Here is a 922746-nt window from a genome sequence, read left to right as displayed (position 1 = left end):
GCGCCGCTCCGTGATCCGTACCGCCGCCGTCGCGACCGGTGTCGCGGCCGCACTGCTCCTCCCGGTGAGCGGCGCGTTCGCCGCCACCGACGCCACTGCCGCCACCACGCAGCAGCACGCGACGGGCCGCCTGTCCGCCCTCCTGCCCGAGAACGGCCTCGCCGGGGTCGCCGAGCGGATCGGCGAGCTGCCCGCGGGCGGGCTCGCGGGCGCGGCCGGTGTACTCGGCGCGGCGGGTGTGGGTGTCGCGATGCACCGGCGCCGCCAGGCACAGCAGGTCTGAGCCGAGGCCGCCCGCCCGCAGCCTCGCCCCGCCCCTTTCGGCCCGTCACTCCGCCAGCCGCTGCACCTCCCCGTAACCGGGCACACCGGCGAGGCCCCCTGGCCCGCCCCCACCGTCCACCCCGTCCGCCCGTACGGACTCCGCGAGCGTCACCGCCGCGTGCAGCGCCGAACGGAACAGCAGCGAACCGGTACTGACGCGCCGTACGCCCAGCTCGGCAAGGCGGGCGAGGCGGCCCCGGCCGCCGTCCGGGCCTGGTGTGTACAGGACGTTCAGCGGCGCCGGGATGCCCGCGACGAGCGTGCGGATGACCCGTTCGTCCGCGACGCCGGGCACGAAGATGCCGTCCGCCCCGGCCGCCAGATACGTTTCGGCGCGGGCCAGCGTCTCGTCCAGCGGCCGCGTCGCGGCGTCGTCCACGAGCCAGTGCGTGTCGATCCGGGCGTTGACGTAGAGGCCCGGCGCACTCTCCTTGACCGCGCGGATCAGCTCCGCCTGCCGCGCGGCCGCGACCAGCGGGCCGTCCCCCGTACGGCCCGGCAGCCCGTCCTCCAAGTTGACGCCGGACGCACCCGCCTCCGCCAACTCCGCCGCCAGCGCGCCCACTTCCTCCGGCCCGCCACCGAAGCCGCCTTCGATGTCGACCGTGTACGGGCAGGTCAGACGGCTGCCGAGCCGTCGCGCGAGGGCGACCGTGGCGTCCCGTACGCGGGCCGAGCCCTGCCCGTCGGGTTCGCCCAGCGCTGCCGCGACGCCCAGGCTCGTGGTGCCGATCGCGGCGAAGCCGACGGCGGCGAGGGCGGTGGCGGAGGCGGCGTCCCAGGCGTTGGGGAGCAGCAGTGGCTCGTCGGCGGCGTGGTGCAGGGCGTGGAAGGTGCTGGTCAGGTGCGTGCGGTCGGGTTGGGGCACTTGCGTCTCCGAGTCCGTGGTCGTGTCCGCAGTCGTGTCCGTGCCGGTGTTCACCGCGCTCATCCGCACACCACCTCCAGTGCCGCCGGCACCCGCAGGTTCACGGACGGCTCGTACGCGAGGTCCGGGCGGACGAGGCGGCAGCCGCGCGCGAGCAACGCGTCCAGCACTCCGGCCGCGACGGCTCGGGCATGGGCCTGGCCAGGACAGGCGTGCGCCCCGGCGCCGAAGGCCAGCGATCCGTCGGAGGTGACCAGGCCGACGCGTACCGGGTCGCCTCCGTCGACGGGGGCTCGGAGGGTGCCCCGTACGGGCGGGTCGGTGCGCAGGGTCTGATCGAGCCGGTCCGTGACGAGGTCGGCGGAGGGTTCGGGTGGGGGCTCCGGCGCGTGGCCCGTTCCCGTCCCCGCTCCTGCTTCCGCTCCTGTCAGCGCCAGGTACGCCGCGTTCCCGATCAGCCCCGCCGTGGCGTCGTACGCCTGCACCAGCAGGCCGATGCGGGCCGCCGTGGCCTCGTCCCACGTACCGCCGCAGTCCGCCACGAGCCGAGTGAGGGCGCGGTCCGCAGCCGGGATGGTCTCGCCGTGCGCGTGGTACGCGCTGGCCACGTCTCCCACCAGCCCGGCCGTGTCGGCCGTGACCGGCAGACCGAGCGACGCGGCGAGTACCTCGGCGGGCACGACGCGGGCCACTCGCGCCATCACCTCGACCGTGCCGGGGGCGCTCAGCAGCTCCTGCGTCCGAACGCGGGCCGCATCGCGCAGCGCCTCGGCATTCACGTCCGGCCCGTCAGACACACCGAGCGCACCGAGTGCACCGATCGCCAGCGCCCGCCGCCGCGCATGCGCCTCCCCGCTGCTGAAGCGGGCCACCCGCGCCCGCAGCCAGGCCATCGTGCCCTCGGGTACGTCCTCCGGCACCGGCGGCACCCTCCAGCCCGGGTCCGTGAGCAGGTCAGGCCCGGCCCCCTCGCGTACGCCGTCTTCCATGTCGTCCACGTCGTCCAGATCCAAGGTCCGCATGCCAGGACCGTAGAACCGCATCGTTTCGGGCCCGGCCGAAACGTGCCCGCGCACAATGGACCCATGACCACACAGGTACCGCCGCCGGACGCGGCACCGGCGCAGAGCATCGGGCTCGCGCGGCTCGCGGGCCTGCTCGCCGACCGGACCCGGGCCGCGTTCTGCCTGGCCCTGCTGGACGGGCGGGCGTGGACGGCGGGTGAGCTGGCCGCGTACGCGCGGGTCGCGCCGTCCAGTGCGAGCGAGCATCTGACGCGGCTGACCGAGGGCGGGCTGCTGGTGGAGCACCGCCAGGGCCGGCACCGGTACGTGCAGCTCGCGAGCCCCCGCGTCGCCGAGCTGATCGAGGGGCTGACCGCGCACCTCGATCCGCCCGCCGAGCGGCCGCGCGGACTGCGCGCCGCCAACGCGTCGGCCGCGCTGGCCCGCGGGCGTACCTGCTACGACCACCTGGCCGGGCGGCTGGGCGTGGCCGTCACGGACGCGATGACCGGGCGCGGCCTGATCGACCAGGACGGCGGCTTCGCGCTCACCGCTGCGGGCCGTACCTGGTTCGCCGAGGCCCTCGCCACCGACACCGCCACGCTCCGCGCGGGCCGCCGCCCGACGGCCCGCGGCTGCCTGGACTGGACCGAGCGGCGGCAGCACCTGGCAGGTGTGGCGGGCGCCCGGCTCTGCGCGGGGCTGCTGGAACGGGCGTGGGTACGGCGCGTCGGCAGCGGCCGGGCCGTACGGCTGACGCCTGCAGGGGCGGAGGCCCTGCGTGACCTGCTGGGACTGGACGCGGAGGCGGCGGGGCTGCTCTAGCCGGAGCGCGGACCTCGCCTCTCAGCAGTAGCCCGGACGGGCGTACAGCGTGATGCTCGCGCCCTTCACGTCCCTCGTCGCGCAGACCTGGAACGCGGCCTTCAAGGTGGTCCGCTTGGCGATCTCCTGGTCGGTCCGGTCGAGCGGCTGTCCCTTCGCGTCGCCGACCGCGACGATACGGCGGGCCCGCGTCATGTGCGCGTGGATGCGGTCGCCGGACAGTTCGGTGCCGTACAGCGTGTGGGAGGCCACCGGGCTCTCGTCGAGCGCGAGGTCCCGCAGGCGGTGGAACTCGTGCGGCGCGGCCGCCGCCCACACCCGGCGCCGGGCGGGCAGGAACAGCAGGCCGTCGCCGGGCGATGACAGCTCCCGTACGGCCTGGGTGACCGCGATCGCGTCGTCGGTGCGGCTCTGCGGGCTGCGCAGGAAGACGTTGACGGGGACGAGCAGCGCCAGGACCACCACGAGCGCCGCCGACCGGTACAGCACCCTGCGCCGGGTCTGGCCGCGGCGGCCGGGCGGGCGCAGTACCCAGTCGAGCGCCGCTCCCGCCAGGAGGGCGAACCCGGCCACGTAGTACAGGACGTAACGGTCCACGTACATCGGCTTGAGCTGGGAGAGCAGCACCAGCAGCGCCGTGGGCAGGACCAGCAGGGGAAACGCGACCGGCCGCAGCCGCAGTTGCTGCCGGCCCGCGCGGGCGACCGGCGCGCGCGAGCAGAGCAGGCCGCCCAGCACCAGGGCGATGAAGGTGCCCAACTGGACGGGGTTGGGCCACTGGAGCCAACTGAGCTGTTCCGACTGCCCCATGCTGAACAGGGCCAGCGGCACCAGGCCGACGACCACCGCGGCCGCCGCCACACACCAGGCCCTGCGCACCGCGCGCGGCAGCCCGGACAGGGCGACGGCGGCGCCGTGCGCGGGCAGGACCAGTACGGCGAACTCATGCATCAGGCAGGCCGCCAGCGACAGTGCCGCGTACCCCGCCCACAGGCGCTTGCCGGGCCGGGCGGTGACCCGCGCCAGCAGGTAGGTGGACCACACGACCAGCGCGCACACCAACGCGTAGGAGCGGCCCTCCTGCGCGTACTGCTGCACCATCGGCAGCAGTACGAAGACAAGGCCCGCGAAGAGCCCCGCCCGCCGGCCCGCCAGTTGCCTGCCCAGCAGCGTGACCCCGGCGGCGGCTGCCGCCATCGCCACCACCGACGGCAGTCGCAGGGCCACCACACCCCCGTCGAAGACGAGGAACCATCCGCGCATGAGCACGTAGTAGAGACCGTGCACCGCGTCCACGGTCTGGAGGGTCGGCCACAGCTCCGCCAGGGTGCGGTGCGCCATGTCGTACGTGACCGCCTCGTCCCGCCACATGCTGTCCTGGCGGCGGATGCCCCACAGCCCCAGGACGAGCATCAGCGCGGCCGGGAACAGCGCGACGGCCCCCCGCGACGCCCAGATGCTCCGGGCGCGCGCGGGGACGCGTAGGCGGTCTGCGCTATGTCGATGGCGGGCTCCGAGGGCGGGAAAGGGACTGGGCCAGGGGGCGGGGACTGGGGCTGTGACGCTTAGACCGTACGACAGCCGCCGCCCAGCAGCAGGCCGGGGCCCGCCGGTGAGCGGCGACTGCGCGCCGGGCATGACCGAGGCCCCGGCAAGCGTCTGCTTGCCGGGGCCTCGACGGAACGGGTCAAGTGATCAGGCGATGCGCTTCAGCTTGGCGCCGAAGGACGGCTCGGCGAGGTCCTTCTGCAGGGCCACCGGCACCTTCGCCGCAGTGGAGCCGGTGCCGACGGTCAGCTCGCCGACCACCGTGCCGGCCTTCGCCTCGTGCGGGACGGACTTGCCGGCGGCGGCGCCGATCTTGAAGTCGATCTTCTGGCCGGGGACGCCGATCGCCTGCAGGTCCTTCGTCGCGACGACGGGCGTCTCGCCGCCCACACCGTCGTCCACATAGCCGACGACCTGGCCCTTCTTCACCGTGGTGGCGGAGGTCAGGGCGTTGCGGACGGCTTCGATCATGGGCCTGCTGCGCTCCAGGACCAGCGCGAGGCTGCTGGTTCCGTTGGGGTCCGGGCCCTTGGCGTGCTGTCCCATCGTCACGCCGAGGATGAGCTGGTCCTTGCCGCCCACGCCCTTGTAGGACGCCCACACCAGCGCACCGCCGGCCGCCGTGCTGGAGCCGGTCTTGATGCCCTTGACGCTCAGCTCGGGGTACCGCGCGATCAGGTCGTTGGCGTTGAAGATCCGCGTGGGCAGCCCGTCCTTGGCGTCGGGCATCGCGACGATCGGCCGGAACGCGTCCAGCTTCATGACCTCCTCGGCCAGCTTGAGCTGGTCGACGGCGGTGCTGACGGTGGTCTTGGTCAGGCCGCTGGGGTCGGTGTACGTGGTGTTCTTCATGCCGAGGTCCTGGGCCGCGGCGTTCATCTTCTTGGCGAACTCCTGCTCCGAACCGGCGTCCCAGCGGGCCAGCGCGCGGGCGATGTTGTTGGCCGAGTGGATCATCAGCATCTGAAGCATCTTCGCCTCGCTGTACTGCTGTCCCTCCTTGAGCCCCGGGATCGTCGACTCGCCCGGGGCGTTGCCCTCCCGGACCGCCTTCGCGTCGATCGTGATCTTCGGGCCCTCTTCCTTGACCTTGAGAGGGTGGTTCTTCAGGATCACGTACGCGGTCATGATCTTGGCGACGCTCGCCGTCGGCACCGGCTTCTCCTCGCCGTACGTGCCCAGGCTGCCCGCGCCCACGACCTTCGCCGCGGCCTGGCCCTCCTTCGGCCACGGCATCTGGAACGAGCCGCCCTCGAACGTGAACGAGGTCTTCCCGTTCAGCGCCAGCGACGGGCTCGGCAGCGGCCGCACCTGCTGCACGACCACGAAGACCACCAGCAGCAGAAGGACCAGCGGCGTCCAGATCTTGAACCGCCGGGCGATCGTCCGCATCGGAGTCTCGGGCGGCGGCGGGGTGTTGGTCAGTTGCGCCAGCAGGTCCAGCGGGGGCAGCGGCTGCTGCCTGGTCTGCTCGGAGTCGGGCAGCGCGGTGGCACCGGACTTCGCCGCCGTACCGGCCGGGGCCGCGGTGGCGGATGCCTCGGCGGCGCCGGACTTGGCCTCCGGCTGCGTACCGGTGGCGGCGCCGGAAGTGGCGGCAGCCTTCGCGCCCCACTTCGTGCCCGGGGCGACGTCCGGCTCGGCAGCCGGCTTCGCGCCCGGCTTGTCGTCGGCCTTCGCGGCGTCCTTGGCCGCCTGCTTCCCGCCCTTGCCCGCCTTGCCGGACTTGTCGCCCCCGACCGGGCGCGGCGACTTGATCGGCTGCGGGTCGGTGGACTTCAGCGCCACGAACTGGCTGGTCCGCTCGCCGTCCGACTCCGCGGCGCCGGGGGGCCGGACGGCCTTGATCGCGGTGGTCGGCTGGTCGACCGGGGAGGCGGAACCGGTGTCGGGCTTGCCCTCGGGCTTGCCCTCGGACTTGGTGCCGGCCTTGGCGTCGGATGCGGGATCCGTCTTGGCGCCGGACTTTCCGGTGGCCTTTTCGGCAGGCTTCCCGGTGGGCTTTTCGGCGGCCTTTCGGTCGCCCTTTTCGACGGACTTCTCAGCGGCCCCTTCGGCGGACTTCTCCGACTTCGGGGCGGCGGCCTCGGCGTCGGGCTTTCCGCCCTTCGCGCCGTTCTTCGCACCGCCCTTCGCGCTGTCCCCGGCGCCGCTCCCGGTGTCGGCCTTCGCCGGATCGGCGTCGCCCGAACCCTTCTGCTTTGCGATCGAGAACACTCGCGTGGCCTCGTCGGCGGACGCTTCACCGTCCTCCGCGAGGCTCGGCGCCTTGAAGATCGCCGTCGGCTGGTCCACGGACGCCGACGCGCCTTCGGAGGCGGCACCCGAAGCGCCCTTCTCCTTGACGGCGGAACCCTTCGCGCCCGAGCCCTTGCCCGCCGAGCCCTTCGCGGCGCTCCCGGCCGCGGAACCCTCGGCGGCGGCCTTCGCCCCGGCCTCCTTGGCGTCGCCCGCGGGAGCAGCCTTCCCGGCGTCCTTGGAGGCGCCCTTAGGGGCGTCCTTGGAGGCGTCCGCAGCGGTGCCCTCGGCCGGCTCCCCGGCCGTTCCCTTCCCCTTCGCCGGCTCCTTCGCCGGCGCCTTCACCGACTTGTCCGCCGATTCCTTCGCCGCGCCCTCGGCCGCAGCACCGGAACCAGCGGCCTCACCGTCACCAGCACCGGCACCGACTCCGGCATCAGCCGACGCCTTCGTCACCGGAGCATCCCCCGCCTCAGCCTTCGCACGTGTTTCCTTCTCGGCGTCCGTGCCGGTCCCGGTTTCCTCGCCGGACCCGCCCTCGGCACCGTCGTCGTCCTTGGTCGCCACCCACGCGGCAACCGCTTCCCGCAGCCGTTCGTCCCGGCCCTCGCCCTGGGCACCGGCCGCCTTGTCGCCGTTGTCGGCCTTACCGGCCGTACCGGACTTGTCAGCCTTACCCGCCTCGTCGGCTTTCGCCTCACCGGCCGGTGTTTCACGGAAGACTGCGAGTCGCGGATCGCGTTCGCTCCCCGCCGTCTCCCCCGACGACTGCTTCTGCTCCGGCTTGCCGGGGGACTCGCCCGCCACCTATGTCTCCTTCACACGTCCGCGACACGTCGCGCTCTGTCTGGCCCAGTGTTCCCAAGTGTCCTGTGTCCGCGAGGCACGTCCGCACCGCCACGCGAAACGCTGGGCGCCCCGCCCCACAGAAGGCGTCGCCAAGGAGCTAGACGAGAACGACATACCTACAGGTTCCCTGCCTAACCCCCCAGGCACTCTCGACAGATGAATGTGAGAGGGGTCACCCTGTCATTCATCCACGCGGGGAGGCATGGATGGGCAGGAGCCGCAGAACAATTCCGGAGGAGCTTCTGCTGCTCGCTTTGGACCCGGCAACGGGAACCACAGCGCAGCCGCAGTCGCTCGACCTCGGTCTGGCCGGGGCCCAGCTAGTAGAGCTGGCTCTGGCCGGACGGATAGCCCCTGACGGGGATCGTATCGCCGTGGTGCTGCCACGGCCGACCGGAGATCCGACTCTGGACTCCGCGCTCGAACTGCTGCGCCGACGCGGCAGCCCGGTGCGCGCCGTCCACTGGATCGGCGGGCCCCGGCTGGGGCTGCGCCAGACGTATCTCACGCATCTGGAGCGGTGCGGCATGGTGCATGCCGTGGCGGGCCAGATGTGCGGGGTGCTGCCGACGACTCGCTACCAGGCGACGGACACGGCCATCAGCCGGGAGATCAAGAACCGGCTGGACAACGCGATCCGCACCGGCGTACCGCCGGACCCGCGGACCGCGGCGCTCGCCGCACTGGCCCACGCGGTCGGTCTCGGCAAGCACCTGTATCCCGGGAACGAGGGGCGCTCCTCGCGCTCCCGCCTCCGGGACCTGATCCGGCACGACCCGATGGGCGGGCTGGTCGCACATGCCGTCATGGATGTGCAGAACGGCGTCGCGGCACAGCCGAGGCGCGCACCGGTGACGGTGTCGGGAGCGGCGTCCGGGCCGGGTGCGGGCAGGCAGCCCGCGACCCGCGTGGCGGCCGAGCCGGCGGGCGTACCGGTACAGCCGCGGCACGGGTCCATGGCCCGCGTCGGCGCACGCTGACGTCCCGCGTCGGCGAGCACGGACGACGAGCCCGGTACCGCGGCGGTGACGGCACGTCGCGCGGAGCGCGGACACACCACGCGGCACCCACGCTCGGTGCGTGTCAGGCGCACCAAGCACCAGCACCAAGCACCACCCACACCTCAGCAGAAACAGCAGGACCGGCAGAAACAGCAGGACCCGTACAACGAGCAGGACCCGTGCGACGAGTACGACCAGCGGAACGAGCACGAGCGCGATCAGCAGAACCAGCACCACCGTCCCCACAGTCCCGTTCGGGAGCCGCAGCAAGCGCGGGGTGGCGGACCGGCCGTTCCGGACGACGGCCGGGCCGCCACCCCGCGCGCACGTCCGCTCGCCTTGTGTGTCCATTCCACTGCGCCGCGCGGACCTGGGATGGCAATCTGCTGAGCAGGAGAAATCAGCAGTACGGAGCCGGAGGTGCACGTCCCGTGGCGTCCAACATCAATCCCACCGTCCGGCGGCGCCGGCTGGGCCAGGAGCTGCGCAGGCTCCGCGAGCTGAAGGGCATGACGGCCGAAGAGGTCGCCGAGCGCCTGCTCGTGTCCCAGTCGAAGATCAGCCGACTGGAGAACGGCCGCCGCAGCATCAGCCAGCGGGACGTCCGGGACCTGTGCGGGGTCTACGAGGTCGACGACCACCGGGTCGTGGATTCGCTGATGCAGATGGCCAAGGACTCCCGCCAGCAGGGCTGGTGGCACGCGTTCGGCGACATCCCGTACAGCGTCTACATCGGGCTGGAGACCGAGGCGGCCTCGCTGCGGGTGTACGAGTCGCTGCTCGTACCGGGCCTGCTGCAGACGTCCGGCTATGCCGAGGCCGTCATTCCCGGCACGGTCCCCGAGCTGACGCAGGAGCAGCTTGAGAAACGCATTCAAGTGCGGATGCGCCGCCAGGACCGGGTCAATCACCCCGACAGTCCGCTGCGGTTGTGGGTCGTCCTGGACGAGAGCGCGCTGCGGCGGGTGGTGGGCAGTCACCTGATCATGCGCGAGCAGCTCGAACACCTCGTGGAGGTCAGCAATCTGCCGCATGTGACGGTGCAGGTGCTGCCGTACGACGCGGGCGCGCACGCCGGCATGTCGGGCACCTTCTCGATCCTGGAGTTCGACGACGCGGCCGATTCGAGCGTGGTCTACATCGAGGGCGTCACCAGCGATCTGTACCTGGAGAAGACCAACGATGTGCACAAGTACACGATCATGTACGAACATCTGCGGGCCCAGGCGCTGAGTGCGGACCAGAGCAGGGAGTTCATCGCCGCGGCGGCGAAGAAGCACGCGGACAGCATGGCCTGATCACGATGCCAGGTTGGCTGAATCCGGGATTCCGGAAGAAGTCCGGCACCGTACACCGAGATGCGGCCGCTTCAAAAGAGATCAAGGAATATGCCATACGGATGGGTGAACTACTCCTGCCGTCGGTGATGTTGGCGCGTAGCGTCGGGACTACCGAATCCGCGGCAACGCGGTGCAACTCAGATCGAGTCGGAGTGAACATGGCCATTCAGCCCAATTCCGCATTCTCCTGGACGAAGTCCTCGTACTCCGGTGGCAATGGCGCTTGCGTCGAGGTCGCCGTGCCGGCGCCCGCCGCCATCGCGGTCCGTGACTCCAAGAACCCCGACGGCCCGCGCCTGACCTTCGACACCTCCGCGTGGAGCTCCTTCGTGGGGGACGTGAGCAAAGGCGCGTACGACCTGACCTGATCCGGACCCTCCTGATCTGTTCCGGGTCTGATCCCGGTCCGATCCGGCCGGTCACGGCCTGATGCCGTACACCGCATGTCGCGTACCACCCCAGAGCCCTCTCGACTGGATCGCCGTCCCGGCCGAGGGGGCTCGGCCCTGCCCGACCCCTCCCCAGCCCCTCCCCCCTCAGCGCAGCTCGTCCACGTACCGGTCCGTCCCCGGCACCGTGGGGACGAACGGCGCGACCAGCTCCACCCGCCCCAGCCCCGAGGCCGTGACCTCCCCGTCCAGCCCCGTGCACCACGGCTCCCAGCACGCGCGCGGGTCCTCCTGGAGGAACCACAGCAGCGTCAGCCGGGTGTCCGCGCCCTCCACCTGCCGCACGTACGCCATCCGGTCGGCCGACAGCGGCCTGGGCCGGAAGACCGTCACCATGGCCGCGGGCGAGCCCGCCAGCCGGCGCGGCAGCCGCTCCTCCGTCAGCCACCGCAGCAGCGCGGTACGGCCCGGGGTGCCCGCCGTGTCGATGACCTCCAGGACGAGTCCGGCGTACGGGTGGTCCAGGGCGTGGAAGTCGCGCGGGCCGCGGGTGCCGTCCCGGTAGACGGTGGCCTCGTGGTCGTGGAAGGCCGTGAAGACGTGCGTGCGGTCGTGGTGGATGCGGCCGTCGGCGTTCAGCCGCCGGTTGATGGCGACGGTCCACCGCAGATGGTCGTCGTAGCGGCCCTCGGTGATCCAGTACGTGGACAGGTAGCAACCGGCGGTGACGGGCCGGGCGACGGCCGACCGCGCGGGGTAGCGCAGGAGCTGGAGGTCACGGGTGGCGACCCAGCGGCGGCCCGCGAAGATCCAGGGCATCGCCATCGCGCCGGCCAGGTAGTGGTCGTCCTCGTACCAGCGGTTGTAGGTGTACTCGTGGCCGGGGTGCGGCTCGACCATGGTGATCAGCGCGTGCCCGGGGCGCACGCCGTAGGGGCCGACGGCGGCCAGTTCGGCGTAGGTCCCGCTGCGGGTGTCCGCGGCCGTTGCCGCAGCCGCGGCCGATTCCGTTTCCGCGTGCTCGTCGTCCGTGCCGGGGTTCTGGGTCATGTCCAGTGGTGTAGCTGACGCGGCATCAGGTAGCGAGATGCCCGCCCCTCCCACCACCCCCCGGCCCACCATGCGGGCACCCCTGCACACCCCGTACGCCCCCGCCTAAGCTCCCTGCATCCTGCACCTATCGAGGGGCGGGCCGCCTCGCGCGCCCGCGGCGCAGGCCGTACGACGACGGGAGAACGCCATGCCGGAAGACGTCCGATCCACCCCGCAGCTCGCCGCGCGTGCGGCGCGGACGGGCGGCTCCCCGGTACGCGAGATCCTCGCCCTGACCGCCCGGCCCGAGGTCATATCCTTCGCCGGCGGGCTGCCCGCGGGCGAGCTGTTCGACACCGGCGGCATCTCCGCCGCCTTCCGGCACGTACTGGACGAGGCGCCGCGGCAGGCCCTTCAGTACTCGACGACCGAGGGCGACCCGGCCCTGCGCGCGGCCGTGGCGGCCCGGGTGAGTGCCCGCGGCCTCGCCACCGCGCCGGACGACCTGTTGATCACCACCGGTTCGCAGCAGGGACTGTCGCTGCTGGCCACGGCCCTGCTGGAGCCCGGCGACACGGTGCTGGTCGAGGACCCGTGCTACCTGGCGGCGCTCCAGGTCTTCTCGCTCGCGGGCGCGCGGGTGGTACCGGTGCCGACCGACGACGAGGGGCTGGACCCGCAGGCGCTGGACGAGATCGCGGCGCGCGGGCGGCCGAAGCTGCTCTACCTCGTGCCGACGTTCCAGAATCCGACGGGCCGGACGCTGCCGGCGGGGCGGCGGGCCGCGGTGGCCCGGGTGGCGGCCCGTCGCGGGCTGTGGATCGTGGAGGACGACCCGTACGGAGAGCTGCGGTTCGAGGGCGATCCGGTGCCGTACCTCGGTTCGTTCCCCGGCGCCGAGGACCGTACGGCGCTGCTCGGCTCCTTCTCGAAGATCGTGGCGCCGGGGCTGCGGCTGGGCTGGCTGCGGGCGCCGGCCGTACTGCGCCGGGCCTGCGTCGTCGCGAAGCAGGCGGCCGACCTGCACACCTCGACGCTCGACCAGGCGGCCGCCGCCCGCTATCTGGCGGGCCCGGACCTGGACGCCCACCTGGAACGGGTGCGCGGCGCCTACCGCGCCCGGCGCGACGCGCTGGTGGACGGTCTGGGCGAGGCCCTGCCCGAGGGCTCGCGCTGGAACCGGCCGGACGGCGGGATGTTCGTCTGGGCGTCGATGCCCGCCGGGTACGACGCGGCGGCGCTGCTGCCCGAGGTGGTCCGGTACGACGTGGCGTACGTGCCGGGCGCGCCCTTCTACGCCGGGCCGGCCGACGCGGGGACGATGCGGCTGTCCTTCGTGACGCATCCGCCGGAGGAGATTCGGGAGGGGCTGCTGCGGCTGGCGAAGACGCTGCGGGCGCCACGACCATAGTCATCCGTCACCCGCGCCACTATCCTGACGCCCCATCAGATGCCACCCGGCTGGAGGCGCGCATGCTGCTGCGGGACAAGACCGTCGTCGTCTCGGGCGTCGGCGCCGGGCTCGGCCACCAGGTGGCGACGGCGTGTGTACGGGACGGCGCTTCGGTGGTGCTCGGCGCCCGTACGGAGTCCCGCCTCGCCGAGACAGCGGCACAGGCCGATCCGTCGGGCGAGCGCGTCGCCTGGCGGGTGACGGACATCGCGGACGAGGAGCAGTGCGCTGCGCTGGCCGCGCTCGCGGCCGAACGTTTCGGCGGCATCGACGCGCTCGTTCAGGTGGCCGCGCTGGACTCGCACTTCGGCGGGCTGGCGGACGCCGACTTCGACACCTGGCAGCGCGTCGTGGACATCAACCTCTTCGGCACGCTGCGCATGGCGCGCGCCTGCCTGTCGTCCATGACGGAGCGCGGTGGCGGGTCGGTCGTACTGATCGGCACGCAGTCGTCGGTCGCCGCGCCGTCCGAGGTGCGGCAGGCGGCGTACGCGGCGTCCAAGGGCGCGCTGGTCTCGGCGATGTACTCGCTCGCGCGCGAGCTGGGGCCGCGCCGGATACGCGTCAACACCGTGCAGCCGGGCTGGATGTGGGGCCCGCAGGTCGAGGCGTACGTCCGCTATGCGGCGCACACCGAGGACGTACCGGAGCGTGAGGTGCTGGACCGGCTCACCACCCGGATGGCGCTGCCGGAGATGGCGACGGACGCCGATGTCGCGGAGAGCGCGGTGTTCCTGGCGTCCGACCGGGCGCGGGCGATCACCGGGCAGTCGCTGCTGGTGAACGCCGGTGAGGTCATGCGCTAGCGGACCGGCCCTGGCGACGCCCTCCGGGTTCGTTCGCCGCGCTGACAGCAGTTCACATCCTTGACCGCCCGTGCTCTTGACCGCCCCTCCTCACGAGCGGTTCAATCCCCGAAGTCCCCGCTCCGGCAGGGGAACCCGCCTCGCGGACCGTACGCCGACGTGTCTCCCCGTTCACAAGGCGGACCCCTGGAGGGGGCATGAACAGTCTCGACTGGGCCGTGCTCGTCGGCTACTTCGGCGTGATGGTCGCGATCGGCGTCTGGTCCCACCGGCGCGTGGACGACGTCGGCGACTTCTTCACCGCGGGCGGCCGGATGCCCTGGTGGCTGTCCGGCATCTCGCACCACATGTCGGGCTACAGCGCCGTGATGTTCACCGGGTACGCGGGCATCGCCTATCAGTACGGCGTCACGTCCTACGTCACCTGGTCCTTCCCCATCGCGGTGGGGATCGCCATCGGGGCGCGTCTGTTCGCCGGGCGGCTGAACCGGCTGCGGTCGCGGCTGCACGTCGCCTCGCCGCTGGAGTACCTCAAGAGCCGCTACAACCTGCCCACCCAGCAGGCGCTCGCCTGGTCCGGCGTGGTGCTGAAGATCGTGGACGTGGGGGCCAAGTGGGCGGCGATAGCGACCCTCCTGTCCGTCTTCACCGGGCTCTCCCTCAACCAGGGCATCCTGATCACAGGTGTCGTCACCGGCGTGTACTGCACCGTCGGCGGCCTGTGGGCGGACGCGCTCACCGAGCTGGGGCAGTTCGTCATCCAGTTGCTGGCGGGTGTGGCGATGCTGGTGACCGTCCTGGCGGAGCTGGGCGGTGTCAGCGCGCTGTGGACGGTGTGGGACCGGCTGCCGGACAGCCACGCCCGTCCGACGGTCGGCCCGTACACGCTGACGTTCCTGCTCGCGTACCTCTTCATCAAGACGTTCGAGTACAGCGGCGGCATGTGGAACCAGGCGCAGCGCTACATGGCCACCCGCAGCGCGCGCGAGGCGCGGCGTTCGGCGCGGCTGTCAGCCGTCCTGTGGTTCGTGTGGCCGGCGGTGCTCTTCTTCCCGATGTGGGTCGCGCCGCTGCTGGTGAAGGCCGAGAAACCGGACGCCTCCGACTCGTACGCGCTGCTCACCGAACATCTGCTGCCGCACGGCCTGCTGGGTCTGGTCATCGTCGGGTTCTTCTCGCACACGATGGCCATGTGCTCGTCCGACGCCAACGCCATCTCCGCCGTCTTCACCCGGGACATCGCACCCGCGCTGCCGAAGCTGGGCGCGCGGGCCCGTACCTGGTCGCACCGGGCGGGGCTGCTGGCCGCGCGGCTGTCCACCGTCGCCTTCCTGGCGCTGTCGATGGCCATCGCCACCCAGGTGAACTCGCCGACGTTCAAGGACATCATCACCGTCGTGATCAAGTGGGTGGCCGGTCTGGTCGGGCCGATCTCCATTCCGTTCCTGCTCGGCATGGTGCCGCGTTTTCGCAGGTCCGGGCCGACGGCGGCGCTGGTGTCCTGGGCGGCGGGCCTGTTCGCGTTCTGGTTCACCAACTACGGGCTGACCGGTGTCCAGCTCCAGATCCAGATCGTCGCGCCGGTGGCCACCTCGCTGGTCCTGTACGTCGTGCTCGGCTTCCTCAAACCGGAGGACACGCCGGAGCGGGACGCGGTGCTCGCCCGGATCAACTCCGGCGACGACGACCAGGAAGACCTGGGTGACGACGGGAGCGGAAGCGGCGGGGACGGCATCGGCACGGCGTCCGGGCGGGGCGACGGGCCCGGACACCGTGCCGCGCCGCGGTGAGGCGGCCGTACGCCCCGCCGCGGCGGACCACACGGGCTACTGCTTCGTGTAGCCGATCCGCTCGTACGCGATGTCGGCCATGCCCTGGGCGCCCAGGTTGGCCAGATTCTTCTTGGCCGCGGTGATCTCGGGGAGCTGGTAGGTCGGCAGGACGCCGGCCACCTGCCACGCCTCCGCGTCGGCCGCGTTGACGGTCTCCAGGGCGGTGGCCTGGTCCGCGCTGCGGCCCGCCTTGTCCAGCAGGTCGTCCAGCTTGGCGCTGCCGGTCTTGGAGTCGTTGCCGCCGCCGTCGCGGGCGTAGGTGCCGCTGGAGCCGGTCGCGGCGAACGGCGTACGGGAGAAGCTGTAGGGCGCCACGTCGTAGTCGCCCGGGGTCACGTACTTGTCGAAGAACTCGTTGACGGGCACCGTCCGGATGTCCAGTGCGACCCCGGCCTGGGCCCACATCTGGGTGAGTATGGTGGCCTCGTTCTTCGCGGCGGGCTGGCCGGTGGGGATCACGAAGCGCAGCTTCAGCTCCTCGCCGCCCTTCTTGCGGACCGTGCCGCCGTCCAGCTTCCACCCGGCCTCGTCCAGCATCCGGGCGGCGGCCTTCGGGTCGTACGTGCCGAGGTCGCCGGCGTTGTTCCGGTAGCCCTTCTGGTTGGGCATGAGGAAGTGGTTGCCCAGCGGCTTGCCCTCCCAGTTGAGGCCCTTCAAGCCGGACTTCACGAGCGTCTCGCGGTCGGTGGCCTTGAACAGCGCCTTGCGCACCTTGGGGTCGCTGAGCTTCGGGCTCTTGCCGTTGAAGGTCAGGTGCCGGTAGTTGGGGCCGCCGGCCTCGCGTATCTCACCCGACTTCACGCCCGAGACCTGCTTGAAGGCGGCCACACTCGCGTTCAGGTCGAAGTAGTCGATCTCCCCGTTGGCGTAGGCGGCGGGCATCGACTCGGTCGTCATCGCATGGAAGACGATCTTGTCGAGCTTCGGCTTGTCGCCCCACCACGCGGGGTCCGGCACCAGGGTGACGGTCTGCGCGGTCTTGTCGATGCCGCCGAGCTTGTACGCGTTGGCGGTGACCGGGATGGTGTTGAGGTAGCCGGTGGTGAAGCTCTTCGCGTCGGCCATGTACTTCGCCGGGTAGAGCGGGGTGTTGTTGGGCGCCCCGAACAGGGCGCGCCAGTCCGCGTACGGCTTGTCGAAGGTCAGGACGGCCTCGTGGTCGTCCTTGCCCCTGCGTACGGACGACACGTCCTCGTACCCGGCCGGCGAAACGACCTTGTACGCCGGGTCCTTGCTGCTCAGCGCCCGGACGTTGGCCTCCAGGTCGCGGTAGGTGATCGGTGTGCCGTCGGACCACTTCGCCTTGGGGTTCAGGTGGTACGTGACGATCTGCTTGCCGCCCTCCGTACGGCTCGCGGCGTCCAGCAGGAACGCCTTGTCGGGCACCTGCTCGCCGTTGGGCCGCGAGTGCCACAGCGACGGCAGCACGGCCTCGACGACGGCGTTGGTGGCGGCCTGGTTGCCGTCCGTCTCCATCTCGTTGAACTGGACGGGGAACTGGTCTATCGCCCAGTTCAGCGTGCCGCCCCGGGTCAGTCGCGCCGGGTCGGTCTGGTTGATGTCCAGCGCGGTGGTCTTCGGCGGCTGCTTCGCCGTGCCGCCACCGCCCTCGTCGTCCGACGTGCCACAAGCGGTCAGCGCCGAGGACGCCACCATGACGGTGACGACGAGGGCGAGCGGAACTCTGGAGTGCTTCATTGCGGAGACGTTCCCTTTCTCGACTGCACTGACGGAAACACAGGGAGGGCGTGGTGCGGGAGGTGTTCTTCAGCCTCCTGTGGGCGGTGTGACCGGCCCGTGCCCCGCGGTCCCGGGCCCCGCGTAGTGGCAGGCCGACTCGTGGCCGGGCCCGACGGGCTCCGGGGGCGGGTCCTGCTGCTCGCAGCGCCGCTGCTCCGGCGCGCCGAGCGTCGCGTACAGCGGGCAGCGGCCGCGGAACCGGCAGCCGGACGGCACGTCCGCCGGGCTCGGCGGGTCGCCGCGCAGCAGAATCCGGGTCCTGGCCCGCTCCTTGCGCGGATCGGGCAGCGGTACGGCGGACAGCAAAGCCCGGGTGTACGGGTGCGCCGGCGCCGCGAACACGTCCGAGGTGGCCCCCGTTTCCACGATGCGGCCCAGGTACATGACCGCGATCCGGTCGGCGCTGTGCCGGACGACGGACAGGTCGTGGGCGACGAGCAGGTAGCTCAGGCCGAGCCGCGCCTTCAGCTCGTCCAGCAGGTTCAGCACACCGGCCTGCACGGACACGTCGAGCGCGGAGACCGGCTCGTCCAGCACCAGCAGCCGTGGCTCCAGCGCCAGGGCGCGCGCGACGGCGATGCGCTGGCGCTGGCCGCCGCTGAACTCGCGCGGGTAGCGGCCCGCGTCCGTGGCCGCCAGGCCGACCGTCTCCAGCAGCTCGGGGACCCGGGCGGCGATCCGGTCCCTGGGCCAGCGGTGGGTGCGCAGCGGCTCGGCGAGGATGTCGCCGGCGGGCATCCGGGGGTCCAGTGCGGCCGTCGGGTCCTGGAAGACGATCTGGAGGTCACGGCGCAGGGCGCGGCGCGCGGCGCGGTCCAGGTCGCGTACGTCCCGTCCGAAGAGGCGGACGGTGCCCGCCTGCCCGGCCGCCAGGTCCATGATCTCCATCAGGGTGGTGGTCTTGCCGCACCCCGACTCACCGACCAGGGCGAGCGTCTCCCCCTCCCGCACGACGAGGCTGATGCCGTCCACGGCCCGCACGGCGCCGATCGTGCGCTTGACGAAGGTGCCGCGGGTGAGGGGGTAGTGCTTGACGAGGTCTTCGACTTCGAGGATGGCGGGGTGGGGGGTGGGTGGGACGGGGGGCTTGGGCGAGGGGGTGATCGGGGCGAGAGGGTGGACAGGGGCGAGGGGGCGGGTTGCGGGGCGGGTGGCGTGGTTCCGGGCCGTGGCCCCTGGGTAACCCCCTGCTGGGGGGTCCGGGGCGTTCGATTTGCCCTCGTAGGCGCGCGGTCTGCATGGGTTTGGGGTGCGGGCGTGCCGTCCCCGCCAAAGGGCGTCCCCCCGACCCCCGCGAAGATCCCCGCCCGAGGCAGCGCCCCCGAGGCGATCTCCTCGCTGCGGTGGCAGGCGGCGGTATGGCCGGGAGCCGCCGTGGCCGGGGCGACCGCAGCGGATGGGGTGACGGCCGTCGATACCGCCGGGGCCGGGTCGGGCTCCGTCTCGTGGCACTGGGGGACGGCGACGGGGCAGCGCGGGGCGAACGGGCAGCCGGGCGGCAGGGCCGTCAGGGACGGCGGGGTGCCGTGTACGGGGGTCAGCGGTACGCCCGTGGGCCCGTCCAGGCGGGGCGTCGCGCCCAACAGGCCGATGGTGTACGGCATCCGGGGCCGGTAGTAGATCGCGTCGACCGTACCGGCCTCCACGGGCCGGCCCGCGTACATGACCTGCACCCGGTCCGCGAACCCCGCGACCACCCCCAGGTCGTGGGTGATCAGGACGATCGCGGCGCCGGTCACCTCCCTGGCGGTCCGCAGGACGTCCAGGATCTGCGCCTGGACGGTGACGTCGAGCGCGGTGGTCGGCTCGTCCGCGACGATCACCCTCGGTTCGTTGGCGATGGCCATGGCGATCACCGCGCGCTGCCGCATCCCGCCGGAGAACTCGTGCGGGAAGGCGTCGGCGCGGCGCCGAGGGTCGGGGATGCCGACGAGGGCGAGGAGTTCGACGGCGCGGTCCCGTGCGGCCTTGCGGCTCAGGTCCTGGTGGACCCGGAGCGCCTCGACGAGCTGGCTGCCGATGCTGTAGACGGGCGTGAGGGCGGACAGCGGGTCCTGGAAGACCATGCTGATGCCGTTGCCGCGGATCCTGGACAGCGCGGCGTCGCCGAGTCCGAGCAGTTCCCGGCCGTCCAGTTCGACGGAGCCGCGTACGGCGGTGCCGTCCGGCAGCAGTCCGAGGACGGCCTGGGCGGCGGCGGACTTGCCCGAGCCGGACTCCCCGACGATGCCGAGCACCTCGCCTGGCCGTACGGCGTAGCTCAGACCGCGTACGGCGTGTACGGGGCCGTGTTCGCCGGGGAAGGTGACGTGCAGGTCCGTCACCTGGAGGGCGGGGCGGGCGGCCGCCGGCTCCGGGGCGGTGGCGCGCTGTCCGGTCACCGGCGGCGGCCTTCCATGGCGGCGCGCTTCCCACGCTTCTTGGCGCGCGCCTGCGCCGCCGCCGAGTCGGGGTCCAACGCGTCCCGCAGTCCGTCGCCGATGAAGGCGAGGGAGACGCCGATGAGCACCAGGCACCCGGCGGGGAAGAAGAACAGCCACGGGTAACTCGCGGCCATGTTGGTGTTGTCGGCGATGACCGTGCCGAGCGACACGTCCGGCGGCTGCACCCCGAACCCGAAGTACGACAGGCCGCTCTCCCCGATGACCGCGGCCCCGGCCTGGATGACCGCGTCGATGATCAGCAGGGAGGCCATGTTGGGCAGGATGTGCCGGAAGACGATCACCGGCCCCGGTACGCCCATGTAGCGGGCCGCCTTGACGTACTCGCGGTCCTTGAGCGTGAGCGTCACACTGCGCACCACCCGCCCGGTGATCATCCAACTGAAGGCGGCCAGCAGCACGACGAAGACCGGCCAGCCGGAGCCGCGGACCAGCGGCGACAGGACGGCGACGACCAGGAACGCGGGCATCACCAGCAGCAGGTCGACGGCGCCCGTCAGGACGCGGTCGGTCCAGCCGCCGAAGTACCCGGCGAAAGCGCCCACCACGGCCGACAGGAGAGTCGAGACCACTCCCACGAGGATGCCGATGACCAGGGACTTCTGGAGTCCGCGCAGGGTGAGCGCGTACAGGTCCAGGCCGCTCTGGGTGGTGCCCCACCAGTGTTCGGCGGACGGTCCGGAGAGGAAGTTGAGGAAGTCGTGGGTGCGGTGGTCCCAGGGGGTCAGCAGCGGGCCGGCGTACGCGGCGAGGAAGAGGAGGACGAGCAGCGCCAGCCCGGCCACGGCGAGCCGGTTGCGCGCGAAGCGGCGCGCGGTGAGGCGGGCGCGGGACGGGTGCTGGTCACGGGGCGGGCGGGCGGACCGTGGGGTACGGGTACGGCCGGACCACGGTGTACGGCGGGGCGATGCCGTACGGCGGGGCGATGGCGCGCGGCCGGGCGACGGTGTACGGCGGGACCACGGCGCGCGGCGGGACGACGGCGTACGGCCGCCGGGTGCGGTACGCATCACCGCACCCTTACGCGGGGGTCCAGGGCCGCGTACAGGAGGTCCGAGAGCAGTCCCGCGGCCAGCACCAGTACGGCGGTGAACAGTCCCACCGCAGCGACTGCGTTGACGTCCTGGCCGGCGACCGAGTCGACGAGCAGTTCGCCCATGCCGTGCCAGCCGAAGGTCTTCTCGACGAAGGTGGCACCGGCGAAGAGCAGCACGATGTTGTAGACCAGCAGCGGGACCACCGGCAGGACGGCCGTGCGCAGCCCGTGCCGTAACAAGGCGGTGCGGCGGCGCAGTCCCTTGGCGCGCGCGGTACGCAGGAAGTCGGCGCCGAGCACGTCGAGCATGGTGTTGCGCTGGTAGCGGCTGTAGAGGGCGACCTGCACGATGATCAGGGTCAGGGCGGGCAGCAGCATGTGCTGGGCCCGGTTGAACAGGGCGGCGGGGTCCCACCGGCCGGCGTACTGCGCGTCGTACTCGCCGAGGACTTTGATCGTCTGCGTTCCGTCGTTGAGGGCGGTGGCGCCGATCTTCAGGGCGACGCCGACCACGAACACCGGCATGGCCAGGACGAAGAACGAGGCGAGGGTGGAGAACCGGTCGAAGAACCGGTACTGGCGGATCGCGCCGTACGCGCCGACGGCGACGCCGAGCGCCGAGCCGGCGAAGGTGGCCAGGAGCAGCAGCCGGGTGCTGACACCGACCCGGCGGCCGAAGTCGTCGTTGAGCGAGTCGCCGGAGAGGGTCCGGCCGAGGTCGCCGTGGACGACGTCACCGGCCCAGCGCGCGAAGCGGACCGCCACCGGGGTGTCCGGGTTCATGTTGACGTCGTCGAGGGTGCGGGTGACGGCGGCCTCGGGCAGCGGCGGGTTGTGGTTCTCGAACCGGGCCCGCGGGTTCAGGCTCAGCCCGGCGAGGAAGTACGTCAGGGACGCCGCCACGGCCACCAGGACGAGGTAACCGGCCAGCCTGCGCAGCAGGTAGCGGCCCATGATCTCTCTCCCCCTCGTACGGCTGCGGCACGCACCGCCTGCGGCCCCCTGGGCTGTTCTCGCATGCCCGGGGCGGGTTTGTCGACCAAGGCCACCCCAAAGCGGGACATTGCGAACGGGGGTGGTGGGGGCGTGAGTTCGTGGCGGTGCGGTTGGGGTGGGAGGGGCGGGAGGGATGGGGGCAGGGCGGGGTGGGACGGGGCGGGGCCTAATGGTGCGGACGGGATCCGGTGGGGCGGGCGGCACGGTTCCGGCGCGCCGCCCCTGGGTAACCCCCTGCTGGGGGGATGTGGGCGTTCGATTCGCCCCGGTAGAAGCGCGGTTCGCGCCCACGGTGCCGCCGCAGCCCGACGTACGTCCGCCCCGCGACCAAGCATCACGCCCCCGCCCCGCAGCCGCGCCGCCCCCCCTCAAGCCCGCGGATACCGCTCCAGCCACCCCGGCGCGGAGTTGCCCGGTCCGTGCAGGGCCGGGCCCTGGGTCATCTCCATGGCGAAGTCGTCGGCGAGTTGCAGGATCGTCGCGCGGCCCTCCACCTCGGCCAGCCACACGGGCGGCAGTGCCGTCTCGCCGTGCAGGGTGCCCAGGAGATTGCCGCAGATGGCGCCGGTGGAGTCGCTGTCGCCGCCGTGGTTGACCGCCAGCAGCAGCCCGTGCCGGACATCCTCGGCGACCAGTGCGCAGTACACGCCGATCGCCAGGGCCTCCTCGGCCGTCCAGCCCGCGCCGAGCGACTCCACGCGGGCGGCCGTGGGCATGCCCTGCCGTACGGCGCCCAGCGCCTGCTTGAGCGCCTCGGTGGTCTCCTCGTGGTCCGGCCGGGTGGCCAGGTGGGCCAGGGACTTCTGTACGGCGCTGTCCAGGTCCTCACCCCGGGCCAGCGAGTGGTTGATCACCGCCATGGCGCCGGCCGCGAGGTAGCCGGTCGGGTGGCCGTGCGTCTGGGCGGCGCACTCGACGGCGAGCTGGAAGACCAGTTGCGGTTCCCAGCCGACCAGCAGCCCGAAGGGCGCCGACCGCATGACCGCGCCGCAGCCCTTGGATTCCGGGTTCTTGGGCTGTTCCAGCGTTCCCATCACGTCGTCGCCGAGGCCGGACAGGCAGGCCCGGCCGGGCGCCCGCTGCGCGTACAGCCACTCCTCGCGCGCCAGCCAGCCGTCGTCCTTCTTGCGTTCGTCGGGGCCCCAGTCGCGCTGGGTGGCGGCCCAGCGCAGGTACGCGCGGTGCACGTCGGTGGGCGGGTGCCAGGCGCCGGTGTCGCGCCGTACCTGGGCGCGGATCAGTCCGTCGACGGTGAACAGCGTCATCTGGGTGTCGTCGGTGACCGTGCCGCGCCGCCCGAAGGCCGGTACGTAGTCCGTCACGCCGTCCTGGCCGTGGGCCTCGCGGATCGCGTCCAGCGAGCTGAACTCGATGCCGGCGCCGAGTGCGTCACCGATCGCCCCGCCCAGCAGGCAGCCGCGTACCCGGCTGCGGAAGTCCTGCTGTTCGGCGCGGCCCCAGATGGCCGTACCGCCTGCCGCTGTACTCACGCTCGTCCCTCCCCGTGGCCCACCACTTCCCTTACGGGGTCCTTACGCCCCCCTGTCGCAGCACTGTAATCGACCAAGAACGGCCAACTCCGGGCAAGGAACGCTATGCGAACAGTCACCCCACCGGAGGCTTTTGATCACTACGGTCCCGATCAGCACAGTCGTGCCCCCTGCGTACCGAGGCCATACGTCCGGCGTGCGGGGGGAATGCTTCCTTCATGCCCGACTTCGAGTGGGACCGCACCGCCATGGCCACCGTGGCCTGCGCCCTGGCCGGTGACAGCGACGGCGCCGTGGAACTCCTCCGGCCGCTCTCCCAGCGTGACGTGTGCCAGATCACCGTCCGGCTGGCCGCGATGGCCGCCGACGCCCTCATCTCCGCCGCCGAGGACACCGGCGGCGACCGCGCGGAAGCACTGGCGCAGTGGCAGCAGTGCATCCTCCAGCACGAGGCGGAGGCGGAGACGGGGGACGGGTGAGGGGCTGACGGCGGACGGGTGAGGGCCTGACCGGGAGACGGATGAGGGCCTGACGGCGGACGGGCGAGGGTCTACGGGCCGGTCATGAAGGGTCGGGGCCCACTTCGGCCATCCGCTCCAGGAGTACGCGACGGAGCGCGGCCAAGCGGTCCGTACCCGCCGCGTCCAGGCCCGGCCGCAGCCCGACCGGCTCCCACAGCCCGGCCGACTCCCGCAGCCCAGCCAGCTCCCGCAGCCCGAACTCCGCTTCGGCCAGCCGCTCCCAGGGCGTGCCGTCGCGCAGCAGGCCGGTGAGCACGGCCTGGGCACCGGCCCAGTCGGCCAGGGCGCAGCGGCTGACGACGGCGGCCACGGCGGGGTCGGTGAAGGCGTCGTCGTCCGGCGGCCGGGACTCCGCGTCCCGTAGTGCCTCCCAGGCGGGCACGGCGGCCCGTGGCCCGCGTACGGCGCAGGTGAGGAGCGCGGCCTCGTACCGCACCGACAGTTCGTCCGGCGCGAGGGCCGTGGCGGCCTCGACCGCTTCGCGTGCCGCGTCCAGTCGTCCCGCCCGGCGCAGGCATCCGGCGCGTGCCGCCAGGAAGACGGCCCGGGGGCCGTCCGGCACGTCCGGCTCGGCGGCCCGGCCGTAGTCGGCGAGCGCTTCGGTCTCCGCGCCCCGCAGCTCGTTCGCCCTGGCGCGGCGGGCGAAGAGCCAGGGGTCGACCGTTCCGAGGGCGGCCGCCCGGTCGAAGTCCGCCACCGCTTCCGCGAGCCGCCCCGAGAGGAGCGCGACCCGCCCCCGGGCTCCGGAGGCCCAGCCGTACGCCGGGTTGACGGCCAGCGCACGGTCGAACTCCGCCAGCGCCTCCGTGAAACGGCCCATGGCCCGATAGGTCATGCCCCGCTCGGCCATCGCCCAGGCGTAGTCGGGACGCATCTCGACGGCGCGCTCCAGCCCCGTCAGCGCCGCTTCGTAACGCCCCAGGTGCCGCAGGCAGACGGCGCGGCTGCCGTGGGCGGACACGTGCCGCGGGTCCAGTTCCAGCGTACGGTCGAGCACCGTCAGCGCCTGCTCGTGGCGTCCCATGAGCCGGTTGGTCTCGCCCAGGTGGAACGCCGCGGCCACGCTGCCCGGGTCCAGGTCCAGGGCGCGGGTGAAATCCTCGGCGGCGCGCTCGAAGTCGCGCCGGTAGCGGTGCGTCAGGCCGCGGCCGGTCCATGCCCGTACGTCGTCCGGTGCCAGCTCCAGGCACCGGTCGAAGTCGGCGAGCGCTTCCCGCCAGCGCTGCGCCATCCGGCGTTCGCGGCCGCGTACGTGGTGGATCGCCAACTGTTCCGGCGTGCCGAGGCCGGGCCGGGCGAGCAGCGCCGTCAGGGCCCGCTCCAGGCCGTCCGGTCCGTCGAGGGCGTCCGTCAGCCGCTCGCCCCAGCGGCGTACCCCGGCCGCGTCCCCGTCCTCCCCCGCCTGCCGGACGGTCTGCGCGACCAGCCGTACGCCGGCGGGGGCGTGCTCGGCCGTGGTCACGACCTCGGACAGTGCCTCGGGCAGCGCCGTCCGCGGATCGGCGCACAGCGCGTGGTAGACCTCCCGCGCGCGCAGCTCCCGCCACCGTGCGTCCCACCGGCACTCGGCCGGGCTCCGGTCGCCCGCGCACTCCGCCTGCCACCGCCGTGCCGCCTCCGCCAGCCGCCCGTGCCGTGCGGCCCAGGCGCGCGGCGAGCGGCGGCGCTGGAGGCGCAGCATCGCCGTACGGACCACCTCGTGGTACTGCCACCGGTCCCCGCGACCGGAGACGAACGGCAGCGTGCACAGCCACCCGAAGTGGCCGGCGGCCGCCGCGTCCACCGTTTCCCGGTACACGTCCTCGTCCAGGTGGCGCGGCAGGGCGGCGGCCAGCGCGGCTTCCCTGCGTACCGGGTCGGTCTCCCACTTCAGGAAGCGTTCGACGGCGGTGTCGCTGGGGTCGTCGACGGCCTCCGCCGCGTGCGGCCGGTTCTCGGCGAGGGTGGACACCAGGACCGGCAGGCGGCCGGTCAGCCGCAGGATCACGTCGACGGTCTCCGCGTCGGTGACGTTCCGGGCCGACAGCAACCGGCGGGCCTCGGCCTCCGTGAAGGCGTCGAGCGGTACGTCGGTGACGTGTTCGAGGTGGTCGGCCCAGCAGCCCCGGTCCAGTGCGTCCCGGCCGGAGAGGGTGACCATGACGTTCTGCGCGAGCGGGCCGTAGCGGTCGCTGAAGAGGAGGTCGCGCAGCCAGGTGTCCAGGAGCGGGCCGGTCGCCTCGTACGTGTCGAAGAAGAGCGCCAGGACGGGCACGGCGTCGGCGGCGTCGTTCAGCTCCCGTACGAAGACCGGGGTCAGCACCTCGACCGGGGACAGGACCAGCTCGACGTCGTCGTGGTTGCGCAGCCGGGCGCCGAGCCGGCTGCGCAGCCGGTCGGTGCCGCGGGCGACCTGGGTGGCGTCGACCGCGCCGGCGAAGGGGCCGACGCCCGGGAGCAGGCCGATGCCCGCCACCCCCGCCCTGGCGACGATCAGGCTGCCGGCCGAGGGCGGCGCCTCGGCGGCCGGTTCGTCCGGCCCGGCCAGCGCCGCCTCCGCCTCCTGCCGTCGCTGCCGGTAGGTGGCCAGCAGCTTGTCGAAAGCTTTCAGCGGGCTGCCCTGGCGGGCCAGCCGGGCGCTGATCTCGGCCATCGCCTCCGGGACACCGTGCACCGACTCGTCCACGTACACGGTGAGCGCCCCGTACTCACGCGCCTCTTCTTCGAAACGCTGGACGAGGGACGTCTTGCCGACACCCGCCTGACCGCGTACGTGGTGCAGGAACCGGAAATCCGGGTCGGCCGGGTCCCGGGCGAGATTGGCCCGGAAGGCCGACAGTTCGCCCTCGCGGCCGACGAACCCGGTCCCGCTCCGGGCGCGGATCAGTTCCTGGCGCGAGAGCCGCCTGCGGTCCACCGCTCACCTCCCGGGCCCGCACTCCCCCGGCGGGCTGTGGGAGGTAACCGTAGCGGGAGGCGGCCGCGCCCGGCCTCCCCCTTACTCCACCACCGGCAGCAACTCCGGCAGATGCCCGTCCGACGCCAGCGCCGCCGCCTCCCGCTCCGCGGCCACCGGCCCGTACAGCGTCGTGCGGGCGCGCGACGGGCGGCCCGCGGCGTCCGCAATGGCGATCAGGTCCTGGATGGACCGGTACGAGCCGTAACTGGAGCCCGCCATCCGGGAGATGGTCTCCTCCATCAGGGTGCCGCCGAGGTCGTTGGCCCCGGAGCGGAGCATCTCGGCGGCGCCTTCGGTGCCCAGTTTGACCCAACTGGTCTGGATGTTGGGGATGTGCGGGTGGAGCAGGACGCGGGCCATGGCCGTCACGGCGCGGTTGTCGCGGGTGGTGGGGCCCGGGCGGGCGATGCCGGCCAGGTAGACGGGCGCGTTGGTGTGGATGAACGGCAGCGTCACGAACTCCGTGAACCCGCCGGTCTCCTGCTGGATCTCGGCGAGCAGCCGCAGATGGCCGAGCCAGTGCCGGGGCTGGTCGACATGGCCGTACATCATCGTGGAGGACGAGCGGATGCCCAGCTCGTGGGCGGTCTTGATGACCTCGACCCAGGTGGCGGTGGGCAGCTTGCCCTTGGTCAGCACCCAGCGGACCTCGTCGTCGAGGATCTCGGCGGCGGTGCCGGGGATGCTGTCCAGGCCGGCGGCCTTGGCCTCGCTCAGCCACTCGCGGATGGACAGGCCGGTGCGGGTCGCGCCGTTGACGACCTCCATCGGCGAGAAGGCGTGGACATGCATCCCGGGGACGCGTTCCTTGACGGCGCGCGCGATGTCGAAGTACGCGGTGCCGGGCAGGTCGGGGTGGATGCCCCCCTGCATGCACACCTCGACCGCGCCGACGTCCCACGCCTGCTGGGCACGGTCGGCGACCTGGGAGAGGGAGAGGGTGTAGGCGTCGGCGTCCGTACGGCGCTGGGCGAAGGCGCAGAAGCGGCAGCCGGTGTAGCAGACGTTGGTGAAGTTGATGTTGCGGGTGACGATGTACGTGACGTCGTCGCCGACCGTCGCGCGGCGCAGGTCGTCCGCGATGCCGCACAGCGCGTCCAGCGCGGGGCCGTCGGCGTGCAGCAGGGCCAGCGCCTCGGCGTCGGTGAGCTTGGTGGGGTCGTCGGCGGCCTGCGCCAGGGCGGCGCGGACGTCCGTGTCGATGCGCTCGGGCGCCATACCGGGCGCGGCGGCCTCGCGCAGCGCTTCCCAGTCGCCGTACACCTCGTCGAAGTCGTTGCGGCGGTCGCTGGTGCGGCCGTCCGTGTCGATGGTGCGGTGCAGGTCCGTACGGCCCGAGGAGGCCATCGAGAAGCCCTCGTCGGGCTCCTGCCAGGGGCGGCCCTCGACCTTGGCGTCCGGGCGGGCCAGCCCGGTCTCCGGGTCGGCCAGGGCCCGGACGTGCGGCAGCAGGCGCGGGTCGAGCCAGGGTTCGCCGCGCTCGACGTACTCCGGGTAGACGGCGAGCCGCTCGCGCAGCTCGAAGCCCGCGGCGGCGGACTTCTCGGCCAGCTCCTCGATCCGGGGCCACGGCCGCTCGGGGTTGACGTGGTCGGGCGTCACCGGGGAGACGCCGCCCCAGTCGTCGATGCCCGCCTCGATGAGCAGCGCGTACTCGGAGTCGACGAGGTTGGGCGGCGCCTGGATACAGCCGGACGGGCCGAGGATGTGCCGGGCGACGGCGACGGTGGCGGCCAGGTCCTCCAGCTCGGCGTCGGGCATGCCGCGCATCGCCGTGTCCGGCTTGGCGCGGAAGTTCTGCACGATGACTTCCTGGATGCCGTGGTAGGCGCGCTGCACCTTGCGCAGCGCGAACAGCGACTCGGCGCGCTCCTCGTACGTCTCGCCGATGCCGATGAGCAGGCCGGACGTGAACGGCACGTTGGAGCGCCCGGCGTCCTCCAGGACGCGCAGCCGTACGGCCGGCTCCTTGTCCGGCGAGCCGTGGTGCGGGCCGCCGGGCTCGCTCCACAGGCGCTCGGCGGTGGTCTCCAGCATCATGCCCATCGAGGGGGCGACGGGCTTCAGCGTCTGGAAGTCCGTCCAGGACAGCACGCCCGGATTCAGGTGGGGCAGCAGCCCGGTCTCCTCCAGGATGCGGATCGCGATGGAGCGTACGTACGCGATCGTGGAGTCGTACCCCTCGGCCTCCAGCCACTCGCGCGCCTCGGGCCAGCGGTCCTCCGGCTTGTCGCCGAGCGTGATCAGCGCTTCCTTGCAGCCCAGTTCGGCGCCGCGGCGGGCGATGTCCAGCACCTCGTCGGGGGACATGAACATGCCGTGGCCGGCGCGGCGCAGCTTGCCGGGCACGGTGACGAACGTGCAGTAGTGGCACTTGTCGCGGCACAGGCGGGTGAGCGGGATGAACACGCTTTTGGAGTACGTGATGACACCGGGCCGCCCGGCGGCCGCCAGGCCGGCGTCGCGCACCCGGGCCGCGGACGCGCACAGGTCGCGCAGGTCGTCGCCGCGCGCCTGGAGCAGCACCGCGGCCTCCCCGACGTCGAGCGCGACGCCGTCACGGGCGCGCTTGAGGGCGCGGCGCATGGCGTTGGCGGTGGGGGCGGTGGCGGGAGAGGGCGTGCCGGTGGGGACCGCCCGGTCCGTCCCCTGTCCGGGTACCTGCGCGCTGCTAGTCATCCAACGAGCATACGAGCGACCACCGACAGTGCCGCCGACCGGACGGCCTGCGACGGTGTGCCACTGATCACTTCATGCGGAGGTTCCCTCCGGGCCGCGGGCGGGCAGCCTGGGCGGGGGCGGTACGACCGTGTGCGGGGGCCGTAGGCCCTGTACGGAGGCGTACCCGCCCGGCCGTGCCGCCCTCGCCGAGTGACCGGCCGCCCCTGCCGCCCCTCACAAATACTGCGCGTACTCGTCCAGCGTCCGTAGTACCTCCGCCTCCCCCGCCGACGGCAGCCCCACGACGACCTCCTCCACCCCCAAGTCCCGCAGCCGCGCCAGCTTCCCGGCCGACGGCTGCACCGCGTACGGCACCACCACCGGCGCGCCGTCCCGGCCCGCGTCCGCCCACGCCTGCCGCAGCGCCGGCAGCGCCTCCGCCAGGCCCGCGCCGCCGATCGGCAGCCAGCCGTCCGCGTACTCCGCGATGCCCGCGAAGAGCCGCGGCCCCGGCGCGCCGCCGAGCAGCGTGCGCGGCGCGCCCTTGACCGGCTTCGGATGCGCCAGACTGGCCCGTACGGAAGCGAACCGGCCCTCGTACGCCGTCGGCTCCTCCGCCCACAGGGCACGCATCAGCAGCATCCGCTCCCGCACCAGCGCGCGCCGCGAGGACCACTCGACCCCGTGGTCCGCCGCCTCCTCCACGTTCCAGCCGTAGCCCACCCCGAACGTGAACCGCCCGCCCGAGAGGAAGTCCAGCGTGGCGACCTGCTTGGCCAGGACGATCGGGTCGTGCTGGGCGACAAGGGTGACGCCGGTGGCGACCGTCAGCCGTTCGGTGACGGCGGCGGCCTGCCCCAGGGCCACGAACGGGTCGAGGGTGCGCCCGTACTCGCGGGGCAGCGGCTCGCCCATCGGGGCGGGTGTGTCGCGGGCGGCCGGAATGTGTGTGTGCTCCGGGAGGTAGAGCCCGGCGAAACCCCGCTGCTCCAGTTCCCGGGCCAGCCGGTCGGGCCGGACCGTCTCGTCGGTCAGGAAGATGGTGGTCGAGATCCGCATACTGGGCGTACCTCCGCGTCGGCAGTGCTCCCTTCCTACCGCCGGGAAGGGGCAGCGTCCATGAGGCGCCGGTGCGGTGGCCGCGGAACACGCCACGCGGTGCGCCACACGAGAGCGTTTCTGTCCGGCCCCCTTCCCTTGTCCGCCCGTTCACGACTCAATACGAGAGTTTCCGTACGCCGGTTTCGCCACGCCTGTCCGGGAGTGATGCCCCATGTGCGACGACGACAGAACCAGCGGCCCCGTCGGTCGCCGCACGCTCCTGGTGACGGGAGCCGCCGCGGCGCTTACGTTGAACGGTGTGAGCTTCGCTGCGGCCGACGAGAACGGTGGCGGGCCGGACCGCGACGGCGGCCGGACCGGCGAGGCCCGCCGTACGGAGACGCGCAAGGTCACCGGACACCTCCCCACCGGCGCCCCCGACTACGTCTACCTCCCCGTCGAAATCCCCGACGGCGTACGCGAGATCGCCGTCTCCTACACCTACGACCGCCCCGCCACCCCGCCCGGCACCCCGGGCAACGCCTGCGACATCGGCATCTTCGACGAACGCGGCACGGACCTCGGCGGACGCGGCTTCCGCGGCTGGTCGGGCGGCGCCCGTACGGAGTTCTTCCTGCGCGCCGACGACGCCACGCCCGGCTATCTGCCCGGCCCTCTCAACCCCGGCACCTGGCACATCGCCCTCGGCCCGTACACCGTCGCCCCGCAGGGCCTCACCTACGAAGTGACCATCACCCTCCGATACGGCCCCCCTTCCGCCCCGCCCGTCCCCTCCTACCCTCCCCAACGCGCCAAGGGCCGCGGCCGTTCCTGGTACCGGGGCGACAGCCACCTCCACTCCGTCCACTCCGACGGCAAGCGCACCCCTGCCCAGATCGCCGCCCTCGCCCGCGCCGCCGGCCTGGACTTCATCACCACCACCGAGCACAACACCACCTCCTCGCACCGGGCGTGGGAAGGGCTCTGGGGCGACGACCTGCTCATCCTCACCGGCGAGGAGGTCACCACCCGCAACGGCCACGTGGTGGCGATGGGCACCGACCCCGGCGTCTTCATCGACTGGCGCTACCGGGCCCGCGACGCCGTCTTCGGCCGCTTCGCCCGCCGCGTCCACCGCGCGGGCGGCCTCGTCATCCCGGCCCACCCGCACGCCACCTGCATCGGCTGCAATTGGAAGTTCGGCTACGAGGAGGCGGACGCGGTCGAGGTCTGGAACGGCCCCTTCACCCTGGACGACGAGGTGGCCGTCGCCGAATGGGACAACGCCCTCGTGGCGCACACCCACGGCCGGGGCCGCTTCCTCCCCGCCGTCGGCCACAGCGACGCCCACCGCGACCCGGACGTCATCGGCCTCCCCCAGACCGTCGTCCTCGCCGACGACCTGACCCGCGACGCGATCCTCACCGGCGTCCGCAAGGGCCACACCTACCTCGCCGAATCCGCCGCCCTCACCCTCACCTTCACCGCCACCGGCCCCAAGGGCGAACACGCCGCCATCGGCGACCGCCTCCCCGTATCCCCCTCAACCCCCGTCACCATCCGCCTCGCCGTAACCGGCGCCCCACCCGACAGCACCATCCGCCTCCTCACCGACCAGGGCCAACGCTTCACCACCCCCGCCACGGAAGCCACCACGTGGCACACCACCCCGGCCAACGCCGCCTACGTACGCGCCGAGGTACGGCATCCGGCGACGACAGCGGGGGTGCCGGGGCCGATGGCGGCCATGACGAACCCGATTTTCCTGGGCCGGGACTGACACGGCCGACGGCCCGCCCCAGGTACCGGGGGACGGGCCGCCGCTCCTACCTGACTCCCTACCCGAGACCGCCGAACCGGCCCCCGGCCACGGCGGAAACGAACGCGGCCAACTGTCCGCGGCCGAGCAGCAGCGCCGGCCCGCCCGGGTTCTTGCTGTCCCGTACGGCCACCGTCCCGGTGTCGACGATGGCGCACTCGATGCACTGGGCACCGCTGTCGCTGTACGTGGACTTCCACCACGTCACAGGGAGGGCAGAGGCGTCACCAACGTGACTCATGTGTTCTTCCTTATCTCTGTGATCAGGTCCGCCGAAGCTCCGACCGGGAGGGCAGCAGAGGTAAGCCGTTGCCACGCGTCCCGGTGGGCCGCGACCTTGTCGTGCTCCTCGATGTACAGAGCCGAGGTCAGCCCCTCGACATGGACGACGTCCAGGTCGACATGCGAGCCGAATCCCAGTACCGAGAAGCTGCCCAATTGCCCGACGTGCAAGGCCGCGTCAGCGGGTAGCACCTGGATGTTCACATTCGGCCGCTTCCCCATGGCCAGCAGTCGGCCCAACTGCTCATGCATCAGGCCTTCGGCCTCGGAGGTCGAACGCAGGGCCTGCTCGGAGATGATCGCCCAGAGGGCGGGCGGCTCTTCGCGGGTGAGCACTGCCTGACGCGCGAGACGCACCTCGACCAGCGCATCGACGCGTGCCTCGACCGCCCCGGACATCGCCGTCGCGCGGATGATCTCGCGGGCGTACTCGCCGGTCTGGAGCAAGCCGGGGACTACGCCCAACTGCCACGCCGACACCGATTCCGCCTCGGCTTCCAGGCTGATCAGATCCTCGTACACCGGCGTCAGCACGCCCCGGTACGAGTGCCACCAGCCCCGCTGACCGCCCTCTTTCGTGAGTGTCAGCAGCGCGGCCCGGAGCTCCTCGCTCACTTCGCGGCCGGCCTCGGCGTACAGGTCGAGCAGGGCCTCCACGTCCTTGGCCTTGGCCGCTGTCTTGGCCGTCTCGATCCGGGAGACCTTCGAGGCGACGAACCGGCCGCCGGACTTCTCGGCGAGTTGGTCGAGTGTGAGGTCACCCCGCAAGGTGCGCAGTTTCGCACCGAGGCGCCGACGGCGCACGGTGGGTGCGCTCACATTTTCCCCCTCCGGTCGATGTCTGCCCGACAGTCTGCCGTGCCCCGTCATCGCCTGTCATCAATGCACTGCGTTCGCGATCGCCACCTTCCCCGTACGAGTGCAATTTTGCATTCACCCATGCCAGCTATTGCTGCGCGTAGCCAACCAGGAGCACTCTGTGCGACGAACCGCGATCGAGCCATCGACGTGCTCTCGACTGGCTCGTGCTCCATGGCACGCTCCCGTTAGGGGACTTGCATGATCGAACTACGGCGGGACCACCAACCCACCTACAGCACTGCCGTTATCGCCCCTTCAGCCGTTTTGACCCTGGCCGGCGACTGCCAATCAGCGCGCCTAGCACGGCAGTTCGTACGCGAGTACATCGCCTGCCACGTACCGGGGGCCTCCACAGATCACGTTGACCGGGTCACCCTTGTGGTCTCGGAACTGGTCACCAACTCCATCCGCTACGGCACCGAACCGGGCGACTCGCTGCGCCTCGTACTCGACGCTGACGGCGGCCGTACGCGCGTCGAGGTGCACGACCCCGTACGCCGCCGCCCCCGCACCAGGCCCGAATCCGGAGTGCGCACCCGTGGGCGCGGCCTGCTGGTCCTTGACGCCCTGTGCCCCGGCACCTGGGGCGTCGACAACATCCCCCTCGGCAAATCCGTGTGGGCGGAGGTGCCGGCGTGACCACGCCCGGCGTCACAGCGCCTCCCGGCCCCGGGTTCGTCGCCGGCCTCCGGCTCGCGACCGGCCTCCACCACACCCCGACACACAGCGTCGCCCAGCTCCTCGTCTCCCACCTGCCGCCACGGCTGCCGCACGAGAGCGACGAGCACATCCGAACCGGCATGAAATCGCTCGCCGCGTCCCTCCGCCTCGGGCCGGTCACCGAAAACCCACCCATGATCGGCCATCGCGTCCGGATATGGCGCGGTCTGCCGTGGCTCGACTACGGCGACGACTCGTACCGCCTCTGTCTGCCCGCAGCGCCCTCATGGGCCCGCATGGTGGGTACCGGCACCCCCGTACGCGTCCTGGCCCTGTTCGACCCTCTGCCGGCCGGGGCCGACCAGCACGAAACCGACGCACACGTACGCCGCGGCTACCTGCGCAGATCCATGCGCTGGGGCACGGCGTACCACGCCTGACCTGCTCACACGCAGCCAAGCGGCCTGTCCGGAAGCGAGCTGGCCCCAAGGGTCGGCTCGGCACGTCGCCTGCGCGCGTACCGTGGACAGCCGACGGGATGCAGAAGCCCCGAAGACCGCCGGGAGTTGATGATGGCGGACCTGACCCGCGACGACATGGACCCGTCCCGCAGAGGCGTCCTCCAAGCCGGTCTCTACTCGGCCGCTCTGGCGGTGCCGCTCTTCTCCGACCTCGCCGGGCGGGCCGAGGCGGTGGCGCGTCCGGGGCGGACCGGGCGGGTCGGGGCGGCGCAGGTCGAGACGGTCCGGGCGGTGACGGACCGGGTGGCGGACATCCTCGACGAGTTCGGGGGCGGTCATGCGCGGCCGATGGCGGCGGCGTTCCTGGTGAACTCGGTGGGGCCGTGGCTGACGGCCCCCGCGTCGGAGCAGGTGCACGACGACCTGCTCGCGGCGGCCTCCGACCTGACGTACCTCACCGGCTGGATGGCGATGTACGAGCGGGCGCACGGCCTCGGGCAGCGCTACTACGTCAAGGCCCTGCACCTGGCCGGTGAGGCGAAGGACCACCTCACGTACTGCCGCACGCTGCGCGGCATGTCGCTCCAGGCGTCCAGCCTCGGTTACGGCGCGAAGGCCCTGGAGCTGGCAGACTCAGCCGCGGCCGCCGCCCCCTCGGCCGGGCCGCGCCTGGTGGCCTTTCTGCGCGGGCAGCAGGCCCACGCCGCTTCGATGACCGGGGACCGGCACACGGCGATCACCCGGCTCCGGGAGGCGGAGACCGCGCTCTCCAAGGCGGACTCCCGGCGCGAGTCGATCGGCGGGTACGACGCGTCGGCGTACCTCTTCCACGTCTCGCACGTGCTCTACGAGTTCAAGGATCTGCCCGGCTCAATCAAAGCCCTGAACAGCTCCCTGAAAACCCAGCCCCGCCAGGAACGGCAGGGCCGCGTCCACTCGCACGCCCTCCTCGCCCAGCGCCAGTTCGAACTGGGCCACCTCGACGCGGCCTGCGCGACCTGGCACCGCTTCCTCGACGACTACACGGAAATCTCCTCCGCCCGCGGCGACGCCCACTTCGCAACGCTGCGCACCCGCATCCGCCCGCACCACCGCGCGCGAGCCGTGCGCGCCCTGGGGGAACGGGTTCGGGAGGTCGCGGCGATGAAGGTTTGAGGTCCTTGGCTTGCCGTTTCGGCAATGATGCTTGCCGTATTGCCCAGGCCGGACGCACTGTCGTCCTCATACGGAGGAGGTGGTGCAGATGACCACGGAAGAGAAGCAGAGCGCCGAGAACGCACCGCACTACGACATCATCGTGATCGGCGGCGGTGCCGCCGGGCTGGCCGGGGCGTTGACATTGGGGCGGGCGCGGCGGTCTGTGCTGGTGGTGGATGCGGGGCAGCCCCGGAACGCTTCGGCGGAGGCTTCGCACAACTATCTGACGCGGGACGGCGTGCCGCCCGCCGAGCTGCTGGCCGCAGGGCGGGCCGAGGTGGCCGGGTACGGCGGGGAGTTCGTGGCGGGTGAGGTGGTCGCTGCCGAGTCCGTGGCGGGCGGCGGCTTCCGGGTGGTGCTGGGGAGTGGGGCGACAGCCAGGGCCCGGCGGCTGCTGGTGACCAGTGGGCTCGTCGACGAACTGCCCGATGTGCCGGGGCTCGCCGGGCGGTGGGGACGGGATGTGCTGCACTGCCCGTACTGCCACGGGTACGAAGTGCGCGACCGGGCGATCGGGGTGCTGTCCACCGGGCCGATGGGCGTGCGGCAGGCGTTGTTGTGGCGGCAGTGGAGTGCGGAGGTGCGGCTCTTCCTGCACACGGGGCCCGAGCCCACGGACGAGCAGTACGAGCAGCTCGCCGCGCGCGGCATCGCCGTGGTGGACGGCGAGGTGAGCGAGGTGGAGATCACCGGGTGGTCGGGGGCCGGGGACGACCGGATTTCGGGGGTGAAGCTGGCCGGTGGGACGGTCGTGCCGTGTGAGGCCCTGGTGGTCGCGCCGCGCTTCGATGTATGCGGGAAGGTGATCGACAGTCTCGGGCTGGAGGTGGCCGGCAAGGCCGCGGGGGACGGATCCGTACTGGGAAGACACGTGGTCGCCGAGCCCGGTGGTGCGACACGGATTCCCGGCGTGTGGGTGGCCGGTAACGTCGCGGACCCGATGGCCAAGGTCAGCGGCGCCACCGCGATGGGCGTGCACGCGGCGACGGAGATCAACTTCGATCTGGTCGAGGAGGACACCCGGCGGGCGGTGGAGGTGCGGAGGCGGGGACAGGAGGCCGCTTGAGCATGCGGATTGGCCCCGCCCCGGCGCTCAGGGCCGCTCCGCGCCCGGCTCACGCGCCGGCAGGCCCCTCAGCAGGGTGTCGAGGAACAGGTCGAAGCGTGGGGCGCCGTGGTTGAAAGGTAGGTCGGACGGTGTTTCCTGGACGGCGAGCCAGCCGACGACCGTGGTGATGAAGATGTACCAGCTCTGCTCGGCCAGTTCGGGGGCGACGCCGGCGTTCGTGAAGGCGGTGACGACTTCCTGCCGGAGGCGGCCGAGGGCGTCGGAGTTGTGGCGGTGCGGGCGGGACAGGCGGGTGGCGTAGCCGGGTACGGCGAGGAACTGGTCGTGCATGGACCAGGCGACTCGGGCGAGCCAGGGGCGCCAGTCGGCGTCGCGCGCGCCGTCGGGTGAGCCGTCGGGTGAGCCGCCCGGCGGGCCCCCGGTGGGCAGGATGCGTTCGACCATCACGTCGCTGACGAGGTCGAAGAGCTGGTCGCGATTGCTGACCCAGCGGTAGAGCGCGCCGTGGCTGACGTCCAGGCGGGCGGCGAGGGCGCGCATGGTCAGGGTGTCGAGATTTCCGGCCGCGACGGCCGCGTCCACGATCCGCTCGCGGTTGAGCCGCGCGGGGCGGCCCGGGCGCGGTCGGGGGGTCGCGGGATCGGGCATGGCCACGACTATACGGAACCGGGCTGTTGGCGGAACCTTGGCGGGGCCATTAGTGACCAGTGGTTACTAATGGCTTAGGGTCGGGCTTCGTGAGGTGCGGCCGGACGGCATCGCGGCCGGTCGCAGGTCGATGCTCGATGCCGGGAGGCAAGAAATGGGGAACGGCAGCACACCTCAGGGCTCCGTCGCCGACGGATTTCAGGCGGTACGGGACCAGTTCGCGGCGGTCGCGGCCGAGGAGGGCGGCGACTTCGCCGCGCAGCTCGTGGCGTACCGGCACGGCGAGCGGGTCGTGGACCTGTGGACCGGACCGGAGATCACCGGCGATTCGCTGCTCGGCGCGTACTCCGCGAGCAAGGGCGCCGCACATCTGGTGGTCGCCCTGCTCGTGCAGGAGGGCGTGCTGGACCTTGATCGGGAGGTCGGCCACTACTGGCCGGAGTTCGGTGTGGCGGGCAAGCGGGACGTCACCTTGCGGGACCTGCTGTCGCACCGCGCCGGCCTGGTCGGCGCCGACGCCGGGTTCACGCTCGACGAGCTGACCGACGACCGGGTCGTCGCCGAACGCCTCGCCGGGCAGCGCCCGTACTGGCGGCCGGGCAGCGCGTTCGGCTACCACGCGCTCGTCATCGCAGCGCTGACCGGCGAGGTGGTACGGCGCACCACCGGACGGACCGTTCAGGAGCACTTCGCCGAGCGCGTACGCGATCCGTACGGGGTGGATGTCCACCTCGGGCTCCCGGACGACCAGGAGCACCGCTACTTGAGCGCGCAGCCGATGATGCCGACTCCCGAGCGGCTGGCCGAACTGGCGGTGCGCGCGACCGGGCCGAACTCGCTGTCCGGTATCGCCTTCAACCGCCACCACCCGCAAAACCCGGAGCTGTGGCGGCTGCCGAACTTCCGGTCGGTCCGGGCCGCCGGGCCGGCGTCGTTCGGCGGTGTGGCCTCGGCCCGCGGCATGGCCCGGATGTACGCGGCGGCGATCACCCCGCCGGACGGCCTGGCGCCGCTGCTCAAGCCGGACACCGCGGCCGAGTTCGCGCAGGTCCACTCCGTGGGGCATGACCTGGTCACCCGCGAGCACAAGGCGTTCGGGCTCGGCTTCCACGCCACGTCCGAGGTGTATCCGGTGCTGGGGCAGGGCGCGTTCGGGCACAGCGGCGCGGGCGGCCAGCAGGCGTTCGCCGACCCGCGCAACGGACTGGCTTACGGCTACACCCGCCGCCGGTTCCCGTTCCCCAACGGTCCCGCGCCGGAGAACGGCCGTCTGATCCGGGCGCTGTACGCCGCGGCCGGATCGAGTACGTCAATCTCGCACGGGCACGGACACGGGCACCGGTCCTGACCAGGCCGGACATGGCCCGTCCTGTCCCGGACACGGTCCGGCCTGTCCCGGACAGCCGATCCCGTTGACCCACCGGCCGGCGGGCCCGCAGTCTCGTTCCGCCGCGGCGACCAGGTGGTTGATCCGAGATCCGCCCGCCGCGGCCGGAGGACCCGGAAGGTGTGCGTGGTCCTGCCGTACGTGCGTCACCGGGACCGGGCGTGTGCAAGGCCGTGCCGCGTCTTCCGGGTGATCGCGCGCCGTCGAATCCGACCGAGACCTAGGAGTGCACGTGGTCGAGCACATGAGACAGAGCTGGAAGAGCGTGGTGCGGGCGTCCGGCGTCGTCGCCGCGGGGGCGGCGTTGCTGGTGGGTGTCACGGGCGGTACGGCCCATGCGGCGGTCGGGTGGAACGCCCAGTACACGGCCGGGGACATCGGTGGCGCCCACGCCTGGGGTTCGGTCGACGCCCAGTCCCGGGTGTTCGTCAAGGTCAACATCAAGGACTCCAAGCCCGGCGACGCCTACGGCGCCCGCGTGTACCTCAAGGCGCGCTACAACGACGGCGGGACGCGTTCGGAGAACCTGAGCGTCTCCGGCGGCACGAAGAGCACCACGTGGAACTTCGCCGCCAACGTGGTCAAGATCGAGGTGCAGGAGTGCACCACCAAGGGCGGGTCCGCGTACAAGTGCGCTTCCGGGTGGCACACCCTGCCCAGGGGCTGAGCGACAACAGGCCCGGCCGTCCCGCTGTCTTCGTATGAAGGCAGCGGGACGGCTTCGTCCTACTCGTCCACCACCATCGCCGGCGTCGACCGCGTCAGCACCTCGCCCCGGAAGAACGCCGGGCTGCGCCGCCGCATCACCAGCATGAGGACGAAGCCGAGCAGGAGCAGTCCGACGCCGATGACGAAGACCGAGCCGACGCCGAGGACGGAGCTGCCGGAGCCGTAGGCCGGGTTCCACATGTCGATGAGGGTCTTGGTGAAGACGGCGGTGAGGAGCACGCCGCCGAGGACCGGGAAGACGCCCTTGAAGAGCAGGTCGCGGGCCGAGCGGCGCAGTGCGCGGCGGAAGTACCAGGCGCAGGCGAAGGCCGTGATCGCGTAGTAGAAGCAGATCATGAGGCCGAGGGCGTAGATGGTGTCGACCAGGACGTTCTGCGACAGGAACGTCATGCCCGCGTAGAAGACGCCGGTGGCGACGCCCGCCGCGACGGTGGCGCGGCCCGGGGAGCGGAAGCGCGGGTGGATGCGGGCGAAGGACGGCGGCAGGGCCTCGTACGCGCTCATCGCCAGGACCGTGCGGGCCACCGGGATGAAGGTGGTCTGGAGGCTGGCGGCGGCGGAGGCGAGGACCGCGACGAACAGGAGGATGCCGAGGACCGGGCCCATGACGGGGGTGGCGAGGGCCGCGAAGACGTTGTCGGCGGTGTCCGGGTTGCCCAGGCCGGGGCCTTCGGTGCCGACGCCGGAGTACATCTGGGCGGCGACGGCGGTCAGCAGGTACGAGCCGATGAGGACGACCATGGCGAGGAGCGCGGCGCGGCCGGGGGTCCTGTCGCTGCCCGCGGTCTCCTCGTTGACGGTCAGGCAGGCGTCCCAGCCCCAGAACATGAAGATCGAGAGGGACAGGCCGGCGGTGAAGGCGGAGAAGGACTGGACGGAGAACGGGTTCAGCCAGGCGAGGGAGAAGTGGAGGGAGCCGGGGAAGTCGCCGGAGCCCGCTTTGCTGAAGGCCATGGCGACGAAGACGGCGAGGACGGCCAGTTGGAGGCCGACGAGGGCGTACTGGACGCCTTTTGTGGCGGTCATGCCGCGGTAGCTGACGGCGGTGGCGAGGGCGATGAAGGCCAGGCACGTCAGGACGTGGGCGGCCTTGTTGCCGTCCAGGGCGGCGATGGCGTCGCTGCCGGTGAGTTCGCCGAGCAGCAGCCAGAAGAACGAGGTGGCGACGCCGGCCAGGTTGGAGAGGACGATGATCGTGGCGATCACCAGTCCCCAGCCGCACATCCAGCCGATGCGCGGGCCGAACGCCTTCACCGACCAGGTGAAGGACGTACCGCAGTCGGGCACGGCCTTGTTCAGCTCGCGGTAGGCGAAGGCGACCAGCAGCATCGGCAGGAAGCCCGCGAGGAAGACGGCCGGCATCTGGAGGCCGACCTCGCCGACGGTGGGGCCGAGGGTCGAGGTCAGGCAGTAGACGGGGGCGACGGTGGAGACGCCGATGACGGCGCTGCCGAGCAGGCCGACGGAGTTGCCGCTCAGGCCCTTGCCGCGGGTTCCGTCGGCGCGGCCACGGGCCTTGTCACCAGCCGTGCCGGCGGCCCTCGTTACCGTGTCTCCGGCCGGGAGCCGGGGGTCTACCTGAACCATGAACAGGACGTTAAGGGCTGCTGTTTCCGCATCGTGGGGCTGGAGATCCACCATGAGAAGACGGCGAGGGCTTCACTTCGCGGGGCGTTGCGGGCCGTTTGGCCGTGGTTTGCAAGGTGCGGCGCGCGTTACGGCCGGTAACTTGAAGGCCGTACCGTCGAGTTCCGGACTGCGGGAACCGCAGCGCTGTCCGCTTCGTCCTGATTCAAAATTTTCCCGCCGGTCTTCCGCCCGTCTCAGCCCGGCCACACCACCGCCTGCGTCTCGCTGTAGGCGTGCAGCGCGTACGAGCCGACATCGCGCCCGACCCCGCTCCGCTTGAAGCCGCCGAACGGAGCCTCCATGTTGCGGCCGACCGTGTTGACGCCGACCCCGCCCGCGCGCAGCCGCCCCGCCACCCGGAACGCGCGCGCCACGTCGCCGGACCAGACGTAGTCCAGCAGGCCGTAGTCGCTGTCGTTGGCGAGCGCGACGGCCTCCTCCTCGTCGGTGAAGGGGAGGACGACGATCACCGGGCCGAAGATCTCCTCGCGGACCACCCGCATGGCGGGGGCGCAGTCGGTGAAGAGGGTGGGGGCCACGTAGAAGCCGCGTGGGAGGGGTGGGCGGTCGCCGCCCGTGATCAGGCGAGCGCCTTCCTTCCGGCCCAGTTCGATGTACGACTCGACGCGGTCGCGGTGCGCGGCGGAGATCACCGGGCCGACGGCCGTGTCCGCCGCAGCCGGGTCGCCGACCTTCAGGCGCGTCGCGTACGCGGCCAGCCGCTCCACCAGCCGGTCGTGGATGCCGCGCTGGGCCAGCACCCGCGTCGGAGCCGTACAGATCTGTCCGCTGTAGAAGGAGTACGTGGTGCCGATGCCGGCCACCGCCGCGTCCAGGTCGGCGTCGTCGAAGACCAGCGCGGCGCCCTTGCCGCCCAGCTCCATGAGCCGGCGTTTCATGCCGCGTCCGCACACCTCGGCGATGCGCTGCCCGACGGCCGTGGAGCCGGTGAAGCTGACCATGTCCACGTCCGGGGAGTCCACCGCGGCCTCGCCGACCGCCGGGTCCCCGCCGGTCACGAGGTTGACGACGCCGGGCGGTGCCCCGGCCTCGGCCAGCGCCTCCTGGAGCGCCGCGGCCAGGCGGTGGACGGAGAGCGGGTCCTGCGGGGCGGGCTTGATCACGACGGTGTTGCCCATGGCCAGGGCGGGCGCGATCTTGCCTGCCGGGTTGGCCCAGGGGTTGTTGTAGGAGGTGATGCAGGTGACGACGCCGACGGGGCGGCGCACCGCCAGCGCGCCGAGGACGGCGGCCTTGCCGAAGGGGCCCGCCTCGTTGATCTGCGGAGGCAGGGGGGTTTCCGTCGGCTCCAGCGCTCCGCGCGCGTACCGCTTGAGGCGGGCGATGGCGACGCCCACCTGCATCGCGCGGGCGGTGCCGGTCGTCGCGCCGGTCTCCGCCTGCGCGAGCCGGGCGTACGCGCCGATGTCGCGCGCCAGGAGCTCGGCGGCGCGGTCGAGCACCCGCGCGCGGGTCTCGGGCGCCGTGCGCGACCAGGGCCCGAACGCCTCGCGCGCCGCGCGGGCCGCCTCGTACGCCTGGTCCCGGCTCGCCTCCGCCGCCAGCCCGACGGTCTCCTCGGCCGCCGGGTCGGTGACCTCGTAGTGGCCGTGGTCGGGTGCGGTCCATTCGCCGCCGATCAGCAGCCGCTCGGCGGACACACCAGAGGATGTACTCACCGCGTCCGCACCGTCTCGGTGTCCCGCCCCGACCGCAGCACCTTTCCCGGTACCGCCCCGGTCACCGCACCGTCCCGTACCGTCTCGACGCCGTTGACCCGTACGCTCACGATCCCGGCGGCCTCCGAGTCCAGCCGCGGGCTGTCCCCCGGCAGATCGTGCACCAGCCGCGCCGGACCGGCGTCGATCCGTTCCGGATCGAAGAGGACCAGGTCGGCGTGGTGGCCGACGGCGATCCGGCCGCGGTCGCGCAGGCCGAAGAGCCGGGCCGGGTCGTCGGTCAGCATCCGTACGGCCTGCTCCAGCCCGACCAGTTGCCGGCCGCGCAGGCAGTCGCCGAGGAACCGCGTCGTGTACGGGGCCCCGCACATCCGGTCCAGGTGGGCGCCCGCGTCGGAGCCGCCCAGCATGACGTCCTCGTGCTGCCAGGTGCGCTGCCGCAGGGCCCAACTGTCCGGGTCGTTGTCGGTCGGCATGGGCCACAGGACGGTGCGCAGCCCGTCCTCGGCGCAGATCTCGACCAGGGTGCGGAAGGGGTCCTGGCCGCGTTCGGCGGCGATGTCGCCGACCACCCGGCCGGAGAGTCCCTGGTTGGCGGCGGAGTACGTGTCGCCGATGACGTACCGGGCGAAGTCGGTCAGCCGCCGGAAGACGCCCGCCTCCTTGCTCGCCGCGCGCCGCAGCATCTCCTCCCGTACGGCCGGGTCGCGCAGCCGGGCGATGCGCTCCGGTACGGGCAGGGCGAGGATGTCGCCCCAGCCGGGGATGAGGTTGAGGGCGCAGAAGGTGCCCAGCGACATGTTCATGGGGGTGAGGATCGGCATGGTGAGGGCGACGATGCGGCCGCCCGCCTTACGGGCGCGTTCGCTCGCCTCCAGTTGGCGGGGCACCCGTTCCGGTACGGCGCTGTCGATGGTCAGCACGTTCCAGTTGAGGGGGCGCCCGGCGGCGGCCGACATCTCGACGAGCAGGTCGATCTCCTCGTCCGCGAACTGGTCGAGGCAGCCCGCGACGATCGCCTCCAACTGGGTGCCCTCGTGGTCGGCGACCGCGCGGGAGAGGGCGAGCAGTTCGGCGGGGCGGGCGTGCCGGGACGCGACCGGCTGTCCGTCGCCGTCGGCGTGGGTCGAGGACTGGGTGGTGGACAGGCCCCAGGCGCCCGCGTCCATCGCGTCGTGGAACAGCCGCAGCATCGCGTGGAGCTGGGCCTCGGTGGGCTGTCCGCCGATCGCGTCCGGGCCCATGACGTGGCGGCGGAGCGCGCAGTGGCCGACCATGAAGCCCGCGTTGACGGCGGTCCGGCCGTCCAGCGCGTCCAGGTACTCGCCGAAGGTGGACCAGTTCCACGGCGCGCCCTGCTCCAGCGCCGCCAGCGACATGCCTTCGACGCGGCTCATCATGCGGCGGGTGTAGTCGGCGTCGCCGGGGCGGTCCGGGTTGAGCGGGGCGAGGGTGAAGCCGCAGTTGCCGCCCGCGACGGTGGTGACGCCGTGGTGCATGGAGGGGGTGGCGTAGGGGTCCCAGAAGAGCTGGGCGTCGTAGTGGGTGTGCGGGTCGACGAAGCCGGGTGTGAGCACGAGGCCGTGGGCGTCCTCGGTGGTGCTGGCGGGGTCGCTGATGCTTCCGATGGCGGTGATGCGGCCGTGCTGTACGGCGAGGTCGGCCTGGTACGCGGGGGCGCCGGTGCCGTCGACGATCGTGGCGCCCTTGATCAGGTGGTCGAGCATCCCCGGGGGTCCCTTTCGCTCAGGCGGCCGGTCCGGTGCCCGGTCCGGCGTCCGGCTCGGTGTCCGGCCCGGCGGCGCTCTGCCGGAAGCGGGCGGTCCGGTGCACCGGGTCTGTGTCGATCTTCGGGATCACGTGCTCGCCGATGAGGCGGATGGTGGTGAGGGTGTCCTCGGGCGAGACGCCGATGGGCAGGCCGAAGGAGAGCTGGTCGGCGCCGGCCTGTTCCCAGCGCTTGCACTGGCGGAACACCTCGTCGGGGTCGCCGCAGATCATCAGCTCCTCGGCGATCAGCAGCTCGATGATCTCCTCGGTGTACTCCGGCAGCAGCTCCGGCCACTCCGGGATGCCCTCGGGGCGCGGGAACGTGTCGTGGTAGCGGAACAGCAGCGACTGGAGGTAGTTGAGCCCGCCGCCGACGGCGATCTCGACGGCCTTCTGGTGGGTCTCGGCGCAGATCGCGGTGGAGGTCACCATGACGTTGTCGTTGACGTACGCGCCGACCGGCTCGGCCTCCTTCACGGCCGTCTTGTACGACTCGACGACCCACTCCATGTCCGCGACCTTCTGCACGCTGAAGCCCAGCACGCCGAGGCCCTTCTTCCCCGCCATCGCGTACGAGGCGGGCGACCCGGCCGCGTACCACATCGGCGGGTGCGCGGTCCCGTACGGCTTGGGCAGCACCTTGCGGGGCGGCAGTTGCCAGTGCTTCCCCTGGAACCCCTGGTACTCGTCCTGGAGCCACATCTTCGGGAACTCGGCGATGGTCTCTTCCCACAGCTCCTTGGTGTGGTTCATGTCCGTCACGCCCGGCATGAACCCCAGGATCTCGTGGCTGCCCGCCCCACGCCCGGTGCCGAACTCGAAGCGGCCGCCGGAGAGGTGGTCGAGCATGGCGGCCTTCTCGGCGACCTTGACGGGGTGGTTGACCGGGGCGAGCGGGTTGAAGATGCCGGAGCCGAGGTGGATGCGCTCGGTGGCGTGGGCGAGGTAGCCCAGGTAGACGTCGTTGGCGGAGAGGTGGGAGTACTCCTCCAGGAAGTGGTGCTCGGAGGCCCACGCGTACTTGAACCCGGACCGGTCGGCCTGGATGACGTACTCCGTCTCCTCCATCAGTGCGTGGTGCTCAGCCTCGGGGTCGACCTTCGCCCGCGCGGCGGGCACATATCCCTGTACGAACAGCCCGAATTCCAAGGGGGTTCACCGTCCCTCGTCCGCCCTGGCGCCTTTACCTGACGCCTCGTCAGGTCGGGTCCGACTCTCGCACCGGGCCTCCGGACCGTCAATACCTGACGACCCATCAGGTAGCGGCGGGACGGAGGGGCGGCGTACGCGTCTCAGTACAGGCTGATGCCGGACAGCCGGCCGCCGTCGATGACGAACGGCTGCCCCGTGATGTACGAGGAGTCCGCGCACGACAGGAACAGCGCCAGCCGGGCCACCTCCTCCGGCCGGCCGATCCGCCCGAGGGGGACGGTCTTCGCGTAGAACGCGTCCAGGTCCGGGGCGGAGGCTGTGGAGGCATCGGGGACACCGGCAGCTTCCGCCGGACCCCGCTCCGGCCGGGTCATCGGGGTGTCGACGGCCCCCGGGCACATCGCGTTCACCCGGATGCCCCGGCCCGCCAGCTCCATCGCCGCCACCCGCGTCATGCCGACCACCGCGGCCTTGGACGCCGCGTACGCGGTCAGGTACGCCATGCCGGACAGCGCGGCGTACGAGGCGGTGTTCACGACGGTGCCGCCGCCGGCCGCCGTCAGCTCCGGGATCACCGCCCGCATCCCGAGGAACGTGCCGACCTGGTTGACCTGCACCACCTCCTGGAACTCGGCGAGCGGGGTGGCGGCCAGCTCGTTGAAGCGCAGGATGCCGGCGTTGTTGACCAGCCCGTCGACCGTGCCGAACGTTTCCCCGGCGGCCCGGACCGCGGCTTCCCAGTCCACTTCCCGGCGCACGTCCAGGTGGACGTACCGGGCGCGGCCGTCCCCCAGTTCCGCCGCCAGCGCCTCCCCCGGGCCGTCCAGTACGTCGCCCAGCACGACACGGGCGCCCTCCGCGACGAAGAGCCGCGCCTCCTGCTCGCCCTGGCCGCGTGCGGCGCCGGTGATGATGACGACCCGGCCGTCCAGCTTCCCCATGTGCACCGGTCCCTCCGGGGTTCGCCGTGCGTCTCAGCGGTCGAGGTGCGGGGCCACGCCGGTGGCGAACGCCGCCATCTGGTCCGTCAGTTCGGCGCGGCTCCGGCTGCGGAACCGGACCTGGATCTGCCGCACCCCCATCGCCTGGTACTCGCGCAGCGACTCCGCCAGCCGCTCGGGCGGCCCGGTGAGGGTGCTCCGGCCGGTGTCCCACGCGGGCTCGCCGACGTACAGCGGCTCGGTGATGGCGCCGGCCTCGGCGGGCGTGCTGATCCCGGCTTCTTCCCGCAGCCGCCGCAGCTTCGCGAGCTGCGCCGGGAGCTGATCGCGGCGGTCGCCCTGCGGCAGCCAGCCGTCACCGCGTACGGCCGCCCTGCGAAGGGCGGCGGGCGACGAGCCGCCCACCCAGACCGGCGGGCGCGGCGTCTGTACGGGGCGCGGGCGCTGCCCCAGCCCGTCGAAGGCGAATCGTTTCCCTTGATACGAGGGGAACTCCTCCGGGCCCAGCGCCGCCTTCAGCGCGTCGACGGCCTCGTCCAGCAGGGCGCCGCGCCGGGCGAAGTCCACACCGAGGGCGTCGAACTCCTCCGGTACGTGCCCGGCGCCGACCCCGAGGATCAGCCGCCCGCCCGAGAGGTGGTCCAGGGTCGCGTACTGCTTGGCGCTGATCAGCGGGTGCTTGAGGGCGGCCAAGGCGATGTGGCTGAGCAGCCGTACGCGGGTGGTGGCCGCCGCCAGGTAGGAGAGGGTGGCGACCGGGTCGTACCAGACCGTGCTCATGGCGGCGGCCAGCCGGCGCGGGATGCCGATGTGCTCGCAGCAGGCGATGTAGGCGAAGCCGTGGCGGTCGGCGGTGCGGGCGATCTCCACGAGGTCGGCGGGGCCCGCCCCGGCCTCCCACGGCTCCGTGTAGAGGGTGCTCTGGGACTGCACGGGGAGCTGGATGCCGTAGGCCAGCTTCCCTTCGGGCAGCACCCGCACCCCGTCGTCGCTGTGTGTGCCGCTTCCCGTAGCGCTGTCCACGTCCGCGTCCACCCCCGGGCGCTCGGCCGACGGCCCGTCGTCGGCGGCTGGGGTCATGGTGTGGGCTGACGGCCCGTCAGGCAAGGGTGCGGACGGTGGCGGCCGGGCGGTGGCGCGGGCGGTCAGGGCCTGAGGTGCGCGGGGAGCGAGCAGGCCGCGGTGCCGCCGGGCATGCGGTGGCGGTTGTCGGCGACCAGGCGGTACACGGCGTGGGCGGCCTGGCGGAACGGCGGCAGGGTCAGCAGCGCGCCGGGGACGGACCATGGCCCGCGCGCGCTCATCAGCAGCTTGGCGACCGCCTGCGCGCCGCCGTACACGGTCCCCGCCGGGGTGATCCACAACACCTCGTGCTCGGCCCGCTCCTGGGTGACGCCGAGCGCCTTCAGGTCGGTGAACTGCCAGGGCGAGACGGTGCAGCGGGGGCGGATGCGGCGTTCGACGAAGCGTACGCAGGTGGCGCAGAAGCCGCAGTCCCCGTCGTAGACGAGTACGGGTCGGTTGCTCATGGCCCCATCATGCCGGGGTGCGGGGAAGGGGCCGGTGGGGCCCGGCGGGCGTACCGCGGGCAGACGCGTCTCAGGCGGGCGCCCCGAGCCGCTCCCCCTCGTCCGCCGCCGCCCGCAGCAGCAGGTCGGTCAGCTCGCCGGGGCAGGACAGCATGGGCCAGTGCCCGGTGTCGAGGTCGAAGAAGCCGATCTGGGGGTCGGCGAGGCCCGCGACGGCGGGGTCGCCGGAGGCCACCAGGGCGCGGACGGCCGCCGTACTGGTGACGTTGCGCGTGCAGAGGATGCCGGTGGCGGGCAGGCCGGCCGTGGCGCCGGTCAGCCGGACCGGCTGGGTGAGGGTGGCCAGCGGCTGCGGTGCGGCGAGGCGGGCCAGCCGGTCCAGGCCGTCCTTGGAGATGCCGTCCAGGCTGCCCCAGATGTCCGTCTCCTCGAACGCGGGCGGCGGCAGCCGCCAGCCGTCGCCGTGCTCCTGGGCGCGGCGCCGCAGCCGTTCCCGTACGGCCGGGTCGGGCAGCGCGTCGAGGACGGCGCGGCCGTCGCGGGGCAGGCCCGCGTCCACGAACACCAGGCGGGCGATGCGGTCCGGGTCGCGGTCGGCGGCGGCCATGACCGGGTAGCTGCCGTAGCAGTGCGCGACCAGTACGGTCTCGCCCGCCTCGTGCGGCTCCCCGGCGCCCTCGTGGTCCAGGACCTGCGCCACGTCCTCGATGTGGGTGTTCAGGTCGGTGCCCGGACCTGACAGGTGGCGGCGGTCCCCCATCCCGGTAAGGGTGACCGGTCGCGCCCGGTGTCCCGCCGCGCGCAGGTGGTCCGCCACCTCCCGCCAGATCCATCCTCCGGTGTACCCGCCCGACACCAGCACGAACGTCGTCATGTGTGTCACCTCCCAGACCTCCCATCGTGACCGCTCGGCCGCCGTGCGGGGAGGTCTCGGGACGTTCCGGGTGCACGAAAGGCGTCACTCCGCGCGGGCGCGCACCGGCGCTACACCCCCGCACCCGCCCCTGCCCACAGCCCCTCCGGCGTCAGCCCCAGCAGCTCGATGGCGTTGCCGCGGACGATCCGTTCGACCGTCTCGGGCGGGAGGTGCCCCATCTGGGCCTCGCCGACCTCCCTGGAGCGCGGCCAGGTGGAGTCCGAGTGCGGGTAGTCGGTCTCGTAGAGGACGTTGCCGACGCCGATCGCGTCCAGGTTGCGCAGGCCGAAGGCGTCGTCGAAGAAGCAGCCGTACACGTGCCCGGCGAAGAGTTCGGAGGGCGGCCGCAGGACCTTGTCGGCGACGCCGCCCCAGCCGCGGTTCTCCTCCCAGACCACGTCGGCGCGTTCCAGGATGTACGGGATCCACCCGATCTGCCCCTCCGCGTACATGATCTTCAGGCCGGGGAAGCGGTCGAACGCTCCGCTCATCAGCCAGTCGACCATCGAGAAGCAGCAGTTGGCGAAGGTGATCGTGGAGCCGACGGCGGGCGGCGCGTCGGCGGAGGTGGACGGCATCCTGCTGGAGGAGCCGATGTGCATGGCGATGACGGTCCCGGTCTCCTCGCAGGCGCGCAGGAAGGGGTCCCAGTCGCCGGTGTGAATACTGGGCAGGCCCAGATGTGGCGGGATTTCGCTGAAGCAGACCGCCCGTACGCCCCGCTCCGCGTTCCGGCGCACCTCCTGCGCGGCCAGTTCCGCGTCCCACAACGGGACGAGGCCGAGCGGTATGAGGCGTCCGCGCGCGGCCGGGCCGCACCACTCCTCCACCATCCAGTCGTTGTACGCGCGCACCCCCAGCAGCCCCAGTTCGCGGTCCTTGGCCTCGGTGAAGGTCTGACCGCAAAAACGCGGGAACGTGGGGAAACACAGGGCCGACTGCACGTGATTGACGTCCATGTCGGCCAGCCGCTCCGGGACGCTGAAGGAGCCGGGGCGCATCTGCTCGTAGGTGATGCCTTCGAGCCTGATGTCGTCGCGGGCGCAGCCGACGGCGGTGTCCAGGCGGGTCAGCGGGCGGTGCAGGTCCTCGTAGACCCACCAGTCGGCGAGCGGCCCGTCGTCCCCCGGCCGGCCCATCTTCGGCGCGAACCTGCCGCCCACGAAGGTCATTTCCTTCAGGGGCGCCCGGACGATTCGGGGGCCTATGTCGTGATATTTCGAGGGGAGGCGGTCCCGCCAGACGTGCGGCGGCTCCACCGTGTGGTCGTCCACCGAGATTATCTTCGGAAAACTCTCCATGTTTTTTACCGTAGCGCTGAACTGACGGGTCGTCAGTAACGCAGTGACGGGAGGGAATGCATGCAGATGACACCGTTCCGGGCGCCGGCCGGGCGCCGCGCGGCCCCGCAGGCGGCTGAGCAGCGACGCTCGGGCCCACGCCCGCGCACGGACCGCGCACGGGCAACTGCACGCGCATCCGCACGGGCGCCGGCGCCGGTGACCGTCCCGGACCGCCGCCCGCCGCGCACCCGAACACCAGCCCGAACGCCGGGCGTGGAGAGAGCGTGCTGAGACCGGACCCCTACTGACGTAAGGGGCTACGACAAGGCAGACTGGCCGATGCGAACGAAGTGCACAGGGCAGGGGGACACCATGGACGACGGTCCGGGGCAGGGCCAGGAGCGGCTCCGCTTCACCGTGCTCGGTCCCGTACGGGCCTGGCGCGGCGCGACGCCACTGGCGGCCGGCTCCCCGCAGCAGCGTGCGCTGCTGGCCGCCCTTCTCCTGCGGGGCGGACGCACCGCCACCGCGTCCGAACTCGTCGACGCCCTCTGGGGCGAGGAACCGCCGCACGCCGCCCTCGCGGCGCTGCGCACGTACGCCTCCCGCATCCGCAAAGCCCTCGGGCCGGACGCGGACACGCTGGTCAGCGAGTCCGGCGGCTATGCGCTGCGACCGGTCGGCAACCAGCCGCTCGACCTCGACATGGACCACGCCGAGCAGTACGCGGCCGACGCCGAGAAGGCCCGCGCCACCGGCGACCGCTGCCGCGCCCGGGACCTCCTGGACTCCGCGCTGGCCCTGTGGGACGGCGAGCCGCTGGCCAACCTCGCCGGGCCCTACGCGGAGAACCAGCGCACCCGCCTGGAGGAGTGGCGCCTGTCCCTCATGGAGACGCGCCTGGAGCTCGACCTGGAGCTGGGATGCCACGGCGACGCCGTCTCGGAGCTGACCGCGCTGACCGCGGCGCACCCCTTGCGCGAGCGGCTGCGAGAACTCCTCATGCTGGCGCTGTACCGCAGCGGCCGGCAGGCCGAGGCACTCGCCGTATACGCCGACACCCGGCGTCTGCTCGCCGATGAGCTGGGGGTGGACCCCTGCGCGTCGCTCTCCGAACTCCAGCAGCGCATCCTGCGCGCGGACACCGAGCTGGACGCGCCCGCCGTGCCGCACGACGGCCAGGTGCCCGGCGAGCCGGCCTTCGTCCGACCGCAGCAACTTCCGGCCACGGTCGCCGACTTCACCGGCCGGGCCGCCTTCGTCACGGAGCTGAGCGAGCAGCTCGCCACCGCCGAGGGCCGGGTGATGGCCGTCTCGGCGCTCACCGGCATCGGCGGCGTCGGCAAGACCACCCTCGCCGTACATGTCGCGCACGCCGCCCATGTGCACTTCCCGGACGGCCAGCTCTACGTGGACCTCCAGGGCGTCGGGCACTCCCCGTCCGACCCGGAAGCGGTGCTCGGCGCGTTCCTGCGCGCGCTGGGGACGCCGGGCGCGGCCATCCCCGACGGCATCGAGGAACGGGCCGCCCTCTACCGCTCGGCCCTCGCCGGGCGCCGGCTGCTGGTCCTGCTCGACAACGCCCGCGACGCCGCCCAGGTCCGCCCGCTGCTGCCCGGTACGGACGGCTGCGCGGCGCTGATCACCAGCCGCGTCCGGATGATAGACCTGGCCGGCGCGCACCTGGTCGACCTGGACGTGATGAGCCCTGAGGAAGCGTTCACCCTCTTCGCGCTCATCGTCGGCGAGGAGCGCGTGAACGCCGAGCGCGAGGCGTCCATGGACGTGGTCGGCGCCTGCGGTTTCCTGCCGCTGGCCATCCGTATCGCCGCGTCCCGGCTGGCCGCCCGCCGCACCTGGACCGTCTCGATCCTCGCCCGCAAGCTGGCCGACGAGCGCCGCAGGCTGGACGAGCTGCGCGCCGGCGACCTCGCCGTGAACTCCACCTTCGAACTGGGCTACAAACAACTGGAGCCCCGCCAGGCGCGGGCCTTCCGCCTCCTGGGCCTCGCCGACGGCCCCGACATCTCGCTGGCCGCCGCGGCCGCCCTCCTCGACATGGACACCGACGACGCCGAGGACCTCCTCGAATCGCTCGTCGACACCTCCCTCCTGGAGTCCGCCGCCCCCGGCCGCTACCGCTTCCACGACCTGGTGCACCTCTACGCCCGCTCCTGCGCGGAGCGCGACGAGCAGCCGGCCGAGGAGCGCGACGCGGCCCTGGCCCGGCTGCTGGACTTCTACCTGGCCACCGCCGCCCACATGTACGCGCTGGAGCGCCCCGGTGACCGCCTGGCCGACTACACGGAGACGCCGCACTACCCGGGCTTGACCTTCGCCGACCGCACCGAGGCACTGAGCTGGCTCTTCAACGAAACGCGCTGCCTGATCGCCTGCGCGCTGCAGAACACCGGCGAGAAGGTGCTGCGGCGCGCCGTCGACCTGTTGCTGCTGACCCGGGACATGGCCGAGTCCGGCGCCAACAACCGCCAGTACGAGCAGGCCAATCTCGCCCTGCTGGCCGCTGCGCGCCGAGCCGGCGACCAGCATGCGGAAGGCCGAGCCCACTGGTCGCTGGCACCCATCTACATCCAGTCCGGACGGCTCACCGAGGCGGACGAGCATGCCAAGCTGGCCACCTTGCTGGGACTCGCCGCCGAGGACCCCTTCTCCGCCTCCAACGGCCCCAACGACCGCGGCATCATCGCCAGCATCCAACGCCGCTTCGACGCGGCGGAGGGCTATCTGAATCAGGCCCTGCTCGCCTTCCGCGAGAACAACAACAAGCAGTCCGAGGCCAGCGCGCTGTGCAACCTCTCGCGCCTGCACCTGGACACCGGGCGCACCGAGAGCGCCATCCAGCTCGCCGAGCAGGGCATCACCGCCCTCCGCGAGGTCGGTGCCACCCGCCGCCTCGGCAACGGCATGTACGCGCTGGGCATCGCGCTGACGCTGGCCGGCAGACTGGACGAGGCCGCCCAGCAACTGACCGAGGCGCTCGTCATCTTCCGCGACAGCCGGCAGCGGTTCTGGGAGGGCATGACGTACCTCCGGCTCGCCGAGGTCGACCTGGCGGCCCACCGCCCGGCCAACGCGGCCAACTACGCCGAGCAGGCGCTGTCCGCCCTGCGGGGGCTCGGCGGCGGCCGCTGGCGGGCGGACGCGCTGACGACGCTGGGGCACGCCCTGAACCAGATCGGGCACACCGGCCGCGCGAAGGTCTGCTGGCAGGAAGTCGTGACCATTCACGAGCAGATGGGCCTCCCCGTGGACGGGGAGATACACCATCTCGCAGCCCCCGTCGCGCTGGTGTAAAAGCCGCCCGGACCACGGGCTTCAGGCGTTTATCGATCGTTCATCGCGAGGGGCCACTCTCTAATTACCGATCCGCCGCCTCGGGGGGCAAGCGGCTCGGTGACCAGGCCCCACCGCAAGGTGTAAGGCCATGGTCCACCCGTCCGGCGACCCACGGGGGAGTTGCCGGCCGGGTGGGCCACAGCGCCCACACAACGGAGTTGATCACCGTGAGCTCTCAGAATCAGGCTCGGAAGGACGACGACAGGAACATCGTCAAACCGCTGGACAGTCACCGGCCCATTCAGCCGCAGGACAGCCACCGGCCCATTCAGCCGCAGACCGTCGACAGCCACCGGCCGATCAAGCCGGAGGACAGTCACCGGCCCATCGTGCCCATGGACAGCCACCGGCCGATCCAGCCGGAGACCGTCGACAGCCACCGGCCCATCCAGCCGGAGGACAGTCACCGGCCCATCCAGCCCATGGACAGCCACCGGCCCATCCAGCCCATGGACAGCCACCGGCCCATCCAGCCGGAGGACAGTCACCGGCCGATCATCGACGGTCCGCTGACCGCGGAGGACGGCAGTGTCGTCGTGCTGGACGAGGGCACCGTGCCCGTGGCCGAGCCGAAGTAGCGCGACGCCGTACGGGCGGGTGACGGGGGAAACGACACCCCGCCCGTACGGCGGGCAATTCCACACCAGACCCACTGCGGTTTCGGCAGTCCGGGGGATCGGGGGATCCGGGGGGACGGCCGAATCCGGGGATCGGGGGATCCGGGGGGATCCGGGGGATCGCGGGGGCCGGTTTCGATGGCACTCAGGGGGGAGCCATCGAAGCCGGTCCCCGCGGCATACCCGCAGTCACACGCTTTCTCCCCCGCCGCACGGCCGTTTCCGGCCAGGGGGATCGAACACACGCCTCACCACAAGCTAGCGTCACTCATATGGGATTCCCCCACGGAGGAGCTGTCATGAGTTGTATCAAGCGCACCCTTGTCACTCTTGCTTTCGCCACTGCCGTAACGGGCGCGGCGGCGGTCCCCGCCCTGGCCGACAACCACCGGCCGACGCCTGTCAGCTCTTCCATCGCGGGCGACAACCACCGGCCGATATCCGCCGACCGTTCCGTCGCGCCCGACAACCACCGCCCGGACGCGGACACCGTGGCCCCGCTGGACAACCACCGCCCGTAACCCGTCGGCCCGTCACGGGCCGGAGGACGTACGACCGACGGGGGCCGGACCGGGTGAGGCCGGCCCCTACGGTCTAGACGAGCGCCCCCATGTCCGCCGACAGCCACCGCCGCGGCCGCAGCCGGACGGTCACCGACGGGCCGAACGTGGGCAGCACCTTCTCGAAGTACGCCGCCGCGGCCTCCGGAGCGAGGTAGCGCTCGGCGATCGCGTGCAGCTCCTCGTCCGTCGACGGCTCGGCCGAGACGACCTCGCCCTCGACCGACACATAGCGGACCGTCGGCTCGACCCGGTCCACCATCAGGGAGAACCGGCCCGCCGCCGCGATCAGCCGGTACTTGCGCGAGTCCCGCTCGGTGGTGATCCACAGATCGCCGCCCGGCTCGTAGCCGTACCAGATCGGCACGGTCAGCGGGGCGCGGTCCGCCGCGCCCGACGCCACCGACAGGGCGCCGATGTGCGGCTCGGCCAGGAAAGCCTCGCGCTCTTCCGTACTCAACGGCATGGCCGTCTCCTCATGTACGCGGGTGGACCAGGTCACCAGCCCCCAACGCCGTCGCCCGTGCGGATGTTCCGCACCTCCCCCGAACTGACGTCTCGTCATATCTGCTGACTTCTGCTACCGTCGCGCCCCCGCTCCCCTAGGAGGCGACGTGTTCGAGCCCGATCGTGTGCGGTCGCTGTGGGAACTGATGGAGTACCGGGCGGAGCTGTCCCCGCGGCAGCCGATGTTCTTCGACGAGACCACCGGCGGCTCCGGGCAGGCCGTCACCTTCGGGGAGGTACGGGACCGGGCGCTGCGGCTGGCGGCCGGGTTCCACGGGCTGGGGATCGGGGCCGGTACGCGCGTCCTGTGGCAGTTGCCCACCTGGCCCCTGACCGTCGCGGTGTCCCTCGCGCTGGCCCGGCTCGGCGCCGTACAGATACCCGTCCTGCACCTGCACCGGGAGCGTGAAGTCGGCTTCGCGCTGCGGCAGTCGGGCGCAGCGTACGCGATCGTGCCGGGCGAGTGGCGCGGCCACGACTACGCGGGCACGGCGCGGAAGGCGGCGCCCGCCGGTGTGCGGGTGCTCTCCGTCGCCGACGGGCTGCCGGAAGCCGCGCCCGGCTCCGGGGACGCGCTGCCGGACTTCGTACGGCCGGACAGCACCCCGACGTGGATCTACTACACCTCCGGCACGACCGCCGCCCCCAAGGGGGTCGAGCACACCGACGGCTCGCTCCTCGCGGGCGGCATCGGGCTGGCCACCGCGCTGGGCACGACCGACGCGGACACCGGCTCGATCGCCTTCCCGTACGCGCACATCGCCGGGCCCGACTACGTGATCGCGATGCTGCTCGGCGGCTTCCCGGCCGTCGTGCTGGACACGTTCGAACCGGCGGCGGCGGTCGAGGCGTACCGGCGGCACGGAGTCACCATGGCGGGCGGCAGCACGGCCTTCTACCAGGCGTTCCTCGGCGAGGCCCGCCGGCGCCGGGCGCATGCCGGGCCGGGTCCCGCGGTCCCGCTCGTCCCCACGCTGCGGCTGCTGTCCGGCGGCGGGGCGCCGCTGCCGCCGGAGCTGTACCACGCGGCGGGCCGGGAGCTGGAGTGCGCGGTGGTGCACGGGTACGGGATGACGGAGTGCTCCATGATCGCGATGGGCACGCCGTACGACAGCGACGAGCAGTTGGCGCACACCGTGGGCAAGCCGGTGACCGGGGCCCGCGTCCGGATCGCCCGGCCGGACGGCGGTGAGGCGCGGCCCGGCGAGGCGGGCGAGATCACGGTACGCGGGCCGATGGTCTGCCGCGGCTACACCGATCCGGCGCTGACGGCCGGGGCGTTCGACGCGGACGGCTGGTTCCGCACCGGAGACCTGGGATTGCTGCGTACGGACGGGCACCTCGTGATCACCGGGCGGCTCAAGGACATCGTCATCAGGAAGGGCGAGAACATCTCCGCCCAGGAGGTCGAGGAGCTGATCCGTACGCACCCGGCGGTGGGCGAGGTGGCGGTGATCGGCCTGCCGGACCGGGAGCGGGGGGAGCGGGTGTGCGCGGTGGTGACTCTCGCGCAGCCTGAGGTGGCGGGTTTGACGCTCGGGGCGCTCACCGCTCATCTGCGGCGGGCGGGGCTGATGCCGCAGAAGCTGCCGGAGCAGTTGGAGATCCTGGACGCGCTGCCGCGGGGCGGCCCCTTGAACAAGGTGCTCAAGGGGGCCCTGCGGGAGCGGTTCGGGGCACGGTGAGGGCCGGGAACGGTCAGGCGAGGGGGCCGGGCTGCGGCGTGGGCTCGGGGGCCGTGTCCGGGTCGGACGGCCGCGGGATCGGGTCCGGGCCCATGGGGTCGCTCGGTCCGGGCGGGGGCGGGCTCGGGTCGCGCCCCGGCTGAGGCTCGTGGCCCGGGTGTGGGCCGGGCGGGTCGGGCGGGTCGGTTACGGGGCCGCCGGGTTCGGGGCCGTCGGGATACGGAGTGCTCATACTGCACGCCTTCCACGCGAGCGCCGCTTCACAACACCGGATCGGGACAACGCCGAGCCGGGGCCCGTGACGGATGCGCGCAGCCCCCGGTCGGGGGCCGGGGGCTGCGCCGGGGGCGGGAAAGTGGTTTACGGGTGGTAGCGCTCCTCCACCTTGGTGGCGATGCCCCGGTGGATCGTGGCGCGGACCTTGACCGTGTTCTTCTTGGCGGCCTCGTCGAGCTGGTCCGTGGTGCAGGGGGTGGTGCCGTAGCTGTCCTTCGTGATGGTGACCTGCCCGCCGGGGCCGCCGCAGAGGGTCGCGGCCCCGAGGACCTTGGTGTCCTCGGCGACGAAGAACGCCTGCTCCGTACCGGACTCCGGGGTCACGGTGAGCTTGCCCGGGGCGAGGTACTTGAGGGTGCCGACCAGGGTGGCGTCGACGCCCTTGCGGCCGGTGCCGGTGCCTGTACCGGCTCCCGTGCCCGTACCGGTGCCCGTGCCCTTGCCCGTGCCGGACCCGGTGGAGCCCGATCCGCCGGTCGAGCCGCCGGAGGACTGCGATCCCGAGCCGCCGGTGTCCGCGGAGCCCGCGTCGCCGCCCGAGGAGCCCGCGTCGCCGCCCGAGGAGCCCGCGTCGCCGCCCGAGCCGCCGGTCGAGCCGCCGGACGAGCCGCCGGTCGACCCGCCCTCGGGAGCATCCACCGCCGCGCTCTTGGCCGGTCCCGGGCCGCCGGCGGAGCTGTTGCACGCGGTGAGCGAGAACGCCGCGACGGCGACGATCGAGGCGGCGGCGAGCCGGCGGGCGCGGCGGAAGGCGGTGGTGGTCAGGCTGGGCATGCGGGTCCCCCAGGAACGGGTGCGTCGGGTGCGTCGGTACGTACCCAACGGTGCCGGGGGCGGCTAACAGCCTGCTAACACGCCGGTAATCGACGGGTGGCGTCCGCCCCGCCCACGCTGCCGCCTCACCTGCGGTTGTCCGCTACGGACGCGCCGGAAGGACGGCCGCCCCGCGCAGCTCCCCCTTGACCACCTTCCCGCTCGCATTGCGCGGCAGCGCCGTCACGAAGGCGACCTCCCGGGGCACCTTGTAGTTGGCCATCTCCCGGCGCGCCCAGGCGATCAGTTCCGCCGCGGTGAGCGTGGAGCGCGGGCGGCGGACCGTGTACGCCTTGCCGACCTCGCCGAGCCGGGGGTCGGGGATGCCGACGACGGCGACCTCGGCGACGTCCGGGTGGCGGGCTAGCAGCCGCTCGATCTCGGCGGGGTAGGCGTTGAAGCCGCCGACGATGAACATGTCCTTGAGGCGGTCGGTGATGCGCAGGTTGCCGTCGGCGTCCAGGACTCCGATGTCGCCGGTGCGCAGCCAGCCGTCCGGGGTCAGCGCGTCGGCGGTGGCCGGCGGGTCCTCGTAGTAGCCGGTCATCACGTGGTAGCCGCGGACCTGCACCTCGCCCGGTGTCCCCGGCTCCGCCGCCGTGCGGCCGTCGGCGGCGGCGATCCGTATCTCCGTGCCGGGTACGGCGCGCCCGGACGTGGCGGCGACGGTGGCGGGCGGGTCGTCGCGGCGGCACATCGTGGCGATGCCGGAGCATTCGGAGAGGCCGTAGGCGGTCAGTACGGTGCGGACGCCCAGCTCGCCGCGGAGCCGTTCGACCAGTTCCAGCGGTACGACGGCGGCGCCGGTGACGACCAGGCGCAGCGAGCCGAGGTCGTACCGGGCGCGGTCGGGGTGGTCCAGGAGCTGCTGGTGGAGGCTGGGCGGGCCGGGCAGGACCGTGACGCGTTCGGCGGCGATGTGGGCCAGTGCGGTGGGGACGCCGAAGACCGGCTGGGGGATCATCGTCGCGCCGCGCAGCAGGCAGGCGATGATGCCGGCCTTGTAGCCGAAGGTGTGGAAGAACGGGTTGACGATCAGGTAGCGGTCGCCGGGTGCGAGGCCGGCGAGTTCGCTCCAGACGCCGTACGCGCGCAGGGTCTGGGCGTGGGTGATGACGGCGCCCTTGGGGAGGCCGGTGGTGCCGGAGGTGAAGATGATGTCCGAGGGGTCCTCGGGGCGGACGGCGTCGGCCCGTACGCGCACCGCGGCGGCCGGTACCGCCTCGCCCGCCGCCAGGAAGTCCCGCCAGGTGCGGAAGGAGTCCGGGGCGTCCCCCGAGAGGACGACGGCCCGCTCCAGGTCCGGCAGGCCGGGGAGCGGGCCGCGGCCGGTGCCTTCCCGGGCGGCGCGGCGCAGCGAGGCCACGTAGGACGTGCCGAGGAACGTGCCGGTGACGAAGAGCAGGCGGGCGCGGGTGCGGCGCAGGACGTGGGCCGCCTCGGCGCCCTTGAAACGGGTGTTGACCGGCACCAGGACGGCGCCCGCCGTCACCGCGCCGAGCGCCGCGGTGATCCATTCGGTGGTGTTGGGGGCCCACACGGCCACCCGGTCGCCGGGCTCGACACCTGCGGCGATGCAGGCCGCGGCGGCCCGTTCGACCCGCTCCCCCAGTTGCGCCCAGCTCAGGCGGTGGCGGCCTTCGGCGACCGCCTCGGCCGGGCCGTACCGCTCGGCCGCGGCCCGTACCAGCCGGGGGACGGTGCCGTGCTCCAGGTCGGCGCGGGGGTCGGTGGTGCCGGGCTCGTCCAGGTCACCGCGCATCGCACAACCTCCCGCGAAAGAGCTGACTACCCGTCAGGTTAGCGGTAGCCTCCTCGGCTGTCAGCACGGACGGCCGACCACGGAGGTGGCGATGGGGGCGACCCTCAAGGACGCTGCGGTGATAGCCGGGACCGGCCGGACGGCGTTCGCCAAGCGGCTGCCGGAGTCCGAACGCGCGCTGGCGTGCCGGGCGATCGTCGCGGCGCTGGACGACGCGGGGATCGCGCCGTCCGAGGTGGACGCGTTCGCCTCGTACACCATGGAGGAGACCGACGAGGTGGAGGTCGCCAAGGCGATCGGCGCCGGTGACGTGACCTTCTTCGCCAAGGCCGGTTACGGCGGCGGCGGTTCGTGCGCGACCGTCGCGCACCTGGCGGCGGCCATCGCCACCGGCCAGGCGAGCGTGGGTGTCGCCTGGCGCTCGCGCAAGCGCGGTTCGGGGCCCCGCCCGTGGCGGAACACCGCTGTCCAACTGCCCACTCCGGCCCAATGGACCCGCCCCTTCGGTCTGCTGCGGCCCGCCGACGAGATCGGCATCCTCGCCCGGCGCTACATGCACGAGTACGGCGCGACCCGGGACCACTTCTTCAACGTCGCGCTCGCCTGCCGCAACCGCGCCAACCAGAACCCGGCCGCGATCATGTACGACCGGCCGCTGACCCGCGAGATGTACATGACCTCCCGCTGGATCAGCGAGCCGCTCTGCCTCTTCGACAACTGCCTGGAGACCGACGGCGCGCTGGCGTGTGTGGTCGTCGCCGCCGAACGTGCCCGCGACCTGCGCCACCGCCCGGTGTATGTGCACTCCGTAGCGCAGGGCCTGCCCGCCCAGCACCACGGCATGGTCAACTACTGGACCGACGACCCGCTCACCGGGCCGGCCTGGACCGCGGCCCGGCAACTGTGGAAACAGGCCGACTTCGGCCCCGAGGACGTCGATGTGGCGCAGATCTACGACGCGTTCACCCCGCTGATCCCCCTCTCCCTGGAGGGCTACGGCTTCTGCGGACGCGGCGAGGGCGCGGCCTTCACCGAGGGCGGTGCCCTGGAGACCGGCGGCCGGCTGCCGCTGAACACCTCGGGCGGCGGGCTGAGCGAGGCGTACGTGCACGGTTTCAACCTCATCACCGAAGGCGTCCGGCAACTGCGCGGCACCAGCACCGCCCAGGTCCCGGACGCCGCCACCTGCCTGGTCACGGCCGGTGAGGGGGTCCCCACATCGGCTCTGCTGCTGAGGAGTTGAGTGCTCATGTCCACCAGCATGATGCCGGCCACTGACAACGGGCCGGACGAGCGGCTGCTCCTGCCCGTCCCCGACGACGACGGCGCCCCCTTCTGGGCGTACGCCGCCCGCCACGAACTCCGCGTCCAGTCCTGCGCCGCCTGCGGCGAGCTGCGCTTCCCGCCCCGCCCGTGCTGCCCGCACTGCCAGTCCTTCGACCACCGCTGGCGGCGGATGTCCGGCCGGGGCCGCGTCTGGTCGTACGTCGTGCCGCACCCGCCGCTGCTGCCCGCCTACGCCGCACAGGCCCCGTACACCGTCGTCGTGGTGGAGCTGGCCGACGCCCCGCGCATCCGCCTGGCCGGCAACCTGGTCGCGGCCCCCGACGCCGCGCTGAACTCCGTCGATCCGGGCCGGGTCCGGATCGGCGCCGCGGTGAAGGTGGCGTTCCACGAGCAGGCGCCGGGCGTCACCGTGCCGCGCTGGCTGCTGGAGCGGCCGTGACGGCGCCGGACGGGCAGCCGTCCGTACGGGTGGAGACGGGACCCGACGGCGTCGCCCTGGTCACGCTGGACCGGCCCGAGCGCCACAACGCCGTGGATCTGGCGACGGCGGGCGCGCTCGCGGCCGTCTGGCGCCGGTTCCGTTCCGACGACGCCGTACGGGCCGTCGTCCTGACCGGCGCCGGGCGGGCGGCGTTCTGCACCGGCATCGACCGTTCGGCGGACGTCCCGCAGCCGTCGTCCCCGTTCTCGGCCGACGACCCGCTGCTCGGCATCGGCCCGAAGGCGAACGACCTGTGGAAGCCGGTCGTCGCGGCCGTCGAGGGGATGGCCTGCGGCGGGGCGTTCTACCTGCTGGGCGAGTGCGAGTTCCTGGTCGCCTCCGAGGAGGCCACGTTCTTCGACCCGCACACGACGTACGGGATGGTCAGCGCGTACGAGTCGGTCTTCATGGCGCAGCGGATGCCGTACGGCGAGATCGCGCGGCTGTCCCTGATGGGCACGGCGGAGCGGCTCGGCGCCCGTCGCGCCTATGCGACGGGCCTGGTGTCGGAGCTGACGCCGCCGGGCGGCGCGGTGGCCGCGGCCCGGCGTGCCGCCGCCGTGCTCGCCGCCCAGCCGACCAGGGCGGTGCAGGGCACCGTACGGGCCCTGTGGGCGTCGCGGGAGGCCGCGCGGGCGCAGGCCGTGGCGCACGCCCCGCAGCTCATCGCGCTGGGCAGTCTGCCGCCGGAGGAGCAGGCGGAGCTGTTCGCGGCCCGTTCCCGGGACTTCCGGGTCCGCTGACGCCCGGGGCGCACCGGACCCGCCCCGGCTGCCTCACAGCTCCGACTTGCGCGCCCTGCGGATCTCGCACTGGAACCACAGTTGCTGTGTCGAGGTGTTGGTGTAGCTGTAGGTGGCCGTGTACGTCTCGGTCTGCCCCGGCCGGACGATGATGCTGCGCTGGTGCAGCCCGAACGCCGTGCCGTCGGCGGGCCGCGCCTTCATCCAGTTGACGGCCATCTCGTACTTGAAGGTCTTGGTCAGCGACGGGTTGGTCACCGAGACCGAGTATTCGAGGCGGCGGGCCGACAGGTCGTAGCGGCAGTTGTTGCCGCGCGCGTCCGAGCGGCCGTCCGGGTCGTACGTCTCCTCCGGCGTCGGTGACGGCGAGTAGGAGTACGTCGGCTCGTACGAGGGCGAGCCGTAGCCGGGCGACGGCGAGTAGCTGTAGCCGGGCGGTGGCGGCGGCGGTGTCACCTGGCGGGCGTGGCCGCCGGGCAGCAGGGCACCGCAGCCGACCAGCCCGAGCGCTCCGGCGGCCGCCGTCACGGCCGCGATGGCGGCCCGGACGGGCCGCCGTTCCGTGGTGGCCATCAGGACAGCGGGGTGCGCTGGACGTCGGTCACCGAGCAGCGGTACGTACCGGCGGTGGCGGCGTCGGACGGCACGTACTGGATCACGTCGGTGGAGTCGGTGCGCCCCGGCATCACGTAGGGGATGCTCGGGTGGCGGGTGCCGAGGTCCTTGCCGCCGGGCGCGGTGAACTTCACCGTCAGCAGGTACGTGTACTTGGTGGTGGACGAGCTGTTGGTGGCGCTGACCGTGGTCTTCACGCTGCCCGCGCCGTTGTACTGACATCCGTTGATCTTGATGTCGCCCATGGCGCTGCGGCTGCTGCCGGAGCCGCCGCTGGTGTAGCCGGAGGTGCTGCCGCTGGTGGTGCTGCCACTGGTCGTGCCGCCACTCGTGGAGCTGCCGCTGCTGGTACCGCCGTCGTAGCCACCGGTGCCGGCCTCGTAGCCGCCGCTGGTGCTGCTGCCACTGGTGCTGCTGCCGCCCGTGCTGCTGGAACCGCCGTCGCTGCCGCTGCTGTGACTGCTGCCGCAGCCGCCGCCGTGCGAGTGACGTGCGCCGGTCAGCGCGACCAGGACCACCGCGGCCGCAGCGACCGCGCGGACATGACGGAATTTCATGTTGTTGTGCCCCCGTTGACCCCGTTGAAAGAGCCGCGACTTACTCGCGCGGCCCCGCTCGTCCTTATGTTTTCTTGACGAGTGCACGGCAGACTAGCAACCTCTCCGCTTTACCCAAAATCTCTTCCTGACCAGGTAAAACGCACAGGTCTGGCGCGCGCGTGCAGTCGGGCGTAGCGTCGTTTACAGAGGGAAACGGGACGAATCAGCGACCTGAGAGGCGACGCCTGTGGTGCGCAACGTACTCGGATCCGTACTGGCCCTCGCCGGAGCGGCGGCCGCCGTCTGGAGCCCCTTCCGTGCCTGGTACGACGGCCGTCACGGCAGCGAGATCCGTATCGAGGACCTCTTCCGGGGCATCACCGGGGAGAAGGCGGAGCTGTTCGCGTCGGTGTTCCTGCCGATGGCCTTCGCCGCACTGGTGACCCTGATCGGTATCGCCCTCCGCTCCCGCCTGCTCGTCGCGGTGGCGGGGCTCGTCGTGCTCGGCTTCACCACCCTGTGGATGGTCCGTCAGGGGCAGCAGGCGGGCAGCCTGACCGTGGGCGAGAACGCGGACCAGGGCCTGGGGCTGGGGGTGGCGTACGCCCTCGGAGGGGGCGCGCTGCTGTGGCTGGGCGCCCTGGTGATGAGCGGGCGCCGCGGCGTGCGCTCCCGGCGCCGGGAAGCCGGTTACGAGGAGCGGGACAACCGGTACGGCCAGCCGACGCCCTACGGGGCACCCGGGCCCGAGTGGGAGCCCGGACCGATCCGGGGCGGTGACACCCCGCCGCAGGGCACGCCCGCGTACGGCGCGACGCCGCCTCCGAACCCCGGGCAGCAGCCGCCCGTACGGTGGCCGGGCGCCGGGCACCCGCCGCCCGGGTCGAACCCGCCGGACCCGGACGACCAGCCCACCCGGGCGGTCCGGATGCCGCCGGCCTCGGACGATCCGGGACGGCCGCCGCCCCGGCCCGACGACGAGACGCGGCCCATGCGGACGACGCCGCCCCCGGAGCGGCCGCAGCAGCCGGAGCGGCCCCCCGAGGGGGAGCCTCCGCACCTGGACAAGGACCGGTGAACGGCCCCCGTCACGACCGCCGTGCCAGCCCCGTCCCCTTCGCCGCGTCCAGCGCGTACACGCACCGGTCCTTGCTGCACGCGTAGACGACGCCCCCGGCGGCCACCGGCGTGCCGGTGATCTCGCCGCCGGTGGCCAGCTTCCAGCGCAGTTGTCCGCCCGTCGCGTCGAGGGTGTACAGGCAGTGGTCGGCGGAGCCGAAGTGCACCCGGCCGTCCGCCACGACGGGCGCGCCGATCACCTCGCCGCCCGCCTGGAACCGCCAGCGGGGGGTGCCCGTGACGGCGTCGAGCGTGTAGAGCGCCTGGCCGCTGCCGAGGTGCACGGCGCCGTCCGCGACCAGTACCGGTTCGGTGGACTGCCGGGCCTCGGTCGCGATGCGCCAGCGGTCCCGGCCGTCGGCCGCGTCCAGGGCGTAGACCGTGCCGAGGTAGTCGGCCAGGTACAGGCCGCCGCCGGTGACCGCGGGCCCCGGCGCGAACGCGGGGCGGCTGAGGAACGCGGCGGGCGCCTCGAAGTGCCAGCGCACCTCGCCGCGCGCGAGGTCGATCGCCAGCACCCGCGACCCGGCGGTGACGTACACGGCGCCGTCCGGCGCGGGCAGCAGCCGCACCGGGACGCCGCCGCAGGAGGCCGCGTCGCCGACCGGGTACGACCAGCGCTCGGCGCCCGTACGGGCCTCCAGGGCCTTCAGCCGCCCGTCGGCCCAGAGGAGGACCGTGCCCTCGTGCAGGACCGGCCCCAGGTCGGCGGTCTCGAAGTCGGTCTGGACGCCGCCGGTCTCCCACAGCCGTTCGCCGGTGGCGGCTTCCCACGCCTGGACGCCGCCGCCCCGGGTGGCGGTGACGACGGTGCCCCGGTCGGCCTTGAGCGCGTAGATCCAGCCGTCGCTGCCCAGGCGCCAGCGCTCGGTGCCGTCGGCGGCGTCGAGCGCGTACAGGCTCGGCCCGTCGGAGGCGTGGATACGGCCGTCCGCGACGGACATGCTCCAGGCCACGTCGCGGGTCTTGAACTGGCGGCGGCCACTGGCCACGTCGAGGGCGTGCACCTCGAAGGAGGTGACGTACAGCAGGTCGCCGGCGACCGTGGGCGTGCCCCACACGTCGTTGGACATGCGGAACCGCCAGGGGCGCCAGCGGGCGGGCGCGGCCCCTCCGGAGGCGCCGCCCGCGCCGGTGGCGGGCGCGCCGGAGCCGGGTCCCGGCGTGGCGCCCTGCTGCGGCAGGTGCGCGCCCGGGTCGCCTTCGTGGGTGCCGTGGCCGGGGGCGCCCGGCGTGCCCGCGGGCGGCCGGACCCAGTCCGTGGCGGGTGCCTGGGCGCGTTGCTGCGGCGGTCCGCCGTCCCCGGCGCGGGGGCCGGGGCCTATCGGGGCCGAGGTGCCGGCGAGGCGTACGGAGCCGTCCGGAACGTCGGCGTCCGGCAGCCGGGACGCCGCGGGCGGCGCGGCCGAGTACGGCGGCGCGGCGACCGGCGGCGCGGCGGCCACCGGACCGGCGGGCGCGGACTGCGGCGGCTGCGCGGCGCCGCGCGGGTCGGCGGCCCGGCGTGCGCCGGGGCCCACCCCGGCGGCTCCGGCCCAGCCGGGCTCCGCCGCGGGCGCCCCCATCGCGCCCCCGGCCTGCGCGGCGGCGACTGCCGGGGCGTTGCGCGGGCGCGGTGGCGACGGCTGGGCGGGCGGCGGCGAGTGCGGTACGGGCTGCCGCGCGGCGCGGGGCTGTCCGGTGCCCCCGCGCCCGGCGGCCGCCGGTGTGGTCTGGCGCCCGCCGCGCCGCCCCTCGATGAGGGCGACGGCGCCGTCCGGCAGCCAGGCGGAGGCGGTGCCGCTGTCGTCGCTGCCGGAGCCGAACAGGTGCGGTGCGAGCTGGGACTGGAGGTCGGCGGGGGTGGGGCGGCCGGGCGCCTCCATCTGCATGCAGGACTCGATCAGCGGCCGCAGTTCGTCCGGCAGCCCGGCCAGGTCCGGGCCCTCGCGCAGCAGCATGAAGACCGTCTCGACCGGGTTGGCGCCGTGGAAGGGGGCGTGTCCGGTGGCGGCGAAGACCAGGGTGGAGCCGAGCGAGAAGACATCGCTGGCGCCGGTGACGCTACGGGAGTCACGGGCCTGCTCGGGCGACATGTACGCGGGCGTGCCGACGGCCACGTTCGTCATGGTCAGGCGGGTGTTGGAGACACCGCTGGCGATGCCGAAGTCGATGACGCGCGGGCCGTCCTCGACGACCAGCACGTTGGACGGCTTCAGGTCCCGGTGGACCAGGCCCGCGCCGTGGATGGACTGCAGCGCCTCGGCGATGCCGGCCGCGAGCCAGCGCACCGCCTGGGCCGGGAGCGGCCCGCACTCATTGACTATTTCCTCCAGGGAGGGCGCGGGCACGTAGGCGGTGGCCAGCCACGGCACCGCGGCCCGGGGGTCGGCGTCCACCACCGCGGCGGTGTAGAAGCCGCTGACCGCGCGGGCCGCCTCCACCTCACGGGTGAAGCGGACCCGGAAAAGCTGGTCCTCGGCGAGCTCCGTACGCACCGTCTTGATCGCCACCCGCCGCCCGGACGCCGAGCGTGCGAGGTAGACCAGCCCCATGCCGCCGGCCCCGAGACGGCCGAGCACCTCGAACGGGCCGATCCGCCGGGGATCGTGCTGCGTGAGCTGTGTGAGCTGCTCCACCACTTGCCTGCCACCTCCCCGTGGGGCGTAAAAGAGACTCTCAAAAGCCAGTGGCCGCCGAGAGCCACTGCCCCGTGCAGCGTCTCACCGCCTGGCCTGTTCGGCCGTACGCGTACTGATTCTTCCTGGCCGGGCCCCCGGTTGCGAACCCGGGGCCGCTCCCGTCGTGTCCCGGCGGGCTCCTGCGGTGCGCACCGGTACCGTCACATGCCGTGACGGGCCCGCGCGGACGGAGGTCCGTACGGACGGGCCCGGTCGCCGCCGCGGGCCACCGGGGACCGCCGACGAGCTGTCGAACACCGTACGACCGGATCGCGCCGGAGCATGCCGTCGCCGCGCCGTCACTCCGTCCGAAACCGGCGCCGGGCCTGCCATCGGTCCGGGAATGCCCGGGTACCTCCGCCGGACACCGATATGTCCAGCAGTCCTCCGTGCCCCGCCCCGCGCCGGGGCGCCCCCGCACCCCGCCCCGCAAGGACCGGAAGCCGTCCGTCCGGTCCGCTGTCCGTACTGGTCATGCCGTCCCGTCCCCGTTCTCTCCCCGCGCGCGGCCGTACCCACTGTGCCGTACCCAAGGTCGCCGCGCCGCCCCCACAGGCTCCCCGCACGGGCCTGCGCGCATACCCCCGCACGCACCCCCGCACAGACCCGCTGCCGGGCCGCGCCGTCCGCGGCCCGACAGCGGGAGCTGTCACCGGCCCCAATTGTGGTCCGCGGGGCCTACTTCGCCGCCATGACGCCGAACCCCGCGCCCTGGTCGTCGGTGAGCACCGCGAACGGACCGCCCGGCGTGCCGACCGGCTCGACCGTGACCCGGCCGCCGAGCCGGGTGGTGGTCCGTACGGCGTCGTCCATCTCGGGGACGAGGAAGCAGACGGTGAAGTGCGGCGGCATCGCGGCGGGCGCGTGCTCGTCCATGAGGATGCGGCCGCCGACCTCGCGGTCCTGGCCGGCCGGCCGCCAGGGCCGGAAGCGCTCGTCGGCCGCCGGGCTGTCGGCCACGCTCTCGAAGCCGAAGACCTCCTCGTAGAAGGCGTCGGCCCGCTCCGGGTCGCGGGTGCTCAGACTCGTCCAGACGTACGCGCCGGACTCGCGCTGCACGCCGAAGCCCTGGTGGGTGCCGGCCTGCCAGATGCTGAAGACCGCGCCGGTCGGGTCGGCCGCGACCAGCATGGTGCCCAAGTCACCGACGGGCACGGCCTCCGTGATGATGTGGCCGCCCGCCCGCAGGATCTGCGCGCTGGTACGGGCGGCGTCCGGGGTCGCGAAGTACACGTTCCACGCGGTGGGCATCCGGCCGTCCTGCTTGGGCATCAGGCCGGCGGCGGCCCTGCCATCCTTGTACGCCTCGGTGTAACCGCCGAACTCGGGAGCGCCGCCGGAGAACGTCCAGCCGAACAGCTCTCCGTAGAATCTCTTGCCCGCTTCCAGGTCGGGCAGCATGACGTCGGCCCAGCACGGGACGCCCGCCGCGAATGCAGTCATGGGGCCAAAGTAGCCCTGGATCTTGCGTCCCGCCCGGAGAGTAATCGAACATTCTGCCAATTCTCCGCGATCACGCTGCTTACCGGACATTCCCCTTCGGCCGGTAAGGGGCCGTGCCGTGTTCCGGTAATGATCCGTTCCGCGGCCACAATGCCGTACGGCGTGACCGCACACCCCGCCGGAACCCTGTCCGCCCGTCCGGAAAAGTTGTCCACAGCCTGTTGACAATACGATTCACTTGTTCGGGTCAAGCCGCCCTCCGGGCCCGCTCCGGACCGCCCCGGCCGCCCGGCGCACGGGACCGGCCGGGACCGATACGGCCGAACTCCCGCATCCCCATTTGCAGGCAGCCAAATCGCGCTCCGATCACCCCTCGGTAAGCTGACGGCATGACAGGACAAGTTCGGACCGTCGACGGCAGAGTCGCCGGGCGCCGTGGACAGGCGACCCGGCAGAAGCTGCTCGACTGCCTCAGCGACATGCTCAGTTCGTCCCCGTACCGAGACGTCAAGGTCATCGATGTGGCCCGCAAAGCGGGCACTTCGCCCGCGACGTTCTACCAGTACTTCCCCGATGTCGAGGGCGCGGTACTGGAAATCGCCGAGGAGATGGCCAAAGAGGGCGCGAGCCTTACCGACCTGGTGGCCGGGCGCTCCTGGGTGGGCCGGTCCGGCCGGCAGGCGGCCGAGGAACTCGTCGAGGGATTCCTCTCCTTCTGGCGCCGGAACGACGCGATCCTGCGCGTCGTCGACCTCGGTGCCGCCGAGGGCGACAAACGGTTCTACAAGATCCGCATGAAGATCCTGAATGCGGTCACCAACTCCCTTACGGACTCCATCAAGGAGCTCCAGTCCAAGGGCAAGGTGGACAAGGACGTCAGCGCGGCCGCGATGGCCGGTTCGCTCGTCGCCATGCTGGCGGCGGTCGCCGCCCATCAGAAGGGTTTCACGAGCTGGGGTGTCAAACAGCAGGAACTGAAGCCGAACCTGGCGCTCCTGGTGCACCTGGGCGTCACCGGGAAAAAGCCCACCAAATAACCCGGGACGCATTTCACGGGGCACGGCCTACGCCGCATTTCGCCCCGTGTATCACCCCCTGCACCCGTTCACGTTCCGCACCACGACACCGCTCGGGAATACCTCACGAAACAGCCCACGGAACGGTCCTCGTTCACCCTCGTCCTGCCATAGCTGTACGTCACAGCGGGTGTTGTCCGCCCCTCGGGGCCGGCCGGCACCCGCTGTGCGCGTCTCCGGGCAGCATCCGGCCGGACGCCCCTGCGCCCGTACGGTCAGCGCGGCTCCAGCCGGAAGAGCCGGATCTCCCGGCCGGCCCGCTCCTGGTACGCGGCGTACGGCGGCCAGAACCGGACCGCCGCCGCCCACGCCCGCGCCCGCTCCGTACCGGTCAGCAGCCGGGCCCGTACGGGGATGTCCCGGCCGCGCCAACTGATCTCGGCCTCCGGGTGCTTCAGCAGGTTGGCCGACCAGGCCGGGTGCCCAGGGCGGCCGAAGTTGCTGCCGATCAGCAGCCACGTCCCGTCCCCCTCCGGCAGGCACGCCAGCGGCGTCCGCCGCGGCAGGCCGGTCCGGGCGCCCGTCGCCGTCAGGACCGCCCCGGACAGCATCCGCGCGCTCAGCAGCAGCTTGCCCCCGGTGAGGCGGTGCACCGTACGGTCCAGGGCCGGGACGACATACGGCGCCACCCGCGCGAAGCCGGGCGTCGCGGACACCTTCTGCACCAGCCGCCTGCCGTACGCCTTCACACCGACACCTCTGCCCGTATTCCGTCGCCCCCGAACACTCCCGCCGTCTCGGCGGCGTGCGCCCGCAGCCGGTGTACGGGCCCGAACAGCAGCTCGTCGCAGGCCGCGCGCTTGAAGAAGAGGTGGGCCTCGTGCTCCCAGGTGAAGCCGATGCCGCCGTGCAACTGGATGGCCTCCCCGGCCACCGCGCGCAGCGTCTCCAAGGCGTGTGCGAGCGCGAGGCCGGGGCGCCGGGCTCGGCGCCCTCCGCCGCTCCGCCCACCGCCCAGGCCGCGTAGCAGGCCGCGGACCGGGCGGCCTGCACCTGTACGTAGAGGTCGGCGAGCCGGTGCTGGACGGCCTGGAAGGAGCCGATGGGCCGGCCGAACTGTTCCCGCACCTTGACGTACGCGACGGTCCACTCCAGCGCCGCGCCCGCCGCCCCGACCGCCTCGGCGGCCAGCGCCGCCGCGGCCCCGGCCCCGGCCCGTGCGAGCGCGCGCTCCACGCTGCCCACGCCCCCCACACCCTCAGCGCCCTCCGCCCCCAACAACGAAGCGCGTACATTGCGCAGTTGGACGGCCCCCAGCGCCCGGGTCTCATCCATCGCCGTCTGCCGCACCCGCACCACACCGGGCGCGTCCCCCGTACGACGAACAGCAGCGTCCGGCTGCGCGCATAACCGCCCGCGTGCGCGGCCACCAGGAGCAGCCCCGCACTGTGCCCGCCCAGCACCTGCGCGGCCTCCCCGTACAGCCGCCACTCCCCCGCCGCCCCGTGCTCCCCTCCCCCTCCGCACTCCCGCGCCTGGATGCCACCGGCCCGGCCGCCCCCGCCCAGTCCCCGGCGTTACGGGCGGTGAGCGCGAGGGCCGTGCTCAACTGCCCGCCCGGTACGGCCAGCGCCCCCGTCAGCTCGCCCGACGCGAGGGCGGGCAGCAGCTCCGCCCGCTGCGCCTCCGTCCCCAGCACCAGCACCAGCGGCGCGACGAGGGCGGTGGTGGGCAGCAGCGGTGAGGGCAGCAGCACCCGACCGGTCTCCTCGCAGGCCAGCGCCAGCTCGGTGGGCCCGCAGCCGACACCCCCGTACGCGGCGGGCAGCGCCAGCCCCGGCAGCCCCAGCTTCTGCGCGAGCTGTCGCCACAGGCCGGGGTCGTACCCCTCGGGAGTGCGTACGGCGGCCCGGAGGTCGTCGGGGCCGCAGCGCTTGTGGAGCAGTTCGCGCAGCGTACGGCGGATCTCGTCCTGCTCCTCGGTGAACGCGGCATCCATCGGCGGGCTCCTCCCGGCCGTACAGCGACCTGACGGCCCGTCATGTTAGGTACTCCGCCGCACTTTTCCCACCCTCGCGCAGCACCCCACCCGGCCGCCGCCCTCTCCCGCCCCACCCGCAACCTGATGTACCGTCAGATTTATGCCGCTGCCGTCAGGGAGCACCACGTCCCCCGCAAGGTGGTCATCGCCGGTGTCGCCCTCTCCGACTGCGGGCGCGTGGCCGAAGCCACCCCGTACGCCCTCCACGCCCAGGCCGCCCGCCGCGCGCTGGCCGACTCCGGCCTCGACCGCTCCCTGGTCGACGGCTTCGCCTCGGCCGGGCTCGGCACTCTGGCGCCGGTGGAGGTCGCCGAGTACCTGGGACTGCGCCCCACCTGGGCCGACTCCACCTCGGTGGGCGGCGCCACCTGGGAGGTGATGGCCGCGCATGCCGTGGACGCCATCGCGGCCGGGCAGGCGCGCGCGGTGCTGCTGGTGTACGGGTCCACAGCGCGCGCCGACCTCAAGGCCGGCCGCCGCACAGCCAACCTCTCCTTCGGCGCCCGCGGCCCGCTCCAGTACGAGGTGCCGTACGGCCACACCCTCGTCGCCAAGTACGCCATGGCCGCGCGCCGCCACATGCACCAGTACGGCACCACACTCGCCCAGCTCGCCGAGGTCGCCGTCCAGGCGCGGGCCAACGCGGCCACCAACCCGGACGCGATGTACCGGGACCCCATCACCGTCGACGACGTACTGTCCGGACCGCTGATCGCCGACCCCTTCACCAAGCTGCACTGCTGCATCCGCTCCGACGGCGGCTGCGCGGTCCTCCTGGCCGCCGAGGAGTACGTACGCGACCTGGCCAAGCCGCCCGTCCACGTCCTGGGCGCGGGCACCGCCCTGTCCCACTCCGCGATGTCCGAGTGGGACGACTTCACCGTCTCCCCCGCCGCCGTCTCCGGCCGCCTCGCCTTCGAACGGGCCGGGGTGCGCCCCTCGGAGATCGACGTGGCCGAGATCTACGACGCCTTCACCTACATGACGCTGGTGACCCTGGAAGACCTCGGCTTCTGTGCCAAGGGCGAGGGCGGCGCCTTCGTGGAGAAGGGCCGCCTGCTGCGCGACGGCGCCCTCCCCGTCAACACCGACGGCGGCGGCCTGGCCGCCTGCCACCCCGGCATGCGCGGCCTGTTCCTGCTGGTCGAGGCAGTACGCCAGCTACGCGGCGAAGCAGGCGAGGACCGCCAGGTACACCGCCCGGACGGCACCCTCCCGCAACTGGCCGTGGCGTCGGGGACGGGCGGCTGGTTCTGCTCTTCGGGGACGTTGGTGCTGGGGCGGGGGTAGCGAGTGGGGGAACCGGAGGCCGACGTGACCCGTTCCAGTGGTCATGAAGAAGCGGAGGGTCCGAAGACACACCCTGGTACCGGCCGGAGCAGTCGTCATGGCTCTTGCCGCTGTCTCGGCATGCGGGGCGCCACCGCCCCCAGCGGGCGGGAGCGGGCGCGGCACTCCGGCCTCCGCCTCACCTTCGGAGAAGGGGCCGGGCGGGGTGGGTGGCTCGTTGTCCCATGGGATCTGGGAGTTCTACGACGTCACGGCGGAGGGGGCGACGGATCGCCAAGACGGGCACGGCATACGTCCGTGGGTCGAGTTCCATGACGACGGGACGGCGACGGGCTCCTACGGGTGCGCCACGTTCCGGGTGAATGCGGAACTGCGTTCAACAAGACTGGCGTTGGGCGAGGAGGTGGGCACGCCCCCGCCGACACCGAGCCCCAGGGACTCCTCCACCTTGTGCACGTCCTCCGCGGACAAGCCGTACGTGGATCAGAACGAGCGCAGCCTCAAGCGATTCCTCCGAGGGCCGCTGACGATCACCAGGAAACCTCCGGAGAAACCCACCGTCCCCGGGCGCCCGGCACGGCACGACGAGATCGTGCTGAAGAACGAGCGCGGCGAGTCGGCGACGGCCTCACCGGTCATGTTCGAGGGGTTCTTCACGACGCGGTACCGGCCCAAGGAATTCCGTCCCGAGAACACCGTACTGGGTTTTGCTTCCGCCGACGAAGACCTCTACTGGGACTTCCACCCCGGTGGCGTCGTCACCGGCAAGCTCGGCTGCAATGCCTTCAGCGCAGCGGCCGAATTCTCCGGCACGAGTGTCTACTTCCACGGCCCGAAGCTCATCACGCACCGCACCTGCCCCGGACCGAACTCGGCGGACGAGCATCGGCTGCTCGGAATCCTGGATGCGAAGAGGTACGAGTACAAGGCAAGCGAGAGCGGCATGTGGGTGGAGCGGGGTTACCATCCCGACAACTCCCTGCTCTCGTTCGAAGCCGTGCCGCGTCCATGAACCGGCGGCACGGCCCGCCCTGCCCCCGCTCTATGCCAGCGACAGGGTGTACTCCACGGCACGCGAATGCGTCGCCGCGAACCCCAACCGGCGTAGCGCCGCGTGGAGTTCCTCGTCGTCGGGTGCCGCGTTGACCTCCGCGGCGCGCAGCCCGGGGTGGTCGGTGTCGAGTGCGTGGAGGGCCGCCGAGGTGAGGGCGGTGAGGGCGGTGAGGGCGTCGGCGGTGCTCTCGTCCGCGCGGTCGTGGACCAGGCGAGCGCGGTCGTCGTCCAGCTCGACGTCGTACCAGGCGTCGTCCGTGCCGATACGGAACGCGACGCCCTCCTCCTCGGAGGGGAGCTGCCGTACCGCCGCGTCCCGCACGGGGACACCGGCCGGCAGGTCGCGCCGCCACCAGCGGTAGACCTCGCCGCTTTCGAGGGCGCCCAGCTCCACCGCGGCCTTGCCGGGGCTCACGTCCTCCTCCGTGATCCAGCGCAGCGTCGTACCGCCCGCCTTACGGGCCTCGTCCGCCGCTCCCCGCAACAGGGGCACCAGGATTTCGCCCTCCGGGCAGTCGAGGACGGCGACGAAGCGCAGGGCCGGGTCGTCGGCACCCAGATCCAGCAGCGCGACCGACCCTTCGACCCGACCGGCGCCCTCGGCGGCGCCCTCCGGGCGGGCGGCGAACACGGCGACCGTCCGGTCTCCGCACCACAGCGGTCCGGCGGCGTCCGGGTCGGTTATACATTCAACGAAGTTTGCCATTTCTTTACCTTATGGAGATTATCTCCCCTCTGTCCACTATGGCCCCGCCCGCAGCGCCCCCGCACCCGTCCCGGCGCCTGCTTTCGCTCACCCGAGCGTGCCCAGGAACTCCCGTACGGCCCTGACCAGCCCCTCCGGGTCCTCGGTCGGGATGAAGTGCCCGGCGTCCAGCTCGACCCGGCGGGTGTGCGGGCGGCGTTCGGCCATCTCCCGGGCCAGCCCCGGCGTCACCAGGAAGCTCGTACGGCCGTGCACGAGCAGGGCCGGGCAGTCGCTGGCCAGCCAGACCGGCCAGTGATCACCGCGCACACCCAGGTCGGACGCGACGACGTCCTCCGGTACGAACGGCAGCCGCCAGCCGCCGTCGTCCTGCCGCCGCAGCCATGGGGCGACCATCGGCGCCGCCGCGCCGAGCCCGTCGAGCAGGGCCTCTCGGGTCGGCGCCTGCCGCGGCCAGTCCAGGCAGAAGGAGATGCCGCTGGGACCGGTGTCGGTGATCACGACCGGGTCGTCCACATTGATCAGCGCGCGGACCCGCTCCGGGTGCCGGGCGGCGAGGTGGTACGCGTTCTTGCCGCCCATGGAGTGCCCGAGCACCACGGCGGACGCCAGGCCGAGGTGGTCGAGGAGGGCGAGCGCGTCGGCGACGTACGCCTCGCGGGAATGGTCCGGGGTACGGTCCGACTCGCCGTGGCCGCCCTGGTCGGGGGCGATCACCCGCCATTCCGGGGCGAGTTCGGCGGCGAGCCCGGCGAAACTCAGGCCCTCGGAGAAATGCCCGTGCAGGGCGAGGAGCGGTTTTCCGTCGGCGGGGCCGAAGTCGATGTACGAGAGGCTACGGCCGTCCAGGAGCAGCCGATTGCGGTGTTCTTGCGGAGTCTCCATGCCCGGCACGCTAATCCCGGGCACCCCTTAACCTGTAAAGGTTATTTTTTGCTCATTGCTGTTCATTGCTGGAAATGTTGGTGCATGACATGAAGAAGCAGGCCCGTCTCACGGCCTTCCTGGCGGCTGCCGCGGTCGCGCCGGCCGTACTGTTCGCCTCCCCGGCGGTCGCCGCCGAGGCACCGGACGCCGCCAACTCGGTGCCGGACCAGGGCGCGCAGGCGCAGCCGGACGAGTCCGGGAAGACGCCGGCGGACACGGCGCGCATGAAGGAGGATCTGCTCGCGGTCGCGCGGATGCTGGACGGGAACCCCGGCCGCGCGCTGGCCCGGGAGGCCAAGAAGGCGCTCACGGGCCCGCGCGAGGGTCTGCGTCGGTTCCTGGAGACGGGGCAGTACGAGGCCCGCGACGAGGACAACAAGGTGGCGATCCTGCGGATCTTGGCGGGCAAGAACGTCGGCTCCAGTGTCCGCGAAGCGGCGAACAAGGCTCTCGACGGCGCCCCGCAGGACCGGGTGCGCTTCCTGGAGGAGGGCCTGAGCCTCGCCATTGAAGGGGACAACAGGGTGCGCGTGGTGCAGATTGCCAGCGTCGGCGGCCCCGCCGTCCAGGCCGCCGCTGATGAGGCGCTGTGGGGCGGGCCCGAGGACCTTCAGCACTTCCTCGACGTAGGCCAGTACGAGGCCCGCGCCAAGGACGAGGCCGCCGCGAAGAAGGCGGAAGAGGAGAGGGCGGCGAAGGAGAAGGCCGCCAAGGACAAGGCGGCCAAGGACAAGGCCGCGAAGGAGAAGGGGGCCGGGGGCAAGGCCGCGGAGGGTGGCGGCAAGAACGTCACGCCCGCCGTCGACACCAAGCCCGCGGGCGACCACGGCACCACCGGCTCCGGCACGCCCTCCGGTACCGCCGTCACGTCCACCGGCAGCGACACCACCAGCAACACCAGCACCGGCAGCAGCCTGGCCGCGACCGGCGTCAGCCCGGTCACCCCGTGGGCCGCCGGCGGCGCCGCCGTCGCCGTCGCCGCGGGCGCGGGCCTGGTGGTCGCGGGCCGCCGCCGCACCACCGCCGAGCGCGGCTGACGCCCGGCAGCGGTAAAGGCCGAGGCAGCGGTAGAGGCAGACAACTGACGCGCCCGGCGGCCGGTCCCCCGTGGCCGGCCGCCGGGCGCGCTGTTACGCGGGCTGCTCGGGCCGCGCCGCGCCCTTACGCCTTCGGACGCGCGCCGATCATGAACTCCGTACCGAACGGGTCCGTCACCCGCGCCTGCCGTACGTACACCGTGTCCTCCGGCTCGGTAGCCGTCCCGCCGGCCGCGACCGCCCGCGCCACCGCCGCGTCCGTGTCCGCCACCTCGAAGCACGTCCCCCAGCTCGCGGCCCCGAGGGACGGGACGCCCAGGATCCCGCCGATCTCGTGCCCGTCCGGGCGGCGCAAGAACGTGAAGTCGGCGTCCGCCATGTCCGGGTTGCCGTCCAGCGTGTAGGAGAAGACCGCCGTGTAGAACTCGCGGGCCCGCGCGGCATCCGCGGCCGGCGCCAACAGGTCGTTGCGTACGAGGGTGTTGGGCTCGTTGACGATCTCGCAGCCGACGTGGGCGCGCGCCTGCCAGAGCCCGAACTGCGCCCCCACGTTGTCCTCGGCGAGCACGGCCCGCCCGAAGTCCCGGATGTCCACCGGGCCCCACAGCACCCGGCCGCCCGCGTCGGTGATCCGCTTGGCCGTGCCGTCGCAGTCGTCGGCCGCCATGAACATGGTCCACGGGTCGCCCTGCGCGTCGGACCGCTCCATCAGGCCCGCGGCGCGCTGCCCGTCCACCAGCCCGATGGCGTACGGCCCCTCCGCCATCGTCTCCCGCTCGTACGTCCAGCCGAACAGCTTCCCGTAGAAGTCCATGGCGCGTTCGAGATCGGGCACCACCAGCTCGACCCAGGTAGGCGTTCCGTCGGGCTGGTTGCCGGTGACACGGCTCATGGCGTGCTCCTCACGGTACGGGGCGGCCGGGTGACCGCACTGGCCGATGACGAAGACGTTAGGCGGCATGGCGGACAGTACGTGTCCTACATGCGGGGACGGTTTCCGGCCGGATTCCCGGGCCCGTAACACCACTGCACCTTCCTCTACGGCGGGCCGTTACGCCTCCGCCGAATTGCCGCAACAAAGGGCAGACAACATCATGTGCGGTGTGGCCCCTGCCCGCCGCCGCCCTTCAGGCCCGACCGGAAATGACGTACCGATGCCCCGTTCCCTGCCGGCCGTGGCGCTCGCCCTGGCCGCCACGTGCGCGCTGGTCAGCGGGTGCGACGGGACGGGTGAGCCGAAGAGTGCGGGGCGTACGGCCGGGGCGTCGGCGCCCGCGCTGCTGTGGCCCGGCCGGACGCCCGCGCCGGAGCAGACGTACGAGCCCAACTCCGCCGAGCGCCCGACGCCGCTGAAGTCGGCGCCGCGCGTCCCCTCCGGTGACCTGCACCGGGTGTCGGCGCTGGCCGTCGCGCAGGCCAAGGTCGCGTCCATGACGGGCGAGCTGGACGAGGACGGCACCAACAGGAAGATCGGGGAGTGCCGGGCCGCCGGGCAGAAGGGCTGCCCCGTACTGGCGCCGCAGTACCGGGACCTGAACGGTGACGGCAAGGACGAGCTGCTGCTCGGCATCGAGTCCGGGAAAACGTTTCTGTTCCTGTGGGGGTTCACGGCGAAGGACGGGGTGGTCACCCAGATCATGGACGCCGGAGTGACACCCCTGTCCGTCGAACTGTCCGGCCACGACGTGATCATCCGCGAACCGGCCGGCCGGGGCGGCTACAGCCTCCGGCGCGTCTACTCCTGGGACGACCACCTGCAAGCCATGAACGAACGCGTCATCGAGTACGACGCGACCCGCACTACGAGATGAGGCGCAGGAAGTCGGCCCAGGCGGCGGGGGGTACGGAGAGGGCGGGGCCGGTGACGTTCTTGGAGTCGCGTATGTGGATGGTGGTGGGGGTGGTGGCCACTTCGACGCAGTTGGTGTCGGCGTCTTGTTCGCCGCTGTAGCTGGACTTACGCCAGGCGTAGGCCACTTCCACACACGTTTGGCCATCGGGGTTGCTGTGGCTGCTCTTGAACCAGGTCAGTTCGGCGTTCACACTCACCTTGCCAGTTTCTCGACGAATTCCAGCGACCTCTGCGGGTCCATGGCCTGCGACCGGAGAGCACCGACCCTCTGGACGTACTGGTGTGCCTCAGCCGGCCTCGACAGCAACCTACCCTTGGCCTGCCCCTCCATGAAGATGCTGTACCGCCCGTCCGGCGAGAACACCACGTCCAACGGCCCGTTGAGCCCCGCGTGCTCGGTCACGTTCGTGGGCATCACCTGCAGCATGACGTGATCGAGTTCGCGGACCGTCTGCACGACGTGGAGCAAGCACTTCTTGAACGCCGCAACACCGCCGATCGGCCGCTCGAACACCGACTGCTCGACCACGAAGCTCACCGTCGGGGCCGGGTCCCGGATGAGCGTGACCTTTCGTTCCAGCCGTTCCTCCACCAGCCGGTCGACTTCGCCCTTGCTGTACGCCGGTAGCCGAGTCCGGAACAGGGCATAGACGTAGTCAGGCGCCTGCAGCAGCCCAGGCAGCACCATGCTCTGGTACCCCTCCATGCTCAGCGCCTCACTCTCCAGCGCCTTCCACTCCAGGAACTGGTCCCGCCCCGGCTCCTGTTCCATCAGGCCGATGCACGATTCCAGCTCGCCCTCCGCGACGGTGAGTCGGTCAGCCTCGATGAGAAAGCCCGCGCTCGGGATACGTTCCGCACGCTCGTAAGCGCCCTCCAGCGACACCGACACATGCGTCTGGAGCGCCAGTTCCTTCTGCGTCATCCCCGCGCGCTGGCGCCAGGAGCTGATGAGCCCCCCGACATGCACGCGCGCGGGCGACGGCTCCAACCACTTCGCGGCCATGATCAACCACCCCACACTCGCCCTGTGGACCTCTTACTCCTGGTGACGCTACGCACACGTGCCGACCATTGAAGCCATGACGACCGAAAACCACCCCCAAGAGCCGCGCCTCCTCCCCTGGGCCGCTCAGGACGGCAAGCCCTGCTACCTGATCGGCGACGGGCGCGGCCTCGTGTCGGACCTGGCCGACGGGCTGGAAGAGTTGCAACTGTGCACCGCAGTCGAGGTGTTGGATCACTCGCGTACCGCCCTGAACCAGATCGAACCCCCCGCCCCCACCGAACTCCTCTTCATCACCAACCGCCTCACCGAGTCGCTCAGCGACGCCGTACGCGTGGCGGACAGCCGGGGCCGCAGGCTGGACCAGGCCCTGCACGCACCGTGATCATCGCCGATCTATACGGTTGTCATAGACGACCGTCTGATACAGTCGTATAGTCACGGCATGACCTCCACACTCCGTCCCCACGCCCTCATCTCCGGCGCCGGCATCGGCGGCCCCGCCCTCGCGTACTGGCTGCACCGTTACGGCTACGCCGTCACCGTGGTCGAGCGCGCGCCCGTACTCCGGACCGGCGGTTACAAGGTCGACCTGCGCGGCGTCGCGATCGAGGTCGCGGACCGGATGGGCGTACTGCCGGAGATCCGGCGCGCCAGTACGGACATGCGGACCGGCGCGTACGTGAACGACGACGGGCGGCGGGTGGCCACGCTGCCCGCCGACATCTTCGGCGCCCGGGTGGACGGCGACGACGAGATCATGCGCGGCGACCTGACCCGCATCCTCCACGACCGCACGCGCGGCGACGTGGAGTACGTCTTCGGCGACTCGATCAGCTCGCTCGCGGACGACGGCACGGGGGTGGACGTCACCTTCGAACGCGGGACGCCGCGCCGTTTCGACCTGGTCGTCGGCGCGGACGGCCTGCACTCCACCGTCCGCCGCCTGGCCTTCGGCGACGAGTCGCGCTATCTGCGGCACATCGGCGCGTACATAGCGGCCTTCAGCATCCCGGGCGAGCTGGCGGCGCCCGGCGAGGAGTTGTACCACCTCACGCCCGGCCGCCTCGTCTGCACGTACAGCGCGTCCGGTGAACGCGGCGCCAACGGCGCCAAGGCGTGGCTCTGCTTCCGTTCGCCCCGGCTGGACTACGACCACCGGGACGCGGACGGCCAACGCGCGCTGCTGGCGACCGCGTTCGAGGGCGCCGGCTGGCAGGTGCCGCGCCTCCTCGACGCGTCCCGCACCGCCGCCGACTTCTACTTCGACGGGCTCGACCTGATCGAAATGGACCGCTGGTCGCGCGGGCGCGTGGTGCTGCTGGGCGACGCCGCGCACTGCGCGTCACCCGCGTCGGGACAGGGGACGGGGATGGCGCTGGTGGGCGCGTACGTACTGGCCGGGGAACTCGCGGCGGCGGGCGGCGACCCCCGTACCGCCTTCGCGCGCTACGAGGCGGAGATGCAGCCGTACGTCACGGCGAACCAGCGGATGGCGGAGAAGTTCGTACCGCAGATGACGCCCGCCTCCCGGGCCGCCATCCGGTTCCGGCACGTGATGCTGCGGATGCTGCCCCACCTGCCGTGGAAGAACTACGTGGCGAAGAAGCTCGCCGAGGACGTGCAGCGCTGCGCCCACGCGATCACGCTGAAGCCGTACGGCACCCGCCGCCCGGCCCCGGCTCTTACATCGGCGCAAGCCGGAACCTTTTGCCCCGGCGGGGCATCTCTCCACGCGTAAGGGCCCGGTCAGGTGGAGGAGTTGTTCGGATGGTGCGTCGAGTTCGTGTGCTGCTGTTGACGGCCGCACTGCTGCTGACAGGTTCGGTGATCTGGTCCGCGCCGGCCTCCGCCGTCATCGGCGGGGCGAAGAGCACCTACGGCCCGTGGGCGGTACGCATGCTCATCGACGGCCAGCCCACGTGTACGGGGACGGCGGTCGCCCCGCAGTGGATACTCACGGCCTCGCACTGCTTCTACGAGCAGGCGCAGCCGGTCGCCGACAAGCGGATCTCCTTCCGGGTCGGCAACCTCGACATGCGCAAGGGCACCACGGTCCGGCCGCTGCCCGGCAAGCGGGTGGGCAGCACCGCCGACATGATGCTCGTCAAGGTCCCGAAGATGAACATCCCCACGGCGCGCCTGGCCACGGCCGGCGTCCGCGTCGGCCAGACCGTGCGGCAGTACGGGTGGGGCGCCACCTGCACCGACGACGAGAACGCCTGCCAGTCCCCCGTGCTCAAGCAGTCGGACCTGCGGGTCGTACGGCCGGACGACCGCCGCTGCAAGGGCTACACGGCACCGGGCGGCCCGGACTTCTGCATGGAGAAGGTGACCGGGATTCCGGCCGGCGGCGACTCCGGCGGTCCGGTGATGAGCATCGGAGCGCAGGGCACCGAAACGCTCCTCGGCGTCTTCAACGGCTCGGACCGGGAGACGGTCGCCCAGGCCGGAGAGGTCTCCCAGCAACTCGCCTGGATCCGCTCGGTCATCCGCCACTAGGCGCGGCCTGGGCCGGAGCACAGCAGGCGCGGCCTCGTCCGCTGCCTCGCCGGACCAGCAGGGCGGCGGGGCGGCCTGCACCACCCCGGCCGCCCGGACCGCCCGAGCGGCCTACCGGCCCAGCTCGTAGTCGAACCAGATCCGGTGGGTGCCGTCCGCGTCGACGGCCACGCCACCGGTTCCGGATATCCCGGCCAGGGCCCCCTTCCCGCTGCCCGGGACGATGACGAAGAACTCGCTCTCCCGTCCTTCACCCAGGGTCGTCGCGGAGTGCGCGAAGTTGAAGGCGCCCGCCTGCCCGTCGAGCGTCCCTTCGAAGGACTCCATCGCGACGTACGTCCCCGTCCCGGTGGCCTGGTCGAACGCGGCGGTGAACAGGGTCGCGGAGCCCCCGGTCACCTGGCCTTCGTACTGCTTCCGCATCGTGGCGACACCGACGGGCAGCGCCGTCTCGATCGCGGGGCTCGCCACCGGCGCCGGCGTGAAATCGGCGACGTCGAACGTTCCTGAAGCTCTCATGTCCCGAGCGTACGGCGCACCACTGACAACGCCATCGGCGCTGACCCCACCCCTGCCCCGCAGGCCCACGGACTAGGCTGCCGGCCATGGTCGAACACCCGGCAGGAAACACGCCCCCGCACACGGGTACGGGCACGAGCGCGGGAGCAGGCACCGGCGCGGGCACAGGAACGGGCACCGGCGCGGACTCCGACGAGCGCTTCCACGCGCTCCTGCGCTCCCTGCGCGTCTGGGACTGCGAGCTGCCCGGCATCGACCCCGACCCGGCGCACGCCCCGGCCGACCCGCTGCCGCTCTTCCGGCAGTGGCTGCGGGAGGCCGCGGAGGCGGGCGTGCCCGAGCCGCACACCATGACGCTCGCGACCGCCGACGCGTCCGGCGACCCGAACGTCCGCACCCTGATGCTGCACGACGCCGACGAGCGCGGCTGGCACTTCGCCACCCACCGCGACAGCCGCAAGGGCCGCGAACTCGCCGCCCGGCCGCGCGCCGCCCTCGGCTTCTACTGGGCGGGCCTCGGCCGCCAGGTGCGCGTACGGGGCCGGGTCACCGAGGCGGGTCCGGAGGAGAGCGCGGCCGACCTCCACCGTCGCTCGACGGGCGCCCTGGCCGCCGCCCTCGTCGGCCACCAGAGTGAAGTCCTCGCCTCGTACGCGGACCTGGAACGCGCCTCGGAGGCCGCATGGGCCCGCGCCCAGGCGGAGCCGACCGCTCCGGTCCCTGGCTGGACCCTGTACGTCCTGCGCCCCGACGAGGTGGAGTTCTTCCAGGGCGACGCCCGCCGACGGCACGTACGGATCAACTACCGCCGGGAGGGCGGGGGCTGGGCCCGCGAACTCCTCTGGCCCTAGGCTGCGGGACCTGCGGGCTGCTGTGCCGATGCCGTCGCGGCCTTCCAGCGGCGGATCATCTCCCCCTTTGCGGCCTCCATGGCCGAGTCGAACTCCTCCTTGACCGGAGCGGGCAGGAAAATCCTTTCACCACTCGCCAGGTCCACCCGTATGCGGTGGTGCGGCGTGCCCGTACGGCCGTAGAGGGAGACGCCCTCGCTCCGGTCGACGCCGATCCCCGTGATGTCGTGCCAGGCCATGCGTCGCCGCCGCAGCGGAGTCCGCACCCGTATGCCTCCGTCACTGACGTACGTACGGCTGGCCATGCAGTGGTACAGGACGACGGCGAGGGGCACGCACACCCCGAGCGCGACGGTCAGCTCACGCAGATCGCTGCCGCGCGGCTCCGCCCGGAAGCGCCGCCCGAACTCCTCCCACCCCATGCCGAAGGTGACGAGGCACAGCGGAACGACCCCGCCGACGAAGACGAAAGCCAGGGCACTCCACTGCCACCAGCGGGACGCGGGACGGTACACGATCGTTTCCACTCTTTTACCCTACATCCCACCCATAACACGCTGTTCCTACCGCATTCGGGCCAACCTGGGCGGCGCCGCGTGCGGCACGCCGTTACGGTGCCGGAGAGGGGCGCGGGCTGTCCGGAACGGGCCGGACCCGCCGGAGTGGAGGCCGCCGATGCGTCGTACGACGACCGGGGACCCGGCGCGGCGCGGGCTGTCAGCCCTGGTCGCACTCGCCGCCGTGGCCTTGTCGGCGGCTCCGGCAGCCCCAGTGGCCCCACCGGCATCAGCGACACCGGAGGGGGAGGCGGCGGAGCCGGGCCAAGTGATCGTGCTGCCGGGGGCCAGCTCGGCCGAAGGCATCGCCGCCGGACGCGGCTCCACCTTCTACGCGGGTGACTACTTCCGTGGCGACATCTACCGCGGCGACGCCGAGGCGGGCACCGCCGCCCGCCTCATCGACGTGCCGCGTGGCCGCCATGCCCTCGGGATGGCGGCGCACCCCCGTCATGACCTGCTGTTCGTCGGCGGCGGCCGGACCGGGCAGGCGTACGTCTACGACATCGGGACCGGGCGGACGGTGGCGAGCTACCGGTTCGGGCCCGCAGGCACGACGTTCGTCAACGACGTGACCCTGACCCGCTCCGGCGCGTGGTTCACCGACTCCCGCCGGGCCCGGCTCTACTTCGTACCCGTCGACCGGGACGGGAAGCCTGGCCGCTCCACCGCCCTCCGTGTCAGCGGCCCAGCCGCCGGGATCAAGGGCCCGTGGAACCTCAACGGCATCCAGGCCACGCCCGACGGGCGGACGCTGATCGTCGCGCACTCCGCCAAGGGCGCCCTCTACACCGTCGATCCGGTGAGCGGACGCAGTGCGGCGATCGCCGGGGTGTCCGTACCGAGGGTGGACGGCATCGTGCTGCACGGGCGCACCCTGTGGGCCGTCCAGGGCTTCCGGGGCCAGGTGCGGCGCATCGCCCTCAACAGCTCGCTGACCAGCGGGAAGGCGAAGAAGACGATCAAATCCGAACTGTTCCGGACGCCGTCGACGGCCGCTCGGTTCGGGAACACGCTCGCCGTGGTCAACGCCAAGCTGCACACGGGCACGCCGCCCACCGCCAAGGGGTATGAAGTGGTCATGGTGGACGGCTGACGGGTGACGCGGGGGGGGCTGGGTACGGCTCGGGCCGTCCGGGTCCTCCGGAGTGTCCGAGGCCGCTCAGAACCGCTGGTACATGATGTGCAGGCCGACGTAGCCCTTGGTGGGGTGGCGGAAGCCCTCGGGCAGGGTCGTCATGACGGCGAAGCCGAGGGACTTCCAGAGGGCGACGGCACGGGTGTTGGTCTCGACCACCGCGTTGAACTGCATGGCCCGGAAGCCCGTCGCGCGGGCCCACTCGACGGCGTACGCACCGAGCGCGCGGCCCACACCACGGCCGCCGTGGGCCGGGTCGACCATGAAGGAGGCGGTGGCGATGTGTGCGGCGCCGCCCATGTGGTTGGCGTGCATCTTGGCCGTGCCCAGGACCGTACCGTCGTCGTCCACGGCGACGACCGTGCGGGCCGGCGGGGCCGGCATCCACATCGTACGGCTGGTCGCCTCGTCCATGTCGCGGGCGTAGGTGTACGTTTCACCGGCCGCGACGATGGCGCGGAAGAACGGCCAGATGGCGGGCCAGTCGGCCGCGGTCGCTTCTCGGATCAGCACGCGCGCCAGCATGGCGGGCGGCGGGTGCGGGCAGCCAGCGAATATCCGCCGCCCAGGATGCGGAGGCGAGGCCCCTTCTTCCTCGTCCGGTCCCGTCCAGCCCCGTCCAGCCTTACGTGTGGCCGAATCCCACCGCTAGCATGCGGTCGGCGGGGCCAAGTGCCGGCCCGCCCACTCCACGGTTCACGACTGACCGGCCTCCTTTCGCTTCCTTCCCTTCCTTCTTCGGGCACGCGCGGAGGTGCGCATGACCGTTTCGGCTGCTCCCGTGGTCCCCTTCGGGGGGCACGACCTGTTCCTCTTCCTGCTCCAGGTGGGGCTGTTGCTCTCGCTCGCCTTCCTGCTCGGGAGGCTGGCGCTGCGCCTGGGGATGCCGGCCATCGTCGGCGAGCTGTGTGCGGGGCTGCTGCTGGGGCCGTCCGTACTGGCGCACGTGGCACCGGACTTGAGCGGCTGGCTGCTCCCGCAGTCGGCCGACCGGTTCCACCTGCTGGACGCGGTCGGGCAGATAGGCGTCATCCTGCTCGTGGGCCTGACCGGGCTGAGCATGGATCTGAAGCTGGTGCGCCGCCGGGGCGGCACCTCCGCCCGGATCAGCGTCGCGGGGCTGGTCGTCCCGCTGGGCCTCGGTGTGTGCACGGGCCTGCTGGTGCCCGCGGCGCTGGTGCCGGGAGGGACCGAGCGCAGCACGTTCGGGCTGTTCATGGGGGTGGCCATGGGGGTCAGCGCGATCCCGGTCATCGCCAAGACCCTGATCGAACTCAAGCTCATCCACCGCGATGTCGGCCAGTTGACGCTCAGCGCGGCGATGATCGACGACATCGTCGGCTGGATGCTGCTCTCCGTGGTCTCGGCCATGGCCACCACCGGCGTACGGGCCGGGGACGTCGCGTTCTCCCTCGCCGGCCTGGTCGTCGTGATCGTCGCCGCGGTCCTGCTGCGCCCCCTGGTACGGCGTTCTCTGCGCTCGGCCGTACAGTCCCGTGAGCGCGGGGCGGCGATCGCCCTCGTGACCATGTTCGTCCTGCTGAGCGCGGCGGGTACGCAGGCGATGAGGCTGGAGGCGGTGTTCGGCGCGTTCGTCTGCGGGCTCCTGATCAACAGTTGCGGGGTGCTGGACGCCACCCGGCTCGCCCCGTTGCGTACGGTCGTCATGTCAGTGCTCGCTCCGCTGTTCTTCGCGATGGCCGGGCTGCGGATGGACCTGACCTCGCTGGCGGACGGAACGGTCGCCCTGACCGGCCTGGTCGTCCTGACCGTGGCGATCGCGGGCAAGTTCGCGGGCGCCTACATGGGGGCCCGGCTGAGCCGCGTGAACCACTGGGAGTCACTGGCCATCGGTGCCGGAATGAACGCCCGGGGGGTCATCGAGGTCATCGTCGCCATGGTCGGCCTGCGGCTCGGGGTGCTCAGCCTGGAGATGTACACGATCATCGTCCTGGTCGCCGTCGTCACCTCGCTGATGGCCCCGCCGCTGCTCCGGATGACGATGGCGCACGTCGCGTACACCGACGAGGAGAGGGAACGGGAACGCCGGAACGCGGTGGACGAACCGGCCGCAGCAGCGGAGACGGCCTCGCCCGGGAACTGAGCGAGCCGTGCGCGGAGGCTTTGTGGGCCATGCGCGGAGGATGATTGGGCCAAGCGCGGACGCTCAGTGGGCCGTGCGCGGGCGCTGAGTAGGATCTGGCGGATGGGCAAGAACCGGCGGCCGACGCTCGATCCGGACAGCGGAGTGGAAGACCTGGTGCCGCTCATCCTGGAGTGGCTGGGCGAGCAGGGCATCAGCGCCCTGATCAGGGTGGACGCGGAGCGGGTGCGCGAGCGCAGGCCGGCCTGGACGTTCTTCGCCTCGGGTGGCCCGCTGTCGCCGGACCACAGCGTTCAGGTGGCCGGGCGAACCGCCGGTGAGTGCGTGGGGCTGGCCCTCGCCTACCTGCGGCGCGCCGGGGTGGCCGTGCCGGTCTGACGCCGTGCGGGGGCGGTGGCCATCGTGGTTGTCCTCGTCCCCGGGCCCCGGGGGGGCGGGTCCTGGTTCGGACCGGAGTCTTCACGCGGGGCCGAAGACGGGGACGGCCAGGGTCGGGGCGGCCGGGTCCGTACCCGTGCCCCTACCCGTGCCCGCTCCCGTGTCCGCCCCCGTACGGAACCGCACCCGTAGCGGCATGCCGATCCGCAGGTCCGCCTCCGGGCAGTCGACGACCTCCGTCATCATCCGCGGGCCCTCGGCCAGGTCCACCACCGCGGCCACGTACGGCACGCGCTCACCGAACGGCGGGAGATCGTTGCGGTGCACCACCGACCACGTGTAGAGCGTGGCCCGGCCGCTCGCCTCCTCCCACTCCATGTCTTCGCTCCAGCAACGCGGGCAGAACTCGCGCGGATAGTGGTGCGCCGCCCCGCAGCCGTCGGCGCGGCAGCGGCGCAGCAGCAAACGGCCCTGAGCAGCCGCGTCCCAGTAGACGCGGCTGAACGCGTCGGTGCCGGGCAGGTCGTACCTGGGCGCCGCGGACGGCACCGCCGCTCCCCCGGGCTCGGACGGGGATGTCGCCTTCGGTCTCACTCCGGACCACCCGCTTCCCATCGGCACGCGGCGCACAGCGCCCTTCCATCCGCCACCTGACGGTACGTCAGTTCAGTTGACGTTGGCCGGGATGCGCAAGGGGGCGGGCACGGGCAGTGCCTCGTACGGCGACATGCGCGCCATCCGCGGTTACCCTCACCGGCATGCCGGACGACGCAGCGCACGCCAGCTCCTCCGCATCCCGCTCCCCCACGGACAGCGCCGCCGTGCCCGCGGCGGCGGCCGCCTCCGGCGGGCCGCCCGTGTACGTCGTCGGAGGCGGGCCGGGCGGGCTCGCCGTGGCCGCCGCGCTCGGCGCCTACGGCATCCGCGCCGTGGTCCTCGAAAAGGCCGACTCGGTGGGCGCCTCCTGGCGGGGCCACTACGACCGTCTGCGACTGCACACCACGCGCCGCCTCTCCGGCCTGCCGGGCCTGCCCATCCCGCGCGCCTACGGGCGGTGGGTCGCGCGCGACGACGTGGTGCGCTACCTGGAGCAGTACGCCGAGCACCATCGCCTCGAAGTCGCCACGGGCGTCGAGGTGCGGCGCGTGGACCGCGCGGCCGACGGCGGGTGGGTGCTGCACGCGAACGGCGGGCGCGCGCCGGCCGCCCGTACGGTCGTGATCGCCACCGGCTACAACCACACCCCGCACCTCCCCGACTGGCCCGGCCGCGACAGCTACCCGGGCGCCCTCCTGCACGCCGGCGACTACCGCAACGCCACCCCGTACGCGGGCAAGGACGTCCTGGTCGTCGGCACCGGCAACACCGGGGCCGAGATCGCCGTCGACCTGGCGGAAGGCGGTGCGGCCCGGGTCCGGCTGGCGGTCCGCACCGCCCCGCACATCGTGCGCCGCTCGACGGCGGGCTGGCCCGCCCAGGCGACGGGCATCCTCGTACGCCGCCTGCCGCCGCGCGCGGTGGACCGGGCGGCCCGGGTGATGCGCCGCCTCTCCGTACCGGACCTGTCGGAGCATGGCCTGCCGATGCCGGACACCGGGCTGTACAGCCGGGTCCTGGAAGGGGCGATCCCCGTCCAGGACGTGGGGCTGATCGACGCCGTACTGCGCGGAGCGGTACGGCCGGTGGCGGCCGTGGCGTCCTTCGACGGCGGCGTCGTACGACTCGCGGACGGCGACGCGATCGAGCCGGAGGCCGTCATCGCCGCCACCGGCTACCGGCGCGGCCTGGACGGCCTCGTCGGCCATCTCGGCCTCCTCGACACCCGCGGCCGTCCGCACGTCCACGGCCCCCGCACCCTCCCGTCCTGTCCGGGCCTCCACTTCACCGGCTACACCAACCCGATCAGCGGCATGTTCCGCGAACTGTCCCTCGACGCCCGCCGCATCGCCCACGCCATTGCCGAGGCCCACGCCCACGCCCATGCCCACCAGGGCTCGGCTTCCGCCCCCGCCCGCACACGATCCCGTACGACCCATTCCTGACTGAACGTCAGTTGCCCTAACCTGACGGTGCGTCAGTTGAATCGGCACTCGTCACACGGGAGCGGGCGTCAGCGATGCTTGGATCGACCTACGGCAGCCTCACCACTCACTCCAGCCCGGCCCGCGTAGTGGCGTGCGGGGCGACCCCACCGCACACCGTGCACGGTACGGCCGCGCCACCCGCGGGCGGCCCGCACGCCGACGGCACACCCGCCGGTGCCACAGGGCCCGACCTGGACGTCAGCGGGCGCCCGCTGTACGCCCCCGTCCCCGACCTGGACCGGTTCTTCCGGCCCGGGGCGGTGGCGGTGGTCGGCGCCTCGGACAGCGAGGGCCGTCCGAACACCGGCATCACCCGGCAGCTCATCGCGTGGGCCGAACGCGTCGGCGCCCGTCTGTACCCGGTCAACCCGGGCCGCGATCGTGTCTTCGGCCTGCCCTGTCTCACCTCCGTCTCCGACCTGCCCGAGCAGGCCGACCTCGCCGTACTGCTGGTCGCCGACCCCGTACCGGTCATCGGGGAACTGGCCGATGCCAAGATCAAGTTCGCGGTCGCCTTCGCCTCCGGCTTCGCCGAGACCGGGGCGGCCGGCGCCGCCGCCCAAGAACGGCTCGCCGAGGCCGTGGCCCGTACCGGCATCCGGCTGCTCGGCCCGAACACCAACCTCAACGCCTTCGCGTCGTTCCGCGAGGACCTGGACGGCCCCGCCATCGCCCTGATCACCCAGTCAGGCCACCAGGGCCGCCCCGTCTTCTCCCTCCAGGAACTGGGCATCCGCCTCTCGCACTGGGCCCCGACCGGCAACGAGGCCGATCTGGAGACCGCCGACTTCCTCTCCTACTTCGCCTCCCGTCCCGAGGTCGGGGCCGTCGCCGCGTACATCGAAGGGTTCAAGGACGGCCGCAGCTTCCTGCTCGCCGCCGACCGGGCGGCCCGCAACAAGGTCCCGGTCGTCGCCGTCAAGGTCGGCCGCACCGAGGCCGGGGCCCGTACGGCCGCCTCGCACACCGGCAAACTGACCGGTGCCGACGCGGTGGTGGACGCGGCCATGCGGCAGTTCGGGGTGATCCGGGTGGACGGGCTGGACGAGTTGCAGGACACCGCGGCGCTGCTCGCCCGGGCCCGCACCCCGACGGCCGACGGCGTCGCCGTCTATTCGATATCCGGGGGCACCGGCGCCCACTTCGCGGACCTGGCGACGGCCGCCGGGCTCACGCTGCCCGCCCTGTCCCGCGCGAAACAGGACGAGCTGCACCAGTGGATCCCGGACTGTCTGAACGTGGCCAACCCGGTGGACAGCGGCGGCCACCCGGTCGGCGACTGGCGCGGCCGCAAGATCATCGACGCGCTTCTCGCCGACCCGTCCATCGGCGTACTGATCTGCCCGATCACCGGCCCGTTCCCACCGATGAGCGACAAGCTGGCGCAGGATCTCGTGGACGCGGCGGAACAGACGGACAAGCTGGTGTGTGTCATCTGGGGCTCGCCGGTCGGGACCGAGGACGCCTACCGGCGCACCCTCCTCGGCTCCCGGCGCGTGGCGACCTTCCGCACCTTCGCCAACTGCGTCACGGCCGTCCGCGCCCACCTCGCCCACCACCGCTTCACCGCCGGCTACCGCTCCCCCTTCGACGACGCCCCGCGCACCCCGTCGCCCTCCGCGCGCAAGGCGCAGGACCTGATGCGCCCAGGTCAGCAGCTCAGCGAACACGCGGCGAAACAGCTCCTGCGCGCCTACGGGATCAGGGTGCCGCGCGAACAGCTCGTCACCAGCGCGGCGGCGGCCGTGCGCGCCGCGAGCCTGGTCGGCTACCCCGTCGTCATGAAGGCGTCCGCGCCGCAGCTCGCGCACAAGACGGAACTCGGGCTCGTCAAGACCGGGCTGACCTCCGCCAGCCAGGTCAGGGACGCCTACCGGGAGCTGGCCGACATCGCCCGTCACGAAGGCATCGAGCTGGACGGGGTGCTCGTCTGCCAGATGGTCGAACGGGGCGTGGAGATGGTCGTGGGCGTCACCGCGGACCGCCTCTTCGGGCCGACCGTGACGGTCGGGCTGGGCGGGGTGCTCGTCGAAGTGCTGCGGGACACCGCCGTCGGCGTGCCGCCCTTCGGCGAGGACCGGGCCCGCGCGATGCTCCGCGAACTGCGCGGACACGCCCTGCTGGACGGCGTACGGGGAGGGCCGCCGGCCGACGTGGACGCGCTCGTCGAAGTCGTCCTGCGCGTCCAGCGGATGGCGCTGGACCTGAGCGGCGAACTCTCCGAACTGGACATCAACCCGCTGATGGTGCTGCCGCGCGGCCAGGGCGCCGTCGCGCTCGACGCGCTCGCCGTCTGCCACTGACCGCGCGGACGGCCGGATGCCCGTACGCAGGGTCTTCCGGATGACCGGTCGCGCGATCGGCTGGATGTCCGGGCCCCCGGACTTCCGGATGGCTGGCCACGCGACCTGCCGTTTGACCGGCCACACAACCTGCCGGACGACCGGCCACGCAACCGGCCGGAGCGCCCGTCCGACCGCCGGCCGTGCCACCGACCACACTGCTTGGAGCCGCCTCACCATGGCCCCCACCCCCGATTCCCCCGGAACCGCACCCGGTCCTTCTCCCGAATCCGGTCCTTCTTCCGCTTCCGGCCCTACGCCTGATCCCGCTGCTTCCGCACCCGCTCCGCAACCCGCCCGTCCCGCTGATTCATTGATACTCCACACCACTGACAACGCCGTGCTGTGGATCACCCTCAACCGCCCCGCCGCCCTCAACGCCCTCACCTGGGACCAGCGCGAACGCGTCATCGCGCTGCTTTCCGACGCCTCCGCCGACCCGGCCGTGCGCGCCGTCGTCGTCACCGGCACGGGCAAAGGTTTCTGCGCGGGAGCCGACCTGCGCGGCGGGCCGGGCAACGGCGGATCGGACGGCGGATCGCCCCCGTCCGAGCGCGTCGCGGGCGACGTGGCCCGCATGATCCGGCGCGGCGCTCAGCGCCTCGTCACCGCCGTCCTGGACTGCGAGAAACCGGTCCTCGCCGCCGTCAACGGCACCGCCGCCGGGCTCGGCGCGCACCTCGCCCTCGCCTGCGACCTGGTGGTGGCGGCCGAGTCCGCCACGTTCATCGAGGTGTTCGCGCGGCGCGGCCTCGTACCGGACGGCGGCGGCGCGTACCTGCTGCCCCGGCTCGTCGGGCCGCGGCGCGCGAAGGAGCTGCTGTTCTTCGGCGACGCCGTGACGGCCTCGGACGCCGAACGGATGGGCCTGGTCAACCGTGTCGTCCCGGACGCCGGGCTGGAGAAGGCCGCACGCGACTGGGCGGAACGGCTGGCCACCGGCCCGACCCGGGCGTTCGCCCTCACCAAGCAGTTGGTCAACGCCTCGCTGGACGGCGACCGCGGCGCGGCGCTCGCCGCCGAGGCGGCGGCCCAGGAGATCAACATGACGACGGCGGACGCGCGGGAGGGCGTCGCGTCGTTCGTGGAGCGCCGCCGGCCCACGTACCGGGGGCGGTAGGGGATGGGTACGGGCCGCGGCCAGGAAGCCCCGCCGCCCACCGGCTTCCTAACTGACGACCCGTCAGGTTCAATGGAGCCATGATGGGACACGCCGGTATGGCAGCCACCGCGGTGCGCTATCTGCGGTCGGTCGGCGCGCCGACCTCGGCCGGGGCCCCGGCGACGGCCCCAGCCACGGGCCCGGCCCTGGACCCGGCCACGGACCGTGCCGCCCCCGCCCCACGCCCCGCCCTCAGAGCCGTACGGGAGGACGAGCGCGCGCCCCTGGACCCGGCGGCATTCCGCGACGTCCTCGGCCACTTCGCCAGCGGCGTCACGGTCGTCACCGCCCCGGCCTCCGGCCCGGACACCGCCCCCGCGGGCTTCGCCTGCCAGTCCTTCGCGTCGCTCTCCCTCGACCCGCCGCTGGTCACGTTCATGGTGGCCCGTACGTCCACCACCTGGCCCCGGATCGCCCGCGCGGGCGTCTTCTGCGTCAACATCCTGGGCGCGCACCAGGAGGGCCTGTGCCGCGCCTTCGCGGTCAGCGGCGCCGACAAGTTCGCCGGCGTCTCCCACGCGCCCGCCCCCGTCACCGGCTCACCGCGCCTGGCGGGCGTCCCGGCCTGGATCGACTGCACGGTCCAGGCCGTGCACACCGGCGGCGACCACCTCATCGTCGTCGGCCGGGTCGCCGCCCTCGGCCCGGACCCGGAAGCCACCGGCCCCGGGCCGCTCCTCTTCCACCGGGGCGCCTTCGGCCGTTTGGCAAGCTGCGCCGGGCTCCGTGACGAGTGACGCTCGTACGGCAGTGAGGTTCACCGGCCTCGACCTCGCGGTCGAGGCTGGTCAGGGACGAGCCGGCACGCCACGTGCCGGAGGACGGCGTCCACGACGAGGAGCGGACCGGCCGGAAGAACCCCTCACCGCCCTGCACCGCCAGGTGTTCCCGATGGCATCGGCGGGCGGCCGGGTGACCGACCTGGGCGGTGAGTGCGTACCGACGGGCGACATGGCGGGGTGGGTAGCGCGGCGGTGAGTGCGGACGCCACTCCCGGAGGGCGGTACGTCAGAACGTCAGCACCCCCCGCGCCACCCGCCCCCGCCGCAGGTCCTCCACCGCCCCGTCGAAGTCCTTGACCTCGTACGTCCTGGTCACCAGCTCGTCCAGGAGGAGGCGGCCCTCCTCGTAGAACCTCGCGTACCGCGCGATGTCGCGCTGCGGGCGGGACGAGCCGTAGCGGCAGCCCAGGATGGACTTGTCCAGGTACATCGACGCGACCAGGAACGACGCCTCGGCGGTGGCCGGGGGCACGCCCAGCAGCACCGCCTGGCCGTGCCGGCCCAGGAGGTCCACGGCCTGCCGGATCAGCTCCGTACGGCCGACGCACTCGAAGGCGTGGTCGGCGCCGTGCGGCAGGACGCCGCGTACGGCCTCGGCGGTGTTTGGCACCGCCGACGCGTCCACGAAGTGCGTCGCGCCGAAGAGCCGCGCCACCGCCTCCTTGGCCGGGTTGACGTCCACGGCGACGATCGGCGAGGCACCGGCCAGCCGGGCGCCCTGGAGCACGTTCAGCCCGACGCCGCCCGTGCCGATCACCACCACCGTGTCGCCCTGCTCCACCCGCGCGCGGTTCAGGACGGCGCCGACCCCGGTCAGCACACCGCACCCGATCAGCGCCGCCGACGTCAGCGGTATGCCGCGGGGAATCCGCACCGCCTGCACGGCCCGGACGACCGTACGCTCGGCGAAGGCCGAGCTGGACGCGAAGCTGTACATCTCCCGGCCGCCGTGCCGGAACGGCTTCCCGGGCATCCCGATCGAGGCGCGGCACATCGTCGGCCGGCCGCGGTCGCACTCCGCGCACGTCCCGCAGTTGGCCAGCGTGGACAGCGCGACATGATCTCCTGCCGCTACATGCGTGACCCCGTCCCCCACCTCCTCGACCACACCCGCACCCTCGTGCCCCAGCACCACCGGCACCGGGTAAGGAATCGTCCCATCGACCACTGACACATCGCTGTGGCACAGCCCCGCCGCCCGGATGCCGACCAGCACCTCGCCCGGCCCCGGGGCCCGTACCTCCAGGTCGTCCACGACCCGCGGCCGTCCACCGTCGAACATGACGCCTCGCATCACCGCTCCCGCCCTCCACCGAGGCCGAGCACCCGCCCGGCAATGATCGTGCGCTGGATCTCGTCCGAACCGCCGTAGACCGTGTCGGCCCGGCTGAAGAGGAACCGCCGCTGCGCCGCGTCGAGTTCGTAGGCGGAGTCCGCCGTCCACGGCTCCGGACCGCACGCCGCGCCCGCCCCCCGTACCCGCATCGCCAGCTCCCCCATCCGCTGGTGCCAGCCGGACCACAGCAGCTTCGCCACACTGGGCGCGCCCGCGTCCCCGGCCGCCGGGCCGAGCGTGCGCAGCGCGTTCCACCGCATCACCCGCAGCTCGGCCCACTGCCGTACGAGCCGGTCGCGCAGTACGGGGTCGTCCACCGCCCCCGTACGCACCGCCTCATGGACGACCTCGCGCAACTCGTCGGCAAACCCGATCTGTTGGGCGAGCGTGGAGACGCCGCGCTCCAGCGCCAGCAGCCCCATGGCCACCCGCCACCCGGCACCGGGCCCGCCCACCACGTGCGCGGCGCGCGCCACCGCCCCGTCGAAGAACACCTCGTTGAACTCGGACGTCCCCGTCAACTGCCGGATGGGCCGCACCTCGATGCGCCCCGGCTGGTCCATCGGCACCAGCAGGAAGGACAGCCCCCGGTGCCGCCGCTCCCCCGGGTCGGTCCTGGCCAGTACGAAGCACCAGTCGGCCTCCCGCGCGAGCGAGGTCCAGATCTTCTGACCGCTGATCCGATACGTGCCCCCGTCCCGCACGGCCGCCGTACGGACCGCCGCGAGGTCCGAGCCCGCGCCGGGCTCGCTGTACCCCTGGCACCACAGCTCCTCACCCCGTGCGACAGCGGGCAGGAAACGTTTCCGCTGCGCATCGTCCCCGTAAGCGATCAGCGTCGGCGCCAGCAACTGCTCCCCGATGTGCCCCACCCGCTCCGGCGCACGCGCCGCGGCGTACTCCTCGGCCCACACGACCTGCTGTGTCAGCGTGGCACCCCGGTTCCCGAAGGAACCGTACGCACGATCCCAGCCGATCCCGATCCATCCGCCGCCCCCCAACTCCCGCTCCCAGCACCGACGTACGTCGAATCCCTCACGCCCGGCCAGCCACTCCCCACCCAGATGCTCCGCCAGCCAACGACGCACCTCATCCCGAAACACCCCGTCTTCGACACCAGCCGAGAAATCCACCATCCGCCTCCCACCGAGATCGGCCCCCACCCACCTCTCCTCCCACCCCCCAACGGAAGGGGGCGGGCCGGAGCGGCCTGCCGCGCAGGCCCGCCCCCGAACCTTGACAGCCCCGCGCAGCGGCCACCGCCCGCCGCAGGCGCGAACAAGGCCGCACCCGAAGGCGAACCGGCACCGTCGAACCGGAAAGCCCCCCGGGTGGACCTACGCGTTGGGTCGGCGCCCCCCGGCCGCATCCGCGGCCATCTCCTCCACCCGGGCCAGCAACGGCATCGGATCGACCCCCACCGCCCCCGGCAGAAATTCCGCGATCTTCTCCGGCGTCCACCCACCCTCCGCGTACGCGGAGCGCAGCTCCCTCGGCTGGGCCCATACCGCGATCTTCGGCCCGGCGACCGTGTAGACCTGCCCGGTGATGCGTTCCCGCTGGGCGCGGTCGCTGAGCAGGTAGACGACGAGGGCCGCGACGTCCTCGGGCTCGCCGATCTCCGTCAGCTCCGTCGGCACGCCGGCGGACATCCGGGTACGGGCGACGGGGGCGACCGCGTTGGCGGTGACGCCGTACCGGCTGAGGCCAAGGGCGGCGCTGCGCACCAACGAGATGACGCCGCCCTTGGCCGAGGCGTAGTTGGCCTGCGAGACGCTGCCCTGGTGGTTGCCGCTGGTGAAGCCGATGAGGGTGCCGGACCGCTGCCGGCGCATGACCGCCGAGGCCGCCCGGAACACGGTGAAGGTGCCCTTCAGGTGGGTGGCGACGACCGGGTCCCACTCCTCCTCGGTCATGTTGAAGAGCATCCGTTCGCGCAGGATGCCGGCCACGCACACCACGCCGTCCACCCGCCCGTAGCGGGTGAGCGCCGTGTCGACGATCCGCTGCCCGCCCGCCATCGTGGACACGTCGTCCGCGACGGCGACCGCCTCACCGCCCGCCTGCTCGATCTCCTTGACCACCGCCTCGGCGACCTCGCTGCTCGGCCCGGCGCCGTCGACCGCCACCCCGTAGTCGTTGACGACCACCCGGGCGCCCTGGGCGGCGCAGGCCAGGGCCACCGCGCGCCCGATGCCGCGGCCCGCGCCGGTGACGGCGACCACCTTGTCCGCCAAGAAGTTCCCCATGCCGCGCCCCTTCCCGCAGTTTCTGACGGCCCGTTAGATTTTTGAGCAGACCCGCACCGAGCACAAGACCCGGCGCAGCCTGGAGCGGCGTCCGCGGCGCAGCCGCCCGCAGCGCAACCGCCGAAACGCACCCGCCGCCCGCACCGACGCACACCCGACACCCACACCGACGCGCCCCCTCGACCGCCCCCAGGAGCCCCCATGTCACTCCCCGCCGAGTTCCACGCCCTCGCCAAGCGCGTGAACAACTGGGGCCGCTGGGGCGCGGACGACGAGATCGGCACGCTCAACCTGCTCACGCCCGGCGTCGTACGGGAGGCCGCCGCCACCGTCCGCTCCGGCCGCCGTATCGCCCTCGCGCTGCCGCTGCGGCAGGACGGTGTGCAGACCGGCCTGATCCCCGGCCGCGTCAACCCCCTGCACACCATGACCGCGATCAACCAGGAGATCTTCGGCCCGGGGACCGTGGCCGTCTCCGACGACGCCGTCACCATGGGCCTCCAGGCGGCCACCCACTGGGACGGCCTGTCCCATGTCTCGCACTCCGGCCGGCTCTACAACAACCGCCCCGCCGACTCCGTCACCGCACACGGCGGCGCCACCGTCCACGGCATCGAGAAGGCGCCCCCGATCGTCTCGCGCGGCGTCCTGCTCGACGTGGCCCGCGCGCGCTGCGGGGACTCCGACAGGCCCGGGAGGCTGCCCGCCGGTCACGCGGTGACGCCGGAGGATCTGGACGCGGCGGAGGAGCTGGCCGGGACGCGGGTAAGGCCCGGCGACATCGTGCTGGTCCGTACCGGGCAGATCCAGCACTACCTGGCGGGCGACCGGGACGCGTACGCCTTCCCGTCACCCGGGCTGTCGGTCCGTACGCCCGAGTGGTTCCACGCCCGTGACGTCGCGGCCGTCGCCGCCGACACGCTCACCTTCGAGATCTTCCCGCCGGAGATCGACGGCCTCTGGATGCCGGTGCACGCGCTGCACCTGGTGGAGATGGGCATGATCCAGGGCCAGAACTGGAATCTGGAGGAGCTGGCCGGGGCCTGCGCGGAGGAGAACCGTTACGCCTTCTTCCTCACCGCGATGGCCGAGCCGTTCGTGGGCGGCGCCGGCACGCCGGTGGCGCCGGTCGCGGTCCTCTGAGGCGGTCGCCCCAGCCGGGTGGCGGTACGCCCGTGCGCACCCCGAGCGTGGCACCACGGACCACCACCCGGCTACGGGACACGACCCGCGCTCGCCGAGGCCCCGGCCCCGTACCCTCGGCGTCCCCTCGCGGCGAATCGCTCCGCCCCAGCGTGATCACCTGGCCACGCCACGTCAACACCTGGTCCGGACTTTCCTTCGGCCGGACGGCCGGACGGTCAGGCGCGGTGCGGTACGGAGCAGTGCGGGTCGTACGCCCCCAGGTCCGACCCGGCCGCCATCAGCATCGACTGGGCGCGGTCCACCTCGCACCAGATGCTCTTGCCGGTCCCCTCGGGCCGCCAGCCCCAGCGGTCCGCCAGGCCGTCGACCAGCTCCAGTCCGCGGCCGTTCGTGTCGTCGCCGTCGGCCCGCCGGGGGCGTGGCGCGCGGGTGCTGCGGTCCGCGACCTCGACCCGTACGGTGCCCACCACGGCACCCGAACCCGAGAAGCACATCCGCAGCTCGGCGGGGTTCCCGGTATGCACGACGGCATTGGTGACCAACTCGGAGATCAGCAGGATCAGCGTCTCCGCCAACGGCTCGTCGGCCTCTATACCCGAGCCGGCCAGCCGCGACCTGGCCCACCTCCGGGCCCGCCCCACCTCCGCGGGGTCAGGCCGGACTTCCAACTGCACCTGAAGCACCTGCACCGCTCACACCATCCGAACCGGCGGACACATCGCCTCGCGCCTCCTCGGGGTCACACTCCGTGACCCCGGTGATGCACAGCATGGTTGACGTTCAGTCACCCCAACAAGCGCTTCGGGCATATTCCAGCGCAAGGGAGTATGCGTGGTGCATACTGTGCGACGCGCATTGCCGGGAGTCGAACAAGAGGGCTTCACACCCCTCCTTCGAGGGCGGGTGGAGCGCGTTCGGCATCCCGGGTCGGTCGCCACGACCTCACGGGAACTGTTGCGCCTCAGAACCACTCGCACCCAAGGGAGCGTACCCGAGCGGGGCGCCGACTCCCCCCTGTGACGAGTTACGCCCAGGACACCACCCGATTTCGACCCTCCGTGACCGCTTGTGTGTACGGAGTCCGACATTCCGCACACAATGCACTACTCACCGTCATGGCCGGTCAGCAGCGCCTCGGCGAGCGCTTCCTCCGCTTTTCCGCCGCTTTGCCACTGTTCGACTCGGAGCCATGCCCGTTTGAGATGCAAATGGACGTCGGCCTCCCAGGTGAAGCCCATTCCGCCGTGGACCTGGAGGCAGTCCCGGGCGTTGCGCACGGCGGCCTCGTCGGCGAGCACCTTGGCGACGACTACAGGGAGTGACTTTGCGGTGAGCGAAGCCGCATATACGGCACTTCGCGCCATTTCCACTCGTATCAGCATCTCGGCGCACAGATGTTTCACCGCCTGGAACGATCCGATGCGTACGCCGAACTGCTCTCGGCGCCGGGCGTGTTCCACGGCCATCTCGACCGTACGGGCAGCGCTGCCCAACTGGAGCGCCGCCGTCAGCAGGGCGGCCTCGCGGCGCAGCCGGGGCACGTCCAGAGAGCGCGGCGCGCGGCGCGGGTAGGACGTCACGCGCGCGAGCGGCGTCAGCGGGTCGATCGAGCGGACGGGCTCCAGGACAGGCCAGTCCGGGGCGTTCCAGAACGCTCTGCCGTGGGCGTCCGTCCCGTCCTCCAGCAAGATCAACTCGTCGCAGTCCCCAGGGTGTTCCCACAGCACCTCCCCGCCCCTCCCCGCATCGCACAGCCCCGCCACCCGCTCCCCCGTGGCCACCCCCGGCACCACCCCCGCCAGCAGCTCTCCCGCCACCAGCGGCCCCGGCAGCAGCGCCCGTCCGGCCTCCTCGAAGACCAGCACCGCGTCCGGCAGGCCGAGCCCCACCCCGCCGTCCGCCTCCGGCAGCCGCAGCGCGAAGAGCCCGGCCGCGCCCAGCTCGCGCCAGAGCGCGCGGTCGAGCGCGGGGGCCTCCACCGCCTCCCGCAGCCGGTCCCGCCCGAAGCACCGCGTCAGCAGTTCGCGGGTTCCCGCCTGCAAGGCCCGTTGATCAGCGGTGGGTCGGAGGTCCACGGCGCCCCTCACCGTCCCTTCGGCAGGCCGAGGATGCGCTCGGCGATGATGTCGCGCTGGATCTGCGACGTACCGGCGGCGATCGTGTACGAGAGGGACGACAGCCGGTCCGCCGTCCACCGCTGGTCCGCGTCGAGCGCGCCGGACGGCCCCAGCACCTCGGCGGCCGCGTCGTACAGCTCCTGGCGGACCTGCGAGTAGCGCAGCTTGAAGACCGAGCCGCCCGCGTCCGGCACCCCGCCCGCGTCCCGGGCCGCGCCGACGTTGCGCTGGATGAGCCGCCACAGGGCCGTGAACTCGGCGTTCAGCCGGCCCAGCCGACGGCGCAGCACCGGGTCGTCCCAGCGCCCGTTCGCCCGTGCCGCGCGGGCCAGCTCGCCGAGCGTACGGCGGCAGGCCACCACCTCGCCGACGAAGGCGGTGCCCCGCTCGAAGGAGAGCGTGACCATGGTGACCCGCCAGCCGTCGTGCTCGGCGCCGACCCGGTTGGCCACCGGCACCCGCACCCCGTCGAGGAAGACCTCCGCGAACTCGGCCGGGCCGGCGAGCGTACGCAGCGGCCGTACGGTGATCCCGGGGGCGTCCATCGGCATCGCCAGCCAGGAGATCCCCCGGTGCCGGGGCGCCTCCGGATCCGTACGCACCAGCAACTCGCACCAGTCCGCGATCTCCGCGTGCGAGGTCCAGATCTTCTGTCCGGTGACCACGTACTCGTCGCCGTCCCGTACGGCGCGGGTACGCAGGGCGGCGAGGTCGGAGCCCGCCTCCGGCTCGCTGAAGCCCTGGCACCACACCTCGTCACCGCGCACGACGGGCGGCAGCCAGCGGGCGCGCTGCTCGTCCGTGCCCTCGGCGGCGATGGTCGGTCCGGCGTGCAGCAGCCCGACGAAGTTGGCGCCCACATAGGGCGCGCCGGCACGCTCCGTCTCCTCCAGGAAGATCAGCCGCACGGTGGGCGAGGCGTCCCAGTGCACCGCGCCGTACCCGGCGTCGTACAGCCGCCGCTGCCAGCCGAGGTCGTAGGCGCGGCGGCCCGGCCAGTCCAGCGGGTCGGGCCGGGCGGGCAGGTCCGGGAGCGTCTTGGCCAGCCACTCCCGGAGCCGGGCCCGGAACTCCTCCTCCTCGGGCGCGTACGCCAGGTCCATCAGGCGAGGTCGAGGTCGAGCATGCGGATCGCGTTGCCGCGCATCAGCTTGTACACGGTCTCTTCGTCCAGGCCCTTCACGTGGTCGAGGGCGACCTCCTTGGTGTGCGGGAAGGTCGAGTCCACGTGCGGGTAGTCGGTCTCGAAGGTCGCGTTGTCCCGGCCGACCACGTCCAGCGAGGCGATACCGTGCTTGTCGCGGAAGAAGCAGCAGAAGATCTGCCGGTAGTAGTACGTGGAGGGCGGCTCGGGAATGAGGTCGCGTACCCCGCCCCAGGCGCGGTGCTCCTCCCACACGTCGTCCGCGCGCTCCAGGGCGTACGGAATCCAGCCCATCTGCCCCTCGCTGTAGGCGAGTTTCAGGGTCGGGAACTTCACCAGCACCCCGCTGAAGAGGAAGTCCATCATCGACGCCATGGCGTTGTTGAAGCTCAGCGACGCCTGGACGGCGGGCGGCGCGTCCGGGGAGGCGGCCGGCATCTGCGAACTGGACCCGATGTGCATGTTGACCACCGTCCCGGTCTCCTCGCAGACCGCGAAGAACGGATCCCAGTAACCCGAGTGGATCGACGGCAGCCCGAGGTGGGTCGGAATCTCGCTGAACGTCACGGCCCGCACCCCGCGCGCCGCGTTCCGCCGTATCTCGGTCACCGCCAGGCCGATGTCCCACAGCGGGACGATACACAGCGGGATCAGCCGCCCGCCGCTGTCCCCGCACCACTCCTCCACCATCCAGTCGTTGTACGCGCGGACGCACGCCAGGGCGACCTCCTTGTCCCGCGCCTCGGCGAACGTCTGGCCGCAGAACCGGGGGAAGGTCGGGAAGCACAGCGACGCCTCGACGTGGTTGAGGTCCATGTCCGCGAGGCGCGCCTTCGGGTCCCAGCAGCCGCGCCGCATCTCGGCGCGGGTGATGCCCTCCAGCGTCATGTCGTCGCGGTCGAAGCCGACGGCGGCGATGTTGCGCTTGTACGGGAACTGCAGGTCCTCGTAGATCCACCAGTCGGTGGGCGGCCCGTCCGGGTCCATCGTGATCACGTACTTGCCGCCGGTGTACGCCAGCTCGCCGATGCCCGCGGTCAGCGGCTGCGGGCCCCGCGCCCGGTACTTCGCCGGCAGCCAGGTGTCGAAGAGGTGCGCGGGCTCGATGACGTGGTCGTCGACGCTGACGATGCGCGGTAGCTCCATCTGGTTCCCCTCACGCGGTTCATCCGAGCGGTGCCGACGGGTGTACGCGGGTCGCTTTCTGACGGGCCGTCAGTTACGAGGCTAGCCGTGCGGCCCGGAGCCGACAAGGCGCGCGGCGAGGGCCGGCAGGGGATGACGAGGGGGTGCGAAGGTGGTGTGGCCGGTTGCCAGGCCGTCGCCCAGGAAGTGGCGCGGCGGGGCTAGTTGGGGCGGTAGGAGCCCGTCGCCTGGTCGTAGAGGCGGTCGACCTCGCGGCGTTCGTTGTCCGGGCCGATGACCTGGACGACGTGGTAGCGGCCGTTGTGGATCATCGCGAGGTTGCGTACGTAGACCTGGCGACCGCTGCTGTCCTGCCAGGTGAAGGTGCCCTCGGCCATCGCGGCCTGACCGACGTCGATACGGCGCAGGCCGGAGGAGCCGGACCAACTGGACTCCCGGTACGGGGCCAGTTCCGCCTCCTTGTCCTGCTGGTAGGCCATCGGGTCGGTGCCGTAGCGGGACGTGGTGTCGCGGCCGGGCACGATCAGCAGCTCGAAGTCGTTCCCCAGATAACGGACCTGGCCGCGCTCGTTCTCCCCGCGGCGCTGCCAGCCCTGGTGGACGGCGACCTGGAAGCCTTCCGGGTCCTTGCGTACCGCGAAGCCCTCGGCGAGGTCGGCGGGTTCGGTCGTCTGCGGCTGCTGCTTGCGCTCGCCCTGGTCGCCGGACCGCCCGCCGGCGCCGCCGTCAGGTGTCGAGGTCTGCATGCCCACGGCGCCCTTGCGCTCGCGGACGCCGGCCGCGCCGCCCTCCCCCGAGCCGGCCTTCGGCATGAACAGCACCGCGACCAGGATCGTGCCCACCACCAGCAGGATCACCAACCCGACGAGAAGCAGCCCGAGGCGGCGCGGGCTGCGGCCACCCGGGGACGAGGCGCCCTCGGTCCGCCGGAGCTGCTTGGCCGGGCGGGGCTGCTTGGCGGGGCGGGCGGTTCGGGCCGGTGCGGGGGCGGGGCGGAGGGGTGCTGAGGCTGAGAGGACTGGTGGGGCTGCTGGGACTGGTCGTTCTCGTGGGGGTACCGGCCGTCTTGGGGGCGGGCGCGAACGGGTGGGCGGGAGGCTGGTACTGAGGAGGTGACGGGAACTGGGACGGGTGCTGGGCCTGGGCCTGGGCCTGGGGCGGCGGCGGTATGAGGGGCTGCGGCTGCTGCTCGGCGGGCGCTTCGGTGAGGCCGGGCTGGGCGTGCTGGGTGGTCTCCCGGTACGCCACGGCCGGGCGCTTGCCCTTCGGCTGCCGCGGCGGCTTGGCCGGGCGCGGCGGCCGGGACTGGCGCGCCTTCTTGTGCCGCCCCTTGCGGACGAGCTCGCCCCGGCGCCGGAGGATCGGGAGCCGCCGCGAGTCGCCCGGCCCGTCCAGCGACGGTACGGTCACGACACGGCTTCCCACCTCGGGCTCCGGCGCGGTACGGATCAGCGACCGCAGCCAGCCGCGCAGTTCCTCGAAGTCCGGGCGGTCGGCCGGGTCCTGGCGCATCAGCGACTCGACGACCGGGCGCAGCGCGCCGCACTCCTCGGCGTACGACGGCGGTTCCGAACACACCAGTTGCACCAGCTCGGCAGCGCTGTCCTCGGGGTAGGCGGAGTGCCCCTGCACGATCCGGAACAGCAGCGCGCCGACCGCCCACAGGTCGGTGGCGGGGCCGATCGGCGGCGCGAGCTGCCAGTTGGCGTGCACCGGGCCGGCCTGCTCCGGCGCCCAGCGCTCGGTGACTGGGCCGACGACGTTGATCCGTGTCTGCCGTGCCCGCTCGGCGGCCAGGGCCGCGCCGGGGCGCCCGTACGGAACGGCCGGGTCCGGATGCTCCGGGCGCTCCAAAGGCTGCGGCTGCCGCGAAGACTGCGGAGGCTTCGGAAGATTCGATTCCGCCGGCTCCTTGGCCAAGGAAGGACCCGCCTCCGGCGCCGGGCGCTGCACCGGCAGCGGGTGCGGCACCTGGATGCCTCCGGGCCGCGCTCCCGCGACCGTCCCCGGCCCTGGAAGGCTGCCGCCGTACGTGACGCTGCCCGGCCGCGACGGGGCGGCGGGTGATGCCGGTGGCGTCTGCGATACCGGTGGCGTCGGTGCGGTGATGTGGTCCCGGTACGGGCTGAAGTGCGGGTCGGCGGGGTGCGCGGGGTCGGTGGCCGCCGTCGCGTTCTCCCCGGTGGCCGTACGGGCGGCCGCCGCCCGGGTGCCCGCCCGGTAGGCGGCTATGGCCCCGGCCCGGGCCCGGCGTGCGTCCGCTTCGGGCGTGACACCGCCCGGCTCCCCGGCTGCGGCACCGCCCCCGGCCACCGCTCCGGGAACGGCCGGCTCCGCCACCGTCCCGCCCGGCGCGGAAGCCCGCCCCGACACGGAAGCCTGCTCCGGCACAGGAGCATGCCCCGCCCCGGAGCCCTCCCCCGGGCCCGCCGCACGCTCCCCCGCGCCCCCGCCCGGCTCCTCCCCAGGGACCGGGTCGTACCCGCACAGCGCTTCCTCCGCCGCGCCCGCGGCCAGGCCGGTCAGGATCGCCCGCCCGTCGTCGCAGACCAGGACCGTGCGGACGGTGATGTTGCGGTGGGTCCAGCCGTGCGCGTGCAGGGCGCGCAGGGCGGTGAGGATGTCGGCGGCGACCTCCGCCGCACGGTGCGGGGTGAGGGTGCGTTCGGCGAGGAGCGCGGCGAGCGGGCGGGCGGCGATGCGTTCGCTGACGATCCACAGGCTGCCGTCCTGGGCGAAGACGTCGAAGACCTGGTCGAGCTGCGGGTGGTCGGGCAGCCGGGCCGCGGCGGTCGCGGCCTCCAGGGCGCGCCGTACGGCGGGGTCCCGCGGCGTACGGTCGGCGCCGGACACCCGGTGCCCGTGGCCGTGTCCATGGCCCTGCCCGTACCCGTGTCCGTACCCGGTTCCGGGCCCGTCCGGGCGCCCGGTGTCCAGGAGTTCCGCGTCCACGACTTCGGGCAGCGGCACCTGGCGTACGAGGACCTCCTGCCCGCTGTACGTGTCGAAGGCGCGGGTCTCGGCGAACTCGTACTCGTCCGCCGGCGGCACCGGCAGGCGGTAGCGCTCGGCGAGCACTCTTCCCGCGTACTCGTCCACGACGCCTCCCCAGCGCGCGATTCACGCCGCCTGCCCGGCTTTGCCCGGGAGCTCCCGGTTCCACTGGTTACCCCCAGTGGTCAAAACCGGTCGCATTCCCTCCGATTGCGGCTGCGTACGGTCTTCGGGGTCTCACGATACGTGCCGGGGGCGTGGGTTGAGGAGCGCTCCGGCCAACAGTTCCCCCAGGACTTCGCTCGCGCCCTGCGGATGGCGCCGCGCACACCTCGTCGGCCTGCGCACCTCTGCGGTACGCGGGCCGCGGCAGGTCAGTCCTTCACCTGGAAGGTCGCGAACGCGGTGTCCCGCAGGTTCCGGCACTCCGCCGCGTCCCAGGCGTCCGCCTTGCAGGTGACCATGATGGCGTAGCCGTGCTGGTCGTCCGCCCGGAAACCGCGGTTGAGCACCCGGACGTCCTGACCGCTCTGCTTGCGCGTGAACGACCAGTCGGCGACCGTCGGGTACCCCCGCCACGCGATCGGCTTGATGTCGATGCGCCGGTAGTCCTGGACGCTGCCGCGGACGGCCGGCTCCAGGCTGCGCCAGGCGGCCGCGGCGTCGCTGCCGGGCTTGGCGTTGTAGTCGATCTGGACGCGCGGGAAGCCGCCCGAGGCGCTGAAGATCGCGCCGGAGTTCTGGCCGGCCGTGTCCGTCTGCTTCCAGCCGGACGGCAGCGCCACGGCGAAGTGGAACCCGGGGTGGGACACCGTCCCGTAGCCCTGCGGCAGTGCCTTGTCCTTGCCGTCACCGCCCGGCTTGCCGTTCTGACCGTTCCGGCCGTTCTGTCCGCCGCCCGGCTTGCCGTCCGTCGGCTCGCCTGCGGTGTCACCGGCTGAGGCCGGTGCAGAGCCGGCCGCGCCGGTGGCCGCCGTGTCGGTGCCCGCCGCCCGGCCGCTGTCCTTCTCGTCGCTCCCGCTGAGCGCGAAGGCCAGCACCGTGCCGAGCACGGCGAGCACCACGACCACCGCGGCGATGACGAGCGTACGGCGGGGTACGACATCGGTGACGGACGCCCGCGGCGGGCCGGCCGGGCGCGCGCCGTCGTCCTGCTTCGGCTCCGGCCTGGCGGCGGCGGCAGCGGCGGCCGCCGCCTTGCGCACCGCCTGGAGCGCGGTCCGTACCTTCTCCTTCGCGCCCTCCGACTCGAAGCCCGTCCGGCCGGCCGAGCCGACCGCCGTCGGCCAGTTCTTCGGCCCGTTCGTGGAGCCGGTCTGCGCCGACTGGCCGGTGGTGCTCCGTGTCGTCGAGGCGGTCGCCGCCCTGGCTCCGGAGCCCGTCGCACCCGTCGTACCTGCGCCCGATCCGGTACGGGGCCCCGGCGCCGTACGCGCCCCGGAGTCCGTGAGCGGACCGGCGGCCGACGCCGCACGCGCACCCGCAGCCGACGTGTCCGGCCGCGGCGAACCGCCGCCCGCTCCCGGCGCGCGTCTCTCGGCGTCCTTGCCGCGCTGCTTGGGCTTCCACTGCGGGCGCGGCACCGACGGCTTCGACCGCGCCGTCTCCCGGTCCTTGTCCCGGCCGCGGTCCTTGGGCCGCACCGCGGCCTCCTCCGGGATGACCGGCAGGGCCATCGCCCGCGTCGCATCCGGAGCGGGCGGTTCCGGTCCGGTGTCCTCCGGCGCGCTGGCCGCGTCCAGGAGCAGCGCCCGCGCGGCCGGGGTGTCGAGCCGCTCCGCCGGGTCCTTCACCAGCAGCCCGTAGATGACCTCTTCCAGCACACCGGCGCTCTTCGGCGGCTCCAGCGGCTCGGTCATCACCGCGGTCAGGGTGGCGATCGCCGACCCCTTGTCGTACGGGGGCACGCCCTCGACACAGGCGTACAGCAGGCCGCCCAGCGACCACAGGTCCGCCGGCGGGCCGGGCTTCTGGCCGCGGGCCCGCTCGGGCGATATGTACGAGGGCGCGCCGACGAGCATGCCGGTGGAGGTCACCGAGGGGTCGCCCTCGACCTGGGCGATGCCGAAGTCGGTGAGCACGACCCGGCCGTCGTCGGACATCAGGACGTTGGAGGGCTTCACGTCGCGGTGCAGGATGCCCTCGCGGTGGGCGGCGTTCAGCACGTCGAGGACGGCGAGGCCGACCTCGGCCGCCCGGCGCGGCGTCAGCGGGCCGTCGTCGCGCACCACCTCGGCGAGCGAGCGGCCCTCGACCAGCTCCATGACGATCCACGGGCGGTCGTCCTCGTCGACCACGTCGAAGACCGTGACCGCGCCGTTGTTGCGGATCCGGGCGATCGCCTTGGCCTCCCGCAGCGTACGGGTGATCAGGCGGCGCTTCTCGTCCTCCTCGACCCCGCCAGGGAAGCGCAGCTCCTTGACCGCGACCGTACGGCCGAGCACCTCGTCCCGGGCGCGCCAGACCGTACCCATTCCGCCCCGGCCGAGGACTTCGGCGAGCCGGTACCGGCCGGCGAGCAGCCTGCCCTCCTTGCCGTCCATCTCGACCTCGTCGCCCACTGAATCCCCTCTGCAATCCAGCCGAGTTGGCATCTCGAACACTTGTCGATCACCAAACTGGCCCAACTCGGACAACCCACCCTGGCGGAGCCTTCATTCTCTCTCATCCGCGCCCGTGGGGAAGGCCAGGGTCCACGACTCGGCGCCTGTTGTGCACCCGCCATGATGGCCCGGAAGGGTGGCGTCCCCGCTGACGAGGGCATCATCGGCCTCATCTCCTCCGGCGTCTCCCGCGTCTCCCGAGCCCCTTCCGTCACCCGGTCCGGCTCCGGCCTCCCTTTCCTTCACGCCGGTACCGCCCCCTCCGGTTCTCCCCGCGCCGCACCCGCCCCACCCGCCGCACCTTCCTTCGCCTGGTCACCCTCGCCGCGACCGTCGCCGGGTCGCTTCGGGTCGCTTCAGGTCGCCTTCAGGTCGCCTTCAGGTCGCTTTCGGTGCCCGGAACAGCGTTCTGCCGGGCAGGCCCGGTCGCGTCGGGCCCGCCCGGCAGCACCGGCCGGCTGAGGTCCGTACCTTTACAGCGGCACGATGTCCGGCGCCCCCAGCCGCGCCGCGTCGGCGGTCAGGTCGTCCGGCTGCCGCTGCGACTCGCGCTCCGCCTCCACCCGCTTCTCGTAGTGCTGCACCTCGCGGTCGACCTGGTCCGCGTCCCAGCCCAGGACCGGAGCCATCAGCTCCGCGCACTCGCGGGCGCTGCGGGTGCCCCGGTCGAAGGTCTCGATGGAGATGCGCGTACGGCGGGTGAGGACGTCGTCGAGGTGGCGGGCGCCCTCGTGGGTGCAGGCGTAGACGACCTCGGCGCGCAGGTAGTCGTCGGCGGCGGCGAGCGGCTCGCCGAGGCCCGGGTCGGCGAGGATGAGCTCGAAGACCTCGTCGGCCAGGGAGCCGTAACGGTTCAGCAGGTGCTCGACGCGCACCACGTGCAGGCCGGTACGCGCCGCCGTGTGGGCCCGCGCGTTCCACCGCGCCTTGTAGCCCTCGGCGCCGACGAGCGGCGTGTCCTCGGTGACGCACTCGGCGACCCGCTGGTCGAGCCCGTGCACCGCCTCGTCCACCGCGTCCTTGGCCATCACCCGGTACGTCGTGTACTTGCCGCCCGCGACCACGACGACGCCCGGCACCGGGTGCGCGACGGTGTGCTCGCGCGACAGCTTGCTGGTCGCGTCCGACTCGCCGGCCAGCAGGGGGCGCAGACCCGCGTAGACGCCCTCGACGTCGTCGCGGGTGAGCGGGGTGGCGAGCACCGAGTTCACGTGCTCCAGCAGGTAGTCGATGTCGGCGCTGGACGCCGCCGGGTGCGCCTTGTCCAGGTCCCAGTCGGTGTCGGTCGTGCCGACGATCCAGTGCCGTCCCCACGGGATGACGAAGAGCACGCTCTTCTCCGTGCGCAGGATCAGCCCGGTCGTCGAGTGGATGCGGTCCTTGGGCACGACCAGGTGGATGCCCTTGGACGCCCGTACGTGGAACTGGCCGCGCTCGCCGATCAGGGCCTGGGTGTCGTCGGTCCACACGCCGGTCGCGTTCACGATCTGGCGCGCCCGTACCTCGTACTCACCGCCCGCCTCCACGTCCTGCACCCGGGCGCCGACGACGCGTTCGCCCTCGCGCAGGAAGCCGACCACCCTGGCCCGGTTGGCGGCGTCCGCCCCGTAAGCGGCCGCGGTGCGGACGAGGTTCATCACGAAGCGGGCGTCGTCCATCTGGGCGTCGTAGTACTGCAACGCGCCGACCAGGGCGTCCTTCTTCAGGCAGGGCGCGACCCGCAGCGCGCGCTTGTGCGAGAGGTGCCGGTGGACGGGCAGTCCGCGGCCGTGCCCGGAGGAGATCGACATGCCGTCGTACAGGGCGACGCCGGAGCCCGCGTACCAGCGTTCCCAGCCCTTGTGGGTGAGCGGGTAGAGGAACGGAACCGGCTTGACCAGGTGCGGCGCGAGCCGCTCCAGCAGCAGCCCGCGCTCCTTCAGCGCTTCCCTTACGAGCGCGAAGTCCAGCATCTCCAGGTACCGCAGTCCGCCGTGGATGAGCTTGCTCGACCGGCTCGACGTGCCCGATGCCCAGTCGCGGGCCTCGACCAGTCCGGTGTCCAGGCCGCGGGTCGCCGCGTCCAGTGCCGTGCCGGCGCCGACGACTCCGCCGCCGACCACCAAAATGTCCAGCTCCCGTTCCGCCATCCGTGCGAGCGCTTCGGCACGCTGGGCCGGTCCGAGTGTCGCTGTCCTCACCGCTGCCTCCCGCTGTGGTCGGGGCCACACTCCCCGTCCGTCGATTTTGGCCGCGCCACCGGCCCGTATCCACCCTCCGGCGGGCCGGGCAACACCCCGCCGCCCCCGATCCGCCAATCCCCATTCTGGGCCAAATGTCCGCTTAGTCTATTTATGCTCTTATGCTTCACCGCCTCATCCGGAACCGCTCGGGAAGGACGGCAGCCAGCCATGCCCGCAGACCTCGCCGTCATCGGACTAGGCCATATCGGTCTCCCCCTCGCCCAGGCCGCCGCCCTCGCCGGCGTCCGCACCATCGGCTACGAACCCGGACCGCCGCCGGCCGCGGCCGCGCCGGACACCGCCGCGCCCCCGGACGGCCGCCCGGCCACCACCGCGCACAGCCCGCTCAGCGCGTCCGAGACCCGCCGGCTGCTCGCGGCCGGCTTCCGCGTCACCGACGACCCCACCGCGCTCGGCCGGGTCCGTACGGCTGTCATCTGCGCCCCCACCCCACTCGGCGCGGACGGCGCCCTCGACCTGACCGCGGTCGCCGACGCCGCCCGCGTACTGGCGGCGCAGTTGCGCCCGCACACCACGGTCGTCCTGGAGTCCACCGTCTACCCGGGCACCACCGAGGAATTCCTGCGCCCCCTCCTGGAAGAGGGCTCCGGTCTGACCGCGGGACGCGACTTCCATCTCGCCTGCTCCCCCGCCCGCCACGACCCCGGCAACCGCGCGCACCGCTACAGCACCGTCCCCAAGGTCATCGGCGGTCTGACCCCGGCCTGCACGGAGGCCGCGGCCGCGTTCTATGCCCGGCTCACCGACAAGGTCGTCCGCGCGCGCGGGCCGCGCGAGGCGGAGACGGCCAAGCTGCTGGAGACCAACTACCGGCACCTGAACATCGCGCTCATGAACGAGATGGCGGTGCTCTGCCACGACATCGGCGTCGACCTGTGGGACGTCATCCGCTGCGCCGAGACCAAACCGTTCGGGTTCCAGGCGTTCCGCCCCGGCCCCGGGGTCGGCGGCCATACCGCCCCCATCGACCCCAACTACTACTCCTACAAGGGCCGTTCGCTCGGCTACCCCCTGCGTCTGGTCGAGCTGGCGCAGGAGGTCAACAGCCGGATGCCGCGCTATGTCGTACAGCGCTGCGCGACCCTGCTCAACGAGCACGGCAAGTCCGCGCGCGGCGCCCGCGTGCTGCTGCTGGGCGTCACGTACAAGCCGGACACCGGCGACGAGGAAGGCTCCCCGGCCCGCGAAGTCGCCTCCCGGCTTATGGAGTTGGGCGCGCACATCACGTATCACGACCCGTACGTCCACCAGTGGCAGGTCCAGGACCGGCCCGTCCCGCGCGCCGACGCCCTCTACGAAGCGGCCGCCGGGGCCGACCTCACCGTGCTGCTCCAGCACCACCGCACGTACGACCTCCAGGGCCTGGCGGTGAAGGCCCAGTTGCTGCTGGACACCCGGGGGGCGACACCGACGGGCGCCGCGTACCGGCTCTGACGCCGCGTACCGGCTCTGCGCCCGGGCGGAATTTCGTAGCGGACATGTCAGACCTGTCTGTTAATTTGTGTCCGCGCATCGAACGTGTGCGCGTCCATGCCGACCGGTCCCGTGCCCAGCGCCGCGACGGTCTCCACCTCGGGGGAATCTTCATGAGCCAGTCCGTGCCGCCCGCGCCTCAGCAGCCCCACCAGCCGCCGCAGGGCCCGTACGGCGCTCCCGCACCGGGCGGCTTCCCCGCTCCGGGCGGCTTCCCGGCCCCGACGGCTCCGCCGCCCGCCCGCCAGGGCAACGCCGGACTGGCCGTCGCGCTCGGTGTCGTCACCACGCTGGTCGCGGCCGGTGTCTACGGCGCGGTCCTCAAGGCCGTCGACGGCGCCTCGATCGGCTACGCGGCGCTCGCCGTCGGCGCGCTGATCGGCGCCGTCGTGGGCAAGGTGGGCGGCCGCAACGCCGCGCTGCCGGTCGTCGGCGCGGTGCTCGGCCTGCTCGGGCTCTACCTCGGCCAGGTCTTCGGCATGGCCCTCATCACCTCCGACCTCGCGCACGCCTCGCTCACCGAGACCGTCTTCAGCCACTTCGACGTGGTCCACGCGGTGTGGAAGGAGTACCTCGGCCTGATCGACGTGGCCTTCTACCTGCTGGCGGGCGCCGGCGGCTTCCAGGTCGCCAAGAAGCTGGGGGCCTGACGCCCCGCCCGCACGGCGAAGGGCCCGGACCGCACGAGGTGTGCGGTCCGGGCCCTTCGGCGTCCGTGGCCGTGCCTCAGCGCTTGTCGTGCTGCGACGGCGCGACCGTCACCTCGACCCGCTGGAACTCCTTCAGCTCGGAGTAGCCGGTGGTCGCCATCGCCCGGCGCAGCGCGCCGAAGAAGTTCATCGAACCGTCCGGCGTGTTCGAGGGACCGCACAGGATCTCCTCGGTGGTGCCGACCGCGCCCAGGTCCATCCGCTTGCCACGCGGCACGTCCGGGTGCACGGCCTCCATGCCCCAGTGGTGGCCGCGGCCCGGCGCGTCGGTGGCGCGCGCCAGCGGCGAGCCCATCATCACCGCGTCCGCGCCGCAGGCGATGGCCTTGGGCAGGTCGCCGGACCAGCCCACGCCGCCGTCGGCGATGACGTGCACGTACCGGCCGCCGGACTCGTCCATGTAGTCCCGGCGGGCAGCGGCCACGTCGGCCACCGCGGTCGCCATCGGCACCTGGATGCCGAGCACGTTACGGGTGGTGTGCGCGGCGCCGCCGCCGAAGCCGACCAGCACGCCCGCCGCGCCGGTGCGCATCAGGTGCAGGGCCGCGGTGTACGTGGCGCAGCCGCCGACGATCACCGGGACGTCCAGCTCGTAGATGAACTGCTTCAGGTTCAGCGGCTCGGCGGCCGACGAGACGTGCTCGGCCGAGACGGTGGTGCCGCGGATCACGAAGATGTCCACGCCCGCGTCCACCACGGCCTTGGAGAACTCGGCCGTACGCTGCGGCGAGAGCGCGGCGGCGGTGACCACACCGGAGTCGCGCACCTCCTTGATGCGCTGCCCGATCAGCTCTTCCTTGATCGGCGCGGCGTAGATCTCCTGGAGGCGCTTGGTGGCGGCCTCGCCGTCCAGCTCCGCGATCTCCGCGAGCAGCGGCTCCGGGTCCTCGTAGCGCGTCCAGAGCCCTTCCAGGTTCAGGACGCCCAGGCCGCCCAGCTCACCGATGCGGATGGCGGTCTGCGGCGAGACGACCGAGTCCATCGGGGCCGCCAGGAACGGCAGCTCGAAACGGTAGGCATCGATCTGCCAGGCGATCGAGACCTCCTTCGGGTCGCGGGTGCGCCGACTCGGTACGACGGCGATGTCGTCGAAGGCGTACGCCCGGCGGCCGCGCTTGCCGCGCCCGATCTCGATCTCAGTCACGTGTGTGGCCCTTCCATACGATTACGTCCCCAGTATCCCCGACCGGGGACGCTGGGGACGTATCAGGGCTTGATCAGTCTGCGTTTTCGAGGAGCACGTGGGAGGTGTCCACGACACCTACCGGCTCACCGCCGCGCGTAGTTCGGCGCCTCGGTCACCATCTGCACGTCGTGCGGGTGGCTCTCCTTCAGGCCCGCCGCCGTGATGCGGACGAAGCGGCCCTTCTCCTTCAGCTCCTCGATGTTCGCGGAGCCGACGTAGCCCATGGAGGCGCGCAGGCCGCCGACGAGCTGGTGGGCCACCGAGCCGAGCGGGCCGCGGTAGGGGACCTGGCCCTCGATGCCCTCGGGGACCAGCTTGTCCTCGGAGAGGACGTTGTCCTGGAAGTAGCGGTCCTTGGAGAAGGAACGCGCCTGGCCGCGGGACTGCATGGCGCCCAGCGAACCCATGCCGCGGTACGACTTGAACTGCTTGCCGTTGATGAAGACCATCTCGCCCGGCGACTCCTCGCAGCCGGCCAGCAGCGAGCCCAGCATGACCGTGTCGGCACCGGCCGCGATGGCCTTGGCGATGTCGCCGGAGAACTGCAGGCCGCCGTCGCCGATCAGCGGCACGCCCGCCGCGTTCGCGGCCTGCGCGGCCTCGTAGATCGCGGTGACCTGCGGCACGCCGACGCCGGCGACGACGCGGGTGGTGCAGATGGAGCCGGGGCCGACGCCGACCTTGATGCCGTCCGCGCCGGCGTCGATCAGCGCCTGGGCGCCGTCACGGGTGGCGACGTTGCCGCCGACCACGTCGACGCGGACGTTGGACTTCACCTTGGCGATCATGTCGAGGATGCCGCGGCTGTGGCCGTGCGCGCTGTCCACGACCAGGAAGTCCGCGCCGGCCTCGACCAGCGCCTGGGCGCGGTCGAACGCCTCGTCGCCGACGCCCACCGCGGCACCGACGACCAGCCGGCCCTCGGCGTCCTTGGCCGCGTTCGGGTACTTCTCGGCCTTCACGAAGTCCTTGACCGTGATCAGGCCCTTGAGGACGCCGGAGTCGTCGACCAGCGGCAGCTTCTCGATCTTGTGGCGGCGCAGCAACTCGATGGCGTCCTCGCCGGAGATGCCGACCTTGCCGGTGACCAGCGGCATCGGCGTCATGACCTCGCGCACCTGGCGGCTGCGGTCCAGCTCGAAGGCCATGTCGCGGTTGGTGACGATGCCCAGCAGCTTGCCCGCGGCGTCGGTCACCGGCACACCGCTGATGCGGAACTTCGCACAGAGCGCGTCCGCCTCGACGAGGGTGGCGTCCGGGCGGACCGTGATCGGGTCGGTGACCATGCCGGACTCGGAGCGCTTGACCAGGTCGACCTGGTTGGCCTGGTCCTCGATGGAGAGGTTGCGGTGCAGCACGCCCGCGCCGCCCTGCCGCGCCATGGCGATCGCCATCCGCGCCTCGGTGACCTTGTCCATCGCGGCGGACAGCAGCGGGATGTTGACCTTCACGTTGCGCGAGACCCGGGACGCCGTGTCGACCGCGTTCGGCAGCACCTCGGAGGCGCCGGGCAGCAACAGCACGTCGTCATATGTCAGACCGAGCATCGCGAATTTGGCGGGCATTCCGTCGACGTTGTCAGTCATGACACCTTCCCAAATGGTCTTGCCTCAGCGCGGACACCCATGCTAACGGCCACCACAGGCGTCTCATTCCACAGCCGGTGAGGAGCGCATCACTTGTACGTTCCTATGAATTGACCGCAGCACCGACGTACGTTCCTACGGCTGCATGTTTCTTCGACTGTACGTTCCCCCGCGGCGTCCGGCCGCCCCGACCTCCGCCGGGGCCCGGAACGCCGCTCCGGGCCGGGCGCCGGACAGCTCTCCACCGCGCACCGGACCGTCGCCGGAACGCGCCGCGCCCCGCCGGTCCGGCTACTGCTCGGCCAGCGCCCGCAGCCGGCTCAGCGCCCGGTGCTGCGCCACCCGTACCGCGCCCGGCGACATCCCCAGCATCTGCCCGGTCTCCTCGGCCGTCAGCCCGACCGCGACCCGCAGCAGCACCAGCTCACGCTGGTTCTCCGGCAGGTTGGCCAGCAGCTTCTTGGCCCACTCGGCGTCGCTGCTGAGCAGCGCCCGCTCCTCGGGGCCCAGCGAGTCGTCCGGCTGCTCGGGCATCTCGTTGGACGGCACGGCCGTGCTGCCGGGGCCGCGCATCGCGGCCCGCTGCAGGTCGGCGACCTTGTGGGCGGCGATGGCGAAGACGAACGCCTCGAAGGGCTTTCCGGTGTCCCGGTAGCGCGGCAGCGCGCAGAGCACCGCGACGCAGACCTCCTGCGCCAGGTCCTCCACGAAGTGCCGCGCGTCCCCCGGCAGCCGGGACAGCCGGGTACGGCAGTAGCGCAGGGCGAGGGGGTGCACATGGGCCAGCAGGTCGTGGGTGGCCCGGCGATCCCCTTCCACGGCGCGTGCGACGAGATCGCCGATCTCCTGAATCCCGTCATCGCGCATCGGTCCATGGTGCCTTGGCGCGGCGCGATCCGCGGCATCAGGTCCGTACTTGTGCACCGAAGCGTTATGCGCGGCAGGTGCGCCGGCTGTCATCTCCCGCGCCCTCCCCTCGCACCGGATCGGCCCGTCCCCGAGGAACTCCATACCTCAAGGATGCGGCACCGCGCGCCGAACCGGGACGGCGCTCCCGGAGCGGCGCCTGCGGGACCTGCTGCCACCCCGCCCGCCACGCGGCGGGCGGGGACCCTCATTCCCCCGCATCGCTGCACGTCACGGCCGTCCTAGCGGACCAGACCCCAGCGGAATCCGAGCGCGACCGCGTGGGCCCGGTCGGAGGCGCCGAGCTTTTTGAACAGCCGCCGGGCATGGGTTTTGACGGTGTCCTCGGAGAGGAACAGCTCACGTCCGATCTCCGCGTTGGAGCGGCCGTGGCTCATGCCCTCCAGCACCTGGATCTCCCGCGCGGTGAGCGTCGGCGCGGCCCCCATCTCGGCCGACCGCAGCCTGCGCGGCGCGAGCCGCCAGGTGGGGTCGGCGAGCGCCTGGGTGACCGTCGCGCGCAGCTCGGCGCGGGAGGCGTCCTTGTGCAGATAGCCGCGGGCGCCGGCGGCGACCGCCAAGGCGACCCCGTCCAGATCCTCGGCGACCGTGAGCATGATGATGCGGGCCCCGGGGTCGGCGGAGAGCAGCCGGCGAACCGTCTCGACCCCGCCCAGTCCGGGCATCCGCACGTCCATCAGAATCAGGTCCGAGCGATCGGCGCCCCAGCGGCGGAGGACTTCCTCGCCGTTGGCCGCCGTCGTCACACGCTCTACACCGGGCACGGTCGCGACCGCGCGGCGGAGCGCCTCTCGGGCAAGCGGGGAGTCGTCACAGACGAGGACGGATGTCATGACCGCCCTCCGCAGCTGATGCGCGTCACCTTGAGCCTCCAGGCTGGTACGTATCGTCACCTGAGCGATCGACCGCCTCGGACATCTGCCCGAGACCTACCTCCGCCAACCGCTTCCGCCCTTCCAACGACGGTCACTCGAAAGAGTTACGGGTTGGACAGCCGCCTTCGGCACTCTACGTGAGGGCCCGGACACGCAGAAGATGCGCGGTCGAGTATCGCCCCTCTTCATGGCTACATGCCCTATTTGGTGGCTTTTCTTCCATTTTCACGGTGTCTGTGGCTAGATTCGCAATGAGTCATATTTACATCTACTTAGACAGTAGATGTACGGTCGTGAGCACCGAGGCCGAACCGGTATCGCTTCGAGGGGACTAGCAATGGCAGATTTCTCGCGCCTTCCGGGCCCGAACGCAGATCTCTGGGACTGGCAGCTTCTCGCCGCGTGCCGTGGCGTGGACAGTTCCCTCTTCTTCCATCCCGAGGGCGAACGCGGTGCCGCGCGCAGCGCGCGGGAGACCTCCGCGAAAGAGGTGTGCATGCGCTGCCCGGTACGTGCCCAGTGCGCGGCGCACGCCCTCGCGGTCCGCGAGCCGTACGGGGTGTGGGGCGGGCTGACGGAGGACGAGCGCGAAGAGCTGATGGGCCGGGCGCGGCACCGGCTGGTGCCGGCGACGGCGGCGGTGGGGCACCCCGGCGCCCGGAACGGCTGAGAGCCCGGACCGAAGAAACGTTTCCTCGGAAACTTCACCCGATCGGCGCAGTCAGGCCAGGTCCCCGCCGCGCGCCGACCGACGCCTACGGGCCGGTGTCCGGGCCCGCGTCCGATCCAGGCCGGACGCCTCGGCGCCCGCCCCGCCCCGCCGCCTCAGCGGCCGACCGCCCCCGCGAGCCGCCCGAGCATCGCCTCGACCGCCGGGACCTGTGCGAGGTCCGGCAGGGTGAGCGCCACCACCTCGCGCTGCACGCACGGCTCCATCGTGACCGTACGGACCCCCTTGTGCCGTACCGACTCCAGCGCCAGCTCCGGCAGTACGGCGACGCCCAGACCCGCGCCCACCAGGCCGATCACCGCCGGGTAGTCGTCCGTCGCGAAGTCGATGCGCGGGGTGAACCCCGCCCCCTCGCAGACCTCGACCAGGTGCCGCCGGCAGCGCGGGCAGCCCGCGATCCACGGCTCGCCGGCCAGGTCGGCGTAGCCCGCCGTCCCGGCGCCGGCCAGCCGGTGCGTCTCCGGGACCAGGCCCACCAGCCGGTCGACCAGGACCGGCCGGACGACCAGGTCGTCCCACTCCGCCTCGGCGGCGGGGTCCGCGCCGCGCACCTCCGGGTACCGGAAGGCCAGCGTGATCTCGCAGTCGCCGTTGCGCAGCATCTCGACCGAGCGCGGCGGCTCGGCCTCGACCAGGGAGACCCGGGTGCCGGGGTGGTCGGCGCGCATGGCGGCCAGGGCGGTGGGCACCAGCGTCGAGCTGCCGGAGGGGAAGGAGACCAGCCGTACCCGCCCGGCCCGCAGCCCGGCGATGGCGGCGACCTCCTCCTCGGCGGCGGTCAGCCCGGCCAGGATGCCGGTGGCGTGGCGTACCAGCGCCTCGCCCGCCTGCGTCAGCCGCATCTCGCGGCCCGTACGGATCAGCAGCGGGGTGCCGGCGGACTGTTCGAGGGCCTTCATCTGCTGGCTGACGGCGGGCTGGGTGCAGCCCAGCTCGCGGGCGGCGGCGGAGAAGGAACCGGTCCGGGCGACAGCGCGCAGCACACGGAGATGACGGGCCTCGATCATGCTTCGAGCATAAGCGGACCTTGGGGCGAGCGGGAAATAATGACTCGCGGCTTTGGCCCGGCGCCCGTAGCGTGCCGCCATGAAGCTTCTGTCTGTGAACGTGGGGCGGCCGGGGCCCATGGAGTACCCCGGTGCCACGGGCAGTACGGGCATCGGGAAGCGGCCCGTCGACGGACCGGTGGCGGTCTCCGCGCCCGGCCCCAAGGGCGTCGCCGGGAGCGGTCTGGCCGGGGACGCGGTGGTCAATCTTCAGCACCACGGCGGCAACGATCAGGCGGTGTACGCGTATGCCCGCGAGGATCTGGACGTCTGGGAGAGGGAACTGGGCCGCCCGCTGCCCTCCGGGACGTTCGGGGAGAACCTCACCACCAGCGGCCTGGACGTGACGCACGCGCGGATCGGCGAGCGCTGGCGCGTCGGCCCTCGGCTGCTGCTGGAGGTGACCTCCGCGCGCATCCCCTGCATGACCTTCCAGGGCCGGCTGGGCGAGCCGGGCTGGATCAAGCGCTTCACGCGGGCCGAGGTGCCCGGCGCGTATCTGCGGGTCCTGGAGCCGGGCGAGATCCGGGCCGGGGACCCGATCACCGTCGAGCACCGCCCGGACCACGACGTGACGATCGCCCTCGCCTTCCGCGGCATGACCACCGGGCGCGAGGTGCTGCCGCGGCTCCTGGAGGCGGGCGCGGCACTCCACCCCGAGCTGCGCGAATCGGCGCTCAAGTACATCCGTACGCAAGAGGCTTGAACCCGGCCGAACAGGGCGCCCGTACCCCGGCCGACGGACACCGGCCGGGGCGAGTGGCGTGCGCGGATGCGGATAGCGTGCCCGTATGACGACTGCATTGATTACGGGAGCGACGGCGGGCATCGGCGCCGCTTTCGCCCGCCGGCTGGCGGGCGACGGCCACAACCTGGTGCTCGTGGCGCGCAACGAGAAGCGGCTGCGCGAGCAGGCCACCGAGCTGCACGACCGGCACGGCGTCGAGGTGTCCGTGCTGGTCGCGGACCTGGCGACGGAGGACGGCATCGCCGCGGTCGAGAAGCGGCTGGGCGACCGCACCCATCCGGTGGACCTGCTGGTCAACAACGCGGGCTTCGGCAACAAGGGCGAATTCCTGGACGTGCCGATGGCCGACGAGCTGAAGATGCTCAAGGTGCACTGCGAGGCGGTGCTGCGGCTGACGTCGGAGGCGCTGAAGGGGATGCGCGACCGGCGCCGGGGCGGGGTCGTCAACGTGGCCTCGGTGGCCGCGTTCGTGCCGCGCGGCACGTACGGGGCGAGCAAGGCGTGGGTCGTGCAGTTCACCCAGGGCGCCGCCCGTGACCTGGCGGGCAGCAACGTACGGCTGATGGCGCTGTGCCCGGGGTTCGTACGGACCGAGTTCCACGAGCGGGCCGGAATGGGTACGGACAACATCCCCGACTGGATGTGGCTGGACCCCGACAAACTGGTGGACGCCGCGATGAAGGACCTGGCGCGCGGCAAGTCGCTGTCGATCCCGGACCCGCGCTACAAGGCGCTGATGGGCGTGGCGAAGCTGGCGCCGCGCAACATGCTCGGCGGGATCACGTCGAAGACGGGACGCAAGTACGGGCCCAAGTGACGCGGTGCGGTACGGGCCGTGTCGCGAAGCGGTAAGGGCCGTGGGTGGTGCGCGCCTTAGGTGAGACGCGCACCGCCCGTACCGTCCCGGAGTCGTCAGTGGACGCCGGGGCCCTCGTAAGCGCCGATGGTGGGGGCTCCGGCGGGCAGCGGTGTGCCGAAGTAGTCGCGGCCGCCGTTGTCCGCCACGTGCTGCCCGGCGGCGTGGGCAGGTGACCCGGCGGTGAGGCGGAAGTCGTCGCGCAGTCCGGGGTCGGCCGTGGTGCCGCCGGGGTTGGCGGGTAGGTGCGCCGGTGGCAGGCCGTGGAAGACGTTGTGGTCGAAGCGCAGGCCGGGTGTGGGGTTCTTGAGGGCGTAGCCGCCCTGTCCACGGCTGACGAAGATGTTGTTGCGGACGGTCAGCTCGTGGTCGGTGGTGGTGGGGGACGGGGTGTCGTCCTGGACCAGGTAGGCAGGGATGCGGTCCGTGTTAAGGAAGCTGTTGTTGTAGATGCGGGTGTCGAGGACGGGACCCGCACAGTTCTGGATCAGCCGCGCGCCGTCGTAGCGGCTGACGTTGTAGCGGACGGTGGTGCCGACGGTCTTGGCGCCGCTGTACGGGCACAGCAACAGGAAGCCGCCCTTGTTGTCGTGGCTGTTGTTGTACTGGAACACCGTGTTCCGGGAGGCGCCGTCCGCGTCGAAGGACATGCCGTCGTGTGTGTTGCCGCCGCCGGAGACCTCGTTGAACTGGACGAGGGTGTCGTCGGTGTTGAACGTCCAGACTCCCGCGTTGGCCGAAGGCGAGCGGAGCTGGAAACCGTCCACCCTGTTGTGCTCGACGACGGCACCCGCCGTGGTGTCCAGCTTGATGCCGTCGCCCGCCAGTGACCTGAGGGTGTTGTGGTGGACGCGGACCCGGGTGCTCGGGGTCCAGGCGCCGGGGTAGGTGTGCGGGTCCTGCTGGTTGCCGACGAGGGGACGCCGGGACCAGGTGGACTTGAAGTACACGCCCTCCCGGTCGACGTCCTCGATGCGGTTACCGGCGATCTCCAGCCCGTCGTAGCGGCTGGGCCGCGCCGTGCCCTCAACGGTGACGTGGATGCCGCTGGACCCGGTGAGGGTCTTGGCGTCGCCGCCGCGTACGTCGTGCACGTACAGCCCGGTGACCGCGATATCGCGGGCGGTGCCGTAGTCGGTCAGGCGCAGCCGTACGCCGTTGCGTTCGCTGCCGGGGCGGGCCGCGTTGACGATTTCCAGCGCGCTGAGACGTAGGTGCTGCGTGTTGCTCAGCAGCACCGTGTCGTGGGCGCCGGCGCCGTCCAGTCGGGCACGGGCGGCGGCGCTCCCGTAGTCGGCGATGGTGAAGGGCGCGGTGGCGGAGCCCTCTCCCCTGGGGGCGAGGGTGCCGGTGCAGGTGCTGCCTCGGCGGAACAGCAGGCGGTCGCCGGGGCCGTACGGCTGGGCGTTGGCCTGGGCCAGCGTGGACCAGGGGCGGTCACGCGAGCCGTCGCCCCCGGCGGGCGCGGCGCAGTCGACGTGGAAGACGTGGCCTGCCGAAGCGGAGGTGCGGTCGGCGGCGCGCGCGCCGGGGGCTGTGACGAGCGTGAGCGCGGCGGACAGGGCGAGAGCGGCGGGGAGCGCGCGTGCGGTGACGCGCGGTCCCCGGCCCGGCTCGGGTCTCATGGTCCGTGGGCCTCCGTTACGGGGCGGTGACGGTGTCCGCGGTCAGGGTCAGAGCGCTGGTGGTGCCGTCCTTCCAGGTCACGTGGAGGTCGTGGGAGCCGCTGAGCCGTACCTCGGCCAGGGTGCGGGCCGGGGCCGGGCCGGACTCGGCGGTGAGCGAGGCGATCGAGACGAACAGGGCGCCTTCGGGGGCGTCCGGCACCGTGCCGTCGAGGCAGGCGGTGCGGGTGCGCTCCCCGAAGGGCGTGCTGCCGGTCGGTACGGTGCGCGGCTGCCCGTCGTCCCCTGAGAAGCCGTGTACGGCGTGGAGCTGGGCGGCCGGCCCGTCGTCCGGGACGGCGTAGCCGGTCTGCCGTACGGGCGTGCCGGGCGCGGCCCCGGTGACCAGGTGGGCGCGGACCTCGGCGCGGCCGTGCGCCAGGGTCGCGGACACGACCCGTACACCGGCGAGTTCGGAGCCGTCCGCGCGGCGCGGGGTGTGCGCCGAGGCGGCCCAGCCGGGGCCGCCGCCCAGCGGTTCGACCGGGCCGCGGCCGGTGGGCGTGCCGTCCACGAGCAGCGCGAAGTGGTTGTCCGGGGTCGCGGCGGGGGTGGTGTCGGAGCCGGGGTTCGCCGCCGTGTCCACGACCGCCGCGGTCTCCTCCGCGGCCGACGGTCCCGTACGCGTCGAGTAGGCGAACCGCGCGTAGTTCGGGTCGGCCGGGCCGAAGACCGAGGAGCTGCCGTGGTTGTGCAGCCTGACCAGCCCGTCGGCCGCCGTGGACTGCACGAGCAGGCCGGGCGCGCGGAGCGTGGTGACGGCGTCCTCGGTCTCGGCGGGCAGCGGCTCCTCGCGCTCGGTCCAGGCGGGGTGGCCGTCCGGCAGCAGCAGACCGAGCAGCCCCTTGGACGCCCAGTACGGGGAGGCGGGTCCGGAGTAGCCCTGGAGCATGGGGGCGTACGGGCCGTACCAGCCGAGCGGCAGGAGGCCCTGGTCCGTCACGGCGCCGTGGTCGACGAAGTGCCGCAGGGTGCCGGAGGCGAGGCGGCGGGTGGCGCCGGGGCTGAGCGGGGTGTGGCCGGTGAGCGCGCCGAGCCAGGGCGCGGCGAGGGTGGCGAAGCGGTAGGTGAGCGAGCGGCCGAACGGCATCGGGGCGCCGTTGGCGTCGAACATCCGGCGGTAGCCGTCCAGGTGGGCGCGCAGCCGCTCGCCGTACGTGTCGAGCAGCGCGCGGTCGCCGGAGAGATGGGCGTGCAGGACGGGATAGAAATGCAGCGCCCAGCCGTTGTAGTGGTCGAACGCCTGGTTGTCGCCGTCGCTGTACCACCCCTCGCCCCGGTACCAGCCGTCAATCCGCTCCAGCGCGCGGTCGACGGACGCCTGCGCGCGTTCCGTCTCGACGCCCGCGTCGAGGAGGAAACCGCCGACGGTCAGGCCGAACAGCCACCAGTTGTTGTCGATGGGCGGCGGGTCGAGGGCGGGCAGCAGCCAGTCCACGGCCCGGGTGCGGACCTTGTCGTCCAGGGTGTCCCACAGCCAGGGGCGGGTCAGCCGCAGGCCGAGGGCGACGGAGGCGGATTCGACGATGGCCTGCCGGGTGTCCGGGATGACCGGCCAGGCGTCGGGGTCCTTGCCGTCCAGCCCCGGCTCGGTCACCGGGTGCTCGGTGCCGGCGGCGAGCCCTTCGCCGTACCGGGCCAGGTAACCGTGCGGATCCTGGCCGCCGCTGCCGGCCACCCGGAAGGCGGCCGCGAGGAAGGTACGGGCGTACCCTTCGAGACCGTCCGAACGCGGCCCGGCCCAACTGGGACGGGCGCCCGGGAGGTTGATGAGAGCGTTGCGGGGCGACGCGAACGGGACGACCGCTTGCAGGAGGCTGTCGGCCGTGGCTTCCCAGTGCGCACGGGTCCAGCCGGTGTACGGACTGCGCTCGCGGTCCTCCGGCGGCAGGGCGCCGGCGATCCGGCCGGCGGGCTGAGCGGACTGCGGGGGCTGGGGCACGGTCATGGGCGCTTCCCTTACGGTCGTCGACCCCAGAAATCCTCAACTCGCCACGATCGAACGTCAAGACCACCCGATCGGTTGACCGTTTACTGGGCCGTTCGATCACGCTGGACTAGGGTGCGTCCTCACTCCTGGAGGCCGGCCCGGGACCGGCCGCGGTCCCGGCCCGCCCCCGTCCACCACACCGCGAGGGGGCTGCCGCCGTGCGCGAGCGTGCTGTGCAACGTCATGACCGTCTGCTGTCCTTGGTACGGCAGCGCGGCTCGGCCCGCGTCACCGAACTGGCCGACCAGCTCGGCGTCTCGCCCGTCACCGTACGGCGCGACGTCGAGGCGCTGACCGGCAAGGGCCTGCTCGACCGGGTGCACGGCGCGGTGTCCTGGCCCCGGCAGCGCGACCGGGCCGCCGGCGGCCGCGCGCCCGCCGCCGAGGGGCCGGTGCTGGGTCTACTGGCGCCCTCGGCCACGTACTACTTCGCCGACGTGATCCGCGGCGCCCACGAGGCCGCGGCGCGCGCCGGGGCCCGGCTCGTCCTGCGGATATCCGACTACCGGCCCGAGGAGGACCCGGCACGCGCCGAGGGACTGCTGTCCGCCGGGGCCGAAGGGCTGCTCGTCGCGCCGGGCTGGCGCGGACCGGACGACCCGGCCGAGTACGGCGGCTGGGTCGCCGAACTGCCCGCCCCCGTCGTGCTGTTGGAACGCAGCGTGCCGCCGGACAGCCCGCTGGCCGGGCTGGACCAGGTGTGCTCGGACCACGGCCACGGGGTGCTGCTCGCGCTGCGCCACCTGATCGCGCAGGGGCACGCGGCGCCCCTGCTGGTGGCCCGCGCCGACAGCCCGACGGCCCTCGCCGTGCGCGAAGGGTACGACGCGGCGCTGCGGGCCCTCGGCGTGCCACGGCCGCGGCCGGTGATCGGGTCGGTGCCCGCCGACCTGGACCCGGCGGGCTTCGAGCGGGCCGTACGGGAGCTGCGGGCGGCGGTGGCCTCGGGGGAGGCGACGGCGGCGCTGGTGCACAACGACGTGGACGCGATCCAGATGGTGCAGCGGCTCGCCGAACTGGGCGTACGGGTGCCGCGCGACCTGGCGCTGGTCGCGTACGACGACGAGGTGGCGGCGCTGGCGGACACGCCGCTCACGGCCGTGGCGCCGCCCAAGCGGGAGGTGGGGCGGCAGGCGGCGGGGCTCCTGGTGCACCGGCTGCGCGAGCCGGCCGATCCCGTCGGCGCGCCGTCGCCGCGCCGCCACGTCACGCTGCTGCCGACGCTGCGGGTGCGGGCTTCTTGCGGGGCGGGGGGCGGGGTGTGGGTGGGGGCTGGTGGGGTGGGGGCCGGCGGGTCGGGCGCCGGTGGTTCAGGTTCGGGCGCTGGCGGCTCGGGCGGCGGCGGGCGAGGCGCTGGCGGTTCGGGTCCTGGCGGTTCGGGCGACGGCGGTTCGGGCCCTGGCATCTCGGACGCCGACGGTTCGGGTCCTGGAGTTTTGGACGTCGGCGGTTCGGGCCTTGGAGGTTCGCACCGTGGCGGTTCGGGTCCTGGCAGTTCCGCCCCCGGACCCGCCTCCGCGGGTCCCACCTCCGCCGCCCCCGAGGGCGGCCCCATGGGAGGCCCCGGGATCTCGGCCGACCCGGGGCGCGGCCCCGGCACCGACTCCGCCTGACCACCCCCTGCCCCCGGCCTCCCGTCCCTGCCCTGCCCCCGGACGCCGCACCCGCCTCCCCCATCCTGTTCTTTTTTCGATCAATCAATCTTTCGCTCTTGACTTCGCTCAAGGCCGGCCCAAGGATCGCGGATCGCGGCCATCACCTTCGCGCCGCGCCCCTCCCCCATGCTCAGGAGCCGCGCCATGAGCCTCAGTTGGAGCAGAACGACGCTCGCGCTAGCCGGCGGCCTCACCGCCCTGACCCTGCTGACGGCCTGCGGCGGCGGCAGCGGCGCCGCCGGGAGCGAGGGCCTCGTGACCCTCACGTACTGGGGCTGGACCAAGGGCACGAAACAGGCCGTGGACGCGTTCAACGCCACCCACCGCGACACGAAGGTACGGTTCGAGGAGATCCCCTCGGGCACTGCGGGCGGCTACGCCAAGATTTCCAACGCGGTCAAGGCGGGCAACGCGCCCGACCTGGTCAGCGTCGAGTACCCGACCCTCCCCGAGTTCGTCAGCCAGGGCGCCGTCCGGGACATCACCCCGTACGTGACGCCCGGGCTGAAGCGGAAGCTGCTGCCGCAGGCCGTCCAGCTCACCACCCTCGGCGGCCGCAACTGGGCCGTCCCCTTCGACGCCGCGCCGCAGGTCTACTACTACCGCAAGGACTTCTTCACCCGGCACAAGATCGAGGTGCCCCGGACCTGGGACGCCTTCCGCGCCGCTGCCGCCGCCGTGAAGAAGGCCGACCCGAAGGCGCGCATCGGCACCTTCTTCCCCGACGACCCGACCACCTTCGAGGCGATGGCCTGGCAGGCCGGCGCCCACTGGTTCGCCACTGAGGGCGACTCCTGGAAGCTGACCACCACCGACCCGGCGACCAGGAAGGTCACCGACTACTGGCAGGGCCTCCTCAAGGACGACCTCGTCCACACCCATGTCTCCTTCAGCCCCGGATGGACCAACTCCCTCAAGGGCGGCGGCACCGTCGGCTACCTGGGCGCCTCCTGGGGCGCGGGCGTCCTCAAGGGCACCCTGCCCGACCAGAGCGGCAAGTGGGCCGCGGCACCCGTGCCGAGCTGGGACGGCAGGCCCGCGAGCGGCATGCTCGGCGGGTCCACGACCGCCGTGACCAAGAGCAGCCGCCACACCGAGGCCGCGGTACGGTTCGCGACCTGGATGTCCACCTCCGCCGAGGCGGTCAAGGCCCGGGTCGCCTCCGGCGAGTCCAGCGCCTACCCGGCCGCGACGGCGCTGCGCCCGGTCGCCCGGCGCGCGTTCGACACCCGCTACTACGGCGGCCAGGACGTCTACGCCCTCTTCGACGCCGCGGCCGCCTCGGTCGACGCGAGGTGGGGCTGGGGCCCGGCCACCAGCACCACCAACACCACGCTCAAGGACGAGTTCGGCAAGGCCGCGGGCGCGGGGGGCGGCGGCACGGGCTCGCTCGCCGCCGCCGTACGCGCCGGAAGCGACGCGACGGTACGCGAACTGAGGAAGCGCGGCCTGAAGGTCATGGGCCGGTGAACGCCAAGGCGCGGGCCGTCACCGTCCTGCTCACCCCCTTCTTCGCCCTGTTCACCGTGGTCATGGTCGTCCCGGTCGGGTACGCGGTCTGGCTCAGCCTCTTCACCGAGCAGCAGTCCGGCCTCGGCTTCGGCGGTACGCACACGGTCTTCAGCGGGCTCGGCAACTACGCTGCGGCCCTCGGCGACCACGCCTTCCGCGACGGCTTCCTCGTCCTCCTCGGCTACTGCGCCCTCTACCTCCCCCTCCTGCTGGCCGGCGCGCTGACGCTCGCCCTGCTGCTGGACTCCGCCCTCGCCCGCGCCCGCCGCTTCTTCCAGCTCGCCCTGTTCCTGCCGCACGCCGTGCCCGGCATCATCGCCGCCCTGATCTGGGTCTACCTCTACACGCCCAAGCTCAGCCCGGTCGTGGCCGCGATGGAGTCCGGCGGCCTCGGCTTCGACTTCCTGTCCCCCTCCGGAGCGCTGCCCTCGGTCGTCAACATCGCCCTGTGGGAGTGGCTCGGCTACAACATGGTCATCTTCTACGCCGCCCTCCAGGCCGTCGACCGCTCGGTGATCGAGGCCGCGACGGTGGACGGCGCGGGCGCCTGGCGTATCGCGACCGGCGTCAAGATCCCCCTCATCCGCTCCTCCCTCGTCATGGTGGCCCTCTTCACCGTGATCGGCTCGCTCCAGCTCTTCACCGAGCCGCTGATCCTCAACCAGGGCGCCGGCTCCGCCGTCACCTCCTCCTGGACGCCGAACATGTACGCCTACACCGCCGCCTTCGCCCGCAACGACTACGGCCTCGCGGCCGCCTCGTCCGTCCTGCTCGCCCTCGCCGCCGCGCTGCTGTCCTTCGCCGTCACCCGCCTCTCCGGCCGCCTCGTCCGAACCGGCCGCCCCTCCCGAACCGGCCGCTCCTCCCTAGCCGGCCGCTCCTCCCGGCCCGGCCGCCGCCTGCCGAACGCGTCCCGTCCCCCGCTCGCCCACCCGAAGGGCAGGCCCTGATGACGCTGTCACCCCGCACCACCGTCGCCGGCCCGGCGGCCCCCGCGCCCGTACGCCCCTCCCGCGCCCCGTCCGTACGCGCCGCCGACCGCCGCCCGCGCGGCCGCTGGCTCTCCCCCGCCGCCGTCAACGCGGCCCTCGCCCTCGCCGTCCTCTACACGCTCTTCCCCCTCGTCTGGCTGGTCACCGCCGCCACCAAGGACGCGGGCGGCCTGCTGGCCGGGAACGCCCTGTCCTTCGAGGGCTTCGACCTGGCCGGCAACCTCTCCCGCCTCGCCTCGGAGGGCGACGGCGTCTACTTCCGGTGGTACGCCAACAGCCTGCTCTACGCGGGCGTCGGCGCCGCGCTCTGCGCCCTGATCTCCGTGGCCGCCGGTTACGCCTTCGACAAGTACCGGTTCCCGGGCAAGGAGAAGCTGTTCGGCCTCGTCCTGCTCGGCGTGCTGGTCCCCACCACGGCGCTGGCCCTCCCCCTCTACTTGCTGGCCAGCCGCACCGGCGTGGTCAACACCTACTGGTCGGTGCTGGTGCCCGTACTCGTCAACCCGCTCGGCGTATATCTGGCGCGGGTCTTCAGCGCGGGCTACGTCCCGGACGAGGCCCTCGAAGCGGCCCGTATCGACGGCGCGGGCGAGCTGCGCGTCTTCTGGTCCATCGGCCTGCGTATGGTCGCGCCGGGCCTGGTGACCGTCTTCCTCTTCCAGTTCACCGCGATCTGGAACAACTTCTTCCTCCCCCTCGTGATGCTCTCCGACCAGCGGCTCTTCCCCGTGAGCCTCGGCCTGTACGCCTGGAGCGGCAACGCGCACGGCGAGCCGTCCTTCTATCCCCTCGTCGTCACCGGCTCCCTCCTCGCCGTCCTCCCCCTGATCATCGCCTTCGTGACCCTCCAGCGGCACTGGAAGGCCGGACTCGCCGCCGGAAGCGTCAAGTGACGCCCCGAACCAGGAGCACGCTTCCACCATGCACCACACCACTGACAATTCCTCTGACCAGGCACTTTCCCGCCCCACGCTGCTGCTCGCCATGCAACCCGGCCTCGCCGGCCGCCTCCTCGCCGACCACCACCGCAGCCGTCTGACAGCGCTCGCCCGCACCGATCCCGGCCTGGTGGCCCACGACTTGGCCGACCCGCCCCCGGCCGTGGCCACCGCGCTGGCGGGCGCCGAAGTCCTCCTGACCTCGTGGGGAGCGACCCCGCTGACCGCCGCCGTCCTCGACCGGGCCCCAAGCCTGCGTGCCGTCATCCACGCCGGCGGATCGGTCAAACCCCATGTGACCGCCGCCTGTTGGGGCCGTGGCATCACCGTCACCTCGGCGGCCGCCGCCAACGCGCAGCCCGTCGCCGAGTACACGCTCGCCGCGATCCTCTTCGCCAACAAACGCGTCCTGCACTCCGCACACCGCTACCGCGCGCTGCGCGCCCCCCACGACTGGCTCCGCGAACTGGACGGCGCCGGCAACCACCGCCGCACCGTGGGCGTCATCGGCGCCTCCCGTATCGGCCGCCGCGTCATCGAACTCCTGCGCCCGTTCGACCTGACGGTCCTCCTCCACGACCCGTACGTGGACGAGGCCGAAGCCGACCGCCTGGGTGTCACCCTCGCCTCCCTCGACGACCTGTGCGCCGCCTCCGACGTGGTCACCGTCCACGCTCCCCAACTGCCCGCCACCCACCATCTGCTCGACGCCCGGCGACTGGCCCTCCTGCCCGACGGCGCCACCCTGATCAATACCGCCCGCGGCACCCTCGTCGACGAAACGGCCCTGCTCCCCGAGCTGGTCACCGGCCGCATCAGCGCCGTACTCGACGTCACGGACCCCGAGCTGCCGCCCCCCGACTCCCCCCTCTACGACCTGCCCAACGTCCTGCTCACCCCGCATCTCGCCGGCTCCCTCGGGGGCGAACTCCACCGCATGGCCGATCAGGCTCTGGACGAACTGGAGCGCTACGCGAAGGGGCTGCCGTTCGCCGATCCGGTACGACCGGAAGGACTGGGGCGGTCGGCGTGAGGGACGAGAGGGTCACAGCGACGCCAAGTAGCGGACCAGCAAGGCCAGTTCGGCATTGACTTGTAGCAAGCCTTGTCGCACCGTGTTGGGGCAAGAGTTGGTACAAAAAGGCGTCATGCCGAAGGGAACGACTCCGGACACCGACCGGCCGGTACGGCAGGCCGACCGGCGGGCCGCGGCGACATTGCCGCGACGGGCGGCCCATCCGGTCCGGCTCGGCCGGCGCACCGTGATCGGTGGGCCGCGAGTCCTGTTCGCGGTCGCCACGTTCGCGGGCGCGACCTCGCCGGCTGTCGGCTTCCTGACCAAGCAGGACCCCACCGCGCGGTACGCGGCACTCGTCCTGCTCATCGGGCTGTGCGGGGTCGCGGCCGGGACGGTCGTCCAGTTGCGCCACGTCCTGGTGCGCCCGGTCGTGGCCGACGACGAGGGCTCGCTCACCGCCGACGTCGTCCTGCGGGTCGAGGACGCCCGGGACGTCGCCACTCCCGGTGTGGTGTGGTGCCTGCCGACCGTGTCGGTGTTCGGTGCCGGGCTCGGCTGGTGGACCGCCGCCTGGCTTGGCTTCGTCCTCCTGAGCGTCATCGTGCTCGCCCTGATCACCGCGCGGACCGCACGGAGCTCCACGGTGGCGCGGAACGTCATGAGCGTCCGGTGAGACCCGTGATCGTCATCGACCCGGCCTCCCCCGTCCCGCCGTTCGAGCAGCTCCGCGCCCAGCTTGCCCGGCAGATCCAGGACCGCACACTGGCCGTGGGCACCCGGCTGCCGGCCATCCGCCGCCTGGCCGCGGACCTCGGCCTGGCCGCCAACACCGTCGGCCGGGCCTACCGGGAGCTGGAGGAGGCCGGGCTGATCGAGACCCGGGGAGCGGCCGGCTCGTACGTGTCCGCGGCCGGCGAGAAGGGACGCGAACGGGCACGCCGCGCCGCCGCCGAGTACGCCGCCGTCATCGCCCGCGCCGGCATCGGCACCGACGAGGCCCTCCGCATCGTCCGAGCGGCGCTGGCCGACGGCACCGCCGGATGACGGCGGGGACTCCCGTCAACGGGACGAGGCCCGGACCCCTCGAAAGGGGACCGGGCCTCGAACGGCGATGAGCTGCCTCAGTGGGCGTGGCCGTGGCCGTGACCGGCCTCGGGCTCCTCCTCGGCCGGCTTCTCGACGACCAGGGTCTCGGTCGTGAGCAGCAGCGAGGCGATCGACGCGGCGTTCTCCAGCGCCGAGCGGGTGACCTTGACCGGGTCGATGACGCCGGCCTTCACCAGGTCGCCGTACTCGCCGGTCGCGGCGTTGAAGCCCTGGTTCTTGTCCAGCTCCGCCACCTTCGAGGTGATGACGTAGCCCTCCAGGCCGGCGTTCTCGGCGATCCAGCGCAGCGGCTCGACGGCGGCGCGGCGGACCACGGCGACACCGGTGGCCTCGTCGCCCTCCTTGCCGAGGGAGCCCTCCAGCACCTTGGCGGCGTGCACCAGGGCGGAGCCACCACCGGAGACGATGCCCTCCTCGACCGCGGCGCGGGTCGCGGAGATGGCGTCCTCCAGACGGTGCTTCTTCTCCTTGAGCTCGACCTCGGTGGCCGCACCCACGCGGATCACGCAGACGCCGCCGGCCAGCTTCGCCAGACGCTCCTGGAGCTTCTCGCGGTCCCAGTCCGAGTCGGTCGACTCGATCTCGGCCTTGATCTGGTTGACGCGGCCCTCGACGTCGGCGGAGTTGCCGCCACCGTCCACGATGGTCGTGTCGTCCTTGGTGACGGTCACGCGGCGGGCGGTGCCCAGCACGTCCAGGCCGGCCTGGTCGAGCTTGAGGCCGACCTCCTCGGCGATGACGGTCGCGCCGGTCAGGGCGGCCATGTCGCCGAGCATCGCCTTGCGGCGGTCGCCGAAGCCGGGCGCCTTGACGGCGACGGCGTTGAAGGTGCCGCGGATCTTGTTGACGACCAGGGTCGACAGGGCCTCGCCCTCGACGTCCTCGGCGATGATCAGCAGCGGCTTGGAGGAGCCGGCCTGGATGACCTTCTCCAGCAGCGGCAGCAGGTCCTGGATCGAGGCGATCTTGCCCTGGTGGATCAGGATGTACGGGTCCTCCAGGACCGCTTCCATCCGCTCCTGGTCGGTGACCATGTACGGCGAGAGGTAGCCCTTGTCGAAGGCCATGCCCTCGGTGAAGTCCAGCTCCAGGCCGAAGGTGTTGGACTCCTCGACGGTGATGACACCGTCCTTGCCGACCTTGTCCATCGCCTCGGCGATCAGCTCGCCGACCTGCTTGTCCTGCGCGGACAGACCGGCGACGGCCGCGATGTCGGACTTCTCGTCGATCGGGCGGGCGGTCGCGAGGAGGTCCTCGGACACGGCCTTGACCGCGGCGTCGATGCCCTTCTTCAGGGCGGCCGGGGAAGCGCCCGCGGCGACGTTGCGCAGACCCTCACGGACCAGCGCCTGCGCCAGCACGGTGGCGGTGGTGGTGCCGTCACCCGCGATGTCGTTGGTCTTGGTCGCCACCTCCTTCACGAGCTGCGCGCCGAGGTTCTCGTACGGGTCGTCGACCTCGACCTCACGGGCGATGGTCACGCCGTCGTTGGTGATGGTCGGGGCGCCGAACTTCTTGTCGATGACGACGTTGCGGCCCTTGGGGCCGATCGTCACCTTCACGGTGTCGGCAAGCTTGTTGACGCCGCGCTCAAGGGCGCGACGGGCGTCCTCGTCGAACTTCAGGATCTTCGCCATGAGTTACGTGTCCTTAGTCGTTCTCTGCAACGAACTGCGCCCCGGGAAACCGGTTGTTTAGACGCGGGAACCAGGGGCGCAGATCAAGGCAATCTTCGGTGAATTACTTCTCGATGATCGCGAGCACGTCGCGCGCCGAGAGGACGAGGTACTCGTCGCCGTTGTACTTCACCTCGGTGCCGCCGTACTTGCTGTAGAGAACGACGTCACCCACCTGGACGTCGAGCGGCAGGCGCTCGCCGTTCTCGAAGCGGCCCGGACCCACGGCGAGGACGGCGCCCTCCTGGGGCTTCTCCTTCGCGGTGTCGGGAATGACCAGGCCCGAAGCCGTGGTCTGCTCGGCGTCGAGCGGCTGGACCACGATGCGGTCCTCGAGCGGCTTGATGGCAACCTTGGAGCTGGCGGTCGTCACGATCCGACCTCCCCCTTCGGAGATCTCACGGGGTTAACTGTCTGAGGTGGCGACCAGGAGGATCCGTCGTCGCGGGTGCCGGACCTGCCCGTCGCTGTGTTTGGCACTCCCCGGTGGAGAGTGCCAGAGCCGAGACTATGACGCGGTTAGCACTCGGTCAAGCGGAGTGCCAATGCGCCTGCGGCGCGTCTTTCCGGGGGTGGGTGGTTCTGGGGCTCCTTGCCCAGGTGGGGGGCTTGGCAATCCTGGTCTGCACTGCGTGCTGCTTTGCGCTTCGCGCGGGGGTGTGTGGGGTTGACGTTCGGCTCGCATGGGGTGCGTTGTGGGGCGGGGGCGCGCAGGGGGCCAACTCCTCGGCACCGTGCACCGCGACGTGACTTTTTTTCGGTGACGCAGACACCCGGCTGCCTGCGGGGATGGCCCCCTACACGCCCCCTCCGGCCGGTTTGGCGAGCCGAGGTCGGTGGGGGGAAGTTTTCGATGACACAGGAGGGCGCCTTACGTGGGGGTGAGGCTCACGGGGAGGTGGCGGGACGGCAGGCCACTCCCCGGCGATGCAACGCGCACACCAGGCCGGCTCACGCCGACGCGGCTTCGCCGCGCCACCGGGCGCTGACGCGCCAGGGTGCCTCGGCTTGTGAGAAGCCCAGCCCAATCGCACCGATAGCCGCTCGACGGCCAGGGCTCGGGTCCCGCAGGGGTCTCCCCGCAGGCAGCCGGGCCTCTGCGTTGCCTAATCAAGGTACGTTGCGGTCCACGGTGCCGAGGAGTGACCCCGGAGGGACCCCGAGCCCCCCACCACCGGACCCATCGCGCAAGACGCGCACCCCCACCGGGGCTCATCGCGCCCGACGCGCACCCACCAGCTCCTCCCCCAGGAATACACCTGAACCATGACAATGAGTCCATGCACATACTGGTCGTGGAGGACGAAGAGGGGCTCGCCGACTCCTTGCGGCGGGGGCTGGCTGCTGAGGGGCACTGGGTGGATGTGGCCCGGGACGGGCATCGGGGGCTGGAGCTGGCGTTGGCGGGGGCCTATGACGCGATCGTGCTGGATGTGATGCTGCCGGGGCCCAGTGGGTACGAGATCTGTGGGCGGCTGCGGCGCCGCGACGACTGGACGCCGGTGCTGATGCTGACCGCCAAGGACGGCGAGTACGACGTGGCCGAGGGGCTGGACGCGGGCGCCGACGATTACCTGACGAAACCGTTCTCGTTCGTCGTGCTGCTCGCCCGGTTGCGTGCGCTCACCCGGCGTGGGCGGGCTGCCGAGCGTCCGCGCACCTTGCAGAGTGGTGATCTCACGCTGGATGCCGAGGCCCGGCGTTGTCGTCGAGGTGACACCGAGATCGAGCTGACCGCGCGGGAACTGGGCGTGCTGCGCTGTCTCATGGCGGGCGAGGGGCAGGCGGTCGCCAAGCGGGACATCCTCGACGAGGTGTGGGACTCGCCGGCCGACGTGGATCCCAACATCGTCGAGGTGTACGTCTCGTCGTTGCGCAAGAAGGTGGACGTGCCGTTCGGACGCCATTCCATCCGTACCGTGCACGGGACGGGGTACCGGATGGCGCCCGATGACGGCTGAAAACCGCCGTCGGGTCCGGTTCCGGACCAGGCCCGCGTCCATGCGCGGCCGCACCGCCGCGGCCGCGGCGCTCGCGATGGGTCTCGTGCTGGCCGTGGGGGGTGGTTGGCTGTACGCGTTGTTGCGGGCGAACCTTCTGGACAACACCACCAGTCGTACGGAAGTGGCCGCCCGTAAGGTCGCCGCGCAGGCGGACACGGGTGCCCTGCCGGACGTGCTGCCTTCGCCCGCCGACGGTGTGGATCTGGTGCTGGTTCTGGACGCGACGGGCCGGGTCGTCGCCACCAGTCTCCGTACCGCTGATCCGCTCGCCGCCGAACTGCGGGGCTTGCGTCCCTCCCCGGGGCAGGACTCCGCCGACCGCGTGCTGACCGGCTCCCCCGCCGCGGCGGCCGGCGGTGCGCGCGCGGACGTGGTGGTCGTCCGGGCGTCGCCGCCCGGCGGCAGCGGGCAGGAGCGGTACGTGTACGCCGTGACCGTGCTCTCGGACGTGGACGACGCGACCCACGCCATCGGCGTGGCCCTGCTGGCCAGCGCCCCGCCGCTGATCGCGCTGGCCGCCGCCATCGCGTGGGCGGTGACGGGGCTGGCGCTGCGTCCGGTCACGGCCATCAGGACCGAGCTGGCCGCCGTCAGCGAGAGCGAGCTGGACCGGCGGGTGCCGGATCCGGCGGGCGGTGACGAGATCGCGCTGATGGCCCGTACGGTCAATGCCACCCTGGACCGGCTGGAGCAGGCCGTCACCCGGCAGCGCCAGTTCGTCGCGGACGCGTCGCACGAGTTGCGCAATCCGATCGCGGCGGTGCGGTCCCGGCTGGAGGTGGCGCTCGCGGGCAGGGGTGGCGGCTGTGGCGGCGAGCATGAGGAGTCCGTACGCGCGGCGCTGCGGGACACCGAGCGGCTGCAGCGGATCGCCGCTGACCTGCTGCTTCTCGCCCGGCTCGACGCGCATGCCCCGCGTGGCGCGGAGCCGGTGGATCTGGCGCTGCTGGCGGCGGAGGAGGCCGCGCGCCGTCCGGGCGGCGGTGGGCCGCGGCTGGTCGTCGAGGCCGGTGAGCCCGTTCCGGTGCGGGGTGATCCGGCGCAACTGGAGCGTCTGCTGACCAATCTGGTCGACAACGCGCTGCGGTATGCGGCGTCCGAGGTGCGGCTTGTGGCGTGGGGGGATCCGGGGGCGGGGCAGGCCGTGCTGGAAGTGGTGGATGACGGGCCTGGGGTTCCGGAGGCGGACCGGGGGAAGGTTTTCGAGCGGTTCGCCCGGCTCGACGCGGCGCGTGGCCGGGAGACCGGCGGTACGGGGCTGGGGCTGGCCATCGCCCGGGGGATCGCCCGCGCGCACGGCGGGGAGCTGACCGTGCGGGGGCGGGAGGACGGGCGGGCCGGTGCGCGGTTTGTGGTGGTACTGCCCGTACCGGCCGTCGAAGGCGCCGCCGGCGTCGGGCGCCACTCCTGAGGGGTTCTTCAGGACCTTCAGGCTTCCTTCAGCGGCGGGCCGTCAGCCTGTTCGGATGAAGCACCGTCGCAGGCCCACCGCTCCGGAGTCCGCCCGCCCGCGAGGGCGCCGGCGCCGGTCCCGGCGTCGTGTCGTGTTGCGCAGGCTGGCCCTGTGCGTGGCCGTGCTCCTGCTGGGCACGGCGGGCGCGGGCTGGTACCTCTACCGCGATCTCGCCGCGCGGATCGGCTCGTCGCGGGCGCTCGGCGACGGGGCGCCCAGATCGTCCGGCGGGGCGGTCAACATCCTGCTGATGGGGCTGGACAGCCGTAAGGACCAGGACGGGAACGACCTGCCGAAGGACGTGCTGGAGAAGCTGCACGCGGGCGCCTCGTCCGACATCGGCGGTTACAACACCAATACGCTGATGCTGCTGCATGTGCCTGCCGGTGGGGGGCGGGCCACCGCGTTCTCCGTACCGCGCGATGATCTCGTGGACATCCCGGGGCACGGCAAGGACAAGATCAAGAAGGCGTACGGGCTGGCCAAGGCCGAGGCCGAGGAGCGGCTGGCGCGGCGGGGCGTCACCGATCACGAACGGCTGGAGCACGAGGGGCGGGAGGCCGGCCGCCGGGCGCAGATCGCGACGGTGCGGGCCTTCCTCGGTGTGCCGGTCGATCACTTCGCCGAGGTGAACCTGGTGGGATTCCTGCACATCGCGGACGCCCTCGACGGCGTACCGGTGTGTCTGAAGCACGCCGTCAAGGACCGGTACTCGGGTGCCGACTTCCCGGCCGGACGGCAGACGCTCGACGGGCCGCAGTCGCTGGCGTTCGTACGGCAGCGGCACGGTCTGCCCGCGGGCGATCTGGACCGTACGCGCCGCCAGCAGGCGTTCCTCGCCTCCGCCACGCACAAGCTGAACTCGGCCGGCACCTTCGCCGATCCGCTGCGGCTGCTGAAGCTGACGGAGGTCGCGAAGCAGGACCTGGTGATCGACGAGGGCTGGGACCTGTTGGCGTTCCTGCGGCAGGCGAAGAACCTTTCGGGTGGGAATGTACGCTTCACCACGCTGCCCGTGGAGGGCTTCGCCAAGCATCACGGTGAGGACGTGAACCGGGTGGATCCGGACAAGATACGGCGGCTCGTCGCCCGCGAAACCAGGCCGGAGGACGCCGGTTCGGCCGCTCCGACCAGCGGCGACGCGCCCGAAGGCGGGTCCGCCGCACCCCGTTCACCTGGGGGAACCCTGCAACCGTCGCCCTCGTCTTCCTCATCGACGGTGGAGTCCGGCTCCGGAGCGGAACGTTCCGGGCAGTCGGCTCCCATGATGGACGGCGGAGGCATCCCGTGCGTGGACTGACGAGCTCGCCCCGGCCCCTCGGGGCGCCGGAGAGCGACGCCGAGCGCACCATGACGTTCGCCGCGCTCGCCCAGGCCCCGAACCGGCGGCGTACGGAGATGTGGCTGCTCGCCTTCGCCGTACTGATCACGGTCTTCGGCTACACGTACACCGGCCTGTCGATGAACGGCCGGCTGCCCGCCGGGCTGCCCGGCTTCAGCGCCGCCGTCTTCTTCATGGCGCTCGTCCCGCACCTGGTCGTGCGCCGCTTCGCGCCGCGCGCCGACCCGCTGATCCTGCCGCTCGCCACGCTGCTGTCCGGCATCGGCCTGGTGCTGCTGAACCGCCTCGACATCACGTACGCGGCCAAACCCAGCCTGCACATGACCCCGGCGGCGGGCGGGCAGCTCGTGTGGACGGTGATCGGGGTGGCGGTCTGTACGGCCGTGCTGATGCTGCTGCGCGACCACCGCTTCCTCCAGCGGTACATCTATCTGACGATGGCCGTCGCGCTGGTGCTGCTGATGGCTCCGGCTTTCTTCCCCGGCGACACGTTCGGCGCCAAGCGGTGGATCTTCGTGGGGCCGCTGTCGCTGCAGCCCGGCGAGTTCGTGAAGATCATGATCGCGGTGTTCTTCGCGGGCTACCTGACGCTCAACCGCGACGCGCTCGCGCTCTCCGGCCGCCGCGTCATGGGCGTCCAGCTCCCGCCGGGACGCCAGCTCGGGCCGATCTTCACCATCTGGGTCATCAGCCTCCTGGTGCTGGTCTTCGAACGCGACCTCGGTACGTCGCTGATCTTCTTCGGCCTCTTCGTGATCACCCTCTACATGGCCACCGAACGCACCAGTTGGGTGCTGTGCGGCCTGGCCATGGCGGTGATCGGCGCCGCCGTCGTCGGTTCCGTCGAACCGCACGTCAAGGGCCGGGTCATGGCCTGGCTGCATCCCATGGACATCTTCCTGCCCGCCAAGGAGCGGCCGCCGGGCCTGCAGTCCGAGCAGGCCGCACAGGCGCTGTTCAGCTTCGGCAGCGGCGGCATCAGCGGTACGGGCCTGGGGCAGGGGCATCCCGAACTGATCGGCTTCGCGGGCAACAGCGACTTCATCCTCACCACCGTCGGCGAGGAACTGGGCCTCGCCGGGGTGATGGTCGTCCTGCTCCTGTACGTCCTGCTCGCCCAGCGCGGCCTGCGCGTCGGCCTCCTCGCCCGCGACCCCTTCGGCAAGCTGCTGGCGGTCGGCCTGGCCAGCTCGCTGCTGCTCCAGGTCTTCGTCGTCGCGGGCGGCGTCACCGGGCTGATACCCCTCACCGGCAAGGCACTGCCCTTCCTGGCCAAGGGCGGGTCCTCGCTCGTCGCGAACTGGGTCATGGTCGCGCTGCTCATACGCATCAGCGACAGCGCGCAGCGCCGCCGCGAGCCGATAGGAGAGCCGGGCGGACGGCGCGGGCGGCGTGGACGGCGCGCCGCCCGCGCCGCGGTGGACCTGGACGCCACCCAGGCCACCCCCCGCGTGGTCCAGGCCGCCCTGCCCGCCCCGGTCACGCCCCGGGACAGCGGACGCCCGCCGGGCCACGGCCGTCGCGCCCGCCGCGCACACGGCTGACTCCGGCCCTCCACGACCTCGCCCCGCCGCTCCGCGCCGCGCGCGCTGGCCCACAATGGACCGGGTGAACCAGGCGAACGACCTCGACTCCTTCTCCGCGCTGCACACGCCCGAAGGCCAGGCCCTGCTGGCCGAACTGCGCGACCACGACCCCGCCGACGAACTGGCGACCGCGACCCGGCTGCGGCGCGACCACCCGGCGCCGCTGGTCTCCGCCGCGCTGGGCCAGGCGCGGCTGCGGCAGCGGGCCGCGGCCAAGTTCGGGGCGGACGCCGCGCGCATGTACTTCACGCCCAACGGCGTCGAACAGTCCACCCGCAGCACGGTCGCCGCCCACCGCGCCACCCGCCTCGCCGCCCTCGGCGTCCGCTCGCTCGCCGACCTGTGCTCCGGCATCGGCGGCGACGCCATCGCCCTGGCGCGCGCCGGCATCCACGTCCTGGCCGTCGACCGCGACCCGCTGACCTGCGCGGCGGCCCGTGCCAACGCGGAGGCGCTGGGGCTGGCCGACCGGATCGAGGTGCGCTGCGCCGATGTCACCGAGGTGGACACCTCGGCGTACGACGCGGTCTTCGTCGACCCGGCGCGGCGCGGCGGCCGGGGCGGACGCGGCGGGCGGATCTTCGACCCGGAGGCGTACTCACCGCCGCTGTCCTGGGCCGTCCAGGCCGCCCGTACGGCGCCGCACGCGGCCCTCAAGATCGCGCCGGGCATTCCACACGAGATCATCCCCGACGAGGCGGAGGCGGAGTGGATCTCCGACGGCGGCGACGTGAAGGAAGCCGTCCTGTGGTTCGGCACCGCGCCCGGCGCGCGCCGCGCCACGCTCCTGCCCGCCGGTGACTTCCTGCTGGGCACCGGCCTGCCCGACCCCGAGCCGGGCCCGGTCGGCCGCTGGCTGTACGAACCGGACGGCGCGGTCATCCGCGCGCACCTGGTCGCGGAGGTCGCCCAGCAGGTGGACGGCCGCCTGCTCGACCCGACCATCGCCTACATCACGGCCGACGAGCACCGCCCGACCCCGTACGCCACGGCCTACGAGATCACCGACACGCTGCCCTTCAACGTCAAGAAGCTGAAGGCGCTGCTGCGCGAGCGCGGCGTCGGGATCGCCGTGATCAAGAAGCGGGGTTCGGCCGTAGAGCCCGACGAACTGCGCAAAAAGCTCAAGCTGTCGGGGCCGAACTCCTGCGTGGTGTTCCTGACACGGGTGGCCGGGGCGCCCACGATGCTGCTGGGCCGCACGGCGCCGTCCTCCTGAGGCGAGGCCGCCTACGCCCGGTCCGTCAGCTCCTCCGCGAACACCTGCGAGAGGGGCTGCGGGCCGACGTACTGCTGGCAGGTGCACTGCCCCGGCTCGTACGCGACCGGCTTCTTCTCCGCGTCCCAGGCCGTCGGCACCTGGACCGCCTCATGACACCTGCCCTGCTTGTCGTGCTTGGCGAGATGGTGCGTACACCCGCACACCGCCTCCGGCGGCCGCTGCGCCGCCTCCAGCTCCAGCCGCTCCTGCCGCGCACCCTCCAGCCGCTCCATCTTGCGCGCGTGCCGCGTACTCATCGCCTTCCGCCCGACGTCCGCGACCTTGGCGAAACCCCCGCCATGAAGAACGCGAACACCCACCAGATCCAGTTCACGGCCTGCCGCCCCCCTGTATACCTGCACTTTTTCCAGTCCAGGGTATGACGTGGTGTCACGCGTGGGCAGGGCAGGATTGCGCGGCGGCGCCTTTCGGGGTCTTGGGCGCCGGGATCAGGGCACTTCGCCGTGCGCCACGGCAGCATGCGCGGCGTCCAGGATGCGGCCGAGTTCGGCCACCGCGCCGCGGGCCTCGTCGGGGTCGCCGGAGGCCACCGCCCGGTCCTCCAGTTCCCGGTACCGGGCGGCCGTCTCGCGATCACGCTGGATGTGTACGTGGACGGTCCACTGCACCGCGAAGCACCGCAACGAGAGGAAGTCCCCTCCCTGAAGAGCGCTGTCGGCGGCCCAGGACAGCTCACGGGTGAAGGCGGGCAGAGCGGCGGGCGTGACCTCCGCCACGGCGTCGTGCGACAGCGTGATCGAGGCCATCCGCCCTCTCCCCTACGAGTACAGGTTGTCCTTGCTCAGCTCATGGAAGTGGTCGTGGTCGTGACCATGGCCGTGCGGGTGGCCGTGGCTCTCGTGGTCATGGTCCGGCGCCGGTACATGCGGCTCCGTCACCGGGAGGGACGAGTCGGCCGGGAGGTCCCAGGCGGAGGCGGGGCGGTTGCGGGCGACCATTTCGGCGCCGAGGGCGGCGACCATGGCGCCGTTGTCGGTGCAGAGTTTGGGGCGGGGGACGCGCAGGGTGATGCCCGCCTTCTCGCAGCGGTGCTGGGCCAGTGCGCGGAGACGGGAGTTGGCGGCGACGCCGCCGCCGATCATCAGGTGGTCGACGCCGTTGTCCTTGCAGGCGCGGACCGCCTTGCGGGTCAGGACGTCGACGACCGCTTCCTGGAAGGACGCCGCGACGTCCGCGACCGGGACCTCCTCGCCCGCGGCGCGCTTCGCCTCGATCCAGCGGGCGACGGCCGTCTTGAGGCCGGAGAAGGAGAAGTCGTAGATCGGGTCGCGGGAGCCGGTCAGGCCGCGCGGGAAGCGGATCGCCTCCGGGTCGCCCTCGCGGGCGTAGCGGTCGATGACCGGGCCGCCGGGGAAACCGAGGTTCAGTACGCGGGCGACCTTGTCGAACGCCTCGCCCGCCGCGTCGTCGATGGTCGAGCCGAGGGGGCGTACGTCGGAGGTGATGTCGGGGGCCAGCAGGAGCGAGGAGTGGCCGCCGGAGACCAGCAGGGCCATCGTCGGCTCGGGCAGGGCGCCGTGTTCGAGCTGGTCGACGCAGATGTGCGAGGCGAGGTGGTTGACGCCGTACAGCGGCTTGCCGAGGGCGTACGCGTACGCCTTGGCGGCCGAGACGCCGACGAGGAGGGCGCCGGCCAGGCCGGGCCCGGCGGTGACCGCGATGCCGTCGAGGTCGGACGCGGCGACGCCGGCCTCCTTCAGGGCGCGCTGGATGGTGGGGACCATCGCCTCCAGGTGCGCGCGCGAGGCCACCTCCGGGACGACGCCGCCGAAGCGGGCGTGCTCGTCGACGCTGGAGGCGACGGCGTCCGCGAGGAGCGTGTGGCCGCGCACGATGCCGACGCCGGTCTCGTCGCAGGAGGTCTCGATGCCGAGGACGAGCGGTTCGTCAGCCATGGGCCTGGGTTCCTTGTGCGGGGGAAGGTGGGGTGGAGGTTTCGCCGGACGGTCCGGGGGCGGAATCGGCCGGGGATTCGGAGGGGGACTCGGTGGTACGGCGCATGACGAGGGCGTCCACGTTGCCCGGCTGGTAGTAGCCGCGCCGGAATCCGATCGGCTCGAAGCCGAACCGTTCGTACAGGCGCTGCGCCCGCGTGTTGTCGACGCGGACTTCGAGCAGCACCTCGGCGCATTCGAAGGCGGTGGCGGCGGACAGCAGCTCGGTCAGCAGCCGGGAGCCGAGGCCGGAGCCCCACTGGTCGCGGGCGGTGGCGATGGTCTGGATGTCGCCGGTGCCGTCGACGGCGGCCAGGCCGCCGTAGCCGACCAGGCGGCCGTCCTGTTCGGCGACGAGGTAGCGGCGGTTGGCGGCCGGGCCGCGCGCGTGCGCCAGCTCCGACCAGAACATGCCCGCCGACCAGGCGTCCTCGGGGAACAGCTCGCGCTCCAGGTCCAGGGCCGGCGCGATGTCCCACCAGCGCATCTCGCGGAGTACGGCGCCGTCGCGCGCGCCGTCCCCGGAGGCGGTCCGCGCGGTCACTTCGGGGTGACCACCTTGTAGTTGGCGGGCACCTGCGCGTCGGGGCGGCGCAGGTACAGCGGCTGCGGGGGCAGCAGTTCCTCGCCGCGCGCGAGCTTCTCGGCGGCCAGCGCCGCGAGCGCGCCCGCGGACTGGTGCTCCGGGCCGCCGTCCCGTACGCCGGTGAAGGTGTCCGCGTACAGCAGCGCGCCCGCGCCCACCGACGGCAGCGCGCCGGCCTCGTCGGCGATGTCCGCGGGGCGGTCCACGGCGGGCTCGGTGAGCCGCGTGCGGGCGTCGGCGTAGCGCGCCCAGTAGACCTCCTTGCGGCGGGCGTCGGTCGCCACCAGGAACGGCTCGTCGAGCCCGGCGGCGTACGCGATGCCGTCCAGGGTGCACAGGCCGTGGACCGGCACGTCGAGGGCGGCCGCGAAGGTCGCCGCGGTGACGAGCCCGACCCGCAGTCCGGTGTACGGGCCGGGGCCGACGCCGACGACGATGTCGCTGACCGCGCCGAGTTTCACGCCGGCCTCGGCGAGCACCCGGTCGACGGCGGGCAGCAGCAGTTCGCCGTGCCGGCGGGCGTCGACCTGGCGTTCCTCGGCGAGGACGCGGGAGCCGTCGTGGACGGCGACGGTGACGGCGGGGGTTGCGGTGTCCAGAGCAAGCAGCAGCACGCCTCCAAGACTACGGCGCGGTCGCGGGTGCCTCGCCGGGTGCTACCGTCACCCGTAGTCACGCGCGTACGAAAGGTGGCACGGCGGTGTCCGCAAAGAGCAGCTCGATCGTCACCGCTCTGACCACGGTTGCGCTCGCCGCCGTCGGTTTCCTGGCCTATCAGGCGTCCGCCTCGGCCCCCGACCACACCACCCCGGACAAGAAGCCGTCGTCGACCGCGAGCCCGGCCCCGGGCAAGGGCAAGGACGGCGCGGACCGGCAGAAGGCCGAGGTGCCGGTGCCGGCCGACTCGGGCGAGGGCGAGCGGGTCGTCTACGCGCTGGGCGCGCGGCGGGTGTGGCTGGTCACGGCGGACGGCAAGGTGAAGCGGACGTACGAGGTCACGCCGAGCACCGTCAGCCCGGCCCCGGGCACGTACAAGGTCAGCGGCCGGACGCTGAAGCTCACCGGCTCCGACGGGGTGCCGGTCGAGCACGTGGTGCGTTTCGCCATGGCCGACGGTGTGGTGGTCGGGTTCAGCGCGGCGGTCGACGGCTCGATGCCGGATCCGGGGGCGACGAAGAAGACCGGCGGTATCCGGGAGTCGCGTGCGGACGGCACGGCGATGTGGGACTTCGCGCTGCACAAGACGAAGGTCGTCGTGGTGAAGTGAGCGCCGGCGTACGCCGGGGCGGGGGGTGAGCCGGGCCCGGGCGTGAGCCGACGCGGGGCTTGAGCCTCCCTATGCGGCGTCGCGGGCTGCCGCCCCGTGCGTCCCGGTGCCGCGCGGACCCGTACCGGTGTCCTCACACGCGTTGTCCTCGGTGTTCCCGGCGTTCTCGGTGTCTTCCGCGGCCTCGCCCCGGGACGGCGGCTGCGGGGGCGTGGACACCGCGCTCGCCGCGGCGCACGCGGCCAGCAGCTCGTTCATGGTCGGCGTCGGTTCGGCCGCGCCGTTGCGGACCGCTGCGGTGACGGGCTGGTGGGCCGACATGGATGCCTCCCGTGGCTCCTGGGCAAGCGGGCGTAGTTAGGCAGACCTAACCGGCTCTCTCTGCACCCATGTGACCACGTCCGGCGCCGCGCGCGCAACATCTTCCCGACGGCTTGTCGGAAACTACCGTACGGGTACCCCCTACGACCCGGCCAGCACCGTCAGATCCACGTCCGCCCAGCGCGCTCCGACGCCGCGCACCGTGACCTCGCGCACGTCGTCCTCGTCCGGCGCCTCACCCTCGGCGGGGGCGGCGGGCGCGTCCGCGCCGACGGCGCGCTCGATGACCACGTGCAGCCGGTCCTCGGACAGCTCCTCGACCTTGCCGTCGCCCCACTCCACGACCACCACCGACTCGGGCAGCGACACGTCGAGGTCCAGGTCCTCCATCTCGTCCAGGCCGCCGCCGAGCCGGTACGCGTCCACGTGCACCAGGGCCGGCCCGCCGGCCAGCGGCGGGTGCACCCGGGCGATCACGAAGGTCGGCGAGGTGACCGCGCCGCGCACGCCCAGGCCCTCGCCCAGCCCGCGGGTCAGCGTCGTCTTGCCCGCTCCCAGCTCCCCGGTCAGCAGCACCAGGTCCCCGGGGCGCAGCAGCCCGGCCAGTGCGCGGCCCAACTCCTGCATCCGCCGGGGTGACTTGACGGTTACGTGCTCGATCGTCTCGGTGGCGCTCATGCGCCGATGGTACGGCGCGCACAACCGGCATTTCGAACCCGTCCGCGGCGGACGGGCGCCGCCGGACCCACCGGGCCCGCAGGCCGCGCGGCTACGCCCGCGCCGACCGGGCGCCCGCCGCCGTCGCCGCCGCCCGCTCGATCAGGGTCTCCAGATGACCGGTGACCGCCTCGGGCCGCTCCAGCATCACCAGGTGGCCCGCCCCCGGCTCGCACACCGACTCCGCGCCCGGCAGCAGCCCGGCGATGGCCTCGCTGTGGTCGGACGGGGTGATCAGGTCCCGGTCACCGGCCAGCACCAGCGCCGGTACGGGGTCGAACGCGGCCAGCGCCTCGGTCTTGTCGTGCACGGCGAAGGCCGGGAAGAACTCGGCGACGACGTCGATCGGGGTCGCCTCGATCATCCGCTCGGCGAACCGCGCCACCCCCGGGTCCACCTCCTTCGGCGTACCGAAGGAGTACCGCTTGACCAGCCCGGCGAAGAGGTCGGCGGTCGCCCGGCGGCCCTTCTCGACCAGCTCGCTCTGCGCGCCGAGCGCCTTGAGCACGCCCGGCGCGAAGCGGTGGAACGCCTTGACGCCCAGCGACGGCAGCCCGAAGGCGACCTCGCTGAGCCGGCCCGCCGAGGTGCCGATCAGGGCCACCCCGACCACCCGCTCCGCGACGTACTCCGGGTACTGGTCGGCCAGCGCCATCACCGTCATGCCGCCCATGGAGTGCCCGACCAGCACGATCGGCCCCTCGGGCACGGCGGCGTCCAGCACCGCCTTCAGGTCCCGGCCCAGCAGGTCGATGGTGACCGGCTCGGTGCCGTCGCGCTGGGCCCGGCCGCGCTCCGAGCGGCCGTGGCTGCGCTGGTCCCAGTGGACGCTGCGCACCGCGCCGCGCAGGGCCGCGCGCTGGAAGTGCCAGGAGTCCTGGTTCAGGCAGTAGCCGTGGCTGAAGACGACCGTGGGGGCTTCGGAGCGGCGTCCCAGCAGCCCCAGCAGCCGCTTGCGGCGCGCGCCGCCCTTGGCGCCCTTGCCGTCGCCCGGCTCGTCGGTCTCGTAGTGCAGCTCCGTGCCGTCCTCGGCCACCGCCGTGCCCGGTGTGCCGCGCAGCGTGCCGTACGGGCCCGCCGCGTCCAGCGCGAGCCGTGCCTTGCGCCGTACGCCCCGGCCGACCGTCAGCCGCTCGATGGCCACGCCCGCCGCGGCGCCCGCGGCGACCACGCCGAGCGCGGCGCCCGCGAGGCCCGCGTGGCGTCCCGCCCGGCTCCAGTTTCCGGCCGTCGTGACCGCTTCGGCCGCCGCGTCGATCGCGGCGTCGGCGGCCGCCCCCGTCCTGTCGCTCATGTCCCGCTCCCCGTGTCCGCGCGCTCGCCGACATAGACGCGGGGCACCCGGGTACCGATCCGCGTGACGATCTCGTACCCGATCGTGCCCGTCGCACGCGCCCAGTCCTCGACGGTCGGCTCGCCCCGGTCCCCCGGTCCGAACAGTACGGCCACGTCCCCCACCTGGGCCGGGTCCCCGCCGAGATCGACCACGAACTGGTCCATCGCGACGGTGCCGGCGGCCGTCCGCCATTTGCCCGCGACCAGCACCGGTCCGCAGTTCGACGCATGGCGGGGGATGCCGTCGGCGTAGCCGAGCGGGACCAGGGCGAGGGTGGTCTCGCCGGACGTGGTGTAGCGGTGCCCGTACGAGACACCGTGGCCGCCGGGCACGTGCTTCACCGACGCCAGGGACGCCTCCAGCGTCATCGCGGGCCGCAGCCCGAAGTCCTCCGGCACGCCCATCTCGGGGCTGGGCGAGACACCGTAGATGCCGATACCGGCACGTACCAGGTCGAAGTGCGCGTGCGGGAGGCTGAGCAGCGCCGGGGTGTTGGCGTGGTGACGCACCTCCGGGTCCAGGCCCGCCCGGCGGACCACCGCGTCGGCGTCGGCGAAGACCGCGAGCTGGGCGTCGATGGAGGGGTGTCCGGGCTCGTCGGCGCAGGCGAAGTGCGACCAGACGCCGGTGACCCGTATCGCGCCCTCGGCCTCGGCGGCGCGGGCGGCGGCGACCAGTTCGGGCCAGTCGGCGGGCTGGCAGCCGCTGCGCCCCAGTCCCGTGTCGATCTTCAACTGGACGCGGGCGGTACGGCCGCACGCCCGCGCCGCCGCGGTCACCTCGTGCAGCGCCCACATCCCGCTGACCGACACGTCGATGTCCTGCTCGACGGCCTGCCGCCAGGGCCCGCCGGGCGTCCACAGCCAGCACATCAGCCGCCCGGTGTCCCCCGCGGCGCGCAGCACGAACGCCTCCTCGGGGAGCGCGGTGCCCAGCCACGCCGCCCCGGCCTCCCGGGCCGCACGGGCGCACGGAACGGCGCCGTGGCCGTACCCGTCGGACTTCACCACGGCCATCAGCTCGGCCCGGGGCGCGCGGGCCCGCAGCGCCCGCACGTTGGAGCGCACCGCGTCGAGGTCCACGGCCGCACGGGCCCGCATGGCTGCATGGTTCATCCACCCAGTGTCGCAGAACGGGGTGTTGGGGCCGGGAGAGGCGGGTGCGCGGGGGTGCGCGCGGTCGCTCGCGGTACGGGTCCGCGCCCCGGTGTCCTCAGTGGCGGCTGACGTCCCGCCACGCCGCCCCCAGCGCCCCGGCCACGTCCGTCGCCTGGATCGGCGCGCCGTCCGGGGTGGCCGCCAGCCGGGCGGCCAGACCGTGCAGGTACGCGCCGACGGCGGCCGCCTCACGCGCGGGCAGGCCGGTGGCCAGCAGGGAGCCGGTCAGTCCGGACAGCACGTCGCCGCTGCCCGCGGTGGCGAGCCAGCCCGTGCCGGTGGGGTTGGCGCGCACCGGGCCGCCCGCCGGGTCGGCGACGAGGGTCGTGGAGCCCTTCAGGAGGGCCGTGGCGCCGTACCGCTCGGCCAGGTCCCGTACGGAGCGCAGGCGGGACGCCTCCACGTCCGCCCGGTCGGTGCCGAGCAGGGCCGCGGCCTCCCCGGCGTGCGGGGTGAGCAGGGTCGGCGCGTCGCGGCCCCGTACCCGCGCGGGATCCAGGAAGCGCAGCCCGTCGGCGTCCACCAGGACGGGGACGTCCGAGTCGAGGACGTCCGCCATGGCGTCGCCCTCGTCGCCGATGCCGGGGCCGATGACCCAGGACTGCACACGGCCCGCCTTCGAGGGCGGCCCCGCGTGCACCAGGGTCTCCGGGAACTGCGCGAGGACGGCGTCGGCCGCCGGGCCCACGTACCGTACGGCTCCGGCGCCGCCCCGCAGCGCCCCGGAGACGGCCAGGACGGCGGCGCCCGGATAGCGCGCCGAGCCCGCGACGACGCCGACCACGCCGCGCCGGTACTTGTCGCTCTCCGCCGAAGGGCGCGGCAGCAGCTCCGCCACGTCCGCGTACTGGAGCGCCTCGGCCGTCGCCTCCCCGGGCAGCTCCAGGCCGATGTCCACCAGCCGCAGCGCGCCCGCGTACTCGCGCGCCGGGTCGATGAGCAGCCCCGGCTTGTACGCGCCGAACGTCACCGTCGCGTCGGCCCGTACGGCCTCGCCCGCCACCTCCCCGGTGTCCGCGTCCACACCGCTCGGCAGGTCGACGGAGACGACCAGGGACTGCCGCGCCGCGCCGGCCAGCCGGGCCGCCTCCGGCCGCAGCCCGCCCTTGCCGCCGATGCCGACGATCCCGTCCACGACGAGGTCGGCCCGCTCGATGTCGGCGAGGGCGTCGCCGGACACCTGGCCGCCCGCCGCGCGCAGCGCCGCCAGGCCGCCCGCGTGGGCCCGGTCCGGGGACAGCAGGACGGCGCGTACGCCCGCGCCGCGCCGGGCCAGCCGGGCGCCCGCGTACAGGGCGTCGCCGCCGTTGTCTCCGCTGCCCACGAGCAGCACGACCCGCGATCCGTACACCCGCCCCAGCAGCTCCGCGCACGCCACCGCGAGACCGGCGGCGGCCCGCTGCATCAGGGCCCCTTCGGGCAGCCGCGCCATCAGGTCCCGCTCGGCCGCCCGTACGACATCCACGCTGTACGCAGTCCTCATGCCCTCAGTCTCACCCCGGACGGCGCGGGCATTCCTCCCGGCTCGCCCGGCCGGCGGCGGCGCGTACGGATACGGCAAGGCATACGGACACGGCGTCACGTACGGATACGCGTACGGCCTCATCACCCCCCGCCCCCGCTCACCCCTCCGCGATCACCACCGCCGAGGCCACCCCCGCGTCATGACTGAGCGACACGTGCCAGGACCGCACGCCGAGTTCCGCGGCCCGCTGGGCGACCGTGCCGCGGATCTTGAGTATCGGCTGCCCGGTCTCCAGCACCGCCACCTCCGCGTCCGTCCAGCGCAGCCCGGCCGGCGCCCCCAGCGCCTTGGCCACCGCCTCCTTGGCCGCGAACCGCGCGGCGAGCGAGGCGATGCCCCGGCGCTCGCCGCTGGGCAGCGTCAGCTCGCGTTCGACGAACAGCCGGGTCGCCATGTCCGGGGTGCGCTCCAGCGCCGCCGCGAACCGGTCGATCTCGGCGACGTCGATCCCCACTCCGACGATCATTCGACGGTCACCGACTTGGCGAGGTTGCGCGGCTGGTCGACCTCGTTGCCGCGGGCCGTGGCCAGTTCGCAGGCGAAGACCTGGAGCGGCACGGTGGAGACCATCGGCTGGAGCAGGGTCGGGGTGCGCGGGATACGGACGAGGTGGTCCGCGTACGGGACGACCGTCTCGTCCCCGTCCTCCGCGATGACGATGGTCAGCGCGCCCCGGGCCCGGATCTCCTGGATGTTGGAGACGATCTTGTCGTGCAGGACGGACCGGCCGCGCGGCGACGGTACGACCACGACGACCGGCACGCCCTCCTCGATCAGCGCGATCGGCCCGTGCTTCAGCTCGCCCGCCGCGAAGCCCTCCGCGTGCATGTACGCGAGTTCCTTCAGCTTCAGCGCGCCCTCCAGGGCGACGGGGTAGCCCACGTGCCTCCCCAGGAACAGCACCGTGTTCTTCTCCGCCAGACTGCGCGCCAGCTCCCGTACCGGCTCCATCGTCCCCAGCACCTGCTCGACCTGGGTGCCGATCGCGGCCAGTTCGCGCACCACCGCACGGATCTCGTCGCCCCACTGGGTGCCGCGCACCTGGCCCAGGTACAGCGCGAGCAGGTAGCAGGCCACCAGTTGCGTCAGGAACGCCTTGGTCGAGGCGACCGCGACCTCGGGCCCGGCGTGCGTGTAGAGCACCGCGTCCGACTCGCGGGGAATCGTCGAGCCGTTGGTGTTGCACACCGCGAGCACCTTCGCGCCCTGCTCACGGGCGTGCCGTACCGCCATCAGGGTGTCCATCGTCTCGCCGGACTGCGAGATGGCGACGACCAGGGTGCGCGGGTCCAGGATCGGGTCGCGGTAGCGGAACTCGCTGGCCAGCTCCACCTCGCAGGGGATACGGGTCCAGTGCTCGATCGCGTACTTGGCGATCATCCCGGCGTGGAAGGCCGTGCCGCAGGCCACTATCACCACCTTGGTGGCCTCGCGCAGCACCGTGTCCTCGATGCGGACCTCGTCCAGCGAGAGCACCCCGGACTCGTCCACCCGGCCCAGCAGCGTGTCGGCGACCGCCTTCGGCTGCTCGGCGATCTCCTTGAGCATGAAGTAGTCGTAGCCGCCCTTCTCGGCGGCCGACGCGTCCCAGTCCACGTGGTACTTGCGCACCTCGCCCGGCGTGCCGTCGAAGCCGGTGACCGTCACCCCGTCCCGGCGCAGCTCCACGACCTGGTCCTGGCCCAGTTCGACGGCCTCGCGGGTGTACGAGATGAACGCCGCCACGTCCGACGCCAGGAACGCCTCGTCCTCGCCGATGCCCACCACCAGCGGAGAGTTGCGGCGCGCGCCCACCACCACGTCCGGCGCGTCGGCGTGCACCGCGACCAGCGTGAACGCACCCTCCAGACGGCGGCACACCTGGCGCATCGCCTCGGCCAGGTCCCCGCAGGAGGAGAAGTTCTCCGCCAGCAGGTGCCCGACGACCTCGGTGTCCGTCTCGGAGGCCAGCGTGTGGCCGCGCTTGGCCAGTTCGGCGCGCAGGGCCGCGAAGTTCTCGATGATGCCGTTGTGGACGACGGCGACCCGTCCGGCGTTGTCCAGATGCGGATGGGCGTTGGTGTCGGTCGGCGCGCCGTGCGTGGCCCACCGGGTGTGCCCGATCCCGGTCGTCCCGGCCGGCAGCGGACGGTCGGCCAGTTCCTTGTCCAGGTTGGCGAGTTTGCCGGCCTTCTTGGCCGCCGCCAGCCCGCCGTCCGCGAGCACGGCCACCCCGGCCGAGTCGTAGCCGCGGTACTCCAGCCGCTTCAGCCCGGTGAGCACGACGTCCAGGGCGGACCGGCCGCCCGCATACCCCACGATTCCGCACATGAGGGCAGCCTACGGGGCCGTACGTGCCCGCCCCGCGCTCCATCCGGCCAACGGCGCCGCGCACCGGACCCGCACCCTCCGCCTCCCGCGCGCCGCCCGGCACCGCCGTACCCGTACGCGCGACACCCGGACCGGGCGGCCACAACCCCACCCCGGGGTGAACCGGCCCCCGCGCCTGCGGACAATGGGCGCGTGCCCCTCACCACAGAGCCGACCGAGTCGCAGCACCGCCGCCGCGCCGAGCGCACGCCGTACGTCGACCTGACGCGCGCCGAGTGGAGCGCCCTGCGGGAGAAGACACCGCTGCCGCTGACCGCCGAGGAGGTCGAGCGGCTGCGCGGTCTGGGCGACGTGATCGACCTGGACGAGGTGCGCGACGTCTACCTGCCGCTGTCCCGGCTCCTCAACCTGTACGTGGGCGCGTCCAGCAACCTGCGCGGTGCCCTGAACACCTTCCTCGGCGACGCGGGCGGCGGCCACGGCGCGCAGCCCGGCACACCGTTCGTCATAGGGGTCGCGGGCAGCGTGGCGGTCGGCAAGTCCACCACCGCCCGGCTCCTCCAGGCCCTGCTGGCCCGCTGGCCGGAGCACCCGCGCGTCGAACTGGTCACCACCGACGGCTTCCTGTTCCCCAACGCCGAGCTGCACCGCCGCGGCCTGATGTCCCGCAAGGGCTTCCCCGAGTCGTACGACCGCCGCGCCCTGACCCGCTTCGTCGCCGATGTGAAGTCCGGGAAGGCCGAGGTCAGCGCCCCGGTGTACTCCCACCTGATCTACGACATCGTGCCCGGCGAGCGGCTGACCGTGCACCGCCCCGACATCCTGGTCGTCGAGGGCCTGAACGTCCTGCAGCCCGCCCTCCCCGGCAAGGACGGACGCACCCGCCTCGGCCTCGCCGACTTCTTCGACTTCTCGGTGTACGTGGACGCCCGCACGGAGGACATCGAGCGCTGGTACCTGGGCCGGTTCCGCAAGCTGCGCGAGACCGCCTTCCAGAACCCGTTCTCGTACTTCCGCAAGTACACCCAGGTCTCCGAGGAAGAAGCCCTCGACTACGCCCGGATGATCTGGCGCACCGTCAACAAGCCCAACCTGGAACAGAACGTCGCCCCGACCCGCGGCCGCGCCAACCTCGTGCTGCGCAAGGGGCCCGATCACAAGGTGCAGCGGCTGTCCTTGCGCAAGCTCTGACGACGGCGATCCGCCGCCTTCCACGAGAGGTACACCGTGCTGCACCTGCGCCTGATCGTTCCCGCCGACCGTACGCAGGCCGTGCTGCACCTGGTGGAGAACACCGTCGGCACCGCCCACCTCGCCGTCCTGACCGGCGCCGCGCGCGAACCGCGGGGGGACGTGATCCTGTGCGACGTGGCCCGTGAGGCCGGTGACGGCCTGCTGCACGAGCTGCGGGCGCTCGGCATCGACCGGGACGGCTCGATCGCCGTGGAGAACGTCGACCTGTCCCTGTCCACCCGCGCGGACCAGGCGGAGAAGGACGCGCCCGGCGAGGGCGTGGACGCCGTGCTGTGGGAGTCGCTGACCGACGCCACCCACGAGGAGTCCACGCTCTCCGTCACCTATCTGGCGTTCCTGGCGCTCGCCACGATGATCGCGGCCTGCGGCGTGGTGCTGGACAACGCGATCCTGATCGTCGGCGCGATGGCCGTCGGCCCGGAGTTCGGCCCGCTGGCCGGCATCTGCACCGCCTTGGTGCGCCGCGCGCCCCGGCTGGCCTGGCGCTCCCTGCTGGCGCTGGTCGTGGGCTTCGCGGTGGCGATGGCGGCGACGGTGGGCTTCAGCCTGTTCATGGACGCGGTGGGGCTCTTCGACGCCGGGGCGCTGACGGCGGACCGCCCGAACACGAACTTCATCTACCGGCCGGACTGGTTCTCGTTCGTGGTCGCCGTCCTCGCCGGAATCGCCGGCGTCCTCTCACTGACCTCGGCGAAGTCCGGCGCCCTGGTCGGCGTGGCGATCTCGGTCACCACCGTCCCGGCCGCCGCGAACGCCGCCGTCGCGTTCAGCTACCGCTCGTACGCGCAGGCTTGGGGGTCCACCGAGCAGCTCCTGCTGAACCTCGCCGGGATCGTCATCGCGGGCACGCTGACGCTGCTGGCCCAGAAGCTCTTCTGGGCCGGCAGCCGACAGCGCGTACGCAAGGAGGGCGCGGGCTAGCCCAGCGCCGACTTCACCACATCCGCCAGACGGCCGGCCACGGCCCCCGCCTGCTCGATGTCGGCGGCCTCGACCATGACCCGTACCAGCGGCTCCGTGCCCGAGGGGCGCAGCAGGACCCGGCCGGTGGCGCCCAGCTCGCGCTCCGCCTCCGCGACGGCCGAGGTGACCTCCGGGGACGTGCTGACGCGGGACTTGTCCACGTCCGGCACGTTGACCAGGACCTGCGGCAGGCGCTTCATGACGCCGGCCAGCTCGCCCAGCGGGCGGCCCGTGGCCGCGACGCGGGCGGCCAGCATCAGGCCGGTGAGGGTGCCGTCGCCGGTCGTCGCGTGGTCCAGCGCGATGACGTGCCCGGACTGCTCACCGCCGAGCGCGAAGCCGCCGGACTTCATCTCCTCCAGGACGTACCGGTCGCCGACCGCCGTCTGGACGAAGGTCAGGCCCTCGCGCTCCATGGCCAGCTTGAAGCCCAGGTTGGACATCACGGTCGCCACGACGGTGTCCTTGCGCAGCGTGCCCGCCTCGCGCATCCCGAGGGCGAGGACGGCCAGGATCTGGTCACCGTCGATCTCGTTGCCGTCGCGGTCCACCGCCAGGCAGCGGTCCGCGTCGCCGTCGTGCGCCACGCCGAGGTCGGCGCCGTGCTCGACGACCGCGGCGCACAGGCCGGCGAGGTGCGTGGAGCCGCAGTCGTCGTTGATGTTCAGGCCGTCGGGGTCGGCACCGATGGTGACGACCTCGGCACCGGCCCGGGCGAACGCCTCCGGGGAGACCCGGGAGGCCGCGCCGTGCGCGCCGTCGATGACGACCTTCAGGCCGTCCAGGCGGTTCGGCAGCACGCCCACCAGGTGCGCGACGTAGTTGTCAAAGCCCTGGTCGTAGTCCTTGACCCGGCCCACACCGGCGCCGGTCGGCCGGTCCCACGGCTCGCCGGAGCTGTGCGAGCGGTACGTACGCTCGATGCGGTCCTCCAGCTCGTCGGCGAGCTTGTGGCCGCCGCGGGCGAAGAACTTGATGCCGTTGTCGGGCATCGGGTTGTGGCTGGCGGAGAGCATCACGCCCAGGTCGGCGCCGAGCGACCCGGTCAGGTACGCCACGGCCGGGGTCGGCAGCACGCCCACCCGCAGCACGTCCACGCCCGCACTGGCCAGTCCCGCCACGACGGCGGCCTCCAGGAACTCTCCGGACGCCCTCGGATCGCGCCCGACCACGGCCACCGGCCGGTGGCCCTGGAAAGTGCCGGCCTCCGCGAGCACATGCGCCGCCGCGACCGACAGACCGAGCGCCAGCTCCGCCGTGAGATCCGCGTTGGCGACACCGCGCACACCGTCCGTGCCGAAGAGTCGTCCCACTGGTGTCCTCCGAGTTGATGTACGTGGACCAGAGCGTTGCGTCCAGGTATACGCCGCTGGTCCCGGATAGCCGAACGCCCCGGCAGCACGGATGGTGCCACCGGGGCGTTCGCCAAGAGCCGCGCGAGCAGCCGAGCGGCAATTAGCGCTTGCTGTACTGCGGGGCCTTGCGGGCCTTCTTCAGACCGGCCTTCTTGCGCTCGACCGCACGGTCGTCGCGCTTGAGGAAGCCGGCCTTCTTCAGCGGGCCGCGGTTGTTGTCCTCGTCCGCCTCGTTCAGCGCACGGGCCACGCCCAGGCGCAGCGCACCGGCCTGGCCGGAGATGCCGCCGCCGGAGATGCGGGCGACCACGTCGTAGCGGTTGTCCAGTTCGAGCACCTTGAAGGGCTCGTTGACTTCCTGCTGGTGCACCTTGTTCGGGAAGTAACCCTCAAGGGTGCGGCCGTTGATCTTCCACTGGCCGGAGCCGGGGATGATCCGCACGCGGGCGATGGCGTTCTTGCGACGGCCCAGGCCGGCGGCCGGCTGCGGGTCGCCGAAGCGCGACGCGAGCGACTCGGAGGTGTACTCACCCTCCAGCGGAACCTCGGTCTCGGTGGTGTACTCCTCGACCTCGTCCAGCGGGGTCTCGGGGGTGGTCTCAGCCACGATTCTCCTCAGATTCTCTTCGTCTTAGGGGGTGGCCGGACTTACTGCGCGACCTGGGTGATCTCGAACGGGACCGGCTGCTGCGCAGCGTGCGGGTGCTCGGCGCCCGCGTAGACCTTCAGCTTCGAGAGCATCTGACGGCCCAGGGTGTTCTTGGGGAGCATGCCCTTGACGGCCTTCTCGACAGCCTTCTCGGGGTTCTTGTCGAGGAGCTCGTCGTAGCGCACCGAGCGCAGACCGCCCGGGAAGCCGGAGTGGCGGTAGGCCATCTTCTGGCTGCGCTTGTTGCCGGACAGGTGCACCTTGTCGGCGTTGACGATGATGACGAAGTCACCGGTGTCGACGTGCGGCGCGTACACCGGCTTGTGCTTGCCCCTCAGGAGGGACGCGGCCTGCGAGGCCAGACGGCCCAGGACAACGTCCTGCGCGTCAATGATGTGCCACTGGCGCTGGACATCGCCGGGCTTGGGGCTGAACGTACGCACGGTTAGCCTTCGCTTCTTCAGTGAATAGGGTCCTGTACTGGTCACCTCGGTCGATCTCCAGCACTGGCGGCCCCGCGGGTGACGCAACCCGGGTTCCTGCCGCTGGTCATCGGCCCGGTGGACCGGCGTAAGGGCCCCTCACGTGAGATAGAGCAAGCCAATACGCATAACGAACTGGCAGAATACCGGGCCGCCCCCAGCCGGGTCAAAACACGTCCCGAACCGGCGTACGATCCGCGCTCTCGGGCCCCACGGACATGATAGTCACCGCCCGCAGCATCCGGGGACGGACACAGGTCCACGCCACCGCCGCCGCCACGGTGCACAGCATCACGGTGTCCTTGAAGGCCCGCCGGTGCAGTCCCTCCAGGTGCGGCCAGGGCAGCCCGCTGATCTGCGGCACCAGGGCGACCCAGAACCAGACCGTACGGGCCGCCGAGCCCGGCAGGACCACGGAGGCCACCAGCGGCGGCAGCACCACCAGCAGATAGTGGTCGAAGGACGGCCTGGACACCAGGAAGGCCGCCAGCATCAGCATCGCGGCGGTCTCCACGAGCCGCTGGGCCCCCGGGTCGCCGCGCCGCCATCGCAGCCACGCGCAGCCCGTCCCCGCGACCGCCGCCACCGCCGCCACGCCGTACGCCGCGGTCTCGGGCACCCCCAATCGGGTGAGGATCATGCCGGGCGAGGCGTCGAACGGGCGGGCGAAACTGTCCTGGCCGTGCAGCAGGAACGGCAGCGTACGGGTGAAGAACATGCCCGGCCGCGGCATCACCAGCGCCGCCAGCACGGACGCCGCCACCGGCACCGCCACCGCCACGGCGAAAGCCCGCCACCGCCGCGCGAGGACCAGGAGCAGCAGCAGCGGCGCCAGCATCGGCTTGACCGCCAGCGCGAGCCCCAGGACCGCGCCCGCGGCGATCCACCGGGAGCGCAGTGCCAGGAGCAGCATCAGGGGCAGTGCGACCACGGAGGCCAGCGTCCAGTTCCCGATGTTCACGACGTTGCGGAACGGCTCGAAGAACGCCAGGGCCACCACGCCGAGCGCCGCCAGCCGGCTCCGTACGGGAATCCGGAAGATCCGCAGCGAGGCGAGCCACCCCAGCAGCACCAGCCCCACCCCCGCCACCGGCACCAGCAGCCGCAGCTTCCCGGCGGACAGCAGCGCCTCGGGCACCGCCGCCGGCACCGCACTCGGCAGATACAGGAACCGCTTGTCGGCGTACGGAGCGTCCCCGGCCAGCAGCGCCCGCGCCGCCTTCACGACGAAGTCGTTGTCCATGCCGACGGTGGGACTGTGCCGCTGGACATGGAAGATCACCGCGCCCATCAGGACGGCGGCCACTCCCCACAGGGGCCACGGGGCCCGCCCGAGCAGCCACCCGACGACCGGCGGGTCCGCGGGCCGCACCGCGTCCCGGACCTCGCCGGCACCCGCCAGGCCCGTCTTCTCCGCGCTCATGCGTCCATCTAAGAGCCGCCCCCACGGCCCCACCACCGCACGCGTCCAAGCGGTGACCCCGGGCTACCGCTTCCGCTCCACCCTGCGCTCGTCCCACACCGGCTCCGCCGTCTCCCGCACCCGCCCGTCCGCGCCGAAGACCAGGTACCGGTCGAAGGACCGCGCGAACCAGCGGTCGTGCGTCACCGCCAGCACCGTCCCCTCGTACGCCTCCAGCCCCTCCTGAAGGGCCTCCGCGCTCTCCAGGTCGAGGTTGTCGGTCGGCTCGTCCAGCAGCAGGGCGGTCGTCCCCGCCAGCTCCAGCAGCAGGATCTGGAAGCGCGCCTGCTGGCCGCCCGACAGCCGGTCGAAGCGCTGCTCGGCCTGGCGCTCCAGCTCGTACCGGCGCAGCGCGCTCATCGCCTTGCCGCGGTCCTTGGCGTGTTCCGTCCACAGAATGTCCAGAAGCGTGCGCCCCTCCAGCTCCGGGTGCGCGTGTGTCTGCGCGAAGTGACCGGGGACGACGCGGGCACCCAGCTTCCAGGCGCCCGTGTGCGCGACGTCCTCCCCCGCGAGCAGCCGTAGGAAGTGCGACTTCCCGGAGCCGTTCGACCCCAGCACCGCGACCCGCTCCCCGTAGAAGACCTCCAGGTCGAACGGCTTCATCAGCCCGGTCAGCTCAAGGTTCTCGCAGGTCACCGCCCGCACACCGGTACGGCCGCCCTTGAGCCGCATGGTGATCTCCTGCTCGCGCGGCGGCTCCGGCGGCGGCCCGGCCTCCTCGAACTTGCGCAGCCGGGTCTGCGCGGCGTGGTACCGGGTGGCCAGCTCGTGGCTGATCTCCGCGGCCTGCCGCAGGTTGCGCACCAGCTTCTTCAGTTGCTCGTGCTTCTCGTCCCAGCGCCGCCGCAGCTCCTCGAAGCGGGCGAAGCGCTCCTTGCGCGCCTGGTGGTACGTGCCGAAGCCGCCGCCGTGCACCCACACGTCCGACCCGGCGGGCCCCGGCTCGACGCTGACGATCTTCTCGGCGGAGCGGGCCAGCAGCTCCCGGTCGTGGCTGACGAACAGCACCGTCTTCTTCGTCTCGCGCAGCCGCTCCTCCAGCCAGCGCTTGCCCGGCACGTCCAGGTAGTTGTCCGGCTCGTCCAGCAGCAGCACCTCGTCGGTGCCGCGCAGCAGCGACTCCAGCACCAGCCGCTTCTGCTCACCGCCGCTGAGCGTGCGCACCTGCCGCCACTGCGCCTTCTCGTACGGGACGCCCAGCGCGGCCATGGTGCACATGTCCCACACCGTCTCGGCCTCGTACCCGCGCGCCTCGGCCCAGTCGCTGAGCGCCTGCGCGTACCGCATCTGCGCGGCCTCGTCGTCGACCGTCATGACGGCTTCCTCGGCGGCGTCCACGGCCGCGGCGGCCTCCCTGATCCGCGGCTGCGCCACCGACACCAGCAGGTCCCGTACGGTCCGCTCATCCCTCACGGAACCCACGAACTGCGGCATCACCCCCAGCCCGCCGCTCACGGTCACCGCGCCGCCGTGCGGCTGCAGCTCCCCCGCGATCAGCCGCAGCAGCGTCGTCTTGCCCGCCCCGTTCGCGCCGACCAGCGCCACCGAGGCGCCCTCGCCGACCCTGAAGGACACGTCGCCCAACAGCACCCGCCCGTCCGGCAGGTAGTACTCCAGATGCCCGGCCTCCACGTGTCCCATAGCCCCGGATTGTCGCCGCCCGCCGCGCGTTCCACCAACCGGTTTAGGATGCGCGGCATGAGCTTTGGGAATGGCGGGCCGTTCGGCCCTGGGGGACCGGACTCCTCGACTCCTGACTGGGACGCGCTCGCCGACGAGAGCGAGGCGCGCGGCCGCCGCAGACGCTGGCTCCTCATCGGCGGCGGCGCGCTGGCCACCGCGGCCGTGGCCGGCATCGTCGCCACCGCCGTGATCACCAGCAACAAGGGCGGCGACCTGCCGCGCCCGGTGACCCTGCCGACCGAGTCCGCGGCCCCCAAGCCGTCCTTCTCCGAGGTCTCCGTCCCGCCGCCGCCGAACCCGCGGGACTACATCACCGACCCCAAGAAGGACACCGCCGCCCTCACCCCCGCCGGCCTCTTCCCCGACCAGAACATGGTCCTCGGCAAGAACAGCTACCCCCGCCGGAGCACCGCCGTCACCGACGACTGCACGGCCGGCACCTACGGCGCCCTCGGCTCGGTCCTCAAGCACAACGGCTGCAAGAAGCTGCTGCGCGCCACCTACGCCAAGGACGGCGTGGCGGTCACCGTCGGCGTCGCCGTCTTCGACTCCAAGGCCGCCGCGTTCAAGGTCAAGGCAGCCGGCAAGCCCGGCCTCGCACCGCTGCCGGGCGACGGCGTCGGCTCCTTCTGCCAGGGCTCGCCCTGCACCACGTACGCCAACGCCACCGGCCGCTACGCCTACTTCACCATCGCCGGGAACCTCGACGGCTCGGCCGTCACCAACGCGTCCACCAAGGCCCTGCAGATAGGGCGGGACGGCGGCCAGTACGCCTTCCACCGCATCTGGCAGCGCGGCACGGACCAGGCGGCCAAGGCCGCCCGCGCCCAGTCCTGACGCCCGCGCGCCCGGCCCCGGGGCGGCTCAGCAGCAGCCGCCCCCCGGCAGGGTCCGCTTGTTGCGCGCCTCCTTGTTACGGGCCATGAGCTGGTCGTCCGCCGGATAGCCGACCTCTTCCAGCGTCAGCCCGTGCGGCCGTACGACGTGCACCGCCGAGTCCCGCACCCCGGCCGCCAGCACCTTGCCCGGCCACTCCACCGGCCGGTGCCCGTCCCCCACGAACAGCAGCGCGCCCACCAGGGACCGCACCATGTTGTGGCAGAAGGCGTCCGCCTTGACCGTCGCCGTGACGATCCCGTCCGCGTCCCGCACCCAGCTCAGCGTCTGGAGCGTACGGATCGTCGTGGCCCCCTCGCGCCGCTTGCAGTAGGCCGCGAAGTCGTGCTCCCCCAGCAGCGCCTGCGACGCCTCGTTCATCGCGTCGACGTCCAGGTCCCAGTCGTGCCACAGCACGTGACCGCGCAGCAGCGGGTCCACGCCGCCCGGGTGGTCGGTCACCCGATAGGCGTACCGCCGCCAGATCGCCGAGAACCGCGCGTTGAACCCGTACGGCGCCTCGGCCGCCCGCCACACCCGTACGTCCTTCGGCAGCCGCCCGGCCAGCCGCCGCAGCAGCTTGTCCGCGTGCTCGGCCCACAGCTCCGCGGGCAGATCCACGTGCGCCACCTGCCCACGCGCGTGCACCCCGGCGTCCGTCCGCCCCGCCACCGTCAGCTCGTACGTCTCCGCCGACCGCGTCACCGTCCGCAGCGCCGTCTCCAGCTCCTCCTGGACCGTGCGCCGCGCCCGCTGCTTCGCCCAGCCCGAGAAGTCCTTCCCGTCGTAGGAAAGGTCCAGCCGCACCCGTACGAACCCGGGCTCCACTTCATCGCTCACGCGTGCATCCTCTCAAGCGGAACGGGCCCGCCCCCCTGAGGGGAGCGGGCCCGTCCGGTGGCCTGTGTCAGGCTCAGGCGTCCTTGGACTCCTCGGCCGGGGCCTCGGCGGCCTCGCCCTTGGTGTCCTCGGCCTTGGCGGCCTCGTCGGACTCCTTCACCGCGCGCTTGGTCGCGGCCTCGGCCTCGGCAACGGTGGCCTTCTTGGCGATCTCGCCCTCGACCAGCTCGATGACGGCCATCGGGGCGTTGTCGCCACGACGGTTGCCGATCTTGGTGATACGGGTGTAACCACCCGGACGCTCCGAGAAGCGCGGCGCGATCTCCGTGAAGAGCGTGTGCACGACGCTCTTGTCCGAGATCAGCTGCATGACCTGACGGCGGTTGTGAAGGTCACCCTTCTTCGCCTTGGTCACCAGACGCTCGGCGTACGGACGCAGACGACGGGCCTTGGCCTCAGTCGTCGTGATCCGGCCGTGCTCGAACAGGCTGGTGGCCAGGTTGCGCAGCATAAGACGCTCGTGCGCGGCGCTGCCGCCCAGACGGGCACCCTTGGCGGGCTTCGGCATGGTATTTCTCCTTCATTGCTGCACCGGCCGTATCAGGTACCGGTGTCAGTTCCCGGGGGCGGGTGCCCCGCGGAAGATTGCACGCGGGCCGGAGGCCCGCTGGGCTGTCGTGGCTGAGCGCAGCTCATCCCTATCCAGCCCGTCCGGCGTTTGAGGACGATGCCTCAAGGCCGATACAAGCCGCACTCGACACGGCGGGCCAGCCGAGACCGGCCAACCCGCCGTACGGCGGCTCAGTACTGCTCGGTCTCCACGAAGCCCGCATCCGCGTCATCGTCGGCACCAAAGGCGTCAGCCGCGGCGGTCGGGTCGAACCCGGGAGGCGAGTCCTTCAGCGCCAGACCCATGCCGGCCAGCTTCGCCTTGACCTCGTCGATCGACTTCGCACCGAAGTTGCGGATGTCGAGCAGGTCGGCCTCGGAGCGGGCCACGAGCTCACCCACGGAGTGGATGCCCTCGCGCTTGAGGCAGTTGTACGACCGAACGGTGAGCTCCAGCTCCTCGATCGGCAGCGCCAGGTCGGCGGCCAGGGCGGCGTCCGTGGGGGACGGGCCCATGTCGATGCCCTCGGCGTCGATGTTGAGCTCGCGGGCCAGACCGAACAGCTCGACCAGGGTCTTGCCGGCCGACGCCATGGCGTCACGCGGGCGCATGGCCTGCTTGGTCTCGACGTCGACGATCAGCTTGTCGAAGTCGGTGCGCTGCTCGACACGGGTCGCCTCGACCTTGTAGGTGACCTTGAGAACCGGCGAGTAGATGGAGTCGACCGGGATCCGGCCGATCTCCTGGCCCACCTGCTTGTTCTGCACGGCGGAGACATAGCCGCGACCGCGCTCGACGGTCAGCTCCATCTCCAGCTTGCCCTTGCCGTTGAGGGTGGCGAGGACCAGGTCGGGGTTGTGCACCTCGACACCGGCCGGCGGGGCGATGTCCGCGGCGGTGACCAGGCCGGGGCCCTGCTTGCGCAGGTACATCACGACCGGCTCGTCGTGCTCCGAGGAGACGACGAGCTGCTTGATGTTCAGGATGAGGTCGGTGACGTCCTCCTTGACGCCCGGCACGGTGGTGAACTCGTGCAGGACACCGTCGATGCGGATGGACGTGACCGCCGCACCCGGGATCGAGGAGAGGAGCGTACGACGCAGGGAGTTGCCGAGGGTGTAGCCGAAGCCCGGCTCCAGCGGCTCGATCACGAACCGCGAGCGGTATTCGTCGACGACCTCTTCGGTCAGCGAGGGACGCTGAGCGATCAGCATGAGGTGTTTCGCCTTCCAGTCGTGGCACCCGCTATTTGATGCCAGCTCCGCCGGACGGTGGCCCGGCGGTTTCTACAAGGGTACGGGCGGCACGGCGCGGCTCCCAGGAGTCGCGGCGTACCGCCCGAAAGTGCCCGGTGCCGGGCCGCGCCGGAGCGCGGACCGACAGGCTGCGGCCCTATGAGGACCGCGCGACGTCAGACGCGACGGCGCTTGGGGGACGGCAGCCGTTGTGCGGCGTGGGGGTGACGTCCTGGATCGAGCCGACCTCCAGGCCGGTGGCCTGGAGCGAGCGGATCGCGGTCTCACGGCCGGAGCCGGGACCCTTGACGAAGACGTCGACCTTGCGCATGCCGTGCTCCTGCGCGCGGCGGGCGGCCGACTCGGCAGCCATCTGCGCGGCGAACGGCGTGGACTTGCGCGAGCCCTTGAAGCCCACGTGGCCCGCCGAGGCCCAGGAGATCACGTTGCCCGTGGGGTCGGTGATCGAAACGATGGTGTTGTTGAACGTGCTCTTGATGTGAGCGTGCCCGTGGGCGACGTTCTTCTTCTCCTTGCGGCGCACCTTCTTGGCGCCGGCCGTACGGCCCTTCGGAGGCATGTATTACTCCCGGTGGAGGTGGTCGGTCCTACAGCGAAGACCGCTGATGAGCGTCCGCTGAGGACTACTTCTTGCCCGGCTTCTTCTTGCCGGCGATCGCGCGACGCGGGCCCTTGCGGGTACGGGCGTTCGTGCTGGTGCGCTGACCGTGCACCGGCAGGCCGCGGCGGTGACGCAGACCCTGGTAGCAGCCGATCTCGACCTTGCGGCGGATGTCGGCCTGGATCTCGCGACGGAGGTCACCCTCGGTCTTGAGGTTGTTGTCCACGTACTCGCGGATCTTGACCAGGTCTTCCTCGGCCAGGTCGCGAACGCGGGTGTCCGGGTTCACGCCGGTGGCGGCGAGGGTCTGCTGCGACAGGGTGCGCCCGATGCCGAAGACGTAGGTGAGGGCGACCTCGACGCGCTTGTCGCGCGGGAGATCAACGCCTGCGAGGCGTGCCATTGATTGGCTCCTGAGGTATTCGGAGGTCTTCCGCAGCACCGTTCCCGTAAGACTCTTCAGCATTACGAGCCGGGTCCCCGGCCTCCGAGCCGGGGGTGTCGTCCCCTGCGTCCGCTACGTGAGCGGGCACGGGGGTCGGGTGTCTGCGTATGTACGTATTACTGTGCGTTTGCGTCGCGCGAAGATACTGCGAAATGCAGAGAGGTCGGCGTGCGTCAGCCCTGGCGCTGCTTGTGGCGCAGGTTGTCGCAGATCACCATGACCCGGCCGTGGCGGCGGATCACCTTGCACTTGTCGCAGATCTTCTTGACGCTCGGCTTGACCTTCATGGGTGTGAGGTTCTCCGGGTCAGTGCCGCCACCCCACGGGAGGGGGCGTCGACAAGATCTACTTGTAGCGGTAGACGATCCGGCCACGCGTCAGGTCGTAGGGAGACAGCTCCACGACGACCCGGTCATCCGGAAGGATGCGGATGTAGTGCATCCGCATCTTGCCGCTGATGTGCGCGAGGACCTTGTGACCGTTCTGAAGCTCCACCTTGAACATCGCGTTCGGGAGGGACTCGATCACGGTGCCCTCGATTTCGATGGCACCTTGCTTCTTGGCCACGCTTCGCCCTTCGAATCGGCTACCTTGATCAACTGCGTACGGACGCATACCCGGCAAACAGGCACACGGATGCACGACAGCCGACGCGTCAGTCTACGTCAGCGACCCCGAAAAGACGAATCCACGATTATTGCCCACGGACAGTGATCGTTACGCCTCGGGTCCGGCCCGTACCGCCGGCCGGGTGCGGGCCTCAGGCCAGCGGGTCGGGCGCGGCCTCGATGCCCAGCTCGGCCAGTTTCGCCTTGCCGCCGTCCGGGGCGGTCAGCACCAGCGGGCCCTGCTCGGTCAGCGCGACCGAGTGCTCCCAGTGCGAGGACCAGCTCCCGTCGTTCGACTTGACCGTCCAGTCGTCCGCCAGCACGTGGGTCTTGGCCGTACCCAGGTTGACCATGGGCTCGATGGCGATGCAGAAGCCCGGGACCAGCTTCGGACCGCGCCCGCGCTTGCGGTCGACGTAGTTCAGCAGGTGCGGGTCCATGTGCATCTCGGAGCCGATGCCGTGGCCGCCGTAGTCCTCGACGATGCCGTACTTGCCGTTGGCCGGGCGCGGCTGGCGGCGGATGTAGCCCTCGATCGCCTTGGAGATGTCGACCAGGCGGTTGCCCTTGCGGACGGCGGCGATGCCGGCCCACATGGACTCCTCGGTGACCCGGCTCAGCTCCACCAGCTCCGGAGAGTGACCGGAGCCCACGAAGGCGGTGTAGGCCGCGTCGCCGTGCCAGCCGTCGATGATCGCGCCGCAGTCGATGGAGATGATGTCGCCGTCGGCGAGCACGGTCTCGGTGTCGGGGATGCCGTGGACGACGACGTCGTTGACCGACGTGCAGATCGTCGCGGGGAAGCCGCCGTACCCGAGGAAGTTCGACTTGGCGCCGTGCTCGGCCAGCACCTTGCGCGCGGCGTCGTCCAGGTCCTTGGTGGTGGCGCCGGGCACCGCCACCTCCCGGGTGGCCGCGTGGATGGCGGCGACCACCAGCCCCGCCTCGCGCATCTTCGCGATCTGCTCGGGGTTCTTGATCTCCACCATGGGGGCCGACGCCTTCCTCAAACCGACTACTACGACGCTGCTGCGGCCGCAGAGGCCGCCACATACACGATACGGCCGCGGCGCCCGTGCCCGGGCACCGCGGCCGTGTGCGTGGTTCTCGTGCCTGTCAGGCCTTGTCCAGCGCGGCCATCGCGCGCTGGGTGACCTCGTCCACCTTGCCGAGGGCCGGGATCGTGACGACCAGGTCCTGCGCCTTGTAGTGGTCGATGATCGGCTCGGTCTCCGTGTGGTAGACCTCCAGCCGCTTGCGGACGGTGTCCTCGCGGTCGTCCTCACGCTGGTACAGGTCGCCGCCGCAGAGGTCGCAGACGCCCTCGGTCTTCGGCTTGTGGTAGTCCACATGGAAGACGTGGCTGCTGTCGTTGCGGCAGATCCGCCGGCCCGCGATCCGCTTGACGACCTCGTCCTCCGGGACCTCCAGGTCCAGGACGGCGTCCAGCTTCACGCCCTTGCCCTTGAGGTACGCGTCCAGCGCCTCGGCCTGGCCGATGTTGCGCGGGAAGCCGTCCAGCAGGAAACCGCCCTCGGCGTCCGGCTGGTCCATCCGGTCCTCGGCCATCGCGATCGTCACCGAGTCGGGGACCAGGTTGCCCGCGTCCATGTAGGACTTGGCCTCTTTGCCCAGGTCGGTGCCCTGGCTGATGTTGGCGCGGAACAGGTCGCCCGTAGAGATGTGCGGGATCGAGAGGTTCTTGGCGAGGTACGCGGCCTGCGTACCCTTCCCTGCCCCAGGAGGCCCGACGAGGACGATTCGCATCAGCGGAGGAACCCTTCGTAGTTGCGCTGCTGGAGCTGGCTCTCGATCTGCTTCACGGTCTCCAGACCCACACCCACGATGATCAGGATGCTCGTCCCGCCGAACGGGAAGTTCTGGTTGGCCTTGAACAGCACCAACGCCACGGTGGGCACCAGCGCGATCAGACCCAGATACAGCGAGCCCGGCCACGTGATCCGGTTGAGCACGTAGCTGAGGTACTCGGCCGTGGGGCGACCGGCCCGGATCCCCGGGATGAAGCCACCATACTTCTTCATGTTGTCGGCAACTTCTTCGGGGTTGAAGGAGATGGCGACGTAGAAGAACGCGAAGAAGACGATCAGCAGGAAGTACGTGACGATGTAGACCGGGTGGTTGCCCTTGGTGAAGTTCGTTTCGATCCAGGTCGCCCAGCCGGCCTTCGACCCGCTGAACTGTGCCACCAGGGCCGGGATGTAGAGCAGCGACGAAGCGAAGATGACGGGGATCACACCCGCCTGGTTCACCTTGAGCGGGATGTAGGTGGACGTACCGCCGTAGGAGCGACGTCCGATCATCCGCTTGGCGTACTGCACGGGGATCCGCCGCTGGGCCTGCTCGACGAAGACGACCAGGGCGACCATCGCCAGACCCACCACGATGACGGCGAAGAACTCGATCCAGCCGTCGGCGAGCTTGCCGGACATCTTGATCTGCCACAGCGAGCCGGGGAAGCCGGCCGCGATACCGACGAACATCAGGATCGACATGCCGTTGCCGATGCCGCGGTCGGTCACCAGCTCACCGAGCCACATGACCATGGCGGTGCCGGCGGTCATCGTGATGACCATGGTGATGGTCGTGAAGATCGTGTCGCTCGGCACGATCTCGCTGGCGACGGGGCAGCCCTGGAACAACGCGCCGCTCTTGGCGGTGGCGACCAGGCCGGTGCCCTGGAGGACCGCCAGCGCGACGGTCAGGTACCGGGTGTACTGAGTGATCTTTGCCTGTCCGGACTGGCCCTCTTTCTTGAGGGCCTCCAGACGGGGGATGACCACGGTCAGGAGCTGGAGGATGATGCTTGCCGTGATGTACGGCATGATCCCCAGCGCGAAGATCGTGATCTGGAGCAGCGCACCACCGCTGAACATGTTCACCAGGCCGAAGAGGCCGCCGTTGGCGCCGGCCTGCTTCATGCAGGTGTCGACATTGGAGTAGTTCACCCCGGGCACCGGAACATGCGCCCCGAGCCGGTAGACGAGCACAATGCCCAACGTGAACAGCAGCTTCTTGCGCAGGTCGGGCGTCTTGAACGCTCGGGCGAACGCGGTGAGCACGGTGCCTCCTGCGCCTCCCGCCTCTGGAGCGAGAGGTGACGGTCTTGAGGATCGACGAATACAAAGCGGCCAAAACCGCGCAGACATTAGCCCACGCGGTGGGGGTCCAGGGGAAGAACCCCCGGAAAATACAGCAACAGTGCACGCCACCTTACCGGCGACCATGCCCCCCTTGGAACGACCAACCGGGGATGCCCCAATACGTGGGCATCCCCGGTCAGTTGATTCACTGAGCTCAGATGAGCTCGGTGACGCTGCCACCGGCAGCGGTGATCTTCTCCTTGGCGGAGCCGGAGACGGAGTCCACCGTCACCGTCAGCGCCACGGAGATCTCGCCCTGGCCCAGGACCTTGACGAGCTCGTTCTTGCGCACCGCGCCCTTGGCGACCAGGTCGGTCACCGTGACCTCGCCACCCTGCGGGTAGAGCGCGGCCAGCTTGTCCAGGTTCACGACCTGGAACTGCTTGTGGGCGGGGTTCTTGAAGCCCTTCAGCTTCGGGAGGCGCATGTGGAGGGGCATCTGCCCACCCTCGAAGCGCTCCGGAACCTGGTAACGGGCCTTCGTGCCCTTGGTACCACGACCTGCGGTCTTACCCTTGGACGCCTCACCACGACCCACACGGGTCTTGGCGGTCTTGGCGCCCGGGGCAGGACGGAGGTTGTGGACCTTCAGCGGGTTGTTCTCCGCCATGTCAGTCGACCTCCTCGACCGTCACGAGGTGGCGGACGGTGTGCACCATGCCGCGGTACTCGGGACGGTCTTCCTTGACAACCACGTCGTTGATCTTCTTGAGACCGAGCGAACGCAGGGTGTCGCGGTGGTTCTGCTTGCTGCCGATGATGGACTTGGTCTGCGTGATCTTGAGCGAAGCCATTACGCGTTCACCCCGGCACGCGCCCGCAGCAGAGCGGCGGGAGCAACGTCCTCCAGCGGCAGACCACGGCGGGCGGCGATCTCCTCGGGGCGCTGCAGGCCCCGCAGAGCGGCCACCGTGGCGTGCACGATGTTGATCGGGTTCGACGAACCGAGCGACTTGCTCAGCACGTCGTGGATGCCCGCGCACTCCAGCACGGCACGCACCGGGCCACCGGCGATCACACCGGTACCGGGGGAAGCCGGCTTGAGCAGGACGACGCCCGCGGCCTCTTCGCCCTGGATGGGGTGCGGGATGGTGCCACCGATACGGGGGACCTTGAAGAAGTGCTTCTTGGCCTCCTCCACACCCTTGGCGATGGCGGCCGGCACCTCCTTGGCCTTGCCGTAACCGACACCCACGGTGCCGTCACCGTCGCCCACCACGACCAGCGCGGTGAAGCTGAAGCGACGACCACCCTTCACAACCTTGGCGACGCGGTTGATTGCGACAACACGCTCGACGTAGGCGGTCTTCTCGGCAGCAGCGCCGCCGTCCCGCCGGTCCTTACGGTCCCGCCGCTCGCCGCCACCGGCACCGCTCCCGCGGCGCTGGGGTCCAGCCATTGGATTTACCTCTCTCTGTTACGTCCGCTAGCTCGGAACCGGGGCTTAGAACTTCAGCCCGGCTTCGCGGGCGGCGTCGGCCAGAGCGGCAATCCGCCCGGCGTACTGCTTGCCACCACGGTCGAACACGACGGCCTCGACACCGGCGGCCTTGGCGCGCTCGGCGACCAGGGAGCCGACCTGCTTGGCCAGGTCCGTCTTGTTGCCCTCGCCACCGCGGATCGACGCGTCCAGGGTCGACGCCGACGCCAGGGTGTGACCCTTGATGTCGTCGATGACCTGGGCGGTGATACCGCGGTTGGACCGCGTCACGACCAGACGCGGACGCTCCGGCGTACCCGAAATCCGCTTGCGGATGCGGATGTGGCGACGCTTGGCGGCGGCGCGCTTGTAGGCGTCACCCTTCGCGACCTTCACACCGTATGCCATGGCTTACTTACCAGCCTTTCCGACCTTGCGGCGGATGACCTCGCCGGCGTACTTGACGCCCTTGGCCTTGTACGGGTCGGGCTTGCGCAGCTTGCGGATGTTCGCGGCGACCTCGCCGACCTTCTGCTTGTCGATGCCCTCGACGCTCAGCTTGGTCGGGGACTCGACCTTGAACGAGATGCCCTCGGGCGCCTCGACCAGGATCGGGTGGCTGTAACCGAGCGAGAACTCCAGGTTGGAGCCCTTCGCCTGGACGCGGTAACCGACACCACTGATTTCGAGCGCCTTGCTGAATCCCTGGGTCACGCCGGTGATCATGTTCGCCACCAGCGTGCGGGACAGGCCGTGCAGGGCCTTGTTCTGACGCTCGTCGTTCGGGCGGGTGACGGCGATGAAGCCGTCCTCACCCTTGGCGACCTCGATGGGCGCGGCGACGGTGTGCTGCAGGGAGCCCTTGGGACCCTTCACCGAAACCGTGCGGCCGTCGATGGTGACGTCCACACCAGCGGGAACCTGGATGGGCAGCTTGCCAATACGCGACATTAGCTATTCCTCCGTTCCCGAATTACCAGACGTAGGCGAGAACTTCTCCGCCTACGCCCTTCTTGCTGGCCTGCTGACCGGTGAGGAGACCGTGCGACGTGGAGATGATCGCCACGCCCAGGCCGCCGAGCACCTTCGGCAGGTTGGTGGACTTTGCGTAGACCCGCAGGCCCGGCTTCGAGATGCGCTTGATGCCGGCGATCGACCGCTCGCGGTTCGGACCGAACTTCAGCTCGAGGATGAGGTTCTTGCCGACCTCGGCGTCCTCGACCTTCCAGCCGGTGATGTAACCCTCCTGCTGGAGGATCTCCGCGATGTGCGACTTGATCTTGCTGTGCGGCATCACGACGGTGTCGTGGTACGCCGAGTTCGCGTTACGCAGACGCGTGAGCATGTCTGCGATGGGGTCAGTCATGGTCATGAATTGGCCTTCGGCCTCTCTCGCCGGGGTTTCCTGTATGCGCCATCCCTCTCCCCGAGCAGGGTCGGGACGGGTGCGGCGCGGGGACCTTCGGCGTAGTAAGTCGTTCCTGGGCGGCGGGGCGCCCAACCCTTCTACCCTACGGGATCAAAGGGCGGGGCCCCGCCGAACAGATGCTTACCGAGAGACTCCGGAACCACCCACATGATTCCTGCCGTCCGCCGGTGCGCCCGTGAGGGCGCTGGTCGGACGTGCGGGAGGGGGTGTTACCAGGAGCTCTTGGTCACGCCCGGCAGCTCGCCACGGTGAGCCATCTCACGGAGGCACACGCGGCACAGGCCGAACTTGCGGTAGACGGAGTGCGGCCGGCCGCAGCGCTGGCAACGCGTGTACGCGCGCACAGCGAACTTCGGCTTGCGGGCCGCCTTAGCGATCAGAGCCTTCTTCGCCACGGTCAGTTCTCCTTGAACGGGAAGCCGAGGTGACGAAGCAGGGCGCGGCCCTCATCGTCGTTGGACGCCGTGGTGACCACGGTGATGTCCATGCCCCGCTGCCGGTCGATCTTGTCCTGGTCGATCTCGTGGAACATGACCTGCTCCGTGAGACCGAAGGTGTAGTTGCCCCGACCGTCGAACTGCTTCGGGGACAGACCACGGAAGTCGCGGATGCGCGGCAGCGCGAGCGACAGCAGGCGGTCCAGGAACTCCCACATGCGGTCACCGCGGAGGGTGACGTGGGCACCGATCGGCTGGCCCTCGCGCAGCTTGAACTGCGCGATGGACTTACGGGCCTTGGTGACGGCCGGCTTCTGGCCGGTGATCGTGGTGAGGTCCTTGATGGCACCCTCGATCAGCTTGGAGTCGCGGGCGGCGTCGCCCACACCCATGTTGACCACGATCTTGGTCAGACCGGGGATCTGCATGACGTTCTCGTAGGAGAACTCGTCCTTCAGCTTCCCGGCGATCTCTTCGCGGTAGCGCTGCTTGAGGCGCGGCGCGTTGGTGGTGGCAGTCATCAGATGTCCTCACCGGTCCGCTTGGCAACGCGGATCTTGTTGCCCTCTTCGTCGAAGCGGTACCCGACGCGGGTGACGACCTTGTTGCCGTCCTTCTCCACAACGAGCTGCACGTTGCTCACGTGGATGGGGGCCTCGGTCGTCACGATGCCGCCGGTCTTGGAGCCGCGAGCGGTCTGACCGGCCTTGGTGTGCTTCTTGACCCGGTTGACACCCTCGACCAGGACACGGTCCTCGCGGGGGAAGGCCGCGATGACCTTGCCCTGCTTGCCCTTGTCCTTGCCGGTGATGATCTGGACCAGGTCGCCCTTCTTGATCTTCATCGGTTACAGCACCTCCGGCGCGAGCGAGATGATCTTCATGAACTTCTTCTCGCGCAGCTCCCGGCCCACCGGGCCGAAGATGCGGGTGCCGCGGGGGTCGCCATCGTTCTTGAGGATGACGGCCGCGTTCTCGTCGAAGCGGATGTACGAGCCGTCCGGACGGCGGCGCTCCTTGACGGTGCGAACGATGACCGCCTTGACGACGTCACCCTTCTTCACGTTGCCACCGGGGATCGCATCCTTGACGGTGGCGACGATGACGTCACCGATGCCCGCGTAGCGGCGGCCCGAACCACCGAGAACACGGATGGTGAGAATTTCCTTCGCACCCGTGTTGTCGGCGACCCGAAGCCGCGACTCCTGCTGGATCACGTCTATCTCCTGATCGTCTGCCGGTTCCCGGCGGGGGCCTCATTGCTGAGGCCCACCGCCGAGCCTGGCGGAACTGACCTGGGGGAAACCCCCCAGGCGGTATCTATAGGAATTCCCGAACGGGAATGTCCTTACTTGGCCTTCTCGAGGATCTCGACGATGCGCCAGCGCTTGCTCGCCGACAGCGGACGCGTCTCCATCAGGAGGACGCGGTCGCCGACACCGGCAGCGTTCTGCTCGTCGTGCGCCTTGAGCTTGTTCGTACGGCGGATGACCTTGCCGTACAGCGCGTGCTTGACACGGTCCTCGACAGCGACGACGACGGTCTTGTCCATCTTGTCGCTGACGACGAGACCCTCGCGGGTCTTGCGGAAGCCGCGCTGCTCGTTCGTCTCAGTCACATTCTTCTCGCTCATCAGGCGCTCTCCACCGTCTCGATGCCGAGCTCGCGCTCACGCATCAGGGTGTAGATCCGGGCGATGTCCTTGCGGACGGCCTTCAGCCGGCCGTGGTTTTCGAGCTGTCCGGTCGCCGCCTGGAAGCGGAGGTTGAACAGCTCCTCCTTGGCCTCGCGGAGCTTCGCAACGAGGTCCTCGTTGTTCAGCTCGCGCAGCTCGGTCGCCTTGGTACCGGCCGCCATCACGACTCACCTGCCTCGCGCCGCACGATGCGGCACTTCATCGGAAGCTTGTGGGCGGCGCGGGTCAGCGCCTCCTTCGCAACCTTTTCGTTCGGGAAGGACAGCTCGAACATCACCCGACCGGGCTTGACGTTCGCGACCCACCACTCCGGAGAACCCTTACCGGAACCCATGCGGGTCTCGGCCGGCTTCTTCGTCAGCGGGCGGTCCGGGTAAATGTTGATCCAGACCTTGCCGCCACGCTTGATGTGACGGGTCATGGCGATACGAGCGGACTCGATCTGCCGGTTCGTCACGTAGGCGGGGGTCACGGCCTGAATGCCGTACTCACCGAAGGCAAGCTCGGTGCCACCCTTGGCCATACCGTTGCGCTTCGGGTGGTGCTGCTTGCGGTGCTTGACCCTGCGAGGGATCAGCATGTCGGTCAGCCCTCCGTTCCGGTGCTCTCAGCAGCCGGAGCAGCGGCAGCGGCCTCGGCCTTGGGGGCCTCGGCAGCGGCGTTCTGCTGCGGCTTGCGGCCGCCACGGCCGCCGCGCTCGCCACCGCGGCGCGGGCGGTCGTTGCCGCCACCGCGGGCCGGGCGGTTACCCGCACGGGCGGCAGCGTTCTCGGCGCGGACCTCGGCGATGTTCTTGACGTCGCCCTTGTAGATCCAGACCTTCACACCGATACGGCCGAAGGTCGTCTTGGCCTCGAAGAAGCCGTAGTCGACGTTGGCGCGGAGCGTGTGCAGGGGCACGCGGCCCTCGCGGTAGAACTCCGAGCGCGACATCTCGGCGCCGCCGAGACGGCCACCGCACTGGATCTTGATGCCCTTGGCGCCGGCCTTCATCGTCGACTGCATGCTCTTGCGCATGGCGCGACGGAAGGAGACGCGGGAGGAAAGCTGCTCGGCGACGGCCTGGGCCACGAGCTGAGCATCGGTCTCGGGGTTCTTGACCTCGAGGATGTTCAGCTGGACCTGCTTGCCGGTCAGCTTCTCCAGTTCGCCGCGGATGCGGTCGGCCTCGGCGCCGCGGCGGCCGATGACGATGCCCGGACGAGCGGTGTGGATGTCGACGCGGACGCGCTCACGGGTGCGCTCGATCTCCACCTTGGAGATACCGGCGCGCTCCATGCCCTTCGTCATCATGCGACGAATGGCGACGTCTTCCTTGACGTAGTCCTTGTACAGCTTGTCGGCGTACCAACGCGACTTGAAGTCGGTGGTGATGCCGAGCCGGAACCCGTGCGGGTTTACCTTCTGGCCCATTACCGGGTTCCTTCCTTGCTGCTGACGACCACGGTGATGTGGCTGGTCCGCTTGCGGATCCGGTAGGCACGGCCCTGGGCACGCGGCCGGAACCGCTTCAGGGTCGGACCCTCGTCGACGTACGCCTCGGAAATGAAGAGGCTGCCGGCGTCGGTGTGGTCGTAGTTGTGCGCCGCGTTGGCAATGGCGCTGTCCAGCACCTTGCCGACGGGCACGCTCGCGGCCTGCGGGGCGAAACGCAGGACCGCCTGAGCCTCCGTGGCATCCATGCCACGGATAAGGTCCACCACGCGGCGGGCCTTCATGGGCGTGACGCGGATGTACCGCGCCTGGGCCCTGGCTTCCATGGTTGTCCCTTCGGTGTCAGTCATAAGTCTTCGCACTCCGCCGATCAGCGACGACGCGACTTGCGGTCGTCCTTCTCGTGGCCGCGGAAGGTGCGGGTCGGCGCAAACTCGCCGAGCTTGTGGCCGACCATCGACTCGGTGACGAACACCGGGACGTGCTTGCGGCCGTCGTGCACCGCGATCGTGTGGCCGAGCATGGCCGGGACGATCATGGAGCGGCGGGACCAGGTCTTGATGACGTTCTTGGTGCCGGCTTCGTTCTGCGTGTCCACCTTCTTGCTCAGGTGGTCGTCGACGAAGGGCCCCTTCTTGAGACTACGCGGCATCTAAACCCGCTCCTAGCGCTTCTTGTTCGTCTTGCGGCGGCGGACGATGTACTTGTTCGAAGCCTTCTTAGGCGAACGCGTACGACCCTCCTTCTGGCCCCAGGGCGAGACCGGGTGGCGACCACCGGAGGTCTTGCCCTCACCACCACCGTGCGGGTGGTCGACCGGGTTCATCACGACACCACGCACGGTCGGGCGGACGCCCTTCCAGCGCATACGGCCGGCCTTGCCCCAGTTGATGTTCGACTGCTCGGCGTTGCCGACCTCGCCGACGGTGGCGCGGCAGCGCACGTCGACCAGGCGGATCTCACCGGACGGCATACGAAGGTGGGCCATGGAGCCCTCCTTCGCCAGCAGCTGCACGGAGGCACCCGCGGAGCGGGCGAACTTCGCGCCGCCGCCGGGCCGCAGCTCGATGGCGTGGATCGTCGTACCGACCGGGATGTGGCGCAGCGGCAGGTTGTTGCCCGGCTTGATGTCGGCGCCCTGGCCGTTCTCAATCCGAGCACCCTGCACCAGGCCACGCGGCGCGATGATGTAGCGCTTCTCGCCGTCTGCGTAGTGCAGCAGCGCGATGCGCGCGGTGCGGTTGGGGTCGTACTCGATGTGCGCGACCTTGGCCGGCACGCCGTCCTTGTCGTGACGACGGAAGTCGATCACGCGGTAGGCGCGCTTGTGGCCACCGCCCTGGTGGCGAACGGTCACACGACCGGCGTTGTTACGGCCGCCCTTGCTGTGCAGCGGGCGGACCAGCGACTTCTCCGGCGTGGACCGCGTGATCTCGACAAAGTCGGCGACGCTGGAGCCACGACGGCCCGGGGTCGTCGGCTTGTACTTGCGGATACCCATTTCTCAGTCCTCGTCCGATTCCGGACGACTCGGACTCCGTTAGGAGACCGGGCCGCCGAAGATGTCGATACGGTCGCCCTCGGCGAGGGTCACGATGGCGCGCTTGGTGTTGGCGCGCTTACCGAAACCGGTGCGGGTGCGCTTGCGCTTGCCCTGGCGGTTGATCGTGTTGACCCCGGTGACCTTGACCGAGAAGACCGCCTCGACGGCCTGCTTGATCTGGGTCTTGTTCGCACGCGGGTCGACGATGAACGTGTACTTGTTCTCGTCCAGCAGCGCGTAGCTCTTCTCGGAGACGACCGGCTTGACCAGAAGGTCGCGCGGGTCCGAGAAGGACTTGCTGGTAACGGTCGCCTCAGTCATCAGGCGGCGCTCCCTTCGAGCTCAGCGGCCTTGGGACCAGCCACGAAGGACTCGAAGGCGGCCTTGGTGAAGACCACGTCGTCGGAGACGAGCACGTCGTACGTGTTCAGCTGGCCCGGCTCCAGGATGTGGACCTGGGGCAGGTTGCGGGCGGAGAGCCACGCGGCCTGGTCGGCGCGCTCGGCGACCAGCAGCACGTGCTTGCGCTCGCTGATCTTGCCGAGGAGAGCCTTGGCGGCCTTCGTGGAGACCTCGCCCTCGACCACGCCGGAGACGACGTGGATGCGGCTGTTGCGGGCCCGGTCGGTGAGGGCACCGCGCAGGGCGGCGGCCTTCATCTTCTTCGGGGTCCGCTGCGAGTAGTCACGCGGCACGGGACCGTGCACGACGCCACCGCCGGCGAACTGCGGCGCACGGGTCGAACCCTGGCGCGCGCGGCCGGTGCCCTTCTGGCGGTACGGCTTCTTGCCACCGCCGCGGACCTCGCCACGGGTCTTGGTCTTGTGCGTGCCCTGACGGGCCGCGGCCAGCTGCGCGACAACGACCTGGTGGATCAGCGGAACGCTGACCTTCGCGTCGAAGATCTCCGTGGGGAGCTCGACGGTCCCGGCCTTGTCGCCTGCCGGCGAAAGGATGTCAATGGTGCTCATCGGTTACCTCAGGCCCCCTTGGCCGCGGTACGGACCAGGACGAGGCCGCCGTTCGGACCAGGAACTGCGCCCTTGATGAGCAGCAGACCCTTCTCCGCGTCAACGGCATGGACGGTCAGGTTCTGGGTGGTGACCCGCTCGTTGCCCATACGGCCGGCCATCCGCATGCCCTTGAACACGCGGCCCGGGGTGGCGCAGCCACCGATGGAGCCCGGCTTGCGGTGCACGCGGTGGGCACCGTGCGAAGCCTTGCCGCCGTGGAAGCCGTGACGCTTCATGACACCGGCGAAGCCCTTGCCCTTGCTCTTGCCGGTCACGTCCACCTTGACGCCGGACTCGAAGGTCTCGGCGGTCAGCTCCTGGCCGAGGGTGTACTCACTGGCGTCAGTGGTACGGACCTCGACGAGGTGCCGGCGGGGGGTGACGTCGGCCTTCGCGAAGTGGCCCTTGAGGGGCTTGTTCACCTTGCGCGGGTCGATCTCGCCGAAGGCGATCTGGACGGAGTCGTAGCCGTCCTGGTCATTGGTGCGCACCTGGGTAACGACGCAGGGGCCGGCCTTGACCACAGTGACCGGGACGACACGGTTGTTCTCGTCCCAGACCTGGGTCATGCCGAGCTTCTCGCCCAGGATGCCCTTGATCTGCTTAGCCATCTCTACTGCGCCTCTCAGAGCTTGATCTCGATGTCAACGCCGGCCGGAAGGTCCAGGCGCATCAGCGAGTCAACGGTCTTGGGCGTCGGGTCGAGAATGTCGATCAGGCGCTTGTGCGTGCGCATCTCGAAGTGCTCGCGCGAGTCCTTGTACTTGTGCGGCGACTTGATGACGCAGTACACGTTCTTCTCGGTGGGGAGCGGCACCGGGCCCGCGACCGACGCACCAGTACGGGTCACCGTCTCGACGATCTTCTTCGCCGACGTGTCGATGACCTCGTGGTCGTAGGCCTTGAGCCGGATGCGGATCTTCTGTCCCGCCATGGCTACTTCGTAGTCCTGTCTCTCGTAACGCTCTGGGACCCGGTACGTTGCCGTCCATCCACCGACCTCCGACCCACGCGGTCGGGCGTGTCGCCCTCCTTCCCGCAGATCCCCGCAAGGGCGATCCTTCGAGAAGGAAAACGTGGGGGATGAACACCCACCGGGCGCCTGGCTGAGGCACCCCGCTGCACTTCCCGGAAGATTCCCGTACTTCCGCCCCTGATAAGGAGCGACGAATACCTAGGACTCGCTTCCAGTCCCCCCGGCGGGAGGCGCGCAGCATCGGCACTCAACCGAGCAACCTGGACAGTGTGCCACATCAGCGGCGGGCGCTGCCAATCGAGCGGGAGATCGTACACCGCGTCGTACCGTCCGGATGCACGGACCCGCCTCCGGCGTGCCGGGACCGACCGCCACCAGGGCGCTCACCGGCCCGCCCTCACGCGGCGATCGCGAGCTGCCACTGGATGCGGGCGGACTCCTCCGCGTGACGGTCGTCACCCTCCACGGCGAAGGTCGCGTGCGGGAAGTCGCGGATCTGGCGGAGCCACTCGCCGACCGTCGCCGTGCCGGGTACGGGCACGACGCGGCCCGAGCGGTCCGGGCCCTGGCTGGCGAGGACGGTGACCGTGAACTGGTCGGTCTCGGTCACCAGCACCACGTCGTGCGGGAACTGCGCCACCCGCTCCATGACCCCGCGGGCCGGTTCGCGCCCGTCGGCCACCACCAGGACGTGGTCGCCGTGCTCGTCGGTGGTCCCCTCGAAGCCCGCCAGTATGCCCAGGAACCGGTTTATGTGGCGGTTGCGCAGCTCGTCGATGACGCGCTGCCGCCCCTCCTGGAAGCCCGTGGTCGCGGCGAACCGGAACGTCAGCGAGACCCGGCCGGCCAGCGCCACGTCGATCTCCGCCATCTCCTCGCGCGTGGGGTGGACCGCCCCGTCGTCGAGGCCGTACGCCGCGAGCCAGCGGTTGACCTCCGACCACAGCCACGCCTGGGAACGCCCGACGGTCCCCTCGGCGGCCGGGAACGGGGCGCCCTGGGCCTTGCGCGCCCCGGCGGCCCACTGGGCGACGTTCTGCCGGGAGCGGCCCGTGCGCTCGGCGATCTCGTGTATGCCGACCAGGTCGCGGTCGAGGCGGCGCACCCTCAGGCGCGGCACCGCGGCGCGCGCCGCGGAGGCCGCTTCGAGCGCGGCCCGTACCGCGCAGTCGCCGGGCCAGGTGACGCTGAGCAGGTCGGTGCCGCCGGCCCGCGCCAGGAGGGCGTCACAGGTGTCGCGCAGCGCGTCGACGGCGTCCTGGTCGTCGACGGTCGCGCCCGTGACGACGAAGGTGAAGTCGAAGTCCATGGCGGCGTCCCCCTAGTCCTTGGGCAGGGTTGCAGGTCCGTTGTCGTTCGTCAACAGACAAAGCATGACAAAACCTGTCGCACCTCGCATGGGCAGCCGTCGTAAGACGCACGGTCACCACCGGCCCACCTCAGTTGACGCGGTGGTCACGCTTCGCCGCGCGGCATCCCCGTCAGACTGCGGTTCGCCGCGTCCTCCGGCAGCGGACACCGCGCCGCCAGCCGGTCGATCACGCGCGCGTGCGCGGTGGCGCTGCGCGGCGTGCCCGCCACCGGGATGACCGTGCAGCGCCCCGCGCACGGGCAGTAGAGCCGCCCCCAGTGTCCGTCCTTGCGCAGCGTCCAGCCACGGGCCGCCCACTTCTCCAGCACCCGCCGTACGTCCTTCTTGGGGTGATCGCAGGGCCTGATCTCGCTGCCGACCATCCGCTCACCGCCCGTCGGCGCGTACGGAGGACACCGGCGACCCGCGGCGCACGCGCGGCTTCGGGGCCGGCGCGGAGCCCGTGCCCCGCGGCGCGGCACGGGTGACGGGGTGAGCAAGTACCACGAGAGGCTGACTCCTCTGGTGCCGACTGGACTTCCTGGCGACGCCCGCCCTCCTCGGCGCGAGCCGCCCCTCCCCGGACGGTGACGCTCCGACACCAGCACGTTACTCCAAATGACGGAAGGCCCCTCGCCTTTTCGTGCGCGCCGCACCCGCGAACAGAACTCGCGCGCCGCGCGGCGCCGGGGCGCGGCGCACTCCCCTCCCCCGGCTCCGGCTCACGACCGCGCACCGCCGTTCGCTCCCCGGGCGCCGAGCGCAGCAGGATATCCGGCACGGACAGAAACACGCCGTCTCGCAATAGCCCCAAAATCCTACAGCTCACAAGAAATGGAAGCCTTCCGGCTGAAGCTGCGCCCCCGGCGACTACGCCGCACCCCCGGGGAATCCTGAACCATATCGGCGGGGCGAGCAGGAAGGAGGATTTCATGCAGCGTCCCTTTTCCGGACGTCCTTTCCGGCGCGGCGGCCGCGCCCGCTCCAGACATCGTCCTTTCCACGGCCGCCGGCCGTGCCGCGGCGGGAGAGATCCCGCCCCCGCGTACGGGAGACACCCGGGCCCCGTACGAGGGCGGCGGGCGTGACCGGGGCACCGGGCCCCGCCGCCGCCTCCCTCCCGCCCCGCCCCGAGGACGGCCCGGCGCGCCGCGCCACCACGACGTTCGGCTCGCTGCGCATCCGCAACTACCGGCTGTTCGCCTCCGGACAGGCCGTCTCCCACACCGGCACCTGGATGCAGCGCATCGCCCAGGACTGGCTGGTCGTCGAGCTGACCGGCTCCCCCGCCGCCGTCGGCTTGACCATCGGGCTCCAGTACGCGCCCATGCTGTTCCTCGGGCTGCACGGCGGTCTGATCGCCGACCGGCTGCCCATGCGCCGCCTGCTGCTCCACACCCAGGCCGCGCTCGGCACGACGGGGCTGGTCCTGGCCGTACTGGTCCTGTCCGGCCAGGTACGGCCCTGGCACGTGTACGTCATGGCGGCCGTGCTCGGTCTGGTCTCCGTCGCGGACGCCCCCGCCCGGCAGGCGTTCGTCTCCGAGCTGGTCGGGCCGGAGCAGTTGCGCAACGCGGTCAGCCTGAACTCCGCCGTCTTCCAGACCGCGCGCCTGGTCGGCCCGGCCGTCGCGGGCTTGGTGATCACGGCGGTGGGCATCGGCTGGGCCTTCCTCCTCAACGCCGTCTCCTACCTCGCGCCCCTCGTCGCCCTGCTGCTCATGCGCCCCGCCGAGATGTACCCGGCCGAGCGCGCCCCGCAGGGCAGCGGCCAGGTCAGGGCGACGCTGCGGCAGGTCCGACGTGATCCCGGGCTGCTGTGGCCGATCGTGCTGGTCGCCTTCGTCGGTACGTTCGGGTTCAACTTCCCGGTCTGGCTGACCACGTTCACCGTGCAGGTCTTCCGTACCGGCTCCGGCGTGTACGGCCTGCTCAACTCGCTGCTGGCGGCGGGTGCGGTGGCGGGGGCGCTGTGGGCGGCGCGCAGCCTCGCGCCGCCCCGGCGGGTGCTGACCACGGCGGCGCTGCTGTTCGGCGCGCTGGAGACGGCCGCCGCCCTGGCGCCCGCCCTGTGGCTGTTCGCGGCCCTGCTGGTCCCGGTCGGCATGGCCGGCCTGGTCGTCACCGCCACCGCCAACGCGCACGTCCAGCTCACCGCGGACGCCGCGACGCGGGGCCGGGTGATGAGCCTGTTCAAGATCGCGTTCGTGGGCGGCACGCCGGTGGCCGCGCCGGCCGTCGGCTGGATCACCGAGACCTGCGGGCCCCGCGCCGGCTTCCTCACCGGCGGCCTGACCTCGCTCGCGGCGGCCGGCGTCGTCGGCTGCGCGCTCTCCCGTCCGGCGGCCGAGCCGGAGACGGACCCACCGACGGACGCGGCGCCCGGCACCGGGCCGGAGCGCGGGACGGGGACGAAGCGGGACGGGGACGCGGACCCGGCCCCGCAGACCTGAATCCCGGCCGCGGGGCGCGGCCTTTTCCGCACAGCCGGTATTCACCTCCGTATGCACAACGCCCCGGAGACCGGGACGCCGGGAATTCCCGGGTCCCGCCAGGCGATCAGCTCCCATTCGTCCACCTGTCCCGCCCCACGAAAACACCCGTACGGAAAAGAAACGCACCGCACCGTCTTATGCCGAAAGCCCGGACCCCGTCCGACCGTGCACCTCCGGAGGAAAACACCATGCCCCTGAACCCACCCGCCGAAGACCGCCCACCGGCAGCACACCGGGTCATCGCCGTGAGCGGACCGGCGTACGTGGGCAAGGACACCCAGCTCCGCCTGCTCGCCCGCCGCATCCCGCAGATCGACACCCCCGCCCCCGCGGAGACCTACGCCTCCCGATGGCCCGCTCTGAGTGGCACCGAGGCCACCGGGTGGTGGCTCGACGGCGCTTCCTACCAGGAGCTGGCGGACGTCCTCGCCGCCGCCTACCTGGCCCGCGCCCGGCGCCCCCGGGCCAGTGGGGAAGTGCGCTGCGTACGGCAGGGCCTGCCCATGCTGGAAGCGACGCTCGCCGCCGTTGCCGCCGTACGCGAGCGGTGCGGTACGGCGCGGGCGGCCCGCGAAGCGCGCGCGGTACTGGCCCCGTACCGCACCGCCCTGCGCGCCTCCGAGGACACCGAGTACGGCGTCGTCCTGCTGCACGACGAGGACCCCGCCCAGAGCGCCGCGCGCGGCCTGGCCCGGTCCCTGGCCCCCGACAGCCTCCTGGAGTACTACCAGCGGCGGCTGAACGAGCAGATCAACCGCCTCCTCGACGAGGGACGGTTCGACACGGCCGTCGTCGTCGGCGACCGGCCCGCAGTCGACGTGCAGCACGAACTGCGGCAGCGTCTGCACCGGCTGTACCCCGCGATCCCGGAGTGCGCGCTCTCCCGGGTGCGGGTGGCGGCCCTGGGCGGCGACTGCGAGCACGCGCGCGACGCCGCCGGGGAGTACCTGCGCACCCGCCGCGGCTACGCCCGTCTCAACGCCGCCCACCTCGCCGCCGCGTCGCACGACCCGGCCCTACCGGACACCGCCGACGCCACCGCCCTGGCCGAGCGCATCGCCGACGGCCTCGACCGCTACTGCGCCGCGCACCCGTTCCTCGACCGCGTGAGCATCGAGCCCGTACGCGACCGGGCCACCGTCGAAGAGCTGCGCACGCTCTTCGGCGACCGGCTGCGCGCCGTACACCCCGAGCCCGGGACCGGCCCCGCAGCCGCCCCGCACGCGCCCGCCCCGCGCGCCCTCGACCTCACCGACTCCGTGCCGGGCGCCGCACCCGAGTACGCCACGTCCGGATCCGCCGCTCAGCACGCCGCCCCTTGGCCCCGCCTGCGCCTCCAGCGGCACCTGGACCGCCTCGCCTTCGACGCCGCCTGGACGTTCCGGCCGCTCAAGCCCGTCTCCGTACACAGCCTGAACCTCCCGAGCCACCTCGGGACGTACCTGCGTGACCTGCGCGAACGGCTCACCCGGCCCGGTACGGCCGTGGACCTGGTCGCCGTGACCGGCAGCGCGGCCCGGGGCACGTACCGGGAGGGCTGGAGCGACCTGGACGTCCTGGTCCTGGCGCCGCAGGACGCCCTCCCCCGGCTCCGGAGCGTCCGTACGGAGCTGGCACCGGTGCTGAACGGAGTCCGGATGACCATGACGGTCCTCACCGAGGACGAGTTCCGCGCGGGCGCCCTGCCGCCCCGGCTGCTGCACGTCCTCACCCTCAGCGGCGCGGGCGCCCTCGCCCCCCTGTGGTGCGCCCCCGGCCTCGCCCTGCCCGTACCGGACGCCGTCACGTACGCCGACGTCAGTGTGCGCGACGGCGTCCAGGCCGCCGTCACCCTCCGCAAACAGCTTCTGCTCGCCGAACCGGACCTGCGGGTGCTCTACAAGGCCACCGCCCTGCTCGCGAAGATCATGCTCCGGATGGAGAGCGGAGCCGAGTACCCGGCCGACGACCAGGCCGTCACCGCCTTCCACCACCGCCGTCCCGACGGTTTCGGGGCCGCGCCCGGCGACGTACGGTACGACCGCGCCGGCACCGAACGGATGGCCGCCGCCGTCCTGCGCGGCTGGCTCGCCACGCTCACCCCGGCTCCGCGACCGGAGGCCACCGGCCATGGCGCCACCTGACCTGCGCCGCCCGTTCGGCTCCGGACTGTCCGTGGCCGCGCAGATCGTCCGGGTGCCCTCGATGTGCTGCATGTCGGCCGCGCAGGAACGCGAGCTGCTGGCCGCGTTCAACCGGTACGGCTTCGCGATCCTGCGCTGCGCCGAGCGGGCCAGGAGCCGCCAGGACCTGCTCAGCCTGCGCCGTCGCTTCGGCGCCCCGGTGCCGCACCCGCGCGCGGACGGCGACGGGATCGTGCCGATCAGCCCGGCCCGCCCGGTCGCCGGCTTCCTCGGCTCCAGCCGCGTGGAGCACCTGCTGCACACCGACGGCGCGTTCCGTGACCGCCCGGAGGCCCTGATGACGCTCCAGTGCGTCCGGCCCGCCGTGCGCGGCGGCCTGTCCGTCCTGGCCAGCGCCCAGGCCGCCTACGAGTATCTGGCGCGGCACTTCCCCGGCCGACGGGACGCGCTGGCCGAGCCCGACGCGCTGACGATCACCCGTACCGACCAGACCAGTACCCAGCCGCTGTTCCACCGCCGGGACGGCGTCTGCACGCTGAGGTTCCGGATGGCGGACGGCGTGTCGCGGGTCGTCCCGCGCGCGGACGTCCGTGACCAGTACGCCGAGCTGTGCCGGTTCTTCGCCGCCCCCGCCAACCGGCTGAGCTTCAAGCTCGCCGTCGGCGACGTACTGATCGCCGACAACACGGCCCTGGTGCACGGCAGGACACCCATCCCCGCCGGGATGCCCCGCGTGATGCGCCGCCTCAACTTCGACGCCACGGGGCCGGTCTGCGACCGGATGGCCTTCGGCTTCCCCGCACGGCCGGTACGGCCGTGAGCCCGGGCCCTAAACCCGTACGACCGCCTGCGGGCTGCGCTCCGCCGAACCGCCGGGCACCGGCTCCGACGCGTCCGCGCCGACGGCGACGATGCGGTTGTCCGCGTCCACGTGCACGACACGCGGGCGCAGCGCACGGGCCTCGGCGTCGTCCACCTGGGCGTAGCTGATGAGGATCACCAGGTCGCCGGGGTGGACGAGGTGCGCGGCCGCGCCGTTGATGCCGAGGACGCCGGAGCCGCGCTCGCCCTCGATGATGTACGTCTCCAGGCGCGCGCCGTTGGTGATGTCGACGATGTGGACCAGCTCGCCGGGCAGCAGGTCGGCGGCGTCCAGCAGGTCGGCGTCGACCGTCACCGAGCCGACGTAGTGCAGGTCCGCCTGGGTGACGGTGGCACGGTGGATCTTGGACTTGAACATGGTGCGCAGCATGGCGTCACTTCCGGGAAGAGGGTCGCGTCCCGATGGGGTACGCGCCGACCCGCACATGCTAAGCAGCCGGCGGGCCCAGCAGAAGAGCCCGGCCCCCGAACAGCGAGGAGCCCCGCTCACCCGAAGGTGAGCGGGGCTCCTCAGAGCGCTCGGAAGAGCTGCCGGGTCTCCCCGACCGTCAAGAATTACTTGACGATCTTGGTGACCTGGCCGGCGCCGACGGTCCGGCCACCCTCACGGATGGCGAACTTCAGGCCCTCCTCCATGGCGACCGGCTGGATCAGCTGGACCGACATCTCGGTGTTGTCGCCCGGCATGACCATCTCGGTGCCCTCGGGGAGGGTCACAACACCGGTCACGTCAGTCGTACGGAAGTAGAACTGCGGACGGTAGTTGTTGAAGAACGGCGTGTGGCGGCCACCCTCGTCCTTGGACAGGATGTAGGCCTGCGCCTCGAACTCGGTGTGCGGGGTGACCGAGCCCGGCTTGATGATGACCTGGCCGCGCTCGACGTCCTCGCGCTTGATGCCGCGGAGCAGCAGACCGACGTTCTCACCGGCCTGGCCCTCGTCGAGCAGCTTCCGGAACATCTCGATGCCGGTGACCGTGGTGGTGGTCTTCTCGGTCTTGATGCCGATGATGTCGACGGTCTCGTTGACCTTGAGGACACCACGCTCGATACGACCGGTGACAACGGTGCCACGGCCGGTGATCGTGAAGACGTCCTCGATCGGCATCAGGAACGGCTTGTCGACGTCACGCTCGGGCTGCGGGATCGACTCGTCGACCGCGGCCATGAGCTTGAGGACCGACTCGCCCCACTCCTTGTCGCCCTCCAGCGCCTTGAGCGCGGAGACCTTGACGACCGGAACGTCGTCGCCCGGGAACTCGTACTCCGAGAGGAGCTCACGGACCTCGAGCTCGACGAGCTCCAGGATCTCCTCGTCGTCCACCATGTCGGCCTTGTTCAGGGCCACCACGATGTAGGGCACGCCGACCTGGCGGGCCAGGAGCACGTGCTCCTTGGTCTGCGGCATCGGACCGTCGGTCGCCGCGACCACGAGGATCGCGCCGTCCATCTGGGCGGCACCGGTGATCATGTTCTTGATGTAGTCCGCGTGACCGGGGCAGTCAACGTGGGCGTAGTGACGGTTCTCCGTCTGGTACTCGACGTGCGCGATGGAGATGGTGATACCGCGCTGGCGCTCCTCGGGCGCCTTGTCGATCATGTCGAAGGCCGAGGCCTCGTTCAGGTCCGGGAACGCGTCGTGCAGCACCTTGGTAATGGCGGCCGTGAGGGTCGTCTTACCGTGGTCGATGTGACCGATGGTGCCGATGTTGACGTGCGGCTTAGTCCGCTCGAACTTCGCCTTCGCCACTGGGTCCTCCTGAAGTGGTTCTGTACGCCTTACTCATCGGCGCCAGGTGATCTTTGCTGGGATGCCGGCCGCCGGGGCCCCCTCGCGGGTGGCGGGGACGGGCCCCGGCAGACGGTGTCAAGCCTAAAGCGTCTTGCGACTCGTGCGAGCCGGTACTACTCGCCCTTGGCCTTCGCGATGATCTCCTCGGCGACGTTCCGCGGAACCTCGGCGTAGGAGTCGAACTGCATCGAGTAGCTTGCGCGACCCGAGGTCTTGCTGCGGAGGTCTCCGACGTAGCCGAACATCTCCGAGAGCGGAACCAGGCCCGTGACGAGCTTGGCGCCGTGGCGGTCCTCCATGGACTGGATCTGACCGCGACGCGAGTTGATGTCGCCGATGACGTCACCCATGTAGTCCTCGGGCGTCGTCACCTCGACCTTCATCATCGGCTCCAGCAGGGCCGGGCTGGCCTTGCGGGCGGCCTCCTTGAAGGCCATCGAACCGGCGATCTTGAAGGCCATCTCGGACGAGTCGACCTCGTGGAACGCACCGTCGAGAAGCACGACCTTGACGCCGGTCAGCGGGTAGCCGGCGAGCACGCCGAACTCCATGGCCTCCTGGCAGCCCGCGTCCACGGACGGGATGTACTCCCGCGGGATACGGCCACCGGTGACCTTGTTCTCGAACTCGTACCCGTCACCCTCGAGCGGCTCAAGGGCGATCTGCACCTTCGCGAACTGGCCGGAACCACCAGTCTGCTTCTTGTGCGTGTAGTCCAGGCGCTCGACGGCCTTGCGCAGGGTCTCGCGGTACGCGACCTGCGGCTTGCCGACGTTCGCCTCGACCCGGAACTCGCGCTTCATACGGTCGACCAGCACGTCGAGGTGCAGCTCGCCCATACCCGCGATGATGGTCTGACCGGTCTCCTCGTCCGTGTGGACCTGGAAGGACGGGTCCTCCTCGGCGAGACGCTGGATGGCGACACCCAGCTTCTCCTGGTCGCCCTTGGACTTGGGCTCGATGGCGACCTGGATGACCGGGGCCGGGAACTCCATCGACTCCAGGATGACCTGGTTCGACGGGTCGCAGAGGGTCTCACCGGTGGTGGTCTGCTTCAGACCCATGACGGCGACGATGTCACCGGCACCCACCGACTCGATCTCCTCACGCTTGTTCGCGTGCATCCGGTAGATCTTGCCGATGCGCTCCTTCTTGCCCTTCACCGAGTTGGTGACCTGCGAGCCGGCCTCGAGGCGGCCCGAGTACACCCGGATGAAGGTGAGCTTGCCCAGGTGGGGGTCGCTCGCAATCTTGAACGCGAGGGCGGCCAGCGGCTCCTCCTCGGAGGGGCGGCGCTTGATGACCTCGTCCGCGTCGTTGACGGCGTGGCCCTCGATGGCCTCGACGTCCAGCGGCGACGGGAGGTAGCGCACGACCGCGTCGAGCAGGGGCTGCACGCCCTTGTTCTTGAACGCGGTACCGCAGAAGACGGGGGTGACGGTGGTGTCGCCGCCCTTGCCCGAGTTGATGGTGATACGGCGGATCGCCGCGTGAAGCTGGTCCACGGTGGGCTCCTGGCCCTCCAGGTACAGCTCCATCATCTCTTCGTCGTTCTCGGCGACGGCCTCGAGGAGCTTGCCGCGCCACTCGTCGGCGGCCTCGGCGTGCGTGGCCGGGATGTCGACGGTGTCGTACATCTCGCCCTTGGCCGCCTCGGCGGACCAGACCAGCGCCTTCATGGAGACGAGGTCGATGACGCCCTTGAAGTCCGCCTCGGTGCCGATCGGGAGCTGCATCACGATCGGGGTCGCGCCCAGGCGGTCCACGATCATGTCGACGCAGCGGTGGAACTCCGCACCGGTGCGGTCGAGCTTGTTGACGAAGCAGATGCGCGGCACGCCGTAACGGTCGGCCTGACGCCAGACGGTCTCGGACTGCGGCTCAACACCGGCAACGCCGTCGAACACCGTCACCGCACCGTCGAGCACGCGCAGCGAACGCTCCACCTCGACGGTGAAGTCGACGTGGCCCGGGGTGTCGATGATGTTGATGGTGTGGTCGACGTCGTTCAGCGGCCAGTGGCAGGTCGTCGCGGCAGACGTGATCGTGATGCCGCGCTCCTGCTCCTGCTCCATCCAGTCCATCGTGGCAGCGCCGTCGTGGACCTCACCGATCTTGTAGGAGACACCGGTGTAGAACAGGATCCGCTCGGTGGTGGTCGTCTTGCCCGCGTCGATGTGGGCCATGATCCCAATGTTGCGGACCTTGGCCAGGTCAAGCGAAGTGGTAGCCATATCGGCTCAATCTTCTCTCGGTCTCGATGGGGGTAGCGACTACCAGCGGTAGTGCGCGAAGGCCTTGTTGGACTCGGCCATCTTGTGCGTGTCCTCACGCTTCTTGACCGAAGCGCCGAGGCCGTTCGAGGCGTCCAGCAGCTCGTTCATGAGGCGCTCGGTCATGGTCTTCTCACGGCGGGCGCGCGAGTAGCCCACGAGCCAGCGCAGCGAGAGCGTGGCGGCGCGGCCGGGCTTGACCTCGACCGGGACCTGGTAGGTCGCGCCACCGACACGGCGGGACTTGACCTCAAGGGTCGGCTTGATGTTCTCCAGCGCGCGCTTCAGCGTGATGACCGGGTCGTTGCCGGTCTTCTCACGCAGACCCTCCATGGCGCCGTAAACGATGCGCTCGGCGGTGGAGCGCTTGCCGTTCAGCAGGACCTTGTTGATGAGGGAGGTCACCAGAGGAGAGCTGTAGACCGGGTCAATGATGACCGGGCGCTTCGGGGCGGGGCCCTTACGAGGCATTCTTACTTCTCCTTCTTGGCGCCGTAGCGGCTGCGAGCCTGCTTGCGGTTCTTGACGCCCTGCGTGTCGAGGGAGCCGCGGATGATCTTGTACCGAACACCCGGCAGGTCCTTCACACGGCCGCCACGCACGAGCACGATCGAGTGCTCCTGCAGGTTGTGGCCCTCACCCGGAATGTAAGCGGTGACCTCGATGCCGCTGGTCAGACGCACACGCGCGACCTTACGCAGGGCCGAGTTCGGCTTCTTCGGGGTGGTCGTGAAAACACGCGTGCAGACGCCGCGGCGCTGGGGCGAACCCTCCAGTGCGGGCGTCTTGTTCTTCTCGACCTTGTCCTGCCGGCCCTTGCGGACCAGCTGCTGGATCGTAGGCACCGTTTCTCCGGTTTCTGTGTGCCAGTCTCGGTAAAGCTAACCTGGAACAGTCCCCGACCCACGCGGTCGGGTGTGTCGAATACTGCAGACCCCTCGCTGGAACGAGGACGGCGGCAGATTGCGGTGTCGAGACCCGGCTTCCGTACGGACGAGTGCACGCACGGCAGCCTGAGGACACCCCAGGCACAAGGTCAGAGCGTACCTACCGCATGGGCTGCGGTCAAAACAAATGCACACGCGAAGGACACGCCGGACTCCTCCGGCGCTGCGGCCACCGTAGTGGGATCGGGGGCCGTACGGAAGAAGGCTCCACCATCGCCGCGCGCGCCGTGACGGCCGTCGTACGGCGCCCGGAGCCGCTCCCGGCTCCCGGTGGCCCCCGCGCCTCCGGCGCCTCACCGCCGCGGCCTCAGAGGTTCGCCGCCCCCACGAAGACCATCAGGATGAAGAACAGCAGCCAGCCGCTGATCCCCAGCCAGCCCAGGACCAGCCCGGCGACCGCCTGACCGTCCCCGCGCTCCCCCGTGCGGCGGATCTCGGCGCGCGCCTTGTGCCCCAGGATCACCGCGGGTATCGAGGTCAGGCCCCACGTCACCGGGGCGAGGATGCCGCACACCAGCGCGCCGGTCGCCGAGCCGTTGGTCGGCGCGAGCACCGGCTGCACCGGCATGAACGCCGGCGGTACCGCGGGCGGGGGCCCGAACTGCTGCTGCGGCATCGGACCCTGCGGCAGGTCCGCCACCAGCATCTGCAGCTCGGCCTGGGTCTGTGCCTGGTACGCGCGGCCGATGCGCTGCTCGTACTCCTGCTGCGGAAGCCGCCCCTCGGCGAAACCGGCCTTCAGCACGTCCACCGCACGCTCGCGGTCGGCGTGCGAGGCACGCATGGCCGGGACCTGGCCCGGGCCCTGGACCGGCTGCCCGCCTTGCCACGGCGCCGGCTGTCCACCCTGCCACGGCTGGAACGCCACTCTCAGCACCTCCCCCACATTAGGCAGTACCACCCATCATTCAGTACGCGCCAGAAGAGCGCACGGTTCCCCGCGCATGATTCCGCGCACGCACCACACCGCCCCGCCCGCCGCAAGCCGGGCCGGCGGGCCGCCGACGGGGTGAATCGCCCCACAACGCCGCAGGGCGGCCACCCCGTAGGGTGACCGCCCTGCCGCTCACAGCGCGTGTCCGGTCCGGCCGCTCAGGCCGGCCGGGCCCTTACTGGTTGTACGGACCGTAGTCGTAGTCCTCCAGCGGGACCGCCTGGCCGGAGCCGGTGCCGAAGGGCGAGTAGTCGATGTCGTCGTAACCGACGGCCGAGTACATCGCGGCCTTGGCCTCCTCGGTGGGCTCCACCCGGATGTTGCGGTAGCGGGACAGGCCCGTACCGGCCGGGATGAGCTTACCGATGATGACGTTCTCCTTGAGGCCGATCAGGGAGTCCGACTTGGCGTTGATCGCCGCGTCGGTGAGCACCCGGGTCGTCTCCTGGAAGGACGCCGCCGACAGCCAGGACTCGGTGGCCAGCGAAGCCTTGGTGATACCCATCAGCTGCGGACGGCCGGAGGCCGGGTGGCCGCCTTCCTGGACCACACGACGGTTCTCGCTCTCGAACTTCGTCCGCTCCACCAGCTCGCCCGGCAGCAGCTCCGCGTCGCCGGACTCGATGATCGTCACGCGGCGCAGCATCTGCCGGATGATGATCTCGATGTGCTTGTCGTGGATCGCCACGCCCTGGTTGTTGTAGACCTTCTGGACCTCGCCGACCAGGTGGACCTGGACGGCGCGCTGGCCCAGGATGCGCAGCACGTCGTGCGGGTTGACGGCACCCACGGTCAGCGCCTGGCCGACCTCGACGTGGTCACCCTCGCTCACCAGCAGACGGGCACGCTTGGAGACGCCGTACGCCGTCTCGTCGCTGCCGTCGTCCGGCGTGACGACGACCTTCTTCGTCTTCTCGGTCTCCTCGATCCGCACGCGGCCGGCGGCCTCGGAGATCGGGGCGACGCCCTTGGGCGTACGCGCCTCGAAGAGCTCGACGACACGCGGCAGACCCAGGGTGATGTCGTCACCCGCCACACCACCGGTGTGGAAGGTACGCATCGTGAGCTGGGTGCCGGGCTCACCGATGGACTGGGCGGCGATGATGCCGACCGCCTCACCGATGTCGACCAGCTTGCCGGTGGCCAGCGAGCGGCCGTAGCAGAAGGCACAGGTGCCGACGGCGGACTCGCAGGTCAGGACCGAGCGGGTCTTGACCTCCTCGACGCCGTGCGCGACGAGCTGGTCGATGAGGACATCGCCCAGGTCGACGTTGGCGGGGCCGATGACCTTGCCGTCCACCACGACGTCCTCGGCCAGCATGCGTGCGTACACGCTGGACTCGACGTCGTCCGCCTTGCGCAGGACACCGTCGGCGCCCTTGCTGGCGATCCGCAGCTTCAGACCGCGCTCGGTGCCGCAGTCCTCCTCGCGGATGATGACGTCCTGCGAGACGTCCACGAGACGACGGGTCAGGTAACCCGAGTCGGCGGTACGCAGGGCGGTGTCCGCGAGACCCTTACGGGCACCGTGGGTGGAGATGAAGTACTCCAGCACGGACAGACCCTCACGGAACGACGCCTTGATGGGCCGCGGGATGGTCTCGTTCTTCGCGTTCGACACCAGACCACGCATACCGGCGATCTGCCGCATCTGCATCATGTTTCCTCGGGCACCCGAGTCAACCATCATGAAGATGGGGTTCGTCTTGGGGAAGTTGTCGTTCATCGCCTCGGCGACCTCGTTGGTCGCCTTGGTCCAGATGTTGATCAGTTCCTGAGTGCGCTCGTCCTTGGTGATCAGACCGCGCTCGTACTGCTTCTGGACCTTCTCGTCCTGGGCCTCGTAGCCCGCGACGATGGCCTTCTTGGCCTCCGGCACGACGATGTCCGAGACCGCGACGGTGACACCGGAACGGGTCGCCCAGTGGAAACCGGCCGCCTTCAGGTTGTCCAGCGTCGCCGCCACGATGACCTTGGGGTAGCGCTCGGCCAGGTCGTTGACGATCGCGGAGAGCTGCTTCTTGCCCACCGAGTAGTCGACGAACGGGTAGTCCTCGGGCAGCAGCTCGTTGAAGAGCGCGCGGCCCAGGGTCGTCCGCAGCCGGAAGCTGTCACCCTGCTGCCACTCGGGCTCGCCCTCCTCCTGGACCGGCGGGGTCCAGCCGCGGGGCGGGACGGTGCCGATCGGGAAGCGGATGTCGACCTTCGCCTGGAGCGACAGCTCCCGGTTGTCGAAGGCCATGATCGCCTCGGCGACCGAGCCGAAGGACCGGCCCTCACCGATGACCTCGCGCTCCGCCTCGTCGGTGGTGAGGAAGAACAGGCCCAGCACCATGTCCTGGGTCGGCATGGTGACCGGACGGCCGTCGGCCGGCTTGAGGATGTTGTTCGAGGACAGCATCAGGATGCGGGCCTCGGCCTGCGCCTCCGCGGACAGCGGCAGGTGCACGGCCATCTGGTCACCGTCGAAGTCCGCGTTGAACGCGGTGCACACGAGCGGGTGAATCTGAATGGCCTTGCCCTCGACGAGCTGCGGCTCGAAGGCCTGGATGCCGAGGCGGTGCAGGGTGGGCGCACGGTTCAGCAGGACCGGGTGCTCCGCGATGACCTCTTCGAGGACGTCGTAGACGACCGTGCGGCCGCGCTCGACCATCCGCTTGGCGCTCTTGATGTTCTGCGCGTGGTTCAGGTCGACCAGGCGCTTCATCACGAACGGCTTGAAGAGCTCCAGCGCCATGGCCTTCGGCAGACCGCACTGGTGCAGCTTGAGCTGCGGACCGACGACGATCACGGAACGCGCGGAGTAGTCCACACGCTTGCCGAGCAGGTTCTGACGGAAGCGGCCCTGCTTGCCCTTCAGCATGTCGCTGAGGGACTTCAGCGGGCGGTTGCCCGGGCCGGTGACCGGCCGGCCACGACGGCCGTTGTCGAACAGCGCGTCCACGGCCTCCTGGAGCATGCGCTTCTCGTTGTTCACGATGATCTCGGGCGCGCCGAGGTCGAGAAGCCGCTTCAGGCGGTTGTTGCGGTTGATCACACGGCGGTACAGGTCGTTCAGGTCGGAGGTCGCGAAGCGGCCACCGTCCAACTGCACCATCGGACGCAGGTCCGGCGGGATGACCGGGATGCAGTCCAGCACCATGCCGTTGGGGCTGTTGCGGGTCTGCAGGAACGCGGAGACGACCTTCAGGCGCTTGAGCGCACGGGTCTTCTTCTGGCCCTTGCCGGTACGGATGATCTCGCGGAGCTTCTCGGCCTCTTCGTCGAGGTCGAAGGACTCCAGGCGCTTCTGGAGCGCCGCCGCGCCCATGCCGCCCATGAAGTACGTGCCGAAGCGGTCACGCAGCTCGCGGTAGAGCAGCTCGTCGCCCTCCAGGTCCTGGACCTTGAGGTTCTTGAAGCGGCTCCACACCTCGTCGAGGCGGTCGATCTCGCGCTGCGCGCGGTCGCGAAGCTGCTTCATCTCCCGCTCGGCGCCCTCGCGCACCTTGCGGCGCACGTCCGCCTTGGCGCCCTCGGCCTCCAGCTCGGCCAGGTCGGTCTCGAGCTTCTTGGCGCGGGCCTCGAGGTCCGCGTCGCGGCGCTGCTCGATCTGCTGGCGCTCGACGGAGACGTGCGCCTCCAGCGAGGGCAGGTCGCGCGTACGGCGCTCCTCGTCCACCCACGTGATCATGTAGGCGGCGAAGTAGATGACCTTCTCCAGGTCCTTCGGGGCGAGGTCGAGCAGGTAGCCCAGCCGCGACGGAACGCCCTTGAAGTACCAGATGTGCGTGACGGGGGCGGCCAGCTCGATGTGGCCCATCCGCTCACGGCGCACCTTGGCGCGAGTGACCTCGACGCCACAGCGCTCGCAGATGATGCCCTTGAACCGGACACGCTTGTACTTGCCGCAGTAGCACTCCCAGTCCCGGGTCGGACCGAAGATCTTCTCGCAGAAGAGCCCGTCCTTTTCCGGCTTGAGGGTGCGGTAGTTGATGGTCTCCGGCTTCTTGACCTCACCGTGGGACCACTGTCGGATGTCGTCCGCGGTCGCCAGGCCGATCCGCAGCTCGTCGAAGAAGTTGACGTCGAGCACTGTCGTCAATCCCTCTTTCAGGGTCGTGCCCTTCGCGTAAGCGAAAAAATGGGCTCTACATCATGGTCTGTACGGGTCCGGGGCGACCGGGGCTCCTTGGGGGGAAGGAGCCCCGGCCAGGCCCGTCAGACCTCTTCGACGCTGCTCGGCTCGCGCCGGGACAGGTCGATACCGAGCTCCTCCGCGGCGCGGAAGACATCCTCGTCCGTGTCGCGCATCTCGATGGACATGCCGTCCGAGGACAGCACCTCCACGTTCAGGCAGAGCGACTGCATTTCCTTGATGAGCACCTTGAAGGACTCGGGAATGCCGGGCTCGGGGATGTTCTCGCCCTTGACGATCGCCTCGTAGACCTTCACGCGGCCGGTCACGTCGTCGGACTTGATGGTCAGCAGCTCCTGGAGGGCGTACGCGGCGCCGTAAGCCTCCAGCGCCCACACCTCCATCTCACCGAAGCGCTGGCCACCGAACTGGGCCTTACCACCCAGCGGCTGCTGGGTGATCATCGAGTACGGACCGGTCGACCGCGCGTGCAGCTTGTCGTCGACCAGGTGGTGGAGCTTCAGGATGTACATGTACCCGACCGAGATCGGGTCCGGGAACGGCTCACCGGAACGGCCGTCGAACATCCGGGCCTTGCCGGTGTCCTTGACCATCCGCTCGCCGTCGCGGTTCGGCAGCGTGGAGTCGAACAGACCAGCGAGCTCGTCCTCGCGCGCACCGTCGAAGACCGGGGTCGCGACGTTGGTGCGGGGCGCGACCTCGTCGGCGCCGATCGCCTGGAGACGCTTCTGCCAGTCGGCGTCGCCCTCGACCTTCCAGCCCTGGCTGGCGAGCCAGCCGAGGTGGATCTCCAGGACCTGACCCGGGTTCATTCGGGACGGGACACCCAGCGGGTTGAGGATGATGTCGACCGGGGTGCCGTCCTCCAGGAACGGCATGTCCTCGACCGGCAGGATCTTGGAGATGACACCCTTGTTGCCGTGGCGGCCGGCGAGCTTGTCACCGTCGGTGATCTTGCGCTTCTGCGCCACGTAGACGCGGACGAGCTGGTTCACGCCCGGGGGCAGCTCGTCGCCCTCTTCACGGTCGAAGACGCGGACGCCGATGACCTTGCCGATCTCGCCGTGCGGGACCTTCAGCGAGGTGTCACGGACCTCACGGGCCTTCTCACCGAAGATGGCGCGCAGCAGGCGCTCCTCGGGGGTCAGCTCGGTCTCACCCTTGGGCGTGACCTTGCCGACGAGGATGTCGCCGGCGACGACCTCGGCACCGATCCGGATGATGCCGCGCTCGTCGAGGTCCGAGAGGACCTCCTCGGAGACGTTCGGGATGTCCCGGGTGATCTCCTCCGGGCCCAGCTTGGTGTCCCGGGCGTCGACCTCGTGCTCCTCGATGTGGATCGAGGACAGGACGTCGTCCTGCACGAGGCGCTGCGACAGGATGATCGCGTCCTCGTAGTTGTGGCCCTCCCACGGCATGAACGCCACGAGGAGGTTCTTGCCGAGCGCCATCTCGCCCTGGTCCGTGGAGGGACCGTCGGCGAGCACCTGGCCCACGACGACGCGCGCGCCCTCGTCCACGACGACCTTCTGGTTGAAGGAGGTGCCCTGGTTGGAGCGGGTGAACTTGGCGACGCGGTACGTGGTGTACGTGCCGTCGTCGTTGGCGACGGTGATGTAGTCCGCGGAGACCTCCTGGACCACACCGTCCTTCTCGGCCTTGATGACGTCACCGGCGTCGACCGCGCAGCGGTACTCCATGCCGGTGCCGACCAGCGGGGCCTCCGCCTTGATCAGCGGCACGGCCTGGCGCATCATGTTCGATCCCATGAGCGCGCGGTTGGCGTCGTCGTGCTCCAGGAAGGGGATCATGGCGGTCGCGGCCGACACCATCTGGCGCGGCGAGACGTCCATGTAGTCCACGTCCTCGCGGGCGGCGAGGTCGACCTCACCACCGCGGCGGCGGCACATGACGCGGCCTTCGGCGAACTGCATGTCCTCGGTGAGGGGGGCGTTCGCCTGCGCGATGAGGAAGCGGTCTTCCTCGTCGGCGGTCAGGTAGTCGACCTGCTCGGTGACCCGGCCGTCGACGACCTTGCGGTACGGCGTCTCGATGAAGCCGAAGACGTTGACCCGGCCGTAGGAGGCGAGCGAGCCGATCAGACCGATGTTCGGGCCTTCGGGCGTCTCGATCGGGCACATGCGGCCGTAGTGCGAGGGGTGCACGTCACGGACGTCCAGGCCGGCCCGCTCACGGGACAGACCGCCGGGGCCCAGCGCGGACAGACGGCGCTTGTGGGTCAGGCCCGACAGCGGGTTCGTCTGGTCCATGAACTGGGAAAGCTGGCTGGTGCCGAAGAACTCCTTGATGGAGGCGACGACCGGCCGGATGTTGATCAGGGTCTGCGGCGTGATCGCCTCGACGTCCTGGGTGGTCATGCGCTCACGCACGACACGCTCCATACGGGCGAGACCCGTACGGACCTGGTTCTGGATCAGCTCGCCGACGTTGCGCAGGCGGCGGTTGCCGAAGTGGTCGATGTCGTCGGTCTCGACGACGATCTCCGTGCCGTTCTCGCCGATCGTCTCGGTCTCGCCGGCGTGCAGCTTGACCAGGTACTTGATCGTGGCGATGACGTCGTCGGTGGTCAGCACACCGGCGTCCAGCGGCTCGTCGCCGCCGAGCTTCTTGTTGACCTTGTAGCGGCCGACCTTCGCGAGGTCGTAGCGCTTCGGGTTGAAGTAGAGGTTCTCCAGCAGCGTCTGCGCGGCCTCGCGCGTCGGCGGCTCGCCCGGACGCAGCTTGCGGTAGATGTCGAGCAGCGCGTCGTCCTGGCCCTGGGTGTGGTCCTTCTCCAGGGTGGCGCGCATCGACTCGTACTCGCCGAACTCTTCGAGGATCTGCTCGGTCGTCCAGCCGAGAGCCTTGAGGAGGACGGTCACGGACTGCTTGCGCTTGCGGTCGATGCGCACGCCGACCATGTCGCGCTTGTCGATCTCCATCTCCAGCCAGGCACCCCGGGACGGGATGATCTTGGCGGTGAAGATGTCCTTGTCGGACGTCTTGTCGATCTGGCTGTCGAAGTAGACGCCCGGCGAGCGGACCAACTGCGAGACGACGACACGCTCGGTGCCGTTGATGCAGAAGGTGCCCTTGTTGGTCATGAGCGGGAAGTCGCCCATGAAGACCGTCTGAGACTTGATCTCACCGGTCTCGTTGTTGGTGAACTCAGCCGTGACGAAGAGCGGAGCCGCGTACGTGAAGTCGCGCTCCTTGCACTCGTCGATGGAGTTCTTCGGGGGCTCGAATCGGTGGTCGCGGAACGTCAGCGACATCGACCCGGAGAAGTCCTCGATCGGGGAGATCTCTTCGAAGATCTCCTCCAGACCGGACTTGGTGGGGACGTCCTGACCACTTTCCAGCGCAGCCTCGACGCGACCCTTCCATGCGGCATTGCCGAGCAGCCAGTCGAAGCTTTCGGTCTGCAGCGCAAGGAGGTTCGGAACCCCGAGGGGCTCCTTGATCTTCGCAAAAGAGATGCGCAGCGGGGCGGTGCTGTCGCCGTTGTTCGTATTGGCAGTCGAGGCGTTGCGCGAGGCGGCCAAGAGGGGGTCCTTCCGAGGGCTCGGACTCACTACGCGCGTACCGGTCCCGGACCGAACACAGCCGGAGGAAAGGCCCAGGTCAGGGCGGATCAGTCGGCATTGCTCGAGCTCGGGTATGCCCCTGGTGACGGGCAGGGAGCAGCTAACAGGCAGCGCAAAGGGTCAGTGTAGCCACTCGGCACACTGATGTCCAGAGTGAGTTTCCGGAGACCGGTTCAGCACCGTGATACCGATCTTCTCCCTCCGGGAGGCGGCACCCTCCGTGACGGAGGTACCCCTCTTTGTTCGTCTCAACGCCCAACGTCTTATGCCTGCCACGAGCCGTGCGCCAACAGGCGCACCCCGATGCTTCCCTCTTCGCCGGCGATCCATGCCTCGAACCCGGATCGCTTCTGACGTCGCGTCCTGAGAATTGCGCGCTGCGTGCGGTTCGTCAAGGCCCCCCACCCACTGGAAGATCGTCACGGGGTGCACGGCCGGGCAACGAAGATCACCATACTCGCACGGAAGGGCGGGAGGGCGCAGCCGCGGCCTGAACGCCCGAAGGCGACCACCCGCATGGGTGATCGCCTTCAGGTTTGCGAAGAGTCAGCAGACTCGTCGGGTCACTTGACCTCGACGGAGGCGCCGGCGCCCTTGAGGGCCTCGGCGGCCTTGTCCGCGGCGTCCTTGGCGACCTTCTCGAGGACCGGCTTCGGGGTGCCGTCCACGAGGTCCTTGGCCTCCTTCAGACCCAGCGAGGTCAGCTCACGCACGACCTTGATGACCTGGATCTTCTTGTCGCCGGCACCGGTGAGGATGACGTCGAACTCGTCCTGCTCCTCGGCGGCGGCGGCGTCGCCACCACCCTGGGCCGGGGCGGCAACGACGGCGGCCGGGGCGGCAGCCTCGACGTCGAACTTCTCCTCGAACTTCTTCACGAAGTCGGAGAGCTCGATGAGGGTCATCTCCTCGAACTGGGCCAGCAGTTCGTCCTGGGTGAGCTTCGCCATGGTGGCGGTCCTTCCACTAATTCGGCTGGTGCCGGATGTACATTGCGGCGGGCGTGCTGAGCAGACGTGCCCGCTGGACTGCGGAGTGGTTACTCCGCCGCCTCGGCGGGAGCCGGCTCACCGGCACCGCCCTGCTCGACCTTGCTGCGAAGAGCTTCCGCGGTGCGGACCATCTTCGTGAGCGGGGCCTGGAAGGTCGCCGCGGCCTTGGCCATGGACGCCTTCATGCCACCCGCCAGCTTGGCGAGCAGAACCTCGCGGGACTCGAGGTCCGCAAGCTTCTTGATCTCGTCGGCGGACAGCGCCTTGCCTTCAAGGACACCGCCCTTGATGACGAGAGAGGGGTTCTCCTTGGCGAAGTCACGAAGACCCTTCGCCGCCTCGACCGGGTCACCGGTCACAAAAGCGACAGCCGTCGAGCCCTTGAGGTGCTCGTCCAGCGTGATCCCGGCCTCAGTGGCCGCAATCTTGGTCAGCGTGTTCTTCACCACACGGTACTGAGCGTTGTCACCGAGCGAACGGCGCAGCTGCTTGAGCTGAGCGACGGACAGTCCGGTGTACGCGGTCACAACAGCGGCGTTGGAGTTACGGAGCTTGTCCGTGATCTCCTCGACGGCTGCGACCTTGTCGGGCCTCGCCATGAGCCTCGGCCTCCTTCCGGGTGATGAGGACCGCGCAGAAGGGGCTGGGCAAAACAAACGCCCCGGCGCAAGCGCACGGGGCATGGCTCTACCGGTCGAAACGGAGTTCTTCCGGGAGTTCTTCCTCGTCCACCTGCGCAGGCCGTCCGCAGCTAGCGGATCCTTCGGTTCCGTACGCCACGAGGGCGCACAGAGACAACCAGCGGTCTTTGGCTTCTTCGCTACGGTACGCGAACGGCCACCGCGCAGGCAAATCCGCTCCCGGACCCGGCGGCGCGCGGCGCGCCGGGCCCGGAGACGGCGGGGCGGGCGGGCGCCGGTCAGCCCTTCAGGCCGCCGCCCACGGCGCCGGCGCCGATCTTGCTGCCGTCGGTGACCTGCGAGGCCGGCGGCTCCTGGACGCTCACCTTGGTGCCGTAGTCGGAGTAGTAGGTCGTGCTCTCCACCAGACCCACATTGCTCCGGGTCTTCTCGGCCTTCTTGACCAGCAGGTCACCGGGGCCGATCCACAGGTCGAGGGTCTGGTTCTTGATGCCGCTCTGCTTGTACGACTCCTCCAGCGCCTTCATGTCCTTGGCGCTGAAGTTCTCGGACGTCTGCATACGGGTCAGCTCGGCCGCGTCGAAGGTGGCGGTGTAGTGGGTCGCCTGGACGCCGCGTACGTCCTCCGTACCGGTCTTCTTGGCCTTGCCCGACGCGATGACCAGGCCGACGGACCGCGACGGGTTGCTGTTCTGCATCTGGTCCTTGAGCAGCGCGTAGAGCGTGCTCTTCTCGGCCATGACGTTGTAGTCGTACTTCAGCCAGGACTTGCCGCCGCCGAGGTTCAGGAACGCCGCCTCCGGGGTGTAGACGGCCTTCATGGGCTTGCCGCCGCCCAGCCCGCCCTTACCGGCCATCTCGACGTTCATCCGCATGCCCTCGGACCAGTCCATCTCGCTCTTCATGGTCTGGGTCGCCTGGCCCGACCTGGTCGTCGTCTCGGCCTTGGCCGACTTCTCCGCGCCGGTCTTCTCGGAGGCCGTCCGCAGCGCCGCGACGGCGGCCTGGACGGGCGAGCCGTTGCCGCCCGCGTCGCCGCCCGCCTTGTTGCCGCCGTCCTTGTCGCCGCAGGCGGTCAGGCCGGCCAGCATGACGACGCCGGCCACGGCCGCCGTGATCCGCGCAGTACGCACGTGTGTCTCCCCGTTGTAGATCAGCTTTACGACTGCGGCCGAGCGTAGTGCAGAGGGGTGACAGCGCCCGGTGCCGGGCCCCGCGGCGTCCCGAACGCCCCGTGCCGTCCCGTACGGGCCCGATGGGCGCAAAAAGCGCCGGGCCCCGCACCTCGGGTGAGGTGCGGGGCCCGGCGTACGCGTACGCGCGCGCCTGCCGTCAGACTCAGACGGCGAGCGCGTCCTCCTCGACGAGGAGGTTGCGGGTGCGGTTGCTGTCGACCGGGACGCCGGGGCCCATCGTGGTGGCGATGGTGGCCTTCTTGATGTAGCGGCCCTTGGCGGCGGACGGCTTGAGACGGTTGATCTCCTCCAGCGCCGCGGCGTAGTTCTCCACCAGCTTGGCGTCGTCGAAGGACACCTTGCCGATGATGAAGTGGAGGTTCGCGTGCTTGTCCACGCGGAACTCGATCTTGCCGCCCTTGATGTCGGTGACAGCCTTGGCGACATCCGGGGTGACGGTGCCGGTCTTCGGGTTCGGCATCAGACCACGGGGACCGAGCACGCGGCCGAGGCGGCCGACCTTGCCCATGAGGTCCGGCGTGGCGACGACGGCGTCGAAGTCCAGGCGGCCCTTGGAGACCTCGTCGATCAGTTCGTCGGAGCCGACGATGTCGGCGCCGGCGGCTTCCGCGGCCGCAGCACGGTCGCCGGTCGCGAAGACCAGGACCCGGGCGGTCTTACCGGTGCCGTGCGGAAGGTTCACGGTGCCACGGACCATCTGGTCGGCCTTGCGCGGGTCGACACCCAGACGCATGGCGACCTCGACGGTCGCGTCGAACTTGGCCGCGGAGGTCTCCTTGGCCAGACGGACGGCCTCGAGCGGGGCGTACAGACGCTCCCGGTCGATCTTCGCGTCCGCGTTGCGAAGAGTCTTGCTGCGCTTCACTGCTGCTCCTGAATGGTGGCGATGGAGTCGTGGTACGGGCCAGCGCCTGGCCCTGCCACGTGCCCCGTGATGCGGCGGGTGCCGCGGGGCGGATGCGGGGTGGCTGTCAGCCCTCGACCGTGATGCCCATGGAACGGGCGGTGCCGGCGATGATCTTCGACGCGGCGTCCAGGTCGTTGGCGTTCAGGTCGGGCATCTTGGTGGTGGCGATCTCGCGGACCTGGTCGGCCGTGATCTTGGCGACCTTGGTCTTGTGCGGCTCGCCGGAGCCCTTCTCCACGCCCGCGGCCTTCAGGATCATCTTCGAGGCCGGCGGCGTCTTGGTCACGAAGGTGAAGGAACGGTCCTCGTAGACCGTGATCTCCACCGGGATGACCCAGCCACGCTGCGACTCGGTCGCGGCGTTGTAGGCCTTGCAGAACTCCATGATGTTGACGCCGTGCTGACCCAGCGCGGGGCCGACCGGCGGAGCCGGGTTCGCGGCACCGGCCTGGATCTGGAGCTTGATGAGCCCCGTGACCTTCTTCTTCTTGGGAGGCATGCTCTCTCCGGGTCCTAGTGAGAGGTTTTTCGCCAGACCATCCGGTCATCCGGATGGAGGCATACCGCACAACGATAACGGGTATAGAGGTGCGGCCAAAAACCGAGCAGGTCAGACGGTCCCCGAGGGGCTCGCCTGACCTGTTCGGAAGCGTGGTTCCAGAAGGTGTCAGTTCTTCTGGATCTGGTCGAAGCTCAGCTCGACCGGGGTCTCCCGGCCGAAGATCTCGACCAGGCCCTTGACCTTCTTCGAGTCGGCGTTGATCTCGTTGATCGTGGCCTGCAGCGTGGCGAACGGGCCGTCGGTGACGGTGACCGAGTCGCCCACCTCGAAGTCCAGCACCTGGACCTCGACCTTGCGGGACGGCGCCGGCTTGCCCTCGGCCTCGGCGGCCTCCTTGGCGGCCTTCGCCTCGGCCTCCGGGGCGAGCATCTTGACGATCTCGTCCAGGGTCAGCGGGTACGGGTCGTAGGCGTTGCCCACGAAGCCGGTCACGCCGGGCGTGTTGCGCACGACGCCCCAGGACTCGTTCGTCAGGTCCATGCGCACGAGCACGTAGCCCGGGAGCTTGTTCTGGCGGACGTTCTTGCGCTCGCCGTTCTTGATCTGGACGATCTCTTCCTCGGGGACCTCGGCCTGGTAGATGAAGTCCTCGACGTTGAGCGAGACGGCGCGCTGCTCCAGGTTGGCCTTCACGCGCTTCTCGTAGCCCGCGTAGGTGTGGATGACGTACCACTCGCCCGGAAGGGTGCGCAGCTCCTCGCGGAGCGCGGCGATCGGGTCGACCGGCTCGGCCTCGTCCTCGGCCTCGTCCTGCGCCGCGGCCTCGTCGGTCTCCGCCTCGCCGGCGGCCTCATCGGCCTCGTCGGCCTCGGCAGCCTCGTCTTCGGCCTCGACGTTCACCGCGGCCTCTTCGGCGGGCTCGCCCGCCTCGGCGTCCTCGGTGTCGAGCTCGTCGGCCGCGTCGGCGCCCTCGACGATCTCGCGAGCGCCCTCTTCGTCGGCAATCGCCGCAGCGTCGCCCTCGACCTCGGCCGAGGCAGCCGCGTCAACGTCGGCCGCTGCCGTCTCGACGGAGTCGGCGGCGTCGTTCAGGTTCGGGTCAGACACGGTGGCTGCTTCTTCCTGGCTTCAAGGGGTTGAACATGCAAAGGGGCGCCCGGAAGGCGCCCTTCGCGGGATCAGCCGAAGACGTACTTGACGGCCTCGTTGAATCCCAAGTCAATCACGGTTACAAGACCGATGACGATGACGACGAAGACGATCACCACGGTGGTGTACGTGGAGAGCTGTCCCCGCGTGGGCCAGACGACCTTGCGGAGTTCGGCGATGATCTGCCGGTAGAAGAGCGCGAGGCGGGCGAACGGGCCCTTCTTGCCGCGCTTGCCGCCGCGGCGGGGCTTCTTCGCGTCCGAGCCCTCGTCTTCGGAACGACCGCGCTCAGGCATGTCGATGGAGCCCAGGGCGTCCGTCACTCGTCCTCACCTGAATCCGGGTCGTTGGCCGTGCCGCGCCCGGTAGAGCCGCACGGCGGTGCATTTCAGTACGTACGCGTGCACGCGACTCGGCGACGAGTGCGTGTAGCAGGGCCGGAGGGACTTGAACCCCCAACCGCTGGTTTTGGAGACCAGTGCTCTACCAATTGAGCTACGACCCTTTGTGGTTCCCCCAACCTACCGCATCCCGACCACTGCACCAGGTGCGTGGCCGCTTGCGCCCTGTCGGGAGCCAACGGTCTGCGAGTGTACGTGGTTCGCGGCCGGGCGTCGAACAGAAAGCCCCGAGGTGGTGCCCGCAAACCCGTGTGCCCGCCCTGTCGGCGGTCTGGGAACATGCAGTACATGAGCGCTACTCCTCCCGCACAGTCCCCCACCGACCGTCGGGTGTCGGCCCGCGTCGGGTCGATCTCCGAGTCCGCGACCCTCGCCGTCGACGCCAAGGCGAAGGCCCTCAAGGCCGCCGGGCGTCCGGTGATCGGCTTCGGCGCCGGTGAGCCCGACTTCCCCACGCCGGACTACATCGTCGAGGCCGCCGTCGAGGCGTGCCGCGACCCGAAGTTCCACCGCTACACGCCGGCCGGCGGTCTGCCCGAGCTGAAGGCGGCCATCGCCGCGAAGACGCAGCGCGACTCCGGGTACGCGGTCGAGGCGGCGAACGTGCTGGTCACCAACGGTGGCAAGCAGGCGATCTACGAGGCGTTCGCGGCGATCCTGGACCCGGGCGACGAGGTCATCGTGCCGGCCCCGTACTGGACCACCTACCCGGAGTCGATCCGGCTGGCGGGCGGCGTGCCGGTGGACGTGGTGGCCGACGAGACCACCGGTTACCGGGTGTCCGTGGAGCAACTGGAGGCGGCCCGTACGGACCGTACGAAGGTGCTGCTGTTCGTCTCGCCGTCCAACCCGACCGGCGCGGTCTACACCCGCGAGCAGGTCGAGGCGGTGGGCCGCTGGGCCGCCGAGCACGGCCTGTGGGTCCTGACGGACGAGATCTACGAGCACCTGGTCTACGGCGACGCGGAGTTCTCCTCGCTGCCGGTGGTGGTCCCGGAGCTGCGCGACAAGTGCATCATCGTCAACGGTGTGGCCAAGACGTACGCGATGACCGGCTGGCGGGTGGGCTGGGCCATCGGCCCGCAGGATGTGATCAAGGCCGCGGCGAACCTCCAGTCGCACGCCACCTCCAACGTCTCCAACGTCGCGCAGGCGGCCGCCATCGCCGCGGTCTCCGGTGACCTGGACGCCGTCGAGGAGATGAAGGTCGCCTTCGACCGGCGCCGCAAGACGATGGTGCGGATGCTCAACGAGATCGAGGGCGTGCTGTGCCCCGAGCCGGAGGGCGCGTTCTACGCCTACCCGTCGGTCAAGGGCCTGCTCGGCAAGGAGATCCGGGGCAAGCGCCCGCAGACCAGCGTGGAGCTGGCCGGGCTGATCCTGGAGGAGGCCGAGGTGGCGGTCGTCCCGGGTGAGGCGTTCGGCACGCCGGGCTACCTGCGTCTGTCGTACGCGCTGGGTGACGAGGACCTGGTCGAGGGCATCTCGCGGGTCCAGAAGCTGCTGGCCGAGGCCAAGTAGCGCACAGCGGCATCCGTGCGGGCCCCGGGGCTTTCCCGGGGCCCGCATCTGCTTTCGGGCGGGCGCTCGTTCGGGCAGGGGCCTACCGGCGCGTCGGCCCCGTACGGCAAGATCCTGGGATGGAACGTGTACGCGATGTCCGAGGGCTGCCGAAGGCCCACCTGCACCTGCACTTCACGGGGTCGATGCGGCCGTCGACCCTGCTGGAGCTCGCCGACAAGTACGGCGTGCACCTGCCGGAGGCCCTGAAGGGCGGCGAGCCGCCGAAGCTGCGGGCCACGGACGAGCGCGGCTGGTTCCGCTTCCAGCGGCTGTACGACATCGCGCGCTCCTGTCTGCGCTCCCCGGAGGACATCCAGCGGCTGGTCAGGGAGGCCGCCGAGGAGGACGTACGGGACGGCTCGGGCTGGCTGGAGATCCAGGTCGACCCGACCTCGTACGCGCCCCGGCTGGGCGGGCTGATCCCGGCTCTGGAGATCATCCTGGACGCGGTGCGGGCCGCCTCCCGGGACACCGGGCTCGGGATACGGGTGCTGGTGGCCGCGAACCGGATGAAGCACCCCCTGGACGCCCGTACGCTGGCCCGTCTCGCGGTCCGCTACGCCGACCACGGCGTGATCGGTTTCGGTCTCTCCAACGACGAGCGGCGGGGTTTCGCACGCGATTTCGACCGGGCCTTCGCCATCGCGCGCGACGGCGGGCTGCTGGCGGCTCCGCACGGCGGCGAGCTGTCCGGGCCGTCGAGCGTCCGGGACTGCCTGGACGACCTGCACGCGTCCCGTGTGGGGCACGGGGTGCGGGCGGCGGAGGACCCGGCGCTGCTGCGGCGGCTGGCCGAGCGCGGGGTGACCTGCGAGGTCTGCCCGGCGTCGAACGTGGCCCTGGGCGTCTACGAGAAGCCCGAGGACGTACCGCTGCGGACGCTGTACGACGCGGGCGTCCCGATGGCGCTGGGCGCCGATGACCCGCTGCTGTTCGGCTCCCGGCTGGCGGAGCAGTACGAGATCGCCCGTACGGCGCACGGCTTCTCGGACGCGGAGCTGGCCGAGCTGGCCCGCCAGTCGATCGAGGGCTCGCGGGCGCCGGAGGACGTACGGCGGAAACTGCTGGCCGGGGTGGACGCGTGGCTGGCGGACGGCTGAGCGCTGGGCGGGCCCCGCGCCCTAAAGGGTGACGCCGACCGTCACCGGCTCGTTGACCAGCGTGACGCCGAAGGCCGCGCGGACGCCCTCGCGGACCTCGCGGGCCAGCGCGAGCAGGTCCTCGGTGGTGGCCTCGCCGCGGTTGGTGAGGGCGAGGGTGTGCTTGGTGGAGATGCGGGCCGGGCCGTCGCCGTAGCCCTTGGTGAAGCCGGCGCGGTCGATGAGCCAGGCTGCCGAGGTCTTCACGCGCCCCTCCCCGCCGGGAAGGCGGGCGGGGTGACGTCCGCGCCGAGGCGCTCGTGGACGCGGGCGAGGAAGTCCGCGTACTGGGCCTCGGTGAGGACCGGATTGGTGAAGAAGGAGCCCGCCGACCAGGTGTCGTGGTCCTCCGGGTCGAGCACCATGCCCTTGCCGGCCCGCAGCTTGAGCACGGTCTCGCGGGCGTCGGCGGCCGGCACCCGGTCGCCCGCCTCGACACCGAGGGTGCGGGCGGTCTCCGCGTACTTGATCGGCGCGGACAACCCGCCCGCGTCCTCCAGGGCGAAGCGCACGCGCAGCACGACGAACCGGCCGGGGTGCTCCTTGAAGCGGCTGTGGCGGTACGAGAACGCGCACTCGGCGTTCGAAAGGGTCACGGTCTCGCCCGCTGTGCGGTCGTACGCGACCACTTCGGTGATGGTGGAGGACACTTCCTGTCCGTACGCGCCCACGTTCTGAATGGGCGTGGCACCCGCCGAGCCGGGGATGCCGGCCAGGCACTCGATGCCCGCGAGCCCGGCCTCGACCGTACGGGCCACCGCGTCGGACCAGTTCTCGCCCGCGGCCAGCGTCAGGTCGGTGCCGTCCAGGGCGAAGCCGCGGGTGGCGATGCGCAGCGCGGTGCCCTCGAAGCCCTTGTCGCCGATGACCAGGTTGCTGCCGCCGCCGATGACGAGCAGCGGCGTACCGGAGGCGTCGGCCTCGCGGACGGCCGCGATCACCTCGTCGTCCGTGGTGGCGGTGAGCAGCCGGGTGGCCGGTCCGCCGAGGCGGAAGGTGGTCAGCGGGGCGAGGGGAGCGTCGGTGAGTTCCTGCACGGGCTCAAGAGTACGGGGGCGGTCCGCCGCGCCGGCCGGGCCGCCCCCGTGCAGTGACGATCACTCGCCTCAGGCGAGCCGCACCACCGCGCGCGACATCCCGAGCACCTTCTTGCCGTCGCTGGTCGCGGTGAGGTCGACGCGGACCGTACGGGCCTGGTCGTCCAGTTTGGCCGCGACCTTGGCGCTGACCTCGATGACCGCGCCCTCGTCGTCGTTGGGCACCACGACCGGCTTGGTGAAGCGCACGCCGTACTCGACGACGGCGCCCGGGTCACCGGTCCAGTCGGTGATCACACGGATCGCCTCGGCCATGGTGAACATGCCGTGCGCGATCACGTCGGGCAGGCCGACCTCCTTGGCGAACTTCTCGTTCCAGTGGATCGGGTTGAAGTCGCCGGAGGCGCCCGCGTAGCGCACGAGTGTGGCGCGGGTCACGGGAAAGGTCTGCGCCGGGAGTTCGGTGCCGGCCTCGACGTCGTCGTAAGAGATCTTCGCCGTCATCGCGTCAGCCCTCCTGCCCGGCGGCGCGCGCCACCAGCTTGGTGAAAGCGGTCACCACGTGTTCGCCCGCCGCGTCGTGCACCTCACCGCGGATATCGAGAATGTCGTTTCCCGCCATGGATTTGATCGCCTCGATGGTCGAGGTGACCGTCAGCCGGTCACCGGCGCGCACCGGGCGGGTGTAGACGAATTTCTGGTCGCCGTGCACCACCCGGCTGTAATCGAGACCGAGCTGCGGGTCTTCGACCACCTGTCCGGCGGCACGGAAAGTGATGGAGAACACAAAGGTCGGCGGGGCGATCACATCGGGGTGACCGAGCGCCCTGGCGGCTTCGGCGTCGGTGTACGCCGGTGCGGGGTCCCCGATCGCCTCGGCGAATTCGCGGATCTTCTCCCGGCCGACCTCGTAAGGAGCGGTGGCCGGGTAGCTCCGCCCGACAAAGGACTGGTCGAGCGCCATGGGCTCGCAACCTCCCTGAAGTGGTCCCTGCAAAGAACCTGACCTTGCCATACCGGCACGCCGGCCCGGCGGGGCGGCACCGCGCCGCGCGCCGCCGCCGTCGCACCACAACGCCGCGAGGCCGCCCCCAAGGACTGGGGACGGCCTCGCGGACGAGCCTGGTGTTATCGCGTCTCGCGGTGCGCGGTGTGCGAGTTGCAGCGCGGGCAGTGCTTCTTCATCTCAAGACGGTCCGGGTCGTTACGCCGGTTCTTCTTGGTGATGTAGTTCCGCTCCTTGCACTCCACGCAGGCCAGCGTGATCTTCGGGCGGACGTCGGTGGCAGCCACGTGAGTGCTCCTTGACGGACGGATGGACGGATGAACGCATAGAAGAGTAGCCGATCGGAGGACCGACCCCACAATCGGCTACTGTCAGTAGCGGTGACCGGACTTGAACCGGTGACACAGCGATTATGAGCCGCTTGCTCTACCGACTGAGCTACACCGCTGTGATGCGAGTGGACCCCGCCCGAAGGCGGGATACCTCACACATCAGAGCCCCAATACGGAATCGAACCGTAGACCTTCTCCTTACCATGGAGACGCTCTGCCGACTGAGCTATTGGGGCGAGCGATGAAGACATTACACGGCCTGCCGCCAAAGGTGAAATCCGTATCCGGAGCCCCGCCCCGGCCGCCCCCCGCACCACACCGGTACGACTATTTCGCGCCTCCGTGAAGCTCCCCGGAGCGCCCCCTAGGCTCGGACCACGCTGCGTGATCTTGCACGCCCGGTCCTTCGAGGAGCGCGATGTCCGACAGCAGTCAGCCGCAGCCGGGGCCCGAGAAGGCCACGGGCAGCGACGGCACGGGCGCCGCGGCAGGCACCCTGGTGCTCTGCGACGCCCGGCTCGCCGACGGCCGCGTGGTGGACGTACGGCTCAGCGGCGGGCGCATCGAGGCGGTCGGTACGGCGGGCAGCCTCGCCCCGCACGGCTCCCGCGTCGACCTCGGCGGCTACCTGCTGCTCCCGGCCCCCGCCGAGCCGCACGCGCACTGCGACACCGCGCTGACCGCCGACGCCCCCGGCCCCGTCGCCGGCACGCTCGAAGACGTGCAGCGCCGCACCACCGAGGCGGCCCTCCTGCAACTCGGCCACGGCGCGACGGCCCTGCGCACCCACGTACGGATCGGCGACGTCCAGGGGCTGCGATCGCTGGAGGCCGTCCTCCAGGCGGGCCGGTCGCTGCGCGGGCTCGCCGAGCTGACCGCGGTCGCGGTGCCGCGGATACTCACCGGGGTGGCCGGCGCGGACGGCCTGGCCATGCTGCGGGACGCCCTCAAGATGGGCGCCGCGGTCGTCGGCGGCTGCCCGGACCTCGACCCCGACCCCGCCGGATACGCCGAGACCGTCCTGGAGCTGGCGAACGAGCACGGCTGCGCGGTGGACCTGCACACCGACGGCGACGACCCCGCGCGCCTCGCCCGGTTCGCCGCGATGGCGGGCGGGCTGCGGCCCGGGGTGACCCTCGGGCCGTGCGCGGGCCTGTCGGCGCTGCCGCCGGAGGTGGCGGCGCGCACCGCCGAGCAGCTCGCGGCGGCCGGCGTGACGGTCGTCTGCCTGCCGCAGGGCGGCTGTGCGGCCCTGGAACGGCAGGGCGGCGGGCTGCCGGGGCACGGCGGGGCCGCGGGCGGCCGAGGGCCCCGTTCCGCGCCCGTACGGCTGCTGCGCGCGGCCGGCGTACGGGTGGCGGCGGGCAGCGGCGCTCTGCGCGACGCGGCGAACCCGGTGGGCCGCGGCGACCCCCTGGAGGCGGCGTACCTGCTGGCCTCCCTGGGCGAGGCCGGCCCCGAGGCCGCCTACGGGGCGGTCAGCACCGCCGCCCGCGCCACTCTGGGCCTCCCGGAGGTCCGCGTCGAAGCGGGCTTCCCCGCCGAGCTGCTGGCCGTACGGGGCGAGAGCCTCGCCGGGGTGCTGTCGCTCGCGTACAGCCGGATCGTCGTGCACCGGGGACGCGTGGTGGCCCGGACGAGCGCGGTGCGCGAGTACTGCGACTCGGCGGCGGTGGTGGCGCTGGAGCTGCCGCGGCAGTCACAGCGCTGAGCTGCTGAGCTGAGGGGCAGGGGCACCCGATCCGGCTCCGGCCGCCCGGGCTGCCGCGCCGGACCGGGTGACAGGCGTACGGTCGGGATCATGCGCATTGTCATCGCAGGTGGACATGGTCAGATCGCGCTGCGGCTGGAGCGGCTGCTCGCCGGGCGCGGGGACGAGGTGGCGGGCATCGTCCGGCGGCCCGAACAGGCCGGGGACTTGCTGTCCGCCGGGGCCGAACCGGTCGTCTGCGACCTGGAGACGGCCACCGTCGCAGACGTCGCCCGGCACCTCGAGGGCGCGGACGCGGCGGTCTTCGCGGCGGGCGCCGGGCCGGGCAGCGGCATCGAACGCAAGGAGACGGTGGACCGCGGCGCCGCGTCCCTCTTCGCGGACGCTGCGGAGGCGGCCGGCGTACGGCGCTTCGTCGTCGTGTCGTCGATGGGCGCCGACAAGGAGCCCCCGGCTGGCACCGACGAGGTGTTCGCCGCGTATCTGCGCGCCAAGGGCGCCGCGGACGCCGACGTACGCGCCCGGCCCGGCCTGGACTGGACGATCCTGCGGCCGGGCCGCCTCACGGACGACCCGGGCACCGGCCTGGTCCGGCTGGCCGAGTCGACCGGCCGCGCCGAGATTCCCCGGGACGACGTGGCGGCCGTACTGGCCGCCCTCCTGGACGAGCCGCGCACGATCGGCCGCACGCTGGAGCTGATCGGCGGCGACACTCCCGTCGAGGAGGCCGTCCGGGCGGTCGTGGGCTGACCGTGCCGGCCGGGGTCCCGTCTACGCGCGGCGCGCGGCGGGGCCTCGGCCGGTCCCGCGTACGGCGGGTGTCCGGCAAGCGGGTCCGGCAAGCGAAAAGGCCCTGATCCGTTCACACGGATCAGGGCCTTTTCGGACCTGTGGCGGCGCCAGGATTCGAACCTGGGAAGGCTGAGCCGGCAGATTTACAGTCTGCTCCCTTTGGCCGCTCGGGCACACCGCCATGGGTTTCGCTGCCGGGAGATCCGCCGGTGTGGCGTCGCTCCGTGGCAACGACGTAAACCATACCCGATGGCCGGGGGTGGTCCGCCACTCGGTTCGTCCCGGACCGATCATGCTCGGGGTGACTAGGCTTGCGTAGCGGTCCCAGGCGGGCCGTACCCCTGACGGATCTATGCATGAGGAGCCAACTCAAGATGGCCGACTCCAGTTTCGACATCGTCTCGAAGGTCGAGCGGCAGGAGGTCGACAACGCCCTCAACCAGGCCGCCAAGGAGATCTCGCAGCGCTACGACTTCAAGGGCGTGGGCGCGTCGATCGAGTGGTCGGGCGAGAAGATCGAGATGCGGGCCAACGCCGAGGAGCGGGTGAAGGCTGTCCTCGACATCTTCCAGTCCAAGCTGATCAAGCGCGGGATCTCGCTGAAGGCGCTGGACGCGGGCGAGCCGCAGGCGTCCGGCAAGGAGTACAAGATCTTCGCCTCCCTCCAGGAGGGCATCTCTCAGGAGAACGCGAAGAAGGTCGCCAAGATCATCCGCGACGAGGGCCCGAAGGGCGTCAAGGCGCAGGTGCAGGGCGACGAGCTGCGCGTCAGCTCGAAGAGCCGGGACGACCTCCAGGCCGTGCAGCAGCTCCTGAAGGGCAAGGACCTGGACTTCGCGCTGCAGTTCGTGAACTACCGGTAGTCGTCGGCGTTCTGCCGGTGCGTCCGGCGGCGGACACGACCGGGGGCGCGGCACCGAGAAACGTCTCGGCGCCGCGCCCCCGTCGCGTCGCCTACGCCGGGCCGTCGGTACGCGTACCGGTGTCCGGCCACCGGGTGCGCCGGCGGCGCGTGACGAGGACCGTGACCCACGCGAGAACGGCGGCCGTGGCGGCTACGGCGAGCGCGTTCGCGGGGCCGGGGCCGGGGGCCGGCCCCGCCGGGCGGATCGATCTCACCGGGCGGGGCGGTACCCGTGACCTCCACCTTGATCGGCGCGGCGTTGTTCGCGGGGCCGGGATCTCCCTGCGCGGGCTCGCCCACCGAGAGCCGCCCTTCCGCGCCTTCGACCCGCCGGTCGATCCGGACGCGCAGCGTGATGAAGTGGTGCCACATGTCGCGGCAGAGGTGCCCGTCCCGGTCGTCACGTCCGCAGAAGAACTCCTCGGACGCGGTTCCCTCCCGTTCGTCCCGCGACAGCGAGGCCGAGGCGAGGCGCGGTTCACCACATCGAAGCGGACACCCTCGCACGTCGTTCGATTTTCGCGATCAGGCGCTTGACCTCAAGTTTGCTTGAGGTCAGAGGCTGTTCGCATGACTTCGAAAACGGAAACCCCGCAGACCTCGCACGCCCACCCCACCGCACCGGGCGGCGTCCCGGCCCCGGACGGCTTCCGGGCGGACACCCTCCCCGACATCCGGCGGGCCGGCGTCGGCACCGTACTGATCAGCGAATGGGACGCGGGAACCCCCGAGCGGCAGCAGGCCATGGCCGAGGGTGCCGCGCTGGCGCTGCGGGCGGCACCGCTGCCGGACGGGCTGGTCTCGCAGGTCTACCTCACCGGTACGGACGGCCGGACCGTACTCGGCTTCGGGCAGTGGGCGGACGGGGAGGACGGTCGCGCCGGGGCCTCCCGGGCGGTCGTCGAGGCGGGCGGGGCGCGGCGCTACCGCTACTACCGCAGCCTGCTGCCGGAGGGCGAACAGCCGGAGCCGGGGTGCGTGGTGGCCGTCTCGTTCGGGACGACGGGGCATGAGGCCGCGCGGCAGCTCGTCGACGGCCTGCTGGACCTGCTGGGCGAGATGCAGCCGGGCTCGGCCGAGACCTCGCGGACCGGGTCCGGCGGGATCTCCTCGAACTTCCACATCAGCGAGGACGGCACCCGGGTCTTCAACTACAGCGAGTGGACGGACGAGGCCGCGCACCAGCGGACGGTCGAGACGTCGCTCCAGCAGGGCGGCGCGGTGATGAACCTCATCGCGAGCATCCCGGGCGTCACCCCGCTCGGATTCAAGCGGTACGTGACGCCTCGGGGGCTCGTACGTACGTGACGCCTCAAGGGCTCGGGCGGCGGCCGGCAGGACGGTCCGGGGCCGCTCCAAGGCCCCCGAAGGCGCCCGGCAGGCGCTCCCGGCTCAGTAGCGCCCGGCGAAGGGCTGGTCCGTCGGGACGATCTCGCGGCCGAGCGGCAGCAGGGAGATCGGGATCATCTTGAAGTTGGCGATGCCGAACGGGATGCCGATGATCGTCACGCACTGCAGGGCGCCCGTGACGATGTGGCCCAGCGCGAGCCACCAGCCCGCGAAGACGACCCAGACGACGTTGCCGACGACCGAGCCGGCGCCCGCGTCGCGCCGCTCCACCGTCGTCCGGCCGAAGGGCCACAGCGCATAGCCCGCGATGCGGAACGAGGCGATGCCGAAGGGGATCGTGACGATCAGGATGCAGCAGATGACGCCTGCGACGACGTAGCCGATGGCCATCCACAAGCCGCTCAGGATCAGCCAGATGACGTTGAGGATGAGCTTCATGGTCGGCAACCTTCCGTGCACCCGTGTGGTGCGGTGGTGGTGTTTTCCTCCAGGGAGACGCGGCGGCGGTCGGAAACAGTTGCGGCCGGGGGCCGATGTCAGGACTGACGGCCCGCCATCTGTTCGAGGCGGGTGATGCGCTCGCGCATCGGCGGGTGGGTCGAGAAGAGCTTGGTCAGGCCGTCACCGGGCCGGAACGGGTTGGCGATCATCATGTGGCTGGCCGTCTCCAGCCGTGGTTCGGCCGGCAGCGGGAGCTGCTGGGTGCCCGCCTCCAGCTTGCGGAGCGCGGAGGCCAGGGCGAGCGGGTCGCCGGTGAGCTGGGCGCCGGAAGCGTCGGCCTGGTACTCGCGGGAGCGGCTGACGGCCAACTGGATGAGGGAGGCCGCCACCGGCCCGAGGATCATGATCAGGAGCATCCCCAGGATGCCGGGGCCCTCGTCGTCGTCGGAGCGGCCTATGGGAATCAGCCAGGCGAAGTTGACCAGGAACATCACCACCGAGGCCAGGGCTCCGGCCACGGACGAGATGAGGATGTCGCGGTTGTAGACGTGGCTGAGTTCGTGGCCGATGACGCCGCGCAGTTCGCGTTCGTCCAGGAGGTGCAGGATGCCTTCCGTGCAGCAGACGGCGGCGTTGCGCGGGTTGCGGCCGGTGGCGAAGGCGTTGGGGGCCTGGGTCGGGGAGATGTAGAGGCGGGGCATGGGCTGGCGCGCGGCCGTGGAGAGCTCGCGGACCATGCGGTAGAGCTGTGGGGCCTGGAACTCGCTGACCGGGCGGGCGCGCATCGCCCGCAGAGCGAGTTTGTCGCTGTTCCAGTACGCGTAGGCGTTGGTGCCGAGGGCCACGAGGACCGCGATGATCAGGCCCGTACGGCCGAAGAATCCGCCGATGACGATGATGAGTGCGGACAGTCCCCCGAGGAGTACGGCGGTCTTGAGCCCGTTGTGCCTGCGGTGCACGGTACGCCCTCCAGGTGGTGCGGCAGGGGAACCCTTTGCTGACGTTTCCTCCACTTTTCAGTGGACCCTTTCTGTCTGGTCAACGCCAGATGGAGGGCGCTAGTTCCCTTGTGCATGCGCGGACGGCGTACGGCCGTGCGAGTGAGCCCGCGCACGGGTGCGTTTCGCGCGCCCGTTCGGGGGTGATCGCAGGCGGGCGCATTCCGGCCAGCAGGCGGCCGGGGAGCCGTGCGCGAGTGGCCGAAGATCGCGGGCGGCGGGCAGGAGAACGGCCGGCCGACGGCTGGGCCGGCCTCGGACCGCGATCAGAAGTGGCGCCGGGTATCCCCGCGCGGCGCGCTCAGAGGAGCGCGCCGGAGGCGAACCGGAGGACGAGCTGCGGCGCGCCGGACAGGACGATGCCCAGGACGGCGGCGAGGGCGATCGCGGCGGCCAGCGGGGCCGGGACCTTGGCCTTGGGAAGCCCGGCCGGTCCGGCCGCCCCGGGAGGCCGCGTACGGGCCCCCTCGGGCCCTTCGCCGTCCGCTCCGGCTCCGCGGCCCGGCTCGGACCCGGCCTCGGCGCCAGAACCGGCACCGGCACCAGCCCGGGCACCCGCCTTCACCCGCGCCCCAGCCGCAACCTCCGCCTCGACCGCCTCCTCCGCGTCAGCCGTCTCCCCCGCCGTACGGAAGAGCACCGCCGTCCACTGGAGGTAGTAGTAGAGCGCGATCACCACATTGACGGCCATGACCACCGCGAGCCAGGCCAGCCCCGCGTCGACGGCGGCCGAGAAGACCGTGACCTTGGCGAACAGGCCGATGATGCCGGGCGGCAGACCCGCGAGGCAGAGCAGGAAGAAGCCGAGGGCCAGCGCGGCCAGCGGGCGGCGCGCGACGAGGCCGCGGTAGTCGCTGATGCGGTTGGCGGGGCTCGTACGGGCCACCAGGGCGGCGACCCCGAAGGCGCCGAGGTTCACGGCCGCGTACATCAGGGCGTACGCGACGGTCGCGCCGATGGCGTGCGCCGCGTCGTCGGCGTACCCGGCGGCGGCGATCGGCACCAGGAGGTAGCCCGCCTGGCCCACCGAGGACCAGGCGAGCAGGCGTACCGCGCTGTGCGCCCGCTCCGGGGCCTGGCGCTGCGCGGCGACATTGCCGACGGTCATGGTGAGGGCGGCCAGGACGGCGACGGCCGGGCCCCAGACGTCCGCGTACGAGGGGAAGCCCTCGACCGTGACCAGGATGAGGCCCGAGAAGCCGACGGCCTTGCCGATGACGGACAGGTAGGCGGCGATCGGCAGCGGCGCGCCCACATAGGTGTCGGGCACCCAGAAGTGGAACGGCACCGCGGCGGTCTTGAAGGCGAAGCCGACGAGGGTCAGGGCGACGCCCGCCGTGGCCAGGGTGGCCAGTTGCGGGTCGGGCAGGTCCGTGAGGGCGGTGGCGACGCGGGACAGGTGCAGGCTGCCGGTCGCCGCGTAGACGAAGCTGACGCCCAGGAGCATGACCGCGGTGGCCGCCACCGAGGACAGGAAGAACTTCAGGGCCGCCTCCGAGGAGAGGCGGTTCCCGCGCTTGAGCCCCACGAGGGCGAAGGCGGGCAGCGAGGCAACTTCGAGGGCGATGACGAGGGTCGCCAGGTCCCGGGAGGCGGGCAGCAGGGCCGCGCCCGCCGCGGAGGACAGCAGCAGGAACCAGAACTCACCCGCGGGCAGGCGGTGGTCCTCGACGGCGCTGACCGACAGCAGGGCGGTGAGCAGCGCGCCGGCCAGCACCAGGAACTGGATGACGACGGCGAAGTGGTCGGCGGCGTAGCTGCACACGCCCGGGTCCGTGGTCAGGCAGAAGGTACGGCGGTCCCCCGCCACCAGGGGGAGGAGCGAGAGCGCGGCCAGCGCGAGGCCGCCGATCGCGCACCATCCGAGGAGCGGCTTGCGGTGCCGCGGGACGAAGAGGTCGGCGACCAGGACGGCCAGGGCGACGACGGCGGTGACGGTGGGCGGTGCGACGGCGACCCAGTCGACGGACTGGACCAGGGAGGTCACGGAACTCATCACTTACCGCCTCCGAGGAGCTGCTGGACGGCCGGGTCGGTGAGGCCGAGGAGGGCCGCGGGCCACAGGCCGGCGAGGACGGTGAGCACGGCGAGGGGGGACCAGGCCGCGTATTCGTAGCGGGCCAGGTCGGGGACGACGGGGGCGGCACGGGTGGCGCCGGACTCCTCGGAGCCCGCGGTCCCGAGGGCTTCGGCCCCGCCGTCTTCCGCCGGCTCCTTGGCCCCCATGCACACCCGCCGTACGACGATCAGCAGGTACGCGGCGGTGAGGAGCGTGCCGAGGCCGGCCAGCGCCATGAAGGTGAGGAACGCGGGGCGGCTGAGGCCGGCGGCGGGCCGGAAGGCGCCGAACATGGCCAGCATCTCGCCCCAGAACCCGGCGAGCCCGGGCAGGCCGAGGGAGGCGATGGCGCCGAACGCCAGCAGGCCGCCGAAGCGCGGTGCGCGCCCGTACAGGGCCGCGCCGGTGCGGCCCGCGAGCTGGTCCAGGTCGGTGGTGCCGTACCGGTCCTTGAGGGCGCCGACCAGGAAGAAGAGGAGGCCGGTGATCAGGCCGTGCGCGATGTTGGCGAACAGCGCGCCGTTGACGCCGGTCGGTGTCATGGTCGCGATGCCGAGCAGGACGAAGCCCATGTGGCCGACGGAGCTGTACGCGATCAGGCGCTTGAGGTCGCCCTTGGCGCCGCGCCGGGCGAGCGCCAGGCAGGCGAGCGAGCCGTAGACGATGCCGACGGCGGCGAAGGCGGCGAGGTACGGGGCGAAGGTGTGCATGCCGTCCGGCGCGATGGGCAGCGCGATGCGGACGAAGCCGTACGTGCCCATCTTCAGCAGGACGCCGGCCAGGAGCACCGAGCCGACGGTGGGGGCGGCGGTGTGCGCGTCGGGCAGCCAACTGTGCAGGGGCCACATCGGTGCCTTGACGGCCAGTCCGATGCCGATCGCGAGCACCGCGAGGAGCTGGACGGTGTGGCTGAGCTGGGAGTTCGGGCCGTTGTCAGTGGCGAGTGCCACCATGTCGAACGTGCCGGACTTCAGGCCGACGAGGAGCAGGCCCAGCAGCATCACGACCGAGCCGAGGAGGGTGTAGAGGATGAACTTCCACGCCGCGTACGTCCGTTGCGCACCGCCCCACCGGGCGATGAGGAAGTACATCGGGATGAGGACCGTCTCGAAGGCGAGGAAGAACAGCACGAGGTCCAGGACGGCGAAGGTGGCGAGGGTGCCGGCCTCCAGGACCAGGAGCAGGGCCACGAACGCCTTCGGGGACGGGCCCGCGGGCAGGTGGAAGTAGCTGTAGAGCGCGCAGAGGAAGGTCAGCAGCGCGGTCAGGACGAGGAGGGGGAGCGAGATGCCGTCGATGCCGAGATGGATCCGGATGCCGAGTGCCTGGATCCAACTGATGTCGGTGGTGGCCTGCATCCGGGCCGGGTGGTCGTGGTCGAAGCCGACGGCCAGCGCGACGGCCGCGGCCAGGACGACACCGGTCACGGTCACGCCGTGGCGCAGTACGGCCTGGTCGGGGTCGCGGCCCTTGAGACCGGGCGGGGCGGGGAGCAGGGCGGCGACCGCGCCCAGCAGGGGGAGGACGACGACGGCCGCGAGGAGAAGCTGCATAGCGGTGTGATTCACGGTCAGGCTCCCGTGCCCGTAGCGACGAGGACGACGGCGACGGCCAGGACGAGCGAGCCCGCGAGCAGCGCGCCCAGGTAGGTCTGCACATTGCCGGTCTGGGCGCGGCGGACGGCGGCTCCCAGCCAGCGGGAGGCGGTGCCCGCGCCGTGGACGTACGTGTCGACGACCTCGCGGTCGAGGAAGCGCACGAGCCGGGCGGCGGCCCGCACCGGCCGCACGAACAGGGCGGTGTAGAGGGCGTCGAGGTGGAAGCCGACGGCGGCGGGACGGTGCAGCGGTCCCAGCAGGAGCCGGCCGGGGTCGGCGGGGTCCGGGGCGCCGGCGTTGTCGCCGTAGGCCGCGGCGTGGGTGGCGATGGCGCGCTCCTCGGAGTCCGCGGGGGCGGCGTCCGGGTCCACGGCGACCGCGCCGAGCGGGACGCGCGCCGCGAGAGCGGTGGTGTGCCGCCAGGCACCGTAGGTGACCAGGGCGCCGACGAGGGCGACGCCGGTGCCCAGGACGGAGGTGGTCAGGGTCGGGGTCAGCGAGCGGCCGTCGAACCAGTCGGGCAGGACGGGGGTGGCGAGGCCCAGCGCGAGGGTGGGGACGAACAGCACCCACAGCACGGCGTTCATGACGACCGGCTGCCTGCCGTGGTCGGGGGCGGGTTCCGGGCCCTTGCCGTGGAAGGCCAGCAGCCACAGCCGGGTCGCGTATCCGGCGGTGAGGAGGGCGGTGAGCAGGCCGGCGATCAGGACGGTCCAGCCGGCCGCCGTGGGGACGGCGGCGAGCGTGCCGGAGGCCGTCGCGTGGCCGGTGGCGGCGTGTTCGGCGGCGCCCAGGACGGCTTCCTTGGAGAAGAAGCCGGCGAACGGGGGGATGGCGGCCAGGGCGAGCAGCGCGACCGTCATCGTCCAGTAGGCGTCGGGGATGCGCCGGGCCAGGCCGCGCATCCGTGACATGGCGGCCAGCGAGTTGGTGCCGGCGGCGTGGATGACCACACCGGCGGCGAGGAAGAGCAGGGCCTTGAACGCGCCGTGCGACAGGAGGTGGAAGACGGCGGCGCCGCGGTCACCGACGGCCAGGGCGCCGGTCATGTAGCCGAGCTGGCCGACCGTCGAATAGGCCAGGACGCGTTTGATGTCGTCCTGCGCCAGGGCCGCGAGACCGGAGCCGACCATGGTCACCGCGGCCATGACGGCGAGCACGACCATCGCGGCGGCGGACGCCGCGAAGACGGGGAGGAGACGGGCGACGAAGTAGACACCGGCGGCGACCATGGTGGCCGCGTGGATGAGGGCCGAGACCGGGGTCGGGCCGGCCATCGCGTCGGGCAGCCAGGTGTGCAGCGGGAACTGCGCGGACTTGCCCGCGACACCGGCCAGGAGCAGCAGCGCGATGAGCGTCGGGTGGTCCAGTCCGCCGACGGCCACGGTCTTGAGGATGCCGGTGATGCGGAACGTACCGGCGTCGGCGGCGAGCGCGAAGATGCCGAAGAGGAAGGGGACGTCGCCCAGCTTGGTGACGAGGAACGCCTTGAGGGAGGCGGAGCGGGCGGCTTCGGTCTCCCAGTAGTGGCCGACCAGGAAGTACGAGCAGATGCCCATGATCTCCCAGCCGACCAGCAGCACCATCAGGTCGCCGGAGTAGACGACCAGCAGCATCGCGGCGGTGAAGAGGGAGACCAGGGCGGCGTAGGAGGGGTAGCGCGGGTCGTCGCGCAGGTAGCCGGTCGAGTAGATCTGCACGCAGCAGGCGACGACGGCCACGAGGACGGCGACGAGGGCGGCGAAGCCGTCGATGTGCAGGGCGAGGTCGACGGGGACCGAGCCGGTCGGGGTGAGCCGGGTCGCGGCGTCCACCGGGGCCTTCCCGGCACCGGCGCCACCGCCCTGGGAGACGGCCACCACGACGGCCAGGGCGGCCGCGGCGACGGTCGGCAGGATGGCCAGCGGGCGCACGAAGCCGGGCGCCCGGCGGCCGAGGAGGAGGCCCGCGAGGGCGCCGAGGAAGGGAAGGAGGGGTACGAGTACGGCGGTGGTCGTGGTCGTCACGCGGCGGCCTCCGCCCGGTGGTCCGGCCGCGGCCGGCCGGCGGCACCGTCCGCGCCGCCGGTGGTGTCGTCGTTCGGGTCGCTGCCGTCCGGGCGCTCGGCGAGGTCGCGGAGGCGGTCCACGTCGGAGCTGCCGCGGTTGCGGTACACGAGCAGGACGATCGCCAGGCCGATGCCGATCTCGGCGGCGGCCACGGCGATGGTGAAGAGGGTGAGGGCCTGGCCGGCGTGCAGCTTGTCGCGCAGCCAGACGTCGAAGGCCACCAGGTTCAGGTTGACGGCGTTGAGCATCAGCTCGACCGACATCAGGACGAGGATCGCGTTGCGGCGGGCGAGGACGCCGTACAGGCCGACGCAGAACAGGAGGACGGCGAGGACGGCGGGATAGGCGAGATGCATCAGCCTCGGTCCTCTCGGGTGCGTGCGGGGTCGCGGGGTCGCGCGCGGTCGGCGGTCCGCGTCCGGTCTCCGGCCTGCCCCCGGTCGTCGTTCTTGCGGGAGAGCACGATCGCGCCGACGAGGGCGGCGAGAAGGAGGACGGAGAGCGCTTCGAACGGCAGCACCCAGTACTGGAACAGGCTGCGCCCGGAGGCTTCGGTGGAGCCCTGGACCGTGCCGTCCAGGTCGATCCAGGTCGTACGGAACGCGTCCACGACGACCCAGACCAGCGCGGCGGCGGAGGCGGCGGCCACGGCGATCGCGGCCCAGCGGTTGCCCGAGTCGGCGTTCTCGGAGCGGCCGATGGGCGCCTTGGTGAGCATCAGTCCGAACAGGAGGAGCACGACGACGGACCCGACGTAGATCAGGACCTGCACCCAGGCGATGAACTCCGCGGTCAGCAGCAGGTACTCCACGGCGATACCGCCGAGGGCGACCACCAGCCACAGGGCGGCGTGCACCAACTGTTTGGTGGTGACGGTGACCACGGCCGCGCCGAGGGTGACGAGGCCGACCAGGAGGAAGGCGATCTCGACCCCGGTCGGGGAGAGGAAACCGTGGCTTGCGGCGGCGAGCGTCACGCTTCCCCCTCCTGTTCCTGGGCGGTGTTCGGGGCTGCTTCCCCGGCCGCCTGCTGCGCGGCCTGCCGTTCGGCCGCTTCCTGCGCGGCGAGCTTGTCGGCGGCCTTGCGGGCCGCGGCGATCTCCTTGGGCTCCTCGGCCGCGGGGTCGAGGGCGGGCGGCTCCGGGACCGTCCACATCCATTCGCGGAGTTTGTCCCGCTCGTGGGTGAGGTTGTGGATGTCGGTCTCGGCGTACTCGAACTCCGGCGACCAGAACAGCGCGTCGAACGGACACACCTCGATGCAGATACCGCAGTACATGCAGAGGGAGAAGTCGATGGCGAAGCGGTCCAGGACGTTACGGCTGCGCTCGCGGCCGCCGGGCGCGGCGGGCGGCACCGTCTCCTTGTGGGAGTCGATGTAGATGCACCAGTCCGGGCATTCGCGCGCACACAGCATGCAGACCGTGCAGTTCTCCTCGAACAGCCCGATCACACCTCGGGTGCGCGGGGCCAGTTCGGGCTGGACGTCCGGGTACTGCTCGGTGACCGAACGCTTCGTCATCGTACGGAGGGTCACGGCCAGCCCCTTGGCGAGGCCGCTGCCGGGCCGGCCGGACTTCTTCGCCGGATTCTCCGGTGCCATTACGAGATCACCACCTTGACGACGCCGGTGAGGGCGATCTGGGCGAGGGCCAGTGGGATCAGCACCGTCCAGGCCAGCTTCTGCAACTGGTCCTCACGCAGCCGCGGGTAGCTGACCCGCAGCCAGATCACGCCGAAGGCGAGGACCGCGGTCTTCAGCAGCGTCCACAGCCAGCCGAGCCCGTCGGCGCCGAACGGTCCGTGCCAGCCGCCGAGGAAGAGGACGGAGGTCAGGGCGCACAGGACGAGGATGCCCGCGTACTCGGCGAGCAGGAACAGCGCGAAGCGCAGCCCGGTGTACTCGGTGTACGCACCGAAGATGATCTCGGAGTCGGCGACCGGCATGTCGAACGGCGGCCGCTGCAGTTCGGCCAGCCCCGCCGTGAAGAAGACCAGGCCGCCGACGATCTGCCAGGGCACCCACCACCAGTGGAAGGCGTCCAGGATGCCGGGCAGCGAGAGCGTTCCGGCGGCCATCGCGACGGACGCCGCGGCGAGCAGCATCGGCAGCTCGTACGCGAGCAACTGGGCGGCCGTACGCAACCCGCCGAGCAGCGAGAACTTGTTGGCCGACGCCCAGCCCGCCATCAGCGAGCCCAGGACGCCGACGCCCATCACGGCGAGGACGAAGAAGATGCCCGCGTCCAGCGACTGCCCGACCGCGTTGTCCGGGCCGAGCGGGATGGCGACCAGCACGAGCAGGTACGGCAGGAGCGCGACGGCGGGCGCGAGCTGGAAGATCCGCCGGTCGGCACCGGCCGGGACGACGTCCTCCTTCTGCGCGAACTTCACCCCGTCGGCGACCAACTGCGCCCAGCCGTGGAAGCCACCCGCGTACATGGGGCCGAGGCGGCCCTGCATATGGGCCATGACCTTGTGCTCGGTCTGGCCGATGACCAGCGGGAAGACCAGGAAGGCGACGAAGACGGCGATCAGGCGCAGGGCGATGTCGAGGGCGTCGCTCATGGTCTGGTCCCGCCTTCTTCCGCTGCGTCGATGGGGCCGGTGCCGGTGCCGTCACCAGTGGTGGTGGCGGGGGGCTCGGGGGTGTCTTCGGAGGCGGGTTTCTCCGGGGAGGCGGGTTTCTGTTCGGGGGCGGGGTGTTCTTCGGAGGCGGGGGCGGGCTCGGCCTCGGTTTCGGGCGCGGCCTCAGGGGCGGGTGCGGGCGCGGCTTCGGGCGCACGCTTCTCACCGGTCTTCGGCTCGTCCTCGAACGCGGGGCGGGCGTGGTGCCACGGGGCGTCGGAGGAGCCGGTGGCGGCGGGCGCCGGGCCGGATGCCTTGCCGGTCGCCGGGCCGGATGCCTCGTCGGACGCCTTGTCGGACGGCTGTCCGGCCTGCTGGGCGGCCGTCTGCTGGCTGGCCGAGCCCTGGCTGGCGCTGCGCGTCCGGCGGGCAGGGCGTTCCGGCCGGGCGGCCGGGGCCGAATCCGGGGCCGAGGTCGAAGCCGGAGCGGCCGCCGGGGACGCGGCGGAGGCCCCCGCGTCCGTGGCCGGTGTCCGCGCGCTGTCCGCGGCGCTCTGCTGGCTCGCCGAGCCCGCACCCGCCGTACGCGTACGGCGGGCAGGCCGCTCCCCCGCGGCTCCGGCAGCCGCACGGGCCCCACCGGCCGCACGCGCACCACGCGCGGGCCGGGCCGGAGCAGGCGGAAGCTGGCCCTTCAGCGGCCCCCACTCGTTCGGGTCGGGCACGCCGGGCGGCAGCATCTGGCGGCGCTTGGGCCCGCCGTGCTCGGACTCGCCCGGCTCCTTCGCGCCCGGCCACGCCTTGGCGACCCGCGCGGCGAGCACGAAGTCCTTGCGCAGCGGGTGGCCCTCGAAGTTCTCGGGGAGCAGCAGGGGTTTCAGGTACGGGTGGCCGGTGAAGTCCACGCCGAACATCTCGTGCGTCTCGCGCTCGTGCCAGCCCGCACCCGCGTACACCTCGGTGGCGGTGGGCAGGACGGCCGCCTCGTGCGGGACGGTGGTGCGCAGCACCAGGCGTCGTACCCGGCCGGGCCGGGCGATGTCGGCGAGGTGGGCGCAGACGCGGAAGCCGGTGCCGGGCTCGTCGACGGCGCTCAGCCAGTCGAAGTAGCTGCACCCGAGGTCGTCGCGGGCGACGGTGAGCGCCGGGATCCAGGCGTCGGCGGGTACGTCGACGGTCAGCAGGTCGTACGCCTCGTCGGCGGTCGCGCCGGGGCCGAAGAGGTCGGCGGCGGAACCGGGCAGCCACCCGACGGGCGGCTCGGGCGGCGCCTCGGCCGGCTCGGCGGTCCCGGTCGGCCCGGCCGGCGACTCGGCGGTCCCGGCCGACGGCCCGTCGGCTTCGGCGGGCGTCTCCTCGGCCGGCGGGACCGGAGGCTGTTCGTCGCTCACTGGTCCCCCGCTCCCTGCGGCTTACCGCCGCCGGTGTCGGTTTCGTCTCCGGACGTCTTGGCCCCGGGCCCCGCCTCGGCCTCCGCCCCCGGCGCAGGCGGCGTCACCAGCCCGCTGCGCAGCGCGGCAGCCGACGGCGCGGCGCCGTTGCCCGCCGCCCCGTACCGCTCGCCCAGCGACTCGCGGGCGATCTTCTCCTGGAGCTTGAGAATGCCCTGGAGCAGCGCCTCGGGCCGGGGCGGGCAGCCCGGTACGTACACGTCGACGGGGATGATCTGGTCGACGCCCTTGGTGACCGCGTACGAGTCCCAGTAGGGCCCGCCGCAGTTCGAGCAGGCGCCGAAGGAGATGACGTACTTCGGCTCCGGCATCTGCTCGTACAGCCGCTTGACCGCGGGCGCCATCTTGTCCGTCACCGTGCCGGAGACGATCATGAGATCCGCCTGCCGGGGGCCCGGCGCGAACGGGATCACGCCCAGCCGGATGAAGTCGTGCCGCGCCATGGACGCGGCGATGAACTCGATCGCGCAGCAGGCGAGCCCGAAGTTGAAGACCCACAGGCTGTAACGGCGGCCCCAGTTCAGGACCACCTTCATGGGTTCGGGAGCCAGCCGGGCGAGCGGGCCCAGCCGGCGTCGTTCGACGGTGCCGCCGGCGGACACGACGGGCAGTTCGGTGCCCGTCGCGGTGGCCGGCCTCGCGTTCGTCACGTCCATTCCAGGACGCCCTTCTTCCATGCGTAGAGCAGGCCGACGGCGAGGAAGCCGAGGAAGATGAACATCTCCACCAGCGTGACGCCGCCGAAACCGGGGGCGGCGAAGACCGTCGCCCAGGGGAACAGGAAGATCGAGTCGACGGCGAAGATCACGTAGAGGAAGGCGTAGACGTAGTAGCGGACCTGGGTGTGTGCCCAGCCCTCGCCCACCGGGTCCACGCCGCATTCGTAGGTGAGCAGTTTCTCCGGGGTGGGCACCACGGGCCGCAGCAGCCGCCCGGCACCGAAGGCCACGGCCACGAAGAGCACGCCGATCACGGCGATGAGCCCGACGACCGAGTACCCCTGGAAATAGTCCGCGGCAAGGCTGGTGCGTACGGTCGCGTCCGGCACGTCCGCCCTCGCTCCCTGACTGCTCTTGTTCAACGACTTCGACGATCTGTACGCACGGGAGTCTAGGCCCTGGCCCGCCCCAGGTGAGCAGTCGCGTCACCTGGCGGACAGCTATGGCCCGTCTTCGCCCCACCTGGCCCCTGCGCCTAGGACCCCTCGCAGGTCCCGGCAGCCCCGCGCGCGGCGGCTCAGCCTTCGCGTGCGCCCTCGCGCTGCCTGCCGCCCGGCCCGCGCGAGACCGCACGGTCCATCACCTCGGCGGCCAGCCGCGCCGCCGCCTCCCGCGTCCGCTCGCCCAGCAGCTCCGTACGGACGGCACCGCCGCCCGCCAGATGCCGGTCGTACGGCAGCGGAAGCACCGCCGCGCCGCCCGCCCCCAGGTGCTCGACGGCCTTGCGTACGTCGATGCCCCCGTCGGGCGACGTGTGGTTGAGCACGACGACGGCGGTCGGCAGCAGCCCGCGGTGCACCCCGCCCATCCACTCCAGCACGGACTTGGTCGCCCGTACGCCCTCCACGGTCGCCGGCGTCACCAGGACGCGCGCCTGAGTGGTGACCAGCGCGGTACGCGCCACCTCGGCCGGCAGCGTCTCGCAGTCCACGACCGTGGTCGCGAAGTGGCGGCGCAGGGAGGTCATGACGATGCGGTACGTGTCGAGGTCCAGCCGCGCGCCGATCGAGCCCTGACTGCCGGGCAGCAGCCAGCCGCCGCCCGTGAACGGCAAGAGATAACCGGTCAGGTCGGTGATCAGCATGGACGGGTCGACGATCTGCGCCAGATCGGTACCGGACCAGCGCACCTCCCGCACGCCCAGCCGGTGCGGCAGCGTGCCCAGCGCCGGGTCGGCCTCCACCGCGAGCACCGGGTCCGAGCGGTAGTGCGCGTACGTGAGGGCCAGCAGCGCGGCGACCGTGGACTTGCCCGCACCGCCGCGGATGCTGGAGACAGCCAACTGGCGGCCGGTGGTCACGGGCTGCTGGATGGCGTGCGCGGCGCGCGTGACGGCCTCGGTCTCGGCCGCCGCCGAGGAGGCGAACACCCGCCGCAGCGCCCGCCCGGCCCTACGGGCGACGGTCTCGCCGTGCCGGGGCTTGGCCTGCACACCGTCGAGCTCGGGCGGGAGGACGGGGACGGAGACGGGGGTGGGCGTGAGGGCGGAGGACGAGTGGTGCGGCTGATGTATTTGCGGGTGCACACCTGATGCGGGGATGACCGGGCCCGCCGGTATGACGGGCGCGGGTACGGGTGCGGGTACGGCTCCACCCCCGGGCAACGGCGCGACCACCGGCGCGGGCGCCGCAGGCGCGCCACCGTGCGCCCCGGCGGGAGCCGTCGGCGCCGCCCCGCTGTTGACGGCGCCGCCTCCCGGCACGCCCCCACCACTCGCCCCCGGCGCATACCCAGGCATCGGCGGCACCACCGGCCCCGGCTGCCCCGACGGCCCTCCCTGCCCCGTCCGGCCTGCCTGTCCCGCCTGCCCCGTCTCCCCCGCACCCCATTGCCCCGGCTGCCCTGACTGCCCCGTCTGTCCCGACATGAACCCTCCGCCGCCCCTTCTGGTCGGACTGATCGCTCCGGCCGACCGTCGCGGCCGATCATTTTCGTCGACCGGCCGGTCCTTGGCGGCCGGCCGGCTGGTCAGAACATGTCCGGCAGACCGCCGTACACCCCGAGCGCCCCGAGGACGACCGGAATCAGCGCCACCACGCTCACCGATTCGACGACGTTCATCAGGTGCCGCACCCGCAGCCGTACGTGCTCCGGCGGCCGTACCGCGAGGGCGGCCAGCGGCAGCACTGCCAACAGGCACAGCACGGTCAGCGCGGCAGCCGGGTTCCCGCCGTCGGACCCCCACAGCAGGACGAGCCGTACGCAGACCGCCGCACCGGCCAGCAGCAGCGCCATGACCTCCAGGACCAGCGGGTAGGCCCGCGCCCGTGAGAACAGCACGACGCTCAGCAGCAGCGCGACCGCCACCGTCCAGCCGTCCGCCGTTCCGGACGCGTCCCCGGTGCCGCTGACGGCCAGCACCCCGGCCGCCCCGGCCGATCCGGCCGTCGTGACGGCGGCCAGGGTGAGTCCGCGGTGCGTGGCACCCAAGGCCGCCGCGGCCCGGTACCTGCTGACCGGCGCGCCTCCGGAGTGGCGGTCGTCCAGGCGCGTCAGCCCGGCCGACGCCAGCGCGAGCCGCGGCAGATATCCCAGTACGAGGACCGAGACCACGCCCAGCACGGCACCGGTACGGGCCGGGTCGGCGACCGCCAGCCCGACGGCCCACGCGCCGGCCGCGACCGCGACGGCCGCCGCTCCGACGAGTCCGCCCCGCCCCAGGCCCGTACAGAGCCCGAGCAGCGCCAGTACGGCCGCCACCGTCAGCCCGGCAGCGGCCAGGCGCGGGGCGCCGTCCGGCGTCGCGCCCCAGGAGGCGAACACGCCGAGCGTTCCGCCTACCAGGAGCAGCGCGGTAGCCGTCGCCTTCCGGGGGAGCAGGAGGCCGGCCGCCGCACCGGCTCCGGCCGCGGCCACCGCGGCCAGGCCGAGCCACAGAGCGGCCCGGTCCAGCCCGTACCGGTCGCCTGCGAACACGCCGACGACGACCGTGAGCAGCACGGCGGCCACGACCGCCGCCCCTGTCCGGCTCTCCTCGTCCCACTGCCGGACGTACCCGCCACGGTCGTCGCGGCCCTCGTGGCCGCCACCGCTGCCATCCCTGCCGTGGCCACCGTGTTCGTCACGCCCGTCCCGGCCACCCGCCGTCTCGCCGACCACGCCCCGCCCGGCCGGGACTTCGGCCGCACCGTGCTCCCGTACCAGTCGCACGACGGACCCGTCCGCCACGTTCGCAGAAGCAAGCGTCTCGCTCCGCGCGAGCACGGCTCCGCCCGCCGTCACCAGACGGCACGTCGGCGGTTCGTGTGCCGCCCGGTCACCGGCCGCCCGCAGGATCTCGGGCAGCAGCGCGCCGATCGGCTCGTGCGCGGGCAGCACAAGGTCGACCCGTCGCCGTTCGCCCGCCAGCACCAGCCGTCGCAGCGTCACCCGCTGTCCGGCCTCAGCGTTCACCATGCCGACCACGCCCCCGTACTAGAACCGGAACCCACCCCACCGCACCGCGACACGATACGACTCGCCTCCCCCGCCCCGGAACCGCCTGCCCCCGACCGTCTGTCCCGGCCGCACCCCGGGTGTCCGCCCTCGGGCCGACAGCCTCCGGGCCGCCCGGCCGCTACCGGTCCAGCAGCTCCTGACCTGCGACTATCCGCGCTTGACCACCACGGTGCCGGCCACCTTGTCGTGCAAGCACTGCCGGAACGGCTCGTCCCAGCAGCACCACAGCACGTTGATCAGACCCAGGAACGGCACGAATCCCATCGGGATCACCACGGCCCAACGCCCCAGCGCCTGCCCGAAGGTCAGTGCCGACCCGTCGCTCAGCCGGGCGATCCGCAGGCCGCAGATCTGCTTGCCGAACGTGCCGCCGTACTTCCAGTTCATGAACGGCTCGTAGAGCAGCACCGCGACGACGCCGACGATCCCGGCCAGGGCCGTCGGTATGCCCACTCCGGCACCGCGCGGCAGCAGGGCCTGGACGATGCCGACCACCACGAAGATGACGACGATCGCGACGGCCTGGAAGACCCCGTCCAGCGCGCGTGCCCCGAGCCGCGCCCCCTGGCCCGCCAGCATGCCTATGGGCGGTCCGCCCGCCTGCGGGGTTCCGTACGGGTACCCCTGCTGTCCTGGCGCGCCGTATCCAGGTGCTCCGTAACCAGGTGCCTGGCCCTGTCCCTGGCCCTGTCCGTACGCCTCGTAGGGCGGCTGCTGCCCGTAGGGCGGTTGTTGTCCGTTCGGTGCCTGCTGTCCGTAGGGCGGCTGCTGCCCGTACGGTCCCTGCTGGTGCTCACTCATGTCGGAGATCCAAGCTGCCGTGTCCGCCTTCGCACAAGCCGCGCCCGTCGTGACCGCCGCGGTCCGGGGCGTCGGGGTGAGGAAAACCCCACCTTCGGTCACCGACGTCCCCCATGGTCGGCACGGGTGGTGACCGGCAAGCTAGGGCGTATGACCGCACCTTCCGCTCACGACCGACGCCACGATCACCTCTCCGGAGGGACCGCACCGGCGCCGGGCGCCTTCGGTCACGGCCACCGTCCCGACGGTGGCGATCCCCTGCCGCCGCCCCGGGCCGCGCTGTCCGCCACGACCTGGCGGGAAGTCGTCCACCTCCTGACCGACCTCCCGTTGGGCGTCCTGGCCTTCGCCGTACTGACCGTCTGGCTGGTGGCGGGCATCGGGCTGTCCGTCACCGTCGTGGGGCTGCCGCTGCTCGCGGTGGGGCTCCTGGTGTGCCGTCAGTACGGGAAGCTGGAGCGCGCCCGCGCACGGCGCCTGCTGGGCGTACGGGTGGACGAGCCCAGCCCGCTGCACACCGCGGGGAACGGTTTCTTCGCCTGGCTGTGGATGCGCCTGAAGGACCCGGTCGGGTGGCGGCACGCGCTGTACGCGTTCATCCGGCTGCCCTGGTCGATCCTGACCTTCCCGCTGACGATCGCCTCGTTCTTCCTGCTCTGGCCCGCGCTGCCCTGGATCGCGCGCGGACTGTCCAACGTGGACCGGATGATGGTGCGCGGCCTGCTGTCGCCCTCCGACGAACTGGAGCGGCGGATCGCCGAGCTGAAGTCGGACCGCGCGACGGTCTCCGACACCGCCGCCGCCGACCTGCGCCGGATCGAACGTGACCTGCACGACGGGGCGCAGGCCCGGCTCGTGGCCCTGGCCATGGGCCTCGGTCTGGCCAAGGAGAAGCTGCTGGAGGACCCGGACGCGGCGGCCCAGATGGTCGACGAGGCGCACGGCGAGGTGAAGCTCGCCCTTCAGGAGCTGCGCGACCTCGCGCGCGGCATCCACCCGGCGATCCTCACCGACCGCGGGCTGGGCCCGGCCCTCACCTCGCTGGCGGGTCGCTGCACGGTTCCGGTCACGGTGGAGGTGGACGTGGCGCAGCGGCCCGCGCCGGCGATCGAGGGCATCGCCTACTTCACCGTCTCGGAGCTGCTGCAGAACGTCGCGAAGCACAGTGGCGCGCGGGCGGCGCGGGTGGAGCTCTGGCGCGCCCAGGACCGGCTGCTGATCCAGGTTCAGGACGACGGTCGGGGCGGTGCGCGGCTGGACGGCGGCAGCGGGATGGCCGGGCTCGCGGAACGGCTGGGTTCGGTGGACGGCGTGTTCGTCCTCGATTCGCCGGTCGGCGGGCCGACGCGGGTGACGGCCGAGCTGCCGTGGCGGGGCCGGGCGGGGGACGAGGACGGTCGCCAGGGCGCGGGCAAGGGCGCGCGGGCCGGAGCGGGAGCGGCGGCGCGCGGTGGCGGGAAGGCGCGCGGGCGGGACAAGGGGCAGCGGGGCGAGCGGAAACGGGGCGAGGGAGAGCGGGCAGGCCGGCGGAACGGCGTGGGCGCCGGCGGCTGACTACGCGGCCCGTGCGGGCTCCGTACGGCCTCCGTACGGGCTGCGGGGGCGGGGCGGGGGTGGGGAAAACCCCAGGGTGAAGACTGCGCTTTCCCTCATGGTGCGGACGGCGGCGAGCGCGGAGGCTTGAGGTAGTCGGAAGAGCCGGATGCAGCGGGTCTGACGGCGCGGCAGCGGCTGGACGCTGCCGGAGGCGTACAACGGCGCCGGCAGCAGGCCGACCCGGACCTGGCAGAACGGACGACGAGACCATGGACACCGCCTACCGCCCCCCCTCCCCCGCACCGGCGACCTCGCGTGTGCCCGTCGCCCTGCGCGCCCCGTTCGCGGGCCGTACCTGGCGGGAGTTCCTCTACCTCCTCCTGAGCCTCCCGGTCGCCTGCGTGATGTTCAGCTACGCCGTCGCCATGGTCTCGGTCGGCGCGGGCCTGCTGATCACGTTCCTGGGGATACCGGTGCTCGCGGGCGCGCTGATCGGCTGCCGAGGGCTCGGAAATCTGGAGCGGGTCCGGGCGCGTGCGCTGCTGGATCTGGACGTGGAGCACCCGGAGCCGGTGCGCCCCGCCAAGCCGGGGATGATGAGCTGGGTCTGCGCGGTGCTCAAGAGCGGTGTCTCCTGGCGCCATCTCCTGTACTCGATACTCCACTTCCCGTGGGCGGTCTTCGCCTTCGTCTTCGCGGTGACGTTCTGGTCGGTGGCCTGGTCCCTGCTCCTCTACCCGCTGTGGCAGTGGACGTTCCCCGCCTACCTCGACCAGCCGGGCATCCAGCTCTGGGGCAACGGCCGGGGAGACGGCATCTACCTGGACTCCCCGCCCGGCATGGCGATAGCCAGCGGCCTCGGCCTGCTGCTGGTCCTGGCCGGACCGTGGCTGATACGCGGCCTGACGCACGTGGACCGCGTCCTGGTCCACGGGCTGCTCGGCCCCTCCCTGCTCGCCACGCGCGTCTCGGAGCTGGAGACGGACCGCGGGGTGGTCGTGGACACCGCCGCCGCCGACCTGCGGCGCATCGAGCGGGACCTGCACGACGGCGCGCAGGCCCGGCTGGTGTCGCTGGCGATGGACCTGGGCCTGGCGAAGGAGAAGCTGGCGCAGGACCCGGAGGCCGCCGCGAAGATGGTGGACGAGGCACACGGCGAGGTGAAGATCGCCCTCCAGGAGCTGCGCGACCTCGCGCGCGGCATCCACCCGGCGATCCTGACCGACCGCGGGCTGGGCCCGGCCCTGTCGGCCCTCTCCGCCCGCTGCACGGTGCCGGTCAAGGTCTCCGTGGACCTGGACCACCGCCCCGCCGCGGCCATCGAGGGCATCGCCTACTTCACCGTCTCCGAACTGCTCCAGAACGTCTCCAAGCACGCCCGGGCGGCCGGCGCCTCCGTGGACGTGTGGCGGGTGGCGGACCGGCTCATGGTGCTCGTCTCGGACGACGGGCAGGGCGGCGCGAGCACGGAGACCGGCAGCGGGCTGGCGGGCCTGGCCGAGCGGCTCAGCGCGGTCGACGGCCTCCTGGTCGTCGACTCTCCTCCGGGCGGCCCGACCAACATCACGGCAGACCTCCCCTGGCGCGCCTGACCCGGCCGCCCGGACCAGACCGGGCCGGGCCGACCGTTCCACCCGCCCGCGCCCGGTCCACCTGAGTGGTCCGGGCGGTTCGGTCGGGCACGGACGGTGCGGGCGGTTCGGGCGGCCCAGCAGCCCGGGCGGTCCGGGCGGCCCAGTCGGCCCAGCAACCCGGTCGGCACGAGCGGCCCAGCAACCCGGTCGGCACGAGCGGCCCAGCAGCTCGAGCGGCACGAGCGGCCCAGCAGCCCGGACCGCAACTCGCCCCAACCTCCAACCGCTCCCTCTCCCCCTCCCGTCCCCTCCCCCTCCCACCCCGCCCGGATTAGCCCCCGTCACCGCCCGCCCCACCCGTCACAGCCCCTGGCCGGTCCCGAATGACGCCCCGGCCCCGTCCGGAGTCGTGTCCGTCGTTTAGGGGCGGGTGGGGGCGGGCGGGATCGGATGCTGGGATGCTGGGGGCGCAGGGTGGGGAAATATCAAGACTGTGGGGGCGGGAAGAGCCGTGGAGGACAGGGTGCGGGTGGTCATCGCCGAGGACTCGGTGCTGCTTCGGGAGGGCCTGACCCGGTTGCTCACCGACCGTGGGCACGACGTCGTGGCGGGGGTGGGTGACGCCGACGCGTTGATCAAGGTCATCGGGGAGCTGGCGGCCGAGGACGAGCTGCCGGACGTGGTGGTGGCGGACGTACGGATGCCGCCGACGCACACGGACGAGGGGGTGCGGGCCGCGGTCCGGCTGCGGCGTGATCACCCGGGGCTGGGGGTGCTGGTGCTGTCGCAGTACGTGGAGGAGCAGTACGCGACCGAATTGCTCGCGGGATCCAGTCACGGCGTCGGCTATCTCCTCAAGGACCGGGTAGCCGAAGTGCGGGAGTTCGTCGACGCGGTGGTCCGGGTCGCCGAGGGGGGCACCGCGCTGGACCCCGAAGTGGTCGCGCAACTGCTCGGCCGCAGCCGTAAGCAGGACGTGCTGGCGAACCTCACGCCACGCGAGCGGGAGGTCCTGGGGCTGATGGCCGAGGGGCGGACGAACTCCGCGATCGCGCGGCAGCTGGTGGTGAGCGACGGTGCGGTGGAGAAGCACGTCAGCAACATCTTCCTCAAGCTGGGACTGTCGCCGAGTGACGGGGATCACCGCCGGGTGCTGGCCGTCCTCAGGTATCTCGGCTCCTGAGAAACCGACACGCTGTCAGTCACGCAGGTTGCGGGCGGCTCCGTGGGCCGTCCGGGACCTGAGGAGTAGAACCAAAGGCCGAGACGCGAGCGTCTTGGAGAAGGGGGCCGGGGGGCGGTTGTTTCATGACAATTGTTGACAGAACGCTGTCTCACGTCCGCGTCCATCATGTGATCGGCCCAGGGAAGGCGACCCTTACCCACGTACGATGTTCGTGGGACGACCGGTCGGCACGACGAGTCCCGAGCCACCGCCCCGAGGGAGGTCCGAAGCAGTGACCAGCCAGGTCAGCAGCCAAGCCGAGCAGGCCGACGGAGCGCTCACCCGGGAGCCGCAGGCTCCCGGGACCGGCGCCGACGGCGGGAAGAACGGCGGTACACACGGCGGTACAGACGGCGGTAAGAACGGCGGCAAAGAGGTACGTCGCCTGGACCGGGTGATCATCCGGTTCGCGGGCGACTCCGGTGACGGTATGCAGCTCACGGGCGACCGGTTCACCTCCGAGACGGCGACCTTCGGCAACGACCTGTCGACGCTGCCGAACTTCCCCGCCGAGATCCGGGCCCCCGCCGGCACCCTGCCGGGCGTCTCCAGCTTCCAGCTCCACTTCGCGGACCACGACATCCTCACCCCCGGCGACGCGCCCAACGTCCTGGTGGCGATGAACCCGGCCGCGCTGAAGGCGAACCTGGCGGACGTGCCGCGCGGCGCGGAGATCATCGTCAACACGGACGAGTTCACCAAGCGGCCGATGGCGAAGGTGGGCTACGACGTCAGCCCGCTGGAGGACGGGTCGCTGCAGGGATACAACGTCCACCCGGTGCCGCTGACGACGTTGACGATCGAGGCGCTCAAGGAGTTCGGGCTCTCCCGCAAGGAGGCCGAGCGTTCCAAGAACATGTTCGCGCTGGGCCTGCTGTCGTGGATGTACCACCGGCCGACCGAGGGCACCGAAGCGTTCCTGCGGCAGAAGTTCGCCAAGAAGCCGGACATCGCCGAGGCGAACGTCGCCGCGTTCCGCGCGGGCTGGAACTTCGGCGAGACCACCGAGGACTTCGCGGTCTCCTACGAGGTCGCGCCGGCCACCCAGGCGTTCCCGACGGGGACGTACCGCAACATCTCCGGCAACCTGGCGCTGTCGTACGGCCTGATCGCCGCCGGGCAGCAGGCCGACCTGCCGCTCTACCTCGGCTCGTACCCGATCACGCCGGCCTCGGACATCCTGCACGAGCTGAGCAAGCACAAGAACTTCGGCGTGCGGACCTTCCAGGCCGAGGACGAGATCGCCGGCATCGGCGCGGCACTGGGCGCCGCCTTCGGCGGCGCGCTCGCGGTGACCACCACGTCGGGCCCCGGTGTGGCGCTGAAGTCGGAGACCATCGGACTCGCGGTCTCCCTCGAACTCCCGCTGGTCATCGTGGACATCCAGCGCGGCGGCCCGTCCACCGGTCTGCCCACCAAGACCGAGCAGGCCGACCTGCTCCAGGCGATGTACGGGCGCAACGGCGAGGCGCCGGTGCCGATCGTGGCGCCGAAGACGCCCGCCGACTGCTTCGACGCGGCGCTGGACGCGGCGCGCATCGCGCTGACGTACCGTACGCCGGTCTTCCTGCTGTCCGACGGCTACCTGGCCAACGGCTCCGAGCCGTGGCGCATTCCGGAGGTCGACGAACTGCCCGACCTGCGCGTGCAGTTCGCGTCCGGCACGAACCACACGCTGGCCGACGGCACCGAGGTGTTCTGGCCGTACAAGCGCGACGAGCAGACCCTCGCCCGGCCGTGGGCGGTGCCCGGCACGCCGGGTCTGGAGCACCGGATCGGCGGCATCGAGAAGCAGGACGGCACGGGCAACATCTCCTACGACCCGGCCAACCACGACTTCATGGTGCGGACGCGCCAGGCGAAGGTCGACGGCGTCGAGGTGCCGGACCTGGAGGTCGACGACCCGACGGTGGAGGCGGCCGTCCAGGACGGCCAGGGTGCCGCCGCCGCGCAGGGCGCCGACACCCTCGTGCTGGGCTGGGGCTCGACGTACGGGCCGATCACCGCGGCCGTCCGGCGCGTACGGCGGGACGGCGGGCGGATCGCGCAGGCCCATCTGCGCCATCTCAACCCCTTCCCGCGGAATCTCGGCGCGGTGCTGGCGCGTTACGACAAGGTGGTCGTACCGGAGATGAACCTCGGCCAGCTCGCGACGCTGCTGCGGGCGAAGTACCTCGTCGACGCCCGCTCGTACACCCAGGTCAGCGGAATGCCGTTCAAGGCCGAGCAGCTTGCGGAGGTCTTTAAGGAGGCCATCAATGACTGAGACGATCGCGGAGGGGACCTCGACGATCGAGGCGCTTTCGCTGGTGCCCAAGGCCGAGGCCAAGCAGTCCATGAAGGACTTCAAGTCCGATCAGGAAGTGCGCTGGTGCCCCGGCTGCGGTGATTACGCGGTTCTCGCCGCCGTGCAGGGCTTCATGCCCGAACTCGGTCTGGCGAAGGAGAACATCGTCTTCGTCTCGGGCATCGGCTGCTCCTCCCGGTTCCCGTACTACATGAACACGTACGGGATGCACTCCATCCACGGCCGCGCCCCGGCCATCGCCTCCGGCCTGGCCTCCTCGCGCCGTGACCTGTCGGTGTGGGTCGTCACCGGCGACGGCGACGCGCTGTCCATCGGCGGCAACCACCTCATCCACGCGCTGCGCCGCAACGTCAACCTCAAGATCCTGCTGTTCAACAACCGGATCTACGGTCTGACCAAGGGCCAGTACAGCCCCACCTCCGAGGTCGGCAAGATCACCAAGTCGACGCCGATGGGCTCGCTGGACGCGCCCTTCAACCCGGTGTCGCTGGCCATCGGCGCGGAGGCGTCCTTCGTGGCCCGTACGGTCGACTCCGACCGCAAGCACCTGACCAGCGTGCTGCGCGCGGCCGCCGCCCACCCGGGCACGGCGCTGGTGGAGATCTACCAGAACTGCAACATCTTCAACGACGGCGCCTTCGAGGTCCTCAAGGACAAGCAGCAGGCCGAGGAGGCCGTGATCCGTCTGGAGCACGGGCAGCCGATCCGCTTCGGCGCGCTCGCCGAGGACGGCCTCGGCTCCAAGGGCGTGGTACGCGATCCGGCCACCGGCGACCTGAAGGTCGTCGACGTGGCGACGGTGGGCGCGGACGCGGTGCTCGTCCACGACGCGCACAACGCCTCGCCGACCACCGCGTTCGCCCTGTCCCGGCTCGCCGACCCGGACACGCTGCACCACACCCCCATCGGCGTGCTGCGCAACGTGGACCGCCCGGTGTACGACACGCTCATGGGTGAGCAGTTGGACACCGCCATCGAGCAGAAGGGCAAGGGCGACCTGGCCTCCCTGCTGGCGGGCAACGACACCTGGACGGTGGTCGGCTGAGCAGCCGGCCACGGGCCTTCCGGTGCCCGTACGGAGCGTCTTCGGACGTCCCGTACGGGCACCGTCGTTTTCGGCCACGCGATGGCCGGTCCGCACCGCTACCCCGCCCCGTCAGGACCGTATCCCGGGACGGACATGACAGTCGGGCCGTCCGGCGTTACCTTCGGAGCGCGACCCGTGCCACCGCCGGCGCAGATGGAGCAGCATTCCTCCGGAGGGCCCCTTGCAACCCCAGAACGAACAGCGCACCGGACTCGTCTACGGCACCGCCGCGTACGTGGTGTGGGGCCTCCTCCCGCTGTACTGGCATCTGCTGGGCGACCTGGCCCCCACCGAGATCCTGGCCCACCGGATGGTGTGGTCGCTGCCGGTGGCCGTCCTCATCCTGGCCGCGATACGCCGCTGGTCCTGGGTACGGGAGCTGGTGCGGCAGCCCAAGCGGCTCGGCATGGTGCTGGTCTGCGCCGCGGTCATCTCCGTCAACTGGTTCCTGTACATCTGGGCGGTCAACGCCGGGCATGTGCTCGAAGCGAGCCTCGGCTACTTCATCAACCCGCTGGTCAGCATCGCCTTCGGCGTCCTGGTGCTGCGCGAGCGGCTGCGGCCGCTGCAGTGGACCGCGGTGGGCGTCGGCGTCGCGGCGGTGGTCGTGATGGCCGTGGCGTACGGCAAGGTGCCCTGGATCTCCCTCGCGCTGGCGTTCACGTTCGCCACGTACGGCCTGGTCAAGAAGGGCGTGAAGCTGGGCGGCATCGAAGGCTTCAGCGCCGAGACGGCGATGCAGTTCCTTCCCGCCCTCGGCATCCTGGTCTTCCTCGGCGCACGCGGCGAGGCCGGGTTCCTGACCGGCGGGGTGGGCCAGATGCTGCTGCTCATGGGCTGCGGCGTGGCCACCGCGCTGCCGCTGATCGCCTTCGGGGCGGCGGCGGTACGGCTGCCGCTGACCGTGCTCGGGATGCTCCAGTACCTCGCGCCCACCTTCCAGTTCGCGCTCGGCCTGCTGGTCTTCCACGAGGAGATGCCGGTGGAGCGCTGGGCGGGCTTCGGTCTCGTCTGGCTGGCGCTGGTGGTGCTGACGTACGACGCGGTGCGCACCGCCCGTTCCGCGCGTACGGCGCTGGCCACGGCCCGCAAGACGGCCCGGGAAGTGGTCGGGGAGACGGCCGCGGCCCTGACCCCGGCCGCCGCGGAGCAGACCGCGCCCGAAGCCCCGGAAACCGCCCGCGAGGTGGGTGCCGCCAAGCGCTGACCCGCCCGAACGATATGCGGGTCGGGGTGTCCGGATTCCGCCTTGCCAGCGGCGCGTGGCGCGCCCACCATCAGCTTCGCGCCATGCACGGTCCGTTCACTCCACGTTCGGAATCCGGAGACCCCTCATGTCATGGAATGCCGCAAGACCCCGCACGACCAGGCGTTTTCGAAGATCTGGCAGCAGCGGCGGCAGCGGTCCCGGTGGCCTCGGGCTGACTGCCGCCGGTGCCGTACTCGGCCTGATCGTTGCGATACCCGGGGCGGCCGGCGCGGCCACCGCCGCGCCCGCCGCCCGCTCCGCCACCCCCACCGTCAGCACCGCCGCCGCCCCCGACCTGCCGCTGGCCAACCTCAAAGCGCACCTGAGCCAGCTCCAGTCGATCGCCACCGCCAACGGCGGCAACCGGGCCCACGGCCGGCCCGGCTACCGGGCCTCGATCGACTACCTCAAGGGCAAGCTGGACGCCGCGGGCTTCACCACCAGCGTGCAGCAGTTCAGCACCGGCGGCACCACCGGCTACAACCTGATCGCCGACTGGCCCGGCGGCGACCCGAACCAGGTCCTGATGACCGGCGCGCACCTGGACTCCGTCAGCGCGGGCCCCGGCATCAACGACAACGGCTCCGGCTCGGCCGCGGTCCTCGAAACCGCGCTGGCCGTCGCCCGCACGGGCGCCAAACCCGCCAAGCACCTGCGGTTCGGCTGGTGGGGCGCCGAGGAGCTGGGGATGCGCGGCTCGCAGTACTACGTGAGCCGGCTGGCCGCGACGGAGCGGTCGAAGTTCAGCGGCTATCTGAACTTCGACATGGTGGGCTCCCCCAACCCCGGCTACTTCGTCTACGACGACGACCGCGCCATCGAGGCCGTGTTCAAGGCGTACTACGCCTCGCTGAACATCCCCACGGAGATCGAGACCGAGGGCGACGGCCGCAGCGACCACGCGCCGTTCAAGAACGTCGGCATCCCCGTGGGCGGCCTGTTCTCCGGCGCCGACTACACCAAGACGGCCGCCCAGGCGCAGAAGTGGGGCGGTACGGCGGGCCAGCCCTTCGACCGCTGCTACCACCGCTCCTGCGACACCTCGTCGAACATCAACGACACCGCCCTGGACCGCAACAGCGACGCCGTCGCCCACGCGGTGTGGACGCTGGGCGTCGGTACGACGACCCCGCCCGGCGGCACCGTCTTCGAGAACACCGACGACGTGCAGATCCCGGACGCGGGCGCCGCGGTGACCTCGTCGGTGACGGTCTCCGGCCGTACCGGCAACGCCCCGGCCACCCTCCAAGTCGGGGTGGACATCAAGCACAGCTACCGCGGTGACCTGGTCATCGACCTCGTGGGGCCGAGTGGGCAGGCGTACCGGCTGAAGAACTCCAGCGGCTCGGACTCGGCGCCGAACGTGATCACCACATACACCGTCGACGCGTCCGCCGAGACGGCCGACGGCACCTGGCAGCTACGGGTGCAGGACCTCGGCCCGCAGGACACCGGCTACCTCGACAGTTGGAAGCTCACCTTCTGACGGCCGGCCGCACCGGCGGCCCGTGACCGTACGGCGCGGGGCGGCGCGGCTCAGGCCGTGACGTCCCGCGCCGTGAAGCGCGCCCAGGCGGCGGAGCCGAAAACCGCCGCGTACACCGCCTGGAGACCGAAGTTCTTCTGGAGCTGGTCCCAGTAGACGGGGTCGCGCAGCACGTCGGCGAAGGACAGCCAGTGGTGCGAGAAGAGGTACGGCTGGATCGCGTGGAGCTGCGGGATGGTGTCGAGGATCTGCACCACGATCAGCAGGCCGACGGTGGTGGCCATCGCCGCGATGCCGCTGTTGGTGAGCGTCGAGACGAACAGGCCGATCGCCGCCACCCCCACCAGGGACAGCGCCACGACGACCGCGATCGCCAGCGCCCGCAGCAGTCCCTCGGCGAACGGCACGGTCGTCCCGGACAGCAGCGTCACCTCGCCGACCGGGAACAGCAGCGCGCCGGTCACCAGCGCCGACACCGCCACCACCAACGTCGCCACCAGGCAGAACGTCAGCGTCGTCGCGTACTTGACCAGCAGCAGCCGGGTCCGCCCGGCCGGTGCGACGAGCAGATAGCGCAGCGTCCCGGCGTGCGCCTCACCGGCGACCGAGTCCCCGGCGACCACGCCGACCGCCAGCGGCAGGAAGACCGGCAGGGTCACGGCGAGCGCGGTGAAGACCAGGAAGAGCCCGTTGTTGGTGATCTGGGAGACGAACGCCGCGCCGCCGGATCCGCCCTGGCCACCGCCCTCACCACTCGTCTCGATCTTGACGGCGACACCGATCAGGACCGGTACGGCGGCGAGGACGGCGAGCAGCGCGAGGGTGCGCCAGCGCCGGAAGGTCGTCCCGATCTCGTTGCGCAGCAGACCGAGCGACCACAGCGGCCGCGGCGCGCGACGTACGGCCGCGCTCCCGACCCGCGCGCTCCCGGCCGCTTCCGCGCTCCCGGCCGTCTCAACCCGCGACATCGAAGCCCTCCCCCGTCAGCTCCACGAAGACGTCCTCCAGGGACGCCCGTTCCACGCCGAAGGCCCGTACGCGCACCCCGGCCCGTACGAGCGCGGCGTTGACCTCCGCCAGGTCGGGCGGCCCGCCGGCCGGTGCCGGCAGATCCCCGGTCACCCGTTCCTCCGCCACCACGAGGTCGGTCACCCCGTACTCCTTGAGCACCCGCGCCGCGTCGGCGGTGTCGGGCGTGCCGACCACCAGCCGCCCCCGGGTGCCCGCGGACAGCGCGGCGACCGTGCCCTGGGTGACGAGCCGGCCGCGGGCCATCACGGCGGCGTGCGTACAGACCTGCTCGATCTCGTCGAGGAGGTGGGAGGAGAGGAAGACGGTGGTGCCGTCACCCGCCAGTTCCCTGACGAGCGTACGGATCTCGCGCATGCCCTGCGGGTCCAGGCCGTTGGTCGGCTCGTCCAGCACGAGGAGCTCACGGGGCTGCAGGAGCGCCGCGGCCAGCCCCAGGCGCTGCTTCATGCCCAGCGAGTAGGCGCGTGCCTTCTTGCGGGCGGCGGCGGCCAGCCCGACCCGTTCCAGCACGTGGTCCACGCGCTGCGCGCGGGTGCGGGGGTCGGTGGCCGGGTCGGCCGCGTCGTACCGTACGAGGTTGTCCCGCCCGCTGAGGAAGCCGTACAGCGCCGGTCCCTCGATGAGGGCGCCGACCCTGGGCAGCACCCGGCGGGCGGCCCGCGGCATCGGCTCGCCGAGCAGCCGGGCGCCGCCCGCGGACGGCTCGATCAGGCCGAGCAGCATTCTGATGGTGGTGGTCTTGCCCGAGCCGTTGGGTCCGAGGAAGCCGAAGACGCTGCCGCGCGGTACGGCGAGGTCGAGGCGGTCGACGGCGAGCTGTCCGCCGCGGTAGGTCTTCGTCAGCCCCCGGGTCTCGATCACCCGGTCCCCGGCGGACGGCTGCGTCATCGGCTCCCCCATGTGGTCACGCCCGTGGTCACGCCTCAGGTCGCACCGGTGGTCCTGTCCCGGGCGTGGGGTGCGGCCGCCGGCCGCACCCCACGCCGTTTCCGTCACGTGGCGGACTCGGCCGCCTTGATCAGGGACTCCTTGTCCACGGCACCGGCGTAGACCGAGCCGTCGTCCGTCACCAGGGCGTTGACCAGGCGGGTGCTGTAGAGCCGGCCGGAGCCGAACTTCCCGTCCACCTTCTCGCCCAGGCTGTCCAGCAGCTTGGCCGCCTCACCGGACGCGCCCTTGCCGCCGGCCGCGGAGAGACCGGAGCCGACGCCCTTGACGTGGGCGATCGAGGTCCAGCCGGAGCCGATGACGTCGACGCCGCCCTTGCCCTTCGCGGCGTTCTTGCCGCCCAGGCCGTACTGCCCCAGGATGCCCTTGAGGTCCTCGGCGGTCCGCTCGCCCTTGGCGCGCTGCTGCGCGCGGGCCTTGTCGCCGTCCACGACCTCGGCGCCCTTCGGCGGCTTGAAGTCGAAGGTGCCGGCCGCGGGCTTGGCGAAGTCGACGGAGGTGAAGCCGACGTCGATCGCGGCGGCGCCGCCGCCCTTGGGCGTGAGCGTGAACTTCAGCGGTACGCCGGTCTCGGCGTCCACCGAGATCCGGATCGAGTCGACCGTGGAACCGGCCTGCTTGGGCTTGATGGAGAGCTGGTACGCGTCCCGTCCGGCCACCTTGGCCGTGCCGTCGACGGTCACCGAGGTGCTGTCGCCGACCGCGTCGAGCGCCTTCTTGGCCAGCTCCTGCGGGGTGGCGTTCTTCAGGTCGCCGCTCTCGCCGGATGTGCCGGACTTGCCGGACCCGTGCTTCCCGTCCTTGCCCGCTTCGGCCGGGACCGTGCTGTGGTACGCGGTGTTGCTCTTGCTGTCGTAGCCCCAGATGTCACGGCCGTTGTGCACGAGGTTGTACTCGGCGGCCTTGCCGACGACCGAGACCCGCTGCTTGTCCGGCCCGTCGGCGGCGACCTGCAGTGTGTGCGAGCCGGACGCCAGGTCCATAAGCTGGTTCTGCGGGCTCGCGGAGGCTCCCTTGCCGTCCTTGTCGCCCGAGCCGCTGCCGCCCTGGCCCGCCGAGCCGCTGCCGAAGGTACCGGCACTGGCACCCGACAGGGACGGCAGTCCCAGGTCGGTGTTGGTACGGACCGTGCCGGACAACTGCTGCACGTCCGACGCGGCGACCTTGGCTATCAGGTCCTGCGCGGAGATCTTCGGCAGGTCCGGGGAGCCGGCGCCGGCGAACGCCGGGACCAGCCCGATGGTGGCCGCGGTGATGCCCACGACGGCGGCCGGGACGGCGTACCGCATCATTCTGCGGCGCTTCGCGGAGCGCCCCCCGTCCCCGTCCCATTCGTCGGTGACCTGTGCCGGTTGGTTCCGTGGCATGTGCCTTACCTCCGTCGTAAGCGGCGGCCTGCTGCGCGACGCACTCGTCCCACTCCCGGGCTCATTGTGACCCGTTCCGCCGCGGCGTGGTGCTCCTCATCCCACCAAACCGGCCAGCCTGGCGCGTCAGCCCCGGGGGCCAACTCCGCGTACTCCGGTGGGATGAGCCCCGCGCGACCGCAGGGTGGAACCGGTATGACCAAAGACAGAGACGGGTCCCCGAGGCCCCTAAGGGTTACCGGAGGTCACCCCGCCCGGTGCACCACCGAGTCGCAGAGCCCTTCCAGCGCGGCCTTCGCCATGCACTCGGGCAGCGGCGCGAGGGTGGCCCGCGCCTCCTCCGCGTAGCGCACGGTGTCGCGGCGGGCCTGCTCCAGCGCCGGGTGGGCGCGCAGTCCGGCCAGCGCCTCGGCGTGCCGGGCGTCGTCGGTCAGGTCGCCGGCCAGCAGGTCGCGCAGCTCGCGGTCCTTGTCGGTGCCGTGCTCGCCGTCGGCCAGGGCGCGCAGGTGCAGGACCGGCAGGGTCGGGATGCCCTCGCGCAGGTCCGTGCCGGGGGTCTTGCCGGACTCGTGGGAGTCGCTGGCGATGTCCAGGACGTCGTCGGCGAGCTGGAAGGCGGTGCCGAGGCGTTCGCCGTACTGGGTCAGGATGTTGACGGTCGTCTCGTCGGCGCCGGACATCATCGCGCCGAAGCGGCCCGCGACGGCGATCAGCGAGCCGGTCTTGCCCGCGATGACGTCCAGGTAGTGGTCGATCGGGTCGCGGCCGTCCCGCGGGCCCGCCGTCTCCAGGATCTGACCGGTCACGAGGCGTTCGAACGCCTCGGCCTGGATACGGACGGCCTCCGGCCCGAGGTCGGCCAGTATGTGCGAGGCGCGCGCGAAGAGGAAGTCGCCGGTGAGCACCGCCACGGAGTTGCCCCAGCGGGCGTTGGCGCTGGCCACCCCGCGGCGCACGTCCGCCTCGTCCATGACGTCGTCGTGGTACAGCGTCGCCAGGTGCGTCAGCTCCACGACGACGGCCGAGGGGACGACGCCCGGCGTGTGCGGGTCGCCGAACTGCGCGGCCAGCATCACCAGCAGCGGCCGGAACCGCTTGCCACCTGCGCGGACGAGATGCTGGGCGGCCTCGGTGATGAACGGCACGTCGCTCTTGGTGGCCTCCAGCAGGCCCTCCTCGACAGCCGCCAACCCGGCCTGGACATCGGCCTCAAGAGCCTGGTCCCGCACGCTCAGCCCGAAGGGCCCGACGACGGTCACGAGGGGTACTCCTGTCTGCTGACGATCAAACGGATTGTCGATCTGTCGCTGTCTCCACCATTGGCCAGCGTATCCGGTCGCTGTTGGATCACCGTGAGCGCCCGCCCCCTCCGAGGCTCTCGAACGGTGTGCGGGCCCGTTCGACCGCCGTACGCGGGCGGCACGGGCGGCGGCAGGACCGGCGGACGGCCGGTGTCGGGCCCGTGGACGTCCGCGCCACGTCCGTATGGCGAACACGCTTCTCGCACCTCGGACACCGCTGGATTCCGGACAGAACGGAGCACCCCGGCCGCTCAGCGACGGGGTGCTCGTCAGACCTTCCGGTCAGCCATCCGCTCAGGGGCCCGCTCAGGCCCTACCGCGCCACCGCCTCCGCCACCCGCCGGGACGCGAACTCCGTACCGCAGACGAAGCGCATCACGGGCCCGAAGGACGCCGCCGCCGGAAGGCCCGTGAAGTGCAGGCCCGGGACGGACGAGCCGAAGCCCGCGTCCAGGCGGGGTCCTCCGCCGCTGACCGTGACGCCGGTGCGCAGGCCCTGGCCGAGGAAGTCCATCGCCGCCAGATCGACCTGGTAGCCGGTGGCGGCCAGCACATGATCGGCGGCCAGTTCGCCGGTGCGGCCGTCGGGGGCGCGCAGCGTCAGGACCGGGCGCCCGTCCTCGACGCGGGCCCGGACGATCCGCTGCCCGGCCGTGACCTGGACGCGGCCCACGAAGCGGTCACGCAGCCACCAGGCGCCGAGCGGGCCCAGCACCCGGCGGACCAGGTAGCGCCGGGCCGGTGCGGGCAGGTGGCGGAATCCGCCCGCGTAGTAGGTGAACGCGTACAGCGACCAGGCGTTGCCGAACGGTGTCTCCGGCCGCAGCCTGGGCTGCTGGTCCGGCGGGGCGCCGAAACCCACCGCCGTACGCCCGCGCGCGACGACCCGTACGGACCGGGCGCCGGACTCGGCGAGCAGCACCGCGCTCTCCAGCGCCGACTGCCCGGCGCCGACCACCACCACGTCCCGGCCCGCGAAGACCGACAGGTCGCGGTGCTGGGAGCTGTGCGAGACCGGACCGGTGGGGGACGGTCCGTCCGGCACCGCCGCGGCCAGCTCACGCGGCAGCCGGGCGAAACCGGTCAGTCCGGTGGCCACCACGACCGCACGGGCCCGGAACTGTTCGCCGCTGTCCAGTTTCAGCTCGAATCCGTCGGAGCGCCGGTCGTATCCGCCGGACCGCCGGTCGACCGAGACGACCCGTACCTGCTCCAGGTCGGGCACCAGCCGTTCCTGGAACCATTCGCCGTACCGCACGAAGGTCTCGACGGGGAGGATGTCCCAGTCGGACTCGTAGCGCCGCCCGCCCGTCGCGTCGCAGAAGTCCTGGAGCGTGTGCCCGGCCTGCGGGGCGTCGATGGTGGACGCCGCCGGGGTCGACTTGAGCAGCATGCCCGCGGGCATGTTCTCGCGCCAGCTCACCATCGGCCGGCCGAAGACGCGTACGGGCACGCCCCGCGCGCGCAGGTGCGCCGCCGTCGACAGGCCGTACGGACCGGCTCCGACGACTGCTACCGGAGTGTTCACGTGCGTTCCCCTCCCCAGGGTGTTGCTGCTGGTCCGGCAGTGCCCCCCACTGCCCTTGCGGGGAACGGTCGTACTGATCCCCCGTTCATCGCCCGCGCGCGTCTGCTCGCCCGGCGCAGCTCGACCAGGTGCCGGGCTCCCGGACCGACGAAGCGGGCCAGCATCGTGAAGAACGGCTTGAGGTCGTCGGCGGCCAGCCACGCCAGCTCGGTGCCGGTGGTGCGGCTCGGCGCGTGCGGCGTGGTGTAGCCGCTCCGGCGGTACGCGAGCAGCGCCGGCAGGTCGATGTTCTCCACGACGAACCGCTGCCCGGCCCGCTGTTCCGCCTCCGGGACCTTCCGGCCGGTCAGGTCCAGGTGCTGGGCCCGTACGACGTCGATGCCCGCCTCGTTCTCGAACAGCCGGAACTGGGCGCCCATCCGCGGGTTGAAGTCCAGCAGCTTGTACGCGCCGTCCCGGCGGTCGTAGCGCCAGTCCAGGTCCACGATGCCGCTGAAGCCGACGCGCTTGACGAACTGGGCGGTCAGCTCGGCCAGTTCGGGGTTGTCGACGACGTACGCGCAGGCCGTCATGCCCGCGTGCGGCGGCCAGGAGCGCACCTTGACGCCGGTGAACAGGCTCAGCGCGGTGCTGTCCGCGTCGAAGTACGCGTGCACGATCCAGTCCTCGGCCTCCTCCCGCGGCAGGTACTCCTGGAGGATCACGTCCGGCCGCGGCCCCCAGTCGTGCGCCAGGCCGACGAGCTGGTCGGGGCCCGCGATCAGGGTGGTGCCGGCGACCGCGGGGTGCCGGCGCCGCTGGAACGCCTCGCGGTTCTTGGCCACGACCGGAAAGCGCGCCCGTGCGGCGAACTGCTCGATGTCCGAGAGCGACTCCGGGAAGGCGGACGCCGGTGACGGAATTCCGTGCTCCACGCAGAGTTCGTACAGCCCCTGTTTGCTCGCCAGGCGGCGCGGCAGGCCCGCTACGGTGCGGGGGAACAGGAAATGGCCGCTGAGGACGTCGGCGTACTCAGCGGTCAGGACGGCGGCCTCCTCGTCGGTCGGAATCAGGACCGCGGGCCGGCCGATGCGCTTGCCGATGCGCAGCAGCACCTCGACGAGCCGCTGGGGGTCCTCGCGTCCGGTGGTCGGCCAGACACAGCGTCCGTGCAGGTAGCGGGAGGTGGCGGCGGGGGTGAACCGGTCCTCGGTGATCGCGTACATGGGTACGCCGAGGCGCCCCAGACTGCGGATCGCCCCCACCCCGCCGTGGTGCAGCGGATAGTCCCCGATCTTCACGATGAGCCCCGGAACGGTCCGGTCCACCGCGAACGCTGTACTGCTCCGAGCCACCTGACCCCCCAATGGCGCGCGTCCCGCCCCGGCCACGCCCCGCAAGGAAGCTAGAACTGAACTGTCCGTTCGGGTACCGTCTTTCCGGACATTACGAACTCTTTTATGGCGCTTTGCCAACGCCTTTCGTTCGGTTCTGATTGTCTTGTGCCGCTGTCCCCTTCGGTCCGCCGCTGTCCCGGCCACCTCCGCAGCAGCACCCGCTCCCCGATCGGGCATCCCCTCGCGGCCCGTTGGGCCGTAATCTGATCGCAGAGCCCGCCGGCCCGCCGGCCGGGGCCGCGGCCACAGGTGACGACGCACGCGAGAGACCACGCGAGGAGCCGTACATGTCCGAGCACCACCCGCTCGACCTGCCCGAGGACCACCCCTTCGGGCCGCACACCCTCCCCTACGGTGTCTTCAGTACGGCGGACGATCCGACACGGCGCCGCATCGGCGTGCGCTACGGCGACCACGTACTCGACCTCGACGCGCTGGCCACCACCTCCGGATCGCCGCACGCCGACCTGCTCGCCGCACCGACCCTGAACCCGCTGCTCGCCGCGGGCCGCGAGATCTGGCAGGCCGTGCGGGAGGCCGTCCGCACGGCCGTCACCGACCCCGCGCAGCGCGCCACCACCGAGTCGCTGCTGCTCCCGCTCAACGCGGTGACGCTGCACCTGCCGTTCGAGGTCGCGGACTACGTCGACTTCTACGCCAGCGAGCACCACGCCACCAACGTCGGCCGGATCTTCCGGCCGAACGCCGACGCGCTCACCCCCAACTGGAAGCACCTGCCCATCGGCTACCACGGCCGGGCCGGCACCGTCGTCGTCTCCGGCACCCCGGTCGTCCGGCCCAGCGGCCAGCGCAAGGCGCCCGCCGACGCGGCGCCCACCTTCGGGCCCTCCCGGCGTCTGGACATCGAGGCGGAGGTCGGCTTCGTCGTCGGCACGCCGTCCGCGCTCGGCGAGCCGGTCGGCCTGGCCGGCTTCCGCGACCACGTCTTCGGCGTCTGCCTGGTCAACGACTGGTCGGCGCGCGACATCCAGGCCTGGGAGTACGTACCGCTCGGCCCCTTCCTCGGCAAGTCCTTCGCGACCTCCGTGTCCGCGTGGATCACGCCCCTGGACGCGCTGGACCACGCCCGTACGGCACCGCCCGCCCGCGACGTCCCCGTCCTCCCCTACCTGGACGACTCGGACTCCGAGCCGGGCGGCATCGACCTGCGCATCCAGGTCGACATCAACGGGGAGACGGTCGCCCGCCCGCCCTTCTCCGCCATGTACTGGACCGCCGCCCAGCAGCTCACCCACATGACGGTCAACGGCGCCTCGCTGCGCACCGGCGACCTCTACGCCTCCGGCACGGTCTCCGGGCCGGAGCCGGACCAGCTCGGCTGCCTCCTCGAACTCACCCAGGGCAAGGGCCCGTTCCTGGAGGACGGCGACGAGGTCACGCTGACCGCCTGGGCGCCGGGCCCCGAGGGCTCCCGGATCGGCCTGGGCGAGGTCACCGGACGTATCCGGCCCGCGCGTACGTCATGACCGGGCACGGGGCGGGGAGCAAGTGGGGCGGCGCGGACCGCGGCCCCACGCTGCCCGAGGAGTTGCTGCTCCTCGCCCTGGACCCGGTGCGGGGCAAGCCGCTGAACGATCCGTCCCACCTGCGGTACGGCCTGGCCGGCGCCGCCCTCGCGGAGCTGGAGCGGGCCGGGCGGGTCACCGAGGGCCGCGGCGGCCGGATTCTGGCGGGCAGCCCGCTGCCCCTCGGTGACCTGGTGCTGGACACGGCGCTGGGCACGCTGCCCGACGCCGGCAAGGGCGGCGAGATCAAGGTCAAGCGCTGGGTGCGGAGCACGGCGCGCGGTATCGACGAGGTGTGCCGGCAGCGGCTGGAACAGCGCGGTGCGGTCCGCCGGGAGTCGCGGCGCGCGCTGGGCCTGTTCCGTTATGAGCGGCTGGCGGCCGGGCCGCTGGACCTGGCCGGACCGGCCCGCGCGCGCTTCAAGGGCGCGCTGGCCACCGGCTTCGCGGACCCGCGCGACCGGGCTCTGGCCGCTCTGGTGGCGGCCACCCACCTGGACCGCAAGCTGGACCTGGGCCGGGACCGGCGGGCCGTACGCCGCGACCTGAAAGCGCTGGTCCGCGACGACTGGATCGCCCGCGCGGTGGCGGCCGTGATCCTCCAGGACCAGGCCGCCGCCGGTAGCGGCGGCGGTGCCGGATGAGGCGACGGTGCCGGACGAGGTGCCGGTGTCGTATGAGGTGTCCGAAGGTCACGGCGGCGCGCCGAATGTGTAGCGACGCCGCCGCAATCCCTCGGGTCCCACCCGTTACGGAGCCGGGCCGCGCACCGCGTTGCTAGCCTCACCTGTCCTGCCCCCCCAACGGAGGAGACGTACGTGCGCAAGGCAGCGCAGATCGCCGGTACGGCCGCCATGGCCGCGCTCCTGCTCAGCGGCTGCGGAGGCGGCAGCAGCAGCGGCGGGGACGGCAAGCGCGACGCGGCGGGCGGGACGGGCACGGCGCCGGCCGCCACCCCGTCGCAGAGCCCCGACGGCCCAGCCGGTGACGGCTCCAGTGACGGCGGAACCGGCCGCCTCGACGGTGCCTGGACCGCCACCACCGGCGACTCGCACCTCACCCTCGTGATCTACCGGGGCATCGCCTCCCTGGGGCTCGGCGCGGACACCGGGTCGGCCTGTCAGGGCAAGGTGGAGACGGTGGGCACCACGGTGATCGCCCTGAAGTGCATGGGCGGCCACACCACCCGCACGCTGGGCACCGTCACGCCGGGCGCCGACGGCAGGACGCTGAAGGTGAGCTGGAAGGGCGGGCCCACCGACGACTTCACCAAGGCCGAGGGCAAGCTCAAGCTGCCGGGAATGCCGAGCCTGCCCGCGGGCACGCCCGCCTCCTGACGGGCGGTCAGGCCCCGCCGCGCCCCAGGGACCTGACCGGCGCGAACGGCCGAGAGCCGCCGCGAACGGCGGAGGCCCGCTACGCCACCAGGGGTGTTTCCGGGGCGGCGCCGGGAAAGACGCCATACGCTGAGCCATATTCACTCCGAGTAGTTGCTCGACACCGACAACCACGAGGAGTCACGGAATGCGCCTGCGTACCTCCGTCGCCGCCGCCTTCGGAGCGGCCGTACTCGCCCTGACCACCCCCACCTCCGCCTACGCCGCCGACGGCGTCTTCTCCTACGGCTTCAACACCGGCAACCAGCTCGACCAGCGTGCGGCCCTCTTCAACCCGCCCGGCAAGCAGTGCATCACCCTCAAGCTCCCGAACGGCGCCGACTTCGCCTACGCCGCGCTCAACCGGACGAACGCCACCGTGACCCTCTTCGCCGACGACGACTGCAGCAGCGACGTCTTCTACGTCGTCCCGCCCGGCAAGGCCGCGCCGAAGAAGGTTCTGGTCCGGTCGGTGCTGTTCTCCCGCTGAGCCCGGTCCCCCTGCGCTGAGCTGCGCCTTTCGCACTCCGGCCGGCCCTCCTCGTACGTGCTTCTGGCCGCGCCGGTCCCCTTCGCCCGAGTGGCGCAACGGCCGCCGCCCGGCACCCCCTCGGGGCACCGGGCGGCGGCCGTGGGCCGTACGCCGTGCATCCGGCCGGGTGGACCCGGCCTGGGCCACTCAGCGCACGAACACTCCCGCCTGGCCCGCCAGGTCGAGGAAGTACTGCGGCGCCAGACCGAGGACCAGCGTGACCACGACACCGACCGCGATGGCCGTCATGGTCAGCGGGCTGGGTACCGCCACGGTCGGCCCGTCCGCCTTCGGCTCGTTGAAGAACATCAGCACGATGACCCGGATGTAGAAGAACGCGGCGATGGCGGACGAGACGACACCGACCACGACCAGCCAGCCCGCGCCGCTCTCCGCCGCCGCCTTGAACACCGCGAACTTCCCGGTGAAGCCCGAGGTCAGCGGGATGCCGGCGAAGGCCAGCAGGAAGACCGCGAAGACCGCCGCCGTCAGGGGCGAGCGCCGGCCCAGCCCCGCCCACTTCGCGAGCTGCGTCGCCTCGCCGCCCGCGTCCCGGACGAGGGTGACCACCGCGAACGCGCCGAGCGTCACGAAGGAGTACGCCGCCAGGTAGAACAGGACGGACGAGATGCCGTCCTTGCTGGTGGCGATCACACCGGCCAGGATGAACCCGGCGTGTGCGATGGAGCTGTACGCCAGCAGCCGCTTGATGTCGGTCTGGGTGATCGCGACGATCGCGCCGCCCAGCATCGTGACGATCGCGACGCCCCACATCACCGGCCGCCAGTCCCAGCGCAGTCCCGGCAGGACCACGTACAACAGCCGCAGCAGCGCCCCGAACGCGGCGACCTTGGTGGCCGCCGCCATGAAGCCGGTGACCGGGGTCGGCGCGCCCTGGTAGACGTCCGGCGTCCACATGTGGAACGGCACCGCGCCGACCTTGAAGAGCAGCCCCATGAGCACCAGCGCCGCGCCGATCAGCAGCAGCGCGTCGTTGCCCATGGTGTCGGCCAGCGCCGGGTCGATCTGCTTGGCGCCGTCGCTGACGACCTGCGCGATACCGGAGTACGTGACGGTGCCCGCGTACCCGTACAGCAGGGCGATGCCGAACAGCAGGAACGCCGAGGAGAACGCGCCGAGCAGGAAGTACTTCACCGCGGCCTCCTGCGACAGCAGCCGCTGGCGGCGGGCCAGCGCGCACAGGATGTACAGCGGGAGGGAGAAGACCTCCAGCGCGATGAAGAGGGTCAGCAGGTCGTTGGCGGCGGGGAAGACCAGCATCCCGCCGACCGCGAACAGTGCGATCGGGAACACCTCGGTGGTGGTGAACCCGGCCTTGACCGCGGCCTGTTCGGCTTCCCCGCCGGGCACCGCGGCGGCCTGCGCCACGAAGGAGTCCACCTTCTTGCCGTGCGCGGCCGGATCGAGCCGCCGCTCGGCGAAGGTGAACGTGGCGACCAGCGCCACCAGCAGGATCGTGCCCTGGAGGAAGAGCGCCGGACCGTCCACGGCGATGGCGCCCATCGCCGCGATCTTGGCCTTGGTGGTGCCGAAGCCGCCCGCCGCCAGCCCCACGACGGCCGCGAACCCGGCGGCCAGCGCGAGCACGGACAGCAGGAGCTGGGCGTAGTACCGGCTGCGGCGCGGCAGGAACGCCTCCAGGACGATGCCGACGACCGCGGCACCCAGCACGATCAGCGCCGGGGCCAACTGGGCATACTCGATCTTCGGCGCCGGGATCCTGGCCGGTGCCTCGGCCGCAAGGGTCCACAGGCTGTGGACAGTTGCCACGGAACTCACTTCGCGGCCTCCGCATCTGCCTTCACGGCTACGTCGGGGCGGGGATCGTGCTGATCGACGACGGACAGGGTGTGGTCCACCGCCGGGTTGACGACGTCCGTCAGCGGCTTGGGGTAGACGCCGAGGAACAGCAGCAGCGCGATCAGCGGGGCGACTACCGCCAGCTCCCGCGCCTTGAGGTCGGGCATCGTCCGCACCTCGGCCTTCACCGGGCCGGTCATCGTCCGCTGGTAGAGGACGAGGACGTACAGCGCGGCGAGCACGATGCCGACGGTGGCCACGATCCCCACCGCCGGGTAGCGGCTGAACGTGCCGACCAGCACCAGGAATTCGCTGACGAACGGCGCCAGGCCCGGCAGCGACAGCGTCGCCAGACCGCCGACCAGGAAGGTGCCGGCCAGCACCGGCGCGACCTTCTGCACCCCGCCGTAGTCGGCGATCAGCCGGGAGCCGCGCCGCGAGATCAGGAACCCGGCGACCAGCATCAGCGCCGCCGTCGAGATGCCGTGGTTGACCATGTACAGCGTCGCGCCGCCCTGGCCCTGGGTCGTCATCGCGAAGATGCCCATGACGATGAAGCCGAAGTGGGAGATGGACGCGTACGCCACCAGGCGCTTGATGTCCCGCTGGCCGACCGCGAGCAGCGCGCCGTACAGGATGCTGATCAGCGCGAGGACCAGGATGACCGGGGTGGCCCAGTTGCTGGCCTCCGGGAAGAGCTGGAGGCAGAAGCGCAGCATCGCGAAGGTGCCGACCTTGTCGACCACCGCGGTGATCAGTACGGCCACGGGCGCCGTGGACTCGCCCATCGCGCCGGGCAGCCAGGTGTGCAGCGGCCACAGCGGCGCCTTCACCGCGAAGGCGAAGAAGAAGCCGAGGAACAGCAGCCGTTCGGTGCCGGTGCCCAGCGCCAGCTTCCCGTCCGCCCGCGCCTGGACGATCTCCGTCAGGGAGAACGTGCCGCTGCCGAGCTGGTCGGCGGTGGCCGCGTACAGCCCGATCACCGCGGCCAGCATGATCAGCCCGCCGGCCAGGTTGTACAGCAGGAACTTCACGGCGGCCTGCGAGCGCAGCTTCGCGCTGTGCTCCTCGCCGTCCGCCCCGGCCCGGTCCCCGAAGCCGCCGATGAGGAAGTACATCGGGATGAGCATGGCTTCGAAGAAGATGTAGAAGAGGAAGACGTCGGTGGCCTCGAAGGAGATGACCACCATCGCCTCGACGGCGAGGACCAGCGCGAAGAAGCCCTGGGTGGGCCTCCAGCGCCGGTTGGGCGTGGCGTCTTCCAGAGGGTCGGCGTCGTGCCAGCCCGCCAGGATCACGAACGGGACCAGCAGCGCGGTCAGCGCGATCAGCGCCACCGCGATGCCGTCCACGCCCAGTTCGTAGCGGACGCCGAAGTCCTTGATCCAGGCGTGCGACTCGGTGAGCTGGAACGGGCCCTTCGCGCCCGGGGTGAAGCGGACCGCGACCACCGCCGCGAGCACCAGGGTGGCCAGCGAGAAGAGCAGGGCCAGCCATTTGGCGGCGGTGCGCTTGGCGGCGGGCACCGCGGCGGTGGCGATCGCGCCGATCGCCGGGACCGCCGCGGTGGCCGTCAGAAGGGGAAACGACATGGCTCAGACACCCCTCATCAGCAGGGTCGCGGCGATCAGCACGGCCGCACCGCCCAACATCTGTACCGCGTACGAGCGGGCGAAGCCGTTCTGCACCCGGCGCAGCCGGCCGGAGAGGCCGCCCATCGACGCCGCCGTGCCGTTGACCGCGCCGTCCACGACGGATTGGTCCAACTGGACCAGGGCGCGGGTCAGCTCGCCGCCGCCGCGCACCAGCACGACGTGGTTGAAGTCGTCCTGGAGCAGGTCGCGGCGGGCCGCCCGGGTGAGCAGCGAGCCGCGCGGGGCGACGGCGGGGACCGGCTTGCGCCCGTACTGGAGGTAGGCGAGCCCGACGCCGAGGACCATCACCACGATCGTGGCGGTGGTGATCGCCGAGGCGCTCAGCGGCGGGTGCCCGTGGTCGAAGGAGGTGACCGGCTCCAGCCAGGTCACGAACGCCTCGTTGAGGCTGAACAGGCCGCCCGCGAAGACCGATCCGACGGCCAGCAGGATCATCGGGATCGTCATGGACTTGGGCGACTCGTGCGGGTGCGGCGGGGTGTACTCGCCCCGGGTCTCGGCCGCGGGCTCCACGGACGGCTCGGCGGGGGACGGCGTCGGCGCCTTGCGCCAGCGCTCCTCGCCGAAGAACGTCATCAGCATCACCCGCGTCATGTAGAACGCGGTGATCGCGGCGCCCAGCAGCGCCGCGCCGCCGAGGATCCAGCCTTCCGTGCCGCCCTTGGCGAACGCCGCCTCGATGATCTTGTCCTTGGAGAAGAAGCCGGACAGACCGGGGAAGCCGATGATCGCCAGATAGCCGAGGCCGAAGGTGATGAACGTGACGGGCATGTACTTGCGCAGGCCGCCGTAGCGGCGCATGTCCACCTCGTCGTTCATCCCGTGCATCACCGAGCCGGCGCCCAGGAAGAGGCCCGCCTTGAAGAAGCCGTGGGTGACCAGGTGCATGATCGCGAAGGCGTAGCCGATCGGGCCCAGCCCGGCGGCCAGGATCATGTAGCCGATCTGCGACATCGTCGAGCCCGCCAGGGCCTTCTTGATGTCGTCCTTCGCGCAACCGACGATCGCACCGAACAGCAGCGTCACCGCGCCGACCACCACGACGGCGGTCTGCGCGTCCGGCGCCCCGTTGAAGATCGCGCCGGAGCGGGTGATCAGGTAGACGCCAGCGGTCACCATGGTCGCCGCGTGGATCAGGGCCGAGACCGGGGTCGGGCCCTCCATCGCGTCGCCCAGCCAGGACTGGAGCGGGACCTGCGCCGACTTGCCGCAGGCGGCGAGCAGCAGCATCAGGCCGATGGCGGTGAGCTTGCCCTCGGAGGTGTCGCCGACCGCGCCCAGCACCGGCCCGAACGCGAACGTTCCGAACGTGGTGAACATCAGCATGATCGCGATGGACAGGCCCATGTCACCAACGCGGTTGACCAGGAACGCCTTCTTCGCCGCCGTCGCCGCGCTGGGCTTGTGCTGCCAGAAGCCGATGAGCAGGTACGAGGCCAGGCCGACACCCTCCCAGCCGACGTACAGCAGGAGGTAGTTGTCGGCGAGGACGAGCAGCAGCATGGCCGCGAGGAAGAGGTTGAGGTAGCCGAAGAAGCGGCGGCGCCGCTCGTCGTGCTCCATGTAGCCGACCGAGTAGATGTGGATCAGCGATCCGACACCGGTGATCAGCAGGACGAACGTCATGGACAGTTGGTCGAGCTGGAAGGCCACGTCCGCCTGGAAGCCGCCCACCGGCACCCAACTGAACAGGTGCTGGTGCAGGGTCCGCTGCTCGGCGTCCCGGCCCAGCAGCTCCATGAACAAGGGGACGGCCAGGGCGAAGGACGCCAGTGCGAACAGCGTGCCGAGCCAGTGGCCGGCCCGGTCCAGTCTCCTGCCGCCGCACAGCAGCAGGGCCGCGCCGGCCAGGGGGGCCGCGACGAGCAGGGCGATCAAGTTCTCCACGTTTACGACCCCTTACAGCTTCATCAGGCTGGCGTCGTCGACCGAGGCCGTGTGGCGGGTACGGAAGATGGACACGATGATCGCCAGGCCCACCACGACCTCGGCCGCGGCGACGACCATCGTGAAGAACGCGATGATCTGTCCGTCCAGGTTTCCGTGCATCCGCGAGAAGGCCACGAAGGCGAGGTTGCAGGCGTTGAGCATCAGCTCGATGCACATGAACACCACGATGGCGTTCCGCCTGATCAGCACCCCGGCCGCGCCGATGGTGAACAACAGGGCGGCGAGATAGAGGTAGTTGACCGGGTTCACCGCTTCGCCTCCTCGCTGCGGCCCAGCCGCTCTTCGGAGCGCTGCTCCAGCGCCTTCAGCTCGTCCAGCGCCGCACCGGAGACGTCGCGGATCTGGCCGCGCTCGCGCAGCGTCGGGTTGACGGTCAGCTCGGACGGCGTGCCGTCGGGGAGCAGACCGGGGACGTCGACCGCGTTGTGCCGGGCGTAGACGCCCGGGGCGGGCAGCGGCGGAATGTGCTTGCCCTCGCGGATACGGGCCTCGGACTGCTCGCGCTGCGTCTTGGCGCGCTCCGTACGCTCCCGGTGCGTCAGCACCATCGCGCCGACCGCCGCCGTGATCAGCAGGGCGCCGGTGACCTCGAAGGCGAAGACGTACTTGGTGAAGATCAGCGCCGCCAGGCCCTGGACGTTGCCCCCGGCGTTGGCCTCGCCGAGGCCCTTGAAGTGCCGGAGCGAGGCGTTGCCGATCCCGGCGATCAGCAGGATGCCGAAGCCGAGGCCGCAGGCGGCGGCCAGCCAGCGCTGGCCCTTGAGGGTCTCCTTGAGGGAGTCGGCCGCCGTGACGCCGACGAGCATGACGACGAAGAGGAACAGCATCATGATCGCGCCGGTGTAGACGACGATCTGCACGATGCCGAGGAAGTACGCGCCGTTGGCGAGGTAGAACACCGCCAGGACGATCATGGTGCCGGCGAGCGACAGGGCGCTGTGCACGGCGCGCCGCATCAGGATCGTGCACAGCGCGCCGATCACCGCGACCGTACCGAGGATCCAGAACTGCACCGCCTCGCCGGTGGAGGCCGCGGCGGCCAGGGAAGTCGTGGTCACCGGGTCACCTCCCGGGCGGCGGGCTCGTCGGGCCCGAAGGTGGAGACGGCCTCCTGGGGCGCCGCGGTGTCCGCGCCGCCCTCCCCTTCGGCCGTCTCGCCCTTGGAGACGGCGACCTGCCGCACCGTCCCCGGCGCGGCCTCGGTCACCAGGCCGCGGTAGTAGTCCTTCTCCGTCATGCCGGGGAAGATGGCGTGCGGGGTGTCGACCATGGTCTCCTCCAGCCCCGCGAGCAGCTCCTCCTTGGTGTAGATGAGCGACTCACGGGACCGGTCGGCGAGTTCGTACTCGTTGGTCATGGTCAGCGCGCGGGTGGGGCACGCCTCGACGCACAGCCCGCACAGGATGCAGCGCAGGTAGTTGATCTGGTAGACGCGGCCGTAGCGCTCGCCGGGGCTGTAGCGCTCCTCGTCGGTGTTGTCGGCACCTTCGACGTAGATCGCGTCGGCCGGGCAGGCCCAGGCGCACAGCTCGCAGCCGACGCACTTCTCCAGCCCGTCGGGATGCCGGTTGAGCTGGTGGCGGCCGTGGAAGCGCGGCGCCGTCGGTTTCTTCTCCTCCGGATACTGCTCGGTCAGCCGCTTCTTGAACATGGCCTTGAAGGTCACGCCGAAGCCGGCCACGGGGTTCTGGAAGTCAGGCACCGTCGCCCCCCTTTCCGTCCTTGTCGATTCCGTCACTGACAGTGTCCACCCCACCACTGACAATCAGCTCCCGCTCCCGTCGCGGCCTGCGGCGCGGCACGGGAGGCAGGGTCTGTCCGGGCAGCGGCGGCACGGGGAAGCCGCCCGCCATGGGGTCGAAGGCCGGCTCCTCGGCCGGCTCCTCCTTCTCGCCGCGCCGGAAGAAGTCGGCGACGAGGGAGATCAGCAGGACGGCGATGGCCGCGCCGCCCACGAACATCACGATCCGCTGGAAGTCGTACCCCTCGTTCTTCAGGGCCCGTACGGTCGCGACGAGCATCAGCCAGACCATGGAGACCGGGATGAGGACCTTCCACCCCAGCTTCATGAACTGGTCGTAGCGCACGCGGGGCAGCGTGCCGCGCAGCCAGATGAAGAAGAACAGCAGCAGTTGCACCTTGATGACGAACCAGAGCAGCGGCCACCAGCCGTGGTTGGCGCCTTCCCAGAAGCTGCTGACCGGGTACGGGGCCTTCCAGCCGCCCAGGAAGAGGGTCACCGCGACCGCCGAGACGGTCACCATGTTGATGTACTCGGCGAGCATGAACATCGCGAACTTGATGGACGAGTACTCGGTGTTGAAGCCGCCGACCAGGTCGCCCTCGGACTCCGGCATGTCGAACGGCGCCCGGTTGGTCTCGCCCACCATGGCGACGATGTAGATGATGAAGGAGACCGGCAGCAGCAGCACGTACCACCGGTCCTGCTGCGACTCCACGATCGTCGAGGTCGACATCGACCCCGAGTAGAGGAAGACCGCCGCGAAGGACATGCCCATCGCGATCTCGTACGAGATCATCTGCGCGCACGAGCGCAGACCGCCGAGCAGCGGGTACGTCGAGCCGGAGGACCAGCCCGCCAGCACGATGCCGTAGATGCCGACGGAGGCGGTGGCCAGGATGTAGAGCACGCCGATCGGCAGGTCGGTCAACTGCATCGTGGTGCGCTGGCCGAAGATCGAGATCTCGTTGCCGGCCGGGCCGAAGGGGATCACCGCGACGGCCATGAAGGCCGGTACGGCCGCCACGATCGGCGCGAGCACGTACACCGCCTTGTCGGCCCGCTTGACGACCAGGTCCTCCTTGAGCATCAGCTTGATGCCGTCCGCGAGGGACTGGAGCATGCCCCAGGGGCCGTGCCGGTTGGGGCCGATGCGCAACTGCATCCACGCGACGACCTTGCGTTCCCAGACGATCGAGAAGAGCACGGTCAGCATGAGGAACGCGAAGCAGAAGACCGCCTTGACGGCGATCAGCCACCACGGGTCGCGGCCGAACATCGACAGGTCTTCCTGGGCCAGCGCGCTGCCGGACAGCGCCAGGTGCTGCATCACGCGTCCACCTCCTCGACGGGGCCGGACACCGAACCGGAAGTGCCGGAGGCACCCGGCGCGGGGCCCGGCTCACCGGCCCCGGACACCGCCGCGACCTTGACCAACTCCCCGGGCCGCGCGCCCGTGTCGGCGGCGACCCCGCCGCCCACCGAGTTCATCGGCAGCCACACCACCCGGTCGGGCATCGGGGTGACCGCCAGCGGCAGCCGTACGGACCCGGCGGGCCCGGTGACCGCCAGCAGGTCGCCGTCCTTGACGCCGGTCTCCTCGGCGGTGGCCGGCGACATCCGGGCGACGGCCGCGTGCCGCGTACCGGCCAGCGCCTCGTCGCCCTCCTGCATCCGCCCCTGGTCGAGCAGCAGCCGGTGACCCGCCAGTACGGCCTCGCCGGGCTCCGGCCGCGGCAGCGCGCGCCCGGTCTCCAGCGGGTCGGCGGCGTACGTGCCGTCCCACGTCCCCAGCGCGGTCAGCTCCCGCCGCACCGCCCGTACGTCGGGCAGCGCCAGGTGGACGTCCATCGCGTCGGCGAGCATGTGCAGCACCCGGGCGTCCGGCAGCAGGTGCCGCCGGATCATCTGGTCCGGTTTGAGCGCGGCCTCGAACAGCCGGGCCCGGCCCTCCCAGTTGAGGAAGGTGCCGGGCTTCTCGGCGACCGCCGCGACCGGCAGGACGACGTCCGCCCGCTCCGTCACGGCCGACGGGCGCTGCTCCAGGCTCACCAGGAAGCCCACCGCGTCCAGTGCCTCCAGGGCCCGCGCCGGGTCCGGCAGGTCCGCCGGGTCGACGCCCGCCACCAGCAGGGCGCTCAGCTCCCCGGCGGCCGCGGCGGCGACGATCTGACCGGTGTCCCGGCCGTGCCGCTGCGGCAGGCCGGCGACGCCCCAGGCGGCGGCGACCTCCTCACGGGCGCGCGGATCGGTCGCCGGACGGCCGCCCGGCAGCAGTCCGGGCAGCGCGCCCGCCTCGACGGCGCCGCGCTCCCCGGCCCGCCGGGGAATCCACACCAGCCGGGCGCCGGTCGCGGTGGCCGCCCGTACGGCCGCTGTCAGCGCGCCCGGGACCGCGGCCAGCCGCTCGCCAACGACGATCACCGAACCGGCGCCGCGCAGCGCCTCGGCCGCAGTCCGCCCCGCACCTTCCAGTCCGACGCCGCCGGCCAGCGCGTCCAGCCACTCCGTCTCCGTGCCGGGCGCGGCGGGCAGCAGCGTGCCGCCCGCCTTGACCAGGCCGCGCGTCGCGTACGGCGCGAGCCCGAAGGTGCGCTGGCCGCGCTTGCGGTGGGCCTTGCGCAGCCGCAGGAAGACGCCGGGCGCCTCTTCCTCCGCCTCGATACCGGCGAGGAGGACGGCGGATGCCTTTTCCAGGACCTCGTACGTGACCCCGGACCCGTCGTCGTCCAGGTCGCGGCCCCGTCCGGCGACCCGAGCCGCCAGGAAGTCGGCCTCCTCGGCGCTGTGCGCGCGGGCCCGGAAGTCGATGTCGTTGGTGTCCAGGGCGATCCGCGCGAACTTGGCGTAGGCGTACGCGTCCTCGACGGTCAGCCGGCCGCCGGTCAGCACGCCGGTACGGCCCTTGGCGGCGCCCAGCCCGCGCGCCGCCGCCTCCAGGGCCTCCGGCCAGCTCGCCGTGACCAGTTCGCCGGTCTCCGCGTCCCGCACCATCGGGTGCTCCAGCCGGTCGCGCTGCTGCGCGTACCGGAAGGCGAAGCGCCCCTTGTCGCAGATCCACTCCTCGTTGACCTCGGGGTCCTCGGCGGCCAGCCGCCGCATGACCTTGCCGCGCCGGTGGTCCGTACGGGTCGCGCAGCCGCCCGCGCAGTGCTCGCAGACGCTCGGCGAGGACACCAGGTCGAAGGGGCGCGACCGGAAGCGGTACGCGGCCGAGGTCAGCGCGCCGACCGGGCAGATCTGGATGGTGTTGCCGGAGAAGTACGACTGGAACGGGTCGCCTTCGCCCGTACCGACCTGCTGGAGCGCGCCCCGCTCGATCAGTTCGATCATCGGGTCGCCCGCGACCTGGTTGGAGAAGCGGGTGCAACGCGCACACAGCACGCACCGCTCGCGGTCCAGCAGCACCTGCTTGGAGATCGGCACCGGCTTCTCGAAGGTGCGCTTCTTGCCCTCGAAGCGGGTGTCGGCCTGCCCGGCGGACATCGCCTGGTTCTGCAGCGGGCACTCGCCGCCCTTGTCGCAGACCGGGCAGTCCAGCGGGTGGTTGATCAGCAGCAGTTCCATCACGCCGCGCTGCGCCTTCTCGGCGACGGGCGAGGTGAGTTGCGACTTGACCACCATGCCGTCGGTGCAGGTGATGGTGCAGGAGGCCATCGGCTTGCGCTGGCCCTCCACCTCCACGATGCACTGGCGGCAGGCGCCGGCCGGGTCCAGCAGCGGGTGGTCGCAGAAGCGCGGGATCTCGATGCCGAGGAGTTCGGCGGCCCGGATGACCAGCGTCCCCTTGGGTACGGAGATCTCGATGCCGTCGATCGTCAGCGTGACGAGGTCTTCGGGCGGTACGGCCGCCCCGCCGGCCCCGGCGGGGGCGTCGCTGGTGACGGTCATGCGTTCACCCCCAGGTGAGCGTCGGTGTCGGCCCAGGCGGTCGACCTGGCGGGGTCGAAGGGGCAGCCCTTGCCGGTGATGTGCTGCTCGTACTCCGGGCGGAAGTACTGCAGCGAGGAGAAGATCGGTGAAGCGGCACCGTCACCCAGCGCGCAGAAGGACTTGCCGTTGATGTTGTCGGCGATGTCGTGGAGCTTGTCGAGGTCGCTCATGCGGCCCTTGCCCGCCTCGATGTCGCGCAGCAACTGGACGAGCCAGTAGGTGCCTTCGCGGCAGGGGGTGCACTTGCCGCAGGACTCGTGCGCGTAGAACTCCGTCCAGCGGGTGACGGCCCGTACGACGCAGGTGGTCTCGTCGAAGCACTGGAGCGCCTTGGTGCCGAGCATCGAACCGGCGGCGCCGACGCCTTCGTAGTCCAGCGGCACGTCGAGGTGCTCGTCGGTGAACATCGGGGTGGAGGAGCCGCCGGGCGTCCAGAACTTGAGGCGGTGGCCCGGCCGGATGCCGCCGCTCATGTCGAGCAGTTGGCGCAGGGTGATGCCCAGCGGGGCTTCGTACTGGCCGGGGTTGGTGACGTGGCCGCTGAGCGAGTACAGCGTGAAGCCCGGGGACTTCTCGCTGCCCATGGTCCTGAACCAGTCCTTGCCCTTGTTCATGATGGCGGGAACCGACGCGATGGACTCGACGTTGTTGACGACAGTGGGGCAGGCGTACAGGCCCGCCACCGCCGGGAAGGGAGGACGCAGCCGGGGCTGTCCGCGACGGCCCTCCAGGGAGTCCAGCAGCGCGGTCTCCTCGCCGCAGATGTACGCGCCGGCGCCCGCGTGCACGACGACGTCCAGGTCCAGGCCCGAGCCGAGGATGTCGCGGCCGAGGTAGCCCGCGTCGTACGCCTCCCGGACGGCCTCGTGCAACCGCCGCAGTACGGGCACGACTTCACCGCGCAGGTAGATGAAGGCGTGGTTCGACCGGATCGCGTGACACGCGATGACGATGCCCTCGATCAAGGAGTGCGGATTGGCGAAGAGCAGCGGGATGTCCTTGCAGGTGCCCGGCTCGGACTCGTCGGCGTTGACGACGAGGTAGTGCGGCTTGCCGTCGCCCTGCGGGATGAACTGCCACTTCATCCCGGTGGGGAAGCCGGCGCCGCCGCGGCCGCGCAGTCCGGCGTCCTTGACGTATGCGATCACGTCGTCCGGCGGCATCGCGAGGGCCTTGCGCATGCCCGCGTAGCCCTCGTGCCGGAGGTAGGTTTCCAGCGTCCAGGAGTCCGGCTGGTCCCAGAAGGCGGACAGTACGGGTGCGAGCAGCTTCTCCGGGTTGGCCTTGCTGACCTCGGCAGCCACGGTCATCACTCCCCCTCCTCGGCGGTCGGCCCGGCCGGGTGCGAAGGGTCGGAGGCCGAGGTGTCGCGCGGTGCGTCGTGCGAGCTGGGGTGGGTGGCCGGGGCCTCGCCCGGGGCCCGGCCGGCGTGCTCGCCCTCGGCTTCGGTGGGGTCCGCGCCCCGCTGCGGTACGACATGGTCGGCGGCCTGGCCCGCGCCCGGCACGGCCTCGCCCTTGGCCAGCCGCAGCCCCACCAGCGAGGCGGGCCCGGCACCGCCGGTGGCCTCGACCGCGCCCGGCCGCTGATCCGGGAACCCGGCGAGGATGCGGGCCGTTTCCTTGTACGTGCACAGCGGCGCGCCCCGGGTCGGCGCGACGGCCCGGCCCGCTCGCAGGTCGTCCACGAGCCGCTTGGCGCTGTCCGGCGTCTGGTTGTCGAAGAACTCCCAGTTGACCATCACGACGGGCGCGAAGTCGCAGGCCGCGTTGCACTCGATGTGCTCCAGCGTGACCTTGCCGTCCTCGGTCGTCCCGCCGTTGCCGACGCCCAGGTGTTTCTGCAGCGTCTCGAAGATCGCGTCGCCGCCCATCACCGCGCACAGGGTGTTGGTGCACACCCCCACCTGGTAGTCGCCGCCGGGCCCGCGCCGGTACATGGAGTAGAAGGTGGCGACCGCCGTGACCTCCGCCGTCGTCAGGTCCAGCATCTCGGCGCAGAAGCGGACGCCGGTACGGGTGACGTGCCCCTCCTCCGCCTGGACGAGGTGCAGCAGCGGCAGCAGCGCGGAGCGCGAGCCCGGGTAGCGGGCGATCACCTCCTTCGCGTCCGCTTCGAGCCGGGCCCTGACCTCGGCGGGATAGTCGGGGGCGGGGAGCTGCGGCATCCCCAAACTGACGTCTGTCACCGGTCGACGCCTCCCATCACGGGGTCGATGGACGCGACGGCGACGATGACGTCGGCCACCTGGCCGCCCTCGCACATCGCCGCCATGGCCTGGAGGTTGGTGAAGGACGGGTCGCGGAAGTGCACCCGGTAGGGGCGGGTCCCGCCGTCGCTGACGGCGTGCACGCCCAGCTCGCCCTTGGGCGACTCGACGGCCGCGTACGCCTGGCCGGGCGGCACCCGGAAGCCCTCCGTCACCAGCTTGAAGTGGTGGATCAGGGCCTCCATCGAGGTCCCCATGATCTTCTTGATGTGGTCCAGCGAGTTGCCGAGCCCGTCCGGGCCCATGGCCAACTGGGCGGGCCAGGCGATCTTCTTGTCGGCGACCATCACCGGGCCGGGCGCCAGCCGGTCCAGGCACTGTTCGACGATGCGCAGCGACTGGCGCATCTCCTCCAGGCGGATCAGGAAGCGCCCGTAGGAGTCGCAGGTGTCGGCGGTCGGCACCTCGAAGTCGTAGTGCTCGTAGCCGCAGTACGGCTGGGTCTTGCGCAGGTCGTGCGGGAGTCCGGCGGAGCGCAGCACCGGTCCGGTGGCGCCGGTGGCCAGACAGCCGGCCAGGTCGAGGTAGCCGATGTCCTGCATCCGGCCCTTGAAGACCGGGTTGCCGGTGGCGAGCTTGTCGTACTCGCCCAGGTTCTTGCGCATCTTCTTCACGAACTCGCGCACCTGGTCCACCGCGCCCGGCGGCAGGTCCTGGGCGAGCCCGCCGGGCCGGATGTACGCGTGGTTCATCCGCAGGCCGGTGATCAGCTCGTAGATGTCCAGGATCAGTTCCCGGTCCCGGAACCCGTAGATCATGATGGTGGTGGCGCCCAGCTCCATGCCGCCGGTGGCGATGGCCACCAGGTGGGAGGAGAGCCGGTTGAGCTCCATCAGCATCACGCGGATGACGGAGGCCCGGTCCGGGATGTCGTCGGTGATGCCGAGCAGCTTCTCCACGGCCAGGCAGTACGCCGTCTCGTTGAAGAACGGCGTGAGGTAGTCCATCCGGGTCACGAAGGTGGTGCCCTGCGTCCACGTACGGAATTCGAGGTTCTTCTCGATGCCGGTGTGCAGATAGCCGATGCCGCAGCGGGCCTCGGTGACGGTCTCGCCGTCGATCTCCAGGATCAGCCGCAGCACGCCGTGCGTGGAGGGGTGCTGGGGGCCCATGTTGACGACGATCCGCTCGTCGTCGGCGCGGGCCGCGGCGGCCGCGATCTCGTCCCAGTCGCCGCCGGTGACCGTGTAGACGGTGCCCTCGGTCGTCTCCCGAGGGGTCGCATGGCTGGTGGACATCAGGTGTACGACCTCCGCTGGTCGGGAGCCGGGATCTGGGCGCCCTTGTACTCGACGGGGATGCCGCCGAGCGGGTAGTCCTTGCGCTGCGGGAAGCCCTGCCAGTCGTCCGGCATCATGATCCGGGTGAGCGCCGGGTGGCCGTCGAAGATCAGTCCGAAGAAGTCGTACGCCTCGCGCTCGTGCCAGTCGTTGGTCGGGTAGACGCCCACGAGGGACGGCACGTGCGGGTCGGCGTCCGGCGCGGACACCTCCAGCCGGATCAGCCGGTTGTGGGTGATCGAGCGCAGGTGGTAGACGGCGTGCAGCTCGCGGCCCTTGTCCTCGGGGAAGTGCACCCCGCTGACGCCGGTGCACAGCTCGAAGCGGAGCGCGGGGTCGTCGCGGAGGGTCTTGGCGACGGCCGGCAGATACTCCCGCTCGATGTGGAAGGTCAGCTCGCCGCGGTCGACGACGGTCTTCTCGATGACGTTCTCGGGGATCAGCCCCTGTTCGTCCAGCGCGCCTTCGAGCTCGTCCGCCACCTCGTCGAACCAGCCGCCGTACGGCCGCCGCGTGGCGCCCGGCATCCGTACGGACCGGACGAGGCCGCCGTACCCGGAGGTGTCGCCGCCGCCGCTCGCGCCGAACATGCCGCGGCGGGTGCCGATGACCTCGCCGTGGTCGCCGCGCTGGCCGGGGAGGTTCTGCGCGTTCAGGTCCTGGTCGGGGTTGACTCCGTCGGGCCCCTTGGCCGCTCCGGTCCCGCCGTTCCCGTTGACACCGCCAGTGCCGTTGGTGTCACCGTTCCCGGGGGTCCCGTTGGTGCCGCCGGTCCCCTTGGTGCCGTCGCTCACCGCAGCAGCCCCTTCATCTCGATCGTCGGGAGCGCCTTGAGCGCCGCTTCCTCCGCCTCGCGGGCCGCCTGCTGCTGGTTGACCCCGAGCTTGGTGCCCTGGATCTTCTGGTGCAGCTTGAGAATGGCGTCCATCAGCATTTCCGGACGCGGCGGGCAGCCGGGCAGATAGATGTCCACCGGGACGATGTGGTCGACGCCCTGGACGATCGCGTAGTTGTTGAACATCCCGCCCGACGAGGCGCAGACGCCCATCGAGATGACCCATTTCGGGTTCGGCATCTGGTCGTACACCTGCCGCAGCACGGGCGCCATCTTCTGGCTCACCCGGCCCGCCACGATCATCAGATCGGCCTGGCGCGGCGACCCGCGGAAGACCTCCATGCCGAAGCGGGCGAGGTCGTAGCGCCCGGCGCCGGTCGTCATCATCTCGATGGCGCAGCAGGCGAGGCCGAAGGTGGCGGGGAAGACCGATGACTTGCGCACCCAGCCCGCGGCCTGTTCGACGGTGGAAAGCAGAAAGCCGCTCGGCAGCTTCTCTTCAAGTCCCATTGGTGGCCCCTAGTCCCATTCCAGGCCGCCACGACGCCATACGTAGGCGTAGGCGACGAAGACGGTGAGCGCGAAGAGGAGCATCTCCACGAGCCCGAAAAGCCCGAGCGCGTCGAAGGTGACGGCCCAGGGGTAGAGGAAGACGATCTCGATGTCGAAAATGATGAAGAGCATCGCCGTGAGGTAGTACTTGATCGGAAATCGACCGCCGCCGGCCGGCTGTGGCGTCGGCTCGATTCCGCATTCGTACGCCTCTAGCTTCGCCCGGTTGTAGCGCTTGGGTCCGACGAGCGTGGCCATCACGACAGAGAAGATCGCAAAGCCTGCCCCGAGGGCTCCCAGTACGAGGATGGGCGCGTAAGCGTTCACCGTCCCCGCTCCCTTCAGTCGACGATGACTGGATGGCGGTCCGCCCGGCCCTGCTCACCGGCCCCACGAAGATCGCGCCTATGTGAGGCAGTTCACAAGCCCGAGCCGCCTGCATCTTATGCCCGGTGGTCTGTGATCTGCGACACGGGGTGCGACAACACCTTTGTGATCTCCACCACCTGACGCCCGGTCATCTCGTCCGATGAGCGTCGATCTTCGTACGGCAAGCGCGCGGATGATCACCGGTGGTGACTTTTTCCGGCGTTGCCGCTGGTCAGCGTGGGGTTGCCACTATCAAGAGGTGGGGGATTCAAGCAAATTGGCGCTGGACGCAGCCAACTGCTAGCGCGCGGCGGGCCACCGGGGCGGAGGGCGGGGCACCCTCCACCGTGACCGTCCCGAGACCGTCGTGACCGTCCCGTGATCATCGGTACGTGCTCGCGTTCACGAGCGCTCCCGCCACACCCGCATCACGGGAACATAACGGGCACTCACGAGTGAGCTACCCCACGCGGCTTGCTGTCTTGAACGCTTGACCCTCGGGAAGCCTTGGCGTGGCGGATCAGTAGGTGATAAGTGGCCCCGGAGCGCGCATCGGCCCGTAAACGCCATGCACAGGAACATGATCACGAAATCCGGACAGGCCGCCGCCCGCTCGCCGACCGGCGAAAAGTCCCTTTTATTCATCGCGTACGCGTCAAGTGTGGCGCACGCCACCTTTGTTGGCAGCAACCTGTGGCTCCTGATAGCCGTGGTGCCATGTCCCCGAACGCAGTCATACCCAGCCACCGGAAGCCCCGCCGTTCCGCGTCCTCGCGGGCACTGCGCGCAGGGGTCACCGGTGGCATCATCACCCTGGCGGTGACCGGCGCGAGCATGCCGGCCGGTGCCGCGGAGAAGCCCGTCTCCGAGACCCAGGAGATGCCGACCATCACGTCGGCACTGGCCACCAGCCTGGCCAAGAGCGCGGACACCGCCCAGCAGATGGCGCTGGACTACGAGCGCCAGGCCGCGCAGGACACCGCCGCCGCCGAGGCCACCGAGGCCGCCACCAAGGCGAAGGAAGAGGCCGACAAGAAGGCCGCGGCCGAGAAGAAGGCCGAAGAGGCCCGCAAGGCCGAGGAGAAGAAGAAGGCCGAACAGCAGCAGCAGCGCGCCTCCCGCTCCTCCGAGCGCACCTCGCTGCGCTCCCTGGCCGCCACGTCCGACGACGCCCCCGTCACCGGCGCGACCGGCAGCACCAGCTCCCTGGTCGGCTTCCTCCGCGCCCAGCTCGGCAAGTCCTACGTGCTCGGCGCCTCCGGCCCGTCCGCGTACGACTGCTCCAGCCTGGTGCAGGCCGCCTACCGCACCATCGGCATCGACCTGCCGCGCACCTCGCAGCCGCAGTCCACCGCCGGCACCCAGGTGGGCCTGGACAACCTCCAGGTCGGCGACATCCTGTACTGGGGCAGCGCGGGCAGTGCGTACCACGTCGGCGTCTACGTCGGTAACGGCAACTTCATCGGTGCCCAGAACTCCAGCACCGGCATCGTCGAGCGGCCGCTGAGCTACAGCCAGCCGACCGGCGCGGTCCGCGTCCTGTAGGACACCCCCACGCACGGCCGAGGGCCGCCGTTCCCACCGCTCGGGAACGGCGGCCCTCGTGCGTTGCGCGAGCAAAGTGACGCCGCGCCCCATTTGATGGCCGATCATCGGATCAGTCGCCATCGTCCATTCGATGAAGAGACGCCCGTTCGGCACAACTACCGTAACGACTCTGTCTCAGTTGTACCTCTCGCCGTACTCATCCCTTCCGCTCCGTAATGCCCGCACCTCATTTCCGTGGCATCGGACAGCGGCTGACGAGAGGAAGCACTTACTTAGATGAGAATCCACCGTGCCCATACTTTTCGGGCCGTCGCCTGGACGGTGACGGCCGCCGCACTTGCCTCCACTCTCAGCCTGGGACCGGCCGCCGCCGCCGAGCCGGACTGCCCGCCGGCCGAGCCCCGACAGACGCCCGCCAATACCTGTCCCGTGCCACCCGCGAAGAAGCAGCCCGCGAAGAAGCAAGCGGCCAAGAAGCAGGCTCCCAAAAAAACCGCTGCCAAGAAGCAGGCCAGTGACAAGCAGGCCGCCGCGCGGAAACAGGCCGCACGGAAACAGGCGGCGGACAAGCAGGCGGCACGGAAGCAAGCCGCGAAGAAGCAGGCAGCGCGGAAGCAGGCGGCCGAGAAACAGGCCGCACGGAAGCAGTCCCCCCAGGCGCCGACGGCGGCCTGCCGCCCGCCGAGGCCCAAGCCGAAGCCCGCCGACTCCTGCCAGACCACCCCCCGGAAGCCCGCAGCGAAGAAGCCGGCCAGGGAACAGCCCGCCGCGAAGAAGCCTTCCGCGCAGAAGCCGACCACCCAGCGGCCCCCGAGGAAGCGCCCACCGGCCAAGCGGCCCCCGGCCAAGAAGCCCCCGGCCCAGCGGAAGCAATTGAAGCAGGACCACGGCTGGCGTTCCGAGGGGCTCTACATCGACGCCGCCGACCTGCGTAAGGTCAATGTCTTCCTGGCCCGTGCCAGAAAGGCCGAACGGACCATCAGCCCCCAGGTCCGCAGCATCGCCCGCCGGACCAACGCCACCGTGGTCAGCTTCGACGAACGGCTGAGAAAACCCGAATCGGTCAAGCGCGCGGTGGCCCGCACCATGCAGGGCGATCCCACCATGACCGCGGAAGACGCCCTCGCCAGAATCAACAATTCCGTCCGCTACATCCTCCAGTGGCCGGACCGCTCCTACGTCAAGGGCGTCCAGGACACCACCAAGCTGCTGGCCGGGTGGAAGAACGCGAACCTCCGCTGGTCCAACACCTGGGCCCGCCCCCGCGGCTACAAGGCCATCAACTCCGCCTGGCGCGCCAACAATTCAGGCCACCCGTACGAACTCCAGTTCCACACCCCGAAAAGCCGCGCCGCCCAGCGCCGGATCCGCCCCCTGTACGAAGAGTCCCACCGCTCCCGAACCACCTCCCAGCGCCGTGCCCAGATCCAGGGCGAGATGAACCGCATCTACGCCACAGTCCCCTGCCCCGCCGGCTCCCAACTCCTCAACGGCCCCCGCCGCCGCTCCGCAGAACGCAGGGTCGTGAACGGCCGCCAATACGTACGGTCCGTACCGGTAATGGCCCGCAACACCTTCATGGGGCACGAACCCCTGAAGCCATAACCGCTGCCCTCATTCGCTCGCGGTCCGGTCCCCCGGCCTCCATCGCCCGGGGAGTTGGCCGCACTGGTGGCGGGCTCACCGGGTCGCGGGTTTCCACGACCCGGTGAGCCAGGACGCGGCGCGCCCCGAGGTCTTGAAAAGAACCGGGGAAGAACTGAACCAACCTCCCCTCCCTGTCCCCTTTTTCCGTTTGTCACCTGATCAGGTGACGCGCTCGCTTACGGGGGCCCGGAGGATGTACGTTCGCGCCACAAACCCAAAAAAACGGCCCCCGGCGGGACTGCCATCCCATGTGCCGAGGGCCTGATCAAGAGGAAAAGAGAGTTCCCCATGATCCACAAGAGGAAGTCGGAACCTTCCCCATGACTCGACTTGAGTCTAACGCGCTCGTCCACACCGCCACAGTGATTCCGCCGTTCTCCGGCGTGATCCACGTGCGGCACAACCACACGACCCGCTTCACGGTGGTCGGCAACCACTTGGCGCTCAACACCTCGATCTCCTCAAGCGCCGTGGGCTACGCCGTACGCATCCAGGCCGTCGCCGACGGCGCCCCCGTCAGCATCCGGGCGCTCGCCGACAAGTACGGGGAGTCGGAGTACAAGATCGCGCAAGCCCTCCGGGAGCTGGAGGCCGCGGGCTATCTGGTCCGGGAGCGGCTGCGCATCGAGGGCCAGCGCATCGTCACCCGAACCACGTACTACGAGCACCCGGATGACCGGCGGCTGCCGACCACGCCGCCGCCTCCGCCGCGGCGGCAGCGTCCGCCGTCACCACCACCGCCCCCGCCGTCGCCGCCCCCACTCGCGCCCGCGCCGACGCCCCGCCCACAGCCTGTGGGCACCCCCGAGCCCGCGCAGACAGCGGCGGCAGAGGCATCAGGGCCAGCGGAGGCAGCCGCTGCTCCCGAGGTGTCTGAGAGGTCTGGGGCCCCCGTGGCGCCCGAGGCGTTCGAGGTGCCGGTCGTGACCGAGAGGGCTCGGACACCGCGAGTACGCGTACGTTCCGCACCCCCGGACCTCGTCCCCTCCCCGGCCGCCGACCTCCTCAGCGGCCTGCGGCTCGCCGACGCGCGGCTGACGCTCTCCGTACGGGATGTGCACCGCCTGGTCCCGGCCGTCTCGGCCTGGCTCGACCGTGGCGTACCGGCGGCGCACGTCGCCCGTACGCTCGTCTCGGACCTCCCCGACGGCGTCATCTTCCGGGCGGCCTCGTTACTGGAGCACCGGCTGACCGAGTGGCTGCCGCCGCCCCTGCCCCTCCGGCCCGCCGAGGAGCCGAGGAGCGTGCGCGGCACCGTCCAGGAGTGCCAGCTCTGCGGGCGCCCCTTCGCGCCCCCGCCCGAGGCTTCGGCCCCGGCCCCATCCACGTCCTTGGTCCGCTGCCCCCGTTGCCGTACGGCCGACACCTGGACGGCGGCGGCGCCCCGGCCGTCCGCACTGCGCAATGTCCAGGCGCCCACCCGTCTCAGGACCGGAGCAGCCGCTTCTGGACGGACTCCAGCGGCCCGTGCTCGAAACGGCGCAACCAGAGCCCTGCCCCGCTGACCAGTACGGCGCACACCGTCGCCCACAGGCCCAGCACCCACCATGGACCGTGGTCCGCCCACCGTGCGGCCAGGCCGAGGCCGAGGCCGTAACAGGCCAGGACGCACAGCACGTTCTGGAGGACGTAGCAGGACAGCGCCGTACGGCCGACCGCGGTGAGTCCGGCGGTCAGCGGGCCCGGCCGGCGGACGCGGTCGACGATCAGGCCGATGAGGCCGATGTAACCGACGGCGACGACGGGGGCGGCGCCGTACCGGGCCACCATGGCCAGGCCGGGGCCGGCCGCCACCGCGGCCACGTTGAGCGGGATGCCGAGGCCCAGGCCCCAGCCGCACATACGGCGCCGGATGCGCCGCCCGTGCGCGTCCGGACGGAAGGCGCCCGCCCGGTACAGCCGTACACCGAGGTGGAAGAGGAGGACGAGCAGGGCGAAGGAGATGACGGGTTCCAAGCGCAGCGCGATCGCGTTCTGGAGACGGAAGGCGATCTGGTCCAGGTAACTTCCGTTCGCGTACAGGTCGACAACTCGCGGGTTGATGCCACTGATTGGCGCGCTCCCGGCGTCCGCGTTGCTTCCGCGTCCGGCCACGGCGGCCAGCGTCAGCAACCCCAGCATCAGCCCGTGCACCCCGCCCGCCACCCACATCAGCACCCGCTGCGTGCGCGCCGTTCGCGTCAGTTGCCAGGCCACCAGGAGGGCCACGACCGCGTACCCCATCAGTACGTCCCACGCGAAGACGAGCACGAAGTGCACGGTGCCCTCGACGAAGAGGAACAGGGCGCGCCCCTTGTACCGGCCGGGCCACGGGCGGCCGCGCTTCGCGGCGGAGCCGAACTGGATGGCCAGGCCGACGCCGAAGAGGATCGTCAGCATCGAGAGGAACTTGCCGTCCGCGAGAAACCGGAAGACGCCTTCCACGGTCCCTGCCCATGACCCGCCGAACGACGCCGAGGTGACGTTCCCGTTCAGCACGCCCCACTCCGCGCCCGGCGCCGCGAAGATCCAGACGTTGGTCATCAGCGTCCCGAGGATCGCCACCCCGCGCAGCACGTCCAGCAACGGCAAGCGCCCGGCCTGCCCCACCCCGCCCGAAACCGACGTGGCCGTAACCGCCGTACCCGGTGGATTCCCCCGCGTCCGCGTCTGTGTCTCCGTCACGTCGCCGCCCTCCCCCGGTGCTCTCTTTCACACCATGATCAGGTCGGGGAGATCCCGATTCTTCGTCCGCGACGACGAGAAACGACTACACCGTTCGATGCAGCGGGAACGTCCGCACAGCGGCCCACGCCCCCGCGCGGCTCACCCAGCCGCCTCGCGAGCCTCTCGCAACACAGCCACCAGCTCGTCCCGCGCCGCGCTCCACCCCGGATCGTCGTGATCGAGTGTCTGGAGGGAGTGTTCGGCGGCGCGGCGTCGGGACAGCAGGTCGGGGCGCCGCTCGATCTCGATCTCGCCGGCCCATACGGTCAGCCACCCTCGGATCGGGCCGAGGCTCTCCGACTTGGCGGCGAGTTCGAAGGCTTCGTTCTTCTGCTGCTCCATCTCGGGCAGCCGGTGCGGCGCGAGGCGGGCCAGTGCCAGCCGCAACGCGTCGGGGCTCCGGTCGGGTCTCGGGGCGCGCGCAGCCCCCTCCGCACCGTAACCTGCGGGCTCGGACACTCCGCACCTCCTTCATCGCGCGCTACCCGGGGCACCACGCTCCCCGGAGCATCCACGCTACGCCCACCCGCCCTAGGCGAGAGCAGGTATGCGCTCCTGCCCTCACATCGAGCGATCGACGGACGGACGACGGATGACCGTCGAGCACCTCCTAGGCCTTCGGGGCCACCTTGCTCAACCCATTGATGATGCGGTCCATCGCATCGCCACCCGTGGGGTCGGTGAGGTTGGCGAGCATCTTGAGGGTGAAGCGCATCAGCATGGGGTGGGTGAGGCCGCGCTGGGTGGCGAGCTTCATGACCTTCGGGTTGCCGATGAGCTTCACGAAGGCGCGGCCGAGGGAGTAGTAGCCGCCGTAGGTGTCCTTGAGGATCTTCGGGTAGCGCTGCAGGGCCAGCTCGCGCTGGGCGTACGTGGCGCGGGCGTGGGCCTGGACGATGACCTCGGCGGCGATGGCGCCGGACTCCATGGCGTACGCGATGCCCTCACCGTTGAACGGGTTGACCAGGCCACCCGCGTCACCGACGAGCAGCAGGCCCTTGGTGTAGTGCGGCTGGCGGTTGAAGGCCATGGGGAGGGCGGCGCCGCGGATCGGGCCGGTCATGTTCTCCGGCGTGTAGCCCCAGTCGGCGGGCATGGAGGCGCACCACGCCTTGAGGATCTCGCGCCAGTCCAGCTCCTTGAAGGAGGAGGACGTGTTGAGGACGCCGAGACCGACGTTGCTCGTACCGTCGCCCATGCCGAAGATCCAGCCGTAGCCGGGCAGCAGACGGTCCTCGGCGCCGCGGCGGTCCCACAGCTCCAGCCAGGATTCGAGGTAGTCGTCGTCGTGGCGGGGCGAGGTGAAGTACGTACGGACCGCGACGCCCATCGGGCGGTCCTCGCGGCGGTGCAGGCCCATCGCCAGGGAGAGGCGGGTGGAGTTGCCGTCCGCGGCGACCACGAGGGGGGCGTGGAAGGTGACCGGCGTCTTCTCCTCGCCGAGCTTGGCCTCGACGCCCTCGATGCGGCCGGTCAGGTCGTTGATGATCGGCGCGCCGACGTTGCAGCGCTCGTACAGGCGGGCGCCGGCCTTCTGCGCCTGGTGCGCGAGCTGCTCGTCGAAGTCGTCGCGCTTGCGGACCAGGCCGTAGTCCGGGTACGAGGCCAGGTCCGGCCAGTCGAGCTGGAGGCGGTTGCCGCCGCCGATGATGCGCAGGCCCTTGTTGCGCAGCCAGCCCGCCTCTTCGGAGATGTCGATCCCCATGGAGATCAACTGCTTGGTGGCGCGGGGCGTCAGGCCGTCGCCGCAGACCTTTTCGCGCGGGAAGGCGGTCTTCTCCAGGAGGAGGACGTCCAGGCCGGACTTGGCGAGGTGGTACGCGGTCGCCGAGCCGGCGGGACCGGCCCCGACGACGATGACGTCCGCGCAGTACTCGGAGCGGGGGGTGGACACGGACGCGCTCACGGCTTCGCTCACGGACTCAGTCGCGGACTCGGTCACGGCGGGATCTCCCGGAAGTCGATATCTGGGTGCCGACCGGCACTGGGCCCCTGCAGTCTATGGGGGCCAGGTGATCAGGATCTGAAGGGTTGGTCGGTCCATGCACGAGCCACAGCCACAGCCGTTTCCGGCCGCACGGCCGCTGCCGCGACCGCCTTCCGCGGCGGGTTTCACGCTCCGGGTGCCGTCCGAGGAGGACGCGCTGCACTGGCACCGGGTGTTCGCGCACCCCGACGTGATGGAGTTCCACGGCGGCGCCCCGGCCGAACTGTCCGAGTACCAGGAGCTGACCGCCCGGCAGCGTCGCCACCACGCGGAGCACGGGTTCTGCATGTACTCGATGATCGGTACGGCCGGGGAGGAGACCGGCGCCGTCCTGGGCTTCACGGGCGCGCAGCCGTGGCCGTACGACTGGGGGCCGGTGGGCGAGATCGAGATCGGGTGGCGGATGGGGCGGGCGTACTGGGGCAAGGGGTACGCGACGCGGGCGGCCCGGGCCGCGCTGGAGGTGGTGCGGGACGCGGGGGTACGGGACGTGGTCGCGATGGTGGCGGCCGGGAACGAGCGGTCGGTGGCGGTGACGCGACGGCTCGGGATGCGGCACGCGGAGACGTTCCGTACGCCGTCCGGGCGGGAGGGGTACTGCTTCCGGCTGGATCTGTGAGGTGGGCGTACGGGTGATGAGGGGCCACCGGCCGGGCCGAGGCCCCTCCATGGCCCCTTCCCCGTCACGCGTCCGGCTTCGTCCCCCGGTGCAGCGCCACGATCCCGCCCGTCAGGTTGCGCCAGGCCACCTTCGACCAGCCCGCTCCCTGGAGGCGCGCCGCCAGGGCCGGCTGGTTGGGCCAGGAGCGGATGGACTCGGCGAGGTACACGTACGCGTCCGGGTTGCTGCTCACCGCACGCGCGACGGGCGGCAGCGCCCGCATCAGGTACTCGGTGTAGACCGTACGGAACGGCCCCCACGTCGGCTCGCTGAACTCGCAGATCACGACCCGGCCGCCGGGCTTGGTGACCCGGTACAGCTCGCGCAGGGCGGCGTCCGTGTCCTGCACGTTGCGCAGCCCGAAGGAGATGGTCACGGCGTCGAACACGTCGTCGGCGAAGGGCAGTCGCATCCCGTCACCGGCCACGAACGGCATCCACGGGCGGCGCTTCTTGCCCTCGCCCAGCATGCCGACGGAGAAGTCGCACGGGACGACGTACGCGCCGGTGCGGGTGAAGGGCAGCGAGGAGGTGCCCGTACCGGCGGCGAGGTCGAGCACGCGCTCGGCGGGGCGCGCCGCGACGGCCCGCTCCACCTCCTTGCGCCACAGCCGGGCCTGCCCGAGGGACAGCACGTCGTTGGTGAGGTCGTAGCGCGCCGCCACGTCGTCGAACATCGCGGCGACGTCCTGCGGCTGCTTGTCCAGAGAGGCTCGGGTCACCCGGCCATTGTTCCTTACGGCTCCGGAAGGCGTTGGTCGGGGACGGCCCGATGCCCCCCTCAGAACATCCGGGCGGTCCAGCGGTGCTGCGTCTGCTGCGAAGCATCGTGAGCGGCCGAATGGGCCGTCCCCGCGGGAAAGATCCTGCCGGGTGGAGGGGCGGGTTCCGGTTCTGTTGACGGGGTACTGACGCGGGGTCGGGGGGCCTTGACGGACCTCTGACGCGCTCAGCGCCGGACGACCCCCGTCAGATCAAAGCTCACCGGGAACGGGTGCTCCGTCTCCAGTTTCTCGCGATGCAGGGGATGCTCAGGTGCCGGGATGTAGACGCCCAGCTCACGATGGAGCCAGAACTCATGCACCTCGGGGACGTTGTCCGGACCGTGCTCGACCCGCCAGAAGTACGGAACCCCCGCGGCCGCGAACATCGCCGGTTTGCGCACCCGGTCGTCCTGCTGCGATCCCGTGGACACCACTTCGACCACGAGAACGACCCACTGGACCGGCACGCTTTCCAGTTCCCATAGGTCCTGCCCCTGGCCGTCGAAGACGATGACGTCCGGCTTGGGGGTGTTGCGACCGTCGATCCGGACGCTCTGCTCGGCCAAGACCTCGTACGGATCGCGCTGCGCGTCTTCGAGGGACCGCAGGAGACGGTCCCGCACCCGGTTGTGCCACGGTACGGTCTGCCCCCGAGCCACGATCACTCCGTCCACAAGTTCCCAGTCGAAGGGAAGGTCCAGATCTTTGACCTGTTCCTGCGTCCAACCGTCGGCGGGCGGGAACATCCAGGTCTCAGGAGTGGCTTTCTCCGGCCGGTCAGTGCTCATCACTGCTCCCATGGACACGAGTGTGGACGCGAGTGCGGATCACGGTCCTGAATACGACACTACCGTCACACGAAGTGACGGTCGCGCTTCTCGACGTTGACGCCTCAGCGTCCCTGTCCCTGTACCCGTCCCCGGTACACCAGTCGGCCGCCCAGCACCGTCACCAGACACCCGCCGCCCTCCGCGAACACGGCGAAGTCGGCCGGGGCACCGGGGGTCAGGGGGTGCGGGGCCGGGTGGGCGCGGAGGCCGGAGCGGGCTACTGCGGTGCGGACGGCGGGGTGGGTGAAGGGGCCCGCGATCGATGTCGTGCCGGTGGAGAGCAGGCGCTGGATGCCGCGGCGGGCGCTCGCGCCCCAGCGGGTGTCGGTCATGCCGAGTGCGGTGAGCGCGTCGCCCGTGAGTGGGGCGGTGCCCAGGTCGTCGGCCTCGCGTGGGTCGGGGTGGTAGGCGGTTTCGAGCAGTGCGGCGCCGTCGGGTTCGTGGCGGCCCGGGGTCAGGACGCCGTCCCAGTCGCGTACGCGGGCGCGGTCGCCGTAGCGCTCGTACAGCTCCTCGTACGGGCCGACGGCCTCGATGCGGTCGCCGGAGACGACGACCGCGTGCCCGGGGTCCGGGGCGCCGTCGTGGGCGCGGCGGACGCCGTGCACGCGGTGGATCGTCAGCACGTGTGTCTCGGCAGTCTCGGGCGACTCAATTGTCTCGGTCGACTCGGCTGTCTCAGTTGGCCTCGACGAGCTTCAGCTCGGGGTGGGCCGTGCCGCCCTCGATGGCCGTGGAGGAGATGTGCGAGGTGACGCGGTCGTCGACCGGGTCGTTCGCCGGGTCGTCGTGCACGACCAGGTGCTCGTACGTGGTCGTGCGCTGCGCCGGTACGCGGCCCGCCTTGCGGATCAGGTCGATGATCTCCTGGCGGTTGGAGCGGTGCCTGGCGCCGGCGGAGGAGACCACGTTCTCCTCCAGCATGATCGAGCCGAGGTCGTCGGCGCCGTAGTGCAGGGAGAGCTGGCCGATCTCCTTGCCGGTGGTCAGCCAGGAGCCCTGGATGTGGGCGACGTTGTCGAGGAAGATCCGGGCGATGGCGATCATGCGCAGGTACTCGAAGATCGTCGCCTGGGTGCGGCCCTTGAGGTGGTTGTTCTCGGGCTGGTAGGTGTACGGGATGAAGGCGCGGAAGCCGCCCGTACGGTCCTGCACGTCGCGGATCATGCGCAGGTGCTCGATGCGCTCGGCGTTGGTCTCGCCGGTGCCCATCAGCATGGTGGAGGTGGATTCGACGCCCAGGTTGTGGGCGGTCTCCATGATCTCCAGCCAGCGCTCGCCGGACTCCTTCAGCGGGGCGATGGCCTTGCGCGGGCGCTCGGGGAGGAGTTCCGCGCCGGCGCCGGCGAAGGAGTCCAGGCCGGCCGCGTGGATACGGCGGATGGCGTCCTCGACGGAGGTCTTGGAGATCCGGGCCATGTGCTCGACCTCGGAGGCGCCGAGGGAGTGGATGACCAGTTGCGGGAACGCCTTCTTGATGGCGGAGAAGTGCTCTTCGTAGTACTCGACGCCGTAGTCGGGGTGGTGGCCGCCCTGGAACATGATCTGGGTGCCGCCCAGCTCGACCGTCTCGGCGCAGCGGCGCAGGATGTCGTCGAGGTCGCGGGACCAGCCCTTGGCGGTGTCCTTGGGCGCGGCGTAGAAGGCGCAGAACTTGCAGGCCGTCACGCACACGTTGGTGTAGTTGATGTTGCGCTCGATGATGTACGTCGCGATGTGCTCCGTACCGGCGTAACGGCGGCGGCGCACGGCGTCGGCCGCGACGCCCAGCGCGTGCAGCGGCGCGGAACGGTACAGGTCCAGCGCTTCCTCGGGCGTGATCCGCCCGCCCCCCGCGGCGCGGTCGAGTACGGACTGAAGGTCGGCGTTCTCGGTCACCGGGCGTCCCTTCGGAGGCGGGCATAACGACCGAACCAGCGTACGCCAGCGGTACGACAGACCTGGCGGCGGCCGTTACGTGCGGGTGCAAGCGGCCGGGCGGCGGGTCAGCCGCCGGTCTTCTTCATGGTGGCGCGGGGCCGGCCGCCCGCCTCGTCGTCGGAGGCGAAGGAGAGGGTGCCGTCCTTGCCGAGCGTGTACGTGACGGCCGCCTCTGCGCCCGTGCAGCCGGGTCCGGCCTTGCCGTCCGTGCGCTCCCGGAGGGTCAGCGTGGTGGCGGTGGCGGACACCAGTTTCGCCTTGGCCGCGCACCGGGCGATCAGGAAGTCGTACGAGGTGTGGACGACGTAGTCGCCCTTGGTGCCGGGGGCGATGGTGCTGGTGATGGTGCCGTTGGGGATGTTGTGGCGGGTGACGACCGTGCCGGTCCAGGTGCCGAGGAAGGACTTCGGGACGGCCGGCTCCCCGGGCCGGGACGCGCCGGGCGACGGGGTCTGCCCGCTGCCGGGCGGCTTCGCGGCCGCGTCCCTGCCGTTGTCCTCGCCCTGGCCGGGCAGCAACTGGAAGACGAACGCGGCGGTCGTCGCGGCGGCGAGCGCACCGGCCACGGACAGGACCAGTGTGCAGCTCATCCGGCGGCGTCCGGATGTTCCGCCGCCGAGGGCGCCCCTGAGGGTGAGGCGGCGCTCTTTGGGCGGGGCGGCCGGTTCCGGCGGGTTGGGCGGCTGCGTGGGGACGGAACCGGCGGCCGGCCAGGAGGGAGGGGAGGGGTACGCGGGGTGGGGGTGAGGCTGGGGCGGGATGTAGGTCGGTTGCTGTCCGGAGGCAGTGGGGGCGGATGCGTCGGGACCGGCCGGAGCGTCGAACGGGACGAGGCCGGACGGTGCCCCGTACGGAGCGGCGGCCTCCCTTCCGTACGCAGGGTCGGCAGGCCCTCCGAAGCCCTCCGCCTCCTCCCCCGCCCGCGCGTCCAGATTCAGCAGCTCCACCGCCTGCCTGCTGACGCGTTCGACCAGCGGCGCCGGCAGCCAACCGGCGCGCTCCGGACCACCGTCCGCACCCGGCGCGCCACCCGTCGCCGCTGTCCCGTCCAGCCGCCGCACGATCTCCTCCGGAGCAGGCCGGTTCTCGGGGCGCTTCGCCAGACAGGCCGTGGTGATCTCGCGGAGTTCGCCCGTGAGGGCGGTGCCGAGGTCGGGGTAGCCGTGCACGACTTTGTAGAGGAGGGCGGCCGAGCTGTCCCCGGTGAACGGGCCGGCGCCGGTGGCCGCGTAGAAAAGGACCGCGCCGAGGGAGAAGACGTCGCAGGCGCCGGTGACCTCCTGGCCGAGGATCTGCTCGGGCGCCATGTAGCCGGGTGAGCCGACGGAGACGCCGGTGGCGGTGAGCGCGGCGCCGCCGTCGGTGGCGCGGGCGATGCCGAAGTCGATGAGCAGCGGGCCGTCGAGGGTGAGCAGGACGTTGGACGGTTTGACGTCCCGGTGGACCAGGCCGTGGGTGTGCACGGCGGCCAGCGCCCGGGCGAGCCCGGCGCCCAGTGTCCGTACGGCGGGGCCGTCCAGCGGGCCGAAGTCCTCGACCGCGCGGGTGAGCGAGGGGCCCGCCACGTAACCGGTGGCCACCCAGGGGACGGGGGCGTCGGGGTCGGCGTCCAGTACGGGCGCGGTCCAGGCACCGCCGACCCGGCGCGCGGACTCCACCTCGCGCCGGAAGCGGGCCCGGAATTGATCGTCGGCCGCGAACTGCGCGTGGACGGACTTGACCGCGACGGTACGGCCGCCGGCGCTGCGCCCGAGGTAGACACGGCCCATGCCGCCCGCGCCGAGCCGGCCCAGCAGCCGGTACGTACCGATGACGCGCGGATCGTCCGCCCCCAGCGGCTCCATGGCTTCGCCTCCCCCTGCCGGCCCGGATCACGGCACAGCCTATGACCCAGGTCATGCCCGGTCCGGTGAACCCGCACAAGGGCTTTCGCCATCAAAGAGATGGAACGCCAGCAACCGTCCGACTTGTCCTGCGGGGCAGTGCACCCACCCGGAGAGCTTCGTGCAGCACCAGTACGGGGAGCACCCCCGAACGGCCCCGAGGGCCGGCCCGCGTACGGGTACGAGGCCGACGGCGGGCCCGCGTACGGCCCCGCCCGGGAGCACCGCGCGCCGCGCCGCCGGCTGGGCAGACGGACGGGCCGGCGCAAGCGGCTCTGGATCGCGGGGGCGGTCGTGGCCGTACTGGGCCTGGCCGCCGTGCCCGTACTGAACGCCTTCGACGTCTTCTCCGACAACGGCGAGCCGATGTCCTTCGACCGGCCCCGCACGGACGGCGGCGGAACGGGCGGTTCCGGCGGCGCGGGCGGGTCGTCCGACGGGTCAGCGCCGGGGGTGCGGATGCCCACGGGGCCGCAGGCGCAGTTCACGACGGCGAACACGCTGGACGACGGCACCAAGATCGGCGTGACCACGCTGCACGGCAAGAAGTCCGGCTTCACGGGCCGGGTCTGGGTGTGGGCGCCCAAGGAGTACTACGAGGACAAGTACGCGAAGAGCGCGTTCCCGGTGCTCATCGCGCTGCCCGGCGGCCCCGGCTATCCGGTCAACTACTGGATGGGAACCGACCTGAAGTTGCAGAGCAGCATCAGCGAGTGGTCGAAGTCGGGCAAGAGCAAGCCGTTCATCGTCGTCATGCCGGTCCTGAACGCGGACGACAAGAACTACTACGACGGCAGTGACATCCCGGGGCAGCCGAAGATGGGCACCTGGATGTCCGACGACGTCCCCGACCTGGTCAAGGCCAACTTCCGTACCTTCACGTCGCGGGACGGCTGGGCCTTCATGGGCTCCTCCTCGGGCGCCTACGTGGGCCTCAAGCAGGTGCTCCAGCATCCCGACCGGTTCAAGGCCGTGATCGCCTCCGGCCCGGACACCCGGCCGGACTCGCCGCTGTGGCGCGGCCACGAGAAGGAGCGGCTGGCCAACGACCCGGAGCAACTGGCCAAGCACCTGATCGCCCGGCCCGGGGCCCCGGACGTGCACATCGCCTTCCAGATCGGCACCAAGGAGGGGGGCCGGGCCAAGCTGGAAGCCTTCATGAAGAAAATCGGCAAGGGACCGATCAAGACCCGTCTTCAGGTGATCGAAGGCGGCGGCCACAACGCCAGGGGGTACGTCCGCGGCATGAATGACGGAACCATGGAATGGATCAGCAAGGTCATGCCGGGCCCGACGCCCGCGCCCTGACACGCCGGCCGGGCATTTCGTACGTCTTTCTCACTTTTTCCGGACGGCTTCCCGGGCGACTTCACGGACGGCTTCCCGGCTGACTTCCGGCCGGGGTTCCGTTCGGGCTTCCTTGGGAACTTCCGTGCGGGTTCCGTACGCCCCCCGTACGACTTCCGCACTTCTCCGTACGCGTTACCCGTGCCTTTCGTGCACTTTTCGCATACCTTTCGCACTACTTCCCGCACAGCTCACGTACCACTCGCGCATGCCTTCCGCGCGTTCCCTACGCGTTCTGTTCAGGTTCCGTACGCGATCCGTATGCGTTCCGTACGCGCGGAATTCGCCGCCGGAATCGGGGGTCAGGCCGGCGGGTTCTCCAGCAGGTCGACCCGTACGTCCGCCGGATAGCCGGTCGATTCTCCCGTCCGGCGGGCGAATTCCGTCACACCGCGCAACTGGTCCGGGCCGAACCGGAAGTCCAGTGTCGTGAAGTAGCGTTCCAGCACCTTCTCGTCGAAGGTCTCCCAGCGCGCGGCCTGCTCGGCCACCTTGCCGACCTCTTCGAGCGACAGGTCGCGGGAGGCCAGGAACGCCTCGTGCACCTTGCGCACGACGAGGGGTTCGCGCTCCAGGTAGTCCCGGCGGGTCGCCCAGACGGCGAAGACGAACGGCAGGCCGGTCCAGTCCTTCCACATCTGGCCGAGGTCGTGCACCTGGAGGCCGAGCCGCGGCGCGTCGTGCAGGTTCGCGCGCAGCGCCGCGTCCCCGATGAGCACGGCGGCCTCCGCCTCCTGCATCATCACGCCGAGGTCGGGCGGGCAGGTGTAGTAGTCAGGAGTGACGCCGATCTTCTCGGCCAGCAGCAGTTGGGCCAGGCGTACGGATGTACGGGAGGTCGAGCCGAGTGCGACCCGTGCCCCGTCCAGTTCCTCCAGGGGCTTCTGCGACACGATCACGCACGACATGACCGGGCCGTCGCAGCCGACCGCCAGGTCGGGAAAGGCGACCAGGTCGTCGGCGGCCCGCAGGAACTCCACGAGGGTCACCGGGGCGATGTCGAGATCGCCGCGCACCAGCTGTTCGCTGAGCTTTTCCGGGGTGTCCTTCGTGAGCTCCAGGTCGAGCAGCGTGCCCGTCCGCGCGAGGCCCCAGTACAGGGGCATACAGTTCAGGAACTGGATGTGGCCCACCCGCGGCCGGCTCCGACGGTGGTCGGCTGCGGCTCCTGCGGATGCGTCTCCAACGGTTGAATTGTCCACATGCGGAGGCTAGACCCGGGGGCTGCCGGACGGTGCGGCGGGGCCGCCCATGGCCACTGCACCGCTCGGGTAAACGTGATCTTTGGCTCTTCCGCCCTCCAAGCGCCCCGTGCTAGGCTCAGCGCAAGTTGCAGTTTGGTTTCCCTTGCAGTACAGAGCCTGCGGAGCATGTGACGCCGCAGGCTTTTGTAGTTTTCAGACTTCTCGCAGGTTCTGGAGCAGGGCAACCCTTTGGCCCAAGGAGGGCTTATGGCTACCGGAACCGTGAAGTGGTTCAACGCTGAAAAGGGCTTCGGCTTCATCGCCCAGGACGGCGGCGGCCCGGATGTCTTCGTCCACTACTCTGCGATCAACGCCACTGGCTTCCGTTCCCTGGAAGAGAACCAGCAGGTGAACTTCGACGTCACGCAGGGCCCGAAGGGTCCGCAGGCGGAGAACGTCACGCCGGTCTGAGTTGCCCGGTCCGACCGATCGCGGTCGACTTAGCAGTACCCAAGGAGCCCCGCTCCTTCCTTTCGGGGAAGGGGACGGGGCTCCTGCCTTTCCCGTCCTGCCTTTCCCGCACCGCCGGCCGCTGCCCTTTCCCCCACCGCCGCCGGAATACGTCGCTGCCGCCCCTCCTGACCTCTTCGGCCCCCGCGGCTACCGTGCAGGGTCATGACCGGGCCGACCATCGCCGTGCACCATGTGCGGGCCGTACTCAGCGGTGTGCGGCGGGCGGGTGTGGACACCGTGCCGCTGTTGCAGGCGGCGCGGATCTCTCCGCTGCTGCTGGGGGACGAACGGGCCCGGATCGGCGCCGACCGGTTCGCACGGCTGGTCAAGGAGGTGCAGCGGGCGACGGGCGACGAGTTCCTGGGGCTCGGGCCGCTGCCCAGCCGCCGGGGCACGTTCGCCATGATGGGCCTCGCCTGCCTGGGCTGCCCCGATCTCGGTACGGCGCTGGAGCGGGCCGTGCGGTTCTACGGGCTGTTCCCGGGCGGGCCGGAGATGGCGGTGACGGTGGGGGGTGAGGGCGGGACGGGGGCCTGTTCCGACGGGCCCGGGAGCGCCTCAGGGGCCGGGACCGCCTCCGAGTACGGGTACGGGGCCGCGTCCGGCCTCGGCGCCGCGTCCGCCACCGCCGAGTTCTCGATCCGTACCGATCTGCGCCCGTACCCCGAGGCCACCTTCCTCGCCGAGTCCGTGATGATCATCTGGCACCGGCTCTCCAGTTGGCTGATCGGCCGCCGCATCCCGCTGCGCCACGCCCGCTTCGCCCACCCCGCCCCCGCCCACGCGCACGAGTACGAGCTGCTCTTCGGCTGTGCGGTGCGCTTCGGGGCCCCGCGCACCGCGGCGGCCTTCGACGCCCGCTGGCTGGCGGCGCCGGTCGTCCGGGACGAGGCGGCGCTGACGGCGATGCTGCGGCGGGCGCCCGCCGATCTGCTGAGCCGCCGGGAGTACGGCACGACCGTCACCGAGCGGGTGCGGCGCACGCTCGTCCTCGCCCTGGGCGCCACGGGCCCGGCCCGGCTGCCGGAGGTGGCCGAGGTCGCGGCGCGACTGGCGGTGAGCCCGGCGACGCTGCGCCGCCGGCTCCAGGAGGAGGGCACCTCGTACCGGCGGCTGAAGGACGCGGTGCGCCGGGACGCGGCGATCAGCTCGCTGGCGGCGGGCCGGGAGCCGATCGCCGAGCTGGCGGCGCGGCTCGGTTTCTCCGAGGACACCGCCTTCCACCGGGCGTTCCGGCGGTGGACGGGGACCACGCCGGGTGCGTACCGGCTGCGTCCGCGGGCGGCGGGCGCTCCGCCGGGTCAGCAAAGCTGAGCGTCCCGGTCAGCGCCGTCCGTAGCGCCGAGTCCCTACGGTCACCCCAGTCGAACCGTCCTGAACCTCCCCCCGGACCGTTGGGAGAGCCGCATGGTGCACCCCCGCGCCACCCGTGCCACCCGCGCGCTGCGCGGTACCGCCCTCACCGCCGCCACGGCACTCGCCCTCTCGCTCGGTCTCCCGAGCGCCACGGCCACCGCGCGTTCCGCCCCCTCGACCCCCGAGGCTGCTACAGCCCCGTCCGCCCCGCACGCCACGTCCGCCCAGGCGGACAGCGCCCGTCCGGGCGACATCGTGGCGTCCTCCCCCACCTCCTTCCACCCGCTGCCAGGCCAGCCGACCCGCACCCGCGCCTGGCACATGGAGTACCGCTCGACCACCGCCAAGGGCACCCCGAACGTCGTCTCCGGCACGGTCATCGTCCCGGACGACGGCCGTACCGGGCCGCGCCCGCTGGTCACGTACGCCGTCGGTACGGTCGGCCTCGCCGACACGTGCGCGCCCTCGGCCGGCTTCCCCAAGGGCACCACCGTCGAGGCCAACCTCATCCAGCAGCTCACGGCCCGCGGCTGGGCGGTCGCCGTGACCGACTACGAGGGCCTGGGCACACCCGGCGACCACACCTACACCGTCGGCCGCGCCGAGGGGCAGGCCGTCCTCGACGCCGCGCGCGCCGCGCAGCGGCTGCCCGGTGCCGTGCGCGCGGGCGTCACCGAGGACTCCCCGGTCGGGATCATGGGCTATTCACAGGGCGGGCAAGCCTCTAGCTGGGCGGCCGAGCTGCACAGTACGTACGCGCCCGAACTCAAGGTCAAAGGCACCGCGACGGGCGGTGTCCCGGCCGACCTGCTCAAGGTCGCCGACTTCAACAACGGCAATGTCGGCGCGGGTCTGATCCTGATGGCGGCCGTCGGCCAGGACGCCGCGTTCCCGGAGCTGGACCTGGCGAAGTACCTGAACGACAAGGGCCGGCACTACGTCGACTTCATGAAGAAGAACTGCGTGGCCATCGACGCCATCGCCGGTGCCTTCAAGAAGATCTCCGACGTCACGGTCAAGAACCCGCTGTACGAGGCCGACTGGCAGCAGCGGCTGCGGGAGTCGGACCTCGGTACGCGCAGGCCGGACGCGCCGGTGTTCCTCTACCACGGCACGCTCGACGAGCTGATTCCGTACGGCGTCGGCAAGCAACTGCGTACGGACTGGTGCGCCAAGGGCGCCGAGGTGCGGTGGGCCCCGATCCCGCTGGGTGAGCACGTCGTCGGCGCGGTCGCGGGTGCCGTACCGGCCGCCGACTGGCTCGCGGGCCGCTTCGCCGGGAAGCCGGCGCACGGCAACTGCGGCTGAGCGGACGGCGGCAGGGCCCCGGCGGCCGATAGCCGGTGCCCGGGGCCCGATGTCCGGTGCCCCAAGAGGAACCCCGTGCCACTTCCCCCACAGAGGTGACACGGGGTTCCGGTCTGCCGGGCCGGTCTCGGCGGCGCCGCATACGAGGTTACCCGCCGGTCAGTTAACGGAGCATCAGTACCCCGGCCCGTTTCCGTACCCGTTCCCGTACAACTCCTTTATCTCCGCGCCGAAGTCACGCGCGATGGCGGCCCGCCGCAGCTTCATGGACGGGGTGAGGTGACCGGCCTCCTCCGTGAAGTCGACCGGCAGCACGGTGAACCGGCGTATCGATTCGGCGCGCGAGACGAGCTGGTTGGCGTCGTCCACCGCGTCCTGGAGGTCGGCCAGCAGCGCCTCGTCGCGGACCAGTTCCGCCAACGGCACCTGCTGCTTCTTCCGCATCTGCCGCCAGTGCGCCAGCCCGTCCGGCTCCAGCGTGACCAGCGCGGTGACGTACGGGCGGCCGTCGCCGACGACCATGCACTGGCCGACCAGCGGATGTGCCCGCAGCCGGTCCTCCAGCGGGGCCGGGGCGACGTTCTTGCCGCCGGAGGTGACGATCATCTCCTTCTTGCGGCCGGTGATGGTCAGATAGCCGTCCGCGTCCAGGGCGCCGATGTCACCGGTCGCCAGCCAGCCGCCGCCCTCCGCACCGGCTCCGGCGCCCGCGCCCACACCCTCGCCCGCCCCGCTCTCGTCCACGTCCCCGGCCGGCAGCGGCCCGCCGGTCGCCGCGTCCCAGTACCCGCTGAAGACCTGTCCGCCGCGCAGCAGCACCTCCCCGTCGTCCGCTATCCGTACGGCGGTGCCGGGCAGCGGCCGGCCGACCGTGCCGATCCGGGGCTTCAGCGGCGGGGTGAGGGTGGCGGCCGCGGTGGTCTCGGTGAGCCCGTACCCCTCGAAGATCTCGATGCCGGCGCCCGCGTAGAAGGCCGCGAGCCGCCGTCCGAGCGGGGAGCCGCCGCAGATCGCGTAGCGGACCTTGCCGCCGAGCGCGGCGCGGATACGGCGGTAGACCAGCGGGTCGTACATCCGCCGGGCCGCCTTCAGCGCCACGCCGGGGCCGCTGCCCGTGCCGTGCTCCTGCGCCTCGACGGCTTCCCCGTAGCGCCGCGCGACCGCGGCGGCGCGGTCGAAGGACGCGGCCCGGCCCATCTTCTCGGCCGTGGCGCGGCCGGTGTTGTAGACCTTCTCCAGGACGTAGGGGATCGCGAGCAGGAACGTCGGCCGGAAGGCGGCCAGGTCGGCCAGGAGGTCCTCGGTACGGATGCTGGGCGCGTGGCCGAGCCGTACCCGGGCGCGCAGACAGCCGACCGCGACCATCCGGCCGAAGACGTGCGACAGGGGCAGGAAGAGCAGCGTCGAGGCGGGTTCGCTGCTGACCGACCGGAAGACCGGGTGCAGCAGTTCGATCGCGTTGTCCACCTCGGTGAAGAAGTTGCCGTGGGTCAGGACGCAGCCCTTGGGGCGGCCGGTGGTGCCGGAGGTGTAGACGAGGGTGGCGATGTCCGACGGGCCGGTGGCCGCCCGCCGTTCGGTCACCAGGGCGTCCGGGACCGGCCGCCCGGCCGCCACGATCTGCGGCACGGCGCCGGTGTCCAGTTGCCACAGGTGGCGCAGTCCGGGCAGCCCGGACCGGACGCCGCTCACCAGCCGGGCCTCCGCGACGCTCTCCACGACGCAGGCCGCCGCCCCCGAGTCCTGGAGGATCCAGTGCGCCTGGTGGGCCGAGGAGGTCGGGTAGACGGGCACGGTGACCAGCCCGGCCGCCCACGCGGCGAAGTCGATCAGCGTCCACTCGTACGTCGTACGGGCCATGATGGCCAGCCGGTCGCCCGCCCGCAGCCCGTGCGCGATCAGGCCCTTGGCCACGGCGAGCACCTCGGCGGCGAACTCGGCGGCGCTCACGTCCCGCCACGCGCCCCCGGCGTCACCGCCCGCCTTCTTGCGCGCCAGTACGGCCTCGCCGGGCGCTTGCGCGGCGTTGTCGAAGGGGATGTCTCCCAGGGAACCGGTGCGCACCGGCGCCACCAGCGGCGGTACGGACACCTCCCGCACGGCCCCGTCCCGCACCTGGATGCGCGGCTCCGCCGGAGCGGGCGCCGGTGGCCCGCCTTGCCGTTGCTGACTGGACACGAGCGGCTCCTCGTCTCACGGTGGTCGCAGGGTGTGCGCGGCGCGGCGGCCGGCGCGGCACAGCGGCCGGCGGCTGTCAACGGGCCGGAGGAGCAGGCCCGTTGGGCGGCCGGGGCGGCGCGCGGCCCGCAGGTTCGCGCTCTCGACCAACACCTGACCCGACAGTAACCTTACTTCGAAGTAAATTTACGCGAGGACCAGGAGTTGGCCAATGCCCGAACACCGTCTTCCTCCCACCGCTGCCGCCCCGGGCCTCCTCCGCTCCCCTCGCACGGGCCGCCCGCCGACCGCACCGCTCCTCCGGCCGGGTGCCTGATGGCGGCCGACGTACCGGGCGGCGCGTCCACCGGCCTGACCCGCGCGCCGCGGCTGATGCCCGTACTGGCCAAGGGCGTGCTGACCGGCTTCGGCAAGCATCCGCGGCCGGACGCCGCCCTGCCGCGCACCCGCCTCGTCCTGCCCGCCGTCCGCATCGGGCTGGGCCGGGCCGCCACGTACGCCCGGGTCTGCGGGTACGACGCCACCGAGCCGCTGCCCGTCACCTATCCGCACATCCTCGGATTTCCGCTGGCCGCCCGGCTGATGAGCGCGCGGGACTTCCCGCTGCCGATGCTCGGCCTGGTGCACACCGGCATCGAGATCACCCAGTACGCGCCGCTGCACCCGACCGACACGCTCGAACTGACGGTGTTCGCGGGCGCGTTGCGGCCGCACCGCCGGGGCACCGAGGTGGTGATGACCACCGAGGCGCGCCGCGGTGGCGCGCTGGTGTGGCACGACCGGAGCACGTATCTGGCGCGGCACCGGACGGCCGGGAGCAGCGGTCCGCGCGGGGACGGCGCCCCCGACTCCCCCAGGGCGCCCGGCCCTTCGAGCAGCGGCCGCGACCTGCCCGTACGGGCCCGATGGCGCCTGCCCGCCGACCTCGGCCGCCGCCACGCCGCCGTCTCCGGCGACTACAACCCGATCCACCTGCACGCCCTGACGGCCCGCCCGCTCGGCTTCCCGCGCGCCATCGCGCACGGCATGTGGACCTTCGCGCGCTGCGCCGCCGAGGCGGTGCTGCCGGGTACGGCGACGCTGCGCATCTCGGCGGAATTCCGCTCCCCGGTCCTGCTGCCCGCCACCGTCGCGTACGCCTACGAGACCACGCGCAACGGCGGCACGTTCCAGTTGCGCGGCGCGCCCGAGGGGCGGGCGCGCGTCCACCTGGAGGGGAGGGTGGAGACGGACATGTGACGCCTGCCGGCCCGCCGGCCCGACGTGGCCCGCCCCTGGAGGGCCCGCCCCCGGACCCGCATCACATCACCCGGCCACCCCTCACCCGCCCGGCGACCACCGCTCTCCGTCCATCAACCGCCCCAACCCGGCCCAGGCGAAGTTCATCAGCGTCGCCGCCGTCTCCTTGGCCGACGGGCGCTCCCCCGGCACCGCCCCGCCGCCCCGGCCGTTGGCCCAGTCGGCCAGTGATTCGGCGGCCCCCACCAGCGCGTGCGCCAGGCCGGAGACTTCGCGCGCGGCCGGTTCCCGGCCGCAGCCCGCCTCCTGGGCCGCCGCGCCGATCATCGCCGTGACGAACTCGACGATCTCCGCCCGCATCGCGGCGACTTCGACCGCGAACGGTTCCCCCTGCGTACGGGCCTGCTGGTGCAGTACCGCCCAGCCGTCCGGATGCTCGGCCGTATGTGCGAAGAATCCTTTCAGCCCGCTCCAGAGCTGCCGGTCGGCGGGCGCGTCCGGCTCCACCGCGGCGCGTACCGCCTCCGCGAGCGCCGCCGACTCCCGCCGGATCACGGCGCTGAACAGCTCCTCCTTGGAGTTCAGGTACAGATAGACCAGCGGCTTGGACACCCCCGCCACCTCGGCGATCTCGTCCATCGAGGCCGCCCGGTAACCGCGCCGCGCGAAGGTCAGCACGGCCGCGTCGAGCATCTGCTGCTCCCGTACGGCCCGCGGCATCCGCTTGCTCTTCACAGCTCCCACGCCCATTGCCCTCCCGTCCCACCCCTTTACCGCCAAGTAAGTTTACGTTTTCCCGCCTTGTCCGCCGCCTCTTGACGCGATCGCTCCGTTAGCGAGACGATACGACTCGTCTCGCTTATTCGGCCGGAAGGAACTCCCCCATGCACCAGGCACACCAGCGGTTCGTCGAGGCGGCTCCCGGCGTACGCCTGTGGACCGACCGGCGCGGACCGGCCGACGCGCCCCCGCTGCTGCTGGTCATGGGCGCACAGGCGTCCGGCCTGGGCTGGCCGGAGCCGTTCGTCGACGCGCTCGCCGTCCAGCACCGGGTCATCCGTTACGACCACCGCGACACGGGCCGCTCCACCTGGCCCTTCGACGAGCGGCCGTACCGCATCACGGACCTGGCGGAGGACATCGTCCGCGTCCTCGACGGCCTCGGCGTCGAGCGGGCGCACCTGGTGGGAATGTCGCTCGGCGGGATGCTGACGCAGATCGCCCTCGCCGACCACCCCGACCGGATCCTGAGCGCCACCCTGATCGGCACCAACGCGATGAGCACCACCCCGTACACCCGCCCGGACGGCGTCCAGGTGCCCGTCGAGGACCTGCCCGGCATCGCCCCGGAGGTACTGGAGATGTGGGCCCGGCCCGTCGAGGACCACGGCCTGGAGGCCGAACTCGACCGGCGCGTGGAGCACTGGCGGGTCCTCGGCGGCGGCCGGCTCCCCTTCGACCCCGCCTACTACCGCGCCCTGGAACGCCGGATCATCGAACACACCGGCCGCTACGACGTCTCCGACGCGCCTGCCCGCGCGGACCACTCGGGAATGCTCCGCACCGAAGCCCTGGCCGCCAACCAGGTGCCCGCCCTGGTCATCAGCGCCCCGGCCGAACCGGTCTTCCCGCCCCCGCACCCGCACCACCTCGCCCAGGCCGTCGGACACGCCCACCTGGTGGAGATCCCCGGCATGGGCCACGCCCTGCCACCGGAGGTCCAGGGCCCGCTGGCGGAGGCGATCCTGGCGCATACGGCGAAGGCCGGCTGAGCGGGAGGGCCAGGCGTCCGCGTCATCGTCGGCGCTCTCCCACGGAAGAGAGCCGGAGACGACACGGCGGCCTGACCGACGACTGCCGTAACCGTATTGTCCGTATGCATGTTGGTCATGGCGCGGGTACGTCGTCTGCGACCAGGGGGGGCCATGACCAAGCCGAAGCGTGCGGGGATCTACGTCCGGATCAGCAAGGACCGCAAAGGCCGGGAGCTCGGCGTCCGACGCCAGGAAAAGGCCTGCCGGGAGCTGTGCGAGCGCATGGGCTGGGGCGTCCTCAAGGTCTACGCGGAGAACGACGTGTCCGCGTCGACCACCAGCAAACGGCACCGCCCCGCTTACACGGAGATGCTCCGCGACGTGCGCGACGGCTTCATCGACGGCATCGTCGTCCACTCCATCGACCGGCTGACGCGCCGGATCGGCGAGCTGGCCGGCTTTCTGGAGGAGCAGAAGGAGAACGGATTCGCCTTCGCCACGACAGAGGGCGAGGACACGTCGACCGCCGGCGGACGCATGATTCTGACGATCAAGGGCGCCGTGGCCCAGCAGGAGACCGAGCGCATGTCGGAGAGGATCAACATCTCTCTCTTGCAGCGCAGAGAGCAGGGCAGACCGCACGCCGGCGGGAAGCGGCAGTTCGGGTTCAAGGCGGGGTCGTGCTTCCAGGAGCTGGACGAGGCCGAGACCGAACTCATCCGCGACGGCCACCGGATGCTCCTGGACCGGGCCTCGAAGACTCCCGGCGATGTCGCCCGGTACTGGAACGCCTTGGGCTGCACGACTCCACAGGGTGGCGCCTGGACGATCCAGTCGGTGAAACGCGTGTACCGGTCCGAGCGCACCGGCGGCATCGTCACCTACAAGGGCCAGGACATCGGGGACAGCGTCTACGGTGCTCCGCTGACTCGGGAGCAGTGGCAGAACGTACAGACTCTGCTGGACGACCGGGCCACGCCCGCGCCGCAGGGGCAGGCAAGCGGAAGCACGTGTACTCCGGGTTCCTGCGGTGCGGCAACTGCGGCTCGTCCCTGCGCGTCCAGTGGGCAACCGTCCAGGGGCGGACGTTCCGCCGGACGTTCTGCCACTCCGGCCAGCGAGGCAGGGACGGCCGCCTCGGCTGCGGGAAGGTCAACCGCACCTACGTATGGATCGAGGAACAGCTCGACGAGGTCGTCGAAGCTGCCCTCAGGGAACGGGCAGCTCGGCAGGAGGAGGTGCCGGCCGAGGACCTCACGGGACCGATCGGTCTGCTGGAAGTCCGCATCAACGCACTCCGGGACCGCTGGAAGGGCGAGCAGTTGGAGGACGACGACTACTTCGACGCCTTGGCGCACCTCCGGGATGAGCTGCGGACACTGCGCAAGCGTGCTGCGGTGGCGGTCGTCCGCAGGTCCCGCGCCGAGGCGGACGCATTGACGGTCTGGAAGGACGATGCCCCCGAGAATCTGGAGCGCCGTCGTGCCCTCGTGGCGACGGTGATCGACCACGTCGACGTCTTCAGCGTCGGTCGCGGACGACGCAAGCCTCCGGAGCCCACGTCGATCAGCATCACGCCGGCACCGTGCTGACCAGCGGCGGCCTCGGGACGCAAAGCTCCCGTGCACACGGCCGACGCCCCCGGTCCCTGAACGGACCTGGGGCGTCGGGCGAAGCCGGGGACGTCAGGCGGCGGCAGCTACCGGCTGAGTCTCGTCCACGGGGGTCGACGTCGCGCTGTCGTACTTGTCGCGGTCGAGGATCTTTTCCTGCGCAGCCACGATCAACGGCGTTACAACTTGGCCGGCCACATTCGTAGCCGTCCGCATCATGTCCAGGATCGGGTCGATGGCCATCAGCAGGCCGACGCCCTCCAGGGGGAGGCCGAGGGTGGACAGGGTCAGGGTCAGCATGACGGTGGCGCCCGTCAGGCCGGCGGTGGCCGCCGAGCCGATGACCGAGACGAAGGCGATCAGGATGTAGTCGCCGACGCCCAGGTCGACGTCGAAGATCTGCGCGATGAAGATCGCGGCGAGCGCCGGGTAGATCGAGGCGCAGCCGTCCATCTTGGTCGTCGAGCCGAAGGGCACCGCGAAGGACGCGTACTCCTTCGGGACGCCCAGGCGCTCGGTGACCTTCTGGGTCAGCGGCATGGTGCCGACCGAGGAGCGGGAGACGAACGCCAACTGGATGGCGGGCCAGGCGCCCTTGAAGAACTGCAGCGGGCTCACCTTGGCGAAGGCCGACAGCAGCAGCGGGTAGACGCCGAACAGGACGATCGCGCAGCCGACGTAGATGTCGACGGTGAAGGTCGCGTACTTGCTGATCAGGTCCCAGCCGTAGTCCGCGATGGCGTAGCCGATCAGGCCGAGCGAGCCGATCGGGGCGAGGCGGATGACCCACCACAGGGCCTTCTGCAGCAGCTCCAGCACGGAGCGGCTCAGGCGCAGCACCGGCTCGGCGCGGTCGCCCAGCTTCAGGGCCGCGATGCCGGCCACCGTCGCCATGAAGACGATCTGCATGACCTTCAGGTCGGTGAACGGCGTGACGACGTTCTTGGGGATGATCCCGGTCAGGAAGTCGATCCAGGAGCCGGCGTGCTCGGGGAGCTTGCCGTCCTTGGGGGTCAGGCCGGTGCCCGCGCCGGGGTTGCTGATCAGGCCGATCGCCATGCCGATGGCGACCGCGATCAGCGAGGTGACCATGAACCACAGCAGGGTGCGGGTGGCCAGCCGGGCCGCGTTGTTGACCTGCCGCAGGTTGGTGATCGAGACCAGGATGGCGAAGAAGACCAGCGGTGCCACGGCCAGCTTGAGCAACTGGACGAAGAGGCTGCCGATGGTGTCGAGGGTGGTCTTCAGCCAGGAGACGTCACCGCTCTTGGCGATCCAGCCGAGCAGTACGCCCAGGACGAGGCCGAGCAGGATCTGGGCCCAGAACGGGACCTTGGGTATGCGGCGGGATCTGGCGGTCTCGGACCGCGGGGTCTCGGAAGACGTGGTGGACAACGGACACACTCCGGGGACAGACAGGCGTCGAAAGGGTGAGGAGACGGCGCACAGCGCCAGGAGACAGGAGGTCCGTAACCGATCCGTACGGGATCTCCGGCCGCTGCGAGCTGGGATCAGCGGCGGCAACAGGCCGCGGACATGCAGCGGCAAAGATCGACGTGCAGGCGCGCCACGAGCGGGACGCCCGTGGTGTGGTGGTGCGCTGCTGCTGTCTTCATGTCGAACACGTTAACACTTGAACTTTGGGGAACCCAAAGAGTTTCTTTGGGCCTACGGGGCGGGGGAGGGCCGGAGCGGCTGGGGGAACGCGTGATGCCCCGCCGTGGAGGGGTTCTCCTCGGCGGGGCATCCGTCGACTGTGAGGCGCCTTACAGCGCCTGCGGAGGGCTACAGGAGGCCGTCCTCCTGGCGGGCGCTGGCCGCGATGCGGGCCTTCTGCCGGTCGACCTTCGCCACGATCTGCTCGGACATCGCGTCCCGCTGCTTGCGCAGCAGCACGAAGCTCAGCGGCGCGGAGATCACGATCGCGAGCAGCAGCAGCCACACGGCGTTGGAACTGCCCACGCCGAGCGGGATGATGTGGAAGTACGCCAGCGCCCAGACCAGCGCGAAGCACACGACGAAGATCCCCAGGCGCAGGGCGGTGTAGCGGAGCGTGGCGAACTTCTGGCTACTCACGGGCGGACCTTCTTCACGACGACAACCGAAAGGGTCTGACTCCAGTCAAGCACAGCCCGATTCGTGATCTTTTCGGACCCCTGCCGTGGGCCGGGACGCGGCGCGCCGTCACGCCAGTTCGCGCCACATCGTGATGTCGTCCCGGTAGTCGTCGTCGGCCAGTTTGATGGCCGACGGGACCCGGCCGACCTCCTTGTAGCCGCAGGAGGTGTAGAAGCCGTCGACGCCGGTGCCGCCGCGGCAGGTGAGCCGGATGCCCTCGATGCCGTCGGTCGCGCGGGCGGCCTCGTCGACGGCCGCCATCAGGGCGCGGCCGGCGCCCTGCCCCTGGAGGGAGGGGTGCACCATCACGGTGTAGACCCACAGCCAGTGCTTCATCAGGCGGTGCTGGTTGAGGTGGAGGAAGGCGGTGGCGAGCACCCGGCCGTCGTGCGCGTCGCGGCCCGCGACCAGCCGGGCGCGCCCCTCGGACATCGCCACCAGGTGGGAGAGCAGGTCGGGGCGGACGTCCTCGGCCGTCACCGGCGGGACGAACCCGACGGCACCGCCCGCGTTGGACACCTCGGCCCACAGTGTGCGGATGCCGTCGGTCAGTTCGGGGGTGACGGCGGGGTCCAGGTCGAAGCGGAGATCCATGGTGCGGACCCTAATCGCCCCGGGTGACACCCGCCCCTGCCGTCCTGTCCGGCCCTGGCGTATCGGCTGTCCTTGCCGTATCGCCAGGCACCGGCGTTCCGTCCGGCCCTGGTGTCACACCCGCATCGGCTGCGGTGCCTCGCGGCGCTCCGCGTCCGGGCCCGGGTACTCCCGGATGATCTCGTAGCGGGTGTTGCGCTCGACCGGCCGGAAGCCCGCGTCGCGGATCAGTTCCAGCAGGTCGTCGCGGGTGAGCTTGTTCGGCGTGCCGTAGTTGTCCGCGTCGTGCGTGATCTTGTACTCGACGACCGAGCCGTCCATGTCGTCGGCGCCGTGCTGCAGCGCGAGCTGCGCGGTCTGCACGCCGTGCATGACCCAGAAGACCTTCACGTGCGGCACGTTGTCGAACAGCAGCCGGGAGACCGCGAAGGTCTTCAGGGCCTCGGCGCCGGTCGCCATCGTGGTGCGCGCCTGGAGCTTGTTGCGGACCTTGCCGTCCTTCATGTCCACGAAGTCGTGCTGGTAGCGCAGCGGGATGAAGACCTGGAAGCCGTTGGTCTCGTCCTGCAGCTCACGCAGCCGCAGTACGTGGTCGACGCGGTGCCGGGGCTCCTCGATGTGCCCGTACAGCATCGTCGCCGGGGTCTTCAGACCCTTCTCGTGCGCCAGGCGGTGGATGCGCGACCAGTCCTCCCAGTGGGTGTCGTGGTCGACGATGTGCTGGCGCACCTCCCAGTCGAAGATCTCCGCGCCGCCGCCGGTCAGCGACTCCAGACCGGAGGCGATCAGCTCGTCGAGGATCTCGGAGGCGGGCAGCCCGGAGATCTTCTCGAAGTGGTGGATCTCGGTGGCGGTGAACGCCTTGAGGGAGACCGTGTCGGGCAGCGCCTCCTTGAGGGCGCTGAGCGAGCGCGGGTAGTAGCGCCACGGCAGGGTGGGGTGGAGGCCGTTGACGATGTGCAGCTCGGTGAGCTTGTCGCCCTCCATCGCCTTGGCGAGGCGGACGGCCTCCTCGATGCGCATCGTGTACGCGTCCTTCTCGCCCGGCTTGCGCTGGAAGGAGCAGTACGCGCACGAGGCGGTGCACACGTTCGTCATGTTGAGGTGACGGTTGACGTTGAAGTGCACGACGTCGCCGTTCTTGCGCGTGCGCACCTCGTGGGCGAGGCCGCCGAGCCACGCCAGGTCGTCGCTCTCGTAGAGGGCGATGCCGTCCTCGCGGGTCAGCCGCTCCCCGGACCGGACCTTGTCCTCCAGCTCGCGCTTGAGACCCACATCCATGGATGCAGTCATCCGGCCGCCTCCCATATCTCTGCCAAAATCGGGCTTCACCGAGCGTACTCCCCCGTTTTCCGGCCCCGCCGGGCCCCCATGCCTGTACGGCCGGGAGCCCGCCGTACAGGCCAGGGAGCGGGGTTCCGCGTGTCGTGCGGCGGGCCGCCTACGCGTCCTCGGGCAGCTCGCCCACGCGGTTCTCCCACTTGGTGGAGAGCACGATGGTGGTGCGCGTCCGGGAGACGCCCTTGGTGCCCGAGAGCCTGCGGATGGTGCGCTCCAGCCCGTCCACGTCGCCGACCCGGACCTTGAGCATGTACGAGTCGTCGCCCGCGATGAACCAGGCGTCCTCGATCTCCGCGAGGTCGCGCAGCCGCATCGCCACGTCCTCGTGGTCGGCCGCGTCCGACAGCGAGATGCCGACCAGGGCGGTGACGCCCAGGCCGAGCGAGGCCGCGTCGACGGTCGCGCGGTAACCGGTGATCACGCCGGCCGCCTCCAGGCGGTTGATCCGGTCGGTGACGCTGGGCCCGGACAGGCCCACGAGCTGGCCCAGCTCCGCGTACGAGGCCCTGCCGTTCTCCCGCAGTGCCTGGATGAGCTGCCTATCTACGGCATCCATACGCCCCTGACCTTCCATTCACTCTGCAATCCCGGCTTTTACATGTAGAATCTAAGGCATACAGGGGCTGCGACCCTGTAGAACCGTCAATCCCAGTTGATCAAAGACGATCTTTCCCAGGAGATGTCACCGTGTACTCGATCGAGATGGCCTACGCCCGCATGCGCGAGCTGCAGGAGCTGGCCAATCGTTCTCGTGCTCACCGTCCCGCCGCCACCGCCCAGGGCAAGCGCCGCTTCGGCCGCAACGGCTCCACCGCCGGGAAGCGCTAAGCCTCCTTGGAGCCCGATCCGAGCTCCCCTTCCCACCGCCGGTAGAGCCGGTGCGGCACCTCCGCCGTATCCAGCACCCGGCCCGCGACGAAGTCCACCAGATCCTGGATGTGCGTCGCTCCCGCGTAGAACGCCGGCGAGGCGGGCACCACGACGGCGCCCGCCTCGTCCAGCGTCACCAGATGCCTGAGGGTCTGCCCGTTCAGCGGGGTCTCCCGCACCGCGACCACCAGCCTCCTGCGTTCCTTGAGCGTCACGCTCGCCACCCGCTGGAGCAGGTCCTTCGACAGCCCCAGCGCCACGCCCGCCACACACGCCGTGCTGGCCGGCACGATCAGCATCCCCTTCACCGGGTACGAGCCCGACGACGGCCCCGCGGCCAGATCACCGGCCGGCCAGTACCGCACCAGGTCCAGGTCGGCGTCCGTGACGCCGAACGTCCCCGGCTTGCCGTCCGCGCCCCGCGCCAGCCACTCCCGCAGGTCCGCGCGCCAGTGCGCGTCCCGGAAGGAGATGCCCGTCTCGTCCAGCAGCGTCAGCCTCGAGGCCCGGCTGACGATCAGGTCCACCGCCTCGCCGGCCGTCAGCAGGCCGCGCACCACGGACGCCGCGTACGGCGTGCCGGACGCGCCGGAGACACCCACCACCCAAGGGCGGCGGGGCACGTCGGCGGACCCGGCGGCCGGACGGGCGGGGGCCCGCCGGGCCTTGCGACGCCGGGCTGACTGGGGTTGTCGTCCTGCGGTTCCACGGTTCGAGCCTATCCGGCGGAACCATCGGACCCCGCACGGCCGTTTGTTCCAGTGAACGGGGAAGGGGAGGTGCCGCGGATGATGACGCGAGCGCTGGAGCGGGCCAGGCCCGCCGCCGTACTGATGCTCGGCTGGGTCGCCCTGCTGTGGGTGCTCGAGATCGCCGACGCCGCGTCCGGCAACGCGCTGGACACCTTCGGCGTACGGCCGCGCGAGCTGAGCGAGCTGGCCGACGTGCTGCCCGCCGCCTTCATCCACTTCGGCTTCGACCACCTGACGGCCAACACCCTGCCGCTGCTGCTCCTCGGCTTCCTGGCCGCGTTCCGCGTCGGCCTGCGCCGCTTCGTCGGGGTGGCGCTGCTGATAGCCCTGACCAGCGGCCTGGGCGTCTGGCTGACCGCCCCCGCCGGGAGCAACACGGCCGGTGCCTCCGGTGTCGTCTTCGGCCTCTTCGGCTATCTCCTGATACGCGGCTTCATCGACCGCAAGCCGCTGGACATCGGCCTCGGGGTGCTGGTCGCCGCGGTGTACGGCTCGATCCTGTGGGGCGCGCTGCCCACCGACAGCGGCATCAGTTGGCAGGGCCACCTGTTCGGGCTGGTGGGCGGCGTGCTGGCGGCGTTCGCCTTCCGGCAGCGACCGGCCGAGCGGATATCCGGGGTGGAGACCCGGGCGGTTCCGTAACGGGTGCGGTTCCGTGGGGGGGCTCGACCCGGACTGTGCGGTGGCGGTGGCGAGGGCCGCCACAACGTACGACGCTCCGGAGGCAGCCGCCCCCGGAGCGCCACGGCCCGGACCATCAGACCGTCAGACCGACCCATTCCGTCAGGCCGGCCGGTTCCGTCAGACCGTCAGACCGTCAGACCGCGAACGAACAGATCGAGCAGCGCGCAGACGAACAGCGCTATCCCGATGAACCCGTTGACCTGGAAGAAGGCCCGGTTGAGCCGGGAGAGGTCGTGCGGCCGCACGATCGTGTGCTCGTAGAGGAAGGCCGCTACGACGATCACCAGACCGATCCAGAAGAAGACCCCGGCGTGGGTGGCGAGCGCGTACCAGACCAGCAGCGCCGTGGTGACGGCGTGGCAGGCGCGGGCGCCGTGCAGCGCCGCCGGGATGCCGAAGCGGGCCGGTACGGACTTCACGCCGTGCGCCCGGTCGGCCTGCACGTCCTGGCAGGCGAAGATCAGGTCGAAGCCGCCGATCCAGACACCGACGGCGACCCCGAGGATCACCGCGTCCCAGGACCAGGACCCCGTGACGGCTATCCACGCGCCGATCGGGCCGATCGCCTGGGCGAGGCCCAGGATCGCGTGCGGGAAGTTCGTGAACCGCTTCCCGTACGGATAGACCACCATCGGGATCACGGCGACCGGCGCCAGCGCCAGGCACAGCGGGTTCAGCAGCGCCGCGGCGCCCAGGAAGAACACCACGGCGATTAGCGCGCCGGTCCACGCGGAGCGCACGCTCACCGCGCCGGTGACCAGCTCGCGGCCCGCGGTGCGCGGGTTACGGGCGTCGATCTCCCGGTCGATGATGCGGTTGGCGGCCATCGCGAACGTCCGCAGGCCCACCATCGCGACCGTGACCAGCAGCAGCTCGACCCAGTGGACGCTCTTGTCGGAGCCGTGCATCGCGGTCAGCGAGGCGATGTAGGCGAAGGGCAGCGCGAAGACCGAGTGCTCGATCATCACCAGCCGCAGGAAGGCTTTGATCTTGCCGGGCGGTGCGGGTTCGGGGGCGAAGAGATCCGGTGTCGCTGAATCGGCGCTCATGTCTAGAACCCGTACTCCTTCCAGCGGCGGTCGACCTTCGCCGCCGTCTCGCGGTCCGACTCGACCATCTCCGGCCAGCCGCCGTCCCTCGTGTAGCCCTCCTCGGGCAGCTTGCGCGTCGCGTCGATGCCTGCCTTGCCGCCCCAGAACTGCTGGTACGAGGCGTGGTCCAGGTGGTCGACCGGGCCCTCGACGACGGTCAGGTCGCGCGCGTAGTCCGTATTGCCGAGGGCCCGCCAGGACACCTCGTGCAGGTTGTGCACGTCGCAGTCGGCGTCGACCACGATGATCAGCTTGGTCAGCGACATCATGTGCGCGCCCCAGATGGCGTGCATCACCTTCTGGGCGTGCTTGGGGTACTTCTTGTCGATCGAGACGATCGCGCAGTTGTGGAAGCCGCCCGACTCGGGCAGGTGGTAGTCCACGATGTCCGGCACGATGATCTTCAGCAGCGGCAGGAAGAACCGTTCCGTTGCCCGGCCCAGCGGCCCGTCCTCCGTCGGCGGCCGGCCGACGACGATCGACTGGAGCAGCGGCCGCCGGCGCATCGTGACGCAGTCGATGGTCAGCGCGGGGAACGGCTCCTGCGGCGTGTAGAAGCCGGTGTGGTCGCCGAAGGGGCCCTCCGGCAGCATCTCGCCGGGCTCCAGCCAGCCCTCCAGCACGACCTCGGCGTTGGCCGGGACCTGGAGCGGCACGGTCTTGCAGTCCACCATCTCGATCCGCTTGCCCTGGACGAACCCGGCGAACAGGTACTCGTCGATGTCGCCGGGCAGCGGCGCGGTGGAGGCGTACGTCACGGCCGGCGGACAGCCGAAGGCGATGGCGACCGGCAGCTTCTCACCGCGCTTGGCGGCCACCTGGTAGTGGTTGCGGCTGTCCTTGTGGATCTGCCAGTGCATGCCGATGGTGCGCTTGTCGTGGCGCTGGAGGCGGTAGAGGCCCAGGTTGCGTACGCCGCTCTCCGGGTCCTTGGTGTGGGTCAGGCCCAGGTTGAAGAACGACCCGCCGTCCTGCGGCCAGGTGAACAGCGCGGGGAGCCGGTCCAGGTCGACGTCGTCGCCCTGGAGCACGACCTCCTGGACCGGGGCGCTGTCGCCCTTGACCTTCTTCGGCGGTACGTGCGTCATGTTCGCGAGCTTGCCGAACGCCTCCCGCACCCCGACGAAGCCCTGCGGCAGCTCGGGCCGGAGCAGCCCGCCGATCTTGTCGCTGATGTCGTTGTACGAGGTCAGGCCGAGCGCCTTGAGCAGCCGGCGGTCGGTGCCGTACACGTTCATCGCCAGCGGCATCGACGAGCCCTTGACGTTCTCGAAGAGCAGCGCGGGACCGCCGGACTTCTGCACCCGGTCGACGATCTCGCCGACTTCCAGGTACGGGTCGACCTCGGCCTTGATCCGCTTGAGGTCGCCCTCCCGGTCGAGCGCGCGCAGGAACGAGCGAAGGTCGTCATAAGCCATGCGTTCCAGTATCCGGTACGCACTACCCTGGACGGGTCACCGGGCCCCGCCGAGGCCCGCCCGTCAGCTCTGGGGGGCTGCTTCCGCAATGCTCAGGTATCTGCCGTTCCTCGTGATCCTGGCGCTGTGGATCTATGCGTTCATCGACTGCCTGAACACGCCGGAGAACCAGGTCCGCGGCCTGCCGAAGATTGCCTGGGTCTTCATCATCCTGCTCTTCGGCGAGGTGCTGATCGGGCCGGTCGCGTGGCTGGTGGCGGGCCGGCCCCGCCGTGAGCACGCCGGGGGCGGCGCCGCGTCGCCGTGGCCCCGCGGCGGGCGCGGCGCGGCCCCGAAGTGGGTCGCGCCGGACGACAACCCCGAGTTCCTGCGCTCGCTCAAGGACGACGGCGAGAAGAAGGACGGCCCGAAGGACGAGGGCAAGCGGGACGAGGCGCTCCTGAAGGACTGGGAGGCCGACCTGCGGCGCCGCGAGGAGGAACTGCGGCGCAAGGAAAACGGTTCGGCGGACGGCGAGGGCGGCACCCCGCCGCCGAAGGGCTGACGCTCCCGCCGCGTACCGGCACGCCCTTGCGCGCCCGACCGGCGCGCCCTTCCCCGCCGTACCGACACGCCCCGCCCGCCCTACCGACACGCCCCGCCTGCCGCAGCAGCGCGCCACTTCCCCGGGCCCGGCCCCGGCTCCCCGGACCCGGCCACACCTCCCCGAGCCCGGCCCCGGCTCCCCGGCCCCGGCCCGGCGCGTGCCCCCGTACCCGCACGCCCTCCCCGCACTCCCCGCCATCGGACACTCCGGCCTGATCACGTCCCACGCGTTGCCCGGCCGTCCCGAGGCGAGGAGAGTGGCCGTCGTGAGGGACCGGGAGCGGATGATGCTGGCGACGGCGGTCGCCGAGGCACGGGCCGGACTGGCGGAGGGCGGCATCCCCATCGGCGCCGCGCTGTACGACTTCGACGGCACCGTCCTCGGACGCGGCCACAACCGGCGCGTCCAGGACGGCGACCCGTCCGCGCACGCGGAGACCACCGCCTTCCGCGCCGCGGGCCGCCGCCGCGACTACCGCGGCACGACGATGGTCACCACCCTCTCCCCCTGCTGGTTCTGCTGCGGCCTGATCCGCCAGTTCGGCATCCCGCGCGTCCTGATCGGCGAGACCCGCACCTTCCACGGCGGCCACGACTGGCTGGCGCAGAGCGGCATACGGATCGTGCTGCTGGACGACGCGGAATGCAGGACGCTGCTCCGCGAGTTCATCGCCGCCCGGCCCGCGCTGTGGAACGAGGACATCGGCCATGAGTGACCTCCCGTCCCCCGTCCCCACCGTCGACCTCACCCGCTGGCGGGACGGCGGTACGGACACCCGCCGCCGTATCGCCGAGGCCGTCGACGCCGGGCTGCGCGCCGCCGGCTTCCTCCTCGTCACCGGCCACGGCATCGACCAGGAGCTGCGCGACCGCGTCCGCGCCACCGCCCGTACCTTCTTCGCGCTGCCCGCCGCGGCCAAGCAGCCGTACGCCACCGAGGTCGGCGGCCGCGGCTGGCTCGGCCCCGGCGCCGAGGCCAACGGCGCCGCCGAAGGCACCACCACCCCACCGGACCTGAAGGAGTCGCTGTCCTTCGCCTCCGAGGAGCCGACCGGCGTCCCGGCCGTCGACGCCGAGTGGTTCCTGCCCAACATCTGGCCCCACCAGGTCCCGGCGCTCCGCACCGACGTCCAGGACCTCCTCGCCGCCCTGCGCGCCCTCTCCGACCAGCTCCTGGAACTCCTCGCCACCGCGCTCGGCGCCGCGCCCGACCGCTTCACCCGGCACACCGCCCACCCCACCTGGGGCTTCAACATCAACTGGTATCCGGGGACGGAGACGGTGGGCGAGGCCCTGCCCGGCCAGTTCCGCATCGGCCCGCACACCGACTTCGGCACGGTCACGGTCCTGGACCGGCAGTACGGCAAGGGCGGCCTGCAGATCTGGACCGACCCCGCGCACGGCGGCACCGGCTGGCAGGACGCCCCGTACGTACCCGGCTCCCTCACCGTCAACATCGGCGACCTGATGGCCCACTGGACCGACGGCCGCTGGCGCTCCGGCCGCCACCGCGTCCTGCCGCCCCCGCCGGACGACCCCACCGAAGAGCTGATGTCCCTGGTCTACTTCTACGAGTGCGACCCCGGCACCCGCGTCGGCGCCCTGCCGGACTCCCACACGTACCTGCGCGGCCAACTGAACGCCATCAACGCGCAGGGCACCTCCTGACGTACGGTCCGCCGCCGAATTCAGTGGCCCCCGGAGGGGCTGCCCGCCCAGACTGACGGCCCATGAACGTCGAACCCGACCAGCTCGACCGCACCACCGGACACACCGCCCACCCCGAACCCCTCCGCCGCATCCGCGCCCTCCACACCGCCACGACCATCACCGTCTACCAGGCGTACAGCCCGGCCCTCGGCCTCCCCGCCGCCCGCGACGGCCGCTTCCCGCCCGCGTGGAAACGGGAGCGGATGACGTGGATCAAGCCGTCGTTCCTGTGGATGATGTACCGCTGCGGCTGGGCCACCAAGCCCGACCAGGAGCGCGTCCTCGCCATCGAGCTCGACCGCGCCGGCTTCGACTGGGCGCTGCGCCACGCCTGCCTGTCCCACTACGACCCCGCCGTCCACACCGACCGGGACGCCTGGAGACAGCAACTGCGCGACTCCCCGGCCCGCATCCAGTGGGACCCCGAACGCGACCTCCGCCTCTCTCCCCTGCCCCACCGCTCGCTCCAGCTCGGCCTGTCCGACGAGGCGTCCCGCCGCTACGCCGACGAGTGGACCGTCGCCATCCGGGACGTCACCCCGCTCGCCCACGAGATCCACGCGCTCGTCACCCGCGGCGACCTGACCACCGCCGCCGGACTGCTCCCCGAGGAAAGCCCCTATCCGGCCCCGACAGGTACCCCGGGCCTTCACTCCCCCGCCGCCGCGTAGTCCGCGCGCAGCTCCCGCCACCGGTCGAGGTTCCAGGTGGACCAGTCCTTGGGCCGGCCCGCCAGTGCCTCGGCCAGGAACTCGAAGTGGTGGTGCCAGCCCGCGAGGCAGTCCAGCCGGCAGGCGGGCGAGCCGGTGAACTCGTTGGTGAAGCGCAGGCGGGTGCCGTCCGCGCCGTCGCGCGGCTGGAGATCGAAGCGGATCCGGCCGTGGACGTCGACGGTGTACTCGGCCAGCCGGGTCGGCCCCCAGCCCGTGACCTGGCCCGGAGCCACCGTCGCGGTGCCGTTCTCATCGGTGTTCTGCCACCGCAGGGTGATCGCGCCGCCCTCGTGCCGTACGAACGGATCGGCGACCGCGAGCCAGCCCGGCAGCCCCTCCTGGGTGGCCACCGCGTCCCACACCCGCTCCACAGGCTGGGGAAAGCTCAGCTCGTACCGGAGGGTGTGGGTGTCGTCGGCGGAAACGGCGGTGCCGTACGGGACGGGGCTCTCAAGACGATCCATGAGGCCACCGTCGCGTACGGCACGGGTTTCCGCCGGGGTACTGCTCCGACCGGGTCAGACCCCCGAGTAGGAGTGCAGACCCGAGAAGAAGTAGTTCACGACGTAGTAGTTGAAGATGTACGTCAGGAAGGCGAACAGGCCCAGGTAGGCGGCCTTGCGGCCCTTCCAGCCGGCGGTGGCGCGGGCGTGGAGGTAGGCGGCGTAGGCGACCCAGGTGACGAACGACCAGATCTCCTTGGAGTCCCAGCCCCAGTAGCGGCCCCAGGCCTCGCCGGCCCAGATGGCGCCCGCGATGATCGTGAAGGTCCACAGGGGGAAGATCGTGGCGTTCACGCGGTAGGAGAACTTGTCCAGGCTGGCGGCCGCGGGGAGGCGCTCCATCACGGAGGTGGCGAAGGCGCCGGGCTGCTTGCCGGAGGGGTCGGCCAGCTTGCTCTCGTAGCGGTCGCGGAAGAGGTAGAGCAGCGTGGAGACGGCGCCGAGGTAGAGGAAGGCGCCGGAGATGATCGCGCAGCTCACGTGGATCCACAGCCAGTACGAGTGCAGGGCCGGGACGAGCTGGGAGCTGTCGGTGTAGAGCCAGGTGACGGCCACGCCGAGGTCCAGCAGGACGGTGGCGGTCAGCAGCAGGCCGATCCAGCGGACGTTCTTCTTCAGGGCGAGCAGGACGAGGTACGCGGCGACCGCGACCATGCCGAAGGTCGTGGAGAACTCGTACATGTTGCCCCAGGGGGCGCGCTGTACGGACAGGCCGCGGGTGAGGACGCCGCCGAGGTGGATCAGGAAGGCGAGGGTGGTCAGCGAGATGGCGATCCGGCCGTACAGGTCGCCCTTCTCGGTGCCGCCCGCGGCGCCCGGGCCGTCCGGGACGTCCCGGCTGCCGTTGGCCGCGCGGGTGACGACCTTGGGGCGCTCCAGTACGGCGGTGCCGCCGCCCTGTTCCGCCGTGCGGGCCGCCGTCGCCTTGGCGGGGGCGGGCACCGTGGCGGTCAGGGCCGCGGCCGTACGGCCGACCTTGCTGCGGCTGCCGAAGGCCCACTCGGCGAGGTGCGCGAGGAAGGCGAGGGTGTACACGGCCATGGCCGAGTAGATCAGCACGTTGCTGATACTGGCCAGGTTCTCGTTGGTGGCTGCGGCAGCGAGGTTCACGCGCGCGCTCCTTCGGAGGGATCGGCAGGATCATCGGCGGAGTCGGTGGGCTTCGCCGCGTTCTCGGGGCCGGTGGGGGTGGGATTCTTCGAGGCGGCGGACGGGGCCGAGTCGGGGTCCGCCGCTGTCTGGGCGGTCTGCGGCGCGTCCGGATCGGGGGCCGCCGCCGCCTCCGCGGCCTGCGGCGCGTCCGGCCCGAGGGCTTCCGCCAGATCCGCCAGTTCCTCCGGCAGGCGGGCGGACTCGCTGCGGCCCAGGCCCGCCAGTTCGACGACGGTCACGCCGTCGGCGCCCCGGACGGCCCGTACCCACACCCGGCGGCGCTGGATGAACAGCGAGCCGGCCAGGCCGAGCAGCACGGCGATCGCGCCGATCAGCGCGAGGCCGTTGCCGGGCTGGTGGGAGACCTGGAAGGTGGCCCACTGCTTGACGCCGACGAACTTGATGCTGCCGTCGCCGCCGGGCAGCTTCATCGTCTCACCGGGCTGCATCATCTGGGCGACGGCGCGGCCGTCCTGCTTGTACTGCTTGAGGTTCTTCTTCTCCAGTTGGTACACGCTCTGCGGCAGTCCGGAGTCCACGCCGAGGTCGCCGTGGTACGCGGTCAGCGTCAGCCGCGGATTGTCCAGCGCGGGGAAGGTGGAGAACATCGAGCCGGAGCCCTTGCCGCCGTACGTCGGCACGAAGAAGCCGGAGAAGCCGAGCTGGTTGCGCTTGCCGTCCGGGGTCAGCGCGTTGGGCACCTTGACCACACCGGTGGAGGTGTAGTTCTGCATGTCCTGCGGCAGGAACGGCACCGCGCCGCTGTAGACCTTCTTGCCGCGGCCGTCGGTGACCTCGACGACCGGCGCGTAGCCGTGCGAGAGCAGGAAGATCTTGGAGTCGGCGATCTCCAGCGGGTGGTTGACCTCGATCTTGCCCTGGTGCTCCTGGCCGTCCGCGCCCCGGAAGTACGAGATGTTGGCGCGGAACTCGCGCGGGGTGCCCTTCTGGGGCCGGTGCGCTCGTAGGACGCGTCGAAGCTCTTGAGGGAGAAGCCGAAGGGCTCCAGGTCGTCGGTGTCGTAGAAGGCACCGGACTTGAAGTTGTCGTACTGGGTGAGGCTGTTGGCGAAGCCGTCGCCCTCGACGACGAGCTTGCCGCCCTCGGACTTCCACAGGCTGCCGACGGCGACCGCCACCAGGATCACGATCAGGGAGATGTGGAAGACGAGGTTGCCGGCCTCGCGGAGGTAGCCCTTCTCGGCGGCGACCGCGTCACCGACCGTGTGGGCGCGGAAACGGCGCTTCTTCAGCATCCGCTGCGCGGCGCCGAGCACCTCCTCGGGCGCCCGGTCCGTACGCCACGTGGTGTACGCGGGCAGCCGGGTCAGCCGGCGCGGGGCGCCCGGCGGGCGGCTGCGCAGTTGCCCGACGAACTGCCACGTGCGCGGCACGATGCAGCCGATCAGCGAGATGAACAGCAGCAGGTAGATCGCGGAGAACCAGACCGAGCTGTAGACGTGGAAGAGGCCCAGCTTGTCGTAGATCGGCGCCAGCGTGGTGTGGTCGGCCCGGAACTGCTCGACCTTGGTCGGGTCGATGCTGGTCTGCGGGACCAGCGAGCCGGGGATGGCCCCCAGGGAGAGCAGGAACAGCAGGATCAGCGCGACCCGCATCGAGGTGAGCTGCCGCCAGAACCACCGGGCCCAGCCGATCGGCCCCAGGGACGGGAAGGAGACCTCCTCCTGGGGCGCGGTGGAAAGCTGCGAGCCCGCGGCGCCGACATCGGCGTCGTCGGCGTCGCGGGCGGCGTCGGTCTTGGTGGTCATCGATCAGATCCCTGGGGTGAAGCTGCTGGACCAGCTCCGCATGGTGGACATCAGGTCGGCCCACGCGCCGGTGAGGAGCAGGACGCCGAGCACGACCATCATGCCGCCGCCCAGCCGCATCACCCACACGTAGTGGCGCTTGACCCAGCCGAAGGCGCCGAGCACCTTGCGGAAGGCCAGCGCGACGGCGATGAAGGGCAGGCCCAGTCCCAGACAGTAGGCCACGGTCAGCAGGGCGCCGCGTCCGGCACTGGCCTGGTCGATGGCGAGCGAGCTGACGGCGGTCAGGGTCGGGCCCAGGCACGGCGTCCAGCCGACGCCGAAGAGCACGCCGAGCACCGGCGCGCCGGCCAGGCCCATGGCGGGCTTCTTGTGGAAGCGCAGCTCACGCTGGCCGAAGTTCTTCAGGATGCCGGCGAAGGCCAGGCCGAGCAGGATCAGCAGGACGCCGAGGATCTTGTTGAGGATGTCCTGGTGTTCCTGGAGGACGCTGCCGAAGAAGCCGAAGAGCGCGCCGGTGGAGACGAAGACGGCGGTGAAGCCGAGGATGAAGAGGGAGGCGCCGGCGAGCATCCGACCGCGCTTGGCGTCGGCGAGGTCCGTACCGGTCACGCCGGTGACGTAGGACATGTAGCCGGGTACGAGCGGCAGCACGCAGGGCGAGAAGAAGGAGACCAGCCCGCCGAGGAGGGCGACGGGCACGGCGAGGAGCAGGGTGCCCGAGGTGATGGTGGAGGCGGGCCCCGAGGTGGCGGCGGCGAGCGCGATCACGTGATCACTTCTCGTCGATCAGCGGCTGCAGCATCTTGCGCAGCTCGTCCTCGCCGAGCGGGCCGATGGACCGCGCGGCGATCCTGCCCTCCCGGTCGACGGCGATGGTGGAGGGGATCGCCTGCGGGTTGAGGCTGCCCTTGGGGAAGCGCAGCATCAGCTTGCCGGTGGGGTCGAACAGGCTCGGGTACGGCACCTTGTGCTGTTCCTCGAAGCTGACCGCCTGGGACTTCTGCGAGTCGCGGGTGTTGATGCCGACGAACTGGACACCCTTGGCCTTGGTCTCGTTGGCGACCTTGGCGAAGTTGGGGGCCTCGGCGATGCAGGGGGCGCACCACGATCCCCAGACGTTCAGGACGACGACCTTGCCCTTGTAGTCCTTGATGTCCAGCTTCGCGCTCTGGGTGGTTTCGCCGGAGATGTCGGGGACGGGCTTACGGTCCGCCTTGGCGACCCGCTCGACGCCGTCCTTGCCCTCGACGAACTGGGTCTGTTCGGAACCGCCGGACGTGCCCTCGCCGCAGGCGCTCAGCGTCAGCGCGGCGAGCGCGGCTCCCGCGGCGAACAGCGCGGTGCGGCGATGACTGGCGAGTCGTCGGGGGACGCGGCAGGCACTCATGTGAAAAGTTTCGCATGGGGCCGTAGCGGATCTTCCGCACCCCCCTCGCCGGGGCGGTACCGGTCATGTCGGGGCACGTCAGGCGGCTTACGGGGCCCGGTTCCGCCGATGCGTACGGGCCGGGGCGCGCGGCCCCGGCCCGTACCCCGCGTCTCAGGCGCCCGAGAGGAACGTCTTCCAGCCGCCCGTGGGCTTCTGGCCGACCCGCAGGCCCTGGAGCTTGGCCACGACCTTCGGGTCCTGCGCGTCGAGCCAGTCGGTGAACTGCCGGAAGGAGACCAGGCGCACGTCCTTGCGCTTCTCGTCGGCGATGTGCTTGAGCGCTTCCTCGACGGCGTCCATGTAGAGGCCGCCGTTCCACTGCTCGAAGTGGTTGCCGACGAACAGGGGGGCGCGGTTGGTCTCGTAGGCCCGCTCGAAGCCCTTGATGTAGGCGCCGGTGGCCTCCTTGCGCCAGTGCGGGTAGTTGGCGGGCGGGCCCTTGGTGGAGTTCTTGGACTGGTTCGCGAGGATGTTGTAGTCCATGGAGAGGACCTCGAACCGGTGTCCGGGGAAAGGTATCTGCTGGAGCGGGAAGTCCCAGATGCCCATCTTCTTCTTGGGCCACATCTGCAGGCCGCCCGGCGAGCTGGCGTCGTAGCGCCAGCCCAGCTTCTTGGCGGTGGGCAGCAGGTTCTCCTGGCCGAGCAGGCAGGGCGTACGGCCGCCGATCAGTTCCTTCTTGTAGTCGAAGGGCAGCGGTTCGAGATCGGTGAAACCGGTGTTCGTCCGCCATTTGGTGACGAAGTCCATGGCCTGGTCGATCTCGGACTGCCACTGGGCGGGGGTCCAGTGCTTGACCGAGGTACGGGCCTCGCCGCAGAAGTGCCCGTTGAAGTGGGTGCCGATCTCGTGGCCCTCCAGCCACGCCTCCCGCACGTTCTTCAGGGTCGCCTTGATGTGCTCGTCGGAGAGGTAGCCGATGTCCGAGGCGCCGACCTTGTTGTTCGGCGGGCGGTAGAGGTGCTTCTTCGACTCCGGGAGGCAGTAGAGCCCGGAGAGGAAGAAGGTCATGGCCGCGTTGTGGTCCTTGGCCAGCTTGCGGAAGCGCGGGAAGAGGCCGTTGCCGACCTCGCCCGCGCCGTCCCACGAGAAGATCACGAATTGCGGCGGGGTCTCGCCGGGCTCCAGCCGGCGCGGCTTCTCCGGCTGGTGCGGCTGCGGGCCCGAGTCGGCCGTCGAGCCGTCGCCGATCGGCTTGGCCTTGGCCTGCACCGCGTTCTTGTCCTGGCCGGAGCCGGACCCGGAACCGGAGCCGGTGGAGCAGCCCGCGACGCCGAGCGCCGCGGCCGCCCCCACTCCCATGCCCAGCACGTTCCGCCGACTGATCGCGCGCATACCGTCGTCCCCATCCGTACTCGTCACACTCAATATCCGTATAAACGGACATCGGGTAAGAGGCATTGTCGAACACGGAGGTTCCGGGCTATTGGCGCGATTTTATTATTTTGCTTGTAGATGACCTCACGTCACACCGGCCTCTCGCATCCCTCACATCACACGATGCGAAAAACCGGCCGGAGGTTACGCCCCGAAGGCTTTGGATTTACCGGCCTGCGGCTTGGCGCCCGCCCGCAGGTGCGCCGGCACCAGATCGAGCGCCGGCTCGCTGTAACCCACCGAAATGATCTTGTCGCCGCGGAAGGTGAACGAGGTCAGCGAGGCGAGCGTGCACTGCCGCTTGCGCGGGTCGTGCCACAGCCGCCGCCGCTCGGCGAAGCTGCGCACGATCCAGATCGGAAGCTGGTGGCTGACCGCCACCGCCTCGTGCCCGCGGGCCGCGTCGCGCGCCGCGCCGAGCGCCCCCATCATCCGTACGACCTGCTCCAGGTACGGCTCGCCCCACGACGGGCGGAACGGGTTGGTCAGGTACTTCCAGTTGCCCGGCTTCTTCAGCGCGCCGTCGCCGACCCCGAAGGTCTTGCCCTCGAAGACGTTGGCCGCCTCTATCAGCCGCTCGTCGGTGGCCAGGTCCAGGCCGTGCGCCTTGGCGACCGGCGCCGCGGTCTCCTGCGCCCGCTCCAGCGGGGACGCCACGACATGGGTGATGTCCCGCCCCGCCAGGTGCTCGGCCACCCGGTCGGCCATGGTCCGTCCCAGCTCGGAGAGGTGGTAGCCGGGCCGCCGCCCGTACAGCACGCCCTCCGGGTTGTGCACCTCGCCGTGCCGCATCAGATGTACGACGGTGATGTCTTCGCTGTTCATGTCACCCATCTTCCGGTCCGCTCCGCCGTCCGCCGCGCTCACGCGCTCGCTTCGGCGGCGGCCCGCGCGGCCGACGGCAGGGCGGCGGCGATCCGCTCGACCGCCCGCTCGTCGTGGGCGGTCGAGACGAACCAGGACTCGAACGCGGACGGCGGCAGGTACACGCCCTGGGACAGCATCGAGTGGAAGAAGGCGGTGAAGCGGAACGCCTCCTGCGCCTTGGCCGAGGCGTAGTCGGTCACGTCCTGGTCGGTGAAGGCGAACGAGAACATGTTGCCCGCGACCTGGAGGCGGTGCGCGACGCCCGCCTTCGTCAGGGCGTCGGCGACCAGCGAGCGCACCTGCTCGGAGACCGCGTCGACCTTCTCGTACGCCGCCTCGTCCAGCAGCTTCAACTGGGCGATCCCCGCGGCCGTGGCGACCGGGTTACCGGACAGGGTGCCCGCCTGGTAGACCGGGCCGACCGGGGCGAGGTGCGCCATCACGTCGGCGCGCCCGCCGAAGGCCGCGGCCGGGAAGCCGCCGCCCATGACCTTGCCGAAGGTCATCAGGTCGGGGCGGACGCCGTCGATGCCGTACCAGCCGGTGCGGCTGACCCGGAAGCCGGTCATGACCTCGTCGGAGATGTAGAGCGCGCCGCTCTCGGCGCAGAGGTCCTTCAGGCCCTGGTTGAAGCCGGGCAGCGGCGGGACGACGCCCATGTTGCCGGCCGCCGCCTCGGTGATCACGCAGGCGATCTCGCCGGGGTGCGCGGCGAAGGCGGCCCGTACGGCCTCGATGTCGTTGTACGGCAGCACGATCGTGTCACCGGCCTGGGCGCCCGTGACGCCGGGCGTGTCCGGCAGCCCGAAGGTGGCGACGCCGGAGCCGGCCGCGGCCAGCAGCGCGTCCACGTGCCCGTGGTAGCAGCCGGCGAACTTCACGACCTTGGTGCGGCCGGTGAAACCGCGCGCCAGCCGGATGGCGGACATGGTCGCCTCGGTGCCGGAGGAGACCAGCCGGACCTGCTCGACCGGGGCGATCCGGTCCACGATCCGCTCGGCCAGCTCCACCTCGCCCTCGCCGGGCGTGCCGAAGGAGGTGCCGCGGGCGACGGCCTCCTGGACGGCGGCGAGCACCTCGGGGTGGGAGTGCCCGAGGATCATCGGGCCCCACGAGCACACGAGGTCGACGTACTCGCGTCCGTCGGCGTCGGTGAGGTACGGACCGGTACCGGACACCATGAACCGGGGCGAACCACCCACGGCGCCGAACGCGCGCACGGGAGAGTTCACCCCGCCCGGCGTCACAACGGCCGCACGGTCGAAGAGCGTCTGCGAAACTGGGGCTTCATAGGGAAAAGGCACTGTGATCCTGACCTGCGCAAATGTAGGAAGGGGCGGCGGCCGGCGGCGGCACCCGGGCGGAGCGCGGAGCGGAAATCCCCTCGCTACCGACCAGGTGTCAGACCCCGCGGGTCTGCAAAACTGGGGCAACGTACGAGTAAGTCACGCAAGCAATGGTCTCAGAGGCGCACGGGGGCGCGCGGCCGGGCGTTTCGCGCGCCGGTGACGGGGGAGGTCTCTGAGACGATGATCGGGTTGCGCGGCTGGGGCTGCGAGTGGTCGGGTGGAGATATGCATCGCGGTGGCGGACTGGGCGAGGGCACCGATGACCGGGGGCCTGAGCGCGACCAGCGGGGCCGCCACCGGCGCGAGGAGATCAAGGGCGGGGGAAACAGAGGCGGCCGCATGGGGGTGACGTACAAATACTTCGGCGCGCCGAACGGTGCCACGGCGGCGCGCGTGCCGATCTCGATGCGGCCCGAAGAGCTCGGCGGCGACGAGCTCGGCATGGGCGGCATGTTCACGAAGATCAAGCCGGAGACGATGGCCGCGATGGTCCTCACCGGCATAGAAGGCATACCGCTGCACAAGGTCCCGCCGCTCGAACTGGTCGTCCTCCATCCCGACTACGCCGTCGTCAAGCTCCCCATGACGGTCGTCGACCCGCTGCGCGGCGTCGGCGAGGAGTCGGTGGGCGCCGCGGCCTTCATCTGGTCCACGGTCCCCGACCGCGGCGGCCCCCGGGACGCCTTCACCGTCTACCAGCTCCTCCACGAGTGGCAGGACTTCTCCCACCGGCTGCACGACGCCGGACACCAGGCGTACTGCCTGGTGTGGCCGTGACCTGCTGAAAGCTGTCAGGCGCCGGGCCCCGGCGGGGGCTCGGCCGCGGGTGGCCGGAACCTCTGCCGGGGTGGCCGGGACTCCCGCGGCGGTCACGGACGGCGGCTCCGTACGGCGCGCGCCGTACGGATGATGCGCCGTCAGGGCGCCCCCGCCCCCGACCGGTCGGCCACGCACGCTGTTCCCGCCACCCGCCCCGCACTACCCTGGACGGTGCAGCCCGAGTCCCCGGCAGCGCGGAAGCCCGTCCGCCCCGAGGAGGCGCGTGCTGATGGCAGACCCCGGAACGTCCCTCGACTTCCCGCGCGCCGGCGCGGTCGGCACGCGGGTGCCGCCCCGCCACCACACCCGGCACGCACCGGCGCGGACCGCCACGCCGGCCGTGCCGCCGGAGCCCGCGACGGGCGAGGTGCCGTCGGTCCCCGTGACCGACACCGACTTCGCGGTCCTCATCGTGCGCGGCCGGGTGGACCTGGCGACCCTGCCCACCCTGCGCGAACGCCTGCGGCGCCTGCCCCGCGCTCCCGGAAGCCTGCTGATCGTCGACCTGTCCGAGGTCACCGACTGCTGCGCGCTCGCCCTCGGCCCGCTCGTCGCGGCGGCCAGGCGGGCCCGTGCGCAGGGCGGTGACCTGCGGCTCGTCCAGCCGAGCCCGGCCGTCCTCGCGGCGTTGCAGGCCAGCGGCCTGAACCGGCTGCTGCCGGTCTTCTCCGGCCTGGACACCGCGACCGGCACCCCGGCCGCCGAACCGCCCGGCCCACCGGCCGGGGCCGTGGCCTAGCGGCGCTCCGGCGGGGCGCCTCCGATCACCGCACACTGTGGGAGGTGCGCAGTGTTCCCACTTCTGCTCGTCTCGTTCCTGCTGACGGTCGCCGCCGGGTTCGCCAATCCGGTGTGGTGGCTGGCCTCCGCCGTCCTGCTCTATCTGGCCGTGCGCTTCCGCCAGGGCTATCTGAGCTACGACGCGGAGTACCGCGCCTACCGGGAGCGCCGCATCCGCCAGGACCGCTACGACAAGCGGTACCGCGCGGAGCGTGGTGGCGCGGCGAAGGGCAAGTAGGGCGCCGGGGCCGGGCGGGCGGTGCGGGACGGGCGGGCGTCGGGTGAGCGGTCACCATGTGGGTCTGGCCGACACCCCGCCGTCCACCACCAGGTCGTGCCCGGTCACCCATGCGGCCATCGGTGAGGCGAGGAAGACACAGGCGTCTCCGATGTCCTCGGGGCGCCCGAGCCGGCCGGCCGGTGCCGCCTGCCGGTAGCGGTGCACGCCGTCCGGCCAGGACTCCGCCAGGCCCTCGCGGTCGATCAGGCCCGGCGAGACGCTGTTGACGCGGATGCCGTCGGGCCCGTACTCCAGCGCGGCCGTGCGCGCGTGCATCACGACGGCCGCCTTGGACGCGCAGTAGTGGGCGTGGGCCGCGGTGGGCTGGTGCGCCTCGATGGAGGCGATGTGGGTGATAGAGCCGCCTCCGCCGTCCCGCATCACCGCGGCGGCGGCCTGGGTGCAGGCGAAGACGCTCAGGACGTTGGTGTCGTTGACCGCGCGCCAGTCGGCGACGCTCATGGAGGCCAGGTCCTGGACGGGCTGCACGCCCGCGTTGTTCACCAGGGCGGTGAGCCGGCCGCGCCACTCCGCCGCCGTACGCACCAACTGGTGGCACTCCTCCTCGACGGACAGGTCGGCCCGTACGGCAAGCGCGCTGCCGCCCTGCTCCTCAATGTGCGAGACGAGTGCTTCGGCGGCGGTGGCGTTCGTCCGGTAGTGGGCGACGACCGCGGCGCCCGCCTCGGCGAGGCGCAGCGCGATGCCGGTGCCGAGGCCGCCGCCCGCACCGGTGACCAGGGCCACCTGGCCCGCGAGGGAGGGCAGCCGCGGGCTGCCGGCGGGCGCGCTCACGGGCGGGACAGCGCGGTGATGCGCGCCGCCTCCTGGGGATAGCGCGCGGCCAGTTCGGCGGCGTCCCCGTGCTCGTACACGTCGAAGGTGAAGCCGGGCGCCATGGTGCAGCCGAACAGCGACCAGGCGCCGCCGTCGGCGACCTCGGCCGCCATCCAGGTGCCGGCCGGCACCGTGAACTGGACGTGCTGGCCGCCCAGCACGTCCGGCCCGAGGACGACCGTCCGGGTGCCGCCGGACGGGTCCAGCAGGAGCATCGCGAGCGGGTCGCCGAGGTAGAAGTGCCAGACCTCGTCGGTGGGCAGGCGGTGGAGCGCGCTGTGGCCGTCGGGTTCCGCGGTGAGCAGGACGACGATCGCGGAGCCCTCCGGGCGCCCGTCGGGGCGTGCGGGCCCCGCCCAGGTCTGCCGGTAGCGGCCCCCCTCCCTGGGCAGCGGCTCCAGTCCGTAGAGTTCGACGATTTCCTGGGGCGACGGTGACACGGACGGTTGCCGGGCCATGCGTCTCCTTCCCGGTCCTCTGCGGGTACGGCGGCACGTACGGCTGGTGCGGCCACCACCGTAGAACGGCGGTGCCGCCTCGTCCGGGGATCACGGAAGCCTGGCGCGTCATGGGCAGGTCGGGGCAGGTCTCCGGCCGGATCACGCCACCGGCTCTACGGGTGCTCGGCGGTCAGATAGTGCTGGATGGTGGGCCCCAGCCAGCTCACGACCTCCTCGCGGCCGAGGGCGGCGGCGGGCGGCAGCACCAGGACGTACCGCAGCATGCCCATGCCCACGAGCTGGGAGCCGACCAGCGCCGCGCGGGACTCGGCCTTCTCCGGGACCGCGCAGACCGCCGCGAGCGCCGGTCTGATCTGTTCGGCGAAGACGCCGCGCAGCCGTTCGGCGCCCGCTTCGTTGGTGACGGCGACGCGCACCATCGCGGTCAGCGTCTCGTCGCGCTCCCAGCGGTCGAGGAAGTGCCGTACGAGCATGGCGCCGAGCTGGTCGCGCGGTACCGACGTCAGGTCGGGCAGCTTCAGGTCGATCTCGGAGGCCGCCGCGAACAGGCCCGCCTTGTTGCCGTAGTAGCGCATGACCATCGACGGGTCGATGCCCGCGTCCCGGGCGACGGCCCGGATGGTGGCGCGTTCGTAGCCGTCGGCGGCGAAGCGCTCGCGGGCGGCTTCGAGGATCGCGGCACGGGTGGCGTCGGAGCGACGGGGGCGGTCCGGCGCGGCGTCCGGTGCGGACGGGGAGGATTCGGTCTCAGCCATGCCAACGACTGTAGGCCAACAACTGTTGACCGGCCAGCGACCCGGCCCTATCGTTGCCAACAAGCGTTGACCAACAACCGTTGGCAAACAAGTGTTGGCATTGGAGGCGGCCATGTCCCGCGATCCCGGCACCACCGACGACCCGAACCCCACACACCCCACGACCACCGTCCGCACCGGCGCGCCCGCCGACGTCCTCGTGGTCGGCGCCGGCCCCACCGGGCTGCTGCTCGCCGGGGACCTCGCCGTCGCCGGCCTGCGCGTCACCCTGCTGGAGCGGCGCGCCCCCGGCCTCAGCAACCTGACCCGCGCGATGGCGGTGCACGCCCGCAGCCTCGAACAGCTCGACGCGCGCGGCCTCGCCGACGAACTGGTGGCGGGCGGCCACGCGCTGCGGACCATGCGGCTCTTCGGCGGCGTCGTCCTGAAGCCGGACCGGCTGCCCTCCCGTTTCCCGTTCGTACTGATCACTCCGCAGTACGAGGTCGAACGGCTGCTGGAGCGGCGCGCGCAGAAGGCCGGCGTCACCTTTCGGTACGGGGCCCGGGTGACCGGCCTGGACCAGGACGCCCACGGCATCCAGGCCCGCGTGACGGAGGAGGACGGGACGGCCACGGCGTACCGCGCGTCCTACCTGGTCGGCACGGACGGCGTGCGCAGCACCGTCCGGGAGGCACTCGGCCTGCCCTTCCCCGGCCGCGCCGTGGTCAGCTCCGTCGTCCTCGCCGACGTACGGCTCGACGAGCAGCCCGACCTTCCGTTGGTCGGCAACGCCAACGGCGACGCCATCGCGGTCGTGGCCAACTTCGGCGACGGCTGGTACCGCGTCGTCGGCTGGGACCGCCGCCGCCAGATCCCCGAGGACGTCCCCGTCGGCGCCGAAGAGGTCCGCGGCTACCTGCGCCTCGCCCTCGGCACCGACTACGGGATGAGCGAGGTGCGCTGGACCTCGCGCTTCCACAGCGACGAGCGCCAGGTGCCCCGCTACCGCGTCGGCCGCGCCTTCCTCGCGGGCGACGCCGCGCACGTCCACTCCCCGGCCGGCGGCCAGGGCATGAACACCGGGCTCCAGGACGCGGCCAACCTCAGTTGGAAGCTGGCCGCCGTACTGCACGGCGACGCACCCGACAGCCTGCTGGACAGTTACGACGCCGAGCGCCACCCGGTGGGGAAGACGGTGCTGCGCAGCAGCGGCACGCTCATCCGGGCGGCGCAACTGCGCAGCGCGCCGGCGCGGGCGCTGCGCGCGTCGGTCGCCGGGCTGCTGAACGTGACGCCACTGCTGGCGGACCGGGCACTGGCACAGGTCAGCGGGGTCGGCATCTCCTACCCGGCCGAGCGCGGCGCCCATCCGCTCACCGGCAAGCGGGTCCCCGACCTGCGGCTGGCGGGCGGCACCCGGCTGTACGAGGCGCTGCGCGGCGGCGCGTTCGTCCTCGTCGTACCGCGGGACGAGGAACTGCCGGGGACCGAAGGGCTGCCGAGGGCCGAAGCGCTGCCGGACACCGGGGCGCCGCAGGACGGGGCCGCGGCGGAGGGCGGTTCCGCCGCCGCCCGTCTCGTACGGGCGTCCTGGGCCGGTGACCGGCACACCGCGCTCCTCGTACGCCCCGACGGCTACATCGCCTGGGCCACCGACGCCGCCGACCCGGACGTACGCGCCGCGTCGCTGCGCGGCGCCCTCGACCGCTGGACCGGCCCGGTGCGGGCCGCGACCCGCACCGCGGTCCCGGCCTGACCGGCACACCGTGCCGCATCCGGTGCGGCCCCGCGCGGACCCGTCCCCCGGCCATGAACGGGGAACGGGCCCGCGCCGCCCGGACGCCCGGCCGTCCCCGGGCCGGGCGGACGGACGCTCGCCGGGCCTGACGGCCGGACCGGATCCCGCAACTGCCCGGTACCCGCCGCCCGCCACCGAAGTCCGTGCGGTCGCGCGCGATGGAAGGTGAGACCGGTCCCCGAAGACGCGGGGCGGGCCGGGCGCGTCGGCGCGCACCCGGACACACCGCACGGAATGCGAGGCGGTCATCCGTTGTCGTCAGCGTCGTACCCCCCGGTAGAAGGGGAATCTAGGGACGCCTCTGCCGCCTGACAAGGGGCCCGGCCAGGGCATGTGACGCCCCGTACGGTTTTTGGCCAGTGGTTCGCCGTTCACGCAGCGGCGCCCGCCGGACCGGCCCCCTTCCCCGTCAATCCCCGCTTCCGGACAACGCTCCGGACACCGTTCCAGGGCACCGCTCCCCGGCACCGCTCCCGGCTCAGTCGATGATGTGCCGCAGATACGCCCGAGGGTCGGTGAGATAGCGCCGCCAGTGGTCGACGAGGGCCAGCTCGTCCCACTCCACCGACCGCATGCCGTGCTCACCGACCTCGACTATCTCCGCGCCGGGCAGGGCCGTGAGCAGCGGAGAATGGGTGGCGCAGACGACCTGGGCGCCGCCGCGGCCCAACGCGTGCAGTACCGCGAGCAGTTCCAGGCAGGAGGAGAACGACAGCGCGGCCTCCGGCTCGTCCAGCACGTAGAGCCCCGGCCGCCGGAACTTCTCCCGGATCGCCATCAGGAACCCCTCGCCGTGACTCATCTCGTCCGGCACCCCCGACAGCCGCGCCCGGCCGAGCATGTCGAAGGCCGTCTCGGCCCGCAGGAAGAAGCCGCGCCGGCGCGTGCGCGGCCCGCGGACCATCCGGCGGCCCGCCGGCGTCGCGTCGAAGCGGATGGCCTGGCCCAGCACGGACGGCTCGCGCGAACTGGCGTACTTGTAACCGGCCGAGCCGCCGTACGAGTCGAGCCCGAAGCCCTCCGCCAGGGCCTCGGCCAGCGTGGACTTGCCCGAGCCGTTCTCCCCCACGAGAAAGGTGACCGGCGCGCGGAACTTCAGCCCGTCCGCGGCCAACCGGCGCACGCACGGAACCGTCCAGGGCCAGTCGTCCCCGGCCGCCGCCCTCGCTTCCTCGGAGCGATCCACGTACGCGCGTTCGATGAGCATGTCTCGAAGCTCTCACACACCACTGACAATCACCCCCGTCCTTACGCTGGCCCCATGCTCATCGCCCGCTCCATCGCTCTCTTCGCCCTCGCCGCCCTCTTCGAGATCGGCGGCGCCTGGCTCGTCTGGCAGGGCGTGCGCGAACATCGGGGCTGGGTCTGGATCGGCGCGGGCGTGCTCGCCCTCGGCGTGTACGGCTTCGTCGCCACGCTCCAGCCGGACGCCGACTTCGGCCGCATCCTCGCCGCGTACGGCGGTGTCTTCGTCGCGGGCTCGCTGGCCTGGGGCATGGTCGCCGACGGCTACCGCCCGGACCGCTGGGACGTGGCCGGCGCCCTGATCTGCCTGGCCGGCATGGCTGTGATCATGTACGCGCCCAGGGGCCGCTGACCCGCGCCTATCCTGCGTAGGCACCACGACCGACGCCCGCAGCGCCCGAGGAGCCCGCCGCATGACCGCCGTACCCGACGCGCCCGCCGACCGCCCCCGTACCCGTACCGCCGTCGTCACCGGAGCCAGCAGCGGCATCGGCGCCGCGACCGCCCGCCGGCTGGCCGCCGAGGGCTACCGCGTCGTCCTCGCCGCCCGCCGCACCGACCGCATCGAGGCGCTGGCCGCCGAGCTGCCGGACGCCGAGGCGCACCGGCTCGACGTCACCGACCGCGCCGCGGTGGACGCCTTCGCCGCGCACCTCCGGGAGCACCACGACTCGGTGGACGTGCTGGTCAACAACGCCGGCGGGGCGCTGGGCGCCGACCCCGTGGCCACCGGCGACCCGGCCGACTGGCGCACCATGTACGAGGTCAACGTCCTCGGCGTCCTCCACGTCACCCAGGCCCTGCTGCCCGCCCTGACCGCCTCCGGGGACGGCACGGTCGTGGTCGTCTCCTCCACCGCAGGACACGGCACCTACGAGGGCGGCGGCGGCTATGTCGCCGCCAAGCACGGCGCGCACGTCATCGCCGAGACGCTCCGGCTGGAGCTGTGCGGCGAGCCCGTCCGCGTCATCGAGATCGCCCCCGGCATGGTCAAGACCGACGAGTTCGCCACCACCCGCTTCCGCGGCGACACCGCCAAGGCCGCCAAGGTGTACGCGGGCGTGGCCGAGCCCCTGACCGCCGACGACGTCGCCGACACCATCGGCTGGGCCGTCACCCGCCCGGCCCACGTCAACATCGACCTCCTGGTCGTCCGCCCGCGTGCCCAGGCGTCCAACACCAAGGTGCACCGCACGGCGTGAGGCCGGCGCGCGCCCTGGGCCCGGGAGCCGGGGCCCAGGGCGCCGCCCCCGGAAAACCGTTGGCGCCGCTGCCGCCCCCGCCCGTACCGTTTCCTGAGCCGGCGCACCTGCGCGTCGGCGCGCGTGCGCCTACCCGCACGCGTCCCCTCTCTCGGGCCTCGCCCTGGAAAGCAGTGTCTATGCCCCGGCCGGCGCTGAGCGCGCCTCATCACCGCGCGGACGCACCCCGCCGCTGACGTTCACCGTCCGACGGCCGCCGTCCGCCGCACCGGCCCGGCCGCACCCGCCTGCGCGCGGTGCCGCCCCTGCCCGTACGACCGAGGCCGCTCGGCCTGCTCCCGCTGCCCTTTCACGCTTTCCGGCAAGGAGTACCCGAGTGCTGTCCAACAGCCCCAAGAGCTCGAACCGTCCGAACCCGCTGCCGCGCACCGACACCTTCACCTGCGTCCGGTGCGGGCTGACCGTCACCACCCTCGACCCCGGCGGCAGCCGCCGCAACCACTGCCCGAGCTGCCTGCACTCCCAGCACGTCCGGGACGCGGCCGAGGGCGGCCCGTCCGCCTGCCGGGGCCGGATGTCGCCCATCGCCATCGCGGTGCTGCGCACCGACGACTGGATGGTGATCCACCGGTGCACCCGCTGCGACGAGCTGACGTCCAATCCGGTCTCCCCGGACGACAACCAGCTCATCCTGATGCGGATGGCGGTCCGGCCGCTGGCCCATCCGCCGTTCCCGCTCGAAGCGTTCGGCGACCTGTGAGCGGGGAGTGACGAAACCGTGCCACGACGCCGTACACCCAAGCAGCAGCGCCGCGCCCAGCGGCCCAAGGACGTCCTCCACGGGCCGGGCGGCGCGTCCGGCGACACCTTCCGCTGTGTCGGCTGCCGCCTGGAGGTCCCGCTGGCCGCACCGGGCACCGCCCACCGCAACCACTGCCCGCACTGCCTGGCCAGCCGCCACGTGGACCGCAAGATTCCGGGCGACCGGGCCGCGGACTGCGGCGGCCGGATGCGGGCGCTGTGCCTGGCCGCCCGGCAGGACGGGGAGTGGCTGCTGGTCCACCAGTGCCTGGCCTGCGGTGAGCTGAGCACCAACCGCACCGCGGGGGACGACAACGCCCTGGCCCTGGTACGGCTGGCCGTCCGGCCGCTGGCCGACACCAGGATGCCCGTACGGGCGCTGATCTCGCTGTAAGCGGCCAGGACACCCGCACAGGCAATGGCGAGGGCCCCGGACCGGCGGAAAAGCCGGCCCGGGGCCCTCACCCACGGGGCCCTCACCCCTTCACACACACCACCTGCTTGAGCTTGGCCACGACCTCCACCAGGTCCCGCTGCTGGTCGATGACCTTCTCGATCGGCTTGTACGCGCCCGGGATCTCGTCCACGACGCCGGAGTCCTTGCGGCACTCCACGCCCCGCGTCTGCTCCTCCAGGTCCTGCGTCGAGAAACGCTTCTTCGCGGCGTTGCGGCTCATCTTCCGGCCCGCGCCGTGCGAGGCGGAGTTGAAGGACGCCGGGTTACCGAGGCCCTTGACGATGTACGAGCCGGTGCCCATCGAGCCGGGGATGATGCCGTAGTCACCGCTCCCGGCGCGGATCGCGCCCTTGCGCGTCACCAGCAGGTCCATCCCGTCGTACCGCTCCTCCGCCACGTAGTTGTGGTGACAGGAGATCACCGGCTCGAACGTTGGCTTCGCCTTCTTGAACTCCTTGCGGACCACGTCCTGGAAGAGCGCCATCATGATCGCGCGGTTGTGCCGGGCGTACTCCTGCGCCCAGAAGAGGTCGTTGCGGTACGCCGCCATCTGCGGGGTGTCCGCGACGAAGACGGCGAGGTCGCGGTCGACCAGCCCCTGGTTGTGCGGCAGCTTCTGCGCCTGGCCGATGTGGAAGTCGGCCAGCTCCTTGCCGATGTTGCGGGAGCCGGAGTGCAGCATCAGCCACACCGCGCCGGTCTCGTCGAGGCAGAACTCGATGAAGTGGTTGCCGCCGCCGAGCGACCCCATCTGCTTGACGGCCCGCTCCTCACGGAACCTGACCGCTTCCGCCACCCCGCCGAAGCGGCTCCAGAAGTCGTCCCAGCCGCTGGTCGCCAGGCCGTGCAGCCGGCCCGGGTGCACCGGCTCGTCGTGCATGGCCCGCCCGACCGGGATGGCCTCCTCGATCTTGGAGCGGAGGCGGGAGAGGTCGCCGGGGAGGTCGTCGGCGGTGAGCGAGGTCTTCACGGCGCTCATGCCGCAGCCGATGTCGACACCGACGGCCGCCGGGCAGACCGCCCCGTGCATGGCGATCACCGAGCCGACCGTCGCACCCTTGCCGTAATGCACGTCCGGCATCACGGCCAGGCCCTTGATCCATGGCAGGGTGGCCACGTTGCGCAGTTGCTGCATGGCCGCGCCCTCGACCGTGGACGGGTCCGTCCACATCCGGATCGGAACCTTCGCGCCGGGCACTTCGGTGTACGTCATAACGTCCCCATTCCCCCGAAAATCAATAAATAGCAAAAGCCGGACAAGAAGCCTGATCAAGGACAGGGAACCGGCGTATGCGGCAGAACGTGCGGTAGACATTGTGTCCATCCGCCGTCTGGCCGCGGCAACCAGATTTCCTACGGAAGGAGCCGGGAACGGTGCAGCGAAGGTCGTTCGTACCGGGGACCGCGCTGGCGACCGTGGCGGCGCTGGCCGCCACGCTCACCGCCTGCACCGGCGGCTCCGGATCCGCCGGCGGCTCCGCCGACACCAAGGGCGGCGGCGCGGCCGCCACGTCGGCGTCCGCCGAGCCCGGCAAGTACAAGACCCTTCCCGAACCCTGCGGCCTGCCCTCCAAGGGCATCCTGCGCCGGCTGCTGCCGCCCGGCGGTACGGAGAGCCCGCAGGACGCCGACAAGGTCTACGCGGGCACGGCCGACATCACGTACGACACGGACCGCCGGGTCGGCTGCCGCTGGAAGCGTGAGGCGCCCGACGGCACCCGCCACCTCACCCTGGACTTCGAGCGGGTCGTCTCCTACGACCCCGCCGTCAGCGACGACGACAAGGCACAGAACGTCTACGGGAAGAAGGAGCTCGCCGCCCAGCTCCCGGCAGGCGGCAGCAGCACCTCCCCCACACCCTCCTCCTCTTCCGGCAAGGACGACAAGGGCGGCAAGCCCGGCCAGAACACCCCGGACGGCCAGGGCACCCAGAACGACGGTCCCGACGACGACCAGGCGGCCGGCAAGGTCGCCGCGGGCGGCAAGGCGTCCCCCGCCTCCTCCTCACCGCCCGCCTCCCCGAGCGGGAGCCCGAGCGACACACCCGGCTCCGACATCGCCCCACGTGTCCTGGACGGCCTCGCCGACGCCGCCTTCCTCAACGACAAGCTGGTCACCGCGGACAGCGGTGTGCACCGGGACGTCACGATCGTCTTCCGCTCCTCGAACGTCATCGTGACCCTCTCCTACGACCAGTGGTCGGCCGACAAGACGACGCTGCCCGACAGCAGGGATCTTCAGGAGAAGGCCCAGGCGCTGGCCCAGGAGCTGGCCGACCGCTTCAACGAATAGTCCGGTTTGTCCGGCGAGTAACGTCACGAATCGCCCTCCGGCCGCCTTCCGCCGCGTACCGTGTGCCCCCGAGCCCCGCGCGCGGCAGCGTCGCCGCGCGCTCCGAAGGACGTACCGCGGACGGACCGCACCCGGCCCGCCGCGGCACCCGACGGCGTCCAGTGCGACGCGCCGAACGACGACGAACAGCGAAGGAACCATGCACCGTTCAGCCAAGCGACTCGCCAGCCTCCTCGCCTGCGCAGCCGTACCGGTGATGCTCGTCGCCGGCTGCTCCTCCGACGACGACTCCGGCAAGAAGGAGTCGGGCGGCGGCGCATCGAAGTCCGCCGCCCCCAGCAAGAGCGGCAGCTCCTCCCCCAGCGTCGCGCCCGCGAAGCTGAAGAAGCTGCCCAACCCCTGCCAGGCCGTGTCCCAGGACACCGTCAAGAAGCTGGTCCCCAAGACCAAGAACGCCGACGGCGAACAGGGCAAGTCCTCCGACGCCATGGCCCGCGGCTACTGCGCCTGGAACAGCTCCGACTCCCAGGGCGTGGACGGCACCCAGTACCGCTGGCTGGACGTCGGCTTCCAGCGCTACGACTCGGACCCGACCCTGGGCACCGGCGAGAAGCGCGCCACCGACTTCTACAAGAAGCAGGTCGACGCCGCCAAGGCCACCCAGGGCGCCAAGAACGTCAAGACCGGCGCGGTCGAGGGCAACGGTGACGAGTCGTCCTGGATCACCTACGACCTGAAGAAGGACGACTCCGACTTCAAGAACCAGACGGTGGTCGCCCGCACCGCGAACGTCGTGGTCACCGTCAACTACAACGGCGCGGGCCTGGCCGGCGCCGACGCCCCCGACCCGAGCGACCTCCTCAAGTCCGCCGAGACCGCCGCCAAGGAGGCCGTCGCGGCGGTCGGCAAGGCGAATCAGTAACGCGTTTCGTGGGCCCTCCCCGGCCCCGGCCCGACAGCGGGCCGAGGGGCGGGGAGGGACCTCGACGGCTCGGCTCATGTCCGAGCCGTACCGCCCCGCGTGCTCAGTGCCTCCGCAACGGCCGCCTCCCCGGCGGCTGGGCCGGCTCCGGGCGGGCGGGGAGTTCCGGGATCTCCCGTTCCTGGGGGGCCTTGTCGGAGACGGTGAGCGGTTCGCCGTAGTGCTGTATTTCCAGCGGCGATCCCTCGACCATGCTGTACGTCACCGTCTTGGCGGTGATTTCGACGCGGAGCCGACGCCCCAGCACCTGGACCGAGAACGCCAGGCGGCTGAGTTTCTCGGGGAGGCGCGGTGCGAACGTCAGGCCCTTCCCCGAGTGGCGCATGCCGCCGAAGCCGGCGACCAGGGCGATCCAGGTGCCGGCAAGTGAGGCGGTGTGCAGGCCGTCGCGGGTGTTGTTCTCCAGGTCCTGGAGGTCCATCAGGGCCGCTTCGCCCAAGTAGTCGTAGGCCAGGCGCAGATGGCCGACCTCGGCGGCGACGACCGCCTGGACGCAGGCGGACAGGGAGGAGTCGCGTACGGTCAGCGGCTCGTAGTAGGCGAAGTTGCGCGCCTTGTGCTCGTCGTCGAAGCAGTCGCCGCGCTTGTACAGGGCGAGGACCAGGTCGGCCTGTTTGACGACCTGTTTGCGGTAGAGGTCGAAGTACGGGAAGTGCAGCATCAGCGGGTACTGGTCCGTGCGGGTGCCGGAGAAGTCCCAGGTCTGGTGGGTGGTGAAGCCCGCCGACTGTTCGTGCACCCGCAGGCTGCGGTTGTACGGCACGGCCACCGCCTCGGCGGCGTCCCGCCAGGACGCGCTCTCCTCGTCGTCGACGCCGAGCGCCTCGGCCTCGCGCGGGTGGCGTTCGACCACGTCGGCGGCGGCCCGCAGGTTCGCCTGGGCCATGAGGTTGGTGTAGACGTTGTCGTCGGCGACGGCGCTGTACTCGTCGGGGCCGGTGACGCCGTCGATGTGGAACGTGCCGTGGTGGTCGTGCTGGCCCAGCGAGTGCCACAGCCGGGCGGTCTCCACCAGGATCGGTACGGCCGTCTCCCGCTCGAACTCCTCGTCGCCGGTGGCGCAGACGTAGCGGACGACCGCGTCGGCGATGTCGGCGTTGACGTGGAAGGCCGCGGTGCCGGCCGGCCAGTACGCCGAGCACTCCGAGCCCTCGATGGTCCGCCACGGGAACGCGACGCCGCGGAAGCCGAGTTGTTCCGCACGCGCGCGGGCGGCGCCCATCGTGTTCTGCCGCCAGCGCAGCGCTTCGGCGACGGCGCCGGGCGAGGTGTACGTCAGCATCGGCAGGACGAACGTCTCGCTGTCCCAGAACGTGTGGCCGTCGTACCCGGAGCCGGTCAGGCCCTTGGCGGGAATGGCGCGCTGCTCGGCCCGCGCGCCCGCCTGGAGGACGTGGAAGAGGGCGAAGCGGACGGCCTGCTGGATCTCCGCGTCGCCGTCGACCTCGACGTCCGCGCGGTCCCAGAAGTCGTCCAGGTAGGCGCGCTGCTGGTCGGCCAGGCCCTGCCAGCCGGTGCTGCGGGCCCCGGCGAGCGCCGCGTCCACCTGGTCGCGCAGGGCGGGCAGCGAACGCGCGCTGGACCAGCCGTACGCCACCGTCTTCTCCAGCCGCAGCCGCTGCCCCTGTTCGAGGAGCGCGGTGACGGTGTAGCGGGCGACGTCGTCGCCGCTCTCGCCGTCGGTACGGGTGGTGCCCTCGGGGGCGTCGACGATGTGGTCGGCGGCGGCCGCCACCCGCAGTCCGCTGCGCCGCGTGCGGTGGATCAGCCGCAGGCGCGCGTCGGAGGCGAAGTGCTCCTCCGCCTCCAGCGGGTTGTGCAGCGCCGAGGAGACCCGGGGGTCGCCGCCGGACTCGGGCAGTTGCTCGTTGGTGACGAGTTCGGACTGCAGGACGACCCGCACCTCGGAGTCCAGCGGCTCGACCTCGTAGGCGACGGCGGCGACGGCCCGCTGGGTGAAGGAGACCAGCCGGGTGGAGGTCACCCGCACGGTGCAGCCGGCCGGCGAGGTCCATTCGCAGGTACGGCGCAGTACGCCGGCGCGCAGGTCCAGTACGCGTTCGTGGCTGCGCAGCCGGCCGTAGCGCAGGTCGAACGGTTCGTCGTTGACGAGCAGCCGGATCAGCTTGCCGTTGGTGACGTTGATGACGGTCTGCCCGGACTCGGGATAGCCGTAGCCGGCCTCGGCGTACGGGAGCGGGCGCAGTTCGTGGACGCCGTTGAGGTAGCTGCCGGGCAGTCCGTGCGGTTCGCCCTCGTCCAGGTTGCCGCGCCAGCCGATGTGCCCGTTGGAGAGCGCGAAGACCGACTCGCTCTGCGGCAGCACGTCCAGGTTGAGGTCGGTCTCGCGCAGGATCCAGGGGTCGCAGGCGTAGGAGGAGTGGGTGATCATGCCTGGCCGCCCTCCTCCGTGGTCGAGGACGTCGGCTGCCCGGGTTTCAGCAGTTCGGCGAGGTCCTTGACCACGACATCGGCGCCGTGCCGCCGCAGCGCGTCGGCCTGGCCGACCCGGTCGACGCCGACGACATACCCGAAGTGGCCGGCCCGCCCGGCGTCCATCCCGGCCAGGGCGTCCTCGTAGACCGCCGCCTGCGAGGCGGGGACGCCCAGCTCCTTGGCGGCCTCCAGGAAGGTGTCGGGGTGCGGTTTGCCCGGCAGTTTCCGCTCGGCGGCCACGTTCCCGTCGATCCGTACGTCGAAGAGGCCCGTCATGTCCACGGACTCCAGCACCTCGCGGCAGTTGGCGCTGGAGGAGACGACGGCGGTGGCCAGCCCCCGCTCCCGTACGGCGTTCACATAGCGGCGGGAGCCTTCGTACGCCTCGGCACCCTGCTCGCGGAGTTTCTTCAGCAGCAGATCGTTCTTGCGGTTGCCCAGCCCGTGCACGGTCTCGCGGTCCGGCGGGTCGTCGGGGCCGCCCTCCGGCAGCTCGATGCCGCGCGAGGCGAGGAAGGTACGGACGCCGTCGGCGCGCGGGCGGCCGTCCACGTACTCGTCGTAGTCGGAGACCGGATCGAAAGGGGTGAATCCGGGGCCGTCCCGGTGGCGCAGGAAGTCGTCGAACGTCTCCTTCCAGGCGGCCGTGTGCACGACGGCCGTCTTGGTCAGGACGCCGTCGAGATCGAAAAGGCAGGCCCGGACACGGTCCGGCAGTCCGAGTGGGGTCAGCGAATCCGTCATGGGACACGAGTCCCCGCCCGGTGTTCGACGTATGTCTGTTCCGGGCATTTCCCGCCCGGAACGCTGCGGGACGGGCGGCTACGCGCCCGGCCGCACACCCTTCCTGCGCTTCTTCTCCGCCTCCGCCCACACGGTGAGGGCCAGGCCGGCCGCGGCCATCCCGGCGTACGCGAGCGCCGGCAGGTCGAACCAGTGCGGCAGGATGCCCCAGCCCGTACCGTCCGTGAAGATCCGGCCGAGGGCGCCCATGGCTCCCTGGACCAGAACGACGATGCCGATGACTCCGATGATTTCTCGCATGGTTCCACCTTCATGCGAACGGCCCCGGGAAACGTCGTCCCCGGGGCCGAACCAGCGGTACTTCCAAAGTCGCAGCGGCGCGGTCAGGGCCTCATACCCGTACCCGCGTCCGTACGCGCCGGCCGTACGGACGGTCCGCCGCGCCCGGCCTCACGCCCCCAGCAGCTTGCGCACCCGGTCCGCGCCGACCGCGAGCAGCAGCGTGGGCAGCCGCGGGCCGGTGTCGCGGCCGACGAGCAGGTTGTAGAGGAGCGCGAAGAACGAGCGCTGCGCGACCTTCAGCTCGGGCGTCGGCTTGGCCTCCGGCGTCAGCCCGGCCTGGATCTTCGGGACGCCGTAGACGAGCGTGGTCAGCCCGTCCAGCGACCAGTGCTCGTCCAGCCCGTCCAGCAGCAGCCGCAGCGACTCGCGGGCCTGGTCGTCGAGCGAGCCGAGCAGCTCGGTGTCCGGCTCGTCCCGCACGATGGTGCGCTGCTCGGCCGGGACCTGGGTGTTGATCCAGTACTCGGCCTTGTCCAGCCGGGGCCGGGTCTCGTCCAGGGACGTGACCGGGTCGGCCGGGTCCAGCTCGCCGAGGATGCGCAGCGTCTGCTCGTCGTGCCCGCCGGTGATGTCGGCGACCGAGGCCAGCGTGCGGTACGGCAGCGGGCGCGGGGTACGGGGCAGCTCACCGGCGGCGGTGCGGACCGCGCGGGAGTGCGCGGCGGCGTCGGCGGGCAGCGCCGAGCCGTCGGCGACCTTGGCCTCCAGCTTGTCCCACTCGTCGTAGAGCCGCTGGATCTCCTGGTCGAAGGCGATCTTGAAGGACTGGTTGGGCTTGCGGCGCGCGTACAGCCAGCGCAGCAGCGGCGCCTCCATGATCTTCAGCGCGTCGCCCGGGGTCGGCACGCCGCCCTTGGAGGACGACATCTTGGCCATGCCGCTGATGCCGACGAAGGCGTACATCGGGCCGATGGGCTGCGCGCCGTCGAAGACCTCGCGCACGATCTGCCCGCCGACGACGAACGACGAGCCCGGCGAGGAGTGGTCCACACCCGACGGCTCGAAGATCACGCCCTCGTAGGCCCAGCGCATCGGCCAGTCGACCTTCCAGACCAGCTTGCCGCGGTTGAACTCGCTGAGCCGGACCGTCTCGCCGAACCCGCAGGCCGTGCAGGTGTACGTCAGCTCGGTCGTCTCCTCCACGTAGGAGGTGACCGTGGTCAGGTCCTTGTCGCACTGGCCGCAGTACGGCTTGTACGGGAAATAGCCCGCCGAGCCGCTGCTGCCGTCGTCCTCGGCGGCCGCGCCGGAGCCCTCGGCGGCCTCCAGCTCGGCCTCGTCGACCGGCTTCTGCGACTTCTTCGCCGGGGCCTTCTTGGTGCGGTACTGGGCGAGGATCGCGTCGATGTCGGCGCGGTGCTTCATCGCGTGCAGGATCTGCTCGCGGTAGGCACCGGAGGTGTACTGCTCGGTCTGGCTGATGCCGTCGTACTCCACGCCCAGCTCGGCGAGCGCCTCGACCATGGCGGCCTTGAAGTGCTCGGCCCAGTTCGGGTAGGCGGAACCGGCCGGGGCCGGCACCGAGGTCAGCGGCTTGCCGATGTGCTCGGCCCAGGACTCGTCGACGCCCGCGACGCCGGCCGGGACCTTGCGGTAGCGGTCGTAGTCGTCCCAGGAGATCAGGTGGCGGACCTCGAAGCCCCTGCGGCGGATCTCGTCCGCGACCAGGTGCGGCGTCATGACCTCACGCAGATTGCCCAGGTGGATCGGGCCGGAAGGGCTCAGGCCCGAGGCGCAGACGATCGGTTTGCCGGGGGCGCGGCGCTCCGCCTCGGCAATGACCTCGTCCGCGAACCTGGAGACCCAGTCGGTCTCGGTGCTCTGCTGAGCCACGATCGGCCCTTCCTCTTCTCACCACTCGACAAGCCTGACGGCGACCATTCTCCCAGACGGCGCCGCCGCCGGTTTTTCCCTGTGGAAAACCGAGGGAACCGCCGTGGGATACTCGGTGGCAAACCCTTTCCACACCAACGGAACGGCCTTCATTCCATGACATCGGTCCCTTCCCTCGCAGCCACGGTCAACCAGCGCGTCGCGGACGCCCTCTCGGCAGCCCTGCCGGAGGCCGGCGCCGCGGACCCGCTGCTGCGACGAAGCGACCGGGCCGACTTCCAGGCCAACGGCATGCTGGCGCTGGCCAAGAAGCTCAAGGGCAACCCCCGGGAGCTGGCCTCCCAGGTCGTCGGGCAGCTCGCCGCCGGTGACGTGATCAAGGAGATCGAGGTCTCCGGACCCGGCTTCCTGAACATCACCGTCTCCGACGAGGCGATCGTCCGGACGCTGGCCGCGCGCGCCGCCGACGACCGCCTCGGCGTCCCGTACGCCGACAACCCGGGCACCACGGTCATCGACTACGCGCAGCCGAACGTCGCCAAGGAGATGCACGTCGGCCATCTGCGCTCCGCCGTGATCGGCGCCGCGATGGTCGAGATCCTGGAGTTCACCGGCGAGAAGGTGGTCCGCCGCCACCACATCGGCGACTGGGGCACCCAGTTCGGCATGCTCATCCAGTACCTGATCGAGCACCCGCACGAGCTCGACCACAAGAGCGACGAGACCTCCGGCGAAGAGGCCATGTCGAACCTCAACCGCCTCTACAAGGCGTCCCGCGCGCTCTTCGACTCCGACGAGGAGTTCAAGGACCGCGCCCGCCGCCGCGTCGTCGACCTCCAGGCCGGCGACGAGGAGACGCTCGCCCTGTGGCAGCGCTTCGTCGACGAGTCGAAGGTCTACTTCTACTCCGTCTTCAACAAGCTCGACATGGAGATCCGGGACGCGGACGTGGTCGGCGAGTCCGGCTACAACGCGATGCTGGAGGAGACCTGCCGCCTCCTGGAGGAGTCCGGCGTCGCGGTCCGCTCCGACGGCGCGCTCTGTGTCTTCTTCGACGACGTCAAGGGCCCGGACGGCAACCCGACCCCGCTGATCGTCAAGAAGTCCAACGGCGGCTACGGCTACGCGGCCACCGACCTGTCGGCCATCCGCGACCGCGTGCAGAACCTCGGCGCCACGACCCTGCTGTACGTGGTCGACGCCCGTCAGTCGCTGCACTTCAAGATGGTCTTCGAGACCGCCCGCCGGGCCGGCTGGCTGGGCGACGACGTCGAGCCCGTACAACTCGCCTTCGGCACCGTCCTCGGCAAGGACGGCAAGCCGTTCAAGACCCGTGAGGGCGAGACGGTGCGGCTGGTGGACCTGCTCGACGAGGCGGTGGACCGGGCGACCGCCGTCGTCCGGGAGAAGGGCGAGAACATCGGCCTGACCGAGCAGGAGATCACCGAGAACGGCTTCCAGGTCGGCATCGGCGCCGTGAAGTACGCGGACCTGTCCACCTCGGCCTCCCGCGACTACAAGTTCGACCTGGACCAGATGGTCTCGCTCAACGGCGACACCAGCGTCTACATCCAGTACGCGTACGCCCGCGTCCAGTCCATCTTCCGCCGCGCCGGGGACGCCGCGCCCAAGGCCCACCCGGAACTGGAGCTGGCCCCGGCGGAGCGCGCGCTGGGTCTGCACCTGGACCAGTTCGGTGAGGTCGTGGCGGAGGCGGCGGCCGGTTACGAGCCCCACAAGCTGGCCGCGTACCTCTACCAGCTCGCCTCTCTCTACACAACCTTCTACGACCAGTGCCCGGTCCTGAAGGCCGAAGGCGGCAACGAGCAGGTGGAGAACCGCCTGTTCCTGTGCGAGCTGACGGCCCGCACGCTGCACCGCGGCATGGCGCTGCTGGGCATCCGGACGCCCGAGCGGCTCTGACACCCGAGAGGCGTATGCGAAGAAGGCCCCGCCGGAACATCCCGTTCCGGCGGGGCCTTCCGTCTCCCATGGGGGGAGACAGTTCCACGGTCAGCTCCCGTAGGGGGCCCAGGCGTTCTGGTCCCACCGGTAGATGTACTGCGGACGTCCCTTGATCGCGCTCGTACGGAACGGCTTGCCGTGGTCGTCCAGGCGCAGCGTGCCGCGCCGCCCGCCGCTGCTCCACTCCAGCTCCAGGTACCAGCTCACGTCGTTCGCCTCCGCGTGCGCGTCCACGTACAGCATCTGCGGGTCGGACGCCGAGACCTTGAACGGGAAGTCGGTCGCCGGGATCTTCCGGTCCCCCTGCTCGCCGCCCACCGGCCGTGTCACCGGCTGCGCCGCGTCCAACCCGACGTCGAACGAGGCCGGGGTGAGCCCGCCGCCGCAGCCGTCGCCCATGGAGTACGCCGACCCCGCCGCCGACGCCGTACGCGTGGTGGTCCGTACGGTCAGCGAGTGCAGGACGACGGCCTGGTCACTGGTGCCCTGCACGGCCAGCGCCACCCTGAGGTGGCCACCGGACACCCCGCCGAGCGCGTTCGCCCAGCCGCGCGCGCTCACCCCGGTGGGCGGCGGCGGGACCTCGGTGGGCGGCTTGTCGAGCAGGTACCAGCGGTCGCAGGGGTCGTCCCAGTTGTTCGTACGGACATCCACGGTGAGCGGTGTCCCGCTGCTTTCGCCACTGCTGCCGCCCGCCTCGCCCTTGCCTTCACCCTCCTCGGGCGGGCCGTCGGACTCGCCCCCGGACGGGCTCGCGGTGTCCGCCGCCCGGCCCCGCACCGGCGCGTCGGCCGCCCCGGAAGCGGACGCCGACGCGGACGGGGACGGCGTGCCGGAGGCCCCGCCGTCCGGCACCGGCCCGCGCCCATCGCGGGCCGACCGGCCGGCCACCTCCGTCCCGGCCGGGGCCGACCGGTCCGAATCCGAGGAGGAGGTGCTGACGAGGATGACGGGCACGGCCAGCGCGACGACGGCGGCGGCTGCCAGGGCCAGGCGGAGTTTGGGGCGGGTGGTGGGGGTAGTGGGGGTGGGGGTGGGGGGTTCTGCGGAGGCGGGAGTGGGAGCCTGCTCGGGGGCGGGCTCGGGAGCCGGTACGGACTCGGGGCCCGGCACGGACTCGGGGCCCGGCACGGACTCGGGCTCCGGTACCGACTCGGGTACAGCAGCCTCCGTCCCGGTCTTCCCCGGCCCGCCCTCCTCCGGCTCGGCGTCCCCCGCCTTCCCGTCCCCCGCCTTCCCGTCCCCCGCCGCCGTCCGTCGCCCCCGCGCCGCGTCGGCCAGGATCCACCGGCGGTGCAGCTCGACCAGTTCCTCCGGCCGCGCGCCGCACACCCGGGCCAGCCGCTCCACGGGCGCGTAATCCGTCGGCACCGCGTCGCCGTTGCAGTAGCGGTGCAGCGTGGACGTACTCATGTGCAGGCGTTTGGCCAGGGCGCCGTAACTCAGCCCTGACCTCGTCTTCAACGTGCGCAGCAGTGCCGCGAAACCGTCCGTGCCGGAAGCCGTGCTCACCGATTCCCCTCCTGCCCGTCCCGGAACCCCGTTCCAGGGAGCCCCCATTCCCCCAGGTCAGAGTACGCGCAATCGTTCCAGCGTCCCGGATCCGCGGACAGCCGTTGCGGCCGGGACGGACCGTCGCCCAGGCTGTGATCACCGACGACGCCCTGACCAGGGCCTTACCGGGGAGCAGCCGTGCGGATCCGTTTCCGCTGTCCTCTCGAACCGGCCGACTTCGCGGCACTGGGCGTACTGACCGCCTGTGTCGTCGTCATCGCGGCCGTCCTCCACAGCTTCTGATCGCGCCCGATCAAACGTTCCGTCCCATTCCAGTCCCATGACCTCACGGGGAGCACCACTCATGCGTTCGCGTCTCTTCTCCACCCGCACCGCCCGGGTCGCCGCCTCCGCCGCGGCCGTCGCCGCCGCCCTCTCCCTGACCGCCTGCGGCGGCGCCGAGGACGGCAAGAAGGCCGCCGGGGCCGCACAGCCCGCGGCCTCGGCCGGCTCGGCCCCCGCCCCGGGCCAGGACTCCTCGGCCGGTTCCGCGAACGGATCGGGCGGTACGGGCCCGTCGGCGAAGTCCCCCTCGGGCGCGGGCTCGCAGGGCGGTCACGGCGCGCAGGCGACTCCCACCAGGACCGGTTCCGGCGGCAAGCACGGCGCCTCTACGGGCGCGAAGTCCACCCCCTGCACCGCGGCCAACACCAAGGTGACCGTCTCCAAGCTCAGCCGCCCCATCAACCACATCCTCCTCACCCTCACCAACACCGGCTCGACCCGCTGCGACGCGTACCACTACCCGGCCCTCCGCTTCGACGACGCCCAGGCGCCCACCGACGTCCTGCAGAGCAGCAAGCCGCAGTCCGTGGTGTCCGTCGAGCCGGGCCGGTCCGCGTACGCGGCGGTGCGCACGTCGGACGCCACTGGGGAGGCCCAGGGCGGCAGGACGGTGCACAGCCTGGACGTGTTCTTCGCGAACCGGGACGGCAGCTACGCGGAGCGTCCGGCCCACCCCACGCTGCCGAAGGGCACGTACATCGACGACTCCGCCCAGGTCACGTACTGGCAGAGCGAACTGGACAACGCCCTCTGACAACCCTGCCGTGGGGCCGACGGACTACCGGGCCGCTGGGCTACCGGGGTGCCGGACTACCGGGGTGCCGGGCTGTCGGACCACCGGGCTTGCGCAACCAACCCCTCCACCCCCAACGTCCCCACCAGCAACAGCCACCCGGGGGACTGGGGAAAGGACACACCATGCGCAAGCCCACGCCGTCTCTCACCCGGCGTTCCGTACTCGGCACCGGCCTCGGCCTCGGTCTGGGTGGCGCGCTCGCCCTCGGCACCACCACGGCGAGCGCCACCCAGCCCGGCCCCACCGCCCCCGCCTCCACTCCCGCCACCCACCGCCTCCGCGAACTGGAACGGGAACACCAGGCCAGAATCGGCGTCTTCGCCCTGAACCTGGCCACCGGCGCCACCCTGCTCCACCGCGCCCACGAACGTTTCCCCATGTGCTCCGTCTTCAAGGGGCTCGCCGCCGCGGCCGTACTGCGCGACCTCGACCACGACGGCACCCAGTTGTCCCGCGTCATCCACTACACCGAGGCCGACGTACGCAAGGCCGGCCATGTACCCATCACGTCCCAGCACGTCGCCGACGGCATGTCCGTACGGGACCTGTGCGACGCGGCGGTCCGGTACAGCGACAACTGCGCCGCCAACCTCCTCCTGCGCGAGCTGGGCGGCCCGACCGCCGTCACCCGCTTCTGCCGGTCCCTCGGCGACCCGGTGACCCGCCTCGACCGCTGGGAGCCCGAGCTGAACTCCGGCGAGCCGGACCGCCGTACGGACACCACCTCCCCGTACGCCATCGCGCACACCTACCGCCGGCTCGTCCTCGGCGATGCCCTGAACCGCCCCGACCGCGCCCTCCTGACCGACTGGCTGCTGCGCAGCACCACCAGCGTGGAACGTTTCCGCGCGGGGCTGCCGAAGGACTGGAAGGTGGCGGACAAGTCCGGCGGCGGCAGCACGTACGGGACGAGCAACGACGCGGGCGTGGCCTGGACGCCCGACGGCACCCCGATCGTCCTCGCGGTCTTCACCCACAAGCCGACGCTCCCCACCGCCTCGGGCGACACCCCGCTCGTCATCAAGACCGCCACCGTGATGGCCGAGGCGGTCGCCCCGGCCTGACCCCGTTCCACCGCCCCCTCTGCCTCACCTGCCCCGGCCGTCACTTCCGGCCGGGGCAGCCCCGTCGCAAACCCATTTGCCGTGCCACCCACCATCCCGTAAATTCCCTCTCCTCCCGCCCCAGGGCGGGCATTTTCATGTTCAGGGGAGTTACTCAGCCATGTCTCACATACCCGTCGGCCCGCCGCCCCCCGGCTTCCCGCCCACCGGCGGGCCGGCACTCCGGCCGACCTGGGGTCTCGCCATCGCGCTGACCGTGCTGTTCAGCCTGGTCATCGCCACCGACGTCCTCGCGCTGGTCGCCGACCTCAACATGCGCGCGGTACTGGACAGCCTGGCCACCACCACCGAAAAGCAGGCCGACCGCGCCGACATGCTGTACGGAGTGGCCGCCCTCCTCCAGGGCACCCTCCTGATCCCCACCGCCGTCGCCTTCATCATCTGGTTCCACCGGTCCCGGGTGAACGCCGAGCACTACACACGGGACGTGTGCACGCTGGGCAGCGGCTGGGCCATCGGCTCCTGGTTCATCCCGATCGGCAACCTGTGGCTGCCGTTCCGCGTCGCCAGGGAGACCTGGGAGTCCAGCGCCCAGCCGGCGCCCGACGGCTCCGGTCGCAAGGTCCCCACCCTGCTGGTGCGGGTCTGGTGGCTGCTGTGGGTCCTCACGCTGATCATCGGCCGGATCGGCAGCACCCTCTACGACAAGGCGGATCTTCCGCACACCCTCCGCCGGGCCGTGTCCGTGGTGGCGCTCTCCGACCTCCTGGACCTCGCCGCGGCCGTCCTCGCCATCCTCTTCGTCCGCAAGCTGTCCCGTATGCAGCAGATCCCCGCCGCACCGTACGGCGCGCCGCCCCACCCCGCCCCGTAACCCAGCGACCGTACGACTCCGGCCCGCAAACCCAGGCCAAGGCGCCCCCGCCCAAGGCGCCTTGACCTTCACACCGGTGTCAGGACCTACGGTCCCGCGCATGCCTCCCACCCACCCTCCAACCACACACCCCCTCCCCCGCCTCCTCCCCCTCTCTCTCCTCGTCTTCATCATCGGCACCATCGAGTTCCTGCCGGTCGGCCTGCTGCCGGACATCAGCCGTGACTTGGAGGTGGCCCCCTCCCGCACGGGGCTGCTCGTCACGGTCTACGCCTTCGCCGTCGGCCTGACCGCCGCCCCGCTCACCGCGCGCACCTCCGCCTGGCCCCGCAAGCGCCTCTTCCTGACCACCTGCGCCGTCTTCATGGCCGCCACCGCGCTCTCGGGTCTCTCCCCCAACTACGCCACTCTCGCGACGACCCGCCTCCTCTGCGGCCTGGCGCACGGCGTCTTCTACGCCATCGTCGCCGGGTACGCGGCGGCCATCGCCGGACCGGGACGTTCGGGCCGCGCCACAGCCATCGTCTTCGCGGGCGTCTCCCTGGCCTTCGTCGTGGGCGTGCCACTCGGGACGACGGCCGGTACGGCCTTCGGCTGGCGCACCGCGTTCCTCGCCACCGCCGCACTCGGCACGGTCACCCTGCTCACGGCGGCGCGCCTCCTGCCCCACGTCCCGCCCGGCCCCGCCCTCCGCGTCTCCGACCTCCCCCGCGTGGCCCGCACCCCGGGCCTGCGCCCGGTCGTCCTGACCACCGGCCTCGTCATCCTCGGCCACTTCACGCTCTACACCTACGTGACGGAATTCCTCCGCGACGCCGCCGGCTTCGCCCCCGCCTCCGTCAGCGCCGTACTCCTCCTCTTCGGCCTGACCGGCATCGCGGGCACCTGGCTCAGCGGCGCCCTCGTCGACACCCGCCCCCGCACCACGCTCCTCGGCACCCTCGCCCTGATGGCCGTCTCCCTCACCGCCTTGGGCGCGGCCCCGACCTACCGCCCCCTCCTCTTCCTCTCCATCGCCACCTGGGGCATGGCCTGCACCGCGCTCCCCGTCTGCTTCCAGACCGCCGTCCTGCGCACGGCCCTCGACGCCCCCGACGCGGCGTCCTCCCTCTACGTCGCCGCGTTCAACACCGGCATCGGCGGCGGCGCACTGACCGGCGCCCTCCTCCTGACCGTCTCCCCACCCACAGCCCTCCCCTGGGCCGCTCTGTCCCTTCTCCTGACCGGTACGGCAACCACCCTCCTCACCCGCCCCCACCACCCCGCAACGGACACTCCTCCCCCAACTCGAACCACATCACCTTGCCCCCACCCGACCCCAACGCCCCCGACCCGTAAGCGAACCCGCCAAAACTCTCGGCACACGCCCTGACCAGCCCCAGCCCCCTCCCGGCCTCGGCCCCCGGCCCGGCCACCGCGCCCACCCCGAAGCTGGGCAGCTCCGGATTCCCGTCCCACACACTGACGCGCAGGCGCGCCCCGATCCGCTTCACCCGCACATTGGCAGGCCCCTTCGCGTACCGGTACGAGTTGGCGATCAACTCCGCCGCCAACAGCTCCGCCCCGTCGACCAGCCCCGTCTCCCCATGCTCTTCCAGCACCAGCCGCACCACCCGCCGCGCGACACGCGGAGCGCGCGGGTTGTCGGACATCTCGAACGCGTACTCCCAGTCACCGGACATGCGAAGCCTCCGTTACGGATGCGCAGTTGACTCACGCGGAGCGTGAGTGACGTGGGACACACCGTAGTGGCATCGGCGCCACTATGCACCGTCATTCGGAACATAGATGCTCCGCTGGACCGCGACTGGCTGCCCCGGCAGACTGTGCGCGACACGAGAGTGAGGGTCGATGCCGCCCAGGACCACACCGACAGTTCGCCAACAGCGTCTAGGCGCCGAGCTGCGCAAACTTCGCGAGAGTGCCGGGATGACCGCTTCGGCCGCAGGCTCCCTGCTCGGCGTCGATCAAGCTCGCATCAGCAACATCGAACGCGGGCGAGCGGGCATCAGCGCCACCCGCGTGCGCACGCTGGCTTGCAATTACGCCTGCGGGAACCAGGCCCTCATCGACGCCCTCGCGGCCATGGCCGACGATCGTGTCCGTCACTGGTGGGAGGAGTACCGCGGCACCCTGCCGGCCGGACAACTCGACATCGCCGAGATGGAATTCCATGCCACCGAACTCCGAACGGCGCAGACCTCCACCTTGCCCGGCCTGCTCCAGACCATCGACCACGCGCGTGTCGTCTTCAACCAGGGTGTGCCGCCCCTGCCGCCGCACGAGGTCGAGCACCGCACCTCATTCCGCGTCAAACGCCAGGCAGCCATTTACCAGGAGGACGCCGCCCCCTACACCGCGATCATCCACGAAGCGGCCCTGCGGATGCAGTTCGGCGGACGTGCGATCGCCCGCAAACAACTTGAACACATCACCACGACGAGTGAACGCGACAACGTCACCGTGCTCGTGATCCCGTTCTCACGCGGCGAGTTCCCCGGCTCCGGGCAGACGATCACGTACGCATCCGGCCCGGCGCCAGAGCTCGACACCGTGCAGCTCGACCAAATGGGCGGCCCCGCGTTCCACGATGCCACCGCACAACTGTCGCGCCATCACGCCGTCATGGACCTGCTGACACAAAAGTCGCTCACCGCAGCCGAATCCCGCGATTTCATCCACAGCATCGCCCGCGAACTCTGAAAGGCGTGACCGTGCCGTCCACCCAGTGGCAGAAGTCCTCCTACTGCGCAGACTCCAGCAACTGCCTGAACGTCGCCGCATTCCCCGACCACACCGTCCGCATCCGAGAAAGCGCAGCTCCCCACGCGGAGGTCACCACCACTCGCCCCCAGCTCGGCTTGCTCATAGCTGCCGTCAAGGGCGACACCCTCGCCCCAGACGCCTGAGCCCTACCGCGCCCGTCGCTCAACCGGCCACGCGGTCAGGTCCCGTACGAACTCGCTGTAGGAGCGATTCGAACCGTCGGGCCTGTCCAGCAGCCCCTGGCGCAACGCCTCGTTCACGATCTCTGGCCCGTCGCTCTCTCTGAAGTGGGGCCGGGCCAGTACGGCCTCGATGTCTTCCTTCGGGGTTCTTCGGCGGCCGGTGTCCTTCCCCTTCCACTGAGCCGGAAGCTTCCATGAGGGCCGGAAGAGAGGGAACGCGTCGGGGAACAGCAGGAGCCATGCCTCGGACTCCGCCGCGGCCAGCGCATAGACGGACGACGAGGCGCCGGCCGCCTTGGCGAGCGCGGCGGAGACCGCTCGTCGTGCCGTGTCGTAGGCGGGCCCGGGGCAGGCGTCCATGTCCTCGTGCACCGCGATACCGACGAAATCTCCGGCCTTCAGCTTGGCTTTTCCTCGCGCCTTGCCCACCAGCACGTTCGCCGCTGTCGCCAGGTCGGTACCTGATTTCTTCCGCAGCCGGACCGGGTCGGTGATTTCGGTGAGGCAGACGGAATCCGCTAAGTCCGGGTGAGCGGCCTTGATGAACGTGGCCAACATGCGCCGGTCGTTGGAACTCTCCCCTGCCAGGACGACAATGCCTCTGCCCGCCGCCCGGCTCGCTCCGCGCCTCACAGCTCGTCCTCCGTCAGGTCACCGCCGAGTACGCCGGAGAACCACAGTTCACCGAGCGGCCGGTCGCCGGCTTCGGCGGCGATCTCCTTGACCTCGTCCTCCGTCAGCGCCGGGATGATCGACGCGCCGCTTTCGTCGCGGTCACACACGATGAACTCGTGCGGTTGCAGCCGGTCGACCAGCGCCGGCGAGTGAGTCGCCACGATGAACTGGGTGCGTGCAGATGCCTCTCGCAATCGCTCCACGATCAGTTCCAGTGCTTGCGGGTGCAGACCGTGGTCGATCTCTTCGACGCAGGTGAGCGCGGGAGGATGCGGGTCGTACAGCATGGCCAGCAGGCCCAGGAGGCGCACCGTTCCGAAGGAGGCGTCGGCCAAGGGGGTGGTGCGGCGCAGACCTCGCTCGTGGAGCACGACGGCGAGACGGTCGGCGTAGCCACCGACCTGCTCGAACTCGATCGCCTCCAATTGCGGCAGTATGCGGCGCGCGTCCGTCGTCAGGTGCTCCCAGCGTTCCTCGTCCGCGCTCAACTGGACGAGGAACGCCGCCAGATTCTCGGCATGCGACTGCAGGCGGTCTGCAAGGGTGGAACGAGCGCGGGTCGGCTGCCGGGCAGCGGTGACATCCACGTCGAACACCCGGAAGGAGGAGAGACGTTCGGCGACGCGCGTCACCTCTTCCCCGCCGTCCGATCGCCCGAGGCGCGGAAGCGTCGACAAGCCGCTGCTGAGCCGCTGCATTCCGAACCGGGTGTTGTCGTCCTCCCGCCCGGCTCTCTCGTCGACGACATGTGCCTCATCACCTGAAATGGTGATGCGACGGCCTCTGCCGCGCGTCCGCTTGAACCGAAAGGTTTCGTGACGTGACAACGTGTGGGGATGGCGGCTGGTCGGTGTGGCACGCCTGCGAATGGTCAGTGCGTACTCGTCCGGTGCCTTGGGGCTCGCATGCGTCGTCCAGGTGGCTTTCAACTCGATCTTCATCGAGGTCGGAGGTCTCTCGCCGCCCCAGAACCCCACCTCGTCGAAGCCTCCGCGATCGTCGAGCGCGGGTTGCAGGTCCGTTCGGATGATCGAGGCAAGGAAGTCGAAGACCTTCAGCACATTCGACTTCCCCACCCCGTTCGGGCCCACGAGCACATTGAGCGGGCCAAGGGGGATGGTCACGTCACGCAGACTGCGGAAGTTCTCTACGTGAAGCTCCAAGAGGCGGCCAGGCATAGGGCGAACCTATCGGGTTCGGATGTCGCAGGGCAGCACCTTGTCCAGGCACCACCCAGCCCTCATCCCACCTCCTTGTAAAAGAACGTGCAGTCCCGCAGCTCGCCTCCCGGGTCCGCCGCGTAGGACGGGACCGTGCCGTACGGGGTCCAGCCGGTGCGGCGGTACAGGTGATCCGCCGGGCTGGCGGTTTCCGTGTCGAGGAGCAGGAGGCGGAAGCCGGAGCGGACGGCGGACTGTTCGGCGGTGGTGAGGAGGGTGCGGCCGAGGCCCTGGCCGCGGGCGGTTCGGTGGACGAGGAGTTTGACGATCTCGGCGCGGTGGCGGCCGTTCGCCTTTTGCGGGTGGGCGAGGCTGATCGTGCCGGTGATTCCGGCGGGGCCCTCGGCCACCCAGATGTCGAGGGTGCCGTCGGCCACGGCGGGGCGTTGGGTGCGCCACCAGGCCGCCGCTTCCTCCCGGCCGAAGGGGGCGACGAAGCCCAGGGAGGAGCCGCCGGCGACGGTGTCGGTGAGGAGGTCTGCCAGGCCGCGGACGCTGGCGTCGAAAGTCTCCGGGGAGAGCCGGGTGATGGTGATGGGGCAGTGGTGGGGTGGGTCATGGGAGGACCACCACCAGTGCGTAGCGCGCGGGGCGGAGCCTGTGTTGCGGAAGCGGGTGGGGCCCCAGAGGCGGAAGCGGAGACAGTCGCCCGGGGTGAGGGAGTGGGCCGTACCGGAGGTGGTGATCTCCAACTGGCCGTCCAGCAGCCAGATGTGTTGTTCCAGGCCGGGTACGGGCGGCGGGCTGTCGTAGGCGATGTCGGCGCCGGGGGCCAGGGTGGCTTCCACGACTTCGCCCCGTAGGTTGGGGTGGGGCGGTGAGACGGAGCGGCGGGTGAAGCCGGAGGGGGCGTCGTGCCATACGGGCTGCGCGTCGGCCCGTACGAGTTGGGGCGGCTCCGACTCGACCTCGGCCAGCAGCCGGGACATCGGCCGTTCGTACGCCGCGCACAGCCGGGACAGCAGGGCGGCCGTGGGGCTGATCTCGGCCCGTTCCAGGCGCGAGAGGGTGGACCGGCTCACCTCCGTACGCCGGGCCAGGTCGTCGAGCGACCAGCCGCGCTCCGTACGCAACTCGGCCAGGCGGGCGGCGAGTCGGGACTCCATGGGGGTGGTGTGAGCGTTGTCCACAACACCACGGGTCGGCCCTTCGGTTCTCATATGCGGGAAGGTATCCCGGATATGGGAGGGGAGGGAAGGGAGACCCGTGATGTCGGGTGGCGGAGGCATCCCGGGCCTGTGTGCGGCCCGGGACGCGTCCGGTCAGCTCGCCAGCTTGGTGGCGGCCTTCTCGATCTGGGCGGAGAAGGCGCTCACCTTCGTGTAGACGCCGGGCTTGCCGGGCCGCGCGCAGCCCTCGCCCCAACTGGTGATGCCGACCTGTACCCAGTCGCCGTCCCCGTCGCGGCGGAACATCGGGCCGCCGGAGTCGCCCTGGCAGGTGTCGACGCCACCCTCGGCCAGGAAGCCGGCGCAGAGCTCCTCACCGGGGGTGAGCAGGTCGCCGTACGCCTGCTTGCAGGCGGTCATGTTCACGAACGGGACCTTCGCCTTGCGCAGGTAGCGCTGCTGGGGGCCGCTCTCCCGACTGGCGCCCCAGCCGGCGATGGTGAACGTGCCGCGGTCGAAGTTGTCGTCCTCGGCGAGGTGCAGCGTCTCCTGGTTCTTGATCGGCGTGGCGAGCTTGATCAGCGCCCAGTCCTTGCCCTTGCCGTCGTACCCGGGTGCCTGCGCGACCTCGGTGGACTTCACCTTGATCGCCTTGGGGTTCTGGAGGTCCACGACGCCCGCGGTGACGGTGATGCCGGTGTTGGGGCCGCTGCCGTCCACGCAGTGCGCGGCGGTCAGCACGACGTCCTCCCGGATGAGGGAGCCGCCGCAGCCCATCGAGAGCCGGACCATGAACGGGAACTCGCCCTGCTTGGCGGGCGGTCCGCCGATGATCTGCTGGCCGGGGCTCGGCGCCGGGGCCGGTGCGGCGGTGGCCCCGCCTGCCGACTGGAGGGCGACCGCCGCCGCCACGGCGGCACCAACGGCTATGGATCTCTTGATACATCTCGCGGAGCGCTTCAAGGACTTTCCTCTCGCGTCGGGGAGGCACACCGATGTCCAGCTCGTGCTGCGCAGCACGGGGCAGCACCACCGGCGCCAACTGCTGCGCCGGAAGTGCCGTGGCGTGACTGGAGCGTTGTGATTATGTGGACGCGCCTCAAAGACGCACAAGGTTCTGAAACCAGCCACTTGTCGGGCCACGTGTCGGGATCGGCGACGTATGCGGATCTGGACGGTTCGGTACCGGTTCCGTTCGGTACCGGTTCCCGCAGGGGCAGACAGAAGGGCGGGGCGGCGATGTCGCCGCCCCGCCCGTACGGGTCCTAAGGGCCCTTAGCGCCCCGAGAGGCTCAGCGTCGTAGCTGGTCCGCCGCCTTCGCGATGGCCTGCGAGAAGGCGCTCACCCGCGTGTAGACACCGGGCTTACCGGGCCGCGCGCAGCCGTCGCCCCAACTGGTGATGCCGACCTGGATCCAGGCACCGTTGTTGTCCTTGCGGAACATCGGGCCACCGGAGTCGCCCTGGCAGGTGTCGACGCCGCCGGTCGACATGATGCCGGCGCAGATCTCCTCACCGGGGATGTACGCGCTCCCGTACGCCCGCTGGCAGGTCGGGGTGTCGACGAACGGCACCGTCGCCTTGCGCAGATAGCGCTGCTGGCCGCCGCCCTCGCGCGTGGCGCCCCAGCCCGCGACGGTGAAGTCGCCCGAGTCGTAGCGGCCGTCGGTGGTGACGGGGAGGGTGGGCAGGTTGGTGATCGGTCGGGCGAGCTTGATCAGGGCCCAGTCCTTGCCGGAGCCGTTGTAACCGGGGGCCTGGAGGACTTTGGTGGACTTGACCTTGATCGCGCTGGAGCTCTGGAGGTCCACGACACCGGCCGTGGCGGTGATGGAGGTGTTGTTGCCGCTGCCGTCCACGCAGTGCGCGGCGGTGAGCACGATGTCCTGGCGGTAGAGCGCACCGCCGCAGCCCATGGACAGCCGCACCATGAACGGGAATTCGCCTTGCGCGGCGGGCACTCCGCCGACGACCTTCGTGCCGGGTGTGCTGCTCGACGGGGTCGGTTCACCGGCGGCGCTCGCCGCCGTGGGCTGCAGCGACAGGGCCGCCAGGGCGACCGCTCCGGCGGCGACGGATCTCTTCAGGAATCTCGCGTGACGGGTCAACGGACGTCCTCTCCAAGGGGGTGGTGCCGCTTCGGCCAGCGCCGGTCGACGTTGTCCGGGTCATGCCAATTACCAAGCGACGGGCGCCCTCGGAGCAGGACGTACGTGGGGGACGGGCGCCGCGCCGCGGCAGAGCGTTGTGATTATGTGGACGCTACGAACGGGGCACAAGTCACAGAACTGGCCAATCGCCATGTGTGGGACGCGGGGGCCCGCAGCGCGAGCCGCGCCCCGGGAGGACGCGACTCGCACCGACCCGTCAGGCCGCGTAATGCACAGTGCCCGACATCCCGGCCGTCCCGCCGTCGCACACCTGCCGGTAGCGGGCCGACAGGCCGGTCACCTTGCCCTCGTCGGTGAAGTACAGCCGGTCCACGGTGAATTCACCGGTCGCGTTCCCGCAGCCGCGCCCGTTCCCGTAGACCTCCAGGGTCGCGCCGCCTTCCGCGCCGGTGACCTGGTACGTACGCCCGGCGGTCAGCCGCTCCCCCGTCGGCGGCCGGAACTCCGCCGTCCAATACTCCCGCTTGCCCTCGACCCCGAACGAGACGCCGCCGCCGTAGCTGTCCGACAGCCGGAAGGTGCTGGTGGCGCCGGTGTGCGTCACCGACTTGCCCTGCCCGACCCAGTCGCCGACGTCGCTCTTGTACGCGTACGACAGCGGCAGCGCGCGGTACTTGACCGTCCCCTTCAGCGGCTGGGCCGTCGCCGACTCGCACTTCTGCGTGTACGAGGCGTCGAGCAGCGTGACCGCGCCCGACGCGTCCGTGGCGATCTGGTCCACGCTGAACTGCCCGTACACCTCGTTGCAGCCGCGGCCGTTGCCGCCGACGTCGAGGCCGGGCGAGCGGCCGGTGCGGAACGCGGCCCGCTCGGCGTCGCGGTAGATCCCGGGACGCAGTTGGTCGCCCTTGGGGGCGGCGAGTTCGACGTCCCACGAGTCGTCGGTGCCCTGGACCCGGACGCGGACCGCCCCGGCGTCCCCGGTCAGAGTGATCTTCGCGGTCGGCTCCCGGTACGTACCGGCCTTCCCCTGCCCGATGTAGTCCCCCGCCACGCTCGTGTACGTGTACGAGGTCACCGGTGTCGGCCCAGCGGCCGCCGCGGCCGGCGTGGCCAGCGCCCCGCCGAGGCCGGCCGCCGCACACAGCGCGACGGCGGCGCTCCCGACGGAGCGCCGCCATCTCTTCAGTCGTGTCCTCATGTCTGTACCCCTCCCTGTCGATACGTCGCTTCTTCCCTCCCCCTTACGAGAGTTGGGTACACGGGTGCGACGCCGCAACAGCAGAGGCACGGATGGGGAACTAGAGCTTGCGCGCGACCTCCGTGGCCCAGTAGGTCAGGATCATGTCCGCGCCCGCGCGCTTGAAGCCGGTCAGGGCCTCCAGGATCGCCGCGTCACGGTCGATCCAGCCCTTCTCGGCGGCGGCCTCGACCATCGCGTACTCACCGGAGATCTGGTACGCGGCGACCGGCACGTCCACCGCCTCCGCGATCTTCGCCAGCACGTCCAGGTACGGCATGCCCGGCTTGACCATCACCATGTCGGCGCCCTCCTGGAGGTCGAGCGCCAGCTCGCGCAGCGACTCGCGGGAGTTGCCGTAGTCCTGCTGGTAGGTCTTGCGGTCGCCCTTGAGCGACGAGCCGACCGCCTCGCGGAACGGGCCGAAGAACGCCGAGGCGTACTTCGCGGTGTAGGCCAGGATCGAGACGTCCTCGTGGCCGGTCTGGTCCAGCGCGTCACGGATGACTCCGACCTGGCCGTCCATCATGCCGCTCGGACCCACCACATGGGCGCCCGCGTCCGCCTGGACCTGCGCCATCTCGGCGTAGCGCTCCAGCGTCGCGTCGTTGTCCACCCGGCCCTCGGCGTCCAGGACGCCGCAGTGGCCGTGGTCGGTGTACTCGTCCAGGCACAGGTCCGACATGATCACCAGGTCGTCGCCGACCTCGGCGCGCACATCGCGGAGGCCCTGCTGGAGGATGCCGTCCGGGTCCGTGCCCGCCGTACCGGCCGCGTCCTTCTTCGCCTCCTCCGGCACACCGAACAGCATGATCCCGGCGACGCCCGCCTCGACCGCCTCTACGGCGGCCTTCCGCAGCGTGTCACGGGTGTGCTGCAGCACGCCCGGCATCGCGCCGATCGGCACCGGCTCCGAGATCCCCTCCCGCACGAACGCGGGCAGGATCAGGTCCGCCGGGTGCAGGCGGTGTTCGGCGACCATCCGGCGCATGGCCGGCGTGGTGCGCAGCCGGCGCGGCCGGGCGCCGGGGAAGCTGCCGTACGTACTGCTGCTCAACTGCGAGCCCTCCTACGCGATCCGGGCCGGCGCTCGCTGGGACGCGTGACCGGGTCACCGGCCTCCAGCGCGGCATCGCGCCGCGCCGCGCCGAACTCCGCGAGCGCTTCGGCCAACTTGTGCACCGACGGCTCGGGCGACATGACGTCCACGCGCAGCCCGTGCTCCTCGGCGGTCTTTGCGGTGGCCGGGCCGATACAGGCGATCACGGTCACGTTGTGCGGCTTGCCGGCGATGCCGACCAGGTTGCGCACCGTGGAGGACGAGGTGAACAGCACGGCGTCGAAACCGCCGCCCTTGATCGCCTCGCGGGTCTCCTGCGGCGGCGGCGAGGCCCGTACGGTCCGGTAGGCCGTGACGTCGTCGACCTCCCAGCCCAGCTCGATCAGGCCCGCCACCAGCGTCTCGGTGGCGATGTCGGCACGCGGCAGGAAGACACGGTCGATCGGGTCGAAGACCGGGTCGTACGGCGGCCAGTCCTCCAGCAGCCCGGCCGCGGACTGCTCACCGGACGGTACGAGGTCGGGCTTCACACCGAAGGCGATCAGCGCCTTGGCGGTCTGCTCACCCACCGCCGCGACCTTGATCCCGGCGAACGCGCGGGCGTCCAGCCCGTACTCCTCGAACTTCTCCCGGACCGCCTTGACGGCGTTGACCGAGGTGAAGGCGATCCACTCGTAACGGCCGGTGACCAGGCCCTTGACCGCGCGCTCCATCTGCTGCGGGGTACGCGGCGGCTCCACGGCGATGGTCGGCACCTCGTGCGGCACCGCGCCGTACTCGACGAGCTGGTCGGAGAGCGACGCGGCCTGCTCCTTGGTCCGCGGCACGAGGACACGCCAGCCGAACAGCGGCTTGTTCTCGAACCACGAGAGCTGGTCGCGCCGGGCCGCGGCCCCGCGCTCACCGACCACGGCTATGACCGGCTGCCCGCCGTCCGCCGACGGCAGCACCTTCGCGGCCTTCAGCACCTGGGCGACCGACCCGAGGGTGGCGTTCCAGGTCCGCTGGCGTGTCGTCGTACCGGCGACGGTGACCGTCATCGGCGTGTCGGGCTTGCGGCCCGCGGAGACCAGCTCGCCGGCCGCCGCGGCCACCGAGTCCAGCGAGGTGGACACGACGGCGGTCGCGTCGCTCGCGCCCACCTCCGTCCAGCAGCGCTCGCCGGCCGTCCGCGCGTCGATGAACCGCACGTCCGTGCCGTCCGCGTCGCGCAGCGGCACACCGGCGTACGCGGGCACGCCGACCGCGGCGGCGATGCCCGGCACGACCTCGAAGACGACGCCCTCGGCGGCGCACGCCAGCATCTCCTCGGCGACGTGCGCGTCCAGTCCGGGGTCGCCGGACACCGCACGCACCACCCGCTTGCCGGTGCGCACAGCCGACATGACAAGATTGGTGGTGTCCCTAAGCGCGGGTACTCCAGCGGTGGTTGACGCTTCGTCAGCCGTGGGCTGCTGCGGCGTGTCCACCTGCGGGCGCGCATGCCCGCGGACGACGTCGAGCACCTGCGGGTCGGCGATCAGCACGTCGGCGCGGGCCAGTGCCTCGACGGCACGCAACGTCAGCAGACCCGGGTCTCCGGGTCCGGCGCCGATGAAGGTGACCTGGCCGGCGGCAGGATGGTTCGGGGCGGTGGGGCTCAAAGTGCTCGCTCCCCCATAAGACCGGCCGCACCCTTCGCGAGCATCTCGGCGGCGAGTTCGCGCCCCATGTTCACGGGGGTCGCCGCGTCGCCGAGAGAGGCGGGTACGTGTCCGGTGGTGGACAGCTGCACCAGCGTCGAGCCGTCGGTCGTGCCGACGACGCCACGCAGGCGCATTTCGGTGACAGCCTGCCCGTCCCCCTGCAGGTCGGCCAGCGCACCCACAGGTGCGGAGCAGCCGGCCTCCAGGGCGGCGAGCAGGGAACGCTCGGCGGTCACGGCGGCCCGGGTGAACGGGTCGTCGAGCTCCGCGAGCTGGGCGGCGAGCTGCGCGTTGTGCGCGGCGCACTCCACCGCCAGGGCCCCCTGGCCGGGGGCGGGCAAAATCATGTCGGGCGACAGGTGTTCCGTCGCCTCCTCGATCCGGCCGAGCCGGGACAGTCCGGCCGCGGCCAGCACGACCGCGTCCAGCTCACCCTTCTCGACGTAGCCGATACGGGTGTCGATGTTCCCGCGGATCGGCACGGTCTCCACCTGCCGGCCCAGCGAACGCGCCCAGGCGTTCAACTGCGCCATGCGGCGCGGCGAACCGGTCCCCACCCGGGCACCGTCCGGCAGCTCCTCGAAGGTCAGGCCGTCGCGCGCCACCAGCACGTCACGCGGGTCCTCGCGCAGCGGTACGGCGGCCAGCGCCAGCTCGGCGGGCTGCGCGGTCGGCAGGTCCTTCAGCGAGTGCACGGCGAAGTCGATCGTCCCGTCGAGCAGCGCGTCGCGCAGCGCGGAGACGAACACACCGGTGCCGCCTATCTGCGCCAGGTGCTCCCGCGAGGTGTCGCCGTAGGTGGTGATCTCCACCAGCTCTACCGGACGGCCGGTGACCTCGCGCACCGCGTCCGCCACCATCCCGGACTGGGCCATGGCGAGCTTGCTGCGCCGCGTCCCCAGCCTCAGGGCCCGTGGATTGCTGTCAGTCATGCCCGCTCCCGTGCTGTGTGCGGGCCGTCGGCCCGCGTGTCGGCCCGGCTGACGGCGGCAACCGTCTGCGGGTCGAGGTCGAAGAGTTCGCGCAGCGCGTCCGCGTACCCGGCGCCGCCGGGTTCGCTGGCAAGCTGCTTGACCCGCACGGTGGGCGCGTGCAGGAGTTTGTCGACGACCCGGCGCACGGTCTGGGTGATCTCCGCGCGCTCCTTGTCGTCGAGGTCGGGGAGGCGGCCGTCCAGCCGGGCGATCTCGCTCGCCACGACGTCCGCCGCCATGGTGCGCAGCGCGACCACCGTCGGGGTGATGTGCGCCGCCCGCTGCGCCGCGCCGAACGCGGCCACCTCGTCGGAGACGATGCCGCGCACCCGGTCCACGTCGGCCGCCATCGGAGCGTCCGCGGACGCGTCGGCGAGCGACTCGATGTCGACGAGGCGCACGCCGTCGGCCCGGTGGGCGGCAGCGTCGATGTCACGCGGCATGGCCAGGTCGAGCAGCGCCAGCTCCGGCGCCGGCGCGACCGCGCTGCCGGAACCGCCCGCGGTCCCGGCGTACCCGTCACCGGCCGCGATCCGGGCGGCGCGGGTCTCCGCGGCCGTCTCGATCGACTCGCCGGTCAGCACCAGGCCGGTGGCGCCCGTACAGGACACCACGACGTCGGCCAGGGCCAGCTCGGACTGTACGGCGGTCATCGCCACGGCGCGGGCGGTCAGCCCGTTCAGCGCGCCCGCCGAGCCCGGCTCGGTCAGGATCCGCGTCAGCCGCTCGGCGCGCTCCACCGTCCGGTTGGCCACCGCCAGCTCGCTCACCCCGGCCCGTACGAGGGTGGTGGCGGCCAGCGACGACATCGACCCGGCACCGATGACCAGGGCACGCTTGCCCCGGGCCCACTCGGCGACATCGGTGTCGCCCGCAAGCTGCTCCAGACCGAAGGTGACCAGCGACTGGCCCGCCTTGTCGATCCCGGTCTCGCTGTGGGCGCGCTTGCCGACCCGCAGCGCCTGCTGGAACAGGTCGTTCAGCAGCCGGCCCGCGGTGTGCTGCTCCTGCGCGACCGCGAGCGCGTCCTTGATCTGACCGAGGATCTGGCCCTCGCCCACGACCATCGAGTCCAGGCCGCAGGCCACCGAGAAGAGGTGGTGGACGGCCCGGTCCTCGTAGTGCACGTACAGGTACGGGGTCAGCTCGTCCAGGCCCGCGCCGCTGTGCCGCGCCAGCAGGGTGGACAGCTCGGCGACACCGGCGTGGAACTTGTCCACGTCGGCGTACAGCTCGATGCGGTTGCAGGTGGAGAGCACCGCGGCCTCGGCGGCCGGCTCGGCCGACACCGTGTCCTGGAGCAGCTTGCCGCGCGCCTCGGGGGCGATGGCCGCGTGCTCCAGCACGCTCACGGGGGCACTGCGGTGACTGAGCCCTACGACAAGAAGGCTCATGCTTTCACCTCGCTACGCGAGGCACAGCCTTCGCCTGTGACGCACCTTTTGTTGATTCTCCCCCAGTCTCCGACCGGGGGTACCCCCACGCTGCGCTCGCTCATGCCGGCATCACGGCGGGTACGTCCCCGTCGGGTCCCTTGCGGTCGGACGCACCGGCGGGCGCGGGCGCGTCCGGGCCGGTCTTGCCCGCGGCCTCGCGCACCTCGCGCACGGCCCGCCGGGCCTCGCGCGCGGCGACGGCGCGGGCGTCGTCGGACCCGTCGTCCTGGCCCGCGTCCTCGCCCGCCTTGCGCTGCTCGTGGAAGGCCAGGATCTGCAGTTCTATCGACAGGTCGACCTTGCGCACGTCCACGCCGTCCGGGACGGTCAGCACGGTCGGCGCGAAGTTCAGGATGGAGGTGACACCGGCCGCGACGAGCCGGTCGCAGACCTGCTGGGCGGCGCCCGCCGGGGTCGCGATCACACCGATCGAGACGCCGTTGTCCTTGATGATCTTTTCCAGCTCGTCGGTGTGCTGGACGGCGATGCCCGCCACCGGCTTGCCCGCCATCGCCGGGTCGGCGTCTATCAGCGCGGCGACGCGGAACCCGCGGGAGGCGAAGCCGCCGTAGTTGGCCAGGGCTGCGCCGAGGTTACCGATACCGACGATCACGACCGGCCAGTCCTGCGTCAGGCCCAGCTCGCGGGAGATCTGGTAGACGAGGTACTCCACGTCGTAGCCGACCCCGCGGGTGCCGTACGAACCGAGGTAGGAGAAGTCCTTGCGCAGCTTGGCGGAGTTGACCCCCGCGGCGGCGGCGAGTTCCTCGGAGGAGACCGTGGGGACCGAGCGCTCGGAGAGCGCGGTCAACGCGCGCAGATACAGCGGAAGCCGGGCGACGGTGGCCTCGGGAATCCCTCGGCTTCGGGTCGCCGGTCGGTGAGTTCGGCCAGTTGCCACGGTGCTCCTGCGGGTAGAGCGGGGCTGTGGACGGCCGTAGGTTTCCCGACCGCCCCGTCGACAGCAGGCTATGTCTTTGTGAACGCGTGCACAAAGATGGTGTCCGCTTTGTCCGGCCAAAGTGACGGGGGTCACGCGGCTTTTACGCCGCTTCGCGGAACCAACTCCCCCGGCGCACCGTTCACACGTTTCGCGCCGGTAACACGGGAGCGCCGACGGCCACACGCGCCCTCACTCCTCACCGCTATCACCCCGGAAACCTACAAATCGCCCACCGATGGTAGTCGACTCAGGCGACTATCCGCCCCGTCCGGCAGCGCGGTGACGGGGACACGTCAGCGACGCGGCGACGCCCCGGACGGAGGCACAATGACGGTCATGGCCTCCCTCTTCAGCCGCAGCGCCCGCAAGAACCCCGCCGACAGCACGGTCACGCTCATCGGCAAGCCCGGCTGCCACCTGTGTGATGTCGCACAGGAAGTCATCGAGCGCGTCTGCGCCGAGACCGGCGCCTCCTGGGAGAAGAAGGACATCACCCAGGACCAGGAGCTGTACCGCAAGTACTGGGAACAGATTCCGGTCGTCCTCGTGGACGGCGCGCAGCACGATTTCTGGCGGGTCGACCCCCAGCGGCTGCGCAAGGCACTCGGCGCCTGACGGTACGAGCCACCGCCCCCACAGCGGTACGAGCTCGGCTACGCCCGGCAGGCCAGGCCGCGTACGGCACCGGAACCGCCCGGCGTACGCCCCCACGGCAGCGCACGCCCCCGCGGCCCGGCACCGTCCCCGGGATGGCCGTAACGCAACGGTCGGCCACAGCGCGGCCGCCGGACATCCGGCCGTAACCGGCCGCACCGAACAACCTGGCTACGCTAGCTACATGGCCCACCCGTCGTCCGCCCGCCGTCCCCGTAGGAACGCCTACGGCGCGCTCCTCCCCACGGGGTGGTTCAGCCGCCGTAGGCGCCCCGCCACCGCGCGCAGCGTGCTCGCAGGCGAGGCCGCCGCCGAGGCCGCGCGCAAGTCCTCACTGGAGGCCGAGGCCGCCGAGGCCCAGGAAGCGGCCGCCCAGGGCGAGGACCCCGAAGAGCCGGAGTTCCCGGTCGTCGGCGACACCCACGCCGCCGCCTTCTTCGACCTCGACAACACCGTCATGCAGGGCGCGTCCCTCTTCCACTTCGGACGCGGCCTGTACAAGCGGCGCTTCTTCCACAAGCGCGACCTGGCCCGCTTCGTCTGGCAGCAGATCTACTTCCGTTTCATCGGCTCGGAGAACCCCGAGCACATGGCGGACGCCCGCAACAGCGCGCTCTCCATCGTCCAGGGCCACCGCGTCTCCGAGCTGATGACCATCGGCGAGGAGATCTACGACGAGTACATGGCCGAACGGATCTGGCCCGGCACCCGCGCCCTCGCCCAGGCCCACCTGGACGCGGGCCAGAAGGTCTGGCTGGTCACCGCCGCCCCCGTCGAGACCGCGACGATCATCGCCCGGCGGCTCGGCCTGACCGGCGCGCTCGGCACCGTCGCCGAGTCCGTCGGCGGCGTCTACACCGGCAAACTGGTCGGCGAACCCCTGCACGGCCCCGCCAAGGCCGAAGCCGTACGGGCCCTGGCCGCCGCCGAGGGCCTGGACCTGGGGCGCTGCGCCGCCTACAGCGACTCCGCCAACGACATCCCGATGTTGTCGCTGGTCGGCCACCCGTACGCGGTCAACCCCGACGGCCGCCTGCGCAAGCACGCCCGCGAACAGGGCTGGCGCCTGCGCGACTACCGGACCGGCCGCAAGGCCGTGAAGATCGGCATCCCGGCGGCGGCCGGCGTGGGGGCGCTCGCCGGCGGGGCGGCCGCGGCGGTGGCGCTTCAGCGGCGGAGGCGCTGAACCGGTTCTTCTGCCTTCGGCTGGGCGCGCGTTGCGCGCGGTTGGTCCGGTGGTAGGTGCTCGGGTGGCTTTCGGTGCGGCCGGGCTGGGGCTTTCACAAGCCCAAGCGCACCGGGTCTGGGGCGCGCGTCTCGCGCGATAGGTCCGGTGGTGGGGGGCTCGGGGTCCCTCCGGGGTCACTCTCCCCCAGCCTTCGGCCGGGGGTGCCCCCACGGCACCGTGTACCTCAACGTGCTTTCATTCGGCGACGCAGAGGCCCGGCTGCCTGCGGGGAGACCCCTGCGGGACCCCGAGCCCTGGCCGTCGAGCGGCTATCGGAGCGATGGGGCTGGGGCTTTTGCAAGCCCAAACGCTCCCGGCCCGGGGCTCGCGTCGTGCGTGATGGGTCCGGTGGTGGGGGCTCGGGCTGCTTCCCGAGCGATCGGGCCGGGGTCTCTGACAAGCCGAGCGCCCCGGGGTGGGTGCCTCAGCACCCCGTCCTCCGGCGCGTCAGCGCCCGGGGGCGCGGCGGAGCCGCGTCGGCGTGAGCCGGCCTGGTGTGCGCGTTGCATCGCCGGGGAGGGGCCTGCCGTCCCGCCCCCACCCCGTGAGCCTCACCCCCAGGAGAGGCGCCCTCCTGCGTCATCGAAAACTTCCCCCACCGACCTCGGCTCGCCGAACCGGCCGGAGGGGGCGTGTAGGGGGCCATCCCCGCAGGCAGCCGGGCCTCTGCGTTACCGAAAAAAAGTCACGTTGCGGTCCACGGTGCCGAGGAGTTGGCCCCCTGCGCGCCCCCGCCCCCCAACGAAACCAATGCGAACCGCGCGTCAGCGCACCCCTCCGCGCGAAGCGCGCCCCCCACACCCGGGCCAATCCCCGCTACCTACCCCCACCCCACCCCCCACAGTCCCGCCACCCCCGCTCCGCCACAAGGCGCCCCGCAACCAGGCAGATCACGTTCCTTTCTGATCAATATCTGCTCAGGAATCGATACTTGATCGGGCATGAATTCGTAACGGACCAGAAGTAATCGATGATTTGAGCAACTGGGTGTAGCGCTGCCTGTACGAAGCGTTATTCTCCTCAGACGCAAACCGGTACCCACGCGTCCCTACGACGGGTGAACGGTCCCGCACTGCACGTGATGGAAGCTCTGCCTCTGGGAGTCCCGTGTACCCACACGTCGGGGTTGACGCCTCGGGCCTGGCTACGCTGCGTACGACACTCGTCGACCACCTGCGCAGTTTTGTCCCCACCGCGATCGCCGTCCCCGCATTCGCCACAGCCACCCCCGCCGGTCCCTGCTACGCCCTGGCCGACGGAAGCGCCACCACCGTCACCAAGACCGGCGGCAGAACCCGCCGCGGCGCGGGCACGCCCGCCGCCCGGCGCCCCGCCGACAGCGACAGCCGCCGCATGATGGACCTCGTCGAGCGCGCGCAGGCCGGCGAGGCAGAGGCGTTCGGCCGGCTCTACGACCAGTACGCCGACACGGTCTACCGCTACATCTACTACCGGGTGGGCGGCCGGGCCACGGCCGAGGACCTGACCAGCGAGACGTTCCTGCGCGCTCTGCGCCGCATCGGCACGTTCACCTGGCAGGGCCGCGACTTCGGGGCCTGGCTGGTCACGATCGCCCGCAACCTGGTCGCCGACCACTTCAAGTCGTCGCGCTTCCGCCTGGAGGTCACCACCGGTGAGATGCTCGACGCCAACGAGGTCGAACGCAGCCCCGAGGACTCGGTGCTGGAGTCGCTGTCCAACGCGGCGCTGCTGGAGGCGGTCCGCAAGCTCAATCCGCAGCAGCAGGAGTGCGTGACGCTGCGCTTCCTCCAGGGCCTGTCGGTCGCGGAGACCGCCCGCGTCATGGGGAAGAACGAGGGCGCCATCAAGACGCTGCAGTACCGCGCCGTACGGACCCTGGCGCGGCTGCTCCCGGACGACGCCCGCTGACCGCCGCCACGGCGCACGGGCCCCGGTCCGTGCCGCCTGCCGTGCCCCGGTTGCCACCCGCGTCCCCGTGCCCACTGCGCTTCCGCCTGCCTCACCGCCCCGGACCGTCCGCTCCGGCCCGCCGCCAGGACTAACGCTTGGACCACCGCCCCGATCGCCTGAATCTCCCGGACCGATGTTGACGGCCACGCCTTTCGTACGCCTCCGGGTGCGCCGACCGTGCCCGCTGACACGCCCGGCGCCGGCCACCGCGGTGATCGACCGTGGGTGTCCGTTCGTGACCGTTCCGTCAGATCATCGTGAGTGCGTAACCCAAGTGCCGCGGCGCTCGTTGTGCAGAACGCAGGCTCCCCGCGGTCACGCCATGCCCGCACCCTCTCACTCGATCGAGTGGATGCGAACAGGGCGTGCAACCTTCCGGCCCGTCTGGATAGTCAAGCCAGTCCGGGGAGTCGAGCGGGATGACGAGAGGAGGTGCCGCCCGTGATCGCGAACGTATCGGTGCACCGGCGGGCTAACGCCTTCGCCCAGGCCCTGGAGGATCAGGTCCTTCCGGGCGCGGCGGCCGAGGACGAGGTCGGCACACCGGCGGAAGCGTGCGGAGAAACAAGGCTGTTGGCGGTCGCCGGCACCCTCGGAGAACTCCCCAAGCCGGAGTTGGACCCCGAGGTCAAGACCGTCCACCGGGCCCAGCTCATCGCGGCGATGGAGGCGGCCTTCGCCGAGGGCGCCGCGTCCGACGGCTCCCGGGTGCCGCAGCAGCGCGGGACGCGCGGCGCGCACCGCGCGGCGAAGTCCCTGGGACGGCTGCGCCCCCGGTCGCGGCTGTCGAAGGGGCTCGCGGCGGGCGGCCTGACGGTGGGCGTCGCGGCCGGCGCCTTCAGCGGCGTCGCCGCCGCCAGCTCCGACGCGCTCCCCGGCGACTCGCTGTACCCGCTCAAGCGGGGCATGGAGGACCTGAAGCTGAACCTGACGGGCGACGTGGCCGACCGTGGCCGCCTCTTCCTCGACCAGGCGTCCACCCGCATGTCCGAGGCCCACCGCCTCATGGAGCGCCTCCGCTCCGGCCCCCTCGACCACGAGTCGCTCGGCGAGATCCGCAAGGCGCTGTCCGGCGTCAAGCAGGACGCCGGCGAGGGCCACCGCCTCCTCCACGAGGAGTACGAGCGCGACGGCTCCCTCGGCCCGATCCAGACCCTCAACTCCTTCACCAAGTCGCACCGCGAAAGCTGGACCCGGCTGCGCGACCGCCTGCCGGTCCAGTTGACGGACGTGCGTGACGAGGTCAGCTCGGTCTTCGACGCCATAGACGAAGAGGTCGGCCCGCTGCGCTCCCTGCTGCCCAAGCACCTGGGCGGCGAGAGCCACCGCGAGAAGGCCCCCGCGGCACCCGCCCCGGGCAGCACCCAGGGCCGTACGGATCACCCGTCACCGTCCGGGAAGAGCGCCTCCACGTCCAGCGAGGCGGACGGCTCGCACACGCCGCAGCACCCGTCGGCCTCGTCCCCGTCCCATGAGGACGAGGGCCTGCTCGGCGGCAGCACGGGCGGCCTGCTCGATCCGCCCGCCGACTCCGGCACCCCGGAGCCGGACGGCAAGGGCACCGGCAAGAGCAAGGAGACGCCGCACGAGCCCGACGTCACGATCCCGCCGCTGCTCCCCGGGCTGCTGCCGGACATCGGCCTCGACGGCAAGAACCCGCTGGGCTGACCCGCTCGCGTCGGGCCGCCACCCGACGCCTCGACGCCCCGGTGCCACCACACGGCGCCGGGGCGTCGCGAGCGTTCACGGAGCAGCCCCGTACCGTATGGTCCCGCGGCCCCGGCCTGCCGGGCGGCAGCGTCAGAAGAAGACCGACCGCCGCTGCACCAGCAGCTTGTACAGGGTGTGCTGGATCGTCTCCCGTACCTGGTCCGTCAGGTTGAACATCAGCATCGGGTCGTCCGCCGCCTCCGCCGGATACCCGTCCGTCGGGATCGGCTCCCCGAACTGGATCGTCCACTTCGTCGGCAGCGGCACCAGCCCCAGCGGCCCGAACCACGGGAAGGTCGGCGTCAGCGGGAAGTACGGGAAGCCCAGCACCCGCGCCAGCGTCTTGGCGTCCCCGATCTTCGGGTAGATCTCCTCGGCGCCCACGATCGAGCAGGGCACGATCGGCACCCCGGCCCGCAGCGCGGTGGAGACGAACCCGCCACGCCCGAACCGCTGGAGCTTGTAGCGGTCCGCGAAGGGCTTGCCGATGCCCTTGAAGCCCTCCGGCATCACCCCGACGACCTCACCGCGCTCCAGCAGCCGCTGGGCGTCCTCGGCGCAGGCGAGGGTGTGCCCGGCCTTGCGCGCCAGCTCGTTGATCACCGGCAGAACGAAGACCAGGTCGGCCGCGAGCAGCCGCAGGTGCCGGTCGGCGGGGTGGTGGTCGTGCACCGCGACCTGGAGCATCAGCCCGTCCAGGGGCAGCGTCCCGGAGTGGTTGGCGACGATCAGCGCGCCGCCGTCCGCCGGGATGTTCTCGATGCCTTTGACCTCGACCCGGAAGTACTTCTCGTACAAAGGCCGCAGCACCGACATCAGGACCTGGTCGGTCAGCTCCTCGTCGTACCCGAAGTCGTCGACCTCGTACTCGCCGGTGAGCCGCCGGCGCAGGAAGCGCAGGCCGCCCGCGATCCGCTGCTCCAGGGACGCCCCCGGCGCCCCCTGCGGCCCTCCCGGCACCTGTTCCCGCCCGTCCTGCCGCCGCGGCTCCGGTACGGGCGACAGCGGCGTACGGCGGCCTCCGCGGCCCGGCCGCTTGATCTTTCTGCGCGACCGGGGCTCCTCGCCGAAAGGAATGACCTTGGCGTCCGCCATCGTGGGTGAACTCCTCACTGGGTCGGGCCGCTGCGTGCGCACAGCACGGCGGCGAGCCGGTCGACGGTACGGGCGAGGACCTCGGGCGGCAGCAGCCCGGGCCCACGGCTGCGGGCGAACTCCGCGAAGGACTCCGCCGTCGTGTATTTCGGGTGAAACCCCAGTGTCTCGCGCATCTGGGTCGTCTGGACGACCCGGCCGTGCGTGAGCATCCGGATCTGCTCCGGCGAGAAGTCGGTCACGCCGACCGAACGCAGCGCGGTGCCGGCCCAGGTGACGGTCGGCAGGAACAGCGGCAGCGTGGGCCGGCCGAGCCGCCGGGAGCACTGGGAGAGCAGCAGGGCGCCGTCCCCCGCGATGTTGAACGTGCCGCTGTTGAGCGTGCCGCGGCGCGGCTTGCCGGAGGCCAGGCACAGCGCCTCGATCGCGTCGTCCTCGTGGACGAACTGCAGCCGCGGGTCGTAGCCCAGGACCGTGGGCAGGACGGGCAGCGAGAAGTACTCGGCGAGCGGTGAGTCGGCGCAGGGCCCGAGGATGTTGGCGAAGCGCAGGACGCACACCGCCACGTCGGGCCGGCGCCTGGCGAAGCCGCGTACGTACCCCTCGACCTCGACCGCGTCCTTCGCGAAGCCGCCACTGGGCAGCGACTTCGGGGGCGTGGTCTCGGTGAAGACCGCGGGGTCGCGGGGCGCGGAGCCGTACACGCTGGCGCTGGACTTCACCACCAGCCGTTTGACGTTGGGCGCTTTCTGGCAGGCACCGAGCAGTTGCATGGTGCCGATGACATTGGTCTCCTTGACCGTCGCCCGGCTGCCGCGGCCGCCCAGCGGCGTGCCGTTGATGTCCATGTGGACCACGGTGTCCACATTGGTCTCGGCCAGCACTCTGGCTATGGCCGGATGCCGGATGTCGGCCTTGAGGAAATCGGCGCCGCCCAAGGAGTGCTCGGGCTCCACGGCATCGACTCCGATCACCCGGCCGACGTCGGGGTCGCGCTGAATGCGTCGTACGAACCGGCCCCCCAGTTGCCGTGCGACTCCAGTGACGAGCACGACCTTTCCCAAGATCAGCCCTTCCTTCCCGCCCTTTGTCCCTCGCGTGAGCCGAGCTGTGCGGCCACGCTATCGGGTCGTTGTTGCGCTGTGATGACCGCGGGATGCGCTGAGCTACATTTCAAGCCTTGGCCCGAGCTTTGCCCGACCCGTCGGCCGACTTTTCCGCAGGGCCGGAGCCGTGCTCTCCCGCGGGCCGTGCTTTCGGGAAACTCCGCCGGGCTCGGAACACCTCGCCCGGCCGGTGACGCCGTCCGGGTATCGGCCGCCCGGTCCGCGCCTCACCGGGTGCACCGCGAAAGGGCCCCCGAAACGCACCGCAGCCCCCCACCGCGTACTGCGGTGAGAGGCTGCGGAATCGCGATCAGCGTTGCTTACTTCTTGTTGCGACGCTGAACACGGGTGCGCTTGAGCAGCTTGCGGTGCTTCTTCTTGGCCATCCGCTTGCGCCGCTTCTTGATAACAGAGCCCACGACTACCCTCGCTCACTTCGTATCACTCGGTGCGGGGCGTCCGAGCCCACACTACCTACATCGGGCCAGCCTACCCGCCGTCGAGCCTACGGCGTAATCCGAGGGTCACCTTGAGCCCCTCAGGCCGATTCCACCCCCACATAGGACTCACGGAGGTAGTCGTGAACCGCTTGCTCCGGGACCCGGAACGACCTCCCCACTCGGATCGCGGGCAGATGACCGCTGTGCACCAAGCGGTACACGGTCATCTTCGACACTCGCATCACCGTGGCGACTTCCGCCACGGTCAGGAACACGACCTCGTTGAGAGGCCTTTGCTCTGCAGCCATGACACACCTGAACCTTCCGCACATGACGGGCACCGGCTTCCCCTCCGGTGACTCCCCGTCGCTGTGCGCTCACTCCCCAGGTTAGGGGCGGGTGATGCGAGTGGGGAAGAGGAGCAGCGATCGGCCGCCTACTGTGACAGACACGCTCGATTGAGTACATAGCGAGTAAGCGGTCGGTAGTAATCAGACCGCACAGCGTCATCAAGCGGAACTACGGCGGACACCCGCCCCTCGGCCTGTCCGACGAACAGCGCGGGATCGTCCGTATCCGCCAGTCCGATGGCCTCAAAGCCCAGCTGACCTGCTCCGCAGACCCATCCGTGGTCACCGATCACCAGCTCGGGAAGGGGTCCGCCGGCGTCTGCCGCGGCGTCGAGGGCGGTACGAACCGGGAGGGGGGAGTGCGTGTGCACACCCGGCTCACCGGCGGTGCGCCGCACGCCCGGTTCGCGCATCAGCGCGACTCCCCGTACGTAGTCAAGGTTGTACGTGCGTACCCCGAATCGGGTCGCTATGTCGACACAGCGGCCATACGCCGGGGTGAGAAGGGGGCATCCCGCCGCCGACAGGGCGTCTGCCAGGCCGCCGTAGAAGCCCAGCAGCCGGTGCGGATGGCCGGTCCCGATCAGTACCGGAGCGTGCCGGGCGGCCGCCGCGCCGAGCCGGTCGGCGAAGGCGTCGAGCCCCACCAGCGTACGGTGCGGATCGATCACATCTGGGCCGGAAGTATGTCCAGGGTCGGCCGAAACTCCACACTGCTCAGCCATCACCTGAAGAACTTCTGCCACAGACCAGTCGTTCTCGGGCTCCAGACCGATCAGTACCCGCGGGTCGCCGGCCGCGAAGAGACGGTAGCGGGTGAGGCTCTTCTCCCTGGAGGTCGCGATCGTCCCCGCGAGCCGCGCCCTGACCACATGCGACTTCAGCGCTTCGGCCGCCGCCGACCCGTCCGTGCCCGCACCGGTGCCCCACACGGGTCCCATGCTGACGCCCCGAACTCCGGTCCATGCCCGAACCGCCCAGTAGTCACACATCCGGGCGTATGGGCCCCGAAGTACGACTTGGCTCCGGAGCCGTCCGTGCGCCTTACGGCAGCAGCCTGAGCGCTTTACGGCAGCAGCCCGTGCGCGGGGAAAACCGCCCGGCGCGTCGCCAGGATCGCCTGGTCCAGGCGGTCGGCCGGGTCGTAACCGTCGCCGACGAAGTCGCTCCAGCCCGTCCCGCGTCCGTCCGTCATCCGGTGCGGCCCGCCCTGGCGCGTGCGCCGGTAGACCTCGTGCCGCCACTCCTCCGGCACCGCCGACGTGGGCTCGATCGGGCGCCCCGCCGCGATCGCCACCAGGTGGGTCCAGGTACGGGGGACGACGTCCACCACCGCGTAGCCGCCGCCTCCCAGCGCGATCCACCGGCCGTCGGCCGTCTCGTGCGCCAGGTCGTGGCAGGCCGCCGCCACCGCCCGCTGCGCGTCCAGGCTCACCGCCAGGTGCGCGAGCGGGTCCTCGAAGTGGGTGTCGGCCCCGTGCTGCGTGACGAGGACATCGGGCCGGAACGCGTCCAGCAGGTCCGGCACCACCGCGTGGAAGGCCCGCAGCCACCCCTCGTCGCCGGTACCGGCCGGCAGCGCCACGTTCACCGCGCTGCCTACGGCCTCGCGCCCGCCGGTCTCCTCAGGCCAGCCGGTCTGCGGAAAGAGCGTCCGGGGGTGTTCGTGCAGGGAGATCGTCAGGACCCGAGGGTCGTCCCAGAAGGCGGCCTGCACGCCGTCCCCGTGGTGCACGTCCACATCCACGTACGCGACGCGCTCGGCACCCAGCTCCAGCAGACGTGCGACGGCCAGCGCCGCGTCGTTGTAGATGCAGAACCCCGCCGCGCCGCCCGGCATCGCGTGGTGGAGACCGCCCGCGAAGTTCACCGCGTGCAGGGCCTCGCCGCGCCACACCGCCTCCGCGGCCCCCACCGACTGCCCCGCGATCAGTGCCGACGCCTCGTGCATCCCGGCGAACGCCGGGTCGTCCTCGGTGCCGAGCCCGTACACGGGGTCGGCGGTCTTCGGGTCGGCCGATGCCTTCCGTACGGCGTCGATGTAGTCCTCGCGGTGCACGAGCCGCAGCGTGGAGATCCCGGCGGCCTTCGCGGCCACGACCTCCACCGCGTCCGGTCCCCGGTCGAGTCCGTACGCCTCCACCAACCGCATGGTCAGCGCGAGCCGGACCGGGTCCATCGGATGGCCGGGCCCGAAGTCGTAGCCCGTTACTGCCTCGTCCCACATCAGTTGTGCACGGCCGCTCATGCCCGTCACCGTATCGGTCCGGGCTCAGGGCGGAAGGCGGGGTAGGGGGCGGAGGGAGGGCAGGGCGGTACGGGCCGATGCGGGGGCGGCCGGGGCTACGCGAGCAGCGCCGGCAGCTCTTCCATGCGCGCGAAGAGGCCGGTGACCGGACCGGCCGCGGTCAGCTTCTCCGCGGGGGTCATGGCGGTGAAGCCGTACACGTCCATACCGGCGGCGACGGCGGCCTGGACGCCGAGCGGGCTGTCCTCGATCACCGCGCAGCGCTCGGGCGCCACACCCATCTCACGGGCCGCGTGAAGGAAGAGGTCGGGGGCCGGCTTGCCCTTGCCGACGTCCTGCGAGCTGAAGATCCACTCCTCTTCGAACCACTCGTCGAGGCCGGTCTTGCGGTGGCCGACGCGGATCCGCTCGTGGCTGCCGGAGGAGGCCACGCAGTACGGCGTCCCGTCGGCCGTCAGCTTGCCCAGCACCTCGTCCACGCCGGCGACCGGCTCCAGCTCCCGCTCGAAAGCTTCGAAGACGCGCGCGTGCAGCGTGGTCTCGAAGTCCTCGGGGAGGAGCTGCCCGGTCCGCTCCTTGACGAGGTCGTGCACCCGGTGCACCGCGGCGCCCATGTAGTCGCGCAGCGATTCCTCGTACGAGGTGGGATGGCCGAGTTCGGTGAGGTAACCGGCAAGGATGGTGTTGGAAAGCGGCTCGCTGTCGACGAGCACACCGTCATTGTCGAAGATGATGAGGTCATAACGCATCCTTCGAGCGTAAACGCCATGCCCGGAGGGGCCGAAAAATTACCCGGGGACCGTGCCGCGCCTTCTCCGGGAACGCAAAAAAGCTCTGGTCCCTGAACCAGAGGTTCAGGGACCAGAGCTGAAAAATTGTTCGGCGGCGTCCTACTCTCCCACAGGGTCCCCCCTGCAGTACCATCGGCGCTGAAAGGCTTAGCTTCCGGGTTCGAAATGTAACCGGGCGTTTCCCTAACGCTATGACCACCGAAACACTATGAAGATGAACTCCAGCCGGCAAGGCGAGTTCGTTACTTCAGAACTAACACAGTGGACGCGAGCAACTGAGGACAAGCCCTCGGCCTATTAGTACCAGTCAACTCCACCCGTTACCAGGCTTCCATATCTGGCCTATCAACCCAGTCGTCTACTGGGAGCCTTACCCTCTCAAGGAGGAGGGAGCCCTCATCTCGAAGCAGGCTTCCCGCTTAGATGCTTTCAGCGGTTATCCTTTCCGAACGTAGCCAACCAGCCATGCCCTTGGCAGGACAACTGGCACACCAGAGGTTCGTCCGTCCCGGTCCTCTCGTACTAGGGACAGCCCTTCTCAAGACTCCTACGCGCACAGCGGATAGGGACCGAACTGTCTCACGACGTTCTAAACCCAGCTCGCGTACCGCTTTAATGGGCGAACAGCCCAACCCTTGGGACCGACTCCAGCCCCAGGATGCGACGAGCCGACATCGAGGTGCCAAACCATCCCGTCGATATGGACTCTTGGGGAAGATCAGCCTGTTATCCCCGGGGTACCTTTTATCCGTTGAGCGACGGCGCTTCCACAAGCCACCGCCGGATCACTAGTCCCTACTTTCGTACCTGCTCGACCCGTCAGTCTCACAGTCAAGCTCCCTTGTGCACTTACACTCAACACCTGATTGCCAACCAGGCTGAGGGAACCTTTGGGCGCCTCCGTTACTCTTTAGGAGGCAACCGCCCCAGTTAAACTACCCACCAGACACTGTCCCTGATCCGGATCACGGACCCAGGTTAGACATCCAGCACGACCAGAGTGGTATTTCAACAACGACTCCCCCGCCACTGGCGTGACGAGTTCACAGTCTCCCACCTATCCTACACAAGCCGAACCGAACACCAATATCAAGCTATAGTAAAGGTCCCGGGGTCTTTCCGTCCTGCTGTGCGAAACGAGCATCTTTACTCGTAGTGCAATTTCACCGGGCCTATGGTTGAGACAGTCGAGAAGTCGTTACGCCATTCGTGCAGGTCGGAACTTACCCGACAAGGAATTTCGCTACCTTAGGATGGTTATAGTTACCACCGCCGTTTACTGGCGCTTAAGTTCTCAGCTTCGCCCTGTCGAAACAGAGCTAACCGGTCCCCTTAACGTTCCAGCACCGGGCAGGCGTCAGTCCGTATACATCGCCTTACGGCTTCGCACGGACCTGTGTTTTTAGTAAACAGTCGCTTCTCGCTGGTCTCTGCGGCCACCACCAGCTCAGAGTGCAAGACTCATCACCAGCAATGGCCCCCCTTCTCCCGAAGTTACGGGGGCATTTTGCCGAGTTCCTTAACCATAGTTCACCCGAACGCCTCGGTATTCTCTACCTGACCACCTGAGTCGGTTTAGGGTACGGGCCGCCATGAAACTCGCTAGAGGCTTTTCTCGACAGCATAGGATCATCCACTTCACCACAATCGGCTCGGCATCAGGTCTCACCCTCCATGTCATCCGGATTTGCCTAGATGACGGGCTACACCCTTACCCCGGGACAACCACCGCCCGGGCTGGACTACCTTCCTGCGTCACCCCATCACTCACCTACTACAAGTCTGGATCATCGGCTCCACCACTCCCCTACGCTCCGAAGAGCTCAGGGCGGCTTCACGGACTTAGCATCGCCTGATTCGATGTTTGGCGCTTCAAAGCGGGTACCGGAATATCAACCGGTTGTCCATCGACTACGCCTGTCGGCCTCGCCTTAGGTCCCGACTTACCCTGGGCAGATCAGCTTGACCCAGGAACCCTTAGTCAATCGGCGCACACGTTTCCCACGTGTGTATCGCTACTCATGCCTGCATTCTCACTCGTGAACCGTCCACAACTACCTTCCGGTGCTGCTTCACCCGGCACACGACGCTCCCCTACCCATCACAGTCCCCGTTAGAGGTATGTACTGCAATGACACGACTTCGGCGGTGTGCTTGAGCCCCGCTACATTGTCGGCGCGGAATCACTTGACCAGTGAGCTATTACGCACTCTTTCAAGGATGGCTGCTTCTAAGCCAACCTCCTGGTTGTCTCTGCGACTCCACATCCTTTCCCACTTAGCACACGCTTAGGGGCCTTAGTCGATGCTCTGGGCTGTTTCCCTCTCGACCATGGAGCTTATCCCCCACAGTCTCACTGCCGCGCTCTCACTTACCGGCATTCGGAGTTTGGCTAAGGTCAGTAACCCGGTAGGGCCCATCGCCTATCCAGTGCTCTACCTCCGGCAAGAAACACACGACGCTGCACCTAAATGCATTTCGGGGAGAACCAGCTATCACGGAGTTTGATTGGCCTTTCACCCCTAACCACAGGTCATCCCCCAGGTTTTCAACCCTGGTGGGTTCGGTCCTCCACGAAGTCTTACCTCCGCTTCAACCTGCCCATGGCTAGATCACTCCGCTTCGGGTCTTGGGCACGCTACTCAACGCCCTCTTCGGACTCGCTTTCGCTACGGCTTCCCCACACGGGTTAACCTCGCAACATACCGCAAACTCGCAGGCTCATTCTTCAAAAGGCACGCAGTCACGACTATGCAGCAAGCTGCATAGCGACGCTCCCACGGCTTGTAGGCACACGGTTTCAGGTACTATTTCACTCCGCTCCCGCGGTACTTTTCACCATTCCCTCACGGTACTATCCGCTATCGGTCACCAGGGAATATTTAGGCTTAGCGGGTGGTCCCGCCAGATTCACACGGGATTTCACGGGCCCCGTGCTACTTGGGTGTCTCTTAAACGAGCCGCTGATGTTTCAGCTACGGGGGTCTTACCCTCTACGCCGGACCTTTCGCATGTCCTTCGCCTACATCAACGGTTTCTGACTCGTCCCACAGCCGGCAGACTGCAGAAAAGAGATCCCACAACCCCGCACTGGCAACCCCTGCCGGGTATCACACCAATACGGTTTGGCCTCATCCAGTTTCGCTCGCCACTACTCCCGGAATCACGGTTGTTTTCTCTTCCTGCGGGTACTGAGATGTTTCACTTCCCCGCGTTCCCTCCACATACCCTATGTGTTCAGGTATGGGTGACAGCCCATGACGACTGCCGGGTTTCCCCATTCGGACACCCCCGGATCAAAGCTCGGTTGACAGCTCCCCGGGGCCTATCGTGGCCTCCCACGTCCTTCATCGGTTCCTGGTGCCAAGGCATCCACCGTGCGCCCTTAAAAACTTGGCCACAGATGCTCGCGTCCACTGTGCAGTTCTCAAGCAACGACCAGCCACCCACCACCCAGCCCTGACGGACCGGTTCACTGGGGCCGGCGTTTGAAGGTACAGACTCTCAGTCCGTGCCCTCAGACACCCAACAGCGTGCCCGACACCCTCGCCCCCCTGACACGTTCCACGCCGAAGCAGTACTAGTAACCAGTGAGTCAAGTGTGCCGAGTAGTCAACGTTCCACCCATGAGCAAACCACCGCAGAACATTCGCCTGCGTAGTGGCTCTGGACAACCTTGCGGCTGCCTAGAAGCTCCTTAGAAAGGAGGTGATCCAGCCGCACCTTCCGGTACGGCTACCTTGTTACGACTTCGTCCCAATCGCCAGTCCCACCTTCGACGATTCCCTCCCACAAGGGGTTGGGCCACCGGCTTCGGGTGTTACCGACTTTCGTGACGTGACGGGCGGTGTGTACAAGGCCCGGGAACGTATTCACCGCAGCAATGCTGATCTGCGATTACTAGCGACTCCGACTTCATGGGGTCGAGTTGCAGACCCCAATCCGAACTGAGACCGGCTTTTTGAGATTCGCTCCACCTCGCGGTATCGCAGCTCATTGTACCGGCCATTGTAGCACGTGTGCAGCCCAAGACATAAGGGGCATGATGACTTGACGTCGTCCCCACCTTCCTCCGAGTTGACCCCGGCAGTCTCCTGTGAGTCCCCATCACCCCGAAGGGCATGCTGGCAACACAGAACAAGGGTTGCGCTCGTTGCGGGACTTAACCCAACATCTCACGACACGAGCTGACGACAGCCATGCACCACCTGTACACCGACCACAAGGGGGACCCTGTCTCCAGGGTTTTCCGGTGTATGTCAAGCCTTGGTAAGGTTCTTCGCGTTGCGTCGAATTAAGCCACATGCTCCGCCGCTTGTGCGGGCCCCCGTCAATTCCTTTGAGTTTTAGCCTTGCGGCCGTACTCCCCAGGCGGGGAACTTAATGCGTTAGCTGCGGCACGGACGACGTGGAATGTCGCCCACACCTAGTTCCCAACGTTTACGGCGTGGACTACCAGGGTATCTAATCCTGTTCGCTCCCCACGCTTTCGCTCCTCAGCGTCAGTATCGGCCCAGAGATCCGCCTTCGCCACCGGTGTTCCTCCTGATATCTGCGCATTTCACCGCTACACCAGGAATTCCGATCTCCCCTACCGAACTCTAGCCTGCCCGTATCGAATGCAGACCCGGGGTTAAGCCCCGGGCTTTCACATCCGACGTGACAAGCCGCCTACGAGCTCTTTACGCCCAATAATTCCGGACAACGCTTGCGCCCTACGTATTACCGCGGCTGCTGGCACGTAGTTAGCCGGCGCTTCTTCTGCAGGTACCGTCACTTGCGCTTCTTCCCTGCTGAAAGAGGTTTACAACCCGAAGGCCGTCATCCCTCACGCGGCGTCGCTGCATCAGGCTTTCGCCCATTGTGCAATATTCCCCACTGCTGCCTCCCGTAGGAGTCTGGGCCGTGTCTCAGTCCCAGTGTGGCCGGTCGCCCTCTCAGGCCGGCTACCCGTCGTCGCCTTGGTAGGCCATTACCCCACCAACAAGCTGATAGGCCGCGGGCTCATCCTGCACCGCCGGAGCTTTCCACACGGAGATCATGCGATCCCGTGTCGTATCCGGTATTAGACCCCGTTTCCAGGGCTTGTCCCAGAGTGCAGGGCAGATTGCCCACGTGTTACTCACCCGTTCGCCACTAATCCCCTCCCGAAGGAGGTTCATCGTTCGACTTGCATGTGTTAAGCACGCCGCCAGCGTTCGTCCTGAGCCAGGATCAAACTCTCCGTGAATGTTTCCGGGTTATCCCGGTAACACACACGAGAGCGGAACAGGAAGCGGAATAGGCTTCCCGTTCACAGCGTCCTCGCTGTGTGTGCCACCCGCACCGCGTGGATGCTGGTGGGCTTTTCAAAGGAACCTCATCCTCCGGCTGCTGCCGGTGGACGGGGTATCAACATATCTGGCGTTGACTTTTGGCACGCTGTTGAGTTCTCAAGGAACGGACGCTTCCTTTGTGCCTGTTTCACCAGGCTCTCCGGGCGCTTCCCTTCGGTCTTGCGTTTCCGACTCTATCAGATCCTCGCGGTCCTGATTTCCGCCGGTGCGTTTCGGCCTTTCGGCTTCTTCGCGGTTCCAACCTTACCAGATCCGTTCGGCGTTTCCGCTTTCCGTTTCCGGCCCCTGTTGGAGCGGGGTGACCGTCCGGCTTTCGCTTTTCGGTCTTTCCGACTCTATCAGATCTGCTTTTCGTTCCGGGCTTCCGGTGAAGGAAGCTGGTCGGTTCGAATGTGAATCCGATTCCCCGTCGGAGGGGGTTGTTCGCGCCTTCCGGCGTGATCACTACGTTAGTGCCTTTTCCCGGTGACGCATAATCGAGTCACTGGTCGGAATTTCGGCATGCGAAATTCGTCCCGTTCGGGAGTCGTGCAGTAGTGGTTGTGCCGCCGGTGCGGCGCGAGGGGCTACCGCAGAACCGTTACAGCTCCATGGCAACTCGAAGAACCTTACGTACGGCGGCGGGCCATGTCAACCACCTCTGGTCAACCGGTTTTGCGCCCGCGTCAGCCGTGGCCGGTCGGCCGCAGCCGGCCAGTCGGCCAGCCGCTCAGTCCAGATCGTTCAGCCGACCGTCGGCGTCCGGCTGGGCGTCCTCGACGCGGCACAGCAGGCGCGTCAGCATCTCGCCGAGCTGTCCGCGCTCCTCGTTGGAGAGGTCCTGGAGCAGGTCCTCCTCGAAGACCGAGGCCATCCGCATCGCCTCGACCCACTTCTCGCGGCCTTCCTGGGTGAGCTCGACGATCACCCGTACGCGGTTGGCCTCGTCCCGCTCCCGCGTCACCAGACCCTCGCTCGCCATCCGGTCGATGCGATGGGTCATGGCGGCCGGCGTGAGACCGAGGCGTTTGGCCAGCTCGCCGGGGCCCATTTGGTAGGGCGCCCCCGCGACGACGAGGGCCTTCAGCACCTCCCACTCCGCGTTGCTCATGTTGAGGGTCGCGGTCTGCCGTCCGTAGGCGACGTTCATCCGGCGGTTGAGGCGCTGCAGTGCGGAGACGACCTGCTCCACCTGGGGATCGAGACCTTGGAACTCGCGCTGGTAAGCGGCGATCTGTTCCTCGAGGCTCGGCTCCGCAGGACTGTGGGCCGCATCTGAGGGCTCTGACATGCCGGGAAGTATGACACGGACCTCATTGGCATTGAAGTCCTTCGCCATGTACTCTTTAGCTTCGAACTTTAGTGTTGAAGTCTTCAGGGTGTGACTGTCCAGTCCCCCTCGATCTGACCTAGGTAGGTGAGTGTGACCACCGCGATGGGCGCCGCGCTGCGCCGGATCCAGCTGGGCAACGCGCTGAGCGCGTTCGGTAACGGCTTCACGGTTCCGTATCTCTACGTCTATGTGGCGAAGGTGCGGGATCTAGGCGCGGGCACGGCCGGTCTCGTACTGATGACACTGGCCTTCGCCGCGCTCCTCGTGCTGCCGTTCACCGGCTGGGCGATCGACCGGCGGGGTCCGCTGCCGGTCGCCGTCGTGGGTGCCGTCACCTCCGCCGTCGGGTCGCTCGGGCTCGGGCTGTCCACCACCGAACCGCTGGTCATCCTGTCCGCCGTGGCGCTCGGCGCCGGTATCGCGGTGATCCAGCCGGCCCTGGCCACGATGATCGTGTGGTGCTCGACGGCGGTCACCCGTTCGCGCGCGTTCGCCACCCAGTTCTTCCTGAACAACCTCGGTCTGGGCATCGGCGGCCTGATCGGCGGCCTGCTGGTCGACGAGACGGCGGCCGACAGCTTCGTCCGGCTCTTCGCGATCGAGGCCGTGATGTTCCTGGTGCTGGGCGCGGCCATCGCGACCGTACGGCTGCCGCGTACGGCGCGGGTCGAGGACCCGGTGCCGGGCGAGGCCCGCGGCAAGGGTGCCCTGCGCTCGCTGTTCACCGACCGCCGCATGATGTGGCTGTGCCTGCTGGGCTTCGTGCTGTTCTTTGCCTGCTACGGCCAGTTCGAGTCGGGGCTCGCGGCGTACGCCACCGAGGTCACGCACATCGCGCCGTCCACGCTCGGTATCGCGCTGGCCGCCAACACGGCCGCGATCGTGGCGGCCCAGTTCGTGGTCCTCAAGCTGGTCGAGCGGCGGCGGCGCAGCCGGGTGATGGCCGTGGTCGGGCTGATATGGACCGTGGCGTGGCTGGCCGCCGGCCTGTCGGGCCTGGTGCACGGTGCGCACGCGGTGGCCACCACTCTGCTGATCTCGACGTACGCCCTGTTCGGTATAGGGGAGTCGCTGCTCTCGCCGACGGTGGCCCCGCTGGTGGCCGACCTCGCGCCGACGTCCCTGGTCGGTCTCTACAACTCGGTCTTCGCCCTGGTGAAGCAGCTCGCCCTGGCGATCGGCCCGGGGATGGGCGCCCTCATGGTGGGCCACGGGCTGGCGGCCCCGTACATCGGGACGCTGGTGCTCTGCACCGTCGGCATCAGCCTGCTGGCGCTGCGGCTGGGGCGGATGCTGACCCCGGCGCAGGACAACCCGCACATCCGGGCCTTCACTCCGGACGCGCCGGCCGGCACGGTCACCGACACGGGCGCCGAGACGGCGGCCGGCGCCGGTGCGCCGCGACGGGAGTCCGTCACGGCGGTGGCGTAAGCCGCACGGCCCAACCGGCTGCCTACGGGCCGGACCCTGCACCGAGCGGGGTCCGGCCCGTTGCGCTACCCGTACGCGTACCCGCCCCGCCGCTACTCCCTGGGCAGGGCGAACTCGCACCACACGGCCTTGCCGCCACCGGGTGTCCGGCGCGACCCCCACGCCGAGGCGATCGTCGCGACGATCGAGATCCCGCGGCCCGCCTCGTCGGCCGGCTCGGCCCGGCGCCGCCGCGGCAGGTGGTCGTCCCCGTCGGTCACCTCGATGATCAGGCGGCGGTCCGTACGGCGCAGCCGCAGCCGCATCGGCGGGGTGCCGTGCTGGAACGAGTTGGCGACCAGTTCGCTGGCGGCCAGGACGCCGAGGTCGTGCAGCTCCGGGGAGAAGCGCCAGGAGGCGAGCACCCCGGAGGCGAAGGCGCGGGCGCGGGGTGCCGCTTCCGTACCGCCGTGGAGTTCGAGGGCGGCGTTGTGGAACAGCTCGGCGTCGTGCCCCGTACGGGCGGGGTGCTGGAGGACCAGGACGGCGACGTCGTCGTCGTGGTCGGTGGTGATCCCGAGGGCGCGCAGCAGCCGGTCGCAGACGATGTCCGGCGCTCCGGTCGCCCCCGCGAAGGCGCGCTCCAGGGCCTCGACCCCGTGGTCGATGTCCTTGTCACGGCGCTCGACCAGACCGTCCGTATAGAGGACAGCGCTCGAACCGGGGCCCAGCGGGACGCTGCCGGAGGTGTGCAGCCAGCCGCCGGTGCCCAGGGGCGGGCCGGTCGGCTCGGCGGCGCGCAGGACCGTGCCGTCGGCGTCGCGCACCAGGATGGGCAGGTGACCGGCGGAGGCGTAGACCAGGCGGCCCTCGTTCGGGTCGTGGACCGCGTAGACGCAGGTCGCGATCTGGCTGGCGTCGATCTCGGCGGCCAGTCCGTCCAGCAACTGGAGGACTTCGTGGGGCGGCAGGTCGAGCCGGGCGTAGGCGCGGACCGCCGTACGCAACTGTCCCATGACGGCCGCGGCGCGCACGCCCCGGCCCATGACGTCCCCGATGACCAGGGCCGTACGGCCGGCGCCGAGGGTGATGACGTCGTACCAGTCGCCGCCGACCGCGGCGTCCGTGCCGCCCGGCTGGTACGTCGCGGCGACCCGCAGGTCGTCGGGCTGCTCCAGCTCCTGCGGCAGCAGGGAGCGCTGGAGCGTCACGGCCGCGGCGCGCTGGCGTGCCTCACTGGCGCGCAGCCGTTCGGTGGACTCCACCTGGTCGGTGACGTCGGCGCCGAAGACGAGCACGCCCTTGTGCGGCGCCACGCAGGCGACCTCGGGGTCGGGCGCCGGGCCACTGGCGGCGACCTCGATGGGGGTGCAGGTGAACGTGTAGTAGCCGTCGCGGGACTGGTCGGCACCGGCGCCGCCGGGCACCCGGCGGGCCTTGACCGTACGGGGGCGGCCGCTGCGCAGCACCTGGTCCATCAGGGGGAGCAGGCCGAGCGCGTCCAGCTCGGGCAGTGCCTCGCGTGCGGTGGCGCCGGGCGGGCGGGGGCCGAAGACGGTGGCGTACGCGCCGTTGACGTACGCGATGCGGTGCTCGGGGCCGTACACGACCGCCACCAGGGCGGGGACCTTGCCCAGGATGTCGTGGACGGACAGCGCGTCGACGCTGGGCGCGCGGCAGGGGCCGGCGGGCAGGCCGTCACCGGCCGCTTCGGAGTCGGGGTGTTCGGCGCGGGCCGCGGGGACCGCGCCGGGGACCGCGGCCGGCGGGCCGCTCGGGGCCGGGGCGGCGGGCCCGGACGGCACGGCGGCGGAGGCCGCCGCGGCGCGGTCGGGCCGGGCGGCGCTCCGCCGCTGTGTGCCGGGGAGCCGGGCGCTCCAGCGCGTGAAGTTCACGGAGGGGTACCTCTTACTTCGCGTCGTCGCGCGGGATCGGGCCGTCGGCTCGGTGGAACTCCCCGCGCGCACGCCGGAGGGACGCCCGCCCGGCGGAAGCGGGGAGCAGTGTCGGCTGGGGGCACCCTCGGTGCCCTCTGGCGGATTGCAGCAATCGTCCAGAATCCTCGTGATTGTCACTCTTCGCAGATACGAGCCCACCCATGGTCACACGTCCAGTGTGGCCGACCGGACTGACATCCGTCAGACGCCGGAGGCACGAGGTGGAGTTCCTGGCTCCGGCTACGGGGGTTGCGGAGGGGCGGGGGTGCGGGTGGTACGGCGGGGCGGGCGGGTGATGCGCGGGTCGGGGCGGGCGGACGGTACGGCGGTCCGGGTGTGCGGGCGAGGGGCGTGCCGTCAGGGCGGGGCCGTACGACCCGGGGGATTCGGCACCGGGGGATTCGGTCGCGGTCGCGGGGGATTCGGTCCCGGCGGCCCGTACGGCTGACGGGGTACGACGGGCCGTCAGTTCGGGGCGGCGGCCTGTCAGCTCGGCCCGCCGGTCCGGCATGGCGGCGCATCAGCTCGACCCGTCAGTTCGGCGCGGTGGCGCGTCAGCTCGGCCCGTCAGCTCGCCATGGCGGCAGCCCGCCGCCGGCCCGTCCCGTCAGCTCGGCTCGTTGTGACGCCCGGTGCCCGCCGCCAGTTCGAACTCGGCGCGCGGGTGTTCCAGCGAGCCGAGAGAAACGATTTCCCGCTTGAACAGCCCGGCGAGCGTCCACTCGGCCAGCACCCGCGCCTTCCGGTTGAACGTGGGCACCCGGCTCAAGTGGTACACGCGGTGCATGAGCCACGCCGGATAGCCCTTCAGGCGGCGCCCGTAGACATGCGCGACCCCCTTGTGCAGCCCGAGCGAGGCGACCGAACCGGCGTACTTGTGCGCGTAGTCCACGACGGTCCCGCCGCGCACCACCGCGGCGATGTTCTCCGCCAGCACCCGCGCCTGCCGGACGGCGTGCTGGGCGTTGGGCGCGCACTCCCGGCGCGGCTCGTCCGGCTTGGCCGGGCGCTCCGCCGTCAGGTCCGGTACGGCCGCGGCGTCCCCGCCGACCAGGCGTGCTCGACGCCCTCGACCCGGAGGGCGGCGGTGCATTTGAGACGGCCGCGCCCGGTGCGCGGCAGGCCGGAAGCGGCGATGAGCGGGTGCGGTTTGACGCCCGCGGTCCACACGAGAGTGCGAGCCGGGAAGCGTGCGCCGTCACTCAGGACGGCGACCCGCCCCTCGTACGACTCCAGGCGGGTGTCCAGCCGTACGTCGATGTTGCGCGCCCGCAGCTCCCGTACGGCGTACTGCCCCATCGCCGTACCCACCTCCGGCAGGATGCGGCCGGTCGCCTCGACCAGGATCCACTTCATGTCAGCGGGCTCGACGTTGTGGTAGTAGCGCGCCGCGTAGCGCGCCATGTCCTCCAGTTCCGCGAGCGCCTCCACCCCCGCGTACCCGCCGCCGACGAAGACGAAGGTCAGCGCGGCGTCGCGGATCGCCGGGTCGCGGGTCGAGGAAGCGATGTCCAACTGCTCCAGGACGTGGTTGCGCAGGCCGATGGCCTCCTCGACGGACTTGAAACCGATGCCGCCCTCGGCGAGGCCCGGGACCGGCAGGGCGCGGGAGACCGAGCCGGGCGCCAGCACCAGCTCGTCGTAGGCCAGTTGCAGGCCGCCGGTGCCGTCCTCCTCGGAGGCCGGCGTCGTGACCGTGGCGGTCCGCGCCGCGTGGTCGAGCGCGGTGACTTCCCCGACGACGACCTTGCAGAGCGGCAGCACCCGGCGCAGCGGTACGACGACGTGCCGCGGCGAGATGGAGCCGGCCGCGGCCTCGGGGAGAAATGGCTGATACGTCATGTACGGATCGGGGTCCACCACGACCACCTCGACGGCGGCCCGCCGCAGTTCCTGTTTCAGTTTCCGCTGCAGGCGCAGCGCGGTGTACATCCCGACGTAGCCGCCGCCGACAACGAGAATGCGCGCCGGTTCCTTCACAGAGGTTCTCCTCGCGACATCGAAAGGCCGGCCCGCGCCGGTTGCCACCGTCGTCCGGCCGGCCTGCCACCACCAGGCACTGTGCCCCCGGAAGGGCACAGCACTGTTCCATGACGCACCGGCGACACGCCTTTGTCCACAGGCCTGACGAAATGTATGACCGGTCCGGTACTTCGTCCCGGAGGGCCGGATTCCGCGCCGCCGAGCACAGGAGTGCAGGTCAGGTGGTGGGTCTACGGCGAGCGGAGGGTACGGAATAGGGGCGGAAGGGATCCGTACTCCGATCGGTGCACGGACTGTGCGGAACTGCCCCCTTCATTCTTGACCTGGGCTCAACTATGTTCGTACCTCGTTGGGGTGCAGCCTCTCGTCGTCACGTCGTTACACCCCAGCAGTCAGGGCGGGGAGTCTCCGGGGGGAGACGTCATTACCGGGGGATCATCTATGCACATTCAGGGCTCTCAATGGCCGACTGCCGTAACTGCCGCCGCGCACGCTTCGGAGGGCAGGGGAAACGGCACCACGCACACGCACCCGCACACCGCGCACTCCGGTGCCGGCGGCCGCAGCACACCGCTGCGGGTGGACGCGCAGCGCAATCTTGAGCACGTCCTGCGGGCGGCTCGCGAGGTCTTCGGCGAGCTGGGGTACGGCGCGCCCATGGAAGACGTGGCGCGGCGTGCCCGCGTCGGGGTGGGGACGGTGTACCGCCGCTTCCCGAGCAAGGACGTGCTGGTCAGGCGAATAGCCGAGGAGGAGACCGCCCGGCTCACCGACCAGGCGCGTACGGCGCTCGGCCAGGAGGACGACCCGTGGTCGGCGCTCTCGCGCTTCCTGCGGACGTCGGTCGCCTCCGGCGCAGGGCGGCTGCTGCCGCCGAGCATATTGCGGGTGAGCGCCAGCGCTCCGGTGCCGGAGGGCACGCCTGGTGCCGGTTCCGGTGCCGGTGTCGGTGCTGCTTCCGGTGCTGCCGAAGCCCGGGTTCCGCAGCAGCGTCAGGCGTACGGGCCGGAGCCGGCGGACGGGTCCACCGGGGCGGCACACCGCCCCTCGGACGGGTCCGGCGCGCTGACGTCCGACGTGCCCGCGGAGTTCCGCGTGGTCGCACAGCGCGGCGTCCCCGGGGCCGAGGTCTCGGACGTACCGGCCATGGTCCCGAACGGGATGTCCGCCGACGTTCCGAACGGCGTGTCCGCACGCGGCACGGCCGTCACCGGCACGCTGGAGGCACCGTCCGGGCCGGGCGACGCCACGGCGGACGGCGGCGCCCAGGCGCTGCTGGAGGTCGTCGGGCAGCTCGTCGAGCGGGCACGCGAGGCGGGCGAACTGCGCGCGGACGTGACGGTGGCCGACGTGCTGCTGGTCATCGCCACAGGCGCGCCGTCCCTGCCGGACCCGGCCCAGCAGCAGGCCGCCTCGGCCCGGCTGCTGGAGATCCTGCTGGAGGGGCTGCGGTCGCGGCCTGCCGAGTAAGGCTGGGCGAGGCTGCGTGACATCAGCCCGAGAGATCGGGCGGGGCGGGGCGTGGGGTCGGCTGTGGGCCGGCGCCGCGTCCCGTTCTGCGTCGTGGGAATGGGGGGTTTCGGGGGGGCGGCTGGGGGCCGTCTGCGTGTCCTGGGCGCGGGCGGTCGAGTATTCCCCGTACGAGTGACGTCTAGTGCTGCCGTTCATGAACTCACCCCGGACGAGTGGTTGGTGTGCTTGCCGGACCGGCCGACGGGGCCGCCTGTGACACGCTTGCGCGGTGTTACCGCAGCGACGGCGTGTTCGGGGGCCTCGGCGATGGGTGTGGACGGGCGGAACGAGCGGCGGGACGAGCGGCTTGGCGGGGAGCGTGGCGGTCAGCCTGGCGGGGAGCGTGGCCCTCAAGTCCCGGGACAGAAGCGTCCGTACGGGGTGGGCGGCCCGGACACATCGGGCGCGGCTTCCGCGGGACGTTCCGCGGAACGGCACGACCGGGCCGAGGACGACTACCGGCCCGGACCGGCCGAACGAAACGTTCCTCAGCAGCGGGAGCGGCGGAAGAGCCCGGATCCGGCGGACGCGCGGGAACGGAGTGAAGCCCGGGAGCTGAGGGGCGCGCGAGAGCTGAGGGGTGCCCGAGGCTCGAAGGGCCGGGGCGCTCACCGGAAGCCGAGCGGTCCGGAGGCGGCCGAAACCGGCGGCTCCGCGAGGCGGGACGGTTCTGCGGAAGCGGACGGCTCGGCGGCGTCGGAAACGTCAGGGGCTCCGGTGGCGCAACCGCAGCCCGGTCCCCCGCCCGGGGACCGTGAGTTGATCGACCGGATGCGGAGCGGTGACGACAGCGCGTACGAGGAGCTGTACCGCCGCCACGCCGACGCCGTACGGCGCTACGCGCGCGGTTGCTGCCGGGACGCGCACACCGCCGACGACCTCACCGGCGAAGTCTTCGCCCGTACCCTCCAGGCCGTACGCGGCGGCGCCGGCCCCGACTCGTCCGTACGCGCCTATCTGCTCACCACCGTCCGCCGGGTGGCCGCGGCCTGGGGAAAGACCGCGAAGCGCGAGCAACTGGTCGAGGACTTCGCCGTGTTCGCGGTGTCGGCGGCCGGCACCACGCTGGACGACGACACGCTCGACCTCGGCGCGGACGTCCGCGCCATGCACGAAGCCGAGCAGTCCATGGCCGTACGGGCGTTCCGCAGCCTGCCGGAGCGCTACCAGACCGTGCTGTGGCACACCACGATCGAGGAGGAGTCGCCGAGCGAGGTCGCGCCGCTGCTCGGGCTGTCGGCCAACGCCACCGCCGTACTGGCCCACCGTGCACGCGAGGGCCTCAAGCAGGCGTACTTGCAGGCGCACGTGAACCGTTCGCTCACCGCCGGGGGCGACTGCGCCCGGTACGCGGACCGGCTCGGCGCGTACGCCCGGGGCGGCCTGCGGATGCGGGCGGAGCGCGGGCTGCGAAAGCACCTGGAGGACTGCGCCCGGTGCCGTACGGCGGCCTCGGAGGTCGCGGACGTCAACGAGCACATCCGCGTCATCCTTCCGGTGGCGGTGATCGGCTGGTTCGCGGCCGGATACGCGGTCAAGGGGCCGCGGCCGTGGTGGGGCTCGGCAGCGCGGGCGCCGCGGCGGGAGCGGGCGCGGCTGCGGCGGCCGGGGGTACGGGAGCGGGGGCCGGGGCCGGGGCGTCCGCGGGGGCGGGGGCTGCTGCGGGGGCTGGCGGGGCTGCGGGGGCGAGTGGGGCCGCAGGAGCGGGTGCCGCTGGTGGGTCCGGTGGTGCGGGCGGGGCGGGTGCCGCGGTGGGCGAGGGGCTCGGCGCGCCCGCGAAGGTGGCGATCGGCGCGGGCCTGGTGATCGTGGTGGGTGCCGCGATCGCCCTGGCGCTGATCGGAGATCCGCAGCCGGCGCCGCAAACGCAGGCCAAGCGGCCCGGAGCGGCCTCGGTCGCGCCGCCACCGCCCGAGTCGGAACCGCTGGAGCGCGCTCCGGGGCAGCCGCCCCCGACGCCCGCCCCCGCGTCCCCGAAGCCGACGCCCGGCCCCACCGCCTCCTCCCGGCCGGAACCGACGCCGACGCCGTCCCCGACTCCCACGCCGACGAAGACCTCGCCCACCCCCGCACCCGAGCCGCCGCACTCCCCCGCACCGGCCGACCCGCCCACACATTCCCCGAGGCCGACGCCGACGCCGACTCCGCCGGCGCCCGCTCCGTCCCCGTACCAGATCAACAAGTTGACGTGGGACTTCATGGGGGACGGCACGAAGCCCGAAGTGCGCATGGCGGACAGCAGTTGGCTGTGGCAGCGGCAGGGGCTGCGCATCGGCGGCAGGACGTTCCGGCACGGGGTGACCGTGCACGCGCCGTCCTCCGTGACCATCGACCTGAACCGGCAGTGCACGGCGTACGACGCGTTCGCCGGCGTGGACGACATGGGGCTCGGCCTCGGGGTGCTGCGCTTCTCCGTGTACGCGGACGGGCAGCGGCTCTGGCGCTCGGGAGTCGTACGCGGCGGACAGCCCGCCGTCCCGGTGCATGTGCCGTTGCAGGGGCACAAGACGCTGCGGCTGGTGGTCGAGCCCGGTGCGTCCAACACCGTGATGTTCCTGGGCGACTGGGCCCAGTCACAGATCACCTGCCGCTGAGGGCACCGAGGGGTGCGGCCGCGACGCGACGTGCCCGTATCGGCGAACCGTCCCCGTCACGACGCACCGCGCCCGTATCGGCGAACCGCCACCGTAACGACGCGACGCACACGTCTCGACGAGCCGCTGCCGTAGCGTCGCGACGGCCCCGTAGCAGCGAGCCGCCGGCGTAACGACGCACCACTCCCGTATCAACGAAACGCCACCGTCACGACGCACCGCACCCGTACCAACGAAACGCCACCGTCACGACGCGACGCCCCCGCCCCACCGTCCCGACGTACCAACCAGCCCGCCCCGCTCCCTCAAAGACTCGGCCGCGGCGACACCCCGCCCGCCACGGCCCGCTGGCGGGGCGCGGCCGTACCGGTCCAGCAGGTGCCGCGGCGGGCGAGCAGGCGACGCAGCCAGAGTTCGGTGGAGACGAGTTCGGCGAGCCCGTCGAGGGGGAGCGGGGCGCCCTCGGCCGCCGCTCGCAGGGCCTTCCGTACGACCCGCGCCTCGACCAGCCCCGCGTCGGCGAGCAGCGGCGCGTCGAAGAGGCCGACCACGTCCCCGATCGAGGTGCGCAGCCCGGCCCGTACGGCCGCCGCGTGGGTGATGTGGGACGTGGCGCCCCAGCCGGGCGGCAGGTCGCGGACGCCCGCGCCGGACAGGACAGCACGCAGCACGGCCGCCCGCGCCCCCGGTTGGACGCGCAGGGTGTCCGGCAGGGCCCGGCAGGCCAGCACCACCTGGTTGTCGAGGAAGGGGGCGTGCAGGCGCTGGTTGCGTACCTCCACGGCCTGTTCGAAGATCCGGTGGTCGGCCGCGTGCCGGGCCAGCGCGGCGCGGGCCCGGCGTTCTCCCGGCCGTCCCACGGTGGGGGTCCGGACGGCCGCGGCATTGAGACGAACCGATACTTCAGCCAGCGCCTCCCCCGTGAGCCACCGCGCCGCCGGCCCGGGCCGGCACCAGGAGAGCGCCGCCAAGGACGCGTCCACCGCCCCGCCGCCCGCCACCGGCTCGTCGGTGAACCGCCGCTCCTTCAGACGGGTGGCCGTGTCGGCGATGCCCGCCCCGTATGTCGTACGGGCCAGCTTGCGCGCGGCCCGGTAGACGGTGAACGGCACCAGCGCCGACTGCGACAGCGGCCCGTCGGCCTTGGCCAGTGCCGTGACGGGCCGCAGCAGGTGGCGTCTGCGGCGGTCCAGGAGCAGGTCGGCGAGGCGGGCCGGGTGCGCGTCCAGGACCTGCCGCGCCCCGGCACCCACGAGGTGGTCCGCGCTGCCCGCCAGCAGCCGCCGGCGGTGGCGTCCGGCCATGACGAGCGACGGCCCCGGTTCGTCCGTGAGCGGCCCGCCCTCCAGGTCCGCATACGGGAGGGCTTCCTCGCCCGCCGCGACGACGACGTGGTGCAGGCGCGGGTTGGCGGCGATGCTGCGGGCCCGCTCCAGTTCGGCCTCGCGGTACGGGCGGCCCCCATGGGTGGCACGGTCGTTGAAGGTGACGGCCAGAAGGCGCTCGCCCCGCCCGTTGACCGTGCCGGGCACTCCGGGCAGTCCGGCCGCGAGCAGGGCCAGGGTGGCGGAGGCGCTGCCTCCCGAGAGGTCGGCGCCGACGCCGGGGACCGGCGCACCCCGCGCGGCCCGCCGCTCGGCCGGGCCCATGCCCGGTACGGGCCCCGGGTCCAGGCCGTGCAGGCCGTCCGGGTCCGGTGCGTGCCGGGGGCCGGACAGCCGTGCCCGTACGGCTTCGACCAGCGCGTCGCGCACGCCGTCGACGGCCTGCTCCGGCGGCAGTTGGGGCGCGGAGACGGCGAGCGACGCCGTCGGCTCGTAGGAGGTGATGTCGCAACTGCCGCCCCGGAGGACGAGCGCGTGGCCGGGCGGTACCCGCCGCACTCCCTCGTACGGGGTACCGGCGCCGAGCGCCTCGGGCGCGTCCGGGCAGGCCAGCAGCGCGGCCAGATGCCCGACGTCCAGGTTCGCCTCGATCAGGTCGGCGAGCGGGAGGGCGGCGGTCGCGTACGCCGTACCGCCCGCCCACGGGGTGTGGAAGACCGGCCGCGCGCCCGCCAGGTCACCGGTGACCGTCACACGCCTGCCGACCTGGACGACGGCCGTGTAACTGCCGGGCCAGGCGGTGAGGTGGCGCAGCGCGCCCCCGCGGGCCGCGAAGAGGCCGACCCGCAGTTGGTCGTCGGTGGCGCCGCAGACGCCGAAGACGGCGAGCCGGGTCTCGGCGTCGGCCTGGACGACGCGCACCTCGTCGGCACGCCAGTCGCCGACCGCCCACAGCGGGTCGGGGTCGCCCCACAGGAGCTGGGCGCCTACGGGGAGGACCGTACGGGCCTCCTCGGTGGGGGCCGGTCCCGTACCGGTACTGCTCCACCCCACCAACCAGCGCATCGCCGCCTCCACCCTGTTCGCCGCCGCCGGGCGGCCCCCGTCCGTCCGCCCGGGCGGACGCCCGCCCACCTCAGGATCGCCCTGCCTCAGGATCGCCCTGACGGTCGGCAGGGTGGACCGGACCGCCGCCCCGTACAGCGGATTGCCAAGCCGTTGCCAAGCTGTTGTGCGGACCATGCTGCCACGACAGCGGCCTTCTGGAGGCGCCGAGGAGGGCCCGGGTGCGGGGGTGTTCGGAAGACGTTATCGAGCGCGGCCGGGCCGGGCGGGTCGGAGCCGGCGGGTTCGAGAGGGAGTTCGGGTCCGGAGGACAAGTGCGGGGCCGGGGGACGAGTTCGGGCCTGGAGGTGCGCGGCGGGGGCGACGGCGGGAGTGGCGGCGGTGTATGAAGGGCCGTTCCTCGCCCGGGAGATCGCGAAGAGACGGCGCGATGTCGCGAGGACGAGGAGGGAAGCTCAGCAGGGCCGGTCCGCGAAGCCGGCCCACGATGTCCCGCGAAAGGGCGACAGGTCCGTACGCCCCCCTGCGCCCCGCTCCCGAAAGCAAACCCGCCTACGTCGATTTTCAGCCAAAATCTGTGCGGCGGCGCCTGGTTGGACCGATACCGGCCAGGGCGCCCGGAGCGCGGCCGATCACCCGACGGGCGACCGCCGGACCACCCTGCCGGGCACCCGGACGCGCCCTCGGGACGCCGCGCCGAACGGCCGGGCTCCTTCCCGGACGCCACTGCGGCCGAGGAGGCACCTCCCGGGCCGTCCCGGCGGGCCCTTCCCGCGACATGCGACAGTCCGGGAGGCGGGACTCGCCCCCCGGACCGGACCGCCACCCGCGGGGAATGAGGCGGCGGTGTCCCCCAGCCCACTGGATCCAGTGCAGCGGGCCGACCCACGCAGGTCTCATGGAAGCGCTCCCGCACCAACCCGGCCAGCGCGCACGCACGGGCGCACGGCAACACGTACCCGGAGCACATGCCAAACCCCCTGCGGCCGCTTGGACTTGAAACCCGCCATCCGGGACATCGGGCCTTAACGGTAGGGATTCGGCGAACTACTCTGGGTGGACGCGTGCCCCGGGGTACCGGGGCTGCCGTCGCTGTGTCGAGGGGTGCGCATGTCAAGGGATATACGCGGGCCGAACGAGAAGCTCGGCACCGTTCTCGCCCTCGCGGGGATCAGCAATGCCGGGCTCGCCCGCCGGGTCAACGACCTGGGGGCGCAGCGCGGGTTGACGCTTCGCTACGACAAGACGTCGGTGGCCCGGTGGGTCTCCAAGGGCATGGTCCCGCAGGGCGCCGCGCCCCACCTGATCGCGGCCGCGATAGCGGGCAAGCTCGGCCGCCCGGTGCCGCTCCACGAGATCGGCCTGGCGGACGCCGACCCGGCCCCCGAGGTGGGCCTGGCCTTCCCGCGCGACGTGGGCGCCGCGGTCCGGTCCGCGACCGAGCTGTACCGCCTCGACCTGGCCGGACGCCGCGGTGGCGGGGGCATCTGGCAGAGCCTGGCCGGATCCTTCTCGGTGAGCGCGTACGCGACGCCCGCCTCGCGGTGGCTGATATCCCCGGCCGACAGTTCCGTCGCGCGCGAAGCGCCTGACCTGCGGGAAGTACGGGACGGCAACGGCGCGGCGGGCAAGGACGGCGTCCCGGGCGCCGACACCGTGCCCCAGCACGTCGGCCACAGCGACGTCACCAAGCTGCGGGAGGCCGCCGAGGACGCCCGCCGCTGGGACTCCAAGTACGGGGGCGGCGACTGGCGCTCCTCGATGGTGCCCGAATGCCTCCGGGTGGACGCGGCGCCGCTGCTCCTCGCCTCGTACAGCGACGAGGTGGGCCGCGCGCTGTTCGGGGCGACCTCCGAACTCACCAGACTCGCGGGCTGGATGGCCTTCGACACCGGGCAGCAGGAGGCGGCCCAGCGCTACTACATCCAGGCGCTGCGCCTGGCCCGGGCCGCCGCCGACGTCCCGCTGGGGGGCTATGTCCTGGCCTCGATGTCGCTCCAGGCGACCTACCGCGGTTTCGCCGACGAGGGCGTCGACCTGGCGCAGGCCGCCCTCGAACGCAACCGCGGCCTGGCCACCGCCCGCACGATGAGCTTCTTCCGCCTGGTGGAGGCACGCGCGCAGGCCAAGGCCAACGAGGCGCGCGCCTGCGAGGTGGCCCTGAAGGCCGCCGAGGGCTGGCTGGAGCGCTCCCGGGAGGGCGACCCCGACCCGTCCTGGCTGGACTTCTACTCGTACGAGCGGTTCGCCGCCGACGCCGCCGAGTGCTACCGCGACCTGCGGCTGCCCCGCCAGGTGCGCCGCTTCACGGAGCAGGCGCTGTCCCGCCCCACGGAGGAGTACGTCCGCTCGCACGGGCTGCGGCTCGTGGTCTCCGCGGTGGCCGAGCTGGAGTCCGGCAACCTGGACGCGGCCTGCGCGGCCGGCACCCGGGCGGTCGAGGTGGCGGGCCGCATCTCGTCGGCCCGTACGACCGAGTACGTACGTGATCTCCTGCACCGCCTCGAACCGTACGGCGACGAGCCCCGCGTCGTGGAGCTGCGCGAACGGGCCCGGCCGCTGCTCGTGGCCCCGGCGTAGAGCGGGCGCGGAGGCGGGACGAAGGCGGGCACGACGGGCGCGGAGGCGGGACGGAGACGGGCGCGGCGGCAGACGCCGGGGCAGTGACGAAAACGTACGAGTGTGAGTACGGGTACGGGCGTGATCCTGGGTATGCATGCGGGCCAGAGCCAGGAGGCGGAGGCAGGCATGGAACCGGACCCGGCGGCGAACGCGTCGCCGCCGCTCTCCCGGCCCGTTGTCAGACCCCCGCGTCATGATGGGATACGTCTGATTCCAGGGGTTCCAGGGGAGGTGCTGTGACGGCGTACGACTGCGACGTGCTGGTGATCGGTGCCGGCATCGTCGGACTCTCGACGGCCTACGCGATCACGCGCGCCGCTCCCGGCACCCGTGTGGTGGTCCTGGAGAAGGAGCCGGGCCCCGCCCGCCACCAGACCGGCCGGAACAGCGGCGTGATCCACAGCGGCATCTACTACCCGCCCGGTTCCCTGAAGGCCCGCTTCGCGCTCCAGGGCTCGGCGGAGATGATCAAGTTCTGCCTGGACCACGACATCCCGCACGAGGTCACCGGCAAGCTGATCGTCGCCACCGACCGCAGCGAGCTGCCCCGCCTGCACAGCCTCATCCAGCGCGGCCGGGAGCACGGCATCCCGGTCCGCGAGCTGGGCCCGGCACAGCTCGCGACGTACGAGCCGGAGGTCAGCGGCCTGGCCGCCATCCATGTCGGTACGACCGGCATCGCCGACTTCGGCGCGGTCGCCCGGCGCTTCGCCGCCCTGGCCACGGACGCGGGCGCCCGCATCGCGTACGGCAGCGAGGTCACCACCATCGGCCGCCGCCCCGGCCGCGTAGCGGTGCGCACCTCCGCCGGCACCGTCTTCCGCGCCCGCACCCTGGTCAACTGCGCCGGCCTGCACTGCGACCGCATCGCGCGCCTGGCGGGCGACGCGCCGGCCATGCGCATCGTCCCCTTCCGAGGCGAGTACTACACCCTCGCCCCTGCCCGCGCCTCCCTGGTGCGCGGCCTGGTCTACCCGGTCCCCGACCCCGCCTTCCCGTTCCTCGGCGTCCACCTCACCCGAGGGATCGACGGCTCCGTCCACATCGGCCCCAACGCCGTCCCCGCACTCGCCCGCGAGGGGTACGACTGGCGCACCGTCCGCCCTGCGGAGCTGGCCGGCACCCTGACGTACCGCGGCTCCTGGCACATAGCCCGCCGCCACTGGCGCTACGGCACCGGCGAACTGCACCGCTCCCTCTCCCGCCGGGCCTTCACCGAAGCGGTCCGCCGCCTGCTCCCGGCGGTCCGCGAAGAGGACCTGCGCCCCGCCCCCGCCGGCGTCCGCGCCCAAGCCGTCCTGCCCGACGGCACCCTCGCCGACGACTTCCTCATCACCGAGTCCCCGTCCGCCGTCCACGTCCTCAACGCCCCGTCCCCTGCGGCCACGGCTTCCCTGCCGATCGGGAGAGAGATAGCCGGGCGGGCGCTGGCCATGCTGGAGACGACGGAATGAGGCCGACGGAGGGCGGCTGACACCGGGGCGCCCGACGCCGCAGGACGGCGCAGCCCCCTACATGTCATCCCCGCCATGCCATCGCCCCTCGCCCCCCGCTCCTCCCCCTCCCGCTATCCCCCGCCCGTAGAATCGACCCACTGTGTCCGAGAACTCCGCCACCCCCGAACCCGGCCCGGCCGCTCAGCACGTCCCCGCTGCCGAGCCCGGCCCAGCCGCTGAGCCCCTCCCTGCCTCCGCCCCCGGCGCCGACACCTCCGCGCACCCGGGCGAGCGCCCCGGACACGCGGACGACGCGCCGGCCGCCTCGGCCCCCAGGGGGCATCCCGCCCCGCCCCCAAGTCGATGTTCCCCGACGGCACCGGCCCGGCGGCCGACCCGGCCGGTTCGCACCACGAACGGCGGATCCGTTCCTTCCAGCCGCGCCGCAGCCGGGTCTCCCCCGGCCAGGCGGACGCCCTGCGCCGCCTGTGGCCCCAGTGGGGCCTGGACATCGACGGCCTCTCCCGGATCGACCTGGACCAGCTCTTCGAGGGCCGCCCGGTCGTCCTGGAAATCGGCTTCGGCATGGGCGAGGCCACGGCCCAGATGGCCGCCGCCGACCCGGACACCGGCATCCTCGCCTGCGACGTCCACACCCCGGGCCAGGGCAATCTACTCGGCCTCGCGGAACGCAACGGCCTGTCCAACATCCGGGTGGCCAACGGCGACGCGATCATCCTGCTCCGCGAGATGCTGGCCCCCGCCTCCCTCGCCGGCCTGCGCGTCTACTTCCCCGACCCGTGGCCCAAGAAGCGGCACCACAAGCGCCGCCTGATCCAGCCCGAGTTCCTCTCCCTGGTCACGACGCGTCTCGCGCCGGGCGCGCTGGTCCACTGCGCGACCGACTGGGAGCCGTACGCCGAGCAGATGCTGGACGTCCTCTCCGCCGAGCCCACCCTCGCGAACGAGTATTCCGGCTACGCCCCGCGCCCGGACTTCCGTCCCTTCACCAAGTTCGAGGGACAGGGCCTGGACAAGGGTCACGTCGTCCACGACCTCCTCTTCCGGCGGCTCCCGGCATAGTCCGTCCCGCGGTGGTTAGGGTCGATGGGTGAATCCGCCGCAGCCGCCTCCGCTTCCGCCGAAACCGGCGTACGCGCCCGACCCGCGCCACGCCGGCCCCGCCGCGTCGCCCGCGGCGGCGCAGTGGCACTACACACCGCGCCGCCGCCCGGCGCCCTGGCACAGCAGGACGGCCCGCGCCGTCGCCCTCTTCTCGCTCCTCGCCCTCTCCGGCGTGATCATCCTGGCGATGGTCCGCCAGCAGACCGGTACGCAGGGATTCCTCGTCGGCCTCGGCCTGGCCGTCTTCCCCGTACCCGTCCTCATCGCCGGCTTCTGCTGGCTGGACCGCATAGACCCCGAACCACGCCGCAACCTGCTCTTCGCCTTCGCCTGGGGCGCCTGCGCGGCGACTCTCGTAGCCCTCCTGGCCAACGGTTTCGCCACGAACTGGCTGGAGAACAACCTCTCCACCCTCTCCCCCGACGACGCCCAGACCTGGGGCGCGACCGTCTTCGCCCCGATCATCGAGGAGACGGTCAAGGCGGCCGCCGTCGTGCTCCTCTTCCTCTTCCGCCGCCAGAACTTCGACGGCATCACGGACGGCCTCGTCCTGGCCGGCATCACGGCCACCGGTTTCGCCTTCACCGAGAACGTTCTCTACCTGGGCAACGCCTTCGGCCAGGACCAGTCCCTCGGCCACACCGGCCTCGACTCCCTGACCGCCGCGACCTTCTTCGTACGGATCATCCTCTCGCCGTTCGCCCACCCCCTCTTCACCATGCTCACCGGCCTGGCCTTCGGCATAGCCGCGACCAGCTACCCCCACCGCCGGCCACTGCGCCTGGCCCTGCCCTTCGTCGGCCTGGCCACCGCCGTCCTCCTGCACTCCATCTGGAACGCCGCCACCACCCTCGGCGACCTCGGCTTCATCACCGTCTACGGCCTCTTCATGCTGCCCGTCTTCGCCGCCCTGACCTGGCTCGCCGTCTGGGCCCGCCACCGCGAGCTCCTCGCCCTGCGCACCTACCTCCCCCCGTACGTCACCACCGGCTGGCTCTCCCCCACCGAGCCCATCTCCCTCTCCTCCCTCAAGACCCGCTCGGTGGCCCGCGACATAGCCCGCCGCACCCACGGCCCCGCCGCCGCCCGCGCCGTAACGGAATACGCCGCCCTAGCCACCTCCCTCGCCTTCCTCCGCCGCCGAGCCCACCGCACCGGCCCCTCCCCGGACTTCCCCACCCAGGAACAAGCCCTCCTCCACCACCTGTGGCACCACAAGCCGGTGGCCCATCCGGCGCTCCTACAGGCGTTGCATACGACGCACCGGCCGTCCCCCTCTCCTCCCCACCCCCGCTAGCCCCGTTGCAGTCCGGCCGCTAACCGATCAGTCCAGCTGCTAGGGCAGAGGGCGACCCGGCCCACCCGGTTGGGGTCCGCCACACGGAAGCGATGCCACGCTGTTCCAGGTATTCGACGTACGCCCCAATCTCTTCCGTAAAGAGCGCAAGCAGGCTCGGCTGCGTACCGTCTACCTGTTCATGGAGGAAATAGCTGTACTCATAGAGTTGCCCGACTGCCTCACGTACTGCTTTCGTGGGGTTTCCTAGCGCGACCGTCTTCGCCTCAACCAGCCACGCTATCCCGTCCTTTCGGAGCACCAGGTCCCTGGGATGCACACCTTCGTTGGCTGGGACAAACCCATGCCTCTGAACTTCGCCTCCGAAAGCTTCAATCAGCTGCTCATGGCGCCGAGTCTTCCGTAGGGTCCGCGCCGGGAGGTGCGCTACGTAATCGCTGGCGTCTCTCGGGCGAAATCGCTCCAGCCCCTGGGGCTGCGTCCTCTTCTTCGGGACGAACTCGACATGGCCACCATCGGGGCTCCGCTGCTCGCTGAGCCCCCGCTCCACCAACGCTGCGTCCTGGAGAACGTCCGCCAGATGCCAGAGGTCCTCGCGCAATGCGTCCTCGTGTGGCATGGCCTCGATGTCGTAGACACGCGCGGCGACGCTGCCAGCCTCGTATGCCAACGCTCTGTCCACGGAGCTCTTGAACGATGGCCGCACATCCCACCCCGCGATGGATTCCTGCGGGAGCAGACTCTGGAGTTTCCGCGCTCGATCAGCGAGATACTCTCGACGCCTCTTGCCTCGCCCCAGTTGATAAGCCAAGGCTGTCACGCCCTGCTGGAGGGTGAGGGTCACCGTCTTCAGGTCTGCCGCAAAGATGTATGCAAGGTAGAGGCCAACCTTGGGATCGCGAGTGATCGATGGATCGAAGAACCCAATCCACGGCGTACTACTAGGCCCGCCACTGCCGCCGTACCCCTCCGCCTCAAGTTCGCCTGGCAAGAGGGGGCCTAGGTGATCGCGAACCGCACGCAGCAGGTCTTGAGCAGGTACCCCGATCGATGTTTTGTCCGGGTGGTTGGCGTCGTAGGTGCTGGCTACCTCAACCAGCAAGCTTCGTATCTCCATGCGCAGACACTAGACACGTTCGATCACAAACAGCCAGAACTCGACTACTTCAAGCCACCCACATGACAGAGGCGGCACCACTCTTGATCGTCCCGGCGTCTCGTGTCAGTCGGCGCTGGTACAACCAAGGTGTCGGCAGGCGAGAAGGGGATGTCACTGTGAGCAGTCAGCCCGTGCACGAGGCAGTACCGGTACCCGGCTTGTATGAGCGGCTGATCACCACACGACTTGAGCAGCGCATTCAGGAACTGCAAGAGATCGGGTGGCACGCGGCTGAGCAGCAGGTGGGTGACCAGTCCTCCCCCACGTGCTCGCTCGCCATATCGCTGAAACCGTGCGGGCCGTCTTGGCATCCCTACCGCCCGAGCAGCGCGTCGAGGAGGCCAACCTCATCTTGGCGTCGCTCCGCTCGCGCGACAGCGCAAAGGACTGGATCGAACTCATCGCCGAGGGGCCCCGCCAGCTCACTGCCATCGCTGAACTGGACGAGGCAGGAGCCTATGCGGTGCGCCCCGCTACCCCTCTTTCCGAGAGCGCGTTGATCACCAACTCTCCAGAGGACCCGAACCTGGGGTACGAACTGCGCGCTGAACTGGCTACAGCGGACCGCATCGATCTTCTGTGTGCGTTCGTGAAGTGGCACGGCTTGCGTGTCCTGAAAGAGTCACTCAAAGCAGCGAGTAGGCGCGGAGTGCCCATACGCGTCATCACCACGACCTATATCGGCGCCACCGAACGGCGAGCGCTCGACCGACTGGTTAACGATTTCCATGCCGAAGTCAAGGTCAACTACGAGATCCGGTCAACGCGCTTGCATGCCAAGGCATGGCTCTTTCGCCGCAATAGCAGCTACGACACCGCGTACGTCGGAAGCTCAAACTTGTCCCGGGCCGCCTTGCTGGATGGACTGGAGTGGAACGTCAGGTTGTCGTCCGTAGCCACGCCTGCGGTCTTGAAAAAGTTCGAAGCTACGTTTGATTCATACTGGGTCGAGCCGGCATTCGAGTCATACGACCCAACAACTGACGGTGAACGCCTCCAGGAGGCTTTGGCGCTAGCTAGCGGTAAGCAGCGTGCGGGTAACCTACCCATCAGCCTCTCCGGTTTGGAACTTCGCCCCTACCCACATCAGCAGGATATGCTCGAACGTCTCCGCATCGAGCGAGAGATTCACGGCCGGCATCGCAACTTGCTGGTAGCAGCGACCGGCACCGGAAAGACCGTTATGGCGGCAATCGACTACCGCAACCTCAAGCGTCAACACGGAAACCACGACCTCAAGCTCCTCTTCGTTGCCCACCGCCAGGAGATTCTGAAGCAATCGCTTCGCACCTACCAAGAGGCGCTCGACGACGCTAACTTCGGGGAGCTACACGTAGGCGGTGCGGTGCCTCAGGAATGGACACACGTTTTTGCTAGCGTGCAGTCACTTAATGGCGCAGCACTTGATCGTCTCAGCCAGAACCATTTTGATATCATCGTGATCGATGAATTCCATCATGCGGTATCCAAAACTTATCGACGCATCATAGAACATTTCCAGCCCAGTGAACTTCTTGGCCTCACCGCAACACCTGAACGACTGGACGGCCGGAATGTCCAAGACGAGTATTTCGACGGTCGCATCGCAGCCGAGATGCGACTGTGGGAGGCGCTGGAAAATGACCTGCTCAGCCCGTTCCACTACTTCGGTGTCGCAGACAATACCGATTTGGAAGCGATCACGTGGAAACGTGGCACCTACGACAGCACCGAATTGAACAAACTGTTCACGGGAAACGACGCGCGTGCACGCCTCATCATTAAAGCCGTTCGAGACAAAGTGGCTGATCCCAGCTCCATGAAGGCGCTAGGGTTCTGTGTATCAGTGGACCACGCCCACTTCATGGCCAACTACTTCCACCAGGCAGGTTTCGCTGCTGTAGCACTCGATGGCCAGACTCCGCCCACCGAGAGAGCGAACGCACTCACTTCTCTACGCAACGGAACCCTCCAGGTAATTTTTTCTGTAGACCTTTTTAACGAGGGATTGGACGTCCCGGACGTCGACACACTCCTCCTTCTGCGACCGACAGCCAGCGCCACCATTTTCTTGCAGCAGCTAGGCCGCGGACTACGTCGTGCACCCGATAAGGCCGTACTCACGGTGCTCGACTTCATCGGGCAACACCGGAAAGAGTTCCGCTACGAGGAACAGTTTCGCGCACTCACCAACCTCACTCGGAACCGACTGGTACAGCACATTGAGCGCGACTTCCCCCAACTCCCGTCCGGCTGTCAGATTATTCTGGACCGCAAGTCCAAGGAAAGAATTCTCAACAACGTAAAAAGTCAGGTTGGCGTCAACGTGTCCCAACTGACGAAGGAAGTTGCGGCATACAGCGAGCGAGAGTTGGTCGCCTACCTGCACGAAAGTCAGCGCGAGCTCAAAGAAATCTATAAGGCCGGCAATTCTTGGACTCGGCTCCTGCGGCGAGCTCGCCTACTGGCCGATGACGCGCCGGAAGGTGAGGAAAACCTCCTCAAGCGGATGTCCGCATTTCTGCATGTCGATGACCCGCAGCGCGTAATGGCCTACACGCGCATGCTGGAAGATGACGCCCCACATTACGATGCGCTCGATTCTACAGGGCAGGCCTATGCTCGCATGTTGTTCTTTTGCTTGTGGCCGCTGGGCGGAGGTTTTTCCAGCTACGCTCAGGGATTCGAGACGCTCCGCCGCCAGGCGGCCTTCCGGGATGAACTCCGACAGATACTGGCATACAGTCTAGAGCGGACCGAGCACTACCCGATCCCTCTGATCGGTGCCCACAGCACCATTCCGCTAACCGTGCACGCTTATTACAGTCGAGAAGAAATCTTGCCTGCGCTAGGACAAGCAGCGGTGGACGGGTTCAAACCTGGACACTTCCGTGAAGGCGTGAAATGGTGTGCCGGTATCAGTACTGACGCTCTCTTGATCACGCTAGAAAAAGATGATAGAGACTTTTCACCGCAGACGCGCTACAAGGACTATGCGTTGAGTCCCGAGCAGTTCCACTGGGAGTCCCAGAATCAGACTTCAGAGTCTTCCCCAACGGGCCAGCGATATCAGAATCACAAGAAGCTGGGCTCTCACGTCCTGTTGTTCGTCCGCAGGTATAAATCCACCGACATCGGCGGTCCGCAGCCTTGGATGCTGCTCGGCCCCGCCGAGTATGTCTCACACGAGGGCAGTAACCCTATGGGCATCGTCTGGAAGCTACAGCATCCATTGCCCGCGGACGTTTGGACCTACTCGGCCATCACGGGCGGCTAAGGGCCCTAGGTAGCTACCAACCCTTCGACGCCTGATGGCGAAACGCCCGCACTTACATCTGCGAGCGATGTCGGCATCAGGCGGAAAGGGGTTGAGTATCTCCTCACCCCGAGGGAAGTTGCAGCTCACGTCTTTGGGTACGACCACTCCACCGAGCATGTTCCACCACTACCTGATCTGCGATCCGCCCGACCCTCCCAAGGGTGTACCGAATAGCGCTTGGGACGCGTATACGGTGGGGCGGGGTCACCTCTCTCACGTGCGCTGGAAACGACACGGCCGCCACACTCGGGCTCACGCATACCGCGACTACAAAGCTGTCGTCCCGAGCGTCGGCCGGCACCAGCCGGTGCACCACGACGCCTGCCAACAGCCCAGTTGCTCGCCCCGCCATGACGAGGAGCTCAACGTCAAGAGCGTCACAACTCTCTTCGGTGTCCAACCCGTACTCCGCGGCGACCTTCGCGACCACCGCATCCGTCAGTTCCACTGAGCAACGCCTCCCAACTGAGCTTCGAAGTGCATCTGCGCCCGATCCAGGACGTTCTCTGGATCACTGCCTTGGGCACGGAGCCACCAGAGGAGATCGGCAATCAGTGCGGTCGCTGCTTCTTCACGTGTCGTGACGCGAAGACGATCACTCAACTCGGTACCACTTGTCGGCACGCAGTCGTAGAGAGTCAGTAGCGCCTCGGCCTTGTGGAGCTGCGGTCGGCACGCGCAGCGCCGTGGCATAGCAGTGAGTACGGACAGCTCACACCACGTGCTCTTGCCTGTGGACGTGGGTACGACCCCCCATCGATCAGCCATGGCATCGACGAGGCTGAGCCCGCGCCCCGTTTTAGAGAAGGCCGTGAAGGGGCGGAGAGCGGGGAGTTCGACGCTCAGGGAGTCTCGGACCTCAATGCGCAGTTGTGCAGCACTCAGCGAGACGGTAAGGGTGATCGGGGTTTCTGAACCGACGTGATCGATCACGTTGGTGATCAGCTCACTGACACAGAGTTCAGCTCGGTCTTCGAGATCAGCGAGCCCCCATGCTGCCAGGCGAGCACGGGTGAGCCGTCTCAGATGAGGGACCACTTCAGGCTTCGCGATGAAGTCGCTCGACCAGTCAGGCTGTGGCAGGCAGTGACAGGAGTGCATGAGATCCAGCTCCCTCGCGTTAGCGCACAACTCAGTGATCACCATCAGCAACCACCGTGCGAGGTTGGTCGCTCTGCGTGTGAGAGTGGCAGGTGCCCATCCCGGCATGCAATGTGCACAGAGGGATTCGCTCCAACGAGTGATTGGCTCCGTCGGCCCCGCCCGCAAGACTCGAACCCACTGTCACTACAGGGGAGTTGCCGTGTCCGGATCACCGACAGCGCGCCGCCGCCGACTGGCCGTCGAGTTGAAGAACCTTCGCGCGTCGCATCAGCTCACCTGCCAGCAGGTAGGCCAACAACTGGACTGGAGTGGTTCAAAGGTAAACCGCCTGGAGACTGGCAGTGGCCGTGTTCAACCATCGGACGTGGATGCGCTCTGTCGCTTCTACGAGACCACCGACGAACTGCGCGAATTCCTCAAGCGTTTGGCCAAGGAATCGAAGGTGCGCGGTTGGTGGCACGCCCACGGCTCAGCCGTGCCACCTTGGTTTTCCGTATATATCGGCCTTGAGCAAGATGCTTGCAGTCTTCGGCAGTACCAGAATGAGTTCGTGCCCGGACTGATGCAGACCGCCGCGTATGCCGCTGAGCTACACCGGGCATCCGGCCAGTACACCGCCGAGGCGCTTGATCGCGCAGTGAACGTACGGATGGCACGGCAGCAGATCCTGACTGGTGCGAAGCCCCCTGAGCTGCGGGCCATCGTGCACGAGAGCGTACTTCGGCACGTGGTCGGTGACTACGCTCTCATGCGGGAACAGCTTGGTCATATGCTCGACGTAGGGGCGCTGAAGAACGTGACTTTGCAAGTTTTGCCGTTCACCGCGGGTACGTACCCGGCGACTGGAGCATTCACCGTGCTCGGTTTCTCTGAGCAGGAAGACCCCGATGTGGTGTATCGAGATGGCCTGACGGATGGCGTCTACCTGGAATCGCCGGACGAGGTAGCCCAGTACACGAGGGCCTTCGACAACCTTCAAGCCATCGCTTCCAGCCCTGCTCGATCAACCGCCGTGATCAAAGAAGTACTGGAGGAGTGCTCTCCATGAGCAGCGATCCTTACCCGATAGCCACCGCTCACGGGTGGCGCAAGAGCAGTTACAGCAACGGTACGGGCGGGGAATGCTTGGAGGCCTCCAAGCATTCTGATGCCACCATACTGGTACGAGATTCAAAAAATTGCGAAGGGCCGATCCTTAGCTTCCCCCAGCCGGCCTGGCAGGAGTTCGTCCGAGCCGTTCAGCGATGTGACCTGCACCGGCCGCCACAGCCCATTTCGCATGATTGAGCGAGCCTGGGCGTAAGGTCGAAGAGCTGATCGAGTTTTCTCTGACGTGGAGGTAATGCTCATGGCTCGGGTGCCGAGTGCGTTGGTTGCTGCTACTGGGCTCGTAGGCGGCTACGGCGTAGCCCGTTGGACCAAGAAGCGGCCGCTTGGTGGGGTGGCGTTGGCGGCTGCGGGGGCTTTCGCGGCTCGGGAGTGGGAGCGGAAGGCTGGGGGAAGGTTGCTGTGGTGTTGAGTGGGGCTTATGTGGCGGCGTTTGCCGGGTCGCATCCGTTGGCCAAGAAGGTGGGGGCCTGGCCGTCGGTGTTTGCGGTGGCGGGGGTTGTGGGGGCGGCTTCTTGGGTGGTTGCTGATCGGCGCGGTAAGTAGGTCTGTGCCGGTAGTCGGTGCGGAGGGCGGTGGTGTGCAGGGCTACGCCGCCGCCCTTCGCGTTGCCGGGTGGGGTCAGGCCGAGGCCTCGTTGAGGAGGGTCAGGTCGTCCTGGGTGAGGTGGAGGTCGGCGGCGGCCATGAGGGCGGGGAGTTGGTCGACTGTGCGGGCGCTGGCGATGGGGGCCACGACCGTGGGCTGGGCGGCGAGCCAGGCGAGGGCCACCGTCGCGTGTTCGGCCTGGTGGGTGGCGGCGACCGTGTCCAGGGCGGCGAGGACCTTGCGGCCGCGGTCGGTGGACAGGTACTGGGCGGCCTTCTGGGAGCGGGCGCTGTTCACGTCGCTGTCCGGGCGGTACTTGCCGGTGAGGAAGCCTGAGGCCAGGGCGTAGTACGGGACGGCGGCGACGCCGTGGCGGGCGGCGGTGTCGGCGAGGTCGCCCTCGTAGGTGTCGCGGGAGACCAGGTTGTAGTGGGGCTGGATGGCGACGTAGCGGGCCAGGTTCTCCTCGGCGGAGAAGGTCAGGGCCGCTTCGAGGCGCGGGGCCGAGATGTTGGAGGCGGCGATCTCGCGGACCTTGCCGGCCTTGACCAGTTCGTCGAGGGCCGGGAGGAAGTCGGAGACGGCTAGGGACTCGTCGTCGTAGTGGGTGTAGTAGAGGTCGATGTAGTCGGTGCGCAGGCGGGTGAGGGACGCGTCGACGGCGGCCTTGATGGTGGTGGGGGCGAGACCCTTGAGGTCGGGGTGGGCACCGACCTTGGTGGCGATGACGACCTGGTCGCGGTTGCCGCGGGAGGCGAGCCAGTTGCCGAGGACGGTTTCGGATTCGCCGCCCTTGTTGCCCGGCACCCAGGCCGAGTAGGCGTCGGCGGTGTCGATGAAGTTGCCGCCGCCGGCGACGTACGCGTCCAGGACGGCGAAGGACTGGGGCTCGTCCGCGGTCCAGCCGAAGACGTTGCCGCCGAGGGAGAGCGGCGAGACGGACAGGGAGCCGAGGGGTTTCTGATGCGCGGTCATGGAGCTCCAATTTAGGGAATCCGGGAATCCAGTGGGAGGGCAGCGCGGCCGGGTTGTGGCCCGGGGAGGAGGGGGGAAAGAGGTGCGGTCAGGTGGTGGGGGTGGTGGAGAGGGGGGCGGCGATGCTTTCCAGGGAGCGGCGTTCGGCGCGTACGGCCAGGAAGGCGGCGGTCAGGCCGGCCAGGCACATGAGGGCGGCGCCGATGCAGAAGGCGAGTGCGGTGTCGGCGGCCACGCCGGATTCCGTCAGTTCGGCGAAGACCAGGGGGCCGCTGATGCCGCCCGCGGCCGTACCGACCGCGTAGAAGAAGGCGATGGCCATGGCCCGGGTCTCCATCGGGAAGATCTCCGAGACGGTCAGGTACGCGCTGCTGGCCCCGGCCGAGGCGAAGAAGAGGACCACGCACCAGCAGGCGGTGAGCGTGGTGGCCGTCAGATGGCCGGCGGAGAAGAGCCAGGCGGTGGCGAAGAGGAGTACGCCGGAGAGCAGATAGGTGCCGGAGATCATGATGCGGCGGCCGACGGTGTCGAAGAGCTTGCCGAGGAGGAGGGGGCCGAGGAAGTTGCCGGCCGCCATCACGGCGAAGTAGTAGCCGGTGCGCGAGGTCGACACGTCGAAGAACGAGGTGAGGATGGCGCCGAAGCCGAAGGTGATCGCGTTGTAGAGGAACGCCTGGCCGATGAAGAGGGCGAGGCCGAGGACGGCACGCCGGCGGTAGCGCGAGAAGACGGTGCGGCCGATTTCGAGGAAGCCGATGCTCTTGCGGGGGTGGATGGTGATCTCACCGGCGGGCTCAGGGAGAGGGGTGTGCTTTTTGCCCTTGCCGCCCTGTTTGGTCTTCTCTTCGGTGATCTGCTTTTCGATGGAGGTGACGAGCCGGTCCGCCTCGTCACCCCGTCCGTGGATGAACAGCCAGCGTGGGCTCTCGGGCACGTGGCGGCGTACGAGGAGGATGACCAGGCCGAGGACGACGCCGAGCGCGAAGGTCAGCCGCCAGCCCACATTGACGGGGAAGACGCTGGTGTCCAGCATCACGATGGACAGCAGGGAGCCGCCGATCGCGCCGAGCCAGAAGCTGCCGTTGATGACGAGGTCGACGCGGCCCCGGTAGGCGGAGGGGATCAGTTCGTCGATGGCGGAGTTGATCGCCGCGTACTCGCCGCCGATCCCGAAACCGGTCAGGAAGCGGAAGAGGAAGAACCACCAGGAGGAGAAGGAGACCGCGGTCAGGGCGGTGGCGGCCAGGTAGACGGCCAGGGTGATCAGGAAGAGCTTCTTACGGCCGAAGAGGTCGGTGAGCCGCCCGAAGAACAGCGCGCCGAGGCAGGCACCGGCCACATACAGGGCCGCGGCCACTCCGGTGACCTGGGCGGACGAGATGGGCAGCCCGCTGCCCTCTTCGGAGAGGCGGCCGGCGATGTTGCCGACGACGGTGACTTCCAGGCCGTCGAGGATCCACACCGTGCCGAGGCCGATGACGACCATCCAGTGCCAGCGCGACCAAGGGAGACGGTCGAGGCGGGCGGGGACGTCGGTGGTGACGGCGGGGGCATCGGGGGTGTCTGGGGCGCCTGGGGCGGTGGCATCGCGGTGGGGCGTGGGCGGATGAGGTGCGGGCGGGTGGGTGCCGGTGGGGGTACGGGGGCCGCTGTCCCCGGGCGTCGCGGCTCCCCCGCCGTACTCCGTGCCCGACGTGTCCCCTGCCTTGTCGTTCGGACTCATCGCACCCTCCTGAACCGGGCCGGGGCCGGTCACCCCGGCGGCGCATCCATCCGAGTGCCCGGCGGACAGCGCGCGAAGCAGGGGAAATGCCCAGGTTGGGAGGGATTCTCTATGAGGTGGGGAGCGTCGGGGGAGATCCGGCCTGCGGCGCGGCACGCGTGTCGCGCAGGAGGCAGGAGGTAAGCAGGCAAGGAGGTAAGGGCTAGGAGCAGGAGGACAGGGAGGCGGCGCGGAAGTCCTGAGGGTCAGACGGCGATCCCGTGACCGCTCAGCCAGGGCTTCGGGTCCACCGGGGTGCCGCCCGGGCGTACTTCCAGGTGGAGGTGGGGGCCGGCGACGTTGCCGGTGGCGCCGACCCGGCCGATGATGTCCCCGGCGGCGACCCGGCCGGAGATCCGCACCAGGGAGGACAGGTGGCAGAACCACAGTTCCGTACCGTCGTCCAGGGTCAGGACGGCCCGGTAGCCGTACGCGCCGGCCCAGCCCGCCTGGGTGATCGTGCCGCCGTGGATCGCCTTGACCGGAGTGCCGGCGGGGGCGGCGAAGTCGAGGCCCGTGTGGTTGGCCGCCCAGCGGTCGCCGGCCTGGCCGAACCCGGCGGTGAGGGTGTAGGTGGAGAGCGGGATGACATAGCTGCGGGCGAGTTCGGCGCGGCGCTCGGCCTCCGCCTTCTGGCGCGCTGCCTCCGCCGCCGCTCGACGGGTCTCGCGCTCCGCCACCTCCCGGGCGTCCGCGGCCTTCGCCGCCTGCTGCTGTTGCGCGGTCGCGTGTCGTGCGGCGTGCTGGGCGGCGGTGCGCTCCGCGGCGAGACGTTCCTCTTCCTCGGCGGCGCTCTGCTGCCGGTCGGCTTGCAGGCGGACGCGGTCGCTCAGCGACTGGCCCGCGCCCGCGCCGCCGCCCATGCCCTGTCCGGCTCCTGCTGAAGCCGCGTGGGAAGCGGAAGCCTCCGATCCGGGTACGAGGTCACCGGTCCCCGGCAGGGGCTCGGCGGCCGGCAGCTTCGCCGCGAGGTCGTCCGCCAGTTCGTCCGCCGGCCCGCCGACGTCCGGCAGGGATATCGCGAGCTGCGGCTTCTCCTCGGCGGTGGCCATGCCGCCGGCGCCGACCGCCGCGATCACGCCGACGCCGAGGACCGTACCGCCGCGGGCGAGGCCGCCGCGCTGCTTGGCGGTCACCCGGTGCTTGCCGCGTACGGGCCGTACGGAGTCCTCGGTGGGGTTCCACTCCTCCCAGGTGCCGGTGTCGAACGCGGCGGGCTCGGCGGCGAACGGCCCGGAACCGACGGCCGGAACGGTGGCGGCGGGAGTGGAAGCAGCGGTGGGATCACCGGCCGCGACGGCAGCATCGGCCGCAGCCGCGGCGACGGCAGCGCCGCCCGTACCCGCGCCGAACGCCTGGAACGGGCCGGAGGCGCCGGAGGGGGCGCCGAAAGGAACCTCGGAGCCGGAGCCGGCAGGGCTGTTGGACGCCACGGGGGCGTACTCCTTTCCTTCCTCTCGCCTACCGGGTCAGCGGTGGAGCCGCCTCCCAGGCCGGTCCGGCGCCGGAGGGGGACGGGCCTCCGGGGCCGTGCAGGCGCTGGGACGTGGCTCCTAGGACGTGCGGGGCTGGGACGTGCGGAGCAGGAAGGTCTGCCACGGACGGTGTACGGCGGGCGGCTTCCGACGTGTCGGCGGCCGCCCGGCCCGGCGCACCCCAGCGTGGTGGTTCCCCGGTTCCCAGGACACGCGCCGGTACGGCACCGGCCCGAAGGCCGGTCCGGCCAGTGGTGCCCCAACGGTGATTCAGTTGTGAACCTGCTGACGGGATTAGGCGTCGGCGCACGGTGCCGCCTCTTGCGACGGCTGGGACGACCGCGCTGCGTTATCGGACTGTAATAGAAAGCATGGGCCGATACCAAGCGTTCCGCCGAATCCATGGGCGCTTTGGGATAGCTTTGGCCTTAGCTTAAACGCCCATCGAGTGGCAAAACAGGGCGAGTTGCCGACAGCGCTTCAAACCTGTGATGCGCGATCGTGCGGGAGTCGTTATGCGCAGGGGTGCCCGGCGCTCACCCCCGGTGAGCGCAGTAACGTCTGATCATGGTCGTCAACAGCGCGCAGGCACTGGCGGATCGGTACGTGGACTTCGCCTGGTACCAGGCACGGGGGCAGTCCGACGCCCATGAGGAGCTGGCCGCGCGGATCGGCCACGACCCCGAGTTCTGCGACCATCTCGCGCGCTCCCTGCCCGCCGGCAACAAGCAGCAGCCCAAGCTCCTGTTCGCCGCGGTCCGCTACCTCGACGGCCCGTACGCCGAGCACGGACCGCGCGGCGACGCGGCGTACCGCGGCTGGCGGGAATGGACCCTGCGCCACTGGGAGCAGGTCAGGGCCGTCGTCATGCGGCGCCTGACGCAGACCAACGAGCCGGCCCGCTGCGCGACCCTGCTCCCCCTGCTCGCCCGGCTCCCGCAGCCGCTGGCCCTCCTGGAGGTCGGCGCGTCGGCGGGGCTGTGCCTGTACCCGGACCGCTACCGCTACCGCTACGACGACCGGCCGGAGTTCGGGGCCCCGGACAGCGCGGCCGTCTTCCCCTGCCGTACGGGACTGGGCACCCCCGTACCCGATCGCGTCCCCGACATCGCCTGGCGGGCGGGCATCGACCTCAACCCCCTCGACCCGGCCGACCCCGACGACATGCGCTGGCTGGAGGCCCTCGTCTGGCCGGGCGCCACCGACGAGCGCGTACGGCGGCAGCGGGCCGCCATTGAGGCCGTACGGTCCGCGCCGCGCCCCCGGATCGTCCGCGGCGACCTGATCGACGCACTGCCCGCGCTGGCCGCCGAGGCGCCTCCCGGGGCGACGCTCGTCGTCTTCCACACCTCCGTACTGACGTACCTTCCCCCGGCACGCCGGGAGGAGTTCGCCCGGCTCGCACGAACCGTCCTCCGGGAGCGCGACCGCCCCGGGCACTGGGTCTCCAACGAGCACCGCTCCGTACTCCCGTGGATCACCACGCCCCGCCCGGCGCAGCCCCTGAAGGTGACGGAGCTGCTGCTGACCCTGGCCCTGGACGAGCGGGCGGTCGCCCTGACCGGCCAGCACGGGCAGAGCGTGCAGTGGCTGTGAGCCCCCCGTGCGCGCTGTGCGCCCCGTGCGCGCTGTGAGCGCTGTGAGCGCTCTGGGACCCACCACTGTTTGACGCCTGCGGGCCGGCGCCCACTCCCCCACAGCCCCTCACCCCTTCAGCAGCCGCTGCACCGCCAACAACGCCATGTCGTCCGCCGTCTCCCCACCCGTGTGCGCCGCCACGTCCGCCACCAGCGCGTCCAGCAGCGCCTCCGGCCCCTCGCAGGCCCAGACCCGACCGCGCAGCCGCCGCGCCGGCTCGTAGAAGACGTTGTCGGCGTCCCGGGCCTCGGTCACGCCGTCGGTGAAGAGCAGCAGGATCGAGCCCGCGGGGCAGACCGTCTCGTCCGCCCGGTCCGGCCAGCCGGCCACCTCGCTCATGCCGAGCGGCAGCGCGGGCGTCCTGGGTGTCAGCTCGCGCAGTTCGCCGTCGGGGGTGAGGAGCAGCGGTGCCGGATGGCCGCGGTTGAGGACGCGGATCGCCGCGTGTTCGTCCGGGGGCAGCTCCGCCAGTACGGCCGTCGTGAACCCTTCGAACTGGTCGAGGCCCTCCCGCCGGCTGCCCTCGCGCTGCAGCGCGCGCTCCAGCCGCCCCGCCACCGCCTCCAGGCTGGCCTCCTGCTCGGCCGCCTCCCGGAAGGCCCCGATGACGATCACCGCGGCCTCCACCGCCTCCAGGCCCTTGCCCCGTACGTCGCCGACGATCAGCCGTACGCCGTACGGAGTGTCCTGGACGGCGTACAGGTCGCCGCCGATCCGGGCGTCCGCCTGCGCCGCCACGTAGCGCGCCGCGACCGCCAGCCCGCCGATGCGTTCGGCGGGCGTCGGCAGCACGGCCCGCTGGGCGGCCTCCGCGACGTCCCGTACGGAGGCGAGCCGGGCGTCGCTCATCCGTACGACCCGGTTGATGCCCAGCGCCAGGACGGCGACGACCAGGACGGTCAGGCCCTCGGTGAAGGACTGGTTGGCGTCGCGGCCCCCGTGGTACGTCACGACCCAGGTCTCGGCGATGACGGCGGCCGCCGCGACGACGGCCGTACTGCTCAGCGAGTACAGCGGCGCCGCCACCAGCGGGGCGGCGGAGAAGAAGGGCGCGGCCGTGTACCGGTCGGGGGTGCCGCTGTCGAAGATCAGCCCCGCCACCAGCAGGATCAGCGGCAGCCAGCAGACCAGCCGCCGGCCGAACGGCGACATGCCGGAGCGGCGGCGCCGCCGCTCCCGCTCGCCCGTACGGCCCCTGCCGCCTCGACGCACCCGCACCGGCCTGCCTCCCACTCCCGTCGCAGCCGGGCCGCGACCCGCGCCCGTCCGTACGACCACCGCCGCCGTCCCAAGGTTTTCCGCTGCCGGGCCGGGGGGCGAATCAGATGGGGCCGTACGGGTCATACGGGGGCATTGGTGTGTCCGGTGGAATACGCGGGCCGGCGCCGGGCGACGGAACGGTGGCGCCCCTCCAGCCGGCCGTTGCCGTGGTACGACGCGGTAATGACCTCGATGAACCGACGCACGGCGCTGACCGGGCTGATGACGGCACCCTTGGCGGGTGGTGCGTCCAAGGCGTCCGGTGGCCCCTCCTTCCGGCCGTCCGAACGGGACGTGCGGGACGTGCGGGACGTGCTGATCCGCGGTGCGGCGACAGTACTGACAATGGACCCGAAGATCGGGTATGGGCTGCTCGGCGAGGTGCACGGCGCCGATGTGCTGGTGCGGGACCGCCGCGTGCATGCCGTCGGGCAGGGCCTGGACGCGCCCGCTGGTGCCCGGCTCGTCGACGCGTCAGGGAAGCTGGTCATGCCCGGCTTCATCGATGTGCACAACCATCTGTGGCAGTCGAGCTTCCGCGGTGGCTGTTCGGGCCAGGAGCTCGACGGCTGGCTCGACGATTGCCATGTTCCTGTCCTCGACGCTCTGACACCCGAACAGATCTTCTGGTTCGTGCTGCTGTCGTGCGTGGATGTCCTGGGGTCAGGAGTCACCACGGTGGTGGACTGGCTGGCCCCCATGCCGTACCCGATGTACGTGAAGTACTTTGCCGCCCTGGACCGCTCGGGACTCCGGTTCGTCGTCGCGGCGTCGAACGACGCCCGTGACACCCGACTGGTCCCGCGGCTGAACCGGGAGCTTGTGTCCTCGTGCCCGAGGGCGTCGCTTCAGGTGGCCGGAAGCGCCTTCATGGCCGCGCTGGGCCAGTTGCGGGCCGACTACGGGGCGGCCCGTGACCTGGGGGTGATGTACCACTGCCACCTCCTGGAAACGGGGGACCAGCGTCGGGGCGATCCGGTCCGCGCCTTGCGGGAGGCAGGTGCCCTGGGGCCCGGGACCCTGGCCGCCCACGCCGTCCACCTGACCGTCGAGGAGATGGCCCTCCTGGCCGGACACGATGTGCGCGTGGCGCACTGCCCGCTCAGCAACATGCGTCTGGGCTCGGGCATCATGCGCCTTCCCGAGCTGCACCGTCACGGTGTGAAGATCGGCCTGGGACAGGACGGCGCCGCCAACGACTCCTCCGACTACTTCGCGCTGATGAAGACCGCGGTGGGGCTTCAACGCGCGGTGCACCAGCGGGCCGACGTCCATCCGCGGATCCCTGAGGTGCTCTACATGGCGACTCTGGGAGGCGCCGAAGCCATCGGCATGGACGACCGGGTCGGAAGCCTGACACCGGGCAAGGCGGCTGATCTGATCATTGTCGATCCGCACACGGCGAACTTCGCTCCGCGGCGCGACTGGACCAGTCAGCTCGTGCTCAACGGGCAGCCGCACAACGTTTCCCACGTCTTCGTCGACGGTGTCGAGGTCAAGAAGGACGGCCAGGTCATGAGTGTGGACGCCGCGGAGACCGTCGCACGGGCCGAGCGGGCTTCCCGGGCGCTGCACGGATGACCGTACCGCTCGCACCTGCCGCACACGGACCGGCGGACGATCGCGCTCGACAGCTTCGTTCGTCGCACCCCTGTCCGGTCGGGCCAGCAAGGGGCCAGCAGGGGGCCGGCTGATGCTCCCGGAAGCCCTGCGAACGCGTTGACGCCCAGGTGAGATGCCGTCTCACCTGGGCGTTACCGGTGGGCCATCAGGGGCTCGAACCCTGAACCAATGGATTAAAAGTCCACTGCTCTGCCAATTGAGCTAATGGCCCGCACCGAGCAGCATAGCCCGCGTTCCCGCCGCAGCCCGAAGGCATGGGGCATCGGAACGGCGGAGGCGCCGCGTCCGCTTTCGGGCGGGTGTGGCGCACGAGGCTGCCGTACGGCGGGGAGCGCGGTCAAGGGGCCGCGCGGGGAACGGAGTTGAGACGCGGGGCCCGCGCCCACCCCGTACCGGAGTACGGAAGTGGGCGCGGGCCCCGCGGTCGCAGAGGGCGATGTCGTCGGACGTCGCGGACTCTGTCAGGTGTCTCGGACGAGGTCAGGAACCACAGGTCCCGTCAGGCGTCACGGACTCCGTCAGCCGTTGCGCTTCCAGCGCGGCTTGTCGTCACGGCGGCCGACGGAGCCGGTGCCGTGGCCGCGGTGGTCGTCCCGGCGGCCATACGGACGGTCGCCGCCGCCCGAGCGGTAGCCGCCGCCCGAGGAGGGGCGGTCGTCGCGGCGGTCGCGGTTGTACGGGCGGTCGCCGCCACCGGAGCGGTAGCCGCCGCCCGGGCGGCCGCCGGAGCGGTCGTCACGGTTGAAGGAACGGTTCGGACGGTCGCCGCGGTCGCGGTTGAAGCCGCCGCCCGAGCGGTCGTCGCGACGGTCGCGGCTGAAGCCACCGCCGGAGCGGTCGTCACGGCGGTCACGGTTGAAACCGCCACCGGAACGGTCGTCACGACGGAAGCCGCCACGGTCACCGCGGTCACCGCGCTCGCCACGGTCGTCGCGGCGGTCGCGGTTGAAGCCGCCACCGGAACGGTCGTCACGGCGGAAGCCGCCGCCCGAGCGGTCGTCGCGACGGTCACGGTTGAAACCACCGCCGGAGCGGTCGTCACGGCGGTCACGGTTGAAACCGCCACCGGAACGGTCGTCACGACGGAAGCCGCCACGGTCACCGCGGTCGTTGTCCCGGCGGTCCCGGCGCTCGTAGTTGCCCCGCTCGTCGCGGTACGAGGAACGGCGCGGCGCCTCGTCGGCCTCGGGAGCGGCCTGGGCCGGTACGACGGCCTCGGCGGCCTCCTCCACGGCGGCCTCGGCGGCGGCGATCGCCTCCTCCGGGTCCTCGCCCCGCTCGCGCGCGGCGCGGGCGGTCAGGCGGTTGGCCTCCTCGCGCAGCTCGGTCGCCCGGCGCTGCGCGCGCTCCAGCTCGCGGGAGAGCTCCTGGGCCTCGCGCTCGGCCTGCTTGGCGGAGTTGGTCGCCGAGTCGGCCTGCACCTCGGTGAGCGAGCGGGCGCCGGTGATCCGGGCCACGTCCTCGTCGAAGGCGCCGGCGCCGCCGACGATGTGACGCGAGGCGTCCACGCCCGCGTCCTCCATCAGGCGGAAGATCTGGCGGCGCTGGTGCGGCAGAGCCAGCGAGACGACCGTGCCGGACTGGCCCGCGCGGGCGGTACGGCCGGAACGGTGCAGGTAGTCCTTGTGGTCGCCGGCCGGGTCCACGTTCAGGACCAGGTCGATGCCGTCGACGTGGATACCGCGGGCGGCGACGTCGGTGGCGACGAGGACGTTGACGTAACCGTCCTTGAAGTCGGCCAGCGTGCGGGTCCGCGCGCCCTGCGTCATGCCGCCGTGCAGCGCGTCGGCGCGCACACCGGAGTCGCAGAGCTGCTCGGCGACGCGGTCGGCGCCGAGCTGGGTGCGGACGAAGATGATGGTGCGGCCCTTGCGGGCGGCGATGGCGGCGGTGACCGGCGCCTTGTCCTTCGGCTTCACGACCAGCACGTGGTGGGTCATGGTGGTGACCGCGCCCTGGGCCGCGTCGACCTCGTGGGTCGCCGGGTCGGTCAGGTAGCGCTTGACCAGGGTGCCGATCTCGTTCTCCATCGTGGCGGAGAACAGCATCCGCTGGCCGCCGGACGGAATCAGGTCGAGCAGCTCGGTGACCTCGGGCAGGAAGCCCAGGTCGGCCATCTGGTCGGCCTCGTCCAGGACGGCGGTCTCGACGTCGTCCAGCGAGCAGGCGCCGCGGTTGATGATGTCGCGCAGCCGGCCGGGGGTGGCGACGAGCACGTCGACGCCGCGCTCCAGCGCGTAGATCTGGTTGCCCATGGACGTACCGCCGCAGACGACCTTGAGCTTGAGGCCCAGGACGTCGCCGTACGGCTGCAGCGCGTCGCTGACCTGCATGGCCAGCTCACGGGTCGGGGTGAGGATGACGCCGCGCGGGCGCTTCTTCGCGGTGTGGCCGCCGGCCAGGCGGCTGAGCAGCGGCAGACCGAAGGAGAGGGTCTTGCCGGAGCCGGTACGGCCGCGGCCGAGGATGTCGCGGCCGGCGAGCGCGTCGGGGATGGTCGCGGCCTGGATGGGGAACGGGGTGGTGACACCGTTCGCGGCCAGCTTGCGGACGATCTTCTCGTCGAGGCCGAGGTCACCGAAGGTGATCTGCGGGGCAGCGTCCTCGGCTTCCTCGGCGACGGCGTCGGTGTCGACGTCGGCGGCCGGCTCGGCCGCTTCGGTCACCTCGGCGGGCGCCTCGGTGACGGCCTGGTCCTGCGGCTGGTCCTGGGGGGCCACCTGCTCGTCGGCAGCGGGCAGGACGGACTGATCAGTGGAAACAGACATGCGAAATGCGAAACCTTCCGGAGTCTCGGCACAGGCACGCGCCCAAACTCCGTGAGACTTCACAAACGACCGCCTCAATGCGGTCAGCCACGGCAAGGGAGAGAACGCGCCACACGGCGCTGCATCATGCGCCGGGCAAATGGGATCAAACGATCTACCACCATACTCACTCGGACCCCCGGAAGGCAAATGCCCTCCCGAACCCCCGTTCCCCACCGCGCCCACCTGGCCTTTTGCCGCACCCCGCGCACTCCGCACACCCCGGCCCCCACCCGCACCACACCCGCTCCGCCGCCCCCGCCCTCCCGTACGCCACTCCCCGCATCCCGCCCCCGCCGCTATCCCCCGCTGTCCGGGTTCGAGGGTGCGGGCGGCGCGGACGACGGGGTCGGCGCGGGGGAACTCGGCTGCGGGTCCGGGCTGGCACTCGGCGTCGGCTTCACGGTCGGGGTCGTACGGGGCGGCTGGGCGGTCGACGAGGGGCGGCCGCTGCCGGGCCGCGGCGGGCCGGGCGCGGCGGGGCCGGTGCCGGGCGGGCCGGGCTGCTCGGGGCCGGGCGCGGCGCCCGAGGCGGGTTCCGGTTCCGGTTCCGGCCGCGTCTCGCGCGCCGAGGGCGTGTGATCGCTGGCGCGCGCCCCGGCGTGCCCCTCCACACCGTGACCACCGCCCGTACGCCCCCTGCGGTCCGGGCTGCCGCCCCGGGTGTCCACCGTGCCGCCGTCCGGCGCGGGCCCGCCGTCGGGCCGCGCGGAGGAGCCCGACGGCTTGGGGGGCTCCGCGTCGCTCACGCTCATGCAGCCGCTCAGCGACGCGGCCAGGGCGGAGGCGGCGGCCACGGCGGCGGCGAGCCGGTTCAGGGCCGGGCCGGGAAGGGGGGAAGCGATCGGGCGCACGGGCGGGACCTCCGGATCCGGAGCGCGGAGACTGCGGAGATGAACGCCCTGCCCAACTCCCGCCGGGCACCGGAGGACACGCGCCGCGGGCACCGGATCGCGTCCGTACGGGCCCGATCTCCGCCCCGGCCACCAGCGGCATCGCCCCGAACGCCACGAATGCCGCGAACCGCCGCGCCACCCCCGTGCACCCCGGCCCCCCGTCAGCCGTACCCCAGCGCGTGCAGCCGCTCGTCGTCGATGCCGAAGTGGTGCGCGATCTCGTGCACGACGGTCACCTCGGTCTCCGCCACCACGTCCTCCCGGGTTTCGCACATCCGCAGGGTCGGGTTGCGGTAGATCGTGATCCGGTCGGGCAGCACGCCCGCGTACCACTCGCCGCGGTCGGTCAGCGGCGTTCCCTCGTACAGCCCCAGGAGATCGGGGTCCTCGGCCGGTGGTTCGTCCTCGACGAACACCGCCACGTTGTCCATCAGCCGCGTCAGCTCCGGCGGGATCCGGTCCAGCGCCTCGGCCACCAGTTCCTCGAACTCCTCGCGCGTCATCTCCAGCACACCACCCATTGTCCGCCACGCCACCGCGCGGCGGCGGTACCGCGCGGCGCCGTCGGGGGCCCGGCGCGCGGGGGCCGTTTTCCGGGCATGACGGGCGCGGCGCACGGGAATACGCGCCCAATGGCCCGTGTCGCGCCGCCCGGGGACTCCTCCCCCGGCTCCTCCGACTCCTCCGGCTCCACCGACTCCGCCGGTCCCGCCGCGTTCCGGCTGCTCCGCGCCGCGCTCGCCCGGGTACGGGGCGTCCCCGCCGCCGTGCTCCGCGACTACCGCTCCCACCACACCGCCCCCACCAGCACCCTCACCCACACACCGCACCCGTACGCCCGTGCCCTCGGCCTGCTGGCCGTCACCCTGCTCGGCGCCTGGCTGGGGCTGCTGATCGTCGGCAGCATCCACGCGCCCGTGGGGCCGGTGGACACGAACATGACACTGCGCCCGTCGCTCTCCGGCGGCACGAAGATCAACGTCTCGCCGCTGGGCGCCCTGGAGCTGCGCAGCCACCACGCGCCGATACGGCTGGACGTCGACGTCGACCGGCTGGATCCCGTACGGGCCCAGGCCCTGGTCGACCACCCGGAACGGTTCGCCGGCCTCCAGGAGCAGGTCACCCGCGACGTCGTCCGCGGCACCGGCACCCTCGCCTTCCGCTCCTGCGTCGCGGTCGTCTCCGGCGCCACCGCGCTGGGGCTGGCCGTCTACCGGCGGCCGCGCCGCGCGCTGGCCGCGGGCGGGCTGGCGCTCGTCCTGCTGGCCTCGTCGGGCGCCGCCGCGTACGCCACCTGGAACCCGAAGTCGGTCCTGGAGCCGAAGTTCTCCGGGCTGCTGTCCTCGGCGCCCTCGGTGGTCGGCAACGCCCGCAACATCGTCAGCGAGTTCGACGTGTACCAGCGGGAGTTGGCGCGTCTGGTGACGAACGTGACCAAGCTGTACGAAGCCACCTCGACGCTGCCCGCGTACGCGCCCGACCCCACCACGATCCGGGTGCTGCACGTCTCCGACATCCACCTGAACCCGGCGGCCTGGCAGATCGTCAAGTCGCTGGTGAAGCAGTACAAGATCGACGTGATCATCGACACCGGCGACACCATGGACCACGGCTCGGCCGCCGAGAACGCCTTCCTGGACCCGGTCGCCACGCTCGGCGCGCCGTACGTCTGGGTGCGCGGCAACCACGACTCCGCGACCACGCAGAAGTACCTGGCGACCCGCAAGCACGCCACCGTCCTGGACGGCGGGCGGGCGGTGAGCGTCGGCGGGCTGCGGATCGCGGGCGTCGGCGACCCGCAGTTCACCCCGGACCGCTCGGTCGTCGAGGAAGGGGACTTCTCGGAGCGCACGGCCGGCGGCAAGCTGGCCGACTCGCTCCGTACGCAGCGGCTCGCGGGCACGCCGGTGGACATCGCGCTGGCGCACAACCCGGTCGCGCTGTCCGAGGCGGACGGCCTGGTCCCGCTGGCGCTGGCCGGGCACATCCACCACCGCGAGAACAGCGTGCTCCCCCGGGGCACCCGGCTGATGATCGAGGGCTCCACGGGTGGCGGCGGGCTGCGCGCGGTGCAGGGCAAGAAGCCCGCTCCGGTGCAGGCGTCCGTCCTCTACCTGGACCGGGAGACCCGGCGCCTCCAGGCGTGGGACGAGATCACGCTCGGCGGGCTGGGGCTGTCGAAGGCGGAGGTCAGCCGCCATCTGCCGAAGGAGAACCGGCCGGGGGCCACGCCGTCCCCCGGGTCCACTCCGTCCCCCAAGGCCACTCTGTCCCCAGGAGGCACACAGCCCACAGGAGCCACGCCGTCCCCGCGCACGTCGTCCCCGGGCACACCGTCCCCCTGAGCACCCGCAGGCCGCCCGCCGCCCCTCCCCGAACACCCCCTCGGAGGGGCTCGAACAATCCGTTTTGGCGAACGGTCCCCGCATCCCATATGCTTCTCACGTCCCCGACGGCGCCCCACAAGGCGCGGAGGCGGGCCATCAGCCCTCATCGTCTAGTGGCCCAGGACGCCGCCCTTTCAAGGCGGTAGCACGGGTTCGAATCCCGTTGGGGGCACGCATTACCGTGTGCGAGACCAGGTACGCTTGATCTCGCACAGTGCAAGGTCCTGTGGAGCAGTTTGGAGTGCTCGCCACCCTGTCAAGGTGGAGGCCGCGGGTTCAAATCCCGTCAGGACCGCTGTGGCTGGGTAGCTCAGTTGGTACGAGCGATCGCCTGAAAAGCGATAGGTCGCCGGTTCGACCCCGGCCCCAGCCACCAGCAGTGGGAAAAGGCCCCGATCTTCGGATCGGGGCCTTTTTCTTTTCCGCCCGCCGGGGCTACCCCGTCCCCCGTACGGCCGAAGCCGGGACCGCGAAGCCGGGGCCGGCCCGAAGGCCCGGCCCCGCGTACCTCAGGCGCCCGACGCGTCCGGTGCGCCCTGCGCGCCCGCCCGGTGCGCCCCCGAGGTGAGCGCCCCCACCTCGCGCCCGCCCGGGTGCCGGTGCCGCCAGATCCAGAAGACCGCACACGAGACCAGCGCCCAGCCGGCCAGCACCAGGAACGGGAAGACGTGCTGCGAACCGCCGAAGTAGACGGCGGTGTGCTGCGCGTTGACCGAGGCGCCCGGCGGCAGCCAGCGGCCGATGTGCCCGAGGACGGACGGCAGCAGCGGCCAGGAGACCGCGCCGCCCGAGGACGGATTGCCCAGCAGCACCATCAGGCCCCACGTCGGGATCATCGCCCAGCGCCCGATCAGGGTGTTGAACATCGTGAAGACCATGCCGGACGTGAACATCGTCAGCGCCAGGATCAGCCAGGACTCCACGAACGGCAGGTCCAGCGCCCCCAGCAGCCAGTCCACGACCGCGGCGATCGCGAAGGCGCCCAGCAGCGCGTACAGCACGGTGAAGGCGATCCGTTCCAGCGGATTGAGGCCGCGCGCGTGCACGCTCAACTGGATCGCGCCGACGAACCCGATGATCACCGCGGCGAGCGAGATGTAGAAGAGGGCGAGCCCGCGCGGGTCGCCCTCCTGGAGCGGCTTGAGGTCCTTGACCTCGACCGGCACGCCGACCGCCTGGCCCACCTTGGGCCCCGCCTGTTCCAGCACCTGCGCCACCTGGGCGCCGGCCGCCCCGGCCACGTCCAGCTCCATGCTCTTGTCCCGCACCCGCAGGATCGCGAAGACCTCCTGCTCCTCGATGCCCTTCTCGGCGGCGGCGTAGGTGTCGTACGCGTGCAGTTGCAGGGAGGCGTTCAGGGCCTTCTCCATGCCGTCGACGAAGGCCCTGCCGTGCGGGGAGTCCGGCGGGCCGACCACGGCGGTCGGGATGTGCCTCGGGGTCGGGTTGGCCATCGTGTACGTGTACGAGCCCGCGAAGAGGCCGGCGGCGACGGCGAGGATGAAGACCAGCACGGTGGCGGGCAGGAACGGCGACTTCTTGAACGCGCTCCATCTCTCGGCCGCGGTGGGAGGCCGTCCATGGGCGCCGTGCGGCTGGGGGAGGTCACCGTGCTGATCAGACATAAGGCCACGCTAAAGCACCTATCCCGGACATTCCCCTGGTGGTCGGCCCACCGTGCGCGGGGCCCGCCGGGTACGGCCGGGAGAGTCCGCCGGAAGCGGCCGGAAGCGGCCGCCCGGTACGGCCGCGCGCGGTCGCCGCAGCGGCCCGGGAACCCTCCCGGCCCCGTACCGGCGGCAATTCGTTCGCCACCGTATTCACGGAGGTGAGATCCTGGGGGACGTATGTCCAGTCAGCCTGCCTCCGCCCGGCCCGACGGTGCCGCCCCCTCCCTGCCCGCTCTCCTGGAGCGGCTGCCCGAGCTGATGCTGCGCGACCAGCAGCGGCTGGGGCGCCGGCTCGACGGCGCGCGCCGGATCCGTAAGCCCGAGGCCCGCGCGGCCGTGCTCGCCGAGATCGCCGACGGGATCGAGGAGGCGGAGCTGCGGGTCGAGCAGCGCCGCGCCGCGGTGCCCGCGATCACGTATCCGGAGCAGTTGCCGGTCAGCCAGAAGAAGGACGAGATCCTCGAAGCGATCCGCGACCACCAGGTCGTGATCGTCGCGGGTGAGACCGGGTCCGGCAAGACGACCCAGATCCCCAAGATCTGCCTGGAGCTGGGCCGCGGCGTGCGCGGTCTGATCGGGCACACCCAACCGCGCCGGATCGCCGCCCGTACGGTCGCCGAGCGGGTCGCCGAGGAGCTGAACACCCCGCTGGGCGAGGCGGTCGGCTGGAAGGTCCGGTTCACCGACCAGGTCGGCCCGGAGACCCTGGTCAAGCTGATGACGGACGGCATCCTCCTCGCGGAGATCCAGACCGACCGGGAGCTGCGCCAGTACGACACGATCATCATCGACGAGGCCCACGAGCGCAGCCTCAACATCGACTTCATCCTCGGGTACCTGGCCCAGTTGCTGCCCCGGCGCCCGGACCTGAAGGTCGTGATCACCTCCGCGACCATCGACCCGGAGCGGTTCGCCCGGCACTTCGGCTCCTTCGCCTCCGTACCGGCGGCAGGGGACGGGGACGAGGCCCCGAGCGCGCCGATCGTCGAGGTCTCGGGCCGTACGTTCCCGGTGGAGGTCCGCTACCGCCCGCTCCTGGAGGAGGGCGGCACCGACAGCGACCGCGACCAGATCACCGCGATCTGCGACGCCGTGGACGAGCTGCGGGGCGAGGGCCCCGGCGACATCCTGGTCTTCCTCTCCGGCGAGCGCGAGATCCGCGACACGGCGGACGCGCTCAACAAGAAGAACCTGCCGCAGACCGAGGTGCTGCCGCTGTACGCGCGTCTGTCGCACGCCGAGCAGCACCGGGTCTTCCAGCGCCACACCGGCCGCCGGATCGTGCTCGCGACCAACGTCGCGGAGACCTCGCTGACCGTGCCGGGCATCCGGTACGTGATCGACCCCGGCATGGCCCGGATCTCGCGCTACAGCTACCGCACCAAGGTCCAGCGGCTGCCGATCGAGCCGATTTCGCAGGCCAGCGCCAACCAGCGCAAGGGCCGCTGCGGCCGGACCAGCGACGGCATCTGCATCCGGCTGTACTCGGAGGACGACTTCCTCACCCGGCCGGAGTTCACCGACGCCGAGATCCTGCGGACGAACCTGGCCTCCGTCATCCTGCAGATGACCGCGGCCGGCCTCGGCGACATCGAGAAGTTCCCGTTCATCGACCCGCCGGACCGCCGCAACATCAAGGACGGCGTGGACCTGCTGCACGAGCTGGGCGCCATCGACCCGAAGCAGAAGGACCCGAAGAAACGGCTCACCCAGATGGGGCGCAAGCTGTCCCAGCTACCGGTGGACCCGCGGCTGGCCCGGATGGTGCTGGAGGCCGACCGCAACGGGTGCGTACGCGAAGTCATGGTGATCGCGGCGGCGCTGTCCATCCAGGACCCGCGTGAGCGGCCGGCCGAGAAGCAGCAGCAGGCCGACCAGCAGCACGCCCGCTTCAAGGACGAGACCAGCGACTTCCTGGCGTACCTGAACCTGTGGCGGTACGTCCGCGAGCAGCAGAAGGCGCTGTCGTCCTCGGCGTTCCGCCGGATGTGCCGCAACGAGTTCCTGAACTATCTGCGGATACGCGAGTGGCAGGACATCTACTCGCAACTGCGGACGGTCGCCAAGACGATGGGGGTCCATCTCAGCGAGCAGGACGCGGCGCCCGACCCCATTCACACCTCCCTCCTCTCCGGTTTGCTTTCGCACATCGGATTGAAGGACACGGAGGCCAAGAACGAATACCTCGGCGCCCGCAGCGCGAAATTCGCGGTCTTCCCCGGCTCGGCGCTCTTCAAGAAGCCGCCGCGCTGGATCATGTCGGCGGAGCTGGTCGAAACGTCCCGCCTGTGGGCGCGGGTGAACGCCAGGATCGAGCCCGAGTGGATCGAGCCGCTGGCCCAGCACCTGGTGAAGCGGACGTACAGCGAGCCGCACTGGGAACAGAAGATGGCCGCGGTGATGGCGTACGAGCGGGTGACGCTGTACGGCGTGCCGATCGTGGCCCAGCGGAAGGTGAACTACGGGCGGATCGACCCGGAGACCTCCCGGGACCTGTTCATCCGCAACGCCCTGGTCGAGGGCGACTGGCGCACCCACCACCAGTTCTTCCACGACAACCGCAAACTGCTCGGCGAGGTCGAGGAGCTGGAGCACCGCGCCCGGCGGCGCGACATCCTCGTGGACGACGAGACGCTCTTCGACTTCTACGACCAGCGGCTGCCCGAGCACGTCGTATCGGGCGCCCACTTCGACTCGTGGTGGAAGAAGAAGCGCCATGACGAGCCGGAGCTGCTCAACTTCGAGCACTCCATGCTCATCAACGAGTCCGCCGAGGCCGTCACCAAGGACGACTACCCGGACTCCTGGCGGCAGGGGAAGCTGAAGTTCCGCGTCACGTACCAGTTCGAGCCGGGCGCGGACGCGGACGGTGTGACCGTCCACATCCCCCTCCAGGTGCTCAACCAGGTCACTTCCGAAGGCTTCGACTGGCAGATCCCGGGCCTGCGCGAACAACTCGTGACCGAACTGATCCGTTCGCTGCCCAAACCGATCCGCCGCAACTACGTACCGGCACCCAACTTCGCCGCCCGCTTCCTGGACTCGACGGTGCCCCTCCAGGGCCCGCTGACCACCGCGCTGGCGGCCGGGCTCCAGCGGATGGTCGGCGTCCCGGTCGACCCGGCCGACTTCGACCTGGCCAAGGTCCCGGACCATCTGAAGATCACGTTCCGGGTGGTCGACGAACGCCGGCGCAAGCTGGCCGAGGCCAAGGACCTCGAAGCGCTGCGCCTGAAGCTCAAGCCGAAGACGCAGGCGGCGCTCACCAAGGCGTTCGCGCAGGCCGCCGAGCGGCCCGCCAAGGGCGGCGGGGACGGTGCCGCCGCGGGCGCCGGGGCGCCGGCCGGCCTGGAACAGCGCACCGGCCTGACGTCCTGGACGCTCGGCACGCTGCCCCGCACCTTCGAGACCCGGCGCGGCGGCCAGCCGCTGAAGGCGTACCCGGCGCTGGTCGACGAGGGCACGAGCGTGGCCGTACGTCTCTTCGACACCGAGGCGGAACAGCGGACCGCGATGTGGACCGGCACCCGCCGTTTGATCTTGTTGAATATTCCGAGCAACCCAGCCAAGTTCGCGCAGGGCAAGCTCACCAATCAACAGAAGCTGGCACTGTCCGCCAACCCCCACGGCTCCATACAGGCCCTCTTCGAGGACTGCGTGACCGCCGCCGCCGACCGGCTGATCGCCGCGCACGGCGGCCCGGCCTGGGACGAGGAGTCCTTCCGCAAACTCTTCGACGCGGTCCGCGCCGACCTGGTGGACGCCACGATGAAGACCGTCCAGCAGGTACGGGAGGTACTGGCGGCCTGGCAGGCGTGCGAGCGCCGTCTGAAGGCCACCACTTTCGCCTCGCTGCTCCCGTCCCTCACGGACGTCAAGGAACAGCTCGCCGCGCTGATCAAGCCCGGCTTCGTGACCGCGCACGGCGCCAAGCGCCTGCCGGACCTCATGCGCTACCTGGTCGCCGTGGACCGCCGCCTCCAGCAGCTCCCCAACAACGCCGAGCGGGACCGCTCCCGGATGGCGAAGGTCAAGGAGATGCAGGACGAGTACGCCTGGCTGCTGGAGCAGTACCCCCCGGGGCGGCCGGTGCCGGCCGAGGCGCGGGAGATCCGCTGGATGATCGAGGAGCTGCGGGTGAGCTACTTCGCGCACGCGCTCGGCACCGCGTACCCGGTCTCCGACAAGCGGATCGTGAAGGCCGTGGACGCGGCGGTGCCCAAGGTGTGACCGGCCGCGGGGCCGCTCCGGGCGGCCCCGCGGGACCGGGTTCGACCGCACCCCCTGACCTGCTGTAGAGTCTTGCTTCGCAGCACCGCGCAAGCGGAAGCCGCACCAAGGTCCTGTGGAGCAGTTTGGAGTGCTCGCCACCCTGTCAAGGTGGAGGCCGCGGGTTCAAATCCCGTCAGGACCGCAGCAGATCGGCCCGCATCCTTCCGAGGATGCGGGCCGATCGCGTTGTGTCAGGCGTACGCCGGAGAGCGCGCGCCGGCGCCGCGACCGGTCGCCGTCCGGCCCGCGCCCTCTCCCGGGTGCGGGCCGTTTGCGTCGCCCCGCGGCTGGGGAGTGTGGACGGGAGCGGCGCTCCGCCCCGTGGCCGGATGGTCCGGGCCGTACGGGCCCCAGCCGATGCGCGTATTGACCGGGGCACGTACCACCGGTAGGCACGAGGGAAGGCGCCGGGCCGGGAGGAGGGTGCGATGTCGACAGCCGCCAGGCACGAGACCAGGGCGCTGCTGCGGGCCCACCTGTCGGCCGCCACGGGCTATCGCCACCTGACCCGCCACTGCCCCGTCTGCGCCCGTCTCCTGCGGCTCGCCATGGAGCCCCGCAGCCGCGCCGCCGGCGCACCGGCCGCCGACTCCGGCGCCCGGACGTCCGCGCGGCCCTCCAGGGGGCCGTCCACGGCTTCTGACGCCGCACCGGACACGGACCCGGCCTCCCGCGAGACGCCGTCGGCGGCGGCCGCCGCGCCCGGGGAAGGGGGCGGGGACCAAAGTCCCCCGGCCCGGTGACCAACGGCGCGTTCCCCACCGGCCGTGCGGTGGGAGGCTGTTGAGGGAGGGAAGGGGTTCCGGCCCTCTATCGCAGCGGCGTCGGCACCACAACCTTCCCGGGCTGTGACGGGTGTCACCGTCCGGGTTTCCGGAACCGGGAATCTTACGGCCGCCCTACACCCGGTCAATTTAATATGTGCAATTGCACCGCCCGCCCGGCAGTCCTTGGACTGGACCGGAGAACAGCGGGGGTCTGCCACGGCGGCCCCCGCGGGCGGTGTCCAGCCGGCCGGACCGGCCGCCCGCACGGGTTCTCGCGCGCACAAAAAAGATCGCGCTGGACCCGGCGGAGTCCAGCGCGATCGATGACGTACCCAGATGGTGCGGGTGTGGGGCCTGTTGGGGCAGGCTCCGCGTCGTATGAAGCTGAGTGGTGCTAGGTGGTGCGGTGCGGAGCCGGGTGGGGCTCCACGGGCCGGAATCGGGTTGGGGGGCCCGAAAACAGCCCGGTCATGCGGTTGTTCAGCTTTCGCTGCGCTGCTGCGGAATGCCCGCGAGCAGAGCGCGAACCTCGGCTTCGCGGTAGCGCCGGTGTCCTCCGAGCGTGCGGATGGACGTGAGCTTGCCTGCCTTGGCCCAGCGGGTCACCGTCTTCGGGTCCACGCGGAACATCGTGGCGACCTCGGCGGGGGTAAGCAGCGGCTCGGCGTCAGGGGTGCGAGCGGTCATGAGCGGCCTCCTCGGGAGAACCGAACCATCACGGTTCTTTCCTCTAAATTCTGCACCTTGACCCGCGTTGCCCGAAATGGCGGACGCGGGCCGAGTCGGTTATAGGACGAACGGCTTGTCCTCGGCACTACAACTACACCATCTGTCCAGCCACGTCGGCCAAACCGATGGAATTGCCCTCTCAGGTGTTCAACCTCGGCGGAAGCCGATGGACCATGCCATAGCGGACAGTCACACCACCGTGACGATCAGTCACACGGTGATCAGCCGCCATCAGACCCACCAAGGAGCGCAATACCGAACTATCCGCCCTTAACGGGACGGAAGGGGCCCTTGTCAGGCTCCTTGTCCTATTTTGGCACGAGGGTATGGCTTGGCCGCAAGGCCCGAAGTCAGTGCTTTAGGTCACCCTTGAGGCAATCGCCCGGATCGGGACCTACGTCCCACGCCCCCCGTGTCAGTAGTGTGCACGAGCCTCGGCAGCCGCAGATCATTTTGTCGTTCCGCGGGACGGCCGACGACCGGGGAAGCGCTCGTCTCAACTGGCGAACTGACGCTCGCGCACCTCGCGCCAGCGGTCCGACAGCTTCTCGTACGCCTCGCCGGCCCGGTCGCTGTCCCCCTCGCGCAGCGCCGCCAGCCCCTCCGCCACCTCGGCGGCCGACCGGTCCTCGGCGAGCTGCCCCTCGGGCACCGCGTGCACCAGTCCGCCGTAGTCCAGCTCCACCAGCGCCCTCGGATGGAACTCCTCCAGCCACCGGCCCACGTCCACCAGGCCGTCGATCAACGGCCCCTCCTCCAGGGAGTCGCGCAGCGTGCGCAGGCCCCGCGCCACCCGGCGCCGCGCCTGCACCATGGGCGTCCGGTACCGCAGCACCGGCCCGTGCTCGCTCTTGGTGTACTCCCGCTCGCCGTCCCCGAAGAGCGCGAACCAGCGCACCGGTACGTGCCAGGTGGCGGTACGGATCCAGGGCCGGGCGTCCGGATTGCGCTCCAGCCACTCCTCGTAGTCCGCGGCCGCCTGGCGCCGCACCACCGGGGGCAGCGCCGCGTCCAGCACCGGCGCCGGGAGGAGTTCGGACAGCTCTTCCAGGGCCTGCCAACCCCGCAGCCGCGTCCGCCAGGGGCAGACGCACGTCACCCCGTCCACGACCGTGACGAAGGCGTCGCTGCTCTCGTGGACCGGGACCGGGACCGGCGGGGTCGGCAGCAAATCGGCCAGAGACCGCCGAAGTTCGTCCTGAACCGTGGGGGTCTCCGCGCGCCGGGCATAGCGCGCCCAGTAGGAGCGCTCCGGTTCGGGGAACGCTGCCAGCGGCTCGTAGACCCGTAGATATGCCGCGTACGGGACCATCACCGACGACGCCAAGGCCACGCCCGCTCCTTTGTCTCCTGCGACGTGCGTCCGCAGAACTACCGCAAAGATTGGCAAAGTGGTGCAAAGTGCCGGGAGTTGACTCACGCCACCCGGCTCGGGATACGGCAAATCGTCCCACGCCCGTCCCTCAGGAGAGGGTGATCCTCCGCACTGCACCGATCAGCGCGCCCCCAGGTCTTACTCTCTTCCCGACCGGCCCTCCGGCCCTCCTCCTGCCACAAGCCCTAAGGAGCCGCCGGAGAGCGTCCTCCGCGACTTATGGGAGTCACCACCGTGACCGACGTACGTCCTTCCTCCGTCAGCGCCGACGGCGGAGTCCTGCACACCCTGTTCCGTTCCGAGCAGGGTGGCCACGAGCAAGTCGTCCTCTGCCAGGACCGCGCCAGCGGTCTGCGGGCCGTCATCGCCATCCACGACACCGCCCTCGGCCCGGCCCTCGGCGGCACCCGCTTCCACGCGTACGCCTCCGAGGAGGAGGCGGTGCTGGACGCCCTGAACCTCTCCCGTGGCATGTCGTACAAGAACGCCCTCGCCGGTCTCGACCACGGTGGCGGTAAGGCCGTGATCATCGGTGACCCCGAATTGATCAAGACCGAAGAACTCCTGCTCGCATACGGCCGGTTCGTGGCTTCCCTCGGCGGCCGCTACGTGACCGCGTGCGACGTCGGCACGTACGTCGCGGACATGGACGTCGTCGCCCGCACCAACAAGTGGACCACCGGCCGCTCCCCCGAGAACGGCGGCGCCGGCGACTCCTCCGTCCTCACCGCCTTCGGTGTCTTCCAGGGGATGCGCGCCTCGGCGCAGCACCTGTGGGGCGACCCGACGCTGCGCGGCCGCAAGGTCGGCGTCGCGGGCGTCGGCAAGGTGGGCCACCACCTCGTCGAACACCTCCTCCAGGACGGCGCGGAGGTCGTGATCACGGATGTGCGTGCCGAATCGATCGAGCGTGTCCGCAGCCGGCACCCGCAGGTGCAGGTGGCGCCGGACACCGGGTCGCTGATCCGTACGCCGGGCCTGGACGTGTACGCGCCGTGCGCCCTCGGCGGCGCCCTGAACGACGAGTCCGTACCGGCGCTGACCGCGAAGGTGGTCTGCGGCGCGGCCAACAACCAGTTGGCCCACCCCGGCGTCGAGAAGGACCTGTCCGACCGCGACGTCCTCTACGCGCCGGACTACGTGGTGAACGCCGGCGGCGTCATCCAGGTGGCCGACGAGCTGCACGGCTTCGACTTCGACCGCTGCAAGACCAAGGCGGCGAAGATCTTCGACACCACGCTGGCGATATTCGCTCGTGCGAAGGAGGACGGCATTCCGCCCGCCGCGGCGGCGGACCGGCTGGCCGAACAGCGGATGGCGGACGCCCGGCGGGGCTGAGGCACCCGGCGGCGGGCCGACCGGGCCGGTACCGATCGGTTCAGGCCATTTTTCTAGCCGGTCGCAAAGCAAAAATGCGACCGATCCTGCTCCTCAATGTCCAAGAATGCTCGGGTCCGACCGAAGCCGATCGCGATCCGATCATGCGCACGGAAGGCCCCGGGCGGGCCCGCACACCCTCGCGGACGCCGATCCGGTCACGGACCGTACCGGACGTCGTCACGGTGAGTATGGAAATGGCCTGCGGAGCGCTCGCGTAACGATCTCTGAGCGCTGCGTAAGGGATCACGGGTGGTGAAGGAGACATCCCTCACCACCCGTCGGCGGGTCGCCGGACGGGACAGGTTAAAATCGCAGCTGACCAGCGGGGACGGGGCGTCCTGCCGGTCGTGCCGAGCGGTCGGTGATGCGGGCGACGTACCGTATGGCCGCGGAAGCAGGTACCGTTAAAGCCCTACGGGCCGGTCTCTCCGTCGAGAGTCCGCTCTGAATCATGAACGCGTGTCAAGACTCTGGGGCCGTCGAGCCCCGTCGTTGAGGGGGTCGAGCCATGGGGCGCGGCCGGGCCAAGGCCAAGCAGACGAAGGTCGCCCGCCAGCTGAAGTACAACAGCGGTGGGACTGATCTCTCACGCCTGGCCGAAGAGCTGGGTGCATCGCCGCAACAGCCGGCACAGCAGCAGCCGCCGAACGGCGAGCCGTTCGAGGATGACGAGGACGACGACCCGTACGCGCGGTACGCCGACCTTTACAACCGAGACGACGATGACGAGGACGAGGGCAACTCGTCCCAGCAGCGTCGTCGCGCCTGACGTACGACGTCTCTTCTGTCGTGCGTGCACGGTGTGCACAGCATTTCCACGGACCCGGTCCGGGGTAGTCACCTCGGACCGGGTTCTGTGCTGCCCTGCGGGCGGCCGGGTCAGGCAGCGTAGTCACCGGTCAGGGTCACTGCCTCGGTGTGGTCACCACGCTCGACGATCTCGCCGCTGACCCAGGCGTCCACGCCGCGGTCCGCGAGGGTGGCCAGCGCCACGTCCACCGACTCCTGCGGTACGACGGCCATCATGCCGACGCCCATGTTCAGGGTCTTCTCCAGTTCCAGCCGTTCCACGTCACCGGCCGTGCCGACCAGGTCGAAGATCGGGTCCGGGGTCCAGGTGGACCGGTCGACCGTGGCGTGCAGGCCGTCCGGGATCACCCGGGCCAGGTTGTTGGCCAGGCCGCCGCCAGTGATGTGCGAGAACGCGTGCACCTCGGCCGTGCGGGTCAGCGCCAGGCAGTCCAGCGAGTAGATCTTCGTGGGCTCCAGCAGTTCCTCGCCGAGCGTCCGGCCGAGCTCCTCGACCCGCTGGTCCAGCGACATCCCCGCGCGGTCGAACAGCACGTGGCGAACGAGTGAGTACCCGTTCGAGTGAAGACCGGAGGACTCCATCGCGATGACGATGTCACCCGTACGGATACGATCCGCGCCCAGCACCCGGTCCGCCTCGACGACACCCGTACCGGCGCCCGCGACGTCGAAGTCGTCGGCCCCCAGCAGCCCCGGGTGCTCCGCGGTCTCGCCGCCGACCAGCGCGCAGCCGGCCAGCACACAGCCCTCGGCGATGCCCTTGACGATCGCCGCGACCCGCTCCGGGTAGACCTTGCCGACGCAGATGTAGTCGGTCATGAACAGCGGCTCGGCGCCGCAGACGACCAGGTCGTCCACGACCATGCCGACCAGGTCGTGGCCGATCGTGTCGTAGACGCCCATCCGGCGGGCGATGTCGACCTTGGTGCCGACTCCGTCGGTGGCCGAGGCGAGCAGCGGCCGCTCGTACCGCTTGAGGGCCGAGGCGTCGAAGAGGCCGGCGAACCCGCCGAGGCCGCCGACGACCTCGGGGCGGGTGGCCTTCTTGACCCACTGCTTCATCAGGTCGACGGCGCGGTCGCCCGCTTCGATGTCCACGCCCGCTGCTGCGTAGCTGGCGCTGGTGCCCGCGTGCTGGGCACGCTCAAAAGACTCGGCAGACATGGCGTTGAAATCTTTCCTGTCAGTTGTACGAGCTCTACGGGCGGCGCAGCGCGTCGGCGCCGCCGACCCCGGCCGTCAGCGTCCCGACGCCGTCCAGGTCCGGCTTGGCCTGGCCCGCGGCCTCCGCCTCCAGGAGGTGCTTGCCCAGCAGCTCCGGGTCGGGGAGGTCGACCGGGTACTCGCCGTCGAAGCACGCGCGGCACAGGTCCGGCTTGGCGATCGTCGTCGACTCGATCATGCCGTCGATCGAGATGTACGCCAGCGAGTCGGCGCCCAGCGACGTACCGATCTCGTCCACGGTCAGGCCGTTGGCGATCAGCTCGGCGCGGGTGGCGAAGTCGATGCCGTAGAAACACGGCCACTTGATCGGCGGCGAGGAGATCCGGATGTGGACCTCGGCGGCGCCGGCCTCCCGGAGCATCCGGACCAGGGCGCGCTGGGTGTTGCCGCGGACGATCGAGTCGTCGACGACCACCAGCCGCTTGCCGCGGATGACTTCCTTGAGCGGGTTGAGCTTGAGCCGGATGCCGAGCTGCCGGATGGTCTGCGAGGGCTGGATGAAGGTCCGGCCGACGTAGGAGTTCTTGACCAGGCCGACGCCGTACGGGATGCCGCTGGCCTCGGCGTAGCCGACCGCGGCCGGCGTGCCGGACTCCGGGGTCGCTATGACGAGGTCGGCCTCGGCGGGCGCCTCGGCGGCCAGCCTGCGGCCCATCTCCACCCGGGAGAGGTACACGTTGCGGCCGGCGATGTCGGTGTCCGGGCGGGCCAGGTAGACGTACTCGAAGACGCAGCCCTTGGGCTTGGTCTCGGCGAAGCGGGAGCTGCGCAGGCCGTTCTCGTCGACGGCGATCAGTTCGCCCGGCTCGATCTCGCGAATGAAGCTGGCGCCGCAGATGTCCAGGGCGGCCGTCTCGGAGGCCACCACCCAGCCGCGCTCCAGGCGGCCGAGGACCAGCGGGCGGATGCCCTGCGGGTCACGGGCCGCGTACAGGGTGTGCTCGTCCATGAAGCACAGCGAGAAGGCACCGGAGACCTTGGGCAGGACGCGCGGCGCGGCCTCCTCGACGGTCAGCGGCTTGCCGTCCTCGTCCACCTGGCCGGCCAGCAGGGCCGTCACGAGGTCGGTGTCGTTGGTCGCCGCGACCTGGGTCGCGCGGCCGCCCTCACGGGGCAGTGCGGCGACCATCTCGGCGAGTTCGGCGGTGTTGACCAGGTTGCCGTTGTGACCCAGGGCGATCGAGCCGTGCGCGGTGGCACGGAACGTCGGCTGGGCGTTCTCCCACACCGAGGCACCGGTGGTGGAGTAGCGGGCGTGGCCCACGGCGATGTGGCCCTGGAGGGAACCGAGGGAGGTCTCGTCGAAGACCTGGGAAACCAGGCCCATGTCCTTGAATACGAGGATTTGGGAGCCGTTGCTCACTGCGATGCCCGCGGACTCCTGACCGCGGTGCTGCAGGGCATACAGCCCGAAATAGGTGAGTTTGGCGACCTCTTCACCCGGAGCCCAGACACCGAAGACGCCACATGCGTCCTGGGGGCCCTTCTCGCCGGGGAGCAGGTCGTGGCTGAGTCGTCCGTCACCACGTGGCACAGCACTGAGTCTAGGGCAGGTCCGCGATTCATCCGAACCGGGGATCGAACCGGGGCCGGGCCCGGGGGGCCTGCCCCAGGTGGTCGAGTGCTTGACGTGAGCACGCACTCACGGACAGGATCACGCTCCATGCAGAGCCCGCAGCCCTTGGTGCAGCGCCGCCACGTCGACCTCGGTCGCGTCGCCAGCGCCATCTGTCGCTGCGTGCGGCGCGGCTGAACGCCGCTTTCCCCCGCGTTCGCCTTCACCTTCTCTTCACGCGAGATCCGGCCGGTTGCGGCGCGGGTCCGGCGTGCGCCGTTCCGCTTCTCCCGCGCCCCCCGTCCGGGGCGTGGGGTGAGATGCGCCACTCCTCCGTTCCGAGGGTGCGGCGCGGCGAACGTTCCGGCGAATTCCGGGCTTTTCAGCCCCGACCGGCCCTGACTCCTCGCGTCTCCGTCCCGCGCCCGTCCGGGGCGCACCTCGCCTGCACACCCTTCCGGAAGGTCCCGTTCCGTGACGCGTTCCGCCTCTGCCCCCACGTCTCCCTCCCACCCTGATTCCTCCACGAACGACCGGATTTCTCCTACCGGTGGCATCTCCCGCCGTGCCTTCGGCGGCCTGGTCGGCGCGACCGCCGCGGCCGGCACCCTGGCCGTGGGAGCCGCGGGCCCGGCCACCGCCGCCGGGACCGCCCACCAGGAGCGGCCGTTCCGCGCGGCGACCGGCCGCCGGGCCGCCCGCCGTCCGAACATCCTGCTCATCCTCGGTGACGACCTCGGCTGGGCCGACCTGTCCTCGTACGGATCACCGCACATCCGCACGCCGCACCTGGACCGCCTGGCCCGCCAGGGCGTGCGCTTCACCCAGGCGTACGCCGGCTCGTCGACCTGCTCCCCCACCCGGTTCTCCCTGTACACCGGGCGGTTTCCCGGCCGTACCGAGGGCGGGCTGGCGGAGCCCATCGCGGACCGGTCCGTCGGCCTCGAACCCGACCACCCCACGCTCGCCTCCCTGCTGCGCGACGCGGGGTACGCGACCGGCCTGATCGGCAAATGGCACTGCGGCTATCTGCCCGACTTCAGCCCCACCAAGTCCGGCTGGGAGACCTTCTTCGGGAACTTCGGCGGCGCGCTGGAGTACTACTCCAAACTCGGGCTGGCCGGGGAGTACGACCTTTACGAAGGCAACGTCACCGAGGGTGACGCCGAATACCGCGACCTGCGCTACTACACGCGGATCATCACCGAGCGTGCCGTCGACTTCGTGGGCGCGCGGCAGGCCCGGCCGTGGCTGCTCAACCTGAACTTCACCACCCCGCACTGGCCCTGGATCGCGGACGGCGACGAGGCCGCGAGCGCCGACATCGTCCGCCGTATCAAGGCGGGCGACAGAGGCGCGTTGCAGCACCGGGACGGCGGCTCGCTGGCGAAGTACAAGGAGATGGTCGAGGACCTGGACCGGTCGGTGGGCACCGTGCTGGCCGCCCTGAAGCGCTCCGGGCAGGAACAGGACACCCTGGTCTTCTTCGGCAGCGACAACGGCGGTGAGCGCTGGTCCTACAACTGGCCGCTGAGCGGCAACAAGTTCACCCTCCAGGAGGGCGGCATCCGCGTCCCCGCGATCGTGCGCTGGCCGGCCCGTATCGACGGCGGCCAGGTCAGCCACGAGCCGCACTTCAGCCCCGACTGGACGGCGACCCTCCTGGAGCTCGCCGGCGCCCGGCCGCACCGCGCCTACCCGCTGGACGGTACGAGCCTGGCGGGCTATCTGCTGCGCGGCGAACGGCTCCCGGAACGGGACCTGTTCTGGCGCACCCGGGGTGAGCGGGCGCTGCGGCGCGGCGACTGGAAGTACTACCGGGGCACGAAGAAGAAGGACCAGCTCTTCCACCTGACCGAGGACCCCCGCGAACAGGCGGACCGGGCCGGGGCCGAGGGGCGGCGGCTGGCGGAGCTGCGGGCGGCGTGGGAGGCGGTGGACGCCACGTTGTTGCCGTATCCGGAGGGGTGAGGAGGCGCCGCTCAGGGTTCGGAGGCCGGCTCTCAGCCCATGAGGGGCAGGTAGGGGGCGAGATCGGCCCGTTCGCCGCTGGCGCTCACGGCGGCCGCGTCGAGCGCGGCGGGCCAGTCCGTGCGCCCGGTGGCCAGGCGGAGCCAGGTCAGCGGGTCGGTCTCGACGACGTTCGGCGGCGTGCCCCGGGTGTGCCGGGGACCCTCGACGCACTGGACGACGGCGAACGGCGGCACCCGGACTTCGACCGAGCCGCCGGGCGCCTTCACGGCCAGCGCGTCGGCGAGCACCCGGGTGGCGGTGGCCAGGGCCTGGCGGTCGAACGGGATGTCCAGGCCGGTGGCGGCGGCCAGGTCGTCGGTGTGCACGACCAGTTCGACGCAGCGCACCACCAGGAAGTCGGCCAGGCGCATCGCGCCGATACGGACCGCCAGCAGCCGGTCGTCGGGGGCCATCGGGACCGCCTCGGCATACCGGGCGGCGGCGTGGTCCAGGAGGGCGGCGGGCTCGCCGCCGGCCGCCGTGTCGCGGGCGTTCTCGTCCACCTTCGCGGCCAGGGCGCGGGTCACGGACGGCCAGGTGGCCAGGGTGACTTCCTGGGCGGCCGGCGCGGGCTGCGCGAGCGCCGCCGGGACCTGCTCCACCGCCATGGCCAGGTGGGCGACCAGTTCGCGGACCGTCCAGTCCCCAGCCGGGTGGGCAACGCGAACTGCTCGGGCGTCAGGCGCTCCACGGCGGCCCGTACGTGGCCGAACTGCGCGATGACGGCGGCACGGGTCTTGGCGGAGTCGTAACTGCGGGCGCGGGCTCGGCCGGACGGCTTGCGGGCACTGGGCATGGCGTCGAGGCTACTCGGCGGGGCGCGTCGCGTAGTCCCCCAGCCCTTGCTCCACCAGGCCGAAGGCCCGGTGGGCGGCGGCCACCGCGTCGGGATACACCGCGTCGGCGGACTCACCGGCCAGCAGCCTGCGGTGGTTCTCGTTGATGAGCGCGTTCCGGGCGGCCATCAACTGGCCCGCGGCGACCTGGGCCTCCATCCGGTCGCCGCCGGTCTCCGCCGCCAGCACGTCGGCGAGTTGCTGGAGGCCGTGCATCCGGTTGGCGTACGCGCGGAGCAGCAGGCCCGGGGTCTCCACGATCAGGCGGCGGATGCTGAGTACCTCCTGCTGGTCGCACAGGCCGACGGAGGGGTCCCGCAGCTCCAGCAGCTCGACGAACTGGCGGCAGACGGCCGCGACCGCGGACTCCCCGGCGCGCGGGTGTGGACGGCGTGGGCCGCGTCGCCGGCGTGGTGCTCCATCGGCTTGAGGACCAGGTCCTCCTTGGAGCCGTAGTAGTTGAAGACGGTCATCTTCGAGACCTCGGCGGCGGCGGCGATCTCCTGGACGGAGACCTTTTCGAAGCCCCGCTCCAGGAACAGTTCGACGGCGGTCCGCCAGACCCGCCGCTCCGTCTGCAGTTTCTTGCGCTCGCGCAGTCCCAGCTCCTCGGCCATGCCACCACTGTACCAGGACAAAAAATAATACCGGGCAAAACATTGACTCGGTCTACGCTTCGCGGGCATGGTGCTGCCATGAACGCTTCCACCACTCCTTCGCACCCCCCACGGACCCCGCCGGGCAGCGTCGCCACAGGTGGCGCCGGTCCCGGTGCCGCATCCGGCGCCGATCCCGGTCCCGGGACCGACGGACCCGGCGGCACGACCTCGCTCCGACTCAAGATCGGCTTCACCGTCTGCCTCGCCACGATGCTCCTCGCCGTACTCGACCAGAACATCGTCTCGGCCGCGACCGTCCCGATCGCCCGCGAGCTGGACCCGCTGCACGGCATCGACCGCATCCCCTGGCTCGTCAGCGCGTTCTCGCTCGCTGCCACCGCCGCGCTGCCCCTGTACGGCAAACTCTGCGACTCCCTCGGCGCGAAGCGGGTCTTCCTCGGCGCCGTGGCCACCTTCCTGCTCGGCTCGGCGCTGTGCGGGGCCGCACAGGACATGGACCAGTTGGTCGCCTTCCGTGCGGTGCAGGGCCTGGGCGGCGGCGGTCTGATGAGCGTCACCATGGTCGTCATCGCGCAGCTCAGAGGGCCGGGGAAGCGCGGCCCGGGCAAGGGGGCCGGACTGGGCGGGCTGGTCGCGGGGGCCGGCATGGCCCTGGGACCGGTCGTCGGCGGGCTGCTCGCCGAACACGCGGACTGGCGTTGGATCTTCTACGTCAACCTGCCGATCGGCCTGGTCGTGCTCGTCGTGTCGGCCTTCGTCCTCGACCTCCCCCGCCACGGCGAACGGCGGCGCATCGACTTCCTCGGGGCGGCGCTGGCCGCCGCGTTCTCCACGGCGCTGCTGCTGGTGACGGAGTGGGGCGGCCGGGAGCACCCCTGGGGCTCACCGGTGATCCTGGGGCTGGCCGGCGGGGCGGTGGCGCTGCTCGCACTGTTCCTGTGGCGGCAGGCCACCGCCGCCGAACCGCTGCTCCCGCTGTCGATGTTCCGAATCCGTACGCTGCGTGCCGCCTTCGCCGTCCAGGGCCTGGTCGGCGTGGCCCTGACGGGCTCGCTGGTCTACGTGATGATCTATCTCCAGTTGGCGCGCGGCATCGATCCCACCTCGGCGAGCCTGTTCATGATCCCGGTGGCGCTCGGCATAGCCGGCTCGGGCCTGCTGACGAGCCGGCTCAGCGCCCGCGGCTGGTCGGAGAAGAACTCCGTGATCAGTGGTGCGGCCTGCGCCGCCGTGGCCACGCTCCTGCTCTCGACGAACGGCGCCGACACCGGCCTGTGGACCGTACGGGCCGAACTCCTGCTGCTCGGCGCCGGTTTCGGCCAGACTCTCGGGCAGCTGATCGTGCTGGTCCAGCAGGCCGCACCCCACCACCAGCTCGGAGTGGCGACGACCGGCATCCGCTTCTTCCAGACCCTCGGCAGCTCACTGGGCGTGGCCTTCTTCGGAACGGTACTGGCCCGCGTCTACGCCGACCACGGCCCCGGCGGCTCCACCAGCGCCATACCGGCCCTGAAGGGCGAGGCCCACGCCCGGGCGCTGGACGCCTTCGGCTCCTCCATAGCCGCCGTCTTCCTCTGCTCGACAGCCGTGCTGGCGCTGGCGGTGCTCCTGGCGCTCTGCATACGGGGAGGAGGCGCGGCCGGGCAGCCGGCTGAGCCGGCCGCCGGGAGCGAGTGGAGCGAATAGGCCGAAGGCGGGGCCCCGGGGCGCGAGCAGGGTCGGAGGCGGGGAGCCTCGGGGCGCGGGCAGGACGGGGAGGGGAACCCCAGGGCGCGAGGAGGACGGGGAGGGGGCCTCAGGGCGAGGAAGGGGGAGAGGGGTGGGGCGGGGGGGGGAGGGGGAAGGGGCAGAGGTTCTGCCCCCGGACGGGCCGGCACCGGCAGGGCTTACGGCGGTGGCCCGCCCCCGAAGGGACGGGCCACCGTGCGGGCGGACTGCACCAGGTGCGGCGCCGTCGGCCAGGTCGAGCCGAGCCGGACCGACCCTGGCCAGACCGAGCCGGACCGGACCAGGCCAGACCGAGCCGGACCGGACCAGGCCAGACCGAGCCGGACCGGACCAGGCCGGACCGGACCGCCCCGTTTCAGCCGAACAGCGACGGAATCGTCGCCTCGTGCGCCGCGCGGAGTTCGCTCAGCGGCAGGGTGAACTGGTCCTGTACGTCGATCGCGTCACCGTCGACCACGCCGATGCGGGTGGCCGGGAGGCCGCGCGCGCCGCACATGTCGGTGAAGCGCAGTTCCTCGCTGCGCGGGACGGCGACGATCGCGCGGCCCGCCGACTCCGAGAAGAGGAGGACGAAGGGGTCCATCCCGTCGGGGACGACGATCCGGGCGCCCTTGCCGCCGCGCAGGCACGACTCGACGAGCGCCTGGACCAGGCCGCCGTCGGAGAGGTCGTGCGCCGCGTCGACCATGCCGTCGCGGGAGGCCGAGATCAGGATCTCGGCCAGCAGCTTCTCGCGGGCGAGGTCCACCTTCGGCGGCAGGCCGCCGAGGTGGTCGTGGACGACCTGGGACCAGGCCGAGCCGCTCAGTTCGTCCTCGGTGTCGCCGAGGAGGTAGACGAGGTGGCCCTCGTCGGCGAAGGCGACCGGCGTGCGACGGCTGACGTCGTCGATGACGCCGAGCACCGCGACCACGGGGGTCGGGTGGATGGCGGCCTCGCCGGTCTGGTTGTAGAGCGAGACGTTGCCGCCGGTGACGGGCGTGCCGAGCTCCAGGCAGCCGTCGGCGAGACCGCGGACGGCCTCGGAGAACTGCCACATGACGGCCGGGTCCTCGGGCGAGCCGAAGTTCAGGCAGTCGGAGATCGCGAGCGGCTTGGCGCCGGTCGCCGCGACGTTGCGGTACGACTCGGCCAGCGCCAGTTGCGCGCCGTGGTACGGGTCGAGCTTGGCGTAGCGGCCGTTGCCGTCGGTGGCGATGGCCACGCCCAGCCCGGTCTTCTCGTCGATCCGGATCATGCCGGCGTCCTCCGGCTGGGCCAGCACGGTGCCGCCCTGCACGAAGTGGTCGTACTGGCTGGTGATCCAGGACTTGGACGCCTGGTTGGGCGAGGCGACCAGCTTCAGGACCTGCTCACGCAGTTCCTCGCCGGTCCGCGGCCGTGCCAGCTTGCCCGCGTCGTCGGCCTGCAGTTCGTCCTGCCAGGCGGGGCGCGCGTACGGACGCTCGTAGACCGGGCCTTCGTGGGCGACGGTCTTCGGGTCGACGTCGACGATCTTCTCGCCGTGCCAGAAGATCTCCAGCCGGTCGCCGTCGGTGACCTCACCGATGACGGTGGCGGTGACGTCCCACTTCTCGCAGATCGCCAGGAACCGTTCGACCTTCGCGGGCTCCACGACGGCGCACATGCGTTCCTGCGACTCGCTCATGAGGATTTCCTCGGGCGAGAGCGTGGAGTCGCGCAGTGGTACGTCGTCCAGCTCCACGCGCATGCCGCCGGAGCCGTTGGAGGCCAGCTCGCTGGTGGCGCAGGACAGCCCGGCCGCGCCGAGGTCCTGGATGCCGACGACGAGCTTTTCGGCGAACGCCTCCAGGGTGCACTCGATGAGCAGCTTCTCCTGGAAGGGGTCGCCGACCTGGACGGCGGGTCGCTTGGACGGCTTCGCACCCGCGGCGTCAGCCGCTGATGCATCCGTGAAGGTCTCGGAGGCCAGGATGGAGGCGCCGCCGATGCCGTCGCCGCCGGTCCGGGCGCCGTAGAGGATGACCTTGTTGCCGGCGCCGGACGCCTTGGCGAGGTGGATGTCCTCGTGCCGCATCACGCCGATGGCACCGGCGTTGACCAGCGGGTTGCCCTGGTAGCAGGAGTCGAAGACGACCTCGCCGCCGATGTTGGGCAGGCCCAGGCAGTTGCCGTAGCCGCCGATGCCCGCGACGACGCCCGGCAGGACGCGCTTGGTGTCGGGGTGGTCGGCGGCGCCGAAGCGCAGCGGGTCCACGACGGCGACCGGGCGGGCGCCCATGGCGATGATGTCGCGGACGATGCCGCCGACGCCGGTGGCCGCGCCCTGGTAGGGCTCCACGTAGGACGGGTGGTTGTGCGACTCGACCTTGAAGGTGACGGCGTAACCCTGGCCGACGTCGACGACGCCCGCGTTCTCGCCGATGCCGACGAGCATCGCGTCGTTCTCGGGGACCTTCTGGCCGAACTGCTTCAGGTGGACCTTGCTGCTCTTGTACGAGCAGTGCTCGGACCACATGACGGAGTACATGGCGAGTTCGGCGCCGGTGGGACGGCGGCCGAGGATCTCGCGGACGCGCTCGTACTCGTCCTGCTTCAGGCCCAGTTCGGCCCACGGCTGGTCGGTGTCCGGCGTCTCGGCTGCGTGCTTGACCGTGTCGAGCGTCATGCGGTGACCAATTTCTTCAGGATCGAGGTGAAGAATCCGAGGCCGTCCGTACGGCCGGTGCCGATCAGCGGCTCGACGGCGTGCTCGGGATGCGGCATGAGGCCGACGACGTTGCCCGCCTCGTTGGTGACGCCGGCGATGTCGCGCAGCGAGCCGTTGGGGTTGCCGTAGCCGTCGGCGGGGTCGCCCTCGGTCAGGTAGCGGAAGGCGACCCGGCCCTCGGCCTCCAGCATGTCGAGCGTGCGCTCGTCGGCGACGTACCGGCCGTCGATGTTCTTCAGCGGTACGGAGATCTCCTGGCCGGCGGTGTAGTCGGCGGTCCAGGCGGTGTCCGCGTTCTCCACCCGCAGCCGCTGGTCGCGGCAGATGAAGTGCAGGCTGTCGTTGCGCAGCATCGCGCCGGGCAGCAGGTGGGTCTCGGTCAGGACCTGGAAGCCGTTGCAGATGCCGAGGACCGGCAGGCCGCCCTTGGCCTGTTCGATCACGGTCTCCATGACCGGCGAGAAACGGGAGATGGCGCCGGCCCGCAGGTAGTCGCCGTAGGAGAAGCCGCCGGGGAGCACCACGGCGTCGACCTGCTTGAGGTCCTTGTCGCGGTGCCACAGCGGCACCGCCTCGGCCCCCGCGAGCCGGACGGCGCGCTGGGTGTCACGGTCGTCGAGCGTGCCGGGAAAGGTGATGACCCCGATGCGAGTGTTGCTGCGGCCCGCAGGGCCTCCGCTCGGGGCGGTGGCGGGCGACGGGCGGGTCATGACCCGGCCCGGTCTTCGACGTGGACGGTGAAGTCCTCGATGACGGTGTTGGCCAGGAAGGTCTCGGCCATCTCGTGGATACGGGCAAGGGCGGCGTCGTCGACCGGGCCCTCCACCTCAAGTTCGAATCGCTTGCCCTGACGGACGTCGCCGATCCCCTCGAATCCCAGGCGTGGCAGTGCGCGCTGCACCGCCTGCCCCTGCGGGTCGAGGATCTCCGGCTTGAGCATGACGTCGACTACGACGCGTGCCACTGGCACTCCCGATGGTGTGGTGCGTAAGGCGGTGCCATCACAGTACCGTGTTCGAAAATCTACGCGCATAGATATCGTGACGGCGCGGTCACGGTACGGCGTCGGCCGCGGTAAGCGGTGGGGAAAATCTCAGAAAAGACCTAGGGTCCGCATTGCGGAAGGACACGCTGAGGAAATTAACTGGGCTTCACCATGCAATGCCCGCCGCTGTACAAATGAAAATGCATTGATCCCAATCAGCCGGATCTGCAGCATCCCCCCATGTCAAGGTGGGGTTGCTGCTCGAAAGGACCGATATCCGTGGCGCAGCGCGTAGTAGTCACGCTCTCCGATGACATCGAAGGCGGAGAAGCCGCAGAGACGGTCACCTTCGGTTTGGACGGGAAGTGGTACGAGATCGACCTCAATCCCGCCAATGCGAAGAAACTGCGCGGCGCCCTCGCCCCGTTCGTGGAGGCCGGCCGCAAGCGGTCGAAGTCCGGCAAGGCGTACCACCACACCTCGGTGACCCCGGACCCCGCCGCCGTGCGCGCCTGGGCCCGTTCCCACCACATGGACGTGCCCCGCGCGGCCGGATTCCGAAGAAGGTCTACGAGGCTTTCGACGCGGCCAACAACTGATCCGGAGGGGCGGCCGGCCGCGGAGGGGGAGGGTCCGCCTCCTCCCCTCGCGCCCACCCGCCCCCTCACACGCCTCCCTCGCCCCCGTCAGGCCGCCGGTCCCCAGCCGGACGGAGCGGGGACGGGCCGGGGAGGGGCGCGGAGGCGCCTCGGCCGAGGCCGGTCATCGGCGGGAAGACGGGGCGGCCGCGCCCGGTTCCGGCCGTCCCCCAGCGGAGTTGCGCAGCACCCCCGTTGATCAGCTAGAGTCTGGAGCACGCCGAGGGGCGAGGCCGAAAGGCCGGATCCCGAGGAGTCACGCGGGTGTAGCTCAGTAGTAGAGCGCCCTCTTTCCAAGAGGGAGGCGCAGTGTGCGATCCCTGTCACCCGCTCTGACAGCATCAAGAAGTCCGTACGGACCGATTGATGGTGGTCATGCGGGTGTAGCTCAGTAGTAGAGCGCCCCCTTTCCAAGGGGGAGGCGCAGTGTGCAATCCCTGTCACCCGCTCCGACAGTACCGACCACTCCGGTGGATCAGGTAGAGTAGCTGTCGCGCCGCCCGGTGAAAGCCGGTCGGATGCCTGCGGACGTAGCTCAGTTGGTAGAGCGCAACCTTGCCAAGGTTGAGGTCGCGAGTTCGAGCCTCGTCGTCCGCTCAGGCAAAAGACCCCGGTCATCGCGACCGGGGTCTTTTGCCTTTCCTCGTCCCGGACCCCACGCCGGGCCGCACCCCGGCTCCCGCCCCGGATTCCGCTCCGGAACCGGCCCCTCCCCTCCTCCGGTTCCCCCGCCCCGCCCCTCCTGACATTTGTCATCTGCGGTGATGACAAGCCGCACTGCCCGGAGCCCGGTTCCGGCGGGAGCCTTGAAGCATGAACATCGGGGACACGAGCGGGCGCGTGATAGACGTCACGGGCCTGCGCAGGCGGTACGGGCCGTCCGGGGGCGGCCGGAGGAACAAGAAGGACACCACGGCCTTCGAAGCGGTACGGGGCATCGACTTCTCCGTCGAGCGCGGCGAGCTGTTCGCCCTGCTGGGGACGAACGGGGCGGGCAAGACCTCCACCCTCGAAGTCCTGGAGGGACTGGCCGCGCCGACCGGCGGCACGGTACGGGTGCTGGGCCACAACCCGTACACGGAGCGCGCGAAGGTCCGGCCGCGGGTCGGCGCGATGCTCCAGGAGGGCGGCTTCCCCGCGGAGTTGACCGTGGAGGAGACCGTACGGATGTGGGCCGGGGCCACCACCGGCGCCCGGCCGGTCGGCGAGGCGCTGGCCACGGTCGGCATGACCAAGCGCAAGGACGTACGGGTCAAACAGCTCTCCGGCGGTGAACGGCGGCGGCTGGACCTGGCCACGGCGACGCTGGGACGGCCCGAGGTGCTCTTCCTGGACGAGCCGACCACCGGCCTGGACACCGAAGCCCGCCACACGACCTGGGAGTTGATCCGCGAGCTGCGGGCGGGCGGCACGACGGTCGTGCTGACCACGCACTACCTGGAAGAGGCCCAGGAGCTGGCCGACCGCCTCGCGATCATGCACCGGGGCCGGATCGCGACGGCCGGCACCGTCGCGGACGTGGTGGCCACCCACCCCGCGCAGATCTCCTTCGAACTGCCCCCGGGCTACACGCCGGACCACCTGCCGCCACTGGCGGCGCTGGGCGTGGAAGGGCAGGAGACGGCGGGCCGGACCCTGCGGCTGCAGACGTCCGACCTGCAGCGGGCCGCGACCGGTCTGCTGCTCTGGGCGCGCGACGAGGGCGTCGAGCTGCGGGGGCTGGACGCCCGCTCGGCATCGCTGGAAGAGGCGTTCCTGCGGATCGCCAAGGGTTTGGAGGACAAGTGAGCGTCGCCGACGTCAAGGCCGTCGAGCAGGAGCCCGGTACGAGTGCCGCAGCGGGCGCCCGTACGGGAGCGCGGGAGCGGCTGGCCGCCCTGTTCCGCGCCGAACTGATCCTCCTGGGCCGTAACAAGACCGCGCTGTTCATGACGCTGCTGATGCCGCTGATCATGGCCTTCGCCATGCGGCAGGCGGTTTCCGAGATGCCGCTCCAGGCCAACGGCCTGTCGGTCGGCACGGTGCTGCTGCCGGGCACCATCGGCTTCGTCCTGCTCTTCGCGGTGTACTCGTCCGTCACCGGGTCGCTGGTGACCCGGCGCGAGGAGCTGGTGCTCAAGCGGCTGCGCTGCGGTGAGCTGTCGGACCGGGAGATCCTGGCCGGGTCGGCGCTGCCGGCGGTGCTCCTCGGGCTGGCGCAGATCGTCCTGCTGGCCGTCCTCGGCGGACTCGTCATGGACGCGGGCGCCCCCCGGGCCCCGCACCTGGTCGTGCTGGGCGTCCTCCTGGGCATGCTGATCGCGGTGGCGATGGCCGCCGCCTCCACCGGCATCACCAAGAGCGCCGAGGCGGCGCAGTTGACGACGATGCCGTTCGTCTTCGTCTCGATGGCCGGCTCCGGCATGATCGTGCCGCTGGACGTCCTGCCCGACAAGATCGCCAACATCCTGGAGTTGCTGCCGCTCTCCCCGGTGATGGGCCTGGTCCGGGACGGCTGGATCGGCCAGGGCGACCTCACCGACACACTGAAGCGGCTGGTCATCGCGTTGGTCTGGGCCGGTCTGGCGGTGTTTGCTGTACGTCGGTGGTTCCGTTGGGAGCCACGGAACTGACCATGTACGGCGATGGGGACGACGGGGGTGCGGGGCCGGTGTTCCACGGGCAGCTACGCAAGTTGCGGGGGCGTGGCAGGGTCGCGCAGGTGTACATGTGGGCGCGGTGGACGCTGTACATCACGCCGTGGCTGATGCTCATCGGCTGGCTCGCGGCGCCGCTCCTCAGCGCGACGGCCGAGATCCACCGCTCTCCGGCTCTGATCCTGCCCACGGTGGTGCTGGGGCTGGTGCAGTGCGCCGTCTACGTACCCGGCGTACGGCGCGGGCTGTCGCACTACGTGTACGGCACCCCCGCGCCATGGCGGCTGATCGCCGTGTCGGGCGTGCTGTCAGCCGTGTCGGTCGTCCTGGTCACGATGCTCGCCACCAGCCTGCCGATGCGTGCGTCGCTCTACTGCACGGCGATGCTGTTCCCCGTCCTGCCCGCCGGATCGCTTCTCGCCCTGGTGCTCAAGAAGCGCTGGCAGGCGGTGGTCTCCGTCGCGGCTTCGGTGGTCGCCGTGGCAGGACTGGCCCTTACGGGCGTCCCGATCAAGTACGCCTTGGGTCTGCCGCCTACTTTCCTCTTCTCCTCAGCCTTCGCCGCGCTCACATGCCGTAGCTGGGCCTGGATCCTCGCCGCGATGCGCGAGCTGGACGAGGCCAAGGGCGACCAGGCCCGGCTGGCCGTCGCCGAGGAGCGGCTGCGGTTCGCGCGCGACATGCACGACGTCGTCGGCCGCAACCTGTCCGTCATCGCCCTCAAGAGCGAGCTGGGGGTACGGCTGGCGCGCAAGGGCCGGCCGGAGGCCGCCGACCAGATGGCGGAGGTGCAGCAGTTGGCCCAGGACTCCCAGCGGGAGGTACGGGACGTGGTCCGCGCCTACCGGGAGGCCGATCTCCAGGTGGAGCTGGCGGGCGCCCGGGCGGTGCTCCTGGCGGCCGGGGTGGAGTGCCTGATGGACCAGGAGGGCAGCGCCGGGGTTCCGCAGCAGGTGCAGTCGGTGCTGGCCTGGGTCGTACGGGAAGGCACCACCAACGTGCTGCGGCACGCGAACGCGGCCTCCTGCTGGCTGACCCTGCGGGTGACGCCCGACGGCGCGCCCGGGGCCGGGCGGACGGCCGCCGCGGCGCGGCCCGGACCGGCGGTGGTGTTCTCGATGGAGAACGACGGCGTGCTGGAGGACGCCGCGCGGCGCGGTGACGGAAGCGGCATCGCCGGGCTGCGGGAACGGCTCGCCGCGTTCGGCGGCACCCTGACCGTCGGCCCCCGGCCAGGCGGGCGTTTCTGGCTGCGGGCCCACGTACCGCTGGAGAAGGACGAGCTGCTGGGGTACGGGCCGGAGACGGCCGCGGACGGGCTGCCGGCCGGGGCGCAGGGCAACGGGAAAGCCATCGGGTAAGGCATCGGGTAAGGCATCGGGTAAGGACAAGGCGTGCGGCGGGCGGCCGCGGCACGTGGCGGGCGCGGAGCGCCGGGAGAGAAGCGGAAATCATGGCGGAGGAGCCGGGGCGGATGTCCGAGGGAGTGCCGGGAGCGCCGGGAGGCGAGGACGGTCGGGGGCCGGGCACGGGCGCGGCCGGGGCCCCCGCGCCGCTGCGGGTGCTGCTCGCCGACGACGAGCATCTGATCCGGGGCGCGCTGGCGGCGCTGCTCGCGCTGGAGGACGATCTCCAGGTGGTGGCGGAGGCCGCTTCCGGACCGGAGGCCCTGGCGATGGCGCTGGCCCAGCGTCCCGACATCGCCGTACTGGATCTTCAGATGCCGGGGCTGGACGGTGTGGCGGTGGCCACATCCCTGCGCACCCGGCTGCCCGGCTGCCGGACCATGATCGTGACCAGTCACGGGCGCCCCGGCCATCTGAAGCGGGCCCTGGAGGCGGGGGTCAAGGGGTTCGTCCCCAAGACCGTCTCGGCCCAGCGGCTGGCCGAGATCATCCGCTCGGTGCACGCCGGAAACCGTTATGTCGACCCGGAGTTGGCGGCCGACGCGATCAGTGCCGGGGACTCGCCGCTGACCGTACGGGAGGCGGAGGTGCTGGAGTACGCGGAGAACGGCGCGCCCATCGCGGAGATCGCGGAGCGGGCCGCGCTGTCGCCGGGAACGGTGCGCAACTACCTCTCCTCGGCCGCCGCGAAACTGTGCGCGGAGAACCGGCACGCGGCAGCGCGCATCGCCCGCGCCCGAGGTTGGCTATAGTGGAGCCCGCACCGCGCCGCTGAGCGCGGGGCAGGCGGACGTAGCTCAGTTGGTAGAGCGCAACCTTGCCAAGGTTGAGGTCGCGAGTTCGAGCCTCGTCGTCCGCTCAGGGAAAAGGCCCCGGTCATCGCGACCGGGGCCTTTCGCGTGCGGGACCCTTCGCGTACGGGACGGAGTGACGCCGGTCCCCGGCCCGCGTCACTCCGTCCCCGGCGTCACGACCAGGGCAGCCCGGTGAGCCGCTCGTACGCCTCGATGTACTTGGCGCGGGTGTGCTCGACCGTCTCCTGCGGCAGCGGCGGGGGCGGCTGCTCGCTCCGGCGGTCCCAGCCGGAGGCGGGCGAGGTGAGCCAGTCGCGGACGAACTGCTTGTCGAAGGAGGGCTGGGCCCGGCCCGGCTGCCACGCGTCCGCGGGCCAGAAGCGCGAGGAGTCCGGGGTGAGGACCTCGTCCGCCAGCGTCAGCCGCTGTTCCGTGTCGAAGCCGAACTCGAACTTGGTGTCCGCCAGCACGATGCCGCGCTCGCGGGCGATGTCGCGGGCGCGCCCGTACACGGCGAGGGTGGTCTGCCGGAGCTGGGCGGCGACCTCGGCGCCGACCTGGCGGGCGACCTCCTCGTACGGGACGTTCTCGTCGTGCTCGCCGACGGCGGCCTTGGTGGCAGGGGTGAAGATCGGTCCGGGCAGTTCCGAGCCGTCGCTCAGCCCCTCCGGCAGCGCCAGCCCGCAGACCGTACGGGTCTGCTGGTACTCGGCGAGGCCGGAGCCGGTGAGGTAGCCGCGGGCGACGCACTCCACCGGGACCATGGCCAGCGACGTGCAGACCGTCGTCCGGCCCTCCCAGTCCGCGGGGGCGCCCGGGGCAGGTCCGTGGAGAGCACGTGGTTGGGCACGAGGTCGGCGAGCTGGTCGAACCACCACAGCGAGAGCTGGGTCAGCACCCGGCCCTTGTCGGGGATCTCGGTGGGCAGCACCCAGTCGAAGGCGGAGATGCGGTCACTGGCGACCATGATCAGCTCGCCGTCGGCGTTCTGGTAGAGGTCGCGCACCTTGCCCGTGTGGAGGTGGGTGAGCCCCGGTACCTCCACTGCCTCGGGCTTTTCTACAAAACCGGACACGCTGCCTCCGCGTAGGTTGATCCAGTCCCCTCCGCCCGATTCTCCCGTATGCGGGGTGGAAGCGGCGGCGCAGGGTCCGGTCGGGTGCGGATCAGGTCCCGGTCACACTCCGTCCCGGCGGGCCGCGCGGCCGACCGCGGCCAGTGTCAGCAGGGCCAGCACCGCGGCGGCCGCGAGGACGACCGGTGGCGGCACCGCCGCGCTGACCAGGGTGATCACGTACGGGGCGAAGAACCCCAGATAGGCGAGGGTCCAGAAGCGGGCGGTGAGGCGGGCCAGCCGGTGCGGCGGCGCCAGGGCGGCGACCTCGGTCAGCCCGTACGCCACGCACAGCCCGTATCCGCCGCCGAGCACGGCCGCGGCGATCAGCGCCACGACGGGCTGCCCGGCCGCCACGGCACCGGCGGCGACGAGGAGGCCGAGTGCGACGGCCGCCAGTCCGGCGGCGGCGGTGGCGAGGCGGTGCCGGGCGGCGAGCCGGCGGGCGAGGGGCGCCACGAGGAGCCCGGCGCCCGGGGTCACGGCGGTGGCGACGCCCGCGTACACGGTCTGCCAGCCGTCCAGGCGGTCGCCGACGAGGCCGGGGAGGGTCACGAAGGCGATGGTGGGGGCGGCGAACACCCAGGGCGCCACCGGGGCCACCAGCCGCCGGAAGGGGGCGCCGGACGTCCCGTGGGCGGCGGGCCGGGCCGCGTCGGCGGCGGAGGCGGCGGCGTGCGGTACGGCCCCGGCCCGGCCCGTCTCCGGCGCCCGGGCGGCCGCCAGCGCGGCCACCGCCGAGAGCACCAGGTGCGGGACGTACGCCGTGACCATCGGGTGCGGTGCCCACTGGGCGATCAGCGCGGCGGCCAGCCCGCCGGAGGCGAAGCCCGCGGAGAGGAAGAGCCCGGAGCGGCGGGCGGCCGTGCCGGGTGCGGTGGCCGGGTCGTACGGGGCGGACGAGAGCTCCTTGATCCACACGCTGCCCGCGGTGAGCAGGGCGCCCGCGCCGAGACCGGTCAGGAAGCGGCCCGGCCACAGGAGCCAGGCGGCGGCCGGGCCCGCCATCAGCAGACAGGTCGCCACGGCGGCGGTGGCGAGCGCGGCGAAGACCACGGGACGGCGGCCACGCCGGTCGGCGAGCGGGCCGCCCAGCAGCAGCCCGGGGATCAGGCCGAGGACGTACACCGCGAAGAGGGCGGTGGTGGTGGCCGTGGCCAGGCCCAGGTCGTCACGGTAGGCGCCGAGGAGGGCGGAGAACTGGTTGGCGCTCCAGCCGGAGGCCGTCATCATCCAGCCGGCACGGAGCCAGTGGCGGTGACGGGAGTCGGTACGGGCGTCCGTACGGAGAGCCGTACGGGAATCGGTGCGGGGATCGGTGCGGGGATCGGTACGTGGATCGGCGGCGGGCGTGCTCATGAGAGCCGTTGTACGAGGCCGGAGGCCCTGGGCGCCGCCTCCGTTCAGGAATCGTGAACGGCCCCCGTGACCGGACGCCGGATCGTTTTATCGTGGCACGCATGGACCTGCGACGACTGTCTTCCTTCTTGGCGGTGGTCGAGGAAGGCCACTTCGGACGGGCCGCGTCGCGGCTCTTCCTCTCCCCCGCCGCGGTCACCCAGCACGTGCAGCAACTGGAGCGCGAGCTCGGCACCCGGCTGCTGGACCGCGGCAACGGCCCCGTGCGGCCGACCGCCGCCGGCCGGCGGCTGGCCTCCCACGCCCGTACGCTGCTGGCCGCCGCGAACGCCGCCGTGGAGGACGTGACCGAGGCGGCGCAGCGCGCCTCGGCGGCGTCGTCCCTGGCCGACCGCGGGCTGCGGGTGGGGGTGATGGGCCACGGTTCGGCCGAGGTCACGCCGGCGGCCGTCAACGCCTTCCGCCGGGCCCGCCCGGAGGTCCCGCTCAAGCTCGTCCAGCTCAACTTCACGGAGCACTGCAGCGCGCTGCGCGAGGACCGGGTGGACGTCGCGTTCGTCCGGCCCGCGATCCGGAGCGAGGACATCGAGGTGGACGTCCTGACCACCGAGCAGCGCATCGTCGCCGTGTCGGCGGCCTCGCAGCTCGCGGACGCGGCGGCGACGGGCGTCCGGGTCGCGGACATCATCGACCTGCCGTACCTGCGGCTGCCCCGGCACACCCCGCGCCCGTTCACCGACTACCTGTACTTCGACGAGGGCGAGCGCCGCGCCCCGGACTGCGCGCTGACCCCGCAGGACGTGCTGACGAGTGTCGCGGCGGGCCGCGGGGCGGGCTCCGGGCTGAAGTCCTTCGCCCGCTACTACCCGTGGCCGGGGACCGTGTACGTGCCGGTGCTGGACGCGCCGTACGCGCACAGCGTGCTGGCGACGCGGGCGGACGATCCCCACCCCGAGGTACGGATCTTCCGGGCGCTGACGGTGGCGCTGGCGCGGGAGCTGGGGACGTTCGCGGCGCGGTAGCGGCGGAATCCCCTGGGCCCACCGCCGCTCCCCCCGTTTCAGTCCCGCTTGCAGATGCGGTCGAGCAGATTGGCCGTGGCCCGCTGCACCCGTTCGTCCACGTGTCCGGGGCGGTCCAGCGCCGGTGACCAGGCGAAGGTGCCGGACGCGAAGACCAGGGCGCCGCTGAGGGCGCGGTACAGCGACGTCTCCTGATGGCGGCGGACGCCCTCGCTGTCCTCGTACGGGGAGTGCGCCAGCAGGATGCGGTGGCTGTGCTCGGGCAGGGGCGTACGCGGGAAGTATCGGTCCGCCTCACCGGCAACGAGGCCCGGCAGTTCGTCGCCCTCGTGGGCGCCGGTCGCCTCCCACATCCAGTGGTCGGCGTTGCGGACGACCAGCGGCGCGGGCTCCGGCACCCGGCCCGCGTACTGGATGCCCATCAACTGCTGCTCCGGGTCACCGGCCTCGCGCCATAGGGCGGGCTTGCCGGGGCCCTGGCGTTTGCGGCAACTGAGCAGGGAGTCCGGTCCGGCGGGCGAGGGGGCCAGTTCGACCTGCCAGTACATGGTGTTGGCGGACAGGAAGACCAGCGAGGTCCCGCTGTCGCGGGCCAGTTCGGCGGTCCGCCGCATCGGCTGGGACCAGTACTCGTCGTGGCCGGGGAAGACCAGGCCGCGGTAGCGGGACGGGTCGACCAGCCCGGCGTGCAGGTCGCGGGCGTCGGCGTAGGCGAGGTCGTAGCCGTAACGCTCGGCCCAGCGGATGAAGTCGTAAGCGTGGCCGACGTGCAGGGGCAGGCCGGCGCCCGCGTACGGGCGGTCGAAGGAGACGGTGGTGGCGGCGTCCGGCTCGCCGAGCAGCGAGCCGTCGGCGTCCCAGGCGTGGTACAGGCTGGCGCCGGTGCGGCCGTCCTCCGGGTAGAGGTTGTACGCCTGCCAGGTGATGTCGGGCAGGAGCAGCAGGAGGTCGGCGGGGTGGGCGTCGCGGACCGTGAAGGGCACATGGCTGCGGTGGCCGTCGGCGGTGGTCAGGACGGCGACGTAGGCGCCCAGCTTCCAGTACGCGGGGACCTGGAGGCGCCAGGACAGCCACCAGTGGTGGCAGGAGACCGTGCGGTCGGCGGTGAGCGGTGCGGGCTGCACGATGCCGGCCAGCCGGGGGCTGGTCGTGATCTTGGCGGCGCCGGTGCCCGCGTAGTGGCCGATGCGGTAGATGTCGATGCTGAAGGGCTGCGGCGGATCGACCGAGACACGGAAGTCGATGGCCTCGCCGGGGGCCACCGCGCCGGTGCTCACGAAGCCCTTGATCTGCTGCCGTACGTCGTCGGCCGTCCGGGGTCCTGCGCTGGAGCGGGGCGAGGGCAGGCGCTTCTCGCCGGGGGCCACCGCCGGGTCGACGTACCAGGGGACCACCTGACCGGAGTCGAAGTAGTTCTCGCTGCCGCGCAGCCAGGGCAGCGGGCCCTGTCCGAACGGATCCGTGACCGCGTGCGCAAGTGCTCCCGACTCCCAGCGCCGGATCTGCTCCGTCCCCATTCGTACTCCCCTCCCTGCGTCCCCCCGCCGACTGAGCAGGCCGCCGCGGCACTCAGATGTCGTGCTCGATTGAACGACTGGGGCCACCCCCAGCACATCACATTACGCACTTGCTCCGTCACCCTTCGTCGTGAATTCGCAAGGGTTCCGGCCATGAACGGCGAACTGGAGGGGAACATTCAGCCCGGTCGTGCGGGTGATGCCCGGCGGGTGCCGACAACAGGCGCACTCGGCTCCTTCATGCCCCCGAATGCGCCCCCGTACGCTCCCTGCGCGCCCTTGGCGCCCCTCACACGAGCCGGACCGGCTTCTCGGGCCGCACACCGACCTCGCCGAGCCAGTCGCCCAGCGGGCCCGCGTCCCCGTCGTCGACGAGCCGGAGCACCGGGTGGCCCAGGTCCGAACGGCGCACACCGTCCACGAGCAGCACCGGGCCGTCGAGCCAGTCCAGGCCGGGGGCGGCGCCGGCGGTGTCCACGGCGGCGCAGCACACCATCGCGGTCACATGGTCGGCGAGCAGCTCACGGCCGGTGCGCGGGGGCTGCATCGGGAACAGCGGGAGGCCGTCGGCGAGCCCGTCGCCCCAGGTGACGCCGGGCAGGCCCGGCACACCCGGTACGCCCGCGTCCAGGCCGTCGGCCACCGGCTCGCGGGCGGCCTGGCGCTCCGCCTCCGCGCGCTCCTCCCGCGCCAGCTCGGCGCCGAGCCGGGCGGCCACCAGGTCGCCCGCGCGCCCGTCCGCCGTCAGGCGCTCGATGACCCGTGTCAGCGTCGGACCGGAACTCTCCGGTCCGGGGTCGGCGGACCGCTCCCCCGGCACCGGGGCCTGCGGCCCTGAGGACTGGGCCCCCGACGGCTGCGGCCGTCCGGACGTCTTCGGTCCTGTCGGCTGCGGCCCCGGGGACTGCTCCTCCGGGGACTGCGGCGCCGGACGGGGTATGCGGTACTCGGGCCGGGCGGGGCGCTCCGGCGCCGCCGGGGGGCGTGCGGGCTGCGCGCCCTCGGCCGGTTCCGGCGGGAGGGCGTCCAGGACCCGGTGGAGCCGGGCGGCCTCCTGGCGCCACTTGCGGTCCACGACCTCCTCCGGATACTGCTGCCAGCCGACCGGCGACCAGTCGGGCCCCGGCTCGGCCGGGCCGCCGTGGAAGAGGCGGGCGGCGAGGAGGGAGGCGGCGCGGTCCACGGCGCCGGGCTCCTCCAGGAGGTCGCACGCCGGGCGCTCGCCCAGGCGGGAGGCGAAACCTTCGGCCAGACGGTCGCGGCGGGAGAGTTCGGTGAGCGCGGAGACCACCCCGGCGTCCAGCCGGGAGGGCCAGCGGCCCATCCGCCAGGCGGGCAGCGCGACCCGGGTCAGCAGCCGGTCCCAGCCCGCGTACGCCAGCCCGACCTGCTCCTGGGCGACGATCCGCAGGCCGTAGTCGACGCTCTGGGCGCGCTCGGACGCGGCGGCGGCCACGCACCGCTCCATCTCCAGCGCGTGCTCGCGGCAGGCCCGCAGCAGCAGCCGCGCGACCCAGCCGACGAACGCGTGCGCCGGTGCGGTCAGAGGGCTCTTGGCGCGCGCCGATACCGCCACCGCGGCGTCCAGACCCCGTACGAAGCGGCGGGCCGCGGCTATGTCCGGGTTGGCGGAGGGGCCGGTGCCGGCCACGACGGGCGCCAGCAGGGCCCGCAGCTCGGCGACCCGCATCCACCACATGAACGGCGATCCGATCACCAGGACCGGCGCCTGCTCGGCACGCGCGCCGTCGCGCGCTCCCGCGCCCCTGCCACCGCGCGCCGCCCGGCCGCGCGGCGGGGCGTGCGCCCGGTGCGTACGGTCCTCCAGCCAACTGTCGCAGTCGGGAGTCAGCGCTATCGCGGACGGCGCGGGCACCTCCAGGCGGTCGGCCAGGTCCCGTACCAGGCGGTACAGGTCGGGGGCCGAGGACTCGGCTATCGGGACCGACGGGCTCAGCGCGGGCCGCGCCCGGACGACGACGGCCGTGACCAGCGCCGCCAGCAGCAGCACGACCAGCGCGATGCCGGTCACCGCCCAGCGCGCCGTGTCCCAGCCGCCGGAACTCGTGACCGGGTCGGCACGGCCGATACGGCCGGTGAGGCCGCCGACGAGCAGCACCACGGCCACCGCCGCGGGCACCAGGGCCACGCCCAGCGCCGCGCCGCGGATCCGCAGCACCGCGAGCGCGCGGGCGCGCGCCGCCTCTGCTCCTGCTTCCGGACCTGCCACCAGCCTGTACACCCCCTGCTGCCCTGATCAACCGGACGGAGAGAACACGGGACGAGACGAGAGCGGGGCAACGGTGCCGGGGCCGCGGACGGCTTCCGGCGGCGTCGCTCGCTCTCCACCACTGTGGCACCGGCCACCGACACCGCAATGCCGGTGAGCCACTTGCCGGACGCCGCCGTGACAGCCGTACCGCGGGGCGGCCCGGGCGCCACACGACGCATGCGGGGAACCCTAGTTGGGGCTTCCCTCCCCGTCAGCCGGATGGCGGTGCGGTCACTCGATGGAATGGCTTTGGGTAAAGCCGGGAGCCATATCCCGGCCAAAATCGTCCGGTACGCCCGGAACGGCGCGTAGCGGGCACCGCGCGGGCCGGGTCGGACAGGGACCGGACCCGACCGGACGCCGACCGGCCGGAAAGCGGCCCGAAAGCCGCCGGAAAGCGGACCGGACCGGCCCGGAAAGCGGACCGGTCCGGGCCGGAAAAGCACCGGTACGGGCTCAGCTCTCCCCCGCCGCCCGCGCCGCGATGTCCGTACGGTGGTGCGACCCGTCCAGCGTGATCCGGCCGAGCGCCCGGTAGGCGCGCTCCCGGGCCGCGGCCAGGTCGGGGCCGGTGGCCGTCACGGACAGCACCCGGCCGCCCGCGCTGACGACCTCGCCGGTGGCGTCGTCCTTCTTCGTGCCCGCGTGCAGGACGTACGCGCCGGGCGCGTCCTGCTCCGCGACCTCGGTCAGGCCGCCGATCGGGTCGCCCGTGCGCGGCGTACCGGGGTAGTTGTGCGAGGCCACCACGACCGTCACCGCGGCGTCGTCGCTCCAGCGCAGCGGCGGCAGCGCGGCCAGCGTGCCGGTGGCGGCCGCGTGCAGCAGCGCGGACAGCGGGGTACGGAGGCGGGCCAGCACGACCTGGGTCTCCGGGTCGCCGAACCGCGCGTTGAACTCGATCACGCGGACACCGCGCGAGGTGATCGCCAGGCCCGCGTACAGCAGCCCGGAGAAAGGCGTGCCACGGCGGCGCAGTTCGTCGACGGTGGGCTGGAGGACGGTCTGGAGCACCTCGTCGACCAGCTTGGGGTCGGCCCAGGGCAGCGGGCTGTAGGCGCCCATGCCGCCGGTGTTCGGGCCCTCGTCGGCGTCGTGGGCGCGCTTGAAGTCCTGGGCGGGCTGGAGCGGTACGACGGTCTCGCCGTCGGTGACGGCGAACAGGGAGACCTCGGGGCCGTCCAGGAACTCCTCGATGACAACTCTCCCCCGCTGCCTGGACGGCGCGGGAGGTGCCCCCACGCAGGCCAGCGCATGGGCGCGGGCGGTCTCGACGTCCTCGGTGACCACGACGCCCTTGCCGGCCGCCAGGCCGTCGTCCTTGACCACGTACGGGGCGCCGAACGCGTCCAGCGCCGCGTCGATCTCGGCGGGGGTGGTGCACAGGTAGCTGCGGGCGGTGGGCACCCCGGCGGCGGCCATCACGTCCTTGGCGAACGCCTTGGAGCCCTCCAGCACGGCCGCCTGCGCGGACGGCCCGAAGACCGGGACGCCGCGCTCGCGCACGGCGTCGGCGACCCCGGCGACCAGCGGCGCTTCGGGGCCGACCACCACCAGGTCCGCTTCCAGGCGCTGCGCCAGGTCTGCCACCGCCGCGCCGTCGACGGCGTCGACGGCGTGCAGCTCGGCCACTTCCGCGATGCCGGCGTTGCCGGGGGCGCAGTGCAGCGCGGTGACGTCGGGGTCGAGGGACAGTGAGCGGCACAGGGCGTGTTCGCGGGCGCCGCCGCCGATGACGAGGACCTTCACGTGAGCAGCCTAGTCGCCGCCGGCGCGGGCGCGGGGCGGCGCCCCCACGGGCCCTGGGCGGCCGGGCGGCGGAGGGGGACGGGACCGGGAACCAAAGGGCCGGAAGCCGTGGAAACCGTACGCCACCGGGCAGTGGCAACTCTTTCGAGTGAGAGGGGGCATGGTCCTATACCTGATTCCGCACCACTTCCGGGCGGAAATAAAGCGATCTTGGGGGCGAGGCCCACCGTTCGGCGGTAGGAAGGAGGATGCGCACCGGCCGTCTCGTACGTACCGCGCGCATCGCACGTATCTGCATGAGGGAGTGCACGGGTGAGTCAGCCGGAGATGCAGCCCGAGGGGCTCCCTCGGGAGGAGCGCGGGCCCGGGGGCGGCCGCGGCGATCTGGGGAGCCGCACCTTCCCGCTCGGGGACTGGGGCGAGCCGGCTGAGCGCCTCGACGAGCTGTACCACTGGGTCGAGGAGGGCGCCCTGCGGGCCGCCTCCTGGTACCTGCACGACCGGGTGGCCAAACGGCGCGGCGCGCGGGCCCTGCGCCTGGGGGCGGCGGCTGGTGTGGCGGTGGGTGCTCTGATGCCGCTGCTCGACCTCACGGGGGTGGTCCCCGGGGGCGCGAAGTGGGGGTATCTGGCGCTGCTGGTCGCTGCGGTGTGCGTGGCCGGGGACCGGTTCTTCGGGGTGACCGCGGGCTGGATGCGGGACGTGGCGACCGCGCAGGCGGTGCAACGGCGGCTGGCGGCCCTGCAGTTCGACTGGGCCTCGGAGAACGTCCGCGAGGTCCTCGGCCCGACGGAGGGCACCGCCGGGGAGGCGGCGGAGCGCTGCCTGGGCGTGCTGCGCCGGTTCAACGAGGACATCGCGGAGCTGGTGCGGGCCGAGACCGCCGACTGGATGGCCCAGTTCCGTCCGGGCCCGCTGCCGCCGGCCGCGCGGGCGACGGCGCAGTGGGGGCAGCGCCCGGAGCCCGGCGGTCCGCAACCTGGCCGGATCACGCTCCCGCCGGGCACCCGCCCGAACATGCCGCGGCAGCGGCCGCCCGAGTCGCCGCGCTGATGGCGTACGCCCGCTCGCGCGGACCGGCGGCCGCGCCCGCACCGGCCGCCGTCAACTGAAGACGATCATCGACCCTTGGCCGAGACTGCGCGTGGCCGCCGCGTGCAGCCCCAGCCAGACGTGCCGCTCCCGCGCGAACGGACTGTCGTCCGGCGGCAGTCCCTCCACCCGTTCCTCCAGCGTGGTGGGACGCGACGGGGCCTGCGGCGCGGCCGGCGGATTGGCCGGATCGATGCCGATGGCCGGCGCGACCAGTTCGAGGTCGCGCAACAGGCCGTGCGCGGAGCCCAGCGGCCCGCCGCCCTCCAGGAGTTCGTCGGTGGCCAGCGGGTGCGGGAAGTCGACCGGGACGTACGCCCCGGCGTGGTCGTAGTGCCAGACCAGGTGCGACTGCTGGGCGGTGGTCTCGAACATCTCCAGCAACTGCTCGTAGTCGCCGCCCAGTTCGTCCACCGGCGTCACTTCGAGGCCGCAGATCTTCAGCAGGTACGCGCGCCGCAGGAAGTGCAGCGCGTCGTAGTCGAAGCCCGCCACCGGGGCGACGTCCCCGGAGAGGCCGGGCATGTAGCTGAAGACGGGGACCGGCGGCAGCCCCGCTTCCGTGAGGGCCTGGTCGTAGGCGGCGATCTCTTCGGAGAAGGGGTTGTCGGGGCTGTGGCACAGCACATCGACAAGGGGGACCAGCCACAGGTCACATGCCACGAGACGAGACTCGCTTCCAGTCGGGTGGGGGGCGGTCGGGACAGCGTAGTGCTACCCGGGTCCACCGACGAGGGCGAGGGAGTGCTCGTTGTACTCGCGTACCAGCCGTTGTGCCTCGGCCAGGTCGTGCCGGACCACGGCGGCGACCAGATCGCGGTGGTCGTGCCACAGCCGGCCGCGCAGATCCGGCTCGCGCCGCAGCAGCGGCACGGCGAAGACCCAGCTCTGGACCCGTACCCGGTCCAGGAAGTCACTGATGTACGGGTTTCCCACCAGACTGCCCAGTTCGCGCCAGAAGCGCAGGTCGTACCCGATCAGTACGTCCATGTCACCGGCCCGCGCGGCCCGTTCGGCCTCCTCGGCACGGCGCCGGACGGACATCATCACCGCGGGCGAGACGGTGCTCAGCGCCCGCTCCGCGCGGGTGCGGAAGATGCCCTCGACGATCAGGGTGCGGGCCTCGATCATGGCCCGGTAGTCGGCGGCGGTGAAGGCGTGCACCCGGAAACCGCGGTGCTGCTCGACGTCGAGGAGGCCCTGGGCGCACAGGTCGAGCAGCGCCTCGCGCACGGGCGTCGCGGAGACCCCGTACTGCTCGGCGATCTCCTTGACCGTGAACTGGTCTCCGCAGGGCAGCCGTCCGGCCAGCACCTCGTCGCGCAGCGCGTCGGCGATCTGCTGGCGCAGGGTGTTGCGCCGTATGACTCCGCTGCCTGGGCCGGCGGGCATCGTGTCCGTCTCCTTCGGCGGCCTCGTGGCCCCGGGGGCCCGTGCGACCGCATGGTCCGTAGACCGCGCAAGGAGAGCGGCCCTCGCCCTCACGATAGGCGAGGGGGGCGGGCGGGGCGACGGTGGCGCGGGGAGTGGCCCGGGACGGCCGGGGCCGCCGGGCCCCGGCCCGCGCCCGTTCTCACCCCGCGTGCGTGTGGGTGTCCGCCACCGACAGGGCCGCGTCCAGGGCCGCCAGGCCCTCCTTCGCCTCGGCCTCCGTGACGGTGCAGGGCGGCACGACATGCGTACGGTTCATGTTCACGAAGGGCCACAGACCGCCGCGCTTGCAGGCCGCCGCGAACTCGGCCATCGGCCCGTTGGCCGCGCCCGACGCGTTGTACGGCACCAGCGGCTCGCGCGTCTCCTTGTCCTTGACCAGCTCCAGTGCCCAGAAGACACCCAGGCCGCGCACCTCGCCGACCGAGGGGTGGCGCTCCGCGATGGCGCGCAGCTCGGGCCCGATGACCTTCTCGCCGATCTCGGCGGCGTTCTCCACGATCTTCTCCTCGGCCATCGCGTTGATCGTGGCGACGGCGGAGGCGCAGGCCAGCGGGTGCCCGGAGTAGGTCAGGCCGCCCGGGTAGGGGCGCTGGTCGAAGGTGGCGGCGATCTCGGCGGAGATGGCGACGCCGCCCAGCGGTACGTAGCCGGAGTTCACGCCCTTGGCGAAGGTCAGCAGGTCGGGCGTGACGCCGAAGTGGTCGGCGGCGAACCAGTGGCCCGTACGGCCGAAGCCCGCCATGACCTCGTCCAGGACGAAGACGATGCCGTACCGGTCGCAGATCTCGCGGACGCCGGCCAGGTAGCCGGGCGGGGGGACCATGATCCCGGCGGTGCCCGGGACGGTCTCCAGGATGATCGCGGCGACGGTCTGCGGCCCCTCGAAGGCGATCGTGTCCTCCAGGTGCGCGAGGGCGCGCTCACACTCCTGGGCCTCGTTCTCCGCGTGGAAGGGCGAGCGGTACAGGAACGGTCCCCAGAAGTGCACGACACCGGCCGACGCGGTGTCGGACGGCCAGCGGCGCGGGTCGCCGGTCAGGTTGATCGCGGCGGCGGTGGCGCCGTGGTACGAGCGGTAGGCGGACAGCACCTTGGTCCGGCCGGTGTGCAGCCGGGCCATGCGGACCGCGTTCTCCACGGCCTCGGCGCCGCCGTTGGTGAAGAAGATCTTGTCGAGGTCGCCGGGGGTGCGCTCGGCGACCAGCCGGGCGGCCTCGGCGCGGACGTCCACGGCGAAGCCCGGCGCGATCGTGCACAGCTTGCCGGCCTGCTCCTGGATCGCGGCGACGACCTTCGGGTGCTGGTGGCCGATGTTGGTGTTGACCAGTTGGGAGGAGAAGTCCAGGTAGCGGTTGCCGTCGTAGTCCCAGAAGTACGAGCCCTCGGCGCCGGCGACCGGCAGCGGGTCGATCAGGCCCTGCGCGGACCAGGAGTGGAAGACGTGCGCGCGGTCGGCGGCCTTGACCGCCGCGCCTGCTGCCGGGTCGGGTTGCGTCGTGGTCACGGGCACTACCTCGGATCGCTCGGGCCCGCCAAGGGGCACGGTACGGCGGACGCCTTCAGCCTAGGGAGGCGCGCGGGGCGTGGGGTACCGACACTGTGTATGGCGCTCACCACGGGTGCGGACAGACTGTCGGTGGGGCTGTAGGAACCTCCAGGGCACGCGTCACGGGCCGCTCCGGCCCGGCGCCCGCGGACCGCCGCTCCCGGGGCGCGCGGCCCCCGCCGCCAAGCCGCGGCCCCGCCGCTAAGCAGCCGCCCGCGGAAACGCCTCCCGCACCGCCCGCCGCCACTGATGGGACGTCAGCCCTGGCCGCAGTGCCGCCATCGCCCCGCAGTACTTGGTGAACTCGGCGGCGCGCAGCCCGTAGCTGTGCAGCAGCCGGTCCGCCTCCGTCAGGTGGCCGGTGACCGCGGACTTCGTCTCGACCAGGACCAGCCCGCCGTCGGCCCGTACGCTGCGGCCGGTGCCCGCGTCCCGGCACACCAGGTCCGCGTCGCAGGTGACGCGCTGCCCGTCGGCGACGAAGGTGGCGCGCCGGTAGTCGGTCACCAGCGACGGCACCAGTTCGCCGGGGGCGGCGATGCCGTACGTACCGTGCAGGACGGAGGCCAGGAAGCCGCGCGGGCCGCGCCCGAGCGTCGCTTCGCCGGGCAGCAGCGGCTGCCGCCGCTTGAGCGTCTCGCCGCGCCGCCCCCTGAGCTTGATCTCGAACTGCCGCTCGCCGGAGTCCTCGTACAGCCGCTCGCGGATCCTGTAGCGGTGGCGGCGGCCCTGCCGGTGGTCGTGGAAGGTCTGCAGGCCGGGGGTGTCGTAGTGGACGGAGTGGTAGCCGAACCAGCGGCGGCCGTTGATGCACAGCGCCTGGAACGGGCCGCCGGGACGCCTCGGGTCGGTCAGCCGGGCCGCGAAGTCCGCGAAGATCCCGACCGGTACGAGGTAGCTGCGGTCGATGCGGGCCATCAGCTCCGCGCGGGCCTGGAGCTCGGAGAGGGTGATCGGGCGCGCCGCCATGGCGGCGCGGGCGATCGCCCGTACGGCGGGAATCACACGGTCTCCTCGGAAAGGGGACGGGGCTGCGGGTGCGCGGGGGGAGCGGGTGATCGTGCGGTGCCGGTTGCGGTCGGTGCGCTGTGAGGTCGTACGAGCGGGCCTGCCGAAAGGTTCCGGCAGACGGCAGCGGACGTCCGCCACCGTCAAGTCCCGGACATCATCGATTTCCCTGTATCGCCCGGGGGCTGTCACGCAGGCACCCGGGCGGGCCGAGTTGCTTCCACTCACCGATGACGGTCTGCCCGCTTTGCTCCGAATCAGCCCGGATCGCGCCCCGTTCGCCACCGCCCTGGCCGAACAGCTAGGCGGCACAGCGGACTTCCGCGCGGTCGTGGAGGCGGTGGAGACGCTGTCGCGCGCGCTGGATAATCTCGGCTACTGAGTGCGCCGAAGTGTGCGCTCACGCCCGCGTCCTGACGACCGTTCCGAAGTCCGCGCCCGGCCCGGCCGGCCCGTCCCCACCGCACACCGGCCGCACCGGACACCGGCCGCACACGACCCGGCCCGGCCACGGCCCGTACGGACACCGGGGGAACCGAAACCGGACCGTCGGCGTCGTCCGATACGTTCGCGCCTGCGGCACCGTCCCCGCAGGGCACGTCCGGGAGCACAGGGCGAACAAGCTGAAAGGGCAAGCGGAACGTGAATGAGCGCGCAGAGCGCGGCCGCCTCGGGCAGCTCGGCCCCCAGGACCCGCCGCGGATCGGGGCGTACCGGCTGCTGGGGCGGCTGGGCGAGGGCGGCATGGGCCGCGTCTACCTCGCCCGTTCCGACCGCGGCCGCACGGTCGCCGTCAAGCTGGTCAAGACCGAACTGTCCGGCCAGGACGACTTCCGGGCCCGGTTCCGGCAGGAGGTGCAGGCCGCGCGGCGCGTCGGCGGCGAGTGGACCGCGCCCGTCCTGGACGCCGACACCGAGGCCGCGACGCCGTGGGTCGCCACCGGCTACATCGCGGGCCCCTCGCTCCGGCAGGTGATCACCGAGGGCCGTACGCCGCTGCCCGAACGTTCCGTGCGCATCCTCGCCGGCGGGCTGGCGGGCGCGCTGCGCAGCATCCACGCCGCCGGCATCGTGCACCGCGACCTCAAGCCGTCCAACATCCTGCTCACCATCGACGGCCCCAAGGTCATCGACTTCGGCATCGCCCGGGCGCTGGAGGCGGTGACCGTCGGCGGCGGCCTCACCCGTACCAACCAGGCGGTCGGCTCGCCCGGCTTCATGTCGCCCGAGCAGGTGCGCGGCCGGCCCGTCACGCCCGCCAGCGACGTCTTCTGCCTCGGCTCGGTGCTGATGTTCGCCGCCACCGGGCGGCTGCCCTTCGGTACGTCCGACAGCGGTGTGCACGCGCTGATGTACCGCATCGCCCAGGAGGACCCGGACCTGACCGGGCTGCCGTACGGGCTGCACAGCCTGGTCGCGGCCTGCCTCGCCAAGGACCCGGCGCAGCGCCCGACGCCGGAGCAGCTCATCGCGTACACCGCGTCCGAGGACGACGGCCAGGAGCCGTGGCTGCCGGGCGCGCTCATCGCCGAACTGGGGCGGCACGCCGTCGAGCTGCTCGACGCGGAGAATCCGAACGGCGCGTGGGAGGAGTCCGGGGACGCGTCCTGGGACAACCCCGCAGACCCGTCCTGGGACAAGTCCGGCAACCGGTCCTGGGACGGGTCCGGTGGCCACCGGTCCTGGGAGAGCGCCGACGGCTCCTGGAACCACTCCGGCGCGGTACGGGGCCGGGAGCAGACTCCCGCGCCCGCGCCGGGGCCCGTTTCGGCGCCCCTGCCGCCCCAGGTGCCCGGTACCGCGACCCCGCCGCCGTACGCCGCGGCGGGCGCTCCGACGTCCGGGCCGGCCGCCTCGGACGCCACCGTGACGCCGTCCCCCGGGGCCACCACCCACGGCCGTCGCCGCAAGGGCTCCACAGGCCGCACCGGACTCGGCAGCAGCCCGAGCCATACCAGCCACAGTGGAGGCAGCGGTCACGGTGGTCACAGCAGCCGCTCCGGAGACACTGGCCGCAGCCGTATCACCGGAACCCCCCGCTCCACCGGCCGCCCCCGTACCCGCACCCTCGGCCTGGCCGCCGCCGTCGGCATCGGCCTCGCCACCGCCGGCATCGGCATCGCCTACGTCTGGTTCAGCCCCGACGGGGACGACGGGAGCGCCGCGAAGGCCGACGGCGGCACCGTGACCGCGGCGGACGGCAAGGTCGGCAAGGCGGCGGGCAAGGAGCCCGGTGTCATCCCGCAGAAGTTCCTGGGCACCTGGGAGACCAAGCGCGGCAAGGGCGGCAGCGACACCTACCGCTTCACCCTCACCCAGGGCGCGGTCGGCGACACCGTCCTGGCCATGGAGGCGAGCGGGGCCAAATTCCGCTGCGAGTTCAAGGCGATCCTCATGAACGGCGGACCGCCCGTACGCCTCGGCCCGACCACCGTCGTGGCAGGCCCGGCGACCACTTGCAGCCCGGGCGCCCCCAGCACCCTGCGCCTGCAGCCGGACGGCAAGCTCCGTCGGGTCTTCGACGACGGCAAGCCGACGTTCACGTACACGAAGAAGGACTGATGCGGGCCCGCGCGGGACATGGCGGTGCCGGAACCGGGCATCCGTATGACGTGACGGTGGACCCCTGGCACGAAGCCCTGGCCCGGCAACTGGGGGACACCCGTGCCTCGTCCCGCGAACTGGTGCTCAGAAGCCGGGCGCTGATCGAGGAGAACCACCGGCTGCTCGACGAGAACTACCGGCTCAGGCAGCAGCGGGCCGCCATAGTGGGCGGCGACGAGGCCCGGCGGTAACGGACCTGCCCCCCGCCAAAGGCTCACCACCTGCGGAAACGCAAAAGCCGCGGTCCCACTCCGGAAGGGAGCGGGACCGCGGCCCCCGCACGGCTGCCGCCGCTCGGGCCTCGCGTCCGTCAGTCCAGGAACGAGTTGATCTGAATCGTCTCGTCCCGGCCCGGGCCGACGCCGATCGCGGAGATCGGCGCGCCGGACATCTCCTCCAGCGCCTTGACGTACGCCTGCGCGTTCTTCGGCAGCTCGGCGAAGGTCTTGGCCTTGGTGATGTCCTCGGACCAGCCCGGCAGGGTCTCGTAGATCGGCTTCGCGTGGTGGAAGTCGGTCTGCGAGTAGGGCAGCTCCTCGACGCGCTTGCCGTCGATCTCGTACGCGACGCAGACCGGGATCTGCTCCCAGCCGGTGAGCACGTCCAGCTTGGTGAGGAAGAAGTCGGTCAGGCCGTTGACGCGGGTCGCGTACCGGGCGATGACCGCGTCGAACCAGCCGCAGCGCCGGTCGCGGCCGGTGGTCACACCGCGCTCGCCGCCGATGGTGCGCAGCGCCTCGCCGTCCGCGTCGAACAGCTCGGTCGGGAACGGGCCCGCGCCGACCCGGGTCGTGTAGGCCTTGAGGATGCCGATGACCCGGCTGATCTTCGTGGGGCCGACACCCGCGCCGGTGCAGGCGCCGCCCGCGGTCGGGTTGGAGGAGGTCACGAACGGGTAGGTCCCGTGGTCCACGTCGAGCAGCGTGCCCTGGCCGCCCTCGAAGAGGACGACCTTGCCGTCGTCGATCGCGTTGTTCAGCAGGAGGGTGGTGTCGGCCACGTAACCCTTGATCTGGTCCGCGTAGCTGAGCATCTCCTCGACGACCTGCTCGGCGACCACCGCGCGGTGGTTGTAGAGCTTGGCCAGCACCTGGTTCTTGAAGTCGAGGGCCGCCTCGACCTTCTGGTGCAGGATCGACTCGTCGAAGAGGTCCTGGACGCGGATACCGGTGCGGTTGATCTTGTCGGCGTAGGTCGGGCCGATGCCGCGGCCCGTCGTACCGATCTTCCGCTTGCCGAGGAAACGTTCCGTGACCTTGTCGACCGTGATGTTGTACGGCGTGATCAGGTGCGCGTTACCGCTGATCAGCAGCTTGGACGTGTCGACACCGCGCTCGTTGAGTCCGCTCAGCTCGGAGAGCAGGACCGCAGGGTCGACGACGACACCGTTGCCGATGACCGGGGTGCACCCCGGCGAGAGGATTCCGGAAGGGAGAAGGTGCAGCGCGTATTTCTGGTCGCCTACGACAACCGTGTGACCGGCGTTGTTGCCGCCCTGGTAACGCACCACATAGTCGACGGACCCACCGAGCAGATCGGTGGCCTTTCCCTTGCCCTCATCACCCCACTGAGCACCGAGCAGCACAAGTGCGGGCACAGGCGTACACCCCTTCCGGGCGGGGCATGTCCAACGTGCGCGCGGCCGTATGCGTGCAGGTGTACGCGTACGGCATCGCTGAAGCCGTCGAACCGGTGCCCCGGAATAGACGAAGCCCCTGGCGCAATAGCGCAAGGGGCTCTTGCACCGAGATGCTACCTGAGGAAGGACCGAGGTGTCGGCGCAGCCTTCTGGGCACTCTCTCCCGGACGGGGTCCGGGGGCACCCCCTGCTCGTGGTCATCGACCCGGCCGCCCGCAGTACGGACGGGGAATCCGTACGGATCGCCAAGGACGTCCTGTGCGCGGGCGCGGCCGCGAAAATCTGCTTTCCCGACGGTCCCGAGGAGTACGCGCGGGCGCTCGCCCGCCGTGGTCATCGCCGCCCCGTGGTGATCGGTGACGACCGTGCGCTGCTGCGCGCCGTGGCGCTGCTGCACAAGGAGCGCGATCTGGCGGGGGTGGCGCTGGCGGTGGTGCCGGTGGGCGCGCCGGGCGCGGTGGCGCTGGCCCGCGCGCTGGGCGTGCCGACGGACACCGTCGCCGCCGCCCGCGCGGTCCTGGACGGTACGGAACACAGCCTGCACCTGCTCACGGACGACAGCGACGGCATCGTCCTGGGCGGCCTGGACATCCCGTCCGGTACGGAGCCGGAGCCATCCGGCAGGCGAAGCCGGCGACACCGCTGGAAGGGGCTGCGCGGGCGGCCGGGACAGCGCCTGCCGGTCCGGCGCGACGGTACGGAAACGGTCCCGCTGCCGGGCCCTCGCACGGCGGCGTGGTGGGACCGGCTCGTCCGTACGGCCCGTACGGCACTGTCGCGGCCGGCCGCGCCGCCCGCCGGCCCCTCGGAACCGCCCGGCCCCTACGAACCGCCCGGTCTGACGGCCCTACCCGGCGGCCGGCGTTCCGGTGCGGCGGGCCACCGGCTGCGGGTCGAGGCGGACGGCGTGGTGCTGGCCGACCTGGACCGGCCGGTGCGGTGGGTCTCGGTGACGCCGGGCGACGGCGACGACGGCACCGGGCTGGCCGAGGTGGTGGTGCACTGGCAGGAGGCCGAGCCGCCGGTACGGGCCCGCGCGCGGGCGGTGACGGTATCGGGCGCGGACTTCCGCTACCGGGCGGACGTGGTCGTCGGCGGCCCGGTGAGGACCCGTACGTGGACGGTGCATCCGGACGCGTGGCGGCTGACGCTGCCGCACGACTGACGGCCCGGGACGGCTGACGCGGCCGCACGGCTGACGGCCCCGGGCGGCTGATGCTCCCGGACGGCCGGCGCGGCGCCGTCGCGCGAGCGGTCCTCAGCTTCCGCTTCCGCCGCGCAGCTCCGTGTCCCGGTACTCGCGCCAGCGCTCCAGCATCCTGGTCAGCTCGCCCTGCATGAACTCGAAGAAGGCCACGGTCTCGGCGACCCGGGCACCGGCCGGGGTGTCCGGCCCGAGCGACTTCGTGCCCTCCCGCAGGACGTCTTCCCAGCGCGTCAGCACGTTGTCGCGGTTGCCCAGCGTCTCGTACCAGAGTTCGTTCAGGAGGCGGTAGCGGTCCCGCCGGGTGCCCGGCTCGCGCTCCCGGCGGACCATGCTCACCTGCACCAGATAGCGGATCGCACCGGAGACGGCGGCGGGGCTGATCTGCAAGCGCTCGGACAGTTCGGCGGAGGTGAGGGCGCCGGAGTCGGAGGCGAGCAGCGCCGCGAAGACCCGGGAGGCCATCCGCTGCATGCCCGCCTCGGTCAGCTCCGAGGCGAAGCGCTCCACGAACCGGGCGACCGCCTCCTCGTCACGCCCGGCGTCCCCGGCCTGCTGCTGCGCTGCCGCTGCCTGCTCACTCACCCTCTGATCCTCTCCCGCGCTCCCCCGGACGGACGTGCCACGACCCTTGACTTTATACGGTTTCTTAACTTCACAAATTTGTGAAGGAAGCGTACGTTCAAAACATGACGAAGGCAATCTCGGTGTCCGGCCTCCGCAAGACCTTCGGCCGGACCCGCGCGTTGGACGGCCTCGACCTCGACGTCGAGACCGGTGAGGTGCACGGTTTCCTCGGCCCCAACGGGGCGGGCAAGTCCACCACCATCCGCGTCCTGCTCGGTCTGCTGCGCGCCGACGGGGGTGGCGCGCAACTGATGGGCAAGGACCCGTGGCGCGACGCCGTCGCCCTGCACCGCCGGATCGCGTACGTACCCGGCGACGTCACGCTCTGGCGCAACCTCTCCGGCGGCGAGGTCATCGACCTCTACGGGCGGCTGCGCGGCGGCCTCGACCCGGCCCGCCGGAACAGCCTCCTGGAACGCTTCGAGCTGGACCCCACCAAGAAGGGCCGCACCTACTCCAAGGGCAACCGCCAGAAGGTCGCCCTGGTCGCCGCGTTCGCCTCCGACGTGGACCTGCTCATCCTGGACGAGCCGACCTCCGGGCTGGACCCGCTGATGGAGGAGGTCTTCCAGGACTGCGTCGAGGAGGAGCGCGACCGCGGCCGTACGGTGCTGCTCTCCAGCCATGTCCTGTCCGAGGTCGAGGCGCTGTGCGACCGCGTCAGCATCATCCGCAAGGGCCGCACCGTCGAGTCCGGCTCCCTCGCCGACCTGCGGCACCTGACCCGTACGAGCGTGACCGCCGAACTGGCCGGCGCCCCGAACGGGCTCTCCGGCCTCCCCGGTGTGCACGACCTCGACATCCAGGGCCACCGGGTCCGGCTCCAGGTGGACACCGACAAGCTGGACGCGGTGCTGCGCTCGCTCAGCGCGTCCGGTGTGCGCAGCCTGACCAGCACTCCGCCCACGCTGGAGGAGCTGTTCCTGCGCCACTACCAGGACGGCACCGACGCCGGCCAGGGCACGGCCACCGGTGCCGCTTCCGCTTCCGCTTCCGCTTCCGCTTCCGCTTCCGGGAAGGCGACGCTGCGATGACCGCCGTGACGCTCCCCGCCGCCGCCCGTACCGGCGGCTCCCGCGGCCTGGCCGGCACCGGCACCCTGCTGCGCCTGGCACTGCGCCGCGACCGGCTGATGATCCCGGCCTGGGTGGTGCTGCTCGGCCTGACCGTCGTCAGCATGGGCAGCGCCCTCGGCACGCTCTACGACACACCCGCCAAGCGCGCGGAAGTCGCGGCCTCGATGACCGGCAACGGCTCGCTGCGCGCCATCTACGGGCCCGTGTTCAGCGACTCCCTGGGCGGCCTGACCGCCTGGCGCATCGGCGGGATCGCCGCCCTGCTGGCCGGCGTGATGAGCCTGCTGATCGTCGTACGCCACACCCGCGAGGAGGAGGAGACCGGCCGCCAGGAACTCCTCTCCGCCGCCATGGTCGGCCGGCGCGCCCCGCTCACCGCGGCCCTGCTCGCCGCGCTCGTCGCCGACGCCGCGCTGGCCCTGCTCATCACCGCCGGGCTGGCCGCCTCCGGCCGGCCGGCGGGCGGGGCGCTGGCCCTCGGCCTCGCCGTCGGCGGCACCGGGCTGGTCTTCGCCGGGCCGGCGGCGGTCACCGCGCAGCTCACCGAGAGCGCGCGGGCCGCCAAGGGCCTGGCCGGTGCCGTACTGGGCGCGGCGTTCGTGCTGCGGGCCGCAGGCGACGCCGCGTCCGAGGACGCCTCCTCCCCGCTCGTCTGGGCCTCCCCCGTCGGCTGGGCCGAGAACCTGCGCGCGTTCGCCGGCGAGCGTTGGTGGGTGCTGCTGCTCTTCCTCGCCGGTACGGCCGTCACGGTCGGCGCCGCGTACTGCCTCACCGCCCGCCGCGACCTCGGCATGAGCTTCCTGCCCGCCCGTCCGGGACCGGCTCGCGCGCCCGCCTCCCTGAACGGTCCCACCGGCCTGGCCTGGCGCCTGCAACGGACCACCCTGTTCGGCTGGTCGGCCGGGTTCCTCCTCGCCGGTGCCGTCTTCGGCGGCATCATCGACGGCGCGTCCGACCTGGTCGGCGACAACGAGCGGACCCGCTCGATCTTCGAGCGGATGGGGGGGCACCAGGGCCTGACGGACGCGTTCGTCTCCGCGCTGACCGGGATGCTCGGCATGGTCGCGGCCCTGTACGCGGTGGGCGCGGTGCTCCGGCTGCGCGGCGAGGAGACCGGCGACCGCGCCGAACCCGTCCTGGCCGGTGCCGTGGGACGCCTGCGCTGGGCGGCCGGACACCTGGCCGTCGCCTTCCTCGGTACGGCCCTCGTCCTCCTCCTGGGCGGGCTGGGCCTCGGCTTCACGTACGGCCTGACCGTCGGCGACGTCGGCGGGCAGCTCGGCCCCGCGGTGGGCGCCGCGCTGGCCCAGGCGCCCGCGGTCTGGGCCCTCACCGGCCTCGCGGTGCTGCTCGTCGGCGCTCTGCCCAAGGCGGCCGGCGCCACCTGGGCCGTGGTCGGCGGCTGCCTCGGCATCGGCTGGGTGGGCCCGGCCGTCCAGCTCCCCCAGTGGGCGATGAACCTGTCGCCCTTCAGCCACCTCCCGAAGCTGCCGGGCGGCGAGGCCACCGCGGCGCCCTTCCTGTGGTTGCTCGCCCTGACCGCGGTGTCCGTGGCGGCGGGCCTGACCGCGCTGCGCCGCCGCGACATCGGCTGAGAGCCGCGGACACCGTCCGGCAGCGTGCGCCGCCGGAGCCGTAGCGGGCTCCGGCGCCGTACTTCCCCGTACGCCGCCGGTGCGTCATACGGCGGGAGCGATACCCGCCCGGGGGCGTACGCCGGTCCGGCGCCCGCGCTCCCCGCCCGCTCCAACTGGTAGAGACCTCCTGCCGCCACCGCTGCTCCACGAGCGTCCCGGAAAGACCAGTGGAGCGGGAGTGGGGCATTCCGCGCCGGTGTGCCGCGAACCACGCGGCGGGGCGCGGTTGTCCGCGTTTCCGGGTGGGCACAACCTCCGCGGGCGGCGATGGCGGCGCTAATAGGGCCGGCACGCCGCAATTCCTTGCCTAGGGGCGGGCGGAGGTGTCCGTGAACCGAATGGGACCACGCAGGGCGTTATGGGTGATGCGGAATCTGGGGGTCGTCCTGACGGCCGGAGCAGCCTGTGTGCTGTTCAGCCTGATCATGACGATGGTGCCCGGACTGCGCACTCCGGGCAGTGGAAATGCGGGCCAGGCCTACGGCGCCGCGGCTTCTTCCACTGCCGTACTGGTGCTGTTCTACATGGCGAGGACGCTGCGTCTGCAGCGGGACGAGACCTCGCTGCAACGTGAGGAACTGGAACTCCAGCGCGCGGAAATGCGCCTGCAACGCGCCGAACTGGAACTGCAGCGGGACGAGATGCGCCGGTCGGCGGGTGAGCTGCACCGCAGCGCCGAAGCCGATCTGCGGCACCTGCACATGGACCTGCTCAAAATGAGCATCGGCGACCCGGAACTGGCCGAGGTCTGGCCCGCGTTCGCGCCGGAACTGACACCGAAGGAGAACCGGCAGTATCTGTACGCCAACCTGATCTACTGCCACTCCATGCTCGCGCACAAACTGGAGATGCTCGACGACCGCGAGGCGCTGGGTCATCTGCGGTACATCGTCCGGTCGCCGGCCTTCCGCGGATACTGGGAATCGGCGCGCTCCATGCGCGCCGAAATGGACCCGGCCTCGCACGAACGCCGCTTCGCCGCCCTCGTCGACGAGGCGCTGACCCAGTCGAACGCACAAGCACCGTATGCACCGAACCTGCGTTTGATCGAAGGTCAACACAACGAGCCGTAAAGCGCTCACAGGTGTAGCGGCCCGCACCGAAAAGGGACATTTACGCAATTCGGCTCGCGTTGCCGCGTGCCGCCGGGGTATTCCGGCCCGATGACGACACTCGACATCTCCCGACGGCTGGGCGCCACCCCACAGGAGCGCGGCAGCATGGGCAACGGAAGCTGCCCCGACCTCTTCGAGCTCAGCGACGGCCGCTTCGCCGTCATCGGCACCGACATGACGGCCGACCTCGACGGAAAACTGCCCGCCGACGCCAGCCGCGCCGACTACGAGAAAATCGTGGTGATCACCCGCGACACCCTGCTGCGGGCCAAGTCCGACATCGCCCGACTGTGACCCGCCGGCCCGGCCCGCCGTTCCTCACCCGCCCGGCGTGACCAGCCGGGCCTCGTACGCGAAGACCGCCGCCTGGGTGCGGTCACGCAGTCCCAGCTTCACCAGAATCCGGCTGACGTGCGTCTTCACCGTCGACTCGGCCACCACCAGATGCTCGGCGATCTCACCGTTGGACAGACCCTGGGCCACCAGCACCAGGACCTCGGTCTCCCGCTCGGTGAGGTCGCCGATGCGTTCCTGGGTGGGCGCCCGCGGCGTGTCGAGCTTGGAGAACTCCGAGATCAGCCGCTTGGTGACGGCCGGTGCGAGCAGCGCCTCGCCGTTCGCGACGATCCGTACGCCCTCCGCGAGCTGGCCCGCCGAGGCGTCCTTGAGCAGGAAGCCGCTCGCCCCGGCCCGCAGCGCCTGGTAGACGTACTCGTCCAGGTCGAAGGTGGTCAGCACCAGCACCTTGGCGTCCGCGTCGGCGGCGACGATCTCGCGGGTCGCCTCCAGCCCGTTCATCTCCGGCATCCGGATGTCCATCAGCACCACGTCAGGCCGCAGCTCGGCGACCTTGGCCACCGCCTGCCGGCCGTCCACGGCCTCGCCGACGACCTCGATGTCCGGCATCGCGCCCAGCAGCACCGAGAAGCCCTCACGGACCATGACCTGGTCGTCCACGATCATTACCCGGATCACGCCGTCTTCCCCTCCGCCGCGCTCTGCGCCGCCGACACCGGGATGAAGGCCGCGACCTCGAACCCGCCCTCTTCGGTGTGGTCCGCCGTCATCTCCCCGCCCAGCATCTGCACCCGCTCCCGCATTCCCAGTACGCCGTGCCCGGCCCCCGGTGACGGTTTGGCCAGGCGGCTCGCCCTGCCGTTGACGATACGCAGTCCGATCCCGCCGAGCACGTACGAGATCTCCACCCGCGCCTCGGCGCCCGGCGCGTGCCGCAGGGTGTTGCTCAGCGCCTCCTGGACGATGCGGTACGCGGACAGCTCGACGCCCTGCGGCAGCGGCCGCGGCGAGCCGGTGATCACCGTTTCGACCTCCAGCCCCGCGCTGCGCACGCTCGCCAGCAGCGAGTCCAGGCTGGCCAGGGTCGGCTGCGGCGCCTCCGGGTCGGCGTCGGCGAAGGCGTCCGGGTCCTCGGACCGCACGACACCGAGGATGCGGCGCAGCTCGGTCAGTGCCGCCACCGCGTTCTCCCGGATGGTCGAGAAGGAGGTGGCCAACTCGGGCGGGGTGTCCTTGACGCGGTAGGGGGCGGCCTCGGCCTGGATGGCGATGACCGACATGTGGTGCGCGACCACGTCGTGCAGCTCGCGGGCGATCAGGGCGCGCTCCTCCAGCAGCGTGCGCCGCGAACGCTCCTCGGCGGTGGCGGTCTGCGTCTCGACCACGTGCTGCCGCTCCTCGCGCCAGGCGCGGATGGCGGCGGCGGGGACCAGCACCATCACCGACAGCACCGCGAACGGCGCCACGTCCGAGATCGTCCGGGGCACCAGCAGCACCAGTACGGCCGACGCCGCCATGGTGACCAGCCACATCTCGGCGGCCAGCCGGGGCCGGGTACGGAGCACGGCCAGGACCATCACCGCGGTGTGCGTCACGAAGCCGATCTCGTACCCGGTGGACCCGGCCCCGGTGACGATGTAGGCCAGCATCGCGAAGCCGAACGCCCCGCCCGACAGCCAGAACGCGCCGACCGGGCGGAAGAGGGTCAGCGCGATCGGCGCGGCGAGCAGGAAGCTGAAGACCGTCGCGAAGAGGAAGCCCAGCGCGCTGGAGCGGGCCATCACGCTGGTGGTCGCGAGGAACACCATGGCCGCGACGGCCGCGAGCACCACGTGCGGGGCCCAGCGCACATGACGGCGCAGCCGCTGCGGGACCCACGACCACCCGGACACGCGCGCGTCGTCCAGGGGCAGCATCGGGCGGAAGGCGAAGGCGTCCACGATCAGGTCCTGGCGCAGCCGGTTCAGCGCGCCGCGGACGAGTCGGGCTTCCGAGCGCAGGTCGTCGCGCTGCGAGTGGGTCGTCTGGTTCACGCACACCACGGTAAGCAGAGGGCGGCCCCCGGTCGTCCCCTCCTGAGCGGATCTGGGGCCGTCCTCCTCAAGTACTACGCAGGGTGTCGAGGAGGACGCGGAAGGCGGCGGTGCCGGGGGTGACGGGCGCGTAGTGGCCGGTTCCGGCCAGCTCCCGCAGGTGCGGCGCGGTGCCGCCGGCGGCCTCGGCGGCCCGTACGTAGCGGCGGGAGAGCCCGATGGGCACGTCGGGGTCGGCGGTGCCGTGCAGGACCGTCACGGGGACCGTACACGGCAGCCGGCGTACCGGGTCCGCCGCGGTGAGCCGGTCCGCCCATCCGGGCCCGGTGCCCAGGAACTCCGCCACGGCGCGGTCGCTCAGTCCCAGCTCATGGGCGTGCGCGAGGTCGGCGACGGGGGCCACGACGATGATCCGGCGTGGCGCGTCCGGGCCTGGGCGGTCCGGCCGGTCCGGGTGGTCCGGCCGTGCCGCCGCGAGGAGCAGCGCGAGGTGCCCGCCCGCCGAGTGCCCCACGGCCACCACGGGCCGCTCCAGCGCGGCCGTCGCGGCCACCACGTCCTCGTACGTGTGCGGCCAGCCGCCGCCCGCGCCCGAGCGGCGGTATTCGGCCAGCGCGACCGGCAGCCCGTGCCGGGCGAGCTCCGCGGCGAGCGGCGACAGATGCGTACGGTCGTACGCCGCGCGCCAGAAACCGCCGTGCAACAGCAGCACCACCGGCCCCGCGTTCCGCTGCCCGTACAGGTCGATCACCTGGTCCGGGTGCGGCCCGTACGCCAGCGTCGCGTCGGGCGCCACGGGCGCGAGGCCGAGCAGCGCCGCCTCCTCGGCCGCTGCGCCCGGACCGCTCACCCCACGACCTCGCCCAGCACCCGCGCGGCCCGCGCCACGTCCGCGAAGGACGTGTAGAGCGGCGTGAAGCCGAAGCGCAGCACGTCGGGGTGGCGGAAGTCGCCGACCACCCCGCGCCGGATCAGCTCCGTCATCACCGCACCCGCGTCCGCGCAGGCCAGCGCGATCTGGCTGCCCCGCTGCGGGTGCTCTCGCGGGGTGACGCAACGCACCCGTCCCTCGGGTACGTGCGTGTCCACGCACTCCAGGAAGAAGTCGCCGAGCGCGAGGCTCTTGGCCCGTACGGCCTCGACGGACACGCCGTCCCAGACGTCCAGGGCCGCCTCCAGGGCGAGCATGGACAGGATGTCGGGCGTGCCGACGCGACCCCGGGTGATGCCGTCGGCCGGGGCGTACGCGGGGTCCATGCCGAAGGGCACGGCGTGCGAGTTCCAGCCGGGCAGCGGCGAGTCGAAGCGTGCCTGGAGCTCCTCGCGCACATACAGGTACGCGGGCGCGCCCGGACCGCCGTTCAGGTACTTGTACGTGCAGCCCACCGCGAGGTCGACGCCGTGGGCGTCCAGCCGGACCGGCAGCGCGCCCGCGCTGTGGCACAGGTCCCAGACCGCCAGGGCCCCGGCGTCGTGCAGGGCCGCGGTGATGCCGGGCAGGTCGTTGAGCCGTCCGGTGCGGTAGTCGACGTGGTTGACCAGCGCGAGCGCGGTCCGGGGCCCGGCCTCGCCGGGAATCCGCTCGGCCGGCAGGGCCCGCAGGGTGCAGCCCGTCATACGCGCCGCGGACTCCGCGATGTAGCCGTCGGTCGGGAAGGACGCCTCGTCGGCGAGGATCTCGTCCCGGCCCGCGCCCGCCATCCGTACCGCGCCGACCACCGCCTTGAACACGTTGACGCTGGTCGAGTCGCCCGCCACGACCTGCCCCGGCGCGGCGCCGAGCAGCGGGGCGATCCGGTCGCCGACGCGTTCCGGCGCGGTCCACCAGCCCGACTCCTCCCAGGAGCGGATGCGCAGCTCGCCCCACTCCCGGGTGATCACGTCGGCGACGCGGGCCGGTACGTGGCCGGGCAGCGCGCCCAGCGAGTTCCCGTCCAGGTACACGGTGTCGTCCAGGACGAATTTCTCCCGTACGGGGCGGAGTTCGTCCTTCTCGTCCAGCGCCGCGGCGCGCTCCGCCGGGTCAGACATGGCTGCGCGCCGTCCACAGCTCCGGAAAAACGTTCTTGCTGGCCCGCTTCTCCAGCCATGCCACACCCGCCGAACCGCCGGTCCCCATCTTGGCTCCCATCGCCCGCCGCGTCGCCACCAAATGATCGTTACGCCAGCGCCACACCAGCTCCGCGACGTCCGTCAGCGCCTCACCGAGCCGCACCAGCTCACCGTCGCGCGGCCCCGCGTACACCTCGGCCCACACCGCCTCGACGCGCGCGTCCGGCTCGTACCGCGCCGTCACCTCACGGTCCAGCACCTCACGGGGTATCCCGTACCCCCGGCGCGCCAGCAGCCGCAGCACCTCGTCCCACAGGCTCGGCTCCTGCAACGCCTTCTCCAGCTCGGCGTGCTCACGCGGCGCGCCCCGGTGCGGCACCAGCATCGACGCCGACTTCTCCCCCAGCAGGAACTCCATCCGCCGGTACATCGCGGACTGGAACCCCGAACCCTCCCCCAGCGCACCCCGGAACGCGTTGAACTGCGCCGGCGTCAGCCGCGCCAACGGCTTCCACGCCGCGTTCAGCGCCTCCAACTGGTGCGTCGAACGCTCCAGCGCCTCCATCGCCGCCGGCAGGTCGTCCCGGCGCAACGCCTGCGCGGCGGTGTGCCACTCGTGCACCACGACCGTGAACCACAGCTCCATCACCTGGGTCGTCACCAGGAACGCCATCTCGCCCGGATCGTCGGACAGCGGATGCTGGAGGTGGGTGAGCACGTCCGCGTGGACGTAATCCTCGTACGGCGTCGTCCCCGTACTGCCGATGCTCAGATCGGGCCGCCGGACCTCGGCGGCTTGCGGGGCGGACTGCTGCGACATGAGGAACTCCTCGATGCTGCTGGCTTCCGGGTAGCGGTCCGCTCCTTCCCGTCGGCAAACGGAGCCCCGGTCCCCTCGGGCACGGAATCTTCCGGCCCACTGGCATCATCCGTGCTCCGCGGAGGGCGCGCAAGAGGCCGCCCACGGCGTGCGAAAGGCCGGCCGCGCATGCGCGGCCGGCCTCGATTCCGTCCCGGCGGTCAGCCGGAAGCGCAGCTCAGCGCCCTACGAAAGGGTGTCGGCCGCCGTCGGCGACGACTCCCGCAGGAACGTGGAGCACCGCTCGTACTCCTCCTGCTCGCCGATGGCCTGCGCGGCACGGGCGAGCGCGTGCAGGGCACGCAGGAAGCCCCGGTTGGGCTCGTGCTCGAACGGCACCGGACCGTGCCCCTTCCAGCCGGCCCGGCGCAGCGCGTCCAGGCCCCGGTGGTAACCCGTACGGGCATACGCGTACGACTCGACCGTACGGCCCGCCTGGAACGCGTCATCGGCAAGCTGCGCCCAGGCCAGCGAGGAGGTCGGATACTTCGCCGCGACGTCCGCCGGCGCGGCACCCGAGGCGAGGAGCTCGCGGGGCTCGGGGTCGTCGGGGAGTTCGGTGGGGGGCGGGCCCCCTAGGAGGTTCTGATGAATGGCCATGCTCCCATCTTCCCGGAGGGGCCAGTCGATTACGTACCTCAGGGGGCTGGGCCTTGTGTGGCGGTTCACCCCGGTGTCGGGGGACGTTTCGCGCTGCGCGCGGGGGTGTGTGGTGTTGACGTTCGGTTCGCATTGGTTTCGTGGTGGGGCGGGGGCGCGCAGGGGCCAACTCCTCGGCACCGTGCACCGCGACGTGACTTTTTTTCGGTGACGCAGACACCCGGCTGCCTGCGGGGATGGCCCCCTACACGCCCCCTCGGGCCGGATTGGCGAGCCGAGGTCGGTGGGGGGAAGTTTTCGATGACGCAGGGGGGCGCCTTACCTAGGGGTGAGGCTCACGAGGTGGTGGCGGTACGGCAGGCCCCTCCCCGGCGATGAGATGCGCACGCCGGGGCTGGCCCACCCCGACGCGGCTCCGCCGCGCCATCGGGCGCTGACGCGCCGGAGGACGGAGCGCCGGGGCTCCCGCGCCGCTGACGCGCCCGGCTTGTAAAAGCCCCAGCCCGAACACGCGGGAAGCCGCCCGCGCCCCCACCACCGGGCCCATCACGCACGACGCGAGCCCCGAACCGGGAGCGTTTGGGCTTGTGAAAGCCCCAGCCCGATCGCTCCGATAGCCGCTCGACGGCCGGGGCTCGGGGTCCCGCAGGGGTCTCCCCGCAGGCAGCCGGGCCTCTGCGTTGCCTAGTGAAGGTACGTTGCGGTCCACGGTGCCGAGGAGTGACCCCGGAGGGACCCCGAGCCCCCACACACCGAACCCACTGCGCACAACGCGAGCCCCCACCGGGCCGGCTTTCGCTTGGGCTTGTGAAAGCCCCAGCCCGATCGCTCCGATAGCCGCTCGACGGCCAGGGCTCGGGGTCCCGCAGGGGTCTCCCCGCAGGCAGCCGGGCCTCTGCGTTGCCTAGTGAAGGTACGTTGCGGTCCACGGTGCCGAGGAGTGACCCCGGAGGAACCCCGAGCCCCCACCCACCGAACCCTCCGCGCACAACGCGCGCCCACACCCACGCGCACGAAGGCCCCGGCCGCCGTGAAGGCGGGCCGGGGCCGGGGACCCGGAGGGTTACTTGATCTTGGTGCCGGTGGAGCGGAGGTTGGCGCAGGCTTCGGTGACGCGCTTGGCCATGCCGGCCTCGGCGAGCTTGCCCCAGCTTCGCGGGTCGTAGGTCTTCTTGTTGCCGACGTCGCCGTCGACCTTGAGGACGCCGTCGTAGTTGCGGAACATGTGGTCCGCGATCGGACGCGTGAACGCGTACTGCGTGTCCGTGTCCAGGTTCATCTTCACGACGCCGTTCTCCAGCGCCGTGGCGATCTCCTCGGCCGTGGAGCCGGAGCCGCCGTGGAAGACGAAGTCGAAGGGGGACTGCTTGCCGTACTTGGCGCCCACGCCCTCCTGGAGGTCCTTGAGGAGCTCGGGGCGGAGCACGACGTTGCCCGGCTTGTAGACGCCGTGCACGTTGCCGAACGAGGCGGCGAGCAGGTAGCGGCCCTTCTCGCCCAGGCCCAGCGCCTCAGCGGTCCGCAGCGCGTCGTCGACGGTGGTGTACAGCTCGTCGTTGATCTCGTGGGTGACGCCGTCCTCCTCGCCACCGGTCGGGGTGATCTCGACCTCAAGGATGATCTTCGCGGCGGCCGCCTGGGCCAGCAGCTCCTGGGCGATGGACAGGTTGTCGGCCAGGGTCTCGGCGGAACCGTCCCACATGTGGGACTGGAACAGCGGGTTCTGGCCCTTGGCCACCCGCTGCTCGGAGACGGCCAGCAGCGGACGGACGTAGCCGTCCAGCTTGTCCTTGGGGCAGTGGTCGGTGTGGAGCGCGACGTTGATGTCGTACTTCTCCGCGACGATGTGCGCGAACTCCGCCAGCGCGACCGCGCCGGTCACCATGTCCTTGTTGTGCTGGCCGCCCAGGAACTCCGCACCACCGGTGGAAATCTGGACGATGCCGTCGCTCTCGGCCTCGGCGAAACCACGCAGCGCTGCGTGCAGAGTCTGCGTCGAGGTCACGTTGATGGCCGGGTAGGCGAACTTGCCTGCCTTCGCCCGATCCAGCATCTCGTTGTAGACCTCGGGAGTTGCGATGGGCATCTGTCCGCTCCTTGTGATGTGCGGGTGTGCGTTCTTGGCCCTGACCAGGGGGCGACGACATCGCCGTAGCTCATCTTCCCAGACTCGGCGGTTTGCTCCACATCCCGTACACGCCACCGGCACACAAAGGGGTGGCCGGTTTCACGTGAAACCAACCACCCGTTTGCGATAAGCGCTGGTCAGAGCCAGGAGACCGGCGAGGGCTCAGGCGAGGCCGAGGTCTCCCAGCCGGTAGCCGGTGATGTACGGCAGACCCGCGTCGGCGATGGCCGACTCCGCCCCGCGGTCCACGATCGTGGCGACCGCGACCACCTCCGCGCCCGCCTCGCGCGCCGCCTCGACGGCGGTCAGCGGCGAGCCGCCGGTGGTGGAGGTGTCCTCGACGACCAGGACCCGGCGGCCCTTGATGTCCGGGCCCTCGATCCGCCGCTGCATGCCGTGCGTCTTCTGCGCCTTGCGGACGACGAACGCGTCCAGCCGGCGACCGCGCGCCGCGGCGGCGTGCAGCATCGAGGCCGCGACCGGGTCGGCACCGAGCGTGAGCCCGCCGACCGCGTCGTAGTCCAGGTCGGCGGTGATGTCCAGCATCAGCCGCCCGACGAGGGGCGCGGCCGCTCCGTCGAGGGTGATCCGGCGCAGGTCGATGTAGTAATCGGCCTCCTTGCCGGAGGAGAGCGTCACCTTGCCGTGCACCACGGCCTTGTCCTTGATCTGCTGCAGCAGATCGCCGCGTACGTCGTCAGTCATGCGCACGAGCTTAGAGCGTGTGCCGGGGCCCGGCCGGACGCCGGTCGGCGGGTGGGTCAGGCCGGGTCAGCTCAGGGTGCGCCAGGTCCAGGTGGTCGAGATCTCCAGCGGGTCGATGGGCGTGACCAGGCGCGGCAGCGTGTTGAGGCCGTTGGGCGGGCCGGACTGCGGCTCCACGCAGACCGCCTCGTCCTGCTCGTCGTAGACCACCACCCACTCCGCGCCGCTGGTGACCTTCAGCTCCAGCCGGCCCGGCCAGGTGAGGGCGACGTCCACGCCGTCCGGCATGCCGAAGCAGTCGTCCCAGGGGCCGGGCCGCGGGTCGATGCGCCGTCCGGTGGGCAGGTGGTCGTCGCCCCGCTCCTCCTGCCACGCGGCGGTGAAGTCGATCTTCACGTCCTCGCCGCCCCCGTCCAGGCGGCGCAGGAACCACGGGTGCCAGCCTGCCTGGGCGGGGAAGGAGTCGCCGCTCGCCTCGACGCCCATGGTCAGGGTGAGGGAGCTGCCGTCCTCGGCCAGCTCGACCACCTGGGTGACCCGGCCCGGGTACGGCCAGGGGGCGGCGTCCGGGTCGAGCAGTTCGTAGGTGAACGCGGCGCTGGTGTCGTCCGCGCGGGCCGTCTTCCAGGCGACGTTGCGGCCGGTGCCGTGGATCGCGTGCGGCGGGGAGTTGACCGGCATCTGGTGCACTTCGCCGCCGTTGCGGAAGCGCCCGTTCTCGATGCGGCCGCACCACGGCACCATCGGGAAGGAGCCGTACTTGGCGCCCTGCCGCAGCAGTTCCGTACCCCCGATGCGCAGGCTCGCGAGCCGGCAGCCGTTGGCCGGGTCCACGGTCACTTCGGTGTCGCCCGCGGCCAGCCGTACCTGTCCCTGCGCGACGTTTCGCGTGTCGTTGTCACTCACGGTCCGACCCTAACGGGGAGGCGGGGAGCCGACACGGTACGGCGGGCGCGCGCCACGGCTCAGCGGCGTCGCCGCAGCACCCGGCCCACCACGACGGCCGACGCGAGGGCGAGGGCCGCGGCCGGTGCCGCCCAGCGCAGGGTGGCGGAGGTCGTCGCCGACTGGGGGGCGGGGACCGGCGCGTACCGGCCGCGCGGCGGTGCGTGGTCGACCTCCTCGGCGCTCCGCCCGATCATCGTGCGCCGTGCGTGCGCGGCCTCGGCGGGCGGTGTGCCGTCCTGGTCGTCGGTGTCGGTGAGCGGGTCGAGGGACGGCGGCGGGACCTCGGTGTCGAAGAGGGCCGCGGTGGCGGGCGTGCCGCTGTCCTGGGTGTCCGGCGGGGTATCGGTGAGGTCCGCCGCGAGGTTGGCGGCGAAGCGGTCCAGGACCCGGCGTCCGGCGGACTCGGCCGCCTGAGCGGTGGCTTCCGCGAGGCGGCCGGTGCTGGTGACCGTACCGGCGCAGCTCAGGACCGTGGTGGCGGAGTCGTCGGGCCCGGCGGCGAGCCGCACGGTGAGGGACAGCTCGGCGGAGCCGTCGCCCCGCGACTCCATGCCGCTCGCCTCGACCAGGACGGTGTCGGCGCCGCGCAGGGTGACGGTGAGGGTGCCGCGGTAGGTGATGGTGGAACTCCCGATGCGCAGCCGCAGCCGCCCGCCGGGGGTGCCGGGGTCCGCGTCGGCGTCGAGTTGGCACCCGGGAATGCAGCGCGCCACGCGCTCCGGCTCGGCCAGCGCCTGCCGCACGGTCTCGACGGGAAACGGAACGTACACCTCGTGCTCCATGGCATGGGAGCCTACCCAGCCCTCCCGGCACACGTGCCCGGTCCGGCACCAATTTTCTCCCGTGGCCGAACGGGGAGCGGGGCTGGGGCGGATCGCCGCGCCGGGCGTCGGCGTCGGGCCGGTGGAGCGCCGGCGGGCCGGGCGGGGGCCGGTCCCGTTCGGCCCGGTCAGTCCAGGTGGCGTGGGTGCATCAGCGTTGACGGCGGGAGGCCGGGCACGCGGGTGGGGGCGAGGGAGCGGGCAGCGGACCGGAGGGCGGCGGGCGTCAGGGAGCGCAGGACGGGGGCGTCCGGGGCGAGGGTCAGGCGGGGGTGCGGTGGGCCGCGAGGAGGAAGCCCCAGCCGCAGGCGCGGCGGTGGCCGGTGGGGTGGCCCGTTCCGCAGGAGCGTTCCGGCGCGCCGGTGCGAGGCGGGGTCCGGGGGACGGTCCGGCCGGGGATGCGGTACGGGGCGGTGCTCAGGCCCGCGGCCCGTACGGTCGCGTCGACCGTCCAGAACGTCCGGGGCCGGGACGTGGGCTCTCCGGCGTGCACCGCCAGCCGGCCGCCCCGGGCCAGCGCGCGGGACGCGAGGCCGTAGAACTCCTGCGAGTAGAGCTTGGTGCTGGCCGTGCTGCCCGGGTCGGGCAGGTCGGCGATCACGACGTCGTACGGACCGCCGTTCCGGGCCGCCGCGCCGCCCTGCCGCAGCCACTCGAACACGTCGCCCGTGACCACGCGGACCCTCGGGTCGTCCAGCGCGTGCCCGTTGAGCGCGGACAGGCCCGGGTCCGTACGGGCCAGGCGGGCCAGGTCCGGATCGAGTTCGACGACGGTCACGGCCGTGACGCCGGGGTAGCGCAGGACCTCGCGGGCGGCGAGGCCGTCGCCGCCGCCGAGCACCAGGACCCGGCGGTGCGGTCCGCCCGCCATGGCCGGGTGCACCAGCCCTTCGTGGTACGGGTGGTCGTCCTCCGCGCCGGCCCGCAGGCGGCCGTCCAGGTAGAGGCCGAGTGGGCCGCCGGCTCCGGCACCGTTCTTCGCCGAGTCCGGTGCGGGGCCTGCTGCCCCGTGGCGGCCGGCCCGGTCGAGGTGCTGGTCCGCGGTCCCGGCCCGGCGCGTGGTGTCCGGGTCCGCGGCGTCCGGGTCCGTACCGCCCGTGATCACGACTTCCTGGATGCCGGTACGGACCGCGACCCGCGCCGCCGACCCGTACACCGCGTCCCGCGCGGCCCGCTCGAAGGGCGGCACCAGGACCGTCCCGGCGGCGAGCAGCGCCAGCACCAGCACGTTCGCGGCGATCAGAGCCCAGCGGGCCCGTACGGACAGGTCGCTGCGGAAGAGCCAGAGCACCAGCCCGCCGCCGGCCACCGCGTTGACCGAACCGGTGAGCAGGGCGCCGGAGATCTGGCCCAGCCCCGGCAGCAACAGGAAGGGGAAGGCGAGTCCGCCGACCAGGGCGCCCACGTAGTCGGCCGCGAAGAGGTCCGCCACCGCACCCCCCGCGTCCTGGCGGCGGACCCGCTGGATGAGCGTCATCAGCAGCGGTACCTCGGCGCCGATGAGCATGCCCATGGCCAGCGAGAAGGCGACCAGGACGGAGCGGGACTGGCCGAACCAGGCGTAGCAGGCGTAGAGCGCCATCGCGGAGAAGCCGCCGACGAGGGCGAGGACCGCCTCCAGCGCGCCGAAGCCGACGGCCGCCCGGCAGCGGAGCCGTTTGGCGAGCAGCGAGCCGATGCCCATGGCGAAGACCATGACGGACAGCACGACGGATGCCTGGGTGACCGAGTCGCCGGTCAGGTAGGAGGCGAGGGCGACCATTTCGAGTTCGTAGACCAGGCCGCAGGCGGCGCAGACGAAGACGGTGGCCAGCACGAGCAGCCGGCCGAGTCCGGCGGGTACGGGCAGCCGCGCCGGACTCCCCGCCTCGGGCGGCTCGGGGGAACCGCGGTGGACTGGATCAGGCGGGTCGATCATGTCGTGCAACGCTACGTGACGACCGAGTGGCCCTATGTCACCCACACGAGCGTAGTGCGCGTCCCACACGGGCGACTTGGAGCGCGACGCACACCCGGCCCGGCCCGCGAGCCGGTAGAAGCGCCCGCGGGAATCGCCGCTCAGATGGCCGCCGCCACCCGGACCCCGACCCGCGTACGCGTCGCGACCAGCCGCCCCTCCTGCGGGTAGGCGTGCCAGGTACGCCAGCGCACCTGGCCGTCCTCGCGCTGGGCCAGCATCGCGGTGAACGCGTGCGGCGAGCCCGGGAACGTTCCGGCAAGGCCGAGAGGGTGTTCGGCGACCAGGGCCAGCAGCTCCTGGGCGCGCCCGGCGAACGAGCCCCGGGAGAGCGTCTCGACATGGGCGGCGAATTCGTACTCCCAGTCGCCGATGCGTTTCGCCACGCCCAGCGGCAGCGGGGTGCTGCTGCCGGGTATGCAGGCGACGGTTTCGGAGCAGGTGCCGCGCTCCTCCTCCAGGAGCACCTGGTGCGAGGCTCCGAGCAGTCTCAACTGTACGTGGGCGTCCGCGAGTTGGAGGTCGAGCACGGCAAGGGCCGGCAGCGGCTCCCGGCCGAGTGCCCAGGCGAGGTCGGATGCGCGGGTATCGGTGTAGGCCGTTTTCAGGGTCGTGAGCATGGGTCGGCTCCGCAAGCACGCAGTGGATGGTGGGCCGGCCTGCCCCGGAGACGGGATCAGGGTTACGACTGTCTGCCGGCTCGTGCCCACGTGGGGTCCGAGAACTGGGATTCTCTAGGGAGAGGGAATCATGAAACGAGCGGGGCCCACAGCGTTTTTACCCATCTTCGCCGGGTTTCCATCCCTCAGAGGGCCACTCAGTTCAGTTGTTCAACATCCCACTCCCCAGGGCCCGTTGACCCTGCTGGGCGCATATGCGGACCTGCATGGGCCCCCTGCATGTGTACGGGGCAGCCACGCGTCGGCGACTGCCCCGGAACCCGTTTCCGACCGCCCCTCGGGAGCTGCCGTCGACGTACCCCGAAGCCTGCGCCGCCGCCCCTCAGGAACTGCCCCCGCCGCAGCCCCCGCCACCCCCGCAGGACGACGAGTGGTGCCCACCGCCCCCACCGCCGCCGCACGACATCGAACCGCCGCAGGAGTGCCCGTGGTGGTGCCCGCCGCCCACGCCCGGGTCACCGGCCACCCACCAGCCGGTGCCGTCCCGCCCGCGCTTGCCGAGGCTGCGGCGGCCACCGCCGTCGCGGCTCTGCGCCGCCGTGACCACCAGGGCCGCGACCACCACACAGATCACGAGGAAGACCACAAAACCCATCGTCGCCCCACACTCCTTTCCGTCCCCCGAAGCGAGGCACCCGCTCCGCCCGCCGCCGTGTCCCCGGCCCGGTCGGAGCGCCGTCGTAGGTGTCCTACGGGTCGTCCGTGTCCTTGATCCCTCTCCGGTCCACGCTGATCCACTCCGGATCCGGCGTCCTCTTTCGGGCCGTCCGGTTCCGCGCCGTGTCATCGGTGCGGGGGTCATGCCCGGACCCCGGCGGCCGCAAAGCACAGTTGAGGAAGTCCAGAGGTTCGGCGGAGGATGGCGGACATGTCACGACCGCTGCTCAACCGCCGCCTCGCCGAGTTCGGTACGACGATCTTCGCCGAGATGTCCGCACTCGCCCTGCGCACCGGATCGATCAACCTGGGACAGGGCTTTCCCGACACCGACGGGCCGGAGAAGGTCAGGGAGGCGGCGGTCCGCGCACTGCGCGACGGTCGCGGCAACCAGTACCCGCCGGGCCCCGGCGTCCCCGAACTGCGCGCCGCCGTCGCCGCGCACCAGCACCGCTTCTACGGCCACCTCGGCGTCGCGTACGACCCGGACACCGAGGTCCTGGTGACCGCCGGGGCCACCGAGGCGATCGCCGCCTCGCTGCTCGCCCTGCTGGAGCCCGGCGACGAGGTGATCGCGCTGGAGCCGTACTACGACTCCTACGCCGCGTGCATCGCGATGGCGGGCGGCACCCGCGTCCCGGTGACGCTGCGCCCGTCCGCCGAGGACGGTACGTACTCCCTCGACCTGGACGAGCTGCGGGACGCCATCACCGACCGCACCCGCCTCATCCTCCTCAACACCCCCCACAACCCCACCGGAACCGTCCTCGACCGCGCCGAACTGACCGAGATCGCCCGCCTCGCCTGCGAACGCGACCTCCTCGTGATCACCGACGAGGTGTACGAGCACCTCGTCTTCGAGGGCGAACACCTCCCGCTGGCGTCCTTCCCCGGCATGCGCGAGCGCACCGTCACCATCGGCTCGGCCGGCAAGACCTTCTCCTTCACCGGCTGGAAGGTCGGCTGGGTCACCGCGAGCCCGGAGCTGGTCGGCGCCGTCCGCTCCGCCAAGCAGTTCCTCACGTACGTCTCCGCCGGCCCGTTCCAGTACGCGGTCGCCGAGGCGCTGGCCCTGCCCGACAGCTACTACACCGGCCTGCGCGACGACCTGCGGACCAAGCGCGACCTCCTGGCCGACGGCCTCGCCGCCGCCGGGTTCCGCGTCTTCCGCCCGTCCGGCACGTACTTCGTCACCACCGACATCCGCCCCCTCGGCGAAGAGGACGGCTTCGCCTTCTGCCGCGCTCTCCCGGAACGCGCCGGCGTCGTGGCCATCCCCAACGCCGTCTTCTACGACCACCAGGACCAGGGCGCACCGTACGTCCGCTTCGCCTTCTGCAAGCAGGAGAAGGTCCTTCAAGAAGCGGTCGACCGCCTCCGCGCCCTCTGACGGCATCCAGGCCCCGGCCCCCTCCACACCACCCACCCGGCCTACCCCCAGCCACCAGAGGTAGCGGGACGGACAGACGCCCCCGAGAGTCGTAATGCCGGAGTGTGCCGGGCGCGCGGGACCCGGTGGGTGACCGTCGCGTACCGGAGGTGTTCCGTGGCCGCCGAGACCGTCGACACCGCGGCCGCCGCAGCGCAACGGCCCGGTTCCGTACGCGTCCACGTCCGGGCGGCGCTGCGCCGTGCGGCGCCCGCTCTCGCGCTGTTCGCGGCCGTTCGCTGCGCGGGGGTCCTGTGCGCGGCGCTGTGGGCGTGGCACACCGGCCGTCATCCGCGGAATCTGCTGGGCGCCACCTGGGACTCCAACTGGTACCTGGGCGTGGCCCGGTACGGCTACGGCTCCCCGGCGCCCCACCACATGTGGCCGCCGGACCACCTCGCCGACCTGGCCTTCTTCCCCCTCTACCCGGGGCTGATCCGCGGCGTGTCCGCCGTCCTGCCGGTGGGTGCGCTCAACGCCGGGCTGCTGCTCGCGTGGACGGCCTCGGCCGTGGCGGCCTGGGGGACCTTCGCGGTCGGCGCGCATCTGTACGGGCGGCGGGCCGGGACGTTCCTGGTGGTGCTGTGGGCGCTGCTGCCGCACGCCGTCATCGAGTCGCTGAGCTATACGGAGCCGCTGCTCACCGCGCTGGCCGCGTGGGCGCTGTACGCCCTGCTCACCGACCGCCCGCTGTGGGCCGGCGCGCTGGCGGTCCTGGCCGGGCTGGCGCGGCCGAACGGGCTCGCGGTGGCCGCGGCGGTCATGGTCGCGGCGGCGGTCAGGATGACGGCGGCCGGACGTACCTGGCGGCGCGGGTGCGACCCGGAGCGCCCCGTACTGTGCCGCGCACGCCCCCTCTGGCCCTACTGGGCCGCCGCCCTGATCGCCCCCGCCGGCTGGCTCGGCTACGTCCTGTGGGTGGGGGCGCGCACCGGCGCCGGGCCGCGCGGCTACTTCCGGGTGCAGGAGATCTGGGGCTCGCGGTTCGACTTCGGACGGGACACCCTGCGGTCCGTGAAGCGGCTGTTCCTGCACAACGAGCCGCTGGTGCAGCACCTGGCCGCCGCGGTCGTCGCCGTGGCGGTCCTGCTCCTCGTCCTGCTGGTGCTGGACCGGCCGCCCCTGCCGCTGCTCGCCTACACGGCGGTCCTGGTCGTCATGGCGCTGGGCGGCACCGGCTACTTCCCCTCCAAGCCGCGGTTCCTGCTGCCGGCCTTCCCGCTGCTCGTACCGGCGGCGGTCGCGCTGGCCCGCGCCCGGCCGCGGTCCGTCGTCCTGGCGACCGGCTCACTGGCCGTACTCTCCCTCGGCTACGGCGTGTACCTGCTGGCCTTGGCGCCGCTGCCGCTGTGAACCGGGACCGGCCGCACACGGCGGCGGGCCCCGGAGCAGATCGCTCCGGGGCCCGCCGGTCACCTGGTCACGGGAAGGCTCACGCCTCCGCGTCACCCGGCTTCTCGTCGCCTTCACCCTCGGCGTCGGCCTCCAGGCCGAGCTGCTCGACGATCCACTTGTCGAACTCGATCGACGCGCGGACCCAACTGACCGTGCTGGAGACAAAGTGCTCCAGGGCCACGCCGGTGCCGATCAGCATCGACGCCTCGCCGATCAGACGGACCGTGCCGTCGTCGTGGGTGTGGGTGTACGCCTTGGGCCACAGCGTCCGGCGGTTCCAGTCGTCGAGCGCCTCCAGCAGCTTCGGCTTGTCGTCGATGCCGTGCGGGCGGTCGTAGAACGTACGGACGGAGAAGATCTGCTGCTCCTCCTCGCCGCGGAACATGAAGTACGTGCGGAACTGCTCCCACGGGGCGGCGAGGTCACCCTCGTCGTCGACTACGTACTTCAGCTCCATCTGGTCGAGGAGCTGCTTGACCAGGTCCTGGTCGGGCAGGACGGGACCATCAGGCCCCGACGGCTGCGGTTCGGGCTGGCCCCCGAAATTCGGGATCGAGGACGGGTCGATGCTCACCGTGGAATTCCCTTCGTATGGTCCCCGCCATCCTCTCCCATCCCGGCCCTGTCATGGCAAGCCCGCCGCCCACTCTCCGCTGCGGGCGCAAAACCCGGGGGGAGAGGCGGCGGGACGCCTCGTGCGACGGCCGGAGGTCAGCGGTCCGGATGTGGTGGTCCGGTGCGCCTCACCGTACGGGAGCGACCACCAGCGACCTGCCGTCCTCGGCGACATCCACCCGTACGGTGTCGCCGTCCAGCACGTCGCCCGCCAGGATCGCCTTGGCGAGCTGGTCGCCGATGGCCGTCTGGACCAGGCGGCGCAGCGGGCGGGCGCCGTAGGAGAGGTCCGGGGCGGCCTGCGGCTGGTCCACGACCGGCTCCTGGCCGAGGAAGGCCAGCCAGGTCAGGGCGCGCTCGGTGACGTCCAGCGTCAGCCTCCGGTCGGCGAGCCGGCGCTGCAGGTGGGCGAGCTGGATGCCCGCGATCCGCTGGAGCTGGTCGGTGCCGAGCGGGTGGAAGACCACCAGGTCGTCCAGCCGGTTGAGGAACTCGGGCCGGAACGAGGTCCGTACCGTCTCCAGGACCTTCTCCTTCTTCTGGTCCTCCTTGAGGAGCGGGTCCATCAGGAAGTTCGAGCCCAGGTTGGAGGTCAGGATCAGGATCGTGTTGCGGAAGTCCACCGTGCGGCCCTGGCCGTCGGTGAGTCGCCCGTCGTCCAGCACCTGGAGCAGCACGTCGAAGACCTCGTGGTGCGCCTTCTCCACCTCGTCCAGCAGGACGACGCTGTACGGGCGGCGGCGGACCGCCTCGGTGAGCTGGCCGCCCTCCTCGTAGCCGACGTAGCCGGGCGGGGCGCCGACCAGCCGGGCCACGCTGTGCTTCTCGCCGTACTCGCTCATGTCGATACGGACCATCGCCCGCTCGTCGTCGAAGAGGAAGTCGGCGAGCGCCTTGGCCAGCTCGGTCTTGCCGACACCGGTCGGGCCGAGGAAGAGGAACGAGCCGGTGGGACGGTCCGGGTCGGCGATGCCGGCGCGGGTGCGGCGCACCGCGTCCGAGACGGCCCGTACGGCCTCGGTCTGGCCGATCAGCCGCTTGCCCAGCTCGTCCTCCATGCGGAGCAGCTTCTGCGTCTCGCCCTCCAGCAGGCGCCCGGCCGGGATGCCGGTCCAGGAGCCGACCACGTCCGCGATGTCGTCCGGGCCGACCTCCTCCTTGACCATGGAGGACTTGGCGTCCTGGGACGCCTCCTGCTCGGCCTCGGCCGCCGCGGCCTCCTCCAGCTCCCGCTCCAGGCCCGGGATCTCCCCGTACAGCAGCTTGGAGGCGGTGTCGAAGTCGCCGTCGCGCTGGGCGCGCTCGGCCTGGCCGCGCAGTTCGTCCAGGCGCTCCTTCAGCTCGCCGAGGCGGTTGAGGCCCTGCTTCTCCTTCTCCCAGCGGGCGGTCAGGCCGCGCAGCTCCTCCTCCTTGTCGGCGAGGTCCTTGCGCAGCTTCTCCAGCCGCTGGACGGAGCCGGCGTCGGTCTCGTTCTTGAGCGCCAGCTCCTCCATGCGCAGCCGGTCGACGGAGCGCTGGAGTTCGTCGATCTCCACGGGCGAGGAGTCGATCTCCATCCGGAGGCGGGAGGCCGCCTCGTCGACGAGGTCGATGGCCTTGTCCGGCAGGAAGCGGGAGGTGATGTAGCGGTCGGAGAGGGTGGCGGCGGCGACCAGCGCGGAGTCCGCGATCTGCACCTTGTGGTGGGCCTCGTAGCGGCCCTTGAGACCGCGCAGGATCGCGACCGTGTCCTCGACGGTCGGCTCGGCGACCAGCACCTGCTGGAAGCGGCGCTCCAGCGCCGGGTCCTTCTCGATGCGCTCGCGGTACTCGTCCAGGGTCGTCGCGCCGACCATCCGCAGCTCGCCGCGGGCCAGCATGGGCTTGAGCATGTTGCCCGCGTCCATGGCGGAGTCGCCGCCGGCCCCGGCGCCGACGACCGTGTGCAGCTCGTCGATGAACGTGATGATCTGGCCGTCGCTGGACTTGATCTCCGCCAGTACGGTCTTGAGGCGCTCCTCGAACTCGCCGCGGTACTTCGCGCCCGCGACCATCGCGCCCAGGTCCAGCGCCACCAGCCGCTTGTCCCGCAGCGACTCGGGGACGTCGCCCTTCACTATCCGCTGCGCCAGGCCCTCGACGACGGCGGTCTTGCCGACGCCGGGCTCGCCGATGAGCACCGGGTTGTTCTTCGTACGCCGCGAGAGCACCTGCACCACACGGCGGATCTCCTGGTCACGGCCGATGACCGGGTCCAGCTTGCCGTCGCGGGCGGCCGCCGTGAAGTCCGTACCGAACTTCTCCAGCGCCTTGTACGTGCCCTCCGGGTCCGGGTTGGTGACCCGCCGGCCGCCCCGGTTGTCCTCGAAGGCGCTCAGCAGCTTCTTGGCCGAGGCACCCTGCTGCTCCAGCAGTTCGCCGGTGCGGCCGCCCTTGGCGGCGATGCCGATGAGCAGGTGCTCGGTGGAGATGAAGTCGTCGCCGAGCTCCTTCGCGCGCTGCGCGGCGTCGGCGATGACGGCCAGCGTGTCGCGGTCCGGCTGCGGCGGGGCGACCGTGGAGCCCTGCACGCTGGGCAGGGCGGCCAACTGGCGCTCGGCGCCGGAGCGCAGCGCGACGGCGTCCGCGCCGACGGCGGCCAGCAGGTCGGTGATGTTCTCGTTGTCCGCGCCGGCGAGGAGGGCGAGCAGCAGGTGCACGGGGGTCATGTCCGCGTGTCCCGCCGTCACCGCCCGCTCGTTGGCGGCGCTCAGCGCCTCACGGCTCTTGTTGGTCAGCTCGGCGTCCACTCGCGCGCTCCTCCTTGGGCTCGGTGCGTGATCGGTGCCGTGGTCCGGCAGGGAAACCTGCTCAGCTCAACGTCCGATAAGTTGAGTCTATTCCACTCAACGCCGTTCCGGGGACCGCACCGGGCATCTTCCCGGCACCTTTCCGGCATCTTTCGGCTTTCCGGTCCTTCTCCGGGTGCACCGGACGGCCCGGACCATGCCACCGGCGCGGCGGAACCTGCCGAAGTCAGGCGCACTTCCCCGGGCCCGTACGGCGACGGCCCACCCTCTTCACGCCTCCTCCACGTTCCCTGCGCTGTCCCTTTGCAGACCCTCCGCACGGCGGCCCCACAGGATCCCCAATTACTCTTCCGGTCATGGCCCACGACCTGGACGACCTCAGCCCCGAGTACCTCGCCTTCTGGAGCGAGCACCTCCTGTGCACGCTGACCACCCTGCGCCCCGACGGCACACCGCACGTCGTCCCGGTCGGTGTCACCTTCGACGCGAACCAGCGCATCGCCCGCGTGATCACCCGCAAGGACAGCAGCAAGGTCGGCCATGTCCTCGCCGGCGGCCCGGACGGCGCCCGGGTCGCGGTGTGCCAGATGAGCGGCCGGCGGTGGGCCACCCTGGAGGGCGTCGCCCGGATCCGTACGGACGCGGACGTGGTGGCGGACGCGGTACGGCGCTACGCCGAGCGGTACGGGCGCACCCCCACCCCCAAGCCGGACCGGGTGATGATCGAGATCACCGTCAACAAGGCACTGGGCCGGGCGTAGCAAGCCGGCGCGAGGGACCGCCGGGCGTACGGCCGCCAGGGACCACCGGGCGACGGCCGGACGTCCGCCATGCGTGCGGACCTGCCCCGCCGCCCGGCACCGCCCCCGCACCGCACCCGGCCCACGGCGGTATCGTCGCCCCCACACTCGCCACGTCCCCGGGGGCGCGATGAACTCGGTCCGAGTGACGGCGATCGCCTGCCTGATGCCGCTGTCGGGGCTGGACGACGCCCCCTTCCTGGTGGACGACCACGGCCAGCACGCCATGTGCGCGCAGTGGGCCCGGGCCCGCGACTACGAGCTGACCTGCCGGCTGAGCGTGCACCGGCTCCGCGCCGACCACACCACGCTGTGGCAGGACGTGGCGGCCGGACTGGTCGACGTGTTCATCGCCCCCAACCGCCGCACGCTGGAGAACGCGATCGCCTCGGCCGACGAGTTCTCCGCGCGGTGCGCCGCCGCCGGCGTACGGCTGGAGACCGCCGACTACGACGAGCCGGTCTACACCACCGCGATGCGGTCCCACGTGCACCGCCGGCTGTCCATGCCGACGGCCGGTTACCACGGCTGCTGAACCGGCTGCCGGAACGGCGGCGGGGCCGGGGTGCGCTGTGCACCCCGGCCCCGCATCGCCGACCTCGACGGCCCGCGGCCTACTCGGACCGCTTCTTCGGACGCCACACGACCAGCGCGCCGGCCTGCTGCACGTCCTGATACGGCACCAGGTCGCGACGGTACGAGGCGTGCACCGCCGCCTCCCGCTGCTGGATGGTGGCGGCCGCGCCCTCGACCGCGTGCTGGAGCTCGGCGACCCGCTGCCGCAGGGCCGTGACCTGGTTCTCCAGCTCGATGATGCGCTTGATGCCGGCGAGGTTGATGCCCTCGTCCTGCGACAACCGCTGCACTTCCCGGAGCAGTTCGATGTCCCGGGAGGAGTAGCGCCGGCCGCGCCCCGCCGTACGGTCGGGCGAGACCAGCCCCAGGCGGTCGTACTGACGCAGGGTCTGCGGGTGCAGACCCGAGAGCTGAGCCGCGACGGAAATGACGTACACCGGCGACTCTTCGGTCAGTTCGTACGGGTTCCGACGCCCGCCCCGGCCATCCATCCGACTCAAGCTCCCTTCGCGGCCTGGAACAGCTCCGCCCGCGGGTCCTCGCCCGCGGTCGCCTCACGGTAGGACTCCAACGACTCCCGTGCGGCGTCGCCGAGGTCCTTGGGGACGCTCACCTCGACGGTGACCAGCAGGTCGCCGCGGGTGCCGTCCTTGCGCGACGCTCCCTTGCCGCGCACGCGCATCGTACGTCCGTTGGGAGTCCCGGCCGGGAGCTTGAGCGTCACCGGCGGGCCGCCGAGTGTCGGCACCCGCACCTCGCCGCCCAGCGCCGCCTCCGGGAAGGTGACCGGCACGGTGACGGTCAGGTTGTCGCCCTTGCGGCCGAAGACCGGGTGGGCCTCGACGTGCACGACGACGTACAGGTCGCCGTTCGGCCCGCCGCGCTCGCCCGGGGTGCCCTTGCCGCGCAGCCGGATGCGCTGCCCGTCGGAGACACCCGCCGGGATCCGCACCTGCATGGTGCGCGAACTGGTCGCCCGGCCGCTGCCCTTGCAGACGTCGCAGGGGTTCTCCGCGATCAGGCCGCGGCCCTTGCAGTCCACACACGGGTCGGTGAGCGAGAAGCCGCCACCGCCACCGCGGCTGACCTGACCGGTGCCGACGCAGGTCGGGCACACGCGCGGTGTGCCGTTCTTGTCGCCGGTGCCGGAGCAGGTCTTGCAGGGCGCCTGGCTGGACATCCGCAGCGGGACCGTGGCCCCGTCCGCCGCCTCGGTGAAGCTGAGCGTCACCTCGGACTCGACGTCCTGCCCGCGGCGCGGCTGCGTACGCGTGCCGCCGCCGCGGTTGAACAGGCCGCCGAAGACGTCGCCGAGCCCGCCGCCGAAGCCGCCGCCCGCCGTGCCGCCCTGGGCACCGCCGCCGAAGAGGTCGCCGAGGTCGAAGTTGAACGATCCGCCACCGGCGCCGCCGGGGCCGGCGCGGAAGCCGCCGTTGCCGAACAGCGCCCGCGCCTCGTCGTACTCCTTGCGGCGCTTGGGGTCACCGAGGATGTCGTTGGCCTCGGAGATCTCCTTGAAGCGCTCCTCGGCCTTGGCGTCCCCCTTGTTGGCGTCCGGGTGGAACTCCCGGGCCAGCTTGCGGTACGCCTTCTTGATCTCCGCCTCGGTGGCGTCCTTCGGGACGCCGAGGACCTTGTAGTAGTCCTTCTCCACGAAGTCCTTGGTGTTCATCCCCGACGTCCCTCCTCCCGAACTGCTTCTTCCGTCGCCGCGTCAGCCCTCGTCCGGGCCACCGCTCTCCTCGTCCGAAGCCTTCACGTCTTCCTCACCGGCGGCCTTGCCGGGCTGCGCGCCCGGCTGCGGCTCGGCGACCGCGACCCGCGCGGGGCGGATCGTTCGTTCACCGATGCGATACCCCGGCTGGAGGATGGCGACGCACGTGGTCTCCGTGACATCCGGAGCGTACGAGTGCATCAGCGCCTCGTGGATCGTCGGGTCGAAGGGCTCGCCCTCCTTGCCGAACTGCTGGAGGCCCAGCTTCGCGACCACGGTCTCCAGCGACTCGGCCACCGACTTGAAGCCGCCGACCAGCTCGCCGTGCTCCCGGGCCCGCCCGATGTCGTCGAGCACCGGCAGCAGCTCGGTGAGGAGGTTCGCCGCGGCGATCTCCTTCACCGACACCCGGTCCCGCTCCACCCGGCGGCGGTAGTTCTGGTACTCCGCCTGGAGCCGCTGGAGGTCCGCGGTGCGCTCGTTGAGCGCGGTACGCACCTGGTCCAGCTGCGCCGTGACGGCTACGTCCTGGTTCGTCTCCCCGGCCGGGGCCGAGCCCGCCGTGTCGGCGGACTCGGCCTGCGCCGCGTCATCAGGGGTCTGTGCGGCATCGGCGGGGACGTCGGGCTTCTTGTCCTCGAAGCCCGGAGTCTCCTCCGTCACGCGGCACCGTCCTTCTTGGGCTTCTCGTCGTCGACGATCTCGGCGTCGACCACGTCGTCCTCGGCCTTGGCCTGCTGACCGCCCGCGGCACCCGCGGCACCGGCGGCGCCCTCGGCACCACCCGCGGCCTGCGCGTCGGCGTACATGGCCTGGCCCAGCTTCTGGCTGACCGCGGCGACCTTCTCGGTCGCGGTGCGGATCTCGGCCGTGTCCTCGCCCTTGAGCTTCTCCTTCAGCTCGGCGACGGCGGTCTCGACCTCGGTCTTCACCTCGGCGGGGACCTTCTCCTCGTTGTCCTTGAGGAACTTCTCCGTCTGGTAGACGAGCTGCTCGCCCTGGTTACGGGACTCCGCGGCCTCGCGGCGGCGGTGGTCCTCGTCGGCGTACTGCTCGGCCTCCTGGCGCATCCGGTCGACCTCGTCCTTCGGCAGCGAGGAGCCGCCGGTGACGGTCATCTTCTGCTCCTTGCCGGTGCCGAGGTCCTTCGCCGCGACGTGCATGATGCCGTTCGCGTCGATGTCGAAGGCGACCTCGATCTGCGGCACGCCGCGCGGGGCCGGGGGCAGACCGGTCAGCTCGAACATGCCGAGCTTCTTGTTGTACGCCGCGATCTCGCGCTCGCCCTGGTAGACCTGGATCTGCACGGAGGGCTGGTTGTCCTCGGCGGTGGTGAAGATCTCCGAGCGCTTGGTCGGGATCGTCGTGTTCCGCTCGATGAGCTTGGTCATGATGCCGCCCTTGGTCTCGATACCGAGGGACAGCGGGGTGACGTCCAGCAGGAGGACGTCCTTGACCTCACCCTTGAGGACACCGGCCTGCAGCGACGCGCCGATGGCGACGACCTCGTCCGGGTTGACGCCCTTGTTGGCGTCCTTGCCGCCGGTCAGCTCCTTGACGAGCTCGGCGACGGCGGGCATCCGGGTCGAACCGCCGACCAGGACCACGTGGTCGATCTCGGACAGCTCGATGCCGGCGTCCTTGATGACGTTGTGGAACGGGGTCTTGCAGCGCTCCAGGAGGTCCTGGGTGAGCTGCTGGAACTGCGCCCGGGTGAGCTTCTCGTCCAGGTGCAGCGGGCCCTCGGCGGAGGCGGTGATGTAGGGCAGGTTGATCGTCGTCTCGGTGGACGAGGACAGCTCGATCTTCGCCTTCTCCGCGGCCTCGCGCAGACGCTGGAGCGCCATCTTGTCCTTGGACAGGTCGACGCCGTGGCCGTTCTGGAACTGCTTGACCAGGTAGTCGACGACGCGCTGGTCCCAGTCGTCACCACCGAGGTGGTTGTCGCCGTTGGTCGCCTTGACCTCGACGACACCGTCGCCGATCTCCAGCAGCGAGACGTCGAAGGTACCGCCACCGAGGTCGAAGACCAGGATGGTCTGGTCGTCCTTCTCCAGGCCGTAGGCCAGGGCCGCGGCGGTGGGCTCGTTGACGATGCGCAGGACGTTCAGGCCCGCGATCTCGCCGGCCTCCTTGGTGGCCTGGCGCTCGGAGTCGTTGAAGTAGGCCGGAACGGTGATGACCGCGTCCGCGACCTTCTCGCCGAGGTAGGCCTCCGCGTCCCGCTTGAGCTTCTGCAGGATGAAGGCGCTCATCTGCTGCGGGTTGAAGTCCTTGCCGTCCAGGTTGACCTTCCAGTCAGTGCCCATGTGGCGCTTGACCGAACGGATCGTCCTGTCGACGTTGGTGACCGCCTGGCGCTTCGCGACCTCGCCGACCAGCACCTCGCCGTTCTTGGCGAAGGCGACGACGGACGGCGTGGTCCTGGCGCCCTCGGCGTTGGTGATGACGGTGGGCTCACCGCCTTCGAGAACACTGACGACGGAGTTCGTCGTGCCCAGGTCGATGCCGACCGCACGTGCCATTTCGATTCCTCCAGTGACTTGAGTGGAACAGACTCAAGCGTGCAGCACCATCGCCAGCCTGTCAATTGACCTGAGCCGGGCCCGCTCAACTTTTATGTCGGGCTTATCGTCACTCCCTCTTCAGGGGACGCCGGCCGGGTCAGGAAGGGTTGCCTGCGCGACACAGATCACCGGCCGGGCGGCTTCATGGCGCTCGGGATACTGGGTAACCTCAGCGCAGACCCGAAAAGTTACTGCTTAGTAATCGCTGTAGTCCTTGTACTGCGGACTCCGCGTACCCCTCGTACGTACGCGCAGCCCTTCAAGTATTCCCCGTAACCCCCGCACTCGCAGGCCCGAGGAGCCACCCATGCAACTCGCCGCGATCATCGTGTCGCTGGTCCTAATCGCGGTCGGCGTCGCACTGTTCGGCCGTGCCATCCTGCAGATCGTCCGCCAGATGCGGCTCGGCCAGCCCGTACCCGCAGGCACCCGGACCGATGCCCCGACGCAACGCACGGTCACGGTGGTCAAGGAGTTCCTCGGCCACACCCGGATGAACCGCTGGGGCGTCGTGGGCGCGGCGCACTGGTTCGTGGCGGTGGGCTTCTTCTCGCTGCTGCTGACGATCGTCAACGCGATCGGCCAGCTCTTCAAGGCCGACTGGCTGCTGCCCGTCGTCGGCGAGTGGGCGCCGTACAACGTCTTCGTCGAGTTCATCGGCACCATGACGGTGCTCGGCATCCTGGCCCTGATCGTCATCCGGCAACTGAGCAAGCCGGGCAAGCCGGGCCGCAAGTCCCGCTTCGCGGGGTCCAATTTCGGTCAGGCGTACTTCGTCGAGGCCGTCATCCTCATCGTCGGCGTCTGCATCTTCATGCTGCACGCGCTGGAGGGCGCCCAGCACCACGTGGACGGCTACGAGGCGTCGTTCTTCATCTCGTACCCCGTGGTCTCCTGGCTGGAGGGCATGGACGTCGCGACGCTCCAGAACCTCACCTACTTCTTCGCCGGCCTGAAGATCGCGACGTCCTTCATCTGGATGATCACGGTCGCGCTGAAGACCGACATGGGTGTGGCCTGGCACCGCTTCCTCGCCTTCCCGAACATCTGGTTCAAGCGCGAGGCCGACGGCGACGTCGCGCTCGGCGCGCTCCAGCCCATGACCAGCGCGGGCAAGCCGATCGACTTCGAGGACCCGGGCGAGGACGACCAGTTCGGCGTCTCCCAGGTCGAGCACTTCTCCTGGAAGGGCCTGCTCGACTTCTCCACCTGCACCGAGTGCGGCCGCTGCCAGTCGCAGTGCCCCGCCTGGAACACCGGCAAGCCGCTGTCGCCGAAGCTGCTGATCATGGCGCTGCGGGATCATGCGCACGCCAAGGCTCCGTACCTGCTCGCCGGTGGCGGCAAGGACGAGGAGGGCGCCGAGAAGGCGACCGCCGCCCAGCTCAAGGACGTCCCGGCGGCGGCGCTCGCCGAGGCCGAGCGCCCGCTGATCGGCACCCTCGAAGAGAACGGCGTCATCGACCCCGACGTCCTGTGGTCCTGCACCACCTGCGGCGCCTGCGTCGAGCAGTGCCCGGTCGACATCGAGCACATCGACCACATCGTCGACATGCGCCGCTACCAGGTCATGATCGAGTCGAGCTTCCCCAGCGAGGCCGGCACGATGCTGAAGAACCTGGAGAAGAAGGGCAACCCCTGGGGCCTGGCCAAGAAGCAGCGCCTGGCCTGGACCAAGGAGGTCGACTTCGAGGTCCCGGTCGTCGGCAAGGACGTCGAGGACCTCACCGAGGTCGAGTACCTGTACTGGGTCGGCTGTGCGGGCGCCCTGGAGGACCGCGCCAAGAAGACCACCAAGGCGTTCGCCGAGCTGCTGCACATCGCGGGCGTGAAGTTCGCGATCATGGGCGGCGACGAGAAGTGCACCGGTGACTCGCCGCGCCGTCTGGGCAACGAGTTCCTGTTCCAGCAGTTGGGCGCGGAGAACGTCGCCTCGCTCAACGCGGCCTTCGGCGAGGACGACGAGGACCCGGCGACGAAGAAGCCGAAGGCCGCGAAGAAGATCGTCGCGACCTGCCCGCACTGCTTCAACACGATCGCGAACGAGTACCCCCAGTTGGGCGGCGAGTACGAGGTCATCCACCACACCCAGCTTCTCCAGCACCTGATCGACGAGGGCAAGCTGGTCCCCGTCACCCCGGTCGAGGGCCTGATCACGTACCACGACCCCTGCTACCTGGGCCGCCACAACAAGGTCTACACACCGCCGCGCGAGATCATCGCCAAGGTGCCGGGCCTGCGGAACGAGGAGATGCACCGCCACAAGGAGCGCGGCTTCTGCTGTGGCGCGGGTGGCGCGCGCATGTGGATGGAGGAGCGGATCGGCAAGCGCATCAACAACGAGCGCGTCGACGAGGCGCTGTCCCTCAACCCGGACATCGTCTCCACCGCCTGCCCGTTCTGCCTGGTCATGCTGACCGACTCCGTCAACGGCAAGAAGAACGACGGCAAGGCGAAGGAGTCCGTGCAGGTCGTCGACGTGGCCCAGTTGCTGCTGGACTCCGTCAAGACTCCGGTCGATCCGGCGGGCGAGGCGTCGGCTGCGTCTGAGCCTGAGCCGGAGCCGGTGAAGTAGCGACCGGTTTTTCGCTCGGCCTGCGGCCGGTTCTGCTTCGGCGGGGCCGGCCGTGGTGGTTTCGCGCTTCGCGCGAGGGGTGTGCTGACGCACGGTTCGCATTGCTTGCGTTGTGGGGGCGGGGGCGCGCAGGGGGCCAACTCCTCGGCACCGTGCACCTCAACGTGACTTTTCTTCGGTGACGCAGACACCCGGCTGCCTGCGGGGATGGCCCCCTACACGCCCCCTCGGGCCGGTTCGGCGAGCCGAGGTCGGTGGGGGAGAGAAAGGAACGATGACGCAGGGGGGCGCCTTCCCTGAGGGTGAGGCTCACCGGGTGGGGGCGGCACGGCAGGCCACTCCCTGGCGATGGAACGCGCGCGTCGGGCCGGCCGACGCCGACGCGGCTCCGCCGCGCCACCGGGGCGCTGCGCGCCAGGGCATTTCGGCTTGTGAAAGCCCCAGCCCGATCGCACCGAAAGCCGCCAGACGGCCAGGGCTCGGGGTCCCGCAGGGGTCTCCCCGCAGGCAGCCGGGCCTCTGCGTCACCGAATCAAGGCACGTTGCGGTCCACGGTGCCGAGGAGTGACCCCGGAGGGACCCCGAGCCCCCCACCCACCGAACCCATCGCGCACAACGCGCACCCCCCACCAGGCCGGCTTCCGCTTGGGCTTGTGAAAGCCCCAGCCCGATCGCACCGAAAGCCGCCCGACGGCCAGGGCTCGGGGTCCCCCGCAGGGGTCTCCCCGCAGGGGTCTCCCCGCAGGCAGCCGGGCCTCTGCGTCGCCGAATGAAGGTACGTTGCGGTCCACGGTGCCGTGGGGGCACCCCCGGCCGAAGGCTGGGGGAGAGTGACCCCGGAGGGACCCCGAGCCCCGACCACCGAACCCATCGCGCACGACGCGCACCCCCATCACGACGTACCGTCCCGTACATGAGACCCGCTTCCGCCGCTCTGGTCACAGCCGCCGCGCTCACCGCACTCGTCACGCTGACCGGGTGCGGCGGCGCGTCGCAGGCGGCGGATCCCTCGCAGCCGTCCGCGCGGCCTTTCGAGGGACTGCCCTTCACCGGGGTCCTGATCGCGGACGGCGAGCACTACTGCACGGCGAGCGTCATCGACAGCCCGAAGGGCAACATGCTCGCCACCGCGGCGCACTGCGTGCACTTCCAGGGCGAGGACGCCTCCGAGGGGTATGAGCCCGGCCCGATCACCGGCGACATAGAGTTCGCGCCACGCTTCTCCGGGGCCGGCGAGGGCACGTTCCCGTACGGCAAGTGGAAGGTCAGCGGTGTGCACGTGCCCAAGGCGTGGACCGAGGAGGACGACGATCGCGGCGACTACGCCTTCCTGACCGTCGAGCCGGACGCCCAGGGCCGCTCCGTGCAGGAGGTCGTCGGCGCCGCGACCCCCGACTGGTCCTCGGGCCCCCGCCGCCACGTCACCGTCGTCGGCTACCCCAACGAGTCCTACAACCCGGGCAACCGCCCGATCACCTGCACCACGGACACCCGGCGCGACGACGACGAACCGTACATGCTCCAGATGCGGTGCGGCGGCTTCTACGACGGCACCAGCGGCGGCCCCTGGCTGGCCGACCACCACGACGCCCGCCGCCCCGGACACCTGATCGGCGTACTGAGCGGCGGCGACACCGACGCCGAGTCGACGGCCGTGCTCTTCGACAAGGGGGCGCGGGAGCTGTACGAACGGGTGGCGCGGGGCACGGCGAAGTCGGCCTGATTCGTACTGTCGCATTCCGTCCCCGCCATTGCGCCGCCGGAGGCGGCCCTGCACCATCACCAGCGACCGACGGTGCCAGACGGTTCTACTGGGCCCCTTGAGGCTGGACGGGACACGGTGGACGCATGTCCGGACGAGAGCGAGGACGCGGGCGCGGACGAAAACGGGGCCGGGGACGAAGACGGGGGCGACGCACGCCCGTGAGCGGCCGAAGACAGGTGCGGAGCGCCCTCGTCCTCACCGCGGCCCTGCTCACCGGCTGCGGCCCCTCGGGCCCGCCTCGCCCGACGGCCCCGACCGCCCCGCGGCCCACGCCGAACACCCCGTCGGCCCCGCCCAGCGCCCCGTCCCCCACGGCACCGGCAGCAAGGTCCCGTACGACTTCAACGGGGACGGCCACCCCGACCTGGTCGTGAACGACCTGCTCCACCGCGGCGGCCGGGCCGCGCACGACGACGACCCCGGTATCGGCATCGTCTACGGGTCGGCTCGCGGCCTGGTGCCCGGCACCCGGCAACTGCTCACAGCGTCCCGTAACGCCGCCCCCACCAAGGGCGTCGTCCCCGCCGCCTTCGAGGCGAGTGCCGCGTGCGACCTCGACCGGGACGGCTTCACGGACCTCGTCGTCACCACCGACCCGCCGTACGACGGTGTCGGCCGGCCGCCCGTGCCCGTCCAGATCCTGTTCGGCTCGCCCCGAGGGCCGGCAGCCGGCCGCGCCGTACCGCTGCGCATCCCCGAGCGGGCGCGGGACGGCAACGAGTGGCCCGACCAGCCGGTGTGCGGCGACTTCGACGGCGACGGCGCGACGGACCTCGCGGTGACCGCCTCCGGGGCGAGGATCAGTTACCTGCGGGGACCGTTCACCCGCCGGGGCGCTCCGCGAGCCGCCGCTCCCCTCGACGTACCCGGTACGGCGCTCGCGGCTCTCCCCGGACCGCTCGACGCCGACCGCGACGGCGCCGACGATCTCCTCGTCCGGGCCGCCGACCCGGGCAGCGCCGCCACCAGCCGGCTGGCCCTCGGCGGCCCCCGGGGCCCGGCCCGCGCGGGCGCCGCCTTCCCCTCCGGCCACGCACTCGCCTTCGGCCGCTTCCGGCGCGGCACCGGCACGGACGCGGTGGTCGCCACCGGTTCCCGACTGCTCCCCCGTTACGGCCTGACCGGCGACGCACCACCCCTTCCGGTACGCGGCCGGGCCCTGCACGCCGCCGACGTCACGGCGGACGGTTACACCGATCTGGTCGTCAGCGGCACGGACGGGATGGCCAGCGGCACGGACCCGGCGTCGGGGGACGCCGCTTCCACCGAGACCGCACCGTCCGCGCCGACCTTCCTGCCGGGCTCCGCCTCCGGCCTGTCGGGCCGGGAGGCCCGCCCGCTCCGCCCGCCGGCGCTTCCGGGTACCGGCCCCCCGCGCACCACCGTCCTGGCCCTCACCGACTACGACGGTGACGGCCACGCCGACCTCGTCCTCCTCACCCGCCGCACCCCGGCCCAGAACGCCCCCGCCCAGGACCGCGTCACCATCCACCCCGGCACTCCCACCGGCCCCAGCGCCACGCCCCAAGTCACCTTCTCCACCACCGCCTTCGCCGTCTTCTTCACCGACGACTGACCCGCCGCTCCCCGGAGGACCCCGTATACGGATATTCCGCCCCGGTACCTGAAGGTGCACCTATCCTTTCCCCCGTGCGCAGGTGAGGCAGCCGGAGCCGGACGGACGGTTCTGTCTGCCCGGGGGAAGGGTCGTACTGAACATGTCTGCGGAGCCGGGGGCCGCCGCCCCGCCGGTGCCTTCGGTGCTGTCCCTGCGGACGGCGGACCTGGACGAGGCGCGGTGGGCGATCGGCGAGACCTTCTACGCCAGCCGCATCGACCAGTTGTCCCGGGACGTCGACCTGGGCGCGCGCTTCGACGTCGTGCGGCTCGGGGCGGTCACCGTCGGCGAGGTGGGGTTCGCCGCCGAGCTGCGCCTGCGGTTCGGGGAGTTGGGCGCGTACCACGTGGACGTACCGCTGAGCGGTTCCATCCAGTGGCGGCAGGGGACGCGGGAGCCGCAGACCACCACACCGGACCGGGCCGGCGTGTTCCGGCCGGACGGCGTCACCACCATCGACCGGTGGAGCGGCGGCTGCCGGCTGCTGGCGGTGAAGATCCGTACGGCGGACCTCGAACAGCATCTGGAGCACCTGCTGGGCCGGCCCGTCCGTACCCCGCTGCGCTTCGCCCCCGTCCTCGACGTGTCCAGAGGCCCGGGGCGCGGCTGGGCACGGCTGGTCCGTACCGCCGTACGGGACATTCAGGACGCGGGCGAGCTGATGCACCAGCCGCTGGTCGCGGCGCCGCTGCAAGAAGCCCTGCTGAGCGGGCTGTTGCTGGCCGCCGACCACCCGTACCGCGAGGAGCTGGTCCAGCCGTCGGCCCCGGCGGCGCCGTCCTACCGCCCGGCGCCCGTGAAGCGCGCGGTGGACGCCATCCAGGGGCGGCCCGAGCACCCCTTCGACACCACCGAGCTGGCCGCCGTCGCGCGGGTCAGCGTGCGGTGGCTCCAGGAGGGGTTCCGCCGGCACGTCGGCATGTCGCCGATGGCCTATCTGCGGGACGTACGGCTGAGCCGCGTACGGGACGAGCTGCGGCGGGCGGGGCCGGGGGAGGTGAGTGTGGGCGAGGTGGCGTACCGGTGGGGGTTCGTGCATCTCGGGCGGTTCGCGCGCAGTTACCGGGAGCGGTTCGGGGAGTCGCCCTCACAGACGCTGCACGCGCCGTGAGCGGGCGGCGCACCCAGGGCGGCCCAGCACGATCGTGCACGTCAAAAGGCGGCCCGGCCCTATCGGGTGCGAACGGGTGCGACCGGGTACGGCCGAGGCGCGCCCCTGCCGCGAACACGCAGCGTGATCCGGATACCGGCTGCGCAGAATGGATCATGCCCGTGCCTCCGTACCGCTACGGTCTGGGGTGCCAGGGCCGAGTCGGCGACGCCGGTGCGTACGTCCGTCAGCGCATGCCGACGCGACATCCACCGGTGGCCGACCCCTGGGTACCGGCCGGTATCCCCCCGTAACCGCAGCCGGACCCCCACCCATGAGGCGTCCGACCACGACGGTCCGGCGCCTCATGGGCCGGTGGAGCAGTCGTCGCGGGCCGGTCGCCGGGGCGGGCGCCGAGACGACTGCCGGGCTGTCCTCCAGGCCGTCCTCGGGGCCGCCCATCGGGGCCATGACCTGCGTACCGGCAGCCTCCCTGACCTCCCTGGCACCCCTCCGCCTCCCCCACCCCACCCGTATCCCTCGGGGACCCGCCCCCGCTCCCCTAGGGGATGTCACAGGTCGGCAGCAAAGCCGCCCCGGGCGCCTGGGCCCGGCCACGCGGCCTCCGAGAACAGGTACGTTCGACGCGTGGCTGGATTCAGGATGGGTCGCGGACGGGACGCCCGCTCCGCGCAACAGGGGCAGCAGCAGGGGCAGCAAGTGCCGTACGGGCAGCAGGGACAGCCGTACGGGCAGCAGCCCCCGTCTCCGCACGGGCAGTGGCAGCAGCAACCGCACCGGCCGCCGCAGCCCCCGCAGCCGTACGGCGGACCGCATCCCGCAGGGGCGCACGGCGGTGACCGGCACGGCGAGCCCGAGTACTTCGGCGACGGCGGCTACCAGCCGCAGCAGCAGTCCTACGCCCCGTACGCCAACGACAACAGCCCGGGCCACACCCAGCAGTTCAGCGTCGGCGAGGCCCCGGACGCCTACGGCCCGCCCGGCGGACCGTCGAACGGCGGGTACGACAACGGCGGGTACGCACCCGGCGGCCACGGCGGCCCGGGCGGCTCCGGTCCCGGCGGCCCGTACGGCGACGACGGGTACGCCGACGGCGGCACCTACCGCGCGGGCCAGACCTCGGCCCCGCCGGCCGGCCCCCGCCTGCCCTGGAAGCAACTGCTGACGGGCCTGGTCACCCGCCCGAACCCGACGTTCTGGCAGATGCGCGACCACCCGGTGTGGGGCCCGGCCCTGATCGTCACCTTCGTCTACGGCCTGCTCGCGGTCTTCGGCTTCGACAAGGCCCGCGGGGACGTGCTGAACGCCACGCTCTCCAACAGCATCCCGTGGGTGCTGATCACCGCCGTGATGTTCGTCATCGGCGGTCTGATCCTCGGCGCGGTCACCCACACCCTCGCCCGTCAGCTCGGCGGCGACGGTGCCTGGCAGCCGACCGTCGGCCTGTCCATGCTGATCATGTCGATCACGGACGCGCCGCGGCTGCTCTTCGCGATGTTCCTGGGCGGCGACAGCACCCTGGTGCAGGTCGTGGGCTGGGCCACCTGGCTGGCCGCGGGCGCGCTCTTCACCTCGATGGTGAGCAAGTCGCACGACCTGCCGTGGCCCAAGGCGCTGGGCGCCTCCGCGATCCAGTTGGTCGCGCTGCTGGCCCTGGTCAAGCTCGGCACGCTGTAGCCGTTCACCGGCGTCCCGTACGGAAGGCCCCGCTCGGAAGGCCCCGCTCCAGCCGGAGCGGGGCCTTCCGCGTATCAGCGGGTCACGGGGTCACACGAACCGCTGCGCCGCCGACCCGTCGCACTTCTGCAGCCGTACCGCGTCCTTCGCCGAGCCCAGCGTCAGGCACAGCCCCGGCGCGGCCGCCGGCCGGACCGAGCCGCTCGCGGCGTCCTTGGTGAACTGCTGGTTGGCCGCGCCCGAGCAGTTCCACAGCACCAGGCCGGCCCCGGCCTCGTACTTGGCGCCCGGCACGTCCAGGCACCGGTCCTGCGTCAGTCCCACGTGCACCGAGCGGCGCTCCGCGTCCTGCCACCAGTCCTGGTTCCGCTGGCCGTTGCAGTCCCAGCCCACGACCGCCGTACCGTTAGCGCTGCTCGCGCCCTTGGCGTCCACACAACTGCCGGTGCCGGCGTTCTTCAGCGGCTTGTACACGTCGTCCCAGGCCAGCGGGTACAGCCGCGGCTGCCCGGTGCTCGCGGGGTCGGCGCAGGACGCCTCGCGCCGGTCCGACGCGTACAACTGGGTGAGGCAGGAGGCGAAGGCGGCGTGGCCGCGCGCGTTCGGGTGGAAGGACTGCCGTACGGAGTTGGCGTTGGGCGGGAAGGGGTTGGCCAGGTCCACGTACAGGCCGCGGGCCCAGGTGTCCTCCATGCAGACCTCGTGCCCGTGGAAGAGCCGCGAGTTGTCCAGGTAGGTGGCGCCGGTGTCCGCCGCGACCTTCCGCATGCCCTTCTCGAAGACGGGTACGGCCGCGTCGCGGCCCCACGCCGAGTCGGAGGTGTAGCCCGTGCAGCCGCCCGGCAGTTTGCCCGGGAAGTTCGGGTTGTCCTCGACGTCCGGGCCGATGGGGCTCGGGTAGCCCATCACGACCAGCTTGTAGTCGCCGTCCGCGTACCCCGCGTCGCGCATCACGGTCCGCAGGTCGCGCACGCTCTTCTCGACCTTGGGCACCAGCGCGTCGACCCGCCCCTGCCACCCGGGCTGGTACTTGGGCTCGCACGGCCCCTGCAAGGTGAACCAGCGGGTGACGCAGTCCGTCATCACCGGCCCGAACTGGAGGTCGTCGTTGGCCCCGGCGACCAGCAGCACCATCTTCAGCCGGGTGTTCCTGGCCTTGATCGCCAGGCTGTCGCTCTGCACCAGCTCGTCGGCGTACTGCTTCGTTCCGCCGATCTCGATGTTCCCGGTGTACGCACCGGAGCAGGCGACGTTGTACGTCACGTCCGCCGCTATCCCGGTCCGGTGGATGGCCGCGTCCGGCGAACGGTGACACCAGTTGTCCGGCCCGTTCGTCCCCTGCTCGTACGTCCCCACCCCCTCGCCCGATATCTCACTGTCCCCCAGCGAGATCAGGGACGACTTCCGCTGCGCGGCCGGCCGCTCGGCGGCGTCCCCGTACAGCTTGACGGCCTCGGCCGCCCGGATCTTCTCCAGCTCGGGCGGCAGCGGCTTGGCCGCCGCGGGACCGGCCGGGGCGGCCACCGCCGTACCGGCGCCCACCCCCGCGACTCCGCCCGCTCCGCCGAACCCCACCGCCAACGCCGCTGCGACGGCCGTCAGCCGCCCCGCTCTCCCACGCACCCTTGGGCCTCCCCGGCTTCCGGTCTGCTGTCTCCGCCGGTTTCTACTCGGAGGTAGCCAACGGTGGAACACCCGGAACGGGATTGGCCCGAATTCACAGCCCGCGCTCTAAACCCGGCCGGCACGCCGGAAACACACCGGAAGGCGCGCCCCGAACGACGTGGGTGCCCCGCCCCCCTCGAACAACAAGAAGCGCACCGGGCCGTCACCACCCGATGCGCTTCCCCGCCCGGCCACCGGCCGGACTCCGCTCTTCTCCCGCTTCCGCTCCCGAACCGCCGCCCTCAGGCGTCGAGAACCTGCCCCTCGCGCCGCACCACCGGCGGCTCGACGCTCCACGGGAAGTTGATCCACTCGTCCGTGCGCTTCCACACGTACTCGCACTTCACCAGCGAGTGCGACTTCTCGTAGATCACCGCGCTGCGGACCTCGGCCACCGTCCCCAGGCAGAAGTCGTGCACCAGCTTCAGCGTCTTGCCGGTGTCGGCCACGTCGTCCGCGATCAGGACCTTCTTGTCCGAGAAGTCGATCGCGTTCGGTACGGGCGCCAGCATGACCGGCATCTCCAGGGTCGTACCGACGCCGGTGTAGAACTCCACGTTCACCAGGTGGATGTTCTTGCAGTCCAGCGCGTACGCCAGGCCGCCGGCCACGAAGACGCCGCCGCGCGCGATCGACAGCACGATGTCGGGCTCGTACCCGTCGTCGGCGATCGTCTGCGCCAGCTCACGGATCGCGCCGCCGAAGCGCTCGTACGTCAGGTTCTCCCGCACACCACTCACTGGTTCTCTCGCACTCTCAGACCTGTGTCCGATGAAAATTCTGGAACGACCGCGAGGGCGTCGGCCCCCGCTGGCCCTGGTACCGCGAGCCGTACTTGGCGGAGCCGTACGGGTGCTCGGCGGCCGACGTCAGCCGGAACATGCAAAGCTGCCCGATCTTCATGCCGGGCCACAGCTTTATCGGCAGCGTCGCGACATTGCTCAGCTCCAGCGTGACATGTCCGCTGAAACCAGGGTCGATGAAGCCGGCCGTGGAGTGCGTCAGCAGTCCCAGCCGCCCCAGCGAGCTCTTGCCCTCCAGCCGCGAAGCAAGATCGTCGGGCAGCGTGATGACCTCGTACGTCGACGCGAGCACGAACTCGCCGGGGTGCAGGATGAACGCCTCGTCCCCCTCCGGCACCACCTCGCGCGTCAGGTCCTGCTGCTCCACGGCGGGGTCGATGTGCGGGTACCGGTGGTTCTCGAACACCCGGAAGTACCGGTCGAGGCGCACATCGATACTCGACGGCTGCACCATCGACTCGTCATAGGGATCGATGCGGACCCGGCCCGCGTCGATCTCGGTCCGGATGTCCTTGTCTGAGAGAAGCACGCATCGAGGATACGCGCCCGACCCCACCCACCCCGCACACCATCGCCCCGGCCCGCGCCTCCGTACGGCGAAGGCCCGGCCCCCACCACAGGGAACCGGGCCCACGCCCACACATCTCACAGCCGCTCCACCGGCTGCCGTCCGTTCCGCCTCCGCCCCACCGGGGGACCGCCGCCCTACGGCGTACGGTCAGCGCCCGGCGGCCCCGACCTCAGCGCTTCTCGCACCCCACCGGCACCGAATGCCGCAGCCGCGCGCAGCGCGGACACCGCAGCAGCCGGGCGGGGCCGAGCCGGTCCGTGGTCTGCATGGGAAACGAAGCGGTGCTGAACACGTGCCCCTCGGCACAACGTACGACGGTGCGCTCCATCAAGTTCTCTCCCAAGTGCGTGGACAACAAAAGCCACACTAGGGGATGAACTGGGCGCCACCACACGCGGCACTCCGCGCCCCCACCGTACGCCCCAACTCCCGCACCCCGGACCGCAACCCACCCCCACAAACAACCGGACCCCACGGCCAACTACACCGGGGGTCCGCGATGGGGTAGAGTGTGCGACGCTGCACCGCCCTCACCACAGGCGGCGCTCAAGCGGGTGTAGTTTAATGGTAGAACATGAGCTTCCCAAGCTCAGAGCGCGGGTTCGATTCCCGTCACCCGCTCCATAACGAAGTCCCAGGTCAGTGGCCTGGGACTTGTTTGTTGTCCAGACCGGCGCAGGCGGTTGCGAAGTACCGGGAACGGTGAACGGGACAGCCCCATCGCGCACGAAGGGCGCGGCCGCCCGAGCAGCCGCGCCCCGTCGTACCGGAACCGGTCGGACGATCAGTCGCGCTGCGCGTTCGCCGGGAGGGTGCGCAGTTTCAGTGTTTTGGCCTTGGTGGTGCCGAAGCCGTGGTCGAGCAGCTTGGCGGCGTCGGCGTAGCGGTCCTTGCTGTTGAGGACGGTGCCGTAGAGGGTCTTGTCGCCTCGGGTGGCGGCGAAGACCAGGCAGTCGCCGGCCGGGGTGGTGGTGCCGGTCTTGATACCGATGACGCCGTCGTAGGAGCCGAGGAGCTGGTTGGTGTTGTTCCAGGTGTAGTAGCGGGTGCGGCCGTTGGCCGCGGGTGCCTCGCCCTTGTACTGCTTGGTCTTGACGACCGTGCGGAAGGTGTCGTTCTGCATGGCGTGGCGGGCGAGCCGGACCAGCTCGTTGGGGGTGCTGGCGTCGGTGCCCGCGCCGTCGAAGGAGTCGAACTTGGTGTGGGAGAGGCCGAGTTCGCCGGCCTTCTGGTTCATCTGGGCGATGAAGGAGGCGGTGCGCTCGTCGTTGGTGCTGCCGGTGCCGAAGGTGTCGGCGAGGGCGTAGGCGGCGTCGGCGCCGGAGGGCAGCAGGGCGGCGTAGAGCAGTTGGCGGACGGTGAGCTTGTCACCGGTCTGGAGGTCCGCGGTGCTGGAGCCGTGCTGGGTGACGAAGTCCCGGTACTCCTGCTTGACGGGGACCTTCCGCTCCAGGTCGACGCCCTGGGTGTCGAGCACCACGGAGGCGGCCATGATCTTGGCCGTGCTGGCGATGGGGCGGACCGTGTCCGCCTCCTTGCCGAAGAGGGAGGTGCCGGTCGCGCCGTCGACCAGGCTCGCGCCCTTGGCCGCGATGACGGGTGCGGTCTGGGCGGGCCGCGGGGTCTGCGAGGTCTGGAAGGTGTGGGTGGAGGGGGCGTTCTGCGTGGGGGGTGTGGCCTGAGCGGCCTGCACGGTCAGGGGGGAGAGGGCGAGCAGGGCGCCGCCTGCGACGGCTGCTGCTCGCGCAGTCAGGACTCTGGCAGTCAAGTGGGGACGCTCCGTAACTGTCGTGCTTCTGGTCGAGCTGTGCTCTCGTACGGGACGAGCGTGCGTGCGGAAGGTGCACGCAAAGGGTGCCTGCCCTGTACATCCAACTGTATGGAGGAGGTGAATGGGCAGTGGGGACCTTCCTGTAACTCCTTAGTAAGCAGGCGACTTGCGGAAGTAAGGCGGCGGTTTGCCGGATACCGCCGGACTTCGCCGGATTGCCCCTGAGGCGTCGGAGGCTCGGGGTAGGGTCCGGAACCGGAGGGGGGAGGTTCGGGATGCGTGTGGTTCTCGGGGAAGATCTGGTGCTCCTGCGGGAGGGCATGGAGCACCTGCTGACGGCCCACGGCTGCACGGTCGTCGCCTCCGTCGGCAGCGCGCCGGAGCTGCTGCGCGCCCTGCTCGACGAGCGGCCCGACGTGGCCGTCGTGGACGTACGGTTACCGCCGGGCTTCTCCGACGAGGGCGTCCAGGTCGCGCTGGAGGCCCGCCGCCGCGTCCCCGGCCTGCCCGTCCTGGTCCTCTCGCAGTACGTGGAGCAGTTGTACGCCCGTGAACTGCTCGCGGATGGCGCGGGAGCGGTCGGCTACCTCCTCAAGGACCGGGTGCTCGACAGCCGTCAGTTCGTCGCGGCGGTGCGCCGCGTCGCGGACGGCGGTACGGCCATGGACCCCGCGGTCGTCGAGCGGCTGCTGCACAACGGGCCGCGCCGCGAGCCCCTGGACCTCCTCACCCGGCGCGAGCTGGAGGTGCTGGGCCTGATGGCCGAGGGCAGGTCCAACGCCGCCGTCGCCGAGGCGCTGTTCGTCACGGACAAGGCGATCGACAAGCACATCAACAGCATCTTCACCAAGCTCCAGTTGCTGCCGTCCAAGGACGACAACCGCCGGGTGCAGGCGGTGCTGGCGTATCTGACGTATGTGCATCACGACCACCAGGAAGCGGTCCGGCCTGCGGCGGGCACCACGCGGAAGTAGCAGAAGTAGGGCTAGCACCACTGATTGCCGGCGCCGTGCGTCGGACGATGGGTGCGGCGTAGCGGACGCGTGACGGGTGCGCCGTGGGGGCGTGATGGATGCGTAGGCGAATCCGTGTGCGCGCATCGGAATGGAGACGAGTGAGATGGCCGAAGGTCCGGGTCCGGGCAGCGATGTTCAAGGCGTGCGCCAGGGACGCAACTGGTTCACCGCCGGCTGGGCAGCCATGGGGCGCGGGCTGAGCATGTTCTTCGTCGGCCTGCTCGCCGTCGTCCTCGCCTGGGTCGCCCTCACCGGGATGTCCCTGGTGCTGCTCGGGTTCGGTCTCTTCCTCGTGCCGGGTCTGGTCGCGGCCCTGCGATGGGCGGCGAACGCGCAGCGGCGCCTGACCGGGAAGACGGGGGTGCCGATCGGTGAGCCGTACCGGCCCGTGCCCCGCGCTGCGGGCGGCTGGAAGGGCGCCTGGCGCCGCTGCAAGGCGGTCTTCGCCGACAGCGCCACCTGGCGCGACGTGCTGTGGGCGCAGTGCGCCGTCACCGTGACCGGCCTCCTCGCGATCGTCCCGTTCGGGATGCTCGCGCACGGCCTGTTCGGGATGGCGCTGCCGTTCATCTGGGAGCCGGTGACCGGTGCCTGGGATGGCACCTGGTACCTGTTCGTCCCCGTACGCAGCCAGGAGACCGCCTGGATCGCCGGCGGCCTCGGACTGGCCGAGATCCCCGTCGGCCTGCTGATCGCCCCGTACGTGCTGCGCCTGCACGCCCGCATCACGCGCTCCCTGCTGGCACCCACCGCCAAGGCCGAGATGGGCCTGCGGGTGGAGCACCTGGCCCGCACCCGTACCGATGCCGTCGACTCGTCCGCGGCCGAGATCCGCCGCATCGAGCGCGACCTGCACGACGGGGCACAGGCCCGGCTGCTGGCCATGGGCATGAAGCTGGACGCCGCCGAATCGCTGCTGGACGAGAACCCCGAGGCCGTCCGTACGCTGCTGGCCGAGACCCGCGACGCCTCCATGCGCGCGCTGGAGGAGCTGCGCGACCTCGTCCGCGGCATCCACCCGCCGGTGCTCGCCGACCGCGGCCTCGTCGACGCCGTCCGCTCGCTCGCCCTGGAGAGCCGCCTCCAGGCCCAGGTGACCGCGGACCTGCCGTCCCGCCCGGAGCCGGCCGTGGAGTCCGCCGCCTACTTCGCCGTCTGCGAGCTGCTGACCAACGCCACCAAGCACTCCGGTGCGCAGCGGGTCCTGATCGACATCCAGTACCGCTCCGGCGCGCTCGCCGTCAGCGTCACCGACGACGGCAACGGCGGTGCGGGCCTGGAGCTGGAGAACGGCAGCGGCCTCCGGGGCATCCAGCGGCGGCTGGCCGCCTTCGACGGCACCCTCGGCATCAGCAGCCCGGCGGGCGGCCCGACGGTCGTCAGTTTCCAGGTGCCCTGCGCGTTGACGGTCATGTCCTGAGCGCGCGCCCGGCGCACGTAACCGGCCCTCCGTCCTATCCACTTGCGGAGCCGTGGGCGCGTGTTCTTACCTGAGAGCCCGAGGGCTTGAGACATGACCGATCAGGGGGTTCGCCCCTGGTGCGCCCCGTGTCCGCCCCGCCGTACGCCGTACCCGCCCGCCCGACCGAACCGGTGACCTCCATGACCACGCACCGTCCCGCCGTCCGGCCCGCCACCCACGCGGACCTTCCCCGCGCCCTGCGCACGCTGGACCGCGCGTTCGCCGACTACCCCTTCACCCGCCACACCATCGCGGCCGACGACCACGCCGCCCGTCTGCACCGCTCCAACGAACTGTTCGTCGCCCGGATCGGGCTGGCGCACGGCCGGGTGTGGGTGGCCGACGACGGCGACGCGGTGGCCGTGTGGACCACCCCGGAGACGGCGGCGGGCGAGGTCTTCGCCGAACTCGGGCCACGATTCGCGGAGATCGCCGGGGACCGCGCCGAGGCGTCCGCGCAGGCCGAGGCCGCCATGGGCGTGCACCGCCCCGGTGAGCCCGTGTGGTTCCTCGGCTCGGTGGGGGTCGATCCCGGCTGCCAGGGCCGCGGTCTGGGACGCGCGGTGATCCGTCCTGGGCTGGAGGCCGCCGAGGCGGCCGGGGTGCCCGCCTTCCTGGAGACCTCCGACGAGCGCAATGTGGGCTTCTACGAGCGCCTCGGGTTCGAGGTGACCGCCGACTACCCGCTCCCGGGCGGCGGGCCGCACACCTGGGCGATGACACGCAAACCGGGCGTCTGAGAGGGAAGTTCTGCCGCGCGGTCGGCCGGGGGGCGTCTTTTCAGCGGGTGTTGGAATGTCCACCGCGACAAAAACGTTCAGAGGGCATCCACTTGTCCCTACCGGAGGCCGCACCTATGCCGCAGACGACGGAACAGCGCGCCGGGGAACCGGCGCCCACCGCCGCGCACCCCCTGCCCGACCCCACCGCAGCAGCCCTGGAAGCTCCCGAAGGGGCCCGGCGGACCGGTAGCGGCGCCGTCGTCCCCGTCCTCGCCTTCGCCGGCATCGTCGTCGCCGTCATGCAGACGATGCTCGTACCGGTCATCAAGGACCTGCCGACCCTCCTGGCCACCGCCCCGAGCAACGCCACCTGGGTGATGACGGCGACGCTGCTCACCGGCGCCGTCGCCACCCCCATCATGGGCCGGCTCGGCGATCTGTACGGCAAGCGCCGGATGCTGCTGACGAGCCTGGCATTCATGGTCCTCGGCTCGCTGATCTGCGGCTTTACGGTTGACATGACCACGATGCTGGTGGGCAGGGCGCTACAGGGCTTCGCCATGGGCGCCATCCCGCTCGGCATCGGCATCATGCGCGACGAGCTGCCCCGGGAACGCCTCGGCTCGGCCATGGCGCTGATGAGTTCGTCCATCGGCGTCGGCGGCGGCCTCGCGCTGCCCGCCGCGTCCCTGGTCGCCCAGCAGGCCGACTGGCACGCGCTGTTCTTCGGCGCCGCGGGCCTGGGCGTCCTGGCCATGCTGCTCAGCGTGGCCCTCGTACCCGAGACCTCCGTACGGGCCACCGGCCGCTTCGACGTCCTCGGCGCCATCGGGCTGACCGGCGGCCTGGTCTGCCTGCTGCTGCCGATCACCAAGGGCAGTGACTGGGGCTGGGGTTCGTCCACCACCCTCGGGCTCTTCGGCGGCGCGGTCGCCCTGCTGCTCCTGTGGGGGCTGTACGAACTGCGCGTCGCCGCGCCGCTGGTGGACCTGCGCACCACCGCCCGCCGCGAGGTCCTGCTCACCAACCTCACGTCCATCATGGTCGGCGTCGCCTTCTACGCGATCTCCCTCGTCCTGCCGCAGCTCCTCCAGCTCCCGGCGTCCACCGGGTACGGGCTGGGCCAGTCGATGGTGGTGGCGGGCCTGTGCGTGGCGCCGCTCGGCCTGACGATGATGCTCACCGCCCCCGTGTACGCGCGGATATCCGCCCGGCGCGGCCCCAAGGCCACCCTCATGCTCGGCATGCTGATCATCGCCGTCGGGTACGGCACCGGGCTCGGCCTGATGAGCGCCGCCTGGCAGACCGTGATCATCTCGGTGATCGTCGGCGCGGGCATCGGCCTGGCGTACTCCTCGCTGCCCGCCCTGATCGTCGGTGCCGTCGACCCGTCGGAGACCAGCGCCGCCAACGGTCTCAACACCCTGATGCGCTCGATCGGCACGTCCGTGTCGAGCGCCGTCATCGGCATGGTGCTGGCCCACATGTCCGCCCCGGCGGGGGCCGTATCGGTGCCCACCATGGCCGGGTTCCGCACCTCGTTCGCCATCGCCACCGGCGCGGTCGCCGTCGGACTCGTCCTGGCGGCTTTCCTGCCGTCCCAGCGCGCGGCGTCCCGACCGCAGTTGCTCGCGCGCGGCGGGGAGGAGAGCGGAAGCTTCGAGCTGGTCGCTCCGGGCGGCGACGGAGAGGGCAGCGCCTCGGACGGCGAGAAGGTGAGTGCTTCCGGCGGCGAGAAGGGCAGCGCTTCGGAAGGGGAGAAGGGCAGCGCCCCGGGCAGCGGTCGGCGGACGGATTCCGCGAGCGCCACCACGCCCGCGTCGATCCACGTCACCGCACCCCGGCCCGGCTCCCACCGCATCCACGGCACCCTGCTCGGCGGCATCGACGGCACCCCGCTCCACGGCGGACGCGTCGTCCTCACCGACACGCACGGCGCGGTCGTGGCCACCACGACGGCCGACGCACAGGGCAGTTGGGAACTGACCGGACTCATGCCCGGGGGCTTCACCCTGGTACTGAGCGCCACGGGCCACCGCCCGCTCGCGCGTTCACTCATGTCTCCCGGCACACCCGCACGTCAGGATGCCCGGCTCGCTCCGGCGGCCGCGGTCCGCGGCACCGTACGGGACCCGCACGGACGCCCGCTGCCGGACGCCGCCGTCACTCTTCAAGATCAGGGCGGTTCACCCGCCGTCCACACCGTGACCGGTCCGGACGGCACCTTCGCCTTCACCGGACTCGCTGGCGGCGCCTACACGCTGACGGCCGCCGGCTACCCGCCGCACGCCGACCGGGTCACGCTCGCCGCCGGTGACCGGGAACGCCGCCTCGACCTGGACCTCACTCACGAGGCCGCCAGGAGGCCGCTTCCATAGGCCGTTCAGGGCCGGGGGAGTTGCTGCCGGTATCCGGTACGTCTGCCGTCACCTGCGCCGTAGGGCCCAGAAGCTCACGGGCTCACGCGGTTGCGGCTCGGTCCCGTACTCGGTACGGACCGGAAACGCACTCGGCGCGGATCGCAGCGCCCGGATGGGCCCGGGCGCGTACTCCGTACGGCTCAGGCCGGGCAGAGGACGCGCTCGGGGCGACGGGCGGCAGGCACCGCGCCGCGGGGCGACGGGACCGCGGCGGCACGGGCCGGCGGGGCGCCGACGGGGGCGCTGTACGGGGCGGGATACGGAGCCGCGTACGGGGCGTCGAAGGCGTCGGACTGCACGCAGCGGGAGCTGGGGGCCGCGCCGTGCGCCTCGGCGCGGATGCGCTGCTTCATCGTCGGCGGCAGGGTCCGCCCGTACATCATCCGGGGTGCGGCGAACAGTGGCGCGGTGCCCGGGTACCCGAAGTCACGGTCGGCGTGCGGGCTTTCGGAAGCGCCCGGCGCCGCGTGCTTCCTGCTGCCGGGCGGCGCGGTCACCTCCCTCGCCCCGGCGGCGGGCGCGGCGGTCGTGCCGCGCGCCTCTCCTTCGGCCGGCGCGGGGATCGCGGCGAAGGCGACGGAGGAGGCCGCGGGGGTGCGGAACCCCAGCGCGGCGAGGAACTTGACGATGACGACGAGGAAGGCGGTCCAGAGTTTCGTGACCTTGGTGGTGGCCATGATCCCTCTCTTCTCTGCTCGGTCCTGCGGTGGTTCCGGGGCCTCGGGGCGGCACCGCGGTGAAGCGGTGGCACAGCGCCGCTGAGACGCTTGTCCCGATGACCGATTTGCGTACTTCCCTCATGATGTGTAGGCGCCGCCGGAACACGAGCACCGGCCACCGCGAATCGCCGTTCTTCGGATGAACACCACCCGGTCGGCCGATCCCGGCTCGCGCCGGCCGCCCGTTCCGTGCCCGCCGCGCCGCCCGCTCCTCCGTCTTCGCGCCCTCCGTTGGGGTGGCGGCGGCCGAGGCGCCGCGTGCTGGTCACCCGGCATTCACCGTGGGCTGGTGGGCTTCGCTGCGTCGGCATCCGGCCGGCGTACGAAGAGGAGAACTCATGCGAAGACTGCGCCTGTCCCGCCGCAGCGTCATCACCGGTGCCGCCGTGGTGCTGGCCACCGCCGCCGCCGTGCCCGCGGGAGCCGCCGCGTTCGGGACGGCGGACCAGGCGGAGCGGGCGGTCAGGGGCGGAGCGGCGAAGAACGTCATCCTGCTGATCGGCGACGGGATGGGCGACAGCGAGATCACCCTCGCCCGGGACTACACCGTGGGGGCCGCCGGGCGGCTGAACATGGACAAGTTCCCGATGACCGGCGCCTACACGACGTATGCCGTGGACAAGAACAAGAAGCCGGACTACGTCACCGACTCCGCGGCCAGCGGCAGCGGCTGGGCCACCGGCCACAAGACGGTCAACGGCCGGATCTCCAAGACGCCGGACACCGACAAGGCGCTGCCGACGATCCTGGAGCTGGCGCAGAGGAACGGTTACGCCACCGGCTCCGTCACCACCGCCGAGCTGACCGACGCCACCCCGGCCGTGCTCGCCTCGCACGCCACCGACCGAAGCTGCCAGGGCCCGGCCGACATGGCCAAGTGCCCCACCGACAAGATCAGCAAGGGCGGTCCCGGCTCGATCGCCGAGCAGAGCGTCAACCACAAGGTGGACGTGCTCCTCGGCGGGGGCAAGCAGCGCTTCGACCAGAAGATCACCGAGGGCCCGTACAAGGGTCTGACCGTGGCCGAGCAGGCCCGCAAGCTGGGCTACCAGGTCGTCACCGACCGCGACGCGCTCAAGCGGGTCAAGAGCGTCGCGGGCGGCAAGCCGGTGCTCGGCCTCTTCGCGCCGGGCAACGTGCCCGTGGAGTGGACCGGCAAGCCCGCCGCGGTCGGCGGCACCGACCCGCAGCGCTGCACGACCGCCAACCCGCAGCGGCCCCAGGGCACGCCCGCCCTGGACGAGCAGGCCGCCAAGGCCATCCAACTGCTGGAGAAGAAGCAGAAGGCGCAGCGCGGCCACGGCCGGGACAAGGGCTTCTTCCTCCAGGTCGAGGGCGCCTCGATCGACAAGCAGGACCACGCGGCCGACCCCTGCGGGCAGATCGGCGAGACCGCGGCGTTCGACCGCGCGGTGAAGGTGGCGCGGGACTACGCCGCCAAGCACCCCGACACGCTCGTCGTCACCACGGCCGACCACGGCCACTCCAGCCAGATCGTGCCGCTGGACGCCCAGCCGCCCGGCCTCTCCTCGACGCTCGTCACCGACGAGGGCGGCAAGCTGAAGGTCAACTACTCGACCAACACGCCGGGCAAGTCGCAGGAGCACACCGGTACGCAGGTCCGGATCGCCGCGCAGGGCCCGCAGGCGTACCGCGTCCTCGGCGTCACCGACCAGACGGAACTGTTCACCACGATCCGCACCGCGCTGCGGCTGCGGTGAGGGGCGGGCGGCGAGCCTGACCACCACCTGAGCCCGAGGGGGCTTTCGGGGAACGGGGGACGCGGAGGGCCGGGGCTGTCGCCCCGGCCCTCCGCCTGTGTGCGTCCGCCGAGGTGGGCCGTGTCCCGCGAGAATCTACAAGCCTGTAGATTTTGCTTGCGCATTACTCGATGGCGAGCGGTGCGCGGCACCCCGCGGGAACGACAAGGAGATCCACATGGCTCTGTGGGACCGGATCAAGGATTCCGCCCAGACGATGCAGACCCAGCTCGTCGCGAAGAAGAACGAACTGAAGAGCGGCGCCTTCCGGGACGCAAGCATGGCGATGTGCGCGCTCGTCGCCGCCGCCGACGGCCACGTCGACCCCTCCGAGCGGCAGCGGGTGGCCCAGCTCATCGCCACCAACGAGGTGCTGCAGAACTTCGCCGCCGACGATCTGCGCCGCCGCTTCGACACCTACCTGGACAAGCTGACCGCCGACTTCGACTTCGGCAAGGTCGGCCTGATGCAGGAGATCGGCAAGGTGAAGAAGAAGCCGGTCGAGGCGCGTGCCGTCATCCAGATCGGCATCGTCATCGGCGGCGCCGACGGCGACTTCGACAAGACCGAGCAGGCCGTCGTGCGCGAGGTCTGCTACGCGCTGGACATCCCGCCGGCCGAGTTCGACCTCTGACCGGACCGCGTCGTACGGCGCGCGGGCCCGCGGCATCTCTGCCGCGGGCCCGCCGTCGTACCGCCTGCCTCCGGTCGTCGCTCAGACGTTGACGCCGAAGTCCGCCGCGATGCCGGCCAGGCCGGACGCGTAGCCCTGGCCGACGGCGCGGAACTTCCACTCCGCGCCGTGCCGGTACAGCTCACCGAAGACCATGGCGGTCTCGGTGGAGGCGTCCTCGGTCAGGTCGTAGCGGGCCAGCTCGGCGCCGTCCGCCTGGTTGACGACGCGGATGAACGCGTTGCGGACCTGGCCGAAGCTCTGGCCGCGGGACTGCGCGTCGTGGATGGAGACCGGGAAGACGATCTTGGTGACCTCGGCGGGCACGCCCGCCAGGTTCACGTTGACCGACTCGTCGTCGCCCTCGCCCTCACCGGTCAGGTTGTCACCGGTGTGCTGGACCGAGCCGTCCGGGCTGGTGAGGTTGTTGTAGAAGACGAAGTGCCGGTCCGAGACGACCTTGCCCGACTCGTTGCACAGCAGGGCGCTCGCGTCGAGGTCGTAGTCGGCGCCGGTGGTCGTCCGGACGTCCCAGCCGAGGCCCACCGTCACGGCGGTCAGGCCGGGCGCCTCCTTCGACAGCGAGACGTTGCCGCCCTTGGCCAGCGAGACTCCCATGGATGTTCCTCCCGGGTCGGGGTGTGGCCTCCCGTGTGTGGCGGGCCACAAAATCTACAGTGCTGTAGAGCATGACGAACGAGGGACAGGACGCGTTCCCGGACCCCTCAGTAGGATGCGGCGACGCCCCCGCCGCGCGGGGCGTGCGGTACGGACGGGAGGCGACGGCGATGAACGGGGACCCCTCCGACGGCCGTACGGGCAGGTTCGGCGGCCATACGGGCGGGCCCGGTGGCCGTACGGGCGGACTCGGCGGCCCTACGGGCGAGCCCGGTGACCACACGGGCGGACCCGGTGACCACGCGGGCGGGCTCGACGGCCACCCGGGCAGCCGCGACCGGGCGCGCCGCCGCGGCCAGGGCGAGCTGGAGGCCCAGGTGCTGGCGGCGCTGCACCAGGCGCCCGGCCCGGCCACCGCCGCCTGGGTGCAGGACCACCTCGGCGGCGACCTCGCGTACACGACGGTGATGACGATCCTCTCCCGCCTGCACGCCAAGAAGGCCGTCACCCGGGAACGCGCCGGCCGCTCCTACGTGTGGCTCCCGGCGGCCGACGAGGCCGGGCTCGCCGCGCTGCGGATGCGCCGCGTCCTGGACAGCGAGTCCGACCGGGACGCGGTCCTGGCCAGCTTCGTCTCGGCGCTCTCCGCCCAGGACGAGCGGCTGCTGCGCACCCTGCTGGAGCGCGCCACCGGCGAGGACTTTGGCCCCGACGCCACCGGCCCCGACCCGGGCCGCCCCCCGCTCGGAGACTGAACTGACCCATGGGCGTCTTCGTCTTCCTCCCGCTCGTCCTGCCGCTGACCGCGCTGCCGATCGCCCGCCTCGCCGGGCAGCATCTGCACCCGCGCAGTACCACCCGCCTGCTGACCGCCCTGTCCGTGGTCCTCGGCGTGTGCAGCACGTTGTGTCTGGGGCTGCTGCTGGTGGTGGGCACCGCCCAGCTCCCCGGCAACCCCCTGCCCGACGGCTGGTCCGATCCGGAGGTGCGCGCCGCGGTGCCGTTCGCCGAGGTGGCCGGTACGGCGGCGATCGCCGCGCTCGCCGCCGTCGTGACTGCCGGTGGCACCGAACTGCGCCGCTACTACCGCGTCCGCTCCCGTACGCACCGCGCGCTGGACGGCCTGCCGTCCGCCACGGAACTGGCGGTGCTGCCCGACGACTCCCCCTACGCCTACGCCGTCCCCGCCCTGCCCGCGCGGCCCGGCAGGCCCGCGCGGCCCGGCCGGATCGCGGTCTCCCGCGGCATGCTGCGCAGCCTGGACAGCGACGAGCGCCGCGCCCTCATCGCCCACGAGCGCGCCCACCTGACGGAGCGCCACCACCGCTTCCAGCTCGCCGTACGGCTGGCGGGCTGCGCGAACCCGCTGCTGCGGCCGCTGCGTACGGCGGTCGCCTTCAGCGCCGAGCGCTGGGCCGACGAGGAGGCGGCGCGGACCGTCGGCGACCGGCGGCTGACCGCGCGCGCCGTGGGCAAGGCCGCACTGGTCTCCCGCCCCACGCCCGGCCCGCTGCTGGCAGGCTTCGCCGCCCCCGGCCCGGGCCCCGTACCGCGCCGGGTGGCCGCGCTCCTGGGCCCCGTGCCCCCGGCCCGGAGCTGGCCGCCGGCCCTCACTCCGGCCGGTCTGGCCGCCCTGATCGCCGCCGCGGGCACCGCCGCCTCGGCCCTCTCCGCGCTGAACGCGGCGGTGGCCCTGTTCCTCGTCCTCAAGGCGGCCACGCCGCTCTGACCCGCCCCCAGGGACACCTCAACGCACCGGCCACCTTTCTCCGGTCCTGCTGCCGCCCCCACCCCACCCCTCCTGTGATCTGCCCCACACCCCGCTACTTCTACAGTCGTGTAGAGCTGGGCTGTAGAGTGCGCCGGAACATGCACAACGGACGTGACGGCAGGGGGAGATGACGACGAGGTGCGGACCCCCGCCGGAAGGCGGCCCACCCCCGGAGGCGGAGGTGCAGTGGGTCTACCAACCGGTTGAACTGCAACACCCCGACGGTGGCTGGGAGTTGGGCCGTATCACCGCCTGGTGGCGGGACGGGGCAGGCGAACTGTGGTGCAGGTTGCGTACGATGCGCGGCAGCGGCGGCAGTTGCCCGCAGTGGTTTCCGTACGACCCCGACCGGATTCTCGTTCTGCCGAGCGCGGGCATCTGACGCACCAGAAGGACCATAGAGCGTGCAAGACAGGCACCGGCCCCGGCGGGGCGCACCCACCGGCCAGACCGGCTCTTCCGTCACCTCCGGCCCCGCGGGCCGGAGCGGCCCCTCGGGCCGCAGCGCCTCCACGGGCCGCACCGGCCCGGCCGGGGGCTCCCGCCGCGCGGGCTCCGGCGGCTCCCGCCGCGCCGCCGGTTCCGGCCGTGCCGCGGGCTCCGGCCGTGCCGCGGGCTCCGGCCGCGGGCGCAGGCCCGGCAAGGCCCGGATGACCCGGCGCGGCCGCATCCTCGCCTGGACCGGCGGCATCATCGGCGTCCTGCTGCTGATCACGGCCGGGGTCGGCGGCTGGATCTACTTCAAGCTGGACGGCAACATCCACGGCGCGGACGTCGGCAGCCGCCTCGGCGGCGACCGCCCCGCCAACCTCAGCCCCGGCTCCAAGAACATCCTCGTCGTCGGGTCGGACAGCCGCGCGGGCGCCAACGCCAAGTACGGCAAGAACCTGGACACCATGCAGTCGGACACCCTGATGGTGCTGCACATCGCCGCCAACCGGGAGTGGGCCACCGCCGTCTCCTTCCCGCGGGACTCCTGGGTGTCCATCCCGTCCTGCGACAGCGGCAACGGCCGGAAGTCCAAGCCCCACCACTTCAAGATCAACGAAGCGTTCACCATCGGCGGCGAGGGCGGTGACGTCGCCAGCGCGGCGGCCTGCACCATCAAGACCGTCGAGAAGAACACCGGGCTGCGCATCGACCACTTCGTCTCGGTCGACTTCCAGGGCTTCAAGGGCATGGTCAACGCCCTGGGAGGCATAGAGGTCTGCCCGAAGACCGCGATCCACGACAAGAAGGCGCACCTGGACATGGAGGCGGGCTGCCAGAACGTCCAGGACGAGAAGGCGCTCGGCTACGTCCGTACCCGCTACAGCGTCGGCGACGGCTCCGACCTCGGCCGGATCGGCCGCCAGCAGGAGTTCATGAAGGCGCTCGGCGAGAAGGCGCAGTCCAAGCTGACCAGCCCCGGCGCGCTGTACGACTTCCTCGACTCGGCCACCAAGTCGATCACCACGGACGACGACCTGGCGGGCGTCAAGCCGCTGTCCGAGCTGGCCTCCACGGTCAAGGACATCCCCAGCGACCGGCTCACCTTCCTGACCGTGCCGAACTATGCGCGCGAGGCGGACGTGCCCACCGACAAGGCGAATGTGGTCTGGCAGTACCCGCAGGCCGGCGGCCTCTTCAGCGACCTGGCGCACGACAAGGAGGTCAGCAAGGACAAGCTGGCCGCCGAGGCCAAGAAGCTCGTCACGGCGCGCTCGGTGAAGGTACGGGTCCTCAACGGCACGGGGAAGACGGGCTACGCGGCCGAGGTGGCGGCGACCCTGCGCAAGATGGGCTTCACGGTCGTCGCCACCGACAACGCGCCCCCCGGCACCAGCGAGACGGTCATCACCCACCCCGCGTCGCTGGACGCGCAGGCCCAGGTGCTCTCCGCCCGGCTCTCGGGCGTCAAGACGGAGAAGTCGGCGGACGCGACGGCCGCCGGGCCGGGCGTGGTGACGCTGACGGTGGGGCAAGGGTTCAGCACGACGGGCTGACGCCTCCTGCCACGTACGGCAGCGTCACGCGAACGCCGGAGCGCCGGCCGGGCTGATCACCCAGCCCGGCCGGCGCTCCGCCGTCTGTCTGCTCCTAAGCGCCCGTCAGCTCTTCTCCTCCAGGTCGCCCTCGGTCTCCAGGAACGCCTCCCGGAGCGCCGTCAGCGTCTCCTTGTCCGGCTCGGCCCACATGCCGCGCGACTCCGCCTCCAGGAGGCGCTCGGCGATGCCGTGCAGGGCCCAGGGGTTGGCCTCCTGGAGGAAGGCGCGGTTCTCCGGGTCCAGGACGTACGTCTGGGCGAGCTTGTCGTACATCCAGTCGGCGACGACGCCGGTCGTGGCGTCGTACCCGAACAGGTAGTCGACGGTCGCGGCCAGCTCGAAGGCGCCCTTGTAGCCGTGGCGGCGCATCGCCTCGATCCAGCGCGGGTTGACCACGCGGGCACGGAAGACCCGGGAGGTCTCCTCGACCAGCGTGCGGGTGCGGACTGTCTCGGGACGGGTGGAGTCGCCGATGTACGCCTCGGGCGCGGTGCCCTTGAGCGCGCGCACGGTCGCGACCATGCCGCCGTGGTACTGGAAGTAGTCGTCCGAGTCGGCGATGTCGTGCTCGCGGGTGTCGGTGTTCTTCGCCGCCACCGCGATCCGCTTGTAAGCGGTCTCCATCTCCTCGCGCGCAGGGCAGCCCTCCAGGCCGCGCCCGTACGCGTAACCGCCCCACACCGTGTAGACCTCGGCGAGGTCCGCGTCCGTACGCCAGTCACGCGAGTCGATGAGCTGGAGCAGGCCCGCGCCGTACGTGCCGGGGCGGGAGCCGAAGATGCGGGTGGTGGCGCGGCGCTCGTCGCCGTGCGCGGCCAGGTCGGCCTGGGCGTGCGCGCGGACGTAGTTGACGTCGGCGGGCTCGTCCAGGGACGCGGCGAGCCGTACGGCGTCGTCCAGCAGGCCGATGACGTGCGGGAACGCGTCGCGGAAGAAGCCGGAGATACGCAGCGTCACATCGACGCGCGGGCGCCCCAGTTCGTCCGCCGGGATGGGCTCCAGGCCGGTCACCCGGCGCGAGGCGTCGTCCCACACAGGCCGGATGCCGAGCAGGGCCATCGCCTCGGCCACGTCGTCACCGGAGGTACGCATCGCGCTCGTACCCCACAGGGACAGGCCCACCGAGGTCGGCCAGTCGCCGTGGTCGGTGCGGTAGCGCTCCAGGAGGCTGTCGGCGAGGGCCTGGCCGGTCTCCCAGGCCAGCTTGCTGGGGACGGCCTTGGGGTCGACGGAGTAGAAGTTACGGCCGGTCGGCAGGACGTTGACCAGGCCGCGCAGCGGCGATCCGGACGGGCCCGCCGGGACGAAGCCGCCGGCCAGCGCGTGCACGGCGTGGTCGATCTCGTCGGTGGTGGCGGCGAGGCGCGGCACGACCTCGCGGGCGGCGAAGGCGAGGATCGCCGCCACCGGCTCGCGCTGTGCCTCGGGCAGCTCGGCGGTGACCCGCTCGACGGCCGCCAGGTCCCACCCGGCGTCGTCCATGGCCTGCACCAGGCCGCGGGCCTGCTCCTCGACCGCGTCGGCGGTCGTCCGGGTCGCGGCCGACTCGTCCAGGCCCAGCGCCTCGCGCAGGCCCGGGAGCGAGGACGTACCGCCCCAGATCTGCCGGGCGCGCAGGATGGCGAGCACGAGGTTGACGCGCGCCTCACCCGCGGGCGCGCCGCCGAGGACGTGCAGGCCGTCGCGGATCTGCGCGTCCTTGACCTCGCACAGCCAGCCGTCGACGTGCAGCAGGAAGTCGTCGAAGCCCTCGTCGTCCGGGCGCTCCTCCAGGCCGAGGTCGTGGTGCAGCTTCGCGGCCTGGATCAGCGTCCAGATCTGGGCGCGGATCGCGGGCAGCTTGGCCGGGTCCATGGCGGAGATCGCCGCGTACTCGTCCAGCAACTGCTCCAGGCGCGCGATGTCGCCGTACGACTCGGCGCGGGCCATCGGCGGTACGAGGTGGTCGACCAGCGTGGCGTGCACCCGGCGCTTGGCCTGGGTGCCCTCGCCCGGGTCGTTGACCAGGAACGGGTAGATCAGCGGCAGGTCGCCGAGGGCCGCGTCCGGGCCGCAGGCGGCGGACAGGCCGGCGTTCTTGCCGGGCAGCCACTCCAGGTTGCCGTGCTTGCCCAGGTGGACCATGGCGTCGGCGCCGAAGCCGCCGTCCTCCTGGGAGGCGGCGATCCAGCGGTAGGCGGCCAGGTAGTGGTGCGACGGCGGCAGATCGGGGTCGTGGTAGATCGCGATCGGGTTCTCGCCGAAACCGCGCGGCGGCTGGATGAGGATGAGCAGATTGCCGCGGCGCAGGGCCGCCAGCACGATGTCGCCGTCCGGGTTCTGACTGCGGTCCACGAACATCTCGCCGGGCGGCGGGCCCCAGTGCTCCTCGACCTGCTCGCGCAGCTCCTGCGGCAGCGTGCCGTACCAGCGCTTGTAGTCGGCGGCCGGGATGCGGACGGGGTTGCGGGCGAGCTGCTCCTCGGTCAGCCACTCCTGGTCGTGGCCGCCCGCCTCGATCAGCGCGTAGATCAGCTCGTCGCCGTCGCCGGACTCCAGGCCGGGCACGGGCTCGTCCCCGTAGTCGTAGCCCTCTTCACGCAGGCGGCGCAGCAGGGCGACGGCGCTGGCCGGGGTGTCCAGGCCCACCGCGTTGCCGATGCGGGAGTGCTTGGTCGGGTACGCGGACAGCACCAGCGCCAGGCGCTTGTCGGCGGGCGCGATGTGGCGCAGCCGGGCGTGACGGACGGCGATGCCGGCGACCCGGGCGGCGCGCTCGGGGTCGGCGACGTACACCGGCAGGCCGTCCTCGTCGGTCTCCTTGAAGGAGAACGGAACGGTGATCAGCCGGCCGTCGAACTCGGGCACCGCGATCTGGCTGGCCGCGTCCAGCGGCGACAGGCCCTCGTCGTTCTCCTCCCAGGCGCTGCGCGGCCCGGTCAGGCACAGGGCCTGGAGGATCGGCACGTCCAGCGCGGCCAGCGCGCCCGCGTCCCAGGACTCGTCGTCACCGCCGGCCGACGCCTCGGCGGGCTTGGTGCCGCCCGCCGCCAGCACGGTCGTCACGATCGCGTCGGCGGCCCGCAGCTCCTCGATCAGCTCCGGCTCGGGCGCCCGCAGCGAGGCCACGAACAGCGGCATCGGGCGGCCGCCGGCCTCCTCGATCCGCTCGCACAGCGACTCGACGAAGCCGGTGTTGCCGCTCATGTGGTGGGCGCGGTAGTAGAGCACGGCGACCAGCGGGCCGGTCGCGGCGCCCGTGTCGTCCGTACGGGCCACGACCTCCGCGCCCGTACGCGCCTCGGCCGCCAGGTGCTTGGAGCGCTCCAGGTGGCCCCAGGAGGGCGCGGCGGCGGGCGGCTCGAAGCCGTGGCCGGTCAGCAGCACGGTGTCGGACAGGAAGCGGGCGAGCTGGTCCAGGTTGGCGGGGCCGCCGTGCGCCAGGTAGGCGTGGGCCTCGGCCGCGATGCCGATGGGGACGGTGGACGCCTCCATGAGCTGCGCGTCCGGCGCCTGTTCGCCGGTGAGCACCACGACGGGGCGGGTCTGGTCGGCGGCCAGGAGCTGGTCCAGGCCCTCCTGCCAGGCGCGCAGGCCGCCGAGGAGACGGACGACGACCAGGTCGGCGCCGTCCAGCAGGGCGGGCAGCTCGGCGAGGTCGAGACGGGCGGGGTTGGCGAGCCGGTACGGCACGGGACCGGCGGCCGCGCGGGCGCTCAGCAGGTCGGTGTCGGACGTCGACAGCAGCAGGATCATGGCGGCGTCTGGCCTTCCTCGGGGTCCGCGCCCCGGGCGGTGTCACGGACGGCGGGAGTTCCTGGCTCGCCCGGCGGTGGCCGGGCTCACAGTGGCGGGACCGCGCCGGGTTTCCACCGGGCTTCCTCCCTTGGCGCCGTCGCTGGCGTCCGATGGGCCAGGTGACCCATCGACCTGCATAGTAGAGGCTGCGATCGAACGGCGGGCGGGAGACCGTACAGACCATCGTCGGTATGCTCGCCGCCATGCCGCCCACCCCCGCGATACCCCCGCACCGGGACGAATCCCTCGTACGGGACAGCGGTGCCGCCTGCGCACCGGACCGTGGAGACCCCGGACGGGACGGCGGGGACGCCGTACGAGGCGCTGAGGGCACCCAGGTACAGGACCGAGCGGACGCCCACGTACAGAGCCCCGGAGACGCCCTCGTACGGGACCGCGGGGACGCCTGCCCCGGCGCGCTGCGGCTGCACTCCGCCGCCGACGGCTCCCTGGCCCGGCTCCGGCTCCCGGCCGGACTCCTGACGCCGCCTCAGACCCGTGCCCTCGCCGACGCCGCGGACCGCCTCGGCGACGGCCACCTCTCCCTCACCTCCCGAGGCAACGTGGAGCTGCGCGGCCTGGGCGACGCCTGCGCCGCACCGCTCGCCGGCCTGCTGCGCGACGCCGGTCTCCTCCCCTCCGACCAGCACGAACGCATCCGGAACATCGTCGCCTCCCCGCTCGCGGGCCTGGACGGGCAGGGCGCCGACGGCGGTGCCGCCGTCCAGGAGTGGGCCCGTGAGCTGGACCGCCTGCTGTGCGCGAGCGACGTGACCCCCGCCCTCTCCGGCCGCTTCCTCTTCGCGCTGGACGACGGCCGCGGCGACGTGGCCGCGCTCGGCGGCGATCTGACGTTGGTCGCAGAACCCGGCGGTACGGCGCTGCTGCGCGTCGGCGACGACACCGAGGCCCTGCGCCTGCCCGACAGCGCGGCCCCCCGCGCGGCCCGCACGGCCGCGGAAGCGTTTCTCTCCGTCGCCCACGAGGCCGGCAACGGCTCCTGGCGCGTCCGGGAACTCCCGCCCGGACACGACGCCGCGACCGTACGCGCCCGCCTCCGTAGCCGGCTACCGCAGCCGTACGAGACGGCCACGCCCCCGACGCCCACCGCGCCCCGCCCGCCCCGTCCCGGCATCCTCATCGCCCCCGACGGCACCCGGGCCGCCCTCTCCCTTCTCGCCCCCCTCGGCCGCCTCACCACCGCCCAGTTGCGGCGGCTGGCCGACGTGGCGGCCCAGGACGGGTACGGCGAACTCCGTATGACACCCTGGCGCGGCGTGGTCCTCCCCGGCCTCTCTCCCGAGGCGGCCGGCCCCCGGCTGCGCGAACTGGCCACGGCCGGCCTGGTCACCGACCCGGCCTCCCCCTGGTACGGGCTCGGCGCCTGCACCGGCCGTCCCGGCTGCGCCAAGTCCCTGTCCGACGTACGGGCGGACGCCGTGACCGCCCTGCGCGAGGACGGCACGGACGCACACGGGGAAACCACCGGCCCGGGTGCGGACGGCACCGGCCCCCACCGGCCGGACCCCGGCCTCCTCCCCGTCCACTGGTCGGGCTGCGCCCGCCGCTGCGGCCACCCGCACGGCGCGTGGGTCGATGTCGTCGCCACCGGCGACGCCTACGAGGTGTCCGTACGGGGCACCCGGCACCCGGCGCCCGCCACGGCCACCGTCCCCCTGACCGAACCCGGACGCCTCGCCGACGCCGTCGCGTCGGCCCGCGCGGCCGGCCGCACCACGCCATGACGGCCACCCGCACACCTGACATGACCGATGACATGACCGAGGGCAACGAAACACAGTGAGCGAGTTCGACTACGAGAAGGACGGCGCGGAGATCTACCGCCAGTCCTTCGCCACCATCCGCGCCGAGGCGGACCTCGCGGACCTGCCCGACGACGTCAGCAGGGTCGCCGTCCGCATGATCCACGCCTGCGGCATGACCGACCTGGTACGCGACCTGGCGTACTCCCCGAAGGTCGTCGCCCGGGCGAGCGAGGCGCTGCGGGACGGCGCCCCCATCCTCTGCGACGCCAACATGGTCGCCAGCGGCGTCACCCGCAAGCGGCTGCCCGCGGACAACGAGGTGCTCTGCACCCTCGCCGACCCGTCCGTACCGGACCTGGCCGAGCGGATGGGCACCACCCGCAGCGCCGCCGCCCTCGAACTGTGGCGCGACCGCCTGGACGGCGCGGTGGTCGCCGTCGGCAACGCCCCCACCGCCCTCTTCCGCCTCCTGGAGATGATCGAGGAGGGCGCGCCCCGCCCGGCCGCCGTCATCGGCATCCCGGTCGGCTTCATCGGCGCGGCCGAGTCCAAGGACGCGCTGGCCCAGCACCCCGCGGGCCTGGAACACCTGGTGGTACGCGGCCGGCGCGGCGGCAGCGCCATGGCCGCGGCGGCGATCAACGCGATAGCGAGCGTGGAAGAGTGACCGAGCAGCACCTCACCGGCCCCCGGGCCGGCCAGCCCTCCCCCGCCCCGGGCCGCCTGTACGGAGTCGGCCTCGGCCCCGGCGACCCGAACCTGATGACGCTTCGGGCCGTCGAGGTCATCTCCTCCGCCGACGTGATCGCGTACCACAGCGCCCGGCACGGCCGCTCGATCGCCCGCTCCATCGCCGAGCGCCACCTCCGCCCGGACCACATCGAAGAACGCCTGGTCTACCCGGTCACCACGGAGTCCACGGACCACCCCGACGGCTACCGGGGCGCCCTCAACGACTTCTACACCGAGGCCGCCGCCCGCCTCGCCGCCCACCTCGACGCGGGCCGCACGGTCGCCGTACTCGCCGAGGGCGACCCGTTGTTCTACGGCTCGTACCAGCACATGCACCAGCGCCTGGCGGACCGGTACGAGACCGAGGTCATCCCCGGCGTCACGTCCGTGAGCGCCGCCGCGGCCCGCCTCGGCAAACCTCTCTGCGAAGCCGACGAAGTCCTCACCATCCTCCCCGGCACCCTCCCCACCGAGGAACTGACCGCTCGCCTCGCCGCCACCGACGCCGCCGTCGTCATGAAGCTCGGCCGCACCTTCCCCTCCGTGCACCAGGCCCTGACCGACTCCGGCCGTCTCCCGGAGGCCGACTACGTCGAACGCGCCACCATGCCCGGTGAACGCACGGCACCACTGGCCTCGGTCGACCCGTCCACCGTCCCGTACTTCTCGGTGGCCGTCGTCCCCAGCCGCATCGCCACCCCGCCCCCGGCCCCCGTCACAGGCTCGGTCGTGGTCGTCGGCACCGGCCCGGCAGGCCCCCGCTGGCTCACCCCCGAGTCCCGCGGCGCCCTCGCCTCCGCCACCGACCTCGTCGGCTACACCACCTACCTGGACCGCGTCCCCGTACGCCCCGGCCAGGAGCGCCACGCCTCGGACAACAAGGTCGAGTCCGAGCGCGCCGAACTCGCCCTGGACCTGGCCCGCCGCGGCCGCCGGGTCGCGGTCGTCTCCGGCGGCGACCCCGGCATCTTCGCCATGGCGACGGCCGTCCTCGAAGTGGCCGCGCAGGAGCCCTACCGCGACGTCCCCGTCCAGGTCCTCCCCGGCGTCACCGCCGCCAACGCGGCCGCCGCCCGCGCCGGCGCCCCCCTCGGCCACGACTACGCGGTCATCTCCCTCTCCGACCGCCTCAAGCCCTGGGAAGTCATCGCCGACCGCCTCCACGCGGCCGCCTCCGCCGACCTGGCCCTGGCCCTCTACAACCCCGGCTCCCGCACCCGCACCTGGCAGGTCGCCAAGGCCCGCGAACTCCTCCTGGAGCACCGCACCCCCGACACCCCGGTGGTCATGGCCCGCGACGTCGGCGGCCCGACGGAGTCCGTACGCGTCGTCCCCCTGTCCGACCTGAACCCCGAGGAGGTCGACATGCGCACCATCCTCCTCATCGGCTCCTCCCAGACGGAGTCGGTACGCCGCGGGGATGCCGACCGCGACACGGTGTGGACGCCACGGCGGTACCCGGAGAAGTAAGAGTTCGCGCGACGGGCGGGGCCGGGCCACACCCCGGCCTGCACGTCGCGCGGGCCCGGCAAACACCCCGGCCCGCACGGCGGGTGGGTCCGGCTCACACCCCGGCCCGCCTGTCCCGGCCGCCCCGTCCTCCCCGCTCCCTCCGGTCGAACACCCGCCAAAAGACCCCCACCCAGCAGCCGAATCCAGCCACCCCCGGACCACCCCTCCCGCCGATCACCTAATCTCGGCGCGGCCCCGCCAACCCGGCGGACCGCTCAACGGGGCACACAAACGGGGACAGCACCACATGACCGGCAGATCCGGAAGCAAGCACCCACACTTACGCACCGCCGTCGCCACCGCCACGGCACTCCTACTAGCAGCCACAGCCACCGGCTGCGCCACCGAAAACAAACGCTGCGGCCCGGCCCCCTCGTCGCGCTACCGCGCCACGGACCTCCACGGCACCTGGTCCTCCCTGAAGGGCCACCTCAAGCTCAGCGACCTCGGCGGCAAACTGGGCCAGACCTTCAACTCCCAGGGCTGGCCGAAGAACACCACCCTCGACCAGACCGTCAACGACGCCCCCCTCGAAGGCGGCCTCTTCGGCAAGGGCACCTGGTCCCTCTCCACCGACCACACCACCCTCACCCTCACCTTCGACCGCCTGGACGCCGAGCTGGAACGCACCACCATCCACACTCTGCGGATCGGCGAGGAGAAGAACCAACCGGTCCTCTACACCAGGGTCGGAGACCCGGAGGAGTGCCATGTGTTCGCGCTGACGCGGCAGGGGGACTGAGCCGGAGCAGAACGACGAGTTGTGGCGGCCGGACCCGCGCCCGGGCCCGGCCGCCCACTCATTCAGTCCTTGTCACCGCCCTCCGGCGGGGGAACGACAAATCCCCTCAGTGGCCGGGGCAAGCGGCCTTCTTCCGCCTCGGCACGCTGCTGGGCGGCGTGTGCCCGCAGTCGGCGGCCACCACCACGAGTTCTTCGGCAGGCGTACGCCACAATTCCCCGTCGACGACGAATCCGGCCTCCCCCATGAGCGCCGTCGTACGGTCGATGACCGTTTGCGGCTGGCGTCGCGGTTCCGGCGGCTGCGGGTAATGGTGGACGAATCCGCCGAGCCGGTCGCACAGCGCGGCATAGGACTTCGTATGCAGAATCAGCGCGTGCCAGCCCTCGTCGACGACGCGGGACGGCGCAATGGCCGCACCCCGATACCGGGCGGCCGTCGCCACGAATGCCAGTGCCTGTACGAGAATGCGCTCCGCCGTGAGCCGGGGCATTCCGCGGTTCCCCGTCGCGATGGTGTCGCTCACGGCCAGGAATTCCGCTGCGGGCAGCAGCGCGCGAGCAGGGTTTTCCATGGACTTCCCCTCCACGTGGCTCCGCCCCTACCAGCAGCCCACGCCGGACAGCACTACCCGCCGCTGTTCGTCCGACTCGTCGAAAGTCGTCGCCGTACAGCCACCTGCCTCCGCGACCAACTTCTGCTGTTGCAGACGCACTTCGTGGTCCTGGGCCAGCCGCCCCCAGTTGTGCACCAGGCAGATCACTTTCCGCCGTTCCGCCTGCGGCCGCATGGTGCCGAGGAGGTCGCGGAATCGCGGCCGCTGGACGCCGATGGCGTGGTCACCGAAGTCGACCCATGTACCGGCCACCTCCCAACCCCACCGTGCGGCGTAGTTCTGGCAGCCGACGAGGCGCAGATCCAGGAGACTGTGCGACCTTGTCGCGCTGCGGTCGTAGATGAAGACGAGCGGCGTGTCCGGGCTCGCCGCACCGATCCGGATGTTCTCGTTGCCGACGGCCGTACCGCGCGACGACGATGTTTTCGTGTCCATGCACCGATTTCAGCTCCGCCACGGCGGGCACGGCAGACGACAACCTGCGACACGGAGTTGATCATGCCTGAATCCATCACCATCACCGGTACGCGTTCCACCGACCACCACCCGGACCAGTGGTACAGGACGGCCTTCTCCGCCTACCTCGCCCCTTTCGCCGCCCCCCGGGCCCACTTCTTCATCGGCGGCGCGAAAGGCATCGATTCCCTCGCCCTGCTGTGGCTGGCAGCCCGCTCCCGTTCCGCCATCACCGTGGTGGTGCCGGTGACCGTCGCCCAACAACCGGAAGAGGCACGACAGGCCATTGCGCAGTGCCGGAGCCGTATCACCGAAGTCGTGGAACTACAGGCTCCCGAACTCCACCCCGCCGCCTACCACGCACGTAATCGATGGATGGTGGACCGAAGCGATCTGACCATCGGCTTCCCACTCGAAGGGCAACACGACATGACCCGCGCGTCGGGTACCTGGCAAACTCTCGACTATACGGCCTCCCTGGGCAAACCCCGTCTCGTCGTGCCGACTTGAGGCTCCGCGCGGGCATCATGTGCCCATGAATACGCGTGACACGGCCGTCGGCGCCCGCACGCTGAAGCGCTTGCGCAGGTCCCGCGGCTGGTCCCTGGCCGGTCTGGCCCGAGCCCTGACCGGCACCGCCACGAGGCTGGGCCTCCCGCTCGCCGCCCCCACCACCGGCGTGCAACGCAGCGTCGCCCGCTGGGAGAACTCCGCCGCACCCGTCCGGCCCGGCCACCACTACCAACTCCTGCTGGCGCACCTCTACGCACGCGGCCCCGACGGCACCCCGCAGCTCGGCCCCGGCAGTGACTTCGCCGAACTCCTCACCGCCCTGGCTCACCACGGAGAGAGCGACCGGCAACTGGCCGACCTGCGCACCGTGGTCACCCGCACGGTGACCACCGGGAACGGAAGCCTGCTCGCCCTCCTCGGCCCGCACACCCAGGCGACGGTCTCCGGGGCCCTCGCGGACCCCGGCCGCACCGACGCCGGCCTGCTCGACACCCTCCACGCCGCAGTCGACACCGCGAACCAGCACGTGGGCTCGCTCCCCTTCGTACGCCTTCACCTGCTCCTCTCGCCCGTCGTCGAGACCTGTCGACGCCTCCTGACCCGCGACGTCCCGGCCCCGCTGCTCCCCGGGCTGCACACCGTCGCGGCACAGACCTTCACCCTCGCCGGCCGCATCGCCTTCGAGACACACGACGACGCCGCGTCGCGTGCTCTGTACGCCGCAGCCACGGAAGCCGCCGACCGGCTCCCGACATGGCGCCGCGCGGTCGTGCACATGAGCCACGCCCTCGTCACGCTCCACTCCGCGCCCGGCACCGACGCCGCCCGCGCGCTCGTGGAGGCCGCCGTCCGTGACGCGCGAACGGGAGACAGTCCCGCCGTACGCGGCCGCGCCCACGCCCTGCACGCCGAGATCGCCGCTCGCTCCGGCCATCGGCACCAGGCGCTCACCGCGCTCTCCCTGGCCCGGTACGACATCGACGACGGGCCTACGGACGACCCGTCGAACGCGGGATTCTCCTCCGCCCATCTCCGGGGCTTCGAGGGCCTGTGCACTCTCCACACCGGAGACGCCGCAACGGCCGAAACCCACTTCGCCGGCGCGGCAGCAGCTCTCACCCGGCCCCGCGACCGCCTGCAACGCGCGATCATCACCACTGACCAGGCACTCGCCCGCATCCGCTCGGGCGACCCCGCCGCAGGCACCGCGCTCCTGCACACCTGCGCCGACGAAATCTCAGCCACCGGTGGCCGAGTCCCCGCCCTGCGCCTCCGCAGAGCCCGTCACGCCCTCCGCCCCTGGCACGGCGAACGCTTCGTAGCAGAACTGGACGACCACCTTCTCACCATGTGCTGAAACCGCGCGGTGAAGCCTTGACGGCCAGCGCGACCCAACATAACGTTCCGATCCGAATCGGAACGTTAACCGGGTCACTCGTCAACGTGAAGGAGCTGCACAGTGAAAGCAGTCATCGCCGGATCTTCCGGAAACACCACCGTGACCGACACCCCGGACCCGTCCCCCACCCCCACCCAAGTCCTCATCGACGTCGAAGCCGCAGGCGTCGGATATGTGGACGTCATGACGCTGCGCGGCGAGTACCCGGCGTTTCCCGGGCGGGGGCGGTGCCCGGGATGGAGGTCGTCGGGCGGGTGACGGCGGTCGGGGCGGAGGTGTCCGAAGGGCTGGTGGGGCAGCAGGTTCTGGCGTTGCTGCCGGGGTTCGGCGGGTTTGCCGAGAGGGGCGTGGCCGAGGCCGAGATGGTCCTCGCGAGCCCGCCGGGGGCCGGTGCGGACGAGGTGGTCGCGCTGGGTGTCAACGCTCTGGTCGCCGAGCTGGCGCTCCAGCGGGTGGGGGCCGCTGCCGGGGAGCGGGTGCTCGTCCGTGGGGCCGGTGGCGGGATCGGGGTGCTCGCCACGCAGATCGCGCATGCGCGGGGAGCCGAGGTCACCGTCGTCACCTCGTCCTCGGCGCGCGGCGAGCGCCTGCGGGAGCTGGGCGCCGCGCACGTCGTCGACCGGAACCGGTCCGGCGTTCCCGATGCGGGCTTCGATGTCGTGGTGGACACGGTCGCCGGCCCGGATCTGGGGCAGCATCTCGAACTCCTGCGGCCGAACGGGCGTTACGTCATCTGTGGCGCCGCCGGTGGCCTTCCCTCAGTGGAGTCCTTCGCGCCGCTGCTGCGGGATTTCCACAAGTCGCTGTCGCTGCACGCGTTCAGCCTCAACTCGGTGACCCCGGAGGAGCTTCGAGGCTCTTGGAAGAGGGTGGTGGCGCTTCTGGGCGAGGGCCGGCTGTCAGCCGTGGTGGATCAGGTTTTCCCGCTCGCCGAGGCCGCCGCCGCACTGCGGCACGTGGCGGACGGAAAGGCGTTCGGCAAGGTCGTCCTGCGTCCCCGGTAGGGTTGCCGGTCGACAGGATGGGCGTGCGGTTCCCGGGAGAGTTCGATGGCGCGCAGGCGGGACGAGCGGATCGATCACGCCGTACTGGCCGCGGTGTCCGAGCTCGTACGGGAGGTCGGCTACCCGGCTCTGACGATGGAAGCCATCGCGCAGCGGGCGGGCACCACCAAGCCCGCCATCCGCCGGCGCTGGGCGAGTCAGAAACACCTGGTCGTCGAGGCCATGGCGCGGGACCGGGCCGGGGTCGTGGAGATCGACACCGGGTGCACCCACTGCGACATCGTCGGGCATCTCGAAGCGCTCCGGGACGCGATGGACGACCCGGCCTTCGGCCATGTGCTCTGCGCGCTGGTCGCCGATCTCGCGGACGACCCGGAACTGCGGGAACGCTTCCTCACCGAGTTCTGGCAGCCGCGCCGGGAAGCGTGCGTCGTCATCCTGCGCAAGGCGCAGGAACGCGGCGACCTCCGGCCCGGTCTCGACGTCGACCTCGTGCTGGACCTGTTCGCCGCGCCCATCGTGTTCCGGGCGCTCTTCGGCCACTCCGGTCTCGGGCCGGAGTTTCCGGAGGAGGTGGTGTCTGCTGTGCTCTCCGGGACGGGGACGGGGACGGGGCAGGGGACGGGTACGGGAGCTGGCGGGCGGCCCGGCTGCGAGCGGCACCGTGCGCTACGCGGTCACAGCGCCAGCAGCCAGTCGACCGCCTGATCCGGAGTCTCGGCGACCGGTACGCCGTGCGGAACCGCCGGCCTCTGGACGACCACCACCGGCACCCCCGCCTCCCGCGCCGCCGCCAGCTTCGGGGCCGTCGCCGTCGCGCCGCTGTCCTTCGTCACCAGGACGTCGACGCGGTGGTCGCGGAGGAGGGCACGTTCGCCTTCGAGGGTGAAGGGGCCCCGGTCGAGGACGGTCAGCATGCGGGGCGGGTGGGGAGGTTCCGGGGCGTCCACGGAGCGGACGAGGAACCAGAGGTCGGTGAGGTGGGCGAAGGTGGCGAGGCCCATGCGGCCGGTGGTGAGGAAGACGCGGTGGCCGAGGGCCGGGAGAGCGGCGGCGGCCTCTTCGAGGGAGGCGACCGGGTGCCAGTCGTCGCCCGGGCCGGGGACCCAGCCGGGCCTGCGGAGGGCGAGCAGGGGAACATGGGCGGTGGCGGCCGCCTGCGCCGCGTTGAAACTGATCGTGCCGGCGAAGGGATGGGTGGCGTCGATGAGCGCGTCCACCGCGTGCTCGCGCAGCCAGTGCGCGAGGCCGTCCGGGCCTCCGAATCCGCCGATCCGCACCTCGCCGGCGGGGAGCCGGGGCGCGGCCACCCGGCCGGCCAGGGATGTGGTGACGCGCAGGCCGGGCCGCCGGTCCGCCAGTCCGGCGGCCAGCCGGCGGGCCTCGGTCGTGCCGCCGAGGATCAGGACGTGCGGAACGTGTGCGGCTCCGGCGGGGACGCTCATGGCAGGGGGTCTTCTCCATGGGTGAGGCAGGTACGGACACGAACGGTACGGCAGGCGCCACCGGCGGCCGTACGGCGCAGCTCGCGCACACCGGGCTGCGGCACGGCTGGACGACCGGGGCCTGCGCGACCGCGGCCACGACCGCCGCGTACACGGCCCTGCTGACCGGGGACTTCCCGGACCCGGTGACGATCACCCTGCCGAAGGGGCAGACACCCGCGTTCGCGCTCGCCGCCGAGGAGATGCCCGAGGACCGCGCCACGGCCATGGCGGCCGTCGTGAAAGACGCGGGGGACGATCCCGACGTCACGCACGGCGCGCTGGTCCGGGCCACCGTGCGCCGGCTCCCGGCGGGCAGCGGCGTGGTGTTCAAGGCGGGGCCGGGGGTGGGTACGGTCACCCGTCCGGGGCTGCCGCTGGACGTGGGTGAGCCGGCGGTCAATCCCGTACCGCGGCAGATGATGCGGGAGCACGTCGCGGAGGTCGCGCGGCGGTACGGGGGCGACGGGGACGTCGAGGTCGAGCTGTCGGTCGATCATGGCGAGGAGATCGCGCGGAGTACGTGGAATCCGCGGCTGGGCATCCTGGGAGGGCTGTCGATCCTGGGGACGACCGGGATCGTGGTGCCGTACTCGTGCTCGGCGTGGATCGACTCGATCCGCAGAGGTGTGGATGTGGCGCGTGCGGCGGGGCGTACGCATGTGGCCGGATGCACCGGTTCGACCTCGGAGAAGGTCGTCGTCGCGGAACACGGCCTGCCGGAGGACGCGCTGCTGGACATGGGCGACTTCGCGGGCGCGGTGCTGAAGTACGTACGGCGGCATCCCGTGCCGCGGCTGACGGTCTGCGGCGGCTTCGCGAAGCTGTCCAAGCTGGCGGCGGGCCATCTGGACCTGCACTCGGCGCGTTCGCAGGTGGACAAGGGGTTCCTGGCGGAACTGGCGCGGCAGGGCGGGGCGGATGCGGAGCTCGCTGACGAGGTCGCCGTGGCCAATACGGGGCTGGCCGCGCTCCAGTTGTGCACGGCGCGCGGCGTGCCGCTCGGGGACCTGGTCGCCATGAGGGCCCGCGACGAAGCGCTGGCGGTCCTGCGGGGCGCGCCGGTCGCGGTGGACGTGATCTGCATCGACCGGGCGGGGAACGTGGTGGGGCGGGCGGAACCCCGGGGGCCGCGCGACGGGGAGTGACCGACACGGGCCTGCCGTACGCCCGCTTTCCGTTACGCCGCGTCCGGCCCCGGCGGCGCCTGGAACGGTACGTCCTTCGCGTACGCGACGATCTCGACCTCGTCGCCGAGAGCCCACTCCGCGACGCGCGAGGCCATCGCCGCCGGGACGCCCTCCGTCTCGCCCGGCGCGGGCGGTACGTCATAGGTGCCGTGCGCGTCGTGCGGCAGGACGACGCGGTACTCGCGCTCCAGGGCGCTCCGCGCGGTCGCCAGTACGCACATCTCGGACATCACGCCGCAGACGACGAGGGACCGTACGCCGGACTCGGTGAGCAGCTCGCCCAGCGGGGTTCCGTGGAAGCCGTCGTCCAGCGTCTTGCGGATCACGACCTCGCGCGGGCCGGGCTCGACGGACAGGTGCAGTTCCCAGCCAGGGGTGCCCGTCTCGTCGGACATCCCGGGCGCGCCGTCGTTCTGGAGGTGGACGATCAGCGCGCCGGCGGCCCGCGCCCGGCCGACCAGGTCCTCGGCGCGCTCCTGGACGGCCGCCGCGTGCGGCGCCGCGCCCTCGCCCGCGAAGAAGGCCGACTGCACGTCGACGACGATCAGGGCTTCGACGGGCTCGGGCTGCGGCATCGCGTTCATCCGGCCGATCCTGCTGGGTCCGCCCTACCCGATCAACCGGTTATTCGGCTTGTGCGGCGCGGAGTTGCCCGGTCCCCGCCGCGCATCCCCGCTCCCGCTCCGTCGAGTACAGGTGGCTGTCGCGGAACTGCGAGGCGCCCAGCGTGCGACCGACCATGATCACCGCCGTACGGACCACACCCGCCGCCTTCACCTGGTCCGCGATGCCGGCGAGGGTGCCGCGCAGCACCAGTTCGTCGGGGCGGGAGGCCATCGCGACGACCGCGGCGGGGCAGTCGGCGCCGTAGTGCGGCAGGAGTTCGCCGACGACCCGGTCCACGTAACGGGCCGCGAGGTGCAGGACCAGGAGGGCGCCGCTGCGGCCCAGGGTGGCCAGGTCCTCGCCCTCGGGCATGGGGGTGGCCTGCTGGGCGACGCGGGTGAGGATGACGGTCTGGCCGACGGTGGGGACGGTCAGTTCGCGCTTGAGGGCGGCCGCGGCGGCGGCGAACGCCGGGACGCCGGGGACGACCTCGTACGGCACGCCCGCCGCGTCCAGGCGGCGCATCTGCTCGGCCACGGCGCTGAAGACGGACGGGTCGCCGGAGTGCAGCCGGGCGACGTCCTGGCCGGCCTCGTGGGCGCGGACCAGTTCGGCGGTGATCTGGTCGAGGTCCAGGTTCGCGGTGTCGACCAGGCGGGCGCCGGGCGGGCACTCGTCCAGCAGTTCGCGCGGCACCAGGCTGCCCGCGTACAGGCAGACCTCGCAGCGGGCCAGGAGGCGGGCGCCGCGCAGCGTGATCAGGTCGGCCGCGCCCGGTCCGGCGCCGATGAAGTGGACGGTCACTGTGCGTCTCCTGGGGCAGAGGGGGCAGAGGGGGTGGCGGTGGAAGGGGTGGCGGGAGCGTCGGGGGCCGCGGGCTTCGTCACCGACCACTGTGTGACCGGCATCGCCTGCCGCCAGCCGGTGAAGCCGCCCACCGGTACGGCGTGCGCGACCGCGAGCCGTACGAGGTCGCCGCCGTGCCGCCGGTACCACTCGGCGAGCAGCGCCTCGGACTCCAGCGTGACGGTGTTGGCGACCAGCCGGCCGCCCGGCGGCAGCGCCGCCCAGCACGCCTCCAGGAGGCCGGGCGCGGTGAGGCCGCCGCCGATGAACACGGCGTGCGGAGCCGGGAGTCCGGCGAGCGCTCCGGGCGCGGGGCCGGTGACCACGCGCAGGGCCGGTACGCCGAGCGCGTCCGCGTTGCGGGTGATGCGTCCGGACCGTACGGCGTCCCGCTCGACGGCGACGGCGCGGCAGGTGCGATGCGTACGCATCCACTCGATGCCGATGGAGCCGGAACCGCCGCCGATGTCCCACAGCAGTTCGCCGGGGGCGGGGGCCAGCGCGGCGAGGGTGGCTGCGCGTACGTGGCGCTTGGTCAACTGGCCGTCGTGCTCGTACGCGTCGTCCGGCAGGCCGGGGGCGGCGGAGAGCCGGAGGGCTTCCGGGGCGCGGGCGCAGTCCAGGGCGATGACGTTGAGGGGGTCGGTGCCGTCCGCGACGGGCGGGGCCGGCCAGTCCGCGGCCGTGCCCTCCGTCTGCCGTTCGCGCGGGCCGCCGAGCTGTTCCAGTACGCGCATCCGGGTCGGGCCGAAACCTCGCTCCCGCAGCAGCCCGGCGACCTGGGCGGGGGTCTCGGCGCCCGCGGAGAGGACGAGCAGCCGGCGGCCGTCGTGCAGGGCGGCCGCCAGGCCCGCGAGGGGACGGCCGACGACGGTGACGACCTCGGTGTCCTCGACGGGCCAGCCGAGCCGGGCGCACGCGTACGAGACGGAGGACGGGTGCGGCAGCACGCGCGGCGGCGCGGCACCCGCCTCGGCGAGCACCTCGGTGAGCGTCCGCCCGATGCCGTAGAACATCGGGTCCCCGCTGGCCAGGACGCACACCTCGCGTCCGGCGTGCGCGGCGAGCAGCCCCGGTACGGCGGGCCGCAGCGGCGACGGCCACGGGATCCGCGCGCCCGCGCACTCCGCGGGCAACAGGTCGAGCTGCCGTGCGCCCCCGACGAGCGCCCCCGCGCCCCGCAGCACCTCGCGCGAGGCGGCCGGCAGCCCGTCCCAGCCGTCCGCGCCGATCCCGACGACGGTGACACGGGCGGGGACGCGTGGCGCGGGGGCCGCGGGCGACGGTTCGGGAGTACCCGGCGCGGGCGCTGCGGGCGGCGGGGCGGGGCTCACTGCCGGTTACCTCATGGCTTCGGGTCGGCCGCCGTACGGGGCGGCACGACGGGGTCCGGTGGACGCGGGAAGTCAACCGGGAGCGGACCACCCGGTCGGTGCGTTTCCAGAGTAAGAGGCAGTGTGCACGGCCCTCACCGGCGGGCTGCGGGCACCGGTACGGGCGGGGTCGGCGGAACCCCCGCCGAATTCGTTTCACGGGCGCATAATTGGCTACTCCTAGTAATCGTGACGTCACCGGGCGATGCTGTTCGGTGACGCACGAACCGGGCACCGAGGGAAGGCGCTGCGATCATGGACACAGTGGAACGCACGACGGCGGTCGAGAGCATCACGGACGCCGAGGCGGCGCGGGACGAACTCCAGGCCGCGCTGGCCGGAGTGGGCATCACCCTGCCGTCACTGGGCCTGGACGGCCCGTCGCTGGCGGCCGACGCACCACGGCCGCTGGTGGAACTGGGCCGCTGCGCACCCGACGTCGCACGGCGGCTGGCGGCCGCGCTGCGGTGTACGGGGCGGGAACGGTGAGGGGGCGGCGAGGGGAATGAGGGTGCGGCGAGCGGCGTAGGAGCCACGGGCGGCGAGCGGCGTACGGACCGTAGGAGGCGGGTGCGAGGAGCTGCGGACCCGCGTCCGTAGAACTCGCCGAGCCCGGACCGGACCTGCCGTCGGCGGACGGCTGCGCCCCGCCCCCTCGGCAGGACAGGCCCCCCCCACCACCGCTGCGCAGGCCCCTCACCACGGTTTGAGGTGCCTGCGCAGCGGTGGTGCAGGTGTGGCGACGCCCCCGTACGGACATGAAGGAGTACACCTGCCGCAGCACCCCACCGGTCCCGTGCGCCCCTCGCGCGGACCAGCCGCCACCACCGGCCACCGGGGCAAGGTTTTCTCAAGGACCGGTCAAGGCTTCCGTCCCACCCCGTGGGCATCCCCTCCCCAACCGGCCGCCGTGTCCGGTCCGGGACACGGCGGCTTGATCCGACAGGGGGATGTCATGGGGGCATTGAGCGCTTTCGACAAGAATTCACCACACCAGTTACGCGAGTGGCTGACCCTCACCGGCCGCAAACGCGTCCTCGTCGTCGCCCACACGGTGACGTACATCAAACGCCTCCAGGAAGTGTTCTCGCTCCTGGAGTCCGACCTGCGGGTCCAGGTCCTGTTCACCGCCCCTCCGCATCCGTTCGGCGACGGGGTGGCCGCGTTCCTCCACCGGCTCGGCAGCGCCGTACTGCCCTGGGAGAAGGCGGCCCGGCTCGACTACGACCTCGCGCTCGCCGCGGGGCCGCGGGGGCTGGGCGAGATCAGCGCGCCGCTGATCACGCTGCCGCACGGGGCCAACTACCTCAAGCGCATCGTCGAGGGCACCGACGCCCGGGTGGCCGGCCTCGGGCGCCCGGACATCGTGCCGGACGGCCGGTGCCTGCCCGCCGCCGTGGTCCTGCCCCACCGGGACGACCTGCACGGCCTGGCGCAACTGTGCCCGGAGGCCCTGCCCGTGGCCTCCGTGGTCGGGGACCCGGTGCACGACCGCATCGTGGCCAGCCTGCCCCGCCGTCCCGCCTACCGGCGGGCGCTCGGGCTGCGCAAGGGGCAGAAGCTCGTCGCCGTGGTGTCCACCTGGGGCGCGCTGTCGTCCTTCGGGTCGATCGAAGCGCTGCTCCCCCGCCTCATCAACGAGCTGTGCGGCAAGGGCCGGCGGGTGGCGCTGCTGATCCATCCCAACGTCTGGTCGGGGCACGGCGCCTGGCAGGTACGGGCCTGGCTGGCGCAGTGCCGGCGGTACGGCATCGCCGTCGTACCGCCCGAGGCGGACTGGCGGTCCGTGCTGGTGGCGGCGGACTGGATCATCGGGGACCACGGGTCGGTGACGCTGTACGGAACACTGACCCGCGCCCCGATCCTGCTCGCCTCCTCGCCGGAGCGGGAGATCAACCCGTTGTCGCCCGCCGCGGCCCTGGCCCGGACCGCGCCGGCCCTCTCCCCGGGCCATTCGCTCACCAGCCAGTTGGCGTACGCCGCCACCGAGTACGGGGAGCACCAGGGCGAGGAGTACGCGGCCATCGCGTCCCGGATCACCTCGGAACCGGGGCGGTTCACCAGAAACATGCGGCGGCTGATGTACCGGGTCCTGGGCCTGGGGCAGCCCGCGCACCCGGCGGTCACGCGACAACTGCCGCTGCCGCCGCGCCTGGACTCCTGGTGCGCTGCGGACACCGGTGCCGGTACGGATACGGATGCGGACACGGAGGCAACAGCATGATCAGTACGTGGAGCACGATCGGCACCGTCGGAACCCTCGGCATCACCGCGCCACCGGTGTCCGGCGGCCGGTGGCACCGTTCCGTACAGGTGATCTACGGGCCGCCGGCCGCCGGTGCCTTCGGTACGGGCCCCGACCCCGTGGCCGGCATCACCGTCGCCACGCGGAGCGGAGTACGCACCGTACTCGTCCACAGCGGGCAACCGGACGGGCCGACCGCACCGGCCGGTCCGACCGGACCGACCACGCACCCGCCCCTCCTCGGCACCGACGACCACTTCGCCGTCGACGCCGACACCTGCGCCGAAGGGCCCTGGCTCGCCTGCGCGGACGTCCTGGTCCACAGCCGGCCGCGGCAGCGGAGCGGAGCGTGGCTCCGGCTCAACCGCGTGCTCGCCCGCCATGCCGGCTGCCGGCTCGTGGCCCTGCCCCTCCTGGACGGCAGTTGCGCCGTGGCGGACCGCGACGGCACCCGATGCCTGCTGCGGCTCGCCGAGGGAACGGGTACGGCGGGGCCGGAGAGATGGTCGCAGGCCGCGTCGTGCCTCCACGGCCTGCTCTCGACGGGGCACACCCTGGACGGGCTGCGGCACGTCAGCTTTCTGACGGGTCCGTAGGGCGTTCCGCCCGGGGGTCTGCTGGGCCCCCCGGTCTGCTCGCACCACTCAGGCCGGCCAGCAGATCCCCTACGCGCCGGGCGTCCGAAGGGCTCTGCGACGCGTACAGGATCCGGGCGCGCTCCCAGTGTTCCCGTGCCGTGTCCGGGAGGGCGTGCTCGTGCGCGCACGCTCCCAGCATCTCCGACACGCGCGCCTGCCAGTGGGCGGACCCGGCGGATTCGAAGAACCGCAGCGCCTCGCCGAGCCGCTCCGCCGCCGTGTCGTACGTACCGGTCAGCGCACTCGCCCGTCCGGAGAAGGCGAGTGCCCGCGCGGCGTCGTACGGGTCGTTCAGCGCGACCAGCGCTTCGTGCGCCTGCGCGAAGAGTTCCGCCGCCCGCTCGGCCGGGCCGCCTGCGCCCCCGGAACGCTCTGCCTGCGCCTCCTCCAGCGCGATTTCTCCCAGTATGATCCGCGCCAGTGCCACGCCACGCCCGTAACCCGCCTCCTGCCAGGTCGAGATGGCCCGGTGGAGGTGGTCCGCCGCTTCCTGGAAACGTCCCGCCTCCCGGTGCGCGGCGCCGATCCCGAGCAGCGCCTGGCCCTCGTCGCGGATGTCGCCGGCCTCGCGGGCGGCCCGCAGCGACCGGGTGAACCAGTCGATGGCGTCGTCGGTGTGCCCGGCCGCGTTGAGGCCGATGGCACCGGAGTTCAGCATCTGGCGCTCCGCCGTACGGTCGCCGTCCCGGCGCGCCGCCCGGCGGCCGATCTCGTGTGCTTCGATCCAGAGGTCGTAGTGGCGCAGCCGGTGGAACAAGGGCCATAACGCGTCCACGAGCTGCCAGGCCAGCTTGTCCCACCGCTTCTCGTCAGCGGTGCGTACGGTCGCCATCAGGTCCGCGCGCCGGGTGTCCAACCAGGTGAGCGCACCGCTCTCGTCCGCGAAGGGGCAGGAAACGGTCGGTTCGTAGACATACTCACGGCCGAGGGTGAACTGTATGGGGGAGAGCAGCGCCTGAGCCGCCGACGCGGTGTGCAGATGCCAGTCACCCACACGACGAGACGTTTCTTCCTGAGCCGTCGGAGACTCTTCCGCCCGGCCGCGTTCCTCGGCGTGCAGACGGACCAGGTCGTGGAAGCGGTAGGCGTCCGGGCCGGTGTCCTCCAGCAGGTTGGCCTCGACCAGCACGTCCAGCAGCCGCTCCGCCTCCCCGAGGGGCACGTCGAGGGCCACCGCCGCGAGGCGCGAGTCCAGTTGCCGGGCCGGCAGCAGTGCGAGGCACCGGTACAGCCGGGCCGCCTCGGGCGTCAGTACCGCATACGACTCGTCGAGCGCCGCGTACACCGATAACTCCCCCTCCACGGCCAGCGCCGCCAGCCGTCCTCGGTCCTGTGCCAACGCTTCCGCCATGGTGCGCACCGGCTGCCGGGGGCGGGAAGCGAGCCGGGCGGACGCCAGGCACACCGCCAGGGGCAGACCGGCGCACAGGGCCACGACCTGGTGCACCGCGCTGCCCTCGCTCCGTACGCGCTCGGCGCCGATGCCCCGGGTGAGGATCTCGACGGCGGCGTCCTGCTCCAGCAGGCCCAGTTCGTGGTAGAGCGCTCCGTCGGCGCGCAGTCCGGTCAGGCGGTATCTGCTGGTCACGACGACGAGGCAGTGCCGGCCGCCGGGCAGCAGGGACCGCGCCTGGGCGGCGGACAGGACGTTGTCGAGCATGATCGATACGTGCAGGCCGTCGGTGACCGAGCGCCACAGCGCGGCTCTCTCGTCCAGACCGTGCGGCACCTGTACGACACCCAGCGCGCGCAGGAATTGCCCCATGACGTCGCCGGGATCGGCCGGTCCCGTCTCCGAGTGGCCGCGGAGATCGGCGTACAACTGGCCGTCGGGAAAACTCCCGGTCATCCCGCGCAGCCATCGGGACACCAGCGTGGTCTTGCCGATTCCGGCGGGCCCGCTGACGACGATCAACGGGGTGGACAGCTCGGGAAATCGGCCGTGGAGATCCGCCAGCGCCGACAGATCATTTTCCCGGTCGGTGAAATGCGGCGTCACGGAGAGAAGCTGACGGGGAACGGGAAGCCGCGCGGCGGGGTCCGCGTGCACATGTATGCCGCCGCTGACATCTCCCGCCTGGATACTCGTCCCGTGAATCCTGGCCGAACCGCCAATGGCGTTCGCATCCCGGCGCATCCCCCACCCCCGTCCGGCACGACCTCGGCGATCACTTCAGCTCTACCCACGGAACGGCGGCGGGAGACCTCCGGAAGGACGGCGGACGCCGCGGAGCGCGGCGCAGGGCCCGAATCGGCCACCGCCCGTGCCCACCGGCAACCGCCCCTGCCCACCGGCCACCTCCGGTGCCTACTGGCCACTTCAACCATTGAGTGCCATGCTCGCGGAACCGGTATGGGGCGCCGATGACGGGAGGCGCTGATGGAGATTTTCATCCTCGGCCCCATTTGCCTCGGCTCGGACACGCACCGGGTCGGCCTCGGCTCCGACAAAGAGCGTGGCGTTCTCGCGTCGCTGGCCTTGTCCGCGGGCCGGCCCGTCGCTCTGGACGCATTGATCGACCGTCTTTGGGACGGCACACCGCCGGGCAAAGCCCGCGAATCGGTTCACACGTACGTGTCACGCATTCGCAAATCCATACGCATGGCAGCCGCCGGGACCGCACTGCCGAAAGCCGCCGCGATCACCCATCATGCGCACACCTATACCCTCGAAATTCTGCCCGAGCGCATTGACTGGCACCGTTTCCAGGATCTCGTCTCCAGGGCCCGGCGCCTGTCGGACGACGGCGGCGACGACCGGGCGGTCGCACTGCTCCACCAGGCGGACGACCTGTGGCGCGGCGATGCCCTCGCGGGCCTGCCGGGGTCGTGGGCCGAGCGCATGCGCACGAGCCTGACCGAACAGCGGCTCAGCGCCACCACCTCGCGGATCGCCATGCAGTTGCGCCTGGGGCGCTTCAGCGAGGTGATCGGTGTTCTCTGCTCGCTGGTCGGCCAGTTCCCCGACGACGAAACCCTCCTCGGCTACTACATGCTGGCCTGCTACGGCTGCGGCCGGCACGCGGACGCCTTGCGGATCTACCAGGAGGCCCGCCGGAAACTCCGTACGGAACTGGGCTCCGACCCGAGCGAAGAACTCGCCCGCATCCACCAGCGCATTCTGCGGCGCGCGCCCGCCCGCGAGATCCTTTTCGACGGCCCGCAACATGCCCCTGACACATTCCGCCCCGCTTACGCCCCGCGCAACCTGCCACGTCAGGCCGCTCTCGTCGGCCGCCGGACGGAAATGCGGCGGTTCCACGCCGTGATCGCCGCCGCGAGCCGGGACGAGGGGGACGGTTACGCCGCCATCGTGGCCCTGGAAGCGATTTCCGGTATGGCCGGGGTGGGCAAGACGGCTCTGGCCGTGAATGCCGCCAGTGCGCTGGGCCGGCACTTCCCCGACGGGCAGCTCTACATCGATCTGCGCACCCACGCCAGCGTCCAGGAACCGCTGAGCGCCTCCACCGCGCTGGCAACTCTGCTCCGGCTTCTGGGAATTCCGGCGAACTCCATCCCTTCCGCGCTCGAAGAACGCACGGACCTGTGGCGGACCCTGCTCTCGCACAAAAGAGCCGTCATCATCCTCGACGACGCCGCGGACACCGACCAGGTGCGCCCACTCCTTCCCGGCCTGTCACCCTCCCTCATCATCATCACCAGCCGCCGCCATCTGGCGGGATTACCCGGCGCCCACCCTCTCGCCCTCGACGTACTCCCCCCACAGGACGCAGTGGACCTCTTCCGGGCGTTCTCCGGACAGGAACGCACCCAGGACGCCACCGGAATATCCCGGATCGTGAATCTCTGCGGAAATCTGCCGCTCGCCATCGAGATCGCCGCGAACCGGTTCAACGCCCGCCCGTCCTGGTCCCTGTCCGATCTCCGCGAGCGGCTCACCCGCGGCCCCGGCCGGCTCGCCGAACTGCACGACGGATACTCGGAAGTGGCCCGTGCCTTCGAGATGTCGTACCAGACGCTGACGCCAGCCCAGCAGTCCGCGTTCCGCCGCCTCGCCCTCCATCTGGGCGCCGAGTTCGGCCCGCACGCGGCATCCGCGCTGATGGGCCTTCCCCAGCAGCAGACGGAACGGCTTCTCGAAAGCCTCCTGTACTGCCATTTGCTTCAGGAGCCCCGACCCGACAGGTACCGGTTCCACGACCTGCTCGGAGAATACGCACGGGCTCTCGCGCATTCCGAGGACGACGAGGAAACCCGTGAGCAGGCCGTGCAGCGCCTGATCGACTTCTACTTGTCCGCCACCGAGGCCGCGGACACCCTCGTCTATCCGCAACGGCCCCGGATGGCCCGTCAGCGCGCCGACAGTACGGCCGGCACCATCGGCAGCCGGCTGCCTTGGCGCGATGCCGAGGCGGCCAAGGAATGGCTCGCCACGGAACGCTCCAACCTCCTCACCGTGGAACGGTATGCGCGCACCCACGGCGTCTCCCGCCAGGCCGCACTACTGAGTCACGCACTGTCGGAGTTCCTGGACGCCGAATGCCACTGGGTGGACACCGACCGGATGCAGCGGCACGCCGTCGACCACTGGAAGCAGACGGGTGACCAGCGCGCACTGTGTCTGGCCCTGCTCGACCTCAGCGCGACCCGCACGAACACCGGCCACTATCCCGAGGCCATGGCGGCGGCCCGCCACGCACTCGAACTGGCACGCACCACGAATGCCCCCGACGCGGAAGCCGACGCGCTGCGGAAACTGGGCATCCTGCACTGGAATCACGGCCAGAATCACGAGGCGCTCGCCGCCCACCGGGAAGCCATCGCCGTACATGAACGCTCGGGCAATACCTGGGGTCAGGCCCGCTGCGAGAACAACTATGCGATTTCGCTATTACACCTGGGAAAGCACCAGGAGGCCCTGGAGTACTTCACCCGGGCGATCGACACGTTCCAGCAGGCCGGTGACCGCCGGAATTCGGCCAAGTGCATCAACAATCTGGGCGATCTGCACCTGCAAGTGGGGAATGTGGAGCTGGCACGCCAGACGTACGAAACCTCCCTCGCCCTCACCAAGAACGTCGGCAGTCTCTCCGACGTGGCGACGATGCAGGCCAATCTCGCCGGCCTGCTCTCCGCCTCGGCCGACCGGCACGACGTCGCTTCTGGCATGGACATGTTTAGGGAGTGCCTGTTCACCTTCCGGCGGCTCGGCGACCGTAAGAACGAGGGAAATGCCCTGATCGGCCTGGGTAAGGCCCACTTCGGTCTAGGACAGTTCACCGAGGCGGCCACCCACCATCAGCAGGCCCTGACTCTGGCCCGGAGCATCGGCGCCGCCCAGGAAGAAGCACGCGCCCTGCGGTGTCTGGGAAGCGCGGAGGCGGCACTCGGCAGTCTCGCCGCCGCCGCGGAGCACCTTTGCGCGGCGATTTCGCTCGCCCACCGAATTCACTTCCCGGAGGAAGAGGCACGGGCGACGGATGTGCTGGCGGAGGTGCGGCTCCGGGAGGGAAGCCGTGAGGCCGCGCAGACGCTGTGGCGACAGGCGTTCGAATTGTTCAGTGGTCTGGACAAGGCGGAGGCGTCCCGGGTCGCACTGAACCTTGAGGCAAAAGGCGCCAATAGTTGACAGTTTCGTCAATGGCGGCGGGCTTGCTCGACCGTTGCAGAGACAGGCATTGTCACTGACGCGCAATCGTGATCCAATCTGCGCTCAGATTGATCCGCTCTCTGCACGAGGACCCTCTAGGTGACAAAACACGTAGTGCGGCGCATTGTCTCCATGGCGTTAGCCGGAGCCGCCGCTCTCCTGGCGATTACCGCAGCGACTGCCTCGCCCGTAGCGGCGAATGATCATCAAGTCGCCCACAGCATGGCGTCCGCCACCGCGACACCCACCATGCGCACGGTCGCGAGGATATGCATACCGACGTAGACGTTCGCGTCCGTCGTCAGTCGCTCCGAGGGGGCCGCCGCAAGACCTGCGCCGGCCCCCTCGGCCGTCCTCCCCACCCACCCCCCTGACCTGCACCGATGCGCCATCCGACGGTAATGACAACGGTCACCGGTGCAGCCTTTGGATCTAGCGGAGAAGTGCGGTTTGCTTCGTGGCGCACGTCCTTTTGGACGCCCCAGGGAGGAGCGCGCCCCATGCCCGAGCACGCCCACAGCCACGACCACGCCCCCGGCCATTCGCACTCGCACTCGCACACCCTCGCCCCCGACGCCGACCGCCGCTGGCTGCGTGCCGCGCTGGTGCTGATCACCGCGTTCATGGCCGTGGAGGTGGTGATCGGTTTTCTGGCGCGTTCCCTGGCGCTGATCTCCGACGCGGCCCACATGCTGACCGACGCCGCTTCGATCGTGCTCGCCCTGGTCGCCATGCGGCTGGCCGCGCGGCCCGCGCGCGGTGGCTACACGTACGGGCTCAAGCGCGCCGAGATCCTGTCCGCGCAGGCCAACGGCATCACCCTGCTCGTACTGTCCCTCTGGCTCGGGTACGAGGCGATCACCCGCCTGGTGTCACCGCCCGAAGTGACCGGCGGCCTGGTGCTGGTCACCGCGCTGGCCGGGGTCGTCGTCAACATCGCGGCGGCCTGGTGCATCTCCCGGGCCAACCGCAGCAGCCTGAACGTCGAGGGCGCCTACCAGCACATCCTCACCGACCTGTTCGGCTTCATCGCCACCGCCGTCGCCGGCGCGGTCGTGCTGACCACCGGCTTCGCGCGGGCCGACGCCATCGCCTCGCTCGTCGTGGTCGTCCTGATGCTGCGGGCGGGCACCGGCCTGGTCCGCGAGTCCGGGCGGATCTTCATGGAGGCCGCGCCGAGCGGTGTGGACCCGGACGCGCTGGGGGACCACCTGGTCGAGGTGGACCAGGTCGTGGAGGTCCACGACCTGCACATCTGGGAGATCACGTCCGGGGAACCGGCCCTGTCGGCGCACATCCTGGTCACGCCGGGCGGCGACTGCCATGCCGTACGGCGCGGCCTGCACGAGCTGCTGAGCCTGAAGTACGGCATCACCCACGCCACCCTCCAGGTCGACCACGTGGGCGAGCTGCCCCGCTCCGGTGAGGTGCTGCACATAGCGGCGGGGCCGGACGACGCGGCGCTGGCGCCCCCGCACTGCGAGGGCACGCACGGGCCGGTGCACCGGCCTGGCCCGCACGACCACTGAGGAGGCCCGGGCCGACCCGAGTCGGCCCGGTGCGGTCAGAAGGTGATGACCGTCTTGCCCTGCGCGTGCCCCGTACGGCTCGCCTCCAGCGTTTCCGGTGCCTCCTCCAGCGTGATCTCCTCGCCGAAGATCACGGTCAGCCGCCCCGCGTCGAGCTGCCCGGCGAGGATCTCCAGCAGTTGCGGCGACGGCCGGTTCTGGAAGTTGAAGCCGCGCAGGTTGTGGTCGGTCAGCGCGTCCGCGTCGGCGGACCCGACGGTGGAGACGGCCGTACCGCCGTCCCGTACGGTCCGGGTCATCTCGCCGAACGCGGCCGGACCGCTGACCAGGTCGAGCAGCACGTCCACGCCGTCCGGATGGGCGGCCAGCACCTGGTCGGCCACCGGGCCCAGCGTGTGGTCCACCGTCTCCGCAGCACCCAGACTGACCATCAGGTCCGTCAGGCCCGGCCGCGCGGTGACGATCACCTCGGCGCCCCGGCCGGCCGCCAACTGGGTGGCGAAGGTGCCGACGCCGCCGGTGCCGCCGACGATCAGGACCCGTTTGCCCTCGCTGATCCGGGTCTCCTCCACCAGGTTGTAGGCCGTCGTCCCGGCCGTGGGGACGGCCGCCGAGGTCGCGTACGTGACGCTGCGGGCCGCGCCGGCCAGCGCCTTCTCCTCGACCGCCGCGAACTCGGCGTACGAGCCGCCGCCCCGCTCCGGCCGCTGGAACTGGCCGAACACCGAGTCGCCCACCGTGAAGCGGCGCACCCCGGTGCCGATCGCGACCACCTCGCCCGCGCCGTCCGACCCCAGGACGAGCGGGAAGGTGTGCGGCACCGCGTCCTTGAGGAGGCCGTCGGCGATCTTCCAGTCGAGGGGGTTGACCCCGGCGGCGGACATCCGCACCAGGACCTCGCCCGGTCCGGGATCGGGCTCCGACAGTTCCATGAGCTGGGGCTGTTCGCCGAATGCGGTGACTGCTACGGCCTTCATCGTCGCGTTCCCTTCCGCCCGAACGATCCTCGTTCCACCCTCCCGACCGGTGGCAGGGCAAGGGCCGCCGTCAACATGGCGCCCGTCGAGGCCCGCCTTCGGGTGAAACGACGCCAGGTGACGACAGCCCACAGGATCGTAAGCACGCGAACCGGGCGTATCCGGCAGGACGAGGGGCGGTGCCCCGGAAGCAACTCGTACGGCCCCCCGCCGAACCGGTGCCGCCCGGCCCGGCGCCACGCCGCGTTTGCCCCGCGGCCCGGCCGGTTACCCGTCCTCGGTATGAGCGGCAGCAGCGGCGGCGCGGACGACGCACACACCATCAAGGCGGGGCGGCGCACGGTCAAGATCAGCCGGCCCGGCAAAGTCCTCTTCCCGGACGACGGGATCACCAAGGCCGACCTGGCCGACCACTACAAGGCGGTCGCCCGGCGCGCGGTACCGCACCTGCGCGACCGGCCGCTGATGATGGAGCGGCACCCCGACGGCATCGGCGGCAAGCCCCTGATGCAGAAGAACGCCCCGGACTACTTCCCCGAGTGGGTACGGCGTTCCGAGCAGTCCAAGGAGGGCGGCACCGTCACCCACGTCGTGTGCGACGACCCGGCGACCCTCGTCTACCTCGCGGACCAGGCCACCGTCACCGTCCACCGCTGGCTCTCCCGCGAGCACCGCCCCGACCACCCCGACCTGATCATTTTCGATCTCGACCCGGCCGAGGGCGCGGACTTCGAGGACGTACGGTGGGCCGCCCACCGGGTCTGCGACCTGTGGGACGAACTGAAGCTGCCCGCGCGCCTGATGACCACCGGCTCGCGCGGCCTGCACGTCATCGCGCCGCTGGACGGCGGCTCCGACTTCGACGCGGTACGCGACTTCGCCCACCTGGCCGCCGAACGCCTCGCCCGGCAGCACCCGGACCGCCTCACCACCGAGCAGCGCAAGGCCGACCGCAAGGGCCGCATCTACCTGGACGTGCAGCGCAACGCGTACGCGCAGACGGCGGTCGCGCCCTATTCCGTACGGGCGAAGCCGGGCGCCCCGGTGGCCACCCCGATCTCCCGCGACGAGCTGGACGACCCCGGACTGACGGCCCAGCGGTGGACGGTCGCCACCTTCCCCGACCGGCTCGCCGAGGACGACCCGTGGGCCGGGCTGTCCTGGCGCGGCCGGTCGGTGCCGGCGGCGCGGGAGCGGCTGGAGGCGCTGGAGGAGTAGGGCAGGGCCCTTGCCTTCCCGCGGCCCCGCCCGTTTGCCCGCATAAGGCGACCGCCCCTGGGCCGCGGGCTTCAATGGACCAATGATCCGGTTCGAGTCCGTCACCAAGCGCTACCCGGACGGCACCACCGCCGTGGACGACCTGTCCTTCGAGGTCGCCGAGGGCGAGCTGGTGACGCTGGTCGGACCGTCCGGCTGCGGCAAGACCACGACGATGAAGATGGTCAACCGGCTCATCGACCCGACCGGCGGCCGCGTCCTCGTCGAGGACGAGGACATCGCGACGGCCGACCCCGTACGCCTGCGCCGCCGCATCGGCTACGTCATCCAGCAGACCGGCCTCTTCCCGCACCGCACCGTCCTCGACAACACGGCCACCGTGCCGCACCTGCTCGGCTGGCCGCGCAAGAAGGCCCGCGCCCGCGCCGCCGAACTCCTGGACCTGGTCGGCCTGGACCCCGGCCTCCACGGGCCGCGCTACCCGGACCAGCTCTCCGGCGGCGAGCGGCAGCGCGTCGGCGTGGCGCGCGCGCTGGCCGCCGACCCGCCCGTCCTGCTGATGGACGAACCGTTCGGCGCGGTCGACCCGGTCGTCCGCGACCGGCTCCAGAAGGAGTTCCTGCGGCTCCAGGCGTCGCTGCACAAGACGGTGCTGCTGGTCACGCACGACATCGAGGAGGCCATCCGGCTGGGCGACCGGATCGCGGTCTACGGGCAGGGCCGGATCGAGCAGTACGACACTCCGGCGAGCGTGCTGGGCGCGCCGGCCTCCCCGTACGTCGCCGAGTTCGTCGGCAGCGACCGGGCCCTGAAGCAGCTCGCGGTCACCGGCATCGACCCCGGCGACCTGGAGCATCCCCCCTTCGCCCGCCTCGGCGAACCGGCCGCCCGGGCGGCGGAGCGGCTGCGCGCGGAGGGCGCGCGCTGGGCCGTCGTCCTGGACGAGGAGGGCGGGCTGCACGGGTGGGTGGGGACGGAAGAGATGTCGGAAGCGCGGGGGAACGTTTCGGCGCACGCGCGCCGGATGGAGGCGTGGGTCCCGGTCAGCGGCTCGCTCAAGGACGCCTTCAGCGAGATGCTCAAGTACGACGCGGGCTGGATCGCGGTCGTGGACGGCACCCGCTTCCTGGGCGTCCTGACCCCGGCCCGGCTGCACGAGGCGCTACGGCGCACGATCGGGTCCGACGAGCAGGGGGTGCCGAGGGAGGAGACGGAGGTGGACTCGGTACCCACGGAGTGAGACGGCGGCCCGGCTACAGCAGCCCCTTCTTCCGCAGATAGTCCCGCGCCACGTCCTCCGGGAGCCGCCGCCAACTGTCCACCCGCTGATTGAGGTCGGCCAGGTCCTCCGTCGTCAGTACGGAGTTGAGCTTGCCCAGCGCGGCGGCGATCCGCCGGCTCCCCGCGCGGGCCCGGTTGACCACCGGAACGACGTAGTCCGCGTTCTGCAGCTTCTTGTCGTCCTCAAGGAAGACCAGCCCGAACTGCTCGACCGTCGCGTCCGTACTGGTCGTCAGCACCATCTGGTCCTGCCCGTTCTGCACGGCCTGCTTGGCGGGCGTGGTGCCCACCCCCTTCGGGTCGACGGCCGTGATGTCGATCCCGTACGTACGCTTCAGACCGGGCGCGCAGAACGGCCGCCGCACACACTCGTCACCCGCCGCCAGCCGTACCGGCAGCTTGGCGCGCCCCAGGTCGCTGAGGGTCTTCAGACGGTGCTGCTGCGCGTACGAGGCGGCCACGGCGAACGCGTTCTGGTCGACGGCCCGGCCCGGCGGCAGCACGGTCAGGCCGCGGGGCGTGGCCAGGTCGCGCAGCACCTTCATCGTCGTGCCGAGGTCCGGGGAGGCCACCGGGTCGGCGTCGGCGCCGTTGGTCTTGGCGTTCAGCCAGTCGGCGAAGGTCGCCGCGTACTCGGGTACGACGTCGATCCGGCCGCTCTCCAGGGACGGCTCGTACAGCTCCCGGTTGCCGACGGTGAGGATGCCGGTCCCGTACCCGGCCTTGCCGAGCAGCACCGCGTACATCTGGGCCAGCAGCTCGCTCTCGGTGAAGCCGGCCGAGCCGATCGACAGGTGGCGGCTGTCGCCGGGCGCGGCGGTGACCTGGCCGCGGTTCTCCAGGGAGGGGCCGGTGGCGCAGCCGGAGAGCACGGTCAGGGCCGTCAGCCCCGCCAGTCCCGAGAGGCGGGCCTGCCGGCCCGTACGCCGCAGTACGGCCCGGACCGGTCCGCCGGCGCGCCCCCTCACCGCGTCCGCCCCCGCGCCCACGCCGGCCCCAGCCGCTGCACCACCTCGAACAGCACCTCCATCAGCAGCGCGAACACCGCCACGATCACCGCCCCGCCACCACCTGCGGCGTACTCGCCAGGTTGAACCCCGCCGTGATGATCCGCCCGAGCCCGCCCCCGCCGACCAGCGCGGCCAGCGTCGCCGTGGCGACCAGTTGCACCGCCGCGATCCGCACCCCGGTCAGCACCAGCGGCAGCGCCAGCGGCACCTCCACCCGCCGCACCAGTTGCCCGCCGGACATCCCCATCCCGCGCGCCGCCTCCACCACGTCCCGGTCCACCTCCCGCATCCCGACGTACGCGTTGGTCAGCAGCGGGGGCAGCGCGAACAGCACCAGCGCGATGAACGTCGGCCAGTCCCCGTGCCGGCCGAGCGGGGTCAGCAGGAGCAGCACCAGCACCGCGAAGGTGGGCACGGCGCGCCCGACGTTGGCGAGGTTGACGGCCAGCGCGCCGCCGCGGCCGAGGTGCCCGAGGGTGACGGCGACGGGCAGCGCGATCAGGCAGGCGGCGAGCAGGCAGCCGACGGTCAGCAGCAGGTGTTCGGTGAGGCGGTGCCAGATGCCGTTCTCGCCGGCCCAGTTCGCGCCCGTGGCGAGCCAGGTCCAGACGTCCCCTAGCGTGCTCATGCGCGCCGCCACGGCGTCAGCAGCCGTTCCAGTCCGAGCAGCAGCAGATCGAAGGCGACGGCGATGACGACGCACAGCACGGACGCCGTCAGCACCTGCGCCTTGAAGAACGAGTTCATCCCCGCGTAGATCAGATTGCCCAGCCCGCCGTGGCCGACGATCGCCCCGATCGTCGTCAGCGCGACGGCGGAGACGGTCGCGATGCGCAGCCCCGCCATCGCGGCGGGCACCGCCAGCGGCAGTTCGACGGCCAGAAGCTGCCGCAGCGGCCCGTAGCCCATGCCGCGGGCCGCCTCCTTCGCCTCCTCCGGTACGCCGGCCAGCCCCGCCAGGATGTTCCGTACGAGCAGGGTCAGGGAGTACAGCGCCAGCCCCACGATGACCAGGGTGGACGACAGCCCGTACAGCGGCAGCAGCAGCGAGAACATCGCCAGCGACGGAATGGTGTAGAGCACGGTGGTGACGCCCAGCACCGGCCCCACCGTCCAGCGCCACCGGCGCGCGACCAGTGCCAGCGGCAGCGCGATCACCAGGCCGAGCAGCACGGACACCACGGTCAGGTGGAGGTGCTGGAGCGCCGCGTCGAGCAGGATGTGGCGGCGGGTGGCGAGGTAATCGCCGCAGATCCAGTCGTTGCGGGCCAGGCAGTCGTCCGGAGGGGCGGTCACGACAGCAGTCCACCGCGGCGCGGGGCGGGTGTCCTGCCGGGTGGGCCGGACGGGTGAGGGCCCGTACCCGTGCCCGCTCCTACGGCGCCGCCGACGGCGATGACGAGGACGGCCGGGACGGCGACGGGGACGGCGTCGCCCCCGCCCCCGGCCGCTTCGGTGGCGCGTGCGCAGCCTCCACGTCCTGCGGGAACGTCAGTTGCCGCCCCTGCCACTCCAGGGCCGGCGCCACCTCCCGCCGCCACGTCGAGAACTGATGGCTGCCCCGCGGCAGGATGATCGAGTCGACGGTCATCGGGGGCCTCGCCGCCTCGACGAACCGCAGGGTGTCCCGGTAGTTCGGCTCGCCCAGACGGCTGCTGGCCACCAGCGCCGAGACCTGCGGTACGGGCCGGTGCGCCAGCCGCCACAGCAGGTCGTGCTCACGCTCCCGGCGCGCGGCGGCCGCACCGCTGCCGAACAGACTCCCGGTTGTCAGGTCGTCCTTGACGGCGTAGTCACCGGAGAGCGAGACCGCGGAGGTGTAGGTGCCGGGGTTGCGCAGGGCGAGCAGCATCGAACACGTACCGCCGGACGAGTAACCGAACGCGCCCCACGCGCTCGGATCATGTCCCACCCGATAAGCCGCCTTGACGGCCTCCGGCAGGTCCGCGGTGAAGAACGTCTCCGCCTGCGGCCCGCCCGGCACGTCCACGCACTCGGTGTCCCGCGGCGGCGCGATCGTCGGCCGGACCATCACCAGCACGGTCGGCTGCATCCGGCCCTCCTCGATCAGCCTGCCCGCGGTCTGCGGGATACGGAGGTGCTGCGCGAGGTTCATGATGCCGCCGGGGTAGCCGCTGATCACGACGGAGACGGGGAAGCGCTGACGGCGGTACTGGTGCTGGAAGTACTGCGGCGGCAGGTAGACGAAGGCCGGGTTGACGACGCGGGTACGGCGCCCGACGAGCCGTACGGACTCCACCTTGCCGACCTCCTGGGGCGGGCCCTCCGGCAGCCCGGTCACCCGGTCCAGGCCCTGCGGCCCCGCGGGCTGGACCAGTCCGCCCCGGAGGCTGCGGGCATCGGCGTACCGCGGACCGCCGGCCCCGCTCACCGCCACCGGACCGTCCTCGGTGCGGCCCAGCAGCTCGTCCCAACTGCTGTAGAACTCGAAGCTGGAGTTCACGGCCAGGGCGAGCGAGCACAGGACCGCAACCTGGGTGACGAGGATGGAACCGATCCTGCCCAGTACGGGGAGCACGCCGCGCGGGGAGAGCCGCGGCCACAGCCACACCGTCAGGGTCACACAGGCCACGGCCAGCGTGATCACCGTGATTTCGAGCGACTGGCTGGTCAGCTCCATGTGCCCACATCTCCCGTCACCCGTACGAGGGTTGCACGGCCCTTCCGGACCGCCGCCAGGGTCAACGGACGTCCGGTCGAAGGGTCACCACACGGGCCACGCCCACCACGCCCCGCCACTCCCGCCACCGCTCGCCTCCCCCGCCCGAGCCACCCGCTCCTCCCGCAGCCCCCCGTGTGACGTGCACAGACGCCCCCTTCACCCGTCGCGCACGCCGTCTCTCCGCAACCTCCACCCCTCCCTCACCGCCCCACACCGCACAAACATCCGCCCCCACCCGACCGCCACACCCTCACCCGACCACTCCCCTCCGCTCCTTTCCCCTCCCGGGCGGCGGCCGGTGACCCTCCACCCGCCCCACCCCTTCGCGCACCCGCCCGCCGCACATACGCTCTGCACACACACGCCCCACCCGCACACCCCCACCAGTCCCCGCACCCCCACACCACCCCGATACACAAAACACCCAAACGGGGCGTGCCACGAGACGCGCGGGCTCCCACGATGGGACCGGCCCAGGCGGCTACCCTTACGTGTCCGGCCTGGTCAGGGACATGTCCGCGCTTCTCGGACATTCGCCGCACCCCACACACGCTAGAGAGGTTCGCCGATGGGCATTCGGAGTCTGCTGCGCAACGCTTTCGGTCGCTCCAAGGCGGCCCGCGAGGAATCGAACACCGCGGCGAGCGGCACCAAGGCGCCGGAAACGGCGACGATCCCGGAGGCCCGCGAAGAGGCCACCCCGGAACCCGCCACGCCCCGCGACCCCGCCGTCCCCACGGCCCGCACCGCCCCCACCGACCCCCGGCCGCCTCCCTCCCCACCCAGACCACCCGCACCGAAGCCGCGTCCCCCGCCGAGAACTCGGCCTCCGACCTGGTCTCCCAGGCATTCGACGCACCGAAGCCGACGCGGGAGGCGGAGGCGGAGACGGTGGCGGAGGGGGAGACGGTGGCGAAGGTGGAGCCGGAGCCGGTGGTGAAGGCGGAGGCGAAGCCCGAAGCGGAGGCGGTGAAGGCGGAGGCGGAGACGGCGGAGCCGGAGGCCGCGTCCGCGTCCGCGTCCGCGGACGCGGACGGGACAAAGTCCGAGACGAAGCCCGAGGCGAAGCCGGAGGCTGTGGACGAGGCGAAGCCCGAAGCGAAGGCAGAGCCCGAACCCGAGGCGAAGCCCGCGCCCGTAGTCGAGCCGAAGCCCGAGCCCGTAGCCGAGGCCGCCCCCGAGGCCACGGCCGCCCCCGAGCCCGTAACCGCAACCGAGCCCGAGGCCACGCCCGAGCCTGCCCCCGAGCCCGTAGCCAAGACGGTCCCCAAACCGACCGTCGAGGCCGAGCCCGTAACCGATACGGAACCCGCCCCCACCTCCCTCACCAAGGTAGAAGCCCAGGCCCCCGCCCTCGTCAGCCTCTACAAGGCCGCCCGGGTCTCCCTGGAGAAGCAGGGGCTGGCCACCCAGCGCGCCGCGGTCTACCTCGTCCTCGACCGCTCGGGCTCGATGCGCAACTACTACAAGGACGGCACGGTCCAGCACCTGGCCGAGCAGGCCCTCGGCCTGTCCGCCAACCTGGACGACGACGGCACCGTCCCGGTGGTCTTCTTCTCCACCGACGTCGACGGCACCGCCGATCTCGATCTGACCAATTACGCGGGCCGGATCGAGGAGTTGCACGCGGGCCTCGGCCACATGGGCCGTACGAACTACCACTGGGCGATCAACGCCGTGATCGAGCACTACGAGAAGTCCGGCGCCACCGACCCCGCCTTCGTCATCTTCCAGACGGACGGCGCCCCCACGTCCAAGCCGGCCGCCGAGAAGGCGCTCTGCGAGGCCGCGAAGCTCCCCATCTTCTGGCAGTTCGTCGGCTTCGGCGACCCGGACGCCAAGGGCTTCGACTTCCTCCGCAAGCTGGACGACCTGGCCGTACCGGAGCGGCGCGCGGTCGACAACGCGGGCTTCTTCCACGCCGGCCGCGACCCGCGCGCCCTCGCCGACGCCGACCTCTACCAGCAGCTCATGGTCGAGTTCCCCGCCTGGCTCCAGGAAGCCCGCACCGCCGGCATCCTCCCCACCTGACGCACCACCCCCACCACCACCCACCTGCACCACCCGTCGGCCGCGGCCGGGCCACCTGGCCCACCGCGGCCGACGGCATGTCCGCCGCCCTCCTCAGCGAAGCGAGAAACACATGAGCATGCCGCCCCAGCCGCCACCCCCCGGAAACGGATACGGAGGTGCGCCCCAGGGCCCTTACGGTCAGGCGCAGCCCCCGTACGGCATACCGCCCGCGCCTCCGGTCGGCGGGCCCTACGGGCAGCAGTCGCCTCCGTTTCCGGGGCAGCAGCCGCCACCGCCCGGGTACGGCGGAGGGTGGAACGGGATGCCGCCGGCGGGGCAGCCTCCGCGTAAGAGCAATACCGGGAAGGTGCTGGGCATTGTCGGGGGCGTGGTCGCGCTCGTGGTGGTCGGGGGGATCGTGGCGGGGGTGATGATGAGTGGTGCTGACGGGCCCAAGTACAAGACGGTGGTGCCGAAGACCCTCGTCGACGGGAAGTACACCCTCACGAAGGATCTGAGTGACACGGTGGGCGCCCAGGTGCCGCGCAACGGCTCGTACGCCCACAACATGACCACGGTGGGCGGGCAATACCAGTCGGGTGCCAAGTCGCTGGTGCTGCTTTCCATGTACGGCTCCGTCAGCGATCCGACGGAGGCCGTCAAGCAGACGATTCACGGTATGGAGAACAGCGGCGGCGAACTGGTCGTACCGAAGCACGAAGAGCGGCCGCACGGCACCAAGGAACCGGTGTACTGCGGTGTCCTCGTGAAGCGGCAGATGGGGCAGAAATTCACCGCGCCGTTCTGCACCTGGGCGGATTCGAGTACGACCGGGAATGTGATGGAGACGGACGCGGACCGGATCGACGTCGACCCGTTCTCGGTGGATCTGGAAGCGCTCGCGGAGAAGGCGGACCGGATTCGCAGCGAGATCAAGGTACCGATCGGGCAGTAATCAGGGCGGTAACCGGAGTCCGGGCGGCCGAGAGGCGAGGGGGCGGGGCAGCGCCTACGCTGGTTTCGGGCTGCGGTGCTCGCCCGACGGGTGACCGTTGTCCGTTGTCCACGGCGGAGGCGGGTATTCATGAGCCAGGGCCAGGAGCAGGATCAGCGTCAGGATCAGGGGCAGAGTCGGACGCGGGAGCGGACGGGTACGGCTGGGGAACCTGATCCGCGGCGATGGTGGGGACTTGTCGTCATTGCCGTGGCCCAGTTGATGGTGGTGCTGGACGCCACGATCGTGAATATCGCCCTGCCGTCGGCGCAGCGGGAGCTGCACATGTCGGATGCCAACCGGCAGTGGGTGATCACGGCGTACACGCTCGCCTTTGGTGGATTGCTGCTGTTGGGCGGGCGGATCGCCGACCTGGTGGGGCGTAAGCGGGCGTTCATCATCGGGCTGGTGGGATTCGCGATCGCCTCCGCGCTGGGTGGTGCGGCGTCGGGGCAGGGATTGCTGTTCGGGGCCAGGGCGTTGCAGGGCGCGTTCGCCGCCGTGCTGGCGCCGTCCGCGTTGTCGTTGTTGACGACGACCTTCACGGACGGGAAAGAGCGGAGCAAGGCGTTCGGGATTTACGGCGCCATCGCGGGCGGTGGCTCGGCCATCGGGCTGATAGCCGGCGGGTTGCTGACGGAGTACCTGGACTGGCGCTGGTGCCTTTACGTGAATGTGCCGATCGCGGTGGTGGCGATAGCGGGAGCCTGGGTTTTTCTGCACGACCGGCGGGGGCATGGCGAAGCCCGGCTGGATGTGCCCGGTGTGGTGCTGGGGTGCGGCGGGCTGGTCGCCATTGTCTATGGGTGCAGTGAGGCGCAGCCCCGGGGGTGGGGGGATGCGATGGTTATCGGGCTGCTGGTGGGCGGTGCCGTATTGCTGGCCGTTTTCGCGTGGTGGCAGGGGCGGGCGCGTCATCCCTTGCTGCCGTTGCACATCGTGCGGGACCGGAATCGCGCGGGCGCGTTTCTGACCATGGCGTTGGCGGTCATCGCCATGTTCGGGATGTTCCTGTTCATGACGTACTACTTGCAGGTGGTACTGGGGTATTCGCCGGTGAAGACGGGCCTGGCGTTTCTGCCGGTCACGGCGGCGATCATTGTGGGGTCGACGCAGATATCGGCACGGCTGCTGCACCATCTGCCGCCCCGGGTGCTGATGGTGCCGGGCGCGGTGTTCGCGGCGGCGGGACTGTTCTGGCTGACGACGCTGACCGCCGAGCCCGCGTACGTCTCCCACGTACTGCCGTCCGAGCTGCTGGTCGGCCTCGGCATGGGCCTGATCTTCATGCCGGTGATGTCCACGGCCACGGCGGGCGTCGCGCCGCAGGACTCCGGGGTGACGTCCGCGACCGTCAACACGGCTCAGCAGGTGGGCGGTTCGATCGGTACGGCGCTGCTGAACACCATCGCCACGTCGACCAGCGCGACGTACATCGGGAGTCATCTGGCCACGGCCGCGCGGGAAGCGGGTGGCCGTGTCACGCCCGCGATGCGGGAGGGGGTCGTCAAGGACGGTGTCGTGCACGGGTTCACGGTGGCCATCGGGTGGGGCGCGGGGATCATGCTGCTGGCGGGGGTGGTCGCGGGCGTGTTGGTGAATGGGAAGGCGCCGAAGCATGGGGAAGGGGCGGGGAAAGGGGGAGGGGTGGGGGCCGCGTGACGGGTCTGATGCGTCGGGGTGGCTGCGGGCGCTGAGTGGGGCGCGCCATGGGACCCGCGCGGGGGCCCGGAAAAAATCTTGGCCGGCCATGTCGAGAACCCCCGATCGGCTCCGTCCCCGTAGTGAACGCGACCACAATGGGCCGCACCACTCCCGAGGAGACCCACGATGGCCAAGTACCTGCTGCTGAAGCACTACCGAGGCGCCCCGGCTCCGGTGAACAACGTCCCGATGGACCGGTGGACGCCGGAGGAGATCTCGGCGCACATGCAGTACATGCAGGACTTCGCGGACCGGCTCGAAAAGAGCGGCGAGTTCGTGGACGGGCAGGCGCTCGCCGCCGAGGGGGCGTGGGTCCGGTACGACGGTGAGGGGCGCCCGCCGGTGACCGACGGTCCGTTCGCCGAGACCAAGGACCTGATCGCCGGCTGGATGGTGATCGACGTCGACAGCTACGAGCGCGCCGTCGAGCTGGCCGGGGAGCTGTCGGCGGCCCCCGGGGCGGGCGGGAAGCCGATCCACGAGTGGCTGGAGGTGCGCCCGTTCCTGGCCGCGCCGCCCACCGTCACGGAGTGACCGCCGACGTGCCGCAGGTGGACGAGGCCCTGCTCCGGGGCCTCGCGCCGGGCGTGCTCGCCGTCCTCGTCCGCCGTGGAGCCGACTTCGCGGCGGCCGAGGACGCCGTACAGGACGCGCTGGTCGAGGCGGTCCGCGTCTGGCCCGCCGGGACGCCGCGCGATCCCAAGGGCTGGCTGGTCACGGTGGCCTGGCGCCGGTTCCTCGACGCGGCCCGGTCGGACGCGTCCCGCCGGCGGCGGGAGGATCTCGTGGACCGGGAGCCGGCGCCCGGGCCCGCGTCCCCGGTGGACGACACACTCCGGCTCTACTTCCTGTGCGCGCACCCGGCGCTGTCGCCGTCGTCCGCGGTCGCGCTCACGCTGCGCGCCGTGGGCGGGCTCACCACCCGGCAGATCGCCCAGGCGTACCTGGTGCCCGAGGCGACCATGGCGCAGCGGATCAGCCGCGCCAAGCGCACCGTCTCCAAGGTCCGCCTCGACCGGCCCGGCGACGTCTCCACCGTGCTCCGCGTCCTCTACCTCGTCTTCAACGAGGGCTACTCCGGTGACGTGGACCTCGCCGCCGAGGCCGTACGGCTCACCCGGCAGCTCGCGGCCTCGATCGACCACCCCGAGGTGGCGGGGCTGCTCGCCCTGATGCTGCTCCACCACGCGCGGCGCGCCGCCCGTACCGCGCCCGACGGCAGCCTGGTGCCGCTCGCCGAGCAGGACCGCGCCCGGTGGGACACCGGCGCGATCGCCGAGGGCATCGCGATCCTCCAGGCCGCCCTGGCCCGCGACCGGCTCGGCGAGTTCCAGGCGCAGGCCGCCATCGCGGCCCTGCACGCCGACGCGCCCACCGCGGCGGAGACCGACTGGGTGCAGATCGTCGAGTGGTACGACGAACTCGCGCGCCTGACCGGCAGCCCGGTCGTCCGGCTCAACCGCGCGGTGGCCGTCGGGGAGGCCGACGGGCCACGCGCCGGGCTGGCGGCGCTCGCGGAGCTGGACGCCGCGCTGCCCCGCCACACGGCGGTGGCGGCGTACCTCCACGAGCGGGACGGAGACCTGGCCACGGCGGCACGGCTGTACGCCGAGGCCGCCCGGAAGGCGTCCAGCCCGGCCGAGCGCGACCATCTGACGCGCCAGGCCGCCCGGATCAACGCGCGCCAGGGCCCCTGAGGCTCCGGAACAGCTCGCGGCACAGGCTCCGCTCAGTACGCTGGCCCCGTGTTCACCCCCGAGGGACCGACGCTCCGCGAGCTGACCGTGCAGGCGCTCTCCTCCGTCGAGCGCGGCTACGACCTGCTGGCCCCGAAGTTCGACCGGACGCCGTTCCGTACGCCGGACCGGATTCTCGACGCGACGGCGGAGGCGTTGCGGGACCTCGGCCCATCTGCGGGAGGGTTCGAGGTGGGGCTCGATGTCTGCTGCGGTACGGGGGCGGGCATCGGCGTGCTGCGGTCCCTGTGCCGGGAGCGGGTCGTCGGCGTCGATTTCAGCGCGGGGATGCTCACGGAGGCGCGGACGGCAGCGAACGGGCGTACGGGCGGGGGTACGGGCGGCCCCGCCGCGACATACGCCCGCGCCGACGCCCGCGCCCTCCCCTTCACCGCCGCCTTCGACCTCGCCGTCACCTTCGGCGCCCTCGGCCACTTCCTGCCCGCCGAGCGCGCGGCCGTCTTCGCCGGGGTCCACCGGGCGCTGCGTCCGGGCGGCGTCTTCGCCTTCCCGGTCGCCGCGCCGCCGTCGCCCCGCTTCGCCCTGTACTGGACGCTCCTCGGCTTCGACACGGTGATGCGCGTACGGAACGCGCTGTGGCGTCCGCCGTTCGTCATGTATTACCGGACCGGTGCACTGCGGGACGTACGGGACGATCTGCTCGCCGCCGGGTTCTCCGTGGAGCTGGCCCCGGTACGGGGAGCTGCCCGCCGCCCCGACGGCAGCCCGAGCTGGGCGCTCGTGGTGGCCCGACGGCCGTGATCGCACAGACCCGGCGGCCTCGACCGCACAGACCACCTGCCGTGATCGCGCGGAACCGACGATCAAGCCCCTTACGGGACGCGGAAAACCGGGCGCGGTGGCCCCGTACCCGTCCAGTACGATATTGACGTTCCGTAGAACAAAACCTCACTCACCGTAGCGACTTGGGAGCAGCCGGCAATGGCTCGACACCTCATCACCAGCGCCCTTCCGTACATCAACGGGATCAAGCACCTGGGCAACATGGTGGGGTCCATGCTCCCGGCCGACGTGTACGGGCGGTATATGCGCCAGCGCGGCCACGAGGTGCTCTACATCTGCGCCACGGACGAGCACGGCACGCCCGCCGAGCTGGCGGCCAAGGACGCCGGCCAGTCCGTCGACGCGTACTGCGGCGAGCAGCACGACGCGCAGAAGGCCATCTACGACGGCTTCCACCTACGGTTCGACCACTTCGGCCGCAGCTCCTCGCAGCAGAACGTGGAGCTGACCCAGCACTTCGCGCGCAAGCTCCACGAGAACGGCTTCATCGAGGAGCGCGCCATCCGGCAGGTCTACTCGATCGCCGACGAGCGCTTCCTCCCGGACCGCTACATCGTCGGCACCTGCCCGCACTGCGGCTACGACAAGGCCCGCGGCGACCAGTGCGAGAACTGCACCCGCGTCCTGGACCCGACCGACCTGATCGACGCCCGGTCGGCGATCAGCGGCAGCAGCGACCTGGAGGTGCGCGAGACCAAGCACCTCTTCCTGCTCCAGTCCGCGCTCCAGGGCGAGGTCGAGCAGTGGATCGACGACAGCAGCGAGGACTGGCCCACGCTGGCGTCCTCCATCGCGCGCAAGTGGCTGACCGAGGGCCTCCAGGACCGGGCGATCACCCGTGACCTGGAGTGGGGCGTGCCGGTCCCGGCGGACGTGTGGCCGGAGCTGGCCGCCGAGGGCAAGGTCTTCTACGTCTGGTTCGACGCGCCGATCGAGTACATCGGCGCGACGAAGGAGTGGGCGGACGCCGACCCGGCCAACCGCGACTGGAAGTCGTGGTGGTACGAGGCCGACGACGTGCGCTACACGGAGTTCATGGCCAAGGACAACGTCCCGTTCCACTCGGTGATGTTCCCGGCCACCGAGCTGGGCACCCGTGAGCCGTGGAAGAAGGTCGACTTCCTCAAGGCGTTCAACTGGCTGACGTACTACGGCGGCAAGTTCTCCACCTCGCAGCGGCGCGGCATCTTCACCGACGCGGCGCTGGAGCTGCTGCCCGCCGACTACTGGCGCTACTTCCTGATCGCCAACGCGCCCGAGTCCGACGACACGTCCTTCACCTGGGAACTCTTCTCCTCCTCGGTCAACAAGGACCTGGCCGACACCCTCGGCAACTTCGTCAACCGGGTGCTGTCCTTCTCCCGCAAGCGCTTCGGCGACGAGGTGCCGGCGGGCGCGGCGGCCGGAGAGGCCGAGGCGAAGCTGGGCGAGCAGATCGCCGAGCTGCTGGCGGAGTACGAGAGCCACATGGAGGCCCTCCAGTTCCGCAAGGCGGCCGCGGCCCTGCGCGCGCTGTGGAGCGCGGGCAACTCCTACCTGGAGGAGAAGGCCCCCTGGCTGGAGATCAAGACCGACCAGGAGGCGGCGGCGCTGACGCTGCGCACCGCGATGAACCTGATCCACCTGTACGCGATCGTCTCGGAGCCGTTCATCCCGGCGGCCGCGAAGGCGATGCGCGGTGCGTTCGCGCTGGACGGCGACACGGCGGCCTGGGTCACGGCGGACGAGGCCCGCGCCCTGGCCTCGGTCCCGGCCGGCACGGCGTTCACGGTCCCGCCGGTGCTCTTCGCGAAGATCACGGAGGATGACCTGGCGGCGTACCGGGAGCGGTTCGGCGCGGCGGAGTAGGCGGTCCGACGGCATAGCGCGAGGGCCCGGAACCGGTCACCGGTTCCGGGCCCTCGGCATGCGCGGGCGGCGCCTACGCGGACGTACCGCCATACGGGTGCCAGCCCGCCGTCCGTACGGTGAAACCCATCGGCTCCGGCAGGGGAATCTCCTGGCCGAAGATGCCCTTCGCGGTCTCGACGTAATGGCGGCCGTCGAGCTGGAGGATGTGCCAGGTGGCGTCGTTGGGGTCGACGATCAAGTAGACGGGGATTCCGGCCTCGGCGTAGCGCTCGCGCTTGTCCCACGCCGCTTGACCACCTCCGCCAAAGCCATGTTGACGGTGTCCTCCTTGGTCTTCGTACCGAGGAGCTTCGCGGCTTCCGCCAGCGCCTCGTCGTCGACCTCCAGCCGAAGCTTCGCCATGCGTCAGTGCACCCAGCCCTTCAGCGGCTCGGTGTCCAGGTCGATGCCCACCGGGTCCGGCAGGGTGACCGTCTTTCCGAACGGCACCGTCAGCAGCATCTCGTAGCGCCCACCGTCGGGCTGCGAGTGCACCTTGACCTCGCAGGTGTCCCGGTCGATCAGCAGGTACACCGGGATGCCGGTCCCGGCGTACGCCTTCGGCTTGTCCTCGCGGTCCCGGCGGTCGGTGTCGTGGTCACGGGAAGTGACCTCGACGGCCAGGAGCACTCCTTCGGCATCCGCCCACTCACCGTGGCCGACGAAGGCATCGCTCGATGCGAGGCAACCGTCGGGGCGGGCGTTGCCCTTGCGGCCCTGCTCGACCCGCAGCCCCTGTCCCACGTGAAGCCACCACCCCGCATCGGCCTGGACGCACCGACGCGTCAGCCACGCGATGATCTCCGCGTGATCGCCGTCCGGCATGGGCTTCTCCCGGATCCTCCCGCCGACGCATTCCAGACGTAGCGCCTCTTCCACCCGCACGCCAAGGCGAGCCACCTCTTCGAACTGCTCCTGACTCAGGACACTCACCATGCCCGGAGCGTGACACGCGAAAGGACCCGCGATCATACGATCGCGGGCCCTTCACACGGACGAACGAACTACTTCACCTGCGGCTTGCGGATCGACAGGTGCAGCTCCTTCAGCCGCGACTTCTCGACCTCCGACGGGGCGCCCATGAGCAGGTCCTGGGCGTTGCCGTTGAGGGGGAAGGCGATGGTCTCGCGGATGTTGGGCTCGTCGGCGAGGAGCATGACGATGCGGTCGACGCCGGGGGCGATGCCGCCGTGCGGCGGGGCGCCGAACTTGAAGGCGCGGAGCATGCCGCCGAACTCGGCCTCGACGGTGTCCTTGTCGTAGCCGGCGATGGCGAACGCCTTGTACATGACGTCCGGCTCGTGGTTGCGGATGGCGCCGGAGGACAGCTCGACGCCGTTGCAGACGATGTCGTACTGCCAGGCGAGGATGTCCAGCGGGTCCTTGGTCTCCAGCGCCTCCAGGCCGCCCTGCGGCATGGAGAACGGGTTGTGGGAGAACTCGATCTTGCCGGTGTCCTCGTCCTTCTCGAACATCGGGAAGTCGACGATCCAGCAGAAGCGGAACTCGCCCTCGACGAAGTGGCCGGTGCGCTTGGCCGCCTCGACGCGGACCGCGCCCATGATCTTGGAGACCTCGTCGAACTCGCCGGCGCCGAAGAAGACGGCCGAGCCGGGCTTCAGGTCCAGTGCCTCGACCAGCGCCTTCACGTCGTCCTCGGTGAGGAACTTGGCGATCGGGCCGGTGAGGGTGTTCTCTTCGCCGACGCGGACCCAGGCCAGGCCCTTCGCGCCCTGCTGGACGGCGAAGTCACCCATCTGGTCGAAGAACTTCCGCGGCTGGTCGGCGGTGTCCGGCACGGCCAGCGCGCGGACGTGCTTGTCGGCGAACGCCTTGAAGCCGGAGCCGGCGAAGACCGACGAGACGTCGACCAGCTCCAGCTCGGCGCGCAGGTCCGGCTTGTCGGAGCCGTACTTGAGCATCGACTCGCGGAACGGGATGCGCGGGAACGGCGAGGTGACCGTGCGGCCGCCGCCGAACTCGGTGAACAGCTCGGTCATGAGCTGCTCGATCGGGCCGAAGACGTCCTCCTGCTCGACGAAGCTCATCTCGACGTCGAGCTGGTAGAACTCGCCCGGCGAGCGGTCCGCGCGGGCGTCCTCGTCGCGGAAGCAGGGCGCGATCTGGAAGTAGCGGTCGAAGCCCGCGATCATCAGGAGCTGCTTGAACTGCTGCGGGGCCTGCGGCAGCGCGTAGAACTTGCCGGCGTGCAGACGGGACGGGACGAGGAAGTCGCGGGCGCCCTCGGGGGAGGTCGCGGACAGGATCGGCGTCGCCATCTCGTTGAAGCCGAGCGCGGTCATCTTGTGCCGGATGGCGGAGATGACGGCGGTGCGCAGCATCAGGTTGCGGTGCATCCGCTCGCGGCGCAGGTCGAGGAAGCGGTATTCGAGGCGCTTCTCCTCGTTGACCCCGTCCTCGGCGTTGATCGTGAAGGGGATCTGCTCGGCGGCGCCCAGCACCTCGACGGCCGTGACCTCGACCTCGATCTCGCCGGTGGGCAGGTCGGGGTTGACGTTGTCCGCGCCGCGGGCGCTGACCTTGCCGTCGATCCGGACGACGGACTCCTTGGTCAGCGAGCCGAGCGCCTCGTTGGCGGGGGTGCCGGGGCGGGCGACGAGCTGGACCAGACCGTAGTGGTCGCGCAGATCGATGAAGAGGATGCCGCCCAGGTCACGTCGATTGTGCAGCCAGCCGCTGAGGCGGACGTCGGTGTCGACGTCCGCGGCTCGGAGCTCGCCACAGTTATGGGACCGGTACCGATGCATCGCTCATCCAAGTCGTCGCAAGTTGGAGTGTGAGAGTTAACTGCTCCAGGTTACCGGTCGGCCTAGGCCGCCGATTGACATATCCGCGTCAAGTCGGCCATGCGAAGATGGGGGTGTCCGCCGCGGTGCCCGCCGCACTGGTCGGCCCCCGTCAAACCCACATAAAGTGATGCAATGCGCACCAAGGACCTCCTGGCCGCCACCGCGACCGGCCTGTGGCGCTGGGACAACGTCTCGGGAGAAGTGACCCTCGACGCCGAGACCGCCCGGCTGCTGGGGCTGCCCGCGGAGCCCACCGAGCTGTCCGAGGCGGCCATGCGCTCCCGCCTCCACCCCGCCGACTTCGCCGAGATCACCGGCATCGTCAACCTCTCCGTCACCGAGAGCAGCGTCGCCGAGGCCCGGCTGCGCGTCATGGACAGCTCCGGCCGGGTGCTGCGCACCGTCCGCACCCGCTCCCGTGCCTTCCTGCGCAGCGACACCGACCACACGGACTACGAGCTGGTCGGCACCGTCCAGGAGATCTTCGAGACCCAGCCCGGCACCGTCTCCCCGCACGCCCCGGCCACCGGCGACTGGCGCCGCTCCCGCGAGGCGTTCCTGCTGGACGCGGGCCGCGCGCTCGCCGAGGCGCACTCCACCGCCGAGGTGCTGCGCGTCGCCGCCGGCCTGTCCATGCCCGGCTTCAGCCCGGACGGTCTGGCGGTCTTCGGCATCGAGGGCGACCGGATCTCCGTCATCGGCCACCACGGGCACCGGCAGGGCGACCTCGCGCCCTTCGTCGACATGCCGCTGGACACCGACTACCCGGCCGCCGAGGTGGTACGGACCGGCCGCGCCGTCTACCTGCCCACCCCCGAGGACTACCGCCGCCGCTACCCCGCCACCTGGCCGCTGGCCGCCGCCTTCCACCGGGCGTCCTGGGCCTTCCTGCCCCTGGTGAGCGCGGGCCGCACGGTCGGCGCCTGGATGGCGGCCTTCGGTACGCCGGTCGCCTTCACGCCCGACGAGCGCTCGGTGCTCACCACCGTCGCCCGGATGCTCGCCCAGGCGCTGGCCCGCGCCGGCGACCAGGAGTCGCGGCGCGAGCTGACCGACGGCCTGCAGCGCAGCATGATGCCGACGGTGCACCCGGACATCCCCGGCATGACGGTGGCGGCGCGGTACGTGCCGACCGGCGGCGGCCTGGAGGTCGGCGGCGACTGGTACGACATGATCACGCTGCCGTCCGGCCGGTTCGCGCTGGTCATCGGCGACGTGCAGGGCCACGACGTACGGGCCGCCGGCCTGATGGGGCAGCTCCGGATCGCCCTGCGCGCCTATGCCTCCGAGGGCCACCATCCGGACGCGGTGCTCTCCCGCGCCTCCCGCTTCCTGTCCGGCATCAACGACACCGAGTTCGGCGGCGAGGACCCGCGCTTCGCCACCTGCCTCTACATCGAGGTGGACCCGGCGACCGGCCTGCTGGACATCGCGCGGGCCGGGCACCCCGACCCCACCATCCGGATGGCCGACGGGACCGTCCTCGTCCGGCCCACCGCGGGCGGCCTGCCGCTGGGCATCGTGCCGGACACCGACTACCCCACCACCCGGCTCGTCCTGGAGCCCGGCGAGACGATGCTGGTCTGCACGGACGGGCTGATCGAGACCGGCGGGCACGACCTGGAGTCCGGCTGGGCGCGGCTGCGGCGGGTCATCGAGACGTACGGGGCCGCGGACGGGGAGGCGGCGGACGTGGTGGCCCCGGCCCTGGAGGACGCGGCGGGCCTGGAGAAGCTCGCCGACGCGCTCGTGCAGGCGGTGCACGGCCCGCCGTCGTACCACACCACCGGTCCGTTCATGGACCGCCGCGAGGACGACATAGCGATGCTGCTGCTGTGCCGCGAGGGCGGGAGCTGCGGAGTCGGTACGGGCGGCACGGCGGCGCACCGGCCCGTCCGCCGTACGGTGCTGACCGTCAAGCAGGCCGAGCCCGAGCGGATAGCGGAGGCCCGGCACCAGGTCCGCGACGTGCTGCACGACTGGTCCGACGAGGACCAGGTCGACTCGGCCGTCCTGATGGTCTCCGAGATGGTCACCAACGTGCTGATGCACACCGACGGTGACGCGCTGCTGGTCGCGGAGATCACCGGGGAGAAGGGCAGCCGCCGGATCCGTGTCGACGTCGCCGACAGCAGCGACGAGCTGCCGCACCGCCGCACCCCGGGGGAACTGGCCTCCTCGGGGCGCGGCCTGGTGCTGATGGAACTGCTGGCGGGCGCGTGGGGCGTGGACCCGCGCGGCGACGGCAAGTCGACGTGGTTCGAACTCTACGAGGACGCGGCGGGCGGCGCCGAGCCGTCACTGGCGGACCTCTCCGCCCCGACGGCCGCCCCGACGGCCGGACCGCCGTCCGGTCCGCTGCCCGAGCCCGCGGCGTAGTGCCGGCGCAGCTCCGAGAGCACGCCGAAAGCCGCCGCGGTCAGCGGCACGGACAGCAGCATCCCCATCACCCCGGCGACGCTGGCGCCCGCGGTGATCGCCAGCATCACGATGGCCGGGTGCATCTGGACCGTACGGCTCTGCACGATCGGCTGCAGGATGTGCCCCTCCAGGAAGAACACCACCAGGACGATGCCCAGCGTCCACAGCGCGATGGCCGGGCCCCGGTCGTCGGCGAACGCGACCAGCACGGCCACCGAACCGGACAGGAACGAGCCCAGGTACGGGATGTAGGCGCCCACGAAGACCAGCGCGCCCAGCCCGAACGCGCCGGGCACCTGGAGGATCAGCAGGCCGACGGTGATGCCGACCGCGTCGATCAGCGCGATCAGCGTCGTACCGCGCATGAAGCCCTCGATGGCCTGGTAGCCGCGGCGGGCCATCTGCTCCAGCCCCGGGCCGGAGTCGCCGGGCGCCCAGTCGTGCAGGGCGCGCACGGCCTTGTCCGCGTCGCGCAGGAAGAAGAACGTCAGGAACAGGGCGAGGACGGACGCGGCGAGGGTGGCCGCGACGACGCCGACGCCCTCCAGGACGCCGGTGGCCGCGGTGCCGCCGAACTTCCCTATGAAGGGCTTGGCGTTGGAGACGATGTCGTCCAGTGAGGTGCCGGCGGCGCCGAAGTGCCGGGACACCTCCTTGGCGGCGTCCTTGAGCGAGGCGATGATCTGGTCGCCGGTGTCGATCAGCGCGCTGACGACGATGTATCCGGCGCCGCCGACCACCACGACCAGCAGGGCGCAGGTCAGCCCGGCGGCGAGCGAACGGTTCAGCTTCATCGCCACCAGCCGCCGGTAGACCGGCCCGAGCAGCGCACTGCCGAGCAGGGCCAGCAGGACGGGGGTGACGGCGGCGCTCAGGGTCACACACAGCCAGACGCCGAGGGCCGCCACGGCGGCGACCAGCAGGCCCACGCCGCACCAGGCCGCGGCGCGGCGGGCGGCGACCGGGAGCAGTGGCTGACGGTCCGGGGGTCTCAGATCGTTTCGCACCCCGCCAGTGGATCACGGGGCCGCTCGAACAGGGCGGCATTCCGCCGCGAGCGGATGCGGTCTTGAAGCGGACGCGGGCGGGTACGGACCTCGGTCGGCCCGTACCCGCTGCCCGTCCCCGCTTCCCCGGTGGCCGCTCAGTGGCCTTCGGCCGGCACCGTCCCCAGCCGCCCGGCCTGGAAGTCCTCGAAGGCCTGGGCCAGTTCGGCGTGGGTGTTCATGACGAACGGGCCGTAGTGCATCATCGGCTCGCGGATCGGCTGCCCGCCGAGCAGCACGACCTCCAGGTTGGGGCTGCGGGACTCCTGTGTGGCGTCCGCCCGGATGGTGAGCGAGTCGCCGCCGGGCCCGAACACGACGGTCTGCCCGGTACGGAACGGCCGCCCGAGCGGGCCCGCGGTGCCGCGGCCGGCCAGCCCGTACGCCAGCGCGTTGAAGTCCGAGCGCCACGGGATGGTCACCTCGGCGCCGGGGCTGACCGAGACGTGCATCATCGTGATCGGGGTGTGGGTGATCCCCGGCCCTTCATGACCGGCGATGTCGCCCGCGATCAGCCGCAGCAGCGCGCCGCCGTCCGCCGAGGTCAGCAGCTTCACCTGGCCGCCACCGATGTCCTGGTAGCGCGGCGCCATCATCTTGTCCTTCTTGGGCAGGTTCACCCAGAGCTGGAGGCCGTGGAAGAGCCCGCCGGTCATGACCAGCTCCTCCGGCGGCGCCTCGATGTGCAGCAGGCCGGAGCCCGCCGTCATCCACTGGGTGTCGCCGTCGTTGATGACGCCACCGCCGCCGTGCGAGTCACGGTGGATGAAGCTGCCGTCGATCAGGTACGTGACGGTCTCGAAGCCGCGGTGCGGGTGCCAGGGGGTGCCCTTGGGCTCGCCCGGCGCGTACTCCACCTCGCCCATCTGGTCCATCATGATGAACGGGTCCAGGTGCGTGTAGTCGATGCCGGCGAAGGCACGGCGCACCGGAAAGCCCTCCCCCTCGAACCCGCCGGGCGCGGTGGACACCGCGAGCACGGCCCGCGGCCGGGCGTCGGCGGGCGCCGCCACTCGGGGCAGGGTCAGCGGATTCTCTACGGTCACTGCGGGCATGACGGCCTCCTCGGTCGTTCGCCATTCAACTTAGTTGAACTCTGAACAACCTGCAAGGCGTCGCCCATTCCCGCGGCACGTGCGCCGACGAAAGCGCTGGTCACAGCGGTGCGCGGAAGCGGCGGACGGCGCACCACTTCCGGCTCACGCACGCCTCTCGCGCCGGGCGCGCGACGCGCGCACTCTGGACGCATGGGCACTTCCGCTCAGGACCCAGCGGGCCATGGAGAAGGGTGGAGGCAGCCGGGCCAGGGTCCCCCGGCGGCCTCGGAGCAAGGACAGCCGGGACCACCCGGCTCGCCGTATGCGGCACCACCACCGCCGCCGCCCCCGCGCAGACGCCGCAAGGGCTGTCTGACCTGCGGCATCGCGGCGGCCGTCGGAGCCGTGATCGTGCTGGTCGTCATCGTCGTCCTGGTCGTCTCCGTCGGCGGCTCCGACGGCGGCAAGGACGAGAGCGGCGGCTCCGGCTCCTCCGGGACACCGTCCGCGTCCACCGGGAAGGGCCGGATCACCAAGGAGATGTACGACCGCGTCCGTACGGGCATGACCGAGCGCGAGGTCACCGCGATCACCGGCCCGTGCGAGTCCTCGGCGGAGGACGAGGTGGCGGGGGTCCGCGGCAAGGTGCTGACCTGCCGGGGCGCCGAAGCCTTCAGCGCGGCGACGTTCACGTTCAGCAACGGGCGGCTGGCCGCCAAGGGACAGGTGGGCCTGGGCGGCGACGCGGCCAGGAAGGGGCCGATGACCAAGGAGAAGTACGACCGGCTGCGGACCGGGATGAGCCTGAAGGAAGCCCTGGCCGTCGCGGGGGCGTGCGAGAAGGACTCCGACACCGACGTCGCGGGCAGCTCGGCGACCGGTTACACCTGCACCTCGGCGGACGGGCTGGGCAACGCCTCGCTCGTCTTCACCGACGGGAAGCTGACGGCCAAGGCGCAGACCGGGCTGGAGTGACGGGTGCGGGGCGTGGAAGAGGTACGCGGCGGCACCGCGCAGTGTCGGAAAGGGTGCGGCGGCACCCCAGGTGCCGCCAGGTGCCGCCGTCAGGGATCCGTCAGCCGTACATCCGGCGCATCGCGAAGTCGACCATCTGCTCCACCGACTTGGCGTCGAAGACCATCCGGTGGTCGCCCTCCATGTCCAGGACGAAGCCGTAGCCGGTGGGGAGCAGGTCCAGGACCTCGGCGCCGGTGATCACGAAGTACTTGGACTCCTTGCCCGCGTACCGGCGCAGCTCCTTGAGCGAGGTGAACATCGGGATGACCGGCTGCTGCGTGTTGTGCAGCGCCAGGAACCCGGGGTTGTCGCCGCGCGGGCAGTAGACCTTGGAGGTGGAGAAGATGCCCTGGAAGTCCTCCGCCGACATCGAGCCGGTGGTGAAGGCCCGCACCGCGTCGGCGAGGGAGGGCGGGGACGGCTCGGGGTAGAGGGGCTGCTCGCCGTAGCCGCCGGGGGCCGGGTGCTGCGGCGGGGGCGCACCGTACTGTTGCTGCCCGGCGCCCGCGTTCTGGTCGTAGCCGTACATGCGGCACAGCGTACTGAGTCGGCGCGGTACGTACGCCGCTACGTTGGAAGAGCTCCGAGTCCGCCCGACCGACCGAGGCCCCGCACCGATGACCGATCGCGATCGACCGAAGCCCCGCGTCACCCGCGGCGGCGTGCTGCTCACCGTCACCGCCCTGACCGCCTGCGGACTGATGCTCTTCGGTGCCATCCAGCTCAGGGACGCGCAGGCGTCCTGGTCCCTGACGTACGAGGCCACCTCCACGGGCGGGCCGCCGCGGGCCACGGAGGTGCGCTACCGGCACTCGGAGGGCGGCGACGAGCACGAGGGGGAGACCGGCGGGACGCGCCTGCCCTGGCACAGGACGGTGGTCGTGGACGCCGGCGACGAGGCATGGCTGGAGGTCCGGCCGGCCGGGAACGGGACGGCTTCCTGCCGGATCCTGCTCGACGGCGAGCGCCAGGTCGCCTCGGGGAAGTCCCCGGGGCCGGGCGAGCCCGCCGTGTGCCGGGTGACCACCAGTGACACGGCGCAGCAGTGGCGGTAGGGGCGCGGGAGGACGTACAAGGATGGACGAGAGGGCCGTCCGGCCCCTCCGGAGCTGCGCAAACAGGGCATCACGGCCCCTGAGGGCGCACGGCAGGGGCCCTGGCGCCGCTCATTGACGCTCGTCACAGATGGGCGGTCAGGGGTTGCTTCTTATTACCGACGGGTAGCATCATCGTAGCTACTTGCTGGTATTGCGTTTGAGGTCCCTCGCTTCCAAGCGCTGGGTCTCCTCCCGAACCTTACGGAGCCGTACCCATGGGCCACTACAAGTCGAATCTCCGCGACATCGAGTTCAACCTCTTCGAGGTGCTCGGCCGCGACGCCGTGTACGGCACCGGACCGTTCGCGGAGATGGACGTCGACACCGCCAAGAGCGTGCTGAGCGAGATCGCCCGGCTCTCCGAGAACGAGCTGGCGGACTCCTTCGCGGACACCGACCGCAACCCGCCGGTCTTCGACCCGGACACCAACACCGCGCCGGTGCCCGACACCTTCAAGAAGAGCTACCAGGCGTACATGGACGCCGAGTGGTGGCGCCTGGGCATCCCGGAGGAGATCGGCGGCACCACCGCGCCGCGCTCCCTGCTGTGGGCCTTCGCCGAGACCATCCTGGGCGCCAACCCGGCCATCTGGATGTACGCCTCCGGCCCGGCCTTCGCGGGGGTGCTCCACGAGGAGGGCACCGAGGAGCAGCACAAGATCGCGCAGCTCATGGTGGACAAGCAGTGGGGCTCCACCATGGTGCTGACCGAGCCCGACGCGGGTTCGGACGTCGGCGCCGGCCGCACCAAGGCCACCCAGCAGGCGGACGGCACCTGGCACATCGAGGGCGTGAAGCGCTTCATCACCTCCGGTGAGCACGACATGTCCGAGAACATCGTGCACTTCGTGCTGGCGCGTCCCGAGGGCGCCGGTCCGGGCACCAAGGGCCTGTCGCTGTTCATCGTGCCGAAGTACGACTTCGACTGGGAGACCGGCGAGCTGGGCGAGCGCAACGGCGTCTACGCCACCAACGTCGAGCACAAGATGGGCCTGAAGGCGTCCAACACGTGCGAGATGACCTTCGGCGCCAACCACCCGGCCAAGGGCTGGCTGCTGGGCGAGAAGCACGACGGCATCCGCCAGATGTTCAAGATCATCGAGTTCGCGCGGATGATGGTCGGCACGAAGGCCATCGCCACCCTCTCCACCGGCTACCTCAACGCCCTGGAGTACGCCAAGGAGCGCGTGCAGGGCCCCGACCTGGCCGCCTTCACCGACAAGACCGCGCCGCGCGTCACCATCACCCACCACCCCGACGTACGCCGCGCGCTGATGACGCAGAAGGCGTACGCCGAGGGCATGCGCGCCCTGGTGCTCTACACCGCGACCGTCCAGGACGAGATCATCGCCAAGGAGGCCGCGGGCGAGGACGCCTCCGCCGCGACCCGCCTGAACGACCTGCTGCTGCCGATCGTCAAGGGCTACGGCTCGGAGAAGTCCTACGAGCAGCTCGCCCAGTCGCTGCAGACCTTCGGCGGCTCCGGGTACCTCCAGGAGTACCCGATCGAGCAGTACATCCGGGACGCCAAGATCGACACCCTCTACGAGGGCACCACCGCCATCCAGGGCCAGGACTTCTTCTTCCGGAAGATCGTCCGGGACCAGGGCCAGGCGCTGACCGCGCTCTCCGAGGAGATCAAGAAGTTCCTCGCGGAGGCCGTCGGCGGCGAGGAGCTGGAGGCGGCCCGCGGCGAGCTGGCCACCGCCGCCGCCGACCTGGAGGCGATCGTCGGCGCGATGCTGACCGACCTGGCCGGCACCGAGAAGGACGTGAAGTCCATCTACAAGGTGGGCCTGAACACCACCCGCCTGCTGATGGCCTCCGGCGACGTCGTCATCGGCTACCTGCTCCTGAAGGGCGCCGCGGTCGCGAGCGAGAAGCTGGCGGGTGCCTCCAGCAAGGACAAGCCGTTCTACGAGGGCAAGATCGCGGCGGCGAAGTTCTTCGCGCACAACGTGCTGCCGGGCGTGTCCGTGCAGCGTGGACTGGCCGAGACCGTCGACCAGTCGCTGATGGAGCTGGACGAGGCCGCGTTCTGAGGTGACCCGAGGGGCACGGCGCGCCCTGCGGGCCTTCTAAGGGCGGCTTAAGCCCCGTCCGGAAAGAACCGGTGCCCGGGACGCTCTCACAGCGTTCTCAGACAACCGCGCCAGACTGGCGTTGCCCGCCTCCCATCCCCCGGGGAGGCGGGCATCGTCGTTCGGGGGCTGCCGTTCGGGAGCTGCCGTGCGGGCGTTGCGGGAAGCCTCGCGGAAGCGGTGTGGAAGCCTCGCGGACCGTGCCCGAACGGGCCTGCCGAAGGTTCCCCAACGGGCCGCCCAGATTCCCGTACGGACCTCCGGAAAGCGCGGTCACGGCCCTTCAGGAGCCGCGCGGACGCCGGTCGCCGGGGCGTTCCGGTTCCCATACCGTGATGCATGCGGATTCGTATACCGGGGAAGGGCTCCCGCTAGTCCTTATGCTGAATCCATGAGCCATTCCGCCCGCTTCGACCGCGGCCACACCGACGACCTGATGTCCTTCCTCGCCGCCTCCCCCTCGCCGTACCACGCCGTGGCCAACGCGGCCGAGCGGCTGGAGAAGGCGGGGTTCCGGCAGGTGGCCGAGACCGACGCCTGGGACGGCGAGAGCGGCGGCAAGTACGTCCTGCGCGGCGGGGCGATCATCGCCTGGTACGTCCCGGAGGGCGCCACCGCGGCCACTCCGTACCGCATCGTCGGCGCCCACACCGACTCGCCCAATCTGCGCGTCAAGCCCATCCCGGACACCGGCCACCGCGGCTGGCGGCAGGTCGCCGTCGAGGTCTACGGCGGCACCCTGCTCAACACCTGGCTCGACCGTGACCTGGGCCTGAGCGGCCGGGTCACGCTGCGCGACGGCAGCACCCGGCTGGTCAACGTCGACCGCGCCCTGATGCGGGTGCCGCAGCTCGCCGTGCACCTGGACCGCTCGGTCAACGCCGACGGACTCAAGCTCGACAAGCAGCGCCACATGACGCCGATCTGGGGCCTGGGCGAGGTGCGCGAGGGCGACCTGGTCGCCTTCGTGGAGGAGGAGATCGGGGTGCCGGCCGGCGACATACGCGGCTGGGACCTGATGCTCCACAGCATCGAGCCGCCCGCCTACCTCGGCCGCGACCGCGAGCTGGTGGCCGGTCCGCGGATGGACAACCTGCTGTCCGTGCACGCCGGTACGGCCGCGCTGGCGGCGGTCACCACGTCCGACGCGGAGCCGCCGTACATCCCGGTGCTGGCCGCCTTCGACCACGAGGAGAACGGCAGCCAGTCCGACACCGGCGCCGACGGCCCGCTGCTCGGCACGGTGCTCGAACGTTCGGTCTTCGCCCGCGGCGGCTCGTACGAGGACCGCGCCCGCGCCTTCGCCGGCACGGTCTGCCTCTCCTCGGACACCGGCCACGCGCTGCACCCCAACTACACCGAGCGGCACGACCCGGGCCACCACCCGATGCCCAACGGCGGACCGATCCTGAAGGTCAACGTCAACCAGCGGTACGCCACCGACGGCAGCGGCCGCGCGGTCTTCGCGGACGCCTGCGAGCGGGCCGGCGTGCCGTGGCAGTCCTTCGTCTCGAACAACGCGATGCCCTGCGGCACCACCATCGGGCCGATCACCGCGGCCCGGCACGGCATCGCCACGGTCGACATCGGCGTCGCCATCCTGTCGATGCACTCGGCGCGCGAGCTGTGCGGCAGCGAGGACCCGCACCTGCTGGCGAGCGCCCTGACGGCCTTCCTGGAGGGCTGAGTTGGACTTCTCCCTGCTGGGCCCGATAACCGTCACCACCGGTGCCGGTGAGCTGGCGCTCGGGCCCGCCAAACGGAGCAGCGTGCTCGCGCTGCTGCTGTTGCAGCCCAACACGACTGTTCCCCTGGAGCAGTTGATCGACTCCCTGTGGGAGGAGGAACCACCCGAACACGCCCGTACCGTCGTCCAGGGCCATGTCTCGCGGCTGCGCGCCACACTGGCCCGCGGCGGCGCCGAGGCGTACGGCATCGAACTGGCCACCCACGGCTCGGCGTACCTGCTGCGCCTGCCCGAGGAGCTGATCGACGCCCACCGCTTCGCCGAACTGGTCGCCCTGGCCCGCCCCGAGGCGGCCCCCGCCGACGCGGTACCCCTGCTGCGCGAGGCGCTCGGCCTGTGGCGCGGCCCGGCCCTCACCGGCACGGTCACCAGCCCGCCGTTCGCCGCCGCCGCGCACGCGCTGGAGGAACAGCGGCTCGCCGCGACCGAGGCGCTGGCCCGGGCGCACGGCGCGCTCGGCGAGCACGAACAGGCCGCGGCGATCCTCTACACGGCCGCGGTCAACAACCCGCTGCGGGAGGGGATGGTCGCCGAGCTGATGCGCGCGCTGTTCCGTACGGGACGGCAGTCGGACGCGATGGAGTGGTTCCACCGGACCCGGCGCCTGCTCGACGAGGAACTGGGCGTCGGCCCCGGGGCGCGGCTCAAGGGCGCCTACGAGGAGATCCTGCGCGCGGAGGAAGCGGGCGCCGGGGGTCGCGGACGGGGCGACACGGCTTCCGGTACCGGGCAAGGCGGCGGTACGCACGGCGCGGGACGGGCAGCGCAGGGCGCGCCGCAGGAGGCGGGCGCCTCCGACGCGCGCCCCACCACCGCCCAGGACCCCGCGTACCCGCCCAAGGCGGCCGCGGGCCCACGGGCGGCGCACCCGGCCGTACCTCCGGCCCGCCCGCCGTACCCCGGCTGCTGCCCCGGCCGCCCGCCCGCTTCCTCGGGCGGGAGCAGCAACTCGCCGCGCTCACCACCGTGGTGCAGTCCGCCGTACCCGGTGAGAGCCCGCTCGCCGTCGTCACCGGACCGGCCGGCGTCGGCAAGACCGCCTGCGCGGTCCAGTGGTCGCACGCGTACGCCGGGGCCTTCCCCGACGGCCAGCTCTTCGCCGACCTGCGCGGCTTCAACGAGGGCGCGGCGGCCGAACCCGTCGAGATCCTGCGCGACTTCCTGCTCGCGCTCGGCACGCCACCGGAGCGCGTACCGACGTCCGCGCAGTCGGCCTCCGCGCTGTTCAGGTCGCTGGTGGCCGAACGCCGGCTGCTGGTCGTCCTCGACAACGCGCAGAGCTCCGCCCAGGTACGCCCGCTGCTGCCCGGCGGCGCGCACTGCGCCACGGTCGTCACCAGCCGCAGCCGCCTGGACGGCCTGGTCGCCACCGACGTCGCCCGGCCGGTGCCCGTCCAGGCGCTCGGCGCGGCGGAAGGCACCGCCCTGCTCGGGGCGATGCTCGGCGCGGAACGCGTCGCCGACGACCCGGACGCCGCGCAGGAACTGGTCGCCCTGTGCGACGGGCTGCCACTGGCCCTGCGCGCGGCAGCCGCACAGCTCACGGCCAGACCACGCTGGCGGCTGGCCCGCCTGGCCGCCGCACTGCGCGACGAACGGCGGCGCCTGGCCCTGCTGTCCGCCGAGGACACGGGGGTCGCGGCGGCCCTGCGGATGTCCGTGGCCCGCCTCTCGGCGGACGACGCACGCCTGCTCAGCGCGCTCGCCGCGAACGCCGACGGCCATCTGAACGCGTCCGTGGCGGCGGCGCTGGCCGGTGCCGACCCGGAGGTCATCCAGGAGGGCCTGGACCGGCTCACCGAGATGCACCTGGTCGACGAGGAGGCCACCGACGTCTACACGATCAGCACGCTGACGCAGTTGTTCGCACGGGACGAAGGGCCGGCCGGGGGCCGGAGGGGAAGCCGGGCGGAGGTTCCGGCAGCGGCTGAGAGCGGCTGCTGAGAACGGCGGCTGCAAGCAGTGACCGGCGCGAGGCCGGACGCACGACCGACGGACCGCCGGCGGAGACGCCGGACAACGGGGGACGGTCCGGAGGGCGGGCATCGGGGCGGGGCGGGTCGTACAGCAAGGGCCCGGGACGGGGGCGGGACGTACAACCGGCGCCCGGAGCAGGGGTAGGACACACAGCAGGGGCCCGGAGCAGGCCGTAGCAGACCGCGCCAGGAGCGGACCCCGCGTACGCTCCGGTGGCCCGCCACCCCCGGGGGACAGAACGGACACCCCCCTCCGAACCCTACGTTTCCACAACCTCCCCCTCCCCACCCTCCGTTCGAACTGTTCCCTTTCCGGCCGGTGCCCCCTACCGTCACCGGATGCGCATGATCAAACTCCGGTACACGGCCGCGGCCACCGCTCTCGCCTGCACGGCCGCCCTCGTCGCCAGCCAGTCCGCGACGGCACAGTCCGCGCACCGCCCCACTCCGGCCCCCGCCCCGGCCTGGCAGAAGGTGGGCGACGGCATCACGTCCGGCATCAGCGGCCTCGCCGTCGTACCCGGTTCCCGGGCGGACCGCACCGACCTCCTCGTCGCCCGCGACAACAAGGACCCCGGCGAGAACCGGCTGGCCCTCATACACCTGCGCCCCGGCGACCGCCCCCAGGTGCGCCCGCTCGCCTGGCGGGGCAGCCGGATACCCGTCGACCTCGAAGCGCTCGACGCGGTCCCCGGCCGGCCCGGCGAGTACGTCGCCCTGGCCAGCGACGGCACCGGATACCACCTGCGCCTGGACACGGGGGCGGGCGTGGCGCGCGTCCTCGGCGCCTTCACCGTCCCCGGCGCCTCGGAGGACGACAACTACGAGGGCTTCGCGCTCTCCGCCCAGGGGCACCGGCTCGTCGCCGTATGGGCCGACCGCGGCGAGGACAGCCGCCCCGGCACCCTGCACGCCGCCCGCCTCGACCTCACCCGGCGCGCCTTCTCCGCCCCGGTCTCGGCCACGTTCCGCGCGCCGTACCCTGCCGAGAACGTACGGCACGTCAGCGACCTGAAGATCAGTGCGTCCGGCGCACTCAAGGTCTCCGCGGCCTCGGACCACGGCGACGACGGCCCATTCGACTCCGCCCTCTACGACGCGGGTACGGTGTCCGTCGACGGCCGGGGCACGGTACGGCTGTCCGTACGGAAGGCCCCGAAGCCCCTCGGCCGTTACGCCGGCCACAAGATAGAGGCGCTGGCCTGCCTGCCGCACTCCCGCCACGGCGTACTCGGCACCGACGACGAGAACGCGGGCGGCGCGCTCCGCGCCGTCGTCGGCGGCCCGTGCTGAAACCCGCCGCGAGCTGCGCGCCGACCCGGGCCGATTCCGTTAGGCAAGCGTTAGCCAGGCGCCAGGGAAGCACGTCAGGGTGGCAGTACAGCATGCAGCGAACGTAGCGACCCCGGGAGACCCCATGCCGCGCCACACCGTTACGGAGGCCGCCACCGCCCACAGCGCCCGCCACCGTGCCGACGGCGGGCGCGCGCGTTCCCGTGCCCTGCGGGCCGCTGCCGCCGGGCTCACCGCCGTGGCCGCCCTCGGCCTGCTCACCGCCTGCGGCGGGCAGGAGGCCCTCAAGACCAGCGACGCCAAGCCGTTCCACCCCTTCGGGAAGGACTCCGGCGGCTCGGACGAGCCGCTGGGTCCGGGCATGCCCAGCAGCTCCCGTACCGGCCAGGCCGTCGGCAACAGCGGCCGCCCGGCCTGCGACGCCTCGAAGGTGGTGGTCGCGGCCAAGCCGATCCCCCAGCCGCCCGGCCGTCTCCTCCTCCAGGTCACCAACACTTCCCCCGCCGCCTGCGACCTGTACGGATTCCCGCGCCTGCGGGACGGTGACACGACCCCCACCACCGCCCCGGACGCCCGCAGCGCACCCCGCTCGCCCCTCACCCTCGCCCCCGGCGGCACCGCGTACGCCGCCCTCACGCCGTCCCCCGCCGATGACGCCCCCGAGCGGCACACCCTGACGGTCGGCTTCACGGACCACCGCGGCCACGGCATACCCGGGCCCCGCGCACACGTCCAGTTGCCCGGCGGAGTCCGCTTCGACGGCGCCGCACAGGTGACGTACTGGCAGTACGACGTGAACCGCGCCGTACGCCCGTAAGACCCCGCCCCCGGAACAGCGCGCTCCGGCCATCTCTCCCCACCCCCCGACTCACGCGATTGCCCCCACCGGCCCCGGGTACCCGGTCAACGACCGGCCCGGAACATCCAATTGCGTACGGAGGCAACAACCATGGGCATCGGATGGTGCATCGGTCTGCTCGCGCTGGGAGGCATCCTGACCTTCGCGGTGGACTGGCAGATGGCCGGAGTCAACCTCCACCTCGTCGGCCTGATCCTGATGGTGGTCGGCGTCATCGGCATCGCGGCGTACGTCAGCATCTTCAAGCGCCGCCGCATGCAGCCGCCGAGCCCGGCGGCCCCGGTGGTCGAGGAGACCCACCGCATGCACTACGAGGACTGACCCGCCCGCTCCCGACCTCTCACCCGGCCCGCGCGCTCCGCAAAACCCTTTGCCACCACGGGCCGCCGCGAGGACCCTGTACGGCATGCGACAGGACGAGATCTGGGATCACCGTGCCGCACAGCGCTACGACACCCCCGGCACCGGCATGTTCGCCCCGGAGGTGCTGGACCCGGCCGTGGACCGCCTCGCGGAACTCGCCGACGGCGGCCGGGCGCTGGAGTTCGCCATCGGCACCGGCCGCGTGGCCGTACCGCTCGCACAGCGCGGCGTCCTGGTCACCGGCATCGAACTCTCCCAGCCGATGATCGACCAACTCCGTACGAAAGCGGACGAGTCGACCATCCCGGTCGTGATGGGCGACATGGCAACCACCACCGCCCCCGGCCCCTTCCACCTCGTCTACCTGGTCTTCAACACCATCTCCAACCTCCTCACCCAGCCCGAACAGGTCGAGTGCTTCCGCAACGCCGCCCGCCACCTCACCCCCGGCGGCCGTTTCGTCATCGAACTGCACGTACCCGACCTGCGAAGACTCCCACCCGGCCAACAAGCCGTCGTCTTCACCTCGGAACCCGGCTACCTGGGCGTGGACACCTACGACCCCCTCCACCAGCACCTCACCTCCCACCACTTCCGCTACACCGAAGACGGCCAAGCCCACCTGGCCCGCAGCCCCCACCGCTACATCTGGCCCGCCGAACTCGACCTCATGGCCCAACTGGCCGGCTTCGAGCTGGAGTCCCGGCATGCGGACTGGAAGGGCGGGGAATTCACGGCGGAGTCGGGGGCGCATGTTTCGGTTTACCGGTTGGGGGAGGGAGCGTAGGGGCTCGGGGCCGTACGCGCGCCCGCGCCGGCCACGCACCGGCACGTCCGCCGCGCCGTCAACCATGCTCTCGTCGCTGATGCTGACGCATGAGGACGTTGGCGTCCGTCTGTGCGCTGGCGTCGGACCTCGCCCGGGCTGCGGCCCGCTGTGCGGCGAGTGCCGCGCACGTCTCGCAGCCTGGGACGGGTACGGGTGGGCGGCTCATGTCTTCCTGCTGTCCGTGCATGGCTTTTGGCCTTCTCTCCTCGGCTCAAGCCACCAGTGCGGGCGGCGTCTGCGGCGGCGGAGGGCCGGTGCGTACCGCCAGTTCGAACCAGATGCTCTTGCCGCCGGGCCCGAGCAACGAGTCCCCGAGCGCGCAGCCGCCCCACCGGTCCGCCACGCGGTCGAGGATGAACAGGCCGCGTCCGCTGCCCGCTTCGAGCGTGGGCGACCGCAGCGTGGCGGGCAGGAACGGCACCGTGTCCGAGACGCTGACCCGCAGGACGGGATGCGTCCAGCGCAGGCGGACGCTCGCGGAACCCTTGGCGTGCCGTACGGAGTTGGTGGTCAGCTCCGAGGTCAGCAACTCGGCCCGCTCGATGAGTTCGGGCACGCCGTGGGCGGCCAGCACCGCGCGCAGGGTCATACGGGCGATGCCGGGCCCGCGCGGGTCGCCGGGAAAGGCGAGTTCGTACTCCCACGGGTCGGTGAAGGCGAGGGGTTCGGGGGACGGGGGCCACGGTTCGACGTACACGGGGCACCTCCATGCGGGGCGCGAAGGGGTACGGGACGTACGTGCCGTACGGGGCGGCACCGGATGAGCTGGTGACGTGGGTCACACCGTAGCGCCGCCTTTTTAACGAGTGCTACTCGCGTCACTCCAACGAGTGCTTCCTACGGATTCGATGGACACCCGGCCCCGGCTGCCGAGACGCTGTGGCGCCCGAGCAAGGAGTTGCCCCATGGCCCCACGCCAAGCCCCCACCGTCCGCCAACGCCGCTTCGGCACCGAACTCCGGCGCCTGCGCGAAGCCGTCGGCATGACCGCCCCGGTAGCCGGCGAGCGGCTGGGCGCGGACCGCACGATGATCTCCAACATCGAAGCGGGCCGGTTCGGCATCAGCGAGGAGCGGCTGCGCCGCCTGGCCAGCATCTACGAATGTGACGACCCCGCGCTGGTGGACGCCCTCGCCACGATGACCGGCGGCCGGTCGAAGGGCTGGTGGGACGAGTACCGGGGCAAGATCCCGCCGGACTTCCTGGACGTAGCGGAACTGGAGCACCACGCGACGAGCCTGCGGACGCTCCAGACGGTGCACATCCCCGGCCTGTTCCAGACCGAGGACCACGCCCGGGCCCTGTTCGACCTCTACATTCCCGCGCTGCCCCGGCTGGAGGTCGAGTTGCGGGTGGCCCACCGCCTGGCACGGCACGATGTGGTGGCGCGGGAGTCGGGCGTTCCGTATGTGGCGACGATCCACGAGGCGGCCCTGCGTATGCAGATCGGAGGAAGGAAGACCGCCAAGAACCAGCTCAGCCGTCTTCTGGAGGAGAGCGAACGCCCCAACGTCCGAATGCTGGTGATCCCCTTCTCGGCCGGCGGCTTTCCCATGGCCGAGGGCTCCATGATCTACGCCTCGGCCGCGAACCCGCACCTGGACACCGTGGAAGTGGACTCACCGGTGGGCGCCATCTTCTTCGATTCGCCCACCCACTTGGCCAACTTCCGGCGGCGTATGGACTGCGTCGAAGAGGTGGCGTTGAATCCGAAGAAGTCGAGGGATCTCATCCTCGCCATCGCCGCCACCCTTTAGGAGGAACAACCGTGCCCGAACCGCAGTGGCTCAAGTCCTCATTCTCCGAGGCATCCGGCAACAACTGCGTCGAAATCGCCTCGACCGGCGCCCATGTGGCGCTCCGCGAAAGCGAAGATCTCAGCCGTACCCTCATGACCGCCCCCCATGCATTCCGGAGCCTGCTGGTCGGCATAAAGGCCGACATAGTCGTTGCCACGGACCACTGAAGGCGCGTGCCTGCCCGGCCGCCCGTAATGGCGTCGATTGCGACCCATTGCGGCGGTGTGGCGCCAAACTGACGGCACTGGCGCGCCATCCCTCACTCGCTATGGTGGCTTTGCCATGACACCGTCACACGCACCACCGCCGCACCCGTACCACTGATCGCAGTGACACCACTGGGGGAACCATGTCCGCACGCCGCTCCCGCCGCTCCGCCGCATATGCGGCGCTCGCCGTCGCGATGGCCGGGTCGCTTGCCCTGACCGGATGTTCCGGGAATGCGAAGAGCAAGAAGAGCGCGAAGAAGTCGTCTTCGAAGTCGTCGAAGAGCAAGAAGAAAAAGATCATCGGCGGTGGCGCGGCAGCGGGCGCGGGTGCCGGTGCTGCGGCAGGTTCGCGGAGTGCGCGGGCGTGCGGTCCCGGAATGTTCCGCTTCGAGGTGTATTCCCACGCGCCGAACGATCACGTCGTGATCAAGGCCGTGAACACCAGCGGCACCCGCTCCTGCCTGGTCTACAACCACCCGCTGATCCGCTTCGGCGGCGCCAAGGATCCGCTGCCGCTGCTCAAGGGCAGCAATGTCATGGGCGGGGACGTGGAGACCGTCCGGCCCAAGGGCGCGGTCTGGGCGAGCATTCCCACCGCCACCGCCGCCCAGAAGGGCAGCGGCAAGAAGACGTACGCGACGGTCGAGTTCAGCGGCAGCGACCTGAACGGTGCCCCGAAGGGGCCGCCGCAGCGCGTCGACTTCCGTAACGCGCCGGTGGCGGTCGGCGCCTCCCAGGTCACGTACTGGCAGAGCACGCTGAACCGGGCGGAGAGCTACACGAAGCCGAAGGGGTGAGGGGTACCGGTCCGGGCCGGTGGCCCGGACCGGACCGCGTCACTCCGCGCTCGCCTCGTCCATCCCCGCCAGCACCAGCGCCAGCCGCCCCGTGCCGCCCTCGACGACCCGGACCGGAACGCCCCAGTCCTGCTGGTGCACATGGCAGGCCGGGTACTCGACCGCCGGGTCGTCGTCGCAGGACGCCGCCATCGCGGAGACGTGCAGCACGCCCTCCGTCACCCCGTCCGCGAGCACCAGTTCGCGGCTGAGGTCGGTGTCCGCGCCGTCGCCGGAGGCCAGCAGTTCGGGCGGGGTCGAGCTGACGAGGAGCCGGGTGGACGGGCCGTAGCGGAGGTCCAGCTTCTGGCCCGCCGGGGCCTGGAAGATGACGTCCAGGCTGAGCTTGCCGGGGCCGACCTCGGTCGCCGCGCGCTGCGTACGGTGTGCGACGGACTCGACCCGTACGGCTTCCTCGGGCAGCCGCAGCCGGGTCAGGCGGTGACGTGCCGACTCGACCACGACGATCTCCGGATCGCCGGAGCCCTCGTCTCCGACGAGCACCGCGTCGGACGGTTCGCGCAGGTCGGTCGCGAGCGTGCTGACCTCGCCGGTCGCGGGGTCGTAGCGGCGCAGCGCGTGGTTGTACGTGTCGGAGACGGCGACCGAGCCGTCAGGGAGCGCGGTGACGCCGAGCGGGTGCTGGAGCAGCGCCTGGGCCGCGTCGCCGTCGCGGTGCCCGAAGTCGAACAGGCCGGTGCCCACCGCGGTGTGCACGACGAGGTCGGTGTCCAGCCAGCGGACCGCGCTGGTCTCGGAGTCCGCGACCCACAGCCGGTCCCCGGCCGCCGCCAGGCCGGACGGCTGCGCGAACCACGCCTCGGCCGCCGGGCCGTCCACCAGGCCCTCGTTCGTCGTACCGGCGACCGCTGCGACGGTCTCCGTGGCCGGGTCGTACGTCCACAGTTGGTGCACGCCGGCCATCGCGATCCACAGCCGGTCCTGCCACCAGGCCACGTCCCACGGCGAGGACAGGTCCACCTCGCGGGCGGGGCCGGAGGTCGCCGAGCCCTGCCACCACTGCTTGCCGGTGCCGGCCACGGTCGCGATCTCGCCGGTCTCCGGGTCGAACGTGCGGATCGCGTGGTTGACGGTGTCGGCGACGGCGATCTTCCCGTCCGGCAGCAGCGCCAGGCCCTGCGGCTCGCTGAAGGCGTCCGGGCCGAAGCCGCGCTCGCCGCTGCCGATCCGGCGCAGTACGGTCTCGCCGTCCGCGGCCAGCTCCACGAGCTGGTGCCGGGTGGTGTCGGACACCAGGAACGTGCCACCGGGCAGACGCAGCGCCTTGCCCGGGAAGCGCAGGTCGGTGGCGACCGGCTCCGGCGGCACGTACGGCCCGTCCCCGCGCCGCAGCGTCCCCTTCGCCTCGTGCTCCGCCTCCAGCTCCGCCACCAGCGTCTCGATGGCGTGCGCGTGCCCCTCACCGGCGTGCTGCGCGACGACGTACCCCTCGGGGTCGATGACGACCAGCGTCGGCCAGGCCCGCACCGCGTACTGCTTCCAGGTGGCCAGCTCGGGGTCGTCCAGCACCGGGTGCTCGACCTCGTACCGCTCGACGGCGTCCACCACGGCCTGGTGCTCGGCCTCGTGCACGAACTTCGGCGAGTGCACCCCGATGATCACCACGGTGTCCCGGTGGCGCTCCTCCAGCTCCCGCAGCTCGTCCAGAACGTGCAGGCAGTTCACACAGCAGAAGGTCCAAAAATCGAGGATCAATGTGCGACCTCGAAAGTCGGCGAGCTTCAGATCTTTCCCGCCGGTGTTGATCCAGCCGCCCTTGCCGATCAGTTCAGGGGCGCGGACACGGGCACGGCGGGGCGCGGGCGCAGAGGTGGGCACCGGGGCATCATCGTTCATGTTTCAAGCTTGCCATTAACCCATGAACATCAGATCACGGCCGTACGACGCGGTCTGCCCGCCCAGCTATGCGATCCGCTCACCACGGCGAGCTCCGAGGCTTCTCGGTGGTAGGTGATGGTGCCGTGGTCTCGGCCGACAGGTGGCGGCGCATAACGAAGCTCACGTACCGCAGCACGGCTTTCACGCTCACGTCGACTCCCCAGGGTGCGAGTGGTTTCGGAGCCCCACGTTGCAGTCACTGACCATGGAGTTGTCGCCTTCGAAACAGGCCCCTCGATGCTGCGCGGCCAGGGCGGTGCAGACCCCGCACCCATCGCCCCATCAGGTCGATGAGCACGGGGGCCCATGGTGTTCCACCGCCCGCGGGCGGCTCCGTGGGGCCTTTTGCAGGCTTTGCAGGGCGTCAACTGTGCCGCTCTCGCACCTTCGGCAGTCGGTATGCGCTGGTCAGAGCCACCATAGACCCGAAAACGGCGTCACACCCAGCGTGTGCGTTCCGAGCCGGAACCGGGGTCGGGATGGCGACCACAGCTCGATTTCACACTGATCCTCGGGCGGCTCCAGGGACGAACTGACGGAATGACGTTTAGCTCTATTCCATCCATAGAAACTCAGAACTTCCCTTAAGGAGGTAATGGACTTAGACCGTCATTCCGTCACTTCGTCACCCGACGAATCCTCCTCAGCACCGTCTCCCGCCGCCCAGATGATCCGGCAGCGCTCGTCACCATCGAACCTCACGCCCACCCTGCCTCGCCGGACTTCCACTCGATCGATTGCGAGGCCAAGGCGTACACGTCTTCCGGCCGTGTCGTCGGCTCCCCAAGCTTCACGCAGCAGGCCCGCATCCAGGAGAGGAGAGATGTCCACGGAAGGGGTCGGCATTCGCAGTAGGTCCGCGCGCAGCCCCTCGATCCGGGTACGAAGTCGTCCTGCGAGCCGGTCGTACCGGTCAATCGCGTCTGCGCCAGTGAATTCGCCACGGACGTACCTGGCCTCCTCCAGGTCCGCCAGACGAGCCCCCTCGTCCGCGATCTCCGCCTCGATCGCGTCCCGCTTCGCGAAGACCTCCGGGTCCTCCCTCCGTACCCAGCGATCGGCGATCACAGCGAGCAGCGGGTCCTGAGGTTCCAGGGACGGCAGGTGTGAGAGGAACGCCCGGGTCACGTAATCGTCGACGCTCTCCACCCGAGCCGAGACGCCGGAGCATCCTCGCCCTATGCGGTGGCTGGAGCACTGGTACGACGTGCCAGCCTTACTCATCCGGGTCCCACAGAGCCCACAACGCGCTATGCCGGTGAGCAATGACTTCCCTTGCTTGTGGCCGTGCCGCTTCCCCGCCAGAGGGAACGTACGCGCTTCAAGCTGCCGGAGAATGAGTTCACGCTCCCCGACCGTGATGATCCCCTCGCCGATACTCACGGTGTCGAGCGTCTCCGGGTCTCGGTAAGGAGAGACCCGGTTCATGTACTTACGCGTCCCGTCCGGCTGCTCCTCGTACTCGGTCTGCGGCGTGAGACCGGCGAAGGCCGGTGAGCGAAGGAGCTGCATGACGCTGGACGAGTTCCACTCGCCTCCACGGGCGGACTCCACCCCGTGCTCGTTCAGCAGCCGGGCGACGTGGACGAGGGCCTTCCCGGACAGCGCCTCGTCGGCGATCAGGCGGGCGTAGACGACGGTCTCGGGGTCGTGGACGAGCTTCTTCGTCTCCGAGTCCACCAGCAGGCCGTAAGGCGGCTGCCCGCCGATCCACTGGCCCCGCTGGCGTAGGTACCGCTTGGCGTTGCCGACGCGCATCCCAAGGTTGCGGGACTCGTCGCGCGCCAGTTCCGCCAGCATCGCGATGGTGGCCCTGGCGCTGTCGTTCTTCGTGTCGAGGCCGTCCATGACGGAGACCAACCGTCCGCCGACCCGGCTCATGTCATCCAGCGCCTTGCCGACCTCGCCGATGCCCTTGCGGGACAGACGGTCGAGCTTCCAGACGATCAGAACGCCCACGACGCCGGCCGTGGCTGCTGTGATCGCCGCGTCGAATCCCTTGCGGCTGACGTTCTTGTAACCGGAACGCCCACGGTCGATGTGGACCTTGCGGACGGTCAGTCCGTTCCGCTCCGCCCATGCGCGGCAGTCGGCTTCCTGGCGGTCGATCGCCGTCTTTCCCTCCCCGTCCAGGGATAGACGCAAGTACAGGTCAGCAGTGGTGTGTTGGTGCACATCTCCAACGCTAGCGAGGAGTGCTCACATTGGTTCAGGAAATCCAAAAATTCACAACGCCGCACTTACCCCGCAGGTCGGCGAGGGTGAGCTCTTTTCCACCCGTGTTCAGCCAGCCGCCCTTGCCGATCAGCTCGGGGGCGCGGACACGGGCACGGCGGGGGGGGTGTTCGAAACGGGGGCGGCGTCGTTCATGCTTCAAGCTTGCCACCCGCCCGTGAACGCGGGTTCACACCCGTACGAAACGCCTGCTCAGTCAGGCCATTCCCCGTCAGCTCAGAGGGCCGTCGGCGGTCCGGTCTCAGGCACCGCGCGGTTGCCGTGGTCTCCGCCGGACAACGCCGCTGTACCGTCGTCTTCGAGAGAAGATCACTGGCAGGGGGGGGCGGCATGAGTCAGCTTGAATTCAGCTGGGAACTCAGGGGTAGTGGTTGGGCGACCTGCCGCATAGCGGACGGTGCAAGGGAGCAGAAAGACTTTGTAAGCTACTGCACGGACGCCCTTGCGGACGTGCTCCACGGTGTCGCAGGGCTCTACGGTCACCTCTCCGTCCAGCGTTTCTCCTTCGATCTTGAGCCGGCCGAAGTGCGGTGGGTGCTGCGCCGCACAAGCTCGGACGTGCACGTCGCGATCTACCGGTTTCCCGACATGTCCACGAGCTTCGACGTGCCGGACCAGGCAGGCACACTCTCGTGGACCTCCACTCAGCCCCTCGGCCTCCTCGGGCACGTCGTCCTGGAGGCGGCTCAGTCGGTGCTCCGGCTCCACGGGGAGGACGGCTATCGGGCGAAGTGGGTGCGGTACCCATTTCCCGTCGCTGCTCTGCAGGACCTCCGTCGTCTGCATTTGCAGCATGACGGATGCGAACGTCAGCACGGTGTGATGCCCGCGTAGACCACGGTCGGACGCACGGATGCTGGTGCGGCGGCAGTTCAATGTCTGTTCCATCGCCTCCGCGCCTCACGTCCACCCCGCCTCCAACTCCGTCCCATGAACCGTCCGCATGTGCTGTCTGATCAGGACCCGGGCGTCCGTCTCGGCGCTGCGGTCGTGGGTGGCTGCCGCGTGGTGGCGGGCCGTGTCGAGGTGGGCGCAGCGGGTGCAGCCCGGGTACGGGGTGAAGCGCCGTGTCGTCGCCGCGTCTGCCATGGGGTCATGGTCCGGGTGCGGTGGCTCATGGGGGCGAAGGACCCGCGTGGGGACGGGGAAGGTCACCTGGGTGCGCGGGCGGGCCGCGTGGCGGCGTGTCCCGGGGCGTACGGGCGCGTGGGGGCGGGGTGGCCGGGAACATGGCTGCCATGAAGTTTCTCGTGCACGACCGGATCTTCGGCATCGGTGACGACTACTGGATCGACGACGAGCACGGACGGCATGCCTATCTCGTCGACGGCAAGGCGCTGCGGCTGCGGGAGACCTTCGAGCTGAAGGACACCGAGCGGCGGGTGCTGGTGACCATCCGCAAGAAGTGGCTCGCCCTGCGCGACACCATGACGATCGAGCGGGACGACCGGCCGCTGGCCACCGTCCGGCGCAAGCGGCTGTCGCTGCTGCGCAACCACTACCGGGTCGAGCTGGTGGACGGCACCGAGCTGGACGTCAGCGGCAAGATCCTGGACCGCGAGTTCGCCGTCGAGTACGACGGCGAACTGCTCGCGGACATCTCGCGCCGCTGGCTGTCCGTACGGGACACCTATGCGGTGCACGTGGTGCGGGAGGACGCCGACGCGGCGCTGCTGATCGCCGTGGCGGTGTGTGTGATCCGGCTTGCGGAGAGGGAGCGGGGGGAGGATTGAGGGGGAAGCACCGAGGTGCGGGTTTACGGGGTGTCGAGGCCCAGTACGCGGTCGCGCAGGGCCGGGAAGTCGGCGCGGGTCTTCGCCACCTTGGCCGGGTCCAGGTCGACGGTGAGCACTTCCTCGTACGGTCCGGCCTCCGCGAGGACCTCGCCCCACGGGTCGACGACGACGCTGTGGCCGGCCTGCTCGACGCCGCCGTTGGTGCCCGCGGTGCCGCAGGCCAGTACGTAGCTCTGGTTCTCGACCGCGCGGGCGCGGGCCAGCAGCGACCAGTGCGCGCGGCGGCGGGCGGGCCAGCCCGCGGGGATGACGAGGGTCTGCGCGCCGGCGTCCACCAACTGCCGGAAGAGTTCGGGAAAGCGCAGGTCGTAGCAGGTGGCGAGGCCCAGGGTGGTGTCGGGGAGCGGCACCGTGACCGGTGTGTCGCCGGCCCCCATCAGGACCGCTTCGCCCTTGTCGAAGCCGAAGCGGTGGATCTTGCGGTAGGAGGCGGCGAGGGCGCCGTCCGGGGAGAAGACCAGGGACGTGTTGTAGAGGGTGCCGTCGGGGGCCCGTTCGACGAAGGAGCCCGCGTGCAGCCAGACGCCGGCGTCGCGCGCGGCCTGCGACATCGCCTGGTGTGTGGGGCCCTCGAAGGGTTCCGCCTGGTCGGCGAAGGTCTCGAACGCGAAGGCGCCGACCGGCCACAGTTCGGGGAGGACGACGAGATCGCTGCTCGCTCGCTCGCGGATCAGTGAACCGGCCCGTTCACGGCGTGAATTGACTGGTTCCGCCGGGTCCACGTGCATCTGGATCAGTGAAGCGCGCACAGTACCACCGCCTAAGCATTCGAGCCGGTCCGCCGTCAAAAATCAGCCTACGATGGTCACCCGAAAGCGCTGCCGGGGTACCCGTGCGCAGCGTAACTTAACTGCACAGACCGCAGCCCGCGTACGAACCGTCCGAGGGGTCCCGTGACCGTCCATCCCAGCCTGCAGCCCTCCATCGACGCCTGGACGCACTCCATCGAAGCGATATCCGAGCTGGTCAAGCCACTCGTCGAGGGCGAGTGGAACCGGGCGACGGACCTCCCGGGGTGGTCCGTGCGCGACATCGTCTCGCACATCATCGGCCTGGAGAGCGAGATGCTCGGGGACCCCCGGCCCATCCACTCCCTGCCGCGCGACCTCTACCACGTACGCACGGAATTCGCCCGCCGGATGGAGCTCCAGGTGGACGTCCGGCGGCACCACACCGGTCCGGAGATGACCGCCGAGCTGGAGTACATGGTCATCCGGCGCGCGCGGTCGCTGCGCAACGAGACCCGCGACCCCGAGACGGTGCTGCGCACCCCGCTCGGTGAGGACCGCACGCTCGCGTACGCCCTGCGGCAGCGGGCGTTCGACGTCTGGGTCCACGAGCAGGACCTGCGCCACGCGCTGAACCTGCCCGGCAACCTCGACTCCCCCGGCGCGCAGCTCACCCGGGACCTGCTGCTGCTCGCGCTGCCGAAGGTGGTCGCCAAGGACGCGGGCGCGCCCGCCGATTCGGCGGTGGTCTTCGACGTGGGCGGCGCGCTGGAGTTCATGCGGACGGTCCGGGTGGACGCGCAGGGCAACGGCACGATCGACGAGAGCGTCTCGCTCGGCCCGGCCGTGACGCTGTCGATGGACTGGGAGACGTTCTTCCGGCTGGCCTGCGGCCGGGTGCGGCCCGCCGCCGTCGCCGACCAGGTGAAGATCGACGGCGACCGGCCGCTGGCGGACGCGGTGCTGGAGCATTTCGCGGTCACGCCGTGAGGAGTACCAGTACGGGCACGGGTACGTCGTAAAGCGCGAGCGCTTGCGGCGTGCGGCGGGGTCGCCCCCGCCCGGCCCCTCACGCCGGTACGTGCACCGCCTCCACCCGGCTGGTCACCAGCCGCTCCCGCTCCCGCCGGTGCGCCTGGCCGCGCAGCCGCAGGATCTGTGCGACGCCCAGCGCCTCCAGGACGAAGACGGAGACGAACGCGATCCGGTAGTTGTCGCCGGTCGCGTCCAGCAGGACGCCGATCGCCAGCAGCGTGGTCATCGACGCGGTGAAGCCGCCCATGTTGACGATGCCGGAGGCGGTGCCCTGGCGCTCCGGCGGGTTGGCCGGGCGGGCGAAGTCGAAGCCGATCATCGAGGCGGGGCCGCAGGCGCCGAGCACGGTGCACAGGACGATCAGCAGCCATCCGGGCGCGTGGTCGGCCGGCCAGGCCAGCGTGACCGCCCACAGCAGCGCGGTGGCGGCGACGGTACCGAGCGCCAGCGGCGTACGGGCGTTGTGGTGGCGGGCGATGACCTGCCCGTAGACCAGGCCGACGACCATGTTGGACAGCACGACGAGGGTGAGCAGTTCGCCCGCTTCGCCGCGCGTCAGGCCCTGGGCCTCGACGAGGAACGGCAGGCCCCACAGCAGCAGGAAGACCATCGCCGGGAACTGGGTGGTGAAGTGCACCCACATGCCCAGCCGGGTGCCCGGCTCGCGCCAGGCGTCGGCTATCTGGCGGCGGACGTACGCGCCGCCGGTGTGTGTGGCGGGCGCCGGAGCGGGCTCGTAACCCTCGGGGTGGTCCTTGAGGAAGGCCAGCACCAGGGCGAGGACGACGAAGCCGCCCAGCGCGCTGGCCACGAAGGTCGGGGTCCAGCCGAAGGTGTGCAGGAGGCGGGCCAGGACGAGGGTGGAGACGAGGTTGCCCGCCATGCCGATGAGGGCGGCGATCTGCGCTATCAGCGGGCCCCGGCGGGCCGGGAACCAGCGCGCGCCCAGCCGCAGCACGCTGATGAACGTCAGCGCGTCACCGCAGCCGAGCAGCGCGCGCGAGCCCAGCGCCATGGCGTACGACTGCGACAGCGCGAAGCCGAACTGGCCGACGGTGTACAGCACGACGCCCAGGATCAGCACCTTCTTGGTGCCTAGCCGGTCGACCATCAGGCCGACGGGTATCTGCATGCCCGCGTAGACGAGCAACTGGAGGATGGAGAAGGTGGAGAGCGCGGAGGCGTTGATGTGGAAACGTTCCGCCGCGTCCAGGCCCGCCACACCGAGGCTCGTCCGGTAGGTGATCGCCACGAAGTAGACGGCGACGCCGATGCCCCAGACGGCCATGGCCTTGCGGCCGCCGGGCGGGTCGCCGGGGAGCAGGGTGCCGTGGCCGGTGGTGGATCCGCTCATCGGACGTCCCCCTGCGCCAGGTTCCGCACCCAGCTCACGTGGCGGTGCACGGCGTCCACGGCCGCGGCCGCGTCCCCGGCGCGCAGCGCCTGGAGGATCTCGCCGTGCTCCGCGATGTTCTTCGCGATCCGGTCCGGGTTGGCGTGCATCACGGCGACACCCATCCGGAGCTGCCGGTCCCGCAGTTGCTCGTACAGCCGGTCCAGGATCTGGTTGCCGGCGCTGCGCACGATCGCGGCGTGGAAGCAGCGGTCGGCCACGGAGACGGCGGCGAGGTCGCCGGAGGCGGCCAGCTCCACCATCTTGGCGAGCTGTTCCTCCAGCTCGGCGATGAGCGCGGGGGCGGCCGGCACGGCCTTGCGCGCGGCGTGCTCCTCGACGAGCAGCCGGGTCTCCACCACGTCCGCGATCTCCTGTGCGGAGACCGGCAGGACCATGGCGCCCTTCTTCGGGTAGAGCTTCAGCAGCCCTTCGACCTCCAGGCGCAGCAGCGCTTCCCGTACGGGCGTGCGCGACACGCCGACCGCCTCGGCCAGCTCCCCTTCGGTGAGCAGCATGCCGCCCTCGTAGTGGCGCTCCAGTACGGCCTGCTTGACGTACGCGTAGACGCGTTCGGCGGCGGGCGGGGCTTTGGCGGGAGCGGGGGTGGGGGCGGCAGCGTTCGTGGTGCTTGGGGTTTCCGGGGCAGAGGTGACCGGAGCGGCGGCTGAGGACATGTGCACAGCATAGATACAACACGTATGCGTCCGGGAGGGCGGTCCAGGATGCGGACGGGGGCGGGGAGGGTGCGGACGGGGCGGACCAGGGGCGCACAGCACAGTCGGCGCGCCCCGCCTCAGTGCTCGTGCGCCGTCAGCTCCTCGTCGCGGTCCAGTGCGTACGCCCAGATCAGATGCCGTACGCGGGGAGCGCTCCCGGGGCGGGTCAGGCCGCGCGCCCGGAGCTCCAGCTCCTGGTCCTCCTTGGTCCCGCGTTCCAGATGCTGGCGCAGGTGTTCCCGCTCGGAGACGACGGTGAACGTTTCGAGGAACAGCGTCGGGTCGTCCATGTCCTCGTACAGGCCCCACATCGTGGCGCCGGTGCGCCGCCGCGCCTGCCCGACCGGGCGCATGGCCCGGATGAACGCCTCCGCGTCCGGCCGGTCCACCCGCCACTCCACGATGACCATGACGGGCCCGATGTTGCGGCCCGGCGTCTCCATGCTCTCCGCCTCGGGCCAGTGCTGGACGTGTTCCATGTCGATGTGGCCCGCGGGCATCGGCATCGTCCGCATGCCCACCACCGTGGTCAGGGCCAGCCCGATGCCCGCGATCACGAACGCGCTCTGCACGCCGAACCAGTCGGCCACCAGTCCCCAGCCCACCCCGCCCACCGCCTGGCCGCCCATGAAGACGAGCTGGTAGTAGGCGAGCGCGCGGGTGCGCGCCCAGACGGGGAGCAGGATCTGGGCGGAGGCGGAGAGGGTGGACAGCACCGCCACCCAGGCCAGCCCCGAGATGATCAGTGCGACGGCGGCGACGATCGACGACGTGACCAGTCCGATCACGGCCATGGTGGCCGCGTACAGGATCATCGCGACGGTGACCAGGCCGTTCGTCGTCGTACGGGGCCGTACCGCGGGCAGGGCCAGCGCACCGGCCACCGCGCCCACCCCGACGCAGCCGAGCAGCAGCCCGTAGCCGCCCGCGCTCATGCCCAGCGGGCCGCGGGCGATCGCCGGGAGCAGCGCCCACAGGCCGCCCGCGAAGAGCATGAACAGCCCGGAGCGGCCGAGTACGGCGCCGAACTCCGGAGCCCTGCGGACGTACCGGGCGCCCGCGCGGATCGCGCCGCGTACGTGCTCCGAGCCCAGCGGGCGGTGGGTGGCGGGCCGCCGCCAGGCGTACAGGACGATCATGACGCCCAGGAAGGACAGCGCGTTGATCCCGAAGGTGGCCGCCGGTCCGGCGGCGGAGATCAGGATGCCGCCGAGGGCCGGTCCGGCGGCGCGCGCGACGTTGCCGTTGGCGCTGTTGAGGAGGGCCGCCTGGGGGATCTCGTCCTTGGTGACCAGTTCGGGCTGGATGGACTGGAAGGAGGAGATGCAGAAGGCCTCGCCGACGCCCATCACGGCGGTGAGCAGGAGCAGCAGGGTCGGGGTGGCCCGGTCACCGGCGGTGACGGCGGCCAGGCCGGCCGCCCCGATGAACATCAGGAGCTGCCCGCCGAGGAGCAGCCGCCGTTGGTCGAGGATGTCGCCGAGCGCTCCGGCGGGCACCACCAGCGCGAAGACCGGCAGGGTGGTGGCCGTCTGGACGAGGGCGACCTCCAGCGGGCCGCCGCCGAGGTCGCCCATCAGCCACTGGGCGCCGACGGTCTGCATCCAGGTGCCCATGTTGGCGGCGAGCTGGGCGATCCACAGCGCCCGGAACATCCGGCGGCGCATCGGGGCCCACGCCGACGGTTCCGGACGGGCCGCCTCCGGGGGTGCTTCGTCCGGGGGCGGCTCGTCCAGCGTGGGTGGCTGATTCACCGGAAACGCTCTCCTCGCCGTGGGCGCCGACCGCTGTGTCCCTGTGTCCGTACCCGCGACGGCCGCGCACGGTTCCTTACGTCCCGATATTCACCGGTCTGGGAGAGGGGGCGGCGGCTCCGGAGGGCGACTGCGGACCGCGGCGCCCGGCCCCGGCTCCGCGCCGCGGGCACCGGCCGCCGGGCCGGACCTGTCACTGGCGGACGGGCCGGACCTCCCGTTGACGGACGGGCCCGACCGGCCGCTGACGGCCGACGCGGGCAGCCGGGTGCCGATGCTGCGGTAGCGGACGGGCAGGGCGGCCATCTGCTCCGGACTGAGGCAGTTCTTGCCGTCGATGACCAGCCGCGGCTCGTACAGCAGGGCGGACAGGGCCCGCCAGTCCGCCTCGATCGCCTGCGGCCACTCGGTGAGCACCACGACGGCGTGCGCCCCCTCGACCGCCTCCGTCAGGCCGGGCGCGGGGCGGGCGCCGGGGAAGAGTCCCGCGATGGCGTCCGTGTCGGTGCCCGGGTCCCACACCCGTACGCGCGCGCCCTGGCCGAGCAGCGCCGGGACCACCGTCCGGCTGGGCGCCGCCCGCAGGTCGTCGCTCCAGGGCTCGTACCGTACGCCGAGCACCGCGATCTCCGCGTCCGCCAGGCCGTCGGCGGGCCCGTCGCCGAGTTCGGTGCGCAGCATCTGGACGGCCAGCCCGAACTGGGCGTCGTTGACGGCGATGGTGGCGCGCAGCAGCGGGGTCGGCAGGCCCTCGGTGCTCGCCCAGTGGGCCAGCGCGTTGGTGTCCTTGGGCAGGCAGGAGTCGCCGTAGCCGAGGCCGGGCTGGAGGAAGGCGTGGCCGATCCGGGGGTCGAAGCCGACGCCCTGCATCACGTGGTCGACGTCGATGTCCGGGCCGCAGCACATGCCGGCCACCTCGTTCGCGAAGCTGATCTTCGTGGCGAGGAAGGCGTTGCTGGCGTACTTGATCATTTCGGCGCCGGACGGCGTGGTCTCGACCCACGGCGCGGCGATCCCCTCGTACAGCTCGCGCAGCGCCCGCAGCCCGGCCTCACCCCAGGTGCCGGCCACGATACGGGCGGGCACGGCCCAGTCGTCCAGCGCGCTGCCCTGGTTGAGGAACTCGGGGTTGTACGCGAAGCGTTCCCGCAGTCCGGGGTACGTCTCGGCGAGCACGGCGCTCGTACCGGGCGGCACGGTGGACTTCAGCACCACGCAGGGGGCGGGCAGCAGTTGCAGGACCTCGTCCAGTACGGACGTGACCTGCGTCAGGTCGGCGGACCCGTCGGCGGCGGGCGGTGTGCCGACCGTGACGAGCACGATGTCGAACGGTGTCCGCCGGTGGGTTTCGGTGACGGAGCCGGAGAAACCGAGCCGCCCGGTGGCCTGGGCGGCCGCCAGTTGCTCCGGCAGTCCGGGCTCGAAGACCGGGGCCCGGCCCGCGTCCAGGACGCGCAGCCGGTCCGGGTCCTGCTCGATCCCGGTGACGTGATGCCCTTGATGGGCGAGGGCGACCGCTCCGGTCAAGCCCACATATCCCTGTCCTACGACCGCTACTCGCATCACAAATCAGCCCCTTCGGTGCTGCTGATTTGATTCGCCGCGCCCCCGGAATCACGGATTCGTGCCGCCGTTTACGGCTTCGTGCCACGCGACGAGGCAATTGTTGCCAGTGTGCGGGGTGCGGTGCGAAGGCGCAGCCGGAGCCGGCCTCCCGTAGCGGAAAAGGCGTCCGGGGTGGTGGTGGAACCGCCCCCGGACGCCCTTCGTATCAGCGCTTCAGGTCAGCGCTGCCGGCCGCTGCCGCGCCAGGTCAGCGCTTCCAGTTCGTACCGACCGACACCAGCTTGTCCTTGCCGCAGTCGCCGCCGAACGTCCACGAGCCACGGCCGACCCAGGCGCCGTTCTTGGCGTAGGTCTTCCGCTTGGAATTCCAGCACTCGGTCTCGGCGCGCGCCTTGCCGCTCCACACGATGCAGCTCGCGGTCCACTTGTGCTTGCCGCTCTTCCAGTTGCCGCACGCGTAATCGTTGGACACCGCGCTGGCGGGCGAAGCCGTACCGAGCAGCGTGCCGCCGACGAACACCGCGGTGGCCGCGATTCCGGCCATCCGGCCGCGCTTTCCGGAAATCCGCATTTCCCGTAAACCCCGTTTCCGCCCGGGAGAGCCGGGCGTACACCTATGAGATACCCGCGTCGCGCGGGCCATGATCATTATCCCACAGCAACCGGGAACGGCGAGTAGACAGTGTCTACTCCTCGCTGGTAGACACTGTCTATGCACACGTCGAGCGAGCCCTCGGGGCCGCAGCCGGAAGACGGCGGACTCCGGTCCCGCCTGGTGGCCACCGGAGCCGAACTGGTCGCGACCGAGGGAGTGCAGGCGCTGACGCTGCGGGAGATCGCCCGCCGCGCCGGTGTCTCGCACGGGGCCCCGCGCCGCTACTTCCCCACGCACCTCTCCCTGCTGTCCGCCATCGCGCGGCAGGGCTTCGGCGAGCTGTCGGAGCACCTCGCGGCGTCGGCGGCCGACAGCCTGCCGGACCCGCGCGCGCAGTTGCACGCCCTTGCCCGTGCCTACCTGGATTTCGCCCGCACACGCCCCGGCATGTACGAGCTGATGTTCCGCCACGACCTGTTGGAGAGCGGCCACCTCGGGCTAAGGGACACGAGCCTGCCGCTGTTCAGCACGCTCGTAGACCTGACCGCCCAGGCCGGGCCCCGCCCGGCCGCCGACCCCGCCGTCGTAGCGGGCGCCCTCTGGGCCAACCTGCACGGCATCGCCCAACTGTGGGGATGGGGCAGCCTCCAGCTCGCGACCGGCACCGCCGACGTCGAACCGCTGCTGAGCGCCGCGCTCGACGCGCACCTCGGCCCGGCGACCCGGTGATCCTGTGACCCCAGCCCGCCTCCGGCGCCTCACACTCGTCAGCAGCATCACCGGGGCCGTGATCGTCGCCCTGGACGGCACCGTGCTGACCGTCGCCCAGCCCACCCTGCAACGGGACCTGGGCGCCACCTTCGTACAGGTCCAGTGGGCGAGCACCGGCTATCTGATCGCCGTGGCGGGGCTGCTCGTCTTCGCGGGCCGGCTCGGCGACCGCTACGGCCACCGGCGCGTCTTCGCCACCGGGGTCCTCGGTTTCGCCGTCACCTCGGCGGGCATCGGACTGGCCACCGGCATCGGCTGGGTCATCGGCCTGCGCGTCGCCCAGGGCGTGTTCGGCGCGCTGCTGCAGCCGGCCACGCTGGGCATGCTCCGCGCGGCCTACCCGCCCGACCGGCTCGGCAAGCCCATCGCGATCCGTACGAGCGCCATCGGGCTCGCAGCCGCGGCCGGTCCCGTGCTCGGCGGCGCGCTCGCCGCCCACCTGGGATGGCGGGCGGTGTTCTTCCTCAACGTGCTGCCCGCGCTGGGAGCGTGCGCCGTGGCGTTGGCGGTACGGATGCCAGGGCCGCGCCCCGCGAACGAAGCCGAGCCCACACCCGCCGCCGTACGGCCGGACCGGCTCGACCTGCCCGGCGCCTGCCTGCTCGCCGTGGCCCTGAGCGGCCTGGTGCACACGCTCGTCGGGCTGCCGGAGTCCGGCTGGACGCCCGTCACTACCCTCGGGCTCGCGGCCGCCGTCGTGGCCGCAGCGGCCTTCGTACGGCACGAGTCGCGGACGCCCGCGCCGCTGGTCCCGCCCCGCGTGCTCCGCGCCCCGGGCGTCACCCCGGCCCTCGGCATCCTGGTCAGCGCTTCGGCGGCCATGTTCGGCGCGCTGTTCCTCTGCACGTACTACCTCCAGGACGTCCTCGCGCTGGACCCGTTCCGCAGCGGCCTGGAGACGCTGCCGCTCGCCGTGACGATGGTGCTGGGCGCGCCGGCCTCGGCCGTGCTGCTGCGGCTGCTGGGCGCGCGCCGCACGACGCTGTACGGGGCGGCTCTGATCACCGGCGGCGTGTTCCTGATGTCCCGGCTCGGCCAGGGGTCGGGCAGCGTGGCCGTCGGCAGTTGCTTCCTGCTGCTGGGCGCCGGGTTCGGCACGGTGATGGTGACCGCGACGGCCGTCGTCGTACGCCAGGCGTCCGCGCACACCGCCGGAGTGGCCGGCGGTCTCCAGCAGACGGCGATGAACATCGGGCCGACGCTGGGGGTGGCCGCGGCGACCATGCTGATGACGGCGTTCGCCGTGCCCGGGATTGGGGCGAGGCCCGATGGCGGGCCCTACGGGGACGATCACGCCTTCATCTCCGCCATGGCCCCGACGCTGACGATCCTCGCTGGTGTGGCAGCCGTCGGCATGGCCCTGGCGCTTCGGCTGCCAGGACGGGCACGGACCGCAGCGGTGTCGAGCAACGACGAAGCACCGTCTCCCGCCCCGGCCGGGCAACCGACTCCCTGAAGCGCCGCCCCAGACTGCCCCTCAGGCCGTACCTTCCCCGGCCCCCACCGCCGCCCCCTGCTCCACCAGCCACTCCCGGTACCACTCCACCGTCGCGCCGATCCCGTCGGGCAGCGGGGTCGGCGCCATGCCGAAGCGCCGCTCGAACGCGTCCGAGACCATCGTCTGCGCCTCGGTGTGCTGGTAGAACATCTCGGCGTACTCCGCCATGAACGTCTCGTCGAACGGCCCCCAGGGACGCGGCTCCGCCAGCACCTCCGTCTCGAACGGAACCCCGGCACGCTCCCGCACCAGAGCCAGCACCTCGCGCACCGTGGGAGCCGGGGCCGTCGGCAGGTGCCAGGCCCGCCCGTACGCGTCCGGCTCCTGGCCGAGCCTGGCCAGGCCGCGGGCGACATCCTTGATGTACGTGAAGCTGTGCGGCAGGTCCAGGGCGCCGAGGGCAAGGACCGTGCCGCCGGTCAGGGCCGCCGGGAAGGTCGTGCCGCCCAGCGTGGAGTTGAGGACGCGCGGCCCGTAGAAGTCGGCGGCGCGGGCCAGGACGACCGGGAGCCGGCCCGCGTCGTGGGCCGCCAGGTACGCCCCGTCCAGTTGGGCCCGCATGCGCCCCTTACGGGAGGTGGCCCGCCACGGGGAGTCCTCGGTCAGCGGCACGCCGCCGGACGGCCCGTACGGGTAGACGGTGTCCATCACCACCAGCCGGGCACCGGCCGCCGCCGCGGCGTCCACGATGACCTTCTGAAGGGCGGGCATCACCTCCACCTGGAGCTCGTAGGCCACGTTGACGCAGTGGTAGACCACCTCGGCCCCGGCCACCGCCTCCCGGGCGGCGGCCGGGGACCCCAGGTCGGCGGCGACGTTCTCCGCCCCTGGCAGGCCACCCCGGCCCGAGCGGTCGACGGTCCGTACGCGGAAGCCCTGCCGGAGCAGTTCCTCGGCCAGCGTGGTGCCGGCCGGGCCGGTACCGAGGACGACGTGCAGCGGGGCGGACGGCGTGGCTGCGGACATGAGAGACCCCTGACCTCGAAGAAGCACGAAGGACCGCGGAACGCCGCACCACGACGCCCCGCGCTTGCATCACTCACTATAGCTACAACCTCTAACCAAAACTAGACTCGATACCCTGCCTCCGGACACACCAAAGAACCCGCGCCGCCCTGCCCGACCTCTGGAGCCGCCACATGCCCCCCTCCACGCCCTCCGCTCCCTCCACCTCCTCCGGGGCCCCCACCCCCCAAACCCCACGCCAGCGCTACCGGGCCCAGCTCCAGCAAGAGATCAAGCAGGCCGCGCTGGCGCAGATCGCGGAGGGCGGCATCGAGGCGCTGAGCATCAACGCCATCGCCAAGACCCTCGGCATGTCGGGCCCCGCGCTCTACAAGTACTTCCGCAACCGCGACGACCTGCTCACCGCGCTCATCAGCGACGCGTACGAGGACGCCGCCGAGGCCATCCGCACGGCCGCGCACCGGACCGCCGACCGGTCACCGCGCGACCGGCTGCTCGCCCTCGCCCACGCGTACCGCGACTGGGCCCTCGCCCAGCCGCACCGCTACCTGCTGCTCGCGGGCACCCCCGCAGCGACGTACGAGGCCCCCGCCCACACCACGGACAGCGCCCGCGCGGTCATGGGCCCGTTCCTGGCCGTCCTGGCCGAGGGCACGCCGTGGCCGGCCGCCGAGCCGCTGTACGACGAGGTGCGCGCCTGGGTGACGGACACCCCTGCGGTCGCCGAGTGGGCCGCCGCGTACGCCCCCGCCGCCGACGACCCGGTCCCCGCGCTCGCGGCCTCCGTGCTCGCCTGGTCCCGTATGCACGGCATCGTCAGCCTCGAAGTCCAGGGCAGCTTCCAGGGCATGGGCCACGACTCCGCGACGCTCCTCGCCCTCGAAATCGGGGCACTGGCCGACGCGGTGAAGCTCTCTCCCGACGCCTGACGCCCGACGTCTCACGGATCACGCATCACGGAAAAGGGCCTTGGCGATGTCCGTCGCCAAGGCCCCGCAGGTTGCGCCCCCTACCGCGCAGCGCCCTTCTTGCAAGCCGGCTTCACGTACTTGTCCTTGACGTGCAGCGCCTCCAGCCGCTGGCGGCAGATGTCGAGCGAGTACCGCGACCCCTCGCCGTCCTCGGCGATCGAACACGCCTTGGCGGCTTTGCCGCCGACCGGCACGTTGTACCCCTTGTGCCGCAGATACTGCTGGCAGTCCCACGACCACGCCTGCGCCGGCCCCGCCGTCATCAGCGGCAACGCCCCCGCCACGAACACCCCACTCGCGGCCACGGCCGCCCGCTTGACCCATTTGTTCCGCATCACACGCTCCTCTCGGCGCTCATAGGTGCCGGGGCCGCCTGCCCGTGATCCGGGGAGTCATGTCCGTCGTACGTGAGCCCCGTCGGCTCGCTTCAGCAGCACGCACCCCGACTGCCGCCCTAGGATGCGAGAGCACGACGCCACCCCGGCCAGTACCCGGTACGAAGGAGAGGGCAGCGGCATGAGTGCCCAACCCGACGAACAGTGCACCAGGGCCGCAGAAGCGGGGTCGTCCGAGCGCATCAAGGGCTTCCGGCTCAAGTGGGCGACGGCCGTCGAGCTGAAGCGGCGACGCGACCTCGATCAGCGCATGGAAGCCGCACAGCGCCTCGTGCACACCCTCCACCGTGACGACCCGCAGTGGCGAGCCGCCATGGACGAGGTCCGGGATGTCTACAACGAGGCACGTCGGGCAGTGACCGGCGGTTGAGTGCGCTCAGGCCGCACGCGGGATGTACGCCAGCCCGTGGGCCCCCGCCTCGCCGCGCTTGGCGATGTCCAGCCGGGCGAGCATCTGCCAGGTCTCCAGGTCGACCACCTCGACGGTGGACGACGCGATGCAGGCCACGTACCCGAGACGGCCGTCCGGCGACGAGGTGATGGTCAGCGGGGCGCGCCCCACCTCGATCCCGCCCAAGCGCTCGCCGGTCCCGGCGGAGAACCCTGTGAGACGCCCCGGCGCGTGTCCTCCGGGCTGGGATTCCGGGTCGGATGCCATCCGCTCTTCGCCCACGAGCAGTTGGCCCGCCGAGGTCAGGTGTACGGGTACGACGACGTGTTCCGTGGGCAGGGTGCCGACGACGGACGCCGTCCGGGCGTCGATGACCTGGATGCCGGCGTCCGGCCGGTCCCCGGAACCGGCGAGCACGGAACCGGCGTACGGAGCGGCGACGAAGACCCGCGTGCCGTCGGCGGCGACGGCGAGCCCCTCGCTGCCCGGCACCTCCACCTTCGCCGTGAGGACGCCCCGTTCGAGGTCCACGACCGACACGAACGGCGCCTCCTTGTTGGTGGCGTAACCCGCCGTGCCCGCGGGGTCGATGGCGAACCAGTGCGGTCCGGGCGCGTCCGTGTCGATCCGGCCCACCGGCCGGCGCGTCTCGGTGTCGATCACCACGACGCCGCCGGGCCGGTCCGCCGAGCCCTCCACGCTGACGTACAGGCGGCGGCGCGCGGTGTCGAGCGCCAGGCCATGCGGGCCGTGTTCCGGTGCGAGGTCGATGACCTCGACAACGCGCCGGGTGCCGGGGTCGATGACGGTCAGTTCGGTGCTCCGGCCGCTGTTCGCGTGGTAGTAGCCCGAGAGGTACGTGCTGGTGCACCACAGCAACCGCTGCGTCGGGTCGTAACACAGCTCGTGCGGCTGGGCCGGCACGTCCACCGTACCGACGTGCCGGTCGGTGGCGGCGTCGAAGAACGCGACCGACGGACCGGTCTGACTGACGACGGCCAGGACGTCACCGTCCCGGCCGGTGCGCGCTGACTGCGGCATGGCGAACTCCTTGAGTGGTGTGGTGTGGACGGGGCGTCACGCGTATTCGCGGACTTCTCCACTCTCGGCTCGCGGCGACCCGGCGAACAATGCAAGGATCGGCATCCAATAGTTGCCCCAAACGTAAAAGCCCAGCTCAGGAGCGTCATTGGATCTCAACTTGCTCCGCGTCCTGGACGCCCTCCTCCAGGAGAACAGCGTGACCCGCGCCGCCGGACGGCTCGGTACGTCGCCCGCCGCGGTCAGCCGCACCCTCGCCCGGCTGCGCCGCGCGGTCGGCGATCCGCTGCTGGTCCGCGCCGGCCAGGGCCTGGTCCCGACCCCGCGTGCCCTGGAACTCCGCGACGAGGTCGCGGAGTTGCTGCGCGGCTGCGACAACGTCCTGCGGCCCGGGGCCGGGTTCGACCCCGCCCACCTCCAGCGCACCTTCGCCGTGCAGGCCACCGACCTGATGCTGTCGGGACTGGCCGGGATCTTGACCGAGCGCATCCACCAGGAAGCCCCGCACGTGGACGTGGTGTTCCTGCCGGAGGCGGCGGAGGGCGGCCCGGCGCTGCGGCAGGGTTCGGTGGACGTGGAACTGGGCGTACTGGGGCCCCTCGACCCGGAGATCCGCACCCAGCCGCTGACCCGGATGACGGTGGCGGGCGTCGCCCGCAGCGGTCACCCGCTCTTCGACGGACGGATCGACGCCCGCCGCTTCGCCGCGGCCGGCCACATCGGCATCTCCCGGCACGGCGAACGCCTCGGCCCCATCGACAGCGCCCTCGCGGAACGCGGGCTGCACCGCCGGGTCGCGGTCGTCGTCCCGAGCCACACCAGCGCGATGATCCTCGCCCGCGACACCGACCTCGTCGCCCTCACCCTCACCGACTGGCTCCCCGGCACCATCACCGCCCTCGGCCTGCGCACCTTCCCCATCCCCCTCGACCTCCCCGCCATCGACTTCGGCATGGCCTGGCACCCCCGCAACTCGGCGGACCCGGGCCACCGGTGGTTCCGCGAGCACCTGGCTGCGGCGGTGCGGGGGCGGGGGGTTGGCGGGGCAGAGGAAGTGCTCGGCCCCGGCCGCGCATGAGGGGTTAGGCGGTGAGTGATGTCGCGCATATCTGGCCGTCGATCACGGCGGAGCGGAAGGCCAGCCACTCCCGTCCTCCGACGAGCAAGACCGGACCCGACACGTCCCTGGAGTCCCGGACGGCCACGACGGCAGGCACGTTGGTCGCTACCTCGACGCACTCCCCTCCGATCGGGCTGCTGTAGCTGGACTTGGCGAACTGGAATATGTTCCGTGTCACGCTGCCTCCCCGGTCAGGTCACGGATTCACACTCGCAGGTCATATCTTCCCGTCGACCACGGCGGACCGGAAGACCAACCACTCACGCTCCCCGAAGAGCAAGGTGCTCCCACAAGGGTTTTTGGAGTCACGGACGGCCACGACGGCGGGCACGTTGGTCGCGACCTCGACGCATTCCTGTCCTGGGTTACCTCCGCTGTAGCTGGACTTTATGAAGGCGAAGTCAGGCACGGGCTACATCTCCTTGCGGATACCAGCGATAAGGTCTGCCGAGTTGTGCTGTGCAAGTGCGAGACGCGTGATGCGGTCGAAAATCACCCGGTGGTGTGCGGCGTCGGACTCGCTCTCCAGCCAGACAGTAGCCGAGGTCGTATCCATGTGCACCACGTCCATCGCTCCGGGACCGTCGAACGAGACGATGGTGAAAGCGCAGTTCATGCCAGGGTTGGCTCCGGCCGCGCTCGGTAGCACCTGGAGACTCACATTCGGGCGGCCCACCTGCTCCAGGAGATGAGCGAGTTGCGTCCGCATCACCGCTCGGCCACCCACGAGTTGGCGCAGTGCGCTCTCGTGAACCACCGCCCGCAACTGCAACGGCGCATCACCGACAAGCCTGGCCTGTCGCGCCAGACGCGAATCGACGAACGGCTCGACGTCCCCGGGATCGTCCCACTTCCCGTTGCCCATCGCGAGGGCACGCGCATAGTCAGCTGTCTGCAATAGGCCGGGGACAATTACCTGCTGCCAGGTACGCACGCTACACGCGACATCTTCCAGCGCCACGTACTCCACCATGTCCCGAAGCGCGGGGTACTCGTTCCACCACCCCTTCGCTTTCCGCCGCTCCCGGTCCAGCTTCGCCAAGCTCAACAGCCGCGTCACCGTGCCGGCGTCATCCATCCCGTAGAGATGACACAGCGCACGGATGTCCGGATCACGCATCGGCACCAGCCCGGGCTCCATCTTCGCGACCTTCGGGACCGAAGCCGTGAGCGCCTCCGCCGCGTGGGCCTGGCGCAGGCCGCGTGTCTCGCGCATACGCAGGAGTTCGCCGCCCAGTCTGCGGCCCAGCACCGTCGAGACCGAGGTCCCACGTTCGGGTCGGCCTGCTGTCATGTCCCGTCCCCTCCCCCTGAGTTGACCAAGCTATCGCCAGTAAAAGTTTCTGCGCGAGCAACTTGCTTCATCACACACAGCAACACTACCGTCTGTATCCACTCGCTCGCACAGCGAGCACGTTGGCACCCCGACGGAGGCGATCAGCCATGCCCGTTCCCCAACTCATCCACGTGGACTCGCTCGACTACACCCCCACCGCCCGCAGCGTCTCCCTCGCCCGGCGGCGGGCCGCGCGGCTGGTGGCGGAGTGGGGGTGGGAGGAGGTTGCCGGGGATGCGGCGCTGGTGGTTTCGGAGTTGGCTACCAACGCGCTGCTGCACGGGTCGTTGCGGGGGCGGCTCTTCCGGGTGCGGCTGGTGCTGGGGCCGACCCTGCTGCGGATCGAGGTCAGTGATCCTCGGGGGAGCGGGTGCCGCGGCGGAGGCGCGGGGTGGCCTCCACGTCCGGGCACGGGCTCGTGCTGGTGGGCGGGCTCGCCGAACGGTGGGGGATCGAGCCCCGTACGGTCGGGAAGACGGTGTGGGCGGAGCTGGAACCGGGGCTCCGGGCCGGCCCCCTCACGCGGTCATGCGGCCCTGCGCGATCAAGCGGTTGACCACGCGCATATGAGCCGGCGCGCAGCGCTCGCGCGCCTCGTGGCGGTCGAACCAGGCGTACTCGGCGATCTCGCGGCCGGGCGCGGGGGCGATGTCCTGGGGGCCGCCGGTGAAGCAGGTCATGTGCAGGCGGCGGCCGGCGTTCACGCCGTGGGCGGAGGCGTGGATGGTGAAGGCTTCGGAGAGGTCCGCCGCCGGGACGGACAGGCCGAGTTCTTCGGAGAGTTCACGGGAGAGGGCCTCGGGCGCGGTCTCTCCCGGTTCGTACTTGCCGCCGGGCAGGTAGAACGTGTCGTTGCCGCGCGTACGGACGCTGAGCAGGCGGCCGTCCCGTATGTGCAGCCAGCTCACGGAGCGCAGCGGCGCCGGGCGGCCCAGGGTGATCACCTCCTCGCCGGTGGCCTCGTCCGTGCGGCGGTCGCGTTCCGTGAAGCCGAGGTGGGCGTAGAACGCGCGGGCCGCCTCGTTGCGTGCGAAGACGCCGAGGGTGAGGGCGCCGTGGAGGGACGCGGCGTGTTCGAGGAGTTGGGCGCCGATGCCGCGGCCCTGTGCCTCGGGGGCCACGAAGAGGCCGCCGATCTCGGAGCCGAGGAGGCCGAGGAGGCCCAGTACGGTGCCGTCGTGTTCGTCCTCGGCGACCCAGTTGTCCGCCTGGACGAGGTAGACCTCGCGGAGCTGCCGCGCGCGTTCACCCGTACCCTCGCCCTCGATGAACGGGTGGGCCCGGCGTACGGCGCGGGACCACAGGTCCATGACGGCGGGCTCGTCCGCCGGGCGGTAGGGGCGGATGATCGTCGGGCTGCTCATCCGGATGACGGTAGGCGGGGTGGGCGGGGGTGGCAACTTCATTTGCCGGCGGGGGCCGTCACCGGGGGCGCGATCTGCCGAAGGATGTACGCGGCGGCGGGCCGGTGTCCGACTTAAGGCTGACGTGAGTCTGTACCTGACGCGTACGACATGGGCGATATCCCGTGAAGTAATGGAGGGGTGGGGCCGCCCGAGGCCCCGAACCGTACGCAAGGGGAGACCACCATGCAGTCCAGGACGAACGCCGGCCGCCGTGCTCGGACCACCGTCATGGTCGCGCTGCTCGTGGCCGCGCTGTGGGGCGGTGTCGCGCTGACGAAGGGCGCGGCGCAGGCCGACGGCTCGGCGCCGGGCGGGCCCGTGGGGCACCTCAGCCGCGCCGTCGAGATCATCCGGGGCTGAGCACCGAGCCAGGACGCCGAGAGGGCGGGCCCGGAGGCGAACCGTTTCGGTCGCCTCCGGGCCCGCCCTCATGTCGTACGGGGCCGGAGCCCGGGCCGTGCCCCGTCAGGCCCAGGTGATCAGGCGCTTGGGCTGTTCCAGGATCGCCGCGGTGTCCGCGAGGACCTTGGAGCCCAGCTCGCCGTCGACCAGACGGTGGTCGAAGGACAGCGCCAGCGTGGTGACCTGGCGGGGCTTGACCTTGCCCTTGTGGACCCAGGGCTGGAGCTTGACCGCGCCCATGGCGAGGATCGCCGGCTCCCCGGGGTTGAGGATCGGGGTGCCGGTGTCGACGCCGAAGACGCCCACGTTGGTGATGGTGATCGTGCCGCCCGCCATGTCGCCGGGCGCCGTCTTGCCCTCGCGGGCCGTGGTGACCAGCTCGCCGAGCGCGGCGGCCAACTGCGGCAGGGTCTTGGCGTCCGCGTCCTTGATGTTCGGGACGATCAGACCGCGGGGGGTGGCCGCGGCGATGCCCAGGTTCACGTAGTCCTTGCGGACGATCTCCTGGTTCTCCTCGTCCCAGGCCGCGCTGATCTCGGGGTTGCGCTTGATGGCGACCAGCAGCGCCTTGGCGACCAGCAGCAGCGGGTTGACGCGCAGGCCCGCCATGTCGGGGTCCTGCTTCAGCTCCTGGACGAGCTTCATCGTGCGGGTCACGTCGACGGTGATGAACTCCGTGACGTGCGGCGCGGTGAAGGCGCTGTTGACCATCGCCTGGGCGGTGGCCTTGCGTACGCCCTTGATGGGGATACGGGTCTCCCGGGCGCGGACCGCCTCGGAGCCCGAGGAGGGCGCGGTGGCGGCCGGGGCCACAGCCGGGGCCGAGGCCTCGGGGGCGGGCGCGGGGGCCGCCGCCGCGTGCACGTCCTCGCGAGTGATCACACCGTCCGGGCCGGTCGGGGTGACCGTGGCCAGGTCGATGCCGAGGTCCTTGGCCAGTTTGCGGACGGGAGGCTTGGCCAGCGGCCGCCCGGCCACGGGGACGGCGGCCGGGGAGGCGGAGGGGACGGGAGCGGCCGGTGAGGCGGCGGGGGCGGCCGGGGCCGGTGCCGCCGCGTGGCCGTTCAGTTCCGCCTGGACCGCCGCGGCGGCCGGCTCCTGAGCCGCCGCGCCCGGCTGCGGCTTGCGCGCCCGCCGCTTGGTGGACGACGGGGCCGCGCCGTACCCGACGAGGACGGCCTGCCGGCCCTGCGGCTCGGCGTCCTCCTCGTCGGCGGCCGGCGCGGGCTCGGCAGCGGCGGCCGGGGCGGCTGCCTCGGCCGGACCGGCGCCGGGGTCGGTGTCCACCGCGATGATCGAGGTGCCCACGTCGACGGTGGCGCCCTCCTCGAAGTGCACCGCGTGCACCACGCCCTCGTACGGGCAGGGCAGCTCCACGGCGGCCTTGGCGGTCTCCACCTCGCAGATGACCTGCCCGTCGGTGACGGTGTCACCCGGCTGTACGTACCACTTGAGGATCTCGGCCTCGGTGAGTCCCTCGCCCACGTCGGGCATCTTGAACTCGCGGAAGCGCTGCTCGGTTGCAGTCATGGTCACTACTCCTCAAGCCCTTCAGTACGCCAGCGCGCGGTCGACCGCGTCGAGCACCCGGTCGAGTCCCGGCAGGTATTCGTCCTCCAGCCTGGACGGCGGGTACGGCGAGTGGAAACCGCCCACCCGCAGCACCGGCGCCTCCAGGTGGTAGAAGCACCGCTCGGTGATGCGGGCGGCGATCTCCGAGCCCGAACCGAGGAAGACCGGTGCCTCGTGGACGACGACCAGCCGCCGGGTCTTCTCCACCGAGGTCTGGATCGCGTCGAAGTCCATGGGCGAGATGGAGCGCAGGTCCAGGACCTCGACCGACTTGCCCTCCTCAGCGGCGACCTTGGCGACGTCCAGACAGACCTTGACCATCGGGCCGTAGGCGGCCAGCGTCACGTCCGTACCGGCCTGCGCCACCCGCGCCGCGTGCAGCGGGTCGGGGATCGCCTCGGTGTCCAGGCGGCCCTTGTCGTGGTAGCGGCGCTTGGGCTCGAAGTAGATGACCGGGTCGTCGCTCTCGATGGCCTGGCGCATCATCCAGTACGCGTCCGAGGCGTTCGAGGGCGACACGCACTTGAGGCCCGCGACGTGCGCGAACAGCGCCTCGGGCGACTCGGAGTGGTGCTCGACCGCGCCGATGCCGCCGCCGTAGGGGATACGGATGACCACCGGCATCTTGATCTTGCCCAGGGCGCGGGCGTGCATCTTGGCGAGCTGGGTGACGATCTGGTCGTACGCGGGGAAGACGAAACCGTCGAACTGGATCTCCACCACGGGCCGGTAGCCGCGCAGCGCCATGCCGATGGCGGTGCCGACGATGCCGGACTCGGCCAGCGGGGTGTCGATCACCCGCTCCTCGCCGAAGTCCTTCTGCAGCCCGTCGGTGACCCGGAAGACGCCGCCGAGCTTGCCGACGTCCTCGCCCATGACCAGGACCTTGGGGTCGGCCTCCATGGAGGCGCGCAGCGACGCGTTGATCGCCTTGGACAGCGTGATCTTCTCGAAGACAGCCATGGTCAGTTCTCCTCCGCGTCCACGAACGACGCCTGGTACGCGGCGAACTGCGCGCGCTCCTCGTCGACGAGCGCGTGTCCGTCGGCGTACACGTTCTCAAAAATGGCCATGGTGTCCGGGTCCGGCATCGAGCGCACCACCTCGCGCACCCGCTTGCCCAGCGTCTCGCTCTCCTCCTCGATCGCGTCCAGGTACGCCTGGTCGGCGATGCCCTCGGTCTCCAGGTAGGTGCGCAGCCGCAGGATCGGGTCCTTGGCCTCCCACGCCTCGCGCTCCTCGTCGGCGCGGTAGCGCGTCGGGTCGTCGGAGGTGGTGTGGGCGCCCATCCGGTACGTGAACGCCTCGACCAGCGTCGGGCCCTCGCCCGCCCGGGCCCGCTCCAGGGCCGCCCTGGTCACGGCCAGGCACGCCAGGACGTCGTTGCCGTCCACCCGCACACCGGGGAAGCCGTAGCCGCGGGCGCGCTGGTAGAGCGGGACCCGGGTCTGCTTCTCGGTGGGCTCGGAGATCGCCCACTGGTTGTTCTGGCAGAAGAACACCACGGGCGCGTTGTAGACCGCGGAGAAGGTGAAGGACTCGGCCACGTCGCCCTGGCTGGAGGCGCCGTCGCCGAAGTACGCGATGACCGCCGAGTCGGCGCCGTCCTTCTGGACGCCCATGGCGTAGCCGGTCGCGTGCAGCGCCTGCGAGCCGATGACGATCGTGTACAGGTGGAAGTTGTTGCTGTTGGGGTCCCAGCCGCCGTTGTTCACGCCGCGGAACATGCCCAGCAGGTTCGTCGGGTCCACGCCGCGGCACCAGGCGACCCCGTGCTCCCGGTAGGTCGGGAAGACGTAGTCGTCGTCGCGCAGCGCGCGCCCGGAGCCGATCTGGGCGGCCTCCTGGCCCAGCAGCGAGGCCCACAGGCCCAGCTCACCCTGGCGCTGGAGGGTGGTCGCCTCGGCGTCGAAGCGCCGTGTGAGAACCATGTCCCGGTACAGGCCGCGCAGTTCCTCGTCCGAGAGGTCGATCGCGTACTCGGGGTGCTCGACGCGCTTGCCTTCGGGGGTCAGCAACTGTACGAGCTGGTCCTGCTCCGCCTCGGCAGGGGCCTGGGCGGCCGTCTTCGCCTTGGCGGGTGACGCCTTTTTTGCGGTGGTGCGCTTGCCGCCACCGCGGGTGTTCTTCCGCGCGGCAGTGCTCTCCACGGTCACGTGCTGCTCCTCCGTCTGTCCGGCCCCCGGGGTCCGCCGGTGGCCGTATTGCGGCTCACCCGGTATCCGATACGGCGCACGGGGTGTGTGCGGCACGGCGCGGCCCGGGTGGAACAAGGTGCCCCGGCCACGGCCTGCCGGAAGGGGCGTTGTGCCCTACTTCCGGAGCCTAGGCGAAAGGGGCCCTGACCTGCGACTTTGCTTGGGGTTCCAAGTATTTTGCTTGGATTTCCGAGCATTCGCGCCGACCAGTCGGCAATCCCCTGTTCACAGCGTTGCAGTCCGCCGGGACAACGGCACGTTATATCGGTGACCTGGAGCACGGGAAGACTTCGTGTGTGAGACTGAGCAGGTGCGCGAAGAAGGAAAAATCACGGTATTCCTGCTCGACGACCACGAGGTCGTGCGGCGCGGCGTCCACGAGATGCTCTCGGTGGAGGCGGACATCGAGGTGGTCGGTGAGGCCGGCACCGCCGCAGATGCCCTGGTCAGGATCCCTGCGACCCGTCCCGACGTCGCCGTGCTCGACGTCCGGCTGCCGGACGGCAGCGGGGTGGAGGTCTGCCGGGAGATCCGTTCCCAGGACGAGTCGATCAATTGCCTGATGCTCACCTCTTTCGCTGACGACGAAGCGCTTTTCGACGCCATCATGGCGGGCGCGTCCGGGTACGTGCTCAAGGCGATCCGGGGCAACGAGCTGCTCACCGCCGTACGGGACGTGGCGGCCGGCAAGTCGCTGCTGGACCCGGTGGCCACCGCCCGCGTACTGGAGCGCCTGCGGGACGGCAACAACCCGCGCGGCGACGACCGGCTGGCCAACCTGACCGAGCAGGAGCGCAAGATCCTCGACCTGATCGGCGAGGGACTGACCAACCGGGCGATCGGCGAGCGGCTGCACCTCGCCGAGAAAACGATCAAGAACTATGTCTCCAGCCTGCTCTCCAAGCTGGGCATGGAGCGCCGGTCCCAGGCGGCCGCTTATGTGGCGCGGATGCAGGCGGAGCGGCACTAGCCGGTACGGGGCGGAGTGGCGGCCGCGTACGGGACGGCCGCCGGTCTCTTGTGAAAATCCCGGGTGGAATCTGTGAACGAATATCGTGGGTGAACGTTCAAGAGTAGGGAAAATTCGGCGCCCGTAACCCCTCTGACCTCCTGAAACAGCGCCCAAGCGGAGAATTGCCGCACGATTCAGGACCAACGTCCCGTTTCCACCAGGGCTGGGGCCCCTACTTTCGTGCGCACCGGCACGGCAGGGTGTAGCCATGCCCACCGACGACCTCCATGCCATCGAGCTGCTGAACCGCGTCCCTTACGGACGGGTGTCGGCCAGCCAGCGGGCGCTGCCCTTCACCGCCGTCACACGGCATGTCGTGAGCGACGGCCGGCTGCTGCTGCGGCTGCATCGCGGCCACGGCTACCACCGCGCCCTGGACGGCAATGTCGTCGCCTACGAGGCCGACAACGTGAACTCCGGCGCCAACGACACCTGGTCCGTCCAGTTCACCGGCACCGCCCGCGCCGTCACGCCCACGCCGGCCGAGTTCGAACTGTTCGGCCCCACGCCGCGGCTGGCCGACGGAGAGCCCTTCGACCCGGTTTTCCTCCGCATAGAAGCGGAGTTTGTCAAGGTCCACTACCTCTGCGATGTCCCTGTGTTCCGATACGCCCACTCAGCGTGACGCAGTGATCTAACATCTGGCGCGTGCTGCGCTCATCCGATGTCCGGACGGTGACCACGCCCGACGGACACATCCTCGGCTCCCTGCTGCGCCGTTACGGCGCCGGGGAGCCGTTGACGTGCGAGCCGGTCGCCGAGGGACTGCTCAACCACGGTTACCGCCTCGCCACCACCCACGGCCGCTACTTCCTCAAACACCACCTCGACGGCGACCAGGCCGCCATCGCCCGCCAGCACCGCGCCACGCGCCGCCTGGGCGCGCTCGGCCTGCCGGTCGCCCCGCCGCTCGCCGACGCGGACGGCCGTACGGTCACGGTCCTCGGCGGCCGGTGCTACGCGCTGCACCCGTGGGTCGAGGGCCGCCACCGTGACGGCGCCGCCCTCACCCGGCTCCAGTCGCGCCGCCTGGGCGCCCTGCTGGGCCATGTGCACACCGCGCTGGAGCAGGTCATAACGCGCGACCCGGCGGGGCCCCGCGCCCCGTACGAGCACCCGGGCGCCGACCCGGCACGGACCTTCGAGATGATCGACGAACTGCTCGCGCTCGCCCGCCGGACCCGCCCGCGCAGCAGCTTCGACGAACTCGCCGAACACCGGCTGCTGGAACGCCGGACGCTGCTGGAACGGGAGGCGCACCGGCGCCCCGCAGCAGCGCAGGTACCCGCCACGGGCTGGGTCCACGGCGACTTCCACCCGCTCAACCTGCTCTACCGGGGCGCCGAACCCGCCGCCATCGTCGACTGGGACCGGCTGGGCGTGCAGCCCCGCGCCGAGGAGGCCGTACGGGCCGCGGCCATCTTCTTCGTCCAGCCCGCCGGCACCCTCGACCTGCCGAAGGTACGGGCCTACGCGGGCGCCTACCGCCGCGCCTCGGGCGCCGGCGCGGCGGAACTGGCCGCCGCCGTCCACCGGGTGTGGTGGGAGCGCCTCAACGACTTCTGGATGCTCGACTGGCGCTACCGGCTCGGCGACCGGCGGGCCGACCCGCAGTTCCCGGCGGCGGCCGCGCTGGCGGTGTGGTGGACGCGGGAGTACGGGGCGGTCCAGGGGGCTTTCACGGAGTGAGGGGGCTTCTGGGCCGGCCAGGAACGTGACAGCGGGCGGCCGGTGATCCGGCCGCCCGCTGTGTTCGGACGAGGTGCTGAGCGGCTTTCGTGCGGCCGCTGAGCGGTGGTCAGACGATCGCCGAGCGGTGCTCAGGCGGACGCCGACCGGTGGTCAGGCGGTACGTCCGTCAGTCGCCGTTCAGGTCGCCGACGGCACCGCTGCCGCCCGGACCGCTGCCCGCGCTCGTCCCGGCGTTCGTGTTGCCGCTGCTGGTGTTGCCGCTGGACGTGTTGCCGTTGGAGTCACCGCCGTTGCCGCCGTTGGCACCGCTGCTCGTGTTGCCGCTCGACGTGTTGCCGTTGGTCGGCTTGCTGGTCGGCGTCGTCGTCGGGGGCTTGCTCGTCGGCGGCGGCGAGCTGGGCGGCTGGGAGGTGCGCGGCGTGCTCGGGTAGCGCGTCGTCGGCGGGTTGTACGTGTGCGAGTTGCCGCCCGAGCCGCCCGGCTGCGTGTACGTGTTGGTCGGCTCGTCGGACGGCTCCTCGGAGGGCTTCTCCTCGGAGCTCTGGGAGGCCGACGGGGTGGGGGTCGGCTTCGTGTCCGGCTTCCCGTCACCGCCCGCGTTCTTCAGCGCGATGGCCACGCCGACCGCGATGGCGATCACCGCGAGCGCCGCGATCAGCCAGATCTTGCCGCGGCCGCCCTTGGCGGGCCGGTGCCCGCCCTCGTAGCCGCCGTCGCCGTCCCGCATGGTGGGGGGCAGGATCGGCTGGGCCGTGGTCTGTCCGTGGTCCGGGTGCGGCAGCGCCGTGGTGGCGGCGACCGAGCCCAGGGCCGGGGTGTGCCCGCCCTCGTGCACGGCGACCGGGCCGGTGTTCCACGTACCGGTGTGGCCGCCCTGCTCGTGCAGCATCTGCAGGGCGTACTGGACCAGCCCGCGCATCTCCTCAGCGGTCTGGAAACGGTCGTCCGGGTCCTTGGCCAGCGAGCGCATCACCAGGCCGTCCAGCTCCGGCGGCACCGACCCGGCGACCTCGGAGGGCGGCACCGGCATGTCCTGGACGTGCTGGTAGACGACCGACAGCGGGGTCTCGCCGGTGAACGGGGGGCGCAGGGCCAGCAGTTCGTACAGCAGGCAGCCGGTCGCGTACAGGTCGGAGCGGGTGTCCACGGTCTTGCCGAGGGCCTGCTCGGGCGACAGGTACTGCGGCGTGCCCATGACCATGCCGGTCTGGGTCATCGTCGACTGCGCGCCGTGCAGCGCGCGGGCGATGCCGAAGTCCATCACCTTGACCGCGCCGCCGTGCGTGATGATCACGTTCGCCGGCTTGATGTCGCGGTGCACGATGCCGTGCTGGTGGCTGTAGGCCAGCGCCTCCAGCACCCCGGAGACGATGATCAGCGCCTGGTCCGGCGGCGGCGCGTCCGCGTTCAGCAGCAGGTCACGGATGGTGCGGCCCTCGACCAGCTCCATCACGATGTACGGCACGGTGTTGCCGCCGACGTAGTCCTCGCCGGAGTCGTACACCGCCACCACCGCGTGGTGGTTCAGCCCCGCGACGGACTGTGCCTCACGGGTGAAGCGGGCCTTGGAGACCGGGTCCTCCGCGAGGTCGGCCCGCAGCAGCTTGACGGCGACGGTGCGGCCGAGGCGCACGTCCTCGGCGGCGAACACCTCCGCCATGCCGCCACGGCCGAGCCGGCGCGTGAGCCGGTAGCGTCCGTCGCCCACCAAACCGCCATTGCCCCACATCTCCGGTGCATCGGAAGGATTTGCATCAGGAGAGTGGGAGCCGGTGGCATCAGGATCGGACGGGCCCTGGGGGCTCTGCGTCGGTGCCATCGGTCCTCGCCGTCGTATCGATCCGCATCACAGCGGTAAGGTCTCGGTCTTCGCTAGAGCACGCTACAGGCTCCGCGGCACACGCCGGTCCCGTGATGGACCGGTCATCACACCTTCCAAGGCCCCATTGTCGCAAGTTAACCCCGGGCGATCAGCCGCCGGCCGGCGGCCCGGACGGTCCGGGACCGTAATGGGACCTTGCGCATCTGGTCACGGAACGGGCACACGGCTTGACGTGTCCGTGCCCTAAGAGACACTGGGCTGGGATTCGGCCACGATCCCGGTACAACCCATACTGATCTCGGCACGTCCGCAGGCGCACGTGCCGCGGGCCCACCACCTGCCGCAGGTGCCGGGGTCCACCACGTTGAGTAACGTCTGTGCACGTCAACACGGAACACGTGGTCGTACGGACGGGCAAGGCATCGGCCACGAGGCGCGGCGCGCCGCAACACGTGCGCGGGAACAGCGCGCCGAGGGGGAAGCGGGACCATGAGCCAGGACGGCGCTCAGGACGGGTACGAGGGCCGTTCGGTCGGCGGGGGACGCTACCAGCTCCGTGATCTTCTGGGCGCCGGCGGCATGGCGTCCGTGCACCTCGCGTACGACAGCGTCCTGGACCGCGAGGTCGCGATCAAGACGCTGCACACCGAGCTCGGCCGCGAGCAGGCGTTCCGCGAGCGCTTCCGGCGCGAGGCCCAGTCCGTGGCGAAGCTCACGCACACCAACATCGTCTCGGTGTTCGACTCCGGCGAGGACGAGCTGGACGGCGGCCTGGTGCCGTACATCGTCATGGAGTACGTCGCGGGTCAGCCGCTCCGCTCCGATCTGGACAACGACATCGCCCGGCACGGCGCGATGCCCACCGAGAAGGCCCTGAAGATCACCGCCGATGTGCTGGCCGCCCTGGAGGCCAGCCACGAGATGGGGCTGGTCCACCGGGACATCAAGCCCGGCAACGTCATGCTGAACAAGCGCGGCGTCGTCAAGGTCATGGACTTCGGCATCGCCCGCGCCATGCAGTCCGGCGTCACCTCCATGACGCAGACCGGCATGGTCGTCGGCACCCCGCAGTACCTCTCGCCCGAGCAGGCCCTGGGCCGCGGCGTGGACGCCCGCTCCGACCTGTACTCGGTCGGCATCATGCTCTTCGAGCTGCTGACCGGCCGGCTCCCCTTCGACGCGGACTCCCCGCTGGCCATCGCGTACGCGCACGTCCAGGAGGAGCCGCCGGTCCCCTCCGGCATCAACCGGTCGCTGCCGCCCGCCGTGGACGCGCTGGTCGCCCGTGCGCTGAAGAAGAACCCCAACGAGCGGTTCCCGACCGCCGAAGCGATGCGCGACGAGTGCCTGCGCGTCGCCGGGTCGGGCCAGTCCGGCGCCACGCCGCTGATCATCAGCGAGGGCCCGCGCGCCCGCACCAGCGGCGCCTCGGTGGCCTCCGCGGTCTTCCCGACCGCGTCCCCGAACGCCGCCGGGCCGCACACCCCGGCACCGCCGAACGTCCAGACGCCGTACCAGCCGACGCAGGCCGCGCCGCAGGCCGGACCGCATGCCGGACCGCGAATGGGTCCCGGGCCGTCGGCGGGCGGCGGGGCGGGGTTCGGGCCGTCGGCGCCGTCCACGCCGCCGCCGGTGAACGCTTATCCGGGGCAGGGGCCGATTCCTGGTCAGGGGCCGATGGGGGCCTCGGGGCCGATGGGGGCCTCGGGTCCGATCGGGGCGTCCGGGCCCATGGGCGCGTCGGGCCCGATCCCGGCGCAGGGTCCGCTCCCGGGCCCGGGCCCGGCTCCGTTCAACAGCGGCTTCCAGACCCCACCGCCGTACGCCGGCCCGTCGACGCCCGCTCCGGCGCCCGCACCGGTCGGCCCGCGGCCGGGCGGCAGCCGTCCCGGCGGCCGCGGCAACACCCCGGTGATCGTCGTCTCCGCCATCGTCGGCGTGGTCGTGGTCACCGCGATCGCCATCGGCATCGGCCTGAGCGGCGGCAGCGACAGCACGAACACGCGCCGCACCAGCCCGTACACCTACTCGCCGTCCCCGTCGGTCAAGCCCGAGGACCCGACGGCCACCATCTCCACCTCGCGCTGCACCGACCCGGCCAAGAGCTACAGCCAGAAGGGCAAGATCTTCCTGCCGTCCTTCTACGGCAAGAACCTGACCTCGGTGAAGGCGTGCATGGACGCGGCCGGCTGGTCGTACGACGTCTCCGAGCGCAGCAGCTCCCTCTACGGCAAGAACACCGTCGTCAGCCAGTCCCCGTCCGGCCTGTGGGACCCCAAGGGCGGCGAGAAGATTCACCTGACCGTGTCCACGGGGCGCAGTTCGTAGGACCGGGCCGCTCCGGCCGGCCGACCGGAGCGAGCAGGGAAGCTTCGCGGACTCGGACTGTCAGAGGTACGGGCCCGAGCGGGCGCCGCCCTGGCCGGGGTTGGGCTGCTCCATGTCGTCGGACGGCACCGCACCGGGCGGCAGCGCGCGGCGCATCTGCTCCAACTGGGCGCGCGCCGCCATCTGCTGGGCGAACAGCGCGGTCTGGATGCCGTGGAACAGGCCCTCCAGCCAGCCGACCAACTGGGCCTGCGCGATCCGCAGTTCCGCGTCGGTGGGCACCGAGTCGTCGGTGAACGGCAGGGACAGCCGCTCCAGCTCCTCGACCAGCTCGGGCGCCAGGCCGTCCTCCAGCTCCTTGACCGAGCTGGAGTGGATCTCCTTGAGACGCACCCGGCTCGCCTCGTCCAGCGGCGCCGCCTTCACCTCTTCGAGAAGCTGCTTGATCATGCTGCCGATGCGCATGACCTTTGCGGGCTGTTCGACCATGTCCGTCACGGGAACCTCGCGGGACTCGTCGTCGCCGTCCCCGCCACCGGAGCCGGCGCTGCCGAGAGCCATTCCGTCCGGGCCGACCACCAGGACGTGCGGGCTCTCCTGCGACCGTTCGTTCATCGGCATATCCATGCCGCCATTCTCTCGTACAGCCGACTAGGAACGGTTGTGCCCTGGGAGAAAGATGATCCAACCTCTGGGGGCGGGTGGGCTTCGGGGAGGGGTTCGGCATGATCTTGAAGGTGCGCCGGGGCGGGGTTCGGGTCGGTTCGGGGCCGGGCTCAGGAGCGGCGCAGGCGCAGGGCGATGAAGCCGAGGCCGAGGCCGGTCAGTGCCATCCCGGCGCCCAGCGGCAGGACCCGGTGGACACCGCCGCCCGGCCCGGAGTCGGCGTACGGGGCCCGGGACGCGGCGGAGGCGGCGCCCGGCACCGCGCCGGGCGCGTAGCGGGAGGGGCCGTGCGTCCGGGCGGCGGAGGTCGTCGGAGCGGGGGCCTGGAGGGGCGGCAGGGGCACGTAGGGGCGATGGGCGAGCCGTCCGGCCAGATCACCCCGTCGGGTGGCCGTGGGGGTGGGAGAGGCCGTTCCAGGGCGCCGTGAGGTGGCAGCGGGGGACGGGGGACGGGTCGCGCGGCCGTCCGGGGCGCCCGCACCGGCCGAGGGCTCGGTGTCCGGGGCGGACGGGTGCGGGTCCGACGGCAGGGCCGGACGGGCGGGGGCGGGACCGGAACCGAACAGGGGGCCGAGGGGGACCGGGAGGAGAGGGGTCAGGGGGTTGGCCTCTTCGAGTTCGGTCAGAGGGTCGGGGGTGGAGTGGGGTTGGGGGTGGGGGTGCTCGTGACGGCTGGGGCCGGGGCTGCGGGTGGGAGCGGGGTCGGGAGTGATCCGGCCCGTATCAGGGGCCTGGCTGTGGCCGGAGGTGTCGCCGCTGTCGAGGACGGCGCGTGCCGCCGTGGCCGCCGACGCGGCCGCCGCGTTCGCGTGGGGCAGGGGCAGCAGCGCGGCGGTGCAGAGCAGCAGTCCGGAGGCGAGGGGGAGGCGGAACCGGAACCGGTGCGTGCGCGATCCGTGCGGGCGGAACCGGCGGGGACGGGAGCGGCTCCGACGCCGCCGCCGTCCCGGCGCCGCGGCCACGGGTTCCGGGGTCACGCGTTCCGAAGTCACGCCCATGACCTCCCGGGCCTGCGGAGCCGTCGCCTGATGTCCTCAGCGTCACACGGAGGGTGGTCAGCGGCATCTCGGGCGTATCGGGCGTACGGCCAGGGGGTGACGGCGCGGCCCGGGAGGCGGTGGGCTCGGACCTGGGCTCAGGCCTGGGCTCGGACCTGGGCTCAGACCGTCAGGACGACCTTGCCCACGTGACCGCTCGCGTCCACGACCCGGTGGGCCTCGGCGGCCTCCGTGATCGGCAGCGTACGGTCCACGATCGGCCTGACCCGGCCGTTCTCGATCAGCGGCCAGACGTGTTCGCGTACCGCCGCCACGATCGACGCCTTCTCGGCCAGCGGGCGCCCGCGCAGCGAGGTGGCGGTGACGGCGGCGCGCTTGGTGAGCAGCGCGCCGAGGTGCAACTCGCCCTTGGCGCCGCCCTGGAGCCCGATGATCGCGAGCCGTCCGTTGGTGGCCAGCGCCTTGACGTTCGGGCCGAGGTACTTGGCGCCCATGATGTCCAGGATGACGTCCGCGCCCTTGCCGTCGGTGGCCTTGCGCAGCTCCTGGACGAAGTCCTGGTCCCGGTAGTTGACGAGGATGTCGGCGCCCAGTTCGGCGCAGCGGGCCAGCTTGTCGGCGCTGCCCGCGGTGACCGCGACCCGGGCGCCGACGGCCTTGGCGAGCTGGATCGCCATCGTGCCGATGCCGCTGGAGCCGCCGTGCACGAGCAGCGTCTCGCCCGGCCGCAGGTGGGCGATCATGAAGACGTTGGACCAGACGGTACACGTCACCTCGGGCAGCGCCGCGGCGGCGGCCATGTCGAGACCCTTCGGTACGGGCATCAACTGGCCCGCCGGGACGACGACCTGCTCCGCGTACCCGCCGCCCGCCAGCAGCGCGCACACCTCGTCGCCAACCGACCAGCCGCTGACCCCCGGGCCGAGGGCCTTGACGCGCCCGGCGCACTCCAGGCCGGGGTACGGGGGCGCGCCGGGCGGCGGGTCGTAGAAGCCCTGGCGCTGGAGGAGGTCGGCGCGGTTGACGGCCGTGGCCGCCACCTCGACCAGGACCTCCCCCTCGGACGGTTGCGGATCGGGCACCTCCGCCCATACGAGGGCGTCGGGACCGCCGGGTTCGGGAATGGTGATCGCACGCATGGCCGCGAGGCTACTCCGCCGCCTGCCGGGACGCGCCGGGTGTGTTGTCCGGAGAGGTGGGTCACAGGCGTCGCGGGCCCAGGATCATCCGAAGACCCGCCCTAGTCGTCGCGGCGCACCGGCGCCATCGGGGACACCCCCGTACCGGGGATCATCGGCTTCACGCCGGGCTTGGTCGGGCCGTCCTGCTGCTCCGCGGACGCCGCCCGGACGATGGTGATCACCCGGTCGGCGGCCTGCAGCGGGCTGGCCGCCGGGTCGTCGTAGCCGAGCAGGCGGTGCCCGCGCAGTACGGAGACGATCAGGTCGTCGGTCTCCCGTACGGACTTGCCGACCTCGGCCTTCACCACCGGGCGCTCGATCAGGTCCAGCCCGCTGCCCTGCTGGATCAGGTCCTCCAGGACGGTACCGGCGCTGGGGCTGTGCACCGACAGGCCCAGCAGGCGGCCGGCGGCGCTGGCCGAGGTGATGACCATGTCGGCGCCGGACTGGCGCAGCAGCGGCGCGTTCTCCTCCTCCCGTACGGCCGCGACGATGTTGGCCTTCTTGTTGAGCTGACGGGCGGTGAGCGAGACGAGGACGGCCGTGTCGTCGCGCTGGGTGGCGATGACGACCTGCCGGGCCCGCTGGATCTCGGCCCGTACGAGGACGTCGCTGCGGGTCGCGTCGCCGACCACGCCCGCGAAGCCCTCGGCGACCGCCGAGTCGATGACCTTGGGGCTCGGGTCGACGATGACGATGCGGTCGCGGGTCAGGCCCGTGGCGCGCAGGGTCTGGGCCGCGGACCGGCCCTTGGTGCCGAAGCCGACGATGACGGTGTGGTCGCGCAAGGCGTTTCTCCAGCGGTTCAGTTGCCACTGCTCGCGGGTGCGCTCGGTGAGGACTTCGAGCGTGGTGCCGACCAGGATGATCAGAAAGAGGACCCGGAGGGGAGTGATGAGCAGGATGTTCAGCAGCCGCGCGCCGTCTCCGTACGGGACGATGTCGCCGTAACCGGTGGTGGAGAGCGTGACGGTGGCGTAGTAGACGCAGTCGAGGAAGTCGACGGAGCCGTTGGCGTTGTCGTGGTACTCGTCGCGGTCGATCCAGACGATGGCCACCGTCGCGACGAGCACCAGCAGGGCCATCAGGAGCCGGCGCGCGACCTGGCGCAGCGGCGCCACCGGGGTGCGGCGGGGCAGCACGACGCGGTGGCTGGACTCCTCGGGAATCTCGCGCGCCGCGGCGTCGTGGGTGGGGAGCTTCACGCGGCGCCTCCGCCGGTCGGGTCGGTGGGGGCGGGTGGGGTGGGGTCTGGTGGGGTGGGGTCGGAAGGCGTCGGGCCGGATGGGGCGGGGTCGGGGGGAGTGGGGGCGGGTGGGGTGGCTTTCGGGCCGGAGGCCGGGGGGTGGGGTGCGGAAACGTTCGGGCTTGGGTCGGGGGTGGTACCGGTTTCGGGCCGGGCCCTGGTGTCGGGTGCGACGGACGGGGTCGAGGGAGCTGACGGGGTGTACGGGGCGGGTGCGTCGGGCGCCCACCCCGTCACCGCGTCCGCCGTCCCGTCGGCCGTCCAGGGCAGGTCGAGGAGTTCGACCTCGGCACCGCGTTCCGCGCCGCCGGGCGGTACGACGGCCATCGCGTCGGCCGCCGCGATGCCGCGCAGCATGGCGGGCCCGCTGAACCGCAGCGGTACGACCGCGCCTCCGTCGCCGTCCCCCTCGTCGGCCGGGCCCTCCCGGAAGGCGACCGGGACCAGCCGCGTGTCGTGCGGGTGGCCGGGCACGGCGGCGGTCAGCGGCGCCCGGTAGGAGGGCAGCCGGCGGCGGGCGGCGAGCGTACGCAGTGCCGGTTCCGCCAGGGTGAGCAGGCCCGAGACGGCGGCCAGGGGGTTGCCGGGCAGGCCGACGAGGAGACGGCCGGGAGCCGGGTGATCCGAGTGGTGCGGGTGGTCGGGGTGATCCGGGTGGTGCGGGTGGTCCGGGATGCGGGCGAGGAGCATGGGGTGGCCGGGGCGTACCGCCACGCCGTCCACCAGCACCTCCGCCCCGAGCCTGCGCAGCGTGGGATGCACATGGTCGACCGGCCCGGACGCCGTACCCCCGGTGGTGATCACCAGATCGGCCTCCGAGGACGCGAGGGCTTCGTACAACACCTCGGCGTCGTCCCCGAGATGGCGGGGCGGTCCGGTCTCCGCGCCCAGCGCACGCAGCCACGGGGTGATCATCGGGCCGAGCGCGTCCCGGATACGGCCCTCGGCGGGCAGCCCGGAACTCAGCAACTCGTCACCCAGCACCAGCACTTCCACGCGCGGCCGGGCGTACGCGGTCAGCGCGTCGTACCCCGCGGCGGCGGCCAGCCCCAGCACGGCCGGGGTCACCAGCGCACCGGCGGGCAGGAGTTGGTCGCCACGGCGGCACTCCTGTCCGCGCGGCCGGATGTCCTGGCCGTGCGGCACGGGCGCGGGCGCGTACAACTGCGCGTCTCCGGTGGACCGGACGCGTACCTCGCCGTGTTCGCTGCGCAGTACGGCCGTGGCGCCGGGCGGGATGCGCGCGCCCGTGGCGATCGGCACCGCGTCCCCGTCGGCCACGCCCTCGGACGGCTCGTGACCGGCGAGGATGCCGTGCTCGCGCTCGTCCGGGCGGGTACGGGCGGCGAGGTGCCAGGGACCGGGCCCGGCCACCGCCCAGCCGTCCATCGCGGACGTGTCGAAGGACGGCAGGTCGGTGAGCGCGACCAGCGGCTCGGCGAGGGTACGGCCGAGCGCCGCACTGCCCAGCGGGCAGACGACCGGGGGCAGCGGGCCGTACGGCGCCCGGGCGGCGATCCTGCGGGCCGCGCGCCACGAGGTGGGCGCGGGGCGGTCGTGCTGGGTGCGTCGGCCGTGGTGGTCGGGGGCGGTGGGAGTGGTGGAGGCGGTGGGAGTGGTGTAGGTGGTTGGGGCGGAGATTCCGGGGTCGGTGGGAGCGCCGCGATGATCGGGGGTGGTGGGGCGATCGGGCGCGCCGGTGCCGGCCGCCGGTGTGGTCGGTACGGGCGAGGAGGGGCGCGGCGGAGGAGAACTACGGTGCAACGGCGCGGACGGAGGCTCGGGCGCCCTGCCGGGGGCGCGCGGCGGCTCGTGCGCTCCCGAGGGCGGGGCGGCGTCCCACGGTGTGTACGGGCCACGGCGCGTGTCGTCGTCCAGTCCCGTACCCGCCGTCGGCGCTCTGCCGTCCCGGCCGGTCTCCCGGGTCGGCTCCCGCTCCTCGAAGATCCACGCGTAGCCGTCGTCGAAGACCGGCGCGTAACGGTCACCGCCGGAGGCGGGCGCGGAAGCAGCACCGGGGGCGGGCCCGCTCCCGTAGCCGCAGCCGTATCCGGTCTCGTACCCGTCACCGTGCTCCGGCGCCCGTCCGGCACCGGCACCCGCACCCGCACCGCGGTGTCCCGTTCGCCCTTCGTCGTACCGGCTTCCCTCGCGCCGCCCGTCGTCGTACCGGCCCGGCGCGCGCTGAGCGTCGGCGTCGTGGCCGGGCGGCCGGTGGACGTCGCGGCGCGGCATCTCGACCGGGCCGCCGTTGGCCAGCGCCAGCGCGTCGTCGAACTCCCCGTCGGTCATTCCGCCGGCTTCGCTTCCGGCTCGCCCTCGGATGCCGCGTCCGTCGTGGCACCGGCCTTCCCGGCGGCCTCGGTGCTCCCGGCCTTCCCGGCGCCCTCGGCGGCCCCGGTCTTCCCGGCACTCTCGCCAGTCCCGGCGCCCTCAGCGGTCCCGGCGCCCTCGGTCGCCTCGGCCGCCCAGCGATTGGCCAGCGCGGCCGCCTTCTCCGCCAGGTCCGTCACGTCCCGGCCCTGCTGAGCGGCGGCGTAACCGACCAGGAACGTCGTCAGTGGCGCCGCCGGCCGGGCCACGCCGTGCGCGGCGTCGCGCGCGAGGTCGAGGAGGGCCGCCGTGTCGACATCGAGTTCAATGCCCAGTTCGGCCTTGGCTGCGGTGATCCATTCGTCCAACACGGTTCCATGCTCCCTGATACGGGCGCGTGCCGCTTCGATGTCCTCCCAGGTGTCGCAGTCGAAGGACGCCGCGGCCGTCGGACCGGTCACCCGGCGCAGCGCCAGACGCCCCGACAGCACCCGCAGCGGCAGCCCGGCGAGCGCGCCGTGCTCGGCCCGTACGCCGTCCAGCGCACGGCGCAGCGGCTCCGCGCGGTATGCGGCGACCAGCGGCTGGTCCCGGCCTTCCGCGTCCCGGAGCAGCGCGCCGTCGGCCCCGTCCTCCGCGGCGGCCGCGAGCAGGGTCCGTACGGTCCCGCCGGTCAGGAACGGCAGGTCGGCGGAGAGCACGAGCACGACCGGCGCCGTGCTGTGCCGCAGCCCGGCGTCCAGCGCGGCCAGCGGCCCGCCGCCGGGCGGCTCCTCGCGGGCGTGCACGACCGGCCGTACGGTGGGCCTCTCGGGCCCGACGACGACCGCGGTCGCCGCGTCCGGACAGGCGTCGAGCACCCGGTCCAGCAACGGCCGTCCCCCGACGGACACCGCCGGCTTGTCCACCCCGCCGAGCCGCCGGGCAGCGCCCCCGGCCGGCACGACGACGTCGTACGGATACTGCTCGTGCGCGGTCTGGTGGTCGGTCACCCCTTGAGTATCGCCGGGAGTGTCCCGATCACCGGACCGGCCCGCTCACAACGTGCGCAACAACACCGCCGGCCGCTCCACACAGTCCGCGACGAACCGCAGGAACCCGCCCGCCGTGCCTCCGTCGCACACCCGGTGGTCGAAGGTGAGCGACAACTGCACGACCTGACGTACGGCCAACTCCCCCTCGTGGACCCACGGCTTCGCCGTTATTCGGCCCACCCCCAGCATCGCCGCCTCGGGGTGGTTGATGATCGGCGTGGAACCGTCGACGCCGAAGACTCCGTAGTTGTTGAGGGTGAAGGTGCCGTGGGTCAGCTCGGCCAGACCGAGCGCACCGGTCCGGGCCGCCTCGGTCAGCCGGGCCATCTCGGCGGACAGCCCCTCGGCCGTACGGCGGTGTGCGTCCCGTACGACCGGCACCACCAGCCCGCGGTCGGTCTGCGCCGCGAAGCCCAGATGCACGGCCGGCAGCCGCACGATCTCGTTGGCCTCCAGGTCGACGGTGGCGTTGAGCTGCGGATACCGCGCGAGCGCCGCCGTACAGACCCGGGCCAGCAGCGCGAGCAGCGACACCTTCGGTCCACCGGCCGCGTTCATGTCCCGCCGGGCGGCGAGCAGTTCCGTGGCGTCGGCGTCCACCCAGCAGGTCGCGTCGGGGATCTCCTGACGGCTGCGCCGGAACTTCTCCGCCGCGGCGCCCCGCATGCCCCGCAGCGGTATGCGCTCGGCCTCCAGGGGAAGCCCCACGGACGCCACCGCGCCACCTTCCGCACCGGACGCACTCCCCGGCACCCCTGGCACGCCCGACGGCCGACCCCCGCCGCCGCCCGCACCGAGCCCGGCGCCGGCCCCGGCCCCAGCCTCTGCTCCGGTCCTGGCACCGGCCACGCCCCGGCCGGCCCCGGCTTGGGCCCCGGCCGCCCGTGCCCGTACCGCCGCCTCCACATCCGTACGGAGAATCAGGCCCTCCGGCCCCGACCCGCGTATCTCCCGCAGGTCCAGCCCGTGCTCCCGCGCCAGCCGTCGGACCAGCGGCGAAATCACCGGCACCGGACCGGCCCCGGGACCACCCCGCCGCACGACACCCGGCCCGAAGCCTCAGCCCGCCCCACTTCCGGAGCCTGACTCCGCCCCGCATCCGAAGCCTCACCCGGCCCCCGGCCGCCCCGGCTCCCGTCTTCGGACGGACCCGCCGCCGACGCCCCGCCGCGGCACTCGTGCCGTACCCGACCAGCACATTCCCCGACCCTTCGGCCGCACCCGCACCCGCACCGGACCCCGCGTCCTCCTCGGACCCCGAAACCCCACCAGCCTCACCGCTAACTCCCCCAGCACCCGAACCCGCGCCCTCCCCAGCACCCGCCGCCTCGCCGCCGGCCGCCGCCTGCGACCCGACCGCCACCGTCAGCAGCGGCGACCCGACGGGCAGTTCCGCTCCCTCGTCCCCGAACCGCGCGGTGACCACGCCCCCGTACGGACACGGCACGTCCACCAGCGCCTTCGCGGTCTCCACCTCGACCACCGGCTGGTCGACGGCGACGACCTCGCCGACCTCGACCAGCCACCGCACCACCGTCGCCTCGGTCAGCCCCTCGCCGAGGTCGGGCAGTGTGAACTCACGGACCACGGCCATCAGTCACCGCTCCCCTCGGTCCAGTCCGACTCCCACTGGAGCCGGCCGACGGTGTCCAGGATCCGGTCGACGCCCGGCAGGTGGTGGCGCTCCAGCATGGGCGGCGGGTACGGGATGTCGAAGCCCGCGACCCGCAGCACCGGCGCCTCCAGGTGGTGGAAACAGCGCTCCGTGACGCGCGCGGCTATCTCCCCGCCGGGGCCGCCGAAGCCGCTGGACTCGTGCACGACGACCGCGCGGCCCGTGCGCCGTACCGAGGCGCAGACCGTCTCGTCGTCGAAGGGCACCAGCGAGCGCAGGTCGAGGACCTCCAGGTCCCAGCCCTCCGCCGTGGCCGCCTCGGCCGCCTCCAGACAGACCGGCAGCGACGGTCCGTACGTGATCAGCGTGGCGCTGCGCCCGCGCCGCCGGATCTCCGCGCGGCCCAGTTCGGCCACCTGCTCCGGGGCGTCGGGGGACCAGTCGGCGCGCGACCAGTACAGCCGTTTCGGTTCGAGGAAGACCACCGGGTCGTCGGAGGCGATGGCCGCCCGCAGCAGCCCGTACGCGTCGGCGACCGTCGCCGGGGTGACGACCTGGAGCCCGGGGGTGGCGAGGTAGTACGCCTCGGAGGAGTCACTGTGGTGCTCCACGCCGCCGATCCCGCCGCCGTACGGGACGCGGATGGTCAGCGGCAGCGGCATGGCGCCCCGGGTGCGGTTGCGCATCCGGGCGACATGGCTGATCAACTGCTCGAACCCGGGGTAGGCAAAGGCGTCGAACTGCATCTCCACGACCGGCCGCAGCCCGTACATGGCCATACCGACCGCCGTACCGAGGATGCCCGCCTCGGCGAGCGGGGTGTCGCCGCAGCGCTCCTCGCCGAACTCCTTCGCCAGGCCGTCGGTGATCCGGAAGACCCCGCCCAGCTCCGCCACGTCCTCGCCCATCACATGGACGGCCGGGTCGTCGGCCATCGCGTCGCGCAGCGCGCGGTTCAGCGCCTGCGCCATGCTGGCGGGCTTGCGTCCGGCCTCCGCCGCTGTCGCCGTCATGGCCGCTCCTCCCCAGCCGCACCGCGCGCCGTGCCACCGGCGGTGTCTCCTTTGGCGGCCTTTTCCTCGTCCTTCCCGGCGTCCGCCGCCTCGGCCTCCAGCTCGGCGCGCAACTGCGTCTCCTGCTCGCGCAACTGGGCGGTCTGCTCGGCGTAGACGTGCGCAAACAGGTCCATCGGGTCCAGGGCCGGGTCCTGGTTCATGTGGTCCCGGAGTGCGGCGGCCATCTCCTCGGCGCCGTCCCGGGTCCGCTGCACGAAGTCGTCGGTGAGCAGGCCGCGCTCGGTCAGTTCGCGCTCCACCAGGGCTATCGGGTCGTGCTCGCGCCACTCCTCGACCTCGGCCTCGGTGCGGTAGCGGGTGGCGTCGTCGGCGTTGGTGTGGGCCTCGATGCGGTACGTGAGCGCCTCTACGAGCGTCGGTCCCCCGCCCCGGCGCGCCCGCTCCACCGCCTCGCCGAGCACCTCGTGCAGCGCGGGCGCGTCGTTGCCGTCCACCAGGCGGCCCGGCATCCCGTACCCGACGGCCTTGTGGGCGAGAGACGGCGCGGCGGACTGCTTGGCGAGCGGTACGGAGATCGCGAACCCGTTGTTCTGGACGAGGAAGACCACCGGGGCCTGCCACACCGCGGCGAAGTTCAGCGCCTCGTGGAAGTCGCCCTCACTGGTGCCGCCGTCGCCCACCAGGGCGAGCGCCACCACGTCGTCCCCCTTCAGGCGCGCGGCGTGCGCGAGGCCCACCGCGTGCGGGAGCTGGGTGGCGAGCGGGGTGCACAGCGGGGCGATGCGGTGCTCGTGCGGGTCGTACCCCGTGTGCCAGTCGCCCCGGAGGAGGGTGAGGGCCTGTACGGGGTCGAGGCCGCGGGCCACGGCGGCGAGGGTGTCGCGGTAGCTGGGAAAGAGCCAGTCCTGCTCCTTGAGCACCCGCGCGGCGGCGACCTGGCACGCCTCCTGGCCGGTGGAGGACGGGTAGACCGCCAGCCTGCCCTGCCGCGTCAGAGCCGTGGCCTGGGCGTTGTACCGGCGGCCGCGCACCAGCTCCGCGTACAGGTCCGTCAGCAGTCCGGCATCGATCCGGCCGGCGGCGTCCGTGCCCAGCAGCCGGTACGGCTCCGCGTCGGGCAGGAGGGGCGCGGGGTCCACGCGCGGACGCCACGCGGGCGGCGGTGCGGGCCAGTAGCTCCCGCTCCTCCTGCTGGCGCGCTGCTCAAGAACCGTCATGACGAGCACCTCCTTGGACTTCGGAAAGAGTGGCGCGGAGCGCCTGGCCGGGGTCGGTGACGGGCGACGGGCGGGTAGAGGAACGAAGGGACGGGTGAGTGGCCCGCACCTACCGATTGTTCGGTCGTCGGCACATTTTGGCTACAGGCGGGCTCAGCCTGTGGACAATCGGTTCTCCACAGCCTGAGATGAGGACAGGGCGTCCATCCAGGGGAGGCGAGGCGGTATGCCGGACGAACAGATGGCCACCGGCGGTGGGCAGCGCCCCGCCCGCCCCCTGGACACCATCGACCGTGCGATCCTGAACATGCTGCAGGCGGACGGACGGGCTTCGATACGCTCCGTCGCCGAGCGGGTACACGTTTCGCGCGCCAACGCCTACGCGCGGATCAACCGGCTGATCGACGACGGGGTGATCCGCGGCTTCAGCGCCCGCATCGACCAGGAACGGGCCGGGCAGAGCGCCTCCGCCTACGTCACGCTGAAGATCGTGCAGAACTCCTGGCGGACGGTCCGCGCCCAGCTCACCGAGCTTCCGGGGGCCGCGCACATCGCCCTGGTCAGCGGCGATTTCGACGTCCTGCTGTTAGTGCACACCAAGGACAACCAGGAGCTGCGGGAACTGGTCCTCACCCGTATCCAGTCGATCCCGGAGGTGCTCAGCACCCGCACCCTGCTCGTCTTCGAGGAGACCGACCTGGGGACCGAGCAGCAGAGCTAGGCGCCCTGTCCCGGGCCTGGGAGGCCGCCTCAGGGTGGCGGCAGGCCCGGGGCCCCGCCTCAGGTCCGCAGCCCCGCGAACGCCGTCCGCACCACGGCCTCGGCGACCTCTTCGCTGGTCGCCGACCCGCCGCGGCCCGGCCGGTACCACTCCACGATCGAGTTGATCATGCCGAAGAGCAGCCGGGTCGCCAGCCGCACGTCCACGTCCGCGCGCAGGTCACCGTCGGCGGCGGCCTGCTTGAGGAGTTCGGTGACCTCGCCGTCGAAGTCCCGGCGGCGCTCCATGGCCCAGCGCTCCGTGTCCGTGTTGCCGCGCACCCGCAGCAGCAGCGTCACGTACGGCAGCTCCTCCATCAGCACTTCCGCCTCGCGCCTGGCCACGTACTCCAGCCGCTCGATGGCCCGCCCCGTACATGCCCCGGGCTCCTGTAGGACCCCGAAGAGCCCGTCCAGCGCGCGGCTTATGGCCCGGTGCAGCAGCTCTTCCTTGCTGCGTACGTGGTGGTAGATCGAGGACTTGGAGATGCCGGCCGCCCGGGAGAGGTGCTCCATGGAGGTGCCGTCGTACCCGCGCTCGTTGAACACCTCGACGGCGACCGACAGCAGCGAATCGGGCGTGTAGGTGTCGCGCTTGGCCATGGTCATGATTAGAGCATCCGGCCGTTCAGCTTCAAACTGCGGCGCAGGGCCCGGGACGGTCCGTAACGGCCGTCGGCGTACTGGTGGCGCAGCGTCTCCAGCAGGTCGCACAGCCAGTGCCGGCCGACGCGCGCGGCCCATTCCGAGGGCCCACCCGGGTAGTTCACGCCGAGCCGCATGGCCGTGTCGATGTCCTCGCGGCTCGCGACACCGCGCGCCTCGGCGTCCGCGGCGAAGTCCACGATCATCGCGACGGTACGGGCGGCGATCATGCCCGGTACGTCGTCGATGACGCTCACCTCCATGCCGAGCGCCTGGAAGAGGCCGACCGCCTCCCGTACGTCCTGCTCGGACGCCTCCGCACCGGGCGCGAGGGCGATGCGGGTCGCGGCCCGGTAGTCCAGCGCCAGGTCGAAGCGGATCGTGGGACCGGACGGGTCCCCGGTGGCGGGGTGGCCGTCGGTCAGCGCCAAGCGGGCACCGCCCGGCAACCGGATGCAGCCCTCGTGCTCCTCTGGCGCGCGGTCCCGGCTGACCTTGATGCCGGCCTCCTCGATCAGCTCCTGGAGCACGGCGGCCGGCCCGGCGAGGTGGGTGTGCACCGTCACGGCCGCCGGTGCCGGGCAGGGCTCCGCGGTGTGCGGCTGCTGCCCGGGGGCGCCGTCGGCGTAGTCGTACCAGCCCCGGCCCGCCTTGCGGCCCAGCAGGCCGGCCTCCACCAGGCGCCGCTGCGCCAGCGACGGCGTGAACTTCGGGTCACGGAAGAAGCCTTCCCACACCGATCGGGTGACGGCTTCGTTCACGTCCTGTCCGATGAGGTCCATCAGCTCGAACGGCCCCATCCGGAAGCCGCAGGACCCGCGCAGCACGGCATCGACGGTGGCCGGGTCGGCGGCGCGCTCCTCGTGGACGCGCAGGGCCTCCGCGTAGAAGGGGCGGGCGATGCGGTTGACGATGAACCCGGGGGTGTCGGCGCTGCGTACGGGCGTCTTGCCCCAGGCCGCGGCCGTCTCGTACGCGGTGGTGGCCGCCGAGGCGTCCGTCGTGAAGCCGCTGACGACCTCGACGAGGGGCAGGAGCGGTGCCGGGTTGAAGAAGTGCAGGCCGACGAAGCGCCCGGGCAGGCGGAGCGCGCCCGCGACGGCGGTGACGGACAGGGACGAGGTGTTGGTGGCCAGCAGGCAGTCCTCGCCGACCACGTCCTCCAGAGTGGCGAACAGTTCCTGCTTCGCGCCGAGTTCTTCCACGATCGCTTCGACTACCAGGGCGGCGTCGGCGAGTTGGGGGAGCGCGGTGGCGGGGGTGAGGCGTGCGCGGGCCGCCGCGCGCTCCGCGGGCGCCATCCTGCCCTTCTCCACCAGCCGGTCCAGGCGGCGCCCGATCGCCTCGGCGGCTTCGGCGGCCCGGCCCGGCAGCGCGTCGTAGAGCCGCACCGGATGGCCCGCGACCAGCGCGACCTGCGCGATTCCCTGGCCCATGGTGCCCGTGCCGACGACCGCGACGGTACGGCCCGCTTCGATGGCTGTCATGACGGCTGATCCTCCCCGACGGAGTTGTCCACAGGTTCGCCGGACCCTCTTGCCCCGACCGATCGTTCGGTTACTCTAGCCCCGTCGCCGAAATGGTGCCCAGCCCTGTCCTCGGACCTGTCCTCGCAGAGGCGTCGCTTCCCCGGCGTGGCGTCCGCGTCACGCGGCGGGCGCCCTGAGACGGCAGGCCCAGCCCGCCCGACGAGGAGTTGGTCTTCGATGGCCGCCGAACTGACCGCAGCGCAGTTGCTCGAAAAGCACCGCCCGACGCTCGACCAGGCGCTGGAGGCGATCCGTACCCGCGCGTACTGGTCCCCGCACCCCGAGCACCCCAAGGCCTACGGGGAGAACGCCGCGGCGGACGGCCAGGCCGCCTTCGACGCCCTGCGCGGCAAGCGTTTCGAGCTGGACCAGCCCGGCACGGACGACTGGGTGGGCGAGGAAGTCTCCCCGTACGGCATCGGGTTGAACATCAGCTATCCGCACCCGGACGCGGACGTGCTGCTGCCCGCGATGCGCGCGGCGGTGCCCGCGTGGCGCGACGCCGGCCCGCAGACCCGGGCCCTGGTCTGCCTGGAGATCCTGTCGCGGATCAGCGCGCGCACCCACGAGTTCGCGCAGGCCGTGATGCACACCAGCGGCCAGGCGTTCATGATGGCGTTCCAGGCGGGCGGGCCGCACGCGCAGGACCGCGGCATGGAGGCCGTCGCGTACGCCTACGCCGAGCAGGTCCGCACCCCGGAGCAAGCCGCCTGGTCCAAGCCGCAGGGCAAGCGCGACCCGCTGGAGCTGACCAAGTCCTTCAAGGCCGTGCCCCGCGGCGTCGCCCTCCTGATCGGCTGCAACACCTTCCCGACGTGGAACGGCTACCCGGGGCTGTTCGCCTCCCTGGCCACCGGCAACGCGGTCCTGGTCAAGCCGCACCCGAGGGCCGTGCTGCCGCTCGCGCTCACCGTCCGGGTGGCGCGCGAGGTGCTGGCCGAGGCCGGGTTCTCCCCCGACCTGGTCGCCCTGGCCGTCGACCGGCCCGGCGAAGGCCTGGCCAAGACCCTCGCGACGCGCCCCGAGGTCCGCATCATCGACTACACCGGCTCCACCGAGTTCGGCGACTGGCTGGAGGCCAACGCGCCCCAGGCGCGCGTCTACACGGAGAAGGCCGGCGTCAACACGGTCGTCATCGACTCGACGGACGACTACAAGGGCATGCTCGGCAACCTCGCCTTCTCCCTGTCCCTGTACAGCGGCCAGATGTGCACCACCCCGCAGAACCTCCTCATCCCCCGCGACGGCATCACCACGGACGCCGGTCACAAGTCGTACGACGACGTGGTCGGCGACCTCGCGACCGCTGTCGACAAGCTGCTGGGCGACGACGCGCGGGCCAACGCCCTGCTGGGCGCGATCGTCAACCCGCAGGTCAAGGAGCGGATCGAGGCGGCATCCGGGCTGGGCGAGGTGGCCCTGGCCTCCCGCGAGGTGACCAACCCCGACTTCCCCGACGCCACGGTCCGTACGCCGGTGATGGTCAAGATGGACGGCGCACGCAAGCTCTGGGAGGGCGCGGGCGCCGACGCCGCCTACCTCTCCGAGTGCTTCGGCCCCGTCTCCTTCGCGGTGGCCGTCGACTCCGCCGCCGACGCGGTGGACCTGCTGCGGCACACGACCCGCGTCAAGGGCGCGATGACGGTCGGCGCGTACACCACCTCCGGGGAGGTGGAGAAGCTGGTGGAAGAGGCGTGCCTGGAGGAGTGCGCGCAGCTCTCCCTCAACCTGACCGGCGGGGTGTACGTCAACCAGACCGCCGCCTTCTCCGACTTCCATGGCTCGGGCGGCAACCCGGCGGCCAACGCGGCACTGTGCGACGGCGCGTTCGTGGCCGACCGCTTCCGGACGGTGGAGGTGCGCAGGCCCGCCCAGGAGAGCTAGAGGAGCGACGGCCCGGCGGCCGCTCCGGTCACCCCGGCCGGGGCGGCCGGGGCCGCCGTACCGCGGGACATCCAGTGGAAGAGGCCCATGGCCACACTCGTGGCCAGGTTGAAGCTGGACACCCGCGCCTGCATCGGCACCGCGACCAGCGCCGATGCCCGCTCCCGCAGCTCGTCCGAGATGCCCTGCCGCTCGGACCCGAAGGCCAGGATCGCGTCGTCCGGGAACGTCACGGAGCGGATGTCCGCGCCTTCGGGGTCGAGGGCATAGACCGGTCCGGGCGGCAGTTCCGGCAGTGTCAGGCGCTCCACCGCGCCGGCGAAGTGCAGGCCGGCGCTGCCCCGTACGGCATTGGGGTGCCAGGGGTCGAGCGAGCCGGTGGTGACCACGCCGGTCGCCCCGAAACCGGCCGCCAGGCGGACGACGGCACCGATATTGCCCAGGTTGCGCGGATTCTCCAGGAGCACGACCGGGGCGGGCCGCGGGACCTCGCGGAGCCTGGCCAGGTTCGCCGCGGCGTCGGGGCGTACGGCGAGGGCCGCGACGCCCGTGGGGTGCACCTTCGGCAGGAGCGTGCGCAGTGCCGCCAAGGGAACCTGCTCCGCCAGCACGTCGAGGTCACCGGTCAGGTCGTCCGCGAGTTCCTCGGCGAGGGCCAGCAGAGCGGGCTTGTCGCCGGTCAGGACGTGCCGTACGTCCCCGCCGAAGCGCAGGGCGTGCTTCAGCGCGTGGAAGCCGTCCAGGAGGACCGAGGCGGGATCGTCGGCGCTCGCGCGCCAGCGCCGTACCGGATCGTCCGAGGTCCCGTTCTCGATCATTCCTCCACTATCTCAACTGTCCGCCGGGCGGACACCCGCCGCTCCCGTCCACGGCGTCACTCGCGTACCGCCGTACGGCGGGGGAGCACCCGGTCGCGTACGGAGGCGACCCGGGCACCCAGCCACACCAGGAAGACCGTCGGCAGGAACACCGCGTCCGCCGTGATCATCGCGAGCGAGAAGAACGGCAGGCCGAGCAGGAACGCGATCGACAGGTGCTCGCAGATCATCGCGACCAGCAGCACGTTCTTCAGGCGGCGGTTGAAGAGGGTGAAGGGGAAGGCGACCTGCACGATCACCGTGCCGTACGTGATCAGCATGATCATCAGGCCGTTGTCGGCGAGCACCCGGGACAGCTCGGGCCAGGGGGAGAAGTAGTCCAGGTGCATCGGGTAGTACACCGCGGTGCCGTCCTGCCAGCGCGATCCCTGGATCTTGTACCAGCCGGCCGTGGCGTAGATCAGGCAGACCTCGACCACGATCACCAGCAGGGCACCGTTGTGGATCAGCTTGCTGATCATGTCGAGGACGGTGCGCGGCTCTCCGGACGCGTACCTCCGCACCGCCCACCACACCCCGTGGGACAGCCACAGCACCCAGAACGTCAGGCCCCAGCCCACGCTCGGAAAGGGCCCGGGGCCGAACCAGGAGAGGCCCGACAGGCCCAGGAGCTGGGCGACGGCGAGGAACAGCCCGAGAGCCGCCCACAGGACGACGCCGGTGACATCGCGCTCCGGGCCCCCGCCGGATGATCCCGCGTGCCGCGCCGCGCGGCGCGCGTCCAGCGACCACACCTGCCCGCACCGGGTGAGCACCAGATATATCGCCATCAGGTGCAGGACGTTGTCGCCGCCGTCCCCGATGAAGATGCTGCGGTTCTGCAGCGAGAGCACACCCACCATGAACAGCACGGACATGGTGCGGGTCCGCCAGCCGACCAGCAGCAGGGCACTGGCGACCACGGCGAGCCCGTAGACGAGCTCGAACCAGCCGAGGTTGTCGGTCCACGTCAGGACCGAGAACGCCTCGTTGCCGTCGAGGAGCCGGCGCGCCATGTCGCCGCTCCAGGGGCCGTGCGGCCCGTAGAGCTCATGCCGGTACGGCCACTCCCGCAGCAGGAAGAAGAGCCAGGTGGCCGCGAATCCGATGCGGAGGACGGCGGACTGGTACGGGGCGAACGCGGTGCCCGTGACGCGTCTGAAGGCGCTCCCGAAGGCGCGTTCGATGCGCGTCTCGTCGGGGCGGGGGCGCGTCTCCGTGGCCGTTATGGGGGCGGCTCCGAGGGGAGGCCGGGGGGTGGGGGGACGACGGGCCAGGTGGTGCGGGCCTGAGTGGGGGAGTCGGTGCGTTCTGTCCGGCTCTGGGGAGGGACGGTCGTCGTGGGGGTTCCGCCGTCCGTACGGCCGGCTGTCAGCGCGGCACCGGCTCCGGTACCGGTGGTCGTCGCCGGCGAGCCGGTACCGGTCTCGTCGGCTGCCGCCGGAGTGCCGGTGTCCGCCGCGTCCCGCGCCTCTTCCGAAGCCCCTTGCGAAGGCGTCCTGTGCGCTGTCACTGGATTTTCGCTCCTTCGGGCAGGTCGTCTGCGGTGACCGGCCACCAGGGCAGCTCGCGGTACCTGGGCTTTTCGCTGATCTTCTCCGAGCTCCACGACGGCGGGCTGACGGCCGTCGTCTTCGAGCGCACCTGCATCTGCTCGACCTTGCCGCGCGCCGCCCACTGCGTGCTCATGCGCTGCATCACGATCCGCCGTACGTACTGCTCGGCCAGCTCACCCCGGGTGCCGGAGGTGCGGTTCTGCGCGTCGTGGGTGTTCAGGTAGTACTCCCAGGCGCGGCGGAGTTCGTTCTGCTGGGTATGGCTCGGTACGGGGTTGTGCAGCAGGGCCCGGCCGTCGGCGGCGGACAGGTCGGTCCAGCCGGTGGTCAGCCGGTCGTCGCCCGCGGTGCGCACCTGGGCGCGTACCTGCACCGCGATGTTCTGCTGGAGGGGATTGGGCGCGAACAGCTTCCAGTTCTGCTCGTACTCCGGGAAGACGTAGTCGTTGATCAACTCGCTGTGCTGCTTGCTCAGCGTGTTGGGCGGTGCCACGTGCAGGAACATCATGGCCAGATGGACGGCGACGGCCAGCGTCACGGCGCCCGCCACGACGGTCATCACGACGCGTGACGGTAGCGAGAGCGCGGCCGGTGGCCGCGGTTCGTCCCCGTAATGCTGCATTCCTGCCCCGTTCCCAGATCCCGAGCGGCTTTTCACCGCCCCGGAACCGTACCTAGGCGGCCCCACACGGCACACCCTCCCCTGAGTTATCCACAGGGTTGACACCCCGCACGCGCGGCCACACCATTGAACCGAACGATCGGTCGGTCGGGAGGCAGGGGGATCACATGACGACGATCGCGCCGGGCGAGGAGTCCCTCGCGGCCCTGGAGACGGACTTCGACGCCGCCGTGGCCGCGGACGAACGCATCGAGCCGCGTGACTGGATGCCGGACGCCTACCGCTCCTCGCTGGTACGCCAGATAGCGCAGCACGCGCACTCCGAGATCATCGGGATGCAGCCGGAGGCGAACTGGATCACCCGGGCCCCGTCGTTGCGCCGCAAGGCGATCCTGATGGCGAAGGTGCAGGACGAGGCGGGCCACGGCCTGTATCTCTACAGCGCCGCCGAAACCCTCGGAGCGAGCCGCGACGAACTGCTCGACAAGCTGCACTCCGGCCGCCAGAAGTACTCGTCCATCTTCAACTACCCCACCCTGACCTGGGCCGACGTCGGTGCCATCGGCTGGCTGGTGGACGGCGCCGCGATCACGAACCAGGTCCCGCTGTGCCGCTGTTCGTACGGCCCGTACGCCCGCGCCATGGTCCGCGTCTGCAAGGAGGAGTCCTTCCACCAGCGCCAGGGCTACGAGCTCCTGCTGGCCCTGAGCCGCGGCACCGAGGCCCAGCACGCCATGGCGCAGGACGCCGTGGACCGGTGGTGGTGGCCGTCGCTGATGATGTTCGGCCCGCCCGACGACGAATCGGCGCACTCGGCCCAGTCCATGGCCTGGAAGATCAAGCGGCACAGCAACGACGAACTGCGCCAGCGCTTCGTGGACATCTGCGTCCCGCAGGCCGAATCGCTCGGCCTCACCCTCCCGGACCCCGACCTGACGTGGAACGAACAGCGCGGTCACTGGGACTTCGGCCCCATCGACTGGGACGAGTTCCGCGAGGTGCTCAAGGGCAACGGGCCCTGCAACGACCAGCGGATCAGCCAGCGGCGCCGCGCCCACGAAGAAGGCGCCTGGGTGCGCGACGCCGCGGCGGCGTACGCGGCCAAGCACGGGGAGGGGAACCGATGACCACGACCGGTACGGAAAGCAGCGAGCACCCGGAGCACCGGCCGGCTCCGGACGGCCCCGCGAGCCAGACCGGGCCGGGTGACCGCACCGAGCCCGGGGCCGCATCGGCGGAGCCGTCCACGCCACAGCCGGCACCGGACAGGGCGCCCACCGCTCCCCGGGGCAGCACACAGGCCGCGCCCACGGCGAAGCCCACCGACTGGCCCCTGTGGGAGGTCTTCGTCCGCAGCCGGCGCGGCCTGTCCCACACCCACGCGGGCAGCCTGCACGCTCCGGACGCCGAGATGGCCCTGCGCAACGCCCGCGACCTCTACACCCGCCGCTCGGAAGGCATCTCGATCTGGGTGGTCCCGTCCGCCGCGATCTCCGCCTCCTCCCCGGACGAGAAGGACTCCTTCTTCGAACCGGCCGCCGACAAGCCCTACCGCCACCCGACCTTCTACGAGATCCCGGAGGGGGTGCAGCACCTGTGAAGCCCGTACCGACAGCACAGGCCCCGGCCACCGCCGACAGCGCCCCCGCGGCGCCCGCCCCCGCGGGCTCCCTCGCCCGGGACGTCGCCGCCGCTGCCCCGGCCCTGGCCCTCGGTGACGACGCCCTCGTCCTGTCCCACCGCCTGGGGGAGTGGGCCGGGCACGCCCCCGTCCTGGAGGAGGAGGTGGCCCTCGCGAACATCGCGCTGGACCTCCTCGGCCAGGCCCGCGTCCTGCTCTCCCTCGCCGGGGACGAGGACGAACTGGCCTACCTCCGCGAGGAACGGGCCTTCCGCAACTGCCAGCTCGTCGAGCAGCCCAACGGCGACTTCGCCCACACCATCGCCCGCCAGCTCTACTTCTCCACCTACCAGGAGCTGCTCTACGGCCAACTGGCCTCCGGCGGCTCCCCGCTGGCCCCGCTGGCAGCGAAGGCGGTCAAGGAGGTCGCCTACCACCGCGACCACGCCGAGCAGTGGACCCTGCGCCTGGGGGACGGCACCGAGGAGAGCCACGAGCGGATACAGCGCGGCCTGACCGCCCTGTGGCGCTTCACCGGAGAGCTCTTCGAGCCCGTGCCGGGGCTGGACGTCGACCTGCCCGCCCTGCACGACGCCTGGGCCACCCGCATCGAGTCCGCCCTGACGCGCGCCACCCTCACCGTCCCCGAGGGCCCGAGCCGCGGCGCCTGGACCGCGGGAGCCGGGCGCCAAGGGCTGCACACCGAACCGTTCGGCCGGATGCTCGCCGAGATGCAGCACCTGCACCGGAGCCACCCGGGGGCGACATGGTGACCACCACCCTCGAAGAACGGCTGCGCGACCTGGCCGGCTCCGTACCCGACCCGGAGCTGCCGGTCGTCACCCTGGCCGAACTGGGCGTCCTCCGCAGGCTGCGGCTGACCGGCCCCGGACAGGTGGAGGTCGAACTCACCCCGACGTACACGGGCTGCCCCGCCGTCGAGACCATGTCCGCCGACATCGAACGCGTCCTCCACGACAACGGCATCCCCCAGGTCGAGGTGCGTACGGTCCTCGACCCGCCGTGGACGACCGACGCGATCACGGCCGAGGGCCGCCGCAAGCTGTCCGAGTACGGCATAGCCCCGCCACGCCCCGCCGGCCCGGCCGGCGGGCCCGTACCGGTGACGCTGGCCATCCGCTGCCCGCACTGCGGATCGACCGACACCACGCTGCTCAGCCGGTTCTCCTCCACCGCCTGCAAGGCACTGCGCCGCTGCGAGTCCTGCCGCGAACCGTTCGACCACTTCAAGGAGTTGTGATGTTCCACCCGCTCCGGGTCGCGGAGATCGAACGGCTCACGGACGACGCCGTCGCCGTCACCTTCCAGGTGCCGCCGGAGCTGCGCACGGCCTTCCGGCACGTCCCCGGCCAGCACATCGCACTGCGCCGCACGGTGGACGGCCGGGAGATCCGCCGTACGTACTCGATCTGCACCCCGGCAACCGACGATCCCGTACTGCGGGTGGGGATACGCCTGGTCGAGGACGGCGAGTTCTCCACCTACGCGCTCAAGGAACTGGCCGTCGGTGACACCGTCGACGTCATGGCGCCGGCCGGGCGCTTCATCCTGGAGCCCCGCCCCGGGCACTTCGTCGGCATCGTCGGCGGCAGCGGCATCACACCGGTGCTGTCCATCGTCGCGACCCTGCTGGCCCGTCAGCCGGACGCCCGTTTCTGCCTGGTCCGCAGCGACCGTACGGCAGCGTCGACGATGTTCCTGGAGGAGGTCGCCGACCTCAAGGACCGCTTCCCGGAACGCTTCCAGCTCGTCTCCGTCCTCTCCCGCGAGGACCAGCAGTCGGGCCTGCCCTCCGGCCGGCTGGACGAGGAACGGCTCCGCTCGCTGCTGCCCGCCCTGCTGCCCGTGGCATCCGTCGACGGCTGGTACCTGTGCGGCCCGTACGGCCTCGTCCAGGCTGCGGAACGCGCCCTGCGGACCCTCCACGTCCCCCGGAACCGCATCCACGAAGAGATCTTCCACATATCCGAGCCCACGCCGGCGGAAGCCGCCCTCGCGGCGGACACCGCTTCCACGGCCCCCGCGACTCCTGGCCTCACCACCACGAACACCACGGTTCCGGGAGACTCCGCCTCTCTCCCCGGCGGATCCGCGCCGCTGCGCGCCCCCGCACACAGCACCGTGACCGCCACCCTGGACGGCCGGGCGGGCAGTTGGCCGGTCCTGGACGGTGAGCCGCTGCTGGAAACCGTGCTGCGCAACCGGGCGGACGCTCCGTACGCCTGCAAAGGAGGCGTCTGCGGCACCTGCCGCGCGTTCCTGGTGTCGGGTGAGGTCCGTATGGACCGCAACTACGCCTTGGAGGACGAGGAGGTCGCGTCGGGATACGTACTCGCCTGCCAGTCGCATCCCGTGACGGAGGAGGTCGAGCTGGACTTCGACCACTGACCCCATTCCCAAATACTGCAACCTGTTCTAACTTGACGACCCGTCAGGCAGTCACCGTGCGGGCCCGCGGGAGGACAGGACAGTGGACTTCACCTTCACCGAGGAGCAGCAGGCGGCCGTCGAGGCGGCCAAGGCCGTCTTCGCGGACGTCGCCCCCGACAGCGTGCCGAGCCCCGCCCTCACCGCCGGAGCCGTGGCCGACGACATCGACCGCCCCCTGTGGCGCAAGCTGGCCGACGCCGACCTGCTGAGCCTGGTACTCGCCCCGGAGTACGGCGGTGCGGGCCTCGATCCCATCGCGCTCTGCCTGGTGCTGCGCGAGTCCGCCAGGGTGCTCGCCCGCGTACCGCTGCTGGAGAACAGCGCCGCGGCCCTCACTGTCCAGACCTACGCCACCGACGCGCTGCGCGCCGACCTACTGCCCCGGGCCGGACGCGGCGAGCTGATCCTCACGGTCGCCGCCGCCGGACGCACCGGCCACGACCCCGCCGAACTCGCCGTCACCGCGCGCCGCGATAAGGCAGGCTGGGTCCTCGACGGCATGCAGACCGCCGTCCCCTGGGCGCAGAGCGCCGACCGCATCCTCGTCCCCGCCCACACCGGCGACGGAACCGCCGTACTCGCCCTCGTACCCCGCCTCGAGAGCGGTGTCCGCCTCGACGACCAGACCTCCACCAACGGCGAACGCCACGCGGAGGTCCACCTGGACTCCGTACGGCTCCCCGACGAAGAGATGATCACCGCACCCGGCGCCTGGGACTGGCTGCGCGACCTTCTCACCACCGGCACATGCGCGCTGGCCCTCGGCCTCGGCCAAGCCGTACTGGCCATGACCAGCGCCTACACGTCAAAACGCGAACAGTTCGGTTTCCCCGTGGCCACCTTCCAGGCCGTCGCCGTCCAGGCCGCCGACCGCTACATCGACCTGCGGGCCATGGAGGCCACCCTCTGGCAGGCCGCGTGGCGCATCAGCAGCGGCGCGGACGGTGCGCTGCCACCGGCAGGGGATGTCGCGGTGGCCAAAATCTGGGCGTCGGAGGGCGTACGCCGCGTCGTGCAGACCGCACAGCACCTGCACGGCGGATTCGGCGCGGACACCGACTACGCACTGCACCGGTACCACGCCTGGGCGAAGCAGCTCGAACTGTCGCTCGGCCCCGCCGCCGCACACGAAGAGGCCCTGGGCGACCTGCTGGCCGCCCACGCCCTCGGCTGAGCGGCCGGCTGAACGCGGCAGGTCAGATGACCGCGCCCGGCTCGCCCTTGCTGTCCTTCACCGGGCGGCCGGCAGCCTCCCACGCCTGCATCCCACCGTCGACGTTCACCGCGTCGATGCCCTGCTGGATCAGGTACTGGGCGACCTGCGCGGAACGGCCGCCGACCCGGCACAGCACATAGACCTTGCCGCCGTCGGGCGCGCGCTCCGTCAACTCGCCGTACCGGGCGACGAACTCGCTCATCGGGATGTGCAGCGCGCCTTCGGCGTGCCCCGCCTCCCACTCGTCGTCCTCCCGGACGTCCAGGAGGAAGTCCTCGGACGTCAATGCGTCGACCTTGACCGTGGGCAGAGAACCGAAATGCATGGACCCGACGCTACCCGACCAACTGCGCCAGGTACGCCTCGCGCTCGGCCACATCCGCCAACAGCTTCTCGGCGATCTCCTCCAGCAGCGCGTCCGGGTCCTCGGGCGCCATCTTGATCATCGCGCCGATCGCACTGTCCTCCAGCTCGGCGGCGATCACCGCGAGCATCTCCTTACGCTCCGCCAGCCACTCCAGCCGCGCGTAGAGCTCCTCACTCTCACCCGTCCGCTGCTCCCGCGGCGCCGGGCCGGCCTCCCACTCACGGGCCAGCTCGCGCAGCGCCGCCTCGTCCCCGGCACCGTACGCGGCGTTGACCCGCATGATGAACGCGTCCCTGCGATCCCGCTCGGCCTCGTCGCGCGCCAGGTCGGGATGGGCCTTACGCACCAGGTCACGGTAGACCCGGCGGGCCTCCTCGCTCGGTCGCACCTTCTGCGGCGGCCGGACCGGCTGCTCGTTGAGCATCGCCTCGGCCTCCGGGTACAGGCCCTCCGACCCCATCCACCCGTGGAACAGCTCCTCGACATCGGGCATCGGCAGCACCGACGCCCGCGCCTCCCGCGCCTTGCGTACGTCCTCGGGGTCACCCGTACGAGCGGCGATCGCCTCGGCGATCTGGACATCCAGCTCGTCCAACCGCGCGTACATGGGGCCGAGACGCTGATGGTGCAGCCGGGAGAAGTTCTCCACCTCCACCCGGAAGGTCTCCACCGCGATCTCGAACTCGATCAACGCCTGCTCAGCCGCCTCCACAGCCTGCGCCAACCGCCCGGTCGAGGCCCCACCAGCGCCGGCGTCCTCAGGCGCGGGTCCGGCACCGGCATCGGCGCCAGCACCGCCCCCAGCATCGAAAGACGAATCCTGGCCCTGAGCCGAGGCGTGCGAGTCCTGAGCCGGCACGTCCGAGCCACCCTGGTTTCCCGTGGCTCCCGTTCCCTCTGCTGCTTCCATCCCCTCAGGCACTCCTTGGCTCTCCGGGTCTCCCTGTCCGACGGGGACTTCCTGCCCTACGGGGCTCCCTGGCCCACGGGGGCAGCCTGACCCGCAGGGGTTCCTTGGCCCATGAAGGCTCCGTGTCCGACGGAGCCACCCTGCTCCATTGGTCCCTCGTGCCCCATGCGGCTCCCCTGGCCGCCCTGCACCGAATATCCGCTCTCGCCCGCCTGAACTGTGTGCCCGACGCCCTCGTACCCGGCTTCGGCATATCCGCCCTGGACGGGGTAGAAGCCCTGGTCCCGGTAGTCGCCGTGGGCGGGATAGGAGCCCTCCGCCCGGTAGTCACCCTGGGCGGAGTGGGGGCCCTGGTCCCGGTAGTCGCCCTGGACGTGGTGGAGGCCCTGAGCGGGGTTGGAGCCCTGCCCCTCAGCGCGAGCCGCAGCCCCACCCGGGGCGCCGGGGTCGGCGTAACCGCCCTGTGCCGCATCGGCCGCCAGGCCCGTCAGACCCGCATGGCCCCCCGCACCGGCCTGGTCCCCCACACCCGCATGGCCCTCCTGACCCGCCTGGGTCTCCTGGCCCGCCTGGATCTCCTGACCCACCTGGGTCTGATGTCCCCCCTGCGTCGCGTGGGCCGCATGCCCCGCGATCCCGTGGTCAGCGTGTGCGTCCTGGCCGTCCTGCGCGTTCTCCGCCTGCGAGTTCGTCACCCGGCCACCCTACGGCCCGCCCCGGCCCCGCTCAGACTCCCGTCTCCGCGGCTATCCGCCCCTTCCTGATGGCCGCGACCAACTCCGCGTGATCCGCCTCCGTACGGTCCGCGTAGGCCACCGCGAAATCGGCCAGCGCCTCGTCCAACGCCTCCCCCTTGCCGCAGTACCCCGCCACCACCTGCGGATCGGCACTGTGCGCGTGTGCCCGGGCCAGCAACGCGCCCGTCATCCGTGCGTAGTCGTCGATCTGGTCGCCGGCGAGGGCGGCCGGGTCGACGCTGCCCTTACGGTTCCGGAACTGCCGCACCTGGTAGGGCCTCCCCGCCCCCGCCCCCCGCCCCCACCCCGCCTTTCGTGTCGTGTCCCCGCCCACCGCTCGGCCCGCCGCCAGCCCGACGGCTCCCCCTCGCCCCGCCCCCATCCCACGCCCCGCTCTGCCTCTGCCCCCACGCCCCACTCTGGCCCCCGCTCCCCGCCCCGCCCTGCCTCTCGCTCCCCGGCCCACCAAGCCCCTCGATCTCCGCCCCACCACGCCCTGCGCCCCACGCCTCGCCATGCCCCTCGCGCCCCGCCCCACCGCTCTCTACGCCGCACGCCTCGCCGTGGCCCGCATCCCATGCCCCGCCATGGCCATCGCCCCAGGCCGTGCCCCACCCCACAGCCCGCGCCCCACCATGGCCCTCGACCACCGCGTCGCTGCAACCCTCGGCACACGGCTCAGCCCACGTCTCACCCACGCCCTCAGCCGTTGCCCCAACCACCGGTCCGGCCCACGCCCGCCCCATCCCCTCAGCCGACGACCCAGCTCGCGGTCCAACCCACGTCTCTCCCGCCCCTTCGGCTGTCGCCCCAGCCTTCAGCCCGTCCCCCGGCCGCCCCAGTTCTTCGGCCGATGCCCCCGCCCCAGGCCCTGCCGACGCCTCGCCACGCCTTCCATCCCCCGCCTCAAACCCCGCCTGTCCCCGAGGCTCACCCTGCCCCGCACTCCACGGCGCGCTCTCCCCGGCGTCCCGCACCTCGTCCCGAGAATCAGGCCCCGCATCGGGCCACACCCCGGGCTGCAGCTCACGTCCCCTCTCGTCCCGCGTCTCAGGTCCTAGCGACCACGTCTCGGTCCACTGCTCGGTCCGCCCCTCAGCCCACTCCTCGTCCCTGCCCTCGCCACGCCCCCGCTCACGTGCCCGAGCCACCTGCTCACCCGCGCCACCACCGCCCCTACCGCTTCCCGCGTGCGGCTCGTAGACCGTTGTCCAGCCGAGCAGGCTGTCGCTCACCACCTGCATGTGCCGCTGCCCGCGGACGATCCGGCGGCCCTCGTGTGCGACCACCGGTGCGGGGAAGCCGGCTTTCTCCACGTACGGGGTCAGGGCCGAACTCTTCGCCTCCTTCACCTGGAGCACCAGTGGCTCACCGCGGTGATCGAGCAGCAGGACGACGTACGAGCGCAGGCCCACACTGCCCGTGCCCACCACCCTGAACGCCACGTCCTGCACCTCGTACCTGGCCAGCAGCGGGAGCCGGTCCTCCGGCAGCGTGTCCAGGTAATCGGCGAGCGAGGAGACGACCGCGGCGGCCTCCGCGTCCGGTATTCGCCGCAGTACGGGCGGAGCGTCCACGAACCTCCTGCCGCCGCCGGGTATCTCCTCCGTAGCCTTCGCCGCGAACCGCGCACTGGTGTTCTTCCGCGCCTTGGCCACCACCCGCTCCAGCGTGCCCAGCAGGTCGCGGGCGTCCGCGTGGGAGACCAGTTCCTCGTCGGCTATCGCGTTCCAGGCGTCGGCGGCCGACATGCCCGCCAGCAGCCGCATCGTGCGCCGGTACGCACCCACCGCGTCCCGGGCCGCCTCACGGCACTGCTCCTCACTCGCCCCCGCCTCCCGGCCGGCCAGCACCAACGAGGCCACGAGCCGCTTCAGGTCCCACTCCCAGGGCCCGTACAACGTCTCGTCGAAGTCGTTGAGATCCATCACCAGCTTGCCGCGGGCATCGCCGTAGAGACCGAAGTTGGCCGCGTGCGCGTCCCCGCATATCTGCGCGCCGATGCCGGTCACCGGGGTGGTCATCAGGTCGTACGCCATCAGGCCGGCGGTGCCGCGGAGGAAGGCGAAGGGGCCGGCGGCCATGCGGCCGACCCGTATGGGCACCAGTTCCGGGAGGCGGCCGGCGTTGGACTCCTCGACGGTCGTCACCGCGTCGGGCCGCCCGGCGTCCGGCGTGAACCGGCCGTGCGCGGACCGTGGTGCCCGCTCCCGGAGCGCCTTGCCGACCGCCTTCGGCGCGGGCCTCCGCGCGTCCGGCTTCGCGAACCCCGTTACGTACGGCAATCGCGTCATCGCCGCCACCTCCCCCTTCGTACCCCTGCCCCGGCCCCGGACCCCGTCGTCCGGCCGCGTCGGAACGTCCGCGGAAACCGGTGGTCTGCCGCCGGTTGCCGGGTCGCTGTCTCCGCCGCGTGTTCACGACGGTACAGACAGGCCCCGCCTTGCGGCAGGGCCTGTGGATAACTCTGTGTGACGGATATGCGAGATGGATCTGTGAGGCGGATCCGTGGGCTGATTTGGGGGCAGATCTGTGGGGCGGGGTGGGAAGAGGCGAGGCGGGGCGCGGCACCTGCTGCGGTTGCCTTACAGCTCACTCGGCCCGGCCGACCCGGCTGGCCCGGACGAATCGAGCGGGTCGCTCGGCCCGGCCAGCCCGGCCAACCCTGCCGGCCGGGACGACTTGCTCATCCCCGCCGACTCGATCCCGATCGGTTCAGACTCCGACCGCCTCTTCCATCTCCTCCTCTGCCTCCTCAGCCGCCTTGGTCCGCCCGGCCCGCTCCGCGTTCTCACCGTCGCCGGCTCCCGCGGCGTGGGCGGGCCGGCGTTCCGGCACCGTTGCGGCCACGGCGGCCGCGGCCACGGCCGTCGCGTTCTGTGCCGCGGCCGCCGCCGCGCGCCGGCGGCGCGCCTCGGCCAGGGATGCCACGCCGATCATCACGAAGCCCACGACCAGCCACAGCACCAGCGTCCAGACGTGCCCGGCCAGCCCGTTGTTGTCGAAGTAGACGTGGCTGCGGGTGCCCTCGACGAAACCGGCGCCGTTCCAGAACGCGTGGAGGGAGGCGAAGAAACCGTTCTGCAGCTCGGGGCGGAAGACGCCGCCCGCCGAGGTGAAGTTGAGCATCACGAACAGCGCCATGACGCCCAGCGTGGTCCAGCGCTTGAGGAACGTGTGCAGGCCGGTACCGATCAGCAGGATGCCCGCCGAGTACAGCCAGGCCATGGACCACAGCCCCCACAGCCCGTGGTCCACGAGGTGGAAGACCGGTCCGGCGAAGAGCGTTCCGAGGATGCTGACCACGAAGGAGGTACCGACCGCCAGCGCCGCGCGCAGCCGGATCGGCAGGACGGCCCCGGCGCCGCCGATCACCGCGACCGAGGCGTACGAGCCGATGCTGACCGCGACCATCAGGAAGAAGATGCCCTGGCCCGTCGGGTCGTCCTCGGCCGGCGGAGCGACGTCGGTGACCTTGAGCGGCGCACCCTGCTGGGCCGCGACGGGGGTGAAGATCTTCTGCACCACGGTCGCCGTGGTGTCGGAGCCGGCGGTCGCGACCACCAGTTCCGGCGCCGCCTTCGCACCGGCGGCGGACGCGCCCTCGTGCTTCACGGCCGTACCGCCGTCGTCCTTAACGCCGGCCCCGGCGCCGTTCTTCGCCGCCGACTCTCCGTCCTTCGGGGCCGACGCCCCGCCGCTCGCCCCGGCCGGTGCGCCACCGCCGGAGGAGTGCGCGTCCATCACGTACGCGCCGAAGATCTCCTGGTGCTTCAGTTGGTCCACGGCCTCGGCCCGGCTGCCGACCGTGCGGACGTCCAGGCCACCGTGCGCCTTGTCGCTGATCGACTGGGCGAGCACCTGCGCCTGGGACCCCGAACCGACCACGGCGACGGGCAGGTGGTGCGGCTCGGGGTGCGCGAACGCACCCAGGTAGGCCAGGCCCATCCCGATGCACATCAGCAGCGGGGTGACCAGGTGGGTCAGGACGTGCCGCAGATCGGCTCTGTGGTCGGGGCGGTGGTGGTCAGGACGTCGGACCGAACTCATGCGTCGTGCCTTCTCAAGCTAGTCGCTCAGCATCGAGTAGTTGGCTTATACAACTCTCACTTCACGTTGTACTATACAACTACTTCAACGAAAGGCAAGCACCCGTGGCCCGCAGAGACGAATCCGTCGAGACCATCCAGCAGGAGATGACCGCGTTCGCCCGCCGGGCACGCGCCACCGCCGCCCGCATGCACCCCGAGCTCTCGCTCGTCTCCTACACGCTGCTGGCGCATCTCGACGACCAGAAGGGATGCCGCGCGACCGACCTCGCCGCGCACTACCTCCTGGACAAGTCCACGGTCAGCCGGCAGATCTCCGCCCTGGAGAAGCTCGGCTTCGTCGAGCGCCGCGTCGACCCGGACGACCACCGTGTCCAGGTGCTGCACCCCACGGTCAAGGGCGCGCAGATGCTGGCCAATGTCACCGCCAGCCGCCGCCAGGCGTTCCACGAGCGGCTCGCCGACTGGGACGAGGAGGACCTGGACCGTTTCGCCTCGTACCTGCTGCGCTACAACGCCGCGCAGGCACGGCTGGGCTGAGCACCGCAGACGGACCCGCGCCCCTGCCGCCGTCTCTCCCGCTCAGCCCCGGAAGCGTGCCGGGCACTGCCCTCCGTCGGCGAGGTACGTCTCCGCCCACCGGGACAACTCCTTGAGCGCGGGGTCGAGCGCCCGCCCCGCCTCGGTCAGGCGGTACGAGACGCGCAGCGGCGGGCCGCCGTCCACCTCGCGCACGACCAGACCGGCCGCGGACAGCTCCGTGAGCCGGTCCGAGAGCATGCGTTCACTGATTCCGGGGACCGCCCGCCGCAGCTCGGCGAAGTACACGGGGCCGTCCAGCAGGACAGCCACGACCAGGCCGGTCCACCGCTTCCCCAGCAGCGCGAAGACCCGCGTCATGCCGGTGTCCACCTGCCTGCATGCCTCTTCGCCGCGCTCTGTCATACGCCCAGGTTACTGCTCCGACGTTGGGTACTGAGGAAAAGTAAGCTACTGTTCTATCCATAGGTACGAACGGAAATCTTCCGTAGGCCGCATGCCGGCCACGACCGAAGGACCGCATCATGGCCACGCTCCTGCACCTCGACTCCTCTCTCTACCCGGCCGACGGATCCGCCTCCCGCGCGGTGACCGCCGCCTTCCGCAAAGCATGGGAGGAGCAGCACCCCGACGGCACCGTCGTCTACCGCGACCTCGCCGCCACACCGCTGCCGCACCTGGAGGCCGCTGGATTCACCGCCGCCTTCAGCGCCCCGGAGGACCACACCCCGGAGCAGCGGGCCGCTTTCGCGCAGCGCCTCGAACTGGTGGAGGAGCTGGAGCAGGCGGACGCAGTCGTCCTCGGCGCCCCCATGTACAACTTCACGATTCCCTCCACCGTGAAGGCATGGCTGGACCACGTGATCATCATGGGCCGGACCACCGGGGACGAGTCCACGCTCAAGGGCAAGCCGCTGACCGTCGTCACCAGCCGTGGCGGCTCGTACGCCCCGGGCACGCCCCGCGCGGGCTTCGACTACGTGCAGAACTACCTGGAGGCCGTGCTCGGCACCATGTTCGGCATGGAGGTCGACTTCATCGTCCCCGAGCTGACGATGGCGCCCACCAACCCCGCGATGGCGGACCTCATACCGCTGTACGAGGCGTCCCGCGACAAGGCTTTCCAGGAAGCCGCCGACAAGGCCAAGGCCCTCGCCACGCGCCTGGCCGCCTGACGCACGCGTCGCTACGGGCACGCGGCTGGCCGCCCGCCCCGTCGCTACGGACCCGCGTCCGGTCGCCTGACCCGTCGCTACGGACCCGCACTTCGCCGCCTGACGCACCGCGCCCGGCCAGCCCCGCACAGGACCCGCACGCGCCCAACACCTGCCCGGCCCGGACATGATCCGGGTCGGGCCGCTCTACGCCCCCGACTCCGCGTCGCGCGCGAGCAACGCCGCCTGTACCCGGTTCTCGCAGCCCAGCTTGGACAGGATCCGGCTGACGTACGTCTTCACCGTCGCCTCGCTCATGTGGATCCGCTCACCCGCGTCGGCGTTGGAAAGCCCCTCGCCGAGCAGGGACAGCACCTCCTTCTCCCGTTCCGTCAGGACGGACAGCCGCCGCCTGGCCTCCTCCGCACGCCGTGCCGTACGCGTCGCGCCGGTCTCGCCGCCCGCACCGCTGCCGTGTGCCACCAGCGAATCGGCCACGTGCCGGGTCGCCACCGGCGACATGTAGGCATGGCCGGCGGCCGCGGCACGCACCGCCCGGATCAGTTCGTCCGGCGCGGAGTCCTTCAGCAGGAAGCCCGCGCTTCCCTCGCCCATCGCCCGCAGGACGTTCTCCCGCTCCCCGAACGTCGTCAGGATCAAGGCCCGTACGGCGGGTGCCGCGCGGCGCAGTTCGGCGAGTGCCGTCAGCCCGTCCATGACCGGCATCTGGATGTCCAGGAGCACCACGTCCGCGCCATGGACCCGCGCGGCCTCGACCGCCTCCCTGCCGTTGCCCGCCTCCGCCACGACCGCGATGTCCTGGTCGGAGGTGAGGATCATCCTGATACCGGCTCTGATGAGCGGCTCGTCGTCGGCAACGATCACCCTGATCACGCGGGCTCCCGCACGGGCTCGGTCGGTTGTTTCCACGGACAGCGCCATCTTCCCCCCATTCACGCGCCGGTCCGTCCCGGCCGCCCTCAGACCTTCCCCACGAAGGTCTGCTTCTCCACCAGCTTCCCGTCCTTGAAACAGAACCGGAACGCGCGCTCCTCCGCCCAGTCATCAGACGGTTCGTCGGACGCGAACGTCGCGCAGCGCGCGCCCTCCGGCTTCGCGGGCCCCTGGTCGTTCAGCTCGCTGTTCAGGAACGACTCCTCCGGCAGTTGTCCGCGCACCTCGTCCTCCGGCGCCCCGGTCTTCAGCCGCTCGAAGGTGGCCGGTGACACCGAGCTCTCCTCCATCGCCTTGAAGAGCTCGACCGCTCCCCACGCGGTCACCAGGCCGAGGACCACGACCACGCCCGCCGCCAGACCGCACCCGACGGCGAACCCGCTGCGCCTCGGCTCCCCGCGGAACCTCGCCGTGTCGGGCGCCGCATACACCCGGGACCAGTCGATGACCGGCTTACCGTCCTTGCCGGTACGCACCACAGGACGCCCGCGCCCGGTGTCCGGGAAGCCGCCGATCGGAGCATCCGGACCGCCCGGGCCGCCTGACCCGTCCGGGTCGGCCGCCGCCCCTGCCGTTTCCGCCGTCGGTACGGGCTCCCTGGCCGTCGCCGACACCGCCACCGGCCCGTACGGCAGGACCCCGGCGAGCCGGAAGCCGCCGCCCGGCACCGGACCGCTGTGCACCATGCCGCCCACCAGCCGTGCCCGCTCCCGCAGCCCCGTCAGCCCCTGGCCGCCGCTGACCTGGGGACCGCCGGCCGCGCCCGGCGGCACCGGCCCGTTGACGACCTCCACCAGCAGCGAGTCGGGCTCGTAGCGCAGCGCCACCGCCACCGGCGCCCCCGACGCGTGCTTGTGCGCGTTGGTCAGCCCCTCCTGCACGATGCGGTACGCGGCCCGGTCGACGGCCGGCGCCAGCGCGCGCGGCTCCCCCGACCGGGACACGGATATTCGCGCCCCCGCGCCACGCGACGCCTCGGCCAGCGCGTCCACCTGGTCCACCCCGCGCTGCCCGCGCCCGGAGCCGTGCCCGCGCCGATCGCCGGATGTGCTCCGGCCGTGTCCTCGTGCTCGTCGCGCAGCAGGCCCACCACCTCCCGCAGTTCGCGCATCGCCGCCACCGAGGCCCCGCGCAGCACGCCGACCGCCTCCCGCTGCCGCCCGTTCAGCTCGGAGTCCACCTCCAGCGCGCCCGTGTGCACGGCGATCAGCGTGAGCTGGTGCCCCAGGCTGTCGTGCATGTCCTGCGCGATGCGCTGTCGCTCGCGCAGCCGCGTCTGGCGGGCGATCATCGCGTTCTCCCGCAGCAGTTGGGTGCGCTGCGCGTGGAGCGTCTCCACCAGGGTGCGGTTCTGCGACCAGTAGCGGCTCGCGATGCCCGGCATGGCCACTATGGCCAGGAAGGACACCGCCAGGATCATCAGCTTCTCCGGCGACACCAGCGGGAGATCCTGGACCACCGGCACCACCGTGCTCACCACCAGGGCCACCGCGAACACCGCCAGCGCTCGCGCGCTGCCCGCGATCCGGCGCCCGGCCGACCACCCCGCCACGATCAGCAGCACCGTCATCCCCGCGCACGGCCAGCTCAGCGCCGCCGCGATGATCAGGACCGTGCCGGGCAGGGCGCGGCGCAGCGGTGCGAGCACCACCACCGCGCCGGTCACCAGCCACGTACGGACGTCGCCGTTGTCGCTGAGCTTCTCCATGCCGAGCGCGATCAGCCCCAGCAGCAGTGCCAGCAGCGACTCACCGACGACGCGGTACGGCGGCCACTGCTCGGGACGGGCCAGGCACCGCCACCCCCGCCCGGCCGCCGCCCGGACCTCCGCGAGCCGGACCGCCGTCGTACGGGCCGCCGCCCGGACCGCCGTCGTACGGGCCGCCGCCCGGACCGCCGTCCTGCGGACCGCCGCCCCGTCCGCCACCTGTTCCTTCCCCCTGATGTTCACGTACCGAGCGTAGGCACGCCCCGCCCACCGACACAGTCACCATTCGTCGCTCCCTGCCGCAACGAAAGTCGCGGCCCCGAAACCCCACCGCCCCCGCACACCTGCCCCGTCCCCACCTCTGTCCCCCCCTTCACACCCTCCCCGCGCCCGGCCCCCGCCCCACCCCCACCGCGACCAACGCCCCCACCGCCAGCGCGCCCCCGCTCCACAGCACCGCGGTGATCCCCCAGCCGTCCGCCACCCGGCCCCCGCCGAAGGCCCCCAGGGCGATGGCCGCGTTGAACACCGCCACGAACAGCGCGGACGCCGCCTCCCGCGCCTCCGGGGCCACCACCATCAGCCAAGTCTGCGTACTGACCGACACCCCTCCGTACGCCAGCCCCCAGACCGCCAGCAACGCCGCCGCCCCCGGCACGCCCACCCCCAGCACGGGCACCAGCAGCACGGCCCCGGCCAGCACCGCGCTGATCACCACCAGCGTGCCGCGCGGCGACCGCCCCGCACCCGCACCGCCCACGAAGTTGCCCGCCACCCCCGCGACCCCGTACACCAGCAGCAGCGTGCTGATCACCCCGGGACCGACCCCGGACACCTCCTCCAGCACCGGCCGCACATACGTGTACGCGACGAAGTGCCCGCCTACCAGGAGCGCCACCACCACCAACCCGGTCCGCACCCGCGCGTCGTGGAACAGCCGCAGCACCCCGCCCAGCCGTACCGCCCCCTCGGCCGGCAGCGGCGGCAGCAGCACGGCCAGCGCCCCCGTGACCAGCGCCGCCAGCACACCCACCACCACGAACGCCGTACGCCACCCGCCCAGTTGCCCGATCAGCGTGCCCATCGGAACCCCGAGCACCGACGCGGCAGCCACCCCACTGAAGATCAACGATGTCGCCGCGGCCACCGACCGCGCCGCCACCAGCCGCACCGCGAGCCCCGCCGCCAGCGCCCACACACCGCCCATGCCCAGCCCGACCAGCACCCGCGCCGCCAGCATCACCCCGAAGCCCGGCGCCCACGCGGCCAGCAGGTTCGCCGCCGCGAGCATCACCATCAGCCCGCACAGCACCACCCGCCGGTCCGCCCGCCCCACCGCCAAAGTGAGCACCGGCGCCCCCAGCGCCGCCACCACGCCGGCCACCGTGAGCGTCAGCCCCGCCGTACCGTCCGTGACCCCCAGCGCGCCCCCGATGGGCGTCAGCAGCCCCACCGGCAGCATCTCCGACGTCACCACCGTGAACGTGGCCGCCGCCAGCGCTCCCACCGCGGGCCACCCCGCGGCCCGCCGCAACTCGCCGTCGCGGCCCGCCGTTTCCTCGATCGTCTCCATGTCCCCCAGCCAATGCGCAGCCGCCCGCGGGAACAACGGCGAACCCCTCACGCTTCCATGAGCGTGGCTCATCGATCCCGGAGTACCCGGAGTACCCCTTCCCCCCGGAGCATCACCGTGCCCGTCACCTCCGGCGGCCTGGAGATGCGCGAGCTGGAGTGCTTCCTCGTCCTCGCCGAAGAACTGCACTTCGGGCGCACCGGCGCACGCCTGTACGTCTCCCAGAGCCGCGTCAGCCAGCTCGTCCGCGCCCTGGAACGCCGCGTCGGAGCCCGCCTCGTCGAGCGCACCAGCCGCCGCGTACGGCTCACCCCTCTGGGTACGGACTTCCTGGCCGGCCTGCGCCCCGCCTACGACGCCCTGCGCGGCACGGTCGAGTCCACCGTCGCCGCTGCCCGCGGCATCGAGGGCCGGCTGCGCATCGGCTTCCAGGGGACCGCCGACGACCGCATCATGCGGGCCATCGACACCTTCCACACCCGCCACCCCGGATGCGCCACGGAGATCGTCGAAATCCCGCTCCAGGACCCCTTCGGCCCGGTGCACCGGGGCGAGGTCGATGCCGCCGTCGTCCTGCTGCCCGTCCAGGAACCCGGCCTCGTGCTGGGCCCGGTCTTCTCCGAGCAGCAGCAGACCCTGGCCGTCTCCGTACGCCACCCCTTCGCCTCCCGCGCCTCCCTCGACGCCGAGGACCTGGCCGACGGGCCGCTCGTCACCGTCGAAGGTCCCGCCCCCGAGTACTGGCGCTACGCCCAGGCCCCCACCAGCACCCCCGGCGGCCGCCCCATCCCGCCCGGACCCGGCGTCCGCACCCTCCAGGAGGGCCTCACCCTGGCCGCCGCCGGACGCGGCGCGATGCTGCTCTGCCGCCCCACGGCGGAGTACCACGGGCGCCGCGACATCACATTCGTACCGGTCAACGGGCTGCCGGACTCCGCGCTCGGACTCGTCTGGCACCAGGACCGCGAGACCGCGCGCACCCGCGCCTTCAGTACGGCCGTCACCGATGTGACGTAGCGCTCACCGGGGCGACGTAGGGGCGGTGGTGTGATGTAGAGCTCACTGGGCGTCAGTGGGGGTCCGGGGACGGCACGCCGTTTGGGGAATCCGGCGGAATAACGCAAGAACCCCGGTCCGGGGGTCCCGGGCCGGGGTTCTTATCTGTGCGCGAGGGGGAGTTGAACCCCCACGCCCTTTCGGGCACTGGAACCTGAATCCAGCGCGTCTGCCTATTCCGCCACCCGCGCATTGGGTGTGTCATCCGATTCTCTCACGCGATCCGGGGTGTTCCGTCCGGGTCTTGTGCGAGCGCCTTCCGACATGCAGAACATTAGCACGCTGTCGGGGGTGCAATCACATCCGTACTCCGGCACCCGCCCGTGACCTGCCCCGGAACCCCGTCGGGGCCCCTTCGTCACCCTTCGGCCGTCACCTGTCACCCCGATGCGCCCGCCATGACGACCGGCGCCCCGGCCCGGCCCCCGCACCCGTCACACCCCGCACCGCCCCCGCACCGACTCCCCCCTCTGGACGAGCCCCGGTCACCCCTCCGCCACATCCGGCAGTCACCGCCCACCCCGCTCGGTCACCGCCCCCGCCCTGGCAGTCGCCCGTCCGCCACACCCGACGACCGGCCTCGTCCGTCCCGGACCGGCCCGATTCCCGCCACCCCGACCGATTCGCGCCCCCCCGCACACCCCCGCCCGCATCCGCCCCCGCCTCGCCGCCCCACCCGGTCGGCGAACCCGGCGGTTGCGGGACACTGTGAGTGGGGCACATCTACGATCGCAGTGCCATCGCAACGCCGGCGCGGTCCCATCGCGAAGCCATCGCGGTGCCCGGGCCCGTCCCGGCGGCCGGCGGCACGGCAGGTTTCACCATGGCGGCACCGCGGTCCCATCGCGGTTACGCCGGAGTGACGCACCGGCAAGCAGCAGTGAGCAACCTTGTGAGGGGCGACACTCGTCCTCACGACGGGAAAGGGGAACCAGCCGATTTCCCGGCGCGTGGATACGATCAGTAAGCAGTATCAGGACGACCCTGTCGAAGACCGACCTGACGAAGACTGAGGAAGGAGGTGCCCCCGTGGGAGTACTGAAGCGCTTCGAGCAGCGTCTCGAAGGTCTCGTCAACGGCACCTTCGCCAAGGTGTTCAAGTCCGAGGTGCAGCCCGTTGAGATCGCCGGCGCGCTCCAGCGCGAGTGCGACAACAACGCCACCATCTGGAACCGCGACCGCACGGTCGTCCCCAACGACTTCATCGTCGAACTGAGCACCCCCGACTACGAGCGGCTCAGCCCGTACAGCGGCCAGCTCGGAGACGAGCTCTCCGGCATGGTCCGCGACTACGCCAAGCAGCAGCGCTACACCTTCATGGGCCCGATCAAGGTCCACCTGGAGAAGGCCGACGACCTCGACACCGGCCTGTACCGCGTCCGCAGCCGCACCCTCGCGTCCAGCACGTCCCAGGAGCACCCGGGTGCCGCCGCCGCGGCCCAGCGCCCCACCGCGCCCCGGAACAGCCCGTCCGGCCCCGGCGGTCATGTGGGTCCGCCCCCCATGCCCACCTCGCCGCCCGGTGCCGCCCCGCCCGCGTCCCGTCCGGGGGCGCCCGGCGCCGGTCCGCAGCCGGGCGCTGCCTCCGACGGCTGGTACCAGGGCCGGGGCGGCGCGGAGCGCGGCGCACCGACGCGACGCTGGATCGAGATCAACGGCAACCGCCACCAGATCTCCCGGTCGACCCTCGTCCTGGGCCGCAGCACCGACGCCGACGTACGGATCGACGATCCGGGAGTCTCCCGCCGGCACTGCGAGATCCGCGTCGGAACGCCGCCGACCATCCAGGATCTGGGTTCTACCAACGGCATCGTGGTAGACGGGCAGCACACCACCCGCGCTACGCTCCGCGACGGCTCGCGGATCGTCGTGGGCAGTACCACCATCGTTTACCGGCAAGCCGAAGGGTGAAGCGGGGGCAATGTCAGAGCTGACCCTCACGGTCATGCGGTTGGGTTTCCTCGCCGTACTGTGGCTGTTCGTCATCGTGGCCGTCCAGGTCATCCGCAGCGATCTGTTCGGCACGCGGGTCACGCAGCGCGGCGCCGCCCGCCGCGGCGGCCAGGAGGCGCGTTCGCAGCAGCGCCAGCAGGCCGCGCCGCCGCAGCAGCGCCGCCAGGAAGGCGGCCGCGGCAACAACCGTCAGCGCCGCGGTGCCCCCACAAAGCTGGTGGTCTCCGAGGGCACGTTGACGGGGACGACCGTCGCCCTCCAGGGCCAGACCATCTCCCTGGGACGCGCGCACGACTCCACGATCGTGCTGGACGACGACTACGCCTCCAGCCGGCATGCCAGGATCTACCCGGACCGTGACGGCCAGTGGATCGTCGAGGATCTCGGGTCCACCAACGGCACGTATCTCGACCGGACCCGACTGACGACCCCGACACCGATTCCGCTGGGCGCCCCGATCCGCATCGGCAAGACCGTCATCGAGCTGCGGAAGTAGTGCTACGTCATGAAAGAGCGCGAGCGGAGCGAGCGAGCCGTGGCGGTCCACTCGACGGACCCGAGCGTGCTCCCGACCGGAGGGTGGGCACCGTGCGGATGTACCCCGAGCCGACGGGCGAGGTGCGTATGAGTCTGTCACTGCGCTTCGCCGCCGGATCGCACAAGGGCATGATCCGGGAGGGCAACGAGGACTCCGGTTACGCCGGCCCGCGCCTGCTCGCCATCGCCGACGGCATGGGCGGCCAGGCCGCGGGCGAGGTCGCCTCGTCCGAGGTGATCTCCACCCTCGTCCAGCTCGACGACGACGTCCCCGGCTCCGACATCCTCACCTCCCTCGGTACGGCCGTCCAGCGCGCCAACGACCAACTGCGCGTCATGGTCGAGGAGGACCCGCAGCTGGAGGGCATGGGCACGACCCTGACCGCCCTGCTGTGGACCGGGCAGCGGCTCGGCCTCGTCCACGTCGGCGACTCCCGCGCCTACCTGCTGCGCGACGGCGTCCTGACGCAGATCACGCAGGACCACACCTGGGTGCAGCGGCTCGTCGACGAGGGCCGGATCACCGAGGAGGAAGCCACCACCCACCCGCAGCGCTCCCTGCTGATGCGCGCGCTGGGCAGCGGCGACCACGTCGAACCCGACCTGTCCATCCGTGAGGTACGGGCCGGCGACCGCTACCTGATCTGCTCGGACGGCCTGTCCGGCGTGGTCAGCCACCAGACGCTCGAAGACACCCTCGCCAGCTACCACGGCCCGCACGAGACGGTGCAGGAGCTGATCCAGTTGGCGCTGCGCGGCGGCGGACCGGACAACATCACCTGCATCGTTGCCGACGTCCTGGACGTCGACGCCGGTGACACCCTCGCGGGTCACCTCAACGACACCCCGGTCGTCGTCGGTGCCGTCGCCGAGAACCAGAACCAGCTCAGCGACCCCAGCACGATGCAGACGCCGGCCGCCCGCGCCGCCGAACTGGGCCGCCACCGGGACGCGCCGCAGAGCGCGCCGGGCGGCTCCTTCGGCCCGCCGGGCAGCGGCGACAACGGCGTACCGGGCCCGCCGCAGGGCTCGTTCGGCGCGTTCACGGACGAGGAGTTCCTCAAGCCGGAGCGCGGCCGGGGCCGGTGGATCAAGCGATCGCTGATCATCGTGCTGGCGCTGGCCGTGGTCGGCGGCGGCCTGTACGCGGGCTACCGCTGGACGCAGACGCAGTACTTCGTCGGCGCCAAGGACGACCACGTCGCGCTGTACCAGGGCATCAGCCAGGACCTCGCCTGGATCAAGCTCAACAACGTCGACGAGGACCACCCGGAGATCGAACTCAAGTACCTCCCCGTCTACCAGCGCAACCAGGTCAAGGAGACCATCGCCGTCGACAGCCGCAACCAGGCGGTCGACAAGGTCACCGAGCTGGGCAAGCAGGCCACCGCCTGCCGCTCCAAGGAGACGCGGGAAACGGCGGAGCGCGAGGCGGCGGCCCGTAAGAAGGCCGAGGAAGACGCCCGTAAGAACAAGACCGGCAAGCCCGGCGCGCCCCAGGCGACTCCGAAACCCACACCCACCACCAGCCAGACGCCCCCCTCCGAGGAGCAGCAGAAGCTGGAAAAGAATTGCAGCACCCAGCAGTGAGGGCGTAGGGGGCCGTAGAACTGATGAGCAGTACCACCACCACGACCACCGTGGGCACGATCGGTGCCCCGAGCCGCCGCAACACCGAGCTGGCCATGCTCGTCTTCGCGGTGCTCATCGCGGTGTTTGCGTACATCAACGTGGGCCTGGCCAAGGAGGGCTCGGTCCCGGCCGGCGTCCTGGGCTACGCCCTCGGCCTCGGCCTGCTGGCCGGCATCACCCACCTCGTCGTCCGCAAGTGGGCCCCGTACGCCGACCCGCTGATGCTGCCCATCGCGACCCTTCTCAACGGTCTCGGCCTGGTCTTCATCTGGCGCCTGGACCAGGAACCGCAGATCACCACCAAGCAACTGGGCGGCGCGATGGCGCCCGGACAGCTCATGTGGTCGACGCTCGGCGTCGCCCTCTTCCTCGGCGTGCTGATCTTCCTCAAGGACCACCGCGTCCTGCAGCGCTACACCTACATCTCGATGGTCGTCGCGCTGGTCCTGCTGATCGCCCCGATCTTCTTCCCGGCCAAGTTCGGCGCCCGCATCTGGATCACCATCCCCGGTGTCGGTTCGCTGCAGCCCGGTGAGTTCGCCAAGATCGTCATCGCGATCTTCTTCGCGGGCTACCTCATGGTCAAACGGGACGCGCTGGCGCTGGCCAGCCGCCGCTTCATGGGCCTGTACCTGCCGCGCGGCCGCGACCTCGGCCCGATCCTGGTCATCTGGGCGCTGAGCCTGATGATCCTGGTCTTCGAGACCGACCTCGGTACGTCCCTGCTGTTCTTCGGCCTGTTCGTGATCATGCTGTACGTGGCCACCGAGCGCACCAGTTGGATCGTCTTCGGCCTGCTGCTCAGCGCCGGCGGCGCGGTCGCGGTGGCCACCTTCGAGTCGCACGTGCAGGAGCGGGTGCACAACTGGCTCAACCCCCTGCAGCTCCTCAACGGCGGCGTCACCGAGACCGCCCAGGCCATGTACTCCTTCGGCTCCGGCGGCATCCTCGGCTCCGGCCTCGGCCAGGGCTACTCCCGCCTGATCGGCGGCATCGCCCCCAAGAGCGACTACATCCTCGCCACCGTCGGCGAGGAAGCCGGTCTCGCCGGCGTGATGGCGATCCTGCTGCTGTACGGCCTGCTCATCGAGCGCGGCATCCGTACGGCGCTGGCCGCCCGCGACCCGTTCGGCAAGCTCCTCGCCATCGGCCTGTCCGGCGCCTTCGCCCTCCAGGTCTTCGTCGTCGCCGGCGGTGTCACCGGCCTGATCCCGCTGACCGGTATGACGATGCCGTTCCTCGCCCAGGGCGGTTCCTCCGTCATCGCGAACTGGGCCCTGGTGGCCATCCTGCTGCGCATCAGCGACACCGCGCGCCGCCCGGCCCCGGCCCCCGCGCCCTCCACCGACGCCGAGATGACCCAGGTGGTCCGACCGTGAACAAGCCGCTGCGCCGCGTCGCCATCTTCTGCGGCCTGCTCGTTCTCTCGCTGCTCATCCGCGTCAACTGGGTGCAGTTCGTCCAGGCCGACGAGCTGAAGAACGACACGCACAACCGGCGCGTGGCCATCGAGCGCTACAGCCAGCCGCGCGGCAACATCATCGTCGACGGCAAGGCCGTCACCGGCTCGACCACCAACGAGAGCGGCGACTTCAAGTACAAGCGGACCTACAAGGACGGCCCGATGTGGGCGCCGGTCACCGGCTACGCGTCCCAGGCGTTCGGCTCCAACCAGCTCGAAAAGCTCAACGACAGCATCCTGTCCGGCACCGACGACAAGCTCTTCTTCAGCCGTACGGTCGACATGTTCACCGGCGAGAAGCAGAAGGGCGGCGACGTCGTCACCACCCTGAACGCCAAGGCGCAGAAGGCTGCCTACGACGGCCTGAACAAGAGCAAGGGCGCGGTCGCCGCGATCAACCCGGAGACCGGCGCGATCCTGGCGCTGGCCAGCACCCCGTCGTACGACCCCTCCACCTTCGCCGGCATGTCCGACAAGGACTCCAAGGCGTACAACGGGCTGCTGAAGAAGAACAACCCGGACGACCCGATGCTCAACCGGGCCCTGCGCCAGACCTACCCGCCGGGCTCCACCTTCAAGGTCGTCACCGCCGCCGCCGCGCTGGAGAACGGCCTCTACACCGACATCAACGCCAAGACGGACTCGCCGCTGCCCTGGTACCTGCCGGACACCGCGCACCAGCCGCTGAACAACGAGGGCAACATCCCCTGCGAGAACGCCAGCCTCAAGGAAGCGCTGCGCTGGTCCTGCAACACCGTCTTCGGCAAGATCAGCGCCGACCTCGGCAACAAGAAGATGAAGGCCGAGGCCGAGAAGTTCGGCTACAACAACCCCGAGGTCGACACCCCCGTACGGGCCGCCGAGAGCGTCTACCCGACCGACAACCGGCCGCAGAACGCGATGGCCGGCATCGGCCAGGCGTCCAACCGCGCCACCCCGCTGCAGATGGCCATGATCACCGCGGCCATCGCCAACGGCGGCAAGCTGATGAAGCCGTACATGGTCGACCAGCTCGTGGCCCCCAACCTCAACGTCGTGCAGCAGCACACGCCGGAGGCGATGAGCCAGCCGCTCAAGCCGGAGAACGCCCAGAAGCTCCAGGAGATGATGGAGGGTGTCGTCAAGAACGGCACCGGCACCAACGGCCAGATCGACGGCGTCACCGTCGGCGGCAAGACCGGCACCGCCCAGCACGGCGAGAACAACAAGGACAACCCGTACGCCTGGTTCATCTCCTACGCCAAGACCTCCAAGGGAACGCCGGTGGCCGTCGCCGTCGTGATTGAGGGCTCGGACACGCTCCGCGGCGACATCGCGGGCGGCAAGCTGGCCGCCCCCATCGCCAAGAAGGTCATGGAGGCGGTACTCGACGGCAAGAAGTGACCCCGGTCACGCCAATACCGGTCGGATATCAGGTGCCGGTCGCGACCGGGCCCCGCACGGCGTGCCGGGTACGGTATGCCCGAACAGCACACCGCCGGACCACACACGGGTGCGGTCGGGACTGACGGAGAGGGCTGGAGAAGCTTATGGAAGAGCCGCGTCGCCTCGGCGGCCGGTACGAGCTGGGCTCGGTGCTCGGCCGCGGTGGCATGGCCGAGGTCTACCTCGCGCACGACACCCGCCTGGGCCGCACCGTCGCTGTGAAGACGCTGCGCGTGGACCTCGCCCGCGACCCGTCCTTCCAGGCCCGGTTCCGCCGTGAGGCCCAGTCGGCCGCCTCGCTGAACCACCCGTCGATCGTCGCGGTGTACGACACCGGCGAGGACTACGTCGACGGCGTCTCCATCCCGTACATCGTCATGGAGTACGTCGACGGCTCCACCCTGCGTGAGCTGCTGCACTCCGGCCGCAAGCTGCTGCCCGAACGGTCGCTGGAGATGACCATCGGCGTGCTCCAGGCGCTGGAGTACTCCCACCGGGCCGGCATCGTCCACCGTGACATCAAGCCGGCCAACGTCATGCTGACCCGCACCGGCCAGGTGAAGGTCATGGACTTCGGCATCGCCCGTGCGATGGGCGACGCCGGCATGACGATGACGCAGACCGCCGCGGTCATCGGCACGGCGCAGTACCTCTCGCCCGAGCAGGCCAAGGGCGAGCAGGTCGACGCCCGCTCCGACCTGTACTCGACCGGCTGTCTGCTCTACGAACTGCTCACCGTGCGGCCGCCCTTCGTCGGCGACTCACCCGTCGCCGTGGCTTACCAGCACGTACGGGAAGAGCCGCAGCCGCCGAGCAACTTCGACCCCGAGATCACCCCCGAGATGGACGCCATCGTCCTGAAGGCGCTGGTCAAGGACCCCGACTACCGCTACCAGTCGGCGGACGAGATGCGCGCCGACATCGAGGCGGCCCTCGACGGGCAGCCGGTCGCGGCGACCGCCGCCCTCGGCGCGGCCGGCTACGACCAGGACCAGCCGACGGCGATGCTGCGCCCGCAGGACCCGGCCGGCCAGACGTCGATGCTGCCGCCGATGAACCCGGACGACGGCGGTTACGGCTACGACGAGCGGCCCGACCGGCGCCGCGGCGGTGGCGGCCAGAAGAAGAAGCACACCTCCACGATCCTGCTCGTCGTCGCGGGCATCCTCGTCCTGGCCGGTGCGATCTTCATCGGCAAGGCGATGTTCAGCAGCACGAACACCAACAGCGACGTGAAGGTGCCGGAGCTGACGGGGAAGACCCTGGAACAGGCCAAGGCGGCCGGGGTCAACGGCGGCTTCAAGGTCTCCAAGGGCGGCAGCACCGCCTGCGAGAACGTCGAGAAGGACCAGATCACCAAGCAGGAACCGGCCGCCGGCGGCACGGTCGCCAAGGACGAGACGGTGACGGTGACGCTCTGCACCGGGCCGGAGAAGGTCACCATCCCGGACGTCACGGGGCTGACCTTCGAGAAGGCGAAGGACGACCTGAAGAACAAGGGCTTCGAGGACGTCCAGAAGACCGAGCGGGTCTCGGAGCGCCCGGAGGGCACGGTCGTCGACCAGGACCCCAAGGGCCAGAGCGAGGGCACCAAGAAGACCAAGATCACGCTGGTGGTCGCCAAGAAGTCGCCCACGACGACGGTGCCGCCGGTGACCGGTCAGGACTTCAACACCGCGCAGAAGCAGCTCACCGACCTCGGCTTCCAGGTCAGCAAGAACGAGCAGGAGGTCTCCGACCCGAACCAGGTCGGCAAGGTCACCGCGCAGTCCCCGGACGGCAACGCGCAGGCCCGGAACGGCTCCACGATCACGCTGACCGTCGGCAAGGCCGCCGAGCAGAAGCCGGTGCCCGCCGTCATCGGTCAGTCCGTCAAGGACGCCAAGAAGGCCCTGCAGGACGCCGGCTTCACGAACATCCAGTTCGCGGGCGGCAGCTCGCAGGACGACAAGGCCCGCGTGGTCAGCCAGGACCCGCAGCCCAACACCCCGTCCGCCCCCGGCTCCACGACGGTGACGCTCACCACGATGGGCGCCCCCACCGGGGACGACGACAGCGGTGACGACGGTGGCGGCGTCATAGGAGGCTGGTGGGGGCGGCACAACAAGCACTGACGGGGAAACCGTCGCCGCACGGGAAAGCCCCGGCGCCCTTCTCGGGTGCCGGGGCTTTGCCGTGTGCGGGGGCGGTACGGGCCCGGGATCAGTACCGTCCCGTGAGGGCCAGTGCCGCCCTCAGCGCAGTTCCTTCGGCGGGGTGCGCTCGGCGTCGACCTTCTCGGTGCGCTCCAGCTCGCCCCAGACGATGTAGCGGTACGTGGAGGTGTACACCGGCGTGCAGGTCGTCAGCGTGATGTAGCGGCCCGGCTTGCGCTTGCCGGACTCCTTGGGGACCTCGTCCAGGACGTCGACGTTGTACTTCGAGGTCTCGTCCAGGGACGCGTAGACCTTGTAGATGTACCACGTGTCCTTGGACTCGAAGACGATCGGATCGCCTTCCTTGAGCTTGTCGATGTTGTGGAACTTCGCGCCGTGCCCGTCCCGGTGTGCGGCGAGCGAGAAGTTGCCCTTCTTGTCCTGCGGAAGGGCCGACTTGACGGGCTCGGTGTAGTAACCGGCCACGCCCTCGTTCAGGACGTCGGGGTCGATGCCCTTCTTGACCAGCACCTCGCCGTTCTTCATCGCCGGGACGTGCAGGAAGCCGATGCCGTCCTTGGTGTCGAGCGCGCCGGGGCCCTTCGGCGCCTGTGCCCAGTTCTTGCGCACCGTGTCGCCCTGCTTGTGCGCCTCGCGGTCGGCGAGGACGTTCGTCCACCACAGCGAGTAGACGACGAAGAGGGCCAGGATCAGCCCCGCCGTGATCAGCAGCTCTCCGACGACGCTGACGACGGCGGCGATGCGCCCGCGCAGGCGGCGCGGCGGCGTGGACGCCGGCGGCTCCGCCGCCGTGCCGGTGTCCTCGTCGTGTCCGGTGGCAGTCACCGCGTGGTACCCCTCTTACGTTCGCTCAGCTGACGAGCGCATCCGGCTTGCCCTTGCTCCGCGGCCGCTCCTCGACCATCTTGCCCCAGACGATCATCCGGAAGGTACTGGTGAATTCGGGGGTGCAGGTCGTCAGCGTGAGGTAGCGGCCGGGGCGGGTGAATCCGGACCGCCTGGGCACCGGGTCGAGCACCGCGATGTCCCGCGGCGAGGTCTGCGGCAGGATGCTCTCCATCGTGTACGTGTAGTACGTGCTGCGCGTCTCGACGACGATCTTGTCGCCCTTGACCAGCTTGTTGATGTAGCGGAACGGCTCACCGTGGGTGTTGCGGTGCCCGGCCACCGCGAAGTTGCCCTGCTTGTCCCAGGGCATCGCGGTCTGCACGCTGTTCTTGTCGTAGTGGCCGATCATGCCGCGGTCCAGCACCGCGGGCTTGCTGATGCCCTCGGCGATCGGGACCTTCACGTCCAGCTTGGGGATATACATGATCGCGAAGCCCTGACCGGGCGAGAAGGCGTCGGGCTTGCGGTCCTCGCCGCCCTCGTCCCACTCGTGCTCCAGGTTGCTGGCGGTGCCGCCCGCCTGCTGGTGCGCCAGCACGTTCGTCCACCACAACTGGTAGGTGACGAAGAGCAGCATCAGCACGCCGAGGGTGATGAACACCTCGCCCACGGCGCGGCTGACGATGATGCCCGGGCTCTCCTTGCCGGCGCGTTCGGCGCGGCGTGCCTCCATCCGCGTCATGGGCGCGGAAGGCGTCCCAGCGGTCGAGGACGAGGCGTTCGCACCGGTCGAAGGGGAACCACGCCGTGCGCGCCTGTTACCGCGCTTGGCGGCCTCCTGGGCGGCTTTACGGCGTGCGGCGCGGCCACCGGTCGCCGGTGGCGTGGAAGCCGACGAGCCGGGAGCTGACGCCTGGGGCTCTGCGGGCTCTGTTTCACGTGAAACAACGTCCGGCCCGCCGTGTTCGCCAACTGGCTCCGCAGCCTGACGGAGTGCCATGGTCTCGGCGTCGTACGCCGGATCCGGACCGTCGGTGCCGACCGGGCCCGGTACGTACGGCGGGTCCAGGGACGGGTTGAGGAACGGGTCCGGCGCGGGAGCGGGGGCGGGCACGGGAGCCGTGGCCGGTCCCGGGGGCGGAGCCGGGCTCGCGGCCGGAGACGGGTTCGGGTTCAGGGCCGGTTCGGGAGCCGGGTACGGAGCCGGGTTCGGGTTCAGGGCCGGTTCGGGAGCCGGGTACGGAGCCGGGTTCGGTGCAGCCGTGTGAGCGGGCACCTGGCCCTGCCCGTACGGGGGCGCCGTGGTCCGGTCCGGTCCGGGTATCCCGCGGCCCCGGTCCTGGCCCTGCTGCGGCGCGGGAGGCGCCGCCGGGGCCTGATGCGGCCGGAACCACGGAGAACCGCTCCGCCCGGAGGCGGGCTGCCCGGACTGCGAAGGCTGCCCAGGCTGAGGGGACCGCATCGGCTGTACCGGCTGCCCAGGCTGTGAGGGCTGCCCGGACTGCGCCGGCCACTCCGACCCGGTCGGCCGCTCCGCCCCGGCGGGCCGCTCCGGCCGCGGACGTTCGTCCCGCCCGGTGCCCGGTCGGCCCGGCTGCGGCTCCCGCGCCGGCGGACGGCCGGGGAGCGGGTCCGTCAGCGGGTCGTCCAGCCGCCCGACGGCCGCCTCGAACGCCGCACGGTCGTACGAACCGTCGGCGTCACGCGACGGCTCGTAGGACCTCCCCTCGCGCTCGGGACGGAGGTCAGTCACGCGCCGACCTTGCCGACCACCGGGGCAAGCCCCGCCGAACGCTCCACCGCACCGGAGTCGCCGCACTCCACCAGCCAGTTGGCGAGCATCCGGTGGCCCCACTCGGTCAGGACCGACTCGGGGTGGAACTGGACGCCTTCGACGGGAAGTTCCCGGTGCCGCAGCCCCATCGCCACACCGGTCTCGGCGTCGTCGCCCGTCCAGGCGGTGACCACCATCTCGTCGGGAACGGTGCCGGGCTGCACGGCCAGGGAGTGGTAACGGGTGGCGGTGAAGGGGGTGGGCAGACCCTGGAAGACGCCCGCGCCCTCGTGGGAGACCAGCGACGTCTTGCCGTGCAGCAGTTCGGGCGCCCGGCCCACGACACCGCCGTAGGCGACCGCCATCGACTGCAGCCCGAGACAGACCCCGAAGACCGGCACGCCCGTGTCGGCGCAGTGCCGGACCATGTCGACGCAGACGCCCGCCTGCTCGGGGGCGCCGGGCCCGGGCGAGAGCAGGACGCCGTCGAAGCCGTCCTGCGCGTGCCGCAGCTCGACCTCGTCGTTGCGCAGCACCTCGCACTCGGCGCCGAGTTGGTAGAGGTACTGGACGAGGTTGAAGACAAAGCTGTCGTAGTTGTCGACCACGAGGATCCTTGCGGTCATCGGACGGTTCCCATCCCTCGGTCGACCGTGACGTCGTTGAAGGGGAGCAGCGGCTCCGCCCACGGGAAGACGTACTGGAAGAGCACATAGACGATCGCCAGCACCAGCACGAGGGAGATCAGCGCCCTCACCCATGCGTTCCCCGGCAGATGCCGCCAGATCCAGCCGTACATGCTGTCGCTGCCCCTACTTGCCGATGACGATGACCGTGTCGATCGATGTCGATCGCTCCACCAGACTAAAGGGCGAGGGCGGCGGCCGGGGGATCAGCCGGTCAAAGCCGACGGCCGTCCGCGCTCCACGGGTTGGGTGGAATCCAGGTGCGCCCAGACGATCAGCCGGTGGCTGTGGCCCCACTCCGGCTCGCAGGTCGTCAGGGTGAGATAGCGACCAGGACCGTTGTATCCCGATTTGCGGGGTACGGGGTCGATCACCCCGATGTCGGTGGGCAGCGTCGTCCAGGGGCGCCGGTCGATCCGGTACGTGAACCAGGTCGCGCCGTCCGTGAGCACCACCGCGTCGCCCGGCCGCAGTTCGGGGAAGTCCTTGAACGGGTCGCCGTAGGTGCGGCGGTGCCCGGCGACCGCGAAGTTTCCCGTCGCGCCGAGCCGTGCGGTGCGGTCGTAGTGCCCCAGGCCCTTCTTCAGGACGTCCGTCCCGGTGCCCTCCAGTACGGGCTTGCTCCAGTCGGCGCCGAACCGCGGGATGTACATCACGGCGAAGGACTTGCCGTTCTCGTACCGCGGTGATCTCCCGGCCTTGTCGGGCTGCCCGGTGGCACCGTCCGGCGACGCGGAGGCGACCGGGCCGGTGGACCACCGGTCCTGGAGTGCGCCGATCTCACTGTCCATCGCGCTGTCCGCCCGTACGCCGGTCCAGAACAGGACGTACACCACGAAGAGAACGATCAGCGTGCCGACGGTGACGCACACTTCGCTGAACGTCCGTACGACCAGCCGCGCCGCCGTGCCGGGCCGCCTCCCCCCGCCGGGCCGGCCTCCCGTCCCGGACCGCACCACCGCCCTGGACCGTGCCGTCATCGCGGACCGCCCCCTCCCCGGCCGCCGGCGCCGGTGCGGGCGGCCGGCGGGTCACGGCTTCACAGGCTGTGCGTAGTGGAGATCCACTGTGCCGGAGTAGCCGGGCAGAGTCACCGTCTCGTGCTGGTCGACTTTCCAGCCGAGCCCGTAGGCGTTGACGTACTGCATGTAGTTCTGGATGGCCGGCGAGGCGGTCAGCGCCCTGCTCAGCTTCTCGCGGTCGCCGACGGCGGTGACCTTGTACGGCGGCGAGTAGACGCGGCCCTGGAGGATCAGGGTGTTGCCCACGCAGCGCACCGCGCTGGTGGAGATCAGCCGCTGGTCCATGACACGGATGCCCTTGGCACCGCCCTGCCACAGCGCGTTGACCACGGCCTGCAGGTCCTGCTGGTGGATGACCAGGTCGTTGGGCTGCGGCTCCGGCACGCCGGGGATCTTCGCGGTGGCGTTCGGCGGGGCGTCGGTGAGGGTGACGGTCAGGCCCTGGCCGTCGACCGGCTTGGTGCCCGCGTTCTTCTCCAGCGCCGCCAGCCTGGCGTTCTCGGCCGCCGAGTTGCCGCTGTCCTGGTGCGCGAGGGTGTCGACCTCGTCGCGCAGCGCGGCGTTGCGCTCGTCGTGCGCGCCGTTCTTGTGGCTGCGTTCCTGGATGAGGTCGGACAGCCGCAGCATCGAGTCGTCGGAGCGCAGGTCCGTGCCGCGCGCGGTGTCGAAGCTCAGCCAGAAGATCAGCCCGGCGAGCGCGAAGACGCCCAGGGTCAGCAGGCGCACCGGCCGCAGGCGGCGGCGCGGCGGGCGGCCGGGGGAGTCAGCGGAAGTGCTCAACGTACCCTTGCTCCTTACGACGCCGCGGAAGCACTACGCTAACGGACGCCCGGGGAGGGAATCCGCTCCCCGTCGCGTCCCCGCCCGGCCCGCGTCATGCATCATCCGCCCTCAGTGCGGTCACGCAGATCATCGACAGGAGAGTTCCTCGTGCCGAAGTCACGGATCCGCAAGAAGGACGACTTCACGCCGCCGCCGGCGAAGCAGACGACCAGTCTGCGCATGAGCTCCGGCCGGGGCTGGGTCGCCCCGGTGATGCTCGCGCTGTTCCTGATCGGTCTGGTGTGGATCGTGCTCTTCTACGTGACCGGGGGCGACATGCCCGTCAAGGCGATGGGCAACTGGAACATCGTGTGCGGGTTCGGCTTCATCGCGGTGGGCTTCGGCGTGTCCACCCAGTGGAAGTAATCCGGAACGGACTCCGTCCCCGATAACCGGTGACACCGGTCGTCGGGGCCGGCCGGCCTGCTTTTCGGCCCCGCGCAGGCACCGACACGCAAGCCCTGCCCAAGGCCATCCACACAGTTATCCACAGCCGGGGAAAACTTCAGAAGATCTGTGGATAACTTCCCGGCCGTTGACGCCGGTGTGACCAGCGGTCCGTCCCCCTGGCCACCGTGACGCCCCGTTCTTCCTGGGAAAACGCGTCTTTGTGCAGGCCGGAACACACGTTCCCCACTCGGTGCACAAGATCCGCCACCCGCTGTGGACAACCCGTACCCGGAGCGTGGACAACGCGTACCCGAAGGACCTCACGGACCGGTACGGGACAACCGCGTACCGCACACGGCGGACCGCGAAACCCGCACTCCGGCGCCCGCCGCCCCGCTCACCCCACGAGCTGGACGGTCCGCACCCACACCACCGCGACGATCGCCAGGAACGCCACCGCGAACGTCAGCCCCTGCACCAGCGCCCGCCGCTCCCGCGGCGCGTGCACCATCCCGTACGTCACGGCCGCGCCCACGACCAGCCCGCCGACATGCGCCTGCCACGCGATGTTGGGCCACGCGAACGTGAAGACCAGGTTGAGCGCCAGCAGGATCAGCACGGGCCGCATGTCGTAGTTCAGGCGGCGCATCAGTATGGCCGTCGCGCCGAGCAGCCCGAAGACCGCGCCGGACGCCCCCAGCGACGGCTGGTTCTGCGCGGCGAGCAGGTACGACAGGGCGCTGCCGCCGAGCGCGGAGAGCAGGTAGAGCCCGATGAAGCGGACCCGGCCAAGGGCCGCCTCCAGCGGCGGGCCCAGCCACCACAGCGACAGCATGTTGAAGATGATGTGCATCGGCTCCTGGTGCAGGAACGCCGCCGTCAGCAGGCGGTAGAACTCACCCTCGGCGACGCCGATGAATGTCAGGTCCTCGGGGACGAACGCCCCGCCGATCATCTCCAGGTCCTGGACCAGGCTGTCGCCCACCGCCAGCACCGCGATGAACACCGCGACGTTGATGCCGAGCAGGATCTTGGTGACCAGGCGGGTGTCCGCGGCGAGCGAGCCGCCCGCGATCGTCCGGGGAGCGGTGGCCTGCGCCGGACGGCCCGTGCCGCTGCCGCCGCGTACGCAGTCCGGGCACTGGAACCCGACCGACGCGCTGACCATGCACTCGGGGCAGACGGGCCGCTCGCAGCGCGTACAGCTGATGCCCGTCGCGCGGTCCGGATGGCGGTAGCAGCCGGGCGCGGCGTCGCCCGGCCGTGCGTCCTGCGGCTCCTGCGGGCTGCCCGGCGCCTGGTCCATGGTCCCCTCGGTCCCTCGTCCGAATCCGTGCGGACGTCACCGCACGACGAAGTGCGCGCCCCACCCGATCTACGACCGGGCGGGGCGCAATGGTTCCCGCGGGTCCGCGGTCCGGGGCCGCTGCGGGCTCGCCGGACCGGACGTCCGCGGTGGCGCGGTACCGCGCGTCAGCGGGTCTCGACGACGACCGACTCGATCACGACGTCGTTGACCGGGCGGTCCGTACGCGGGTTGGTCTGCGTCGCCGCGATGGCGTCCACGACCTTCTTGCCCGCGTCGGTGGTGACCTCGCCGAAGATGGTGTGCTTGCCGGTCAGCCAGGTGGTCGGGGAGACCGTGATGAAGAACTGCGAGCCGTTGGTGCCCGGGCCGGCGTTGGCCATGGCGAGCAGGTACGGCTTGTTGAAGGACAGGTCCGGGTGGAACTCGTCCTTGAACTCGTACCCCGGGCCGCCGGTGCCGTTGCCCAGCGGGTCGCCGCCCTGGATCATGAAGCCGCTGATCACCCGGTGGAAGACGGTGCCGTCGTACAGCTTCTCCGTGGACTTCTTGCCGGTCGCCGGGTGGGTCCACTCGCGCTCGCCCTTGGCGAGTTCGACGAAGTTCTTCACCGTCGTCGGGGCGTGGTTCGGCAGGAGCCGAATCTCGATGTCGCCCTGATTGGTCTTCAGGGTGGCGTAGAGCTCTTCAGCCACGATCTACCTTCCATAAGTCTGCACTGACGGTTCCCGATCCTCGCATGGACGTGTGCCCCGCACCCGGACACCGCCGCGTTCGTTTCCCCTTTCCGCCACCAGTACCCGCCGAACCGGCGCACGGCCCGGAAAACCGTGGCATTGTCATCGCAAGGCTCCGTATGGCCCCAATGACCCGGATGCCCGCCCGCACATGCCGTATGTCGTGTGAGCAGGCATGATCTTGAACCGGGTGGACAGGCGACACAGCAGACATCGGGGGACAACCCCCGAGCCCCCCGGACACGCCACCGAGGAGGAGGATCCCGTGACCCGCAAGGACAGCGTGCGCGCGGCGACCAGTTCGGCCAAGGACAGCGTGCGACACGCGGCGGAGGTGGTGGCTCCGTATGCCGGTACGGCCAAGGACACCGCCACGCACTACGCGCACGAGGCCCGCACGCGACTGGCACCCAAGGTGGCCGAGGCCGCTCACCAGGCCCGCAGCCAGTACGACGCCCACCTGCAGCCGCGCATCGAGCACGCCCGCGGCGCCCTGCCGCCGAAGGTCGACGCGGCCGCGAGCCGTGCCGCCGAGCGCACCCGCAAGGCGGCCCGCCAGGCCGCCGACTACACCGCCCCGCGCGTCGAGCACGCCGTGCACAGCGCACGCGCCGCCGCGGAACCGGTCCGCGAGCAGGCCGTGGCCCGTGGCACGGCCGCCATCGCGGCCCTCCGCGGCCAGGTGTCGGCCAAGGAGATCGAGAAGCTCGTCAAGAAGCACAACCGCCGTCGCCGCGCCGGCAAGGCCGCCAAGCGCATCGCGATCGTGGGTCTCCTCGCCGGAGGCGCCTACGCCGCCTGGAAGTGGTGGGACAAGCAGGCCAACCCGGACTGGCTGGTCGAGCCCCCCGCCCCACCGAGGTCAACGAACGCGCCACCCTGACCGCCGTCGACGGCACCGCGGAGGCGGCCGCCCTGGACCCGGAGGTCCAGGCCAAACAGGCCGAAGCCGAAGCAGAGGAACGCGGCGGCCCCAAGCCCTGACCCGCCCGTGCCCTCTCCGGCGACACCCCCGCCCCCGAAGTCTCCGGACCCCACCCGGCCCGCGCCGCAGCGCCCAATGAGGAGCGCGGCACGGGCCGTTGGGCGTTGGGGGGGAGATGGTGGCGGCTTCGCGCTCTCCCCCTGAGCGTCGGGGGCCGGTGCGCCGTCAGTTCACACAGCGACGAGACGGACCCGTCCCCCACAGAGCTTGGTCATGTCGTCGGCATCCGAGGTCAGCATGACAACAGGCCGTCGCTGCCGAAGCGCGCCCTCGGCCACCGCCGCGTCGATGGCGTATTGGTGACCGTGCAGCCCGGCCCCCGTCAACAGGGCCGAAGCCGCCTTGGCCTCCTCATCCCCTACCGGGATCACGCGAAGGCCGGACAGCAACCACCTCAGCCGCGCCGTGTCGGTACGGGCATGCACGGCCTCGATGATGGTGAGCGCGCAGATCACCACTTCCATGCCGCGTGAACGCGCCTCCGCGACCAGGGCCACCACGGTCTCGTCGTCAGCGAGCAGCTTGGAGAGCCCTTCGCTGTCCAGGACCAGGGTCCCCTCATGAGTCAGCTTGCGGCGGGCCACTGGCCTTCCTCTGCGAACACCTCGTCGAACACCTGCCGCGCGCGCTGTTGTGCCTGCTCGGACACCGGCCCCTTGCGGTTCTCGTAGTCGGCCAGGTACTCGTCCAGCACCTGCCCCCGCAGCTCCCGCTCGACGGCCGCGGAGATGAACGCGGAGAACTCCCGCTTACCGACCCGGGACCGGATCGCCTCCGCGGTCCCCTCGGGCAGGGACAGACTGACCCGAGTCGCCGGTCCCTCACCGATGTTGTACGCCGATTCAGACATGGCCCCCATTGTGTCAAACGAGTAGGAAACCAGAAAGTCGCTCCGCTTCCGTCGGGGGACGGAGCGGGGAGCGAAGCCCGAGCCGCGCAGCCCCGGCCCGCCGCAGGACCACCTCGGCACCACCACTCCGGTACGCCGACCGGAGCACGCACAAAAAAAGACCTCCTGACCTGCATTCCTGCAGGTCAGGAGGTCTGACCATGTGGAGCCTAGGGGAGTCGAACCCCTGACATCTGCCATGCAAAGACAGCGCTCTACCAACTGAGCTAAGGCCCCGTCGCGAACCAGGGTACCCGGTGCCCGGGACGTTTCCCGACCGGGTATCGCCGCGCACAGGTGCTCTCCGTAGGATGCTTCGCGAGATTCGCGGCAGCGAAGCGCGATCGGGGAGACAGGGGAGACGCCATGGACGCAGCACAGCAAGAAGCCACCGCGCGCGCTCGGGAGCTGCAGCGCAGCTGGTACGGCGAGCCCCTGGGAGCGCTGTTCCGCCGTCTCATCGACGATCTCGGCCTCAATCAGGCCCGTCTCGCCTCCGTACTGGGACTCTCCGCGCCCATGCTGTCACAGCTCATGAGCGGCCAGCGGGCCAAGATCGGGAACCCGGCCGTCGTCCAACGGGTGCAGGCCCTCCAGGAGCTGGCCGGTCAGGTGGCGGACGGCAGTGTGAGCGCCGCCGAGGCCACCGACCGGATGGACGAGATCAAGAAGACCGCGGGCGGGTCGGTGCTCAACAACACCGCGCAGACCGCGTCGTCCACCGGGGCGACGACCGTACGGCGCGTGGTGCGCGAGATCCAGTCGCTGTTGCGCTCGGTTTCGGCCGCCGGCGACATCATCGACGCCGCGAACACCCTCGCCCCCACCCACCCCGAACTGGCAGAGTTCCTCAGGGTCTACGGAGCGGGGCGCACTGCGGACGCGGTCTCCCACTACGAGGCCCACCAGAGTTAGACGGCGAGCGGCCGGGGGCGCGCGAAGGCCCCCGGAAGTCGGGCAGTTCGGTGGTTCGGTAGGCGGACGGGGCGCAATGGGTGAGGTCTTCGCCGGTCGGTACGAGCTGATCGACCCGATCGGGCGGGGCGGCGTGGGAGCCGTGTGGCGCGCCTGGGACCAGCGGCGGCGCCGTTACGTGGCGGCCAAGGTGCTGCAGCAGAGCGACGCGCACACGCTGCTGCGGTTCGTCCGCGAACAGGCCGTACGGATCGACCACCCGCATGTGCTGGCCCCCGCGAGCTGGGCCGCGGACGACGACAAGGTCCTGTTCACCATGGACCTGGTGCACGGCGGTTCGCTGGCCCACCTCGTGGGGGACTACGGGCCGCTGCCGCCGCGCCTGGTGTGTGTCCTGCTCGACCAGTTGCTGTCGGGGCTGACCGCGGTCCACGCGGAAGGCATCGTGCACCGCGACATCAAGCCCGCGAACGTCCTGCTGGAGTCGACCGGGACCGGCCGGCCGCACGTGCGGCTGTCCGACTTCGGCATCGCGATGCGCAAGGGCGAGCCGCGGCTGACCGACGCCAATTACGTGGTGGGTACGCCCGGTTACTTCGCGCCGGAGCAGATGCTGGGTGCCGAGCCCGACTTCCCCGGGGATCTCTTCGCGGTCGGCCTGGTCGCGGTGAACCTGCTCACCGGCGCCAAGCCGGACGCGCAGAGCCTGGTCGAGCACTTCACCGAGCACGGCACCCCGGAGGCTCCCGAGGACATCGCGGAGCCCCTGTGGCAGGTGCTGGCGAATCTGCTCCAGCCTGACCCCGAACTGCGCTTCAAGACGGCAGCGGGCGCGCGCAAGGCGCTGCTCGCGGCGGCCGAGCTGCTGCCGGAGGCGACGATCGAGGACGAGGCCGTCGAGGTCTTCGATCACATCGGGCCGCTGCCTGCCGGGTTCGGGCCGGACGGTCCGCTCCGGGCGGAGCAGCCGGGAGACGCGTCGTCGACGCCACCCGCGCCCGCCACGCCTCCGGTCAGCATGTCCGACACCGGCGGCTTCCCCTTGGCGCCGCCCTCCAGCGGCATACCCGCGCCGCAGCACCCCGCAGCCGGCGTCCCGGGCGCCGAGGAACCGTCCGGCACCGGGCGGGACGGGGTACGGCCGCAGGACGACGCTCAGGGCGGCGCTCAGGGGGCCGATGGGGAGCAGGTGGGCAGCTCGCACGGGAACGCGTACGGGAGGACATACGGGCCCTCGTACGAAACCCCGGACGGCACCCCGCCCCCGGCCCCCTACGCGGCACCCCAACCGCCCACCACACCACCGCCCTTGCCCCGGCCCACCCCCACGGCCACCTCCCACCCGGCCCTCCGGACACCCGCCCGTACACCCCCGACCACCCGCAGCCGCTGCCGCCCTCCGCACGCGCTGCGGCCCGTCGGCACCGGGCCGTGCCTCAGCGGCGTCCGGGGCCTCCGCCTAGGGTCGCGGTCCCGGTGATCGTGGTGGCGCTGCTGTGCATCGCATTCGGTGTCTGGGCCTTGTCCGTGAGCTGAAGGTTCCCGGCGTCACTGCTGCCCGCGCGCCCCACCAACCCTCCAGCGCGCTGCCACCGCCCACACCCCCAGCGCCAGCAGCAGCACCACCCCCGTGCCGATGCCGCCGTACCCCAGCACGCGCATCCTGCTGCTCGACGCGACCTGTCGGGCCGTCATGCCTTCGTCTGCTGCTGCGCGTTGCCGCGGCGACACGGAGAAGTCGGTGGTCTTCTCTCGGTAGTCGGGGCCGCGTTGCGGCCGGCCTGCCGGGTCGACGCGTAGCGTGATCGGGGTGCCGTTCTCGAAGTACTTCGCGGCGTCCGGGTGCAGCGACACGGCCAGGTAGTACGAGCCCGCGAAGCGCATTGCGCTGACCGGTGCGGCGGCGTTGTAGCGGTTGCCGTAGGCCACCGGTGCCGTGGCGATCCTGGCGGCGGCCGGCTTGCCGTCGTACGCGATGAAGCGGGTGTCGCTGACCGGGCCGCGCGCCGGGTTGTAGACCCCCAGTCCCAGCGCGCTGGCGACGAGCCGCGAGCCGGCCACCGCGCTCTGCCCGCGCACCCTGGCTTCACCACCCGCCAGCGTCCCGCCCGGCAGCTCGACGCTCACGCTCAGTTGCTGTCCCCAGTCCACCGGCACCCGGTAGAAGCGGGTCTCCCCCGGCCTGATGCGGTCCTGCCACACCCCCTTGCCGATCGGCCCGGCGTCGTTGAAGCCGGTGCCGCCGTCGGCCTCTTTCTTCGTGCCGCCGGTCAACGGTGCAGGGGTCGCTGTGGACCAGGTGCCCGGGGCTGGTTGGGCGGGCGGTGTGCCCGTGACCCCGGGTTCGCGCTGGAAGCGGAGTTCTACGGGCCAGCGGTCCGCTCCCGGCGCCGCCGCCTTGCCGGCCCGCTTGACCACGAAGTAGTAGGCGCCTGCCTTCTGGCAGTTGGTGCGCGGGCCGTCGGCCCGGCGGGTGGCGTAGTCGGCGATCGGATACGCCATGCCGCGGCCGTGGAAGGCCGTACTCCCGCCGGGGGAACAGGCGTTGCCGTCGGCGTCGCGGAGGCTGACCTTCAGGCTGTCGGTGTGGTCCGCGACCTCACTGCCGGGCCGGGGCGCGGCCACCGCGGAGAAGTAGGCGCTGGACTTCCCGTCCAGCCGTACCGCGTAGTGCTTCTCGTCGCCTCGGGCGAGGGAGTCGGTGTACGTCCCGGGCTCGATCCGCGGCGCGCCGGACGGTCTCTGGGTGCCCTGTACGGGCTGGGCGCCGACCGCCGTCCTGTAGGCGGGCGGGCTGCTCCGTAAACCGTCCGCAGGTCCCGCCGCCGCAGCGCCTGCCAGCGCCGGTACGGATACGAGTACGGGCACCAGGACGGGCACCAGCCTCCCCACGCACCCGCCCCTTCGCGTACGCCCCCTTGCCACGAGCCACCCCTCACCACATTTGCTTTTGCAAGCTACTTATGTGCTTTGGCAAACCCGCTGGGACGGTCCAGCCGTGCGCCGTCCCGCCCCCGGACGCACGAGACCCCGGTCACCGTCACACGGTGGCCGGGGTACGTACGTTGACTACGAACTGCTCTGCGTCTCACACACCCGAACCTGCGGGCACGGAGTCGGTCGCCTCCGTCCACAGATCCTGCTCGGCGCGATCCGCCTGGATCTGGCGGTACACGAGGAGCCCGCCGATGGCGGCCAGTGCGACCAGGAGAAGCTTCTTCACCGCGCGACCTCGTCTTTCGTTGACGTAGGGGACCTCTGGGGGCCGATGATACACACCGGCCGATACCGATCGGTGACCTAGGGCCCGACCCATGCGCAATGATGCACGGCCCGTCATCGCCCACCCCGGCCGTGACCACCCCGGACGCGAAAGAGGCCCCACCGTCTCCGGTAGGACCTCTGTCGCGCTGGTGGGGCTAACAGGACTTGAACCTGTGGCCTCTTCCTTATCAGGGAAGCGCTCTAACCGTCTGAGCTATAGCCCCGCGCTGCACCGAAAGATTAGCGCACTTCAGAGGCATTCCCAAAATCGTGCGCCGGGAGCCTCCGGGCCCTCGGACGGGGCCGCCGTACGGCCCCGTCCGAGGACGCCCGCGTCCGTCACTCGTCCTCGGCGAGGGTCAGCTCGACGCCGCCCACGAACCCGGCCGAGATGTTGTAGATGAAGGCCCCGAGCGTGGCCAGCGCCGTGGCGAGCACGACGTCGATCACCGCGATGACCGCGGTGAACAGCAGCACCCGCGGCAGCGACAGGAACGACTGGAGGTCGAAACCGCCGCCGTCGCCCGAACCCGTCGCCTCACTGATCGTGCCGCCGACCGTGGTGAAGACACCCATCGCGTCCATCACCATCCACAGCACCGACACCGCCACGATGGTGCAGATCCCGAGCGCGATGGAGAGCAGGAAGCTGACCTTCATCACCGACCACGGATCGGCCCGGGCGACCCGCAGCCGGGCCTTGCGGGTACGGGGCGTCGTACTGGCGCCCGTACGCGGCCGGCGCACCCCCTGCTGCGCCCCCGCGCCCTGTCCCACACCCGATCGGTACGCCTGGGGCGGCTGGTACGGCTGCTGGCCGCCCTGGGTGCCCCCGCCCTGGGACCCGGGCGCCGGGCCCGAACCCTGGGCCGGAGGCTGCGGCTGCGCCGCGGAATGCGGTTGCGGCTGACGCCGGTCGGTCACGGTTCCCCCCTGGTAGGAGTCCTCGGACGAGGTGTCGCCGGACGTGGCGGAGCCACGGGCGCTGTCCTCCGTCACGGTCGCGGGTCCCGAACGGGAGCTCTTCCTGTCTCCCGGTCCACCCGCCGCAGCGCCCGTGGCTCCACTCACGACCTACTCCTCGCGTTACTCCGCCGCGGGCTCGCCGCCCTCGGCCACCGCGGACTCGGTGCCCTCCGCCTCGTCGGCCGCCCCGGGCTCCACACCCGCGTCGACCTCCTCGGCCTCGCGACCGGCCTCGGCGTTACGTGCGATACCGACCACGGCATCGCGCTTGCCCAGGTTGATCAGTTGGACGCCCATGGTGTCACGGCCCGTCTCCCTGACCTCGCTGACCCGCGTACGGATCACGCCACCGCTCAGCGTGATGGCGAGAATCTCGTCCGTCTCCTCGACCACCAGGGCACCGACCAGCTCACCCCGGTCCTCCACGATCTTGGCGGCCTTGATGCCGAGGCCACCACGGCCCTGCACGCGGTACTCGTCCACCGAGGTGCGTTTGGCGTAACCGCCGTCGGTGGCGGTGAAGACGAACGTACCGGCCCGCACCACATTCATCGAGAGCAGTTCGTCGCCCTCGCGGAAACTCATGCCCTTGACACCCGAGGTGGCGCGTCCCATCGGACGCAGCGCCTCGTCCGTGGCGGTGAACCGGATGGACTGCGCCTTCTTGCTGATCAGCAGCAGGTCGTCCTCGGCGGAGACCAGTTCGGCGCCGATCAGCTCGTCGTCCGCGCCCTCCTCCGTCTCCCGGAGGTTGATGGCGATGACACCGCCGGAACGCGGCGAGTCGTAGTCCTTGAGCGGCGTCTTCTTCACCAGACCGCCCTTGGTGGCGAGCACCAGGTAGGGCATGGCCTCGTAGTCGCGGATCGCCAGGATCTGGGCGATCTGCTCGTCCGGCTGGAAGGCCAGCAGGTTGGCCACGTGCTGGCCGCGCGCGTCCCGCCCGGCGTCCGGCAGCTCGTACGCCTTGGCCCGGTAGACCCGGCCCTTGTTGGTGAAGAACAGCAGCCAGTGGTGGGTGGTGGAGACGAAGAAGTGGTCGACGATGTCGTCTTCCTTCAGCTTCGTGCCCCGTACGCCCTTGCCGCCGCGCTTCTGCGACCGGTAGTCGTCGGTCTTCGTCCGCTTCACATAGCCGCCACGGGAGATCGTGACGACGATGTCCTCCTCGGCGATCAGGTCCTCGACGGACATGTCGCCCTCGAAGGGCACCAGCTTCGAGCGCCGGTCGTCGCCGAACTTCTCGACGATCGCCGCCAGCTCCTCGCTGATGATCTGACGCTGGCGCTCCGGCGAGGCGAGGATCGCCTGGTACTCGTTGATCTTCGCCTGCAGCTCGTCGTGCTCGGCGGTGATCTTCTGGCGCTCCAGGGCGGCCAGTCGGCGCAGTTGCATCTCCAGGATCGCGTTGGCCTGGATCTCGTCGATGGTCAGCAGGCCCATCAGGCCCTCGCGCGCCTCCTCGACCGTCTGGCTGCGGCGGATGAGCGCGATGACCTCGTCGATCGCGTCCAGCGCCTTGAGCAGACCGCGCAGGATGTGGGCCCGCTCCTCGGCCTTGCGCAGCCGGAACTTGGTACGCCGGACGATGACCTCGACCTGGTGGCCGACCCAGTTGCGGATGAACGCGTCCAGCGACAGGGTGCGCGGCACACCGTCCACCAGCGCCAGCATGTTCGCGCCGAAGTTCGTCTGCAGGTCGGTGTGCTTGTAGAGGTTGTTCAGCACGACCTTGGCGACGGCGTCCCGCTTGAGGACGATGACCAGGCGCTGGCCCGTACGCGAGGAGGTCTCGTCACGGACGTCGGCGATGCCGCCGATCTTGCCGTCCTTCACCAGGTCGGCGATCTTCTGCGCGAGGTTGTCCGGGTTGACCTGGTACGGCAGCTCGGTGACCACCAGGCACTGGCGGTTCTGGATCTCCTCGACCTCGACCACCGCGCGCATGGTGATCGAGCCGCGGCCGGTGCGGTACGCGTCCTCGATGCCCTTGCGGCCCACCACCAGCGCGCCGGTCGGGAAGTCCGGGCCCTTGATGCGCTCGATGAGCGCGTCCAGCAGCTCCTCGCTGGACGCCTCCGGGTTCTCCAGCGCCCACTGGGCACCGGCGGCGACCTCGCGCAGGTTGTGCGGCGGGATGTTGGTCGCCATGCCGACCGCGATGCCGGCGCTGCCGTTGATCAGCAGGTTCGGGAAGCGGGCCGGCAGGACCGTCGGCTCCTGGTTGCGGCCGTCGTAGTTGTCCTGGAAATCGACGGTCTCCTCGTCGATGTCCCGCAGCATCTCCATGGAGAGCTGCTTCATCTTGCACTCGGTGTACCGCATGGCCGCGGCCGGGTCGTTGCCGGGCGAGCCGAAGTTGCCGTTGGAGTCCACCAGCGGCATCCGCATCGACCACGGCTGGGCCAGCCGGACCAGGGCGTCGTAGATGGAGGAGTCACCGTGCGGGTGGTACGTACCCATCACGTCGCCGACGACGCGGGCGCACTTGTAGAAGCCCTTCTCCGGGCGGTACCCGCCGTCGTACATCGCGTACAGGACGCGGCGGTGCACCGGCTTGAGGCCGTCCCGCACGTCCGGCAGCGCGCGCGAGACGATGACGGACATCGCGTAGTCGAGGTAGGAGCGCTGCATCTCCGTTTCGAGCCCGACGGGCTCGACGCGCATGCCCACGCCTTCGATGGCGGGGGCCGCGCCCTCGGCGGTCACGCCGTCCGGGGTCACAGGGGGGTTCTCGTCGGCCATTGCTGTTCTAGATCCTTTCGAGCTGCGGCTGCTGCGGTCCCCGCCACCGGGCGGGGGAGGGCCGACAGGGCTCAGATGTCGAGGAAGCGGACGTCCTTGGCGTTGCGCTGGATGAAGGAGCGCCGGGCCTCGACGTCCTCACCCATCAGCACCGAGAACAGGTCGTCGGCGCGCGCCGCGTCGTCCAGCGAGACCTGGCCGAGCACGCGGCTGTCGACGTCCATCGTCGTCACGCGCAGCTCCTCGGCGTTCATCTCGCCCAGACCCTTGAAGCGCTGGACCGAGTCGTCCTTGATCCGCTTGCCGTTCTGCTTGCCGAGCTCGATCAGGGCGTTGCGCTCCCGGTCGGAGTAGGCGTACTCGTGGTCGTCCCGGCCCCACTTGATCTTGTAGAGCGGCGGGCGGGAGAGGTAGACGTGCCCGGCCTCCACCAGCGGCCGCATGAAGCGGAAGAGGAAGGTGAGCAGCAGGGTGTTGATGTGCTGGCCGTCGACGTCGGCGTCCGCCATCAGAATGATCTTGTGGTACCGGAGCTTCTCGATGTCGAAGTCCTCGTGGACACCGGTACCGAAGGCCGAGATCAGCGCCTGCACCTCGTTGTTGTGCAGGATCTTGTCGACCCGCGCCTTCTCCACGTTCAGGATCTTGCCGCGGATCGGCAGGATGGCCTGGTACTGCGGGTCACGGCCGGACTTGGCCGAGCCGCCGGCCGAGTCACCCTCGACGATGAAGATCTCGCACTTGGTGGGGTCGTTGGACTGGCAGTCCGAGAGCTTGCCGGGCAGCGACGCCGTCTCCAGCAGGCCCTTGCGGCGGGTCAGGTCGCGGGCCTTACGGGCCGCCACCCGCGCGGTCGCGGCCTGGATGCCCTTGCGGATGATGTCCGCGGCCTCGTTCGGGTTGCGGTCGAGCCAGTCCGTCAGGTGCTCGTGGACCACCTTCTGCACGAAGGTCTTGGCCTCGGTGTTGCCCAGCTTCGTCTTGGTCTGGCCCTCGAACTGCGGCTCGCCGAGCTTGACCGAGATGATCGCCGTCAGACCCTCGCGGATGTCCTCACCCGTGAGGTTGTCGTCCTTCTCGCGCAGCAGCTTCTTGTCCCTGGCGTAACGGTTGATCAGACCCGTCATCGCCGAGCGGAAGCCCTCTTCGTGCGTACCGCCCTCGTGGGTGTGGATGGTGTTGGCGAAGCTGTAGACACCCTCGGTGTACTGGGTGTTCCACTGCATCGCGACCTCGAGGGAGAGCATCCGCTCCTTGTCCTCGGCCTCGATGTCGATCACCGTGGGGTGGACGACCTCGCCCTTGCGCGAGTTCAGGTACTTCACGAAGTCGACGATGCCGCCCTCGTAGTGGTACCGGACCGTGAGCGGCTTGCCCTCCTCGTCCACATGGGCCTCGCGCTCGTCGGTGAGCGTGATCGTCAGGCCCTTGTTGAGGAACGCCATCTCCTGGAAGCGGCGCGACAGCGTCTCGAAGCTGTACTCGGTCGTCTCGAAGATGTCGCCGTCGGCCCAGAAGGTGACCGTCGTACCGGTCTCCTCGGTGGCCTCGTTACGGGACAGCGGCGCCGTCGGCACGCCGAGCTTGTAGTCCTGGGTCCAGCGGTGGCCGTCCCGCTTGACCTCGACGGCGACCTTCTGCGACAGCGCGTTGACGACGGAGACACCCACGCCGTGCAGACCACCGGAGACCGCGTAACCGCCGCCGCCGAACTTGCCGCCCGCGTGCAGCACCGTCAGCACGACCTCGACGGCCGGCTTCTTCTCCGAGGGCACGATGTCGACGGGGATGCCGCGGCCGTTGTCGACGACGCGCACACCGCCGTCCGGCAGGATCGTCACGTCGATGGTGTCCGCGTGCCCGGCCAGCGCCTCGTCGACGGAGTTGTCGACGACCTCGTACACGAGGTGGTGCAGACCACGCTCGCCGGTCGAGCCGATGTACATACCGGGGCGCTTACGGACCGCGTCCAGGCCCTCGAGGACGGTGATCGCGCTGGCGTCGTACGACTTCTCTTCCGGAGAGTCGCCACTGGCGCCGGCAGGAACCCCCTCTTCAGTAGAAGCCGTGTTGTTCTCGTTGAGGTCGCCGGAGTCGGCCACGAAGCGCCCTTTCTGGCACAGCACGAGCCGCCTCCATCAGAAGCAGGGCGGCTGCGTCGTTCGACATGTTCCGCGAGTGGGCGGGATTGCTACCAGTCTACCGGTAGCGCCGACACTAATGGGGGTTTGCGGGCGCCTGAGTCGTCATGTGCCGCCCTGAAGTGCCGTTGGCCGACTCCCCATATCTGCGACGGGCCCCCAGGACGCTCTAGACGGCCTTCAGCGCTTCGGGCTGTCAACCTCCGGCTACCGTGAGCGGAGTCTCACCCGCACCACGCGTTCACCTCAGCCGTACGTGTCCCCGGGCCCCTTGCTGCCGGGCGCCCGCAGCGGCCCGTACCGCCGCGCCGGACCGCCCGGACCCAGCACCTTGATCAGCTTCACCGTGCCCTGGCCCAGATCCTGGTTCAGCCGCGCGACGAGCTGCGGCGCCAGCAGCCGCAGTTGCGTCGCCCACACCGTCGAGTCGCACTGCACCGTCAGCACGCGCGCTTCCTCGTCGTACTTCTGCGGCTCGCAGTGCTGCGCCACCTCCGGCCCCACCAACTGCGGCCAGCGCCCCATGACGCCGCCCACCGCGGCCGGGGTCTCCCAGCCGCGCTCCGTGATGAGCCGGTTGATCGCCGCACCCAGCGGCAGCGGATCGCGCCCGTCGGCGCGTGCGCCGGAGCGCAGACCACCGCGGCGCGCCTGTTTCTTCTGCTGCGCGGCGGCGCCCCGCGCCTTCGCCTGCTCCTTGGCGGCGACCAGCGCCTGCCGTGCCAGATCGATCCCGGACAGCTCCGGGGGCTTGGGCTGGTCGGCGCCGGGCGGCCGCTCCGAGGGCTCCTCGGAGGGCCGGTCCGGTTGCTCGCCGTTCATCACCGGCTCCGACGCCCGCTCATGGTGCGACCTTCTCCGCCACACCCTCGGACACCGCGAACCGGGCCCCCGACAGCACGCCCGGCACATCGTCGTCCACCGCCGCGGTCACCAGCACCTGCTCAGCGGGCGCCACCAGCTCCGCCAGCCGCTCCCGCCGCCGGCTGTCCAGCTCCGCGAAGACGTCGTCGAGCACCAGCACCGGCTCATTGCCCTCACCGCGCAGCAGGTCGTACGAGGCCAGCCGCAGCGCGAGCGCGTACGACCAGGACTCGCCGTGGCTCGCGTACCCCTTGGCGGGCAGTTGCCCCAGCTTGAGCAGCAGGTCGTCGCGGTGCGGGCCGACCAGTGTCACCCCGCGCTCGATCTCGTTCTTACGGGCCGCGCCGAGCGCCTCGGTCAGCAGCCCGTACAGCTCCTCGCGCGTCGAGGCGCCGTGCAGCGCGTCACCGGCCGAGCCGCGGTACTCCATCGCCAGCGGCCCGCCGCCCGGCGCCAACTGCTCGTACGCCTTGTCGGCCAGCGGCTGGAGTGTGGCGATCAGGTCCAGGCGCTGGGCCAACAGCTCGGCGCCGACCCGGGCCAGGTGCTGGTCCCACACGTCGAGGGTCGACAGATCCATCTGCCGGCCGCCGTGCCGTCTGGCCAGCGCCGCGCTCTTCAGCAGCGTGTTGCGCTGCTTGAGCACCCGGTCGTAGTCCGAGCGCACACCCGCCATCCGCGGTGAACGCGCCGTGATCAGCTCGTCCAGGAAGCGGCGGCGCTCCCCCGGGTCGCCCTTGACCAGCGCCAGGTCCTCCGGCGCGAACAGCACCGTCCGCACGATCCCCAGGACGTCACGCGGTCTGACCTGCGACGACCTGTTGATACGGGCCCGGTTGGCCTTGCCCGGGTTCAGCTCCAGCTCGACCAACTGCTGCCGCTCACCCTGGACGACCGCGGCCCGCACGATCGCCCGTTCGGCCCCCATCCGCACCAGCGGCGCGTCGGAGGAGACCCGGTGGCTGCCCAGCGTGGCCAGATAGCCGACCGCCTCGACGAGGTTGGTCTTGCCCTGCCCGTTGGGGCCCACGAAAGCGGTGACGCCCGGGTCGAGCGGGACCTCGACCCGGGCGTACGAGCGGAAGTCGGCGAGCGAGAGATGCGATACGTGCATGTGGCGCGCCGACCTCCCCCGGCTACCGGACTGCTGCTGTTACCGGACTGCTTGCTGCTTGCTCTGCTTGCTTACTGCTTCGCGTTGCTGCTTGTCGCGGTACTACCCCTTCGCCGTACTACCGCTTCGCGTTGCTACTTCTTCGCGTTCTCGACGGCGTGGCCGCCGAACTGGTTCCGCAGCGCCGCGATCATCTTCATCTGCGGCGAGTCGTCCTGACGCGAGGCGAAGCGCGCGAAGAGCGACGCCGTGATCGCGGGCAGCGGCACGGCGTTGTCGATCGCGGCCTCGACCGTCCAGCGGCCCTCGCCGGAGTCGGCGGCGAAGCCCCGGAGCTTCTCCAGGTGCTCGTCGTCGTCCAGCGCGTTGACCGCCAGGTCCAGCAGCCAGGAACGGATGACCGTGCCCTCCTGCCAGGACCGGAAGACCTCGCGTACGTCGGTGACCGAGTCGACCGCCTCCAGCAGCTCCCAGCCCTCGGCGTAGGCCTGCATCATGGCGTACTCGATGCCGTTGTGGACCATCTTCGCGAAGTGGCCCGCGCCCACCTTGCCGGCGTGCACCGAGCCGAAGTCGCCCTCCGGCTTGAGCGCGTCGAAGATCGGCTGCACCTTGGCGACGTCCTCCGTGGAGCCGCCGTACATCAGCGCGTAGCCGTTCTCCAGGCCCCAGACACCGCCCGAGACGCCGCAGTCGACGAAGCCGATGCCCTTGGCGCGCAGCTCCTCGGAGTGCTTCTCGTCGTCGGTCCAGCGGGAGTTCCCGCCGTCCACCACGACGTCGCCGGGGGAGAGCAGCTCGCCCAGCTCGTCGATGGTCGCCTGGGTCGCTTCGCCGGCGGGCACCATGACCCACACCACGCGCGGACCCTTGAGCCCGTCCACCAGTTCCTTGAGGCTGTTCACGTCAGCCAGGTCCGGGTTGCGGTCGTATCCGATGACGGTGTGGCCTGCGCGGCGGATGCGCTCGCGCATGTTGCCGCCCATCTTGCCGAGACCGACGAGACCGAGCTCCATCAGTACCCCTTACGTTGCGTTACGGCACATCCCCGCCCTACGTGTCGAGTTTACGCGCGAAGCCACGACGCGGCGGCCCGCCCCCCACACCTGTGGACAACCGGGTGTGCCGCGGGGTGGCGTTCGCGGGGCATTCGGCATTCGGGGCTTGGGGAGTACGCCGGTCAAGGCATTCGCCTGGCGGCGGGGGTTTTGAGCGGGGTGGACGCGCTCGACTGCGTATTTCGTGGGGGCCATCGGGGTATGCCGCCGGCTGTCGCGCCGGGGCGGCCCGGCTTGCATTACTGCGCTCTGCATCGGCGCTGTTTGGGCGGTCGAGTGGCGGGCCTGGGCGCAGCGGTCGACCGGGTTATCCACAGCCGCACCTTCGCACGCGCGGCCAGCAACGCTGTGACCAGCCGCTTCGCAGGTACTCGGAGCAGGACCGCCAGGGCTGTGGATTATTTTCCGCCCAGGGTGGTCACCTGGGTGCCGCGGCGCCGGGGGCCTGGGGACGGTGTGGATACGGGCATGGCTCGACGCACCGGATATCCGCAGCCTGGGGAAAACCTTCCGTCCACCCGAGGCTTTTGCTCGGCACGTAAAGGTGAAATGTGGTCGCAGACGTGAAGCGACTGGTGGACATTCTCCATCGACGCCGTCACGCACCCGAAAGGCTTATTTCGTATTCTCCACCGAAAAACTCCGCCCCTGATACACGAGCGCTGCGTGCGTGTATCAGGGGCGGAGCGAAAACTCCCGGGTGACTTCCGTCGACGGACGGCCGTACGGCCGGAGCCGCCGGCAGCCGGAGACCGGAGCGGTCCGGAGCCGGAGTCGCCCGGCATCCGGCCGGAAGATCAACCGGAGAGGCGCACCGGCATGATCAGGTACTTGTAGGCGTCGTCCGCCTCGGCGTCCTTGGCCGGGCAGCCGCTGAGCAGCGCCGGCTTGGTCGAGGTGGTGAAGGACAACTGGGCCACCGGGGAGTCAATCGCCGACAGGCCCTCCAGGAGGAAGCCCGGGTTGAAGGCGATGGAGATGTCGTCGCCCTCCAGGTCCGCGTCCACCCGCTCCACAGCCTGTGCGTCGTCGCTGGAGCCCGCCTCCAGGATCAGCACGCCCTGCTCGAAGCTCAGGCGCACCGGGGTGTTCCGCTCGGCGACCAGCGCCACACGCTTGACGGCCTCGACGAACGGGGCGGTCTCGATCACGGCGACCGAGTTGAACTCGGTGGGGAAGAGCGTGCGGTACTTCGGGAGGTCGCCCTCCAGGAGCCGGGTGGTCGTCCGGCGGCCCGCGCCCTCGAAACCGATCAGGCCCTCACCGGCACCCGAGCCGGACAGCGCCAGCGTGACGCTGTCGCCGCTGCTGAGGGACTTGGCGGTGTCCAGCAGCGTCTTGGCGGGCACCAGGGCCACCGCGGAGGCGTCCGGGCTCTCCGGCTTCCACAGGAACTCGCGGACCGCGAAGCGGTAGCGGTCGGTGGAGGCCAGGGTGACCGTGTCGCCCTCAATCTCGATGCGCACACCGGTGAGCACCGGGAGGGTGTCGTCACGGCCGGCGGCGATCGCGACCTGGGCGGCGGCCGCCGCGAAAACCTCACCGGGCACGGTGCCGGTGGCGGTCGGCATCTGCGGCAGCGCCGGGTACTCCTCCACCGGGAGGGTGTGGAGCGTGAACCGCGAGGAGCCGCAGACGACGGTGACCCGTACACCGTCGGTGGAAATCTCCACCGGGCGGTTGGGGAGGGCACGGCAGATGTCGGCCAGCAGGCGGCCGGAGACCAGGACGGTGCCTTCCTCCTCCACGTCCGCGTCGACGGAGACGCGCGCCGAGACCTCGTAGTCGAAGCCGGAGAGGCTCAGGCTGCCTTCCTCCGCCTTCAGCAGCAGGCCCGCGAGGACGGGCACCGGCGGACGGGCCGGGAGGCTCTTGGCCGCCCAGGCCACTGCCTCCGCGAGTACATCGCGCTCCACCCGGATCTTCACCGGAAACCGCCTCCTGCTGTTGCTGGCTTACGCCCTGCTGGCCTTCTTCGTCGGCTGGGTCGCCGGGGACCAGTCTGACGTACGTCACCGATAGCTGTTGCTGCTCGGGGTCAAGTCGGGTCGAGAGGCGTCGGACGACCGATCCCCAAGTTGTGCACAGCACCCGATTCGAAACGAGTTCCCCGGTAGCTATCTGTGGTCGTAGTAGTAGGGCCTGTGGAAACCGTGGACAACTGCGTCTGCGCAGGTCAACACGGTTTTTTTGTCCACCGGGCCTGTGGGCGGCAGCCGTGGACAACCGGCCGAGTCTGTGGACCGCCGTTCTTCATGCACACCCGATGCACAGGGGAGCCCTACTTCTCCCCAGTCCTGTCCCCAGCTTTACCCCGGTTCCCCACAGCCCAATCCGGCACCTTGGTGTGACGCCTTTCACTCGGCCCGGTGAGCGCGGGTGTCGCCTTGCCGAACAGTGGACAGGGGTGTGGAGAAGTTGGGGACAAGCGCGGGCCACCTGTGGGCGGGCAGTGGACAACGCGATCGCCCCCCTGTGGACGAATCCTCTGTCCACACCCTGTGGATGAGCGTTAGCCACAAATCCACACGCCGCTGACCTCGGCTGATGCTCCTGCGCTCGGTCCTCCTGTGGAAGCCACCGGGATAACTTCCCAGTCCCCAGCATGTGGACGGAAGAATCTTGGTCAATCTGTGGAGTACGGCCGTGACCTGACGAGGAATCGAACAGAGCAGTGGCCTTCCACAGGGGCGGGACGGGGTCGGGGCGGTCGCGGGACGGGGCCGGAGGAGCTGCGGAGCGTGGTGGAGACGCCTCCGTACGACGAAATCGGGCGTCCCGTGCGGGCCGGAGAAACGCGCTGAGCGAGACAGAGTGCCTTGCCGTACGGGCCGGAGTTCCAGGCCGCACGAGCCGGAGAGACGGCGCCGTACGGGGCCAGGGAGCCCGCTGTGCGTCCGCCGGGACCCCTGCCGTACGCCCGTGGAGCCCTGCGTACGTCCGCAGGAGCCGCGCCCCGTACGTCCGTGGAGCCCCCGAGCGACGAAGGGCGCCCCGGGAGCGGTTACGTCCCCGGGGCGCCCTCGAAACTCCGGCCGGCCGGTGGCCGATGCCGCGTCAGCCGTTCTTGATGCGGTTAGTCAGCTCGGTGACCTGGTTGTAGATGGACCGTCGTTCGGCCATCAATGCCCGGATCTTGCGGTCCGCGTGCATCACCGTCGTATGGTCACGCCCGCCGAACTGCGCACCGATCTTCGGCAGCGACAGATCCGTCAGCTCACGGCACAGGTACATCGCGATCTGCCGGGCCGTCACCAGCACGCGGCTGCGCGACGATCCGCACAGGTCGTCCACGGTCAGCCCGAAGTAGTCCGCGGTCGCCGCCATGATGGCGGTCGCGGTGATCTCGGGAGCCGCGTCCTCGCCACCGGGGATCAGGTCCTTCAGGACGATCTCCGTCAGGCCCAGGTCCACCGGCTGGCGGTTGAGGGAGGCGAAGGCGGTGACCCGGATCAGCGCCCCCTCCAGCTCGCGGATGTTGCGCGAGATGCGGGAGGCGATGAACTCCAGCACCTCCGGCGGCGCATTCAACTGCTCCTGGACCGCCTTCTTGCGCAGGATCGCGATCCGGGTCTCCAGCTCCGGCGGCTGGACGTCGGTGATCAGTCCCCACTCGAAGCGGTTGCGCAGCCGGTCCTCCAGGGTGACCAACTGCTTGGGCGGCCGGTCCGAGGACAGCACGATCTGCTTGTTGGCGTTGTGCAGGGTGTTGAAGGTGTGGAAGAACTCCTCCTGCGTCGACTCCTTGCTCGCCAGGAACTGGATGTCGTCGACGAGCAGGATGTCCATGTCGCGGTAGCGCTTGCGGAACGCGTCCGCCTTGCCGTCGCGGATGGAGTTGATGAACTCGTTGGTGAACTCCTCCGAGCTGACGTACCGCACCCGGGTGCCCGGGTAGAGGCTGCGCGCGTAGTGCCCGATGGCGTGCAGCAGGTGCGTCTTGCCGAGGCCGGACTCCCCGTAGATGAAGAGCGGGTTGTACGCCTTGGCCGGCGCCTCGGCCACGGCGACCGCGGCGGCGTGCGCGAAGCGGTTGGACGCGCCGATGACGAAGGTGTCGAAGAGGTACTTCGGGTTCAGCCGGGCGGTCGGCTCGCCGGGGCCGGTCGCGGGCGCGGGCTGCGCGGCGAGCGGGCCGGGGGCGCCGCTGGGCGCGGGCAGGCCGCCGGGGCCGGGGTTCTGGATGTGCGCGGGGGGCTGGTGCTCGGCGAGGTCACGCCGCTGCGGCGGCTGCTGCTCGTACGGGGAGTGGCCCTCGGAGTGCTGGTGCTGCGGCGGGCCGGTGTGCTCGGGAGCCTGCGAACGGTAGTCGCTCTGTGACCGCTGGTGCTGCTGGTGCTGCTGTACGTGTGCGGGGGGCGGCGTCGCGTAAGGGTCGCGCTCGGGGAATCCGCCGAGGCGCTGCTGCTGCCATCCGTAGTCCTCGCGCGGGGCGGGGCCGTTCTGGCCGCCCATGCCGGAGTGCTGCGGCCAGGAGCCGGGCTCGTGCCGGGGCTGCTGATGCTGCTGGTACTCCGGGTACGCGGGACGTACGTGGGGCAGGTCGTCGTCCTGGTGGCCGTAACCCTGCCGGTTGTCGTAGCCCTCGCTCTGCCGGCTGTCGTAGCCGCCGTACGCATCGTGCTGCTGCCCCGGCTGTCCCCCTTGCTGCTGAGGCTGCTGGGGCTGGTGCCGCTGCTGCAAGTGCGGAGACGGCTGGGGCTGCTGCATCGGCTGCTGAGGCTGTGGCTCCTCGGCGGAGTCGTCGACGGTGATCGCGATCCGGATCGGGCGCCCGCACTCGTGGCTCAGCGCCTCCCCGATGAGCGGCGCGAGCCGGCCTTCCAGCACGCCCTTGGCGAACTCGTTGGGCACGGCCAGCAGGGCGGTGTCCGCCACCAGGGCCAGCGGCTGGGTCCGCTTCAGCCAGTCCTGGTCCTTCGGCTTGAGGCTGTCGCTCTCCGCCCGTAGGAGGTGATCAAGTACGCGTGGCCACACTGCGGCAAGATCGGCAGGTACGTCGGCCACAGAGCACGCTCTCTCACTGGTCCCACGAATGTGTGATTCTCAGGACGGGCGGGAAGGAATCGGAGTTGACCCACGGTAGTCAGGGCGACCCTGGTGATTCAAGTTGTTGTCCACAGGCTGTGCATAGTGTGTCCCGGCCGAGGGCCGGTTTGACCGGATGACGCCGCCGCGCGTACCGTAACCAGGTCGAGTTGTCGATGGCTGCTGCCGCCTGCCTCCGATGGGCAAAGATCGCGCTCAAGTGATCGAAGTAGCGGTGCACTCGGGCGTTGCGAGCTACTCGTGGGCGCACGGTGACAGCCAGTCGACGCCCCACACCTGTCTCCCCGGAGACACCAAGCATCTCTGGAGCCCCCGAGTGAGCAAGCGCACCTTCCAGCCGAACAACCGTCGTCGCGCCAAGACCCACGGCTTCCGCCTGCGGATGCGTACCCGTGCCGGCCGCGCGATCCTCGCGTCCCGCCGTGGCAAGGGTCGCGCCCGCCTGTCGGCCTGAGCCCTGAGCTAGGTCCATGACGTGCTGCCTACCGAGCATCGGCTGAGGCGGCGCGAGGACTTTGCGACCGCGGTACGCCGGGGACGCAGGGCCGGGCGCCCGCTCCTCGTCGTCCATCTACGCAGCGGTGCAACGGACCCGCACGCAGCGGGGGAGAGCCCTCCCCCGGCGCGTGCGGGTTTCGTCGTGAGCAAGGCCATCGGCGGTGCCGTGGTCCGCAACAAGGTCAAACGACGGCTGCGCCACCTCGTGCGCGACCGGCTGGACCGGCTGCCCGCCGGTAGCCTGGTTGTCGTACGGGCGCTGCCCGGCGCGGGCGATGCGGACCACGATCAACTGGCCCGTGACCTGGACACCGCGCTGCAGCGGCTGCTGGATGGAGTTCCCCCCACCCGAGGTCAGGGGAGGGAGCCGCGGTGAAGTACCCGCTGCTGCTGTTGATCAAGCTGTACCAGTGGACCATCAGCCCCCTGCTGGGGCCGGTCTGCCGGTACTACCCGTCGTGCTCCCACTATGGCTACACGGCCATCGACCGGCACGGCGCGGTGAAAGGGACCGCGCTGACGGCTTGGCGCATCCTGCGTTGCAACCCGTGGTCGCCCGGTGGCGTCGACCACGTTCCACCCCGGAAGCGTCCGGTCTGGCATCGGCGGCTGAGGAGCCGCCTGGGCGGGTCCACCGTCCCTGAGCCTGCCGCACAGCCTGAGACTCAGCCCACCGCCCAAGGAGCCTGATTCGTGGACACGATCCTCAGTCCTCTCTATTACGCAGTTTCCTGGATCATCGTCCAGTTCCACTCGTTCTACAGCCTCATCTTCGACGAGAACAGTGGCGCGGCGTGGGGTCTGTCCATCGTCTCGCTGGTGGTGCTGATCCGTGTCTGCCTGATCCCGCTCTTCGTGAAGCAGATCAAGTCGACGCGGAACATGCAGGCGCTCCAGCCGAAGATGAAGGCGATCCAGGAGCGCTACAAGAGCGACAAGCAGCGTCAGTCCGAAGAGATGATGAAGCTGTACAAGGAGACGGGCACCAACCCGCTCTCCAGTTGCCTGCCGATCCTGGCGCAGTCGCCGTTCTTCATCTCGCTGTACCAGGTCCTCAGCCACATCGCGAACAACCAGACGGTCGGCGTCATCAACCAGTCGCTGCTGGAGAGCGCGCAGAAGGCGCACATCTTCGGCGCGCCGCTGGCCGCGAAGTTCCTGGACACCCCGGAGAAGATCCAGTCTCTGGGTGCGTCGGTCACCGACGTCCGCGTGGTCACCGTCATCATGATCGTCCTGATGTCGGCGTCGCAGTTCTACACGCAGCGCCAGTTGATGACCAAGAACGTCGACCTGACGGTGAAGACGCCGTTCATGCAGCAGCAGAAGATGCTGATGTACGTCTTCCCGATCATGTTCGCCGTCTTCGGTATCGGCTTCCCCGGCTTCCCCGTCGGCGTTCTCCTGTACTGGCTGACCACCAACGTCTGGACCATGGGCCAGCAGATGTTCGTCATCCGCCGGAACCCCACCCCGGGCAGCAAGGCGTTCGAGGAGCGTCAGCAGCGACTGCGCGCCAAGGGCAAGCTCAAGGAGGACCCGGCCGAGGTCGAGGCCAAGAAGGTCGCCGAGGAGGCGCGCCAGAACCGGCAGCAGCCCAAGCGGCAGAGCAAGTCCCAGCGCCAGACCCAGCCCGCCGCCGGCGGCAAGCAGGCCGGCGGCAAGCCCGCCGGTGGCGCCGGTGCGCAGCGGCGCACCCGGGCGGGGTCCGGCTCCAGCGCTTCCGACGCCTCCGGCTCGGACGCTTCGAAGAAGCAGTCCCTGGAGAAGCAGGCACCTCAGGACAGCAAGCCGAAGGGCGGCTCCTCCGCCTCCGGCTCCCGTAACGCCAAGTCTGGACAGCGCAAGGGCCAGCAGCGGCCCAAGCACCCGTCCAAGAAGTAAGAAGGAGTCCTTCCGTGACGGACACGACCCGCCCCTCGTCGTCGACAGGGGGGACCCCGGCCGCCGAGGGGACCGACACCCTCACCCGCCTGGAGCAGGAGGGCGAGATCGCGGCCGACTACCTCGAAGGCCTGCTGGACATCGCCGACCTCGACGGCGACATCGACATGGACGTCGAGGCCGACCGCGCCGCTGTGTCGATCATCAGCGACTCGACCAGCCGTGACCTGCAGAAGCTGGTGGGCCGGGACGGTGAGGTGCTGGAGGCGCTCCAGGAGCTGACCCGGCTCGCGGTGCACCGGGAGACCGGTGACCGCAGCCGTCTGATGCTGGACATCGCCGGGTACCGGGCCCAGAAGCGCGAGGAGCTCGCGGAGCTGGGCGCCGAGGCGGCGGAGGAGGCCAAGGGCACCGGCGAGCCGGTGAAGCTGAAGGCCATGACCCCCTTCGAGCGCAAGGTCGTGCACGACGCGGTGGCGGCCGCAGGGCTGCGCAGCGAGTCCGAGGGCGAAGAGCCCCAGCGGTGTGTGGTGGTCCTCCCGGCCTGACGGCCAGAGCCCCGCACCGCTTGATGTCACCGGCCCCGTCTGTCTCGCAGGCGGGGCCACATCTTGTCAGCCTTATAACAGTCCAGAGGAAGGGCGTTTCCCGTGACGGACGCAGCAGCGGAGCTCCCACCGGCGCCGGATGTGGCGCGTGAGGTGTTCGGTGAGCTTTTTCCGGAGGCCGTGCGCTACGGCGAGCTGCTCGCCGACGCGGGCGTACGCAGAGGTCTGATCGGCCCGCGTGAGGTGCCGCGGCTGTGGGAGCGGCACCTGCTGAACTGCGCGGTGCTCTCCGAGGTGGTGCCCGAGGGCGTCACCGTCTGTGATGTCGGCTCGGGCGCGGGGCTGCCGGGCATTCCGCTGGCCCTGGTGCGGCCGGACCTCAAGATCACGCTGCTGGAGCCGCTGCTGCGGCGGACGAACTTCCTGCTGGAGGTGGTCGAGCTGCTCGGGCTGGACCATGTCACGGTGGTGCGCGGCCGCGCGGAAGAGGTCATGGGCAAGCTTCCGCAGGTGCATGTGGTGACGGCGCGTGCGGTGGCGCCGCTCGACCGGCTGGCGGGCTGGGGTGTTCCGCTGCTGCGTCCCTACGGCGAGATGCTGGCGCTCAAGGGGGACACGGCCGAGGAGGAGCTGAAGGGGGCCCGCGCCGCGCTGAGCAAGCTCGGTGTCGTGGAGACCTCGGTGGTCCAGGTCGGTGAAGGGGTCGTGGATCCGCTGTCGACCGTGGTCCGTGTCGAGGTCGGCGAGAGCCCTGGCGGTGTGCGGTTCGCGGCCAAGCGTGCGAAGGCGGCCCGGCCCAGCCGGGCGCAGCGGGGGCGGCGCCGCTGAGCGGGGCGGTAGCCCTGCTGACTACCCCAGCCAAACCAACAAAACGACACAAAGCGGAGTGTCGCGTACAAAACGGACGCAACGCTGTCATCGTGTTTCACGTGAAACGTCGTTCTCTGCTGCATGGAATCATCAGCCGTGGTCGCGCGGCTGCCGCGCCGCGTGACCGGAAGCCCCCAGGGGTGACGGAAGTATCCACAGAGGTGGGTTCATCCACAGGAGAGCGGACCTCACTGGTTCACGACACCGAAAGCATGGCAGGCTCTGAGCACTGCGAGCCTGATGTCGAGGAGAGTGAATCCTTGCGGTCCGACGCCAACATCGCGGGCCCGATGACCGATCCGGTCCCCGGTCCCCGTAGCGAGTCGCTCAGGGATGACGTTTCACGTGAAACGCCGTCCCCCATGGACGACACCCCGATCGGTCGTGCAGCTCAGCTGGCGGTTCAGACGCTTGGCCGCACCGGAGAAGCCCTGCCCCGGCCCGAGAACACCCGGGTCATGGTGGTCGCCAACCAGAAGGGCGGGGTCGGCAAGACCACCACGACGGTCAACCTTGCCGCCTCGCTGGCTCTGCACGGTGCCCGCGTCCTGGTCATCGACCTCGATCCGCAGGGCAATGCCTCCACGGCCCTGGGTATCGACCATCATGCCGAAGTTCCCTCCATCTACGACGTGCTGGTGGAGAGCAAGCCGCTGGCCGATGTCGTGGTTCCGGTGCCCGACGTGGAGGGGCTGTTCTGTGCGCCGGCCACCATCGACCTGGCCGGCGCCGAGATCGAGCTGGTCTCGCTGGTGGCACGGGAAAGCCGGCTGGACCGGGCCATCAAGGCCTACGAACAGCCGCTGGACTACATCCTCATCGACTGCCCGCCGTCGCTCGGCCTGCTGACCGTCAACGCACTGGTCGCGGGTGCCGAGGTACTGATCCCGATCCAGTGCGAGTACTACGCGCTGGAAGGGCTCGGCCAACTGCAGCGCAACGTCGACCTGGTGCGCGGGCACCTCAACCCCAAGCTCCATGTGTCGACGATCCTGCTCACCATGTACGACGGTCGCACCCGGCTGGCCTCCCAGGTCGCGGAGGAGGTGCGTAACCACTTCGGCAGCGAGGTGCTGCGCACCAGCATCCCCCGTTCGGTGCGTATCTCCGAGGCGCCCAGCTACGGGCAGACCGTCCTCACCTATGACCCGGGTTCCAGCGGCTCGCTGTCCTACCTTGAGGCGGCCCGGGAGATTGCCTTGCGCGGGGTCGCTCAGGCCGGGATCGGCTCCGAGGGACTCACCGTGAACTACGAACCACAGCACAGCATGTCGGAGGGGAATCAGTGAGCGAACGACGTAGAGGACTGGGCCGTGGGCTCGGTGCGCTGATCCCCGCGGCGCCGCAGGCAGCGGAGAGCACCGCGCCCGTGGTGGGCCGGGGAGCGACCTCGCCGTCCGCGGTGCCGGCCATGCCGCCGGACCGCGGGGTGGCGGCGGCCAAGGTCACCTCGATCGCGGTCAGGAGTGTTTCACGTGAAACGGAAGAGCCGCAGAAGACCGAAGCAGCGGCGGCTGTGACGGGAGAGGTGGCGGGGGCGCACTTCGCCGAGCTGCCGCTCGACGTGATCACGCCCAACCCGCGGCAGCCGCGTGAGGTCTTCGAAGAGGAGGCACTTGCCGAGCTGGTCACCTCCATCCAGGAGGTCGGGCTCCTCCAGCCGGTGGTGGTCCGGCAGACCGGCCCCGAGCGGTACGAGCTCATCATGGGCGAGCGGCGCTGGCGGGCCTGCCGCGAGGCCGGCCTGGAGCGCATCCCGGCGATCGTCCGTGCGACCGACGACGAGAAGCTGCTGCTGGACGCCCTGCTGGAGAATCTCCACCGGGCCCAGTTGAACCCGCTGGAAGAGGCCGCGGCCTACGACCAACTGCTGCGGGACTTCAGCTGCACCCACGACGAGCTGGCCGACCGTATCGGCCGGTCGCGCTCGCAGGTCTCCAACACCCTGCGGCTGCTGAAGCTCCCGACGTCCGTGCAGTTCCGGGTAGCCTCCGGGGTGCTCTCCGCCGGCCACGCGCGTGCCCTGCTGGGCGTGGACGACGCGGACGAGCAGGAGGAGCTGGCGCGCCGTATCGTTCGCGAAGGACTCTCGGTGCGCTCGGTCGAGGAGATCGTGCGGCTGATGGGTTCCGAGCCCGCCGGTACCGCCAAGACGAAGAAGCCGCGGGCCGGCACCCGGGTCTCCCCCGCCCTGACGGGCCTCGCCTCCCGGCTGTCCGACCGCTTCGAGACCCGGGTGAAGGTCGACCTCGGGCAGAAGAAGGGCAAGATCGTCGTCGAGTTCGCCTCGATAGAAGATCTTGAGCGCATTCTCGGCACCATGGCCCCCGGCGAGGGCCGGGTGCTCGACAAGAGCCTCACCGAGGACAACGGCGAAGAGGACTGAGCCGAGTCCCCGGGCCCGGAGGGCGGGCCGTGTTCCCAGCGGATTACGGAACACGGCCCGTCCTTTGCTGTGTGGCGGTACCCGCGTGGGCGGACCGTGGATACGATGCGATCGGGTATGGCGCACATCCACGTGGAAACCCCCACAACAAGGAGTAAGCCATGCGAACGGTGAGCCGCACCGGACTGCTGGCAGCGGGCTTCGGCCTCGGGGCAGTCGGTGGTTTCGTCGGTGGCCTGCTCAGAGAGCGGGACGTGCGGACGGTATCGCGCGGTGCGGCGGGCGAGGGAAGCGAGGACCTGTCTTCATGGGCCGTCGGCTCGTACCGCTCACGCTGGACAACCTTCCGGATCTCCCCAAGCGCTGCCGCTCCTGCGTTTTCTGGGAACTGGACCCCGTCAGCGGCGAAGCCGCGGTAAGAGCGGGCCGGCCCGAGCTGGAGAAGGAAGCCTGGATCTCGGCCGTCCTTCTGGAGTGGGGCTCCTGCGGCCGTGTGGTCCTTGTCGACGACGTCCCGGTCGGCTTCGTGCTGTACGCCCCGCCCGCGTACGTACCGCGCTCCACGGCCTTCCCCACGAGCCCGGTGTCCCCCGACGCCGTACAGCTCCTCACGGCGTGGCTGACGCCGGGGTATCAGGGGCAGGGGCTGGGCCGGGTGATGGTGCAGACGGTGGCCAAGGACCTCATCCGCCGCGGATTCAAGGCGGTCGAGGCGTTCGGTGACGCCCGCTGGTCGGAGCCCGCGTGCGTGCTTCCCGCCGATCACCTGCTGGCCGTCGGCTTCAAGACGGTCCGCCCGCATCCCCGCTTCCCCCGGCTGAGGCTGGAACTGCGCACCACGATCTCGTGGAAGGAAGACGTGGAGATGGCCCTCGACCGTCTCCTGGGCGCGGTACAGAAGGAACCGGCTCTGCGTCCGCTCTGAAGAGCGGGATTGCACGAACGCGAACGGGCCCGGCCCCCGGAGGGGCGGGCCCGTTCGCGTTCGTGCGGGTCGCGGAGTGCGCTCAGGCGAGGAAGTCGCTCAGCTCGCGCTCCAGCGCCCCCTTCGGCTTCGCGCCGACGATGGTCTTCACGACCTCGCCGCCCTGGTAGACGTTCATCGTCGGGATCGACATGACGCCGTACTTGGCGGTGATGGTCGGGTTCTCGTCGGTGTTCAGCTTCGCGATGACGATCTCGTCGTGCTCGGCGGCGATGGCCTCCAGCGACGGGGCGATCTGGCGGCACGGACCGCACCAGGTGGCCCAGAAGTCCACGAGTACGGGCTTGTCGCTCTTGAGGACGACCTCTTCGAAGTTGGCGTCCGTCACGGTCACCGTGGCACCGGCCATGGCAGTCTCCTTACTGGGTGGGGTGGGGCTCGGGGGCGTTCAGGGGCGGAGTCAGGCGGAGGCGGTCTTCTCCGGCTCGGGGACGTCCTCGCTGTCCGAGAGCGCGGCGAGGTGCCGCTCGGCGTCCAGGGCCGCGGAGCAGCCGGTACCGGCCGCCGTGATCGCCTGGCGGTAGGTGTGGTCGACGACGTCGCCGGCGGCGAAGACACCCGTGATGTTGGTACGGGTGCTCGGGGCCTCCACCTGGAGGTAGCCCTCGTCGTCCAGCTCCAGCTGGCCCTTGAACAGCTCGGTGCGCGGGTCGTGGCCGATCGCGATGAACAGGCCGGTCACCGGGGACTCCGAGGTCTCGCCGGTCTTCAGGTTGCGCAGCGTCAGGCCGGAGAGCTTGTTCTCGCCGTGCAGTTCGGCGACCTCGCTGTCCCAGACGAAGCTGATCTTCGGGTCGGCGAAGGCGCGTTCCTGCATCGCCTTGCTGGCCCGCAGCGTGTCACGGCGGTGGATGATCGTGACCGACTTGGCGAAGCGGGAGAGGAAGGTGGCCTCCTCCATCGCGGTGTCGCCGCCGCCGACCACGGCGATGTCCTGGTCCTTGAAGAAGAACCCGTCGCAGGTGGCGCACCACGAGACACCGCGGCCGGAGAGCTCGTCCTCACGGGGCAGGCCCAGCTTGCGGTGCTGGGAGCCGGTCGTGACGATCACGGCCTTGGCGCGGTGCACGGTGCCGGCGGTGTCGGTGACGGTCTTGATCTCACCGGTCAGGTCGACCGCGACCACGTCGTCCGGGACCAGCTCGGCGCCGAAGCGCTCGGCCTGGGCACGCATGTTGTCCATCAGGTCGGGGCCCATGATGCCGTCGCGGAACCCGGGGAAGTTCTCCACCTCGGTGGTGTTCATCAGCGCGCCACCGGCGGTGACGGCGCCCTCGAAAACCAGCGGCTTCAGGGAGGCACGGGCGGTGTAGAGCGCGGCGGTGTAGCCCGCGGGCCCGGAGCCGATGATGATCACGTTACGGACGTCGCTCACGGGTGTCTTCCTTGTCTCTGCCGACTGCTTGCTGGGGCTCTCGGTGAACTCTCACCCCACCCAACGGATCCTAAGGGGCAAGCATTCCCGCGGAGCCCCGGCGCTCTTACCGCCGGTTCAGGCCCGCCGGTACGAGTGGGTCAGCAGCACCTTGCCAGGAGCCGGCGGAGACGCGGAGACGCAGGAGGAGGAGATGACGTAGGCGGAGACGCGGTCGGCGTCGGTCGGGTGCGGCAGCACCAGGAGGTACGCGTCCTGGCCCTCGTAGGTGCTGTGCGTGGCTGCCAGGGGGGTCTCGGGCCGCCCGGTGCCGCGCTGGACGCAGGACGGCACGGTGTCCGTCGCGCCCCGCAGCGGTGTGTCGGGAGAGCTCTGCGTGCCGACGTCCGGCGCCTTCTTGGTGTGCGACGAGGCCAGCAGGTCGTGGACCCGTGTCTCCAGGGTGGCGGACGTCAGCGCGGACGCGGCCCCGGCGCTCTTCTCCGCCGCCTCGGTGTGCGGCTTCTGTGCTGTCCCCTGGCCACTGCCGGAGGACGCGTTCTGAATGACGATCCCGCCGACGCCGATGACCGCCACGGCAGCGGCGGCACCGAGCAGCGCCCTCGGCCAGCGTCGGCTGCGGGGCCGGCCGCCGGCTGTACGGCGCCCCGGGCCGGAAGCCGCCCGAGGGTGCCCTGCGGGCCGGGTGACGGGCGCGGGAGGGGCGGTGACGGTGGCGGGTGCGGTGTCGGTTTCACGTGAAACAGGAACGGTCGTGGCCGCCGGAACCTCCCGCTCGGCCGGCTCCTGGTCCGGTGCGGTGGAGTCGAGCAGCGCCTCGGCCGCCAGCGCCGCGTCGATGCGCTCCGCCACGTCGGCCGGCATCCGCGAAGGCCCTGGAAGGGTGCCCAGCAGCCCCCGGATCTCCTCCAGGGAGGCATGGACGTCCTCGCACAGCTCGCAGCACGCGAGGTGATCGCGTAGGTCCGCGGTGCGGGACGGGGAGAGCAGCCCGTCCGTGAGCGCGGAGATCTCGGAGACCTCCGGGTGCTCGTCCGTGTCGGTCGTCGAAGTCACGAGCGCCCACCTCCGCCCTTCACGGCATCTGTGTCCTTCGGCCCTGCCGCCTCTGGGACGGATGTCCCCTGCGCCCGGTTCCTTCCCCCGCCGACGGGTCTGCTATCCCCTTCACCCGGGCGCAGATGGGTGAGCATCGGAAGAAGCCGGGCCCGGCCTCGCGCACAGCGGCTCTTCACCGTCCCCGTGGGGACGTCGAGGATCGCGGCGGCCTCGGCCACCGGATATCCCTGCATGTCAACGAGGACCAGCGCCGCACGTTGTTCTTCGGGCAGGGTGCGCAGCGCACCGAGCAGTTCCCGGTGCAGATCCTGCCGCTCGGCCGGCACGGCGGCGGACTCGTGCGGTTCCAGCAGTTGCTCCAGCCGCTCCGTCTCGGCGACCGGGGACGTACGGCGGGAGGCCGCTTTGCGTGCCCGGTCCAGACAGGCGTTGACGGTGATGCGGTGCAGCCAGGTCGTGACGGCCGACTGGCCCCGGAAGGTGTGGGCGGCCCGGTAGGCCGAGACGAGCGCGTCCTGCACGGCGTCCGCCGCTTCTTCCCGGTCGCCGAGGGTGCGCAGCGCCACCGCCCAGAGCCGGTCGCGGTGGCGCCGGACTATCTCGCCGAAGGCGTCGGGGTCGCCGGCCACGTGGCGCGCGAGGAGGTCACCGTCGCTCACCACGTCAGAGCCGCCTGTCTCAGGCCCCACATGTCCCCCTGCTCGCGGCGGGTAGCGGATAGGTGGCTCCATTGAAGCCCGCCGGGCTGCGAAAGTAAACGCCGGTCAGGCGTGGGGCCGGTCTCGGGCACGGCGGGTGCCGACCACTGTCCGGCGCCGGGCGCGGCATCATTTCGCCGCCTTGAAAGCGCGTATTGCGAGAGTTGCCGAGTCGCGGTGACGGCTGAAACGATCAAGATGCCGCACATAGACGGAGCGCCGGTAATCGCCCGCTGCGGAACGGTTCGACCGGCTGCTTCTCGTCTGCCGCCAAAGATTCAAGGAATTGCTGTATGAAAAACCTCAAGCGTCTTCTGCTGATCGCGGTGGCTTCGGTCCTTGCCGTGGGGGCGATGCCGGGTTCGGCGTCCGCGTACTCCAAGGGAAACTGCAGCCACCGCAAGACGCTGTCGGTGAAGACCTACGGCGGGCACGCCACGGTCAAGCTCCTCGTCTACCGCTGCAAGGACGGTCACGACTGGACGATGGCGAGCATGACGTCGAACGGGGGTGACAGTGAGGGAGCGCTCTGGATGGACGTCTCCCGCAACGGCGGAAAGACCTGGAAGGGATTGGTGCAGAAGCGCCGGTTCACTCTTGACCCGGGCGACACGGCATCCATCGCGAACAACAAGCTCCAGAACGACGGCCCCGGATACTCGGTGCGGGCCTGTGGGTACTTCGGCAACAATACGGTGTATTGCACCAAGTGGAACTGAAGTGTAAGTAGGTTCCGGTTTTCCGGGTCCCCGGCCGATGCGTCGGCCGGGGACCCGGTGTGCTCACGGCCCTTCTTCGGCAGCAGCCGGATTCACGGGTGAATTGCCGGAATTCGGGTCGAAGTCGCGCGTCAGAAGCGCCCCACCGTCTCGCGAAAAAACCGAGCACGCGCTGCTGATGCAGCACGTGCTCGGACCTCGTGAAATTGGCCGGATCCCGCAAGCGGGGAGCAGGTCGCGCCCTGCGAGCGCCCAGCGAAGGGCGCTCGGAGGGTCAGCCGCTGACCTTGATCTCCGAGATACCGCCCCGGTAGCCGTCCTCCTCGTCGTCGCTGGGCAGCTCGGTGATGTGGACCAGGACGTAACGCGTCTTGACGGGCTTGTCCAGCTTCGCGGTCAGTGAGCTGCCGGCCTTCTCCAGCTTCGACAGACGCTTTGTGAACGCGTTGAGCGTCGTCGGGTTCGTCGCTTCGGGGTCGGCGGCGAGCACCTCGGCCGTCTGCCCCGGCCGGTACATGCTGGCCTGCACCTCGGAGACGTCCTGGACGCTGCCGAGGTCGACGACCAGGCCGCTGCCGTCCGCGCGCTGCGGAAGGTTGCCGAAGTTCGCCCAGCCCTTGAACAACCCGGTCACCCAGGCGGTGCCCGGGTCCCCGTCCACCGCGTTCGACGCCGGGCTGTAGCGGCCGCCGACGGGCGAACTGGTGCGGGGAGAGAACTCCGTCGCGCTGTCGATCTTGATCGGCTTCGGTGCGGGCTTCTTCTGCTTGCCGCTCTCGGGCTGCGTGCTCTCCTGGCTGTCCTGGCCCTCGTCCTTGAGGAGGGTGTCCGCCAGCTGCCAGCTACCGAGCCCCAGCGCCGCGATCAGCAGTCCGGACACGCACCACTTCAGGGCCCGGCCGGTGCGGCTCTGCAGCGGTGGCGGCGGAACGGGCACCGCCGCTGCCCGGGTCGGCGCCCCGCCGTTGCGCGACGGGGGCTGCCCGTACGAACCCTGCTGGAAGGCGGTGCGCTGGTAGGGCGGCGGTGAGGTGAAGGAGGTCTCCGGCGGGCGGATGCGCGGTATGGCCGTGACGGCCTTCACCAGCTCCTCCGGAGTGGTGCAGGCCGGCTCCTGTCGGGAGGCGGTGGCACCGTCGTTGACCAGCGCCCGCATGGCCAGCTCGGACAGGCCGCGGTGCACTCCGGCCCGTACCTGGTCCGGCGGGATCATGCCGATGTCCTTGGGCAGCCCCGACAGGCCGTACGCGTCGCTCTCGTACGGCCAGCGCTGGGTGAGGGCGGCGTACAGGAGCGCGCCGATCGCCTCGGTGTCCGTGCGCTGCGGGTGGTCGCTGCTGATGCCGCGCAGCGCGGCCATCACGGCCAGCCCGCGGATGCGGTACTGCCCGGACTCGGTCCGCAGCACCGAGCTGGGGTTGAGCCTGAGATGGGCCAGGCCCTCCCGGTGGGCGGCGGCCATGGCCTGGGAGACCTGGCTGACGAGCTGGTAGGCGTCGTGCGGTTCGAGCGGGCCGCTCGCGAGCACCGCGGTCAGCTCCGTGGCGTCCGGCAGCCACTCGTGCACGACGTAGACGAGGTCGTTCTCCTCGACGGCGTCGAGGACCTGCACGAAGCGGGGGTCGCCGAGCAGCGCGGCGGAGCGCGCGGCGGACAGCACGGGGCGGGCACGCGGGTGGTCCGCGGGCAGGATGTGTACGCCGACGGCACGGCGCAGTTTCTCGTCGACCGCACGCCAACTGCTGAATCCGTCCAGACGGGTGACGCACTCCTCCAGGCGGTAGCGTCTGGCGAGCTTGTGGCCGCTGTGCAGTTCGGGCGGCTTGGTGTCGGCCACCGCGGCAGGCTGTTCGCCGGTGCGTGCGGTGTCCTGGTCCGTGCCGGTTACGCTCTCGGCCTCCGCACCGTCGTCCGTGGCCTGTCCCGCCTGGGCGGTCAGCGGTTCGTCACCGCTCGTGTCGGCCACGTCGACGGCAGCCGTGCTCCGTTCCGCCACCGTCGTTCCTGCCTCCCCATCCGTTGCAGGCTCTACGAGCCAAGACAATTGTGCCCACAGTCCGCCACTATGCACGACACACGGTTGCGGCCGATGGTTGTGCCCGCTCAGCGCCCCAGCTTGGCTCGGACCATGCCGACCATGGCGTTCATCTCCTCGACCCGCATCCGTTTCGCGGCGAGGAAGAAGACGGCGATCAGTGTGACACCGCCACCGGCCAAGGCGGCCAGCGATCCGGTGACCCCGCTGCCGAGCGCCAGGGTGATTCCGTATGCGGCCGCGCCGCCGACCAGAGCGGCGGGCACACAGGCGCCGGAGAGACGGGCGTACGTACGAATGACGTGTGGTCCGTCCAGGTCGCCACCCAGCCGGGTGCGCAGGCGCCGCCAGGCCACGCCGACGCCGACGGCGTAGGCCAGGCCATAGGACGCCGCGAGGCCGACCACGACCCAGCGGGCCGGCAGGAGGAGGAAGCACAGCCCGGAGCCCGCCGCGTTGACGGCCGCGACGATCACCGTGTTGAAGAACGGCGTGCGGGTGTCCTCGTAGGCGTAGAAACCGCGCAGGATGACGTACTGCGCGGAGTACGGGATCAGGCCGAGTCCGAACGCCATGATCACGTAGCCGATGTTGGTGGCGCCGGAGCCGGCGCTGGAGAACATCAGCGTCGCCATGGGCACACCGAGCGCCACGAACGCGAAGGCGCACGGCACGATGGCCACCGCGGAGGTCCGCAGCCCGTAGGAGATGTCGTCGCGGACGGCGGTCTCGTCCCCGTCGTGGGCGGCCCGGGAGATGCGCGGCAGGACGGCGGTCATGACCGAGACGGTGATGATGGCCTGCGGCATCTGCCAGAGCTGCAGCGCGTAGTTGTAGGCGGTGATACCGGTGCCGGAGTGGCCCTCACTCTCGGCCACCGAGCCGGCCCAGGTGGCGATCTGGGTCACCACGACCATGCCGAGCTGGTTGGCGAGGACGAAGAAGAAGGTCCACTTGGCGAGCCGGGCCGCCTTGCCGAGCCCGTGACCGCGCCAGTCGAAGCGGGGGCGGAGCCGGAAACCGGCGTCCCGGAGGTAGGGGAACATGGCGAGCGCCTGCACGGTCAGCCCGAGCAGGGTGCCGATGCCCAGCAGCCGGACCGCGTCGGCGGAGACGTTGCCCGCGCCCACACCGCTGTGCGAGAAGCTGCCGAAGACCCAGATGAACGCGCCGAAGGTGGCGATCACGATGATGTTGTTGAGGACCGGGGTCCACATCATCGCGCCGAACCGGCCGCGGGCGTTGAGGATCTGTCCCAGTACGACGTGCACGCCCATGAAGAACATGGTCGGCAGGCAGTAGCGGGCGAAGGCGACCGCGACGTCCATCTGCTCGGGGTCCGAGGCGATCTTCGGCGACATGATGCCGATGAAGACCGGCGCCGCCAGCACACAGACCGTGGTGACACCGGCCATCAGCACGGTGACCAGGGTCAGGAGCCGGTTGGCGTACGCCTCGCCGCCGTCCTCGTCGGTCTTCATGGCCCGCACGAGCTGCGGGATGAAGACGGCGTTCAGGGCGCCGCCGCCGACCAGGATGTAGATCATCGTCGGCAGGGTGTTGGCGACCTGGTACGAGTCGTTGAGCGTGCCGACGCCGATCGCCGCGGCGATGACGAGGTTGCGGACGAAGCCCAGGATGCGCGAGACCAGCGTGCCCGCGGCCATGACTGCGCTGGACTTCAGCAGGCTGGAGGCGCGCCCGCCGGAGCGCTTGGCGGGCTCCGGCGCGGGCACCGGGGCAGGCGGCTGCTCCGGCACGGCGGCGGCCTGCGGAACGGGGTCCGGCTGCGGCGTCATCGCCTGCTGCGGCTCGTACGGGCGCTGCTGGCCGTAAGGCTGCTGTGTTCCCTGCGGGGGCTGCTGCCCGTACGGCTGCTGTGTTTCCTGGGGGCGCTGCTGTCCGTACGGGCGTTGCTGGCCGTACGGCTGCTGCTGCGCTTCGTGGGGGCGCTGCTGCTCATAAGGACGCTGCGGTTCGTACGGCTGCTGCTGGTCCCGGTACAGGTGCGCGAAGGCGTCCTGCCCGGGGCGCTCGTCGGCGGCCTGCGTGATGAGGTCGTCCACCCCCACGAACTGCGTCGTGGCGGCGTCGTCACCGTACGGCAGGTGCCGGGTCGGGCCCTGGGGCTCGGGAGGCGGGGGCGGGGCCCACACCTGGGGGTCCGGAGTGTGCTGCGGGGCAGGTGGCTGCTGGTAGAGCGGGTGCGGGGCCTGGCCGGGGGCCGGCGGGGGGTGGGCCGACCGGTCGTAGAGGACGTCGTTCACCGGGTCCTGGGCCGTGGGGTCCTGCGCCCGGTACGGGTCGTTGGCGTACGCGTCCTGCACGTACGGGTCCTGGGGCGGCTGCCCCTGAGGCGTCGGCGGTCCCTGACCCGCAGGAGTGCCGCGCGCACCCCTGCCGCGGTCACCGTCGTACGGCGCATTCATCGCTGCCCCACCTCATCCGTCGCCGGCCATCCGGCCCCGCCATCTATCAACGGTCCACTTTCTCACCTGAGCCGGACGGGTCCGTGCTTCCCGAACCGGTGTCCGGCTCGGGGTCACCCGGCTGCACCGGCCCGTCACCGTCCGTACCGCCGTCGTCGGCTCCGCCGCTGTGCCCGCTGCCGCCGTCGGCCCCTTCGCCGCCGGCTCCGCCGGACCCCGCGCCGCCGCCGGCCCCGTCGGCGCCCTCGCCGCCGGTCCCTTCGTCGCCGTGCCGGGCGGCACGCTTGCGCTGGAGGTAGATGCGCACACCGGCGAGGACGAGCAGCAGCACGCCGCCGGCGATCACGAGCATGATCGTCGAGGTGATCTCGGTGACGTTGACCTGGAAGGTCATCGGCCGGCCGTACGGCTTGCCCTCGGAGGTGTAGAGCTGCGCCGTCACCTGCACGGGACCGTTGGCGTTCGCCGTCGTGTCGAACTTGAACGACTGGCTGTGGCCGCCGTCGACCGTGATCTCCTGCGGCTCTCCCGTGTCGAGGCGGTTGGGCTGCGAGGACGTCAGCTCCAGCGTCAGGTTCTTCACGCCCTGCACGAGGTTGTTCTGCACCGTCACCGGAATGGTCGCGCTGCGCCCGGAGAGCGTCGCGTCCGACTTCTGGATCAGTTGCACGTTCTTCGTCAGACCGTCGAGGTAGGTGCGTACGGAGCTGCGGAAGGCCGCGGCGCCCGCCTCGTCGCCCCGCCACTCGGTCGACATCTCCCGCATGATGGCGTTGCCGAACGGCGTCACCACACGGGGGGGCTGGGAGAGCACGGGCTCGAAGTCGTCCAGCGTGCTCTGGGTCTCCTGGATCTCCTCGAAGGCCGCGGTCGGCAGTTCCTGCTCGCGCAGCGAGGCCGGATACGCGGAGCTCCGGGGCACGTCGCGGTTGGCGTCGGGGTCCGGCGTGGCCTTGGCGGCGCTCGCCAGGTTCATCGGTTCGGCCCAGCGGCCGGGCACCAGGCTCTTCACGCCGGCGGCCATGGCCTGGGCCTGGCTGACCGACGGTGTGCGCTGCGGGGCGACGACGATGTTGCGCTGCCGCTCGGGCTCCTGGCCGTTGACCATCAGGCTCTGGGCGAGGAACTCCTGGATCGCGAGGGTGGAGTTCTCGGCCTTGGACAGGTCGCCCTCGAAGGCGGTGGACAGCCGGGCGTCCGAGACGATCGCGGTGTTCCCGCCGCCGATGGGGCGGGCCGCCGTCGGGCTGTAGGAGAGGTCGTTCTCCTGGAGGCTGTCGCTGCGGGCGATGATGTTGTGCGCGCCGCCGGAGGTGGCCACGTCGACGATCGAGGAGTCGACGGCGCCCTCAGCGGGCCAGGCGAAGTCGGTACGGGGCTTGACGCCCAGGATCGTCTCCACGGTCGTGGCCGCCAGCGTCGTGGCGGGGCCGAGGTGGCCCAGGGCGCTGGGGACCTCCTTGCCGCGGTGGGCGAGGGAGGCCAGGTCGGGGTCGGCGAAGGGGAGGGCGACGACCTCGTGGGTCTTGACGGCCTCCTCCACCTGGCCCAGCCACTGCTTGGCGACGGCCTGGTTCTTGCCCGCCGTGGGGCCGTTCGGGCCTTCGACCTTGTACGTCTTGGTCATCGCGTCGACGGAGGCGAGCACGTCCGGGTCGATGACGAAGGTGACGGGGAGGTCCTTGCCGAGCGCCACGAGCTGCTGGAGCCGCCCGCCGGGAGCGATCTCCGCGGCCAGGTTGTCGTTGCGGAAGACGGGGGTCTGTTCCGCGTCCGCGTCCGTCTCCGCGGTGAGGTGCGTCGAGGAGATCAGCGGCCACAGGTACGTGAGCTGGGACTTCTTCGCCACGTCGGAGGTCTGCCAGGGCAGGAACGTGCGCTGGACGCCGAGCACCTGCTCGTACGAGGAGCCGCCGGACCGGCCGGACAAGGAGACACCGAGCTGGTAGACACCGTCGTCCCCCAGGCCGAGGTCCTTGACCGGCACATGGAGGGTGAAGGCGCGGCTGACGCCCGGGGCCAGCTTGTCGATCTTCTGCGTGCCGTTCTTGATCTCCTCGCCGTCCGCGCCGGACGAGAAGCCGGTGCGCTTGGCGGCCGTGTCGATGGCGCTGCGGCTGGTGAGGGCCTGGCCCCGCCGCAGGCCCACATGCGCGTTGGTGACCGGTGTGTCGCTGCGGTTGGTGAGCGTGCCGGAGACGGTGAGCGTGTCGTCCTTCTTCGGCACGGTGGGCGTGAGCGCGTCGATGGAGACGTCGACGGTGCGCGGTCCGGCGGCACGGGCTTCGGGGGCGGCCGGGAACTGCACCATCGCCATCAGCAAAGGCACTCCGGCGACCAGTGCCGCGACTCGGCGCGACCACCGGCCGCGCGGCCGTTCACTCCCCTGCAACCCTGCCGCCTCGGCCACGCGTTCGCCCGTCCCTCGTCGTCGTCAGTGGTCGTCGGAATGTGCGTCCACGCATGGTAACGAGACCTGCTGTGCCGAAGTGCTGGGGACTGCTCCACAAGATCGCCCGGCGCTCGGCCGCCGGAAGGCCTTGTCCCCTTTTACCGGGGATGCCCGGCGAGGCGGGTGACAGGACGCTTTGCCGGGCGCGGACCCGTACCCTGTTCTGTTGTGCCGAACGCCAACAATGACTTCCTCGCCCCGCAGTCCGAGCGGACCTCGCAGCCGACGAGCGCACTGAGCCAGGTGCAGCGCCGTGCCGTCGGCGAACTGTTGCGGGTCTCCCCTGTCGCGGACGACCTGGCCCGCCGTTTCCAGGAGGCCGGGTTCACGCTTGCCCTGGTCGGCGGTTCGGTGCGGGACGCCCTGCTCGGCCGGCTCGGCAACGACCTGGACTTCACCACCGACGCCCGCCCGAGGACGTGCTGCGGATCGTGCGGCCGTGGGCGGACGCGGTGTGGGAGGTCGGTATCGCCTTCGGCACGGTCGGCTGCAAGAAGGACTCGTTCGACATCGAGGTCACCACGTACCGCTCCGAGGCGTACGACCGGTCCTCGCGCAAGCCCGAGGTGTCCTACGGCGACTCCATCGAGCAGGACCTGGTGCGCCGGGACTTCACGGTGAACGCCATGGCGGTGGCGCTGCCGCAGAAGGAGTTCATCGACCCGCACAACGGTCTGGAGGACCTGGCGGCGCGCGTCCTGCGGACGCCGGGGACGCCGGAGGAGTCGTTCTCCGACGACCCGCTGCGGATGATGCGGGCGGCCCGGTTCGCGGCCCAGCTCGACTTCGAGGTGGCCGAGGACGTCGTCTCCGCCATGAAGGCCATGGCGGAGCGCATCGACATCGTCTCCGCCGAGCGGGTGCGGGACGAGCTGAACAAGTTGCTGCTGGGCGCACACCCGCGCAAGGGGCTCAGGCTGCTGGTCGACACGGGGATCGCCGACCGGGTGCTGCCGGAGCTGCCCGCCCTGCGGCTGGAAAGTGACGAACATCACCGTCATAAGGACGTCTACGAGCACTCGCTGACGGTGCTGGAGCAGGCCATCGACCTCGAAGAGGACGGTCCGGACCTGGTGCTGCGGCTGGCGGCGCTGCTGCACGACATCGGCAAGCCGAAGACGCGGCGCTTCGAGAGCGACGGGCGGGTCTCCTTCCACCACCATGAGGTCGTGGGGGCGAAGATGACCAAGAAGCGGATGACCGCGCTGAAGTACTCCAACGACATGATCAAGGACGTCTCGCTGCTGGTGGAGCTGCATCTGCGCTTCCACGGCTACGGGACGGGCGAGTGGACCGACTCCGCGGTCCGCCGGTACGTGCGGGACGCGGGCCCGCAGTTGCGGCGCCTGCACAAGCTGACGCGTTCGGACTGCACCACCCGCAACAAGCGCAAGGCCAACGCGCTCTCCCGGGCCTACGACGGTCTGGAGGAGCGGATCGCGCGTCTGCAGGAGCAGGAGGAGCTGGACTCGATCCGGCCGGACCTGGACGGCAACGACATCATGCAGATCCTCGGTGTCGCCCCTGGCCCGGCGGTCGGCAAGGCGTACAAGTACCTGCTCGAACTGCGCCTGGAGAACGGGCCGATGGAGCGGGACCAGGCCGTCGCAGCCCTGCAGGAATGGTGGGCCACGCAGAGCTGAGTCTGCTGTTTCACGTGAAACACGATGCCGGAGCCAGGCCGTGTTTCACGTGAAACACATCGCGGCCCCTACTTCTTGAGGTTTTCGAGGCAGAGGACGACCTTGTTGCGGTGCCTGCGTCCGGTGGCTTCCGAGTAGGCGCTGTACTTCGTCAGGTCGCACAGCTTCTCGTCGGCGGTGTCGTCATGTACCTCGGCGACCTTGTAGGCGGCACCGGAAGAGGAGCAGTCCACCTTCTCCAGGTCCGGCCGGATGGTCGTGCCGTTGTTCTTCATGCAGTCACCGACGGCGGCCTTCTTGGCGTCCGAGCTGAAGAAGGAGTTGAAGGCCGCGAGGCCCCCGAGCGCCAGGCCGAGCACGACGAAGGTCATGACGACGCGGGTGACCTTCCGGCCCACGGTGTCCGGCCGCTGCGGCCTGGGCGGCTGAGGAGTCGGCCCCTGGGGCGGCATGCCGTACGGCTGCTGAGGGGGCGCGGCCTGCGGCCAGGGCGCACCTTGCTGCTGCGGTGCCTGCGGCGGGTACGCGTAGCCGCCTTGAGACTGGCCGTACGGCGCCTGGGGAGCCTGCGGTGGCTGCCCGTAGGGGCTCGGCGCTTGCGGCGGCTGCCCGTACGGAGCGCTCGGTGCCTGCGGGTACGGATTCTGCCCGTAGGCACCCTGCCCATAGGGATTCTGTCCGTACGGATTCTGGCCCGGAGGCGGCGGCATGGTCACGAAGGTCCCCCTGATGAACGATGCGTCGTGTGTGCGTGCGAAGCACGTAACGTATCGGGTTACGAGAGGCCCGGGCGCACGGTGAGTGTCTGGAGGCCAGAGCCTCAGTTCCGCAGGAAGCGCACCAGCGACGCGGCGGTCGCCGCGTGCAGCAGGGCGACGCCGATGACGAGCAGACTCGACGTGCCGTCCGGCGGCAGCATCAGCGCCGCCACGGCCGCGGCACCGACATAGGCGACGTTGAAGAGCATGTCGTAGACGGCGAAGACGCGACCGCGGAAGGCGTCGTCCACGGAGGACTGCACCACCGTGTCCGTGGAGATCTTGGCTGCCTGAGTGCTGAGACCGAGCACGAACGCGGCCACCAGCATCGGGCCGTACGCGAAGGTCAGCCCCAGAGTCGGAGCCAGCACGGCCGACAGTCCCGCACAGCACGCCATCCAGGCCAAGGGACCGAACCGGGCAACGGCCGGAGGCGTGACGACCGCGGCGGTGAAGAAGCCGGCCCCCGACACACCGACGGCGATTCCGAGGAGCGCCAGCCCGTTCGCTTCGCTGTCGGACCAGGCGTACCGGCACAGCATCAGCACCATCACCGTCAGCGCTCCGTAGCAGAAGCGCAGCGCGGTCATCGCTGTCAGCGCCACCGCGGCCGTACGGCGTTCGGCAAGGTGACGCAGGCCCTCGACCAGCCCACGGGCGGTGCTCGACACGGCGATGCCCAACCGCGGCTGCAGCTCGCCGGGTTCAGGTCCCAGCAGCCCCGGGGCCATCCGCAGGGAGACCCCGGCAGCACAGAGATAGAGGGCCGCGGCCAGCACCACGACGGCCGAGTTCGACTCGATGCCCGCGAGCCGTGCCGTGAAGGCGAGACCACCGCCCGCGGTGGTCGCGAGGGTGCCGGCGGTCGGAGACAGGGAATTGGCCAGCACCAGGCGCTCCGTACCGTCGACCACGCGGGGCAGGGAGGCCGAGAGCCCGGCCAGCACGAAGCGGTTGACGGCCATGACGGAGAGGGCGGACGCGTAGAAGAGCCAGTCCGGGACCTGGGCGGCGATCAGGGCCGCGGTTCCGGCGGTGAGTGCGGTGCGCAGCAGGTTGCCGTACATCAGCACCTGCCGGCGGCGCCAGCGGTCGAGGAGGACGCCGGCGAAGGGGCCGAGGAGCGAGTACGGGAGCAGCAGGACCGCCATGGCCGAGGCGATGGCCGCGGGTGAAGCCTGTTTCTCGGGTGAGAAGACGACGTACGTGGCGAGCGCGACCTGGTAGACGCCGTCGGCGGCCTGGGAGAGCAGCCGCACGGCCAGCAGGGAGCGGAAGTCGCGTAGCTGGAGCAGTACGCGGAGGTCACGCACAACGGGCATGAGACCCAGCCTCACACAGCTCACAGGCCCCCGGACGGAATTTCCGGGGGCCTGTGAGCACGGGGGAGGGCGCGGAGCTTAGCGCTCGACCTCACCCTTGATGAACTTCTCGACGTTGGCGTGCGCCTCGTCGTCGAAGTACTGCACCGGCGGCGACTTCATGAAGTACGAGGACGCGGAGAGCACCGGGCCGCCGATGCCGCGGTCCTTGGCGATCTTCGCGGCGCGCAGGGCGTCGATGATGACACCGGCGGAGTTGGGGGAGTCCCAGACCTCCAGCTTGTACTCCAGGTTCAGCGGGACGTCGCCGAAGGCGCGGCCCTCCAGGCGCACATAGGCCCACTTGCGGTCGTCCAGCCAGGCGACGTAGTCCGACGGGCCGATGTGGACGTTGTCCTCGCCCAGCTCGCGGTCGCGGATCTGCGAGGTGACGGCCTGGGTCTTGGAGATCTTCTTGGACTCCAGGCGCTCACGCTCCAGCATGTTCTTGAAGTCCATGTTGCCGCCGACGTTCAGCTGCATCGTGCGGTCCAGGACGACGCCCCGGTCCTCGAAGAGCTTGGCCATCACGCGGTGCGTGATGGTGGCGCCGACCTGGGACTTGATGTCGTCACCGACGATCGGCACGCCCGCCTCGGTGAACTTGTCCGCCCACTCCTTGGTGCCGGCGATGAAGACCGGGAGGGCGTTGACGAAGGCGACCTTGGCGTCGATGGCGCACTGCGCGTAGAACTTCGCGGCGTCCTCGGAGCCGACGGGCAGGTAGCACACCAGGACGTCGACCTGCTGGTCCTTGAGGACCTGGACGATGTCGACCGGCGTCTCGTCGGACTCCTCGATGGTCTGGCGGTAGTACTTGCCCAGACCGTCGAGGGTGTGCCCGCGCTGGACGGTCACGCCGGAGTTCGGCACGTCGCAGATCTTGATGGTGTTGTTCTCGCTGGCACCGATGGCGTCCGCCAGGTCGAGGCCGACCTTCTTGGCGTCGACGTCGAAAGCGGCCACGAACTCGATGTCACGGACGTGGTAGTCGCCGAACTGCACGTGCATCAGGCCGGGCACGCGGGTGTCCGGGTCTGCGTCCTTGTAGTACTCGACGCCCTGTACCAGCGAGGCGGCGCAGTTGCCCACGCCGGCGATGGCTACGCGAACCGAACCCATTCCGGTTGCTCCCTGTGATCTCGACAAGGTCCCGCTGACTGCGGGACCTCATGTGGTGGTGTCATCGGACGGATCCGGCCGGGAACCACCCCGACGCCGGGGCAGACCGCCCGCATCTCCTGACGTGTCCTTCTGGTGCTGCTCGGCAGGGTCGACGGCGCGCTGGTCGCGGCCGGCGCGCTCGCTCTCGATCAGCCCGTTGAGCCACCGGACCTCGCGTTCCACGGACTCCATGCCGTGCCGCTGAAGTTCGAGGGTGTAGTCGTCCAGCCGCTCACGCGAACGGGCCAGGGAGGTGCGCATCTTTTCGAGGCGCTCCTCCAGCCGGCTGCGGCGGCCTTCGAGGACCCGCATCCGTACGTCGCGCGAGGTCTGCCCGAAGAAGGCGAAGCGGACGCCGAAGTGCTCGTCCTCCCACGCGTCCGGGCCGGAGTGGGCGAGCAGCTCCTCGAAGTGGCTCTTCCCCTCCGCCGTCAGCCGGTAGACGATCTTCGCCCGGCGGTTGGTGAGGGACGTGGGTTCCGGGGAACCGCCCGTCTCCTCGGTCAGCCAGCCGTTGGCGACCAGTGCCTTCAGGCAGGGATAGAGCGTGCCGTAGCTGAACGCACGGAAGACCCCCAGCGAGGTGTTGAGCCGTTTGCGCAGCTCATAGCCGTGCATGGGGGACTCGCGGAGCAGTCCGAGGACGGCGAACTCAAGGATGCCGGACCGCCTGCTCATGTCCGCCTCCTTGGTGTCGTGCGCTCTTTATGCCGAGCTGATGTATCGAACCGATACATCCAGACGATAGATCGGCCCCCGGGGAGGAACAAGAGGGGGGACGGTGAACGCCATCACATCACCGTTTCGTTCTACCCAACCTGACTGATTTGGAGTGAATTTCGACGGTGGGCAGGTTTTGGCCGTGCGTAGTCTGTGCGCCATGCAAACTGCCGGGAACCGCGGGACGGAACATGACGTCCCCGTCCTCGGTGTAGTGCGACCCCATGCGCCATATGGGTGCCGTACGTCGGGGGGACCTGAAGCCAACTGCCGCCTTCAGGCGACGAGATAGATAGCGCGCCTGCCCGAGGAGTATTCGTTCCATGAGCGAGCACCGTCGCAAACCGCCCCAGCCGCAGGGCGGCGGACGTGCTGCGGCCCGACGAGCCGCACAGCAATCACCGGGGCGCCGCGCCGCGCCCACCCGCGGCTCCGCCCCTGCCCCGGCCCCGACTCCGGAGCGTACGGGCAGGAACGGCCGGCCGGCGGCAGAGCCGAGGCCCGGCGTGCCGCACAACGCGGCGGCCGACGACGTGCCTCCGACACGGCGGCGATGGCCTCGGGCAGTGGCCATGGCGGCCGAGGCGGCGGACGCCGAGGTGGCGGCGGTGGCGGTGGTGATGAAGGTGGCCGCGGACGTGGCCGGGGCGCAGGCAGGCCCGGCAAGAAGCGGATCATCGACTACCCGAGGGCCGGGAAGATCGGCTGGCGCCGGTTCGTGCCCTCGTGGAAACAGACCCTCGGCACCTGCATCGGGTTTCTGGCGCTGATCGTCGGAGCGTCCGGTATCGCCCTGGCCTACGTGGACATCCCGGACCCGCAGAAGGCGTCGCAGCTCCAGAAGAACGTCTACTACTGGTCCAACGGCAAGCCGATGGTCGTCGCCGGCGGTGGTGAACTCAACCGGCAGATCGTACCGATCTCCTCCATCCCCGCGACCATGCAGGACGCGGTGATCTCCGCCGAGAACGCCTCCTTCTACGAGGACTCGGGCATCGACCCGATGGGCATCGCGCGTGCCGTCTTCAACATGGCCAGGGGCGGTGAGACCCAGAGTGGTTCCACCATCACCCAGCAGTACGTGAAGAACACCTACCTCGACCAGTCGCAGACCATCAAGCGCAAGCTCACCGAGCTGTTCATCTCGGTGAAGGTGGGCATCAAGGAGGATAAGAAGGACATCCTGGCGGGTTACCTCAACACCGCCTACTACGGCCGCGGTGCCTATGGCATCCAGGCCGCGTCCCGGGCGTACTACGGCAAGGACTGCGACAAGCTCACCCCGAGTGAGAGCGCCTTCATGGCCGCACTGCTCAACGGCCCCAACCTGTACGACCCGTACATCACCACGGAGACCAAGGGCGCGAACCTCAAGCGCGCCGAGTACCGCTGGAAGTGGACGCTGGACCGCGAGGTCGAGGTAGGCCGGATGAAGAAGCCGGACCGGGACCAGATCAAGGACTTCCCGATGCCTCTGAAGCCCAAGAAGGCCATGGACCTCCGCGGTCAGAAGGGCTACCTGGTCGACCTGGCCAACAACTACATCACGGCCAACACCAAGATCACGGACGCCATGCTCAAGAAGGGCGGCTACGAGATCCACACGACCTTCGACGAGAAGCAGGTCAACGAACTCGCGGCGTCCGTCGACAAGGTGACCAAGGAACACATCAAGCCGGACGAGCGCGAGGTGGACAAGTACGTCCAGTTCGGCGGCGCCTCGGTCGAACCGGGCACCGGCAAGATCGTCGCCATCTACGGCGGCAAGGACGCGACCCAGCACTACACGAATAACGCCGACTACACCGGTGTCCAGGTCGGCTCGACCTTCAAGCCGTTCGTACTGGCGTCGGCGATGAGCGAAGGCGTCCGGGACCCGCACAATCCCGAACGGCGCACGCGGGTCTCGCCGAACAGCATCTACAACGGCGACAACAAGCTGAAGCTGCTCAACTACGACGGGACCGTCTGGCACGACAAGGACGGCAAGGAGTGGCACCAGGCGAACGACGGCAACGAGGACAAGGGCAAGGTCACGCTCCGCACCGCCATGCAGTTCTCGGTGAACACCCCGTACATCCAGCTCGGCATGGATGTGGGCCGCGACAAGGTGAAGGAAGCGGCCATCGCCGCGGGACTCCGCGACGACCAGAGCATGGCGAAGACCACCCCGGCCTTCTCGCTGGGCACCTCGGCGCCGAGCGCGATCCGGCTGGCCGGTGCGTACGCCACCTTCGCGGCCAGCGGGCAGCAGGACGATCCGTACTCGGTCGAGTCCGTCGAGAAGGACGGCCAGACCAAGTACGAGCACACCAAGAAGCCCAAGACGGGCTTCAGCGCCGCGGTCGCGGACAACGTGACGGACGTGCTGAAGACCGTGGTGGAGAAGGGCACCGGTACGGCGGCGAAGCTGCCCGACGGGCGCGAGGCGGCCGGCAAGACCGGTACCACCGACGACAACAAGTCGGCCTGGTTCGCCGGCTACACGAAGCAACTGGCCACCACGATCGGCATGTGGCGGGTGGACGACCAGGCCAAGCAGCAGCAGTTCCTCAAGATGTACGGCGTGGGCGGCGAGAAGAAGGTCCACGGTGCGTCGTTCCCGGCCCGCATCTGGGCGGACTACATGGCGCAGGTCATGAAGGGCAAGAAGCTCGAACGCTTCCCGCAGCCCGCACCGATCGGCCAGACGGTCTACGGGGACGGTATGAGCCCGTCGCCGAAGCCCACCCCGTCCGCTCCCCCGCCCAGCTCCCCGACGCCCACCCCCACCAAGTCCGCACCGACCAGTCCTACGCCCACCCCCACGCCGACCAAGACGTGCGCGGACTGGGACCTCAGTTGCCGGACCAACGGTGGCGCGAACGGTGGGGACACCGGTGGACGTCCGGGCGGCGGAGATTCCGGCGGCAACACTCCGACACCCGATCCGGGCACCGGCGGGCCCGGAGGCGACGAAGGCGGCATCTTCGGCCACCCGGCCGGCGGCTCGGGCTCAGGGGGACGACGCGACTACTGACCGGTGACTGTTTCACGTGAAACGTGACGGAGAAGCCCCCGGACCCGTGCATACGGGCCGGGGGCTTCTCCGCGTTCGGCCCAGTCCCGTACGGCAGGATGGGCGCATGACGAGCGTGCGACAGGACGAGCCCGTACGGCCGACGCGACGGGACGAGGTGGCGGCGGCCGGCAGCGAGCTGGTCGGCGGCCCCGCCGGGCGGCGCGCGGTCTTCGGCACGGGCTGGTGGAACCCGGTACGCGTCATCGCGCTCGTCATGATCGGGATGTTCGCGCTCGGCATGGTGCAGAAGCTGCCGTGCTACGAGAGCGGATGGTTCTTCGGCGCCACCAGCCAGTACACCCACGCCTGCTACTCCGACATCCCCCACCTGTACGCGGGCCGTGGCTTCGCCGACGGTCTGATTCCGTACTTCGACCGACTGCCCGGCGAGATGGAGTACCTCGAATACCCGGTACTGACCGGCGTGTTCATGGAGGTCGCCTCCTGGATGACTCCGCACGGCGGCTCCATGCAGGATCGGGAACAGATCTACTGGCTGGTCAACGCCGGCCTGCTGATGGCCTGTGCCGCGGCTCTCGCCGTCTGCGTGGCACGTACCCACCGCCGTCGCCCCTGGGACGGCCTCCTGGTCGCCCTCGCCCCCGCCCTCGCGCTCACGGCCACCATCAACTGGGACCTCCTGGCCGTCGCGCTGACCGCAGTCGGAATGCTGATGTGGTCGCGCAGCCGGGCCCTCGCGGCGGGCGTGTTCATCGGGCTCGCGACCGCCGCGAAGCTGTACCCGGTGTTGCTGCTCGGCCCGCTGCTCGTCCTGTGCTGGCGAGCCGGACAGTGGCGCGCCTACGGCAAGGCCGTCGCCGGAGCCGCGGCCGCGTGGCTGGTCGTCAACGTGCCGGTGATGATCACGCACGACGGGTCCGGATTCCACATCCGGGAGGGCTGGGCGAAGTTCTACACCTTCAGCCAGGAGCGGCCCATCGACTTCGGATCGATCTGGCTGCTCCTCTCCCAGCGCACCGGCAATCCGCTGGAGGACGCGAACACCTACGCGACGCTGCTGATGATCCTGGGGTGCGGCGCTCTGGCGCTGCTCACCTTCTACGCACCGCGCCGGCCGCGGTTCGCGCAGCTCGCCTTCCTGGTCGTCGCGCTGTTCATCCTCACCAACAAGGTCTACTCGCCGCAGTACGTGCTCTGGCTGATCCCGCTCGCCGCGCTGGCACGGCCCTGCTGGCGTGACTTCCTGGTGTGGCAGGCGTGCGAGGTCATGTACTTCCTCGGCATCTGGATGTACCTGGCCTACACCGGCAACGGCGACAAGCACCAGGGACTGCCGCTGGAGGGCTACCAACTGGCCATGGCACTGCACCTGCTGGGGACGTTGTACCTGTGCGCCGTGGTGGTACGCGATGTGCTGCTGCCGGAGCGGGACGTCGTGCGCAAGGACGGCGAAGACGATCCGTCGGGCGGCGTGCTGGACCACGCACCGGACGTCTTCGTGCTCGGCCGGGCACAGCACCTGCCACGGCACGCCGTGCAGTTCGAGGGGGCACCGCAGGTGCGCTGGGGTGCGGCCCGGAAGTAGCAGCGCGTACGGAAAAGGCCCGGGGCCGCAGATCTGCTCTGCGGCCCCGGGCCTTCTCCGTACGAGTGACCGCGGCTCAGCGGTCCACGATGCGGTCGTACTGCGTCGTGGTGTGCCGCAGGTGCGCCACCAGTTCCTCCCCGACGTGGGGCTCGGGGGCGTCACCCGGCACGAACAGGATGGAGACCTGCATGTGCGGAGGCTCCGCGAACCACCGCTGCTTGCCCCCCCACACGTACGGCGAGAGGTTGCGGTTGACCGTCGCCAGGCCCGCCCGCGCCACGCCCTTGGCGCGGGGCATCACGCCGTGCAGCGCCTTGGGCGACTCCAGGCCCACACCGTGCGACGTACCGCCGGCCACCACGACCAGGTAGCCGTCCGAGGCGGCCTTCTGCTGGCGGTAACCGAAGCGGTCGCCCTTGCCGACCCGGGTGACGTCCAGGACCGAGCCGCGGTACTGGGTGGCCTCGTGGTCGCCGAGCCACAGCCGGGTGCCGATCCGCGCGCGGAAGCGCGTCTGCGGGAACTGCTGCTGGAGGCGGTGGAGCTCATCGGCCTTGAGGTGGCTGACGAACATCGTGTGCAGCGGCAGACGGGCGGCCCGCAGCCGGTCCATCCAGCCGATGACCTCCTCCACCGCGTCGGAACTGTCGGTGCGGTCCAGCGGCAGGTGGAGGGCGAAGCCCTCCAGCCGTACGTCCTCGATGGCCGCGGCCAGCTTCGGCAGGTCCTCGGGCAGCACGCCGTGGCGCTTCATGCTGCTCATGACCTCGATGACCACCCGGGCGCCCACCAGGCCGCCCACGCCTTCGACCGAGGAGACCGAACGGATGGCGCGGTCCGGCAGCGGAACCGGTTCCTCACCGTGCCGGAAGGGGGTCAGCACGAGCAGGTCACCGCTGAAGTAGTCCTTCATGCGGGCCGCTTCGTACGTCGTCCCTACGGCGAGGAGGTCGGCGCCGAGCCGGGTCGTCTCCTCGGCGAGGCGCTCGTGGCCGAAGCCGTAACCGTTGCCTTTGCAGACCGGGACGAGCCCCGGGAACTGCTGCAGAACGCTCTGCTGGTGTGCCCGCCAGCGCGCGGTGTCGACGTAGAGGGTGAGCGCCATGGCCGGGCCCGGAACCTTTCTCGTGGCTGCGATGCGGTCGAACAGGGGGTGTGACGGTCAGCGGCGCGACATGTAGATGTCGAGCGCCTTGTGCAGGAGCTTGTTGAGCGGGAAGTCCCACTCGCCCAGGTACTCGGCTGCCTGCCCGCCCGTGCCCACCTTGAACTGGATGAGGCCGAAGAGGTGGTCGTTCTCGTCGAGCGAGTCGCTGATGCCGCGCAGGTCGTAGACGGTGGCGCCCAGCGCGTAGGCGTCGCGCAGCATCCGCCACTGCATGGCGTTGGACGGCCGGACCTCACGGCCGATGTTGTCCGAGGCGCCGTAGGAGTACCAGACGTGGCCGCCGACGACCAGCATCGTCGCGGCGGAGAGGTTCACGCCGTTGTGCCGGGCGAAGTACAGCCGCATGCGGTTGGGGTCCTCGGTGTTGAGGGCTGCCCACATCCGCTGGAAGTAGCTGAGCGGCCGCGGCCGGAAGTGGTCGCGCACCGCGGTGATCTCGTACAGGCGCTGCCACTCGGCGAGATCCTCGTAGCGGCCCTGGACGACCTCGACGCCGGCCTTCTCGGCCTTCTTGATGTTGCGGCGCCACAACTGGTTGAAGCTCTTGTGGACGTCCTCCAGCGAACGGTTCTCCAGCGGCACCTGGAAGACGTACCGGGGCTGGACGTCACCGAAGCCGGCCCCGCCGTCCTCGCCCTGCTGCCAGCCCATCCGGCGCAGCTTGTCGGACACCTCGAAGGCGCGCGGCTCGATGTGGGTGGGCTCGACGTCCCGCAGGCGCTTGACGTCCGGGTCCTGGATCCCCGACTTGATCGCGGTGGAGTCCCAGCGCCGGATGATCACCGGCGGGCCCATCTTCACCGAGAAGGCGCCCTGCTGCTTCAGGTGCGCCAGCATCGGCTTGAGCCAGTCCTCCAGGTTCGGCGCGAACCAGTTGATTACCGGCCCTTCGGGCAGGTACGCGAGGTACCGCTTGATCTTGGGCAGCTGGCGGTAGAGGACCAGGCCCGCGCCGACCAGCTGACCGGTCTTGTCGAACCAGCCCAGGTTCTCCGAGCGCCACTCGGACTTCACATCGGCCCAGGCCGGCACCTGCATGTGGCTCGCCGAAGGCAGGCTCTGGATGTACGCCAGATGCTGCTCTCGGCTGATGGTCCTCAGGGTCAGGCTCATGCGGGGCGCTCCTCGGCAGGTTTGTCCCCAGGGTCGGGGCTCCGGCTCTCGCGCCGAAGCCTACTGTGACTAGGGAGCGCCCCGTTTGGGCGTAGGGGGGTGGAGCCCCCGCCGCCCGGCTAGCCGAGCAGCCCGCCGAAGAGTCCGCCGTGGGCCATGCCGAGGAAGAAGCCGACCGCCGCGGCGCCGAGGCCGATGATCAGCAGGAAGCGCTCGCCGGTGGTGGCGGAGATGAACTGTCCCCACGCGCCGGTGCCGATGCCGATCAGTCCCGTCCAGGAACTCAGCAGGTGAAGGTGGTGGAAATGGGCGGTGGCGAAGGCGATCGCGCCGAACACCAGCGTCACGGCGACGAGGGTGTTCTCGACGGGATGGGCCTTGCCGTCGCTGTTCAGAAGAGAGAGAAGGCCGTGCTGCGGCCGGACTGCCTGTGCCATGCGGCACCTCCGAAGACAGGGCGGCGAACTGTAACGCCGCTCACACCCGTTGTGTTCCAGATTGGGGGGATCGGCGGCAGGATTTCAACCGGAAGCCCACGGGCGGGTACTCTGTACAGTCTGCGCCCACGTCTGCCCAGGTCTCCTGGCCGGGCCGGGTGCGGAACGCATCATGACCCTCCTGCCACGGAACGACCGTGGCCGCTGAGTCCAAAGGAGGTGGGTTCTACATGCGTCACTACGAGGTGATGGTCATCCTCGACCCCGATCTCGAGGAGCGCGCTGTCTCCCCGCTGATCGAGAACTTCCTCTCCGTCGTCCGTGAGGGCAACGGAAAGGTCGAGAAGGTCGACACCTGGGGCCGTCGTCGTCTCTCGTACGAGATCAACAAGAAGCCCGAGGGCATCTACTCGGTCATCGACCTGCAGGCCGAGCCTGCGGTCGTCAAGGAACTCGACCGTCAGATGAACCTGAACGAGTCGGTCCTCCGGACCAAGGTCCTCCGTCCCGAGACCCACTGACGCATCGGCGTCAGCGGTAACCGGGTTCGAGTAGCAACACCAGCAGCCAGCAGCACACCCGCCGAGAGGTTCCCCTAATGGCAGGCGAGACCGTCATCACGGTCGTCGGCAATCTTGTCGACGACCCCGAGCTGCGCTTCACCCCGTCCGGTGCGGCGGTCGCGAAGTTCCGCGTCGCGTCCACCCCCCGCACCTTCGACCGCCAGACCAATGAGTGGAAGGACGGCGAGAGCCTGTTCCTGACCTGCTCGGTGTGGCGTCAGGCGGCGGAGAACGTCGCCGAGTCCCTCACGCGGGGCACTCGCGTGATCGTGCAGGGCCGCCTGAAGCAGCGGTCGTACGAGGACCGCGAGGGCGTCAAGCGCACGGTCTACGAGCTCGACGTCGACGAGGTCGGCGCCAGCTTGCGCAATGCCACGGCCAAGGTCACCAAGACCTCGGGCCGCGGTGGCCAGGGCGGCGGCTTCGGCGGCGGTCCGCAGGGCGGTGGCCAGGGTGGCGGCGGCTGGGGCGGCGGCCCCGGCGGCGGCCAGCAGGGCGGCGGCGGTGCTCCCGCCGACGACCCGTGGGCGACCGGTGCCCCTGCCGGCGGCGGCCAGCAGAGTGGCGGCTGGGGCGGCGGCTCCGGCGGCGGCTACTCGGACGAGCCGCCCTTCTAGGTCCGACATCCGGCACGTACGCGCGCTGTTTCACGTGAAACAGCGCGAGGCGGCCGAGGGCCTGAGGGCGTCAGCACAAACTTCTTGAACTCACTGGAGAGAGACAATGGCGAAGCCGCCTGCTCGCAAGCCTAAGAAGAAGGTTTGCGTGTTCTGCAAGGAGAAGATCTCCTACGTCGACTACAAGGACACGAACCTGCTGCGGAAGTTCATCTCCGACCGCGGCAAGATCCGTGCCCGCCGGGTGACCGGCAACTGCACCCAGCACCAGCGTGACGTCGCCACGGCCGTGAAGAACAGCCGTGAGATGGCGCTGCTGCCCTACACCTCCACTGCGCGATAAGGGAAGGGTGACCGACTCATGAAGATCATCCTCACCCACGAGGTCTCCGGCCTCGGCACCGCCGGCGACGTCGTCGACGTCCGTGACGGTTACGCCCGTAACTACCTGGTCCCGCGCGGTTTCGCGATCCGCTGGACCAAGGGTGGCGAGAAGGACGTCGAGCAGATCCGCCGCGGTCGCAAGATCCGCGAGATCGCCTCGGTCGAGCAGGCCAACGAGGTCAAGGGCCAGCTCGAGGGCGTCAAGGTGAAGCTGGCCGTGCGTGCCGGCGACGCCGGCCGCCTGTTCGGCTCCGTCACGCCGGCCGACGTCGCCTCGGCGATCAAGGCCGCGGGCGGCCCCGACGTGGACAAGCGCCGCGTCGAGCTCGGCTCGCCGATCAAGACCCTGGGCGCGCACCAGGTGTCCGTACGCCTGCACAGCGACGTTGTCGCGAAGCTGGGCGTCGAGGTCGTCGCCGCCTGATAGCAGCGACACCGCAGCACGCGAAAGGGCCGCACTCCGGAAACGGGGTGCGGCCCTTTCGCATGCGCGGACTGCTCTCAGCCTTCGTCCGCTTCCTGGGCCCGCTCGTAGAGATCGGCGACCGCCTCACCGAAGTACGCGGCGTAGGAGACGTCGTCCTCGTCACCGCCGCCCTGGTGTCCGCCCAGCACGCCGATGACCGTGCCGGTGTGGCTCTTGGGGTCGTAGTCGGCGAGCCAGGGGCTGCCGCTCGTGCCGCCCGCGAAGTCGGTGCACCGGACGCGCATCTGGGTGTCGCTGAACTTCGTGGCGCGGTTGTGGCAGGAGATCGGCGTCTCACTGCTGGTGGGGTAACCGGTGATCTTGACGTCATTGTCGAAGCCGGGATCGATGCCGAGGGTGTTGCCGCCCAGCACGTCCTGGATCTGCTTGCCGTCCTTGCTGCCGAGGACGAGGAAGGCGACGTCCATGTCCTCGTCCTGGGACTTGGCCCAGCGGTCGTCGACGACGACCTTCTCGACCTTCCACAGGCCGGTCGGCTCCTTGCCGTCGCGGTAGTCGGGTGCGAAGACGAGGTCGTTGACGGGCTGGCCGGTCTCGGCGTCGAAAGCGCAGTGCGCCGCGGTGATCAGCATGTTCCGGCCGGGGCTCTGCACGACGCTCGCGGTGCAGAAGTGGTCGCCGGAGTCGTCCTTCTCGAAGATGGCCCCGACACGGGCGTTCTGCTCGGTACTGCGCGGGGTGTACGCGCTGCCGTCGTCGGCGGGTGCGGTGGCGGACGGGTCCTGGTCCTGGGGGTCCTGGCGGGACTCGCCCGACTTGCCGTGACCGCTTCTGAGCGTGCCGTTGCCACGGCTGCTGGTGTCGGCTTCCTGGGAGGCGTAGCCCACTATGGCGCCTGCCCCGACGACGGTCAGCGTCAGGGGCAGGACGATCTTCCTGGCAAGCGGGCGCACAGGGTCATTATCAGCACGGGGCCGTTGTTTCGGGTGGCTTCAACGCGAGGCTCCGGTCACAATCCAGCGGCCCGACCGGGTGCGTGCCCACAATGTCAGCATCCGCACGGTCATCATCAGGGTCATGGCCCACCACAGCGCGGTCAGGCCGCCGCCGACGACCGGCACCAGCAGCGCGGCGGGCGCGAAGAGCGCCAGCGTCACCAGCATCGCCCAGGCCAGGTAGGGGCCGTCGCCGGCGCCCATCAGCACGCCGTCGAGGACGAAGACGATGCCGGCGACCGGCTGGGTGAGGGCGACGACCAGCAGCGCGGGCAGCAGGGCGTCCTTCACGGCCTGGTCGTCGGTGAACAGCGGCATGAACAGCGGCCGGGTGAGGACGACGAGCAGCCCGAGCACCACACCGGAGGCGACGCCCCACTGCACCATGCGGCGGCAGGCCGCCTTGGCGCCCGCCACGTCGTCGGCTCCCAGGTAGCGGCCGATGATCGCCTGACCGGCGATGGCGATGGCGTCCAGGGCGAAGGCCAGCAGGGACCACAGGGTGATGACGATCTGGTGGGCGGCCACCTCGGCGTCACCGAGGCGGGCGGCCACGGCAGTCGCGATCATGAGGACGGCGCGCAGCGAGAGCGTACGGACCAGCAGCGGCACCCCGGCCTGGGCACAGGCGCGGATACCGGCCGCGTCCGGCCGCAGCGAGGCACCGTGCCGGCGGGCGCCCCGCACCACGACGACCAGGTAGACGGTGGCCATACCGCACTGGGCGACGACCGTTCCCCAGGCCGATCCGGCGATGCCGAGTCCGGCACCGTAGACCAGCCCGATGTTCAGGGCCGCGTTGACGGAGAAGCCGCCGATGGCGACGTACAGCGGTGTCCGGGTGTCCTGGAGGCCGCGCAGTACACCGGTGGCCGCCAGCACCACGAGCATCGCCGGGATGCCGAGGGCGCTGATGCGCAGGTAGGTGATGGCGTACGGGGCGGCGGTGGACGAGGCGCCGAAGATGTCGACGAGCCAGGGCGCGGTGGGCAGGACGGCGGCCAGTACGGCGGCGCCCAGCAGCAGGGCGAGCCAGATACCGTCCATGCCCTGCCGGATGGCGGCCGAGCGGTCACCGGCACCGACCCGCCGGGCGACGGCGGCGGTGGTGGCGTACGCGAGGAAGACGAAGACCGAGACCGCGGTCGTCAGCAGCGGGGCGGCGACGCCGAGTCCGGCGAGCTGCCGGGTGCCGAGGTGGCCGATGACGGCGCTGTCGACCATGACGAAGAGCGGTTCCGCGACGAGCGCGCCGAAGGCGGGCAGGGCGAGCGAGATGATCTCGCGGTCGTGGCGGCGGTCGGTGCGCCGCGGCGTCGCGGGGGCCTGTGTCATGCCGTCAATCTAATCTTCCACAGGTAAGTGGCACAACTGCTGAGCAATCATTACTTCGCGGCGGGTGGAGCGTTCTCCTCCACGCCGTTCGGTCCGATCATGAACAGGTTGCCGAAGTTTTTCTCCCCCACAGCCTATGGACGACAAAGTTGCAGGTCAGATGGGTGGGAGTCGACTGATTGTGTGTTTGTCCACAGCAGTGTCCCCCGTGCCGTGCACAGGATCGGCGCACTTCTCCACAGGAACGGGTCCCTCGTCCACATGGCCTGTGGATAACCAGATTGGCGGACGGTGCCGACGGGCCTACCGTAGTCCGGCGCCTGGCCCCTGTTCCGGTCTGAGAACCCGTCCGAACTCGACGCGCCGTAACCGGAGTCGGGCGTCTCGTTTGTCAGAGCCGTGCCGTAAGAAAGAAGGGCACAGCAAGGTCCGCGCCGCGGACGGGAGGAGGTGCCGGGGTGAGTATGCCCGAGCCCGTGGAAGACCCCTGGGCGGACGCCGGCCCCAGTGACCGGCTGCCTGCCGCGCGCTCCCGTCGGGGTGAGGGCAAGGGCCGGGGCCGCGACGACCGCCGCGACCGAGGCGGCGACGAGGAGGGCGGCTGGTCCTCCGGCGGTTTCGAGCGGGTACCGCCCCAGGACCTGGACGCCGAGCAGTCCGTGCTCGGCGGCATGCTGCTGTCCAAGGACGCCATCGCGGACGTCGTCGAGGTGCTCAAGGGCCACGACTTCTACCGGCCGGCCCACGAGCTGATCTACCAGGCGATCCTCGACCTGTACGCCAAGGGCGAGCCGGCCGACCCGATCACCATCGCGGCCGAGCTGACCAAGCGCGGCGAGATCGCCCGGGTGGGCGGCGCGTCGTATCTGCACACCCTGGTCCAGTCCGTGCCGACGGCGGCCAACGCCGAGTACTACGCCGAGATCGTCCACGAACGGGCGGTCCTGCGCCGGCTCGTCGAGGCCGGTACCCGCATCACCCAGATGGGATACGCGGCCGACGGCGACGTCGACGAGATCGTCAACAGCGCCCAGGCGGAGATCTACGCCGTCACCGAGCAGCGCACCAGCGAGGACTACCTGCCGCTCGGCGACATCATGGAGGGGGCCCTCGACGAGATCGAGGCGATCGGCTCCCGCCAGGGCCAGATGACCGGCGTACCCACCGGCTTCACCGACCTGGACTCCCTCACCAACGGCCTGCACCCCGGCCAGATGATCGTCATCGCGGCCCGTCCCGCGATGGGTAAGTCCACCCTCGCGCTGGACTTCGCCCGGGCCTGTTCCATCAAGAGCAACCTGCCGAGCGTGATCTTCTCGCTCGAAATGGGCCGCAACGAGATCGCGATGCGTCTGCTGTCCGCCGAGGCGCGGGTGGCCCTGCACCACATGCGGTCCGGCTCGATGACGGACGAGGACTGGACCCGGCTGGCCCGGCGGATGCCGGACGTGTCGGCCGCGCCGCTCTACATCGACGACTCGCCGAACCTGTCGATGATGGAGATCCGCGCGAAGTGCCGCCGCCTCAAGCAGCGCAACGAGCTGAAGCTGGTGGTCATCGACTACCTCCAGCTCATGCAGTCCGGCGGCTCCAAGCGCGCCGAGAGCCGCCAGCAGGAGGTGTCGGACATGTCCCGTAACCTCAAGCTGCTGGCCAAGGAACTGGAGCTGCCGGTCATCGCGCTCTCGCAGCTTAACCGTGGCCCCGAGCAGCGTACGGACAAGAAGCCGATGGTTTCGGACCTTCGTGAATCCGGTTCGATCGAGCAGGACGCTGACATGGTCATCCTGCTGCACCGCGAGGACGCCTACGAGAAGGAGTCGCCCCGCGCCGGCGAGGCCGACCTGATCGTGGCCAAGCACCGTAACGGCCCGACGGCGACCATCACGGTGGCCTTCCAGGGCCACTACTCCCGCTTTGTGGACATGGCGCAGACCTGACCTGGGGGCGTAGCGGCCAGGCGTCGGACAACCACAGGTGAAGGGTGCCACCCGTTCGGGTGGCACCCTTCAGCTTTCCCGTGCCTACCGGGCGAAGAAGCCGATGAGCTCTTGGGGCGTGGGGTTGTGGGTGACCTCGGCGGTCGCGGCGGCTGTGGCGCTGCGGGGGAACAGGGCCTGCTCGTACGCGGTGAGGGCGGTCTCGATGTCGTCGGGGTGCGCGGCGAGGGCCGTGCCGAGTTCGGCGGCGTCCTGCATGGCGAGGTTGGCGCCCTCGCCGTCAGGGGGCGAGAGGTGGGCGGCGTCGCCGAGCAGGGTCACTCCCGGCACCCGGTCCCAGCGGTGCCCGACCGGCAGGGCATGGAGGGGGCGCAGGACCGGTGCCGTGTCGATGCCGGTGATCAGGGTGGCGAGTTCCGGTGCCCAGCCGTCGTACTCCTGGGCGATCCGCGTGGCGGCCGCGGCGGCATCGGTGAAGTCGATGCCGGCGAACCAGTCCTGCGGCTTGGCCAGCGTGACGTAGGCGCGGAGGGCACCGTCCTTCTCCCGGTGGGCCACGAGCCACTTCCCGCGCTCGTCCGGGTCGAACGCCGCGAGCGTCCCGCCGCCGACCGCTTTCGCGGTGGCCGGATGGTGGGTGTCCGCGTCGTACAGGCAGGTCTCGACGAAGGACCGGCCGATGTATGCGGGGGTGGCGTCGGAGAGCAGCGGGCGGACGCGTGACCAGGCGCCGTCCGCGCCGACCAGGAGGTTCGTGGCGACGGTGGAGCCGTCGGCGAAGATCACCTCGTGGCGGGCCTCGCCGACGGTGCGGACGCCGGTGGCCTTGTGGCCCCATCGGACGGTGCCGTCGGGGAGCGCGTCGAGCAGGATCTGCCGCAAGTCGCCGCGCTGTACCTCGGGGCTCGTACCGGTGCCGTCGTCGGCCTTGTCGAAGAGGACGGTCCCGTTCCGGTCGAGGAGCCGTATGGCTTGGCGGCCCTCCAGGACGATGCCGCGGAACTCTTCCGTCAAAGCCGCCGCTCCGAGCGCGAATTGGCCACTGTGGGCGTGGATGTCGAGCATCCCGCCCTGCGAGCGCGCCGTCGGCGAAGGGTCCGCCTCGTAGATCACGGCCGGGATGCCGTGTACGTGCAGGACGCGGGCCAGCACCAGGCCGCCGAGGCCGGCGCCGATGATCGTGACAGGAGTGTGCATGGGACTCCTTGCGTGTCGTACACCTGCCGGGCCCGGCAGGTGCTCCGGGAGTACGGCCCGCCGGGCAGCGCGACCGCGCGGGAAGCGGCTCAGACGACGATGACCCGCCGCCCTCGGGTGTGACCGGCGTGGCTGTCGATGTGCGCCGTCGCGGCCTCGGCGAGCGTGTACGTCTTCTCGACCGGGATGTGGAGCTTGCCCCGCTCGACCAGGGCGGCGGCCTCGATGAGCGCGTCCGGCACGCTTCCGGCCACGCCGGAGAAGCGGACACCGAACTCCGGTGCGCCGAGGTCGGCGATGGAGATCACCTTCTGCGGGTCGCCGGTCAGGTCGACGAGTTCGCGGATCACGCCCGAGCCGGCCAGGTCGAGGGCCGCGTCGATGTGGCCGAGCTGCCGTACCCGCTCGGTCCAGCCCTCGCCGTACGTCGTGGCGATGGCGCCCAGGCTGCGCAGGTAGTCCTGGTTTGCGGCCCCGGCCGTACCGATCACCGTGATGCCGCGGTCGCGGGCGATCTGCAGCACCGCCGAACCGACTCCCCCGGACGCGCCGCTGACCAGCAGCGTCTGCCCGGGACGCACGCCGACCTGGTGGATGATGCGCAGCGCGGTCTCCACCACGGAGGGGTAGCCGGCCGCCTCTTCGAACGTCAGGTGCTCGGGCATCCGGGCCCAGGCCGACAGCACGGCGAACTCGGCGTAAGTGCTCGCGCCCTCGCCGAACACGCGGTCGCCGGCCCGGATCCCTTCGACGCCCGCACCGACCTCGTCCACCACTCCGGAGGCGTCCTGCCCGACTCCTGCGGGCAGCTCGATCGGGTGGGCCTTCTGGAACTGGCCCTCGCGGATCCGCCAGTCGACGGGGTTCACGCCCGCCGCCCGTACGGCGATACGTATCTGCCCGGGGCCCGCGTGGGGCTCCTCGGCGTCGATGAGGCGCAGCACGTCGGGACCGCCGAACTCGGAGAAGCTCACTTTCTTCATGCCGGGGACCGTAGCACTAACGGTTAGTGTTTTGGAACTGTTGCGGCTTCGTACCTGATAGCATCAACGCATGACGGAGCCGCCCGGACGCCGTGAACGCAAGAAAGCCGCGACGCGCCAGAAGATCGCCGACGCCGCTCTGCGGCTCTTCCTGGAACGCGGGTACGACGCGGTGGGCATCCGTGACGTCGCCGCCGAGGCGGACGTGGCCGTCACCACGCTCTTCTCCCACTTCGCCTCGAAAGAGGCCCTGGTGTTCGAGCAGGACGAAGACTTCGAGCAACGCCTCATCCGGGCGGTCACCGACCGGGGGCCGCACGAGCCGCTCATCCCCGCGCTGCGCCGCGAGATCCAGGCCCTGGTGCGGCACTGCACCGCGGCGGAAGCCGCCCCCATCTGGCGCATGATCGACGGTTCACCCGCCCTGCGGAAGTACGAGGAGTCGATGCGGCTGCGCCATGCGGAGTCGCTGGCGGCGGCCATCACCGCCGAGCCCGGCCTGCCGCTGACCATGACGGCCGGCCGGACGATCGCGCGGTTCGTGATCGACGCCTATTCGCTGGCCCGTGAGGAGGCCGAACCGCAGGCCGCGGTGGACGAGATCTTCCGGATGATCGAGGCGGCCTGGGAGGTCGCCCGCTCTGCGTGACCGGCGTACGGAACCGTTCCTCCCGCCGCGCGGGTCAGGGGTGGTCGGAGGCGGGGAACGTCAGTCCGCCTGGCGGGACCCGATCGCGGCAGCCACGAATGACGCGACCATCGGCCGGCGGTCCTGTGCGTTCCAGGCGAGTACGAGGCGGCTGGGCGGCGCGTCGGTCACCGGGACGCAGATCAGGCCGGCCGGAACCGGTTCGGCCAGTGAGCGGGGCAGCACCCCGATCATCCGGCCCGCCGTGATCATGTGGAGTAGCTGGGTGACGTCGGCGACCTCCGGACCGGTGCCGTCGCCCCCGGGCACCCCTCTCCAGCGCGGCAGCGTCTCACCCTCCAGATCCGCCATGCGCACCGAAGCCTGCCCGGCCAACCGGTGCGCGGACGGGACGATGACCACGCGCTCCTCGGCGTGCAGCGTCTCGTGGGCCAGGCCGTCGAGATCGTCGAACGGTACGTAGAGCAGGCCGATGTCGGCCCGGCCGTCGCGGAGCATGTCGACACGGTCGGCGGGGCCGCTGAACAGGATGTCCACCTGGCGGGAGTCGTGCCGACGGGCATACTCGGCCAGGATCGCGGACAGCAGCCCGGCGTCGCCACCGGGCTTGAGCACGAGCCGCAGGTGGCGCCGGGTGTCGCCGGCGCGACGGGCGCTCTGGACGGCCGCGCTGACCGCGTTGAGCGCATGGCGACCGTGCTCCTGCAACGCCCGCCCGGCCGGTGTTAGTTCGACGCTCCGGCTGGAGCGGATGAACAGCGGTACGCCGAGCCGGGCCTCGATCCGCCGAATCGCTTTCGACAGCGCGGGCTGAGCGATGGCGAGCCGGTCGGCGGCCCGGCCGAAGTGCAGCTCGTCGGCGACGCCGAGGAAGTACTCCAGCTCGCGGGTCTCCAGTTCGGCCATGCCTGTAGGTTATCGCCGCATGTCGAACGGGTCTTGGACGCCGATGGCGGACGACCCCAAGACTGGTCGCATGGTCAACCACACAATGATCGTTTCCTTTGACCGGCCGCTGCCCGACACCGAGCTGGACCGATATCTCGCGGACATCGAACGGGTCATGCTGGACACCGGACTCGTACAGTCGGTCGTGGCCCGGCGTCACCTTCCCGTCCCGGGCGAGGAGGCCGTCGCGGCGTTGGTAGCGACCGCGATCGTGCAGATGGTCCTGCCCGACACCGACGCGCTGGCGAAAGCGTTCACTGCACCTGGAGTGCACGAGGTCATCGAATACTGGCAAGCACGGCACCCGTACAAGGTCGCCTGGGCGAATCACGAGCCGCTGGCATGAGCGACGCTTCTCGGAAGATAGGGCTGGTCACCGGCGCAGGCAGCGGGATCGGCCGTGCGGCGGCCCTGAAGTTCGCTGAGAGCGGTGCCGCCGTCGCCGTACTCGACATCGACGGCAGCACGGCGGCCGAGACCGCGGAGCTGATCAGGACGGACGGTGGGGAAGCACTGGCCGTCACCGTCGACATCGCCGACGAGCGTTCCGTGCGGGCGGCCGTCGAGCGCACGGTCACGGAGTACGGCGGCCTCGACTTCGCCGTGAACAACGCCGGCATGGCCTCGCACCACCGGCGGCTCGACCGGATGACCCAGGACGAGTTCGAGCGCGTGACCCGCGTCAACCTGACGGGGACCTTCCTGTGCATGAAGTACGAGCTGCCCCTGCTCGAAAGCGGGGGCGCGATCGTCAACATCGCCTCCAACGGCGGCCTGTACGCGATCCCGCACGCCCCCGCTTATGTGGCCGCCAAGCACGGCATCGTCGGCCTCACCAAAGCCGCAGCGGTCGACTACGCGCCGGACGGCATCAGGGTCAACGCCGTCTGCCCCGGCCCGACCCGCACCCCGGGGTTCGAGACGGTGGCGGCCGGCACGGACATGATCGCGATGCAGGAGGCGATCACGCCCCTCGGCCGGCTGGCCGTGCCGGAGGAGGCCGCCGCGGCGGCGGTCTGGCTCTGCTCGGACGCTGCTTCGTACGTCACCGGGATCGCGATGTCGGTCGACGGCGGGCGGCGGGCTTGAGGGGCGTCGCGGTCGAGAGGGAGGCAGCGGGGACTGCGGGCGTGTGCCCGCGCCGTGCCGTCCCGTCAGTTCTGTCAGTTGAGTCAGTCGAGTCAGAGAACGGACCATCATGCGCATCGCAGTACTCGGCGCGTCCGGGCGGGTCGGCCGCCTGCTCGTCGACCAGGCACTTGAGCGGGGACACCAGGTCGTGGCTCTCGTCCGCGCCCCGGATCGGGCCGCCGTGGCCACCTCGCGGCAGGTCGACGTCCGGCGGGCGGACGTCTTCTGCCCCCGCAACTTTCCCGGCCTGGATGATGCCGACGTGGTCGTCTCGGCCATCGGCATCGGCAAGGGCGACGGCCCGGGGGCGCTCGTCGCCGGCGCCAGGCTGCTCGCCGCCGCACAACGCCCCACCGTGTGGCTCGGTGCACTGGGGTCGGGCCCGTCGGAACGCGCGGGCGGAATGATCTACCGGGCGGTGATGCGGACGTTCGTCGGCGCGGAACTGGCCGAGAAGGCCGAGGCCGACCAGATCGCCCTCGACGCCGGCGCCACGGTGTTCCACGCCCCGGACCTCAAGGACGGGCCCTTGAGCCCCGGACGCCGTCTCGTGCCGCTCGCCGACCTGCCGCGTCCGCTGCTGCCGCCCAGAATCTCGCGTGCCACGGTCGCCGCCCTCATGCTGGACGAGGCTCAGACGTCCGGTCACGGTGGCGAGATACTCGTCCCACTGAGCTGATCGCCCATGACGACGACGGCTGTTGGGCTTGCGCGGGGTGTCTGGCATCACGGCTGCGTTGTCAGTGGCTGCTGTGATGCTGCACCCCATGATTCCTCTGACGCTCACTGACATCACTCAAGCGATCCGCGCGGGCTGGGCCGCCGATACGTGTTCGCCCGACGATCTCCTCCGTAGTCCCTGGACCGCCGACAACCCGGCCTGGGGCCACTGCGACATCACCGCTCTCGTCGTGCACGACTTCTTCGGTGGCGAGTTGTTGGCCGGGGAGGTGCACCTCGACGGGGAGCAGCAGGGGCACCACATGTGGAACCGGCTTCCCAGCGGCATCGAGGTCGACCTCACGCACGAGCAGTTCAGGCGTGGGCAGGTGGTGTCCGGCAGGCGGGTTGTCGAGCGGCCTGTGGGGCGACTGCCGCGCCGTGCCGACGAGTACGAGCTGTTGCGCGGCCGGGTCTGGCAGGCACTCGGCCGAACGCCCGCGTAGGTGACGGGAGCGCGGCGCCACCGGCTCGGCTTTGACCTTCAGGTTGCTTGAAGTCCCACAATCGCGGTCATGGACGAGAGCGATGAGCTGCTGGGCATCGGAGCGTTCGGGCGGCGGGTAGGCCTGGCTCCGAGCGCGCTGCGCTTCTATGACGACTGCGGAGTCCTGCGTCCCGTCAAGGTCGACCCGGCGAGCGGCTACCGGTTCTACGGGGCCGAGCAGGAGGGCCGTGCTGTGTTGCTCCGCAGGTTGCGGGAGGCAGGACTGCCGTTGCTGGATGCAAGGGCCGTACTGGACGGGGGCGAGGTGGAAGCCCGTACGGTCCTGTACTCGCACGTGGATCGGACGCGACAGGCGGCGGACGCCGCCCGGGCGTTGATCGAGGAGATGCTGCGAGGGAGCCCGGCGGAGACTCCGCAGCAGCCGCGGGGGCGGGCCGGTGTCGGTGGTGCGGAGCTGGCCAGCGCGGTACGGCAGGTGGGGCCCGCGGTCGCGGACGCCGGGACCCGTGCGAAGTATCCGGCGCTCGGCTGCGTGTTGCTCGAACTCGACGACAGCGAGGTGCGGGTGGTGGCCACCGACCGGTACCGGTTGGCGGTCCGGACCCTGCGGGCGATGACGGCGGGTGGCGCTCCGACCCGGCTACTGATCGATGCGGCAGAACTGGCCGACATGGCGGTGTGGGCACTGCGACACCAGCACGTCGACATCGAGGTGAACGGTGACGAAGGACGCCTGATCGGGGACAGCGGGGAGTGCCGCCCGTTCGTGGGGCGTGCGGGGGAGTTTCCCGATTACCGGGTGGTGCTGGACGGAATGGGGACCGTCCGGCATCGGATCATTGCGGACCGGACGGCGCTCCGTGAGGCTTTCGCCGAGCGGGAGAAGGGCGCTGTGATCACAGTGCGGGTTGGAGCACAGGAGGTGGTTGTCAGCGGAGGTGGAGGCGGGGACGAGAGCGGAGGCGGAGGGCGATCGGCGGTCGAGGTGGGTGCGGTCTGCTCGGGTCCGCCGTTGCGTATCGCCTTCGATCCGGCGGTGCTCGTTCCCGCTCTGGACGCGGGGGTGGGGCCCGATGTGCTGCTGGAGGTCGCTTCCGAGAGCGAGCCGGTCGTCGTGCGCTCCGCTGACCAAGGCAGTTTCACCACCTTGGTCATGCCGGTGCGGGTGCTTGTTTCACGTGAAACAGGCTGAAGGGGAGCCGAACGATGGACGCGAACAATCATGTGGTGCGGCTGTGCGTGCACGGCATGGAGGCCGAGGCGCGGGGCGAGGACGGCATCGCGCTCCGTCTTTTCCTGGAGGCGTGGGAAGAAGCGAGTGACGATTACGAGGCATGTGTCGCCGCTCATTACGTGGCACGGCACCAGGACACGCCGGAGGAGACGCTCCGGTGGAATCAGGAGTGCTTGGACCGGGCGGACCGGGTGAGCGACGAACGCGTCAGCGGGTTCTACGCGTCCCTGTACGCGAACATGGCGCGTGCCCACCGGGAGCTGGGTGAGACCGCTGTGGCGCACGAGTACTTTCAGCGCGCTGCCGAGCGGGTGGAGGACGCTCCGGGCGGGGACTACGGGATGTGGAACCGTCTCGCCATCGCGGAAGGGTTGCGGGGGACAGCAGTGGGACAGGAGGTGACGGAAGCGGCGGGAGGTCGGCAGGCTGAGGGCGCGTTGCTGGCGGGGCTGCTGGCCAGGCTCTGCGAGCAGCAGGACCTCAGGGCGCTGGGGATGATCCTGCCGGCGTACCTGAGTGATCTCGGTTCCGAGCAGGATCGTGACCGGCTCCGGTCGGTGCTGCACATGGTCCATGCGGCGCGGTGGCTCATGGCGGAGGAACAGCAGATCCTCGGGGAGGCCATCGTGTCGTTGGGCGAAGGGGCCGGTGCATCGGTGGCGGGTGGAGTCAGCTCTCGGCGCGGGTGAGCTCGCACAGTGGGTGAGGCTGGGGCCCTCCGGGTTGTGTGACCGGGCCGGCCAGCTCGTTCATGGCCTCTTCGGCGCGGGCCAGTTGATCGCCCACCTGCTCCCGTACCTCCTGGAGTTGCGCGATGCAGGCGTCCAGTTCGGCCAGCTTGCGCCGGTAGACCTGGACCGAGGCGGGGCAGGCGTCGCCTGCTGGGTGGCCGGCGCGCAGGCATTCCACGAAGGGCCGGGTCTCTTCCAGTTCGAAGCCGAAGCGTTGCAGCACCTGGATCTGCCGCAGCAGCCTGAGGTCGGCATCGTCGTAGGTGCGGTGACCGTTGGCCGTGCGCTCGGCGTGGAGCAGCCCGCGCGCTTCGTAGTACCGCAAGGTGCGAGTGGTGGTACCCGCTCGCTCGGCGAGTTCTCCGATCCGCATGTCCGCCCCCGTCCGGGCCCGGCACGGTGCTGTTCCGGGCGCCGTGACGACCGTAGCCGTTGACGTCGGCGTCATGTCCAGGGGCTCGGACGGATTTGACGGTGCGGGCGGTGGGCCGGGTGCTCCATCCTTGTCCGGACCGTGGTTGTTGACCTGTCGAGGAGTGCCATGAGTGGGGAGCCGTCCGACGTGCGCCAGGAACGGGGATCAGACGGGGAGCTGGTCGGTACGGGAGAGCACGAGGCGGAGCCGTTCGGGGCCTTGCTGCCGGAGACGAGGCGGGCACTGTTGCGGCGGCTGGCGGTCGGCCAGGCCGAGGGACGCGCGCCGTCGCTGACGGGCGCGGTGATCCGGGACGGGAAGGTGGCCTGGGCTGCGTCTCGTAGCGGCAGCGACGACGGCGCCGGCGGCGGTGTGGGTGTTCAGTACCGGATCGGTTCGATCACCAAGACGTTTGTCGCGGTACTGGTGCTGCGGCTGCGTGACGAAGGGCTGCTCACCCTGGACGATCCGCTCGGCAAGCATGTGCCGGGCAGCGCGGCTCCGGACGTGACCGTCGCCCAGCTCCTCTCGCACAGCTCGGGGCTGGCGGCCGAAGCTCGTGGTCCCTGGTGGGAGCGGACACCCGGGACCCTGAGGCCGGAGCCCGGCGATCTTTTCGAGGGAGATCCGCGCCGTATGTCCGCCGGGCGGCGGTTCCACTACTCCAATCCGGGTTACGCCCTGCTGGGCTCCCTGGTCGAGCGCCTGCGCGGTGGGCAGCCCTGGGGTGAGGTGCTGCGCCGGGAGGTGCTGGAACCGCTGGGCATGGGCCGTACGACGCTCCAGCCGCAGGCGCCGTATGCCGACGGGTGGGCGGTGCATCCCTGGGCGGACGTGATGTTGCCGGAGCCCGCCCAGGACACCGGCCTGATGAGCCCGGCCGGACAGCTCTGGTCCACGGTCGAGGACCTGGGGCGCTGGGCGGCGTTCCTGGTCCGTGGTGACGACCGGGTGCTCAGCGCCGCCACCCTGGCCGAGATGCGTACGCCGTCGGTACCGCCCGAGGATGCGGCGTGGGACGGCGGCTTCGGGCTCGGGCTTCAGCTCGTACGGTGGAACGGGCGCCTGCTGTTCGGCCACACCGGATCCATGCCCGGCTTCCTGGCGTCCCTGTGGGTCGACGTTGCCGAAGACGTCGCCGGTGTCGTGCTGGCGAACTGCACGTCGGGTCCGGCCGTCAGCGCCGTCGCCGCCGATCTGGCCGGGATCGTCGCAGAGCGGGAGCCGCGCATTCCCGAGCCGTGGAGCCCGTTGGCCGGACCGCTGGACGAGGACCTGCTGGCCCTCACCGGGCCGTGGTACTGGGGCGCGCACCCGTACGTCCTGCAGTTGGGTGCGGCACGGGCGCTGGAGATCTCGCTCCTCTCGGGCCCGGGGGGCCGGGCTTCGCGGTTCCGTGCGGAGGCCGATGGCACCTGGACCGGGCTGGACGGCTACTTCGCCGGTGAGAGGCTGCGTGTCGTCCGTGGTGAGGACGGCTCGGTCAGCCACCTGGACGTGGGCACCTTCGTCTTCACCCGGGGCCCGTACGAGCCCGCAGAGTCGGTGCCGGGTGGAGTCGATGCGGAGGGCTGGCGCGGTCGCTGACGGTGGCGGGGGACGCGAGCCCGTACGGCAGGGGTGACTGCCCCGGACGTACAGTCGTGCCACATATCAGGAGCCGCCGCACCGCGGCCCGCTACCGCTGGAAGGCCACCGTGACTGACGTGACCGCCGTGAACACGACCTCCGACGCCCCGGATCTGCTCGATCTGCCGCCGCTCACCGCCGGACACTTCGCGCGGATCGAGGACAAGGTCGCGGCGCTGATGCGCACCCAGGCCGACGTCGTGGCCATGCAGGGTGAGGCGTTGCTGCCGCTGGAGGCGTGCATCCGTTCTGCCGTGGGCCCCGGCAACACGGCGCTCAACATCGTGACCGGACCGTACGGCGAGACCTTCGGCGGCTGGCTGCGGTCCTGCGGCGCCGAGTTCGTCACGATCAGCGCACCGTTCACGGGGGCCGTGCGCCCGGAGCAGGTGGCGGAGGCGTTGCGTGAGCACCCCGCCATCGACTTCGTGAGCCTGGTGCACGCCGAGGCGGCGACCGGTAACACCAACCCGGTCGCCGAGATCGGTGCCGTCGTGCGAGAGCACGGCGCGCTGTTCATGCTCGACGCCGTGGCCTCGGTGGGAGCGGAACCGCTGCTCACCGACGACTGGGGCGTCGACCTGTGCGTGATCGGCGGGCAGAAGGCGCTGGGCGGGCCGGCCGGCGTCTCGGCCGTCTCGGTGAGCGCCCGGGCCTGGGAGCGCATCGCGGCCAACGAGCAGGCTCCCCGTCGCTCCTACCTCTCGCTGCTGGACTGGAAGGAGCGGTGGATCGACGGCGGACGTACCGCGCTGCCGCACGCTCCGGCACAACTGGAGATGCTCGCTCTGGAGCAGGCCGTGGACCGGGTCGAGGCGGAGGGCCTGGACGCGGTCATCACCCGTCACCGGGCGGCCGCGGCGGCGGTACGGGCAGGTGTGCGTGCGCTCGGTGCCCTGTCCCCGTACGTACTGCGGGACGAGGACGCGGCCCCCGCGGCCACGACGCTGCGCGTGCCTGCCGACATGGACGCCCGCGACATCGTCTCCGCTGCGCTGGACGCGGCGGACGGAACGGTCGTGGTGCCCGTCCAGGCTGCGGCCGGGGCGCTGGCCAAGGAGATGATCCGGTTGAACCACTACGGTCAGGCGGCAGAGCGGGGTGTGGTGCTGGCGTCCCTCGCGGCGTTGGCGGCGGGACTGCGGGCGCTCGGTGTCACGGTGGACGGTGACGGGGCGGCCGCGGCGGCGGGCGCGGCTTGGGATGAGGTCATCGCGGGCTGAGGCTCTGAGCGCTCGCCGCGCAGCGCCTTCGGCGCGCGGTACCTGGGGTGTCGTTTCACGTGAAACGACACCCCATTTTTTTGTCGGTCGGTAGCTGTTTCACGTGAAACCGGGGTGCTGGGCGAGAGCGACCCTGTGGCGGCCAACGAACTTGTGAATGCGCTCAGTTGGGCGCTGTGGCGTGACAGCGAAGGCGAGTGGCCGTGTCTTGGCTTCGTGCGCCGTGGCCGTGACGGCGCGGCCGTGGTGGGGCTCCGCCGTTCGGTCGTACTCCGGTGGCGGGGCGGGAGAGCCGGAGTGAGGCTGGACGCTGAAGGCTCGTGCGCTCCCGGTCCCGCACCCGCTCGCTACGACGGCGGCACCTACATGGCCGAGGTCGCCGCGTACCCCTGCGGGTCTGTTGCTCCCGTCACCGCAGCGGCGCGGCTGTTGGTGATCTTGATCTCAGGCCCCTCTAGAATCGGAACGAATGACCCGGTTGAGCGCGAAGACCGCTCGTACCGGAAGTCGACGGTTCTGAGGAGGGCGAGATGGTGACGAGTGGGGCGTCCGCCCCTGCGCGGGCGGACGCGCGGCGCAACAGGGAGCTGGTGCTGCAAGCGGCCCGAACCGCTTTCGAAGAGCAGGGGTTGGGTGTACCGCTGGGCGAGATCGCGCGGCGCGCCGGAGTCGGTGCTGGCACCGTCTATCGTCATTTCCCCTCCAAAGACGCGCTGTTCAGAGCAGCAGTCGCCGACCGGGTGCGGCTTTTCACCGACACGGCAAGGGACTTGGCGGATGCCGCGGACCCCGTTGCCGTCTTCTTCCGGTTCCTCGCGTCGGTGATCCGGCTGGCGTCCCGTAACAAGGCGCTGTGCGACGCGCTGGAAGCGGCCGGCGAGGGTGGTTACCAGCCCTCGCCGCAGGCCGAACGGGACTTCACCGAGGCCCTGGGCGTCTTGCTCGTACGGGCCCAAGAGGCGGGCGGCGTAAGGAAGGACGTCAGCCTCGACGATGTCCTGGCCCTCCTGGTCGGGTGTCTCTCGATGGAGCAGCGGCGGGTTTCGTCAGGGGCGTCGCAGGGGCGGATGACGACGTTGATGTGCGACGGGTTGCGGGTCGGCAGAGGTGTGACGAAACTTCCCCGACAAGCGCAGGGCCGTAACGAAACTCTGTGCGAGGTGTGCGGTGACCCTGTTTCTTCCGCGCGGACGGGGCGGCCGGCTCGGTTCTGCGGCGGAGCCTGCCGACAGAAGGCGCATCGGGCCAGGGCGCGAGCGGTGCGTACCGCGCCTACCCGCGGAGAGGGCGGGAGCCGCGACTGAGAAGGCGCGGGGCGAAGAGGTGACCCGGGCGCGTAGGACGTCCCGGGTCACCCGGTGCGGCGGTCGCGCGGGCGCCCCGGGACGGGCTGAGCAAGCGGAAACGCGGCGGGAGGAGGCGGGGGAAGAACGCGTCGGGGCAGGGCGGTGCGAGGTCAGAGGTGGAGTTTGAAGCCCAGGTGGGACGCCTCGAAGCCGAGGTGCTCGTAGAAGCGGTGGGCGTCGACGCGCGTCGCGTCGGAGGTGAGCTGGACCAGCCGGCAGCCGAGGGCGCGCGATTCGGAGACTGCCCACTCGATCAGCCGGGTACCCAGGCCGCTGCCCCGCTCGTCCGCGTGGACACGCACCGCCTCGATGAGAGAACGGCTGCTGCCGCGTCGTGAAAGCCCCGGTATCACCGTGAGCTGGAGCGTCCCCACCGGGCGGTCGCCGCGTACGGCGACGACCAGATGCTGGTTGGGGTCGGCGGCCAGCAGCTCGTACGCCGCGCGGTACGGGGTCAGGTCGTCCGGGCTCTCGCGGGTGGCGCCCAGCGCGTCGTCGGCCAGCATGGCGACGATGGCGGGAAGGTCGTCCTCGGTCGCTGGGCGGATCTCGATGTCGCTCATGAGCGGGACCCTACGCACCCCTGCTCAGGCAGGCGCTGCGAGGGTTTCCACCGCGGTCACCAGAGGGGCCAGCTCGGGGCGTTTTGCGGCGTCCTGGAGTGCTTCGCGCAGCGCCGCGTCGTGCGTCGGACGGGCCTCTTCGAGGAGCTGACGGCCTTCGTCGGTGACGTTGGTGTAGATGCCGCGCCGGTCGTCGGGGCAGAGGTACCGGGAGAGCAGGCGGCGCTCTTCGAGGCGGGTGACCAGGCGGGTGGTGGCGCTCTGGCTGAGGACGACCGAGTCCGCGACCTGGTGCATCCGCAGGTGGCCGCCCGGGCCGTCGTGCTGCTCGTTGAGCACGTTCAGTACGGAGAACTCCCGGACGCTCAGGTCGTGCCGGGCCTGCAACGCGCGCTCGATGTGCGACTCGATACGGCCGTGCAGGGCGGAGAGGGCGCACCAGCCCTGGGCGAGGGCCGGGGCGGAACTGGAGCCGGCGGGGCAGCCCTGCCCGGGCGCCTGGTGGCCGTGCTGCGCGTCCTCGTCCTGTCCCGTCCGCCGCGGGTCCTGCGGCGCCCGCCGGGTCTGCTGCGTCATCGAGGGACCTCCTTACAGGTCGTACGACCCAGGATAGGACACCGGCGAAATAGCCCGCGCTTGCAAATAACCAGCGTCTGCAATTATTGTCAACGCTTGTTAAACCTGCATGCAATCGTTCGAAGGGATCCGTCATGCCGCTCGCTCTCCTGGCGCTGACCATCGGCGCCTTCGGGATCGGGATGACCGAGTTCGCGGTGATGGGGCTGCTGCCCGACGTGGCCGCGGGCTTCGGTGTCTCCATCCCCATGGCCGGATACGCGACCACCCTCTACGCCCTCGGCGTCGTCGTCGGCGCCCCGCTGACGACCGTCCTCGGCACCCGCATGACCCGTAAGCAGATGCTGATGCTGCTGATGGGGCTGTTCGTGGTGGGCAACCTGCTCACTGCCGTGGCGCCGGTGTTCGCGGTCATGCTGGCCGGGCGGATCGTTTCGTCCTTTGCGCACGGCGCGTTCTTCGGCATCGGATCACTGGTGGCCGCCGATCTCGTCGCGCCGCACAAGCGGGCCGGCGCCATCTCGATGATGTTCGCCGGACTGACCGTCGCCAACGTCGTGGGCGTACCGTTCGGCACCTTGCTCGCCCAGCAGATCAACTGGCGCGCCACCTTCGTCGCCATCGCGGTCCTGGGCGTGCTCGGCTTCCTCGGCGTCGCCCGGCTGGTCCCGGCGCAGCCCGTAAAGGCGGCCGCGCCCATGGGCCAAGAGATCGCCGTCTTCCGGAACCCGCAGGTCGGACTGGCGATGCTGATGACGGTCCTCGGATTCGGCGGCGTCTTCGCGGCCGTCACCTACCTCGCCTCGATGATGACCGAGGTGGCCGGCTTCGCGCCGTCGTCCGTCGTCTGGCTCACGGCCGTCTTCGGCCTGGGCATGGTCGGCGGCAACCTCGTCTCGGGACGGTTCACCGACCGCCACATGATGCCGATGCTGTACGTGTCATTGATCGGGCTCGCGCTCTCGCTGGCCGCGTTCAGCTTCGCGGCCCACAACAAGGCCGCCGCGACCGTCACCGTTGCCCTCATCGGCGCCTTCGGCTTCGCGACCGTGCCACCGCTGCAGAAGCGGATCATGGATCAGGCGGCAGCCGCCCCCACGCTCGCCTCGGTGGGCAACATCGCGGCCTTCAACTTCGGCAACGCGCTCGCCGCCTGGCTCGGCGGGATCGTCATCGCGGCGGGGCTCGGGCTGACCGCGCCGAATTGGGTCGGCGTGGGGATGACCGTCCTGGCTCTGGGCGTCGCGATCCTCGCGGGGGCACTGGAGCGCCGGGGCGGCCGGGATGACCGGAGTGGCGCGGATGAGCGCGGCGGCCGGGTTGTCGCCGCCTCGGGAGCCGGGGCCGGGCCCGGGGACGGGAGCGGAGCGGTGGCCGACAGTGCTGCGGAGGAGGCTGCGGCGGCCGTACGCGGTTAGGGGCCGAAGCGCCTCTGACTGGCACCCAGGTTCGTCCGCCCCTCACCCGTACGGCGATCACCCGTACACAGGCCAGCGCGCCCCGCCCATCCGTTCGGGCATCCCCCACGGCTGGCACCAGCGCACATAGTCCACATACCCCTACGTACTTGCACACACCCGCACACACAGGAGCACCCCTCATGAGCACCACCCCCACCGTCCGCCCCCTCACCACCCACGACGCGGACGCCCTGATAGAGGCCGCTCGCGCTGCCGCCGCTGACCTCGGGGTCCAGGGCAGTGTCACCGTCCTGGACGCGGGCGGTCACCTGCTCGGCTTCCGGCGCGACGACACCGCCGTGCTGATCTCGGGCGAGACCAGCACCCGTAAGGCGTACACCGCGCTCCAGTTGGACGCGCCGACCGCCGCTCTTGTCGACGCCGTACGGCCCGACGGCCTCTTCCACACGCTGCCCACCGCGCTCGACCGCCCGCTGCTGTTCATCGCCGGTGGCGTACCGGTCCACCGGGACGGCCGTCTGATCGGCGCGATCGGCGTCGGCGGCGGTGCACCGGAGCAGGACGACCGCATCGCCCGTACCGCCATCGGGGCGGCGGGCCTCAACTGACGACTCCACTCGGGCGCTTACGTGCCCGTCCGCGGACCCCGGCCGACTGTGCAGTGCGCAGTCGGCCGCCGCGTCGGGTGAGGCCCCAGGGCTTGAGTACGGAGATGGCGGTGACGAAGAGGTACGTGGCCGTCGCCACGGACGGCGCGGACACCATGCTCAGGCCGGTGTCCGGAGAGCCCGCCACGGCATCGGCCGCGAGCCGGTCGATGCCCGGGCGCAAGGAGAAGGCCGTCAGCAGTATGGTCACCGACGTCAACCAGAATTTGACGACGATCCAGCGGTGACGGGCCAGCCCCCAGGGCGTACCGAAGGACAGCACCAGTCCGCTGACCAGCGCAATCAGCGCCACGGGGAGGATCAGCCAGTCGCTGAAGATCTTCATGGCGCGGTAGGCGGCCACGGTGGTCTCCAGCGACCCCGAGGCGTACCCGGTGACGCTGAGCGTGAGCAGCCCGAGCGTGAGCCCGAGCCAGCCGACGGAGACCGCGACATGGACGACGAGGACGGTGCGGCGAACGGGCCGGCTGAGCTGCTTCATGAGATCCACGGTCGCGCCCGGCGGACAGCGCGGCATCCGACGGCGGGAGTATCCGGCCGTACGCGCGGTTGAGCAGCGGGCATCCGCTCTCCCCGTCGGCGCCCCCCTTTACGCTCCCAGGTATGGGGAGACTGCATCTGTTCGACATGGACGGCACGCTGCTCTACGGCTCGGCGGCCGCCGTCGAGATATCCCGGCAACTCGGGCTGGACCAGGAGATCGCCGAGCTGGAGCGGGCCTTCATTGCCGGCGAGCTGACGCCGGTGCGCTTCGCGGAGCTGGCGTGCGAGCTGTGGGCCGAGCTGACCGAGGACGTGGTGGCGACGGCCTTCGAGGGCGCTCCGTGGCTGGCCGGCATCCGGGAGGTGTGGGCCGACATCCGGGCGCGGGGGAGCGGTGCGCGGTGATCTCCCTGTCACCGGCGTTCTTCGTCGAGCGGCTGACGCTCTGGGGAGCGGACGCCGCGCACGGCTCCCGCTGGCCCGCACTGCCTTTTCGTGAACCGGTGGAACCGGACGGGATACTTTCCGCGTCTGCAAAGGTGCGGATTATGGATGAACTGTGCGCCGAGTTCGGTCTGAGCCGGTCCGACTGTGTGGCGTACGGCGATTCCCTGTCCGACACCGCCCTGTTCGCGGCCGTTCCCGCTTCCGTGGCGGTGAATGCGGACCACCATGTCAGCGCTCTGGCCTCATACGCATACGACGGCCGTGACCTGCGCGAGGCGTACGAACTCGTCCGGGCCGACGGGTAATTCCCGGCTGCCCTCACGGTCGTTCGGTACTTCTCGCCTGCCCGATGAATCGTGTTCTATGGGACGGATCACGGAAATCGGCGGGCCCGGAGTAAGTGTCCCCAGTACAGGGGTTGTGTATTCAAGTACTGCGGGTATGGTCTAGTCCGGTTGAGCGGTACGGCTGCTTCCGGCAGCCTGCGACTGTGCGGCGGGGCGGTATGTGAAGCCCGCCAGCTTAGTGGCAGAGGGGTCCGCCGCGCCCGGACTTCCAGGTGTTTGTCCGGTGCGCCGGGGCAGGTGGCACGCTGCGGAGAAGGAGTCCGCACGCGGTGCCGGACGAACGCGAAGTGTGTCCGCTATGGAGGGTGTTGCCGGGACAGCTCTGATCGATTAGGTATTCCGAAGCGGTGCGGGGGAATTGCGGGCACATTCCGGACTGCGGAAGTGCGAAGACGATCGAAAGACGTTCGAGGCGAGGCAGACCATGGACGCTCCGACCACCACGACAGCCGATAACGGCTCTTCTGGCGGCAGTAGTGGCGATTGGGGATGGTTCACTCCGTCGAAGAAGTCCACCGAAGATCACCCTGAAGATCATCAGGGATCGACGGACGGTCGGAGCGAGCATGACGGTGCGTACGTCGGCGAGTACGCGGGAGAGAACCCGGAAGACCGTGTGCAGGTAGGGCGAACGGCGGAAGGCCGTGCGCAGGAAGGCCGGGTGGAGGAGCGCCTGGTACGGGAAGGCCGCGCATCGGGGCGGCACGCTCAGAACAGCCGTGCGCAGGCCGGCCATGCCCAGGTAGACCACGCTCAGGCCAGTCATGAGCAAGGCGGCGGCACCCAAAGCGCCGACACCCAAGGCAAATACGTCCAGGGCAGGCACGCGCAAGGTGGACCCGCCCAGGGCGGTCACGTACCCGACAGCCGCGTCCAGGGCAGTCACGTACCCGACAGCCGTGCCCAGGGCAGGCATGGCGTACCGGATGTCGGTTACGGCCAAGGGCAGATACCCAGCCGACCGGTCAGTTCGATAAGGCCGGTGGGTACGGCAGCGGAGCGCGAGCGGGCGCCCGAAGAGTGGGGCGCCGGGGGCGTGGCGCATGAGGACGTGGCGCACGAAGGCGTACGGGATGCGGCTTCGCACGAGGGGCTACGGGCTGGGTTTTCGCCCCGGGGCGCACGGGCTGGGGGCTCGGCCGGGTATGGGGCCGGGCTTGAGGTTGGGGACGGTTCTCCCTCCCCGTCCCCCTTCCCCCTGCCCACCCACCCGCCTCCACCACCATCTCAGCCTCAACCCCAGCCTCGACCTCCGACTTCGCCCACACTCCTGGCTCCACGACCGGGGCCGGCGGGCGTGCGGGTGGGGCGTCCGTCCCCGCGCGTGGGGCTGACTCGGTGGCGGGCTCAGCCGGTGCCGCGGACACCGGCGTTCGTCCGTCCGTTGCCGTCTCCCCCGACGCGGTGCTCATCCGGCGGACCCTGGACGAGATCGAGCCCGTGGCGGACAAGGTCACCTCGTACTTCTACGCGCTGCTCTTCGTGAACCACCCCGATCTGCGTGCGCTGTTTCCAGCCGCGATGGACGTCCAACGTGACCGGCTGTTCAAGGCGTTGCTCACCTCCGTCAAGAACGTCGACGACACGGACTACCTCACCGAGTACCTCTCCCACCTCGGGCGCGGGCACCGTAAGTACGGCACGCTGCCCGAGCACTACCCCGCTGTCGGCGAGTGCCTGCTGAGCGCGCTCGCCCGGTACGCCTCCGGCACCTGGAATCCGGAGACCGAAGCCGCTTGGGTGCGGGCGTACACCACCATTTCGCAGATCATGATCGACGCTGCCGCCGAGGACGAGGCGGTGGCCCCCGCCTGGTGGCAGGCCGAGGTCGTCTCGCACGAGCTGCGTACGCCCGACATCGCTGTCGTCACCGTCCGTCCCGACCAGCCCTACCCTTTTCTGGCCGGTCAGTACGCCAGTGTGGAAACTCCCTGGTGGCCGCGCATATGGCGGCACTACTCCTTCGCCGCGGCGCCCCGCTCCGACGGCCTGCTCTCCTTCCATGTGAAGGCTGTCCCGGCCGGCTGGGTGTCCAACGCCATGGTCCATCGCGCCCGCCCCGGCGATGTCGTCCGGCTCGGCCCCCCATCCGGTTCCATGACCGTAGACCACACCACTGACAACGGGCTGCTGTGCCTGGGCGGCGGTACGGGCATCGCACCGATCAAGGCCCTGGTCGAGGACGTCGCCGAGCGTGGCCACCGGCGTCCGATGGAGGTCTTCTACGGCGCTCGCAGCGGCCACGACCTGTACGACCTCGACACCATGCTGCGGCTGGAACAGAGCCACCCCTGGCTGTCCGTACGCCCGGTCGTCGCCACCGGACGCCCCGACGGTCCGGCCAACAGCCTCAGCGGCCAACTCCCCGACGCGGTGCGTCAGTACGGGCCGTGGCGGGAATATGACGCCTACTTGTCCGGGCCGCCCGGAATGATACGTAACGGCGTGGACGCATTGGTGGGGGTCGGCATTCCCTCCGACCGCATACGGCACGACTCCGTGGATGAGCTGGTCGCGGCGGGAGATTGAGCAGTGACGACACATAGTGATCAGGGCTTCGCAGCACAGGGCGGGAGCGGTTTGACGGCATACGGCGACCTCGGCGCGACCGGGGCTCCTGACGCGTACGGGCTGGCGGGGCCGGGTGGGAGCCCCGGCGGCCGACCCGGGACGGACGTGCGGGAAGCGCGTCCGGGCAGCGACGGCGAGCATCTGGTGCAGCAGCGGCTGGGTACGACCGAACGCGCCGACCGGTTCTACGACGACCAGGTGCTCGACCATCTGAACGACCGGATGCGGGAGTTCGTGGGCCGTCAGGAAATGTTCTTCCTGGCCACAGCCGACCGGCACGGGGAGTGCGACTCCACGTTCCGGGCCGGCCCGCCCGGGTTCCTCCAGGTCCTGGACGAGCGGACGCTCGCCTACCCGGAATACCGCGGGAACGGCGTCATGGCATCCGTCGGGAACCTGTCCGAGAACCCGCACCTCGGCATTCTGATGATCGACTTCACGGGTGACCGCATCGGGCTGCACGTCAACGGACGGGCCCGGGTGGTCATGGACGACGAGATGCGGGCGCGGCATCCGGACCTGCCCACCGACCCGGTGCCCGGCCGACGGGCGCAGTTGTGGGTGGAGGTCGCGGTTGAGGAAACGTATATCCACTGCGCCAAGCACATCCCGCACCTACAGAAGGTGCCCCGGCAGGCCAGTGGATCGCGCGCCTGGGGCACGGACGACGCCAGGCGCAAGGGCGGGGACTTCTTCGGCGCGGCGGCGGAGGCTGCTGCCCGCCGGGAGGAGAGGGCGGGCCAGGAGAAGGCGTGTCGGGAGAAAGGGACGCGTCAGGAAGATGGGGCGTGTTGCGAGGGCGGGGGAGGTCGCCGAGCGGTGGCTGAGCCGCGATCGGCAGCGAGCTCCCCGCAGGGCGCCGTCATGCGACCGGACGTCGCCTCTCGCCCGGAGGCCGATGTCTGGCGGGAACTGGAGCCTGCGGTTCGACAGGGGGTCTCTCAGCGGGAGCCGGGGGTCGGGCCTGGGGCTGTCCCCAGTCCGGTGCCGGCCCCCGGCCCGGAGCCAGTCCCCAGTTTGGGATCTGCCTCCGGCCCACAACCTGCCCCCAGCCTGGGACCTGCCCCTCACCCGGAGGCTGTCCTCAGCGCAGCACCTGTCCCCACCCCGAACCCGCCCCGAGAGCCCCGAGAAGTACGCCAAGTCCGGGAACAAGTCGAGCGCGAAGTCGAGCAGGTGCTCACCCGCGCCCGGCTGCGGGCCCCAGCGGTGGCCGAGGGAGACGGTTTCCGGGGCTGGTTCGGGTAGCACGCGGGAGGGCGCCGGAGGACGCGGGCGAGGGGCGTGAGCGATCGGCAGCGGGCCCGTGGAGCGGCCGGGGGCGCTGCCGTACGCCGCCGCCGGCTGCCTCACGTCATCCGAGGTCTGGCGCGTGCATCGCCCGTACGCCCTCGATGTTGCCGTCGAGGTAGTGGCGCAGGGACAGCGGCACGACCTCGGCCGAGGCGATACCCACCCGGGTGAACGGCACCCGCACGACCTCGTACTCGCCGCAGGGTTCGTCCACCTCCGGACCGTGCCGCAGCGAGAGGTCCATCGACTCCAGCCGGCAGACGAAGAAGTGCTGCACCTTCACTCCGTCCACCCCGCCGTCACTGATGTGCTCGACGGTGTCGACGAAGACCGGGACGACGTCGGTGATCTTGGCTCCCAGCTCCTCGTGGACTTCGCGGTGCAGGGCGTCCACGACCGTGGCGTCCTCCGGCTCGACCCCACCGCCGGGAGTGATCCAGTACGGGGCCCGGCCGGGCTTGGTGCGCTTGATCAGAATGATGTCGGCACCGTCGAGCAGGATTGCGCGGGCGGTGCGTTTGACGACTGGCCGTACGGTCATACGGGACAGATGCCGCAGCCGGGACTCCGTGAAACCACCGTCCCACCAGTCCGCCGAGACGCGCCCCGAGCCGTGAGGCGGACCTTCCGGAGGGTCACGGACCACCGACCGCCTCCCCACGGGCCTGCCCGGGCGATCCGCCCCCTCCCCACGCCCCTTCCTGGGCGAAGCGCCGCCTCCCCGCCGCCCCAGGAGCGCCTCACCACTCCGCAGCCGCCCGCAGCAGCCACTCATGAGTACGGGCGATGTGCGGCAGCGCCAGCGTCCCGGCCCGGGTGACCAGGAAGTACGTACGCAGCGGCGGTACCGGAGGGTCGAGCAGGGCGACGGCCTCTCCGCTGTCCAGCGCCTCCGTGCACAGGTAGCGCGGCAGTACCGCGAGGCCGGCGCCCGCCATGACGCACGCCAGTACGGCCCGTAAGTCGGAGGCGATGACGGCCGCCGAGGCCGCGGGCGGCGTCTCGAAGACCGCCGACCAGTAACGGGAGATCAGCGGGAGGCTTTCGTGGACCTCGACGAGCGGTACGGGGGCGAGCGCGTGCACCCCCTTCGCTTGGACGACCGCGGGGCCGCCGAGGCGGTCCGCCCACCGTGGGGCGGCTATCAGGACGTGCTCCTCGTCGCACAGCGGGGTGGCGGTGAGCAGGGCGCCACGCGGCCGGGTGGTCGTGATCGCGAGGTCGTGGTGGCCGTCCGCCAGGCCGGACAGCAGCTCGTCCGCGGGACCGAAGGCGGCCCGTACGCAGAGCCCCTGGTCTATGAGCGGCGCCAGGGCCGGTAACGCGCGCTGGGAGGTGAACTCCGGGGGGCCGGCGAGGTGCAGGGTGCGGATGGCGGACTCCTCGTCGAGTCCGGCTTCGGTGATCTCGGTGAGCGCGTCCAGGTGGGGCGCGACCTTGTGGGCGAGTTCGTCGCCGACGGTGGTGGGGGTCACGCCGCGGGCCTTGCGGAGGAAGAGCGGCCGGCCCAACTGCCGCTCCAGGCTGCGTATCTGGCTGGTCACGGCGGGCTGGGAGAGGCCCAGCAGAGCGGCGGCGCGGGTGAAGGAACCCGCTCGGTGCACCGTGACGAACGTGCGTAATAAAGCGAGGTCCATCCGTACCTCCCTCCACTCCCGTCGAGTCGGCGACCGCCAACTATAAATTTGTCGATAGGGCTGTGTCGTCAGCGTGATTGGACACTGACGCTGAGTCAACTAGCCTTGTCTGCGCGGTTCGAAATGATGCGAACCGGGGCTGGCAGGGTGCCGAGGGGGGATACCCTGCCAGCCCGCTCTGCGTAGCGGCACGGGTACGGGCCGGTGACACCGGCCGCTGCGGCGGCTGCCCCGTCGGCTGCCGTCTCCCGCTACGACGGCCGCTCGAACGCCGTGTCCAGCGCCGCCGTCACATCCGCGATCAGGTCCGCCGGTTCCTCGACCCCGACCGAGAAGCGGATGAAACCTTCCGGCACCGCGTCGCCGCCCCACCGTCCGCGCCGCTCGGCGGTCGACCGCACACTGCCGAAGCTGGTCGCGTCGTCCACCAGCGTCAGCGCCGCCAGGAAGCGTTCCGCGTGGGCGCGGTCGGGCAGCGTGAAGGAGACCACGTTGCCGAAGCGGCCCTCGCGCATCTGCCGTACGGCGATCTCGTGGGCGGGGTCGGACGGCAGCCCGGGATGGCGCAGGCCCGTCACCTCGGGCCGTTCCTGGAGCGCCGCCGCGAGCGCGAGCGCCCCGGCGGACTGCTGGCGCACCCGTAGGGCGAGCGTGGCGAGTGACCGGTGGGCCAGCCACGCCTCCATCGGGCCGGGAATCGCGCCGACGGTTTTGCGCCACATCCGTACGGAGTCGGCGAGGGCCGCGTCACGGGTCGTGACGTAACCGAGGAGTACGTCGCCGTGGCCGGTCAGCGCCTTGGTGCCGCTGGCGACGGAGAAGTCGGCGCCGAGGTCCAGGGGGCGCTGGCCGAGCGGTGTGGCCAGGGTGTTGTCGACGGCGACCAGGGCGCCGCGCGCGTGCGCTGCCGTCGCCAGCCGCCGGATGTCGCAGACGTCCAGGCCGGGGTTGGACGGCGTCTCGATCCACAGCAGCCGGGCGCCGTCGAGCGCGTCGAGTTGCGCGTCACCGGGGGTGGGGGCCGTACGCACCTCGATGCCGTAGCTCTCCAGGCGCTCGCGGACGGCGGGCAGCAACTGGTAGCCGTCACTCGGGAGGACGACGGTGTCGCCGCTGCGCAGGCAGGAGAAGAGGACGGCCGAGATGGCGGCCATCCCGGAGGCGAAGGTCACGGTCTGCGCGGGCTCGTCCGGGGACTCCAGGTCGCCGATGGCCGATTCCAGCCGGGTCCAGGTGGGATTGGACTCGCGGCCGTACGTATACGGGCCGGTGGCGTCGCCGGGGAGGTGGTAGTGCGCGGCGAAGGCCGGGCCGGGCAGGGAGGGTTCGTACGCCTCGGCCGCCGGGAGCCCGGCCCGTACGGCCCGTGTGCTGTCACCTGTCATGCGGGTTCCTCTCGGTGGAGGTGGGGAGGGGAGCGGCTGTGCCTGGGCCCGGACTTGGGCCTGCGCGCCGCGGATCGGGGCGTGGCCCTGGACGTGTGCCTGGCGGTGAGGCCGGACCGGAGTCGTCAGGCGACAGACGGTTCCCCAGCGGGCGACCGGCCCTGCTCGGTAGACGCCCGGCCATGATCCGCAGACGACCGGCCATGATCTTTAGACGGCCGATCCCGTCCTGCAGACGACCGAACCTTGCCCTCGGACGACCGGATCTCGTCGGTCGGCTGCCCTCCGGCCGGAGCCCCCTCCCCTTCGAGGGCGGCCCGTACCGCCGCCAGCAGTCCGTCACTGGCGGTCTCGATCATCTCCAGGCACTCCTCGAACCCTGCCATACCGCCGTAATACGGGTCGGGAACGTCCAGATCGTGGGAGCGCGCCCCCGTAGGAGCCTCACCGGAGGACACCGTTCCGCCCAGACGCACGGCCCCTCCGGGCGCCACCGCGGCGTCGTACGAGCGCAGCAGCCGCACCTTGTCCGCGTCCCGCGCGCTGGGCGCCAGCCGCCGCAGCGCGCGCAGATGACCTTCGTCCAGCGCGATCACCAGGTCGAGCGTCCCGAACCACTCGGCTCGGAACTGCCGGGCCGTGTGGCCCTCCTCGTAGCCGGCGGCACGGAGGACGGCGACGGTGCGGGGGTCGGCCCCGTCGCCCTCGTGCCAGCCGCCCGTACCGGCGCTGTCGACGACGACCAGCCCGTCGAGGCCGTCCTCCTCGACGCGGGCCCGGAAGACGGCCTCGGCCATCGGCGAGCGGCATATGTTGCCGGTGCAGACGAAACAGACGCGGTACGGGGCGGCAGCCCGCGGGTGTGCCGGACGCGGTGTCGGAGTGCGCACGGTTCAGTCCCTGTCGTCGGGCAGCACCATGTGCAGGGCCCAGGAGACGATCGAGATGATCACGCCGCCCAGGACGGCGGTCCAGAAGCCCTGGACGTGGAAGGCGAGGTCGAGCTCCTTCGCCAGCCAGGAGGTGAGCAGCAGCATCAACGCGTTGATCACCAGCGTGAAGAGGCCGAGCGTGAGGATGAAGAGCGGCAAGGACAGCAGCTTGACCACGGGTTTGACGACGAAGTTCACCACACCGAAGAGCAGCGCGACCAGCAGCAGCGTCAGCGTCTTGCGCCCGGTGCTCTCACCGGTCAGTGTGATGTCCTTCAGCAGCCAGATGGCCACGGCAAGCGCCGCGGCATTGGCGATCGTCTTGACCACGAAATTCTTCATGGTGAGATCGTCGCAGACGATACGGACACTCCGAGGGGTACCAACGGCATGAAGGCTTTCAGGCTCGACGAACTGGAGGCGGAGCGGGCCGCCAACGACGGCGCGTATCTGCAGTTCCTGCGGGAGCGGAACATGTCGGTAGGGCTCTACGCCCTCGACGCGGGCAGCACCGACCCGCAGCTCCCGCACAACCAGGACGAGGTGTACCTGGTCGTCAGCGGGCGGGCGGCGATCACCGTCGGCATGGAGACGACCTCGGTGGCGCGCGGCAGCGTGGTGTACGTCCCCGCCGGGGTGCCGCACAAGTTCCACCACATCAGCGAGGACCTGCGGGTCATGGTGGTCTTCTCTCCGCCCGAAAGCTGAGGCGCGCACCCCTGGACCCGTAGGGGACGGTTCAGGGGAGGGCCGGGGCCGCGCGGCCCCCGTTCCGTCCCGCGCCGCCCTAGCATCGGTGGTGCAGGGGGGAACAAGGCATCGGGCCCCCGGGCCGGGGCACCGGCCGGGCACGTGACACGGACGCGAGACGTTGAACAGGACCTCGGACCGGGCACGGTCCGGGGACCGGGATCGCGGACCGGGACCAGGGATCGCGGATCGCGGACCGGGGCCCGCGTGAGCAAGGCGCACCACAGACAGACGACAGCAAACGCGAAGAAGACGCAGAAAGCAGGGCAGAGCAATGGCCGGCAAGGGGACGTTCGCAGGTCTTCCGTGGTGGGTGACGTGGGTCGCGGTGCCCGTCGTCCTCCTGGTGGTGTTCGGCAGCCTGATCGCCAGCGCGGTCGGCTTCCTGATCGGCCTGCTCTTCAAGGTGCTGATAGCGGTGGCGCTGATCGCCGGTGTCGTCTACCTGGCGCGCAGGCTCAAGGGCTCCTCGTCCTCCTCGTCGCGGAGCGACTGGTGACCGATCGGTCCGTGGGGAGCCGGGCCCGGTCCTGCTGACCGCGCCCGTTCCTCCCTCCTGACCGCGCGCCCGGCTCTTCCGGCCCTCCGTCCCGCCTGCCCCGCCCCGAATGGGAGCGGGGCTTTGCCTTGTGCGCCGGCGGTACGGGAGGGCCGGGCCCGGCCGACTCGCTCGCGGCTCCGTGACCGCTCCCTGACCGATCTCCTGGCTGATCCCGGGCCTGTCCCCGCACCGGCCTGCACGCCGATCTCCTCTCCGATCTCCGCGCCAAATCCCTCTGCCGCCCGGAGCGGCCAAGTTAGAGTGCGGTTCGCAGGCGTCTTCCGGATGGTGACGTTCCGGAAAATAACGAGCGAGGCAGGGCCCGGCCGGGCGTCGACGAGGGCCCCTGGGAGACGCGGGCGGAGCGGGAGCGGCTCCCGCCACCGGGGCTGTGCCGCCCCGGCGACCCGACCAGGGGGTTGGCGTTGGCAACGGTGAACGGTGAATCCGTTTCGCACCCCACGTTGATCGGCTCGGTGCAGCGGGCGCTGCGCCTGCTGGAGGCGGTGGGCGCGCACTCCGCCGGTGCGCCCGCCAAACAACTGGCCAGAGAGGCGGGCCTGCCGCTTCCGACGACGTACCACCTGCTGCGGACCCTGACGCACGAGGGCTACCTGCGGCGCGAGAACGGGGTGTTCGTCTACGGAGAGGCCGCCGGCACCATCGGGAGAGCGGGCGCCGAGCGGTGCCGCCGTGCCGAGCTGGGGGACGCGCTGGCCGTCGTGGGCAGACGGATCGGCGCCGCGGCCTACTTCGCGGTCTACCGGGAGGGCGAGGTGGAGGTGGTGGCCGCCACCGAGGACCCGCAACGGCCGCCGGTGGAGGAGTGGGTGGACTTCCGTACCACCGCGCACGCACATGCGATCGGGCAGTGTCTGCTCGCACAACTCGACGAACAGGCCAGGAAGGATCACCTGGCCAGGTACCCGGTGCAGTCGCTCACGCCCTATTCGGTGCGGTGCGAGGACGACCTGCTGCACCGGCTGGACGCGGTGCGCCGCGCCCAAGTCGCCTATGAGCAACAGGAATATGCCTTGGGCACAGTATGCTCGGCGATTCCGATCCAGGTGGGTTCGGCGGCCGCGACCGTGGCGATTTCTCTTCCCGCGAGCGACGCTCAGCGCCTACACTGCGTTACCGAACGACTACGCAGAATGGCGGAGGCGACGTTAACAACACTCGCTTTCTCTATCAGTATCTGAAAAATCACTCCTTGTGATCCGTTTGCACGTGACAGACGATGGCGTCAATGGGGCCAAGAGGGACGATTCCTGGCCATCTCCGACCAAGTACGGGGCAGAGGTTGATGACCGACACAGTTCAGGCAGAAGTGATCATGAGCTTCCTCGTGTCCGAGGAACTCGCCTTCCGTATCCCGGTGGAGCTGTACTTCGACCGCGCGGACCCCTATGCGGTCAGCTTCACCTTCGACCTTCCCGGCGATGTGCCCGTGACCTGGGCGTTCAGCCGGGAGCTGCTGCTGGACGGGCTGAGCAAGCCGTCCGGTGAGGGCGACGTACGCATCGAGCCGTCCTCCTCCGAGCACCTCAGCGATGTCTTCATCAGCCTCCAGGTGGCCGATGAACGGGCGCTGTTCCGGGCCGGCGCTCCGCCACTGGTGGCCTTCCTCGACCGTACGGACCGACTCGTACCGATCGGGGAGGAAGAGGTGTGCGACACGCTCGACTCGACATTGGACCGGATTCTTTCGGAGGCGCAGAAGGCGGGGTGAGCGGGCAGCGGCCGGACCGGCCGACCCGGGTCGTGTGCCCGGCCGGTTCAGGGCAGAGCTCGCGTCCGGTTGCCGGGTTCAGTGCTTGCGTCGCCGCCTGCCGCTGCCGGCGCCCCGACTCGCGCGCCGTCCTGCGCTCCGCCCCGTGCCCGGCCTCGTACCCGGCCCTGGACCTCGGCGGGCGCCCCGGCCCCCCTCCTGGCCCGTGCCCTCGCCTGTGCTCCGGCCCATGGCCTGGCCCGCCTCCAGGCCCGTATCCCGGTCCGCGGAGACGACCAGCGCCGCCAGCAGCGTGGTCAGCGGTACGGACGCGACCAGACCGATGCTGCCCACCAGCGTGCGGACGACCTCCTCGGCCACCACCTCGCTCGTGGCGACCGTACCGACGCTGCTCTGTGCGATCGTGAACAGCAACAGGAGCGGCAGTGCCGCGCCCGCGTAGGCGAGTACGAGCGTGTTGACCACGGACGCGATGTGATCGCGGCCGATGCGCATCGCCGACGTGTAGAGCTTGCGCCAGCCTGCCGACGGGTCGGCCTCCTTCAGTTCCCAGACCGCGGCGGTCTGGGTGACCGTCACATCGTCGAGCACGCCCAGCGACCCGATGATGATGCCCGCCAGCAGCAGGCCGCGGACTTCGATGTCGGGGTAGAGGCCGTGCACCAGCCCCGTTTGGTCGTCGGTGTTGCCGGTCAGCAGGGCCCACCCGATGAAGACGGAGCCGAGCAGGCCGATCAGCAGCAGCGAGACCAGCGTGCCCAGTACGGCGACGGACGTACGTGCCGTCAGGCCGTGGCACAGGTAGAGGGCGACCAGCATGATCGCGCTGCCCCCGACGATGGCGACCACCAAGGGGTCTGATCCCTGGAGGATGGCGGGGAGGATGAACAGCGTCAGGACCAGGAAGCTCACGACGAGCGCGACCAGCGCGAGGGCGCCGCGCAGCCGTCCGACCACGACGACCGCCGCGGCGAAGAGGGCGGCAAGTATCCACATCGGAAAGGTTCGGTCCACATCGGTGACCGAATACTGCAAGTCTTTGGGCGCTTTGGGTGAGTACGCGACCACTACACCTTGACCGGCCCGGTAGTGCCGTGTGGCGTCGGGCGTCACGACCGACTCGAAGCGCCGGCCCGTGTCCTTCCCCGTGGTCACCTCGATGACCGCCCGCTCGCAGTGCTTGGCCGGTTGGGGCCCGGCGGGGGACGACGGTTGCTGCTGCGAAGGCTGTTGTGGCTGCTGGGCGTGGACGTCCTCGCACTTCACTTCCTCGACCTTCACCACCTTCGCCTTCTCGGTGGGCCGGTCGAAGCCGACACCGGTCGGCTGGTGACCGGGCGCGCCGCCCGGCCACAGCACGACCAGCCCGACCAGGACCGCGGCGGTGAACGGGACGAGCACCGCGGCGATGACCTTGCGGAGATGGCGCGAGACGGGGGCCGCGGGGCCGTGCCCATGACTGTGCCCGTGCCCGTGCCCGTGGCCATGGCCGTGCCCATGATCGCGGCGGTGTCCGCGGCCGGAGCCGTGCTCCTGTCCGGCTCCGGCTGCGAGGCCGTGCTCGTGTCCGGGACCGGCCCCGGACCCCACCCCTGAGGCGGACATGGGCCCGGACCCGTGCGACGGACCGGAAACGTGGTCGTGCGCGGAGTGCGAAGGCTCGTTGCTGGTCACCGCCCGATCATCGCAAGAACTGGCAGGGCCCCCTGTTCACCGCGCCACACCGGCCGCTACCGTGGTGGCACCTTTGCAATCGCGGGAGCTCGGAGCACCGGGCTGAGAGGGCGCTGACCCCCGTACGGAACGTCCGGCCGAAGCCGGGAACGCCGTCACGGACATCGCTGCGTCGACCGCCGAACCTGTTACCGGGTAATGCCGGCGTAGGGAGTGGGTCTTCATGACTCTGCAGGATGCACGCACGCCCGAAAACGGCCAGCACTCCGCCACGGAGATCGGCTGGCACAAGGGCTACCTCTCCGGATCGCGCCCCGACATCAGGGTCCCGGTCCGGCGTGTGCACCTCACCAACGGCCAGGACGTGACGCTCTACGACACGTCGGGGCCGTACACCGACCCCCATATCGAAAACGACGTCCGCCGCGGCCTGGCGCCGCTGCGGGAGAACTGGATCATCAGCCGCGGCGACACCGAGGAGTACGCGGGGCGGCCGCCGCGGCCCGAGGACGACGGCCTCAAGCACACCTCGCCGCGCGGCGGCCTGAAGAACCTCGACGCGGTCTTCCCCGGCCGCCCCCGGCAGCCGCGCCGGGGCCGGGACGGCGCCGCGGTCACCCAGCTCGCGTACGCGCGGCGGGGCGAGGTCACGGCGGAGATGGAGTACGTCGCGATCCGCGAGAACGTCTCTCCCGAGTTCGTACGGGACGAGATCGCGGCCGGCCGGGCGGTGCTGCCCGCCAACGTCAACCACCCGGAGATCGAGCCGATGATCATCGGCAAGAACTTCCTGGTGAAGGTCAACGCGAACATCGGCAACTCCGCCGTCACCTCCTCCATCGAGGAGGAGGTGGAGAAGATGACCTGGGCGACCCGCTGGGGCGCCGACACGGTCATGGACCTGTCCACCGGCCGCAACATCCACACCACCCGGGAGTGGGTGCTGCGCAACTCTCCCGTGCCCATCGGCACCGTCCCCCTCTACCAGGCACTGGAGAAGGTGGACGGCAAGGCCGAGGAACTGTCCTGGGAGATCTACAAGGACACGGTCATCGAGCAGGCCGAACAAGGCGTCGACTACATGACCGTGCACGCCGGGGTCCTGCTGCGGTACGTCCCCCTGACGGCCCGCCGCAAGACCGGCATCGTCTCGCGCGGTGGTTCGATCATGGCGGCGTGGTGCCTCGCGCACCACAAGGAGTCGTTCCTCTACACCCACTTCGAGGAACTCTGCGACATCCTCGCCTCCTACGACGTCACCTACTCGCTCGGCGACGGGCTGCGCCCCGGTTCCATCGCGGACGCCAACGACGAGGCGCAGTTCGCGGAGTTGCGGACGCTCGGCGAACTCAACTCGATCGCCAAGCGGCACGGCGTCCAGACGATGATCGAGGGCCCGGGCCACGTCCCGATGCACAAGATCAAGGAGAACATCGACCTCCAGCAGGAGATCTGCGAAGAGGCCCCGTTCTACACGCTCGGCCCGCTGACCACCGACATCGCACCGGCGTACGACCACATCACCTCCGGGATCGGCGCGGCGATGATCGCCTGGTGGGGTACGGCGATGCTCTGCTACGTCACGCCCAAGGAACACCTGGGCCTGCCGGACCGGGACGACGTGAAGACCGGCGTCATCACGTACAAGATCGCGGCCCATGCGGCGGACCTGGCCAAGGGCCACCCGGGGGCCCAGGAGTGGGACGACGCGCTGTCCGACGCGCGCTTCGAGTTCCGGTGGGAGGACCAGTTCAACCTGGCCCTCGACCCGGACACCGCCCGCGCCTTCCACGACGAGACGCTGCCGGCGGAGCCGGCGAAGACGGCGCACTTCTGTTCCATGTGCGGCCCGAAGTTCTGCTCGATGAAGATCTCCCAGGACATCCGCCGCGAACACGGCGGCGACCTGGCGGCCGCCTCGGAGGTGGAGGCCGGCATGGCCGAGAAGTCGAAGGAGTTCGCGGCGGCGGGGAATCGGGTGTATTTGCCGATCGCGGAGTGACGGTGCTGAGACTGTGACCTCCAGTCACAGTCTCAGAAACTTCCGGCCAGTTACCCACAGGGGCTGACCTGCGTACTCGCGTGAACGCTCACGGGAAATGAGGGTTCCGCCGATACATCTGGCAGGATCCCTCCGGGTTGTCCACAGGCTGGTGTGAGCACCGGAGCAAGGCTATCGTGCGACGACGAACGGGCCCGAAGCCGCAAGTAACGGTTGCGGCTTCGGGCTCGCTCATCTCCTACTTGGGCGGCAGCTCTGCGACGTAAACGGGGTGACCGTCGTTGCTCAGCCCCTGTTGGCGGATGCAGCGGTGCTTCTGGAGGAAGCGCAGGCACGCGTGGACGCGCTGCTGGGAAAGCCCGGTCTTCGCGGCCAGCGTCTCCGTCGAACAACTGACCCGTCCGGCTTCGGCCAGTGTGGGCAGGATGTACACGGCGACAGCCCATACGTCCTCGGTGAGGCGCAGCCGGGTCTTCCACTGAGCGAAGAGGTCCTCGGTCGTGAGCCGCAATGCGCGTTTGTCCACGACCGGGTCGGCATCCGCCTCGGGCTGCAGCGTTTCGGCCATACGAGTCCAAGCCCGCTCGGCCCGCCGCAGCGTCTCCAAGATCTCCGTCTGGAAGCGCTCGTTGCGCACTTCCAGACGGGTCAGGGCTTCGACCATCTCGCGCGGCGCGACGACCGATTCGGGGACCGTCGTCCGGCGGCAGCTGATCTCCGAAGCCTTCAAGGAGTACGAGCCGTCCCGTTGCACGGTGAAGATGACCTCTGACACCCACTTCTTGAAGAGGGCGGCATCCGGTTTGTTGCAGGCGTTCACCAGTTGGATCAGGCCCTGGAGATTGACTACGTGCAAGTCTCGGCGCCACTCCCGACCTGCGGGAATGCTGAGACCGTAACGTGAGGTTACGTTCTCGAGCGTGGACTTGCCGCCAGGGTGCACATGGTCGGCGAGCGCCTTACGCGCGTTGGTATGGCCCAGTTCGCGGCACAGGTCGATGGCCGGGAACCAGTGTTCGCCGTCCGGCATCGTCAGCCTGCGCAGTCGGGCCGCGGTTGCCGCGTAGACGAAGTCGTTGATGTCCAATGCGTCTCGCCTGACCGGCTTTCCCGGTGGCTTCTTGTATTCGCTCATCACGAATCACCTCCACCGCCGAACGTAAGTCCCCCACCACCCCAACCCCCGCCCGATAAACCTGATTTCACTCCATCGGGGCGGGTCTGCCGCACGCCCCGAGGGGGCCCGGCACCGGGCCCCCTCGGGTGTGGTTCGCGGGCGCTACTCGGGATGGTGGTCCGGGCCGCCGTAGTCGGGGCTGGTGAAGTCCGGGCTGGTGAAGCGGGGTCGGGGAGCGGCGGGCGGGCCGCCGTCCGGGCTGGTGAAGTCGGGCCGTGAGTAGCCCAGGGTCGGGATACGGCCGCCTTCGACGCCGCGGCGCGGCACGTACCGGGCCGTACCGTGGCCGTTGACGCCGGCCGGGTCGGACAGGGCCTCGCGCAGGAACGGCAGGATGCCGCGCTCCAGGAGCGCCTGCCGCCAGGCGTCCCGGGCGAGGTCCACCTCCCGGGCCCGGCCGCTCCGGACGTCGCCCGCGCGTGGTGCGCGGAGCGAGGTCGAGCCGTTGCGCCAGGCCGCGAGGACCAGGCTCGCCATGGCGATGAGCGCCCCCGCGGCGGTGATCGCCGCGAAGACCCAGCCCACACTGATCATCGGCTGGGCGGCGGACGGGTCGGTGCCGACCGTCCGCAGTACGTACCCGATGACCAGGAACAGGACGGCGGCGATCCCCGCCAGTACCGGGGCCAGCACCGCGAGCATCGCGGCCAGCCCGGCACCGGCCGGTTCGGCGGCCTCGCCCACGGTCGTGGCGAGGTCGATCCCCGCGCCGCCCGCGGAAGCGCCTTTCTCCTCGCGGCCTTCCACGGGGCCGGCGTCCGGTGCGGGTGCCGGAGCGCGCAGCTCGTCGCGGAGCCGTACGTAGTGTCGGTATTCGGCCGTCGCGCATGCGGCGATGGCCGATGTGGCGCTGAGCGCCATGGTGCGCAACTGCTCGGTGTTGAGGTGCTTACCCGCCGCGGAGGTCATGTCCGGTCGGTATTCCGCGGTGCGCAGCGCCTCGTCGAGGAGCCGCGCGAATTCCGCGCGATCCTCGCTCAGCAGGTGCGGAGCGCTGTTCATGTGCATCCCCCGATGCTCCGTAGGGCCGTACAGGCCGGCGTGGGCCGGGCAGTGGGCGGAAACGGAGGAGAGCCTGCTACGGATAGACCGATGGTAGAGCGCCTCCGGCACGGGGTGACAGGGTGTTTGCGGAAATAAGGACCGCTCCTGCCGGGCTCGGACCCCGCTGCGCCACTTCCCTACCTGCCGCTACCCCTGCCCGGATAACGGTCAGGCAGTCAGGGGAAGTTGTACGACCAGTAGTTTTCCGGCCATGGTGATCCCGCCGTCCATGGCGATGGCCAGCCCGTCGGCGTAGACGTGCGGACCGTCGACGGCGACGCCCTCGCCTTCGTCGTCGTCCTCGCCGCCGACCTCGCCGAGGAGGTACGGGATCGGGCTGTGGCCGTGCACGACGCGCCGGCCGCCGTAGGTGTCGAGGAGTTCGCGTACGGCCACGGGGCCGGCTTCCTCGTCGCGGAAGGCGAACCGCTTGGTGAACTTGCGGAACAGGTCCCAGACCTCGTCCGCGTCGCTGCGCGTGAGGACGTCGTGGACGGTGTCGTTGACGTCCTCGATGGAGTCGCCGTACTCCAGGTAGGCCGTGGTGTCGGAGTGCACGAGCAGGTGCCCGTCCTCCTCCGAGACGGCGTCGAGGCGGGCCATCCACTGCAGGTGGTGGTCCTGGAGGCGGTCCATGTCGGTCTTCTGGCCGCCGTTGAGGAGCCAGGCGGCCTGGAAGGACGCGGTGCCGGCGCCGGACTGGACCGGGGTGTCACCGAACCGCTTGGCGCCGAGGAGCAGCAGTTCGTGGTTGCCCATCAGGGCCTTGCAGTAGCCGCCGGCCGCCGCGGCCTCGGCGGACAACTGCATGACGAGGTCGATGACGCCGATGCCGTCCGGGCCGCGGTCGGTGAAGTCGCCGAGGAACCACAGGCGGGCGTTGCCGGCGGCCCACTGACCGTCGGCGTCGATGAGGCCCTCGGCGGCGAGCGCCTCGCGCAGCTCGTCGTAGTAGCCGTGCACGTCGCCGACGACGTACAGCGGGCCGCCGCCCTCCTGCTGCCCGTCGGCCGGTACGGCCGATTCGGGCACGGCCGTCAGGTCGACGGTCGGGCGGTCGATGAGGGTGTCCGTACGGGTGACGGGCGGGAGGTCCGTACGGCCGTCGGTGCGGCCGGGGCCACCGGCCGTGGCGACGGGGCCGATGACCGGGAGGGAGCGCTCGGTGGGCGTGTACTCGGGCGGCATGCCGTGCGGAGGCGCGCCCGCGGAGGCCGGCGGAGCCGTCGGCTGCGGGGGGACCCCGGGTGCCGGGGGCACCGGTGGGGCAGGCGGCTGCCCCGGAGCCGGAGGTTGTGCCGGCATGGTCCGCACCATGGGTCCCACACTGGCCCCCTGAGTCATCGACCCCTCCACCGTCGCGCCGCCGTGCACCTCGCGGACCTTGCCTGGTCGACGGCGGTCCGTGGTGTCGTGCGCCCATCATAGGAATGCCGCTCGCGGGTTGTGACGCACCCGGGGGTGCTCAATCGCTCGGCGCCCGGTGTTCGCTGCCGTTTTCTCCGGGATACACCCGATTTTATCCCGGGCGTCCGGGGGCCGGACGGGCGGCGCGGCGACGGCGGGAGGACGGTACGACGTGCCGAAGTCGCCCGGAGGGGTGTTCCGGCAGATGGGCGTACGGGTGGGGGCGGACGGGGCGCCCGCATGCCTCGCTCCGGACACACCTCCGGCCGTGCGGACGCGGAAGGCGCGTCCACACGGCCGCTCGAACGTGTGACGGTCGGATCCGGAGGGGCCGCCGTGGTGACCGGCGGGGTCAGGCCCCGGACGGCCCCCGCGGCGGGCTGACGGTCGTCCGTGTGGACCTGCGCTGGGAGGAGGTCCGCACGATCAGGTCCGTCGGTATCACCTGCTCGACCGGTCGTCCGCTGTCCAGCCCTTCGATGGCGTCGATGAGGAGCTGGACGACGGCGGTGCCGATCCGGCGGGGTTTGAGGGAGAGGGTGGTGATCGGCGGTTCGGTCGTGGCGTAGACCGTGGACTCGCTGCAGCAGACCAGCAGCAGATCCTCGGGGACGCGCAGGCCGTAGCGTCTGGCCGCCGCCAGCAGGTCGGTGCCGTTCGGGTCGAACAGGCCGTACACCGCGTCCGGGCGGTCCGGACGGGCCAGCAGGCGGTCGGCGGCCACCGCGCCCGCGCACGGGTCGTGCGCGGGGTAGGACTCGTACACCGGGTCCTGTCCGACGCGCTCGCACCAGCGCAGGTACGCGGTGGTGGAGAGCCGGGTGTAGGTGTCGGTGGTGGTGCCGGTGAGCAGGCCGATGCGGCGGGCGCCGGCCTCGGCGAGGTGGTCGAGGAGGCCGAGCACGGCCGCCTCGTGGTCGTTGTCGACCCAGCCCATCACGGGGAGGGTGCCGCCGGGCCGGCCGTCGGAGACGACGGGGATGCCGTGCCGTACGAGCTCGGTGACGACGGGATCGCCGTCGGCCGGATCGATGACGACGGTGCCGTCGAGGGCGACGTTCGACCAGACGTCGTGGCGGGAGGTCGCGGGCAGGATGACGAGGGCGTACCCGCGGGCGAGCGCCGCCGAGGTGGCGGCTCTGGCCATTTCCGCGAAGTACGCGAATTCGGTGAAGGTGAAAGGTTCATCCCCGTACGTGGTGACGGTCAGGCCGATGAGCCCTGACTTGCCGGTACGGAGCGTGCGGGCGGCGGCGGAAGGGCGGTAACCCAACCGGTCGGCCACCTCGCGGACGTGGCGACGGGTGGCATCCGGAAGCCGGCCCTTGCCGTTGAGCGCGTCGGAGACAGTCGTGATGGATACCCCGGCTGCGGCGGCCACGTCCCGGATGCCTGCCCGCCCCAGCCGGCGACCGGTAGACCGGCTCACCTGGTGCTTCCCTGCTGCTGTCATGGCGAGCCGATAGTAGGGCTCGGGCGGTCCTTTCGCGGGGCGCTGTGTGCAGGAGTGGAAAGGCACGTTTCTGCACGGTCGAATGACCCGTATGACCTGTGAAACAGAGGGAGTTGGGGGCCTTCACCAGCGACTGTTTGAGGAACGTTGGGAGTCGCCGGTCGATTGGTCCAGGTCTCGGAGCGGTCTCAAGTCACCTTCACGAGGGATGCGCGCCACGGCGCGAGCCACCGGCGCGTAACGGAGGGCGTAGCGCTCCCCAAGGGCTGTGCGCGGTGGCGGCGGGGTGTGGGGGCGATCTTGCGGCGGGCGGAACTCCGCCCGGACGATCTTTCCGTACGGGGCGGCGGCCGGTGTGCACGATCTTTCCCGGAGCATGATCCTTCGGCAAGGCGGCCACCGGGACGGGATGCCTCCTGGGGGTGGCCCACGCCGCCGACGGGACGCCGGACGAGGCCCGGGGACGCCGGACGAGGCCCCCGACGCGGCATCCGATCCCGCCGGGGCCTACGCCTGACGGAGCAATCCTCATAAGGTGTGCAGTATTGGCGACGGACGGCACGGTCGAGGAGGAACCTGCGGTGAGCGAGAAGAGCCCGAAGCTGCGCGCTGCGCTGGACGGCATCCCCACCTACAAGCCCGGCAAGCCGGCTGCGACGGGCGGTCCCGTCACGTACAAGCTGTCCTCCAACGAGAACCCGTACCCGCCGCTGCCGGGTGTCCTGGAGAGCGCCGTGGCCGCGGCCGGGGCCTTCAACCGTTACCCGGACATGGCCTGTACAGGCCTGATGACCGAGCTGTCGGAGCACTTCTCGGTGCCGGTCGAGCACCTGGCGACGGGCACCGGTTCGGTGGGGGTGGCCCAGCAACTGGTGCAGTCGACGGCCGGTCCGGGCGACGAAGTGATCTACGCATGGCGCTCCTTCGAGGCGTACCCGATCGTCACCCAGGTCGCCGGTGCCACGTCCGTACAGGTACCGCTGACCTCCGGTGAGGTGCACGACCTGGACGCGATGTACGAGGCGATAACCGACCGGACCCGGCTGATCTTCGTCTGCAACCCCAACAACCCCACCGGCACCGTCGTCCGCCGGGCGGAGCTGGAGGCGTTCCTGGACCGGGTGCCGAGCGACATCCTGATCGTGCTGGACGAGGCGTACCAGGAGTTCAACCGCGACGCGGACGTGCCGAACGGCCTGGACCTGTACCGGGACCGCCCCAACGTCTGTGTGCTGCGGACCTTCTCCAAGGCGTACGGGCTCGCCGGCCTGCGGATCGGCTTCGCGGTGGCCCACGAGCCGGTGGCGGCCGCGCTGCGCAAGACGGCCGTGCCGTTCGGCGTGAGCCAGCTCGCGCAGGAGGCGGCGGTGGCGTCGCTGCGCAGCGAGGGCGCGCTGATGGAGCGGGTGGACGCGCTGGTCACGGAGCGGGCGCGGGTCTGCGAGGCGCTGGCCGCGCAGGGCTGGACGGTCCCCGAGACGCACGCCAACTTCGTCTGGCTGCGGTTGGGCGACCGCACGCTCGACTTCGCGGCGGCGTGCGAGAAGGCGGGCGTGGTGGTGCGCCCGTTCCCCGGTGAGGGGGTGCGGGTGACGATCGGCGAGACGGCGGCGATGGACCTGTTCCTGCAGGCGGCCGAGCAGTTCCGCAAGGAGCTGTGAGCGGCGGGTAGCTGATACCACCGAGCGGGGGCGTGTGCCTAGGGGCGCGCGCCCCCGCTCTGCTGTCCGCCGAGGTGCGAGAAAGGGCCACGCGGCGCCTTTCCTGGGAGTGACGGTAGTCACGCACCCCCCGTCAGGGTCAGAAACCAGCCATGGGTGATAATTGCTTGTGAATGTGAACGCGTTCACAAGCGCGCCCCTTATGTACCGCTTCCATCGGGACAAAACGGGGCGAAGCAGCCGTAGACAGCACACGGCGACGTAAGGAGAGACCCGACGTGGACCTGGCGTTGGCGCCAGAGACCCTGGCGCGATGGCAATTCGGCATCACGACCGTCTACCACTTCCTCTTCGTCCCCCTCACGATCTCCCTCGCCGCCCTGGTGGCCGGGCTGGAGACCGCATGGGTGCGGACGGGCAAGCAGCAGTACCTCAAGGCCACCAAGTTCTGGGGCAAGCTCTTCCTGATCAATATCGCGATGGGTGTCGTCACCGGCATCGTCCAGGAGTTCCAGTTCGGGATGAACTGGTCCGACTACTCGCGGTTCGTCGGTGACGTCTTCGGCGCCCCGCTCGCGTTCGAGGCCCTCATCGCCTTCTTCTTCGAGTCCACCTTCATCGGCCTGTGGATCTTCGGCTGGGACAAGCTGCCCAAGAAGATCCACTGCTTCTGCATGTGGATGGTCTCGATCGGCACCATCCTGTCGGCGTACTTCATCCTCGCCGCCAACTCCTGGATGCAGCACCCGGTCGGCTACAAGTACAACGCCGCCAACGGCCGCGCCGAGCTGACCGACTTCTGGAAGGTGCTGACCCAGGACACCACGCTCGTCGTCGTCTTCCACACGCTGACCGCCGCCTTCCTGACCGGCGCCGCGTTCATGGTCGGCATCGCCGCGTACCACCTGATGCGCAAGAAGCACGTCAAGGTGATGCGTACGTCGCTGCGGCTCGGCCTGGTCACCCTGGTCATCGCCGGCGCGCTCACCGCGATCAGCGGCGACCAGCTCGGCAAGGTCATGTTCCGGCAGCAGCCGATGAAGATGGCCGCCGCCGAGGCGCTGTGGGACAAGGAGGGGCCCGCGCCGTTCTCCGTCTTCGCGTACGGAGACGTCGACAAGGGCCACAACAAGGTCGCCATCGAGATACCCGGGCTGCTCTCCTTCCTCGCGCACAACGACTTCTCCACGCCGGTCCCCGGCATCAACGACGTCAACAAGGCCGAACAGCAGAAGTACGGGCCCGGCGACTACCGGCCCAACATCCCGGTGGCCTACTGGGGCTTCCGCTGGATGATCGGCTTCGGCATGGCCTCGTTCGCCGTCGGCCTGGCCGGGCTCTGGCTCACCCGTAAGAAGTTCTGGCTCGCGCCGGGACTGCGGACGGGGGACGAGGAGCCACCCCACCTGGCGCTCACCAAGAACAAGGTGCTCGGCGCCCGGCTGAGCAAGCTCTACTGGTCGCTGGCGTTCGTCACCCTCGGCTTCCCGCTCATCGCCAACTCCTGGGGCTGGATCTTCACCGAGATGGGCCGCCAGCCCTGGGCGGTGTACGGCGTGCTGAAGACCTCCTCGGCGGTCTCCCCGGGCGTCTCGCAGGGCGAGGTGCTCACGTCGATGACCGTCTTCACGCTGCTGTACGCGATCCTCGCGGTCATCGAGGTCAGGCTGCTGGTCAAGTACGTCAAGGCCGGACCGCCGGAGCTGACGGACGACGACCTCAACCCGCCCACCAAGATCGGCGGCGACCACGCGGACGCCGACCGGCCGATGGCCTTCTCGTACTAGGGGGCGACCGTGGAACTCCATGACGTCTGGTTCGTACTCATCGCCGTGCTGTGGACCGGGTACTTCTTCCTCGAAGGATTCGACTTCGGCATCGGCGTCCTGACCAAGCTGCTCGCCCGGGACCGGAGCGAGCGGCGGGTCCTGATCAACACCATCGGCCCGGTCTGGGACGGCAACGAGGTGTGGCTGCTCAGCGCGGGCGGCGCGACCTTCGCCGCCTTCCCGGAGTGGTACGCCACCCTGTTCTCCGGCTTCTACCTGCCGCTGCTGCTCATCCTGATCTGCCTGATCGTGCGCGGTGTCGCCTTCGAGTACCGCGTCAAGCGGCCCGAGGAGCGCTGGCAGCGCAACTGGGAGCACGCCATCTTCTGGTGCTCGCTGCTCCCCGCGTTCCTGTGGGGTGTGGCCTTCGGCAACATCGTGCGGGGCGTGCAGATCGACGCGCACAAGGAGTACGTCGGCAGCGTCCTGGACCTGCTGAACCCGTACGCCCTGCTCGGCGGCCTGGTCACGCTGACCCTGTTCACCTTCCACGGCGCGGTCTTCGCCTCGCTGAAGACGCTGGGCGGCATCCGCGAGCGAGCCCGCCGGACGGCCACCGTCCTGGGCCTGGTCACCGCCGTGCTGGCGGTCGTCTTCCTGGGCTGGACCCAGCTCGACAAGGGTGACACCGCGTCCCTGGTCGCGATGGCCGTCGCGGTGGTGGCGCTGGTCGCCGGGCTGGTGATGAACCACCGCGGGCGGGAGGGCTGGTCGTTCGCGTTCTCCGGCGTCACGATCGTCGCCGCGGTCGCGATGCTGTTCCTGACGCTCTTCCCGAACGTGATGCCGTCCTCGCTGAACGAGAGCTGGAACCTCACGGTCTCCAACGCCTCGTCCAGTGCGTACACGTTGAAGATCATGACGTGGTGCGCGGGCATCGCCACCCCGATCGTCATGCTCTACCAGGGCTGGACCTACTGGGTCTTCCGCAAGCGGATCGGTACGCAGCACATCGCCGACGCCCACTAGGAAGCTCCCCCCGGTGGGGTCCCGGCGGGACCCCACCGGCCGTCACCGACTGATCAACTTCCGCCCGGGAGAGGTTGTTTCACGTGAAACCCGTCGACCCGCGCCTGCTGCGGTACGCCCGCGCCACCCGTTTCTTCCTCGCGGCGGTGGTGGTCCTCGGGCTGGCCGGCTCGGGACTGGTCATCGGCCAGGCCATGCTCATCGCCGAAGTCGTCGTCGGCGCCTTCCAGCGCGACCTCGATCTCGCGGGCCTGAGCACACCGGTGATGCTGCTCGTACTGGTCTCCGTCGGCCGTGGTCTGGTGGCCTGGCTGACGGAACTGGCCGCGCACCGGGCGAGCGCGGCGGTCAAGTCCGAGCTGCGTACGCGGCTGCTGACGCAGGCGGCGGCCGGTCTGGGGCCGGGCTGGCTGAGCACCCAGCGGTCCGGGGAACTCACCACCCTCGCCACCCGCGGTATCGACGCCCTCGACGACTACTTCGCGCGTTACCTGCCGCAACTGGGCCTGGCGGTCGTGGTGCCCGTCGCGGTACTGGCGCGGATCGTCGCAGGCGACTGGATCTCGGCCGCGATCATCGTCGTGACGCTGCCGCTGATCCCGCTGTTCATGATCCTCATCGGCTGGGCCACGCAGAACCGCATGGACCGCCAGTGGCGGCTGCTGTCGCGGCTGTCGGGCCACTTCCTGGACGTGGTCGCCGGGCTGCCCACACTGAAGGTCTTCGGCCGGGCCAAGGCGCAGGCCGCGTCCATCCGTGCCATCACCGGCGAGTACCGCCGCGCCACGCTGCGCACCCTGCGGATCGCCTTCCTGTCCTCCTTCGCGCTGGAACTGCTCGCCACGCTCTCGGTCGCGCTGGTCGCGGTCGGCATCGGGATGCGGCTGGTGCACGGCGATCTGGACCTGTACACGGGCCTGCTGGTGCTGATCCTGGCGCCCGAGGCGTATCTGCCGTTGCGGCAGGTCGGAGCGCAGTACCACGCGGCGGCCGAGGGTCTGGCGGCGGCGGAGGAGATCTTCGCGGTGCTGGAGACGCCGCCGCGTACGACGGGCGACGAGCCCGTTCCCGACAGCACCGCGCTGTCCGTCGAGGGACTCGTCGTGCGCCACCCCGGCCGCTCCCAACCCTCGCTCGCCGAGACGTCGTTCGAGGTCAGGCCCGGTGAGACGGTGGCACTCGTCGGCCCCTCCGGTGCGGGCAAGTCGACCTTGCTGAACGTCCTCCTCGGCTTCGCCGCGCCCGCGGCGGGACGGGTACGGGCCGGCGGCCGGGACCTCGCCACCGTCGACCCGGAGGCCTGGCGGCGGCAGATCGCCTGGGTGGCGCAGCGCCCGTACCTCTTCGCGGGCACCATCGCCGACAACGTGCGGCTGGCCCGCCCCGATGCGGACGACTCGGCGCTACGGGCCGCGCTCCGCGACGCCGGGGCCCTGGACTTCGTCTCCGCGCTGCCCGACGGCGCGGAGACCGTACTCGGCGAGGGCGGTTCCGGCCTGTCGGCGGGGCAGCGGCAACGCCTGGCCCTGGCCCGCGCGTTCCTGGCCGACCGCCCGGTCCTGCTGCTCGACGAGCCGACCGCGAACCTGGACGGCGAGACGGAGGCGGGCATCGTCGACGCGGTACGCCGCCTGGCGGCCGGCCGCACGGTGCTGCTGGTCGTCCACCGGCCCGCGCTACTGACGGTGGCGGACCGTACGGTGCGGCTGGCGGGTCCGGTGGTGGAGGCGGCGGCGCCGCAGGCGCAGGAGCTTGCCACGCCCGTGGAGCCCGCACGGGAGAGCCCCGACGAAGCCGCACGCGACGATCTTGCGGCCTCGGAGCCCGCGGACGGCCCGGACGTCGTACCCGGGGCCCGGCGTCCGGCGTTGGCGCGGCTGCGGGGCCTGGCGCGGGCCCGCTGGGGCCGGCTCGGACTGGCGCTGCTGCTGGGCAGCCTGGCGCTGGGCAGCGCCGTGGGCCTGATGGCCACGTCCGGATGGCTCATCTCCCGGGCGGCGCAGCACCCGCCCGTCCTGTACCTGATGGTGGCGGTCACCGCGACGCGGGCCTTCGGCATCGGCCGGGCCGTGTTCCGGTACGCGGAGCGGCTGGTGGCGCACGACGCCGTCTTCCGGATGCTCGCGGACGTACGGGTGGCCGTCTTCCGGCGCCTGGAGCGCCTGGCGCCCGCCGGGCTGCGGGCGCGCAGCAGCGGCGACCTGCTGTCGCGCCTGGTGGCCGATGTCGACGCCGTGCAGGACTACTTCCTGCGGTGGCTGCTGCCGGTCGGGGCGGCCGTGGTGGTCGGCGCGGGCTCCGTCGGGTTCACCGCCTGGCTGCTGCCCGAGGCGGGCGCCCTCCTCGCCGCCGGGCTGCTCCTGGCGGGTGTGGGGGTGCCGGCGCTGTCCGCCGTGCTCGCACGCCGTGCCGAGCGGCAGCTCTCCCCCGCCCGCGGTGTGCTCTCCGCCCACGTCCTCGACCTGCTGACCGGCACGGCCGAGCTGACGGTGTCCGGCGCGCTCGCCTCCCGTGTCGACCGGACGCGCCGCGCCGACCGCGACCTGACCCGGATCGCGTCCCGTTCGGCGGCCGCGGCCGGTGCCGGGGCCGGGCTGTCCGCGCTGCTGTGCGGGCTGACGGTGGCCGCGGCGGCCGTCGTGGGCGTCCAGGCCGTTCATGAGGGGCGGCTGACGGGCGTGTGCCTGGCGGTCGTGGTGCTCGTTCCGCTCGCCGCGTTCGAGGCCGTGGCGGGGCTGCCGCTCGCCGTGCAGTACCGGCAGCGCACGCGCCGGGCGGCCGAGCGGGTCTTCGAGGTGCTGGACGCGCCCGAGCCGGTCACCGAACCGGCCGGCCCGGTGGCCGTACCGCTGCCGGACTCCCCGTTCCCGATGGTCGTCGAGGGGCTCACGGCCCGGTACCCCGGTCAGTCGGTGCCCGCGCTGGACGGTGTCGGCTTCGTCCTCCCCGCCGGGCGGCGGCTGGTGGTCGTCGGCCCGTCCGGTTCGGGCAAGACGACGCTCGCCCAGGTGCTGCTGCGCTTCCTGGACCGGGAGGCGGGCTCGTACACGCTGAGCGGAGTGGACGCGGCGGCAGCGGACGGTGACGCCGTACGGCGGCAGGTCGGCCTGTGCGCGCAGGACGCGCACCTCTTCGACAGCTCCGTACGGGAGAACCTGCGGCTCGCGCGGCCCGGAGCGGGCGAGGGCGACCTGTGGGACGCGCTCACGCGGGCCCGCCTGGCCGACTGGGTCCGGTCGCTGCCCAACGGGCTGGACACGATGGTCGGCGAGCACGGTGCCCGGCTCTCCGGCGGCCAGCGGCAGCGTCTCGCGCTGGCCCGCGCGCTGCTCGCCGACTTCCCCGTCCTGGTGCTGGACGAGCCCGCCGAACACCTCGACCTGGCCACCGCCGACGCCCTGACCGCCGACCTGCTGGCCGCGACCGAGGGCCGTACGACCGTGCTGATCACGCACCGGCTGGAGGGCCTGGAGGCCGTCGACGAGGTGCTGGTCCTCGACGAGGGGCGGCCCGTCCAGCACGGCACGTACGCGGAGCTGGCGGTGGCCGACGGCCCGTTCCGCCGGATGCGGGAGCGGGAGCTGGCGGTGGACGCGCGCGCCGGAGTCCGAGGAATCGCGGACACGCGTCCGGCCGACACGGTGAACGGCTGAAGAACGACGGGTGCCGGCGTCCGCTGCGTACGGTGGCGGCGGACGTCCGGACCGGGGTGACGTGGCAGCCCGGGGCGGTCCGGGGTGGTCCGGTCCGGCGTCCGAATTGCCGTATAGAAGGCTTTCATCGGGAAAGCGACTATTAGGCTCGTCCCATGGCAGTCACGACAGGACCCTCAGACCCCATGGGCACCGGGGCACCCGACGGCACGGGCTCCGGGACGGCACCCACGGGCGCCGACGGCGCGTCCGCGTCCGGCTCCGCCTCCGACCCCATGGAAGCGGCCACCGAGGCGACCCGCAGCCTCCAGGGCCTGTCGACCGAGCTGACCGCACGGGTACCGCAGCTCCTGGAGGCGATGCGTACCGTCGGCGCGGGCCTGGATCTGCACATCACCCTGGACCGGATCGTGGAGACCGCCGCCGAGCTGGCCGACGCCCGCTACGCCGCGATCGGGATCATCGACGAGGCGCGGGAGGGCCTGTCGGACTTCGTGACGTACGGCGTCAGTGCCGAGGAGCACGCCCGGATCGGCGCGCTGCCGGACGGGCACAAGGGGCTGCTCGGCGCCCTCATCCATGACCCGAAGGCGCTACGGCTGGCGGACCTCACCCAGGACGTGCGGTCGGCGGGCTTTCCGCCGGGACACCCGCCGATGCGGACCTTCCTCGGGGTGCCGATCCGCGTCCAGGGGGAGATTTTCGGCAACCTCTATCTGACCGAGAAGCGTGGGGGCGGCGAGTTCAGCGAGGGCGATCTGCACATGGTGCGGGTGCTCGCCACCGAGGCGGGCATCGCCATCGGCAACGCGCGGATGTACGCGGCGACGCGGCAGCGGGAGCGGTGGATCGACGGCGCGGCCGCCGTGACCACCGCGCTGCTGGCCGGCAGCGACGTGGACGACGCGCTCGCGGTCGTCGCCGAACAGGCCCGCAAGCTGGCCGACTCCGCGGCCGGCATCGTGCTGCTGCCCGCGGCGGACGGCGGACTGGAGATCGTCGCGGCGTCGGCGGACGATCCCGCCGGCCTCATCGGCACCCACATGCCGGCCGAGAGCCCGGTGGCCGCGCAACTGCTGGCCGGCGAGCCGGTGTTCGTGGAGGACTCGGCCACCGACCCGCGGATGGTCACGGACGTCGCGTCGCGGTTCGGCCCCAGCATGCTGCTGCCCCTCAGGAGCGGCGGCCGGGTGCTGGGCACACTGGCGACACCGCGGGAGCGCGGCGACCGCCCCTTCACCACCGCCGAACGCACGCTGGCCACCCAGTTCGCCGCCCAGGCCGCGCTGGCGCTCGTGCTGGCCGACGCGCAGCGCGACCGCGAGCGGCTGGCCGTCTACGAGGACCGCGACCGGATCGCCCGTGATCTGCACGACCTGGTCATCCAGCGGCTCTTCGCGACCGGGATGATGCTGGAGAGCGCGCAGCGCAGGGCGGTCGTGCCGGAGGTGCAGGAGGGCATCGGCAAGGCCGTCGACGAGCTCGACGTCACCATCCAGGAGATCCGTACCGCGATCTTCGCGCTGCAACAGGGCCCGGCCGAGGCGCCGTCCGGGCTGCGGACCCGGGTGCTGCGGGAGATCGGGACCGCCGCCGTGCCGCTCGGCTTCCAGCCGTCGGCGAACTTCGTCGGCCCGGTGGACGCCCGCGTCGGCGAGCTGACCGGCAAGAACCTGATCGCCGCGCTGCGCGAGGCGCTGTCCAACGCGTTCCGGCACGCGGACGCCTCGCGCATCGAGGTCGTCGTGGACTCGACGATCAAGCTGCCGGACGGCCGGGACGGCGTACGGCTGACGGTCGCCGACGACGGCGTGGGCATCCCGGACGGCGGCCGGCGCAGCGGCCTGCGCAACCTCGCGAAGCGGGCCGAGTCGCTGGGCGGGTCCAGTACGTACGGGCCGGGCCTGGGGGAGGGCGGGGCGGGGACGATGGTGACCTGGGAAGCGCCGCTCTGAGGGGGCCGGAGGTCGGGAGCCGGAGCAGGGGACCGTAGGCCAGGGGCCAGGGGCGGTGGTCGCGGCCGGGAGGGGGCCGTGCGGTGTGACGAGGCCCGGGTGCCTCCATACGGACCAGCCGGTGTACCTCCGTCTGGTTCAACCGGTATTCGAGTGATCTGTCGCGTTGCCGGAGCGGCTGATTCCGGCCATTCCGTGGGGGGCGGGTTGCTCCTTTCGGGGCTCCGTGAGCGAGGTTGGCGAAACGTTTTAGTTGGTTTTGTTCGTGTTTGGGCAACTATCTGCCCATGTGTCCAGGTCTGCTGGATTGGCTGCGTAAGACGGTCCGAGGACGGTGGCGTCCTGCCCAGCGTACGTACGGGCGGGCAGGGCGCTGTGTCCGCCGGCGGTGCGGCGCGCCGTCACGAGCGGTGCGGGTGACGTTGTCGCTGGTCGTGGCGCTGACGGCGGCGGCAGGTACAGAGCCTGCCGCCGGCGGGACGGCCCGGGCCGGGGTCCCGCCCGCCGCCTCGGCCCCGGCGGAACCGAGTGACATCGCCCCCTTAGCGTCGCTGCCCGCTCCCCGCCGCCCCTCCCCGGTACGCGCCCACGGTGCCGACCGGCTGGCCGCCGCGAGCCTGGAGGCGCTCCGGCTCGGCAGGGCCGCGCACCGGACCGGGCGGTCGTACGCGAAGATCCTGCGCGAGATGAGAGCGGGCCGGACCCGCGCCGCGCAACTGCGGGCGGCCCTCCTCCGGGAACGCCGCAGGGCCGGTGAACTGCGCCGGGCGGCCGGACGGATCGCCGGTGCGCAGTACCGCAGCAACAACCGGCTGCCGTTCGCCCTGAGTACCCGGGCACGGCACGGCTCCCAGGCCCGTCGCGGCCCCCAGGCCCATCACGGGCGCCAGGCGCGTCCGAGCCCCGAGGCGGTACTGGACGCCTACCGGAACGCCGATCACCGGCAACACCTGCTGGCCTCCCGTGCGCGCGAGGCGCTGCGCCTGAGCCGGGCCCTGGAGGCGGACCGCGCGGCCGTACTGGCCCGCTCCGCGGCGCTGGTCGCCCACCGCTCCCGCCTCGACACCGAGCGCCTGCGCATCAGCCGCCGCCTGGGTGTCGTCCGCGGACAGCTCCGGGAGCTGTCCCGGAAGGCGTCCCGCGAGGGGCGCTGCGGGCTGCCCGGCACGGTGACCGCGGCGGCGAAGCGTTCCGAGCCCGCGGCACCGCCGGTGACGGCGCCGGGCACCGGGTGGACCCGGCCGGTGGAGCACTACGTCCTGTCCGCAGGCTTCGGCGGCTCGGGCCGCCGCTGGGCACACGGCCACACGGGCCAGGACTTCGCGGTGCCGGTCGGCACCCCCGTACGGTCCGTGGGCTGGGGCCGTGTCGACAGCCTGACCTGCGGTGACAGCTTCGGGATCAGCATGGTCGTGCAGCACGGCGCCGGTGCGTTCTCGCAGTACGCGCACCTGTCGGCGGCGCTGGCCCGCCCCGGACAGCGGGTACGGCCGGGACAGCAGATCGCGCTGTCGGGTACGACCGGCAACTCCACCGGACCGCACCTGCACTTCGAGGTACGCCGCACGCCGCGCATGGGATCGGGGATCGATCCGGTGCCATGGTTGGCGAGCCGGGGGGTGCGATTGCGGTGAGGAGGTGCGGTGACCAGACGGGGGGTGGGGCGGCGAGGGGCGGTCAGCGGCGCTCAAGTATGCGTTCGATCACGGCCGCCACGCCGTCCTCGTTGTTGCCGGCCGTGTGGAGGTCCGTCGCGGCCAGTACGGCGGGATGCGCGTTCGCCATCGCGTACGCGGTGCCGGCCCACGCCAGCATCTCGATGTCGTTGGGCATGTCCCCGAAGGCGACGACCTGGTCGGGGCTGATGCCGCGCTCCGCGCAGCAGCGGGCCAGGGTGCCGGCCTTGCTGACGCCCAGGCCGCTGATCTCCAGGAGCGCGGTGGGGCTGGACCGGGTGAAGGAGGCGTACCGGCCCGCCCGCGCGCGGGCCAGGTCGAGGAAGGCGTCCGGGTCCAGGTCGGGGTGGTGCGCGAGGAGCTTGAGTACGGGCTGGTCGGGGCTCAGCGGGGACTGCCGCTCCTCCGGGCTCGGTTCGGCCAGGAGCTTCTCCGCGGGCGCGATGACGGCGGCCGGGTCGAGGTGGAAGGGCGGGTAGGCCGGCTCGTAGTTGATGCCGCCGGTCCGCTCGACCGCGAACGTCGTACCGGGAGCGGCAGCGCGCAGCGTTTGCACGACGGAGAGCGCCTCCGGCCGTTCCAGCGGGCTGATCTCGACGATCCGGCGGCCGTGATGAAGGTCGACGACGGCCGCGCCGTTCGCGCAGATCGCCAGCCCGTGCCCGTGCACATGGTCACTGACCACATCCATCCAGCGGGCCGGCCGGCCGGTCACGAAGAAGACCTCGATGCCCGCCCGCTCGGCGGCGGCCAGCGCGGCGATCGTCCGGCCGGAGACCGTCTTGTCGTCGCGCAGCAACGTGCCGTCGAGGTCGGTGGCGATCAGCCGGATCGTTTTCCCGTCGGACCCTGGCGCCAGGGGAGGCTCTGCGGAGGCATCGGTCACGCCGTCCATCTTCGCGCATATGCGCGCACAGGCGTGCGGCGGGTCGCGCGCATGAGCTTGACGGAGGCGGGTTCGTGTCGGGAGTACGGGGGCGTACGCCGGAGGGTGCCGGACGGCCGTACGGGAACGGGTACCGGGCCGTAGGAAGACGAGCGGCGGGTCGTACCGGAGCGGGTGCCGTACGCACCCGCCCAAAGGCCGAGCCTTACCCGCGCAGGTTCGGGCGGAGAGGCGTACGGATGCGGAGACGGGCGTACGGACGGCTACGTGTGCGCCCGTACGGCATGTGCACCCCGCGTACACGGCGCGTGGCGCCCGTGTGCGGGTGCTCACCACGGCTCGCGGGCCCGGTGCCGCGCCGCCGTACGCTCGTACCCATGCGACTGAGCACCGTGATCCTTCCCGTCCGCCGCTGGTCCGAGGGTGGCCGGGAGGTGTGGCAGCGCGCCGAGGAGCTGGGCTTCCACACCGCGTACACCTATGACCACCTCTCCTGGCGGAGTTTCCGGGACGGACCGTGGTTCGGCGCGGTGCCGACACTGACCGCGGCCGCCGCCGCGACGTCCCGGATGCGGCTGGGCACCCTCGTCACCTCCCCGAACTTCCGGCACCCGGTGACCCTCGCCAAGGAACTGATCTCCCTGGACGACATCAGCGACGGGCGGATCACCCTCGGCATCGGCGCCGGCGGCTCCGGTTTCGACGCCACGGCACTCGGCCAGGAGCCGTGGACACCCCGGGAACGGGCCGACCACTTCGGCGAGTTCGTACCGCTGCTGGACCGGCTGCTGACGCAGGACGTGGTCTCGTACGAGGGCGAGCACTACCGCGCCCACGAAGTGCGCAACATCCCCGGCTGTGTACAGCGCCCCCGGTTGCCGTTCGCGATCGCGGCCACCGGGCCGCGCGGCATGCGGCTGGCCGCCGGGTACGGGCAGGCGTGGGTGACCACCGGCGACCCGAAGACGTCCGCGACCGGCACCGCGGCCGAGTCCCTGGAAGCCGTACGCGGCCAGGTCGAACGCCTCGGCAAGGCGTGCGCCGAGGCCGGCCGGGACGCCGGTGAGCTGGAGAGGATCATGCTCACCGGCTTCACGCCGGACCGTCCGCTCGCTTCCGTGGACGCCTTCGTGGACTTCGCCGGCGCACACGCCGAGGCGGGCATCGACGAGATCGTGCTGCACTGGCCGATCGACGGGTCGGTCTTCGAAGCGGACCTTTCGGTGTTCGAGCGGATCGCCGGGGAGGGGCTTGCGCAGCTCGGACGGTAGGGCGGTCGTCAGGCAGGGGCGGTGGGCAGGCAGGCGCGTCGGGGCCGCATCCCGCGCTCGCGCGAATCCATGGCCTGCGTTTTACGCCGTAACGGGCGGACAAGAGGGAGAATCGGGTCAGAGGCGCCGGAACGGTTCCTCGGACGGAACTCTGCGGACTCTGCGGTTTGGAGGACTGAGAGGCATGGCACGGACCCGATTCGCCCCCGACCGCGGCCTGACGTCACGCATGGTCACCACCATGTTCTTCATCGGCCTGCTCTACGTGGTCGTGGTGGGCGCGCTGGTGGTGCTCCTCAAGGGCGCGTGGATCGTGGTGCTGCTGATCTCGGGCGCCATGTTCGTCGCACAGTTCTGGTTCAGCGACCGGATCGCCGCCTTCAGCATGGGGGCGCGTGAGGTCACTCCGGAGCAGGCACCGGAACTGCACGGCGCTGTCGACCGGCTGTGCGCCCTCGCCGACATGCCCAAACCGCGCGTGGCCGTCGCGGAATCCGACGTACCGAACGCCTTCGCGACCGGCCGCAACCAGAAGAACGCGATGGTGTGCGCCACCACCGGTCTGCTGCGGCGGCTGGAGCCGGAGGAACTGGAAGGGGTCCTCGCGCACGAACTGTCGCACGTCGCGCACCGCGATGTCGCGGTCATGACGATCGCCTCGTTCCTGGGCGTACTGGCCGGGATCATCACGCGCGCGGCCCTGTGGAGCGGCGTCGGCCGCAACAGCCGGGACAACAACGCGGCGATCGCCGTCCTGGTCGTCACGCTGGTCAGCGCCGTGGTCTACGCCGTCAGCTTCCTGCTCACCCGCCTGCTGTCGCGCTACCGGGAGCTGTCCGCCGACCGGGCCGCGGCCATCCTGACCGGGCGCCCGTCGGCGCTGGCCGCCGCGCTCACCAAGGTCACCGGTCAGATGGCGCAGATCCCGACGCGGGACCTGCGCAGGGCCGAACCGTTCAACGCGTTCTTCTTCGCGCCGGCGTTCTCGAAGGAGAGCTTCGGGCGGCTGCTGTCCTCGCACCCGACGCTGGAGCAGCGGCTGGAGCAGTTGGGACGGATCTCGGCGCAGTTGGGGCGGCCGTAGAGGCGGTCGTAGGGGGAAAGCGCCGCCTTCCGGGCGCCCGCCGGAAGACGATCGCAGACGACCGCAGACGGGCCGCAGAAGGATCGGTTAGACGGGCCGCAGTCGGATCAAGGAGAGCCACCGCATGGGATTCCTGGACGCCATCCTCGGACGCAGCAAGCCGGTACGTCCCGACCTCGACCGGCTGTTCGCGCTTCCCTCCGCGGCCGTCACCCTCCAGTCCGCGGCCGGATTCCGTCCCACCGGCCTGGGATCGGTGTGCTTCGCGAGCGTCGAGGGTGGCGCGTTCCGCGGCATCGAGGAGGAGGTGCGCAACCTCCTGGGCAGGCCGGCCGAGTTCAGCCAGGACGAGTACGGCTACTCGTGGATGCTCGCGCGGCACGAGCCGGAGGACAGCGCGGGGTTGGTGAACGATCTGCACACCGTCAACAGTTCCCTGGAGAGCGCCGGTTTCGGCCCGCAACTGCTGTGTTCCCTGATGGGCTTCCGGGACGACCGGGACAGGTCGCTCGCGCTGGTCTACCTCTACAAGCGGGGCACGTTCTACCCGTTCGCGCCGCTGACAGGCCCGGAAGGGGCCGCCGAAAAGCGCGACAACGCCCTGGAGCTGGAGATCCGGGCCGTGCTCGCCGACGACTTGGAGATCGAGCCGGACCTGAGCCGGTGGTTCCCGGTCTGGGGCGCGCCCGGGTTGTGACCGGTTGACCGTGTCTCGCGCGGCGTAGGGCTGGTCCCTGGCCGGTCTCTTCGGCGGCTGGTTCCGGCACCGGGCGGTCGCTCGCGTACGTTGGCGTCATGGCTGAGGCAGTGGAGACGGCGGGAGTGCCGGGCAGGCGCCGCCGTGCGCCCGGGATGAGCGCCGACGAGCGCCGTTCGATGATCGTGAAGGCCGCGTTGCCGTTGGTGGCGGAGTACGGTGCGGGCGTGACCACGGCGAAGGTGGCGCGCGCGGCGGGCATCGGCGAGGCGACGATCTTCCGCGTCTTCGAGGACAAGGAAGCGCTGCTGGCGGCCTGTGTGGCCGAAGCCCTCCGCCCCGACGCCCTGCTCGCCTCCCTGGCCGCCGTCCCCCTGCACCGGCCCCTCGCGGAGCGGCTGGTCGAGGCGCTGGAGGCGATGCGGGAGCACCTGTCCCGTATCGGTGCGGTGATCGGTGCGCTGCATGCGACGGGGCATCTGCGGGGGCGTGAAACGCCAAGGGCGGGTGGAGCGGGCTCGGACCCGGCCTCGGGATCGGCCGCGATCGTGCCCGGCAGCCGTGAGGAGGCGCTGGCGGCGCCGCTGGCAGCGGTGGCCGCCCTGTTCGAGCCCGAGCGGGACCGGTTGCGGGTGGCGCCGGAGGCCCTGGCCAGGGTCTTCCTGACGCTGAGCCGGGCCTCGGCGGCGGATGCGGGAGACGACGGGCGCATGCCGGGGGCGCTCAGCCCACGGGAGTTGGTGGACCTCTTCCTGCACGGCGCGCTCGCGGACGAACGCTAGGCCGCGGACGAACGCGGTCTGCTCGCGCCCCTGATCAGGCGCCTGCCACTGGATCTACCGCTGTCGCTTCCGAGCCCGCTCCCGGACCCGGGGCTGCTCCACCTCGGTGCCGTACTCCTGAATTCGAGCCTTTATCTGCTCCGAATTCTGCTCCGGCTCGTGCGCCGGGTCCTGTTCCCCGGCCGTTGCCCCGGCCGCTTCCCTGCTCCGGCGGGCCTGGTCCGAAGTGATCTCGGCGGCCGCCCAGTTGGCCCACTCCTCCACCATGGCGGTCTGCCGCAGTCCGAATTCCAGGGCGATGCGCCCGTAGACCGCGAGCGTTTCGCCCTCCCAGTCGCCGGCGTCGGCCAAGGCCCGGTAGTCGGCGTGTGCGCGGGCGGACCGTTCGGCCTGTTGCAGAAGGTACGTACGGGCTTCCAGCGGTGTCAGGGCACCGAGGAAGAAGACGCGCAGCAGGCCGTCGTGCCGCTGCGGTCCGACGGGCTCCACCTCCGTGAGCCAGTGGTGCAGTTCGGCCATGCCCGCCTTGGTGATGGCGTACTCCTTGCGGCCCCGGGGACCGTGCGAGGCCACCTCGATCAGGTCGGCCGCGGTGAGTTTGTTCAGCTCTCCGTAGACCTGGCTCTGGGTGGCCGGCCACACGTGCGCGAGCGACAGGTCGAACGTCTTCATCAAGTCGTAACCGCTGGCGGGTGATGCGGCCAGCAGGCCCAGAACGGCGTGGCGGAGGCTCATGTCCATCACTTTACCTTCCAGTCTTGACACGTCAATGCAGAACCTTCTAGCTTCGACATGTCGAAGTTGGAATGTCGCTGGAAGGCCGGGGCAGCCCGGTCGGGGGAGTCGAGAGTCATGACCTTCTTGCGGGGGTTCTTTCCATGGATCGCCTACGGAGCTGTGGCCTGGGCGTCGTGGCAGTGGGCCGCGCTGCTGGCCCTGGTGATCGGCTGCGTGGTGCTCTACGCGGACCGGGCCGAGGGGCTGTCGCCGTCGTTCCGGGTGCTGGAATACGGCAGCCTGGTGTTCTTCGCCGGCATCACGGTCCTGGCCTTCGTCCGGCCGGACAGCGGTCTGCGGACCTACGACGGAGCCCTGTCCTCGGGCTGGCTGGCGCTGGTCACCTGGGGGTCGATGGCCGCCCGCCGGCCCTTCACGCTCGCGATAGCCCGCCGCAAGGCGCCGCCCGAGGTGTGGCGTACCCGCCTGTTCCTGCGGATCAATTACGTGCTCAGCGCGGCCTGGGCGGCATCGTTCACGTTCGCCGCGGCAGGGCAGGCCCTGGTCACGGGCTACGGGCTCGGCCTGACCGCGATGATCTCCATCCATCTCAGCGCCTTCGTCATCCCGTTGCGTTTCACCGCGAGCTACCCGGAGCGTGCGCGAGCGCGCTTCCTGGATAAGGCCGGCGGACACCCGTACGTACAGGAGGCCCAGCCCGCATGACGACGACACACGACCCCGGATCCGCCGTCCCGGCGTCCGGCTCCGCAGACACACCGGCCCCGCACCTGGCGGGGAACTTCGCCCCGGTGACCAAGGAACTCACCGCGCACGAGCTGCCGGTCACCGGCGCCATACCGCCCGAGCTGACGGGCTGGTACCTGCGCAACGGCCCCAACCCGCGGGACGCCGCGTCAGTGCACTGGTTCTTCGGTGACGGCATGGTCCACGGCGTCCGCCTGGCAGGCGGCAAGGCCGTCTCGTACCGCAACCGCTGGGTCCGCACCTCGACCTTCACCGACGGTGCACCGGTCCGGGACCGGATGGGGCGTCCCAACCTGACCGCCGGCGTCGCCAACACCCACGTGGTCCACCACGCGGGCCGCACCCTAGCCCTGGTCGAGTCGTCCTTCCCGTACGAACTCGACTGCCGGCCGGGGCACGAGCTGGAGACCATCGGTCCGTACGACTTCGACGGCCGGCTGACCACCGCCATGACCGCTCACCCCAAGACCTGCCCGACCACGGGAGAGCTGCACTTCTTCGGCTACGGCGTTCCGGAGCCGCCATTTCTGACCTACCACCGTGCGGACGCCTCCGGCGCACTGGTGGTGAGCCGCCCCGTCGAGGTGGGGGCGTCCACGATGATGCACGACTTCCATCTGACGGCCGGGCACGTCGTCTTCATGGACCTCCCGCTCGTCTACGACCACGGGACTCCCGGCATGCCGTACGTGTGGGACGCGGAGTACGGCGCCCGGCTCGGAGTGCTGCGCCGCGACGATCCGCACGGTGACGTCCGCTGGTTCAGCATCGACCCCTGCTACGTCTTCCACTCCCTGAACGCGTACGACGACGGCCCGGGGCGCATCGTCCTCTACGTCTGCCGTTACCCGGCGCCGGAGCTGAAGTCGCTGCCCACACTGTGGCGGTGGACCATCGACCTCGTCTCGGGCAAGGTCGTCGAGGAGCAGGTGGACGACCAGTCGGGCGAGTTCCCACGGATGGACGACCGGCTGGCGGGGTTGGACGCCAGGTTCGGGCACATCACACGGAGCGGGGGCCCCGGCGCCGGACCGACGCCGAGCGCGGTGATCCGCTACGACCTGCACACCGGCACCAGTACGCGGTACGACTTCGGCCCCGGCCGGACAGCCGCCGAGGCCGCCTTCGCCCCGGCGGACGACCGGCCCGGCGGCCCCGGGTGGTTGCTCACCTACGTACATGACGCGGCGAGCGACACCAGTGATCTTGTGATCCTGGACGCGGAGGACATAACCAAGGGGCCGGTGGCCTCGGTCCACCTGCCCCAGCGGGTGCCCTTCGGGTTCCACGGGAACTGGCTCCCGGACCCGGTCCAGTAGGGAGGTGGCGGGCCGCGTCCGGCCCCGAGTGGCTGCGCCTGAATGGCGGCCGGGGGTGCGGCGGTATCGGATGAGGGGGTTCACATCGGTCGACGCGGCCGGGACGGCTTCGGGTGCCACATCCCGACGAGGCCCGACTGCCGCATCCGGGCGATGTCCACGACGACGGCCGGGACCGGGCCCGGAAGCCTCCGGGTGGCTCCAGGCCAGGAAAGAGGCCCCATGCGTGTACGTACCGCCACCACCCTCGGCGCACTGTCCCTGGCCGCCGCGGCCACCGTGCTCACCACCGGCACGGCCACGGCCGACAGCCATGACGGCTGGATCGGCCGGACAGGGCCGGTGGACGACCTCGGCCGGCCCGGCCACATCGGGCGCGACGCAGGCCGCGACGCAGGCCGTGACGGCCGGAACACCGGCGCGGTGACCATCGGCAAGCACACCTACGCACCGTCCGTCGCCACACACAACTGGGGAGGGAACAACTGGAACAGCAAGGTCGTCTTCGGAGACATGAAACTCGACTGAAGCGGTCCGGGCGAGGGCCCGGCGGTCAGCGGGGCGGGGTGGTCAGTGGGGCGGAGTGCGGCGGACTGCCAGCTCGTCCATGGTGCGGGCATGGACCTCGCGTCGGGCGGCGGCGGTGATGAAGGCGGCCACGTTCTCCTGGCCGACCAGGTCACGTACGGCGCGGACGGCATCGGCGGGGAGCGCGATCATGGTCGCATCGGCATCGGCATCGGTGTAGGCGTCGGCAGCGGGGGCGGGATCGGCCTCGGGTGCGGAGGTGCCGGTGTCGGCGCTGGTGGGGTGAGGGTTGGGGGAACGGGCTGGCTCGGGAGCCGCGTCCTGCCCCGCCCGCGGACCGCTCAATTCACTGCTGCCGCCGCTGCTGCCGCTGCTGTCACCGCTACCGCCGCTGCTGACGTTGCTGATGTCGCCGAGGTGGTGATGGATGTAGCGGGTGGCCAGGGTGCGCATGGCGCGGGCGAGTTCGGCGTCCACGGTCTGTTGGGCGAGGGGGCGGAGGCGGCGTACGAGGCCGGCGGCCTCGGTGGCCTCGGCTTCGGTGGGCTGGTGGTCGAGGTAGGGGTGGAAGACGTACTCGGTGGTGAAGTCGAGGAAGCGGGCCGCGATGTGCTCGACCTGGCCGCGGAGTTCGCGCAGATGGCCGGAGATGGCCGTGAGGGGGACGCCGGCGCTGTGCAGCTCGGCGGCGACGGCCAGTTCCCGGGGGCTGGGGACACGGAAGACGTCGCCGCTGCCGGGGAGGCGTTCCAGGACGCCCAGCTCGACGGCGTCCGCCAGGGCCTCCTCGTCCGGTGAGCCGCCGAACGCGGCGTCCAGCTCCTCGCGCGTGATGCGGGCCGCCTCCTCGTCGCTCCACGGGCCGTCTATCTCGGCGACCAGGCCGAGGACGCCGCCGAGACCGCGGCCGGTGTCCCACGCCTCCAGGAGTTCCTTGATGCTGGCGAGGGTGTAGCCGCGGTCGAGCAGGTCGGCGGTGCGGCGCAGCCGCTCCAGGTGCTCGTCGCCGTAGACGTTGGCCCGGCCGCGGCGCTCCGGCTTGGGCAGGAGGCCGCGGTCCTGGTAGGCGCGGATGGTGCGGACCGAGGTGCCGCTGATGTGGGCCAGGTCCTCGATGCGGTACTCGGCCGGCGGCGGCGACTGGTCGGTCAATGCGGTGCTCCTTACGAGATGGCCGCGCGGCCCACCGCTCCCGCCGCGGCGCGGGCGGCCGGGGAGGACGCCAGGTAGTCGACGGCCTTGCGCAGCGACCCTTCCTGCGAGGGATGGTACGACCGCTTCAGGTAGCGCGGTACGGCGGCGCCCAGCTCACGCCAGCTCGGCAGGAGCTGCGCGCGCACGGCCCGGTTGTGTGCGCGCAGGGAGTACCGCAGGCGGCCGGCCAACTGCGGGTCGTGGCGTATGAGGTAGGCGGCGCCCCAGGCCCACAGGTAGAGGAGGACGGGGGCGGTGACGGCCATGCCCAGGACGCGGCGGGCGTACCGGGGCAGGCCCTCGCCGCCGGTGTGCTCGTACATGTCGAAGGCCACGGCGCGGTGCTCGACCTCTTCCGCGCCGTGCCAGCGGAGCAGGTCGAGCATGACAGGGTCGGGGCCGGCCCGGTCCAGGCCCTCGGCGTGCAGCACCCAGTTGCCGAGGACGGCGGTGAACTGCTCGATGGCGGCTATGAGGGAGAGCCGGAAGCGCAGCCACTCCTGGGTGGGGACGGGGGCGGCGAAGGGCGGCCGTTCGCCGAGGAGGTATGCGAAGAGGAAGTCGACGTGCTTCGTGTAGCGGGCGGTGTCCAGGCCCTGGTGGGCGAGGTGTTCCAGGACGTAGGCGTGCTGGACGCTGTGGGTGGCCTCCTGGCCCATGAAGCCTTTGACGTCCTTGAGCAGCGCGGGGTCACGGACCAGTGGCAGGGCCTCCTTGAAGACCTTGACGAACCAGCGCTCTCCCGCGGGCAGCAGGAGGTGCAGCACGTTGATGACGTGGGTGGCGGTCGGCTCGTCCGGTATCCAGTGCAGCGGGGTCTCGCGCCAGTCGAACGAGACCCGGCGGGGTGCGATCGTGTGGTGCTCCTCCGGTTCGGTGGGGTTCGTACTCACGCTGTGCTCCTGACGTAAGACGTGAGGGGAGAAGGGGGGAGAACGAGTGGATGGGGGCGAGGGGGAGGGGCCGGGGCGGTGGTGCGACCGCCCCGGCGCGCGGGCGTTTCGAGGTGCGCTCGCTGCGGCGTGCGTTCGCCTGGGCGTGCGTTCGCTCCGGTCTGTCCGCGTCTTGGCCCGCGCTCTCACACGGGCGGGTCGATACGGGCCAGTGCGCGTAGCGCGCGTGGGGTGAAGCGGGACATCAGGTGGGCGCCGCGTGCCTCGGGTGTGACGGGGACGACCGCTTCGTTGCGGACGACCGCGCGCAGGATCGCGTCGGCGACCTTCTCCGGCGGGTAGTTGCGCAGCCCGTACGCGCGGGCCACCTTGGCCTGGCGGCGCTTCTCCTCGTCCGCCGAGACGCCCGTGAAGCGGGCCGTCGTGGTGATGTTCGTGTTTACGATGCCGGGACAGATGGCCGTGACGCCGATGCCCTGGCCGGCCAGTTCGGCGCGCAGACTCTCGCTGAGCATGAGGACCGCCGCCTTCGACGCTCCGTAGGCGGACAGCACCTTCGACGGCTGGAAGGCCGCCGCCGAGGCGGTGTTGACGATGTGGCCGCCCTGGCCGCGCTCGGCCATCTGCCGACCGAAGAGGCGGCAGCCGTGAATGACGCCCCAGAGATTGACGTCCAGGACCTTCTTCCAGTCCTCGGTGGTCGTGCTGAGGAAGGAGCCGGACAGACCGATGCCGGCGTTGTTGACCAGCACGTCGACGGTGCCGTACTCGGCGGCGACCTTGTCGGCCAGCTTCTCCATGGCGGCCTCGTCCGAGACGTCCACCGTCTCGGCCCACGCCTGCGGGGCGCCGACCAGCCGCGCCAGGTCGGCCGTACGGGCCGCTCCCTCGGCGTCCCGGTCGACGGCGACGACGCGCGCCCCCGCCTCGGCGAAGGCGAACGCGGTGGCCCGGCCTATGCCGCTGGCGGCGCCGGTGACCAGCACCAACTGCCCGCCGAACCGGTCGGCGTACGGACCGGAGGCGACGATCTCCCTGGCCGGGTCGCCCTCCTCCTTGGACGTCACGAACTCGGTGATCCAGGAGACCAGTTGGTCGGGCCGGGTGCGCGGCACCCAGTGCTTGGCCGGGAGGGTGCGCCGGACCAGTTGCGGCACCCAGCGTTCGAGGTCGTCGTAGAGCCGCTGGGACAGGAAGGCGTCCCCGGTGGGCGTGATGAGCTGCACCGGGCAGTGGGCGTAGGCGTCGGCGCGCGGGCGGCGCAGCCGGGCGCGGACGTTGTCGCGGTAGAGCCACGCGCCGTGGGCGGCGTCCGTGGGCAGGGACGCCGTCGGGTAATCGCTCGCGGGTATCTTCTCCACCCGCTGGAGGATCTTCGGCCAGCGCTTGCCGAGCGGTCCCTTCCAGGCCAGCTCGGGCAGGACCGGGGTGTGCAGCATGTAGACGTACCAGGATTTGGCGCCCTGGTTGAGCAGTTGTGCCGTGCGGCGCGGGGTGGGGCGGGCGACGCGCTTCTTGATCCAGTGGCCGAAGTGGTCCAGCGACGGGCCGGACATCGAGGTGAAGGAGGCGATCCGGCCTTCCGTGTGCCGGGCCGTCGCGAACTCCCACGCCTGCACCGAGCCCCAGTCGTGGCCGACCACGTGGACCGGGCGGTCCGGGCTCACCGCGTCCGCCACGGCGAGGAAGTCGTCGGTCAGCTTCTCCAGCGTGAAGCCGCCGCGCAGGGGTTTGGGCGCGGTGGACCGGCCGCAGCCCCGGACGTCGTACAGCACCACGTGGAAGCGGTCGGCCAGACCGCGGGCCACCTCCGACCACACTTCCTTGCTGTCCGGGTAGCCGTGCACCAGCACCACCGTGGGACGTGTGGCGTCGCCCAGTTCGGCGACGCACAGCTCCACCCCGCCCGTACGGACCCAGCGCTCCCGGGCACCGTCCAGCACGGCTCCGGCTCCAACCTGGGCTCCGACTCCGGCTCCTGTCGTCCTGCTCATGCGGCCTTCTCCTCCTGCCAGCGCCGCACGTGCGGCAGATCGTCGTCCAGCCAAAAGGCGCTCTCCTGCGGGTCGGCGGAGTCCGTCACGACGAGGATCTCCTCGAACTTCGCGCCCGTGCCCCGGAATCCGAGGTGCGGTTCGACCGCCCACAGCCCCGGCTGCGGCGGGTGGTCGGAGAACTTGTACGGGCTCCACAGCGGCGACCAGCCGTCCCGGTGGCCGTGCAGCGCGTCGGAGGCCAGGCCCTTGAGCGCCTGCGTGCCGAACCCGAAGACCGTGGGTGACCAGCGGCGCTCCTTCACCCGGTCGATCTTGTGGGCGATCACGCCGAAGGGGTAGGCACGGTGCCGGTTCGCATGCCCCTGGCGGATCATGAGCCGCTCGACGTCCTCGTAGATCTCGCGCAGCGGGCGGCGTTCGCGCACCTCGCGCAGGATCAGTTCGCGGTGCGCTTCGAGGTCGGCCAGCAGCCGGTCGTGCACGGGGTTGAGCCCGAGGCAGCCGGAGTAGCCGATGTCGGCCGTACGGCCCTGGTGGACCGGCGCCATGTCGAGGATGAAGGCCATCCCGGGCTCCAGGCGCCGGTTGGTGGGGAAGAACTGCAGCGGTATACGGAAGTTCGTGAACGCCGTACGGTCGCCGAACCAGGCGAAGGGGAGGTGGAACCAGTCCCGTACGCCCCGTTCGTGCAGCCACTCGCGCTGCATCCGCGCCGCTTCCCGCTCCGTCACCCCCGGCCTGAGCTGCGCGGCGACCGCCTCGGCGCAGTCGTACGCAAGGCGCTGCACCTCTCTGAACCCCCGTAGCTCGGCGCTGAGTTCACGCGCTCCGCCGGCCCCGCGGGCCGCGCCACTGTCCCCCCGGGCCGCCCCGCCGCCCCTCCGGGCCGCCCCGCCGCCCCCCGGGCCGCCCCGCCGCCCCTCCGGGCCGCTGCGGCCCCTGTCGCTGAGGTCATCGCCAACCGTCCGTCCCGTATGCCGTTCATCGCGGTACGTGCCCGTAACTTGACACTGATGAATGTGACAATGCTCGGCGGCGACGTCAAGGGGTCGGTACGAGCCTGTGGAAAACCCGCGGGAGACAACCGGCGACGGACCGGAGAAGCCCCAGGAAGCCGCCCCGTAATCGATCAACATCAACGGCCCGCAGCGAGCCCCCGCCCCCATCAACCCCGCCCCCGATCCCCCATGGGCCGAAAGCCGGACCTCCCCTACGGGCCCCTCCACCTGTGGTCGGACGCCGATCCAGCCGCCAGGTCTGACGACCGTTGTGGTGAGCGCCACTACCGTCGTTGACGTGACTGTGATCGTGACCGAAAGCCTGAGCAAGCGGTACCCGAGGGTGACCGCGCTGGACCGGCTCACCGTTGACATCGGACCGGGTGTGACCGGCCTGGTGGGTGCGAACGGTGCCGGCAAGTCCACCCTGATCAAACTGCTGCTGGGCCTCGCCCCGGCCAGCGAGGGGTCCGCGACCGTCCTCGGCCTCGACGTGGCCAGGGAGGGCGGCGCCATCCGGGAGCGCGTCGGCTACATGCCGGAGCACGACTGCCTGCCGCCCGACGTCTCGGCCACCGAGTTCGTCGTCCACATGGCGCGCATGTCCGGCCTGCCGCCGACCGCGGCCCGTGAGCGCACCGCCGACACGCTGCGGCACGTCGGCCTCTACGAGGAGCGCTACCGCCCCATCGGCGGCTATTCGACGGGCATGAAGCAGCGCGTCAAGCTGGCGCAGGCGCTGGTCCACGACCCGCAACTGGTCTTCCTGGACGAGCCGACCAACGGTCTGGACCCGGTCGGCCGCGACGAGATGCTCGGCCTGATCCGCCGCGTGCACACCGAATTCGGCATCTCGGTCCTGGTCACCTCGCACCTCCTCGGCGAACTGGAGCGCACCTGCGACCACGTCGTCGTCATCGACGGCGGCCGGCTGCTGCGCTCCTCCTCGACCGACGACTTCACCCAGCTCACCGCCTCCCTCGCGGTCGAGGTCACGGACACCGACGAGCACCCGGACGGCACGGCGTCGCTGCGCGCGGCCCTGACCCGCGCCGGTGCCGCGGTGACCCCCGCGGCCCCCGGCTCGGAGAGCGGCGCCTCCGCCGCCCACGTGCTGTACGTGGAGGCCACCGGCGAAGAGACGTACGACCTGGTGCGCGACACCGTCGCGGGCCTCGGCCTCGGCCTGGTCCGGATGGAACAGCGCAGGCACCGCATCTCCGAGGTCTTCCAGAGCGACGACGTGTCGACCGAGGGCGCCCCGGAGGCACCGGGCCCGCAGCCCGCCGCGCCCCGCCCGACCGCCCCCGCGACGACCGCTTCCGCGACGACCGCCCACCGAGCCATCAAGGACGGAGGCGCCCCCGATGCCGCCTGAGACCAGGAACCCCGCCACCGCCGGAGCGGCGCAGGACGTCATCCACGACATCGGCTACCGCCACTTCGACGGCCCCCGCCTGGGCCGCGCCTACGCCCGGCGGTCGCTGTTCTCGCAGAGCCTGCGCGGCGCCTACGGGCTCGGCCGCTCGGCGAAGTCCAAGGTCCTGCCGATGCTGCTGTTCGCCGTCATGTGCCTGCCCGCGGGCATCATGGTGGCGGTCGCGGTGTTCACGAAGATGCACGACCTGCCGGTGGCGTACACCCGGTACGCGATCTTCCTTCAGGCGGTCATCGGCCTCTACCTGGCCGCCCAGGCACCGCAGTCCGTCTCCCGCGACCTGCGCTTCAAGACCGTTCCGCTGTACTTCTCGCGCCCGATCGAGCGGGTCGACTACGTGGCGGCGAAGTTCGCGGCCATGGCCAGTGCGCTGTTCATCCTGACCGCCGCGCCGCTGCTGATCCTCTACATCGGCGCGCTGCTGGCCAAGATGGACTTCGTCGACCAGACCAAGGGACTGGCTCAGGGCCTGGTGTCGGTGGCGCTGCTGTCCCTCCTCTTCGCCGGTGTCGGCCTGCTGATCTCCGCGCTGACCCCGCGCCGCGGCTTCGGCGTGGCGGCCGTCATCGCCGCGCTGACGATCCCGTACGCCGCGGTGAGCGCCGTCCAGGGCATCGCCGCCGTACAGGGCCAGGAAGGGGTCGTGGGCTGGCTCGCCCTGTTCTCGCCCGTCACCCTGATCGACAGCGTGCAGGCGACGTTCCTCGGCGGCACCGCGTCGTTCCCCGACGAGGTCCAGCCGTCCACCGCCGCCGGACTGGTGGCCCTCCTGGTCACGCTGGCCGCCGTCGCGGGCTCGTACGCCCTGCTGATGCGCCGCTACCGGAAGGCCGGCCTGTGACCGCCCGCCCCGCGCCCCCGGAGGCGCACCCGACGATGCCCGCCATCAGCTCCCGGAGGAACGGGCCGCGCCCATGACGACCATCCAGATCGACCACGTCTCCCGCTGGTTCGGCAACGTCGTTGCCGTCAACGACATCACCATGACCATCGGGCCCGGTGTCACCGGGCTCCTCGGCCCCAACGGCGCGGGCAAGTCCACCCTGATCAACATGATGGGCGGCTTCCTCGCCCCGTCCGGCGGGTCCGTCACCCTCGACGGCCGTGCCATCTGGCGCAACGAACGCATCTACCGCGACATCGGCATCGTGCCGGAACGCGAGGCGATGTACGACTTCCTCACCGGCCGCGAGTTCGTCGTCGCCAACGCCGAACTGCACGGCCTGGGGAAGGACGCCGCGCGCCGCGCGCTGGCCACCGTCGAGATGGAGTACGCGCAGGACCGCAAGATCTCCACGTACAGCAAGGGCATGCGCCAGCGCGTGAAGATGGCGTCCGCGCTGGTCCACGAACCGTCCGTACTGCTGCTGGACGAGCCGTTCAACGGCATGGACCCGCGCCAGCGGATGCAGCTCATGGAGCTGCTGCGGCGGATGGGCGACGAGGGCCGTACGGTGCTGTTCTCCTCCCACATCCTCGAAGAGGTCGAACAGCTCGCCTCGCACATCGAGGTGGTGGTGGCCGGACGGCACGCCGCGTCCGGCGACTTCCGCAAGATCCGCCGCCTGATGACGGACCGCCCGCACCGCTACCTCATCCGCTCCGACGACGACCGCGCGCTGGCCGCCGCCCTGATCGCCGACCCCTCCACGGCCGGCATCGAGGTGGACCTCCAGGAGGGCGCGCTGCGCGTCCAGGCCGTCGACTTCCCCCGCTTCACCGCCCTGCTGCCGCGCGTCGCCCGCGACCACGGCATCCGCCTCCTGACGGTCTCGCCCTCCGACGAGTCCCTGGAATCGGTCTTCTCCTACCTCGTCGCGGCCTGAAAGGAGCCTGAAAGCGATGTCAGCGACCTCATCGGTCCGGCCGGACCCGTCCCCGGCACCCGCCGCGGGCCCCTCGGCGGCCCCGTCGTTCTTCAACCCCACCGTCGCCCGGCTCACCTACCGGGCCCTCCTCGGGCGGCGCCGCGCGCTGATCCTCTTCGCGCTGCCCGCCCTCCTGATCGTCATCTCCGTCGCCGTACGGGCGCTGGCCGGCGCCGACGACTCCACCGCCAACGGCGTCCTGGGCACCTTCGCGCTCGCCACGATGGTCCCGCTGATCGGCGTGATCGCCGGTACGGGCGCGATCGGCCCGGAGATCGACGACGGCTCGGTCGTCTACCTGCTGGCCAAGCCGCTGCGCCGGTCCTCGATCATCTTCACCAAACTGGTCGTGGCGATCGGCGTGACGGCCGCCTTCTCCGCCGTCCCGGTGCTGATCGCCGGCTTCGTCCTCAACGGCAACAGCCAGCAGATCGCCGTCGCGTACGCGGTCGCCGCGGCCGTGGCCTCCGTCGCGTACAGCGCCCTGTTCCTGTTCTTCGGCACGATCAGCCGGCACGCGGTCGTCTTCGGCCTGGTCTACGCCCTGGTCTGGGAGACCCTGTTCGGCAACCTGGTCCCGGGCGCGAGGACGCTGAGCGTCCAGCAGTGGGCCCTCGCGGTGGGCCAGAAGATCGCTGCGGAGGGCGCGATCACGTCCGAGGTGGGACTGCCGCTGGCGGTGGTCCTCCTGGTCGCCGTGACGGGCCTCGCCACGTGGTACGCGGCACGCAAGCTGCGGTCGTTGACGTTGGCGGGGGAGGAGTAGGGGGGCTGCGAACTGTTTGTGCGCCCGGCTGGGGGTTCCGGCCGGGCGCTTTGCGTGGGCGGCTGGGGCCGCCGCGTGGTGCGGGTGCACAGGGCTCGCTGGGCGCTGTAAGGCAACTGCCGGGCCACAACGCGGCACAAAGCACCGCGCGCTGCCGGAGACCACAAAGCTCCGGCAGCGCGCGGGCGCAGAGGTACGAGGCCCGTTAAGCCCCCGCCCCGATCCGCCGGTCCCGCCCCGCGCCCAAGCCCAGCAGCACCAGGCCCACGCAGACGAGCAGCAGCAGCACGATCGGTACCGTCCAGCCGTGCGTGGCCTGGTGGACCGCGCCGAGTACGAGCGGGCCGGCGGCGGCGAGGAGGTAGCCCCAGGTCTGGGCCATGCCCGAGAGGCGGGCGGCGGTGTGGGCGTCTCCGGAGCGCAGCACCATCATCGTCAGGGCCAGGCCGAGCGCGCCGCCCTGCCCGATGCCCAGGAGTACGGCCCAGACCCAGGCGCCCGCCACCGGGGCCACCAGGAGGCCGACGATGCCGCAGGCCATCAGGGCGGTGACGGCGACGGCCAGCAGGCGCTGGCGCCGCATCCGCCCGGCGAGCATCGGCACCACGAAGGAGCCGGCCATCTGCACCAGGGTGCTGAAGGCGAAGACCAGTCCGGCCGTGGCCTTGCTCATGCCGTGATCGGTGAAGATCGTCGGCATCCAGGCGATCATCACGTACGCGATCAGCGACTGCGACCCCATGAAGAGCGTGACCTGCCAGGCCAGCGGGGAACGGCTCAGATTGGGGCCGTCCTCGGTGGTGTGCGTCGGTGTCGCGGCGGCCTGGCCGTGCCGGGTGCCGCGCCGGGCCAGCACCGCCTGCGGGATCCAGACGAGGGCGGCGACCGCGGCCAGCAGCGCCCACGAGGCCAGCGAACCCTGCCAGCCGCCCAGCGCGTTCTCCAGCGGCACGGCGGAGGCGGCCGAGACGGTGGCGCCCAGGATCATCGCCGTGGAGTACAGGGCGGTCATGCCCGCGGCCTGCTCCGGGAAGTCCCGCTTGATCAGGCCGGGCATCAGGACGTTCAGCAGCGCGATGGACGTACCGACCACCGCGCAGCCCACGAACAGCGCGACGACCGGCGGGGCGATACGCAGCAGGATGCCGCCGCACAGCAGCACCAGCGCGCCGCACAGCACCGTCTCGGTGCCCCAGCGGCGGGCCAGCCGCGGCGCGGCGATCGAGCCGAGGCCCATGAAGACCAGCGGGATGGTCGTCACGAGGCTGCTCGCGGTCGCGGCCAGGTGGAAGTGGTCGCCGATCTCGCTCACCAGCGGCGAGACGCCGGCCAGGGCGGCGCGCATGTTCAGTGAGGCGAGCACGATGCCGAGCAGGACCAGGACCGGGTGCGCGCGCAGCCGGCGGCGGGCCGCGGCTACCGGCGGTGCCGGGGCCAGGTCCTCCTCGGCGTCGATCAGTGGTGCTTCGGGCCGGGTCACTGACATGGGTGGGTGACGCTCCTTGGGTGAGGGGATGTGGGGGGGGGAAGGGGAGGGGGAAACGTTTCGGCGGTGGTCCGGTCGTACGGGCGGAGGGTGGCGCCCCGTACGGCGGCGGGGGCTGCGGTCCCGCAATCACGGGCGAACCGGCCCGCTCACCGCTCCGCGAGCAGTTTCTCCACCGCCCGTTTCGGGGGCTCCAGCAGCGCGCGGGCGGCCTTCTCGGCGGCCTCCGGGTCGCCGGAGGCGATCGCGTCCAGGACGGCACGGTGGTCACCGTGCACGATCCGCGGCATCAGTTCGTCGCCGAGCGAGGAGACCAGCGCCTCGCGTACGGAGCTGCTGAACCAGGCGTACGTGGCGGTGAGCGCGGTGTTGTGCGCGGCCTCCACGACGGCCCGGTGGAAGGCGATGTCGTGATCGGCGTACAGCTCCAGGTCGCCGCCGAACGGCTGCCCGCCCTCGGCCTCCAGTGCGGCCTGGGCGTCCAGCGCGGCGCGCATCCGGTCCAGGTCGTCCGGCCGGTGCCGCTGCGCCGCCAGCCGGGCGGCCTCCGCCTCCAGGGCGATACGCAGCTCCAGCACGTCCCGGACCCCGGCCCGCTGCACGCCGCGCATGATGGCGCCGGGGTCGGTGCAGGAGACCACGAAGGTGCCCTCACCCTGCCGCGAGCGCAGCATGCCCGCGTGCACGAGGACCCGTACGGCCTCGCGGACGGTGTTGCGGCCCACCTGGAGCTGTTCGGCCAAGGCGTGCTCGGTGGGGATGCGCTCGCCGACCGGCCAGGTGCCGGCGGTCAACTGGGCGCGCAGGGCGTCGACGACGGTGTCCACGAGGGACTGTCGTCCCGCTGCCTGCAACGCCATGCGCGTCTCCTCGGTTCGAGCTGGCCGGCCCGGTACTCGACAACCGGCATCATTTGCCCGGTCATCCTACAACTGATGAGTGCAGTATGCACGGAGTTGCCGCTCCGTGCATACCGCGCCTGCTCACCCGCCTGCCGTCACAGCCCGATGTCGCGCCCCTGGATGTCCGCCAGGGACTCGCGCCTTACGAGGACCCGCGCGTGCCCGTTCGCGACGGCGACCACCGGCGGGCGGCCGACGAGGTTGTAACCCGAGGCCATGGACAGGTGGTACGCGCCCGCCACCGGCACGGCGATCAGGTCCCCCGGGCGCACGTCCCCGGGCAGCGGCACCCCGGCGGCGAGGACGTCGCCCGCCTCGCAGTGCCGTCCCACCACGCTCACCGGCGTCGGCGCCGCGGACGACCGCCGCCCGACCAGCCGGGGCGCGTACCGCACCCCGTACAGCGCGGGCCGCGGGTTGTCGCTCATCCCGCCGTCGACCGCGACGAAGGTGTGCTCACCGGTCCGCTTGACGGACAGCACCCGGTAGAGGGCGACGCCCGACGGCCCCGCGATGGCGCGGCCCGGCTCGACGGTCAGCCGGGGCACCGGCAGCCCGGCCGCCGCGCAGCCGCCGGCCAGCTCCGCCCGCACCTTGGCGCCGAGCGCCGCGATGTCCATGCTGTCCTCGCCGGGCCGGTAGGCGACGCCGTGGCCGCCCCCGATGTCCAGTTGGGGCAGCGTGACGCCGTGCTGCTCGTGGATACGGGCCAGCAGTCCGACCAGCCGCCGTACGGCCGACAGGTACGGCTTCACGGTGGTGATCTGCGAGCCCAGGTGGCAGTGCAGTCCGACGAGCCGGAGCCGCGGCTGGCCCAGGATGCGGGTGATGGCGTGCTGCGCCGAACCGTCGGCCAGGGACAGGCCGAACTTCTGGTCGTCGGTACCCGTACGGATCTTGGCGTGGCCGCCGGCGGCGATGCCCGGAACCACCCGTACGAGGACCTGCTGGCGGGTGCCGGCGGGCACCGCGGCGGCGAGCCGGGCGATCTCGGAGGTGCTGTCGATGACGATCCGGCCGACGCCGAGGCGCAGCGCGGTGCGCAGGTCCTCGGGGCTCTTGGCGTTGCCGTGCAGCAGGATGCGGTCGGGCGGGAAGCCGGTGGTGACGGCGAGTTCCAGTTCGCCCGCGGAGCAGACGTCCAGGCCCAGGCCCTCCTCCCGTACCCAGTGGGCCATGGCGCGGCACAGGAACGCCTTGGCCGCGTACAGGACGTCGGCGTCGGGGAAGGCGCGCAGGTAGGCGCGGCAGCGGGCGCGTACCTCGGCCTCGTCCAGGACGTAGGTGGGGGTGCCGAAGCGCGCGGCGAGTTCGGTGAGGGGGACGCCGCCGACGGTGAGGTCGGCGTCGGGGAGTTCGGCCGTGGAGGCGGGCCATACGCCGAGGTCGGCGGGGTCGGTGGGGGCAGTGGATTCGACGGTGCTGGTGGGCCGGGTGAGAGCCGGGGGATCGGTGGGGTCGGCGGGGTGCGGGCGAGGGAGGTCGGTCCGCTGTCCTGCGGGGGGCTGCGATGCCGGGGTCGTCGTCACGGTCATGGTGGTCGTACGCCCCTTCTCAGACGGCCCGCAGCAGCGGGGTACGGGGAGTACCGGGGGCGAGGCGGGGGTCCACGGTCAGGACGGCCGCGCCGAGCGGTTCGGCGAGGGCGCGCAGCGCGGGTTCGGCGAGCCGGATCCACGGCTGGTCGCTGCCGAGCGCGGCGGCGAGCCGCTGCACGGAGGTGAAACCGACGGCGGTACGGCCGCCGAGCGGAGTGCGGAACAGGCGGGCCGTACAGCCCGCGGGGCCCGGCCGGACGGGGACGAACAGCAGTCCGGCCGGGATGCGTTCGGCGGGCTCGGGGTCTTCCGCGTACAGGTGTTGCTGGGGCACGGTGTCGCTCCTCGCGCGGCAATGGCCCCGGACCGGAGGGAAGGGAAGTGCCGGGGCTCCTCCTCGACGCTATGCCCGTACCGGCATGCGCACGGCGGCGTACTGACGCATCATTGACGGCCCGTGGACGCCCCTTGACGGAATGCTGGTGCTCCGGCGCATGCCCCGGTGCACGGAAACGCCGTGCGCCCCGGCGCGGGCCCGTGCGTACGCCTCGGCATATGCCGAATCACGGCACGCCGCCGCCCGCCGTCCACGAGGATCGTTTCGACCACCGCCCGGAACCCACGAGGACCGCCTCGACCGCCGCCCGACGACCGTCGGCCCGCTCTTCGCCCTTCACACCCGCCTCCGACCTTCACCCGCCCTCCGACCTCGTCCGCCCTCCGACCTCCACCGCCCCTTGACCTTCACACCGTGGCAAGCCCTGCACTGGGAGTCTCATGTTCACCATCGGAGAGTTCGCGGGCCACGGCCGTGTGTCGGCCCGGATGCTGCGCCACTACGACGCCATCGGGCTGCTGCGCCCGGCCCGTACGGACCCGGCCACCGGCTACCGCTACTACGAGGCCGGGCAGCTCGCCCGCCTCAACCGCATCATCGCCCTCAAGGACCTCGGCTTCAGCCTCCAGCAGGTGACGGCCATCCTGGACGAACAGGTCAGCGCGGCCGAACTGCGCGGCATGCTGCGGCTGCGCCGCGCCGAGCTGACGGCGGCGGTCACGGCGGCCGGCGCCCGGCTGGCCCGGGTCGAGGCGCGGCTGCGGACGATCGAGGGCGAAGGGCGGATGGCCGCCGACGAGGTGGTGGTCAAACGGGTCGAAGCGGTACGGGTCGCCCAACTGACGGGCACCGCCGCGAGCTTCGGGCCCGAGGACATCGGCCCGGTCGTCGGGCCGCTGTACGACGAGCTGTTCCGGCGGCTGGCCATCGCGGGCGTCGAGCCGGCGGGCCCGGGCATCGCGCACTACGCGGACGCGCCCGGCGGCGGGGACCGCATCACGGTGCACGCGGCGGTCGTGGTCGCGGCCGTTCCGCAGCCGTCCCACGACTTCGCGATCGTGGACCTGCCGCCGCTCGCGCAGGCCGCCACGGTGGTGCACCGCGGGCCCATGGAGCGGGTACTGCCCACGGCCCAGGTGCTGGCCCGCTGGCTCGACGACAGCCCGTACCGGTCCGCCGGGTATCCGAGGGAACTGACGCTGGAGTGTCCGGAGGACCGGGAGGGCTGGGTGACCGAGTTGCAGGAGCCGATCACTGCGGAGGGGTGAGCCAGCGGGGGCGGGCGGGGGGACGGTACGTCGTTCCGGTCGTACGGGTCGCTCAAACCCGCGCCCGTACCGGCCCCCTGTCGCGCTCCTCGGATGCGCCGGCGCACGTAGGGGCGCACGCGGGCACGTCTGCTTCGACACCCGAGAGCCGTCGTGCGCGGGCTCTTGCGTCCGCCCCGGCGGCCGTGCCTGACGCCGCACCCGGACCGGCGGCCGTGCCGCCCCCGCCCGCCCCGCCCACGCCGAGCGAACCGTTCACCGTTTCGGCGAACTCCACCGCCACCGGGCTCAGCGCCGCCCACTGCCGTACCGCCCAGCCGGCCGCCAACGGGGGCAGCCCCGGGATCGGGATCAGCCGGAGCGACGGGTGCCCGGCGCCCCGCCAGCCCGGCAGGTCCGGCACCACCGCGTGTCCGACGCCCAGTTCCGCCAGCAGGATCGCGGTGTCCCAGTCGGCCACACTGGTGGAACTGGCGGGTGCGGCGGCGGGGCCCTCCCCGGTCTCCGGCCGCCCCCGGCCCAGGTGGCCGTCGAGCCGCATCCGCGAGACGGAGTTCTCCGGCAGCCGGATGTGCCGGATGCCGGACAGGCCGCCCGCCAGCTCGGCCGGCTCGATGTGGTCGCGCCCGGCGAGCGGGTCGTCGGACCGTACGGCGAGGACCCACGGCAGCTCCAGCACCGGGTGCTGCTCGATACCGCGTACGGGCGGGCCGATGGTGATCCAGGCCAGTTCGGCGGTGCCGTCGGCCACCGCCTCGAAGCAGCGGCGGCCGGAGTTCTCGGTCTGGAACTCCAGGTCGACGTGCGGGTGGCGGGCCCGGAAGGCGACCACCGCCGCCGACATGAAGTGCCGTACGGTCGTGGCTCCCGTGGTGATCCGCAGCGTGCCGCCGTCGCCTCGACGCAGGTCGGCCAGGCGGCGCAGGGCCAGGTCCAGTTCGGCGAGCGAGCCGGTGGCGGCGCGGCACAGGATGCGGCCCGCCTGGGTGGGGGCCACGCCGCGCGGCCGCCGCTCCAACAGGGCGATGCCCGCCTCGCGTTCGAGGCGTTTGACGCGCTGGCTGACCGCCGACTGCGTACAGCCCAGGTCGCGGGCGACGGCGCTGAGGCTGTGCGCCTCGCAGACGGCGACGAAGGCACGGAGGTCGTCGAGAGTCACCAACCCAAGGTATCGCTGGGGCATGTGGAAGGAAACCCGAGGATTGACTTGGGTGTGCGAGCGGGACGAGGATCGGTGCAGGGCCCAGGGCGGCCACCCGGAACCGGCTACGGCGCCGTACGGTTCCGGGGGCCGACCCGCCATGGGCCGGCCCCCGGGAGCAGGGATGCCGTCGTACGGCCGCTTCGTACGCCTACGGCCGCAGCCTCACACGTGCGGCGCTCCAGGCCGCACCCGTACGCCTACGGCCTCACCCTTGGTCGGCGCCGACGGGCACGTCACCGCCCCGGCCCCGGCCCGCGGACACCGGAACGCCGGTCGTGTCGGGGGCATCAGCGCCCGAACCGGCCCCCGCCGTACCCGGCTTCGCCGCCGCACCCCCGGCAGCCGGACCCGTCCGCTCCGCCTCCGGACGGCGTACGACGGCCAGGACCAGCAGCCCCGCGGCCACCGCCACCACGCCCGCGACCAGGGACACCCGGGTCAGGCCGTGCACGTACGCGGTACCGGGATCGGCGTGCGCGCCCGCGGACTGCAGGCCCTGCGTGAAGACCGTGCCGAGGATCGCGATGCCGAGCGCGTAGCCGAGCTGGCGGAAGGTGTTCACCGCGCCGCTGGCCATGCCGGCCCGCTGGGGCGGCGCCGTGCCGAGTGCGGCCGAGACCAGCACCGGCATCGACATGCCGATACCGAGGCCGCTGATCAGCAGGCCCGGGACGAGGACCGCCCAGCCGGAGTTGTCGTTCAGCAGCAGGACGTGCAGCAGCGGGCCCGCGCCGATCAGCAGGAGACCGATGCCGATCGGCAGCCGAGGCGCCAGCCGGTGCAGGTACCGGCCGCCGAACATGCCCACGGCCATCGACGCCACCGCCATCGGCAGGACCGCGACACCGCCCATCACCGGGCTCAGGCCCAGGATGTTCTGCACCCACAGGCCCACGTACGTCAGGTACGGGAACGCCGCGGCCTGGAGCAGCAGCGCGGCCGCCATCAGTACGGCGAAGGCCGGGCGGCGCATCAGCTTCAGGTCCAGCAGCGGCTGCCGCGCGCGCCGTTCCACGGCGACGAAGGCGACCAGCGACAGCAGGGCCACCGCCAGCGCCAGCAGGGTGCCGGACTCCGTCCAGCCCTCCTCGCCGCCGCGCATCAGCCCGTACGTCAGTGCGCCCGCGCACAGCGTGAACGCGCCGGCGCCCGGCCAGTCGATGCGCGCCGTACGGTCGCCGTGCGACTCCTGGACCGACCGCAGGGTGATCCAGACCGCCACCGCCGTCAGCGGCAGGTTGACCAGGAAGATCGCCCGCCAGTCGATGTACTGGGTCAGCACCCCGCCCAGCACCGGGCCGACCGCCGCCGCGGCGCCGCTCGTACCGCCCCAGATGCCGAAGGCCACCCCGCGGTCACGGCCCTGGTACGCGGCCATCAGCAGCGGCGTGTTGGTGGCGAACATGGCCGCCGCGCCGACGCCCTGCACCGCGCGCGCAGCGATCAGCACGCCCTCGTCGGGCGCCAGCCCGCAGGCGAGCGAGGCCAGCGCGAAGAGACCGAGACCCGCCAGGTACAGCTTGCGGCGTCCGAACAGGTCGGCCGCCGAACCGGCCACCATCAGCAGCGCGGCCAGCGCCAGCGCGTAGATGTCCATCACCCACTGCAGCGAGGTGAAGGAGGCGTCCAGACCGTCCGCGATCCGCGGCAGCGCGGTGTTCACGATCGTGACGTCGACGAGCAACATGAAGTTGCCCAGGGTGATGGCGACCAGGGGCCACCATTTGCTCCGCCCGTTGTGCATCAAGAACCTCTGAGATGGATCGGTGTTCCGAGTGGTGTGGTCCGTCCAGAGTCCGGTCCGGATGCCGCTCCTCCCAACCACGCGGTCCCGTGCGGCGTGATTCGACACGGGTTAGCCTTTCCTGGTGAAAACCGACGGCTTCGACGCACTGGACCGGAGTCTGGTCCACGCCCTCCAGCTCGACGGCCGGGCCCCCTTCAGCCGGATCGCCGAGGTGCTCGGCGTCTCCGACCAGACCGTCGCCCGCCGCTACGGGCGGCTGCGCGGCGCGGGCATGATCAGGGTCATGGGGCTCACCGACCCGGTCGCCCTCGGCGAGACCGAGTGGATCGTACGGGTCCAGTGCACGCCCGACGCGGCCGTCGCCGTCGCCGAGGCGCTCGCCCGGCGGCCCGACACGTCCTGGGTGAGCCTGATGTCCGGCGGCACCGAGATCGGCGTCGTGTGCCGCTCCGCGAGCAGCCGGGACAGCGACGCGCTCCTCCTGCAGAAGCTGCCGCGGACCCCCAGCGTGGTTGGTGTCACCGCGCACTGCATGGTGCACGAGTTCTTCGGCGGCCCGCTCGGGCTGGTCAACAAGTCCGGCGCACTGACCGAGGAGCAGGCCGCACAGCTTCGCCACCCGGCGTCCGCGGCGGCCGACGCGCGGGCCGCCGACCCGCCCGGGCAGACGGCACCGGTCACGCTCACCGACGCCGACCGGCGCCTCCTGGGCGTCCTCGCCGAGGACGGGCGGGCCGCCCTCGGCGATCTCGCCGCGGCCACCGGCTGGTCCCAGACCACCGTCCGCCGCCGCCTGTCCGAACTGCGCGCCGAGGGCGTCCTCTACTACGACGTGGACTACGACGCCCGGCACTTCGGGCTCGGCGTCATGGTCTCCCTCTGGCTCTCCGTCGCCCCCAGCGAACTCGCCGCCACCGGCGCGGCACTGGCCCAGCACCCCGAGGTGGCCTTCGCCTGCGCCACCACCGGGCCGCACAACCTCTTCGCGTCGGTCCTGTGCCCGGACGTGCGCGCCCTGTACACGTACCTGACCACCCGGATCGGGGCGCTGCCCGCCGTACGGAACATGGAGACGGCCCCACTGATCCGCCGCCTGAAGGGCCCCGGGCCGCACGGTTACGGGCGGGTCGGCTCCGGCCCGATCGCCTCGGCGCTGTCACCGGCCCGGCCGCGATGAGGCCGGTGAACGCGTTGCGGCCGGTGATCGCGACGAGGCCGGTGATCGCGACGAGGCCGGTGACCGCTGTGGGGCCGGTGATCGCGCGATGAGGCCGGTGCTCCCGTCCTCGCCCGTCGACCGGGCGGCCGCCTGGGTACGGGCCGCTCCCGGCACCCACATCTGGCTGCTGATCATCGGCGTGACCAGCCTCGTGATCGCCGGTGCCAGCGAGGGCCTGGAGCACTTCCTCCTCCACCGCACCAGCAGCAACATCCACGAACTGAACCGCCACCCCCTCTCCTCCCTCCTCATCAGCGGCTTCTGGATCGAGAACCCGTCCTCCTTCGTCCTCTACGCGGTGCTCTTCGAGCTGGTGCACGCCAACGTCGAACGCTGGCTGGGCACCTGGCGCTGGCTGCTGACCGTCGGCGCCGCCCACATCACCGCCACCCTCGCCAGCCAGGAGCTGGTCCTGCTCGCCATCGAGGGCCACCGGCTGCCCCGCTCCATGTCGCACGTCGTCGACATCGGCGTCTCCTACGGCCTGGCAGCGGCAGCCGGCCTGCTCACCTACCGGCTGCCGCCGCCCTGGCGCTACCTCTACCTGGCGGCCGTCGTCGGCTTCTTCGGCATCCCGCTCCTGTCAGGTGCCACGTTCACCGACATCGGACACGCCATCGCGCTCATCCTTGGTCTCGCCGCTTGGGCCTTGACCCCGGATGCCGGTGCGGGCGGGGCAGTGGACGGGGACCGGAACGCAACTCCCGTACGTCCTCCGCCAGATCGCTGAGCCGCTCACTCATCGCGCACACGACGCGGTTGGTGGCGTCCAGCCGCCGGTCCAGCCGGTCCAGCCGCCCGGAGATCCGGCCGATCACCGGGCCCAGGTCCCGCAGGGCGGGGCCGATGTCGGCGAGCGACGACTCGACGCGCGTGAGCCGGTGGTCGAGCGACTCGACCGTCGGCGCCGGCCGGGTCTGCCGGGGCACCTCGACCCGCCCCCGCGCGCCCTCCTCGACGTCGAGGAGGTACGTACGGACCGCCCGCGCGACCTCGCTGTCGCGGAGGAGCATGGCGATGTTGAGGAGGGTTCGGCGGGTGTAGAGGGTGAGGTGTGCGCGACCCTGTGGATAACTTTCCGCTGAAAGCTTCAAGTTGGAGCTTTCAAAGACCCGCAGGTCAGAGCCCTTGAGCACGTGCATGCCGTGCTGGGACAGCTCCGCTCGGTGCCGCCGCATCAGGCTGTTGACGGCGCGGTCGCCCACCTCGAAATAGTCGGCGACCATCCGCGTCGTGACATGCAGCCCGTCAGGCAGCAGCACCAGCGCCTTCACCTTGTCCAGGACGCCGACGCGTCCCAGCCCCATCACACTGTCGCGCATGGCCCGCGACTCCAGCAGTACAGCTTCAGGTGGCATGTACATGCCCTCCACTCAAACCAGAACGGTTTGACAGGTCCATTGCGGACCTGTCAACTGACGCCCGTATCCAGGGCCCAGGAGCGGAGGCTGCTCACGGATGCCACTACCTCTATGTCCGGTTATCGGTCGTACGGCTGCACCGCTTCACGACCGTCGCCGGCAATCCCCAGCACTTCACGAATCCTCGACGCCTCGAACTCCAGTTGCCTCCACGCACAGGGGACAACGAGTCGATAAACGTACAGTTACCCCGTCTCGGGCATGACGTCGTGCGTACGTTCCGAAAAGAAGACCGACCCGGGCCGTCGGGGGCCGGGGCCGGTGTGGAAGAGCGCCTCAGGCCCCGTACAGCCGCTCCAGGACGACCGCGATGCCGTCCTCCTCGTTGGAGGCCGTCGTCTCGTCCGCGACGGCCTTGAGCTCGTCGTGGGCGTTGGCCATGGCGACGCCGTGCCGGGCCCAGCCGAACATCGGGATGTCGTTGGGCATGTCGCCGAAGGCGATGGTGTCCGCGGCCTTCACGCCCAGGCGGCGGGCGGCCAGGGAGAGGCCGGTGGCCTTGGAGAGGCCGAGGGGGAGGAGTTCGACGACGCCCTCGCCGGCCATCATCACGCCGACCAGGTCGCCGGAGACCGCACGGGCCGCGCGGGCCAGTTCGTCGTCGCCGAGGGTCGGGTGCTGGATGTAGATCTTGTTGATGGGGGCGGCCCACAGGTCGCCGGGGTCCTGGATCTCCAGGTTCGGCAGCGGGCCCTCCTGGATGCGGTAGCCGGGGGTGACCAGCACCTCGCCCTCCAGGCCGTCCCGGCTCGCGGCCAGGAACAGCGGGCCGACCTCCGCCTCGATCTTGGAGAGGGCCAGGCCGGCGAGCTGCCGGTCCAGGGTGACCGAGGTCAGCAGCCGGTGTTCGCCGGCGTGGTAGACCTGCGCGCCCTGCCCGCACACCGCTATGCCGTCGTAGTCCAGCGCATCGAGGATGTGCCGGGTCCACGGCACCGCGCGGCCCGTGACGACGATGTGCGCGGCCCCCGCCGCCGTGGCCGTGGCCAGGGCGGCGCGGGTGCGCTCGGAGATCGTGTCGTCGTGCCGCAGCAACGTTCCGTCGAGGTCGGTCGCGACGAGTTTGTACGGCAGCGGGCGGGCCGGCGGTGCGGCCCGGTGCGCGGGCTCGGGGGCGGTGGTCACCGGGCGACGGGCTCCAGGATCTCCCGGCCGCCCAGGTACGGGCGGAGCATCTCGGGTACGCGCACGGAGCCGTCCGCCTGCTGGTGGTTCTCGAAGATCGCCACGATGGTGCGGGGCACCGCGCAGAGCGTGCCGTTGAGCGTGGCCAGCGGCTTGACCTGCTGCTTGCCGTCCTTGTTCGTGCGCATCCGGACCGACAGGCGGCGGGCCTGGAACTCGTCGCAGTTCGAGGCGCTGGTCAGCTCGCGGTACTTGCCCTGGGTGGGGATCCACGCCTCGCAGTCGTACTTGCGGGAGGCCGAGGCGCCGAGGTCACCGGTGGCCACGTCGATCACCTGGAAGGGCAGCTCCAGGCCGGTCAGCCACTGCTTCTCCCAGTCCAGCAGGCGCCGGTGCTCGGCCTGCGCGTCCTCCGGGTCGACGTACGAGAACATCTCGACCTTGTCGAACTGGTGGACGCGGAAGATGCCCCGGGTGTCCTTGCCGTACGTGCCGGCCTCGCGGCGGAAGCACGGCGAGAAGCCCGCGTAGCGCACGGGCAGCTTGTCCGCGTCGAGGATCTCGTCCATGTGGTACGCGGCGAGCGGGACCTCGGAGGTGCCGACGAGATAGAAGTCGTCCTTCTCCAGGTGGTACACGTTCTCCGCGGCCTGGCCGAGGAATCCGGTGCCCTCCATGGCGTGCGGGCGCACCAGGGCCGGGGTGAGCATCGGCGTGAAGCCGGCCTCGGTGGCCTGCGCGATGGCGGCGTTGACCAGCGCGAGCTCCAGGAGCGCGCCGATGCCGGTCAGGTAGTAGAAGCGCGAGCCGGAGACCTTGGCGCCGCGCTCGACGTCGATCGCGGCCAGCGCCTGGCCGATCTCCAGGTGGTCCTTGGGCTCGAAGCCCTCGGCGGCGAAGTCGCGGATCGTGCCGTGCGTCTCCAGGACCGTGAAGTCCTCCTCGCCGCCGACGGGCACGTCCGGGTGGACGATGTTGCCCAGCTTCAGCAGGAGGGCCTGGGTCTCCTCCTTGGCCTGGTCCTGCTCGGCGTCGGCGGCCTTGACGGCGGCGGACAGCTCCCCGGCCTTCTTCAGCAGCGCGGCCTTCTCGTCGCCGGCGGCCTTGGGGATGAGCTTGCCGAGCGACTTCTGCTCGTTGCGCAGCTCGTCGAAGCGGACGCTGGAGGCCCTGCGCCGTTCGTCGGCGGAGAGCAGTGCGTCGACGAGTGCGACGTCCTCTCCACGGGCGCGCTGGGACGCGCGCACACGGTCGGGGTCCTCACGGAGCAGGCGAAGGTCAATCACCCCACCAGGCTACCGGGGCCCGGGCCGGTCCTTCGACGCCATATTCCCCGCGTGGCGCTATGTCCGGTTTGTTGATGTTTAGTGTGTTTGGCCATTCCGGGCGGTACGGCCCGGTAAGGCGGGGTGGCGGGGGTACGTAAGGGGCGCATAAGGGGCGTGTGGGAGAGGGGCGGGGTGCGGGGGGATGTGCGGGAAGTGCGGACGGGGGGTGTGCGGGCGTGCGGAAAGTGGCGGGAAATAGCGGTGGAAGAATCTTGCGCCGACGCTGGTGCGGGGGTAGGCGCTCCGTACGCGTCGAGCGGCTTCCCTTGTGCACGGGAGGAGTTGGCGGGCGGGCCGGGGCGGTGGGCGGCGAGGGTTGTACCCAGGGTTGTCCACAGGTGCGGAAGGTTACGGAACCTTATCCACAGGCTGTGTGTGGAATCTGTGGAAGTCGGAAGAGCGTGTTCCGTTTCAAGAATGCGTTGCCATGGATTCATCGAAGAAACCCCAACTGGACGCTCTTTCGTGTGGGATTTCCTCGCCCTAAAGGATTGTTCGCGTAATTTGTGCTGACGCGGGGCGGGGTGCGGCGCTGTGGAAGGCCCTGGGGGTCGGTAGAGCAACATGTCGACTCGGACCGGGCCGCGGGGGCTGTCGTGTCGACTTATCCCCAGGTCGAGAACGGGGCCTGTGGATAACTTTGTTGACAACCCCAAGACCCCAGACCAGGCCCCCGGCGGAGCCCCCGGAACGCCGTCAGGACGCTCCACCGCCCGCCGCGGGCGCCTCAGGCGCGCCCGTCGAGGCAACGGGTCAGCCAGTCCGCCGCGTCCGTGAACGCCGCGTCGACCGTGTCCGGCCGTACGTTCGGCCGCACCTGGTCGGCGCGCGGGTACGACCCGAGGAAGCGCACCTCGCGGCAGACCCGCTTCAGCGCCATCAGCACCTCGCCGACCCGGCGGTCCGTGAGGTGTCCTTCGCAGTCCACCGAGAAGCAGTAGCGGCCGATGCCCTCGCCGGTCGGCCGCGACTCGATGCGCATCATGCTGACGCCGCGGGCCGCGTACTCCTGGAGCAGCTCCAGGAGCGCGCCGGGGTGGTCCTCGCGCAGCCACAGGACGACCGAGGTCTTGTCGGCGCCGGTGCGCGCCGCGGGCCGGGCGGGGCGGCCGACCAGCACGAAGCGGGTGGTGGCGTTCTGCGCGTCGTGGATGTCGGTGACCAGCGGTTCGAGGCCGTACGTCGCCGCCGCGAACTCGCCCGCGAACGCGCCGTCGTACCGGCCCTCCTGGACCAGCCGCGCACCGTCCGCGTTGGAGGCCGCCGACTCCCACACGGCCTCCGGCAGGTGCGCCGCGAGCCACTTGCGCACCTGCGGCTGGGCCACCGGGTGCCCGGTGACCGTCTTGACGTCGGCCATCTGGGTGCCGGGCCGTACGAGCAGGGCGAACGCGATCGGCAGCAGCACCTCGCGGTAGATCATCAGCGGTTCGCCGGCGGCCAGTTCGTCCAGGGTGGTGGTCACTCCGCCCTCGACCGAGTTCTCGATCGGCACCAGCGCGGCCGCGGCCTCGCCGATCCGTACCGCGTCCAGCGCGGCCGGTACGGACACCATCGGGACCAGCTCGCGGGTGGCGGCCTCCGGCAGCGTCCGCAGGGCCGCCTCCGTGAACGTTCCCTCGGGTCCCAGGTAGGTGTAGCGGCTGACCGACATGTCCCTCTGACTCCCTCACGCTCCGGTGGGGACCGACTCGCCGATCACCCGCTCGCCACGTTACCCGCCCGGCCGCCCGCCCCGTTCGGGAAGCCCGAATCGGCTCATGGGCCCCGGAGACGGCCTACGACCTCACGGGCCACGAAGGTGGCCCGCAGCCTCATCGCGCGGCTCGTGACGCACACGTACCAACCATCACCCTTCCAGCAACGGCTGCCCCACGTACCCGCCCGCCACCGCCGCCGGCGGCACGGCGAACAGCCCGCTCGCCTCGTGCCGCAGGAACGGCGACAGCGCGTCGCCCCGGTCCAGCTTCCGCTGGATCGGGATGAAGGAGCGCAGCGGGTCGGCCTGCCAGCAGACGAACAGCAGCCCGGCGTCCGGGGCGCCGTCGTCCCGGAACCCGTCGTGGAACGAGAAGGGCCGCCGCAGCATGGCCGCACCCTGGTTGGACTCCGGCGCCGCGATCCGCGCGTGCGCGTCGGCCGGAATGACCGGCAGACCGTCGGGCCCGTTCTTGTCCAGGTCCATCGTGGTGTGCTCGTCGCCGCCGGTCAGCGGCGCGCCGTCGGCCTTGCGGCGGCCTATGACCTTCTCCTGCTTGCTCAGCGGCTGCTTCTCCCAGTCGTCCAGCAGCATCCGGATCCGGCGGACCACCGCGTACGAACCGCCGCGCATCCAGGCGTACGGGCCGCTGCCGGCGTCCCGGCCGACGAAGATCCGCTCGTCGAAATCCGGGTCCGTGGGCTTGGGGTTGTTGGTGCCGTCGACCTGGCCCATCAGGTTGCGGGCGGTCATCGGGGCCGCGGTGGCGCCGGGCGTGCGGTTGAAGCCGTTCATCTGCCAGCGCAGCCGCGCGGTGCCCCCGGCCTCCTTCTGGAGGGCGCGCAGCGCGTGGAAGGCGACCAGCGCGTCGTCGGAGCCGATCTGGATCCAGAGGTCGCCGTTGCTGCGCCCGGCGTCCAGTTCGTCCGAGGAGAAGTCCGGCAGCGGTTCGAGCTGGACGGGGCGGTGCGCGGTCAGCCCCGTACGGTCGAAGAAGGTGCGGCCGAACCCGAAGGTGACGGTGAGCGAGGACGGGCCCGCGTCCAGCGCGACCCCGGTGTCCGCGGCCGGTGTGCGGCCGGCCATCAGCTCCTCGGCCGTGCGCGACCAGCGGCGCAGCAGCGCGGCCGTTTCCTTGCGCCCGGCGCCCGGCGCGAGGTCGAAGGCGACGAGGTGACCGCGCGCCTGGAGGGGCGTGGTGATGCCCGCCTGCTGCTTGGCGCGCTCGTCGCGGAAGGCGACGGAGGCCGAGCCGAGGCTGCTCAGGGCGGTGGGCGGGTCGTCCTGGGCGGCGGCGACGCCGATCGCGCCGCCCGCGGCACCGACGACGAGGCCCGCGGCGCCCGCGGCACCGACGGTGCCGAGCAGGCGACGGCGGGACAGTTCGAGGGTCTCGGTGGGCTCCGGTCCGGAGCCGGTGCGGCCGTCGGCCCCGGAGGCGCCGCCGGAGGGAGAAGCGGTGGTCGTCATCAGTTGATCTTCACGTTCCTGGTCTCGGTCACCTGGTCGATGTCGGAGGTCCGTACGACCAGGGAGAGCTGCCACTGTCCGGGCACCGGCAACTGGACGTCCCGCGCGCTCCAGTGTCCCTCGCTGACATGGTCGAGGGTGACCGGCAGCGGCCCGAGGTCCTTGTCGGGGAGGGTGAAGGAGACCTTCACCTCGGGGACGTCGACCGTCCGGCCGTCCGGATCGGCGAGCCGCAGGTGCAGGGCGTTGCCGCTGCCGCTGCGGCCGGGGTCCAGGTCGACGCGCGCGGTGCCCTTGCCGCGCGGGCCGCCGGTGTCGAAGGGGATGTTCAGCACCTTCGGCTGATTGGCGTCGGCCGACTGCCCGGCCCCGCCCACCGCCTTCACGGCCGCCTCCGTACGCGCCGGTTCGGTGGAGGTGAGCACGGTGGTGACGGCCAGCACCACCACGGCGACCGTCGCCTCCGCGAGGACCGAGCGGCGCAGTCCGGAACGCTCGGGGTCGGCGTCGCGGATGCGCTTCGTCCGCGCGCTGGCCAGCGCGGCGCGCTGGCGGGCGAGTTGGGCGGCTCGCTGCGGGTCGGCTTCGGCCGTGGGGGCGTCGGTGGCAGGCGCCGGCCCGTCGGTGGCAGCCGTCTCCGTACGTGCCGCCACGCTCTCCAGTACGGCGGTGGCCTCCGCCTCCGGCGCCGGGCCCTCGCCCAGCCGCGCCGTCCAGCGCCGGGAGAACCAGGCGATGCCGACGAGGACGACGACCAGCGCCGCCTTGGCCAGCAGCAGCTTTCCGTACGAGGTGTCGGTCAGCGCCTGCCACGTGCCGACCTGCCGCCACGACTGGTACACGCCGGTCGCGACCACCACCAGGACGGAACCGAACGCGAGCCGCGAGAAGCGGCGTACATCGGAACGGGCCACGTACGGGCCCCGGTAGAGGGAGACCAGCAGCGCCGTCAGGCCGCCGAGCCAGGTGGCGACGGCCAGCAGGTGCAGGACGTCGACGGGGACGGCGACGGCGGTCTGCAGGCCGGTCGAGGCGTGTTCGGCCATCGCCCAGGTCGCGGCCAGGCCCACGGCGACGATGGCGCCGCCGACGGAGAGCCCGATGGTGAGGTCCTTGCGGCGCTTGGCGTCGGCTGGGGTGTCCGGGGCTTCCGGGGTGACCAGGGCGCCCGACGGCGCGTCGCCCGCCCCCTCCGCGCCCGTACGCCCTTCTTCCGATCCTGGACGCCCCGCATCCCGCTGCGCGCGGGCGTACGCGCCGAAGAGGACGGCCACGAACAGGGCCGCGGCGGCGAGCAGCAGCAGCCGCGAGACCAGTGCGGCACCCGGCTTGGTCTCCAGGACCTGGCGGAGTCCGCCGAGATCGAAGACGTCGGCCAGGTCGCCGGAGGTCGTGTACGGGGTGCGCAGCAGCAGCATCGCGATCGTCGCGGCGGTCAGCGCGGCCCAGCTACGGGCGACCAGCCGCTGCACGGACCGTACGCGCGCGGCGGCCGGGCGGCAGATCAGGACGAACGCCGCCCCGCCCACCAGGACGACGAAACCCGCGTACGCGAGGTACCGGGCGATGCCGTACAGCGCGCCGACCACACCGCCGCCGGCCTCCTGCTGCGGCAGTGGCGCGCTCGTCTCCGAGGGCGCGCCCACGGAGAAGGTGAAGGCACCGGAGACCGGGTGGCTGTCGGCGGAGACCGCCTGCCAGGCGACGGTGTACGTGCCGTCCGGGAGCCCCGGCGGCAGCCCGGCGCCGTACTTGACCGTCTCGCCGCTGCACAGGTCGCGCAGCTTGCCGCGGTCCACCCGCTTGCCCTTCGGGTCCAGGACCCGGACCGAGTCGTCGCTCATCGCGACGCCCTCGGAGAAGGTGAGCGTGACCTGTTCGGGTGCGCTCCGCACCACCGACCCCTGCGCGGGTGTGCTGCCGGTCAGCGCGGCGTGGGCGGAGGCCGGGGCGGCGCCCCCGAAGAGCGCGCCGAGCAGGGCCGCCGCGAGCACCAGGAGGCGCAGCGCGGACGACCTGCGGGCGCGCGGCGCGCCGGCCCGGCGTGCGCTCGGAGCGCGGGCGCCGGAGCCCGGTGCGCAGAGGACGGTGGTGGTCATGGCGAGGCGCCCCCTACTTCTCGGAGTGGTGCTGCGCGTGGTCGTCCATCGATCCCTCGTGCTTCATGCCGTCGTGCTTCGAGCCGCTGCCGTGCGAGTCGCCGCCGTGCGATCCGCCGCCCTCCGAGCCACTGCCCTTCGGGACGTAGGTGGCGGCCCGGACCGGCACCTCGACCTTGATCGCCTTCGCCGTGGCGAAGTGCAGCTCCACGCTGACCTTCTGGCCCTCGGCCGGCTTCCTCTTCAGCCCCATGAACATCAGGTGGTTGCCGCCGCGCGCGAGTTCGAGCTTGCCGTTGGCGGGGATGTCCAGGGACTTGACCTGCTCCATCTTGTTGTTCTTGGTGGTGTGGATGGTGACGTCGTCGCTCAGGTCGCTGGTGACGGAGGTGAGCTTGTCGGCCGTACCGCCGGTGTTCTCGATGACCATGAACGCGCCGGCCATGCTCTGGTCGACCGGCTGCGGCAGGTACGCCCCGGAGACCTTCAGCTCGGGGGCGCTGTCCCCGCCGCAGCCCGCGAGGGCGAATCCGGCGGTGAGGGCGAGTACGGCGGCGAGGGTGGTGCGGCGGTTCACGGGTTCTGTCCCTTGATGATCTTCGGAAGTGCCTTGGAGTAGTGGTCGACGCCGGCGTCCTGCATCCCCATCCAGTGGATCTTGTCGTCCTTGGGGGAGCTGAGCAGGACCTGCGCTCCGTGGGTGGAGACCACGTCGCCGTTCTTCTTCTTGACGGGCTTCTCGATGCCGATGTTCACGCTGCGCGCGCCGGCCTGGATGGTGTCGAAGGAGCCGGTCAGGCCGATGAACTTCTTGTTGATGCCGCCGAGCCACTTCTTGAGCGCGGCGGGGGTGTCCCGTTCGGGGTCCGAGGTGACGAAGACGACGCGCAGGTCGTCCTGTTCGGCCTTCGGCAACTGCCGCATCGCGACGTCGATGTTGTTCATCGTCAGCGGGCAGACGTCCGGGCAGTGGGTGTAGCCGAAGTAGACCAGGGTCGGGTGGCCCTTGGTCTGCTCGATCAGGTCGTACTTCTCGCCCTCGGTGTCCGTCAGGACCAGGTCCGGCTTCTCCATGGGCCGGTCGAGCGTGACGATCGGCTCGGAGCGGGTGCCGCCGGAGACGCTGGCGGCGGGCTGGTCGCTGTCGCCGCCGCTGCCGCAGGCGGCCAGGGTCAGCGCGGAGACCAGCGCGATACCGGCGGCGGTCAGGTTCCTCTTACGCATGTACGTGTTCCGTTTTCAGGAAGGGTGCGCCGGTCCGGCGTCCGGGAGGCCGGGCGCCGGGGGCGGGCACGGGGTCGGGTCAGGCGCCGCGGCGCCGGCCGGCGAGCACGCCGAACGCGACACCGATGATGCCGACGACGATGCCGGCACCGCCCAGGACGCGGGCCGTGGTGTCGCTGCCGTCCGCGGCGGCCTGCTGGGTGCTGCCCGCGTCGCCGCCGGCGTTCTTCGCGTCGGCCGTGCCGGAGCCGTGGCCGTCGCCGGACGCGGGGGTCAGTTCGAGCACCGGCGCCGGGTTCTCCGGCTCGGGGCCGCCCTCCTTGGTCGGCTCGATCCACCGTACGACCTCGTCGTTGTCGTACGTCTGGAGGGCCTTGAAGACCAGCTTGTCGGCCTTGGGCAACTGTCCGACGGAGACCGGGAACTGCTGGAACTGGCCCGGTTCGATCTTGCTGCCGTCCGCGGTCCAGGTGATCTTCGAGACGGCTTCGGTGAGCTTCTTGCCGTGCGTTTCGAGCGGCTTGTCGAGCTTGGACTTGGTGACGTCCACCTTCCAGCCCGGCACCGGCTGCGGCATGGCGGACGCCAGCGGGTGGTCGGCCGGCAGGGTCACTTCGAGCTTCACGGTCGAGGCGTTGTCGCGCTCGTTGGGGACCTTGAAGTTGATCGTCGCGTAGCCGCCCTGCTCGGCCTGGCCCGGCTGCACGCTGACGTGCGCGAAGGCCGGGCCGGCGAGCAGCAGCACGCCGCCCGCGGCGAGGCCGCCCACGACGGGCAGACGGCGGGCGAGCCGGCCGCGGCGGCGGGCGTCCGGGGCCGGGGCGGTGCCCTGTGACGGTGCGGCGGGGGACGGTGACGGTACGGCAGTGGTCTCAGACATGGCGGAAATGCACTCCACAGGCTGGAGGGACGGGGGAGGAACGGCTGGCACGCGTGCGGCCACGACGGCGCACGCCGCCTCCTCCCGTACGCCGGAGCGCGCCCGGTCCTGCCGGGTCGTGCCCAGTCCTGCCAGGGCGTCCCGGTCCTGCCGGGCCGTCCCGGTCCTGCTGCGGGGAGTGCGGTGTGTGGTCGTCAGGCCGCGAGGGCCAGGGCGGGCGGGCCCCGCCTGACGACACTGTGCTGGAGCGAGAGTTCCTGCGGGCGGGCTTGGTCGTCCCCGTACGAAAAACGCGCCACGGGGCGTACGTCCGCCGTCAGGAGCCCGGCGCACAGGGCGCGTACGAGCGCGAGCACGCCGCGCAGCGCGCCCACCAGAGCTTCAGCCGCCGCCGAAGCCTCCCGCGCGGCGGGCGCCGAGAGCCGCACCAGCCGCCACAGGGCCGCCTCGCCGCGGCGCAGCAGCCAGCCGGCGGCGAGCGCCGCGAGCAGGTGCGCCAGCAGCATCGGCAGCGAGGGCAGCAGCCCGTGCGCCGCCGTGGCGGCGGTGGCCGGGTCCATGGCGTGCCCGGCGCCGCCGGCCGAAGCGGCGGGTCCGCCCGGGCCGATGACCGAGGTGTGCAGGATGCGGCGCGCTTGCGCGCCGTCCAGTTGCCCGGCGCCCAGGCCGCAGGTGATGTGCCGGGCGAGGGAGATGGCCGCCTGGTCCGAGAGTCCGCCACCGGCCGGAGCCGGGCCGGCCGCGGGGGCGGTGGCCATCCGGTGCTGCCCCAGCGCGAAGACGGTGTGCAGCGCGAGCTGGCCGACGGCCAGCGCCACGGCGATGCCGGGCAGCGAGCGTTCCCGCCCGGCCAGCGGCGCTGCGACGGCGAAGACCGCCGCGCAGCCCACGCCCAGCGTCCACAGGGGGACGGCGGCGCAGGACCCGATCATGTGCCCGGCCGCGGACAGCGCGACACAGACCGCGGTGAACACCGCGGCCCTCAGCAGCCGCAGGTCGGCGGCGGCGCGCACTCCGAGGTCGGACGGGGCAGTCATGGCCGCGCCATCATCCCACTGCCCTTACGGCCCGCATACGGCAGGTCCGCCTCTCCGGTACCGGGCGGATCGCGCCCTTCCGGTCGGGACGGGGCAGGGGGGCGGCTCCGGAGCGCTCGGGCGGCGCGCCGGAGCGTGCGCGGGCGCACGAAAGGCTCCGTTACACCGGCGGGTGCAGGAGGCGCATCCGCCGAATGAGCGGAGTCACGTCCGGTGCACGCTTACGGACCATGCGCCCCGGCAATACGTATCGATATGTCGAGCCGCGACCAGGAGGCTGCAGCGATGAGCATCTGGTGGTCCCTGCATCTGCGGCGCGAGGCCGCGAGCGTGCCGCTCGCCCGGCGGCTCCTGCTGGGAACGATGGAGACGGCCGGGGTGGACCCGGACATCTCCCACGACCTGTCCGTCGCCCTCACCGAAGCGTGTGCCAACGCCGTCGAACACGGCGGCGACGCCGCGACGGAGGACTACCGGGTCACCGCCTTCATCAACGGTGACACCTGCCGTATCGAAGTCACCGACTCCGGCCCCGGCTTCCGGGACCGGGCCCGCAGGCCCAAGCGCCCCGGGCGGAGCGCCCTGCCCGACCCCGCGCCGCCCCCACCCACGGCAGCCCCCGCCCCGGCCCAGGCCGAACATGGACGGGGGCTCTTTCTGATCGAGGCCCTGACCGACCACGTCCGCTACCGCAACCGCACCGGCCGGCGCGGCGCGGTGGTCAGCTTCGACAAGATCCTGAAGTGGAAGGAGGAGGTACCGCTGATGGCGTCGTGAACGGGTCCGGGCTCCCTGACGGACCGGTCAGCGGTCCCGGGTCACTGCTTCCAGTACTTCGCCACCGCCTGCGCGTACGCCACCCGGTGATCGAGCCCGTCACCCGGCACACGGAAGCGTCCCCGTGCGGACTCGGTCATGGCCACCCGGCCGATGAGCCCGCCCGGCCGCTTCCAGGCCGTCCGCAGGGGAGAACCGACCTCGTCGGCGGGCATGTCGGAGAGCGTCAGCGCGACCAGGTAGACAAGGACCAACGGCAGCATCACCAGCCACAGGAGCAACGACGGCACGGTCCCCTCCCGCCCGCGCAGCACCTCCCCGCCGGGCAGGTGGATCTCGTACTTGGGCCGCCGCAGCTTCTTGCGTGGCGTCAGTCGCAGCTCGGCCAGGTGCGCGTGATCCGGAGCGAGCACGGCGAGATGACCGTCGCCCTTCCTCCGGACGACGATGGCGAGCGGCCTGGCACCGTCCGGGTCGGCCGCAAGAGTGAAGCGCGGTGCACACCCCTCGGGAAGGGCACGGCCGTCGGGCGCGCCACGGTGCACGTGGACGGGGTCGGCGCCGCGCGGGCGCAGTTCGTAGCGCTCGGCTCTGCGATGGCGGGTGAAGGTGAGCGTCATGGCGTGTCCCGTCTCGTCAGGTCGGACCCCCTGATCTCCTGCCCGACATGGCGTCGCGACGGTACCCCGAAGGAGCGGTACGGAAGGGCCGGGGGGCGTCCCGCCGAAGTGCCGCGTACCGACCTGCCGAAGAAGTGCCCGGGAGCCGACGGTTGTGCCGGCGTCCCTCCGGTGGTGGGCCGCGCGGTCCCGCAGGGGAAGGACGTCCCCCGTCGCGTCCCCGATTGCCGCGGGAACCACGCGCACCCGACCTAACGCGAGGTGACTCGCGTTAGCGTGTTCTGGACGATACGTGGCCTGAACCCGCACTGCAATACGGAGCCGCCGTGAGCACAGCGCAGCCCCCTCCCGGAGCGTCCCGGCCGGGGGGACGTACCGCGCGTACGAGACAAGCCGTACTGGACGCGGTCTTCGAGGAACTGGGCGAAGGCGGATACGCCGCGCTCACCATGGAGGGGGTGGCCCGGCGTTCCGGGGTCCACGTCGCGACGATCTACCGCCGCTGGCGCTCCGTCGAGGGGCTCGTCTGCGAGCTGATGGCCGACCTGAGTGGCGGGATTCCGCTCCCGGACACCGGCACGCTCCGCGGTGACCTGCGCGCACTGGCCCGTTCGATCGCCGCCTTCTACACGGAGCCGCGCTACTGCGGGCTGCTGGAAGCGGTGGTGTCCGCCGCCGCGCGCCAGCCGGAGGCCGCCGAGGTGCTGCGGCAGTTCTTCGACGAGCGGCTGCGGCTGGCCGGCGCCATGGTGCCCCGTGCTGCGGCGCGCGGTGAACTGCCCGAAGGCGCCGACCCGGACGAGGTCGTGGCCGCCCTGGGCGCGCCGTTCTACTACCGGCTGCTGATCGCCCGCAGGCCGGTCGACCTCCGGCTGGCCGACTGCGCCGCCGAGGCGGCCTGGGCGGCGGCTCGGGCCGGGGTGTTCGCGCCGGCGGCGGGCGCTGAGGATTCCGTACGGGGCGGCGCCGCAGATGCTGTACGGGACAGTGCGGGGCCCGTATGGGACGGTGCGGACCCCGTACGGGACACAGGGATCGCCGAGGAGGACCCCGGGAAGGCCGAGGAGGACCCAGGGAACGCCGAGCAGACCCCCGGGAACGCCGAAGGCGGCCGGTGACTCCCGTGGGAGCCCGCCGGCCGCCTTCCGACGACGGTGATCGCCTGCGGGGTCTGCCCCGCGTCTCGGCCTCGCGTCCGGTCAGCCCCGCTGCCCGGTCAGCTCCGCCATCCACGCCTCGACCTCGTCCGCGCGGCGCGGCAGCGCGGCGGACAGGTTCCGGTTGCCGTCCTCGGTGACGAGGATGTCGTCCTCGATGCGGACGCCGATGCCGCGGTACTCCTCCGGGACGGTCAGGTCGTCCGCCTGGAAGTACAGGCCGGGCTCGACGGTCAGCACCATGCCGGGCTCCAGCGCTCCGTCGACGTACGTCTCCGTACGGGCGGCGGCGCAGTCGTGGACGTCCAGGCCGAGCATGTGGCCGGTGCCGTGCAGCGTCCAGCGGCGCTGCAGGCCCAGCTCCAGCACCCGGTCCGCCGGGCCCTCGACCAGGCCCCACTCGACCAGCTTCTCGGCGAGCACGCGCTGCGCCGCGTCGTGGAAGTCGCGGAACGCGGCGCCCGGCTTGACGGCCGCGATGCCCGCCTCCTGGGCCTCGTACACCGCGTCGTAGATCTTGCGCTGGAGGTCGCTGTACGTGCCGTTGATCGGCAGCGTACGGGTGACGTCGGCGGTGTAGAGGCTGGTGGTCTCCACGCCCGCGTCCAGCAGCAGCAGGTCGCCGGAGCGGACCTGGCCGTTGTTGCGGACCCAGTGCAGCGTGGTGGCGTGCGGTCCGGCGGCGCAGATCGAGCCGTAGCCGACGTCGTTGCCCTCGACGCGGGCCCGCAGGAAGAACGTTCCTTCGATGTAGCGCTCGCTGGTCGCCTCGGCCTTGTCCAGGACCTTCACGACGTCCTCGAAGCCGCGCACGGTCGAGTCGACCGCCTTCTGCAGCTCGCCGATCTCGAAGGCGTCCTTCACCAGGCGCGCCTCGGAGAGGTACTCCCGCAGCTCTTCGTCGCGCTCGGCGGTGACCTGGCCCGCCAGGGCCTCCTCGATGCCGGCGTCGTGGCCGCGCACCACCCGGACCGGACCGCTCGCCGCGCGCAGCGCGTCGGGCAGCTCGCGCACGTCCGCGCAGGGCAGGCCGAGCAGCGCCGCGGCCTCGGTCAGGCTGTGGCGGCGGCCGACCCACAGCTCACCCATGCCGTCCAGCCAGAACTCGCCGTTCCCGCGGTCGGAGCGGGGCAGCCGGTAGAGCGTCGCGTCGTGGCCCTCGCCGTCCGCGCGGGGTTCCAGGACCAGCACGCTGTCTTCGGTCTGGTCACCGGTGAGGTGCACGAACTCGGTCGCGGCGCGGAAGTTGTACTCGGTGTCGTTGGAGCGGGTCTTCAGGTTGCCCGCCGGGATCACCAGGCGCTCACCGGGGAAGCGGCGGGACAGCGCCGCGCGCCGCTCGGCCGCGTACGGAGCCTGCTCGACGGGCTCCAGGTCGCGCAGCTCGGTGTCGGCCCAGCCCGACTGCATGTTCTTCGCGAGCTCGTCCGATACGCCCGGGTAAAGGCCGTTCTTCCGCTGCTTGATCGGCTGCTCGTCCTCGCCCGGGGTCTCCGGCGTGAGCTCGTCCGTCACTATGCCTCCTTGTACGACTGCACCACATTCCATCGTAAGTGTGGAGAGAACGGGGTCCAGGGGCGGGAAGCGGTGAGGTATCAGACACTCCGGGCGCGCGGACGGAGCGCCCGTGCGGCCGCGCGGTCACTCGAAGTACGCCGTGAGCAGCACCACGTCCTCCGGGGACTCCGGGGCGTCCAGCCCTTCCGGAAGGAGGGTGCGCAGCAGGTGGTCCGTGAGGGCCTCGGGGTCGTGGCGTACGGCCCGGGGGACGCCCGCGGCGGCGGCGTGCAGCCGGGCGAAGGCGCGGTCCATCGGCTCGCCGGTGCGGCGCAGCAGCCCGTCGCTGTACAGCAGAAGGGTTTCTCCTGGTGCGGGGCGCAGCTCCACGCTCGGCGCCTCCCAGCAGGCCAGCATGCCCAGCGGCGCGGACAGCGTGGTCTCCACGTACTCGGTACGGCGCTCACCGATGATCAACGGCGGGCAGTGCCCCGCCCCGGCCAGCACGATCCGGCGCCCGGCCGCGACAGGCATGCCGGGGGCCGGTGGCGTACCCGGTCCGGCACCCGTCACCGGTCCGGCATCCGTCCGCGGTCCGGCCCCCGCCCCCGGCCCGGCTCCCGGTCCCGGCCCGGCTCCCGGCACGCCCGGCGGCGCCTCGGCGAAGGCGAACAGGGCCGTCGCGCTGCGGGCCGGCTCGGTCAGCCGCAGCAGCAGTTCCAGGTCGGAGAGGACCGCGACCGGGTCCTCGCCCTCCATCACCGCGTACGCGCGGAGCGAGGCGCGCAGCCGTCCCATGGCGGCCACCGCGCCCGGCCCCGAGCCGGTGACGGAGCCGACCGCCAGGCCCAGCGCGCCGTCCGGCAGCGGGAGCGCGTCGTACCAGTCGCCGCCGCCGAGCGGCCCGGAGCCGTGCCGTACCGCGAGCCGTACGCCGGGGACCCGGGGCAGCCTGCTGGGCAGCAGTTCCTCGCGCAGCGTCGCCACGGCCTGCCGCTGGCGGTGCAGTTCGAGGAGGCGGGCGAGGTGTTCGGTGGCGTACGCGAGGTAGCGGCCGACGAGGTGGCGCTGCCGCTCGGCGGGGGCGGCGGGTTCGTCGTAGAGCCAGACCGCCGCGCCGAACCGGCCTACGGAGCCGGCCTCCAGCGGTACGGCGTAACTGGCCGCGTATCCGAGGCGGGCGGCGACTTCCCGCAGGCGGGGGTCGAGGCCGGGTTCGCCGGGGATGTCGGGCTGGGCGATGTGGCCGCGCCCGCAGGCCACGCAGCCGGAGTTGTCCGGGCCTGGGCTGTACGTACCTGGGCTGTACGTACCTGGGCTGACCGGGCCGGGTCTGTACGGGCCGCGGTTGTCCGTACGCCCGTCGTCCGACGCCGCGCCGCCCTGTAGGCTGCCCGCAGACACGCCGCCCTGTAGGCCGTTCGGTCCGGGGCCGTCCGCGCCGTGGTCGGCGGGTGCGTCGGCCGGGCATCCGTCGGTGGGCGGGCCGTCTCTCGGTGACAGACCGTCTTGCGTGGTCAGCCCGTCCGTCACCGGCAACCCGTCGAGGATCCGGCCGAAGGACTGCGCGCGGCGCGGCACGGTCTCGAGGTGGCCGATGTCCGCCCGGCCGAGTCCGAGGCCGATGGTGGTGTCCGGCCCGAGGCCGTCGGACGGTTCGAGGACCACCAGCCCGCGCCGGGCGCCCACGAGGGAGGCGCCGGCACGCAGCAGTTCCTGGAGGGCGGCGTCGAGGGTCCGCGTACGGGCCAGCCGCTCGGTGAGGCCGTGCAGCGTGGTGAGGTCGGAGATCCATCCGGCGAGCCGGTCCTGGGCGGCCGTGCGGCGGGACTCGGGCGGGGTGTCCGCCGGGGCTGATGCGGTGGCGGACTCGGCAGTGTGCGTGGGGGCGGGAAGTGCTGGTTCGATTCCAGCCACTTTCGGAACGTGAGGGGTGGTCATGGCCGACGGCTTACGTAGCGTCGGGTGAATCCCCAGGTCAGGCCGCATGTGGAGGCAGGCTGCGGCGTTTTGTTGAGTGTTGTTGAGTAATGTGTCGAACTGCTCAATTTCCTCAATAGCATCGCAAACCCCCATGTCATGCTGCTCCGCTATCAATGCCTCCACATGTACACGCCGCAGTGACACGATGTCCAGCATTGTCCCCATGGGGTTTGTGGTGTCAGCGGGACGAGGAAGTTGGCCGGAAAATATCCCCCCGAACGTCAATTTGAGGTCGACTGGCGACGTTCGACAGTGCGTCATCACCACCATGGCGGGTACGTACTCGGAAAGGCGCGGAGTCAGTTGGGGCCGCGCCGGAACTCTCCGACGGGCACGGGCGTCTAACACGGCGACGACCGCGCCGCACCGCACCCCCAAGTGGCGGATCTGCTTCACGGGACAGCAAGCGCCATGCGTGCGCCACCCTCCGCCACGTTCCACGCTCGGCGTATGGCGTGATGCGCTGCTCTGTACACGCAGTGACCAGAGATCCACGTGGCGTCAGGGGTTCGCAGGAGCCACCGAAGAACGCCACGAAGCGGCATGAACCGGCATGTAGTGCGATGGACATAGCCCTCGGCGTTAACGGAAAGGAACGAGCGCTCATGCGCGAGATCCTCGGAAGGCGACGCAAGCTCCAGCTCCGGCGCGGCGGAAGGTCGGCGCTGCTCGGTGCGGCGCTCCACTGCGCCACCGAGTGGCAGTGGCCCGTACTCCCGGGCGTCGGACTGCGGACCGGCGGGAAACCGGCGGGCGGCAAGCCGCCCGGTGGCTGGGGGCGTGCCGAGCGCGGGCCGCGCCCGTGCAGTTGCCCGGACCCGGACTGCGTGGTGCCCGGCGCGCACCCCTTCGACCCCGGGCTGTTCGCCGCCACCACCGATGCCCGCATGGTGCGTTGGTGGTGGACGAACCGGCCGACCGCACCCCTCCTGCTGGCCACCGGCGGCCGTGCGCCCTGCGCGCTGAGCCTGCCGGCCGTCGCCGGCGCGCGGGCGCTGACCGCCCTGGACCACTTCGGCGTCCGGACCGGCCCGGTCGTCGCCACCCCCACCCGATGGTCGTTGCTGGTCGCCCCGTACTCCCTCGCGGAACTGGGCGAGTTGCTGCACTCCCGGGACTGGGTGCCCAGCTCGTTGCGCTTTCACGGCGAGGGGGTTACGTGGTGCTGCCGCCCTCGCAGATCGGCGCGGGCAAGGTGCGCTGGGAGCGGTCGCCGGGCACCGGCCCGGCCGCGCCCTGGCTGCCGCGGGTGGAGACGATCGTGGACGCCCTGGTCACCGCGAGCACCAGCGCGCCGGACGGCGGCAGCCGGCTCGCTTACTGAGGCGCGGACCGGCCGGCGTGCCGACGCGCGTACTGAACCGCCAGGCTCGGGCGCGCCCGCCCGGCGCCTCCACTCTGGACACCCCCAGACCCCGGATACCCCTTCCCACCGCTCCGCGTGGACAAAGGACGCGCGGGCGGTTCACTCGTACGGGTGTGAGCTGCCCGGTGTTGGCGGGGATTCGGGGGCACGGGCCCGGTATGTGACCGTTCCGGGCCGATATGTTCGGCGCACCGTCAATCCGGCGGTCAACTCCGTCGCCCTGACAGATCCAGGTGGTCCCATGGAGCGTGCGCCGAATCTCCGCATGATCGCGCTGGCGAGCACGGTCGCGCTCGCCGTCGCGCTGCCGCTGGCGGCCGCGACCGCCGGTCCGGCCGAATCCGATCGGTCGGCGGCCGATGGCTCCGCGAGTGCTGCACATCCGGACGCTGATGTTCCGGTCGGTACGCGGGCGTCCGCCGCGCGGGGCCCGGCACCGGGCCCGTCTCGTGGCGCGCATCCGGTCCCCCGTACGGGTGCGCCCGCCGATTCCCGTACCGATCCGCGTACTGACTCCCGTAGCGGTCCCCGTAGCGATTCCGGTACGGCAGCCGACGGCCGCCGCACCACCCGCTGCGGCCCCGAACTCGCCGCACCCGAAGGAGTGGAAGCTCAAACGTGTGTGCTCACCGAGGGCGGTCTGACCTGGGGGCGTACGTACTACCGCAACACCTCCGGCAAGCCCCTGCGCGCCGTCCTGTCCCTGCTGCGGCCGGACGGCCGGACCGTACAGGCGCACTGCGACCTGCCGGCCGGTGACGAGCCCGCCACCTGTGAAACCCCGAGGGAGGCGACGGTCGGCGGCGACCGGGCGCCGTACACCGCGGTCGTGGAAATCGCCGACGCGCGGGGCGAGCGCAAGCTGCTGCGCTCCGGCAGCAACGCCGCGCCGGATGCCGGTGGTTCGGACCAATGATGGTGCGGGAGCGGCGGGTGCGTGCTGGGGGACCGGCGCGCCGGTGGGTCGCCGATGTCGTCCGAGGCGGCCGGTACGGGGCCTGACGGGGGCTGGCGGCCGTGGTGGTGAGCGGGCCGACGGGGAAGTCCGCAGTGGGCCTGAGGTGGCGGGAGGCGGGCGCACAGGAGGCGCGGTGGGCCGGTCTCGCGGGGAGGGTGCCCCGCGGCGGTGTCGCGGCGCCGGGGCGGTCCGCCCGGTCCGGCCGGACGCGGGCATGGAAGCGCCCGGTCGCTGGCGACGGGGGATGCACCAGCGACCGGGCTCCTAGAACGGTAACAAGAGATCGGCGGTTCGCAAATTCGATCGTGGAATTCCGGACGCGTATTTACCGGTCGGTACGGCGACTTGTGACCGGAGTCACGCCCGGAACGCCGTCCCGCGCCCCTCGGGACACGTTCAGCTCAGCGTCACCTGACGGTTGGTGAGGCCACCGCGGGCACGGCGCTCCTCCGGAGTCAGCGGGGCGTCCGTGGCGAGCGCCGTGGCGAGCCGCTCCGCGAAGGCGGCGGCCGGCTTGGCAACGTCGTCGGCGCCCATCCCGGAGGGCAGGTCCCAGACCGGCACGACCAGGCCGTGCGCGCGGAACGAACCGACCAGACGGGTGCCTTCGCCGAGCGAGGACGTACCGGCGGCGTGCAGCCGGGCCAGCGCGTCCAGCAGCTTCTCCTCCGGGTGGTCCATCACCCAGCGCAGGTGGTTCTTCTCGGGGTCTCGCACCAGTAGGCGCCCTCCAGGCCGTCCAGCCGGGCGGTCGGGATGGCGGCGGCGTTCGCCCGCTCCAGGGAGGCGGCGACCTCGCCCGTCGCGTTCTCGGCGTCCTCCACCCAGAACTCGAAGCCGGAGTGCACCTGCGGCTCGAAGGGCGCGTCCGGGTCCAGCAGGTCCTGCAGGCGCGGACCGTCCGCCGCGGCACGCTCGGCGGCGACCGGCGTGCCCGGCTCGGCGGCCAGCGCGCGGCGCAGCGTGTCGGCGAGGTCGCGGCTGAGGTCCCCGGAGGCGGTGTCGTTCTGCAGGCCGAGCAGGACGGCGCCGTTGTCGCGACGCAGCGCGGGCCAGGCCATGGGCAGGACGGTCGCCAGCGTCACCGACGGCACGCCCTCGGGCAGCCCGTCCTTGAGCTTCAACTCGACGGTGGCGGCGGGCACCAGCTCCCGCAGCGCCACCCAGTCGCACTCGCCCCGCAGGCCCTCGAAGGGGCGCTGCACCAGCTCGGTGACGGCGTGCGCCGCGCTCCGGCCGTGACACGCCTTGTAGCGGCGGCCCGAGCCACAGGGGCAGGGCTCACGCGCCCCGACGACGGGAATCTCGCCGTCCTTGATCTGCGGTGCTGCGGCCTTGGTCTGGGGACGGCGCTTCTTGGCCATGGCGAGGCTTTCTCCTGGTCGATCCTGGGCGTACGGACGCGTTCCGGCGCGAGCCTAGACGACTGGGCCCGGCGTCGCGGCGCGCGCTGCGGCCGGTGGCCGCGCGCTGCTCAGGAAGGGGACGGCGCGGCGCCCCGGCCGCGTCCGCCCGCCGCCCGTCCACCACTTGTGGCCGCGCAGGGCAACGGAATTGGTCCCGCGTGCCCGTTCGCCGTCGTATCGCCGTGTCGGCGCCCGGGACGGCGGGGGTACGGCGCGGCGCGCAGGGGCGGCTGCGGGGCGCGTAGGCCGGGGCGGACGGGCTCGCCGGCCGGATCGGTGGCCGACGGGTTCTCAGGCGCCTCTTAGGCACTTCGGGCCGCTTCGCAGGCCCTCAGACCGCCTCCACGGGGCCTCAAACCGCCCTCGCAGACCCTCCGGACCACTTCCCCGGGTCCTCGAACCGCCCGCGCAGGCCCTCAGGCCGCCTCCGCAGCCCTCAAGCGGCCTTCGCAAGGCCCGCAAGCCGCCTCGCTGACCGGCTGACCGGTTCACACGGCGGCCTCGGGGCCCGATGAGGCTGGTGAGGCGGTCCGGGCCTGAGCCCGGACCTCGGGAGCCGGAGGCCCTGTATCCGAGCCCGTCCGCTCCCTCACCCGTTCGAACGGTCACACTCCACCAGCGACAGCTCCGCCCTGGCGGCCGTCTCCCGCCCGGGTGCCATGTCCCGCCCGGGCCCGGTCTCCCGTCCGGGCCCGCGCCCTTGCACGACACCGTTGGTGCGCCCGTTGACCCGCCCGGCGGGCAGCCCTTCGGGACGCCCGTTGAGCCCCGCGCCGGAGAAGTCGGCGGCCAGCTCCACGGGGAGGTCCACGCGCGTAGCGAACGCGCTGCGGAGGCCGTGCAGGGCGAGCAGAGCCCAGACCGTCACCTCACCCTCCGTGTGCTCCACGCCCCATTCCTTGGCGAGGGACCGGATGATCGCCAGCCCGCGGCCGCCCTTCGCGGTGACCGACGGAGTGGCTGGTTGCGGCCGGGTCGGGCCGCCGCCGTCGGTGACCGCGATGGTCAACTGGCCGTGTCCGTCGATGCGCCACGCCGCGCGTATCGCGTCCGGTGCCGTGTCGTGGGCGGAGTCCCGTACGGAACCCGGCGCCTCCAGCACGCATATCGGACGTGCGTGCCGACACGAATTGCTCAGCAGTTCGGAAAGAATGAGTACCGCGTCGTCGACGACCGTGTCCTGAACGCCGCTTGCCAGCAGCTCGGCCCGCATGCGCCGCCTGGCCGACCCGACCCCTGACGGACCATGGGGTACGGCCATGACCGACGCCGTCGGCACCTCTTGTGCCACCATCAACGCCACCCCCGAGACCTCCTTCGCCCCACGCCACGGGATGGATGCCCCAATGGCCTGGACCGGAAACCGGCCAGTCCCGGTGCGGTGACGCACTCGTGACGATCGAATACGGGCCGAATGCGCCGGTGCACTCCCCGTGACGCCTGTTAACCCAGGCCCAGTTGGGCTCGCACCTGTTTGGGGCGATTGGTGATGATTGCGTCCACTCCCAGGCGTTCACACAGCTCGACATCCGCCTCGTCGTTGACGGTCCAGACGTGCACCTGGTGGCCCGCGCGGTGCGCCTTGGACACGTAGTCGGGGTGCGCGCGCAGGATGCGGACGCCCGGTCCCGCGATGCCCACACCGGGCGGCAGCCGCCCGTCGCGGTGGCGCGGCGTCAGGAACTGCATGAGGTAGACACCAGGGATGTCGGGGGCCGCGGCCCGTACGCGGTGCAGGGAGCGGGCCGAGAAACTCATCACCCGGACGGGCGGCGGACCCCCGTCCGACGCCCGGGTATGGCCGAATCTCTCCAGTAGGGCGACCAGCCGCTCCTCCACCTGGCCGGCCCAGCGGGTGGGGTGCTTGGTCTCGATGGCCAGCTCGACGCGGCGGCCGGCGTCGGACACGAGTTCGAGAAGTCGTTCCAGGGTCAGGACGGACGTGCGTTCCGGGTCCTCGTGCTGGCGGTCCGGCGCCTCCCAGGTGCCGTCCTCGTCCTCCTTCCAGGAGCCGAAGTCCAGCGCGGCCAGATCGGCCAGCTCCAGGGCGGAGACCGCGCCGCGCCCGTTGGAGGTGCGGTTGACCCGGCGGTCGTGCACGCAGACGAGGTGGCCGTCGGCGGTGAGCCGCACATCGCACTCCAGCGCGTCGGCGCCGTCCTCGATCGCCCGGCGGTAGGCGGCCAGGGTGTGTTCCGGCGCGTCCTCGGACGCGCCACGATGGGCTACGACGGAAATGCGGGATGGGCCCGGGGTGCGGTCCCGGAGCGGGTACGCGGTGGTCACCGGGTTATCGTGCCATCGCCCGCAGGTGGGGCGCCTTGTGCACTACCTGATCCGCATAACAACAGATGCGCCGTTTTTGTCCGGCATAAAGGATGGAGAGACAGTCACAGCCTCGGCTTACAGCGCCCTGACGCGCGGTGGGAAAGGCTGGCACCTGTGACAGTCGCCGGTACCGCCTGCCCGTAGCCCGTACGCCAGGGTTGCGCACCGCATCCTGGACACCGAACCGCATCCTGAAGGAGAGGCCGGGCCGTGGCCCGGCACCGTCGTGAAGCTGAGGAGAGAGCCGTGAGCACCGAGAACGAGGGCGCCGCCGTCCCGCCGGAGGCCCAGCCGCCGTCGGCGCCCCAGGCGTCGGACAGCGCACCCGAGTCCGGTGCGCGCCCTGCGGACGGCGCGGGCGCACGGGACGCGGCGGGCGCGCCGGGGGCACCGCATGCGCCGGGCGCACCCGCCGCGCACAACGCGCCGGGCGCATCGGGGGCGCACGACGCGCCCAGAGCGCCCTCCGCCCCCGCTCCTGCAGCCACCCCGCCCGCCGCGCCCCCGCCGCCGGATTTCGCACCGACGGCCGGCCGGACGGGCGCGACGGGCGAAGCGGCCCCGGTCGGCCAGGCAGGCCCGGCGAACGGCACCGAGCCCGGCGCCCCGACCGCACGCAGCAGTTCTCCAAGCCCACGGCCCCGCAGGACGGCCCGCACCCGGCTGACGGCTCTCACCAGGCCGACGCCCCGCACGCAGGCGCCCACGCCCAACCACCCGCCGGCGGCGAGCCCCACCCCGGCACCCAGCCCCATCCGGGCCACCCGGCCGGCGCCCCCTACCCGGGCGGTCCGGCCCACCCCGGTGGCGAAGGCCACCACACGACCACGCCGCCTCCGTACGCGACGGCGGCACACGGCGCCTCCTCGGGCGGCTGGGGCAGCCCCCCGCCCGGTTACGGAGGCGGCGGCGCGGGCGGCCCGGACGGCGTGTGGGGCGCCCCGGGCGCGCCCGCGCCGAAGAAGCGCCGCAACGGCGGCCTGGTCGCCGCCGTACTCGTCGCCGCGCTGGTGGCCGGCGGCATCGGCGGCGGCATCGGCTTCTGGGCCGCCAACCGCTCCGACACGAACTCCACGACGGTCTCCGCCTCCGGCGACCCCGAGGCGCTCAACCGCAAGCCCACCTCCGTCTCCGGGATAGCGCAGAAGGCGCTGCCCAGCGTCGTGACGATCGAGGCGCAGGGCGCGACCGGCGAGGGCGGCACCGGCACCGGCTTCGTCTACGACAAGCAGGGCCACATCCTCACCAACAACCACGTCGTCGCCAGCGCCGCCCAGGGCGGCAAACTGACCGCCACGTTCTCCAACGGCAAGAAGTACGACGCCGAGGTCATCGGCCGGGCCCAGGGCTACGACGTCGCCGTCATCAAGCTCAAGAACCCCTCCGACGCCAACCTCGTCCCGCTCCCGCTCGGCAAGTCCGCCAACGTCCAGGTGGGCGACGCGACGATCGCCATCGGCGCGCCCTTCGGCCTCTCCGGCACCGTCACCACCGGCATCATCAGCGCCAAGAACCGCCCGGTGGCCTCCAGCGACGGCGGCGGCGCCACCCCCTCGTACATGAGCGCCCTGCAGACGGACGCCTCGATCAACCCGGGCAACTCCGGCGGCCCCCTGATGGACGCCTCCGGCAGCGTCATCGGCATCAACTCGGCGATCCAGTCCGCGGGCAACGGCGGCGGCGGTTTCGGCGGCGAGAGCCAGCAGTCCGGCAGCATCGGCCTCGGTTTCGCCATCCCGATCGACCAGGCCAAGCGGGTCGCCGACGACCTGATCAAGAAGGGCCAGCCGGTCTACCCGCAGATCGGCGCGCAGGTCCTGATGCGCGACACCGGCGACGGCGCGACCATCCCCCAGAACGGCGGCGCCGACGGCTCCGCCGCGATCACCCCGAACGGCCCCGCCGACAAGGCCGGCCTGAAGCCCGGCGACACGATCACCAAGCTCGACAACACCGTGATCGACAGCGGCCCCACCCTGATCAGCACCATCTACCAGCACAAGCCGGGCGACAAGGTGACCCTCACCTACAAGCGCGGCGGCAAGGAGCACACCGCCCAGGTGACCCTGGGCCAACGCACGGGCGACAAGTGACGCGCTAGTCTGATCCCCGCGCCACCGTCACGGCGGTGCGCGGGGAGGCTTGCCCGAGCGGCCTAAGGGAACAGTCTTGAAAACTGTCGTGAGGTAACCCCTCACCGTGGGTTCAAATCCCACAGCCTCCGCACGTGTACGGCCCCTGACCGGCAAGTCTGGTCGGGGGCCGTTCGCTTCCCGGTGCTGCCTGCTGGCCCGATGGCCCCGGTCCCCGGGCGGCGTGGCTGGGACCTATGCCAGGTGTTCGATGGATACGTCGACCCACTGCTGCGCGAGGTATTCCGCAACCAGTCGGCGATGGCACTGCTGCGCACTGTGCTCGCTGCACAGCAGGACCGCGTTGTCGAGCAGTTCCTGCGGGACGGTGTTCTCGATGTGGCGACTCTGCATCAGGTCCAGGAACTGTGCTTCGTAGGTGGCCCAGCCGACGTCTCGCTTCTTGTAGTCGTCGAGCATGGGCTGGGTCGGTGCCAGATCGGTACGGTGGGTGTATTGCGTACCGCAAAGCTCGCTCAGGAAATACTTCAGGTCGTCACGTTTGGCGAAGCCGGACAATTGTGAGACGTTGTTCAGCCGCACATCGACCAGTGTGGACACTCCGGCCTGGCGCAGTAATCCAAAGAACTTTTCGGCGGATTTCTTTGTGAAGCCGATCGTGTATAGTTTCATTTATTCGGCGCCCCGTTGGTGTGGAGTTCCTCGTTGACGTATGCGATCCGCTGTTCCTGGCGGCTGAGCGCCTCCTGAAGCCGCTCGTCCGGCGTACGGAACAGCTCGGCCTGATCCAGTCCAAAAACAGCCATCAAGCGCCGCATGGCTGCGGCGTGACTCTCGACGTGGCCGTCGCTGTGAATGTGCTCGACCGTGGTTCCGTGTTCTCCGAGCACGCGCGAGACGAGTATGCAACGGTGGCAGTCAAGAGGTTCTTGCTCGGCGCACATGACGGCGATTCGCTCGTGCTGTGCACCGTTCTGCAATCGGTCGATGCCGCTGATGAAGTCAGGGGTCTGTGCGAGGCGGCTGAAATTCACCCGGCCGTCGACGTAGCAAGCGGCGTTGTCGGGGCGTGCTCCGAGTTCCTTGCCGAGGAAGACGTATTTGATGCCGGCGTCGTGCAGGGCGGGTGTCACCGAGTGCCGGTTGAACTGGGGTGTGAACCTGCTGGCGGGCGTCGACCGCACATCGGCGACTGCTGTGATCTCATGTTTTTGGAGCAGGCTCAAGAACTGCGACATGCTGTGCGTGGAGTGGCCGACTGTGTACACGGTGCTTATGGTCATGTCTTGCTGCCCGCTTCGATCTTTGCTCGCTCGATGATGGCTGCCGCTAATTTATAAGCATAGCCTTTGAACTCTTCGCCGAGGCTTACCGTGAGAAACGATTCACCCAGTTCGTGAACCTTTCCGGGCTTGTTGCGGTATGCCAGTTCGTACTCGGGGTCGGTCACCCGCATGATGTAAAGACGGCCGGCGTGTCTGAACACCGCGTCCATGGGCCGCTTCGCAGCGTCGGAAGAAGCGTTCGGGGGGTGCAGGCGCAATGTCACACGGCTCACGCGGACGAGCCTGAGAGAGTCCGGCAACGTTACTGCTTCTTCAATGGGTATCCGGTCGTTGAGGCGGCCGGGCGTGCTGTGTCCATTGGTCCATAAACTGCTTGGGCGCTGTTCCGCTGTCAGTAGCTGGTTCCATTCGGCTCTGCCTGACCTCTTCCAGTGGCGGCGAGGGTCGAGGAGCCAATTCTCGCTCTGGTAGCTGCTCGGCTGGTGGTGGAGGAGGGGTACGTCGATGATATCGAGGACTCGTGGGTCCGATCCGTCTGTGTACTGCCGCTCTTGTCTGGATATCTCGTGGTTTATTCGTGCGCTGACCGGGCGTATCCATTGCTGTGAATCGACAACCATGCCCGCGACGCATCGCTCCCCGCCTTTGCGGGAGTTTGCTAAACATACGAGCCTTTTGAAATGTGTCATGCGGCCCCCCGAAGCTGATGCCCTGGCTGCGTTCGTGAAGATTACGCAGTGCACTAACACGAAGCGACGGGTGTCACTCAAGTGACCACCTCTATCGGCCAGTTTTGGGGCGAGAGTCGGCATGCTCGGAGCGGGGCCTTGGCGAGCCGTCAGCGGGAAAGGTGCCGGGTAGGGCACATTGGCCTCCCGCCACAGGGCTGACGGAACAATGGCTCAGTTCATGCCCTCAGTGCCGGGCCGCCGAAGCGATCGTCGCGCGGGCCTCGCGTTCGGTGAGGCCGGTGTGGAGGGCCGCGGTGGTCAGGGCGGTGGCCATTTCTTGGCCGAGGCCGGATTCGTAGGCGCGGCAGGCGGCCCAGAAGAGGCGGGCGTTGCGCTGGCCGTCCGGGGAGGTGCGGACGAAGCGGAGCAGGGCCGGGGCCGGATTGGGGTGTGGGGGAGGGGAGGGCGGGGCGGACGGGTGGTGGAGGGCGTGGGGGTGCGGGTGGGGCGGTGACTGGGGTGGGAGGAGGGAGAGGAGGGGGCCGGTGCCGCGGTGGGGAGCCGTGGGGTGCCGGGGACGAGGTGGTACTCGCCTCGGGAGGTGCGGGAGCCGGGGCCGACCAGGTAGCCGCCGGTGCCGCGGATGTCGATGCCCGGGGCCAGGCGTCCCGCGGAGTTGGGTACGGGCGGGGCCGGCGGGCCGGAGAAGTAGAGGTGGCGGCCGCCGCTCGGGGTGCGGACCGTGACGGTGGGCGGGAGGGCGAAGTGGTGCTGGGCGGCGAGGAGCCGCAGGGCGGTGAGGCCGTCCGCGCCGTGCTTGGTGTCCAGGTCGATGCCGATGAGGTGGTGCGGAGGGACGCCGCAGGCGATGCCGTACGCGGTGGCCCAGGGCGCGGCTGCGAAGAGGTGGCGGACGGCGAGCGGGTCCGAGGTCGCGTCGTGGATACCGTGCCCGGGGCGGCCGCAGTCGCCGCGGCAGGGGGTGGAGGCGGGGGACGGGTCGGCGTGGTGGGGGGAGCGTACGGCGGGGAGTTTGGCGCGGGTGAGCGGGAGGACGGAGTAGCCGCGGCCGGCTGCGACGAGGGCGTGGGTGAGGGCGGTGGCGTGGGCGTCACTGCGGTGAGTGGGTCGGGCGGGCCGATGGGTGGAACGGGTGGAACGGGTGGATCGGGTGGGTTGCTGGGTGGGTTGCCGGGCGGGGTGGTCGCCGGAGTGGTTGCCGGGGCGGTCCTCCGGGCGGTCGACGGAATGGTTGCCGGGGTGGTCGTCAGGGCGATCGACGGAGTGGCTGCCAAGGAGGTCGTCCGGGCGGGTGTCGGGGTGGGAGGGATGGCTTCCGGTGGGGGTCAAGTGGGGAGAGGCCATGGGGATATTTTCGTATGGGCGTTCGATTCTGGGAAGGGGCCCATGGGGTTTCGGCCCGGAAAGGCCGGAACGGTGCGGGAACGTTTCGTCGCAGCTCAGGACCGGTGGGTGAGGAGCGCCGGGGCGTGCGCCGGCCCCTTGGGGTTGCGTGGGAGGTTTACCCGGGCTTCTTCATGCTTGAGAGGGAAGTGGCCGTTCCGGCCTGGTTCGTGCGGGGCGGGTTGGGCAAGTCTGATCACCGCGACGTCGTCAACCTCGCAGGGCGGACAGCAAGTGCCGTGCGAGGAGCGGCAGTTCGTCGGTCGGCGGACGGGAGGACGCTCCTGCTCCGCGGCCACGGTTGCCGCAGTACCGGAAGTCAGCGTGCAGCGTCCGCCGGGCCCGTGGGGGACCGGTAGGGCGTGCCCCGTAAGAGGAGAAACGTCATGGCAAACGTTCGTACCCTTCGCTCCCTCGCCGCCCTCGCCGCCCTGCCCTTCGCGGCGGCCCTCTTCGCCGGTGTGGCGCACGCCGACAACGGCGGTCTGGCGAACAACGGGTCGAGTGCGGCGGCGACGAGCCTGGCCGGCACCGGCGTGGGGCACAACAACAACGGCAACTCGACCACCACCCAGCAGGTCGCGAACGGCCCCGGCGCCTCGAACCAGAACAACACCGCGAGCGTGAACGGCCACGGCCTGACTCACATCGACCAGACCAACGCCACGGTGAACTTCGCCAACCTCTGGTGATCCGACCGGCACCGGTCGGCCGCCGTAACCGGTGAGCCCGGCCGGCCGGTGCCACTCCGCTCTTGACTTCGAAGGGTTCCTGACGGACAGTCAGGAACCCTTCGGGTGCGTGAGGGGACTGGAGGAGGGGGGAGGGGCGTGACCTCGGGTACGGGCACAACGGGAAGCGAGACCAGCGCCGTTGGCGGCACGGGCGCCCCCGCGAGTGCCGACGGCGGCACCGACGACGAGCTGTACCTCCGGCTGAAAGCCTTCGAAGGACAGGCCGCCGTAACGGTCGGCGAAGGCAAGGACCCAGTCAACGAGCCGATGATCCGCCACTGGTGCGAGGCCATGGGCGACACCAGCCCCGCCTACCAGGGCCCCGACGCCGTCGCCCCGCCCACCATGCTGCAGGCGTGGACGATGGGCGGCCTCTCCGGGCACCCGGGCCGCTCGACGGCGCACGAGGAGCTTTTCGCCCTGCTGGACGAGGCCGGCTGCACCTCCGTCGTCGCGACCGACTGCGAGCAGGAGTATCTGCGCCCGCTCCGCCCCGGCGACCACATCACCTTCGACTCCGTCATCGAGTCGGTGTCCCCGCGCAAGACGACGAAGCTGGGGGCGGGGTACTTCGTCACGACGCGGATGGACGTACGGGCGGACGGCGAACCGGCCGGGACGCACCGGTTCCGTATCCTCAAGTACGCGCCCGCCGGGCATAGGGACGGCCGAGGCCCCCGCAACCGGAACGGCCGCTCCCAGCCCTCGGGTCCCGAAGACCGAGCCGGCAGCCCCCACCCCCAGCCCCACCCCCACCCCCGCCCCGTGATCAACCGCGACAACGCCGGTTTCTGGGCCGGAGTCGCCCGCCACGAACTGCTCATCCAGCGCTGCACAGCCTGCGCGATGCTGCGCTTCCCCTGGCTCCCCGGCTGCAACAACTGCGGCGGGGAGGGGTGGGACACCGTGGCCGCCGCCGGTTCCGGCACGGTCTTCTCGTACGTCGTGATGCACCATCCGCCCTTCCCGGCCTTCGACCCGCCGTACGCGGTGGGACTCGTCGAACTGGCGGAAGGCGTACGGGTGGTGGCCGGAGTGGTCGGGGTGCCGCCGGAGGAGGTGCGGATCGGGATGCCCGTACGGCTGGAGTTCCGGACCGTGGACGAGGACCTCGTACTGCCCGTCTTCAGCGGAAGGCCGGGACCGGTGCAGCCCGGCTGCGAGCTGCCCCCACTGACCGTCCCCGTCACCCGCACCCTGATCGTCGCGGGCGCGATCGCCTCCCGTGACTACCAGGACGTGCATCACGACACCGAAGCGGCCAGGGACAGAGGCTCTCCGGACATCTTCATGAACATTCTGACCACGAACGGTCTCGCGGGCCGCTACATCACCGACTTCTTCGGCCCCCGCGCCGTACTCCGCAAGGTGGCGATCCGTCTCGGCGTGCCCAACTACCCGGGGGATGTACTGGAGTTGCGCGGCACCGTCCTCGCCCTGGACGGTGACACGGCAGAAGTACGGGTGGTGGGCACCAACCGCCTCGGCCACCACGTCACCGGCACGGTGACGGTCACCGTCCCAGGCACCGCCCCGGAGCCCGCCCCATGACCCTCCACCGCGCGGACACCCTCGGCGGCCGCGCCGCCATCGCCGGCATCGGTGCCACCGAGTTCTCCAAGGATTCCGGCCGCAGCGAGCTGAAGCTGGCCGTCGAAGCCGTACGGGCCGCGCTGGACGACGCCGGGCTCGGCCCCGGCGACGTCGACGGCATGGTCACCTTCACGATGGACACCAGCCCCGAGATCACCGTCGCCCAGGCGGCCGGTATCGGCGAGCTGTCCTTCTTCTCGCGCGTCCACTACGGCGGCGGCGCGGCCTGCGCCACGGTCCAGCAGGCGGCCCTCGCCGTCGCGGCCGGGATCGCCGACGTCGTCGTCTGCTACCGGGCGTTCAACGAACGCTCGGGCCGCCGGTTCGGTGCCGGTGTGCAGCGGCGCGAGCCGTCCGCCGAGGGCACGGCGCTCGGCTGGAACCTGCCCGCCGGGCTGCTGACGCCCGCCTCCTGGGTCGCCATGGCGGCACAGCGGTACCTGTACGCGTACGGGCTCACCACGGAGGCGTTCGGGCAGGTCGCGGTCGTCGGCCGGCGGTACGCGGCGCGCAACCCGGCCGCGTACTTCCACGGCAGACCGATCACCCTCGCCGACCACGCCGCGTCCCGCTGGATCGTCGAGCCGCTGCGGCTGCTCGACTGCTGCCAGGAGACCGACGGCGGCCAGGCCCTCGTCGTCACCTCCCTCGAACGCGCCCGTGACCTGCGGCGACCGCCCGCCGTGATCCGGGCGGCGGCGCAGGGGGCCGGCCGGGCCCAGGAGCAGATGACCAGCTACTACCGGGACGGGCTGACCGGCCTGCCGGAGTCGGCCGTCGTGGCGCGACAGCTCTGGCGGACGAGCGGGCTGCGTCCGGCGGACATCGATGTCGGCATCCTCTACGACCACTTCACACCGTTCGTGCTGATGCAGCTCGAGGAGTTCGGTTTCTGCGCGCCGGGTGAGGCGGCGGACTTCGTCGCCGCGGACGCCCTGCCGCTCAACACGCACGGCGGGCAACTGGGCGAGGCGTATCTGCACGGGATGAACGGGATCGCGGAGGCGGTGCGGCAGCTCCGCGGCACCTCCGTCAACCAGGTGCCCGGCGCCGCCGGGGTGCTGGTCACCGCGGGCACGGGCGTACCGACCTCCGGGCTGGTGCTCGGCGCGGACGGCTGACCGGAGCCGAGGGCCGAGCGGAGCCGGCGGTTGACCGGAGGCGTCGGCTGTCCGTAGGTGGCGGTTGGCCGGAGCCGGCGGTTGACCCCAGTCGGCGGCTGTCCGGAGCCGACGCCTGACCGGTGCCACCGGAACGTCCCTTCGAACGCCGTGCCGAAAAGACCCCCGGAAGGCTGAATGCGTGCGGCCGATGGCGTGTCCGGCGCGCGGCGCACCGCGGCCGCACTTTGACTCCGGGTATGGGATCGACAAACAAGATCATCCGATGGGGTGCCCTGCGCCCCACCGTCCTGCTCACGACCCTGACCGGCCTGCTCGGACTGCTGGCCACACTCCTCGCACCGGCCGCCGGCGCGGAGCCCGACCGGACCGGTCCACGCGGCCCGAACGTGTTCCAGGGCTGGGCGTTCGACACCTGCCGGACGCCCTCGCAGAGCACGCTGGCGGCCTGGAAGGGCTCGAAGTACCGCGGCGTCGGCGTCTACTTCGGCGGGCGCGGCCGGGCCTGCCCCAGCCAGCCCAACCTCACCGGCGACTGGGTACGTGCCGCCCACCGCGCGGGCTGGCGGCTGCTGCCGCTGTACGTCGGCTCACAGGCGCCCTGCGTGGTCAACAAGCACAAGCGGAAGGTGACCATCGGCAGCGACCCGGTGCAGGTGGGCACCGGCGAGGCGCAGGACGCGGTACGCCGCGCCAAGGCCCTGGGCATGGCCCCGGACAGCGCGCTGTACCTGGACATGGAGGCGTACAACCTGCGCGACGCGGCCTGCACCCGTAAGACGCTGGAGTACATCCGCGCCTGGAACCGCGAGACGCTCCGCCAGGGTTACGTGCCCGGCTTCTACAGCAGCGCCGACTCCGGCGTACGGCACATCGAGCGGGCCCGGCGGGCCGGTACGCAGGACCTGCCGTCGGTGATGTGGTTCGCGCGGTGGCACTCCAGGCCCAACCTGTACGGCGAGCCCGAGATGTCCACCTCGGCGTGGCGCCCGCACCGGCGGATCCACCAGTACGCGGGCAACGTCGCCGAGACCCACGGCGGCCGCCGGATGATCATCGACCGCAACCAGGTGGACGCGCCGGTGGCCGTGATCCAGTAGGTACCTGGCGGGTGGTGCTCCGGCGCCCGGGCGCCGGAGCACCGACGAAAGTGAGGCGGTCACCCTGACGAAAGTGGGACGGGCACCCTGACGAGGGACGAGTGGCTGTCCGCCTTTAGGAGGTAGGGGGAACCCCACCCGTACAACTTGAGGGGGAGGGGGCATCGGCACCTCTGGGCGATCCCTCACGGCATTGAGCGCTTCTAGCGTTGGAGCATGACCACGCCAGTGTGCACCAGCGCCTCCCGCGCCGCTGTGTTCCCGTCGTTCTCGTCGTACGTGCGGGCCCGCGGGCCGGTGCTCTTGCGGACCGCCCGCTCGCTCACCGCCAACCCGAGCGACGCCGAGGACCTGCTGCAGACCGCGCTGACCAAGACGTTCGTGGCGTGGGAACGGATCGAGGACCACCGGGCGCTGGACGGCTACGTGCGCCGCGCCCTGCTGAACACCCGCACCTCGCAGTGGCGCAAACGCAAGGTCGACGAGTTCGCCTGCGAGGAGATACCCGAGCCCGAGCCGGTACCGGCGCCCGACCCGGCCGAGGCCCAGGTGCTGCGGGACGCGATGTGGCGGGCGGTGCTGCGGCTGCCGGCGCGGCAGCGGGCGATGGTCGTGCTGCGTTATTACGAGGATCTGAGCGAGGCGCAGACGGCGGAGTTGCTCGGGGTCTCCGTCGGTACGGTCAAGAGCGCGGTCTCCCGGGCCCTGGCCAAGCTGCGCGAGGACCCGGAGCTGGCGGTGGCGGCGTAGGGCGAACGTTCACCGGGGCGTACCCACCACGGGCCGTGCCGCGCTCAGACCAGCCGTACCGCGTCCCCCTGGCGAATCCGTCCCGGCCGTACGACCTGCGCGTACACGCCCGCGCACGGCTGCGGCCCCATCTCCTCCATCGGCACCACCCGGTTGTGGCGCGCGGGCACCCGTAGCGCGTCCGGGTCGCGCGGCAGCCTGCCGTGCTCCAGCGTCGGTACGGCGCAGCGCGGTGTCCGGGCCACGACCCGGAGCGTGAGTTCGTCGCCGATGCGCAGGTCGCGGCCGGGCCAGTCGTTCTCGACGAAGCCGGCGGCCTCGGTGCGGATCACGACGTTGGGGCGGTAGCGCTCGGCCTCGACGGTGGTGGCCCGGGGGCCGAGTTCGGTGATCCGGTCGAGGGTGGCGCGGGTGATCAGGTGCAGCGGCGCGAAGTCGAAGAAGGTGCCGGGCGGGGCCTGTGAGGCGATCTCCAGGGTCTCGTGGGGCACCTCGGCCGCCGCGCCGGCGGCCAGTACCTCTTCGGGGCGGGAGCGTTCCAGGGTGGCCTTCTCGGGCGGGGCGTCGGCGAGGGTGACGGGCTGCCCGAGGTGCGCGGTGAGCGTCCGGTGCACGTGGGGGTCGGTGGACCGTACGGTGCGGCCGGACGGCAGGGTGATGCGTACGGCACCGTCGATGATCTCGGCCCGCAACTTCAGCAGGTCGCGCCACAGCCGTGGATTCTTCGCGCTGGCGACCTGGCCGGACGTCTGGTGCACCAACGCGAGCGCACGGTCCCCCGCCAGTCCGCGGGCGTCCGCCGAAATGTCTGGAACCTCCTCGCCCAGCAGCGATTTCACCGGATACCGCCACAGCGTGGTCACCGTTCCCACCATCGTCCCCATACCCCCAGGCTGCCACGACCGTACGACGCGAGACTCCTGATTTTCCGGTGCGGGGCGCGCGGAGCGCGTGGTAAAGGGTGAGGCGGGTGGGGTTGCGGGTGGGGGTGGGTCCTCCCCGTCGCGCCTTCTTAGGAGAAATCAGCCGACGGGGAGGGGCACGTACGCCGAGCCATGCCCTTGCGGTTTCGGTCCTGGAGCGGCGACGCGCTGTGACCGTAGCGCTACGCGTCGGTCTAAGGCAAGGGTGCTACGGAGCATCCTTGCTACTTGGCATATGACAAAGCCCCTCCACCATCCGGCGTGAGGGGCCTACCTGCTGGTCAGGCGTCGTGCTTACGGCCGGTGATCGAAGTTCCCGGCTTTGACGCCCGCGATAAGCGCTGCAAACTTGCTCCGGCTAACGACCGTCATGACGTTCGGTTCGTCACTCTCGCGAATGAAGACCGCTGCCCCCTTCGTGGCTATCTCGACACAGTTCTCGCCCCCTGCTCCGGAGAACGACGACTTCTGCCACTGCTGTTCCATGCTTGGGTGTCTCACAGTTCTCGCGCGATGTGATGGATGAGATTCCGGGAATCCTCGGTTCCGAGTGATGCTCTTTCGGCGGTGTCGAGCAAGGCCCGGTAGCGTTTCAATTCGACTTCGGCATCCAGGAAGCGTCCGCCGAAGGCGCTGTCGATCTGAACGGTGTCCAGCTGCGGTACGACACCGTTCGCGTACAGTACGGGCTGGGTGGCCTCGATGAAGTCTTCGCACGTAAAGGGCAGTACGCGGACATCCACGTTCGGCCACTCGGACACGGTGATCAGGTATTCGAGTTGAGCACGTGCCACTTTGCGCCCGCCGAATCGCATACGCAGCGCCGCCTCGTGGATGACGGCGGTGAAGTGGGGCGGGTTAGCGCGTTCGAGGACGCTGCGTCGGCGCATGCGGTGCTCGACGCGTGTGTCGACCTCGTCGGGCGGCAGGGCCGGGGTGTGTCCACGGTAGATGGCGCGTGCGTATTCCTCCGTCTGGAATATCCCCGGGATGTTCACCGACTGCATCGACCGCATGCGTGTCGCGTGGTGCTCCAGCTCGGCGATGTCGAGGAAGCCCGGCGCAAGCCGCCCGCGGTACTCGTCCCACCAGAACTGCCCTCGGTGTTCCGTCGCGATGGCGCAAAGGGAGTCGATGAGCGCGGCGTCGTCGCACGAGTAGAAGGTGGCGAGCCTGGTGAGGCGCTCGACCGAGACGCCGATGCGTCCGGACTCGATGTGGCTGATCTTGGCCTGGTCGGTCGACAGCAGGCCGGCGGCCTCACGCGCGGTCTTTCCTGCGGCCTCGCGCAGCTTCCGCAGCTCGGCACCCAAACGCGCCTGCCGTGCGGTCGGGTTGTCCCTCGCTGGCATGTCACCGTCCCCATTTTCGCTTGAGTTTGCCGTGCAACGGTGTCACGGGTCCACCAGTCGTCACCAGTACGGGTGGGCAACCTTGCTACGGAGCATGGTTGCCACTACCGTCCTTCTCAGTACCACGCCATGCGTCGGCTCGGCCGAAGTGCAGTCACTCGCGCGCCCCTTGGGCGCGCACCTGGGGAGTGGCCAGGCCACGGCAGCGGGCAGCGCGCACCCTCGCGTTGGGAGACGTAGCCATGACTCTCGCACCCCCGAAACCAGCCTCCACACCCCCCGCCGCACGCGACGCGTTCCGGTTCGACCTGCTCAACCGGGCCACCGCGCCGGGGATCGCCCGGGCCGTCGTGACCGACCTCATGACCCTGACCGGCAACACCGAACTCGTCGACGACATGCGCGTCCTGGTCAGCGAGCTGGTCACGAACGTACACCTGCACACCGACACGGCCGTCGTACGTCTCGATGTGACCGTGCACCCCGCCTCCGTACGCGTGGCCGTGTGGGACGACGCCCCGCGCAGCCGGCTCCTCAGCCTGCCCGCGCTGCTCGACGACGGGTCGGGGCGCGGCCTGCACCTGGTCGAAGCCCTGGCGTCCCGGTGGGGCGTCTACCGGCCCAACATCGACACGCGACGCCGCAAGGGGGTGTGGTTCGCGCTCGACCGGGGCGGAAGGGCCGAAGCCGCGCCGCTCGACATGGCGAAGATGGCCTGATCGATCCGTACCCCGCGAACATCCGGCGCCCCCTTCGTACCGCTCAGCGGCGGTGCGGCGGGGCCGTCGGGCGCCCGGAGAACGGCCGGATCCGTACGGGCCGGGTAGTGACATACCGCGAGGAACACCAGCACAATCGCCAGGAACTTACCCGCGCGTAACAGGCGCACCCTATGGGGAGGCTCCCGGTGCAGAGCACGATGCAAGACGTACCCCTGCTCGTTTCGAGGATCTTGACGCACGGCGCGACGATCCACGGAAAGGCCGAGGTGATCACCTGGACCGGTGCCGGTGAGCCGCACCGCCGCAGTTACGCGGAGACCGGCGCCCGCGCCGCCCAGCTCGCCCACGCGCTCCGCGACGAACTCGGCGTCGACGGCGACGAGCGGGTGGGCACTCTGATGTGGAACAACGCGGCGCATTTGGAGGCGTACCTCGCCATCCCCTCCATGGGCGCCGTGCTCCACACGCTCAACCTGCGCCTCCCCGTCGAGCAACTGATCTGGATCGTCAACCACGCGGCCGACCGCGTCATCCTCGTCAACGGCTCCCTGCTGCCGCTGCTGGCGCCGCTGCTCCCGCGCCTGCCGGGGGTCGAGCACGTCGTCGTGGCGGGGGAGGGCGACCGTTCCCTGCTGGCAGGCGTCCGGCCGCGCGTCCACGAGTACGAGGAGCTGATCGCGGGCCGTCCGGAGCGGTACGACTGGCCGGAGCTCGACGAACTGCAGGCCGCCGCGCTCTGCTACACCTCCGGCACGACCGGCGACCCGAAGGGCGTGGCCTACAGCCACCGCTCCCTCTACCTGCACTCCATGCAGGTCAACAACGCCGAGGCGTTCGCACTGGGCGGCAAGGACATCGCCATGCCCGTCGTCCCCATGTTCCACGTGAACGCCTGGGGCCTGCCGCACGCCTCCTTCATGGCGGGTGCCTCCCTGCTGATGCCCGACCGGTTCCTTCAGCCGGGGCCGATCGCCGAAATGATCGAGACGGTACGGCCGACCGTCGCCGCCGCCGTCCCCACCATCTGGCAGGGCCTGCTCGGCGAGCTGGACGCCACGAAGCGCGACGTCACCTCGCTGCGCAATGTCGTCATCGGCGGCTCCGCGTGTCCCCCGTCCCTGATGCGCGCCTTCGAGGAACGCCACGGCCTGCGCGTGGTGCACGCCTGGGGCATGACCGAGACCTCCCCGCTCGGCTCGGTCGCGCACCCACCGGCCGGCGTGAGCGGCGAGGAGGAGTGGACGTACCGCGCGACGCAGGGCCGCTTCCCCGCCTCGGTGGAGGCCCGGCTCGTCGGCCCCGACGGCGCACACCTGCCGTGGGACGGGGCGTCGGCGGGCGAGCTGGAGGTACGGGGGCCGTGGATCGCGGGCGCGTACTACGGCGGCGCGGACGGCGCCGACCTGCGCCCCCAGGACAAGTTCAGCCCCGACGGCTGGCTGCGCACCGGTGACGTCGGCACGATCACGCCGGACGGCTACCTCACCCTGACCGACCGCGCCAAGGACGTCATCAAGTCCGGCGGCGAGTGGATCTCGTCCGTCGAGCTGGAGAACCACCTGATGGCCCACCCGGAGGTCGCGGAGGCCGCGGTGGTGGCCGTACCGGACGACAAGTGGGGCGAGCGTCCGCTGGCCGCCGTGGTGCTGCGGGACGGCGCCAGCCTCAGTTTCGAGGAGCTGCGGGTCTTCCTCGGCGAGCGGGTGGCGCGCTGGCAGTTGCCGGAGCGGTGGGCGGCGGTGGTGGCCGTACCGAAGACCAGCGTCGGGAAGTTCGACAAGAAGGTGCTGCGGAGGCAGTACGCGGAGGGGGAGCTGACGGTTACGCGGGTGGGGTGAGGCGGGCGGTGGTTGCCGGGCCGGTGGTCGCCAGGGCGGTGGTCATCGGGGTGGGGTGAGGCGGCGGCGGGTGCGTACGGGAGGCGCCGTTCCCGAGGAGGGCCGCGGGCCTGCTGCCGTACCGTGCCCCGGGCCCGCGTCCGGCTTCGCGTTGCGCAGACGGATGCCGCTGAACCCCAGCGTGCTGGTGATCACGTCGTTCCAGAAGCCCCAGAGGTTGTCGAGCATCCGGAGCTGGATTCCGGCGTCCCGGTGGAGCCGGAGGAGGTCGCCGACCGGCTCCGGCGGGCCGAGCGGGTCGACCGGGCGGGTCGCCACGACGGCGTGCGGCACCGGCCCGCCGAACGGGCGGAAGGGCGCGGCGGGCAACCGGTAGGCGTACAGCTCGACGGTGCGCAGCCGCTCCAGCCAGTCGTACTCGATCACGTGCACCCGCTCGCCGCCGCCCGGCCCGAGGACGCGCGCCCGGTCCGCCGCGGACGTGCCCGGCACACACCACGCCATCGCCCGCGGGCACTCGCGCGGGAACCAGTAGTCCGGCGCCCGGTCACCGTCGACGGCCCAGACGTACGCCTCCGGCTGCCGGGCGGTCCCGGCGACATGCGGCACGAACGTGTCGATCGTGGGGTCCTCCGAAAAGTGCAGGACTTCACCGGGGCGGGGGCGCATGGGGCGTTTCTACCGCAGGGGGGTGGTGGGCCGCCGGGGTTTTCCACGGCTGCCCCGCCGGGCTCTTCCACGGCTGCCCTGCCGGGCTCCTCCACTGCCGCCCTGGTGGCTCAGTCCGTACCGGTCCCGCTCAATTCGTACCGATCTTGGCGAGCAGGTCCACGATCCGCGCCTGGACCTCCGCGCTCGTCGACCGCTCCGCCAGGAAGAGGACGGTCTCGCCCGCCGCGAGCCCCGGCAACTGGGCCGGGTCGAGGTCGGCCGATGTGTAGACGACCAGCGGAGTGCGGTTGAGCAGCCCGTTCGAGCGCAGCCAGTCGACGATCCCGGCCCGGCGGCGGCGTACCTGCATCAGGTCCATCACCACCAGGTTCGGCCGCATCTGGGCCGCGAGCGTCACCGCGTCCGCGTCCGTCGCCGCCCGCGCGACCTGCATGCCGCGCCGCTCCAGCGAGGCGGTCAGCGCCCCGGCGACGGCGTCGTTCTCCTCGGTCAGCAGGACCCTCGGCGGGTGCTGCTCGCTGTCGCGCGGGGCGAGCGCCTTGAGGAGTACGGCCGGGTCGGCCCCGTACGCGGCCTCCCGGGTCGCCTGCCCGAGTCCGGCCGTCACCAGGACCGGCACCTCGGCCGCCACCGCCGCCGTACGCAGCGACTGCAGCGCGGTACGGGTGATCGGCCCGGTCAGCGGGTCGACGAACAGCGCCGCCGGGTACGCGGCGATCTGCGCGTCCACCTCCTCGCGGGAGTTGACGATGACCGGGCGGTAGCCGCGGTCGCTCAGTGCCTGCTGCGTGGAGACGTCCGGGGCGGGCCAGACCAGCAGTCGGCGCGGGTTGTCCAGCGGCTCCGGCGGCAGCTCGTCGTCCATCGGCTGCGGCTGCGGCTCGGTCACCTCGACGGCGCCGTTCGGGCCGTCCAGCGGCTCGGGGCCCTCGCTGCCCTCGTCGGGCGCGGAGACGGCGAAGGCACGTCCCTCCGAGGTGTTCAGCAGGTGCTGCTGGTGCGGGTGTTGCTGCTGCTGGGACTGCTGTGGGGGCTGGGGCTGTCCCGGCGTGGGGGTGCCGGGCTGCGGGTGCGGCCGGGCCTCGGCGGAGGCGGCGTCGGACGCGGCCGTACGCTCCCCCTCCTGCGGCGGCTGCGCCAGCTTGCGGCGGCGGCCCGAGCCCGCGGCGGGGGTCGGGGCGCCGGGCGCGGCACCTCCGGGTGCGGCCGGCCGCTGCTGCTCGGCTCCGGCGAGCTGCTGCGAGAACGGCACGCCCTGCCCGAGCGTCCGCACACTGAACGCGCGCCCGTGGGAGTGGCCCGCGGCGGGCCCGCCCGCCAGGTCGTCACCCTCCGCCGCCTCCGGGGAGGCGGGCGCGGGCATGGGCTGCCGGGGGCGGCCGGGTCGGGTACGGGCGCCTCGGCCGCACCGGGGCCTTCGGCGGGGCCGTTCTGTACCTGGTGCTGTACCTGGTTCTGCGGTTTCTGGCCCGCGCCCTGCTCGGCCTCCACCGGGCTGGGGCGCCCACGCCGGCGCCCGGTGGGCGCGGGGGGCGCAGGGGGCGCGTCAGCGGCTGTCGGAGCGGCTCCCGGGCCGGCCGTCGGCGTGCTGCCGGGAGCGGCCGTCGGCCCGCCCTCGACGGGGTGCGCCACCAGCCCCTCCGGACCGGCGACGAACGTACCCGTCGACTCCGAATCGGCCATCGCGGCGGCGGCCCGCTCCTCGGCGGCCGCACGCCGCGCACGGCGCCGACCGGTCGGCTCGGTTCCCCAGCCGCCCTCGGGCGCGCCCTGCTCGGACACCGCACCGGCCGGATCGCCAGCCGTGTCCGCCGTACCGGGACGCGCGCGACGGCGACCCGTACCCGTACCTGCGTCTGTACCTGTGCCTGTACCCGTCCCGCCCTGCGAGCCGTCGGCCGGGCCGGGATTCTGACCCGGCAGGACCGGCAACGCGGGCAGGGGGGACTGCGGAAGCTGATCGGCGGCGGCGGGCGGCAGCGCGAAGGCCGAGTGCGCGTTGCGGACGGGGGCCTGAGCCTGGTTCGGGAAGGGGCGCTCGGCCGTGTCGGCCAGCGCCCTGCGCGCCCGGCGCCCGGACGGCGGCACCTGCCCCTGAGCCTGCGCCTGCCCGGCCTGGGCGTGAACCGCCTGCCCGTGCCCCTGCTCCTGTCCCGGCCCCTGCCCGAGCTGCTGTCCCTGCCCGTGCTGCTGCCCCTGCGCCTGGCTCTGCGGGCCGCCGGCGGCCGCCGGGAGCGCGGCCCGTGCGGCACCCTCCGGCCCGTTCTGCTGGAGCGGACGCCGACCGCCCGGCGGTACGACCTCGGCCCCCGCCATGCCCTGCGGCATCCCGGGCGCACCGGTCGTTCCCGGTTCCGCGCCGGGGCGCCCGGAGCCGCCCGTACCCTGCGCCCCGGAGGCATCCGCCTCATTACGGGCCCGGGGCACCTGACCGCTGCCGTTCCCGTTCCCGCCAGCCGCCGCGTCCCCACCCGGCTGCTGCGGCTGCTGCCGGCCCGGCACATCACCGTTCCGCGCCCGGCGCCGCCCGGTCGGCGTGCCCTCGGCCCCACCGTCCGTACGGCCCGTACCGTCACCCGCAGCACCGGACGTACCGGGGCCGCTCGCCCCTCCATCAGCCTGCGCACGCGCCTTCTGCCCAGGCACCCCAGGCGCCCCGGGCACCCCAGGCGCCCCGGCCCCACCGACCTGCCCCTGAGCCGACCCCTTGCCCTGGCCCGGCCCTTGGGCCCGCTCCTGTCCCTCTGCCTGTGTCCCCCGAGCCCGCTCGGCCGGCACCGGCATGACCGTCGTCTCGTTGCCCGTCACCTCGCGCGCCGGGCCCGCCGCGCCGGACACCGGCGCGCCGCCGGCCGTCACCGGCACTTCGAGCACGTACGCGCTGCCGCCCGCGCCCGGCACCTTGTGCGTCTGGAGCACACCGCCGTGCTGCCGCACGATGCCGCGCACGATCGGTGCGTGGACCGGGTTGCCGCCGCCGTACGGGCCGCGCACCTCGATCCGTACGACCTCGCCGCGCGCGGCCGCGGCCACCACGATCGTCGAGTCCCCGGAGGCGGCCTCGGCACCGCTCCCGGCCTTGCCCGTGGCGTCCACGCCCGCGACATCCGCGATCAGGTGGGACAGCGCCTGCGCGAGCCGCTCCGCGTCCACCTCGGCGTCGATCGGCGGGGCGTGCACCGCGAACTGGGCGCGGCCCGGGCCGATCAGCTCGATCGCGCCCTCGACACCGGCGGCCACGACGCGGTCGAGCGAGACCTTGGACCGGGTGAGCCGTTCGCCGCCCGCGTCCAGCCGCTGGTAGCTCAGCACGTTGTCGACCAGCGTGGTCATCCGCGCGTACCCGGCGGCCAGGTGGTGCAGGATCTGGTTGGCCTCCGGCCACAGTTGGCCGGCCGGGTCGGACGCCAGCGTGCCCAGCTCCGCCTTCAGCTCCTCCAGCGGGCCGCGCAGCGACTGGTCCAGTACGGCCAGCAACTGCGTGTGGCGCGCCGCCAGCGCATCGTACGGACGCCGGTCGGTGAACGTCATCACCGCGCCGACGAGCTGGTCACCGTCGCGTACCGGCGCGGTCGTCAGGTCCACCGGGACGGACCGGCCGTCCTTGGCCCACAGCGCCTGCCCGCGCACCCGGTGCTTGCGCCCGGAACGCAGCGAGTCGGCGAGCGGCGTCTCCTCCCAGGGCAGCGGCGTGCCGTCCGCGCGGGAGTGGTGGATGAGCGGGTGCAGCTCCTTGCCGCCCAGCTCGCTCGCCCGGTAACCGAGGATCTGCGCGGCGGACGGGTTGACGAGGACGACCCTGCCCTCGGAGTCGACGCCGACGACGCCCTCGGCGGCCGCGCGCAGGATCATCTCGGTCTGCCGCTGCTGGCGGGCCAGCTCGGTCTCGGTGTCGAGCGTCCCGGTCAGATCCCGTACGACGAGCATCAGCAGCTCGTCGCCGGTGTAGCCGTTGCGGTGGTCGGCGTACGCGGCCTCGAAGGCGGACTCGTACGGGGTCCGGCCGTCCTCCAGGTTCGCGCTGGTCACCTCGACCAGCAGCTCGCTGCCGTCGGTACGCCGCGCCACCATCCGCGTGGGCTTCGTCCGCGGGCCGTGCTCCTGCTCGTCGTGGCGCCGCATCGAGCCCGGGATGCGCTTGGAGTCGAAGGACGGCAGCAGGTCCAGCAGCCCGCGGCCCACCAGGGCGGTGCCCGGGGCCTCGAAGGTCTCCAGGGCGATGGCGTTCGCGTTGACGACCGTGCCGTTGCAGTTCACCAGCAGCAACGCGTCCGGCAGAGCGTCGAGTATGGCTGCGAGGCGAGCAGCGCCTCGGGATGGCCTGCTGCTCACGACGACGCTTCCTCCCTGCAGTTACCGCACCTTGCCGAGCCCGCCGCCACGTCCGCGGCGGGTCACTGGAAGGGAGTCTACGGGCACCGGATGTGGACGCGGAGACGGATGACGAGGAGGTAATGCCACGGGGTTGTGCGACTCGTCGCACGCCCGACATGTGCCCCGCGTCCTGAACTGGCCCGCTTCCAGGTCACGAAGCGACCGAGGGCAGCACCGGCACGAACCGGTTCCAGCGGCTGATCTCACATCCGTCGGCGCGGCTGAACTGGGCGTTGACGGGGCGTCCCGCCCACGTCCCGGTGACGTGTGCGGTGGCGGGGCCCCCGTACTGCATCGTGCACTTGCTGCCCTTCGGCACACCCGCGAACAGATCCTTGCCCCACCGCGACAGGCTGTCGAGCTTGTCGCAGGCGCCGCGCGCGTCGGTGTGGGTGCCGCGCGCCGGGTGGCAGTACAGCTCGTACGTACCGTTCGTGGCCGCCTTGCCGGAGTCGCTGACCGTGATGGTGAGGTGGTCGGAGGAGCGCGAGGGGTGGGGGAGGGGGGCGGTGCGGGGCGAGGAGCCGATGGAGAGGTCGGCGGGGGCGGCGGGGGTGGCTAGGGACGCCGGGGATGCGGGTGAGACCGGGGCCGATGCGGCGACCGGGGCCGTCAGCGCGAGGACGCCGAGGGCGGCGAGGGCGGCAGTGACGGTGGAGGTGGTGGAGACGGTGGTGGCAGCCGTGACGAAGCGGGACAGCCGGCGGTACGGCATCGCGGACTCCAGAAGGTGCGAGGTACGGGGTACCAGGTACGGGGATGAGGCGCGAGGTACGTGGGTCAGGGCCGACGGCGGGGCGGGAGCGAGGCGGTACGAAGCAGAGCCCCACCGGGCCCCGCCCCATCCCGTCCTTCCCGCCCCTCCAGCCCCTCCCCTCCCGTCCCCGCAGCGTCTACCGCGTCTAACGCGCCGCGGGGCCCGACGTTGCGCGCGGCCCGCCGCCCGCCGCGTTGTTTGAACCCCGTTCGATTCGCAGGACGCCGATTCGTACGGAACGCCCCCGAACCACCCCGTAAAGACCTTTGCCGGGCCGCCCGTCTGCCGAGTACCGTGGAGGTCGATTGGTGACAGCCCGCCGAGCTGTGCCATCATCTGGTCACGCCACATCGCGCTTGCGCGCGGTCGGGGTGTGTGGAGGCGTCGCCTAGTCCGGTCTATGGCGCCGCACTGCTAATGCGGTTTGGGTCTTAAAGCCCATCGAGGGTTCAAATCCCTCCGCCTCCGCTCCGTTTCGTTCAGGCCCTGGTCACTCAGACCGGGGCCTGAACGTTTTTCCCGCCCGGACGCACACGAGCCCCGCCGCGCGAGACGTCCGCCCCACCCCACCTGACCGAAACCCCCCGGGCGCGGCCCCCGCTCCCGAGCGACCCTGTCCCCATGACGCCCGAGCCCAGCCCCCAGTCCTGCCCCCCACCCTCTCCCTCACCCCCACCCCCAACCCCACCCCCAGACCTCACCGCAACCCGCCGCTCCACCCACACAGCCCACACCACCCACACCCACATCGCCGGCATCCCCCTCCCGGACTCCGCCCTGGCCAGAGAGGCCACCGACCTGATCCGGGACACCACCGACGAACTGCTCTACCACCACTCCCGCCGGGTCTACCTCTTCGGCGCCCGGCACGGCCGCGAGCGGGACCTGCCCTTCGACGCGGAGCTCCTCTACGTAGCCGCCCTCTTCCACAGCCTCGGCCTGACCGACCGGTTCCACGGCTCCCGGCAGCGCTTCGAACTGGACGGCGCCGACGAAGCCCGCAGCTTCCTCGCGGCCCGAGGAGTCCCACCGGCCCGCACCCGCCTCACCTGGCAGGCCATCGCCCTGCACACGACCCCGCAGATCCCCCACCGCATGGCCCCGGAGATCGCCCTCCTCGCGGTCGGCTACGAACTCGACGTCCTCGGCATCGGCTACGCCACCCTCCCGCCGGACACCCGCAACGAGATCCTCACGGCCCACCCCCGCCCCGGCTTCAAGCGCCACATCCTCCGCGCCTACCACCGGGCCCTCGCCCACCGCCCGGAAACCGCCGCGGGCACCCCCCAGGCCGACGTCCTGGCTCGCCTCGATCCGGACCACATCCGTCCGGACTTCGTACGGATCCTCGAAGACTCCGCCTGGCCCGAGTAGCCCCAGCCGCCCACCGCCACCGCGTTTCCGCAGGTCAGAGGGGGTGTGCTGATCGGATTTCGCCTCACGGCGAGGTTCGTGTAATGTTCTTTCTGCAACGCCGACCGGCAAGAAAAACCGCCGGAAAGCCAAGCGCTCGTAGCTTAACGGATAGAGCATCTGACTACGGATCAGAAGGTTGCAGGTTCGAATCCTGCCGAGCGCACAGCAGGTCAAAGCCCCCGCCGGGTAATCCGGACGGGGGCTTTGTCGTGCCGTACAGCAGCGAAATACAGCAACCGGGTCAGCCGGTGCCGCTTACAGCTCCCGAAAGACTGTCGAGCGCGGCTCGCACGTCTTCCTCACTCGCCTCCGCGTACACCTCCATCGTCATCGCGATCTTCGAGTGCCGCAGGATCACCTGCGCGACCTTCGGGTGCACCCCGAGGGCCACGAGCAGCGAAGCGCACGTGTTGCGCGTCTTCTGGAGCGGGATCAGCCGCAGCCCGGCCCGGCGAGCCCGCAGAGCGAACATGCGCGTCAGGTTGCCGGGCTCGATCGGGGTGCCGTACTTCGTCGTGAAGATCAGCTCGCGGTCGTCCTGCCAGAGATCACCGGCCGCCTTCCGGTCGCCGGTCTGCTGCGCACGCCGCATCCGGAGCGCCTTCAGGCAAAGCGCCGGCAGCGGCAAGAAGTCGTCCGATTCCTCGGTCTTCGTCTCCCGATGCAGGATCTGCCGTCCGGCCCGCTGGATCTGGTGATCCACGTACAGCTCACCCGCCTCGAAGTCCACGGACTTCCAGGTCAGCCCCAGCACCTCACCCCGGCGGAGCCCCAGGCACAGCACGAGCACCCAGGCCGCGAACAGCGGATCTTCCCGCGCAGCCGCATCAGCAAGGAACCGGCTGGCTTCCACGACGGACCACGGCTTGATCCGGCGACGACGCGGCTTCGGCACCTTCACCAGGGAGGCGACATTCTTCCCGATCTCTTCCTCAACTACCGCATGGGTCAGAGCGGCCCTGAGCGCGTCCCGAGCAGCCTGAATCACCCGCCGGGACGTGAACGCCTCACAGCACTCCCCAGCAGCGCAGCAGCGGCGACGAGCGGGCGCCCGTTTCGCGTCCTTTCCCTGGGCACAGCACTGGCACTCGGACGCGAGCTTGGTCAGCCACTCGCGCACGTCCCGGACGGTCAGCTTGTCCAGCCGCTTGGCGCCCAGGTGGGGCGCGATGTAGAGCCGGACGGACCCCTCGTACGAGACGTAGGTCAGCGGCGCCAGGTTCGGCTTCACGATCGACTCAAGCCAGTATGCCAGGAACGCGGCGACGGTGCGGTGTCGCGTGGCCACCGGCCCCTTCTTCGCGTCGGCGTGCAACTTGATCCACTTGTCGTGGACCTCTTCGCGTGTCTTGCCGTAGACGTACTTGCGCTTCTTCTTGCCGTCCGGCGTGGTCACCCAGACGTACGCGGCGAAGCTGTTCTTGTACGGGTAGATGGACCCCTCACCGTTACCGCGCTTGCCGCTCATGCGGACCACTCCTCGGCCGCAGTAGCGCAGCGGTTGACGTACTCGTCGACCCAAGCCGGGAGGATTCGCCGGTTACGCCCGATCTTCACCGAACGGATCTCGCCGGTGAGCACGAGCATCTTGGTCTTGGACAGTCCGAAGCCGAGCATTTCGGCCACTTCGGCGGTGGTGTGCCACTTCCTCTCGATGACGGTGGTGGTCATGACCGGTCGTCTCCTTCAGCGTCGAGCGCAGCGCGGTGTTCGCGGGCGGTGTCACGGGCGAGGGATTCGGCGAGCCAGGTTTCGGCGTCGGTGAGGCCGGTACCGGCGTAGACCCAGTGGGCGAGGACGAGGGTGGTGTCCTGGTCGGTCCCGGTCTCTGCTGCGGCCTGAGCACGGCGCCATTCGGCGCGGGCGTTGCGGAGGGCGCCGAGGGTGGTGGAGTAGCGGCGGGACTTGGTGGAGAAGTGGCCGCGGAAGCCGAGCATGTGGGCCCAGGCGCGGAGCCGAAGGCCTTCCAGTTCCTTGCGGGCGCCGAGGGTCCAGGCGGTTCGGACCAGGCGGCGGGCGTGGTCGTTGATGTCGAGCTGGGCGAGTTCGGCGAGGAACTTCAGCGGGCGGTCGAGGGCTCCGGTCGCGGTCTCGGCGCCCTTGGTGGCGTACTTGGCGATGTACGCGGCCACGGCCCGTTCGGTCAGCTCCTGGCCGCCGTCGAAGTCGGCCGAGCGGATGGTGCGTACGTCGAGCTGGCGGCCGAAGGTGAAGACGTGCGCCCGGCCGTCGATCACGGGGCCGTCCACGCGGGCGGCGGTGGCGGCGGCCTGGATGGCGTCGGCGAGTAATTCGGCGGTGGCCCAGGCGGGCGGCGGGGTGTCGCTGCCGGTCGGGCCGTCGAGGCGGATGACCGCGTGGAAGTGGACGGCGCCGCGCTTCTGGTACTCGGCGACCTTGGCGAAGGACACCCGGGCGTACTGCCGGAACGCGCGCTGCGTGAGGCCGGCGCGTTTGGCCACCTCCCGGCGCAGGTAGATGGAGAAGCGCCGCCAGAGGGCACCGGCGTGAGCGTTCCAGAGGACGGCGGCTTCGTAGTCGTAGGTGTCGGGGGCGAGTGCGGTGCCGAGGGCGGCGTCGTCCTGGTCGTGGAAGGCGCCGCAGCGGCAGCGGCGGGCCGAACCAGTGGGCCCGGTAGGGCGGTTGTGGACCGGGCCGAAGCCTGGCGCGGTGAAGGTGGCGAAGACGCGCGGGTGGGCGGCGACGCGTTCCGGGACGCCTTTGCCCCCGCGTAGGCCGGAGGTGATCAGTTGGAAGGTGTCCCGGCGGTACACCTCGGAGCAGGCCGCGCAGCGGGTCGTACGGCGGTTGTTGCAGCGGACCAGGAGGTGACCGGCCGGGAGGGTGGAGGAGTCGAGGTGGTGGAGGACGTTGCCGATCTCGCCGGTGTGGGTGTTCAGGGCGTGTTCGGTGCGGTGGCCGTCGAGGCGGATCGGGTGGGTGCAGCCGCCGAGGCTGGAGAGCTGGCGCAGGAGTGCGGGCATGGTGCCGAGGGCGGCCAGTTCTCCGAGTTCGGTGAGCGGGGGTTGGGTGGCGGGGGTGATGATGGCCTTTCTCCTTCTGGCTTCGGCTGGAAGGGGGAGGGCCCCCGGGGCGGCGGATGCTTGGCGGTATCGAGGCCGGCCCGGGGGTTCGGTGTACTGCTGGTCAGTCAGCGGCGGTGGTGATCGCGGAGCAGCGAGCGCAGGACGACAGCGGCGACCGCCACGGACACGGCCGAGACGGCGACGGCGGCCAGGAGCGCGGTGAGCACGACGCCGCCGAGGAGGACGGCCGCGACGGCCCCGGTGCTGACGGAGATCTGAGGGACGGGCCGCCGGGCGGGGGCCGAGTCGGCCGCGGTGGAGGTGATGTGTGTGGGCGGCGTCGGACTGTCGGGGTACTTGGGCAGAAACACGGCAGAGCTCTCCTTACCTACTCGTCTAGTCATGTGAGCCGTTGATGATGTTCACGCCGGAGCGCGTGCCGTTCTCGATGGCCGGCGCCATGAAGGTGTGCGAGAGCCAGAACCCGAAGAGCGCGATCACCACGACGATCCAGATGCGGACGCCGAGGTACTTGACCGCACCCCAGGCGAAGAGGCCGAGGACGACGACGAGCGGCAGGCTGACGGTCACGGGGCGGAATCCTTTCGGCGCATGGATCAGCGGACGGGGCAGCGGTGGGTACGTGCGGCCAGCTCGGCGGCGGCGCGGCTGTCGTAGTCGGCGGAGAAGCCGCAACGCGGGGCCGTGCAGGCGGCGGTGTGCTTCTCCCGGCCGCGACCGTCGTAGGACGTGCCGACCTGGACGGGACCGATGCGGGTGACCGAGCGGAAGCGGCGGTTGGCGCTCATGTGGATCTCCTCTCAGAGCTGAGCGGCGATGGCGTCGGCGATCGGCAGGGATACGCCGAGGCGGGCGCGCAGGGTCGGGGTGTCGATGGCGGTGCCGGTGCGGGTGTGGTGCTCGGTGGCGACCTTGCGGGCGTGTTCGACCAGGGCGGCCGGGACGGAGACCGCAGGGGGCGCGGGAGTCGGTTCGGGGATCGGTGGCGGCGGGAGTGCCGGTGCCGGATCGGGCGCGTCCTCCTGGTCCCCGATGGTCGTGGGCTTCTCCTGGTCCTCGACTGCGTCGGGCGCCTCTGCCGGAACCGCTGCGGAGTGAACGAGGAGCGTGCCGCCGAGGAAGGCGACGGCGGGCCAGCCCGCGACGATGATGCGCAGCCAGGCCGGTACGTCGTCCAGGTCGAGCAGTCCGGCGGTGGCTACGTTGGCGCCCAGGGAGGCGCCCAGCGCGATCACGAACCAGCACCACCCGGCCGCTTTCTCGTCGCTGGTTCGCAGCCGCCGCCAGGCAGCCACCAGCAGCAGGTCGACGGAGACGGGGTACGCCCATGCCTTCCACCCGTCCTGACCGGCCGCCGAAGCGATGTCGTGCAGGTGGGCGAAGGACAGAGCAGCGGCGATGACCGCCTGGACGAGCACCGCATCAACGCGGGCCAACAGGGCGCGCATATTGCGGCTCCTTCCGGATTCAGGCATGGCGGGGGTAGGGACACGGCGCGAGGTATTCGCGCCAACCGGGGTGTGGAAGTGGAGTTCAGCCAGTTGTTGGTTGCGGCCGAACGACCGAGACCAGGGACTTGCCCGGCCGTACTGGCACAGCTGGCCGGAACGGCTGGAGCGCGGGCAGGTCGGGGACCAGGTGAGCCGAGTCGTGGCAGGTCTCGGCAGCCTTAGCGAGAGACAGGTACGGCGTACGGACGCGGGACCAGCCGCCGGATGCGTCGCCGATCACGGCGAGTCCGGGCTGTTCGGGGGCGATGGCGCAGGCGGCGGCGACCGCTTCGGGCGCGATGTCGCCCAACGCCATCTTGGCGGAGGCTTCATCGTTCACGCGGTGGCAGACGCGGCCGGTCAATTGGGCCCGTAGCATGGTCGCCCCCTTGCCCAGTTCGGCGCCGAAGCGCTGTCCGCAGACCTCCAGGTAGATGCCGGCCGCCCGGCCAAGCTGGGCGAGGCGGATGAGCTGGGTGACCATCTCGTCCCGGCGCTGTTCGTCCTTCTTCGTGGCGACGAGGAAGAGTTCCGCCACCTCGTCCACGAACAGCACGACAGGTACCGGGCGTTCATGCTCAGGCAGACCCCAGACGTCGGAGGTGATCTCCTCGTCCGGTGTGTCCGGGGCGATGCCCTGCCGGGCCTTGATCAGGTCGTACCGGTCCTCCATCTCCTCGATGAGCACCGGCAGCAGTTCCGCAGCCTGCTCAGGATCGGTGGCCAGCGCCGAAAGCCGGGCCGCGAACGGCGCCAGTTCCACGCCCCGTTTGCAGTCGATGCCGACCAGGGCGACGGGCTGCCGGGCCAGCCCGGCGATGAGGTGGCGCAGGTACATGGACTTGCCCGACAACGTCGCCCCGAGGGTGAGCCCGTGCGGCACGGTGCGGTAGTCCCGTACGAAGGCCGTGGCGTCCTCCCGCAGCGCCACCGGGACCTTCAGCAGCCCAGCCGGGAGCTTGCGCGGCATGCGGACCTTCCGCAGCACGTCGAACCCGACCAGCCGCAGGTCGATCACGCCGGGTTTGACGGGCGTCACGTACACGGCGTGCACGCCCCACGCATGGCGCAGGCGTTCGGCGGAGGCCGCCACGTCGGCGGGTTCCTGCCCGGGGGCGAGCCGAAGTCGAAGCCGTAACCCCGTCGTGGTCGGCCGGATGATGCCGCGACGCGGAGGTACGGGCCGGACCTCGCGGCGGGTGGTGGCCTTGACCGCCAGGACCCGCAGCCGGGAGGGAGTCACGGTCAGGCCGCACGCTTCCATGACCGAGCTGTACGAGCCGAGCAGCCGGGCCGTCGAGACCGGCAGGCCGACCGTGGACCAGTAGACCCCCGGGTGTCGTGCCCGGGTGTAGGCGGCCCCACCGCCGAGCGCAGCGACGGGACCACCTACCTCCAGAAGCGTTGCCAGGTCGGTCATCAGGCCGCGTTCCCCATGGCGGCCGGGAAGGCGGCCGGAGTGACGGCGGCGGCCCGGTAGGCGATGCCGTGCCGCTGCTGGCCGTTGAACACCGACTCCCACGGCCGGGCGACCAGGCCGGGCAGGGAGACCGGGGCGCCGAGCGCCAGGCCCTCGGAGGCACCGCTCTCCGGCACGGTGACCTTGATCAGGGACGACTCTCCTTCCTCGATGTAGACGACGCCGATCGTCATCAGTGCTTCGCCGCTGTTGGTGTCCTTGGCGATCTCGCCCGTCTTGCGGTCGCGGACCTTGGGCTCGGGCGCTTCGGTCAGCAGGATCGTCGCGGCCGAGGTCTCCACACGGATGGTGCGCAAGGCTTCTTCCCATCTACTCGTCTAGACAAGTTGCAGTCTTCGCGCCCGGCTCTTCCGGGAGCGTGGACCACCTTGCCACACAACTTGCCCACTCGTCTATACGAGTATGCGTGACGGGGTGTACGAGTCCGAAGAAATGGCCTCGCGCACCGCCGGTCAGGTGGCCGGGAGCTGGTAGGAGAGGACGTACGCGTCCGCCGCCATCACCGTGTCGCAGACCTCCACGGCCCGCTTCTCCGTGTCGTACGCCGTGCGGATCAGGTGGATCACGGGGACACCGGAGGCCAGTTGCAGCGTCTTGACCTCGGCGGGTGAGGGCATCCGGGCGCGGATCTCCTCCTCGAAGTGGTCGAGATGGTGGCCCAGCTCCTCAAGCCGGGCGTAGATGCCGCCGGGGCCGGGGTTGGGCTCGGCGATCTGAGTGCCGCGGGCGATGTCGAGCGGCAGATACGAGGTGGCGAACTCAACCGGCCGGCCGTCAAGCAGGTAGCGGCGCCGCCGGGCGAGCACCCGCCGCACGGAGCCGAGCCGGGCGGAGATGTCCTGACTGGCCTTCTCCTCCTTGACCTCCAGGCCGTCCACCTTCGGGTGACTGCCGACGGCATCGGCCTCCACGATGAACGCCGACTTGCCCTGCTCACGGTGACGCCGGGCGAACCGGTCAGAGGCGAGGCGCCGGACGGGCGGGCGCGGCCGGACGAACACGCCCTTGCCGTGCTCGGCATGGACCAGGCCCTCCCCCTGGAGGACCGAGAAGGAGTTCCGCACCGTCATACGGGAAACCCCGTAGTGCTCCACCAGCTCAGCTTCCGAGGGCAGCTTCTCCCCTCCCTGAACCGGCCACGATCGATGGCCTCGCGAAGCTGATCGGCGATCTGTCGAAAGACCGCACGATCACTCGTGGGGTCGAGAGCGCCAAGAACGCTCGGAAGAGACGTCACGTGGACTACTCCTTTAGGTATCTAGACGAGTGGGCGAGTGCTATTGCTACGGTGGAGAGCCTAGCCATCCGAAGGGGCCGAGGAACGTGAGCACCGACCGTCCGCACTCCGTGAGCGTCGCCGGAGTCATCGTTGACGACCAGGGCCGGGCTCTCCTGATCAAGCGGCGCGACAACGGCCACTGGGAACCGCCGGGCGGAGTCCTCGAACGCGAGGAAACCATCCCGGAAGCCCTTCAGCGCGAGGTGCTCGAAGAAACCGGCATCAAGATCGAGCTTCCGGCGACCTTGACCGGTGTCTACAAGAACATGACGGGCCTGATCGTTTCTCTGGTCTTCCGCTGCCGGGCCGCCGACGGCACCCCCACCACCGGGGACGAAACCCGCGCGCTGCGGTGGGCCACCCGCGAAGAAGTCACCGAACTCGCCGACGAGGCGTACGCGATCCGCGTCCTGGACGCGCTCGACGCCATGAGCCCGCCGGCCGTCCGCGCCCACGACGGCGTGAAACTCGTCTAGCCCGAACCCGCTGCACATGGCGGCCTACCAGCACGAAGGAACTTGTATGCACGAGTATACGAGTAGAGTCCAGGTCTGGGGGCTCAGTTGCCCAGGTTCCCCGGAAGAGGTGAGCCGGGCCCGCCGATGGACCCGCGACATACTGCGCGATTCCCCGCTGGCCGAGGACGCCGAGCTGATCGTGAGCGAGCTGAGCTCGAACGCGATCCTGCACACCGCCAGCGGGCGGGACTCCGGCAGCTTCCACCTGTCCCTCGCGGTCACCCCGCAGGTCATCGCCCTGTCGGTCACCGACGACGGCGGCGCAGGCACGCACCCGAAGGTCGAGGACCAGGACGAGGAGGCCGATCACGGCCGCGGACTCGGCATGGTCAACGCGATCGCCCACCGAGTGGTGGTCCACAGCAGTCAGGGCGCCCACACCGTCACCGCAGAACTCTTCACCAGCAGCCGACCAGGAGCCCACCCATGCTGAAGACCGACAAGCCCCGCCGCGGCTACTGGTGCGAATGCTGGACGCAAGACCTCGCGAACCCGACCGAGAGGCCGGCCCTGCACGCATCCTTCGACGCCTACTCGGCCCACCAGGCCGACCGGTGGGTAGCCGTAGCCCTGCGCACCATCACGCCGGCCCTCTCCCCGGACGCCTCACAGGAAGCCTGGACGTGGCTCTGCGAGGGACGGCTGAAGGCCAGGGCCGCCCTGCTCCGCCGACAGCCCTACACGGTGACCATCACCCACACCAACACCCGCATCACCTGGACAATCCGCCCCGTGACCTTCCTCCCCCTCGCCCACCGGCAGGGCACCGTACTCCCCGCCTGCACGGAGGACTTCAAGCCCCTCCCGCCAGCCTGAGTTACAACTTTCTCTACTGGTTCAAGCCCCGCCCTGCGGGCGGGGTGGGGTGGGGGAAGGGGGAGAGCACTCCAGGAACTCCCACAGCAGGATCGCCATTCCCGGCCGGGGCCGCCCTGACGCCGCTCGCGCACGGACGCGAAGCCCTGATGGAAGTCCGTGGGGAGCTGGTGAGAGCGCGCAAACGGGTTCGTTCCCGTCGGCCAAGTACCCAGCGGCCCGGCCGTCGCCGGAACCGGCGCCGCGGACGACGGCGTTGGCCTTGTGGGTGCTCTTGCCTTCGGCATCCGGCGCGCGGGTCAACGGCTTTGGCAGCCGCCGCTACGAAGCACACCCCACCGGCCCGCAATGCGGGCCGGCGCGGAGCTCGGGGACTCGGGCGCCGCTCCTGCCTCCGGCCCGCTCCGCCCGGCCCCCGGCCCCGCGCCACCTGAAGCTGCCACGGGGTGCTTCGTACACGCTTTGCCCCGCCCAAGAGCAGCGCCGGAACGAGCAAACACCCCGCCAGCCAAGGCCATCACCCGCGACGCCCGCTCCGCATGACCAGGCCGTAGGCGCCCGCCACTGGGGCGAGCCGAGCGGCAGCACCAGAGCCCGCGGCCCAAGAGGGCAGACCCGGCGGGGAGCCCCCGGGAGGCGGGAAGGGTGCAGATGAGGGGTGATGAAGGTGGAGGCGGAAGCGGTGAGCGGTTTACGTGACGGGCGCGCTGCCGACCGCCCCATAGGTCGTAGTCCTGTCGAGGCAGGCAGGCTACGGGAGAGGTGGGATTGGGGGCGCTGGGCACTCCGGGCACAACGGCCGGCGGGAGCTGGGCGCCGTACCGCCACCGTCACGGATGCGGCAGCGTGAGCGGACCGGAACCCCTAACTGTGGTTGCGGGGGAGCTGGCTGCTGCCGCGACGGGGCTGAGCCGGTCATGAGCGCTACCGCTCGACCTCGTGCCATCGGGCAGTGCTCAAACTACTGGAAGAGCCCTGCTGTGCAGAGACCCAACAGCCTGGCCTCGGACCTTGTGTGTCCGAGGCCAGGTGTTCGCCAGCTCAGGCAGGAAGCAGCAGCCCAGCTGCGGAGCCTTCTACGACTGCCACGGCCACCTTCAAAGCGACCGTTATTGACTTTCGCATCCCGCTCATAACAATCTCCTTCCGTCCGGTGGTGGCTTTCAGGTCTCCTGGCGTGGTGTCACCTAGGGCAGGAATGACGAACCGGATTGCCAACGCGGCCGAAACGAGTACGAGGAAGGGCGCAAGGGGAATCGAACCCCAAGCTCCTGCCCCTAGTCTCAACTGGCGACGACAGAAAGATAGCAGTTCGGTCCGACCACCGCACGGATTCGATCGTTACTTGACCACCGTCAAGTGACCATGCCGAGCAGGCCCCCCTGCCCGCCGCCTCTGACGGATGAGATTGCCAAGCCAAAGACTAGAGAGTCCAGGTCCTCTTCACTTTCGTTCAAGTCGTCAGCTAGCTTTCGGGAAGTCCACCCGTCTTCGCGGGCTAGGCGGAAGACGTCTGTAAAGAATTTCGATGTTTCAGGGTGAATTCCATCCGGTTCGGCCGTTCGGTAGCCTCGCTGTGTCAGTTCGATGATCCAGCGGCGTCGCACCCACTCTGAGATGAACTCAAGGCTGTACAGTCTCTCGACCATGGCAAGAGCGGAAACCTGCCAGTAGTTTTTCAGAGTGAATACGTCCTCTAGGCGCAACTTTCCGATGATTTGCGCGTATAGGCCATCGGCTGGCATCAGAAAGCTCGAAGCGAAGTCATGTGCCTCTTGCTCGACCTGGCGGGACCTATTTTTCTGAGTTTCCTTGTGGAGGATTATGTGCCCCAACTCGTGCGCTAGGTCGAAGCGCATGCGTTCTGCCGTTTTGCTCAGGTTCAGAAAGATGAAGGGTCGACCCTCGTGTGAGAAAGTAAAGGAATCGATCTCCCGATCTGGGGCTGGGAGGGAGTAGACCCGAATGCCTTTTCTTTCGAGGAGTGGGAGAAGATTTTTTACAGGCTTCTGGTGAAGTCCCCAGATGGAGCGCAACTGTTCAGCAGTACTTGCGGGTGGTAGATCGGCAGCCTCAGAGAAGTCGGGTAGGTCGACGCCGGGGGTCCCATACCGCTTGTCGATCCAGTTGCTGAGTTCAACCCCGAGTGAACTTACGGAAAGAATGCGGCGCACTTGCCTAGCCGTCATAGACGACAGGGCGCGAAAGCTAATCCACTCCTCTTCTACCTGTGGTGGGTCATCCGAAGTGAAGAACGCTTGAGGGAGTCGCAGTATGCTTGATAGTTGATCGACTGGCGGGCAGTCAACCTCGCCAGCCTCCCAGGCCGAAACCGTCCTTCGGGAAACCCCGCATCGCTCCGCCAAGGCTTGCTTTGTGAGCCCACGCCTTTCGCGCGCAAGCGTCAAGCGGGTGTGATTAAAGGAGTGGTCGGTTAGTCCTAGTGACCAACGATTCTCCGTCGTCATCGCCATCCTCATCCGGTTCGATGGGTGCAACCGCTCCAGAGGAAGGAACGGGATCGATAATGATTCGCTCGACCCACTCCCCCACTAGACCATCTTTCCGAATATCGACCGGAAGTGAGACTTCCATGCGGATGTGGTCTTCATCCGCAAAGACGACCAAGAACCACGTGGAGCACGCCTCGTCGGCAGGTATTTCTTCGGCTAGCAGGGGGAGGTCAAGCTTGAAAGCAAGTTGTTCGTAAGCTGCGTTACGCTCGATGCGCTCCTTGGTCTTTGGGCCGCGCTTGCGAGTAAGTCGTGGGTCGCGAGGTCCGTCGATGCCAGTGTACTTGTCACCAGCTACGACTGCGAAGGCGACCTTTCGCTGTGACGAGTACACCGTCTCGTAGTTTCCGGTTTGCCCAATGCTCCACCCTTGGCGGGTTTTAAGGAGCTCGCGACGCAAAGAGGCCAGAGTTTCTGCCCACATGGTCACGCCTGGGAAATTCCTTGGATAGAACTTGACCGATACCCGTCGTCGTGCGTCATCCCCTGTCGTGACGCTGGAGCGGACCTTCCTGACGGAAAGCCCCATCTCTGAGAGGCGGGCGTCCGCCTCTGCGGGCGTAACGATCTTGGTGCGATGGGCGGGGCTGTGCTTGCGGTACTGGCTCACTGTGCCTCCGTGCTCCGACTTCCTCAAACCGTACCTCAAGTGAGGGCGCGTTTGAGGAAGCTCGTGCGGGTGTGTTGTCGGAGCGGCTCGGGGGCGCGCCGGCTGGTCGACGTGGGGGCGGCTTGATCGGCTGCCGACCTCTGCTGGCGCCCGTGGACGGAGGGTTGCTGTACAGCAGTGAAGTACAGCAACCCCACCAACGGCCTTCGCCCGAAGGCGTCTCCACGGGGTACTGCTGCGGCTGGTATGACCCTCACCAGCCGATCCGCTTAGAGCTACGGATCAGAAGGTTGCAGGTTCGAATCCTGCCGAGCGCACAGCAGGCGAGAGGCCCTGTCGAGTAATCGACAGGGCCTCTCGCCATGGAGCTGTGGCCCGGCGTCTCCATGATCATGCGAGTCTCGGCGCCCTGCTCGTGCCGCAACGAGTGTGAGTCGCGACGACGAGGACTCGCACCGCTCGTAGGCGCGAGTCCCCGCAGCGGCTCTCCCGAGTAGGTCGAGCTAACGGGTTCTTCGCGAATGTGTCGGGGCTGACGAGCCTCAGGTGCCCTCGGTCACCTCATGTGCAGGCAGGGATTGCCGCGCAAAGCATTGGACGGTACCCACCCCCAGCGATGAGCGCGGAGGTCCATTCCGTAGACCCAGGCGTTATTGCTGTGGCTGGTACAGCGGTTGGTGTTCTTGAACTCGGCGCCACGGAACAGGTTGGACGTGACGAAGGCGCTCGGCCTGTCGCGCATAGTGGTGTAGGCGGCGCCGACTTTGCGGGTGCCGGTGACCCGGCCCTTGGTCGAGCGGGTCTGCCCGAAGTCGACATGGCGCCAGTCCTTGGATGCCTTGCCCCACAGATTGCGGACCCTGCCTTGGCTGTCCTTGGACTTCGCGGGGTAGGAGTTGCCTTTCAAACACGCGGTTTCCAGGAATGCCCAGTGGGGCCGGCCTTTGATGTGGTGGCTGTGGTCGAGGACCAGGGTCCATTTTCCGTTGACCTGGTACCGCCAGCCCACCCGGTGGTTCCGAGGCACGTGCCACGCGCCGGCCGTGAGTGGCCGACTGGTGCTGCGCAGGGACGGGTAGAGGGTGCAACCCCCCGGCCGCTTCACCCACATGCTGGTGGTCCAGTGGGTCTGGGCCATCTGTGCAGTCACAGTTGGATGGCCAGGTTGGTTGCTGGCGGTCGCGGGGCTCGCAAGAAGCCCCAGGGAGACCGAGGCCGTAACGGCGACAGTCAATCTCGCAGTGGTGTGCATTCAGTGTCTCTTCGCTGCCGGTGAGACTCCGGTGGAGTCTCGGTGGCAGCGATGTTGACGTAGCCGTTGGGATGATCGGAATAGTCCGACGCTGAAAGCCAGATTTTGAGCGCTTATGGGAACCATGTGATCATGGAATGCAAGCAGAATGGCCGGCTGGCAGAGGGAAATGTAAAAAATCGTCAAGGGAGAACTCTGTAGGGGGGGTGAGGTAATCCGTGGGCGACGGCGATGTGGCCCGTGGCGGTCGCTTGTGCCGAATCTACGGAACAGAAGTTCGCAGGTTCGAATTCTGTCGAGCGCGCAGCAGGCCAAGCCCCCGCCAGGTCCCCCGGACGGCGGTCTTGTCGTGCCTTACAGCAGCGGAGCGCAGCAACAGGGTCCTCCGGCCCCGTCTCCTTCGCGACGACCGGATCGCTCAGATGCGCCGCAGCGTCACCCTCGTCTCTTCGATCAGCGCCGCGCGGGCCTGGCCGGCGACTCGCCAGGCATGGATGTACTCCCCGGAGTCCGGCGTGCGGCCGGACACCACCACGTCGTGGAAGTCGAGCACGCTGAGGGTGGCCCGACGCGCCTTGTCGAGGAGCGATGGTGGGGCCACCAGTTCGAGCTGGTGCTGTGCGGCGTATACGCCGTGCTCGCTGATCGCGATGTGACCTGCACCCACGCGTTCAGGTGCCAGTTCCGATCGGGAGAATGCGTCCTTGGCCCTTGAAAGAGCCGTGAGGTACTCCAGTAATGCCGTGCGCAGCGTGTCATGATCCCGCTCTGACCGGTCATGTCGCCGCCGAACGTGGTCGGCGGCCAGTGTGGCCATCACGCCGAGCACCGTTCCCACGGCTGTCGCCGTAAGCGTCGTCCATTGCATGTGGCCCCCTGGGGTCCTTGCCCGGTAGGTCCGCCCCCCTGTGGCAGTACGGCAGCGGGCCCCCGCGCCCGCAGCACCCGCCGACGTGGAGTCCCGTCCGCCCCCGGCTTCGCCCCGGTCGGCATGGGTGGGGGAGGGGAGAGGGGTGACGATTTCCCCTGAGGGCGGGTGTGGCGTAGAGTCTGACGAACCGACGCGGGGTGGAGCAGCTCGGTAGCTCGCTGGGCTCATAACCCAGAGGTCGCAGGTTCAAATCCTGTCCCCGCTACTGCGAAGACCGGTCCGGCACGGAAACGTGCCGGACCGGTCTTTTTTGCGTGGGCTACGGGGCGTCCGTGTAGTGCAGGGCCAGGCCGGTGGTGTGCGGGGCGAGGTGCGGGTGGAGGGTGAGGGTTTCCGGGTCGTAGTCGGGGGAGTTCTGGCGGCGGAAGGGGAGGGGCGGGGTCGAGGGGAGTTCCAGGAGGCGGGTGCGGAGGCGGGCGGCGGTGTCCTCGAAGGTGGCGGGGGTGGTGCGGTCCGCCGAGGGGACGAGGAACGGTGGGGCCGCGCTCATGCCCGTGTACCAGAAGGTGCCGTGGTGGAGGGGGAAGAGCAGGTCGTTGAGGTCGCCGTTGACGCCGCGGGGGCCGATCGAGGAGGGGCGGGCGCCGGCGGTGACGACGGCCATGGCGCGCTTGCCGGTCAGCGGGCCGTCGCCGTAGCGGAGTGCCTGCCCGGTGGCGGGGTCGTCGATGCCGTACGCGAAGCCCTTGATGAAGACGCGGTCGAACCAGCCCTTGAGGATCGCGGGCATGCCGTACCACCAGAGGGGGAACTGGACGACGAGCGTGTCGGCCCAGGTGACCTTCTCCTGTTCGGCGCGGATGTCGGGGCTCAAGTTGCCGTTGGTGTAGGCGTGGTGGGCGGCTTTGCTGATGTGGAGGCGTTCTGTGGGGGAGTGGTCGTAGTCGTCGGCGTCGACGACCGGGTTCCACTTCATGGCGTAGAGGTCGGAGAGCTGGACCTCGTGGCCGTGGTCGCGCAGGGTGCGGATGCCTTCGTTCTTCAGGGAGCTGTTGAGGGAGCGTTCTTCGGGGTGGGCTGCCAGCCATAGGACCTTCATGGGGGCTCCAAGGGGGGGAGAGGGAAGGTTTTTGGGGATGGGTTGATCTTCTGGTGGGGGGTGGGGGCGGGGCGAGTGGCCGGATGGCCAAGGTGTGTGAGGATCGGGCCATGGGTGTCTTCGCGGAGGACGGGCGGCATCGGGTCGCCGTACTGGTGCGGCACGGGCTGCTGCCGATGGAGCTGGGCATCGTGCACCGGATCTTCGGGCAGGCCGAGACGGCCGACGGCCGGCGGTTGTACGAGGTGGTGACGTGTGCGCCGGAGCCGGGGGAACTCCGTACCGATGTGGATTTCACGGTCAATGTGCGGCACGGGCCCGAGGCCCTCGCGGAGGCGGACACCGTCGTGGTGCCGGCCTCGCAGCAGGACTACGGGACGGATGACGGATGTCTGAGTGAGGAGATGGCGCGGGCGGTGGCGCGTATCCGTCCGGGTGCGCGGGTGGCGTCGATCTGCACCGGGTCGTTCGTGCTGGCGGCGGCCGGGCTGCTGGAGGGGCGGCGGGCGACTACGCACTGGCGGTCGGCTGAGCAGTTCCGGAAGCTGTTCCCGGAGGTGGAGCTGGATGCGGATGTTCTGTACACGGATGAGGGAGGCGTGCTTACGGCCGCGGGTGTCGCTTCCGGGATTGATCTGTGCCTGCACATGATCAGGTGTGATCACGGAGCTGCGGTGGCCAACGAGGTGGCCCGCCGTACGGTCGTACCGCCGCATCGGGAAGGCGGGCAGGCCCAGTTCATCCGCCGCCCGGTCCCCGAACCGCAGTACTCCTCCACGGCCGCGGCCCGGGCGTGGGCGCTTGAACATCTGGACCAGCCGGTGACCCTGCGGGAACTGGCCGCGTGCCAGGCGATGAGCGTACGGACCTTCACCCGGCGGTTCCGGGAGGAGGTCGGGGTCTCCCCGTTGCAGTGGCTGACACAGCAACGGGTCGAGCGGGCGCGGCAGTTGCTGGAGGAGACGGAACTGACGGTGGACCGGGTGGCGTCGGACGCCGGGTTCGGTACGGCGGCCTCGCTGCGGCAGCATCTTCAGGCCGCGATCGGCGTGTCGCCGAGTGCGTATCGGAGCACTTATCGGGGGCTGCGGCGGAAGGTGGGGCGGTTGAGGTGGGGGAGACCGGCGCGGGCAAGGTGGGTGTTGGGGCGTGAGTGGGGTGGCGGGTGCTTGGTGGTGTACGGGGCCGAGTTGGGACGGGGAGGAGCAGGGGCTTGGGTGGTACGCCCCGGAGCGGGGTGCGCGGCGGCGTAGTGCCTTGCCTGCCGGCAAAGAGCTGGCCTTCGCGGTGGTGGGGGAGCGGCGGTGCCTCGGGGTGCGCAGGGGCGCGCGGTGGACGGCCTGCCCGTACGCGGCCGTGATCGACGGCGGGCGCACGCGGGACCAGTGCGCGGACTGTGCGCGGCTCGACCGTTCGCGGTCGGTGGCGGCGGACACGATGGCCGACGATCCGCGTACGTACGGCGTCTACCTGGCGTACTTCGGTCCCGGCCTGCTGAAGGTGGGGATCACGGCGGCCGAGCGTGGCGCGGCGCGCCTGGTGGAGCAGGGGGCGATCACGTACGCATGGCTGGGACACGGGCCGCTGATGGCCGCGCGGCGGGCGGAGGCGCTGTTGGGCACGGCCCTGGACGTACGGGACCGGTTCGGCAAGGCGGAGAAGCGGGCGGCGCGTACCGCGCTGCCGCCGGTGCCGGAGCGGGCCGCGGCGCTCGCCGAGCTGCACGGCGCGGCGCGGGGGCTGGCGGGGTGGCCGGAGGCGCTGGAGCCGGCCGCGTTCGCGTGGACGGACCATACGGAGGTGTTCGGGCTGGAGCGGATTCCGGCGGCGGGGGTCGGTGAGGTGGAGGGGTTGGTTGCGGGGGATGAGGTTGTGGGTGCTGTGGTGGCGGGGGTGGGGGCTGATGTGTATGTGCGGGACGCCGGGGGCGCGGGAGATTCCGGGGGCACGGGAGGGGCTGGGGTGTTTGTGGTGGATGGGCGGTTGTTGGCGGGGTGGGTGTTGCGTGGTGCGGTGGGTGGGGTGACTACGGCGGGGGTGCGAGCGGGAGGGGAGGGAGGGGGAGGTGGGGAAGGGGCGCAGGGGGCGCAGGGGAGTTTGTTCTGAGGGGGAGGGGCGGATCGGGGGCGAGGGGTGGATTCAGGTAGGTGCTGGGCGCAACGATCGCTGATGGGGCGGCGGGGGCCGGGGCGGTGCCCGTGCGCGTAACGGTGAGAGGGCGGGACCATGGCGGTGGACGGTGACGAGCGGGTCGAAGCGTTCTGGCGGGGGCTGGGGCTGCCGGGGCTGATCGACGTACACACGCACTTCATGCCGGAACGGGTGCTGGCCAAGGTCTGGGCGTACTTCGACGCGGCCGGGCCGCTGGTGGGGCGCGCGTGGCCGATCACGTACCGCTACGAGGGGGACGAACGGCTCGCCGTGCTGCGCGTGTTGGGAGTGGCCGCGGCGGTGGTCAGTGCTGTCAGGGCCGTGCGGAGGTCCTGGAGGGTGGCGGGGTCGGTGACGGTTCCGGTGGCCGGGTCGGTCTTCGGACCGATGGCGGTGAAGTCGCGGCAGGCATCCGGGATCACGGCGGCGGACATCGTGCGCAGGGTTTCGCGCAACTGCCCGTGGGCGTACGCGGCGCCGGTCGGTGAGGGTGACGCGGTCAGTACCGCGGTCGGCTTGTCCAGGAGGTCGGCGCTGCTGACCAGCCAGTCGAGAGCGTTCTTGAGGACGCCGGGGACGCCGTGGGCATACTCCGGGCTGACGATCAGTACGGCGTCCGCGTCCGCGACGGTGCGGCGCAGGGCGGCCACCGGGGCGGGCGGCGTGGCGCCCTCGGCGTCCTGGTCGGGGTGGAAGTGGGGGAGCGCGGCGATGTCGGCGGTGGCTGACGTGGCGTCGGTGAGTGCGAGGGCGGACCGCAGGACGGCGCCGTTGGAGGAGCGGGCGCGCAGACTGCCGTTGAGGGTGAGGATCTTCATGGGGTGACGGTACGGATTGACGTCGGGGTGAAGGGAAGGGGGCAGGAGGGAGGTTCTTCGGTCCGCCAGGAGACCGGCGGGAGTCTGCCGGGAGACCGGCGGGAGCACGATTGGAGCCTCTCAGGGGTGCGAAGTCGCAGGTCAGGGCGATTGTCAGTGGTAGGTGCCATGCTGATTCCAGTGGTGACCGGCTGGACCGCGCGGGGGGCGGCCCAGTCCGGTTCCACTGACACCGTGATGTGGTGACGGGTGTTTCTCAGGAGATTCACAGATACGCGCAAGACGGCTCTCAGAGGGGGTGGTCAGCCTCGACAGCATGACCGTGACAGCGTCCACATCCATCGCCAAGAAGCCCGCTGAGCTGCTGCGTCCGGACGGGAGCCCGGTGCGGGTGCTGGTCGTCGACGACGAGGCGTCGCTCGCCGAACTGCTCTCCTTGGCGCTGCGTTACGAGGGCTGGGACATCCGCGCCGAAGGTGACGGCACGGCCGCGCTGCGGGCGGCACGTGAGTGGCGGCCGGACGCGGTGCTGCTCGACGTGATGCTGCCGGACATGGACGGCCTGACCGTACTGGGGCGGCTGCGCCATGAACTGCCCGAGGTGCCGGTGCTGTTCCTGACCGCGAAGGACGCGGTCGAGGACCGGATCGCCGGGCTGACGGCGGGCGGCGACGACTATGTGACCAAGCCCTTCAGCCTGGAGGAGGTGGTGGCACGGCTGCGCGGTCTGCTGCGCCGGGCGGGCGCGGCGGCGGGCCGCAGCGAGTCGCTGCTCGCGGTGGGCGACCTGCTGCTCGACGAGGAGAGCCACGAGGTGTGGCGGGGCGGTCAGGAGATCCACCTGACGGCCACCGAGTTCGAGCTGCTGCGGTACCTGATGCGCAACCCGCGGCGGGTGCTGAGCAAGACGCAGATCCTGGACCGGGTGTGGAGCTACGACTTCGGCGGCCAGGCCAACGTCGTGGAGCTGTACATCTCGTACCTGCGCCGGAAGATCGACGCGGGCCGCAGCCCGATGATCCACACGCGCCGGGGCGCCGGGTACCTGATCAAGCCCGGGGGGTAGCGGGTGTCCGGGTCAGCGGGGGCCGGAACCGGGCCACCGACTGACGGGCGGGCGGCGGGCACCGGCCGGCCGACTGCGGTACGGACGAGTGCCGACCCGTCTGCCACCAGCCCGTCTGCTACCGGTCCGCGTGCCACCGGCCCGGGTGCCACCGGCCCCCGCGTCCACCGGCACCGGCGCCCCCGCCAGTTCAGGCTGCGGCCGCGCCGATGGAGCCTGCGGACCCGGCTCGTGGTGTCGGCGGTGCTGCTGATCGCGGTGGTGTGTGCGGTGATCGGTACGGTCACCACCATCGCGCTGCACTCGTACCTCCAGAACCAGCTCGACGGCAAGCTGCGCGAGTCGGCCCAGCATTCCGTGGGCCGGCAGGGTGACTTCACCGGGCACCGGGACCTCGGGTTCATCGCGGGCCCCGGCCAGCCCATCGGTACGGTCGGGGCGCGGCTCTCCTCCGAAGGGGACATCACCGCCGCCGCCCGCAGCATCGACGCGCGCAACCCGCTGCCCGCCCAGAACCTGGTCACGCTGACCGACGAGCAGAAGCAGGCACTGGCCGCCGTGCCGAGGGACGGTCGCCCGCACACCGTCACCCTCCCCGACCTGGGCGACTACCGCGTCGAGTCGGCGCCGGACGACTCCGCGCTGGTCGGCCTGCCGGCCGGTGAGGTGCAGGACGTCGTCGCGCGGCTGGTCGTCGTGGAGGTCTGTGTGACCGCCGCGGGCCTGGTCGCCGCCGGTCTCGCGGGCGCCGCCACGGTCCGTATCGCGCTGTGGCCGCTGCGCCGGGTCGCCGCCACCGCCACCCGCGTCTCCGAACTGCCGTTGCACCGCGGCGAGGTGGCGCTGCACGAGCGCGTCCCGGCCGCCGAGGCGGACCCGCGTACGGAGGTCGGGCAGGTCGGCGCGGCGCTCAACCGGATGCTCGGGCATGTGGGGTCGGCGCTCGCGGCCCGGCAGGAGAGCGAGACCCGGGTCCGCAGATTCGTCGCGGACGCGAGCCATGAGCTGCGCACACCACTGGCCTCGATACGCGGTTACGCCGAGCTGACCCGGCGGGGCCGCGAGGAGCCGGGCCCGGCCACCCGGCACGCCCTGGGGCGCATCGAGTCCGAGGCGGAGCGGATGACCGGCCTGGTGGAGGATCTGCTGCTGCTCGCCAGGCTGGATTCCGGGCGCCCGCTGTCGTACGAGTGCACCGATCTCGTACCGCTCGTCGTGGACGCCGTCAGCGACGCCCGCGCCGCCGGCCCCCGCCACAAGTGGCGCCTGGAGCTGCCGGCCGACCCGGTGCCCGTACGGGCCGACGCCGACCGGCTGCACCAGGTCCTGGTCAACTTGCTGGCCAATGCCCGTACGCACACGCCCGAGGGCACCACGGTCGTCGCCTGTCTGCGGCGCGAGATGCCGATGCCGGGGGCGGGGCACTTCGTCCGGCTGGAGGTGCGGGACGACGGCCCCGGTGTGCCGCCCGAGCTGCTGCCGCACGTCTTCGAGCGGTTCGCCCGGGGCGACGCGTCCCGTGCCCGTACGGGCGGCACGAGCCGCAGAAGCGCAACAGGCGGTACGGACGGCCCGGGCGGCACGCAGGGTACGGACGCCGCGAGCGGTACGAAGGGCACGAACTCCCGCAACAGCGGCAGTACGGGCCTCGGCCTGGCGATCGTGGAGGCCGTGGTCGCGGCGCACGGCGGCACGGTCGGGGTGGAGAGCGTTCCCGGGCGGACCGTCTTCCGGGTCCGGCTGCCCGCCGACGGACCGGCGCGCGACGCCACACGCGCCCCCCAGCATTCCCATACGCCCCTTGAATACGCCCATTCACAGCCCGGGCACAGCGGCACCACACAAGGGTGACAGCGCGCTCCGGAAGTGTCGATGTCATGACGACGACACAGCCGGCCCACACCCCCCTGGGTTCCCTGCCGCCCCGTGAGCATCTGCGCCTCGGCCAGATCGACACGGTGCTCGATGTCGTGATCCCCGTCTACAACGAGGAGTCCGACCTGGAGCCGTGCGTCCGCCGGCTCCACGACCACCTCTCCCGCACCTTCCCCTACGGCTTCCGGATCACCGTCGCGGACAACGCGAGCACGGACCGTACGCCCGAGATCTCCGCGTCGCTGGACGAGACGATCGACGAGGTGACCGCCGTACGCCTGGAGGAGAAGGGCCGCGGCCGGGCGCTGCGCACCGTCTGGTCCCTGTCCGACGCCCCGGTGCTCGCCTACATGGACGTCGACCTGTCGACCGACCTGAACGCGCTGCTGCCGCTGGTCGCCCCGCTCATCTCGGGCCACTCCGACCTGGCGATCGGCTCGCGCCTGGCGCGGAGTTCGCGGGTGGTGCGCGGGCCCAAGCGGGAGTTCATCTCCCGCTCCTACAACCTCATCCTGCGCGGCTCGCTGGCCGCCCGCTTCTCCGACGCGCAGTGCGGGTTCAAGGCCGTACGGGGCGATGTCGCCGAGCGGCTGCTGCCCATGGTCGAGGACAGCGGATGGTTCTTCGACACGGAGATGCTGGTGCTCGCCGAACGCGCCGGGCTGCGGATCCACGAAGTCCCCGTGGACTGGGTGGACGACCCGGACAGCACCGTGCACATCGTGCGGACGGCGACCGAGGACCTCAAGGGTGTCTTGCGCGTGGGGCGCGCGCTGGCCACCGGAGCGCTGCCGCTGGACCGGCTCGCGCGCCCCTTCGGCGACGATCCGCGCGACCGTGAACTGGCCGGCGTACCGCGCGGACTGGCCCGCCAGGTCATGGGCTTCTGCGTGGTCGGCGCCCTGAGCACCCTCCTCTACCTCGGCCTCTACTCGCTCTTCCGGCTCGGCGTCGGGCCGCAGCCGGCCAACGCCGCGGCCCTGCTGCTGTCGGCCGTCGGTAACACGGCGGCGAACCGCCGGCTGACCTTCGGCGTACGGGGCCGCGAGCGCGCCGTACGCCACCAGGCCCAGGGGCTCGTCGTCTTCGGCATCGGACTGGCCCTGACCAGCGGCTCGCTGGCCGCGCTGGACGCCGCGGCCGGCGACCCCGCGCACGGCACCGAGATGGCCGTCCTGGTCGCCGCCAACCTCGCGGCGACGCTGCTGCGGTTCCTGCTCTTCCGGGCGTGGGTCTTCACGGACCGGGAGCGGGAGCAGGGGCGGGAGCGGCAGCGGGAGCGGAAAGGCGGGGACGGTCGGGACGGCGGGGACGGCCGGGAGGCCGTACAGGTCCGCCACACCGCCGTCCCGGACCGCCCCGCTGCCGTACGGGAACACCCCGCTCCCGTACCGGGCCGCCTCACCCCCGTACGGAACCACCCCACCCCCGCACCGGACGTCCAGCACCCCACCGCCGCACCGCACCACCCCGGCAGGAGCCCCCGATGACCACGCACCACCCCCGCCTTACGGGACCGGGCGAGACGCCAGATCCCCATGCCCGGGAGACCGAGCCGCCCGGCCCCCGCGCTCAGGACGCCGAGCCACCCGAGCCACCCGAGCCACCCGAGCCGTCCAAGCCGTCCGAGGCGCGTGAGCAGCCCGAATCCGCCCAGGAGACCGCCCCGCCCCCCGACTCCCCCCGCTGGGCCCGCCCCGCCTTCATCGCGCTGCTCCTGGCGTCCGCCGCGCTCTTCCTCTGGGACCTCGGCGCCTCCGGGTACGCGAACCAGTTCTACTCGGCGGCCGCCCAGGCCGGTTCCGCGAGCTGGAAGGCGCTCTTCTTCGGGTCCTCCGACGCCGCCAACTCCATCACCGTCGACAAGCCCCCGGCCGCCCTGTGGCCGATGGCCCTGTCCGTACGGCTCTTCGGGCTCAGCTCGTGGTCCATCCTGGTGCCGGAGGCGCTGATGGGCGTCGCCACGGTCGGGGTGCTGTACGCGGCCGTACGGCGACGCTTCGGCGTGGGCGCCGGGCTGTTCGCGGGGGCGCTGCTCGCGCTGACGCCGGTCGCCGCGCTGATGTTCCGCTTCAACAATCCGGACGCGCTGCTGTGCCTGCTGATGGTCTGCGCCGTGTACTGCGTGCTGCGCGCGCTGGAGGACGCCCGTACGAAGTGGCTGCTGCTGGCGGGCGTGTGCTTCGGCTTCGCCTTTCTGACCAAGACGCTCCAGGCGTGGCTGATCCTGCCGCCGCTGGCGCTCGTGTACGCGGTGTGCGCGCCCACGCGGCTGCGCCGCCGCTTCGGCCAACTCCTCCTGGGTGGACTGGCGATGGTCGTGTCCGGCGGCTGGTGGGTCGCGATCGTCGAGCTGTGGCCGGCCGGCTCGCGCCCGTACATCGGAGGGTCGCAGAGCAACAGCTTCCTGGAGCTGACCTTCGGCTACAACGGGCTCGGCCGCATCAACGGCAACGAGGCGGGCAGCGTCGGCGGCGGTCGCCTGGGCGGCGGAGGCGGCGGCGGTGGCGGCGGGGGAAGCTGGGGCGACACCGGCTTCTCCCGGCTCTTCGGCTCCGACATGGGCGGCCAGATCGCCTGGCTGCTGCCTGCCGCCTTCCTGCTGCTGGTCGCGGGGCTGGTCGTACTGCGACGGGCCGGGCGGACCGACGCCGCGCGCGCGGCGTTCCTGGTGTGGGGCGGCGCGCTGCTGATCACGTTCGCGACGTTCAGCTTCATGTCGGGGATCTTCCACCAGTACTACAACATCGCGCTGGCCCCGTACATCGCGGCGCTGGTCGCGATGGGGGCGACGCTGCTGTGGCGGCGGCGCGACCGTACCGCCGCCGCGCTGGTACTGGCGGGCACGGTCGCGGTGACCGCGGCCTGGGCGTACGTCCTGCTGGCCCGCTCGCCGCAGTGGCTGCCGTGGCTGCGCTGGTCGGTGGTGGCGGTCGGCGCCGTGGCGGCGCTGGGTCTGCTGCTCTCCGTACGGCTGGGCCGGCGGCTGGCCGTGGTGGCCGCGGGGCTGGGGGTCGCCGCGGGACTGGGCGGGCCGGTGGCGTACGCGGCGAACACGGTCGGCACTCCGCACACCGGGTCGATCGTGACCGCGGGCCCGAAGGTCGAGGGCGCCGGGGGCCGGCACGGCGGGATGATCATCGTGGGTGGGCCCGGGCCTGGCGGCAAGGGGGGTAAGGGCGGCCAGGGGGGCCCGCCGCCCGGCGGACAAGGTCAAGGCCAGGGCCAGCGCCAGAGCCAGGGCCAAGGCAAGACCCAACCCGGCACCCCCGGCCAAGCCCCCGGCGCCCCCCACCGCGGCCTCTACAACTCCCTGGGCGGCCTCCTCAACGGCCGGCAGGTCAGCCCCAAGGCCAAGGCCGCCCTCCGCGAGAACGCCGCCGACTACACCTGGGCCGCCGCCGCCATCGGCTCCCAGAACGCCGCCAGTTACCAGCTCGCCACTCAGCTTCCGGTCATGCCCATCGGCGGCTTCAACGGCAGCGACCCCTCACCGACACTCGAACAGTTCAAGGAGTACGTACGCCAGGGCAAGATCCATTACTTCGTCGGCGGAGGCGCGGGCGGCGGTTTCTTCGGGGCGAACGGCGCCCAGAAGTCCGCGTCGTCCGACATCACGAGCTGGGTCGAGAAGAACTTCAAGAAGGTGACCGTCGGAAGTACGACGCTGTACGACCTGACGAAACCCGTCTCGTGATGTAGTCGACAGGCTCCAGCCGTATCCGTAAACGCCCTCCCGTAAGAGAAATGTACGGCGTATAGCGCTCCCTGTACGGTGTAGATGTCCCGCTGCTCCGCTCGACCACTCCGTACAGGGAGCCTGTATGTCCTCCGTGGCCTCCGGCGCCGCCCCACCCTTGAGTCCGGCCCGCAATCCCACCCGCTGGCTCATCCTCGCCGTCATCTGCCTCGCGCAGTTGACCGTCCTGCTCGACAACACGGTCCTGAACGTCGCGGTCCCCTCGCTCACCGAGGAGATGGGCGCGACCACCGCCGACGTCCAGTGGATGCTCAACGCGTATTCGCTGGTCCAGTCCGGCCTGCTGCTCACCGCCGGCAACGCCGCCGACCGGTACGGCCGCAAGAAGATGCTCGCCCTCGGCCTGGTGCTGTTCGGCGTCGCCTCGCTGGCCGCCGCCCTCGCCCAGTCGCCCGGCCAACTGATCGCGGCCCGCGCCGGGATGGGTGTCGGCGGCGCGCTGCTGATGACGACGACGCTCGCCGTCGTCATGCAGATATTCGACGACGCCGAGCGCCCGAAGGCCATCGGCATCTGGAGCTCGGTGAACTCGCTCGGGTTCGCCGCCGGGCCGCTGATCGGCGGCACGCTGCTGGCCCACTACTGGTGGGGCTCGCTGTTCCTGATCAACATCCCGGTCGCGCTCATCGGCTTCGTCGCCGTACTGCGGCTCGTCCCCGAGTCGAAGAGCTCCAACGGGGACCGGCCCGACCTGGTGGGCGCGCTGCTGTCCATGATCGGCATGGTCGGTGTGGTCTTCGCGATCATCTCCGGGCCCGGGAGCGGCTGGCTCTCCGGGCGGGTGCTGACCTCCGCCGCGGTCGGCGTCGTGGGCCTCGCCGTCTTCGCGCTGTGGGAGCTGCGCATACCGAACCCGATGCTGGACATGCACTTCTTCCGCAACAGCCGGTTCATCGGCGCGGTGTCCGGCGGCATCCTGGTGGCGTTCGGCCTGGGCGGGTCGATGTTCCTGCTCACCCAGCACCTGCAACTCGTCCTCGGATACGGGCCGTTGGAGGCCGGACTGCGGATGGCGCCGCTGGCCCTGATGGTCGTCGCGCTGAACTTCACCGGGCTGGGCGTCAAGCTGCTGCCCAAGCTGGGCACCCCCGGCATGATCGTGGTCGGGATGAGCCTGCTGGCCGGCGGTCTGACCGCCATCGCGACCCTCGGCAGCGACAGTTACGGCGGCATGCTGCTCGGCCTGCTGCTGATGGGCGTCGGTGTGGCGTTCGCGATGCCCACCATGGCCAACGCCATCATGTCGTCGATCCCGGTCGAGAAGGCCGGCGTGGGCGCGGGCGTGAACGGCACGCTGATGGAGTTCGGCCAGGGCCTGGGCGTCGCCGTCCTCGGCGCGGTCCTCAACTCCCGCTTCGCCGCGCTGCTGCCCGCGGTCGCGCTGGGCGCCGGTTCGCTGCCGGCCGCGCTGGCGATGGCCCGTACGGACGCGGACCGGGCGGCCGTCCACGACGCGTTCGCCTCCGGCATCGGCGCCAGTCAACTGGTGGGCGCGGCCGCCGTCTTCCTCGGCGGACTGCTCGCGGCGTTCCTGCTGCGGCGCGCGGAGCGAGGGGCCCCCGCTCCCGGCACCGGCGCACCCGAGTCCGCCGCCCCGGCAGAGGAAACGGTACGGCCGGAAGCCGATCCGGCGGCCACCTCGGAACCCGACCCGGCGGCCGACCCCGTACGCCCGGGCCCGACCGCCGCCCGGCCGGAATAGCATCGACTCCGTACCACTGCGTGAACGAGAGGGAGGGCGCGAGATGGCAGTGACTTCGAGCCGCGCCAAGAAGCAGCCGACGAGCGTGTGGCTGACCGAGCGCCCCCCGGTGAAACGGAAGGCGGACCAGCCGGCCGGACTGGACCTCGACAAGATCGTCGCGGCCACGGTCCGGCTGCTGGACGCCGAGGGACTGGCGAAGTTCTCCATGCGCCGTCTCGCCGCCGAACTGGGCGTCACGGCCATGTCCGTCTACTGGTACGTCGACACCAAGGACGACCTGCTGGAACTGGCCATGGACGCGGTGGCCGGCGAACTGGACCTGCCCGACGAGTCCGGCGAACAGGCCGACTGGCGCGACCAGCTCCGCCACCTCGCCTTCGAGTACCGCAAGCTGCTCCTCGCCCACACGTGGCTGCCGAAGCTCCTGGGGGAGTACCTCAACTTCGGGCCGCGCTCGATGGCGTTCTCCAACGCGACGCTGCGGGTGATGGCGCGCAGCGGCCTGTCGAAGGAGTCGACGTCGGGCGCGCTGGCGGCGGTCTACCAGTTCGTCTACGGCTTCTGCAGCATCCAGGGCCAGCACCGGGCCCGCTGCCGGGCCGAGGGCACCACCCTGGACGAGTATTTCCACCGGGTCGTGGAGGCGGTGCAGGGTCACCCGAGATTCGCGGAGACCATGGAACTGTCCGGTGACGGCCGGTACGCCCGCGAGGGCATGTCCGCCGAGCAGATGCTGGACGACGACTTCGCCTTCGCCCTGGAGCTCCAGATCGCGGGCATCGAGGCGATGCGGGAACGGCAGCGGGCGGCGGCGGAGCGCGCCGACGGCGACGGCAACGGCAGCGGCAACGGCGACAGCAACGGCGACGGCAACGGCGGCGGTACGGACTAGGACGCCAACGCCCCTACCACCGCCCGCCCCCGCCCGTGCTCCCCGCGCATCCGAACGGATGAAGAGCGCCCGCCGAACGTGGGCATCGACGGGCGCGCCGGTTTTTGACCGTCGCGCCGTGTCTACCTCTTATCTGATCATTTCTCAGCGCAGCGTAAGGAGCTCCACATGCGCGTTCGTACCACCATCAGCGCGGGTGTCCTGGCCGTCGCAGCCGTTCTCGGCAGCGTCGGTACCGCCGTCGCCGACGCAGGTGCGGGGGCCAAGGTCGCCAACTCGCCCGGCATCCTGTCGGGCAACGCCATCCAGGTTCCGATCGACCTCGGCCTGAACCTGTGCGGCAACACCATCGACGTCATCGGGCTGCTCAACCCCGCCACGGGCAACAAGTGCAAGACCGACTGACTGAAGCCCCCGGCACGACGGTGCCCCGCCCCTTGCAGTGCAAAGGGCGGGGCACCGTCGCGTGCGGCCCCGGTCGGGGGGAGGGGCCGCAGGCCGTCAGACCGTGGGCAGGGTCTCGCCCTGTACGGCCTGGATGTCCAGCTCGACCCGGAGGGTCGTGCCGATCGCCGCGATACCGGCGGCGACGACCTGGTTGTAGTTCATCTTGAAGTCCTCGCGGCGCAGCTCGGCGGTGGCGTTGAAGGCCGCCCGCACGCCGCCCCACGGGTCGGGGCCGGTGCCGAGGTAGCTCAGGTCGAGGTCCACCGGGCGGACCACGCCGCGCAGCGACAGGTCGCCGTGCACGGTCCAGCGGTCCGGGCCGGCCGGCTCCAGGCCGGTGCTGACGTAGGTCATCTCCGGGTACTGCTCGACGTCGAGGAAGTCCCCGGTCCGCAGGTGCCCGTCGCGCATCCCGTTGCCGGTGTCGATCGAGGCCGTCTTGATGACCGCCTGGACGGACGACTTGTCCAGGTCCTCGGCGATCTCGATGCGGCCCGCGAAGTCCAGGAACCGGCCGTGCACGCTGGTGATGCCCAGGTGCTGGGCGGTCGCCGCGACCGTCGAGTGCATCGGGTCGATGGTCCAGGCGCCGGGCGGCGGCAGTTCGGCGCCGCCCTGCCGCGCCAGCGTCACGTTGCCGACGTCCATCCGGCCACTGGCCGTGACGATCGCGCTGGAGGCGACCGGCGCGTAGCCGACGGCCGTCACGATCACGGTGTACGGGCCGGGGGCCAGCGGCTGCGCGTCCCGTACGGCGCCGTTCTCGTCGGCCGCCGCGCGCAGCACCTGGGTGCCGGTCATGTCGGTGACGGTCAGCACCGCGTGCTGCACCGCCCAGCCGTCCCGTGTACGGACCTGTGCGCGTACGCCCGCGCCGTTGGCCGCTCCCGCTGCCGCGCCCGTCGAAGTCATTCCCACTCCCGTTCTTGCCTCTCGCATGTCGGGCTCCGGGCGGCGGCACGCAGGCCGTCCCCTGCCTGTGCGCGTACCGCCGCCGGAGCCCTGGGGTCCGGTCCGTGCCGCCTCTCCGCTCAAAAGGCGGGCGGACCGGGGTTCGTGCGCCCCGGGACGAGCCGGGGCTCCCGGGGGCCCGCCGCCGTACGGCAGGCCCCCGGGCCCGGGATCACTCGCCGGGGTGGGCGAGCTCGACGTCGTAGCCGTCGACCCCGCGCGCGTCGACCGTCAGGCCGTTGGCGACCGGCGGGTAGCCGCTCGCGATGACCGTGTAGTCGCCCGCGTCCAGGTCGGTGAAGGCGTACGCGCCGTCCTCACCGGTGGTGGAGGTGGCCACGACGTTGCCCGCCGCGTCCACGAGCGTGACCCGCGCGTCCGGCAGCGGACGCCGGTCGGCTCCGGCCCGTACGACGCCCTGCACCCGGGCGCCGGACAGCAGCTCGATCTCCATCCGGGTGGTGCCCTGCCCGCCGACCTCGACCGGCAGTGCGGTCGGCCGGAAGTCGGCCGCGTTGACGGCGATGGTGTACGTGCCGGGGGCCAGCTCGTCGAAGGAGAAGTAGCCCTCCTCACCGGTCTTGCCGGTGGCCAGCACCTCGCCGCGCACATCGGTGACCACGACCATCGCGTCCGTCACCGGCTCGCCGGTGACCGCGCTGCGGACCTGGCCGCCGAGGCCGCTGGTGCCGCTGAGCAGGATGTCGTAGGCCAGGGCCTGCTCGCCGACGACGACCGTGGACGCCTGCGGCTGGTGGCCGTCGGCGGCCGCGATCAGCACGTACGAACCGGCGCCGGGGGCGTTCAGCACGTACGAGCCGTTGGCCTGCACCACCGAGCGGCCGAGCTGGCTGCCGCTGAGCGAGATCAGCGTGACCGCGGAGTTCGCGACCGGGTGGCCCTCCGCGTTGCGGACCGAGCCGTGGATCGCCGGGCCGGCCGGGACCTCGTCACCGCCGCCCGCCGAGGCGTACGCCGCCAGCGGCTGGGTGGTGGCCGACGCGGACGGCTGCTGCGCCCAGGAGGGCGCCTGGCCGTCGTCCTGGCCCACCGGGGCACCGGCGCCCACGAGGGCGGGCTCCGGCTGCGGGGCGACAGCGGCCGCACCGGCAGCCGCGGGGGTGGGGGCCGCCGCCGGCTCGTCGGACTGCGCCAGACCGCCCTGGGTCTTCAGCGCGACCTCCTTGATGAACAGCGTCAGCAGGAAGGCGAGCAGCGCGCACGGAGCGGCGTACAGGAAGACGTCGGCGACGCCGTGCCCGTAGGCGCTCTCCATGATCGTCCGGAACGGGGCCGGGAGGGCGTCCAGGTCCGGGATGCCGCCACCGCCGCCGGCGCCGCCCTGCGCGAACTTCGCCGCGGCCTGCGGGCCGAGCTCCTGCACGCCGTCCTTCACGTAATGCGTGACGCGGTTGGCGAGCACCGCACCGAGCGCCGAGACGCCGACCGCACCGCCGAGGGAGCGGAAGAAGGTCACGACGGAGGAGGCGGAGCCGAGGTCCTTCGGGGCGACCTGGTTCTGCGTGCAGAGCACCAGGTTCTGCATCATCATGCCGATGCCGAGGCCCATCAGCGCCATGAAGATCGCGATGTGCCAGTACTCGGTGTCGTACCGGATGGTGCCCAGCAGGCCGAGGCCCGCGGTCACCAGCACGCCGCCGGAGACCAGCCACGCCTTCCACTTGCCGGTCTTGGTGATGATCTGACCGGAGACGGTCGAGGAGATGAACAGACCACCGATCATCGGGATCGTCATGATCCCGGACATGGTCGGCGACTCACCGCGCGCCAACTGGAAGTACTGGCTGAAGAAGACGGTGCCGGAGAACATCGCGATACCGACGAACAACGAGGCCAGCGAGGCGAGGGTGATCGTCTTGTTGCGGAACAGCCGCAGCGGGATGATCGGCTCGCTCGCCTTGGACTCGACGAACACGAAGATCGCGCCGAGCACGATCGCGCCGCCGACCATGGCGAAGGTCTGGCCGGAGATCCAGTCGTACTTGTCGCCCGCCAGGGTCACCCACACCAGCAGCAGCGAGACCGCCGCGCTGATGAAGAAGGCGCCCGCCCAGTCGACCTTCACGTCCCGCTTGACCACGGGGAGCTTCAGGGTCTTCTGGAGGACGATCAGGGCGATCACCGCGAACGGCACGCCGACGTAGAAGCACCAGCGCCAGCCCATCCAGCTCGTGTCGGTGATGACGCCGCCCAGCAGCGGGCCGCCGACGGTGGCGACCGCGAAGGTGGCGCCGATGTAGCCGCTGTAACGGCCGCGCTCCCGCGGGGAGATCATCGCGGCCATGACGATCTGGGCCAGCGCGGACAGACCGCCCACACCGATGCCCTGGACGACCCGGCAGGCGATCAGCATGCCGGAGTTCTGCGACAGGCCGGCCACCACCGAGCCCGCCACGTAGATCACCAGCGCGATCTGGACCAGCAGCTTCTTGCTGAACAGGTCGGACAGCTTGCCCCACAGCGGGGTGGTCGCGGTCATCGCCAGCAGCGACGCCGTGACGACCCAGGTGTAGGCGCTCTGGCCGCCCTTGAGGTCATGGATGATCTCGGGCAGCGCGTTGGAGACGATCGTCGAGGACAGGATGGCGACGAACATGCCGAGCAGCAGCCCGGATATCGCCTCCATGATCTGACGGTGCGTCATGGGCGCCCCGTCGGGAGCCGGGTGGCCCCCGTGCTTGGCGTGGCCGCCCCGCACACCGGATGGTGTGGTCGTAGCCATGTAGTTCCTTTTCATTCCGCGGGTGTGCGGGTGGTGGGTTCGTGATGCGCCCGGGTCCGGCAGTCGCCGAAGCTCGTACGGAGCCGGGCGAGCAGTTCGTTGAGCCGGCCGACGTCGCTGTCGGACCAGTCGTCCAGATACCGGGCGAGTGATGCTGTGTAGCGCTCGGAGAGCTCCGCGAGGAGCGACCGGCCGCTCGGCGTCAGGCGCAGTAGCCGCGACCGCTTGTCCAGCGGGTCGGGCTCACGCTCGATCCAGCCGCGCTCGGCGACGTGGGCCACGTGCCGGCTCGTGACCGACATGTCGATCGCGAGCAGCTCCGCCAGCTTGCTCATCCGCATCTCGCCGTACCGGTCGAGCAGGGTGAGCACGCCGGCCGAGGCGGGCGGACAGTCGGGCGGCAGAATCCGCCCCATCTCACGCTTGACGGCACCGATGGCACTGAGCTGCCGGGCCAGCTCCTCGTACTGACTCTGAGCGGCCATGGGCACCTCCGCACTTCTTCTTTTGTTGCCTTGAGCAACCGTAGAACCACTTGGTTGCTGAAGGCAAACGATTCTGCGGCAGGTGAGGTAAAGGAAGCTCAAAGGTTGGCAAGATCAACGGTCAAGGGGGTGGGGTGGGGGTGTAAAGGCGCAGGTGGGGGCGGGGGTTGGGGTGAGGGGTGGGAGCGGTGAGGGGAGGTGGATGCCTGCTTGCGCGCTTGTGCGCTCTTCTTCCGCCCCCTTCAGGGCCGTCACTCTGATCGTGCTGTCGGTCATCGTGCCGTCACCTACGGTCGCCCTCCCTGGCGGCCGTCCCGGCCAGATAGCGCTCTGGCACGAACCGCCCTCCGAGGAGGCCCTCCATGTTCAGCCACGCGGATCGCTTTCCCGCCGGATGCCCGCTGCCGTCCGGTGTGCCGACGCTGCCGCCGTGGGGCCTGCGGCGTATGGCGCCCTATCCCTCGTTCGCGCCGGCCTACGCACGCACCGAGCTGGATCCGGAGACGCAGACGGCGCGCTATTTCGACGCCGAGGGGCAGCCGGTGATGATGCCGGGGCACGGCACCAGCACCGGAACCAACCCGCCCACCAACACCGGCAACCCGTCGGACGGGGCAGGTGGGGGCGGGGACGGCGGCGGGGACCAGGACACCGGCAACGACAGCGACCAGTGAGCGACACCCGGTCCGTCCTGGTCGTGACCGGCAGGGACGACCCCACGGCCGATCTGGTGATCGGCGAGCTGCACGGTCGTGGTGTGCCTGTCGTACGCCTGGACGCCGGGGACTTCCCGCACGCCTTGTCCCTCGCGGCCACCATCGGTTCCGACGGAATCGCCGGCACGCTCACGACACCCTCCCGCGTCGCGGACCTGCGGGCTGTCCGGTCGCTGTACTACCGGCGGCCGTCCGGCTTCTCCTTCCCGCACCTGGCGGAGCAGGACGCCCGGTTCGCCGTCATGCAGGCCCGGTACGGGCTGGGCGGCGTGCTGGCATCCCTGCCGGGGTGCCGGTACGTCAATCATCCGCACCGCATCGGCGACGCGGAGTTCAAGCCCTCCGGCCTGGCTGCCGCGGCTTCGTGCGGCTTCCGGCTGCCACCCACCTTGATCACCTCTGATCCCGAGGCCGCACGAGCGTTCATCGGGGAACACGGTTCGGTGATCTACAAGCCCCTGTCGGCGCCGCTGTACCGCGTCGACGGTGTCTCGTGCACGGTGGCCGTCGGCGAAGTCGCCGTGGAGGAGATCGACGACGCGGTGGCAGGCACGGCGCACCTGTTCCAGCAGCGGGTCGAAAAGGTGGCGGACATCCGGGTGACCGTCATCGGTGCCCACGCCTTCTGCGTCCGTATCGACTCCGACCTGCTGGACTGGCGCACCGACTACGACACGCTCACCTACACCGTCGTACGTCCGGCACCTGGCATCCGGCGATCTCTGTCCGCCTACCTCGATCACTTCCGGCTGAACTTCGGAGCATTCGACTTCGCCGTGGACCGGTGGGGGCGATGGTGGTTCCTGGAGTGCAACCCGTCCGGGCAGTGGGCGTGGCTGGAGCCGGAGACCGGTCTGCCCATGGTGGCGGCCATGGCTGACCTGCTGGAGAGGAGAGCCGTAGCGTGAAGGACGACGAGCTGCGGGGGGAGCTGGTCCGTCGGCTCACGGAGGCCGGGCATCTCCCTACGGCCCGATGGCGGGCGGCGGCCGAAGCGGTGCCGAGGCACGAGTTCCTGCGTGGCGGATTCTTCGAGAGGGTTCCCGGCTCCGGAGCGACCTGGTGGCGGCCCGTGCTGCCGGGTGACGACACCTGGCTGGAGCGCTGCTATCGCGACGATTCCCTGGTCACGCAGGTGGCCGGCACCGTCGTTCCGGCCGATGTCCGGGGCGAGATCCGCCGGGCCCCCACGTCCTCCAGCACCATGCCGGGCCTGGTGCTGCGCATGCTCGAAGAACTCCAGGTCGCGGACGGCCACCGGGTGCTGGAGGTCGGCACCGGCACCGGCTACTCCACCGCGCTGCTGTGCCACCGGCTCGGTGCCGGCCGTGTCACCACCGTCGAGGTGGATCCGGATGTGGCGACCCGGGCCCGGGTCGCTCTCGGGGCGTACGGGTATGCCCCCGAGCTCGTCGTCGGGGACGGTCTGGCCGGGTACGGGCCCTCAGCGCCGTACGACCGGACGATCGCCACCTGCGGAGTTCTGGAGGTGCCCGGCGCATGGGTCGAACAGACCCGCCCGGGTGGCCGGATCCTGGCCACCGTGTCCGGCTGGCTGTACGCCTCCGAGCTGGCCTGCCTCACCGTCGGCGAGGGTGTCGCGCGCGGCCGCTTCCTCGGGGGCCGGATCTCCTTCATGCTCGCCCGCCCCCATCAGCCGCCCCCGCTCGGCTGCCTGCCCGACATGCGGAGCGCCGACGAGGAACCTGCCCGGCTGGCCGCGCCCGAGGTGCTGGACGACTGGACCGCGCGGTTCGTCGCCCAGCTTGCGGTGCCCCGTGCCCAGCACATCGGCCTGACGTGCGCGGACGGTAGTGCCGAACAGCTCCTGCTGGATGTCGCGGACGGGTCATGGGCGGCTCTCCGTCAGGACGGGGGCCGTTCGCTGGTACGCCAGGGTGGCCCGGCGCGGTTGTGGGACGCCGTGGAAGAGCACGTACGGCGCTGGCGGGCCGACGGATCACCGCCCCTGGAGCGGTTCGGCATCGCCGTCGGGCCGGATGGTCAGCGCATCACCTGGCCGGCGAGGTGAGCGGTCGGCCTGCGTGATCATTTGCGCGCCGGCGGCGCGTGCCGCGCCCGCAGGCCCTCGATGAGCAGGTCGAGGCCGAATTCGAAGAGCCCGGTGAAGTCCGTGCTGGTGAGGGTGGGGAGGGTGGCGCTGAGGTGGGGGTACGTCCCTGCCGTCACGGCGTCGCGGAGGACGCTCGCGTCCTCGGGGGCCCGTCCTGCGCCTGGAGCGCCGCCTGCTCCTCCAGGGTGTGGCCGACGGTGTAGTTGACCACCGTGTAGAGCGCGCGGGCCGCCGCGTCGTCGGCGAAGCCTGCCTCGCGCAGTACGCCCACGAACGCGTCGGCGAAGCCGAGGACGCTGGCTCCCGTCGCGTGGGTGCCCGCGAAGACGCGAGCGCCGTCGCGGTGGGCGAGCAGGGCTTCGCGTTCGGCGCGGGCGAGGGCGGTCAGCCGCTCGCTCCAGTCGCCGCCGTCCGTCGCCGCTGCTTCCGCGACGCCCTCCATCATCCGTTCCGCCATGGCGGTGAGCAGATCCTGCTTGGTCGCGAAATAGCGGTACAAGGCGCCTGCCTGTACGCCCATCGCGTCGGCGAGCCGTCGCATGGTCAGCGCGTCGAGGCCCGACTGATCCAGCAGGTCGAGCGCCGTTTGCAGGGTGCGGGTGCGGTCGAGACGGGCGGGTCGGCCGCGGGCGGGGCTTGACGGGGAGCTCATGAGCCTCACTATAGTGAACGCTGTTCACGTGAACGCTGTTCATTAAATAGAGAGGTGTCCTCCGATGAACGTTGATGTGGCTGTCGCGGGCGCAGGACCGACCGGCCTGCTGCTCGCCTGCGAGCTGGCGCTGGCCGGCGTACGCACCCGTGTCTTCGAGCGCCGTACCGAGCCGCAGCGCGACTCCCGCGCGCTGAGCCTCCACCCGCGCAGCGTGGAAGTGATCGACCAGCGCGGGCTGCTCGACCGCTTCCTCCCGCTCGGCCGCCCCGTGCCCGGCTGGCACTTCGCCCAGCTCCCCACCCACCTGGACTTCTCCACGCTGGACTCCCGGCACGGCTACTCGCTGTTCCTCGCCCAGGCGCACACCGAGGCGCTGCTGGCGGAGCGCGCCCGGGAGCTGGGCGTCGAGATCGAGCGCGGGTACGAGGTCGCCGGGCTGAGCCAGGACGCCGACGGGGCCGAGGTGGAGGTGCGGGGCCGGGACGGCAGCGTCGCGACGATACGGGCCCGTTACGTCGTCGGCTGCGACGGCGGACGCAGCGTCGTACGGCAGTCCGCCGACATCGCCTTCCCGGGTACGGACGAAACCTTCACCGGCGTACTCGGCGACTTCGCGGTCACCGACCCCGCCGCCCTCGACACCGCCCGCGCGCGGGGCGTACTGGTCGCCCCCATGGAGGACGGCGTCGTCCGGCTCGTCTACCTGGACCCCGAGCGTATCCGGGTGCCGTCCGGCGAACCCGTGACCCTGGAGGAGTTCCGCGCGTCACTGACCCGCATCTGCGGCTCCGACTGCGGCGTCGCCGAACCGCGTTGGCTCTCCCGCTTCGGCAACGCCACCCGGCTCGCCGAGAGCTACCGCGCCGGCCGCGTCCTCCTGGCGGGCGATGCCGCCCACATCCACTTCCCCGCGGCGGGCCAGGGCCTCAACACCGGCCTCCAGGACGCGATGAACCTCGGCTGGAAGCTGGCCGCCGTGGTCAACGGCTGGGCCCCGCCCGGCCTCCTGGACAGCTACGACGCGGAACGCCGCCCCGTCGGACAGTCCGTCACCGAGAACACCGAGATCCAGACCCTGCTGGCCGAACTGACCCTCGTACCGCAGTACCGGCGCCCCGCCACGTCCCTGCGTGCCCTCTTCGACGAACTCCTCAACATGCCGCAGGTCAACCGCACCCTCGCCGCCCGGGTCTCCGCCCTCGGCACGGCCTATCCGCCGGCCACCCCCGGTGCCGACCCGCTGGTGGGGCACCGGATGCCGGACATCGGCCTGACCGCCGCCGGGTCGGAGGCGGTACGGGTGTACGAACTCCTCCCGGCCGCCCGGTACGTCCACCTCGACCTCGCGGGCGACGCGCCGGACCTCGGTCCGACGGTCACCGCGGGCTGGGGCTCGCGCGTCACCCCCGTCACCGTCACCGCACGGGACGCCCACCCCGACCTGGACGGCGTGACCGAGATCCTCGTACGCCCCGACGGCCACGTGGCCTGGGCCACCCGTACCACCGACGCCCGCGCCCGCCGGGCCGAACGGACCGAGGCGCTCACGACTTGGGCGGGTACGCCGTCGTGACCCCCGGCCCCGAGAGGGCAGCGCCCTCACACCTCCGCAACGCCTCAATCCCTCCGGCTTACCCAGCCCGGCACCCTTGATCAGCCAAGTCGTCGTCACCGAAGGCGTACGGCTGGCGCACCTGTCGGGGCAGGTCGCCTGGGACGCCGACGGACGGCCCGTCGGACCCGGCGATCACGCGGCCCAGGCCGCCCAGATAGCCCGCAACCTGGATACGGCCCTCGCGGCGGTCGGCGCCACCCGGGACGACATCATCAAAGAAACCGTCTACGTCGTGGACTACACCCCCGCCCTGCTCCCTGAGATCTTCGTCCCACTGCGAGCAGGCACTACGGAGGCACCGGCGAGCACACTGGTGGGCGTCGCCGCCCTCTTCGCACCTGAGTACCTGCTGGAAGTCGAAGTGGTAGCGGCGTTGCGCACCCGGTAGGGCCGGTGGGGCCGGTGGAGCGGATCGGCGGGGCAACTGTGCTGTGACCCACGAGGCCCAGGGGTGTGCCGTCCATGCCGGGTTCGCTAGTGTCCTGGCCTATGGCGAACTACCAGCAGAACCCGGCCAACGGCCAGCCCGACCCGGCCGGCAGCACGCAGATGTTCCGCGCCTTCGTGGACGAGGGCGCCCCCGAGCCCGGCGGCCGCCGGGCAGCGGCCCAGCAGCAGTCGTCCGGCGGCCCCCGCATCGGCGTCATCGTCGGCGTGATCGTCGCGATCGCGGTCGTCGTCGGCGCCGCCTGGCTCGCCCTGAGCTGACCGGCCCGTCCCCGGCCACGTCGCCCTGACGTCCCCTCACTCGGCCGCGGCCAAGCGGCCGACGCCCCCCTTTCCGCTCGCACCGCCCAGGCCGGGAATCCGCCGGCCTCGGCTGTCGGCGACCCGCAACGCGTCGTGCAGCGCCTCGACCAACCGATTGGCGAGAAAGCGCAGTTCACTGGCGGACGCGTCGGGTTCGCCCAGCATCACCCCGGCGTGCTCGAGCAGCTCCGTGCCCATGTCGAGCTGCGCTGCCTCCATGTCGTCCGCGAACCGCGCCACGTAGCCGTCACCGTCGGTCGACAGCAGACACTGCTTCCCGCCCTCCTCCGACCAGGGCAGCAGGCGCATGCCCGGTACGGGCCCCTCCGCCGCGCTCATACGGCGAACTCCCCGTGCATCGTGCGGATGCGCGCGAAGCGGTGAGCTTGTCGCTCGGTGTACTGCGCTTCGTAGGCGGTGAGGTAGGGGCGTACGAGGGGGGAGGTGTTGGTGTTCAGGGGGGTGTCGAGGGAACTCGGCACGCGGTGCACCGGCCTCGCGGTGGGGGTGGGGCGCACAGGCGCGCGAAGGGTAGTGACGGGGGCAGGCGTTGGCGGTGCGAGGTGATACCGCAGCCAGGTCGTGGCGCGGCGGATACGGTGGTGCACGTCGACGCTCTTTTCGCTTTTGGGTCGTTGGCCATGCCCCGGGGCCGGTTGCAGCGGTCGCCGGGGCTCACCTTTCGTCGGGTCCATATGGCCCTGTTGGCTCCTGTATACACCGTAGGCGGCTACGGGCGCATCTATGCTGTGCTAGTTACCCATGCGTAGAGTCCCGTTCGTGATGGAGTTCGACCCGACGCGGCCCAAGTGGATGCAGATCGCCGACGTGATCCGAGAGCGGATCGCGAGTGGGGCTTATCCTCCTCGCCACCTCATCTCTGAAGTGAAGATGGAGCAGGAGTTCGGTGTCGCGCGCGTGACGGTCCGGAAGGTGACTGCTGCCCTCCGGAAGGACGGGCTCATCGTCACCACGCCTGGCATGGGGTCATTCGTGACCGAGCGCAACGTCGACGAATCGACCGACGAGGGCTGACGCCGCCCCCTACACCCGCCTGCCCCGGCCAGGGCCTTGGCGGTAGGGGCCGCTGATTCGGCCCAGCCGAGCCGGTCGCTCACAGGTCGCTCATGTCCAGGTCCGTCCCGAACGGGGCCGGGATGTGCAGCGGCGTCCCGTACGGCAGCGGGCCGGTGATGCGGGTGTAGCCGAGCCGGTCGGGCTCGGCGAACAGGGTGAGTGCGCGCTGCTGTCGGTCTACGAGCAAGTACAGCGGCGCTCCGTACTCGGCGTAGCGGCGACGCTTGACGACGCGTTTGGTGTGGGCGTCCGCCTCCGACGTGACCTCCACGATCAGCAGCGTCTGGCCGGGGCGGAGGGCACCGGCGTTCTTGGCTACGGCGGCCGGGACGACGGCGAGGTCGGGTACGTACCAGTTGGGCGAGCCGGGCAGGTCGAGGTCGCCGGAGCCGATGATGCAGTGGATGTCGGCGGCGCGGGGGCCGAGCTGATGGCGGAGGCGGTCGGCGATGGTCTCGTGGGCCCAGGACAGGGACAGCGGCTCAATGACGCCCTCGATGAGCTGGGCCCGGCCGCCGTGGGCATGCCGGAGGGCGTACTTCAGGGCGTGCTCCGGAGTGACGGTGTCGCCGTAGCCGGCCGACTTGGGGCTCATACGCGCATCTTCGTGGAAGGCGGCGGCTGGCCATGCGCCCCTTCAGTGCCGTCACACGACCGTGTCACTACGGCACCGGCCGAAGCCATGAGCACGGCTCCGGCCGGTGGAGACGCATGGCGCGCGCTCGGCTGTGCTGTCGGCGCGCTACCCGATCCCCGTCAGTAGATCTCCAGGACGAAGTCACCGGGGCCGGCCGGCATGCAGCGGAAGCCCCTGATGTTGCCGGGAGCCATCGCCGCGTTGCCGGCGTCGAAGCAGGCGGCCTTTGTCGGGAAGTGGCGGTTCTCGGCGGACGCCGAGCCTGCCGTGCCGATCGAGATGCCCGAGACCGTGGCCAGAGTGGCCAGGCCGACTGCTGCCTTCTTGCGGAGGTTACGCACTTCTTGTCTCACTCCAACGTTTCTCTTCCCGGTGGGTGCGCCAGGCGCTGCGGGACGCAGCGAGCGCCCCGGACGTTCCGAATACTGCGGAACGATCACTTCCGGAACGATCTTGCCGAAGTGGACTAACGCGCGGGTAACGCATTGGCCTGGCCGAAGGCGCCCAGGCCCCAGGGCCCTGGACCGGCCGCCCGGACTACTCTCGCCGGAAGGGGAACGGGCCCCCTTGCGCCAGCGCGCGCTCGCAAGCGGCGTCCAGGGCTGCCTTCTGGTTCTGACCCGCGGCCTTCAGGAACTCCTCGTCCAGCTCGGACAGGATGCCTCGCGCCTGGGTGAGCAGCGCGCGGCCCTTGTCCGTCAGCTCCAGGCGCGCGCGGTGGCCCTGGCCGCGCAGGTTGCGTTCCACCGCGCCCAGTTCCTCCAGCATGAGGACGGTCGCGCGCATGCTCTGGCTCGTCACGCCCGCGCGGCGGGCCAGGTCGCTGTACGACAGGTCGGGGTCGCGGGAGATGTGCCCGAGCGCCCCGAACAGCCGCATCGACAGGCCGATGCCGGTAAGCCGCGTTTCCAGTTGCTCCTGCAGACGCCTTCCGGTGGCGATCACCATCATGACCGTCGACAGGGCACTCTCCGGCGCCTTGCTCACCTGTGACTCTCCCTACCGGTGTGCGTGAGTACGGGGCTCTTCCGGTGCCAGTGTCCCAGGTGGTGGGGGCGGAGCCTGGGGTCGATCGGTTAATCGGTCGTCCGGGGTGGTGGCGGTTGGGATCATGACGTGCGGGCCGGGAGCAAGGTACGGCCCCAGTCGTACCCCCTACGAGAGGGCGATGCCCGATGCCACTTGTCCCCGCTGACCCGAACGTCGTGCACCCGATGCCCGGCCAGCCGCGGGTGGTGCTGCTGAAGCCCCTCGTCACCTCGCCGCTCATCGAGGTCGGCGACTTCTCGTACTACGACGACCCGGACGACCCGACCGCGTTCGAGACGCGGAACGTGCTGTACCACTACGGGCCCGAGAAGTTGATCATCGGCAAGTACTGCGCGCTGGGCGAGGGCGTGCGGTTCATCATGAACGGCGCCAACCACCGGATGGACGGCCCCTCGACGTTCCCCTTTCCGATCATGGGCGGGTCGTGGGCCGACCACTTCGACCTGATCAGCGGGCTGCCGGGCAAGGGCGACACGGTGGTCGGCAACGACGTGTGGTTCGGGTACCGGTCCATGGTCATGCCGGGCGTACGGATCGGCCACGGCGCGGTCATCGCCTCCGGGGCCGTCGTCGTGGACGACGTACCCGATTACGGCATCGTCGGCGGCAACCCGGCCAAGCTGATCCGCCGCCGCTACGACGCGGCCGACACCGAGCGGTTGCTCGAACTGGCCTGGTGGGACTGGCCGGTCGAGCACATCACCGAGCATGTTCGGACGATCATGTCGGGGTCGGTGGAAGAGCTGGCGGCGGTGGCGCCGAAGCCGTAGAACATAGGGCAGCACGCACGTGTGAGGGGGACACATGGCCTTCGTACTCGTCGCGGCCGCCATCCTGGTGGTGGAGACCGTCGTCTTGCTGCTCGCCTGTTTCGGCGTCGAACAGCGGGACCGGCGCCACCCCGGAGATTCCGGGGGAGAGGGCGAGGCAGCACCCCGACGGCGTGACGACGCCGGGCTCGGCCCCGGCCTGCTGTATGCGGTCGCCGCACTGGCCATGGTCGTCACGGCCGTGTTCAGCGGCACCGACTTCGAGTGGAGCGTCGGCACCCTCGGCGTGCTCGGCGTACTCGGTGTGCTGGTGCCGGGGTACGCGGGCCGGACCGTGCGGCTGCTCAGCACTCGGGGACGCGGGAAGCCGTTCACGCGCTGGCAGGAGGTACCGGCGTACGTACTGGCCGCGTTCGGCGGGGCGACTGCGGTCGCCTTCAACTGACCGTCTGGGCCAGGTGACGACCGGGATCAGGCATCCCGGGGCCGTGCGCCCGCCGCGATGAGCGCGGCCGCCGTCTCCGGGTGGGGCTGGAAGTCCTTGGTGGCCCAGTCGAGTGGGGTGTGGCCGGTGCCGCCGTCCTCGCGGAGGTTCGGGTCGGCGCCGTGGGCGAGGAGGATGCGTACGACGTCGAGGTGCCCCCAGGCCGCGGCCGCGCACAGCGGGGTGCCTTCCGTACCGTGACCGCTCTCCGCGTCCGGCGCGGCACCGGCGGACAGGAGCAGGCGGGCCACGGCCGCGTCACCGTGCACGGACGCGGCGTAGAGGGGAGTGGTGCCCTCGGCGTTCGCGGTGTTCGGCTGGGCTCCGGCGCGGAGCAGCGCGGCGGCTGCGGGTGCGTCGCCGAGCAGCGCGGCCGTCACGAGCTTCCTCGTCAGCTTCTTCTGCCGTCGCCGGTTCATGCCCGGCCGCCACTCGGGCGCGCGGTGGCGCGCAGCTCCGGCAGCAGTGCCGGCACGTCGGCGAACGCCGCGTCGGCGGGCTGCCCGCAGACCTTGCCGGCGGTCTCGCCCGCGAAACTGAAGATGCCGGTCAGTACGGGGCCGCGCCGGCCCCAGGCCACCAGCGGGCTGCCGCTGTCGCCGAAGCACATGGTCGTGGCGGTGCGGTCCGAGCGGACGGCGCGTGCGTCCCGGGCGCAGAAGACCGATGCCTTGTTCACCACCGCGGGCGTCTGCGCGGCGCACTGCTCGTGTCCTCGTACGGTGAGGTCGCCGCGGCGAAGCACGTCGCCGCGGATCTCCGCGCCGGGCCGGGACGGGTCCGGGGCGGCCGTCGTACCGTGACTGAAGATCGATACGGGGGTGCCTGGGCGGGGCCGGTGCTGGACGACGGGGAGCGGCCTGATGCCGTGTACCGGCTCGCTGAGGCGGAGTTCGGCCAGGTCGTAGGCGGCCGAGGACAGTTCCGGACGGTCGGGGGCGACGGGGGACGGCAGGAGTTCGTAGCGCGGGTGCAGGGTGGCGCTGCGTATGGTGCGTACGGTGCCGGGGTCCTGCGAGAGGACCGAGGAACCCAGGTGGACTTCCATGCGTTCTACGTCCACACCGTTCACGCAGTGGGCCGCGGTGAGGATGCGGTCGGGTGCGACGAGGACGCCACCGCAGGACGCCCGGTCCAGCAGCGGGGTGTCGCCTTTCTCGGCCAGCGTCGCGAGCCAGGGCGCGGCGCCCGGCCGGGGGAGTTGCGTGCCGCCGGACATGGCCTGGGCCGGGCCCGCGAGGCCCACGGTCGTGGTCAGGGCGACGGCGAGTGCGACCGCTCCGAGTGCTGCCCCGGCACGCGCGCCCACCCGGCGCTCCGCGCGCTCCGCTCGTCTCTGCTTCCGCCCCATGGCCTGCTCCCCGCTCCTGATCGGCTTCCGCGCATGTCCCCGCTTCGGGGCCTACGTCGTTGGCTGTGACAGGAGTTGAAGGTAGTGCGCGGGTGGCCAGAAGGAATCAGCCTCCGGTCTCGTCGGCGATCAGTCTGCGGGGTGACGACCCTGATAGGGCCTCGGGGGCGGGCCGCGCGTCCGGACACCCGCACACCCCCGCGTGCGCCTCCGCGCGCCTTCGTCTTCTTACGGGCCCACCGGCCAGCTCGGCCCGTCCTCCTCCGACCTGAACCACGTCCGGTGGTCGTCACCGTCCACCGTCATGCCGAAGTCGAAGACTTCCGGCCTGCCCGCCGTCAGCCACCACTCATAGGCCCGCTCGGCCTCGGTGGCCAAGTCGCGGTCGCCCCACTGGTACGTCTCCCCGGCGCACACGTAGGCCCAGGCAGTGTCCGTCGACAGCCACCAGGCGGGGACGGCGTCCGGTGTGGGCGTACGGGTCGCGTGGACGCCGGGCAACTGGAGGCCGAGTGCGAAGCGGGCGTGGAAGTCGTCGAGGAAGTCCGGCGGGAGCGTGGCCGTGCCGTACCGGCTCTCCGACCACCGCTGTGGGGTGTAGACGCGCGGGAGCGGGTTGTCGGCGCGGCGCTGGCCGCGCAGGTCCATGAACGTCAGCGGCATGCCGAAACGGCCGCCGGTGGCGCGGCCGTCGGCGCCGACGGCCAGGACGGCCAGGCCGGCGGGCTGGAGTGTGGACTTCCACGGCGTGACGATGCGCGCGCCGGGGGCGCACTGGGCGATCCAGGCGGCGGGGACGCGGGACAGCGACGCCGTACAGAGGACGCGGTCGTACGGGGCGCCCTGCGCACAGCCGCCCTCGCCGTCCGCGCAGATCACGCGGGGCCGGTAGCCGAGGCCGGACAGCCGCGCGCGAGCGGTGTCGGCCAGCGTGCGGTCGACTTCGACGGTGGTGAGGTCGGCGGCGCCGACCCGCTCGCACAGCAACGCCGAGTCGTAGCCCGTACCGGTGCCGATGTGCAGTACCCGGCTGCCGGGGTCCGGGTCGGTGGCGGCGAGGGTGGTCAGTACGGCGTCGGCCGCGCTGAGCGAACTCGTGGGCAGCCGGCCCGTACCGTCGGCGTGCGCGGGGCGACCGTCGTCCACCTGCGTGACCACGGGCTCGGTGGGGTGGTGGACCAACGCCGCCCACCGCTGCTCGTCGTCGGCGCGCGCGACGGGGTGGTACCGGTCGTCGTCGGAGTGCCACACCCAGACGGTGTCGGGCGCGAACGCGTCCCGGGGGACGGCGCGGAAGACCGCGCGCATCCAAGGGCGCTCGAACGCGCCTTGGGCGTCGAGGTGATGCATGGCCTGAAAGTGATGGTGGTTGAGGCCGAGTGGGGGTGGAGCGGTGCGTTCCGGCCTGTCAGTGCCAGTCAACGCGTACGTCTCGCGTCTCGATGTGCATCCCCAGCGGCACGCGCCAGGCCGACACGCAGACGCGCCAGGTGGCCGTGCGGTGCGTGTGGCCGGTGATGGGGGTGGGGAGTGGGTGGGTGGAGGTGCGGGTGGTCCAGTCGATGCCCAGGGCGCCGATGATGTGGGTGCCGAAGGTGACGGTGCCCGAAGTGACGGGGCGGCCACCGGTGTTGCGCAGGGTGAGGGAGACGTTTTCGCACCAGCGGACGTCGGCGCCGGTGCGGTTGACGGGGCCGGTGGTGAGGTGGGGAGGGGTGTTGGGTTTGGGGGCCGGAGTGGGCGTGGGAGTGGGGGTTGGCCGAGGGCTGGGGGCGGGGCCAGGGCCGGGAGGGGCCGTGGGGCGCGCTGGTGGACGCTGAGGTGGGGCTTCGGAGGGGCGTCCGGGCGGGGTGCCGGGGGTACTGGTCTGATCGGCTGCACGGCTGCTGCCGTCACCGTTGCGGCTGCCCGTGGCGGGATTCGGGGCGGCCGGGGGCGCGCCGCCTGAGCCGGGTGTGGCGGATGTGTCGGAGCCCGTCGGCGATGAGGAGGCGTACGGGGGTGAGCCGTTGCCGGTCGCGGGGGCTCCGTCTCCGTCCAGCGGGGTGAGAGTGATCCCCTCGTGCGGGGGTACCGGTCCGGTCGGGGACCGGTCGTCCGCCGGGCCGGCGGCGCCCAGTGCGGCGTGGCCGCGGCCGTTGTCGCTGCCGCAGGCGGTGAGCAGCGCGGCCAGGAGCAGGGCGGTGGCCGGCAGGAGGACGCGCGGGACGGGTGATGACCGCGGGAGGAACGAGGCGCGCAAAAGGCGCAGGGGCAGGTGAGCCTGCGAGGCGGAGCGGGTACGGGGAGCACTTGCGGTTCTCGGGGCGCGCGTGGTCCGTCGCATCGGGCCAGTGTCACTGACGGTACGTCAGTTGCATAGGCCCGGTACGGCAGGGCGTCGGCCCGTACGGGGAGCGGGGGCCGGACGGTGGCGACCGGCCGGTCCGGCGAGGTGTGGGCCGGGCCCGGGCTCAGTCCGAGATCAGGCCGTCGCGCAGGGTGGCCAGGGTGCGGGTGAGCAGGCGGGAGACGTGCATCTGGGAGATGCCGACCTCTTCGCCGATCTGGGACTGGGTCATGTTGGCGAAGAAGCGCAGCATGATGATCTGGCGCTCCCGGGGCGGGAGTTTGGCCAGCAGGGGCTTGAGGGACTCGCGGTACTCGACGCCCTCCAGCGCGCTGTCCTCGTAGCCCAGGCGGTCCGCGAGGGAGCCCTCGCCGCCGTCGTCCTCGGGGGACGGGGAGTCGAGCGAGGAGGCGGTGTAGGCGTTGCCGACCGCGAGGCCGTCGACGACGTCCTCCTCGGACACGCCGAGGCACTGGGCCAGTTCGGTGACGGTGGGGGAGCGGTCGAGCTTCTGGGCCAGTTCGTCGCTGGCCTTCGTCAGGGCGAGGCGCAGCTCCTGGAGGCGGCGCGGGACGCGGACCGACCACGAGGTGTCGCGGAAGAAGCGCTTGATCTCGCCGACCACCGTCGGCATCGCGAACGTCGGGAATTCGACGCCGCGTTCGCAATCGAAACGGTCGATGGCCTTGATCAGACCGATCGTGCCGACCTGGACGATGTCCTCCATCGGCTCGTTGCGACTGCGGAATCGTGCCGCCGCGTAACGCACCAGCGGCAGGTTCAGTTCGATGAGCGTGTCGCGTACGTACGTGCGCTCCGGGCTGTCCTTGTCGAGCGTGGCCAGCCGCAGGAAGAGGGAGCGGGAGAGCGTACGGGTGTTGAGAGCGTCGTCGTCGTGCACATGTGGTGCCGGCGCGGGAATCGCGGGAAGCACCTTCGAGCTGCCCAGTTCTACGGACATGCCACCCCCTTGAGGTCGCGGTCGGGTCGCTGCGGCGCCCTCGGTCCGCGGCGGAACCGAGAACTTATGCCTCCACCTGAATACCGGAGGCGGCGCCACGGCAAACGCGGTTCCTGCAGAATGTCACATGTCGGCAACACGCTGTAGCGCCATGTCGACATATCTGTGCAGGAACGGGTAGCCCGTCCCGGTTAGGCTTCGATCCTGTTTGCGGACCGCAGTCGTGCGAAGCTCCGCGACAGTAGCCGCGACACGTGCATCTGCGACACCCCCAGCTCGGCGCTGATCTGAGATTGCGTCAAGTTGCTGTAGTAACGAAGGAGCAGGATGCGCTGCTCGCGCTCGGGGAGCTGGACGAGGAGGTGCCGGACGAGGTCCCGGTGCTCGACCCCGGCCAGCTCCGGATCCTCGTACCCGAGCCGGTCCAGCAGGCCCGGCAGGCCGTCACCCTCCTGGGCGGCCTCCAGGGAGGTCGCGTGGTACGAGCGGCCCGCCTCCAGACAGGCCAGCACCTCGTCCTCACCGATCTTGAGCCGTTCGGCGATCTCCGCGGTCGTCGGCGACCGGCCGTGCAGCACGGTCAGGTCCTCCGTGGCGCCGTTGACCTGCACCCACAGCTCGTGGAGGCGGCGCGGTACGTGGACGGTGCGCACATTGTCCCGGAAGTAGCGCTTGATCTCGCCGACCACGGTCGGCATCGCGAAGGTGGGGAACTGGACCCCCCGGCCGGGGTCGAAGCGGTCGATGGCGTTGATGAGGCCGATCGTGCCGACCTGGACGACGTCCTCCATCGGCTCGTTACGGCTGCGGAAACGTGCCGCCGCGTAGCGGACCAGCGGCAGATTGGCCTCGATCAGGGCGGCGCGCACCCGGGCGTGCTCCGGTGTGCCCGGCTCCAGGCTCGTGAGCTCGGCGAACAGCACCTGCGTGAGTGCCCGTGTGTCCGCGCTCCTGCTCTCGCGGGATGGCGCCTTGGGCGCAGTTCGGGCCGTCACGGGCACGCCACCCTTCTCAGTCCATTCAACCGGCAAAAGCGGTCATAGCATCACAAGACATGTGCACTGTGTGCAAGCACCGTATAACGCCGTGTTGATGGCAGAGTTGATCGTCGAGGAGGCGTACGCACGGCCGGGGCCGGCAGGAAGAAGCCCCTCGCCCGCGAGGCGGGACGAGGGGCGGGGCGAGGGGTGGGCCGAAGGCGGGACGGCGCCCGTGCGCCCGGCCGGGGCCGCGGCTCAGAACTCGTAGTCGGCGATCACCCAGGTGGCGAACTCGCGCCACTGCCCGGCGGCGGCCTGATGGGCCGGGTGTTCGATATAGCGCTTGAGGGCGTCCGTGTCGGCGACGGCGGAGTTCACGGCGAAGTCGTACGCGATCGGCCGGTCCGTGATGTTCCAGGCGCACTCCCAGAACTCCAGCTCGGGGATCTGGTCGGCCAGCTCCCGGAACGCCTTCGCGCCGGCCACGACCCGCGGCTCGTCACGTCCGACACCGTCGTTGAGCTTGAAAAGAACCAGGTGGCGTATCACTGGGCGGTCCTCCGTACGGTCGGCCCGTGGCCGTCCCGCGCCGTACGTCCCGCTCCGCACGTCTGCGTACGGCCGGCGCGTCCTACGAGATCAGCTGGGTCATGAACTCGCCGACACCGTGAGCGGCCGACGAAATGCCCTCGAACCCTATCTGCACGAGATCGGCGGCGCGTGCCGGGGACGTGATGATCGTGTACAGGACGAAGACGGCCACCACGTACAGCGCGATCTTCTTCGCTTGCGCCATCTGACTGTCCCCGTCTCCCCTACGGCAGCTCCCGCCCGCCCTTCCCCAGCGTGCAGACCGGGTGAGTGTAACCACTTCCGTAACAGGGGTGGAGCCGACGGGAGGGAGAGGGGAGGGCGGTGGGGCGAGTGGGCCGGCCGTGACTTTGAGGACCAAAGGCCCTTGGAGGGAGGCCCTTTGCCTGCGTTCCGTAAGGGGCGCGCCGAGCAGGATGGTCGTGTGCCCCGCGGATCTGGCAGGAATGCGCCGGGCACGGGACACGGGCCTCGCTGCGGGGTCCACGTCGCGAGCTTCCCCCCTGACTGCGGCGCGGACTTTGGGGCCCGGTCCACCATCGGGGGAAACGGCATGTCCCCCCGTTGCCGTTTCCCCCGACCGTACGACGGAGCCCCGGCTCCGGGTCCTCGGGCCCGGGACCGGGGCTTCTGCCGTACCGGGAGCCGGGCCGCGCCGTACGGGAGCGGGGCCGCGAGCAGGTCCTCATGCGTACGGGAGTGGTCCTCATTCGTACGGGAGTGCCGGGCGCCCGGCACCTAGACTGGGACCTTTCGGGGGCACGGGCCCGTCCCTGGGCGGCCCTGGGCGGATGGAGAGCGGCTGTGACGAGTGGCGTCGAGGACGTGGCGGATCCGTCGGCCGAGGTGCTGACGGAGGCCGCGGCGACGTTCGGGCTGCTCGCGTCGCCCGCGCGCCTGCACATCGTCTGGGTGCTGGCGGGCGGCGAGTGCGACGTGAGCGGGCTGGCCGAGCGGGTGGGCGGCGCGCTGCCCGCGGTGAGCCAGCACCTGGCGAAGCTCAAGCTGGCGGGGCTGGTGCGGTCGCGGCGCGAGGGCCGCCGCGTGGTGTACCTGGTGGACGACCCCGATGTGGTGTCGATGGTGCGGTGGCTGGTGGGGCAGCTTACCGACCGGACGGGCCGGTCCGACGGCCCGGCGGTTCCGGGACGCGTCCGTGGCCTGGGCGCCTGAGAGGGCCGTGGGCTCCGCGTCCGCCCGTACGGAAGGGGAGGCGGAGCCGAGCCGGCGCACCACCGCACCACCGGACGCACGGGCGGACAGCGGCGTCCGGCTGCGCGACACCCCCGGACTCACGGCGCTGGAGACCCTGCGGACCCTGGAGAGCGGGCCGCGCGGCCTGACCGAGGCGCAGGCCGAGGAGCGGCTGCTGCGGTACGGCGACAACACGGTGCCCGAACGGCGGCCGGCCGGCCGGTCCTGGCGCTTCGTGCGCAGCCTGCGCGACCCGTTCACGACCGTGCTGCTCTGTCTGGCCCTGGTCTCGGCCGCCGTCGCCTCCTGGGGGGCGGCGTGCGTGATCGCGGTACTGGTGGTGGTCAGCGCGGTGCTGCGGTCCAGCGGCGAGTACCGCGCCGAACGGTCCACGGCGGCGCTGCGCGAGCTGATCGCCACGACGGCGACGGTGCAGCGGAGGTCCGGGGCGACCCGGGAGATACCGGTCGACCAACTGGTGCCGGGCGATGTGATCCGCCTCGGGCCGGGGGACCTGGTCCCCGCCGATCTGCGGGTGCTGCGGGCGAGCGGGCTGACGGTGCGCCAGGCGCCGCTGACGGGGGAGTCGGCGCCGGTGGCCAAGTATCCGGGGGAGGACGGTGTCGACGCCTCCGGTACCGGCGCTGCCGGAATCGATACTTCCGGTGCCGGACCGGATCTCTTCGCACGGCCCGAGCTGTGCTTCCAGGGCAGCAGCGTCGCGTCCGGCAGCGCCACCGCCGTGGTGCTGGCGACCGGCGCGGACACGGTCTTCGCCGGTACGTACCGGTCCGGTCCGTACCGGCGGCCGTCCGGAAAGGGCGCGGTCCCCGGTCCGGGGGCGCGCGACACCCGCCGTACGCGCCCCACGAGCGCCTTCGACCGCTCCGTGAACGGCGTCTCCTGGACCCTCATCCGCTTCATGCTGCTCACGCCGCCGCTGGTGCTGATGGCCAACGCCGCGCTGCGCGGCCGCGGCCTGGAGACGCTGCCGTTCGCCGTCGCGGTGGCGGTCGGGCTCACGCCCGAGATGCTGCCGGTCATCGTCACCACCGCGCTCGCCCGGGGCGCGGCGCTGCTCGCGCGCGGCGGCGAGGTGATCGTCAAGCGGCTGCCCGCGCTGCACGACCTCGGCGCGATCGACGTGCTGTGTACGGACAAGACCGGCACCCTCACCCAGGACCGTCCGGTCCTGGACTGCTCCCTCGGCCCCGACGGGCGGCCGGCGCCCGAGCCGCTGCACTGGGCGGCCGTCAACAGCCTGTGGACACTCCAGCTCGCCGAGCTGCCCACGCCGGACGCGCTCGACGAGGCGGTCCTGGAGGCGGCCGAGGACGACTTCGACGAACTGCTGGCGTACGAGGGCATCGCCGCGCTGCCCTTCGACCCGGTACGCCGCACGTCGTGCGCGGTGGTCCGTACGGACGCCGACGCGCGGGCCGGACTCCGGCTCGGCGCCCACACGCTCGTGGTCAAGGGCGCGCCCGAGGCCGTACTGGAGCGCTGCGCCCGGATCCGTACGGACCGTGCGGGGGGCGGGGACTCCGACCTGGACGACGCGGCCCGCGCCCGCCTGGCCCGGCTCGTCGCCGACCGTACGGCGGACGGGCTGCGGCTGCTGGCCGTCGCGGTCACCGAGCGGCCCGCCCGACCCGGCCGCCGCTACACGCCGGCGGACGAGCGCGGCCTGACCCTCGTCGGCTTCGTCGGGCTGCGCGACGCGCTCGCCCCGACCGCCGCCGCGGCCTGTGCGGGCCTGGCGCGGCGCGGTGTCGCCGTGAAGATCCTCACCGGCGACCATCCGGGCACCGTCACCCACGTCTGCCGGGAACTCGGACTCGACACCGGGCCCGGCGCGGTGGTCACGGCCGACCGGACCGACGGCCTCACCGACGCGGAACTCGCCCGGCTCGCCGCCCGCACGACGGCCTTCGCGCGCTGCACGCCGGAGCACAAGGCACGGATCGTGGCGGCGCTGCGGGCGGGGGCGGGCCCGGAGCCGGGACCGGGCGCGGAGACCGTGGCGGCTCCGCCCCGTACCGTCGGCTTCCTCGGCGACGGCGTCAACGACCTGCCCGCCCTGCACGCCTGCGACGTGGGCATCGCCCCGCGCGACGCCGTCGACGTCACCCGTGAGGCGGCCGACGTGGTCCTCGCCTCGAAGGACCTCGGCGCCATCGACGGTGCGATCGTCGCGGGCCGCCGCAGCAGCGCCAACATCGCCACGTACCTGCGCATCACCCTCTCCTCCAACCTCGGCAACGTCATCGCCATGCTCGGCGCCGGGCTGCTGCTGCCGTTCCTGCCGATGCTTCCGGCGCAGGTCCTGGTGCAGAACCTGTGCTTCGACGCGGTCCAGCTCGCGTTCGCCTTCGACCGGCCGGGGCCCGCCGCGCTGCGCCGGCCGGCCGTCCTGCGCCCCGCCGACCTGCTCCGCTACATCACCGGTTTCGGCCTGCTCAACGCGGCGGCCGACCTGGCCACGTTCGGCGTGCTGGTCCTCGCGGTGCACGGGGTCGGCGATCCGGGCGGCCAGGACGCGTTCCACGCCGGGTGGTTCACGGAGAACCTGCTGACGCAGGCGCTGGTGATGTACCTGCTGCGTACCGGACGCCGCTCGGCGGAAGGCCGGGCGCCCGGCCCGATCCGGCTCGCGGTGTGCGCGCTCGCCGTGATCGGGCTGCTGCTGCCCCCGTCGCCGCTGGGCCCGCTGCTGGGGATGGCGCCCCTGCCTCCCCTCTATTACGGGCTGCTGACGGCGGTGCTGGTGCTGTACGGGGCCGGGCTGGCGTGGGCCAAGGAGCGGTACGACCGTAAGGCGGCCGCGGAGCATCAGGGGCACCCGGACGCCGGGCCCGACGCGTCGCCTCAGCCGTAGGACAGGTCCGAGCAGATGTTGTCGTCGGCCGAGCGCGCCTTGCCGGCGATGTCCGACGACGCCCCGGACGCCGACGACCCGGGCGAGGGGTCCGGGCCCGGGGCGGCGGGGGACTCCAGCGCCGGATCGGACGCGTACGTGGCGCCCAGGACGACGTTGACGCCCGCGGTGGCCGTCGGCACCAACTGCGCGCCGCGGAAGCGCGCGGCGACGGTCTTGGCCTCGGCCTCCTTGCCCGCGCCGTACTCGACGACGGTGGTCGCGTGGTCCTGGGTCCGCGCGGTCGACGTGCCGGTGACGGTGAAGCCCGCGGACTTGAGCTGGTCGGCGGCGCGCGCGGCGAGGCCGGTGGCGGTGGTGCCGTTGTAGACGGCGACGCTCACGCCCGTACCTGTACCCGTACCGGGGCTCGCGTTCGTACCTGTGCCCGTCCCTGCGCCTGTTCCGGACGGCGACGGGCTCGCAGAAGCCGCCCCGGCGGATCCCGGTCCGCCCGCGTCCTTCCCGTCCAGCGTGCGGTCCGCCTTGATGTCCGCCCAGAGCCGGTCCGCGTCCGGGTGCACGATCGCGACCCGGGCGCCCTGGTAGCGCCAGGGCAGCGTGACGAACTTGGTGTTGTGCAGGTCGATGTCCTTCAGGGACATCGCGAAGGACAGCAGCTTGTCGGCCGAGTCCAGGCCGGGGTCGACGGTCATGGACTGGGTGGCGGCGTTGGCCAGCGGCAGCAGGGTGGTGGGGTTGAAGCCCTGCTCCTTGACCTTCTTGATGAGGGAGCCGACGAACGCCTGCTGGCGCTGGATACGGCCGATGTCCGAGTTGTCGCCGATGCCGTGCCGGATGCGGACGTAGTCGAGTGCCTGCTGGCCGGAGACGTTCTGCGGGCCCTTGGCGAAGATCCGCTCGCCGCGGGAGTGCCGGTTCGGGTTCAGGTCGCCCTGGTAGATGTCCTTGGGCAGGCAGACGGGTACGCCGCCCACCGCGGACGTCATCTTGGAGAAGCCCTCGAAGTCGACGACGACGGTGTGGTCGACGCGTACGCCGGACAGCTTCTCCACCGTGTTCTGGGTGCAGGCCGGGTTGCCCTGCGCGCTCTCGCCGACCGAGAACGCCGCGTTGAACATGGCGTTGTGCTGCGCGCCGGTCCACTTGCCGTTCGGGAGCCGGCACGGGGGTATCTCCACCAGGGTGTCCCGGGGGATGGAGACGGCGACCGCGTGCTTGCTGTCACCGTATATGTGCAGCAGGAAGGCGGTGTCCGAGCGGCCCACGTCGCCCTCGCCGCCGCCCAGCGAGCTGTTGTCGCCGGACCGCGAGTCGGAGCCGATGACCAGGACGTTCTGTCCGCCCGCGCCCTCGGCGGGGCGCTGCGGGCTGACCCCTTCCGCGCCGAAGGTGGTGATGTTGCCGTTGAGCTTGAAGTAGAACCAGCCGGCGCCCGCGGTGATCAGTACGAGCAGCGAGACGGCGACGATACCGGCCGTACGCAGCGGGCGCCGTTTGCGTACGGCCCGGCCCTGCGCGCGGCCCGCCCCGCTCCGGCCCGTCCTCCCGGCCCGTGCGGAACCTCCGGCCACCGCCTTGTGGCTGCTTGCTGTCATGTGTGCACCTCACCCGCGTGGCTTTGTGCCGGGGAAGACGGAAGATCCGGCCGGTTGGTTGTACAGTTGCGCAATGTAGCAAGTTATAAAGCGGACAAGCGGCCGAGCGCAGGCTGGAAGAGAGGCGGGACGACGATGCTGCGGAACGGACTGGAGCCCTGGCACCTACTGATCGTGGCGATCGTGGTGATCCTGCTGTTCGGCTCGAAGAAGCTGCCGGACACGGCACGGGCCCTCGGCAAGTCGCTGCGCATCCTCAAGAGCGAGACCAAGGCGATGAAGGACGAGAGCGGCGACGACAAGAACGCGCCGGGCGCGGGCGTCGTACGGGCGGGAGAGGCGCCGGCGGCCGCGAACGACCGTGGCCCGGCCGCTCGCTGACCGGCCGGCCGCCCGGGAGTTCCATAATGGTTGACGCGCGTCGCGATCAGCGTGCCGCGCCCCGCACCGACCACGAGGGGATACCGGACCGGATGAGCACCGAGCGCAAGCCTTCCGCACGCGCCACACGCGCCGTACGCGCAAAGGGTGGGCGGATCACCGCAGTTGTCGTGGCCCTGTTGCTCGGCCTGATGGGCGCCGCGGGTTCGGCGGCAGCGGCGGCGCCCGCCGCTCCGGCGGTCGCCCACAGTGCCCAGCAGCAGGCCGGCGGCGCACCGGCCGCGCAGGCGGAGGCCGTTCCGGCGTCCGCGCATCACGTGACGACGGCGGCCTTCGGCTCCAAGGACAAGGACGGCGACAAGAAGGACAAGAAGAAGAAAAAGGGCTTCTTCAAGAAGCTCGGCATCTTCCTCATCGTGCTGCTGATCATTTTCCTGGTCGTCATCATCGTGGTGATCTGGCTGATCGTGCACTTCGTGCGCAAGGCGTTCCGCCGCCGCAACGGCTGACGTACCGCGCGACCCGCGCAATCCGCGACGCCCCCGCCGCAAGGTCGACCTTGCGGCGGGGGCGTCGTGCTGCCGGGTCCTGCCGCTGCTCAGCGCACCCGGCCGCGCGGCTTCAGCCCCACCGTGGGGAGTTCGGGCGCGGGCAGCCGGTCGCCGTCGTAGCCGCGCACCTCGCCGAACCGGGAGCCGGAGCCGGAGTCGGCCATCCAGTCCCGCCGGGCCTCTTCGACGTCCTGCCGGGAACGGCCGACGAAGTTCCACCACATCACGATCTCCTCCTCGAACGGCGTGCCGCCGAGGAGGACCGTCCGCGCGGGCGTGTCCGACGCGTTCGTCAGCGTGAGGTGGTCGCGGCCGGGGGCGGCGTAACCGAGGTCGGCCGGGCGCAGCGGTGTGCCGGACAGGCGGACGGTGCCGTGGTCGACGAGCAGGCCGTGCTCGAAGGCCGGGTCGACGGTGAGGGTGGCCGTCGCCCCCGGGTCGAGGACGATCTCGGCGCCGAGCAGCGGGCTGAACGTACGTACCGGGGAGGTCACTCCGGCCAGGGTGCCGAGGAAGACAGCGACCTCGGCCCCGCCGACCCGTACGGAACCGGGTACGTGGTGCTGGAAGTCCGCCCGGGTGTTCCGGTGTTCGCCGGGGAGCGCGACCCAGAGCTGAACGCCGTGCAGCACGGTGGTCCGCTCCGTCGAGACCTCGGAGTGGCTGATGCCGTGGCCGGCCGTCATGAGGTTCAGTTCGCCGGGCCGTACGTACGCGTGGGTGCCCAGGCTGTCGCGGTGCTCGATCTCGCCGCTGAACAGCCAGCTCACGGTCTGCAGGCCGGTGTGCGGGTGCGGGGCGACGTCCATGCCGCCCGTCGCCGCGACATCGTCGGGGCCGTAGTGGTCGGCGAAGCACCAGGCGCCGATGAGGCTACGGGAGCGCTGCGGCAGCGTACGGCGTACGGTCATCGCCCGCGGACCGCCCAGGGGGACGTCACGCGGGGTGAAGACCTCGATGCCGGGCAGCTCGGCGGGCCGGGCTTCCTCGTCGCTCATGGGCGTAGCCTTCCCGGGCAGGTCATCGTGACGAAGTAATTGTACGTTCAACCTCATCTCTCGCGGGGCTGCCTACGCCCCGGGGATCGTCGGGTATCGATATCCGTACCGGCGGCATCTCGGGCTGCCGGACGGGCTTGCGGCGCGGGGTCATGTGCCGGCGTGCGTCTTCGACCCCCTTCCGCATGACGGTCCGCAGCCACTTCCCGACCGGACGCTCGACGAAGCGGTGGATGAGCCAGGCGGCGACCAGCATGAGCGCCGTCACCGAGAGCACCAGGACCGGCGCGGAGACCCGGTTCCGGAAGTGGTGGATCAGGGTCATGCCGATGTTCAGGTGGATGAGGTAGAGCGGGTACGTGAGCGCGCCCGCGGTGATGAGCCACTTCCACTGGATCCGGTCGAACGCGCCCAGGGCGATCGCGCCGACCAGGGCGAAGCCCGCGACGATGATCAGTCGGGCCGGCCAGCCGGGCAGGGCGGACGCGGCGGCCTTGCCCAGGCTCGTGGCCATGCGGTAGTCGATGTACCGCTGGGCGAGCACCAGTTGTACGGCGATCAGGGCCCACAGGACCGCGTTCTGCCCGTGGCGCCGCATGAGGTGGAAGACGATGCCCGCGATGAAGAACGGCGCGTACTGCGGCATCGCGAACGCGGTCAGCAGCGGCGTGTCCAGGCCCGGGGCGAGCGCGGCGGCCGCCGTCCACACGCCGCACAGGATCAGGCAGTTGCGGTAGGTGACGCCGAACCACACCACCGCGACCATGATCAAGTAGAACTTGAGCTCCACGAAGAGCGTCCAGTACACCGGGTCCACGTCGGGCGCGTCGCTCCCGGACTGGAGCATCGCCAGGTTGTTGATCACCCGGTCCAGGCCCCGGAAGGAGTCGACCTCCGGCCACAGTTTGACGACCACCGTCGTGAGCAGGATGCCCGCCCAGTAGGCGGGGAACAGCCGGGAGACGCGGGAGACGGCGAAGTCGCCCAGCGAGCGGCCCCACACGCTCATACAGATGACGAAGCCGCTGATGAGGAAGAAGATCTCGACACCGAGCCAGCCGTACTGGGCCGCGGTGCGGGTGGCCGGGAAGATCGTGCCCGTGTCGTGTTCCCACGGCTTGGCGAGTGCGACGTAGTGGTAGAAGACCACCATCAGCGCGGCCAGCAGCCGTAGCCCGTCCAGCGCGGCGAGCCTGTTTCCCGAGCGGAGCCCGGCCATCGTGTACCCCCTAGAACGCCCAGGTCACGGGCGCTTCATGCCTACAGATGGAGACGGACACAGGTCACGGGGACCGGTGCCCAGGACGTCTGCGTCTCCTGTGTTCACCGGTCAGCAGGTGATGGGATGCCATATCCGGAAAATCCGGCAGAGCCGGTTGCGTCTGCCGTTGATGATGAGCGTGGGGCAGATGCGGTTCCGCGCGAAACGGTCAATTGGTGACCCGCGGCAGCTTTGGCAAGTCCGGGTGTGGGTGGGGGAGTCGCCGCTTTTCCGTCCCGGCTCGCTCCGGCGGTGGGGGCGTTAGCGGGGTGTTAGCGGTGCGGCAGCCCCGCGCCAAGGGCCCTGGACAGAGTGGGTGACGTACCGAGGAGACCACGGAAGACCGACCGCCCCGGGGGGCCGCAATGACCGCCGACACCACCGTCCGTACCGTCCGCCGCCGTACCCTGCGCATCGCCGCCGCGGCCCTGACCGCGGTCGCCGGTCTGACGCTGACCGCCTGCTCCGGATCGGACGCGGGCACCAAGACCGCGAACCGGGCGGATTCGGGTGTGGCCGCGGCGGAGCCCGGTGGTGCGGGGGCCTCGGCGGGGGTGCAGGGGGCGGAGCCCGAGGCGGGGTCCGGCGCTCAGGGCTCGGGGGCGCAGGGTGGTTCCGAGGCGAAGGGCGGCAGCAAGTCGGGCGGCGCGGGCGGGGGCAAGCGGGCGGGTGGCTCGCACGCCGGCGGCGGCAAGGCCGCGGCCGGCGTTCAGCGCTGCCACACCTCCAACCTGACGGCCGTCTTCGCCACCGGCGAGGACGCGGTCCCCGACCCGGACGCCGACGGCGGCACCACCACCAGCATCGTGCTCACCAACAAGGGCAGCCGCGCCTGCAAGATCGGCGGCTTCGCCGGCATCGACCTCAGGCCCGACGCCGGCGGCCCCGGCTGGCCCCTGGCCCGCTCCAGCGCCCAGCACGGCTCCATCACCCTCGCCCCCGGCGAGAGCACCGACTTCACCCTCAACCTCGGCATGGCCAAGGAGAACGCCGAAGACTCCTGGCTGCCCCGGACCGTCGCCGTCACCCCGCCCGACGAGACCACCTCCCTGACCCTGAAGTGGCCCTGGGGCCCCCTCGTCGACCAGCGCGGCGCCACCCACCCCGCCACCTTCGTCAACCCCATCGGCTGACCCCGGCCGACTTCGGGGACCGAGTGTCCCGAGTGATCCGAGTGAGCCGCCCGGTCCGCACGCTCCCGTGCGGACCGGGCTCTTGCCTCGTCAGGCTTCGCCGTTGAGCATGGCGGCGGTCAGGACGTTGCCGCCGACGCCCCAGCCGCCGTCGGCGACCTCGTCGACCAGGACGACGGTGGTGGGACGGGCCCGCTCGCCGTAGATCTCCGCGTACAGATCGGTGGTGCGCTCGACGATCTTCTTCTTGTCCTCGGCGGTGACGGTGCCCGCGGGGACCTTGAAGTGGGCGAAAGGCATGGTGTTTCTCCTTGATGTGGTTACTTACGGCCCTTCAGGAGCCGGGGAGACGCTCGGGGGGCGGCGTGCCGGTCAGGTCACACCAAGCCCCCGTTGGCCCGCAGGACCTGCCCGTTGACCCAGTGCCCTGCCGGGCTGGAGAGGAAGGCGACCACCTGGGCGATGTCCTCGGGAGTGCCCAGCCGCTCCAGGGGCGGGGCCTCGGCGAGCTGGTCGACCTGCTCGGGCGTCTTGCCTTCGAGGAACAGGTCCGTGGCCGTGGGGCCGGGCGCGACGGTGTTGACGGTGATGTCCCGCCCGCGCAGCTCGCGGGCGAGGATCAGCGTGAGCGCCTCGACCGCCGCCTTGCTCGCCGCGTACGCGCCGTAAGCAGGGAACCGGGTGCCGACCACGGAGGTCGAGAACCCCACGAACGCGCCGCCCGCGCGCAGCCGCCGGGCGGCCTGCTGGGCGACGACGAAGGTGCCCCGGATGTTGGTGCGGTGTACGGCGTCGAGCACCGCCAGGTCGAGATCGGCGACCGGTGACAGGGCGAGGCGGCCGGCGCAGTTCACCACGACGTCGACGCCGCCGAACTCCCGCTCCGCCCGCTCGAACAGGGCGGCGACCGCGTCCTCGTCCGCCACGTCCGCCCGCACGGCGATCGCCCGCCCGCCGGCGGCGCCGACCGCTGCCGCCGTCTCCTCGGCGGCAGCCGCGTCGTGGGCGTAGTTCACCACGACGGCCAGGCCGTCCTGGGCGAGCCGGAGGCAGACCGCCCGGCCGATGCCGCGTGATCCGCCGGTGACGACGGCGACCCGTCCGGCCGCCGCGGCGGGACCGGGAGCGGGTGCGGGAGCGGGGCCGGATACATGGGCGGGAGGGGGGTGGTTGGCAGTCATGTCCCCCACGATGCGCGGTGCCGGGCGGCGCAACCAGGGGATGTCATCCCCTGGGTCACCGGCCCGGCCGGGCGCACAATGCGAGACATGGGGTCTGCGAAATACACCGAGCTGGGAGCCTTCCTGCGCTCGCGGCGTGCCCGTATCCGCCCGGCCGACGTGGGGCTCACCCAGGGGCCGCGCCGCCGGGTGCCCGGACTGCGCCGGGAGGAGGTCGCCCAGCTCGCCGGCGCGTCGGCGGACTACTACAACGAACTCGAACGCGGCGCCGGCTCCCAGCCCTCCGAACAGATGATCGCCGCGCTGGCCAGGGCCCTGCGCCTGACCGCCGACGAGCGCGACTACCTCTACCGCCTGGCCGACCGCCCGGTGCCCGCCCACGGCGGACCCGCCTCGCACGTCCACCCCGGCATGCTCGACCTGCTCACCCGTCTGCCCTCGACACCCGCCCAGGTCATCACCGACCTGCACGTCACCCTCGTACAGAACCGACTGGCGGTGGCGCTGCTCGGCGACCACTCCGGCCTCCGCGGCGCCCGGGCCAGCTTCGTCCACCGCTGGTTCACCGAACCCGAGGCCCGGCAGTTGTACCCGGAGGCCGACCACCCGGCCCAGTCCCGGGCCTTCGTCGCCGACCTGCGGGCGGCCGCCGCCCGGCGCGACGCCAAGGACACCGAGGCCCGCTCGATGATCAGCTCGCTGCTCGCCGCCTCCGCCGAATTCGCCGCCCTGTGGGCCGACCACGACGTGGCGTTCCGGCGCGACGACCGCAAGCGCCTCGTCCACCCCGCACTCGGTCTGATCGAGGTCAACTGCCTCAACCTGTTCAGTGAGGACGGCCGCCAGCGCCTCCTCTGGTTCACCCCCGCGGCCGGCACCGACAGCGCCGGCCTCCTCGACCTGCTGGCCGTCCTCGGCACCCAGGAAGTCACGGGCCCGGCGCGCTGACCGCTTTCCGTACGCGCTGTGCGTACGCCCGCGTCGGTCCGCCCCGGCTCGCTACACGGCCAACGACGGATGCCGGGTGACCGGCAGCACCGACTCCTCATCGACGGCCGCCTCCACCCGGTCCACCCGGTCCACCCCGTCCACCCGGTTCATCTCGGCCCAGACGGCGTCGAGGGACAGCCCGAGGGTGTCGGCGATCGCGGCGATGGTCGGGAAGGCGGGGGTGGCCACCCGGCCGGATTCGATCTTCCGCAGGGTCTCCGGCGAGATGTGGGCGGCGAGCGCCACCTCCAGCATCGAGCGGCAGCCCCGGGCTCGGCGGAGCAGGGCGCCGAGGCGCTGTCCGCGTGCTACCTCGGCGGGGGTGAGCGGCAACCTGACCATGACCCCATTCTAATACCGGTATAGTTTGACCGGGATAGTTATTGGACCAACGGGAAAGGCCCCCATGATCGAGATCCTGAACGCCGCGCGGCTCGACCGGGCGAGGGGCGCCGGCGCCCTGGTCGGAGACATCCTCCACACGCTGAAGCAGCGCAGCGCGGTCGGGACGAACCTGCTGGACATCGACCAGTGGGCCAAGGAGATGATCACCGAGGCGGGGGCGCAGTCCTGCTACGTCGACTACGCGCCGTCCTTCGGACGCGGCCCGTTCGGGCACTACATCTGCACGGCCGTCAACGACGGGGTGCTCCACGGCCGGCCGCACAACTACACGCTGGCGGACGGGGATCTGCTGACCCTCGACCTCGCCGTGTCCCTGCGCGGGGTGGCCGCGGACGCCGCGATCAGCTTCCTGGTGGGCGAGGCCCGGCCCGCGGAGAGCGTCGCGCTGATCGAGACGACCGAACGCGCACTCGCCGCCGGCATCGCCGCCGCCGAGCCCGGGGCGCGCATCGGCGACCTCTCGCACGCCATCGGCACCGTCCTCAGCGAGGCGGGCTACCCGATCAACACCGAGTTCGGCGGTCACGGCATCGGCTCGACCATGCACCAGGACCCGCACGTCGCGAACACCGGCCGCCCCGGCCGCGGCTACAAGCTGCGCCCCGGACTGCTGCTCGCCCTGGAGCCCTGGATCATGACCGACACCGCCACCCTCGTCACCGACGCCGACGGCTGGACACTGCGCAGCGCGACGGGCTGCCGGACCGCGCACAGCGAGCACACCATCGCCATCACCGACGACGGGGCCGAGATACTCACGCTGCCTTCGCGGGCGCGGGCGTAAGGGGACCTGCGGAGCGGGCAGCGCGCGCAAAACACCCCCCTGACCGCGTTTTCGCAGATCAGGGGGGTGTTACAAGCGGTAGCGGTGGGATTTGAACCCACGGAGAGGTTGCCCCCTCACGCGCTTTCGAGGCGCGCTCCTTCGGCCGCTCGGACACGCTACCGAGAGGAACTCTAGCCCACGGGGGGCCGTACGCCGAAATCGGTATCCGGTGGTGGGGGTGTGCGGGGGTCAGCGGGAGCGGAAGAAGGTGGTCAGGAGGTCGGCGCAGGGGGTGGCGAGGACGTCGGTGATCACCTCGGGGCGGTGGTTGAGGCGGCGGTCGCGTACGACGTCCCACAGGGAGCCGGCGGCGCCCGCCTTCTCGTCGGCCGCCCCGTAGACGACGCGGTCCAGGCGGGACAGGACGATGGCGCCCGCGCACATCGTGCACGGCTCCAGGGTGACGACGAGGGTGCAGCCGGTCAGCCGCCAGTCGCCGGCCTGCCGCCCGCCGTCGGGAGGCGTGCCGTCGGAACGGGTGCCGCGCAGGGTGCGGGCCGCCTCGCGGATGGCGAGGACCTCGGCGTGCGCGGTCGGGTCGCCGGTGGCCTCGCGTTCGTTGCGGCCGGTGCCGATGACCGTGCCGTCGGGGGACAGCACGACGGCGCCCACCGGGACGTCACCGGCCCCGGGGGCACGGGCAGCCTCGTCCAGCGCCCGTCGCATCGCCGCGGTCCAGGGATCGCGCAGCGGGTCGGGCGCCGGGGTGTGGAGGGGGTCGGGCAAGGAGGCGGTCATGCCTCCCAGTGTCCGTGACGGGGGTTACCTCACGGCCTCCAGGACATCCGTGCAGCCGAGGGCGTCGGCGATCTCGGACAGCGCGTCGGTGTCGAGCGCGAGCAGCTCCTTGTCGCCGATGCCCAGGTCGGTCAGCAGGCCCGGGTCGCCGAGCGGTCCCGGCGGTGGCGCGGGGGCGCCGGCGGCCGCCGCCGTCCCGTCGCCCTCGCCCGGACCGTCCGCCGGGTCGGGTTCGCCGTCCTCGGTACCGTCCAGGTCGAGGCTGTCGAGGTCGTCGGTGCCGTCCTCGTCGCGGCCGAGCAGTTCGTCGGTGAGCATCGCTCCGTACGAGCTGCGGGCAGCGGCGGCGGCGTTCGAGACGAAGATCCGTGGATCGTCCTCGCCGTCCACACGGACGACGCCGAACCACGTGCCTTCCTGCTCGATGTATGCCACCACCGTGTCGTCGTCGACCGCGGCCTCACGGGCCAGGTCGGCCAGATCGGTCAGGGTCTCCACATTGTCGAGCTCCGTGTCGCTCGCTTCCCACCCGTCTTCGGTGCGCGCGAGCAGTGCGGCGAAGTACACCGTGACTCTCCCACTGGTCATAGGCGTGCCGGGCCGGACGGGGCGGCGCCTCGGCGCCGCAGGTCCCCGCCCATCGGAATCGTGGCAGAAACAACGCGATTGCGCGGGGTCTTCGGCGTTGCGTCGTGCGGGCGATATGAGAGATGTGGCTCACGTCTTGTGGGACGAGAGGTTCTGATGGGGCAAAAGTGACGTTCGGCTACCAGCGGAACGTGCGCATTCTCATGGCCTGCCGCATCCGCGCGGCCCGGGCGCGGCGCGGCTGGACGCGGTCGCGCAGCTCCTTGGCCTCGTTGAGCTCGCGCAGGAACTGGGCGCGTCGCCGTCGGCGTGCCGCGTCGTTCTCGCCGCCGGTGGCGCCTTCGTCGACGGGGTCGGCGGGGGCGTCTGTGTCGGGAGGGGTGGAGGGGCGTGGTGCAGGGGTGGTGGCCGGCTTGCCGGGCGGGTCGGTGGCCGGGGTCATGAGCGGGGGTGCGGTGCGCTTCGCGGACGGGCGCGGGGCCGGGGGCTGGTCCGGGGTCCGGTCAGGTGCCCGGTCTGCCGTCCGGCCCGCTGTTTCCCGGGGTTTCTGGGGTTCGGGGGCTGCCCGGGGCGGTCGTACGGGGCGGGAGCCGACGCCTCTGCCGGTCCGGCGTGGGTTCGCGGAGCCTTCGCCGCGCCCACCGGTCCCGCTACTGCCGCTCGCGCCGCGTCCGGTACCGCGCCCGGCACCGCGTCCGTTGCCGCTCCCATTCCCGTCGGGCACGCCGTACACCGCCTTGGGACGAGGTCCGTGCCCGGCACCGGTGCTGCGTACCGGGCGTTTGTGCCCACTTTCCCCCGGACCGGTGGTTCGATGCCAACGGGAACGGAATCGCTCTCCGGGCCGCACGGCACGGACGGGCGGGCACCGGCGCCCGTGACCTCGGCTACTGTCGATGTCATGCGGATCCACGTCGTCGACCACCCGCTGGTGGCGCACAAACTCACTACCCTGCGCGACAAGCGCACCGATTCCCCGACCTTCCGGCGTCTCGCCGACGAGCTGGTCACCCTGCTCGCGTACGAGGCCACCCGCGATGTGCGGACCGAGCAGGTCGACATCGAGACCCCGGTGACGGCGACCACCGGAGTGCGGCTGTCCCACCCCCGCCCGCTGGTCGTACCGATCCTGCGGGCCGGTCTGGGGATGCTGGACGGCATGGTCCGGCTGCTGCCCACGGCCGAGGTCGGCTTCATGGGAATGGTCCGCAACGAGGAGACGTACGAGGCCCACACGTACGCCACGCGGATGCCGGACGACCTCTCGGGCCGCCAGGTGTACGTGGTCGACCCGATGCTGGCCACCGGCGGCACGCTGGTCGCGGCGATCCGCGAGCTGATCAACCGCGGTGCGGACGACGTCACCGCGATCTGCCTGCTGGCGGCGCCCGAGGGCGTCGAGGTGATGGAGCGCGAGCTGGCCGGCGCGCCGGTGACGGTCGTCACGGCGGCCGTGGACGAGTGCCTGGACCCCGACCGCTACATCGTCCCCGGCCTGGGTGACGCGGGCGACCGGATGTACGGCACGGCGGGCTGAGGCCGCCGCTCCTCGGAGGCGGGTGGGCGTCCGGGCCGGGTGTTTGTCCCGGGCGGGCGCTCGTCCCTGGGCCGGTGCCCGTCCCGGCCGGGCGCTCGGCCCGCGCCGGTCACTTGCGGCAGCGCGGGTCCGTCTTGGGCTGCGCCGTCAGCGCGGTGAGCGCCTTCTGGGCCGCGGCCGGCTCGGCCAGCGCCTTGAACGTGTCGCCGATGAGCAGATCGACGTCGCCCGTCTTACGGGTGTCGGTCTTCGGCTCCGCGCCGGCGAGCTGCGTGCCCAGCACCTTCTGGGCGCCCTCGGACGTCGTCTGCGCGCCCAGCAGTACGCCGGTGCCCTTGATCTTCTTGTCGTAGGCGGGCGGGGCGTTGCCCACCTTGCCGACCTTGAAGCCGCGCTTCTTCAGCTCGTCCGCGGTCGTCTTGGCGAGTCCGCCGCGGGCGGTCGCGTTGAAGACGTTGACGGTGACGTCGGCGGGCTTCGGCAGCGACTTGCCCGTACCGGCCGCCATGGCGCCGGCCGGCTTCGTGCCGTCCCCGCCCTTGTCGGGGCACTTCTTCTTGTCCTGCGCGGCCTGGGCCGTACCGCCCCGGCCGCCGAAGACGTCGATGAGCTGCAACGTGCCCCAGCCGGCCAGGGCCAGGGCGCAGACGGCGGCGGTGATCGCGAGGGCGATCCGCCGGCGGTGACGGGGGCGGCGCATCCGTGGATATCTGTCGCCCGTGATGCGGTACTTCTTACCGCCCATGCCAGGGGGCGTCAGCATGCTCATGTTCGCAGCGTAGTGCGGGGCCGGTCCCGTGCCTATCAAATGATCAATACGCGTCGTGAGGCCCACCCGAAAGGGCCAATACCGTGCGCCGATCAGGTGGCGGGCCGTGTCGGACGGCGGCTGCGGGGCCCGCGGCCCCGTACGCGGACCGCCTGTCCCGGGTGGGCCGGCCGGTACGTCAGCCCAGTTCCAGGACGCGGGCGTGCAGCACCTGGCGCTGCTGGAGGGCGGCGCGCACGGCGCGGTGCAGCCCGTCCTCCAGGTAGAGGTCGCCCTGCCACTTCACGACATGGGCGAAGAGGTCGCCGTAGAAGGTGGAGTCCTCGGCGAGCAGCGTCTCCAGGTCGAGCTGCTGCTTGGTCGTCACCAACTGGTCGAGGCGTACCGGACGAGGGGCGACGTCCGCCCACTGGCGGGTGCTTTCCCGGCCGTGGTCCGGGTACGGCCGCCCATTTCCGATGCGCTTGAAGATCACACGGAAAGCCTACCGGGCCACCGGCTCCGGGCGCAGCCATGCGGCCGGAGAGCGAAGACGGCAAAGAGGGGCATTTCCGGAGTGGGGCGGGAAGAAGGCGGCTGACGGGCGGCGTCGGGGAGGTGGCGCGCGTCCCGCGCGGCCATGGTCGGGAAAGGGCCGCTCCCGGCGCCGGAAGGCGGCCGCCGCCCCGGGAAAAGTGGCGCGGCGTACGTCCGAGGACGGCTGGAACTGAGCGTTCGGCGGGGTGCGGTGGGCGGGGCGGGCGGGCGCGGCAGGGCGTAAAGAAGGCCGAATTCCGCAAAGTCCGTGAAGGATGGGGTGTGGGGGAATTCGACACGATCGGAGTACTGGTCGTCGCGCCGGGCGGACGACGGGCGGGGGGAGTGCTAAGTCCGTCCCGTTCCCGAGTCCCCCTCCCGTCCCGCCCGTACGCGCAGTCGTAGTACGTGCGTACGGCGAGGCGCGTGTGTCTGGCTGCGCGCCCCTCAATGCCTGGATGCGCTGCTCGGGTCCGCCGCCCGGCCCGACGGCCGCGATGGCCGCGTGTCGGGCACCACCGTCGCCGAACGGCCCGTCCCGGCCGGGGGCGGCGAGGACGTCTGCCGCCGGGCCTTCGAGGGGGTGGCACCGCCACTCGGGCCGGGAGAGGCCGCGCTCGGAACGGACGCGCCGGGCCGCGCGGTGAGGCCCGGTGACGGGGAGTGCTTCGGAGGGGAAGAGGTGGCCGCGCCGGCGGGGGGCGACGGGGTGGGGGTGGGTTCGGCGGATTCGGGACCGGTCGGTGTGGGGCGGGGCGGTACGGGGTGGGGCGTGGCCGCGGGCACGGGGCGCGGCGAGACCGGAGTGTCCGGGGCCAGGACCAGGTAGCCCACCGCGGCGGCGGCCACGGTGGCCGCCGCCGTCAGCGGCAGGACGAGGCGCCGCAGCCGTCGGTTGAGGAACGGGCCGCGGCGCAGGTGCGGAGGGCGGGGGGGTGCGGCGGGCCGGAGGTCGCGGAGATCGACCTGGTCGGCACGGGCCGCGAGGGCGAGGCGCAGCCGTGCTTCTACGGGGTGGGCGTCCGTGGACTGCTGGGGGGCACCGGGCTGTCGGGGTTCTGCGGGCTGCCGGATGTCTCCGGGCTCCCGGGGATCTCCGGGAGCGGGCCCGGCCCCTGGGCTGTGCGGTGTCATGGCCGCGCCTCCAGCATCTTCTCCAGGGAGTCCAGCGCGCGGCTGGCGATCGACTTCACCGCGCCGCGGCTGATGCCCAGCGTGGCCGCGATCTGCGCCTCGGTCAGTTCGCCCCAGTACCGCAGGACGAGGACCTCGCGGCGGCGGGTGGTCAGGCGGCCGAGGGCGGCGAGGACCTCGCGGTGCTCCTCGTCGAGCACGACGCGTTCCTCGGCGGAGGGCGCGTCCGTCTCGTGCGGGGGTGTGTAGTCGCGGGCCGTGCGCCGGCGCCGCAGGACCGAGCGGGCCGCGTTGACCACGGCGGTACGCAGGTACGCGAGGGCGTTGTCGACCTCGTCGAGGCGTTCGCCGTGGCGCTTGTAGAGGGCCGCGAACGCGTCCTGGACGACGTCCTCGGCCGTCGCCCGGTCGTCCACCAGCAGCACCGCCAGCCGCACCATGGACAGCCGGTGGGCGTGGTAGAGGTCCGTGATGGTGGGGCTCTCGTCGGGGAGGCGGGCGGCCGGGCCGTCGCCGGGGAGGTGCGCGGTGGGGCCGACGGGGCCGGTGGGGCCGGTCCGGGCGGCGGACCGCTGGGCGGGCGCCGGGCCGTCCACGTGCTGCGGCGCCGTGGCGCGGGTGAGCAGGCGCCGGCGCAGGGCGCGCCAAGGCCCCGGCACGGCGGACCGTGCCGGGGTGAGGGACGCGGCGGCGAACTCCATCGGTTCCTCGGCCGTCGGTGGCGCTGCGGGTGGCTCAGGCGGCGCTGTTGCGGCGGCGGGCGGCGTACACGGCACCACCGCCCCCGGCGATCAACAGGGCGGCTCCGGCGCCCAGCGCCACGTTGGTGGTGGTGGAGGTGCCGGTCTCGGCGAGTTCGTCCTTCTTGGCGTGCGAGGGCGCGGGGGCGGGCTTCGCGGAGGAGTCGCCGGACGGCTGGGCGGCATCGGTGCCGCCGGAGCCCTGGCCGGGCACCCTGCTCGCGCTCGGCACGGGGTGCGGCGCGCGGCTGGGCTCGGCGCTCGGGCGCGAGGCGGACGGACTGCTCGTCTCGGGGACCGGCTTGGGGGCGGTGCGGCCCGCCTCCGGGGCGGCGCTGGGGGCGCTCGCCTGCGGGGTCCGCTCTTCGGCGTGTGCCGTACCGGTCAGGGAGAGCGCGGGCAGGGCGACCGCGACCAGCAGCCCGGCGGTCACGGCGCTCCGTACCCTGCGGCGGGCCCCGCGCCCGGCGCCGCCGGACAGCGCGTACGAGGTGGCGGACGAGGAGGACGAGGCGGAGGTACGAGAGTCGTTCACGATGGCTGCTCCACGATCGGCGGGACGGCGCCGGACGGCGCCCTCACCCGTCACGACGTGCGGGAGTCGCGGGGGTTGCCGGTGGGGCGGGAAATTTTCGCGGGCCGCGTCTCAGTGGTCGTCCCAGTGGTCCTCGTGCGCCGCGTGCCGGTGGCCGTCGTGGACGAAGTCGACATGGGTGCCGTGCGGTACGGAGACGTGGCCGCAGCCGGGGCGGTGGTCGTGGGCGTGACCTTCGTGAACGGTGTGGGCGGCAGGCTCGCACTCGTCGGCGTGGTCGCCGTGCGGGCGGTGGAGGTGGCCGTCGTGGACGTAGTCGACGTGATCGTCGTGGGGTACGGCGACGTGGCCGCAGCCGGTGCCGTGCTCGTGGGTGTGGTGCGGATGCGGTGTGTGGGTGGTGGCTGTCATGGCGGGCGCCTTCTTTCCTTCCTCGCCGCTTCCCCCCCTTGTCGCGGATGCGCGGCGGATCGGCCGCGGATTCGCCCGGGATGCGCGCCCCCTCTTCGAGTCTCCCGCCGCCCGGCGCCGGGCGCATCGCGGTACGGGCCGCGTAGCCCGTGCCCCCGGAGCATGTGGCCATGGGCTACGGAATTACGCGCGTGCCCCGGTGCAGCGGGCGCAGATGCCGCTGAGTTCCACGGTGTGCTCGACGGCGCTGAAGCCGCTCTCCGCGCCCACCCGCTCCGCCCAGCGCTCCACCACGTCGGAGTCCAGCGGGCGGCTGCGGCCGCAGCGGCGGCAGAGCAGGTAGTGGCGGTGCCCGTCGGCGGGCCGCGGCCGGTAGAGGCGCTCGCCCGCCTCGTCCCGTACGACGTCGACCTGTCCGGTCCGCTCCAGGGCGTGCAGGGCCCGGTAGACGGTGGACAGGCCGACGGGTACGTCGGCGGCGTCCAGGCGCAGGTGCAACTCCTGTGCCGAGACGAAGTCTTGGCACCCGGCCAGGACGCGCAGCACGGCGGCGCGCTGTCGGGTCAGCCGCCCGCCCACGCCGGTTCGCCCTCGTGGTCGCAGCCGTCGTCCACGCCGTACGTGTCCCAGGCCGGGAACGGGTCGGCGCCGTACGCCTCCGTACGCGTCTCGGCGTCCGTGACGAGGCAGTCCCCGAGGGCGGCGTGCAGGGCTGCGGCCCGCAGCCCGGTCCCGATGAAGACCAGCTCCTGGGCGTCCCCGCTCCCGGCGGGGGCGTCCCGGCCGTCTCCGTCCGGGGCGTGGACGCCCGTCGGCTCGAAGCGGGCGACGGAGCCCGCCTGCGACCACAGGCCGGTCACGCGCGGGCGCCCGGCGAGCCGGAAGAAACCTTTGGACCGCAGGATTTCCCCGTACGCACCGCTGTCCATGCCCTCCGTGACGAAGGTCCAGAGCCGGCCGGGGTGGAAGGGGCGCGCGGCGCGGAAGACCGTGCTGGAGATCCCGTACTCCTCGGTCTCCGGTACGTGGTCGCCGTTCAGCTCCCTGACCCAGCCGGGTGCCTGCTGGGCGCGCTCCAGGTCGAAGCGGCCGGTGCCCAGGAGCTCGGCGGGCGCCACCCGGCCGTGCCGGGCGGGGACGATCCGGGCCGCCGGATTCAGCCGGGTGAGGGCGGCCCGCAGGCAGGCGGCCCGCGCCTCGTCCACCAGGTCGAGCTTGTTGACCACGATGACGTCGGCGAACTCGACCTGGTCGACCAGCAGGTCGCTGACGGTCCGCTCGTCGTCCTCGTACGGGGCGAGGCCGCGCTCGG

General features: G+C 71.4%; 804 protein-coding genes, 22 tRNA genes, 3 rRNA genes, 37 pseudogenes and 1 riboswitch (2 of these 867 only partly in view). Of the genes and pseudogenes, 362 read left to right on the top strand and 504 right to left on the bottom strand.

Translation table 11 applies throughout. The features are described from left to right. Positions 1-283, top strand: partial view of a hypothetical protein gene (locus tag EJG53_RS23585; protein ID WP_125046439.1) — the 3' portion only. The gene continues 11 nt to the left of window position 1, outside the view; only the last 283 of its 294 coding nucleotides appear in the window; its start codon lies off the left edge, out of view; its stop codon occupies positions 281-283. Between the two features lie 45 nt (positions 284-328). Here the strand turns inward: EJG53_RS23585 and EJG53_RS23580 are convergent, their stop codons facing one another. Together EJG53_RS23580 and EJG53_RS23575 are read right to left on the bottom strand one after the other, a co-directional pair. Beyond that, entirely contained in the window at positions 329-1255 is a 927-nt protein-coding gene (locus EJG53_RS23580; protein WP_125046438.1) for an isocitrate lyase/PEP mutase family protein, read from the bottom strand. Beyond that, positions 1252-2214, bottom strand: a complete 963-nt coding sequence (locus EJG53_RS23575) for a cytochrome P450 (protein ID WP_218041927.1) — start codon at positions 2212-2214, stop codon at positions 1252-1254. Before EJG53_RS23575 ends, EJG53_RS23580 begins: the two co-directional genes overlap by 4 nt. 63 nt (positions 2215-2277) lie before the next feature. Here EJG53_RS23575 and EJG53_RS23570 point away from each other — a divergent pair, with 63 nt between their 5' ends. Further along, on the top strand, positions 2278-3021 hold the full coding sequence (locus tag EJG53_RS23570; RefSeq protein WP_125046437.1) for an ArsR/SmtB family transcription factor: 744 nt from the start codon (positions 2278-2280) through the stop codon (positions 3019-3021). Positions 3022-3042: 21 nt separating this feature from the next. Here EJG53_RS23570 and EJG53_RS23565 read toward each other — a convergent pair whose 3' ends face one another. Continuing rightward, positions 3043-4434, bottom strand: coding sequence for a glycosyltransferase family 39 protein (locus EJG53_RS23565; RefSeq protein ID WP_154806395.1), 1392 nt, complete (start codon positions 4432-4434; stop codon positions 3043-3045). A gap of 282 nt (positions 4435-4716) precedes the next feature. After that, positions 4717-7614: a serine hydrolase gene (locus EJG53_RS23560; RefSeq protein WP_125046436.1), complete on the bottom strand. Its 2898-nt coding sequence runs from the start codon at positions 7612-7614 to the stop codon at positions 4717-4719. A 248-nt stretch (positions 7615-7862) separates the two neighbouring features. Between EJG53_RS23560 and EJG53_RS23555 the strand changes: the two genes are divergently transcribed. The 3 genes from EJG53_RS23555 (at position 7863) to EJG53_RS23545 (ending at position 10365) form a co-directional block, all read left to right on the top strand. After that, positions 7863-8636 carry a GOLPH3/VPS74 family protein gene (locus EJG53_RS23555; RefSeq protein ID WP_031012367.1) on the top strand — a complete coding sequence of 258 codons (774 nt, stop codon included), beginning with the start codon at positions 7863-7865 and terminating at the stop codon, positions 8634-8636. A gap of 452 nt (positions 8637-9088) precedes the next feature. Continuing rightward, positions 9089-9955: a helix-turn-helix domain-containing protein gene (locus EJG53_RS23550; RefSeq protein ID WP_031012369.1), complete on the top strand. Its 867-nt coding sequence runs from the start codon at positions 9089-9091 to the stop codon at positions 9953-9955. A gap of 200 nt (positions 9956-10155) precedes the next feature. After that, on the top strand, positions 10156-10365 hold the full coding sequence (locus tag EJG53_RS23545; RefSeq protein ID WP_031012371.1) for a DUF397 domain-containing protein: 210 nt from the start codon (positions 10156-10158) through the stop codon (positions 10363-10365). 168 nt (positions 10366-10533) lie between these two features. On the opposite strand, the gene EJG53_RS23540 is transcribed toward EJG53_RS23545, so the two are convergent. Further along, a complete protein-coding gene (locus EJG53_RS23540) occupies positions 10534-11436 on the bottom strand; it encodes a hypothetical protein (protein ID WP_244955289.1) in 903 nt (300 codons plus the stop codon). A 190-nt stretch (positions 11437-11626) separates the two neighbouring features. On the opposite strand from EJG53_RS23540, the gene EJG53_RS23535 reads away from it, so the two are divergent. The 3 genes from EJG53_RS23535 to EJG53_RS23525 all read left to right on the top strand — a co-directional run bounded on the left by EJG53_RS23535 (position 11627) and on the right by EJG53_RS23525 (position 15467). Further along, positions 11627-12829, top strand: coding sequence for an aminotransferase-like domain-containing protein (locus EJG53_RS23535; protein WP_125046435.1), 1203 nt, complete (start codon positions 11627-11629; stop codon positions 12827-12829). A 62-nt stretch (positions 12830-12891) separates the two neighbouring features. Beyond that, the gene (locus tag EJG53_RS23530) at positions 12892-13677 is read left to right on the top strand and encodes an SDR family oxidoreductase (RefSeq protein WP_125046434.1); all 786 of its coding nucleotides are present in this window, start codon (positions 12892-12894) and stop codon (positions 13675-13677) included. Positions 13678-13874: 197 nt separating this feature from the next. Further along, positions 13875-15467 (top strand): sodium:solute symporter family protein, encoded by a 1593-nt coding sequence (locus EJG53_RS23525; protein ID WP_125046433.1) that lies wholly within the window; start codon positions 13875-13877, stop codon positions 15465-15467. Positions 15468-15503: 36 nt separating this feature from the next. Here EJG53_RS23525 and EJG53_RS23520 read toward each other — a convergent pair whose 3' ends face one another. The 5 genes and pseudogenes from EJG53_RS23520 to EJG53_RS23495 form a co-directional block, all read right to left on the bottom strand. Continuing rightward, on the bottom strand, positions 15504-17207 hold the full coding sequence (locus EJG53_RS23520) for an ABC transporter family substrate-binding protein (RefSeq protein ID WP_125046432.1): 1704 nt from the start codon (positions 17205-17207) through the stop codon (positions 15504-15506). Positions 17208-17276: 69 nt separating this feature from the next. After that, a pseudogene (locus EJG53_RS42685) lies at positions 17277-19630 on the bottom strand (ABC transporter ATP-binding protein). Continuing rightward, the gene (locus EJG53_RS23505) at positions 19627-20700 is read right to left on the bottom strand and encodes an ABC transporter permease (RefSeq protein ID WP_125046429.1); all 1074 of its coding nucleotides are present in this window, start codon (positions 20698-20700) and stop codon (positions 19627-19629) included. The pseudogene EJG53_RS42685 and the gene EJG53_RS23505 overlap by 4 nt, the downstream one beginning before the upstream one ends. After that, positions 20700-21680: an ABC transporter permease gene (locus EJG53_RS23500; protein ID WP_125046428.1), complete on the bottom strand. Its 981-nt coding sequence runs from the start codon at positions 21678-21680 to the stop codon at positions 20700-20702. Before EJG53_RS23500 ends, EJG53_RS23505 begins: the two co-directional genes overlap by 1 nt. A 410-nt stretch (positions 21681-22090) precedes the next feature. Continuing rightward, complete coding sequence (locus EJG53_RS23495) at positions 22091-23212, bottom strand: ADP-ribosylglycohydrolase family protein (RefSeq protein ID WP_125046427.1); 1122 nt, start codon at positions 23210-23212, stop codon at positions 22091-22093. A gap of 218 nt (positions 23213-23430) precedes the next feature. On the opposite strand from EJG53_RS23495, the gene EJG53_RS23490 reads away from it, so the two are divergent. Further along, complete coding sequence (locus EJG53_RS23490) at positions 23431-23691, top strand: hypothetical protein (RefSeq protein WP_030021897.1); 261 nt, start codon at positions 23431-23433, stop codon at positions 23689-23691. Positions 23692-23773: 82 nt separating this feature from the next. Here the strand turns inward: EJG53_RS23490 and EJG53_RS23485 are convergent, their stop codons facing one another. From EJG53_RS23485 to EJG53_RS23475, 3 genes are all read right to left on the bottom strand, one after another. Further along, the gene (locus EJG53_RS23485) at positions 23774-26629 is read right to left on the bottom strand and encodes a tetratricopeptide repeat protein (protein ID WP_125046426.1); all 2856 of its coding nucleotides are present in this window, start codon (positions 26627-26629) and stop codon (positions 23774-23776) included. A gap of 81 nt (positions 26630-26710) precedes the next feature. After that, positions 26711-29350, bottom strand: coding sequence for a bifunctional FO biosynthesis protein CofGH (locus tag EJG53_RS23480; protein WP_125046425.1), 2640 nt, complete (start codon positions 29348-29350; stop codon positions 26711-26713). A gap of 216 nt (positions 29351-29566) precedes the next feature. Further along, on the bottom strand, positions 29567-30391 hold the full coding sequence (locus EJG53_RS23475; protein WP_125046424.1) for a TIGR03619 family F420-dependent LLM class oxidoreductase: 825 nt from the start codon (positions 30389-30391) through the stop codon (positions 29567-29569). Positions 30392-30605: 214 nt separating this feature from the next. Between EJG53_RS23475 and EJG53_RS23470 the strand changes: the two genes are divergently transcribed. Then, positions 30606-32153, top strand: a complete 1548-nt coding sequence (locus tag EJG53_RS23470) for a CehA/McbA family metallohydrolase (RefSeq protein ID WP_125046423.1) — start codon at positions 30606-30608, stop codon at positions 32151-32153. 58 nt (positions 32154-32211) lie between these two features. On the opposite strand, the gene EJG53_RS23465 is transcribed toward EJG53_RS23470, so the two are convergent. Both EJG53_RS23465 and EJG53_RS23460 read right to left on the bottom strand, forming a co-directional pair. Next, positions 32212-32433: a DUF397 domain-containing protein gene (locus tag EJG53_RS23465; protein WP_125046422.1), complete on the bottom strand. Its 222-nt coding sequence runs from the start codon at positions 32431-32433 to the stop codon at positions 32212-32214. Continuing rightward, complete coding sequence (locus EJG53_RS23460) at positions 32430-33293, bottom strand: helix-turn-helix domain-containing protein (RefSeq protein ID WP_125046421.1); 864 nt, start codon at positions 33291-33293, stop codon at positions 32430-32432. Before EJG53_RS23460 ends, EJG53_RS23465 begins: the two co-directional genes overlap by 4 nt. A 240-nt stretch (positions 33294-33533) precedes the next feature. Between EJG53_RS23460 and EJG53_RS23455 the strand changes: the two genes are divergently transcribed. The 4 genes and pseudogenes from EJG53_RS23455 to EJG53_RS23440 all read left to right on the top strand — a co-directional run bounded on the left by EJG53_RS23455 (position 33534) and on the right by EJG53_RS23440 (position 36719). Next, the gene (locus EJG53_RS23455; protein WP_125046420.1) at positions 33534-33974 is read left to right on the top strand and encodes an ATP-binding protein; all 441 of its coding nucleotides are present in this window, start codon (positions 33534-33536) and stop codon (positions 33972-33974) included. Next, complete coding sequence (locus EJG53_RS23450) at positions 33971-34435, top strand: hypothetical protein (RefSeq protein WP_125046419.1); 465 nt, start codon at positions 33971-33973, stop codon at positions 34433-34435. Before EJG53_RS23455 ends, EJG53_RS23450 begins: the two co-directional genes overlap by 4 nt. 132 nt (positions 34436-34567) lie before the next feature. Continuing rightward, positions 34568-35611 (top strand): annotated as a pseudogene (locus tag EJG53_RS23445) (hypothetical protein); the annotation flags it as partial. Between the two features lie 88 nt (positions 35612-35699). Continuing rightward, positions 35700-36719: an NAD(P)/FAD-dependent oxidoreductase gene (locus EJG53_RS23440; RefSeq protein ID WP_125046418.1), complete on the top strand. Its 1020-nt coding sequence runs from the start codon at positions 35700-35702 to the stop codon at positions 36717-36719. Between the two features lie 27 nt (positions 36720-36746). On the opposite strand, the gene EJG53_RS23435 is transcribed toward EJG53_RS23440, so the two are convergent. Then, positions 36747-37370 carry a TetR/AcrR family transcriptional regulator gene (locus EJG53_RS23435; protein ID WP_125046417.1) on the bottom strand — a complete coding sequence of 208 codons (624 nt, stop codon included), beginning with the start codon at positions 37368-37370 and terminating at the stop codon, positions 36747-36749. A 154-nt stretch (positions 37371-37524) separates the two neighbouring features. On the opposite strand from EJG53_RS23435, the gene EJG53_RS23430 reads away from it, so the two are divergent. Both EJG53_RS23430 and EJG53_RS23425 read left to right on the top strand, forming a co-directional pair. Continuing rightward, on the top strand, positions 37525-38718 hold the full coding sequence (locus EJG53_RS23430) for a serine hydrolase domain-containing protein (protein WP_125046416.1): 1194 nt from the start codon (positions 37525-37527) through the stop codon (positions 38716-38718). Positions 38719-38989: 271 nt separating this feature from the next. Then, complete coding sequence (locus tag EJG53_RS23425) at positions 38990-39424, top strand: hypothetical protein (RefSeq protein WP_125046415.1); 435 nt, start codon at positions 38990-38992, stop codon at positions 39422-39424. A gap of 59 nt (positions 39425-39483) precedes the next feature. On the opposite strand, the gene EJG53_RS23420 is transcribed toward EJG53_RS23425, so the two are convergent. The 9 genes from EJG53_RS23420 to EJG53_RS23380 form a co-directional block, all read right to left on the bottom strand. Then, a complete protein-coding gene (locus EJG53_RS23420; RefSeq protein ID WP_125046414.1) occupies positions 39484-41073 on the bottom strand; it encodes an APC family permease in 1590 nt (529 codons plus the stop codon). Between the two features lie 236 nt (positions 41074-41309). Further along, positions 41310-42794 carry an aldehyde dehydrogenase family protein gene (locus tag EJG53_RS23415; protein ID WP_371858717.1) on the bottom strand — a complete coding sequence of 495 codons (1485 nt, stop codon included), beginning with the start codon at positions 42792-42794 and terminating at the stop codon, positions 41310-41312. Beyond that, positions 42791-44521, bottom strand: a complete 1731-nt coding sequence (locus EJG53_RS23410) for an N-acyl-D-amino-acid deacylase family protein (RefSeq protein ID WP_125046413.1) — start codon at positions 44519-44521, stop codon at positions 42791-42793. The genes EJG53_RS23415 and EJG53_RS23410 overlap by 4 nt, the downstream gene beginning before the upstream one ends. A gap of 19 nt (positions 44522-44540) precedes the next feature. Beyond that, a complete protein-coding gene (locus EJG53_RS23405) occupies positions 44541-45713 on the bottom strand; it encodes an LLM class flavin-dependent oxidoreductase (protein WP_125046412.1) in 1173 nt (390 codons plus the stop codon). Between the two features lie 143 nt (positions 45714-45856). Further along, positions 45857-46657 carry an SDR family NAD(P)-dependent oxidoreductase gene (locus EJG53_RS23400; RefSeq protein ID WP_125046411.1) on the bottom strand — a complete coding sequence of 267 codons (801 nt, stop codon included), beginning with the start codon at positions 46655-46657 and terminating at the stop codon, positions 45857-45859. Positions 46658-46690: 33 nt separating this feature from the next. Then, complete coding sequence (locus tag EJG53_RS23395) at positions 46691-47737, bottom strand: TIGR03619 family F420-dependent LLM class oxidoreductase (RefSeq protein WP_125046410.1); 1047 nt, start codon at positions 47735-47737, stop codon at positions 46691-46693. A 65-nt stretch (positions 47738-47802) separates the two neighbouring features. Next, positions 47803-48186 (bottom strand): thiol-disulfide oxidoreductase DCC family protein, encoded by a 384-nt coding sequence (locus EJG53_RS23390; RefSeq protein ID WP_125046409.1) that lies wholly within the window; start codon positions 48184-48186, stop codon positions 47803-47805. 70 nt (positions 48187-48256) lie between these two features. Then, positions 48257-49060, bottom strand: a complete 804-nt coding sequence (locus EJG53_RS23385) for an alpha/beta fold hydrolase (protein ID WP_125046408.1) — start codon at positions 49058-49060, stop codon at positions 48257-48259. A 110-nt stretch (positions 49061-49170) separates the two neighbouring features. Further along, positions 49171-50403 carry an amidohydrolase family protein gene (locus EJG53_RS23380; protein ID WP_125046407.1) on the bottom strand — a complete coding sequence of 411 codons (1233 nt, stop codon included), beginning with the start codon at positions 50401-50403 and terminating at the stop codon, positions 49171-49173. A gap of 354 nt (positions 50404-50757) precedes the next feature. Here EJG53_RS23380 and EJG53_RS23375 point away from each other — a divergent pair, with 354 nt between their 5' ends. The 3 genes from EJG53_RS23375 (at position 50758) to EJG53_RS23365 (ending at position 54880) form a co-directional block, all read left to right on the top strand. Then, the gene (locus EJG53_RS23375) at positions 50758-53700 is read left to right on the top strand and encodes an AfsR/SARP family transcriptional regulator (protein ID WP_125046406.1); all 2943 of its coding nucleotides are present in this window, start codon (positions 50758-50760) and stop codon (positions 53698-53700) included. A gap of 209 nt (positions 53701-53909) precedes the next feature. Then, positions 53910-54320 carry a laminin G gene (locus EJG53_RS23370; RefSeq protein WP_125046405.1) on the top strand — a complete coding sequence of 137 codons (411 nt, stop codon included), beginning with the start codon at positions 53910-53912 and terminating at the stop codon, positions 54318-54320. Positions 54321-54658: 338 nt separating this feature from the next. Continuing rightward, positions 54659-54880 carry a hypothetical protein gene (locus EJG53_RS23365; protein WP_125046404.1) on the top strand — a complete coding sequence of 74 codons (222 nt, stop codon included), beginning with the start codon at positions 54659-54661 and terminating at the stop codon, positions 54878-54880. 73 nt (positions 54881-54953) lie between these two features. Here the strand turns inward: EJG53_RS23365 and EJG53_RS23360 are convergent, their stop codons facing one another. Further along, positions 54954-55385 carry a pyridoxamine 5'-phosphate oxidase family protein gene (locus EJG53_RS23360; RefSeq protein WP_125046403.1) on the bottom strand — a complete coding sequence of 144 codons (432 nt, stop codon included), beginning with the start codon at positions 55383-55385 and terminating at the stop codon, positions 54954-54956. A 148-nt stretch (positions 55386-55533) separates the two neighbouring features. On the opposite strand from EJG53_RS23360, the gene EJG53_RS23355 reads away from it, so the two are divergent. Further along, complete coding sequence (locus EJG53_RS23355) at positions 55534-57111, top strand: class I adenylate-forming enzyme family protein (protein WP_125046402.1); 1578 nt, start codon at positions 55534-55536, stop codon at positions 57109-57111. Between the two features lie 13 nt (positions 57112-57124). Here the strand turns inward: EJG53_RS23355 and EJG53_RS23350 are convergent, their stop codons facing one another. The 3 genes from EJG53_RS23350 to EJG53_RS23340 all read right to left on the bottom strand — a co-directional run bounded on the left by EJG53_RS23350 (position 57125) and on the right by EJG53_RS23340 (position 59962). Next, positions 57125-57343 carry a hypothetical protein gene (locus EJG53_RS23350; protein WP_125046401.1) on the bottom strand — a complete coding sequence of 73 codons (219 nt, stop codon included), beginning with the start codon at positions 57341-57343 and terminating at the stop codon, positions 57125-57127. Positions 57344-57471: 128 nt separating this feature from the next. Then, positions 57472-58161, bottom strand: a complete 690-nt coding sequence (locus tag EJG53_RS23345; RefSeq protein WP_125046400.1) for a hypothetical protein — start codon at positions 58159-58161, stop codon at positions 57472-57474. A 142-nt stretch (positions 58162-58303) separates the two neighbouring features. Continuing rightward, entirely contained in the window at positions 58304-59962 is a 1659-nt protein-coding gene (locus EJG53_RS23340; protein ID WP_125046399.1) for a FadD3 family acyl-CoA ligase, read from the bottom strand. 91 nt (positions 59963-60053) lie between these two features. Here EJG53_RS23340 and EJG53_RS23335 point away from each other — a divergent pair, with 91 nt between their 5' ends. The 3 genes from EJG53_RS23335 to EJG53_RS23325 are packed head-to-tail and all read left to right on the top strand — an operon-like array spanning position 60054 to position 62473. Further along, positions 60054-61205: a lipid-transfer protein gene (locus tag EJG53_RS23335; protein ID WP_125046398.1), complete on the top strand. Its 1152-nt coding sequence runs from the start codon at positions 60054-60056 to the stop codon at positions 61203-61205. A 6-nt stretch (positions 61206-61211) separates the two neighbouring features. Continuing rightward, the gene (locus EJG53_RS23330; RefSeq protein WP_125046397.1) at positions 61212-61688 is read left to right on the top strand and encodes a Zn-ribbon domain-containing OB-fold protein; all 477 of its coding nucleotides are present in this window, start codon (positions 61212-61214) and stop codon (positions 61686-61688) included. After that, positions 61685-62473, top strand: a complete 789-nt coding sequence (locus tag EJG53_RS23325; protein WP_125046396.1) for an enoyl-CoA hydratase/isomerase family protein — start codon at positions 61685-61687, stop codon at positions 62471-62473. Before EJG53_RS23330 ends, EJG53_RS23325 begins: the two co-directional genes overlap by 4 nt. Before the next feature lie 33 nt (positions 62474-62506). On the opposite strand, the gene EJG53_RS23320 is transcribed toward EJG53_RS23325, so the two are convergent. Together EJG53_RS23320 and EJG53_RS40690 are read right to left on the bottom strand one after the other, a co-directional pair. After that, the gene (locus EJG53_RS23320; RefSeq protein WP_125046395.1) at positions 62507-63046 is read right to left on the bottom strand and encodes a hypothetical protein; all 540 of its coding nucleotides are present in this window, start codon (positions 63044-63046) and stop codon (positions 62507-62509) included. Beyond that, entirely contained in the window at positions 63046-63645 is a 600-nt protein-coding gene (locus EJG53_RS40690; RefSeq protein WP_154806393.1) for a hypothetical protein, read from the bottom strand. Before EJG53_RS40690 ends, EJG53_RS23320 begins: the two co-directional genes overlap by 1 nt. A 232-nt stretch (positions 63646-63877) precedes the next feature. Here EJG53_RS40690 and EJG53_RS42680 point away from each other — a divergent pair, with 232 nt between their 5' ends. Further along, entirely contained in the window at positions 63878-64705 is an 828-nt protein-coding gene (locus EJG53_RS42680) for a hypothetical protein (protein WP_371858716.1), read from the top strand. A gap of 10 nt (positions 64706-64715) precedes the next feature. On the opposite strand, the gene EJG53_RS23305 is transcribed toward EJG53_RS42680, so the two are convergent. Both EJG53_RS23305 and EJG53_RS23300 read right to left on the bottom strand, forming a co-directional pair. Then, positions 64716-67367, bottom strand: coding sequence for an outer membrane protein assembly factor BamB family protein (locus EJG53_RS23305; protein ID WP_125046393.1), 2652 nt, complete (start codon positions 67365-67367; stop codon positions 64716-64718). Between the two features lie 717 nt (positions 67368-68084). Then, positions 68085-68849, bottom strand: coding sequence for a VOC family protein (locus tag EJG53_RS23300; RefSeq protein WP_125046392.1), 765 nt, complete (start codon positions 68847-68849; stop codon positions 68085-68087). A gap of 389 nt (positions 68850-69238) precedes the next feature. On the opposite strand from EJG53_RS23300, the gene EJG53_RS23295 reads away from it, so the two are divergent. After that, positions 69239-69886: a TetR family transcriptional regulator gene (locus tag EJG53_RS23295; RefSeq protein ID WP_125046391.1), complete on the top strand. Its 648-nt coding sequence runs from the start codon at positions 69239-69241 to the stop codon at positions 69884-69886. Positions 69887-70140: 254 nt separating this feature from the next. Here the strand turns inward: EJG53_RS23295 and EJG53_RS23290 are convergent, their stop codons facing one another. Both EJG53_RS23290 and EJG53_RS23285 read right to left on the bottom strand, forming a co-directional pair. Continuing rightward, complete coding sequence (locus EJG53_RS23290) at positions 70141-70614, bottom strand: nitroreductase family deazaflavin-dependent oxidoreductase (protein ID WP_125046390.1); 474 nt, start codon at positions 70612-70614, stop codon at positions 70141-70143. Beyond that, a pseudogene (locus EJG53_RS23285) lies at positions 70611-71864 on the bottom strand (acyl-CoA dehydrogenase family protein). Before EJG53_RS23285 ends, EJG53_RS23290 begins: the two are co-directional and overlap by 4 nt. 126 nt (positions 71865-71990) lie before the next feature. On the opposite strand from EJG53_RS23285, the gene EJG53_RS23280 reads away from it, so the two are divergent. After that, on the top strand, positions 71991-73196 hold the full coding sequence (locus tag EJG53_RS23280; RefSeq protein ID WP_125046389.1) for a thiolase C-terminal domain-containing protein: 1206 nt from the start codon (positions 71991-71993) through the stop codon (positions 73194-73196). A gap of 592 nt (positions 73197-73788) precedes the next feature. Further along, positions 73789-74208, top strand: coding sequence for an META domain-containing protein (locus tag EJG53_RS41180; protein WP_167515153.1), 420 nt, complete (start codon positions 73789-73791; stop codon positions 74206-74208). Positions 74209-74238: 30 nt separating this feature from the next. Here EJG53_RS41180 and EJG53_RS23270 read toward each other — a convergent pair whose 3' ends face one another. Then, positions 74239-74955, bottom strand: a complete 717-nt coding sequence (locus tag EJG53_RS23270; protein ID WP_244955287.1) for a hypothetical protein — start codon at positions 74953-74955, stop codon at positions 74239-74241. An 87-nt stretch (positions 74956-75042) separates the two neighbouring features. Next, a complete protein-coding gene (locus tag EJG53_RS23265; RefSeq protein ID WP_125046387.1) occupies positions 75043-75840 on the bottom strand; it encodes an alpha/beta fold hydrolase in 798 nt (265 codons plus the stop codon). Positions 75841-75914: 74 nt separating this feature from the next. Between EJG53_RS23265 and EJG53_RS23260 the strand changes: the two genes are divergently transcribed. Next, entirely contained in the window at positions 75915-76919 is a 1005-nt protein-coding gene (locus tag EJG53_RS23260) for an ALF repeat-containing protein (protein ID WP_125046386.1), read from the top strand. A gap of 124 nt (positions 76920-77043) precedes the next feature. Here EJG53_RS23260 and EJG53_RS23255 read toward each other — a convergent pair whose 3' ends face one another. Then, on the bottom strand, positions 77044-77811 hold the full coding sequence (locus EJG53_RS23255) for a VOC family protein (RefSeq protein WP_125046385.1): 768 nt from the start codon (positions 77809-77811) through the stop codon (positions 77044-77046). A 262-nt stretch (positions 77812-78073) separates the two neighbouring features. Here EJG53_RS23255 and EJG53_RS23250 point away from each other — a divergent pair, with 262 nt between their 5' ends. Next, the gene (locus tag EJG53_RS23250) at positions 78074-78730 is read left to right on the top strand and encodes a hypothetical protein (protein ID WP_032927319.1); all 657 of its coding nucleotides are present in this window, start codon (positions 78074-78076) and stop codon (positions 78728-78730) included. On the opposite strand, the gene EJG53_RS23245 is transcribed toward EJG53_RS23250, so the two are convergent. Together EJG53_RS23245 and EJG53_RS23240 are read right to left on the bottom strand one after the other, a co-directional pair. Then, positions 78720-78962, bottom strand: a complete 243-nt coding sequence (locus EJG53_RS23245; protein WP_125049537.1) for a DUF397 domain-containing protein — start codon at positions 78960-78962, stop codon at positions 78720-78722. The two genes, EJG53_RS23250 and EJG53_RS23245, sit on opposite strands and share 11 nt — an antisense overlap. 2 nt (positions 78963-78964) lie before the next feature. Then, on the bottom strand, positions 78965-79696 hold the full coding sequence (locus EJG53_RS23240) for a helix-turn-helix domain-containing protein (protein WP_167515152.1): 732 nt from the start codon (positions 79694-79696) through the stop codon (positions 78965-78967). Between the two features lie 157 nt (positions 79697-79853). Between EJG53_RS23240 and EJG53_RS23235 the strand changes: the two genes are divergently transcribed. Genes EJG53_RS23235 through EJG53_RS23225 form a run of 3 tightly spaced genes read left to right on the top strand, consistent with a single transcriptional unit; the run spans position 79854 to position 82279 of the window. Next, the gene (locus EJG53_RS23235; protein WP_125046383.1) at positions 79854-80162 is read left to right on the top strand and encodes a hypothetical protein; all 309 of its coding nucleotides are present in this window, start codon (positions 79854-79856) and stop codon (positions 80160-80162) included. A 60-nt stretch (positions 80163-80222) separates the two neighbouring features. After that, positions 80223-81518: an FAD-dependent monooxygenase gene (locus EJG53_RS23230; RefSeq protein ID WP_125046382.1), complete on the top strand. Its 1296-nt coding sequence runs from the start codon at positions 80223-80225 to the stop codon at positions 81516-81518. A 29-nt stretch (positions 81519-81547) separates the two neighbouring features. Beyond that, positions 81548-82279, top strand: coding sequence for a S1 family peptidase (locus tag EJG53_RS23225; RefSeq protein ID WP_031005927.1), 732 nt, complete (start codon positions 81548-81550; stop codon positions 82277-82279). 111 nt (positions 82280-82390) lie between these two features. On the opposite strand, the gene EJG53_RS23220 is transcribed toward EJG53_RS23225, so the two are convergent. Further along, positions 82391-82798, bottom strand: coding sequence for a DUF3224 domain-containing protein (locus tag EJG53_RS23220; RefSeq protein ID WP_125046381.1), 408 nt, complete (start codon positions 82796-82798; stop codon positions 82391-82393). Positions 82799-82884: 86 nt separating this feature from the next. Here EJG53_RS23220 and EJG53_RS23215 point away from each other — a divergent pair, with 86 nt between their 5' ends. After that, positions 82885-83649 carry a pyridoxine/pyridoxamine 5'-phosphate oxidase gene (locus tag EJG53_RS23215; protein WP_125046380.1) on the top strand — a complete coding sequence of 255 codons (765 nt, stop codon included), beginning with the start codon at positions 82885-82887 and terminating at the stop codon, positions 83647-83649. On the opposite strand, the gene EJG53_RS23210 is transcribed toward EJG53_RS23215, so the two are convergent. Beyond that, a complete protein-coding gene (locus EJG53_RS23210) occupies positions 83646-84176 on the bottom strand; it encodes a PH domain-containing protein (protein WP_125046379.1) in 531 nt (176 codons plus the stop codon). The two genes, EJG53_RS23215 and EJG53_RS23210, sit on opposite strands and share 4 nt — an antisense overlap. Before the next feature lie 298 nt (positions 84177-84474). On the opposite strand from EJG53_RS23210, the gene EJG53_RS23205 reads away from it, so the two are divergent. Continuing rightward, positions 84475-85302, top strand: coding sequence for an SMP-30/gluconolactonase/LRE family protein (locus tag EJG53_RS23205; RefSeq protein WP_218041926.1), 828 nt, complete (start codon positions 84475-84477; stop codon positions 85300-85302). A 66-nt stretch (positions 85303-85368) separates the two neighbouring features. On the opposite strand, the gene EJG53_RS23200 is transcribed toward EJG53_RS23205, so the two are convergent. Next, the gene (locus tag EJG53_RS23200; RefSeq protein ID WP_174856445.1) at positions 85369-85869 is read right to left on the bottom strand and encodes a GNAT family N-acetyltransferase; all 501 of its coding nucleotides are present in this window, start codon (positions 85867-85869) and stop codon (positions 85369-85371) included. Positions 85870-86104: 235 nt separating this feature from the next. On the opposite strand from EJG53_RS23200, the gene EJG53_RS23195 reads away from it, so the two are divergent. Both EJG53_RS23195 and EJG53_RS23190 read left to right on the top strand, forming a co-directional pair. After that, entirely contained in the window at positions 86105-87448 is a 1344-nt protein-coding gene (locus tag EJG53_RS23195; protein WP_125046377.1) for a cation:proton antiporter, read from the top strand. Between the two features lie 102 nt (positions 87449-87550). Beyond that, a complete protein-coding gene (locus EJG53_RS23190) occupies positions 87551-87826 on the top strand; it encodes a hypothetical protein (protein ID WP_125046376.1) in 276 nt (91 codons plus the stop codon). Between the two features lie 81 nt (positions 87827-87907). On the opposite strand, the gene EJG53_RS23185 is transcribed toward EJG53_RS23190, so the two are convergent. Beyond that, positions 87908-88375 (bottom strand): Zn-ribbon domain-containing OB-fold protein, encoded by a 468-nt coding sequence (locus tag EJG53_RS23185; RefSeq protein WP_244955286.1) that lies wholly within the window; start codon positions 88373-88375, stop codon positions 87908-87910. A gap of 209 nt (positions 88376-88584) precedes the next feature. Between EJG53_RS23185 and EJG53_RS23180 the strand changes: the two genes are divergently transcribed. The 4 genes from EJG53_RS23180 (at position 88585) to EJG53_RS23165 (ending at position 94151) form a co-directional block, all read left to right on the top strand. Beyond that, positions 88585-89868, top strand: coding sequence for a flavin-containing monooxygenase (locus EJG53_RS23180; RefSeq protein WP_244955285.1), 1284 nt, complete (start codon positions 88585-88587; stop codon positions 89866-89868). Positions 89869-89942: 74 nt separating this feature from the next. Then, positions 89943-92213: an acetate--CoA ligase family protein gene (locus tag EJG53_RS23175; RefSeq protein ID WP_125046375.1), complete on the top strand. Its 2271-nt coding sequence runs from the start codon at positions 89943-89945 to the stop codon at positions 92211-92213. A 352-nt stretch (positions 92214-92565) separates the two neighbouring features. After that, the gene (locus EJG53_RS23170) at positions 92566-93372 is read left to right on the top strand and encodes an enoyl-CoA hydratase/isomerase family protein (RefSeq protein ID WP_371858715.1); all 807 of its coding nucleotides are present in this window, start codon (positions 92566-92568) and stop codon (positions 93370-93372) included. A gap of 98 nt (positions 93373-93470) precedes the next feature. Beyond that, positions 93471-94151 carry a flavin reductase family protein gene (locus tag EJG53_RS23165; RefSeq protein WP_125049534.1) on the top strand — a complete coding sequence of 227 codons (681 nt, stop codon included), beginning with the start codon at positions 93471-93473 and terminating at the stop codon, positions 94149-94151. 271 nt (positions 94152-94422) lie between these two features. On the opposite strand, the gene EJG53_RS23160 is transcribed toward EJG53_RS23165, so the two are convergent. From EJG53_RS23160 to EJG53_RS23150, 3 genes are all read right to left on the bottom strand, one after another. After that, positions 94423-95490, bottom strand: coding sequence for an alcohol dehydrogenase catalytic domain-containing protein (locus EJG53_RS23160; protein ID WP_125046373.1), 1068 nt, complete (start codon positions 95488-95490; stop codon positions 94423-94425). After that, positions 95490-96668 (bottom strand): acyl-CoA dehydrogenase family protein, encoded by a 1179-nt coding sequence (locus EJG53_RS23155; protein ID WP_125049533.1) that lies wholly within the window; start codon positions 96666-96668, stop codon positions 95490-95492. Before EJG53_RS23155 ends, EJG53_RS23160 begins: the two co-directional genes overlap by 1 nt. A 201-nt stretch (positions 96669-96869) precedes the next feature. Then, complete coding sequence (locus EJG53_RS23150; RefSeq protein WP_125046372.1) at positions 96870-97781, bottom strand: SDR family oxidoreductase; 912 nt, start codon at positions 97779-97781, stop codon at positions 96870-96872. A 201-nt stretch (positions 97782-97982) separates the two neighbouring features. Between EJG53_RS23150 and EJG53_RS23145 the strand changes: the two genes are divergently transcribed. Next, positions 97983-98924 carry a cyclase family protein gene (locus EJG53_RS23145; protein WP_125046371.1) on the top strand — a complete coding sequence of 314 codons (942 nt, stop codon included), beginning with the start codon at positions 97983-97985 and terminating at the stop codon, positions 98922-98924. A gap of 218 nt (positions 98925-99142) precedes the next feature. Here EJG53_RS23145 and EJG53_RS23140 read toward each other — a convergent pair whose 3' ends face one another. The 8 genes from EJG53_RS23140 to EJG53_RS23105 all read right to left on the bottom strand — a co-directional run bounded on the left by EJG53_RS23140 (position 99143) and on the right by EJG53_RS23105 (position 111111). After that, entirely contained in the window at positions 99143-99616 is a 474-nt protein-coding gene (locus tag EJG53_RS23140; RefSeq protein ID WP_125046370.1) for an ATP-binding protein, read from the bottom strand. A gap of 414 nt (positions 99617-100030) precedes the next feature. Beyond that, positions 100031-101002, bottom strand: a complete 972-nt coding sequence (locus EJG53_RS23135) for an acyl-CoA dehydrogenase family protein (RefSeq protein WP_125046369.1) — start codon at positions 101000-101002, stop codon at positions 100031-100033. A gap of 8 nt (positions 101003-101010) precedes the next feature. Then, positions 101011-102147 (bottom strand): acyl-CoA dehydrogenase family protein, encoded by a 1137-nt coding sequence (locus EJG53_RS23130; RefSeq protein ID WP_125046368.1) that lies wholly within the window; start codon positions 102145-102147, stop codon positions 101011-101013. Beyond that, entirely contained in the window at positions 102147-103334 is a 1188-nt protein-coding gene (locus tag EJG53_RS23125) for an amidohydrolase family protein (RefSeq protein WP_125046367.1), read from the bottom strand. The genes EJG53_RS23130 and EJG53_RS23125 overlap by 1 nt, the downstream gene beginning before the upstream one ends. Before the next feature lie 200 nt (positions 103335-103534). Next, positions 103535-104176 (bottom strand): serine/threonine protein kinase, encoded by a 642-nt coding sequence (locus EJG53_RS23120; RefSeq protein WP_125046366.1) that lies wholly within the window; start codon positions 104174-104176, stop codon positions 103535-103537. Further along, entirely contained in the window at positions 104061-106433 is a 2373-nt protein-coding gene (locus EJG53_RS42675) for a protein kinase (protein ID WP_125046365.1), read from the bottom strand. The genes EJG53_RS23120 and EJG53_RS42675 overlap by 116 nt, the downstream gene beginning before the upstream one ends. A 269-nt stretch (positions 106434-106702) precedes the next feature. Continuing rightward, complete coding sequence (locus tag EJG53_RS23110; RefSeq protein ID WP_174856444.1) at positions 106703-108889, bottom strand: serine/threonine-protein kinase; 2187 nt, start codon at positions 108887-108889, stop codon at positions 106703-106705. Positions 108890-109404: 515 nt separating this feature from the next. Continuing rightward, entirely contained in the window at positions 109405-111111 is a 1707-nt protein-coding gene (locus EJG53_RS23105) for a glycerol-3-phosphate dehydrogenase/oxidase (RefSeq protein WP_125046364.1), read from the bottom strand. A gap of 210 nt (positions 111112-111321) precedes the next feature. Between EJG53_RS23105 and EJG53_RS23100 the strand changes: the two genes are divergently transcribed. After that, complete coding sequence (locus EJG53_RS23100) at positions 111322-112608, top strand: nucleotide sugar dehydrogenase (RefSeq protein ID WP_125046363.1); 1287 nt, start codon at positions 111322-111324, stop codon at positions 112606-112608. Between the two features lie 152 nt (positions 112609-112760). Then, a complete protein-coding gene (locus EJG53_RS23095; protein ID WP_125046362.1) occupies positions 112761-113297 on the top strand; it encodes a hypothetical protein in 537 nt (178 codons plus the stop codon). Between the two features lie 76 nt (positions 113298-113373). Here EJG53_RS23095 and EJG53_RS23090 read toward each other — a convergent pair whose 3' ends face one another. From EJG53_RS23090 to EJG53_RS23075, 4 genes are all read right to left on the bottom strand, one after another. Then, positions 113374-114501: a GuaB3 family IMP dehydrogenase-related protein gene (locus EJG53_RS23090; protein ID WP_030675082.1), complete on the bottom strand. Its 1128-nt coding sequence runs from the start codon at positions 114499-114501 to the stop codon at positions 113374-113376. A gap of 125 nt (positions 114502-114626) precedes the next feature. After that, positions 114627-116129 (bottom strand): IMP dehydrogenase, encoded by a 1503-nt coding sequence (guaB, locus tag EJG53_RS23085; RefSeq protein WP_125046361.1) that lies wholly within the window; start codon positions 116127-116129, stop codon positions 114627-114629. A gap of 291 nt (positions 116130-116420) precedes the next feature. Beyond that, complete coding sequence (locus EJG53_RS23080; protein ID WP_003984493.1) at positions 116421-116996, bottom strand: sigma-70 family RNA polymerase sigma factor; 576 nt, start codon at positions 116994-116996, stop codon at positions 116421-116423. A 281-nt stretch (positions 116997-117277) separates the two neighbouring features. Further along, positions 117278-117889: a response regulator transcription factor gene (locus EJG53_RS23075; RefSeq protein WP_003948568.1), complete on the bottom strand. Its 612-nt coding sequence runs from the start codon at positions 117887-117889 to the stop codon at positions 117278-117280. 379 nt (positions 117890-118268) lie between these two features. Between EJG53_RS23075 and EJG53_RS23070 the strand changes: the two genes are divergently transcribed. Further along, the gene (locus EJG53_RS23070) at positions 118269-118601 is read left to right on the top strand and encodes a WhiB family transcriptional regulator (RefSeq protein ID WP_125046360.1); all 333 of its coding nucleotides are present in this window, start codon (positions 118269-118271) and stop codon (positions 118599-118601) included. A 155-nt stretch (positions 118602-118756) separates the two neighbouring features. Here the strand turns inward: EJG53_RS23070 and EJG53_RS23065 are convergent, their stop codons facing one another. Beyond that, a complete protein-coding gene (locus tag EJG53_RS23065) occupies positions 118757-119668 on the bottom strand; it encodes a LysR family transcriptional regulator (protein WP_125046359.1) in 912 nt (303 codons plus the stop codon). A gap of 79 nt (positions 119669-119747) precedes the next feature. Here EJG53_RS23065 and EJG53_RS23060 point away from each other — a divergent pair, with 79 nt between their 5' ends. Both EJG53_RS23060 and EJG53_RS23055 read left to right on the top strand, forming a co-directional pair. After that, entirely contained in the window at positions 119748-120413 is a 666-nt protein-coding gene (locus EJG53_RS23060; protein ID WP_125046358.1) for an MOSC domain-containing protein, read from the top strand. Positions 120414-120498: 85 nt separating this feature from the next. Further along, positions 120499-121272: an SDR family NAD(P)-dependent oxidoreductase gene (locus tag EJG53_RS23055; protein ID WP_031005869.1), complete on the top strand. Its 774-nt coding sequence runs from the start codon at positions 120499-120501 to the stop codon at positions 121270-121272. Positions 121273-121367: 95 nt separating this feature from the next. On the opposite strand, the gene EJG53_RS23050 is transcribed toward EJG53_RS23055, so the two are convergent. Both EJG53_RS23050 and EJG53_RS23045 read right to left on the bottom strand, forming a co-directional pair. Beyond that, complete coding sequence (locus EJG53_RS23050) at positions 121368-122936, bottom strand: right-handed parallel beta-helix repeat-containing protein (RefSeq protein ID WP_125046357.1); 1569 nt, start codon at positions 122934-122936, stop codon at positions 121368-121370. A 16-nt stretch (positions 122937-122952) separates the two neighbouring features. Then, a complete protein-coding gene (locus EJG53_RS23045) occupies positions 122953-124923 on the bottom strand; it encodes a DUF2264 domain-containing protein (protein ID WP_125046356.1) in 1971 nt (656 codons plus the stop codon). 200 nt (positions 124924-125123) lie between these two features. Between EJG53_RS23045 and EJG53_RS23040 the strand changes: the two are divergent. The 7 genes and pseudogenes from EJG53_RS23040 to EJG53_RS23005 form a co-directional block, all read left to right on the top strand. Then, positions 125124-126215: pseudogene (locus tag EJG53_RS23040) on the top strand (LacI family DNA-binding transcriptional regulator); the annotation flags it as partial. Positions 126216-126764: 549 nt separating this feature from the next. After that, positions 126765-128090 carry an ABC transporter substrate-binding protein gene (locus EJG53_RS23035; protein WP_125046354.1) on the top strand — a complete coding sequence of 442 codons (1326 nt, stop codon included), beginning with the start codon at positions 126765-126767 and terminating at the stop codon, positions 128088-128090. Further along, positions 128087-129082, top strand: a complete 996-nt coding sequence (locus EJG53_RS23030; protein WP_244955284.1) for a carbohydrate ABC transporter permease — start codon at positions 128087-128089, stop codon at positions 129080-129082. Before EJG53_RS23035 ends, EJG53_RS23030 begins: the two co-directional genes overlap by 4 nt. Beyond that, positions 129082-130017, top strand: coding sequence for a carbohydrate ABC transporter permease (locus EJG53_RS23020; protein WP_125046353.1), 936 nt, complete (start codon positions 129082-129084; stop codon positions 130015-130017). Before EJG53_RS23030 ends, EJG53_RS23020 begins: the two co-directional genes overlap by 1 nt. 28 nt (positions 130018-130045) lie before the next feature. Further along, positions 130046-131095: a hydroxyacid dehydrogenase gene (locus tag EJG53_RS23015; RefSeq protein ID WP_125046352.1), complete on the top strand. Its 1050-nt coding sequence runs from the start codon at positions 130046-130048 to the stop codon at positions 131093-131095. A 115-nt stretch (positions 131096-131210) separates the two neighbouring features. Continuing rightward, positions 131211-131753, top strand: coding sequence for a hypothetical protein (locus EJG53_RS23010; RefSeq protein WP_125046351.1), 543 nt, complete (start codon positions 131211-131213; stop codon positions 131751-131753). Continuing rightward, positions 131750-132124: a GntR family transcriptional regulator gene (locus EJG53_RS23005; RefSeq protein WP_218041925.1), complete on the top strand. Its 375-nt coding sequence runs from the start codon at positions 131750-131752 to the stop codon at positions 132122-132124. The genes EJG53_RS23010 and EJG53_RS23005 overlap by 4 nt, the downstream gene beginning before the upstream one ends. Positions 132125-132201: 77 nt before the next feature. Here the strand turns inward: EJG53_RS23005 and groL are convergent, their stop codons facing one another. Continuing rightward, positions 132202-133824 carry a chaperonin GroEL gene (gene groL / locus EJG53_RS23000; protein WP_031003108.1) on the bottom strand — a complete coding sequence of 541 codons (1623 nt, stop codon included), beginning with the start codon at positions 133822-133824 and terminating at the stop codon, positions 132202-132204. 103 nt (positions 133825-133927) lie between these two features. Further along, the gene (groES, locus tag EJG53_RS22995) at positions 133928-134236 is read right to left on the bottom strand and encodes a co-chaperone GroES (RefSeq protein ID WP_030022440.1); all 309 of its coding nucleotides are present in this window, start codon (positions 134234-134236) and stop codon (positions 133928-133930) included. A 907-nt stretch (positions 134237-135143) separates the two neighbouring features. Between groES and EJG53_RS22990 the strand changes: the two genes are divergently transcribed. The 5 genes from EJG53_RS22990 to EJG53_RS22970 all read left to right on the top strand — a co-directional run bounded on the left by EJG53_RS22990 (position 135144) and on the right by EJG53_RS22970 (position 141466). Continuing rightward, a complete protein-coding gene (locus EJG53_RS22990; RefSeq protein WP_125046350.1) occupies positions 135144-135824 on the top strand; it encodes a response regulator transcription factor in 681 nt (226 codons plus the stop codon). A gap of 40 nt (positions 135825-135864) precedes the next feature. Continuing rightward, positions 135865-137277, top strand: a complete 1413-nt coding sequence (locus EJG53_RS22985) for a sensor histidine kinase (RefSeq protein ID WP_125046349.1) — start codon at positions 135865-135867, stop codon at positions 137275-137277. A gap of 133 nt (positions 137278-137410) precedes the next feature. Continuing rightward, positions 137411-138619: an LCP family protein gene (locus EJG53_RS22980; RefSeq protein WP_125046348.1), complete on the top strand. Its 1209-nt coding sequence runs from the start codon at positions 137411-137413 to the stop codon at positions 138617-138619. A gap of 50 nt (positions 138620-138669) precedes the next feature. Next, positions 138670-140205 carry an FtsW/RodA/SpoVE family cell cycle protein gene (locus tag EJG53_RS22975; RefSeq protein WP_125049530.1) on the top strand — a complete coding sequence of 512 codons (1536 nt, stop codon included), beginning with the start codon at positions 138670-138672 and terminating at the stop codon, positions 140203-140205. Between the two features lie 55 nt (positions 140206-140260). Then, on the top strand, positions 140261-141466 hold the full coding sequence (locus tag EJG53_RS22970; protein ID WP_125046347.1) for a class I SAM-dependent methyltransferase: 1206 nt from the start codon (positions 140261-140263) through the stop codon (positions 141464-141466). Positions 141467-141477: 11 nt separating this feature from the next. Here the strand turns inward: EJG53_RS22970 and EJG53_RS22965 are convergent. The 5 genes and pseudogenes from EJG53_RS22965 to tsaB all read right to left on the bottom strand — a co-directional run bounded on the left by EJG53_RS22965 (position 141478) and on the right by tsaB (position 144663). Further along, positions 141478-141842 (bottom strand): annotated as a pseudogene (locus tag EJG53_RS22965) (hypothetical protein). A gap of 115 nt (positions 141843-141957) precedes the next feature. Continuing rightward, entirely contained in the window at positions 141958-142275 is a 318-nt protein-coding gene (locus EJG53_RS22960; RefSeq protein WP_125046346.1) for a hypothetical protein, read from the bottom strand. A gap of 12 nt (positions 142276-142287) precedes the next feature. Next, entirely contained in the window at positions 142288-143424 is a 1137-nt protein-coding gene (gene tsaD / locus EJG53_RS22955; protein ID WP_125046345.1) for a tRNA (adenosine(37)-N6)-threonylcarbamoyltransferase complex transferase subunit TsaD, read from the bottom strand. Further along, positions 143417-143950 (bottom strand): ribosomal protein S18-alanine N-acetyltransferase, encoded by a 534-nt coding sequence (gene rimI / locus EJG53_RS22950; protein ID WP_244955656.1) that lies wholly within the window; start codon positions 143948-143950, stop codon positions 143417-143419. The genes tsaD and rimI overlap by 8 nt, the downstream gene beginning before the upstream one ends. A gap of 53 nt (positions 143951-144003) precedes the next feature. Then, positions 144004-144663, bottom strand: coding sequence for a tRNA (adenosine(37)-N6)-threonylcarbamoyltransferase complex dimerization subunit type 1 TsaB (tsaB, locus tag EJG53_RS22945; RefSeq protein WP_031003090.1), 660 nt, complete (start codon positions 144661-144663; stop codon positions 144004-144006). Between the two features lie 86 nt (positions 144664-144749). On the opposite strand from tsaB, the gene EJG53_RS22940 reads away from it, so the two are divergent. Continuing rightward, positions 144750-145316, top strand: coding sequence for a hypothetical protein (locus EJG53_RS22940; protein ID WP_125046343.1), 567 nt, complete (start codon positions 144750-144752; stop codon positions 145314-145316). A 69-nt stretch (positions 145317-145385) separates the two neighbouring features. On the opposite strand, the gene EJG53_RS22935 is transcribed toward EJG53_RS22940, so the two are convergent. The 7 genes from EJG53_RS22935 to glmS form a co-directional block, all read right to left on the bottom strand. Then, positions 145386-145637 carry a hypothetical protein gene (locus tag EJG53_RS22935; protein WP_125046342.1) on the bottom strand — a complete coding sequence of 84 codons (252 nt, stop codon included), beginning with the start codon at positions 145635-145637 and terminating at the stop codon, positions 145386-145388. A 141-nt stretch (positions 145638-145778) separates the two neighbouring features. Beyond that, entirely contained in the window at positions 145779-146315 is a 537-nt protein-coding gene (tsaE, locus tag EJG53_RS22930) for a tRNA (adenosine(37)-N6)-threonylcarbamoyltransferase complex ATPase subunit type 1 TsaE (protein WP_031003086.1), read from the bottom strand. A gap of 91 nt (positions 146316-146406) precedes the next feature. Further along, positions 146407-147648, bottom strand: a complete 1242-nt coding sequence (locus EJG53_RS22925) for an alpha/beta fold hydrolase (RefSeq protein WP_125046341.1) — start codon at positions 147646-147648, stop codon at positions 146407-146409. Further along, positions 147645-148805: an alanine racemase gene (gene alr / locus EJG53_RS22920; protein ID WP_125046340.1), complete on the bottom strand. Its 1161-nt coding sequence runs from the start codon at positions 148803-148805 to the stop codon at positions 147645-147647. Before alr ends, EJG53_RS22925 begins: the two co-directional genes overlap by 4 nt. 97 nt (positions 148806-148902) lie before the next feature. Further along, positions 148903-150330 (bottom strand): NAD(P)H-hydrate dehydratase, encoded by a 1428-nt coding sequence (locus EJG53_RS22915; protein ID WP_125046339.1) that lies wholly within the window; start codon positions 150328-150330, stop codon positions 148903-148905. 139 nt (positions 150331-150469) lie between these two features. Next, positions 150470-150838, bottom strand: coding sequence for a holo-ACP synthase (locus tag EJG53_RS22910; RefSeq protein WP_125046338.1), 369 nt, complete (start codon positions 150836-150838; stop codon positions 150470-150472). After that, complete coding sequence (glmS, locus tag EJG53_RS22905; protein ID WP_125046337.1) at positions 150835-152682, bottom strand: glutamine--fructose-6-phosphate transaminase (isomerizing); 1848 nt, start codon at positions 152680-152682, stop codon at positions 150835-150837. The genes EJG53_RS22910 and glmS overlap by 4 nt, the downstream gene beginning before the upstream one ends. Positions 152683-152874: 192 nt before the next feature. On the opposite strand from glmS, the gene coaA reads away from it, so the two are divergent. Together coaA and EJG53_RS22895 are read left to right on the top strand one after the other, a co-directional pair. After that, a complete protein-coding gene (coaA, locus tag EJG53_RS22900) occupies positions 152875-153873 on the top strand; it encodes a type I pantothenate kinase (RefSeq protein ID WP_125046336.1) in 999 nt (332 codons plus the stop codon). Positions 153874-153909: 36 nt separating this feature from the next. Next, the gene (locus tag EJG53_RS22895) at positions 153910-154857 is read left to right on the top strand and encodes a DUF389 domain-containing protein (RefSeq protein WP_125046335.1); all 948 of its coding nucleotides are present in this window, start codon (positions 153910-153912) and stop codon (positions 154855-154857) included. Here the strand turns inward: EJG53_RS22895 and glmM are convergent. The 5 genes from glmM to EJG53_RS22870 form a co-directional block, all read right to left on the bottom strand. After that, entirely contained in the window at positions 154854-156212 is a 1359-nt protein-coding gene (gene glmM / locus EJG53_RS22890; protein WP_125046334.1) for a phosphoglucosamine mutase, read from the bottom strand. The genes EJG53_RS22895 and glmM overlap by 4 nt on opposite strands. 142 nt (positions 156213-156354) lie before the next feature. Then, positions 156355-156861: a 30S ribosomal protein S9 gene (gene rpsI / locus EJG53_RS22885; protein ID WP_030016969.1), complete on the bottom strand. Its 507-nt coding sequence runs from the start codon at positions 156859-156861 to the stop codon at positions 156355-156357. A gap of 41 nt (positions 156862-156902) precedes the next feature. Then, positions 156903-157346 (bottom strand): 50S ribosomal protein L13, encoded by a 444-nt coding sequence (gene rplM, locus EJG53_RS22880; RefSeq protein ID WP_031003068.1) that lies wholly within the window; start codon positions 157344-157346, stop codon positions 156903-156905. A 205-nt stretch (positions 157347-157551) separates the two neighbouring features. Further along, entirely contained in the window at positions 157552-158808 is a 1257-nt protein-coding gene (locus EJG53_RS22875) for a glycosyltransferase family 87 protein (RefSeq protein ID WP_125046333.1), read from the bottom strand. Positions 158809-158871: 63 nt separating this feature from the next. After that, the gene (locus tag EJG53_RS22870; protein ID WP_125046332.1) at positions 158872-160491 is read right to left on the bottom strand and encodes an ABC-F family ATP-binding cassette domain-containing protein; all 1620 of its coding nucleotides are present in this window, start codon (positions 160489-160491) and stop codon (positions 158872-158874) included. A 57-nt stretch (positions 160492-160548) separates the two neighbouring features. Here EJG53_RS22870 and EJG53_RS22865 point away from each other — a divergent pair, with 57 nt between their 5' ends. Continuing rightward, entirely contained in the window at positions 160549-161370 is an 822-nt protein-coding gene (locus tag EJG53_RS22865) for a hypothetical protein (protein WP_031003063.1), read from the top strand. A 27-nt stretch (positions 161371-161397) separates the two neighbouring features. On the opposite strand, the gene truA is transcribed toward EJG53_RS22865, so the two are convergent. The 33 genes and pseudogenes from truA to EJG53_RS22695 all read right to left on the bottom strand — a co-directional run bounded on the left by truA (position 161398) and on the right by EJG53_RS22695 (position 180611). Further along, entirely contained in the window at positions 161398-162249 is an 852-nt protein-coding gene (gene truA, locus EJG53_RS22860; protein WP_125046330.1) for a tRNA pseudouridine(38-40) synthase TruA, read from the bottom strand. Between the two features lie 73 nt (positions 162250-162322). Further along, positions 162323-162817 carry a 50S ribosomal protein L17 gene (rplQ, locus tag EJG53_RS22855; protein WP_031003060.1) on the bottom strand — a complete coding sequence of 165 codons (495 nt, stop codon included), beginning with the start codon at positions 162815-162817 and terminating at the stop codon, positions 162323-162325. Positions 162818-163050: 233 nt separating this feature from the next. Beyond that, positions 163051-164073: a DNA-directed RNA polymerase subunit alpha gene (locus EJG53_RS22850; protein WP_003956430.1), complete on the bottom strand. Its 1023-nt coding sequence runs from the start codon at positions 164071-164073 to the stop codon at positions 163051-163053. Between the two features lie 197 nt (positions 164074-164270). Then, positions 164271-164674: pseudogene (gene rpsK / locus EJG53_RS22845) on the bottom strand (30S ribosomal protein S11). Between the two features lie 64 nt (positions 164675-164738). Beyond that, entirely contained in the window at positions 164739-165119 is a 381-nt protein-coding gene (gene rpsM / locus EJG53_RS22840) for a 30S ribosomal protein S13 (protein WP_004571844.1), read from the bottom strand. 215 nt (positions 165120-165334) lie between these two features. Beyond that, positions 165335-165448, bottom strand: a complete 114-nt coding sequence (gene rpmJ / locus EJG53_RS22835; RefSeq protein WP_003956441.1) for a 50S ribosomal protein L36 — start codon at positions 165446-165448, stop codon at positions 165335-165337. Between the two features lie 58 nt (positions 165449-165506). Continuing rightward, complete coding sequence (infA, locus tag EJG53_RS22830) at positions 165507-165728, bottom strand: translation initiation factor IF-1 (RefSeq protein ID WP_003956442.1); 222 nt, start codon at positions 165726-165728, stop codon at positions 165507-165509. 193 nt (positions 165729-165921) lie between these two features. After that, positions 165922-166758 carry a type I methionyl aminopeptidase gene (map, locus tag EJG53_RS22825; RefSeq protein WP_031003058.1) on the bottom strand — a complete coding sequence of 279 codons (837 nt, stop codon included), beginning with the start codon at positions 166756-166758 and terminating at the stop codon, positions 165922-165924. Positions 166759-166885: 127 nt separating this feature from the next. Further along, positions 166886-167536 (bottom strand): adenylate kinase, encoded by a 651-nt coding sequence (locus EJG53_RS22820; RefSeq protein WP_125046328.1) that lies wholly within the window; start codon positions 167534-167536, stop codon positions 166886-166888. Then, positions 167536-168849: a preprotein translocase subunit SecY gene (secY, locus tag EJG53_RS22815; protein WP_125046327.1), complete on the bottom strand. Its 1314-nt coding sequence runs from the start codon at positions 168847-168849 to the stop codon at positions 167536-167538. Before secY ends, EJG53_RS22820 begins: the two co-directional genes overlap by 1 nt. 235 nt (positions 168850-169084) lie before the next feature. Then, on the bottom strand, positions 169085-169540 hold the full coding sequence (rplO, locus tag EJG53_RS22810) for a 50S ribosomal protein L15 (RefSeq protein WP_030016979.1): 456 nt from the start codon (positions 169538-169540) through the stop codon (positions 169085-169087). A gap of 1 nt (position 169541) precedes the next feature. Beyond that, positions 169542-169724, bottom strand: coding sequence for a 50S ribosomal protein L30 (rpmD, locus tag EJG53_RS22805; protein WP_030016980.1), 183 nt, complete (start codon positions 169722-169724; stop codon positions 169542-169544). Next, entirely contained in the window at positions 169724-170329 is a 606-nt protein-coding gene (rpsE, locus tag EJG53_RS22800) for a 30S ribosomal protein S5 (protein WP_031003053.1), read from the bottom strand. The genes rpmD and rpsE overlap by 1 nt, the downstream gene beginning before the upstream one ends. Positions 170330-170374: 45 nt before the next feature. Next, complete coding sequence (gene rplR, locus EJG53_RS22795) at positions 170375-170758, bottom strand: 50S ribosomal protein L18 (RefSeq protein ID WP_030375637.1); 384 nt, start codon at positions 170756-170758, stop codon at positions 170375-170377. Between the two features lie 3 nt (positions 170759-170761). Further along, positions 170762-171301 carry a 50S ribosomal protein L6 gene (rplF, locus tag EJG53_RS22790; protein WP_030016983.1) on the bottom strand — a complete coding sequence of 180 codons (540 nt, stop codon included), beginning with the start codon at positions 171299-171301 and terminating at the stop codon, positions 170762-170764. Positions 171302-171323: 22 nt separating this feature from the next. Then, positions 171324-171722, bottom strand: a complete 399-nt coding sequence (gene rpsH / locus EJG53_RS22785; RefSeq protein ID WP_004571835.1) for a 30S ribosomal protein S8 — start codon at positions 171720-171722, stop codon at positions 171324-171326. A gap of 266 nt (positions 171723-171988) precedes the next feature. Continuing rightward, on the bottom strand, positions 171989-172174 hold the full coding sequence (locus EJG53_RS22775) for a type Z 30S ribosomal protein S14 (protein WP_004571834.1): 186 nt from the start codon (positions 172172-172174) through the stop codon (positions 171989-171991). A 2-nt stretch (positions 172175-172176) separates the two neighbouring features. Continuing rightward, complete coding sequence (gene rplE / locus EJG53_RS22770; protein ID WP_030016984.1) at positions 172177-172737, bottom strand: 50S ribosomal protein L5; 561 nt, start codon at positions 172735-172737, stop codon at positions 172177-172179. Beyond that, a complete protein-coding gene (rplX, locus tag EJG53_RS22765) occupies positions 172737-173060 on the bottom strand; it encodes a 50S ribosomal protein L24 (RefSeq protein ID WP_031003050.1) in 324 nt (107 codons plus the stop codon). The genes rplE and rplX overlap by 1 nt, the downstream gene beginning before the upstream one ends. 3 nt (positions 173061-173063) lie before the next feature. After that, positions 173064-173432 carry a 50S ribosomal protein L14 gene (gene rplN, locus EJG53_RS22760; protein ID WP_003974257.1) on the bottom strand — a complete coding sequence of 123 codons (369 nt, stop codon included), beginning with the start codon at positions 173430-173432 and terminating at the stop codon, positions 173064-173066. 131 nt (positions 173433-173563) lie between these two features. Continuing rightward, positions 173564-173848: a 30S ribosomal protein S17 gene (gene rpsQ / locus EJG53_RS22755; RefSeq protein WP_004571831.1), complete on the bottom strand. Its 285-nt coding sequence runs from the start codon at positions 173846-173848 to the stop codon at positions 173564-173566. After that, complete coding sequence (gene rpmC, locus EJG53_RS22750) at positions 173848-174072, bottom strand: 50S ribosomal protein L29 (RefSeq protein WP_004950453.1); 225 nt, start codon at positions 174070-174072, stop codon at positions 173848-173850. Before rpmC ends, rpsQ begins: the two co-directional genes overlap by 1 nt. Beyond that, positions 174072-174491, bottom strand: coding sequence for a 50S ribosomal protein L16 (rplP, locus tag EJG53_RS22745; RefSeq protein ID WP_004571829.1), 420 nt, complete (start codon positions 174489-174491; stop codon positions 174072-174074). Before rplP ends, rpmC begins: the two co-directional genes overlap by 1 nt. Positions 174492-174496: 5 nt before the next feature. Next, a complete protein-coding gene (gene rpsC / locus EJG53_RS22740) occupies positions 174497-175324 on the bottom strand; it encodes a 30S ribosomal protein S3 (protein WP_004571828.1) in 828 nt (275 codons plus the stop codon). Beyond that, positions 175324-175671, bottom strand: coding sequence for a 50S ribosomal protein L22 (gene rplV, locus EJG53_RS22735; RefSeq protein WP_032926743.1), 348 nt, complete (start codon positions 175669-175671; stop codon positions 175324-175326). The genes rpsC and rplV overlap by 1 nt, the downstream gene beginning before the upstream one ends. A gap of 44 nt (positions 175672-175715) precedes the next feature. Then, positions 175716-175997, bottom strand: a complete 282-nt coding sequence (rpsS, locus tag EJG53_RS22730) for a 30S ribosomal protein S19 (protein WP_030016988.1) — start codon at positions 175995-175997, stop codon at positions 175716-175718. Positions 175998-176009: 12 nt separating this feature from the next. Further along, entirely contained in the window at positions 176010-176846 is an 837-nt protein-coding gene (gene rplB / locus EJG53_RS22725; RefSeq protein WP_030016989.1) for a 50S ribosomal protein L2, read from the bottom strand. Positions 176847-176885: 39 nt separating this feature from the next. Beyond that, a complete protein-coding gene (gene rplW / locus EJG53_RS22720; RefSeq protein ID WP_030016990.1) occupies positions 176886-177209 on the bottom strand; it encodes a 50S ribosomal protein L23 in 324 nt (107 codons plus the stop codon). Continuing rightward, positions 177209-177859 (bottom strand): 50S ribosomal protein L4, encoded by a 651-nt coding sequence (gene rplD / locus EJG53_RS22715; protein WP_031003042.1) that lies wholly within the window; start codon positions 177857-177859, stop codon positions 177209-177211. The genes rplW and rplD overlap by 1 nt, the downstream gene beginning before the upstream one ends. An 8-nt stretch (positions 177860-177867) precedes the next feature. Beyond that, positions 177868-178512, bottom strand: coding sequence for a 50S ribosomal protein L3 (rplC, locus tag EJG53_RS22710; RefSeq protein WP_030016992.1), 645 nt, complete (start codon positions 178510-178512; stop codon positions 177868-177870). A 14-nt stretch (positions 178513-178526) separates the two neighbouring features. After that, the gene (gene rpsJ, locus EJG53_RS22705) at positions 178527-178835 is read right to left on the bottom strand and encodes a 30S ribosomal protein S10 (RefSeq protein ID WP_004571821.1); all 309 of its coding nucleotides are present in this window, start codon (positions 178833-178835) and stop codon (positions 178527-178529) included. Between the two features lie 439 nt (positions 178836-179274). Then, a complete protein-coding gene (locus EJG53_RS22700; protein ID WP_125046325.1) occupies positions 179275-180186 on the bottom strand; it encodes a helix-turn-helix transcriptional regulator in 912 nt (303 codons plus the stop codon). A gap of 146 nt (positions 180187-180332) precedes the next feature. Next, the gene (locus tag EJG53_RS22695; protein WP_125046324.1) at positions 180333-180611 is read right to left on the bottom strand and encodes a hypothetical protein; all 279 of its coding nucleotides are present in this window, start codon (positions 180609-180611) and stop codon (positions 180333-180335) included. Positions 180612-181312: 701 nt separating this feature from the next. On the opposite strand from EJG53_RS22695, the gene EJG53_RS22690 reads away from it, so the two are divergent. The 3 genes from EJG53_RS22690 to EJG53_RS22680 all read left to right on the top strand — a co-directional run bounded on the left by EJG53_RS22690 (position 181313) and on the right by EJG53_RS22680 (position 185665). Then, entirely contained in the window at positions 181313-182680 is a 1368-nt protein-coding gene (locus EJG53_RS22690; protein WP_125046323.1) for an MFS transporter, read from the top strand. A gap of 230 nt (positions 182681-182910) precedes the next feature. Continuing rightward, the gene (locus EJG53_RS22685; RefSeq protein WP_125046322.1) at positions 182911-184845 is read left to right on the top strand and encodes a nucleotidyltransferase domain-containing protein; all 1935 of its coding nucleotides are present in this window, start codon (positions 182911-182913) and stop codon (positions 184843-184845) included. Continuing rightward, a complete protein-coding gene (locus EJG53_RS22680) occupies positions 184832-185665 on the top strand; it encodes a TauD/TfdA family dioxygenase (protein WP_125046321.1) in 834 nt (277 codons plus the stop codon). The genes EJG53_RS22685 and EJG53_RS22680 overlap by 14 nt, the downstream gene beginning before the upstream one ends. A gap of 9 nt (positions 185666-185674) precedes the next feature. Here the strand turns inward: EJG53_RS22680 and panD are convergent, their stop codons facing one another. The 16 genes from panD to EJG53_RS22595 all read right to left on the bottom strand — a co-directional run bounded on the left by panD (position 185675) and on the right by EJG53_RS22595 (position 205289). Next, positions 185675-186097, bottom strand: a complete 423-nt coding sequence (gene panD, locus EJG53_RS22675) for an aspartate 1-decarboxylase (protein WP_125046320.1) — start codon at positions 186095-186097, stop codon at positions 185675-185677. A 185-nt stretch (positions 186098-186282) separates the two neighbouring features. Further along, complete coding sequence (gene tuf, locus EJG53_RS22670; protein ID WP_031003027.1) at positions 186283-187476, bottom strand: elongation factor Tu; 1194 nt, start codon at positions 187474-187476, stop codon at positions 186283-186285. Between the two features lie 155 nt (positions 187477-187631). After that, on the bottom strand, positions 187632-189752 hold the full coding sequence (fusA, locus tag EJG53_RS22665; protein WP_125046319.1) for an elongation factor G: 2121 nt from the start codon (positions 189750-189752) through the stop codon (positions 187632-187634). 39 nt (positions 189753-189791) lie between these two features. Continuing rightward, a complete protein-coding gene (gene rpsG / locus EJG53_RS22660; protein ID WP_030017001.1) occupies positions 189792-190262 on the bottom strand; it encodes a 30S ribosomal protein S7 in 471 nt (156 codons plus the stop codon). A gap of 2 nt (positions 190263-190264) precedes the next feature. Continuing rightward, positions 190265-190636 (bottom strand): 30S ribosomal protein S12, encoded by a 372-nt coding sequence (gene rpsL, locus EJG53_RS22655; protein ID WP_003948652.1) that lies wholly within the window; start codon positions 190634-190636, stop codon positions 190265-190267. 409 nt (positions 190637-191045) lie between these two features. Continuing rightward, positions 191046-191522: a DUF1707 and DUF4190 domain-containing protein gene (locus EJG53_RS22650; RefSeq protein ID WP_125046318.1), complete on the bottom strand. Its 477-nt coding sequence runs from the start codon at positions 191520-191522 to the stop codon at positions 191046-191048. Positions 191523-191847: 325 nt separating this feature from the next. Further along, positions 191848-195747 (bottom strand): DNA-directed RNA polymerase subunit beta', encoded by a 3900-nt coding sequence (locus tag EJG53_RS22645; protein WP_125049529.1) that lies wholly within the window; start codon positions 195745-195747, stop codon positions 191848-191850. A gap of 125 nt (positions 195748-195872) precedes the next feature. Beyond that, complete coding sequence (rpoB, locus tag EJG53_RS22640) at positions 195873-199355, bottom strand: DNA-directed RNA polymerase subunit beta (RefSeq protein ID WP_031003018.1); 3483 nt, start codon at positions 199353-199355, stop codon at positions 195873-195875. Between the two features lie 605 nt (positions 199356-199960). Further along, a complete protein-coding gene (gene rplL, locus EJG53_RS22630; RefSeq protein ID WP_031003016.1) occupies positions 199961-200347 on the bottom strand; it encodes a 50S ribosomal protein L7/L12 in 387 nt (128 codons plus the stop codon). An 89-nt stretch (positions 200348-200436) separates the two neighbouring features. Further along, the gene (gene rplJ, locus EJG53_RS22625) at positions 200437-200988 is read right to left on the bottom strand and encodes a 50S ribosomal protein L10 (protein ID WP_125046317.1); all 552 of its coding nucleotides are present in this window, start codon (positions 200986-200988) and stop codon (positions 200437-200439) included. A gap of 320 nt (positions 200989-201308) precedes the next feature. Further along, positions 201309-202163 carry an SCO4651 family lipoprotein gene (locus tag EJG53_RS22620; protein ID WP_125046316.1) on the bottom strand — a complete coding sequence of 285 codons (855 nt, stop codon included), beginning with the start codon at positions 202161-202163 and terminating at the stop codon, positions 201309-201311. 205 nt (positions 202164-202368) lie between these two features. After that, a complete protein-coding gene (rplA, locus tag EJG53_RS22615; RefSeq protein ID WP_031003009.1) occupies positions 202369-203091 on the bottom strand; it encodes a 50S ribosomal protein L1 in 723 nt (240 codons plus the stop codon). A gap of 106 nt (positions 203092-203197) precedes the next feature. Further along, a complete protein-coding gene (gene rplK, locus EJG53_RS22610; protein ID WP_030017009.1) occupies positions 203198-203632 on the bottom strand; it encodes a 50S ribosomal protein L11 in 435 nt (144 codons plus the stop codon). 168 nt (positions 203633-203800) lie between these two features. Beyond that, positions 203801-204742, bottom strand: a complete 942-nt coding sequence (gene nusG / locus EJG53_RS22605) for a transcription termination/antitermination protein NusG (RefSeq protein WP_125046315.1) — start codon at positions 204740-204742, stop codon at positions 203801-203803. Between the two features lie 71 nt (positions 204743-204813). Next, the gene (gene secE / locus EJG53_RS22600; protein WP_030017011.1) at positions 204814-205107 is read right to left on the bottom strand and encodes a preprotein translocase subunit SecE; all 294 of its coding nucleotides are present in this window, start codon (positions 205105-205107) and stop codon (positions 204814-204816) included. A gap of 109 nt (positions 205108-205216) precedes the next feature. After that, positions 205217-205289: transfer RNA gene (locus EJG53_RS22595), tRNA-Trp, on the bottom strand. 184 nt (positions 205290-205473) lie between these two features. On the opposite strand from EJG53_RS22595, the gene EJG53_RS22590 reads away from it, so the two are divergent. Both EJG53_RS22590 and EJG53_RS22585 read left to right on the top strand, forming a co-directional pair. Then, positions 205474-206706, top strand: coding sequence for a pyridoxal phosphate-dependent aminotransferase (locus EJG53_RS22590; RefSeq protein WP_125046314.1), 1233 nt, complete (start codon positions 205474-205476; stop codon positions 206704-206706). 119 nt (positions 206707-206825) lie between these two features. Beyond that, positions 206826-207848 (top strand): adenosine deaminase, encoded by a 1023-nt coding sequence (locus EJG53_RS22585; RefSeq protein ID WP_125046313.1) that lies wholly within the window; start codon positions 206826-206828, stop codon positions 207846-207848. A 21-nt stretch (positions 207849-207869) separates the two neighbouring features. Here the strand turns inward: EJG53_RS22585 and EJG53_RS22580 are convergent. From EJG53_RS22580 to EJG53_RS22555, 6 genes and pseudogenes are all read right to left on the bottom strand, one after another. Further along, positions 207870-208924 (bottom strand): annotated as a pseudogene (locus tag EJG53_RS22580) (UDP-N-acetylmuramate dehydrogenase). Between the two features lie 69 nt (positions 208925-208993). Then, on the bottom strand, positions 208994-209428 hold the full coding sequence (locus tag EJG53_RS22575; protein ID WP_125046312.1) for a MaoC family dehydratase: 435 nt from the start codon (positions 209426-209428) through the stop codon (positions 208994-208996). 4 nt (positions 209429-209432) lie between these two features. Then, a complete protein-coding gene (locus tag EJG53_RS22570) occupies positions 209433-209888 on the bottom strand; it encodes a MaoC family dehydratase N-terminal domain-containing protein (RefSeq protein ID WP_125046311.1) in 456 nt (151 codons plus the stop codon). A gap of 164 nt (positions 209889-210052) precedes the next feature. After that, positions 210053-210217: a 50S ribosomal protein L33 gene (gene rpmG, locus EJG53_RS22565; protein WP_006604855.1), complete on the bottom strand. Its 165-nt coding sequence runs from the start codon at positions 210215-210217 to the stop codon at positions 210053-210055. 88 nt (positions 210218-210305) lie between these two features. Beyond that, positions 210306-210378, bottom strand: a tRNA-Met gene (locus tag EJG53_RS22560). A 47-nt stretch (positions 210379-210425) separates the two neighbouring features. Next, positions 210426-210498, bottom strand: a tRNA-Thr gene (locus EJG53_RS22555). A gap of 182 nt (positions 210499-210680) precedes the next feature. On the opposite strand from EJG53_RS22555, the gene EJG53_RS22550 reads away from it, so the two are divergent. Together EJG53_RS22550 and EJG53_RS22545 are read left to right on the top strand one after the other, a co-directional pair. Beyond that, positions 210681-211973, top strand: coding sequence for an amidohydrolase family protein (locus EJG53_RS22550; RefSeq protein WP_125046310.1), 1293 nt, complete (start codon positions 210681-210683; stop codon positions 211971-211973). 90 nt (positions 211974-212063) lie between these two features. Beyond that, the gene (locus EJG53_RS22545) at positions 212064-212723 is read left to right on the top strand and encodes an SDR family oxidoreductase (RefSeq protein ID WP_125046309.1); all 660 of its coding nucleotides are present in this window, start codon (positions 212064-212066) and stop codon (positions 212721-212723) included. A gap of 141 nt (positions 212724-212864) precedes the next feature. On the opposite strand, the gene EJG53_RS22540 is transcribed toward EJG53_RS22545, so the two are convergent. Beyond that, positions 212865-212946, bottom strand: a tRNA-Tyr gene (locus EJG53_RS22540). A gap of 193 nt (positions 212947-213139) precedes the next feature. Here EJG53_RS22540 and EJG53_RS22535 point away from each other — a divergent pair. Both EJG53_RS22535 and EJG53_RS22530 read left to right on the top strand, forming a co-directional pair. Beyond that, the gene (locus tag EJG53_RS22535) at positions 213140-213628 is read left to right on the top strand and encodes a YajQ family cyclic di-GMP-binding protein (RefSeq protein ID WP_031002987.1); all 489 of its coding nucleotides are present in this window, start codon (positions 213140-213142) and stop codon (positions 213626-213628) included. 611 nt (positions 213629-214239) lie between these two features. After that, positions 214240-214977, top strand: coding sequence for an antibiotic biosynthesis monooxygenase (locus tag EJG53_RS22530; RefSeq protein ID WP_125046308.1), 738 nt, complete (start codon positions 214240-214242; stop codon positions 214975-214977). An 84-nt stretch (positions 214978-215061) separates the two neighbouring features. Here EJG53_RS22530 and EJG53_RS22525 read toward each other — a convergent pair whose 3' ends face one another. The 15 genes from EJG53_RS22525 to EJG53_RS22450 form a co-directional block, all read right to left on the bottom strand. Next, complete coding sequence (locus EJG53_RS22525) at positions 215062-215457, bottom strand: YccF domain-containing protein (RefSeq protein WP_125046307.1); 396 nt, start codon at positions 215455-215457, stop codon at positions 215062-215064. 98 nt (positions 215458-215555) lie between these two features. Continuing rightward, positions 215556-216419: a zinc metalloprotease HtpX gene (gene htpX / locus EJG53_RS22520; RefSeq protein WP_125046306.1), complete on the bottom strand. Its 864-nt coding sequence runs from the start codon at positions 216417-216419 to the stop codon at positions 215556-215558. 340 nt (positions 216420-216759) lie between these two features. Then, entirely contained in the window at positions 216760-218454 is a 1695-nt protein-coding gene (locus tag EJG53_RS22515; protein ID WP_125046305.1) for an NADH-quinone oxidoreductase subunit N, read from the bottom strand. After that, entirely contained in the window at positions 218454-220070 is a 1617-nt protein-coding gene (locus tag EJG53_RS22510) for a complex I subunit 4 family protein (RefSeq protein WP_125049528.1), read from the bottom strand. The genes EJG53_RS22515 and EJG53_RS22510 overlap by 1 nt, the downstream gene beginning before the upstream one ends. A gap of 17 nt (positions 220071-220087) precedes the next feature. Next, on the bottom strand, positions 220088-222121 hold the full coding sequence (locus tag EJG53_RS22505) for an NADH-quinone oxidoreductase subunit 5 family protein (protein ID WP_125046304.1): 2034 nt from the start codon (positions 222119-222121) through the stop codon (positions 220088-220090). Next, positions 222118-222519: an NADH-quinone oxidoreductase subunit NuoK gene (gene nuoK / locus EJG53_RS22500; protein ID WP_125046303.1), complete on the bottom strand. Its 402-nt coding sequence runs from the start codon at positions 222517-222519 to the stop codon at positions 222118-222120. Before nuoK (EJG53_RS22500) ends, EJG53_RS22505 begins: the two co-directional genes overlap by 4 nt. Next, entirely contained in the window at positions 222519-223139 is a 621-nt protein-coding gene (locus EJG53_RS22495; RefSeq protein ID WP_125046302.1) for an NADH-quinone oxidoreductase subunit J family protein, read from the bottom strand. Before EJG53_RS22495 ends, nuoK (EJG53_RS22500) begins: the two co-directional genes overlap by 1 nt. Next, positions 223136-223765 (bottom strand): NuoI/complex I 23 kDa subunit family protein, encoded by a 630-nt coding sequence (locus EJG53_RS22490; RefSeq protein WP_125046301.1) that lies wholly within the window; start codon positions 223763-223765, stop codon positions 223136-223138. The genes EJG53_RS22495 and EJG53_RS22490 overlap by 4 nt, the downstream gene beginning before the upstream one ends. After that, positions 223765-224730 (bottom strand): complex I subunit 1/NuoH family protein, encoded by a 966-nt coding sequence (locus EJG53_RS22485; protein WP_031002976.1) that lies wholly within the window; start codon positions 224728-224730, stop codon positions 223765-223767. The genes EJG53_RS22490 and EJG53_RS22485 overlap by 1 nt, the downstream gene beginning before the upstream one ends. Further along, a complete protein-coding gene (locus EJG53_RS22480; protein ID WP_244955655.1) occupies positions 224727-225974 on the bottom strand; it encodes an NADH-quinone oxidoreductase subunit C in 1248 nt (415 codons plus the stop codon). The genes EJG53_RS22485 and EJG53_RS22480 overlap by 4 nt, the downstream gene beginning before the upstream one ends. Before the next feature lie 143 nt (positions 225975-226117). Further along, positions 226118-226837 (bottom strand): NADH-quinone oxidoreductase subunit B, encoded by a 720-nt coding sequence (locus tag EJG53_RS22475; protein ID WP_244955283.1) that lies wholly within the window; start codon positions 226835-226837, stop codon positions 226118-226120. Further along, positions 226828-227229, bottom strand: coding sequence for an NADH-quinone oxidoreductase subunit A (locus EJG53_RS22470; protein WP_031002969.1), 402 nt, complete (start codon positions 227227-227229; stop codon positions 226828-226830). The genes EJG53_RS22475 and EJG53_RS22470 overlap by 10 nt, the downstream gene beginning before the upstream one ends. 188 nt (positions 227230-227417) lie before the next feature. Continuing rightward, positions 227418-228638, bottom strand: a complete 1221-nt coding sequence (locus EJG53_RS22465) for a hypothetical protein (RefSeq protein WP_244955282.1) — start codon at positions 228636-228638, stop codon at positions 227418-227420. A 230-nt stretch (positions 228639-228868) separates the two neighbouring features. Then, the gene (locus tag EJG53_RS22455) at positions 228869-230296 is read right to left on the bottom strand and encodes an EsaB/YukD family protein (RefSeq protein WP_125046298.1); all 1428 of its coding nucleotides are present in this window, start codon (positions 230294-230296) and stop codon (positions 228869-228871) included. Between the two features lie 189 nt (positions 230297-230485). Beyond that, positions 230486-231139: an RDD family protein gene (locus tag EJG53_RS22450; protein WP_244955281.1), complete on the bottom strand. Its 654-nt coding sequence runs from the start codon at positions 231137-231139 to the stop codon at positions 230486-230488. A gap of 150 nt (positions 231140-231289) precedes the next feature. Here EJG53_RS22450 and EJG53_RS22445 point away from each other — a divergent pair, with 150 nt between their 5' ends. The 7 genes from EJG53_RS22445 to EJG53_RS22415 all read left to right on the top strand — a co-directional run bounded on the left by EJG53_RS22445 (position 231290) and on the right by EJG53_RS22415 (position 241604). Then, entirely contained in the window at positions 231290-232693 is a 1404-nt protein-coding gene (locus tag EJG53_RS22445) for a sensor histidine kinase (protein WP_125046297.1), read from the top strand. A gap of 251 nt (positions 232694-232944) precedes the next feature. Beyond that, the gene (locus EJG53_RS22440) at positions 232945-234267 is read left to right on the top strand and encodes a sensor histidine kinase (RefSeq protein ID WP_125046296.1); all 1323 of its coding nucleotides are present in this window, start codon (positions 232945-232947) and stop codon (positions 234265-234267) included. Positions 234268-234772: 505 nt separating this feature from the next. After that, on the top strand, positions 234773-235432 hold the full coding sequence (locus EJG53_RS22435; RefSeq protein WP_280526816.1) for a response regulator transcription factor: 660 nt from the start codon (positions 234773-234775) through the stop codon (positions 235430-235432). A gap of 274 nt (positions 235433-235706) precedes the next feature. Continuing rightward, positions 235707-237740 (top strand): 2-oxoacid:acceptor oxidoreductase subunit alpha, encoded by a 2034-nt coding sequence (locus EJG53_RS22430; RefSeq protein WP_125046294.1) that lies wholly within the window; start codon positions 235707-235709, stop codon positions 237738-237740. After that, positions 237733-238827: a 2-oxoacid:ferredoxin oxidoreductase subunit beta gene (locus EJG53_RS22425; RefSeq protein ID WP_125046293.1), complete on the top strand. Its 1095-nt coding sequence runs from the start codon at positions 237733-237735 to the stop codon at positions 238825-238827. Before EJG53_RS22430 ends, EJG53_RS22425 begins: the two co-directional genes overlap by 8 nt. 223 nt (positions 238828-239050) lie before the next feature. Continuing rightward, positions 239051-240076: an EamA family transporter RarD gene (rarD, locus tag EJG53_RS22420; RefSeq protein ID WP_125046292.1), complete on the top strand. Its 1026-nt coding sequence runs from the start codon at positions 239051-239053 to the stop codon at positions 240074-240076. Between the two features lie 127 nt (positions 240077-240203). Next, positions 240204-241604, top strand: coding sequence for a M28 family metallopeptidase (locus EJG53_RS22415; RefSeq protein ID WP_244955280.1), 1401 nt, complete (start codon positions 240204-240206; stop codon positions 241602-241604). A 50-nt stretch (positions 241605-241654) separates the two neighbouring features. On the opposite strand, the gene EJG53_RS22410 is transcribed toward EJG53_RS22415, so the two are convergent. The 6 genes from EJG53_RS22410 to EJG53_RS22385 form a co-directional block, all read right to left on the bottom strand. Next, positions 241655-242572 carry an ABC transporter permease gene (locus EJG53_RS22410; RefSeq protein WP_125046291.1) on the bottom strand — a complete coding sequence of 306 codons (918 nt, stop codon included), beginning with the start codon at positions 242570-242572 and terminating at the stop codon, positions 241655-241657. Further along, positions 242559-243524 carry an ABC transporter ATP-binding protein gene (locus EJG53_RS22405; RefSeq protein ID WP_174856443.1) on the bottom strand — a complete coding sequence of 322 codons (966 nt, stop codon included), beginning with the start codon at positions 243522-243524 and terminating at the stop codon, positions 242559-242561. The genes EJG53_RS22410 and EJG53_RS22405 overlap by 14 nt, the downstream gene beginning before the upstream one ends. Before the next feature lie 104 nt (positions 243525-243628). Continuing rightward, entirely contained in the window at positions 243629-244951 is a 1323-nt protein-coding gene (locus EJG53_RS22400; RefSeq protein ID WP_125046289.1) for a LolA family protein, read from the bottom strand. A 245-nt stretch (positions 244952-245196) separates the two neighbouring features. Continuing rightward, positions 245197-246210, bottom strand: a complete 1014-nt coding sequence (locus tag EJG53_RS22395; protein WP_031002941.1) for a polyprenyl synthetase family protein — start codon at positions 246208-246210, stop codon at positions 245197-245199. A gap of 355 nt (positions 246211-246565) precedes the next feature. After that, positions 246566-247780 (bottom strand): FAD-dependent oxidoreductase, encoded by a 1215-nt coding sequence (locus tag EJG53_RS22390; RefSeq protein WP_125046288.1) that lies wholly within the window; start codon positions 247778-247780, stop codon positions 246566-246568. Beyond that, a complete protein-coding gene (locus tag EJG53_RS22385; RefSeq protein ID WP_244955279.1) occupies positions 247777-249087 on the bottom strand; it encodes a carboxylate--amine ligase in 1311 nt (436 codons plus the stop codon). The genes EJG53_RS22390 and EJG53_RS22385 overlap by 4 nt, the downstream gene beginning before the upstream one ends. A 356-nt stretch (positions 249088-249443) precedes the next feature. On the opposite strand from EJG53_RS22385, the gene fahA reads away from it, so the two are divergent. From fahA to EJG53_RS22365, 4 genes are all read left to right on the top strand, one after another. Further along, positions 249444-250643, top strand: a complete 1200-nt coding sequence (gene fahA, locus EJG53_RS22380; protein WP_125046287.1) for a fumarylacetoacetase — start codon at positions 249444-249446, stop codon at positions 250641-250643. Beyond that, positions 250640-251326 (top strand): GOLPH3/VPS74 family protein, encoded by a 687-nt coding sequence (locus tag EJG53_RS22375; protein WP_125046286.1) that lies wholly within the window; start codon positions 250640-250642, stop codon positions 251324-251326. Before fahA ends, EJG53_RS22375 begins: the two co-directional genes overlap by 4 nt. A 174-nt stretch (positions 251327-251500) precedes the next feature. Beyond that, entirely contained in the window at positions 251501-252019 is a 519-nt protein-coding gene (locus tag EJG53_RS22370) for a hypothetical protein (RefSeq protein WP_125046285.1), read from the top strand. Positions 252020-252206: 187 nt separating this feature from the next. After that, a complete protein-coding gene (locus EJG53_RS22365; RefSeq protein WP_125046284.1) occupies positions 252207-252548 on the top strand; it encodes a hypothetical protein in 342 nt (113 codons plus the stop codon). A 189-nt stretch (positions 252549-252737) separates the two neighbouring features. Here the strand turns inward: EJG53_RS22365 and nuoN are convergent, their stop codons facing one another. The 14 genes from nuoN to EJG53_RS22295 all read right to left on the bottom strand — a co-directional run bounded on the left by nuoN (position 252738) and on the right by EJG53_RS22295 (position 268953). Continuing rightward, positions 252738-254390 (bottom strand): NADH-quinone oxidoreductase subunit NuoN, encoded by a 1653-nt coding sequence (nuoN, locus tag EJG53_RS22360; RefSeq protein ID WP_125046283.1) that lies wholly within the window; start codon positions 254388-254390, stop codon positions 252738-252740. Continuing rightward, complete coding sequence (locus EJG53_RS22355; protein ID WP_125046282.1) at positions 254387-256003, bottom strand: NADH-quinone oxidoreductase subunit M; 1617 nt, start codon at positions 256001-256003, stop codon at positions 254387-254389. The genes nuoN and EJG53_RS22355 overlap by 4 nt, the downstream gene beginning before the upstream one ends. A gap of 3 nt (positions 256004-256006) precedes the next feature. Then, a complete protein-coding gene (gene nuoL / locus EJG53_RS22350; protein ID WP_125046281.1) occupies positions 256007-257953 on the bottom strand; it encodes an NADH-quinone oxidoreductase subunit L in 1947 nt (648 codons plus the stop codon). A 12-nt stretch (positions 257954-257965) separates the two neighbouring features. Beyond that, positions 257966-258265 (bottom strand): NADH-quinone oxidoreductase subunit NuoK, encoded by a 300-nt coding sequence (gene nuoK / locus EJG53_RS22345; protein WP_003983361.1) that lies wholly within the window; start codon positions 258263-258265, stop codon positions 257966-257968. Further along, the gene (locus EJG53_RS22340; RefSeq protein WP_125046280.1) at positions 258262-259074 is read right to left on the bottom strand and encodes an NADH-quinone oxidoreductase subunit J; all 813 of its coding nucleotides are present in this window, start codon (positions 259072-259074) and stop codon (positions 258262-258264) included. Before EJG53_RS22340 ends, nuoK (EJG53_RS22345) begins: the two co-directional genes overlap by 4 nt. Further along, a complete protein-coding gene (gene nuoI, locus EJG53_RS22335) occupies positions 259071-259718 on the bottom strand; it encodes an NADH-quinone oxidoreductase subunit NuoI (protein WP_125046279.1) in 648 nt (215 codons plus the stop codon). Before nuoI ends, EJG53_RS22340 begins: the two co-directional genes overlap by 4 nt. Next, the gene (gene nuoH, locus EJG53_RS22330; protein WP_125049523.1) at positions 259711-261087 is read right to left on the bottom strand and encodes an NADH-quinone oxidoreductase subunit NuoH; all 1377 of its coding nucleotides are present in this window, start codon (positions 261085-261087) and stop codon (positions 259711-259713) included. Before nuoH ends, nuoI begins: the two co-directional genes overlap by 8 nt. After that, a complete protein-coding gene (locus tag EJG53_RS22325; protein WP_125046278.1) occupies positions 261087-263648 on the bottom strand; it encodes an NADH-quinone oxidoreductase subunit G in 2562 nt (853 codons plus the stop codon). The genes nuoH and EJG53_RS22325 overlap by 1 nt, the downstream gene beginning before the upstream one ends. Then, the gene (gene nuoF, locus EJG53_RS22320; protein ID WP_174856442.1) at positions 263645-265003 is read right to left on the bottom strand and encodes an NADH-quinone oxidoreductase subunit NuoF; all 1359 of its coding nucleotides are present in this window, start codon (positions 265001-265003) and stop codon (positions 263645-263647) included. The genes EJG53_RS22325 and nuoF overlap by 4 nt, the downstream gene beginning before the upstream one ends. Next, the gene (gene nuoE, locus EJG53_RS22315; protein ID WP_174856571.1) at positions 265000-265857 is read right to left on the bottom strand and encodes an NADH-quinone oxidoreductase subunit NuoE; all 858 of its coding nucleotides are present in this window, start codon (positions 265855-265857) and stop codon (positions 265000-265002) included. Before nuoE ends, nuoF begins: the two co-directional genes overlap by 4 nt. A 17-nt stretch (positions 265858-265874) precedes the next feature. Next, positions 265875-267197 (bottom strand): NADH-quinone oxidoreductase subunit D, encoded by a 1323-nt coding sequence (locus EJG53_RS22310; RefSeq protein ID WP_125046275.1) that lies wholly within the window; start codon positions 267195-267197, stop codon positions 265875-265877. Beyond that, the gene (locus EJG53_RS22305; protein ID WP_125049522.1) at positions 267197-267895 is read right to left on the bottom strand and encodes an NADH-quinone oxidoreductase subunit C; all 699 of its coding nucleotides are present in this window, start codon (positions 267893-267895) and stop codon (positions 267197-267199) included. The genes EJG53_RS22310 and EJG53_RS22305 overlap by 1 nt, the downstream gene beginning before the upstream one ends. Positions 267896-268029: 134 nt before the next feature. Next, positions 268030-268584 (bottom strand): NuoB/complex I 20 kDa subunit family protein, encoded by a 555-nt coding sequence (locus EJG53_RS22300; protein WP_031002905.1) that lies wholly within the window; start codon positions 268582-268584, stop codon positions 268030-268032. 9 nt (positions 268585-268593) lie between these two features. After that, positions 268594-268953, bottom strand: a complete 360-nt coding sequence (locus tag EJG53_RS22295) for an NADH-quinone oxidoreductase subunit A (protein WP_030022241.1) — start codon at positions 268951-268953, stop codon at positions 268594-268596. A 759-nt stretch (positions 268954-269712) separates the two neighbouring features. Here EJG53_RS22295 and EJG53_RS22290 point away from each other — a divergent pair. From EJG53_RS22290 to EJG53_RS22280, 3 genes are all read left to right on the top strand, one after another. Further along, on the top strand, positions 269713-270540 hold the full coding sequence (locus EJG53_RS22290; RefSeq protein WP_125046274.1) for a C40 family peptidase: 828 nt from the start codon (positions 269713-269715) through the stop codon (positions 270538-270540). Positions 270541-270819: 279 nt separating this feature from the next. Beyond that, on the top strand, positions 270820-272148 hold the full coding sequence (locus tag EJG53_RS41545) for a hypothetical protein (RefSeq protein ID WP_174856441.1): 1329 nt from the start codon (positions 270820-270822) through the stop codon (positions 272146-272148). Between the two features lie 404 nt (positions 272149-272552). Then, positions 272553-273695 carry a hypothetical protein gene (locus tag EJG53_RS22280; RefSeq protein WP_125046273.1) on the top strand — a complete coding sequence of 381 codons (1143 nt, stop codon included), beginning with the start codon at positions 272553-272555 and terminating at the stop codon, positions 273693-273695. On the opposite strand, the gene EJG53_RS22275 is transcribed toward EJG53_RS22280, so the two are convergent. From EJG53_RS22275 to EJG53_RS22265, 3 genes are all read right to left on the bottom strand, one after another. After that, positions 273616-274761, bottom strand: coding sequence for a DUF418 domain-containing protein (locus EJG53_RS22275; RefSeq protein ID WP_371858714.1), 1146 nt, complete (start codon positions 274759-274761; stop codon positions 273616-273618). The two genes, EJG53_RS22280 and EJG53_RS22275, sit on opposite strands and share 80 nt — an antisense overlap. A gap of 234 nt (positions 274762-274995) precedes the next feature. Then, positions 274996-275355 (bottom strand): hypothetical protein, encoded by a 360-nt coding sequence (locus EJG53_RS22270; RefSeq protein ID WP_125046272.1) that lies wholly within the window; start codon positions 275353-275355, stop codon positions 274996-274998. A 151-nt stretch (positions 275356-275506) separates the two neighbouring features. Next, a complete protein-coding gene (locus tag EJG53_RS22265) occupies positions 275507-276814 on the bottom strand; it encodes a geranylgeranyl reductase family protein (protein WP_371858713.1) in 1308 nt (435 codons plus the stop codon). 124 nt (positions 276815-276938) lie between these two features. Between EJG53_RS22265 and EJG53_RS22260 the strand changes: the two genes are divergently transcribed. Beyond that, positions 276939-277502 (top strand): GNAT family N-acetyltransferase, encoded by a 564-nt coding sequence (locus EJG53_RS22260; RefSeq protein ID WP_125046271.1) that lies wholly within the window; start codon positions 276939-276941, stop codon positions 277500-277502. Positions 277503-277566: 64 nt separating this feature from the next. On the opposite strand, the gene EJG53_RS22255 is transcribed toward EJG53_RS22260, so the two are convergent. The 5 genes from EJG53_RS22255 to EJG53_RS22235 form a co-directional block, all read right to left on the bottom strand. Then, positions 277567-278265 (bottom strand): demethylmenaquinone methyltransferase, encoded by a 699-nt coding sequence (locus tag EJG53_RS22255; protein ID WP_125046270.1) that lies wholly within the window; start codon positions 278263-278265, stop codon positions 277567-277569. 227 nt (positions 278266-278492) lie between these two features. Next, positions 278493-279095 (bottom strand): Uma2 family endonuclease, encoded by a 603-nt coding sequence (locus EJG53_RS22250; RefSeq protein ID WP_125046269.1) that lies wholly within the window; start codon positions 279093-279095, stop codon positions 278493-278495. 104 nt (positions 279096-279199) lie between these two features. After that, entirely contained in the window at positions 279200-279763 is a 564-nt protein-coding gene (locus EJG53_RS22245; protein WP_125046268.1) for an imidazolonepropionase-like domain-containing protein, read from the bottom strand. 52 nt (positions 279764-279815) lie between these two features. Beyond that, a complete protein-coding gene (mqnC, locus tag EJG53_RS22240; protein ID WP_125046267.1) occupies positions 279816-281015 on the bottom strand; it encodes a cyclic dehypoxanthinyl futalosine synthase in 1200 nt (399 codons plus the stop codon). 107 nt (positions 281016-281122) lie between these two features. Continuing rightward, entirely contained in the window at positions 281123-282901 is a 1779-nt protein-coding gene (locus EJG53_RS22235) for a serine/threonine-protein kinase (protein WP_125046266.1), read from the bottom strand. Positions 282902-283039: 138 nt separating this feature from the next. Here EJG53_RS22235 and EJG53_RS22230 point away from each other — a divergent pair, with 138 nt between their 5' ends. Further along, positions 283040-284248, top strand: coding sequence for an alpha/beta hydrolase (locus EJG53_RS22230; RefSeq protein ID WP_244955278.1), 1209 nt, complete (start codon positions 283040-283042; stop codon positions 284246-284248). A 341-nt stretch (positions 284249-284589) separates the two neighbouring features. Here EJG53_RS22230 and EJG53_RS22225 read toward each other — a convergent pair whose 3' ends face one another. Beyond that, the gene (locus EJG53_RS22225; RefSeq protein ID WP_125046265.1) at positions 284590-285489 is read right to left on the bottom strand and encodes a menaquinone biosynthetic enzyme MqnA/MqnD family protein; all 900 of its coding nucleotides are present in this window, start codon (positions 285487-285489) and stop codon (positions 284590-284592) included. A gap of 249 nt (positions 285490-285738) precedes the next feature. On the opposite strand from EJG53_RS22225, the gene EJG53_RS22220 reads away from it, so the two are divergent. From EJG53_RS22220 to EJG53_RS22210, 3 genes are all read left to right on the top strand, one after another. Further along, positions 285739-285942, top strand: a complete 204-nt coding sequence (locus EJG53_RS22220) for a cold-shock protein (RefSeq protein ID WP_031008279.1) — start codon at positions 285739-285741, stop codon at positions 285940-285942. 204 nt (positions 285943-286146) lie between these two features. Next, positions 286147-287298: an AraC family transcriptional regulator gene (locus EJG53_RS22215; protein ID WP_125046264.1), complete on the top strand. Its 1152-nt coding sequence runs from the start codon at positions 286147-286149 to the stop codon at positions 287296-287298. A gap of 93 nt (positions 287299-287391) precedes the next feature. Further along, entirely contained in the window at positions 287392-288648 is a 1257-nt protein-coding gene (locus EJG53_RS22210; RefSeq protein WP_125046263.1) for a lipase family protein, read from the top strand. Positions 288649-288822: 174 nt separating this feature from the next. On the opposite strand, the gene EJG53_RS22205 is transcribed toward EJG53_RS22210, so the two are convergent. Continuing rightward, positions 288823-290826, bottom strand: a complete 2004-nt coding sequence (locus EJG53_RS22205; protein ID WP_125046262.1) for an AMP-dependent synthetase/ligase — start codon at positions 290824-290826, stop codon at positions 288823-288825. Between the two features lie 315 nt (positions 290827-291141). Here EJG53_RS22205 and EJG53_RS22200 point away from each other — a divergent pair, with 315 nt between their 5' ends. Beyond that, a complete protein-coding gene (locus EJG53_RS22200) occupies positions 291142-292065 on the top strand; it encodes a MaoC family dehydratase (RefSeq protein WP_167515151.1) in 924 nt (307 codons plus the stop codon). Positions 292066-292146: 81 nt separating this feature from the next. Here EJG53_RS22200 and EJG53_RS22195 read toward each other — a convergent pair whose 3' ends face one another. Further along, entirely contained in the window at positions 292147-292809 is a 663-nt protein-coding gene (locus EJG53_RS22195; protein WP_371858712.1) for a TetR/AcrR family transcriptional regulator, read from the bottom strand. A gap of 140 nt (positions 292810-292949) precedes the next feature. Between EJG53_RS22195 and EJG53_RS22190 the strand changes: the two genes are divergently transcribed. The 3 genes and pseudogenes from EJG53_RS22190 (at position 292950) to EJG53_RS42660 (ending at position 295411) form a co-directional block, all read left to right on the top strand. Beyond that, on the top strand, positions 292950-293837 hold the full coding sequence (locus EJG53_RS22190) for an alpha/beta fold hydrolase (RefSeq protein WP_125046261.1): 888 nt from the start codon (positions 292950-292952) through the stop codon (positions 293835-293837). A gap of 108 nt (positions 293838-293945) precedes the next feature. Continuing rightward, a pseudogene (locus EJG53_RS42665) lies at positions 293946-294731 on the top strand (recombinase family protein); the annotation flags it as partial. Between the two features lie 98 nt (positions 294732-294829). Beyond that, complete coding sequence (locus tag EJG53_RS42660; protein ID WP_244955277.1) at positions 294830-295411, top strand: recombinase zinc ribbon domain-containing protein; 582 nt, start codon at positions 294830-294832, stop codon at positions 295409-295411. Positions 295412-295504: 93 nt separating this feature from the next. Here EJG53_RS42660 and EJG53_RS22180 read toward each other — a convergent pair whose 3' ends face one another. The 5 genes from EJG53_RS22180 to EJG53_RS22160 all read right to left on the bottom strand — a co-directional run bounded on the left by EJG53_RS22180 (position 295505) and on the right by EJG53_RS22160 (position 300041). Then, the gene (locus tag EJG53_RS22180; RefSeq protein ID WP_125046260.1) at positions 295505-296827 is read right to left on the bottom strand and encodes a dicarboxylate/amino acid:cation symporter; all 1323 of its coding nucleotides are present in this window, start codon (positions 296825-296827) and stop codon (positions 295505-295507) included. 390 nt (positions 296828-297217) lie between these two features. Further along, the gene (locus EJG53_RS22175) at positions 297218-297508 is read right to left on the bottom strand and encodes a DUF4229 domain-containing protein (protein WP_125046259.1); all 291 of its coding nucleotides are present in this window, start codon (positions 297506-297508) and stop codon (positions 297218-297220) included. Positions 297509-297616: 108 nt separating this feature from the next. Further along, positions 297617-298144, bottom strand: a complete 528-nt coding sequence (locus tag EJG53_RS22170; protein WP_125046258.1) for a GNAT family N-acetyltransferase — start codon at positions 298142-298144, stop codon at positions 297617-297619. 114 nt (positions 298145-298258) lie between these two features. Continuing rightward, positions 298259-299425, bottom strand: a complete 1167-nt coding sequence (gene mqnE / locus EJG53_RS22165; RefSeq protein ID WP_125049517.1) for an aminofutalosine synthase MqnE — start codon at positions 299423-299425, stop codon at positions 298259-298261. A 160-nt stretch (positions 299426-299585) separates the two neighbouring features. Continuing rightward, positions 299586-300041, bottom strand: a complete 456-nt coding sequence (locus EJG53_RS22160) for an Lrp/AsnC family transcriptional regulator (RefSeq protein WP_125046257.1) — start codon at positions 300039-300041, stop codon at positions 299586-299588. Positions 300042-300172: 131 nt separating this feature from the next. Here EJG53_RS22160 and EJG53_RS40685 point away from each other — a divergent pair, with 131 nt between their 5' ends. Then, on the top strand, positions 300173-300313 hold the full coding sequence (locus tag EJG53_RS40685; protein ID WP_154806391.1) for a hypothetical protein: 141 nt from the start codon (positions 300173-300175) through the stop codon (positions 300311-300313). On the opposite strand, the gene EJG53_RS22155 is transcribed toward EJG53_RS40685, so the two are convergent. Then, positions 300310-300978 (bottom strand): UbiX family flavin prenyltransferase, encoded by a 669-nt coding sequence (locus tag EJG53_RS22155; RefSeq protein ID WP_125046256.1) that lies wholly within the window; start codon positions 300976-300978, stop codon positions 300310-300312. The genes EJG53_RS40685 and EJG53_RS22155 overlap by 4 nt on opposite strands. A 165-nt stretch (positions 300979-301143) precedes the next feature. Between EJG53_RS22155 and EJG53_RS22150 the strand changes: the two genes are divergently transcribed. Next, entirely contained in the window at positions 301144-301749 is a 606-nt protein-coding gene (locus EJG53_RS22150) for a rhomboid family intramembrane serine protease (RefSeq protein WP_125046255.1), read from the top strand. Between the two features lie 167 nt (positions 301750-301916). Here the strand turns inward: EJG53_RS22150 and mqnP are convergent, their stop codons facing one another. After that, the gene (mqnP, locus tag EJG53_RS22145) at positions 301917-302840 is read right to left on the bottom strand and encodes a menaquinone biosynthesis prenyltransferase MqnP (protein WP_125046254.1); all 924 of its coding nucleotides are present in this window, start codon (positions 302838-302840) and stop codon (positions 301917-301919) included. A gap of 2 nt (positions 302841-302842) precedes the next feature. Continuing rightward, positions 302843-304300 (bottom strand): menaquinone biosynthesis decarboxylase, encoded by a 1458-nt coding sequence (locus tag EJG53_RS22140; protein ID WP_031008312.1) that lies wholly within the window; start codon positions 304298-304300, stop codon positions 302843-302845. Positions 304301-304388: 88 nt separating this feature from the next. On the opposite strand from EJG53_RS22140, the gene EJG53_RS22135 reads away from it, so the two are divergent. From EJG53_RS22135 to EJG53_RS22120, 4 genes are all read left to right on the top strand, one after another. After that, positions 304389-304844 (top strand): PLD nuclease N-terminal domain-containing protein, encoded by a 456-nt coding sequence (locus EJG53_RS22135; protein ID WP_125046253.1) that lies wholly within the window; start codon positions 304389-304391, stop codon positions 304842-304844. A 325-nt stretch (positions 304845-305169) separates the two neighbouring features. Continuing rightward, a complete protein-coding gene (locus tag EJG53_RS22130) occupies positions 305170-305601 on the top strand; it encodes a nucleoside deaminase (RefSeq protein ID WP_241269249.1) in 432 nt (143 codons plus the stop codon). Then, positions 305594-306553, top strand: a complete 960-nt coding sequence (locus tag EJG53_RS22125; RefSeq protein WP_125046252.1) for an isopenicillin N synthase family dioxygenase — start codon at positions 305594-305596, stop codon at positions 306551-306553. Before EJG53_RS22130 ends, EJG53_RS22125 begins: the two co-directional genes overlap by 8 nt. A 62-nt stretch (positions 306554-306615) precedes the next feature. Further along, positions 306616-307266 carry a DUF4291 domain-containing protein gene (locus tag EJG53_RS22120; RefSeq protein WP_125046251.1) on the top strand — a complete coding sequence of 217 codons (651 nt, stop codon included), beginning with the start codon at positions 306616-306618 and terminating at the stop codon, positions 307264-307266. On the opposite strand, the gene EJG53_RS22115 is transcribed toward EJG53_RS22120, so the two are convergent. The 8 genes and pseudogenes from EJG53_RS22115 to hemL form a co-directional block, all read right to left on the bottom strand. Continuing rightward, a complete protein-coding gene (locus tag EJG53_RS22115) occupies positions 307245-307772 on the bottom strand; it encodes an SRPBCC domain-containing protein (RefSeq protein ID WP_125046250.1) in 528 nt (175 codons plus the stop codon). The two genes, EJG53_RS22120 and EJG53_RS22115, sit on opposite strands and share 22 nt — an antisense overlap. Positions 307773-307826: 54 nt before the next feature. Further along, a complete protein-coding gene (gene ccsB, locus EJG53_RS22110) occupies positions 307827-308921 on the bottom strand; it encodes a c-type cytochrome biogenesis protein CcsB (protein ID WP_031008326.1) in 1095 nt (364 codons plus the stop codon). Continuing rightward, positions 308918-310731, bottom strand: a pseudogene (gene resB / locus EJG53_RS22105) (cytochrome c biogenesis protein ResB). The gene ccsB and the pseudogene resB overlap by 4 nt, the downstream one beginning before the upstream one ends. A gap of 3 nt (positions 310732-310734) precedes the next feature. Next, entirely contained in the window at positions 310735-311502 is a 768-nt protein-coding gene (locus EJG53_RS22100; RefSeq protein WP_125046249.1) for a cytochrome c biogenesis CcdA family protein, read from the bottom strand. A 4-nt stretch (positions 311503-311506) separates the two neighbouring features. Continuing rightward, positions 311507-312121 carry a TlpA family protein disulfide reductase gene (locus tag EJG53_RS22095; RefSeq protein WP_031008330.1) on the bottom strand — a complete coding sequence of 205 codons (615 nt, stop codon included), beginning with the start codon at positions 312119-312121 and terminating at the stop codon, positions 311507-311509. A gap of 153 nt (positions 312122-312274) precedes the next feature. After that, positions 312275-313498: a polysaccharide deacetylase family protein gene (locus EJG53_RS22090; protein ID WP_125046248.1), complete on the bottom strand. Its 1224-nt coding sequence runs from the start codon at positions 313496-313498 to the stop codon at positions 312275-312277. A gap of 186 nt (positions 313499-313684) precedes the next feature. Continuing rightward, positions 313685-314365: a histidine phosphatase family protein gene (locus tag EJG53_RS22085; protein WP_125046247.1), complete on the bottom strand. Its 681-nt coding sequence runs from the start codon at positions 314363-314365 to the stop codon at positions 313685-313687. A 38-nt stretch (positions 314366-314403) separates the two neighbouring features. Then, positions 314404-315711, bottom strand: a complete 1308-nt coding sequence (gene hemL, locus EJG53_RS22080) for a glutamate-1-semialdehyde 2,1-aminomutase (protein WP_125046246.1) — start codon at positions 315709-315711, stop codon at positions 314404-314406. A gap of 270 nt (positions 315712-315981) precedes the next feature. Between hemL and EJG53_RS22075 the strand changes: the two genes are divergently transcribed. The 3 genes from EJG53_RS22075 to EJG53_RS22065 all read left to right on the top strand — a co-directional run bounded on the left by EJG53_RS22075 (position 315982) and on the right by EJG53_RS22065 (position 317593). After that, positions 315982-316533, top strand: coding sequence for a hypothetical protein (locus tag EJG53_RS22075; RefSeq protein ID WP_078624706.1), 552 nt, complete (start codon positions 315982-315984; stop codon positions 316531-316533). 271 nt (positions 316534-316804) lie between these two features. After that, positions 316805-317314 carry an STAS domain-containing protein gene (locus EJG53_RS22070; protein ID WP_125046245.1) on the top strand — a complete coding sequence of 170 codons (510 nt, stop codon included), beginning with the start codon at positions 316805-316807 and terminating at the stop codon, positions 317312-317314. 51 nt (positions 317315-317365) lie between these two features. After that, entirely contained in the window at positions 317366-317593 is a 228-nt protein-coding gene (locus EJG53_RS22065) for a hypothetical protein (protein WP_050510721.1), read from the top strand. 51 nt (positions 317594-317644) lie between these two features. Here EJG53_RS22065 and EJG53_RS22060 read toward each other — a convergent pair whose 3' ends face one another. The 3 genes from EJG53_RS22060 to EJG53_RS22050 all read right to left on the bottom strand — a co-directional run bounded on the left by EJG53_RS22060 (position 317645) and on the right by EJG53_RS22050 (position 319688). Beyond that, the gene (locus EJG53_RS22060) at positions 317645-318430 is read right to left on the bottom strand and encodes an SDR family NAD(P)-dependent oxidoreductase (RefSeq protein ID WP_125046244.1); all 786 of its coding nucleotides are present in this window, start codon (positions 318428-318430) and stop codon (positions 317645-317647) included. Continuing rightward, a complete protein-coding gene (locus tag EJG53_RS22055; RefSeq protein WP_031008338.1) occupies positions 318427-318930 on the bottom strand; it encodes a cupin domain-containing protein in 504 nt (167 codons plus the stop codon). Before EJG53_RS22055 ends, EJG53_RS22060 begins: the two co-directional genes overlap by 4 nt. A gap of 155 nt (positions 318931-319085) precedes the next feature. Beyond that, positions 319086-319688 carry a TetR/AcrR family transcriptional regulator gene (locus EJG53_RS22050; RefSeq protein WP_125046243.1) on the bottom strand — a complete coding sequence of 201 codons (603 nt, stop codon included), beginning with the start codon at positions 319686-319688 and terminating at the stop codon, positions 319086-319088. Positions 319689-319800: 112 nt separating this feature from the next. Here EJG53_RS22050 and EJG53_RS22045 point away from each other — a divergent pair, with 112 nt between their 5' ends. Further along, complete coding sequence (locus EJG53_RS22045; RefSeq protein ID WP_125046242.1) at positions 319801-321426, top strand: FAD-dependent monooxygenase; 1626 nt, start codon at positions 319801-319803, stop codon at positions 321424-321426. A 520-nt stretch (positions 321427-321946) separates the two neighbouring features. On the opposite strand, the gene EJG53_RS22040 is transcribed toward EJG53_RS22045, so the two are convergent. Then, positions 321947-322675 (bottom strand): AAA family ATPase, encoded by a 729-nt coding sequence (locus EJG53_RS22040; protein ID WP_125046241.1) that lies wholly within the window; start codon positions 322673-322675, stop codon positions 321947-321949. Between the two features lie 54 nt (positions 322676-322729). Here EJG53_RS22040 and EJG53_RS22035 point away from each other — a divergent pair, with 54 nt between their 5' ends. The 4 genes from EJG53_RS22035 to EJG53_RS22020 all read left to right on the top strand — a co-directional run bounded on the left by EJG53_RS22035 (position 322730) and on the right by EJG53_RS22020 (position 325110). Then, a complete protein-coding gene (locus EJG53_RS22035) occupies positions 322730-323065 on the top strand; it encodes a YnfA family protein (RefSeq protein WP_125046240.1) in 336 nt (111 codons plus the stop codon). 61 nt (positions 323066-323126) lie between these two features. Beyond that, entirely contained in the window at positions 323127-323915 is a 789-nt protein-coding gene (locus EJG53_RS22030) for an SDR family NAD(P)-dependent oxidoreductase (protein ID WP_125046239.1), read from the top strand. Between the two features lie 376 nt (positions 323916-324291). Then, positions 324292-324675 (top strand): RNHCP domain-containing protein, encoded by a 384-nt coding sequence (locus EJG53_RS22025; protein WP_206506524.1) that lies wholly within the window; start codon positions 324292-324294, stop codon positions 324673-324675. A gap of 18 nt (positions 324676-324693) precedes the next feature. Beyond that, complete coding sequence (locus tag EJG53_RS22020; RefSeq protein ID WP_125046238.1) at positions 324694-325110, top strand: RNHCP domain-containing protein; 417 nt, start codon at positions 324694-324696, stop codon at positions 325108-325110. Positions 325111-325192: 82 nt separating this feature from the next. On the opposite strand, the gene EJG53_RS22015 is transcribed toward EJG53_RS22020, so the two are convergent. Beyond that, the gene (locus tag EJG53_RS22015) at positions 325193-326386 is read right to left on the bottom strand and encodes an RtcB family protein (protein ID WP_125046237.1); all 1194 of its coding nucleotides are present in this window, start codon (positions 326384-326386) and stop codon (positions 325193-325195) included. A 161-nt stretch (positions 326387-326547) separates the two neighbouring features. Here EJG53_RS22015 and EJG53_RS22010 point away from each other — a divergent pair, with 161 nt between their 5' ends. Next, positions 326548-327465 (top strand): hypothetical protein, encoded by a 918-nt coding sequence (locus tag EJG53_RS22010; protein WP_125046236.1) that lies wholly within the window; start codon positions 326548-326550, stop codon positions 327463-327465. Positions 327466-327664: 199 nt separating this feature from the next. Then, positions 327665-328387, top strand: a complete 723-nt coding sequence (locus EJG53_RS22005; RefSeq protein ID WP_125046235.1) for a DUF3558 family protein — start codon at positions 327665-327667, stop codon at positions 328385-328387. Between the two features lie 103 nt (positions 328388-328490). Here the strand turns inward: EJG53_RS22005 and EJG53_RS22000 are convergent, their stop codons facing one another. From EJG53_RS22000 to lysS, 4 genes are all read right to left on the bottom strand, one after another. After that, positions 328491-330839 carry a glycoside hydrolase family 65 protein gene (locus EJG53_RS22000; RefSeq protein WP_125046234.1) on the bottom strand — a complete coding sequence of 783 codons (2349 nt, stop codon included), beginning with the start codon at positions 330837-330839 and terminating at the stop codon, positions 328491-328493. Next, complete coding sequence (locus tag EJG53_RS21995) at positions 330836-331627, bottom strand: HAD family hydrolase (RefSeq protein WP_125046233.1); 792 nt, start codon at positions 331625-331627, stop codon at positions 330836-330838. Before EJG53_RS21995 ends, EJG53_RS22000 begins: the two co-directional genes overlap by 4 nt. A 78-nt stretch (positions 331628-331705) precedes the next feature. After that, positions 331706-331927, bottom strand: a complete 222-nt coding sequence (locus EJG53_RS21990; protein ID WP_244955276.1) for a hypothetical protein — start codon at positions 331925-331927, stop codon at positions 331706-331708. Between the two features lie 150 nt (positions 331928-332077). Beyond that, entirely contained in the window at positions 332078-333802 is a 1725-nt protein-coding gene (gene lysS / locus EJG53_RS21985) for a lysine--tRNA ligase (protein WP_125046232.1), read from the bottom strand. Positions 333803-333958: 156 nt separating this feature from the next. On the opposite strand from lysS, the gene argS reads away from it, so the two are divergent. Then, positions 333959-335725, top strand: a complete 1767-nt coding sequence (argS, locus tag EJG53_RS21980) for an arginine--tRNA ligase (protein ID WP_125046231.1) — start codon at positions 333959-333961, stop codon at positions 335723-335725. 90 nt (positions 335726-335815) lie between these two features. Here argS and EJG53_RS21975 read toward each other — a convergent pair whose 3' ends face one another. Further along, positions 335816-337279, bottom strand: coding sequence for a helix-turn-helix domain-containing protein (locus tag EJG53_RS21975; RefSeq protein WP_244955275.1), 1464 nt, complete (start codon positions 337277-337279; stop codon positions 335816-335818). A 346-nt stretch (positions 337280-337625) separates the two neighbouring features. Here EJG53_RS21975 and EJG53_RS21970 point away from each other — a divergent pair, with 346 nt between their 5' ends. The 6 genes from EJG53_RS21970 to EJG53_RS21940 all read left to right on the top strand — a co-directional run bounded on the left by EJG53_RS21970 (position 337626) and on the right by EJG53_RS21940 (position 343249). After that, a complete protein-coding gene (locus tag EJG53_RS21970) occupies positions 337626-338360 on the top strand; it encodes a DUF4232 domain-containing protein (RefSeq protein WP_125046229.1) in 735 nt (244 codons plus the stop codon). 164 nt (positions 338361-338524) lie between these two features. Beyond that, on the top strand, positions 338525-339466 hold the full coding sequence (bla, locus tag EJG53_RS21965) for a class A beta-lactamase (protein WP_125046228.1): 942 nt from the start codon (positions 338525-338527) through the stop codon (positions 339464-339466). Between the two features lie 160 nt (positions 339467-339626). Beyond that, positions 339627-340340, top strand: a complete 714-nt coding sequence (locus EJG53_RS21960; RefSeq protein ID WP_244955274.1) for a DUF4328 domain-containing protein — start codon at positions 339627-339629, stop codon at positions 340338-340340. A gap of 100 nt (positions 340341-340440) precedes the next feature. Continuing rightward, the gene (locus EJG53_RS21955) at positions 340441-341712 is read left to right on the top strand and encodes an MFS transporter (protein WP_125046227.1); all 1272 of its coding nucleotides are present in this window, start codon (positions 340441-340443) and stop codon (positions 341710-341712) included. Between the two features lie 479 nt (positions 341713-342191). Continuing rightward, complete coding sequence (locus EJG53_RS21945; protein WP_125046226.1) at positions 342192-343043, top strand: helix-turn-helix domain-containing protein; 852 nt, start codon at positions 342192-342194, stop codon at positions 343041-343043. Between the two features lie 5 nt (positions 343044-343048). After that, positions 343049-343249 carry a DUF397 domain-containing protein gene (locus EJG53_RS21940; RefSeq protein ID WP_244955273.1) on the top strand — a complete coding sequence of 67 codons (201 nt, stop codon included), beginning with the start codon at positions 343049-343051 and terminating at the stop codon, positions 343247-343249. A 3-nt stretch (positions 343250-343252) separates the two neighbouring features. Here the strand turns inward: EJG53_RS21940 and EJG53_RS21935 are convergent, their stop codons facing one another. The 12 genes and pseudogenes from EJG53_RS21935 to EJG53_RS21880 all read right to left on the bottom strand — a co-directional run bounded on the left by EJG53_RS21935 (position 343253) and on the right by EJG53_RS21880 (position 355699). Further along, positions 343253-343846 carry a hypothetical protein gene (locus EJG53_RS21935; protein WP_244955272.1) on the bottom strand — a complete coding sequence of 198 codons (594 nt, stop codon included), beginning with the start codon at positions 343844-343846 and terminating at the stop codon, positions 343253-343255. Positions 343847-343917: 71 nt separating this feature from the next. Continuing rightward, positions 343918-345141, bottom strand: coding sequence for an AAA family ATPase (locus tag EJG53_RS21930; RefSeq protein WP_125046225.1), 1224 nt, complete (start codon positions 345139-345141; stop codon positions 343918-343920). 62 nt (positions 345142-345203) lie between these two features. Next, positions 345204-345560 (bottom strand): annotated as a pseudogene (locus tag EJG53_RS21925) (GNAT family N-acetyltransferase); the annotation flags it as partial. Between the two features lie 178 nt (positions 345561-345738). After that, a pseudogene (locus EJG53_RS21920) lies at positions 345739-346343 on the bottom strand (helix-turn-helix domain-containing protein). A gap of 102 nt (positions 346344-346445) precedes the next feature. Continuing rightward, positions 346446-347255 (bottom strand): S1 family peptidase, encoded by an 810-nt coding sequence (locus tag EJG53_RS21915; RefSeq protein WP_125046223.1) that lies wholly within the window; start codon positions 347253-347255, stop codon positions 346446-346448. A 329-nt stretch (positions 347256-347584) separates the two neighbouring features. Further along, on the bottom strand, positions 347585-348400 hold the full coding sequence (locus tag EJG53_RS21910; protein WP_125046222.1) for a S1 family peptidase: 816 nt from the start codon (positions 348398-348400) through the stop codon (positions 347585-347587). A 259-nt stretch (positions 348401-348659) separates the two neighbouring features. Beyond that, positions 348660-349604 carry a hypothetical protein gene (locus EJG53_RS21905; RefSeq protein ID WP_125046221.1) on the bottom strand — a complete coding sequence of 315 codons (945 nt, stop codon included), beginning with the start codon at positions 349602-349604 and terminating at the stop codon, positions 348660-348662. Between the two features lie 100 nt (positions 349605-349704). After that, complete coding sequence (hemB, locus tag EJG53_RS21900) at positions 349705-350700, bottom strand: porphobilinogen synthase (protein ID WP_125046220.1); 996 nt, start codon at positions 350698-350700, stop codon at positions 349705-349707. Then, positions 350697-352346, bottom strand: a complete 1650-nt coding sequence (locus tag EJG53_RS21895; protein WP_031008398.1) for a bifunctional uroporphyrinogen-III C-methyltransferase/uroporphyrinogen-III synthase — start codon at positions 352344-352346, stop codon at positions 350697-350699. Before EJG53_RS21895 ends, hemB begins: the two co-directional genes overlap by 4 nt. Beyond that, on the bottom strand, positions 352343-353320 hold the full coding sequence (gene hemC / locus EJG53_RS21890; protein WP_125046219.1) for a hydroxymethylbilane synthase: 978 nt from the start codon (positions 353318-353320) through the stop codon (positions 352343-352345). The genes EJG53_RS21895 and hemC overlap by 4 nt, the downstream gene beginning before the upstream one ends. Continuing rightward, entirely contained in the window at positions 353317-354756 is a 1440-nt protein-coding gene (locus tag EJG53_RS21885; RefSeq protein WP_125046218.1) for a glutamyl-tRNA reductase, read from the bottom strand. Before EJG53_RS21885 ends, hemC begins: the two co-directional genes overlap by 4 nt. A 100-nt stretch (positions 354757-354856) precedes the next feature. Then, the gene (locus EJG53_RS21880) at positions 354857-355699 is read right to left on the bottom strand and encodes a redox-sensing transcriptional repressor Rex (protein ID WP_125046217.1); all 843 of its coding nucleotides are present in this window, start codon (positions 355697-355699) and stop codon (positions 354857-354859) included. Positions 355700-356077: 378 nt separating this feature from the next. Between EJG53_RS21880 and EJG53_RS21875 the strand changes: the two genes are divergently transcribed. From EJG53_RS21875 to EJG53_RS21860, 4 genes are all read left to right on the top strand, one after another. Further along, the gene (locus tag EJG53_RS21875; RefSeq protein WP_030024824.1) at positions 356078-356356 is read left to right on the top strand and encodes a glutaredoxin family protein; all 279 of its coding nucleotides are present in this window, start codon (positions 356078-356080) and stop codon (positions 356354-356356) included. Between the two features lie 328 nt (positions 356357-356684). Further along, positions 356685-357581, top strand: a complete 897-nt coding sequence (locus EJG53_RS21870) for an HAD family hydrolase (RefSeq protein WP_371858808.1) — start codon at positions 356685-356687, stop codon at positions 357579-357581. Positions 357582-358730: 1149 nt separating this feature from the next. Continuing rightward, entirely contained in the window at positions 358731-359513 is a 783-nt protein-coding gene (locus tag EJG53_RS21865; RefSeq protein ID WP_125046215.1) for an ECF subfamily RNA polymerase sigma factor, BldN family, read from the top strand. A 483-nt stretch (positions 359514-359996) separates the two neighbouring features. Next, complete coding sequence (locus EJG53_RS21860; RefSeq protein WP_125046214.1) at positions 359997-361223, top strand: DUF5667 domain-containing protein; 1227 nt, start codon at positions 359997-359999, stop codon at positions 361221-361223. Between the two features lie 132 nt (positions 361224-361355). Here EJG53_RS21860 and EJG53_RS21855 read toward each other — a convergent pair whose 3' ends face one another. From EJG53_RS21855 to EJG53_RS21805, 11 genes are all read right to left on the bottom strand, one after another. Continuing rightward, positions 361356-362360 carry a lysophospholipid acyltransferase family protein gene (locus EJG53_RS21855; protein ID WP_125046213.1) on the bottom strand — a complete coding sequence of 335 codons (1005 nt, stop codon included), beginning with the start codon at positions 362358-362360 and terminating at the stop codon, positions 361356-361358. A gap of 14 nt (positions 362361-362374) precedes the next feature. Further along, positions 362375-363424 carry an NAD-dependent epimerase/dehydratase family protein gene (locus EJG53_RS21850; RefSeq protein ID WP_125046212.1) on the bottom strand — a complete coding sequence of 350 codons (1050 nt, stop codon included), beginning with the start codon at positions 363422-363424 and terminating at the stop codon, positions 362375-362377. Positions 363425-363786: 362 nt separating this feature from the next. Then, complete coding sequence (locus tag EJG53_RS21845) at positions 363787-363885, bottom strand: 30S ribosomal protein bS22 (protein WP_003948845.1); 99 nt, start codon at positions 363883-363885, stop codon at positions 363787-363789. A gap of 119 nt (positions 363886-364004) precedes the next feature. Then, a complete protein-coding gene (locus tag EJG53_RS21840) occupies positions 364005-364214 on the bottom strand; it encodes a helix-turn-helix domain-containing protein (protein ID WP_051831566.1) in 210 nt (69 codons plus the stop codon). Between the two features lie 128 nt (positions 364215-364342). Further along, the gene (locus tag EJG53_RS21835; RefSeq protein WP_125046210.1) at positions 364343-365197 is read right to left on the bottom strand and encodes a phosphatase; all 855 of its coding nucleotides are present in this window, start codon (positions 365195-365197) and stop codon (positions 364343-364345) included. Between the two features lie 125 nt (positions 365198-365322). After that, entirely contained in the window at positions 365323-366504 is a 1182-nt protein-coding gene (locus EJG53_RS21830; RefSeq protein ID WP_125046209.1) for an acetoin utilization protein AcuC, read from the bottom strand. A gap of 95 nt (positions 366505-366599) precedes the next feature. Next, complete coding sequence (locus EJG53_RS21825; RefSeq protein ID WP_125046208.1) at positions 366600-367253, bottom strand: HAD family hydrolase; 654 nt, start codon at positions 367251-367253, stop codon at positions 366600-366602. A gap of 128 nt (positions 367254-367381) precedes the next feature. Continuing rightward, positions 367382-367498 (bottom strand): 5S ribosomal RNA (gene rrf, locus EJG53_RS21820). 74 nt (positions 367499-367572) lie between these two features. Further along, positions 367573-370694 (bottom strand): 23S ribosomal RNA (locus EJG53_RS21815). 302 nt (positions 370695-370996) lie between these two features. Further along, positions 370997-372525: ribosomal RNA gene (locus tag EJG53_RS21810) — 16S ribosomal RNA — on the bottom strand. The 16S, 23S and 5S rRNA genes sit together here, the layout of an rRNA operon. Positions 372526-373340: 815 nt before the next feature. Continuing rightward, on the bottom strand, positions 373341-373901 hold the full coding sequence (locus EJG53_RS21805) for a MarR family winged helix-turn-helix transcriptional regulator (protein ID WP_031013006.1): 561 nt from the start codon (positions 373899-373901) through the stop codon (positions 373341-373343). A gap of 132 nt (positions 373902-374033) precedes the next feature. Between EJG53_RS21805 and EJG53_RS21800 the strand changes: the two genes are divergently transcribed. Then, positions 374034-375374 (top strand): MFS transporter, encoded by a 1341-nt coding sequence (locus EJG53_RS21800; RefSeq protein ID WP_125049511.1) that lies wholly within the window; start codon positions 374034-374036, stop codon positions 375372-375374. Between the two features lie 92 nt (positions 375375-375466). On the opposite strand, the gene EJG53_RS21795 is transcribed toward EJG53_RS21800, so the two are convergent. Both EJG53_RS21795 and EJG53_RS21790 read right to left on the bottom strand, forming a co-directional pair. After that, on the bottom strand, positions 375467-377248 hold the full coding sequence (locus tag EJG53_RS21795; RefSeq protein ID WP_125046207.1) for an ATP-binding SpoIIE family protein phosphatase: 1782 nt from the start codon (positions 377246-377248) through the stop codon (positions 375467-375469). 649 nt (positions 377249-377897) lie between these two features. Beyond that, positions 377898-379222 (bottom strand): annotated as a pseudogene (locus tag EJG53_RS21790) (NAD(P)/FAD-dependent oxidoreductase). 492 nt (positions 379223-379714) lie between these two features. On the opposite strand from EJG53_RS21790, the gene EJG53_RS21785 reads away from it, so the two are divergent. Continuing rightward, the gene (locus EJG53_RS21785) at positions 379715-380743 is read left to right on the top strand and encodes a TetR/AcrR family transcriptional regulator (protein WP_125046206.1); all 1029 of its coding nucleotides are present in this window, start codon (positions 379715-379717) and stop codon (positions 380741-380743) included. Between the two features lie 813 nt (positions 380744-381556). Next, positions 381557-383379, top strand: a pseudogene (locus EJG53_RS21780) (sigma-70 family RNA polymerase sigma factor). 305 nt (positions 383380-383684) lie between these two features. On the opposite strand, the gene EJG53_RS21775 reads toward EJG53_RS21780, so the two are convergent. Further along, positions 383685-385769: an asparagine synthase-related protein gene (locus EJG53_RS21775; RefSeq protein ID WP_125046205.1), complete on the bottom strand. Its 2085-nt coding sequence runs from the start codon at positions 385767-385769 to the stop codon at positions 383685-383687. Positions 385770-386879: 1110 nt separating this feature from the next. On the opposite strand from EJG53_RS21775, the gene EJG53_RS21770 reads away from it, so the two are divergent. The 4 genes from EJG53_RS21770 to EJG53_RS21755 all read left to right on the top strand — a co-directional run bounded on the left by EJG53_RS21770 (position 386880) and on the right by EJG53_RS21755 (position 392249). Continuing rightward, a complete protein-coding gene (locus EJG53_RS21770) occupies positions 386880-388349 on the top strand; it encodes an MFS transporter (protein ID WP_125046204.1) in 1470 nt (489 codons plus the stop codon). A 278-nt stretch (positions 388350-388627) separates the two neighbouring features. After that, a complete protein-coding gene (gene lhgO, locus EJG53_RS21765) occupies positions 388628-389845 on the top strand; it encodes an L-2-hydroxyglutarate oxidase (RefSeq protein ID WP_125046203.1) in 1218 nt (405 codons plus the stop codon). Positions 389846-390190: 345 nt separating this feature from the next. After that, complete coding sequence (gene trmB, locus EJG53_RS21760; RefSeq protein ID WP_125046202.1) at positions 390191-390910, top strand: tRNA (guanosine(46)-N7)-methyltransferase TrmB; 720 nt, start codon at positions 390191-390193, stop codon at positions 390908-390910. Positions 390911-390938: 28 nt separating this feature from the next. Further along, positions 390939-392249 (top strand): PrsW family intramembrane metalloprotease, encoded by a 1311-nt coding sequence (locus EJG53_RS21755; protein WP_125046201.1) that lies wholly within the window; start codon positions 390939-390941, stop codon positions 392247-392249. Between the two features lie 19 nt (positions 392250-392268). Here the strand turns inward: EJG53_RS21755 and EJG53_RS21750 are convergent, their stop codons facing one another. Further along, entirely contained in the window at positions 392269-393366 is a 1098-nt protein-coding gene (locus EJG53_RS21750) for an MrcB family domain-containing protein (RefSeq protein WP_125046200.1), read from the bottom strand. 158 nt (positions 393367-393524) lie between these two features. Between EJG53_RS21750 and EJG53_RS21745 the strand changes: the two are divergent. Continuing rightward, a pseudogene (locus EJG53_RS21745) lies at positions 393525-396664 on the top strand (DEAD/DEAH box helicase). Between the two features lie 480 nt (positions 396665-397144). Here the strand turns inward: EJG53_RS21745 and EJG53_RS21740 are convergent. Beyond that, entirely contained in the window at positions 397145-397852 is a 708-nt protein-coding gene (locus tag EJG53_RS21740) for an ATP-binding protein (RefSeq protein ID WP_167515150.1), read from the bottom strand. Between the two features lie 157 nt (positions 397853-398009). On the opposite strand from EJG53_RS21740, the gene EJG53_RS21735 reads away from it, so the two are divergent. The 3 genes and pseudogenes from EJG53_RS21735 to EJG53_RS42655 all read left to right on the top strand — a co-directional run bounded on the left by EJG53_RS21735 (position 398010) and on the right by EJG53_RS42655 (position 399463). Next, positions 398010-398858 (top strand): helix-turn-helix domain-containing protein, encoded by an 849-nt coding sequence (locus EJG53_RS21735; RefSeq protein WP_174856440.1) that lies wholly within the window; start codon positions 398010-398012, stop codon positions 398856-398858. Continuing rightward, a complete protein-coding gene (locus EJG53_RS21730; protein ID WP_125046197.1) occupies positions 398855-399097 on the top strand; it encodes a DUF397 domain-containing protein in 243 nt (80 codons plus the stop codon). Before EJG53_RS21735 ends, EJG53_RS21730 begins: the two co-directional genes overlap by 4 nt. A gap of 61 nt (positions 399098-399158) precedes the next feature. After that, positions 399159-399463: pseudogene (locus EJG53_RS42655) on the top strand (hypothetical protein). 75 nt (positions 399464-399538) lie between these two features. Here the strand turns inward: EJG53_RS42655 and EJG53_RS21720 are convergent. From EJG53_RS21720 to EJG53_RS21710, 3 genes are all read right to left on the bottom strand, one after another. Then, the gene (locus EJG53_RS21720; RefSeq protein ID WP_125046196.1) at positions 399539-400480 is read right to left on the bottom strand and encodes an aldo/keto reductase; all 942 of its coding nucleotides are present in this window, start codon (positions 400478-400480) and stop codon (positions 399539-399541) included. A gap of 88 nt (positions 400481-400568) precedes the next feature. Beyond that, on the bottom strand, positions 400569-402203 hold the full coding sequence (locus EJG53_RS21715; RefSeq protein ID WP_125046195.1) for an MFS transporter: 1635 nt from the start codon (positions 402201-402203) through the stop codon (positions 400569-400571). A gap of 245 nt (positions 402204-402448) precedes the next feature. Further along, positions 402449-403675: a M23 family metallopeptidase gene (locus EJG53_RS21710; protein WP_125046194.1), complete on the bottom strand. Its 1227-nt coding sequence runs from the start codon at positions 403673-403675 to the stop codon at positions 402449-402451. Positions 403676-404284: 609 nt separating this feature from the next. On the opposite strand from EJG53_RS21710, the gene EJG53_RS21705 reads away from it, so the two are divergent. After that, positions 404285-405313 carry a DUF2332 domain-containing protein gene (locus EJG53_RS21705; RefSeq protein WP_125046193.1) on the top strand — a complete coding sequence of 343 codons (1029 nt, stop codon included), beginning with the start codon at positions 404285-404287 and terminating at the stop codon, positions 405311-405313. Positions 405314-405421: 108 nt separating this feature from the next. Here the strand turns inward: EJG53_RS21705 and EJG53_RS21700 are convergent, their stop codons facing one another. Beyond that, on the bottom strand, positions 405422-406507 hold the full coding sequence (locus tag EJG53_RS21700; RefSeq protein WP_125049509.1) for a PP2C family protein-serine/threonine phosphatase: 1086 nt from the start codon (positions 406505-406507) through the stop codon (positions 405422-405424). Between the two features lie 300 nt (positions 406508-406807). Here EJG53_RS21700 and EJG53_RS21695 point away from each other — a divergent pair, with 300 nt between their 5' ends. After that, positions 406808-408196 carry an amidohydrolase family protein gene (locus EJG53_RS21695; protein WP_125046192.1) on the top strand — a complete coding sequence of 463 codons (1389 nt, stop codon included), beginning with the start codon at positions 406808-406810 and terminating at the stop codon, positions 408194-408196. Positions 408197-408376: 180 nt separating this feature from the next. On the opposite strand, the gene EJG53_RS21690 is transcribed toward EJG53_RS21695, so the two are convergent. Both EJG53_RS21690 and EJG53_RS21685 read right to left on the bottom strand, forming a co-directional pair. Continuing rightward, positions 408377-408449: transfer RNA gene (locus tag EJG53_RS21690), tRNA-Lys, on the bottom strand. A gap of 307 nt (positions 408450-408756) precedes the next feature. Then, entirely contained in the window at positions 408757-411006 is a 2250-nt protein-coding gene (locus EJG53_RS21685) for a DEAD/DEAH box helicase (RefSeq protein WP_125046191.1), read from the bottom strand. A gap of 189 nt (positions 411007-411195) precedes the next feature. Here EJG53_RS21685 and EJG53_RS21680 point away from each other — a divergent pair, with 189 nt between their 5' ends. Then, the gene (locus tag EJG53_RS21680) at positions 411196-411627 is read left to right on the top strand and encodes a hypothetical protein (protein ID WP_125046190.1); all 432 of its coding nucleotides are present in this window, start codon (positions 411196-411198) and stop codon (positions 411625-411627) included. A gap of 475 nt (positions 411628-412102) precedes the next feature. On the opposite strand, the gene EJG53_RS21675 is transcribed toward EJG53_RS21680, so the two are convergent. After that, entirely contained in the window at positions 412103-412453 is a 351-nt protein-coding gene (locus tag EJG53_RS21675) for a metallopeptidase family protein (protein WP_125046189.1), read from the bottom strand. 120 nt (positions 412454-412573) lie between these two features. Between EJG53_RS21675 and EJG53_RS21670 the strand changes: the two genes are divergently transcribed. The 4 genes from EJG53_RS21670 (at position 412574) to EJG53_RS21655 (ending at position 414704) form a co-directional block, all read left to right on the top strand. Further along, positions 412574-414286, top strand: a complete 1713-nt coding sequence (locus EJG53_RS21670) for a metallophosphoesterase family protein (protein ID WP_244955270.1) — start codon at positions 412574-412576, stop codon at positions 414284-414286. 141 nt (positions 414287-414427) lie between these two features. Next, positions 414428-414500 (top strand) — tRNA-Glu (locus EJG53_RS21665). Positions 414501-414548: 48 nt separating this feature from the next. Next, positions 414549-414623: transfer RNA gene (locus EJG53_RS21660), tRNA-Asp, on the top strand. 4 nt (positions 414624-414627) lie between these two features. After that, positions 414628-414704 (top strand) — tRNA-Phe (locus EJG53_RS21655). A gap of 133 nt (positions 414705-414837) precedes the next feature. Here the strand turns inward: EJG53_RS21655 and EJG53_RS21650 are convergent. Then, positions 414838-415953 (bottom strand): ABC-2 transporter permease, encoded by a 1116-nt coding sequence (locus tag EJG53_RS21650; protein WP_125046188.1) that lies wholly within the window; start codon positions 415951-415953, stop codon positions 414838-414840. Positions 415954-416175: 222 nt separating this feature from the next. Here EJG53_RS21650 and hrpA point away from each other — a divergent pair, with 222 nt between their 5' ends. The 3 genes from hrpA to EJG53_RS21635 all read left to right on the top strand — a co-directional run bounded on the left by hrpA (position 416176) and on the right by EJG53_RS21635 (position 421013). Next, positions 416176-420228, top strand: coding sequence for an ATP-dependent RNA helicase HrpA (hrpA, locus tag EJG53_RS21645; protein WP_125046187.1), 4053 nt, complete (start codon positions 416176-416178; stop codon positions 420226-420228). 109 nt (positions 420229-420337) lie between these two features. Continuing rightward, positions 420338-420412, top strand: a tRNA-Asp gene (locus tag EJG53_RS21640). A gap of 286 nt (positions 420413-420698) precedes the next feature. Further along, entirely contained in the window at positions 420699-421013 is a 315-nt protein-coding gene (locus tag EJG53_RS21635) for a DUF6274 family protein (RefSeq protein WP_125046186.1), read from the top strand. A 504-nt stretch (positions 421014-421517) separates the two neighbouring features. On the opposite strand, the gene bldC is transcribed toward EJG53_RS21635, so the two are convergent. Beyond that, on the bottom strand, positions 421518-421724 hold the full coding sequence (gene bldC / locus EJG53_RS21630; protein ID WP_003980577.1) for a developmental transcriptional regulator BldC: 207 nt from the start codon (positions 421722-421724) through the stop codon (positions 421518-421520). 538 nt (positions 421725-422262) lie between these two features. Continuing rightward, on the bottom strand, positions 422263-423099 hold the full coding sequence (locus tag EJG53_RS21625) for a hypothetical protein (protein WP_125046185.1): 837 nt from the start codon (positions 423097-423099) through the stop codon (positions 422263-422265). Positions 423100-423360: 261 nt separating this feature from the next. On the opposite strand from EJG53_RS21625, the gene EJG53_RS21620 reads away from it, so the two are divergent. Both EJG53_RS21620 and EJG53_RS21615 read left to right on the top strand, forming a co-directional pair. Further along, positions 423361-424479 carry a Leu/Phe/Val dehydrogenase gene (locus tag EJG53_RS21620; protein ID WP_125046184.1) on the top strand — a complete coding sequence of 373 codons (1119 nt, stop codon included), beginning with the start codon at positions 423361-423363 and terminating at the stop codon, positions 424477-424479. A gap of 550 nt (positions 424480-425029) precedes the next feature. Continuing rightward, positions 425030-425290, top strand: a complete 261-nt coding sequence (locus EJG53_RS21615) for a DUF3073 domain-containing protein (protein WP_030372983.1) — start codon at positions 425030-425032, stop codon at positions 425288-425290. Positions 425291-425400: 110 nt separating this feature from the next. Here the strand turns inward: EJG53_RS21615 and purM are convergent, their stop codons facing one another. Beyond that, the gene (gene purM, locus EJG53_RS21610; protein ID WP_031012326.1) at positions 425401-426495 is read right to left on the bottom strand and encodes a phosphoribosylformylglycinamidine cyclo-ligase; all 1095 of its coding nucleotides are present in this window, start codon (positions 426493-426495) and stop codon (positions 425401-425403) included. A 34-nt stretch (positions 426496-426529) separates the two neighbouring features. After that, a complete protein-coding gene (gene purF, locus EJG53_RS21605) occupies positions 426530-428089 on the bottom strand; it encodes an amidophosphoribosyltransferase (protein WP_125046183.1) in 1560 nt (519 codons plus the stop codon). Between the two features lie 129 nt (positions 428090-428218). Here purF and EJG53_RS43950 point away from each other — a divergent pair, with 129 nt between their 5' ends. Together EJG53_RS43950 and EJG53_RS21600 are read left to right on the top strand one after the other, a co-directional pair. Further along, positions 428219-428308 (top strand): putative leader peptide, encoded by a 90-nt coding sequence (locus tag EJG53_RS43950; protein WP_359130758.1) that lies wholly within the window; start codon positions 428219-428221, stop codon positions 428306-428308. A gap of 339 nt (positions 428309-428647) precedes the next feature. Further along, positions 428648-430081: a sulfatase family protein gene (locus EJG53_RS21600; RefSeq protein WP_371858807.1), complete on the top strand. Its 1434-nt coding sequence runs from the start codon at positions 428648-428650 to the stop codon at positions 430079-430081. A 32-nt stretch (positions 430082-430113) separates the two neighbouring features. Here the strand turns inward: EJG53_RS21600 and EJG53_RS21595 are convergent. Next, positions 430114-430919, bottom strand: a pseudogene (locus EJG53_RS21595) (maleylpyruvate isomerase family mycothiol-dependent enzyme). 10 nt (positions 430920-430929) lie between these two features. After that, a pseudogene (locus EJG53_RS43945) lies at positions 430930-431576 on the bottom strand (TetR/AcrR family transcriptional regulator). 78 nt (positions 431577-431654) lie between these two features. On the opposite strand from EJG53_RS43945, the gene EJG53_RS21585 reads away from it, so the two are divergent. Further along, positions 431655-433265, top strand: coding sequence for an MFS transporter (locus tag EJG53_RS21585; protein WP_413790170.1), 1611 nt, complete (start codon positions 431655-431657; stop codon positions 433263-433265). Positions 433266-433662: 397 nt separating this feature from the next. Here EJG53_RS21585 and purL read toward each other — a convergent pair whose 3' ends face one another. From purL to purS, 3 genes are read right to left on the bottom strand one after another with little or no spacing between them, the layout of a single operon-like run. Then, positions 433663-435936, bottom strand: a complete 2274-nt coding sequence (purL, locus tag EJG53_RS21580) for a phosphoribosylformylglycinamidine synthase subunit PurL (RefSeq protein WP_125046182.1) — start codon at positions 435934-435936, stop codon at positions 433663-433665. After that, the gene (gene purQ / locus EJG53_RS21575) at positions 435933-436688 is read right to left on the bottom strand and encodes a phosphoribosylformylglycinamidine synthase subunit PurQ (RefSeq protein ID WP_125046181.1); all 756 of its coding nucleotides are present in this window, start codon (positions 436686-436688) and stop codon (positions 435933-435935) included. The genes purL and purQ overlap by 4 nt, the downstream gene beginning before the upstream one ends. Further along, on the bottom strand, positions 436685-436942 hold the full coding sequence (gene purS / locus EJG53_RS21570; RefSeq protein ID WP_030679308.1) for a phosphoribosylformylglycinamidine synthase subunit PurS: 258 nt from the start codon (positions 436940-436942) through the stop codon (positions 436685-436687). The genes purQ and purS overlap by 4 nt, the downstream gene beginning before the upstream one ends. A 300-nt stretch (positions 436943-437242) precedes the next feature. On the opposite strand from purS, the pseudogene EJG53_RS42650 reads away from it, so the two are divergent. The 9 genes and pseudogenes from EJG53_RS42650 to EJG53_RS21525 all read left to right on the top strand — a co-directional run bounded on the left by EJG53_RS42650 (position 437243) and on the right by EJG53_RS21525 (position 442502). Next, positions 437243-437562, top strand: a pseudogene (locus tag EJG53_RS42650) (histone-like nucleoid-structuring protein Lsr2). Between the two features lie 299 nt (positions 437563-437861). Beyond that, positions 437862-437933 (top strand) — tRNA-Gly (locus tag EJG53_RS21560). Positions 437934-437978: 45 nt separating this feature from the next. Then, positions 437979-438050, top strand: a tRNA-Gly gene (locus EJG53_RS21555). A 75-nt stretch (positions 438051-438125) separates the two neighbouring features. Then, positions 438126-438198 (top strand) — tRNA-Gly (locus EJG53_RS21550). A gap of 216 nt (positions 438199-438414) precedes the next feature. Next, complete coding sequence (locus EJG53_RS21545; protein WP_125046179.1) at positions 438415-439389, top strand: ABC transporter ATP-binding protein; 975 nt, start codon at positions 438415-438417, stop codon at positions 439387-439389. After that, positions 439386-440213, top strand: a complete 828-nt coding sequence (locus EJG53_RS21540; protein ID WP_125046178.1) for an ABC transporter permease — start codon at positions 439386-439388, stop codon at positions 440211-440213. The genes EJG53_RS21545 and EJG53_RS21540 overlap by 4 nt, the downstream gene beginning before the upstream one ends. Before the next feature lie 2 nt (positions 440214-440215). Then, the gene (locus EJG53_RS21535) at positions 440216-441598 is read left to right on the top strand and encodes a sensor histidine kinase (protein ID WP_244955269.1); all 1383 of its coding nucleotides are present in this window, start codon (positions 440216-440218) and stop codon (positions 441596-441598) included. Positions 441599-441711: 113 nt separating this feature from the next. Beyond that, positions 441712-442395 (top strand): response regulator transcription factor, encoded by a 684-nt coding sequence (locus EJG53_RS21530; RefSeq protein WP_125049504.1) that lies wholly within the window; start codon positions 441712-441714, stop codon positions 442393-442395. Positions 442396-442429: 34 nt separating this feature from the next. After that, positions 442430-442502 (top strand) — tRNA-Gly (locus EJG53_RS21525). A 108-nt stretch (positions 442503-442610) separates the two neighbouring features. Here EJG53_RS21525 and EJG53_RS21520 read toward each other — a convergent pair. Both EJG53_RS21520 and EJG53_RS21515 read right to left on the bottom strand, forming a co-directional pair. Continuing rightward, positions 442611-443512, bottom strand: a pseudogene (locus EJG53_RS21520) (phosphoribosylaminoimidazolesuccinocarboxamide synthase). 102 nt (positions 443513-443614) lie between these two features. Next, positions 443615-444910: an MFS transporter gene (locus EJG53_RS21515; RefSeq protein WP_244955268.1), complete on the bottom strand. Its 1296-nt coding sequence runs from the start codon at positions 444908-444910 to the stop codon at positions 443615-443617. A 101-nt stretch (positions 444911-445011) separates the two neighbouring features. Here EJG53_RS21515 and EJG53_RS21510 point away from each other — a divergent pair, with 101 nt between their 5' ends. Then, the gene (locus EJG53_RS21510; protein ID WP_125046177.1) at positions 445012-445932 is read left to right on the top strand and encodes a LysR family transcriptional regulator; all 921 of its coding nucleotides are present in this window, start codon (positions 445012-445014) and stop codon (positions 445930-445932) included. Between the two features lie 38 nt (positions 445933-445970). Here the strand turns inward: EJG53_RS21510 and EJG53_RS21505 are convergent, their stop codons facing one another. The 3 genes from EJG53_RS21505 to purD form a co-directional block, all read right to left on the bottom strand. Beyond that, positions 445971-447449: a N,N-dimethylformamidase beta subunit family domain-containing protein gene (locus tag EJG53_RS21505; protein ID WP_125046176.1), complete on the bottom strand. Its 1479-nt coding sequence runs from the start codon at positions 447447-447449 to the stop codon at positions 445971-445973. A gap of 289 nt (positions 447450-447738) precedes the next feature. Further along, positions 447739-449679, bottom strand: a complete 1941-nt coding sequence (locus tag EJG53_RS21500; protein WP_371858711.1) for a hypothetical protein — start codon at positions 449677-449679, stop codon at positions 447739-447741. A 498-nt stretch (positions 449680-450177) separates the two neighbouring features. Beyond that, positions 450178-451470 (bottom strand): phosphoribosylamine--glycine ligase, encoded by a 1293-nt coding sequence (purD, locus tag EJG53_RS21495; RefSeq protein WP_125046175.1) that lies wholly within the window; start codon positions 451468-451470, stop codon positions 450178-450180. Positions 451471-451782: 312 nt separating this feature from the next. On the opposite strand from purD, the gene EJG53_RS21490 reads away from it, so the two are divergent. Continuing rightward, positions 451783-452523 carry an SLATT domain-containing protein gene (locus EJG53_RS21490; RefSeq protein WP_125046174.1) on the top strand — a complete coding sequence of 247 codons (741 nt, stop codon included), beginning with the start codon at positions 451783-451785 and terminating at the stop codon, positions 452521-452523. A 51-nt stretch (positions 452524-452574) separates the two neighbouring features. On the opposite strand, the gene EJG53_RS21485 is transcribed toward EJG53_RS21490, so the two are convergent. The 4 genes from EJG53_RS21485 to EJG53_RS21470 form a co-directional block, all read right to left on the bottom strand. Beyond that, the gene (locus EJG53_RS21485) at positions 452575-453225 is read right to left on the bottom strand and encodes a hypothetical protein (protein ID WP_030023236.1); all 651 of its coding nucleotides are present in this window, start codon (positions 453223-453225) and stop codon (positions 452575-452577) included. A 51-nt stretch (positions 453226-453276) separates the two neighbouring features. Next, positions 453277-453954: a GntR family transcriptional regulator gene (locus EJG53_RS21480; protein ID WP_125046173.1), complete on the bottom strand. Its 678-nt coding sequence runs from the start codon at positions 453952-453954 to the stop codon at positions 453277-453279. Positions 453955-454135: 181 nt separating this feature from the next. After that, on the bottom strand, positions 454136-455500 hold the full coding sequence (locus EJG53_RS21475) for an aspartate aminotransferase family protein (protein ID WP_125046172.1): 1365 nt from the start codon (positions 455498-455500) through the stop codon (positions 454136-454138). Between the two features lie 243 nt (positions 455501-455743). Beyond that, on the bottom strand, positions 455744-456547 hold the full coding sequence (locus EJG53_RS21470; protein WP_125046171.1) for a VTC domain-containing protein: 804 nt from the start codon (positions 456545-456547) through the stop codon (positions 455744-455746). 217 nt (positions 456548-456764) lie between these two features. Between EJG53_RS21470 and EJG53_RS40680 the strand changes: the two genes are divergently transcribed. From EJG53_RS40680 to EJG53_RS40675, 3 genes are all read left to right on the top strand, one after another. After that, the gene (locus tag EJG53_RS40680) at positions 456765-456932 is read left to right on the top strand and encodes a hypothetical protein (RefSeq protein WP_154806389.1); all 168 of its coding nucleotides are present in this window, start codon (positions 456765-456767) and stop codon (positions 456930-456932) included. 260 nt (positions 456933-457192) lie between these two features. Continuing rightward, positions 457193-459112, top strand: coding sequence for a serine/threonine-protein kinase (locus EJG53_RS21465; RefSeq protein WP_244955267.1), 1920 nt, complete (start codon positions 457193-457195; stop codon positions 459110-459112). 56 nt (positions 459113-459168) lie between these two features. Next, positions 459169-459345 (top strand): hypothetical protein, encoded by a 177-nt coding sequence (locus EJG53_RS40675; RefSeq protein WP_154806388.1) that lies wholly within the window; start codon positions 459169-459171, stop codon positions 459343-459345. 119 nt (positions 459346-459464) lie between these two features. On the opposite strand, the gene EJG53_RS21460 is transcribed toward EJG53_RS40675, so the two are convergent. Further along, complete coding sequence (locus tag EJG53_RS21460) at positions 459465-460751, bottom strand: adenylosuccinate synthase (RefSeq protein WP_030023224.1); 1287 nt, start codon at positions 460749-460751, stop codon at positions 459465-459467. A 175-nt stretch (positions 460752-460926) separates the two neighbouring features. Here EJG53_RS21460 and EJG53_RS21455 point away from each other — a divergent pair, with 175 nt between their 5' ends. Beyond that, complete coding sequence (locus tag EJG53_RS21455; RefSeq protein WP_244955266.1) at positions 460927-461958, top strand: diacylglycerol kinase catalytic domain-containing protein; 1032 nt, start codon at positions 460927-460929, stop codon at positions 461956-461958. 93 nt (positions 461959-462051) lie between these two features. On the opposite strand, the gene EJG53_RS21450 is transcribed toward EJG53_RS21455, so the two are convergent. After that, complete coding sequence (locus EJG53_RS21450; protein ID WP_125046170.1) at positions 462052-462582, bottom strand: GbsR/MarR family transcriptional regulator; 531 nt, start codon at positions 462580-462582, stop codon at positions 462052-462054. 104 nt (positions 462583-462686) lie between these two features. Here EJG53_RS21450 and EJG53_RS21445 point away from each other — a divergent pair, with 104 nt between their 5' ends. From EJG53_RS21445 to EJG53_RS21430, 4 genes are all read left to right on the top strand, one after another. Next, complete coding sequence (locus EJG53_RS21445; RefSeq protein ID WP_244955265.1) at positions 462687-463658, top strand: ABC transporter ATP-binding protein; 972 nt, start codon at positions 462687-462689, stop codon at positions 463656-463658. Continuing rightward, positions 463655-465295 carry an ABC transporter permease gene (locus tag EJG53_RS21440; RefSeq protein WP_125046169.1) on the top strand — a complete coding sequence of 547 codons (1641 nt, stop codon included), beginning with the start codon at positions 463655-463657 and terminating at the stop codon, positions 465293-465295. Before EJG53_RS21445 ends, EJG53_RS21440 begins: the two co-directional genes overlap by 4 nt. Before the next feature lie 449 nt (positions 465296-465744). Beyond that, positions 465745-466410 (top strand): DUF6082 family protein, encoded by a 666-nt coding sequence (locus tag EJG53_RS21435; protein ID WP_125046168.1) that lies wholly within the window; start codon positions 465745-465747, stop codon positions 466408-466410. A 90-nt stretch (positions 466411-466500) separates the two neighbouring features. Beyond that, complete coding sequence (locus tag EJG53_RS21430; RefSeq protein WP_241269658.1) at positions 466501-466746, top strand: hypothetical protein; 246 nt, start codon at positions 466501-466503, stop codon at positions 466744-466746. A gap of 24 nt (positions 466747-466770) precedes the next feature. On the opposite strand, the gene EJG53_RS21425 is transcribed toward EJG53_RS21430, so the two are convergent. The 13 genes from EJG53_RS21425 to EJG53_RS21365 form a co-directional block, all read right to left on the bottom strand. Then, complete coding sequence (locus tag EJG53_RS21425) at positions 466771-467415, bottom strand: response regulator (protein WP_031005084.1); 645 nt, start codon at positions 467413-467415, stop codon at positions 466771-466773. Positions 467416-467423: 8 nt separating this feature from the next. Beyond that, positions 467424-468782, bottom strand: a complete 1359-nt coding sequence (locus EJG53_RS21420; protein WP_174856439.1) for a sensor histidine kinase — start codon at positions 468780-468782, stop codon at positions 467424-467426. Positions 468783-468849: 67 nt separating this feature from the next. Next, positions 468850-469632: an alpha/beta hydrolase family protein gene (locus tag EJG53_RS21415; RefSeq protein ID WP_125046167.1), complete on the bottom strand. Its 783-nt coding sequence runs from the start codon at positions 469630-469632 to the stop codon at positions 468850-468852. Continuing rightward, entirely contained in the window at positions 469629-470813 is a 1185-nt protein-coding gene (gene kynU / locus EJG53_RS21410; protein WP_125046166.1) for a kynureninase, read from the bottom strand. The genes EJG53_RS21415 and kynU overlap by 4 nt, the downstream gene beginning before the upstream one ends. Then, on the bottom strand, positions 470806-471654 hold the full coding sequence (locus EJG53_RS21405) for a tryptophan 2,3-dioxygenase family protein (protein WP_125046165.1): 849 nt from the start codon (positions 471652-471654) through the stop codon (positions 470806-470808). Before EJG53_RS21405 ends, kynU begins: the two co-directional genes overlap by 8 nt. Positions 471655-471879: 225 nt before the next feature. Then, positions 471880-472293, bottom strand: a complete 414-nt coding sequence (locus EJG53_RS21400; RefSeq protein ID WP_031005093.1) for a DUF3151 domain-containing protein — start codon at positions 472291-472293, stop codon at positions 471880-471882. Positions 472294-473356: 1063 nt separating this feature from the next. Further along, positions 473357-474379 (bottom strand): class II fructose-bisphosphate aldolase, encoded by a 1023-nt coding sequence (gene fbaA / locus EJG53_RS21395; RefSeq protein WP_125046164.1) that lies wholly within the window; start codon positions 474377-474379, stop codon positions 473357-473359. A 204-nt stretch (positions 474380-474583) separates the two neighbouring features. Next, positions 474584-475126 carry an orotate phosphoribosyltransferase gene (gene pyrE, locus EJG53_RS21390; protein WP_125046163.1) on the bottom strand — a complete coding sequence of 181 codons (543 nt, stop codon included), beginning with the start codon at positions 475124-475126 and terminating at the stop codon, positions 474584-474586. A 66-nt stretch (positions 475127-475192) separates the two neighbouring features. Continuing rightward, positions 475193-476032 carry an aldose epimerase family protein gene (locus EJG53_RS21385; protein ID WP_125046162.1) on the bottom strand — a complete coding sequence of 280 codons (840 nt, stop codon included), beginning with the start codon at positions 476030-476032 and terminating at the stop codon, positions 475193-475195. Between the two features lie 59 nt (positions 476033-476091). Further along, entirely contained in the window at positions 476092-476856 is a 765-nt protein-coding gene (locus EJG53_RS21380) for an SRPBCC domain-containing protein (RefSeq protein WP_125046161.1), read from the bottom strand. Positions 476857-477157: 301 nt separating this feature from the next. Next, complete coding sequence (locus EJG53_RS21375; RefSeq protein ID WP_244955264.1) at positions 477158-478813, bottom strand: spermidine synthase; 1656 nt, start codon at positions 478811-478813, stop codon at positions 477158-477160. Positions 478814-478953: 140 nt separating this feature from the next. Further along, entirely contained in the window at positions 478954-479472 is a 519-nt protein-coding gene (locus EJG53_RS21370; RefSeq protein WP_031005105.1) for a DUF2617 family protein, read from the bottom strand. Positions 479473-479854: 382 nt separating this feature from the next. Further along, positions 479855-480127 (bottom strand): hypothetical protein, encoded by a 273-nt coding sequence (locus EJG53_RS21365; protein WP_031005107.1) that lies wholly within the window; start codon positions 480125-480127, stop codon positions 479855-479857. A gap of 273 nt (positions 480128-480400) precedes the next feature. On the opposite strand from EJG53_RS21365, the gene EJG53_RS21360 reads away from it, so the two are divergent. Both EJG53_RS21360 and EJG53_RS21355 read left to right on the top strand, forming a co-directional pair. Beyond that, positions 480401-481579: a pyridoxal phosphate-dependent aminotransferase gene (locus EJG53_RS21360; protein WP_125046160.1), complete on the top strand. Its 1179-nt coding sequence runs from the start codon at positions 480401-480403 to the stop codon at positions 481577-481579. 156 nt (positions 481580-481735) lie between these two features. Beyond that, a complete protein-coding gene (locus EJG53_RS21355; protein ID WP_174856438.1) occupies positions 481736-482971 on the top strand; it encodes a hypothetical protein in 1236 nt (411 codons plus the stop codon). Between the two features lie 79 nt (positions 482972-483050). On the opposite strand, the gene EJG53_RS21350 is transcribed toward EJG53_RS21355, so the two are convergent. Together EJG53_RS21350 and clpB are read right to left on the bottom strand one after the other, a co-directional pair. Further along, the gene (locus EJG53_RS21350) at positions 483051-483587 is read right to left on the bottom strand and encodes a YbjN domain-containing protein (protein ID WP_030025029.1); all 537 of its coding nucleotides are present in this window, start codon (positions 483585-483587) and stop codon (positions 483051-483053) included. A 169-nt stretch (positions 483588-483756) separates the two neighbouring features. After that, positions 483757-486396: an ATP-dependent chaperone ClpB gene (gene clpB / locus EJG53_RS21345; protein ID WP_125046159.1), complete on the bottom strand. Its 2640-nt coding sequence runs from the start codon at positions 486394-486396 to the stop codon at positions 483757-483759. A gap of 356 nt (positions 486397-486752) precedes the next feature. Between clpB and EJG53_RS21340 the strand changes: the two genes are divergently transcribed. Then, positions 486753-487157: a TIGR03618 family F420-dependent PPOX class oxidoreductase gene (locus tag EJG53_RS21340; protein WP_125046158.1), complete on the top strand. Its 405-nt coding sequence runs from the start codon at positions 486753-486755 to the stop codon at positions 487155-487157. Between the two features lie 169 nt (positions 487158-487326). Then, positions 487327-487731 (top strand): hypothetical protein, encoded by a 405-nt coding sequence (locus EJG53_RS21335; protein ID WP_125046157.1) that lies wholly within the window; start codon positions 487327-487329, stop codon positions 487729-487731. Between the two features lie 79 nt (positions 487732-487810). On the opposite strand, the gene EJG53_RS21330 is transcribed toward EJG53_RS21335, so the two are convergent. The 4 genes from EJG53_RS21330 to dnaK are packed head-to-tail and all read right to left on the bottom strand — an operon-like array spanning position 487811 to position 492011. Continuing rightward, positions 487811-488263 (bottom strand): heat shock protein transcriptional repressor HspR, encoded by a 453-nt coding sequence (locus EJG53_RS21330; RefSeq protein ID WP_030025034.1) that lies wholly within the window; start codon positions 488261-488263, stop codon positions 487811-487813. A gap of 5 nt (positions 488264-488268) precedes the next feature. Then, complete coding sequence (gene dnaJ / locus EJG53_RS21325; RefSeq protein WP_125046156.1) at positions 488269-489444, bottom strand: molecular chaperone DnaJ; 1176 nt, start codon at positions 489442-489444, stop codon at positions 488269-488271. A gap of 42 nt (positions 489445-489486) precedes the next feature. Further along, entirely contained in the window at positions 489487-490149 is a 663-nt protein-coding gene (gene grpE, locus EJG53_RS21320; protein ID WP_125046155.1) for a nucleotide exchange factor GrpE, read from the bottom strand. After that, positions 490146-492011 carry a molecular chaperone DnaK gene (dnaK, locus tag EJG53_RS21315; RefSeq protein ID WP_125046154.1) on the bottom strand — a complete coding sequence of 622 codons (1866 nt, stop codon included), beginning with the start codon at positions 492009-492011 and terminating at the stop codon, positions 490146-490148. The genes grpE and dnaK overlap by 4 nt, the downstream gene beginning before the upstream one ends. Positions 492012-492360: 349 nt before the next feature. Here dnaK and EJG53_RS21310 point away from each other — a divergent pair, with 349 nt between their 5' ends. From EJG53_RS21310 to EJG53_RS21285, 5 genes are all read left to right on the top strand, one after another. Further along, on the top strand, positions 492361-494628 hold the full coding sequence (locus EJG53_RS21310; RefSeq protein WP_125046153.1) for a (Fe-S)-binding protein: 2268 nt from the start codon (positions 492361-492363) through the stop codon (positions 494626-494628). Positions 494629-495541: 913 nt separating this feature from the next. Then, a complete protein-coding gene (locus tag EJG53_RS21305; RefSeq protein ID WP_125046152.1) occupies positions 495542-496351 on the top strand; it encodes a trypsin-like serine peptidase in 810 nt (269 codons plus the stop codon). 412 nt (positions 496352-496763) lie between these two features. Continuing rightward, complete coding sequence (locus tag EJG53_RS21295; protein WP_244955263.1) at positions 496764-497969, top strand: VCBS repeat-containing protein; 1206 nt, start codon at positions 496764-496766, stop codon at positions 497967-497969. Between the two features lie 142 nt (positions 497970-498111). After that, entirely contained in the window at positions 498112-499122 is a 1011-nt protein-coding gene (locus EJG53_RS21290) for an AraC family transcriptional regulator (protein WP_244955262.1), read from the top strand. Between the two features lie 642 nt (positions 499123-499764). After that, positions 499765-500799, top strand: coding sequence for a Yip1 family protein (locus EJG53_RS21285; RefSeq protein WP_125049493.1), 1035 nt, complete (start codon positions 499765-499767; stop codon positions 500797-500799). A 90-nt stretch (positions 500800-500889) separates the two neighbouring features. On the opposite strand, the gene EJG53_RS21280 is transcribed toward EJG53_RS21285, so the two are convergent. The 4 genes from EJG53_RS21280 to EJG53_RS41170 form a co-directional block, all read right to left on the bottom strand. After that, positions 500890-502422, bottom strand: a complete 1533-nt coding sequence (locus EJG53_RS21280; protein WP_371858710.1) for a ricin-type beta-trefoil lectin domain protein — start codon at positions 502420-502422, stop codon at positions 500890-500892. Between the two features lie 284 nt (positions 502423-502706). After that, positions 502707-503204 (bottom strand): phosphoribosyltransferase, encoded by a 498-nt coding sequence (locus tag EJG53_RS21275; RefSeq protein WP_030017816.1) that lies wholly within the window; start codon positions 503202-503204, stop codon positions 502707-502709. Between the two features lie 16 nt (positions 503205-503220). Next, on the bottom strand, positions 503221-503796 hold the full coding sequence (dcd, locus tag EJG53_RS21270) for a dCTP deaminase (protein ID WP_030017817.1): 576 nt from the start codon (positions 503794-503796) through the stop codon (positions 503221-503223). Between the two features lie 211 nt (positions 503797-504007). Then, positions 504008-504166 carry a hypothetical protein gene (locus EJG53_RS41170; protein WP_167515148.1) on the bottom strand — a complete coding sequence of 53 codons (159 nt, stop codon included), beginning with the start codon at positions 504164-504166 and terminating at the stop codon, positions 504008-504010. Between the two features lie 222 nt (positions 504167-504388). Between EJG53_RS41170 and EJG53_RS21265 the strand changes: the two genes are divergently transcribed. Next, a tRNA-Gly gene (locus tag EJG53_RS21265) sits at positions 504389-504462 on the top strand. Positions 504463-504622: 160 nt separating this feature from the next. Here the strand turns inward: EJG53_RS21265 and EJG53_RS21260 are convergent. Next, positions 504623-505606: a D-alanyl-D-alanine carboxypeptidase family protein gene (locus EJG53_RS21260; protein ID WP_125046151.1), complete on the bottom strand. Its 984-nt coding sequence runs from the start codon at positions 505604-505606 to the stop codon at positions 504623-504625. Positions 505607-505884: 278 nt separating this feature from the next. On the opposite strand from EJG53_RS21260, the gene EJG53_RS21255 reads away from it, so the two are divergent. The 4 genes from EJG53_RS21255 to EJG53_RS21240 all read left to right on the top strand — a co-directional run bounded on the left by EJG53_RS21255 (position 505885) and on the right by EJG53_RS21240 (position 511187). Further along, a complete protein-coding gene (locus EJG53_RS21255; RefSeq protein ID WP_125046150.1) occupies positions 505885-506583 on the top strand; it encodes a response regulator transcription factor in 699 nt (232 codons plus the stop codon). Positions 506584-506767: 184 nt separating this feature from the next. After that, positions 506768-508045, top strand: a complete 1278-nt coding sequence (locus EJG53_RS21250) for a sensor histidine kinase (protein WP_244955261.1) — start codon at positions 506768-506770, stop codon at positions 508043-508045. A gap of 182 nt (positions 508046-508227) precedes the next feature. Then, on the top strand, positions 508228-508827 hold the full coding sequence (locus EJG53_RS21245) for a GNAT family N-acetyltransferase (protein WP_125046148.1): 600 nt from the start codon (positions 508228-508230) through the stop codon (positions 508825-508827). Positions 508828-508943: 116 nt separating this feature from the next. Then, on the top strand, positions 508944-511187 hold the full coding sequence (locus tag EJG53_RS21240; RefSeq protein WP_125046147.1) for an MFS transporter: 2244 nt from the start codon (positions 508944-508946) through the stop codon (positions 511185-511187). Between the two features lie 182 nt (positions 511188-511369). Here EJG53_RS21240 and EJG53_RS21235 read toward each other — a convergent pair whose 3' ends face one another. Then, positions 511370-511906, bottom strand: coding sequence for a DUF6344 domain-containing protein (locus tag EJG53_RS21235; RefSeq protein WP_125046146.1), 537 nt, complete (start codon positions 511904-511906; stop codon positions 511370-511372). A 380-nt stretch (positions 511907-512286) separates the two neighbouring features. On the opposite strand from EJG53_RS21235, the gene EJG53_RS21230 reads away from it, so the two are divergent. Both EJG53_RS21230 and EJG53_RS21225 read left to right on the top strand, forming a co-directional pair. Then, positions 512287-513669 carry an alkaline phosphatase gene (locus EJG53_RS21230; protein ID WP_125046145.1) on the top strand — a complete coding sequence of 461 codons (1383 nt, stop codon included), beginning with the start codon at positions 512287-512289 and terminating at the stop codon, positions 513667-513669. 217 nt (positions 513670-513886) lie between these two features. Continuing rightward, positions 513887-514342 carry a tellurite resistance TerB family protein gene (locus EJG53_RS21225; RefSeq protein ID WP_031005144.1) on the top strand — a complete coding sequence of 152 codons (456 nt, stop codon included), beginning with the start codon at positions 513887-513889 and terminating at the stop codon, positions 514340-514342. 81 nt (positions 514343-514423) lie between these two features. On the opposite strand, the gene EJG53_RS21220 is transcribed toward EJG53_RS21225, so the two are convergent. Next, the gene (locus EJG53_RS21220; protein ID WP_125046144.1) at positions 514424-514999 is read right to left on the bottom strand and encodes a TerD family protein; all 576 of its coding nucleotides are present in this window, start codon (positions 514997-514999) and stop codon (positions 514424-514426) included. A 365-nt stretch (positions 515000-515364) separates the two neighbouring features. Here EJG53_RS21220 and EJG53_RS21215 point away from each other — a divergent pair, with 365 nt between their 5' ends. From EJG53_RS21215 to EJG53_RS21195, 4 genes are all read left to right on the top strand, one after another. After that, on the top strand, positions 515365-515754 hold the full coding sequence (locus tag EJG53_RS21215; protein WP_125049491.1) for a BlaI/MecI/CopY family transcriptional regulator: 390 nt from the start codon (positions 515365-515367) through the stop codon (positions 515752-515754). A gap of 8 nt (positions 515755-515762) precedes the next feature. Continuing rightward, positions 515763-516728: a M56 family metallopeptidase gene (locus EJG53_RS21210; RefSeq protein ID WP_125046143.1), complete on the top strand. Its 966-nt coding sequence runs from the start codon at positions 515763-515765 to the stop codon at positions 516726-516728. Between the two features lie 223 nt (positions 516729-516951). After that, a complete protein-coding gene (locus EJG53_RS21205; RefSeq protein WP_031005151.1) occupies positions 516952-517152 on the top strand; it encodes a hypothetical protein in 201 nt (66 codons plus the stop codon). Positions 517153-517420: 268 nt separating this feature from the next. Continuing rightward, positions 517421-518755, top strand: coding sequence for an LCP family protein (locus tag EJG53_RS21195; protein ID WP_125046141.1), 1335 nt, complete (start codon positions 517421-517423; stop codon positions 518753-518755). Positions 518756-518860: 105 nt separating this feature from the next. Here the strand turns inward: EJG53_RS21195 and cobN are convergent, their stop codons facing one another. Next, complete coding sequence (cobN, locus tag EJG53_RS21190) at positions 518861-522532, bottom strand: cobaltochelatase subunit CobN (RefSeq protein ID WP_125046140.1); 3672 nt, start codon at positions 522530-522532, stop codon at positions 518861-518863. 55 nt (positions 522533-522587) lie between these two features. Next, positions 522588-522660: riboswitch (cobalamin riboswitch) on the bottom strand. Positions 522661-522777: 117 nt separating this feature from the next. Between cobN and cobG the strand changes: the two genes are divergently transcribed. The 4 genes from cobG to EJG53_RS21170 all read left to right on the top strand — a co-directional run bounded on the left by cobG (position 522778) and on the right by EJG53_RS21170 (position 527326). Then, a complete protein-coding gene (gene cobG / locus EJG53_RS21185; RefSeq protein WP_244955260.1) occupies positions 522778-524319 on the top strand; it encodes a precorrin-3B synthase in 1542 nt (513 codons plus the stop codon). A gap of 55 nt (positions 524320-524374) precedes the next feature. Further along, positions 524375-525007: a precorrin-8X methylmutase gene (locus EJG53_RS21180; RefSeq protein WP_125046138.1), complete on the top strand. Its 633-nt coding sequence runs from the start codon at positions 524375-524377 to the stop codon at positions 525005-525007. Then, entirely contained in the window at positions 525004-526542 is a 1539-nt protein-coding gene (locus EJG53_RS21175) for a precorrin-2 C(20)-methyltransferase (RefSeq protein WP_125046137.1), read from the top strand. The genes EJG53_RS21180 and EJG53_RS21175 overlap by 4 nt, the downstream gene beginning before the upstream one ends. Positions 526543-526831: 289 nt before the next feature. Continuing rightward, a complete protein-coding gene (locus EJG53_RS21170; protein WP_125046136.1) occupies positions 526832-527326 on the top strand; it encodes a hypothetical protein in 495 nt (164 codons plus the stop codon). 106 nt (positions 527327-527432) lie between these two features. Here EJG53_RS21170 and EJG53_RS21165 read toward each other — a convergent pair whose 3' ends face one another. Then, entirely contained in the window at positions 527433-527900 is a 468-nt protein-coding gene (locus EJG53_RS21165; protein ID WP_125046135.1) for a glycine-rich domain-containing protein, read from the bottom strand. 27 nt (positions 527901-527927) lie between these two features. Further along, complete coding sequence (locus EJG53_RS21160; protein WP_244955259.1) at positions 527928-528377, bottom strand: hypothetical protein; 450 nt, start codon at positions 528375-528377, stop codon at positions 527928-527930. 63 nt (positions 528378-528440) lie between these two features. On the opposite strand from EJG53_RS21160, the gene EJG53_RS21155 reads away from it, so the two are divergent. From EJG53_RS21155 to EJG53_RS21135, 5 genes are all read left to right on the top strand, one after another. Next, on the top strand, positions 528441-528908 hold the full coding sequence (locus EJG53_RS21155; protein ID WP_125046134.1) for an LOG family protein: 468 nt from the start codon (positions 528441-528443) through the stop codon (positions 528906-528908). Between the two features lie 25 nt (positions 528909-528933). Further along, complete coding sequence (locus EJG53_RS21150; RefSeq protein ID WP_174856437.1) at positions 528934-530268, top strand: hypothetical protein; 1335 nt, start codon at positions 528934-528936, stop codon at positions 530266-530268. 102 nt (positions 530269-530370) lie between these two features. Next, the gene (locus tag EJG53_RS21145) at positions 530371-530568 is read left to right on the top strand and encodes a hypothetical protein (protein ID WP_125046133.1); all 198 of its coding nucleotides are present in this window, start codon (positions 530371-530373) and stop codon (positions 530566-530568) included. Further along, positions 530547-531314: a quinone oxidoreductase family protein gene (locus EJG53_RS21140; RefSeq protein ID WP_125046132.1), complete on the top strand. Its 768-nt coding sequence runs from the start codon at positions 530547-530549 to the stop codon at positions 531312-531314. Before EJG53_RS21145 ends, EJG53_RS21140 begins: the two co-directional genes overlap by 22 nt. A 45-nt stretch (positions 531315-531359) precedes the next feature. Next, positions 531360-532022 (top strand): TetR/AcrR family transcriptional regulator, encoded by a 663-nt coding sequence (locus tag EJG53_RS21135; RefSeq protein ID WP_125046131.1) that lies wholly within the window; start codon positions 531360-531362, stop codon positions 532020-532022. On the opposite strand, the gene EJG53_RS21130 is transcribed toward EJG53_RS21135, so the two are convergent. Then, positions 531992-532759 carry a cobalt-precorrin-6A reductase gene (locus tag EJG53_RS21130; protein ID WP_125046130.1) on the bottom strand — a complete coding sequence of 256 codons (768 nt, stop codon included), beginning with the start codon at positions 532757-532759 and terminating at the stop codon, positions 531992-531994. The two genes, EJG53_RS21135 and EJG53_RS21130, sit on opposite strands and share 31 nt — an antisense overlap. A 17-nt stretch (positions 532760-532776) precedes the next feature. Here EJG53_RS21130 and EJG53_RS21125 point away from each other — a divergent pair, with 17 nt between their 5' ends. Beyond that, on the top strand, positions 532777-533946 hold the full coding sequence (locus EJG53_RS21125) for a cobalt-precorrin-5B (C(1))-methyltransferase (protein ID WP_125046129.1): 1170 nt from the start codon (positions 532777-532779) through the stop codon (positions 533944-533946). Positions 533947-533978: 32 nt separating this feature from the next. Here the strand turns inward: EJG53_RS21125 and EJG53_RS21120 are convergent, their stop codons facing one another. From EJG53_RS21120 to cbiE, 3 genes are read right to left on the bottom strand one after another with little or no spacing between them, the layout of a single operon-like run. After that, positions 533979-534572, bottom strand: coding sequence for a cysteine hydrolase family protein (locus tag EJG53_RS21120; RefSeq protein ID WP_125046128.1), 594 nt, complete (start codon positions 534570-534572; stop codon positions 533979-533981). A 40-nt stretch (positions 534573-534612) separates the two neighbouring features. Next, positions 534613-535398 (bottom strand): precorrin-4 C(11)-methyltransferase, encoded by a 786-nt coding sequence (gene cobM, locus EJG53_RS21115; protein WP_125046127.1) that lies wholly within the window; start codon positions 535396-535398, stop codon positions 534613-534615. Then, on the bottom strand, positions 535395-536774 hold the full coding sequence (cbiE, locus tag EJG53_RS21110; RefSeq protein WP_125046126.1) for a precorrin-6y C5,15-methyltransferase (decarboxylating) subunit CbiE: 1380 nt from the start codon (positions 536772-536774) through the stop codon (positions 535395-535397). The genes cobM and cbiE overlap by 4 nt, the downstream gene beginning before the upstream one ends. Positions 536775-537068: 294 nt before the next feature. Between cbiE and EJG53_RS21105 the strand changes: the two genes are divergently transcribed. The 3 genes from EJG53_RS21105 to EJG53_RS21095 all read left to right on the top strand — a co-directional run bounded on the left by EJG53_RS21105 (position 537069) and on the right by EJG53_RS21095 (position 539654). Continuing rightward, the gene (locus EJG53_RS21105; protein ID WP_174856436.1) at positions 537069-537302 is read left to right on the top strand and encodes a hypothetical protein; all 234 of its coding nucleotides are present in this window, start codon (positions 537069-537071) and stop codon (positions 537300-537302) included. A 466-nt stretch (positions 537303-537768) separates the two neighbouring features. Further along, complete coding sequence (locus EJG53_RS21100) at positions 537769-539037, top strand: hypothetical protein (protein WP_244955258.1); 1269 nt, start codon at positions 537769-537771, stop codon at positions 539035-539037. Beyond that, the gene (locus EJG53_RS21095; RefSeq protein ID WP_125046125.1) at positions 539034-539654 is read left to right on the top strand and encodes a hypothetical protein; all 621 of its coding nucleotides are present in this window, start codon (positions 539034-539036) and stop codon (positions 539652-539654) included. Before EJG53_RS21100 ends, EJG53_RS21095 begins: the two co-directional genes overlap by 4 nt. Here the strand turns inward: EJG53_RS21095 and EJG53_RS21090 are convergent. Then, a complete protein-coding gene (locus EJG53_RS21090) occupies positions 539632-541695 on the bottom strand; it encodes a tetratricopeptide repeat protein (protein WP_125046124.1) in 2064 nt (687 codons plus the stop codon). The two genes, EJG53_RS21095 and EJG53_RS21090, sit on opposite strands and share 23 nt — an antisense overlap. A gap of 381 nt (positions 541696-542076) precedes the next feature. Here EJG53_RS21090 and EJG53_RS21085 point away from each other — a divergent pair, with 381 nt between their 5' ends. Both EJG53_RS21085 and EJG53_RS21080 read left to right on the top strand, forming a co-directional pair. Further along, positions 542077-545286 carry an AfsR/SARP family transcriptional regulator gene (locus tag EJG53_RS21085; RefSeq protein WP_174856435.1) on the top strand — a complete coding sequence of 1070 codons (3210 nt, stop codon included), beginning with the start codon at positions 542077-542079 and terminating at the stop codon, positions 545284-545286. 521 nt (positions 545287-545807) lie between these two features. Further along, a complete protein-coding gene (locus EJG53_RS21080) occupies positions 545808-546836 on the top strand; it encodes a cation diffusion facilitator family transporter (protein ID WP_125046123.1) in 1029 nt (342 codons plus the stop codon). Positions 546837-546871: 35 nt separating this feature from the next. Here the strand turns inward: EJG53_RS21080 and EJG53_RS21075 are convergent, their stop codons facing one another. Continuing rightward, positions 546872-547813 carry an NADP-dependent oxidoreductase gene (locus EJG53_RS21075; RefSeq protein ID WP_244955257.1) on the bottom strand — a complete coding sequence of 314 codons (942 nt, stop codon included), beginning with the start codon at positions 547811-547813 and terminating at the stop codon, positions 546872-546874. 282 nt (positions 547814-548095) lie between these two features. Between EJG53_RS21075 and ligD the strand changes: the two genes are divergently transcribed. Together ligD and EJG53_RS21065 are read left to right on the top strand one after the other, a co-directional pair. After that, positions 548096-549031 (top strand): non-homologous end-joining DNA ligase, encoded by a 936-nt coding sequence (gene ligD, locus EJG53_RS21070; protein WP_125046122.1) that lies wholly within the window; start codon positions 548096-548098, stop codon positions 549029-549031. 82 nt (positions 549032-549113) lie between these two features. Then, positions 549114-550271 carry an ABC transporter ATP-binding protein gene (locus EJG53_RS21065; RefSeq protein WP_125046121.1) on the top strand — a complete coding sequence of 386 codons (1158 nt, stop codon included), beginning with the start codon at positions 549114-549116 and terminating at the stop codon, positions 550269-550271. 13 nt (positions 550272-550284) lie between these two features. Here the strand turns inward: EJG53_RS21065 and EJG53_RS21060 are convergent, their stop codons facing one another. The 4 genes and pseudogenes from EJG53_RS21060 to EJG53_RS21045 all read right to left on the bottom strand — a co-directional run bounded on the left by EJG53_RS21060 (position 550285) and on the right by EJG53_RS21045 (position 553963). Further along, complete coding sequence (locus EJG53_RS21060; RefSeq protein ID WP_174856567.1) at positions 550285-551208, bottom strand: ABC transporter substrate-binding protein; 924 nt, start codon at positions 551206-551208, stop codon at positions 550285-550287. 68 nt (positions 551209-551276) lie between these two features. Beyond that, a pseudogene (locus EJG53_RS21055) lies at positions 551277-551950 on the bottom strand (ABC transporter permease). Beyond that, complete coding sequence (locus tag EJG53_RS21050; RefSeq protein WP_125046120.1) at positions 551947-552618, bottom strand: ABC transporter permease; 672 nt, start codon at positions 552616-552618, stop codon at positions 551947-551949. The pseudogene EJG53_RS21055 and the gene EJG53_RS21050 overlap by 4 nt, the downstream one beginning before the upstream one ends. 79 nt (positions 552619-552697) lie before the next feature. Next, positions 552698-553963, bottom strand: coding sequence for an alpha/beta hydrolase (locus EJG53_RS21045; protein ID WP_125046119.1), 1266 nt, complete (start codon positions 553961-553963; stop codon positions 552698-552700). Between the two features lie 933 nt (positions 553964-554896). Here EJG53_RS21045 and EJG53_RS21040 point away from each other — a divergent pair. From EJG53_RS21040 to metG, 7 genes are all read left to right on the top strand, one after another. Then, positions 554897-556036, top strand: coding sequence for a VWA domain-containing protein (locus tag EJG53_RS21040; RefSeq protein ID WP_244955651.1), 1140 nt, complete (start codon positions 554897-554899; stop codon positions 556034-556036). Positions 556037-556340: 304 nt separating this feature from the next. Continuing rightward, positions 556341-556973, top strand: coding sequence for a hypothetical protein (locus EJG53_RS21035; RefSeq protein WP_167515147.1), 633 nt, complete (start codon positions 556341-556343; stop codon positions 556971-556973). Between the two features lie 129 nt (positions 556974-557102). Continuing rightward, entirely contained in the window at positions 557103-558674 is a 1572-nt protein-coding gene (locus tag EJG53_RS21030) for an MFS transporter (protein ID WP_371858709.1), read from the top strand. A 168-nt stretch (positions 558675-558842) separates the two neighbouring features. Then, positions 558843-559250, top strand: a complete 408-nt coding sequence (locus EJG53_RS21025) for a YciI family protein (protein ID WP_031012393.1) — start codon at positions 558843-558845, stop codon at positions 559248-559250. A 17-nt stretch (positions 559251-559267) separates the two neighbouring features. Further along, positions 559268-560413: an RNA polymerase sigma factor gene (locus EJG53_RS21020; RefSeq protein ID WP_125049482.1), complete on the top strand. Its 1146-nt coding sequence runs from the start codon at positions 559268-559270 to the stop codon at positions 560411-560413. A gap of 48 nt (positions 560414-560461) precedes the next feature. After that, positions 560462-561214: a class I SAM-dependent methyltransferase gene (locus tag EJG53_RS21015; protein WP_125046117.1), complete on the top strand. Its 753-nt coding sequence runs from the start codon at positions 560462-560464 to the stop codon at positions 561212-561214. A gap of 180 nt (positions 561215-561394) precedes the next feature. After that, positions 561395-563104, top strand: coding sequence for a methionine--tRNA ligase (gene metG, locus EJG53_RS21010; RefSeq protein ID WP_125046116.1), 1710 nt, complete (start codon positions 561395-561397; stop codon positions 563102-563104). Between the two features lie 73 nt (positions 563105-563177). Here the strand turns inward: metG and EJG53_RS41165 are convergent, their stop codons facing one another. From EJG53_RS41165 to aspS, 4 genes are all read right to left on the bottom strand, one after another. After that, the gene (locus tag EJG53_RS41165) at positions 563178-563345 is read right to left on the bottom strand and encodes a hypothetical protein (RefSeq protein WP_244955256.1); all 168 of its coding nucleotides are present in this window, start codon (positions 563343-563345) and stop codon (positions 563178-563180) included. Further along, positions 563342-563509: a type II toxin-antitoxin system VapB family antitoxin gene (locus EJG53_RS41160; protein WP_167515146.1), complete on the bottom strand. Its 168-nt coding sequence runs from the start codon at positions 563507-563509 to the stop codon at positions 563342-563344. The genes EJG53_RS41165 and EJG53_RS41160 overlap by 4 nt, the downstream gene beginning before the upstream one ends. 3 nt (positions 563510-563512) lie before the next feature. Beyond that, entirely contained in the window at positions 563513-564082 is a 570-nt protein-coding gene (locus EJG53_RS21000) for a Uma2 family endonuclease (protein WP_125046115.1), read from the bottom strand. A gap of 68 nt (positions 564083-564150) precedes the next feature. After that, on the bottom strand, positions 564151-565914 hold the full coding sequence (aspS, locus tag EJG53_RS20995) for an aspartate--tRNA ligase (RefSeq protein WP_125046114.1): 1764 nt from the start codon (positions 565912-565914) through the stop codon (positions 564151-564153). Positions 565915-566088: 174 nt separating this feature from the next. Between aspS and EJG53_RS20990 the strand changes: the two genes are divergently transcribed. Beyond that, positions 566089-568335 (top strand): ATP-binding SpoIIE family protein phosphatase, encoded by a 2247-nt coding sequence (locus EJG53_RS20990; RefSeq protein WP_244955255.1) that lies wholly within the window; start codon positions 566089-566091, stop codon positions 568333-568335. On the opposite strand, the gene EJG53_RS20985 is transcribed toward EJG53_RS20990, so the two are convergent. Then, positions 568224-569384 (bottom strand): AI-2E family transporter, encoded by a 1161-nt coding sequence (locus EJG53_RS20985; RefSeq protein WP_244955254.1) that lies wholly within the window; start codon positions 569382-569384, stop codon positions 568224-568226. The genes EJG53_RS20990 and EJG53_RS20985 overlap by 112 nt on opposite strands. A 137-nt stretch (positions 569385-569521) precedes the next feature. Continuing rightward, a complete protein-coding gene (locus EJG53_RS20980) occupies positions 569522-570478 on the bottom strand; it encodes a pirin family protein (RefSeq protein WP_125046113.1) in 957 nt (318 codons plus the stop codon). A gap of 192 nt (positions 570479-570670) precedes the next feature. Here EJG53_RS20980 and EJG53_RS20975 point away from each other — a divergent pair, with 192 nt between their 5' ends. Beyond that, positions 570671-571435, top strand: coding sequence for a hypothetical protein (locus tag EJG53_RS20975; protein ID WP_125046112.1), 765 nt, complete (start codon positions 570671-570673; stop codon positions 571433-571435). A 100-nt stretch (positions 571436-571535) separates the two neighbouring features. Here EJG53_RS20975 and EJG53_RS20970 read toward each other — a convergent pair whose 3' ends face one another. Continuing rightward, a complete protein-coding gene (locus tag EJG53_RS20970) occupies positions 571536-572006 on the bottom strand; it encodes an SseB family protein (protein ID WP_003980379.1) in 471 nt (156 codons plus the stop codon). Positions 572007-572094: 88 nt separating this feature from the next. Here EJG53_RS20970 and EJG53_RS20965 point away from each other — a divergent pair, with 88 nt between their 5' ends. From EJG53_RS20965 to EJG53_RS20930, 8 genes and pseudogenes are all read left to right on the top strand, one after another. Beyond that, positions 572095-572532: a hypothetical protein gene (locus EJG53_RS20965; protein WP_125046111.1), complete on the top strand. Its 438-nt coding sequence runs from the start codon at positions 572095-572097 to the stop codon at positions 572530-572532. A gap of 257 nt (positions 572533-572789) precedes the next feature. Next, positions 572790-574616, top strand: a complete 1827-nt coding sequence (locus EJG53_RS20960; protein WP_031012413.1) for an acyl-CoA dehydrogenase — start codon at positions 572790-572792, stop codon at positions 574614-574616. Positions 574617-575046: 430 nt separating this feature from the next. Further along, positions 575047-576342 carry a M18 family aminopeptidase gene (locus EJG53_RS20955; protein WP_031012416.1) on the top strand — a complete coding sequence of 432 codons (1296 nt, stop codon included), beginning with the start codon at positions 575047-575049 and terminating at the stop codon, positions 576340-576342. A 1-nt stretch (position 576343) separates the two neighbouring features. After that, a pseudogene (locus EJG53_RS43940) lies at positions 576344-578346 on the top strand (AfsR/SARP family transcriptional regulator). 371 nt (positions 578347-578717) lie between these two features. Beyond that, positions 578718-579671 carry a hypothetical protein gene (locus EJG53_RS20945; RefSeq protein ID WP_244955252.1) on the top strand — a complete coding sequence of 318 codons (954 nt, stop codon included), beginning with the start codon at positions 578718-578720 and terminating at the stop codon, positions 579669-579671. 124 nt (positions 579672-579795) lie between these two features. Further along, the gene (locus EJG53_RS20940) at positions 579796-580488 is read left to right on the top strand and encodes a DUF4232 domain-containing protein (protein ID WP_125046110.1); all 693 of its coding nucleotides are present in this window, start codon (positions 579796-579798) and stop codon (positions 580486-580488) included. 132 nt (positions 580489-580620) lie between these two features. After that, the gene (locus tag EJG53_RS20935) at positions 580621-580851 is read left to right on the top strand and encodes a DUF6458 family protein (RefSeq protein ID WP_125046109.1); all 231 of its coding nucleotides are present in this window, start codon (positions 580621-580623) and stop codon (positions 580849-580851) included. 85 nt (positions 580852-580936) lie between these two features. Further along, positions 580937-581680 (top strand): class I SAM-dependent methyltransferase, encoded by a 744-nt coding sequence (locus EJG53_RS20930; RefSeq protein WP_125046108.1) that lies wholly within the window; start codon positions 580937-580939, stop codon positions 581678-581680. Positions 581681-581933: 253 nt separating this feature from the next. Here the strand turns inward: EJG53_RS20930 and EJG53_RS20925 are convergent, their stop codons facing one another. Continuing rightward, positions 581934-582419, bottom strand: a complete 486-nt coding sequence (locus EJG53_RS20925) for an ATP-binding protein (protein WP_125046107.1) — start codon at positions 582417-582419, stop codon at positions 581934-581936. A 208-nt stretch (positions 582420-582627) separates the two neighbouring features. Here EJG53_RS20925 and EJG53_RS20920 point away from each other — a divergent pair, with 208 nt between their 5' ends. From EJG53_RS20920 to EJG53_RS20910, 3 genes are all read left to right on the top strand, one after another. Further along, on the top strand, positions 582628-583479 hold the full coding sequence (locus EJG53_RS20920; protein WP_125046106.1) for a helix-turn-helix domain-containing protein: 852 nt from the start codon (positions 582628-582630) through the stop codon (positions 583477-583479). 11 nt (positions 583480-583490) lie between these two features. Next, positions 583491-583688 (top strand): DUF397 domain-containing protein, encoded by a 198-nt coding sequence (locus tag EJG53_RS20915; protein ID WP_125046105.1) that lies wholly within the window; start codon positions 583491-583493, stop codon positions 583686-583688. Between the two features lie 182 nt (positions 583689-583870). Beyond that, a complete protein-coding gene (locus EJG53_RS20910; RefSeq protein ID WP_125046104.1) occupies positions 583871-584527 on the top strand; it encodes a DUF4232 domain-containing protein in 657 nt (218 codons plus the stop codon). A gap of 39 nt (positions 584528-584566) precedes the next feature. Here the strand turns inward: EJG53_RS20910 and EJG53_RS20905 are convergent, their stop codons facing one another. Together EJG53_RS20905 and EJG53_RS20900 are read right to left on the bottom strand one after the other, a co-directional pair. Then, positions 584567-586423, bottom strand: a complete 1857-nt coding sequence (locus tag EJG53_RS20905; protein WP_125046103.1) for an NHL domain-containing thioredoxin family protein — start codon at positions 586421-586423, stop codon at positions 584567-584569. Between the two features lie 651 nt (positions 586424-587074). Next, entirely contained in the window at positions 587075-588640 is a 1566-nt protein-coding gene (locus EJG53_RS20900; protein ID WP_125046102.1) for a recombinase family protein, read from the bottom strand. Positions 588641-589030: 390 nt separating this feature from the next. Between EJG53_RS20900 and EJG53_RS20895 the strand changes: the two genes are divergently transcribed. After that, a complete protein-coding gene (locus tag EJG53_RS20895) occupies positions 589031-589534 on the top strand; it encodes a hypothetical protein (RefSeq protein WP_125046101.1) in 504 nt (167 codons plus the stop codon). A 66-nt stretch (positions 589535-589600) separates the two neighbouring features. Here the strand turns inward: EJG53_RS20895 and EJG53_RS20890 are convergent, their stop codons facing one another. Next, positions 589601-589789, bottom strand: a complete 189-nt coding sequence (locus tag EJG53_RS20890) for a hypothetical protein (RefSeq protein ID WP_125046100.1) — start codon at positions 589787-589789, stop codon at positions 589601-589603. A 149-nt stretch (positions 589790-589938) separates the two neighbouring features. Here EJG53_RS20890 and EJG53_RS20885 point away from each other — a divergent pair, with 149 nt between their 5' ends. Then, entirely contained in the window at positions 589939-590433 is a 495-nt protein-coding gene (locus EJG53_RS20885; RefSeq protein ID WP_125046099.1) for an LURP-one-related/scramblase family protein, read from the top strand. Between the two features lie 23 nt (positions 590434-590456). Here EJG53_RS20885 and EJG53_RS20880 read toward each other — a convergent pair whose 3' ends face one another. Next, positions 590457-591245: a carbon-nitrogen family hydrolase gene (locus tag EJG53_RS20880; protein WP_125046098.1), complete on the bottom strand. Its 789-nt coding sequence runs from the start codon at positions 591243-591245 to the stop codon at positions 590457-590459. Positions 591246-591389: 144 nt separating this feature from the next. Between EJG53_RS20880 and EJG53_RS20875 the strand changes: the two genes are divergently transcribed. Then, positions 591390-592214, top strand: a complete 825-nt coding sequence (locus EJG53_RS20875) for a maleylpyruvate isomerase family mycothiol-dependent enzyme (RefSeq protein ID WP_031011432.1) — start codon at positions 591390-591392, stop codon at positions 592212-592214. Positions 592215-592293: 79 nt separating this feature from the next. Here EJG53_RS20875 and EJG53_RS20870 read toward each other — a convergent pair whose 3' ends face one another. The 5 genes from EJG53_RS20870 to EJG53_RS20850 all read right to left on the bottom strand — a co-directional run bounded on the left by EJG53_RS20870 (position 592294) and on the right by EJG53_RS20850 (position 598262). Next, positions 592294-593613 carry an MFS transporter gene (locus EJG53_RS20870; protein ID WP_174856434.1) on the bottom strand — a complete coding sequence of 440 codons (1320 nt, stop codon included), beginning with the start codon at positions 593611-593613 and terminating at the stop codon, positions 592294-592296. Further along, on the bottom strand, positions 593610-594329 hold the full coding sequence (locus EJG53_RS20865; protein ID WP_125046097.1) for a GntR family transcriptional regulator: 720 nt from the start codon (positions 594327-594329) through the stop codon (positions 593610-593612). The genes EJG53_RS20870 and EJG53_RS20865 overlap by 4 nt, the downstream gene beginning before the upstream one ends. 119 nt (positions 594330-594448) lie before the next feature. Beyond that, positions 594449-596125 carry an MFS transporter gene (locus tag EJG53_RS20860; protein WP_244955251.1) on the bottom strand — a complete coding sequence of 559 codons (1677 nt, stop codon included), beginning with the start codon at positions 596123-596125 and terminating at the stop codon, positions 594449-594451. A gap of 90 nt (positions 596126-596215) precedes the next feature. After that, the gene (locus EJG53_RS20855; protein ID WP_125046096.1) at positions 596216-597688 is read right to left on the bottom strand and encodes a UDP-glucose dehydrogenase family protein; all 1473 of its coding nucleotides are present in this window, start codon (positions 597686-597688) and stop codon (positions 596216-596218) included. A 250-nt stretch (positions 597689-597938) separates the two neighbouring features. Continuing rightward, positions 597939-598262: a hypothetical protein gene (locus tag EJG53_RS20850; RefSeq protein ID WP_244955249.1), complete on the bottom strand. Its 324-nt coding sequence runs from the start codon at positions 598260-598262 to the stop codon at positions 597939-597941. A gap of 141 nt (positions 598263-598403) precedes the next feature. On the opposite strand from EJG53_RS20850, the gene EJG53_RS20845 reads away from it, so the two are divergent. Then, a complete protein-coding gene (locus EJG53_RS20845) occupies positions 598404-599015 on the top strand; it encodes a TetR/AcrR family transcriptional regulator (protein WP_125046095.1) in 612 nt (203 codons plus the stop codon). A 4-nt stretch (positions 599016-599019) separates the two neighbouring features. Beyond that, entirely contained in the window at positions 599020-600513 is a 1494-nt protein-coding gene (locus EJG53_RS20840; protein WP_125046094.1) for an MFS transporter, read from the top strand. A gap of 21 nt (positions 600514-600534) precedes the next feature. Here EJG53_RS20840 and EJG53_RS20835 read toward each other — a convergent pair whose 3' ends face one another. Continuing rightward, the gene (locus tag EJG53_RS20835) at positions 600535-601521 is read right to left on the bottom strand and encodes an NAD-dependent epimerase/dehydratase family protein (protein ID WP_125046093.1); all 987 of its coding nucleotides are present in this window, start codon (positions 601519-601521) and stop codon (positions 600535-600537) included. Between the two features lie 173 nt (positions 601522-601694). Between EJG53_RS20835 and EJG53_RS20830 the strand changes: the two genes are divergently transcribed. Beyond that, on the top strand, positions 601695-602450 hold the full coding sequence (locus tag EJG53_RS20830; protein WP_125046092.1) for a TetR/AcrR family transcriptional regulator: 756 nt from the start codon (positions 601695-601697) through the stop codon (positions 602448-602450). Positions 602451-602530: 80 nt separating this feature from the next. On the opposite strand, the gene EJG53_RS20825 is transcribed toward EJG53_RS20830, so the two are convergent. Beyond that, a complete protein-coding gene (locus EJG53_RS20825) occupies positions 602531-602827 on the bottom strand; it encodes a hypothetical protein (RefSeq protein ID WP_125046091.1) in 297 nt (98 codons plus the stop codon). A 181-nt stretch (positions 602828-603008) separates the two neighbouring features. Between EJG53_RS20825 and EJG53_RS20820 the strand changes: the two genes are divergently transcribed. Continuing rightward, entirely contained in the window at positions 603009-603257 is a 249-nt protein-coding gene (locus EJG53_RS20820; RefSeq protein ID WP_174856433.1) for a hypothetical protein, read from the top strand. Positions 603258-603263: 6 nt separating this feature from the next. On the opposite strand, the gene EJG53_RS20815 is transcribed toward EJG53_RS20820, so the two are convergent. Further along, positions 603264-604319, bottom strand: coding sequence for a YncE family protein (locus EJG53_RS20815; protein ID WP_125046090.1), 1056 nt, complete (start codon positions 604317-604319; stop codon positions 603264-603266). A gap of 148 nt (positions 604320-604467) precedes the next feature. Here EJG53_RS20815 and EJG53_RS20810 point away from each other — a divergent pair, with 148 nt between their 5' ends. Further along, entirely contained in the window at positions 604468-605397 is a 930-nt protein-coding gene (locus EJG53_RS20810; protein WP_125046089.1) for a LysR family transcriptional regulator, read from the top strand. A 4-nt stretch (positions 605398-605401) separates the two neighbouring features. Here the strand turns inward: EJG53_RS20810 and EJG53_RS20805 are convergent, their stop codons facing one another. From EJG53_RS20805 to EJG53_RS20785, 4 genes are all read right to left on the bottom strand, one after another. Continuing rightward, positions 605402-605617, bottom strand: coding sequence for a DUF397 domain-containing protein (locus tag EJG53_RS20805; protein ID WP_125046088.1), 216 nt, complete (start codon positions 605615-605617; stop codon positions 605402-605404). 39 nt (positions 605618-605656) lie between these two features. Continuing rightward, on the bottom strand, positions 605657-605848 hold the full coding sequence (locus EJG53_RS20800; protein ID WP_125046087.1) for a DUF397 domain-containing protein: 192 nt from the start codon (positions 605846-605848) through the stop codon (positions 605657-605659). A gap of 3 nt (positions 605849-605851) precedes the next feature. Further along, the gene (locus tag EJG53_RS20795) at positions 605852-606733 is read right to left on the bottom strand and encodes a helix-turn-helix domain-containing protein (protein ID WP_125046086.1); all 882 of its coding nucleotides are present in this window, start codon (positions 606731-606733) and stop codon (positions 605852-605854) included. 560 nt (positions 606734-607293) lie between these two features. Next, positions 607294-608139, bottom strand: a complete 846-nt coding sequence (locus EJG53_RS20785) for a GNAT family N-acetyltransferase (RefSeq protein ID WP_125046085.1) — start codon at positions 608137-608139, stop codon at positions 607294-607296. Between the two features lie 225 nt (positions 608140-608364). On the opposite strand from EJG53_RS20785, the gene EJG53_RS41155 reads away from it, so the two are divergent. Further along, positions 608365-608541: a hypothetical protein gene (locus EJG53_RS41155; protein WP_167515145.1), complete on the top strand. Its 177-nt coding sequence runs from the start codon at positions 608365-608367 to the stop codon at positions 608539-608541. Positions 608542-608646: 105 nt separating this feature from the next. Here EJG53_RS41155 and EJG53_RS20780 read toward each other — a convergent pair whose 3' ends face one another. The 3 genes from EJG53_RS20780 to pdhA (EJG53_RS20770) are packed head-to-tail and all read right to left on the bottom strand — an operon-like array spanning position 608647 to position 612311. Next, positions 608647-610113 (bottom strand): dihydrolipoamide acetyltransferase family protein, encoded by a 1467-nt coding sequence (locus tag EJG53_RS20780; RefSeq protein WP_125046084.1) that lies wholly within the window; start codon positions 610111-610113, stop codon positions 608647-608649. Positions 610114-610134: 21 nt separating this feature from the next. After that, positions 610135-611118, bottom strand: coding sequence for an alpha-ketoacid dehydrogenase subunit beta (locus EJG53_RS20775; protein WP_125046083.1), 984 nt, complete (start codon positions 611116-611118; stop codon positions 610135-610137). 2 nt (positions 611119-611120) lie between these two features. After that, positions 611121-612311 (bottom strand): pyruvate dehydrogenase (acetyl-transferring) E1 component subunit alpha, encoded by a 1191-nt coding sequence (gene pdhA, locus EJG53_RS20770; protein WP_125046082.1) that lies wholly within the window; start codon positions 612309-612311, stop codon positions 611121-611123. A gap of 352 nt (positions 612312-612663) precedes the next feature. On the opposite strand from pdhA (EJG53_RS20770), the gene EJG53_RS20765 reads away from it, so the two are divergent. From EJG53_RS20765 to EJG53_RS20755, 3 genes are all read left to right on the top strand, one after another. After that, positions 612664-613323, top strand: coding sequence for a response regulator (locus EJG53_RS20765; RefSeq protein WP_125049476.1), 660 nt, complete (start codon positions 612664-612666; stop codon positions 613321-613323). Positions 613324-613573: 250 nt separating this feature from the next. Then, positions 613574-613990: a pyridoxamine 5'-phosphate oxidase family protein gene (locus EJG53_RS20760; RefSeq protein ID WP_125046081.1), complete on the top strand. Its 417-nt coding sequence runs from the start codon at positions 613574-613576 to the stop codon at positions 613988-613990. Between the two features lie 23 nt (positions 613991-614013). Next, complete coding sequence (locus tag EJG53_RS20755) at positions 614014-615054, top strand: phosphotransferase (RefSeq protein WP_125046080.1); 1041 nt, start codon at positions 614014-614016, stop codon at positions 615052-615054. Positions 615055-615223: 169 nt separating this feature from the next. On the opposite strand, the gene EJG53_RS20750 is transcribed toward EJG53_RS20755, so the two are convergent. After that, positions 615224-616876: a protein kinase domain-containing protein gene (locus EJG53_RS20750; RefSeq protein ID WP_125046079.1), complete on the bottom strand. Its 1653-nt coding sequence runs from the start codon at positions 616874-616876 to the stop codon at positions 615224-615226. A gap of 492 nt (positions 616877-617368) precedes the next feature. Here EJG53_RS20750 and EJG53_RS20745 point away from each other — a divergent pair, with 492 nt between their 5' ends. Further along, a complete protein-coding gene (locus tag EJG53_RS20745) occupies positions 617369-619207 on the top strand; it encodes a Stk1 family PASTA domain-containing Ser/Thr kinase (protein ID WP_125046078.1) in 1839 nt (612 codons plus the stop codon). 60 nt (positions 619208-619267) lie between these two features. Here the strand turns inward: EJG53_RS20745 and EJG53_RS20740 are convergent, their stop codons facing one another. The 9 genes and pseudogenes from EJG53_RS20740 to pdhA (EJG53_RS20700) all read right to left on the bottom strand — a co-directional run bounded on the left by EJG53_RS20740 (position 619268) and on the right by pdhA (EJG53_RS20700) (position 630493). Further along, positions 619268-619834 (bottom strand): bacterial proteasome activator family protein, encoded by a 567-nt coding sequence (locus EJG53_RS20740; RefSeq protein WP_174856432.1) that lies wholly within the window; start codon positions 619832-619834, stop codon positions 619268-619270. Positions 619835-619983: 149 nt separating this feature from the next. Then, entirely contained in the window at positions 619984-620865 is an 882-nt protein-coding gene (locus EJG53_RS20735; protein WP_125046077.1) for a hypothetical protein, read from the bottom strand. Positions 620866-621032: 167 nt separating this feature from the next. Next, positions 621033-622010 carry an NAD(P)H-quinone oxidoreductase gene (locus tag EJG53_RS20730; protein ID WP_125046076.1) on the bottom strand — a complete coding sequence of 326 codons (978 nt, stop codon included), beginning with the start codon at positions 622008-622010 and terminating at the stop codon, positions 621033-621035. A 101-nt stretch (positions 622011-622111) separates the two neighbouring features. Continuing rightward, positions 622112-623257, bottom strand: a complete 1146-nt coding sequence (locus tag EJG53_RS20725) for a potassium channel family protein (RefSeq protein ID WP_031011375.1) — start codon at positions 623255-623257, stop codon at positions 622112-622114. Next, complete coding sequence (locus EJG53_RS20720) at positions 623254-625590, bottom strand: molybdopterin molybdotransferase MoeA (protein WP_244955248.1); 2337 nt, start codon at positions 625588-625590, stop codon at positions 623254-623256. The genes EJG53_RS20725 and EJG53_RS20720 overlap by 4 nt, the downstream gene beginning before the upstream one ends. Further along, positions 625587-626603, bottom strand: coding sequence for an NTP transferase domain-containing protein (locus tag EJG53_RS20715; RefSeq protein WP_125046075.1), 1017 nt, complete (start codon positions 626601-626603; stop codon positions 625587-625589). Before EJG53_RS20715 ends, EJG53_RS20720 begins: the two co-directional genes overlap by 4 nt. 45 nt (positions 626604-626648) lie before the next feature. Continuing rightward, positions 626649-628239 (bottom strand): annotated as a pseudogene (locus tag EJG53_RS20710) (dihydrolipoamide acetyltransferase family protein). Further along, positions 628239-629273 carry an alpha-ketoacid dehydrogenase subunit beta gene (locus EJG53_RS20705; protein WP_125046074.1) on the bottom strand — a complete coding sequence of 345 codons (1035 nt, stop codon included), beginning with the start codon at positions 629271-629273 and terminating at the stop codon, positions 628239-628241. Before EJG53_RS20705 ends, EJG53_RS20710 begins: the two are co-directional and overlap by 1 nt. Beyond that, positions 629270-630493 carry a pyruvate dehydrogenase (acetyl-transferring) E1 component subunit alpha gene (gene pdhA, locus EJG53_RS20700; RefSeq protein ID WP_244955247.1) on the bottom strand — a complete coding sequence of 408 codons (1224 nt, stop codon included), beginning with the start codon at positions 630491-630493 and terminating at the stop codon, positions 629270-629272. Before pdhA (EJG53_RS20700) ends, EJG53_RS20705 begins: the two co-directional genes overlap by 4 nt. A 226-nt stretch (positions 630494-630719) precedes the next feature. Between pdhA (EJG53_RS20700) and EJG53_RS20695 the strand changes: the two genes are divergently transcribed. Then, positions 630720-631214, top strand: coding sequence for an Lrp/AsnC family transcriptional regulator (locus EJG53_RS20695; protein ID WP_125046073.1), 495 nt, complete (start codon positions 630720-630722; stop codon positions 631212-631214). Between the two features lie 59 nt (positions 631215-631273). Here the strand turns inward: EJG53_RS20695 and EJG53_RS20690 are convergent, their stop codons facing one another. Together EJG53_RS20690 and EJG53_RS20685 are read right to left on the bottom strand one after the other, a co-directional pair. Then, on the bottom strand, positions 631274-631861 hold the full coding sequence (locus EJG53_RS20690; protein WP_031012583.1) for a TetR/AcrR family transcriptional regulator: 588 nt from the start codon (positions 631859-631861) through the stop codon (positions 631274-631276). Between the two features lie 2 nt (positions 631862-631863). Further along, positions 631864-633384, bottom strand: coding sequence for a 3-hydroxyacyl-CoA dehydrogenase (locus tag EJG53_RS20685; protein ID WP_125046072.1), 1521 nt, complete (start codon positions 633382-633384; stop codon positions 631864-631866). A 219-nt stretch (positions 633385-633603) separates the two neighbouring features. Here EJG53_RS20685 and paaN point away from each other — a divergent pair, with 219 nt between their 5' ends. Next, positions 633604-635310 carry a phenylacetic acid degradation protein PaaN gene (gene paaN / locus EJG53_RS20680; RefSeq protein WP_125046071.1) on the top strand — a complete coding sequence of 569 codons (1707 nt, stop codon included), beginning with the start codon at positions 633604-633606 and terminating at the stop codon, positions 635308-635310. On the opposite strand, the gene EJG53_RS20675 is transcribed toward paaN, so the two are convergent. From EJG53_RS20675 to EJG53_RS20665, 3 genes are all read right to left on the bottom strand, one after another. Continuing rightward, a complete protein-coding gene (locus EJG53_RS20675; RefSeq protein ID WP_125046070.1) occupies positions 635307-636128 on the bottom strand; it encodes a TrmH family RNA methyltransferase in 822 nt (273 codons plus the stop codon). The two genes, paaN and EJG53_RS20675, sit on opposite strands and share 4 nt — an antisense overlap. Before the next feature lie 56 nt (positions 636129-636184). Further along, positions 636185-637396: an HTTM domain-containing protein gene (locus EJG53_RS20670; protein ID WP_244955650.1), complete on the bottom strand. Its 1212-nt coding sequence runs from the start codon at positions 637394-637396 to the stop codon at positions 636185-636187. Between the two features lie 280 nt (positions 637397-637676). Then, a complete protein-coding gene (locus tag EJG53_RS20665; protein ID WP_307721720.1) occupies positions 637677-638282 on the bottom strand; it encodes a DUF5819 family protein in 606 nt (201 codons plus the stop codon). Between the two features lie 230 nt (positions 638283-638512). Between EJG53_RS20665 and paaA the strand changes: the two genes are divergently transcribed. From paaA to EJG53_RS20635, 6 genes are all read left to right on the top strand, one after another. After that, positions 638513-639472, top strand: a complete 960-nt coding sequence (paaA, locus tag EJG53_RS20660) for a 1,2-phenylacetyl-CoA epoxidase subunit PaaA (protein WP_125046068.1) — start codon at positions 638513-638515, stop codon at positions 639470-639472. Positions 639473-639678: 206 nt separating this feature from the next. Next, positions 639679-639945, top strand: a complete 267-nt coding sequence (gene paaB / locus EJG53_RS20655) for a 1,2-phenylacetyl-CoA epoxidase subunit PaaB (RefSeq protein WP_125049474.1) — start codon at positions 639679-639681, stop codon at positions 639943-639945. Next, the gene (gene paaC, locus EJG53_RS20650; protein ID WP_125046067.1) at positions 639942-640739 is read left to right on the top strand and encodes a 1,2-phenylacetyl-CoA epoxidase subunit PaaC; all 798 of its coding nucleotides are present in this window, start codon (positions 639942-639944) and stop codon (positions 640737-640739) included. The genes paaB and paaC overlap by 4 nt, the downstream gene beginning before the upstream one ends. Continuing rightward, positions 640733-641227, top strand: a complete 495-nt coding sequence (paaD, locus tag EJG53_RS20645; protein ID WP_125046066.1) for a 1,2-phenylacetyl-CoA epoxidase subunit PaaD — start codon at positions 640733-640735, stop codon at positions 641225-641227. Before paaC ends, paaD begins: the two co-directional genes overlap by 7 nt. Next, positions 641227-642375 (top strand): 2Fe-2S iron-sulfur cluster-binding protein, encoded by a 1149-nt coding sequence (locus tag EJG53_RS20640; RefSeq protein ID WP_125046065.1) that lies wholly within the window; start codon positions 641227-641229, stop codon positions 642373-642375. Before paaD ends, EJG53_RS20640 begins: the two co-directional genes overlap by 1 nt. An 82-nt stretch (positions 642376-642457) precedes the next feature. Then, positions 642458-643591 carry an acyl-CoA dehydrogenase family protein gene (locus tag EJG53_RS20635; RefSeq protein ID WP_125046064.1) on the top strand — a complete coding sequence of 378 codons (1134 nt, stop codon included), beginning with the start codon at positions 642458-642460 and terminating at the stop codon, positions 643589-643591. 22 nt (positions 643592-643613) lie between these two features. Here the strand turns inward: EJG53_RS20635 and EJG53_RS20630 are convergent, their stop codons facing one another. The 6 genes and pseudogenes from EJG53_RS20630 to EJG53_RS20605 all read right to left on the bottom strand — a co-directional run bounded on the left by EJG53_RS20630 (position 643614) and on the right by EJG53_RS20605 (position 649697). Then, positions 643614-643958 (bottom strand): rhodanese-like domain-containing protein, encoded by a 345-nt coding sequence (locus EJG53_RS20630; protein ID WP_125046063.1) that lies wholly within the window; start codon positions 643956-643958, stop codon positions 643614-643616. A gap of 10 nt (positions 643959-643968) precedes the next feature. Further along, the gene (locus tag EJG53_RS20625) at positions 643969-644910 is read right to left on the bottom strand and encodes a J domain-containing protein (protein WP_244955246.1); all 942 of its coding nucleotides are present in this window, start codon (positions 644908-644910) and stop codon (positions 643969-643971) included. A 56-nt stretch (positions 644911-644966) separates the two neighbouring features. Continuing rightward, complete coding sequence (locus EJG53_RS40670; protein ID WP_154806386.1) at positions 644967-645605, bottom strand: hypothetical protein; 639 nt, start codon at positions 645603-645605, stop codon at positions 644967-644969. Between the two features lie 31 nt (positions 645606-645636). Continuing rightward, a pseudogene (locus EJG53_RS20615) lies at positions 645637-645930 on the bottom strand (DUF2252 family protein); the annotation flags it as partial. After that, positions 645893-647941 carry a DUF2252 domain-containing protein gene (locus EJG53_RS42630; RefSeq protein ID WP_244955245.1) on the bottom strand — a complete coding sequence of 683 codons (2049 nt, stop codon included), beginning with the start codon at positions 647939-647941 and terminating at the stop codon, positions 645893-645895. The pseudogene EJG53_RS20615 and the gene EJG53_RS42630, both read right to left, overlap by 38 nt. A 421-nt stretch (positions 647942-648362) precedes the next feature. Beyond that, complete coding sequence (locus EJG53_RS20605) at positions 648363-649697, bottom strand: ABC transporter permease (protein ID WP_125046062.1); 1335 nt, start codon at positions 649695-649697, stop codon at positions 648363-648365. Between the two features lie 104 nt (positions 649698-649801). On the opposite strand from EJG53_RS20605, the gene EJG53_RS20600 reads away from it, so the two are divergent. Continuing rightward, positions 649802-650236 (top strand): MarR family winged helix-turn-helix transcriptional regulator, encoded by a 435-nt coding sequence (locus tag EJG53_RS20600; RefSeq protein WP_031013157.1) that lies wholly within the window; start codon positions 649802-649804, stop codon positions 650234-650236. 42 nt (positions 650237-650278) lie between these two features. Here the strand turns inward: EJG53_RS20600 and EJG53_RS20595 are convergent, their stop codons facing one another. After that, positions 650279-650641: a winged helix-turn-helix transcriptional regulator gene (locus tag EJG53_RS20595; protein ID WP_125046061.1), complete on the bottom strand. Its 363-nt coding sequence runs from the start codon at positions 650639-650641 to the stop codon at positions 650279-650281. Positions 650642-650760: 119 nt separating this feature from the next. Between EJG53_RS20595 and EJG53_RS20590 the strand changes: the two genes are divergently transcribed. Further along, positions 650761-651411, top strand: a complete 651-nt coding sequence (locus EJG53_RS20590) for an FMN-dependent NADH-azoreductase (protein ID WP_125046060.1) — start codon at positions 650761-650763, stop codon at positions 651409-651411. A gap of 186 nt (positions 651412-651597) precedes the next feature. Here the strand turns inward: EJG53_RS20590 and EJG53_RS20585 are convergent, their stop codons facing one another. From EJG53_RS20585 to EJG53_RS20570, 4 genes are all read right to left on the bottom strand, one after another. After that, the gene (locus EJG53_RS20585) at positions 651598-652284 is read right to left on the bottom strand and encodes a response regulator transcription factor (RefSeq protein WP_125046059.1); all 687 of its coding nucleotides are present in this window, start codon (positions 652282-652284) and stop codon (positions 651598-651600) included. A gap of 86 nt (positions 652285-652370) precedes the next feature. Next, complete coding sequence (locus EJG53_RS42625; protein ID WP_244955244.1) at positions 652371-653288, bottom strand: sensor histidine kinase; 918 nt, start codon at positions 653286-653288, stop codon at positions 652371-652373. After that, positions 653210-654295, bottom strand: a complete 1086-nt coding sequence (locus EJG53_RS42620) for a sensor histidine kinase (protein ID WP_244955243.1) — start codon at positions 654293-654295, stop codon at positions 653210-653212. The genes EJG53_RS42625 and EJG53_RS42620 overlap by 79 nt, the downstream gene beginning before the upstream one ends. A gap of 130 nt (positions 654296-654425) precedes the next feature. Continuing rightward, positions 654426-655625 carry an MFS transporter gene (locus tag EJG53_RS20570; protein ID WP_125046057.1) on the bottom strand — a complete coding sequence of 400 codons (1200 nt, stop codon included), beginning with the start codon at positions 655623-655625 and terminating at the stop codon, positions 654426-654428. Between the two features lie 144 nt (positions 655626-655769). Here EJG53_RS20570 and EJG53_RS20565 point away from each other — a divergent pair, with 144 nt between their 5' ends. Beyond that, on the top strand, positions 655770-656642 hold the full coding sequence (locus EJG53_RS20565; RefSeq protein WP_125049472.1) for a LysR family transcriptional regulator: 873 nt from the start codon (positions 655770-655772) through the stop codon (positions 656640-656642). 146 nt (positions 656643-656788) lie between these two features. Here the strand turns inward: EJG53_RS20565 and EJG53_RS20560 are convergent. Then, positions 656789-656873, bottom strand: a tRNA-Leu gene (locus EJG53_RS20560). Positions 656874-657710: 837 nt separating this feature from the next. On the opposite strand from EJG53_RS20560, the gene EJG53_RS20555 reads away from it, so the two are divergent. The 6 genes from EJG53_RS20555 (at position 657711) to pknB (ending at position 665804) form a co-directional block, all read left to right on the top strand. Further along, positions 657711-658592, top strand: a complete 882-nt coding sequence (locus EJG53_RS20555) for an FhaA domain-containing protein (protein ID WP_125046056.1) — start codon at positions 657711-657713, stop codon at positions 658590-658592. A gap of 10 nt (positions 658593-658602) precedes the next feature. Further along, a complete protein-coding gene (locus tag EJG53_RS20550) occupies positions 658603-659130 on the top strand; it encodes an FHA domain-containing protein FhaB/FipA (RefSeq protein ID WP_030017036.1) in 528 nt (175 codons plus the stop codon). A 128-nt stretch (positions 659131-659258) separates the two neighbouring features. Next, entirely contained in the window at positions 659259-660761 is a 1503-nt protein-coding gene (locus EJG53_RS20545; RefSeq protein ID WP_125046055.1) for a PP2C family protein-serine/threonine phosphatase, read from the top strand. A 23-nt stretch (positions 660762-660784) separates the two neighbouring features. Beyond that, the gene (locus EJG53_RS20540; protein ID WP_031007824.1) at positions 660785-662182 is read left to right on the top strand and encodes an FtsW/RodA/SpoVE family cell cycle protein; all 1398 of its coding nucleotides are present in this window, start codon (positions 660785-660787) and stop codon (positions 662180-662182) included. Further along, entirely contained in the window at positions 662179-663648 is a 1470-nt protein-coding gene (locus EJG53_RS20535; RefSeq protein WP_125046054.1) for a peptidoglycan D,D-transpeptidase FtsI family protein, read from the top strand. Before EJG53_RS20540 ends, EJG53_RS20535 begins: the two co-directional genes overlap by 4 nt. Positions 663649-663794: 146 nt before the next feature. After that, entirely contained in the window at positions 663795-665804 is a 2010-nt protein-coding gene (gene pknB / locus EJG53_RS20525) for a Stk1 family PASTA domain-containing Ser/Thr kinase (protein WP_125046053.1), read from the top strand. A gap of 120 nt (positions 665805-665924) precedes the next feature. Here the strand turns inward: pknB and EJG53_RS20520 are convergent, their stop codons facing one another. The 6 genes from EJG53_RS20520 to EJG53_RS20500 form a co-directional block, all read right to left on the bottom strand. Beyond that, entirely contained in the window at positions 665925-666671 is a 747-nt protein-coding gene (locus EJG53_RS20520; RefSeq protein ID WP_125046052.1) for a class E sortase, read from the bottom strand. A 25-nt stretch (positions 666672-666696) separates the two neighbouring features. Further along, positions 666697-668136, bottom strand: coding sequence for a class E sortase (locus EJG53_RS44180; RefSeq protein WP_125049471.1), 1440 nt, complete (start codon positions 668134-668136; stop codon positions 666697-666699). 287 nt (positions 668137-668423) lie between these two features. Further along, on the bottom strand, positions 668424-669074 hold the full coding sequence (locus tag EJG53_RS20510; RefSeq protein WP_125046051.1) for an aminodeoxychorismate/anthranilate synthase component II: 651 nt from the start codon (positions 669072-669074) through the stop codon (positions 668424-668426). After that, a complete protein-coding gene (locus EJG53_RS43380) occupies positions 669071-669205 on the bottom strand; it encodes a hypothetical protein (RefSeq protein ID WP_280526827.1) in 135 nt (44 codons plus the stop codon). The genes EJG53_RS20510 and EJG53_RS43380 overlap by 4 nt, the downstream gene beginning before the upstream one ends. Before the next feature lie 135 nt (positions 669206-669340). Beyond that, the gene (locus EJG53_RS20505; RefSeq protein WP_244955242.1) at positions 669341-670114 is read right to left on the bottom strand and encodes a class E sortase; all 774 of its coding nucleotides are present in this window, start codon (positions 670112-670114) and stop codon (positions 669341-669343) included. A gap of 51 nt (positions 670115-670165) precedes the next feature. Continuing rightward, positions 670166-670936 (bottom strand): DUF881 domain-containing protein, encoded by a 771-nt coding sequence (locus EJG53_RS20500; protein ID WP_031007813.1) that lies wholly within the window; start codon positions 670934-670936, stop codon positions 670166-670168. Between the two features lie 150 nt (positions 670937-671086). Between EJG53_RS20500 and crgA the strand changes: the two genes are divergently transcribed. Further along, positions 671087-671344, top strand: a complete 258-nt coding sequence (gene crgA / locus EJG53_RS20495) for a cell division protein CrgA (protein WP_030017047.1) — start codon at positions 671087-671089, stop codon at positions 671342-671344. A gap of 421 nt (positions 671345-671765) precedes the next feature. On the opposite strand, the gene EJG53_RS20490 is transcribed toward crgA, so the two are convergent. Both EJG53_RS20490 and EJG53_RS20485 read right to left on the bottom strand, forming a co-directional pair. Next, positions 671766-672674 carry a rhomboid family intramembrane serine protease gene (locus tag EJG53_RS20490; RefSeq protein WP_125046050.1) on the bottom strand — a complete coding sequence of 303 codons (909 nt, stop codon included), beginning with the start codon at positions 672672-672674 and terminating at the stop codon, positions 671766-671768. Positions 672675-672841: 167 nt separating this feature from the next. Further along, positions 672842-673369: a peptidylprolyl isomerase gene (locus EJG53_RS20485; protein WP_125046049.1), complete on the bottom strand. Its 528-nt coding sequence runs from the start codon at positions 673367-673369 to the stop codon at positions 672842-672844. 307 nt (positions 673370-673676) lie between these two features. On the opposite strand from EJG53_RS20485, the pseudogene EJG53_RS20480 reads away from it, so the two are divergent. Then, positions 673677-674395, top strand: a pseudogene (locus tag EJG53_RS20480) (DUF5324 family protein). 171 nt (positions 674396-674566) lie between these two features. Here the strand turns inward: EJG53_RS20480 and EJG53_RS20475 are convergent. From EJG53_RS20475 to EJG53_RS20465, 3 genes are all read right to left on the bottom strand, one after another. Further along, complete coding sequence (locus EJG53_RS20475) at positions 674567-674980, bottom strand: PIN domain-containing protein (RefSeq protein WP_125046048.1); 414 nt, start codon at positions 674978-674980, stop codon at positions 674567-674569. Continuing rightward, positions 674962-675246 carry a hypothetical protein gene (locus tag EJG53_RS20470; protein ID WP_125046047.1) on the bottom strand — a complete coding sequence of 95 codons (285 nt, stop codon included), beginning with the start codon at positions 675244-675246 and terminating at the stop codon, positions 674962-674964. The genes EJG53_RS20475 and EJG53_RS20470 overlap by 19 nt, the downstream gene beginning before the upstream one ends. 203 nt (positions 675247-675449) lie before the next feature. After that, positions 675450-675522, bottom strand: a tRNA-Ala gene (locus tag EJG53_RS20465). A gap of 129 nt (positions 675523-675651) precedes the next feature. Between EJG53_RS20465 and EJG53_RS20460 the strand changes: the two genes are divergently transcribed. Then, entirely contained in the window at positions 675652-676200 is a 549-nt protein-coding gene (locus EJG53_RS20460; protein ID WP_125046046.1) for a helix-turn-helix domain-containing protein, read from the top strand. 76 nt (positions 676201-676276) lie between these two features. After that, positions 676277-677680 carry a serine/threonine-protein kinase gene (locus EJG53_RS20455; RefSeq protein ID WP_371858707.1) on the top strand — a complete coding sequence of 468 codons (1404 nt, stop codon included), beginning with the start codon at positions 676277-676279 and terminating at the stop codon, positions 677678-677680. 68 nt (positions 677681-677748) lie between these two features. Here the strand turns inward: EJG53_RS20455 and EJG53_RS20450 are convergent, their stop codons facing one another. From EJG53_RS20450 to dnaA, 11 genes are all read right to left on the bottom strand, one after another. Next, a complete protein-coding gene (locus EJG53_RS20450) occupies positions 677749-679092 on the bottom strand; it encodes a hypothetical protein (protein WP_244955241.1) in 1344 nt (447 codons plus the stop codon). A 196-nt stretch (positions 679093-679288) separates the two neighbouring features. Then, positions 679289-679423 carry a DLW-39 family protein gene (locus EJG53_RS41745; protein WP_003958712.1) on the bottom strand — a complete coding sequence of 45 codons (135 nt, stop codon included), beginning with the start codon at positions 679421-679423 and terminating at the stop codon, positions 679289-679291. 188 nt (positions 679424-679611) lie between these two features. Then, positions 679612-679688: transfer RNA gene (locus tag EJG53_RS20440), tRNA-Ile, on the bottom strand. A 115-nt stretch (positions 679689-679803) separates the two neighbouring features. Beyond that, complete coding sequence (locus tag EJG53_RS20435; protein WP_371858706.1) at positions 679804-680535, bottom strand: DUF3566 domain-containing protein; 732 nt, start codon at positions 680533-680535, stop codon at positions 679804-679806. Between the two features lie 15 nt (positions 680536-680550). Then, positions 680551-683175 (bottom strand): DNA gyrase subunit A, encoded by a 2625-nt coding sequence (gene gyrA / locus EJG53_RS20430; RefSeq protein WP_031007781.1) that lies wholly within the window; start codon positions 683173-683175, stop codon positions 680551-680553. 71 nt (positions 683176-683246) lie between these two features. Continuing rightward, on the bottom strand, positions 683247-685301 hold the full coding sequence (gene gyrB / locus EJG53_RS20425) for a DNA topoisomerase (ATP-hydrolyzing) subunit B (RefSeq protein WP_174856431.1): 2055 nt from the start codon (positions 685299-685301) through the stop codon (positions 683247-683249). Positions 685302-685562: 261 nt separating this feature from the next. Beyond that, the gene (locus EJG53_RS20420; RefSeq protein ID WP_030017057.1) at positions 685563-686138 is read right to left on the bottom strand and encodes a DciA family protein; all 576 of its coding nucleotides are present in this window, start codon (positions 686136-686138) and stop codon (positions 685563-685565) included. 19 nt (positions 686139-686157) lie between these two features. Then, the gene (gene recF / locus EJG53_RS20415; RefSeq protein WP_125046044.1) at positions 686158-687294 is read right to left on the bottom strand and encodes a DNA replication/repair protein RecF; all 1137 of its coding nucleotides are present in this window, start codon (positions 687292-687294) and stop codon (positions 686158-686160) included. Between the two features lie 134 nt (positions 687295-687428). Beyond that, positions 687429-688310 carry a phosphogluconate dehydrogenase (NAD(+)-dependent, decarboxylating) gene (gene gnd, locus EJG53_RS20410; protein WP_031007777.1) on the bottom strand — a complete coding sequence of 294 codons (882 nt, stop codon included), beginning with the start codon at positions 688308-688310 and terminating at the stop codon, positions 687429-687431. A gap of 839 nt (positions 688311-689149) precedes the next feature. After that, on the bottom strand, positions 689150-690280 hold the full coding sequence (gene dnaN, locus EJG53_RS20405) for a DNA polymerase III subunit beta (RefSeq protein ID WP_125046043.1): 1131 nt from the start codon (positions 690278-690280) through the stop codon (positions 689150-689152). Positions 690281-691409: 1129 nt separating this feature from the next. Beyond that, complete coding sequence (gene dnaA / locus EJG53_RS20395; protein ID WP_125046042.1) at positions 691410-693359, bottom strand: chromosomal replication initiator protein DnaA; 1950 nt, start codon at positions 693357-693359, stop codon at positions 691410-691412. 358 nt (positions 693360-693717) lie between these two features. Here dnaA and rpmH point away from each other — a divergent pair, with 358 nt between their 5' ends. The 9 genes from rpmH (at position 693718) to EJG53_RS20350 (ending at position 700512) form a co-directional block, all read left to right on the top strand. Continuing rightward, entirely contained in the window at positions 693718-693855 is a 138-nt protein-coding gene (gene rpmH, locus EJG53_RS20390) for a 50S ribosomal protein L34 (protein ID WP_003949374.1), read from the top strand. 21 nt (positions 693856-693876) lie between these two features. Beyond that, a complete protein-coding gene (rnpA, locus tag EJG53_RS20385) occupies positions 693877-694275 on the top strand; it encodes a ribonuclease P protein component (protein WP_030017062.1) in 399 nt (132 codons plus the stop codon). Further along, positions 694272-694589, top strand: coding sequence for a membrane protein insertion efficiency factor YidD (gene yidD / locus EJG53_RS20380; RefSeq protein WP_003978865.1), 318 nt, complete (start codon positions 694272-694274; stop codon positions 694587-694589). The genes rnpA and yidD overlap by 4 nt, the downstream gene beginning before the upstream one ends. A 3-nt stretch (positions 694590-694592) precedes the next feature. After that, positions 694593-695783, top strand: coding sequence for a membrane protein insertase YidC (gene yidC / locus EJG53_RS20375; RefSeq protein ID WP_125046041.1), 1191 nt, complete (start codon positions 694593-694595; stop codon positions 695781-695783). A gap of 14 nt (positions 695784-695797) precedes the next feature. Beyond that, positions 695798-696331 (top strand): Jag family protein, encoded by a 534-nt coding sequence (locus tag EJG53_RS20370; protein WP_125046040.1) that lies wholly within the window; start codon positions 695798-695800, stop codon positions 696329-696331. A gap of 102 nt (positions 696332-696433) precedes the next feature. Next, the gene (gene rsmG / locus EJG53_RS20365) at positions 696434-697159 is read left to right on the top strand and encodes a 16S rRNA (guanine(527)-N(7))-methyltransferase RsmG (protein ID WP_030017065.1); all 726 of its coding nucleotides are present in this window, start codon (positions 696434-696436) and stop codon (positions 697157-697159) included. A 254-nt stretch (positions 697160-697413) separates the two neighbouring features. Beyond that, the gene (locus EJG53_RS20360) at positions 697414-698490 is read left to right on the top strand and encodes an AAA family ATPase (protein WP_125046039.1); all 1077 of its coding nucleotides are present in this window, start codon (positions 697414-697416) and stop codon (positions 698488-698490) included. Further along, entirely contained in the window at positions 698487-699587 is a 1101-nt protein-coding gene (locus EJG53_RS20355; protein ID WP_125046038.1) for a ParB/RepB/Spo0J family partition protein, read from the top strand. Before EJG53_RS20360 ends, EJG53_RS20355 begins: the two co-directional genes overlap by 4 nt. A 307-nt stretch (positions 699588-699894) precedes the next feature. Next, the gene (locus EJG53_RS20350; RefSeq protein ID WP_125046037.1) at positions 699895-700512 is read left to right on the top strand and encodes a GNAT family N-acetyltransferase; all 618 of its coding nucleotides are present in this window, start codon (positions 699895-699897) and stop codon (positions 700510-700512) included. Between the two features lie 82 nt (positions 700513-700594). Here the strand turns inward: EJG53_RS20350 and trxA are convergent, their stop codons facing one another. From trxA to sigM, 4 genes are all read right to left on the bottom strand, one after another. Continuing rightward, entirely contained in the window at positions 700595-700921 is a 327-nt protein-coding gene (gene trxA, locus EJG53_RS20345; protein ID WP_125046036.1) for a thioredoxin, read from the bottom strand. Between the two features lie 51 nt (positions 700922-700972). Then, positions 700973-701947 (bottom strand): thioredoxin-disulfide reductase, encoded by a 975-nt coding sequence (gene trxB / locus EJG53_RS20340; RefSeq protein WP_125046035.1) that lies wholly within the window; start codon positions 701945-701947, stop codon positions 700973-700975. A 117-nt stretch (positions 701948-702064) separates the two neighbouring features. Then, positions 702065-703003, bottom strand: a complete 939-nt coding sequence (locus EJG53_RS20335) for an anti-sigma factor family protein (RefSeq protein WP_125046034.1) — start codon at positions 703001-703003, stop codon at positions 702065-702067. Further along, on the bottom strand, positions 703000-703695 hold the full coding sequence (sigM, locus tag EJG53_RS20330; protein ID WP_125046033.1) for an RNA polymerase sigma factor SigM: 696 nt from the start codon (positions 703693-703695) through the stop codon (positions 703000-703002). Before sigM ends, EJG53_RS20335 begins: the two co-directional genes overlap by 4 nt. A gap of 302 nt (positions 703696-703997) precedes the next feature. Between sigM and EJG53_RS20325 the strand changes: the two genes are divergently transcribed. Continuing rightward, positions 703998-704423 carry a hypothetical protein gene (locus tag EJG53_RS20325; RefSeq protein ID WP_125046032.1) on the top strand — a complete coding sequence of 142 codons (426 nt, stop codon included), beginning with the start codon at positions 703998-704000 and terminating at the stop codon, positions 704421-704423. A 274-nt stretch (positions 704424-704697) separates the two neighbouring features. Here the strand turns inward: EJG53_RS20325 and EJG53_RS20320 are convergent, their stop codons facing one another. From EJG53_RS20320 to EJG53_RS20310, 3 genes are all read right to left on the bottom strand, one after another. After that, entirely contained in the window at positions 704698-706419 is a 1722-nt protein-coding gene (locus EJG53_RS20320; RefSeq protein ID WP_125046031.1) for a protein kinase family protein, read from the bottom strand. 107 nt (positions 706420-706526) lie between these two features. Then, positions 706527-708887: a murein biosynthesis integral membrane protein MurJ gene (gene murJ / locus EJG53_RS20315; protein ID WP_125046030.1), complete on the bottom strand. Its 2361-nt coding sequence runs from the start codon at positions 708885-708887 to the stop codon at positions 706527-706529. 46 nt (positions 708888-708933) lie between these two features. Beyond that, on the bottom strand, positions 708934-711297 hold the full coding sequence (locus tag EJG53_RS20310; protein WP_174856430.1) for a DUF6049 family protein: 2364 nt from the start codon (positions 711295-711297) through the stop codon (positions 708934-708936). Positions 711298-711507: 210 nt separating this feature from the next. Here EJG53_RS20310 and EJG53_RS20305 point away from each other — a divergent pair. Beyond that, positions 711508-712982: pseudogene (locus EJG53_RS20305) on the top strand (CCA tRNA nucleotidyltransferase). 68 nt (positions 712983-713050) lie between these two features. Here EJG53_RS20305 and EJG53_RS42615 read toward each other — a convergent pair. From EJG53_RS42615 to EJG53_RS20285, 4 genes are all read right to left on the bottom strand, one after another. Next, the gene (locus EJG53_RS42615) at positions 713051-713692 is read right to left on the bottom strand and encodes an LppU/SCO3897 family protein (protein WP_244955239.1); all 642 of its coding nucleotides are present in this window, start codon (positions 713690-713692) and stop codon (positions 713051-713053) included. A 110-nt stretch (positions 713693-713802) separates the two neighbouring features. Continuing rightward, positions 713803-715062 carry an MFS transporter gene (locus EJG53_RS20295; protein ID WP_125046028.1) on the bottom strand — a complete coding sequence of 420 codons (1260 nt, stop codon included), beginning with the start codon at positions 715060-715062 and terminating at the stop codon, positions 713803-713805. A 78-nt stretch (positions 715063-715140) separates the two neighbouring features. Next, positions 715141-716223 (bottom strand): inositol-3-phosphate synthase, encoded by a 1083-nt coding sequence (locus tag EJG53_RS20290; RefSeq protein WP_125046027.1) that lies wholly within the window; start codon positions 716221-716223, stop codon positions 715141-715143. A gap of 48 nt (positions 716224-716271) precedes the next feature. Further along, positions 716272-716943, bottom strand: a complete 672-nt coding sequence (locus EJG53_RS20285) for a PadR family transcriptional regulator (protein WP_125046026.1) — start codon at positions 716941-716943, stop codon at positions 716272-716274. Positions 716944-717703: 760 nt separating this feature from the next. Between EJG53_RS20285 and EJG53_RS20280 the strand changes: the two genes are divergently transcribed. Both EJG53_RS20280 and EJG53_RS20275 read left to right on the top strand, forming a co-directional pair. Continuing rightward, positions 717704-720004, top strand: a complete 2301-nt coding sequence (locus EJG53_RS20280) for a transglycosylase domain-containing protein (RefSeq protein ID WP_307721693.1) — start codon at positions 717704-717706, stop codon at positions 720002-720004. A gap of 106 nt (positions 720005-720110) precedes the next feature. After that, positions 720111-721592, top strand: a complete 1482-nt coding sequence (locus EJG53_RS20275) for a glycosyltransferase family 87 protein (RefSeq protein ID WP_125046024.1) — start codon at positions 720111-720113, stop codon at positions 721590-721592. 76 nt (positions 721593-721668) lie between these two features. Here the strand turns inward: EJG53_RS20275 and EJG53_RS20270 are convergent, their stop codons facing one another. The 3 genes from EJG53_RS20270 to EJG53_RS20260 form a co-directional block, all read right to left on the bottom strand. Then, entirely contained in the window at positions 721669-722700 is a 1032-nt protein-coding gene (locus tag EJG53_RS20270; protein WP_125046023.1) for an alanine racemase, read from the bottom strand. A 57-nt stretch (positions 722701-722757) separates the two neighbouring features. After that, on the bottom strand, positions 722758-723876 hold the full coding sequence (locus EJG53_RS20265) for a lipid II:glycine glycyltransferase FemX (protein WP_125046022.1): 1119 nt from the start codon (positions 723874-723876) through the stop codon (positions 722758-722760). A 119-nt stretch (positions 723877-723995) separates the two neighbouring features. Then, positions 723996-724313, bottom strand: coding sequence for a hypothetical protein (locus EJG53_RS20260; RefSeq protein ID WP_031007735.1), 318 nt, complete (start codon positions 724311-724313; stop codon positions 723996-723998). Positions 724314-724543: 230 nt separating this feature from the next. Between EJG53_RS20260 and rpsF the strand changes: the two genes are divergently transcribed. From rpsF to rplI, 4 genes are all read left to right on the top strand, one after another. Beyond that, complete coding sequence (gene rpsF / locus EJG53_RS20255; protein WP_003978891.1) at positions 724544-724834, top strand: 30S ribosomal protein S6; 291 nt, start codon at positions 724544-724546, stop codon at positions 724832-724834. A 77-nt stretch (positions 724835-724911) separates the two neighbouring features. Further along, positions 724912-725493: a single-stranded DNA-binding protein gene (locus EJG53_RS20250; protein ID WP_125046021.1), complete on the top strand. Its 582-nt coding sequence runs from the start codon at positions 724912-724914 to the stop codon at positions 725491-725493. 106 nt (positions 725494-725599) lie between these two features. Continuing rightward, positions 725600-725836: a 30S ribosomal protein S18 gene (gene rpsR / locus EJG53_RS20245; RefSeq protein WP_003978893.1), complete on the top strand. Its 237-nt coding sequence runs from the start codon at positions 725600-725602 to the stop codon at positions 725834-725836. 18 nt (positions 725837-725854) lie between these two features. After that, a complete protein-coding gene (gene rplI / locus EJG53_RS20240; protein ID WP_031007733.1) occupies positions 725855-726301 on the top strand; it encodes a 50S ribosomal protein L9 in 447 nt (148 codons plus the stop codon). Between the two features lie 77 nt (positions 726302-726378). Here the strand turns inward: rplI and EJG53_RS20235 are convergent, their stop codons facing one another. Together EJG53_RS20235 and EJG53_RS20230 are read right to left on the bottom strand one after the other, a co-directional pair. Further along, the gene (locus tag EJG53_RS20235) at positions 726379-727257 is read right to left on the bottom strand and encodes a trypsin-like serine peptidase (RefSeq protein ID WP_125046020.1); all 879 of its coding nucleotides are present in this window, start codon (positions 727255-727257) and stop codon (positions 726379-726381) included. Between the two features lie 39 nt (positions 727258-727296). After that, a complete protein-coding gene (locus EJG53_RS20230) occupies positions 727297-728634 on the bottom strand; it encodes an MATE family efflux transporter (protein WP_125046019.1) in 1338 nt (445 codons plus the stop codon). A 464-nt stretch (positions 728635-729098) separates the two neighbouring features. Here EJG53_RS20230 and dnaB point away from each other — a divergent pair, with 464 nt between their 5' ends. Further along, entirely contained in the window at positions 729099-730574 is a 1476-nt protein-coding gene (gene dnaB / locus EJG53_RS20225) for a replicative DNA helicase (protein WP_031007727.1), read from the top strand. A gap of 84 nt (positions 730575-730658) precedes the next feature. Here the strand turns inward: dnaB and EJG53_RS20220 are convergent, their stop codons facing one another. Beyond that, the gene (locus EJG53_RS20220; RefSeq protein WP_125046018.1) at positions 730659-731771 is read right to left on the bottom strand and encodes an FAD-dependent oxidoreductase; all 1113 of its coding nucleotides are present in this window, start codon (positions 731769-731771) and stop codon (positions 730659-730661) included. Between the two features lie 89 nt (positions 731772-731860). Beyond that, positions 731861-732754: an NADP-dependent oxidoreductase gene (locus EJG53_RS20210; RefSeq protein ID WP_125046016.1), complete on the bottom strand. Its 894-nt coding sequence runs from the start codon at positions 732752-732754 to the stop codon at positions 731861-731863. A 70-nt stretch (positions 732755-732824) separates the two neighbouring features. On the opposite strand from EJG53_RS20210, the gene EJG53_RS20205 reads away from it, so the two are divergent. After that, positions 732825-733403: a TetR/AcrR family transcriptional regulator gene (locus EJG53_RS20205; RefSeq protein WP_125046015.1), complete on the top strand. Its 579-nt coding sequence runs from the start codon at positions 732825-732827 to the stop codon at positions 733401-733403. Positions 733404-733463: 60 nt separating this feature from the next. Here the strand turns inward: EJG53_RS20205 and EJG53_RS20200 are convergent, their stop codons facing one another. Continuing rightward, positions 733464-734309, bottom strand: coding sequence for a LysR family transcriptional regulator (locus tag EJG53_RS20200; RefSeq protein WP_125046014.1), 846 nt, complete (start codon positions 734307-734309; stop codon positions 733464-733466). A gap of 70 nt (positions 734310-734379) precedes the next feature. On the opposite strand from EJG53_RS20200, the gene EJG53_RS20195 reads away from it, so the two are divergent. The 6 genes from EJG53_RS20195 (at position 734380) to EJG53_RS20170 (ending at position 738573) form a co-directional block, all read left to right on the top strand. Further along, positions 734380-734697 carry a hypothetical protein gene (locus EJG53_RS20195; RefSeq protein WP_125046013.1) on the top strand — a complete coding sequence of 106 codons (318 nt, stop codon included), beginning with the start codon at positions 734380-734382 and terminating at the stop codon, positions 734695-734697. Continuing rightward, positions 734694-735440 (top strand): SDR family NAD(P)-dependent oxidoreductase, encoded by a 747-nt coding sequence (locus EJG53_RS20190; protein ID WP_125046012.1) that lies wholly within the window; start codon positions 734694-734696, stop codon positions 735438-735440. The genes EJG53_RS20195 and EJG53_RS20190 overlap by 4 nt, the downstream gene beginning before the upstream one ends. A 109-nt stretch (positions 735441-735549) precedes the next feature. Further along, the gene (locus tag EJG53_RS20185) at positions 735550-736161 is read left to right on the top strand and encodes an NAD(P)-dependent oxidoreductase (protein ID WP_125046011.1); all 612 of its coding nucleotides are present in this window, start codon (positions 735550-735552) and stop codon (positions 736159-736161) included. Between the two features lie 88 nt (positions 736162-736249). Next, entirely contained in the window at positions 736250-736648 is a 399-nt protein-coding gene (locus EJG53_RS20180) for a YunG family protein (RefSeq protein ID WP_125046010.1), read from the top strand. A gap of 69 nt (positions 736649-736717) precedes the next feature. Next, the gene (locus EJG53_RS20175; RefSeq protein WP_125046009.1) at positions 736718-737842 is read left to right on the top strand and encodes a DNA polymerase III subunit beta family protein; all 1125 of its coding nucleotides are present in this window, start codon (positions 736718-736720) and stop codon (positions 737840-737842) included. A 14-nt stretch (positions 737843-737856) separates the two neighbouring features. Further along, positions 737857-738573, top strand: a complete 717-nt coding sequence (locus EJG53_RS20170) for a tetratricopeptide repeat protein (protein WP_125046008.1) — start codon at positions 737857-737859, stop codon at positions 738571-738573. Here the strand turns inward: EJG53_RS20170 and EJG53_RS20165 are convergent. After that, on the bottom strand, positions 738554-738988 hold the full coding sequence (locus EJG53_RS20165) for a MerR family transcriptional regulator (protein WP_125046007.1): 435 nt from the start codon (positions 738986-738988) through the stop codon (positions 738554-738556). The two genes, EJG53_RS20170 and EJG53_RS20165, sit on opposite strands and share 20 nt — an antisense overlap. Before the next feature lie 168 nt (positions 738989-739156). Between EJG53_RS20165 and EJG53_RS20160 the strand changes: the two genes are divergently transcribed. From EJG53_RS20160 to EJG53_RS20150, 3 genes are all read left to right on the top strand, one after another. Then, entirely contained in the window at positions 739157-740617 is a 1461-nt protein-coding gene (locus EJG53_RS20160) for a serine hydrolase domain-containing protein (protein WP_125046006.1), read from the top strand. Between the two features lie 110 nt (positions 740618-740727). After that, positions 740728-741882: a pyridoxal-phosphate-dependent aminotransferase family protein gene (locus EJG53_RS20155; protein WP_371858705.1), complete on the top strand. Its 1155-nt coding sequence runs from the start codon at positions 740728-740730 to the stop codon at positions 741880-741882. A gap of 530 nt (positions 741883-742412) precedes the next feature. Continuing rightward, positions 742413-743186 (top strand): TetR/AcrR family transcriptional regulator, encoded by a 774-nt coding sequence (locus EJG53_RS20150; RefSeq protein WP_125046005.1) that lies wholly within the window; start codon positions 742413-742415, stop codon positions 743184-743186. A 152-nt stretch (positions 743187-743338) separates the two neighbouring features. Here the strand turns inward: EJG53_RS20150 and EJG53_RS20145 are convergent, their stop codons facing one another. Both EJG53_RS20145 and EJG53_RS20140 read right to left on the bottom strand, forming a co-directional pair. Then, positions 743339-743791: a GNAT family N-acetyltransferase gene (locus EJG53_RS20145; protein WP_125046004.1), complete on the bottom strand. Its 453-nt coding sequence runs from the start codon at positions 743789-743791 to the stop codon at positions 743339-743341. A gap of 24 nt (positions 743792-743815) precedes the next feature. After that, positions 743816-744367, bottom strand: a complete 552-nt coding sequence (locus EJG53_RS20140; RefSeq protein ID WP_244955238.1) for a MarR family winged helix-turn-helix transcriptional regulator — start codon at positions 744365-744367, stop codon at positions 743816-743818. Positions 744368-744501: 134 nt separating this feature from the next. Between EJG53_RS20140 and EJG53_RS20135 the strand changes: the two genes are divergently transcribed. Then, a complete protein-coding gene (locus tag EJG53_RS20135; protein WP_167515144.1) occupies positions 744502-745785 on the top strand; it encodes an MFS transporter in 1284 nt (427 codons plus the stop codon). Positions 745786-745967: 182 nt separating this feature from the next. Beyond that, positions 745968-746396 (top strand): GlcG/HbpS family heme-binding protein, encoded by a 429-nt coding sequence (locus tag EJG53_RS20130; protein ID WP_125046003.1) that lies wholly within the window; start codon positions 745968-745970, stop codon positions 746394-746396. On the opposite strand, the gene EJG53_RS20125 is transcribed toward EJG53_RS20130, so the two are convergent. Then, entirely contained in the window at positions 746389-746937 is a 549-nt protein-coding gene (locus EJG53_RS20125) for a DUF2269 domain-containing protein (RefSeq protein ID WP_125046002.1), read from the bottom strand. The two genes, EJG53_RS20130 and EJG53_RS20125, sit on opposite strands and share 8 nt — an antisense overlap. Positions 746938-747059: 122 nt before the next feature. On the opposite strand from EJG53_RS20125, the pseudogene EJG53_RS20120 reads away from it, so the two are divergent. The 3 genes and pseudogenes from EJG53_RS20120 to EJG53_RS43640 all read left to right on the top strand — a co-directional run. Further along, a pseudogene (locus EJG53_RS20120) lies at positions 747060-747691 on the top strand (HAD family hydrolase). A gap of 1380 nt (positions 747692-749071) precedes the next feature. Continuing rightward, positions 749072-750262 carry a globin domain-containing protein gene (locus tag EJG53_RS42610; RefSeq protein ID WP_371858704.1) on the top strand — a complete coding sequence of 397 codons (1191 nt, stop codon included), beginning with the start codon at positions 749072-749074 and terminating at the stop codon, positions 750260-750262. A 186-nt stretch (positions 750263-750448) separates the two neighbouring features. Beyond that, a pseudogene (locus EJG53_RS43640) lies at positions 750449-751028 on the top strand (pyridoxamine 5'-phosphate oxidase family protein); the annotation flags it as partial. A 630-nt stretch (positions 751029-751658) separates the two neighbouring features. On the opposite strand, the gene EJG53_RS20105 reads toward EJG53_RS43640, so the two are convergent. The 5 genes and pseudogenes from EJG53_RS20105 to EJG53_RS20085 all read right to left on the bottom strand — a co-directional run bounded on the left by EJG53_RS20105 (position 751659) and on the right by EJG53_RS20085 (position 755893). After that, on the bottom strand, positions 751659-752138 hold the full coding sequence (locus EJG53_RS20105) for an NUDIX domain-containing protein (protein WP_125046001.1): 480 nt from the start codon (positions 752136-752138) through the stop codon (positions 751659-751661). A gap of 199 nt (positions 752139-752337) precedes the next feature. After that, positions 752338-753234: a LysR family transcriptional regulator gene (locus tag EJG53_RS20100; protein WP_125046000.1), complete on the bottom strand. Its 897-nt coding sequence runs from the start codon at positions 753232-753234 to the stop codon at positions 752338-752340. Positions 753235-753485: 251 nt separating this feature from the next. Then, on the bottom strand, positions 753486-754619 hold the full coding sequence (locus tag EJG53_RS20095) for a cystathionine gamma-lyase (RefSeq protein ID WP_125045999.1): 1134 nt from the start codon (positions 754617-754619) through the stop codon (positions 753486-753488). A gap of 293 nt (positions 754620-754912) precedes the next feature. After that, positions 754913-755416 (bottom strand): annotated as a pseudogene (locus EJG53_RS20090) (low molecular weight protein-tyrosine-phosphatase); the annotation flags it as partial. A gap of 96 nt (positions 755417-755512) precedes the next feature. Continuing rightward, positions 755513-755893, bottom strand: coding sequence for a phage holin family protein (locus EJG53_RS20085; RefSeq protein ID WP_125045997.1), 381 nt, complete (start codon positions 755891-755893; stop codon positions 755513-755515). Between the two features lie 48 nt (positions 755894-755941). Here EJG53_RS20085 and EJG53_RS20080 point away from each other — a divergent pair, with 48 nt between their 5' ends. The 4 genes from EJG53_RS20080 (at position 755942) to EJG53_RS20065 (ending at position 758574) form a co-directional block, all read left to right on the top strand. Beyond that, positions 755942-756259, top strand: coding sequence for a cupin domain-containing protein (locus tag EJG53_RS20080; protein WP_031006678.1), 318 nt, complete (start codon positions 755942-755944; stop codon positions 756257-756259). 316 nt (positions 756260-756575) lie between these two features. Further along, positions 756576-756800 carry a DUF5326 family protein gene (locus EJG53_RS20075; protein WP_030022921.1) on the top strand — a complete coding sequence of 75 codons (225 nt, stop codon included), beginning with the start codon at positions 756576-756578 and terminating at the stop codon, positions 756798-756800. A gap of 467 nt (positions 756801-757267) precedes the next feature. Then, positions 757268-758044 (top strand): IclR family transcriptional regulator, encoded by a 777-nt coding sequence (locus EJG53_RS20070; RefSeq protein WP_125045996.1) that lies wholly within the window; start codon positions 757268-757270, stop codon positions 758042-758044. Between the two features lie 104 nt (positions 758045-758148). Then, complete coding sequence (locus tag EJG53_RS20065; RefSeq protein ID WP_031006684.1) at positions 758149-758574, top strand: SsgA family sporulation/cell division regulator; 426 nt, start codon at positions 758149-758151, stop codon at positions 758572-758574. Between the two features lie 78 nt (positions 758575-758652). On the opposite strand, the gene EJG53_RS20060 is transcribed toward EJG53_RS20065, so the two are convergent. Then, positions 758653-760179 carry a YibE/F family protein gene (locus EJG53_RS20060; RefSeq protein WP_125049463.1) on the bottom strand — a complete coding sequence of 509 codons (1527 nt, stop codon included), beginning with the start codon at positions 760177-760179 and terminating at the stop codon, positions 758653-758655. 292 nt (positions 760180-760471) lie between these two features. On the opposite strand from EJG53_RS20060, the gene thiC reads away from it, so the two are divergent. Further along, positions 760472-762250, top strand: coding sequence for a phosphomethylpyrimidine synthase ThiC (gene thiC, locus EJG53_RS20055; RefSeq protein WP_125045995.1), 1779 nt, complete (start codon positions 760472-760474; stop codon positions 762248-762250). Positions 762251-762488: 238 nt separating this feature from the next. Here thiC and EJG53_RS20050 read toward each other — a convergent pair whose 3' ends face one another. From EJG53_RS20050 to EJG53_RS20035, 4 genes are all read right to left on the bottom strand, one after another. Then, on the bottom strand, positions 762489-763385 hold the full coding sequence (locus EJG53_RS20050; RefSeq protein ID WP_125045994.1) for a BRO-N domain-containing protein: 897 nt from the start codon (positions 763383-763385) through the stop codon (positions 762489-762491). 144 nt (positions 763386-763529) lie between these two features. Further along, a complete protein-coding gene (locus tag EJG53_RS20045; protein ID WP_125045993.1) occupies positions 763530-764435 on the bottom strand; it encodes a hypothetical protein in 906 nt (301 codons plus the stop codon). 204 nt (positions 764436-764639) lie between these two features. After that, positions 764640-765815 (bottom strand): metallophosphoesterase, encoded by a 1176-nt coding sequence (locus EJG53_RS20040; RefSeq protein ID WP_244955236.1) that lies wholly within the window; start codon positions 765813-765815, stop codon positions 764640-764642. 415 nt (positions 765816-766230) lie between these two features. Next, positions 766231-767331: a LacI family DNA-binding transcriptional regulator gene (locus EJG53_RS20035; protein ID WP_125045991.1), complete on the bottom strand. Its 1101-nt coding sequence runs from the start codon at positions 767329-767331 to the stop codon at positions 766231-766233. A 581-nt stretch (positions 767332-767912) separates the two neighbouring features. Between EJG53_RS20035 and hisC the strand changes: the two genes are divergently transcribed. The 6 genes from hisC to EJG53_RS20005 all read left to right on the top strand — a co-directional run bounded on the left by hisC (position 767913) and on the right by EJG53_RS20005 (position 779032). Continuing rightward, on the top strand, positions 767913-768992 hold the full coding sequence (gene hisC / locus EJG53_RS20030; protein WP_125045990.1) for a histidinol-phosphate transaminase: 1080 nt from the start codon (positions 767913-767915) through the stop codon (positions 768990-768992). Positions 768993-769270: 278 nt separating this feature from the next. Next, on the top strand, positions 769271-770779 hold the full coding sequence (locus EJG53_RS20025; protein ID WP_031006702.1) for a cytochrome ubiquinol oxidase subunit I: 1509 nt from the start codon (positions 769271-769273) through the stop codon (positions 770777-770779). A 9-nt stretch (positions 770780-770788) separates the two neighbouring features. Further along, a complete protein-coding gene (cydB, locus tag EJG53_RS20020; RefSeq protein WP_031006704.1) occupies positions 770789-771790 on the top strand; it encodes a cytochrome d ubiquinol oxidase subunit II in 1002 nt (333 codons plus the stop codon). An 83-nt stretch (positions 771791-771873) separates the two neighbouring features. Beyond that, a complete protein-coding gene (gene cydD / locus EJG53_RS20015; protein ID WP_125045989.1) occupies positions 771874-775443 on the top strand; it encodes a thiol reductant ABC exporter subunit CydD in 3570 nt (1189 codons plus the stop codon). Between the two features lie 275 nt (positions 775444-775718). After that, the gene (locus EJG53_RS20010; protein WP_031006709.1) at positions 775719-777398 is read left to right on the top strand and encodes a sensor histidine kinase; all 1680 of its coding nucleotides are present in this window, start codon (positions 775719-775721) and stop codon (positions 777396-777398) included. A 416-nt stretch (positions 777399-777814) separates the two neighbouring features. Further along, a complete protein-coding gene (locus EJG53_RS20005; protein WP_244955235.1) occupies positions 777815-779032 on the top strand; it encodes a M23 family metallopeptidase in 1218 nt (405 codons plus the stop codon). A gap of 43 nt (positions 779033-779075) precedes the next feature. Here EJG53_RS20005 and EJG53_RS20000 read toward each other — a convergent pair whose 3' ends face one another. After that, positions 779076-779969: a Cof-type HAD-IIB family hydrolase gene (locus EJG53_RS20000; protein ID WP_125045988.1), complete on the bottom strand. Its 894-nt coding sequence runs from the start codon at positions 779967-779969 to the stop codon at positions 779076-779078. 368 nt (positions 779970-780337) lie between these two features. On the opposite strand from EJG53_RS20000, the gene EJG53_RS19995 reads away from it, so the two are divergent. The 4 genes from EJG53_RS19995 (at position 780338) to EJG53_RS19980 (ending at position 783794) form a co-directional block, all read left to right on the top strand. Then, positions 780338-781231: an LLM class flavin-dependent oxidoreductase gene (locus tag EJG53_RS19995; protein ID WP_125045987.1), complete on the top strand. Its 894-nt coding sequence runs from the start codon at positions 780338-780340 to the stop codon at positions 781229-781231. Between the two features lie 184 nt (positions 781232-781415). Next, positions 781416-782315, top strand: a complete 900-nt coding sequence (gene htpX / locus EJG53_RS19990; RefSeq protein ID WP_125045986.1) for a zinc metalloprotease HtpX — start codon at positions 781416-781418, stop codon at positions 782313-782315. A gap of 124 nt (positions 782316-782439) precedes the next feature. Continuing rightward, entirely contained in the window at positions 782440-783012 is a 573-nt protein-coding gene (gene pspAB, locus EJG53_RS19985; protein WP_125045985.1) for a PspA-associated protein PspAB, read from the top strand. Positions 783013-783110: 98 nt separating this feature from the next. After that, positions 783111-783794 carry a TetR/AcrR family transcriptional regulator gene (locus tag EJG53_RS19980; protein WP_125045984.1) on the top strand — a complete coding sequence of 228 codons (684 nt, stop codon included), beginning with the start codon at positions 783111-783113 and terminating at the stop codon, positions 783792-783794. 54 nt (positions 783795-783848) lie between these two features. Here EJG53_RS19980 and EJG53_RS19975 read toward each other — a convergent pair whose 3' ends face one another. Next, on the bottom strand, positions 783849-784529 hold the full coding sequence (locus tag EJG53_RS19975) for a PadR family transcriptional regulator (protein ID WP_125045983.1): 681 nt from the start codon (positions 784527-784529) through the stop codon (positions 783849-783851). Positions 784530-784646: 117 nt separating this feature from the next. On the opposite strand from EJG53_RS19975, the gene EJG53_RS19970 reads away from it, so the two are divergent. From EJG53_RS19970 to EJG53_RS19960, 3 genes are all read left to right on the top strand, one after another. Continuing rightward, a complete protein-coding gene (locus tag EJG53_RS19970) occupies positions 784647-785237 on the top strand; it encodes a hypothetical protein (RefSeq protein ID WP_125045982.1) in 591 nt (196 codons plus the stop codon). Then, positions 785234-786598 carry a carotenoid oxygenase family protein gene (locus EJG53_RS19965; protein WP_125045981.1) on the top strand — a complete coding sequence of 455 codons (1365 nt, stop codon included), beginning with the start codon at positions 785234-785236 and terminating at the stop codon, positions 786596-786598. Before EJG53_RS19970 ends, EJG53_RS19965 begins: the two co-directional genes overlap by 4 nt. A 222-nt stretch (positions 786599-786820) precedes the next feature. Then, positions 786821-787126: a hypothetical protein gene (locus tag EJG53_RS19960; RefSeq protein ID WP_125045980.1), complete on the top strand. Its 306-nt coding sequence runs from the start codon at positions 786821-786823 to the stop codon at positions 787124-787126. A 42-nt stretch (positions 787127-787168) separates the two neighbouring features. Here EJG53_RS19960 and EJG53_RS19955 read toward each other — a convergent pair whose 3' ends face one another. The 4 genes from EJG53_RS19955 to EJG53_RS19940 all read right to left on the bottom strand — a co-directional run bounded on the left by EJG53_RS19955 (position 787169) and on the right by EJG53_RS19940 (position 791998). Continuing rightward, the gene (locus EJG53_RS19955; protein WP_125045979.1) at positions 787169-788278 is read right to left on the bottom strand and encodes a MerR family transcriptional regulator; all 1110 of its coding nucleotides are present in this window, start codon (positions 788276-788278) and stop codon (positions 787169-787171) included. A gap of 11 nt (positions 788279-788289) precedes the next feature. Further along, a complete protein-coding gene (locus EJG53_RS19950; RefSeq protein WP_125045978.1) occupies positions 788290-789213 on the bottom strand; it encodes a metal-dependent hydrolase in 924 nt (307 codons plus the stop codon). Between the two features lie 185 nt (positions 789214-789398). After that, positions 789399-791207: an SDR family oxidoreductase gene (locus EJG53_RS19945; RefSeq protein ID WP_125045977.1), complete on the bottom strand. Its 1809-nt coding sequence runs from the start codon at positions 791205-791207 to the stop codon at positions 789399-789401. Continuing rightward, a complete protein-coding gene (locus EJG53_RS19940; RefSeq protein WP_125045976.1) occupies positions 791204-791998 on the bottom strand; it encodes a M24 family metallopeptidase in 795 nt (264 codons plus the stop codon). Before EJG53_RS19940 ends, EJG53_RS19945 begins: the two co-directional genes overlap by 4 nt. A 514-nt stretch (positions 791999-792512) precedes the next feature. On the opposite strand from EJG53_RS19940, the gene EJG53_RS19935 reads away from it, so the two are divergent. The 4 genes from EJG53_RS19935 (at position 792513) to EJG53_RS19920 (ending at position 796280) form a co-directional block, all read left to right on the top strand. Next, positions 792513-793586: an ABC transporter ATP-binding protein gene (locus EJG53_RS19935; RefSeq protein ID WP_125049461.1), complete on the top strand. Its 1074-nt coding sequence runs from the start codon at positions 792513-792515 to the stop codon at positions 793584-793586. Next, positions 793576-794487 carry an ABC transporter permease subunit gene (locus EJG53_RS19930; RefSeq protein WP_125045975.1) on the top strand — a complete coding sequence of 304 codons (912 nt, stop codon included), beginning with the start codon at positions 793576-793578 and terminating at the stop codon, positions 794485-794487. Before EJG53_RS19935 ends, EJG53_RS19930 begins: the two co-directional genes overlap by 11 nt. 73 nt (positions 794488-794560) lie before the next feature. Continuing rightward, positions 794561-795472: an ABC transporter ATP-binding protein gene (locus EJG53_RS19925; protein ID WP_125045974.1), complete on the top strand. Its 912-nt coding sequence runs from the start codon at positions 794561-794563 to the stop codon at positions 795470-795472. 16 nt (positions 795473-795488) lie between these two features. Further along, positions 795489-796280 carry an ABC transporter permease subunit gene (locus tag EJG53_RS19920; RefSeq protein WP_244955234.1) on the top strand — a complete coding sequence of 264 codons (792 nt, stop codon included), beginning with the start codon at positions 795489-795491 and terminating at the stop codon, positions 796278-796280. A gap of 205 nt (positions 796281-796485) precedes the next feature. Here EJG53_RS19920 and EJG53_RS19915 read toward each other — a convergent pair whose 3' ends face one another. The 4 genes from EJG53_RS19915 to EJG53_RS19900 all read right to left on the bottom strand — a co-directional run bounded on the left by EJG53_RS19915 (position 796486) and on the right by EJG53_RS19900 (position 800540). After that, entirely contained in the window at positions 796486-797766 is a 1281-nt protein-coding gene (locus EJG53_RS19915; RefSeq protein ID WP_125045973.1) for a CynX/NimT family MFS transporter, read from the bottom strand. Positions 797767-797915: 149 nt separating this feature from the next. Continuing rightward, a complete protein-coding gene (locus EJG53_RS19910) occupies positions 797916-798626 on the bottom strand; it encodes a FadR/GntR family transcriptional regulator (RefSeq protein WP_125045972.1) in 711 nt (236 codons plus the stop codon). A 137-nt stretch (positions 798627-798763) separates the two neighbouring features. Next, positions 798764-800203, bottom strand: coding sequence for a diaminopimelate decarboxylase (lysA, locus tag EJG53_RS19905; RefSeq protein ID WP_125045971.1), 1440 nt, complete (start codon positions 800201-800203; stop codon positions 798764-798766). Between the two features lie 19 nt (positions 800204-800222). After that, positions 800223-800540 (bottom strand): SAV_915 family protein, encoded by a 318-nt coding sequence (locus tag EJG53_RS19900; RefSeq protein WP_031006763.1) that lies wholly within the window; start codon positions 800538-800540, stop codon positions 800223-800225. Positions 800541-800983: 443 nt separating this feature from the next. On the opposite strand from EJG53_RS19900, the gene EJG53_RS19895 reads away from it, so the two are divergent. Further along, positions 800984-801811: a MerR family transcriptional regulator gene (locus EJG53_RS19895; protein WP_125045970.1), complete on the top strand. Its 828-nt coding sequence runs from the start codon at positions 800984-800986 to the stop codon at positions 801809-801811. A 52-nt stretch (positions 801812-801863) separates the two neighbouring features. Here the strand turns inward: EJG53_RS19895 and EJG53_RS19890 are convergent, their stop codons facing one another. Next, on the bottom strand, positions 801864-802970 hold the full coding sequence (locus EJG53_RS19890) for a LysR family transcriptional regulator (protein ID WP_244955233.1): 1107 nt from the start codon (positions 802968-802970) through the stop codon (positions 801864-801866). Positions 802971-803220: 250 nt separating this feature from the next. After that, entirely contained in the window at positions 803221-804759 is a 1539-nt protein-coding gene (locus EJG53_RS19885; RefSeq protein ID WP_125045969.1) for an MFS transporter, read from the bottom strand. A gap of 124 nt (positions 804760-804883) precedes the next feature. Here EJG53_RS19885 and EJG53_RS19880 point away from each other — a divergent pair, with 124 nt between their 5' ends. Together EJG53_RS19880 and EJG53_RS19875 are read left to right on the top strand one after the other, a co-directional pair. Further along, positions 804884-805939 carry an Lrp/AsnC family transcriptional regulator gene (locus tag EJG53_RS19880; RefSeq protein ID WP_125045968.1) on the top strand — a complete coding sequence of 352 codons (1056 nt, stop codon included), beginning with the start codon at positions 804884-804886 and terminating at the stop codon, positions 805937-805939. A gap of 88 nt (positions 805940-806027) precedes the next feature. Next, positions 806028-806711, top strand: coding sequence for a rhomboid-like protein (locus tag EJG53_RS19875; protein ID WP_125045967.1), 684 nt, complete (start codon positions 806028-806030; stop codon positions 806709-806711). Here the strand turns inward: EJG53_RS19875 and EJG53_RS19870 are convergent. The 10 genes and pseudogenes from EJG53_RS19870 to EJG53_RS19820 all read right to left on the bottom strand — a co-directional run bounded on the left by EJG53_RS19870 (position 806605) and on the right by EJG53_RS19820 (position 818264). Continuing rightward, on the bottom strand, positions 806605-807339 hold the full coding sequence (locus EJG53_RS19870; protein WP_125045966.1) for a hypothetical protein: 735 nt from the start codon (positions 807337-807339) through the stop codon (positions 806605-806607). The genes EJG53_RS19875 and EJG53_RS19870 overlap by 107 nt on opposite strands. A 339-nt stretch (positions 807340-807678) precedes the next feature. Beyond that, complete coding sequence (locus EJG53_RS19865) at positions 807679-808527, bottom strand: HAD family hydrolase (RefSeq protein ID WP_050510640.1); 849 nt, start codon at positions 808525-808527, stop codon at positions 807679-807681. Then, entirely contained in the window at positions 808524-809813 is a 1290-nt protein-coding gene (gene serS, locus EJG53_RS19860; protein ID WP_125045965.1) for a serine--tRNA ligase, read from the bottom strand. Before serS ends, EJG53_RS19865 begins: the two co-directional genes overlap by 4 nt. Before the next feature lie 769 nt (positions 809814-810582). Further along, on the bottom strand, positions 810583-811509 hold the full coding sequence (pheA, locus tag EJG53_RS19855; protein WP_125045964.1) for a prephenate dehydratase: 927 nt from the start codon (positions 811507-811509) through the stop codon (positions 810583-810585). 195 nt (positions 811510-811704) lie between these two features. After that, positions 811705-813024, bottom strand: a complete 1320-nt coding sequence (gene efeB / locus EJG53_RS19850; protein WP_244955232.1) for an iron uptake transporter deferrochelatase/peroxidase subunit — start codon at positions 813022-813024, stop codon at positions 811705-811707. Further along, on the bottom strand, positions 813024-815123 hold the full coding sequence (locus EJG53_RS19845) for a copper resistance CopC/CopD family protein (protein WP_125045963.1): 2100 nt from the start codon (positions 815121-815123) through the stop codon (positions 813024-813026). Before EJG53_RS19845 ends, efeB begins: the two co-directional genes overlap by 1 nt. Positions 815124-815259: 136 nt before the next feature. Further along, a pseudogene (locus EJG53_RS19840) lies at positions 815260-815700 on the bottom strand (copper chaperone PCu(A)C); the annotation flags it as partial. Then, positions 815697-816347 carry an SCO family protein gene (locus EJG53_RS19835; RefSeq protein WP_125045961.1) on the bottom strand — a complete coding sequence of 217 codons (651 nt, stop codon included), beginning with the start codon at positions 816345-816347 and terminating at the stop codon, positions 815697-815699. The gene EJG53_RS19835 and the pseudogene EJG53_RS19840, both read right to left, overlap by 4 nt. Positions 816348-816426: 79 nt before the next feature. Beyond that, positions 816427-817227 carry a YcnI family copper-binding membrane protein gene (locus EJG53_RS19830; RefSeq protein ID WP_125045960.1) on the bottom strand — a complete coding sequence of 267 codons (801 nt, stop codon included), beginning with the start codon at positions 817225-817227 and terminating at the stop codon, positions 816427-816429. 194 nt (positions 817228-817421) lie between these two features. After that, a complete protein-coding gene (locus EJG53_RS19820; protein ID WP_125045958.1) occupies positions 817422-818264 on the bottom strand; it encodes a hypothetical protein in 843 nt (280 codons plus the stop codon). Between the two features lie 285 nt (positions 818265-818549). Between EJG53_RS19820 and EJG53_RS19815 the strand changes: the two genes are divergently transcribed. Continuing rightward, the gene (locus tag EJG53_RS19815; protein WP_125045957.1) at positions 818550-819041 is read left to right on the top strand and encodes an ATP-binding protein; all 492 of its coding nucleotides are present in this window, start codon (positions 818550-818552) and stop codon (positions 819039-819041) included. A 41-nt stretch (positions 819042-819082) separates the two neighbouring features. Here the strand turns inward: EJG53_RS19815 and EJG53_RS19810 are convergent, their stop codons facing one another. Then, positions 819083-819661, bottom strand: coding sequence for a hypothetical protein (locus tag EJG53_RS19810; protein ID WP_125045956.1), 579 nt, complete (start codon positions 819659-819661; stop codon positions 819083-819085). Positions 819662-819987: 326 nt separating this feature from the next. Between EJG53_RS19810 and EJG53_RS19805 the strand changes: the two genes are divergently transcribed. Then, positions 819988-820779: a TetR/AcrR family transcriptional regulator gene (locus EJG53_RS19805; RefSeq protein WP_125045955.1), complete on the top strand. Its 792-nt coding sequence runs from the start codon at positions 819988-819990 to the stop codon at positions 820777-820779. Between the two features lie 81 nt (positions 820780-820860). Here the strand turns inward: EJG53_RS19805 and EJG53_RS19800 are convergent, their stop codons facing one another. Continuing rightward, the gene (locus EJG53_RS19800) at positions 820861-822333 is read right to left on the bottom strand and encodes an aminopeptidase P family protein (protein WP_125045954.1); all 1473 of its coding nucleotides are present in this window, start codon (positions 822331-822333) and stop codon (positions 820861-820863) included. A gap of 126 nt (positions 822334-822459) precedes the next feature. Continuing rightward, entirely contained in the window at positions 822460-824256 is a 1797-nt protein-coding gene (locus EJG53_RS42605) for a PP2C family protein-serine/threonine phosphatase (RefSeq protein ID WP_244955231.1), read from the bottom strand. 647 nt (positions 824257-824903) lie between these two features. Between EJG53_RS42605 and EJG53_RS19785 the strand changes: the two are divergent. Both EJG53_RS19785 and EJG53_RS19780 read left to right on the top strand, forming a co-directional pair. Then, positions 824904-825622 (top strand): annotated as a pseudogene (locus EJG53_RS19785) (bifunctional DNA primase/polymerase). Between the two features lie 283 nt (positions 825623-825905). Further along, positions 825906-826580 (top strand): hypothetical protein, encoded by a 675-nt coding sequence (locus tag EJG53_RS19780; protein ID WP_125045953.1) that lies wholly within the window; start codon positions 825906-825908, stop codon positions 826578-826580. 438 nt (positions 826581-827018) lie between these two features. Here the strand turns inward: EJG53_RS19780 and EJG53_RS19775 are convergent. From EJG53_RS19775 to EJG53_RS19765, 3 genes and pseudogenes are all read right to left on the bottom strand, one after another. Continuing rightward, a pseudogene (locus EJG53_RS19775) lies at positions 827019-827986 on the bottom strand (DUF5926 family protein). Positions 827987-828617: 631 nt separating this feature from the next. Further along, entirely contained in the window at positions 828618-829322 is a 705-nt protein-coding gene (locus EJG53_RS19770) for an ATP-binding protein (protein WP_371858806.1), read from the bottom strand. A 149-nt stretch (positions 829323-829471) separates the two neighbouring features. Next, on the bottom strand, positions 829472-830314 hold the full coding sequence (locus EJG53_RS19765) for a glycerophosphodiester phosphodiesterase (RefSeq protein ID WP_125045951.1): 843 nt from the start codon (positions 830312-830314) through the stop codon (positions 829472-829474). A 971-nt stretch (positions 830315-831285) separates the two neighbouring features. On the opposite strand from EJG53_RS19765, the gene EJG53_RS19760 reads away from it, so the two are divergent. Together EJG53_RS19760 and EJG53_RS19755 are read left to right on the top strand one after the other, a co-directional pair. Beyond that, entirely contained in the window at positions 831286-832449 is a 1164-nt protein-coding gene (locus tag EJG53_RS19760; protein WP_371858703.1) for a S1C family serine protease, read from the top strand. A gap of 43 nt (positions 832450-832492) precedes the next feature. After that, a tRNA-Ser gene (locus EJG53_RS19755) sits at positions 832493-832580 on the top strand. Between the two features lie 103 nt (positions 832581-832683). On the opposite strand, the gene EJG53_RS19750 is transcribed toward EJG53_RS19755, so the two are convergent. From EJG53_RS19750 to EJG53_RS19735, 4 genes and pseudogenes are all read right to left on the bottom strand, one after another. Then, the gene (locus EJG53_RS19750; protein WP_125045950.1) at positions 832684-833121 is read right to left on the bottom strand and encodes a DUF488 domain-containing protein; all 438 of its coding nucleotides are present in this window, start codon (positions 833119-833121) and stop codon (positions 832684-832686) included. Beyond that, on the bottom strand, positions 833118-833732 hold the full coding sequence (locus EJG53_RS19745) for a DUF488 domain-containing protein (protein ID WP_125045949.1): 615 nt from the start codon (positions 833730-833732) through the stop codon (positions 833118-833120). The genes EJG53_RS19750 and EJG53_RS19745 overlap by 4 nt, the downstream gene beginning before the upstream one ends. Further along, positions 833729-834424, bottom strand: coding sequence for a dual OB domain-containing protein (locus EJG53_RS43930; RefSeq protein WP_371858805.1), 696 nt, complete (start codon positions 834422-834424; stop codon positions 833729-833731). Before EJG53_RS43930 ends, EJG53_RS19745 begins: the two co-directional genes overlap by 4 nt. A 226-nt stretch (positions 834425-834650) precedes the next feature. After that, positions 834651-835522, bottom strand: a pseudogene (locus EJG53_RS19735) (bifunctional DNA primase/polymerase); the annotation flags it as partial. Between the two features lie 674 nt (positions 835523-836196). On the opposite strand from EJG53_RS19735, the gene EJG53_RS19730 reads away from it, so the two are divergent. The 5 genes and pseudogenes from EJG53_RS19730 (at position 836197) to EJG53_RS19710 (ending at position 841108) form a co-directional block, all read left to right on the top strand. Further along, on the top strand, positions 836197-836502 hold the full coding sequence (locus tag EJG53_RS19730) for a hypothetical protein (RefSeq protein ID WP_125045947.1): 306 nt from the start codon (positions 836197-836199) through the stop codon (positions 836500-836502). A 231-nt stretch (positions 836503-836733) separates the two neighbouring features. Further along, a pseudogene (locus EJG53_RS19725) lies at positions 836734-837687 on the top strand (bifunctional MaoC family dehydratase N-terminal/OB-fold nucleic acid binding domain-containing protein); the annotation flags it as partial. A gap of 404 nt (positions 837688-838091) precedes the next feature. Continuing rightward, positions 838092-839258 carry a lipid-transfer protein gene (locus tag EJG53_RS19720; protein WP_125045946.1) on the top strand — a complete coding sequence of 389 codons (1167 nt, stop codon included), beginning with the start codon at positions 838092-838094 and terminating at the stop codon, positions 839256-839258. A 239-nt stretch (positions 839259-839497) separates the two neighbouring features. After that, on the top strand, positions 839498-840358 hold the full coding sequence (locus EJG53_RS19715) for a DUF1906 domain-containing protein (RefSeq protein ID WP_125045945.1): 861 nt from the start codon (positions 839498-839500) through the stop codon (positions 840356-840358). Between the two features lie 216 nt (positions 840359-840574). Further along, positions 840575-841108, top strand: a complete 534-nt coding sequence (locus tag EJG53_RS19710; protein ID WP_125045944.1) for a SigE family RNA polymerase sigma factor — start codon at positions 840575-840577, stop codon at positions 841106-841108. 44 nt (positions 841109-841152) lie between these two features. On the opposite strand, the gene EJG53_RS19705 is transcribed toward EJG53_RS19710, so the two are convergent. From EJG53_RS19705 to EJG53_RS19695, 3 genes are all read right to left on the bottom strand, one after another. Next, positions 841153-841992 (bottom strand): MOSC domain-containing protein, encoded by an 840-nt coding sequence (locus tag EJG53_RS19705; RefSeq protein ID WP_244955229.1) that lies wholly within the window; start codon positions 841990-841992, stop codon positions 841153-841155. 333 nt (positions 841993-842325) lie between these two features. Next, positions 842326-842517, bottom strand: coding sequence for a DUF397 domain-containing protein (locus EJG53_RS19700; RefSeq protein WP_125045943.1), 192 nt, complete (start codon positions 842515-842517; stop codon positions 842326-842328). An 11-nt stretch (positions 842518-842528) separates the two neighbouring features. Then, positions 842529-843383, bottom strand: a complete 855-nt coding sequence (locus tag EJG53_RS19695; RefSeq protein ID WP_125045942.1) for a helix-turn-helix domain-containing protein — start codon at positions 843381-843383, stop codon at positions 842529-842531. 242 nt (positions 843384-843625) lie between these two features. Between EJG53_RS19695 and EJG53_RS19690 the strand changes: the two genes are divergently transcribed. Together EJG53_RS19690 and EJG53_RS19685 are read left to right on the top strand one after the other, a co-directional pair. Beyond that, entirely contained in the window at positions 843626-844102 is a 477-nt protein-coding gene (locus EJG53_RS19690) for an ATP-binding protein (protein WP_125045941.1), read from the top strand. A gap of 188 nt (positions 844103-844290) precedes the next feature. Continuing rightward, positions 844291-845943 (top strand): long-chain fatty acid--CoA ligase, encoded by a 1653-nt coding sequence (locus tag EJG53_RS19685; protein ID WP_125045940.1) that lies wholly within the window; start codon positions 844291-844293, stop codon positions 845941-845943. 42 nt (positions 845944-845985) lie between these two features. Here the strand turns inward: EJG53_RS19685 and EJG53_RS19680 are convergent, their stop codons facing one another. The 4 genes from EJG53_RS19680 to EJG53_RS19665 all read right to left on the bottom strand — a co-directional run bounded on the left by EJG53_RS19680 (position 845986) and on the right by EJG53_RS19665 (position 851704). Next, entirely contained in the window at positions 845986-846612 is a 627-nt protein-coding gene (locus EJG53_RS19680; protein WP_218041924.1) for a DUF6886 family protein, read from the bottom strand. A 130-nt stretch (positions 846613-846742) separates the two neighbouring features. Then, a complete protein-coding gene (locus EJG53_RS43925; protein WP_371858702.1) occupies positions 846743-847504 on the bottom strand; it encodes a response regulator in 762 nt (253 codons plus the stop codon). Positions 847505-847596: 92 nt separating this feature from the next. Further along, on the bottom strand, positions 847597-850947 hold the full coding sequence (locus EJG53_RS41540; protein ID WP_371858701.1) for a PAS domain-containing protein: 3351 nt from the start codon (positions 850945-850947) through the stop codon (positions 847597-847599). A 193-nt stretch (positions 850948-851140) separates the two neighbouring features. Beyond that, on the bottom strand, positions 851141-851704 hold the full coding sequence (locus EJG53_RS19665; protein WP_125045939.1) for an SSI family serine proteinase inhibitor: 564 nt from the start codon (positions 851702-851704) through the stop codon (positions 851141-851143). Positions 851705-852123: 419 nt separating this feature from the next. On the opposite strand from EJG53_RS19665, the gene EJG53_RS19660 reads away from it, so the two are divergent. The 3 genes from EJG53_RS19660 (at position 852124) to EJG53_RS19650 (ending at position 853325) form a co-directional block, all read left to right on the top strand. Beyond that, a tRNA-Ser gene (locus tag EJG53_RS19660) sits at positions 852124-852214 on the top strand. A 153-nt stretch (positions 852215-852367) separates the two neighbouring features. Further along, positions 852368-853120, top strand: coding sequence for an HD domain-containing protein (locus tag EJG53_RS19655; RefSeq protein ID WP_125045938.1), 753 nt, complete (start codon positions 852368-852370; stop codon positions 853118-853120). 132 nt (positions 853121-853252) lie between these two features. Next, positions 853253-853325, top strand: a tRNA-Arg gene (locus EJG53_RS19650). A gap of 78 nt (positions 853326-853403) precedes the next feature. Here the strand turns inward: EJG53_RS19650 and EJG53_RS19645 are convergent. The 10 genes and pseudogenes from EJG53_RS19645 to EJG53_RS19600 all read right to left on the bottom strand — a co-directional run bounded on the left by EJG53_RS19645 (position 853404) and on the right by EJG53_RS19600 (position 860416). Next, complete coding sequence (locus EJG53_RS19645; RefSeq protein ID WP_125045937.1) at positions 853404-854630, bottom strand: tyrosine-type recombinase/integrase; 1227 nt, start codon at positions 854628-854630, stop codon at positions 853404-853406. After that, the gene (locus EJG53_RS19640) at positions 854627-854833 is read right to left on the bottom strand and encodes an excisionase family DNA-binding protein (protein ID WP_031012168.1); all 207 of its coding nucleotides are present in this window, start codon (positions 854831-854833) and stop codon (positions 854627-854629) included. The genes EJG53_RS19645 and EJG53_RS19640 overlap by 4 nt, the downstream gene beginning before the upstream one ends. Further along, on the bottom strand, positions 854830-856146 hold the full coding sequence (locus tag EJG53_RS19635) for a replication initiator (protein WP_125045936.1): 1317 nt from the start codon (positions 856144-856146) through the stop codon (positions 854830-854832). The genes EJG53_RS19640 and EJG53_RS19635 overlap by 4 nt, the downstream gene beginning before the upstream one ends. Before the next feature lie 167 nt (positions 856147-856313). After that, positions 856314-856559 carry a SpdD protein gene (locus EJG53_RS19630; protein WP_125045935.1) on the bottom strand — a complete coding sequence of 82 codons (246 nt, stop codon included), beginning with the start codon at positions 856557-856559 and terminating at the stop codon, positions 856314-856316. A 25-nt stretch (positions 856560-856584) separates the two neighbouring features. Then, complete coding sequence (locus tag EJG53_RS19625) at positions 856585-856779, bottom strand: hypothetical protein (RefSeq protein WP_030023165.1); 195 nt, start codon at positions 856777-856779, stop codon at positions 856585-856587. A 26-nt stretch (positions 856780-856805) separates the two neighbouring features. Beyond that, positions 856806-856997, bottom strand: a complete 192-nt coding sequence (locus EJG53_RS19620) for a mobile element transfer protein (protein ID WP_004986816.1) — start codon at positions 856995-856997, stop codon at positions 856806-856808. Positions 856998-857009: 12 nt separating this feature from the next. Continuing rightward, entirely contained in the window at positions 857010-857657 is a 648-nt protein-coding gene (locus tag EJG53_RS19615) for a DUF2637 domain-containing protein (protein ID WP_125045934.1), read from the bottom strand. 85 nt (positions 857658-857742) lie between these two features. Continuing rightward, a complete protein-coding gene (locus EJG53_RS19610; RefSeq protein WP_125045933.1) occupies positions 857743-859119 on the bottom strand; it encodes an FtsK/SpoIIIE domain-containing protein in 1377 nt (458 codons plus the stop codon). After that, positions 859119-859475 (bottom strand): SCO3933 family regulatory protein, encoded by a 357-nt coding sequence (locus EJG53_RS19605; protein WP_030023172.1) that lies wholly within the window; start codon positions 859473-859475, stop codon positions 859119-859121. Before EJG53_RS19605 ends, EJG53_RS19610 begins: the two co-directional genes overlap by 1 nt. Before the next feature lie 156 nt (positions 859476-859631). Next, positions 859632-860416: pseudogene (locus EJG53_RS19600) on the bottom strand (GntR family transcriptional regulator). Between the two features lie 110 nt (positions 860417-860526). On the opposite strand from EJG53_RS19600, the gene EJG53_RS19595 reads away from it, so the two are divergent. From EJG53_RS19595 to EJG53_RS19585, 3 genes are read left to right on the top strand one after another with little or no spacing between them, the layout of a single operon-like run. Continuing rightward, positions 860527-860934, top strand: a complete 408-nt coding sequence (locus EJG53_RS19595) for an NUDIX hydrolase (protein WP_125049456.1) — start codon at positions 860527-860529, stop codon at positions 860932-860934. Between the two features lie 46 nt (positions 860935-860980). Then, positions 860981-861409: an ATP-binding protein gene (locus tag EJG53_RS19590; protein WP_125045932.1), complete on the top strand. Its 429-nt coding sequence runs from the start codon at positions 860981-860983 to the stop codon at positions 861407-861409. Then, positions 861403-861792, top strand: coding sequence for a hypothetical protein (locus EJG53_RS19585; protein WP_125045931.1), 390 nt, complete (start codon positions 861403-861405; stop codon positions 861790-861792). Before EJG53_RS19590 ends, EJG53_RS19585 begins: the two co-directional genes overlap by 7 nt. A gap of 1355 nt (positions 861793-863147) precedes the next feature. On the opposite strand, the gene EJG53_RS19580 is transcribed toward EJG53_RS19585, so the two are convergent. The 5 genes and pseudogenes from EJG53_RS19580 to EJG53_RS19565 form a co-directional block, all read right to left on the bottom strand. After that, on the bottom strand, positions 863148-863966 hold the full coding sequence (locus EJG53_RS19580) for an ImmA/IrrE family metallo-endopeptidase (RefSeq protein ID WP_244955228.1): 819 nt from the start codon (positions 863964-863966) through the stop codon (positions 863148-863150). 102 nt (positions 863967-864068) lie between these two features. Then, positions 864069-864260, bottom strand: a pseudogene (locus EJG53_RS43920) (helix-turn-helix transcriptional regulator); the annotation flags it as partial. Beyond that, positions 864211-864915, bottom strand: a complete 705-nt coding sequence (locus tag EJG53_RS19575; protein WP_125045929.1) for a hypothetical protein — start codon at positions 864913-864915, stop codon at positions 864211-864213. The gene EJG53_RS19575 and the pseudogene EJG53_RS43920, both read right to left, overlap by 50 nt. A 556-nt stretch (positions 864916-865471) precedes the next feature. Further along, a complete protein-coding gene (locus EJG53_RS19570; protein ID WP_125045928.1) occupies positions 865472-866053 on the bottom strand; it encodes a hypothetical protein in 582 nt (193 codons plus the stop codon). A 532-nt stretch (positions 866054-866585) separates the two neighbouring features. Next, a complete protein-coding gene (locus EJG53_RS19565; protein WP_244955227.1) occupies positions 866586-867005 on the bottom strand; it encodes a hypothetical protein in 420 nt (139 codons plus the stop codon). Between the two features lie 224 nt (positions 867006-867229). On the opposite strand from EJG53_RS19565, the gene EJG53_RS19560 reads away from it, so the two are divergent. Next, positions 867230-867303 (top strand) — tRNA-Met (locus tag EJG53_RS19560). A gap of 54 nt (positions 867304-867357) precedes the next feature. Here EJG53_RS19560 and EJG53_RS19555 read toward each other — a convergent pair. Then, complete coding sequence (locus tag EJG53_RS19555; protein WP_125045926.1) at positions 867358-868137, bottom strand: NAD(P)H-dependent oxidoreductase; 780 nt, start codon at positions 868135-868137, stop codon at positions 867358-867360. An 83-nt stretch (positions 868138-868220) separates the two neighbouring features. Between EJG53_RS19555 and EJG53_RS19550 the strand changes: the two genes are divergently transcribed. The 3 genes and pseudogenes from EJG53_RS19550 to EJG53_RS42600 all read left to right on the top strand — a co-directional run. Then, positions 868221-869390 carry a GlxA family transcriptional regulator gene (locus EJG53_RS19550; RefSeq protein WP_244955226.1) on the top strand — a complete coding sequence of 390 codons (1170 nt, stop codon included), beginning with the start codon at positions 868221-868223 and terminating at the stop codon, positions 869388-869390. Positions 869391-869394: 4 nt separating this feature from the next. Continuing rightward, the gene (locus EJG53_RS19545; RefSeq protein WP_244955225.1) at positions 869395-870243 is read left to right on the top strand and encodes a DUF2797 domain-containing protein; all 849 of its coding nucleotides are present in this window, start codon (positions 869395-869397) and stop codon (positions 870241-870243) included. Between the two features lie 120 nt (positions 870244-870363). Then, positions 870364-870579: pseudogene (locus EJG53_RS42600) on the top strand (amidohydrolase family protein); the annotation flags it as partial. Here EJG53_RS42600 and EJG53_RS19535 read toward each other — a convergent pair. After that, a complete protein-coding gene (locus EJG53_RS19535) occupies positions 870534-871106 on the bottom strand; it encodes an NADPH-dependent FMN reductase (protein ID WP_125045925.1) in 573 nt (190 codons plus the stop codon). The pseudogene EJG53_RS42600 and the gene EJG53_RS19535 sit on opposite strands and share 46 nt — an antisense overlap. 316 nt (positions 871107-871422) lie before the next feature. On the opposite strand from EJG53_RS19535, the gene EJG53_RS19530 reads away from it, so the two are divergent. From EJG53_RS19530 to EJG53_RS19500, 7 genes are all read left to right on the top strand, one after another. Then, entirely contained in the window at positions 871423-872172 is a 750-nt protein-coding gene (locus tag EJG53_RS19530; RefSeq protein WP_125045924.1) for a response regulator transcription factor, read from the top strand. Positions 872173-872403: 231 nt separating this feature from the next. Beyond that, positions 872404-874023, top strand: coding sequence for a sensor histidine kinase (locus tag EJG53_RS19525; RefSeq protein WP_413790169.1), 1620 nt, complete (start codon positions 872404-872406; stop codon positions 874021-874023). A gap of 26 nt (positions 874024-874049) precedes the next feature. Then, positions 874050-875537 carry a bifunctional glycosyltransferase family 2/GtrA family protein gene (locus tag EJG53_RS19520; RefSeq protein ID WP_244955224.1) on the top strand — a complete coding sequence of 496 codons (1488 nt, stop codon included), beginning with the start codon at positions 874050-874052 and terminating at the stop codon, positions 875535-875537. Further along, complete coding sequence (locus EJG53_RS19515) at positions 875534-877744, top strand: ArnT family glycosyltransferase (RefSeq protein ID WP_167515141.1); 2211 nt, start codon at positions 875534-875536, stop codon at positions 877742-877744. Before EJG53_RS19520 ends, EJG53_RS19515 begins: the two co-directional genes overlap by 4 nt. A 127-nt stretch (positions 877745-877871) precedes the next feature. Further along, a complete protein-coding gene (locus EJG53_RS19510; RefSeq protein ID WP_244955223.1) occupies positions 877872-879509 on the top strand; it encodes an MFS transporter in 1638 nt (545 codons plus the stop codon). Between the two features lie 43 nt (positions 879510-879552). Beyond that, positions 879553-880404 carry a TetR/AcrR family transcriptional regulator gene (locus EJG53_RS19505; RefSeq protein WP_125045923.1) on the top strand — a complete coding sequence of 284 codons (852 nt, stop codon included), beginning with the start codon at positions 879553-879555 and terminating at the stop codon, positions 880402-880404. Between the two features lie 168 nt (positions 880405-880572). Beyond that, the gene (locus tag EJG53_RS19500) at positions 880573-880809 is read left to right on the top strand and encodes a chaplin (protein WP_125045922.1); all 237 of its coding nucleotides are present in this window, start codon (positions 880573-880575) and stop codon (positions 880807-880809) included. Between the two features lie 96 nt (positions 880810-880905). Here the strand turns inward: EJG53_RS19500 and EJG53_RS19495 are convergent, their stop codons facing one another. The 3 genes from EJG53_RS19495 to EJG53_RS19485 all read right to left on the bottom strand — a co-directional run bounded on the left by EJG53_RS19495 (position 880906) and on the right by EJG53_RS19485 (position 885030). Then, positions 880906-881763 carry a YceI family protein gene (locus EJG53_RS19495; RefSeq protein ID WP_125045921.1) on the bottom strand — a complete coding sequence of 286 codons (858 nt, stop codon included), beginning with the start codon at positions 881761-881763 and terminating at the stop codon, positions 880906-880908. A 211-nt stretch (positions 881764-881974) separates the two neighbouring features. Then, complete coding sequence (locus tag EJG53_RS19490; RefSeq protein ID WP_461791939.1) at positions 881975-884467, bottom strand: MFS transporter; 2493 nt, start codon at positions 884465-884467, stop codon at positions 881975-881977. Between the two features lie 89 nt (positions 884468-884556). After that, a complete protein-coding gene (locus tag EJG53_RS19485) occupies positions 884557-885030 on the bottom strand; it encodes a MarR family winged helix-turn-helix transcriptional regulator (protein ID WP_125045919.1) in 474 nt (157 codons plus the stop codon). A gap of 362 nt (positions 885031-885392) precedes the next feature. On the opposite strand from EJG53_RS19485, the gene tgmA reads away from it, so the two are divergent. The 3 genes from tgmA to tgmC are packed head-to-tail and all read left to right on the top strand — an operon-like array spanning position 885393 to position 887778. Beyond that, on the top strand, positions 885393-885704 hold the full coding sequence (gene tgmA, locus EJG53_RS19480) for a putative ATP-grasp-modified RiPP (protein ID WP_125045918.1): 312 nt from the start codon (positions 885393-885395) through the stop codon (positions 885702-885704). Then, a complete protein-coding gene (gene tgmB, locus EJG53_RS19475; RefSeq protein WP_125045917.1) occupies positions 885701-886654 on the top strand; it encodes an ATP-grasp ribosomal peptide maturase in 954 nt (317 codons plus the stop codon). The genes tgmA and tgmB overlap by 4 nt, the downstream gene beginning before the upstream one ends. Beyond that, complete coding sequence (tgmC, locus tag EJG53_RS19470; protein WP_125045916.1) at positions 886651-887778, top strand: ATP-grasp peptide maturase system methyltransferase; 1128 nt, start codon at positions 886651-886653, stop codon at positions 887776-887778. The genes tgmB and tgmC overlap by 4 nt, the downstream gene beginning before the upstream one ends. A gap of 17 nt (positions 887779-887795) precedes the next feature. On the opposite strand, the pseudogene EJG53_RS19465 reads toward tgmC, so the two are convergent. Then, positions 887796-888361 (bottom strand): annotated as a pseudogene (locus EJG53_RS19465) (TetR/AcrR family transcriptional regulator C-terminal domain-containing protein). 175 nt (positions 888362-888536) lie between these two features. Here EJG53_RS19465 and EJG53_RS19460 point away from each other — a divergent pair. From EJG53_RS19460 to EJG53_RS19450, 3 genes are all read left to right on the top strand, one after another. Continuing rightward, positions 888537-890048, top strand: coding sequence for a monooxygenase (locus EJG53_RS19460; protein ID WP_125045915.1), 1512 nt, complete (start codon positions 888537-888539; stop codon positions 890046-890048). Positions 890049-890124: 76 nt separating this feature from the next. After that, complete coding sequence (locus tag EJG53_RS19455) at positions 890125-890478, top strand: RidA family protein (protein WP_125045914.1); 354 nt, start codon at positions 890125-890127, stop codon at positions 890476-890478. A gap of 101 nt (positions 890479-890579) precedes the next feature. After that, on the top strand, positions 890580-890798 hold the full coding sequence (locus EJG53_RS19450; protein WP_030017583.1) for a hypothetical protein: 219 nt from the start codon (positions 890580-890582) through the stop codon (positions 890796-890798). Between the two features lie 36 nt (positions 890799-890834). Here EJG53_RS19450 and EJG53_RS19445 read toward each other — a convergent pair whose 3' ends face one another. Together EJG53_RS19445 and EJG53_RS40660 are read right to left on the bottom strand one after the other, a co-directional pair. Further along, positions 890835-891179 (bottom strand): hypothetical protein, encoded by a 345-nt coding sequence (locus tag EJG53_RS19445; protein WP_125045913.1) that lies wholly within the window; start codon positions 891177-891179, stop codon positions 890835-890837. Next, positions 891176-891322 carry a hypothetical protein gene (locus EJG53_RS40660; protein WP_154806384.1) on the bottom strand — a complete coding sequence of 49 codons (147 nt, stop codon included), beginning with the start codon at positions 891320-891322 and terminating at the stop codon, positions 891176-891178. Before EJG53_RS40660 ends, EJG53_RS19445 begins: the two co-directional genes overlap by 4 nt. Before the next feature lie 301 nt (positions 891323-891623). Between EJG53_RS40660 and EJG53_RS19440 the strand changes: the two genes are divergently transcribed. Further along, positions 891624-891875 (top strand): GntR family transcriptional regulator, encoded by a 252-nt coding sequence (locus EJG53_RS19440; protein WP_371858804.1) that lies wholly within the window; start codon positions 891624-891626, stop codon positions 891873-891875. A gap of 79 nt (positions 891876-891954) precedes the next feature. On the opposite strand, the gene EJG53_RS19435 is transcribed toward EJG53_RS19440, so the two are convergent. The 3 genes from EJG53_RS19435 to EJG53_RS19425 all read right to left on the bottom strand — a co-directional run bounded on the left by EJG53_RS19435 (position 891955) and on the right by EJG53_RS19425 (position 893541). Beyond that, positions 891955-892512 carry a Uma2 family endonuclease gene (locus EJG53_RS19435; RefSeq protein ID WP_125045911.1) on the bottom strand — a complete coding sequence of 186 codons (558 nt, stop codon included), beginning with the start codon at positions 892510-892512 and terminating at the stop codon, positions 891955-891957. 161 nt (positions 892513-892673) lie between these two features. Further along, positions 892674-892895, bottom strand: coding sequence for a hypothetical protein (locus tag EJG53_RS19430; RefSeq protein WP_125045910.1), 222 nt, complete (start codon positions 892893-892895; stop codon positions 892674-892676). Between the two features lie 196 nt (positions 892896-893091). Beyond that, the gene (locus EJG53_RS19425) at positions 893092-893541 is read right to left on the bottom strand and encodes a MarR family winged helix-turn-helix transcriptional regulator (protein ID WP_125045909.1); all 450 of its coding nucleotides are present in this window, start codon (positions 893539-893541) and stop codon (positions 893092-893094) included. Positions 893542-893729: 188 nt separating this feature from the next. On the opposite strand from EJG53_RS19425, the gene EJG53_RS19420 reads away from it, so the two are divergent. Together EJG53_RS19420 and EJG53_RS19415 are read left to right on the top strand one after the other, a co-directional pair. Further along, complete coding sequence (locus EJG53_RS19420) at positions 893730-894374, top strand: CatB-related O-acetyltransferase (RefSeq protein WP_125045908.1); 645 nt, start codon at positions 893730-893732, stop codon at positions 894372-894374. A 34-nt stretch (positions 894375-894408) separates the two neighbouring features. Beyond that, positions 894409-894819 (top strand): hypothetical protein, encoded by a 411-nt coding sequence (locus EJG53_RS19415; protein ID WP_125045907.1) that lies wholly within the window; start codon positions 894409-894411, stop codon positions 894817-894819. Between the two features lie 26 nt (positions 894820-894845). Here the strand turns inward: EJG53_RS19415 and EJG53_RS19410 are convergent, their stop codons facing one another. The 8 genes from EJG53_RS19410 to EJG53_RS41150 all read right to left on the bottom strand — a co-directional run bounded on the left by EJG53_RS19410 (position 894846) and on the right by EJG53_RS41150 (position 901275). Beyond that, positions 894846-895277 (bottom strand): ankyrin repeat domain-containing protein, encoded by a 432-nt coding sequence (locus tag EJG53_RS19410; protein ID WP_125045906.1) that lies wholly within the window; start codon positions 895275-895277, stop codon positions 894846-894848. Continuing rightward, positions 895274-896209 carry a S1 family peptidase gene (locus tag EJG53_RS19405; RefSeq protein WP_125045905.1) on the bottom strand — a complete coding sequence of 312 codons (936 nt, stop codon included), beginning with the start codon at positions 896207-896209 and terminating at the stop codon, positions 895274-895276. Before EJG53_RS19405 ends, EJG53_RS19410 begins: the two co-directional genes overlap by 4 nt. 228 nt (positions 896210-896437) lie before the next feature. Further along, positions 896438-897559: a methyltransferase domain-containing protein gene (locus tag EJG53_RS19400; protein WP_125045904.1), complete on the bottom strand. Its 1122-nt coding sequence runs from the start codon at positions 897557-897559 to the stop codon at positions 896438-896440. 58 nt (positions 897560-897617) lie between these two features. Next, on the bottom strand, positions 897618-898535 hold the full coding sequence (locus EJG53_RS19395; RefSeq protein WP_244955222.1) for a hypothetical protein: 918 nt from the start codon (positions 898533-898535) through the stop codon (positions 897618-897620). 127 nt (positions 898536-898662) lie between these two features. Beyond that, positions 898663-899499 (bottom strand): RNA polymerase sigma factor SigF, encoded by an 837-nt coding sequence (locus tag EJG53_RS19390; RefSeq protein WP_030017597.1) that lies wholly within the window; start codon positions 899497-899499, stop codon positions 898663-898665. 191 nt (positions 899500-899690) lie between these two features. Next, entirely contained in the window at positions 899691-900500 is an 810-nt protein-coding gene (locus EJG53_RS19385; protein ID WP_030017598.1) for an RNA polymerase sigma factor SigF, read from the bottom strand. Between the two features lie 234 nt (positions 900501-900734). After that, a complete protein-coding gene (locus tag EJG53_RS19380; RefSeq protein WP_031012301.1) occupies positions 900735-901028 on the bottom strand; it encodes a Dabb family protein in 294 nt (97 codons plus the stop codon). An 82-nt stretch (positions 901029-901110) separates the two neighbouring features. Then, complete coding sequence (locus EJG53_RS41150) at positions 901111-901275, bottom strand: hypothetical protein (RefSeq protein WP_167515140.1); 165 nt, start codon at positions 901273-901275, stop codon at positions 901111-901113. 599 nt (positions 901276-901874) lie between these two features. On the opposite strand from EJG53_RS41150, the gene EJG53_RS19375 reads away from it, so the two are divergent. Both EJG53_RS19375 and mgtA read left to right on the top strand, forming a co-directional pair. Next, positions 901875-902243 (top strand): ArsR/SmtB family transcription factor, encoded by a 369-nt coding sequence (locus tag EJG53_RS19375; protein WP_030017600.1) that lies wholly within the window; start codon positions 901875-901877, stop codon positions 902241-902243. Continuing rightward, positions 902140-905142 (top strand): magnesium-translocating P-type ATPase, encoded by a 3003-nt coding sequence (mgtA, locus tag EJG53_RS19370; RefSeq protein WP_125045903.1) that lies wholly within the window; start codon positions 902140-902142, stop codon positions 905140-905142. Before EJG53_RS19375 ends, mgtA begins: the two co-directional genes overlap by 104 nt. Here mgtA and EJG53_RS19365 read toward each other — a convergent pair. Beyond that, positions 905133-906740 carry an LCP family protein gene (locus EJG53_RS19365; protein ID WP_125045902.1) on the bottom strand — a complete coding sequence of 536 codons (1608 nt, stop codon included), beginning with the start codon at positions 906738-906740 and terminating at the stop codon, positions 905133-905135. The genes mgtA and EJG53_RS19365 overlap by 10 nt on opposite strands. A 135-nt stretch (positions 906741-906875) precedes the next feature. On the opposite strand from EJG53_RS19365, the gene tatA reads away from it, so the two are divergent. Both tatA and EJG53_RS19355 read left to right on the top strand, forming a co-directional pair. Then, positions 906876-907121, top strand: coding sequence for a Sec-independent protein translocase subunit TatA (gene tatA, locus EJG53_RS19360; protein ID WP_125045901.1), 246 nt, complete (start codon positions 906876-906878; stop codon positions 907119-907121). Positions 907122-907147: 26 nt separating this feature from the next. Continuing rightward, complete coding sequence (locus tag EJG53_RS19355; RefSeq protein ID WP_125045900.1) at positions 907148-907630, top strand: hypothetical protein; 483 nt, start codon at positions 907148-907150, stop codon at positions 907628-907630. Positions 907631-907719: 89 nt separating this feature from the next. On the opposite strand, the gene EJG53_RS19350 is transcribed toward EJG53_RS19355, so the two are convergent. Together EJG53_RS19350 and EJG53_RS19345 are read right to left on the bottom strand one after the other, a co-directional pair. Continuing rightward, entirely contained in the window at positions 907720-908670 is a 951-nt protein-coding gene (locus EJG53_RS19350) for a pirin family protein (RefSeq protein WP_125045899.1), read from the bottom strand. A gap of 22 nt (positions 908671-908692) precedes the next feature. Further along, complete coding sequence (locus tag EJG53_RS19345) at positions 908693-909889, bottom strand: acyltransferase family protein (RefSeq protein ID WP_125045898.1); 1197 nt, start codon at positions 909887-909889, stop codon at positions 908693-908695. Between the two features lie 407 nt (positions 909890-910296). Here EJG53_RS19345 and EJG53_RS19340 point away from each other — a divergent pair, with 407 nt between their 5' ends. Next, positions 910297-911064 carry a DUF4232 domain-containing protein gene (locus EJG53_RS19340; protein WP_125045897.1) on the top strand — a complete coding sequence of 256 codons (768 nt, stop codon included), beginning with the start codon at positions 910297-910299 and terminating at the stop codon, positions 911062-911064. Positions 911065-911154: 90 nt separating this feature from the next. Here EJG53_RS19340 and EJG53_RS19335 read toward each other — a convergent pair whose 3' ends face one another. After that, positions 911155-911364, bottom strand: coding sequence for a 4-oxalocrotonate tautomerase family protein (locus EJG53_RS19335; RefSeq protein WP_125045896.1), 210 nt, complete (start codon positions 911362-911364; stop codon positions 911155-911157). Between the two features lie 77 nt (positions 911365-911441). Continuing rightward, entirely contained in the window at positions 911442-912245 is an 804-nt protein-coding gene (locus EJG53_RS19330; protein WP_125045895.1) for an SDR family oxidoreductase, read from the bottom strand. A gap of 87 nt (positions 912246-912332) precedes the next feature. Here EJG53_RS19330 and EJG53_RS19325 point away from each other — a divergent pair, with 87 nt between their 5' ends. Beyond that, positions 912333-913193, top strand: coding sequence for a helix-turn-helix transcriptional regulator (locus EJG53_RS19325; RefSeq protein WP_125045894.1), 861 nt, complete (start codon positions 912333-912335; stop codon positions 913191-913193). Positions 913194-913244: 51 nt separating this feature from the next. On the opposite strand, the gene EJG53_RS19320 is transcribed toward EJG53_RS19325, so the two are convergent. Then, positions 913245-913577 carry a helix-turn-helix domain-containing protein gene (locus tag EJG53_RS19320; RefSeq protein WP_125045893.1) on the bottom strand — a complete coding sequence of 111 codons (333 nt, stop codon included), beginning with the start codon at positions 913575-913577 and terminating at the stop codon, positions 913245-913247. 64 nt (positions 913578-913641) lie between these two features. On the opposite strand from EJG53_RS19320, the gene map (EJG53_RS19315) reads away from it, so the two are divergent. Further along, complete coding sequence (map, locus tag EJG53_RS19315; RefSeq protein ID WP_125045892.1) at positions 913642-914424, top strand: type I methionyl aminopeptidase; 783 nt, start codon at positions 913642-913644, stop codon at positions 914422-914424. Between the two features lie 76 nt (positions 914425-914500). Here map (EJG53_RS19315) and EJG53_RS19310 read toward each other — a convergent pair. From EJG53_RS19310 to EJG53_RS19295, 4 genes are all read right to left on the bottom strand, one after another. Next, positions 914501-914587: transfer RNA gene (locus EJG53_RS19310), tRNA-Ser, on the bottom strand. A gap of 68 nt (positions 914588-914655) precedes the next feature. Next, positions 914656-915204: a nucleoside deaminase gene (locus tag EJG53_RS19305; protein ID WP_125045891.1), complete on the bottom strand. Its 549-nt coding sequence runs from the start codon at positions 915202-915204 to the stop codon at positions 914656-914658. Positions 915205-915228: 24 nt separating this feature from the next. Further along, positions 915229-915792: a tRNA adenosine deaminase-associated protein gene (locus tag EJG53_RS19300; RefSeq protein WP_244955221.1), complete on the bottom strand. Its 564-nt coding sequence runs from the start codon at positions 915790-915792 to the stop codon at positions 915229-915231. Positions 915793-915970: 178 nt separating this feature from the next. After that, on the bottom strand, positions 915971-916234 hold the full coding sequence (locus tag EJG53_RS19295) for a hypothetical protein (RefSeq protein ID WP_125045890.1): 264 nt from the start codon (positions 916232-916234) through the stop codon (positions 915971-915973). Between the two features lie 459 nt (positions 916235-916693). On the opposite strand from EJG53_RS19295, the gene upp reads away from it, so the two are divergent. Then, a complete protein-coding gene (gene upp / locus EJG53_RS19290; RefSeq protein ID WP_030018025.1) occupies positions 916694-917329 on the top strand; it encodes a uracil phosphoribosyltransferase in 636 nt (211 codons plus the stop codon). A gap of 109 nt (positions 917330-917438) precedes the next feature. Here upp and EJG53_RS19285 read toward each other — a convergent pair whose 3' ends face one another. From EJG53_RS19285 to EJG53_RS19250, 8 genes are all read right to left on the bottom strand, one after another. After that, a complete protein-coding gene (locus EJG53_RS19285; RefSeq protein WP_125045889.1) occupies positions 917439-918098 on the bottom strand; it encodes a LytR C-terminal domain-containing protein in 660 nt (219 codons plus the stop codon). Positions 918099-918276: 178 nt separating this feature from the next. Further along, the gene (locus tag EJG53_RS19280) at positions 918277-918573 is read right to left on the bottom strand and encodes a type II toxin-antitoxin system VapB family antitoxin (RefSeq protein ID WP_003986294.1); all 297 of its coding nucleotides are present in this window, start codon (positions 918571-918573) and stop codon (positions 918277-918279) included. A gap of 488 nt (positions 918574-919061) precedes the next feature. Next, positions 919062-919748: a hypothetical protein gene (locus EJG53_RS19275; RefSeq protein WP_125045888.1), complete on the bottom strand. Its 687-nt coding sequence runs from the start codon at positions 919746-919748 to the stop codon at positions 919062-919064. Continuing rightward, positions 919745-920449 (bottom strand): RNA polymerase sigma factor, encoded by a 705-nt coding sequence (locus tag EJG53_RS19270; protein ID WP_174856428.1) that lies wholly within the window; start codon positions 920447-920449, stop codon positions 919745-919747. The genes EJG53_RS19275 and EJG53_RS19270 overlap by 4 nt, the downstream gene beginning before the upstream one ends. Positions 920450-920483: 34 nt before the next feature. Continuing rightward, complete coding sequence (locus EJG53_RS19265) at positions 920484-921023, bottom strand: LPXTG cell wall anchor domain-containing protein (protein WP_167515138.1); 540 nt, start codon at positions 921021-921023, stop codon at positions 920484-920486. 111 nt (positions 921024-921134) lie between these two features. Beyond that, complete coding sequence (locus EJG53_RS19260) at positions 921135-921434, bottom strand: hypothetical protein (protein ID WP_125045886.1); 300 nt, start codon at positions 921432-921434, stop codon at positions 921135-921137. A gap of 183 nt (positions 921435-921617) precedes the next feature. Continuing rightward, positions 921618-922013, bottom strand: coding sequence for a Fur family transcriptional regulator (locus tag EJG53_RS19255; protein WP_125045885.1), 396 nt, complete (start codon positions 922011-922013; stop codon positions 921618-921620). Continuing rightward, a protein-coding gene (locus EJG53_RS19250) for a GTP-binding protein (protein ID WP_125045884.1) crosses the window boundary here: on the bottom strand, positions 921998-922746 show its 3' portion. Its footprint extends 475 nt past the window's final position; 749 of the gene's 1224 nt are visible here — the last part of the coding sequence; its start codon lies off the right edge, out of view — the gene reads right to left on this strand; the stop codon is at positions 921998-922000. The genes EJG53_RS19255 and EJG53_RS19250 overlap by 16 nt, the downstream gene beginning before the upstream one ends.

It is taken from the genome of Streptomyces chrestomyceticus JCM 4735, assembly GCF_003865135.1.
Lineage (GTDB): Bacteria > Actinomycetota > Actinomycetes > Streptomycetales > Streptomycetaceae > Streptomyces > Streptomyces chrestomyceticus.
Note: the sequence above shows the minus strand (reverse complement) of the source record. Positions and strands in the feature narration are given on the sequence as shown.

Bases quoted from the DNA above. Each gene is read 5' to 3' on its own strand.
- EJG53_RS23580 (WP_125046438.1), bottom strand. From the start codon at position 1,255: ATGAGCGCGGTGAACACCGGCACGGACACGACTGCGGACACGACCACG.
- EJG53_RS23575 (WP_218041927.1), bottom strand. From the start codon at position 2,214: ATGCGGACCTTGGATCTGGACGACGTGGACGACATGGAAGACGGCGTA.
- EJG53_RS23570 (WP_125046437.1), top strand. From the start codon at position 2,278: ATGACCACACAGGTACCGCCGCCGGACGCGGCACCGGCGCAGAGCATC.
- EJG53_RS23565 (WP_154806395.1), bottom strand. From the start codon at position 4,434: ATGCTCGTCCTGGGGCTGTGGGGCATCCGCCGCCAGGACAGCATGTGG.
- EJG53_RS23555 (WP_031012367.1), top strand. From the start codon at position 7,863: ATGGGCAGGAGCCGCAGAACAATTCCGGAGGAGCTTCTGCTGCTCGCT.
- EJG53_RS23545 (WP_031012371.1), top strand. From the start codon at position 10,156: ATGGCCATTCAGCCCAATTCCGCATTCTCCTGGACGAAGTCCTCGTAC.
- EJG53_RS23540 (WP_244955289.1), bottom strand. From the start codon at position 11,436: ATGACCCAGAACCCCGGCACGGACGACGAGCACGCGGAAACGGAATCG.
- EJG53_RS23535 (WP_125046435.1), top strand. From the start codon at position 11,627: ATGCCGGAAGACGTCCGATCCACCCCGCAGCTCGCCGCGCGTGCGGCG.
- EJG53_RS23530 (WP_125046434.1), top strand. From the start codon at position 12,892: ATGCTGCTGCGGGACAAGACCGTCGTCGTCTCGGGCGTCGGCGCCGGG.
- EJG53_RS23525 (WP_125046433.1), top strand. From the start codon at position 13,875: ATGAACAGTCTCGACTGGGCCGTGCTCGTCGGCTACTTCGGCGTGATG.
- EJG53_RS23520 (WP_125046432.1), bottom strand. From the start codon at position 17,207: ATGAAGCACTCCAGAGTTCCGCTCGCCCTCGTCGTCACCGTCATGGTG.
- EJG53_RS23505 (WP_125046429.1), bottom strand. From the start codon at position 20,700: ATGCGTACCGCACCCGGCGGCCGTACGCCGTCGTCCCGCCGCGCGCCG.
- EJG53_RS23500 (WP_125046428.1), bottom strand. From the start codon at position 21,680: ATGGGCCGCTACCTGCTGCGCAGGCTGGCCGGTTACCTCGTCCTGGTG.
- EJG53_RS23490 (WP_030021897.1), top strand. From the start codon at position 23,431: ATGCCCGACTTCGAGTGGGACCGCACCGCCATGGCCACCGTGGCCTGC.
- EJG53_RS23480 (WP_125046425.1), bottom strand. From the start codon at position 29,350: ATGACTAGCAGCGCGCAGGTACCCGGACAGGGGACGGACCGGGCGGTC.
- EJG53_RS23475 (WP_125046424.1), bottom strand. From the start codon at position 30,391: ATGCGGATCTCGACCACCATCTTCCTGACCGACGAGACGGTCCGGCCC.
- EJG53_RS23470 (WP_125046423.1), top strand. From the start codon at position 30,606: ATGTGCGACGACGACAGAACCAGCGGCCCCGTCGGTCGCCGCACGCTC.
- EJG53_RS23465 (WP_125046422.1), bottom strand. From the start codon at position 32,433: ATGAGTCACGTTGGTGACGCCTCTGCCCTCCCTGTGACGTGGTGGAAG.
- EJG53_RS23455 (WP_125046420.1), top strand. From the start codon at position 33,534: ATGATCGAACTACGGCGGGACCACCAACCCACCTACAGCACTGCCGTT.
- EJG53_RS23440 (WP_125046418.1), top strand. From the start codon at position 35,700: ATGACCACGGAAGAGAAGCAGAGCGCCGAGAACGCACCGCACTACGAC.
- EJG53_RS23435 (WP_125046417.1), bottom strand. From the start codon at position 37,370: ATGCCCGATCCCGCGACCCCCCGACCGCGCCCGGGCCGCCCCGCGCGG.
- EJG53_RS23430 (WP_125046416.1), top strand. From the start codon at position 37,525: ATGGGGAACGGCAGCACACCTCAGGGCTCCGTCGCCGACGGATTTCAG.
- EJG53_RS23420 (WP_125046414.1), bottom strand. From the start codon at position 41,073: ATGGTTCAGGTAGACCCCCGGCTCCCGGCCGGAGACACGGTAACGAGG.
- EJG53_RS23410 (WP_125046413.1), bottom strand. From the start codon at position 44,521: ATGCTCGACCACCTGATCAAGGGCGCCACGATCGTCGACGGCACCGGC.
- EJG53_RS23400 (WP_125046411.1), bottom strand. From the start codon at position 46,657: ATGGGGAAGCTGGACGGCCGGGTCGTCATCATCACCGGCGCCGCACGC.
- EJG53_RS23395 (WP_125046410.1), bottom strand. From the start codon at position 47,737: ATGACCCCAGCCGCCGACGACGGGCCGTCGGCCGAGCGCCCGGGGGTG.
- EJG53_RS23390 (WP_125046409.1), bottom strand. From the start codon at position 48,186: ATGAGCAACCGACCCGTACTCGTCTACGACGGGGACTGCGGCTTCTGC.
- EJG53_RS23385 (WP_125046408.1), bottom strand. From the start codon at position 49,060: ATGACGACGTTCGTGCTGGTGTCGGGCGGGTACACCGGAGGATGGATC.
- EJG53_RS23380 (WP_125046407.1), bottom strand. From the start codon at position 50,403: ATGGAGAGTTTTCCGAAGATAATCTCGGTGGACGACCACACGGTGGAG.
- EJG53_RS23375 (WP_125046406.1), top strand. From the start codon at position 50,758: ATGGACGACGGTCCGGGGCAGGGCCAGGAGCGGCTCCGCTTCACCGTG.
- EJG53_RS23365 (WP_125046404.1), top strand. From the start codon at position 54,659: ATGAGTTGTATCAAGCGCACCCTTGTCACTCTTGCTTTCGCCACTGCC.
- EJG53_RS23360 (WP_125046403.1), bottom strand. From the start codon at position 55,385: ATGCCGTTGAGTACGGAAGAGCGCGAGGCTTTCCTGGCCGAGCCGCAC.
- EJG53_RS23350 (WP_125046401.1), bottom strand. From the start codon at position 57,343: ATGAGCACTCCGTATCCCGACGGCCCCGAACCCGGCGGCCCCGTAACC.
- EJG53_RS23345 (WP_125046400.1), bottom strand. From the start codon at position 58,161: ATGCCCAGCCTGACCACCACCGCCTTCCGCCGCGCCCGCCGGCTCGCC.
- EJG53_RS23340 (WP_125046399.1), bottom strand. From the start codon at position 59,962: ATGCGCGGTGACCTGGACGAGCCCGGCACCACCGACCCCCGCGCCGAC.
- EJG53_RS23335 (WP_125046398.1), top strand. From the start codon at position 60,054: ATGGGGGCGACCCTCAAGGACGCTGCGGTGATAGCCGGGACCGGCCGG.
- EJG53_RS23330 (WP_125046397.1), top strand. From the start codon at position 61,212: ATGTCCACCAGCATGATGCCGGCCACTGACAACGGGCCGGACGAGCGG.
- EJG53_RS23320 (WP_125046395.1), bottom strand. From the start codon at position 63,046: ATGGCCACCACGGAACGGCGGCCCGTCCGGGCCGCCATCGCGGCCGTG.
- EJG53_RS40690 (WP_154806393.1), bottom strand. From the start codon at position 63,645: ATGAAATTCCGTCATGTCCGCGCGGTCGCTGCGGCCGCGGTGGTCCTG.
- EJG53_RS23300 (WP_125046392.1), bottom strand. From the start codon at position 68,849: ATGACTGCATTCGCGGCGGGCGTCCCGTGCTGGGCCGACGTCATGCTG.
- EJG53_RS23295 (WP_125046391.1), top strand. From the start codon at position 69,239: ATGACAGGACAAGTTCGGACCGTCGACGGCAGAGTCGCCGGGCGCCGT.
- EJG53_RS23280 (WP_125046389.1), top strand. From the start codon at position 71,991: ATGTACCGTCAGATTTATGCCGCTGCCGTCAGGGAGCACCACGTCCCC.
- EJG53_RS23270 (WP_244955287.1), bottom strand. From the start codon at position 74,955: ATGGCAAACTTCGTTGAATGTATAACCGACCCGGACGCCGCCGGACCG.
- EJG53_RS23265 (WP_125046387.1), bottom strand. From the start codon at position 75,840: ATGGAGACTCCGCAAGAACACCGCAATCGGCTGCTCCTGGACGGCCGT.
- EJG53_RS23260 (WP_125046386.1), top strand. From the start codon at position 75,915: ATGTTGGTGCATGACATGAAGAAGCAGGCCCGTCTCACGGCCTTCCTG.
- EJG53_RS23255 (WP_125046385.1), bottom strand. From the start codon at position 77,811: ATGAGCCGTGTCACCGGCAACCAGCCCGACGGAACGCCTACCTGGGTC.
- EJG53_RS23250 (WP_032927319.1), top strand. From the start codon at position 78,074: ATGCCCCGTTCCCTGCCGGCCGTGGCGCTCGCCCTGGCCGCCACGTGC.
- EJG53_RS23240 (WP_167515152.1), bottom strand. From the start codon at position 79,696: ATGACGCAGAAGGAACTGGCGCTCCAGACGCATGTGTCGGTGTCGCTG.
- EJG53_RS23235 (WP_125046383.1), top strand. From the start codon at position 79,854: ATGACGACCGAAAACCACCCCCAAGAGCCGCGCCTCCTCCCCTGGGCC.
- EJG53_RS23230 (WP_125046382.1), top strand. From the start codon at position 80,223: ATGACCTCCACACTCCGTCCCCACGCCCTCATCTCCGGCGCCGGCATC.
- EJG53_RS23225 (WP_031005927.1), top strand. From the start codon at position 81,548: ATGGTGCGTCGAGTTCGTGTGCTGCTGTTGACGGCCGCACTGCTGCTG.
- EJG53_RS23220 (WP_125046381.1), bottom strand. From the start codon at position 82,798: ATGAGAGCTTCAGGAACGTTCGACGTCGCCGATTTCACGCCGGCGCCG.
- EJG53_RS23215 (WP_125046380.1), top strand. From the start codon at position 82,885: ATGGTCGAACACCCGGCAGGAAACACGCCCCCGCACACGGGTACGGGC.
- EJG53_RS23200 (WP_174856445.1), bottom strand. From the start codon at position 85,869: ATGCTGGCGCGCGTGCTGATCCGAGAAGCGACCGCGGCCGACTGGCCC.
- EJG53_RS23195 (WP_125046377.1), top strand. From the start codon at position 86,105: ATGACCGTTTCGGCTGCTCCCGTGGTCCCCTTCGGGGGGCACGACCTG.
- EJG53_RS23190 (WP_125046376.1), top strand. From the start codon at position 87,551: ATGGGCAAGAACCGGCGGCCGACGCTCGATCCGGACAGCGGAGTGGAA.
- EJG53_RS23180 (WP_244955285.1), top strand. From the start codon at position 88,585: ATGCCGGACGACGCAGCGCACGCCAGCTCCTCCGCATCCCGCTCCCCC.
- EJG53_RS23175 (WP_125046375.1), top strand. From the start codon at position 89,943: ATGCTTGGATCGACCTACGGCAGCCTCACCACTCACTCCAGCCCGGCC.
- EJG53_RS23165 (WP_125049534.1), top strand. From the start codon at position 93,471: ATGGCAGCCACCGCGGTGCGCTATCTGCGGTCGGTCGGCGCGCCGACC.
- EJG53_RS23160 (WP_125046373.1), bottom strand. From the start codon at position 95,490: ATGCGAGGCGTCATGTTCGACGGTGGACGGCCGCGGGTCGTGGACGAC.
- EJG53_RS23155 (WP_125049533.1), bottom strand. From the start codon at position 96,668: ATGGTGGATTTCTCGGCTGGTGTCGAAGACGGGGTGTTTCGGGATGAG.
- EJG53_RS23150 (WP_125046372.1), bottom strand. From the start codon at position 97,781: ATGGGGAACTTCTTGGCGGACAAGGTGGTCGCCGTCACCGGCGCGGGC.
- EJG53_RS23145 (WP_125046371.1), top strand. From the start codon at position 97,983: ATGTCACTCCCCGCCGAGTTCCACGCCCTCGCCAAGCGCGTGAACAAC.
- EJG53_RS23130 (WP_125046368.1), bottom strand. From the start codon at position 102,147: ATGGACCTGGCGTACGCGCCCGAGGAGGAGGAGTTCCGGGCCCGGCTC.
- EJG53_RS23125 (WP_125046367.1), bottom strand. From the start codon at position 103,334: ATGGAGCTACCGCGCATCGTCAGCGTCGACGACCACGTCATCGAGCCC.
- EJG53_RS23100 (WP_125046363.1), top strand. From the start codon at position 111,322: ATGCCCGCAGACCTCGCCGTCATCGGACTAGGCCATATCGGTCTCCCC.
- EJG53_RS23095 (WP_125046362.1), top strand. From the start codon at position 112,761: ATGAGCCAGTCCGTGCCGCCCGCGCCTCAGCAGCCCCACCAGCCGCCG.
- guaB (WP_125046361.1), bottom strand. From the start codon at position 116,129: ATGACTGACAACGTCGACGGAATGCCCGCCAAATTCGCGATGCTCGGT.
- EJG53_RS23080 (WP_003984493.1), bottom strand. From the start codon at position 116,996: ATGCGCGATGACGGGATTCAGGAGATCGGCGATCTCGTCGCACGCGCC.
- EJG53_RS23075 (WP_003948568.1), bottom strand. From the start codon at position 117,889: ATGACATCCGTCCTCGTCTGTGACGACTCCCCGCTTGCCCGAGAGGCG.
- EJG53_RS23070 (WP_125046360.1), top strand. From the start codon at position 118,269: ATGGCAGATTTCTCGCGCCTTCCGGGCCCGAACGCAGATCTCTGGGAC.
- EJG53_RS23065 (WP_125046359.1), bottom strand. From the start codon at position 119,668: ATGATCGAGGCCCGTCATCTCCGTGTGCTGCGCGCTGTCGCCCGGACC.
- EJG53_RS23060 (WP_125046358.1), top strand. From the start codon at position 119,748: ATGAAGCTTCTGTCTGTGAACGTGGGGCGGCCGGGGCCCATGGAGTAC.
- EJG53_RS23055 (WP_031005869.1), top strand. From the start codon at position 120,499: ATGACGACTGCATTGATTACGGGAGCGACGGCGGGCATCGGCGCCGCT.
- EJG53_RS23050 (WP_125046357.1), bottom strand. From the start codon at position 122,936: ATGAGACCCGAGCCGGGCCGGGGACCGCGCGTCACCGCACGCGCGCTC.
- EJG53_RS23045 (WP_125046356.1), bottom strand. From the start codon at position 124,923: ATGACCGTGCCCCAGCCCCCGCAGTCCGCTCAGCCCGCCGGCCGGATC.
- EJG53_RS23035 (WP_125046354.1), top strand. From the start codon at position 126,765: ATGAGCCTCAGTTGGAGCAGAACGACGCTCGCGCTAGCCGGCGGCCTC.
- EJG53_RS23020 (WP_125046353.1), top strand. From the start codon at position 129,082: ATGACGCTGTCACCCCGCACCACCGTCGCCGGCCCGGCGGCCCCCGCG.
- EJG53_RS23015 (WP_125046352.1), top strand. From the start codon at position 130,046: ATGCACCACACCACTGACAATTCCTCTGACCAGGCACTTTCCCGCCCC.
- EJG53_RS23010 (WP_125046351.1), top strand. From the start codon at position 131,211: ATGCCGAAGGGAACGACTCCGGACACCGACCGGCCGGTACGGCAGGCC.
- groL (WP_031003108.1), bottom strand. From the start codon at position 133,824: ATGGCGAAGATCCTGAAGTTCGACGAGGACGCCCGTCGCGCCCTTGAG.
- EJG53_RS22990 (WP_125046350.1), top strand. From the start codon at position 135,144: ATGCACATACTGGTCGTGGAGGACGAAGAGGGGCTCGCCGACTCCTTG.
- EJG53_RS22985 (WP_125046349.1), top strand. From the start codon at position 135,865: ATGCGCGGCCGCACCGCCGCGGCCGCGGCGCTCGCGATGGGTCTCGTG.
- EJG53_RS22975 (WP_125049530.1), top strand. From the start codon at position 138,670: ATGACGTTCGCCGCGCTCGCCCAGGCCCCGAACCGGCGGCGTACGGAG.
- EJG53_RS22970 (WP_125046347.1), top strand. From the start codon at position 140,261: ATGGACCGGGTGAACCAGGCGAACGACCTCGACTCCTTCTCCGCGCTG.
- EJG53_RS22960 (WP_125046346.1), bottom strand. From the start codon at position 142,275: ATGGCCTCGATCACGCTGTCGCACGACGCCGTGGCGGAGGTCACGCCC.
- tsaD (WP_125046345.1), bottom strand. From the start codon at position 143,424: ATGGCTGACGAACCGCTCGTCCTCGGCATCGAGACCTCCTGCGACGAG.
- rimI (WP_244955656.1), bottom strand. From the start codon at position 143,950: ATGCGCTGGTGGGACATCGCGCCGGCCCTGGACCTGGAGCGCGAGCTG.
- EJG53_RS22935 (WP_125046342.1), bottom strand. From the start codon at position 145,637: ATGTCGGCCCACCAGCCCGTCACCGCAGCGGTCCGCAACGGCGCGGCC.
- tsaE (WP_031003086.1), bottom strand. From the start codon at position 146,315: ATGAGCGCCACCGAGACGATCGAGCACGTAACCGTCAAGTCACCCCGG.
- EJG53_RS22925 (WP_125046341.1), bottom strand. From the start codon at position 147,648: ATGAGCGACAGGACGGGGGCGGCCGCCGACGCCGCGATCGACGCGGCG.
- alr (WP_125046340.1), bottom strand. From the start codon at position 148,805: ATGAACCATGCAGCCATGCGGGCCCGTGCGGCCGTGGACCTCGACGCG.
- EJG53_RS22915 (WP_125046339.1), bottom strand. From the start codon at position 150,330: ATGAGGACTGCGTACAGCGTGGATGTCGTACGGGCGGCCGAGCGGGAC.
- EJG53_RS22910 (WP_125046338.1), bottom strand. From the start codon at position 150,838: ATGATCGTCGGAGTGGGGATCGACGTCGCCGAGATCGACCGGTTCGCG.
- glmS (WP_125046337.1), bottom strand. From the start codon at position 152,682: ATGTGCGGAATCGTGGGGTATGCGGGCGGCCGGTCCGCCCTGGACGTC.
- EJG53_RS22875 (WP_125046333.1), bottom strand. From the start codon at position 158,808: ATGAGCGCGGAGAAGACGGGCCTGGCGGGTGCCGGCGAGGTCCGGGAC.
- EJG53_RS22870 (WP_125046332.1), bottom strand. From the start codon at position 160,491: ATGGGACACGTGGAGGCCGGGCATCTGGAGTACTACCTGCCGGACGGG.
- EJG53_RS22865 (WP_031003063.1), top strand. From the start codon at position 160,549: ATGAGCTTTGGGAATGGCGGGCCGTTCGGCCCTGGGGGACCGGACTCC.
- rplQ (WP_031003060.1), bottom strand. From the start codon at position 162,817: ATGCCGAAGCCCGCCAAGGGTGCCCGTCTGGGCGGCAGCGCCGCGCAC.
- EJG53_RS22850 (WP_003956430.1), bottom strand. From the start codon at position 164,073: ATGCTGATCGCTCAGCGTCCCTCGCTGACCGAAGAGGTCGTCGACGAA.
- rpsM (WP_004571844.1), bottom strand. From the start codon at position 165,119: ATGGCACGCCTCGCAGGCGTTGATCTCCCGCGCGACAAGCGCGTCGAG.
- rpmJ (WP_003956441.1), bottom strand. From the start codon at position 165,448: ATGAAGGTCAAGCCGAGCGTCAAGAAGATCTGCGACAAGTGCAAGGTG.
- map (WP_031003058.1), bottom strand. From the start codon at position 166,758: ATGGTGGAGATCAAGAACCCCGAGCAGATCGCGAAGATGCGCGAGGCG.
- EJG53_RS22820 (WP_125046328.1), bottom strand. From the start codon at position 167,536: ATGCGAATCGTCCTCGTCGGGCCTCCTGGGGCAGGGAAGGGTACGCAG.
- rplO (WP_030016979.1), bottom strand. From the start codon at position 169,540: ATGGCGGAGAACAACCCGCTGAAGGTCCACAACCTCCGTCCTGCCCCG.
- rpmD (WP_030016980.1), bottom strand. From the start codon at position 169,724: ATGGCTTCGCTCAAGATCACGCAGACCAAGTCCATCATCGGCAGCAAG.
- rpsE (WP_031003053.1), bottom strand. From the start codon at position 170,329: ATGGCTGGACCCCAGCGCCGCGGGAGCGGTGCCGGTGGCGGCGAGCGG.
- rplR (WP_030375637.1), bottom strand. From the start codon at position 170,758: ATGGCATACGGTGTGAAGGTCGCGAAGGGTGACGCCTACAAGCGCGCC.
- rplF (WP_030016983.1), bottom strand. From the start codon at position 171,301: ATGTCGCGTATTGGCAAGCTGCCCATCCAGGTTCCCGCTGGTGTGGAC.
- rpsH (WP_004571835.1), bottom strand. From the start codon at position 171,722: ATGACCATGACTGACCCCATCGCAGACATGCTCACGCGTCTGCGTAAC.
- rplE (WP_030016984.1), bottom strand. From the start codon at position 172,737: ATGACTGCCACCACCAACGCGCCGCGCCTCAAGCAGCGCTACCGCGAA.
- rplX (WP_031003050.1), bottom strand. From the start codon at position 173,060: ATGAAGATCAAGAAGGGCGACCTGGTCCAGATCATCACCGGCAAGGAC.
- rpsQ (WP_004571831.1), bottom strand. From the start codon at position 173,848: ATGAGCGAGAAGAATGTGACTGAGACGAACGAGCAGCGCGGCTTCCGC.
- rpmC (WP_004950453.1), bottom strand. From the start codon at position 174,072: ATGGCGGCCGGTACCAAGGCGACCGAGCTGCGCGAGCTGAACAACGAG.
- rplP (WP_004571829.1), bottom strand. From the start codon at position 174,491: ATGCTGATCCCTCGCAGGGTCAAGCACCGCAAGCAGCACCACCCGAAG.
- rpsC (WP_004571828.1), bottom strand. From the start codon at position 175,324: ATGGGCCAGAAGGTAAACCCGCACGGGTTCCGGCTCGGCATCACCACC.
- rplV (WP_032926743.1), bottom strand. From the start codon at position 175,671: ATGGAAGCCAGGGCCCAGGCGCGGTACATCCGCGTCACGCCCATGAAG.
- rpsS (WP_030016988.1), bottom strand. From the start codon at position 175,997: ATGCCGCGTAGTCTCAAGAAGGGGCCCTTCGTCGACGACCACCTGAGC.
- rplB (WP_030016989.1), bottom strand. From the start codon at position 176,846: ATGGGTATCCGCAAGTACAAGCCGACGACCCCGGGCCGTCGTGGCTCC.
- rplW (WP_030016990.1), bottom strand. From the start codon at position 177,209: ATGACTGAGGCGACCGTTACCAGCAAGTCCTTCTCGGACCCGCGCGAC.
- rplD (WP_031003042.1), bottom strand. From the start codon at position 177,859: ATGAGCACCATTGACATCCTTTCGCCGGCAGGCGACAAGGCCGGGACC.
- rplC (WP_030016992.1), bottom strand. From the start codon at position 178,512: ATGGCTAAGCAGATCAAGGGCATCCTGGGCGAGAAGCTCGGCATGACC.
- rpsJ (WP_004571821.1), bottom strand. From the start codon at position 178,835: ATGGCGGGACAGAAGATCCGCATCCGGCTCAAGGCCTACGACCACGAG.
- EJG53_RS22700 (WP_125046325.1), bottom strand. From the start codon at position 180,186: ATGGACTTCGACTTCACCTTCGTCGTCACGGGCGCGACCGTCGACGAC.
- EJG53_RS22695 (WP_125046324.1), bottom strand. From the start codon at position 180,611: ATGGTCGGCAGCGAGATCAGGCCCTGCGATCACCCCAAGAAGGACGTA.
- EJG53_RS22685 (WP_125046322.1), top strand. From the start codon at position 182,911: ATGCCCCTGAACCCACCCGCCGAAGACCGCCCACCGGCAGCACACCGG.
- EJG53_RS22680 (WP_125046321.1), top strand. From the start codon at position 184,832: ATGGCGCCACCTGACCTGCGCCGCCCGTTCGGCTCCGGACTGTCCGTG.
- panD (WP_125046320.1), bottom strand. From the start codon at position 186,097: ATGCTGCGCACCATGTTCAAGTCCAAGATCCACCGTGCCACCGTCACC.
- fusA (WP_125046319.1), bottom strand. From the start codon at position 189,752: ATGGCTACCACTTCGCTTGACCTGGCCAAGGTCCGCAACATTGGGATC.
- rpsG (WP_030017001.1), bottom strand. From the start codon at position 190,262: ATGCCTCGTAAGGGCCCCGCCCCGAAGCGCCCGGTCATCATTGACCCG.
- EJG53_RS22650 (WP_125046318.1), bottom strand. From the start codon at position 191,522: ATGCGTGCCTCGCACGCCGACCGCGAGCGTGCGGTGGACGTGCTGAAG.
- rplL (WP_031003016.1), bottom strand. From the start codon at position 200,347: ATGGCGAAGCTCACCCAGGACGAACTGCTGGCCCAGTTCGAGGAGATG.
- rplJ (WP_125046317.1), bottom strand. From the start codon at position 200,988: ATGGCGAGGCCCGACAAGGTCGCAGCCGTCGAGGAGATCACGGACAAG.
- rplK (WP_030017009.1), bottom strand. From the start codon at position 203,632: ATGCCTCCCAAGAAGAAGAAGGTCACGGGGCTCATCAAGCTCCAGATC.
- EJG53_RS22590 (WP_125046314.1), top strand. From the start codon at position 205,474: ATGAGCGCTACTCCTCCCGCACAGTCCCCCACCGACCGTCGGGTGTCG.
- EJG53_RS22585 (WP_125046313.1), top strand. From the start codon at position 206,826: ATGGAACGTGTACGCGATGTCCGAGGGCTGCCGAAGGCCCACCTGCAC.
- EJG53_RS22575 (WP_125046312.1), bottom strand. From the start codon at position 209,428: ATGACGGCGAAGATCTCTTACGACGACGTCGAGGCCGGCACCGAACTC.
- EJG53_RS22570 (WP_125046311.1), bottom strand. From the start codon at position 209,888: ATGGCGCTCGACCAGTCCTTTGTCGGGCGGAGCTACCCGGCCACCGCT.
- EJG53_RS22550 (WP_125046310.1), top strand. From the start codon at position 210,681: ATGTCCGACAGCAGTCAGCCGCAGCCGGGGCCCGAGAAGGCCACGGGC.
- EJG53_RS22545 (WP_125046309.1), top strand. From the start codon at position 212,064: ATGCGCATTGTCATCGCAGGTGGACATGGTCAGATCGCGCTGCGGCTG.
- EJG53_RS22535 (WP_031002987.1), top strand. From the start codon at position 213,140: ATGGCCGACTCCAGTTTCGACATCGTCTCGAAGGTCGAGCGGCAGGAG.
- EJG53_RS22530 (WP_125046308.1), top strand. From the start codon at position 214,240: ATGACTTCGAAAACGGAAACCCCGCAGACCTCGCACGCCCACCCCACC.
- EJG53_RS22525 (WP_125046307.1), bottom strand. From the start codon at position 215,457: ATGAAGCTCATCCTCAACGTCATCTGGCTGATCCTGAGCGGCTTGTGG.
- EJG53_RS22515 (WP_125046305.1), bottom strand. From the start codon at position 218,454: ATGAGTTCCGTGACCTCCCTGGTCCAGTCCGTCGACTGGGTCGCCGTC.
- EJG53_RS22510 (WP_125049528.1), bottom strand. From the start codon at position 220,070: ATGCAGCTTCTCCTCGCGGCCGTCGTCGTCCTCCCCCTGCTGGGCGCG.
- nuoK (WP_125046303.1), bottom strand. From the start codon at position 222,519: ATGCATCTCGCCTATCCCGCCGTCCTCGCCGTCCTCCTGTTCTGCGTC.
- EJG53_RS22490 (WP_125046301.1), bottom strand. From the start codon at position 223,765: ATGGCACCGGAGAATCCGGCGAAGAAGTCCGGCCGGCCCGGCAGCGGC.
- EJG53_RS22485 (WP_031002976.1), bottom strand. From the start codon at position 224,730: ATGAGCGACGCCCTCGACATCGCCCTGCGCCTGATCGCCGTCTTCGTC.
- EJG53_RS22475 (WP_244955283.1), bottom strand. From the start codon at position 226,837: ATGGACGTGACGAACGCGAGGCCGGCCACCGCGACGGGCACCGAACTG.
- EJG53_RS22465 (WP_244955282.1), bottom strand. From the start codon at position 228,638: ATGCCTGGGTATGCGCCGGGGGCGAGTGGTGGGGGCGTGCCGGGAGGC.
- EJG53_RS22455 (WP_125046298.1), bottom strand. From the start codon at position 230,296: ATGGTGAACGCTGAGGCCGGACAGCGGGTGACGCTGCGACGGCTGGTG.
- EJG53_RS22450 (WP_244955281.1), bottom strand. From the start codon at position 231,139: ATGAGTGAGCACCAGCAGGGACCGTACGGGCAGCAGCCGCCCTACGGA.
- EJG53_RS22445 (WP_125046297.1), top strand. From the start codon at position 231,290: ATGACCGCACCTTCCGCTCACGACCGACGCCACGATCACCTCTCCGGA.
- EJG53_RS22440 (WP_125046296.1), top strand. From the start codon at position 232,945: ATGGACACCGCCTACCGCCCCCCCTCCCCCGCACCGGCGACCTCGCGT.
- EJG53_RS22425 (WP_125046293.1), top strand. From the start codon at position 237,733: ATGACTGAGACGATCGCGGAGGGGACCTCGACGATCGAGGCGCTTTCG.
- EJG53_RS22415 (WP_244955280.1), top strand. From the start codon at position 240,204: ATGTCATGGAATGCCGCAAGACCCCGCACGACCAGGCGTTTTCGAAGA.
- EJG53_RS22410 (WP_125046291.1), bottom strand. From the start codon at position 242,572: ATGTCGCGGGTTGAGACGGCCGGGAGCGCGGAAGCGGCCGGGAGCGCG.
- EJG53_RS22405 (WP_174856443.1), bottom strand. From the start codon at position 243,524: ATGACGCAGCCGTCCGCCGGGGACCGGGTGATCGAGACCCGGGGGCTG.
- EJG53_RS22400 (WP_125046289.1), bottom strand. From the start codon at position 244,951: ATGCCACGGAACCAACCGGCACAGGTCACCGACGAATGGGACGGGGAC.
- fahA (WP_125046287.1), top strand. From the start codon at position 249,444: ATGTCCGAGCACCACCCGCTCGACCTGCCCGAGGACCACCCCTTCGGG.
- EJG53_RS22375 (WP_125046286.1), top strand. From the start codon at position 250,640: ATGACCGGGCACGGGGCGGGGAGCAAGTGGGGCGGCGCGGACCGCGGC.
- EJG53_RS22365 (WP_125046284.1), top strand. From the start codon at position 252,207: ATGCGCCTGCGTACCTCCGTCGCCGCCGCCTTCGGAGCGGCCGTACTC.
- EJG53_RS22355 (WP_125046282.1), bottom strand. From the start codon at position 256,003: ATGTCGTTTCCCCTTCTGACGGCCACCGCGGCGGTCCCGGCGATCGGC.
- nuoH (WP_125049523.1), bottom strand. From the start codon at position 261,087: ATGCAGCACCTGGCGCTGTCCGGCAGCGCGCTGGCCCAGGAAGACCTG.
- EJG53_RS22325 (WP_125046278.1), bottom strand. From the start codon at position 263,648: ATGACCGTCACCAGCGACGCCCCCGCCGGGGCCGGCGGGGCGGCCGTA.
- nuoE (WP_174856571.1), bottom strand. From the start codon at position 265,857: ATGCCGCAGCTCCCCGCCCCCGACTATCCCGCCGAGGTCAGGGCCCGG.
- EJG53_RS22310 (WP_125046275.1), bottom strand. From the start codon at position 267,197: ATGTCCACCAGCCATGCGACCCCTCGGGAGACGACCGAGGGCACCGTC.
- EJG53_RS22300 (WP_031002905.1), bottom strand. From the start codon at position 268,584: ATGGGACTTGAAGAGAAGCTGCCGAGCGGCTTTCTGCTTTCCACCGTC.
- EJG53_RS22290 (WP_125046274.1), top strand. From the start codon at position 269,713: ATGTCCCCGAACGCAGTCATACCCAGCCACCGGAAGCCCCGCCGTTCC.
- EJG53_RS41545 (WP_174856441.1), top strand. From the start codon at position 270,820: ATGAGAATCCACCGTGCCCATACTTTTCGGGCCGTCGCCTGGACGGTG.
- EJG53_RS22260 (WP_125046271.1), top strand. From the start codon at position 276,939: ATGCACGAGCCACAGCCACAGCCGTTTCCGGCCGCACGGCCGCTGCCG.
- EJG53_RS22250 (WP_125046269.1), bottom strand. From the start codon at position 279,095: ATGAGCACTGACCGGCCGGAGAAAGCCACTCCTGAGACCTGGATGTTC.
- EJG53_RS22235 (WP_125046266.1), bottom strand. From the start codon at position 282,901: ATGGAGCCGCTGGGGGCGGACGATCCGCGCGTCATCGGTACGTACCGG.
- EJG53_RS22220 (WP_031008279.1), top strand. From the start codon at position 285,739: ATGGCTACCGGAACCGTGAAGTGGTTCAACGCTGAAAAGGGCTTCGGC.
- EJG53_RS22215 (WP_125046264.1), top strand. From the start codon at position 286,147: ATGACCGGGCCGACCATCGCCGTGCACCATGTGCGGGCCGTACTCAGC.
- EJG53_RS22210 (WP_125046263.1), top strand. From the start codon at position 287,392: ATGGTGCACCCCCGCGCCACCCGTGCCACCCGCGCGCTGCGCGGTACC.
- EJG53_RS22200 (WP_167515151.1), top strand. From the start codon at position 291,142: ATGGCGGCCGACGTACCGGGCGGCGCGTCCACCGGCCTGACCCGCGCG.
- EJG53_RS22190 (WP_125046261.1), top strand. From the start codon at position 292,950: ATGCACCAGGCACACCAGCGGTTCGTCGAGGCGGCTCCCGGCGTACGC.
- EJG53_RS22170 (WP_125046258.1), bottom strand. From the start codon at position 298,144: ATGGATCTCCGCTTCGACCTGGACCCCGCCGTCACCCCCGAACTGACC.
- mqnE (WP_125049517.1), bottom strand. From the start codon at position 299,425: ATGGATGTGGGTCTCAAGCGCGAGCTGGAGGACAAGGTCCGGTCCGGG.
- EJG53_RS22160 (WP_125046257.1), bottom strand. From the start codon at position 300,041: ATGGATGCCGTAGATAGGCAGCTCATCCAGGCACTGCGGGAGAACGGC.
- EJG53_RS22150 (WP_125046255.1), top strand. From the start codon at position 301,144: ATGATGACGCGAGCGCTGGAGCGGGCCAGGCCCGCCGCCGTACTGATG.
- mqnP (WP_125046254.1), bottom strand. From the start codon at position 302,840: ATGAGCGCCGATTCAGCGACACCGGATCTCTTCGCCCCCGAACCCGCA.
- EJG53_RS22140 (WP_031008312.1), bottom strand. From the start codon at position 304,300: ATGGCTTATGACGACCTTCGCTCGTTCCTGCGCGCGCTCGACCGGGAG.
- EJG53_RS22135 (WP_125046253.1), top strand. From the start codon at position 304,389: ATGCTCAGGTATCTGCCGTTCCTCGTGATCCTGGCGCTGTGGATCTAT.
- EJG53_RS22130 (WP_241269249.1), top strand. From the start codon at position 305,170: ATGATGCTGGCGACGGCGGTCGCCGAGGCACGGGCCGGACTGGCGGAG.
- EJG53_RS22125 (WP_125046252.1), top strand. From the start codon at position 305,594: ATGAGTGACCTCCCGTCCCCCGTCCCCACCGTCGACCTCACCCGCTGG.
- EJG53_RS22120 (WP_125046251.1), top strand. From the start codon at position 306,616: ATGAACGTCGAACCCGACCAGCTCGACCGCACCACCGGACACACCGCC.
- EJG53_RS22115 (WP_125046250.1), bottom strand. From the start codon at position 307,772: ATGGATCGTCTTGAGAGCCCCGTCCCGTACGGCACCGCCGTTTCCGCC.
- EJG53_RS22095 (WP_031008330.1), bottom strand. From the start codon at position 312,121: ATGAGTGCCTGCCGCGTCCCCCGACGACTCGCCAGTCATCGCCGCACC.
- EJG53_RS22090 (WP_125046248.1), bottom strand. From the start codon at position 313,498: ATGCGCGCGATCAGTCGGCGGAACGTGCTGGGCATGGGAGTGGGGGCG.
- EJG53_RS22085 (WP_125046247.1), bottom strand. From the start codon at position 314,365: ATGAACAGCGAAGACATCACCGTCGTACATCTGATGCGGCACGGCGAG.
- EJG53_RS22075 (WP_078624706.1), top strand. From the start codon at position 315,982: ATGCATCGCGGTGGCGGACTGGGCGAGGGCACCGATGACCGGGGGCCT.
- EJG53_RS22070 (WP_125046245.1), top strand. From the start codon at position 316,805: ATGGCAGACCCCGGAACGTCCCTCGACTTCCCGCGCGCCGGCGCGGTC.
- EJG53_RS22055 (WP_031008338.1), bottom strand. From the start codon at position 318,930: ATGGCCCGGCAACCGTCCGTGTCACCGTCGCCCCAGGAAATCGTCGAA.
- EJG53_RS22050 (WP_125046243.1), bottom strand. From the start codon at position 319,688: ATGGCTGAGACCGAATCCTCCCCGTCCGCACCGGACGCCGCGCCGGAC.
- EJG53_RS22045 (WP_125046242.1), top strand. From the start codon at position 319,801: ATGTCCCGCGATCCCGGCACCACCGACGACCCGAACCCCACACACCCC.
- EJG53_RS22040 (WP_125046241.1), bottom strand. From the start codon at position 322,675: ATGCTCATCGAACGCGCGTACGTGGATCGCTCCGAGGAAGCGAGGGCG.
- EJG53_RS22035 (WP_125046240.1), top strand. From the start codon at position 322,730: ATGCTCATCGCCCGCTCCATCGCTCTCTTCGCCCTCGCCGCCCTCTTC.
- EJG53_RS22030 (WP_125046239.1), top strand. From the start codon at position 323,127: ATGACCGCCGTACCCGACGCGCCCGCCGACCGCCCCCGTACCCGTACC.
- EJG53_RS22015 (WP_125046237.1), bottom strand. From the start codon at position 326,386: ATGACGTACACCGAAGTGCCCGGCGCGAAGGTTCCGATCCGGATGTGG.
- EJG53_RS22005 (WP_125046235.1), top strand. From the start codon at position 327,665: ATGCACCGTTCAGCCAAGCGACTCGCCAGCCTCCTCGCCTGCGCAGCC.
- EJG53_RS22000 (WP_125046234.1), bottom strand. From the start codon at position 330,839: ATGATCACCCACTCCTCCTACGCCTGCGACCCCTGGATCCTGCGCGAG.
- EJG53_RS21995 (WP_125046233.1), bottom strand. From the start codon at position 331,627: ATGACGGATTCGCTGACCCCACTCGGACTGCCGGACCGTGTCCGGGCC.
- EJG53_RS21990 (WP_244955276.1), bottom strand. From the start codon at position 331,927: ATGCGAGAAATCATCGGAGTCATCGGCATCGTCGTTCTGGTCCAGGGA.
- argS (WP_125046231.1), top strand. From the start codon at position 333,959: ATGACATCGGTCCCTTCCCTCGCAGCCACGGTCAACCAGCGCGTCGCG.
- EJG53_RS21970 (WP_125046229.1), top strand. From the start codon at position 337,626: ATGCGTTCGCGTCTCTTCTCCACCCGCACCGCCCGGGTCGCCGCCTCC.
- bla (WP_125046228.1), top strand. From the start codon at position 338,525: ATGCGCAAGCCCACGCCGTCTCTCACCCGGCGTTCCGTACTCGGCACC.
- EJG53_RS21960 (WP_244955274.1), top strand. From the start codon at position 339,627: ATGTCTCACATACCCGTCGGCCCGCCGCCCCCCGGCTTCCCGCCCACC.
- EJG53_RS21955 (WP_125046227.1), top strand. From the start codon at position 340,441: ATGCCTCCCACCCACCCTCCAACCACACACCCCCTCCCCCGCCTCCTC.
- EJG53_RS21945 (WP_125046226.1), top strand. From the start codon at position 342,192: ATGCCGCCCAGGACCACACCGACAGTTCGCCAACAGCGTCTAGGCGCC.
- EJG53_RS21935 (WP_244955272.1), bottom strand. From the start codon at position 343,846: ATGTTGGCCACGTTCATCAAGGCCGCTCACCCGGACTTAGCGGATTCC.
- EJG53_RS21930 (WP_125046225.1), bottom strand. From the start codon at position 345,141: ATGCCTGGCCGCCTCTTGGAGCTTCACGTAGAGAACTTCCGCAGTCTG.
- EJG53_RS21905 (WP_125046221.1), bottom strand. From the start codon at position 349,604: ATGAGGACACGACTGAAGAGATGGCGGCGCTCCGTCGGGAGCGCCGCC.
- hemC (WP_125046219.1), bottom strand. From the start codon at position 353,320: ATGACTGACAGCAATCCACGGGCCCTGAGGCTGGGGACGCGGCGCAGC.
- EJG53_RS21885 (WP_125046218.1), bottom strand. From the start codon at position 354,756: ATGAGCCTTCTTGTCGTAGGGCTCAGTCACCGCAGTGCCCCCGTGAGC.
- EJG53_RS21875 (WP_030024824.1), top strand. From the start codon at position 356,078: ATGGCCTCCCTCTTCAGCCGCAGCGCCCGCAAGAACCCCGCCGACAGC.
- EJG53_RS21855 (WP_125046213.1), bottom strand. From the start codon at position 362,360: ATGGCGGACGCCAAGGTCATTCCTTTCGGCGAGGAGCCCCGGTCGCGC.
- EJG53_RS21840 (WP_051831566.1), bottom strand. From the start codon at position 364,214: ATGGCTGCAGAGCAAAGGCCTCTCAACGAGGTCGTGTTCCTGACCGTG.
- EJG53_RS21835 (WP_125046210.1), bottom strand. From the start codon at position 365,197: ATGGGACCCGTGTGGGGCACCGGTGCGGGCACGGACGGGTCGGCGGCG.
- EJG53_RS21830 (WP_125046209.1), bottom strand. From the start codon at position 366,504: ATGAGCGGCCGTGCACAACTGATGTGGGACGAGGCAGTAACGGGCTAC.
- EJG53_RS21825 (WP_125046208.1), bottom strand. From the start codon at position 367,253: ATGCGTTATGACCTCATCATCTTCGACAATGACGGTGTGCTCGTCGAC.
- EJG53_RS21805 (WP_031013006.1), bottom strand. From the start codon at position 373,901: ATGTCAGAGCCCTCAGATGCGGCCCACAGTCCTGCGGAGCCGAGCCTC.
- EJG53_RS21785 (WP_125046206.1), top strand. From the start codon at position 379,715: ATGCACATTCAGGGCTCTCAATGGCCGACTGCCGTAACTGCCGCCGCG.
- EJG53_RS21775 (WP_125046205.1), bottom strand. From the start codon at position 385,769: ATGCGCTGGTTGGTGGGGTGGAGCAGTACCGGTACGGGACCGGCCCCC.
- EJG53_RS21770 (WP_125046204.1), top strand. From the start codon at position 386,880: ATGTCAAGGGATATACGCGGGCCGAACGAGAAGCTCGGCACCGTTCTC.
- trmB (WP_125046202.1), top strand. From the start codon at position 390,191: ATGTTCCCCGACGGCACCGGCCCGGCGGCCGACCCGGCCGGTTCGCAC.
- EJG53_RS21750 (WP_125046200.1), bottom strand. From the start codon at position 393,366: ATGGAGATACGAAGCTTGCTGGTTGAGGTAGCCAGCACCTACGACGCC.
- EJG53_RS21740 (WP_167515150.1), bottom strand. From the start codon at position 397,852: ATGGTGATCACTGAGTTGTGCGCTAACGCGAGGGAGCTGGATCTCATG.
- EJG53_RS21730 (WP_125046197.1), top strand. From the start codon at position 398,855: ATGAGCAGCGATCCTTACCCGATAGCCACCGCTCACGGGTGGCGCAAG.
- EJG53_RS21720 (WP_125046196.1), bottom strand. From the start codon at position 400,480: ATGACCGCGCATCAGAAACCCCTCGGCTCCCTGTCCGTCTCGCCGCTC.
- EJG53_RS21715 (WP_125046195.1), bottom strand. From the start codon at position 402,203: ATGAGTCCGAACGACAAGGCAGGGGACACGTCGGGCACGGAGTACGGC.
- EJG53_RS21705 (WP_125046193.1), top strand. From the start codon at position 404,285: ATGGTCGTCAACAGCGCGCAGGCACTGGCGGATCGGTACGTGGACTTC.
- EJG53_RS21700 (WP_125049509.1), bottom strand. From the start codon at position 406,507: ATGTCGCCGTTCGGCCGGCGGCTGGTCTGCTGGCTGCCGCTGATCCTG.
- EJG53_RS21695 (WP_125046192.1), top strand. From the start codon at position 406,808: ATGAACCGACGCACGGCGCTGACCGGGCTGATGACGGCACCCTTGGCG.
- EJG53_RS21685 (WP_125046191.1), bottom strand. From the start codon at position 411,006: ATGTCTGTTTCCACTGATCAGTCCGTCCTGCCCGCTGCCGACGAGCAG.
- EJG53_RS21680 (WP_125046190.1), top strand. From the start codon at position 411,196: ATGCCCTCCCGAACCCCCGTTCCCCACCGCGCCCACCTGGCCTTTTGC.
- EJG53_RS21670 (WP_244955270.1), top strand. From the start codon at position 412,574: ATGGCCCGTGTCGCGCCGCCCGGGGACTCCTCCCCCGGCTCCTCCGAC.
- EJG53_RS21650 (WP_125046188.1), bottom strand. From the start codon at position 415,953: ATGTCTGATCAGCACGGTGACCTCCCCCAGCCGCACGGCGCCCATGGA.
- hrpA (WP_125046187.1), top strand. From the start codon at position 416,176: ATGTCCAGTCAGCCTGCCTCCGCCCGGCCCGACGGTGCCGCCCCCTCC.
- EJG53_RS21635 (WP_125046186.1), top strand. From the start codon at position 420,699: ATGTCGACAGCCGCCAGGCACGAGACCAGGGCGCTGCTGCGGGCCCAC.
- bldC (WP_003980577.1), bottom strand. From the start codon at position 421,724: ATGACCGCTCGCACCCCTGACGCCGAGCCGCTGCTTACCCCCGCCGAG.
- EJG53_RS21620 (WP_125046184.1), top strand. From the start codon at position 423,361: ATGGGAGTCACCACCGTGACCGACGTACGTCCTTCCTCCGTCAGCGCC.
- EJG53_RS21615 (WP_030372983.1), top strand. From the start codon at position 425,030: ATGGGGCGCGGCCGGGCCAAGGCCAAGCAGACGAAGGTCGCCCGCCAG.
- purM (WP_031012326.1), bottom strand. From the start codon at position 426,495: ATGTCTGCCGAGTCTTTTGAGCGTGCCCAGCACGCGGGCACCAGCGCC.
- EJG53_RS43950 (WP_359130758.1), top strand. From the start codon at position 428,219: ATGCAGAGCCCGCAGCCCTTGGTGCAGCGCCGCCACGTCGACCTCGGT.
- EJG53_RS21585 (WP_413790170.1), top strand. From the start codon at position 431,655: ATGAACGCTTCCACCACTCCTTCGCACCCCCCACGGACCCCGCCGGGC.
- purL (WP_125046182.1), bottom strand. From the start codon at position 435,936: ATGACGCTCGACACGGTCAAGCACGCAGCCGAGACGCCGGACACCGAC.
- purQ (WP_125046181.1), bottom strand. From the start codon at position 436,688: ATGACCCGCCCGTCGCCCGCCACCGCCCCGAGCGGAGGCCCTGCGGGC.
- EJG53_RS21545 (WP_125046179.1), top strand. From the start codon at position 438,415: ATGAACATCGGGGACACGAGCGGGCGCGTGATAGACGTCACGGGCCTG.
- EJG53_RS21535 (WP_244955269.1), top strand. From the start codon at position 440,216: ATGTACGGCGATGGGGACGACGGGGGTGCGGGGCCGGTGTTCCACGGG.
- EJG53_RS21530 (WP_125049504.1), top strand. From the start codon at position 441,712: ATGTCCGAGGGAGTGCCGGGAGCGCCGGGAGGCGAGGACGGTCGGGGG.
- EJG53_RS21515 (WP_244955268.1), bottom strand. From the start codon at position 444,910: ATGAGCACGCCCGCCGCCGATCCACGTACCGATCCCCGCACCGATCCC.
- EJG53_RS21510 (WP_125046177.1), top strand. From the start codon at position 445,012: ATGGACCTGCGACGACTGTCTTCCTTCTTGGCGGTGGTCGAGGAAGGC.
- EJG53_RS21505 (WP_125046176.1), bottom strand. From the start codon at position 447,449: ATGGGGACGGAGCAGATCCGGCGCTGGGAGTCGGGAGCACTTGCGCAC.
- EJG53_RS21480 (WP_125046173.1), bottom strand. From the start codon at position 453,954: ATGCCCGCCGGCCCAGGCAGCGGAGTCATACGGCGCAACACCCTGCGC.
- EJG53_RS21445 (WP_244955265.1), top strand. From the start codon at position 462,687: ATGACGAAGGCAATCTCGGTGTCCGGCCTCCGCAAGACCTTCGGCCGG.
- EJG53_RS21440 (WP_125046169.1), top strand. From the start codon at position 463,655: ATGACCGCCGTGACGCTCCCCGCCGCCGCCCGTACCGGCGGCTCCCGC.
- EJG53_RS21430 (WP_241269658.1), top strand. From the start codon at position 466,501: ATGACGACACTCGACATCTCCCGACGGCTGGGCGCCACCCCACAGGAG.
- EJG53_RS21425 (WP_031005084.1), bottom strand. From the start codon at position 467,415: ATGATCGTGGACGACCAGGTCATGGTCCGTGAGGGCTTCTCGGTGCTG.
- kynU (WP_125046166.1), bottom strand. From the start codon at position 470,813: ATGTCTGACCCGGCGGAGCGCGCCGCGGCGCTGGACGAGAAGGACGAA.
- EJG53_RS21405 (WP_125046165.1), bottom strand. From the start codon at position 471,654: ATGTCGCAGCAGTCCGCCCCGCAAGCCGCCGAGGTCCGGCGGCCCGAT.
- EJG53_RS21400 (WP_031005093.1), bottom strand. From the start codon at position 472,293: ATGGCCATTCATCAGAACCTCCTAGGGGGCCCGCCCCCCACCGAACTC.
- fbaA (WP_125046164.1), bottom strand. From the start codon at position 474,379: ATGCCCATCGCAACTCCCGAGGTCTACAACGAGATGCTGGATCGGGCG.
- pyrE (WP_125046163.1), bottom strand. From the start codon at position 475,126: ATGACTGACGACGTACGCGGCGATCTGCTGCAGCAGATCAAGGACAAG.
- EJG53_RS21380 (WP_125046161.1), bottom strand. From the start codon at position 476,856: ATGGAGCACGAGGTGTACGTTCCGTTTCCCGTCGAGACCGTGCGGCAG.
- EJG53_RS21375 (WP_244955264.1), bottom strand. From the start codon at position 478,813: ATGATCGACCCGCCTGATCCAGTCCACCGCGGTTCCCCCGAGCCGCCC.
- EJG53_RS21370 (WP_031005105.1), bottom strand. From the start codon at position 479,472: ATGCTCACGACCCTGAAAACGGCCTACACCGATACCCGCGCATCCGAC.
- EJG53_RS21365 (WP_031005107.1), bottom strand. From the start codon at position 480,127: ATGGGTTTTGTGGTCTTCCTCGTGATCTGTGTGGTGGTCGCGGCCCTG.
- EJG53_RS21360 (WP_125046160.1), top strand. From the start codon at position 480,401: ATGTCACGACCGCTGCTCAACCGCCGCCTCGCCGAGTTCGGTACGACG.
- EJG53_RS21340 (WP_125046158.1), top strand. From the start codon at position 486,753: ATGGCCCACGACCTGGACGACCTCAGCCCCGAGTACCTCGCCTTCTGG.
- EJG53_RS21335 (WP_125046157.1), top strand. From the start codon at position 487,327: ATGAACTCGGTCCGAGTGACGGCGATCGCCTGCCTGATGCCGCTGTCG.
- EJG53_RS21330 (WP_030025034.1), bottom strand. From the start codon at position 488,263: ATGGATGGCCGGGGCGGGCGTCGGAACCCGTACGAACTGACCGAAGAG.
- dnaJ (WP_125046156.1), bottom strand. From the start codon at position 489,444: ATGAACACCAAGGACTTCGTGGAGAAGGACTACTACAAGGTCCTCGGC.
- dnaK (WP_125046154.1), bottom strand. From the start codon at position 492,011: ATGGCACGTGCGGTCGGCATCGACCTGGGCACGACGAACTCCGTCGTC.
- EJG53_RS21310 (WP_125046153.1), top strand. From the start codon at position 492,361: ATGCAACTCGCCGCGATCATCGTGTCGCTGGTCCTAATCGCGGTCGGC.
- EJG53_RS21305 (WP_125046152.1), top strand. From the start codon at position 495,542: ATGAGACCCGCTTCCGCCGCTCTGGTCACAGCCGCCGCGCTCACCGCA.
- EJG53_RS21290 (WP_244955262.1), top strand. From the start codon at position 498,112: ATGTCTGCGGAGCCGGGGGCCGCCGCCCCGCCGGTGCCTTCGGTGCTG.
- EJG53_RS21285 (WP_125049493.1), top strand. From the start codon at position 499,765: ATGGGTCGCGGACGGGACGCCCGCTCCGCGCAACAGGGGCAGCAGCAG.
- EJG53_RS41170 (WP_167515148.1), bottom strand. From the start codon at position 504,166: ATGGAGCGCACCGTCGTACGTTGTGCCGAGGGGCACGTGTTCAGCACC.
- EJG53_RS21255 (WP_125046150.1), top strand. From the start codon at position 505,885: ATGCGTGTGGTTCTCGGGGAAGATCTGGTGCTCCTGCGGGAGGGCATG.
- EJG53_RS21245 (WP_125046148.1), top strand. From the start codon at position 508,228: ATGACCACGCACCGTCCCGCCGTCCGGCCCGCCACCCACGCGGACCTT.
- EJG53_RS21240 (WP_125046147.1), top strand. From the start codon at position 508,944: ATGCCGCAGACGACGGAACAGCGCGCCGGGGAACCGGCGCCCACCGCC.
- EJG53_RS21235 (WP_125046146.1), bottom strand. From the start codon at position 511,906: ATGGCCACCACCAAGGTCACGAAACTCTGGACCGCCTTCCTCGTCGTC.
- EJG53_RS21230 (WP_125046145.1), top strand. From the start codon at position 512,287: ATGCGAAGACTGCGCCTGTCCCGCCGCAGCGTCATCACCGGTGCCGCC.
- EJG53_RS21225 (WP_031005144.1), top strand. From the start codon at position 513,887: ATGGCTCTGTGGGACCGGATCAAGGATTCCGCCCAGACGATGCAGACC.
- EJG53_RS21220 (WP_125046144.1), bottom strand. From the start codon at position 514,999: ATGGGAGTCTCGCTGGCCAAGGGCGGCAACGTCTCGCTGTCGAAGGAG.
- EJG53_RS21210 (WP_125046143.1), top strand. From the start codon at position 515,763: ATGGGCGTCTTCGTCTTCCTCCCGCTCGTCCTGCCGCTGACCGCGCTG.
- EJG53_RS21195 (WP_125046141.1), top strand. From the start codon at position 517,421: ATGACCCGGCGCGGCCGCATCCTCGCCTGGACCGGCGGCATCATCGGC.
- cobN (WP_125046140.1), bottom strand. From the start codon at position 522,532: ATGATCCTGCTGCTGTCGACGTCCGACACCGACCTGCTGAGCGCCCGC.
- cobG (WP_244955260.1), top strand. From the start codon at position 522,778: ATGCCGCCCACCCCCGCGATACCCCCGCACCGGGACGAATCCCTCGTA.
- EJG53_RS21170 (WP_125046136.1), top strand. From the start codon at position 526,832: ATGACCGGCAGATCCGGAAGCAAGCACCCACACTTACGCACCGCCGTC.
- EJG53_RS21165 (WP_125046135.1), bottom strand. From the start codon at position 527,900: ATGGAAAACCCTGCTCGCGCGCTGCTGCCCGCAGCGGAATTCCTGGCC.
- EJG53_RS21160 (WP_244955259.1), bottom strand. From the start codon at position 528,377: ATGGACACGAAAACATCGTCGTCGCGCGGTACGGCCGTCGGCAACGAG.
- EJG53_RS21155 (WP_125046134.1), top strand. From the start codon at position 528,441: ATGCCTGAATCCATCACCATCACCGGTACGCGTTCCACCGACCACCAC.
- EJG53_RS21150 (WP_174856437.1), top strand. From the start codon at position 528,934: ATGAATACGCGTGACACGGCCGTCGGCGCCCGCACGCTGAAGCGCTTG.
- EJG53_RS21140 (WP_125046132.1), top strand. From the start codon at position 530,547: ATGGAGGTCGTCGGGCGGGTGACGGCGGTCGGGGCGGAGGTGTCCGAA.
- EJG53_RS21135 (WP_125046131.1), top strand. From the start codon at position 531,360: ATGGCGCGCAGGCGGGACGAGCGGATCGATCACGCCGTACTGGCCGCG.
- EJG53_RS21130 (WP_125046130.1), bottom strand. From the start codon at position 532,759: ATGAGCGTCCCCGCCGGAGCCGCACACGTTCCGCACGTCCTGATCCTC.
- EJG53_RS21125 (WP_125046129.1), top strand. From the start codon at position 532,777: ATGGGTGAGGCAGGTACGGACACGAACGGTACGGCAGGCGCCACCGGC.
- EJG53_RS21120 (WP_125046128.1), bottom strand. From the start codon at position 534,572: ATGAACGCGATGCCGCAGCCCGAGCCCGTCGAAGCCCTGATCGTCGTC.
- EJG53_RS21105 (WP_174856436.1), top strand. From the start codon at position 537,069: ATGGACACAGTGGAACGCACGACGGCGGTCGAGAGCATCACGGACGCC.
- EJG53_RS21100 (WP_244955258.1), top strand. From the start codon at position 537,769: ATGGGGGCATTGAGCGCTTTCGACAAGAATTCACCACACCAGTTACGC.
- EJG53_RS21095 (WP_125046125.1), top strand. From the start codon at position 539,034: ATGATCAGTACGTGGAGCACGATCGGCACCGTCGGAACCCTCGGCATC.
- EJG53_RS21085 (WP_174856435.1), top strand. From the start codon at position 542,077: ATGGAGATTTTCATCCTCGGCCCCATTTGCCTCGGCTCGGACACGCAC.
- EJG53_RS21080 (WP_125046123.1), top strand. From the start codon at position 545,808: ATGCCCGAGCACGCCCACAGCCACGACCACGCCCCCGGCCATTCGCAC.
- EJG53_RS21075 (WP_244955257.1), bottom strand. From the start codon at position 547,813: ATGAAGGCCGTAGCAGTCACCGCATTCGGCGAACAGCCCCAGCTCATG.
- ligD (WP_125046122.1), top strand. From the start codon at position 548,096: ATGAGCGGCAGCAGCGGCGGCGCGGACGACGCACACACCATCAAGGCG.
- EJG53_RS21065 (WP_125046121.1), top strand. From the start codon at position 549,114: ATGATCCGGTTCGAGTCCGTCACCAAGCGCTACCCGGACGGCACCACC.
- EJG53_RS21045 (WP_125046119.1), bottom strand. From the start codon at position 553,963: ATGGAGCTGACCAGCCAGTCGCTCGAAATCACGGTGATCACGCTGGCC.
- EJG53_RS21035 (WP_167515147.1), top strand. From the start codon at position 556,341: ATGCCGCCGGCGGGGCAGCCTCCGCGTAAGAGCAATACCGGGAAGGTG.
- EJG53_RS21030 (WP_371858709.1), top strand. From the start codon at position 557,103: ATGAGCCAGGGCCAGGAGCAGGATCAGCGTCAGGATCAGGGGCAGAGT.
- EJG53_RS21025 (WP_031012393.1), top strand. From the start codon at position 558,843: ATGGCCAAGTACCTGCTGCTGAAGCACTACCGAGGCGCCCCGGCTCCG.
- metG (WP_125046116.1), top strand. From the start codon at position 561,395: ATGGCTCGACACCTCATCACCAGCGCCCTTCCGTACATCAACGGGATC.
- EJG53_RS41160 (WP_167515146.1), bottom strand. From the start codon at position 563,509: ATGGCGAAGCTTCGGCTGGAGGTCGACGACGAGGCGCTGGCGGAAGCC.
- EJG53_RS21000 (WP_125046115.1), bottom strand. From the start codon at position 564,082: ATGGTGAGTGTCCTGAGTCAGGAGCAGTTCGAAGAGGTGGCTCGCCTT.
- aspS (WP_125046114.1), bottom strand. From the start codon at position 565,914: ATGCATCGGTACCGGTCCCATAACTGTGGCGAGCTCCGAGCCGCGGAC.
- EJG53_RS20990 (WP_244955255.1), top strand. From the start codon at position 566,089: ATGCGCACCAAGGACCTCCTGGCCGCCACCGCGACCGGCCTGTGGCGC.
- EJG53_RS20980 (WP_125046113.1), bottom strand. From the start codon at position 570,478: ATGCCCGCAGTGACCGTAGAGAATCCGCTGACCCTGCCCCGAGTGGCG.
- EJG53_RS20975 (WP_125046112.1), top strand. From the start codon at position 570,671: ATGGGCACTTCCGCTCAGGACCCAGCGGGCCATGGAGAAGGGTGGAGG.
- EJG53_RS20970 (WP_003980379.1), bottom strand. From the start codon at position 572,006: ATGTACGGCTACGACCAGAACGCGGGCGCCGGGCAGCAACAGTACGGT.
- EJG53_RS20965 (WP_125046111.1), top strand. From the start codon at position 572,095: ATGACCGATCGCGATCGACCGAAGCCCCGCGTCACCCGCGGCGGCGTG.
- EJG53_RS20960 (WP_031012413.1), top strand. From the start codon at position 572,790: ATGGGCCACTACAAGTCGAATCTCCGCGACATCGAGTTCAACCTCTTC.
- EJG53_RS20955 (WP_031012416.1), top strand. From the start codon at position 575,047: ATGAGCCATTCCGCCCGCTTCGACCGCGGCCACACCGACGACCTGATG.
- EJG53_RS20945 (WP_244955252.1), top strand. From the start codon at position 578,718: ATGCGCATGATCAAACTCCGGTACACGGCCGCGGCCACCGCTCTCGCC.
- EJG53_RS20940 (WP_125046110.1), top strand. From the start codon at position 579,796: ATGCCGCGCCACACCGTTACGGAGGCCGCCACCGCCCACAGCGCCCGC.
- EJG53_RS20935 (WP_125046109.1), top strand. From the start codon at position 580,621: ATGGGCATCGGATGGTGCATCGGTCTGCTCGCGCTGGGAGGCATCCTG.
- EJG53_RS20930 (WP_125046108.1), top strand. From the start codon at position 580,937: ATGCGACAGGACGAGATCTGGGATCACCGTGCCGCACAGCGCTACGAC.
- EJG53_RS20920 (WP_125046106.1), top strand. From the start codon at position 582,628: ATGGCCCCACGCCAAGCCCCCACCGTCCGCCAACGCCGCTTCGGCACC.
- EJG53_RS20910 (WP_125046104.1), top strand. From the start codon at position 583,871: ATGTCCGCACGCCGCTCCCGCCGCTCCGCCGCATATGCGGCGCTCGCC.
- EJG53_RS20905 (WP_125046103.1), bottom strand. From the start codon at position 586,423: ATGAACGATGATGCCCCGGTGCCCACCTCTGCGCCCGCGCCCCGCCGT.
- EJG53_RS20895 (WP_125046101.1), top strand. From the start codon at position 589,031: ATGAGTCAGCTTGAATTCAGCTGGGAACTCAGGGGTAGTGGTTGGGCG.
- EJG53_RS20890 (WP_125046100.1), bottom strand. From the start codon at position 589,789: ATGGCAGACGCGGCGACGACACGGCGCTTCACCCCGTACCCGGGCTGC.
- EJG53_RS20885 (WP_125046099.1), top strand. From the start codon at position 589,939: ATGAAGTTTCTCGTGCACGACCGGATCTTCGGCATCGGTGACGACTAC.
- EJG53_RS20870 (WP_174856434.1), bottom strand. From the start codon at position 593,613: ATGAGCGGATCCACCACCGGCCACGGCACCCTGCTCCCCGGCGACCCG.
- EJG53_RS20865 (WP_125046097.1), bottom strand. From the start codon at position 594,329: ATGTCCTCAGCCGCCGCTCCGGTCACCTCTGCCCCGGAAACCCCAAGC.
- EJG53_RS20855 (WP_125046096.1), bottom strand. From the start codon at position 597,688: ATGCGAGTAGCGGTCGTAGGACAGGGATATGTGGGCTTGACCGGAGCG.
- EJG53_RS20850 (WP_244955249.1), bottom strand. From the start codon at position 598,262: ATGCGGATTTCCGGAAAGCGCGGCCGGATGGCCGGAATCGCGGCCACC.
- EJG53_RS20845 (WP_125046095.1), top strand. From the start codon at position 598,404: ATGCACACGTCGAGCGAGCCCTCGGGGCCGCAGCCGGAAGACGGCGGA.
- EJG53_RS20835 (WP_125046093.1), bottom strand. From the start codon at position 601,521: ATGTCCGCAGCCACGCCGTCCGCCCCGCTGCACGTCGTCCTCGGTACC.
- EJG53_RS20830 (WP_125046092.1), top strand. From the start codon at position 601,695: ATGCCCCCCTCCACGCCCTCCGCTCCCTCCACCTCCTCCGGGGCCCCC.
- EJG53_RS20825 (WP_125046091.1), bottom strand. From the start codon at position 602,827: ATGCGGAACAAATGGGTCAAGCGGGCGGCCGTGGCCGCGAGTGGGGTG.
- EJG53_RS20820 (WP_174856433.1), top strand. From the start codon at position 603,009: ATGAGTGCCCAACCCGACGAACAGTGCACCAGGGCCGCAGAAGCGGGG.
- EJG53_RS20815 (WP_125046090.1), bottom strand. From the start codon at position 604,319: ATGCCGCAGTCAGCGCGCACCGGCCGGGACGGTGACGTCCTGGCCGTC.
- EJG53_RS20795 (WP_125046086.1), bottom strand. From the start codon at position 606,733: ATGACAGCAGGCCGACCCGAACGTGGGACCTCGGTCTCGACGGTGCTG.
- EJG53_RS20785 (WP_125046085.1), bottom strand. From the start codon at position 608,139: ATGAGCAGCCCGACGATCATCCGCCCCTACCGCCCGGCGGACGAGCCC.
- EJG53_RS41155 (WP_167515145.1), top strand. From the start codon at position 608,365: ATGCAGTCCAGGACGAACGCCGGCCGCCGTGCTCGGACCACCGTCATG.
- EJG53_RS20780 (WP_125046084.1), bottom strand. From the start codon at position 610,113: ATGACTGCAACCGAGCAGCGCTTCCGCGAGTTCAAGATGCCCGACGTG.
- EJG53_RS20775 (WP_125046083.1), bottom strand. From the start codon at position 611,118: ATGGCTGTCTTCGAGAAGATCACGCTGTCCAAGGCGATCAACGCGTCG.
- EJG53_RS20760 (WP_125046081.1), top strand. From the start codon at position 613,574: ATGCCCACCGACGACCTCCATGCCATCGAGCTGCTGAACCGCGTCCCT.
- EJG53_RS20750 (WP_125046079.1), bottom strand. From the start codon at position 616,876: ATGGCACCGACGCAGAGCCCCCAGGGCCCGTCCGATCCTGATGCCACC.
- EJG53_RS20745 (WP_125046078.1), top strand. From the start codon at position 617,369: ATGAGCCAGGACGGCGCTCAGGACGGGTACGAGGGCCGTTCGGTCGGC.
- EJG53_RS20740 (WP_174856432.1), bottom strand. From the start codon at position 619,834: ATGGATATGCCGATGAACGAACGGTCGCAGGAGAGCCCGCACGTCCTG.
- EJG53_RS20730 (WP_125046076.1), bottom strand. From the start codon at position 622,010: ATGCGTGCGATCACCATTCCCGAACCCGGCGGTCCCGACGCCCTCGTA.
- EJG53_RS20720 (WP_244955248.1), bottom strand. From the start codon at position 625,590: ATGACCGACGGGGAGTTCGACGACGCGCTGGCGCTGGCCAACGGCGGC.
- EJG53_RS20705 (WP_125046074.1), bottom strand. From the start codon at position 629,273: ATGACGGCGACAGCGGCGGAGGCCGGACGCAAGCCCGCCAGCATGGCG.
- pdhA (WP_244955247.1), bottom strand. From the start codon at position 630,493: ATGACGGTTCTTGAGCAGCGCGCCAGCAGGAGGAGCGGGAGCTACTGG.
- EJG53_RS20695 (WP_125046073.1), top strand. From the start codon at position 630,720: ATGCCGGACGAACAGATGGCCACCGGCGGTGGGCAGCGCCCCGCCCGC.
- EJG53_RS20690 (WP_031012583.1), bottom strand. From the start codon at position 631,861: ATGACCATGGCCAAGCGCGACACCTACACGCCCGATTCGCTGCTGTCG.
- EJG53_RS20685 (WP_125046072.1), bottom strand. From the start codon at position 633,384: ATGACAGCCATCGAAGCGGGCCGTACCGTCGCGGTCGTCGGCACGGGC.
- paaN (WP_125046071.1), top strand. From the start codon at position 633,604: ATGGCCGCCGAACTGACCGCAGCGCAGTTGCTCGAAAAGCACCGCCCG.
- EJG53_RS20675 (WP_125046070.1), bottom strand. From the start codon at position 636,128: ATGATCGAGAACGGGACCTCGGACGATCCGGTACGGCGCTGGCGCGCG.
- EJG53_RS20665 (WP_307721720.1), bottom strand. From the start codon at position 638,282: ATGACCGTCGTGGCGGGCGCCGTGACGCTGGCCGTCGCCGTCCATCTG.
- paaA (WP_125046068.1), top strand. From the start codon at position 638,513: ATGACGACGATCGCGCCGGGCGAGGAGTCCCTCGCGGCCCTGGAGACG.
- paaD (WP_125046066.1), top strand. From the start codon at position 640,733: ATGGTGACCACCACCCTCGAAGAACGGCTGCGCGACCTGGCCGGCTCC.
- EJG53_RS20640 (WP_125046065.1), top strand. From the start codon at position 641,227: ATGTTCCACCCGCTCCGGGTCGCGGAGATCGAACGGCTCACGGACGAC.
- EJG53_RS20630 (WP_125046063.1), bottom strand. From the start codon at position 643,958: ATGCATTTCGGTTCTCTGCCCACGGTCAAGGTCGACGCATTGACGTCC.
- EJG53_RS20625 (WP_244955246.1), bottom strand. From the start codon at position 644,910: ATGGAAGCAGCAGAGGGAACGGGAGCCACGGGAAACCAGGGTGGCTCG.
- EJG53_RS42630 (WP_244955245.1), bottom strand. From the start codon at position 647,941: ATGACGCGATTGCCGTACGTAACGGGGTTCGCGAAGCCGGACGCGCGG.
- EJG53_RS20605 (WP_125046062.1), bottom strand. From the start codon at position 649,697: ATGAGTTCGGTCCGACGTCCTGACCACCACCGCCCCGACCACAGAGCC.
- EJG53_RS20595 (WP_125046061.1), bottom strand. From the start codon at position 650,641: ATGACAGAGCGCGGCGAAGAGGCATGCAGGCAGGTGGACACCGGCATG.
- EJG53_RS20590 (WP_125046060.1), top strand. From the start codon at position 650,761: ATGGCCACGCTCCTGCACCTCGACTCCTCTCTCTACCCGGCCGACGGA.
- EJG53_RS20570 (WP_125046057.1), bottom strand. From the start codon at position 655,625: ATGGAGACGATCGAGGAAACGGCGGGCCGCGACGGCGAGTTGCGGCGG.
- EJG53_RS20565 (WP_125049472.1), top strand. From the start codon at position 655,770: ATGCGCGAGCTGGAGTGCTTCCTCGTCCTCGCCGAAGAACTGCACTTC.
- EJG53_RS20550 (WP_030017036.1), top strand. From the start codon at position 658,603: ATGTCAGAGCTGACCCTCACGGTCATGCGGTTGGGTTTCCTCGCCGTA.
- EJG53_RS20545 (WP_125046055.1), top strand. From the start codon at position 659,259: ATGAGTCTGTCACTGCGCTTCGCCGCCGGATCGCACAAGGGCATGATC.
- EJG53_RS20540 (WP_031007824.1), top strand. From the start codon at position 660,785: ATGAGCAGTACCACCACCACGACCACCGTGGGCACGATCGGTGCCCCG.
- pknB (WP_125046053.1), top strand. From the start codon at position 663,795: ATGGAAGAGCCGCGTCGCCTCGGCGGCCGGTACGAGCTGGGCTCGGTG.
- EJG53_RS44180 (WP_125049471.1), bottom strand. From the start codon at position 668,136: ATGCGGTCCCCTCAGCCTGGGCAGCCTTCGCAGTCCGGGCAGCCCGCC.
- EJG53_RS20510 (WP_125046051.1), bottom strand. From the start codon at position 669,074: ATGACCGCAAGGATCCTCGTGGTCGACAACTACGACAGCTTTGTCTTC.
- EJG53_RS20505 (WP_244955242.1), bottom strand. From the start codon at position 670,114: ATGACGGCACGGTCCAGGGCGGTGGTGCGGTCCGGGACGGGAGGCCGG.
- EJG53_RS20490 (WP_125046050.1), bottom strand. From the start codon at position 672,674: ATGGACCAGGCGCCGGGCAGCCCGCAGGAGCCGCAGGACGCACGGCCG.
- EJG53_RS20470 (WP_125046047.1), bottom strand. From the start codon at position 675,246: ATGTCTGAATCGGCGTACAACATCGGTGAGGGACCGGCGACTCGGGTC.
- EJG53_RS20460 (WP_125046046.1), top strand. From the start codon at position 675,652: ATGGACGCAGCACAGCAAGAAGCCACCGCGCGCGCTCGGGAGCTGCAG.
- EJG53_RS20455 (WP_371858707.1), top strand. From the start codon at position 676,277: ATGGGTGAGGTCTTCGCCGGTCGGTACGAGCTGATCGACCCGATCGGG.
- gyrA (WP_031007781.1), bottom strand. From the start codon at position 683,175: ATGGCCGACGAGAACCCCCCTGTGACCCCGGACGGCGTGACCGCCGAG.
- EJG53_RS20420 (WP_030017057.1), bottom strand. From the start codon at position 686,138: ATGAACGGCGAGCAACCGGACCGGCCCTCCGAGGAGCCCTCGGAGCGG.
- recF (WP_125046044.1), bottom strand. From the start codon at position 687,294: ATGCACGTATCGCATCTCTCGCTCGCCGACTTCCGCTCGTACGCCCGG.
- gnd (WP_031007777.1), bottom strand. From the start codon at position 688,310: ATGGAGCTCGGTCTCGTCGGTCTCGGCAAGATGGGCGGCAACATGCGC.
- EJG53_RS20360 (WP_125046039.1), top strand. From the start codon at position 697,414: ATGGCAGGCTCTGAGCACTGCGAGCCTGATGTCGAGGAGAGTGAATCC.
- EJG53_RS20350 (WP_125046037.1), top strand. From the start codon at position 699,895: ATGGGCCGTCGGCTCGTACCGCTCACGCTGGACAACCTTCCGGATCTC.
- trxA (WP_125046036.1), bottom strand. From the start codon at position 700,921: ATGGCCGGTGCCACGGTGACCGTGACGGACGCCAACTTCGAAGAGGTC.
- EJG53_RS20325 (WP_125046032.1), top strand. From the start codon at position 703,998: ATGAAAAACCTCAAGCGTCTTCTGCTGATCGCGGTGGCTTCGGTCCTT.
- murJ (WP_125046030.1), bottom strand. From the start codon at position 708,887: ATGAATGCGCCGTACGACGGTGACCGCGGCAGGGGTGCGCGCGGCACT.
- EJG53_RS42615 (WP_244955239.1), bottom strand. From the start codon at position 713,692: ATGCCGCCGCCTCCGGGCCAGAATCCGTACGGACAGAATCCCTATGGG.
- EJG53_RS20295 (WP_125046028.1), bottom strand. From the start codon at position 715,062: ATGCCCGTTGTGCGTGACCTCCGCGTACTGCTCCAGCTACGCGACTTC.
- EJG53_RS20290 (WP_125046027.1), bottom strand. From the start codon at position 716,223: ATGGGTTCGGTTCGCGTAGCCATCGCCGGCGTGGGCAACTGCGCCGCC.
- EJG53_RS20285 (WP_125046026.1), bottom strand. From the start codon at position 716,943: ATGAGCAGGCGGTCCGGCATCCTTGAGTTCGCCGTCCTCGGACTGCTC.
- EJG53_RS20275 (WP_125046024.1), top strand. From the start codon at position 720,111: ATGACGAGCGTGCGACAGGACGAGCCCGTACGGCCGACGCGACGGGAC.
- EJG53_RS20270 (WP_125046023.1), bottom strand. From the start codon at position 722,700: ATGGCGCTCACCCTCTACGTCGACACCGCGCGCTGGCGGGCACACCAG.
- EJG53_RS20265 (WP_125046022.1), bottom strand. From the start codon at position 723,876: ATGAGCCTGACCCTGAGGACCATCAGCCGAGAGCAGCATCTGGCGTAC.
- EJG53_RS20260 (WP_031007735.1), bottom strand. From the start codon at position 724,313: ATGGCACAGGCAGTCCGGCCGCAGCACGGCCTTCTCTCTCTTCTGAAC.
- rpsF (WP_003978891.1), top strand. From the start codon at position 724,544: ATGCGTCACTACGAGGTGATGGTCATCCTCGACCCCGATCTCGAGGAG.
- EJG53_RS20250 (WP_125046021.1), top strand. From the start codon at position 724,912: ATGGCAGGCGAGACCGTCATCACGGTCGTCGGCAATCTTGTCGACGAC.
- rpsR (WP_003978893.1), top strand. From the start codon at position 725,600: ATGGCGAAGCCGCCTGCTCGCAAGCCTAAGAAGAAGGTTTGCGTGTTC.
- rplI (WP_031007733.1), top strand. From the start codon at position 725,855: ATGAAGATCATCCTCACCCACGAGGTCTCCGGCCTCGGCACCGCCGGC.
- EJG53_RS20230 (WP_125046019.1), bottom strand. From the start codon at position 728,634: ATGACACAGGCCCCCGCGACGCCGCGGCGCACCGACCGCCGCCACGAC.
- dnaB (WP_031007727.1), top strand. From the start codon at position 729,099: ATGCCCGAGCCCGTGGAAGACCCCTGGGCGGACGCCGGCCCCAGTGAC.
- EJG53_RS20220 (WP_125046018.1), bottom strand. From the start codon at position 731,771: ATGCACACTCCTGTCACGATCATCGGCGCCGGCCTCGGCGGCCTGGTG.
- EJG53_RS20210 (WP_125046016.1), bottom strand. From the start codon at position 732,754: ATGAAGAAAGTGAGCTTCTCCGAGTTCGGCGGTCCCGACGTGCTGCGC.
- EJG53_RS20205 (WP_125046015.1), top strand. From the start codon at position 732,825: ATGACGGAGCCGCCCGGACGCCGTGAACGCAAGAAAGCCGCGACGCGC.
- EJG53_RS20200 (WP_125046014.1), bottom strand. From the start codon at position 734,309: ATGGCCGAACTGGAGACCCGCGAGCTGGAGTACTTCCTCGGCGTCGCC.
- EJG53_RS20195 (WP_125046013.1), top strand. From the start codon at position 734,380: ATGGTCAACCACACAATGATCGTTTCCTTTGACCGGCCGCTGCCCGAC.
- EJG53_RS20190 (WP_125046012.1), top strand. From the start codon at position 734,694: ATGAGCGACGCTTCTCGGAAGATAGGGCTGGTCACCGGCGCAGGCAGC.
- EJG53_RS20185 (WP_125046011.1), top strand. From the start codon at position 735,550: ATGCGCATCGCAGTACTCGGCGCGTCCGGGCGGGTCGGCCGCCTGCTC.
- EJG53_RS20180 (WP_125046010.1), top strand. From the start codon at position 736,250: ATGATTCCTCTGACGCTCACTGACATCACTCAAGCGATCCGCGCGGGC.
- EJG53_RS20175 (WP_125046009.1), top strand. From the start codon at position 736,718: ATGGACGAGAGCGATGAGCTGCTGGGCATCGGAGCGTTCGGGCGGCGG.
- EJG53_RS20170 (WP_125046008.1), top strand. From the start codon at position 737,857: ATGGACGCGAACAATCATGTGGTGCGGCTGTGCGTGCACGGCATGGAG.
- EJG53_RS20165 (WP_125046007.1), bottom strand. From the start codon at position 738,988: ATGCGGATCGGAGAACTCGCCGAGCGAGCGGGTACCACCACTCGCACC.
- EJG53_RS20160 (WP_125046006.1), top strand. From the start codon at position 739,157: ATGAGTGGGGAGCCGTCCGACGTGCGCCAGGAACGGGGATCAGACGGG.
- EJG53_RS20150 (WP_125046005.1), top strand. From the start codon at position 742,413: ATGGTGACGAGTGGGGCGTCCGCCCCTGCGCGGGCGGACGCGCGGCGC.
- EJG53_RS20145 (WP_125046004.1), bottom strand. From the start codon at position 743,791: ATGAGCGACATCGAGATCCGCCCAGCGACCGAGGACGACCTTCCCGCC.
- EJG53_RS20140 (WP_244955238.1), bottom strand. From the start codon at position 744,367: ATGACGCAGCAGACCCGGCGGGCGCCGCAGGACCCGCGGCGGACGGGA.
- EJG53_RS20135 (WP_167515144.1), top strand. From the start codon at position 744,502: ATGCCGCTCGCTCTCCTGGCGCTGACCATCGGCGCCTTCGGGATCGGG.
- EJG53_RS20130 (WP_125046003.1), top strand. From the start codon at position 745,968: ATGAGCACCACCCCCACCGTCCGCCCCCTCACCACCCACGACGCGGAC.
- EJG53_RS20125 (WP_125046002.1), bottom strand. From the start codon at position 746,937: ATGAAGCAGCTCAGCCGGCCCGTTCGCCGCACCGTCCTCGTCGTCCAT.
- EJG53_RS20105 (WP_125046001.1), bottom strand. From the start codon at position 752,138: ATGACCGTACGGCCAGTCGTCAAACGCACCGCCCGCGCAATCCTGCTC.
- EJG53_RS20100 (WP_125046000.1), bottom strand. From the start codon at position 753,234: ATGGACCTCGCTTTATTACGCACGTTCGTCACGGTGCACCGAGCGGGT.
- EJG53_RS20095 (WP_125045999.1), bottom strand. From the start codon at position 754,619: ATGACAGGTGACAGCACACGGGCCGTACGGGCCGGGCTCCCGGCGGCC.
- EJG53_RS20085 (WP_125045997.1), bottom strand. From the start codon at position 755,893: ATGAAGAATTTCGTGGTCAAGACGATCGCCAATGCCGCGGCGCTTGCC.
- EJG53_RS20080 (WP_031006678.1), top strand. From the start codon at position 755,942: ATGAAGGCTTTCAGGCTCGACGAACTGGAGGCGGAGCGGGCCGCCAAC.
- EJG53_RS20075 (WP_030022921.1), top strand. From the start codon at position 756,576: ATGGCCGGCAAGGGGACGTTCGCAGGTCTTCCGTGGTGGGTGACGTGG.
- EJG53_RS20065 (WP_031006684.1), top strand. From the start codon at position 758,149: ATGACCGACACAGTTCAGGCAGAAGTGATCATGAGCTTCCTCGTGTCC.
- EJG53_RS20060 (WP_125049463.1), bottom strand. From the start codon at position 760,179: ATGTCCGCCTCAGGGGTGGGGTCCGGGGCCGGTCCCGGACACGAGCAC.
- thiC (WP_125045995.1), top strand. From the start codon at position 760,472: ATGACTCTGCAGGATGCACGCACGCCCGAAAACGGCCAGCACTCCGCC.
- EJG53_RS20050 (WP_125045994.1), bottom strand. From the start codon at position 763,385: ATGAGCGAATACAAGAAGCCACCGGGAAAGCCGGTCAGGCGAGACGCA.
- EJG53_RS20045 (WP_125045993.1), bottom strand. From the start codon at position 764,435: ATGCACATGAACAGCGCTCCGCACCTGCTGAGCGAGGATCGCGCGGAA.
- EJG53_RS20040 (WP_244955236.1), bottom strand. From the start codon at position 765,815: ATGACTCAGGGGGCCAGTGTGGGACCCATGGTGCGGACCATGCCGGCA.
- EJG53_RS20035 (WP_125045991.1), bottom strand. From the start codon at position 767,331: ATGACAGCAGCAGGGAAGCACCAGGTGAGCCGGTCTACCGGTCGCCGG.
- EJG53_RS20010 (WP_031006709.1), top strand. From the start codon at position 775,719: ATGGAAGCGGCCACCGAGGCGACCCGCAGCCTCCAGGGCCTGTCGACC.
- EJG53_RS20000 (WP_125045988.1), bottom strand. From the start codon at position 779,969: ATGGACGGCGTGACCGATGCCTCCGCAGAGCCTCCCCTGGCGCCAGGG.
- EJG53_RS19995 (WP_125045987.1), top strand. From the start codon at position 780,338: ATGCGACTGAGCACCGTGATCCTTCCCGTCCGCCGCTGGTCCGAGGGT.
- htpX (WP_125045986.1), top strand. From the start codon at position 781,416: ATGGCACGGACCCGATTCGCCCCCGACCGCGGCCTGACGTCACGCATG.
- pspAB (WP_125045985.1), top strand. From the start codon at position 782,440: ATGGGATTCCTGGACGCCATCCTCGGACGCAGCAAGCCGGTACGTCCC.
- EJG53_RS19980 (WP_125045984.1), top strand. From the start codon at position 783,111: ATGGCTGAGGCAGTGGAGACGGCGGGAGTGCCGGGCAGGCGCCGCCGT.
- EJG53_RS19975 (WP_125045983.1), bottom strand. From the start codon at position 784,529: ATGAGCCTCCGCCACGCCGTTCTGGGCCTGCTGGCCGCATCACCCGCC.
- EJG53_RS19970 (WP_125045982.1), top strand. From the start codon at position 784,647: ATGACCTTCTTGCGGGGGTTCTTTCCATGGATCGCCTACGGAGCTGTG.
- EJG53_RS19965 (WP_125045981.1), top strand. From the start codon at position 785,234: ATGACGACGACACACGACCCCGGATCCGCCGTCCCGGCGTCCGGCTCC.
- EJG53_RS19960 (WP_125045980.1), top strand. From the start codon at position 786,821: ATGCGTGTACGTACCGCCACCACCCTCGGCGCACTGTCCCTGGCCGCC.
- EJG53_RS19945 (WP_125045977.1), bottom strand. From the start codon at position 791,207: ATGAGCAGGACGACAGGAGCCGGAGTCGGAGCCCAGGTTGGAGCCGGA.
- EJG53_RS19930 (WP_125045975.1), top strand. From the start codon at position 793,576: ATGCCGCCTGAGACCAGGAACCCCGCCACCGCCGGAGCGGCGCAGGAC.
- EJG53_RS19925 (WP_125045974.1), top strand. From the start codon at position 794,561: ATGACGACCATCCAGATCGACCACGTCTCCCGCTGGTTCGGCAACGTC.
- EJG53_RS19920 (WP_244955234.1), top strand. From the start codon at position 795,489: ATGTCAGCGACCTCATCGGTCCGGCCGGACCCGTCCCCGGCACCCGCC.
- EJG53_RS19915 (WP_125045973.1), bottom strand. From the start codon at position 797,766: ATGTCAGTGACCCGGCCCGAAGCACCACTGATCGACGCCGAGGAGGAC.
- EJG53_RS19910 (WP_125045972.1), bottom strand. From the start codon at position 798,626: ATGGCGTTGCAGGCAGCGGGACGACAGTCCCTCGTGGACACCGTCGTC.
- lysA (WP_125045971.1), bottom strand. From the start codon at position 800,203: ATGACCGTGACGACGACCCCGGCATCGCAGCCCCCCGCAGGACAGCGG.
- EJG53_RS19895 (WP_125045970.1), top strand. From the start codon at position 800,984: ATGTTCACCATCGGAGAGTTCGCGGGCCACGGCCGTGTGTCGGCCCGG.
- EJG53_RS19885 (WP_125045969.1), bottom strand. From the start codon at position 804,759: ATGCACAACGGGCGGAGCAAATGGTGGCCCCTGGTCGCCATCACCCTG.
- EJG53_RS19875 (WP_125045967.1), top strand. From the start codon at position 806,028: ATGAGGCCGGTGCTCCCGTCCTCGCCCGTCGACCGGGCGGCCGCCTGG.
- EJG53_RS19870 (WP_125045966.1), bottom strand. From the start codon at position 807,339: ATGCCACCTGAAGCTGTACTGCTGGAGTCGCGGGCCATGCGCGACAGT.
- pheA (WP_125045964.1), bottom strand. From the start codon at position 811,509: ATGTCGGTCAGCCGCTACACCTACCTGGGACCCGAGGGAACGTTCACG.
- efeB (WP_244955232.1), bottom strand. From the start codon at position 813,024: ATGACGACCACCGCTTCTCCCTCCGGCGGCGCCTCCGGGGCCGACGGC.
- EJG53_RS19845 (WP_125045963.1), bottom strand. From the start codon at position 815,123: ATGACCACCACCGTCCTCTGCGCACCGGGCTCCGGCGCCCGCGCTCCG.
- EJG53_RS19835 (WP_125045961.1), bottom strand. From the start codon at position 816,347: ATGCGTAAGAGGAACCTGACCGCCGCCGGTATCGCGCTGGTCTCCGCG.
- EJG53_RS19830 (WP_125045960.1), bottom strand. From the start codon at position 817,227: ATGTCTGAGACCACTGCCGTACCGTCACCGTCCCCCGCCGCACCGTCA.
- EJG53_RS19820 (WP_125045958.1), bottom strand. From the start codon at position 818,264: ATGACTGCCCCGTCCGACCTCGGAGTGCGCGCCGCCGCCGACCTGCGG.
- EJG53_RS19815 (WP_125045957.1), top strand. From the start codon at position 818,550: ATGAGCATCTGGTGGTCCCTGCATCTGCGGCGCGAGGCCGCGAGCGTG.
- EJG53_RS19810 (WP_125045956.1), bottom strand. From the start codon at position 819,661: ATGACGCTCACCTTCACCCGCCATCGCAGAGCCGAGCGCTACGAACTG.
- EJG53_RS42605 (WP_244955231.1), bottom strand. From the start codon at position 824,256: ATGACCACCCCTCACGTTCCGAAAGTGGCTGGAATCGAACCAGCACTT.
- EJG53_RS19780 (WP_125045953.1), top strand. From the start codon at position 825,906: ATGGAGCGTGCGCCGAATCTCCGCATGATCGCGCTGGCGAGCACGGTC.
- EJG53_RS19770 (WP_371858806.1), bottom strand. From the start codon at position 829,322: ATGGTGGCACAAGAGGTGCCGACGGCGTCGGTCATGGCCGTACCCCAT.
- EJG53_RS19750 (WP_125045950.1), bottom strand. From the start codon at position 833,121: ATGAAACTATACACGATCGGCTTCACAAAGAAATCCGCCGAAAAGTTC.
- EJG53_RS19745 (WP_125045949.1), bottom strand. From the start codon at position 833,732: ATGACCATAAGCACCGTGTACACAGTCGGCCACTCCACGCACAGCATG.
- EJG53_RS43930 (WP_371858805.1), bottom strand. From the start codon at position 834,424: ATGACACATTTCAAAAGGCTCGTATGTTTAGCAAACTCCCGCAAAGGC.
- EJG53_RS19730 (WP_125045947.1), top strand. From the start codon at position 836,197: ATGGCAAACGTTCGTACCCTTCGCTCCCTCGCCGCCCTCGCCGCCCTG.
- EJG53_RS19720 (WP_125045946.1), top strand. From the start codon at position 838,092: ATGACCCTCCACCGCGCGGACACCCTCGGCGGCCGCGCCGCCATCGCC.
- EJG53_RS19715 (WP_125045945.1), top strand. From the start codon at position 839,498: ATGGGATCGACAAACAAGATCATCCGATGGGGTGCCCTGCGCCCCACC.
- EJG53_RS19710 (WP_125045944.1), top strand. From the start codon at position 840,575: ATGACCACGCCAGTGTGCACCAGCGCCTCCCGCGCCGCTGTGTTCCCG.
- EJG53_RS19705 (WP_244955229.1), bottom strand. From the start codon at position 841,992: ATGGGGACGATGGTGGGAACGGTGACCACGCTGTGGCGGTATCCGGTG.
- EJG53_RS19700 (WP_125045943.1), bottom strand. From the start codon at position 842,517: ATGGAACAGCAGTGGCAGAAGTCGTCGTTCTCCGGAGCAGGGGGCGAG.
- EJG53_RS19695 (WP_125045942.1), bottom strand. From the start codon at position 843,383: ATGCCAGCGAGGGACAACCCGACCGCACGGCAGGCGCGTTTGGGTGCC.
- EJG53_RS19690 (WP_125045941.1), top strand. From the start codon at position 843,626: ATGACTCTCGCACCCCCGAAACCAGCCTCCACACCCCCCGCCGCACGC.
- EJG53_RS19680 (WP_218041924.1), bottom strand. From the start codon at position 846,612: ATGCGCCCCCGCCCCGGTGAAGTCCTGCACTTTTCGGAGGACCCCACG.
- EJG53_RS19665 (WP_125045939.1), bottom strand. From the start codon at position 851,704: ATGCCGTACCGCCGGCTGTCCCGCTTCGTCACGGCTGCCACCACCGTC.
- EJG53_RS19655 (WP_125045938.1), top strand. From the start codon at position 852,368: ATGACGCCCGAGCCCAGCCCCCAGTCCTGCCCCCCACCCTCTCCCTCA.
- EJG53_RS19645 (WP_125045937.1), bottom strand. From the start codon at position 854,630: ATGAGCGGCAAGCGCGGTAACGGTGAGGGGTCCATCTACCCGTACAAG.
- EJG53_RS19640 (WP_031012168.1), bottom strand. From the start codon at position 854,833: ATGACCACCACCGTCATCGAGAGGAAGTGGCACACCACCGCCGAAGTG.
- EJG53_RS19635 (WP_125045936.1), bottom strand. From the start codon at position 856,146: ATGCCCGCACTCCTGCGCCAGCTCTCCAGCCTCGGCGGCTGCACCCAC.
- EJG53_RS19620 (WP_004986816.1), bottom strand. From the start codon at position 856,997: ATGAGCGCCAACCGCCGCTTCCGCTCGGTCACCCGCATCGGTCCCGTC.
- EJG53_RS19615 (WP_125045934.1), bottom strand. From the start codon at position 857,657: ATGCGCGCCCTGTTGGCCCGCGTTGATGCGGTGCTCGTCCAGGCGGTC.
- EJG53_RS19610 (WP_125045933.1), bottom strand. From the start codon at position 859,119: ATGACCGACCTGGCAACGCTTCTGGAGGTAGGTGGTCCCGTCGCTGCG.
- EJG53_RS19590 (WP_125045932.1), top strand. From the start codon at position 860,981: ATGCACGAGTATACGAGTAGAGTCCAGGTCTGGGGGCTCAGTTGCCCA.
- EJG53_RS19585 (WP_125045931.1), top strand. From the start codon at position 861,403: ATGCTGAAGACCGACAAGCCCCGCCGCGGCTACTGGTGCGAATGCTGG.
- EJG53_RS19570 (WP_125045928.1), bottom strand. From the start codon at position 866,053: ATGGCCCAGACCCACTGGACCACCAGCATGTGGGTGAAGCGGCCGGGG.
- EJG53_RS19555 (WP_125045926.1), bottom strand. From the start codon at position 868,137: ATGAAGGTCCTATGGCTGGCAGCCCACCCCGAAGAACGCTCCCTCAAC.
- EJG53_RS19550 (WP_244955226.1), top strand. From the start codon at position 868,221: ATGGCCAAGGTGTGTGAGGATCGGGCCATGGGTGTCTTCGCGGAGGAC.
- EJG53_RS19535 (WP_125045925.1), bottom strand. From the start codon at position 871,106: ATGAAGATCCTCACCCTCAACGGCAGTCTGCGCGCCCGCTCCTCCAAC.
- EJG53_RS19530 (WP_125045924.1), top strand. From the start codon at position 871,423: ATGACCGTGACAGCGTCCACATCCATCGCCAAGAAGCCCGCTGAGCTG.
- EJG53_RS19520 (WP_244955224.1), top strand. From the start codon at position 874,050: ATGACGACGACACAGCCGGCCCACACCCCCCTGGGTTCCCTGCCGCCC.
- EJG53_RS19515 (WP_167515141.1), top strand. From the start codon at position 875,534: ATGACCACGCACCACCCCCGCCTTACGGGACCGGGCGAGACGCCAGAT.
- EJG53_RS19510 (WP_244955223.1), top strand. From the start codon at position 877,872: ATGTCCTCCGTGGCCTCCGGCGCCGCCCCACCCTTGAGTCCGGCCCGC.
- EJG53_RS19505 (WP_125045923.1), top strand. From the start codon at position 879,553: ATGGCAGTGACTTCGAGCCGCGCCAAGAAGCAGCCGACGAGCGTGTGG.
- EJG53_RS19500 (WP_125045922.1), top strand. From the start codon at position 880,573: ATGCGCGTTCGTACCACCATCAGCGCGGGTGTCCTGGCCGTCGCAGCC.
- EJG53_RS19495 (WP_125045921.1), bottom strand. From the start codon at position 881,763: ATGACTTCGACGGGCGCGGCAGCGGGAGCGGCCAACGGCGCGGGCGTA.
- EJG53_RS19490 (WP_461791939.1), bottom strand. From the start codon at position 884,467: ATGACGCACCGTCAGATCATGGAGGCGATATCCGGGCTGCTGCTCGGC.
- EJG53_RS19485 (WP_125045919.1), bottom strand. From the start codon at position 885,030: ATGGCCGCTCAGAGTCAGTACGAGGAGCTGGCCCGGCAGCTCAGTGCC.
- tgmA (WP_125045918.1), top strand. From the start codon at position 885,393: ATGTTCAGCCACGCGGATCGCTTTCCCGCCGGATGCCCGCTGCCGTCC.
- EJG53_RS19460 (WP_125045915.1), top strand. From the start codon at position 888,537: ATGAACGTTGATGTGGCTGTCGCGGGCGCAGGACCGACCGGCCTGCTG.
- EJG53_RS19450 (WP_030017583.1), top strand. From the start codon at position 890,580: ATGGCGAACTACCAGCAGAACCCGGCCAACGGCCAGCCCGACCCGGCC.
- EJG53_RS19445 (WP_125045913.1), bottom strand. From the start codon at position 891,179: ATGAGCGCGGCGGAGGGGCCCGTACCGGGCATGCGCCTGCTGCCCTGG.
- EJG53_RS19440 (WP_371858804.1), top strand. From the start codon at position 891,624: ATGGAGTTCGACCCGACGCGGCCCAAGTGGATGCAGATCGCCGACGTG.
- EJG53_RS19435 (WP_125045911.1), bottom strand. From the start codon at position 892,512: ATGAGCCCCAAGTCGGCCGGCTACGGCGACACCGTCACTCCGGAGCAC.
- EJG53_RS19420 (WP_125045908.1), top strand. From the start codon at position 893,730: ATGCCACTTGTCCCCGCTGACCCGAACGTCGTGCACCCGATGCCCGGC.
- EJG53_RS19415 (WP_125045907.1), top strand. From the start codon at position 894,409: ATGGCCTTCGTACTCGTCGCGGCCGCCATCCTGGTGGTGGAGACCGTC.
- EJG53_RS19410 (WP_125045906.1), bottom strand. From the start codon at position 895,277: ATGAACCGGCGACGGCAGAAGAAGCTGACGAGGAAGCTCGTGACGGCC.
- EJG53_RS19405 (WP_125045905.1), bottom strand. From the start codon at position 896,209: ATGGGGCGGAAGCAGAGACGAGCGGAGCGCGCGGAGCGCCGGGTGGGC.
- EJG53_RS19400 (WP_125045904.1), bottom strand. From the start codon at position 897,559: ATGCATCACCTCGACGCCCAAGGCGCGTTCGAGCGCCCTTGGATGCGC.
- EJG53_RS19395 (WP_244955222.1), bottom strand. From the start codon at position 898,535: ATGCGACGGACCACGCGCGCCCCGAGAACCGCAAGTGCTCCCCGTACC.
- EJG53_RS19390 (WP_030017597.1), bottom strand. From the start codon at position 899,499: ATGTCCGTAGAACTGGGCAGCTCGAAGGTGCTTCCCGCGATTCCCGCG.
- EJG53_RS41150 (WP_167515140.1), bottom strand. From the start codon at position 901,275: ATGGCGCAAGCGAAGAAGATCGCGCTGTACGTGGTGGCCGTCTTCGTC.
- mgtA (WP_125045903.1), top strand. From the start codon at position 902,140: ATGTGGTGTCGATGGTGCGGTGGCTGGTGGGGCAGCTTACCGACCGGA.
- EJG53_RS19365 (WP_125045902.1), bottom strand. From the start codon at position 906,740: ATGACAGCAAGCAGCCACAAGGCGGTGGCCGGAGGTTCCGCACGGGCC.
- tatA (WP_125045901.1), top strand. From the start codon at position 906,876: ATGCTGCGGAACGGACTGGAGCCCTGGCACCTACTGATCGTGGCGATC.
- EJG53_RS19355 (WP_125045900.1), top strand. From the start codon at position 907,148: ATGGTTGACGCGCGTCGCGATCAGCGTGCCGCGCCCCGCACCGACCAC.
- EJG53_RS19350 (WP_125045899.1), bottom strand. From the start codon at position 908,670: ATGAGCGACGAGGAAGCCCGGCCCGCCGAGCTGCCCGGCATCGAGGTC.
- EJG53_RS19345 (WP_125045898.1), bottom strand. From the start codon at position 909,889: ATGGCCGGGCTCCGCTCGGGAAACAGGCTCGCCGCGCTGGACGGGCTA.
- EJG53_RS19340 (WP_125045897.1), top strand. From the start codon at position 910,297: ATGACCGCCGACACCACCGTCCGTACCGTCCGCCGCCGTACCCTGCGC.
- EJG53_RS19335 (WP_125045896.1), bottom strand. From the start codon at position 911,364: ATGCCTTTCGCCCACTTCAAGGTCCCCGCGGGCACCGTCACCGCCGAG.
- EJG53_RS19330 (WP_125045895.1), bottom strand. From the start codon at position 912,245: ATGACTGCCAACCACCCCCCTCCCGCCCATGTATCCGGCCCCGCTCCC.
- EJG53_RS19325 (WP_125045894.1), top strand. From the start codon at position 912,333: ATGGGGTCTGCGAAATACACCGAGCTGGGAGCCTTCCTGCGCTCGCGG.
- EJG53_RS19320 (WP_125045893.1), bottom strand. From the start codon at position 913,577: ATGGTCAGGTTGCCGCTCACCCCCGCCGAGGTAGCACGCGGACAGCGC.
- map (WP_125045892.1), top strand. From the start codon at position 913,642: ATGATCGAGATCCTGAACGCCGCGCGGCTCGACCGGGCGAGGGGCGCC.
- EJG53_RS19305 (WP_125045891.1), bottom strand. From the start codon at position 915,204: ATGACCGCCTCCTTGCCCGACCCCCTCCACACCCCGGCGCCCGACCCG.
- EJG53_RS19300 (WP_244955221.1), bottom strand. From the start codon at position 915,792: ATGACCAGTGGGAGAGTCACGGTGTACTTCGCCGCACTGCTCGCGCGC.
- EJG53_RS19295 (WP_125045890.1), bottom strand. From the start codon at position 916,234: ATGACCCCGGCCACCGACCCGCCCGGCAAGCCGGCCACCACCCCTGCA.
- upp (WP_030018025.1), top strand. From the start codon at position 916,694: ATGCGGATCCACGTCGTCGACCACCCGCTGGTGGCGCACAAACTCACT.
- EJG53_RS19285 (WP_125045889.1), bottom strand. From the start codon at position 918,098: ATGAGCATGCTGACGCCCCCTGGCATGGGCGGTAAGAAGTACCGCATC.
- EJG53_RS19275 (WP_125045888.1), bottom strand. From the start codon at position 919,748: ATGACACCGCACAGCCCAGGGGCCGGGCCCGCTCCCGGAGATCCCCGG.
- EJG53_RS19270 (WP_174856428.1), bottom strand. From the start codon at position 920,449: ATGGAGTTCGCCGCCGCGTCCCTCACCCCGGCACGGTCCGCCGTGCCG.
- EJG53_RS19260 (WP_125045886.1), bottom strand. From the start codon at position 921,434: ATGACAGCCACCACCCACACACCGCATCCGCACCACACCCACGAGCAC.